At 58.9% G+C, this 922,746-nt stretch carries 729 protein-coding genes, 3 tRNA genes, 1 other RNA gene and 2 pseudogenes (2 of these 735 running past the window's edge); 366 read left to right on the top strand and 369 right to left on the bottom strand.

Annotated features, from left to right (window positions below):
• On the bottom strand, positions 1-72 hold the beginning of the coding sequence (locus tag LOC68_RS17285; protein WP_230221041.1) for a c-type cytochrome. Its footprint begins 1,656 nt before the window's first position; only the first 72 of its 1,728 coding nucleotides appear in the window; it begins with the start codon at positions 70-72; the stop codon falls past the left edge of the window.
• A 153-nt stretch (positions 73-225) separates the two neighbouring features.
• On the opposite strand from LOC68_RS17285, the gene LOC68_RS17290 reads away from it, so the two are divergent.
• Entirely contained in the window at positions 226-1,134 is a 909-nt protein-coding gene (locus tag LOC68_RS17290; protein ID WP_230221043.1) for a hypothetical protein, read from the top strand.
• An 83-nt stretch (positions 1,135-1,217) separates the two neighbouring features.
• Positions 1,218-2,249, top strand: coding sequence for an NAD-dependent epimerase/dehydratase family protein (locus LOC68_RS17295; protein WP_230221045.1), 1,032 nt, complete (start codon positions 1,218-1,220; stop codon positions 2,247-2,249).
• Between the two features lie 3 nt (positions 2,250-2,252).
• On the opposite strand, the gene LOC68_RS17300 is transcribed toward LOC68_RS17295, so the two are convergent.
• Together LOC68_RS17300 and LOC68_RS17305 are read right to left on the bottom strand one after the other, a co-directional pair.
• Entirely contained in the window at positions 2,253-6,209 is a 3,957-nt protein-coding gene (locus LOC68_RS17300; protein ID WP_230221046.1) for a hypothetical protein, read from the bottom strand.
• 66 nt (positions 6,210-6,275) lie between these two features.
• Positions 6,276-6,770, bottom strand: coding sequence for an RNA polymerase sigma factor (locus tag LOC68_RS17305; protein WP_230221048.1), 495 nt, complete (start codon positions 6,768-6,770; stop codon positions 6,276-6,278).
• 249 nt (positions 6,771-7,019) lie between these two features.
• On the opposite strand from LOC68_RS17305, the gene LOC68_RS17310 reads away from it, so the two are divergent.
• The 3 genes from LOC68_RS17310 (at position 7,020) to LOC68_RS17320 (ending at position 9,940) form a co-directional block, all read left to right on the top strand.
• Positions 7,020-7,646 (top strand): sigma-70 family RNA polymerase sigma factor, encoded by a 627-nt coding sequence (locus LOC68_RS17310; protein ID WP_230221050.1) that lies wholly within the window; start codon positions 7,020-7,022, stop codon positions 7,644-7,646.
• 6 nt (positions 7,647-7,652) lie between these two features.
• Complete coding sequence (locus LOC68_RS17315) at positions 7,653-9,320, top strand: serine/threonine-protein kinase (protein WP_230221052.1); 1,668 nt, start codon at positions 7,653-7,655, stop codon at positions 9,318-9,320.
• Positions 9,321-9,622: 302 nt separating this feature from the next.
• The gene (locus LOC68_RS17320) at positions 9,623-9,940 is read left to right on the top strand and encodes a transposase (protein ID WP_230225160.1); all 318 of its coding nucleotides are present in this window, start codon (positions 9,623-9,625) and stop codon (positions 9,938-9,940) included.
• Between the two features lie 66 nt (positions 9,941-10,006).
• Here the strand turns inward: LOC68_RS17320 and LOC68_RS17325 are convergent, their stop codons facing one another.
• Positions 10,007-14,422 carry a PVC-type heme-binding CxxCH protein gene (locus LOC68_RS17325; RefSeq protein ID WP_230221054.1) on the bottom strand — a complete coding sequence of 1,472 codons (4,416 nt, stop codon included), beginning with the start codon at positions 14,420-14,422 and terminating at the stop codon, positions 10,007-10,009.
• An 89-nt stretch (positions 14,423-14,511) separates the two neighbouring features.
• Positions 14,512-15,627, bottom strand: a complete 1,116-nt coding sequence (locus LOC68_RS17330; protein ID WP_230221056.1) for a Gfo/Idh/MocA family protein — start codon at positions 15,625-15,627, stop codon at positions 14,512-14,514.
• Positions 15,628-15,845: 218 nt separating this feature from the next.
• Between LOC68_RS17330 and LOC68_RS17335 the strand changes: the two genes are divergently transcribed.
• From LOC68_RS17335 to arsM, 5 genes are all read left to right on the top strand, one after another.
• Positions 15,846-17,003 (top strand): AraC family transcriptional regulator, encoded by a 1,158-nt coding sequence (locus LOC68_RS17335; RefSeq protein ID WP_230221058.1) that lies wholly within the window; start codon positions 15,846-15,848, stop codon positions 17,001-17,003.
• A gap of 96 nt (positions 17,004-17,099) precedes the next feature.
• Positions 17,100-17,852: a DUF695 domain-containing protein gene (locus tag LOC68_RS17340; protein ID WP_230221059.1), complete on the top strand. Its 753-nt coding sequence runs from the start codon at positions 17,100-17,102 to the stop codon at positions 17,850-17,852.
• Positions 17,853-17,915: 63 nt separating this feature from the next.
• Entirely contained in the window at positions 17,916-18,272 is a 357-nt protein-coding gene (locus LOC68_RS17345; RefSeq protein WP_230221061.1) for an ArsR/SmtB family transcription factor, read from the top strand.
• An 83-nt stretch (positions 18,273-18,355) separates the two neighbouring features.
• Positions 18,356-18,775 (top strand): arsenate reductase ArsC, encoded by a 420-nt coding sequence (locus tag LOC68_RS17350; protein WP_230221063.1) that lies wholly within the window; start codon positions 18,356-18,358, stop codon positions 18,773-18,775.
• 21 nt (positions 18,776-18,796) lie between these two features.
• Positions 18,797-19,672, top strand: a complete 876-nt coding sequence (arsM, locus tag LOC68_RS17355) for an arsenite methyltransferase (protein ID WP_230221065.1) — start codon at positions 18,797-18,799, stop codon at positions 19,670-19,672.
• Between the two features lie 185 nt (positions 19,673-19,857).
• Here the strand turns inward: arsM and LOC68_RS17360 are convergent, their stop codons facing one another.
• A complete protein-coding gene (locus LOC68_RS17360; RefSeq protein WP_230221067.1) occupies positions 19,858-21,360 on the bottom strand; it encodes an ankyrin repeat domain-containing protein in 1,503 nt (500 codons plus the stop codon).
• A gap of 142 nt (positions 21,361-21,502) precedes the next feature.
• Positions 21,503-22,429: an ankyrin repeat domain-containing protein gene (locus tag LOC68_RS17365; RefSeq protein WP_230221069.1), complete on the bottom strand. Its 927-nt coding sequence runs from the start codon at positions 22,427-22,429 to the stop codon at positions 21,503-21,505.
• A 600-nt stretch (positions 22,430-23,029) separates the two neighbouring features.
• On the opposite strand from LOC68_RS17365, the gene sucC reads away from it, so the two are divergent.
• The 4 genes from sucC to LOC68_RS17385 all read left to right on the top strand — a co-directional run bounded on the left by sucC (position 23,030) and on the right by LOC68_RS17385 (position 26,975).
• Positions 23,030-24,214, top strand: coding sequence for an ADP-forming succinate--CoA ligase subunit beta (sucC, locus tag LOC68_RS17370; protein WP_230221070.1), 1,185 nt, complete (start codon positions 23,030-23,032; stop codon positions 24,212-24,214).
• Between the two features lie 168 nt (positions 24,215-24,382).
• On the top strand, positions 24,383-25,261 hold the full coding sequence (gene sucD / locus LOC68_RS17375) for a succinate--CoA ligase subunit alpha (protein WP_230221072.1): 879 nt from the start codon (positions 24,383-24,385) through the stop codon (positions 25,259-25,261).
• A gap of 315 nt (positions 25,262-25,576) precedes the next feature.
• Positions 25,577-26,512, top strand: a complete 936-nt coding sequence (locus LOC68_RS17380) for a DUF1559 domain-containing protein (protein ID WP_230221074.1) — start codon at positions 25,577-25,579, stop codon at positions 26,510-26,512.
• 49 nt (positions 26,513-26,561) lie between these two features.
• Positions 26,562-26,975 (top strand): hypothetical protein, encoded by a 414-nt coding sequence (locus tag LOC68_RS17385; protein ID WP_230221075.1) that lies wholly within the window; start codon positions 26,562-26,564, stop codon positions 26,973-26,975.
• A 611-nt stretch (positions 26,976-27,586) separates the two neighbouring features.
• Here LOC68_RS17385 and LOC68_RS17390 read toward each other — a convergent pair.
• The 3 genes from LOC68_RS17390 to LOC68_RS17400 are packed head-to-tail and all read right to left on the bottom strand — an operon-like array spanning position 27,587 to position 31,492.
• A complete protein-coding gene (locus tag LOC68_RS17390; RefSeq protein ID WP_230221077.1) occupies positions 27,587-28,021 on the bottom strand; it encodes an SMI1/KNR4 family protein in 435 nt (144 codons plus the stop codon).
• Between the two features lie 16 nt (positions 28,022-28,037).
• Complete coding sequence (locus LOC68_RS17395) at positions 28,038-29,354, bottom strand: DUF1501 domain-containing protein (RefSeq protein WP_230221079.1); 1,317 nt, start codon at positions 29,352-29,354, stop codon at positions 28,038-28,040.
• Positions 29,355-29,368: 14 nt separating this feature from the next.
• Entirely contained in the window at positions 29,369-31,492 is a 2,124-nt protein-coding gene (locus LOC68_RS17400; protein ID WP_230221080.1) for a DUF1549 domain-containing protein, read from the bottom strand.
• A gap of 283 nt (positions 31,493-31,775) precedes the next feature.
• Between LOC68_RS17400 and LOC68_RS17405 the strand changes: the two genes are divergently transcribed.
• The 5 genes from LOC68_RS17405 (at position 31,776) to LOC68_RS17425 (ending at position 36,461) form a co-directional block, all read left to right on the top strand.
• On the top strand, positions 31,776-32,783 hold the full coding sequence (locus LOC68_RS17405; protein WP_230221082.1) for an SMP-30/gluconolactonase/LRE family protein: 1,008 nt from the start codon (positions 31,776-31,778) through the stop codon (positions 32,781-32,783).
• Positions 32,784-33,081: 298 nt separating this feature from the next.
• A complete protein-coding gene (locus LOC68_RS17410) occupies positions 33,082-33,447 on the top strand; it encodes a hypothetical protein (protein WP_230221084.1) in 366 nt (121 codons plus the stop codon).
• Between the two features lie 155 nt (positions 33,448-33,602).
• Positions 33,603-34,049, top strand: a complete 447-nt coding sequence (locus LOC68_RS17415; RefSeq protein ID WP_230221086.1) for a tetratricopeptide repeat protein — start codon at positions 33,603-33,605, stop codon at positions 34,047-34,049.
• A gap of 42 nt (positions 34,050-34,091) precedes the next feature.
• Positions 34,092-34,622, top strand: a complete 531-nt coding sequence (locus LOC68_RS17420) for a hypothetical protein (RefSeq protein WP_230221087.1) — start codon at positions 34,092-34,094, stop codon at positions 34,620-34,622.
• A gap of 273 nt (positions 34,623-34,895) precedes the next feature.
• Positions 34,896-36,461: a methyl-accepting chemotaxis protein gene (locus LOC68_RS17425; RefSeq protein ID WP_230221089.1), complete on the top strand. Its 1,566-nt coding sequence runs from the start codon at positions 34,896-34,898 to the stop codon at positions 36,459-36,461.
• Here the strand turns inward: LOC68_RS17425 and LOC68_RS17430 are convergent.
• Together LOC68_RS17430 and LOC68_RS17435 are read right to left on the bottom strand one after the other, a co-directional pair.
• Positions 36,458-38,008, bottom strand: a complete 1,551-nt coding sequence (locus LOC68_RS17430; RefSeq protein WP_230221091.1) for a hypothetical protein — start codon at positions 38,006-38,008, stop codon at positions 36,458-36,460. The genes LOC68_RS17425 and LOC68_RS17430 overlap by 4 nt on opposite strands.
• A 44-nt stretch (positions 38,009-38,052) precedes the next feature.
• Positions 38,053-39,573: a hypothetical protein gene (locus LOC68_RS17435; protein WP_230221093.1), complete on the bottom strand. Its 1,521-nt coding sequence runs from the start codon at positions 39,571-39,573 to the stop codon at positions 38,053-38,055.
• Between the two features lie 178 nt (positions 39,574-39,751).
• On the opposite strand from LOC68_RS17435, the gene LOC68_RS17440 reads away from it, so the two are divergent.
• Positions 39,752-41,164, top strand: a complete 1,413-nt coding sequence (locus LOC68_RS17440) for a sulfatase family protein (protein WP_230221095.1) — start codon at positions 39,752-39,754, stop codon at positions 41,162-41,164.
• Positions 41,165-41,387: 223 nt separating this feature from the next.
• On the opposite strand, the gene LOC68_RS17445 is transcribed toward LOC68_RS17440, so the two are convergent.
• The 5 genes from LOC68_RS17445 to LOC68_RS17465 all read right to left on the bottom strand — a co-directional run bounded on the left by LOC68_RS17445 (position 41,388) and on the right by LOC68_RS17465 (position 45,734).
• On the bottom strand, positions 41,388-41,906 hold the full coding sequence (locus LOC68_RS17445; RefSeq protein ID WP_230221097.1) for a hypothetical protein: 519 nt from the start codon (positions 41,904-41,906) through the stop codon (positions 41,388-41,390).
• A 205-nt stretch (positions 41,907-42,111) separates the two neighbouring features.
• Entirely contained in the window at positions 42,112-42,537 is a 426-nt protein-coding gene (locus LOC68_RS17450) for a hypothetical protein (protein ID WP_230221099.1), read from the bottom strand.
• The gene (locus LOC68_RS17455; protein ID WP_230221100.1) at positions 42,537-43,541 is read right to left on the bottom strand and encodes a DUF1559 domain-containing protein; all 1,005 of its coding nucleotides are present in this window, start codon (positions 43,539-43,541) and stop codon (positions 42,537-42,539) included. The genes LOC68_RS17450 and LOC68_RS17455 overlap by 1 nt, the downstream gene beginning before the upstream one ends.
• Before the next feature lie 265 nt (positions 43,542-43,806).
• Positions 43,807-44,838: an agmatine deiminase family protein gene (locus LOC68_RS17460; RefSeq protein WP_230221102.1), complete on the bottom strand. Its 1,032-nt coding sequence runs from the start codon at positions 44,836-44,838 to the stop codon at positions 43,807-43,809.
• Positions 44,838-45,734, bottom strand: coding sequence for a carbon-nitrogen hydrolase (locus LOC68_RS17465; protein ID WP_230221104.1), 897 nt, complete (start codon positions 45,732-45,734; stop codon positions 44,838-44,840). The genes LOC68_RS17460 and LOC68_RS17465 overlap by 1 nt, the downstream gene beginning before the upstream one ends.
• Before the next feature lie 168 nt (positions 45,735-45,902).
• Here LOC68_RS17465 and LOC68_RS17470 point away from each other — a divergent pair, with 168 nt between their 5' ends.
• The 11 genes from LOC68_RS17470 to LOC68_RS17520 all read left to right on the top strand — a co-directional run bounded on the left by LOC68_RS17470 (position 45,903) and on the right by LOC68_RS17520 (position 55,580).
• The gene (locus tag LOC68_RS17470; protein ID WP_230221106.1) at positions 45,903-46,418 is read left to right on the top strand and encodes a hypothetical protein; all 516 of its coding nucleotides are present in this window, start codon (positions 45,903-45,905) and stop codon (positions 46,416-46,418) included.
• A 539-nt stretch (positions 46,419-46,957) separates the two neighbouring features.
• Positions 46,958-47,917 carry a DUF1559 domain-containing protein gene (locus tag LOC68_RS17475; RefSeq protein WP_230221108.1) on the top strand — a complete coding sequence of 320 codons (960 nt, stop codon included), beginning with the start codon at positions 46,958-46,960 and terminating at the stop codon, positions 47,915-47,917.
• Between the two features lie 359 nt (positions 47,918-48,276).
• Positions 48,277-48,534, top strand: a complete 258-nt coding sequence (locus LOC68_RS17480; protein ID WP_230221110.1) for a hypothetical protein — start codon at positions 48,277-48,279, stop codon at positions 48,532-48,534.
• Between the two features lie 257 nt (positions 48,535-48,791).
• Positions 48,792-49,781 carry a DUF1559 domain-containing protein gene (locus tag LOC68_RS17485; protein ID WP_230221112.1) on the top strand — a complete coding sequence of 330 codons (990 nt, stop codon included), beginning with the start codon at positions 48,792-48,794 and terminating at the stop codon, positions 49,779-49,781.
• A gap of 93 nt (positions 49,782-49,874) precedes the next feature.
• A complete protein-coding gene (locus tag LOC68_RS17490; RefSeq protein ID WP_230221113.1) occupies positions 49,875-50,276 on the top strand; it encodes a carboxypeptidase-like regulatory domain-containing protein in 402 nt (133 codons plus the stop codon).
• Between the two features lie 366 nt (positions 50,277-50,642).
• Positions 50,643-51,620, top strand: a complete 978-nt coding sequence (locus LOC68_RS17495) for a DUF1559 family PulG-like putative transporter (RefSeq protein ID WP_230221115.1) — start codon at positions 50,643-50,645, stop codon at positions 51,618-51,620.
• Between the two features lie 49 nt (positions 51,621-51,669).
• Positions 51,670-51,876, top strand: a complete 207-nt coding sequence (locus LOC68_RS17500; protein ID WP_230221117.1) for a hypothetical protein — start codon at positions 51,670-51,672, stop codon at positions 51,874-51,876.
• 329 nt (positions 51,877-52,205) lie between these two features.
• Positions 52,206-52,643, top strand: a complete 438-nt coding sequence (locus LOC68_RS17505) for a hypothetical protein (protein WP_230221119.1) — start codon at positions 52,206-52,208, stop codon at positions 52,641-52,643.
• A gap of 63 nt (positions 52,644-52,706) precedes the next feature.
• Positions 52,707-53,606 (top strand): DUF1559 domain-containing protein, encoded by a 900-nt coding sequence (locus LOC68_RS17510; RefSeq protein ID WP_230221121.1) that lies wholly within the window; start codon positions 52,707-52,709, stop codon positions 53,604-53,606.
• Positions 53,607-54,050: 444 nt separating this feature from the next.
• Positions 54,051-55,034, top strand: a complete 984-nt coding sequence (locus tag LOC68_RS17515) for a DUF1559 domain-containing protein (RefSeq protein WP_230221123.1) — start codon at positions 54,051-54,053, stop codon at positions 55,032-55,034.
• A 153-nt stretch (positions 55,035-55,187) separates the two neighbouring features.
• Positions 55,188-55,580, top strand: a complete 393-nt coding sequence (locus LOC68_RS17520) for a carboxypeptidase regulatory-like domain-containing protein (RefSeq protein WP_230221125.1) — start codon at positions 55,188-55,190, stop codon at positions 55,578-55,580.
• 53 nt (positions 55,581-55,633) lie between these two features.
• On the opposite strand, the gene LOC68_RS17525 is transcribed toward LOC68_RS17520, so the two are convergent.
• Positions 55,634-56,344, bottom strand: coding sequence for a hypothetical protein (locus LOC68_RS17525; RefSeq protein WP_230221127.1), 711 nt, complete (start codon positions 56,342-56,344; stop codon positions 55,634-55,636).
• Positions 56,345-56,660: 316 nt separating this feature from the next.
• Here LOC68_RS17525 and LOC68_RS17530 point away from each other — a divergent pair, with 316 nt between their 5' ends.
• From LOC68_RS17530 to LOC68_RS17555, 6 genes are all read left to right on the top strand, one after another.
• Positions 56,661-57,308, top strand: a complete 648-nt coding sequence (locus tag LOC68_RS17530) for a 3-keto-disaccharide hydrolase (RefSeq protein WP_230221129.1) — start codon at positions 56,661-56,663, stop codon at positions 57,306-57,308.
• Between the two features lie 162 nt (positions 57,309-57,470).
• Positions 57,471-59,537 carry an FAD-dependent oxidoreductase gene (locus LOC68_RS17535; RefSeq protein ID WP_315858791.1) on the top strand — a complete coding sequence of 689 codons (2,067 nt, stop codon included), beginning with the start codon at positions 57,471-57,473 and terminating at the stop codon, positions 59,535-59,537.
• Between the two features lie 85 nt (positions 59,538-59,622).
• Positions 59,623-60,282: a hypothetical protein gene (locus tag LOC68_RS17540; RefSeq protein WP_230221131.1), complete on the top strand. Its 660-nt coding sequence runs from the start codon at positions 59,623-59,625 to the stop codon at positions 60,280-60,282.
• Between the two features lie 67 nt (positions 60,283-60,349).
• Positions 60,350-61,426: a DUF1559 domain-containing protein gene (locus LOC68_RS17545; protein WP_230221133.1), complete on the top strand. Its 1,077-nt coding sequence runs from the start codon at positions 60,350-60,352 to the stop codon at positions 61,424-61,426.
• A complete protein-coding gene (locus LOC68_RS17550; RefSeq protein ID WP_230221135.1) occupies positions 61,413-62,477 on the top strand; it encodes a DUF1559 domain-containing protein in 1,065 nt (354 codons plus the stop codon). The genes LOC68_RS17545 and LOC68_RS17550 overlap by 14 nt, the downstream gene beginning before the upstream one ends.
• A 39-nt stretch (positions 62,478-62,516) precedes the next feature.
• The gene (locus LOC68_RS17555) at positions 62,517-63,209 is read left to right on the top strand and encodes a hypothetical protein (protein WP_230221136.1); all 693 of its coding nucleotides are present in this window, start codon (positions 62,517-62,519) and stop codon (positions 63,207-63,209) included.
• Here the strand turns inward: LOC68_RS17555 and LOC68_RS17560 are convergent.
• From LOC68_RS17560 to LOC68_RS17595, 8 genes are all read right to left on the bottom strand, one after another.
• Complete coding sequence (locus LOC68_RS17560; RefSeq protein WP_230221138.1) at positions 63,184-63,804, bottom strand: hypothetical protein; 621 nt, start codon at positions 63,802-63,804, stop codon at positions 63,184-63,186. The two genes, LOC68_RS17555 and LOC68_RS17560, sit on opposite strands and share 26 nt — an antisense overlap.
• A 24-nt stretch (positions 63,805-63,828) precedes the next feature.
• Positions 63,829-64,818 (bottom strand): flotillin-like protein FloA, encoded by a 990-nt coding sequence (floA, locus tag LOC68_RS17565; protein WP_230225162.1) that lies wholly within the window; start codon positions 64,816-64,818, stop codon positions 63,829-63,831.
• Between the two features lie 126 nt (positions 64,819-64,944).
• Positions 64,945-65,535 (bottom strand): NfeD family protein, encoded by a 591-nt coding sequence (locus LOC68_RS17570; protein WP_230221140.1) that lies wholly within the window; start codon positions 65,533-65,535, stop codon positions 64,945-64,947.
• Positions 65,536-65,574: 39 nt separating this feature from the next.
• Entirely contained in the window at positions 65,575-67,740 is a 2,166-nt protein-coding gene (locus LOC68_RS17575; protein WP_230221141.1) for an NfeD family protein, read from the bottom strand.
• Between the two features lie 211 nt (positions 67,741-67,951).
• Positions 67,952-68,656 carry a metallophosphoesterase gene (locus tag LOC68_RS17580; protein ID WP_230221143.1) on the bottom strand — a complete coding sequence of 235 codons (705 nt, stop codon included), beginning with the start codon at positions 68,654-68,656 and terminating at the stop codon, positions 67,952-67,954.
• A 141-nt stretch (positions 68,657-68,797) separates the two neighbouring features.
• Positions 68,798-69,661, bottom strand: coding sequence for a zinc-ribbon domain-containing protein (locus LOC68_RS17585; protein ID WP_230221145.1), 864 nt, complete (start codon positions 69,659-69,661; stop codon positions 68,798-68,800).
• A 137-nt stretch (positions 69,662-69,798) separates the two neighbouring features.
• Entirely contained in the window at positions 69,799-71,487 is a 1,689-nt protein-coding gene (locus LOC68_RS17590) for a zinc-ribbon domain-containing protein (RefSeq protein ID WP_230221147.1), read from the bottom strand.
• Positions 71,488-71,593: 106 nt separating this feature from the next.
• On the bottom strand, positions 71,594-72,307 hold the full coding sequence (locus tag LOC68_RS17595) for a carboxypeptidase-like regulatory domain-containing protein (protein WP_230221149.1): 714 nt from the start codon (positions 72,305-72,307) through the stop codon (positions 71,594-71,596).
• A 478-nt stretch (positions 72,308-72,785) separates the two neighbouring features.
• Here LOC68_RS17595 and LOC68_RS17600 point away from each other — a divergent pair, with 478 nt between their 5' ends.
• A complete protein-coding gene (locus tag LOC68_RS17600; protein ID WP_230221151.1) occupies positions 72,786-74,471 on the top strand; it encodes a S41 family peptidase in 1,686 nt (561 codons plus the stop codon).
• Between the two features lie 73 nt (positions 74,472-74,544).
• On the top strand, positions 74,545-77,151 hold the full coding sequence (locus LOC68_RS17605) for an MMPL family transporter (RefSeq protein WP_230221153.1): 2,607 nt from the start codon (positions 74,545-74,547) through the stop codon (positions 77,149-77,151).
• 392 nt (positions 77,152-77,543) lie between these two features.
• On the opposite strand, the gene LOC68_RS17610 is transcribed toward LOC68_RS17605, so the two are convergent.
• The 5 genes from LOC68_RS17610 to LOC68_RS17630 all read right to left on the bottom strand — a co-directional run bounded on the left by LOC68_RS17610 (position 77,544) and on the right by LOC68_RS17630 (position 81,527).
• Positions 77,544-78,008 carry an SseB family protein gene (locus LOC68_RS17610; protein WP_230221155.1) on the bottom strand — a complete coding sequence of 155 codons (465 nt, stop codon included), beginning with the start codon at positions 78,006-78,008 and terminating at the stop codon, positions 77,544-77,546.
• Between the two features lie 7 nt (positions 78,009-78,015).
• Positions 78,016-79,002, bottom strand: a complete 987-nt coding sequence (locus tag LOC68_RS17615; protein WP_230221157.1) for a YHYH protein — start codon at positions 79,000-79,002, stop codon at positions 78,016-78,018.
• 197 nt (positions 79,003-79,199) lie between these two features.
• Positions 79,200-79,649 carry a hypothetical protein gene (locus tag LOC68_RS17620; protein ID WP_230221159.1) on the bottom strand — a complete coding sequence of 150 codons (450 nt, stop codon included), beginning with the start codon at positions 79,647-79,649 and terminating at the stop codon, positions 79,200-79,202.
• 49 nt (positions 79,650-79,698) lie between these two features.
• Positions 79,699-80,673, bottom strand: a complete 975-nt coding sequence (locus tag LOC68_RS17625; RefSeq protein WP_230221160.1) for a DUF1559 domain-containing protein — start codon at positions 80,671-80,673, stop codon at positions 79,699-79,701.
• A gap of 233 nt (positions 80,674-80,906) precedes the next feature.
• Positions 80,907-81,527: a hypothetical protein gene (locus LOC68_RS17630; protein WP_230221162.1), complete on the bottom strand. Its 621-nt coding sequence runs from the start codon at positions 81,525-81,527 to the stop codon at positions 80,907-80,909.
• 222 nt (positions 81,528-81,749) lie between these two features.
• Here LOC68_RS17630 and glnA point away from each other — a divergent pair, with 222 nt between their 5' ends.
• Positions 81,750-83,159: a type I glutamate--ammonia ligase gene (gene glnA, locus LOC68_RS17635; RefSeq protein ID WP_230221164.1), complete on the top strand. Its 1,410-nt coding sequence runs from the start codon at positions 81,750-81,752 to the stop codon at positions 83,157-83,159.
• 371 nt (positions 83,160-83,530) lie between these two features.
• Positions 83,531-85,546 carry a methyl-accepting chemotaxis protein gene (locus LOC68_RS17640; RefSeq protein ID WP_230221166.1) on the top strand — a complete coding sequence of 672 codons (2,016 nt, stop codon included), beginning with the start codon at positions 83,531-83,533 and terminating at the stop codon, positions 85,544-85,546.
• 66 nt (positions 85,547-85,612) lie between these two features.
• On the opposite strand, the gene LOC68_RS17645 is transcribed toward LOC68_RS17640, so the two are convergent.
• Positions 85,613-86,650, bottom strand: a complete 1,038-nt coding sequence (locus LOC68_RS17645) for a glycoside hydrolase family 99-like domain-containing protein (protein WP_230221168.1) — start codon at positions 86,648-86,650, stop codon at positions 85,613-85,615.
• Positions 86,651-86,847: 197 nt separating this feature from the next.
• On the opposite strand from LOC68_RS17645, the gene LOC68_RS17650 reads away from it, so the two are divergent.
• Together LOC68_RS17650 and LOC68_RS17655 are read left to right on the top strand one after the other, a co-directional pair.
• Positions 86,848-88,149, top strand: coding sequence for a DNA ligase (locus tag LOC68_RS17650; RefSeq protein WP_230221170.1), 1,302 nt, complete (start codon positions 86,848-86,850; stop codon positions 88,147-88,149).
• Between the two features lie 50 nt (positions 88,150-88,199).
• Positions 88,200-88,610 carry a DUF2721 domain-containing protein gene (locus tag LOC68_RS17655; protein WP_230221172.1) on the top strand — a complete coding sequence of 137 codons (411 nt, stop codon included), beginning with the start codon at positions 88,200-88,202 and terminating at the stop codon, positions 88,608-88,610.
• 64 nt (positions 88,611-88,674) lie between these two features.
• Here the strand turns inward: LOC68_RS17655 and LOC68_RS17660 are convergent, their stop codons facing one another.
• The gene (locus LOC68_RS17660) at positions 88,675-89,031 is read right to left on the bottom strand and encodes a co-chaperone GroES (RefSeq protein WP_230221174.1); all 357 of its coding nucleotides are present in this window, start codon (positions 89,029-89,031) and stop codon (positions 88,675-88,677) included.
• 342 nt (positions 89,032-89,373) lie between these two features.
• Between LOC68_RS17660 and LOC68_RS17665 the strand changes: the two genes are divergently transcribed.
• Positions 89,374-89,447, top strand: a tRNA-Val gene (locus LOC68_RS17665).
• 77 nt (positions 89,448-89,524) lie between these two features.
• On the opposite strand, the gene LOC68_RS17670 is transcribed toward LOC68_RS17665, so the two are convergent.
• The 15 genes from LOC68_RS17670 to LOC68_RS17740 form a co-directional block, all read right to left on the bottom strand.
• A complete protein-coding gene (locus LOC68_RS17670; protein WP_230221176.1) occupies positions 89,525-92,806 on the bottom strand; it encodes a hypothetical protein in 3,282 nt (1,093 codons plus the stop codon).
• 161 nt (positions 92,807-92,967) lie between these two features.
• Positions 92,968-94,872, bottom strand: a complete 1,905-nt coding sequence (locus LOC68_RS17675) for a serine/threonine-protein kinase (protein ID WP_230221178.1) — start codon at positions 94,870-94,872, stop codon at positions 92,968-92,970.
• Positions 94,873-94,910: 38 nt separating this feature from the next.
• Complete coding sequence (locus LOC68_RS17680) at positions 94,911-95,504, bottom strand: RNA polymerase sigma factor (RefSeq protein ID WP_230221180.1); 594 nt, start codon at positions 95,502-95,504, stop codon at positions 94,911-94,913.
• A 140-nt stretch (positions 95,505-95,644) separates the two neighbouring features.
• Complete coding sequence (locus LOC68_RS17685; RefSeq protein ID WP_230221182.1) at positions 95,645-95,995, bottom strand: glyoxalase superfamily protein; 351 nt, start codon at positions 95,993-95,995, stop codon at positions 95,645-95,647.
• Between the two features lies 1 nt (position 95,996).
• A complete protein-coding gene (locus LOC68_RS17690) occupies positions 95,997-96,506 on the bottom strand; it encodes a hypothetical protein (protein WP_230221184.1) in 510 nt (169 codons plus the stop codon).
• Complete coding sequence (locus tag LOC68_RS17695; RefSeq protein WP_230221186.1) at positions 96,490-98,757, bottom strand: cytochrome c oxidase assembly protein; 2,268 nt, start codon at positions 98,755-98,757, stop codon at positions 96,490-96,492. The genes LOC68_RS17690 and LOC68_RS17695 overlap by 17 nt, the downstream gene beginning before the upstream one ends.
• Positions 98,754-100,235, bottom strand: a complete 1,482-nt coding sequence (locus LOC68_RS17700) for a cytochrome b N-terminal domain-containing protein (RefSeq protein ID WP_230221187.1) — start codon at positions 100,233-100,235, stop codon at positions 98,754-98,756. Before LOC68_RS17700 ends, LOC68_RS17695 begins: the two co-directional genes overlap by 4 nt.
• A 12-nt stretch (positions 100,236-100,247) precedes the next feature.
• On the bottom strand, positions 100,248-100,766 hold the full coding sequence (locus LOC68_RS17705; RefSeq protein ID WP_230221189.1) for a QcrA and Rieske domain-containing protein: 519 nt from the start codon (positions 100,764-100,766) through the stop codon (positions 100,248-100,250).
• 6 nt (positions 100,767-100,772) lie between these two features.
• The gene (locus LOC68_RS17710) at positions 100,773-101,528 is read right to left on the bottom strand and encodes a c-type cytochrome (protein ID WP_230221191.1); all 756 of its coding nucleotides are present in this window, start codon (positions 101,526-101,528) and stop codon (positions 100,773-100,775) included.
• Positions 101,521-102,342, bottom strand: coding sequence for a hypothetical protein (locus LOC68_RS17715; RefSeq protein WP_230221193.1), 822 nt, complete (start codon positions 102,340-102,342; stop codon positions 101,521-101,523). The genes LOC68_RS17710 and LOC68_RS17715 overlap by 8 nt, the downstream gene beginning before the upstream one ends.
• Before the next feature lie 9 nt (positions 102,343-102,351).
• Positions 102,352-102,963: a cytochrome c oxidase subunit 3 gene (locus LOC68_RS17720; protein WP_230221195.1), complete on the bottom strand. Its 612-nt coding sequence runs from the start codon at positions 102,961-102,963 to the stop codon at positions 102,352-102,354.
• Complete coding sequence (ctaD, locus tag LOC68_RS17725; protein WP_230221197.1) at positions 102,956-104,620, bottom strand: cytochrome c oxidase subunit I; 1,665 nt, start codon at positions 104,618-104,620, stop codon at positions 102,956-102,958. Before ctaD ends, LOC68_RS17720 begins: the two co-directional genes overlap by 8 nt.
• A gap of 2 nt (positions 104,621-104,622) precedes the next feature.
• Positions 104,623-105,681, bottom strand: a complete 1,059-nt coding sequence (gene coxB / locus LOC68_RS17730; protein ID WP_230221199.1) for a cytochrome c oxidase subunit II — start codon at positions 105,679-105,681, stop codon at positions 104,623-104,625.
• Positions 105,682-105,843: 162 nt separating this feature from the next.
• A complete protein-coding gene (locus LOC68_RS17735; RefSeq protein ID WP_230221201.1) occupies positions 105,844-106,476 on the bottom strand; it encodes a 2'-5' RNA ligase family protein in 633 nt (210 codons plus the stop codon).
• 210 nt (positions 106,477-106,686) lie between these two features.
• Positions 106,687-108,396, bottom strand: a complete 1,710-nt coding sequence (locus LOC68_RS17740) for a pentapeptide repeat-containing protein (protein ID WP_230221203.1) — start codon at positions 108,394-108,396, stop codon at positions 106,687-106,689.
• A 184-nt stretch (positions 108,397-108,580) separates the two neighbouring features.
• Between LOC68_RS17740 and LOC68_RS17745 the strand changes: the two genes are divergently transcribed.
• The 3 genes from LOC68_RS17745 (at position 108,581) to LOC68_RS28790 (ending at position 110,894) form a co-directional block, all read left to right on the top strand.
• Positions 108,581-110,383 (top strand): ABC-F family ATP-binding cassette domain-containing protein, encoded by a 1,803-nt coding sequence (locus tag LOC68_RS17745; protein ID WP_230221205.1) that lies wholly within the window; start codon positions 108,581-108,583, stop codon positions 110,381-110,383.
• Between the two features lie 62 nt (positions 110,384-110,445).
• Positions 110,446-110,706, top strand: a complete 261-nt coding sequence (locus tag LOC68_RS17750) for a hypothetical protein (RefSeq protein ID WP_230221207.1) — start codon at positions 110,446-110,448, stop codon at positions 110,704-110,706.
• On the top strand, positions 110,703-110,894 hold the full coding sequence (locus tag LOC68_RS28790) for a type II toxin-antitoxin system RelE/ParE family toxin (protein ID WP_390623380.1): 192 nt from the start codon (positions 110,703-110,705) through the stop codon (positions 110,892-110,894). The genes LOC68_RS17750 and LOC68_RS28790 overlap by 4 nt, the downstream gene beginning before the upstream one ends.
• Positions 110,895-111,004: 110 nt before the next feature.
• Here the strand turns inward: LOC68_RS28790 and LOC68_RS17755 are convergent, their stop codons facing one another.
• Positions 111,005-111,814 (bottom strand): hypothetical protein, encoded by an 810-nt coding sequence (locus LOC68_RS17755; protein WP_230221209.1) that lies wholly within the window; start codon positions 111,812-111,814, stop codon positions 111,005-111,007.
• A 17-nt stretch (positions 111,815-111,831) separates the two neighbouring features.
• Positions 111,832-114,072, bottom strand: a complete 2,241-nt coding sequence (locus LOC68_RS17760; RefSeq protein WP_230221210.1) for a sensor domain-containing diguanylate cyclase/phosphohydrolase — start codon at positions 114,070-114,072, stop codon at positions 111,832-111,834.
• Positions 114,073-114,288: 216 nt separating this feature from the next.
• On the opposite strand from LOC68_RS17760, the gene LOC68_RS17765 reads away from it, so the two are divergent.
• Positions 114,289-115,143: a fumarylacetoacetate hydrolase family protein gene (locus tag LOC68_RS17765; protein WP_230221213.1), complete on the top strand. Its 855-nt coding sequence runs from the start codon at positions 114,289-114,291 to the stop codon at positions 115,141-115,143.
• A gap of 157 nt (positions 115,144-115,300) precedes the next feature.
• Complete coding sequence (locus LOC68_RS17770; protein ID WP_230221215.1) at positions 115,301-116,965, top strand: hypothetical protein; 1,665 nt, start codon at positions 115,301-115,303, stop codon at positions 116,963-116,965.
• Between the two features lie 9 nt (positions 116,966-116,974).
• On the opposite strand, the gene LOC68_RS17775 is transcribed toward LOC68_RS17770, so the two are convergent.
• The 4 genes from LOC68_RS17775 to LOC68_RS17790 all read right to left on the bottom strand — a co-directional run bounded on the left by LOC68_RS17775 (position 116,975) and on the right by LOC68_RS17790 (position 123,160).
• A complete protein-coding gene (locus tag LOC68_RS17775) occupies positions 116,975-117,943 on the bottom strand; it encodes a N(4)-(beta-N-acetylglucosaminyl)-L-asparaginase (RefSeq protein WP_230221217.1) in 969 nt (322 codons plus the stop codon).
• 55 nt (positions 117,944-117,998) lie between these two features.
• Positions 117,999-119,990, bottom strand: coding sequence for a DUF2207 domain-containing protein (locus LOC68_RS17780; protein ID WP_230221218.1), 1,992 nt, complete (start codon positions 119,988-119,990; stop codon positions 117,999-118,001).
• Positions 119,991-120,223: 233 nt separating this feature from the next.
• A complete protein-coding gene (locus LOC68_RS28575) occupies positions 120,224-121,498 on the bottom strand; it encodes a glycosyltransferase (RefSeq protein ID WP_230221220.1) in 1,275 nt (424 codons plus the stop codon).
• Positions 121,499-121,534: 36 nt separating this feature from the next.
• The gene (locus tag LOC68_RS17790) at positions 121,535-123,160 is read right to left on the bottom strand and encodes a vWA domain-containing protein (RefSeq protein ID WP_230221222.1); all 1,626 of its coding nucleotides are present in this window, start codon (positions 123,158-123,160) and stop codon (positions 121,535-121,537) included.
• A 183-nt stretch (positions 123,161-123,343) separates the two neighbouring features.
• On the opposite strand from LOC68_RS17790, the gene LOC68_RS17795 reads away from it, so the two are divergent.
• The 7 genes from LOC68_RS17795 (at position 123,344) to LOC68_RS17825 (ending at position 128,233) form a co-directional block, all read left to right on the top strand.
• The gene (locus tag LOC68_RS17795) at positions 123,344-124,342 is read left to right on the top strand and encodes a 3-keto-disaccharide hydrolase (protein ID WP_230221224.1); all 999 of its coding nucleotides are present in this window, start codon (positions 123,344-123,346) and stop codon (positions 124,340-124,342) included.
• A gap of 36 nt (positions 124,343-124,378) precedes the next feature.
• Positions 124,379-124,915: a hypothetical protein gene (locus LOC68_RS17800; RefSeq protein ID WP_230221226.1), complete on the top strand. Its 537-nt coding sequence runs from the start codon at positions 124,379-124,381 to the stop codon at positions 124,913-124,915.
• 293 nt (positions 124,916-125,208) lie between these two features.
• Positions 125,209-125,520 carry a hypothetical protein gene (locus tag LOC68_RS17805; protein WP_230221227.1) on the top strand — a complete coding sequence of 104 codons (312 nt, stop codon included), beginning with the start codon at positions 125,209-125,211 and terminating at the stop codon, positions 125,518-125,520.
• Entirely contained in the window at positions 125,517-126,107 is a 591-nt protein-coding gene (locus LOC68_RS17810) for a hypothetical protein (protein ID WP_230221229.1), read from the top strand. The genes LOC68_RS17805 and LOC68_RS17810 overlap by 4 nt, the downstream gene beginning before the upstream one ends.
• 50 nt (positions 126,108-126,157) lie before the next feature.
• A complete protein-coding gene (locus LOC68_RS17815; RefSeq protein WP_230221231.1) occupies positions 126,158-126,772 on the top strand; it encodes a hypothetical protein in 615 nt (204 codons plus the stop codon).
• Positions 126,773-126,840: 68 nt separating this feature from the next.
• Positions 126,841-127,335, top strand: a complete 495-nt coding sequence (locus LOC68_RS17820) for a hypothetical protein (RefSeq protein WP_230221233.1) — start codon at positions 126,841-126,843, stop codon at positions 127,333-127,335.
• A 94-nt stretch (positions 127,336-127,429) separates the two neighbouring features.
• Positions 127,430-128,233, top strand: a complete 804-nt coding sequence (locus LOC68_RS17825; RefSeq protein WP_230221235.1) for an alpha/beta fold hydrolase — start codon at positions 127,430-127,432, stop codon at positions 128,231-128,233.
• Here the strand turns inward: LOC68_RS17825 and ptsP are convergent.
• Positions 128,230-130,008: a phosphoenolpyruvate--protein phosphotransferase gene (ptsP, locus tag LOC68_RS17830; RefSeq protein WP_230221237.1), complete on the bottom strand. Its 1,779-nt coding sequence runs from the start codon at positions 130,006-130,008 to the stop codon at positions 128,230-128,232. The two genes, LOC68_RS17825 and ptsP, sit on opposite strands and share 4 nt — an antisense overlap.
• A 266-nt stretch (positions 130,009-130,274) precedes the next feature.
• On the opposite strand from ptsP, the gene LOC68_RS17835 reads away from it, so the two are divergent.
• The 4 genes from LOC68_RS17835 to LOC68_RS17850 all read left to right on the top strand — a co-directional run bounded on the left by LOC68_RS17835 (position 130,275) and on the right by LOC68_RS17850 (position 133,266).
• Positions 130,275-130,751 (top strand): 3-hydroxyacyl-ACP dehydratase FabZ family protein, encoded by a 477-nt coding sequence (locus LOC68_RS17835; protein ID WP_230221239.1) that lies wholly within the window; start codon positions 130,275-130,277, stop codon positions 130,749-130,751.
• Between the two features lie 101 nt (positions 130,752-130,852).
• Positions 130,853-131,239 (top strand): acyl carrier protein, encoded by a 387-nt coding sequence (locus LOC68_RS17840; RefSeq protein WP_230221241.1) that lies wholly within the window; start codon positions 130,853-130,855, stop codon positions 131,237-131,239.
• Between the two features lie 72 nt (positions 131,240-131,311).
• Positions 131,312-131,848, top strand: a complete 537-nt coding sequence (locus LOC68_RS17845; protein WP_230221243.1) for a 3-hydroxyacyl-ACP dehydratase FabZ family protein — start codon at positions 131,312-131,314, stop codon at positions 131,846-131,848.
• Positions 131,849-131,979: 131 nt separating this feature from the next.
• A complete protein-coding gene (locus LOC68_RS17850; RefSeq protein ID WP_230221245.1) occupies positions 131,980-133,266 on the top strand; it encodes a beta-ketoacyl-[acyl-carrier-protein] synthase family protein in 1,287 nt (428 codons plus the stop codon).
• Positions 133,267-133,278: 12 nt separating this feature from the next.
• Here the strand turns inward: LOC68_RS17850 and LOC68_RS28580 are convergent, their stop codons facing one another.
• Positions 133,279-135,549, bottom strand: coding sequence for a methyl-accepting chemotaxis protein (locus LOC68_RS28580; protein WP_230221247.1), 2,271 nt, complete (start codon positions 135,547-135,549; stop codon positions 133,279-133,281).
• 314 nt (positions 135,550-135,863) lie between these two features.
• Between LOC68_RS28580 and LOC68_RS17860 the strand changes: the two genes are divergently transcribed.
• The 6 genes from LOC68_RS17860 (at position 135,864) to LOC68_RS17885 (ending at position 146,434) form a co-directional block, all read left to right on the top strand.
• Positions 135,864-140,108, top strand: a complete 4,245-nt coding sequence (locus LOC68_RS17860) for a DUF7133 domain-containing protein (protein ID WP_230221249.1) — start codon at positions 135,864-135,866, stop codon at positions 140,106-140,108.
• A gap of 76 nt (positions 140,109-140,184) precedes the next feature.
• Positions 140,185-140,604: a nucleotide pyrophosphohydrolase gene (locus LOC68_RS17865; protein WP_230221251.1), complete on the top strand. Its 420-nt coding sequence runs from the start codon at positions 140,185-140,187 to the stop codon at positions 140,602-140,604.
• Positions 140,605-140,754: 150 nt separating this feature from the next.
• Positions 140,755-144,093, top strand: coding sequence for a PVC-type heme-binding CxxCH protein (locus LOC68_RS17870; RefSeq protein ID WP_230221253.1), 3,339 nt, complete (start codon positions 140,755-140,757; stop codon positions 144,091-144,093).
• A gap of 185 nt (positions 144,094-144,278) precedes the next feature.
• On the top strand, positions 144,279-145,703 hold the full coding sequence (locus LOC68_RS17875; RefSeq protein ID WP_230221254.1) for a sulfatase family protein: 1,425 nt from the start codon (positions 144,279-144,281) through the stop codon (positions 145,701-145,703).
• Positions 145,704-145,870: 167 nt separating this feature from the next.
• Entirely contained in the window at positions 145,871-146,182 is a 312-nt protein-coding gene (locus tag LOC68_RS17880; protein WP_230221256.1) for a hypothetical protein, read from the top strand.
• A gap of 30 nt (positions 146,183-146,212) precedes the next feature.
• The gene (locus LOC68_RS17885; protein WP_230221258.1) at positions 146,213-146,434 is read left to right on the top strand and encodes a DUF2905 domain-containing protein; all 222 of its coding nucleotides are present in this window, start codon (positions 146,213-146,215) and stop codon (positions 146,432-146,434) included.
• A gap of 7 nt (positions 146,435-146,441) precedes the next feature.
• On the opposite strand, the gene LOC68_RS17890 is transcribed toward LOC68_RS17885, so the two are convergent.
• The gene (locus tag LOC68_RS17890; RefSeq protein ID WP_230221260.1) at positions 146,442-146,786 is read right to left on the bottom strand and encodes a CPCC family cysteine-rich protein; all 345 of its coding nucleotides are present in this window, start codon (positions 146,784-146,786) and stop codon (positions 146,442-146,444) included.
• A gap of 277 nt (positions 146,787-147,063) precedes the next feature.
• On the opposite strand from LOC68_RS17890, the gene LOC68_RS17895 reads away from it, so the two are divergent.
• The 3 genes from LOC68_RS17895 to LOC68_RS17905 all read left to right on the top strand — a co-directional run bounded on the left by LOC68_RS17895 (position 147,064) and on the right by LOC68_RS17905 (position 151,126).
• Positions 147,064-147,837 carry a hypothetical protein gene (locus tag LOC68_RS17895; protein ID WP_230221262.1) on the top strand — a complete coding sequence of 258 codons (774 nt, stop codon included), beginning with the start codon at positions 147,064-147,066 and terminating at the stop codon, positions 147,835-147,837.
• A 195-nt stretch (positions 147,838-148,032) separates the two neighbouring features.
• The gene (locus tag LOC68_RS17900) at positions 148,033-148,785 is read left to right on the top strand and encodes a hypothetical protein (RefSeq protein ID WP_230221263.1); all 753 of its coding nucleotides are present in this window, start codon (positions 148,033-148,035) and stop codon (positions 148,783-148,785) included.
• 145 nt (positions 148,786-148,930) lie between these two features.
• On the top strand, positions 148,931-151,126 hold the full coding sequence (locus LOC68_RS17905; RefSeq protein ID WP_230221265.1) for an efflux RND transporter permease subunit: 2,196 nt from the start codon (positions 148,931-148,933) through the stop codon (positions 151,124-151,126).
• A gap of 21 nt (positions 151,127-151,147) precedes the next feature.
• On the opposite strand, the gene LOC68_RS17910 is transcribed toward LOC68_RS17905, so the two are convergent.
• Positions 151,148-154,477, bottom strand: coding sequence for an aminotransferase class I/II-fold pyridoxal phosphate-dependent enzyme (locus tag LOC68_RS17910; RefSeq protein ID WP_230221267.1), 3,330 nt, complete (start codon positions 154,475-154,477; stop codon positions 151,148-151,150).
• Positions 154,478-155,155: 678 nt separating this feature from the next.
• Between LOC68_RS17910 and LOC68_RS17915 the strand changes: the two genes are divergently transcribed.
• Positions 155,156-155,584 (top strand): response regulator, encoded by a 429-nt coding sequence (locus LOC68_RS17915; protein WP_230221269.1) that lies wholly within the window; start codon positions 155,156-155,158, stop codon positions 155,582-155,584.
• Between the two features lie 22 nt (positions 155,585-155,606).
• On the opposite strand, the gene LOC68_RS17920 is transcribed toward LOC68_RS17915, so the two are convergent.
• Both LOC68_RS17920 and LOC68_RS17925 read right to left on the bottom strand, forming a co-directional pair.
• The gene (locus LOC68_RS17920; RefSeq protein WP_230221271.1) at positions 155,607-157,658 is read right to left on the bottom strand and encodes a WD40 repeat domain-containing protein; all 2,052 of its coding nucleotides are present in this window, start codon (positions 157,656-157,658) and stop codon (positions 155,607-155,609) included.
• A 124-nt stretch (positions 157,659-157,782) separates the two neighbouring features.
• The gene (locus tag LOC68_RS17925; RefSeq protein ID WP_230221273.1) at positions 157,783-158,037 is read right to left on the bottom strand and encodes a hypothetical protein; all 255 of its coding nucleotides are present in this window, start codon (positions 158,035-158,037) and stop codon (positions 157,783-157,785) included.
• 430 nt (positions 158,038-158,467) lie between these two features.
• Between LOC68_RS17925 and LOC68_RS17930 the strand changes: the two genes are divergently transcribed.
• Positions 158,468-160,075, top strand: a complete 1,608-nt coding sequence (locus LOC68_RS17930; protein ID WP_230221275.1) for a hypothetical protein — start codon at positions 158,468-158,470, stop codon at positions 160,073-160,075.
• A 73-nt stretch (positions 160,076-160,148) separates the two neighbouring features.
• Here the strand turns inward: LOC68_RS17930 and LOC68_RS17935 are convergent, their stop codons facing one another.
• Together LOC68_RS17935 and LOC68_RS17940 are read right to left on the bottom strand one after the other, a co-directional pair.
• On the bottom strand, positions 160,149-160,679 hold the full coding sequence (locus LOC68_RS17935; RefSeq protein ID WP_230221277.1) for a hypothetical protein: 531 nt from the start codon (positions 160,677-160,679) through the stop codon (positions 160,149-160,151).
• Positions 160,680-160,685: 6 nt separating this feature from the next.
• Positions 160,686-161,120: a secondary thiamine-phosphate synthase enzyme YjbQ gene (locus LOC68_RS17940; protein ID WP_230221279.1), complete on the bottom strand. Its 435-nt coding sequence runs from the start codon at positions 161,118-161,120 to the stop codon at positions 160,686-160,688.
• A 374-nt stretch (positions 161,121-161,494) separates the two neighbouring features.
• On the opposite strand from LOC68_RS17940, the gene LOC68_RS17945 reads away from it, so the two are divergent.
• The 3 genes from LOC68_RS17945 to LOC68_RS17955 all read left to right on the top strand — a co-directional run bounded on the left by LOC68_RS17945 (position 161,495) and on the right by LOC68_RS17955 (position 164,931).
• Positions 161,495-163,177, top strand: coding sequence for a hypothetical protein (locus tag LOC68_RS17945; protein WP_230221281.1), 1,683 nt, complete (start codon positions 161,495-161,497; stop codon positions 163,175-163,177).
• A gap of 378 nt (positions 163,178-163,555) precedes the next feature.
• Positions 163,556-164,461 (top strand): DUF1559 family PulG-like putative transporter, encoded by a 906-nt coding sequence (locus tag LOC68_RS17950; RefSeq protein ID WP_230221283.1) that lies wholly within the window; start codon positions 163,556-163,558, stop codon positions 164,459-164,461.
• Between the two features lie 59 nt (positions 164,462-164,520).
• Positions 164,521-164,931 (top strand): hypothetical protein, encoded by a 411-nt coding sequence (locus LOC68_RS17955; protein ID WP_230221285.1) that lies wholly within the window; start codon positions 164,521-164,523, stop codon positions 164,929-164,931.
• A 67-nt stretch (positions 164,932-164,998) separates the two neighbouring features.
• Here the strand turns inward: LOC68_RS17955 and LOC68_RS17960 are convergent, their stop codons facing one another.
• Entirely contained in the window at positions 164,999-166,585 is a 1,587-nt protein-coding gene (locus LOC68_RS17960) for an aldehyde dehydrogenase (NADP(+)) (RefSeq protein ID WP_230221286.1), read from the bottom strand.
• Between the two features lie 171 nt (positions 166,586-166,756).
• Complete coding sequence (locus LOC68_RS17965; RefSeq protein WP_230221288.1) at positions 166,757-167,611, bottom strand: fumarylacetoacetate hydrolase family protein; 855 nt, start codon at positions 167,609-167,611, stop codon at positions 166,757-166,759.
• 655 nt (positions 167,612-168,266) lie between these two features.
• On the opposite strand from LOC68_RS17965, the gene LOC68_RS17970 reads away from it, so the two are divergent.
• Positions 168,267-169,325: an HD domain-containing protein gene (locus tag LOC68_RS17970; protein ID WP_315858789.1), complete on the top strand. Its 1,059-nt coding sequence runs from the start codon at positions 168,267-168,269 to the stop codon at positions 169,323-169,325.
• 7 nt (positions 169,326-169,332) lie between these two features.
• On the opposite strand, the gene LOC68_RS17975 is transcribed toward LOC68_RS17970, so the two are convergent.
• Both LOC68_RS17975 and ispE read right to left on the bottom strand, forming a co-directional pair.
• Positions 169,333-169,938, bottom strand: a complete 606-nt coding sequence (locus LOC68_RS17975) for a SpoVG family protein (protein WP_230221292.1) — start codon at positions 169,936-169,938, stop codon at positions 169,333-169,335.
• 300 nt (positions 169,939-170,238) lie between these two features.
• Positions 170,239-171,189 (bottom strand): 4-(cytidine 5'-diphospho)-2-C-methyl-D-erythritol kinase, encoded by a 951-nt coding sequence (gene ispE / locus LOC68_RS17980; RefSeq protein WP_230221294.1) that lies wholly within the window; start codon positions 171,187-171,189, stop codon positions 170,239-170,241.
• 275 nt (positions 171,190-171,464) lie between these two features.
• Between ispE and LOC68_RS17985 the strand changes: the two genes are divergently transcribed.
• Positions 171,465-172,451 carry a DUF368 domain-containing protein gene (locus LOC68_RS17985; RefSeq protein ID WP_230221296.1) on the top strand — a complete coding sequence of 329 codons (987 nt, stop codon included), beginning with the start codon at positions 171,465-171,467 and terminating at the stop codon, positions 172,449-172,451.
• A gap of 288 nt (positions 172,452-172,739) precedes the next feature.
• Positions 172,740-174,290 carry an MFS transporter gene (locus LOC68_RS17990; RefSeq protein WP_230221297.1) on the top strand — a complete coding sequence of 517 codons (1,551 nt, stop codon included), beginning with the start codon at positions 172,740-172,742 and terminating at the stop codon, positions 174,288-174,290.
• Positions 174,291-174,320: 30 nt separating this feature from the next.
• On the opposite strand, the gene can is transcribed toward LOC68_RS17990, so the two are convergent.
• Together can and LOC68_RS18000 are read right to left on the bottom strand one after the other, a co-directional pair.
• Complete coding sequence (can, locus tag LOC68_RS17995) at positions 174,321-174,971, bottom strand: carbonate dehydratase (RefSeq protein ID WP_230221299.1); 651 nt, start codon at positions 174,969-174,971, stop codon at positions 174,321-174,323.
• Between the two features lie 193 nt (positions 174,972-175,164).
• Positions 175,165-176,613 carry a hypothetical protein gene (locus LOC68_RS18000; protein ID WP_230221301.1) on the bottom strand — a complete coding sequence of 483 codons (1,449 nt, stop codon included), beginning with the start codon at positions 176,611-176,613 and terminating at the stop codon, positions 175,165-175,167.
• Between LOC68_RS18000 and LOC68_RS18005 the strand changes: the two genes are divergently transcribed.
• The gene (locus LOC68_RS18005; RefSeq protein WP_230221303.1) at positions 176,605-177,753 is read left to right on the top strand and encodes a hypothetical protein; all 1,149 of its coding nucleotides are present in this window, start codon (positions 176,605-176,607) and stop codon (positions 177,751-177,753) included. The genes LOC68_RS18000 and LOC68_RS18005 overlap by 9 nt on opposite strands.
• A gap of 275 nt (positions 177,754-178,028) precedes the next feature.
• On the opposite strand, the gene LOC68_RS18010 is transcribed toward LOC68_RS18005, so the two are convergent.
• Entirely contained in the window at positions 178,029-178,961 is a 933-nt protein-coding gene (locus LOC68_RS18010) for a hypothetical protein (protein ID WP_230221305.1), read from the bottom strand.
• Between the two features lie 272 nt (positions 178,962-179,233).
• On the opposite strand from LOC68_RS18010, the gene LOC68_RS18015 reads away from it, so the two are divergent.
• Positions 179,234-179,467: a hypothetical protein gene (locus tag LOC68_RS18015; RefSeq protein ID WP_230221307.1), complete on the top strand. Its 234-nt coding sequence runs from the start codon at positions 179,234-179,236 to the stop codon at positions 179,465-179,467.
• Between the two features lie 66 nt (positions 179,468-179,533).
• Positions 179,534-180,961, top strand: a complete 1,428-nt coding sequence (miaB, locus tag LOC68_RS18020) for a tRNA (N6-isopentenyl adenosine(37)-C2)-methylthiotransferase MiaB (protein WP_230221309.1) — start codon at positions 179,534-179,536, stop codon at positions 180,959-180,961.
• A gap of 229 nt (positions 180,962-181,190) precedes the next feature.
• Here miaB and LOC68_RS18025 read toward each other — a convergent pair whose 3' ends face one another.
• Together LOC68_RS18025 and LOC68_RS18030 are read right to left on the bottom strand one after the other, a co-directional pair.
• Positions 181,191-182,732, bottom strand: coding sequence for an RNA polymerase sigma factor RpoD/SigA (locus tag LOC68_RS18025; RefSeq protein WP_230221310.1), 1,542 nt, complete (start codon positions 182,730-182,732; stop codon positions 181,191-181,193).
• 94 nt (positions 182,733-182,826) lie between these two features.
• Positions 182,827-184,251 (bottom strand): hypothetical protein, encoded by a 1,425-nt coding sequence (locus tag LOC68_RS18030; RefSeq protein ID WP_230221312.1) that lies wholly within the window; start codon positions 184,249-184,251, stop codon positions 182,827-182,829.
• A gap of 450 nt (positions 184,252-184,701) precedes the next feature.
• Between LOC68_RS18030 and LOC68_RS18035 the strand changes: the two genes are divergently transcribed.
• The gene (locus LOC68_RS18035; protein ID WP_230221314.1) at positions 184,702-187,566 is read left to right on the top strand and encodes a secretin N-terminal domain-containing protein; all 2,865 of its coding nucleotides are present in this window, start codon (positions 184,702-184,704) and stop codon (positions 187,564-187,566) included.
• Positions 187,567-187,743: 177 nt separating this feature from the next.
• Here the strand turns inward: LOC68_RS18035 and LOC68_RS18040 are convergent, their stop codons facing one another.
• The 4 genes from LOC68_RS18040 to LOC68_RS18055 form a co-directional block, all read right to left on the bottom strand.
• Positions 187,744-189,591, bottom strand: a complete 1,848-nt coding sequence (locus tag LOC68_RS18040) for a serine/threonine-protein kinase (RefSeq protein ID WP_230221316.1) — start codon at positions 189,589-189,591, stop codon at positions 187,744-187,746.
• A gap of 118 nt (positions 189,592-189,709) precedes the next feature.
• The gene (locus tag LOC68_RS18045) at positions 189,710-191,413 is read right to left on the bottom strand and encodes a hypothetical protein (RefSeq protein ID WP_230221318.1); all 1,704 of its coding nucleotides are present in this window, start codon (positions 191,411-191,413) and stop codon (positions 189,710-189,712) included.
• Positions 191,410-193,215: an ABC transporter permease gene (locus tag LOC68_RS18050; protein WP_230221320.1), complete on the bottom strand. Its 1,806-nt coding sequence runs from the start codon at positions 193,213-193,215 to the stop codon at positions 191,410-191,412. The genes LOC68_RS18045 and LOC68_RS18050 overlap by 4 nt, the downstream gene beginning before the upstream one ends.
• A gap of 103 nt (positions 193,216-193,318) precedes the next feature.
• Positions 193,319-194,245 (bottom strand): ABC transporter ATP-binding protein, encoded by a 927-nt coding sequence (locus tag LOC68_RS18055; protein WP_230221322.1) that lies wholly within the window; start codon positions 194,243-194,245, stop codon positions 193,319-193,321.
• A 464-nt stretch (positions 194,246-194,709) separates the two neighbouring features.
• Here LOC68_RS18055 and LOC68_RS18065 point away from each other — a divergent pair, with 464 nt between their 5' ends.
• Both LOC68_RS18065 and LOC68_RS18070 read left to right on the top strand, forming a co-directional pair.
• Positions 194,710-195,735: a DUF1559 domain-containing protein gene (locus LOC68_RS18065; protein ID WP_261360165.1), complete on the top strand. Its 1,026-nt coding sequence runs from the start codon at positions 194,710-194,712 to the stop codon at positions 195,733-195,735.
• A gap of 347 nt (positions 195,736-196,082) precedes the next feature.
• The gene (locus tag LOC68_RS18070; RefSeq protein WP_230221324.1) at positions 196,083-197,477 is read left to right on the top strand and encodes a bifunctional folylpolyglutamate synthase/dihydrofolate synthase; all 1,395 of its coding nucleotides are present in this window, start codon (positions 196,083-196,085) and stop codon (positions 197,475-197,477) included.
• Between the two features lie 166 nt (positions 197,478-197,643).
• Here LOC68_RS18070 and LOC68_RS18075 read toward each other — a convergent pair whose 3' ends face one another.
• The 3 genes from LOC68_RS18075 to LOC68_RS18085 form a co-directional block, all read right to left on the bottom strand.
• Positions 197,644-198,867 (bottom strand): DUF1444 family protein, encoded by a 1,224-nt coding sequence (locus LOC68_RS18075; RefSeq protein WP_230221326.1) that lies wholly within the window; start codon positions 198,865-198,867, stop codon positions 197,644-197,646.
• Between the two features lie 144 nt (positions 198,868-199,011).
• Positions 199,012-200,298 carry a DEAD/DEAH box helicase gene (locus tag LOC68_RS18080; RefSeq protein WP_230225164.1) on the bottom strand — a complete coding sequence of 429 codons (1,287 nt, stop codon included), beginning with the start codon at positions 200,296-200,298 and terminating at the stop codon, positions 199,012-199,014.
• Between the two features lie 267 nt (positions 200,299-200,565).
• Positions 200,566-200,808, bottom strand: a complete 243-nt coding sequence (locus LOC68_RS18085) for a hypothetical protein (RefSeq protein WP_230221328.1) — start codon at positions 200,806-200,808, stop codon at positions 200,566-200,568.
• Between the two features lie 474 nt (positions 200,809-201,282).
• Between LOC68_RS18085 and LOC68_RS18090 the strand changes: the two genes are divergently transcribed.
• A complete protein-coding gene (locus tag LOC68_RS18090; protein WP_230221330.1) occupies positions 201,283-202,836 on the top strand; it encodes a HEAT repeat domain-containing protein in 1,554 nt (517 codons plus the stop codon).
• Between the two features lie 175 nt (positions 202,837-203,011).
• Complete coding sequence (locus tag LOC68_RS18095) at positions 203,012-203,548, top strand: hypothetical protein (protein ID WP_230221332.1); 537 nt, start codon at positions 203,012-203,014, stop codon at positions 203,546-203,548.
• A gap of 101 nt (positions 203,549-203,649) precedes the next feature.
• Here the strand turns inward: LOC68_RS18095 and LOC68_RS18100 are convergent, their stop codons facing one another.
• The 5 genes from LOC68_RS18100 to LOC68_RS18120 all read right to left on the bottom strand — a co-directional run bounded on the left by LOC68_RS18100 (position 203,650) and on the right by LOC68_RS18120 (position 209,223).
• Positions 203,650-204,165, bottom strand: coding sequence for a hypothetical protein (locus tag LOC68_RS18100; protein ID WP_230221335.1), 516 nt, complete (start codon positions 204,163-204,165; stop codon positions 203,650-203,652).
• 55 nt (positions 204,166-204,220) lie between these two features.
• Positions 204,221-205,012, bottom strand: coding sequence for a hypothetical protein (locus LOC68_RS18105; protein WP_230221337.1), 792 nt, complete (start codon positions 205,010-205,012; stop codon positions 204,221-204,223).
• A gap of 152 nt (positions 205,013-205,164) precedes the next feature.
• Positions 205,165-206,094: a phytanoyl-CoA dioxygenase family protein gene (locus LOC68_RS18110; RefSeq protein WP_230221339.1), complete on the bottom strand. Its 930-nt coding sequence runs from the start codon at positions 206,092-206,094 to the stop codon at positions 205,165-205,167.
• A 294-nt stretch (positions 206,095-206,388) separates the two neighbouring features.
• On the bottom strand, positions 206,389-207,426 hold the full coding sequence (locus LOC68_RS18115) for a TIGR03009 domain-containing protein (protein WP_230221341.1): 1,038 nt from the start codon (positions 207,424-207,426) through the stop codon (positions 206,389-206,391).
• A gap of 345 nt (positions 207,427-207,771) precedes the next feature.
• On the bottom strand, positions 207,772-209,223 hold the full coding sequence (locus LOC68_RS18120) for a DUF5082 domain-containing protein (protein WP_230221342.1): 1,452 nt from the start codon (positions 209,221-209,223) through the stop codon (positions 207,772-207,774).
• Between the two features lie 473 nt (positions 209,224-209,696).
• On the opposite strand from LOC68_RS18120, the gene LOC68_RS18125 reads away from it, so the two are divergent.
• The 6 genes from LOC68_RS18125 to LOC68_RS18150 all read left to right on the top strand — a co-directional run bounded on the left by LOC68_RS18125 (position 209,697) and on the right by LOC68_RS18150 (position 218,713).
• Positions 209,697-210,194, top strand: a complete 498-nt coding sequence (locus tag LOC68_RS18125) for a MarR family winged helix-turn-helix transcriptional regulator (protein WP_230221344.1) — start codon at positions 209,697-209,699, stop codon at positions 210,192-210,194.
• Positions 210,195-210,209: 15 nt separating this feature from the next.
• A complete protein-coding gene (locus tag LOC68_RS18130) occupies positions 210,210-212,960 on the top strand; it encodes a hypothetical protein (protein ID WP_230221346.1) in 2,751 nt (916 codons plus the stop codon).
• 357 nt (positions 212,961-213,317) lie between these two features.
• A complete protein-coding gene (locus LOC68_RS18135; RefSeq protein ID WP_230221348.1) occupies positions 213,318-215,066 on the top strand; it encodes an efflux RND transporter periplasmic adaptor subunit in 1,749 nt (582 codons plus the stop codon).
• Positions 215,063-215,782, top strand: a complete 720-nt coding sequence (locus LOC68_RS18140; protein WP_230221350.1) for an ABC transporter ATP-binding protein — start codon at positions 215,063-215,065, stop codon at positions 215,780-215,782. The genes LOC68_RS18135 and LOC68_RS18140 overlap by 4 nt, the downstream gene beginning before the upstream one ends.
• A gap of 17 nt (positions 215,783-215,799) precedes the next feature.
• Entirely contained in the window at positions 215,800-217,140 is a 1,341-nt protein-coding gene (locus LOC68_RS18145; RefSeq protein WP_230221352.1) for an ABC transporter permease, read from the top strand.
• Positions 217,141-217,393: 253 nt separating this feature from the next.
• Complete coding sequence (locus LOC68_RS18150; protein ID WP_230221354.1) at positions 217,394-218,713, top strand: glycosyltransferase family 4 protein; 1,320 nt, start codon at positions 217,394-217,396, stop codon at positions 218,711-218,713.
• Here the strand turns inward: LOC68_RS18150 and LOC68_RS18155 are convergent.
• Entirely contained in the window at positions 218,699-219,085 is a 387-nt protein-coding gene (locus LOC68_RS18155) for a hypothetical protein (protein ID WP_230221355.1), read from the bottom strand. The genes LOC68_RS18150 and LOC68_RS18155 overlap by 15 nt on opposite strands.
• Positions 219,086-219,266: 181 nt before the next feature.
• Between LOC68_RS18155 and LOC68_RS18160 the strand changes: the two genes are divergently transcribed.
• From LOC68_RS18160 to LOC68_RS18180, 5 genes are all read left to right on the top strand, one after another.
• Positions 219,267-220,166: an alpha/beta hydrolase gene (locus tag LOC68_RS18160; protein WP_230221357.1), complete on the top strand. Its 900-nt coding sequence runs from the start codon at positions 219,267-219,269 to the stop codon at positions 220,164-220,166.
• 145 nt (positions 220,167-220,311) lie between these two features.
• Positions 220,312-220,707 carry a (2Fe-2S) ferredoxin domain-containing protein gene (locus LOC68_RS18165; protein ID WP_230221359.1) on the top strand — a complete coding sequence of 132 codons (396 nt, stop codon included), beginning with the start codon at positions 220,312-220,314 and terminating at the stop codon, positions 220,705-220,707.
• Positions 220,708-220,710: 3 nt separating this feature from the next.
• Positions 220,711-222,057, top strand: a complete 1,347-nt coding sequence (gene trkA / locus LOC68_RS18170) for a Trk system potassium transporter TrkA (protein WP_230221360.1) — start codon at positions 220,711-220,713, stop codon at positions 222,055-222,057.
• A 33-nt stretch (positions 222,058-222,090) separates the two neighbouring features.
• Positions 222,091-223,965, top strand: coding sequence for a TrkH family potassium uptake protein (locus LOC68_RS18175; RefSeq protein WP_230221362.1), 1,875 nt, complete (start codon positions 222,091-222,093; stop codon positions 223,963-223,965).
• Positions 223,966-224,937, top strand: coding sequence for a nitrilase family protein (locus LOC68_RS18180; RefSeq protein ID WP_230221364.1), 972 nt, complete (start codon positions 223,966-223,968; stop codon positions 224,935-224,937).
• Between the two features lie 8 nt (positions 224,938-224,945).
• Here the strand turns inward: LOC68_RS18180 and LOC68_RS18185 are convergent, their stop codons facing one another.
• The 3 genes from LOC68_RS18185 to LOC68_RS18195 all read right to left on the bottom strand — a co-directional run bounded on the left by LOC68_RS18185 (position 224,946) and on the right by LOC68_RS18195 (position 229,939).
• A complete protein-coding gene (locus tag LOC68_RS18185; protein ID WP_230221365.1) occupies positions 224,946-225,326 on the bottom strand; it encodes a diacylglycerol kinase in 381 nt (126 codons plus the stop codon).
• Positions 225,327-225,365: 39 nt separating this feature from the next.
• Positions 225,366-228,260, bottom strand: a complete 2,895-nt coding sequence (locus tag LOC68_RS18190) for an organic solvent tolerance protein OstA (RefSeq protein WP_230221367.1) — start codon at positions 228,258-228,260, stop codon at positions 225,366-225,368.
• Positions 228,261-228,622: 362 nt separating this feature from the next.
• Positions 228,623-229,939 carry a hypothetical protein gene (locus tag LOC68_RS18195; protein ID WP_230221369.1) on the bottom strand — a complete coding sequence of 439 codons (1,317 nt, stop codon included), beginning with the start codon at positions 229,937-229,939 and terminating at the stop codon, positions 228,623-228,625.
• A gap of 85 nt (positions 229,940-230,024) precedes the next feature.
• Here LOC68_RS18195 and LOC68_RS18200 point away from each other — a divergent pair, with 85 nt between their 5' ends.
• The 4 genes from LOC68_RS18200 to LOC68_RS18215 all read left to right on the top strand — a co-directional run bounded on the left by LOC68_RS18200 (position 230,025) and on the right by LOC68_RS18215 (position 235,025).
• Entirely contained in the window at positions 230,025-232,304 is a 2,280-nt protein-coding gene (locus LOC68_RS18200) for an efflux RND transporter permease subunit (protein WP_230221371.1), read from the top strand.
• Positions 232,305-232,394: 90 nt separating this feature from the next.
• Positions 232,395-233,567, top strand: coding sequence for a nickel pincer cofactor biosynthesis protein LarC (larC, locus tag LOC68_RS18205; RefSeq protein WP_230221373.1), 1,173 nt, complete (start codon positions 232,395-232,397; stop codon positions 233,565-233,567).
• A 76-nt stretch (positions 233,568-233,643) separates the two neighbouring features.
• The gene (locus LOC68_RS18210; protein WP_230221375.1) at positions 233,644-234,219 is read left to right on the top strand and encodes a hypothetical protein; all 576 of its coding nucleotides are present in this window, start codon (positions 233,644-233,646) and stop codon (positions 234,217-234,219) included.
• Positions 234,220-234,245: 26 nt separating this feature from the next.
• Positions 234,246-235,025, top strand: a complete 780-nt coding sequence (locus LOC68_RS18215; protein ID WP_230221377.1) for an SAM-dependent methyltransferase — start codon at positions 234,246-234,248, stop codon at positions 235,023-235,025.
• Positions 235,026-235,046: 21 nt separating this feature from the next.
• Here LOC68_RS18215 and LOC68_RS18220 read toward each other — a convergent pair whose 3' ends face one another.
• The 3 genes from LOC68_RS18220 to LOC68_RS18230 all read right to left on the bottom strand — a co-directional run bounded on the left by LOC68_RS18220 (position 235,047) and on the right by LOC68_RS18230 (position 239,686).
• Complete coding sequence (locus tag LOC68_RS18220; RefSeq protein WP_230221379.1) at positions 235,047-237,539, bottom strand: ATP-binding protein; 2,493 nt, start codon at positions 237,537-237,539, stop codon at positions 235,047-235,049.
• A 330-nt stretch (positions 237,540-237,869) separates the two neighbouring features.
• A complete protein-coding gene (locus LOC68_RS18225) occupies positions 237,870-238,370 on the bottom strand; it encodes a DinB family protein (protein WP_230221381.1) in 501 nt (166 codons plus the stop codon).
• A 29-nt stretch (positions 238,371-238,399) separates the two neighbouring features.
• Positions 238,400-239,686: an outer membrane protein assembly factor BamB family protein gene (locus LOC68_RS18230; protein ID WP_230221383.1), complete on the bottom strand. Its 1,287-nt coding sequence runs from the start codon at positions 239,684-239,686 to the stop codon at positions 238,400-238,402.
• Between the two features lie 153 nt (positions 239,687-239,839).
• Between LOC68_RS18230 and LOC68_RS18235 the strand changes: the two genes are divergently transcribed.
• From LOC68_RS18235 to LOC68_RS18250, 4 genes are all read left to right on the top strand, one after another.
• Positions 239,840-241,528, top strand: a complete 1,689-nt coding sequence (locus tag LOC68_RS18235; RefSeq protein WP_230221385.1) for a tetratricopeptide repeat protein — start codon at positions 239,840-239,842, stop codon at positions 241,526-241,528.
• Positions 241,529-241,566: 38 nt separating this feature from the next.
• Positions 241,567-241,926, top strand: a complete 360-nt coding sequence (locus tag LOC68_RS18240; RefSeq protein WP_230221387.1) for a 4a-hydroxytetrahydrobiopterin dehydratase — start codon at positions 241,567-241,569, stop codon at positions 241,924-241,926.
• A 299-nt stretch (positions 241,927-242,225) separates the two neighbouring features.
• A complete protein-coding gene (locus LOC68_RS18245) occupies positions 242,226-242,612 on the top strand; it encodes a hypothetical protein (RefSeq protein WP_230221389.1) in 387 nt (128 codons plus the stop codon).
• A gap of 115 nt (positions 242,613-242,727) precedes the next feature.
• Positions 242,728-243,696, top strand: a complete 969-nt coding sequence (locus LOC68_RS18250; RefSeq protein WP_230221391.1) for an aldo/keto reductase — start codon at positions 242,728-242,730, stop codon at positions 243,694-243,696.
• Between the two features lie 99 nt (positions 243,697-243,795).
• On the opposite strand, the gene LOC68_RS18255 is transcribed toward LOC68_RS18250, so the two are convergent.
• Both LOC68_RS18255 and LOC68_RS18260 read right to left on the bottom strand, forming a co-directional pair.
• On the bottom strand, positions 243,796-244,287 hold the full coding sequence (locus LOC68_RS18255) for a carboxypeptidase-like regulatory domain-containing protein (RefSeq protein WP_230221393.1): 492 nt from the start codon (positions 244,285-244,287) through the stop codon (positions 243,796-243,798).
• Positions 244,288-244,352: 65 nt separating this feature from the next.
• Entirely contained in the window at positions 244,353-245,408 is a 1,056-nt protein-coding gene (locus LOC68_RS18260; RefSeq protein ID WP_230221395.1) for a DUF1559 domain-containing protein, read from the bottom strand.
• Between the two features lie 230 nt (positions 245,409-245,638).
• Here LOC68_RS18260 and LOC68_RS18265 point away from each other — a divergent pair, with 230 nt between their 5' ends.
• The 5 genes from LOC68_RS18265 to LOC68_RS18285 all read left to right on the top strand — a co-directional run bounded on the left by LOC68_RS18265 (position 245,639) and on the right by LOC68_RS18285 (position 252,128).
• A complete protein-coding gene (locus LOC68_RS18265; protein WP_315858806.1) occupies positions 245,639-245,938 on the top strand; it encodes an aldo/keto reductase in 300 nt (99 codons plus the stop codon).
• A 51-nt stretch (positions 245,939-245,989) separates the two neighbouring features.
• Complete coding sequence (locus LOC68_RS18270; protein WP_230221399.1) at positions 245,990-248,413, top strand: hypothetical protein; 2,424 nt, start codon at positions 245,990-245,992, stop codon at positions 248,411-248,413.
• Between the two features lie 66 nt (positions 248,414-248,479).
• Positions 248,480-249,238: a C39 family peptidase gene (locus tag LOC68_RS18275; RefSeq protein ID WP_230221401.1), complete on the top strand. Its 759-nt coding sequence runs from the start codon at positions 248,480-248,482 to the stop codon at positions 249,236-249,238.
• Between the two features lie 94 nt (positions 249,239-249,332).
• On the top strand, positions 249,333-250,796 hold the full coding sequence (locus LOC68_RS18280; RefSeq protein ID WP_230221403.1) for a RimK family protein: 1,464 nt from the start codon (positions 249,333-249,335) through the stop codon (positions 250,794-250,796).
• A gap of 114 nt (positions 250,797-250,910) precedes the next feature.
• Entirely contained in the window at positions 250,911-252,128 is a 1,218-nt protein-coding gene (locus tag LOC68_RS18285; RefSeq protein WP_230221405.1) for a carboxylate-amine ligase, read from the top strand.
• An 806-nt stretch (positions 252,129-252,934) separates the two neighbouring features.
• On the opposite strand, the gene LOC68_RS18290 is transcribed toward LOC68_RS18285, so the two are convergent.
• Positions 252,935-254,089, bottom strand: a complete 1,155-nt coding sequence (locus LOC68_RS18290) for an aldose epimerase family protein (RefSeq protein WP_230221407.1) — start codon at positions 254,087-254,089, stop codon at positions 252,935-252,937.
• A 262-nt stretch (positions 254,090-254,351) separates the two neighbouring features.
• Between LOC68_RS18290 and LOC68_RS18295 the strand changes: the two genes are divergently transcribed.
• From LOC68_RS18295 to LOC68_RS18310, 4 genes are all read left to right on the top strand, one after another.
• Positions 254,352-254,897, top strand: coding sequence for an RNA polymerase sigma factor (locus LOC68_RS18295; RefSeq protein WP_230221409.1), 546 nt, complete (start codon positions 254,352-254,354; stop codon positions 254,895-254,897).
• Entirely contained in the window at positions 254,894-255,568 is a 675-nt protein-coding gene (locus LOC68_RS18300; RefSeq protein WP_230221411.1) for a hypothetical protein, read from the top strand. The genes LOC68_RS18295 and LOC68_RS18300 overlap by 4 nt, the downstream gene beginning before the upstream one ends.
• A gap of 63 nt (positions 255,569-255,631) precedes the next feature.
• Positions 255,632-256,600 (top strand): PDZ domain-containing protein, encoded by a 969-nt coding sequence (locus LOC68_RS18305; protein WP_230221413.1) that lies wholly within the window; start codon positions 255,632-255,634, stop codon positions 256,598-256,600.
• Between the two features lie 172 nt (positions 256,601-256,772).
• The gene (locus LOC68_RS18310) at positions 256,773-257,036 is read left to right on the top strand and encodes a lipoyl domain-containing protein (protein ID WP_230221415.1); all 264 of its coding nucleotides are present in this window, start codon (positions 256,773-256,775) and stop codon (positions 257,034-257,036) included.
• Here LOC68_RS18310 and rpiB read toward each other — a convergent pair.
• Positions 257,033-257,470, bottom strand: a complete 438-nt coding sequence (gene rpiB / locus LOC68_RS18315) for a ribose 5-phosphate isomerase B (protein WP_230221417.1) — start codon at positions 257,468-257,470, stop codon at positions 257,033-257,035. The genes LOC68_RS18310 and rpiB overlap by 4 nt on opposite strands.
• A gap of 344 nt (positions 257,471-257,814) precedes the next feature.
• Between rpiB and LOC68_RS18320 the strand changes: the two genes are divergently transcribed.
• The 3 genes from LOC68_RS18320 to LOC68_RS18330 all read left to right on the top strand — a co-directional run bounded on the left by LOC68_RS18320 (position 257,815) and on the right by LOC68_RS18330 (position 261,472).
• Positions 257,815-259,497 (top strand): hypothetical protein, encoded by a 1,683-nt coding sequence (locus LOC68_RS18320; RefSeq protein ID WP_230221419.1) that lies wholly within the window; start codon positions 257,815-257,817, stop codon positions 259,495-259,497.
• A gap of 1 nt (position 259,498) precedes the next feature.
• The gene (locus LOC68_RS18325; RefSeq protein ID WP_230221421.1) at positions 259,499-260,371 is read left to right on the top strand and encodes a glycosyltransferase family 2 protein; all 873 of its coding nucleotides are present in this window, start codon (positions 259,499-259,501) and stop codon (positions 260,369-260,371) included.
• Positions 260,372-260,527: 156 nt separating this feature from the next.
• Complete coding sequence (locus LOC68_RS18330; protein ID WP_230221423.1) at positions 260,528-261,472, top strand: rhomboid family intramembrane serine protease; 945 nt, start codon at positions 260,528-260,530, stop codon at positions 261,470-261,472.
• Here the strand turns inward: LOC68_RS18330 and LOC68_RS18335 are convergent.
• A complete protein-coding gene (locus tag LOC68_RS18335; protein ID WP_230221425.1) occupies positions 261,447-261,935 on the bottom strand; it encodes a hypothetical protein in 489 nt (162 codons plus the stop codon). The genes LOC68_RS18330 and LOC68_RS18335 overlap by 26 nt on opposite strands.
• Positions 261,936-262,052: 117 nt before the next feature.
• Between LOC68_RS18335 and LOC68_RS18340 the strand changes: the two genes are divergently transcribed.
• The 9 genes from LOC68_RS18340 (at position 262,053) to LOC68_RS18380 (ending at position 274,152) form a co-directional block, all read left to right on the top strand.
• Positions 262,053-262,280, top strand: a complete 228-nt coding sequence (locus tag LOC68_RS18340; RefSeq protein ID WP_230221427.1) for a hypothetical protein — start codon at positions 262,053-262,055, stop codon at positions 262,278-262,280.
• A gap of 48 nt (positions 262,281-262,328) precedes the next feature.
• Positions 262,329-263,426, top strand: coding sequence for a 3-dehydroquinate synthase (aroB, locus tag LOC68_RS18345; RefSeq protein WP_230221429.1), 1,098 nt, complete (start codon positions 262,329-262,331; stop codon positions 263,424-263,426).
• 221 nt (positions 263,427-263,647) lie between these two features.
• Positions 263,648-264,316, top strand: a complete 669-nt coding sequence (locus LOC68_RS18350) for a response regulator transcription factor (protein ID WP_230221430.1) — start codon at positions 263,648-263,650, stop codon at positions 264,314-264,316.
• Between the two features lie 111 nt (positions 264,317-264,427).
• On the top strand, positions 264,428-266,056 hold the full coding sequence (locus LOC68_RS18355) for an HDOD domain-containing protein (RefSeq protein WP_230221441.1): 1,629 nt from the start codon (positions 264,428-264,430) through the stop codon (positions 266,054-266,056).
• Between the two features lie 115 nt (positions 266,057-266,171).
• Positions 266,172-267,167, top strand: a complete 996-nt coding sequence (locus tag LOC68_RS18360; RefSeq protein WP_230221443.1) for a ZIP family metal transporter — start codon at positions 266,172-266,174, stop codon at positions 267,165-267,167.
• A gap of 145 nt (positions 267,168-267,312) precedes the next feature.
• On the top strand, positions 267,313-270,228 hold the full coding sequence (locus LOC68_RS28440) for a hypothetical protein (RefSeq protein WP_261360166.1): 2,916 nt from the start codon (positions 267,313-267,315) through the stop codon (positions 270,226-270,228).
• Between the two features lie 76 nt (positions 270,229-270,304).
• Positions 270,305-272,098, top strand: coding sequence for an HlyD family efflux transporter periplasmic adaptor subunit (locus LOC68_RS18370; protein ID WP_230221445.1), 1,794 nt, complete (start codon positions 270,305-270,307; stop codon positions 272,096-272,098).
• Positions 272,095-273,432: an ABC transporter permease gene (locus LOC68_RS18375; protein ID WP_230221446.1), complete on the top strand. Its 1,338-nt coding sequence runs from the start codon at positions 272,095-272,097 to the stop codon at positions 273,430-273,432. The genes LOC68_RS18370 and LOC68_RS18375 overlap by 4 nt, the downstream gene beginning before the upstream one ends.
• Before the next feature lie 21 nt (positions 273,433-273,453).
• Positions 273,454-274,152, top strand: coding sequence for an ABC transporter ATP-binding protein (locus LOC68_RS18380; protein WP_230221448.1), 699 nt, complete (start codon positions 273,454-273,456; stop codon positions 274,150-274,152).
• 15 nt (positions 274,153-274,167) lie between these two features.
• Here LOC68_RS18380 and pilM read toward each other — a convergent pair whose 3' ends face one another.
• From pilM to LOC68_RS18405, 4 genes are all read right to left on the bottom strand, one after another.
• Positions 274,168-276,756, bottom strand: coding sequence for a pilus assembly protein PilM (gene pilM, locus LOC68_RS18385; RefSeq protein ID WP_230221450.1), 2,589 nt, complete (start codon positions 276,754-276,756; stop codon positions 274,168-274,170).
• Between the two features lie 49 nt (positions 276,757-276,805).
• The gene (locus tag LOC68_RS18390) at positions 276,806-278,020 is read right to left on the bottom strand and encodes a DUF1573 domain-containing protein (RefSeq protein WP_230221452.1); all 1,215 of its coding nucleotides are present in this window, start codon (positions 278,018-278,020) and stop codon (positions 276,806-276,808) included.
• A 102-nt stretch (positions 278,021-278,122) separates the two neighbouring features.
• Positions 278,123-279,415, bottom strand: coding sequence for a type II secretion system protein (locus LOC68_RS18395; RefSeq protein ID WP_315858788.1), 1,293 nt, complete (start codon positions 279,413-279,415; stop codon positions 278,123-278,125).
• Positions 279,416-279,682: 267 nt separating this feature from the next.
• Positions 279,683-280,837 carry a DUF1559 family PulG-like putative transporter gene (locus tag LOC68_RS18405; RefSeq protein WP_230221454.1) on the bottom strand — a complete coding sequence of 385 codons (1,155 nt, stop codon included), beginning with the start codon at positions 280,835-280,837 and terminating at the stop codon, positions 279,683-279,685.
• A gap of 399 nt (positions 280,838-281,236) precedes the next feature.
• Between LOC68_RS18405 and LOC68_RS18410 the strand changes: the two genes are divergently transcribed.
• Both LOC68_RS18410 and LOC68_RS18415 read left to right on the top strand, forming a co-directional pair.
• Positions 281,237-282,499, top strand: coding sequence for a DUF6807 domain-containing protein (locus LOC68_RS18410; protein WP_230221455.1), 1,263 nt, complete (start codon positions 281,237-281,239; stop codon positions 282,497-282,499).
• A 21-nt stretch (positions 282,500-282,520) separates the two neighbouring features.
• Complete coding sequence (locus tag LOC68_RS18415; protein ID WP_230221457.1) at positions 282,521-283,210, top strand: MOSC domain-containing protein; 690 nt, start codon at positions 282,521-282,523, stop codon at positions 283,208-283,210.
• A gap of 7 nt (positions 283,211-283,217) precedes the next feature.
• Here the strand turns inward: LOC68_RS18415 and LOC68_RS18420 are convergent, their stop codons facing one another.
• The 4 genes from LOC68_RS18420 to LOC68_RS28585 form a co-directional block, all read right to left on the bottom strand.
• On the bottom strand, positions 283,218-283,565 hold the full coding sequence (locus LOC68_RS18420; RefSeq protein ID WP_230221459.1) for a tRNA-binding protein: 348 nt from the start codon (positions 283,563-283,565) through the stop codon (positions 283,218-283,220).
• Positions 283,566-283,590: 25 nt separating this feature from the next.
• Positions 283,591-284,451, bottom strand: a complete 861-nt coding sequence (locus tag LOC68_RS18425; protein WP_230221461.1) for a glycosyltransferase — start codon at positions 284,449-284,451, stop codon at positions 283,591-283,593.
• Positions 284,452-284,559: 108 nt separating this feature from the next.
• Positions 284,560-285,291: an ion channel gene (locus LOC68_RS18430; RefSeq protein ID WP_230221462.1), complete on the bottom strand. Its 732-nt coding sequence runs from the start codon at positions 285,289-285,291 to the stop codon at positions 284,560-284,562.
• A gap of 22 nt (positions 285,292-285,313) precedes the next feature.
• On the bottom strand, positions 285,314-286,564 hold the full coding sequence (locus LOC68_RS28585) for a L,D-transpeptidase family protein (RefSeq protein ID WP_230221464.1): 1,251 nt from the start codon (positions 286,562-286,564) through the stop codon (positions 285,314-285,316).
• A gap of 96 nt (positions 286,565-286,660) precedes the next feature.
• Here LOC68_RS28585 and LOC68_RS18440 point away from each other — a divergent pair, with 96 nt between their 5' ends.
• Positions 286,661-286,939, top strand: coding sequence for a zinc ribbon domain-containing protein (locus tag LOC68_RS18440; RefSeq protein WP_230221466.1), 279 nt, complete (start codon positions 286,661-286,663; stop codon positions 286,937-286,939).
• A gap of 122 nt (positions 286,940-287,061) precedes the next feature.
• Here LOC68_RS18440 and LOC68_RS18445 read toward each other — a convergent pair whose 3' ends face one another.
• The gene (locus LOC68_RS18445; RefSeq protein WP_230221468.1) at positions 287,062-287,838 is read right to left on the bottom strand and encodes a DUF3050 domain-containing protein; all 777 of its coding nucleotides are present in this window, start codon (positions 287,836-287,838) and stop codon (positions 287,062-287,064) included.
• Positions 287,839-287,946: 108 nt separating this feature from the next.
• On the bottom strand, positions 287,947-288,513 hold the full coding sequence (efp, locus tag LOC68_RS18450; RefSeq protein WP_230221470.1) for an elongation factor P: 567 nt from the start codon (positions 288,511-288,513) through the stop codon (positions 287,947-287,949).
• 200 nt (positions 288,514-288,713) lie between these two features.
• Here efp and epmB point away from each other — a divergent pair, with 200 nt between their 5' ends.
• Positions 288,714-289,754, top strand: a complete 1,041-nt coding sequence (gene epmB, locus LOC68_RS18455) for an EF-P beta-lysylation protein EpmB (RefSeq protein WP_230221472.1) — start codon at positions 288,714-288,716, stop codon at positions 289,752-289,754.
• Here epmB and LOC68_RS28590 read toward each other — a convergent pair.
• The 5 genes from LOC68_RS28590 to LOC68_RS18480 form a co-directional block, all read right to left on the bottom strand.
• Entirely contained in the window at positions 289,744-290,439 is a 696-nt protein-coding gene (locus LOC68_RS28590) for a DUF2293 domain-containing protein (protein WP_230221474.1), read from the bottom strand. The genes epmB and LOC68_RS28590 overlap by 11 nt on opposite strands.
• 78 nt (positions 290,440-290,517) lie before the next feature.
• On the bottom strand, positions 290,518-291,852 hold the full coding sequence (locus LOC68_RS18465) for a right-handed parallel beta-helix repeat-containing protein (protein ID WP_230221476.1): 1,335 nt from the start codon (positions 291,850-291,852) through the stop codon (positions 290,518-290,520).
• Positions 291,836-292,417, bottom strand: a complete 582-nt coding sequence (locus tag LOC68_RS18470; protein WP_230221478.1) for an SGNH/GDSL hydrolase family protein — start codon at positions 292,415-292,417, stop codon at positions 291,836-291,838. The genes LOC68_RS18465 and LOC68_RS18470 overlap by 17 nt, the downstream gene beginning before the upstream one ends.
• A 123-nt stretch (positions 292,418-292,540) precedes the next feature.
• A complete protein-coding gene (locus LOC68_RS18475) occupies positions 292,541-293,404 on the bottom strand; it encodes a ThuA domain-containing protein (protein WP_230221480.1) in 864 nt (287 codons plus the stop codon).
• 39 nt (positions 293,405-293,443) lie between these two features.
• Positions 293,444-294,961, bottom strand: coding sequence for a family 16 glycoside hydrolase (locus LOC68_RS18480; RefSeq protein ID WP_230221482.1), 1,518 nt, complete (start codon positions 294,959-294,961; stop codon positions 293,444-293,446).
• A 201-nt stretch (positions 294,962-295,162) separates the two neighbouring features.
• Between LOC68_RS18480 and LOC68_RS18485 the strand changes: the two genes are divergently transcribed.
• Positions 295,163-295,699, top strand: coding sequence for a phosphatidylglycerophosphatase and protein-tyrosine phosphatase 1 family protein (locus LOC68_RS18485; protein ID WP_230221484.1), 537 nt, complete (start codon positions 295,163-295,165; stop codon positions 295,697-295,699).
• A 108-nt stretch (positions 295,700-295,807) separates the two neighbouring features.
• Positions 295,808-296,797 (top strand): ABC transporter substrate-binding protein, encoded by a 990-nt coding sequence (locus LOC68_RS18490; RefSeq protein WP_230221486.1) that lies wholly within the window; start codon positions 295,808-295,810, stop codon positions 296,795-296,797.
• On the opposite strand, the gene LOC68_RS18495 is transcribed toward LOC68_RS18490, so the two are convergent.
• Positions 296,798-298,723: a thioredoxin domain-containing protein gene (locus tag LOC68_RS18495; RefSeq protein ID WP_230221488.1), complete on the bottom strand. Its 1,926-nt coding sequence runs from the start codon at positions 298,721-298,723 to the stop codon at positions 296,798-296,800.
• 175 nt (positions 298,724-298,898) lie between these two features.
• Here LOC68_RS18495 and LOC68_RS18500 point away from each other — a divergent pair, with 175 nt between their 5' ends.
• Positions 298,899-299,579 (top strand): sulfotransferase family 2 domain-containing protein, encoded by a 681-nt coding sequence (locus LOC68_RS18500; protein ID WP_230221490.1) that lies wholly within the window; start codon positions 298,899-298,901, stop codon positions 299,577-299,579.
• Here the strand turns inward: LOC68_RS18500 and LOC68_RS18505 are convergent.
• From LOC68_RS18505 to LOC68_RS18535, 7 genes are all read right to left on the bottom strand, one after another.
• A complete protein-coding gene (locus tag LOC68_RS18505) occupies positions 299,560-300,402 on the bottom strand; it encodes an FkbM family methyltransferase (protein ID WP_230221492.1) in 843 nt (280 codons plus the stop codon). The two genes, LOC68_RS18500 and LOC68_RS18505, sit on opposite strands and share 20 nt — an antisense overlap.
• Before the next feature lie 54 nt (positions 300,403-300,456).
• Entirely contained in the window at positions 300,457-301,629 is a 1,173-nt protein-coding gene (locus tag LOC68_RS18510) for a phytanoyl-CoA dioxygenase family protein (RefSeq protein ID WP_230221494.1), read from the bottom strand.
• Between the two features lie 226 nt (positions 301,630-301,855).
• Positions 301,856-302,197 carry an FHA domain-containing protein gene (locus LOC68_RS18515; RefSeq protein WP_230221496.1) on the bottom strand — a complete coding sequence of 114 codons (342 nt, stop codon included), beginning with the start codon at positions 302,195-302,197 and terminating at the stop codon, positions 301,856-301,858.
• Positions 302,198-302,525: 328 nt separating this feature from the next.
• Positions 302,526-304,208 (bottom strand): hypothetical protein, encoded by a 1,683-nt coding sequence (locus LOC68_RS18520; protein WP_230221498.1) that lies wholly within the window; start codon positions 304,206-304,208, stop codon positions 302,526-302,528.
• 287 nt (positions 304,209-304,495) lie between these two features.
• On the bottom strand, positions 304,496-304,717 hold the full coding sequence (gene infA / locus LOC68_RS18525; protein ID WP_146429046.1) for a translation initiation factor IF-1: 222 nt from the start codon (positions 304,715-304,717) through the stop codon (positions 304,496-304,498).
• 912 nt (positions 304,718-305,629) lie between these two features.
• Positions 305,630-309,298 (bottom strand): M56 family metallopeptidase, encoded by a 3,669-nt coding sequence (locus LOC68_RS18530; protein ID WP_230221500.1) that lies wholly within the window; start codon positions 309,296-309,298, stop codon positions 305,630-305,632.
• The gene (locus LOC68_RS18535) at positions 309,298-309,690 is read right to left on the bottom strand and encodes a BlaI/MecI/CopY family transcriptional regulator (protein ID WP_230221502.1); all 393 of its coding nucleotides are present in this window, start codon (positions 309,688-309,690) and stop codon (positions 309,298-309,300) included. Before LOC68_RS18535 ends, LOC68_RS18530 begins: the two co-directional genes overlap by 1 nt.
• Before the next feature lie 381 nt (positions 309,691-310,071).
• On the opposite strand from LOC68_RS18535, the gene LOC68_RS18540 reads away from it, so the two are divergent.
• Together LOC68_RS18540 and LOC68_RS18545 are read left to right on the top strand one after the other, a co-directional pair.
• Positions 310,072-310,548 (top strand): hypothetical protein, encoded by a 477-nt coding sequence (locus LOC68_RS18540; RefSeq protein WP_230221504.1) that lies wholly within the window; start codon positions 310,072-310,074, stop codon positions 310,546-310,548.
• A gap of 117 nt (positions 310,549-310,665) precedes the next feature.
• Positions 310,666-311,397 carry a hypothetical protein gene (locus LOC68_RS18545; protein WP_230221506.1) on the top strand — a complete coding sequence of 244 codons (732 nt, stop codon included), beginning with the start codon at positions 310,666-310,668 and terminating at the stop codon, positions 311,395-311,397.
• Positions 311,398-311,460: 63 nt separating this feature from the next.
• Here the strand turns inward: LOC68_RS18545 and LOC68_RS18550 are convergent, their stop codons facing one another.
• The gene (locus tag LOC68_RS18550) at positions 311,461-312,126 is read right to left on the bottom strand and encodes a 3-keto-disaccharide hydrolase (protein ID WP_230221508.1); all 666 of its coding nucleotides are present in this window, start codon (positions 312,124-312,126) and stop codon (positions 311,461-311,463) included.
• A 136-nt stretch (positions 312,127-312,262) separates the two neighbouring features.
• Between LOC68_RS18550 and LOC68_RS18555 the strand changes: the two genes are divergently transcribed.
• From LOC68_RS18555 to LOC68_RS18565, 3 genes are read left to right on the top strand one after another with little or no spacing between them, the layout of a single operon-like run.
• Entirely contained in the window at positions 312,263-312,793 is a 531-nt protein-coding gene (locus LOC68_RS18555) for a DUF2721 domain-containing protein (RefSeq protein WP_230221510.1), read from the top strand.
• Between the two features lie 32 nt (positions 312,794-312,825).
• Positions 312,826-312,969, top strand: coding sequence for a hypothetical protein (locus LOC68_RS18560; protein WP_230221512.1), 144 nt, complete (start codon positions 312,826-312,828; stop codon positions 312,967-312,969).
• Complete coding sequence (locus LOC68_RS18565; protein ID WP_230221513.1) at positions 312,966-313,142, top strand: hypothetical protein; 177 nt, start codon at positions 312,966-312,968, stop codon at positions 313,140-313,142. Before LOC68_RS18560 ends, LOC68_RS18565 begins: the two co-directional genes overlap by 4 nt.
• A gap of 54 nt (positions 313,143-313,196) precedes the next feature.
• On the opposite strand, the gene LOC68_RS18570 is transcribed toward LOC68_RS18565, so the two are convergent.
• The 6 genes from LOC68_RS18570 to LOC68_RS18595 all read right to left on the bottom strand — a co-directional run bounded on the left by LOC68_RS18570 (position 313,197) and on the right by LOC68_RS18595 (position 320,334).
• On the bottom strand, positions 313,197-313,931 hold the full coding sequence (locus tag LOC68_RS18570; RefSeq protein WP_230221515.1) for a hypothetical protein: 735 nt from the start codon (positions 313,929-313,931) through the stop codon (positions 313,197-313,199).
• Between the two features lie 196 nt (positions 313,932-314,127).
• Entirely contained in the window at positions 314,128-317,265 is a 3,138-nt protein-coding gene (locus LOC68_RS18575; protein WP_230221517.1) for a plastocyanin/azurin family copper-binding protein, read from the bottom strand.
• A gap of 148 nt (positions 317,266-317,413) precedes the next feature.
• Positions 317,414-317,773 (bottom strand): VOC family protein, encoded by a 360-nt coding sequence (locus tag LOC68_RS18580; RefSeq protein WP_230221519.1) that lies wholly within the window; start codon positions 317,771-317,773, stop codon positions 317,414-317,416.
• A 70-nt stretch (positions 317,774-317,843) separates the two neighbouring features.
• On the bottom strand, positions 317,844-318,668 hold the full coding sequence (locus tag LOC68_RS18585) for a sugar phosphate isomerase/epimerase family protein (protein ID WP_315858787.1): 825 nt from the start codon (positions 318,666-318,668) through the stop codon (positions 317,844-317,846).
• 43 nt (positions 318,669-318,711) lie between these two features.
• Complete coding sequence (locus LOC68_RS18590) at positions 318,712-318,987, bottom strand: GlsB/YeaQ/YmgE family stress response membrane protein (RefSeq protein WP_230221521.1); 276 nt, start codon at positions 318,985-318,987, stop codon at positions 318,712-318,714.
• Between the two features lie 3 nt (positions 318,988-318,990).
• Positions 318,991-320,334: a replication-associated recombination protein A gene (locus LOC68_RS18595; RefSeq protein WP_230221523.1), complete on the bottom strand. Its 1,344-nt coding sequence runs from the start codon at positions 320,332-320,334 to the stop codon at positions 318,991-318,993.
• A 187-nt stretch (positions 320,335-320,521) separates the two neighbouring features.
• Between LOC68_RS18595 and LOC68_RS18600 the strand changes: the two genes are divergently transcribed.
• Entirely contained in the window at positions 320,522-320,983 is a 462-nt protein-coding gene (locus LOC68_RS18600) for a DUF1499 domain-containing protein (RefSeq protein WP_230221525.1), read from the top strand.
• 362 nt (positions 320,984-321,345) lie between these two features.
• On the opposite strand, the gene LOC68_RS18605 is transcribed toward LOC68_RS18600, so the two are convergent.
• The 3 genes from LOC68_RS18605 to LOC68_RS18615 all read right to left on the bottom strand — a co-directional run bounded on the left by LOC68_RS18605 (position 321,346) and on the right by LOC68_RS18615 (position 325,087).
• A complete protein-coding gene (locus LOC68_RS18605) occupies positions 321,346-322,188 on the bottom strand; it encodes a 3-keto-disaccharide hydrolase (protein ID WP_230221527.1) in 843 nt (280 codons plus the stop codon).
• 257 nt (positions 322,189-322,445) lie between these two features.
• The gene (locus LOC68_RS18610; protein ID WP_230221529.1) at positions 322,446-323,939 is read right to left on the bottom strand and encodes a transglutaminase-like domain-containing protein; all 1,494 of its coding nucleotides are present in this window, start codon (positions 323,937-323,939) and stop codon (positions 322,446-322,448) included.
• 143 nt (positions 323,940-324,082) lie between these two features.
• The gene (locus LOC68_RS18615) at positions 324,083-325,087 is read right to left on the bottom strand and encodes an exonuclease/endonuclease/phosphatase family protein (protein ID WP_230221531.1); all 1,005 of its coding nucleotides are present in this window, start codon (positions 325,085-325,087) and stop codon (positions 324,083-324,085) included.
• 184 nt (positions 325,088-325,271) lie between these two features.
• On the opposite strand from LOC68_RS18615, the gene LOC68_RS18620 reads away from it, so the two are divergent.
• Together LOC68_RS18620 and LOC68_RS18625 are read left to right on the top strand one after the other, a co-directional pair.
• Positions 325,272-326,543: a HEAT repeat domain-containing protein gene (locus LOC68_RS18620; protein WP_230221533.1), complete on the top strand. Its 1,272-nt coding sequence runs from the start codon at positions 325,272-325,274 to the stop codon at positions 326,541-326,543.
• Positions 326,544-326,793: 250 nt separating this feature from the next.
• Positions 326,794-327,180, top strand: coding sequence for a CoA-binding protein (locus LOC68_RS18625; RefSeq protein WP_230221535.1), 387 nt, complete (start codon positions 326,794-326,796; stop codon positions 327,178-327,180).
• Positions 327,181-327,194: 14 nt separating this feature from the next.
• Here the strand turns inward: LOC68_RS18625 and LOC68_RS18630 are convergent, their stop codons facing one another.
• Both LOC68_RS18630 and LOC68_RS18635 read right to left on the bottom strand, forming a co-directional pair.
• Positions 327,195-327,911 (bottom strand): hypothetical protein, encoded by a 717-nt coding sequence (locus tag LOC68_RS18630; protein WP_230221536.1) that lies wholly within the window; start codon positions 327,909-327,911, stop codon positions 327,195-327,197.
• Positions 327,886-328,248 (bottom strand): PadR family transcriptional regulator, encoded by a 363-nt coding sequence (locus tag LOC68_RS18635; protein ID WP_230221538.1) that lies wholly within the window; start codon positions 328,246-328,248, stop codon positions 327,886-327,888. Before LOC68_RS18635 ends, LOC68_RS18630 begins: the two co-directional genes overlap by 26 nt.
• A gap of 126 nt (positions 328,249-328,374) precedes the next feature.
• Between LOC68_RS18635 and LOC68_RS18640 the strand changes: the two genes are divergently transcribed.
• Entirely contained in the window at positions 328,375-329,037 is a 663-nt protein-coding gene (locus LOC68_RS18640; protein ID WP_230221540.1) for an ankyrin repeat domain-containing protein, read from the top strand.
• 51 nt (positions 329,038-329,088) lie between these two features.
• Here the strand turns inward: LOC68_RS18640 and LOC68_RS18645 are convergent, their stop codons facing one another.
• Positions 329,089-329,556 (bottom strand): DUF2262 domain-containing protein, encoded by a 468-nt coding sequence (locus LOC68_RS18645; protein ID WP_230221542.1) that lies wholly within the window; start codon positions 329,554-329,556, stop codon positions 329,089-329,091.
• Positions 329,557-329,788: 232 nt separating this feature from the next.
• On the opposite strand from LOC68_RS18645, the gene LOC68_RS18650 reads away from it, so the two are divergent.
• Entirely contained in the window at positions 329,789-330,814 is a 1,026-nt protein-coding gene (locus tag LOC68_RS18650; RefSeq protein WP_230221544.1) for a nucleoside hydrolase, read from the top strand.
• A 171-nt stretch (positions 330,815-330,985) separates the two neighbouring features.
• Here the strand turns inward: LOC68_RS18650 and LOC68_RS18655 are convergent, their stop codons facing one another.
• Positions 330,986-331,471 carry a VOC family protein gene (locus LOC68_RS18655; protein WP_230221545.1) on the bottom strand — a complete coding sequence of 162 codons (486 nt, stop codon included), beginning with the start codon at positions 331,469-331,471 and terminating at the stop codon, positions 330,986-330,988.
• 166 nt (positions 331,472-331,637) lie between these two features.
• Between LOC68_RS18655 and LOC68_RS18660 the strand changes: the two genes are divergently transcribed.
• Together LOC68_RS18660 and LOC68_RS18665 are read left to right on the top strand one after the other, a co-directional pair.
• Positions 331,638-333,275 carry a phytoene desaturase family protein gene (locus LOC68_RS18660; protein ID WP_230221548.1) on the top strand — a complete coding sequence of 546 codons (1,638 nt, stop codon included), beginning with the start codon at positions 331,638-331,640 and terminating at the stop codon, positions 333,273-333,275.
• Between the two features lie 143 nt (positions 333,276-333,418).
• Positions 333,419-334,579 carry a hypothetical protein gene (locus LOC68_RS18665; protein WP_230221549.1) on the top strand — a complete coding sequence of 387 codons (1,161 nt, stop codon included), beginning with the start codon at positions 333,419-333,421 and terminating at the stop codon, positions 334,577-334,579.
• 79 nt (positions 334,580-334,658) lie between these two features.
• Here the strand turns inward: LOC68_RS18665 and LOC68_RS18670 are convergent, their stop codons facing one another.
• Together LOC68_RS18670 and LOC68_RS18675 are read right to left on the bottom strand one after the other, a co-directional pair.
• Positions 334,659-335,708: a hypothetical protein gene (locus tag LOC68_RS18670; protein ID WP_230221551.1), complete on the bottom strand. Its 1,050-nt coding sequence runs from the start codon at positions 335,706-335,708 to the stop codon at positions 334,659-334,661.
• 191 nt (positions 335,709-335,899) lie between these two features.
• A complete protein-coding gene (locus tag LOC68_RS18675) occupies positions 335,900-337,465 on the bottom strand; it encodes a glycosyltransferase family 87 protein (RefSeq protein ID WP_230221553.1) in 1,566 nt (521 codons plus the stop codon).
• A 408-nt stretch (positions 337,466-337,873) separates the two neighbouring features.
• Here LOC68_RS18675 and LOC68_RS18680 point away from each other — a divergent pair, with 408 nt between their 5' ends.
• Positions 337,874-338,584 carry a hypothetical protein gene (locus LOC68_RS18680; protein WP_230221555.1) on the top strand — a complete coding sequence of 237 codons (711 nt, stop codon included), beginning with the start codon at positions 337,874-337,876 and terminating at the stop codon, positions 338,582-338,584.
• Positions 338,585-338,794: 210 nt separating this feature from the next.
• Here LOC68_RS18680 and LOC68_RS18685 read toward each other — a convergent pair whose 3' ends face one another.
• From LOC68_RS18685 to LOC68_RS18700, 4 genes are all read right to left on the bottom strand, one after another.
• Positions 338,795-340,243 carry a hypothetical protein gene (locus LOC68_RS18685; protein ID WP_230221557.1) on the bottom strand — a complete coding sequence of 483 codons (1,449 nt, stop codon included), beginning with the start codon at positions 340,241-340,243 and terminating at the stop codon, positions 338,795-338,797.
• Between the two features lie 120 nt (positions 340,244-340,363).
• Complete coding sequence (locus tag LOC68_RS18690) at positions 340,364-341,797, bottom strand: hypothetical protein (RefSeq protein ID WP_230221558.1); 1,434 nt, start codon at positions 341,795-341,797, stop codon at positions 340,364-340,366.
• Positions 341,798-341,928: 131 nt separating this feature from the next.
• Positions 341,929-343,092 carry a hypothetical protein gene (locus LOC68_RS18695; RefSeq protein WP_230221560.1) on the bottom strand — a complete coding sequence of 388 codons (1,164 nt, stop codon included), beginning with the start codon at positions 343,090-343,092 and terminating at the stop codon, positions 341,929-341,931.
• 366 nt (positions 343,093-343,458) lie between these two features.
• Positions 343,459-344,607 carry a serine hydrolase domain-containing protein gene (locus LOC68_RS18700; protein ID WP_230221562.1) on the bottom strand — a complete coding sequence of 383 codons (1,149 nt, stop codon included), beginning with the start codon at positions 344,605-344,607 and terminating at the stop codon, positions 343,459-343,461.
• Between the two features lie 218 nt (positions 344,608-344,825).
• On the opposite strand from LOC68_RS18700, the gene LOC68_RS18705 reads away from it, so the two are divergent.
• Positions 344,826-345,230, top strand: coding sequence for a hypothetical protein (locus LOC68_RS18705; RefSeq protein ID WP_230221563.1), 405 nt, complete (start codon positions 344,826-344,828; stop codon positions 345,228-345,230).
• A gap of 138 nt (positions 345,231-345,368) precedes the next feature.
• Positions 345,369-346,301, top strand: a complete 933-nt coding sequence (locus tag LOC68_RS18710; RefSeq protein WP_230221565.1) for a DUF1559 domain-containing protein — start codon at positions 345,369-345,371, stop codon at positions 346,299-346,301.
• A gap of 216 nt (positions 346,302-346,517) precedes the next feature.
• Here LOC68_RS18710 and LOC68_RS18715 read toward each other — a convergent pair whose 3' ends face one another.
• The 9 genes from LOC68_RS18715 to LOC68_RS18755 all read right to left on the bottom strand — a co-directional run bounded on the left by LOC68_RS18715 (position 346,518) and on the right by LOC68_RS18755 (position 353,179).
• Positions 346,518-347,399 (bottom strand): alpha/beta hydrolase, encoded by an 882-nt coding sequence (locus tag LOC68_RS18715; protein ID WP_230221567.1) that lies wholly within the window; start codon positions 347,397-347,399, stop codon positions 346,518-346,520.
• 100 nt (positions 347,400-347,499) lie between these two features.
• On the bottom strand, positions 347,500-348,126 hold the full coding sequence (locus LOC68_RS18720; RefSeq protein ID WP_230221569.1) for a DUF4272 domain-containing protein: 627 nt from the start codon (positions 348,124-348,126) through the stop codon (positions 347,500-347,502).
• Positions 348,127-348,177: 51 nt separating this feature from the next.
• Positions 348,178-348,729 (bottom strand): ankyrin repeat domain-containing protein, encoded by a 552-nt coding sequence (locus LOC68_RS18725; RefSeq protein WP_230221571.1) that lies wholly within the window; start codon positions 348,727-348,729, stop codon positions 348,178-348,180.
• Positions 348,730-348,773: 44 nt separating this feature from the next.
• Positions 348,774-349,928 (bottom strand): site-2 protease family protein, encoded by a 1,155-nt coding sequence (locus LOC68_RS18730; RefSeq protein ID WP_230221573.1) that lies wholly within the window; start codon positions 349,926-349,928, stop codon positions 348,774-348,776.
• A gap of 154 nt (positions 349,929-350,082) precedes the next feature.
• Positions 350,083-351,060, bottom strand: coding sequence for a hypothetical protein (locus LOC68_RS18735; protein ID WP_230221574.1), 978 nt, complete (start codon positions 351,058-351,060; stop codon positions 350,083-350,085).
• 757 nt (positions 351,061-351,817) lie between these two features.
• On the bottom strand, positions 351,818-352,066 hold the full coding sequence (locus LOC68_RS18740) for a hypothetical protein (RefSeq protein WP_230221576.1): 249 nt from the start codon (positions 352,064-352,066) through the stop codon (positions 351,818-351,820).
• Positions 352,067-352,150: 84 nt separating this feature from the next.
• Positions 352,151-352,516 carry a hypothetical protein gene (locus LOC68_RS18745; RefSeq protein WP_230221578.1) on the bottom strand — a complete coding sequence of 122 codons (366 nt, stop codon included), beginning with the start codon at positions 352,514-352,516 and terminating at the stop codon, positions 352,151-352,153.
• 109 nt (positions 352,517-352,625) lie between these two features.
• Complete coding sequence (locus tag LOC68_RS18750) at positions 352,626-352,898, bottom strand: hypothetical protein (RefSeq protein WP_230221580.1); 273 nt, start codon at positions 352,896-352,898, stop codon at positions 352,626-352,628.
• Complete coding sequence (locus LOC68_RS18755) at positions 352,895-353,179, bottom strand: hypothetical protein (protein ID WP_230221582.1); 285 nt, start codon at positions 353,177-353,179, stop codon at positions 352,895-352,897. The genes LOC68_RS18750 and LOC68_RS18755 overlap by 4 nt, the downstream gene beginning before the upstream one ends.
• Before the next feature lie 137 nt (positions 353,180-353,316).
• Between LOC68_RS18755 and LOC68_RS18760 the strand changes: the two genes are divergently transcribed.
• From LOC68_RS18760 to LOC68_RS18775, 4 genes are all read left to right on the top strand, one after another.
• Positions 353,317-356,175, top strand: coding sequence for a response regulator (locus LOC68_RS18760; RefSeq protein WP_230221584.1), 2,859 nt, complete (start codon positions 353,317-353,319; stop codon positions 356,173-356,175).
• Between the two features lie 248 nt (positions 356,176-356,423).
• On the top strand, positions 356,424-356,594 hold the full coding sequence (locus tag LOC68_RS18765) for a DUF1328 family protein (protein WP_230221586.1): 171 nt from the start codon (positions 356,424-356,426) through the stop codon (positions 356,592-356,594).
• Positions 356,595-356,722: 128 nt separating this feature from the next.
• The gene (locus tag LOC68_RS18770) at positions 356,723-357,193 is read left to right on the top strand and encodes a PA2169 family four-helix-bundle protein (protein ID WP_230221588.1); all 471 of its coding nucleotides are present in this window, start codon (positions 356,723-356,725) and stop codon (positions 357,191-357,193) included.
• Between the two features lie 102 nt (positions 357,194-357,295).
• Entirely contained in the window at positions 357,296-357,853 is a 558-nt protein-coding gene (locus LOC68_RS18775; RefSeq protein ID WP_230221590.1) for a hypothetical protein, read from the top strand.
• Between the two features lie 10 nt (positions 357,854-357,863).
• Here the strand turns inward: LOC68_RS18775 and LOC68_RS18780 are convergent, their stop codons facing one another.
• The 3 genes from LOC68_RS18780 to LOC68_RS18790 form a co-directional block, all read right to left on the bottom strand.
• Entirely contained in the window at positions 357,864-359,306 is a 1,443-nt protein-coding gene (locus tag LOC68_RS18780) for a sigma-54-dependent transcriptional regulator (protein ID WP_230221592.1), read from the bottom strand.
• 188 nt (positions 359,307-359,494) lie between these two features.
• Positions 359,495-361,057 (bottom strand): glycosyl hydrolase, encoded by a 1,563-nt coding sequence (locus LOC68_RS18785; protein ID WP_230221594.1) that lies wholly within the window; start codon positions 361,055-361,057, stop codon positions 359,495-359,497.
• Between the two features lie 251 nt (positions 361,058-361,308).
• A complete protein-coding gene (locus LOC68_RS18790; RefSeq protein WP_230221596.1) occupies positions 361,309-363,741 on the bottom strand; it encodes a DUF4159 domain-containing protein in 2,433 nt (810 codons plus the stop codon).
• Positions 363,742-364,031: 290 nt separating this feature from the next.
• Between LOC68_RS18790 and LOC68_RS18795 the strand changes: the two genes are divergently transcribed.
• The 4 genes from LOC68_RS18795 (at position 364,032) to LOC68_RS18810 (ending at position 370,724) form a co-directional block, all read left to right on the top strand.
• On the top strand, positions 364,032-364,988 hold the full coding sequence (locus tag LOC68_RS18795) for an AAA family ATPase (protein ID WP_230225167.1): 957 nt from the start codon (positions 364,032-364,034) through the stop codon (positions 364,986-364,988).
• 220 nt (positions 364,989-365,208) lie between these two features.
• Positions 365,209-366,105 (top strand): DUF58 domain-containing protein, encoded by an 897-nt coding sequence (locus LOC68_RS18800; protein WP_230221598.1) that lies wholly within the window; start codon positions 365,209-365,211, stop codon positions 366,103-366,105.
• A 3-nt stretch (positions 366,106-366,108) separates the two neighbouring features.
• Positions 366,109-368,454 (top strand): BatA domain-containing protein, encoded by a 2,346-nt coding sequence (locus tag LOC68_RS18805; protein WP_230221600.1) that lies wholly within the window; start codon positions 366,109-366,111, stop codon positions 368,452-368,454.
• Positions 368,455-368,456: 2 nt separating this feature from the next.
• Positions 368,457-370,724, top strand: a complete 2,268-nt coding sequence (locus LOC68_RS18810) for a glutamine amidotransferase (RefSeq protein WP_230221602.1) — start codon at positions 368,457-368,459, stop codon at positions 370,722-370,724.
• Positions 370,725-370,802: 78 nt separating this feature from the next.
• On the opposite strand, the gene LOC68_RS18815 is transcribed toward LOC68_RS18810, so the two are convergent.
• From LOC68_RS18815 to LOC68_RS18825, 3 genes are all read right to left on the bottom strand, one after another.
• Positions 370,803-371,036, bottom strand: coding sequence for a hypothetical protein (locus LOC68_RS18815; RefSeq protein ID WP_230221603.1), 234 nt, complete (start codon positions 371,034-371,036; stop codon positions 370,803-370,805).
• A 146-nt stretch (positions 371,037-371,182) separates the two neighbouring features.
• Positions 371,183-371,518 (bottom strand): hypothetical protein, encoded by a 336-nt coding sequence (locus LOC68_RS18820; protein ID WP_230221605.1) that lies wholly within the window; start codon positions 371,516-371,518, stop codon positions 371,183-371,185.
• 71 nt (positions 371,519-371,589) lie between these two features.
• Positions 371,590-372,210 (bottom strand): TetR/AcrR family transcriptional regulator, encoded by a 621-nt coding sequence (locus tag LOC68_RS18825; protein ID WP_230221607.1) that lies wholly within the window; start codon positions 372,208-372,210, stop codon positions 371,590-371,592.
• A gap of 95 nt (positions 372,211-372,305) precedes the next feature.
• Here LOC68_RS18825 and LOC68_RS18830 point away from each other — a divergent pair, with 95 nt between their 5' ends.
• Both LOC68_RS18830 and LOC68_RS18835 read left to right on the top strand, forming a co-directional pair.
• Positions 372,306-374,042 (top strand): HlyD family secretion protein, encoded by a 1,737-nt coding sequence (locus LOC68_RS18830; protein ID WP_230221608.1) that lies wholly within the window; start codon positions 372,306-372,308, stop codon positions 374,040-374,042.
• Complete coding sequence (locus LOC68_RS18835; protein ID WP_230221610.1) at positions 374,039-377,362, top strand: efflux RND transporter permease subunit; 3,324 nt, start codon at positions 374,039-374,041, stop codon at positions 377,360-377,362. The genes LOC68_RS18830 and LOC68_RS18835 overlap by 4 nt, the downstream gene beginning before the upstream one ends.
• Positions 377,363-377,685: 323 nt before the next feature.
• Here LOC68_RS18835 and LOC68_RS18840 read toward each other — a convergent pair whose 3' ends face one another.
• Positions 377,686-378,807, bottom strand: coding sequence for a prenyltransferase/squalene oxidase repeat-containing protein (locus tag LOC68_RS18840; RefSeq protein WP_230221612.1), 1,122 nt, complete (start codon positions 378,805-378,807; stop codon positions 377,686-377,688).
• Between the two features lie 291 nt (positions 378,808-379,098).
• Here LOC68_RS18840 and LOC68_RS18845 point away from each other — a divergent pair, with 291 nt between their 5' ends.
• From LOC68_RS18845 to LOC68_RS18860, 4 genes are all read left to right on the top strand, one after another.
• On the top strand, positions 379,099-379,713 hold the full coding sequence (locus LOC68_RS18845) for a hypothetical protein (RefSeq protein WP_230221614.1): 615 nt from the start codon (positions 379,099-379,101) through the stop codon (positions 379,711-379,713).
• 226 nt (positions 379,714-379,939) lie between these two features.
• The gene (locus LOC68_RS18850) at positions 379,940-381,073 is read left to right on the top strand and encodes a formylglycine-generating enzyme family protein (protein WP_230221616.1); all 1,134 of its coding nucleotides are present in this window, start codon (positions 379,940-379,942) and stop codon (positions 381,071-381,073) included.
• 342 nt (positions 381,074-381,415) lie between these two features.
• Positions 381,416-382,819 carry a carbohydrate porin gene (locus tag LOC68_RS18855; RefSeq protein WP_230221618.1) on the top strand — a complete coding sequence of 468 codons (1,404 nt, stop codon included), beginning with the start codon at positions 381,416-381,418 and terminating at the stop codon, positions 382,817-382,819.
• 204 nt (positions 382,820-383,023) lie between these two features.
• Entirely contained in the window at positions 383,024-384,556 is a 1,533-nt protein-coding gene (locus LOC68_RS18860) for a sulfatase family protein (protein ID WP_230221619.1), read from the top strand.
• On the opposite strand, the gene LOC68_RS18865 is transcribed toward LOC68_RS18860, so the two are convergent.
• Together LOC68_RS18865 and LOC68_RS18870 are read right to left on the bottom strand one after the other, a co-directional pair.
• Positions 384,553-385,425 carry a transporter gene (locus LOC68_RS18865; protein ID WP_230221621.1) on the bottom strand — a complete coding sequence of 291 codons (873 nt, stop codon included), beginning with the start codon at positions 385,423-385,425 and terminating at the stop codon, positions 384,553-384,555. The genes LOC68_RS18860 and LOC68_RS18865 overlap by 4 nt on opposite strands.
• A 12-nt stretch (positions 385,426-385,437) precedes the next feature.
• Positions 385,438-386,406: a hypothetical protein gene (locus tag LOC68_RS18870; protein ID WP_230221623.1), complete on the bottom strand. Its 969-nt coding sequence runs from the start codon at positions 386,404-386,406 to the stop codon at positions 385,438-385,440.
• A gap of 402 nt (positions 386,407-386,808) precedes the next feature.
• Here LOC68_RS18870 and LOC68_RS18875 point away from each other — a divergent pair, with 402 nt between their 5' ends.
• The 4 genes from LOC68_RS18875 (at position 386,809) to LOC68_RS18890 (ending at position 390,319) form a co-directional block, all read left to right on the top strand.
• Positions 386,809-388,440, top strand: a complete 1,632-nt coding sequence (locus LOC68_RS18875; RefSeq protein ID WP_390623384.1) for an arylsulfatase — start codon at positions 386,809-386,811, stop codon at positions 388,438-388,440.
• Between the two features lie 282 nt (positions 388,441-388,722).
• Entirely contained in the window at positions 388,723-389,154 is a 432-nt protein-coding gene (locus LOC68_RS18880) for a hypothetical protein (RefSeq protein ID WP_230221625.1), read from the top strand.
• 64 nt (positions 389,155-389,218) lie between these two features.
• Complete coding sequence (locus LOC68_RS18885; RefSeq protein ID WP_230221627.1) at positions 389,219-389,800, top strand: hypothetical protein; 582 nt, start codon at positions 389,219-389,221, stop codon at positions 389,798-389,800.
• 72 nt (positions 389,801-389,872) lie between these two features.
• Positions 389,873-390,319, top strand: a complete 447-nt coding sequence (locus tag LOC68_RS18890) for an ankyrin repeat domain-containing protein (RefSeq protein WP_230221628.1) — start codon at positions 389,873-389,875, stop codon at positions 390,317-390,319.
• A gap of 37 nt (positions 390,320-390,356) precedes the next feature.
• Here the strand turns inward: LOC68_RS18890 and LOC68_RS18895 are convergent, their stop codons facing one another.
• The 5 genes from LOC68_RS18895 to LOC68_RS18915 form a co-directional block, all read right to left on the bottom strand.
• Positions 390,357-390,659 carry a hypothetical protein gene (locus LOC68_RS18895; RefSeq protein WP_230221630.1) on the bottom strand — a complete coding sequence of 101 codons (303 nt, stop codon included), beginning with the start codon at positions 390,657-390,659 and terminating at the stop codon, positions 390,357-390,359.
• Positions 390,660-390,741: 82 nt separating this feature from the next.
• Positions 390,742-391,692 carry a methyltransferase family protein gene (locus LOC68_RS18900; RefSeq protein WP_230221632.1) on the bottom strand — a complete coding sequence of 317 codons (951 nt, stop codon included), beginning with the start codon at positions 391,690-391,692 and terminating at the stop codon, positions 390,742-390,744.
• Positions 391,693-392,501: 809 nt separating this feature from the next.
• Positions 392,502-392,828: a hypothetical protein gene (locus LOC68_RS18905; RefSeq protein WP_230221634.1), complete on the bottom strand. Its 327-nt coding sequence runs from the start codon at positions 392,826-392,828 to the stop codon at positions 392,502-392,504.
• A gap of 86 nt (positions 392,829-392,914) precedes the next feature.
• Positions 392,915-393,466 carry a hypothetical protein gene (locus LOC68_RS18910; protein WP_230221636.1) on the bottom strand — a complete coding sequence of 184 codons (552 nt, stop codon included), beginning with the start codon at positions 393,464-393,466 and terminating at the stop codon, positions 392,915-392,917.
• A 72-nt stretch (positions 393,467-393,538) separates the two neighbouring features.
• Positions 393,539-394,516 (bottom strand): MBL fold metallo-hydrolase, encoded by a 978-nt coding sequence (locus LOC68_RS18915; RefSeq protein ID WP_230221638.1) that lies wholly within the window; start codon positions 394,514-394,516, stop codon positions 393,539-393,541.
• Positions 394,517-394,722: 206 nt separating this feature from the next.
• Here LOC68_RS18915 and ssrA point away from each other — a divergent pair.
• Together ssrA and LOC68_RS18925 are read left to right on the top strand one after the other, a co-directional pair.
• Positions 394,723-395,084: a transfer-messenger RNA gene (gene ssrA, locus LOC68_RS18920) on the top strand.
• A gap of 174 nt (positions 395,085-395,258) precedes the next feature.
• Positions 395,259-397,202 carry a hypothetical protein gene (locus LOC68_RS18925; protein ID WP_230221640.1) on the top strand — a complete coding sequence of 648 codons (1,944 nt, stop codon included), beginning with the start codon at positions 395,259-395,261 and terminating at the stop codon, positions 397,200-397,202.
• Positions 397,203-397,358: 156 nt separating this feature from the next.
• Here LOC68_RS18925 and LOC68_RS18930 read toward each other — a convergent pair whose 3' ends face one another.
• The 6 genes from LOC68_RS18930 to LOC68_RS18955 form a co-directional block, all read right to left on the bottom strand.
• The gene (locus LOC68_RS18930; protein ID WP_230221642.1) at positions 397,359-398,246 is read right to left on the bottom strand and encodes an HNH endonuclease; all 888 of its coding nucleotides are present in this window, start codon (positions 398,244-398,246) and stop codon (positions 397,359-397,361) included.
• A 203-nt stretch (positions 398,247-398,449) separates the two neighbouring features.
• Positions 398,450-400,348: an AAA family ATPase gene (locus LOC68_RS18935; protein ID WP_230221644.1), complete on the bottom strand. Its 1,899-nt coding sequence runs from the start codon at positions 400,346-400,348 to the stop codon at positions 398,450-398,452.
• A gap of 3 nt (positions 400,349-400,351) precedes the next feature.
• On the bottom strand, positions 400,352-402,268 hold the full coding sequence (locus LOC68_RS18940; protein ID WP_230221645.1) for a restriction endonuclease subunit S: 1,917 nt from the start codon (positions 402,266-402,268) through the stop codon (positions 400,352-400,354).
• The gene (locus tag LOC68_RS18945) at positions 402,268-404,751 is read right to left on the bottom strand and encodes a class I SAM-dependent DNA methyltransferase (RefSeq protein ID WP_230221647.1); all 2,484 of its coding nucleotides are present in this window, start codon (positions 404,749-404,751) and stop codon (positions 402,268-402,270) included. Before LOC68_RS18945 ends, LOC68_RS18940 begins: the two co-directional genes overlap by 1 nt.
• A gap of 8 nt (positions 404,752-404,759) precedes the next feature.
• On the bottom strand, positions 404,760-407,432 hold the full coding sequence (locus LOC68_RS18950) for a type I restriction endonuclease subunit R (RefSeq protein WP_230221649.1): 2,673 nt from the start codon (positions 407,430-407,432) through the stop codon (positions 404,760-404,762).
• Positions 407,433-407,522: 90 nt separating this feature from the next.
• The gene (locus LOC68_RS18955) at positions 407,523-407,726 is read right to left on the bottom strand and encodes a helix-turn-helix domain-containing protein (protein WP_230221651.1); all 204 of its coding nucleotides are present in this window, start codon (positions 407,724-407,726) and stop codon (positions 407,523-407,525) included.
• A 319-nt stretch (positions 407,727-408,045) separates the two neighbouring features.
• Between LOC68_RS18955 and LOC68_RS18960 the strand changes: the two genes are divergently transcribed.
• The 9 genes from LOC68_RS18960 (at position 408,046) to LOC68_RS19000 (ending at position 413,983) form a co-directional block, all read left to right on the top strand.
• On the top strand, positions 408,046-408,414 hold the full coding sequence (locus tag LOC68_RS18960; protein ID WP_230221652.1) for a DUF1257 domain-containing protein: 369 nt from the start codon (positions 408,046-408,048) through the stop codon (positions 408,412-408,414).
• Positions 408,411-408,605 (top strand): DUF2997 domain-containing protein, encoded by a 195-nt coding sequence (locus LOC68_RS18965; protein WP_230221654.1) that lies wholly within the window; start codon positions 408,411-408,413, stop codon positions 408,603-408,605. Before LOC68_RS18960 ends, LOC68_RS18965 begins: the two co-directional genes overlap by 4 nt.
• A 62-nt stretch (positions 408,606-408,667) precedes the next feature.
• Positions 408,668-410,149, top strand: coding sequence for an AAA family ATPase (locus LOC68_RS18970; RefSeq protein WP_230221656.1), 1,482 nt, complete (start codon positions 408,668-408,670; stop codon positions 410,147-410,149).
• Positions 410,150-410,205: 56 nt separating this feature from the next.
• Complete coding sequence (locus LOC68_RS18975; protein WP_230221658.1) at positions 410,206-410,652, top strand: hypothetical protein; 447 nt, start codon at positions 410,206-410,208, stop codon at positions 410,650-410,652.
• A gap of 93 nt (positions 410,653-410,745) precedes the next feature.
• Entirely contained in the window at positions 410,746-411,696 is a 951-nt protein-coding gene (locus tag LOC68_RS18980) for a hypothetical protein (RefSeq protein WP_230221660.1), read from the top strand.
• Positions 411,697-411,707: 11 nt separating this feature from the next.
• A complete protein-coding gene (locus LOC68_RS18985; RefSeq protein ID WP_230221663.1) occupies positions 411,708-411,953 on the top strand; it encodes a hypothetical protein in 246 nt (81 codons plus the stop codon).
• 95 nt (positions 411,954-412,048) lie between these two features.
• Positions 412,049-412,276, top strand: a complete 228-nt coding sequence (locus tag LOC68_RS18990; protein ID WP_230221664.1) for a hypothetical protein — start codon at positions 412,049-412,051, stop codon at positions 412,274-412,276.
• Between the two features lie 286 nt (positions 412,277-412,562).
• A complete protein-coding gene (locus tag LOC68_RS18995; RefSeq protein ID WP_230221666.1) occupies positions 412,563-413,369 on the top strand; it encodes a hypothetical protein in 807 nt (268 codons plus the stop codon).
• Positions 413,369-413,983, top strand: coding sequence for a RecB family exonuclease (locus LOC68_RS19000; protein ID WP_230221668.1), 615 nt, complete (start codon positions 413,369-413,371; stop codon positions 413,981-413,983). Before LOC68_RS18995 ends, LOC68_RS19000 begins: the two co-directional genes overlap by 1 nt.
• A 1,277-nt stretch (positions 413,984-415,260) precedes the next feature.
• On the opposite strand, the gene LOC68_RS19005 is transcribed toward LOC68_RS19000, so the two are convergent.
• From LOC68_RS19005 to LOC68_RS19040, 8 genes are all read right to left on the bottom strand, one after another.
• A complete protein-coding gene (locus LOC68_RS19005; protein WP_230221670.1) occupies positions 415,261-417,045 on the bottom strand; it encodes an AAA family ATPase in 1,785 nt (594 codons plus the stop codon).
• A gap of 258 nt (positions 417,046-417,303) precedes the next feature.
• Positions 417,304-417,600 carry a DUF1580 domain-containing protein gene (locus LOC68_RS19010; RefSeq protein WP_230221672.1) on the bottom strand — a complete coding sequence of 99 codons (297 nt, stop codon included), beginning with the start codon at positions 417,598-417,600 and terminating at the stop codon, positions 417,304-417,306.
• Between the two features lie 689 nt (positions 417,601-418,289).
• Entirely contained in the window at positions 418,290-421,508 is a 3,219-nt protein-coding gene (locus tag LOC68_RS19015) for an efflux RND transporter permease subunit (protein WP_230221674.1), read from the bottom strand.
• Positions 421,505-422,827, bottom strand: coding sequence for an efflux RND transporter periplasmic adaptor subunit (locus tag LOC68_RS28595; RefSeq protein ID WP_230221676.1), 1,323 nt, complete (start codon positions 422,825-422,827; stop codon positions 421,505-421,507). Before LOC68_RS28595 ends, LOC68_RS19015 begins: the two co-directional genes overlap by 4 nt.
• A 319-nt stretch (positions 422,828-423,146) precedes the next feature.
• Entirely contained in the window at positions 423,147-426,110 is a 2,964-nt protein-coding gene (locus tag LOC68_RS19025) for a serine/threonine-protein kinase (RefSeq protein ID WP_230221678.1), read from the bottom strand.
• Between the two features lie 42 nt (positions 426,111-426,152).
• Positions 426,153-426,782, bottom strand: a complete 630-nt coding sequence (locus LOC68_RS19030) for a sigma-70 family RNA polymerase sigma factor (protein WP_230221680.1) — start codon at positions 426,780-426,782, stop codon at positions 426,153-426,155.
• A 418-nt stretch (positions 426,783-427,200) separates the two neighbouring features.
• Positions 427,201-430,803, bottom strand: a complete 3,603-nt coding sequence (locus tag LOC68_RS19035) for a protein kinase domain-containing protein (RefSeq protein WP_230221682.1) — start codon at positions 430,801-430,803, stop codon at positions 427,201-427,203.
• 118 nt (positions 430,804-430,921) lie between these two features.
• Positions 430,922-431,482 (bottom strand): ECF-type sigma factor, encoded by a 561-nt coding sequence (locus LOC68_RS19040; RefSeq protein WP_230221684.1) that lies wholly within the window; start codon positions 431,480-431,482, stop codon positions 430,922-430,924.
• A 249-nt stretch (positions 431,483-431,731) separates the two neighbouring features.
• Between LOC68_RS19040 and LOC68_RS19045 the strand changes: the two genes are divergently transcribed.
• Positions 431,732-434,797: a DUF1553 domain-containing protein gene (locus LOC68_RS19045; RefSeq protein WP_230221686.1), complete on the top strand. Its 3,066-nt coding sequence runs from the start codon at positions 431,732-431,734 to the stop codon at positions 434,795-434,797.
• An 18-nt stretch (positions 434,798-434,815) separates the two neighbouring features.
• On the top strand, positions 434,816-436,219 hold the full coding sequence (locus LOC68_RS19050) for a DUF1501 domain-containing protein (protein WP_230221688.1): 1,404 nt from the start codon (positions 434,816-434,818) through the stop codon (positions 436,217-436,219).
• 89 nt (positions 436,220-436,308) lie between these two features.
• Here LOC68_RS19050 and LOC68_RS19055 read toward each other — a convergent pair whose 3' ends face one another.
• A complete protein-coding gene (locus tag LOC68_RS19055) occupies positions 436,309-437,802 on the bottom strand; it encodes a DUF7133 domain-containing protein (RefSeq protein ID WP_230221690.1) in 1,494 nt (497 codons plus the stop codon).
• Positions 437,795-440,221, bottom strand: coding sequence for a hypothetical protein (locus LOC68_RS19060; RefSeq protein ID WP_230221692.1), 2,427 nt, complete (start codon positions 440,219-440,221; stop codon positions 437,795-437,797). The genes LOC68_RS19055 and LOC68_RS19060 overlap by 8 nt, the downstream gene beginning before the upstream one ends.
• A gap of 369 nt (positions 440,222-440,590) precedes the next feature.
• Here LOC68_RS19060 and LOC68_RS19065 point away from each other — a divergent pair, with 369 nt between their 5' ends.
• From LOC68_RS19065 to LOC68_RS19075, 3 genes are read left to right on the top strand one after another with little or no spacing between them, the layout of a single operon-like run.
• Entirely contained in the window at positions 440,591-442,237 is a 1,647-nt protein-coding gene (locus tag LOC68_RS19065; RefSeq protein ID WP_230221694.1) for a DUF1549 domain-containing protein, read from the top strand.
• A gap of 58 nt (positions 442,238-442,295) precedes the next feature.
• Positions 442,296-443,594, top strand: coding sequence for a DUF1501 domain-containing protein (locus LOC68_RS19070; protein WP_230221696.1), 1,299 nt, complete (start codon positions 442,296-442,298; stop codon positions 443,592-443,594).
• A gap of 47 nt (positions 443,595-443,641) precedes the next feature.
• Complete coding sequence (locus LOC68_RS19075; RefSeq protein WP_230221698.1) at positions 443,642-444,634, top strand: WD40 repeat domain-containing protein; 993 nt, start codon at positions 443,642-443,644, stop codon at positions 444,632-444,634.
• A 118-nt stretch (positions 444,635-444,752) separates the two neighbouring features.
• Here the strand turns inward: LOC68_RS19075 and LOC68_RS19080 are convergent, their stop codons facing one another.
• Positions 444,753-445,505 carry an AraC family transcriptional regulator gene (locus LOC68_RS19080; protein WP_230221700.1) on the bottom strand — a complete coding sequence of 251 codons (753 nt, stop codon included), beginning with the start codon at positions 445,503-445,505 and terminating at the stop codon, positions 444,753-444,755.
• Between the two features lie 25 nt (positions 445,506-445,530).
• On the opposite strand from LOC68_RS19080, the gene LOC68_RS19085 reads away from it, so the two are divergent.
• The 14 genes from LOC68_RS19085 to LOC68_RS19150 all read left to right on the top strand — a co-directional run bounded on the left by LOC68_RS19085 (position 445,531) and on the right by LOC68_RS19150 (position 470,005).
• Positions 445,531-448,758 (top strand): PSD1 and planctomycete cytochrome C domain-containing protein, encoded by a 3,228-nt coding sequence (locus LOC68_RS19085; protein WP_230221701.1) that lies wholly within the window; start codon positions 445,531-445,533, stop codon positions 448,756-448,758.
• A complete protein-coding gene (locus tag LOC68_RS19090; protein ID WP_230221703.1) occupies positions 448,751-450,178 on the top strand; it encodes a DUF1501 domain-containing protein in 1,428 nt (475 codons plus the stop codon). Before LOC68_RS19085 ends, LOC68_RS19090 begins: the two co-directional genes overlap by 8 nt.
• Positions 450,179-451,032: 854 nt before the next feature.
• Positions 451,033-452,019 (top strand): DUF1559 domain-containing protein, encoded by a 987-nt coding sequence (locus LOC68_RS19095; RefSeq protein WP_230221705.1) that lies wholly within the window; start codon positions 451,033-451,035, stop codon positions 452,017-452,019.
• A 156-nt stretch (positions 452,020-452,175) separates the two neighbouring features.
• Complete coding sequence (locus tag LOC68_RS19100; RefSeq protein ID WP_230221707.1) at positions 452,176-452,472, top strand: hypothetical protein; 297 nt, start codon at positions 452,176-452,178, stop codon at positions 452,470-452,472.
• Between the two features lie 101 nt (positions 452,473-452,573).
• Positions 452,574-453,596, top strand: coding sequence for an ABC transporter substrate-binding protein (locus LOC68_RS19105; protein WP_230221709.1), 1,023 nt, complete (start codon positions 452,574-452,576; stop codon positions 453,594-453,596).
• The gene (locus tag LOC68_RS19110; RefSeq protein ID WP_230221711.1) at positions 453,593-454,603 is read left to right on the top strand and encodes a FecCD family ABC transporter permease; all 1,011 of its coding nucleotides are present in this window, start codon (positions 453,593-453,595) and stop codon (positions 454,601-454,603) included. The genes LOC68_RS19105 and LOC68_RS19110 overlap by 4 nt, the downstream gene beginning before the upstream one ends.
• On the top strand, positions 454,600-455,592 hold the full coding sequence (locus LOC68_RS19115; protein WP_230221712.1) for a FecCD family ABC transporter permease: 993 nt from the start codon (positions 454,600-454,602) through the stop codon (positions 455,590-455,592). The genes LOC68_RS19110 and LOC68_RS19115 overlap by 4 nt, the downstream gene beginning before the upstream one ends.
• Before the next feature lie 5 nt (positions 455,593-455,597).
• Positions 455,598-456,407: an ABC transporter ATP-binding protein gene (locus tag LOC68_RS19120; RefSeq protein ID WP_230221714.1), complete on the top strand. Its 810-nt coding sequence runs from the start codon at positions 455,598-455,600 to the stop codon at positions 456,405-456,407.
• A gap of 34 nt (positions 456,408-456,441) precedes the next feature.
• Positions 456,442-457,704: an MFS transporter gene (locus LOC68_RS19125; RefSeq protein ID WP_230221716.1), complete on the top strand. Its 1,263-nt coding sequence runs from the start codon at positions 456,442-456,444 to the stop codon at positions 457,702-457,704.
• Positions 457,705-457,758: 54 nt separating this feature from the next.
• Positions 457,759-459,345 (top strand): aldehyde dehydrogenase family protein, encoded by a 1,587-nt coding sequence (locus LOC68_RS19130; RefSeq protein ID WP_230221718.1) that lies wholly within the window; start codon positions 457,759-457,761, stop codon positions 459,343-459,345.
• Between the two features lie 624 nt (positions 459,346-459,969).
• The gene (locus LOC68_RS19135) at positions 459,970-464,031 is read left to right on the top strand and encodes a DUF1553 domain-containing protein (protein ID WP_230221720.1); all 4,062 of its coding nucleotides are present in this window, start codon (positions 459,970-459,972) and stop codon (positions 464,029-464,031) included.
• 55 nt (positions 464,032-464,086) lie between these two features.
• Entirely contained in the window at positions 464,087-465,520 is a 1,434-nt protein-coding gene (locus LOC68_RS19140; RefSeq protein WP_230221722.1) for a DUF1501 domain-containing protein, read from the top strand.
• A gap of 479 nt (positions 465,521-465,999) precedes the next feature.
• Positions 466,000-468,342, top strand: a complete 2,343-nt coding sequence (locus tag LOC68_RS19145) for an arylsulfatase (RefSeq protein WP_230221724.1) — start codon at positions 466,000-466,002, stop codon at positions 468,340-468,342.
• Between the two features lie 196 nt (positions 468,343-468,538).
• Positions 468,539-470,005, top strand: coding sequence for a sulfatase (locus tag LOC68_RS19150; protein ID WP_230221726.1), 1,467 nt, complete (start codon positions 468,539-468,541; stop codon positions 470,003-470,005).
• A gap of 77 nt (positions 470,006-470,082) precedes the next feature.
• Here LOC68_RS19150 and LOC68_RS19155 read toward each other — a convergent pair whose 3' ends face one another.
• The gene (locus LOC68_RS19155; protein ID WP_230221728.1) at positions 470,083-470,835 is read right to left on the bottom strand and encodes a 3-keto-disaccharide hydrolase; all 753 of its coding nucleotides are present in this window, start codon (positions 470,833-470,835) and stop codon (positions 470,083-470,085) included.
• A 419-nt stretch (positions 470,836-471,254) separates the two neighbouring features.
• Here LOC68_RS19155 and LOC68_RS19160 point away from each other — a divergent pair, with 419 nt between their 5' ends.
• From LOC68_RS19160 to LOC68_RS19170, 3 genes are all read left to right on the top strand, one after another.
• Positions 471,255-471,542 (top strand): DUF1294 domain-containing protein, encoded by a 288-nt coding sequence (locus LOC68_RS19160; RefSeq protein ID WP_230221730.1) that lies wholly within the window; start codon positions 471,255-471,257, stop codon positions 471,540-471,542.
• A 460-nt stretch (positions 471,543-472,002) separates the two neighbouring features.
• Positions 472,003-473,337 (top strand): glutamine synthetase family protein, encoded by a 1,335-nt coding sequence (locus LOC68_RS19165; RefSeq protein ID WP_230221732.1) that lies wholly within the window; start codon positions 472,003-472,005, stop codon positions 473,335-473,337.
• Positions 473,337-474,461 (top strand): amidohydrolase family protein, encoded by a 1,125-nt coding sequence (locus tag LOC68_RS19170; RefSeq protein WP_230221734.1) that lies wholly within the window; start codon positions 473,337-473,339, stop codon positions 474,459-474,461. The genes LOC68_RS19165 and LOC68_RS19170 overlap by 1 nt, the downstream gene beginning before the upstream one ends.
• Positions 474,462-474,483: 22 nt before the next feature.
• Here the strand turns inward: LOC68_RS19170 and LOC68_RS19175 are convergent, their stop codons facing one another.
• The 3 genes from LOC68_RS19175 to LOC68_RS19185 form a co-directional block, all read right to left on the bottom strand.
• On the bottom strand, positions 474,484-475,131 hold the full coding sequence (locus LOC68_RS19175) for a response regulator transcription factor (RefSeq protein ID WP_230221735.1): 648 nt from the start codon (positions 475,129-475,131) through the stop codon (positions 474,484-474,486).
• Positions 475,124-477,472 (bottom strand): ATP-binding protein, encoded by a 2,349-nt coding sequence (locus tag LOC68_RS19180; RefSeq protein WP_230221737.1) that lies wholly within the window; start codon positions 477,470-477,472, stop codon positions 475,124-475,126. Before LOC68_RS19180 ends, LOC68_RS19175 begins: the two co-directional genes overlap by 8 nt.
• A 263-nt stretch (positions 477,473-477,735) precedes the next feature.
• Positions 477,736-479,418, bottom strand: a complete 1,683-nt coding sequence (locus LOC68_RS19185; RefSeq protein ID WP_230221738.1) for a PAS domain-containing sensor histidine kinase — start codon at positions 479,416-479,418, stop codon at positions 477,736-477,738.
• Between the two features lie 225 nt (positions 479,419-479,643).
• Between LOC68_RS19185 and LOC68_RS19190 the strand changes: the two genes are divergently transcribed.
• Complete coding sequence (locus LOC68_RS19190; RefSeq protein ID WP_230221740.1) at positions 479,644-480,750, top strand: HD domain-containing phosphohydrolase; 1,107 nt, start codon at positions 479,644-479,646, stop codon at positions 480,748-480,750.
• A 58-nt stretch (positions 480,751-480,808) separates the two neighbouring features.
• Positions 480,809-481,237: a hypothetical protein gene (locus LOC68_RS19195; RefSeq protein WP_230221742.1), complete on the top strand. Its 429-nt coding sequence runs from the start codon at positions 480,809-480,811 to the stop codon at positions 481,235-481,237.
• A 21-nt stretch (positions 481,238-481,258) separates the two neighbouring features.
• Here LOC68_RS19195 and LOC68_RS19200 read toward each other — a convergent pair whose 3' ends face one another.
• Together LOC68_RS19200 and LOC68_RS19205 are read right to left on the bottom strand one after the other, a co-directional pair.
• Positions 481,259-482,578, bottom strand: a complete 1,320-nt coding sequence (locus LOC68_RS19200) for a Gfo/Idh/MocA family protein (RefSeq protein ID WP_230221744.1) — start codon at positions 482,576-482,578, stop codon at positions 481,259-481,261.
• 83 nt (positions 482,579-482,661) lie between these two features.
• Positions 482,662-483,513, bottom strand: a complete 852-nt coding sequence (locus LOC68_RS19205) for a 3-keto-disaccharide hydrolase (protein WP_230221746.1) — start codon at positions 483,511-483,513, stop codon at positions 482,662-482,664.
• 161 nt (positions 483,514-483,674) lie between these two features.
• On the opposite strand from LOC68_RS19205, the gene LOC68_RS19210 reads away from it, so the two are divergent.
• From LOC68_RS19210 to LOC68_RS19230, 5 genes are all read left to right on the top strand, one after another.
• The gene (locus LOC68_RS19210) at positions 483,675-484,850 is read left to right on the top strand and encodes an ROK family transcriptional regulator (protein WP_230221748.1); all 1,176 of its coding nucleotides are present in this window, start codon (positions 483,675-483,677) and stop codon (positions 484,848-484,850) included.
• Positions 484,851-484,931: 81 nt separating this feature from the next.
• A complete protein-coding gene (locus tag LOC68_RS19215) occupies positions 484,932-485,942 on the top strand; it encodes a TauD/TfdA family dioxygenase (protein WP_255670803.1) in 1,011 nt (336 codons plus the stop codon).
• Positions 485,943-486,011: 69 nt separating this feature from the next.
• The gene (locus LOC68_RS19220) at positions 486,012-487,055 is read left to right on the top strand and encodes a Gfo/Idh/MocA family protein (RefSeq protein WP_230221752.1); all 1,044 of its coding nucleotides are present in this window, start codon (positions 486,012-486,014) and stop codon (positions 487,053-487,055) included.
• 88 nt (positions 487,056-487,143) lie between these two features.
• Positions 487,144-488,430, top strand: a complete 1,287-nt coding sequence (locus LOC68_RS19225) for an MFS transporter (RefSeq protein WP_230221754.1) — start codon at positions 487,144-487,146, stop codon at positions 488,428-488,430.
• A 25-nt stretch (positions 488,431-488,455) separates the two neighbouring features.
• Positions 488,456-489,187 carry a sulfite exporter TauE/SafE family protein gene (locus tag LOC68_RS19230; protein WP_230221755.1) on the top strand — a complete coding sequence of 244 codons (732 nt, stop codon included), beginning with the start codon at positions 488,456-488,458 and terminating at the stop codon, positions 489,185-489,187.
• On the opposite strand, the gene LOC68_RS19235 is transcribed toward LOC68_RS19230, so the two are convergent.
• On the bottom strand, positions 489,184-490,584 hold the full coding sequence (locus LOC68_RS19235; RefSeq protein ID WP_230221756.1) for a neutral/alkaline non-lysosomal ceramidase N-terminal domain-containing protein: 1,401 nt from the start codon (positions 490,582-490,584) through the stop codon (positions 489,184-489,186). The genes LOC68_RS19230 and LOC68_RS19235 overlap by 4 nt on opposite strands.
• A 201-nt stretch (positions 490,585-490,785) precedes the next feature.
• Between LOC68_RS19235 and LOC68_RS19240 the strand changes: the two genes are divergently transcribed.
• The 3 genes from LOC68_RS19240 to LOC68_RS19250 all read left to right on the top strand — a co-directional run bounded on the left by LOC68_RS19240 (position 490,786) and on the right by LOC68_RS19250 (position 499,300).
• Complete coding sequence (locus LOC68_RS19240; protein WP_230221757.1) at positions 490,786-495,465, top strand: PVC-type heme-binding CxxCH protein; 4,680 nt, start codon at positions 490,786-490,788, stop codon at positions 495,463-495,465.
• Positions 495,466-495,642: 177 nt separating this feature from the next.
• Positions 495,643-497,247: an FAD-dependent monooxygenase gene (locus LOC68_RS19245; RefSeq protein WP_230221758.1), complete on the top strand. Its 1,605-nt coding sequence runs from the start codon at positions 495,643-495,645 to the stop codon at positions 497,245-497,247.
• 322 nt (positions 497,248-497,569) lie between these two features.
• Positions 497,570-499,300 carry a sulfatase-like hydrolase/transferase gene (locus LOC68_RS19250; RefSeq protein WP_255670802.1) on the top strand — a complete coding sequence of 577 codons (1,731 nt, stop codon included), beginning with the start codon at positions 497,570-497,572 and terminating at the stop codon, positions 499,298-499,300.
• Between the two features lie 39 nt (positions 499,301-499,339).
• Here the strand turns inward: LOC68_RS19250 and LOC68_RS19255 are convergent, their stop codons facing one another.
• The 6 genes from LOC68_RS19255 to LOC68_RS19280 form a co-directional block, all read right to left on the bottom strand.
• Entirely contained in the window at positions 499,340-500,761 is a 1,422-nt protein-coding gene (locus LOC68_RS19255) for a DUF1501 domain-containing protein (protein WP_230221760.1), read from the bottom strand.
• Positions 500,762-500,836: 75 nt separating this feature from the next.
• Positions 500,837-504,091 carry a PSD1 and planctomycete cytochrome C domain-containing protein gene (locus LOC68_RS19260; protein WP_230221762.1) on the bottom strand — a complete coding sequence of 1,085 codons (3,255 nt, stop codon included), beginning with the start codon at positions 504,089-504,091 and terminating at the stop codon, positions 500,837-500,839.
• 143 nt (positions 504,092-504,234) lie between these two features.
• Positions 504,235-505,515, bottom strand: coding sequence for a DUF1501 domain-containing protein (locus tag LOC68_RS19265; RefSeq protein ID WP_230221764.1), 1,281 nt, complete (start codon positions 505,513-505,515; stop codon positions 504,235-504,237).
• Between the two features lie 83 nt (positions 505,516-505,598).
• Entirely contained in the window at positions 505,599-509,294 is a 3,696-nt protein-coding gene (locus LOC68_RS19270) for a DUF1553 domain-containing protein (protein WP_230221766.1), read from the bottom strand.
• A gap of 75 nt (positions 509,295-509,369) precedes the next feature.
• Positions 509,370-511,049: a FecR domain-containing protein gene (locus LOC68_RS19275; protein ID WP_230221768.1), complete on the bottom strand. Its 1,680-nt coding sequence runs from the start codon at positions 511,047-511,049 to the stop codon at positions 509,370-509,372.
• The gene (locus tag LOC68_RS19280) at positions 511,046-511,642 is read right to left on the bottom strand and encodes a sigma-70 family RNA polymerase sigma factor (protein WP_230225170.1); all 597 of its coding nucleotides are present in this window, start codon (positions 511,640-511,642) and stop codon (positions 511,046-511,048) included. The genes LOC68_RS19275 and LOC68_RS19280 overlap by 4 nt, the downstream gene beginning before the upstream one ends.
• 334 nt (positions 511,643-511,976) lie before the next feature.
• Here LOC68_RS19280 and LOC68_RS19285 point away from each other — a divergent pair, with 334 nt between their 5' ends.
• On the top strand, positions 511,977-512,930 hold the full coding sequence (locus LOC68_RS19285) for a cation transporter (protein WP_230221770.1): 954 nt from the start codon (positions 511,977-511,979) through the stop codon (positions 512,928-512,930).
• Positions 512,931-512,936: 6 nt separating this feature from the next.
• On the opposite strand, the gene LOC68_RS19290 is transcribed toward LOC68_RS19285, so the two are convergent.
• From LOC68_RS19290 to LOC68_RS19305, 4 genes are all read right to left on the bottom strand, one after another.
• Positions 512,937-514,481 carry a cytochrome P450 gene (locus tag LOC68_RS19290; RefSeq protein WP_230221772.1) on the bottom strand — a complete coding sequence of 515 codons (1,545 nt, stop codon included), beginning with the start codon at positions 514,479-514,481 and terminating at the stop codon, positions 512,937-512,939.
• A gap of 498 nt (positions 514,482-514,979) precedes the next feature.
• Positions 514,980-515,543 carry a flavodoxin gene (locus tag LOC68_RS19295; protein WP_230221774.1) on the bottom strand — a complete coding sequence of 188 codons (564 nt, stop codon included), beginning with the start codon at positions 515,541-515,543 and terminating at the stop codon, positions 514,980-514,982.
• Between the two features lie 56 nt (positions 515,544-515,599).
• Positions 515,600-516,163 carry a hypothetical protein gene (locus LOC68_RS19300; RefSeq protein ID WP_230221776.1) on the bottom strand — a complete coding sequence of 188 codons (564 nt, stop codon included), beginning with the start codon at positions 516,161-516,163 and terminating at the stop codon, positions 515,600-515,602.
• Positions 516,164-516,208: 45 nt separating this feature from the next.
• A complete protein-coding gene (locus LOC68_RS19305; RefSeq protein ID WP_230221777.1) occupies positions 516,209-516,721 on the bottom strand; it encodes a hypothetical protein in 513 nt (170 codons plus the stop codon).
• Positions 516,722-517,222: 501 nt separating this feature from the next.
• Here LOC68_RS19305 and LOC68_RS19310 point away from each other — a divergent pair.
• Complete coding sequence (locus LOC68_RS19310; RefSeq protein WP_230221779.1) at positions 517,223-517,669, top strand: hypothetical protein; 447 nt, start codon at positions 517,223-517,225, stop codon at positions 517,667-517,669.
• A 7-nt stretch (positions 517,670-517,676) separates the two neighbouring features.
• Here the strand turns inward: LOC68_RS19310 and LOC68_RS19315 are convergent, their stop codons facing one another.
• The 13 genes from LOC68_RS19315 to LOC68_RS19375 all read right to left on the bottom strand — a co-directional run bounded on the left by LOC68_RS19315 (position 517,677) and on the right by LOC68_RS19375 (position 532,569).
• Positions 517,677-520,385, bottom strand: coding sequence for a BatD family protein (locus LOC68_RS19315; protein WP_230221780.1), 2,709 nt, complete (start codon positions 520,383-520,385; stop codon positions 517,677-517,679).
• Positions 520,386-520,451: 66 nt separating this feature from the next.
• Positions 520,452-522,560, bottom strand: a complete 2,109-nt coding sequence (locus LOC68_RS19320) for a VWA domain-containing protein (RefSeq protein WP_230221782.1) — start codon at positions 522,558-522,560, stop codon at positions 520,452-520,454.
• Between the two features lie 8 nt (positions 522,561-522,568).
• Positions 522,569-523,648 carry a vWA domain-containing protein gene (locus tag LOC68_RS19325; RefSeq protein ID WP_230221784.1) on the bottom strand — a complete coding sequence of 360 codons (1,080 nt, stop codon included), beginning with the start codon at positions 523,646-523,648 and terminating at the stop codon, positions 522,569-522,571.
• Positions 523,648-524,661 carry a BatD family protein gene (locus LOC68_RS19330; RefSeq protein WP_230221786.1) on the bottom strand — a complete coding sequence of 338 codons (1,014 nt, stop codon included), beginning with the start codon at positions 524,659-524,661 and terminating at the stop codon, positions 523,648-523,650. Before LOC68_RS19330 ends, LOC68_RS19325 begins: the two co-directional genes overlap by 1 nt.
• A complete protein-coding gene (locus tag LOC68_RS19335) occupies positions 524,658-525,533 on the bottom strand; it encodes a DUF58 domain-containing protein (protein ID WP_230221788.1) in 876 nt (291 codons plus the stop codon). The genes LOC68_RS19330 and LOC68_RS19335 overlap by 4 nt, the downstream gene beginning before the upstream one ends.
• 112 nt (positions 525,534-525,645) lie before the next feature.
• Positions 525,646-526,662, bottom strand: coding sequence for an AAA family ATPase (locus tag LOC68_RS19340; RefSeq protein WP_230221790.1), 1,017 nt, complete (start codon positions 526,660-526,662; stop codon positions 525,646-525,648).
• Positions 526,663-527,032: 370 nt separating this feature from the next.
• Positions 527,033-528,406 (bottom strand): sigma-54-dependent transcriptional regulator, encoded by a 1,374-nt coding sequence (locus LOC68_RS19345; RefSeq protein WP_230221791.1) that lies wholly within the window; start codon positions 528,404-528,406, stop codon positions 527,033-527,035.
• Entirely contained in the window at positions 528,407-529,951 is a 1,545-nt protein-coding gene (locus tag LOC68_RS19350; RefSeq protein ID WP_230221793.1) for a sensor histidine kinase, read from the bottom strand.
• Between the two features lie 203 nt (positions 529,952-530,154).
• Positions 530,155-530,694: a nuclear transport factor 2 family protein gene (locus tag LOC68_RS19355; RefSeq protein ID WP_230221795.1), complete on the bottom strand. Its 540-nt coding sequence runs from the start codon at positions 530,692-530,694 to the stop codon at positions 530,155-530,157.
• Between the two features lie 108 nt (positions 530,695-530,802).
• Positions 530,803-531,072 (bottom strand): hypothetical protein, encoded by a 270-nt coding sequence (locus LOC68_RS19360; RefSeq protein WP_230221797.1) that lies wholly within the window; start codon positions 531,070-531,072, stop codon positions 530,803-530,805.
• A 2-nt stretch (positions 531,073-531,074) separates the two neighbouring features.
• Positions 531,075-531,851 (bottom strand): tRNA(His) guanylyltransferase Thg1 family protein, encoded by a 777-nt coding sequence (locus LOC68_RS19365; protein ID WP_230221799.1) that lies wholly within the window; start codon positions 531,849-531,851, stop codon positions 531,075-531,077.
• The gene (locus LOC68_RS19370; RefSeq protein ID WP_230221801.1) at positions 531,841-532,281 is read right to left on the bottom strand and encodes an AAA family ATPase; all 441 of its coding nucleotides are present in this window, start codon (positions 532,279-532,281) and stop codon (positions 531,841-531,843) included. The genes LOC68_RS19365 and LOC68_RS19370 overlap by 11 nt, the downstream gene beginning before the upstream one ends.
• Positions 532,282-532,401: 120 nt before the next feature.
• On the bottom strand, positions 532,402-532,569 hold the full coding sequence (locus LOC68_RS19375; RefSeq protein ID WP_230221803.1) for an SEC-C metal-binding domain-containing protein: 168 nt from the start codon (positions 532,567-532,569) through the stop codon (positions 532,402-532,404).
• A 374-nt stretch (positions 532,570-532,943) separates the two neighbouring features.
• On the opposite strand from LOC68_RS19375, the gene LOC68_RS19380 reads away from it, so the two are divergent.
• The 7 genes from LOC68_RS19380 (at position 532,944) to LOC68_RS19410 (ending at position 548,719) form a co-directional block, all read left to right on the top strand.
• A complete protein-coding gene (locus tag LOC68_RS19380) occupies positions 532,944-535,280 on the top strand; it encodes an arylsulfatase (RefSeq protein ID WP_230221805.1) in 2,337 nt (778 codons plus the stop codon).
• 607 nt (positions 535,281-535,887) lie between these two features.
• Positions 535,888-537,081, top strand: a complete 1,194-nt coding sequence (locus tag LOC68_RS19385) for an efflux RND transporter periplasmic adaptor subunit (protein WP_230221807.1) — start codon at positions 535,888-535,890, stop codon at positions 537,079-537,081.
• 12 nt (positions 537,082-537,093) lie between these two features.
• Complete coding sequence (locus LOC68_RS19390) at positions 537,094-540,573, top strand: efflux RND transporter permease subunit (RefSeq protein WP_230221809.1); 3,480 nt, start codon at positions 537,094-537,096, stop codon at positions 540,571-540,573.
• Between the two features lie 609 nt (positions 540,574-541,182).
• Entirely contained in the window at positions 541,183-542,976 is a 1,794-nt protein-coding gene (locus LOC68_RS19395) for a TolC family protein (RefSeq protein WP_230221811.1), read from the top strand.
• Between the two features lie 148 nt (positions 542,977-543,124).
• Positions 543,125-544,189, top strand: a complete 1,065-nt coding sequence (locus tag LOC68_RS19400) for a methyltransferase (protein WP_230221813.1) — start codon at positions 543,125-543,127, stop codon at positions 544,187-544,189.
• A 146-nt stretch (positions 544,190-544,335) separates the two neighbouring features.
• Positions 544,336-545,700 carry an SWIM zinc finger family protein gene (locus LOC68_RS19405; RefSeq protein WP_230221815.1) on the top strand — a complete coding sequence of 455 codons (1,365 nt, stop codon included), beginning with the start codon at positions 544,336-544,338 and terminating at the stop codon, positions 545,698-545,700.
• Positions 545,693-548,719 carry a DUF6493 family protein gene (locus LOC68_RS19410; protein WP_230221817.1) on the top strand — a complete coding sequence of 1,009 codons (3,027 nt, stop codon included), beginning with the start codon at positions 545,693-545,695 and terminating at the stop codon, positions 548,717-548,719. The genes LOC68_RS19405 and LOC68_RS19410 overlap by 8 nt, the downstream gene beginning before the upstream one ends.
• A 7-nt stretch (positions 548,720-548,726) precedes the next feature.
• On the opposite strand, the gene LOC68_RS28795 is transcribed toward LOC68_RS19410, so the two are convergent.
• The 5 genes from LOC68_RS28795 to LOC68_RS19445 form a co-directional block, all read right to left on the bottom strand.
• On the bottom strand, positions 548,727-553,577 hold the full coding sequence (locus LOC68_RS28795) for an alpha-2-macroglobulin family protein (protein WP_390623385.1): 4,851 nt from the start codon (positions 553,575-553,577) through the stop codon (positions 548,727-548,729).
• Positions 553,578-553,649: 72 nt separating this feature from the next.
• Complete coding sequence (locus LOC68_RS19430) at positions 553,650-554,204, bottom strand: RNA polymerase sigma factor (protein WP_230221819.1); 555 nt, start codon at positions 554,202-554,204, stop codon at positions 553,650-553,652.
• Between the two features lie 185 nt (positions 554,205-554,389).
• Positions 554,390-555,832 (bottom strand): outer membrane protein assembly factor BamB family protein, encoded by a 1,443-nt coding sequence (locus LOC68_RS19435; RefSeq protein ID WP_230221821.1) that lies wholly within the window; start codon positions 555,830-555,832, stop codon positions 554,390-554,392.
• Positions 555,833-556,008: 176 nt separating this feature from the next.
• On the bottom strand, positions 556,009-556,497 hold the full coding sequence (locus tag LOC68_RS19440) for a nuclear transport factor 2 family protein (RefSeq protein WP_230221822.1): 489 nt from the start codon (positions 556,495-556,497) through the stop codon (positions 556,009-556,011).
• 81 nt (positions 556,498-556,578) lie between these two features.
• Entirely contained in the window at positions 556,579-557,124 is a 546-nt protein-coding gene (locus LOC68_RS19445; protein ID WP_230221824.1) for a carboxymuconolactone decarboxylase family protein, read from the bottom strand.
• Between the two features lie 221 nt (positions 557,125-557,345).
• Between LOC68_RS19445 and LOC68_RS19450 the strand changes: the two genes are divergently transcribed.
• Positions 557,346-558,953 (top strand): sigma-54-dependent Fis family transcriptional regulator, encoded by a 1,608-nt coding sequence (locus LOC68_RS19450; protein ID WP_230221826.1) that lies wholly within the window; start codon positions 557,346-557,348, stop codon positions 558,951-558,953.
• 15 nt (positions 558,954-558,968) lie between these two features.
• Here LOC68_RS19450 and LOC68_RS19455 read toward each other — a convergent pair whose 3' ends face one another.
• The gene (locus LOC68_RS19455) at positions 558,969-559,907 is read right to left on the bottom strand and encodes an AraC family transcriptional regulator (RefSeq protein ID WP_230221828.1); all 939 of its coding nucleotides are present in this window, start codon (positions 559,905-559,907) and stop codon (positions 558,969-558,971) included.
• 355 nt (positions 559,908-560,262) lie between these two features.
• On the opposite strand from LOC68_RS19455, the gene LOC68_RS19460 reads away from it, so the two are divergent.
• Positions 560,263-561,225 carry a DUF1559 domain-containing protein gene (locus LOC68_RS19460; RefSeq protein ID WP_230221830.1) on the top strand — a complete coding sequence of 321 codons (963 nt, stop codon included), beginning with the start codon at positions 560,263-560,265 and terminating at the stop codon, positions 561,223-561,225.
• Between the two features lie 130 nt (positions 561,226-561,355).
• The gene (locus LOC68_RS19465; protein ID WP_230221832.1) at positions 561,356-561,745 is read left to right on the top strand and encodes a hypothetical protein; all 390 of its coding nucleotides are present in this window, start codon (positions 561,356-561,358) and stop codon (positions 561,743-561,745) included.
• Positions 561,746-562,607: 862 nt separating this feature from the next.
• Here the strand turns inward: LOC68_RS19465 and LOC68_RS19470 are convergent.
• From LOC68_RS19470 to LOC68_RS19505, 7 genes are all read right to left on the bottom strand, one after another.
• Positions 562,608-564,257 carry a LamG-like jellyroll fold domain-containing protein gene (locus LOC68_RS19470; protein WP_230221834.1) on the bottom strand — a complete coding sequence of 550 codons (1,650 nt, stop codon included), beginning with the start codon at positions 564,255-564,257 and terminating at the stop codon, positions 562,608-562,610.
• On the bottom strand, positions 564,254-564,772 hold the full coding sequence (locus LOC68_RS19475) for a sigma-70 family RNA polymerase sigma factor (RefSeq protein ID WP_230221836.1): 519 nt from the start codon (positions 564,770-564,772) through the stop codon (positions 564,254-564,256). Before LOC68_RS19475 ends, LOC68_RS19470 begins: the two co-directional genes overlap by 4 nt.
• A 54-nt stretch (positions 564,773-564,826) precedes the next feature.
• Positions 564,827-565,135 carry a hypothetical protein gene (locus LOC68_RS19480; RefSeq protein WP_230221838.1) on the bottom strand — a complete coding sequence of 103 codons (309 nt, stop codon included), beginning with the start codon at positions 565,133-565,135 and terminating at the stop codon, positions 564,827-564,829.
• A 107-nt stretch (positions 565,136-565,242) separates the two neighbouring features.
• The gene (locus LOC68_RS19485) at positions 565,243-566,286 is read right to left on the bottom strand and encodes a DUF1559 domain-containing protein (protein WP_255670799.1); all 1,044 of its coding nucleotides are present in this window, start codon (positions 566,284-566,286) and stop codon (positions 565,243-565,245) included.
• 324 nt (positions 566,287-566,610) lie between these two features.
• Positions 566,611-567,711, bottom strand: a complete 1,101-nt coding sequence (locus LOC68_RS19495; protein ID WP_230221839.1) for a hypothetical protein — start codon at positions 567,709-567,711, stop codon at positions 566,611-566,613.
• Entirely contained in the window at positions 567,708-569,393 is a 1,686-nt protein-coding gene (locus LOC68_RS19500; protein ID WP_230221841.1) for an FHA domain-containing protein, read from the bottom strand. The genes LOC68_RS19495 and LOC68_RS19500 overlap by 4 nt, the downstream gene beginning before the upstream one ends.
• Positions 569,390-571,123: an FHA domain-containing serine/threonine-protein kinase gene (locus LOC68_RS19505; protein ID WP_230221843.1), complete on the bottom strand. Its 1,734-nt coding sequence runs from the start codon at positions 571,121-571,123 to the stop codon at positions 569,390-569,392. Before LOC68_RS19505 ends, LOC68_RS19500 begins: the two co-directional genes overlap by 4 nt.
• Positions 571,124-571,349: 226 nt before the next feature.
• Here LOC68_RS19505 and LOC68_RS19510 point away from each other — a divergent pair, with 226 nt between their 5' ends.
• The 6 genes from LOC68_RS19510 to LOC68_RS19535 all read left to right on the top strand — a co-directional run bounded on the left by LOC68_RS19510 (position 571,350) and on the right by LOC68_RS19535 (position 584,089).
• Positions 571,350-572,051, top strand: a complete 702-nt coding sequence (locus LOC68_RS19510) for an RNA polymerase sigma factor (RefSeq protein ID WP_230221845.1) — start codon at positions 571,350-571,352, stop codon at positions 572,049-572,051.
• Between the two features lie 159 nt (positions 572,052-572,210).
• A complete protein-coding gene (locus LOC68_RS19515) occupies positions 572,211-572,813 on the top strand; it encodes an RNA polymerase sigma factor (protein ID WP_230221847.1) in 603 nt (200 codons plus the stop codon).
• A gap of 9 nt (positions 572,814-572,822) precedes the next feature.
• Complete coding sequence (locus LOC68_RS19520) at positions 572,823-573,260, top strand: hypothetical protein (protein WP_230221849.1); 438 nt, start codon at positions 572,823-572,825, stop codon at positions 573,258-573,260.
• Positions 573,257-578,401, top strand: coding sequence for a protein kinase domain-containing protein (locus LOC68_RS19525; protein WP_230221850.1), 5,145 nt, complete (start codon positions 573,257-573,259; stop codon positions 578,399-578,401). Before LOC68_RS19520 ends, LOC68_RS19525 begins: the two co-directional genes overlap by 4 nt.
• Before the next feature lie 72 nt (positions 578,402-578,473).
• Positions 578,474-582,052: a protein kinase domain-containing protein gene (locus LOC68_RS19530; protein ID WP_230221852.1), complete on the top strand. Its 3,579-nt coding sequence runs from the start codon at positions 578,474-578,476 to the stop codon at positions 582,050-582,052.
• Between the two features lie 138 nt (positions 582,053-582,190).
• Positions 582,191-584,089 carry a potassium transporter Kup gene (locus LOC68_RS19535; RefSeq protein ID WP_230221854.1) on the top strand — a complete coding sequence of 633 codons (1,899 nt, stop codon included), beginning with the start codon at positions 582,191-582,193 and terminating at the stop codon, positions 584,087-584,089.
• A gap of 91 nt (positions 584,090-584,180) precedes the next feature.
• Here LOC68_RS19535 and LOC68_RS19540 read toward each other — a convergent pair whose 3' ends face one another.
• Positions 584,181-585,617, bottom strand: a complete 1,437-nt coding sequence (locus LOC68_RS19540) for an alkaline ceramidase (protein WP_230221856.1) — start codon at positions 585,615-585,617, stop codon at positions 584,181-584,183.
• A gap of 24 nt (positions 585,618-585,641) precedes the next feature.
• Positions 585,642-586,820 carry a galactonate dehydratase gene (gene dgoD, locus LOC68_RS19545; RefSeq protein WP_230221858.1) on the bottom strand — a complete coding sequence of 393 codons (1,179 nt, stop codon included), beginning with the start codon at positions 586,818-586,820 and terminating at the stop codon, positions 585,642-585,644.
• 239 nt (positions 586,821-587,059) lie between these two features.
• On the opposite strand from dgoD, the gene LOC68_RS19550 reads away from it, so the two are divergent.
• The 3 genes from LOC68_RS19550 (at position 587,060) to LOC68_RS19560 (ending at position 591,280) form a co-directional block, all read left to right on the top strand.
• Positions 587,060-587,926 carry a GntR family transcriptional regulator gene (locus LOC68_RS19550; protein ID WP_230221859.1) on the top strand — a complete coding sequence of 289 codons (867 nt, stop codon included), beginning with the start codon at positions 587,060-587,062 and terminating at the stop codon, positions 587,924-587,926.
• Positions 587,927-588,262: 336 nt separating this feature from the next.
• Positions 588,263-588,976, top strand: a complete 714-nt coding sequence (locus LOC68_RS19555) for a hypothetical protein (RefSeq protein WP_230221861.1) — start codon at positions 588,263-588,265, stop codon at positions 588,974-588,976.
• Positions 588,977-589,063: 87 nt separating this feature from the next.
• Complete coding sequence (locus LOC68_RS19560; RefSeq protein ID WP_230221863.1) at positions 589,064-591,280, top strand: caspase family protein; 2,217 nt, start codon at positions 589,064-589,066, stop codon at positions 591,278-591,280.
• 82 nt (positions 591,281-591,362) lie between these two features.
• Here LOC68_RS19560 and LOC68_RS19565 read toward each other — a convergent pair whose 3' ends face one another.
• The 3 genes from LOC68_RS19565 to LOC68_RS19575 form a co-directional block, all read right to left on the bottom strand.
• Positions 591,363-592,100 (bottom strand): peroxiredoxin-like family protein, encoded by a 738-nt coding sequence (locus LOC68_RS19565; RefSeq protein ID WP_390623386.1) that lies wholly within the window; start codon positions 592,098-592,100, stop codon positions 591,363-591,365.
• 118 nt (positions 592,101-592,218) lie between these two features.
• A complete protein-coding gene (locus LOC68_RS19570) occupies positions 592,219-593,547 on the bottom strand; it encodes a sulfatase-like hydrolase/transferase (RefSeq protein WP_230221865.1) in 1,329 nt (442 codons plus the stop codon).
• A 79-nt stretch (positions 593,548-593,626) separates the two neighbouring features.
• On the bottom strand, positions 593,627-594,373 hold the full coding sequence (locus tag LOC68_RS19575; RefSeq protein ID WP_230221867.1) for a DUF1223 domain-containing protein: 747 nt from the start codon (positions 594,371-594,373) through the stop codon (positions 593,627-593,629).
• 233 nt (positions 594,374-594,606) lie between these two features.
• Between LOC68_RS19575 and LOC68_RS19580 the strand changes: the two genes are divergently transcribed.
• Positions 594,607-595,467 carry a class I SAM-dependent methyltransferase gene (locus tag LOC68_RS19580; protein ID WP_230221868.1) on the top strand — a complete coding sequence of 287 codons (861 nt, stop codon included), beginning with the start codon at positions 594,607-594,609 and terminating at the stop codon, positions 595,465-595,467.
• On the opposite strand, the gene LOC68_RS19585 is transcribed toward LOC68_RS19580, so the two are convergent.
• From LOC68_RS19585 to LOC68_RS19595, 3 genes are all read right to left on the bottom strand, one after another.
• The gene (locus tag LOC68_RS19585; RefSeq protein WP_230221870.1) at positions 595,406-596,398 is read right to left on the bottom strand and encodes an HTTM domain-containing protein; all 993 of its coding nucleotides are present in this window, start codon (positions 596,396-596,398) and stop codon (positions 595,406-595,408) included. The two genes, LOC68_RS19580 and LOC68_RS19585, sit on opposite strands and share 62 nt — an antisense overlap.
• Positions 596,398-597,195 carry a hypothetical protein gene (locus LOC68_RS19590; RefSeq protein WP_230221872.1) on the bottom strand — a complete coding sequence of 266 codons (798 nt, stop codon included), beginning with the start codon at positions 597,193-597,195 and terminating at the stop codon, positions 596,398-596,400. The genes LOC68_RS19585 and LOC68_RS19590 overlap by 1 nt, the downstream gene beginning before the upstream one ends.
• A 74-nt stretch (positions 597,196-597,269) precedes the next feature.
• Entirely contained in the window at positions 597,270-598,046 is a 777-nt protein-coding gene (locus tag LOC68_RS19595) for a hypothetical protein (RefSeq protein ID WP_230221874.1), read from the bottom strand.
• A gap of 329 nt (positions 598,047-598,375) precedes the next feature.
• Here LOC68_RS19595 and LOC68_RS19600 point away from each other — a divergent pair, with 329 nt between their 5' ends.
• The 5 genes from LOC68_RS19600 to LOC68_RS19620 all read left to right on the top strand — a co-directional run bounded on the left by LOC68_RS19600 (position 598,376) and on the right by LOC68_RS19620 (position 604,003).
• A complete protein-coding gene (locus LOC68_RS19600) occupies positions 598,376-598,972 on the top strand; it encodes an RNA polymerase sigma factor (protein WP_230221876.1) in 597 nt (198 codons plus the stop codon).
• A gap of 20 nt (positions 598,973-598,992) precedes the next feature.
• On the top strand, positions 598,993-601,668 hold the full coding sequence (locus LOC68_RS19605; RefSeq protein ID WP_230221878.1) for a serine/threonine-protein kinase: 2,676 nt from the start codon (positions 598,993-598,995) through the stop codon (positions 601,666-601,668).
• Between the two features lie 154 nt (positions 601,669-601,822).
• Complete coding sequence (locus tag LOC68_RS19610; RefSeq protein WP_230221880.1) at positions 601,823-603,103, top strand: hypothetical protein; 1,281 nt, start codon at positions 601,823-601,825, stop codon at positions 603,101-603,103.
• Positions 603,104-603,207: 104 nt separating this feature from the next.
• Positions 603,208-603,693 (top strand): hypothetical protein, encoded by a 486-nt coding sequence (locus LOC68_RS19615; protein ID WP_230221882.1) that lies wholly within the window; start codon positions 603,208-603,210, stop codon positions 603,691-603,693.
• Positions 603,694-603,745: 52 nt separating this feature from the next.
• Positions 603,746-604,003: a hypothetical protein gene (locus LOC68_RS19620; RefSeq protein WP_230221884.1), complete on the top strand. Its 258-nt coding sequence runs from the start codon at positions 603,746-603,748 to the stop codon at positions 604,001-604,003.
• On the opposite strand, the gene LOC68_RS19625 is transcribed toward LOC68_RS19620, so the two are convergent.
• Positions 604,000-605,475: a hypothetical protein gene (locus LOC68_RS19625; RefSeq protein WP_230221886.1), complete on the bottom strand. Its 1,476-nt coding sequence runs from the start codon at positions 605,473-605,475 to the stop codon at positions 604,000-604,002. The genes LOC68_RS19620 and LOC68_RS19625 overlap by 4 nt on opposite strands.
• A gap of 34 nt (positions 605,476-605,509) precedes the next feature.
• Positions 605,510-606,781: an exo-alpha-sialidase gene (locus LOC68_RS19630; RefSeq protein WP_230221888.1), complete on the bottom strand. Its 1,272-nt coding sequence runs from the start codon at positions 606,779-606,781 to the stop codon at positions 605,510-605,512.
• Between the two features lie 176 nt (positions 606,782-606,957).
• Here LOC68_RS19630 and LOC68_RS19635 point away from each other — a divergent pair, with 176 nt between their 5' ends.
• A complete protein-coding gene (locus LOC68_RS19635) occupies positions 606,958-607,464 on the top strand; it encodes a MarR family winged helix-turn-helix transcriptional regulator (protein ID WP_230221890.1) in 507 nt (168 codons plus the stop codon).
• 69 nt (positions 607,465-607,533) lie between these two features.
• Positions 607,534-608,793: an NAD(P)/FAD-dependent oxidoreductase gene (locus LOC68_RS19640; RefSeq protein ID WP_230221892.1), complete on the top strand. Its 1,260-nt coding sequence runs from the start codon at positions 607,534-607,536 to the stop codon at positions 608,791-608,793.
• A 118-nt stretch (positions 608,794-608,911) separates the two neighbouring features.
• Here the strand turns inward: LOC68_RS19640 and LOC68_RS19645 are convergent, their stop codons facing one another.
• Positions 608,912-610,234 carry an APC family permease gene (locus LOC68_RS19645; RefSeq protein WP_230221894.1) on the bottom strand — a complete coding sequence of 441 codons (1,323 nt, stop codon included), beginning with the start codon at positions 610,232-610,234 and terminating at the stop codon, positions 608,912-608,914.
• Positions 610,235-610,493: 259 nt separating this feature from the next.
• Here LOC68_RS19645 and LOC68_RS19650 point away from each other — a divergent pair, with 259 nt between their 5' ends.
• Positions 610,494-611,420, top strand: a complete 927-nt coding sequence (locus LOC68_RS19650) for a malate dehydrogenase (RefSeq protein WP_230221895.1) — start codon at positions 610,494-610,496, stop codon at positions 611,418-611,420.
• Here LOC68_RS19650 and LOC68_RS19655 read toward each other — a convergent pair.
• From LOC68_RS19655 to LOC68_RS19685, 7 genes are all read right to left on the bottom strand, one after another.
• The gene (locus tag LOC68_RS19655; protein WP_230221897.1) at positions 611,417-615,856 is read right to left on the bottom strand and encodes a PAS domain S-box protein; all 4,440 of its coding nucleotides are present in this window, start codon (positions 615,854-615,856) and stop codon (positions 611,417-611,419) included. The genes LOC68_RS19650 and LOC68_RS19655 overlap by 4 nt on opposite strands.
• 213 nt (positions 615,857-616,069) lie before the next feature.
• A complete protein-coding gene (locus LOC68_RS19660; protein ID WP_230221899.1) occupies positions 616,070-617,794 on the bottom strand; it encodes a HEAT repeat domain-containing protein in 1,725 nt (574 codons plus the stop codon).
• Positions 617,795-617,881: 87 nt separating this feature from the next.
• Complete coding sequence (locus LOC68_RS19665; RefSeq protein ID WP_230221901.1) at positions 617,882-618,517, bottom strand: hypothetical protein; 636 nt, start codon at positions 618,515-618,517, stop codon at positions 617,882-617,884.
• A gap of 190 nt (positions 618,518-618,707) precedes the next feature.
• The gene (locus LOC68_RS19670) at positions 618,708-619,181 is read right to left on the bottom strand and encodes a very short patch repair endonuclease (RefSeq protein ID WP_315859000.1); all 474 of its coding nucleotides are present in this window, start codon (positions 619,179-619,181) and stop codon (positions 618,708-618,710) included.
• On the bottom strand, positions 619,142-620,299 hold the full coding sequence (locus LOC68_RS19675) for a DNA cytosine methyltransferase (RefSeq protein ID WP_230221902.1): 1,158 nt from the start codon (positions 620,297-620,299) through the stop codon (positions 619,142-619,144). Before LOC68_RS19675 ends, LOC68_RS19670 begins: the two co-directional genes overlap by 40 nt.
• 93 nt (positions 620,300-620,392) lie before the next feature.
• Positions 620,393-620,881, bottom strand: a complete 489-nt coding sequence (locus tag LOC68_RS19680; protein ID WP_230221904.1) for a hypothetical protein — start codon at positions 620,879-620,881, stop codon at positions 620,393-620,395.
• A gap of 117 nt (positions 620,882-620,998) precedes the next feature.
• On the bottom strand, positions 620,999-623,965 hold the full coding sequence (locus LOC68_RS19685; protein ID WP_230221906.1) for a Tex family protein: 2,967 nt from the start codon (positions 623,963-623,965) through the stop codon (positions 620,999-621,001).
• Between the two features lie 411 nt (positions 623,966-624,376).
• On the opposite strand from LOC68_RS19685, the gene LOC68_RS19690 reads away from it, so the two are divergent.
• A complete protein-coding gene (locus LOC68_RS19690) occupies positions 624,377-624,706 on the top strand; it encodes a hypothetical protein (protein WP_230221908.1) in 330 nt (109 codons plus the stop codon).
• Between the two features lie 185 nt (positions 624,707-624,891).
• Here LOC68_RS19690 and LOC68_RS19695 read toward each other — a convergent pair whose 3' ends face one another.
• A complete protein-coding gene (locus LOC68_RS19695) occupies positions 624,892-625,131 on the bottom strand; it encodes a hypothetical protein (protein ID WP_230221910.1) in 240 nt (79 codons plus the stop codon).
• A gap of 185 nt (positions 625,132-625,316) precedes the next feature.
• A complete protein-coding gene (locus LOC68_RS19700; protein ID WP_230221912.1) occupies positions 625,317-626,204 on the bottom strand; it encodes a hypothetical protein in 888 nt (295 codons plus the stop codon).
• A 254-nt stretch (positions 626,205-626,458) separates the two neighbouring features.
• Between LOC68_RS19700 and LOC68_RS19705 the strand changes: the two genes are divergently transcribed.
• Positions 626,459-627,355 (top strand): metallophosphoesterase, encoded by an 897-nt coding sequence (locus tag LOC68_RS19705; protein ID WP_230221914.1) that lies wholly within the window; start codon positions 626,459-626,461, stop codon positions 627,353-627,355.
• Between the two features lie 10 nt (positions 627,356-627,365).
• Positions 627,366-627,917: a hypothetical protein gene (locus LOC68_RS19710; RefSeq protein WP_230221915.1), complete on the top strand. Its 552-nt coding sequence runs from the start codon at positions 627,366-627,368 to the stop codon at positions 627,915-627,917.
• Between the two features lie 85 nt (positions 627,918-628,002).
• On the opposite strand, the gene LOC68_RS19715 is transcribed toward LOC68_RS19710, so the two are convergent.
• The 3 genes from LOC68_RS19715 to LOC68_RS19725 all read right to left on the bottom strand — a co-directional run bounded on the left by LOC68_RS19715 (position 628,003) and on the right by LOC68_RS19725 (position 630,274).
• Entirely contained in the window at positions 628,003-628,962 is a 960-nt protein-coding gene (locus tag LOC68_RS19715) for a DUF1559 domain-containing protein (protein ID WP_230221917.1), read from the bottom strand.
• A 142-nt stretch (positions 628,963-629,104) separates the two neighbouring features.
• Entirely contained in the window at positions 629,105-629,539 is a 435-nt protein-coding gene (locus tag LOC68_RS19720; RefSeq protein ID WP_230221919.1) for a hypothetical protein, read from the bottom strand.
• 162 nt (positions 629,540-629,701) lie between these two features.
• Positions 629,702-630,274, bottom strand: coding sequence for a DUF2179 domain-containing protein (locus LOC68_RS19725; RefSeq protein WP_230221921.1), 573 nt, complete (start codon positions 630,272-630,274; stop codon positions 629,702-629,704).
• 250 nt (positions 630,275-630,524) lie between these two features.
• Between LOC68_RS19725 and rlmN the strand changes: the two genes are divergently transcribed.
• From rlmN to LOC68_RS19745, 4 genes are all read left to right on the top strand, one after another.
• Positions 630,525-631,592, top strand: a complete 1,068-nt coding sequence (gene rlmN, locus LOC68_RS19730; protein WP_230221923.1) for a 23S rRNA (adenine(2503)-C(2))-methyltransferase RlmN — start codon at positions 630,525-630,527, stop codon at positions 631,590-631,592.
• A gap of 51 nt (positions 631,593-631,643) precedes the next feature.
• Positions 631,644-632,291 (top strand): hypothetical protein, encoded by a 648-nt coding sequence (locus tag LOC68_RS19735; RefSeq protein ID WP_230221925.1) that lies wholly within the window; start codon positions 631,644-631,646, stop codon positions 632,289-632,291.
• A 480-nt stretch (positions 632,292-632,771) separates the two neighbouring features.
• Positions 632,772-633,314 carry a hypothetical protein gene (locus LOC68_RS19740; RefSeq protein WP_230221927.1) on the top strand — a complete coding sequence of 181 codons (543 nt, stop codon included), beginning with the start codon at positions 632,772-632,774 and terminating at the stop codon, positions 633,312-633,314.
• 59 nt (positions 633,315-633,373) lie between these two features.
• Positions 633,374-633,910, top strand: coding sequence for a hypothetical protein (locus LOC68_RS19745; RefSeq protein ID WP_230221929.1), 537 nt, complete (start codon positions 633,374-633,376; stop codon positions 633,908-633,910).
• Here LOC68_RS19745 and LOC68_RS19750 read toward each other — a convergent pair.
• Positions 633,873-634,886, bottom strand: coding sequence for a hypothetical protein (locus LOC68_RS19750; RefSeq protein WP_230221931.1), 1,014 nt, complete (start codon positions 634,884-634,886; stop codon positions 633,873-633,875). The two genes, LOC68_RS19745 and LOC68_RS19750, sit on opposite strands and share 38 nt — an antisense overlap.
• Before the next feature lie 45 nt (positions 634,887-634,931).
• Positions 634,932-636,824, bottom strand: a complete 1,893-nt coding sequence (locus tag LOC68_RS19755) for a heavy metal translocating P-type ATPase (RefSeq protein WP_230221933.1) — start codon at positions 636,822-636,824, stop codon at positions 634,932-634,934.
• A gap of 187 nt (positions 636,825-637,011) precedes the next feature.
• On the opposite strand from LOC68_RS19755, the gene LOC68_RS19760 reads away from it, so the two are divergent.
• The 11 genes from LOC68_RS19760 to LOC68_RS19810 all read left to right on the top strand — a co-directional run bounded on the left by LOC68_RS19760 (position 637,012) and on the right by LOC68_RS19810 (position 652,582).
• The gene (locus LOC68_RS19760) at positions 637,012-638,559 is read left to right on the top strand and encodes a DUF1549 and DUF1553 domain-containing protein (protein WP_230221936.1); all 1,548 of its coding nucleotides are present in this window, start codon (positions 637,012-637,014) and stop codon (positions 638,557-638,559) included.
• A gap of 13 nt (positions 638,560-638,572) precedes the next feature.
• Entirely contained in the window at positions 638,573-639,889 is a 1,317-nt protein-coding gene (locus LOC68_RS19765) for a DUF1501 domain-containing protein (RefSeq protein WP_230221937.1), read from the top strand.
• The gene (locus LOC68_RS19770) at positions 639,873-641,666 is read left to right on the top strand and encodes a hypothetical protein (protein ID WP_230221939.1); all 1,794 of its coding nucleotides are present in this window, start codon (positions 639,873-639,875) and stop codon (positions 641,664-641,666) included. Before LOC68_RS19765 ends, LOC68_RS19770 begins: the two co-directional genes overlap by 17 nt.
• Positions 641,667-641,957: 291 nt before the next feature.
• Entirely contained in the window at positions 641,958-642,926 is a 969-nt protein-coding gene (locus tag LOC68_RS19775) for a PstS family phosphate ABC transporter substrate-binding protein (RefSeq protein WP_230221941.1), read from the top strand.
• 115 nt (positions 642,927-643,041) lie between these two features.
• The gene (locus tag LOC68_RS19780; RefSeq protein ID WP_230221943.1) at positions 643,042-645,732 is read left to right on the top strand and encodes an ABC transporter permease subunit; all 2,691 of its coding nucleotides are present in this window, start codon (positions 643,042-643,044) and stop codon (positions 645,730-645,732) included.
• Positions 645,729-648,269, top strand: coding sequence for a phosphate ABC transporter permease PstA (locus LOC68_RS19785; RefSeq protein WP_230221945.1), 2,541 nt, complete (start codon positions 645,729-645,731; stop codon positions 648,267-648,269). The genes LOC68_RS19780 and LOC68_RS19785 overlap by 4 nt, the downstream gene beginning before the upstream one ends.
• A gap of 75 nt (positions 648,270-648,344) precedes the next feature.
• Positions 648,345-649,211, top strand: a complete 867-nt coding sequence (gene pstB / locus LOC68_RS19790) for a phosphate ABC transporter ATP-binding protein PstB (RefSeq protein ID WP_230221947.1) — start codon at positions 648,345-648,347, stop codon at positions 649,209-649,211.
• A 58-nt stretch (positions 649,212-649,269) separates the two neighbouring features.
• Positions 649,270-650,448, top strand: a complete 1,179-nt coding sequence (locus tag LOC68_RS19795; protein WP_230221949.1) for a hypothetical protein — start codon at positions 649,270-649,272, stop codon at positions 650,446-650,448.
• Between the two features lie 54 nt (positions 650,449-650,502).
• On the top strand, positions 650,503-651,171 hold the full coding sequence (gene phoU / locus LOC68_RS19800) for a phosphate signaling complex protein PhoU (protein WP_230221951.1): 669 nt from the start codon (positions 650,503-650,505) through the stop codon (positions 651,169-651,171).
• Positions 651,172-651,313: 142 nt separating this feature from the next.
• Positions 651,314-651,940 (top strand): winged helix-turn-helix transcriptional regulator, encoded by a 627-nt coding sequence (locus LOC68_RS19805; RefSeq protein WP_230221953.1) that lies wholly within the window; start codon positions 651,314-651,316, stop codon positions 651,938-651,940.
• Between the two features lie 399 nt (positions 651,941-652,339).
• Positions 652,340-652,582: a hypothetical protein gene (locus tag LOC68_RS19810; RefSeq protein ID WP_230221954.1), complete on the top strand. Its 243-nt coding sequence runs from the start codon at positions 652,340-652,342 to the stop codon at positions 652,580-652,582.
• An 843-nt stretch (positions 652,583-653,425) separates the two neighbouring features.
• On the opposite strand, the gene LOC68_RS19815 is transcribed toward LOC68_RS19810, so the two are convergent.
• From LOC68_RS19815 to LOC68_RS19830, 4 genes are all read right to left on the bottom strand, one after another.
• Positions 653,426-655,294 (bottom strand): sodium:solute symporter family protein, encoded by a 1,869-nt coding sequence (locus LOC68_RS19815; RefSeq protein ID WP_230221956.1) that lies wholly within the window; start codon positions 655,292-655,294, stop codon positions 653,426-653,428.
• A gap of 8 nt (positions 655,295-655,302) precedes the next feature.
• A complete protein-coding gene (locus tag LOC68_RS19820; RefSeq protein ID WP_230221958.1) occupies positions 655,303-655,590 on the bottom strand; it encodes a DUF4212 domain-containing protein in 288 nt (95 codons plus the stop codon).
• 704 nt (positions 655,591-656,294) lie between these two features.
• Positions 656,295-657,179 carry a metallophosphoesterase family protein gene (locus LOC68_RS19825; protein WP_230221960.1) on the bottom strand — a complete coding sequence of 295 codons (885 nt, stop codon included), beginning with the start codon at positions 657,177-657,179 and terminating at the stop codon, positions 656,295-656,297.
• Between the two features lie 130 nt (positions 657,180-657,309).
• Entirely contained in the window at positions 657,310-658,497 is a 1,188-nt protein-coding gene (locus LOC68_RS19830; protein WP_230221962.1) for a phosphoglycerate kinase, read from the bottom strand.
• A 237-nt stretch (positions 658,498-658,734) separates the two neighbouring features.
• Here LOC68_RS19830 and LOC68_RS19835 point away from each other — a divergent pair, with 237 nt between their 5' ends.
• The 5 genes from LOC68_RS19835 (at position 658,735) to LOC68_RS19855 (ending at position 662,298) form a co-directional block, all read left to right on the top strand.
• Positions 658,735-659,442, top strand: coding sequence for a hypothetical protein (locus LOC68_RS19835; protein WP_230221964.1), 708 nt, complete (start codon positions 658,735-658,737; stop codon positions 659,440-659,442).
• Positions 659,442-660,167, top strand: a complete 726-nt coding sequence (locus LOC68_RS19840) for a hypothetical protein (RefSeq protein ID WP_230221966.1) — start codon at positions 659,442-659,444, stop codon at positions 660,165-660,167. The genes LOC68_RS19835 and LOC68_RS19840 overlap by 1 nt, the downstream gene beginning before the upstream one ends.
• Before the next feature lie 80 nt (positions 660,168-660,247).
• Positions 660,248-660,865 (top strand): hypothetical protein, encoded by a 618-nt coding sequence (locus tag LOC68_RS19845; protein ID WP_230221968.1) that lies wholly within the window; start codon positions 660,248-660,250, stop codon positions 660,863-660,865.
• Positions 660,859-661,557 (top strand): hypothetical protein, encoded by a 699-nt coding sequence (locus tag LOC68_RS19850; protein WP_230221969.1) that lies wholly within the window; start codon positions 660,859-660,861, stop codon positions 661,555-661,557. The genes LOC68_RS19845 and LOC68_RS19850 overlap by 7 nt, the downstream gene beginning before the upstream one ends.
• A 15-nt stretch (positions 661,558-661,572) precedes the next feature.
• The gene (locus tag LOC68_RS19855) at positions 661,573-662,298 is read left to right on the top strand and encodes a hypothetical protein (protein WP_230221971.1); all 726 of its coding nucleotides are present in this window, start codon (positions 661,573-661,575) and stop codon (positions 662,296-662,298) included.
• A gap of 48 nt (positions 662,299-662,346) precedes the next feature.
• Here LOC68_RS19855 and LOC68_RS19860 read toward each other — a convergent pair whose 3' ends face one another.
• From LOC68_RS19860 to LOC68_RS19870, 3 genes are read right to left on the bottom strand one after another with little or no spacing between them, the layout of a single operon-like run.
• On the bottom strand, positions 662,347-662,781 hold the full coding sequence (locus LOC68_RS19860; protein ID WP_230221973.1) for a Fur family transcriptional regulator: 435 nt from the start codon (positions 662,779-662,781) through the stop codon (positions 662,347-662,349).
• A 44-nt stretch (positions 662,782-662,825) separates the two neighbouring features.
• A complete protein-coding gene (locus LOC68_RS19865) occupies positions 662,826-665,057 on the bottom strand; it encodes a heavy metal translocating P-type ATPase (protein ID WP_230221975.1) in 2,232 nt (743 codons plus the stop codon).
• Positions 665,054-665,392, bottom strand: a complete 339-nt coding sequence (locus LOC68_RS19870; protein WP_230221977.1) for an ArsR/SmtB family transcription factor — start codon at positions 665,390-665,392, stop codon at positions 665,054-665,056. The genes LOC68_RS19865 and LOC68_RS19870 overlap by 4 nt, the downstream gene beginning before the upstream one ends.
• Before the next feature lie 165 nt (positions 665,393-665,557).
• Here LOC68_RS19870 and LOC68_RS19875 point away from each other — a divergent pair, with 165 nt between their 5' ends.
• The 6 genes from LOC68_RS19875 (at position 665,558) to LOC68_RS19905 (ending at position 676,274) form a co-directional block, all read left to right on the top strand.
• On the top strand, positions 665,558-666,850 hold the full coding sequence (locus LOC68_RS19875; RefSeq protein WP_230221978.1) for a peptidylprolyl isomerase: 1,293 nt from the start codon (positions 665,558-665,560) through the stop codon (positions 666,848-666,850).
• Positions 666,851-667,239: 389 nt separating this feature from the next.
• Entirely contained in the window at positions 667,240-668,253 is a 1,014-nt protein-coding gene (locus tag LOC68_RS19880; RefSeq protein ID WP_230221980.1) for a LysR family transcriptional regulator, read from the top strand.
• Between the two features lie 131 nt (positions 668,254-668,384).
• Positions 668,385-672,992 (top strand): glutamate synthase large subunit, encoded by a 4,608-nt coding sequence (gene gltB / locus LOC68_RS19885; protein WP_230221982.1) that lies wholly within the window; start codon positions 668,385-668,387, stop codon positions 672,990-672,992.
• Entirely contained in the window at positions 672,985-674,448 is a 1,464-nt protein-coding gene (locus LOC68_RS19890; RefSeq protein WP_230221984.1) for a glutamate synthase subunit beta, read from the top strand. Before gltB ends, LOC68_RS19890 begins: the two co-directional genes overlap by 8 nt.
• A 373-nt stretch (positions 674,449-674,821) precedes the next feature.
• The gene (locus tag LOC68_RS19900) at positions 674,822-675,772 is read left to right on the top strand and encodes a DUF1559 domain-containing protein (RefSeq protein WP_261360167.1); all 951 of its coding nucleotides are present in this window, start codon (positions 674,822-674,824) and stop codon (positions 675,770-675,772) included.
• A gap of 76 nt (positions 675,773-675,848) precedes the next feature.
• Positions 675,849-676,274 carry a carboxypeptidase regulatory-like domain-containing protein gene (locus LOC68_RS19905; RefSeq protein WP_230221986.1) on the top strand — a complete coding sequence of 142 codons (426 nt, stop codon included), beginning with the start codon at positions 675,849-675,851 and terminating at the stop codon, positions 676,272-676,274.
• A 71-nt stretch (positions 676,275-676,345) separates the two neighbouring features.
• Here LOC68_RS19905 and LOC68_RS19910 read toward each other — a convergent pair whose 3' ends face one another.
• Together LOC68_RS19910 and LOC68_RS19915 are read right to left on the bottom strand one after the other, a co-directional pair.
• Entirely contained in the window at positions 676,346-677,089 is a 744-nt protein-coding gene (locus LOC68_RS19910; protein WP_230221988.1) for an SDR family oxidoreductase, read from the bottom strand.
• Positions 677,090-677,222: 133 nt separating this feature from the next.
• Positions 677,223-677,897 carry a protein-L-isoaspartate(D-aspartate) O-methyltransferase gene (locus LOC68_RS19915; RefSeq protein WP_230221990.1) on the bottom strand — a complete coding sequence of 225 codons (675 nt, stop codon included), beginning with the start codon at positions 677,895-677,897 and terminating at the stop codon, positions 677,223-677,225.
• 367 nt (positions 677,898-678,264) lie between these two features.
• On the opposite strand from LOC68_RS19915, the gene LOC68_RS19920 reads away from it, so the two are divergent.
• Together LOC68_RS19920 and LOC68_RS19925 are read left to right on the top strand one after the other, a co-directional pair.
• Complete coding sequence (locus LOC68_RS19920) at positions 678,265-679,098, top strand: purine-nucleoside phosphorylase (RefSeq protein ID WP_230221991.1); 834 nt, start codon at positions 678,265-678,267, stop codon at positions 679,096-679,098.
• Positions 679,099-679,142: 44 nt separating this feature from the next.
• Positions 679,143-679,967 carry a purine-nucleoside phosphorylase gene (locus tag LOC68_RS19925; protein WP_230221993.1) on the top strand — a complete coding sequence of 275 codons (825 nt, stop codon included), beginning with the start codon at positions 679,143-679,145 and terminating at the stop codon, positions 679,965-679,967.
• A gap of 16 nt (positions 679,968-679,983) precedes the next feature.
• Here the strand turns inward: LOC68_RS19925 and LOC68_RS19930 are convergent, their stop codons facing one another.
• The 3 genes from LOC68_RS19930 to LOC68_RS19940 form a co-directional block, all read right to left on the bottom strand.
• On the bottom strand, positions 679,984-681,576 hold the full coding sequence (locus LOC68_RS19930) for an NAD(P)/FAD-dependent oxidoreductase (protein WP_230221995.1): 1,593 nt from the start codon (positions 681,574-681,576) through the stop codon (positions 679,984-679,986).
• Positions 681,577-681,716: 140 nt separating this feature from the next.
• Positions 681,717-682,100 carry a VOC family protein gene (locus tag LOC68_RS19935; protein ID WP_230221997.1) on the bottom strand — a complete coding sequence of 128 codons (384 nt, stop codon included), beginning with the start codon at positions 682,098-682,100 and terminating at the stop codon, positions 681,717-681,719.
• A complete protein-coding gene (locus LOC68_RS19940) occupies positions 682,097-682,639 on the bottom strand; it encodes a type 1 glutamine amidotransferase domain-containing protein (protein ID WP_230221999.1) in 543 nt (180 codons plus the stop codon). The genes LOC68_RS19935 and LOC68_RS19940 overlap by 4 nt, the downstream gene beginning before the upstream one ends.
• Before the next feature lie 150 nt (positions 682,640-682,789).
• On the opposite strand from LOC68_RS19940, the gene LOC68_RS19945 reads away from it, so the two are divergent.
• Positions 682,790-683,563 carry a YceH family protein gene (locus tag LOC68_RS19945; RefSeq protein ID WP_230222001.1) on the top strand — a complete coding sequence of 258 codons (774 nt, stop codon included), beginning with the start codon at positions 682,790-682,792 and terminating at the stop codon, positions 683,561-683,563.
• Positions 683,564-683,681: 118 nt separating this feature from the next.
• On the opposite strand, the gene metF is transcribed toward LOC68_RS19945, so the two are convergent.
• Both metF and LOC68_RS19955 read right to left on the bottom strand, forming a co-directional pair.
• Positions 683,682-684,563: a methylenetetrahydrofolate reductase [NAD(P)H] gene (gene metF / locus LOC68_RS19950; protein ID WP_230222003.1), complete on the bottom strand. Its 882-nt coding sequence runs from the start codon at positions 684,561-684,563 to the stop codon at positions 683,682-683,684.
• Between the two features lie 14 nt (positions 684,564-684,577).
• The gene (locus tag LOC68_RS19955) at positions 684,578-685,840 is read right to left on the bottom strand and encodes a putative sugar nucleotidyl transferase (RefSeq protein WP_230222005.1); all 1,263 of its coding nucleotides are present in this window, start codon (positions 685,838-685,840) and stop codon (positions 684,578-684,580) included.
• 324 nt (positions 685,841-686,164) lie between these two features.
• Between LOC68_RS19955 and LOC68_RS19960 the strand changes: the two genes are divergently transcribed.
• Positions 686,165-687,175 carry a diguanylate cyclase gene (locus tag LOC68_RS19960; RefSeq protein ID WP_230222007.1) on the top strand — a complete coding sequence of 337 codons (1,011 nt, stop codon included), beginning with the start codon at positions 686,165-686,167 and terminating at the stop codon, positions 687,173-687,175.
• A gap of 17 nt (positions 687,176-687,192) precedes the next feature.
• Here LOC68_RS19960 and LOC68_RS19965 read toward each other — a convergent pair whose 3' ends face one another.
• The 5 genes from LOC68_RS19965 to LOC68_RS19985 all read right to left on the bottom strand — a co-directional run bounded on the left by LOC68_RS19965 (position 687,193) and on the right by LOC68_RS19985 (position 691,524).
• Positions 687,193-687,429: a hypothetical protein gene (locus LOC68_RS19965; protein WP_230222009.1), complete on the bottom strand. Its 237-nt coding sequence runs from the start codon at positions 687,427-687,429 to the stop codon at positions 687,193-687,195.
• Between the two features lie 416 nt (positions 687,430-687,845).
• Complete coding sequence (locus tag LOC68_RS19970; protein ID WP_230222010.1) at positions 687,846-688,802, bottom strand: sugar phosphate isomerase/epimerase family protein; 957 nt, start codon at positions 688,800-688,802, stop codon at positions 687,846-687,848.
• A 234-nt stretch (positions 688,803-689,036) separates the two neighbouring features.
• Positions 689,037-689,567 (bottom strand): hypothetical protein, encoded by a 531-nt coding sequence (locus LOC68_RS19975; RefSeq protein ID WP_230222012.1) that lies wholly within the window; start codon positions 689,565-689,567, stop codon positions 689,037-689,039.
• Between the two features lie 213 nt (positions 689,568-689,780).
• Positions 689,781-690,158 carry a hypothetical protein gene (locus LOC68_RS19980; protein ID WP_230222014.1) on the bottom strand — a complete coding sequence of 126 codons (378 nt, stop codon included), beginning with the start codon at positions 690,156-690,158 and terminating at the stop codon, positions 689,781-689,783.
• A 172-nt stretch (positions 690,159-690,330) separates the two neighbouring features.
• Positions 690,331-691,524, bottom strand: a complete 1,194-nt coding sequence (locus LOC68_RS19985) for an inositol-3-phosphate synthase (protein WP_230222016.1) — start codon at positions 691,522-691,524, stop codon at positions 690,331-690,333.
• Positions 691,525-691,855: 331 nt separating this feature from the next.
• On the opposite strand from LOC68_RS19985, the gene LOC68_RS19990 reads away from it, so the two are divergent.
• Positions 691,856-693,046: an amino acid aminotransferase gene (locus tag LOC68_RS19990; protein WP_230222018.1), complete on the top strand. Its 1,191-nt coding sequence runs from the start codon at positions 691,856-691,858 to the stop codon at positions 693,044-693,046.
• Between the two features lie 66 nt (positions 693,047-693,112).
• On the opposite strand, the gene LOC68_RS19995 is transcribed toward LOC68_RS19990, so the two are convergent.
• Together LOC68_RS19995 and mobA are read right to left on the bottom strand one after the other, a co-directional pair.
• Positions 693,113-693,619 (bottom strand): DinB family protein, encoded by a 507-nt coding sequence (locus tag LOC68_RS19995; protein WP_230222020.1) that lies wholly within the window; start codon positions 693,617-693,619, stop codon positions 693,113-693,115.
• 18 nt (positions 693,620-693,637) lie between these two features.
• A complete protein-coding gene (mobA, locus tag LOC68_RS20000) occupies positions 693,638-694,276 on the bottom strand; it encodes a molybdenum cofactor guanylyltransferase (protein ID WP_230222022.1) in 639 nt (212 codons plus the stop codon).
• A 79-nt stretch (positions 694,277-694,355) separates the two neighbouring features.
• Between mobA and LOC68_RS20005 the strand changes: the two genes are divergently transcribed.
• On the top strand, positions 694,356-695,117 hold the full coding sequence (locus LOC68_RS20005; RefSeq protein WP_230222024.1) for a formylmethanofuran dehydrogenase subunit C: 762 nt from the start codon (positions 694,356-694,358) through the stop codon (positions 695,115-695,117).
• Between the two features lie 153 nt (positions 695,118-695,270).
• On the opposite strand, the gene LOC68_RS20010 is transcribed toward LOC68_RS20005, so the two are convergent.
• From LOC68_RS20010 to LOC68_RS20025, 4 genes are all read right to left on the bottom strand, one after another.
• Positions 695,271-695,465, bottom strand: a complete 195-nt coding sequence (locus LOC68_RS20010; protein WP_230222026.1) for a hypothetical protein — start codon at positions 695,463-695,465, stop codon at positions 695,271-695,273.
• 113 nt (positions 695,466-695,578) lie between these two features.
• Entirely contained in the window at positions 695,579-696,052 is a 474-nt protein-coding gene (locus LOC68_RS20015; RefSeq protein WP_230222028.1) for a PA2169 family four-helix-bundle protein, read from the bottom strand.
• 218 nt (positions 696,053-696,270) lie between these two features.
• On the bottom strand, positions 696,271-696,714 hold the full coding sequence (locus LOC68_RS20020; RefSeq protein WP_230222030.1) for an MgtC/SapB family protein: 444 nt from the start codon (positions 696,712-696,714) through the stop codon (positions 696,271-696,273).
• A gap of 39 nt (positions 696,715-696,753) precedes the next feature.
• Positions 696,754-698,454: an NADPH-dependent assimilatory sulfite reductase hemoprotein subunit gene (locus LOC68_RS20025; RefSeq protein ID WP_230222032.1), complete on the bottom strand. Its 1,701-nt coding sequence runs from the start codon at positions 698,452-698,454 to the stop codon at positions 696,754-696,756.
• Between the two features lie 282 nt (positions 698,455-698,736).
• Here LOC68_RS20025 and folD point away from each other — a divergent pair, with 282 nt between their 5' ends.
• Positions 698,737-699,621 (top strand): bifunctional methylenetetrahydrofolate dehydrogenase/methenyltetrahydrofolate cyclohydrolase FolD, encoded by an 885-nt coding sequence (gene folD / locus LOC68_RS20030; RefSeq protein ID WP_230222034.1) that lies wholly within the window; start codon positions 698,737-698,739, stop codon positions 699,619-699,621.
• A gap of 1,497 nt (positions 699,622-701,118) precedes the next feature.
• On the opposite strand, the gene LOC68_RS20035 is transcribed toward folD, so the two are convergent.
• From LOC68_RS20035 to LOC68_RS20050, 4 genes are all read right to left on the bottom strand, one after another.
• Positions 701,119-701,409 (bottom strand): hypothetical protein, encoded by a 291-nt coding sequence (locus LOC68_RS20035; RefSeq protein WP_230222035.1) that lies wholly within the window; start codon positions 701,407-701,409, stop codon positions 701,119-701,121.
• A 263-nt stretch (positions 701,410-701,672) separates the two neighbouring features.
• Positions 701,673-703,100 (bottom strand): sulfatase, encoded by a 1,428-nt coding sequence (locus tag LOC68_RS20040; RefSeq protein ID WP_230222037.1) that lies wholly within the window; start codon positions 703,098-703,100, stop codon positions 701,673-701,675.
• 248 nt (positions 703,101-703,348) lie between these two features.
• Complete coding sequence (locus tag LOC68_RS20045; protein ID WP_230222039.1) at positions 703,349-704,152, bottom strand: TrmH family RNA methyltransferase; 804 nt, start codon at positions 704,150-704,152, stop codon at positions 703,349-703,351.
• 14 nt (positions 704,153-704,166) lie between these two features.
• Entirely contained in the window at positions 704,167-705,012 is an 846-nt protein-coding gene (locus tag LOC68_RS20050; protein ID WP_230222041.1) for a class I SAM-dependent methyltransferase, read from the bottom strand.
• Between the two features lie 113 nt (positions 705,013-705,125).
• Between LOC68_RS20050 and LOC68_RS20055 the strand changes: the two genes are divergently transcribed.
• Positions 705,126-706,328 (top strand): PDZ domain-containing protein, encoded by a 1,203-nt coding sequence (locus LOC68_RS20055; protein WP_230222042.1) that lies wholly within the window; start codon positions 705,126-705,128, stop codon positions 706,326-706,328.
• A gap of 68 nt (positions 706,329-706,396) precedes the next feature.
• Positions 706,397-707,377 carry an aldo/keto reductase gene (locus tag LOC68_RS20060; RefSeq protein WP_230222044.1) on the top strand — a complete coding sequence of 327 codons (981 nt, stop codon included), beginning with the start codon at positions 706,397-706,399 and terminating at the stop codon, positions 707,375-707,377.
• On the opposite strand, the gene LOC68_RS20065 is transcribed toward LOC68_RS20060, so the two are convergent.
• Positions 707,264-708,478 carry a sodium:calcium antiporter gene (locus tag LOC68_RS20065; RefSeq protein ID WP_230222046.1) on the bottom strand — a complete coding sequence of 405 codons (1,215 nt, stop codon included), beginning with the start codon at positions 708,476-708,478 and terminating at the stop codon, positions 707,264-707,266. The two genes, LOC68_RS20060 and LOC68_RS20065, sit on opposite strands and share 114 nt — an antisense overlap.
• 368 nt (positions 708,479-708,846) lie before the next feature.
• On the opposite strand from LOC68_RS20065, the gene LOC68_RS20070 reads away from it, so the two are divergent.
• The 3 genes from LOC68_RS20070 to LOC68_RS20080 all read left to right on the top strand — a co-directional run bounded on the left by LOC68_RS20070 (position 708,847) and on the right by LOC68_RS20080 (position 710,720).
• A complete protein-coding gene (locus LOC68_RS20070) occupies positions 708,847-709,134 on the top strand; it encodes a hypothetical protein (protein WP_230222048.1) in 288 nt (95 codons plus the stop codon).
• Between the two features lie 65 nt (positions 709,135-709,199).
• Positions 709,200-709,607 carry a hypothetical protein gene (locus LOC68_RS20075; RefSeq protein ID WP_230222050.1) on the top strand — a complete coding sequence of 136 codons (408 nt, stop codon included), beginning with the start codon at positions 709,200-709,202 and terminating at the stop codon, positions 709,605-709,607.
• 117 nt (positions 709,608-709,724) lie between these two features.
• A complete protein-coding gene (locus tag LOC68_RS20080; RefSeq protein WP_230222052.1) occupies positions 709,725-710,720 on the top strand; it encodes a hypothetical protein in 996 nt (331 codons plus the stop codon).
• Between the two features lie 3 nt (positions 710,721-710,723).
• Here LOC68_RS20080 and LOC68_RS20085 read toward each other — a convergent pair whose 3' ends face one another.
• The gene (locus LOC68_RS20085; protein WP_230222053.1) at positions 710,724-711,419 is read right to left on the bottom strand and encodes a metallopeptidase; all 696 of its coding nucleotides are present in this window, start codon (positions 711,417-711,419) and stop codon (positions 710,724-710,726) included.
• A 150-nt stretch (positions 711,420-711,569) separates the two neighbouring features.
• On the opposite strand from LOC68_RS20085, the gene pyrE reads away from it, so the two are divergent.
• Positions 711,570-712,127, top strand: coding sequence for an orotate phosphoribosyltransferase (pyrE, locus tag LOC68_RS20090; RefSeq protein ID WP_230222055.1), 558 nt, complete (start codon positions 711,570-711,572; stop codon positions 712,125-712,127).
• Positions 712,128-712,141: 14 nt separating this feature from the next.
• Positions 712,142-712,426, top strand: coding sequence for a (2Fe-2S)-binding protein (locus LOC68_RS20095; protein ID WP_230222057.1), 285 nt, complete (start codon positions 712,142-712,144; stop codon positions 712,424-712,426).
• A 12-nt stretch (positions 712,427-712,438) separates the two neighbouring features.
• On the opposite strand, the gene LOC68_RS20100 is transcribed toward LOC68_RS20095, so the two are convergent.
• On the bottom strand, positions 712,439-712,795 hold the full coding sequence (locus LOC68_RS20100; protein ID WP_230222059.1) for an STAS domain-containing protein: 357 nt from the start codon (positions 712,793-712,795) through the stop codon (positions 712,439-712,441).
• A gap of 392 nt (positions 712,796-713,187) precedes the next feature.
• Here LOC68_RS20100 and LOC68_RS20105 point away from each other — a divergent pair, with 392 nt between their 5' ends.
• Positions 713,188-714,246 carry an LOG family protein gene (locus LOC68_RS20105; RefSeq protein WP_230222061.1) on the top strand — a complete coding sequence of 353 codons (1,059 nt, stop codon included), beginning with the start codon at positions 713,188-713,190 and terminating at the stop codon, positions 714,244-714,246.
• A gap of 249 nt (positions 714,247-714,495) precedes the next feature.
• On the opposite strand, the gene LOC68_RS20110 is transcribed toward LOC68_RS20105, so the two are convergent.
• Both LOC68_RS20110 and LOC68_RS20115 read right to left on the bottom strand, forming a co-directional pair.
• Positions 714,496-715,125 (bottom strand): DUF2617 family protein, encoded by a 630-nt coding sequence (locus LOC68_RS20110; RefSeq protein ID WP_230222063.1) that lies wholly within the window; start codon positions 715,123-715,125, stop codon positions 714,496-714,498.
• Positions 715,126-715,235: 110 nt separating this feature from the next.
• Positions 715,236-715,970: a CPBP family intramembrane glutamic endopeptidase gene (locus tag LOC68_RS20115; protein WP_230222065.1), complete on the bottom strand. Its 735-nt coding sequence runs from the start codon at positions 715,968-715,970 to the stop codon at positions 715,236-715,238.
• Between the two features lie 101 nt (positions 715,971-716,071).
• On the opposite strand from LOC68_RS20115, the gene LOC68_RS20120 reads away from it, so the two are divergent.
• Positions 716,072-716,737 (top strand): endonuclease III domain-containing protein, encoded by a 666-nt coding sequence (locus LOC68_RS20120; RefSeq protein WP_230222067.1) that lies wholly within the window; start codon positions 716,072-716,074, stop codon positions 716,735-716,737.
• A 179-nt stretch (positions 716,738-716,916) separates the two neighbouring features.
• Here LOC68_RS20120 and lpxB read toward each other — a convergent pair whose 3' ends face one another.
• The 5 genes from lpxB to trpB form a co-directional block, all read right to left on the bottom strand.
• Positions 716,917-718,134 (bottom strand): lipid-A-disaccharide synthase, encoded by a 1,218-nt coding sequence (gene lpxB / locus LOC68_RS20125; protein WP_230222069.1) that lies wholly within the window; start codon positions 718,132-718,134, stop codon positions 716,917-716,919.
• Positions 718,135-718,155: 21 nt separating this feature from the next.
• Positions 718,156-718,920, bottom strand: a complete 765-nt coding sequence (locus LOC68_RS20130; protein ID WP_230222071.1) for a glycosyltransferase family 2 protein — start codon at positions 718,918-718,920, stop codon at positions 718,156-718,158.
• A gap of 163 nt (positions 718,921-719,083) precedes the next feature.
• Entirely contained in the window at positions 719,084-720,739 is a 1,656-nt protein-coding gene (locus LOC68_RS20135; protein WP_230222073.1) for a formylmethanofuran dehydrogenase subunit A, read from the bottom strand.
• 32 nt (positions 720,740-720,771) lie between these two features.
• Positions 720,772-721,575, bottom strand: a complete 804-nt coding sequence (trpA, locus tag LOC68_RS20140; protein ID WP_230222075.1) for a tryptophan synthase subunit alpha — start codon at positions 721,573-721,575, stop codon at positions 720,772-720,774.
• Positions 721,576-721,619: 44 nt separating this feature from the next.
• Positions 721,620-722,846, bottom strand: coding sequence for a tryptophan synthase subunit beta (gene trpB, locus LOC68_RS20145; RefSeq protein WP_230222076.1), 1,227 nt, complete (start codon positions 722,844-722,846; stop codon positions 721,620-721,622).
• A gap of 192 nt (positions 722,847-723,038) precedes the next feature.
• Between trpB and mutM the strand changes: the two genes are divergently transcribed.
• Positions 723,039-723,884 (top strand): bifunctional DNA-formamidopyrimidine glycosylase/DNA-(apurinic or apyrimidinic site) lyase, encoded by an 846-nt coding sequence (mutM, locus tag LOC68_RS20150; protein ID WP_230222078.1) that lies wholly within the window; start codon positions 723,039-723,041, stop codon positions 723,882-723,884.
• A gap of 94 nt (positions 723,885-723,978) precedes the next feature.
• On the opposite strand, the gene LOC68_RS20155 is transcribed toward mutM, so the two are convergent.
• The 5 genes from LOC68_RS20155 to LOC68_RS20175 form a co-directional block, all read right to left on the bottom strand.
• A complete protein-coding gene (locus LOC68_RS20155) occupies positions 723,979-725,607 on the bottom strand; it encodes a DUF1559 family PulG-like putative transporter (RefSeq protein ID WP_230222080.1) in 1,629 nt (542 codons plus the stop codon).
• A 39-nt stretch (positions 725,608-725,646) separates the two neighbouring features.
• The gene (locus LOC68_RS20160) at positions 725,647-727,113 is read right to left on the bottom strand and encodes a hypothetical protein (RefSeq protein ID WP_230222082.1); all 1,467 of its coding nucleotides are present in this window, start codon (positions 727,111-727,113) and stop codon (positions 725,647-725,649) included.
• 81 nt (positions 727,114-727,194) lie between these two features.
• A complete protein-coding gene (locus LOC68_RS20165; RefSeq protein ID WP_230222084.1) occupies positions 727,195-727,773 on the bottom strand; it encodes a hypothetical protein in 579 nt (192 codons plus the stop codon).
• On the bottom strand, positions 727,743-728,279 hold the full coding sequence (locus tag LOC68_RS20170; protein ID WP_230222086.1) for an RNA polymerase sigma factor: 537 nt from the start codon (positions 728,277-728,279) through the stop codon (positions 727,743-727,745). Before LOC68_RS20170 ends, LOC68_RS20165 begins: the two co-directional genes overlap by 31 nt.
• A gap of 184 nt (positions 728,280-728,463) precedes the next feature.
• Complete coding sequence (locus LOC68_RS20175; protein WP_230222087.1) at positions 728,464-730,446, bottom strand: carboxy terminal-processing peptidase; 1,983 nt, start codon at positions 730,444-730,446, stop codon at positions 728,464-728,466.
• Between the two features lie 448 nt (positions 730,447-730,894).
• Between LOC68_RS20175 and LOC68_RS20180 the strand changes: the two genes are divergently transcribed.
• Both LOC68_RS20180 and LOC68_RS20185 read left to right on the top strand, forming a co-directional pair.
• The gene (locus LOC68_RS20180) at positions 730,895-732,733 is read left to right on the top strand and encodes a sigma 54-interacting transcriptional regulator (protein ID WP_230222089.1); all 1,839 of its coding nucleotides are present in this window, start codon (positions 730,895-730,897) and stop codon (positions 732,731-732,733) included.
• Positions 732,730-733,740, top strand: coding sequence for a YheT family hydrolase (locus LOC68_RS20185; RefSeq protein ID WP_230222091.1), 1,011 nt, complete (start codon positions 732,730-732,732; stop codon positions 733,738-733,740). Before LOC68_RS20180 ends, LOC68_RS20185 begins: the two co-directional genes overlap by 4 nt.
• 204 nt (positions 733,741-733,944) lie before the next feature.
• On the opposite strand, the gene LOC68_RS20190 is transcribed toward LOC68_RS20185, so the two are convergent.
• The 6 genes from LOC68_RS20190 to flhA all read right to left on the bottom strand — a co-directional run bounded on the left by LOC68_RS20190 (position 733,945) and on the right by flhA (position 741,336).
• Positions 733,945-735,591: a sensor histidine kinase gene (locus LOC68_RS20190; RefSeq protein ID WP_230222094.1), complete on the bottom strand. Its 1,647-nt coding sequence runs from the start codon at positions 735,589-735,591 to the stop codon at positions 733,945-733,947.
• Between the two features lie 162 nt (positions 735,592-735,753).
• Positions 735,754-736,539 (bottom strand): FliA/WhiG family RNA polymerase sigma factor, encoded by a 786-nt coding sequence (locus tag LOC68_RS20195; RefSeq protein WP_230222096.1) that lies wholly within the window; start codon positions 736,537-736,539, stop codon positions 735,754-735,756.
• Positions 736,540-736,722: 183 nt separating this feature from the next.
• Complete coding sequence (locus LOC68_RS20200) at positions 736,723-736,989, bottom strand: hypothetical protein (RefSeq protein ID WP_230222097.1); 267 nt, start codon at positions 736,987-736,989, stop codon at positions 736,723-736,725.
• 184 nt (positions 736,990-737,173) lie between these two features.
• Positions 737,174-738,031 (bottom strand): MinD/ParA family ATP-binding protein, encoded by an 858-nt coding sequence (locus LOC68_RS20205; protein ID WP_230222099.1) that lies wholly within the window; start codon positions 738,029-738,031, stop codon positions 737,174-737,176.
• Between the two features lie 30 nt (positions 738,032-738,061).
• Positions 738,062-739,240 carry a flagellar biosynthesis protein FlhF gene (gene flhF, locus LOC68_RS20210; protein WP_230222101.1) on the bottom strand — a complete coding sequence of 393 codons (1,179 nt, stop codon included), beginning with the start codon at positions 739,238-739,240 and terminating at the stop codon, positions 738,062-738,064.
• An 8-nt stretch (positions 739,241-739,248) separates the two neighbouring features.
• Positions 739,249-741,336, bottom strand: coding sequence for a flagellar biosynthesis protein FlhA (flhA, locus tag LOC68_RS20215; RefSeq protein ID WP_230222102.1), 2,088 nt, complete (start codon positions 741,334-741,336; stop codon positions 739,249-739,251).
• A gap of 254 nt (positions 741,337-741,590) precedes the next feature.
• Here flhA and LOC68_RS20220 point away from each other — a divergent pair, with 254 nt between their 5' ends.
• Entirely contained in the window at positions 741,591-742,766 is a 1,176-nt protein-coding gene (locus LOC68_RS20220) for a sulfotransferase family protein (protein WP_230222103.1), read from the top strand.
• 227 nt (positions 742,767-742,993) lie between these two features.
• Here the strand turns inward: LOC68_RS20220 and LOC68_RS20225 are convergent, their stop codons facing one another.
• The 5 genes and pseudogenes from LOC68_RS20225 to LOC68_RS20245 all read right to left on the bottom strand — a co-directional run.
• Positions 742,994-743,716 carry a hypothetical protein gene (locus LOC68_RS20225; protein ID WP_230222105.1) on the bottom strand — a complete coding sequence of 241 codons (723 nt, stop codon included), beginning with the start codon at positions 743,714-743,716 and terminating at the stop codon, positions 742,994-742,996.
• Positions 743,717-743,969: 253 nt separating this feature from the next.
• The gene (locus LOC68_RS20230; RefSeq protein ID WP_230222106.1) at positions 743,970-745,538 is read right to left on the bottom strand and encodes a Na+/H+ antiporter NhaC family protein; all 1,569 of its coding nucleotides are present in this window, start codon (positions 745,536-745,538) and stop codon (positions 743,970-743,972) included.
• The gene (locus tag LOC68_RS20235) at positions 745,538-746,377 is read right to left on the bottom strand and encodes a sensor histidine kinase (protein WP_230222108.1); all 840 of its coding nucleotides are present in this window, start codon (positions 746,375-746,377) and stop codon (positions 745,538-745,540) included. Before LOC68_RS20235 ends, LOC68_RS20230 begins: the two co-directional genes overlap by 1 nt.
• Positions 746,378-746,480: 103 nt before the next feature.
• Entirely contained in the window at positions 746,481-746,909 is a 429-nt protein-coding gene (locus LOC68_RS20240; RefSeq protein WP_230225176.1) for a response regulator transcription factor, read from the bottom strand.
• Positions 746,910-747,062: pseudogene (locus LOC68_RS20245) on the bottom strand (helix-turn-helix domain-containing protein); the annotation flags it as partial.
• A 626-nt stretch (positions 747,063-747,688) separates the two neighbouring features.
• On the opposite strand from LOC68_RS20245, the gene LOC68_RS20250 reads away from it, so the two are divergent.
• Positions 747,689-747,952: a ribbon-helix-helix domain-containing protein gene (locus tag LOC68_RS20250; protein WP_230222110.1), complete on the top strand. Its 264-nt coding sequence runs from the start codon at positions 747,689-747,691 to the stop codon at positions 747,950-747,952.
• A 1-nt stretch (position 747,953) separates the two neighbouring features.
• Positions 747,954-748,283, top strand: coding sequence for a type II toxin-antitoxin system RelE/ParE family toxin (locus tag LOC68_RS20255; RefSeq protein ID WP_230222111.1), 330 nt, complete (start codon positions 747,954-747,956; stop codon positions 748,281-748,283).
• A gap of 9 nt (positions 748,284-748,292) precedes the next feature.
• Here LOC68_RS20255 and mnmG read toward each other — a convergent pair whose 3' ends face one another.
• A complete protein-coding gene (gene mnmG, locus LOC68_RS20260; protein ID WP_230222113.1) occupies positions 748,293-750,125 on the bottom strand; it encodes a tRNA uridine-5-carboxymethylaminomethyl(34) synthesis enzyme MnmG in 1,833 nt (610 codons plus the stop codon).
• Positions 750,126-750,184: 59 nt separating this feature from the next.
• On the opposite strand from mnmG, the gene LOC68_RS20265 reads away from it, so the two are divergent.
• Positions 750,185-751,105 carry a phosphorylase family protein gene (locus tag LOC68_RS20265; protein ID WP_230222115.1) on the top strand — a complete coding sequence of 307 codons (921 nt, stop codon included), beginning with the start codon at positions 750,185-750,187 and terminating at the stop codon, positions 751,103-751,105.
• A gap of 84 nt (positions 751,106-751,189) precedes the next feature.
• The gene (locus LOC68_RS20270) at positions 751,190-752,170 is read left to right on the top strand and encodes a tetratricopeptide repeat protein (RefSeq protein WP_230222117.1); all 981 of its coding nucleotides are present in this window, start codon (positions 751,190-751,192) and stop codon (positions 752,168-752,170) included.
• A gap of 120 nt (positions 752,171-752,290) precedes the next feature.
• Here the strand turns inward: LOC68_RS20270 and LOC68_RS28610 are convergent, their stop codons facing one another.
• The 5 genes from LOC68_RS28610 to LOC68_RS20295 all read right to left on the bottom strand — a co-directional run bounded on the left by LOC68_RS28610 (position 752,291) and on the right by LOC68_RS20295 (position 757,129).
• Positions 752,291-752,947, bottom strand: a complete 657-nt coding sequence (locus LOC68_RS28610) for a methyltransferase family protein (RefSeq protein ID WP_230222119.1) — start codon at positions 752,945-752,947, stop codon at positions 752,291-752,293.
• On the bottom strand, positions 752,944-754,011 hold the full coding sequence (locus LOC68_RS20280; RefSeq protein WP_230222120.1) for a hypothetical protein: 1,068 nt from the start codon (positions 754,009-754,011) through the stop codon (positions 752,944-752,946). Before LOC68_RS20280 ends, LOC68_RS28610 begins: the two co-directional genes overlap by 4 nt.
• Before the next feature lie 468 nt (positions 754,012-754,479).
• Positions 754,480-754,818, bottom strand: a complete 339-nt coding sequence (locus LOC68_RS20285) for a P-II family nitrogen regulator (RefSeq protein WP_230222122.1) — start codon at positions 754,816-754,818, stop codon at positions 754,480-754,482.
• Positions 754,819-754,897: 79 nt separating this feature from the next.
• The gene (locus LOC68_RS20290) at positions 754,898-756,343 is read right to left on the bottom strand and encodes an ammonium transporter (RefSeq protein ID WP_315858786.1); all 1,446 of its coding nucleotides are present in this window, start codon (positions 756,341-756,343) and stop codon (positions 754,898-754,900) included.
• 231 nt (positions 756,344-756,574) lie between these two features.
• Positions 756,575-757,129, bottom strand: coding sequence for a cob(I)yrinic acid a,c-diamide adenosyltransferase (locus LOC68_RS20295; RefSeq protein WP_230222124.1), 555 nt, complete (start codon positions 757,127-757,129; stop codon positions 756,575-756,577).
• An 88-nt stretch (positions 757,130-757,217) separates the two neighbouring features.
• Between LOC68_RS20295 and LOC68_RS20300 the strand changes: the two genes are divergently transcribed.
• Together LOC68_RS20300 and LOC68_RS20305 are read left to right on the top strand one after the other, a co-directional pair.
• A complete protein-coding gene (locus LOC68_RS20300) occupies positions 757,218-758,267 on the top strand; it encodes a TolB family protein (protein WP_230222126.1) in 1,050 nt (349 codons plus the stop codon).
• A 4-nt stretch (positions 758,268-758,271) separates the two neighbouring features.
• On the top strand, positions 758,272-758,715 hold the full coding sequence (locus LOC68_RS20305) for a bis(5'-nucleosyl)-tetraphosphatase (RefSeq protein ID WP_230222128.1): 444 nt from the start codon (positions 758,272-758,274) through the stop codon (positions 758,713-758,715).
• A gap of 4 nt (positions 758,716-758,719) precedes the next feature.
• Here LOC68_RS20305 and LOC68_RS20310 read toward each other — a convergent pair whose 3' ends face one another.
• On the bottom strand, positions 758,720-759,535 hold the full coding sequence (locus LOC68_RS20310) for an RING finger protein (RefSeq protein ID WP_230222129.1): 816 nt from the start codon (positions 759,533-759,535) through the stop codon (positions 758,720-758,722).
• 92 nt (positions 759,536-759,627) lie between these two features.
• Positions 759,628-761,238 carry a transglutaminase-like domain-containing protein gene (locus tag LOC68_RS20315; RefSeq protein WP_230222131.1) on the bottom strand — a complete coding sequence of 537 codons (1,611 nt, stop codon included), beginning with the start codon at positions 761,236-761,238 and terminating at the stop codon, positions 759,628-759,630.
• A gap of 451 nt (positions 761,239-761,689) precedes the next feature.
• Here LOC68_RS20315 and LOC68_RS20320 point away from each other — a divergent pair, with 451 nt between their 5' ends.
• Positions 761,690-762,382: a hypothetical protein gene (locus LOC68_RS20320; protein WP_230222133.1), complete on the top strand. Its 693-nt coding sequence runs from the start codon at positions 761,690-761,692 to the stop codon at positions 762,380-762,382.
• 384 nt (positions 762,383-762,766) lie between these two features.
• A complete protein-coding gene (locus LOC68_RS20325; protein ID WP_230222135.1) occupies positions 762,767-763,420 on the top strand; it encodes a hypothetical protein in 654 nt (217 codons plus the stop codon).
• A gap of 183 nt (positions 763,421-763,603) precedes the next feature.
• Here LOC68_RS20325 and LOC68_RS20330 read toward each other — a convergent pair whose 3' ends face one another.
• The 3 genes from LOC68_RS20330 to LOC68_RS20340 form a co-directional block, all read right to left on the bottom strand.
• Positions 763,604-764,113 carry a hypothetical protein gene (locus LOC68_RS20330; RefSeq protein WP_230222137.1) on the bottom strand — a complete coding sequence of 170 codons (510 nt, stop codon included), beginning with the start codon at positions 764,111-764,113 and terminating at the stop codon, positions 763,604-763,606.
• 76 nt (positions 764,114-764,189) lie between these two features.
• The gene (locus LOC68_RS20335) at positions 764,190-765,296 is read right to left on the bottom strand and encodes a pyridoxal phosphate-dependent aminotransferase (RefSeq protein ID WP_230222139.1); all 1,107 of its coding nucleotides are present in this window, start codon (positions 765,294-765,296) and stop codon (positions 764,190-764,192) included.
• Positions 765,297-765,367: 71 nt separating this feature from the next.
• Positions 765,368-766,576 carry a hypothetical protein gene (locus LOC68_RS20340; RefSeq protein WP_230222141.1) on the bottom strand — a complete coding sequence of 403 codons (1,209 nt, stop codon included), beginning with the start codon at positions 766,574-766,576 and terminating at the stop codon, positions 765,368-765,370.
• 209 nt (positions 766,577-766,785) lie between these two features.
• On the opposite strand from LOC68_RS20340, the gene LOC68_RS20345 reads away from it, so the two are divergent.
• The 7 genes from LOC68_RS20345 (at position 766,786) to LOC68_RS20375 (ending at position 775,592) form a co-directional block, all read left to right on the top strand.
• Positions 766,786-767,208 carry a hypothetical protein gene (locus tag LOC68_RS20345; RefSeq protein WP_230222143.1) on the top strand — a complete coding sequence of 141 codons (423 nt, stop codon included), beginning with the start codon at positions 766,786-766,788 and terminating at the stop codon, positions 767,206-767,208.
• Between the two features lie 3 nt (positions 767,209-767,211).
• Positions 767,212-767,610: a TadE/TadG family type IV pilus assembly protein gene (locus LOC68_RS20350; protein WP_230222145.1), complete on the top strand. Its 399-nt coding sequence runs from the start codon at positions 767,212-767,214 to the stop codon at positions 767,608-767,610.
• Positions 767,611-767,620: 10 nt separating this feature from the next.
• Entirely contained in the window at positions 767,621-768,157 is a 537-nt protein-coding gene (locus LOC68_RS20355) for a TadE/TadG family type IV pilus assembly protein (protein ID WP_230222146.1), read from the top strand.
• Between the two features lie 15 nt (positions 768,158-768,172).
• Complete coding sequence (locus LOC68_RS20360; RefSeq protein ID WP_230222148.1) at positions 768,173-769,276, top strand: vWA domain-containing protein; 1,104 nt, start codon at positions 768,173-768,175, stop codon at positions 769,274-769,276.
• A gap of 71 nt (positions 769,277-769,347) precedes the next feature.
• Positions 769,348-771,669 (top strand): methyl-accepting chemotaxis protein, encoded by a 2,322-nt coding sequence (locus LOC68_RS20365; RefSeq protein ID WP_230222150.1) that lies wholly within the window; start codon positions 769,348-769,350, stop codon positions 771,667-771,669.
• Between the two features lie 201 nt (positions 771,670-771,870).
• On the top strand, positions 771,871-774,123 hold the full coding sequence (locus LOC68_RS20370) for a PSD1 and planctomycete cytochrome C domain-containing protein (protein ID WP_230222152.1): 2,253 nt from the start codon (positions 771,871-771,873) through the stop codon (positions 774,121-774,123).
• A gap of 11 nt (positions 774,124-774,134) precedes the next feature.
• On the top strand, positions 774,135-775,592 hold the full coding sequence (locus LOC68_RS20375) for a DUF1501 domain-containing protein (RefSeq protein WP_230222154.1): 1,458 nt from the start codon (positions 774,135-774,137) through the stop codon (positions 775,590-775,592).
• On the opposite strand, the gene LOC68_RS20380 is transcribed toward LOC68_RS20375, so the two are convergent.
• The 3 genes from LOC68_RS20380 to LOC68_RS20390 all read right to left on the bottom strand — a co-directional run bounded on the left by LOC68_RS20380 (position 775,589) and on the right by LOC68_RS20390 (position 779,006).
• Positions 775,589-776,668, bottom strand: a complete 1,080-nt coding sequence (locus tag LOC68_RS20380) for a glycosyltransferase family protein (protein ID WP_230222156.1) — start codon at positions 776,666-776,668, stop codon at positions 775,589-775,591. The genes LOC68_RS20375 and LOC68_RS20380 overlap by 4 nt on opposite strands.
• Positions 776,669-776,787: 119 nt before the next feature.
• A complete protein-coding gene (locus LOC68_RS20385) occupies positions 776,788-777,645 on the bottom strand; it encodes a UDP-2,3-diacylglucosamine diphosphatase (RefSeq protein WP_230222157.1) in 858 nt (285 codons plus the stop codon).
• 389 nt (positions 777,646-778,034) lie between these two features.
• Entirely contained in the window at positions 778,035-779,006 is a 972-nt protein-coding gene (locus tag LOC68_RS20390; RefSeq protein WP_230222159.1) for a 3'-5' exoribonuclease YhaM family protein, read from the bottom strand.
• Between the two features lie 276 nt (positions 779,007-779,282).
• Here LOC68_RS20390 and proS point away from each other — a divergent pair, with 276 nt between their 5' ends.
• Positions 779,283-780,803: a proline--tRNA ligase gene (gene proS / locus LOC68_RS20395; protein WP_230222161.1), complete on the top strand. Its 1,521-nt coding sequence runs from the start codon at positions 779,283-779,285 to the stop codon at positions 780,801-780,803.
• 94 nt (positions 780,804-780,897) lie between these two features.
• Here the strand turns inward: proS and LOC68_RS20400 are convergent, their stop codons facing one another.
• The gene (locus tag LOC68_RS20400) at positions 780,898-781,935 is read right to left on the bottom strand and encodes a DUF1559 domain-containing protein (protein ID WP_230222163.1); all 1,038 of its coding nucleotides are present in this window, start codon (positions 781,933-781,935) and stop codon (positions 780,898-780,900) included.
• Positions 781,936-782,441: 506 nt separating this feature from the next.
• On the opposite strand from LOC68_RS20400, the gene LOC68_RS20405 reads away from it, so the two are divergent.
• From LOC68_RS20405 to LOC68_RS20440, 8 genes are all read left to right on the top strand, one after another.
• Positions 782,442-783,794 (top strand): outer membrane beta-barrel protein, encoded by a 1,353-nt coding sequence (locus tag LOC68_RS20405; protein ID WP_230222165.1) that lies wholly within the window; start codon positions 782,442-782,444, stop codon positions 783,792-783,794.
• A 134-nt stretch (positions 783,795-783,928) separates the two neighbouring features.
• Positions 783,929-784,474 carry a DUF4416 family protein gene (locus LOC68_RS20410; RefSeq protein WP_230222167.1) on the top strand — a complete coding sequence of 182 codons (546 nt, stop codon included), beginning with the start codon at positions 783,929-783,931 and terminating at the stop codon, positions 784,472-784,474.
• 83 nt (positions 784,475-784,557) lie between these two features.
• Positions 784,558-785,721: an MraY family glycosyltransferase gene (locus LOC68_RS20415; RefSeq protein WP_230222169.1), complete on the top strand. Its 1,164-nt coding sequence runs from the start codon at positions 784,558-784,560 to the stop codon at positions 785,719-785,721.
• A complete protein-coding gene (locus tag LOC68_RS20420) occupies positions 785,718-787,967 on the top strand; it encodes an O-antigen ligase family protein (RefSeq protein WP_230222171.1) in 2,250 nt (749 codons plus the stop codon). Before LOC68_RS20415 ends, LOC68_RS20420 begins: the two co-directional genes overlap by 4 nt.
• Positions 787,968-788,053: 86 nt before the next feature.
• Positions 788,054-789,217: a DUF1573 domain-containing protein gene (locus LOC68_RS20425; RefSeq protein ID WP_230222173.1), complete on the top strand. Its 1,164-nt coding sequence runs from the start codon at positions 788,054-788,056 to the stop codon at positions 789,215-789,217.
• A gap of 103 nt (positions 789,218-789,320) precedes the next feature.
• Entirely contained in the window at positions 789,321-791,057 is a 1,737-nt protein-coding gene (locus LOC68_RS20430) for a multiheme c-type cytochrome (RefSeq protein WP_230222175.1), read from the top strand.
• A 24-nt stretch (positions 791,058-791,081) separates the two neighbouring features.
• Entirely contained in the window at positions 791,082-791,705 is a 624-nt protein-coding gene (locus tag LOC68_RS20435; RefSeq protein ID WP_230222177.1) for an AAA family ATPase, read from the top strand.
• Positions 791,706-791,731: 26 nt separating this feature from the next.
• Positions 791,732-791,887 (top strand): hypothetical protein, encoded by a 156-nt coding sequence (locus LOC68_RS20440; protein WP_230222179.1) that lies wholly within the window; start codon positions 791,732-791,734, stop codon positions 791,885-791,887.
• Between the two features lie 73 nt (positions 791,888-791,960).
• On the opposite strand, the gene nirB is transcribed toward LOC68_RS20440, so the two are convergent.
• From nirB to LOC68_RS20460, 4 genes are all read right to left on the bottom strand, one after another.
• The gene (nirB, locus tag LOC68_RS20445; RefSeq protein ID WP_230222181.1) at positions 791,961-794,963 is read right to left on the bottom strand and encodes a nitrite reductase large subunit NirB; all 3,003 of its coding nucleotides are present in this window, start codon (positions 794,961-794,963) and stop codon (positions 791,961-791,963) included.
• Positions 794,964-795,223: 260 nt separating this feature from the next.
• Positions 795,224-796,780, bottom strand: a complete 1,557-nt coding sequence (locus LOC68_RS20450; RefSeq protein WP_230222182.1) for a TrkH family potassium uptake protein — start codon at positions 796,778-796,780, stop codon at positions 795,224-795,226.
• Between the two features lie 38 nt (positions 796,781-796,818).
• Entirely contained in the window at positions 796,819-799,029 is a 2,211-nt protein-coding gene (locus tag LOC68_RS20455; protein WP_230222184.1) for a S9 family peptidase, read from the bottom strand.
• 132 nt (positions 799,030-799,161) lie between these two features.
• The gene (locus LOC68_RS20460; RefSeq protein ID WP_230222186.1) at positions 799,162-800,178 is read right to left on the bottom strand and encodes an aldo/keto reductase; all 1,017 of its coding nucleotides are present in this window, start codon (positions 800,176-800,178) and stop codon (positions 799,162-799,164) included.
• Positions 800,179-800,289: 111 nt separating this feature from the next.
• On the opposite strand from LOC68_RS20460, the gene LOC68_RS20465 reads away from it, so the two are divergent.
• Genes LOC68_RS20465 through LOC68_RS20475 form a run of 3 tightly spaced genes read left to right on the top strand, consistent with a single transcriptional unit; the run spans position 800,290 to position 801,167 of the window.
• Positions 800,290-800,550 (top strand): hypothetical protein, encoded by a 261-nt coding sequence (locus LOC68_RS20465; RefSeq protein WP_230222188.1) that lies wholly within the window; start codon positions 800,290-800,292, stop codon positions 800,548-800,550.
• Positions 800,551-800,841, top strand: a complete 291-nt coding sequence (locus LOC68_RS20470; RefSeq protein ID WP_230222190.1) for a type II toxin-antitoxin system RelE/ParE family toxin — start codon at positions 800,551-800,553, stop codon at positions 800,839-800,841.
• Entirely contained in the window at positions 800,838-801,167 is a 330-nt protein-coding gene (locus LOC68_RS20475) for a PF20097 family protein (RefSeq protein ID WP_230222192.1), read from the top strand. The genes LOC68_RS20470 and LOC68_RS20475 overlap by 4 nt, the downstream gene beginning before the upstream one ends.
• A gap of 6 nt (positions 801,168-801,173) precedes the next feature.
• Here the strand turns inward: LOC68_RS20475 and trmB are convergent, their stop codons facing one another.
• From trmB to LOC68_RS20530, 11 genes are all read right to left on the bottom strand, one after another.
• The gene (gene trmB / locus LOC68_RS20480; RefSeq protein ID WP_230222194.1) at positions 801,174-801,818 is read right to left on the bottom strand and encodes a tRNA (guanosine(46)-N7)-methyltransferase TrmB; all 645 of its coding nucleotides are present in this window, start codon (positions 801,816-801,818) and stop codon (positions 801,174-801,176) included.
• 26 nt (positions 801,819-801,844) lie between these two features.
• Positions 801,845-802,339 carry a 3-hydroxyacyl-ACP dehydratase FabZ family protein gene (locus tag LOC68_RS20485; protein ID WP_230222203.1) on the bottom strand — a complete coding sequence of 165 codons (495 nt, stop codon included), beginning with the start codon at positions 802,337-802,339 and terminating at the stop codon, positions 801,845-801,847.
• 60 nt (positions 802,340-802,399) lie between these two features.
• Positions 802,400-802,498 (bottom strand): 50S ribosomal protein bL37, encoded by a 99-nt coding sequence (locus LOC68_RS28800; protein ID WP_390623388.1) that lies wholly within the window; start codon positions 802,496-802,498, stop codon positions 802,400-802,402.
• Positions 802,499-802,610: 112 nt separating this feature from the next.
• The gene (locus LOC68_RS20490; RefSeq protein WP_230222205.1) at positions 802,611-805,487 is read right to left on the bottom strand and encodes an MMPL family transporter; all 2,877 of its coding nucleotides are present in this window, start codon (positions 805,485-805,487) and stop codon (positions 802,611-802,613) included.
• Positions 805,488-805,614: 127 nt separating this feature from the next.
• Positions 805,615-806,013 (bottom strand): STAS domain-containing protein, encoded by a 399-nt coding sequence (locus LOC68_RS20495; RefSeq protein WP_230222207.1) that lies wholly within the window; start codon positions 806,011-806,013, stop codon positions 805,615-805,617.
• Positions 806,014-806,288: 275 nt separating this feature from the next.
• The gene (locus LOC68_RS20500; protein ID WP_230222209.1) at positions 806,289-807,992 is read right to left on the bottom strand and encodes an ammonia-forming cytochrome c nitrite reductase subunit c552; all 1,704 of its coding nucleotides are present in this window, start codon (positions 807,990-807,992) and stop codon (positions 806,289-806,291) included.
• A gap of 50 nt (positions 807,993-808,042) precedes the next feature.
• On the bottom strand, positions 808,043-808,546 hold the full coding sequence (gene nrfH / locus LOC68_RS20505; RefSeq protein WP_230222211.1) for a cytochrome c nitrite reductase small subunit: 504 nt from the start codon (positions 808,544-808,546) through the stop codon (positions 808,043-808,045).
• Positions 808,547-808,719: 173 nt separating this feature from the next.
• Positions 808,720-810,015: a methyl-accepting chemotaxis protein gene (locus LOC68_RS28615; RefSeq protein WP_315858785.1), complete on the bottom strand. Its 1,296-nt coding sequence runs from the start codon at positions 810,013-810,015 to the stop codon at positions 808,720-808,722.
• Between the two features lie 269 nt (positions 810,016-810,284).
• Entirely contained in the window at positions 810,285-811,433 is a 1,149-nt protein-coding gene (locus LOC68_RS20520; RefSeq protein ID WP_230222213.1) for an iron-containing alcohol dehydrogenase, read from the bottom strand.
• Positions 811,434-811,529: 96 nt separating this feature from the next.
• A complete protein-coding gene (locus tag LOC68_RS20525; RefSeq protein ID WP_230222214.1) occupies positions 811,530-812,969 on the bottom strand; it encodes an aldehyde dehydrogenase family protein in 1,440 nt (479 codons plus the stop codon).
• Between the two features lie 246 nt (positions 812,970-813,215).
• A complete protein-coding gene (locus tag LOC68_RS20530) occupies positions 813,216-814,349 on the bottom strand; it encodes a hypothetical protein (protein ID WP_230222216.1) in 1,134 nt (377 codons plus the stop codon).
• Positions 814,350-814,635: 286 nt separating this feature from the next.
• Between LOC68_RS20530 and LOC68_RS20535 the strand changes: the two genes are divergently transcribed.
• Positions 814,636-815,139 carry a hypothetical protein gene (locus tag LOC68_RS20535; RefSeq protein ID WP_230222218.1) on the top strand — a complete coding sequence of 168 codons (504 nt, stop codon included), beginning with the start codon at positions 814,636-814,638 and terminating at the stop codon, positions 815,137-815,139.
• A 1,460-nt stretch (positions 815,140-816,599) separates the two neighbouring features.
• Positions 816,600-818,339, top strand: coding sequence for an AAA family ATPase (locus LOC68_RS20540; RefSeq protein WP_230222220.1), 1,740 nt, complete (start codon positions 816,600-816,602; stop codon positions 818,337-818,339).
• Positions 818,340-818,599: 260 nt separating this feature from the next.
• Here LOC68_RS20540 and LOC68_RS20545 read toward each other — a convergent pair whose 3' ends face one another.
• Positions 818,600-819,568, bottom strand: a complete 969-nt coding sequence (locus LOC68_RS20545; RefSeq protein WP_230222222.1) for an alpha/beta hydrolase family protein — start codon at positions 819,566-819,568, stop codon at positions 818,600-818,602.
• Positions 819,569-819,722: 154 nt separating this feature from the next.
• A complete protein-coding gene (locus tag LOC68_RS20550) occupies positions 819,723-820,175 on the bottom strand; it encodes a hypothetical protein (RefSeq protein WP_230222224.1) in 453 nt (150 codons plus the stop codon).
• A 252-nt stretch (positions 820,176-820,427) separates the two neighbouring features.
• Between LOC68_RS20550 and LOC68_RS20555 the strand changes: the two genes are divergently transcribed.
• The 3 genes from LOC68_RS20555 (at position 820,428) to LOC68_RS20565 (ending at position 823,516) form a co-directional block, all read left to right on the top strand.
• On the top strand, positions 820,428-820,997 hold the full coding sequence (locus tag LOC68_RS20555) for a hypothetical protein (protein ID WP_230222226.1): 570 nt from the start codon (positions 820,428-820,430) through the stop codon (positions 820,995-820,997).
• A 113-nt stretch (positions 820,998-821,110) separates the two neighbouring features.
• The gene (locus LOC68_RS20560) at positions 821,111-822,829 is read left to right on the top strand and encodes a DEAD/DEAH box helicase (protein WP_449243699.1); all 1,719 of its coding nucleotides are present in this window, start codon (positions 821,111-821,113) and stop codon (positions 822,827-822,829) included.
• A 99-nt stretch (positions 822,830-822,928) separates the two neighbouring features.
• The gene (locus tag LOC68_RS20565) at positions 822,929-823,516 is read left to right on the top strand and encodes a hypothetical protein (RefSeq protein WP_230222229.1); all 588 of its coding nucleotides are present in this window, start codon (positions 822,929-822,931) and stop codon (positions 823,514-823,516) included.
• 6 nt (positions 823,517-823,522) lie between these two features.
• On the opposite strand, the gene LOC68_RS20570 is transcribed toward LOC68_RS20565, so the two are convergent.
• Positions 823,523-823,789, bottom strand: coding sequence for a hypothetical protein (locus tag LOC68_RS20570; RefSeq protein WP_230222231.1), 267 nt, complete (start codon positions 823,787-823,789; stop codon positions 823,523-823,525).
• 290 nt (positions 823,790-824,079) lie between these two features.
• Positions 824,080-824,310: a hypothetical protein gene (locus LOC68_RS20575; RefSeq protein WP_230222233.1), complete on the bottom strand. Its 231-nt coding sequence runs from the start codon at positions 824,308-824,310 to the stop codon at positions 824,080-824,082.
• Between the two features lie 420 nt (positions 824,311-824,730).
• Here LOC68_RS20575 and LOC68_RS20580 point away from each other — a divergent pair, with 420 nt between their 5' ends.
• Positions 824,731-825,321: an RNA polymerase sigma factor gene (locus LOC68_RS20580; RefSeq protein ID WP_230222235.1), complete on the top strand. Its 591-nt coding sequence runs from the start codon at positions 824,731-824,733 to the stop codon at positions 825,319-825,321.
• An 8-nt stretch (positions 825,322-825,329) separates the two neighbouring features.
• Complete coding sequence (locus LOC68_RS20585; RefSeq protein WP_230222237.1) at positions 825,330-827,063, top strand: serine/threonine-protein kinase; 1,734 nt, start codon at positions 825,330-825,332, stop codon at positions 827,061-827,063.
• A gap of 20 nt (positions 827,064-827,083) precedes the next feature.
• Here the strand turns inward: LOC68_RS20585 and LOC68_RS20590 are convergent, their stop codons facing one another.
• Together LOC68_RS20590 and LOC68_RS20595 are read right to left on the bottom strand one after the other, a co-directional pair.
• Positions 827,084-828,529: a sulfatase-like hydrolase/transferase gene (locus tag LOC68_RS20590; protein ID WP_230222238.1), complete on the bottom strand. Its 1,446-nt coding sequence runs from the start codon at positions 828,527-828,529 to the stop codon at positions 827,084-827,086.
• Between the two features lie 162 nt (positions 828,530-828,691).
• Entirely contained in the window at positions 828,692-829,129 is a 438-nt protein-coding gene (locus LOC68_RS20595; protein ID WP_230222240.1) for a hypothetical protein, read from the bottom strand.
• 199 nt (positions 829,130-829,328) lie between these two features.
• Between LOC68_RS20595 and LOC68_RS20600 the strand changes: the two genes are divergently transcribed.
• Both LOC68_RS20600 and LOC68_RS20605 read left to right on the top strand, forming a co-directional pair.
• Positions 829,329-830,225 (top strand): tetratricopeptide repeat protein, encoded by an 897-nt coding sequence (locus tag LOC68_RS20600; protein WP_230222242.1) that lies wholly within the window; start codon positions 829,329-829,331, stop codon positions 830,223-830,225.
• Positions 830,226-830,389: 164 nt separating this feature from the next.
• Complete coding sequence (locus LOC68_RS20605) at positions 830,390-830,614, top strand: hypothetical protein (protein WP_230222244.1); 225 nt, start codon at positions 830,390-830,392, stop codon at positions 830,612-830,614.
• Between the two features lie 9 nt (positions 830,615-830,623).
• On the opposite strand, the gene LOC68_RS20610 is transcribed toward LOC68_RS20605, so the two are convergent.
• The 3 genes from LOC68_RS20610 to LOC68_RS20620 are packed head-to-tail and all read right to left on the bottom strand — an operon-like array spanning position 830,624 to position 834,762.
• Entirely contained in the window at positions 830,624-831,589 is a 966-nt protein-coding gene (locus tag LOC68_RS20610) for a CNNM domain-containing protein (RefSeq protein ID WP_230222245.1), read from the bottom strand.
• Positions 831,586-832,851, bottom strand: a complete 1,266-nt coding sequence (locus tag LOC68_RS20615; protein WP_230222247.1) for a CNNM domain-containing protein — start codon at positions 832,849-832,851, stop codon at positions 831,586-831,588. Before LOC68_RS20615 ends, LOC68_RS20610 begins: the two co-directional genes overlap by 4 nt.
• Positions 832,852-832,881: 30 nt before the next feature.
• The gene (locus LOC68_RS20620) at positions 832,882-834,762 is read right to left on the bottom strand and encodes an ABC transporter permease subunit (protein ID WP_230222249.1); all 1,881 of its coding nucleotides are present in this window, start codon (positions 834,760-834,762) and stop codon (positions 832,882-832,884) included.
• A 252-nt stretch (positions 834,763-835,014) separates the two neighbouring features.
• Here LOC68_RS20620 and LOC68_RS20625 point away from each other — a divergent pair, with 252 nt between their 5' ends.
• The 6 genes from LOC68_RS20625 to LOC68_RS20650 all read left to right on the top strand — a co-directional run bounded on the left by LOC68_RS20625 (position 835,015) and on the right by LOC68_RS20650 (position 841,530).
• Positions 835,015-835,572 carry an RNA polymerase sigma factor gene (locus LOC68_RS20625; RefSeq protein WP_230222250.1) on the top strand — a complete coding sequence of 186 codons (558 nt, stop codon included), beginning with the start codon at positions 835,015-835,017 and terminating at the stop codon, positions 835,570-835,572.
• Between the two features lie 11 nt (positions 835,573-835,583).
• Positions 835,584-836,141, top strand: coding sequence for an anti-sigma factor family protein (locus LOC68_RS20630; protein WP_230222252.1), 558 nt, complete (start codon positions 835,584-835,586; stop codon positions 836,139-836,141).
• Positions 836,138-836,818, top strand: coding sequence for a hypothetical protein (locus tag LOC68_RS20635; RefSeq protein ID WP_230222254.1), 681 nt, complete (start codon positions 836,138-836,140; stop codon positions 836,816-836,818). The genes LOC68_RS20630 and LOC68_RS20635 overlap by 4 nt, the downstream gene beginning before the upstream one ends.
• A 62-nt stretch (positions 836,819-836,880) precedes the next feature.
• Entirely contained in the window at positions 836,881-839,586 is a 2,706-nt protein-coding gene (locus LOC68_RS20640; protein WP_230222256.1) for a DUF1549 domain-containing protein, read from the top strand.
• Between the two features lie 60 nt (positions 839,587-839,646).
• Positions 839,647-840,945 carry a DUF1501 domain-containing protein gene (locus tag LOC68_RS20645; RefSeq protein ID WP_230222258.1) on the top strand — a complete coding sequence of 433 codons (1,299 nt, stop codon included), beginning with the start codon at positions 839,647-839,649 and terminating at the stop codon, positions 840,943-840,945.
• Positions 840,946-841,035: 90 nt separating this feature from the next.
• The gene (locus LOC68_RS20650) at positions 841,036-841,530 is read left to right on the top strand and encodes a hypothetical protein (RefSeq protein WP_230222260.1); all 495 of its coding nucleotides are present in this window, start codon (positions 841,036-841,038) and stop codon (positions 841,528-841,530) included.
• 85 nt (positions 841,531-841,615) lie between these two features.
• Here the strand turns inward: LOC68_RS20650 and LOC68_RS20655 are convergent, their stop codons facing one another.
• A complete protein-coding gene (locus LOC68_RS20655; protein WP_230222262.1) occupies positions 841,616-842,386 on the bottom strand; it encodes a 3-keto-disaccharide hydrolase in 771 nt (256 codons plus the stop codon).
• A 359-nt stretch (positions 842,387-842,745) separates the two neighbouring features.
• Here LOC68_RS20655 and LOC68_RS20660 point away from each other — a divergent pair, with 359 nt between their 5' ends.
• Positions 842,746-843,537 carry an endonuclease/exonuclease/phosphatase family protein gene (locus LOC68_RS20660; protein ID WP_230222264.1) on the top strand — a complete coding sequence of 264 codons (792 nt, stop codon included), beginning with the start codon at positions 842,746-842,748 and terminating at the stop codon, positions 843,535-843,537.
• A gap of 16 nt (positions 843,538-843,553) precedes the next feature.
• Here the strand turns inward: LOC68_RS20660 and LOC68_RS20665 are convergent, their stop codons facing one another.
• Positions 843,554-845,488 (bottom strand): tetratricopeptide repeat protein, encoded by a 1,935-nt coding sequence (locus tag LOC68_RS20665; RefSeq protein WP_230222266.1) that lies wholly within the window; start codon positions 845,486-845,488, stop codon positions 843,554-843,556.
• 100 nt (positions 845,489-845,588) lie between these two features.
• Positions 845,589-847,151: a UxaA family hydrolase gene (locus tag LOC68_RS20670; protein WP_230222268.1), complete on the bottom strand. Its 1,563-nt coding sequence runs from the start codon at positions 847,149-847,151 to the stop codon at positions 845,589-845,591.
• 224 nt (positions 847,152-847,375) lie between these two features.
• Between LOC68_RS20670 and rpmF the strand changes: the two genes are divergently transcribed.
• From rpmF to fabF, 5 genes are all read left to right on the top strand, one after another.
• Positions 847,376-847,567 (top strand): 50S ribosomal protein L32, encoded by a 192-nt coding sequence (gene rpmF / locus LOC68_RS20675; protein ID WP_230222270.1) that lies wholly within the window; start codon positions 847,376-847,378, stop codon positions 847,565-847,567.
• 69 nt (positions 847,568-847,636) lie between these two features.
• Positions 847,637-848,545, top strand: a complete 909-nt coding sequence (fabD, locus tag LOC68_RS20680) for an ACP S-malonyltransferase (RefSeq protein WP_230222272.1) — start codon at positions 847,637-847,639, stop codon at positions 848,543-848,545.
• A gap of 40 nt (positions 848,546-848,585) precedes the next feature.
• Positions 848,586-849,356: a 3-oxoacyl-[acyl-carrier-protein] reductase gene (gene fabG, locus LOC68_RS20685; RefSeq protein ID WP_230222274.1), complete on the top strand. Its 771-nt coding sequence runs from the start codon at positions 848,586-848,588 to the stop codon at positions 849,354-849,356.
• A 223-nt stretch (positions 849,357-849,579) separates the two neighbouring features.
• Positions 849,580-849,816: an acyl carrier protein gene (locus LOC68_RS20690; protein WP_002651224.1), complete on the top strand. Its 237-nt coding sequence runs from the start codon at positions 849,580-849,582 to the stop codon at positions 849,814-849,816.
• Between the two features lie 30 nt (positions 849,817-849,846).
• Positions 849,847-851,088: a beta-ketoacyl-ACP synthase II gene (fabF, locus tag LOC68_RS20695; RefSeq protein ID WP_230222276.1), complete on the top strand. Its 1,242-nt coding sequence runs from the start codon at positions 849,847-849,849 to the stop codon at positions 851,086-851,088.
• Positions 851,089-851,169: 81 nt separating this feature from the next.
• Here the strand turns inward: fabF and LOC68_RS20700 are convergent, their stop codons facing one another.
• The 3 genes from LOC68_RS20700 to LOC68_RS20710 all read right to left on the bottom strand — a co-directional run bounded on the left by LOC68_RS20700 (position 851,170) and on the right by LOC68_RS20710 (position 856,339).
• The gene (locus tag LOC68_RS20700) at positions 851,170-853,617 is read right to left on the bottom strand and encodes a WD40 repeat domain-containing protein (protein ID WP_230222278.1); all 2,448 of its coding nucleotides are present in this window, start codon (positions 853,615-853,617) and stop codon (positions 851,170-851,172) included.
• A gap of 410 nt (positions 853,618-854,027) precedes the next feature.
• Positions 854,028-854,657: a sigma-70 family RNA polymerase sigma factor gene (locus tag LOC68_RS20705; protein WP_230222280.1), complete on the bottom strand. Its 630-nt coding sequence runs from the start codon at positions 854,655-854,657 to the stop codon at positions 854,028-854,030.
• Positions 854,658-854,848: 191 nt separating this feature from the next.
• Entirely contained in the window at positions 854,849-856,339 is a 1,491-nt protein-coding gene (locus LOC68_RS20710) for a serine/threonine-protein kinase (RefSeq protein ID WP_230222282.1), read from the bottom strand.
• 451 nt (positions 856,340-856,790) lie between these two features.
• On the opposite strand from LOC68_RS20710, the gene LOC68_RS20715 reads away from it, so the two are divergent.
• Complete coding sequence (locus LOC68_RS20715; protein WP_230222284.1) at positions 856,791-857,357, top strand: dihydrofolate reductase family protein; 567 nt, start codon at positions 856,791-856,793, stop codon at positions 857,355-857,357.
• A gap of 14 nt (positions 857,358-857,371) precedes the next feature.
• Here the strand turns inward: LOC68_RS20715 and LOC68_RS20720 are convergent, their stop codons facing one another.
• Together LOC68_RS20720 and LOC68_RS20725 are read right to left on the bottom strand one after the other, a co-directional pair.
• Positions 857,372-858,562, bottom strand: a complete 1,191-nt coding sequence (locus LOC68_RS20720; RefSeq protein ID WP_230222286.1) for a mechanosensitive ion channel family protein — start codon at positions 858,560-858,562, stop codon at positions 857,372-857,374.
• A gap of 121 nt (positions 858,563-858,683) precedes the next feature.
• Positions 858,684-859,145, bottom strand: coding sequence for an RrF2 family transcriptional regulator (locus LOC68_RS20725; protein WP_230222287.1), 462 nt, complete (start codon positions 859,143-859,145; stop codon positions 858,684-858,686).
• Positions 859,146-859,294: 149 nt separating this feature from the next.
• Between LOC68_RS20725 and LOC68_RS20730 the strand changes: the two genes are divergently transcribed.
• From LOC68_RS20730 to LOC68_RS20760, 7 genes are all read left to right on the top strand, one after another.
• Positions 859,295-859,870 (top strand): protoglobin family protein, encoded by a 576-nt coding sequence (locus LOC68_RS20730; RefSeq protein ID WP_230222289.1) that lies wholly within the window; start codon positions 859,295-859,297, stop codon positions 859,868-859,870.
• Positions 859,871-860,060: 190 nt separating this feature from the next.
• Positions 860,061-864,035, top strand: coding sequence for a PVC-type heme-binding CxxCH protein (locus LOC68_RS20735; protein ID WP_230222291.1), 3,975 nt, complete (start codon positions 860,061-860,063; stop codon positions 864,033-864,035).
• A gap of 133 nt (positions 864,036-864,168) precedes the next feature.
• A tRNA-Arg gene (locus LOC68_RS20740) sits at positions 864,169-864,242 on the top strand.
• A gap of 295 nt (positions 864,243-864,537) precedes the next feature.
• Complete coding sequence (locus tag LOC68_RS20745) at positions 864,538-866,484, top strand: MBL fold metallo-hydrolase (RefSeq protein ID WP_230222293.1); 1,947 nt, start codon at positions 864,538-864,540, stop codon at positions 866,482-866,484.
• A 167-nt stretch (positions 866,485-866,651) separates the two neighbouring features.
• Positions 866,652-867,656 carry a response regulator gene (locus LOC68_RS20750; RefSeq protein ID WP_230222295.1) on the top strand — a complete coding sequence of 335 codons (1,005 nt, stop codon included), beginning with the start codon at positions 866,652-866,654 and terminating at the stop codon, positions 867,654-867,656.
• A 300-nt stretch (positions 867,657-867,956) separates the two neighbouring features.
• Positions 867,957-868,898, top strand: a complete 942-nt coding sequence (locus tag LOC68_RS20755; protein ID WP_230222297.1) for a DUF1559 domain-containing protein — start codon at positions 867,957-867,959, stop codon at positions 868,896-868,898.
• Between the two features lie 85 nt (positions 868,899-868,983).
• Positions 868,984-869,439, top strand: coding sequence for a hypothetical protein (locus LOC68_RS20760; RefSeq protein WP_230222299.1), 456 nt, complete (start codon positions 868,984-868,986; stop codon positions 869,437-869,439).
• Between the two features lie 81 nt (positions 869,440-869,520).
• Here the strand turns inward: LOC68_RS20760 and LOC68_RS20765 are convergent, their stop codons facing one another.
• The 3 genes from LOC68_RS20765 to LOC68_RS20775 are packed head-to-tail and all read right to left on the bottom strand — an operon-like array spanning position 869,521 to position 872,120.
• Positions 869,521-869,955, bottom strand: coding sequence for a hypothetical protein (locus LOC68_RS20765; RefSeq protein ID WP_230222301.1), 435 nt, complete (start codon positions 869,953-869,955; stop codon positions 869,521-869,523).
• A gap of 45 nt (positions 869,956-870,000) precedes the next feature.
• Positions 870,001-871,023, bottom strand: coding sequence for a M28 family peptidase (locus LOC68_RS20770; RefSeq protein WP_230222303.1), 1,023 nt, complete (start codon positions 871,021-871,023; stop codon positions 870,001-870,003).
• A gap of 59 nt (positions 871,024-871,082) precedes the next feature.
• Entirely contained in the window at positions 871,083-872,120 is a 1,038-nt protein-coding gene (locus tag LOC68_RS20775; protein WP_230222305.1) for a glycosyltransferase family 9 protein, read from the bottom strand.
• Between the two features lie 157 nt (positions 872,121-872,277).
• On the opposite strand from LOC68_RS20775, the gene LOC68_RS20780 reads away from it, so the two are divergent.
• Entirely contained in the window at positions 872,278-873,030 is a 753-nt protein-coding gene (locus tag LOC68_RS20780) for a class I SAM-dependent methyltransferase (RefSeq protein WP_230222307.1), read from the top strand.
• A gap of 893 nt (positions 873,031-873,923) precedes the next feature.
• Here LOC68_RS20780 and LOC68_RS20785 read toward each other — a convergent pair.
• Complete coding sequence (locus LOC68_RS20785) at positions 873,924-874,964, bottom strand: matrixin family metalloprotease (protein ID WP_230222309.1); 1,041 nt, start codon at positions 874,962-874,964, stop codon at positions 873,924-873,926.
• Positions 874,965-875,404: 440 nt separating this feature from the next.
• Between LOC68_RS20785 and LOC68_RS20790 the strand changes: the two genes are divergently transcribed.
• On the top strand, positions 875,405-876,847 hold the full coding sequence (locus tag LOC68_RS20790) for a MauE/DoxX family redox-associated membrane protein (RefSeq protein ID WP_230222311.1): 1,443 nt from the start codon (positions 875,405-875,407) through the stop codon (positions 876,845-876,847).
• Here LOC68_RS20790 and LOC68_RS20795 read toward each other — a convergent pair.
• The 3 genes from LOC68_RS20795 to LOC68_RS20810 form a co-directional block, all read right to left on the bottom strand.
• Positions 876,844-877,275, bottom strand: coding sequence for a hypothetical protein (locus LOC68_RS20795; protein ID WP_230222312.1), 432 nt, complete (start codon positions 877,273-877,275; stop codon positions 876,844-876,846). The two genes, LOC68_RS20790 and LOC68_RS20795, sit on opposite strands and share 4 nt — an antisense overlap.
• 61 nt (positions 877,276-877,336) lie before the next feature.
• A complete protein-coding gene (locus tag LOC68_RS20800; protein ID WP_261360168.1) occupies positions 877,337-878,245 on the bottom strand; it encodes a DUF1559 domain-containing protein in 909 nt (302 codons plus the stop codon).
• 268 nt (positions 878,246-878,513) lie between these two features.
• A complete protein-coding gene (locus LOC68_RS20810; RefSeq protein ID WP_230222314.1) occupies positions 878,514-879,281 on the bottom strand; it encodes an MBL fold metallo-hydrolase in 768 nt (255 codons plus the stop codon).
• Between the two features lie 397 nt (positions 879,282-879,678).
• On the opposite strand from LOC68_RS20810, the gene LOC68_RS28805 reads away from it, so the two are divergent.
• Both LOC68_RS28805 and LOC68_RS20825 read left to right on the top strand, forming a co-directional pair.
• Positions 879,679-883,386 carry a preprotein translocase subunit SecA gene (locus tag LOC68_RS28805; protein ID WP_390623389.1) on the top strand — a complete coding sequence of 1,236 codons (3,708 nt, stop codon included), beginning with the start codon at positions 879,679-879,681 and terminating at the stop codon, positions 883,384-883,386.
• A gap of 134 nt (positions 883,387-883,520) precedes the next feature.
• Positions 883,521-884,831: a 3-deoxy-D-manno-octulosonic acid transferase gene (locus tag LOC68_RS20825; protein WP_230222316.1), complete on the top strand. Its 1,311-nt coding sequence runs from the start codon at positions 883,521-883,523 to the stop codon at positions 884,829-884,831.
• Here the strand turns inward: LOC68_RS20825 and LOC68_RS20830 are convergent.
• Together LOC68_RS20830 and LOC68_RS20835 are read right to left on the bottom strand one after the other, a co-directional pair.
• A complete protein-coding gene (locus LOC68_RS20830) occupies positions 884,806-886,032 on the bottom strand; it encodes an alpha/beta hydrolase family protein (RefSeq protein ID WP_230222318.1) in 1,227 nt (408 codons plus the stop codon). The genes LOC68_RS20825 and LOC68_RS20830 overlap by 26 nt on opposite strands.
• A gap of 123 nt (positions 886,033-886,155) precedes the next feature.
• Entirely contained in the window at positions 886,156-887,421 is a 1,266-nt protein-coding gene (locus LOC68_RS20835; protein ID WP_230222320.1) for an alpha/beta hydrolase family protein, read from the bottom strand.
• 162 nt (positions 887,422-887,583) lie between these two features.
• On the opposite strand from LOC68_RS20835, the gene LOC68_RS20840 reads away from it, so the two are divergent.
• The gene (locus tag LOC68_RS20840; protein WP_230222322.1) at positions 887,584-888,591 is read left to right on the top strand and encodes an acetylserotonin O-methyltransferase; all 1,008 of its coding nucleotides are present in this window, start codon (positions 887,584-887,586) and stop codon (positions 888,589-888,591) included.
• Positions 888,592-888,594: 3 nt separating this feature from the next.
• Here the strand turns inward: LOC68_RS20840 and LOC68_RS20845 are convergent, their stop codons facing one another.
• From LOC68_RS20845 to LOC68_RS20855, 3 genes are all read right to left on the bottom strand, one after another.
• The gene (locus tag LOC68_RS20845) at positions 888,595-889,050 is read right to left on the bottom strand and encodes a carboxypeptidase-like regulatory domain-containing protein (protein WP_230222324.1); all 456 of its coding nucleotides are present in this window, start codon (positions 889,048-889,050) and stop codon (positions 888,595-888,597) included.
• A 45-nt stretch (positions 889,051-889,095) separates the two neighbouring features.
• Positions 889,096-890,085 carry a DUF1559 domain-containing protein gene (locus LOC68_RS20850; protein ID WP_230222326.1) on the bottom strand — a complete coding sequence of 330 codons (990 nt, stop codon included), beginning with the start codon at positions 890,083-890,085 and terminating at the stop codon, positions 889,096-889,098.
• A 181-nt stretch (positions 890,086-890,266) separates the two neighbouring features.
• Positions 890,267-891,268, bottom strand: a complete 1,002-nt coding sequence (locus LOC68_RS20855; protein WP_230222328.1) for a DUF1559 domain-containing protein — start codon at positions 891,266-891,268, stop codon at positions 890,267-890,269.
• Positions 891,269-891,575: 307 nt separating this feature from the next.
• On the opposite strand from LOC68_RS20855, the gene metK reads away from it, so the two are divergent.
• The 6 genes from metK (at position 891,576) to ruvX (ending at position 898,693) form a co-directional block, all read left to right on the top strand.
• Complete coding sequence (gene metK / locus LOC68_RS20860) at positions 891,576-892,754, top strand: methionine adenosyltransferase (RefSeq protein ID WP_315858784.1); 1,179 nt, start codon at positions 891,576-891,578, stop codon at positions 892,752-892,754.
• A 100-nt stretch (positions 892,755-892,854) separates the two neighbouring features.
• The gene (locus LOC68_RS20865; RefSeq protein WP_230222330.1) at positions 892,855-893,757 is read left to right on the top strand and encodes a hypothetical protein; all 903 of its coding nucleotides are present in this window, start codon (positions 892,855-892,857) and stop codon (positions 893,755-893,757) included.
• Positions 893,758-893,854: 97 nt separating this feature from the next.
• Positions 893,855-895,498: a hypothetical protein gene (locus tag LOC68_RS20870; RefSeq protein WP_230222332.1), complete on the top strand. Its 1,644-nt coding sequence runs from the start codon at positions 893,855-893,857 to the stop codon at positions 895,496-895,498.
• 225 nt (positions 895,499-895,723) lie between these two features.
• On the top strand, positions 895,724-897,124 hold the full coding sequence (locus tag LOC68_RS20875) for a UTP--glucose-1-phosphate uridylyltransferase (protein WP_230222334.1): 1,401 nt from the start codon (positions 895,724-895,726) through the stop codon (positions 897,122-897,124).
• Positions 897,125-897,134: 10 nt separating this feature from the next.
• Positions 897,135-898,217 carry a mannose-1-phosphate guanylyltransferase gene (locus LOC68_RS20880; protein ID WP_230222336.1) on the top strand — a complete coding sequence of 361 codons (1,083 nt, stop codon included), beginning with the start codon at positions 897,135-897,137 and terminating at the stop codon, positions 898,215-898,217.
• Positions 898,214-898,693: a Holliday junction resolvase RuvX gene (gene ruvX, locus LOC68_RS20885; RefSeq protein ID WP_230222338.1), complete on the top strand. Its 480-nt coding sequence runs from the start codon at positions 898,214-898,216 to the stop codon at positions 898,691-898,693. Before LOC68_RS20880 ends, ruvX begins: the two co-directional genes overlap by 4 nt.
• A 104-nt stretch (positions 898,694-898,797) precedes the next feature.
• On the opposite strand, the gene LOC68_RS20890 is transcribed toward ruvX, so the two are convergent.
• Positions 898,798-900,084, bottom strand: a complete 1,287-nt coding sequence (locus LOC68_RS20890) for an MFS transporter (protein ID WP_230222340.1) — start codon at positions 900,082-900,084, stop codon at positions 898,798-898,800.
• 146 nt (positions 900,085-900,230) lie between these two features.
• Here LOC68_RS20890 and LOC68_RS20895 point away from each other — a divergent pair, with 146 nt between their 5' ends.
• The 3 genes from LOC68_RS20895 to LOC68_RS20905 are packed head-to-tail and all read left to right on the top strand — an operon-like array spanning position 900,231 to position 903,060.
• Entirely contained in the window at positions 900,231-901,514 is a 1,284-nt protein-coding gene (locus LOC68_RS20895) for a phenylacetate--CoA ligase family protein (RefSeq protein ID WP_230222342.1), read from the top strand.
• Positions 901,504-902,736 carry a cysteine desulfurase-like protein gene (locus tag LOC68_RS20900; RefSeq protein ID WP_230222343.1) on the top strand — a complete coding sequence of 411 codons (1,233 nt, stop codon included), beginning with the start codon at positions 901,504-901,506 and terminating at the stop codon, positions 902,734-902,736. The genes LOC68_RS20895 and LOC68_RS20900 overlap by 11 nt, the downstream gene beginning before the upstream one ends.
• A gap of 3 nt (positions 902,737-902,739) precedes the next feature.
• Positions 902,740-903,060: a DUF971 domain-containing protein gene (locus LOC68_RS20905; protein ID WP_230222345.1), complete on the top strand. Its 321-nt coding sequence runs from the start codon at positions 902,740-902,742 to the stop codon at positions 903,058-903,060.
• Between the two features lie 81 nt (positions 903,061-903,141).
• On the opposite strand, the gene LOC68_RS20910 is transcribed toward LOC68_RS20905, so the two are convergent.
• Entirely contained in the window at positions 903,142-903,792 is a 651-nt protein-coding gene (locus tag LOC68_RS20910; protein ID WP_230222347.1) for a hypothetical protein, read from the bottom strand.
• A gap of 301 nt (positions 903,793-904,093) precedes the next feature.
• Between LOC68_RS20910 and LOC68_RS20915 the strand changes: the two genes are divergently transcribed.
• From LOC68_RS20915 to LOC68_RS20925, 3 genes are all read left to right on the top strand, one after another.
• Positions 904,094-904,177 (top strand) — tRNA-Leu (locus LOC68_RS20915).
• 178 nt (positions 904,178-904,355) lie between these two features.
• Positions 904,356-905,384 (top strand): aldo/keto reductase, encoded by a 1,029-nt coding sequence (locus tag LOC68_RS20920; RefSeq protein ID WP_230222349.1) that lies wholly within the window; start codon positions 904,356-904,358, stop codon positions 905,382-905,384.
• Positions 905,385-905,678: 294 nt separating this feature from the next.
• Positions 905,679-907,268, top strand: a complete 1,590-nt coding sequence (locus LOC68_RS20925) for an alkaline phosphatase D family protein (RefSeq protein WP_230222351.1) — start codon at positions 905,679-905,681, stop codon at positions 907,266-907,268.
• Between the two features lie 123 nt (positions 907,269-907,391).
• Here LOC68_RS20925 and LOC68_RS20930 read toward each other — a convergent pair whose 3' ends face one another.
• A complete protein-coding gene (locus LOC68_RS20930; protein ID WP_230222353.1) occupies positions 907,392-908,456 on the bottom strand; it encodes a twin-arginine translocation signal domain-containing protein in 1,065 nt (354 codons plus the stop codon).
• Positions 908,457-908,614: 158 nt separating this feature from the next.
• A complete protein-coding gene (gene corA / locus LOC68_RS20935) occupies positions 908,615-909,694 on the bottom strand; it encodes a magnesium/cobalt transporter CorA (protein WP_230222354.1) in 1,080 nt (359 codons plus the stop codon).
• Positions 909,695-909,903: 209 nt separating this feature from the next.
• Between corA and rimK the strand changes: the two genes are divergently transcribed.
• Together rimK and LOC68_RS20945 are read left to right on the top strand one after the other, a co-directional pair.
• The gene (gene rimK, locus LOC68_RS20940; RefSeq protein ID WP_230222356.1) at positions 909,904-910,806 is read left to right on the top strand and encodes a 30S ribosomal protein S6--L-glutamate ligase; all 903 of its coding nucleotides are present in this window, start codon (positions 909,904-909,906) and stop codon (positions 910,804-910,806) included.
• A gap of 38 nt (positions 910,807-910,844) precedes the next feature.
• The gene (locus tag LOC68_RS20945) at positions 910,845-911,942 is read left to right on the top strand and encodes a succinylglutamate desuccinylase/aspartoacylase family protein (RefSeq protein WP_230222358.1); all 1,098 of its coding nucleotides are present in this window, start codon (positions 910,845-910,847) and stop codon (positions 911,940-911,942) included.
• 140 nt (positions 911,943-912,082) lie between these two features.
• On the opposite strand, the gene LOC68_RS20950 is transcribed toward LOC68_RS20945, so the two are convergent.
• Positions 912,083-912,280, bottom strand: coding sequence for a cold-shock protein (locus LOC68_RS20950; protein ID WP_230222360.1), 198 nt, complete (start codon positions 912,278-912,280; stop codon positions 912,083-912,085).
• A gap of 406 nt (positions 912,281-912,686) precedes the next feature.
• Here LOC68_RS20950 and LOC68_RS20955 point away from each other — a divergent pair, with 406 nt between their 5' ends.
• From LOC68_RS20955 to LOC68_RS20970, 4 genes and pseudogenes are all read left to right on the top strand, one after another.
• Complete coding sequence (locus tag LOC68_RS20955; protein ID WP_230222362.1) at positions 912,687-913,652, top strand: hemolysin family protein; 966 nt, start codon at positions 912,687-912,689, stop codon at positions 913,650-913,652.
• A 99-nt stretch (positions 913,653-913,751) separates the two neighbouring features.
• A pseudogene (locus LOC68_RS20960) lies at positions 913,752-913,889 on the top strand (type II secretion system protein); the annotation flags it as partial.
• A 1,857-nt stretch (positions 913,890-915,746) separates the two neighbouring features.
• A complete protein-coding gene (locus LOC68_RS20965) occupies positions 915,747-916,889 on the top strand; it encodes a leucine-rich repeat domain-containing protein (RefSeq protein WP_230222364.1) in 1,143 nt (380 codons plus the stop codon).
• 141 nt (positions 916,890-917,030) lie between these two features.
• Positions 917,031-917,336: a GYF domain-containing protein gene (locus LOC68_RS20970; RefSeq protein ID WP_230222366.1), complete on the top strand. Its 306-nt coding sequence runs from the start codon at positions 917,031-917,033 to the stop codon at positions 917,334-917,336.
• A gap of 467 nt (positions 917,337-917,803) precedes the next feature.
• On the opposite strand, the gene LOC68_RS20975 is transcribed toward LOC68_RS20970, so the two are convergent.
• From LOC68_RS20975 to LOC68_RS20990, 4 genes are all read right to left on the bottom strand, one after another.
• Positions 917,804-918,604, bottom strand: coding sequence for a creatininase family protein (locus tag LOC68_RS20975; RefSeq protein ID WP_230222368.1), 801 nt, complete (start codon positions 918,602-918,604; stop codon positions 917,804-917,806).
• Between the two features lie 61 nt (positions 918,605-918,665).
• Positions 918,666-920,477 (bottom strand): hypothetical protein, encoded by a 1,812-nt coding sequence (locus LOC68_RS28635; protein ID WP_230222370.1) that lies wholly within the window; start codon positions 920,475-920,477, stop codon positions 918,666-918,668.
• A 139-nt stretch (positions 920,478-920,616) separates the two neighbouring features.
• Positions 920,617-921,621 carry a sugar phosphate isomerase/epimerase family protein gene (locus tag LOC68_RS20985; protein ID WP_230222372.1) on the bottom strand — a complete coding sequence of 335 codons (1,005 nt, stop codon included), beginning with the start codon at positions 921,619-921,621 and terminating at the stop codon, positions 920,617-920,619.
• 263 nt (positions 921,622-921,884) lie between these two features.
• Positions 921,885-922,746, bottom strand: the 3' portion of a protein-coding gene (locus tag LOC68_RS20990; RefSeq protein ID WP_230222374.1) for an RNA polymerase sigma factor RpoD/SigA. 671 nt of this gene lie beyond the right edge of the window; the window shows 862 of its 1,533 coding nt (coding positions 672-1,533); its start codon lies beyond the right edge, outside the window; its stop codon occupies positions 921,885-921,887.

Here is a 922,746-nt window from a genome sequence, read left to right on the forward strand (position 1 = left end):
CTTTAGATCGAGAGATTCGGCGCCGATAACAGCGGAGGCGAGAAGCAACGTGATCAGGGGGAGGCCGGGCATGCGGCGTACCTGCGGTAGGAGGAAAGGCGGGCCCCTTCAGTTTCTCATAGGCTTCTGCCGGTCACAAGAGAAGTTGTAGAATCAATTGAGAGCCGTCGGCCCCCCGGAAGACGGCCAAATGCGAATATATCCCCATTTTGACGAGATTTTGCGTTGGTCGACATCGCTGCACTCCGAGACGTGATCAGTCTGTTCTGGCGACTACGCATCGCCGTGGCTGGCGATTTGACCCTGCGTCGCACGCTGCAGGTCTCTGATGATGGGCTCGTCGCGAAGGAAGAAGACTCTGTCGGCGGCATCGGGCTGGTCCTTTCGGCGCTGAATGACCTGACGGTTCAACTGCGGGTCGCGGTCACCGTGGTGGGAGATGACGGGGTCTGGTTCGACCTGAAACAGCATTTCGCGGAGCTCACTTTTTCGACCGACTATCTGCAGATTGACCGGCGCTGGACGACGCCAGTCGACTACCAGATTTACGAAGGGGACGTCGTGCGTCAGTGGCGATTGCGACATGACGGTCCACTGGATGAATCCCTGTCGCTGCCGCTGCAAATGCAATTGCGAGTCGCGAGTCGTCAGCATGACGGGCTGATCGTGGTCGATCAGGCGGGGGAGCAGGAAGCGGGGATCGTGGATGACGAACTCCGCCGCGTTGTGCGGAGCATCGCCGAGCAGGAAAAGCGCAAACGGCTGGTCGTCTGGAGCGGCGCTCCGCTCGGGCAATATGCCGGTTGTTGGCGGTACGTAGAGCCGGGCGAACTGGCCAATTCGCTCGTGGAAGGCGGCTTGGAAGGGGTAGCCGCCGCCGCGACCGAGCACCGCGAAACCTACTTCCTGCAGAGCGATGATGGCCTGATCGTCGCATCGCCGGGGGCTCCGGCCGCATTAGTTCGGGTGAAGAGGTCAACCGAGTTTTCGCCGCACTGCGTCCTGGCTGCGATTGCGGCGGCGGCCATCGCGGGGGCGGATCCGTTGGGCGCAGCGCAGATTGGGGCGGCGGCCGCGACGCTATCAGCTCCTGTCACAACCGGCGCAATCGCCAAAGTAATCGAAAAAATCTAGCCTTTTGGGGGAGCGGTAATTATTATCTAGCGACACTGTGAGCTATTTTCCGATGTTCTGCGTGACTTTCGGGAGAAATCGCTTTGACCGTTCTTGTTACCGGCTCGACCGGCCTGGTCGGCAATAATGTAGTCAGGCTACTGCTTGGCGAGGGGCGAAAAGTGCGCGTGGTCGTTCGACCCGAGTACGAAACGCGTCCGCTCGAAGGGCTCGACGTGGAGATCGTCCACGGCGACGTCTGTGATCGTGAAAGTCTCCACGCCGCGATGCAGGGAGTCGATCTCGTCATCCATAGCGCCGGCAACGTTCACATCGGTTGGACGGGGAAAGAACGTTCGGAAAAGGTCAACGTCGGCGGCACGAAGAACATCGCCGAAGCGACTCGCGAGGCAGGCGCCAAGCTGGTGCACGTATCGAGCGTCGACGCTCTCGGCGCCGGGCTCCATAACAAAGCGGCCGACGAAGAGACGATCTACGTCCAGAATCCTCCGATTCCCTACGTCGTGACGAAGGCGGCCGCCGAGGTCGAAGTGCGGCGCCAGATCGAGCGAGGTCTGCACGCGGTGATCATCAATCCTGGCTACATGCTTGGCCCGTGGGATTGGAAACCTTCTAGCGGTCGCATGCTGCTGGAAGTGGTGAAAGGAAAACCGATCATGGCCCCGCGCGGCGGTACGACCGTCTGCGACGTCCGTGACGTAGCGACCGGAATCGTGGCGGCCGCCGAAAAGGGACGCTGCGGCGCCAATTACATCCTAGGCGGCGAGAACATGACTTACCTGGAACTGTGGAAGCAGTTCGCGGAAGTCGCCGGCAACATCAAACCGATTTGCCGGATGGGGCCGCTGATTGCGATCGGCGCCGGCGTGGTTGGCGATATCTGGTCGAAGGTGTCTGGGACCGAGGGAGGAGTCAACTCGGCGGCTCTCCAGATGTCGAGCGTCTACCACTACTATTCCAGCCGTCGCGCGGAAGAAGAGCTTGGCTATCAGGTCCGCCCGGCGAGCCAGTCGATCGTCGACGCGTGGGAGTGGTTCCGATCGCATGGCTACGTCAAGAATCTTTCGCCCGAGAAAGAGCGGAAGAAGTCGCCTCCGGTTATGACCGAAGCGTAGAGGTTACTTGCTCGCCTTCTTCGTCGGCGGGGGCGTTGCGCTGTCGGAAACCGGCTGCGTCGAAAAGCTCTCGCGAACCGAGCCGATGCGACCGTCGCCGACGGCGTCGATCGTAATCCGATACTTGCCCGGCTCTTTTGGCAGTTGGAAGGTGAGGGTCGCGGCTCCGCTTACGTCGGTTTGAACCAACGGCGCCCAGTAGATCGTCTCCGGGGCCGGTTCTGGTCCGCGCAAACCATCGTTATCACGTTTGTCGGCGTCGCCGTACGCGTAAGCGCGGTAGTAGAAGTCTTTGGCTTGTTGTTTCTCGGCGGCGCCTTTGTCATTGAGGTTCGCGGCCGGCTCTTCCGCTTGCGTCGGCGGCTTGGCGCCGCGCGAGAGCATCATTCCCGGCGCTGGCGTCTGCGCGGGCGCGTTAGCAGGTTGGCCCCCCGCTCCGGGAGCGGCGAACTCCATGCCTCCGCGAGTCTGGCCTCCGCCGAATCCACCGCCATAACCGCCGGCGGCGCTTTGCATCTGCTGTTGATCCTGCTGGGCGAAGCCCGACTGCTGCGAGGCCGCCTTGCGGAGACCATATTCGGTGGCGCCGATCGCCTGGTTGCGGTTCAACAGTTCTTGCTCCACCCCCGACGAATTGGCCGCGCCGCGACGTTGTTGCAATTGTCCTAACGCACGATTCGACTTCTGGTCGGACAGCGAATAGCGAGCTTGCGAATTGCCGGCGTAATCGCTGCGGAGCATCGCGTCGTCAGTTGGGCGAGCGGCGCCCATCGAGTCCATCATTGGCGCAGGAGGCGCAATATCTCCGGATAGTCGTGAGGACGATTCTTTCTTCGCTTCCGCCGCGCCGCTGGCGATTTCCCGCTGCCGCATCGTTTCGTCGAGTTTCCGTTCCTCCATCGAATTGAGCGCCGGAGTTGGATTCGCGATCGCCGGGGCCACCGGTTCTGAGGCTGGAGCGGCGGCCATCGGAGGAGCCGGGGCCGTTTCGAGCGGCGCCGCCATAGGCCTGGCTGACATTTCAGGTAGACTACCCGATTCGGCGAGTTGCTCCACCTTGGCTTCGGCAGCCTTGGGCTTCATCGCGGATTCAGAGAGGGGCTCAAACTCCTGCATCTTGAGTTCTTCTACTTCCGCTTCTTCGTGAGCACGATCTTGCGTTTGCGCGGTCGCCATTTTCTTCTCCCCGCCCATCGCGCCGACCGGCATTCCTTCCAATTCCACGTCGGCCATTTCGGACATGACCGATTCCGCGGTCACGTTGGGATAAGCGGACGAAGGAGCGGCCGTCGGAAGCGGCGCCGGAGCTTGCGGCGCACTGCGTATCGCGACCTGATCGCCGGTGATCAGAGAACTGCTTTCCAGCGCCGACAGATTCAAAATGGCGATTGCGACGACCGCGACCGAAGCGAACGCGATCGCAGGTCCCCAGAACCAGGCAGGTCCAGCCGATTTCAGCATCACCAATAGGATCAGACCGAACATCGTGGCGACTGCAGCGGCGAAGACCCATGGCGTCAGATTGACGCTGGGGCGAACCGTAGCCACGGGCGCTTTTGCGCGAGTCGACTTCGCAAACTTCTCCGCGGCCGGAGCGACTTTATTCTTGAGCAGCAAGATCGGCAACTCGGTGATCGCTTCGTCCACACCGGTGGCGAATCCGCTCGACATCGCGGCCAACTCTGCGGCCGGCACGGCTTGTCGATTATCGTCGTAAAAGCCACGATTGTCGGCTTTCACAAATTGCCGCCAACCGTCGGTCGCCAGGATGTAGTCGAGCTCTTTCTCGGCTGCATCGTCGTCACGGAGGAGCGCTTGCGGATCTTGTAGTTCCTCTGGACGCTGGAGCCGCTTGGTCAGTAGTTGTGCGGCGAGGAGCGTTGGCGATTGTTGCGTGGTGTGGACGAAGGCGTTTTCGTTGACGACGGCGACGCCGAGAGCTGCCGAAGTCGGCTGCCCCGCTTCATCTTTGGTGGCGACTTGAATGTTGACGTGATCGCCTGCGGCGTATTCGTCCTGCAGATCAGCGGTTTCAATTTGCAGCTGGCGTTGCGGTCGGCGGAAGACCATTCGTTCGGCGAGCGGCTTCACCTGGCCTGATTGGTCGGCGGCGTACAGCGTCACTTCGCCGGCGCCGGCGATTTCGGCCGGCACGTCCAAACGAACGCGGGTCGACTTCAGCGTTTGCGGAACGGCGAAGAACTGCTGCGTTACCAAGGCGCCGTTGTTGTAGTAGGCCAGTCCATATCGCTGATTGGCGTCGCGGCTGACCACTTCCACTTCCAGCGGCTCGTCGGCATTAATGACTGGATCGGGAACTTTGATCGTCGCCACGTCGGTTGCGCTCGGGGTCGGCAAATCAGCGACCACCATGTTCTCGCCGAGATCAGCGGTCAGGCGATAGTTTTGGTCCGGCTGCGGAGTAAAGTCGAACTGGCCGCGGCCGCGATATTTCGTTTCGGCCTGGGCAATCACTTCTTCTCGGTCGTTGACGATGGCGCCTTTCAGCTCGATTGGCTTGCCGTTGGCGTCGGCGGCATGAAAGTAAACGCGATTGTTGAGCCCGGCGACTAAATTGCCCCCTTCCGGATAGAAGTTGACGTCGACCGTTTGCGGCTCCAGCGGAATCGGCGCCGCGTACGCCCAGCTTTGATCAGCGTTAGCGAAATAGAGGTGATGCGTCACGTTCGCCGCGGCGCTGCCGGCTAGTTGCAGCTTGACGTTCGCTTCGCCATCTTTTGACGTTTCAATCTCTTGCGGCTGGTCGATGATTTGGCCGTCGACGATCTGCAGCATCTGCAGCTTCTGGTTGGCGAGCGGTTGTCCCGTTTGAGTCTGCAATTGCAGCGACGCCGCGATCTCTTCGCCGGGAGCGAACCAGTCGCGAGCGAAATTGAGCCGTGCGTTCCAGACCGGAGGCGCCAGCGGATCGACCTGGAACCGGGTGACGTCGGCGACGCCGTCGGCGTTTTTGGCGATCAGCGAATAATTCCCCGCGACGACGTCCGGCGGCAAAGCCCACATGCTGGCGGCGACGCCTTGACGCGTTTCTCCCTGATCGACGAAGCCGGCGACCCGCTTTTGCTGCGGATCGAGGATGTCAAATTCGACCGGCCCGTCGACCGGTTGTTGCGTCTGGCTGGTCAGCGTGTTGCTGCGCCAACGGATGATATCGCCGGCGCGAACGAGCGGGCGATCGAGCGCCAGCGAGGTGACCGTCGCCGGAGGAGCGGCGGCGAGTTGCGGCGATTTGACCTCGACCAATTCGCGCCCTTGCTTCGCTTTGACTTCAAGCGTGAGGTCGCTGAGCGCCTGATCAGCCGGCAGTTCAAACTTCGCCACGCCGTTGTTAGCGATCTGCTTGCCGGCGGCGACCGTTTCACCTTGCGGCGAGATGAAGTTGTAGGTGATTTCCGCGGGATCCGTCGCGCGAGCTTCGTTGCGAATCGAAACGGCGAATCGATTGGAGACTTCGCTGTTCAAAACGCGCGGACCGGCGACTTCCAGCTCAATCGCCGACGAACGCATCCCCGCCATGGTAACGGCGTCGCTATCGGCGTCGACGGCGGCGTCAACGGCAGGGGCTGATTCCGACGTGCTCATCGCCACGTGGCTGGGTTGGTTCATCACGACCGCGGCGGCGCTGGCCAAGATTAACACGGCGGCGGCGAGCGCGGTGAACGCCTGCATTGTCCGGACGAATCCCCCCATCGATCGCGAGCGTTCGACCCGTTCTTCTTCTTTCGCCAGTTTCTTCCAGGCGGCGAAGTCGGGCATCGGCGCCACTGGCATTCGAACGGCCGACGCTAACAAATCGGTCTGCTCTTTCATTTCGGCGTAGGCCCGGGCAAGCTCCGGATCTCTACCGATACGGCTAGCCAGCTGCGACGCTTCTTCAGCGGAGAGCAAGCCGTAAATCAGCTCGAGCAGTTGTTGTCGGTTTTCGTCGTGATCGGTCATCGAACTATCGTGAGGTAAACGCTGGTAGGCGAACTTCCTTAACGGGAACTCCAGGGGGCGGGGTTCTTAATGCGGCGCGTCGGCCTTGGTGGGAGCCAGGATCGTGCGAAGCTTTTCCAGGGCCATCCGCATTCGGGTTTTGACCGTACCGGAGGGGATGTCCAACGCTACGGCGATCTCGTCATACGTCATGTCACCGTTCTGACGAAGCAGGAACACTTCCCGTTCTTCGTCTCGCAGCTCCATCACGGCAAGCCGCATCCGGTCGATCTGCTCGGCTTGCTCCACCTTCTTCTCTGGCGAAGCGTGCGGACTGACGACCGTTTCTTCTTCCGAGGCTAAATGCTGGCGCTTGCGGCGCCAGGCGCTTTCACGATGATCGCGACCGGTATTGATCGCAATTCGGAAAATCCAGGCGCGTACATTTTCAATTTCGGGCAGTTTGTCTTGGTTCCGCCAGCATTTGATGAAGGAGTCTTGCAGGGCGTCGCGGGCATCCTCCATATTGCCTAGGAGGTGGTACAAGGCTCCCAATAACTCGCCGTGGAGGCGCGCGAACACGTCCTCCAACGATTCCTGCTGTTTCCGGCAGGTCCGAGTTTTGTTCCCTTGACCGAGCTTCGCCACGTTTCGCCCTTCACCTGTTAGACGACTGCTGGATGCGGCCAGATTTCGCCGCGGAGACGATTTTCAGTTATTTTGACCGAAATCGCCAGTCAGTGACGCATTCTGGTCGACAATTACCCCTTGTTTGGCCTGAAAAGGGGTCATTCTTGCGGTTTCCCCCCAATCCTGACGATAATTAAACCCATGTGGCCTGAAGCCGAAAAGACGGAACAACTGATCCAGGACGCCAAAGAGGGCGACTCTGATGCCCGAGATAAGCTCCTCGAGCGGCATCGCGACTCGCTGCGCCGGATGGTTGAGATGCGATTGGATCGCAAAATCCGCCGCCGGGTCGACGCCAGTGATGTCGTTCAAGACGTCCTGGTCGAGGCCAATCGCCGCCTGGCCGACTATATGGCCAACCCGGTGATGCCGTTTCATCTCTGGCTGCGGCATCTAGCCCAGGACCGGATCATCGACGCCCATCGCCGCCATCGCGGCTCGCAAAAGCGGAGCGTCGACCTGGAGCAAAACATTGCGACGCCGGTTAACGTCGATCAGTCTTCGATCAACATCATCGCCCAAATCTGCGATGGCGAAATGACTCCGGCCGCGGCCGCCACGATGAGCGAACTGCAGGCCCGCTTCGAGCAGGCGATCGCGCAGCTCGATGAACAAGACCGCGAAGTGGTGGTGATGCGCCACTTTGAACAGCTCTCGAACCAGGAAGTCGCCGCGGCGCTTGGTTTGTCGGCCGCCGCCGCCAGCATGCGTTACCTACGCGCCTTGCGTCGGTTGCGAGGGTTGTTGGGAGAGCCGACCGGCGAGTAGATATTCATGATCGAAGACGCCGACCAGCGCGACGAGCGACTTGCCGCTTTGATCGATCAACTCACCGCCAAGGTGCAGGCCGGCGAGTCGGTCGATCTCGATCAGGTCACTGCGTCGCATCCCGATCTGGCGAGCGATCTGCGCGAGCTATGGGGCGCGGTCATGTTAGCCGACGCAGTCGCGACGCAGATTCGCAGCGACATCGACATGACGCAAAGCGCCAGCGGTTCGGCTGGTTCGTCGAGCGGTAATCTTTCGCCGCTGGCGCTGCCGGCCGATTTCGGCGACTATTTGTTGCTCGAAGAAATTGGTCGCGGCGGGATGGGGATCGTCTATCGCGCGAAGCAAAAGAGTCTCGATCGGATCGTCGCCGTAAAGATGGTGCTGCGCGATCGTCTTGCTTCGAGCGAAGATCAGGCCCGGTTTCGCAGCGAAGCGGAAGCGGCCGCGCGGATCGAACATCCAACGATCGTGCCGATCTACGAAGTGGGGGAAATCGATCGCCGCTGCTACTTCACCATGAAATACGTGCAGGGGGAAACGCTGTCGGATCGGATTGCCCGCGGACCGATGCCGCCGCGAGAAACGGCGATGCTGCTCAAACAAGTCGCCGACGCGGTGCACTGCGCCCATCAGCAAGGGGTGCTCCACCGCGACCTGAAACCATCAAACATTTTGCTCGACGAATCTGGACGCCCGCTGGTGACCGATTTTGGGTTGGCGAAGCGAACCAGCGACGGCATCGACCTGACGCGAACCGGCGCCATTCTCGGGACGCCGACCTACATGGCGCCGGAACAAGCGGCCGGCAATCGTGGTCGGATCGGACCGGTCAGCGACGTTTATAGCTTGGGGACGATTCTCTACGCGATGCTCACCGGGCGGCCGCCGTTTCAAGGGGATTCACCGGTCGACGTCGTGTTGAAAGTGCTGGAGCAAGACCCTCCGCCGCCGCGCGAGATCAATCCGAAGGTTGATCGCGACTTGGAGATGATCGCACTTCGCTGTTTACAGAAGCCGATTGATTTGCGGTATGGAAGCGCCGACGCTCTTTCCCGCGACTTGAACGCCTATCTGCATGACGAGTCGATTTCGGCCCGCAGCGGTCGGTTCGGGCAGATCGTGTCGCGACTCTTTCGCGAAACGCATCATGCCCAAGTGCTGGAGAACTGGGGCTTGCTTTGGATCTGGCATAGCCTGGTCTTGTTCGCGATGTCGCTGGCGACCTTCGGTCTGCAGTGGATCGGCGACACGACGCGGTGGCATTACGTCTTTATCTGGACGGTGATCGCCGGCGCGTGGGCGTTTATCTTCTGGGGACTGCGGCGAAGAATGGGACCGGTCACTTTCGTCGAACGACAGATCGCCCATGTCTGGGGCGCCGGCATGATCGGCGTCGTTGCGCTCTTTCCCATCGAAGCGGTGATGGGAATGGCCCCGGTCGAACTCTCGCCCATCCTGGCGGTCATCACCGGGATGCTCTTCTTCATCAAGGGAGGGATCCTCACCGGTTGGTTCTACATCCAAGCCGGCATTTTATTCCTGATCGCGATCCCGATGGCGATGTTCCCGCTGTACGCCCATTTGATCTACGGCGTGGTGGCGTCCCTTTGCTTCTTTGTGCCGGGGGTGCAGTACTATCGGCAGCGATTGAGAAGCATGTTGGGGAAGTAAGTTGGCGGCGCTATCGTAGCCCGAGGCGCAAGCCGAGGGAATGCGTATTGTTCCCCGAAATCACGTGCCACACGGTTCCGACGTCGCTAAACTTACGATCGCTCAGTTGTTCGAGCCCATCTGGAGAAACTGCCATGCGTTCGAATGATTCGTCTGGTCCGCCGGCGCCTGATGTGTTGGGCTACTTGCTCACATGGACCGCCTATGGGACGTGGTTGCCTGGCGACAAGCGAGGTTGGACGCAGAGACGACGTGGAGATCAATTACCTGATCAGTCGCGTCATCGAGCTGCCGCCCGAATCATGAAAGAAACCGTCGTGCATTTAGCGCAGCCACAACGAGCTCTTGTTGAACATACGATTCGCGAACATTGCGAGATTCGCGATTGGACCTTGCTTGCGGTCAATTGTCGATCGAATCACGTTCATGTCGTCGTCCATTGCAAGTCCTCGCCACATGAAGTCTTGAGGCAGCTTAAGCAATGGACGACACGTAGATTGAATGAACAATACCAACGCCGCACTTGGTGGTCGGAACGCGGAAGTGGGCGGTATTTGTATGACCAGACTAGCTTAGAATCGGCCGTTGTTTACGTGCGCGATGCGCAGGATCGTAAGTGATGGACGCCGTATTCCCTCGGCTCGCGCCTCGGGCTACGATGGCGCGAACCTTTGAGCATAGGACTTCTACTCCGCCTTAACATCCGGTTGTTCCGCCGTTATCGCCATCACGATTGGGGCGCTCGGGTGCGGGCCTTTCACCAGTTCGATCTCGGCGATTTCTGCGGTTCGCTTCGGCTCGACCTTGATGTACCGAATCTGTTGTCCCCCTTCGAAGGAGAATGCGAACTTCGAGTCAGGGACTTCGACTCTGCGGATGTAATCAGCGAAGTGGAGCCCGTTCTTCAGTTCCACGTCTTCGGTCTTGCCGTCGGCGTAGTGAATGCGGACGATCATCGCCGTCGTCTTCGTGCCGTCGTAGGGCGCTCCCCAGCCGCTAATGCCGCTGAGAAGGTGAATCGCTTTGGCCGGAGCATGCAGCGGCAATGTGACCGAATTCGGCATCGTCGACGGTACCGGTGCGTTCTTGCTCTTCAGCATGACGACGTTCGGCTTGTCGCCGGTCGGATTGACCGGGACGAACGGAACTCCTTCGACCGTCTTCGGCGACCAGTCGCTCAAGCGGAGCGTTTCGGTCGGGTTGTCGGTGCTGTAGAACATTCCCTTGTTGCTGGTGATCGTCGCAACGCGATCCAACGGCAGCGGAACGAACTTGCCTTTGCTGGTCAAAAACTCCAGCAGGTCGGTCAGTTCCTGGCGAGTCATCTGCTTTTCAAAACCGTCCGGCATCAGCGACTTGCGCGACGAGACCAGTTCCTCGATATCTTCGCGAGCCAGCTGGTGCTTCTTCGCTTCGGCGTCGATGATTTCGATCGCGGTTCGCGATTCGCCCGCCAGCATGCCGGTCAACAGCTTGCCGTCGATCGTCATCACGGTGTAAGTGCGGAAGTTCCCTTCGACGCTCCGGCTGGGGTCGATGATGTTGGTCAGCAGTTCCGCCTTCGGGTGAACCGCCATGCCGGTCAGATCCGGACCAACTTCGCTCCCTTCGCCGCTATGCTTGTGGCACTTCGAGCAATGCTTCTTGAACAGCTCCAGGCCATGCTTCGCATCCCCTTTGATTTCGGCGATCGCGAGCAAATCATGCAGCACCGCTTCACGGTCGGCGTTCGGCAGACCGCCGCCCATGGCCAGCAGTTTACGAGCTCGCTCGCGAATCTTGGCGTCGGGGTGATCGGCCAACGCTTGACGCTGGTCGAGTTTCAAGTCATTGAACGCAAGGTCGCCGGCTTCCAGGGCGTTGACCAGGTCGCTGGTCGTCGCAGCCCGCGAGAGCAAGACGCGAATCGCCGCGTCTCGCATCGCCGGAGTCATCGTCGAAGCGGCTTCGGCCAAGGCTTCGCCGGTCGCATCGGCCGTGCTGGCCGACAGAGCCGAAAGGAGCCCTTCGTTCAACTTCGGCGTAGCGTGCGGACCGACCACTTCCAAGATCACGTCGACCGGACGCATGTCGTCAGCCATGAATTCAACCGCCTGGCGAGCGGCGGCGATCCGATCCGCTTCGCTGGCGTCTTCATCTTCGACGACGCTCAGCAGTTGGTCGGCCACTTTGTCGGCGTAAGACTGCAGGTCGACGCCGTTCCAGTTGCCAGCCAGGCGAATCAGAGCCGCCTTGGCGGAAATCGGCGCCTTTTCCACCACGGCGCCGGCGGCGGCAGTGGTGGCCGGGGAGGCGTCAATCTTGTAATCGCGCGGCCAACCTTTGTTCAAACCGCCGATCACGGCGCTCAGGATCGATTCATCCGCATCCTTCAGGCCGGCAAGCAGCGTGTCCAACTGGGCCGCCGTCAATTTGCCGCGCGAGAGATGCTCCGAAACGATCGTGGTAATGCCGATCGCTTTGTCGCCGGGCAACTGATCGTTGGCGGCGATCTGCGGCAGGAAGCCGACCGCATGTCGAGCCGCGGCCGAGGTCAACGCATCCGGAAGCCAACGATCGCTCATCAATTTGGCGTCGGTCGCGAGCTTGGCGAGCGCGGCGCCCGCTTCGCTGTTGGAGGGCATGTCGGATAAGGCCAACAGCGCGGCCAGGCGAACCTGGGCGTCAGCGTCGTTGAGCGTTCCGCTGGCGAGAATCGCCGCAGTCGAAGCGTCGGTCGGCGGCAACACGGCGAGCGCGTTGCGGCGAACGCCCGGCGAACGATGCTTCAGCGCCTTCACCACCGCGTTTTGCGCGGCAGTCTGGCTCGGATCGGCCAACACGCCGAGTCCCTCGAGCGTCCAGAGAGCGTGAATCGCTCCGACGTTCAGGCCGATCGCATCGGTTTCCGGATCGAGCGTCATCTGAATCAACTGCGGCACGACGTCGCGTTGGGCGCGATCGATCAGCAAACGCTGAGCATGCAGGCGCCACTGCATATTCGGGTGCTTGAGCCCAGCGAGCAGGACGCTGGCATCGGCGTCTTTCAGATTGATCGCCGGGTTGGCGTCTTTGTCCGCTTTGTCGTAGGCGACGCGATAGACGCGGCCATGCTTTTTGTCACGCAGGTCCGACTCGTACGCGGCGCCTTTACCGGTCTTGAAGCCGTGCGGCGTCGGGTTGTGCTGCACGATGTAGTTGTACCAGTCAAGGAACCAGACGTTGCCGTCGGGACCAACCTGGGCGACGATCGGCGCAGTCCACTCGTCATCGCTGGCGACCAGGTTCAGCGGGCTAGTCGAATGGAAGTCCGAGCCGTCCGGCGTCATGACGAAGGTCCCGATCAGCTTGCCGGTCGGGCCGCAGACGAAGGCGGTTTTGTTCCACCATTGCTCCGGATAGACGCGAGCGGTGTAAAGATCATGGCCGGCGCCGGCGGTGTAGCCGCCATGCTGGTCGACCTGACGGATCTTGTCGGTAATCGGCTTGAACAGATAGGTGTCGGCGATCGTGCCAAGTCGGCTCGGTCCCCAACCACGCACTTGTTCGTAGTAGCGGTTGGCGATCGGCATGTAGACGCTCGGATTGCGGTTGGCGGTCGAGCCGAAGATGATTCCTTCTTCGCTGATCCCGAGGCCCCAAGTGTTGTTGTCGGTCGAGCGGATGAACTCCAGGTCGGTCACGTTCGGCGGATCTTGATCGTCCAAACGGAAGCGGAAGAAGCCCATGCGGAAGTTCGGCTGCTTTTGGCCGTTGATCACCGGGGCCGAGTCGTTGTACCCCTGCATCCCCCAGATCCAGTTATCCAGACCGTAGTGGAGGTTGCTGACGCCGCCGTGCGTGTCGCCGAGAGTCCAGTTGGTGATGATCGGCTTGCGAACGTCCGCTTTGCCGTCGCCGTTGGTGTCTTTCAGGAAGAGCGTTTCGGTGCCGTTCTGCACGATGGCGCCGCCGCGATACGGCAGGATTGAAGTCGGAATGCTCAGGTTCTCGGCGAAGATCGTATACTTGTCGGCCTTGCCGTCGCCGTCGGTATCTTCGCAGATGCGGATGCGATCGCGACCGCGGTTGTTCGGCTGCAGTTCGTTCGGATAGTCGAGCGTTTCGCAGACCCAGAGACGACCTTGTTCGTCCCAGTTCATCCCGATCGGCTTGCCCCCTAGTTCCGGATCGGCGGCGTAGAGTTCGATCGAGAAGTCGACTGGATTGATCATGTGGGTCATCGAGTCTTTGGCCGGCAGCGGAAGCTGCATCTTGGTCAGCGGATCGGCTTGCACGCCCCAGGTATCGCTGGGAGTGTAGTTCGGGATCTTGGCGCCAACGTCGATGTAGTCGAATTTGGCGGCGTCGGCCGGAACCATCGTCATTTGCGGCGGATCGAACCGCGACGTGTCGTAGAAGTCCGGCACAACGCTCGGATCATGCTTGGTCGCCCAGCGAACGCCTCGTTCGACCAGGTTCAAAAAGCCAGGATTGCCCCAGGTCCGGGCGTCATGTCCCCACGCCGTGTAGAAGACGCGGCCAGCCCCTTGCGTGCGGATCCAGGTCCACGGTTCCTGCGTCTTTCCATCGGCCTGACCCCCTTTCACGCGGTATTCGAGCACGGTTCGGTTTTGCTCATTGTGTCGATGGTGGATGTAGGTTTCGTCCCAGCTTTGGAAGCCGTGGAAGCCTTTCATGATCGGATGGTTCGGCTCGGCGATTACCGTGCTGAAGACTTCGCCCCCATGTTTCTGGAACTGGCCGCCGACCAGATCGACGTAAGCCGGCGAGTTAAGGAAGCAGTAGGTCGCACAGTGGAGCGGGATCAGAGCGCCCCCTTTGGCGACGTAGTCCAGCAGCGCCGCTTCCTGATCGGGCGAGATCTCTTCGATGTTCGCGTAGATCATCAGCCCGTCATAACGGCTGAGCCGTTCTTTGTTGAGGGCGTTGACGTCTTCGGTGTATTCGATGTTAATGCCGCGCTCTTTCATCGCCGGAATCATCTGGGCGGCGCGATCGGCGGGGCGGTGATGTCCCTGGTCGCCGAGGAACAAGATCCGAATCGGCGAATCGTCCGCGGCGCGGGCGAGGGGACTTAACAGCGAGAGGAACAACAAAGAGGCGGCGAGCAATCGAATCACGGCGAAACTCCGGCCTGAACGCCTGCCGCAGAGTCGACAGGCGCTTGGGTGAAGGGAAATTATCAATAGAACCGCAGCACGCTGGCCAACTAGGCGAGCGTGAAGTCAGGCAGGCGAACGATCTCGCCTCCCTGTTTGGTCGACTGATGAGCACACAAACCGACGCAGGTCCAGTTGGCGCTGATCACGGCGTTCGGCCACGGATCGCGATCTTCGGCCAGGGCGCTGGCGAACTCATGGGCCAGGTGCGGGTGCGATCCGCCATGGCCGGCGCCTTGAATGAACGACAAGTGTTCGACGTCTTGAATCGCGGTGGTGAACTTCTGGATCTCGGCCGGCAAACGGCTGGCGAAATCGGGCACCGTGATCCGCTGGGCGATTTCGTGCTCCGGCTTTTTCGCCGTGTGGAGCACATGCTCTTCCCCTTCGATCAGCGCCCACTCAAAGCTCTTCTTGGCGCCGTAGACGTCGAAGCTTTCGCGATACTGGCGAGCCGTGTCGAACAGGAACCGCCAGATGTGGGCGGCGACCGGGCTATCTTTCAGCTTGATGTGGCAGGACTCGACGGCGTACTGATTGCCCGACTTCTCGGCGAGTTCCGGAGAAATCACGCCAGAGCCGAAGCAGCTAACGTACTCAGCGCGGCTGTTCATGAGTCCCAGCACCGGACTGACGACGTGCGTCGCATAGTGCATCGGGATCATCCGTTCCCAGTATTCGGGCCAACCTTCCATGTCCTGCGGATGCGAGGCGGCCATATATTGAATATCGCCCAGTTCACCCTTCTCGTACAGGTCTTTGATGAAGAGAAATTCGCGGCTGTAGACGACCGTTTCGGCCATCATGTATTTCAAACCAGTCTCAGCGACTTTCTCCACAATCTGGCGGCACTCTTCGATGGTCGTCGCCATCGGCACGGTGCACATGACGTGCTTGCCGGCGTCGAGCGCCTTGAGCGACATCCAGCCGTGATCCGGAATCGGCGAATTGATATGGACGAAGTCGACGTTCGGGTCGGCCAGCACCTCGTCGTAGGTGGTGTACCGCTTTTCGATTTCAAAGGCGTCGGCGATTTTGTGCATTTCCGCTTCGTTTCGCCGGCAGACCCCGTACATGTTGACTTGCGGGTGACACTTGTAGATCGGAATGAACTCGGAGCCGAAACCGAGACCCACAATCACCACATTGAACTGTTTCGTACTCATCGAATTATCCTTCGGGCGAGAAGATGCATGGAGGTGCAGCGCACGGTGCAAGCGACTGCCTGCTTCCCGTTCTTATAACCTGACTTCTAGCGCACATGAAAGCCAGGAGAAAACGCGAACGCGATCGGAGGAATTTTACATAAGGCGAGCAGTATCTGCAATTTTCTGTCTACAATGGAGGCAACTCCGCCGCTCCTCTTTTCGGTAAACGTTCGCACATGAAACGCCGCAAGACCGTCGCCCTGTTGATTGAAACGTCCAATGCGTACGCGCGTGGGCTTTTGGAAGGGATTATCTCGTATGTGCACGAGCATCAGCCCTGGTCGATTTATCTGCCGGAGCAAGAGCGCGGCGCGTCGCCGCCGGCGTGGTTAAAAAGTTGGCGCGGAGACGGCGCAATCGTCCGCATCGAGACTCCGCAAATCGCGGCCGTTGTGAAAAAGCTTAAGATGCCGGTCGTTGACGTCAGCGCGGCGCAATTGGTGCCCGGCGTGCCGTGGGTCGAAACCGATGACGGCCAGATTGCACGTGCCGCCGCCGATCATTTGCTAGAGCGCGGCTTTCGCGAATTCGCCTTCTGCGGCGAACCTCACTTCAATTGGTCGAAGTGGCGCGAAGAGAATTTTGTCGAACGTTTGAAAGAGGCGAAGCGCCGCTGTCACATCTTCGAATCGACGTCGCGCGATAGCGAGGCCTATTCGTGGACGCGCGAGAAGCGACGCATGGCGCAGTGGCTGCACAAGCTGCCGAAGCCGGTCGGGCTGATGGCTTGTTACGACATCAAAGCGCAGCAAGTCCTCGACATCTGCCGCGAACTGGAAATCGCCGTGCCGGAACAAGTGGCGGTGATCGGCGTCGATAACGATCGCTTGCTCTGCGATCTTTGTTCGCCGCCGCTCTCGAGCGTGATTCCCGACACGCGCACGACCGGTTACGAAGCGGCGCGGTTGCTCGATCGTCAAATGAACGGCGAGAACGTCGCCGACGAAGGAATCTTCATTCCGCCGCTCGGCATCGCGACGCGCCAATCTTCCGACGTGATGGCGACCGAAGATCCGATCATCGCCCGCGCGATGCAGTTCATTCGCGAACATGCGTGCGACGGCGTCAACGTGCAAGACGTGTTGACGGTCGTTCCGTTGTCGCGGCGCGTTTTGGAATATCGCTTCAAAGAAGCGGCCGGCAAGACGCCGCACGAAGCGCTGGTGCAAGTTCGTCTCGATCGCGTGCGTCAATTGCTCCGCGACACGCAACTCTCGATGGCCGACATCGCCGACCGAACCGGCTTTGAACATGTCGAGTACATGAGCTCGGCATTTCGTAAGAAGACCGGCATGTCCCCATCCGAATATCGCCGCCAGGTACAGCCGAAGTAGGAAATCTTGGCTTAAGATCGTTGAATCGTTCGCTCGTTAGGCGGATAATCTGGCGGAAATCTTCTATTTCCGCATCCGCAACTGACAGGCGAATCTATGAGCGACGATTGGGACTTCTTTCCGCTGTTGGTCGATGATGAGCCTGCTTCGATCCTGGTCGACCTGGGTTTGGTTGAAGAGGCGCCGATCGCCGGGCTGACGCAGATGACCTATCTGCGACTCTACATGCGCAGCCCGCGCGAGGACGGGCTTTCGAGCCAAGAAGAATACGAGCGTCTTTGCGAAGTGGAAGATGCGTTGTCCGCCGCGATCGAAGATTCGGAGGACGTCCTTTACGTCGGCCGCAACACCTCCGGCGGTTGTCGCGATTTCTATTATTACGCCGCCAGCGGAACGGCCGCCGAAAGCCAACTGTCGCAAGCGATGGTTCCTTTCACGGAATACGAATTCGAAACCGGCGTCCAGGATGACGACGATTGGTCGATCTATTTTGAATTCCTCTATCCCGATCCGCGGCAGATGCAGTTCATTCAAAACGGACGCGTGCTGGCGAGTCTCGAAGAAGCGGGGGACAAGAGCGAGATCGAGCGTGAAGTGACCCACTGGATCTATTTCCCGTCGGCCGACAAGCGGGCGGCGTTCGTTACCTTGGCGACGGCCGAAGGATTTGAAGTGGCGGAGCAGCAGGACGACGGGGAAGGGGAATGCCCCTTCGCGCTGATGATGCGTCATGTTACTGCGGTCGACTATTCGTCGATCAACAACGCTGTGCTTGTGCTGTTTGATCTGGCTGGAGAGTGCGAAGGAGAATACGCCGGCTGGGAGACGAGCGTCGAACAAGGGGAATAGCGGCCGATAAGCCGTGGAGGGGGGCTTTTCTATATTCGCCTGCGCGCATATAGTTAGTGAAGCATGAAAACCATTCCCCAAACGCTGAATCCTGAGCTGGCTTTCCGCGCCTTGTCGGATCCGACAAGACTGCGGATTCTGCATTTGCTGCGCAAGGGAGAGCTGTGCGTTTGCGATTTGGTCAACGTGCTCGACGTGCCGCAGCCGACGGCTTCGCGACATTTGGCCTACCTGAAAAAGTCAGGCTTGGTCGCGGCTCGCAAGGAAGGGTTGTGGCAATACTACCGGCTGATTCCGCCGGTCAGCAAGTTTCATAAGTCGCTGCTGAAGTGCGTCGCCGATAGCGTTGAGCTATCGCCGCAACTGCAGGCCGATCAAGACTATTTGTCGTCCTGCGGCCAAGGCGACTGTTGCGGTTAGCGTGATCTCACGCAGGTCGCGACATTTTTTTAACCATTAAATTCGCGTAAGCGAATGTAGTAGTTTTTAAGAAGGCGAAGGAGATGTCCGTGAAACGCGTTCTAGTGCTGTGCACCGGCAACTCTTGCCGCTCGCAAATGGCCGAGGCTCTGTTCGAGTCGCTCAGCGAAGGGGAGTGGCAATCCGAGTCGGCCGGCTCCAAGCCGTCCGGCTACGTTCATCCCCTCGCGGTTCGGGCGATGGCGGAGCTCGACGTCGACATCTCGGCCAACGAGAGCAAGCATGTCGAACTGTTCGCCGATCAACCGTTCGACCTGGTCGTGACCGTTTGCGACAACGCGAAAGAGGCCTGTCCGGTATTCCCCGGCGCGAAGCTGACGCTTCACTGGCCGTTTGACGATCCGGCCGATGCGACCGGCGACGACGAAGAAAAGATGGTCATGTTCCGCCGCGTACGGGACGAGATCAAAACGAAGATCGCATCCTACTTGCCGACCGCCTAGCCTGACTTACGGAGAAGCCCCATGTCCAACGAACAAATCAACGCAATCAAATCAAACTACGGCGCCGTCGCAACCAGCGGCTTGTCGAGCGAGCATGCCGGCGTCAAAGCGGTCGCCGCCGCGTTCGGTTACACCGAGGAAGAGCTCAGCTCGATCCCGGCTGGCGCCAACATGGGTTTGTCGTGCGGCAATCCGACCGCGACCGCCAATCTGCGCGAGGGAGAGACGGTCGTCGATCTTGGTTGCGGCGGCGGTCTCGACGTCTTCTTGGCGGCGGCCAAAGTCGGCCCGACCGGCAAGTCGATCGGCATCGACATGACGCAGCAGATGATCGATCTGGCTCGCAAGAATTTGGCCAACAGCGATCTGCCGGTGGAGAACGTCGAGTTTCACCTGGCGACGATCGACGATATGCCGTTGGCCAATATCAGCGCCGACTGCGTGATCAGCAACTGCGTTATCAATCTGGCTCCGGACAAGTCGGCCGTCTTTCGCGAGATCGCCCGCATCTTGAAGCCAGGCGGCCGCGTCGCCGTCAGCGACATCGCGCTGAAGAAGCCGCTGCCGGAAGAGCTGGCGACTGATATCTCGGCCTTGGTCGGCTGCATCGCCGGCGCGATTCCGATCGAAGAGTATCGCCAAGGGTTGCTCGACGCGGGATTCGCCGCGGTCGAAGTGATTGACGACGGCGCCGATCTGAACGCCTACGCCAAAGTCGAAAACCAGTCAGGTTGCTGCTCACCTACCATGAGCGACGACCCGCTGGCGATCATCGACAGCGGCTGCTGCACGCCTTCCAATGAGCCTGGCATTCATGAACGCCTGGCGGAACTGCTGAAGAAGTACGACGTGAACGACTACGCAGCGAGCGTGAAGGTTTACGCGGTAAAGCCGTAGAAACGTGGTCGCATTGTGGCGGTTTTTCGCAGGATTCCGCCTGTAGCGATTTGACTTGCCGCGTCCGTGTGACAGGCTTCCCAATGGGCAACTGTCACTTTTCAGGACGCGCAAATCTCATGTCTTATCTCATCTTGTTCTGTGCTCTCGTAGGCATCGGCTGTTACTTGGACTGGGACGTCATGCTAACTGCCGGGGTCACTTTCGGCGGGTTGGCCGTTTGGTTCTTGCTCTTGAACCGCCGGATCGCGATTCCGAAGTAACGCGCTGTTGATCATCTCCACGGTATCTTGATCGCCGCGCATCGTCGCTTCTTCGATGGCGGTGCGGCCGGTGATTTCGCTGCGCGGGTTGGGCTCTTTGACGCCTGCGTCGAGGAGCAGCTTCACAATCTCCTTTCGCCCCTGACGTGCGGCGAACCAGATCGCCGTATCGCCGGAGGGATCGACCGCGTCGACGTTGGCGCCTTTGTCGATCAGATACTTGGCGATCTCCGGCGTGTTGGCCATCATCAGCAGGGTATGTCCCTCTTTGTCGACGTAGTTCACGTCGAAGCCGCGATAGACGAGTCCTTCGAGTTCCTCCAGTTTGCCGGTCGAAGCGGCGTTCACCGCGCGGCGTTCGCGGTCCCCTCGTTCCTCGCTGTTGTTTTGATTCGCCCAGATCACGCCGAAGATCACCGCATGCACGATCGCCAGAAAGATGATCGCGCCGACGATGTTGCTGATCACTTTGCCGAACGCGCCGGATGCGATCTCGGCGGCGGTTCCCTTGATCAACCGATTAGGAGTCATCGTCCCCGGCGGAGGCAACAAGCCGCGACTGACCTCGTCGTAGATGCCGATCGCGCAGACTTCAGCGCCGACCGGTACGCGTTTCTCTTTCAATCGCGGAACGACGAGCTCCGGACTGTATCCTTCCGGCAGCACTTCTTCGTCTTCATCCTCTTCGTCGTCGTAGTCTTCCTCTTCTTCTTCCTGGCGAATCTCGGCGTCCCACTGGGCCAGCTTTTGCAGGTTGCCGTCCTTGTCGCGGGGGAAGAGATCGTCGGCGGTTAGCTTGCCGAGACGCATGTTCTTCTCGACGTGTCCATCTTCGTCCGACCAGACTTCGCCGAAGACGCTCAGCAGGCTCACGAGCTTCATGCCAGAGCGATCTTCGAACTCGGTGTTGCGGAGAAAGTTGGCGGCGTTTTGGGCGGCGTCGTAGCCGTGCACAAACTGTTCTTCAAAGCCTTCGAGCGAAGGAAAGCCGAATATCCGCACGTCGCCGCGCGGTCCGCGAATGACGCAAGGGACCATCAGGAAACCGGCGAAGTCGGAGCCTTGCGTTTCCTGTTCGGGCATGTCGGCCGGGCCGCGGCTCATCAGGTCGTATTCGCAGACCACGCATTCTTCGCCGCTGAAGGGGGCGATCAGCGGATCACTCACTGGATGGATCGTCCCGCTGACCGCGACTACCTTGCCGTCTTCCAGTGGATCTTGGCGGTCGATGTCGCCGATGCGAGCCGAGTCGCGCCACGCCGTCCAGGCGTTTTGCAATGCGCCGAGGCAAAAGAAGACGACTAGCCCGGCGATCGCAGCGCCGATGATATTGCCAGGCCATTCAAAGACTTGATTGAGCCAGTAAAAGTAGCCGCAAATCAGGCCTGCCAGCAGCAGCAAGGCCAACACGCATCCGCGCAACATCGGTCGGGTGACTCAAGTAAGAGGGAACGGGCGAAGCGGCGGACGTCGCCGATCAGCCCGATTCGTGACAATGTAGTTGGGCGAAAGTCGATAATCTACCAAGGCGCCTCTTTCGCGCGACGCCGGTGGCGAATTAAGGCAGTTACTTGGCGCCGGCTTCTTTCAGCAGCTTGACCAGCTTCCCTTGGCCGCACAGTTCCGCTTCCTCCAGCGGCGTTCGCCCCGAGTTGGGACTTATCGCCTCGAGGTCAGCGCCGGCGTCAATCAGCTCTTTTACCTGGGCGGCGTTACCCATTTGGATCGCGTGACCTAGCGCTTTGCTGCGCTGCGCCCCATCGCTCGTGTCGATAAACGGGGCGTCGTATTCGTCCCAGGATGGGCTTACGACGCCGTTGCGGTAAAAGAATTCCGGGTGGTGCTTTTTGATCAATGGATGCGGCGTGTGCTCATAAAAAAAGCTGGGGTACATTCCAGGATAGGAGAACGGCTGTAATGCGATCTTTGTCGATGGCGTAAAGCTGAAGCAAAGCCACGAATCGTCTGGTGCGACAGGCGATGGCGCGGGATCGAAGGAGTTGTCCAGTATCGGCATGTCGTTGAGCGCCACCAATTGTTTGTCGTCATAAACAAAGGGATCGAACCTTGGCAGAGGCGAAAGTGCTGCGGCGCTGGTTGGTGCAACTGCCGTGTAAGTCGGCGGTGAAACTGGAATCGGCAACCCCGTGGCGAAGCAGAACTGGGCGACTTCATCATGCGAATGGAGACGTGCCCAGTTCCAGGTGAACAAAGTTGCCGGGATGCCCAGGGCCGCAAAGACGACGGCGATCATGGTCCGCCGCCAAGCAAAATCACCACTGGGCGAATCGGGCTCTTCCTGTGGCGAATCAGGCCGCTCGCTCTTATCCCTCCAGGCGATTTGCAGAACGCCCGACCAAAAGACGATGGTCAACGTCACTAGGGCAATCCCTGTCAGGCTGTCCCACCGAAAGTTGCTGGGACGAAGTCGCCAGAAGTAGAACCCGGCCTGGGCGGCCGCGACGGCGAATAGGCAGAGCAGGGTGCGCATCATGGTCTCCGAAGTAGCGGGCACGCGCGGTTCGGCATGGCGACAAAGCTGGTAACCGTAATTCTCTCCCTCCGCGGGAGTTCGGTCCAGGCTTTTGTCTCCGCGGCCAGGTGTCGCAATTTCGTCTCGAAACGCGAGAGTGGAAGTCAAAGTGACATCTGCTAGCTGAAGCGATAGGCGTTTAATCGGCCTCAGATGGAAGGATGGATAAGATTTAGGGGCTGTTTTCCGGTTTTTCGGCCCCGTTCCAGATTTGGCACACCTCTCGCCATATACGTCTCCCAACTTCCCCCCAAGTTCGGAGACTTTACGATGCTCGCCTTTCAATCCAGCCTGATTTTCGCCGGTTTCATCTTCTCGATGGTCGCTCTGACGTTCGCTTTGCGTCCGGTCAAAAAGACGACTCCGTTCGGCGTCTAAAACTTGCCAATCTTCGGGTGACGCCAAATCGGAGGGCGCCCCGAGATTGCTCGGCCAATTCTTCCGTGAAAATGTCGACAGGTTCATTAACCACAAAAGCGCTATGGTTGACCCTGTTTGGTTATGAATCGATAATCCGGCTTTTACCGCACCATGACGCCTCGACTCAGTCGGATTTAGTCGATGAAAATTCACGAATACCAGGCGAAGCAGCTTCTCCGCGACGCAGGCGTCGCCGTCCCGCGTAACATCGTCGCTAAGACGCCCGAAGAGGCGGCCAAGGCGTACGAAGAGCTCGGCGGCAAAATTGCCGTCGTCAAAGCCCAGATCCATGCCGGCGGACGCGGCAAGGGGACGGTGAAAGACAATCCCGATCAACGGGGCGTCGTGTTGGTCAAATCGGCCGACGAAGCCAAAGCGGTCGCCGCGGCCCTGCTCGGCAAAGAGCTGATCACCATCCAGACCGGTCCCGAAGGGAAGCAGGTCAATCAGGTGCTCGTCGAAGAAGGTTGCGACATCGCCCGTGAGCTGTACATGGGGATCGTGCTCGATCGAGCCGTCGCCAAGCCGGTGCTGATGATGTCGACCGAAGGTGGTACCGAGATCGAAGAGGTCGCCGCCCACAGCCCCGAAAAGATTCTGAAAGAACATTTCGACCCCAGCCGCGGCCCGGATGCGTTCCAGGTTCGCAAGCTTTGCAAGAAGCTGGGTCTGGAAGGCGCCACGATCAAGAGCGCCATGAAGTTCATCAGCGGCCTCTGCAAGGTTTACGTCGAAACCGACTGCAGCCTGCTCGAGATCAACCCGCTGGTCATCACCGGCAGCGGCGACATGATCGCGCTCGACTGCAAGATGAACTTCGACTCGAACGGCCTCTTCCGTCATCCGGAAATCGTCGCGCTCCGCGACCTTTCCGAAGAAGAGCCGGCCGAAGTCAAAGCGGCCGACACCGGTCTGAGCTACGTCAAGCTGGAAGGGAATATCGGCTGCCTGGTTAACGGCGCCGGTCTGGCGATGGCCACCATGGACATCATCAAACTGCACGGCGGTCAGCCGTCGAACTTCCTGGACGTCGGCGGCGGCGCCAACGTCGATCAAGTGACCGAAGCGTTCCGCATTCTGCTGGACGACAAGAACGTGAAAGCGGTCTTGGTCAACATTTTCGGCGGGATCATGCGTTGCACCACGATCGCCAATGCGGTGGTCGAAGCGTACAAGAGCGTCGGCTTCAACGTGCCGCTGGTCGTTCGCTTGGAAGGTACCGAAGTCGAACAGGGACGTAAGATCCTGTCCGAATCGGGGATCCCGATCATCATCGGCGACGGTTTGACCGACGCCGCCAAGAAGGTGGTCGCCGCGGTCGCCTAAGCGTCCGACGGCTCCGACGCTAGCCCGCAGCGCAAGCAAGGGAATGCGGCCGCAAGCGAAAGCTTTCCGCCGCTCCGCTTTCAATGCGAAAACTGCTGGGTCTCGACCCAGCCTACGAAGATACGAAAACACCCTTAGGCGAATACATAACCGGAAGAAGCTGTTCCAATGAGCATCCTGATCAACAAAGATACGAAGGTCATTTGCCAAGGGATCACCGGCCGCGTCGGCGGCTTCCATACCAAGGGATGCCTCGAGTACGGCACCAAGATGGTCGGCGGCGTGACGCCGGGCAAAGGTGGCGCTGAAGTCGAAGGCTTGCCGGTTTGGGACACCGTCGAAGAAGCGGTCGCCGCGACCGGTTGCGACGCCACGATGATTTTCGTTCCGCCGGCTGGTACCGCGGACGCGATCCTCGAAGCGCTCGACGCCGGGATCAAAGTGATCATCGCGATCACCGAAGGGGTTCCGGTTCTCGATATGGTTCCGGTTTACGAAAAGGTGCGAGCCTCGAACTCGGTTCTGATCGGTCCGAACTGCCCCGGCGTGATCACGCCGGAAGAATGCAAGATCGGCATCATGCCGGGTTACATTCATAAGAAGGGCCCGGTCGGCGTGATGAGCCGCAGCGGTACCTTGACCTACGAAGCGGTCTGGCAGCTGACGAGCCTGGGCCTTGGCCAGTCGACCTGCGTTGGTCTCGGCGGCGACCCGATCGTCGGCACGTCGTTCATCGACCTGCTGAAGATGTTCCAGGCCGACGGCGAAACCGAAGCGATCATGATGATGGGCGAAATCGGCGGTACCGCCGAAGAAGAAGCGGCCGAATTCATCAAAGCCAACGTCGACAAGCCGGTCGCCGCGTTCATCGCCGGTCGTACCGCTCCTCCTGGCAAACGGATGGGTCACGCCGGTGCGATCATCTCGGGCGGTAAGGGTACCGCCGATGAGAAGTTCGCCGCGCTGCGTGCCGCCGGCGTCGAAATCGCCGAAAGCCCGGCCGACATGGGTACCGCGCTGAAGCGGGCGATCGACAAACGGAAGTAAGCGGCTGCCGCTGCTCCAATCTGAACCAGCAAACGGGTCTCGCAAGAGACCCGTTTTTTTCTGCGCATGGGGGGAAACCATTTTCGACTTCGGGAATTACCTAAAAAGTATTTCTTTGTCGGAAATTTGCTTGAGTGCAAAAATCCGCCCACAAATTGAGAATAAACGCGTTTGCGGGCCCTAACGCGGCGTCGCCGTTTCGCCGGTAAAAAAGCGTATGTCGATGGCAAATATCTCATTCCGACTGCTCCGGCAGCGACCTACGATCGTGCTTTGTCCACAATATTTCATCTTTATTATTTGGAGTGGCAAGGTATGTCCAAGACGCGGTCCGCTTTTACGTTGGTCGAATTGCTGGTGGTGATCGCCATCATCGGCGTCCTCATCGCGCTCCTCTTGCCGGCAGTGCAGCAAGCTCGCGAAGCGGCCCGACGGATGTCGTGCGGCAACAATCTGAAGCAGCTTGGCATCGCGATGCACAACTACCACGACACCTATAAAAAGTTTCCGCCTGGTTACTTCCAGACGCTCGGTTACGAAGTTCGGCCGTTCAATACCTCGGGCCATCAAATGCGTTACTGCTACGCTCGCAGCATTCTGCCGTTCATGGAACAGCAGGCGCTGTGGGAACTGCTCGACGCTGGCCAAAAGCTGAACACCCCGTCGTGGCAGATTCCCGGCATTACCGAAGTCGTTCCTGGCTACATGTGCCCGTCCGATCCGGCCGGTCCCAAGGTGAGCAAGGAAGGGTTCGGCGGCAACTATCTCGGCTTCCATGGCGACTCCCGTTATTACGATCAGGGGGGCAGCGCCGACGAACGGATGAACGGCATGTTCTGCGCCTTGTCGAAGATCCGCATGGGCGACGTCACCGACGGGACCAGCAACACGATGCTGATGGGCGAAATCAACCTGGTTCCGGAAGGAGGCCTCGACGTTTCGGTGACCGATCGCCGCGGCATGTACAACATGTGCTACACCGGCAACGCGACGATCTCGGCCAACGTTACGCCGAACTCGCTGACCCCGGACGTGCAGGAATCGGGACGCTTTGTGAACACCGACTACGCTCCGGCCGTCAGCGCCGGCTCCGGCGGCGTTTACGCGACTTACGCTCGCAGCCATCATCCCGGCGGCGTGCAAGTGGTGCTGGTCGACGCGTCGGTTCGCTTTGTGCCGGAAACGATCGACTCCGTCATTTGGAAAGGGGCTGCAACCCGCAGCGGCGGCGAAATCACGCCGCAGTGGTAAGCGGAGCGGCTAGACCTTCTTTCTCCTTTCCTTTTGCGTGGTAAAGATCATGAACAGCAAATTTCTCGCGGCGACGCTGGTGGGCGTCGCCATTTTGGCGGCAGTCGGTTGCAGCAAAGCAGGGGACGGACGCGAGCGGTTTCCGATCTCGGGAACAGTCAACTTCCAGGGGTCGCCGCTTCCGGAAGGAAAGCTGGTGCTGCTGCCGGCCGACGGCGAAGTGAACGCCGGACCGACCCAAGTGGTGATGATCGAGCAAGGCGCCTTCGACGGCGAATCGACGCCGGGGCTGAAGCGGGTCGAGTTTTACGCCAGCTGGCCGAACGGCAAAATGATCACGCTCGAAAACGGCTCGCAGGTCGAAGACACCGCCACGTTGCCGCCGTCTTGCAACGTCCACAGCAAGTACGAGCTGGACGTCCAGCGAGCCCCGAACGAAGGCATCGTTTGGGACTTGAAGTAGGCTCCGACTAGCCCGCAGCGCAAGCAAGGGAATGCGGTCGAGCGGAAAAAAATGGGACCGGACCCTCGCGCATTTTTTTTCGGTACCCAATCGGCGGTCCCAATTGCCGTCCAGTTCGCCTCTCGAATCAAATCGTGCCGATGAGTGGACTGGACCGTGGCGCGATTTTTTTGCGGCGCCACCCAATTCACATCCAATCGGACCGATGGGTAAGACCGGACCGCTGCTGCAAATTTTCAAAGATCGGACCATCCGGCAGGGATGCCGGCCGGGGGCGCTTCTTCGCGCGGTTGGCGCCTGAGAGCAGACGCCTAGATTCTTTCCTGCGTGCAATCGACCCGAAGTCCGTGCGCTTTGTCAATGGAAAAAGATGAGACGGTCCATCGTAGCCCGAGGCGCGAGCCGAGGGATTGTGCGTTCCATTTCCATCACCCTCTCCAATCGATCGGTTCGTCCTCTATTTTTTGTTCTTCGAAACCGATCTCGATTCTCCCAACACAATCCCTCGGCTCGCGCCTCGGGCTACTATTGGAGGTGGCGCTGTGGAGGTTGCTGTATGCCTGATGGCGGCGTCCAACTTCGAAATTCGCTTCTTTCGCTGCGCCGCTCCTCTAGTACGTCAGACCATAGCGACCGGCGTATTCCGCCATGAGCGACGACTGGAACCAATCGTCGAAGTTGGCGTATTTGCGCCGAGGCGAATAGCGATGCGCGTGATCGGCTTGATAGATTTCGCCGGAGGGATCCAGGAAGGTAAACCCTGCGAGTCCGGAGTGAATGACGACCAGGTCCGGGGACAAACCGCGGCGCCGCATCTCGGTCGTTTTGGAGTAGGCCGATTCCCCGGTGACGAGGTCGACGGCCGGGGTGAAGAAGTCCTCCGTCTCGAAGAGGGTTCCTGATCCGAATTGGCTCCAGATGGCGCGAATTCGGAGCGGAACTGGAAAGTCGAGCTCGCGCTCAAAGCGGTCGATTTCGGCGGCGGTCGATGGTCTGCCGCAGCTAACGAGATCGGGTCGGGCGGCGACGAATTCTTCGATCGTCATGCTGCCGCCCTTCGGTTTAGAACAGCTCGTGGATCAGCTCGCCACCTTTGACCAAAGCCAGCGGTTGGTCTTGGTCGGTGACGTATTCTTCGTGCGGGTCCATCCCCAGGATTTTGCAGAAGGTGACGAACAGATCCTGCACGCCGACCGGGCGCTCGCTGACGTGAACGCCATCTTTGTCGGTTGCGCCGATGACCTGGCCGGTTTTGACGCCGCCGCCAGAGAGACACGTGATCCAGCCGTCCGAATAGTGCTCACGGCCGCCGTCTGGTTTGAACTTCGGCGTTCGACCGAACTCGCCCATCCAGACGACCAGCGTATCTTCGAGCATGCCGCGCTGCTCAAGATCACGCAGCAAGGTGGCGTAGGCCTGATCGATTTCGCCGGCCAGGTGCGGGTTCTCTTTCCAGCCGTTCTTGTGCGTGTCCCAACCTTGATCGCTGGTCGAGCCGGTGCTGAAGACCTCGATGAAACTGGCGCCACGTTCGACCAGGCGGCGAGCCAGCAAACAGCCTTGGCCGAAGTTGGTCCGCGTGTACTGATCGCGGAGCTGGTCCGGTTCGTCGTCGAGCTTGAAGACGTCGAGCTTCGGGCTGAGGACGAAGCGGCTAGTCCGCTGATAGATCTCTTCTTTTTCGTGGACGCGATTGGCGCCGCCGGTCGACGCGAACTGCTGATCAAACTTGGCCGAAAGAGCCAAGCGGCGCTGCAGTCGCTGCGGATCGACGGTCGGAATCACGTCGGGGGGCAGTTCGCCGGCGACGTCGATTTTGAACGAGTCGTAGCGGGGACCAAGAACGCCGGCGTCGACGTCGCGGGTTTTGATCCGCGGAGCGCCAATGCGGACGAACGCCGGGAGGGCGTAGCTCGAATCCCAGCGATCGCGGGCGACAACCGAGCCCCAAGTGGGATAGGGGATCGACGGGTTGATCGGGTAGCCGGTCCGGACCAGTTTGATCGCGCGGAAGTGATCGCGCTCGGTGCTGTGCATCGACCGAATCAACGCGATCTTGTCCATCACCTGGGCGGTGTGCGGCATGTGTTCCGAGATGCGGACGCCGGGCAAGTTGGTGGCGATGTCGCCGGAGGGGCCTTGGTTCGGCGAGCCGATCTTCGGATTGAACGTTTCAAACTGGCTGGGGCCGCCGTCCATCCAGAGGAGGATCATCGACTTGCCGCGCTTACGCAATTCGTCGGCCTGGGCGATCATCATGTCGCGCCACGAGAGAGCGATCGTGCCGCCGACGGCGCCGGCGCAGAGCTGCTTGAGAAACCCGCGACGATGCGAGACGCCGTCTCGGCCGGCATGCAAATTCCAAAACGGCTGAATCATGAATAAGCTCTCACTTAGCGGCGAGTGGTGAACTCGGCCGAGTTAATCAGGCTCCAGAGCAGATCCTCGAACGCGGCGGCGCGATCGTCGACTTGCTTCAAATAGTCGCGCGAGATCTGCACGTCTTTCTCGGTGGGACGACGGCCGAGGACGTTGACGAAGAGTCGTTCGATCGCTTCGTCGTCGCTGGTATTCTCGGCCAGGATTTGGGCCAACTTCGTACGGGCTCCTTCGTCGGCGGCGATCTGCGCTTGCAACTGACGATTGTTCATCATGAACATCGCTTGCTGCATCGTCTGCGGACGGAACTGATCGCCGAGGGACGGGTCATAGCCGAAGGCGTCGCGAACGAGGTCTTGCGTGCTCTTCGGCGGAGGAGGGAATCGCTCTTCGCCGGTCGGTTTGCGAGCTTCTCCCTTCATGTTCGGCAGATCGATCGCGACGGCGAGCGAAGCGAAGATCTCGTCGCTCCGCATCTTCTCCGGCGCGGAGGCTTCCAACTGACCGGGATCGTCTTCTCCCTTCGGCAGCTGGCGCTGATAGGCTTGGCTGTTCAGGATCAGTCGCAACAGCGACTTGCTGTCGTACTTGTTGGCGACGAAGTGCTCGGCGACGGCGTTGTGGACTTCCGGCAGGGTCGGGAAGCCGGCCAGTTCGGTGATCTCGTCGACCGGTTCGCAGAAGGGGCGATCCATCAGCCGATCCCAGATCCGGTTGACGTACGCTTTCGCAAAGAGGGAGTTCTCAGGAGCGACGACCCACTTGGCCAGTTCGACGCGACGATCGATATCCGGGGTGTCTTTCGCGAGCGGCTCGCCGTCGAACACCGCCGGCAGCATGATCTGCTTTGATTCGGGCATTTTGTGTTCGCCGCTCGGCTTGCTCTTCACGACGATCTGCGTGCTGTCGTTCCAGGGAACGTCGGCCTTCGTGCGAACGAAGAAGGCCGCCATCTGGTGGAACCGCTCCTGCGGAATCGCGACGAACGGATGATCGTGGCACTCGGCGCATTGGATCTGGGCGCCCAGGAAGATGCGGGTCGATTCGCCGGCGAGACGCGAGATGTCGGCCTGATGATAGCCAACATAGAACGCGGCCGGGTTGTCGGCGACTTTGCCGACACCGGTCAGGATGTCATAGCTGACCTCGTCCCAGCCGACGCCGTTGTTCAACTGCTCGGCGATCCATTGCTTCGGCACGTCGTACGACAGGAAGGTCAGCTCCGGCTGCGGCGTGCGATAGCTGAAGACGTCGCTCCAGTAGTTCGCCCAGTTGGCGCCGAACTCTTCGGAGGCGAGGAGGCGATCGATCAGCTTGGCTCGCTTGTCGGGCGAAGCGTCCGTGAGAAACTCGTTCCATTCCGCTTCGGTCGGAACGCGGCCGATGACATCGATCGTTGCGCGGCGGAGGAACGTTTCGTCGTCGACCGGCGGAGTTGGGTTTGCGACATTTGCGGTCGAATCGATCAGGTCGTCGAGTTCACGCGAGGTAAGCGTTCGCAGGCCGGTCGATTCGATCCGCTCAAAGGGAGGCGCCGTCGCCAACTCTTCGGTTTGCTGTTTCGCTTTCTTGTCGCCGGGATCGACCGTCTTGGCGACGAACTTTTCGAGCTTCGGCAGATCCTTCACCGCGACCAGCAGTACGGCGTCGGCGATGATGATGCCATTGGGATCGTCGTTGGTGATTTTGACGACCGCTTTTTCGTCCGAGGGGAAGTGATACTTACCGAGCGATTGAAACGACGCGGGGCCCTTGGGGCCGGGACGTTGATTCAAGCGTTGCCGAGATTCGCCATTCTGATGTTGGATGATGATCGGGGCTTGTTCGGCCCGATTGGGACCGCCGTTGAAGGCGAGGAAGACTTCGTATTCGCCGGCTTCGGGAACGACGGTGGCGAAGGTGAGCGACTTCGATTCTTTGCTGTCGGGCATCGCCGACGTGCCGCTATGAACATAGCCTTGGCCGACGTAGGGAGCGGTATGTTTCGAATCGTGCCAGGCGCCTTCTTTGACTGCGACCGCATCGTCGAGCAGGATGCCAGGGAGCTTGGAGACGTCAAGAACGTCCGCCGCGGAGGCAAGTTGCGGACCGGCCAGGCAAGCCGAAAGCAGCACAAGAGCGAAACGACGCAGCGCCATGTCGGTGCACCTAGGTAGGAGTAAAGGTGGCGATGGGAGGCGAGACCCTTCGGCAGGGAAGAGCGGAGTCGAATTTACCCAATCCAGTGGGCTGGGTCAACAAAAACCTTGTTTTTGCGAGTTATTGCGCTTCGTCAGCTGATTATAGTGGTGGATAGATTCGCATAGGAACCTTTTTCCCGCCAGTTCGCTAGTTTGCGTCGCGCTTTGGCTCCGGCTACGATAAGACCGCAAATCGCCCTCTCACCCTTCCAATTTGTCGCCCCTGTTTGGATTCGCCCCTATGAGCGTCACTCGCCGAACCGTTCTCGCCCTCGGGATGCTAGCCCTCGTTTCCACTCCTCTGTTTGCCGAAACGCCGAAGTCGATCGGTAAGATCGAACGGCTTGATCCGGCGATCAACAAATTGATACCGGCCGACTCGGTGATCGAGGTGTTGGCCGACGGATTCGATTGGAGCGAAGGCCCGGTCTGGGTTCCGCAAGGAGAGTACGCCCTGTTCAGCGACATCCCGCCGAACCGAATCATGAAGTGGAAGGAAGGGGAAGGGATCAGCATTTTCATGGAGCCGAGCGGTTATACCGGCAAGGCGCCGTTCACCGGCAAAGAGCCGGGTACCAACGGCTTGGCGCTGAACGCCAAAGGTGAGCTGACCGCATGCTGCCATGGCGATCGGAACCTGGTGAAGTTCGTCGACGGCAAGCGCGTGGTGCTGGCCGACAAATACGACGGCAAGCGTTTCAACAGCCCGAACGATTTGGTGATTCACAGCAGCGGCGACATCTACTTCACCGATCCGCCGTACGGCCTGCCGAAGAACTTCGATGATCCGGGCCGCGAGCAAGATTGGTGCGGCGTCTATCGCTTGAAGAAAGATGGCACGGTTGATCTGGTGACGAGCAAGCAAACCCGTCCGAACGGCGTCGGGCTGTCGCCTGATGAAAAGACGTTGTACGTCGCCCAAAGCGATCCGCAAGCGGCGACCATTACCCGCTATCCGCTGAACGCTGACGGCAGCGTCGGCGAAGGGACGGTCTTCTACGATGGGACCAGCCAGGTCGGCAAGGTGAAGGGTCTGCCTGACGGCATGGCGGTCGACGCGACCGGCAACATCTGGGCGACCGGCCCGGGCGGCGTGCTGGTCTTCACTCCGGAAGGAAAGCAGATCGGTTTGCTCAACACCGGCGAAGCGACCGCCAACTGCACCTTCGGCGCAGACGGATATTTGTATATTACTGCCGACATGTATTTCTGCCGCGTGAAGACGAACGTGAGCGGAATTAAGAAGTAAGAGGAGTTAATCCTGTCGACGCGCCCGGGCGATCGTAGCCCGAGGCGCGAGCCGAGGGACTGCGGCCGCAAGAACGGTAGGGCAGGCCAAGCCTGCCGAAGGCAAACGGTAAGTTTTACGGCGTCTGCGGCGCTGGTAAAAAAGAACGGCAGGCACGGCCTGCCCTACGAGATTTCCCCCACTAGATTTGTTCGCATTCGCCGCCGGCTGCCGCTAAAATGTACCTGCTGCAGCTATTGTTTTTCCAATGCGGATGTCACGAGTTTGCGTGACCGATTCCTTTCGTATGGCAAGTACGATGAGTGATTCGAAACTCACGGATGATGAAATCCTGAATTTAGTCGGAACTCCCACGACGATCGAGTTTGGTTCGGCGCCTGAGGGGCCGGAAGATCGGCGGCGGGAAAAGTTCTACCAGCAAGTCGCCGAGTGTCTTGGGCACCAGGTCGATATCGCGAACCTGCGCGATGAGTTCGACAAAGAACGCGCTACGCCGGAGTTTCTGGCGGCGGTCGACGCGTTTCTCGACAGCGCGACCGAAGCGCACGAGTGCTGGACCTTCTGCTCGCCCCAAACCGCATGGCGCGATCTGGCCGGTTGCGGCGGTTACGCGCTGGTGATCGTGGGGCACGTGACGAACGTGTTGATTACGATTCAGAATTGAGTGAGTCGCGGCGCATCCTTTGGGACCGGCCGCAGCGTCTTCTCCCTATTGGCGGGGGGAGCATTGGGGCGACATGGGCAAAACGGACGGCGGTGTGATACAATTGCCGGCGCTATCAAACCCCCCAAGACTTGTACCTTCGCCCGGAAGCTGAAATGTCGGATTTGGATGATTTCCTTTACGAGCAAGTCACCGAACTGAGCCAGGAAGGGAACGTGCTGTTTGACGACGGCGACCTTGACGCGGCGATGGCGAAATTCGACGCCGCGTGGGGGTTGTTGCCGGAACCGAAAAACCAGTGGGAAGCGGCTCTCTGGCTGCTAGCAGCGAAGGGGGACGTCTATTTCGCTCGGCAGCAGTACGCTGAGGTGGTCGACGCTATGATGCGGGCCGCGATGTGCCCCGATGGGCTCGGAAACCCCTTCATCCACCTGCGGCTTGGCCAGGCCTACTGGGAACTTGGCGATAAGTCGCGTGCTGGCAACGAGCTTACGATGGCGTACATGGCCGCCGGCGCCGATATATTCGAAGACGAGGACCCAAAGTACCTCGATTACCTAAAAACGATCTTGCAACCGCCGGTCGGACAAGACACGCTGTAATCTTTCCTCCACAAACTAGATAGGACGATTTTTCTACCAGCCATGAACATTCAATCATGGGGCTCCGCCGTAAAGCGATTGCTCGGAGAGCTGCAAGACATTGATTTTGGTACTCCCCTGGGCGAAAACGTCCTTCACGAGCCGCAGCCGGCCGATGACGTGCAGAAGTGCATTGATCAAATCGGCCTGCAAGACGGGAAAAAGCTGGCCGAATTCTATACCTACTGCGACGGCTTGAGCTGGCCTGATGTGCATGTCGGGTATTTCATTTCGCCAATCGCTCGGCTTGCTGAAGTGCAAAACGGCGATCCAACCACGATCGTCGGCGGCTCGAACGCCGGCGACGTGCAACTGATCGGCAGCGACGGCGGCGGACGCTTGTTCGTCATGCGGAAGGAAGAGCAGGACGTGCTGGTCCTCCCTCCCGGTGAGATCGTCGACGGCAAGTACGACGACTCGGCGGAACGTTCGATCTGGGTGGCGATCGACCTGAAGACCTTCCTGGTCATGCTGCATGACGACTTGAAGGCGTTCGTCCTCGATACGCCCGACCACAGCTTCCTGGGAAGCTAATTCGAGCCCCAGATCTCGCTCGGTGGGCGAAAAGAACGCCTGCGGGGGAGCAACGACCGTCATTTCCGCTTCGTTCCGGCGTCTTGTAGCCGGGTTCTAAGCTCACTCTACATGGGGGATTCCGCAATTTTAGCGCAATCCTCCGCTTGTTCATTTGGCGCAAGCTACGTTCCTTCAAGTAGTTTTCCCTTTCCAAGGGCGCCGCGAAAGCGACTTGGGAAAGGGGCGTTCGATGAACTCTATGGGTAATGAGTGCGCGGAATGATTGGGGCGATGCATTTGAACCTGCCGGAACTGGATCAGGACGAACGAAACGAATTTGCGCGACGTCAACGTGAGTTAGACGGGCGCGTGAACAAGTTGTTTGCGGTCTTGTTGCTCGTCCAGTGCGTGATCTCGGTCGCACTCGCCTTCTGGCTGACTCCGCTGACCTGGAGCGGCGCCGAAAGCAACGTCCATGCCCACGTCTGGGGAAGCATTTTGCTGGGCGGTTTGCTTGGCGTCTTTCCGGCTTACCTCGGTTGGTTTCATTCGCAGCATACGGCGACGCGGTATGTGATCTCAGCCGCGCAGGTCGGGTTCTCAGGCTTGCTGATTCATATTGCCGGCGGCCGTTCGGAGATGCACTTTCACGTCTTCGCGTCGCTCGCGTTCCTCACGCTCTATCGCGATCCCTGGACGATCGTGCTGGCGACCGTCGTCGTTGCGGTCGATCACCTGGGACGTGCGATCTTTTGGCCGCAGTCGATCTTCGGCGTTTCCGATCCGGCGGTGATGCGAGCGCTGGAGCATGCGATGTGGGTGATCATTGAGGATGCGGTCCTCTTGGTCGGCATAGCCCAGGCTCGTCGCGAAGCGGCTGAAGCGGTGAAGCAGCATATCTCGGTCGATCGTTCGCACGAAACGCTTCGCAGCGCCATCGACGATCTGCGTCCGGTCCTCGACAAAGCGGCTCACGGCGACTTGAGCGCCAACGTTCCGGCGATCAATGATCCGCTGGTCCGTCGCCTGGGAGACGACTTCCAGCAGACGCTCGACTCGTGGAAGCAAGTGATTGTGAAGGTCTCCGGCACCGTCCGCGACGTCACCAACAGTTCGTCGACGCTGCAGGAAAGCTCGAGCCAATTGGCGGCCGGCATTCGCGATCAGGCGACCGCGTTCGCCGCGATCGAACAATCGCTGACGTCGCTGAGCCAATCGATTCAAGACATTCGCCAACGGAGCGAAGAAGTGGGACGTTCGGCCGGCGAAGCGTCGCAAGTCGCCAAGCAGGGCGAACTGGCGCTGCAAGAATCGGAACGCTCGATGCAGGACATTCAAAACAGCTCCAGCGCCATGGCGGCGGCGATCAGCGTGATTCAGGATCTGGCCGAGCAAACCAATCTGCTCGCGTTGAATGCGACGATCGAAGCGGCCCGCGCCGGCGAGGCCGGTAAGGGTTTCGCCGTGGTCGCCGGCGAAGTGAAGCAGCTGGCCCAGCGCAGCAACGAGAGCGCCGACGAAATCAACAAGCTGATCGTCGAGTCGCAGCGCCGCGTGAAAGACGGCGTGACCGCTGGCGAAAAGACCGGCGCCTACTTCCGCGAAATCTGCGAAGCGGTTCAAGCGTCGCAAGGAGAGATGAGCGAAATCATCTCGGTCACGCAAAGCCAATCGCAAGTCGCGCGACAGCTGGAAGCGGAACTGGAACGCCTGCGTCAGATCAGCAACCAAAACCAGTCGAGCGGCAATCAGCTGTCGAGCGAAGGAGACCAACTGGACTCGCTGGCCCAGATGCTCAACGAGTGCGTCGCGATCTTCAAGACCGGGGAGCAAGGTTCGCTAACGACGGCGCTCTAAGGAGATGACGTTTCGGGAAGGGGCGCTACGGGGTAGAGCCCTTTTTCTTTGAGGTAAGCGGTTACGTCGCCACTGTTCTCTTCCAGCTTCGTCAGTCTCTCCAGGAAGTCTTGGTTGACGCCGGGACCGGTTAGTTTGCATCTGCTGAACGAGAGGGAGGGGATTCGCGCGACGGACGCGAGCGAGCGATTGGTGATGGGACTATTGAAGACCCAAAGATTCGCCAGGCTCGGGTGTTGTTCCAACAAGGCGATTCCTTGGTCGCTGACTTGGGTGTGGTATAACTCCAATCTCGTTAGTTGGTCCATGGCGGCGATTTGCAGCATCATTTGATCATCGATTTCTTTACCGGATAACGTCAGCGACCTCAGCTGCGGAAGTTGAGCGATTTTCGCCATGGCGGCGGCGTCTGGGCCATCGCAGTCGAGACAAAGATAGGTCAGATTCTTGGCGTCTCCTAATGCGGAAAGCGACGCGCCATCGGTTGTGCAAGCGGTGATAGCGAGGGAGGTCAGGTGCGGAATTGCGGCGATTTCCTGCACCGCCAGGGGAGACAAATCGGTATGGCCGATCCGCAGCTTCGACAAACTGGGCCAGCGCTGCGACAAATCGCTTCCAACGCCGCCGAAACTTGCCAGTGGCGGCGATGCGCTAATGTCGAGCATTTCAAGCGTGTGGCGCCTGCCCCAATGCTCCAGCGTCGTCGCGTCAACCGCTGGACTGTCGACAGGTTGACCATTCACAGAACGGAGGCGATGTCCCCAAACGGTCAGTTCGGTGAGATTGGGCGATCGCTCCAGGTAATTTAGTCCGGCGACATCGAAGTCAGAGAAAGTGACCCTCAGCTCGCGAAGCGATTTCAATTTGGAGATGCCCTGCAGTGCATCGGCCGTAACGTCCATGCAGGCAATATCAAGTTTTTCCATCTGCGGCCAACTATCGAGCGCTACTTCGAGTTGGGGAAAAACGGGGGTGACGTTCTTTTTTACCTCGCGATCAAAAAGTAGTTGGTTGAACTGGGCGTCGTGGTGGAACCTAAATCGTTTCAGGTGCGGCCAAGCGTTGATTTGTCGCAAGTCGTTTGAGGTTAGTTGACAACTTTCCAGTTCCAATGATTCCAGCATGTGCAGGTTTTCAAACGTGGAGCCGGTTTGCGGGCCTTGGTAGTCGTAGAGCGTCAGTTCCTCCAGCTTGAGCAGTTCTCCCGCCGCTTGCCAGTCTTCGAGATTGAACTTACTTGGCGTTCCAGGAGATCTGATGAGCAGTCGCGTGGAAGGAAGATAAAGACGTCCGCGTCCGAGTTCGCTGAAATTGGGTGGGAACAAATTCCAGCGACCGTCGTCACGACTCCAAGTTGTCGAGAATCTGGAACGCAAATGCTCGGCCGCCGCTTGGTCTTTGTCATGCCGCATCTTCTCGGCGCCGATCCACGCGAAGAGGACCGCCAAGATCGGCGTCGCGATCAAGAGAGTGCGCAGCGAGAAACGCAGCCGCCGGCGGGGCGGCGGAGTGGTCATTGTCGGGAGTGGCGATTCTTCGCTTTTCATAGTTCCTTTATCGTTAGTTGCGCTGCGAGGTTCGCCTTGGTGGGCTAAGGCTTAGGGGGTGACGCGGGGAAGATCCCTTTCTGTTCCAACAGCGCCGTGACGTCTTTCCCTTCATAAGCCGCTTGCCGGACTTCGTCCAGCAAGTTGGGATCAATTCGTGTCGAGTCAAACGCGCAGAGCGGCAGAATCAGCGTTTTAATTCTTACGAGCGACGCCAAAGCGGAGTTCGTTACCTGTCCGCCGTGAATCTGGATGGTCAGAAGTTGAGGATGGGTTTCTAGAAGGGCGATTCCTTCATCGCTGACCAGCGTGTCATCGAGTGATAAAAACTGAAGATCATTCAGTTTTGCGATTCGCTTCATCGTTTGATCCGTGACCGTTTCGCCTTGAAAGAAAAGCGCTTCGAGCTGCGGAAGCGACGCCAGACCTTCGACAAGCAGCTCGTTGTCCCCGGGATCGCTGAGACGGACTTCGACAAGATTACGCGCCCCCTGAAACGCTTTCATCGCGTCCGGATCGATAGTGCAGGCTTTGACATAGAGACTTTGAAGACGCGGGATCGCCGCGATCTCTTCAACAGCTTGTTTCGACAAATGGACGTGGTCTAGCTGGAGGTCGTAAAGGCTTGGCCAGCGATTTGGCGCGTTGTCGCCCCCAAAATTGCGGAGCTGTGCGTGATGGAAGGCGAGCGTCTCCAGTTTTTCCAGGCGACCAAGATGGTTGAGCGTCACTTCATCCATGACTCCGTGGCTTGCCGGCTCGTTCTTCGGGAGTGAGTCGGGACGCCAAATCAGCGACAAGTGTTGCAGTTCCGTCAGGTCCTTCAATTGACGCAATCCATGAGGCGGAACTACGCAGTTGACTAGCCTGAGATCTTGCAGTTGAGTTGAAGCGGCGATGGCTTCCATCGCCAACACCGGAAGTTGCTGATTCGACAAGTGCAGAAACTCCAGCTCCGGCCACGGCTCCGGGCCGATATCGAGCAGTGGAGGCTGGAAGTTAATCGGCGTCGGAGCGTTTTTGCGATTCTGCGGGCCAGTGAAATCGTCCGACGGTGAGATTCTTAGCCTCCGTAAGTGTCGCAGCTGTTGGATTTGCCGCAGATCGTTGGAAGTCGGCTCGCCGTACCATAAGACAAGACTCTGGATTGAAGTAAGTCGAGAAAACGTTTCTCCTGTCGTCGGGCCACGGTAACTATAGATCGTGACCTGTTTTGGCGCTGCGAATTGACCAATCGCGATCCAGTCATCCTCATCGGCTTGGAGATGTGCGAATTCAATGCTGGTATAGGGATGATAAAGCCGACCTCGCAGCAGTTGGTCCATTTGCAGCGGCGAAAATGTCCAGGTTCCCTCGTCGGGAGTCGCCAAAAAGAACGAGTGTCGCGAACCGATCTTCTCGGCAGCCGCTTGGTCCTGATCATGCCGCAGCTTCTCGCCGCCGATCCACGCGAAGAACAAGGCGAACAACGGCGTGATGATCACCAGCGTGCGCAGCGAGAATCGCAATCGCCAACGGCGCGGCGGAGTTGCGGTTGTCGGGAGTGGCGATTCTTCGCTTTCCATGGCGTGCATCTTCCTCGATAGCGGGGGGGAACGCAAAGGAAATCAGCCTGTAAAAAGTCTGGCAGCTTCCTCCCAAAAAAAGCTTTGCACTGGCGCTCCGCTCGGTGATACCATGAGACATCACCCGCCCCGCCTAGCTTCCTTCCTTTCCTTCCTTCCGCGAATGACGGCACGATCTATGGTTCGACTCTTGTCGCTGGCGTTTGTCGCCGGGCTTTGTTTCTGTTTTTCCAAGACCGCGCAGTGCGAAGAAAAACGGCCGCCCAATATTGTTCTCTTCTTTGTCGATAACCTGGGGACCGGCGACATCGGTTGTTATGGATCCGATCTGCATCGGACGCCGCATATCGATCGGTTAGCGGCGGAAGGGTTGAAGCTGACCAGCTTTTATGTCGCCAGCGGCGTCTGCACGCCGAGTCGCGCGGCGCTGATGACCGGGTGTTATCCGCTGCGGGTCGACATGCATGTGAGCGGGGAAGGGGGCGTTGTGCTGCGGCCGCTTGATACGAAGGGGCTGAACCCGACCGAAACGACGATGGCCGAGACGCTCAAGTCGGCCGGCTATGCGACCGGGATCTTCGGCAAATGGCACCTGGGAGATCAGCCGCAGTTTCTGCCGACGCGGCAAGGGTTCGACACCTTCTTTGGCATTCCCTACAGCGACGACATGGTCAAAGAGTTGAAGCCGGACATCTGGCCCGAGCTGCCGCTGATGCGGGATGAGACGGTGATCGAAGCGCCGGTCGATCGCGACTATCTGGTCCGCCGCTGCACGGAGGAAACGATCGCGTTCATCGAGAAGAACAAGGATCGCCCTTTCTTCGCCTATGTGCCGCACACGATGCCTGGTTCGACGAATCATCCGTTCGCCAGTCCGGCGTTTCAGGGGAAGTCGAAAAACGGCAAGTATGGCGACAGCGTCGAAGAGCTTGACTGGAGCACCGGCCAGGTGATGGATGCGCTGAAGCGACTTGGTATCGACGATAACACGCTGGTGATCTGGACCAGCGACAACGGCGCTCCGCGGCGCAATCCGCGGCAGGGGAGCAACGCGCCGTATCAAGGGGACGGTTACAACACCAGCGAAGGGGCGATGCGGATGCCCTGCGTGATGCGGTGGCCGGCCAAGATCGCCGCCGGACGAACGAGCGACGCGCTGTGCTCGACGATGGACCTGCTGCCGACCTTCGCCAAGCTGACCGGCGCCAAGGCGCCGCAGAATGAAATCGACGGCCATGACATCGCCAGCATCTTGTTCGCCGATAGCGGCGACGCGTCGCCGTGGGATCAAGACGGGTTTGCGTTCTACCAGATGGATCAACTGCAAGCGGTCCGCGCCGGCCAATGGAAGCTCTATCTGCCGCTTGGTCCGCAAGAAGCGAAACGGTTTCCGCCGGCGGCGAACAAGCAGGGCTCGCCGGCGCTGTACGACGTTCGCCATGATCTGCACGAAGATCATGAAGCGTCGGCCGAACATCCCGAGGTAGTCGCGCAGCTGACCAAACTGGCCGAGCAGATCCGCCAAGAGGTGAGCGAAGAACGCCGGCCTGCGGGGAAAGAGGAAAGCCCGCAGGGGCTTTTCATGCAGTAGAAGTAGTTCTCGAAAATAGTAGCCCGAAGCGCAAGCGAGGGAAATGCGTTTGGCTAAATGACGAATGTCGAAACCAGAATGACGAAATAGAGAGAGTTCGTCACTCGAGCTTCGGCATTCGTCGTTCCGCTTGCGTCCGCATTTCCCTCGCTTGCGCTTCGGGCTACTAAAGTAAAGATTTGGTTGCCGGCACAATCTACTCGTCGTTCAGCGGGTAGGGAAACTACGGACGGACTGGTCCGCCGTCGTCAGGTCCACCGCCGAGAGGACCAAGGTTGACCCTGTCGTTCAGAACGGTGTAGGTGCCGCTGCGGATCCAGCGGACGACGGTGTCGCCGTAATGCCGCTCCGCTTCGGGCAATGCGTAGTAACCGCCGTCGTCAACGCGATGCCAATGGGCGCTACGTGAGATGCGCATGCCGTCGAGTCGCGTGATGACGTCCCCCAGCTGAACGTGGGGCAAATCTTGCAGCGGCGAGCCTTCATCCATGCCGACGATGCGTGCGCCCCAAAACGTAACGCGTTGACCATTCTGGCGGATATACATCCACTCGAGATAGAGTTGGGCCCGCAACTTACTCGAGTAGTAGACGCCGGAAGAATCCATCATCCGCGCCATTTTGGGCGCCGCTTCGAGGTTTGCAGGTTCCCCTTTGGGCTCCGGCTCATGTTCTTCCGCCGGAGCGTTTTGCAGCAAGCAAAGGGTCAGCAGCGGAATCAAAAGCAGCATTCGGCTTTTCATGTCGCAGTCCCTATTTGAAAGGAAATCCGTCCCTTCACTTCTTTCTACTCCTCTTGCCGGGGAACGCAATGGTCGGAGGGGAAAGGAAGGGGATTTCTTGCGAGCGAAGAGAACAGGGAGATTTTGACTTGCCTTCGTAGCAATCGCCGACCGCATTTCCCTCGCTTGCGCTGCGGGCTACGAAAGACCTGATCACCGGCTTGCGCTACTTTTCATTCGGCGGGTTCGGGACGTCGAAGTTGTGGGTCGACGCTTTCTCGGGGACTTCGATCTGTTCGCGGTGGACGCGAAAGACCATCGTCCCGTAGCGATAAAAATCGTTCTTGGGAGAAGGTTGGCCGTCGTAGCCTTCGATCCGTACGTTGTGCGGACCGGGGACGACCCCTTTGCCGTTGTTGTTCGTATCGTAGTAGCCGTCGACGATGTCGGCGTAACCTCCAGGGCCGGAGTTCCCTTGCTCGGTATCGGGGGCGAAGGAGATGCGACCGGCCGGCAGCGGCTGGCCGTCGTAGGTGATCTCTCCCTGCATACGATAACGCCGCGGCCCGTTGTCGGCCGGAGCACAGGCGCCGCACGCCGCCGCTAACAGAGCAATAGCGACGGCGCGCTGCGCAGAAGTGTGGAACCGCATTAGTTCCAACCTCCTGTCGGTAGATCGTCGCCGCGTCGGCCGAGCGAACGATAGACGGCGAGGTCAATGTTCTCGCTGACGAAATGGACCGAAGCGTCTCCCAGCGTGAAGAGGCAACCGCCGGGGTGTCGACTGCCGAAGGTATGCGACATCTCGGGCAGCTGGTGCGACGTAGCGATCTGCGGAGCGCTGTTGATCGAATTGCCCGCCGCGCATTGTGTGATCGGCGTGCCGTATGGATTGTTGGCCAGTTCGCCCGAAGCCCAACTGGTCGCTCGATTCTTGATGCTGGGATGCGAGCCGAGCAGGAAGTGATACATTCCTTCGCCGACCATGAAAGTGTTGGTCGTGCCGTCCGTGACGTCGGCGAAGCGGGTCTTCGAGTTGTTGTAGAACATGCCGTTGGTGAAGAAGACGCGCGTCGGGCTGCTGCTGCCGCTGCACGCGGCGTTCAGTACCGGTTCAAAAACGGTCGGATCGCCGCCTCCCTGGCAGGTGAGATAGTTGAGCGTCGGCGTGTCGCCATTGGATAGCGGATCGGATGGGCACTGGTATTTCTTCAGCGGTTGCTGCTGCCATTGTTTGTTGGGCGAAGAGCAGCTGTCAGTGAACGGTGGAAAGATCTTGGTGAAGTCGAACTTGTCATAAAGCGGGCCTTCTTCCATGTAGGGCAAGATCATCACGGTCCAGGGCGCCCAGACCTTGTTGCACTCGGAAGTGGAGCCTCCCATTGGTTGCCCGCTGGCGGTGCACGTGACGTGTCCGCTGTAGGCGCCGGCCGGAAAGCGAAGATGGGTGTCGTGATAGTTGTGCAGCGCCAGACCGATCTGCTTCATGTTGTTGGTGCAAGACATCCGCCGCGCCGCTTCGCGCGCTTGCTGCACCGCCGGTAACAACAGGGCGATCAGGACGCCGATAATCGCGATCACGACCAACAGTTCGACTAGCGTAAAACCGATTCGGCGGAGACGCGCTGGCGGCGGATCCAACAGGGATGAGTGCATGGCATTCGTACTCCGGATGAGAGGAATGCCTGAGGCGTAGGGATAAGAAAAGGTATCGGCGAAGGCGCCTCAGGGCTGAAACGAATGAAGCTCGGAGAAGTATGACTAGAGCTTTCCAAGTTGATCCGATCAGGGGGCGCCGGTCAATCGAAATCACTCGGAAAATGCCGAGTCAAACGCGCAGCAAGCCGATAGAAGTTGTTTGCAGTAGAAACGCAAAGTCAGGCGCCACGGCTCACAGAACTGTGACGCCTGGACGTTTCGTTTAGGGCATGATCTGCTGCGTGATGCAGTGATAGGCGCCAAGTCCCCAGACCAGGTCGAGGGCCGGAAGCGGGACGACTTCCCGTTCGGGGAAGCAGCGGCGCAAGACTTCCACGGCAGCGTCGTCGGCCGGGTCTTCGAACTGCGGGACGATCACCACGCCGTTGCCGATGTAAAAGTTGCAGTAGCAGGCCGGGATCCGTTGGTCTCCGACGAACTTCGGCTGCGGCATCGGCAGCTTGATTACCTCGAACGGCTGACCATGCTGATCGGTCATCGCTTCGAGTCGGGCGAAGTTCTCGGCGAGCGGTTCATGGTTTTCGTCGCCGGGGTTCGCTTCGTAGGCGGCGACGATTCGGTTCGGCGCGACAAATCGAGCCAGCTCATCGATGTGCCCGTCGGTGTCGTCGCCGACGATGCCGCGTCCGAGCCAGAGGACTTTGTCGGCGCAGAGATAGTCGCTCAGATAACGCTCCATGTCGGCTTGCGACAGGTGCGGGTTCCGATTCGGATTGAGCAGACACTCTTCGGTCGTCAGGATCACGCCGGCGCCGTTCCCTTCGACCGCGCCACCTTCCAGGATGATGCCGGGCTCAAAGTAGGGAACGTTCAGGTCGGCGAGCAAACGCTTGGCAGACGCGTCATCCGCATCCCACGGCGGATACTTGCCGCCCCACGCGTTGTACCGCCAATCGAGCGCGGCGCGCGGCTTTCCGCTGGGCGCTTCAAGGAAGATCGGCCCATGATCGCGAGCCCACGCGTCGTTGGTCGGGATGTCGTGCAGGGTGACGTTCGGCAAGTGGCCGACCATCCGCTGCGCTTCGGCGAGCGTTTCGCCGGCGGCTTGAATGTGAACCGGTTCGAACTGCGACAGCGTCTCGACCAGGCGCTGGTAGACGAACGGGATCGGCTCGAACTTGTCGGGCCAACTGTCGCGGTTATGCGCCCAGGAGAGGAGGGTGCCGGCATGCGGTTCCCATTCGGCGGGCCAGCGATAACCGAGCTGACGCGGAGTTCCTGCGAGCTTCGCCATTAGAGCGCGCCCTCGTCGAGGTAACGCTTGGTCAGTCCGCTATAGGCGTCGATCCGGCGATCACGCAGGAAGGGCCAGTGGGTGCGAGCGAAATCGATCTGGGCCAGGTTGCACTCGACCACCAAGATCTCTTCCTGATCGTGCGAGCCGACCTTCAGCAAATTGCCGTTCGGATCGCTGACGAAGGAGTGCCCCCAAAATTCGATCGTTCCTTCCAGGCCGACTCGATTCGGAGCGCAGACGAAGACGCCGTTGGCGATCGCATGGCTGCGCATCATCGTTTCCCACGCCGAGACCTGCGCCGGCCCATACTCGTCCTTCTCGTCGACCAGCCAACCAATGGCGGTCGGGTAGAAGAGGAGTTGAGCGCCGGTCAGCGCGGTCAGGCGAGCCGCTTCGGGGAACCATTGGTCCCAGCAGATGCAGACGCCGACGCGGCCGAACTTCGTCTGGAACGAGCGGAAGCCGAGATCGCCGGGGGTGAAGTAGAACTTTTCGTAGTAATGCGGATCGTCCGGGATGTGCATCTTGCGATAGATGCCCAGCTGCGTTCCGTCGGCGTCGAAGATGGCGGCAGTGTTGTGGTAGAGACCTTCGGCCCGCTTCTCGAACAGCGAGGCGACGACCACGACGCCGCATTTGGCGGCGGCGGCTTGGATCGCTTCGCTGGTCGGGCCGGGGATCGGCTCCGCTTCCTGGAACTTCAGGTGGTCTTCTTCCTGGCAAGGATACTGCCCAGCGAACAGCTCTTGCAGGCAGACGATATTGGCGCCCAGCTTGGCCGCTTCTTCGATCCGCGCGACCGCTTTGTCGACGTTTTCTTGCTTCACGGTCGAGCAGGTCATTTGCACGACGGCGACGTTCACTTTGTCGGGAACTTTAGCATGCATGGTCATCGGTTCGGGGCCTTGCGAAAGGTTGCCAGCGGTTATGATTGGTCCGGAGAGCGACGGGTGCGCTTGCGCGTATCCCGTTTGATGGTACAACAGCCGGGAAAGCGGGAAAACTACGGCTTATCGCGGGATGCGGCGATCAGGCCCAATTGCGAGGAAATAAGCGGAAAAATGGAGCTGGGAGAGGCCCTCACGCGCTGGTCGATCCGCGCCGCATTGGCGCTGTTGGTCGTCTGCTGCGCCGGTCGACAGTTGGCCGGCGAGCGGAGCCGGTGGCAAGCGATTGACCGCGTCCTCTGGCCGCTCGGCTGCGGATTGTTTCTGACGCACATCGCGGCGGCGATCTATTTCTTTCATCACGGCAGCCAGGCCGAAGCGTACGCCGACATCGCCCAGCAGACGAAACAGGTCCTAGGAGCGGCGGTGGGCGAAGGGCTGTACGTGAACTATCTGATGGCGGTCGTCTGGACCGCCGACGCGCTCTGGTTATTGGCCGCGCCAACATCGTACCGAAAGCGGCCTGTTTGGATCGAAGGAGCCGTGCTCGGCTTCTTTCTCTTCATCGCGTTCAACGGAACGGTGATCTTCAAGTCAGGTTGGCTGCGCGCGAGCGGGATCATCGGCACGCTCGTTGTTGCGGCGGCATTCGCTTGGCGCATAACGCGAGATCGGAAGAGCGAAGCGTAGTTGCATGCTGGCGCCGCTTGATTGGCGCAAAGAGAAATCATGAATTTTTCCTCTCGTTGCATTTGGCGCCCATACGTTGACTTAGTTGATTGCTATTAGCCATTGAGTGCAATATACGACTATTGTGGGCGGGAGGACGGCACGCCAGAAATGGTAGAAAGAGGCTTGTTTTTTCTTGCAAAGAGGAGACTAGTCTTTGCAATCACATCGGGAGCATTTACCTCCTTGTGGTCTTAGGATGAACCGCGTTGGGTGAGGGTTTGTACGAAAACAAAAGTTTCGTTTCGTTTTTGGAAACTCATCACGCGACCGCGGAAGCCGATTGGCTTGTCGCTCATCCATATACCTTGTCCTGATCGCATCGACGCTTCGTTGGCTCTATGCGATGCCCGTTCCAATTTCTCCGGCGCCGATTTCGGCGTTCGTGGCGATTTGCGTTTTTCCCTGCGCACTTGGCGACGTTGGTCGCTGCGCGGAGCGAAACGTTCGATTATTCGAGTCATTCTTCTTCGATTCATTCTTTCGTTGGAGCACTTCTCATGGTTTATCGAAGTCGCAGCCGCAAGGCGTTTACCTTGGTCGAGCTGCTGGTCGTGATCGCCATCATCGGCGTGTTGATCGCGCTTCTCTTGCCGGCGGTGCAGCAAGCGCGGGAAGCCGCGCGACGCATGCAGTGCACGAACAATTTGAAGCAAATCGGCCTCGCGTTTCACAACTATCACGACACCTATCTGACCTTTCCGTGCGGCGCCCGCGGGATGGACGACTGGGCGCTGAAAAACGGCAGCAACTGGCGCACGGCGATTTTGCCCGGCCTGGAACAGGGGAATATCTTCGATCAGCTCAACTTCAGCGGCAGCTTCGCCGGCAACAGCTACGCGGGGAACGAGGTGCTGATCAAGCTGAAGGTCGACGCTTATCTCTGTCCTTCCAGCGCGCTGCCGATCTTCGATACGAGCGTCGGTAACAACAGCATGGAAGGGATGTGTCATCACTACGTCGGGTTGCAAGGCGCCGCGCCGACCGTGCCGGGGAACGTCGGCGGTTACCAGGACTGCAACCACGGCTGGTCGTGCAACAACGGCTTGCTCTCGCCGAACGAATACCGCGGTTTCCGCAGCTGCATCGACGGCACGTCGAACACCGTTTTGATCTCGGAGCAGTCAGGTTTGACCGCCAACTTGAATCGCACCGCCAATTACTACGGCGGCTGGCATGGGGCCCGCAACTATGGCTACGTCGGCTCGACGAATCCCGGCTGTTCCGACTTGTGGCAGTCAGGCACGACTTGTCTGCGGTTTGCGATCAACTCCGACATCATTCAGGTCGGCGCCACCGATACGACCTATCGCAACAACACGATCTTGAATTCGTTTCACCCGGGCGGGGTCAACATGCTGTTCACCGACGGCAGCGTTCACTTCATTCCGGAAACGATCGACTTCGACATGCTGAAGCGAATGGTGGTGCGAGCCGACGGCCAAGTCGTCAGCTTATAGTCGAGAGAACATGGGTTTGGGTTGCGGCGCTTTCTCCAGAGCGACTTTGTTCGCTCTGGAGATAGCTGCAACCGAAACGTTAGGCGGCCAGTGAGGTTGAAAGATTGGGCTTCGTTCCGTTGCGAATCGGCGCCCAGTCGCGCCAGCGCGGACCAGAGAAGCATGCGCGGGGTTCATTCAAATACTCATCTTGGAATCATACGACTATGTTGCGTGTCGTGGCAGTTTTGATCGTTAGTTTCGTCGTTGCGACGACGAGTCTTGGTTGTGGAAAATCTCATCCCTATCCTGTGGGAGAAGTAAGCGGAAAGCTGACGCTACGCGGAAAGCCGGCGCCGAGCGATCTGGAGATCTTCTTCATGAGTCAGAAAACAGGCGCCGCCTATAAGGCGCTGGTGAAAACCGACGGCTCGTTCGCCATGGATGAACCGGTGCGCGTCGGCGAGTATGTCGCCTACGTTCAACCGGCGGTCGATTTGAACTTGGATATGTCGGCGCCGCCGAAGCCGGTGAGCGTGAATTCGGCGGTGCCCAAGAAGTACGCCAACGATTCGATGAGCGATCTGCACGCCAGCGTGCAGGAAGGAACGAATGAGTTTCAGTTCGACATGAAGTGAAATGTTGCGCCTTTTCGGCGATGTTCGAATTCGGCGCCGTCAATGTTTGAAACGCCAAGAGGTAGGAAGTTTCCGCAATCAAACGCCGCGGCTCTGGCCATAGGTGGGGAAATCGGAATCGTCCGAGAAAAACACGTGCAATCAAATCATTGATTAGGGGACAACTGCAGGAAGAGTTGAGTCTGAACGCACTTACAATTTTGCTAACACCCTCTCTAAGCTCCCTCTTATCCCTTCATTTATAGAGAGACTTGTCGATGCGAATTCGTAAGCGATTTACCGGCTTTACGCTGGTCGAGTTGTTAGTTGTGATCGCCATCATCGGCGTTTTGATCGCCCTGTTGTTGCCGGCCGTTCAGCAGGCTCGCGAGGCCGCTCGGCGGATCCAGTGCACCAACCATATGAAGCAGCTTGGGTTGGCGCTGCACAACTATCACGACACCTATTTGAAGTTCCCCTACAACGCCGAGCCGCAATCGGCGAACGTCGCCGATCGTCTCCGCGGCTGCTCGTGGATCACCCGCATTCTCCCCTTCGTGGAACAGACCGCGGCCTACAACCAGATGCAGTTCGTCGGCGACTGGTCGATGCAGGACAACTCGTCGAGCAACCCGAACTACAACGTGCTGAACAACTACGTCGTCGACGGTTTCTATTGCCCGTCAAGCCCGCTGCCGCCGACGCAACAGCGCACCACCAAGGCGAACGGAACGATCACTTTGCAGGTGGCCAGCTACGTCGGCGTGATGGGTTCGTACTACAAAGGGGGAACTTCGACGACCGTTTCTCCCTTCTCGCCGCAGTTCAACTCGTACGGCATCGCCGTCGGTAACGGCGTGATCGTGCCGGTCGGTTTGGGCGCCAATGCGATCACGATGGCGTCGGTCGTCGACGGTACGACCAACACCATCTTCGCCGGCGAACAGAGCAACTATCAGTTCGACACCAGCGGAAATCGCAAGGATCTGCGCTCCAGCGGCTACTACGGCGGGCCTTGGTCGTGCGGCGCCGGAACCGGCACTTGGACGCAGAACGTCACCACGTTGCGCTACCCGATCGGTACGTACGGCAACACCGGCAACGTCGATCCGTACAACACGAACATCTCGTTCACTTCCGCTCATCCCGGCGGCATGATGGGAGCGCTGACCGACGGTTCGGTTCGCTTTGTTCCGGAGACGATCGACTTTGCGATCTTCACGGCGCTCTGCGATCGACAAGATGGCGCCGTCGTCGGCGAGTACTAATTCTCATCGCGCGGTAAGGTCGAATACCGGCGCGTGCGAACGTGCGCCCGCCGGTCTTAACTTTCGCGTTCTTATTTCCGCATGGTTTTCGCAATGTTCAAACGTATTTCAGTTTTGGTTTTCGCTGGCCTTGTGGCGGCGGCCGTCGGTTGCGGCGGTAGCGAGAGCAAGATGGGGGGAGTCAGCGGTACGGTGACCCTGGATGGCAAGCCGGCGGCTGATCTCCAAGTTACCTTTACGCCCCAGAAGGGACGCCCGTCGAGCGGCGTCACCGACGCCGAGGGGAAGTACGAGTTGTTCTATATTCGCGATCAGCGCGGCGCCGAACCTGGTTCGCACGTCGTCAGCATTACGACGGTTGCGAAAAGTTCGCCCGATCCTGGGCCGCCGCAGTTCGTCGAAAAGGTTCCCTCCAAGTACAACGTGAAAACGACGTTGTCGGCCGATGTGGCGAAAGGACCGAATACGATCGACTTTAAGCTCGAATCGAAGTAGCGCGGCGGACTCCGCGTCGTCGCGATCAAACGTTCCTGCCGCACGCAGATGGAAGTAACCTGCGTGCGGAATCGACACTCAAGTTCCTGCCCCACCTGATAGCGAACCGCCGATTTGCGACTTTCCCCGCCTGTCGCAATCATGCCCTGCCGTAAGCGGTTTCGGAAAACTCTTCCTGTCATGCGATCCCCTTTGGACGTCGACGATGTCCAGGGCGCTCGTTCTTAAGAAATCTAGTTTGGTGACGAAACGCGAGCGCTAGTGGAGCGATTGATCGCGATGCGGCGGTCGATCCTGCGCGACTTCCGCATTGATATTCCATTTATATGTACTCGATTTCAGAAAGCCGCTTCTATGAGACTAGCAATGATAGGGAGACGAGCCTTTACGCTTGTCGAGCTGCTTGTGGTCATCGCCATCATCGGCGTCTTGATCGCACTTTTGCTGCCTGCCGTTCAGCAGGCCCGCGAGTCGGCCCGCCGGATGCAGTGCACCAATAATCTGAAGCAAATGGGGATCGCGCTGCATAACTTTCACGACACGTTCGGGTTGATTCCGTACGGTTCGACGAAGTACCGGCTTTCGCCCCATGTGCAAATTCTCGACTACATGGAAGCAAACACGTCGAAGGATTTGTACGACGTCAAGCAATCGCTCTACAGCACGCAAAACGTCAACGCCTCAAAGACGCAACTGCCGTTTCTGCTTTGTCCGAGCGATCCCTTTCCCAACGGAGGAGCCGGCGGTCAGGCGACGACCAGTTATCACTACAACGTCGGCCGTTGGGTGACGTTGACCAAGTGGGACGGCGCCTTTGCGGAGAGCATCTACGCGGGAACCGAAGCGGGGACCGGGCTTAGCTACTGGAAGACGACCGATCTGACGTTCGGCAACATCACCGACGGCTTGTCGAACACCGCCGCTTTCGCCGAAGTGCAAACTGGCGACGCTTACGGCGGCAGCGACAACAAGAAGTGGGACGCTTACGATTGCTCGGCGCCGGCGGCGACGACGACCGCCGCTGCGCGGACCGCGTTCCAAGCGTTGGATTGGAAGACGTCGTCGATTCCGTGGAGCGGCGATTGGCGCTATCGCGGTTATCCCTACAGCGAAGGGAGCGTCTGGCGAACCGGCTACAACCACTTGCTGCCGCCAAACAGCCCCGCGTGGGTTCCCGGCGGCGACTTCAACGCGATCGTCTCGCCAGCCGGAAGTTATCACCCGGGCGGAGCGCTCGCCGTCTTGGCCGACGGCAGCGTCCACTTCTACACAGAAACGATGGATGGCGCGGTCTGGGAAGCGTTTGGTTCGCGCGACGGCCGCGACTTGACGATTCAACAGTAGGCCCGGTTTCAGCGTTCGCGTTTTACTAACTCGCTCAAGGAATCAATCGATGAATTCTTCTCAACGTAGTTTTCGCTACGCGGCTTGCTGGATCTTGTGCGCGATCGTCATCGCGCCGATTGCGGCCGGTTGCGGCGGATCGAATCAGAAGCCGGCGATTACCAAGCCGAAGGACATGACGCCCGAAGAACACCGGGCGCACATGGAAGAGATGCGGCAGCGGGAAATGCAATCGATGTCGCAGATGAAGAAGTGACGCTTCGGCGAAAGCTCTCGAAGCAAGGCTCCCGAAGGCTCTTGGCCCGTCGCCCAAGAGCCTTTTTTTGTTCTTGCAGGGCGTTTGGCTCGAGAGCGGAATTTATTCGCCCTGTAACCATTCGTTTAGGGGGCATTGCATGCTACTTTAGGCAATAAAAAAACTTTTAGACTATTGCTTTTGTTTTTTCTCATCGTGTAAAGTGCACATCGCCTCGCTAAGTAATTCTTATGCGAACTTTCGAGGCTTTAGCTCAGAGCAGGGATCGGATCGCGGGCCGCCCCCTCTCTCGTTGATTATCCATTTTCTCTTTCCCCCGAGGTCCCCTCATGCCTTTCCTGTGCCGATCAGGGGCAGGTCCCCTGACCGCCGCGTTGTGTGTCGTTGCGCTAGCGCTGGCTGGCTGCAATTCCAAGAGTGGCGGCATCGTCGTTACCGGCGACGTCCAGTTCGATGGCCAGCCGCTCCAAAACGGTCTCATTCACTTCGAGCCGATGGGTGGCGCTGGGGCCAGCGCCGCGCGGCGGATCGACGGCGGCAAATATGAATTTGACGCCAACTCCAACATGAAGCCCGGCAAGTACAAGGTCGCGATTCGCGCGACGCAGCCCGACTCTGGGCTGGATGCCGACGCTGCGATGAACCGGGGACCGCAGCCTCCGTTCGTCGATCCCATTCCGAAGAAATATAGCGACAAAACCGAACTGACCGTCGAAGTCACCGAGGCCGGTCCCAACAAGTTCGATTTCGATCTAAAGAGCAAATAGTCGGCGTCCCAGGACGGCGACAGAGCCGCTCCTCCATACATCTTTTTTCTTCTGAGGCGTCTTATGTCTTCCAAACGTAGCGGGTTTACTCTCGTCGAATTGCTGGTGGTCATCGCGATCATCGGCGTCTTGATTGCGCTGCTCTTGCCTGCCGTTCAACAGGCTCGCGAAGCGGCTCGTCGTTCTTCGTGTCAGAACCAACTGAAGCAGATTGGTCTGGCGATGCACAACTATCACGACACCTACAATTCCTTGCCGTATGGTCACCTAGCCACACCGACGGCCATCTCGGGCGATCCCGAAGTCTCGGGGCTTGGTTGGTTGAAAGCGATGCTGCCGTTTGTCGAGCAAGGCAACTTGAACGACGGCTGGAACTACTCTTTGACTTACCATTCGGGGACCAATCTGACGTTGATTCGTACGACGATCCCGAATTTTCTATGCCCCAGCGATTCCCCCACCCAAACTTGGAATAGCGTGCCGAACTACAACTACGCTTGCAATCTCGGCACGACCAATTTGAGTCGGACCAATCCGCTGAACGGCGTCCCCTATTGGGCCTCTCCGTTTGAAGCCAAGGGGAAAATCAATCGCTTCGCTTCGATCACGGACGGTCTGACCAACACGATGTTGGTCGCTGAAGTGCGACAAGGGCAAGTCGCCAGCGACTTGCGCGGCTTGATCTGGTACGGTCAACACTGCGGTTTCATGACCCACTACGGGCCGAACAGCCAATCGCCGGATCAATCGCAGTCCTCGTTCTGTCAGAACGCGGCGATGGCGCCGTTGGGCATGCCGTGCATCGGCGGTACGCCCCTCTTCTCGGCTCGCAGCCAACATCCAGGCGGCGTGCAAGCGACGCTTGGCGACGGCTCGGTTCCGTTCATCGCCGAGACGATCGACATCAACACTTGGCGCGCCCTGTCGGGGATGAACGACGGTCAGGTTTTGGGCGAGTACTAATCGCCCAGCGCGTCTTGGCCATCTTGTGCTGTAAGACGCCGCCGTTTGTCCAACATCGTTGAACTCTTCGCTGCGTGGAAACGCGATCGCATTGGCGGTTGCGTCGCCACGCAGCGTCGTTTCTTGGCGACGTCATACGTTTCTAGTGCGTCGCTTGATCCTCAAGCCGGGGGGGCGTGGAAATCGATCGCGCGTCATGACGAGCTGCGAAATGGCTAACCATGGAATCGCACTTGGCGAAAGAGTCGATGCTGACGTCGACGCGTTGCGCAATGAGTTCATCGGCGACGGACAAGTCTTGACTGGCGAAGTGACCAATTGGAAGTATTTGTCGCGGTTATGCGCAAAAGTATGGGAGTCCGCTTTTTCGTTCGCTTGAGACGTAAGTAGAATCGCAAACCCAAATCCATTCTCTTTTCCCTGTAGTCGTCTTTTGAGAGAGCTATGCGAAATAAGAAAGCGTTTACCGGTTTTACGCTCGTTGAATTGTTGGTCGTGATCGCTATCATCGGCGTCTTGATCGCTCTGTTGTTGCCGGCCGTGCAGCAAGCTCGAGAAGCGGCTCGCCGTATGCAGTGCACTAATCATCTGAAGCAGTTGGGACTCGCGCTGCACAACTATCACGATACGTTCAACGTCTTGCCGTACAACCAGTCTCCCCAGTCGGGCAGCGGCGCCACGAAGCAGCGCGGACCGTCGTGGTTCGTTCGCTTGATGCCGTTCATGGAGCAGACGGCGGCGTACAACCAGTTCCAGTTCACCGGCGACTGGACGATGCAAGATGGTACGAGCCCGAACGAGAACATCTTGAACGGATTGGTGGTGGAAGGGCTCTATTGTCCTTCAAGCCCTTTGCCGCAGACCCGCGATTGGACGACCAAGACTGGCCTGACCGTCACCTTGCAGCGTGCGAATTACGTCGGGATCAACGGTTCGTATCACCAGGGCGGAACCGACGTTCAATCCGACTTTACGCACAGCACGATCTATGGCGCTTGCTATTACAACGGAGCGATCGTCGCGATGTGGGATAAGAGCCCTGCGATCGGACTCCAAAACCTGATCGACGGCACGAGCAACACGATGTTCGCCAGCGAACAGTCGAACTTCCAATACAACGGAACGACCGCGGTCGACAACGCCAGCTCGAACTATTGGGGCGCTGCGTGGGCTTCAGGCGCCGCCGGCGACGGTACCGGCAACTGGGTGCAGAACGCGACGACCCTCCGCTATCCGATTGGATCGTACGGCGGTGCGGGCAATACCACCTCGTACCATCAGAACATTCCCTTCACCTCCGCTCACCCGGGCGGCGTGATGGGCGCTTTGGCGGACGGATCGGTTCGATTCGTTGCGGAGACGATCAACTACTCGACGCTTACCGCGCTTTGCGATCGCCAGGATGGCGCGGTCGTCGGCGAGTACTAATCGCCTGGCCGTTTCGTTGCGTCGTCTTGAACGAACGCATCGTCGAACAAGCGGCGACCGCGGCGCTCTGTTGGCCGCGGTTGCGAGAAGTCGCGTTTTAACAGCGCCTCACTGATTTTCCCTCAAAGCCATTGTTGTTTGTGAGAACAAAACGTGTTGCGATATCTTCCTTGTTTGCTCTTGCTGGCGATCGCCGCGTCGGTCGGTTGCTCGAGTAACAATCTTGGCGTCAGCGCCGTTACCGGAACGGTGACGATGGATCAGAAGCCGCTTGCCGGCGGTCGCGTTCAATTCTTCCCGACGGATGGACGCCCCTCGAGCGGCGTTACCGACGCCAGCGGCACGTACGAGCTGAACTACATCCGCGACGTGATGGGCGCCGAACCGGGTCAGCATAAAGTTCGAATCACGACCGACGTGCTGGAGCTTCCCAATGGACGGGAAACTCGTGAGACAATCCCCACGCGGTACAACCGCAACACCGAACTCATGGTGGAAGTGAAAGAGGGATCGAACGTCTTCGACTTTGATCTTAAGTCAAAGTAACGTCGGAATCGCCTGGCAGTGCGCGGTGCGTCTAGACGCACCGCAACTCTTTTCTATCGGCCAGGGTCGCGCAGCGGTCGCGCTTCGCTATCTTTGCGGCGTGGGCGTTTGCCTGGTCCGCTGGGTGCGTTGACGAACATCCAGAGAATGAAGCCGAGCAGCAGTCCGACGCCGGTCATCGTCAGGAAGGGCCACGGGGGGTTCCAGTTTTCCAGGCCGTGATGCAAGTCGGCGCCGAAAATCGTCGCCAGCGTGACGATCGGAAAGAAGAAGGCGGCCAGAACGTTTAGTCGATGCGCCGAGACCGACATCCGATGGGCGGCGTCGGCCTGACGTTCGGTTTGCTGTGCGATGGCGAAGTCGAGTTCGTTCTTCGCTTCGTTGTAAAGGAGCTCCGCTTTCCGTTCTAACTCGTAAGCGCGGTCGCGAGCGTTGATCAACGCTTTATCGTCGCCGCTTACTTCGCGCGCCTTTTGCAGCACCGCGTGCATGTTGCGCGTCGCGCGGAGCAGGGGGCTGAGGTCTGAGATGACTTGGAAGTAGGCGGCGCTTCCTTCGGCCGCTTCCTCTTCTTTCTCCAGCCGATCGATGGCGGATGCGTATTGGCCGAGATGGCGGGTAATGGCGCCGTCTCCTGATCCGAGGTCGCTGGAGTTCCATTCCTTCTTGCCGTCGCGCCAGAAGAAACGGCCGACCCGGTTTTTTTCGCCCGGTTTGGGAGGTTGGTGCAAAACGAGGAGGAGCTGGCCATCGGCCTGCATCACTCGCTGTTTCCCGACCTGATCCCCCAAACGGCGTCGAAAAAGGTCCGGGACCTCCCAAATAGCGGGTAATAGCGACTTCGCGTTCATCGGTGGACTCGCATGATGAGATAAGATTCGCCGCTCTCTTGAGATTCGCGACTGGCGCACCATTATTGCTTAAAAATAAGGTCAAAATCGACTAGAGGCGGCGAATAGACAGTGAACTATGCAGCTGTTATCCTCGAATTGTCAGCTTGTTAACTCTCCTGACGAGCGAATTTGCTGCCTTTACCACTTATTCCCCCCCGGGATCCCACCTGCACATTTGGAGAAGCGAATGAAGCGTTTTACTGCCCAGAGCCTGTTTTCCTTGGGCTTGATGTTCGTGGCCTTGGCGGCCGTTTCGGTCCGCGCCGCGGAAGACGAAAAGGGCTGGATCGCGCTGACCGACGGCAAAAGCTTTGACGGTTGGAAGATCAACGAAAGCGACAAGTCCTGGAGCATCAAGGACGGCGCGTTCGTCGCCAACGGCGGTCGCAGCCACTTATTCTATGTCGGCGACGAAAAGCCGTTCAAGAACTTCACTTTGAATCTCAAAGTGATGACCAAGAACAACAGCAACGGCGGCGTCTACTTCCACACCAAGTTCCAGGAAGAAGGCTGGCCGAAGAATGGCTTTGAATGCCAGGTGAACAACAGCTACAACTCTGACCCGCGCAAGACCGCCAGCGTTTACGCCGTCAAAGACGTGCTGCAAGCTCCGGCCGGCGACGACGAGTACTTCGACTACACCATCGAAGTCAAAGACAAGACCGCCAAGCTGTTCATCAACGGCAAGCTGGTCAATGAGTACACCGAACCGGAAGGTACCGAAGCCGGCAAGGACTTCACCCGCGTCTTTGACGAAGGGACCTTCGCGCTGCAGGCTCACGATCCGGGCAGCACGGTCTACTACAAAGACATCCGCGTGAAGCGCCTGCCGTAAGGTTGAACGCTAACGCGACAATTTGAACCCCAAAAAGCCGTCGGCAGCGATGCCGGCGGCTTTTTTTGACGGTTTTCGGTTGTTTCTTTGCGGCGGCCGGCGATTTACAATAATCGAAATAGATTTTCCTACCTCAAACCCCGCCTTTTTGGAGCTTTTCGCGTGATTCGACATTTCGCCCTGCTGGCCACGATGCTGGCGACCTGTTTTACCGCTCGACTCTCGGCAGCCGAAACGAGCTACGACGTCGTCATCTACGGCGGGACGTCGGCGGCGATCGCGGCGGCGGTGCAAGTCAAACGGATGGGGAAATCGGTCATCGTCGTTTCGCCCGATACGCACTTGGGCGGGCTCACCAGCGGCGGTCTCGGTTGGACCGACAGCGGCAACAAGGCGGCGATCGGCGGGATCTCGCGCGAGTTCTATCAACGCGTTCGTAAGCACTACGACCAGCCGTCGGCCTGGCGTCAGCAGAAGCCGGAACAATACAGCCGCTACAACAAGAATGAAGATGCGATGTGGGTCTTCGAACCGCACGTCGCCGAACAGATCTTTGAAGACCTGGTCGCCGAGTACAAGATTCCGGTCGTCCGCGACGCATGGCTTGATCGTGAGAACGGCGTCGAAGTGAAGGACGGCAAGATCGTCTCGTTCAAGACGCTCGACGGCAAGAAGTACAGCGGCAAGATCTTCATGGATACGACCTACGAAGGGGACCTGATGGCGGCGGCCGGGGTTTCGTACTTCGTCGGACGGGAAGGAAACGACGTCTATGAAGAAACGCTCGACGGTATTCAAACCGCTCATGCTCGTTCGCATCAATTCGATTACCCGGTCGACCCGTACGTGGTGAAGGGAGACCCGAGCAGCGGGCTGCTTGCGAAGATCTCGGATCAGCCGCCGGGAATCGACGGTCAGGGAGACAAGAAGCTGCAGGCCTACTGCTTCCGCACTTGCTTGACGACCGCCCAGGACAACATGGTTCCGTTCCCGAAACCGGAAGGATACGACGCGAAGGATTACGCGTTGCTCGCGCGTTACCTGGCCGGCGGTTGGAAGGGAGTCTTCAACAAGTTCGACCCGGCGCCCAACTTCAAGACCGACGTCAACAATCATGGCGGGTTTTCGTTCGACAACATCGGCATGAACTACGACTATCCGGAAGCGTCGTACGAACGTCGTAAGGAAATCATCAAAGAGCACGAAAACTACCAGATCGGTTTGCTCTACTTCCTGTCGAACGACCCGAGCGTCCCGGCCGACATTCAAGCCAAGATGAAGAAGTGGGGACTGTCGAAGGATGAGTTCGTCGACAACCACAACTGGCCGCATCAGCTCTACATTCGCGAAGCTCGCCGCATGGTCGGTCCGTTCGTGATGTCGGAGCAGTACCTGCGGGCGCTGAAGCCGACGCCGGAATCGGTCGGTCTCGGTTCGTACAACATGGACTCGCACAACGTCCAGCGTTACGTCGATGCGAAAGGTCACGTCCGCAACGAAGGGGACATCCAGGTCAGCCCCGGCGGAGCCTATCCGATCAGCTACCGCTCGATCGTGCCGAAGAAGGAAGAATGCGAAAACCTGCTGGTGCCGGTTTGCGTTTCGTCGTCGCACATTGCGTACGGTTCGATCCGCATGGAGCCGGTCTTTATGATCCTGGGACAATCGGCTGCGACCGCCGCCGTCCAGGCGATCGAAGGAAACAAAGCGGTACAGGACGTCACCTATGACGAACTGAAGCCGCGTCTGTTGGCCGACGGTCAGGTGCTGGAAATGGAACGCAAGCCGAAGGCGCCGGCGATCGTGCTGCGTGCTGAAGATCTGCCGGGGACGGTCATCGATGACGTCGACGCCAAGACGGTCGGCACGTGGGGCGAAAGCAGCGTCGTGCAGCCGTTCGTCGGCAGCGGCTATCGCTTTTACGACGCCGCGACGAAGGCCAAAGCGTCGATCTCGTTTACGACCAAGCTGAAGGCGGGCAAGTACGACGTTCGCGTCGCCTATTCGCCGAACGCCAACCGCGCCACCAACGTCGCCATCGCGGTGACCTCCGGCGGCGCAACGCATGAGGCCGAACTAAACCAACGCCAACAGCCAAAGCACGACAAGGCGTTCGCATCGATCGGTCAGTTCGAGCTGTCGGGCGAAACGACCGTCACCATCACCGGCGACGGCGCCAACGGCTATGTGATCGCCGACGCGGTTTCGTTCGTGCCGGTCAAGAAGTAGTTCCGGCGATCGCCAATTCGATACGCAAACGCCGCCCCGGCCGAGAGTCTGGGCGGCGTTTTTTCTAAGGAGATTCCTGCCACGGATGAGTGACGACGGTCGCAGCACGACGACGGAAGGAAAACAGCCCCTGGCGTTCCTTGGTCAGGGGGCGTTCTACGGATACGTCGCGACGGTGATGACGTTGGCGGCGTTGATCATTCTGATCGTCGGGGTGATGAGTTGGTTCGCCAAGGAACCGGTGCTGCCACGAATGAATAGTCTGCCGGGTGACGAATACCGCTGGGGATTTTTGCTGTTGCTGGCGGGTAGCATGGCCGCTTTTTTCTGGCGGCTAAGCCTGTTGCGAATGCGGCCGCTGCTGCGCGTCGGCTTGGAGGGGATCGAAGTGAATCTGGGCGTCGCATACGTCCCGGATTTTCCAACCCGCTGGCTGACGATCTTCGGCTGGATGCGAACTTCGGTCGGTTGGATTCCTTGGTACGAGGTGAAATGCGTGGAGGCTCGCCCCAGCGTGACCAACTTTGCAACCCGCATGGGAGTCAACGGCGGGTTGGTGATCGAGGGCGCAATCTTGCCGAAGAGCGGAGAAGGGCCGAGCCCGAGCGGCGTGCCGATCGGAACGTCGCTGGCGATCATCACGGCCGAGTTTCGTTCAACGCCGGGTCGCGTCGCCGAAAAAATTTATCCCTACCTGAATGATCCCCAACTGCGCCAAACGCTTCCCAGCTTGTGGGAAACGTAGTAGGCTGCGGAGCAGGGGGATCGCCTACCACGATGGAGGCGGTCGATCGGAACGTAGGGCGGCGAACATGACGAGCGACGAGACGAAAGAGACGCCGGCGGCGAAGTCGATCGGGGTGCTGCGCGGATGCTTGGTAATTATCGCCATTCTCTATTTCATCATGCTGATGCCGTCGACGCATGGAACCCCATGGATTGTGACGGTCCCCTTGATCCTGCTGCTTGGTTGGATTCCGTTTCTGGTACGCAACGTCACGCAGATGGAGCCGAGCGGCGAGACGTTTTTGATTTGGATCGCTTGCGTCTTGTTGGCGATCGGAGTCGTGCAGCTGGTCATGACTCCGCTGTGGCGAAAACTGGGAACGTCTGCCGAGCAAACGGAGCCCGTCTGGCGATTTCGTTGGACGGCGGCGGGCGTGATTCTCTTCCACGCACTATTCGTCGGCGGGCTGGCGACCGTGGGAGCGATTGATCAGACCTATTGGATGATGCAAGGGCCGTTTCCATCGATGATGGATGGGCACGCGATCACAGAGCGTCGGATGGAGTCCGCGAACCGCTTGAAGCGGCTTGGCTTGGCCGCCCACAACTATCACGACGATTGGGGACGATTCCCGCAAAGCGATTTTTCCAAGGAGGGGGAGCCGCGTCATAGCTGGATGGTCAAACTCTTGCCTTTTCTGGAAGAGCGACAGCTGTACGAATCGATCGAGCTCGACAAGTCATGGGACGATCCGTCGCAACGCGCCGCGTACGAAACTCGCGTGAAAGGCTTTGAAAATCCCGGCATTCTCGAGGCGCCGGCGCCAGGAGAATTGGCGCCATCTCACTTTGCAAGCAACGTCCGGATGCTTGGTCCGAGGTTGAAAATGGAGTTTCGCAATGTGACCGATGGAACGAGCAATACGATCTTGATGGGTGAGGTGATGGACGAAGTCCCGGCCTGGGGGGATCCAATCAATTGGCGCGATCCGGCGCTGGGGGTCAATAAGTGGACGAATGGTTTTGGTTCGCCTTCGGTAGGGGGAGCGCAGTTTCTGTTCGTCGACGGTTCGGTCCATTTTCTTCGCGATGATATCGACCCGGAAGTGCTAAAAGCGCTCAGTACGCCGGCCGGAGGTGAGGCGAATCATGAGTTCCGTTGAGACAGGGCAGGGTGGAGCGACAAGCGACGAGTCGCCGACGAGCGAACCAGATCGGCGTTACGTCTGGTGGATCGTCACGGCGGTGGTGGTGGCGATACTCGGCTTTTGTCTGATGCCGATCGCCGGCGGTTTGGCCTGGTTGATTGAAACGCCGTTTACGCTGCTGTTCGGATGGGTTCCCTACAGTTGGCGTACGCTGCACCAGACCTCACCAGAACGAATCACGATTGTCGGGTGGATTATCAGCGTCGCGATTTTTTCGTTCGGGTTTCATTGCGCAGGACGATACTTTGCGGTCAAGTGGCAAGTGCGGAAGACGATCGCCGTCGTGCTATTGATCTTCGCGGCGACCATCGCGGGGATTTGTTTGATCGGCGTCGGCCATCAAGCGGTTTGGATCGCCAACGCGCCGCGCTGGGTAGAACTAGAGAGTCGCTACTACGACCGTCATGACGCAGACCGGGACCTGCAGCAGATCGGCAACAGCATCAAAGACTTTCAATTGCAGAAGAACGCGCTGCCGCGCAGTACGTTTACGCCGGAGGGGCGTCCGCTGCATGGCTGGATGACGATGATCTTGCCGCAAATCGGCCGGATGGATCTGTATGAAAGCGTGACCTTGTTCGCCCCGTGGGATATGAACTATCAATCGTTCGCCTTTGACACGGAAGTGGAAGAATACCTTCGCCGCGGCGATTTGATCACGCGAGACGACCGCGACTTTGCGGTGACGCATTACTCGGCGAACAAACATGTAATCGATTCGGCCAGGGTGAAGAGCCTGGCTGACGTCCAAGACGGAGCGAGCAATACGATCCTGCTTGGAGAGATCAACGACAACTTTCCGGCCTGGGCGCGACCGCGGAATGGGCGTGATCCGGCGATCGGCTTAAATCAACGGGGCGGGTTTGGGGCGCCGTGGGGAAGCGGCGTTTACTTCACCATGGGGGACGGCTCGGTGAGGTTTATTCCCAACGACGTCGATCCAGAAGTGCTACGAGCGCTCAGCACGCCCAATGGCGGCGAGCCTCCCTCGAAAACTGACTTTTGAACTTTTTCCCCGCTAAGAAGCGTCTTTGGAATAAGAACGATGACGACCTTTTGCAATCTGCCGCTTTCGCTTCCTGTCGACTGGCTACTGCTTGGCGGAATGCCGGCGGTGCGCCTGACCAGCGACACTTCGACGCGCATGCAGGGGATCTCATTTTTCCTGATGGGGATCGTCGTCTCGACGCTGGTCGTCTGGTGGGCGTGGAATTGGCTTCGTCGCGACTTTACGGCGCTGCCGAAGCTCTCGTTTATCGGCGCCGCCGGGCTGACGGTGTTGTGGGGGATGTTGTTCGTCATCGTGCTGACGATGATCAGCGGCGCTCGCGAGTTGATGACGCCAAAAGCATGGAGGCCGAACGGTCTTACCTACGCAATTGATGACGAGCCGGGAACGTCGCTGGAGAGTTTGGCCGAGGAGCGGGAAAACGAGATCAAGCTGGTCGCCGCCACGCTGACGTACTACAAACGGACGCGCGGCGGAGAGTTGCCGGAAGATGTCGTCTACCTGGGAGATGCAGCGGAAGAGCTGGGGTTCATTTCGCTGGCTCATAGCCTGGAAATGAATTACTGGTACGACGCATCGCAATCCAAATCATCGCCGATCTTGATTCGGCAGATCGCTCAGAAGGGAGGGCCGGCGTGGGGAATCACAGCGGAGGGAGAAATTGTTCGCTTGGATGAGGCGGAGAAGCCGGAGCGAAGAGCGCCTAAAACCGATTCGGACGGTTCATAATCTCGTTCAACACAATCACCTTGCGGATGTCGCTAGGGTTGCGGAACATGGCGGCGAGTTCGGCGGCGGCGCTGGTCGTTTTTAGCTCGTTGCCTTCGTCGTCCATGCCCCCCAGGTCGTAGTCGTACGCTTCCGGTTCTTTCGGACCTTCTTGCGCAGCTCTCAGATAGGCTTCCACAGAGTCGGTGTAATGTTCGCCATGCGACGGCAACTCTTCCTGTTCCGTCTTGACGTGCTGGCTCGGCAGCTGGTCGTGTGCGGTGATCGGCGGGAGGGGAGCGACCATCTCGGCCCTGACCATCGCCTCTTCCGAAGCGTAGGAGGGGGGCGCCTCTTGGATCGGCGGTTGGCTGCGATTGTCGCCGCGGCCGGCTTGCTGCAGGAATTGGGCGATTTCCGATTCAAGGTCGTTGCCGGCTTGTTGCGGTCGCGGTCGCTGCGGAGCCTGCGGCTTGTTGGGGGGCGGAGTGCGATCCGCTTGCGTCGTCTTACCGCCGAACAACTTGAGAATCGCCGGGCCGATGACGAACAGCAGCACGATCGCGATCCGAATGATCGTGTCAATGTCCGCGGCAATCAAGATCGGCAGTTGCATGATGTTCGTCTCCCGCTGGGCGCGCTACTTAGGTTGGTTGGAACCGGAGAGCGCGATCGACTTTCGCATGTCGGTATCGGCTTGGACGTTGCGAAGCGAGTAGTAGTCCATGATGCCGAGCCGGCCCGACTGGAACGCTTCGGCCATCGCCAGCGGCACTTCCGCTTCCGCTTCGACCAGCGCCGCTTTGGCGTTCTCGATCTCGGCCATGTTTTCGCGTTCGGCGGCGACCGCCATGGCTCGTTTTCCTTCGGCCCGGGCGCGAGCGACGCGAGTGTCGGCTTCGGCCTGGTCGGCGCTCAAGCGGGCGCCGATGTTTTCGCCGACGTCGATGTCGGCGATGTCGATCGAGACGATCTCGAACGCCGTGTTATGGTCGAGCCGGCGAGCGAGCACGGTCTTCGAGATCATGTCGGGGTTTTCGAGCACGATCGAATGGGTCTCGGCCGAACCGATGGCGCTGACGATACCTTCGCCGACGCGGCCGATGATCGTTTCTTCGGTGGCGCCGCCGATTAGCTTCTGCAGGTTCGCACGGACCGTGACGCGGGCTTTCACCTTCAGCTGAATGCCGTCTTTGGCGACCGCGTCGAGCGAAGGACGAGCGGCGCCGCGGGGCGGGCAGTCGATCACCTTCGGATAAACGCTGGTCTGAACCGCTTCCAGCACGTCGCGTCCCGCCAGGTCGATCGCGGTCGCTTCGCGGAAGGTGAGTTGAATCGTTTTCGCTTTGTTAGCGGCGATTAGGGCGCGAATCACCAGCGGGACGTTACCGCCGGCCAGGTAATGCGCTTCGAGCGACTTGCTGGTGATGCCGGTGTTTTCGCCGAGGCCGGCTTGGACCGCCATGATCTTGCTGCGGACGATCGTCTTCGGATTCACTTTGCGGAATGACATGCCGATGAGGTCCATCAGGCCGACGCCGGCGCCGGTCCAGATCGATTGGATCCACAGTCGGAAGTAAAAGGCGAGGATCCCGAAAAAGATCAGGCCGATGACCGCAGCTACCAACATCCCGAAGATGAGGAAGGGACCGAAGTTGTCCAGAAAGTCGGCGATAAGCATAGCGTTTTTCTTCTCACTTCAGGGATGTGGGGAGGAATCTCCGACCCCATGTTTAAACCGGTTTCGTACCCCAAGTCAAGCGAACGGGTCCTCGAGCGGATCGATTCCGAGCGACTCCAGCGACTGCGAATAGGGGTCGCTGCCGTCCTTCTTGGCGGCGGCGGGGGGCGTGGTCGCTTGATCTTCGGCCCGGACGACGACGATTTGCGTCCCGTCGACCTCGACCACTTCGATTTTTTCGCCCGCTTCGATCGCTCCCGATTCGCTGATTACGTTCCAGCTTTCTCCTTCAATTTCGGCGAAACCGCCCGGAAGGAGCGGGCAACTGGCGACCCCCACTTTGCCGACCAGCCGAGCCAGGTGCTCTTTCTCTTCCTCCTCTTCCTTCGTCTTCGCTGGGGTATTCAGCAGCACCATCCGGCCGATCGGCGTATGGGGCCAAAACCTCACCGCGAACGCGAAGAGGACCGGCATCGTGATGACGGCGGCGCCTAAGAACAAGGTGCCGACCGCCGGTCCGCAGTAGACATAGGCCCAGATGATCGAACTGATCATCGCGGCGAACGCCAGGACTCCGAGAATACCGGCCGAGGGGAGAAGGAACTCGAGAAAAATCAGACCGACGGCGATCGCCATCAGGATCAGCGCAAAGTAAATCGGCGACATGCTTTTTTCCTGCAATTTATCTGCGCGCAACGCTCTTCGCTACTTTGGCTTGACGAGGAGATAGTTGCCTCGAGCCTCTACGGCGATCACTTCGGCGCCGCGCGGCGCAAAGCCCGTCTCACACGTCACATTCACCAATTCGCGACCGAACTTCGCTTTTCCGCCGGGGACGAGTTGCGATTGCGCAATGCCGGTTTGTCCCACCAGGTGCGTCAGGTCGACGATCATCTCGCGACGATGCTGCTCTTCAGCCGCTTCTTCGTCGGGAGGCTGGAGCATCGAATCACGCAGGTAAGGAACATGCGGCACTATATGTTTCGCGAACATCAGCGATACGGCGATCGCCGCCATCACGATAAAGATGTTCGCCAGCGAGTAGGGGACCTGCGCCATTTGATAATCGGTCTGCGGCCAGATGAAGGTCTGGCTCGCCAAGACGACCGAGGCCAAGATCATCGCGCCGCCGCCAAGCCCGAAAATGCCGAAGCCGGGCAAGACGAAAATCTCAATCGCGACGCAACCGACGCCGCCGACAAACAGCAGCACTTCCAACCAACCGGCTGTGCCGCTGAGAAACTGGCTCCAAAAGTAAAAGCCGAAACAGACCGCCGACATGAAGCCGAAGATCCCAATGCCGGGCGCCTGCATCTCCATGATCAAGGCCGAGATGCCGATGAACAAAAAGAACCAGGCGAGCGCCGGATGGGCCAGGGCGTCGATCAATTGATGAGCCCATGTCCGCACCGGCTGCGAAATCTCGCCGCTGACGCCGTAGCGTCGCGCAACGTCGGTGGCATCGGCGGCGATCGCGTCGGCCAGACGAAGATCGAACGCCTGGCCGCCGGTCAGTTCGAGCGGTTGTCCTGGAACCGTGATGACGGCGGTTTGCTCCCACAACTCCGGAGCGATTTGATCCTGCAGTTCTTCCTGGCAGAAGAGAGCGGTGAGGCCTGACTGCTTGTGGCGATAGTTGGCGACTTCCAGTTGCGGATCGACCATCGCCGCCCATGCGGACCAGCGCCGCTGCTTTTTCTCGCCGACTTGAATCAGGAAGTTGCGAACGTCGACAGTCCCTTGTTCGGTGTATTGATAGCCGCCGGCGCCGCCGAGGATTGCGTCGGTCGAGACGACGATCTCGTCGCACGCGAAGGGAATGATTGCGGCGTTACTGGCCGCTTTCCCTTTGACGAGCGCCACGGTGCGGACTTCGTCAGGCTGCTTCATCAGGTAGTTCATCAGCGACTCGACCGCGACCGGATCGCCGCCGGGAGAGTCGATCTCGATCAGGACGAGATTCGCCTGATGGGCGACTTCGCTCTGAATCATCCGCATCAGCTGTTGCACGTGATTGTGCGTGATGGCGCCGCTCAGTTTGACCTGCGTCGCTTTCCAATCACGTTCGAGCGAGTAGTCGAGTTGCAGATCGACGTCAGGCACTTCCAGTTGCTGTGCGAGTTGCTGTTGCGACTCGGCGAGATGGCTGATCAGCTGATACTTCAGCCGGAGATCGCGACCGGTGAAGATCGCCAACTCGCCGGCCGAGACGATCTTTTCCGACTTGCCGACTTCGCCTGCCTTTTTCAGCTCTTCGTATTTCTCGCCGCTGACGAACTGGCGGTCGTTGACGCGAAAGACTTGTTCTTGGCGATCGAGCATGGCGACGGCGATCGCTTGCGGCAGCGAGTTACGGAAGCCGGCAATCTCTTCGTACGCTTTGCGCATCGTCTCGGAGATCGACTTCTCTTTGATGCCAGCGTCCCCCAGCTGCGCGTCAGGCGCCATGATGATCTGCTCACAGGCGAGCGGCAGCAGCACGGCATGACCGGTGACTGATTCAGGGAGGTAGGCGACGGTCCGCACGCGACTCATTTCGGTCGAAGTGAGAAAACGAGCCAAGGCCAGGCAGCGTTCAAACTGACTATCGTCCGCCGAGCCGCCGCGGCCAGGGCGAAGTTCAAGGATCAAGACAGGACGCGGTTCTACATCCGGGAGCGCTTGCAGGGCTCGCTCGATGCTTTGCTGAATCGCGACGTCCGACGATCCGGCGATCGGCAAGGAGATCCGCACGCGGGCCGCTTGCCGCGGCTCGTCGTCTTGCGCGTGCAGCAGCGAAACGAAACCGATCGCACCGAACAGCGCGAGCAGAATCGAGAAGAGCCGGGGAGATCCTGGCAGGACTTGTTGTAGCAGCGCGAGTTTTCGCAAAGCGGGTTTACTCCACACCGTTGCCGAGAAGTTGAAAAGGAGAGTTCCGAAAGGAATTCGTCGCTAACCTCTTCAGCTTACCGAGAATCCGACGCCCAAATTATAGAACGTCCCAAACTTCCAGCCAACAAACGAGTTGCAATCGTTATGAGCTGCGAAAATAGGACAACCGGGGCGGCGGCGAAGTTCAAGCAATTCCGCCGCTTGCGGCCTAACCGAGGTTCACTTCCAGGATTTGGAATTTCAGACCCGGCATCGTGGCGCCCCCATTATGAAAGTAGACCCCTTGATAGCAGTATCGCTCCATCGGGACGTGGGTATGGCCGAAATAGACGTCGGTGAGGCCGGTCTCGACGCCGTGCCCTACCGATTCGAGATACGACATAATCCGCCGCGCCACGAGACGCTTGGGATTGATCGCGACGCTGATCGCTTTGTGCAGACGGGCTTTCACCGCCAGATCGTAGAGCTGGTGATGGTAGGCGGGGCGGCGGCGGGGTTCGTGTTTCATCGCGCGGGCGGCGATCAGGCCGGCGGCGTCCATGTGACGATTGGCGACGTCGCCGTGCAACATCAGGATGTCGCCGATCCGCAGATAAAAGGGTTCCCACGCCAGGTTCGAGAGGGAATTGGAAAGCTCATCGAGCCGCTCGACAAACAGCGGCAGACAATCGTGATTGCCGAGCAAGTAGTGAAACTGGCAATCGGGATGCGATGTAATGAAGCGGTGGAGCCAGTCGATTGCGGCGTCGACGGTCGCTTCGGCCGAAGGAAGGGTCGACCAATCGAAATCGAAGATGTCGCCGCCGAGGACGAACGTCGATCCGGTAGAGGCCCGCTCGTTGAAAGCGGCTTCGTACTGCGCGGCGTTGGACCGCGCGGAGAAGATATGCAGGTCGGAGACGAAGTAGTGCACGGCTGGGTCGATCCTGGCAATTGTCGACGGGGAGGGGCCGATTCGGTCCCGCTCCTCTTTATACGTCGCTAGCGATCGAAAGTGCAAAAAATAACGGAAATCCGCCTTTATCGTACCCGGTGACGACGCTAGCGGGAAAGCCTAGCCCGAGAGGAGCGACGAGCCGTTTTTCTGGAAAGTGATGAAGTAGTAGCGGACCACTTCGGAACTGGTCAGCGGATCGTCCCCTTGCCAGAGCACCGTATAGGTGCGGCCGTCGAGCGAAAACTTGTAGACGATCGCCGCTTGCAGTCCCTCCATCGGGACGTCGCCGGTCAAGCGGATCCGATGGATCTGGGCGCCGCCGGCGAAATGCGAACTGCGATCCGACACGCTGAAGAGATTCGCCGACTCGACATTTCGTTTCGCTTCGGCGACGGCGATTTGCCCGGTCAGGTTGTTCCAATCGTCGTTCGCTTCGTTGCGCACTTCGACCAGAAAGCGTCCCATTTCGGGATCCTCTTGCAGCCAGACCGTCGCAGCGTCGTCTTTCGAGCTTTCGGTCGGCACATCCGGAAACTGAATCGACCATCCTTCCGGATTTTCGTACTTGCTCCAGTTCAAACGTTCGGTGAGCGGGGGCGGGGGAAGCGGCGCATCTCGCGAGGTCGTCGTCGGCAGTTTGAGCGTCTGCGCTTTTTCGTACGCGATGGCGATTCCGACGCCGATCATCACCACGAACATCAGCAAGACTCCGAACAGCGTCGCCTGCCGACGGAACTTACGGCGCGCCAGCGAATGGGCCGCTCGGTCGGCCAGCGGATCTTTGATCGGAATCTCCGCGTCGTCCATTAAGTTACGCGACATCGCCGGAGCGCCGCGAAACGTCGTCGCACCTGGAGTCGCCGCCCCCGCGACAAGGCGAGTCACCTCGCCGCACTTGGGACAGCGGACCTTCTTGTCGGCCAACCGCTCGTTGGCTTCAAAGGTGGCGTGGCAATGCGAACAGGTCGCGACGATCGACATCGCAGCGATCCTTTCGGGGAAGTAGGGAGGAGATGGATTATGGACGTCTGACGTCAAAAACGTCCAAAAGGAGCGACTCCCATATTCTTAAGCCCACTTCGTCGGACCGCAATACGAAACAGGCTCTTCGCGCGGCGTTATTGATCGCCGAACTTCTCTCCGTCGATCGTAAACGACGTGAAAAAGTTGTCGACGTCGTCGTGATAATGGTCTCCCGCCCAGAGAACGACGAACATCCGTTGTTGTATGAAGATTAAAAGAACCCGCGTTTCGCCCGGCTGATTGCGCACAATGTCTTTCGCCAACTGATACTCCACCGCGTAGTTGCCCCCAATCATGTGACGGCGAATCGACGTGATGTAGGGGCTTTCATCCGCTAATTCTGGGAGGTTGAAGGGGAGCCAATGTTCGCGAATCGGCTTGGCGCCGGACGGCGGCCTGGCGACCGGAATCGCGTCCGAGTAGTAAATCGCGAACGTTTCCTGCTTGCCGACCAGGTTGGCGCCGCGGACCGTCACCTCTTCGCGCCGCTCCGGCCGCAGTTCGGCGAATGATTGAGGGAATTGGACGCCGATCTTTCCGCTCGGATCAAAAAAGCGGATCGACGAAGTCGTCGGCTGGAACGTATCACTTGGTTCAAATCGGTTTGATCCGCCGCTCAGCGTCACCATGAGCACGATCAAGACCAGGACCGCTGCTAATCCACCCCCGCCGATCAGCACGAGCTTGATCAATTGGCGTTTGTCGTCTTGGGCCGACAACGGTTCGGTCTCGCGACCCGGCATCAGCGAAGATGGTTTCGCCGACGCGGGGCCGGGATTGGCGTTGAGCGATCCGGAAGAGCGGCGCGGCGTCTCTTCGATCACCTCCACTTCGGTGATCACTTCCACAGACGAGTTCGATTGGCTGGGGGGCGGTTCGTCGATGAAGTCGTCATCGGCTAGCTCGACCACTTCCTCGTCATCCATCCTCTCAACCACCAGATCATCGAAGCCGAGCTCAATCACTTCGTCTTCCGGCGGCTTCTCGGGAGGTTTCGGCGGTGCAGGGGGCTGCGGCGCGGGACGTGGAGGAGCCGGCGGGGGCGATGGAACGGGCGCTGCGGGACGCGAGTACGAAGCGGCGGCCGACGTGAACGCCGGTTCCGAGTCGGCCGGGCCGTCGAGGCAGGAGTCGTCCAAGTCGTCGTCGAACATCATCGCATGCGAACTGGGGGGCGCCGCTGGGCGTTCGACTTGCGGCAGCGCGGCGGGGGCGACGGCAACTGGCGAGAACTCGACAGCTTCGTGCCGCGCGGTCGTCAAAATGATCGGCGGCAGCGCTTCCCAAGCCGCGGTGATGGTCGGGTTGAGGACGATCGGTTGATCGGGCGGAGGCGTTGCATGCGGCGGCGCCGGAGGTGGCGTCGAAATGGGGGCGGCCGGCGCAGCAGCGGTAGGCGCCGCAGGAGTTGGTGGAGCCGGTGTTGGAACGGGAGCAGCGGCCGGTATTTCGACGGGCGTTTCGTCCGGCTTTTGTTCCGTGACTCCGGCAATTTCTTTCCACGAGCGCGTTGGAGCCGGTGTCGGCGGGGGAGTTTTCTCCGCCGGTTTTGCGGGAGTTTCGGCGCGTGGTTTGGCGGGCTTGGCGATCGGCAGGTCTTCCTGCGACGAATCGCTGGCGCGTCGCTGCTGTTTGGCCGCTTTCGCTTTCTTTTCCGCCTGGCTGACGACGTCGCCGATGCGGAAAGGCTCTTTACATTTCGGACAGCGCACATTCTTGCCGGCAAGATGATCTTGGGCGGTGAACTTCGCCTGGCAGTGCGGGCAAGCGGCAATAAAACTCACAGGCGGCTCTAACTTGGCGGGAGTCGGATGTGATGAGGGTAAATCGACGTGGACAGATACGTCGATTTTCGTCCGTTGGGGGGTCGCCTGCAAGCGCTAATCGGCTCTAGCGCGGAAGACGGACGCGAGCGATCCGCTCACGCTCCATTTCGTCGAGCGAAAATGGGGTCGTCAGGATCGGGTGGTTCTGGTCTGCGCGAATTTGCAGCGCATAACCGTCACCTTCGGGTGCGTTGACCGGCATCGAAAAACTGCCGTCGGCCCGCGTCCGGAAATAATTCTCGATTGTCCGCGGCCCGATCAGGTCAATCGCCGCGCCGGCGATCGGCAGTCCGTCTCGATTGATGACGATTCCTCGGATCACGAATTGATCAGGGCTCCGTCGATCAGCCTGCTGCATGGCCGAAAGGAGGGCCCGCAGTTCCAACGGATCTTCGCACTGGACGACGACCCGATCGTTATCGAAATCGACCTGCAGGGCGGAGTTGGGACTGACGCTGGATTCGGCCTGCTGATAGAGCCGACGGACGTCGACATAGTTGGCGGTATAGGCGGCGGTCGGCATGTCGGCGTCGGCGGCGATTTCGACTTCCCCCAGCAGTTGCTTGGCCTGGGGCGAGTCGACCTGGAGCCAGCCGACCTGGGCTCGGTCGCTATACCGCCAATGGGTCCAGTAGGCCAGCGGCAGCGCGAGCACCGCGATGGCGATCAGCAGGGTGCGCAGCGAGATCCGGGGGCTCCGTCGCAGCCGTGGAAGGTAGAGCGTCGCGGCGCCGGCCGCGGCTCCAAGCAGCAAGATTAAGAGGACTTGAAAGGCCATATTTGCGGCTGGAGTGCGATTGCGGGGGAACTTGGCTGGCTTTCCTTTTATTAACAGTAGCGCGCCGGCCCTGCGAGGGCAATCTGCCGCTGGCGCCGCTATCGGCCGTTTTTTCGGTAATACCTGAACGATTTCCGCCCTCGTCGCGTATGATGAGAGAGCTGGGAGCAAGCCCTTTCTAGGATCGGTTCAAGACGTACCGCTGCGCCAGGACGCGCAACCGACCATTCGTGACTAACGCCGAGAACGACGGCAGCCGTCACCATCTGAGCGAGAAGTTCAGGTGGCGCGGATTATGCCGAAAAAAACTCGCTCGGTTTCTTGTCGGTTTTTTTGACCAGGGCTAAATCGTGACCTAAGCTTTCGCGGGTCGAGACTCAGGGCCCACATTCTTAGGTCGGTTAACGTCGCCAAGTGCGACTGTTTCCCTTGTTCGCCTCGCCGGGCGACAGGCCCCCCAAAAACGACGGATTCTCGAATGTTGCGATGGACTACGCCAAGAACTGCCCTCCGTATTTCCGGCGCCTTCTTGTTCGCTCTGATTTTCGCTTCGCTGGCCGCTCCGCAGCTGGCGCTTGCTCAAGTCAAAATTCCGGATGAAGCGGTCCTCGACAAGGACGAAATCGCTCAATTGCTCGCCGACGGCGAACTTCTCGAAAAGGAAGGACGCTGGGCCGAGGCGTTAACGCACTTCGAAGACGCCGTGCGAGCCTATCCCGACGTCGCTCCGCTGAAAGAGAAGGTCGACACGGTTCGTCGTCGTTACGACGTTTCGCGTCGTTACGCCGATCGCAGCTTCGTCGGCGGCATGCGCAACTTGCCGTCCGAACAAGCGGTCGCTCTGTACGACGATCTGCTTGCCAAGATTCAAACCAATTACGTCGATTCTCCCCGCTGGGCCGATCTGGCCTATCGCGGAATGTTGCAGTTGGACGCCGCGCTGTTTGATCGGACCTTCCGTCAGGTCAACATGCAAGGGATGAGCGAAGAGCAAATCGCCGAGTTGCGTCGTCAGCTGTGGCAATCGGCTCAGTTTGATCGCGTTCAAAATCGTTACGACGTTCGCGCTCTCGCTTTGCAAGCCGGGCAGATCTCTCAGGCCGCTTCCGGCATGCCGCAAACCGCGGTTGTGCTTGAGTTCATCAGCGGCGCCGCTGGTTCGCTCGACAATTACTCGTGCTTTCTGACGCCCGATCAGCTGAACGAAGTCTATTCGCAGATCGAAGGAAACTTCGTCGGCGTCGGCATTGAGTTGAAGACGCAGGACGACGCGCTGCTGATCGTTCGTTCGATTCCGGGGAGCCCGGCCGATAAGGCGGGGATTCGCGATGGCGAACGGATTATCGCGCTCGAAGGCCGTACGATCCGTCAGTTGGGAAGCGAAAAGGCGGCCGACATGCTGAAAGGCCCGATCGGCAGCTCGATCAACGTGACCATCGCTGACGGCGAAGACAACGCTCGCGACATTATCGTTACTCGCGATCGGATCGAAGTGCCGAGCGTCGACGTCGTCAAAATGCTCGATCCGACCTCCGGCGTCGCCTATCTGCGAATCGCCAGCTTCCAGAAGACGACGACTCGTGATCTGACCGCCGCTCTCTGGGACATGCACCGTCAAGGGATGCAGGCGTTGGTGATCGACCTCCGCGGCAATCCGGGCGGCTTGTTGACCGCTTCGGTGGAAATCGCCGACCTGTTCCTCGATCGCGGCACCATCGTCTCGACTCGCGGTCGCAGCGCCGGGGAAGACTTCGATTACACCGCGCATCAGGCCGGCACCTGGCGGATGCCGCTGGTCGTGCTGATCGACTCAAACTCGGCCAGCGCCAGCGAGATCTTTGCTGGAGCGATTCACGACAATCACCGCGGCACGATCGTCGGTCAACGCAGCTACGGCAAAGGTTCGGTCCAAGGGATCTTCCCGTTGGGCGTCGCCAACGCTGGTTTGCGTCTGACGACCGCCAAGTTCTATTCCCCCAGCGGTCAGGCGATCAGCAATCGCGGCGTTACGCCGGACGTGGTCGTTCGCCAGGTTGCGAAGCCGTTGGAAAATGGCGCCATCCTCGAAGCGAAGACCGATGCGGCTCTCGACGCTGGTCTGCAAGCGGCGTTGGTTCAACTGCAACCGGCCCAGATCTCGAATCGAGCGATCGGCCAGCGATAGCTCATTCGAGGGGATAGGGTTGGCGTTAGTCGACCCAGCTTAGTAAATTGCGAAACAGTCCGCATTTCTCCCGATGCGGACTGTTTTCCTATTTACCCCCAACGTTGCATTGACATTCGAGCGTCTTGGCCAGCTGATCGCCCGTCGTTGGGTGCCGATAATCGCCATTTGGATCATCCTGGCGGTTTGCGCGGTGATCGCACCGCCGCACTGGGATGACGTGACGCTCGACGGCGATTTGGCCTATCTGCCGGCGCATTCTCCGGCGCTGATTGCAGAACGAGAGTACGCCGCAGCGTTTCCCGATCGCAAAGCGAAAAGCCAGATCGTGATCATCGCTTCTCGACGCGATGAACAGCCGCTGACCGAAGCCCAGTGGAAAACGATCGATCGGCTCGCGTCGCCGTTTCAAAACGCCCAAGGGATCGAATGGCTGCATCAGGGGGAAGCGGCGAAAAGGGACGAGCGAGCCGCACTTTTCAAACGTGCCGAAGCGGCGCTGACGGAAGCGGAACTGCTCGACTACGACGCCGCCGCGCCGGTTTGGAATCTGGCGACGCTCGCCAAGTTGCAGGATGGAACCGAGGCCGAAGTGCAGCAACTGCGTGCTCAGGCGATCGCACTTGATCCGCACTTAGAAAAGGAAACTGCTGCGACGTTGCCGATCGACTCGCCCGACTGGAAGTTGTTCGACGTCTGGACGCGGCATACCGATGTGGTCGGCAATATGCTGGTCGATCCGGAGGAGCGAGCCGGGCTGATCGTTTTGCATCTGACCAACGAGCTGGCGGCGACCGACAACATTCGGATCGTCAGCCAGATCGAAGCGCTGGTCGACAAACAGCGGGAAGCGATTCACGCCGCCGGCGATGAGGAGCTGGAGCTCGGGATTACCGGCAGCGCCGCGATCGGCGGCGATATGTTGTTGGCGGCGAAAGAGAGCATCTCCAGCACCGAGTTTTACACCATCGCTCTGGTGATCATCATTTTGTTGGTCGTCTATCGAGCGCCGTTGTTGGCGATGGCGCCGCTGCTGTCGATCGCCGTTTCGTTCTGCGTCGCCACGTGGCTGGTTGCGGCGTTGACGCTGGTCGATCAGATTCCGGGCTTCGGCTGGTGGGACTTTGAGGTCTTCAAGACGTCCAAGATTTTTATCGTGGTGATCCTGTTCGGCGCGGGTACCGACTTTTGCCTGTTTCTGATTTCTCGCTACAAGGAAGAATTGGCCAAATGCGGCGATCCGAGCGAAGCGGTCGTCCATGCTTTGAGCGGAACGGCCAACGCAATCTGCGGCAGCGCGCTGACGACGATCGTCGGCTTGGGGATGATGTTCTTCGCTGAGTTCGGCAAGTTTCGAAATAGCGGGCCGGCGATCGCGCTCTGCCTGATCGTCACGTTGGCCGTCTGTTTGACGTTCGCGCCGGCGCTATTGCGTATGCTGGGACGGAGAACGTTCTGGCCGATGTCGGTCGATTCGCTGCAAGATCGTTCTAGCGACAGCCGCGTCAACTTCTGGGAATTGATCGCCGCCGCCGTCAGTCAGCGGCCGGCGCTGTTGTTAGCGATCACCGTATCGATCTTGTTGATTCCGGCCTGGCGTCCGATTTGGCTTCGTGTGACGACCGGTCACGCGGTGGAAGTTTCGTACGATCTGCTGAACGACTTGCCGGCCGATCGACCCGCCAAACGAGGCGCTAATCAGCTGGCCCGCTTTTTCCCGTTGGGTCAGGCCAACCCGGTGATGGTCATGGCGAAGACCGACTCAGGCGACTTTGAGTCGAAAGAAGGGAGCGCCACGATCGAGCAGCTGATGAAGACGCTGTTCGAGGCCGATCCGCGCGTCGCCCAGGTCTACAGCAGCGAAAATCCGCTCGGTCATCGTCCCGGTCGGATCACATTTTCCGAAAGAGTTTTGAAGAGCCATATCCGCACGCGTGAGCAGTTCCTGCCGCAAACGCCGGAGATGAAGGGGAAAGCGGCCCTCTTTCGGGTCGTCATCGACGAGAACCCATTTTCGCTCGAAGCGATCGACGCCCTCAAAAACATTGAAGGGGCGCTGGCCAAATATCGCGACAACGCCTCGGGCAACTGGACCGACTTGCAGTTTTTTCTATCAGGCACAACCGCCGGCGTGCGCGATCTGCGGAGCGTCACCAAAAGCGATACGCAGCGGATTGAAGTGCTCGTGGTGCTCGGGGTCGCCGCGGTCTTGCTGATGATCTTGCAGCGGCCGGTCGTTTGCGCCTATATGATCGCTTCGGTGCTGCTCAGCTACTATGCGACGCTCGGCATGACCGAATGGTTTTTCGCCGTGATGTTCCCTGACACCTATCAGGGGCTCGACTGGAAGGCGCCGTTGTTTTTGTTCGTGATTCTGATCGCCGTCGGTCAGGACTACAACATTTATCTAGCGACTCGCGTCTTTGAAGAGCAGCGCAAGCATGGCGCCAACGCCGGGCTGCGGATCGCGATTCGCCACACCGGCGGCATCATCTCAAGCTGCGGCGTGATCATGGCCGGCACCTTCGTGGCGATGTGCTTTGGTCAACTGTTGGCGATCGTCGAGATCGGATTCTCGCTAACCGTCGGCATCCTGGTCGATACGTTCATCGTCCGAACGATCATGATGCCTTGCTTCCTGACGCTGTGGACGCGTCGCAAAGATCCAACGCAATCGTAGGCGCCGCTCTGCGGACCAGTTGCGTTTGGCGATTCTGCAAGCTGCAACACTAGCCAGCAGCGCAAGTGAGGGAATGCGGTCAGCTAATCTTGACGATCCTCCCCAGGCGTCGCCTTACGAATGCCGACATTCGCAAGGAATTTCCAACCGCATTCCCTCGCTTGCGCTGTGGGTTAGTCGTTTGATTTCGCCGGCATCGGTTTCGTGCGGCGTTTCTCTCGTTCGCAATAGCAACCCAAGGCGTAAACCGAGGGAATGGATGAAGCCTGATGGAGGAACTCGCCATTGGATTCGGGGCAGAGAACCCAGGTCCGTTCGCGTTCTGGTCTCCTGCTCCATTCCCTCGGCTTGCGCCTTGGGCCAATATGTCACTGAAAACCTGGCGACTCTTCCTACAACGTGACCCGCCGAATGCCGAAATCGCGGCGGAGGTTGAGGACTCCGTAACCGGGAATTGTGAGACTAACCGGCGAGCCAGGATTGAGGACGACCCCGTATCCGGCTGGAATCTGTTCGAAGACCTGCGCCCCTCGGAGCGGCAGCAAGAGGGGAGCCTGATCGCGATACGTATTCGCACGACAAAGCGCGGAAAAGACGGCGATCATTCGGCCGTGCTCGGGATCATGAAACGCCAACGGAAAGATGGGGGAGTCTTTTGCTTGGGGCGTAGCGGCGATCTGGTAGACCTCCGACGCTACGAAAATCTTGAAGAACTCTCGCTGGTCGAGACGGCCGTTTTCGGTTTCGATCAAGGCGCTCTCCAGCGAATTGATCGGTGCAAACGTCAGTTCCATATCGGTAGTGCTGGCCTGATGTAATTGGGGCAGTTCGTGGTTTTCATCAAACCGACTGGTCATCGTTCGCTTACCTTCTCGGAGGAGGAAAACCGCCGGGGCCGCGTCCAGGCGGACCATTCTCACCGCGACCATTTTGATTTCGACCCGGACCTCGGGCGAAATCGGAGGAGGGCGTTCCGCGATAAGCTCGCGGAATGACCGGCCAATGTTGCGTGAGAAAATAGGCGTAGGTTCCCTCAGGGAAATCGGGCGTTACGCAGAAGCGGCCATTGCATTCGTCCAGGTCTCCCTTGTCGGAGACGAACTGGTAGTCGGCGAGGAACGTACCGTCGTACGTTCCTCCAGGACCGCGACTTCCGCCCGGGCGCGTTCCCGTTTTGAGTTGGTAGCTCGAGTCAAGCTCGACGATCTCGCTGCTCGCGTCTTTCGGATCTTTGTAGCCGTACAATGCGTAGATCGGAAAGCCGTCAGCCGCCCAGCCGATGATCGGCGAGTGGCTGCTGCGATTGACGTTCAGGTCCTTTAAGAAACCGCTTGGCAGTCCGTGATAGTGATAGGCGCCGGTCGGTTGTACGTGGGCATGATTCGCGTCGATCCCAAGCGGCACGGCGCCCGATAGCGCTTCGTATTGCCAACCGCCGTTTGGATTGCCCTGATACCATTCGGCCGCGCCGGGATCAAAGGGGACGCCGTTCAAGCAGATGCCGAAGTTTTGCATCCCCAGCGGCGTCGTGCGAACGGCGGCCATCGGCTGCGCCGGAACGCGATAAACGTAGCGCTGCTCGGTAATCGGATTCGGATTGCCTCGGTTGGGAAACTGCCCGACCTTGTGCTCCGGCATACCATTGGCCGTAATCACGCGACTATTGCCGACGAATTCGATCTGCACGCGACTCTGCTGAGGCGGCTGCTGGGTAGCGGGAACCAACTGCAACTGACGCATCTGGTTCGCCATATGCCGGCGCATTTGCGGACCAAACTGGGCCAGCGCCAAACCGGCGACCAGCATCAGCGAAAGGAGCGGCAAGAGCGTCAGGAAATGCTTACGAAACATCGGATTTCTGGGGCAAAACAGAGGGGGCAGACATCTACTGTTTTGGCAGTATATCGTCCAGTTCCCGTCCGGGCGACAGAAAAGCTGCCCAAATAGGGGGAATTTTTTTGAGCCGCTAGCGCAGAAACGGCGACGTAGCCGCAGTAAGCGGTTACGTCGCCGATTATTGGGCGTATTGAGTCGTGAAGCTTATCGCGTCAGTCGATTTTGCCGGTCATCGCGATGTCCAATACGATCGGCGATCCGTCGACTGGAACGTCGAGTTCCAAGCCCGAGGTCGTGATCTTGCCGTACTTACGCGGAATCGCGGTCTTGGCTGGGATCGGCGTACCGTCGTCTTTCATGCCGGCGCTCGACAACTGCGAAATGACCGAGACCTTGTACTTGCCCGGCAATAGGCCAATCGACGAAGGACTGGTTGCCACCGTGTACGAACCGTCCGAGGCGATTTCCCCGCTGCCGGTTTGTCCCCGATCGCCGTCGGGAAAGAACATCACGTTGCCGAAGGTGACCGGCGATCCGTCGTACGTGACGTTTCCGGTCACCTTCACCAAGCCTGGTAAGCCTGGCTGCGAAAAGCAGCCTGATAGCGGCAAGAGGCCGCTGATCAGGCAGAAGTAAGCGAAAAGGCGAAGCGTTGACTTCATGCGTTTAACTCGAATTGAGGTTGGATGATTGGGAAGGAGGTCAGGCGGGCTAGTTGCTCAGCGAAACGACATTGCCGTCCGCTTTGTCTCCCAAGCGGCAGAACGTCTGGTGATCGAGATTCTCATTGATGAAGATCACCGAACCGGAAGCGAGGACCATCTGCACGCCGCCGATGTGATAGCTCGAGAAGCCGCCGTTTTGTTGGTAGGCGTTGATGTTGTCCGGTTGTCGCGTTTTGCTGTTCGGCTTTTGACCGGTGAACGCCACCGGGAAGTTGTCGCTGAAGCAGCCCCCGTATTTCATTTCTTCCGCGTTTCGTTCTCCCGCCATGAAGACGTTGCTCGTGCCGTCGGTGATGTCTGCGATGCGAGTATGGTTGCGACCGCGGGCGAACATCCCGGGGATTAAGCCCGGAACCAGGTCAGGACGGCAGAAGGGATCGGTAACGCATCCGGCGGTCGGAGCGGGAGTCGAACAATAGGTGCCGTCGCCGGGACAATCGAGCGGCGTTGCGTCAGGACGAACCGAGCCGGCGCAGAGCGGATAGTACAACCCTTGCGTCGGGCGACTCGACGTCCAGTTTTGGAAGCCGACGGTTCCGTTTTTCATTTTCAGCGTATTGGAGTACGGATTGGACGGGCACTGAAACGCCGGCAACTCTAGATTGACGAACAGATTGATGTTCACCCCTTGGTTGACGTAGATGTTGAAGTCGATTTGATCGTGCAGTCCGTGTTGTTCGATAAACGGGAGGATGAACTCGACCCAGGTGTGGGCAGTCAGTCTTTGGGCGCCGATTCCGTAGGGAGAACTCGCGTGCGGGAAGACTTGAAACGTGTCGTGGTAATTGTGGAGCGCCAAGCCGAGCTGCTTCAGATTGTTGGAGCAGTGCATGCGGCGAGCCGCTTCGCGGGCTTGTTGAACGGCGGGGAGGAGCAGGGCGATCAGGACGCCGATGATAGCGATCACGACCAGCAATTCGACCAGTGTGAATCCAGCCGACTTTCGGTGAGAAAACGTCATTGTTTACCTCGGATTGAACAGAATGTAGGAATGAGAATGGGCGTCGCACCGTCCGCCGAGATGCAACGCAAAAAGGAAATGCCTTGATAGCGGTATGACGCTTCGGAGAGAAAGCGAAACGACTTTCTCGAAAAGAATTCCTGGATTCAGGAAAAATTGAGCGAGAACGCCTGCGCTGGCCGGGGAATGCTCAAAGAGTGAGAAACTCCAGACATTGAGCGCAAAGTAGCGGTTCAGCGCAGAGTTTGAGACGACCTGGTTCGATCTTGGTCGGTTTGCGGCCGCAATCGCTCGACATATTCGCCGAGCGTCATCTCTTGCGGCGATTGAGGGTACTCGTGCTGCACGACGACGAACGATCGGGCCGCTGCGGGATCGGTTGCCAGCAACTGGCGCGAATGCTGATAGAACTCGTCAGCGGTCAAGAGAGCAGGGTCTTCGATCGGGACGAACAGCGACGCGTGCTCAACGCAGATCAGTTCGTACCGAGGCTCGTCGTCCAGCGGATCGTCGGGGAGGCGAATCGCCAGGATGTCGGACCGCGTTTCCGTGTGGTCGTACGGTTCTGCGAAGAGGTCGATGATCTCTTCTTGCTCGAGGAAGCCGATGCGACTCACAATCCTTTTCCAGGTGTCGTCCGGAGTCGCGTCGGCAAACGGTGAGGCGCCTTCGTCGATTGTCACGCTCACCGCCAGGCTGATCTGATACAGGCGTCCTTTGTCGGCGCTGATGATCGCCGCGCGACGTGTTCTCTGCACGGCCAGAACGAGAATGACCATGCCGGCGACGAGCGCAGCGACAGTCAGAAGCCAAATTCCCCAGCGAACGCGAAACAGGATCGTGGCGTTGTCCAATGGATCACCCCCGGATGCCCGACAAAATTCATGGTTCGTCTACAAACCAGCGTACCAGCAGCCTACTGTTTTCTTCCGCCGGCGGCCAGAATTTGGCGACGTAGCCAGATGACCGCCGCTGCGGCAAGTGGTACAAAGAACAATGCGCCCAGGGGACGGCAGGATGCGACTGGCGGAAGTCGCGCAGAACTTGTTTCTTTTTCAGGCAAAGGGGAAATTGACGTGACGCCCAAAGAAGTATTAGCGCTCTGTCGCGAAAAGGATGTGAAAGCGGTCGACTTCCGCTTTATGGACTTCCCCGGACTTTGGCAGCATACGACCATTCCGGTCGGCAAGTTGGTCGAAGACGTCTTTGAAGATGGTCTCGGCTTCGACGGCTCCAGCATTCGCGGTTGGCAAGCGATCAACGAAAGCGACATGCTGATCGTACCGCAGGCCGACACCGCGTTCATCGACCCGTTCTGTACGTTGCCGACGCTGGTCCTGATCTGCAACATTCAGGATCCGATCACCCGCGAAGATTACTCGCGCGATCCGCGCAACGTCGCTCGCAAAGCGGTCAACTACCTTCGCTCGACCGGCATCGCCGACAAGGCGTTCTTCGGTCCGGAAGCGGAGTTTTTCGTCTTCGACGACGTCCGCTTCGACCAAACGGCGCATCACGGCTTCTACTTCCTCGACAGCGTCGAGGGGGAATGGAACCGCGGTCGGGACGAAGGTCCGAACCTGGGCTACAAGCTGCGGCACAAGGAAGGTTACTTCCCGGTCCCGCCGTCCGATCAGATGATGGACATCCGCAACGAGATGATGCAGACGATGATCGAGTGCGGACTCGACGTCGAGTGCCAGCATCACGAAGTCGCTACCGGCGGCCAGTGCGAAATCGACTTGAAGTTTCAAGAGATGGTCAAGATGGCGGACCAGATGTTGATCTACAAGTACATCGTCAAGAACGTCGCCAAGAAGTACAACAAGACCGCGACCTTCATGCCGAAGCCGATGTTCGGCGACAACGGCAGCGGCATGCATACTCACTTGTCTTTCTGGAAAGACGACACGCTGATGGCCGGCAGCGGTTACGCCGGTCTAAGCGAAACGGCCCTTTACATGATCGGCGGCATCCTGAAGCACGCTCCGGCGCTGTTGGCTTTCACCAACCCGACCACCAACAGCTACAAGCGTCTGGTGCCGGGCTACGAAGCGCCGGTCAATCTGGCTTATTCGCAGCGGAATCGTTCCGCCTCGTGCCGTATTCCGATGTATAGCCCGAGCCCGAAGGCGAAGCGGATCGAATTCCGCTGCCCCGACCCGAGCTGCAATCCGTACCTGGCCTTCGCGGCGCTGACGATGGCCGCGATCGACGGCATCCAGAACAAGATCGACCCCGGCGATCCGCTCGACAAAGATATCTATGATCTGCCGCCGGAAGAAATGGCTGCTGTGCCGAAGACTCCGGGGAGCCTGGACGAAGCGCTCAGTGCCCTGGCCGACGATCATGACTTCCTGCTGAAGGGTGACGTCTTCACGCAAGACGTGGTCGACACCTGGATCGCGTACAAGAAGAAGAACGAATCGGACGCGATCCGCTTGCGACCGCACCCGTATGAGTTCTGCATGTACTACGACATCTAAAGCGAAAGACATCGTAGCCCGAGGCGCAAGCCGCAGGGATGCCGTTCCAACCACGCGAAAACGCCGACCAACTTGGTCGGCGTTTTTCATGCGCTGCGCGTTTCGCGCCAGTTGAAGCGACCGAGCTCCAGAAGCGACCGAATTTTTTTTGCGCGGTTCCGCAGTGATCACCAGACGGAATAGAGGCCGGCGATCCGTGATATTCGTTGCAGTCGTTGCGACGCTTCGCTGGAACTGGGGGGAAGTGATCAATAAGTGGCCATGTTCAGTTAACTCAGAATCACACGGCTTTTTTCTTGGCATGGCAATTCGGAGGTATACCTCCCTGTTCCCCCTCTCCCGCAACCAAGTGCATTCAGGATTTCGCCCCGATGAAGATTCAAACGAAACTAACCGCGATTCTGACGTTGCTGATACTCGGCGTCGTCGCGTTCGCCTGGCAAGCGTATCGCAATTCCGCCGTGGTCGCCGAGGACGCCGCGGACGTACGCCGGATGTCGGAGGTTTCGATCGCCATCGGCAATTTGCTGCACGAGACGCAAAAAGAACGAGGAATGTCGGCCGGGTATCTCGGCAGCGGCGGAGTCAACTTTGCGAAAGAGTTGCCCGAGCAGCGAGACGAAACCGACAAGCGCCTCGCCGATCTGCGCACGACGCTCGATTCGGTCCGGAGTGAGCTCGATCCGCAAGTCATGCAGCGTAGCGAGTCGGCGATGGAGCGTCTCCAAGAGTTGCAGTCGGTCCGCCAGCGAATCACCGCCCGACAGATTCCGCCGCCGCTGGCGATCGCCTACTATACCGATACGAACAAGCTGCTGATCGACGCGATCGCATCCAACGTCTTTGACGTCGCAGACGGCCCGCTGCAGCGCCGCTTGAACTCGTACCTTCACTTGTTGATGGCGAAAGAGCAGGCCGGAATCGAACGAGCGGTCCTCGCCAAAGTCTTCAGCAGCGACGCGATGAGCCGCGACGAGTTTGTGCGTTTGATTCGCCTGATCTCGACGCAGGAAGCCTATTTGAATGACTTCCGGGGGAGCGCTACGCCGCAGTTGACGACGATGCTCGACGAGGCGCAGGAAGCGGCGGCGTCAAAGTTGGTCGCCGACTATCGCGCCGCGGCGATCGAGCGGGCCGAGATGGGCGCCTTTGAAAAAGAGGCGACCAAGTGGTTCGCCGCCAAGACCGCTCAGATCGACTTGTACAAGAAAATGGAAGAGGCGGCGTCGACCGAGATTTTGCAAGCGTCGGAGCAACTTCGATCCCACGCTAGCTTCGTCGCTCGCAGCACTTTCACTGCAGCGCTGATCACGATCGGCGTTTGCGTCTGCGGCGGCGTTTGGATGCTCCGCTCGCTGCGAAGTCGCTTCGCCCATCTGATCGGCAGCATGCGTGACATCGCCGAAGGGGATTCGGACTTGCGAAAGCGGTTGCCGGACTCTACCGATGAATTTGGCGATGTGGCGAAGTGGTTCAACAAATTCGCCGCTCGCTTGCAAGGATTGGTCGGTAACGTTCGGACCAACTCAACTACTCTGAACCACTCGGCCTTTGAATTGGCCTCGACTGCGACGCAGTTGTCGAGCGGCGTTCGCAATGCCCGGACTTCGACGACGACGATGGCTGCGGCGGCCGAAGAGATGACTGCAAGCCTGGCGCAATTGGACGCGACCTGCAAGAACATCAGCGGCAACATCAACGGCGTCGCCAGCAACATTGGGGATATGGCCAATTCGGTCCGCGAGATCGCGTCGAACGCCGAACAGACCGCGGCGACGACCGACGGCGTCAGCCGCACCGTTACCCGCAGCAACGAACAGATCACGCAGTTGAGCCACGAAGCGGATGCGATCGGCAAGGTGGTCGATGTGATTCGCGACATCGCCGAACAGACCAATCTGTTGGCGCTGAACGCGACGATCGAAGCGGCTCGAGCCGGCGAGGCAGGCAAAGGATTCGCCGTCGTGGCGACCGAGGTCAAATTGCTCGCCCAGCAAACGGCCAATGCGACGGAAGAGATCCGCCGTCAGGTGCAAGCGATTCAATCGGCGGCCGGCGAGTCGGTGGCGTCGATCAACGAGATCACCGGCGCCATCGGTTCGGTCAGCTCCGCCGCGCGAACGATTGCGGCGGCGGTTGAACAGCAAAGCACGGCAACGCGACAGATTTCGACTTCGGTTCAAGACACCGTGAGCGCAGTGTCGGCATTGACGATCGGCATTAGCGAATCGGCGGCCGCCAGCGGAGAGATTTCTCGCGGGCTGACCAGCGTCGATTCGGTGATCGCCGAAACGGCCGCTGCGGCGCAGCAGACCGACACGTCCAGCTCTTCGCTGAAGAATTTGGCCAGCGGACTGGAAACGCTCGTCGTCGAGTTCACGACGTAGGCGAATGACCAGTTCGTTCAGGGCGAAAGCGGCGTCGAGTGGGGCTCGACGCCGCTTTTCTTTTGGCTATCGCCCAAAAGCTTCGCGATTGGCTTCGAGGAACGCTTTGCCGTCGGTCGTGTCCGGCTCAATCGTCGTCCCTTCCCACCATTCGTTCCAGCTAGTGATCAGGTAGATCGCGCCGATACCGTGGCCGACGGGCTTCTTGGGCAACGCCTGCATCATGGCGACCATCGATTTGTACTCTGCCGGAGTACCGGTCAACGTACGTTTTCCGCGGAAGTCATGGTACTTCGGCATCAGCGTTGGGCAGAAGACGGTCTCGGCCGACCACGTCTGGAAAACAGGAATCGCTTCTCGTCGCATGTAGTCGACCGCCGGCTCTCCTTCTTTCACCAGGTCGCTTTCAAACATGTTGTAGGCGGTGTAGGCGTCGAACAGCGGCTTGCCGTCGCGCAGACCGTTCTCGGCGGTGGCGGGATCCTTCTGCTCACCCAAAATGAACGACTCGTCGGCGATGAAGTAAAACTTTTGCCCCACCTCCTCTTCGATCTTCTTTAAGATCTCGGCGTTAAAGTTGCGAAACGTGCGCGTTACGTAGAGGACGATCACCGGGCGACCATCAACTTTCAAATAGCGATCGTCGCCGCAAAACTGTTTGTTGAGATAGGCGAGATCCTCTTGAAAGCGACGGACGACGCGGCGGTTGGAGAAATCGATCCGCTCGTTTGTCTTTCCATCGGCGCCATCGAGCCGGCCGAGCGACTCGTAGATGAACGCGTATTTCAGATCGGCGGAGTTTTCCGATTTCAGATAACCGGCGCGAAAATGTTTGTCGGTCATATCTTGTGGCCCGCCCCACGAGACGACGAACCCGTCGAGCCCCGCTTCTTTCCCCCAGCGAATATGTTGCTCGGCGATCTGGGGATCGTCGGTGCCGTAGTTGCCAAGGGTCGGCTCGCCAAAGTAACCATGCCGCGTCCAGTCTCCTTTCAGATACCACGGATAGTAGTAGGCGAGGACCAGATCGCGCGGCGGTTCGGCCGCGGCGACATTGCTTGCAACGACGATCAACAGCAGGAGAGACGCAAGGAGACGTTTCATAACCAAAGACCGAAGGGGGCGAAGGTGGGAAATGAAGTGGTGCGTCCGGCGAATAGCATTTTATCGAAAAAGGTTACGAAAAATAACAGAATCGGCGTCCCCCACGAATTGTGGCGACGCACTGCGGCGTGCGCTACAATGGCCTGCTCCTTGTCTGAGAATCCTTTTCAACTCCTCTCCAGTTGTGGGAAATGCGCATGGCGGATCTACAAGATGGCGAATCGGTCGAGATGAAAGGTTCCGGCGCCAAGCCGTATGTGCTGAGGAACGTCGGGGGCGTTTACTCCTGCACGTGTCCTGCTTGGCGCAACCAATCGATCGCGATTGAAACGCGGACCTGCAAGCATCTGCGAAAGCTCCGCGGCGATGACGCCGAACTGGCCCGGATCGGGGGCGCGCTTCCCGCGAAGCCCGTGAAGCCGGCGAGCGAAAAAGAAGGGCCGCCGATTTTGCTCGCGCAGTCGTGGGACAATGCGGCTGATCTCTCGGACTGGTGGATGAGCGAAAAGTTGGACGGGGTCCGCGCCTATTGGGATGGCGAGAAGTTTCTTTCACGTCAGGGGAATGAGTATCACGCGCCCGACTGGTTCGTCGCCGGATTCCCATCAACCCCGCTCGACGGCGAGTTGTGGATCGACCGCGGGAAGTTTCAGCGGACGGTCAGCGTCGTCCGCCGTCAAGACAAGAGCGACCATTGGCGCGAAGTTCGCTTCCTGGCGTTCGACGCGCCGGCGATGGAAACGCCATTTGAAGAGCGGCTCGAGTACCTGCACGAAACTCTGCGTGGCGAAAAGCTGGAGTTCGCCTCGGTCCACACGCACGAGCGCTGTACCGGCGCTGATCATTTGCAATCGGAACTGGCGCGGGTCAACGCGCTTGGCGGCGAAGGGTTGATGCTGCGCGAACCAGGCTCGAAGTATGAGATCGGCCGCTCGTTCACGCTGCTGAAGGTCAAGACGTTCCACGATGCCGAAGCGATCGTCATTGGTCACCAGCCAGGAAAAGGGAAATACAAGGGACGACTTGGCGCGCTGACGGTGCAGATGCCGGACGGAACCGAGTTCTCGGTCGGTACCGGGTTTTCGGACGCTCAGCGATCCAATCCGCCGGAACTGGGAAGCGTGATTACTTATCGCTTCCAGGAACTCTCCGACGGGGGCGTTCCGCGGTTTCCGTCGTTCGTCCGCTTGAGCGAGGATCAGAAAGCAGCGGTCAAGATTGACCCGCCGGCGAAGAAAGTAGCGAAAGCGAAGCCGGTCGCCGTGGCGCCAGCGGCAAGTTCTTCCGGCGGCGAGAAGCGGTACTTCGAGCTGGTCGACGGCAAGTCGAGTAAGTTCTGGGAAATCGAGGTGATCGGGACGTCGGTCAGCGTCCGGTATGGAAAGATCGGCGCTAATGGGACGACCAACGTGAAAGAGTTCGCCGACGAAGCGGCGGCCGAAAAACAAGCGGCCAAGCTAGTCGCCGAGAAGACCGGGAAAGGGTATGAAGAGAAGTAGACGAACGTTCCCGTTCCGGTTTCCTTTCCCCCCAAGCATGATCGACGTCGATGGATCTCACCGCACCGGCCGTTTTGTTTCCGGCGATTTCGCTGCTGCTGCTCGCTTATACCAATCGCTTTCTGGCGCTGGCGACCCTGATCCGTTCGCTGCATGATCGCCATCTGGCCAACCCGGATGAGATGATCGTCGCACAGATCAGCAACTTGCGGCTGCGGGTAATCCTGATCCGCAACATGCAGGCCTGCGGCGTGCTGAGTCTGCTCCTCTGCACGATCTGTATGTTCGTTCTCTTCTTTGACCAGGTGCTGGTCGCGAAGGTGACGTTCGGGATCAGCTTGTTGCTGATGGCGCTATCACTGGCGATTTCCGTTTACGAGATTCAAATCTCAGTCGATGCGCTGAATTTGCAGCTGCGTAGCCTGGAAGATTGTGATCCGAGCCAACGGAAGGCCGAGTAGTCGCAAGAAACGAAACAAGACGCGCTTCTTGCACGCGTCTTGCTGGTTGATTCATGTTGGCCGACTAGTCTTCGTCGTCGGCCGCTTTGCGCTTCTTGCTGTCGATCGGGTCGCGGCGGAAGACGGCGACGACGTCTTCGATCGGAATCACGAAGAGCTGATTGTCCGACTCGAAATCGACCGGAATCGCGTCTTTCGGGTGGAACAGGATCTTGTCGTACTGACGCAGCGGGAAGTCGGAGTTGTTCTCGATCTGGGCCGAGATGGCGACGACGCGGCCGGTGATGGTCGGGATTTCGGCCTGGTCGGGCAGGGCGATCCCCCCTTTGGTCTCTCGCTTCGGCTCGTCTTTGCGAACCAGAACCCGGGCGCCGATCGGTTCGACGTACTCGATGACTTTACTGCGTGTTTTTCCGGCCATATGCGCAAGTTCGAAGGATCTAAGGTGCCAAACGCTTCACGTTAATTCTTTTCCGAATTCGCAGCAAGGCAACGGGCCACCGTAAGTTGGGGCAAAACCGAACCAATCTCCCCCGAGATGCGTCTGAAAAAGCGGAAAACATCCGCAGGGCAGCTTTTCGGCCGAGAAATGGCCCTGCGGCGTATCTAATTGATACAAAGCGACTTATCGCGTTTTTGCAGAGGAGAAAAAGCTGGAAATCGCCGGCGGCGGCCACTTGACGAGGTCGCACGGCAAATCCTACACTTGGTGACTTCCAAGACGTGGTCCGGTCTCGATAGACAGGACTGTCGGTTTTGAAACGGGCGGTTAGCTCAGTTGGCTAGAGCGTTACGTTGACATCGTAGAGGTCACAGGTTCGAGCCCTGTACCGCCCACTCAACAAAAAGCCTTGCGTCGCAATAACTTGCGACACAAGGCTTTTTTCGTTTCAGCGGCAGATTCACCGCGAGTTCTACGGCCAGTTGGCCAAAACTTCGTCGATATGCTCGACATACTCTTCTTCGCTGATCAGATCGGCGATTACCGAACCGAAGAGGGCGGCCGAGTCGTAGTTTTCGGCCGTGATGATTCGCCCGTCGACGACGACGTCGTCGGTTGCGGTCGTCGGATCGCCGACGCTGGCCGAATTGACCATCGTCGCGCCGTTCGCCTCAATCTGCGACCGCGTGGTGACGGTGACGCCGCCGGCGCTTGGCGCCGTCTCTCCCCAGGCCGAAACAGTATGTCCAGCTATCGGACTGGCGCCGTCAACGCGGGCATAGGCCAACACCGAAACGCCATGGCAGATTGCCGTGACGTATTTGTCCTGAGCGACGAAGTCGTTGATCAGGTTGTTCGTCGCTTCATGCAGCGCGACCGAGCCGTTGTAGGCGCCGTTGTCGTACGTTCCTTCATAGGCGTACTGGTACTGCGACGATCCCCAGCCGCCGACAAAGACGATGGTCGAATAGTCGACTGCCGAAACGTCAAACAGCGTGACGTCCGGCTGCACATGTCCGCCGTCGGGACCTTCGCCGGAACCGGTGTGCGGAGTCGCGGTATCCAAGGTCGCCGCCGCGACGACGACCGAGATGCCGGCCGCTTCGAGCGACGCCCGGGTGTCGGCGTACTCTTGGTAATAGAAGTCCTGGTTGGCGATGACGATCAACACCGGCAGCGGTTCGAGGGTTGCCTGCGGCTCAGCGACTTCGACGCTGACGATTTGCGTCGCCGTATTCGCCCCATCAAAAACGCTTACTTCAATCTCAAGCGTCCCCAAGTATCCGGCGCCTGGTTCGATCGACAGGGTAGAGCCGGTCATCATCACGCTGACCGGCAATGACTGCGGATCGGCCAGGAGGTTCGGATTGTCATAGTACGACGTGTCAAAGCTGGCCAGGAATTCGCTCGCGGCAAAGCTGCCGTTCCAGCGATAGAAGTCGCCGCCTGGCAGGAAGTAGAACCACGAACCGTCGGCGGCCTGCAACCATTTCTCCTGTTGGCCGCCCCAGTTGGTATGGAAGTCGGCGGCGACTTGCAGGTCGTACTGCTGATCCAACTGTTCGGCCGGAGAGCCGACAAGCTGAGCCGAGTAAATCAGCTGTTCCGCCGGCAGCGGGCTGACGGCGGAGATCTCCATTTCGAAGAGGCTGTCGGCGTCGATTTGCAGATCGCCGATCGTCGGGAGTGAAAGCTCGGTGTTCGTCACCTCGACGGCGAACTGCGTAATGACCGGTTCCAGACCGTCGGTCGCAGTGACGATGACTTCAAACGTGCCGAAGTAATCGTCGGCCGGATTGATGACCAATTGATCGCCCACGATGGAGAGTGCGACCGGCAGCGCTTCCGCTTCAGTCAGCAGCGACGGATCGTTGTAGAACGACGGGGCGAACTGGGCGAGCAGCGGGCTCGTGGCGAAAGAACCGTCCCACTGGTGCAGACTTCCATCCGGCAAAAGATAAAGCCAAACGCCACCGGCGCCTTGCAGCCAACGTTCGTTCTGACCGGCCCAGTTGTCGTGATAGTTGGTGGTCAGCGGCAGCTGATATTGCTGGTCGATCTGATAGGCGAGCGACTCAACCACCGTGACGTTCCACACGATCGGATCGCCGTCCGCATCGGTGGCGGAGAGCGGCACGAAGATCTCATCGACCAGGCGCGACATCGATTGATCGGCGATCGGCACGACCACCGGCGCCGAGTTGGCGACCGTCACGACGATTGGTTTGGTCGCAGCGATTGGATCGGCGACGCTGCCAAGATGAATCTCGATATTCAACTCGATATCGCCGAGGAAACCGGCGACCGGAATGAAGGTCAGCTCATTACCGCTGACGCTCACATTCGCCGTAGGGGGGACGTCGAACAGCAAGGTCGGGTCGTCGTAGACCCCCGAGTCAAGCTGCGCTACCTCGACGCTCGATTCAAACGTACCGCTCCAGGCGAACAGCTGCCCGGTCGGCAGCAGGAAGAACCAATCAGTTCCGTTGCCATGGATCCAACGCTCATCGTGTCCGCCCCAGTTTTGATAGTAGCTCGCTTCCGCGTAGAAGTCGTACTGCTGATCAAGCTCATACTCCTGGCTGCCGACGACCGTCGCACTGTAGGCGAGCGGCGTACCATCGGCCAGTGCAGCGGGAAGTGCGACGACGAGCGAGCCTTGGCTGGCGCTCAGCATTTGATCCTGGATTGCGTCGAGCACGGCGGAGAGATCAACCGGATCTTCCGGTGTCGGAACGGTCGTCGCGTAGGCGTTGTCGCCGAGGAAGGCGAGCAGCTGCTCGGTGGTCGCGGTATTGACCAGATCGACCCCTTCCAGTTCGGTTGGCACTTGTGGGCGGGCGTACCGCGCGAATTCAAACCCGGCGGTCAGATCGGGATCGAACGCTTCTCCCGGCGTCGGATCAACGACTTGGCCGGGGACGAGCACGCTGCTGTTGTGGGTAAAGGGATCGAAGTCGGACGCTTTTTCCCAGTTGGTGTAGGTGACCAAGCCGACCTGCAGTGTTTCCGGCATGTCGTCCCGGGTGTAGCGGCGATGGACTTGCCAATCTTCGCCGGGTAAACGAATCAGCGTGATGATCGAGTTGCCGATTCGCGCGATTTGCAGTTGCACCGTGTTCGAGTCGATCGGCGTCAGCTCTAGCTGCGAGTCGCTATTGCGAGTCGTCTTCACCTCGAGCGAGAAGTTGTTCCCGCCGTTGCCGTAGCCCATCGAGAGGAAGACGTAGTTCTCGCCGTTGTTTGTCCCGTCGTCCATCATGGAGCCGAGTTGCCAATCGGTGGTCGGATCAACGATGTCGCGCGGAGTGCGAATCATTACACCGCCGAGCGAAAACTGGCCGTCGCCGGGGACGTCGTCCGCGTCGCTGCCGCCGATATCGTCACGGTCAGTGATATGGACTTCGGTGGTGAAGACGAAGTCGCCGGTCACTTCCTTGTAGGTCATCGGTCCGCGCCAGTTCTGATACCAGACGACGGTATGCGGCTGCATCACCATGCGTCCGGGTTGCGTCTGATCGATGTCCCACAGATTGAGCTGATCGGCGTTCCAGTTTTCGGTCTGGTAAAGCCGGCTCCAGTCGGCGATGGTGCTGCTGTCGTCGAACTCATCGCTGAGCCCGGCTAGATCGTCGAGATCGGCGGCCATCAGCTGCCGCGATTCGAGCGACTCGAGACGTGCCCGCTGGTGCGGCGTCCGTCGTGGTTTGCGCTTGCGAGATTGGAGTGACGAGAAGTGAGAGAAGGTGGACATTTGCCGCTCCTACTTTGTTTCCTGCGAGTTGAGAAGAATCAGCCCGTGGGAAATAAATGGAGCGGCAGACGGCGACCTTTCAGCCGCGGCGGAAAAATTTGCCGATTTCGCCGAAAGCGGCGGCCAGGAATCGCTAAGTGCAATGCAGCCAATCGGTTGCGCTAATTCGAGAGATTGCGGATCCGAACCTGGTGGAAGACCGTTTCGCAGTCGTAGGCGCCGATTCCTAGCGCCGGCCGGGGCAATCGCCACAGCTCGAGCATGCTCAGGTTCGCGCCGTCACCGTGGTAGGTAGTCATGAGGTCACCGTTCAAATAGGCGTCGACTCGGTCGCGCCGAACGCGGAGCAGAGCGGTGTAACGCTCGCCGTTCGCCAGTGAAAAGCGGCTGACGCCGGTCCGGTCCTGGTTCATATTGCGGCCGTCGATATTCTGGATCCCGACCAGGTTTTCTCCCCACCCGTCAATGTCGTAGGCGGCGCTACCGGAACCATCGACGAAGAGGAGGGCGATTGACTGCGTGCCGGATAGCCGCGTGAAGGAGACTTCCAACTCGTACTCGCGCGGCGGCTGGTACGGAAGCATCAGCCGGGCGCCTTCCATCGCCTCCACGCGCAATCCATCAGCGGTTCTTTCCCACGAACCGGCGACCACCTCCGAGTCGAGATTGATCTGCGGTAATAGATTGATCCAGGCTTGGTCGTCACCGCCGGAAATCGGTGGAACGGGGCGAGTGACCACTGCCGGCGTCACTGGATCTGGCTGCGGTTCGGGAGGTACGCCTTGCGAGAGGATCAGGATCAGCCCTAACAGCACCACGATGCCGCCGCCGGCCAATAAAGGCATCCAGTACTTCTTGGCGCCGTTGGGCGCGCGATTCTTGGTACGAGTGGAGATCGCTGGTTTGGCGGAGGGTTGGATCGTCAGGTCGAGCGGAGTCGCCATCGTTTGGCCAGTGAGAGTCTTTCCCTCGTCCTTACTTCGTTCGGCATCGGGGCGTCCGAAAGGTCGGAGCGCTTCGACCACTTCGGCCGGCGTTTGAAATCGCTCGGCAGGGTCTTTGGCCATCATCCGTTCGACGATGTTCGCCACTTCCGGCGGAACATCAGGTCGTAACTGAATCAGCGGCGTCGGTTGACGCTCGCTATGCGAGATCACTTTGTCGAGCGACGTCCCCTTGGGAAAGGGAACCTGGCCGGCGAGCAGAAAGTAGAGCGTACAGCCTAGGCTGTAGATGTCGGAGCGAATGTCGGCGCTTTTGGAGTCGTGCGCTTGCTCGGGAGCGATGTAGTCAGGGGTGCCGAGCGTGGCGAAGTCTTCGGTCAAACGGCCGTCGCCCGTTTCATTTTCGGCGAGTCGCGCGAGGCCAAAGTCCAGAATCTTGATGATCCCGCGCGAGGTGCGCATCATGTTCTGCGGCTTGATGTCGCGGTGAACCATCCCTTGCTCATGCGCGTGCTGCAGGCCTTGCGCCGCTTGCAGGACGAAGTTGCATGCGTGCAACAGCGACAATCGCCCGCGGCGTTCGACGATCTCGGCCAGGCTCACCCCGTCGATGTATTCCATCACCAGGAAGTGAATATCTTCCGCTTGTTCGGCGTCGTAGGCGGTGACGATATTGCGATGCGACAATCGTGCAGCCGCCTTCACTTCCTGGCGAAACCGCTCGATGGCGATTTCGTTACTGACCAGCTTGCCGTGGATCACCTTCAGCGCGACGGGGCGTTCCATCAGGCGATGTTCGGCCTGGTAGACGACCCCCATGCCGCCGGCGCCAAGTCGGCGAATGATTCGATAGCGAGGATGATCGCGCAGCTGGGGCGGAACTTGCGGCGCGGGAGCTTCGACGGCCGGCCTCGCCCCAGGCGTTGGGTCGAGCATCGTCGAATGGGCGGCGTGCATTCGTTCGGCCAGCGCGTCAGGCGGCGTTTGGCGCAGTACGTCGCAGCACTGATCGCACTCGGCGACGTGGTCTTCGATCGCTTGGCGCTGTTCTTCCGGCAGCGTGCCATGGAAGAAGGATTCGAGCTGTTCGCGTGTCGGGTGCAGCGGGTCGACCTCGGACATGGGACGAACGACAAAACCTAGTTTGGTGGAAATTGCGACTAGTCGTCCAGGGAATCGATGAGTCCCGCGCCTTGTTTCCGCAAGCAGGACATGACCCGCGACTTGGCGATGAAAACGGCGTTGACCGAAATGCCGAGTTCCTGGCTCACCTCATCGGCCGACTTTCCTTCCAAGGCGAAACGCTCGAAGGCTCGCCAGGTTTGCGGTGTGAAGTTCGAACGAACTTCTTCCAGCAGATATTGTATCACGTACTGATCATGTTCTCGATTCCAAAGTTGGCTCACGCCACTATGGGGATCTTCCAGCTGATCGATCATCTGCACAAATTCGCTTCCCCCGACCGCAGCCGCGCGACGATTCCGTTTCCGCCAATGATCGCGCAGGCAATTCGCAGTGATCGTGCGCAGCCAACTGCGAAACGCGCCGACACGCGGCTGACGCTCGAACTCGGGAAAGCGGCGAAAGACGACCGTCAGCACTTCCTGCACGACGTCGTCGATGTCATCGGTCGCGGCGCCGAAGCGTCGCAACCAACCGCGGATCAACGGCGAGTAGAGCCCGACCAGGCGATTCCACGCTTCGTCGTCCGAAACCAGTTGGAGCGAGTTGAGGAAACTGGCGGACGTATCCATAAAGGAAGATGGAATGGCGAAGAGGGAGGTGCGGTTTGCGAAAACGGGCCTTACCGATTGTAGCCGCTGAGGTCGCGCATTTTAGTCGTTAGACGCAAAATTGCGCCGTTGCCGCCGGTTAAGCTTTCGCGCCGCCGCAATCAGGCATGCGCCAAAATATTGACCAGCTTGCCAAACGGGTCGCGGACATAGAACCGTCGCACGCCCCATGGTTCATCGACCGGACCATATTCGATCGTAAACCCCGCCGCGACAAACGCTGCATGCGCCTCGTCGACGCTGTCGACTTCAATCGAAAGGTCCGGGACCGGCGTGTCGTTTCCCCCTTGCGAGAGAAAGCTGACCTGGACCGTCATCGCTTGATCGGAACCATAGGTAGCGATCCAGCCAAAGTCCATCAGCACCTCCAGGCCGAGGATGTCATGATAGAACCGCTTGGCCAGGGCAGGATCCGCGGTCTGGATGTTGGGGACGATGCGGTGGACTTTCATCTCATTCCTCGCTTCGCTGACGTTGAACCAATCGTTCGCGCATCACAAACAGCGCTACGATCGCCATTGGCAATAGTAGCATCCACCCCGCCGTTCCCCAATCGCTGCGAGCCTCTGCGGCGATGATTTCAAAGTCAATATCAGCGGTCGCTTTACCGGTGATCGTCGTCTGAACTTGCCAGGCGCCCTTTTCCGGCAGGATGAACTTCGCCGATTGAAGCAGCTTGTTGGTGGAGGTCGCTTGCGAGGCAGGGGGCGTCAGGATCACGCCTGATTCGCTTTTCAGGCGGAAGTCGATCTGGATGTCGTTCACCACATTTCCGGCTGCGTCCTGCACCAAGATGCTCAGATCGACCGGGCCGGCTCGCAGCGGCGTGGGAGAGGTGAAGATCGTCACCTGGTACGGGGCCACTTCGCGGCGGAGTTGGACCTTGCCCCCGTCGGCCAGGACGATGTTCGCTACGGCGAGTAGCAGCGCGATCGCGGCGATCGATTTACAAACCGGCGACATAGGCGCCTCGCATTTCCATCGGTTGCAGCAGTACCCAGACGCAAGCGAGGAAGAAGAGAACCAGGAATGCGCCCCATGGTGCGAAGGTGCGGAGCGCCAACTGCGGCGTTTCTCGCTGAGCGATGCGATATGCGGCCCACAGCGAGAGACAGAGTCCGATATCGAGCAGTAGCAGCTCCAGCGGCAAAAGCCACGCGATGGAACTGGCCGTGCAGCAACTGCACTCGCCCCCGCCGATCAAAAAGTCGGTCGCCAGACGATCGTTCGCCATCCGCTCGGTCGCCCAGACAAGCGAATCGCCGCTGGTGAAGAAGTGAAACGTGTAATGGGCGGTCCACATGCCGAGGCCGAGCGGAACGAGCGCCGGCGCGAATCGCATTACCGTCGTTTGCCAGGAAGCGGTGGGTGACGTCGCTTTGCCAATCGCTTGCATCAGCAGCCAGGGAAGAGCGAGCAGACCCAAGAGCATACCAATTGTCACGACTGGCAATCGTCCCCAGCCAATCAGCTGCGTGAGCGACTCTTCCACGTTGACCATCGGCGCCGTCATCCAGGCCGCGTTCAACAGCGCCGCAAAGAAGAGGACTAAAATCAGCGCCGCCAGGTCGAAACGCTGCGAATACTTGCCGACGCCGGAACGCTGCTGATCGCTCACCAGATCGGCGCCGACGCGTAATTGCACCAGCGTGATGTTTTGATGGGGGCACGCGTCAGCGCAGTCGAGGCAAAACGTGCAATCGAGATTGCCTTGCTTCTTCGGGATGAAAAGGGAGAGTTGGCAGCCGGGGGAAGCGGCATTTCCGGCCAGGCAATCGCGAGTACGACAACCGGCGCAAACGTCGGTCGAACGAGCCGCAACCTGACTGGGAGAAACAAGCGACTGCACGAAATTGAACTGCCCGATCGGGCAGACGTATTTGCAAAACGGCGCGTTGGCGAAGAGGAGGTCGAACGCCAGCGCGACGACAAAAAAGCCAAGGATGATCCCGGCCGTCCAGGCGGGACGATCCCAGAGCGAAAACGCTTCGTACGCCCAGAAGAAGATCGCCAGCAGCACGACGGCGGGCCATTTGTTTTGTAGCGACTTGGGAAACGCGAAGTTGAGTTTCAGCCTTCGAGCGAATCCTCGCAGCGCCGTGAACGGACAGACTGCACAGAAGAAGTTGCCGCCGACGATTAGCGTGATCACCAGGAGCGCTCGCCAATGAATCCACGGAGCGACGCCGGCCAGATTGAGCGGCGAGATCTGCGGACCGCTAAAGCCGTCGACGATAACAATCGCCGCTAGTCCAAACATCACCCACCGTAGCGTCACGCGTACGGCTCTTGGTTGCAATAGCGGCGCCCACAGCGACGTGCGTGGTCCAACTTGTTTTTGCGAGCGGTGGAAGACTGCGATCGGGCGATGACGTTCGCGCCTTCTCGCCGAAACGCGACCGCTCGACATCTGTTCGGCGACGATCCAGAAGAGCGCGGCGATGTAGGCGATGGAAGTTGGGATCCACATCATCGCGCCGGCGAGCGCCTGGTCTTCCAGCGGCGTGATGTTCCACAGGTTCGGTGCGGCGTCGTAATGCGGATAAAGGACCCGCGGCGAGAAGGACAAGATTCCGGAGAGGATCGTTCCCTGGACGCCGGCCAAGAAGAGATACGGAACTAACAGCCATCGCGAGTAGGTAACGCGATGCGGATAAGGTTGCATCACCGGATGCCAGAAGAGGAGCGACGCCGAGAGGAACATCGCATGTTCGACTCGGTGCCAGAATTCGCTCTCGAGCGCCAGTTGATAGCAGCCTGGCGCATGCCAAATCCAAAGAGTCGCCGTATAGGCGATAAACGCGATCTGCGGGCGAAAGAGCCAATCGAGCGCCATCCGTAAACTTCGCACGCGGGCGAAGGGGCGAACCCACTCGTCCCGGAACCACTTCGGCAAGCCGGCCAACATTGGCAGCTCAGGCGAGCCGAGCCAGACCAGCGGCGGCGCGACCAACATCAAAAGCAAGTGCTGCGCCATGTGGAATTGCAGCGAGAAGGGCGCCAGCGCGTCGAGCGGCGATTGTAAGGCGAGAAAGATCGAGAGCAAAGCGCCAAGAAACGCGCTGAGCCGCCAAACCGGGAAGCGGGTGGAGCCTCGTTCCCGCAAGCGTCGCCAGCCGCGAACGTAGATCCAACCGCTCATGACGAGCGCGAAGAGAACGCCGGGCGAGAATTGCCACGAGCTTCCAATCGCACTCAGAAAGTCGGCGTTCAAGGAGTCGCTTTGACGGCGGCGAGCGTCTCGGCCGGAGCGGAAGGAACGGCCGCCGGCGGCATTCCCTCGGGGCGCAACTTCACCAGGAACGAGACCAGAGCTTCCACTTCGGCGCTGTTCATCTGCTGCGCGTAGGCCGGCATGTTGCCGCCCCCCTGGACGACCTGGCGAACCATCGCATCGGGATTCATCCGGGAGCCGACGTCGGTCAGATCAGGACCGCGATGACCGCCAGAGCCTTCGAGGGCGTGACAGTTGCGGCAGCATTTGTTCTGGAAGACGATCGCCCCTTGCAGTTCGAGCGGCGTCAGTTTTTGCACGATGTTTTCGGGAACCGGGGCGTCACTCCAGGCCTGCATGTCAGGCGACCAAGGAGAAGTGGCGCCATACCAGCCCAGGATCATCAGCGTCACGAATGAGACCAGCACCGTCAGGACGGCGACAGGGCGGCGGCGTGCGCTCCGTTCTCCCGTGCCAGCGACAAACGGAACCGCCAACAGCGCGCCTAATCCGATCACCGGCAAGCCGAGCATCAGGAAGGTTTCCATCGACGGCGGCGAGAGCGCGGCGAGCGCAAAGATCGGCAGGAAGTACCAGTCGGGACGGGGCTCGGCGTGAATCAACGTGGGGTCAGGAATTTCGCCGGGACCCTTGGGACCGAAGACCACCGCCAAGCCGACCACGATTAATACCGCCATGGCGCAGGCGACGCCGTCGCGATAGAGAGCATGCGGAAAGAAGGGGATCCCTTTTTCGAGCAGCTGTTCGTATTGCTCGTGGTAGGTCGCTTTGTCGACCGGCTCGCCGGGAGTCGGCGGTTCCGAGATCCCACGCTTCACCACCAGGTACAGGTGAACCGCCAACAGCGAGAACAACAGGCCCGGCAAGATGAAAACGTGGAGCGTGAAAAAGCGGCTGAGCGTTTCGCTGCCGATGTACTCGCCGCCGAGAATGAAATGGACGATCGATGGGCCAAGCCAGGGAACGCGTCCCGCAGCGGCGACCGCCACGCTGACGCCCCAGTACGAGTCGCCGTCGTAACGGAGGACCTGACCAGTGAAGGCCAGACCCAGCGTCATCGCCAACAGGCCAACGCCGACCAACCAGGTCAGTTCGCGCGGGTACTTGAAGGCGCCCATCAGAAAGACTTGCGACATGTGGACGAAGAGCATCACCACCATGCCGGTCGCCGACCAGTAGTGGATTGCCCGCATCAGCCAACCGAACGGCGCTTCGTAGTTCAGGTATTCGAGACTCGCGTAGGCGTCTTCGGCGGTCGGTTGATAGACCATCGCCAAACAGATGCCGGTCACGATTTGCAGCATCAGAAAGGTGAGGGTCATGCTGCCAAAGACGTACCACCAGCCGACCGGCTTGGCGAGCGCCGCCGGAACCGGGTGACGCATCACCGGCCAGAGCGAATCGCGCAGCTCGAGCCGATGTTCGAGCCAGTCCCAGATTTGCTTGATCGTGTTCATGCGACTTACGCGTTAACCAGGTTGCTGAAGGGTCGGCAGGTGTCCCAGCTTCACCAGCAGGTCCCCTTTTTCCAGGCGATGTTCGTACTGATAAAGTCCCCGCGGCGGCGGCCCCGACGCGTGCGAGCCGTCTTCGTAAAAAACGCCGCCGTGACAAGGGCACATGAACAGCCCCGCGTCAGCCAGCCAATTGACGGGGCAGCCGAGATGCGTGCAGTTAACGGCGAAGATCTGGAAGGTCGCTTCATCGGCGCGGCGCACGTAGATCGCGATCTTGCCGGCGTCGCCGTCACCCAGGCCATGCAGCGGGTTTTGCAAGTCGACCAGACGCGTCTGTCCGACCGGGAAGTCTTCGACTTTGCCGGCGGTCGTCCATTGGTCATCCCGTTTGCGCAGCGGACCGAGCAGGAAGCCGACGATCGGAATTCCGGCGGCTGCAGTCGCCAGACTTCCCAGGAGGATGGCGCTCCACTTCAGCAGGCCGCGACGTTCTTCGTCGGGAGGATTCGAGTTGGATGTCGAGTGCGTCATGATCAATCAGTTGGCGGTTTCTTGTTCCACTTCGCGCTCCGTGGCGGCAGCGGTCGGCTTTTGCAGCGAGCGAACGTAGGCGGCGATGTCGGAAATCTGCTCCGAGGTGAACGGCTCGCCGGTATGCGAATGTTTTCCGGTCGTCGTGAAGTCGGGCATTTTCAGATCAGGGCGACCGGTGATGATCAAACGGCGGAGGACGATGTCGCTCATCAAGCGAGCGAGCGCCGGATCGTCGAGCGGCCCGGCCTCCTCTTTCTCGCCAACGCCGGCGTCGCCGTGACACTTGGCGCAGGAGGTTTCGAACAACTCTTCGCCGGTTTTCACGTTCGCCGTTTTCAAGCCGGCCGGATCCTCGACCGAAACTTGATACGGAGGAAGGTTGCTCGAAGAGACTGCGTTCGGTTTCCAGGTCTCGCGAATTCCAGCGACCATGATTTGCACCTGGTCGGCGGTGAGCGCGCCACCTTGGCTCTTTTCAAACGCCGGCATCAGTGTGCCGGGGCGGCCGTTGGCGATCGTCTGGTGCAACTGTTCGTCGCTGACGATCACTTGGAACAGAGGATCGTCGAGCGGCGGCGCGGGGCCGAGTTTGCCTGCGGCGCCGTGACAGCCGGAGCAGTTGGTCTGGAAGAGCTGAACGAAATCGGTGACGTCTTCGGGACGAACGAAACGATCGGCCGGGTCGGGCTTGCCGCAGCCGACCAGCAGCGCGGCGAACAGCAGCGTCGCGAAAGGAGCGTAGGCGTTCGTTCTAGCCATCGTGCGACTCCCGATTGGTCGCGGGGGTCAGACTCTGGGCCGAGATTTTCTCGGATCGTACGACCACCAATCCCATGACGATGCCAAAGGCGAACTGCGATGCGATAAACCAGGGCCAGCTGACGTATTGGCTCATGACTGGGTTCAGGACGCCCATGAAGGCGTAGATGAAAGCGGACCAGAGAAGCGGACCAACGACGCCGCCCCAAAAGACCGGCGAACTCGGAAGCGTCGGTAACAGCACGCCAAAGAAGAGGCCGACCATCAGCGACGTCGCCAAATGGATCACGACGCCGATGATTAGCGCCGCCAGACTGAACTGGGCGAGTTCGGCGATGGTGTTGTCGGCGAAGTCCGGCAAGATCATTGCGGCGAGCAGGTTGATCGGGTACCAAAAGCCTCGTCCGCTGAACAAACCGTACATCGACGCGACGACCGCCATCACGGCGCCGCCGGCGAGTCCGCCTTTGATGCCGGCTGAATAGGGATGGACCTTTTCCGGCAGTTCGAGACGTTGTCCCGGCGTCGCCGCGAGAACTCGCTTGTGCGAAGGTTTTATCGGTTTGGCTCGTAGCTCCGGCGCGACCAAGGGCTCTTCGACTTCCGCTTCCTCGGTAAGAAGTTGGCCGAACCAGCCGTAGAGAGAGGTGATGATGATGCCGAGGCCAACCAGCGAGAAGATCATGTTGGTCGGAATACCGAGTGCGAGCAGTCCAACGCCGGCGGCCAAGACCATCGGCCATGCGGTCGGACGCGGCATCGCGATCGTTTCGGGATGCGGCGAGGTTTCGGAATTGGAAGAGGACTCAGTCATGGCGGCTTGTTACGTTCCCATCCAATAAACGACGCCGAAAATCACGATCCAGACCGCATCGACAAAGTGCCAATACCAAGAGACGAGTTCCGGAGCTTCGCTCTTTGCAGAGAAGCGACCGGCCCGTTCCAGGCAAGTGATGATCGTCAGCAAGACCAGACCGATCGTGACGTGAAACGCGTGGAAGCCGATCAACGTGAAGAACGTCGTTCCGAACAGATTGCGACTGATCGTCAGACCGTCCTTGTAGATCAGCTCTTCCCATTCGTAGGCGGTGCCGACCAAAAACATCACGCCGAGCGCGATCGTCACGAACATCCAAACGCTAAACCCGCCAAGGCTGTTCGCTTTGCGGCTGTTCATCGCCAACATGATTGTGCCGCTACTGCCGAGCAGAAACGCGCTATTGATCACGGCGCGCGTCAAGCTGAGCGATTCGGCCGGGGTCGGACCGCTTTGATCCTGACCAAGGTAGATCAAATAGGAGACGACCAACGTGCTGAAGAACGCCGCTTCGGAGCAGAGGAACGCCGCCATTCCGACCTGCGCAGTCGTCAGCGGAAATTCACTGCTTTCGACCGGCGGTAGTTCAAGGGCTTCGTCGGCGGTTGACTTACTCATATTTCCAGTCCGGGTCTTCCGGATGTTTCAGATCCCAAAGCGGACGCCGGCTGCGGACCGCGAGGATTTGTTCAAAGTTGTACGACGGCGGTGGACTGCTGGTCGCCCATTCCAGCGTCCATGCGTCCCACGGATCGTCTCCTGCTTTTTTGCCTGAGCGAAGCGAGACGGCGATGTTGATAAAGAAGAAGAGAATGCCGAAGCCCATGATGAAGGCGCCGACCGTCGAAACCTGATTCCAGAACTCCCAGCCTTGTCCCGCCTGGTAGGTGTAAACGCGGCGCGGCATGCCGAGGATGCCGGAGATATGCATCGGCCCGAACAGCAGATTGAACCCGATGAAGAGGAGCCAGAAGTGCCAGAGGCCGAGCTTCTCACTGAGCATTTTGCCGGTCGCTTTCGGGAACCAGTAGTAGCAGCCTCCCATCAGCGCGAACAAGCTGCCGCCGAAGAGCACGTAGTGGAAGTGGGCGACCAGGAAGTAACTGTCCGAGACTTGCCAGTCGACGGGAACGGTCGCCAGCATGATGCCGGTCAAACCGCCGATCAAAAACATGCTGAGGAAACCGAGGGCGAACAACATCGGCGTGCGCATCTGCAACCGACCGCCGTAGAGAGTCGCCGTCCAGTTGAAGACTTTGATGCCGGTCGGGATCGCGATCAAAAAGCTCGCGGCTGAAAAATAGGCGTCGAGCCGATCATCCAAGCCAACCGTGAACATGTGATGCGCCCAAACGCCCAGGCTGATCAAACCGATCGCCGCGGTCGCCGCCGCCATCGACGCGTAGCCGAAGATCACCTTGCGAGAGAAGACCGGGATGATCTCGGAGATGATGCCGAACGCCGGCAACACCATGATGTAAACCTCGGGATGCCCGAAGAACCAGAACAAGTGTTGCCAGAGCAGCGCCGAACCGCCGCTTTGCGGATCAAAGAAGTGCGCCCCGGCATACCGATCAAGGATCAGCATGATCTGCGCCGCCGTCAGTGGAGGAAACGCGACCAGAATCAGCCATGCGTCGATCAACATCATCCAAACGAACAAAGGAACCTGATTCAGCTTCATGCCGGGAGCCCGCATCGTCAGGATGGTGGCGACCAGATTGACGGCGAAGGTCAGGGCGCCAACGCCGCTGACCGAAGTTCCCAAGATCCAGTAGTCGACGGCGCCGCCGCGTGCGTACGCCGGCGAAGTGAGAGGAGCGTAAGCGAACCAGCCGACGTCCGGCGCCGAACCGAGTCCGTAGAGCGCGTCGCCGGTAAAGTAGCAGGTGTAAAGGATGCAGCCGCCAAAGAGCGAGAGCCAGAAGCCGAGCGCGTTCAAACGCGGAAAGGCGACGTCGCGGCAACCGATCATCAGCGGCACCAGGTAATTGGCGATGCCGGTCAGCATCGGCATCACGACGAAGAAGATCATCGTCGTGCCGTGCATCGTAAAGAGCTGGTTGAAGGTGTCCGGGCCGATCAGCGTGTTGTCGGGAACCCACAGCTGCATCCGGATCAGCAGCGCTTCAATACCGCCAACCACCATGAAGAAGAAGCTCATCAGGATGTACATAATCCCGATGCGCTTGTGGTCGACCGTGGTGACCCAACCGTGCAGTTGCGTGACCAGCGGCGACGATGCGCTCGATTGTCCTGATTCGGCGATCGCCATGGTTATTCCAACGTCATCAAATAATCGACCAACTGTTTCACTTCCGTCGGGCTGAGCCGCATGTTCGGCATCCGACTGCCGGGCTTCGCGTGATCGGGATCGGCCAACCAATCGGAGAGGTTTTCGCGATTGTTTTCGAGTACGCCGGCGGCGATCGTCTCGCGACTCATTAGATGGGTCAGGTCGGGGCCAAACTTGCCGACGGCCGGCTCGCCGCGAATCGTGTGGCAATTGGCGCAGGCTTGATCCATAAAGATCTGGCGGCCTGCTTCGACTCCCGGAGCGACCACGGCAGGACGCTTTTGGTTTTCGATCCACTTCTCAAACTCCGCCATCTCAACTGCGTTGACGCGGATCAGCATCCGGGCATGTTGGGTGCCGCAGTATTCGGCGCAGCGTCCTTCGTACAAGCCGGGGGTATCGGCCTGAAGTCGCATGCGGTTGGTTTGTCCCGGGACCAGGTCGGTCTTGCCGGCCAATTTCGGGATCCAGAAGCTATGAATGACGTCGGCCGATTCCAGTTGCAGATAGACCGGCTTTTCGGCGTCGACTTCCGAGCTGGGAATGACCAACTCATTGGCGGTCGTGAATCCGTAGTCAGGATATTCAAATTCCCACCACCACTGATGACCGACGGCTCGCACGCGAATCACTCCGGCTTCCGGCGGATCGGATCGCATCGCAATCACCGAGCGAATCACCACCAGGCTGAGAACAAAAACGATCAGCGTGGGAGCCAGCGTCCAGGCAATTTCAATCGGCTGACTGCCGTAAATCTGCGGCGGTTCGGTATCGTCGCGCGGTGCGCCAGGAGGATCGCGAAAGCGGACAATGAAGTAGGCGAGCGCCCCGCCGACCAAGAGAAAAATGATCGCTGAGATCGCCAGAACCAGGTAGAACAGCTCGCGGATTTCAGCGGCGTCTGGGCTCGACGGATTGAACATGTCGGGCGATTGCGCCGTCGCCAACAGCGGACAGCAAGCGACAAGGGCCAAAGCAAGAGGCCAGCGCATCATGCCGTAGCATGTCTGGCGAAATCTTCCCTTGCGCAATTCTCGCATTCGCCTTTTCCAATCGGTTGCAGTCGTCCATGGTGAGCATCGTTCGCACTACATTCGCTTGTTAGGCGGGGTGCTGTCAACTGTTCTCCGCAATTTGTTGCCGGAACATCTCGTTCAAACTCGCCAAAGCTGCCTATTTTGAAACGGCGGCGAGGAGATGGATCAGCGCAGGTCGTAGCGCTGCAGCGGATAGGTTTCGCCATCGATGATGCGATAGTGGGTCACGCTGCTGCAGACCGCTTGTCCGGTCGGAGGCTGATGAAGAAGGGAATCGGCGACCCGCTTCCAGTCGGGTTTGCGAATTGACGCGATCACGAATTGCGGCTCCCAGGCGTCGCCGCAAAAGGGAAAGCCGATCTTCTCAATCGATTCGCGCTGCAAGGGGGAAAAATTCGCCAACACATTGTTGTAATGTTGTTGCGTCGCTTCTCGGTCACGTTGATCGCTGATCGCGGCGATAATCTGCGATTGCAGGTCATGCAGCTGTTGGCAAGATGATTCGCTGACATGGATCGTCAGCGTTCGTTCTCCCGTCCAAGGATCGGCTTCCAAGACGTGCCATCCGTCGAGTTCGATGGCAATCGGAGAGAAGTTGGCGGCGACTTCGGCGATCGTCTCGTCGATTTCGATCCCCTCCGCAAAACGGGCCAGGTAGGCGGAGATGTGGGGAGGATCGTCAAGATAGGCCTGATCTCCCACCAACTGCCGCACGTCGTCTTTGTACGCGCGTAGTTTCACCGCCCATTCAGGGCTGGGATCGATGGAGACGAAGTCAGTGACGAAAGTTCGAGCCATAGCGGGCGAATCATGCAGGCCGGGCAATCAAGCTTGGTAACAGAGTGGAACAAATCCGGCCTTCGCTGACAACAGCGATTAGGGGATTTAGGTAGTGGATGCGGAAGGCCGGCCACCGAACAAATACTGATAAGGCCCCGTTTTCCCCGCAATTGGAGGCCTGAGTTCTATCATAGTTCGCCCCACGGCGGATGGGCCGGGATTTCGAGGCTACATGCCGAGATAGGCCATTGCGGCCCAGCGAAGCCAGATGAATGCGATCAGCGTAAAGGTGGTCCAGATCAGCAAGCGATTGACGCGATGCATCCGATAAACGCCGAAAACTTCGGCCAGCGACGCCGGCGGGGGCGTCTTCACCCAGTCGGGCAGCATCTTGTTCCAAATCTGTTTCCAGCGCGACAGCGTGAGATGGACCCACGAGGGGAGGGCCAATACGCGGAAAGGGCGAAACCGGACGATGTCGCCGCCGGTCATTTTCACCCGCTCGGTCAGGTGTCCTTCGAGCCAGTAATACATCGCCGCGGCGGCTCCTCCCTGATCCTCTTCGGAGGGACCGTGGAACTGGCCGCAATATTCGGCCACTGACGGAGTCCGGCGAAATGTCTTCGCTTTTTGGCGGAGGCCCGAAACATAGTAGTTCAGCACCGCGCGCTGCCAGATGGCGGCGACGATGACGATCGCTCCGGTCCAAAAAATCAGCCCTTCGATTCCTCCCAGCACAAGCCAGAACTGCATCGGCAACCCTTCCGCCGAATGAATTCGGGGGAGCATTGCGTAGTAACGCTCGACCGCGAACCGATCGAACTCGGGAGAGCGGAGCGGCAGCGACTTGGCCGCTTCCTGCAATTGCAAAAAGCTGGGTTCAAGCTTCGGCTCGATCATTTCCTGCGGAGTGGGAATCGACGGATGAACCAGGAACGGGACGAAGAAGAGCGTCATCCAGGCCGCCATGATCAACAGACGCCGCCATGTGTAGGTGTTAAGCAGCGTATTCCAGGGATCGGACGCTTTGGGCGTAAACTCGTCGCCGGCCAGAAAGGTTTCATCGAGCAGCAGCCCATAAACCGGGGTCAATTGACATCGGCCCAAATTGGCCTGCCGCAGGACGGCGCCATAGAAGCTGGCTCGCGTGAAATCGGCTCCCAGGCAGCTGGCTCCCGACAAGTCGGCATTGTCGAGTTTGGCTCCGGTGAAGTTTGCGTGGTGGCCGTTGGCGTAGTGGAGATTCGCTTCTTCCAGGTTGGCGTCGGTGAAGTTAGCGTGCTCCAGGGTCGCCTCTTCCAGGTCGGCATGACGCAGCTCGGCGCCGCTACAGTCGGCGTCGGTCAGAATCGCTTGTTGGGCTCGCATGCGAACAAGTTTCGCCCCCGTCAGACGGCAGTCGCGGCAATCCGCTTCGACCAGGTCGACGCTAGACAAATCGGCCTGACCCAGATTGGCGGCGATCGCCATCACGCCGGTCAGGGCCGCGTCAGTGAGCCGCGCGCCGGTCAAATCAGCGCGGGAAAGGTCGGCTCGGGCGAGGTTCGTCCCTTGGAAGTCGGCCTGTTTACCGCTCACTTCGCGGAGATCCGCGCCGGCGAGCTCCGCCTGGCAAAAGAAGGCTCCGTCGAGGTTGGCGCCCCGAAAATCAGCCCTGCGGAGCGATGCGCCCTCCAGATGGACCGGCTCAAAACGGGGATTGTCGACCGCCGGTTGTTCCAAACGCCAGCGGTTCCAACGCGCAAACCGTTCGGCCGAACCCGGCTGCAGGGCCAGTTCGGCCTCCAGTCGAGCCAAATGAGCCCAGTCGCCGCTAAAGCTGGGGTGTCGCTGGCGCAATTCGACCAATCTCTCGGGCGTCAGCGCCGCCTCGTTGTAGGGCGCTCTGGACGCTCGGCGAGATTCGGTGAAAATAGCGCCTCCGGGCTGAGAATTCATGTTCGCTGTGGTGCGTTCCGCCCGACGAGTGAGCCTACTCCCCTCGCCGTGTTCCGTTCGTGTCCTGCCGTCGCTAGAAATGGGGCAAAGTTAGGATACGGCGGTTCCACCATCTTGGGTAGGTTTGAGTTCGTTAAGAATTGGTTAGCATTCTTTCATTTTTTCCTTTTGAGATCGAAGCTCCGTGACTCCGCTGATCCAGATTCAAAATGCCGTCAAACGATTTGGCCATAAAGTGCTGCTTGATGGAGCGAGCGTCTCGCTGGTCGAAGGGCAAAAAGTTGGCATGATTGGGCGGAATGGCGCCGGCAAGTCGACCTTGTGCCGCGCGATTCTGGGGGATGAGGATCTGGAGAAAGGGGAAGTCATCCTTCACCCGAAGCTCCGGCTCGGCTATCTGCGGCAGCACGATCCGTTTGAAGAAGGGGAGACCGTCGTCGGCTTTTTGATGCGCGACAGCGGTCAGCCAGACTGGAAGTGCGGCGAAATCGCCGGCCAGTTCGAGATCAAAGGGGCGATGCTCGAGACGCCGGTTCGGCAGCTCTCAGGCGGTTGGCAAACCCGCGTCAAGCTGACGGCGCTGCTGCTGCATGATCCGAACTACCTGCTGCTCGACGAACCGACGAACTTCCTCGACTTGCGGACGCAGATGCTGCTGGAGCGGTTCTTGCTCGATTTCCGCGGCGGCGTGATGGTCGTCTCCCACGATCGGGCGTTTTTGAAACAAACCTGCACCCACACGCTGGAACTTTCCCGCGGCAAGTTGCAGATGTTCCCCGGCGACGTCGACGCTTACCTGGTGGTGCAGGAAGAACGGAAAGAGCACGATCAACGCGTCAACCAGGCGACCCGCGCCAAGCAGAAGCAGCTGCAACGATTCATCGAGAAGAACCGCGCTCAGGCGAACACCGCCAGCCAGGCCCGCAGCAAAGCGAAACAATTGGACCGGCTGCAACTGATCGAAATCGAAGAAGATGAAGCGTCGGCCTACGTCCGCGTGCCGCTGGTCGAGAAGCGCAAAGGGACCGTCGTCCGCTGCGACAACATGACGATCGGCTATCCGACCAAGAAGATCGCCGATGAAGTGACGCTCGATATCGAACACGGCGGTCGCATCGGCGTGGTCGGCGACAACGGCCAGGGAAAAACGACGTTGCTGCGAACGCTGGTCGGCTCGATCGATCCGCTGGTCGGGGATGTGAAATGGGGGCACCACGCCGACGTCGGCGTTTACGCTCAGCACGTTTACACGACCTTGCCGGGAAATGAGACGGTCGAAGAGTATCTGCGGACTGCGGCCGATCCGGACGTCAGCACGCAACAAGTGCTGAACGTGGCCGGGAGCTTCCTCTTCCGCGGCGACGACGTTCGCAAAAAGATCAAGGTTTTAAGCGGGGGTGAGCGAGCTCGTCTCTGTCTAGCTGGACTGCTGCTTGGCAAACACAACGTCCTGATTCTCGACGAACCGGGGAACCATTTGGACGTCGAAACGGTTGAGTCGCTCGTTCGTGCGCTGGAGACCTACAACGGCACGGTGATTTTCACCAGCCACGATCGCTACTTCATGAAGAGCGTCGCGACCAATATCGTCGAAGTCCGCGACGGCCGGGTCATTCATTTTCCTGACGACTATGATCACTACGTCTATCGCCTCAATCAGGAAATCGACGAAGAAGGGGGCGCTGCGCCGGGAGGCAAATTGCCGGCCAGCAGCGATCATCATTCCGCAGGCGGCGACAAGGGAGATCGTCGCGATCGCAACAAGCAGTTGCGGACGATGCGAAAAGATCTGAAGAAGATCGAAACCAAGATCGCCGAGATGGACGACGAAAAAAAGAAGCTCAATGACAAGTTGATGAAGCTGACCGATGCGAAGGAAGCGGAGAAAACCCACACGCAGCTAGTCGCGGTGACCCAGGAATTGGAGCAACTGGAAGAGCAGTGGCTGGCGCTGAACGAAGAGTTGATGGAAGCGGACGGCTACTAGAAACGATTTCGTCTTCCTTGCGGCGGCGAGTAGAATAGAACGATCGCGAAACGGAGAATCCCATGGCGACCGACTCGACGCACGAACTGCAGCAATTTCACCAATTCATTGGCGAGCGTCTGGCTAGCGGCGCAGAAATGAGCGTCGCGGAGGCGGTTGCGGAGTTTCAGCATTATCAGGCCGAACTAGAGCGGCTGCGAGTTGAGCTGCAGCCGGGTCTAGAGAGGATGCAGCAGGGGGAGTTTACTGAGCTGGACGCCGAAGCGGTGAAGCGTCGGGCACATGAGCGCTGGCAATCTCGTTCCAGCGGAGAGAATGCGTGAGCGGTCGCGTATTCTGGGATTCTCGAGCGCAGACCGATCTAGATTCGATTATCGACTACATCGCGATTGAGCAGCAGAGCCCGCAAAACGCCGATTCATTTCTAGGCGATGTTTTCGAGAAGGCGAATTTGTACGCCTCCAATCCGCTTTTGGGGGAATTGCGAGAAGATCTCGGGCCGGGGCTTTGAGTCTTTGCCGTTCATTCCTGCATCGTCGTTTACGCGGATGTCGCCGAGGGAATCTACATCCTGCGAGTCATCCATGGTTCGCGCGACTACAAACGTCTCTTCTGAAACGCCTAGTCCAGACTCGCCATCCGTTCAATCAACTGCGTGATCTTCGCACGCTGATCGCTGAGAGCCTCGAGCGACGCGAGAATCTTGTCGGAGAGTTGGCGGTTCTTCTCGTGCAGGAGCGACTCGTCTTCTGCAGGAACGCCGTCGAACGAATCCTCGAGCGTCGTCAAGTCGCTCAGGACCGCGGCGCTTAAGGCGAAGGCGTTGTCGGCGAACGAATCGATGCGGTCTTCGATCATCGTCAGTTCCGCGAAAGCCTCGTCGACAACCAGAATTGCGAACGACCTGTTTTGGTCGAGATTGCCGAATCGTCCGCTTGATCGCAGATCGGCCAACACGCCGGTAGGGCCGCCAAGTTGAGCGGTCGTTAGATTGGGTCGGATCCCTTCTTCGCGAATTGGAAACTGGATCGGGCCGCAAGTTTGGTAGTCAAACGAGCCGTCGAGGATGCGGCGACCGTCAACTTCTACGCGCGCCAGGTTGTCGATCTCAAAAAGTGCGGCGTCGATCGAATGTGAATTCTCTTCCCGCAAAGCTACGCTAATCTTGCCGATTTGCGTACGGATCAGATCGAGCGTCAGTTGCGACTCGGCGGCCAATCGGGATACCGCGTCTACATGTTCGAGATCGGCGGAAAACGAAGCCAATTGCGGGGCCAGCTTTCCCGGCTGGGAAGACGCGTCGCCATGAGCGCGGACGATTCGCTCGGACTCCGCCAGGATCGTGCTTGGCGCCGTTACGGCGTTTGACGCTTGGGCGCTTTCCAGGAGCGTACGCTCCAATCCGCTCAGTTGTACGCCAATTCGGATCATTGCAGGTTCCCTGCCTACTAGCGCCGATCGTCGGCAGGAGGCTTTTTGAATTTTGCGGCCAGGCGATCCCAGAAGGTGGGAGCTTCCTTTTCTTCGCCGACGACCCCTTCGCTGAAGTCGTGCACCATCAGGTACGACTGCAAGCTCGCCATCAATTGTCGAGCACGCTGCAGCGCGTCGCTACGGCGACGATCGCGACTGCGGCGTGGGGCCACCGAAACTTCGATCACAGTGGTCGTCATGCCTCGTTCGTCTTGTTGTTCGCGGGGACGGATCGTCATGACTAGCGCGGTCCCGCGATCAGAATTGCGACGCGTCAGGCCGAACGTGTCGCCGTCGAAAGCCAAGGTTAGTTGCTGTTCGCTGGTGTCGATCACTTCGGCGACATGGTCGGTCAGGAAGCCGCGCATCTTTTCCCAGACCATCTTCAGCGGCGCGCGGGTCGTCATCGTCCGTTCGACCAGGGCGTTCGGCGAGCGGTGGGCGAACCACGACGACCACCAGTGACGGCGTTCTCGTTTTTCCGTTTCGTCGCGACCCGAGCCGAGTTGGATCACCATGTTGCGGCCGAGCTCTTTCGCTTGCAAAAGCGCGCGGTCGGCTCGGTTGAGCATTGATTCCGGGGTGTCGCCCGCTTGCAGTTCGGTAACGCCGAAGCTGGCGGTCAGGTTCTTGCCGCCGAGCGAAGGCTGCGCCGTCGCCGCGACTTCCTGGCGAATCGCTTCGGCTCGCTGGGCGGCCGTTTTCATGTCGCACTGACCGCAGACCAGCACGAACTCTTCGCCGCCGTAGCGAGCCGCCACATCGCCGGGCAGCGCGTGTCGTTTCAAGTGCGATGCGAAGCTGACCAGCGCGTCGTCGCCGGCCGGGTGTCCGTAGTTGTCGTTGATTCGTTTGAAGAAGTCGATGTCGCAGATGATCAGGCTGCAAGGACGATTCGTCTGATTGTGCTTGCGAACCATCTCGTGCAGCGAACGGTCGAGTTCGGCGCGGTTCGCCAGGTTGGTTAGCGGGTCGCGAGTCGCTTTCACATGCAACGAACGAAGCTGCTCTTCCAGGCGTTGGATACCGCTCGCGTCGCACAACTGCAGCGTAGCGCCGCGGCCAACGCCATCTTCGGTAATGACCGGAGAGATATGAGCGGTGATCGCCGAGTATTCGCCTTGAGCGTCGCGGATCGTCAGGCGGAGCACTGATTGCAGACCGCTTTGAATCGCGGCGGCGAGCGGATCTTCGCGTTCCGGCAGGAAGCGTCCCGAGGCGTCTCCCATGCCGACCAGCTTTGGCGACCAATTACGGTTGAGGACCGATTCGGACGAAAGTCCAGTCAGCGTTTCGGCGGCATGGTTCCAGCGCAGGATCTTCAAGTCGGCGCCGACGTAGATTAAGCCGTCGTGGACGTTGCGAAACAAGTTTTCGTGGAACAGGTTCAGCAATTGATTGGGACGTGCGACGCGCTGCGGATTGACGAGGTCCCAATGCGAATTCGCTTGCGTCGGCGACAAGTCGCGCAGCCATTGTTGAGCGACGTCATGTTGCAGTTTGTTCGAGAATCGCATTTGGAACGTGCAGAAGTCGCTGACCAGTTCCGGATCGAACTGCGAGCCGGCGTAGGCGAACAACTCGGCCAAGGCGCGGTCTTTGCTGCGAGCGCGACGATAGACCTGGTCGGTCGTCATCGAGTCGAACGCGTCGACGATCGCCAGCATCCGGGCGCCACGCGGGATGTCGTCGCCGCAGAGTGGGAACGCACGTTTGCTGCCGTCGAACCAGGCGCCAGCGTGTCGAATGACCGACATGATGCCGGCGTCCGAACAGCAATGTTCGATGATCTCGACCCCGGCCGCATGATGTTCGTCCATCAGGGCCAGTTCTTCTTCGTTCAGCTTGCCGGGCTTGGCGAGCAGGTAGTCGGGGACCGCTAACTTGCCGATGTCGTGCAGCAGCGCGGCGACTTCCAGTTCGTCCCGTTCGGCGTGCGAGTTGCCGCGGATCGCCGACCAGGTGGAAATAGTGGTCGCGACGCGCAGCGAGTGGGCGGCGGTCGGAGGGTGTTTCGCTTTGAGGGCGGTGAACAGACTGCTGGCGACGCCGAGTCGTACCTGGACGAGTTGATTTTGTTGCTCGAGAGCGGCGGCTACGAGCGCTTCATCGTCGACATCCTCGGTACGCTGCAACATCTGCTGCAACGCTCCGAAGCGATGATCGGCCGATTCTCCAGGATCGACGCCGAAGTTGGCGGATGAATCTGTGTCCATAGGGCGCGGGCGTCTAGCTGGCGAAACAGGATTCTGAACCCGGCAATGAGGCTCAGAACGGATTTTTAGGACTTTGCTGAAAACCTAGGTCGCAGATTGGCTACAGTCAAACTGCTAAACTAGGAGAGTCCGACTCGTTGCCGACAGCCCAGCGATGAGCTAACGTAATCGGCGCCGAATGTGGCGGTCCTAGCGAATATCCTGGAGGCGAGACAAATGCGACTGGTCACCTATCAAAGCGAAGCGGGTCCCCGTGCTGCCGTTGCTCGGGGGGATGATTTCATTGATCTTCACCATACCGATCACACTCTCCCTACCGATATGAAGTCCCTGCTAGCGATGGGGGACGTCGCTCGCGAAAAAGTGCTCGCCGCCATGGAGCACGGCGATCCGATTCCGCAGGGCTCCCGAATTCTGACGCCGATCATCAATCCGCAAAAAGTGATCTGCGTCGGTCTGAATTACGCCGATCACGCCAAAGAGACCGGCGCCACCGTCGGGGACGAGCCGATTATTTTCAACAAGTTTCCCTCGGCCCTGATCGCCGACCATGACGAGATTCACTTGCCGCCGGAAAGCAGCCAGGTCGATTACGAAGCGGAACTGGTGGTCGTGATCGGAACTGCTGGCAAGCATATCCCGCAAGGGGAAGCGATGAGCCATGTCGGCGGCTATTGCTGCGGCAACGACATCTCAGCTCGCGACTGGCAAAAGGGGAAGCCGGGCAAGCAATGGCTGCTCGGGAAAACGTTCGACACCTTCGCTCCGCTCGGGCCGATCCTTTACACCCCCGACGAAATCGCCGATCCCAGCAACCTGACGATCCGCATGCGTCTCAATGGGGAGACGATGCAGGAGTCGTCGACCAGCCAGCTGATCTTCAAGATCGATTTCCTGATCTCCTACCTCTCGAACGTGGTGATGCTGCAGCCGGGCGACTTGATCTTTACGGGGACGCCGCATGGGGTCGGCGTCGCTCGCGATCCGCAAGTCTTCCTGCAGCCAGGGGATCAGCTGGAAGTCGAAATCGAAGGGCTAGGCGTTCTGACCAATCGCGTCGCGATCCGCTAGCGACGTGGTCCGGTTTGCGCGGATGCGTAAGAAAAAAGTTCAAGCCGAGCCTTCCTTTAGAAGGCCCGGCCTGACTGCCGAAGTCCTATAGAGTCAGGTCTCTCAAAACGGCGGATGGATCCGCCGTTATCCACTTGCTAGCATTGCGTCAGGGAAGATGGAATTCAGGCGGAACGCTGCGCGCGACGATCGTCGTCGACGCGCCATTCTTGATGATCGCAACGCGGCCGGCCGTAACGCCGGGGTCGCGGACGGAGATGATGCGGCCTGCGGCAAACGGGCGCGCCGGTACTCCTCGCAAGCGCTGCTAGAGCGACGTATTCGGGTCGTCGATCTGATTCCGCTCCACTGGTTCTCGGTCGCTTCGTATTACCTGCTCGGCGTCGTCTTGATTAGCTTGCTGGCGGTTTTGCACTTTTTCGCCGCTGAAAAGGTAGCGTTTGCGAATCTCTCCAGCGTCAACAGCTTGGGCGGTTGGTTGGCGATTGTCGTCTTTTGGACCGCCGCGCAAGGGGCGCTGGTGATCTATCGCATTCGTCGCCACCGCTTGGACGACTATCGGGGACGCTATCACGTCTGGCTCTGGGGAGTCGCCGTGTTGGGAATCGCCGGCGTCGATCTGCTGGTCGACTTCCGGACGCCGATCGGCCAGATGATAGAACATGCCAGCGGTCGCCAGTTCGCCGATCTGGAACAAGGTTGGGCCCTGTTGGTCGCGACCTCCTTTTATGGATTGGCGCTACTCCGCATCGTCTGGGAAGTTCGCGCCAGCCGCGGCGCTTTGGCGTCGGCGCTGTTGTCGCTGACGGCGCTGGGAACGTTCGTCGCGTCGCAGGCGAACTTGATTCTGTGGCCAGAGCAAGTCAACGTCCAGCTCACGACCTGCGTTCTCTATCTCGGCGGCGTCTGGTTGTTGTCGATGATGCTGATGCAATACGCGCGCTTCGTCTGGATGGACGCCATTGGTCTGATCGCCCAGCGAGCCGTTGTCGAAGCGGACGAAGAAGAGGAAAAGGCTCCAGCCAAGAAGACGTCGCGTCGTCGTCCGACGATCGTGAAGAAGGAAGAAGAAGCGGAAGCGCAGGAAGCGTCCGAGGACGATGCCGATTCGGGGTGGTTCTCATGGGGCTCAAAGAAGTCGAAGCCGGCTGTTGAGGAAGAAGAGACCGAGAAGACTCCGGCGTCCAAACGAGCCGCTAAGCCAACCGTAAAGGCCGCCGCGAAATCGGACGAAGACGAAACGCCGGCCGAAAAGAAACGGGGCTGGTTCGGCTGGGGCCGTAAGAATCCGGCCGAAGGGGAAGCCGCCGACGCCGATGCGAAAGTCGCCGCCAAGCCTGCCCCCGCGAAACCGGCGGCCGCGAAGAAGGAAGAGAAGAGCGACGAAGCGGCTGCGCCAAAACGTGGCTGGTTCGGTTTCGGCGCCAAGAAGGAAGCGGCGCCCGACGTAGCGGCCGAGAAGAAGCAGCCGGCCCCGAAGGCTGCCGAAAAGAGGCCTGCCAAGGAAGAAGCCGCCACCGAGAAGAAGCGGGGTTGGTTCGGTTTTGGCGGTAAAGCGAAGACCGAAGAGGAGCCTGCGGAAGAGAAGAAGTCAGGCTCGCCGCTGGCAGCCAGCGCTCGCCGTGCGGTCGTCAAACAGCAGCAGGCCAGTACCTCGGCGCCGCCGCAAACGTTGAAGATGGATCCGCTCACACTTGGCGGAAACGACGAGGGGGACAGCGACGACGAAATTGCGGCGCTGGAAGCGAAGCCGGACCATCTGCTGACCAAGGCCGAGCGTCGCCGCTTGAAGAAGCTGAAGCGACGCGGCGTGGCGGCGTAAACGCGACGCCTACAGGTTCACGCAGGGTTCCAGTCGAGTGCCGTCCCCGTCGGTCACGGCGATTTGCTTTTCGCCGCGAATGGCGACCCCTGCGTGGCTGCCATCCTTGTGGAGCAGAAACAACTGCAAGTTGAAGGCGATCTTCCCTTCCTCATCTCGTTCGTAGGCGGCGGCATGTTTGGCGACGATCGCCAGCGTTTCCAAGCCGGCGTCGATCGGGCTAGCGCCGCGTCCCATTTGCTGCACCGCGTGAAAGCTGGAGCAGTTCAACATGTTCGCTTCGCCGTAGCCGATGCTGCCGCAGCTTCCCATTTCGTTGTCAACATAGAGCCCAGCGCCAAAGATCGGCGAGTCGCCGACCCGTCCTGGCATTTTGAAGCAGTGACCGCTGGTCGAGGTCACACAGGCCAAATCGCCCCGCACGCTGCGCGCCGCCAGGTGAACGGTGCTGCCGGAGTGTTTCTCGCCGGTGGTTGGATAGTAGCGATTGAATTCGGCGATCGTTTCGGCGTCGAACTCGCCGGGTAGCGGCGGCAGCCAATCTTTGCCGCGGCACTCCATCCGCTTCCAATAGAGCCAGACCTTGCGAGCTTTGTCGGTGAGCAGATTCTCTTCCGGAAAGCCGTTCGCTTTAGCGAACTGGAGCGCGCCGTCGCCGCAGAGCATCACGCGACGCGTTTGCTCCATCACCAGTCGCGCCACTTGCGTCGCATGCCGCACGTTCTTGAGGCCGACGACCGAGCCGCCGCGATGACGCGGACCATCCATCACCGCCGCGTCAAGCGTCACTTCGCCATTGGCGTCCGGCAGTCCGCCGTAACCGACGGTCAATTCGTTGGGATCGTCTTCGATCAGCGTTACGCCGTTCACGGTGGCGTCGAGCGGAGGTTGTCCGCTGGTCAGTTGATAGAAAGCGAGACGGGTCGCTTCGAGCCCGTTGCCCGATGCGATTACTTTTTGCATGGATGTGGCGGTCACGGATGGGGGCTCCCGATCAAGCGATGAGAAGAGGTCGTCCGTTAGCGTACCAGAATTACCAGCCGCCGCCTCCTCCGCCTCCTCCGCCGCCGCCTGAGGAACCGCCGCCGCTCCCTCCGCTACCGCCGCTTCCCCCTTTGCTGGGGCTGATCGAAGAGGAGTAGACGGCGCTGCCCAGCGCGCCGGCGAGGGCTGCTCCGGTAAACATCCGCCCCGCCGGTCCATAGATAGATCGCGACGGGTAATTGTTGGTGTTGTCTTGGAATTGGCTCGCTTCCAAAACTTTTTCGCCCAGTTGTTTGTACCATCCATCCGACAAGCCGAACGCCATCGCCCAGGGAAGCCGCTCGTCGAGCAACAGCGCTCCTTCTTCTGGGGACGAGGCGTACTGCACCTGGCGAACGAACTCTCCTTCCAGCCATTGGCGGTAGCCGTCGAGATGGTCGAGCAATTGCCGACCCTCATGCGTCGGACGCTTCATCAAGTGAAAAAACTGCCGCCCCATGATCACCAGCAGCAGAATACCGATCAGTATGAAGAAGCTAACTTGGTAGGCGAAGACTCCCAGGACGACCACTTCGGCGATAATGAAGGGAAGTGCGAACGCCGTCATGAACAGGGCGCCAATTAGCGCCAGAACTCGCTCAAGCGAAAAGCCCAAACTGTAAAAAGCCGCCTTCCAAATCCCCAAGGCGTTGGCGCTGAGAAAGTAAACGCCGACGCTCCACATCGAAAGCCAGAAGGTTAAAAACAAGGCGACCGCATAGTTTGGGGTCGAAAGAATCGCCATCAAGATGCCGACGACCGAAATCGAGACGCCCCAGAGGGTCCACCAATAGTTCACCACGAAATGCGTGTTGCGATGTTCGTTGATCAGCGTCGTTTTGAATTCAGAGATCGCGGAGCTGATTCTCATGTGATTCAACTTGCTGAAGGTGATCTGTTTGGAATTAGCGAATAGCCCGCGTAACAGCGCATAGACGTCGGGAGAGAATCGCGAGAAATCGGCGCCCTTGCTTTTGGTGGCGGTATAGTCTCCCAGGGCGTTGCGGCCCAGTTTGATCGCTCCTTGCGATTCGGCGTAAACGAGCGCTGCCGCCAAGCATGTGTTGTCGAAACCCATCCGCGAAACGTAGCGCGCCGCCGCCGGCGAAAGTCCTTCCGGCGGGCTGTCCTGCACCAGAATTGCACCTGGCGCCGGATCGCGGCCGACCAGAAACCAGCCGATCACGTAAACCCCAAAAGCACAGACCAATGTGAGCAATGTCAGGGCGAGGTCGGCGTTGTCGTTGAGCAGCTGCCCGTAGGCTTCGCTTTCGGAGGGAAAGGTTACCGCGCCGGTTGGAAACTTTACCGACACAGTCCAACCTTCTTTCTTAAGCAGCGGTGAAGTCGTCTCCAGCTTAATTTCAGCCTGCGGAGCGTCGAGCTGGCGCCAGTCTTGGTTCATTTCGCCGCTCGCGCCAGTCCAGGCCGCGACCGTCAGTTGATCGTTCTTGAAGTCGTCAGGCAGGTGGATCGTGACGCTCGAATGCTGGATCGGAAAGTTCCAGAAGTTGCCGGTGACGTTCCAGTAGAGTTCGTCAAACGTTTCGTCGTGGTGGAGCCAACCGTCGGTGACGTATTCGATCGTGTAGACGTACGTTCCCTTGTCGAGCACCTTCTGCGCTTCCCCCAGATAGATGCGGGCGTCGTAGGGACGGTTTTCATCCGGCTGTTCCACGCGAAAGTTTTCCGGCTTTCCATCGCGGGTTGCGCTGATGACGTCGAGCGAATGTTTCTTGCGTATGCCGAACGTCGGAGAAGTGATGACGGGGAAATCGCGGTAGATGCCTCGTCGGATCTCTTGTCCCAACGAAGTGACCTCGATCGTTTCGACGACATGCAGCTTCGAATCGGCTTGAACCTTGATGTCGACGTCATAGCGGCGAATCGCTTCCACCGTCGGCAACGGCTTGTCGCCATCTTCCGCAGCGCATAGACAAAGCGGATTCGATACGAAGATGATCGCCAGCAGCATCGCTTGGATCGGTTTCCAGCCTTGCATCCGCTTGCTTCCCCCAGAAGTAAGTAGTGCTGCGCCAAACGGGTATGGTAGTAGCCATCCGCTAGATGGATATCGCGTTGGCGTCGCGTTAAGGTTTGTTGGAAATATTGGCTTCGTCGCTCCGTACGCTTGCAGTCGTAAGGAGCGAGCGACAGAATCATCCTCGCTGTGAAACTCTCTGTCGTCGGGGCTTGCTCGTTGCAACTCCGGCGATTTTTTTTGCGCGAGGATGATTAGGTTTCGGCCAAGGTGTTTTTGGTCAACATACGATCGATTTCATCGACGGCACGCGACACTCCTTGAGGATTCGCCAGTCGCGCCGAAATCTCGCGGCAGGCGTGGGCCGTTTGGTCCGATTGCAACAGATGTTGCAGTTTTTCCGCGATTTTTCCAGCCCGAAATTGACTCGGGTAGAGCGTCGAACCGATTCCTAACCGCTCGATCCGCTCGGCGTTGTCCGGCTGATCATGGCTGAACGGCATAATCAAATGCGGTACGCCGGCGGCGCAAGCTTGCGACAAAGTGCCGATTCCCCCGTGATAGACGAGCGCTGCCGAGTGGGGGAGAAGTTGCGAGAGGGGAACGTATTTAAAGTGACGGACGCCGCTGGGGAGTTGTTCGGGAAGCTGCTGCGGAAAACGAGTCAATAAGATCCCGCGACGTCCAAGTATCCGGCAAGCGGCGATCGCTTCCTGGAAAAAGGCGTGACCGTTGAGCATCGCCGAACCGGGCGTGAAGACGATCGGCGGATCTCCGGCGTCGAGAAACTCGCGAACGTCGTCATCCAGTTCTCCCAATTCCGATTCGTCCCAGAGCGGAAAATCGGCCAGCACCGTGTTGGCGGGCCAATCGTCTTGCGCCGGCGCGTACCACGACGGAAACAAGCCGATCACCTTCTGCGGCGAATGCCAGAGTTGCGTCGAACGGACGATCGACGGCAAGCCTAACTCGCGGCGGAACTTGTTGGTCGGACCTCGCAGTACACGGTCGACCATCAATCGTTCGGCCAGGCGATAGACGCCAGCATTCCACCAGAGCGGCATTCCGGTCCCGGCCGGCATCCGTCGCATCAGTCGCGGCGGCCGGATGTTGCTCCACAAGACTGACGGCTGCAAGTGAATCGTGGCGAGCGGCACATGAAAGACTTCATGAGCCATCTGCAGCCCTTGCGCCAGCGCCGATCCAACCATCAACAGATCATTTCTGCCGCTGGCGACTTCCCGCGCGATGATTTCGTAATGCCGCCGTTGCCAGGGGAGAATAATGCTGCGCGCGATCGTTCCGAAACCGCGGAGCGGATGGAACAGATTCGGATCGCTGATCGTCCGCTTGTATTCTTCTTCGGTATCGACTGGATGGAAGTCGATCTCCGCTCGTTCGACCAGCGGACGAAAGTGTTCGCTGGTGTGAAGTATCACCTGGTGACCGCGGCGTTGCAGCTCGCCGGCGAGTCCAATAAAAGGATGAACGTCGCCGTAGCTGCCGACAGGAAAGAGGAGGACGCGCACGGCTGGCTCATTCGCAATAGAGCAGGAGTGACTCGACTACGCTTCGTTCCATTGCCAGCCGATCGGCGTTTCCAGTTCTCGCTTGGCGAGTTCGGCCCACGGCGAGTCGGGGTTTTCATCGATCACGCGCTGTAGCGACTCGACCGCCTGTTTGCGAACCTTTTCGAGTCGGCTTCCCGCTTCGGCGAGCGAATCGGCTGGCTCCAGCATCCAGGTATCGTGGCTGGGATTCTCGAACTTGCGGCCCCCTTTGAGGAGCGCGAGCATCTGGTTGTAGCCGTCGGTGCGAGCCTTCGCCGCCGCGGCGCGACCCAGCGCCAGATCGAAACTGGCCCGCCAACGCGGATCGGTGATCTTGTCCCGATCTCCCTCGGCGTCGCTGAGACGGTTGTAGATCGCGTCAATCGGCGGAGCGAGACGAGCCGGCAGACGCTGCGCCGAGTCAAGGTTCCGTTTCAGCGCCGCTTCGTCGCCGGCGCGGAAGTTGGTGGCCGGCGCCGAAAGTGCGCCCCCTTGCGGCAAGTAGGAGACGGCGTCGAGCGCCGCGAGCGCTTTGTTACCGGCCAGCAGCTGCTGATACTCTTCGGCCGAGATGTATTGCGGCGGATACTTGCGGCGATACTCGCCGCCGTAAACGTTGGCGTTGCCGGGCCACGAGCCGAGGGCGCTGGAGCGGACGATCAAGTAGGCCCCGCCGGTCGAGCGGCAGAGGTAGTTGAGCGCGAACGGACCGAAGCCGCTATCGATTTCCTGTGAGCCGAAGCCGGCCGAATTGAAGTCGATGTTGATCCGCTGCAAGCGACGCGTTTCGGGACCTTGGACGATCGCCGGTTTGCCGTCGCGGCGGCTTTCGGCGGTTTGCATCAAGCCGGACAAGCGGCCGAACGGCGCCGGAACGCCGATCGCATGAACCTTCACGCCGAGCGGACGCGCCTTGGCGATCACCGCATCGACCATGTCCTGGTCGTCGCCAGCTTCGTCGGTGACGACGACGATCGCTACGGCGCGGTTCTGCGATTGGAACTTGCCATATTTGTCGAGGGCCTTATCGACGGCGGCGAAGATCGGCTCGGCGCCGCTGTCGTCGCTCGGCAGCTTGGCGATCTGATCGCTGACCGCCGCCATGTCGGAGGTCGGATTGTCGATCAGGAACTGCGGCGTGGCGCCGCCGATCGCGACGACGGCCGAGGTCAATTGATCCGGAGCCTTACCGGCCAGGGCCGGTCCTAATTCTTGGTAGAACTTGGCGGCCGCTTCCTGGAAGCCCCGTTTCAACGCCGAGGCGGACTGCGTGGTATCAACCATCCAGACGACCAGGGCCGGCGAGTATTCGATTGTGTTCTTCAGGTCATCGCCGATTCGCGAGACGGCGTCGTGAACGTCGAGCCGTTCTTCCATCGCGCCGCCGCCCGACGTCTTTCCCCCGCGCATCGACGCGGTTCGGATCATGGTGCCGCGAGCTTCCGCTTCACGGGCCTGACGTGCCGCGACGCCGTTCGGTTGCTTGGTACCGGGTGAAGGTGCGGCTGCCGGAGGGGCGACTGTTTGCTTGGCGGCGGGGGCGGGTTTGGCGAACGGATTGCGGATTCCAACGCCATCGCAGCCAACAAACAAGGCCAGACCAAGCGACAAGAGCCACGGGTAGCAGCGGACGAACGGCATGAAAGGCTTCCTAACTGGTTCGGTGAGCAATGGCGCGGAGGCGCCCCTTGGACCTCCCCGTATTCTACCTTTCCTTTCCGTTAGGTCGAGCCAGATGCGACGGAAGCTTGCATCCCCCTCGCTGGTAAAGGAGAATAGTGAGAACTTCTCGCCATAATCGCCCGCGCTCGGAGCCTCCGTTCCATGCCTTGCTCATTCCCGTCTCGCTTCGTATTTTCCCTTCTCCTCCTCGGCTTTGTTTCCCAACTGTTTGCTGGTCCTGCGTTTACTGATCCGAAAGAAGCAGGCCCCGACTATGACGTCCAAGGGGAATACCAGGGGGTTCTCGGCCCTGACATGGTGAAGATCGCCGCCCAGGTGATCGCCAAAGGGAAAGGGAAATTTCACGCCGTCGGCATGCCGGGCGGCTTGCCTGGCGACGGGCTGAAGCCGGATGAAAAGAAGGTGGAGGCGGACGGAGAGCGGGAAGGGGAGATGGTCGTCTTCCGAATCACGACCGAAGAGGGGAAAGAAGTCCGGGCCGAAATCAAGGACGGGATGATGACCGTCTATGACGGCGACAACCAGAAGGTAATGGAACTGTCGAAGGTCTTCCGCGAAAGTCCGACGATGGGCGCCAAGCCGCCGGAAGGCGCCGTGGTGTTGTTCGACGGGACCAACCTCGATGCGTGGATGAACGCCAAGATGACCGAAGATGGTCTGATGCAACAAGGCGCCACCAGCAAGCAATTGTTCGACGACCATTCGATTCACATTGAGTTTCTGCTTCCCTTCATGCCGGAAGATAGCGGCCAGGCTCGCGGCAACAGCGGCTTGTACCTGCAAGGTCGCTACGAAGTGCAGATGCTCGACTCGTTTGGCCTGTCCGGCGAAGACAACGAGTGCGGCGGTCTCTACACCTTGAAGAAGCCGGACGTCAACATGTGCTTCCCGCCGCTCACGTGGCAGACGTATGACATCGACTTCACGGCGGCGAAGTTCGACAAGGAAGGGAAGCTGGAAAGCGCTCCCCGGATCACCGTCAAGCAGAACGGCGTCGTGATTCATGACAACGTCGAACTGCCGGCCAATCAGAACACCCGCGCGGCGCCGGTGCAAGCGGGCAAAGAACCAGGCCCGGTCTATCTGCAGAACCACGGCAACCCGGTCCGCTATCGCAATATCTGGGTGAAGACCAAATAACGGGCCTTGCGCGTCGTTTCAGCTAGAATAGCGAGCATGGAAACCGACGCCCAGCAGAACCCGTTCGCTTCGCCGCACGCGCCGCAGAAGACGCGTCACGATCTGCCAACGCGCATTGAAGGTCCGTCGCCAATCGACGTGCGCGGGTACTGTTATGCGTGCGGCGCCGCGGGAGAAGAGGACTTTCAGCAGCAGTTCTACTGGGGACGGTTGGTCGTCGACTATTCTCTTTGTCGCAATTGTCTCTGGCGACGCCCTTGGCAACGTGCGTCGATTCTGGTGAATGGTTCGCTCTCGATTTTGGGAATCTTCGTCGCGGTCTACGTGGCGTCCCTGTTGTCGATTATCCGCTTGGATGCGGTCCGATCGAGCCAGTTCCTTGTCAACGGGATCATCCTGTTCGGAATCATCGTCTTCGTTCCGACTAGCGTTGTGGTAGTGATGAACATCGTGTTTCGCATGTTCGCGGTTTTTCGGTGGTACCCAACGGATGTCGGCAAAGGGATTTATCGACTGACGAGAATCAGTCGCCAATTCCGAGCGAACTACTTTGCGGTGGAGAAGGAAGAATGAGCGAGCGGAAGGAGAATCCGTTCGTCTCGCCGACGCCTTTGGTGAGAAAAATGGATGCGACGCCAGATCCGCCGGGAGACGGCCCCTTCGATTTTGGAGAGGATTGGATCGGCGGATTGACGCCGTTGTCGCTACCCGGCGAATGTCTCGTTTGCGGCAAGTATGCGGCTGATAACCAGCGACGCGCTCGAAGGTATCGGCACGGCGACCGAAGTCGCTACCCGAAAGGTTGCAAAATTTCGTATTCGGTCTGCAGCGGCTGCGGGTGGTGGATCGACTTCTGGCACAGATGCATGTGGTTCACGTTGGCGATCTTCGGGCTGTCGGTCATCTTTGCGGGGGTTGCGCTTGTGCGTTTGCGTTACGTTGACCCCTTCGATCCTCAGAGGCTGGACTACATCCGTTTTATGCTTGGATCGATGTTGGGGGTCGCCGTCGCTTTTTTCGTCGCGGCAATGTCCTTTTCGTTTCAGCCGCTGCGCATTCAGCGAATTAGAGACCAAGGGAATCGGACGTCTATCTTTCTCGCGAATCAAGAGTTCCGCCGTATTGTCTACGAGCGTTCGGTGGCCCAACGAATGCGTGACGAATCGGGGGGCCAGTGAATCAGCCGAGCGAGAATCCGTTCGCTTCCCCCCGCGTCGATGAATTCGTTGAAGTCCTCCCCGACGCTGAGGAAGGGACGAACGAACAATTTCAGCTGCGGGTTGGGAAGATCGTCGGCGAGTCGCCGTTGTCGCTGCCGAGAGTCTGTTTGTACTGCGCGGCCGATATTGTCGACGACTTTTCGCTACGGCGAGTCGCCAGGTATCACCGGCTGCGATTGTCGCCAGGGCGTCAGCCGATTCTGTTTCAGTTCTACTGCTCGACCTGTTCCGCGTGCGTGGCCGCCGCTCAGGCCTGGCGACGACGACGCAGCCAGGCTCTCTATTTTGCTCTGGCGTGCGTCTTGTTGGCGGTCGGCGCCTCCTTTTTGGGGCTCTACGGCAATGCGGAATTCCCCGAAACGGCGTGGCTTAGCCTTTTTTCGATCCTGGGAATTGCCCTCGTCGCCCCCTTCTTTCGCGTATGGTATTGCGAGTCCCAGTTGCCGAAGTTTCCAGAATTGGAATCGTACGCGGAAAATACCATGACCGTAAAAGGGGCAGGGTGGAAGTTCATCGAGCGCTTTCGCGAAGGCTCCCCTGCCTGACGTTTCTTATTCGAAACGACCGCACCCAGCATCATCGGAAATCAGCGAAGATGGAATCCGGCTCCCACGAAAACCCGTTCGCTCCGCCGAATGTCGACAAGGTTGTCGTCACGCCTTCGGATTCTGGCTCAGGCGATATCGAAGAGTTTTTCATTCATGATGGAAAGATCGTCGGCCAGTCTCCGCTTTCGTTGCCGTCGGTCTGCTTGTACTGCGCGATGGCCGCCGCCGACGAAACCTCCCAGCGAAAGACCTGCCAGTTTTCTGGTAGGACGGAGTCGGGGAATTGGACGACGCTGACAGTTTCTTATTCCGTCTGTGGGGCGTGCGTCGCGAACGCGCAGGCCTGGCGTCTTAAGCTTAGGCAAGCCGCATATTGTCTTGTTCCCACCCTCATATCAATCGGCTTCCTTTGTATTATCGCGATTTTCTGCTACACCGCTGTTGGGCTCGTGGAGGTCGCGGAGAGTTGCTTCCCCTTCTTTATGATCGCCGCAATTGGATTTGCGTTGCGCATCGTGTATTGCGATTTCAAAGTCCCCAAGCCTCCAGAATTGCGCATGTATGAGGCGGGCAAGATGGCGCTTTCTCGCGCCGGGCGAGCGTTCCTCGAGCGTTATGCGGATGGTCAAGACGATCTCACACCTGGTGAGGACGATGAATGAGTGAGCTTGAGGAAAACCCTTACGCTTCGCCTGGCGTCGACGTTCGCAATCGAGAAGAGGTCTCCTTCGTGATCGAAAAGGGGCTGATCCTCGGCGAGTCTCCCTTGTCGTTGCCGTCGGTTTGTTTCAACTGCGCCTGCGATGTTGCCGGAGATGGCGAGACGCGTCATCGCACCAGGTATCGGCCGGAGCAGGCTCCCCCCAATGCTCCGGAGCGCGAATTCACGATTACCTATTCGATCTGCACCAAATGTTGGACGCGATCGGAGAAATGGCGCATGCGACGAAACTTCGCCATCTATTTTTTTCTGGCGTTGTTCGTCTTGGGTGGGTGTGTTGGCGTCCTGGCGATGGCCTATTTGAGTGGAGGCAGCGCCATGGCGGACAAACTCTTGTTTATGCTGACGGCCTTTTTATCCTCCATGATGCTAGTGTTCGCCGCCGCGGCGTCCATTGGGATTTGCCATGGTCGCGTATTGGGCGGGCCTTCGATACGAAAGTTTGACGGAAACAAGATATTCGTTGCGGGCGCTAACCAGAGCTTTTTGCGGCGTTTTCGCTAGACTTTTCACGCCTTACGTGGGCGATTCGAGAAGGACCGGCCGCGCGTTACAATAATCGGCAACGAGTCAGTAACGCGAATTCAAAGGCGAGACCATGCAAGGCGAACGTATTCCGATTGGCGAAGTGACGCTCAACGTCGTCATCCGGGGAGAAGGGGAGCCGATCCTGCTCGCGCATGGTTTTCCGCTTGATCACTCGATGTGGGAAGCGCAAATCAACGTCTTGGCGGCCGAAGGGTATCAGGTGATTGCGCCTGACCTGCGCGGTTTCGGCGGCAGCGATCCGGCCAAAGACAAAACGACCATGGCCCAGTTCGCTGACGATCTGTCGCGACTACTCGCCAAGTTGAACGTTACCAAGCCGGTTACGTTCTGCGGGCTCTCGATGGGCGGCTACATCGCGTGGCAGTTCTTCCTGCGGCATCGGACGCGTTTGGCTCGCTTGATTCTGTGCGACACGCGAGCGAATGACGATGACGAGAAGGTGGCGCGCGGGCGGTTGGTGATGGCGGCCGAAGTCGAACGGTTCGGCCTGGAAAAAGTTCCGGGGACCATGCTGCCGAAGCTGATTGCCCCGATCACGCTCGAAAAGAATGAAGCGGTCGTCGCCGCTTTACAAGCTGCGATCTTGCGGCAAGATCCGGCCGGCGTCGCTGCGGCTCAGCGCGGCATGGCCGAACGTCAAAACGTGGTCGAACTGCTGTCGACGATCGACGTTCCGACCTTGGTGATCTGCGGCGAAGTCGATGCGATTACGCCTCCGGACGTGATGCGAGCGATCGCCGACGCGATTCCTTGCGCCGAGTATGTCGAGATCGCCGGCGCTGGGCATATGGCGCCGATGGAGCGTGCCGTTGAGACGAACACGGCGATTCTCAACTTCTTGAAGTCGAACTAGCCGTCGGTATCGAGCTTTGCGATATCGGGCGAAATGTCTTCCAGTTCCATCCGCAGGAAGCGTTTCACCTGGTTGGTCGTCTTCATTTGCAGGGCGCGAGCCAGCAGCGATTCGGCCCGCTCGATGGTGATCTGCGAAGCGAGCTGCTTGATCGTCGGCACGAACGCGGGGCTCATGCTGAAGCTGCGGAGCCCCATTCCCAGGAGCAGGATGAACGCCCGCGGTTGGCCTGCCATTTCGCCGCACAACGTCACCGGAACGCGGGCCATGTTGCAGGCCCGGATGACGTCGTTCAGCGTATGAACGACCGCCGGGGCGAGCGGTTGGCAAAGGCTGCTCACCTTGGGATTGTCGCGGTCGGCGGCCATCAAGTACTGCACCAGATCGTTCGATCCGATCGAAACGAAGTCGACCAAGTCGAGCATCGAGCGGATGACGATCGCCGCTGCGGGGACTTCCAGCATCATGCCGACTTTCACCTCGACGAACGGTTTTCGTTCTTCGGTCAGGCGGCGCTGGGCGCGGCGGACGAAGCTGCGAACCTTGCGCAGTTCTTCCACGGTGGTGATCATAGGAAACATCATGCGGACTTCGCACCCGTCGATGCCGGCGCCTGCCTGCAGGATGGCGCGGATCTGCGACATGAAGAACTCTGGATGCTCAAACGACAGCCGCACGCTGCGCCAACCCATGAAGGGGTTCGCTTCGTTGTGGGTGTGCCCGAGGTAGGCGACCGTCTTGTCGCCGCCAATGTCGAGCGTACGGATCGTCACCTTCTTGTTTGGGCTCGACTCGATCACGTTGCGGTAGATGCTGATCTGCTCCGCTTCGTCCGGAACGTTTTCGTGCGTCAGGTAGAGATACTCGGTCCGGTAGAGACCGACGCCATCGGCGCCCATCGCAGCGGCCGACTCGGCGTCTTTGACGTTGTTGATGTTCGCCATCAACTCGATCGGCTGTTGGCAAGCGGTGCGCGAAGGGAGATCGCGGTTGGCGGCCAACTGGTCCTTCAGGTCGAAGAATTCGCGTTCCAGCTTGCGATAGGCCGACAGCTCTTCCGCCTCTGGATTGACGACGACGATCCCTTCGCCGCCGTTGACGACGATCGTGTCGCCGGTTTTCACGCGCGACGCGATGCCGGGCACACCGGAGACAGCCGGGATGCCGCGGCTGCGGGCGATGATCGCGGCATGGCTGGTTTGGCTTCCCCTTTCGGTGACGATGCCATGGACGTCGGCGTCGCCCAGAGCGACCGCTTGCGAAGGGAGGAGTTCGTCGGCGACGACGATCAGGGGGCCCTTTAAGCAACCATCCCCGCCATCGGGATCGTTGAGGACGTCAGTCAGGTAGGCGCTAAGCCGGACGATGACGTCGCGGATGTCGTTCAGACGCTCCTGCAAATAGGGGTCGCCCATCCGCGAAAAAAGCTGGGTGTAGTCGTCGAGGAGTCGGTGGAGCGCGCCTTGGGCGGTCATCCGCTCGTCGACGATCCAATGGCGGATCTTGTTGGTGAACGCAGGGTCGCGAAGGATGGTCCGGTGGGCGGCGAAAATGGCCGCTTCGTCCATGCCGACCTGGCTCTCGACCTTGGACTGGAGGGCGCTGAGGTCCGAGGAGGTTTGGTCCCGCGCCGTCTCGTAACGGGCCAGTTCCTGGGTGATTTCGTGGGGCTCCAGCTTCGTCTTTTCCGGATTGACGAAAATCTCGAGAATGCAGTAGGCGGTGCCGACGGCGACTCCGGGGGAAACTGCGATCCCCTTATGTAGGTCTGACACGGTCGAAAAGTCCGCCCTTAAGCTGGGTTTTGGAAGCGTTTAGTCCACGCGAGATTATAGTAGAGATTCTGTCTGGAAATACCCTAAGTCTACATTTTCCCGTCTATGGGGGCGAAGCGAATTGGAGTACAGTTTGCATAGCCGCGACGAGCTAAATGGCGCTCTTTGATTAGCTTGTGACGTTTTTTCGGTGTGGCTATACTAGTGAGCTTTGATATTCGGCTCTGGCCGTTTCTAAGGATTGGGTAGGATTTTGGGACGCGGGCATGCGATTCACCCTGATTGATCGAATAACCGATCTTGTTCCGGGAGAGCGGATTATAGCGACCAAATGCCTATCGCTCGCCGAAGAGTATTTGGAGGATCACTTTCCTCGTTTCCCGGTCATGCCGGGGGTGTTGATGCTGGAAGCGATGACGCAGACCAGCGCTTGGCTGATTCGGGCGACCGAGGACTTCGCGCACAGCGTGGTAATCCTGCAGGAAGCGCGGAACGTCAAGTACGCCGACTTTGTCGAACCTGGGGAAGTTTTGACGGTTACGGCCGAGTGGGTCAAGCAAGAAGGACGTTTGACTTCGCTGAAGGTCAAAGGGACCGTGGCAGGCAACATGGCGGTGAGCGCTCGCCTGGTGCTGGATCGATACAACCTGGGCGGAGACGTCCAAAGTGGCGCCGACCGGTTGGCGATTCGCAATTTAAAAGACGATTTCAACGTGTTGTACCCGGAAGCGAGCCGCGTTTAGCGGAGCCGCTTTTGGATTAGCCGCAGTGCGGCAAGCGCATGATTTCATCCACCTTGGGTGAAAAGCACATTTCCTGATTAAGCTTTGGAGAACGCATTCAGATGCCGACGGAACAAGAAGTCTTCGAGAAGGTTCGCGAGGCCTTGGTCGACGCCCTGGGAGTTGATGAAGAAGAAGTGACTCCGGAAGCGACGATGGTCGGCGACCTCGGCGCGGAATCGATTGACTTCCTCGATATCGTCTTCCGACTGGAGAAAGCGTTCGACATCGAAATCCCTCGTGCCGAACTCTTCCCGGAAGACATCCTGACGAGCGCCGAATACGTCAACGACGGCAAGGTGACCCCGGCCGGGCTCATCGAGCTGAAGAAGCGGATGCCGTTCGCCGACCTCACCAAGTTTGAAGCGAATCCGAACGTCTCGGAATTCGGCAACTTGCTGACGGTCAACGACATGTGCAAGTATGTCGAGAGCAAGCTGGCTGCGTAACGAATCGTCGAACTTTGTGCTGATCGCAGTCGGCGATCAGCGCAAAGATTCGCCAGGAAGGGATTAACTGGAATGCGTTGGTTTTGGGTAGATAAGTTCCTCGAGTTCGAGAGCGGCAAAGCGGCCAAATCGGTCAAGTCGGTCACGCTCGCCGAAGATCATATCCACGACCATTTCCCTGGCATTCCAATCATGCCCCACTCGCTGGTGATCGAAGGGATCGCCCAGACCGGCGGTCTGCTGGTCGGCGAGTACTACGAATTTCGGGAGCGAGTCGTGCTCGCCAAGGTGTCGAAGGCGACGTTTCACTTCGCCGTCGCGCCGGGGGATCAGTTGACTTACTCGGTGGAAGCGCACGATATCCGCGAAGACGGCGCCTACGTCTCGGCGACCAGTCACTGCGGAGATCGATTGCACGCCGAGGTCGAATTGTTCTTCGCTCATCTGGACGAGCAGGACAATGACCGAGAATTATTCGGTACCGTCGAATTGCTGCAGTTGCTGCGCATGATGAAGGTCTACGAAATCGGCAAGAAGTCTGACGGAACGCCGATCGAGCCGCCGCAATACATGCTGGATGCGGAAGCGGCGTCTTTAAGTCGAAATTAACCGCGCTCGGTAGGCGATCGCGCCGATAATACCAAGTACGAAGCGGACCAGCAGCCAACGATGCGCGGCTGGTTGGCGCTAGATAATCGGCAAGGTTTGCTTAGTTTCTCTTGTTTGGAGTTCCAGTCGTCATGAGTCGGCGAGTCGTCATCACCGGTATCGGCATGATTAATCCGATGGGGCACGACGTCGAGACCGTCTGGTCCGGCCTGAAAGAATCGAAGTCCGGCGTTGCGCGGACGACCGTTTTCGACGCCTCCAACTTCCCGACCAAAATCTCGGCCGAAGTCAAAAACTGGAGCATCGCCAAGTGCGGCGAAGACGTCGCGCGCTGGGAGAACATCGGCCGTCACACGCAATTTGCCATCGGCGCCGCCAAGCAAGCGGTCTCCGACTCCGGCGTGATGGAAAGCGTCCTCGATCCGACCCGCATGGGGGTTTATCTCGGTTGCGGCGAAGGGGACCAGGATTTCTTCGCGTTCACCACCATGGTGACCGCTGCGATGTCGGGGAGCGGCGACTTCGATAAAGCTGAGTTCATTCGTAAGGGGCTGGAATCGCTCAATCCGCGCCGCGAACTGGAACAAGAGCCGAGCATGCCGAGCGCTCACCTGGCGTCGCTCTTCAACGCGCAAGGTCCCAACGCCAACTGCTTGACCGCTTGCGCCGCCAGCAGCCAGGCGATCGGCGAAGCGACCGAACTGATCCGCCGCGGCACGGTCGACGTGATGCTCTCCGGCGGCGCTCACAGCATGATTCACCCCTTTGGCGTGACCGGCTTTAACTTGCTGACCGCGCTCTCGACCAGCAATGACGAGCCGACCAAAGCTTCGCGTCCGTTCGATCGTCTCCGCGACGGGTTCGTCCTGGGCGAAGGCTCTTCGATGGTCGTGCTGGAAGAATTGGAACACGCCAAGAAACGGGGCGCTCACATCTACGGCGAAGTGCTCGGCTACGGCACCACCGCCGACGCGTTCCGCATCACCGACACGCATCCGGAAGGACGGGGCGCGATCAGCTGCATGAAGATGGCGATGTCCGACGCTAAGATGAACGTCGAAGACATCGACTACGTCAACGCTCACGGCACCAGCACCGAAGTCAACGACAAGGTCGAGTCGCTCGCTTGCCGTCAGGTCTTCGGCGACATGGCCGACAAGATTCCGGTCTCCAGCACCAAGAGCATGATGGGGCACTTGATCGCCGCTGCCGGCGTGACCGAAGCGATCGTCTGCTTGCTCGCGATTCGCGACAACGTTTTGCCGCCGACCATCAACTACGAAAACCCCGATCCGAACTGCGACCTGGACTACGTCCCGAACTTCGCACGCGACGCGAAAGTCGACGTCGCGCTGAATAACAGCTTCGGCTTCGGCGGGCAGAACATCACGCTCTGCGTCGGTCGGTTCAACGGCTAACGGCCGCCGAAGTTAAACTTCAAATCGGGCCACCGCCGCACGCAATTTGTTGGCGATCTTCGACAGCTCGACGCTGGTCGCATTGGCCGCATCGGCGTGCGAAACGGTCGTTTCGGCCGCAGTGCTGACGGCGACGATTTCGCTGACGATCTGTTCGCCGGCGACGTTCGTTTCCGAGATGCCGGACGCCACCGTTTCCAGCGACGACGTGGCGGATCCGACGCTGGTCACGACGTGACGGGTCGTGACGTTCTGCTGTTCGACCGCCGAAGCGATCGACTGCGACATCGCATCGAGTTCCGAGATCACGCTGGCGACGCGAGCGATCGAGTCGATCGCGGCGCCGCTCGACTTCTGGATGCCGGCGATACGGCGACTGATGTCTTCGGTCGCGGCGGCAGTTTGCTTGGATAGTTCTTTCACTTCGCCGGCGACGACGGCGAAGCCTTTGCCCGATTCGCCGGCGCGGGCCGCTTCGATCGTCGCGTTGAGGGCCAGCAGGTTCGTCTGCTCGGCGATTTCTTGAATCGTATTGATGAACGTGCCGATCTCGCTGGCGGCGTGCCCCAGTTCGTCGATCGTCGTACGGCTGTCGCCGGTCAGTTGGCTCGCGGTGCGGGCCGAGCCGGAGGTCCGTTCCGCATTCTTGGCGATCTCCGTGATGCAGGACGACATTTCCTGCATGTTGGTGGAGATGACCGAGAAGTTGCTGGAGATCTCTTCGGTCAGATGATTCATCGAATCGATCTGGGCCGAGATTTCCTCGGTCGCCGCAGTAGCGCTGGCCGAGCGGGTTCGCGTGTTCTGCGCTTGCTCGGTCAAAAAGCCAGCGGTCGCCGCCATGTCGCTCGAAGCGCCGGTCAACTGTTCCGCCTCTTGGGACAGGCTGGTGATGATCTCACGCAGGCTGGTCGTCAGTTGATTGAAGGCGACGGCCAACTGGCCAATTTCGTCTTCGCGACGGATGTTGAGCGTCTCTTTCAGGTTGCCATTGGCGACTTGAGCGGCCAACGCCGTCATTTGCGACAACGGTTTGGTGATCGAGCGGGTCAGCATCCACGCAATCGCCAAGCCGAGCAGAATCGCGATTCCGCCGGCGAGCGTGGCGCGAAACGTGGCGGTCTCGGCTTGCTCGGCCGTTTGCGACGCGAACTGAGCAGCGGTCGTTTCGGCGTTGTAGGCGATCTGGTCGACCAGCGGTTCGATCTTGTGCACGGCGGCGCGAAGCGTTTGCTCCAACTGGGCCAGATTCTGATCTTCCTGAACAAGGGCATCGAACGAGCGGAGGTATTCGCCAGTCGACTTACGAATCTGATCGACCGATTCGGGGGCGACCTGCGACGCTTCAAAAGCGGCGACGAATTGCTTGGCCGCTTCATGCGTTTGCGCCACATATTTCGCGTCTGCGCGCAGCAGGTAGTCTTTTTCGCGGCGACGAATCATCAGCAACTTCGCGGAGACGCCGGAGACGTACTGCTTGCGCAAGTCTTGCTCCATCTTCGCGGTCGCCTTTTCCAAGGCGCCCGAACCTCCTTTGCCGGCGAGGTCTTGCTCGAGGGCGGCGACCACTTCAGTCAGCAAAGCCATCTGCGATTTTTTCAGATCAGCTGCATAGCGATCGCTTTGCAGCGATTGCTTAACGTCTTCGATCGCTTTGATCAACGATTTGCGGTTCGCGTTGTCGGCCCCTTTGCCGTCGGCGGCGAAGCGATGCAGCGCGGCGACTTGCAGATACAACGCGTCGACTTCGTAGTTTTTCGCGAGTTCTTCCAGGTCGTGCACGACGTCTCGAAATTGCCCCTGTAGTCCGGAGTTGTGGTCCAGGCCGCGTCGCTTCCAGCTTTCGGTCAGCGCAACAAAGGACTGCTGATATTCTGCGGCTGCGGCGGCGATTGCCTGGGCGTCGGCCTCGGCGGACTGATCGTGCAAGGAAAGAGCCAACACTTCGAGCGACTTCGCATCGTCGAGCAGCGTCTGGCAGCTCTTTGCGTGTTTCTCGATGTACTTGTCGTCGCGGCGGAGCAGGAAGTCTTTTTCATTGCGGCGGCATTCGAGCATCGCGACGTTCGTCTTTTCGGCGAGCGTTTGCAGCGAGATTTGCCCTTGCAGCAGCGAGTCGTAGCTGTCGACCGTGCGACGAATCGCCATGTGGTAAATCGCCATGCCGACTCCCATGACGAGCAGCACGATGGCGAAAGCGCCTCCCAATTGGTAGCGAATGCTGACGCGACCAAGCGGATTCAGGCGAATACCAGCAGGTCGATTTTGTTCGAGATTTGTCACCGTAAATGCCCCGCTGCGACTTGTGGTCGGAAAGTGAGTGTGGGGGAGGCCAACAGGCCAGCCCATGGGTGGAGATTATTTTTGGCTCTGAAAAATAGATCGTTTTTGCCCCATGTGGCGAAAAAGCATCGTACGGCTCTCCGTAAATCAACGTGATCAAGGCTTGCCTGGTCGTTAGAAGGGGAATTTTCGGCCTATCCGGCCCTGTCTATTGGGCAAACGAGGAGAGAAATAGGGGGCGGCAAGCTATAATGAACTCGACTTTCTCAACCCCAACCTTCCAGCCTGCCCCCGGTTCATTCTCAAATTCGCCCATGAAACGAATTCTGTTCTCCCTGCTGCTTGTTGGACTTCTCTGTTCCTCGGTTCTGGCGGCTCCCAAGCCGATCAAGGCGCTGCTCGTGACCGGCGGTTGCTGTCACGACTACGACAGCCAGAAGAACCTGATCAAGGCCGGCCTCGAAGAACGAGCGCTGATCGAGGTGACCGTCGTCCACCAAGGGGGCTCGACCACCGACACGAAGATTCCGCTCTACCAGGATCCGAACTGGGCGAAGGGCTACGACATCATCCTGCATGACGAATGCTTTGCCGGAGTGAACGATCCGGCTTGGACCGCCCGCGTCTTGAAGCCGCATCAGGAAGGGGTTCCCGGCGTGGTGATTCACTGCGCGATGCATTGTTATCGCGACAAGACCGACCAGTGGTTCAAATTCTGCGGCGTCACCTCGCATCGACATGGCGCCCAGTATGCGCACGAAGTTCTGAACGTCGACGCCGAGCATCCGATCATGGCCGATTTTGGCGCTGCGTGGGCCAATCCAAAGGGTGAGCTCTACCACATCGAAAAAGTCTGGCCGACCGCTACTCCGCTCGGCGTCGCCAAGAATCAGGAAAGCGGCAAGGCCGAAACCTGCGTCTGGGTGAATCAATACGGCGATACCCGCGTCTTCGGTACGACGCTCGGTCATCACAACGAGACCGTCAGCGCCGACAAATTTCTCGACATGCTGACCCGTGGCACGCTCTGGGCCTGCGACAAGCTGAGCCCCGAATACCTGAAGCCGGAAGGACCGAAACTGGTTCAAGTCAGCATGGCGAAAGGGAAGCCGACCACTGCTTCCAGCGAAGAGTCGGGCAAAGGCAACTTCAAGCAGCTAGCGGTCGACGGCGATCCGGCGACTCGTTGGTGCGCCGGCAATGGAAGCGCTCCGCAATGGCTGACCGTCGACCTCGAAAAGCCGCAATCGATCGAAGGTTGCGAAATCGCTTGGGAATCGGATCAGACCATCTACCGCTATACGGTTGACGTCTCCGCCGATCAGCAAAACTGGAAGACGGTCATCGATCGCTCGAAGAACGAAAAGGATCGCAACCATAAGTTTGATTTCAACGCCGATGACGTCCGCTACGTTCGCGTGCAGTATCTCGGCAGCAACACCGGCGGTTGGGGAAGCATCCGCGAACTGTCGGTCTTTGGCAATCAGTGGATGACGATCGATCCGGCCGCGGCGGCGAAACAGGCCGATTCCGAACTCCTCTCGAAGGTTAAAGTTCCGGAAGAGTTCGACGTCACTCTCTTTGCGGCTCCGCCGGCCGTGACCTATCCGGTGTACGTCGCCGCCGCTCCGGATGGAGTGGTTTACGTTTCAGTCGACAAAAACGGTTCGCTCGACCGCAAGGGAACGCGCGGCGCCATCTATCGCCTGCGAGACATCGACGGCGACGGGCGTGCCGACGAATCGAAGTTGTTCGTTTCGGACGTCGATTCCCCTCGCGGACTCGTCTGGGACCGCGATCGATTGTATGTCATGCACCCGCCGCACTTGAGCGCCTTCATCGATCATGACGGCGACGGCGTCTCGGACGAACAGAAGATCCTGGTCAAGAACATCGCGTTCGATTTCAAAGATCGCCCGGCCGACCATACGTCGAACGGCGTGACGCTCGGCATCGACGGTTGGCTTTACCTGGCGATCGGCGACTTCGGCTTTATGGAAGCGGAAGGGGCGGACGGAACCAAGTTGCAGTTCCGCTACGGCGGCGTCATTCGGATTCGTCCCGACGGCAGCGGCTTGCAGGTCTACTCGCGTGGTACGCGTAACATTTTGGAAGTGGCGCTCGACCCGCGCTTGAGCGGCTTTACCCGCGACAACACGAACGACGGCGGCGGCTGGGACATTCGCCTGCATCACTTCAGCGGGATCGAAAACCACGGCTATCCGCGTCTCTACATGAACTTTGGCGACGAGATCATCCAGCCGCTGGCCGATTACGGCGGCGGTTCGGGCTGCGGCGCCTGCTACGTCAGCGAACCTGGCTTCCCCGGCGCCTATGGCGATGCGATCTACACCGCCGACTGGGGACGAAGCATGATCTATCGTCACCTCCCGACGGCCAATGGCGCCACCTTCGCCGCGGACCAGGAAGAGTTCATCAAGCTGCCGCGCGTGACTGACTTGGACGTCGACGCCCAGGGGAACATCTACGCGACCAGCTGGGAAGGCGCCACGTTCACCTACAACGGCGAACACGTCGGTTCGATGATTCGCGTCACGCCGAAGGGATACCAGGCCAAGCCGGTTCCGGACTTCGCGAAAGCGACTTCGGCCGAGCTGGTCGCCCTGATTGCTAACTCGGCGAGCCATCGGATTCGTTTGGCGGCTCAGCGCGAACTGCTGGCCCGCAATGAAGACGATGCCTCGGTCTCGGTGCTGGCGAAATTGGCCAACAACAAATCGGCGCCGCTCGACAATCGGATTGCGGCGATCTTTACGCTGAAGCAGTGGCTCGGCGCCGAGAGCCATCCGATTCTGGTCGAAGCGGCCGCGGACGAAAGCGTGAAGGCGTTTGCGATTCGCGCCTTGACCGATCGTTGGGATCAGGAAGAGCAGATCCCGGTCGACCTGCTGTTGGGCGGGCTGAAGTCGAGCGACGCTCGTACGCAGCTCGAATCGATCGTGGCGCTGACTCGGTTGGGAGACGCCAAAAATGGCGCCGCCGTCGCCGAGTTGCTCGGCAACAGCGATCCGGTGATGGCCCATACCGCGGTGCAAGCGCTCGTCGCGCTGAAGGCCGCTGATGCGGCGTTGGCCGTGATCGATAATGCTCAGGCTTTGCCGGCCCAACGCTTGGGCGCCATCCAAGTGGTGCAGTCGCTGCACGATGCCGATGTCGTCACCGCGTTGATTGAGCGTTTGAATAAAGAACAAGACGCTGCGCGTCGCCGCGATCTGCTGATCGCCCTCGCTCGGCTTTACAACCACGAAGGCAAATGGACCGGCCAGAGTTGGGGAACGCGGCCCGATACCCGCGGTCCTTACTATCAGCCGGAACCATGGGCCGAATCGCCGCGGATCGCTGCGGCGCTGAAGAGCCAATTGGAGTCCCTGTCGCCGACGGAAGCCGAGTTCCTGCTCACGCAGTTGGCTCGTCATCGCGTGGACCTGGACGGCAGTTTGAAATTGGTGTTGGCTCGCGCCGCCGCCGATGCGAAGTTCGTTCCGGCTGCGGTGACGAAAGTCGCGGCCAGCGACTCGCTGCCGGAAGAAGCGGTCGCTCTGCTGCAGAAAGTGGTCGCTGACGACAAGGCCGATCCGGCGGTGAAGTCGGGCGCCATCATCGCTCTCTTGCGTTCGCAGAATAAAGACGTCTTGGCTTCGGCTCATGCTGGACTCGATTCGCTGAAGAACAATGCCGAGGCGAAGGCGCAATACCTGGCCGCGTTTGACGCGTTCAAAGACGCCGGTCGCTTGAGCGGTCGCGTTCATCAGTTGCAAGAGATGTCGACCAGCGGCGACGGGACGGCGGCGGTTTGGGCGGACGCCGGTTTGGTTCTCCTCTCGGGACAGAAGAAACTTTCCCCAGAGGTTTCGGCGGTCGTGACGAAAGCGATCGAATCGGGCTGGAGCGATCGCCCCCGTCTGCGATTGGAAGCGGTTTACCTTGCTAACGATCGTCAGGCGGAAGAAAAGATCGTCGACCTGATCGCGTCGAATGATCCCAAGGTGAGCGCCGCCGCCCAGCGGATCGCCAATGCCTGGCAGATCAAGACAGGTGCGCCGACCGGTCCGAAGCTGAAGACGATGAAGCCGGAAGAGGCGATCGCCCAGGTGTTGAAGAAGTCGGGGGACTTGAAGCGAGGGGAACAGCTCTTCGCCAAGCTGACCTGCAATCGTTGTCACACGGTCGATCCGAACGAAAAGCCGATTGGTCCCTATCTGCCGCAGGTCGCCAAGACCTACAAGCGGGACCAGCTGGCCGAGTCGATTCTGTTGCCGAGCAAGACGTTCGCTCAAGGTTTCGTCACCAACATCTTTTTGTTGGATGACGGCCGCGTGATGACGGCGTTCGTCACCAGCGAAGCGGCGGACGAGATTGTGATCCGCGACGAGCAGGGGAACGAGCACAAGCTTGATCCCGATGAGATCGAAGCGCGGAAGAAGAGCGAAGTCTCGGTGATGCCGGTTGGTCTGGCCAACGAGATCACGCTCGACGAATTCGCGTCGCTGCTCGACTACTTGCAGTCGCTTTCGGCGAAGGCGCCCGACGCCAAGTAAGGGCTCGGACCTTTTCGTCGGTCGCAATGCCGTTTAAGCTGGCGGTTTTCGCTCACCATGTATGCGGAACCGCCTGATGTCTGACGAAACGCCTGCGCTCGATACGTTGATTGATCGCCTGACGACCGACGAGCAAACCTCGGTCGCGACCATCAAGGAGATGATCTCGAAGTTCGTCGCCGAGCGGGATTGGCGGCAGTTTCACGCGCCAAAGAACATCAGCATGGCCCTGGCGATCGAAGCGGCCGAACTGATGGAGCATTTCCAATGGCTGACGGTTGAAGCTTCTCGCGAGGTGACCGCCGACGCCGATAAAATGACCGCCATTGGGGAAGAATTGGCCGATATTCTTTGTTACGGCCTGGCCCTGGCGAATGAGCTGAATATCGACGTCGCCGCCGCGATGAACGACAAAATGCGGAAAAACATCCGCAAATACCCCAAAGACGAGTATCAAGGGCGGTACGGCAAAGACGATCCAGGCCAAGTGAAATAGTCACAATCGCCTTCACGATTTGCCTGGGAGTTGCCCGATGTTTGGGATCGGATTAGGCTAAAAGATTCGACGCCGCTTGCCTCTCCTGACGGCGTCACCGAGCCCCACATGCACATTCTCTTTCGCTCCTTATTCCTAAGGTCGATCGTCGTGAAGTTATTTCTCCCGACTGTTGCGCTGGCGCTTTCGTCGCTGGCTTTCGTTTCGCTGGCCCGCGCGGAAAATGACGTCCCCGAACCGGAAACGCCGCAAGTGGCGCCGGCTTCGGATGAAGGGAAGAACGCCATGTCGGGCTTCCAGGTTCCGGAAGGTTTCAAGATCGAGCTGTTCGCCGCCGAACCGCGCATCGCCAATCCGGTCGCCTTCTGCTTCGATCCGACCGGTCGAGTCTTTGTCGCCGAAACGTTCCGCCAAGGGAAAGGGGTCGAAGACAATCGGGGGCACAACTATTGGCTCAATGACGACCTGGCCGCCCAATCGGTCGAGGATCGTCGCGCCTACATTCTGAAGCATCATCCTGAAGCGAAAGACGACTACACCAAACATGACGATCGCATTCGCTTGATCGAAGATCGCGACGGCGATCACAAGGCCGACCATGATTCGGTCTTCGCCGATCACTTCAATGACGTCGTCGAAGGAACCGGCGCCGGCGTGATCTGGCTCGACGGCGACCTCTTCTACACCAACATTCCGAATCTGTGGAAGCTGCGCGACACCGACAATGACGGCATCGCCGACGTGCGTAAGGCTCTGCACACCGGTTACGGCGTTCGCTTTGCGTTCCGTGGTCACGACATGCATGGCTTGGCGATCGGCAACGACGGCAAGATCTACTACAGCATCGGCGACCGCGGCTACAACGTCGTTAGCGAAGGGGGCGTGCTGAAAGATCCGTCCAGCGGCGCCGTCTTCCGCTGCAATCCGGACGGCACGGAACTGGAAGTCTTCTACACCGGTCTCCGCAATCCGCAAGAGTTGGCGTTCGACGACTACGGCAACTTGTTCACCGGCGACAACAACTCCGACAGCGGCGACCAGGCCCGTTGGGTTTACCTGGTCGAAGGAGGGAACAGCGGCTGGAACATGGCGTACCAGTACCTTAGCGATCGTGGTCCTTGGAATCGCGAAAAGCTGTGGCATCCGTTTCATGAAGGTCAGGCCGCTTACCTGAACCCGCCGATTCGCAACTTTGCCGACGGTCCGAGCGGTCTCGCCTATTACCCTGGCGTCGGTCTCGGCGAAAAGTATCGCGGCACGTTCTTCCTCTGCGACTTCCGCGGCGGTCCGGCCAACAGCGGCGTCCGCAGCTTCAAAATGAAACCGAATGGCGCCACGTACGAAATGGTCGACGATCAACAGCCGATCTGGCGCATTTTGGCGACCGACGTCGACTTCGGTCCCGACGGCGCGATCTACGTCAGCGACTGGGTCGATGGTTGGAACGGCTTGAACAAGGGTCGGCTCTATCGCTTCTTTGATCCCAAAGAAATCGATCAGCCGATCGTCAAAGAGATGCAAAAGCTGCTTGCCGCCGGCTTTAGCGACAAGCAGAACGAAGAGCTGGCGAACCTGCTGGCTCACCCCGATCGTCGCGTTCGTCAGGGCGCCCAATTTGAATTGGCCAAGCGTGACGCCTTGGACATCTTCAACCAAGTGGCGACCGACAGCGACAATCAACTGGCTCGTCTGCACGCGATCTGGGGGATTGGTCAAATCGTCGACAAGCTGCGCGACATTCGCGAACGAGTCGAGCCGACCAAGGTGCTGAGCCAAACGCTGGTCAAAGATGCCGATCCGGAAGTTCGCGCCCAGGCCGCCAAGATCCTCGGCGATCTGGAAGTGCCGGAGGCGCTGGTCGCGCTGCTCAACGACGACAACGCACGGGTGAAGTACTTCGCACTGATGGGGATCGGCAAGGGAGATCACTTTGGCGATACGCGTCCGATGTTTGACCGCGTCGTCGAGATTCTGGCCGAGAACAACGATCAGGACCCGGTTCTCCGACATGGCGCCGTGATGGCATTGGCTGGTGCTCGCAACATTCAACATCTCGGCGATTTGTCGAAACATGACTCGGTGGCCGTGCGTCGCGCAGCGGTCGTGGCGCTGCGTCGTTTACAGAGCCCGACGATTGTTCGTTTCCTGGGAGACGGCAACGAATCGGTGGTGCTTGAAGCGGCCCGAGCGGTTCACGATCTGCCGATCGAAGCGGCGATGCCGCAATTGGCCGGCTTGATCAGTCGCGGTCTGAAAGATGACGCGCTGCTGCGTCGCGTGCTGAACGCCAACTTCCGGATCGGCGACGCCGAAACGGCCGCCGCCCTGGCTGCCTACGCTGCCGACGCCAACGCGCCGGAAGGGATGCGGTTGGAAGCTTTGGCAATGCTCGAAAACTGGGAAACGCCGTCGCCGCTGGACCGTGTGCTCAACTTCCATCGCCCGCTCGAAAACCGGGATCCGGAAGTCGCCAAAGCGGCGCTCGTCACGCAGTTGCCGGGCCTGTTGGCTGGCGGCGAGAATGTTCGCAACACCGCTGCGAAGCTGGCCGCCAAGTTCGGCATCAAGGAAGTGGCGCCGGTCTTGATTGCATTGATTACCGATCCGCAGCAATCGCCGCAAACGCGAGCCGACGCCTTGGTCGCCGCCGTGGCGCTAGATGCGAACAACAAGCAGGTGGTCCTCGACGCTTTGTCGTCGGACGTTCCCGAGATTCGGGCCGCCGCTCGCTCGCTATTGGTGAAGGTCGCGCCGGAAGAAGCGGTCGCCAAGTTGGCTGCCGGGGCGAAGGCCGATTCAACTATCGAACGTCAACAAGCGCTCGCCGCGCTTGCCGAAACGAAACTGGATGGCTCGTCGGCCGCGATTGCCGATCGACTGACCGCACTGCTGGCCGGCGAGGTTCCGGTCGACTCGCAGCTCGATGTGATTCTGGCTGGAGAAGCGAAGCGTGACGACAAAGCGGTTGGCGACTTGCTCGCGAAGTACGAAGCGTCGCTTGACCCTGCCGATCCGCTGACGATGTATCGATCGGCCCTGGCCGGCGGCGACGCCGAAAAGGGACGGAAGATCTTCTTTGAGAAGACCGAAGTCTCGTGCGTTCGTTGCCATCGCGCTCAAGGAGTCGGCGGCCGCGTCGGACCAGAGCTTGACAAGATCGGCGCCGAGCAGAAGCCGGAGTATCTGCTCGAAGCGATCGTGCTGCCGAACGCCAAGATCGCGAAAGGTTTTGAGTCGGTCATGGTGCTGACTGTCGACGGCCAGACGCTTTCCGGCGTGCTGAAGGAAGAGAACGATGACACGCTGAGCCTGGTCAACGCCGAAGGAAACTTGTTGACGATTCCGCAGGACGACATCGACGTCCGCAAAGCGGCGAACTCGCCGATGCCGGAAGACATCTACAAGCATTTGTCGCGTCAGGAAGTGCGCGATCTGGTCGCCTTCCTGTCGAGCCTGAAAGGGGCGAACGGCGGAGCAGGGCACGAATAGTTTCCGCTTCGGCGAAGCGAAATCGATTAAACTGTAAGGCGGACGTCCCCTGGGGCGTCCGCTTTTCGTTTGGCGGCAAGGAATCACCGATCTCGGCGGAGAGAAGTGTGGAACGGCGTGGTCCGTTCGCGTATCCTGGACGTATCGCTTTTCCCGCCTTTCCCGCCGATAGAAAGCCTGCCGCTATGTCGACTCGCGCATCGCTCGCCGCTCTGGCCGTCGTTTTTCTCTCCGCCGCTTCGCTGAATGCCGCCGATCGTCCGAACGTCATTCTGGTGATGGCTGACGACCAAGGTTGGGGAGACGTCAGCTACAACGGGCACAAAGCGATCAAAACGCCGGAGCTCGACAAAGCGGCGGCCGAAGGGGTCCGCTTCGATCGCTTCTATGCGGCGGCGCCGGTTTGTTCGCCGACGCGCTGCAGCGTGTTGACCGGTCGCAATCCGAATCGCTCCGCCGTTTACGCTTGGGGTTGGCCGATTCGTCCGCAAGAGATCACCTTGGCCGAACGCCTGAACGCGGCCGGCTACACGACCGCTCACTTCGGCAAATGGCATCTTGGTTCGGTCCGCAACGACAGCCCGGTTAATCCCGGCAAGAATGGTTTTGATCGCTGGGTGAGCGCTCCCAACTTCTACGACAACGATCCGATCCTCTGCGACCAGGGGAAAGCGGTGCAGTACAAAGGGGAAAGCTCTGACGTGACGGCCGACCTGGCGACTGACTGGATTCGAGAGCAAGCGAAAGGGGACAAGCCGTTCTTCGCCGTCGTCTGGTTTGGTTCGCCGCACGATCCGCATATCGCTGCCGATGGCGACCGTGAACTTTACAAGAATGAGCCGAAAGGGTTTCAGGACTACTACGGCGAGATCACCGGAATCGATCGTGCTTACGGTAAGATCCGCAGCACGCTGAAAGATCTTGGGATTCGGGACAACACGATCCTCTGGTACTGCAGCGACAATGGCGCCGATAAGCGACGCGGTTCGGCCGGTCCGTTCCGTGAGAAGAAAGGTTCAATCTACGACGGCGGTTTGCTGGTGCCGGCCATTCTCGATTGGCCGGCTCATTTCCCGACGCCGCAGACGACCGAAATGCGGGCGACGACCTGCGACATCTTCCCAACGGTATTGGCCGCCGCTGGATTGCCGCTTGACGAAGGACGTCCGCTCGACGGCGTGAATCTGTTGCCGCTGTTGGCTGAGAAAGTGGAAAAGCGTCCGACGCCGATCGCCTTCTGGCAAACGCCGAACAAAGGAGTGTCGACTCCGTCGGCCACGTTGATGGGAGATCTGCTCGCCAAGCAACAAGCCGGTGGCGATCTGCCGGCCGACGAGGTGAGCGTGCATGCGGCCGATCTGCCGCAGCCGGTGATTTCGACCGAAAGCTTTCCGGGACATGCGGCGCTGACCGATGGCGACTGGAAGTTGCATCGCATCGAAAACGCCAAAGGCGCCGTGCGGTTTGAGCTGTACGATCTGGCCAGCGATCCGTACGAAAAGGAAGACGTCCTTTCGCAGTATCCCGAGGAAACCGCGAAGCTAAAGAAGCTGCTGCAAAAGTGGGAGACTTCGGTCGTCAACAGCTTAAACGGCGCTGACTACAAGTAGTCGGCCAAGCCAACTGTCCAGCCGCATTTAGCCTATTCCCGCGAACTGCGGGACTCTTACGTCCAGATCATCGCTGGCGCGCGTAGAATTAATTTAGTGGGCGAATCGATCGCGACGCGTGTCTTGCTTCGCGGTCTAAGTAATACTACGCGAAGAGGAGAGTAGCCATGATCGACATGCAAATGACGAAGGAATGGCGACACGTTTGCGATCGGATTGAAGCTGCCGCCGATCGGCATGCGGCTCGCTATCCTGATATGGAAAAAGCGATTCGGCGTCAGACCGCAGAGTTTTGCGCCCAAGCCCCTCCGGCCGAAACGGACGAATTGCTCGATCGAATTCTCGCGGCCAATGACATTACTGCGTCTTGGACGCGCGATGAGGAATCGGTCGAGATGCCGAAGGATCGGGTCGACGAAGCGAGCGTCGAATCGTTCCCGGCCAGCGACCCGCCCAACTGGTCGCCGACCATCATTTAACCGAAGTTTACGCCCGACAATTTCGAGACGATGCAACAGTTAGGTTGGACGTTATTGGCGATCGGCGGCCTGATCTGCACGGTGGGACTCGGGCTGCTGCTCGCCGTTCGCATTCCCTGGCTAGGGAGACTTCCCGGCGATATTCGGATCGAAGGGGAGCACGTTCGTTTCTACTTCCCGATCGTGACCTGCATCTTGCTGAGTCTCATCCTGAGCGGCGCCGCTTGGCTGGTTCGCTTCTTGTGGCGATAGCGCCGCGTTATTCTTTTGCCCGCCAGTAGTACGGCGGAGCGTCTTTCGCGGCTGCGTCTAAATACTCGGCGCCGGTCGTCGGTTGATCGTCGATCGACCCGCAATCCGCCGCCGTCAAAGGACGCCAGTCGGCGCAGCGCCGGAACTCTTCAATCTCTTGCTGCTCAAGCGGATAGCGCTTTTGCGCCGCCTCTTGCCATTGCCAGAGCGAGCCTTCGTTCGAGCCGTATTGCAAGTGCGGATATCGCAGTTGAACGGCATCATCTTCCCAGCCGCAGACGGGGCAGTTTTCATAACTGCCGGCCGGCTCGTCAAAAACTTCAAATCCACAAGCAGGACAAGGATAGGGCATAGGAAGTATCGATTGGGCTGTAAACGGAAAAAGAGCAGATGACGTACGCTCATTCGCTCATTTTAACGACCAGCGGCAGATTTTCGTCGGCACAAGCGAGTACTAACGCCTTTATTCCAGCGATTCGCAGCTAGCGGCAAGTGCAGGGGGAAATCTTGGAATTCTTTGTCCTCCTTGTTTCTCCGTTTTCGATTAGCCAGATAGGGCGCCGGCAGAACTACACAAGGCGACCGCAGCGGTAAAAGATTTATAAGGTCAGTACATGGGGGCAGGTCTGATGGAAACTTTGATCAATCGTCGGCAGTCGTTGCAGGCACTCGGTATCGCGGCGCTCGGTATGACGCTGCTTCGCTCCGATCAACTCTTCGCGGGCGAAGTGGAAATGTCGCAGTGGCTAACGCGGCTTTACGACAACGCGGATCGGCTGGGGCAAGACAGGATCAGCGGCCTGCAATGGCAAGAGGTGATGGATCAGATCTACGCCGACGTGCCGATGGATTCGCTCAAGCGACGACTGCAATTCGATTCGCTCTGTACGCGAATCATGGACGAGATCGGCTCGGATCGGGGCGAACTGTTTCACACCATCAATCTGCCGATCAGCGGCGCGCCGACCGATTTGGAAGTAAGGCAAGAGGCGCACCAGACCCTGATCACGAAGGTGGCGCACATCAAAAAGGGACGGAGCATTCCGCCGCATGGCCACTCGAATATGGCCAGCGCCTTCCTTTGCATCTCTGGCGACTTTGAAGTACGCCAGTACGACAAGTTGGAAGATCAGCCCGAACACCTGGTCTTGCGTCAGACCGAATATCAAACGAGCGCTGGTCCGGGGACCTGGTCAAGCATCTCCGACTATCGCAACAACGTCCACTGGCTAACCGCGAAGACCGACGACTGCTTCCTGTTTACCTGCAAGATGATTGGGATTGAACAGGGACGGAAGTTGAACGGCCGGATCAACGTCGACGTGCTGCGAGCTGCTCAATTAGGAACCGGCGTCATGCGGGCTCCGAAAATCACGCATCAAGAAGCGGCCGAGCTCTACTAAGCGACCGATCTCCACAACCCGCCGGCGGCGTTTGTTATGCTACCAACAGACTCGATCTATCGAAGCTCGACTCGTGTTTTACAAACGCCCATGGAGTGGTTGTCGATTGTGCGTGGCTCGCAGCTCCCAAAAGAGGCTGCTAAAGCCCCCTATAAAACCTGCCGGCCTGCGACCAGTGACGCCGCTTCGCAGGTAATGCTTTCGTTATGGCGTGAGTGCCCCGTCGATTTGCTGATCGCAATCGAGATCGGCGTATCGCGAGCGCTGGCCGCACCGGCGATCACGCAGATCTTCGTCGAGCATCAAGGCTACTTCAATCGGGGGTCGGCGCGACAAACGAGCGCGATGCGAGCCGTGGCGCTGTTGATTCAGCATGGCCTTTCGCATCCGATCAGTCGCCAGGCGATGATCCAGGTCGACGAGATTCATCGTCTGCACAACGTCCCGCCGGAACATTTGCTCTACGCGCTCGCGTGCGTCGTATATGGGATGGAATCATGGTTTTCTCGCAACTCACCGCGACCTTTGAGTGATCGCGATCTTCAAGACGTCTGTCGCTTTTGGCATGACGTCGCCATTGGTTGCCGGATCGCTGATCCTCCGCGCGACTTCGACGGTTGGAATCGTTGGCGTTTGCAATTCGAAGCGGAGCAGCATGCTCCGAGTCGAACGAATCAAGTGATGGCGATCGTGATGGCGAGAATCTTCGCCAATCGCTTTCCTCGCGGTTGCCGATTTCTCGCGCGAAAGCTCTTCATCGCGATGTTGCCGTACGACTTGCATCATCATATCGGCTATGGGGTTCCTGCGACGCCGATGCGCTGGATGACGAGCGCCTGCTGCCAATTGCGGAAGCTGTTGGTGAAGATCGTTCCTGCCGCCCGGCGCCTTGGTACGTTTCTCTACAGCGACGCTTTGCAGCTTCCGGCTCCTTCTGACGAAGGCTGATTTGTCGGAGGTCCGGGGAAATGCTACAAACATGATTCCCCCTACGGGGCGATGGCGACACGTCTAGCTTGTCGCTTTCCCCCCGCGTCGTACGATATTGAACCGTTCCCTAGCAGCCATGGACTCGGCTGCAGAAATGGGCAGCATGCGAACCTCCGTCATTGTCGTCTTGGTGTTGACTCAGTTTCTGATCGGTGCGGCGATCTGCATCTTAGGAATCGTGAACATCGATACGAACATCGAGGACGTCATGCAATGGCTCCCCGATCATTCTCGCGAACGAACGTTGTACGAAGGACTGGTGGCGCAGTTTGGGGTCGACGATTTCTTGGTGGCTTCTTGGGACGGCTGTACGACGGACGATCCGCGTCTCAAGCAAGTCGAGGAGCGGCTGATTGAGGAAGACGCCGACGGACTAATCGCGAAAACGACGTCGGGCGCCGATTTGATCGAAAACGGTTCGGAGTATGAAAGCGCCGACGCCATCCGCAACCGGTTTCGCGGCATCTTTTTTGGCGACGACGATCAAACCTGCATCGCGATTATCTTGACCAAAGCCGGCATGACCAATCGTTTGAAAGCGGTGGAGTATGTCGATCGAGTCGTACGCGCCGGCGTTGGGCCAGATCAATCGGGCGTGTTGATCGTCGGATACCCCGCGATCTCGGCGGAAGGGGATCGGCTGATCCGCCAGAATCTGACGAACGCGCTGTTGCCCTGTTGTCTGTTGTCGACGATTGCGGCTTGGTTCTTTCTTCGCGACTTGCGGCTGGTCTTGGCGGTCTTCATCACCAGCGGAATTGCTGCAGGGACCAGCATCGCGTTTGTGACTCTCTCGGGACACAAGTGGGGCGGACTCACTTCGGCGATTCCGGCGTTGACGTTTATTCTGACGGTCTCGGGGACGCTGCACTTGGTGAACTACGCGCGCGGCGCCGATCATGATCAGATCGCGCAGACGGCGCTGCGTCTTGGTTGGAAGCCATGTCTCTTTTCCGCGATCACGACCGCGGTCAGCATGTTGTCCCTGAGCCACAGCGAATATCAGGCGATTCGCGAGTTCGGTCTCTTCTGCGCGATCGGCGTCGTGAATTCGGTCTTCTGGCAGTTGGCGTTCGCACCCTGGGCGCTTCAGCTGATTGCGAGGACGATTTCGATCGCTCGAGCGGGAACGTCCCTGGTCCATATGCACGACTGGACGGCGACGCATCCGGTCTTCGTATTCGGCGTTTTCATGGCGACGTTGGTGGTGACCGCCAGTGGGTTGCCTAAGTTGGAGAGCGGGCTTGAGGTCGAAGAGATGTTCGGCACGCATACGTTGGCGATTCAGGACGTCATGAAGTTTGAGCGGAAGATTGGGCCCATCGATCAGACCGAATTGCTCGTCGAGTTTGCGAAGCCTGACCCTGCTCAATTCGCCGATCGAGCGGCCGCGATTCGCGAGTTGCAGAGGGGGCTGGAAGGGTCCCCCGAGGTCGACGCGACGATGTCGGCCGCCGCCTGGTTACCGCCGGAGCCGGAAACGCGGGGCATCGCCGGCGTGAGCGCTCGCGTGGTCTATCGGCGGAAATTGGCCAGCCTGCGCGACGAATTAGCCGATACGTCCTACTTGTCGCTACAGAAGAATGAGGAGGGGGAAGAGGCCGAAACGTGGCGCATCAGTCTTCGCTTTCCCTTCGCCAGAAACGTCGACTTCGCCGAGCTGCGCGACGCTGTGGCTATCGCCACGGAAGCGGAGTTGGCCAAACATTATTCGCCAAGTGAGTTTGGAGTCGAGCAGACCGGCGTCGGGCTGTTGTACCACGTCGCCCAAAGCAAATTGATGGCCGACCTTTTTTACAACTACTTGCTCGCGTTCGCTGTGATCTGTCCCTTGATGATCTTGGTGTTGCGATCATTGACGCTCGGCGTGTTGTCGATGATTCCGAACTGCTTCCCGGCAATCTGCTTGTACGGCGCGATTGGGCTGTACGGACAAGCGATTGATATCGGCATCGCGATCGCCGGCTGCATTGCGCTCGGAATCGCAGTCGACGACACCACGCACTTCATGCTGCGAGCGGAAGAGATTTCGTCGCGCGACGGGAAGCAGGGGAGGATCAAGTATAGTGCGATCCGGACAGCCTATTCGCAATGTTCCCGAGCGATGTTGGCGACCACGTCAATCGCCGCCATCGGCCTTGCCGCGTTTCTGAATCAAACGCTGCTGGTGATGGCCCGGTTCTCGCTGGTCTTGATCCTGTCGCTCTTGATCGCCCTCATCTGCGATCTGCTGTTGTTGCCGGCGCTGCTTTACACGTTTCCCGTCACCGAACGAGACGAGCCGGAAGACGTGAGCTAAGCCAGTAACGTCCGACGCGAATTAACGCGTCGGACGGATCGGCACTTCCGGAGTTAACGGAGGATCGCAGAACTCCGGCTGCGGGACCACGTCGGTCTCATCCTTCGTCGTTACTTTTTTTTCACCGCTTTGCCCACGTGCGATCGCCAGCGCCTGAAAGACGCTGAGGGCGGCGTCGACGTCATCTTCGGTGAGCGACGCCGTTACCGTCGCGCGAATTCGCGGTTTGTCCATCGGGACGGCCGGGTAGAAGACCGGAACGACGAACAGGCCGTTGTCGCGGCAGTACCCGGTCGCTTCCAGCGTCTCTTGTTCCGTCGGGAAAATGATCGGAACGACCGCCGATTCGGTCGGCGGCACTTCATAGCCCAGCTGACGAAGGCCATTCACAAACTGGTCGCGCAGTTTTCGTAAGTGACCAGCGAGGTGCTTTTCGCGGCGGATGATCTCAAAGCACTTCCGTGCGGCGCCAACTTGGGCGGCGGGCAACGAGGCCGAGAAGATAAAGCCGCGAGCATTGCACTTCAGGTAGTCGATGATCTCCTGTCGTGCGGCGATGAAACCGCCGCAGCTGGCGATTGACTTCGAGAGGGTTCCCATCTTGATGTCGATCGCGTCGTCCGGCAGGTTGAAGTACTCCTGGATGCCGCGACCATATTCGCCGATCACGCCCAGGCTGTGGGCTTCGTCGACCATCAACATCGCGCCGTATTGGCGGCAGAGCTGGACGATCTCGGGAAGAGGAGCGACGTCCCCTTCCATCGAGTAGACTGCGTCGACAATCACGAGGATTCGTTTACCCGAATGTTCCTTCAGCTGCGCTTCGAGCGCCTGCAGATTGTTGTGCGGGAACATCAGGAAGGTAGCCGCCGAAAACTGGCAACCGTCGACGATGCTGGCGTGGTTCAGCTCGTCGCCGATCACCACGTCTCCCTTGCCGACCAACGCGGCGACCGTCGCCATGTTGGTCATGAACCCGCTGCTGTAGACGATCGCGTCATCGGCATGGAAGAAATCGGCGATTTCCTTTTCCAGCTCGCGGTGAGCGTCGAACGTACCGGCCAGCAAGCGAACGCCGTGGGCGCCGGTGCCGTACGATTGAATCGCTTCTTCCGCCGCCTGGTTCACTTCGGGGCGATTGATCAAGCCGAGGTAGCTATAGGACGCCATCATCAGCATCTTGCGATCGCCGACCTGGACGTAGCTCCCTTGTTGATGACCGATTGGCGTGCCGAAATAGTCGTGGCCAGCTTCGCGGAAGTGATGGAATCGCTTCAGCTTGTCTTTGTAGAAGCCGAGATAGTCCTCTTGCGACAGCGGCCCGCGATTGGCGCCGGCGTCCGCAGCTGAGCCCGGAGCGCAGCGACTGAGGAACTGGCTAAGCTCGGCGATCGTATGGTGATCGTACAGCGTATCAGCTTCGATAACGCAGCCCAGCTTCTTCTCGAGTCGAGCGCCGATGTCGGCGGCGGCCAGCGAGTCGATGCCGAGCGAAGTGAAGGTGGTGTGCCCGTCGAGCGGAGGGAGGCGTTGCTCTTCGTCGCGCGACCATTCCTGCAGCGTTTCGCAAATCAGGGCGGTCAGTTCGGCGGCGCCGGAGGGAGACGTTTCGACCGTTTCCGGCGTACGCACTTCCGACTCGAAGAGAACTTCAAACTCGCCGCTTTCAAACTTCCGCTTCGTAAGTTGTCGCTGAACTTTGCCGCTGGAGGTGGTCGGGAAAGTGGTCGGACGGACGAAGACGAGATCGGTTAGCGCGACTTCAAACTCGTTCAGGATGTCGCTGCGGAGCGCGTCGATCTTGTGGTTCAGCTTGACCAGTTCGCCGTTCGGACCGTGGGGCGAGTTCGACCAGCGAACCATTTCGCGCGAACCGGCCGCGACGACCAGCAGTTTTTCTTCGCCGCCGGATTCGATCGAAAACGCGGCGCAGCAGTTCGGCAGGATCGCGTCAAAGTGCTGTTCCACCAGCTCTTCGATGTCTTGCGGATAGATGTTGCGACCCCGAATGATGATCAAGTCTTTCAGGCGGCCGGTTACATAGAGCGTGCCGTCGCGGAGAAAGCCGTAGTCGCCGGTTCGCAGCCAATTGCGCTCGTCGCCGGGCAGCTTCGCTTGGAACGAGCTGAGGGACGCTTCCTCACGCTGCCAATAGCCTTTAGCGACGCTGTCGCCGTGGGCCCAGATTTCGCCGACTTCGTTGTCGCTGCACTCGGCGAGAGTTTCGGGATTGACGATGCGGACTTCCAGATCGGCGCCGATCTGGCCGCAGCTAACCAGCGGGCGACCTTCTTCGGTTTCGACGATGCGATGTTGTTCCAGCTGCGAGAGATCGACCGTAATGACCTTCGTCTCGGCGAGCGGCGGACCGCCCGAAACGAGCAGCGTCGTTTCGGCCATCCCGTAACAGGGGAAGAAGGCGTTCGGGCGGAAGCCGCACTCGGCGAATTCCTGGCTGAACCGCTCGAGCGTTTCGGCGCGCACCGGTTCGGAACCGTTAAACGCGACATGCAGCGTCGAGAGGTCGAGTTTGCTCTTCTGCTCCGGCGTGATCCGTTTGGCGCACAACTCGTAGGCAAAGTTGGGAGCGCCGGTCACCGTCGCTTTGTAATCCGAGACCGTTTGCAGCCATTTGATCGGGTCGCGCAGGAACGTGTTGGGCGCCATCAAGATCGACGGGGCGCCGACGAACAGCGGTCCTAAGATCCCGCCGATCAGTCCCATGTCGTGGAACATCGGCAGCCACGAAACCATCACCGAATGGGCGGCGAACTGGAAGTACTTTTGAATCAGCAGTTCGTTGGCGACGATGTTGCCATGCGTCACCATCACTCCTTTGGGGACCGCCGTCGAACCTGAAGTGTATTGCAAGAACGCCAGCTGATCGGCTTGCAGCTCAGGGAGCGAACCGCCGCTGACGCTTTCCAGTTGGTCGGTCACGATCACCGGCGCGTTGGCGACCGAACCGGCGATTTCCGCTTCGACGTTGCGACGGGTCTCGGCCGAGCAGAGGAGCAATCGCGGCGTGCAATCCTGGGCGATCGTCAGGATCCGCTCGGCGTTACGGTTCTTCTTGGGGGGATAGGCGGGAACAGCGACGATCCCGGCGTACAGGCAGCCCAGAAAGGCCTCGATAAAGTCGATGCCGGCCTGGTACATCATCAACGCCCGATCGCCAGGCTTGGCGACCGTCAGCAGGTGATGCGCAATCTGTTGAGCTCGAGCGTCGAGATCTCGGTAGCTGACCGAAATGCTTTCTTCATCCGATTTCAGAAAGGTGAAAGCGGATTTGTCACCCTGCGTATCGACGTGGTTGCGAAGCGCATCGAGGAGGGTTTCAGGTTTCTTCATCGGGTACCTTCAATGGTAGCGGCGCGAAGAGGCGGGAAATCAATTGAACGGATGCCGATATACCTACGAAGTCAATTTGCCCAATATATCTACAGTCCCCATTACAACCACAATACCCAATTCGGCCTCATAAGCAATCCTCTCCCTACCTGAAATTGGTGGGGGATCGCCTTGGAGGAAGTCGATTGATTGACCGCACGGATCGGAATTCATCGGTGCAAAACAGGGGAGCGAAGAAGGGAATTTGTCTGCGATTTTGAGGGTTAATTTTCTAATCGTTCGCTGATTTCCCGCGGTCGTCCGAGAAAATGCGGGAGAGAAGGAGACGTCTCCTTCCGAGATACACCCTATTCACAACAAGAGGGATCCGAGAGACCAATTCGGCTGCCGCCGATCAATCGCTCGCACTTTGATTCTTCCCGTGCTGGTGATGCCGATTTTACCGCCCTAAATTTTACAGCCAATAGCTGGTAAGGGGGGATTCGAAAAGGTCATAAGCGGAGTCCGCCTTTCGCGATAAGGCGCAGATCTTGTCATCTCCGCGCAAATTGCCATCGATAAGCCACATCCGTTCCGTTCGTAGGCTAATTTTTGATTGCGGGTCCAGTATTGGTAGGCATGTCGGACCGGCGTCGCATGCCGCACCATCAAGAATCGCCAACGAGAGTGTTTCGACCAATGAAGCAGGCAAAACGAACCATCGTGCATGTCGACGATTCCAAAGTGATCTTGGAAATGGTTCACGATCTTCTCACCGAGATCGGATTTGACGCCTGCTCGGTAGACGACCCCTGCCGCGTTCCGGAAGCGCTCGAAGCGACCGGCAGCCGGATCCTGATCTCCGACATCGAAATGCCGCAGATGAACGGACTCGACCTGCTGAAGCGGACCAAAGGGGAAGACGGCGGCATCAGCGTGATCATGTTGACCGGCGCCGTCGGCCCGAGCGCCGTCCTGCAATCGATGCGGTGGGGCGCCGAGGCTTGCCACTTCAAACCGCTCAACAACACCTCGCGACTCATCGAGTCGATCCAAGCGGCCTACGCCAAACAAAACGGCTGGTGGACGTCGCTGAACGAGTCGCACAAGCCGACGCGGTTGGTTTAGAGGCGAGGGTAGGGGGACGCGGCTAGGTTCTCACGCACTCCCAAGGCGGATGTGCGTTCGTTTCACGAGGATAAATGACGATCGACGCTTCCAGATCGCCGTTAGCGATATTCCAGAGTTTCAGCGTGCCGTCGTTTCCGCCGCTCGCCAGGACGTTGTCGTCGGGCGAAACGGCAAGCGTTGTGACGGCGGATTGGTGACCCAGGAAATACCGTTTGAGAATGCCGCTTGAAACGTCGAACAGTTCAATCGATCGATCGTAAGCCGTCGATCGGGCGACGCATTTACCGTCGTGGGTAAAAGCAAAGCAAGTTGGCCAATCGCGCGTCGCCGTGAATTTTCGAATCAAAGTCGAAGTTTCGGTTGCGATCAGCGACATTCCATAGCCTTCGTTGCCTACCAGCAGCGTCTGGTCGAAAGGAGCGTAAGCGATTCTGGCAATGCCGACGTTTGGTTGATTCCAGGTTTCGCGAACGTCGATCGCGGCGGCAATGTCGGCCGTAAAGACCAGGGTTCCGTACGATATCGCGAGCCGGTCGCGTGTAGGCGACGCCGCAGAGGACTTGATACGGAAAATGTCCGGCAAGGTTTGCGCAGCGATTTCCTCACCATCGCTTAGCCGGCTGACGACAACTTTGCCCGGTTTGCCGTGGTCGTTTCGGTTTGTCGGTTCATCGTCATAGCCAACGCTCACAAATCGTTGGCCGTCCGCAGAGATCATGCCTCCCAGGAGGCGACCTTTGTGTGGGCGAAACTCAACCCGCGGCCGCATGGAAGCGATCCCGCACACACGAACGTGTCCGTTAACGTCGGCGACGACAAGCGTCTCGTCGTCATCAGAGAATTCGAGATGAGCGATCGGCGATGAGTGCTGACGATCTAGTCCGATCACGGCCGGTTTATCGGAATTGCATAGCAGCAACGTGCCGTCCGCTGATCCGGCGGCAACCAGCGGTTTTGATTTCGCGAACGCAACCGCTGTAATTGGCACAGGAGGTTCGCCAATTCGCAGAATCTCCTCTCCCGTCTCGACGTTCCAGAGAAAGATGGTCTGGAGATCCCCGGTCCCGGCAAGGGTTTTGCCGTCTGGAGAGAACGCCGTCGTCCGCAGCCATTTTTGGTCGGGAGACGGAATGAACTGGATCGTCTGACCGCTATCGAGTTCCAGGATGGTTACTCCTCCGAGCGAAAACCCGTAGGAAGGTGGACCGTTGAAGCCGGCGTCTCGGCGGATCGCCGCCAGTTTTCCGTCTGGCGAGAAGGCGATTCGCTGATTTTTCATTCCGCCGTCTGAGGAATTGTGGGGACGAAACCCCGGAAGCGTTTTGCGCCAGAACTCGCTGAAGTAAGCCCCATCCTCGTCGGGAGCAATATGCTCGGGCCGATCAGGCGGCACGACCAGGCGAAACCCGTCGTCATGTTCGTGAGCGCCCGCGAACAAATGCGGATCGGTGGCGAGATAGAGCGGGCTCGCGCTAGCGGCGTCAAAAACCATCACGCCATTACTGTCGACGCACGCAACAAGCTTGCCGTCGTCGGAGTAGATGACGTTTCGCAGGGCCGCCTTTTCAATTCCGTCGTAATGTGCGGTAAGTTCGCCGCTGGCAAGATCGTAAATCGAGAGGTTGCTCCAAGAGACGACCGCCAGGCTCTGTCCGTTGGGTGCGAACGCGACTCCGGACCCTTGACCTTGGATCGATCGAATGAGCTCGCCCGACGCCGCATCGAAGAGACGCACTTCTTCCGTTGGCGCTTCGTCGTCCTCCAAACGCGCGTCGAAATACGATGGGTCGCGATTGGCGAAATAGGCCTGGTAGCTCGCAAGCTCACTTTCGTTCCGGGGGAAGTCAGGCGGCCAACAAGCGACTGCCACGATTGATCCGTCAGGCGACCAGGCGACGGAGGTGACCTGGATTCCTCCCCAGAACAGCGTTCTCAACAGTGCGCCGCTATGCGCGTCCCAAAGTTTGGCGGTTCCATCCCAACTGCCGGAAAGAATTCGCCGACCATCGGGAGAGAAAACAAGAGAGTCGACGACGCTCTGATGGCCGACGCCGGAATGCAGAAATGACATTCAAAGGGGGCGAAATAACAGCCCGCGTAGTCATGGGGGAGAGTGATCCTGTTCCTAGGATGATAACAGTTCGGGATCCGAGAACCAAGTGAAGTCGGTCAGGCCTCGGTTGGATCTTCGCGAATTAATCCTCCATCTCGGTTCCCGGCGTCCCCGTAAATAGTCGCGGGCGAATGACGACGTCGACTGTTTCCGACTTCACTTCACCCAGCCAAACCATGGCGTCTCGATCCAAGGCGATCGCTTTCAAGTGGGGGAGTCGGAGGTGCGAGTTGGGACAGAAATAGTTCTCGTCGACCTGCAGTTCAAACCAGGCGGCCTTGTAGTAGCCGACATGCAGGTCGACGCTCCACCGTGAGTAATCGTCGGATTCATGCATCGGCGCCGAGATGATGCCGCACCGGTCTTCCAGTGGGAAGTGCCTGTCTTGCGAGGATCGCCGCGTTGGGGTGATTCGGCTCTGTGTCGTCGATGCTTTGAATTGGACCTAGCCGGCACCGACGTTTCTCGTCAGATCGCCTGCAGGTGATTGCTGGAAGGGCTTTTCTAAGTGCTTTTGAGGAAGCATGTTGCGTCGAATGTGTTGGCTCCTGGCGATCGCCGTAATTCTCTTGATTTTCTTTGGCCTCTCGGCGCTCCGCTTCTCGCTAGGGGGATTAGGACGACGCTTGGCGGTCTACCGAAATCGCAGGAAGCGATAGTCGTCTCGATGCAACCACACACACCACTTCCAATTTAGAGGTTCAGCCAAAATGCGACGACAATTCATCTCACTGGGGACGGTTCTTCTTTCACTCGGATGTTTGACCTTGCCGATGGCTTACGCAGGTCCGCCAGGAGGATTCTTCGGTGGGTTTGCCCCGCCGCAACCGCCGACGCCGGGTTACCGTTCGCACTCAAGCTCAAGCAGCAGCCCAAGCGTCGCTAACGACGTTCTCAGCATCGTCGGCGGCGCGTTTGGTGCTTTCAATCAAGCGAATAATAATCAGAACCACAACCACAATCACGCGTATAGCCACAACAATGGCTACAGCTACAACAACGGATACAACCGCAGTTACCAACCGCGTACCGTCCCAGCCCCGAACGTAATTCCTTCTCCCGCGCCTGCTCCGAAGCCGGTGCAAATCCAGCCGAAGAAGAACAAGGCGCCGGTCGTCACCGTCAAGCCGAAGGCGAACGTGATGTTCACCTCCGCTCGTTTCCTCTCGTTGACTGCCGCCAATCTGCAGCAGATCAACGACGAAGTGATTGAGCAACAGGAAAACGACCTTGATGAAGCGGAAGAGAAGCTGAAGGACCATCTTCCCCCTGACGAAGCGACTCTCCTTGACCAGATGAATAACTCTGGGATTACGGACCGGGCGAAGAAAATGGAGATTCTGGACGCGGTAAAGGATGGCGATGCGGATCGGGCTCGGCGACTGTGGGTAGAAGCTAACGGCAGGTCGACCGACGCCCGCGAATTGGAAAAGAAAGTTGACTTGCAAAACCAACTGAATGAATTGCGAGAACGTAATCGGAACGGCGACCTTTCTCGCCGCGATCTCAAGAACTTTGCCAATAGCGTCCGCGACAAGATGGGCGCAGGGCGAGACCGGGACGAACTGATGGACCATCTGGACAAGATGGCCGACCGCGCCGATCTGCAGGACTTGCTCAATAACGCCACGCCGAATGCCGGGACCATGGGGCTGGGGAGCGGATCACTGTCGGTCATCTACAACCCGAATATGCCGGAGGGGAAGGTGGTTAACCTGGGCAACGGGACGGTGATGGTCGGAACCGATCGCGGTGAACTCGAAATCGGGCAGGCTACCTTAGCCGAAGCGCTTGGTATGAAGGTCGCCCAAGGCGAACCGGAGCCGGAGTCGGACGCCAAGATTCCGACCAGCGGCGTCGTGCTGCGGAATAGCAAATCGTCGCAGGGTTCGGTCTCGTATGTGGTCAACAGCAAGTACAGCTACGAAATGCAGCCCGGACATATCCAGTCGCTCGGCAACGGACCGTGGACGGTCGCGTACGATCGCGGCGGTTCGTTCGGCGAAGCGAAGTACACGCTGGATAAGGGAACGTACGAATTTCGACCGAGCGAAAACGGCTGGAACCTGTATGCCAAGAAGTTTGAGGTGGTGATTGACAACTCGGGCAACCCTGGAGAGTTTCACTATGTCGTCAACAACGTCGCCAAGACGGTGGCGTCCAACTCAACGCAGACCCACACCAGCGAATACCCGATCGAAGTCCGTTTTGATCGCGGCGACGGTAACGGAACGAAACGGAAGGTGTTGAGCGACGGCCGCTACGAAGTTGCCGTCAGCCCGCAGGATAACTTGTGGGATTTGTACTCGGCCGATGCGGAGCGAAGCGTCGCGACGGGAAACGCCGCGACGATCAGCCTCTTCGGAAATGACTAGCAAGGGGATCACAATGACGTCAGGCCGCGAGTCCTGTTCGCGGCCTGACGCTTTTCTTGTTTGAGCGTTTACGCTATTCCTCCCGCTCACTCCCCGGCGTCCCCGTAAATAGTCGCGGGCGAATGACGACGTCGATCGCTTCCGACTTCACTTCGCCCAGCCATACCATGGCGTCTCGATCCAAGGCGATTGCTTTCAATTGTGGGAGTCTGAGGTGCGAGTTGGGACAGAAATAGTTCTCGTCGACGTTCATCTCAAACCACGCCTTGTAGTAGCCGACATGCAGGTCGACGCTCCACCGCGAGTAATCGTCGGTATCACGCCCGAAATTGGGCATCGGCGCCGAACTGGGCCGCACATGATAGAGGAAGCATTTGCTCTCCTGAGGTTCGAGACTAAATCCCGGCCAGTCGCTGGAGACGAGCAAATTCGTTCCCCACTCGCATCGCTCCCGAGTCGATTTGTTTTCAAATTGAATGGAGGTAATCTCTGGGCGAGGAAGGAGCAGTTTCACTTTCGATTCATTGCGAATGACCAATGCGAACGTCAAGCAATCGGGCATCTGCTCGAGCAGCTTCCATTCGAGACCGAGCTGGTAGTTCAAGTTGTCTTACTCCCCAATGACCTTGATCAAAATCCGCTTCCGTCGTCGCCCGTCGAACTCGTAGTAAAAAATATGCTCCCACGGTCCCAAGTGCAGCTTCCCCTTGGTGATCGCTACCATCACTTCGCGGCCCATGATTTGGCGTTTGTGATGGGCGTCGGCGTTGTCTTCGCCGGTGCGGTTGTGGAGGTAGCCTCCTTGTTTCGGATCGGTACCGGGGTTGAACGGGGCGAGTTCCTCGAGCCAACGATCGTAGTCGGCATGCAGGCCGCTCTCGTCGTCGTTGATGAAGACCGACGCGGTGATGTGCATCGCGTTGACCAGGACGAGCCCTTCCTGCACGCCGCTGTCGGCGACTGCTTGTTCTACGTCGCGATGAATCGAAAGGATCTGCCGCCGCTGCGGAACGTCCATCCAGAGTTCTTTGGTGTGCGATTTCAAAAGAGCGTGCTCCTGGTCTCTGGTGAGGGAAAAGCGTGGATCGGGGGAAGGTTCGCGGTGGCAAACCGGGCGATTTCGCTGTGACTAAAGATTTTACAGGTGATCGGAACTGGTCGGGGGCAACCACTCCTATTCCAGGGGAATGGAGTGCGACGGCAAAGCTTGGGGTTGCTCTAACTTATTATCTTCAAGGGAGTTATGGGGATTCGTCTGGCGGTCTTTCGTTTTTTGCTGGAATGCCTGTCCTGATGGCGGCCGGTTTTTCGCTCGTGGGGATAGGACAACGTTGGCGGCGACAAATGGCCGCTGTGGCAGGGCGATTGTCCGAGGCAGAGCACACACCAAACACGGGCTTAGTTGGAAGGTAGACGACGATGCGACGAAACATTCTCTCGATGGGCGTAGGTTTTCTTCTGTGCGGTTGTTTGTCGGCTCCGGTGGCGTTTGCCGGCCCTCCAGGCGGTCTGTTTGGCGGGGGATCGTCTGGCTTTGGCGGGTTCGGAGGTTTCGGCGGACATCATCACGGCGAAGGGGGTTCAGATATCGCCGCCGGGGTGCTGAACATCGTCGGCTCGGCGATCAACGCCGCCTCTCAGTCGGGGCATGGCGGCCATCATCCAGGCCATGGTCATCATCCAGGGCACGGACATAATCCTTGGCCTCAACACAATCATGGTCATCATCACCACACGGTTCCGGTTTACCCATCGACTTCGTCGCCGATTTACGTCGAAAGCCGCCCGCAACCGCAGCCGGCGCCGCTTCCGGATGTGAAGCCGAAGAAGAACGAAGCGCCGATCGTCGCGGTGAAGCCGAAACCGAATACCGTTTTCGCTTCCGCTCGTTTTCTTTCGCTAACCAGCGCCGATCTGAAGCGGGCTGATGAAAAGTTGACCGAGGAACAAGAAGAGAATCTCGACGACGTCGAGGACCTGCTGAAAGACGAACTGCCGCCGGACGAAAACGATCTGTTAGACAAGATGAAAGCGGCCGGCATCAAAGACACGAACAAGCAACTGGAGATTCTGGAACTAACGAAAAATGGGGAAGCGGGCAAAGCTCAAGTGGCCTGGATCCAAGCCGGCGGCAGCCCGGAGGACGCCCGAAAACTTGGCAAACAGATCGAATTGCAGAACAACCTGAACGAGCTTCGCGAACGCAATGTCGACGGGCGCCTGACCAAGCGAGACGTTAAGCGATTCGCCGACGACGTTCGCGACGTGATGGGGCAAGGCAACGATCGGGACGAAGTGCTGGATCGACTCGCCGGCGTTTCGGACACGATTGAAATCCAGGAATTGATCCGCGACGCTCGACCGAACGCCGGCAACAGCGGACTGGGCGGCGGCATGGTGACCGTCGTGCAAAACCCGAACCTGATGCCGGGCCAGGTGGTGAACCTGGGGAATGGAACGCTGATGGTCGGTACCGATCAAGGGGAACTGGAAATTGGTCAAGCGATGCTGGCCGAAGCGCTCGGCATGAAGGTCGCCCAGACCGAACCTACTCCGGAATCGGACGCCAAGATTCCGACCAGCGGCGTCGTGCTGCGGAATGACGAAACCTCGCCGGGCGTCGTGTCGTACGTCATCAACAAGAAGTTCGACTACGAGATGCAGCCGGGGCATCTCCAGGCGTTGGGAAGCGGCACGTGGACCGTCACCTTCGATCGTGGCGGTTCGTTCGGCGAAGGGAAGTACACCTTGAATAAGGGAACCTACGAGTTCCAACCGAGTGAAAACGGCTGGAACCTTTTCGCGAAGAAGTTCGAGGTCGTGATCGACAACGCTGGCAACCCGGGTGAGTTCCACTATGTCGTCAACAACGTCGCGAAAACGGTGGCGCCGAATTCGACGCAAACGCACACCAGCGACTACCCGATCGAAGTTCGCTTTGATCGCGGCGACGGCGCCGGAGCGAAACGCAAGGTGCTGAGCGACGGACGCTACGAAATCGCCGTGAGCCCGAATGACAACCTGTGGGACCTCTATTCGGCCGACGCGGCACAGATCGTCTCGACCAGCGACATGCAAACGATCAGCCTCTTCGGCAACTAATCGCGAGGGCTGGAAAACGCGAAAGCCAGGCGACGAGTTTATCTCGCCGTCTGGCCTTTTTTCGTTCGAACCGCATTGTCTGCGGAGCCTTGATGGCTCGATCGCGTATTGCGCGAAAAGCGCAGGCCGCGAGATACGTGGATGCTAGGTTAAAGATGTCCCCATTGGGCGGATGTTGCGAGAATGCTGCCTCTGGAGAAGGGTTTGAACGCCCTTGAGCAGTCATTGCGGCCGAATCGCAATAACTGGCACAAAAAAAATAAAATCTATTGCGATTAGGTGGTAGATCGATAAAGTAGAGATGCCGCCCCCTATTCCTGTCTTTGCGGGGGTATAGGCGATCTCTTGTCTTCATCTATTTATGGCTGGGTGCTGGGTATGTCTCGTTCGAATCGTCGACTGCGCGTAGGGTTTACGCTGGTCGAACTCTTGGTAGTAATCGCAATCATCGGCGTCTTGATCGCTTTGTTGTTGCCCGCCGTTCAACAGGCCCGCGAAGCGGCCCGTCGGACGCAATGCTTGAACAATCTGAAGCAGGTCGGTCTGTCGCTGCACAACTTCCATGACACCTATCGCGAGTTCCCGCCGAGTCGTATTGAGTATGGTTATCTCGGCTGGGCGGCGTTCCTGCTTCCGTTCATGGAGCAGAACGCGCTTTACGATTCGCTCGATATGAAGGCGACCTACGCCAGTCAAACGGCGGCCGCGCAGCAAGCGGCGATTCCCGGCTACGTTTGCCCGAGTCGACATGGCGTCGGCGATATGGCGACCACATTGGAAGCGATCAACGGCAGCGTCTCGACCGACGCTGGCCCGGTCTGGGACTATGCGTCTTGTGACGGCGATTCGGGGGACGATGCCAAGTTGCGCCGCGTCACTTCGACCGGCATGTTGATCATCGCCGAAGGTAACCACACGAAGTACAAGTCGCTCACCAAGATGGCCTCGGTGACCGACGGTTTGTCGAACACGATTGCGATCGGCGAAAAGCATATTCGCCAGGTGAACTTGCTGAGCGAAACGACCGGCGGCGACGGCCCGGTTCTGAGCGGTTGGGCCTATACTTCGATGCGTGCGGCCGGGCCCGGTTATCCGCTGGCCAAAGGGACGACCGATACGGTCTCCGGCGTCGAGAAGTTGGTCTTCGGCAGCTTCCACCCCGGCGTGGTGAACTTCGTTTTGGGAGACGCCAGCGTGCGGTCGATTGGAACGACGATCGACACGACCAACCTTGGTTATCTCGCCAATCGCCAAGATGGCAATGTGATCAGCGTCGATTACTAATCGATTCAAGGTCAAGGGCGATCGAGCTGGGGAGTGTAGCGCCTATCATGAAACGAGTTATGAGTATGGTCCGTTGCGTGACGCTGTTATCGGCATGCGTCTTTGCGATCGGATGTGCGGCGGAGTCGCGAACGCAACCGGTCAACGGCAAAGTGCAATTGTCAGACGGCACGCCGGTGCAGCGGGGCGTGATCGAGTTTCGCACGGTCGGCGAAGATGGCGCCATGATCAACGCCCATGGCAGGATCGAATCGGACGGCTCGTTTCAGCTGACGACCTTTGAAGAGAACGATGGCGCCGTAGTGGGGGAACATCAAGTAATCGTCTTGAACCCAGCTTCGACCGACGGTGGCCCGGTGATGCATGCTCCCTACGCCGATCAGTATCGCACCTACGAGACGTCTGATCTGAAGTTTACGATTGAGCCGGGACCGAATGATATCGTGGTCGAGCTGAAGCGAAAGAAGTAACGACCAGCGAAACAAAAAAGGGACCGCATCTTGGGCGGTCCCTTTTTTCATTTCTTGCGTGCGGAACTTACGAAGCGACGTCGCCGGTCGTCCAGGTTCCGTCGATCAATCGCCAGGTTTTGCCGGTCGGGTTCTTATCTTGCAGTTCGAGCGGCAAGCGAGCGGCGCGGACGTTGTCGTAGCACTGCAGCATGCCGAAGCGAACGAGCGCCGCCGGAATGCCAACCGCGGTGAACGCCGGATGGCCGGTCGCAGGGAAGGGGCCGCCGTGATTCATCGCCGGGCTGACGGCGACGCCGGTCGGCATCTTGTCGTTGAGGAGCCGTCCCACTTTGACGCGGAGATGCGGTTCAAGTTCAGCGTAGGCGGCGTCGTCTGAACCTTGCGTGTCGCTGTAAACGCAACCGGTCAGGTTTCCTTCCAGCGAGTCGATCACCGCGACCGATTCCCCCAGGTCCTTGGCGACGACGATCAGCGAGCCGTTACCGAACGCTTCGGTTTGGAACAGTTCGGGATCGGTCAGAAACTTCGCGGCGCTCACTTTAAGGAGCGTGTTGGCGTGGCTGTAACCGGTTCCGGCGCCGGCCGCTCCGCCAGCGAGTTCCTCAGCGCCAGCTTCCTTGAGCGTTTGCAGCGCGACGGTCAGCCCGGTTTCGACGTTCTTCGACAACAGCGTGCCGACCGGAGCGGCGGAGAACTTGGCGGCGGTCTCCGTGACGAACTTCTGGCTCTCGGCGTTATCGATCACCACGACCAAACCGGGGTTCGTGCAGAACTGACCGGCGCCCATCAGGCAGCTGCCGCTGAACTCGTCGACCAACTTGTCGCCACGTTCCTGTAGGGCGCCAGGCAGGATCACGACTGGATTGACGCTCGACAGTTCCAGATAGATCGGCTTGCCATGCTTGTCGGCCGCTTCTTTCAGCACGAGACCAGCGCGACGACTGCCGGTGTACGCAGTAGCGCCGATGCGGGGATCAGAGACCAGTTTGACGCCGTCGTCGTAGCTGCAGTGATAGAAGAGCTGTACCGTGGCCGGCGGCAGATCGGTTTCCTGAATCGCTTGGAAGGCGAGCTTCGCCATCAACTGCGTCGTGCCGGGGCAGGAAGGATTCGCTTTGGCGATCACCGGATTGCCGGCAGCAATCGCAGCGGCGAAGTCGCCGCCAGAAGCGCTGCCGAAGGCGAACGGGAAGTTGTTCGGTCCGAAGACGCAGGCCGGTCCGAGCGGCGCGAAGTAAGCGCGGATGTTGGTCTTGGTGTCGATCGTCGCTTGTTTCCACGATCGTTCCGTCGCCGCGGCGGCAGCAGCCCGCAGTTGGTTGTACGTGCGCGGCAGCTCGACATCCTTCAGACGCGGACTGATCGGCAGTCCGCTTTCAGCGTTTGCAATCTCGCAAAGGGCGTCGCCATTGGCTTCAATCAGTTCGGCGAAGCGAACGAGAAACGCGGCGATCTTTTCCGGCGGAAGTTGCGAGAGAGTGGTGAACGCTTCGGCGGCGGCCGAAAGAGCGGCGTCGACGTCGCTCCAGTTGCTGATCGGATAGCGCGCCGGCAGCGGCTGTTTGGTCGCGGGATTGTCGGCTTGGAACGTGTCGGAAGCGTCGGCCGCTTTCCATTGGCCGGCGATCAGGACCGGTTGAATATCAGACATGAGTTAAGGCTCTGCGTGTTAATACGGACAATAGTCCCTGGGGCGCGCCGCTCGCGAAAGCTTTCAGCTTAACGCGCTCGTGCAAACGCGACTGCGGCGCCCAGGCCAATCGTCGATGAATTCGCCGAAAGTAAATATCAACGAAAAATCGACGTTCTGCGGTTTGCGTCGTTATCCCTGGACGATCGGATTACGGAGCGTTCCGATCCCGGCGATCGTTATCTCGACTACGTCGCCGGCGAGCAACGTGAAGTCGCTGTCCGGAATGACGCCGGTGCCGGTCAGCAGGATGGCGCCGTTCGGAAAGCTGTTATCACGACCAAGGTAGCCGATCAAGTCGGCGAAGGTGCGGGCCATCTCGCCGATGTCGGTCGAACCGGTGAACGCCGCTTCGCCGCTGCGACGAACCGTGAGGTCAATCTTGATGTCGGAGAGCTGGGCGAACTCGGCGTCGAAGTCGTCTCGCAGCGCGATGCACGGTCCCAGTCCGCAGCACTGATCGTAGACCTTCGCCTGCGGCAGATAGAGCGGATTCTCTCCTTCGATGTCGCGGCTGCTCATGTCGTTACCAGCGACATAGCCGACCAACTGCAGCTTCGAGTTGAGGACCAGCCCAAGCTCCGGTTCGGGGACGTTCCACTTCGAGTCTGTGCGGATCCGCAGCGGTTGTTCGGGACCGCTAACGCGATGGGGGGTCGCCTTCATGAACAGTTCCGGCCGGGGGGAGACGTAAACCCGGTCGTAACAGTCGGCGGCCGCTTCGGACTCTTCCATCCTGGCCGCTTTGCTGCGGGTATAGGTAACGCCGGCCGCCCAGACTTCGTGCTGTTCGATCGGGGGCAGCAGCGTCGCCTGAGAGAACGGGATCGGCTCGCAATTGGGCGAAACATGATTGCGGGCGGCCTCGGCTGGGTTGGCCAATTCGAGCAAGGGAAAAAGCGACAACGTCAGGGGGCGAATAACGTCGCCATCCCACCAACCGGTCTGGGGCGATTGGGCCGCGTCGAGATATTTGACGATTTTCATAAATGAGTGAAATCACGCTGTGGGGGAGTGAACATGGGGGGAAGTCCACATCTTACCGCAGGACGATCGCTGCAAAAACCTTCTGCACCGCCTTGCGAGCGATTTGTGCAAACACCCCTTTCTCGGCTCCAGCGTCGCCCAAAGAACCCGCATGGCTGCCCCGATACGTTAAGAGCGAGCGTCGTTAACTCCAAAGCGTTGCGCAAGTTAAGCGGTGCGGTCACAAAATGGCCACCTCCTGATTGGCCCTGGGCATACGTTTTGCTGCGAAGCAAGGAGGACCGCCTGCGGTCTCTTCATTGCAATACATGGTGTGGCAACCAATCGTGGCTGACGTGCGCACCGTTGCCGTCCGGTAGTTCGGTTGTCGGGAGAGGGCGCTGGATTGCCGGCACGGCGCGGTGCGACGCCGCCCGTTTTTGATTTTGGTCTCGAATATCCCTCCTATCGCCTGCTGGGACTTGGTCTTCTCCGAACCAGTTCCCCAGCATACGATAGGGCAGAGAAAGCGTGCGGTTTTCTCGGCCGTCGCTTGCCCTCGACTTTCTACTATCGCCTTGTTGCCGACGTTTAGGCGAACATCAAATTCGTCGGCCCCTTGCTCATGGATTCTTCCAAGCTCCGGCGTCAAATCGCCAGTCAAGCTGCGCGCTTGATGTATGAACGTCAAGAATCGGAATATTATCGGGCCAAGATGAAAGCGGCCCGGCGTCTTTGCCGCGGCTGGGTTAAACCGGCCGACTTGCCCAGCAACTCCGAAATCCGGGACGAGGTTCAATCGCTCGCGCGGATGTTCGAAGGGGACGCGCGGCTCGACAACCTCCGCGAAATGCGTTTCGCCGCTCTCCATGCGATGAAGCTGCTCGCCAACTTTCGTCCGCGTCTGATCGGCAGCGTGCTGACCGGGCATGTCCGTCGCGGATCGGATATCGATATCCACGTCTTCTCCGACAGCGTCGAACCGATCGCGGCGACGCTCGAACGCGAGGGGATGTTTTTCGACATCGAGCGCAAGGAAGTTCGCAAAGCGGGCGAAAACCAGGTTTACATTCACGTCCATATCCAGGACGTCTATCCGATCGAACTGACCGTTTATCCCAGCGACAAAGCCCACTTCGTCTTCAAAAGCTCGATCACCGGCAAGGCGATCGAGCGGATGAGCATTCGCGAACTTGAGCAGTTCCTGGAAAAGGAATATCCCAACGTCGACGCCGACGAAGAATTGGCCGCCGCCGAGAATCGCGTTGATCGATTTCTGCAGTACGAGATGCTTCTCTTGCCGCTGGAGTTCGTGAAGCAGAATCCGCATTATCATCCGGAAGGGGATGCGCTTTATCACAGCTTGCAGGTCTTTGAGCTCGCTCGGCGTGAGTCTCCGTATGACGAAGAGTTTCTGCTCGCCGCGCTCTTACATGACGTGGGGAAGGGGATCGATCCGCGTGATCATGTCGCGGCGGGACTGGATGCGCTGGGTGATACCATCACCGAGCGCACGCGTTGGCTGATCGAACATCACATGGCAGCGCATGCGCTGCTCGACGGTTCGCTCGGCGCTCGTGCGAAAAAGCGACTCCAGCAGTCCGAAGACTTCGACGGCTTGATGCTCTTGGGCAAGTGCGACGAAGGGGGGCGCCAAGTCGGCATGCAGGTGATGGAAGTGAGCGAAGCGATCGACTACCTGCGCGATCTGGCTCGCGAATGCGGCGACTGGTAGGTCGTCGCTATTCTTCGAAGATCCCTTGGCCGAACTTCCGCTTGCGCTGCGGCTGCGAAGATGCGGAGCTTTGTTGATGCGGCCCCGAAGGATTCGGTTGCGGCGGGTGAGCCTGATCTTGCGACGGGCTCGCCGGCTTCGACTGCGAGCGATGGCTGTCGTCGAAGGCTTCTTCTTCAAAGTAGTCTTCGCCGGCGTCGCCGTAGTAGTCGTCATAGCGCGAGCGATAGCCTGGCTGTTTGGCGTGCTCGACTTCCTTTTCGTATTCTTCGATGACGCGGCTTTGAATCATCTCGCGACACTCCGAATTGATTGGGTGCGCGATGTCGGCGTACAGTTTGGCTCGTCCGTCGGCCGTTCTTTCGGCCGGCGCGACGCGCAGCCGAAAGCCGCAGTTATTGCAGTAGCCCGCGCGAAGATGATTCTTGCCGCCGCATTGCGGACAGTGAGCGGTCAGTTTGCGGCTCGGCATGGCGACGAAGGGGCCGCTCGAACCTTCAATGATTTTCAAATCACGGACGACGAAAGCGTCGTCAAACGTGATCGAACAAAATCCACGCAGACGGTCGCTTGCGTCTTCCATGAGTTTGATACGAACTTCGGTGATATTCACAGCGTATCTCTCCATGTTGGCAGTCGCGCTGATCGCTGACTCGCGTCCGAAGTAGCTGGGCGATTCTTCGCTACGAATTCCGCGTCGCCTCGATTTGCGTTTAGTTCCGATAGGATCGTCGAGTTACCGCCTTGCTGGGGCCAGATTCGTTCGCCGCTGATGTTCTTCCTGTTGCTCGTCTTACTCCATCCTGGCCGTCGTTCCGCCGCATCCTGCAGAATCGATTCTACGCCTGATTCTATCGCTTGCCTGAGGTTATCGCCCGCTTATTAATTTCCAATTCCCCGCTCCGCGTAATTCCTAATTCCACTGTACGCCGCAGTTGCTGGCGGTAAACACAACCCCCAAACGTTGGCTCTTCAGTTTCGCTGCAACTCTGCGGGCATGTCGCGGATCTTGGCAGAGGGCAAAACAGGCGCTGCCGCTCCCCGACATTTGGCTGGAAATCGCTCCTGCCTGCAACATGCTTTTCGTCAACCGATCAATCTCGGTCGATAGTTCGCGCGAAGGTTCGCTCAAGCGGTTATGCATCCGACGACCGATGTCGGTCATCGTGCCTGACTGCAGCGTGTCGCACAAGTCGCTTGCGGCAAACGGGTTGGCGGGGATCGTACACCGCCGAAATACATCGGCCGTCGACAACCCGCCTGGGGGACGAACGACCACGAAGTGCATCCGCCGCGTGACCGGGAGCGGCGTAATGATCTCACCCCTTCCGCGGCAAAGAGCCATGCCGTTGCCGAACAGCCCGGTATGCAAGAAGAAGGGAACGTCGCTCCCTAGTTGAGCGGCGAGTTCCGAAAGCTTCGTACGCGACCAACCCAACTTCCAGACGATATCTGCCGCGACGAGTGCTGCAGCGGCGTCGCTTGACGCTCCACCAAGTCCCGATGCGGCCGGGATTCGTTTTATCAGCTCAATCTTGGCGCCTTGCTCGATCCCGGCGGTGCGGCGGACCAGATCGACGGCGCGATAAACCAAATTGGTCGGCCCGGTCGGTAAGTCCCCGAGAAGTGCGTCGGCGTCTTCACCCTGAGCGGCGGCTTCGGTCCCTGGCGCAAAGCGACAACTGAGCGTCAACTGCGAGTCGTCAGTCGCCGTAAAGCGAAGCGTATCAAAGACGTCGATCGCAGTCATGATAGTTTCCAATTCATGAAAACCATCGGGGCGTTTCGCCAGCAACTCGAGAAACAGGTTTAACTTTGCAGGCGAATGGACGGTGATCGAGTCTGCCGATCGCTTGAGAAACATCCCTGTTATTCTTACCAGGGCGTTACTGGCAAGGCCTTTAACTAGTGAAATAGAAGGGACAGACGCACAAAAACGAAGCTATATTTACGGCGGCATGCCGCTTGTTTGGGATCGGATTCCAGCAATGTAAGGCCCTAAAATGCGCCGGTCAAGCGAATTCGCCGCCCCTGGGAACATACTCGCCTATGGGTAAAGAGGATAGTTTTCTACAATCCCCGCAGACTTACCTCGTTTTCGCCAAACACGCAGCTTGATAGCGACAAGAAGCTTTTGATATGAACCAAAACGCGCCACAGCCGAACACGCCCCCGCAAGCGTCGCTACGTGATGCGGCTCGTCATGCCGGTTGCGGACTGGTGATGGGCGCAGCCGATGCGATCCCTGGCGTCTCGGGCGGAACGGTCGCGCTGGTCCTTGGCATCTATCGTCGACTGGTCGCGGCGATCAGTCATTTTGATATGACCTCGCTGCGCATGTTGCTGACTCGCCGCTGGCGCGAACTTGCCCAGCGCATCGATTTGTTCTTTCTGCTGGCGCTTGGCTGCGGGATTGCCGTCGGCCTGGGAACGTTCATTCTGTTGATTCATGAATTGATCGAGCCGGAAAGTCCCGCGCGACCTTATACCTACGCCGTCTTCTTCGGCGCGATTACCGCGTCGAGTTGGTTGGTGATGAAACTGATTGATGCGCCGACCAAGGGAAGCCAGGCGATCTGTTGGGCGCTCGGCATCGTTGGCGCTGCGGCCGCGTTCGCAATGACAGGCCCGCAGGTTTTTCCGAACGTCGAACAAACTCCGCCTCTCTGGTTCACCTTCTGCTGCGGCATGATCGCGATTTGCGCCATGATTTTGCCGGGGATCAGCGGTTCTTACTTGCTGTTGATCTTGGGGATGTATCGCTACCTCAGCGGCATTCCGAAAGCGCTTCTCAAAGGAGAAGCGACCGGCGCCGACCTGGTGCAGTTCGTCGTTTTCGCGCTGGGCTGCGCGATCGGGCTGATCACGTTCAGCAAATTCCTCCGTTGGCTGCTTCATCGTTTTGAACCGCAAACGATGGCGCTGATGTGCGGTTTCATGATCGGCGCGCTCCGGGCTCTTTGGCCGTGGCGCGAAGGGGACGCCTTCGTCGCTCCTCCCTCGACCGGCGCTCTGCTCGGCTGCGTCGCGCTCGCCCTGATCGCCGCCGTCGCCGTCTGCGGCGCCGATTACCTGACCGGCGCCAACAACAAGATCGACGAAGCGGTCCACGAACCAGTCGAGTAGACGACGGCAATCGCCGCACACAACACTAACCCGAGGCGCGAGCCGAGGGAATGCGGCGAGAGGCGACGAACAGAAACAAGTCTGCTACGAGCCGCGAATCAGGGACGGCGGATTTCGATCTTTCCAACCCCATTCCCTCGGCTCGCGCCTCGGGTTAGTGTCGCGTAGTAATAGGCAGTGCAGGAATAATGATTTCACGTGCTTTAGTTGCAACTTAGATCGGCGATCCCCATAATGCTTCGGTTTGCTTGGTCGTGAGTTTCGCAATGAAGCGACGAGGTTGGCGCCGTGCATATTGATTCATCGTCGATGCCTGAGCCGGAGGAGATTTCCGGCTATCGAAAGCCGTGGTATCGGGAGATGACCCGGTATCATTGGTTCGTCTTCGTCGTCGCGGCGTTGGGATGGTTGTTCGACTGTCTCGATCAGCAACTCTTCGTCTTGGCCCGTCCGGCCGTGATGCGCGATCTGGTCACCGAAGACTCGCTCACTTCGGCGCAGCTGAAGATGCCGAACGCGCTGCAAGCGGCCCGCAGCCGAAACGCCGACTACGCCACCTCCATCTTTATGCTCGGCTGGGCGACCGGAGGATTGGCGTTCGGGATTCTGGGGGATCGGTGGGGCCGCGCCAAGACGATGGTCATCACCATTTTGATGTACTCCGTCTTTACGGGGCTAAGTTCGATCGCCCAGGGGGTATTCGATTTTGCGCTCTATCGATTTTTGACCGGCTTAGGGGTCGGGGGAGAATTCGCCATCGGCGTGGCGCTAGTCGCCGAGTCGATGCCTTCCCGTGCGCGAGCCTATGCGCTCAGCAGCTTGCAGGCCCTTTCCGCCACCGGCAACATCAGCGCGGCGCTGATCAACTTGAATCTTGGTCTTGCCCAAGAACAAGGATTGGTCGAGAGCCCCTGGCGAATCATGTTTTTGATCGGCGCGGTGCCGGCCTTGTTGGCGTTGCTCATTCGCCGCTATTTGAAAGAGCCGGAGTCGTGGCAAAAAGCGAAGGCGGAGCAGGCGCTTGGCAAGAGCAACCAGCTGGGAAGCTATCGCGAGCTCTTCAGCGACGCCAAGATTCGTAGGCACGCGCTGTTGGGATTGGTGCTCGCATGCGCTGGCGTCGTCGGTTTGTGGTCGATTGGGTTTTATACGCCTGACCTGATCAAGACGGTGCAGCGTCCGGAAGTGACCGCCACGGTTTATCGGCAAGAGCGGGATCGATTGATCGCGGCCGGCGAGGTGGAGAAAGTCGCCGTGCTGGAAGAGTTGATAGGGACGCTGACCACTGGTTCGACTTCGGGAGAACTGAGCGAAGCGGCCAAGTCGATGCAGACGGAGCTGAGCAACCAGGTCGAAGGGCGCCTGGCACGCTGGTCGAGTTACGCATCGATGGCGATTAACGTCGGCGCGTTTCTGGGGATGTTCGGCTTCGGCGCGCTGTCGCAAAAGATTGGCCGGAAGCCGACGTTTGCGCTCGGCTTGCTCGCCGCGTTCGTCAGTACGGCGTGCGTCTTTTTGTTCTTGAAAGAGTTCTGGCAAATCTGGGTAATGGTGCCGGTGATGGGCTTCTGTCAGCTCTCCCTCTTCGCCGGCTACGCGATTTACTTCCCCGAACTCTTCCCGACTCGACTGCGATCGACCGGGGTGAGCTTCTGCTACAACGTCGGACGGTTCGCCGCCGCCGGCGGACCGCTGGTCAAAGCGCAGTTGGACCAGCTGTTCGGCTTCGGCGGCGAAGCGTTTCGCTATACCGGCGCGACGATGGCATGCGTCTTTTTGATCGGGCTAGTGGTGCTGCCGTTCCTGCCGGAGACCCGCGATCAGGAGTTGCCGGAGTAGGAAAACGGCCGCCGCTATCCGCCCAACAGGTTACGCATGATGGTCGTGGTCAACAGCGACGCGATATGCTGTGGCGATTTCGGACGGGCTGTCGATGGTGACGTTCAAATCGTTGATCAAGCCATTGTTGATGGAGTAGATCCAGCCGTGCACCGCTAGTTGCTGCCCATGAGCCCAGGCTTCTTGCACGACGGTTGAATGAGAAACGTTTAGCGCTTGTTCCACGACATTCAATTCGCACAGCCGATCGATTCGTTTCTCGTCAGAGCTAATGCGTTGCAGTAGGTCGTCATGCTTTTGGCGGACGTCGCGGATGTGCCGTAGCCAGCCATCGATGAGGCCGACGTGGTGGTCCTCGGCGGCAGCTTTCACGCCGCCGCAGCTGTAGTGACCGCAGACGATGATGTGCTTCACTCGGAGTACGCTTACCGCGTACTCGATGACGCTTTGGCAATTGAAATCGCTATGAACGACGACGTTGGCGATGTTGCGGTGGACGAAGACGTCCCCCGGCTTCAGGCCGATGATTTGATTGGCCGGCACGCGGCTGTCAGCACAGCCGATCCAAAGGATTTCCGGTTTCTGACCTTTCGCCAGATGCGCAAAGAACTCAGGGTCTTCCTTAAGAACGCTTTCCGCCCAGGCCCGGTTGTTCGCCATCAGTTGAGGGAGTAGTCGCATAAGTTCTTTCGCTATAGGGAGCGTAGTGAATTGGTTGTGCACGTATTCTAGCGTCTTCGCGGCGGGGAAAAAGTCGTACAGGCCGCTTGATTCAGATCGGGGGGGCGGTACCTGGAACTGCTGCGCTGCGTCTTGAATTGCGAGAACGCTGCGGCGGAATTTCCCTCACTTGCGCGTCGACTACGAGTGCGAACTAGAACCGCACTCGGAAGTCGGTGCGGAAGAGATAATCGGCCCAATGTTGGTTGGTGACGCCGGTCGCGATTGACGCGCCCACGTCGTAGTCTTTGCAGATGAACCAACGGATTCCGGCCGAGGTTTGGGCGTACATGGCGCCGCTGGCGCTGGTCGCGACGCCGAGGGAGTTGGTGTAGGCGCCGGCTTGGAACGACCAGGTATCAAGTTCCAGCGTACCAATTAGGGGTGAGCTAGGCGCCGGATAAGCGAGCGTGTGATTGAAGCTGGAAGCGACATGCAGGATGGAGCCGCCGTAGGTCGGGTCGGCCGCAATCGGGATCCATTCGCCGACTTCCATCTGCAGATATGATTCGCTCGCCAGGTGAATGCCGACGACGACTGCCGGTTCAAGCGAAACGTGCCCCGTGCCGAGACCGCGGTATGCCCGACCGGCCGGCATGTGGGTCTTCATCAGGAAGGAGACCTGGAAGAGTCCGTTGTCGAACAACAGCGTCTTCGTGCCGATCGTCATGTCGCCAAAGCCGGCGCCGTGTGGTGCTCCGTCCGGATCGACTTCGATATAGCGGTACTCGAAGGTGGCGGAGAATTTCTTGCCGCCGGTTTCGGTGTATTGATAGAGGGTCATGTAGTCGACGTCGGGAACATAGAGCCCGGTCGGCGTCGGGCCGACGCCCGCTTTGGCCCAGAAGAACTCGGCCCGGTCCGGGGTCGAAAGGCCCCAACCGGCGTCCCAGCGAAATCGCATCGTCCCCTGGGGACGAGCCGAAGCGACGAAGAAGGCGGAATCTTCGAGCGGTCGCCAGGCCGGTTCATAACAAGGATCAGTGCAGCAGACCGCATGTTGAATGAGCCAGAGGAAACGTCCGGCGCGCGTCGTCGCGGTACAAGGTTCGCAGCGACATTCGCCGCACGTACTGCAGCCGTTAAGCGGAATCTGGTAGGTGCCCCAGTCTTCCCACTGCTGCTCTTCTTGCATCGGTGCGATCTGGACCGGAGGTCCAAGCGGCACCACTTCGGGAGACTCCGGCGGAGTTGGCAGCGCCTGTTGCGATTCGAAACTGATCGGCGTCGTGTCGAAGCGAAACGGCGGATCGTTCGGCATGTTGTAGACGGCTTGCTGCTCTTGCGGCTGGCCATCGACCGGCGGCAAGCGATAGATCTCCTGAGCGTGGAGTTTGGCGCAAACGCCGAGCGCGACCACGAATAGGATCGCCAAGCGAGCCAAAATCGAGTTGCCAGGGAGTTTGCCCACGCGGTGCGAGTCGTTGCATTTAGGAGTTCGAATGATGCCGCGGCGGGGGTTGTAGGGGAATTCCAGAGGAGCGGCAAGGCGAATCTCCCAGCTTGTCATGATTTGCGACTTGATATTGACGCGAACGCCCAGCGGCGAGTACATGCTGATCCCCTTGTTGGTTTGATTGAAGGATCGGAAACCATGCGACATTTGCTAGCTGCCGTACTGCCGGCGCTATTGATTGGGGCGAACGTTTGTTGCGGACAGGATATTCCGGGAGTCAGCACTTCCGCTGCTGGCGCCGCGACCTCGTATCCGATTGCGCCGGCGCCTTCGGCGGCGAGCGGGGGCTTCTTCAGCGAAGTCTGCGCATGCCTCGAAGCGAAGCATGCGAGCTGCTGCAACTCAACCTTCGGCCACTTCCTGCACGACTCATTCGCCCCGGTCAGCATGATGACCGGCGGACTGCTGCCGCCGCCGTGCAACAGCGTCTATAACCAGGTGCAACAAGGGATTGCCAACGGAATTGGTCCCAATGGTCAGCCGGTTTCGCCGGCGCAAGCCGCTGCGGCGAAGATCGCCGCCGATCAAGCGCAAGTGCCGGCCCGCGTCGCTGCGGTGAAGGCGTTGGCGTGCGTCGATTGGCATTGGTATCCCGAAGCGGAAGCGGCGTTGATCTCGAGCTTGCGTTGCGATCGCAGCGAGTGCGTTCGCTTCCAAGCGGCGATCGCCTTCGCCCAGGCGCGCACCATGACCAAAGCGGCTTGCGAGGCGCTCCGCATTTGCGCCGAAGGAAGCGACAAAGATGGGAACCCCTCCGAGAATTCTCCCCGCGTCCGGATGATGGCGGTCGAAGCGCTGACCCATTGCTGCGATTGCGGGCAGTTGTTTGAGAGACCCGAACAGAACTACGATCGTCCGGAATTCCCCGAAGGGGCGCTGCCGGTCGGCAAGACGGCGCTGTCGCCGTACTATCAGCGAGCGGCTCAGCGTTCGACCGACGAACTGTTGGCGGCGGCTCGCCAAACGATCGCCTCGTTCCGTACGGCGGCGCCCCAGCAAGGCCCAACCGCGGCGACTACCGGCGCTCCGCGCACCTTGTTCGCCTTGTGGAAGCAATCGGCCGTCGAACCGATCCCGGCCGGCGCTCAACCGCCGGTTCCGACTCCGGCCGAAGCGTTCGCCGAAACGCCATCGTTCGACGCTCCCGTCTACGTCGCGGAACAACCGAGAGAAATGCAACCGGCGCAGAACGAGTGGCTGCTGCAACCAGCCAACGCGAATCCGGTCCGCTACAACGCACCGCCGGAGACGTCGGTCGTGCCCGGACGTTCGGTGCTGCAGCGATAACAGCGCCGCAACATCGTAGCCCGAGGCGCAAGCCGAGGGAATGTGCTCAGACGCCACGATCGGAAGTGGCTGGCGATCCCAACGCTTTCCCTCGGCTCGCGCCTCGGGCTACGATTGCGCGCATTTGGCGCGATGTCGGCGTAGGTTGGGTGCAGCGAAGCGCAACCCAACAATGCGTCGGCTAGTTCCAGGTGGGTTACGCCAGCCAAGAACGTCAAAGGAGCCAGTCGCTTTGTTGCGCTGGCTCCATCTACCCTACGTGATAAATTGGCGGTTTACTTCTTCGCCGCCTTCAAGCCGAGCAAGCGGCAGACGTAGATCGGCGAGAGGCCATCTTCCCGCGCCGGGGACGAGAGGGACTCGTCGGTGACGCGAGCGAAGTGGGGCTTCTCGGCCGGCGGCTGGAGAGTCTTCTCCGCCGGGTTCGCCAGTTCCGTGGTCGCGGCGTAGCGGGGCGCGATCTTGCTGACCGGCGTGACGGCCGGCATCGTGACGGCCGGAGCCGGAGTGGCGGCGTAACGGGAGGTTGCGACCGGCTGCGACGGCGCCGGTTCGGCTTCGACCGGATTCGTTTCGGCGGGAGTCGCTCCATTTTCGGGCGTGGTGTGAGCCGGGATGATTTCCGTAGCCGGGCTATTGGTCGCGACCGCCTGAGCGACTTCGGGTTGGGGAGTTCGCTGCGGTTGCGGAGCGATATTGCTGATCAACTGAACCCGCGATTGGTGCGGTTCGGCTTCAGCCGGAGCCGGGCCCATTACCATGGTCGGACGACGCCAATCGATCGGCGCGGCGGTCCTTTCGCTCGGCGGGTTGGTGATCGCGGCGACGGTCTGCGGAATCGCTTCCTGCTCGACCGGCGGAAGTCGTCGCAGGCCGGGAACCGGCGGCAACTCGGACGCGGCCGAAGCGGCGGCGGTTGTTTCGATCGGCGGAGCGGGCGTCGCCGTGGGCTCCGCCGCAGGGGCAGCGGTTTCCGTTGGCGCCGCAGCAGCTGGTAGTACAGCTGCCGCTGGAGCGGTGGTTTGCGGCAGAGCGGGCTTCGCCTCGGGCGCCGCCGCAACCGGTGGGGCCGACGATGGGGTCGACCAGCGTGACTGGGCGTTGGCGGTGGCCGTCATCAGCGACAGCGGTAAGACGATGGTGCAACCGTAGGCGCAAACCGAAGCGATGAAACGCCGCGCTCGGTCGTTCGTTCGCGTCCTATTCATAACAAATCCCCCCCAAACAGATGTGCGGCCTGACTTTAGGCGCGCGACTACTCGGATTTCTTCTTGATCGGGCGAGGACCGGAGCGAGTTGAATGATTATGCGGTTTTTATGCGACAGGCACACTTTAGGGTGTGTGCGGCTAGCGGAGCCAGCAGAGCGGGCGCCGGCATCGGCGTCGGGTTCCCGCGGCCGGAAGCAGGTTTCCCTCTCGCTACGCCCCCCTATTTTCCGTTACTATAGTTAGGTTTGGGACCAAGGATGGGAGCCCGGTATGTCAAAGTGGGAAATGATCTTGTATGCGGTTGCGGCCTATACGGCCGTAATGACGCTGGTTCGCTTTATGCGGCAGCGACGCAATGCATTGACCGCCCAGTTGCGAAAAGCCTTTGACGAAGAACACGAGCGTGCCGCGGAAGCGATGAAAAAGCAGAAGCGCCGCGAAGAAGAGGCGAAACGTCAGACCGCGTTCGAGCAACTGCTTGAGAAAACGCGCGACGCCGCCTAACCGCCGACTGTTCCAATTTTCGCCGCCTTCGCCCGGCGCTAGACCCGCTTCCTTACGATTTGATCCATGCCCAAACGTCTTTATATCGATACCGTCGGCTGTCAGATGAATATGCTTGATAGCGAGCTGGTAGTCGCCAGTTTGCGTCAGCAAGGGTACGAACTGACGACCAAGCCGGAAGAAGCCGACACGCTGCTCTTCAACACGTGCAGCGTGCGCGAACAGGCCGAGAACAAGACGTACAGCCACTTGGGCGTCCTTCGCGATCTGAAGGCGAGCCATCCCGAGAAGATCATCGGCGTGATGGGCTGCATGGCGCAGAACCACCAAAAGAAGATCTTCCAGCGAGCGCCGTACGTCGACCTGGTCGTTGGACCGGGGCAACTGCATCAGATTCCGAGTTTGATCGAAAAGGTCGCCGCCGGCGAAGGACGTCAGATCGAAGTCAGCTTGGGTCGCAAAGATGGTTCGCGAGCCGAGATCGCTCGCAGCCACGAGAGCTTCGATCCGCTCCGCGATCCCGAGATGCGGCCGACGCCGTTTCAGGCTTACGTTCGCATTCAAATCGGCTGCGACAAGTTTTGCACCTACTGCATTGTGCCGAGCGTCCGTGGTCCGGAGCAAGGTCGTAGCCCTGAAGATATCCTCGCCGAAACGCGTCACTTGGCCGAGCAGGGAACCGTTGAGATCACGCTGGTCGGCCAAACGGTCAACAGCTACCGCGGGCTCGACGCCGCTGGGAAGATGTGGAACCTGGCCGACTTGCTGGCGGCGATTCACGAGATCGACGGCATTCGTCGGATCAAGTTCGTCACCAACTATCCGAAGGATATGACCGACGAACTGCTGACCGCCGTGCGTGAGCTGGAGAAGGTTTCGCCGTACCTGCACGTGCCGGTCCAAAGCGGTTCAAACGAAGTGCTGAAGCGGATGAAGCGCGGCTACACCGTCGAGCAGTACCGCGAGATGATGCAGCGCATTCGTGAGGGAGTTCCGGGCGCCGCGGTCAGCAGCGACTTTATCGTCGGCTTCTGCGGCGAGACCGAAGAAGACTTCCAGATGACGGTCGACCTGGTCGAAGAATGCCGCTTCAAGAACAGCTTCATCTTCAAGTACAGCGAGCGGGAAGGAACTCGCGGCGCCGAGCTCTTCTTGGACGACGTGCCGCAAAAGGTGAAGCAGGAGCGGAACAACACGCTGTTGGAGATCCAAAACCGGATCAGCCTGGAAGACAATCAAAAACAGATCGGCAACACGGTCGAAGTGCTCGTCGAAGGGATCAGCAAGACGGCGGCTCGCAAAGAAGACGCTGAAGATTCGCCGATCGTCCAGCTCACTGGCCGCACTCACTGCGACCGAATCGTCGTCTTCGACGGCAACCGCCGCCAGATCGGCCAGATCTTGCCGGTTGCGATCTATGACTCCGCCGCCCACACGCTATTTGGCGAAGTGATTACGCAAGAGTGCGGGTCGGAAGTCTACATGCTGGGTTAAGCGTTCGGTCCGCTATGCGGACCAAGAAGCGGCCGGCGGTTCGAATGGAGCCGATACTAGCCCGAGGCGCAAGCCGAGGGAATCGACTCCGGCGCACCTAGAAATGCCGCTCGCGGCTATGCGGCCGGGAGCAATTGGTTTTCTTTTCGACGCACCGCAGCACTTTCCCTCGGCTTGCGCCTCGGGCTAGTATTGTGCGGGTCGCGATGTCTGGTCCGCATCACGTGCCCTACGAAATGCCGCCGGTGGCGCGGTGGATGTGCGATTCCATCAGATCATCAAGCTTGCGGATCAGATGCGGCTGTCGCAGTTTACGCAGTGCACCCGCTTCGATCTGGCGGATTCGTTCGCGGGTGACCGAGAAGGCCTGGCTTACTTCTTCTAGCGTCTGCACGCGGCCGTCATACAGTCCAAAACGTCGACGGACGATTTCCTGTTCGCGGCCGGTCAGTTCATCCAGCAATCGGTTGATCGCTTGCGGTAGACGATGTTGTTCGTCTCCCAGCGGTTGCGATTCAGCGGCTTGCAGGATTTCGCCGATCGTATCGTCGTCGTTCGACGCGGCGTCAAGCGACATGACGGTTCGCCCTAGCCGATCGGCGGCGATGACATCCCGTTCCGAGAGATCGGCATGCTTCGCGGTCAGTTCGACCGGAGGTTCGCTGCTGTGCTCTTGTGAGAGCTTCGCTTTGGCGATGTTGATCTTTTGGATGCGATCCTGCATACGCGCCGGTAGGCGAATGGTACGAGCCTGATCGGCGATCCCCTTCATGATCGACTGGCGAACCCACCAGGTCGCGTAGGTGGCGAACTTGTAGCCGAGCGAGGGATCGAACTTTTCGACCGCTCGCATCAAGCCAAGATTCCCCTCTTGGATCAGATCGAGATAGCTGAGGCCTCGTCCGCGGAACGACTTGGCGATTGAGACGACCAGACGCAAGTTGGCCGAGGTAATCGTACGTTGAGCGCGGCCGAGCGACTCTTGGGCCTGCACGATGCGGGGATACTGCCAGACCAGCGTTTCGGGAAACTCTTGATACTTCTCAACCCAGACTTCGGCGCCGACGCCGGCACGGGGAAGTTGGAAGCGGGTCTGGTCGTTCAGTTCCGGACGCTGATTGCATAGCTCACTGTTCAGCTTGCGGATCCGCGTCACGATTTCGGGGATAAACTTGATTCGCAGGCCGAGGCCCTCGATCAAGATCGCGGTTTGGTGACGTCGTCGCAGAAGTCGTTCGACCGCCTGATTGCGGCGTTCTGGAGTTTCCGGCGAGAGCAGGACCGTCAGGTCGTACTCGTTCCGCTGTTTCGCTTCGCGCAGCGCAGCCAGCGCCTGCTGCAGTTTCAACATTTCGCGTTGTTTGAGCGCGGCCGAAGTGACGGTCACCTCGAAGGTGCGATCGAGTCGACGCGAACCGTCGAGCGTTTCGACCAGCAGCTTTTCGACCTGTTTGACCGCGACGCCGCAGCCGAACAAGCGGCGCTGAAATCGTCGCCGCGCGTTGATGACGCGATCGGCGGCCAGGCGTTCCTCTTCGACCGACATCAACGGAGAACGGGACATCTCGTTGAGATAGCGACGTAGTGCGTCGTCGTCCCAGGTATCGTCGGCTCTTGACGAATCTTCCGCGGCAGGCGTCTCGTCATCCTCTTCCGCGCACCAGTCCGTCATCGGCTGGGCGTCGTCCGTCAAGCCGTCAACCGATCGTCCGACGATCCAATCCAGATCGCCGGAGTCGTGAGGCTCAGCGTTTCGGGATGCCTGCAACATTCGCACTCGCTCCTTCTAGCGTCGCAGCGCCGCCCAAGCTGGCTGGCGGACCAGCGCTGCGATTGTTTCGGGGGCGGCAGGATGAAATCGCGGCTTAGAGTCCGAGCGCGATCGATTCCAGGTGCAGGTAAAGCTCATGCAGCGACAAGGTTTTGCGACCTTGTGCGGCGGCGGCAACTTCGGGCGACTCCAGGGCTTTGGTCAGTTCACGACCAGAAAGGACGCCGTCTCCGCTTCGATCCGACGAAGCGAACACGCGTTGGGCCTGGGCCAGAATTTGCGAATCGTAAAGCTTGCCTTCAATCAGTTGGAACTCACGCTGTAGCGCCTGAGCGCTAAACTCCGCCTCCACGAAATTCACCACGCCGTCGTGGTTTTGATCCCATAAGCGAATCTTTCGCGTGAATTCTTGGTCCGAACCGCCGGCCAGGCGAACGTTCTTCGTCACCTCTTCGTCGGTCCATACGCCATCATGATTGTCGTCAATTCGGAAGAAAATGCGAGCCGCTTGTCGTCCCGCTTCGGTCTCGTGGAAACGAGCCTCCGCTAGAGAACTAGCCAGTTCGCCGCTTTCGAGCTGATTGTCGTCATCCAAATCGAGTTTGGAAATGAGGTCACCCAGCTTTTCGCCGCCGGACCGCAAAGCTTCGGGCAACTTTCGTAAACCCGCAATGACTTCCGCGTCCGAAACTTCTTTCTCTGAAGCGAGCAGAGAAAGCAATTGTCTCCGATTTTCCGCCGACAAATCGGCCGGTTTCTCAAAACGAGCGAACGCCGAATCCAACTTCCCCGATAGGTCAGGGATCGAACGGGCGAGGGAGCCGGTTCCGATCGGAGCCGGTTCCATCTTTTCGGTCGCTTCGCCGCCATCGGGGACGTTCGACGTGATCTTTATACGCAGTCCGTTCGGTTTACGGTCAGGCTTTGTACGAGAATTATCCAGATTTTCGGGATTCCCGGTCGGATTGCCGGTTCCCATTAGCTCGGTGAAGCTGGGAGCTCGTTCGGTCGTCGCCGTTTCTGGCGTGTTCTCGCTGGGAACGACTTCGGTCGGCGCCGGCTTCACTTCGGGCGACTTGTCCTGCGGCTCGACGTTGGCGACATCGTTGTTGTTGACGTCTCGTTCGCCGCCCAGGAAAGCGGGAATGGCTAGTAGTGCGGCGACAACCGCAGCAGCGGCGGCGCCAACTCCGATCCATTGCCACGACCGATCGGCGGTGCGGCGATGACGATCCGACATGCGAGTCGCCGGAGCGGGGCGAAGATCAACTTCGGTCTCCGTCGCAGCGCCAGCGGCGCTACGGCGAGTGATTTCGGCAAAGATGTCCGCCGTCAGATCACGGCCAACAGTCGCCTTCGGCAGGTTGCGAACAGCATCGCGAGCCGCCGCCAGGCTTTGCAAACGCTTCCGAAGAGCTGGAGTTTCGGCCAGCGCGGTTTCGACGCGCTCCACCTCGTCACAGCCGAGTTGGCCGTCGAGATAAGCCGATAGCAGTTCTTCAGGGATCCCGGCGTTCATGGTTTCCGCTTGAGTGCAAAGTTTTCGTCGCCAGCAAAGTTACCGCGCACAACTCGCTGGCCCCAGGCGACATTGGTCCCGCGATTCGGTATTTGAGACGGGACCTGTCACGCAAAAGTTCCTTCCGACCGGAACGAAGATTTGCCGGGGGTGAGTTCGTGGAAGTAAGTGTAACTCAAATAAGGGTTTAACGCAGGATGCGGGTTTCATCTTTTTTTCAAAACGAAGTGCTGGCGCCAATCGTCTCCTTTATCGAAATAGTCCCCCTAAATCGCGCAAAGAAGGTGTTTAGGACCCTCCGTCGTGGTAGAGTGGGGGGGAAACGTGAGCTTCGTTGGACCCCTTGCTCATTAAATTCCCATCATGCTTCAGCCTGCGCTCCTCCCAATTATTAGGCATTTAGCGGCCTTCGCGGCTCTTTTTTGCGCCTATTCCGCCTTTGCTCAAGATGTGAAGGTCGAAGCGGTGCAAGCGACGCCCGGCGGTGCGGTCGAGGTACGTTCGTCCCGTTCCGGTCCCGGCGGCAAACCGCCCGAAGACGCCAAGCCGGTCGATGGCGAGAAGCCGGCCGAGACCAAATCGGAAGAAGCGAAGCCCGACGACAAGAAGCCGATGGAGGAAAAGCCGGCCGATACGACGCCGAAGCCGGGCGAACCGATCAAACGCCCCGATGATCCGCCGGAGAAGGCCGATCCCAAGGAACTGGAAGTTCGTCCCGATTTGAAAGGGAAGGTGGAGTTCAGCTTTCGCGGCCAATCGTGGAAAGCGGTCCTCGACTGGTTGGCCGAAATCTCTGGGACCAGTCTCGATTGGCAAGAGCTTCCCGGCGACTATCTGAATCTCACCACGCAGCGACCCTACACCGTCGATGAAGTGCGTGATCTGCTGAACGAGCGTTTGATCATGCGCGGCTATACGATCTTGCGTCAGCAGGATGGCCTGGTCGTGGCGAAGCTGGAGAAGCTCGATCCGGCGATGGTGCCGCGCGTTCATCCCGAAGATCTTCGCTATCGCGATCCGCACGAGTTCGTCAAAGTCTCCTTCCCGCTCAGTTGGCTGATGGCCGATTCGGCGGTCGAAGAGTTGAAGCCGATGCTGAGTCAGCCGTATGGCAAGATGACGGCCCTCTCCACGTCGAACCGCTTGGAGACGCTTGATGTGGTGTCGAATCTGCTCGACATCTACCACGTGCTGCAAGAAGAGCAGTCAGGCGCCGTGCAGTCGACCAACATGCTGCAGTTCCCGCTCCGGTTTACACGTGCCGCTGACGTCAAAGCGCAGGTCGAATTGCTGCTGGGCATGGCGAAAGCGTCGGGACCCTCGATGCCGATGGGACGCGACCAGCAGCAGATGATGCAACAGATGCAGCAGCAAATGCAGCAGCAGATGCAACAAATGCAGCAGCAGCAACAAGGGCAGGGAGGGAAAAAGCCTCGCGGCGGCGGAGACGAAGAACTGCAACTGATCGTCAACCCGCGCAATAACAGCTTGATCGCATATGGGCCGCCGAATCGGATCGTTCTGGTGTCGCAGGCGGTGCGGATGCTCGACGTTCCCAAGGATGGCCAGTTCGCGGCGTCCGAGGGTTTTGACGATATGGAGATCTACCGGCTCGATCAGCTTGATCCGAAGGCGGTGATCAAAGTGCTGGAAGAGACCGGCGGGCTCGACCCGGCGACGGTCCTCTACGCCGACGAAAAGAACAAAGCGGTCGTGGCGATCGCCGGACCGCAGGATCAGCAACAAGTCAAAAAGCTGATCGAGAAGCTTGATGGATCGGGGCGGCAATTCAAGGTCGTTCCGCTTCGCCGTTTGAAGGCTGATTATGTCGCCGGCACGATCCGCTTCATGATGGGCAAAGAAGAGAAGAAGGAAGATAACCGCCGCAGCAGCTATTCCTATTACGGCTACGGATATGGGGGTCGTAATCAGGAAGAAGACAAAGATGACGACATGTTCCGCGTCGACGCTGACGTGATCAGCAATCGCTTGCTGTTGTGGGCGAACGATATTGAACTGCAGGAAGTAAACAAGCTGCTGGTGCAGCTCGGCGAGATTCCGCAGGAAGGGATGCCGGGAGATCTGGTCCGTCGCGTTGATGTCGGCGACGCCGAATCGGCCCGCGAGTTGATGGAGCGGGTCAAGAAACTGTGGCCCGGCGCCGGAACCAATCCGTTGCAGATCGATCTGCCGGCGAAAGAGGAGCCGGCGAAGGAAGCCGAAACCGAACCGACGACCGGCACGGAAGACAAAGCGACGAGTTTATCGCCCGGCAAGTTCCATTTTGCCCAAGAGCGAATGACGGTCGCGGCGACAGAACCGGCCGAAGAGAAAGCGGAAGTCGTCGCGGAGGAGTCGACTCCGGTGGCGGTCGCAAAGCCGCCGATTCAGATCGGGCTCGACTCGCAAGGCAAGTTGATGATCAGCTCGGCCGACGCCGACGCGTTGAATCGAATCGAGGACCTGGTTCGTGAACTCGCGCCGCCGCCGAAGGATTGGCACGTCTTTACGCTTAAGTACGCCTCGGCGTCTTGGGTGACGCTCAACTTGGAGGAGTTCTTCGAGCAGAAGGATGAGGATAATTCCGACGATTCGTTCCGTCGTTGGTGGTGGGGCATTCCTGAAGAATCGAAGCAAGCCGATCCGCTTCGATTGTCGAACCGTCGCCCGCTGAAGTTCATCTACGACATCGACACCAACACGATCGTCGTGCAGGGCGCCGATAATGATCAGCTGAAGACGATCGCTGATCTGATTGAGCTGTACGACAAGCAAGAGCCGGTCACGTCGCAAACGGCCCGGATCAACTCGCTCTACCAGGTTCGCTACTCGAGGGCGTCGGTCATTGCCGATGCGGTGAAGGACGTTTTCCGCGATTTGCTGTCGTCCAATGACAAGGCGCTGCAACAGAATCAACCGGGTGGCGAACAGCGACAAGGCTCGAGCCGCAGCGGCCGCTCATCGTTCTTTGGGGACGATAGCAACCCAGCGGCTCCGACGCGAGTCTCCTTCCAAGGGAAACTTTCGATCGGGATCGATAACGTCTCTAACACGCTCCTCATCTCGACCGAAGGGGAGAGCCTGATGACGCTGGTGACCGACATGATCAAGCGAGTCGACGAGTTGGCCAAGCCGGTCGCGACGACGAAAGTGATCACGCTCAACGGAGCCGGCAACCCGCAGAAGATTCGGGACGCGTTAGAAAAGTTGCTGAAGGAGCAGAAAGATAACCAGCAACCGAATCAACGCAACCCGCAGAATGGCCAGCCGCAGATTCAGCCAGGCCAAGAGGGAGCGGTGCAGGTCGCGGAATAAAATAGTAGCCCGAATTGCAAGCGAGGGAAATGCGCTCGCAAGTAATACAAGAAGGCCCAATGTCTAGTGAAGGACGAATTCTTCGATCCGTCACAAGACATTGGGCCTTCGGCGTTGTTTCCAGCCGCATTTCCCTCGCTTGCGCTTCGGGCTACTAATGAAGAGAGCCGCGGCACGCTACTCTGATTCACTCGCCGGCGGTTCTGGTTTCTCCATTGGAGGTGCGGTTTCTTCCGCCGGTTCTTTTTCGGTCGTTTCTTCCACTGCCTCCGGTGCAGGCGTCTCGGCAGGCTTCGGCTCTGGAAGCTTCTCCAGGGCAGCTTGCGCTTTCTCCATCGCTTCCCAGGCCCATGGCTTGTCGCCATAGAGATTGATCAGGCCTTGGTAGATCTGCCGCGCTTGCTCCGGCTCGTCTTCCGCCAGCTTGTCGGCTGCGGCTAGGCGAGCGCCGATTTCGGCCAGTTGTTTGCGGCTGGTTTCGGCGAGTTGTTTGTCGAGCTGTTCCAAACGACGCTGGGCCAAGGTGAGACAGCGGCCAGCGTCCCCGGTCAGGCGATCGGGCGGACCATAGACGGCGAGCAAGGCCCGCAACTTGGCGGCCGCTTCTTCCGGATTGGCGTCGATCAGCCGCAGCGCGTCGATGTAAGCGATCTCGACCGCGTCGAACGTGTCGGACTTTTGCCCCAACTGCATCGTCAGACGATAACGCCGCTCACGACGGTTTAGACTCAGCTCTTCTTTCCACGCTTCGATTTCAACGGCGCGAGGATCGTCCGGGTAAGTCGCCAAAAACAAATCAAGCTTGTCCCCCGATTCGTCCAGCTGACCGGCGTCGACTGCCGCAGAGATTTGCTCGAACATCGTATCGGCTGAGGGAGAGCGCGGGAGCCAGAAGATCAGCACCACGATCACGATCAGGGCGATGGCGATCAAACCGGTTTGCAGATGGGCGCGCCAATTCGAGGTCGGTTCTTGTTCGCTGGTGAAATAGCGGCCTGACTTGCGATCTTGGGCGACCGTTGTGAAATGCTTGGTTTGACTCGCCGGCGTGGGAGGTTCCGGCGCGGCAGGCTCCGGCGCTACTCGCGTTTCGTCATCGGCGATCAGCTGAGCCGATTCGCTGGCGACTCCCTTCAAGCGATAGTCGTCCATCTCCGGCGTCTGCGTTTCGATTGACGCGGACTCAATGCGAAACGCCTCTTCGTCGGGGATCTCCGACTCGAGCAACGCTTCGATGCGGCGGATCACCGCCGTTGCGGTCGGAAAGCGATCGCGGGGGCGCTTTTCCAGAAGGCGATGAATGATATCGGCCGCTTCGGTCGGAACGCCGTCGCAGAGACGATCGATCGGCGGCGGATCGGAGTGGCGGAGCTTGTCGAGCGCTTCGGTAACGGTTCGAGCCCGGAACGGCGGCTGCTTGGCCAGCATCGCGTAGATCACCGCGCCCAGACTATAGAGATCGCTGCGCGGGCTGACCGGATCGCCGAAGGCTTGCTCCGGCGCCATGAAGTCGGCGGTACCGATGATCCCACCATCGGCGGTGACGCCGCTCGCTCCAAAGAGACGTGCGATGCCGAAGTCGGAGATCTTCACGTTGCCGTCGTTGTCGATCAGGATGTTCGCCGGCTTCACGTCGCGATGGATGACGCCGAAGTCGTGGGCATGTTTCAAACCTTGGGCGACCGCCAGGCCGATCTCGAACGCTTCACGCCAGGTGAAGTCGCGTTTACGCTGGATCAACTCGGCCAGGCTGTTTCCTTCGATCAGTTCCATCGCGTAGAACATGCCGGCCGGCTCTTCGCCATAGCCGAACAGGCGAACGATGTGCGGATCTCGAAGGGTCTTGAGCGTTTCGATCTCGCGTTCAAATCGCTCGCGAGCGCCGCCGCGGGCCGCGCCGCCGTGCAGGACTTTGATCGCCGCACGATCGCCGGTTCGTTCATCAACGCCGACGTAGACGGTTCCCATGCCGCCGCGACCAAGCGTTTCGTGGATTACATACGGGCCGAATTTTTCGTTAGACATGAGCGCTTGCGGAAAGGAGAAAAGCGAGTCGAGGAGAACGCATCGGCGTGCGCAAGAATAAGCGGCGGAGTCGTTGGACTCCGCCGCTCTTAAGAATACGCGTTTTTGCTGCGCGAAGCTATTCCGCGGACGGGGTCGCCGCTTCTTCTTTCGCTTCGGCGGCCGGTTTTTCGGTCGATTCTTCCGCTGGCTTCTCGGCCGCCGGCTTTTCTTCTTCCGGCGTCGCTTCGGTCGACTCGTCCTTCGGCGTCGTGGCCGGAGGAGCGGGGCGTTGGAAACCTTCGATATGCAGCTCCATCAGGTGCACCAGCGGGAAGTCGGCCGGCAACGTTTCGCCAAGCTGTTCAAGCAGTTGGGCGTACGTTTTCAGTTCGTCCGACAAGTCGCCGCTCGCAGCGTCGTCTTCCAGTTCCGGGTGCTCTTTGTAGATCTCCGCCCACAGCGCCCAGGCCTGGTTGTACAGGTCGCGAGCTTCGACCAGGTTCGCTTCCTCGAACGCCTGGTTGGCCTGATAAACCAGGCTTCGCGCCCTGATCGAACGTTCGGTCATTTCGCTTGCGGAACGCGTGTTCCAGTAATCGAAATGGACGACGCTCTTCTGCTTGTCGATGATCCCCAGCAGGAACTCGTAGTCGGTGATGTCGCGATACAAGCGGCGAACTTCGACCGCCTTTTGGGGATCGCTGATCTTCTGGATGATCTCTTCCAGTTGCGGTTGAATCGCTTCTTCCGCTTTGCGAGCGGCCAGCTCTTGTTCGCCGGATCGTTCCATTGCGGGAACTTTCAACGCGGCGATCTGATCTTCCGGCAGCTTGGCTTTCTTCGCTTCGCGGATTTCGTTTTCGATCGGACCGATCAACTCATCAGCGCGGGCCCGCAGCTCTTTCAGCTTTTCGGTGTGACGCGCGTAGTCGTTCAGTTTGACCGGGATGCCCCAGCTGGTCGGCAAGTCGCGATCGCCGTAGTCGCCGGTCCATTCCTTGTTGGCTTTTTCCCAGTTGGTCTGGGCGGTATCGCCGATGTGACCTTCTTTCTCGATGAACTCGGCGAAGCTCATCAAACGCTTCGGAGCGTTGGAGAAGAAGATCGCCGGCGATGCGTTGCCGATCTTACCGGCGCCGGTGTCGACCACACGATCGGCCCATTGATTCCAAAGGCGAGCGACGAGCCAGTTGTCGGGCTTGTTGCCGACGCCGGCGGCGCCTTGTTCGACGTTGGAGCCTGCTTTGCTCAGGTACTCGTCGATCTCGGCATGGAACTCATGATCTTCCGGGAAGATCTCGCGGTACTGCGCCTTTTCGTCGGCGTAGCCGAATTTGATGCCGAAGAAGTGGGCGACCGAGTTCATCAGCTTCGGTTCGTCAAAGTTGTACTTCGTACCGGCCATCTGATACTCGAGTCCCTTTTTGACCCACAGATAGCGGTGGCGATAGTTGTCGAACTCGCGCGAGATGTTGTACGACAAGTTCCAGGCCTGGTATTCCCACACGCTCAGGAAGTGAGGATTCAGGTGAGTAATCTGTTCGCAGATCGCGTTGACGTGATCGTACTGTTCGGTCTTCTGGTATTCGTTCAGCTGATTCCACAGGATCAGCGTCGCGATGCCGTCCATTCCCAGCATGCTCAAACGCATCGCCTCGCTGGTCGGGTCGATTTCGCCCAGTTCCGCTTTGGCGATGCGATATTCAGCGCGCTTCTGCGCGAGCAAGCCGCCGGGGCTGTCGGGCCCGGTCGAAGGCTGACTCAAAAAGGAGTTCAGAATCAGCAAGCCGACAATACAAGCGCCGTAGATGATCTTGCGACGAAATGAATCGCTTTTCATCCTGCGATCTCCCGCGTTTTCAGGAAGAAGTAACCCGTCGTCACCAGGCAGAGGAAAAAGGCGAAGACGATCAACAATTGTTGAATCATCACGACGCCTGGAATGTTATAGCCGTCGACGACGAAGGAATGCGTATCGAGCTGCGTGTAGTCCGGCAACATGTTGACGAAGACGCGCAGCGCGTCGAAGAAACGAGCGTCGATGAACTTGACGACCGACACATAAGCGCCTTCGTCGAGATCGACCATCACGTTTTTCTGATTGAAGAGGCGAATCGAAGATTCAATCGGACCGCCGCCGAACCACTCGCCGTTCGCCAGCTGACGGACGCTCGCGGCGAAGTAGCCGTAGCCGAGTGCGATCAGCGACGCCAATGCGGCGACCGGACCGTTAAGGAACGTGCTGAAGACCAGGCCGAAGGTGATGACCATCACCATCTGGAAGAACATGCTGATGTAGCACTTTACGAAGTTCCAGAAGAACGAGCCGTTGCTCTTCAGGATGAAGACCGAGTTCTGGGCGACGCCGTAGTACTGGCCTCGTTCCGAGCATTGAATCCAGAGTTCCATCTTGCCGTCGGCATTGGTCAGGTCCGTGATCAGGTCGAGATTCGGCGCCGTCGGGTCGATGTCGGAGTTCTCTTGCGACCGCGAAACCAGGATGTCGTCCGCTTCTTCTTTGGCGGTGAACGGAACCGCTCGCGAACGAATGTCGAGGTCCGGGTGCTTGAAGTAGTACGAACCGCGAATGCCGCTGACGATGTCCCCTTTGTAGGTGCGGAAGACGCGCAGATTGAATTCGAGCGGCAGTTGACCTTCTTCGTTCAGCAGGTCTTCCGACATGTCGAAGGTAAAGACGGCGGCCGAAAGGGTACCCCCTTCGATGTGACCGTAGTAGTCCCATTCGTTACCGACGTTGATCCCCTTGGCGGCCGGTTCGCCGCCGCGATCGAGGAAGCGGATCTTGCCGAGATGGCGGACGCGGGCCTGAAGCATTTCTTTCGGCCCCGACACGGTGAAGGTGCCGTCCGCGTTGCGAGTCACTTCATGGATATGCTGACGTTCGCGAGCCGTGACTCCTTCTCCTTCGGCGTCGAGAGTAAAGGGATGACGGTGACCGACGTTGAGGGTCGTTTCCCCTTCCCAGCCGATCAATTCCTTCTGGCCGGTCGCTTCATTGACCGCAGTCAGTTCGGTGACCGATTGCGGGTCGACCTGATGCGTGTGGTCGAGGCCGCGGTAGAGGAAGACGTACGAGAAGAGACCCATCGCGACTAGCATGATCGAGCCGACGCCGATGTAGCCGAACAAGCGGCCCAGGAAGATTTCCCAGTGGAGCACCGGCTTCGTATAGATCGTATAGATCGTCTTGTTTTGGATGTCGGCTGGCAGGCTGAAGACGCTGATCAAGATGCACATCAGCAAGAGCAGCCAGTTTTGGAACGTCAGCACGAAGCTCAGGTAAAGCCGCACCGGCGATTCCGACGTCGGGGTGATGTACCAGCCGGAGAAGAGGAGGACGACCATAAAAAGGGCGAACGCGACCAATGCGCGTTTGCGAATCGCTTCCTGGAACGCCAGCCAGGTCATCGCGCCGACGCGACGGGGTGAGATCGACAACAGTTCCGGCACCGACTCGACTGCGGTTCGGCCGACGGCGTAGAACGCTTCGAACGGGCCGTTGCGAATCGAAGAGACGATGAACCCCATCAGCGCCCCGACCACCGCTAGAATCGCGAGCGCCGAGCAGAAGACGACGAGCCCCCCCAAGTGATCGGCGCCGGGGAGCAGCCAGTCGTTCATCGTGTAAATATCGTTTTCGATTCCCATTGAATCGCTTTACCTAACTAAGCCAAGTAGAGAAAGAAGCGCCGCCGCGTGGGCGACTCCCGACGTAACCTCAGAGTTAGTTGGCCGAATCGTCCCGATCGACGCGAGCGCGACGGCCCGGTCGGGCTTCGCTGTCGCGAACGATGCTGAGGAACAGTTCTTCCAACGTGGTCGTCGGATTCTCGATGTCGATCAGTTCGGCGTTGTGACGCTGAATGACCTGACGAATCTCTTCTTTGGCCTCGTCCGAAAGGCCGCGGGTCCGAATTTGCGTTTCGTCGCGGACCTTCAACAGCGCGTCGACGCGTCCCATTTCTTTCAGTTCGCCCTGATGCAGGATCGCGATACGATCGGCGACGTCCTGCAAGTCGGCCAGCTGGTGGCTGGTGACCAGGACCGTCTTCCCTTCGGCTCGCAGCCGCAGGATCAGGTCTTTCATCTCGCGAATACCGAGCGGGTCGAGCCCGGTGGTCGGTTCGTCGAGGAAAATCAGTTCCGGGTCGTTGATCAGCGCCTGGGCGAGACCAATACGCCGGGTCATACCCTTGGAGTATTCCTTCAGCTGACGACGCTCGGCCCACTTCAGGCCGACCATGTCGATCAGCTTGTCGACCCGTTCCTTGCGAACCGAAGCCGGCATGTCGAACAAGCGGCCGTAGAACTCCAGCGTTTCGCGGGCGCTGAGGAAGCGATAGAGATACGATTCTTCCGGCAGGTAGCCGATTCGCTCTTTAATGCTCACCTTCGAGGGGTCTTCGCCGAACACGAGCGCTTGTCCGCTGGTCGGGAAGAGGAGCCCGAGCAACAGTTTCATCGTGGTCGACTTACCCGAGCCGTTCGGGCCCAGCAGACCGAAGATCTCTCCGCGACGCACTTCCAAGTCAAGCGCCTTCAAAGCGCGGACTTTTTGGCGTCCCCAGAAATCGCGGTAAACCTTGGTGAGATTACGAGTTTCGATAACGATTTCATTGGACGCCGCGGGGGAAGCCGCCGCAGAATCCATGGTCTCGGTCGTCGCCATAGAGGAGCTAAACCTACCAAATTGGAGAAGCGAGAAGGATAAATCGGATGTGAATGACGCCGCGTGCAAGCGACAGAAGAGCTAGCTCTACCCATTCGCTACGCACGACCGCTGGCAATCGTTCGCCGTCTGTCGCCCATTTTTTTGCCCCTGTCCGGGGAAGATTAAGGACGAAGACGTAAAAGGTTGACTATAGATGGCCGCGGGGCTGGTCGCAAGGAAACGAGGTTCCCCGGCCAGAATGTTTCACCCGATCTTCTTTGATTTGTCCGGATTCGCCCGTTCTTACTGGCTATACCGGCTTCTTATCTTGCCTTACGTGGTACTTCTCTCGGGGGAAGGGAATCTACTTGACCAGTCGGTGCTATTGATACATAATCTCATCCACGTAATGAGATAAATTCTCAATTTCAATAGTGTTTTCTGAATTGCGCGGGGACCGGAAAATGAAGAAGTCGGCCAAGAAAGGCTTTACCTTGGTAGAGCTGCTAGTCGTGATCGCCATTATTGGCGTGTTGATCGCTCTGTTGTTGCCGGCGGTGCAGCAGGCTCGTGAAGCGGCTCGGCGGATGTCGTGCACCAACAATATGAAGCAGCTGACGCTCGCTTCCCACAATTACCACGACACCTTCTTGCGGTTCCCCATGACGCGGGAACGCTCTGGCGGTTGGTCCATTCAGGCTCGTCTGTTGCCCTACATCGAGCAGGTCTCGTTGCAAAACGCGATCGAGTTCCATATTCCGTATGACCAATACCTTGTCGGCTCGAAGGATACGGTTCGCTTCGGTACCGACAATCGTCGGCTGCCGGCTTTGCGAGTCGATGCGCTGCTTTGCCCGTCGGAAGTGAACGATCGGACCCGCAACGATTCCAGCGGAAATCCGGAGCACTACCCGCTGAGCTACGTCGTCAATCAAGGACGCTGGGTCGTCTGGGACGGCGCGCGAGGGGGCGAAGGGGGTTTCACGGTCGAAAAGTGCACCAACATGGCCGCGATCACCGACGGAACCAGCAACACGCTGGCCTTCAGCGAAGCCCGCGCCTACTCGCTGTACGATCGCGATACCTCGACCTACAGCGACAAGACGATGCCGTCGCTCAGCACGCAGCTCTCGTACATGAATGGGATTGTCGACAGCGTCACGCGCGATTCGGGGCATACCGAATGGGTCGATGGTCACGCGCATCACAGCGGTTTCACCACCTTCTTCCCGCCGAACACGATGTTCAAAGGAAGCGACGGCAAAGATCGCGCGCTCGACTTCACCAATAATCGCGAGAAGAACGTTACGGCCACCTCCAACCCGCCGACGGTTGCTGCCGTCACGGCTCGCAGCTATCACCCGGGGATTGTGAACGTCTCGTTCATGGACGGGTCGGTTTCCCGCGTGTCAGAGACGATCGATCTCACCGCTTGGCAGTCGCTTTCGACCCGAGCTGGGGGCGAGGTAACTGACCGCACCAGCTTGTAGGGGATGCAACGATTACAAAGCTCGCTGCTGGGAGAATGCAACATTTACAAACAAACGACAGGCTCAGAATTGAGTGATTTGTTGTAACTGTTTTTAAGACAAGGAGATGTGTTGATTTGAAAGGATTTCTGTGCGGGTTCGGCACGGCTTGTGCATTAGAAGCCCATCAGAATCCTGGACGTGAACCCTTCCCGAAGTAGCGTCTCTCCGCACTCTCCGACAGAACTCCGCTGAGATCCTCGCCGGTTTAGGCCTCCCGCAGCCGAACCGGCTTTTTTGTTTCTTGGCCCCTCTTCTGTGGTCTCATCCCAACGACATATTGCGGCCGGGGAAGTAAACTCAAGCGAATGGACGGAAAACCTGCAGCATCGCCCCCGAGCGTCGAATTGGCGACTCCTGAGATTCGCTCGTACGACGAGGCGATCAGCTTTCTGCTGAGTCGTATCAACTACGAGCGATCGGCGGTGATTCCGTATCGCAGCCCGCAGTTTCATCTCGCCCGGATGCGGCGTCTGAACGAGCTGCTCGGGAACCTGGTCGATCAGCTGAAGATCGTTCATATCGCGGGGACCAAGGGAAAAGGTTCGACGGCGACCGCGCTCAGCGCCATTTTGGAAGCGGCCGGCTATCAGGTTGGGCTCTTCAGTTCGCCACATCTCGAGCGTCTGGAAGAGCGATTCGCGATCAATCGAACTCCGTGCCAAGCGGACGACGTAACGCAACTCGTGCGTGAGATCGCGCCGCTGGTGCTGCAAATCGACGCAGAACGTTCTGGCGACGGTCCGACCTATTTCGAGATCACCACGGCGATGGCGTTGCTCCACTTCGTCCGCCGCGGCGTTGATGCGGCGATCTTGGAAGTGGGACTCGGCGGCCGTCTCGATTCAACCAACATTTGCCGTCCGCTCGTTTCGGTCATTACGACGATCAGCCGCGATCACATGGCGCTGCTGGGCGACACACTGGCCGAGATTGCCGGCGAGAAGGCGGGGATCATCAAAAGTGAGACGCCGGTCGTCTCCGGGGTCGATCAACCGGAGCCGGCTGCGGTCATCGAGCAAATCGCCGATCAAAATGCCGCCCAACTAGTCGAGATCGGTCGCGACTTCGCTGTCGAACCGACCAGCGAGCGGACGTTCGACGTGACCTGGCAGTTCGCGGAAAAGAGCGGGGCGCTGACCGGTTTGAGTTGCCGTATGGCGGGCCAACATCAAATGCGAAACTCCGCCGTCGCGATCATGGTCGCCAAAACGCTCGAGTCGCGCGGCTTCTCGGTGAGCGATGAAGCGATTCGTCGCGGCTTGACCGAGGCGGTATTGCCGGGCCGGATTGAGCGTCTGGCCGATTCGCCGGTCATCTACGTCGACGCGGCGCACAATGACGCGTCGATCTCGGCGCTCGTCGACGTGCTGAACGACTTGCCGGTCGATCGTCGTCGACTCGTGCTCGCCCTCTCTAGCGACAAAGAGTACCGCGAGATCCTGCGGCTCCTTTTACCGCACTTTGATGAGATCTGGTTTACCCGCTACGCAACCAATCCCCGCGCGATCGATCCGGCCGAACTAGAAGCGGCCGCGGTGCAATATCCGACCGGACGTCGTAGCGTGATTCGCCATCTCGTCGACGACCCGCAACAAGCGTTCGCCGACGCGATCGCCGCTTCGGACGAAAACGATCTGCTCTGCGTGGCCGGGTCGTTCTTCATCGCCGGAGAGTTCCGGCGGTATTTTCGCGAAATGTAGTATTTGGCGCGTGTGAAATACTAGCCCGAGGCGCGAGCCGAGGGAATGCGGCTACCAAGCGTTAGGGCGATGAACGCCAATTTGCGGCCCGAGCGGAATAGAAGCTTTATCGGTGACGGCGACCACACTCCCTCGGCTCGCGCCTCGGGCTAGTATCAGCGTTTGCCTAAGCGCCTATCCGCTCGTCATGTCCCAGCTTCTCGATCTGCTCTTCGCTGGGGAATTCGCTGACGCGGAACCGCGGCGGATAGGTTTCCAGGTCTTCCAGCAGATCGCCGACGATCGCTTCGACCTTGTCCCACGTCGCCGAGGCGACCGTTCCCAGGCGGCCAGGATCGCCGAAGAGGACGAAGTCGGTCTTCGGCAGCAGTCCGTTCACGTCGCGGGTCCAGACGCAGTAGGTGAAGATCTCGCCGCTCTCGTTCCGCTGGATCGCAGTGTAGGAGGCGACGAAGAGATCGATTCCCTCTTCCTCGAAGACCCCTTCGAGCATCGCTTTCTGCTCTTCGTATTCGCCGAGGAGCGATTGGACCTCGAACTCGCGGAAGCGTCGGTAGAGGGGATGCGATTGGGGCGGGAGCCACGTTTCCCACTCGCCGTCGATCAAACGGACCGGAATGGCGCTGATCGGCCGCGGGTCGGAGATCGACTGCTCAATCAGGTCGAGCATCATCGCCAGGCCGTCTTCGTCGTCGCTGCCGACGACGATCAGCGAATCGCGATTGGGAGCGACGGCGACCGGATCCCCTTCCAGCTTGAACTCCAGGATATGATCGATCAGTAGCATGCGAGCCGCGTCGTAACTGTCGCCGCTCGCCAACGCATACAGCTTTTCGCCCACCACGCCGACGACGAACTCGGCGTCCTCGAGGTTCTGTTTGGCGATCTCCATCACTTCGTAAAGCGAGACCCCCCAGGTATCGAGCAGTTCCTGGTCGATCGCGCGGATCGATTCCGGCAGGTCGTAGACCGGCGCTGCTAGCAGATGCTGGCCGACGTCGACGTAGGGCAGGTTGAGCGGGGGGCCGCCGCGAAAGTGCTGTTCAAGCCGGAGCATCTCGAAATAGGCTTTGCTCCGTACCACCGGGCGGACGTCGTGCCGCGCGTCTTCAAAGTCCTCGGGGACTTCCTTGCGGTAGGAGAGGAGGGCGCGGGTCGCCTGGGAGAGGAACTCATTGCGGTCCGCTTTCGCGATGCTGCAGTACTCGGCGTAGAGGTTATTGAGGTTGGCGACGCCGGCCTCTTCGCCGTTTTCGTAGAAGCGGAGCTGGAACTCTTCTTTGTGAAAGACGATTTCCTTCGTTTCGCCTGCCTGGCGAATGCGATCCATCAAGAGTTGGGCGAAGCGCTCCTGCTTGGAGGGGCCAAACAAAAAGTCAAACATGCCCATGCCGAAAAGCTCCTGCTCCCAAGTCAAACGCCGCAGCGACGTCTGACCATTCGTCCCGTCGTCCTCGTAGTTTGGACTTTGACGCGATCGATTGCAAGAAATCGACGCGCTGCAGCGTGCGAAAGTCGCAGCAGCGCTCGCCGATTAGAGAGCGCGACGATACCGTTTGCCGCGTCCGCTCGGGCCTTTGGGCGGCTCCGACTTCGGAGCGTCGACGACCATGCCGACTTCGCGTTCGCCATCGGGGCCGATCGCCGTCGCCGCCGGACCAGGGCCGGTGTCGACATCGGTTCGTTCGTAAGGCTGGAACCCTTCCATCTCGTCGCGGATCAACAGCTTGTCGATCCGAATCTCGATGCGGGTCAGCTCGTTCCCCTCTTCCGGCGTGACGAAAGTAAACGCAATCCCTTCTTTCCCCATGCGGCCGGTACGGCCGACGCGGTGGACGTAGTCGTCCGAGAATTCCGGGATGTCGTAGTTGATGATGTGCGAGACGTCCGAGATGTCGATGCCGCGGCCGACGACGTCGGTGGCGACCAGGACCCGAAATTTGCCCGCTTTGAAGTCGGTGAGGGCCCGGTTGCGGGCTCCTTGCTGCATATCGCCGTGAATGCAGTGGACCAGCTTGGTCTTCTTGGCCAGACGCTGGGTGATTCGCTCGGTTCCGCGCTTGGTCCGGCAGAAGACGATCGACTTGCGGGGTTGTTCGCGACGGAGGAGCTCGACCAGGAGATCAAACTTCTTGGATTGATCGACGGTGAAATACCGCTGCTCGATCGTCTCGGCCGAGATATTGGTGGGGGAGAAGTCGACCTTTTCCGGGTCGCGCATGTACCGCTGGGCCAGCTTTTCGATCGACGGCGGAACGGTGGCGGAAAGAAGCAGCGTTTGGCGGCTATCAGGGCAGCGGCGGAGGATCTTTTCGATGTCGGGGCGGAAGCCGATGTCGAGCATCCGGTCCGCTTCGTCCAAAACGACGATCCGCAGCATCTCAAGGTTCAGCGCCTTGCGGGTCATCAGGTCGATTACCCGTCCCGGGGTGCCGACCACGATGTGAGGAGCTCGCTTCAGCTTTTCGATTTGCGAGCGAAGCGGTTTGCCGCCGTAGATCGCGACTACGTTGACCCGCTGGCCATGGGCGAGCTTGGCCAGTTCGTCCCGAACTTGCACCGCCAATTCGCGGGTCGGGGTCAGGATCAGGGCCTGGGGGTTGCGCGAGTGGGGGCCATGCTCCAGGCCTTCGATGATCGGAATGCCGAAGGCGGCGGTTTTGCCGGTACCGGTCCGAGCCTGGCCGAGCACATCCTTTCCCTCAAGGGCCAGAGGGATGATGGCGGCCTGGATTGGGGAGGGTTGAACGTATCGCGCCGCGGCGAGGGCGGCCTTCATTTCGGCCGACAGAGCCATGTCGGCGTACTTGATATCAGCCATCTGGGACAAGGGAAGCTCTACTGTCAAGGGCTGCGTGCTTGAAATATAAGCCCTCTAAGATACCCCAGTCGGTCGCTAGCGACAATCGGCAAAATTAGCGGTAGGCGAGCCTAAGTCGTTGAAGCGCAAAAAAATAGGCCGAGCCGTAACCTCGCTGAAAAGCGGGATAGCGGCCCGGCCTGTCTCGTCGTAACGGGCATTCCCGGGTGGGGAACTGCTTGATTAAATGCGGCCTTGCGGCCGCATCTTAGCCTGTCGCGTTAAGCGTTAGGCGGGGGTAGCCGGAGCGACCGGGGCTTTCGCCTTCTTCTTGGCGGCCTTCTTCGGCGACTTCTTGGCTACCTTTTTGGTGGCGGCCTTCTTCGGCGATTTCTTGGCGACCTTTTTGGCGGCCTTCTTCGGCGACTTCTTCACCGCTTTCTTGGCGACCTTTTTGGTGGCCTTCTTCGGCGATTTCTTCGCGACTTTCTTGGCGGCCTTCTTCGGTGCAGCTTTCTTCTTGGTTGCCATCTCCGTGGCTCCTCAAGTGGTAGCGCCCATCTTCTGTAGTGAACTGCTCCTTGGGCGCTAGGTAGGGGGAGCAATTCGAAGTTCAAATAAACGAATCGATGCTGCCGGCAGTTGGCGTTCGGCCGTCCGTCCTACGGCGCCTCGATTCGATCAGTAGTCTTGAGGACGTGCTTCACGACGAAGTTCTGCGTTTGAGTTTTGGCGATCGCTTGTGCAGTTTGCGATTCGCTAAACGCGTCACAACATTCGTGTCCGCGCATTGAATCAATTTCGCAGGTTTTTCGTCAAGGTGAATTATCGTACTTGGATTACGAATTGTTCAGAAATTTCTCGTGAAGCGACCTCGAACGTCCAACTTTGATCCAAGAAGACGCTTTGCGAGTCGCGCTTTTGGTGGTCGTAGCCCAATCAAGATCCAACTACACTACAGAAATCGTCTCGCTTCCTTCGCATCGTTTTTCCCTCGCAGCATTCATGTCGGACCGCCTTAACGATTTCCTTTTGCATCTCTCCGGTACGCTCCCAACCGACGGTCCGAGCAGTGGAGATCCCCATCGATTTCACTGGATCGCGGTCGCCGACGAACTCGAAATCGCCGCCATCTTTCATGCGCTGGAGCACCTCGAAGGGGAGCTGTCGCCGCAGCGCCGCGCAATGCTCGACGCCGCGCTGAACCTGATCGCGATGCGGCTCCGCGACGATCCGGAGCTCCCTGAAGAGCTGATTCCGCGGATTGCCGCTCTTTATCGCCGCTGGGGCGATAGTCACCCGTTGCGGCACTTGTTACTCCCGTGGCTTACCGCCAACGGGACGGTTGAAGCGCTCCAGGAGTTCGCCGACCTGATCGCGGACGATCCGCCGAGCCGCACTGCGGCCGCCGCCGTCGGTTTTGCGCCCCTCCTACGACATGGCGATTTCAACGCCGAGGCCCTCTATCCGCGCCTCCTCGCCGCACTGCAGCACCTCAGCGTCGCGGCTCTCGTTTTGGATCTCTCCAACTTTTTGTTTCGCTCGGGACGCTTGCAGCAGCACCCGGCCGCCGACGTCAGCAACCAGCTGATCGACCTCTTGGGCGGGATCACGACGCGGCTGGGGCAGTTGGAAGAAAATGCGGAGCTGACCCCGGAGAAACTGCAATTGATGCGTACTCAGGTGTCGGAAGGGGTCGCTCTGGCGGTCTCGCTTTGCGACGCGCTGGCGCTGATCGGAGACAAAAACGCCATCGGCAAGCTCAATCAGGTGCTCCAACTCAGCCATCGGCAGCTGCAATGCGAAGCAGCGGCCGCTTTGGCCCGCTTGGGCGTCGAAGAAGGGACCAAGCATCTCGCCGAGATGGCCAAGCACCCGGTCGTTCGCCTCCGCGCGCTGAAGTTCGCCGAAGAGACCGGCGGGCTCGACGCGATCGAAGAGGAGTTCAAGTCGCCGGTCGCTCGCGCCGAGGGGGAACTCGCCCTCTGGCTGTCGCAGGAGACGCAATTCGGCCTACCGCCGCACGAGATCGAGCTGATTGATGAGCGCGAACTGGCCTGGCCTGGCTATGACGATCTGCAGAACTGCTATCTGTTCCGCTACGCCTACCACATGCCGGCCGGCAGTTTTCAATCGTTGGGGATCGTCGGCCCGCTGACGCACAGCTTCGCCGCCGATCTGACTCCCTGGAAGCCGGAAGACGCCTACGCGGCGTTCGCCGGATGGCAGGCCGAGCACCAGGATGTGTTCGAATCGGAGCCGGCCGAATGGCAAGAGGCGCAAAAGCAGCTGGCCGATTCGCTCACCGCGCGGCTTCAAGCGGAAGGGTACCACGTGATCCAGGTGATCAAGCTGGGTTACTTCTTCGGCGACGTTCGCCTGATCGCCGTGGTGCGTCGACAGGACGGTCTCCCCGGCGTCGCTGTGGCTGATCTTCGCACGACCACCTTCTACGGCAGCGAAGGAACTGATCGCCCCATCGGCCCGCACGAGGCCTACATGATGCACAAGGGACGAGAATTCCTGGCCAACTTCAATCCAAACACCTATGGGATGTAGGGTCCGCTGTGCGGACCAAATGCGTTGGAATAACGCCGCTGATTCCCTCGGCTCGCGCCTCGGGCTGGTTACGTCTCCTCCCAACAAAAAACTAGGCAGCGTCCGGCAAAGGAGGTAGGCTGACGGATGTCCGTTCGACCTCTTCTTCTCAACTGCGCGATCGGGGAGACGACTCATGGCGATCTTGGTACGACTTAGCTTGGCGTTCGCCTTTCTAATGTTCCTCGCGGCAATGCTCCTGCCGGGGACCACCGGCGCTTCGCCTGATTTTAATAAACGGTCCGAAACCAGACGGGCCCTGAGTCACATGGAGATCAACGTTCTGATCCATCGGGACGGCAACGATCGCGTGCCGGGGGATACGGTCGAAGAGCTGGTCGCCAATCTCGAAATCTTTGGCGCCGACTTTGAAGGAGACGAGGGGAAGCTGCTCAAGGATGGGGTCGACGGTTGGGGCCGGCCGCTGGTCCTGGTAAAGACCGGTTCGTCAAATTGGGTGATCCGCAGCTTGGGCGCCAACGGCGTTGACGATCATGGCCGGGAGGACGATATCGAGACCGAACTGGAAGTCGCGCCGCGTCCAGTCCGACCAGTTTCGACCAGTCGCAGCACCGGCGTTTGCGGTTGCGGCGCCAAGAAAGAGGTCGAACAGGAAGTGCATTCCTCCGGCGACGACCCGCAACCAACCCTCGCCCCGAAGCTGGAAGCGTAAGTAGCCTCCCATTCTAGCCCGCAGCGCAAGCAAGGGAATGCGGGTGGAAATCTCGGATTGCGCGACTTGTCCCAATCCGGCTTTTCAACGCGCCCGACTGGTTAAATGTTCTCCACATCCCCAGTAAACTCCGCCGGGTTGGCGAAACACTCCGCATAGAGCTGGGCGCAGGACGTAATGGAATCAGCGATCTCGCCGGCGATCTGCAGCGTCTTGGCGTAGTTATCGTCCTCTTCGATGACGAAGTACTCGATAAAGAACTTCAACGTGCGACCCAGCTGAATTTCGTATCCCTTTGGCGGCAGCGCCATCGGCCGCATTTGGATCGGATGATCGCTTCGCGCCCAGTCGCGCACCCACCAGGCCAGAAACTCTAAACTGAGCCACGCGCCGGCCGAGCGATCGAAGATAATCTCGATCTGCAGCAGGACCTCATCCTCGAGACCGCCGCCGGTACGGCGAATCGCCACTTGCGGCAGGTCGCCGTACTCGCCTGGCAGCGAGAGGTCGTCCGGCGCGACGTCCATCAACGGCTTGGGAGAACAAAAACAACCGGCGACGCCGGGCAGGGCCGAGATTGCGTCGATCAGGGCCTGGACTTGGGGTGGTAAATCCATTGCGTGGGGCGTCCTCTGTTAGGAGGTTTTCGTGAAGTGCGCCTGTGCGAACGATTTACTTCAAATCGCCTGCGTCGATGACGATCTGTCCCAGGTCGGTCATCTTGCCGGGCTCAATCGTGATTTCGCAGACCCCTTTGCGGTCGGTCTTCTCGTCGCCGATTTTGAGATTCTTTAAATAGCCGCCAGCCTCATGCCAAAACGAGAATTCCCATTTGCCGGCCGGCAAGTCTGCGATGGTGAAAGCGCCATTGTCATCACTGGCTGCGGCGTAGGGAGAATCGCGAACCAGCAGCTGCGCCTTCATCCAGGGATGAATCGTGCACGCGGCCGGAATGGGAGATTTCTCTTCTTTTTCGAACGTTTGGACGTGGGCGCCATCGGGCGGCACGAGAACGTTGAACGTCGTATTGAACCCCGTGACGCTGAAGTTGTGGGCGATCGGATCTTGATTGCGGAAGTGGACTGGACGCTTGGTCCAGATTACTTCCATGTGCGGCGTATACACGCAGGCCAGGTTGTCGACGTTGATCGGAACATTGGCGAGCTGCAAATAGTTGGGGTGCGGTTCCGGCGCCGACTTGCCGCGAGCGGGGGTGATCCAGACCGCGACGTTTTTGAGTTCGCCGTTGGGTCCGACGAGCAACGTCTCAGCAAAGATCGGCTTCTTGCCGCAGACTTCCACATCTTTGTCGACCTTCAGTCGCAGCGGCGGCGGAGTCATTCCCTTCACGACGAACTTGCCGGTAAGTGAGCCCCATTGAGCGTGAGCCGCGGAAGATGCGAACAGAATGAGCGACAAAGTCAGTAGCAGTGCTGGAGTACGAATGGCTCTCTCCTTTGGCATGACAGGTCCGCGCGAAGAAATCGGTCGGTGCGATGCCAATCTACTGGACTGAAACTGCGGTGGCAAACTTTTTTGGCGGTTCGACTATTCGCCGTTTGTCGACCGCATTCCTTGCATGCGCTGCAGGCTAGTGGAGAAAGCTTGGCGAGCGACTACCAATTGAACGGACCGACTACTTCGCTCGACTTTTCAACTCCTTCGGTGACGTAGTGAATCACCAGCGACTTGCGGGTTGTCGTCGGTTTCAAGACTTCGGCGCCGCCGTGGATTAGCTGGCCGTGCCAGAGAAGGATTTGCCCCTTCTTGGCGCAGAAAGTCCGTCGTTCGTATTTGAGCGCTTCTTCGGCGACGAATCGATGGTAGCCGGCCTGATGTTCCGGCGCCGCGGTCCGGAGATTGGTTTGCGGATAATTGTCGAATCCCTCGTACCAGCCGCTGCGATGAGATCCGGGATAGTATTCCAAGGGACCGCAGTCGGGGCTGATGTCTTCGCACGCAATCCAGACCCCGATCAAGTAGTTGCGAGGAATGATATGGAAGACGCCGATGTCCTGATGCAGCTTCTGGGCGCTGCCGTACATGAAGTTGATGCTGGCGAACTGCTTGGCCGGGCGCCCCATGATAAGGGAACACTGCGCGCGAATTGCCGGGCTGCGGAAAATCCTCCGCGTGTTTGCATCGAATTCGTGAAAGCCGTGGATGCGCCAATTCGAGCGGGCCAACATCTCGACTCGCTGCTCGGGCGTGAATCGTTTCAGCAACTCTTCGTGCGAGATCGCTATTGGAGGCGAGTCCGGTTCCAGTTTGACGCCGAGATACGACAGTCTGGGAATCGGCTTGGAGGCCGTAATGGTTGATTCGAGGAAGGCGTTCATCCCATCGATATCGGCTTCCGGCACTAAGTTGTCGAGAACGACGTAGCCGTCAGTCGCCCATTTGCGGAGCAGTTCGCATTCGGCATCCGAAATCTCACCCCGAGCGCGCTTCTGGTCGATTTGATCGAGGGCGTCCTCTTCTTCAAACCACGGAGGGCTGGTGATAGGAGCAGGGCGTTTGCGGAAGCGCGACAGAAACGAGAGCATGTTGGGCCAATCTCTGCGAGGGGGGAACTCACACCGGCAGAATGACCCTTCAACATCGCTTGCCTCAATGAAATCCTGGAGAATTCAGCATGAATACCAGGTTAGCGCATCTCGGTCGCAGGCGAAGCCCGGCCGGACGAATCGCTGTTTTCATTCCGCTCGCGCGTCACTGGAAGTGTGGTTACGGAAACGAGAAAAGGCCGAATGACGAGCAGTTCGTCATTCGGCCTTCGACGTTTGTTGTATTGGCCTGCCGCAGTCCCTTGCTTGCGCTGCGGGCTAGTGTGGCGCGGCTTAGCGCGGGATGCCGTTTTGTTGATTCGGGCCGCGGGGGGCCAGACCGAGCGGAACGTTCTGCACGCCGCCTGGTTGTTGAGCGCCGAATTGGTTTTGACCCGGCTGGGCGGCAATTTCCGGTTTCTCGACCACCTTCTGCCAGCCCGACGGCAGGCTCGGTTCGTAGAACGCGCGGCGGAAGAGGTTCAGCTGCTGCACGTTCAAGGCGAAGTCGCCTTGCGAGAAGGTTTTGCGATTCTTGAACTCATACGCGGTGCGGGTATGAACCGGCGGCTGGGCGTAGGGGTTCCAGTTGCGATCGAAGACCTGAATCGCAAACGGCAGGAACTCGGCCTGATCGATCACGATTTCGACGTGATGGAAGTTCTGCGAATCTTCCAGGTATTTCGGCCACGCTTCGATCCAGTACTCTTTGTCGTTACCCGGCGGCGTGGTGACGCGGAGCCAGTAGCGAGCTTTGATCTCTTCTTTGTTGGCGCCGAACATGAAGGGAAGGGGACCGTTCTTGATCGCTTGCCCTTGCTGTTCCGGCGGCAGCTGACGTTCGATCAGCTGCTTCTTCGGAGCGTTGAACTCGAAGATCGATTTGCCGTCGCAAACCCAATGTTCCAGGAAGTCGCCGGGGACCGGTTCGTAGGTCGGCGGCTGGTTCGGCTGTTGCGGAGCGCGGTATTCGCGCAGTTCCGACAATTGGAAGCTTCCCTTGTCCGGGTTTTCATATTTCAGTTCGCCGGCGGCGTACGTCTTGTGATCTTGCGGCGGTCCAAAGACCGAGTCGTATTCCCAGCGATGGAACTGGCATTCGTACTGCTGCACTTTGCTGCTGCGGAATTCCCAGTAGCCGAGAATGTCGTCCAGGTACTTCAAGTGCTGCGGAGTCAATTCGGCGACCCATTGCGGCGTCGGCATCTGGGGAGGAGCCGGGGCGCGCTGCGGGGCGACTTGACTAGCGGGGACGACGGGAGCTTGAGCCTGAGCGGCGACCGTGAATTGGACCAAGGCCAGGGCCGCGGCGGCGAAGATTCCGTTCTTCATTCGAGGCGTACCAACGTGCACATGTTGCTTGCGGTCACAACGAACATCCCTGTCGCTGCGACGCGGAAGGCGCATCGGGGGAGAGGCTTCCGCAGCGGGCCAGTTTAACAGGCCGCACAGCGCCGACCTAGAGCAGATTTCGCCCCTAGGGAGGGGCGAGCGGGGTGGGTGATAGCACTCGAGAATAACAAGGGTGCCGTTGCCACGGCTTTGCGTGGCAATGAATGCGTTCAGCAATTTGGCAGAGGTGCGGCCTGACGCTTAGGACGGTGACGCAGAGGGCCTTCAAATAATCATGATCCGCCCACAATCATTGCCACGAAGACGTGGCAACCGGCACCCAGCTTAGAGAGTCGTTTGCTGCTCGTCGGCGGTCAGACGCGAGTCGATTTCCGACTTCAACTTCTCTTGCGTTTCGACCAGCTTTTCTCGCAGGGTCTGGACCGAGCGATAGGTGCGGCTCACTTCGGCCAGGACCGTTTTCAGGTGAGCTTCCATCTTGTCGTTGAAGGCCGTGATCTGTTCCAGCTCGTTGGTGACGTTGTTCAGGTCATTGTCGAGCGACATGCCGAGCGCCTCGCGACGCTGCGTCACTTCCTGGGTCCGGGTGATCTGGGCGTCGGTCAGGGTGATTTCTCCCTGGTAAGCGGCGATCTGATCGCGGACGCTGTTGAGCATCGAGTAGGCGAAGCGGAACTCGCTGCTGAAGTCGTGCAGCGGGCGGAGGTAGACGTCTTCTTCGATCTTCACGGTACCGTCCGCAGACAACTCGGCGGCGGTGGTCGCGTCAAGCAAAGTGGTGTCCCCTTGCTTGAATTCGGTCGCGGCGCCCTGTTTCAGTTCAGGAGCGACCGCCAGGCCGGTGGCCGACTCGAAGTTTTCCCGCGGGCCGGTGACGTCCGAATCGGAGTCGACGTCGACCGAGAGATCTTTCAGGAAGGTCACTCGTTTCCAGACGGTGGCCGGCGGATCGTTCGGATCGGCCGTCTTGCCGGTGCGGGCGAATTGATCCTTCAACATGGCTGCGACAGCCGGATCGCCGCCGCCCCAATTGAACGTATCGTCGATGATTCGATCGACTTCGGGTTGTTCCATTTCGGCGTAGATTTCGCGGTTGTCGGTCGGCATTTGGTCGTATAGCGTCCAGCTTCCCCCTTTGCTGACCAGCGCCGCTTGTTGCGGCGTGAGCGGCAGCGCCGGTTCCAGCGAGACGGTCGGGAAGTTGGTCGTCGTGACGATGAATTCGCCCAGATAAACGCCTGGCAGCACGATGCCGTTCGGACGAGGAACTTCACCAAACGCGTAAACGACCGTATCGACGGCGAGCGAACGATCTTGCGACGGCGCCGGGGCCATCGGATTGGTCGGATCGGGCTGACGCGCCGGCATCACCACGTCGATCGAGTTTTGCGCCAATTGACCTGCCTGGCAACCGCGCCAAACGCGACCGCGATTGTGCAGGACTCGTTTCAGTTCGGCGTTGGCGGTCAGGACCGAAGCGAACGGTTCGTCGTTCGAAACGATGCGGCCGGTCTGTTCGTTGATCGCGACGCCGGTTTCCAGCGCTTTCACTTCCGCTTCGAGACGCGCGTGCGTTTCGGTCTTACTTTGATAGTCGGCTCGCCAGGCGGCTTGCGTCTTCAAAACCAAAGCGCTCAGCACCATGAACGCAAACGCGGCGAAGAACGCGGAGAACGTCGCTAGCACGGTGACGATATGCCAAGTCTGAAAGTTGAGATACGACAAGATCCCAAACAGCAGCACCAGCACCGCGATCACGATGTAGAAAATGGTCATGTCAGGTCTTTGGCTTGAGCGGAGGAGAAAGCCTATTGGGGATCGCAAGCGACGCCGTCAAAAGGTGACGAGTCTTTCTAGTTTAATTCCTATGTCGCCGCCGACGCGCAAATTCTGCGGAAATCGCAGGCGCATAGGATGGGTCGATAATAGACTAGGAAAAATGGGCAGTCAAGTTTGTCTGTGCCTTTCTGGTTTCCTAACCTCTTTCTAACATAGCACTTCCGTCGCGGAGTGCCGGTCTTTTCGGCCAACTTTGGCACCAGGGTCCCCCACATGGAAGGGTTTGGTCTCTGCTGGGGTGTTATCGAAGTCGGTACAGGCCGCAGACGATTTCCCGCTGAATGATTCAAGTGGCGACGCTTTCGGGGACGAATCATCCCCACAGGGAATCGTTTCATCTGGAATGATTCATACGATCCGCAGTCGCAGGCAAGTCGGCCGGCGGCTTTCGAATTGCGAAAGGGAACGGCATGGATGCCGAACAAAACGCCGCAAGTCGCTGGCGAATCTTCGCTCGTTTGGCCGAATCGACAGGCCGGCTCGACCGATTGGTCCGCCGGGCGCTGGCGGAAGCGCTTTCAGACGCCCAACTGAGCGAAAACGAATTCCTGGTCCTGGCCGCCTATGACGACGTGGCGAATCCTCCATCGCAGCGTCAATTGGCCGATCGCTTGGCGGTTTCGCCGGCGCAAATCAGTGCGATCGTCGAACGACTTCGCCAACGCGAGTGGATCGACGCTCAACGTGACCCGCACGATCGTCGGCGTCAGCAGTGGCGATTGACCGACGCCGGGGTCGAAGTCATTCATACCGCCGGAGCGGCCATCGCCGCACGGTGGAGCAAGCTGGAGGAAGCTCACGAGTGTACTCCGCTGGCGTCCGAAGCGCTGCGTCATGCGACGCAACTTCAGGTCTCTCCCTCTTCCCACTCCTCCAAGACTCCCACCTCGGCTGAGCGCGCAGCCTAAGACGGAAATGGTTTCATGAAGCGACATCAAGACCTGATTCGACCTGGATCTCGCGGCGGCGCCGTAGCGCTGGCCGTCTGTCTGGGGTTGATCTTGGTCGCCGGCTGCTTTCGAACTCGCGGCTTTTATCATGATCAGGCAGACGCGGACGCTTATCACCTGATTGCGCAGAAGGCGAGCGATCCTCGGTGGGAGCTGCCGGACTATTCGGTTTACCCGAATCCGGAATCACGGATGTTCGATCCGTACTCGGAAGACTTCCCGCCGCAGCCGCTCGACGATCCCGCGTCGAACGAATTGATGTACTTCGTGGACGGCAAGAAGAACTATCAGAAGTGGACCAAGAACGGGGTTATCGACTCGGTCGAGAATCCGGCGTGGCTCGCCTTTCTGCCGTTGAACCATGACGGCACGTTGACGCTCAACGACGATCGCGTCGTCGAACTGGCGCGGCTCAACTCGCGCGATTACCAGACCGAGCTGGAAGACCTGTATCTCTCCGCACTCAACGTCAGTTTCCAGCGATTCCGCTTTGACGCGCAGTTCTTTGGCGGGTACGAAACGATCTTCACCGCCGATGGTCCGCAGCGCAGCGGCTCTCGTTCGTCGAGCGAACTGCAAGCCAACACGCGCGGCATCCAAATGGAAAAGCTGTTCGCCCCCGGCGGCGAACTGGTGGTTGGTTTCGCAAACCAGCTGGTGTGGGAATTCTCCGGACCAAATACGCATTCGGTCAACTCGCTAATCGACTTCTCGCTGGTGCAGCCGCTATTGCGCGGCGGCGGTCGACGGGTCGTGCTTGAACAGCTGACGCAATCGGAACGAGATCTGCTCGCGAATGTTCGTCAGATGGAACGTTTTCAGCGCGGGTTCTACCTGGAGATCGTCGCTGGGCGTTCGGCCGGGCCGGGACCAGCGGCAGGCGGAATCGGATTTCCGAGCGTCGGCGCCAGCGGTTCGTTCTCGGCCGGCGGTTACATGGGATTGCTGCAGACCGAGCAAAACATTCGTAACCAGGAATCGAACATCGCCGGGCTGCGGAGCAGTTTGACGCAGCTCGAATCGTACTTCGAAGCGGGGCGTATCGACTCGTTCCAAGTGGAACTGACGCGTCAGGCCCTCTTCCGCGAACAAAGCTCGCTCCTTGCCAATCGGGCGTCATTTGCGAACCGGTTGGACCTCTACAAGATCGATCTCGGATTGCCGCCGGAATTGCCGGTCAACTTGGACGTCGATCCCTTCTTCAACCAATTCAATCTGATCGAGCCGGCGTTTACGCGCGTGCAAAATCAGCTGACCGATCTGCAGATCGAACTTGGCGAATCGATCATCGGCATGTTGCCGGACCCAACTGCGGCAGAGCTCGATCCGCTGCAGCAACTAGAGCCGGAGCTGGTTTGGAACGAAGAGTCGCAAATGACCTTCGCCGGGATCGTGGCGAAGTTGCGACAGATCCAAGAATTGCGGGGCCGCGTCGCCTCGGAGTTCGCGCCGCTGGTCGCGAAAGACGTCGATGGTCTGCGCGAGATGTTGCCGCAGCGGGTCACCGAGCTAGAAGAGATTCAGCGGCAATTGGCTGAATACGGAACGCAGAACGGCAAGCCGACCACGCAAGAGTCGGTCACCAACGGCGTGCTTAGCACTGGACGCCTGACCCGTTTGCCCGATCAGCTGGACGCGATCCAAGTCGATTTGCAGGAAGATTTCGCCCTGCATGGCGAAACGCTTGATAAGTTGATCGCCGACATCGAGAAGCTGCAAGTCGACGCGCCGAACTTGACCCCGCAGGAGTTGTTCAAGCGGGCGCAAGCCGAAGTCTTCGGCCAGGCGCCAAGCGAGATTTCGGCCCTTATTTCCGATGTCCTCGGCTTGTCGCTGGTTCAGGCGCGAGCCAGAACCGAATCGATCACGCTGACCGAAGTCGATATTTCGGCCGAAGAGGCGCTCGACATCGCCCGGGCGAATCGCCGCGACTGGATGAACGCCCAAGCGGCGCTGGTCGACTCGTGGCGGCAAATCGGCTTCTTCGCCAACGACCTGGAAGCCGATCTCGACGTCGTCTTCTCGGGCGACATCGGCAACCTGGGGACGAACCCGGTGAAGTTTAATTCCGACAATGGACGACTGCGCGTCGGCTTGCAATGGGATGCGCCGGTGACGCGGCTGGTCGAACGGAACAACTACCGCGAGTCGCAAATCGCCTATGAACGGACGCGGCGTCAGTATTACGAGTTCCGCGATCTCGTCTGCCGCGGCCTTCGCGACACGATTCGTACGATCGACGTCAATAAGATCAACTTCGAACTGCGTCGCGCCGCCGTCCAAGTGGCGATCTCGCAGGTCGAACGAACGCAGTTGCGTCTGCAGGAACCGTCGAAGCCGAACCAGGATCAACAGAAGTTCGACTCGTCGACCGCTCGAGACTTGATTAACGCCCTCGATAGTTTGCTCAGCGCTCAGAATGACTTTTTGGGCGTCGCAGTCAACTACGAGGTGTTGCGCCGCAGCCTGGACCTCGACATGGGGACGATGCAATTGGATAGCCGGGGCATCTGGATTGATCCCGGTCCGCTCGACACCGCTTCGTGGCGAACTCGCTCGAATCTCTTGAGCGGCGACGGCGAGATGATCGAAACGCCGCAGCCAGCAGAAAACCAGGACGGCGCAGGGGTGCTCGAAGACTTGCCAATGGATTTGCGAGCTCCGCTTCCACCGATGGACAATGGCATTTTGGATGACGTGATTCCGCCCCCAAATGCGAAGTAGTACAGGGCATAAGGGGAGATATCGCGTGATTTTCTCGGCGAAATCTCAATTTCACCAAGAATGATTGTCGACTTACGTATGGCTAATTTGCGGTAGTCTGGTAAGTGAAACAGCTCACTAAAAAAGATCTGGCGTGAGCGAAACTCTTGAACTGGTCAGGGGTTAAATCCAATTGCGGCAAGGTTGTCGCTAGCAGAATATCTGCGCAAAGGAGAGGTTTTAGCGACCATTTTTGCGGGTGACTTGCCCCTTTTAGTTGGCTACAATTCAGGACGACTCGCATCATTGCGACTCGCCCCGCCTCCATCCCACCACCTCGCATGCAAGCACGCGTGCGACCCACCCTACGAGCACACGATGACAGGATTTAACACTGTTCATTTGCTGGGGGTCTCGGCCAACGGTCGTCGAGGATCGACGACGCGATTGGTGGTTGCCTCACTGGCTGTCGTTAGCGTCATCGTTGGCGCAGCGTTTTATTGGAATCGTCCGAGCGCCAAAGGCGTGGTTGCGTCGAACGAGTTGTTCCACACCATTGAACGAGGCGCGTTCCTGCATGATGTGGTTGAGCGAGGCCAGGTCGAAAGCGCCTCGAACGTCGAAGTGAAGTCGGAAGTGCGCAGCTATCGCACGACCAACTCATTCGAAATCTTGTGGGCGATCGACGAAGGGGCTCCGGTGAAGAAAGGGGATCTGCTGATCCGTTTGGACTCGTCGGCGCTGGAAGAAGAGCAAACGCTACAGCAGATGGACGTGACGCAATCGATCGCGTCTCTCTCCAAGGCTGAAAATGAGTTAGCCGCCGCTCAGATCGCGATGAACGAGTATGTTCTCGGTACGTTCATGGAAGAGTTGAACGAAATCGAAAGCGAAATCACGCTGGCTGAAGAAAACGTTCGTCGCGCGGAAGAGTATTTGCTCTATAGCGGTCGTCTCGCCGCCAAAGGCTACGTCACCTCGCTGCAATTGCAGGGGGATCAGTTTGCGCTGAAGAAGGCGAAGATCGAACTCGAAAAGTCGCAGACCAAAAAGAAGGTGCTGCAGGAATACACCAAAGAAAAGAAAATCAAAGAGCTCGACAGCAACATCAAGGTGGCGGAAGCCGACCTGGAGGCGGCGAAGGAACGGCTGGAACTCGAAAACAAGATGCTCCAGTTCTTTGAAGATCAGATCGCCGCGTGCGAGATTCGGGCTCCCCAAAACGGCCAGGTCGTCTATGCCAACGTTTCGAGCGGCCGCGATTCGAGCGACTTCGTCTTGGAGCCGGGCGCCAAGGTTCGTGAACGCCAGACACTGGTTCGTCTCCCCGACTACGAAGCGATGCAGATCGTCTGCGACGTCAACGAGTCGCGGATCGCGCTGATCGAAAAGGGAATGCCGGCGACGATCAAGCTGGACGCTTACGACAATTTGGAACTGATGGGGGAAGTGATCCGCGTCAACGAATATCCGACGCCGGGAAACTGGATGAGCTCGTCGGTCAAGAAGTATGCGGTGACCGTCAAAGTGCTGAACCCGACCATGCAGATCAAGCCGGGCATGACGTCGCAGGTTTCGATTCATGTCGAGTCGTCGGCCGACGTCGTGCAGGCTCCGGTTCAAGCGGTCTACGAACATGACGGTTCTCACTTCTGCATCCTGCGCGACGCGTCGGGCATGGTGCAAGCGCGACGAGTGGAGATCGGCTCGAACAACAGCCGCTTCGTCGTGATCAGCAAAGGGCTGCAGCCGGGAGACCAGGTCGCGATGAACCCCCGCGGCTTCCTCGATAGCGTCGATCTGCCGGCCGCCGTTTCGCCGGCCGAAAAAATCGCCCAGCGGTTTGAAGAGGTGAACGCTCGAGAAAAATCGACTGCGACGACCTCGGTCACCAGTTCCGCCGCAGCCGACGTCGAAAAGATCGCCAACAAGTACGATCGCGACGGGGACGGCGCCTTGAACGCCGCCGAAATCGGCGCCGAAGCGACAACCGATAATGCGGCGCCCAAGGAGTCGAAGAAGAAGCCGACTCAGGATCAGGTCGCCGACGCGGAGACCTCCGCCGCTGCGACGCAGGAACACGCGGCGCAGCCTGAACGCCAACGGCCGGCCGGAGGGGGCCAGTGAAATATGCGGTGCAGGTCGAAGACCTTCGGAAGATCTATCATCTGAAGGGAGAAACGGTCCACGCGCTGCGCGGCGTTTCGTTCGACGTGCCGGAAGGGGACTACGTCGCCATCATGGGGACGTCCGGTTCCGGCAAGAGCACGCTGCTTAACATGTTGGGGTGTCTCGATCGACCGTCGCAGGGGCGCATTCTCCTCGGCGGTTATGATACCAGCACTCTCTCGGACGACGATCTCTCGCAGATGCGAGCCTCACGCGTCGGCATCATCTTTCAAGCGTACAACTTGATCCAGCAATTGACCGTGCTGGAGAATATCGAAGTCCCGCTCTACTATCGCGGCAAAGTAACGGCCGAAGATCGCCGCCGCTGCAAAGAGCTGGCCTTGATGGTCGGTCTGAAGGGACGCTTGGACCATCGCCCGATGCAGCTTTCCGGCGGTCAGCAGCAGCGCGTCGCCGTCGCTCGCAGCTTGATCAACAATCCGGAATACATTCTGGCGGACGAACCGACGGGGAACCTTGACTCCCGCACGACCGAAGAGATTCTGGCGCTGTTTGAGCGACTGAACAACGAAGGTCGGACGATCATTATCGTGACGCACGAAGATGACGTTTCGGAGCATGCGCAGCGCGTGATGCGAATGTCGGATGGGCAGATCGCTTCCGACTATAAGATCGAGAATCGTCGTTCGGCCCTCGCGGCCGCAGCCTCTTGATGCGGAGCTAATGGAAAATGCTCGGCATACGAGTCTGGAAACTTGGCGTCAAGAGCTTGCTGCTCCATCCGATGCGGTCGATGCTGACGATTCTCGGCATCTTCATCGGCGTGGCGAGCGTCATCTGGCTAGTCGCGATCGGCGAAGGGATCAGTCTCAAGGCGCAAGAGCAGATCGAAGGGCTTGGCGCCGAGAATGTGTTGGTCCGCAGCGTCAAGCCGCCGGCCGAAGCGAACGAAAGCGCTCGTGGGCTGACTCCCTACGGGCTGACTCGGGACGACTTGCTGCTGTTGCAAGAGACGATCCCGACGATCGACCTGGCGATTCCGATCCGCGAGATTCGCCGCGAGTTCAGCTATGGCCCACGCAGCATGTTTGGACGGCTGGTCGGCTGCACGCCGGAATACGCGGAAGTGACTCGCTTGGACGTACAAAAGGGGCACTTTCTTTCGGACGCCGAGGTGCGCGGTCGCGACAACGTTTGCGTTTTGGCGGCGGAAGTCTCGGAGCGGCTGTTCGGCTTCGCCGATCCAATCGGCAAGCAGATTCATGTGGAGGCCGACTATTACACGGTCGTCGGCGTTCTCAAGCCGAGAGCGGCGACCGCGGCGATCGGCGGCAGCATGTCAGGACAAGAGTTCAACAAAGACGTTTACATTCCGATTTCGACCCTTTGGCAGCGGATTGGCGACCAGGTAATGACCCGTCGCGCCGGCAGCTTTGAAGGGGAAATCGTCGAGCTGAATCAGATCACCCTGCGGATCAAAAAGAACAGCAATCTGCTGGACGTGCCGGCAGTGTTGGCGACGGCCGACGTGATTCGGGCCAGTCTGGCTCATCATGATCGGGCGAAAGACATTTCAGTGGTGGTGCCGCTGGAACTGCTGGAGCAATCGCGTCAGACCCGTTTGATGTTCATGGTCTTCATGGGGCTGATCGCGGCGATCTCGCTGTTGGTCGGCGGCATCGGCATTATGAACATCATGTTGGCGACCGTGACCGAACGCACGCGCGAGATCGGTATTCGCCGCGCGATTGGCGCCAAACGTCGCGACATCGTGCGACAGTTTCTGGTCGAGACGATCGTCCTCTCGGTCGTGGGCGGTTTGACGGGGATTGTCGGCGGCCTCTTCTGCGTGCCGGCGGTCGATCTGATGCGGTGGGGAGTGCAGAACTACGATCCCGAGCTGATCGCAATGTTGCCTGATACGATTCGTGAAGTTCGCCCCAGTATTGTGCCGATCTCGATTCCGATTGCGTTCATCATCTCGGTGGTGGTTGGGGTCGTCTTCGGCATCTATCCGGCCCGCCGTGCGGCTAATCTCGATCCGATCGAAGCGCTCCGCAGCGCAAACTAATCGCCCGCGGTTCGTGAATCGGCCAACTATCGCGATGGCGGCCGCCGTCTACAATAGTGTCTTTAGCGGCCCGAAGCGCAAGCGAGGGAATTGAGGTTGCAAATGAATGACGAATGCCGAAGCTCGAATGACGAACTCTCTTTCCTTCGACATTCTGGTTTCGACATTCGTCATTTTAGCCCAACGCATTTCCCTCGCTTGCGCTTCGGGCTACTAATGAAACGCAATTCCTCTTCCTTAGCTCCCCCTCGCTATGTCTGACGCTCCGCTGACTATCGCTTCGATCACCGCCGGCAGCGCCGGGATGTTTTGCGGCAGTTGCATGCGCGACAATACAATCGCGCGGGCGATGCATCGGGCCGGACATGACGTTCACCTGATTCCGACCTACACGCCGATTCGGACCGACGAAGAGAACGTCAGCGACGAGCATCTCTTTTACGGCGGGATCAACGTCTACTTAGAACAGTCGATCCCCGGCTATCGCTTTCTGCCGAGCTTCATCACGCATTGGCTCGATCGCCCGGCGATTATCAACTGGGCGACTTCGCGGGGAATTGAGACGAGCGCGAAGAATCTCGGTGCGCTTACCCTCTCGATGCTGCGCGGCGAACATGGCAACCAGCGGCAAGAAGCGGTTCGCCTGGCCGATTGGTTGGCTGACTCGGTCAAGCCGCAGGTCATCAACTTGTCGAACATCTTGATCGGCGGCTGTATCGGCGCGATCCGCCGCAAGACCGACGCGCCAATCGTCGTCACGCTGCAGGGAGACGACATCTTCCTAGAGGATCTGCCGGAACCTTACAAATCGAAATCGCTCGCCGAGATTCGCAAGTTGGCTCAGCAGGTCGATGGGTTCATCGTCTTCAGTCGCTATTACGCCGAGTTCATGAGCGAGTGGTTCCAGACGCCGATCGAGAAGTTTCGGATCGTACCGCTGGGGATCGACGTCGCCGACTTTCCGTTGGAGCTTGCCCAGAACCGTCCTTTTCTGGAAGACGCGCCGCCGACGATCGGTTATCTGGCGCGTTTGGCGCCGGAGAAAGGACTGCACTTGCTGGTCGACGCGTTCGTCCAGTTGCGGCAGATGCCGGGAATGGAGCGTGCCGAATTGAAAATCGCAGGCTACCTCGGCGCCCAACATAAGAAGTTCGCCGAAGAGCAGTTCGACAAGCTGAACGCCGCCGGACTGGGGGAAGCGTATCGTTACGTCGGCGAAGTCGATCGCCACGGCAAGGTGGAGTTCCTCCATTCGATTGACGTCTTGTCGACGCCGACGATCTATCGGGAACCGAAAGGATTGTTTGTGCTGGAAGCGCTCGCTTCCGGCGTGCCGGTGATTCAACCGGCACATGGCGCTTTTCCGGAACTGTTAGCGGCGACCGGCGGCGGACATCTTGTTCCGCCTGACGATTCGACCGCTTTGGCTCAGAAGTTGGCTGCGGTTTTGTCCAATCGGGCCGAAAGTCGTCGACTGGGGATGGAAGGTTGCCTGGCGGTGCACCAGCGTTATCACGCTGACGCGGCGGCGGCGGCGACGATTGACGAGTATCGCCTACTACTCCGTCGTTGACGGTACTTCGTGGTCAGCTGGATCAGGGGGGCCCCAACGAAACGGCCGCGACTCTTGCACCGACGACTCGGTCACTTCGCCGCTTTCGATATCGACCGCGTAATACTTGCGGGGTGGACCGACCGGTGAGCCGAACTTCGCGTTGTCGTCGAAGAAGATCCGGATGTAGGTCCGCTTTCCATCGAAGCCGCGGATCTCGCCGCTGTGGATGTCTTTGATCGGGCGACCGGTCGTCTGGTGAGCGAATTCGATCGCCTTGGCGATCAGCTTGCGATCCGGGGGGAAGGCGGCCAGATAGAGCCCGCGCAGCAGCAGCAAACCTGCGCCGACGGCTGGCAGGCCAAAAACGATCCACATTCCCCAGTGAAACACGCGGTCGATTACCCGAAAACGGCGACTTGGTAAGAAACGACCCATTTTACGCGAAAACAGGGCCGGAGAGCAGGTTGGGGCCTGGCGACGCTGCGGGAAGTGGAAATCGACCTCCCCCCTAGGCTAGAATGGCACGCATCATCCCACCTTCCTCCTTTGACGCTTTTTCTAAGAGGATCCCATGCGACGATTGCTTGTGACGCGCTGTCTGCCGGCGCTGCTGATCGGTTGGATGCTATTGCCGCTTGCGACCGCGAAGGCCGAAGAAAAGACCAGCGACGGTGTGAAGCAGCGGACCGAGGTCTACAAGAAAGTGGGCGACGTCGAGCTGACGATGCATATCTACGAGCCGGCCGACCATACGGCGCAGGCGAAGAGCCCGGCGATCGTTTTCTTTTTTGGGGGCGGTTGGACCAGCGGTTCGCCAAAGCAATTCTTCCCGCATTGCGAACTGTTGGCCAAAGAAGGAATGGTCGCGATGGCGGCCGAATATCGGGTCGCCTCGCGTCACAAGGTGAAAGCCGACTCGTGCGTCGCCGACGCGAAGAGCGCCGTCCGTTGGGCCCGCGCCAACGCCGAAAGGTTGGGGATCGATCCGCAGCGTATCGCCGCCGGCGGCGGATCGGCCGGCGGACATCTCGCGGCCTGTACCGCGGCGATCGACGGATTCGAGGAGTCGTCGGAAGACGCGACGATCAGCAGTCGCCCCGATGCACTGGTTCTCTTTAACCCGGCCGTTATCTTGGCGCCTGAGAAGCAGTTGCCGCCGGCAGTGCTAAAGCGGATGAACGGCTTGGCGGCGCGGATGGGGACCGAGCCGGAAAATCTTTCCCCGTATCACCATCTTCACGCCAAGATGCCGCCGACGATTATTTTTCATGGGAAAGCGGACGAAACCGTTCCCTATGTGACCGTCGAACGCTATGCCGAGAAAATGCGTGAACTGGGTTGTCTGTGCAAGTTGGTCGGCTATGACGACGCGGGACACGGCTTTTTCAACCAGGGCCGCGGCGATAATAGCGCCTACCAAGATACGACCAAGCAGATGACGCAGTTCCTGCGGGATCAGGGTTTCCTTTAATCAGGCCCCCCAAAGTGAAGCTGCGCGGGCGATCCGTCCCCCAATATTTGTCGCACGGGGGCGGTTGCCGGCTAGAATCGAACCGCAAACAGCTTACGATTGGAAGTTTACGGCTTGACGATTCACCTTTAGCGCGAGATTCTGCGTGCCGGCATTTACGCACCACATTTTCATTTGCGAAAATCGTCGCGAGAAGGGACATCCCCGCGGCTCGTGCGACGAACTTGGCGGCGGCGAACTTCGCGACGCCATCAAGAAAGAGCTGAAACGGCACGGATTAAAAGGAGAAGTCCGGGCCAACAGTGCGGGATGCCTGGATCAATGCGAATGCGGTCCGGTGATTGTGATTTACCCGCAAGCGATCTGGTACGGTGGGGTAACCCTCCAAGATGTGCCGCGAATCGTCGAAGAGACGGTGGTGCATGGTCGCGTGCTGGAGGATATCCAAATCCCCGAGGCAGCGCTCAATACGAAAGGGAAAGTTCCGTTTCAGCGTGGTCGTTGCGATGGTTGCGACGGCGCTAGCGGAACAAGTGAGTAAACGATGAGAATCGTAGTTTTGGGCGCCGGAACGATCGGTTCTTGGATCGCCGACTTGATGTGCCGCAATCGCCACAGCGTGACGGTGGTCGATCGTGACCCCGAAACGGTCCGCCGATTGAACAATGAGTTGGACGTTCGCGCCCTGTGCGGTTCGGCGTCGGAGTCGGCGGTGCTGTTTCAGGCCGACATTCTCGGTTGCGACCTCTGCCTTTCGGTTACCGGCGACGACGAAGTGAATATCGTCGCGGCGAGCATGGCCAAAGCGATGGGCGCCCGCCGAACGGTCGCTCGCGTGTACGGCCGCGTCTTTCGCGACTTGAGCACGTTCGACTATCAGGAACATTTCAAGATCGATCGTCTGCTCAGCCTGGAGCATCTTTCGGCGATCGAATTCTTGCGCGGCATTCGTACGCCAGGCAGCGCGGTGATGGAAAACTTCGCCCGCGGCGAACTGGAAGTGCAGGAGATCGTCTGCACCGAAGCGACCCGGGCGATGGGACATCCGCTGAAGACGTTGGAGCTACCCCGCGGTTCGCGCATCGGCACGATTCAGCGCGACGGCAAGATGTGGATCGCCGGGGCCAACGATGCGATCGCACCCGGCGACCGGATTACGGTAATCGGAAGTCGCGAGAACATCGACGAGGCGAAAGGCAAGTTCCAGGCGAAGCCTGACGTGCGGCGTTCGGTGGTGATCGCCGGCGGCGGCGAAACCGGCTTGCACCTGGCTCGCATGCTGGAAGGGCATCGCTTCAACGTTTCGCTGATGGAAACGAACAAGGAGCGTTGCGAGTACCTGTCGCGACTCTTGGAGCATACGACGGTGATTCTGGCCGACGCGACTCGCCGCGTGGTGCTGGAAGAGGAACGCGTGAATGCGTGCGACGTCTTTGTGGCTTGCACCGGCGACGACGAAAACAACATCATGGCCTGCGTCGAGGCGGGCGAATTGGGCGCGCCGCAGTTGATGGCGATCGTCCAGCGACCCGACTACGCCAACGTGGTCAACAAACTGGGGATCAACCTGGCGGTCAGCCCGCGTAACGTGATGGCTCGCCAGGTGCTCGGCTTTTTGAACAACGGTCCGATCGTGACCCGCAAGCAGATTCCCGGCGGCAGCATTGCGATCGTCGAAATCGAAGTCTTGGCCGGCGCGAAAGCGACTGAGCACGTGCTGGCGAATTTGAAACTGCCGCCGCAATGCTTGATCGCGGCGGTAATGTCTTCCGACTATGTGCGCGTGCCGACGGCGGATGATCGATTGAGTCCAGGAGATACGGTCGTAGCGCTGGTGGAAGACGGCGCGGTCGATGCGATGCTCGAATTGTTTCACACCAATGGTCGCTAACCTTCAAGCAGCGCCTCAAGACGATAAGCGCCGATGAACTTTCGCCTGGTTTGCAAATTTCTGTCGATCGTCTGCCTGTTGATCGGCATTACGATGACGTTCAGTCTCCCGTGGGCGTTTCCTGCGCTGGGGCATCGCACGTCCGAAGCGGCGATCGGTTTTGAGACGGCCGGCTTTCAGTCGCTGGTGATCTCGATCGGCCTCTGCTTCATCTGCTGGGCGGCGCTCTCTTACTATGGTCGCTCGGCGAAGGGAGAACTGTTTCGCAAAGAAGCGATGGCGGTGGTCGGTTTAAGCTGGGTCTTGGCGACCATTCTCGGCGGCTTGCCGTTCGTGTTGAGCGGCGCTTCGCGTAGTTTATCGGTCCGATTGTTCGACAACCCAGACCATCCGCCGCAGGTCTACAACGAAAACGTCGAACCGATTACGCCGCTGCAATATCGGCTGGTCACGATCTTGATCGACGCCAAAGCGGTCGGAATCTCGCGTCAGGAGTTAGCATCGGCCGACGACGGGGAGAAGTTGATCGCCGCCTTCGACGAACTAAAGGCGAATCCTGAATGGGCCGACGCATTGATCTCGCCCGAAGAAGAGCCGGCGCCCGGCGATCGCTTTAATCACTATCGCATTCGTCCCGTGAAGATGAATCTGGCCGACGCCCTGTTCGAATCGCAGTCGGGCTTCAGTACGACCGGCGCCACCGTGATCGCCAATCTGGAAGATCCGGTGCTGGTGCCGCACTGCATCTTGTTCTGGCGCAGCAGTACGCACTTGCTCGGCGGTTTGGGCATCATCGTGCTCTTCGTGGTGGTGCTCGGACAAGGCTCGGCCGGGAAGGCGCTGATGCACAACGAAATGCCTGGTCCGTCCAAAGAAGGCGCCCACTCGCGCATGCAGCAGACGGCGTGGTACTTCACGGCGATTTACCTGGCGCTAAACGCGGTGTTGACGTTCATTCTGTGGCTGCTGGGCATGACGTTTTTCGACGCCCTTTGCCATGCGTTCGGCACGATGGCGACCGGCGGTTTCAGCACCTTCAACGATAGCCTGGGACATTTCTACAAGGCGGATCCCTACACCGGCTTCTGGATCGAATACGTCGTCATCGTCTTCATGATCCTGGCGGGTATGAACTTCATGCTCTTGTACTATCTGGTCGTGAAGCGTCGCTTTAGCGCGTTGTGGAAAGACGTCGAGTGGCGCACCTACATGATGGTGCTCGGGGGTGCGACGGCGCTGGTGATCGCTTTCGGCATGAGCTACGGCGACTTCCGCAGCCACGCCGAGCAGTCGCTGTTTTCGGAAGCGTCGGATGCGCTTCGATATGGGCTATTCCAGGTCGTCTCGATCATGACGACCACTGGCTACGGCACGCATGACTTCGACGGCTGGAACAGCTTTGGCCGCGGCGTTCTCTTTTTGCTGATGTTCGTTGGCGGTTGCGCCGGCAGCACCGGCGGCGGATTGAAGGTGATCCGTCATATCCTGTTCCACAAGATTCTCTACCTGCAGATCGAAAAGGCGTACCATCCGACCGTGATTCGCCCGCTGCGTCTCGGCGGCAAGCCGGTCGACGATCCCGATTTGCAGCAGAACATCCTGGTCTACTTCGGTTTGATCCTGGTGCTGTTCGTCTTCAGCTGGATGGCGATCATCACGCTGGAGCCTGATGCTACCTGGGGAACGTCGCAGGTGCATATCGAACACAAGCTGATCGACAGCGCGACCAGCGTGGCGGCGACCTTGAACAACATCGGTCCGGGCTTGGGGGTGATCGGCGCGACGCAGAACTACTCGAACTTCACCTGGTGGACGAAGATGCTGTTCGTTTGGCTGATGATGCTCGGACGGCTCGAAATCTTCGCCGTCGCGGTTCTCTTTATTCCCAGCTTCTGGCGTTCTCGATAAATGGCGACGATTCGCTGCGCAACAGTTCAGTTTCAGCATTTGCCCGGCGACAAGCAGGCGAATCTGACGAAGATCGAAAACTGGTGCGTGTGCGCCGCCGAGTCAGGCGTGCAAATCATCGTCTTTCCAGAGATGTGCGTCACAGGCTATTGGCACGTTCACAAGTTGGATCAGGATGGCGTCGCCGCGCTGGCCGAACCGGTTCCGGCAGGAAGTACGACACAAAGGCTGATCGAACTGGCCCAGCGTTTTCAATTGATCGTTGGCGCCGGTTTGATCGAGTTGGCCGACGACGGCCGTTTCTACAATACGTACGTCGTCGCTCTGCCGGATGGAACGGTTCATCGTCATCGCAAGCTCCATTGCTTCATCAGTCCGCACATGAGCAGCGGCGATCAGTATACGACGTTCGATACGCACCTCGGGGTGAAACTGGGCGTTCTCATCTGTTGGGATAACAACCTGGTCGAGAACGCACGTATCACCGCGCTGCAAGGCGCCGAGATCTTGCTTGCTCCCCATCAAACCGGCGGCACCGCGTCGCGCAGTCCGCATGCGATGGGAAGAATCGATCCGCAGCTGTGGCAGGATCGCATGCAAAATCCAGACGCTCTCAAAGCCGAGACCAACGGCGACAAAGGACGCGGCTGGCTGCTCCGCTGGCTGCCGGCTCGAGCGCACGACAACGGGATGTTCATCCTGTTCAGCAACGGCGTCGGTTTGGATGACGACGAAGTCCGCACCGGCAACGCGATGATTCTTGATTGCTACGGACGGATTCTGGCGGAGCAACTGGAGCCGGAAGACGCCATGGTCGTCGCCGACGTCGATCTCGATCTGCTGGAAAACTGCACCGGTCGACGCTGGATCCGAGGACGACGCCCGGAACTCTACTCGCCGCTCACCGTTTCGTCAGGGAGCGAACTCGATCCGCGATCCGCGAGATTCTCGACGAAGTCGACGCGCGATTAATCGCCGCGTTACATCGCCGTCAATCGTTCGATAAAGATCAACCCGCCGACGATCGCCGCGCCGATCGACGTGACCAACACCGCGCCGCTGGCGACGTCGAGCGCGTTTCGCAGGTACTCATTCTCGGCATGGTCAATCGCCTTGGCGAGCCACTCGATCGCCGAGTTAAACAGCTCCGCCGCCAACACGAGCGCGATGCAGAGCAAGAGGAGCGACCAGCGGATGACGTCGACTTGCAGATAGGCGGCCAGCGCGATCACTAGCGCCGCAGTGATCAGATGAACGACGAAACTCGACTGGGCCCGTACGCCGATATAGATGCCGCGGAAGGCGTCGCGGAACTTGGCGACCCAAGTGCGCGGCGCAGGTTGGTACGGTGGGGAAGTCATCGGCGGCGATCTCCAAGCAGGCGGCGTTGTCGAGTACCGCTATTCTAGCCCGAACGCGCCGACCGGCGGGATCGGTTCCCCGGCGATCCTGCTGTATCTTCCGGTCGCGAAGAAACGGGGCTCGAACGTAATGCCGATGCCGGTAACGGCCCGGCTCGGGTCGACGTTCACGTTGAACGTGAAGAGGCTCGATTCGCCGATGCGGGTCAGGTAGATGTTCTGGCCAAGGTTGCCTGCGCTCTCGAAGTCGTACGAAGTGCCGACCCCGGCGATCCACTTTTCGGTCATGCGATACTGGAACGACGCATTCAAAATGTTCGCCAGGACGGGAGAGCGGATCATCGTATAACCGACGTACAACGTTCCGACCTGCGGGCGGCTCATCTGGGCGCCGACGCTGACCATTTGCAGTCCGTTGTCGAAGAAGTCCCAGTCGCCGTCCGAGACGACCGAAAGTCGATCGCCGATTTCCCAGTTGAAGTCGTAATTGACCAGGCCGACCGATTGGCCGAAGTTGTCCCGATCGGCGTCGGGGAAGACCGACGCGCCGACGTCAAACTTGATCCAGTCGATGATTCGTTCATTGCCGGGGCCGCCGCGTTTGGTTTGCCAGACTTGTCGCAGCTCGAGCCGCGCCACTTGCAGGTCTTCGGCGATTTCGGCCGAAGGAGAGGTCACCGAGTTCTGCAGGCCGTAACGAATCGCGTAGTAGCGTTCATCGACCGTCGCCGGCAGCGGGACGTTGTTCGGCAAGCCGAACGTGTTGACCTTAAAACGGCGAGCGAACTGCTCTTGAGCGTCGTCGTCCAGGTTGTCGTACAGCGGGAAGCGTTCGATGTTCTGGCTCGAGTCGGCGTAGAACGCATCGCCATAAAGCGTCACTTTGTGGGCGAGTCCGTTCAGGTTCCAGAGTTGGCTCTGCACCGCACGATTGGCGGACCACATCATCAGCGAGCCGCGAACGCCGACCTGGCCGTAGCCGCGGAGGACGTCGTTGTTGTTGATGTCTTCGTGCCAATAGCCGACCTGGCCGAGGACGTACGGCGTCACCTTGGTCGGGCCGACGTCGAGCGGCATTTCCAGCGATTGCGTCGTGAACGCGCGAATCCCTTCCGAATCGGTTTCGTAGGGGAAGAGCGAGAACTTCGCCAGGTCGACCGGGTTGGTCGGCGCTTCGGCCGGCTGTAGATGCAAGTAGCCAATCGACGAGTGAGCGTTCCAGGTCAGTCGATCGAACAGCAGCGACTGGCCGATGATCGTGTGATCGAGCTGCGGAATCTGCTCGGTCTGCATGAAGAAGTCGTTGACCCGCGAGGCGCCGTTGATCGAAAAGCTTTGGTTGTCCCAGAGCTTTTCCAGTCGGAAGCCGGTCGTTGCGTCCTTTTCCGTGTCCCATTCCTGCTCAAAGTACGACTCGAGGAAGTTGCGATCGCTGATGTATCCCAACTCGCCAAAGAATCGCCAGTCGCCGCGGAAAGTCTGACGATGACGACCGATGACGCGTCCACGGTTATCGGTTTCAAGCGGCACGACGCGACGGTCGGCGCCCAGGTTGTCGGTGCCGCCGTCATGAATGCCCCAGGCGTCTAAATAGCCGCTCGCCGGCGTCTGCATGAAGGGGAAGTAAGTGCCGTTGAAGTCGAATCGCGTACCGACGCCGAAGCCACGTTCGCTCAAGAAGTCGAGCGAGGTATTCCACTTCGTCCCTTCCCACGGATCCTTGATGCCGAAGATCTCGTAGTTGTCCCACTCGGTGAGGACCTGGAAGCCGAAGTTGCTGTCGTTGCGGACCTTCAGGTTGTTCAAGTAGAAGGTCGGGTCCTCGATATTGGCCGACATGGTCGGCCAGTAGAAGACCGGCAGCCCTCCCATGTAGACGAAGTTGTTGCGGGCGGTGGCGCGTTTTTCATGATCGATGATCGGCGCCGCGGTGTACGGATCATACTGCACTTCGCCGGTGACCGGATTAATCACTTCCCGCTGCTCGTCGACGAATTCGATTTCATTCGACTGTAGCCAGTAGTTCGGCACGCCAAGGCGGCTCGTGGTAATTGACGCGCCATACGCCTGATAACGACTCCGATCGACGCGTTGCAGCACGTCCGCTTTGAGGCGAACCAGGCCTTCGTAACCAGGCGCCGGGGTCAGCAATTCGGCGCCCAACACGACGCCGCTTTCGAGCTCGGCGTTGTAGTACATCCGATCGGCGAAGACGACTTGCTCTCCCTGGCGGAAGACGATGCTCCCTTCCAGGTAGAGTTCGATATCGCCGCCATCGTTCGATTGGTTCGACTCGGCGAGTCCCCGAATTCCTTTCTTCGACCACAGGACGACCCGATCGGCCAGGATGTTGACCGAACCGATGGTGTCGATTCCCTCGATCAAGACGTTGACGCCGGAGTCGAACATCATGATCGATTCGCCGCTGACCGGGTCAGTTTCGGTTCCGCGGAACTGGAAGCCGGTCGCATAGCGATTGTTGATCGTGACGCGCTGCGCCTTGGGAGTTGGCGAAACGTTCGCCGGCAGAGCGGCGACGCCGGGCTCTTGATATTGAATCTGCATGATCGGCTGCGGCATGCCGACCTTGGATGCGTCGCCACCTTCGCGCTGAATCGCCAAGCCGCGCTGATAAACGGCCGGCGTCACGGCGTTGTTGGCATTTTGATTCGGATGGGGGAGGTTGATCTCTTTGTTGGTCGACAATTCGCCGAGCCACGACGGTCCGCGGAACGTGCCGTCCATGATGTCGGGGCCATACTGAACGACGACTTCTCCTTCGAGATAGACCTTCACCTTGTGAGGCGCCAGGCGGAACGGCTTTGAGTAGTCGATCCACAACACGGCGTCGCGAGAAACGGTGAAGGAATTCCCTTGCTGGATCCGACAATTGCCTGAGAGGATCCAGACTTCCTGATTCCCTTGTTGCGACACTTGCGCCGAATCGGCGGAGACGGTGATCGGGTAGGCCTGGCTCGGCTCGGGGAAGGCGATTTCGGCTGCGTTGACGCGCGCAACGTCAGCGACGTTGATGCCGCAGCACCAAACGACGATCGCCGCCAGGACGTAACGTACCAGCGATTTAACCAGAAATTGACGCGTCGGGGGGGACAGCGTACTGGCTTCCTTGCCTTACAGGGAGGGCCCTCGCAGCACGTCGCGCGCAGGTAGGGCCGGGTAAATTGCGGGGCGGATTATAGGAACCGATCGCAACTGGAGCAAGGCAGTTTCGCGACGAACGATTTCGGCTAAGCCGCGACGCGATAGAGATTTGCGACGAACGCGCGAAAGTGGAGCTAGCTCGCGTCGGTTTGCGCTTCTTTTTGCCGAGAAACTAGCTGCGCAAAGCCTGCCGTCGCCAGCAAGCAAATCACCGGAACGACCGGCGCCCGCATCCGGATATTGCTCCAAAAGAAGGCGTGCACCAGCGTAAAACTGACTGCTAGCAGCACCCCCCATAGCCAGGGAGGGGACCACAATTTTCGGCCGACGGCGAAGACGCCGACCAGCGCCAGGGCGAATTCAACCAGGTAAAACGCGCCGACTGCGTAGCGTGCCAAACGCCGCGACGTCGATTCATCCGCCGAGAGAGCATGGGGCGCCAGGCGCCAGAAACGGCCGACGCGGACCAGCGTCGACCAGGCGAACATCCCCGGCTGCTGGCGAATCGTCTCTTTCGCTTCGGCATAGGCGGCGCGATCCCGCCGCCACTCGTTGATCGACGTTTGCTGCTTGGGATGCTCACGATTGAAGCGGGCATGCAGCTCGTCGCTGTTCCAGACCGGCTCGTCTCCTTTGCGGAGGAACTCGTAGAACTCCGGATTGTTTCCCCACAGCAGCGTATAGCCGCCATGCGTGGTGCCGAGGACGATGTGGTTGTCGAAGATCAGATAGTTGCGGGCCACCCACGGAGCGAGCAGGAACGCGCTGATCATCGAAATGACCGCGGCGGCGGCTAAACCACGCGATTGGCGATAGTAGAAAAACGGCAGCACGACCGTACACATCGCCAGCCAAACCAGAAAGGTTGGTCGCGAGTAGACGGCCAACATGATCGCTCCGGCGACGTTGATCGCCTGAACGACCATGTTTTTCTGATAGCGCTGGGCGTCGGAGATCAGTGTGGTGCTGAGCGTCGTTAGCGCAAGCAGAGCCGCGGCGGCCAATAAGGTTCCCAGCGTCTCGGTCATCACGACCATCGCCTGATTCAATAGTACCGGATCGATCGCCGTCAACATCGCCGCGAGCCAGGCCCACTTCGGATAGCCCATCGCGACCGCCCATGCATAAACGATCGCGACGGTCAGCACGCCCATGACCAGATGGAGCGCGGCGACTTCGGCCGGCTTGATCTCCCCGGACGGCGAGGTGATCGCCAGCAGCAGCGGATAAAGGGCCGGGCGATAGGCGGTCGGCTCGGCGGGATCTTCCAGCGTGAAAGAACGCTTTTCGATCAGATTGATCGCCAGCAAACGATAACTGTCGGGATCGTGGGCCAAGCGTCCCAGCGAAACGTAGCCGACCGCTCCGCGCACGAGCAAAGCGGCCAATAGCACCAGATAGAATCTGCGGTCGGCAAGCAGGCGATAGGCTGGGGGGAGGTCATTTTTCATGGAGCTATTGTAGCATCGCGTCTCGCAAGCGAAGCGGCCAGAGGTTTACAATGTTGGGACAATCCTCCTACCCCCGGAAATGCCTGTGCTTGACCGATTGATTGAACTGCTGGTCCGGTTTCGCGTCGTGACGCTGATTCTGGGGATCTGTCTGCTCGGCATTTCACTGGTCATCGGGCAGTCGCTCAGTTTTGATCGTTCGATCGACAACATGTTCGCCTCCGGCGATCCGCTGCTGGCCCCCTATCTGCGGCTGAAAGAGGTTTTCGGCGGCAACGAAGTGGTCTTGGCCGTCTATCCCGATCCGGAATTGTTCGATGAGTCGGGCGTGGGGATGGATCGGCTGATCGCGATGCGAAAAGAGATCATGGCGCTGGAGGGGGTTCGCGACGTCCTGTCGATTGATCGGCCGATCGGCAAAGAGATCGTCAATCCGGACAACAACCGGGCGATCAAGCTGCGCGACACCTTCGTTCGGCTGACCCACAACGAAGCGGGCGACATCGCGGCGCTGGTCTGCATCTTGGTTCCAGAATCGGAAACCAAAGTGACGCGGACCGAGATTATCGACCAGATTCGCTCAATCGTCGCCCAGCAGCCGGGCGGCATGATCACCGGCGAGCCGGTGATGGTGGTCGATGGGTTTCGCTACGTTGAAGAAGATGGCGCTCGGCTCGGCTGGGCGACGTCGCTGCTCTTGGGGCTGGTGATCTTAATCGCTTTTCGGAGCGTCCGGTGGGTGATTGCGGCGATCGCCGTCGTCCAGCTGACTCTTTGGCTGACGCAAGCGAGTTTGGCGGTCGCTGGGTTTCAATTGAGCATGGTTAGCTCGATGCTCACAGCGATCGTGACGGTGATCGGCGTCGCGACCGTAACCCATGTGCTGATTCGCTTTCGCGAGTTTCGTGCTCAAGGGCTTGAACCGGAACCCGCATTGATCGAAACCGGCAAGCTGCTCGCCACGCCGATCTTTTGGGCCTGTGCGACCGACGCCGTCGGCTTTAGCGCCTTGATGGTGACGAAGGTCGGCCCGGTCCATGATTTCGGCGTGATGATGGCGGTTGGCGCGATGCTGGTGATCGTCAGCGTTTGTCTGTTACTGCCGGGGATTATTTTGATCGGCGCCTACGGCAGCGATGCTGGACGGATCTGGGGAGAAGGGAGACTCGACGGGGGACTTAGTCTGACCGTGCATTGGGTGGAGCGTCACCCGGTGTTGATCGTCCTCTTTTCGGTCGTCATGTTGTCTGCCGCGATTGTCGGTTCGCTGCGGCTGGAAGTGGAAAGCGACTTCACCAAGAACTTCCGCGAAGGGGCGCCGATCGTCGTTGCGTACGACTATGTCGAAGAGAATCTAGGCGGCGCCGGAGTCTGGGACATCATGTTGCCGGCGCCCGAGACGATCGACTGGACTTATGTCCAAAAGGTGCATCAGCTGGAATTGAAGTTGAAGGAAGAGGCGCCGGAGTTGACGCAGACGCTCAGCCTGGCCGATGCGATCATCGCCGGTTCGCCATTGAACCTGGAAGCGATGCGATTCGACTTTCTCCGGAACCGTGCGATCAACATGGGAATGGGAATGTTTCAAACCGAGATGCCGGGGATTTTGGCGGCGCTGCATGCGGAAGATCCGGAGCATCCCGGTCAGTATTGGTTCCGCGTCATGCTGCTTTCGCACGAACGCCGCGATGCGTCGGAGAAGAAGGCGCTGATCGCCAAGGTGGAGGCAATCGCCAGCGAGTTCCAATATCCGGAGCCCAAGAAAGGGGAATCCGAAGTGGAGGTGCTCGAGCCGGAACAAAAGCCGGAAGTGACCGGCTTCTTTGTGTTGCTCACCTACCTGATCGATAGCCTGATCGCTGACCAGTGGCGGGCCTTCTTGTTGGCGATCGGCGGCATCACGTTGATGATGCTGGTCGCGCTGCGAAACGTTCGTTACGCGCTGATCGCGCTGGCGCCGAACGTCTTGCCGGTGCTGGTCGTGACCGGGTGCATCGGGCTGTTCGGCGTAAAGATCAACATGGGCGCCGCGATGATTGCGGCGGTATCGCTCGGCCTGTCGGTCGACTCTTCCCTCCATTACATCATCGGCTTCCAGCGGGCGCTCGCCAAAGGGCTGACCGTCGCCGAGGCGATCGCCGAAGTGCAGCAAAGCGTCGGACGGGCGCTGATCTTCGCCACGGTCGCGCTGATCCTGGGGTTCAGCGTCCTTTGTTTCAGCAACTTCATCCCGACCGTCTACTTTGGCGTCTTGGTCAGTTTGACGATGTTGGGGGGGCTGTTTGGCAATCTCATCCTGCTGCCGCTGCTCTTGCGTTGGACGACGCGGGACAAGACCCCCGCGCCAGAGCCGTCGCCAGCGTAATCGAAAGGGGAAGGGCCCGTTGCCGCCAGGGGACGCCCTTTCTATTCTGGAGAGATTCCCATTCCTCTCCGCCAGTAGCTGTGCACCCCTATGAAAATCGCCTACCTCGACTGTCCCAGCGGTATTGCTGGGGACATGACCCTGGCCGCTATGATCGACGCCGGCGTTCCGCTGGAGCTGTTGCAGGAGGGGATCGCATCGCTGGGACTTCCCGGCGTGCAGCTGGTCGTCGAAGAAGTGAAACGCCACGGCTTTCGGGCGCTTCATCTGAAGGTCGAGCATGAGCCGGAACATGCCCATCGCCATTTGCATCACATCGATGCGATGATTGACGCGGGCAATCTCACCGCCGCCCAAAAGGAACTCGCGAAGCGGATCTTTTTGAAGGTCGGGGAAGCGGAAGCCAAGGTCCATGGTTCGACCTTGCAGAAGGTCCACTTCCACGAAGTCGGTGCGATCGACTCGATCGCTGATATCGTTGGGGCCGCGATCGGCTGGGATTATCTCGGCGTGGATCGGATCGTCTGTTCGCCGGTCCCGACCGGAACCGGCTATATCGAGATTGCGCATGGTCGCTGCAGCGTTCCAGCGCCGGCGACCGCCGAGATCTTAAAGGGGATTCCGCTGGCCGCGTCGGACGTCCAGTTCGAGTTGACCACGCCGACCGGCGCGGCGATCGTCGCGACCGTGGTCGATCAATTTGGTCCGCTGCCGGCGATGCAGATCGATCGGATCGGCTATGGCGCCGGAACGCGCGATTTGAAATCGCAGGCCAACATCGTGCGTTTGATCCTTGGAGAGACGGCCGATCCGCTCGATAGCGACCAGGTCTGGGTGGTCGAAACGAATCTGGACGACATCTCCGGCGAAGTGATCGGGCATGCGTCGAACTTGCTGCTGGAGAAGGGGGCGCTCGACGTTTACAGCACGTCGATCCAGATGAAGAAGAATCGTCCCGGCGTGCAGCTGACCGTGCTGTGCGACGCCGCCGACCTGGCGAAGATGGAACGGATTCTCTTCCGCGAGACCGGCACTTTGGGGGTGCGACGCTTTCCGGTCAGTCGGCACAAGCTCGTTCGCCGCGAACATTCGGTCGAAACGGCGTTCGGTTTGGTCGCCGGCAAATTGGCGTGGATTGAAGGGGGCCCGGCCAGTTTTTCGCCTGAATATGAGGCTTGCCGCGTGTTGGCGGTGCAGCATGACAAGCCGCTCCGCGAGATTTATGACGCCGCCCAGGCCGCATTCGACCCAAATTCGCTTTGAGCCGCGGAGCGAATCGACGTAAGATACGGCGAGACTTTTCCTGCTCGCCGTTTTTTCTGCGCTAAGGCGGTTTCCAATGGACTGGATTCGCGAAAACTTGCCCTACATCGCCTTCTTCGGCGGTTTGTCGATCTTGACGTGGATGATGCTCCGCCGCGTTTGGGCTAAGCAGCGCAAGTCGAAGAAGGAAACTTCCAACGAACCGCTCGTTCACGTTCCCTATACGGACGATCGCCCCTTCACGATGAGCGGCGGTCCGAACGATTTGCAGCGTTGGCAAGCCGAGATGCTGACGATCACGCGGCAGTTTCAAGCCGAACTGAATACGAAGATTCATTACCTACAGCAAGCGATGACGCTGGCCGAACGAGACGCCGAGCGTTTGCAGTCGCTGATCGAAGCCGCCCAGGCGGAAGGAATCAAGACCGACAACGTCGCCGTCGACCGGTTGCGGCAAGCGATGGAAGAAGCGGCCAAGTTTGACGCCGACGCGGCGCCTGACTTTGGCGTCGTGACCGAGACGCTGTGCGATGTGAAAAAGAAGAACGAACTCTACGCGATGTCGGATGACGGCAAGTCGGTGGAGGAGATCGCCGTCGCGATGGAAATGGACCCAGTCGCCGTTGAGATGGTCCTCAGCATGCGCGGCTAAGCCAAGATTCGCCAGGGAGACGCGTGATGGAATATTCCGAGTACTTCCAAAGATTTCCCGACGCCTATGCGAGAATCGTCGCCGGGCTCGATCGGGTGAACACCCTCTACGCCTATCTGATCGATAGCGGAGTCTTGGATGGGGCCGATTCGATTCTATCGATCGGCGCCGGCAGTGGCGAAGTTGAAGTGCGAATCGCCGAGCGGACCGGTCGGCAAATCGCCGTGATCGAACCGTCGCAGTCCTACTTCGACCAGTTTCTGGAAAACGTGAAAGCGGCCGGCGTACAGGAACTGCTGCTCGAGGCGCATCGAACGTCGTTTGAAGATTTTCAACCGCGGCGGCAATATGACGTCGTCCTCTCGCTCTTCTCCTGGTTCGCGTTTGAGTTGGATCGAGAGCTGCTGCTCAAAGCGCTCGCTTGTCGCGACGCGGAAGGGAAGTTGCTGATCTGTCTGCCGACCGCCGATTGCCCGGCCAGCAAGATTTCGGCGATCAGCCGTTCGTCCGGAATCAATCTGACCAGCGAGCAGTTATCGGCATGGGCCCGCAACGAAGGATTCGACCATGACTATGACGTCTACCATGGCGTCGTGCCCGCCGAGCTTTACCTGTATGGGGATGAGCTGACCGAGCAAGGGAGAGACCTCGCGTCCTTTCTGGCGGCGACTCCCTGGGAAGAGATGTCGGACGAGTTGCGTCAGATGTCGCTCGCAGCGATTCAATCAGGAAAGTCCGGCGATCAGATTGATCATGCCAGCGGTTGTCTGATTTTCGACGCTGGCAAGCATGCGGCGAGCGAGTGACGATCGCCGCGCCGCTGCGGATTAGTAAGCCGCTTGTTGCAAGCGATATTCGTGAACCGCATAGGCGACGGTACGCAACAAATCATCTCGGCCGAGCGGCTTGGAGAGGTATCCGGAGCAGCCCGCTTCGAGGCACTTCTCTCGATCTCCGTGCATCGCATGGGCGGTGACGGCAATGATCGGGCCTTCAAACCCTTGCAGACGAATCAAGCTGGCCGCGGTATAGCCGTCCATGACCGGCATCTGCATATCGAGCAGGATGACTTCCGGCGATTGCGTCGCCGCAAAGCGAACCGCTTCTTTGCCATGTTCCGCCGTCCAGGTCTCGGCGCCGGCGTGATCGAGCACCACCGACATAAAGCGGCGGTTAGCCTCGCCGTCGTCGACGACCAAAGCGCGAACTCCTTGCAAGCTCGGCAGATTCCCTTCCGTCAAACGGCAAAGTGCGGTTTCATCGCCCAGACGCGTCGCTTCGTTCGATTCGTAGACCGAGACTCCGGCGTCGATCAGGATCGTGAACGTGCTTCCTTCTCCTTCGACGCTGGCGACGCTCAGCGAACCGCCGAGCAACTCGGCCAGGTTTTTGCTGATCGCCAGTCCCAAGCCGGTGCCGCCAAAGCGGCGCGTGACCGACGAGTCGGCCTGCGAGAATGGGAGGAAAATCATCTCGAGCTTGTCGGCTGGAATGCCGATGCCGGTGTCGACGACGTCCAGCGCCAGCTGACAGCCGGTCGCGTGCTCTTGCAAGCGAGCGACGATTTCGATTCCCCCTTGGCTGGTGAACTTGACCGCGTTGCCGACGATGTTCAGCAACAACTGCTTCAGCTGCGGGCCGTTGGTCACCACTTGCGAAGGAATCTTCGACACCCAGCGCGACGTCAGCCGAAGTCCTTTCTCCTGCACCTTCGGGCGCATGATCGAGATGACTTCGTTGAGTATTTCTTGCGGCGAGCAGGGGATCCGCTCAACCGACATTTGTCCCGACTCGATCTTCGCCAGGTCGAGGATCTCGTTAATCAGCGTCAACAAGTGCTGGCCGCTGGCGCGAACCGTTTCCAGGTATTCGCGACGCTCTTGCGGGGTCGACTTTTCGTCATGCATCAGCAAGTCGGTGAAGCCGATGATCCCGTTGAGCGGCGTGCGGATTTCATGGCTCATGTTGGCCAGGAACTGGCTCTTGGCGTGGTTCGCCGATTCGGCCGATTCCATCGCGTCGATCAACTCTTCGGTCCGCTTCACTTGTTCGGTAATGTCGACCTGCGTCGCAATGAAATTGATCAGACGGTTTTCACTATCGAAGACCGGTTTGATTTCGAGCGCGATCCAATAGGGGCGGCCATCTTTGGCGTAGTTGAGCAGTTCGACCGAAACCTGGCGGTAATCATGCAAGGCTCGTCGGATCACGCCGACCGCCAATTGGCTGGTGTCAGGACCTTGCAGCAAATCGCCCGGCTTTTGCCCGATCGCTTCCTCTAGGCCGTATCCGGTGAGATCGGTGAACGCGTTGTTGACCCATTCGATGACGCCATAGCGGTCGGTGATGATCACCGAGTGCCGCGTGCTGCTGGCGACCAGCGAAAGTTTTTCGACCGCGTTGTGGTATTCGGTCAGTTCGGTTTGGTCGATGCAGACGCCGATCAACTTCGAGGCGCGTCCTTGTTGGTTGGTCACCAGCTTGCCATGCAGTTGGATGTAGCGGGTCGAACCGTCGGCAAGGGGAACGCGATAGTTGGCCGAGTAGTTCGCGCCATGCAGCACGCAACGTTCGGCGGCGGCGTTCAGTTCTTCCCGGTCCTCTTCGTGCAGCAGGTTGATGAACAAGGCGAGCGTATCGACGCCGACGCCGGTTTGCAGGCCATGCATCTGCCGAGCTCGCTCGTCCGCTTCAAACTGATCCTGTTCGACGTCCCATTGCCAGACGCCGATGTTGCCTGCCTCTAGGGCGCTGTCGAGACGTTGATTGGCGTTTTTCAGCTGTTGGCCGAGCAGCGCCATCGACGGCAGTTTCAGGACCTCCGGCATCAAGCGGATCAGCACCAACACGGTCACCCACGAAATGGTCGCCGTAAACGCTTTGATCAATCCGGAAAAGCGATAGACCGGCCACCAGAAAATGCCGGCTTCAACCAAGTGGCCGAATCCGCACGCCAAGATGAACGCGGCGAACAGCCAAATGATTTTGGGAAACGGCAGGTCCGGTCGTCGCAGCAGGAAGTAGAGGAGCACAATCGGAATGGCGAAGTAGGCGCCAAAAATCCCGATGTCGGAAATCACATGCAGCCAGCCGGTTTCCAGCGTCCATGATCCGCAGTACCAGCGAGCTGGATAGTCGCTGCTGTCGAATAACTTGCTGAAAAAGCCGGAGAAGGTGTCGGCCTGAAATTCGCTCGACTTCGCAGCGCCGGTTCCCGCCGCCAGATCGCAATTCGAACCGGCGCAGCAGTTCGGCAGTTCCGGCTCGGCCGACCATGACGCATCGCATGCGGCGAAGGTCAGGACAAGGCAAATCGCCAACGGTTTGATTCGATGGAGCGAAAACATGGAAGCGCACAAAGATGACGTAGTTCCCCAGGCACCAGAAGTCTGGTTTCCAACCTTACGTCGCGGTTTCGCGTATTTAGAGGGAATCAGGAGGAAGGCGCAGGTCGGATAACTTCAGGAGAAATTGCCCCTTTCCGCCTATTCCGACGGCGCCGTCCATGGGGCCAAATATCCGCTACATCCGTTAATTGCCGCCTATCGGTGTTCGCAATTGGACGATCCGAAACGCTTGCGCATGTATGGGAAGACCGCATGCGGCTTGCCGCCGAAAAGCGGTGTAGATCGCGACCGTCGAAGAAACCGCTACGCGATGATCTCTCGCGACCAGTAAATGAAATCGGTCGCCGCCGGTTGGACGCCGAGCGATTTGACCAGCATCGCGACCTGACCGCGGTGATACCAAGAGTGGCCGAAGAGCTGCGTCACCACATCCCCCAGCATGCTGCGGCAAGGTCCCGCGTCGCTGCTGACGTACTCAAAGTATTCTTCCAGCTGCGCGTCATCTTCTAAGCTGCCGAGATACCCTTCCCACAACTCGTGCGATGCGGCCAGCTCGGCGGCGAGCGTTTCCAGCGTCCAATTCTCGGGGAAGAAGTTGGCGTGCATCTCCAGCGCCCGGCCCATGCGGACCATCCACTTGTGCCGCGCGACCGCCAGGTGAGCCATGATGCGGATCGCTTTTTTGAAGTCGGGATCGGCGTGCTTCTCGGTCGGGACTTCCGCCATCGACGCCAACGTCTTGGCATGGGCGTCTTGTTCGTAGGCGAGCCAGCGAATGGCTTGATCGATCAGGGTGCGCGGCATCGGCGATCAACTCCAGGGGAAAGGAAAGGTTACTTTTCGCCAAGACAATAAAGATGAGTGGTGGTTCGCCAATAAAGACGACCGTCAACAATAACCGGACTCGCGAAACCCCCTCCTTCCAGCTTGCCGGACGAGACCTGCTCAAACTTTTCGCCCGTCTTGAGGACGAACATTTCCCCATCTTCGTTGGGAACGTAGATCAAGTCGCCGATCAGCGTGGGCGAAGCGCTGAAACCGCCGCCGAGCCGCTTCTTCCAATGCGTGTCGCCGGTCGCGGCGTCGTAACAGACGGCGACTCCGTCATCCCCAATGGCGTAGACGAACTCGCCATCGACCAGCAGCGAGGGGACGTAGACCTTTTTCTGTTCTTCCCAGATCACGTGCGACCGATCGAGTTCGCCGCTCGCATCGGCGGCGTCGATCGCCATCACAAAATGGTCGGGATAGCCGCCGCTGACGTAGACCGTATCGCCAGCCGCTTGCGGCGTGTTGGCGGTCGTTTCTGAGAGCCCCACGAAATTCCAAATCGGCTCGCCGGTTTGGGGATCGTAGCTGATCAGTCGATCTTGCCCGCACAGGATCAATTGGTCTTTCCCGCCGATCTTGGCGATCGTCGGCGTTCCATAGCTGTTGCCGTGCGGACGAGAAGTACGCCAGACGACGTCGCCGCTGCCGCGATCAAGCGCCGCGACGAAGCCGCTTCCCTTGCAGTCTCCCTGAATAATCAACAGCGATTCGTAGATCAGCGGCGAACTGCCGTAGCCATGCTGACTGTGGAACGGGCCGGCCTTGGTTTGCCAGACGATTTTTCCTTCCGGCGAAACGGCAGTCGCCCAGATCCCCTCATCGACCATGAACAACGTATAGATATTGGTTCCGTCGGTCGCCGGAGTCGCGGAGGCCTGGGTGTTTTTCGGGTGCATGTGCATGAATTTTCCTTCATGCACCGGGATCGCCCACTGCTTTTCGCCGGTCTTGGCGTCGAAGGCGAGCAGCGACTGGATCTGGGCCGATTCATCGGCCGTCGTTAGATAAAGGGTTTCCCCCAGCAAGATTGGGGTCGAATGGCCGTGTCCTGGGACCTCGGTTTCCCAGATTACCGTCTGCGGGCCGATCTCGGTCGGCGGAGCCGGGCCAACCGCGTGATTATCGTGCGTCGCTGCTCGCCACCAGGGCCAATCGGCGGCCGAAACGGTGATCGGCGACGCGGTGCTTTCGATCGGGCCGGTAGAACGGACTTCCTGAGCCGGCGGCGGTGGGGAACATGCCCAAGTGACCGGCAGCAACAGGGCGAGAAAGAGAAAATAATGTCGCATACGGCGTTTCTCTCGGTCGGGGGAGGTTTGCCATCATGGTAACGGGAAAAGGAATGTGAAGAAATCCGCGTGGCTTTGAACGCCCAACTCGGGCATAATGCGCAGGATAGAGCGTTTGTAAGCCTGCATTCTGTATGGAGAGGAGTTCCGCTGATGTTCACGCTAACTCGCTGGTTCGCGCCGCTGGCCGTGCTGTTGATCGCCGCGCCGCTATGGGCGCAAGCCGAAGGTCAAGCCGATCTCGACAAGGCGGTCGATCTAAAGTTGTCGGCCGAATCAGTGGATGATCTCGAAAAGGTGATCACCCTCAGCGAGTCCGCCTTGGAAAAAGGTTTGCCTCCAGAAGACCAGGCCTTCGCCAAGCAACTGCTGACGTCGGTGCTGTATCAACGAGCGCAGACGATCGCCGCCGGAATCTTTGAACGTCAACCGCCTGCCGCTCAGTGGAAGGAACTGCGTGACAAAGCGCTGGCCGACGCCAATCGCGCTTTGAAAGTTGATCCGACCTTGGGCGAGATGCAGCTGCTCAAATCGCGGCTGTTGATGTTGCCCGATGGCGACAAGGAAGAAGCGAAGAAAGCGCTCGATGCGGCGATCGAAAATCTGAAAGAAGACGATCAGCAGCTTTCTCGCGCGATCATGATGTCGGCCACCTTGGAAACCGATCCCAAGCTGCAGGTTGAAAAGCTGAGCAAGGCGATCAAGACCGACCCAGACAACGTCGACGCCCTGAAACTGCGCGGCGTCCTGTACCTGCAACAGGAAGACTTCGAGAAGGCCTCGGCCGACTTGAAGCAGGTGATGGATAAGAACCCGAACGACGTCGCCGTGCTGCAGGCCTACGCCGACACGCTCGCCGGGATGAAGAAGTTTGACGAAGCGATCGCGCTGCTCGACAAGACGGTTGCCGAACATCCCGGTTCGCCGGTCGGTTATCTGCTGCGAGCTCGCTTGAAGGTGCTGGCCGAAGACTCGGAAGGCGCCATCCAGGATCTCGACCAGGTCTTGGCCTTCATCCCGCGTTCGATTCCGGCCCTGATGATGCGGGCCCGGCTCTACATCGATCTCGATCGCCCAGCCGACGCCGAGAAAGACCTCGACCGAATTCTGGGGATCGAAGCGAACCTGCCGGATGCGATCATCTTGCGGAGCGTCGTCCTGACGCAGCAAGGCAAATTCGATCAGGCGATTAAAGATCTGGAATCGCTGCTGCAGCGCGACCCGAACAACGAGTCGATCCTGATCCAGATCGGCATGATTTACAACTCCGACAATCAGCCGCGCAAAGCGATTCAGATTTTCGACACGGTGTTGAAGAAGTCGCCCGACAGCTGGCAAGCCCTCAGCGGCCGCAGCAACGCGCAGCTTTCGATCGGCGCCCAGAAGGAAGCGATCGAAGGTTATGAGCAAGCGCTGAAGCTGCATGCCGACGATGATCATATTCTGAACAACCTCGCTTGGGTGCTGGCGACTTCGCCGGACGATTCGCTCCGCAATGGAGAGCGTTCGCTGGAGTTGGCCAAGAAGGCTTGCGATCTGACCAACTACGAAGCGCCTCACATTCTCAGCACGCTCGCCGCGGCTTACGCCGAAACGGGCAACTTTGACGAAGCGAAGAAGTGGGCTCAGAAGGCGGTCGACAAGGGAACCGACGAAGACATCATCGGTCACCTGAAAGAAGAGCTGGCCAGCTACGAAGCGAAGAAGCCGTGGCGCGAAAAGCAAGAGACGACCGAGAAGGATCCGAATGGCGCCATGCCGCCGGCTCTCGAGGAAAAGCCGGTCAAGAAGATGAAGGAAGATTCGATCGACCCGGACGCCGACAAGCAAGCGGGCGAATAGTCGCAGAACCTAACTGGACATGCCGGAAGGAGGCAGCGATGGAGATCCTCGAATCGAACCAACTGGTTCAAAAGAAATGCAAACCGTGCGAAGGGGGCGTAGAGCCTTGTTCGCTGAGCGAAGCCAATAGTCAACTCGCCCAACTCAACGGTTGGGAGCTGACCAAAGATGGCCAGCGGATTCGCAAAAACTGGACGGTGAAAAACTTCATGGCCGGTATGAAGTTTTTCAATCTGGTCGCCGAAGTCGCCGAAGCGGACGGACATCATCCGGACCTGCATATCGAAGGATATCGGAACGTCTGGATCGAAATCTGGACGCACGCGATCGGCGGTTTGAGCGAAAATGACTTCATTTTGGCGGCCAAAATCGACGAATTGCCGATCGATTTGAAGTAAAAATTCGCCCGACCAAAGGGCCGAAAATAACGTAAGCTTCCAATGGCGGGCTGGGTAAACACTCAGCCCGCCATTTTTTTGTCCCATTGGTTAGCCCGGATAGCTCCGCTATCTGGGCCGACGAAGTCGGCAAGAAGCATCAAGCCGCGGTTATGGCAAAAAGCGGAGGCGCGCTACGTCAATCGGAATGGCTTACCCCAGTCGCCGCCAACCGAGAATCGATGCTTCCTGCGGCTACGCCGCACCGATAGCCAAGCTATCGCGGCTAACCATGCGTCGCTTTAACTTCTAGGTGCAACATGAACCACGTAACGTATGAAGGGGATCTTGTCCCTGCCGCGCCGATCGCTTGTCCGCCAGCGGCCGCTCCGCGCAGCGGCGAACTCTTGCCGCAAGAGTCGCAACCGCGCACCACGAACGGCGGCGGGATCAAAGAAGCGTTTGAGTTCACTATTCGGACGCCGGCGCTGTTGTTTGTGCTGTGGCTGACGTTCGGGCCGCTCTCCTTGCCGCTGATTATCGTCAGTCCCAAACTGGGCGTCTTCTCGAAGGTGATGATCACCACGGCGACCCTCTTCCTGACGATCGTGTTGCCGATCGCACTGACGATCTATTTCTCCCACTTTGCGGTGCTGCCGGCGCTCGATGCGATCCGCGACGCCAACGCGCGTGGAGGGGCGATTTAGCCTTTTGTGAAACAGCTTACGCGCCGATTATTGCGTGGGGGTTGTTTTCGCGGCGCGGCTTCTTAGAGTTTCGTCTGTGGGGGAGAATTGGACGAGATCTAAGGAGTAACGGACGATGCGACTGCGCCAACTGGGAAAGACCGATCTGCAGATTCCGCCCATCGTGTTCGGCGGCAATGTCTTTGGTTGGACCTTAGACGAAGCTGGCTCTTTTGAAATTCTTGACCAGCTGCAAGAGCGTGGTTTTACGGCCCTCGATACGGCGAACGTCTATTCACGCTGGGCGCCGGGCAATCAAGGAGGAGAGTCGGAAACGATCATCGGCAAGTGGATGAAGTCGCGCGGAACTCGCGATCAGATCACGCTGATCACCAAGGTTGGACATGATCTCGGCCAAGGGCATCACGACCTGACGGCCGCCCATATCGCGGAAGCGGTCGAAGACTCGCTCCGCCGTCTGCAAACCGATCGAATCGATCTCTACTTTTCCCACTACGACGATCTCCGGACGCCGGTCGAAGAACCGATGGAGGCCTTCGACAAACTGGTTCAGGCCGGTAAGGTCCGTTGGCTCGGCGCGTCAAATCTGTCAGCCGAGCGAATTGAAGCGTCGATCCACGCCAGCGCTCAACATGGCTGGGCCGCCTACCATGTCATTCAGCCGGAGTATCAGCTCCTCGCGCGAGAGCAATTTGAAACGGAGTATGTCCCTCTCTGCGAAAAGTGGAAGTTGGCGGCGATCACTTACTTCTCGCTCGCCAGCGGTTTTCTTTCGGGCAAGTATCGGAGCAGCGATGATCTGGGACAAAGCTTGCGCGGTTATCGCGTCGAGAAGTATCTCGACAATCCGCATACGCCGGGCGTGCTGAAAGCGCTGGAAGAGATCGCCAATAAGCATGACGTCACGATGGCGACGATCGCGCTGGCGTGGCTGTTGGCCAAACCGACGGTCGCCGCACCAATCGCCAGTGCGACCAAGATCGGTCAACTGGACGCAATGTCGGCCGCCGTGGCGCTAACGCTGGACGACGCCGATATGCAGGCGCTCGATCAAGCGTCGCAGCCGCATGCTCCGACGCAATAACGAAAAAGGAGCCGGAACATGCTCGGCGAATGAGCATGCCTGGCTCCTGATGAAGCTTATTGCAAGGTGGCGACGTCACCTTGGTTTCGTGACCGAATTCTACGGCTGTTTACCGTCCGAAGTGAGTGCGAAGTCGATGGCATTGGCGCCACTTTCCACTTCGCGGATCAACTCGGACTTGGAATTGTAGGCCGCCGGAAGAGGCTCTTTAACCACGGCATTATCGTAGTCCGACTTTCGTGCGAGAACCATTTCTTCGTACCGTGGGTCGTCGGAACTGATTTCCGAAAAGTCGATGTCGTCCCCTTGGACGACGGTCGTGATCGAGACTTTGTGTTTGCCGGTCAGGGCCCCCAAGCGATCGACGAACGCCAATTGGTATTTCCCGTTTTCGTCGGTCGTGCCGACGGACGGACGTCCTCCGGTTACTGGGACAAAGGAGACGATGACGTTGGGCAATGGTTTGCCATCAAGGGTAACCGTGCCGCTTACGGCGCCGAGGCTGGGCCCCTGTTCGGCGCAACCCACGGACATAATCAAGCAACTCAGCAAGGCCAAACCGGCCATCCTGTATTTCAGGTAATGGGACATTCCAGACATCTCCGCGCATAGGTAGGAACGTTTAACGAGTACGGACAAGCAGGGACTTTCTGCGGCTATGGAATCAAAGCCACTTCGCCGCCGGTCCGGCTTCCCAACGCTCCCCACACGCCATACGCAGACTTTCCAACAGGCGTCGCCACACTGTCGACGGCCTGGTTTCCGGTGTCGATCGTTTCGCTGATGAAATGCACCGAGCCGTCGGCCATCAGTACGTTACCGCCGCCGGGATGCCAACTGGTCAGCGTCCCCATATGCTCGTTGCCATCGACGCCGCCCCAGTGGCATGATGGACCGTTCGGACCAACCATGGTCGCAAATGCAGAGAAGTAAGGGCGTCCATCCCATGCGCGACCGGTGTGGGGGCGGAAGTCGGCGCGAACGTCGCCGGTCAGTTGCTTGGTGACCGCGTCGTAGCGAGCCGAACAGGCCTGAGGGTTCCAGTTCTTCATATTGACCGCAACGCCGCCGCGAATGTCTCGCGGGCCGCCGCTACCGGCCGCTTCGCCCATCATGATGGTGTTAGAAAGTCCATCGGTGATGGCGGAGAAATTGAGCTTACGATCGATCTGGAAGATTCCGCGATTGTCGCGCCCCTGGCTCGGACGGAAGTGGTTTTGATGATAGTCGTCGCCAACGCAGACCTTATAGTTCAAAAGTGACGGGCTTTCGTTGCGATTGGTTGGTGGGGCGTCCGACGGGCATATGAAGCCGCCGATATCGACTTGCCAGTTCTGCCTTTCCCACGTGTTGTTAGCCATGCTCCACGGGTTGGGGAGGCTGGAGGTGTTGGCTCTTTCCCGCATGTTTTCGTACAGACTGTTTTGCTCGATGTAAGGAAGAATGAAGATCGTCCAGGAAAACACTCGGTTCGATCCCCAGTTCCCCTCGAGGTTGTAGTTCCCCATGGGCGGAAGTTCGCCGTAGGTGTCGTGACGATTGTGCATGGCGAGCCCCAACTGTTTTAAATTGTTGGTGCAATGCATGCGTCTGGCCGCTTCCCGGGCCTGTTGAACCGCAGGGAGCAGGAGGGCGATAAGAACGCCAATAATGGCAATCACAACGAGCAATTCAACAAGCGTGAAGCCACGAGATACGAAGCGCCGTACCATGTCATTTCTCCTTGAGAAGAGAAGCGAAGAGAAGATGAGAGAAGAGGAGGATGCGAGGGGCAAGGAAAAGGTGTAGCTAGCAAAAATTCCTAGACCCTCAACATTCAGCGGTATGTTATCAGTGCAGTTTGGGAGCAGCAATCTGAATAGGTTAAAAAAGTAGTTTTTAATATAAATTCAGTGGATTTGAGCCGTGCTGTACGGGCCATTGGAGTGGGGCATCTTGCGACATTAACCTCAAGCAATCATTCGGTAGGTGGATGAGGTCGCGCGGAACTCGAGATCAGATCACGTTGATCAACAAGGTCCGATATGACCTTGGTCAAGGGCATCACGATCTTGCGGCGGCCCGTATCGCGGAGGTGGTCTACGATTCGCTGAGCCCTCTGCAAACCGAGCGAATCAATCTCTACTTTTCGCACTACGCCGATCTTCGAACGCCAGTCGAAGAAGCGATGGAAGCGTTCGACAAGCGTATTCAGTCCGGCAAAGTTCGCTGGCTCGGCGCGTCGAATTTGGTCGCCGCGTGAACTAAGATAGAAGCGTTCCCACCCCCGCATCTTCTATCGGTCCAACGCCCCATGTATCGATTCGCTTTTGCTGCGCTGCTTGCCGTTTCGTTCGCTTCGTCGGCCCTCGCCCAGGCGCCGAAATCTTTCTCCGGCATCTATCCGCACCTCGCCTACTTCAATAACGAAGGGGAATGCGGCACCGGCGCCGTCGTACCTTGGGCCGATCGTTTGTGGGTAATCACCTACGGTCCGCATCTGCCGAACGGTTCGAGCGACAAGCTGTACGAAATCGATAACGACCTGAAGATGGTCATTCGGCCGGAAAGCGTCGGCGGTACGCCAGCCAACCGGATGATTCACCGCGAATCGAATCAGCTCTTCGTCGGCCCCTATGCGATCGACGGCGAACGCGAGGTTCGCGTCATCACGCCGCAGCAGATGTACGGCCGGTTGACTGGCAACGCGCGACATCTATTCGACCCGGCCGGCAAGATCTACTACGCGACGATGGAAGAAGGTTTTTATGAGGTCGACGTCAAAACGCTCGCAGTGACCGAGCTCTATCAAGATGGCAATCGCCAAAAGGAAAAAGGGGGCTCGCTGTTGCCGGGCTATCATGGCAAAGGGCTCTACAGTGGCGAAGGACGATTGATCTACGCCAACAACGGTGAGAACTCGGACCTGGCTCGCAAACGTCCCGACGTCGACTCTGGTTGTCTGGCCGAGTGGGATGGCAAAGACTGGAAAGTCGTCCGCCGCAATCAATTCACCGAAGTGACCGGACCGGGCGGCATCTACGGCAACGCCGATCCGGCCAACGACCCCGTCTGGAGCGTCGGCTGGGACTATCGTTCGCTGATCCTGATGGTGCTGGATGGCGGCAAGTGGCACACCTATCGCTTGCCGAAGGGAAGCCATTGCTACGACGGCGCCCATGGTTGGAACACCGAGTGGCCCCGGATCCGCGACATCGGCGAAGAAGACCTGCTGATGACGATGCACGGTATGTTCTGGAGGTTCCCGAAGAACCTCACGTCGAAGTCGTCAGGCGGCATCGCCGCTCGCAGCAACTACCTGAAGGTGATCGGCGACTTCACGAAGTGGAACGATCAGGTAGTGTTCGGCTGCGACGACACCGCCAAGGCGGAGTTTTTGAACAAGCGAAAAGCGAAAGGGGACCTGATCGGCCCTGGCCAATCGCAATCGAACTTGTGGTTCGTCGACGCCGCCAAGATCGACCAGCTTGGCCCGGCGATCGCCCGCGGTTCGGTCTGGTTGCATGACGCCACCAAGGAAGACGTGCCCTCCGATCCGATGCTCGCCGGCGGTTTCGCACGCCGCGGCGTTCACCTGGCTCACCAGGAAGCGGAAGCGGTCACCTTCACGCTCGAAGCCGACCAGCAAGGAAACGGTCAGTGGAAAACGCTCCACACGGTCGAAGTGCAGCCGAAGGGCTACGCGTGGCTTGATCTGTCGGCCGATCCGCAGGCCGCGTGGATCCGCGTTCGGACCAACCGCGACTGCCAGGACGTGACCGCGTCATTCCATTTCGCCAACGAAGACCAGCGGCCGACCATGACCGGCGATCTGTTCGCCGGAATGGCCAAGCATGACGCGACCGACTACCTGGCCGGTTTGGTTCGGGCCCGAGGAGAAAACCTGCGGACGTTGCAGCTGGTCTCGAGCGTCGTCCAAGGGGAAAAGCTGGTCGAAGAGGCGAACTTTGAAGTCGCCGCCGACATGGCCCTCGAGCCGCTGGCTGACCCGGCGTCGCAGGTCTGGCTGAAGAAGAACGCCACCCCGCCGACCGGCGTGCTGGCGTCCGACGCCGCTTCGGTCGTCTTTGTGGACGACGATGGGAAGACCTGGCGGTTGCCGCGGCATATCGACGTCGCCGAAAGCGCCGCCGGGCCGGTTCGCGTTGACCGGGAAGTTTGCACCGAACGGGACCTGTTCCACGCGTCGAACATCTTCTACGAGCTGCCGGCCATCAACGCCGGCGGGTTCGCCAAGATACGCCCGGTCGCATCGCACGACCTGCGGATTCACGACTACTGCAGTTACCGTGGGATGATGATCCTGACCGGCGTTGCGGCCGACGCGGCGGCCGGCGAGCACATCCTCCGCAGCAGCGACGGCCGCGGCGCCCTCTGGGCCGGAACGGTCGACGACCTGTGGCAGCTCGGAAAAGCGGTTGGCCGCGGCGGACCGTGGCTCGATACCAAGGTCGCCGCCGACGTCCCGTCCGACCCCTACCTGATGAACGGGTTCGAAAAGCGGACGCTCACGCTGTCGCACAAGGGGGACAAACCGGTCAAAATTCGGGTCGAAATCGACGTTACCGGGGATGGCGACTGGATGCCGTACCAGACTTTTTCGGTCGAGCCGAACCAGACCGTAACGCACCAGTTCCCCGCGGCGCTGCATGCTTATTGGGTGCGAACGGTCGCCAATCAGCCGACGACCGCCTCGGCCCAGCTTGCCTACGAATAAAATTTTGCCGCCAACGGCGGGAAGTGGACTTCCCGCCGAAGCGCTTCGCGGTAAAAATTCGCGCTTATGGCAAAATCGCTTCATCTCGACATTCTCCCCCAGCCCGACGAAACGACGTGCGGACCGACCTGTCTGCACGCCGTCTATCGGTTTTTCGATGACGAGCTGCCGCTGGCGCAGGTCATCCGCGAGACGCCCAAGCTGGAGGAGGGGGGAACGCTGGCAGTCTTGCTCGGCTGCCATGCGCTGCGTCGAGGGTACAAAGCGACGATCTACACCTACAACCTGGCGGTCTTCGATCCGTCCTGGTTTTACCCGCCTCCGGAACCGCTGGAGTCGGAAGAGGCGGTCGCCGCATTTCATAAGCGGCGGCTGATCGAGCGGTTGCATGCTCAAATGCAGGTCAAGGAAGAGCCGAAGCTGCACACCGCGAGCCGCGCCTACATCCAGTTTCTGGAACTCGGCGGGGCGATTGAGATGGAAGACCTGAGAGCGTCGCTCGTGCGGCGTTTTCTGAAACTCGACTTGCCGATTTTGACCGGGCTGAGCGCCACGTATCTATATGGCACTCCCCGCGAGTTCGGCCTCGATTGCAAGCCGGACGACGTACGCGGCTACGCCGTTGGGCACTTCGTCGTCCTCCATGGTTACGACAAGGAGGCGGGAACGGTCAGCGTGGCCGATCCCTATCTGCCCAATCCGCTGGGAGAGGAACATCATTACGATGTGAAAATCGATCGATTGTTGTGTGCGATCATGCTCGGCGTCCTGACCTACGACGCCAATCTCTTGGTGATTGAGCCCGCCGAAAAATCCAGCAATTAAAGCCCCGTTTCCCCAACACACCATCTTTTTTGCAGCGCGCAGGCGCGCTGTCGCGCTCCGCGGCGAAATCGCGGCAAGGGAGTGCTATTTCGCGATGTCCGTATTGATTGTCACCAACACGCCGGACGACTGGCCCGCCCAGATCGAAAACGTGCAGGTCGTCGCCGCCAACGATTACCTCACCAATTCCAAGTTCAGCGAACTGCGCGGCGTGAAGGTCTTTAACCTCTGCCGATCGTACAAATACCAAACGATCGGTTACTACGTTTCGCTCTTGGCCGAAGCCCGCGGCCACAAGCCGCTTCCTAGCGTCACCGCAGTTCAGGACCTGAAGACGCACGCGATCGTCCGGCTCGCTTCGTCCGACCTGGAAAAGCTGATCGAAAAGTCGCTGGCGCCGATCAAGTCGGACAAGTTCGAGCTGAGCATCTACTTCGGCCGCAACATGGCCCAGCGTTACGATCGGCTTTGCACGCAGCTCTTTAACCAGTTTCAGACGCCGCTGCTTCGGGCCAGTTTCGTCCGCGACAAAAACGGTTGGCAACTGCGCGCGATCAACGCGATCTCGACCAACGACGTGCCGGACGCCCATTGGGACTTTGTGCTGGAAGCGGCTCAGCAACACTTCGCCGGACGAGGCGGCAGCGTCAAGAAGCGCGCCCGAGCTCGCTTCGACATGGCGATCCTCCACAATCCCGAAGACGCCGACAAACCGTCGAACGACAAGGCGCTCGCCAAGTTCATCAAAGCGGCCGAAGCGCAAGGGATTCACGCCGAGATGGTCACCCGCGACGACTACGGCAGCATCGGCGAATTCGACGCCCTCTTCATTCGCGAGACGACCCAGGTCAATCATCACACCTACCGCTTCTCGCGTCGCGCCGCCGGCGAAGGGTTGGTCGTGATCGACGATCCGCAGTCGATCGTCCGCTGCACCAACAAGGTCTTCCTGGCCGAGATCCTCTCGCGCCACAAGGTCGCTACGCCGAAGACGTTGGTCGTGCAGGAAGAGACGGCCGGCATGATCGCGCCGGAGCTAGGTTTTCCCTGCGTCTTGAAAAAGCCCGACAGCTCGTTTTCGCACGGCGTCGTCAAGGTGAAGAACGAATCGGAACTGGCCGACAAACTGAAGGAGTTCTTTGAACATTCCGACCTGATCATCGCCCAGGAATTTTTGCCGACCACCTTCGACTGGCGGATCGGCATCATTGATCGTCAGCCGATCTATGCTTGCAAGTACTACATGGCGACCGGGCACTGGCAGATCATCCAGCAGAAAGAAGGGAAGACGAAGTACGGCAAGTCGGAGACGATCCCGATCGAACTGGCGCCCCGCAAAGCGGTGCAAGTCGCGCTCAAAGCGGCCAACCTGATCGGCGACGGCTTGTACGGGGTCGACGTGAAGGAATCGAACGGCCACTTCAGCGTGATCGAAGTGAATGACAACCCAAACCTCGACGCCGGCTACGAAGACGCGATCCTGAAGGACGAACTCTACCGAAGGATCATGAGCGTCTTCCTAAGAAGAATCGAACAACGCAAAGCCGGCTTGTCGTAAACCCAGGGTGGCACTGCTGGCTTGTCCAGCAGTGGAGCCCTAGTACCAACTTCCCACTGCTGGGCAAGCCAGCAGTGCCACCCATCAAACGCAATTCCTCCTTTGGTAACCCCCATGAGCGATCCGCTTCACTTGTTTGACGCGTTCGGCGTAGAGCTGGAATACATGATCGTCGACGCGCAGTCGCTCGACGTCCGTCCGATCGCCGACTTGCTGCTGAAGGAAGCGGCCGGCGAGATCCTCTCGGAGATCGAACTGGGAGAGATCGCCTGGTCGAACGAACTTGCATTGCACGTGATCGAACTGAAGACGAACGGTCCGGCTCCGTCGCTCGATCCGCTGACCGACTACTTTCAGCAGCACGTGAAGCAAGCGAACGATTTCCTGGCGACGTTCGGAGCCCGGCTGTTGCCGACCGCGATGCATCCCTGGATGGACCCGCACGCGGTCCAGCTCTGGCCGCACGACTACAACCCGATCTACGAAGCGTACAACCGGATCTTCGATTGCCGCGGCCATGGCTGGGCGAACCTGCAAAGCGTCCATCTCAATCTGCCGTTCGCCGGAGACGAAGAGTTCGGACGATTGCATGCCGCGATCCGTTTGATCATGCCGCTGTTGCCGGCTTTGGCCGCCAGTTCGCCGATCTGCGACGGCAAGCCAAGCGGGTTCCTCGACACGCGGATGGAAGTTTACCGGACCAACTCGCAGCGGATTCCTTCGCTCACCGCGGCGGTAGTGCCTGAGCCGATTTTTACCGAAGGGGATTACCAGCGCGAAATCTTCGCGAAGATGTACGCCGACATTGAGCCGCACGATCCGGAAGGGATGTTGCAGTTTCCCTTTTTGAACGCCCGGGGCGCCATCGCGCGGTTTGATCGAGGCGCGATCGAAATCCGCGTCCTCGACATCCAGGAATGTCCCGCCGCCGACCTGGCGATCTTGCAGGCGATCGTCGCCACGCTCAAGGCTTTGGTAAGCGAAAAGTGGTCTCCTCTGGCCGAACAGCAGCTGGTCGCCACCATGCCGCTGTCGCAGCTCTTTTTGGAAACGATCCGCACCTCGGACGCGACTCCGATCGAAGACGGAGTCCTCCTCCGTCAGTTCGGCTGGAACGATCGCCATCGTCCCACCGCCAAAGAGCTGTGGCGACATATCCTGGCCGAACTGAACATGACTCCGGCCAAAGAAAGCCCGCTCGACGTCATCCTGAGCGAAGGCCCGCTCGCCCGCCGTATTTTGCACCGCGTCGGCCATGACCTGACGCAGCTGAAGTCGATCTACGGCGAGCTGGCCGAATGCCTGTCGAGCGGAACGATGTTCCGCGCGTAGGTCCGGCGCCCGCTACAACGGAAGACTCGCTCCTTAAAAAATGGTTGACAAAGCGCACGGATTCGTGGTCGAGTGCGCCTGCAGGATCGTGCCTCTTCGCAGAGGCGTCTGGCTCTCGGAGGAGCCCCGGTTGGTTCGCTAACCTCGGGAAAGTTCAGGGGAGATTTGCGGCGCCGTCGTGCGCGAGGAATGAAGGTGCGCGCTGTGCGAAACGGAGAATGCTGCGGTCCCGCCGATCCAAAAAAAATGCGCCGCGGTCCAGTCCACTCTGGCGAAAAAAAGAGTGCAGCGGTCCACTCCAGTTTTGGGGTAGGGCTTTGGGAGGTTGGGAATTGCCCAGATTGTCGTTCGGGGTGTGGTCGAAAAAAAATGCGCGCTGCGGTCCAGTCCACTCTGGCGAAAAAAAAAGAGTGCAGCGGTCCAGTCCAGATTTGGGGCAGGGCTTTGGGAGGTTGGGAATTGCCCAGATTGCCGTTTGGGGCGTGATCGCAAAAAAAATGCGCGCTGCGGTCCAGTCCACTCTGCCCCCAAAAAAAGAGTGCAGCGGTCCAGTCCGGTTTCGGGGATGGGCCTTGGAAGGTTAGGAATTGCCCAGATTACCGTGCGGGGCGTGGTCGCGAAAAAAACTGCGCGCTGCGGTCCAGTCCTTGGTGATTCGGGTTGGATTCGTCAATTCAGCTTCGACAACCGTTAGTGAGCCTGCGGCCGCATTCCCTCGGCTTGCGCCTCGGGTTAGTGTTTGGCGCGAAAAAAACGGCGACTGGAGTCCAGTCGCCGTTGGCAGGTCATTTTGTCGTCCGTGAAAACTACTTTGCCACGCGGAACTTGTGGACCGTGGTCGAGCGGAATTCTTCGCCCGGCTTCAGGGTGGTCGTCGGGAAGTTCGGCTGATTCGGCGTGTCGGGGTAGTGTTGCGTTTCCAGGCAGAACGCTTCGTGCTGGTTCAGCCGAGCTTCGGCCGGCAGGCCTTTCAGGAAGTTGCCGGTATAGAGCTGAATGCCAGGCTCCGTGGTGTAGATTTCCATCACCCGGCCCGACTTCGGCTCTTGGACGGTCGCGGCCAGGGCGAGCTTGCCTTCTTGGCCCCGGAGTACGAAGCAATGGTCATAGCCAATCGGATCGCCGCCGGTCGCTTGCAGGTCTTGGCCGATCGATTTCATCGTGGTGAAGTCCATCGGAGTCCCTTTGACGGTCGCTTCTTTACCGGTCGGAATCAGGGCGTCGCTGACCGGCAGGTAGGCGTCCGCTTCCAGCTTCAACTGGTGGTCGTAGACTTTGCCGCTGCCGGCGCCGGCCAGGTTCCAGTAGCAGTGGTTGGTCAGGTTCAGCACGGTCGCCGCGTCGGTGGTCGCCGTGTAGTCCATGATCAACTGGTTGTCGCTGGTCAGCAGGTAGCTGACGCTGACCTGCAGGTTGCCGGGATAGCCTTCTTCGCGATCGGGGCTGGTGCGGCTGAAGGTAACGCCGATGCGATCCGCGTCTTTCACTTCCTTGGCGTCCCAGACGTAACGGCTGAAACCTTTGTCGCCGCCGTGCAGGGTGTTCTCGCCGTTGTTCAGGGCCAGGCTATATTCCTTGCCCCCCAGCGTGAATTTGCCCTTGGCGATCCGATTGGCGTAGCGACCGACGGTGGCGCCGAAGTAGGGATGACCCCCTTCGTACAAAGCGACGTCGTCGAGGCCGGCGTTGACGTTGGCGAGCACGCCGTTTTTGTCCGGGGCCTTCAGCGAAACGATCGTCGCTCCGTAATTGATCAACTCCATTTGCAGGTCCCCGTTCTGTATCGTGAACAGGGTGACCTCTTGTCCGTCGGCGGTTTTGCCGAAGGGTTGCGCGGTGATCGACATGCCGGGTTTACTCTTTGCAGCGGTTTGCGTCGGCTCGGCGGCGAGGACGAACTGCGTCCCCAAGAGGCTCGCGGCCAACGACAAGACGCACCAGCATCGCATAATTTTGGTCATTTCTCGACTCCCCTTAGGGGCCTTTAAGCGTCCCTAAGCTCTGGGTTTGGGCGGTTAGATAGGGTGGAAAGGGCCCGCGCATTATGTCGAGCGGTTTGGCGAAAGTCCAGATTTGCCGAGCCTAAAGGGAAAAACCGTGCCAAGTTTTTCTGCGTAGTAAAGGAAGTTGCGCCAAAGATCTCAATCGGGCCCATTTTTTCTAAAAATTCGCCGCAAGAGAGTGCCGCCTGCGGCATCTATCTGCAAACGGAGAGCCGCGACCTTGCCTAGCAGCGCCGACAATCAACCGAAGCCCGACTGGCCAGCCATTATCGCCGAGCATGAGCGATGGCTGCGCGCCGTGCTCTACGCGCGATTGCGGAACAGCGAGGACGTGGAAGACGCGTTTCAGGAGACGTTCGCCGCGGCGATCGTCGGCAGCGACAAGTTGCGTGACCTGGACCGCGTCGGACCGTGGCTCTACCAGATTGCCGTTCGCCAGGCGTTGCAACTGCGGCGCAAACAAGGGCGCCGGCAAAAGAAGATTGAGCAATTCGCTCAAGAGGCCCCTACGGCCAGCGAGCGGGATCCGCTTGCCTGGATGTTGGCGGACGAACGGCAGCAGCAAGTACGCGACGCGCTGAAGGAACTACCGCAGCGCGACGCCGAAATCCTGCTGCTGAAATACCTTGAGGATTGGAACTACCAGCAGATCGCCGACAGGATCGGCGCGAGCCATAGCGCAGTAGAAGCGCGACTGCATCGGGCTCGCGGGCGACTGCGCGACAAACTACGTGCACGGAGCGTCGCAGGAGCGGCCCGATCATGAACGAAAACGAACGAATCGAACTACAACGCCAAATTGATTTACTGGTCGACGGCGAACTGTCAGCCGAACAAGAACGCGCCTTGCTTGCGAAGCTGGAACAAGAAGAGGCGTGGCGCGATTGTGCCCTGACGTTCGTCGAAAACCAGGTACTGCGGCGAACGTTGCCGCCGATGGTCGATTCCCACCCCGTGGCGATTCCCCGCGCCACAGAGTCTCCCAGCGCGGCGCCGATCCTCCACGGCGCCCGCGGCTGGGATGGTCGCTTCGGCCAAGTGGCGACGCTCGCCGCTTCGGTCTTGATCGCGTTTATCGCCGGGCAGATGATCGCTCCCTGGATGTCGGCGTCGCAGAGCGGCGGCAGATCGATGGGGAAATCTCAGAATTCCGGAAATTCGCCGCAAGAGGCTCCGCTCTTCGTCAACTATCGGACCGGCGACGGCGTTAACCGGATGCCAATTGCGATCGACGAGAGCAAATCATTTGATCCAGCGGCGCCATTTCCGACTTCGTTCGGAATGAGCCAGCAGCAGTTGCAACAGTTGAGCGACGATGGCCGAGCGTATCAACAAAAGCAGCAATGGATTCCGGTGAAGTTAAAAGATGGACGTGAGGCGGTGGTTCCGGTGCAGGAACTGACGATTGAGCCGCCCCCAACGCATTATTTTCCGTAACGGATTGCGATCGCCGCCCATGGCGTGCGACACGAACAAGAACCAGTCAGGGAGTATTGGGACATGAAATTGGATTGGTATTCTAAGGGACTAATGTTGGCCGCGATGGCCGCGACCTTCGGCGGCGGTAACGTGCTGATGGCGCAAGAGAGCGGCGACGCCAAGGTGGTCGAAGCGAAGCCGGCCGAAGAAGCGCCGGCCGCGGACGAAGCGAAGTCGGAAGATCAAGTGACCGAGCGTTACTGGATCGGCGCCAAAATGACCGCGGAAGTGCCGAGTTTGCTGAAACGTCACCTACCGCAGTTGGCCGAAAAAGGAGTCTTCGTCGAAGGCGTGTTTGCCGGCAGTCCGGCTGAGGAAGCGGGGCTGGAAGCGGAAGATGTGGTGCTGGAGCTGAACGGTCAGCCGATGGTCGACGCGCGTAAGCTGGTCGACGCCGTTCGCGAGGGGGAAGGAAAGACGCTGAAGTTTGTCGTCCTGCATAACGGCAAAGAGACCGCGGTCGACGTAACGCCGCGCAAGATGACGCAGGAAGACGTGTTGGCGATCGCTCAATCAAGCTTGATGCAGGGCGCAGAGTCGGACGCCCGCATGCCGATGCGAATGCGATTCTTCGGTCCGGGGCAGATGATGCCGCAACCGGGCGTCATGCCGGAAATGCGTCTCATGGACAAGTCGACCGGCGAGACGATTAAGATTCGCGTCTCGCGTGAGGGAGATGGTCCGGCGAAGGTGCATGTCGAACACAATGGCAATTCGTACGACGTCGACGCCGAACATATCGACGACTTGCCGAAAGAGATTCGCCCCATGGTGACCCGCGCATTGCAAAGCGGAGCGTTTGGGCCTCACGGCGAATTGGATATTGATTCAATGCTGCCCCACGGACCAGAAGGGCCCATGGTAGAAGGAATGCTGCAACAGCAGTTGCAGGATATCCGCCGAATGCTGGAAGAGATGAAAGCGCAGATGCGCGGGCAGATGCAGGACGCGCCGCAGCAGCCGAAGGCGGAAGACGATCAATCGATTTAGAAGAAAACCTGTCTCGCCAGGTAGAAGAGGGATGAGGGGGCGTGCGCGGCAAGGCGCACGTCCCTTTTTATCATGGGGGAACCGGCGATTTGATCTTGTTCCGATCGCTTCTGGCCGTTATTTATTCCGCCGCACGTTCACTTGAAACATTGACAGCGCGGTCTTGCCATCTATGTCAGAAGTTCGCCAAGTTCCCCTGATTTTGCCCGACCTTGGTCTGGAAGACTCAACGCTTCGCGCCAGCATGTGGTTGGTATCGAAGGGGAAACCGGTTTATCGCGGCGATCGCTTGCTGGAAGTCTTTGCCGGCGAAGTGACGTTCGACGTCGTCGCCCCAGCGTCGGGAATCCTGGCCATGAAGATGGTCGATGAAGATGACCGGATTGAAGTCGGTCAGATCCTGGGCGCCATCGATGCTAGCGACGAGCGGAGCTAGTTAATCGGCTCGTCCAGCTTGGCGATCCGACGCTCGTGTCGGCCTCCCTCGAACTCTTCCGCCAGCCAGGCCTCAACAATCTCCAGCGCCAGCGGCAACTCGATCAACCGTTCGCCGATCGCGATCACGTTCGCCTTGTTGTGCTTGCGTCCCAGCTTGGCCGTTTCGATGTTCCAGCAGTAGGCGCAGCGGACGCCCTGGACCCGGTTGGCGGCGATCGCTTCGCCGTTGCCCGATCCACCCAGAACGATCCCGCGGTCGAACTCGCCATCGGCGACCGCTTTGGCGGCTGGAATGATGAAGTCGGGGTAATCGCACGATTCCGGCGAGAACGTGCCGTAGTCGGCCGTCTCATGCCCCAGTTTCTGCAAATGCTCCAAAATCGCTTGCTTATATTGGAAGCCGGCGTGGTCAGAAGCGACAACGATCTTCATTGGGCGAACTGAACGAATCGAAAGGGGAAGGAGGTCCCCCGCACGCGAAATCGGTACGGGCCGGACGTCCCATCATAGTCGGCAAAATCGGAACGTGTTAGGCCCGAAACCGTCCTGCGGGAGGCCGTCTGGCCGGTATTTGGACCTCTTTTTGGCCCAGATTCCTGCAGCCCGATCCCGTTTTTCGGCCGATGCAACTGTATGACCTACGCTTATGCAGTGTTTTTGGAGCGATTTTGTCCCTTTCCCTGTCTCATTCCATGTCAGCCGACTCCCCACCTGCGACTTCTCCCCGAGGTTTCCTCCATTGGGGAATGCTTGGCGCGATTCTTTTGGCGGCCGCGATGGCGGTCACGCCAAACGTCGCCGATCCCGATTTGTGGGGACATGTTCAATACGGTCTCGACTTGCTGCGAGACGGCCTCCCTGCGACTACCACGTATAGCTACACCGCCGAAGGGTATCGCTGGATCAATCATGAAAACCTGAGCGAAATCGTGCTGGCGATCGGCGCTCAGACGATCGGTCCGGTCGGCCTGCTGTGGGCGAAGTGTTTGCTGGGACTCGCAATCGTGGGCGTGATGCTGTGGCGCTGCGAATCGCAGCGGACGCCGCTGCTGGTCTCCGGCGTGATCGTCCTGCTGGTGGCGCTCAACTTTACGAATCACTGGAACGCGCGACCGCAGCTTTCCAGCTTCGCTCTGTTCACGCTTTTGATTCTGCTACTTGATCGTTGTTTCGCCGGGTGGCGCGATGACTGGCGATTGCCGTGGCTCGGAGCGCAATTTCGCCGACGCGATTATCAACCGCTGGCCGCTTCTCATCCGCGGATGAAAGCGCTCTGGCTTTGCGTGCCCCTCTTTTTCGTCTGGGCCAACGCTCATGGCGGATTTGTCGCTGGGTACGCGGTCTTCGTCGCCTATTTGATTTGCCGCTTTGTCGAGTTGTCGCTCGATCGCGGCTGGCAAGGCGCCGGGATGATGCGTCGGCTCGGTCTGATGGCGGTTGTCGGCGGACTGGCGACGCTGATCAATCCGTACGGACCGAATCTGCATCGCTGGTTGCTGGCCGCGCTCGGAACGGCTCGACCCGAGATCACCGAATGGCATCCGCTCTATGAAATGAATCTGGCGTCGATCGCCTTTTTCGCGCTGCTCGCCGCGTTGGCGTTTTCGATCTTGCTGAGCCGCAAGCCGCTCGACTTTACGCAGCTGGCGATCACGGGACTGGTCGCCTGGCAGGCGACTTCGCATCAACGACACACGCCGTTTTTGGCGATCTTGTTCGGTTTGTGGTACGCACCTCACTTCGCTTCGGCCTGGAGTCGCTGTTTTGGCGCTGCCGATCCGGCGAAGGAGCAGACGTCGCCGCGACAAGTCTGGATCATGGGAAGCGGCCTGGCGGTCGTCTACCTGGTGTTGATCGCCGCGCTGGCTCCGCGACTTTCGCAAATGCCGACGCCCCGCGATCAGTATCCGGTCTCGGCGATCCAGTACATGGCTGACCATCATTTGAAGGGTCGCTTGGTCGTGACCTACAACTGGGCCCAGTATGCGATCCATGCGCTGGCCGCTGACGGCGATACGTCGTTGCAATTCGACGGCCGCTTTCGGACCAGCTATCCGCAGGAAGTGCTCGACATGCACTTCGATCTGATCCTGGGGCCTGATCCGAATTTCCGCAATCGTAGTCCAGAGTCAGGTCCGGCGGATGCGAGCCGCGTATTGGCTTACGGTCATCCCTATCTGGTTCTGATCGATCGCGGTCAGCCTTACTCGACCGAAGCGATGCGTCAGCACGCCGATCAGTGGACGCTGCTCTATCAAGATTCGCTTGCCCAACTTTGGGGTCGCCGTGATGAATATGGCGATCCTGGTTCGCCCCAATTTATTTCGCCCCAACAACGCCAAATCAGCGATGCCCCGCAAATTGGCGCCGTGTCGTGGCCCGCACATCCGGTAACTCACCGCGACGTTGCGATCGCCCAACCGTCCATCATGCCAGCAAACAATGCAAAGGGGAATTAAGATGCCAGCCTCAACGATCTCGCGTCCCGCGGCGATGCCGCATGACGCCTTCGATTGGGAAGGGGAAACGATTACCGCGATCGATCGCCGCTTGGACGAAATCGATCGTTTGTCGCATGCGCTGGACGCCGAAGAAGTTCAGCCAGCGATCGAGCAGGGCGCCGAAGCGAAATACGAGTTTCCGCCCGGCTTTCGTTTGAGCGTCGTGATCCCGGTTTACAACGAACGAGATACGATCGAGAAAGTGGTTCGCCGGATTGATCAGCTGCCGGTCGATACCGAGATCATCGTGGTCGACGATTGCAGCACCGACGGCACTCGCGACGTGTTGGCTCGCATCGCTCATTACATCGATCTGAAGATCAAGTATCACGACCAAAACCAAGGCAAAGGCGCCGCGCTGCGAACCGGGTTTGAAGCGGCGACCGGCGAAGTCGTCGTGGTGCAGGACGCCGATCTCGAATACGACCCGCGCGACATCCTGACCGTGATTCGGCCGATTCTGGACGGAGAAGCGGACGTCGCCTACGGCTCACGGTTCAGCGAAGCTCGGCACGCCAATTCGTCTTGGATTCACCGCGCCGGAAACCGCTTTTTGACCTGGCTGTCGAATTTCACGACCGGGCTGCAAATTACCGATATGGAAACCTGCTACAAGGCGATTCGGATCCAGGCGCTTCGTTCGGTGACGATCGAGCAGGATCGGTTTGGTTTCGAGCCGGAGATCACCGCCAAACTCGCCCGGCGGAAATTCCGGTTCGTCGAGCGGCCGATCTCGTACAACGCCCGCAGCTGGAAAAGCGGCAAGAAGATCGGGATCCGCGACGCGCTGCAGGCGATTTGGTGCATTTTCCATTACGGCTGGCGCGATTAGTCGCCAGGGGCGGCGCCCATCGTCGCTTAACTGTTCTACAATAGTCCAACGACTCTTTGACCGAACGGAATAAATCTGACGCGGCGCAGGTGGAGAAGTCCGCGGCGCCGGTCGGCGATGATATAAGGGCGTCCCCGAGAGGGCGAATGGATTGAAATGCGGCAAATTGGCGCCATAGCGACCGATCGTGAAGCTGCACGCTTCATCGACTACCTGCTGACTCAAGGGATTGATGCGAAAGCGGAGCCGCGCGACGGTAAGTTCCTCGTCTGGATTCATGACGAAGGGCAGATCGATCAGGCACGCAGCGAACTCTCGGCCTATCTCTCGAATCCCAACGACCAGCGCTACGCTGACGCCGCCAAGGAAGCGAACTCGATTCGCAAGGTCGAGTATCTGAAGAACGAGCAACGCCGCAAGAACGTGCATGACATGCGCGGCAAGCTCGGCGGGGTCGGCATGATGGCCCGCGCAACGCCGGTCACGATGACAATCATGTGGATCTGCATCGCCGTGACGGCGTTTAGTATGCTCGGCCCCAGCATCGTGAATGGCCTGCCCCGGAACTGGCTGATTGATTGGCTGACGTTCGCTCCCGCTGCGATGATTCCGCAGGCGATTCGCAGTCACGATCCGTTCGTCGCGATTGAAGCGGGTCAGGTCTGGCGATTGATCACGCCGATCTTTCCGCATGGAGGCCTCATGCACATCGTCTTTAACATGTGGATGTGGTATTCGTTCGGCGGCATTCTGGAGCGTCGCCTAGGATCGGGGCGTTACCTGGCGATGGTGCTGGGATTGACGCTGTTCGCCAACATCGCGTCGGCGATGGCCTCCATCTATATTTCCGGCAACGGCGGAGAGCTATACGCCATTGGGATCTCCGGCGTGTTGTTCGGCTTGTTTGGATTCGCTTGGGCGAAGTCGACCTTCGAGCCGCAGTTCGGCATTTACCTGCCGGGCCAGATGGTGATCGTGATGATGTTCTGGTTTGGGCTCTGCTGGATGGGCTATGTCGGCAACATCGCCAACTGGGGACATACGTGCGGGTTGGTCGCCGGCGTGATCGCTGGATTTATTCCGAGCGGTTCGTCTCGGTGATCGGCGTCGTTCGCGAAATCGCAAACGCGACGAATTGCTGCAGTCCTTCTCGAATCGGTTCGGCGTCGAGTTGGCTCTGCGCTCCTGCAGCGCGAATGTAGCCGCAATCGACGTCGATCTCGATCTCGTAACTACGCCCGTGTTCATGGAACTCCAACATTGTCGTCCATGTGGGCGTACAGCGGTTAGGCTTGCCTGGAATCTGGTAACTCGCGTCCTCGACCAAGGCCTTCTTCAGGTCATCAAGATCCGCGACGTGGGAGATGTCGCGGCGCTCGGTTTTCCCATCGACCTTCCGTACTAGAAATACTTGCTGGGCGCTACGAATCAGAGCCGCTTCCTCTGGCCCGAAGTAGCCGATCGCCGCCCGGGCGCGGTTCCAATGGTAAATCGTGGTCAGGACGGCCACCGAGACCGCAAGCAGGAGAATAGCGGCGACCAGCCAGGTTCCGCGAGCGTTCATACGGTGATTTTTGCCGGGATAGAGGGAATTCTGCGTTAGTCCTGGGCATAGTATACTTGGGATTTCCCGATTGATTGACCGCTTGCCAGAAGAGATAAGTCTCCGGAAGGGGGGCCGATGCCTGATCGCTTTGATCCATACCGCGAAGCGTTGATCGTAGAAGAACGCACGATCTGGCCTGCCGACTGTGAGATTCCGCTTGCCGATCGGGGGCGAATCGAACGCTTACTGCAAGGCGACGCGGCGAGTTGCAGTCATTTGGAATACGTCCGGGTTCATACCGGGTTTTGCCGTACGATTACCGTGACGGCGGAAGATCTCGATCGAGTCGGCGCACGGGCCTGATTGGTTGGGATCACTTTCGACACCCTCTAACTTGTGAAGCGAGCAGCGTTGACGGCGGAACATGAAATCGTTCGCGTTCAATTGAGCGAACGAAGCTACGACATCGAAATTGGCGCAGGAATCATTCCGTCGGCGGCTGACTTCTTCGCCGCGCGAACCAAGATTTCGCACGCGATCATCATCACCGACGACCAGGTTCGGCCTCTCTACGCCGATACGATCGCCGCTGCTTGTACGGCGGCCGGCATGCGGACGACGTTGTTGTCGGTCCCGGCAGGGGAAACCAGCAAGTCGATCGCGATGGCCGATCGTCTCTGGAACGAAAGCCTGGCCGCCGGCGCCGATCGCAAGTCGGTCGTGATCGCGGTTGGCGGCGGCGTGATCGGCGACCTGGCCGGTTTCATCGCGGCGACGTTTGCGCGGGGCCTTGCGTTCTTTCAAGTTCCAACGACGCTTCTGGCGCAAGTCGACAGCAGCGTCGGCGGCAAAGTGGGGATCAATCTCCCGGCGGCCAAGAACATGGTTGGCGCCTTTTGGCAGCCGCAGGGAGTGTTGATCGACGTCGACGTTCTCACGTCGCTACCGGAACGGGAGTATCGCGCCGGCTTGGCCGAGGTGGTCAAATATGGCGTGATCCTGGACGCTGATTTCTTCGCTTATCTAGAAGCGAATGTTGATGCGATTCGCGAAAGGGAGCAAAAGGTCCTCACTCAGGTGATAGCACGCTGCTGCCAGCTGAAAGCGGACGTCGTGCAGGCCGATGAGCGCGAAACCACAGGCCTACGCGCCGTGCTGAACTACGGACATACGTTCTGCCATGCGTTTGAAGCGACCTGCGGCTATGGCGAACTGCTGCACGGCGAAGCGGTTTCGATCGGCATGTTGTGCGCCTCGCGCCTGGCCGAATCGATGAATCGAATTTCTGCGGAAATTACGCAGCGTCAGTTTAAGCTGTTGACCGCATTGGGTTTGCCAACGGCCCCGCCGCAGGTGGATATTGACCAGGTCATGGCCGCGATGCAGCGCGACAAGAAGGTCGAGCATGGCAAGCTGCAGTTCGTCTTACCGAGCGCGATGGGTAAAGTTGAGCTTGTGGGTAGCGTATCCACTAGCCTCGCAAAACAGGCAATCAGTGATGGACAATAGAGCATAAGTCTTCTTGCGCCTGACCGCATGTCCGATGTGGAAACGCGCCAAATCGCAATTCGCACATATCGGAATTTTTTCCGAACTCTATAGTGAGGGGCTGTGACGTAGCCTTGTAATCCGCATTAGGCAGATGCGGAATAACCGCAGGCCGCGTCACCTTCTTCGTTCTAGAGTTTGTCCGCACTGACAGCGGACCTGGTTATTGCGATGGGGCAGATATGAACCAACAAAAATTCGTCTATGTGTTGGATGACGATGCGGAAGCGCGTGCTTCGCTAGCCACGGTAGTCCAATCGCTGGGCTATCCGGCGTTGGAATACGAGTCGGCCGAGGCCTTTCTCGAGCAGTTTGAACCAAATCGACGCGGATGCGTCGTTGCGGACGTCCGGATGGGAGGCATCTCCGGCGTCGAATTGGTTCATCGACTGCAAGAGCAGGATCTCAACTTGCCGGTTGTTGTAGTTACTGGATTCGCCGACATTCGATTGGCGGTCAGCGCGATGCAGGCAGGCGCGGTCACCTTCCTCGAAAAGGTCGGGCGTCCGGGCGAGATCGCCGATGCGATTGAAAAGGCGATGGAGCACGAAGAGATTCGTCACGAAGCGGTTTCGGAACGAGACGATTATCGTTCGCGAATCGATTCTCTCTCGGCGGATGAACGAGATGTGCTCTTACGCGTCTTGGACGGCAAGCCGAACAAGGTCATCAAGAAGGAACTGGACATCGGTTTGCGTACTGCAGAGCTCCGTCGAGCGAATGTGATGCGCAAGATGGGGGCTCGCAGTCTGGCCGAACTGGTCCGGATGACGCTGGTCGCCGGCCTTGCGCCTCCCGCTCTGGAGATGAGCGAGCTGCCTCAGCAGCAGGAACAGTCGAAAGCTTCGTAGCGATCGTAGCGGTTATTTGGGCGATCGTAACGCACGGAATGAGCTAGTCTTAAAGGTAACGCCGAAACGATCCGGTTCGCCTTCTAGCTCCCCTCATTCCGCCCGCGACCTATGACCGCCCGACCTGCCGCCGAAGCCGGCTATATCCAACAGTTTGTAGAGCGAGCCAGTTCGCTCTACTCGTTGCCCGCCGTGGCGATGGAAGTGTTGGAATTGACCGGCCGTCCTTCGATCGACGCCGCTCAAGTGAAGAGCTGCATCGAGCGAGACCCTGCGCTGACGATCAAGATCTTGCGCGCGGTGAACAGTCCGTTGTTCGGCCTCTCGCGGCAAGTCTCCGACTTGCACCAGGCGTTGGCTTTGTTGGGGATGAAGCCGCTCAAGCTGTTGGTGCTCGGGTTTAGCTTGCCACGGGAGATGCTGGACGGCGTCGAAGCGGATTCTCTCTCGCGATACTGGAGCGTCGCTCTGACCAAGGCGGTCGCCGCCCGCGAAATCGCCGAGTATCTCGGCTATCGCAACGGAGACGAAGCGTTCATCGCCGGATTGCTGGCCGACATCGGCATGCTGGTGTTGATGCAGGATCTCGGCGCGCCCTACGCACAATTCATCCGCAAGGCGGAAGAGGAAGCAGCGTCGCTGCTGGAGATGGAAGTCGGTACCCTCGGCTTCGATCACATTATTCTCAGCAGTCGGCTGCTGACCCATTGGAAGCTTCCTGATTCCGTCATTGATTCGATCGCGGCGATCAAGCCGCTGCCGCTAACCGCGCCGCTCGAGCTGGCGAACCTTTCCGAGACGGCCCGGACGTTGGTTCTGGCGGATCGTTTGGCCGACATCCTGGTCGGCAAGCGTCTCGCTGCGCTGCCGGCCTGGGTCGAAGCGATCGCGAAATACGTTCCATCCGACAAGACCGACTTTGAAAACCTGGCGGTCCGCATCGAAGAGAAAGTCAAGCAATTGGCCGCCGTCATGCGGGTTCGCATCGACGAAAAGGCTTCGTACGTGGACGCCATGTTAACGGCGTATGCGCGACTGGCGGAAGTCGCCAGCGAAGCGGCGCTCGACGTGGCTCGTCGCGATCCGGAAGAGCTCGAGCTGCAAACCGCGTGGGAAGAAGCGAAAGAGCTGACCAGCGCGATGCAAAGCTTTCGCCAGCGCCCGCTGACTGCGGCGGCGCCGGAAAAGCCGAGCACGCTGAAGTCTTCGCCGGCGGTCGCGACGATCGAAACGGCGAAAGCGTCTCCGAAGGACGTCGCCTTGGACAAAGCGTCCGTTGCGCGACTCGATTTCGACGTGCAGCGTTGCCGGCAAATGCGGGAACCGATCTCGGTGTTGCAGCTGACGATCGATCGCTATGACGACCTGCTGTTGCATGCCGGTCCGGATGAAGCGATTCAGACATGGCGCCTGCTGGAGAAGGCGGTTGGCGCCATTATCGGCGACGCAGGAAGCTGCTTTGCGTCGGCCGACGCCGTCTTGATGGTCGTCCTGCCGATGCAGGATCGCATGCAAGCGGTTGAAACGGCTCGGCGGCTGGTGGCCGGAATTCGCACTTGGTCGCTTGCTCGGGCCGAATCGGGGCGATTTTCGCCGCTGACGATCAGCGTCGGCGCCGCCGCGATCGCGCTGCCCCCCAAGAATTTCCCGTCCGGCGAACTGGCTGACGCCGCGACCCGCTGCATGGAAGTCGCTCGCCGGAGCGGGGGCGATAGCGTCAAAAGCATCGAGATTCTCTAGGTTACGGCCCGAATTGGCTTGCTGCGACCCGTTTCTTTTTGCAATCCACTTGCATTTTCGCGCCAAGCGTCTATCGTGAACAAATTCGTTCCCGTGCGCAGCTCCCCATAGGGTCATGGATCAATTCGTCGTACTTACCGTTTATTGCGGCCTGATCGTCGCTGCATCAATGTTGGGGGGCGCGCTTCCCACGATGATGCGACTGACGCATACGCGCATGCAATTGATGATGAGCGGCGTCGGCGGCTTGATGTTGGGAGTCGGAACGCTCCATTTGCTGCCGCACGGGGTCGCCGAAAGCGGCTTGATTGACTTGGCGGTCGGCGGCATGTTCGCCGGCATCCTGACGATGTTCTTTCTAATGCGCGTTTTTCACTCGCATCATCACGCTCCAGTCGAGAAAGAGTATCCCGAAGTCGTTGCGGAAGAGCAGGCTACGTGCGAACTAGAACACGAGCACGAACACAAGCATGACCATGATCATCATCATGGTGGGCACGGTCATGGGCATTGCGATCACGACCATGACGCCGGCGATCCTCATTCGGTTTGGCGCTGGCTGGGAATCTTCCTGGGGTTGTCGCTGCACACGCTGATTGACGGCATCGCGCTGGCCGCCGCCGTCGAAGCGGCCGCACATGTCGAAACCGGGTTTGGCAGACTCGCGATCGGCGTCTTTTTGGGAATCGTGCTGCACAAGCCGCTCGACGCGTTGTCGATCACCTTCGTCATGCGGGCCGGAGGCTGGTCGGCTACGACGATGAACCTGATCAATTTCGGCTATTCGCTGATGTGCCCGATCGGCGTCGTCCTGTTTTACTTGGCGCTCGGCAGTCTCGATATGAGCTGGCGTCACTACGTGATCGGCGGGGCGCTGGGATTTGCGGCCGGCGTCTTTATCTGCATTTCGCTCGCCGACATCCTGCCCGAAATTCAGTTCCATTCGCACGACAAGTGGAAGCTCTCGAGCGCCTTGCTACTGGGCGCGTTGCTAGCAGTTGCGATCGGCTGGCTCGAACCGCCGCATACGCAACGTCATCAACCGGCGCCGACCGGAGGCCCCGTCACTCCGCTGGCATTGCCGGCGCCGAAGCCTGCTGGCCAGCAATAGTCGCGCGACTTTAACGATTGCGGCGACGCCAAGGGTTCTAGCGGTGATGATGCAGTCGCCGTAGCGGTTGTGACGATTTCTCTGCATGTAGTGGTTAATCACCCCGGCTCCGTCGTGCGCGGCGAGGGAGCCTTCAGGCGAACCTATGAACTTCATGCCCCAAAAACCGCTTTGGAAGCTGGCGACATGCGCTGCGCTGTCGACGCTCCTCTGCTGCGCGCTGGCCGGTTGCAATCGCTACGGGTATGTCGCCAACGCCGACGCCGAAGCGAAGGCGCTGGTCACGCAAAAGTCGAACGATCCGCGCTGGGCGATCGACAACTTCAATATCCAGGTCTCTCCTCGCAGTCGCTACTACGATTCGTATGACCCGGTGAAGCCGCCGATGCCGCCGGACGATCCCTACTCGCACGAGTTCATGCATCGGGTCGACGGGATGCGGGGATGGAGCCATTGGGGACGCAACGGCGTTCGGCCGATTCTGGAAAACCCTCGCTGGCTGGAAGAGCTCTATAACAGCTCCGAGGTGACCGAGCAGGGACAGATCATGCTCGATCTGGATGACTCGGTACGATTAGCGATCTTGCAGTCGCCTGACTACCAGCAGCAGTTGGAAACGATCTATCTGTCGTCGCTCGACGTTAGCACGGAACGTTTTCGCTTCGACGTGCAGTTCTTCGGCACCAGCTTCACCCAGTTTCAACATCTCGGACAAGAGCGGATTGGGGGCGAAAGCAGCCAATTACGACTCGATAACGGGCTCACCGCGAATCGCCAATTCGCGACCGCCGGCGAGTTCTTAGTCGGCCTGGCCAACTCGACCGTCTGGGAGTTCGCCGGCCCGAACCAAGGGGTCACGACGTCGATTTTGAACTTCGGCCTGGTGCAGCCGCTGTTGCGAGCCGGCGGTCGCGTGATCGCGCTGGAACAGCTGACGATCGCCGAACGAACCTTGCTGGCGAACCTGCGAGCCTACGCGCAGTATCGCCAAGGTTTTTACACGCAAGTCGCCTTCGGCGAACTCGGCGTCTCTGGCCCGCAGCGTCGCGGCGGTTTCTTCGGCGGTACCGGTTTGACCGGGTTTACCGGGCAAGGTAGCGGCGGTTTCGGCGGCGTGGGTGACGCGACCGGTTTCGGTCGAGGTTTCAGCGTCAACGGCGCCGGTGGAGCAGGGGCGAGCGGCTCTGGTTTCGCTGGCGGCGGCGCTGGTACCGTTGGCGGGTTTCTCGGTCTCTTGCAGCAGTTGCAGCAGATCCGAAACACGCAAGATAGTCTGTCGGCCCAGGAGCGAACGCTGGATCTGCTGGAGGCGAACCTCGACGCCGGCCTGATCGACATCGCGCAGGTTGATCAGTTCCGTCAGAGCATCGAAACGGAACGAGCGAACCTGCTGCAAGCTTACAACAATCTTGAGACGTCGCTCGACAACTTCAAACGGTCGACGCTCGGCTTGCCCCCGAATCTGCCAATCGCGCTGAACGACCAATTGATCGAAAAGTTCAAGCTGACCGATCCGGCGACGACGCAAACGCAGGTCGCCATCGAAGAATACATCTCCCGCTTCGGCGACTTGCCGGTGATTCCGACGCTGGAAGATTTGAAGATGTCGATGGAGGACGTCGACGTGCTGCAAGAGCAGGTCGACGCGCGAGTTGGCGAAATTCCCCAAGACTTACGCAATCTGGAATCGGTAACCCAGGCCCGCACGTTGGAAATGACCGATGCGGAACGAGGCCTGTTCGAACGCGACAAGGATCGTTTGCTGGAAGAAGTGAACGACTTGCAGGAACGGAACGCCGCGAATCGCGAGAACGTCGGCAAGCTCGCCGATGAAATTGGAGAGGTTCAGCCGAACGTCGTCGCCGACCGGATGGTCGCTCGCCTGGTCGACATGAAGAACCTGGTCAGCGAATTGGGACTGATTGAAGCGCGGGCTCGCGTGGAGCAGATCTCCGTCCCCCGCATCTATCTGACGTCGGAACAGGCGCTCGAGATCGCTCGCGCCAATCGCTTAGACTGGATGAACAATCGGGCGTCGCTCGTCGATACCTGGCGGTTGATCGAATACAACGCCAACGCCCTGAAGTCGGACCTGACGATTCGCTTCAGCGGCGATCTGCAAACGATAGGTGAGAACCCGGTGCAGTTCCGTGATCAAACCGGCTCGTTGCGAGCGTCGGTGCAGTTCGACCCGCCGTTGACGCGATTGGTAGAGCGGAATAGCTTTCGTCAGCAGTTGATCGAGTATCAACAGGATCGTCGCGATCTGATCCAGTTTGAAGACTCGGTCGCGGCCGACTTGCGGGCCTCGCTCCGTACGCTGGAGCAACTTCGTTTGAACCTCGAGATCCAGCGTCGCGCGGTTGTGATCGCAATTCGCCGCGTCGATCAAACGCGTGAAGCCCTCAGCGCTCCGGTCGCGCCGGCCGAGCCAGGCCAACCGGCGCTGTCGCTTGGTCCGACCGCCGCCCAGAACTTGCTGTTCGCGTTGTCCGACTTGCGGAATACGCAAAACAACTTGATGAGCGTTTGGCTCAATTACGAAGCGAATCGGATGCGGCTCTATCGTCAGCTCGGCATCATGCAGATTGACCACGAAGGGATCTGGATCGATACGCCGCTTGATTTGCGTCCCCCCGAAGTGAAGCCGGAAGAAGTGGAATTGCCTCCGGCCGTTCCGGCGGAATGGTTCCAGGAAGGGTACTTCGAGTTTCCGGAAGAGAAGCAACCGGCCGAAGAGGCGGAGTCGACCGAACTGGCGCAACCCGAGTCGCCGGAGCCGCCGATGTGGCGGGTCGATCGTTGGATCACCCGGTTGCTGCCGCAAGGCAAACAGCAGACAGTGGCCCAAAGCGAACCCTCGGCCTACCAAACGCCGGAGCCGTCGCCAGACGACGAGCAGGAAGAGCTCGTGGCGCCGCTGCCGGAGCCGTACGAGTTCCAGGTCAGTCGTGAGCGGCGGTATACCAACGGGGAAATCCAGCAAATGCTGCAGGAGATGCGGGCCCGAAAAGAGGGGCGAGAGACCCCAACGCCCGTCGAGTCGCCTGAAAGCGGATGATTTTCGTTCGGAACCTGCGATAATTGAAGGGGTTAAGTCTAGATGACGACTTTCCCGCCATCCAAGGACCAGCGAAATGTCAGAAGCGTTTGAAAACAGTTCGCCCGAATCGCGCCCCAATCTGCACCTTGACACGCCGCGGCGCAGTTGGTTTTGGCCGATTCTCTTTTTGCTGATCATCGCGGGGATTGGGTTCGGCGCGTACTATCTTCCGTCGTCCGGTCTGCTGAGCGTCGATGACGAAGCGACCGGCGCACTGACGTACGAAGTGCAGCGTGAGCAACTGCTCGTCACCGTTACCGACGACGGCAACGTCGAAAGCGCCAGCAACATCGACGTCAAATGCGACGTCGCCGGCGGCGGCACGATTCTCTGGATTGTCGAAGACGGCAAACGGGTCACCAAAGGGGAAGAGATCATCCGCATCGATACGTCGGCGATCGAAGATCAGCTGAACGCGCAGAAAATCGTTTACGAAAAGGCGCTCGCGACCAAGATCGAAACGCAAGAAGCGTACGAAGCGGCGAAGCTGGCCGTGCAGGAATACGCCGAAGGAACCTTTCTCCAGACGCTGCAACAGCTGGAAGCGTCGATCAAAATCGCGCAGCAAAACCTGACCACTGCCGAGGATATGCTTGGCTATAGCAAGCGAATGTCGCGCAAGGGTTATGTCACGTCGCTTCAGCGCGAAGCGGACGCCTACGCGGTGGAACGGGCCAAGCTGGACTTGGAAGTGGCGGAAACTAGCAAGCGGGTGCTGGTCGATTTCACCAAACAAAAAACGATTCGCGAATTGGAAGCGGCCCGCGATTCGGCGGAAGCGCGCATGCGGTCGGAAGAAGCGGCGTTCCAATTGGAAAAGGCGCGGCTCGATCGGCTCCAAAAACAGCTTGCCAATTGCGTCATCAAAGCGCCGCAAAACGGGATGGTCGTCTACGCCAACGAATCCGATCGTCGCGGCGGCTCGCAGGATACGGGGATTGCCGAAGGAACGATCGTTCGCGAAGGGCAGACGATCGTCCGCATTCCAGACTTGGCGAAGATGCAGGTCAAAGTGACGATTCACGAATCGAAGATCGATCGGATTCGCAGCGGGATGCCGGCGCGGATCGTCATTCAGGATCGGACCTTCGCGGGACATGTCACCAGCATCGCGAATCAGCCCGAACCTACCGGCTGGTTTTCCGCCAACGTCAAAGAGTATGCGACGATCGCTTCGATCGATGGAACGCAAGAGGGATTGCGACCTGGTTTGACGGCGTTTGTGGAAATCCAAGTCGCCGACATTCGGGACGCGCTTACCGTACCGGTCTCGGCGGTGGTCGAACAGCGTGGTAAGTATTTCTGCTGGGTGAAGGCGACCCTTGGACCGGAACGTCGCCCACTGAAGTTGGGACATACCAACGACAAGTTGATTGAAGTGCTGGATGGGGTGAAGGAAGGAGACCTCGTGCTGCGTAATCCGCGGGCCGTGGTCGCCGACGCTCGTATGTACGCGGAAGAAACTCCTGCCGAACCGGGCGAGGAGGAAGCGAGCGAAGAAAAAGAGGCCGAAGGTCAAGCGAGTCCTTCCGATCGCCCGACAAGTGGTGGTCCGACCGCTGGTCCGCCCGGCGGAGGTCCCGGCGGCGGAGCTCCGCGTCTCGATCCGTTCGCCAACGACGCCGACAAAGATGGCAAGTTGAGCAAGGACGAAGCGCCGGAGCAGATGAAGAACTACTTTGATCGGATCGACAAAGATGGCGACGGCTTTATCACGCGCGCCGAAATGGCCGCGTCTCGCGCCGCTCGCGAACGATCGCAGCAGGGAGGAGGTCCTCCGGGAGGAGGCGGACCGAGCGGATCCGGCGGAGGCCCGCCCCGTCCATGATTCAGCGTCTCGTTTCGACAATTCGGCTCGGCTTCAAGAGCCTGATGCTGCACAAGCTCCGGTCCGGCCTGGCGATGCTCGGCATCATGATCGGCGTGACGGCGGTGATTTGGCTGGTTGCGATGGGGGAAGGAGTCAGCTATCAGGCGCAACAGCAGATCAAAGATCTGGGCGCGACGAATGTGATCGTTCGCAGCATGAAGCCGTCCTCCAATTCGGCGACCGGCAGCAGCTTCATTATTGAATACGGGCTGACCCGCGACGACTTTCAGCGGATTATCGAAGGGGTTCCGTCGATTCGCCGGGCGTCGCCGATGCGCGAGATCAAAAGCGACGCACGAGCCGGTTCGCGCGAGAGCGAAATTCAATTGCTCGGCGTGACGCCTGACTACCGCGATATGAACCATCTGTCGCTCGAGCGAGGTCGGTTTATTTCAGACCGGGACGTCGACCGAGGCGAAAACGTCTGCGTGTTGGCGTCCTCGGCGGCCGTCAACTTGTTCGCCCACGAGAACCCGATCAACCGCTTTGTCGAGATTGCGTTCAACGGTAAGACCGACGTCTACAAGGTGATCGGGCAGACTGCCGATCGAACTCCGTCGGCGGCGATCGGCGGCAGTCTCGCGGGACGCGACTTCAATACCGACGTCTACATTCCGCTGACGACCCTCCGTAATCGAATCGGCGACCAGGTGATTACGTCACGTTCCGGCAGCCGGGAAGGGGAAATCGTCCAGTTGTCGCAGATCACGGTGACGGTTGGCGAAGTGGAGGAAGTGGAAGAAGCGGCGGCGATCATTGAGATTTTGCTGGAGAAGTATCATCCGCTGGGAGACTACGCCGTCGTTGTTCCGAGCGAACTGCTACGACAGGCGGAGATGCTGCGGATGATGTTTAACGTGCTGTTGATTTTGATCGCCGGGATTTCACTGTTGGTTGGCGGCATCGGCATTATGAACATCATGTTGGCGACCGTTACCGAGCGTACTCGCGAGATCGGCATCCGCCGCGCGTTAGGCGCCACTCAGGAAGATGTGATCGTGCAGTTCCTGGCCGAAACGGTGGTGTTGTCGGCCGCCGGCGGTTTGATCGGCGTCTTTTTCGGATTCGGCTGCATCCCGGCGACGTACTTGGCTCAGGCCGGCATGGAACGATGGTTGCCGGAAGTTTGGAGCACCTTGCCGGGGACGATTCGCGATCTTCAACCGCGCATCGCCCTCTGGTCAATCCTAGCGTCGTTTTTGATTTCGGTCGGCGTCGGCGTGTTGTTTGGACTTTATCCGGCGCGGCGCGCGGCGAAGATGGATCCGATCGAAGCGCTGCGTCACGAATAGTTGTTGGGAGCGATGCAAGCCATGCGAATGGCGGCCGAATTTGAGAACCTGCAGAAGCACTACCACCTGGGAGACGTGGTGGTGAAGGCGCTGCGCGGCGTGACGGCCGCGTTTCCTGAAGGAGACTTCGTCGCGCTGATGGGCTCTTCCGGTAGCGGCAAGAGTACGCTGCTTAATCTGCTCGGCGCGCTCGATCGTCCGACCAGCGGTCGTTATATCTTGGGTGGCTACGACGTCTCGACTTTGAACGATCGGCAGTTGTCGCAAGTTCGCAACCAACTGATCGGCTTTATTTTTCAGTCGTACAACCTGATCGCGCAGTACACCGTGCTGGAGAACATCCAGGTGCCGCTGCAATATCGGCCGGGTAGACCGCCGATCTCTAAGCGAGATGTGAATCGCTGTCTCGATCTGGCTGCGCAAGTTGGTCTCACGGAACGACTCGACCATCGACCATATCAACTATCCGGCGGTCAACAACAGCGCGTCGCGATAGCGCGGGCTCTGCTGAACGATCCCGCAATCATCTTGGCGGACGAACCGACCGGCAATTTGGACTCCAAGACCGGCAAAGAGATCATGCAGATCCTGGGGCATCTCAACCGTGAAGGGCGGACCATCATCATGGTGACGCATGAGGCGGATATCGCCGAACAGGCGAAACGGCAGATCTACATGCGCGACGGACTGATCGCCGGGGAAGGGATTTTCCCCGGCTAAGGGAAACGGAGGCCGCTAGTCGAACTGGCGTCCGTACTGGAGCAGCCGAACAAGCGAGTGGAGCTGACCGCCGCCGCCAACCAGGACGACTTCGGAAATCGGCCGATCGGAGTTGGCGTTCGTGTAATTGCTGATCGAGATCGACGCTTCTTTCGTCAAGTTCTTGAAGACGGCGTCCATCACTTCGTACATCTTGCTCACTTCCGGCGCGGTGTCGGGCTGGCGTTTCATTTCTTCCGCCTTGGAGAACGTCAGACTCATCTGACGAACCAGAATGCGGGTAAACGAATCGCCGCCGACTTCGAGCGAGCGGAACCAGAGGCTGTTCAGGCCGCTGACGACCAGCGTGCTGGCGTCGGAACCGACGTCCAGAATACCGACCGTCTGATCGGTCTCACGCATGTTCATTTCCTTTTCGGCGTCCGAGAAGTCGTCGAAGTGGAAGTAGTTGTGCAGCGCGATGGGATCGGCCTGAACAATGTGCGGAGTAATGCCGAGCCGCTTCAAAAAGGCGAGCCGTTCCTGAAGCTGGAGCAAGCGAGTCGCGATAAACGCCACTTCACGCCCGGGCTCTTCCATCACGTCTTCGTCCTTAGGAGGTGCGTCCCAGACGTGATAGCCTGTGGAAAGCTCTTCCAAGGGGAAGGGGATCTGGTTGCGAGCTTCGTAGTGAATCGTCTTTTCCAGCTTTTTCATGTCGACCGGCGGCAGCTTCAGGAAGCGGCCGATCAATTCCGACGCCGGTTGTCCAAGCGCGACGATCGCGTCTTTAAAGCCCGCTTCGCCAAGATGGGCGATGAACTTTTCGACCGACTCTTGAACAAGGCCGCGACGATCGGCGTCGTCCGCACGGGAGAGAGGTCGCTTGTGATCGCAATGGAAACAATCTTCGGCGACGACGACAACTTTCGCGTTGTCTTTTTCGCCCATCTTCTTTTTGCTGAGCAAGACGGCCTTCAGGCCGGAGTTGCTCAGGTCGATCCCCCAGGCGCGATCGCCGGCGATCTTTTTGGAGCCAACCGCCAGTTTGCCAAGCATGCCGGCTTTGGCGGGGGCGAGATTGAAATCAATTTGCGTGACGCCGAGTCCCTGCAAGGCGAGGCCAATCGCGACGTAGAACGAGGCGCGGTTTTCCTGGAAGTGGGCGTTGTCGTCCAGCTTTTCGGATTTGATTTGACGGAGCCCGGCATGCAGCGATACCGGCGATCCTAGCGTGGTCCGCTTGGGAGGATCGGCCCAGTTCAAGTCTCGCTCCATTTTGCGAAGCGAGCGATTCTCGAACTTCTGCGACATTTTGTGCAGCATTTCCATCGCGTTACGATCGCGAGGCATCAGCTTCACCAAACGGCTCGCCAGGCCGATGAGCGGGCGATCGATGCGCGTCGACTTCTTGACGTCGTTCGCGATCCAAGCGAGCTCCGCGACTTGATCGAAGTACTTATGGAAGTTTTCGCTGCGAACCCCTTCCGGAATTTCGGTCAGAACTTCGTAGGCGCGTTCGTAGCGATACTCCGAGACGTATTCTTTCGCCTTGCTGAGCAGTTTGTCGCGCTTGGCGACGTCCGCTTGCTGCTGATGCTTTTTCAGACGCTCGGCCAGACGCTGGGCCGATACGTCATGCGGCTTCAGTTCCAGTAGGCGTTCGACTTTGGGGAGCAAACGGGATGTCCGCTTTTCGGCGACCGCCAGTTTGATCTCTTTCGAGAGCCGTTTGATTTCGCGACGGACGTTGTTGGCCTTGTCGTGGATCTTGGTGAGATCGTCGTGCCACAGGATTTGCGGGATTTGCCGAATGAGGGCGACCGCCTTTTCAGCCTGCTTGTTGGCGAACAATTCGTTCGCTTCTTCGGCGACGGTCAGCGCCCGAGCGAGCAGCGCTTCTTTTTCCTGAATGACTTGTTCGATCCGCAGGGCGGCTCGCTGAGCGAACTTCATTTCCCCTTCATGGGTCGGGCGAGTCATCTCGCGCAGCAGTGCGCAGGCGGCGTCGTGCTGGCCTTCGACGACCAGTTGTTCCGCCTCCTCAAACTTGCGTTCGAGGTGGCTTTGTTGTTGCTGGGCCGTCTCGGCCAGGTTCACGCCGCAGCCGCCGCAGAACTTTTCATGGACCGTGTTCATGCAGCCGCATTTCGCGCAGGCGACGTACAACGCATTGCCGCAATCGCCGCAGAACTTGCGGCTGGGGGGATTCAGCGTCGAACAGGTCGGGCAGTGAATTTTGTCGCTGATCGCCTCGGCGGAAGGAGACGCAACCGGCATGTGCGGTTTCGAATGCCCGTTGCTATGCCCGTTCCCATTAACCGAGATTGCGCCGGAAGCGCTCCGTTTCAACTCGTTGTCGTAGGCTTCCTTCTTCTGCGGATTGAGCAAAATTTCGATCGCGTCTTCCACTTCGTTGTAGACCTGACGCCACAGGGGCGGATCGATTTTTCCAAAGAACTGTTGCAGATTCTTACGCGTACGTTCGCCGCAAATCTGGATGTAGGTCGCGTCGTCTTCGTAGAAGTCGAGTCGTAGGATTTGGTAGGCGTTGAGCGGGCGATTCTCATCGTCGATCCGCAGAATGACCTTGTAGGGATCGACTGTCTTTTGAGTCGTATTCATGCACTGGCTGGATAAAAGTCGACATTAACAGCAAACAAGTCGGCAGGACTTATTTGCTCATAACTGAAAAATCCAAACGAAAGTTCATCGTATCGATGCGTGGGTTGTTTGTCTTAATTTTGATCCATCCATAGCTGGGAGCGAGAAAGTCTCCCTCTGGAGAGTTAGGTGGAACCGTAATGGTTAGCGTGTAAATCCCCTTTTCTCGTCCTTGTTGCGAGTGCGGTTCCAGCGTCGCGGTGACGAACGCCGGATGGGCCTCGACTTCTAGAATTTCGACGTCCTTTTGCTTATCGCGAACGTGGAAGGACATCGGCAACGTCTTGCCGTCCTTTTGGAGGAACTTGCCAAGTTCGATCACCCCATGGACGTCGATCGCGTCCGAAATGATCCGGAAGGGACCGACGACTTTGCCCGACACGTTGACGTAATCGCGTTCCTCTTTCCGTTTTGATTCTTCGCTTTCCGGAGCGGTCGCGTAGATTTCAAACGGGAGCGAAAACTCGCCCTTGGGCATCTTGTCGGAGACTTCAAAGGTGACGCGCCGCGCGGCGGTCGCTCGTTCGATGCCCAGCGATTTGACGTCGACCGGCTCGACTCCAACAACCGAGACGAGAGCGTCGGGGTAATCGCTGGAGACTTCCACTTGGTCGAAGTCGCTCCAAATCATCGAGTAGACGATGACGTCATGCCGTTCCGAATTGCCAAGCGGAATTGACGAAATAACGAGCTGTTCGGGATAGGCGGCGACGTACGAAGCGATGACCCCTTCGACGACCAGATCAAGCTGCGGACGATCAGGATCGTTCGTCAAGATCGAGGCCGATTGGCGGAACGGTCCCGACCTGAACTTGATCTCCCAGTCCAACTTGATCTCGGTGGATCCGCCAGGCGGGATGGCTTCATCCGTTTCGCGGTTTGCGATGGTGCAACTGCAACTGGAAGAGCCGATCGTCAGTTGCAGCGGCGCGTCTCCTTCGTTCTTGATGACGAAGACGTGAGACGATTTTTCAAAACGCTCCATTGCGCCAAAATTGAACGTGTTTTGTTCGATCGAAACCTTCGGTTGCGGTTTCGGCGGGGCGGGGGAAGCGGGCGACTCGGTCGCAGGCTTATCTGCTTTCGGCGTAGGGGAATCGGTAGGGGATTGGGGAACGCTGCTGGTCGACGAAACTGGCGTCGTTTGCTGAGACTCACCCATGTAGTACCAGCAGACGAGGCCGAGAATGAGCGCGACGGAGGCGACCAGGGGGAGCTTATTCATACGATTGAATCAAACGCTAAAGAAAGGAAAAAACCTTGGGGGCGAAACGGTCGCCCCCAAGGCCGAAATCGGGAATTGAGCCGGTATCGACAAAGTTCAAGCTTACTCGAACGTGCCCTTACCGATGGCGTTGCCGTCGATCGAGGGGCCGTTGTAGCAGCTGCCCGGATCGAATTCGACCGTGCTGGTCGTGTAGCCGATGTCCGACTTACGTTCGTCGAGCGACTTGGTCGCCGTCATGGTGTCGATCGGGAAGCCCGGGTTCAAGAAGCCGTCGACATCCAGGTCGTTGACTTCGATGACCGAAGCGTCCGCCATCAGGATGTTGGCGCTCGGCTTGCCGCCGCCAGCGTGCCACGCGAACCAGTCGCGGGTATCCTGCAGCCACAGACGACCATCGGCGCCACCCATGGTGGTGTTACTGACGTCTTCCGGCAGCGTGTCGAGGTTCGGAACGAAGTCGTCCGTGAAGATGGGGTCGGTGCCGGTGAAGAGGGGCAGAACAGCCGGGGTCAGCTTTTCGATCAGCCGAACGTTGCTCGTCGACGTATCAAAGTAAGCCGGACCGTCATTGAAGGCTTCCGCCAAGCGGGCGCCGGTGACCAGACCGAGGTCGGTGTCAATGTCGGTACCCAGAATCGCTTCGTTCGAGTCGCCTGGAGCCGAGTCGCCCAACAGCGGGATGGCCGAAGACGGAATCGGCGAGGCTTCGACGACGCGGAGGGTCAGACCCTGGTAGGCGCCGGCTTTTGAACCAGCTTGTTCCTTGGCGCTCTTCGAGGCGTCGAACGCGACGTTGCCGCTAGCGTTCGAGACGCGAAGGCGTTCACGAGCGGCGAACCAGCTCGCCGAATAGTTCGTGTTGACCCCCTTCTTGATGAACTCGTCCAGGACGTATTCCGGAAGGGTACGGCCACGAGTGGTCGGATCAACGTAGGGATGGCCTTGCGGATCATAGCCAGCCGTCGGACCGGTGAAGGCCGAGCAGGCGCCGGCGAAGATCTGGTTACCAGCTTCGATCGAACCTTGCAGGTCGCTCGACTTACCGGTACCGACCAAGTCGTTTAGCTTTTCCAGAGCGCGAAGCGGGCTGGTGGGGCACATCTGGTCAGCCGGCGAACCGCTGCCGGAGTTGACGACGTCGGCAACCCAACCGACGGTGTCGGGGCAGCCGTCACGTCCCCAGTCATAAGGACCGCTAACCAGCTTCTTGGTACGACCACGGTCGGCCTGAGCGCTGAAAGCGATACCGAATTGACGCAGGTTGTTTTTGCACTGGGCGTTACGAGCCGCTTCGCGAGCACGCGACAGGGCCGGCAGCAGCAGCGCGGCGAGGATACCGATGATCGCGACGACCACCAGCAATTCGATCAACGTGAAACCACGTTTCTTCATTGCAAATCTCCAGGGTTCTTGCTAAAAGGCAATGTACTAAAGTGTTGTGAGACGCTTTTAGGGGGTCGACGCGTTTCTCTCCAGGGGACGCGTCGGCCTTTTTTTTGTGTGCTGTGTAACTCTTAGGAAAGTCGCCCGATAACTGACCTTCCTTACTCCGGCTCAAAACCTCCTTTCAAAGTCTCGTTGATTATCCAGACGTGTAATCAATTTTTGATGAACGCCGCACAGGAATCTCGTTAACCTTTCGGGCCGATAATTCATCGATTAGCGGAAGGCGTTCGGATTCAGGTCCCAGCGGTTGTAAATCAGCTTGTCGTCGATCTCGACGTCCGAGCTGTTGAATAGCACGTTGCTGGCTCCCATGTTTCCTGGAAAACCATTGTTCAACATCGAGTCTCCGCTTGAGTCGTAGAAAGAGGTGACGCTGCCATCCGCCATCAGAACGTTGGCGTAGCTGCGGTGCACGGCGCCAAATTGGCGATAGTCCTGCTTCGTGTTGTTGTTGAATGCGCCCCACCAAGCCGGTTTCAGGCTGCCGCTCACCATGTAGGGCGTCTTCAGAATGTCTGGGCTATCCAGCGCGCCGGCGGCGGTTCCAGCCGTCATGAAGATGCGGGGGCCGCCGGTCATTGACTGGACCAGGCTCGGAGGACCTTCGCCCGGCTCCAATTCAAAACTTAGCTGCCCGGCGGGAAGGCCGTCGCCCACAAACGGAACGAAGTTGGCCGCGGCGACGCCAGAGTCGATACGGCTTTGGGTCAGCGCCCCTTTGCCTGCCGTCTTGGAATAGATCCGTTTGACCGGGTCCGATTCGCAGGTTGCCACCAAGTTGCCGGACTGATCTACCGACATCGAAGAACGAACTAAGAACCAGCTTGCGGTAAAATTCGTGTTGTAGAACTTGCCGTAAATCAAGTCGCGGATAGTCGCCTGGCGATCTGTGTAGACGCCCGACAGAATCCCTTTGCACGGATTGACCTGGACCGTGCCGTCCGGGAGGGTCGTGTCAGCCGAACCGCTGAAGTTACTGCAGGTCGCGGCGCCAAATTCGGCAGCCGAGCTGATCGTCGCCAGGTCATCGTAGGTTTCCGACGCTCTCGCCTGATTGCTGGGGCAGAGCATGTCTCCAACCGGGATATTGCGATTCACCAGATCGGCGACCCAGCCGACATCGGTGACGGATCCTTCACGACGCCAGGAGAATGTGCCGGAGCAAAACTCGCCGCTCTTACGCTGCGTGGAATAGGCCTGCAGGCCAACCCCGATTTGGCGCAAGTTGTTTTTGCATTCGGCACTTCGGGCCGCACTTCGGGCTGCGCCCACGGCTGGCAAAATGAGCCCAGCCAGGATGCCGATAATGGCGACCACGACCAACAATTCCACCAGAGTGAAACCGTGGCGAGAGAAATGAAAGCGCATTAAGTTCTCGGGGGTTTGCGCGGTTTAGACGTACTATACGCCCATAGGACATCCGGCTCTCGGGCTCGGGAAAGCCGCATTGTCATCAGAAACGATGAAGAAAAGATTTAGCGCCCGTGTTCTTAGTAAGAAGAACAGTTCGCAGGCGCGCGCAAATTCGCCCCCAGGATGGCGATTATTCGCAGCATCTTCGTTAAGATGGACTGACTGGAACGGGTGGTAGGATGTCGTTCGAAACGCCGATACCGCTCCGAATTGATTGGCTATCGAGAAAACCAAGCAATCCGGAGCGGATCGAGCAAGAACCCAGGCAATTGTCTATCAACACGGTCTAACTATCAGCACACGCAGCCATGTTCTTCCTAACGGCTGTACTCGAATTACGTGGGAAAAATGGCGATGGTTCGCTCGATCGGCAAATTTCTGAAGAATTCTTCGGCCGCATGTGTAGTTTTTGATCTCTGGCACAACACAGCGTCGCTGCTGATCGTTTTTCTCCTGGGATCGGCTGCCGTCGCCGATGAGACGCTGCTGCTGGAAAATCAGGCCTCCGTTCCCATTTCCGGTTTCGCCGACACAGCCGAGGTTGAGCGACTCACGAGCGAAGCTGCGGAGATCCTGGACGGGACGCAGGGAAAGGTCACCGTTCAATTTGTGGCCAATGTCGACACTCCAGGCCGCGGACGTTACTACCTGCAGCTTTCTCAGCCGCTCTCCTCCGGCGGGAAGATGTCGCTGCAGGCGAAGCGACAGGAACCGTTACGAGACGTCGTGACGGTTGAGCGGCGCGAAGATCAGCTTGTCATCCGCGTTGGTGAGCAGGAGCTGCTTCGGTATCACTTGGCGCTGCTTCCCTCTCCGAACCCGGATCAGCCGGAATATGGACGAAGCGGATTTATGCATCCGGTCCGTACGCCGCTGGGGACGATCGTCACCGATGACTTTCCGCCGGACCACATGCACCAGCATGGCGTGATGTTCGCTTGGACCGATACGACCTATTCCGGGCGTCACGTCGACTTTTGGAACAGTTTCAAGCAGGAAGGACGCGTTGAACATCGTCGCCTGTTGCGAACCTTTTCAGGTCCGGTCGTCGGCGGCTTTGATGTGGAGCTGGCGCATGTCGATCTGACGAGCGGCGAACCGATTGACGTTCTCTACGAAACCTGGTCCGTGCGAGCGTACGCTTCGGCCGATCCGTTTCTGCTGGAAATCGAATCGGTGCAGCGAGCAGCCGGCGCCGAGCCGCTGGTGATTCGCAAGTATCACTACGGCGGCATGGCGGTGCGGGGAAGTCGCGAGTGGTACCAGGCGAAAGAGGCTGGCTTTTTGACCAGCGAGGGAAAGGATCGACTGGCCGGAAATCATTCGCGTCCACGGTGGGTCGACATGTTTGGACCTGCGGACAAGGGGAAGCTGGCGGGAATCGCCGTTCTGGACAGCCCTGACAATTTTCGCTTTCCGCAGCCGGTTCGATTGCATCCCGACAAACCCTATTTCTGCTTTAGCCCTCAGGTGGAAGACGCTTTCACGATTGGCCCAGAGTCGACTTATCGATCGCGTTACTGGTTGGTTCCGCATGACGGTCCGATCCAGCAGGAACAAATCGAAGCGATCTGGAACAGCTTCGCTCACCCTCTGACGCTAAAAAAAGAGTCGTAGTCGAGCGAACAGGATTTTGCCATGGATGACGTTGCGAAGATCGTGCAGCTGCAGATCGGTCAGCCGAAATCGTATGGATCGGCCGACGCAGCAGATCCGATGGACCGCGAGTGGACGACCGGCTTTTTCAAACAGCCGACCAGCGAACCGGTCGAGGTCGATTGGGAAGGGATCGTCGGAGACGGCGTCGCCGACCGGGTGAATCATGGCGGTCGCGACAAAGCGATGCTCGTTTACGCCGCAGCGCACTATCCCCTTTGGCGAGCGGAATTGCGTGGCCAGATCGACGAGGCGAAGTTTGGCAACGGCGCGTTTGGCGAAAACTTGACTGTATCGGATCTCGACGAAGAGGCGGTCTGCTTAGGGGACGTATACAGGGTGGGGACAGCCCTGTTGCAAGTTTCGCAGCCGCGTCAGCCTTGTTGGAAACTTGCGCGGCGGTGGCGTTTGAAAGAGCTTACGGCGCTGGCGGTAAAAACCGGACGGATGGGTTGGTACGTTCGCGTCCTGGAAAAGGGAACGCTGCAAGTTGGCGACGTGCTGCAGTTAATTGAGCGACCAGCGCCAGATTGGACGATCGCTCGTTTGAATCAGCTCTTCTATCACGATCGCAAGAATCTAGACGATGCGGCGATCATGGCCGCGAGTCCGCTGCTGGCCGAAGCATGGCGCGGCGAGTTTCGCAAACGGGTCGAAAAGGCCGAGCAATAGCCGATCGCTAATAGAGTCGCACGCCGCACGGCGTTTCTTGATCAGGGATGATCAGCACGACGTTACCCTCGGCGTCATTGACTCCTAAGGTGAGCACTTCGGAGCGATGGCTCCCGATTTGACGCGGCGCCAGATTGACGACCGCCATCACCTGGCGGCCGACGAGCGAATCGAACTCGTAGTTCGGCGCGAGTCTCGCGAGCGATTTCTTTACCCCCAGCTCTTCGCCAAAATCGATCTGCAAGATGTGCGTCGAGCGTTTCCCTTCCGGAAAAGGAAGGGCCGAGATGACGCGGCCGACGCGGATGTCGACTTTCGTCAGTTCGTCGAAGGTGATCGTAGGAGAGTTGCTCATCACAACGTCTTCAAGAAGCGACGCACTAAGCGGCCCGTCTTGCCGTCTGGGGAACGTTGAATCGGCGCACGGTCATCGCATCACGTTGGCCCAATCCATTGACGCAGCGGAAGGGCCGATTGGCCTGCATCAGCTTTTCGTTGTCGGTTCCCTTGGCTTTGCTCACATAGCTGGGATCGCGCGGGTGCCAGAGATGGTAGGTTCTGGCCCAGCGCATGCTGGAGGCGAAACGAACGCCCGACAGATAAAGTCGGCGTTGCAGATCGCTGTCTTCCAATCCCCAGCCGATGAAGTCCTGGTCGTAGCCGTTGATCGCTTCGTAGTCGTCGCGCCAGAGGGCGACGTGACAACCTTTAATGCGCGGTCGATCGGACAACCGCAACTGGCAATAGACGGCGGCACGCAACGCCTTCCAACGCATGCGGCGTTCCTCCAGTTCGGAAGCCCACGCGCGAAAGTTGCCGTTGCGAATGTCTTCGACGCGGATCGTTTCGGTGACGTCCTGACTTAGCCAGAAGGTGTCGCCGACCATGGCGTGACCGCGCTGACGATGTTGCAAGTGCTGCGCGACGAAATTGGGCGAAGCGACCAGGTCGCCGTCCAGAAAAATCAAATAGGGAGCGTGCGAAACCGTGATTCCTTCGTTTCGGCACTTGCCGACTTGAAAACCGTCATGGGGGTGACTGGTTAGCGTCAACGGAAAGTCGACCGTCGCGGCGAACTGTTCCACGATCTCTTCCGTTTCGTCTTGCGAGCCGTCATCCGTCACGACGACTTCGAATGCGCCGTTGACGCCGCGCTGCATTGCGAGCGATTCCAATGAGCGGCGTAGGTTCCAAGGTCGCTGGTACGACGAAACGATGACGGTAACTTCGGGAGATGGCATAGAAAACAGTTCGCGTGTAGTGATTGCCCCAGCGCAAAGTCGAACAGCAATTGATACGAAAGATGAAGGATTTGAGTCAAGATCAACAATGAACTCAAACGAGGTCAGTTAGTCATTCCCCTGCGTTTGGGTGAGATGCGCAAGCCGCAGTCCGACTAGTTTGGCCATCGTCACGGCGATATAAAGTTGCCCCGTAACCGCTTCCGACCAGGTCAGCGTTCTCGCCAGACTGGACGACGGGAGGAGATCTCCCAGGCCAAGCGTCGTTAGCGTCGTGAAGCTAAAGTAGATCAGCGCCGACATGCGGCGCCCCGGCAACACGTCGCTGTCGAGAGGGAATTGAAACGCGTCTGGATCGATCATAAAGACGCTTAGATACGCGAGCGCCCAGATCAGCCCTAGTAAGAGGTAGACGCTGACGCCTCCCAGGATTTGGTCGGTCGTGACGCGCCTTGCCTTAAAGACGTCTTGGCCGATCGAGTAAACGATGTAAGCCAGAAACGTGATCATTAAAGCGTTGCTTAGCAAGTGCCACCCGACGCTTGCGTCTTGCGCTCCAAACGCATCCAGACAACGGATCACCCAGATCATGCCGAACGCAGGAATCGCCGTCAAAACGACGATCAAGAAGCGTCGATGACGAATCAGCACGTCGTAGGCCGACGCCAAGATTACGATCGAAAGGAGCAAGTCCGAGACCCATCCGGCGTCGGTCGATTCGGGACGAACCGTCTCGCCGGCAATCAGCAGAATCAACGCGATCAGCGTTGCGCTGTGGCGATGCTGGATCATCCATTCTCGCCAGTTCTCAGGCTTGTGCCACTGTTCCGCTTTAGCCATGGGGAAGCCAGTGAGTTACTGGTTAGCGGCGAATCGTCACTTTCGAGCCGACCGACAGGATGCCAAACAAGTCTTCCGCATCACGCGGGCTCAGTTGGATCGAACCAGTCGATCCGCTTGATTCGCCATGCAGGGCGACGCCGCCGTCGAGATAGACGGCGTTCTCACCAACGCCGCCGCTCGCTTGGCCATAGGAGCCGGGCTGAGCGCTGTAACGATCGGAGGGATCTTCTTTGCGAATCACCTGATGTTCGCCCGGCTGAACCGAAGCGGCGTCGAGGATCGTCACCGGGAACTTGCCGGCGAAGCAGCCGTCGACCGTCAGGGTTAACTCGCGGCTCGCCAGGCTAATTGTCGCGGTGAACGGTCCCTGCATTACCTTCAATTGATCGTTGGCGGAAAGGAGTTCCGGGTTCGAGATGCCGTTGATTCGTTGCAACAGAATCGGCGGGACCTGATGCTTCTCGGCAATTTCGTTGAGCGTTTCGCCGCGTTGGACGACGTAGGGATCGGCGAGCAGGTGTTCGGTCGAGTAGACGACGCTGCCGGCCAATTGGCTCAAGAGCATGTTCAGCTTTTCGCTCTGTTCGGTGGTCAGCTCGGCGCGGCCTCGCCACGGAGTCAACGTGCGCAGCGCTTCGGCCCATTGGTTTTGTTCGAGCTGCGTCTGGGCGATCTTCCAATCAGCCTCAAAGTTGGGACGCATGTTGGCGGAAGCGGGTTGCGCTTCCATGCCGCCGTAGCCGGCGCTGGCCGCCGCGGCGTTTTGATAGGCCGATTCGTCGCTGACGACGGCGTTATACGATGCCCCGCCGTACTTCGAACCGCCGGCGTCGTAGGACGAAGCGCCGTAGGTGGAGGTCGGCGCCGGTTGCGTGGGAGCGGTCGAACTAGCGAGACTCGATTGTCCGACCGGTTCGGCTTCAATCAGCGGCGTATGCCGTTTGTGATCGTGCGGAGCGTCAAAGCTCGGAGCGGCCGACATCGACTGCGTCGGAGCGGCAGTTCCGGTCGAAGGAGTTCCCAGCGGCGGAGCGACGTCGTTGGACGCCAGCGAACCAGGGGACGGCGAAGCGGAAGGGGGGGAGTAGGACGGAGCGAGAGAACCGCCAGGCGAAGGCGAACCAGCGAACGCAGGAGCGGTATCTCCTCCGGTTAGGCCTTCAATCTCCAGCTTTGGAGCGGTTTCCTCCGGCTGGTTAAGATGATGGTAGACGCCGTAAGCGACCGCCATCAATACGATCACCATGCACGCGGTTTTGATGGTTTCCACGTTTTCGTCCTCCCTGACGAAATCGCACTCTGATATCTGAAAAACGACTCAAGTAGGCGACGCGTCGTCGCCGATCAAAGATAGTGAGGTAATATCGTGAGCCGCTGGGACGAAGATGATCTTGATGACGACGAATCCTTCGTCGATGACGAAGCCTGGACCGACGACGATTTGCCGAGCGACGAACCAGACGACTATCTTGATCACTGTCCTCAGTGCGGCGGCGAGATCTATGACGATGCCGACGTTTGCCCGCACTGCGGCGAGTATTTGATCCACCGCAATTCGCCTTGGAGCGATCGGAGCTTCCTGTGGGTCGCTCTTGGATTGCTCGGCGTCATCGCGGTGATCGCCTCACTCTTCTTTGGGTTCTAGCCGCCGACGAAAACTCATCGAAGTTGGGCTAGGGCCGCTCATCGTAGCCGATACGGCAAAACCCGGCCAGAGCGATTCCCGGCCGGTGCTAGCGGAGTCGCGTAGCGTTCGCCAAAGAAAAATCAGTGGCCGGAGACCATGCCGTTCCACAGCTCGATGCGAGCTTCCAGCGCCATTTCGGCCGCATGTTGGGCCGCATGCCATTTGGCGTCGTCGTCGCCGCACAGTTGGGCCAACAGTCGCCGCGACAGCGGGCCATGTTCATCGCCGTCGATCACGATGTGCCGGTGCAGATAGTAGAGGAAGCGATCCGCTTTGCCATGCGACTTCTCGTTGATCCGCTCTACCAGCTTCTGGAAGACGCTGGGAAGCAGGTCTTCGCGACCGAACGTAAAGCCGGCGGCGATCACGGCCGGATTGCGCGAATCGATCAACTGGAACGTTTGCAGCAAAAACTGATCAACCGACGCGGGAAGCGACGCGTGCAGCCCGGCCGAAACCACATCGATGCCGTCTGCGACCATGTGGATGAAGGTGTTGATCGGTTCGACGTTGGCGCCCACTTCGTTCATCGCGTCGAGATAGAGCTCGAAGTGGCTGCAGTAGCCGCCGCGACCATCTTCGTCGCACTCTTCGCCGAGGACGATTTCGTTGATCAACCGGCAGCTGGAACCGTCGACGCGCGGAGTCCACGGGACGTGAACGCAAGTCGCTTCGCGCTGCAGCGCTTTGAGCAGCGACATGAAGTCCCAGACCGCAAAGACATGCCGCTCCATGAATCGGCGGAGCGCGTCGACGTCTTTCAATTGCTCGTAAACCGGATGCGAAAGCAGCGCTTCACGGCGCGGCTGCAGCGCTTCTTCGATCTTGGCGATTCGTGAATCGGACGATTCGGTCATCAAGAGTTACCCACAAAAAGGGAGGAGAGCCGCGCGCCCCGGCGAGTCCGGCGTCCAGCCGTTAGGTCTGCGGGACGCCGGGTGATTGCGAGCGAGAATTCTCGCCGCTTACTTCTTCACGCGTTCGACGTATTCGCCGGTGCGAGTGTCGATGCGGATGACGTCGTTCATGTTGACGAACGCGGGGACCAGGATTTCGGCGCCCGTTTCGACCGTCGCCGGCTTCGAGACGTTGGTCGCCGTATCGCCGCGAACGCCCGGTTCGCAGTAGGTCACTTCCAATTCGACGTGGATCGGAGCGCTGATCGAGATCGGGAACTCGTTGTACAAGGTCGCCATGCATTGCATGCCGTCCTTCAGGTACTTCCAGGCGTCGTCGATTTGCTCTTTAGTCAGTTCCCACTGTTCGAAGGTCTTGTTGTCCATGAAGACGTAGGTGTCTCCTTGGGCGTACAGGAACTGGCAATCCGTTTCGGCGACGTCGGCCGATTCCAACGTTTCGCCGCCGCGATAGGTGCGATCAAGCGACGTGCCGCGAATCAGGTTACGCAGGCGACATTTGTAAAGCGCGTTTCCCTTGCCCGGCTTCACGAAATTACATTCGGTCATCAGGTAAGGTTCGCCGTCGATCTGGACTTTCAAGCCTTTTTTGAAGTCGCTGGTACCGTACTGCACTTTAAGGTCTCGCTGTAAACTAGGTCGCTCCGGGGGCGATATACCCGGGGGGCGGCCGACATGTGGGAACGATCGTCTCGCCTAATAACCGGCCGCTGCCATGGCCGGGGATCGTGTCTATTTCACAGCCGGCGGTCTTGGCGGGCCGAAGAGGTTCTCCCCCAGGCCCAACTTAGATAACAGGCTGATAGAATACGAAAATGCGTATTGTAACTCCCTCTGGCGATCCTGTCCGCACCGCTTCGGCCGACGAATTTTCGGAGCCTGTCCGTTGGCAATCGGCGATGAAGAGAGCGCTGCGCGATCCGGCCGAACTTTGCCGCCGTTTGCAGCTCCCTGATTCCTGTGTCGACGCCGCAATCGCCGCCGCAGCCGACTTTCCGCTGTTCGTTCCCCGCGAGTTCGCCGCCAAGATGACGCCGGGCGATCCGCACGATCCGCTCCTGTTGCAGGTACTGCCGGTTTTGCGGGAACTTGAATCGCCACAAGGGTTTACGGCGGATCCGGTCGGAGACTCCGACGCGACATTGACCCCCGGGCTGCTGCAAAAGTACGCTGGGCGAGCGCTGCTGGTCACCACCGGGGCATGCGCCGTTCATTGCCGCTACTGCTTCCGCCGCCATTTTCCCTATACCGAAGTCCCGAGCGGAGTCGCCGCCTGGCAGGAGGCGATCGACGCTTTGGCCGGGGACGAGTCGATTCATGAAGTTTTGCTCTCCGGCGGGGATCCGCTGACGCTGGCCGATGCGACTCTTGCTGAGTTGGCCCAGCAACTTGCGGCGATTCCCCACCTGCGGAGGATCCGCGTTCATTCGCGGTTGCCGATCATGATTCCGCAGCGAATCAACGACCAACTGCTCGCCTGGCTGACCGGAACGCGGCTGACGCCGATCGTCGTCATTCATGCGAATCACCCGCGAGAACTCGATCGACCTGTCCTGGAATCGATCGATCGCTTGAACCAGGCCGGCGTCATGGTTTTGAACCAAGCGGTCCTCTTGGCCGGGATCAACGACGATGTTGAAGTGCTGGCGGAACTCTCCGAGCGGCTGGTCGACCAGCGGGTCGCACCCTACTACCTCCATCAGCTCGATCGCGTCAAAGGCGCCGCCCACTTTGAAGTGTCGCGCGAGCGGGGAGCGGAGTTGATTCGCCAGCTCCGGACGCGATTGCCAGGCTATGCGGTGCCGCGCTACGTCGAAGAAATCGCCGGCGAGCCGAACAAGACGATTATTGCTTAGCTTGGGCGGCGCTTGTTAGAGCTCGAGCGAGTGGGCAGCTGGCCAGGTTCACCGCTTCGCCGCGTCGATACTTCGTCAGCAGTCGGCGCGACTCTTCGGCCAGCATCCGCCGCACTTCGCGGCGTTTCCCTTTGACCCGCTCGATCTTCATGTGATCGTAAGCGGTCGTCTGATGCCGCATCCAGGCGATCACCGCCGACTCGGCTCGCTGCTCGATCGGAATGCGTTTGGTGCGCGCGACCGTGCCGCTACCGACCGGAGTCGCATGCGCCGTCACGGCATCGGCGAAACGATTGGCGATCGCGGTATGGCCGCTGTCGAAGCGAAGAAACTGGAGCACGGCGCCGCGGAAGTCCTCGACGTATTCGCCTTGCTCTTTTTCACGTCGCGCCGCACTGGCGGCCTGCTTTTTCGCGTAGGCGTCGGTCGAACGTTCCATTTCGAGCTTCGCTTTCGCGGCGGCGATCGTCGCCGCTGGCGCCCACACGCCGCGCGAGAATAACTTGCGTCCTTTTTTCTCCTGTACCGTCCAGGTCGGACCAGCCGCTTTCACGCGACGAGTCAGTCCCGCGTCGCCAGGGGGCAACAGCGACCAATCGGCCGGCGCCGTCAAAACTTTTCCCTCCGCCGTGCGAACGGCATTCGGAGCGGGACCAGGCGAAACGATGCGAGTTTGCTGCGGCACAGGATTATGAGCGTTACAGAAAGAAGCGAAATCGACGGCTTTCGATGATACGCGCTTTCCGTTCGACGAACAGCCCGCTTAGTTCAGCGAGTCGTCGTCAATCCGCACATCGACCCGATTCCCAGTCTGATGCACCGGAAACTTTTCTCCCTGGCCGTCGAACAAACAGTCCGTGACGCGGATCTTTTCCCCTCCATCGATCCAGAGAGCATATTTTTTGCCGTCGAGAATCGTGCAGTCTCGTACGGTGATCCGCGAGCAGTTTTTCAGCGTGATCGCAGCCATTGGATCGGCGTCGCCGTTCATGTGCAGACCTTGAATCGTGCTATCACGGCAATCGATCAAGCGGACCGAGTTGTTGGTATCGGCTGGGCCGTAGTCTTTGATGCGATCCATCACGTTGGCGCCGATTACCAGGTTCGAGCAGTTCTCGGCCTGGATGCAGGCGTCAATCGCGCGGAAGAGGGTGTTGCCGACGATCGTCACGCTACGGGCATGTTTCATATCGATGTTGTAAGCGACGTCACACATGACGTTGTCGGCGATCGTCACGTGACCCACTTTGTGCGGCAGGTCCGGCTGTCCGACCAAACGGACGTTCGCACAATCGGGTACTGACGAGTGTTGAATCGTGCAGCCGACGATCGCCGCTTCCCGCACCGAACCGGCGGTAACGTCGAACAGCACGTTCGCCGCTTCGGGATGCTCGAGGGACATGTTCGCTTCGATGTCGCACGTGCCGATGTGCAGATTGCGGATCTCGCTGTTGCGAACGACGATACCTCCGGCTTTGTTGTAGCTGATATGGCTGTTGGCGATGTTGATCTGGTGGAGATTCAAGTCGCTAAGATAGAGACCGATGCCGCTGTTCTCGTAGAGGTGACACTCGCCGACCAGGACGTTTCGATTGCGGCCGGTCAGCACCACGCCGTGCAAGCATTTGCGAACCGCCAAACGGGTCAGCGTCGGCTGCATCGCGCCGTTGATTTCGACGCCGATCGCTTCGTTATGGGCGCCGACGATCTCGAGCCCGTCGATCATCGGCGTCCGTTGCTTCTCCCAGACGTTCGGCTTGACCGACTTTGGATCGGCCGTCCCGCCGTGCGTGCCGATCACGCGAATCGCCGGACCGGCCGCTTCCATCTTGATGGTCGCCGTGCCGTCGCCGCTGATCGCAACTGGTCCGGCATGATCCAGATCGATCGAGATCGTGCCGGTGATCCGATAGACGCCGGCTGGAAAACGAATCGACTGGGCGCCGGAGTCGACCATCTTTTGGATCGCGGCGGTGTCGTCGGTGACGCCGTCTCCCTTTGCGCCGAAGTCGCGCACGGTCGACTCGGCGACGGCGAAGGAGGTGAGGAGGAAAAGGAGGAGGGAGGCGGACAGGAGGGATTTAATTGGCTGGAGCATGCGGCTGGTACTTCTCCCAAGATGCGCGGAACAGCCCGGCGATCGCCTCGGCTCCGCGCAAGTTCGGTTCAATTTGCAAACAGAGATATTCTTTTTCGTGACCACGGAACGTTTCGTAGATCGGCGCACATTCGGCGGCGATCGCCAGGCAATTGGCGCGAATGCCGCGATTGACCGCTTCGAGCAGTTCGACTTCGTAGGGGCTCAGTTCGGCGTCGGGATGATAAATGTCGCCGATGATCATCAGCGCATCCGGATTGGCGCCCCGTAGTTTTCGGAGCAGATGTTCGTGTTCGCGCAGAAAGGATTGAATCCCTTCCCGCAGGTAGAGCTCTTGATTCCAAAGGAGATCGTTGCCGCCGATCGTCAGCGTGATGACGTCTCCATGCAGATCAAGCGGGACGTCCTCCATGCGGCCGCCGTCCTCGGTCCGATCGATCAGCGTCCAGCCGTCGCCGAGAAAGCGATGAAACTGCGCGACCGCGCCGCCGCCGTCGACTTGCGTATAGAAGTCGATGCTCATGCTGTCGCCGAGGGCGAGATAGGTTTGCGATGACTTGCTCATGTTCGGCTCCTTCGATTTCAAGACGGATCGATTTCAGGAGTAGGACATTGTCGGCGATGGGCAGGTTCAAGGCAGAAAAAAAGCCGCGGTCCGAAGACGGCGGCTTTTCTGAATTTCATTCGGCTATTTGGCCGGTTTCGGCGACTTGCCGGCGTCCGGGTTCGGCTTCGAGAGGTCGATCTTGGCGATGCCGGTTCCGGCGTAGCCATCTTTCGGCGTGCCGTCGTCGTTGAGCGCGTCGAGCGTCCAAAGAACGCCGCGCGAGACGACGCCGAGCCATTCGTCGGTGTTCATCGTTTCGTTGTGATGACCGAGCGTGGTGCCGAAGACCTTCGCTTTGCCATACTGGTTGGTCCAGATGACGCTATGGTTCTTGTCGGTGTCCTTGCCGTAGGCCAACGCGAGCGGCTTCATCTGCGGCCATTCTTTTTCGATTTTGTAGAGTTCGGCGACCGGACGTTTCCAAAGTTCCGGGAAGCCGGCCATGATCGGATGATCAGGCTGCAGATTGACGACGTCGATCGGGTGATGGCTTTCGTGGCTGCGCGAGGTGACGCCGAGCAGCTTGCGCCATTCGTCGGTATCGGCGTTGCGATAGCTGTGCATCGAGCAGTGAATGACGATCGCCGGAACGCCGGTTTCGGTGTGGGCTTTGACGATCCCTTCGACGAACTCGACGTCTTTCACGTCGCCGTAGCATTCGTTGTGAACGACGATGTCGTACGGTTTGATCCAGTCGTGATTTTCATAAACCGGCACTTTGATGTCTTTGCCGCTACCGGTCAGCGCGACGTCAAATTCGATGTTGACGCGTTGGCTGAGACCTTCGGTGATGATCTTCACCTGGTTCGGGTAGTCATGGCAACAACCGCCGGTGATCAAGAGTCCCTTCAGTTTCTTCGGCGCGTCTTCGGCGACGGCCGAAGCGCAGATCGCCAAAGCGGCGACCAGGGCCCAAGCGGGCGTATACGATTTCAGTCGAGACATTCAGGAGTCTCCTGCGGGGCGATGATGGTGTTGGGGCGATTACGGAGCGCTGGGAGTGGTGTCGGCGTCAAGATCGCCCAAAGCGAACTGAATGCCGTCGAGGTAGAACGCCAGCATCTGCGGGTTCCAATAGATTTCTTCACGATGGCCGAGCGAGCTATAGAAGACGCGGCCCTCTCCCCAGCTGCGGACCCACGAAACGGCGAAGTCGCCGTCGTCGCGACGGATGCTGTCTTTGTTCATGTTGGTCTTCTCGGCGTCAAGCGACAGCAGCACGTGCAGCGCCTTGCGCGAGTAAGGATCGCGGAACTGATAGATCTCGTCGACGATCGAGAAATCCTTGCCGCTGAAGGCGGCCATCAGCGGATGCTGCGGGCTATCGACTTTGATGCCGACCTTTTCGTGCCACGGGTGGGCGTTGAAGTAACCGCCGACCATCTCGCCGAATTCTTTCCATTGGTAGTTGGCGTCGCTCGCGGCATGAAAACCGACCAGGCCCTTACCGCCGGCGACGAAGTCGAGCAGGCTCTTCTTTAGCTTCGCTTCCGCTTCTTCGGAAGTCAGCTTCTCGCCGTACTTGGCGGCGATTTGCTCTAGATCTTCCGGCCGCGGTTTGATCCATTCGCCGGTCGTGTTGACCATGACGACGGCGTCATACTTTTCCAGGTTGCTCGGCCAGAGGTCGGTCAGGTCTTCGGTGATCGTCGACTTGAAGGCGCCGCTCTTCTCACCAATGATCTGAACTGCTCGACCCCCAACGGGGATCGAGCTATGACGGAAGCCGGCGTGACGCAGGAAGACCAGAACGTTCTGGTCTTTCTTCGGCGTCGCGGTCGCTTTGGCAGGCGCCGCTTCTTCAACCTTTTTCAGTTGGTCGGGCGAGACCAATTCGCGAATGAAGATGTTCTTGAATTCGAGACGATTGCCGTGGTGCTGCAATTCGATCTGACCGGTCGGGTAGATCGGCTTGTCCCGTTCCCAGTAGTTTTCCAGGATGACGTTGTCGGTCACCAGCTTGCCGTTCAGCTTCACCGTGACGCGATCGCCGATCATCTTGATGTAGAACGTGTTCCACTCGCCAATCGGGTTGTCGGCGATGATCGTCGGCGCCGATTGGTTGTTCTTGTTGTTGTAGAGACCGCCGGAGCCGACCTTCCAGTGCTCCGGATCCCAGATCTGGATTTGGGGAGCGCCGCGGACGTAGATGCCGCTGTCGCCGTCTTTCAGGATCTTCCAGTCGACGTACATCTCGAAGTCGGCGTAATCTTTGGCCGTGCAGAGGCTTTGACCTTTGCCGTCGTAGATCAGCACGCCATCTTCGATCGACCAGTGCTCACGCATGCTGGCGTCCGCTTTTTCTTGTTCAGCGGCCAATTCTTCCGGGCTCATCGCGGCCCGTTTCGGCGGGCTGGCGACCAGGCCTTTCCAGCCGGTGAGATCTTTTCCGTTGAACAGCGCTTGGAAGCCCTGCGGCGGTTTGACCTCCGTCGAAGGATCGTCGGCCCAGACGGTCGGCGCCGTGATCAGCAAGAGGAGGAGAGCGAAAGAGCGTTTCATTAGCAGATTACCTCATGGAAGGGCGGGACTAGGAAGGTGGGATGGGGATGGGTTGCGACGATGCAACCCAAACTATGATAATCGAACTCTATGACCGGAGAAACTAAGCCAGATCCGCCCCCGTCCCCCCGGATGCGACGACCCCTCAGTCGTTCGTTCGCCGCGGTCGCTTTCTACCCATCTTTGCTCTTTAATTGGTCAATGATTCGCCTATTCCGCCGTTGGCGGTGGTGGGATCGGATCGATGAGCACGTCCTGATCGGGGCGCTGCCGACCGAAAAAATTGCTGGAGAAATCATCGCGGCCGGGGTTACCGCCGTTGTGAACACCTGTCAGGAGTACGCCGGGCCGCTGGCGACCTACGCCAAATCGGGCGTCGAGCAGCTCCATTTGCCGACGATCGACTTCGTCCCGCCGTCGCTGGAAGACGTCCGCCGCGGGGTCGAATTCATCGATCAGCAGATCGCCGCCGGCAAGCAGGTTTACATTCACTGCAAAGCGGGCAGAGCTCGCAGCGCCACGATCGTCATCTGCTGGCTGATCAAAGCGAAAGACATGACGCCGACCGAGGCGCAACTCTTTCTGATGAGCAAACGCCCGCAGACGCTCAAAAGCGTTTATCGCCGTCCGGTGGTCGAGCAGTTCTATCAATGGTGGCTGAGCGAGAAGAAGCGTCTGGCGAAAGAAGCGGCGCCAGATCGGGTGGAGTCGCCCGACCAGCCGCAACCGCCGGAGTAATCGGCAGTAGAGTTATCGCTAAAATCGTTCGACTCGGCTCGCCAAACTGGTCAGAAAAGCTACGATATCGGGACGTCTGAACTCACTTTTGACTGCTGAGGATTCGCCATGCTGCGACTGGTCGCGATCGTTTCGCTGCTAACCTTTATCGGATGCGGAAGCCCTAAGAACGCCGATCCGGCGGCCGGCGACGATGGTCCCGCTCTGCGTAAGGTGCGACTCGCCCTCAATTGGTTTCCCGAAGCGGAACATGGCGGCTTCTACGCCGCACAGCAGCAAGGCTTCTTCGCCGAGGAAGGGCTCGACGTCGAGATCATCCCCGGCGGTCCCGGCGTGCCGGTCATTCAACAAGTGGCGTCAGGGAACGTGGAGTTCGCCGTCGCCAACGCCGATCAGGTGATTCTTGGCCGCGCGCAGATGGCCAACGTCGTGGCGCTGATGTCGCCGATGGAGAAGAGCCCGCGTTGCATTCTGGTGCACGAGCAGTCTCCCATCAAAACGTTCAACGAGCTGGAGAACTGCACGCTGGCGATGAACGTCGGCCGTTCGTTCGCCGTCTTCCTGCAAAAGAAGTTGCCGCTGAAGAATGTGCGGATCGTCCCCTACAACGGCAACCTCGCGCAGTTCATCAGCGATCCGAACATGGCCCAGCAAGCGTACGTCTTCAGCGAACCGTACGTCGCGAAAGAAAAGGGAGTTGCGACCCGCTCGTTGATGATGCACGAACTTGGCTTTAACCCTTACACCAGCATCCTGATCACCAGCGACGATCTGTTGGACGCGGAAAAGGGGTTGGCCGAAAAGATGACGCGGGCCTGCATCAAAGGGTGGAAGCACTATCTGGAACATCCGCAGGAGACGAACAACGTCATCTCTACGCTGAACCCGGAACTGGACGTCGCCGCACTGCAGTTTGGAGCCGAAGCGATCCAGGGGCTTGCGCTGCCGACCTCGGACGATCAGTTCGGACGGATGACGCTGGCCCGCTGGACCGAGCTGTTAACGCAAATGGAAGAGGTCGGTATGACGAAGCCGGGGCAGGTTAATCCGGACGACTGCTTCGCCGTCGACGTCTTCGCGCTGGCGACGCAGCACTAGCTACTCGCCGGTCTTGTTGTTTTCGCGAATGACTTGCTCCGCAGCGACCAGCAGTCGCGGAGCCGCGGCCGGAGCCAATTCCAACAGCGTCTGCCCGCTGCGGATCGCGCCGATCGCTTGTTCACGTAGCGTCGCGTCATCAAGCTTGTCGGCCAGGTAAAGCAAGTTGCCGGCCGAGACCGAGTTGCCGCTCGGGATGGCGTCGTCGGTGGGGATCTTCCCGCGAGCGATCACTTCTTCCGCGTCGTCGGCGGTGAAGTAAAAGCCGCCGAGTCGCGCGTCGCCAAAACGTTCGGTCTGCTCTTTCATCAATCGCGAGGCGGCGTCGAGCCACTTCTGCTCGCCGGTCGCTTCATGCAGCGCGATCAGGCCGTCGATAAGCATCGCGTAGTCGTTGACGTAGGCCCGAATCTTCGCCTGACCATCTTTGTAGCTTCGCAGCAGCTGGCCTTCCGGCGACTTGACGTTGGCCAGCAGGAAGTCGGCGTTACGCGCCGCCGCGTCGACGTAATCCTGTCGCTTTAGAATTCGCCCGGCGTCGGCCAGTCCGGCGATCATCAGCCCGTTCCATTCGGTTAGCGCTTTCGTATCGACGGCGGGGCGAACGCGTTCGGATCGTTTGGCCAACAGCTTTTCGCGCAGCGCTTGCAGGCGAGTATCCAGTTCTGCTGGCTGAAGCTTCAAGTTCTCCGGCAACTTGGCGATTGACGCTTGCAGCTCCGGCACGAAGTAGGCTTCTTCAAAGTTGGGAGTTCCGCCGAGCCCATAGACTTGCTTGGCCAACTTCAATTCTTCCGCGTCGAGCAGATCCTGCAGCTCCTTTTGCGACCAACGATAGTACTTTCCCTCGATCCCTTCCGAGTCAGCGTCGATCGCCGAGTAGAACTGTCCTTCCGGCCCAGTCATCTCGCTCAGGACGAAGTCGCACGTCTCTTCCGCGACGCGGCGGTACTGCGGATTGCCGGTCAGCTGGTACGCTTCGGCATATAGGGAAGCGAGCTGAGCGTTGTCGTAGAGCATCTTCTCGAAGTGCGGAATCCGCCAGAAGCGATCGACGCTATACCGATGGAGCCCGCCGCCGATGTGGTCGCGAATGCCGCCGGCTGCGATGCCGTCGAGCGTTACGGTCAGCATCTTCTTCGCTTCGTCGGAGCCGGACCTTGCCCGAGCGAGCAGATACTGCAGCGTCGCCGGTTCGGGGAATTTCGGTTGGTTGGGATCATCGGCCGAAAAGTTGAAGCCGCCATGTTCAGGGTCGAAGGTTTCGGCGATCGCGGCGTCGGTCGTCGTCAGCAGTTTCTCGTCGATCGCCATCGGCTGCAGCGTAACCCGCGGGCGAAGCGACTGTTTGACCAGGTTCGTCAGGCCGTCGCCGCTGGTGCGGAGATCGGCTTCTCGCTCTTCCCACAACTGCGCGACGCGGCGAATGACGGTCAGGAAGCCAACCGGCACGTTGCGATCGTTGTCACGAGCGGGCCAGTAAGTGCCGCCGTAAAATGGCTTGCCGTCGGGCGTCAGAAAGACCGACAACGGCCAGCCGCCGCCGCGGGTCATGATCTGCACTGCCGTCATGTAGACGTGATCGATGTCAGGACGTTCTTCGCGATCGACTTTGATGCAGACGAAATGGGCGTTCAGGAACTTGGCGATCTCCTCGTCGCTAAAGCTCTCCCGCTCCATCACATGGCACCAGTGACAGCTCGAGTAGCCGATCGACAGGAAGATCGGCTTGTTCTCCTTCTTCGCCAACTCCAGCGCCGCTTCGCCCCACGGATGCCATTCGACCGGATTGTGGGCGTGGGCAAGCAAGTAAGGGCTCGTCTCGCCGGCCAAGTGATTGGCAGGACGTTTCGGCTCTTCAGCTGACAAGGGGCAAGTCGTCAGGACGAGCGACAGCAGCAGCACAGCGCGAAGCGAGGTAGGCATTGGGCGTCTCGGCGAGAGGTGGTGGAGGGCCTTGATCGTACCACGAACTCGGCAGGGAAGCGAGTTTTGGGCGACTGCGTCAAATAGGAGAGGATGCGATTGTTATTGACAGGAATTCTCGATTGTTCAATTATCCCCAAGTATTTTTCCAAAGTTCGCTCTAGGTTTTTAAGACATGGCCGTTTACTCAAAATCTCACAAGTTCATCTTTATCCACGTACCGAAGAATGCCGGAAGTACGTTAATCATGAACTACCGAACCAAGGTTTCGCCTGACATTCTGCTGGGCTTTGAAGAGCTAAACGCGGAGCTGGGCTACGAACGCGATCCCGCGCTTGGCAACCACTTCACCTACCAGATGATCAAGAGCCTGTGCGATCGTCACTCGCTGCCGATCGACTATCAGAACTACTACAAGTTCTGCGTGGTCCGTAACCCGTGGGAACGGATGGTTTCGTTGTTTCAGCATCGGCTGCGGAAGATCGACGCGACGACCAACGGCGTGCCGCGAAACAGCCCCGAGGACAAGGCGTTGCTGAAGCAGGGTTTTGAAGCGTGGTTGTTGACGACGCAGAACGTCTCGGATCGCGTGCTGACGAAGATGTCGCAGTTGGAGTGGATCCGAAACGACGCCGGCGACATCGTCTGCGATCGCGTAATCGACGTCCGCAACTATGATCAAGAGATCATGGAGACGCTGGAAACGCTACAGATGCCGCGGATTCCGATGGAGAAGTTCAATGTGAGCGCCAAGGACTCGTCGCAGTACAAGTCGTACTATACGGCCGCGACTCGGGCTCACATCGAAAAGTACTTCGCCGAAGACATCGACGTTCTTAAATACTCTTTTTCGTAAAGAGGAAATCGCCGTCATGCAGCTGATGGCGTTCCTGCACCGCTCGGACGCCATCCATTTCGTCAACCACGCGAACCAGGCTTCCTGATTCGCTGCTGTTGTCGTAGTGGTAGCAGTTGTAGCCCCGTTCAAAGCCGAAGCGGAACACGTCGGCGACGGGATACTTGCTGAACGGTTCATAGATTTCCAGCAGCAGGTCCGGCGAGTAACGTGCAAGCGTCGCTTCGGCGCCGCGCAAGACGTCCAACTCCGAACCTTCGACGTCGACCTTGATGAAGCCGACGTCTTCAATGCCGAGCGAGTCGATCGACTTGACCGGCGTCTTGGTCGAGCGGAATTGCGTCGACGGCTTGAACGACGTTGAGACGGCGCTCACGTCATGCAGGCCCGAGTTCGACAGCCGCTCGTGATCGACGAAGAAATCAGCTTCGCCGCAAAAGTCGGAAATCGCCAAGTGCTGGACGACGATGTTGTCGGCCAGTTGCGAGACGCTTTTCAGTCGTTCGTAGACGACTTCCACCGCCTCGAAGGTATAAACCTGTTTGCAGTGCTGCGCCAGGAAATAGGCGATGTGCCCGACGTTTCCGCCGACGTCGATGGCGTTCTTCGAGCGATCCAAGAGCGGAGGCAACTGGCTCAGGATCGTCGTCGCCGCGAGCTTTTCGTACACGTCCATTTTGAAATGGCGAATCTTCAGCGCACGTTCCGAGATCGTAACCGCCGCTTCGCTTTCGCTTGGCGCAGGGGCCAGCGCTGGCGTCTGTTTGCCGCTGAACCAACGAATGACGCGTTTGAACGTGGACGGACTAGCGGTATGGGCCATCGGTATGCACTCCAATCGAGCTGGGCGGCTTCGACGCCGCTTACGTGTACGAGCTTATTTCAAGGCGATTTGCAGATTGATTCGCAAGCCGGTTTTGCAGATCCCGCCGCGGTGGAATCCATGGCCAGCGTCAAACAACATGCAGTTGGCGAAGTCGGACGTGTATTCCTTCTCCGCTTGCAGCAGCTTTGCGCTGAGCGGCGAACCGTCAGGCACCATTCGGCCGAGAATCGCGTTCTTCCGCAGGATCTGCGGGAACGAAAGTGCGACGCGGCGATGTTCCGGCGTATTGAGATAGTTGCCGGTGCTGTTCCCTTTCGCGACCACCATTTCCAATTCGCTAAAGCGCCAGCGATGGCTCTTCGGAAAGAAACAGAACGGGCCGGTGTCAGGGGTCACGTCATTCAGGTAAAGAATGACTTTCATGACCGGCTTCGGGTCAAAGTGGAGACCGACCAGCCGGCTCGTCGTCTGGCAATCTTGCAGCGTTTGCGTGTAGTGCGTGTCGGTCGGAGCGCAAATGTGGAGGCACGCGTGCTTGAAGTCGAGGTCCGGCACGCGATGGTACTTGGACGCGGCCGACAGCAGGCTGCCGGGGGCGAACGCTTTGTGCAGTTCTTCGAAGAGCACCGCGTCGTCCGCCGGAAAAATCATTCGCGAACGGTCATAGCCTTGGCTCGGATCGCACAGTTCCGGCGGCTCTTGTGCGACCAACTCGTTGATCGAGCTTTCGAGGTGAGCCCGGATGCGGCTGGTGTCGACCTGGCTGGCGAAGACGCCGTCTTCGACCAGGGATTCGTAGGCGGCCGACTTGGGCAAGTCGTCGCGTTTCGTCGTTTCACGCTGAGCTTTGTGTTGGATGTAGCTGACGCCCATCGAGCGAATGTTCTTCATCTGCGTCTGCAGGATCGTCGTTTCGGCGGCGTTGAACGCGTCGAGTCCGATCAGCTGAGCTTGCAGCGACTTGAGGCTCGCTTCAAATCCGGCGACGTCGCAGCCGTTCAAGGCGGCCGCCATCGGGGCGGTGACCGCATCCGCGTTGCGTAGCGACGGGACCTGCTGAATCTGGCGGCATTCCGGGAAGTCGGCGAGATCCGGCAGGATGACGCCGTGATCGGTCAGATCGAAACGCTCGGCGTAAGTCGACGGCTTGTTCGATTTGCCGGAGAAGAAACCTCTTCCGGAGAAGATACGACCAATCCGTTTGCCAATTGCCGCAGGATTCATCGAAACATCCTTACTTCGATAACTCGGGTCGTCGTCTTCGCCAATGCGAATCTGCAGACTGGGAGATGACGCTAATGGGGGCGCTGAGCCTGAGAGTCTGCGAAATTACGCCAATCGTCGCAAGATCAAAACGGCCGGCGCCAGCAGAGGGCGGCAGTGCGCAAAAAACACGCGGCCCGGGAGGCGCCGCGTGTTGGCGTTGCTGTAAGTTTGAGCGTCCAGGACGCTAGTCGAGGATCGCGCGGAAGGTGACGTCGCCGATGGTCAGCAGCTGCCCGGGCTCCCACTGGGCCAGGTCGATCCGGTCACGATTGACGAACGTGCCGTTCTCCGATCCCAGGTCGCGGACCAGAACCTGATCGCCGCGGACCAAAATATCGCAGTGCTCATCCGCAACCAGCGGATGGCTGAGCTGCAGGCTGGCGCTTGAGCTGCGGCCAATGCGCGCCGGCAGCGGCAGCGTCATTTCCTGCGAGCCAAGCTCGCCGCCGATCACTTCCAGACGAAGGACGCGAGCCTTCGGCTGCGAAGCCGCAGTCGGAGCGAATTGTCTTTTGGACGCGATCATTACTTCTTATTTCCGCACGAAAACATCGAGACTTCTTTGTCTTCGCAATCTTCTAGACGCAGCCTGAGCCGGTTTTGTTCGCTCAGGTCGCAGAAGAAAGTCTGCCCTACCACAGGGAGGATTCGACGAGGTTCGGATGAAATTTGGAAGCAAAATGCGGGCCAGAAGTTACGCTTACCCTTATAAATTGCAGGAACCGATCTTCCGATGGCGTCGCGTCGCCCGGAAGCAGGGGTTGGGTTGATCCGATCGTAGCGAAAAAAGGGGAAGCGAAGATTGCTTCGCTTCCCCTCAAAAACTGCTCTGAACGCTGAAATTCAGCGGTCGATTAGTTGTCGGCGTCCTCGGCTTCAGCCGCCGCTTCGTCTTCGGCCTGTTTGACGGCCGCCGCTACGGCGATCGCCTTGATGACGCCAGAGTCGAGGTTGATGCGAGTCGTGGCGCTGGTGTCGGTGATCGTGCCGTTGATCGTCAGCTGAGCATTCTGGTCGCCGAGCGCGTCGAGAGCGGCCGCGATCGGGGCGCTTTCGTCAATGCTCAGGATGAACTCCAGAATCGGCTTCGCGCTGACCATCAGGGTCGCTGGGCTGGTCGTCGGCTGACCGGCGCCGGCGAGCGAATCGTCGATCACCTTCTTCAGCTTGGCGATCGCATCGTTGCCGATCGACATGTAAGCCGACTTTTCGCCGATCCCGAGCACGATGATCAGCTTCTCGCCGAACAGCTTGCGAGCTTCCTCTTCATCGGCCGGCACCGGACCTTCGATCACGTGGAAGGCGACCCCTTGGTGCGAGTCGGCGTTCCATTTGACGCCGGGGAAGTTCGGCTGGTCTTCGACCATCTTCAAGATTTCCTTGAAGCCGTCTTCCACCCGCTTGCCGTCGGCGACGAACGCTCCCATCAGGAAGGTCATCTTGTTCGGCGCCAGGTCGACGGTAATCCCCATGTCGATCTTGCCCGCTTTGATCGTTTCGATCAGCGCGTCCATCGACAGGTCGATCAAGCGAGTCGCCGCGTCGCGCGACTTGTCGTCCAGGTCGGGGTTGTCTTCGATTTCCATGAACGCCTTTTGACGACCGGCGTTCAGCTGCTTCACGGTCGTTCCGATTTCTTCCGGAGCGATCTTGCTGGAGATGTGAATCGTGCCGGCCGAGCCGTTGCTCAGGAAACCGCTGAAATCGCTGGTTACCCCTTTATTCAGGGCCAGTTGTTCGGCGATCTTCGAACCCGGAGCGACGTTGTAGGCGACGTCGACGTAGGTCTTGCCGGCTTCCTTGTCGACGTTCCAACCGATCGTCAGATCGGTGATCTCGGTCAGCATCCGTTCAAGCTGGGCGACTTGCAGTTCGACCATCTGTTGACGCTGAGCGAAGTCTTCGTCCGATTCCCCTTGTTCCTGCTCCAGCGACAGTTCGATGCCGTTGCGCATCTGGGCGATGAGCATTTCGCGGAACAGTTCGGGAATGTTGTCCAGGTTCACCTTGGCGGCGAGGTCATAGTCCTTCGGCAGGTTCGCCAGCAGATCGGCCGGCTTGGCCGGAACGTCGGCGAGCGATTCCTTGTCTTGAGCGACGAAGACCCAGCCTTCGACTTCCTTGTAGTAGATCGGCAGCGGACCTTCGAGGACGAAGACGCCGTCTCCCATATCTTGCGGTTCGCCGATCTGATCGCGGAGGATCAGCAGCAGCGCCTTCAAGTTGGTGACCGGAATGAAGCCGATATAGTTGAACTGCTGGCCGTCGGTTCGGACGACGACGCCGACCGGGCGGCTCTTATCAATTCCTTGGGTGAACGGCGCCGACATCATCGCGACCGTCAGGCCGATTTCGTCGTGATCGGCGATTTCGGTCAGGTATTGGACGTCGCCCAAAACCTTTTCGAACGGAGCGATCGAGACGACCGCGACCGTTTTCATTTCGACGGCTGCGTCTTGCGCCTGGGCCAGCGTCGGGGCTGCGATCAGCGCCACGGCGGCGAGCCAGAGCCATGTCGATTTCAGAATCTGTTTCACTTTCTTCTCCTTCGAGTGTTTCTTCTCTGCGGCGGCACGCCGCAGTCGCTTGCCGTGTCTTGGGGGGGCATTGCGCTAGATGCCAACAATTTAACGATTTACGATTGTTGGGAAAATACGAAAGCGATGCGCGTCACGGGCAGTGCGCACCTTGAGCGGGATGCAATGCATGCACGAAAGACCTACCTGCGAAAGAGCCCGCAGGTTTTCCATTTCGTCGGAAAAATCGACTTTGGCAGTGCGGTCCGCCAGAAGAGCGGCCGCAGGCCCGTAGGCCGGAGAAGCGATTAACGTTCGCGGAAAACGATGCGACCCTTGGTCAAATCGTAGGGGGAGAGTTCGACGCGAACCCGGTCTCCAGGAACGATACGAATAAAGTGCTTCCGCATTTTGCCGGCAACGTGAGCCATCACCAACGGTCCGTCGTCCAATTGGACGCGAAATCGCGTATTGGCTAGGGCTTGCGTTACGGTGCCGTCGACTTCGAGGGCTTCTTCTTTCTTAGCCATAAACTCCTGCTTCGGTTTTCCTCTAAAGGGTCTCAGGACGGGCAGAAAAACTCCCGACCCACCATAATATACCGGTCAAATCGGCCGAAGCCAAGGGAAAGAGCCATTAACCCCGCCGTGGCACGCCGAAAGCGGGGGAAATGGGAAGAAAAGCGGAAAGCGGAGAGCCGAAAGCGGAACGTCCCCAAAACTAACCCGAGGCGCGAGCCGAGGGAATGCGGCCTCTGGAAAACGACGAACGCCGAGGCTCGAATGACGAATCCAACCTGAACGCCCTATGAGCAAACCGGGGATCCAAAAATGGGACCGGACCCTCGTCCGTTTTTTTTCTTGAACCGCCGGCGGGTCGCGCAGCGACAAGATGCCGTACCATCCGCTCGGATTGCTAATACGTTCGGCGAAGTCACTGGACTGGACCGCAGCGCATTTTTTTTAAGCCGCATCCGAAGGTCCAAAAACCGCATTCCGTTAATCTGGGGCATCTGGGAATTTCCCTGTTTTTCCTAGGCCTCCCAGGATGTGGACCGCAACGCTCATTTTTTTTGCGGTCGACTGGACTGGACCACATCGTTTTTTTGCCGGTTCAAGTAACCCATCAACCAAACTCAATACTATGGACCGCGGCGGCGATTTTTTTTGACGCCCGGACGCCACGAACAGGTTGGCTGGATGGTTCGAATGACCCCGAAACCAGCGCAAACGATCCGCGCGAACAGGTCCCCAATCACAAATTGCCAAAGACCAAAACCACCCCGCACTCGACCACGATTCCGTGCGCTTTGTCAACAGGCAAAGTTAGACCGGCGAGCGCGGAGAAAGAGGATGTCGAAATGACGCCTCGCATCGTTGAGTCGGTTTACCGGCGCCACGACCGGGATGCGTCGCGGTTGGATATCCGGTCGCGGCGATCTCTTACTTGGGTTGGGGCGCCACCAGTTGTCCCCAGCCGAAGCGGCGGCCTTTGGAGAACGCTACCGGTTTCAGTTCGTCATCGCCACTGCTGGGGCGGCCGATGAGTTTTTTCCCATCGTCGTCGTGCACCTCGATGCCGATGTAAAGAATCCCTGGCGTTCCTTCCGCCGTCTCGAACAAGAAGGTGGCGGTCGCTTCGACGTCATACTTGTCCTGCTGGCGATCGTAGTGCAGCAGCAACTCCTTGGCCGGCGCTCCGTCCGCCTGCAGGTCGGCGACCGACTTCTTGTTGATCGGGCTCTTCCAATATTTGGGGTCGAGCTCCCAGGCCTTCAGTCGAATCGGGCGGATGGCGTAGTGGGTTTGTTCGTCGCCGGGGAGGACATACTCGACCCCCATCAAGTCGAAACCTTCGGCGGCCGCCCAGGCGACGATCTCGTTCATGTGCGGCTCGATGTTCTCGAGCTGCGCCCATTTTTCGGGGAGACGCGATCGGCGTCCCGTATCGAGGTCGATGAGCTGGTGGCTCGTCTTGGAGTTTTGATACGGCGTGAGCAAGCCGTTTGAGTACCGCATTCCGAGGTCTCGCGGGAGCGTGCGATCCAGCGTCGGCGGCATATCGAGATCGGTCTTGGGGCTGGATCGTCCGACGTGCCAATACGTTTCGTCATCGACCAGACGCTTCCCGTTCGCTTCCCACCAGGCGACCCACTTCTGGGCGTTGGCTGCAAATAAGCGACGCTGCAGCGCCTGTTGGTGAGGCGTCGGCGCTTGGGCCAACAGAAATAATTCGGTTTCGCCAAATTGTTGGCCAGTTAGTTCTTCGAGCGCGCCGTATATCTCGCGAACGGGGCGGCCAAAACCGTAGCTGGCGCGTTGGTCGTCCTTGTCGAGATCATGTTTCCGCATGAACGCCTGCAAGTCGGCGTCTTTGGCCCGCAAGCCCATGTCCGATGCACTATGTTGCTGCAGCTTGGGGATGGCGCGAATCAGGGCGGGAACGGCTCGTTTGTCGCCGATGCCCCGCATCGTGAAGCCCAAGCAGCGGAGCGTCATGTCGTCTTGGGTGGCGTCCAGTTCGGCGATCAGCTCGGGGGTCGCTTCCGGACCGAGCTCGATGATCGCCTTCAATGTTTCCGCCCAGACGTCTTGAAAACGATCAGGCCCACGGTTTTGCTCTTCCAACTTATCAAGGAGGTTGCCGATCGGGGTGAACGGGCGCAGTCGCAATGGCGCCGGGGGCTGTTCGCCGCGATCGATCGCCTCGGCCGCTTCGCGCAGCTTGCGGGCACGTCGCCGGTCGTCACTCTCGGGATGCTGCGGAGCATGGTCCAAAATACGAATGTCGACGGCGACTTCTTCGCCCTCTTTCACCGTGGCATATTTCGCTTCTCCCTGGCCGCTCATGCAGTAGATGTAGTTGCGGCCGGGCGCGACGCGCAGTCGATACGTGCCGTCGGGATTGACGGGCGTACTGGTCACCGCTGCGCCGGTTTGCGGTCGAGCCGGACCATAGTGGGCGACCAGCAGCGGCGAATCGGCGGTCGGTTGAACCGGCTTGCCGTTGACGCCGTAGACCGTGCCGGTGACGAAGCCGCCGCGGACGAGCTGGATATCGGCGTCGGTGACGGTCTGGCCGGGGATCGCTTCGAGCGTGTTGACGGCGATTGCGATTCGCTCGTCGGCATGGGCAAAGATGTTGTAGTGATCCCGGGTCATCCGCAGACGATAACGTCCGGCTTCATCGGTCGTGGTTTGAAAGGTGCGGTCACGAGCGACCCCTTGCGCCAACACCGGAACGCCGGCGGCCGGCTGCTGCGTGACGGCGTCGATCACCTTTCCTGCAACGATCGCTGGGGGATGAAGCGTGACGTCGGCGTTGGACGGGACCTTGGTGCACTCCGCGGTCGAATCAGGATAGTCAGGGTGCTGCAGGTGAAAACTAAGCGACACTTGCATGTAGCCGACCCCGGTTTTGGCGTCGAACGACTTGGTGCTTTCGGGCGTCCAGGGAGCGAGGTCTTTGATCTCGTAGCGGCCGTTGGCGTCGGTCACGCTTTGCTTGATTCCGGCCAGCGGCTGTTGAATGCCGCAGGCGACAAAGACCGTGACGCCGGGGATTGGCTGGCCGCTGGGATCTTTGACGACGCCGGTCAAGGAACTGACGCTCGTCGAGAGCTTCAACTGTTTCTCGAGCAAGTCGCCGTTGGGCTCGCCCAGGTAGGTGCAACTCGAAGCATAGCCCTCCTTCGCTGCGGCGGCGATCAAGTCGCCTCGCTCGGGAAGTGCGGTTTCGACGCCGGAGAGTTCAAATTCGCCGGCTGCGTTGGTGCGGGTCTCGCCGACCACGACCGCCGATTCATAGTCGGGCGAGCGGCGGACAATCGTGACGAGCGCCTCAGCGACTGGTTGCAGCTGTTCGTCGACGCACGTGCCGCGGACGGTCACTTGCTTCAGCTGGGGGGCAGCGGCTGCAGCCTGGTTGTTATCGGCGGTCGGAGTTGGCTGGGCCTGATTCGGTTCGACCGCGTTTACTCCGCCGATCAGCCAGCAGGCGGCGACCAGCAACAGGGCAATCAAGAGCGACACAGGGCGTTTGGCGGTCGTCATCGTCTTCCTTTCCGGTTTCAACAGTCCATGTATTCTGTCTTCCAGCGTCCAGCGCGTTCCCAGGATGCCGAGCGATGGGGCGATACGTCCCCAATCGGCGCTCCGCTCGGCAAGGTCCAACAGGGTTTGGGCATATTGAACCGCGTCGCCGTGACGCAGTACGTAGTTGTCGCAAATCTCTTCGCGTGAGCGGGCGATCGCTTGATTCAAGCGATGGATGAGCGGATGCCACCACCAGAGCAGCGATGCGGTCCGCTGAGCGAGATGGATCCAGCCGTCGCCGCGGGCGATGTGAGCCGCCTCGTGGATCAGCACGTCGCGCAGTTCCGCTTCCGACCCATCACGAAGCAGCGTTTGCGGCAGCAAGATCGTTGGCCGCCAAACGCCAACCACAAACGGCATGGGCAATTCCGTCAGCGCGAGTGGAGGCAATTGACGAAGGTTGACGGCCTGACGAACGTCAGCGGCGATTGTGGGAAACCTTTGGCATCGCGCTTGCAATTGAGCGTCCGATTCGACAACCGTCAGCGTACGTAGCAGTCGCCGCATCCGCCAGGAGCGAAGGGCCCAAAACGCCGCCGAAAGAATAGAGCCGCCAAGCCAGACGCCGCCGAGGACAACGCCCAGCCAGGCGGTCGTTGGCCAAGCCGGCCGTGGCGGGGCGACGGTCGGAACGAGCGGCTGGGTTGACGATGCGGCGACGGGCGGTCGCTCGTCCGCCTCCGGTGGTTTCGTTGCCAGGGGCTCGGCGACGTTCGTGTTGAGGGGGGGCTGTTCGAGGGAATCGAGGGGAGGCTCGCTCCGTTCGATGGGATCCAGGGAAGGCGCTTCCCGCACGGCGATCGTGGTAGGCGGACTGGGCGCTGGGATACGCCACCAGCGCATTGCAGGAAAAACCGCCGTCAAGAAGGGCGCGGCCAGGATCAGCGTCAGCGCAGTCATGCCAATTGCGTGACGGCGGGCAGGATTGTTGGGGAATAGCGAGACGAGCAGCCAGGCGAAGGCGCCGATTGCGGTGACCTGGACGATCACGGTCAGGGCATAGTTGAGCCAGTCCATTACGACTTCTCCTTGCCATGCGACTTGAGAAGCTTACGGATTCGCTCGGCTTCGGACTTGGAGACGGTTTTGTCTTGCAGCAGCGTCAGTACAAGTCCTTCCGGGGAACCGTCGAAGACGGTCTGAATGAAGCGAGCGACGGTCGCTTGCTGTGATTCCTCACGCGAAACGGTAGGAACATAGACGAAGCTAGACTCTTCTTCACGGTGCGAAAGCCACCCTTTTTCTTCGAGCCGGACGATCAAGGTCTGGACGGTATTGCGCGAGACCCCACGCCGCTGATTCAGGATTTTCCAGATGTCCGAGACCGTGCAGCTTTCACGATCCCAGATCAGATTCATGATCTCCCACTGTGCGTCCGAGAGCGCTGGGAGCTTGCTTGCGCCTGCCATTGCAACGATCCGATCAGCTTTCCCAATAAAAAGCGGACAGGGCGATTTGCGTCGCCTACCTACAGGTGTAGGTTATCGCTGCCGACAGTTGTAGTCAATACGCTTTTTACGTCTTCCGTCGGGCTCAAAGGGCCGACCTAAAGCGGCCTAGGGTGGAATCGCCGCAGGTTCATTTGCACCGAATCGTCGTTGACGTTTGATTGAACGACGCCGATGGATCGCCAAACGTCAGCGTACTGGAGAGTGACGCCAACCCAGGGCTTCGTCGCGAAAGCGACACGCCCTGGGCTAGGTTAGTTTGGCCCGTTGGGCCATAAAGGAAAGGAAGAACCAAGGCTTGGCTTTGGTCATTGGCTTCGGTCTCCAGGGAGACTTTGCGACATGAAGATACTTCGCGGGCCAGGCAACTGGAAAATCGTGAATCTCCCCCAGGATTTTCGTCCCGAGGTGCTCCTGGCGTTTCAAATGGCCTGCGAAGAATGTTTTCGCAGGGATGAGTATCAGCTGACGTCGGGGCATTTGGTGCTCGGGTTGATCAAAGGGACCTATTTACGATCGGCCGAATGCACCGCCGATGAGTGGCTGCGTAAAGGCCGACTGGCGATTGAAACGCTTTCGGCCCGCGATAGCGATCCTGAGGCGCCGGAGCGAAGGGATCTCGATTCGCGAAACGACTATCTGATCTACATCACCACCGCAGCGCAGCAAGGGTTGCGCTGGTTGCAAAACGATTCGCCGGCGACGCCTGATGCGGAAGATTGCTCGCCGAATCTCGAACGATTCCTGACGCAAACCCGCGCGAGTGCCGAATGTGAAGGCGCGCGAGTCTTGGCCAAGTTGTTTCCTGTGTCGGCCTGACGTACGCGAAAGTTCACGAAACGATCCGGCGTCGCTTCCAGGAGGCTTGAAATCGCTCGCTTCGTCCTGTTTTCTAACAGAGCCTCGACGACGTTACCCAACCAAAGGTCAGTTTCGATGGACGCCGATTCCAATCCGTACGCTTCGCCGAATCCTCTTCATCACGATATTGGCGCGTTTGGCGGGCGGTATCGCGTGGATAGTTCTCGGACGACGCTGCGTGAATTTCGAGACTTGAGCGGCATGCCGCTCATGGGGACGTTCTTTTGGTTGGCGATGCGATGCGGGCTATTTCGATTTAACCAAATGGTCATCGACGGGCCGAAGCCGTTCGCCGAAGACCAGTGCGATCTGGAGGAGTTGCGCGACCCGGTTCGGAGTTCTTTGCTCGCGGCGATGGAGTCGGCGGAGAAGCTCGGTTTTCACTCGCCGACCTATTCGGTTTCCAATGCCACGGGAATTGAGACGCATGGGGGTGCGATCCGGATGTTGCATGACTCGGGCCAATGCTACTTGCAGATCATCGGCGCCACCTCCGCTGGATTTTATCGTGGCGTGGAAGCGATCAGTTCGGCGACGTCATCTCCTTTGGAGATTTTGACGACGACCAACGGCCCTCCCTCCTACAACGTGCCGGTCGGCATGACGATGCAGCGATTGGTAGGAACGCCGCTGGCGACGCTCCTCGAGAAGCACCAGCAGTTGTTCGGTGAGCGCGAAAACTTGATGCGATTCGAATCGATGGCTGACGTGGGAGCGGTGATCGACCACAGTTCCATCCTGTTCCACGCCGACAAGGTGGAGCGGGGGATTTTTGTGGAAGTGCGCGACGACGACCCGGCTGTGTAGGTCAGGCCTTGGCCTGACGCGGCAGTTGGATGGCGGTTCGTCAGGCCGAGGCCTGACCTACGCTCACTTCAGTTCCCGCACGCGAATCTGCTTGAAGTAGAAAACGCTGCCGGGATCGTGGGCTTGCAGGGCGAGGGCGCCTCCCTCTGGATCGATCAGGCGTTTCGCGCGGGACGCTTCGCGAACGGGGTTCTCCGGCTCGGTGTAGTCGACCACGGTTTGACCGTCGACGAGCACTTCAATTCGCTTCCCTTTCACTTTGAAGCGAATTTCAAACCACTTCGTCTCATCGACCGGCGATTTGTCGACCTGCACCACAGCGTAGAGACTGCCGGTCTTGTTCTTTTCGGACGGCGAACTGTTGAGCTGGACCTCGTACCCTTTGTTCAGATACTTGCCGCCGCGGAGCTCGCGATCGGTATGAAAAAAGATGCCGGAGTTCGAATTCGGTTCAGAGCGGACGGTCGCGACCAATTCAAAGTCCTTGAACGGCATGTCGCTGCCGGTGTCGCCGACGTAAAAGAGATGAGCCATCCCGTGAATCGCATGCACTTTCAATACGCCGTTGGCGACGGTAAACGACTCGGGATGCGCGTTCGCCTCCCAGCCGGTCAGATCCTTGCCGTTGAACAGTTCTTTCCAAGGAGAAGCGGAATCGTCGGCGAAGGCGGACTGGGTCAACGAGAAGAGGCAAAGCGCAACAATGCCGAGGAGCCAGCGATGATTCATTGCATTTTCCGCACGATGGAAGGTGGGGGTAATGGAGGGGCTTACGAGCGGAGCTGCAAAATCTCCGCGCCCAGCGATTATATTGACTGATAGCGCCATCGCAACGTATTTGCATCTTTCCTGAGAACCGCAACGAATGTCTAGACTCTCCCTCCTAATTCTCCTATTCCTTTCCAGTGCGGCGCTGGGGGGCGAAGCCGGGTCTTCCGAACCTGTTGAAAATGCGCTGGCCGAGAAGACGCCTGCGCGGGCCAGCATGTTCGCCTCGGAGGTCTGGTTAACTCCTTTGGTGTTGTTGCCTGGCGTAGCGCTGTTGATCGTTTCGACGTCGGCGCGGTTTGGACAGATTCATACCGAGATTCACCGAATGCTCGATCGCCCGGACGCCCATGCGAAGATCATGGCCCGGAACCTGCTGAAGCGATCGGCGCTGTTTCGGGATGCGTTGATTGCCCTCTATGCGAGCGTCGGCTTGTTTGCGCTCGGGAGTCTGCTGGGAGGAGTCGTCAATCTTTGGCGCCCGGAATCGCTCTGGGTGGTCGGCGGGGCGACGATGATCGGCATCTGCTGCATCGTCTTTGCGGCGGTGCAACTGATCCGCGAAGCGTGGACTTGCTTGCAAGTTTTGGTCGATCAAACGGAACGCCTGCAAGCGACGGAATCGTAGTCCGTTCGCTTTCGAGACGGAATGAGGTCCCCATGGATGAGCGACGAAAACGAGCCTACCGCTATTTGCTTTATCAGGCGATGCTCGACATTCGGCCGGTCGCCTGGCTGCCGCTGGGGCGCTCAATCCGTTTGCCTGGAAGCGGCAAGCCGCGCAAGTTCGTCGGGCCGGCGTGATCGCCGATTGGTTGCACAATTTGGCGCTTTACTCGGCGCGTGATTTTGAACGCTTTGAGGAAGAGAGCTTCTGGGATTGCCTGCGGTTCTACGAGCAGCGGTACCCGGACTTTGAATTGATCCGCTATATCGACCTGTTTGAACGGGAGCTTTCGCGGGAAGAGGATGGGTGAGGCGAATCGGCCTGACCGCCAACGGCCGCAAGCGTCGGAATCGTCGATAGGGCGCTATTCCGGAGCGTGTGCCAGCGGCTTCAGCGTGAAGTCAATCGTTTGCGGGATTCCTTCGCACCAAGTTTGTCCTGGAGAATAATCAGGGTGTTGTAGTCGTAGTGGAATTGCCGCGACTCCAAGTTTCTGACCAGTTGTCAAATTGGTCACGTACGTGCTGCCACTCTTCCAGCGACTGTGATCCTTGATCTCGTAACGTCCATTGGCGTCGGTGACGCTTTGAAAGATGCCGGCAAGCGCATACGGACCGACGGATGGTAGAAAGACAGTGACGCCGGGGATTGGTCGACCGTCGACATCTTTGACGACGCCTGACAGGACGCCGGGATCGGACTTCAGCGTCAGTTGCTTTTTGTCGAGCAGGCCGTCGGTCGGCTCGCGCAAATAGGTATAAGCCGACGCGAGTCCAGCTTTCGACGCCGCGGCGACCAGATCGCCATCTTCGGGAAGGGCGGTTTCAACCTTGGGCAGTACAAATTCGCCGGCGGCATTGGTGCGAGTTTCGCCGACGATAACCAGAGGTCCGTAATTGGGCAAACGGCGCGCGACGGTGACGAGCACGTCGGCGAGAGGTTTCATTTGATCATCGATGCAACTGCCGCGAACCGTGACGGTATGCAGCTTCGGAGCGGAATCAACCGGCTGCTGTGCGGGCGATTCGCCGGCCAGCCAACTTGCGGTTCCAAGCAAAATCGCCGCCAGGATCGCGGACAAGCGTTTACGCTGCGTCATCGTATCTCATCTTTGTGTCAAACGGTCTGTGTATCCGCCGGGATTTTATGACGCGTGCAGTGCGCGAGGCAAGCGCAAAACAGTGCGGCGCTGTTGATTGTCCCAATTTGGCCAACCGCGGGCACGTTGCACTGCGGTGCGGATTGAGTAGAGCGAAGCTGATTGGCGGTTCGTCAGGCCAAGGCCTGACCTGCATCTATTCCACCACCAACTCTCCGTTCATCACCATCCAGTGTCCCGGGAAGGTGCAGAGATACGGATAGCGGCCTGGTTCTTTTGGCGCGGGGAAATAAATCGTGAACGCTTTGCCCGGCGGGACGATGTCGGTGTAGGCGATCACGTCTTCCGACGCGGGGACGTATTGTTTGAGGACGGCCGCTGGGTTGGCGACGAATTTGTTCGCCAGGTCGCCCACCTTTTCAAGCGTGCCGGGCTGGATGAGGACCCAGTTGTGCGGGACGACGTCGGGGTTGGTGAAGGTGAGCGCGATCGTTTCGCCCGGCTTGGCGGTGAGCGTTCGCATCGAGAAGGTAAGATTCGGCCCGGCGGCGATCGCGAGCGACTGTAGCTGCGCCCCTTCTGGTTTCTCTTGCCACGGGTTCGGCTCTTTGTTCTTGAGCAGTTCCAGGTCAGTTAGCAGCGGATGGGCGGCGATCGTCTTGGGCATGGCGCGATAGCCGGGGAGGTTGGTGTACGGCGCGTCGAGCTCGTGGACGGTGACGAAGATCTCTTGCGGCTCTTTCTCGTCGACTTGCAATAAGAGATGGAGCTGATTGACTGGTTGGAGATCGGGGATCTCGACGAAGATTTTTTTGTGGTCGATCGGGTGGACGCCGGCGATGCGGAGCGACTCGTGGCCGACGACGCCGGGATGACCCGGCGCGAGTTCCGGTGAACCGTAACCAGGGCCGTAGCGATAGTTCCAGGCCTGGGCGAATTGCTGGGCAGTTTGGCAAGCTTGCGGATCGATCGGCTGGGCGAAGTCGATCAGCACGCCGTTTTCTTGGATATGAAACGCGGTGGGGATCTGCATCGGCTTGCCGGTCCAGCGCACGCGATGCAGGCAGCCGTCGTCCGGCGTATAGCTGCCCCACGCGGCCATCCCGCTGACGTAGAGCTGGCCGTCGTGCGGATTGTGTTTTGCACGATGGACGCCGCTGCGGAAGTTGCCCGGCAAGGGAATGACGGCGCCTTGCGGTTGATCCCGCACCTTGTCGCGGAGGACCAAAAAGTGAGAGCCGGCGCCGAGCGACGTGTGGATGATCTGCCCGGCGAGGGGACCGAAACGCTCGTCCGGATCGATCGCTTGACCGCCGCTGCTGTTGTCGAGCCCGCGGGGGAGATAGACGAGGGGCAGCGCTGGCGGCTTTCCCTGTTGCGGACCACGGTAGCCGAAGTGAGGCGGCGCGTCTTGGCCTGGTTCGATCAGGCAGATCATCGACGCGGGAGTCCATTCTCCTTCGCTGCATGGAATCGTCACGGCGCCGTCGGGGCAAAGGCCGATGCCGTCGGGATTGCGGAAGCCGGTCGCGAGGACGTCGACTTGTTTGCCGTCGGCCGAAATGCGGATGGCGCCTTGTTGGCTGGATGCGGTGTAGAAATTGCCGGCTTTGTCGCGGGCCAGATCGCAGATGAAATCGTGCCCGCCGGTCGAGGTGGCGTAGGCGTTGGAAACGCACTCGTAGAAGTCAGCTTCACGGTCGTCGTTCAAGTCGACCAGACGGGTAATCTGATCGCGGCCAAGGACATAGATTTGATCGTCGGCCACGACGACGCCCAGGGGTTGATGGAGGCCTGACGCGAAACGCTTCCAGCGCACTTCTTGCAGCTGGGCGTCGAGACCGGAGACGAGCCAGACGTCGCCGGTCATGGTGCTGACGACGGCGGTTCCGTCCGAGAGAAAGTCATGGCCGCTGATGAACATCAACGCGCCGTACGGATTGTCGTACGGCAGCGGAATGGTGTCGATCGCGTAGGGAGCGTCGTCGTCGCCGAGTTGGCCGCGGAGGACGATTTCTTCGGGCCACTGGGTGGGGGCTTGCTTCAGTTGTGTGGCGAGAGGGTGATCGGCGGCCGAGGCCATTTGCCGCTGAAGTTGGCCGTTTGCGCCAACCCAGGGAGCGTCGAGGATTTCGTCGTCGCCAATACGATAGGCGAACGCGACTCGCGATCCGATGCGGTAGTAACCGTGATAGTGGTGCGGCGCCGCCGGCTTGGCGGTGCGAGAATCGGTAAGGATCGGCCCGGCCGGACGGAGACCATCCATGAAGCCGTGACGGACGCCAGAAAAGGTGACGAAGCGGCGGCGCCAAGTCGCTTCGTAGGCGAGGGTCTGTGGATTGAAGCAAGCGGTCAGCTCACCTTGATCGCCGACTTGCACGCAAACCCCTTTCGGAATCGCGCGACCGGGCAAGCGCGTGACGCCGGCCAGAACCGGCGACTTGTCTTGTTTGCTCCAGCGATCGTCACTCCAGGTCGCTTCGTTTTGATTTCCCCAGTGACCTTGATCGCCGCCGTCGAGACCAGGGAAAGCGGGGAGCAAGTGCGGACGATTGGCTTGCTCGCGGAAGTGGAGCCCTTCTTTGCGATAGAAGTCGTAGATGCGATCGCGATTAACGGGGTGCTGCCAGAGATTCCACGAGTCTTTATTGAGCGGCGCACGATCGTAAGCGAACTGACTTGGCTGATCGAAGTTCTTGTAGCGCTCGGCCAGGCCTTCGGTCTTTCCCAGCTCGGTGAGAAAGCGGACGAGATCGCGGCGCTCGGCGTCGCTCATGCTGTTGGCGACTCCGGCCGGCATCAACGTGCCGAACGGCTTTTCGGCGTCCAGATCGTCGGCGTCGATCGTCGTCAACTTTTGCGTCGCCGGATCGAAGACTTCGATCGCGTCATCGGTTTCGCTCCGCTTGTAACCTTTCAGCACTTGTCCATCGGCGAGCTGAAAGAGCCACGTGTTGAACTCCGCCGGAACGGTTCGGCTGGGCCAATAAATCGCTTCGACAATTTGCTCCGGCTTCAGCCGCTTGCCGACGTCAGTCAGGTTGGGCCCGATCACGCCGCCGTGCCCGTCGATCTGATGACACGACACGCACGCGAACTTGGCCGAGCGAAACGCATGAATGCCGCGATCGACGTCGCCAAGCTGTTGCGCCTGATCGATGACGGCGGAGATGAGTTGGGGATCGAATGTTTCGGGGATCGGAGGGCCGAGTTGCGACTGACCGGGGGCGCAGACTTCGGCGGTTGGGTTTTCTTCGGCAGCACTTGGCCGTGCGATGCAGAGCAGTGAGCAGAAGATGGCGATCGGAAACAGGCAGCGGCGGGACAAAAGCATGCGTGGGGCGTCCTTCGCAAGCGATGAAGGGTAGGGGCGTCCCTCTTCTATAAAACGGAGGGGCGTCAGATTCAACGCTTTCGAGAGACGCCTCGCTGGGTTTATGCGAATTCGTCCGATTTTCGGTCGCTACTCACGCGCAAGAACGTTATCCGGTGATCTCTACGCGATGTCCTTCCGGATCGGCGATGACGGCGCGACGTCCCCAGGGCGAATCTTTCGGAGCGGAGATTGACTGGCCGCCGGCAGCGAGTAACGCGGCGTACGTCGCATCAACATCGGCAACTGCGAAACCGATGCGGGCTGACGTGGTTGGTGGATCGCCGTCGGCGAGCGGATAGATTTCAAAGACTTGGTCGGCCATATCGGCGGCCAGGTGAATGGGGCCTTTGCCATGGGAGTGGCGAACGAACTGGAGGCCGAGGGCATTGTAGAAGATCCCAGCGACGTCGATGTCGCGGGCGCGAATGACGATCAGGTTGCAGCGTGGATTCGTATCCTGCGTCATTCGTCGTTTGCCTTGACGCGAGGGAATGGTTGGCCGCATTCCCTCGCTTGCGCTGCGGGCTAGTGTTGGCCTATTCCCCGAGGCAGCTTTTCATGTAGGCCAGGCTTCCTTCGCACAACTTTTCCAGGCCCGGGGTGTAGTCAAACACTTCGACGCTGACCCAGCCGTCGTAGTTGACTTCTTTAAGGGCGGCGAAGATCGGGTGGAAGTCGATATCGCCCATGCCGGGACCGAGCTTGTTGGCGTCGTTGGCGTGGAAGTGGGCGATATGCGGAACGCTGTCGCGGATGATTTGCGGGATCGGCTTCGACTCGCTCGACATCGCTTTCACGTCCAAGTGGAGTTGGCAGTTGGGAGAGCCGATCATCTCACGCAGTTCGAGCCCTTTCTCGGCGGTCAGCAGAAAGTCCCCTTCGGCCGGGCCGAGCGGTTCGAGGGCGAGCGTCACGCCGCACTCTTCCAAGGTTGGCATCGCGCGGCGCAGGCAGTCGGCCGCCAGACGCATCGCTTCCGCCTCGGTGACGCCGGGGAGCAAATTGCGCTGCTGCGGGCTGCCGAGGACCATGATCGTACCGCCCAGATCGCGGCAGAGTCGCGCCAGTTCGGCGAAGTAATCGCTGGTCCGGTTGCGGACTTCGTCGTCCGGCGTGGTGAGATAGAAACCTTCGGTCTTGGCGAGCAGCCAGTGCAATCCGATCACGGTCAGCCCGCAATCTTCGGCGGCGCGGCGCGTTTCTTCCCGCTGGGCCGGGGTAATGTCATACGCGCTGCTGGCCATGGTGAACGGGGCGATCTCGATGCCGGTGTAGCCAGCGTCCTTGGCGTATTGAAAACCGCGAGCCAAGGGCCAGTCGCCGAACGTCTCGTTGCAGATGCCGAATTTCATTGCACTCATCAAAGGTTGGTGGGAAGAAGCGGTGAAGGGAAGCCCGCAGCGGCTACGATCGCGCGCCGCTGATCATGCGGAGTGCGGCGACGAAGATCGCGCCGCCGATGATCGACCAGACGATCGGCAGTTGCGTGCCGCCGATGGTGATCGGCAGCGGTTCGGGCATGCCGCTGATCTGCGCCAGCTTGCCGCCGAGCATCGACCCGACGAACGCCACGGCGATCGAAACGAAACAGCCGCCGTTGGTGCCGCCGGCCAAGCTGCGAGCGACGCCGCCGCAGATCGCCGCGACGATCAGGAACAACAAGATCTCAAAGAAGGTCATGCTCTACGGCTCCTGATCGGGGGAAGATGGTTTGGCGGATCGCAGTTTGGCGCGAATCGATTGGAGTCGCTCGGCCAGTTCGACTTCAAAGCCGCGCGGGACGGGGCGATAATACTCGCGATCGACGCCAAGATAGTCTTGAGCGGCGACGCCATCCTCGGCGTCGTGGGAATATTGGTAACCGGATCCATGACCCAGCGATTTGGCGCCTTGGTAGTGGGCGTCTTTGAGATGGACCGGAACCGGGATCAAACGTCCTTCGCGCACGTCTTGCCGCGCTTCACCGATCGCCAGCGTGGCGGCGTTCGACTTTGGCGCACAAGCGAGATAGGCGACCGTTTGCGACAGAGTCAGCTGACACTCAGGAAGGCCGATGAACTCGCAGGCCTGCATGGCGGCGACCGCCAGCGGAAGCGCTTGCGGATCGGCGTTGCCGATATCTTCGCTCGCGGAGATGACCAGTCGCCGCGTGAGGAAGCGAACGTCTTCGCCCCCTTCCAGCATGCGGGCCAACCAATACAAGGCGGCGTCCGGATCGCTGCCGCGGATGCTTTTGATCAACGCGCTCGCGGCGTCATAATGCGAGTCGCCATCGCGATCGTACTGCACCGCTTTGCGCTGGACCGATTCGGCGGCTAACTCTTGCGTGAACTCGACGGGGCGCTCTTTGCTCGAAAGGACGCCGATCTCCAGGGCGTTCAGGGCACGTCGGGCGTCGCCGTCGCTTACTTCGGCCAGAAACTCCAGCGCGTCGTCGTGGATGTTGACCGGGATGTTGCCGAGACCGACCGACCTGTCGGCCAGCGCGCGGCGAATCAGTCCTTTCACATCGTCTGGCGACAGCGGCTGAAACTGAAAGATCTGGCTTCGGCTGACCAGCGCGCTGTTGACCGCAAAGAAGGGATTGCTGGTCGTGGCGCCGACCAGGATGACGACGCCGTTTTCGACGTCGGGCAGCAGCGCGTCTTGCTGCGATTTGTTGAAGCGGTGGATCTCGTCGATGAAGAGCAGCGTGCGGCGCCCGCCGGAGGCGATTTCGTCTTTCGCCTTCAGCAGCACTTCGCGCAGTTCCTTCACGCCGCTGGTGACCGCGTTCAGTTGTTCAAAGCGGCTGCGGCATTCGCGGGCCAGCAGTTGCGCCAGCGTCGTTTTGCCGGTTCCCGGAGGACCGTAAAAGAGGACCGAGTTGAGCCGGTCGGACTGGATCAAGCGGCGGAGGAGTTTCCCTTCCCCCAGAAAGTGACGCTGCCCGGCGAACTCTTCGAGGGTGCGGGGGCGCATTCGCGCGGCGAGGGGCCGGACGCGATCCAGGTTTTTCGCTTCCGCTTTTTCGAATAAAGAGGACACAACCGCAGACTCAGGGGGAGAATGTTTCGTTCCTCCTATTGGAATCGTCCGGCGCGATCCGGGCAACCGGGTTTCGTGGTTGCCCTTTCAGGCGAGAAAGGAAGAATGGAACACGGAGGCCGCGGATTAATCACGTCGGAAGACGGCCGGAATTCATCGCAGTTTGAATGAAATGAAGATTCGCCTCATGATTTGGATCGCATTGGGAGTCGTCGGGGGGATTCTGTTGATTTTCGTCGTCGCTACGGTGATGACGGTCGACGACTGGTCGCGTGATTTGTCGACCAACGTGGCCGAGACGAAGCAGAAAGCGACCGACCCGCTGCTGCGGCCGATTGATCGACAGGCGACGCTTGACTGCGCGAAGCAGGTTGTCGAGCGGAAAATCGGCGAGATTCCGCGGTGGACGCTCGGCAGTATCGACGGGGGCGAAGAGGTGGTGATCCACGCCACCCGCAAGACGCCGCTCTGGGGATTTATCGACGACATCCGCGTCACGATCACACCGGCCGAGTGGGGAGTATCGATTGCGGTCTACAGCAAATCGCGGGTCGGCAAAGGAGACCTGGGGCAGAACCCGCGGAATATCAAGGAACTGACCAGTCGACTGCAGGAAATCGACGAGCAGGCGTGGATTTGTGAGGAGTAGCGGTCGATCGTAGCCCGAGGCGCAAGCCGAGGGAATGCGTTACCCATCCTGCACACGACAGTTCGCGTCACGACTCTTCAGGCCCAACGGGCCGAACTAATCTAGCCCAGGGCGCAGCCCTGGGTGTCGTGCGCAAACAAAAACGTTGACGTTTGAGTTGGCGATTTTCGCGCCATGTCAAACGTCAACGTTGCGTTGGTTCATTCAACCCAGGGCTGCGCCCTGGGCTACGTTAGAACGGCCCTTTGGGCCTAAGAGCTTTTCGCGGTGAAGAAGCGAAGGTGGGTTACGCAAGCGAGGCACGTGGAAAACGCCGGACGAGTTGACTCGCGCTTGCTTAACCCACCTTGCATGGCTTGCGCTTACGGAATTTCTTTCGGCAGCGGACGCAGTTCCATCTTGCGGACGAACAGTTCGGCGCCTTCGGTTTGCAGCAGCAGTTTGCCGTGATTCGGGAAGACTTTGTCGGCGCGATTGACGACGACGCCGTTGACGCGATAGACGAGCGAATCTCCTTTGCAGAAGCATTCGACGGTGGTCCATTCCTGGCCGGGGCTTTCGACGTCTTCTTTGCCGCGGAAGTCGACGACGTCTTTCCAATCAGGATCGCGGCCGTACCAGTTGATGCGTCCCTTTTCAAAGAAGGTCGGCGTTCCTTTCGGCGACCAGACCGCTTCGCCGTCGCGATCGCGGACGATCGTGCAGGTCGCTTCCGCCTTCATCAGGTTGCCGTCGGCGTCTTTGCCGGCGAGGACCAGGATGTCGCCGACGCCTCCTTCGATGATTTGGCATTCGAGCGAAGTCATCCAGGGGCCAGGCTTCTCCGGCGTGCCGCCGAAGCCGCCGTCGGGGCCTTGGCAGTGAAGGAGGACGCCGCTGTCGCGAGCGCGATCTTTGCGGCTCAGCAGCGTTTCGGTTCCCCAGCGATATTCGAGCACCAGGTAGTAGTCGGCGTATTCTTTATGGGTGATCAGCCCACCGAAGCCATCGCCGGAGATGTGCAGGATGCCATCTTTCCCCATGGTGAAGACGTGACGCGGATCTTCGTGACCCCCGTCGGTCAGCCAGCTGTAAAAGTGGGTCTTCAGATCGCCGTCGCCGATCAGCGAGATCGTCTTGGTCGGCACGATTGGTTCGGCGGCCGAAAGGAAAGAAGTTGGCAGGGCGAGGAGCAATGCAAACGCGCAGCAGCGGAGAGCGGACATACCGGGCGAGACCTAATATTGGGAGGGAAGTTGCGGTGGGATATTACAAGATATCACGAGATATTATCTGTGATTCCCAGTTTGGCAGGTCGCCGAGGCGGTTTCTTGTCGTGTGTAGACCGGTATTGGGCGTTTATTGATCCTGGTGCCATGCTCTTACCGCGTCTTCGCGGGATAAGCATGTCTTCAATGCGTTTGGGTAGGGCGAAGCCATGCTTATCCCGCGAAGACGCGGCAAAAGCATGGCACCAATAGAGTTAGTCGGCCGCAGCGGTCTTCGTCGGCGTCGTCGGTTCGATTTCCTGGATCGTGAAATCGTAGGTGAACTTGTCGTAGTACAAGTTCACATCCCCCACTTCGTATTCGCCCCGCTGGAAGTCGATCGTATCGGACGGAGGCGCCAGTTTGGCCGGGGTGAGCGCTTGCGAGTGGTCGCAGTTGGCGGCCATGCGGTACGGCTCGAGCCCGCCGAAGTAGAAGTCGGCCACTTCCTGCCGTTCGCTGTCGGTCAGGTGGGTCATCTCTTGGTAGGCCGAAACGGCGCGGCAGACGTCGACCGGAACCCAGCCGTACGGCGCCAGGTAGATCTCGGACCAGTCATGAATGTTCAAGCGATTGGGGAAAAGGTTCCAGCCTGACTGCCAGCGAGCCGGAATGCCGTTGGCGCGGCAGAGGGCGATGAAGAGCATTCCTTCCTGCCCGCAGTCCCCATATTTGTGCTCGCGGCAATAATCGCTGAGATTGCGAATGGTGGAGTACTCAATCGCCAGGCTGTACTGGATGTTGTGCCCGATCCAGTCGTAGATCTTCCGGGCGGCGATCGCCGGGTTCTTTTCGTCGCCGACGATCTGCTGCGAAAGGGCGAGCAGCTCCGGCGTGAAATCGGTGTGGGGACCTTCCTGGGCGAAACGGGCGATCTCTTTGTTAGTGCGATTCAGCGGCGTGACGAGAGCGGGGTCGATCTCAAAGCGAATCGCGTCATGCTCGAAGGTAAAGTGCAGGTCGAACTTGGTCGGCTCGCCCGCTTGGGCGGTTTGCTCGAAGTAGGCGGATCGCATCGGACTGTCGCCGGGGGCAATTTCGAGCGGCGTCGGCGAACTGCCGATCAGGCGGAAGTCGCGCTGAAACGGAAACTCACGCGGAATCGGCAGCCAGGCTTTGATGAGGTCGCCGTCGGCCACGGCGTCGGCATGGACCGTGCCGGTGAAGCGAACGTCGAACTTTTTGGTCAGCACATAAGGACGCTGCTCCGCTTTGGCGGCGGCGCAGATCTGACGGCAGAGTTCGAGTTGAAAACGCTGGACCTCGGCCTCGTCGGCGGGACGAGTTCGGCGGTCATTGAGTTCTGGATGGCGGTAGAAAAGATTGCGGACGCTCCGCGCCATGAAGTAACGCGTGCCGTCGATCTTCCGTGAGTCGAAACGTCCCTGGTCGAGCCACTGGGCGAACTCTTCCGGCGTCGCCTCTTTGACTCCTTCCAGGACCTTCGCTTCCAGTTGGTCGCGAGTGAGGGTGTAGTCGCGGCGAATGCGATCAAGTCGGTCTCGTTCGTAGACGAGCGTGTAGCGCGTTTCGGGAGCGAGATCAGGCTGGGCAAGGGCCGCGTCGAGGATCTGCTCCGCCTTGCGAAACTCGCCGGTCAGCTCCAAGCGTTGCGCTTGTGAGAGGGGCGAGTCGTTAGCGACGCAAACTTGCACGGCGAAAGGAACCAACAAGAGACCAAAGACGATCCGCGGCAAAGCCGACACCATGGGCGTACCTTCGAAGGTGAAAAGGGGCCAAGGGAGAAGCGGCATGAAAGGCTGGCTGGAGGGCGTCTATTATCGTAACAGACGCGCAGCGGCGCAGACTCTCTTTATTGCGCAGAGATCTGTCGAATTCGCGCTCGCTTCGCTTAGCGGACGTCGCTCGGGACGGTCGCGACTTTGCCGGGGACGCCTCCCTCGTAGATGCTGAACTCGCCCCAGACCGGGAGGTGGTCGGAGATTTCGAGCGCCTCGTCGATCGACAAGTTGAACTCGCGGACGAAGTCGTGGACGCCGCCGCGGCCGGTGAACTCGCTGGTCGCCGGCAAGGTAAAGTAGAGATTGTCGTACGCCGCGGTGCCGCGGGTGTTGGTCATCATTCCGGTCACGGCCGGCGTCAAACCGGTGACGCTGCCGAGCTCGCCGAGGTTGCGCTCGTCGGTATTGAAATCGCCCAGCAGGATGACGTCGTCTTCGCCGCGACCGTCGCCGCGAACGGCACGCATCACGTCGTCCATCACGTTGATTTCGGAGGCGACTTCGTCCGGATCGGTATGGACCGCGACCAGGGTGAAGGTGAAGGCCTGATCGGGCTTCGGGCCGCGGACGCGGAACCAGGCGACCAGCGGTTCGCGATGAAGCGCATCGGCCGGGTCGTCGATCGTGTAGAGCTGCGAACGATCGATCTCGATGCTCGCGGTGTCATAGATAAACGCGTATTGCTCTTTGCTGTCGGTTCGGCCGAGACGGGGGCCGATGACGTAGTCATAGTGGCGCCCGGCGGCGTTGATTTGATCGATGAACTGCGGCAGGATCGACTGGTCGAGCGAACGGATTTCTTCGATCGCGACGACATCGTACTGACGGACGATCTGCGCGAGTCGGGCGACGACATGCGGTTTGTCCATCTTGCTGCGGCCGAAGACCTGGATGTTGAACGACGCGATCCGGACCGTTTCGCCGCCGCGAGCGATCGGTACGGTGCGGTTGCTGGCCAAGAGGGCGTTGCCGCCGCCTGACCCATCGGTCGACGCCGCTGCGTTGCGGGGGACCACTTTCAGCCCTTCGAGCCCTTCGACTCGATAGTTCTGAAAGAAGAACCAGCCGCCGCCACAGACGATCGCGACCAAGACTAGTCCGCTCGCTTTATTCACCGCTTGCTCCAGATGTGAAAATAGGCCGGTTCGGTAAAGTTGATCCGGCTACTGCACGGGTCAGGAAAGTCTGGGGAATTTCGCCCGGAAAAACGCAGACCGAGCATCTCCTTTTCGTTGTATCGACCAGCGGCTAGCTCTATCTTGGAGGTGCTATCGGGGCCTATTACGTGCGGGAGAATCGATGCGGTTTACCTGGTTGCTAGCGGCGGTATGCTGGACGCTGGCCATACAACCGGCATGGTCGGATCGGGTCGTCTTGGTGAGCGGCGGCAAAGTGACCGGCGACTTGGAAGAGACGCCGGGGGATAGCGACGCGCCGCGACGGATCGTCTCGCCGCAAGGGGTGCTCGAACTGGCGCCGGAAGTGATCGTCGACATCGAGCGCGAGCCGCCGGAGCTGATCGAGTATCGCGATCGAGCTCGCCGCGCTGCGATGACGCTGGTCGATCAGTGGAGCCTGATCGAGTGGTGCCGGCAGAATAGTCTGTACGACGAAGCGAACGCCCATTGCGAGCTGATCTTGAAGCTCGATCCAGAGCATCTACAGGCGCGGACGCTGCTCGGCTATCAAAAACGCAATGGCGAGTGGAAGCAGCGGGAAGACTACATGCAGTCGCGCGGTTTCATTCGCTACGACGGCCGTTGGCGAATGCACCAGCAAGTGCAGCTGCTGGAAGAGCGGAAGATGATTCGCGAAGCCCAAATCGATTGGTGGCTCAAGTTCAAACGTTGGCGCGAGTCGCTCGGCACGCCGCAAGAACGGGACAATCAGATCGACTTTTCGCAAGTCCGCGATCCGATGGCGATGACCGGTTTGATCCGGCTGCTCGGACGCGAAGATAACATTCGGCTGCAGCGGCTGTATGTCGAAACGTTGGGGAATCTTGATCACGGCGTGGCGCTCGGTTTTCTGATCGACCACTCGGTCTTTCAGAACAATCCCGAGCACCGCGAAATGTGCATGATCGAAGTGCTGAAGCATCGCCACCCGATGATGGTGGAGCTTTACGTCCGGTTCCTGGAAGATTACGACAACGCGATGGTCAATCGCGCCGCCGATTGTCTCGCGGCGCTCGACTATCCATCGGCGATCGTGCCGCTGGCCACCGCATTGCAAACGCGGCATAAAGTGCGAGAATTTCGGCAGTCGGCGGGAGAAAAACGGCCGCATGAGGTGAACCCCATCTTTCATTACTCGCAAATTCCGCCGAACGGTCGTTTCGACGTCGCAGGGCCGTCTCCTTCGTATCGTAAGAAGACGCTCGACGAGATTCTGGAATCGTCGCAAACGACTCACACCACCGGTTGGGCGAAGAACGAAAGCGTCTACTCGGCGCTGCGAACTCTGACCGACGGCTGTGATTTCGGGTACCATGTCGCCAACTGGAAAGCGTGGTACACGCAGCAACAATTGGCGGCGACCCCTGTCATCCAAGGCCGCCGCGGAGACTAACCGCCGGCTCCGCCCCGTTTTGAGAGGAATGGAACACGGAGGCCACGGCGAAGAGCACGGATAAACGCGGTAAGGAATAAGAAGCGGACAAAAGAGCGATCCCCGTTTTTCGTCGAGTTAGATGACGGCGAGAAATGCTCAAACGCTTCGCCCGAATCTCCTTTCTTACTGTGCTGTTCCGTGAATCCTCCGTGCCCTCCGCGTTCTGTTCTTTCTTTGCCCAATCGCACAAATCCCATAGCAGCCCAACATGTCGAAACCAACCGTCGCGATTCTCGGCGCGAGCAAAAACCGCAACAAGTACGGCAACAAATCAGTCCGAGCCCACCTGGCTCAAGGGTACGACGTCTACCCGATCAACCCGGCCGCCGACGAGATCGAAGGGCTGAAGGTGTACAAAAAGCTGGCTGACATCCCGGTCGAAAGGCTTGACCGGATCAGCATCTATCTCTCGCCCGCGGTCGGCCTGCAAATGCTGGAAGAAATCGCCGCCGTCGGAGCGAAAGAAGTTTTCTTTAACCCGGGCGCCGAAAGCGAAGAGCTGCTGGCGAAAGCCCGCGAGCTGGGGATCGATCCGATTCAGGCCTGCAGCATTGTGGACGTGGGGATGTCTCCGCGGGAGCTGGAAGAAGAGTAGAACGCCCAGGCTGCTTACGTTGCGATGCGCAAGTCGACCGACGGCGTTGTAGAAGAAGTTCGCCGGCTAGTCAGCCACGCGGCCGCCGCCAATGGGACGGCGAATTGGATGACGCGCGGGAAGGTGATATCGGACGGCCAGAAGGAGCCGGGGAGGCCGATCGTGACGCGTCCCATTTGCTCCTGCGTCTTACGCGTTCCTTCGGTCCAGAACGATCCGCAGAGGAGCGCGATGATGACGGCCGCCGTCATCGGCCAGCGTCGTTTTAATGCGTATCGCTGAGCCAGCCATGCGAAACAGGCGACCGTCATGACCGACGCCAGCAAAAGGCAGCCGATGAGATAGCCTTGCGCGACTACCGGCGCCCACGCCGACATTTCGTACTGTTCGATCGGCGCGAACGACAATAAGAATTCCAATAGCGTGGAGGAGCCGAGGTAGACGCCAACCACGAACAGCACAAACAAAAACGGCGGCAGCGCCCCGAAGGTCCACAGCGGATGCCGCACCGCAAACCTGCGCGAGCGGAATTCTTGCGCCGCTGATTCGGCGATCGCTGCGGGAGATCCAATCCGATCGGCGCTCCAGGAATGATCCTCGCCTATGCGATTCTCCCTGTCGTCCGTGACGTGATCCGACAACTCCTGCAACAAACGCGTGACGTAGCGTTTCGGTAGTCGTCGTTTTCGAAGTTCCTGCTTCAGCTCAGCGAGCCACTGTTGCTGGTCCATGCTCTCCTCCTTTGAGTGCGTGGTTGATCGCGTCGGTAATCCGCCGCCAGACGGAGATCGAATCTTCCAGTTTGGCGAGCCCCCGCGACGTCGTCTTGTAGACGATCCGCGTTCGGGCGCCGACCGCCTGCGATTTCGCCGAGAGGAGCTTCTCCGCTTCCAGCCGATGGAGAATCGGATAGACCGACCCTTCGCCGAACTCCAGCTCGTTCCCCGTCGCCAGCTTGATCGCACTGACTAGTTCGTATCCGTACATTGGGCGCTGCGACAAGAGCCGCAGGATTAACATTTCTGGAACGCCGTTCAGAAATGGGGGATTGCTCGTTCGTGACGCCATATTCGCTCCCTTACCTTGAAGTTCGAGGTTTATACCTGGAACTTCCAGGTAAAGAAAGAGGAGTTTTGTCCAGATATCATGAAGGGGTGTCGAAACGTGAACGGTTGGCTTTGTGGACGAATCGCCATGACCGATCAACCTCGCAATGATCTGTTGGTTCAAGCGGCCGGCGCCGGCGATCTGGAAACTGTTCGGCGACTCATCGAAGAGGGCGTGGATCCCAACAGCGTCGATGAGCATGGAATGGGGCCCCTCTTGAACTTCCATCCGGAAGTGACGCGTTATCTGCTGGAGCATGGCGCCGACCCTAACTTGCAGCGCAACGAGAATATCGCCCCGGTGATCCTGGGCGTTTGCGGAGATTTCGAGTGTCTGCGGCTCTTGGTCGAAGCAGGCGCCAACGTGAACCGTGCGAGCGAGTACAACGGCGAAACGGCGCTGCACGGCGTCGCTGGCGGCAGCGACGCCCGAGCGGTCCGGTTGTTGCTTGCGCGCGGCGCGAATCCCAATGCTCGCACGAAGCCAGGGATGAAGACGTATGCTCTGTGGCGGGATGCGCGCGTGCGGGGCGAAACGCCGCTTCACCGCGCTGCGGCGTGGGGAAGTCCCGAAGTGATTCAACTGCTCCTCGACGCCGGCGCCGATCCGACGATTCGGGACGCCAACCAAGACACGCCGCTTAGCTGGGCCAGTTGGCATCGGCGCGACAAGTCGGTCATCGACCAACTTGGGTACGAAGGCTCTGGAGTCGGGCCTGACTTTCCGCTGGAAGAGGACTGGAGCGAATGAGCGCGGGCGTGGCCACGGAAAGCGATGCCCCGACCTACTGTCGTCGAGAATCTAGCCGGCCAAATTAGCACTGGCGTCGCTCAGATCAATCCCATTCCGCGAGTTGACCAGGACGAAGTGTCCCAGGAACATGTCGTCTTCGTCGTAGTAAAACTCGACTTCTTGATCTCCGCTCACCGTGACCGAGTAGAGCAATAGTTTCTCTTGAAACTCGCTTTCCGAAAGTTGTGGCTTGGAGACGGTTTTAAACGTGCCGTCCTCTTGCTGCTCGTCATACTCGTTCCAAATATTGTTGTAGCTGTCGCGCAGTTCCCGCGTGGCGATTCGCTTCGCGACTTGGTCCAGCTCTGCGAGTCGACGGACGACGTTGGCGGCGAGCTCTAGCGTCGCCTCTAAGGGGGCGTCTCCTAGCGTCACCATCCCGATTTGGATCTCATAGGAGTCGTAGGGAATGGTCGCGACGGCGGCGTAAGGATCGCAGTCCCCAGTTTTCACTTCGCCAAGTATTTCGTGTTGCACGCGACGATTTCTCCAGTCGTTCTTTCTTCAACCGTACGCGAAAGCGGGAACTCGTCAGTTGATTGGGTAAATCAACAACTCTAGCCGGTTGGAATGGAACATTTCGCATTGTAGCCTGAGCGGCCGAAAACGTTGCGTAGGCTTTCAGGGATTGATTCCACCCCGTCGTCCATTATCGTGGACATAGCGAAATTGCCCCCCGCTCAGCACCTCATGCCCCGGTAGAAACAAGATGCATCGCCCCCGCCTTCTTCTGTTGATGTTGATTTGCGTTCCGTTCGCCTTTGTCGCTAACGCCCACGCCGCAAAACCAATCCCCGTCATCTTTGACACCGACATCTCCGGCGACGTGGATGACGTGTTGGCCCTCGCCATGTTGCATGCGCTGGCCGATCGGCAGGAGTGTGAGATCAAGGCGGTGACGATCTCGAAGGTGAATCCCCTCACGGCGCCGTTTGTCGATGCGGTCAACGCGTTTTATGGGCGTGGCGAGATTCCGATTGGGGTGACGCGGGACGCGCAGAAGCGTGAGAGTAAGTATTTGCAGTTGGTGAAGACCAAGGATGGCGGCGAGTTTCGTTATCCGCATGACCTGCTTTCAAGCGACGACGCGCCCGATGCCGTGACGGTGCTGCGGAAGACGTTAGCGGCGGCGGAGGACAAATCGGTCGTGTTGATTCAAGTTGGGCTGGCGGCGAACTTGGCCGACCTGGTCGAATCGCCGGCCGATGAGGTGAGCCCGCTGAGCGGTGAAGAGTTGATTCGCCGGAAGGTGAAGTTCACGTCGATCATGGCCGGCGCCTTTTCGCCGGTGAAGGGGAACGCGCATTACCTGGAAGCGAACGTCTACAACGGCGTCGGCTCGATGCAGCGGTTTGCGGCGAAGTGGCCGCATGACTCGCCGGTGATCTGGAGCGACTTTTTGATTGGCCTGGCCGCTCCCTATCCGCGGGAAAGCGTCGCCCGGGACTTTGGGTACGTGCCGCATCACATCGTGCGAGAAGCGTATTTATTGCATAGCGGCCCGAACCATGATCGACCGACCTGGGATCTGACCAGCGTCCTCTACGCGGTTCGCCCCGACGATCACTATTTCGGACTCTCGGAGCCGGGGCTCGTTTCAGTCGACGACGACGGCTTCACGCGGTTCCAGCCTCAGGCCGACGGGCGCGATCGCTATTTGACGATGGATGGGAAGCAGACGATTCGCGTTATCGAAACGCAGCGCTCGCTCGTCAGTCAGCCGCCGCTGAAGTAGTCCAGATGCTGGGTGCCATGGCCACGGCTTTGCGTGGCCATGATTGTGCACGAGATTTAATCTAGAGGTTCGTCCAAACGAAGAATTGGAACGTCCCAAGGAAGCGACCGGATTGGAATTGGCGACCGTATTCATGGCCACGCAAGGCCGTGGCCATGGCACCCGATGTCTTTAACCGGCCATTGCCGCTTCGATCGTGGCGATGTCGATCTTCGTCATCGTCATCATCGCTTCGAAGGCCCGTTTGGCGACGGCCGGATCGGGATTGCTGATCGCCGACATCAGCATCGCGGGGGTGATTTGCCAGGAGATGCCCCACTTGTCGACGCACCAGCCGCAGGCGATTTCTTTGCCGCCGTGACTGATGATCGCGTCCCAGTAGCAATCGGTTTCGGCCTGATCTTCGGTCGAAACTTGGAACGAGAAGGCGTCGGTATGGGCATGGCCGGGGCCGCCGTTCAGACCGATGCAGGGAATCCCCAGCACCGTGAACTGGACGACCAGCACGTTTCCCTGCTGCCCGGAGGGATAGTCGCCGGGAGCGCGGGTGACGCCGTCGACCGACGAGTCAGGAAAGGTCTCGGCATAAAAGTTCGCCGCTTCTTCGGCGGCGCCGTCGTACCACAGGCAGATCGTGTTTTTCGCTGGTTTCGACATGTGCGTTTCCCTTTCCGTTTGCGAGTGAAGTCCGGCAGAAAGCAGCATAGCGGCGCGGTGAACGGTAAACGAGATGGCGCCGCTCGCGTTCCGCTATAATTAGAGAAGACGCGGGCGCTGCGGCGCCAACAGAATCGCCTTAGCACGACATAGCGGCGAGAACGGCATGAACTTCGGAACGTCGTATAAGCAGAATCCGATCAACGGCAGCTACGACGTGATCGTCATCGGCTCGGGGATTGGCGGGCTCGGCGCGGCGGCGCTGCTCGCCAAGCATGGCGGCAAGCGGGTGCTGGTTCTCGAACGGCACTATACCGCCGGCGGTTTTACCCATACGTTTCGCCGGCCTGGGTACGAGTGGGACGTTGGCGTTCACTACATCGGCGATATTTTCGACCTCGATGCGCCGCTGCGGACGCTGCTCGACGACGTGACCGACGCCCAGCTCGAGTGGGCCGACATGGGAGAGGTCTACGACCGGATCATCATCGGCGACCAGACATACGACTTCGTCAAAGGTCGCGAAAACTTCCGGCAGCGGCTGCACGATTATTTTCCGAACGAGCGTACCGCAATCGATCGCTACTTGCAGGAAGTCGACGCGACCTCCGATCGGGCCAGAATGTTCTTCGCTGAGAAAGCGCTGCCGGTCTTTCTGTCGCGGCTGGTCGGCGGCTTGATGCGTTGGCCGCTCCTCAGGAAAGCGAAGCGGACGACGCTCGAAACCCTTTCGTCGCTCACCAGCGACAAGCAGCTAATCGGCGTGCTGACGGGGCAGTTTGGCGACTACGGCTTGCCTCCGGGGCAGAGCAGCTTTTTCATTCACGCGATGATCGCGAAGCATTATCTGGAAGGCGCCGCTTATCCCGTGGGAGGCGCGTCTCGTTTCGCCGCAACGATGTTGCCGGTGATCGAACAGCGGGGCGGAGCAGTTTACACCAACGCCGAGGTTGGCCGCATCCTGGTCGAAAACGATCGAGCCGTCGGCGTCGAACTGGCCGACGGAAACCAGTTGCGAGCTCCTTGGGTCGTCAGCGACGCCGGGGCGCTGAATACATTTCAGCGTTTGTTGCCGCCGGAGACGAGCGCCGCGCCGCACTGTCAGCGTCTCTTGCGTCATCAATCGGAATCGCCAGCCCACATCTCCCTCTACATCGGCTTGCGGGAGACGGCCGAGCAGCTTGGTTTGTCGAAGCCGAATCTATGGGTCTATCGCGACTACGATCACGACCGCAACTTCGCGCGGATTCAAGCAGATCCGAACGCGCCGCTGCCGGTCGCCTATATCTCGTTCCCTTCGGCGAAAGATCCTGACTTTGAACAGCGTTATCCTGGCCGGGCTACGATCGAAGTGATCAGCGTCGCCCCTTACGCCTGGTTCGCGCCTTGGGCTTCCGATCCCTGGAAGAAGCGGGGCGACGAATACGAAGCGCTGAAGGAGCAGCTGACTGGGAAATTGCTGGAACAGCTCTACGCTTGCTGTCCGCAGGTGGAAGGGAGGATCGACTACGCCGAGCTGTCGACGCCGTTGTCGACCGAACACTTCATGGGACATCCACATGGAATGATCTATGGGCTGGCCGCGACGCCGGCACGCTTTGCCGAGCGTTGGCTCCGCCCGCAAACGCCGCTCCGCAATTTGTACCTGACCGGGACTGACATCTGCACGCTGGGAATCGCCGGGGCGCTGTTCGGCGGCTTTTTGACGGCGTCGGCGATTCTAGGCAAGAACCTAATGCCGGCCGTGGCCAAGGGGGCGAAGCGGGCGCAGGCTCGGAAAACAAAGGGCGCCGCGACAGGCTGACATCGCGTTGTTCCGGTCATAGCGATCGCAACGTCGCCGTCGATTCGCGTTGTTTTGACGATTATCGTTTGGCGGGGCAACGGTGACCTATATTGAAGGGTTTGATCGAGAGTCTCCCCGTCCATGCCTAGACGCTCGCGACCATGCGAAAGAAGAAGTCGAAAACCATCGATCGCGCCGCCAAGAACGTTGGCGCCGGCAAAAGCGTCGAGCAGGCGAAGCCCGACGTAGGGACGCCTGGCGCTGCGGCTAAGCCGGAAGTTCAATCGAATTCGGTCGAGTACGTCAACATTGGCTTGATGCTGCTCGCGCTCGCGATCGCCGCGGTCGTGCCGTTTGAATTGTTTCTGATTTCGTATGCGGTGCTTGGTCCGCTGCATTATCTGACCGAGATTTCGTGGCTGCACGATCGCAAGTACTTCACGCCGCGGAAGGCCGACTGGGCGCTGCTGGTCGGGTGCGGTTTGCTGGCGACGCTTGGAAATGGAAACGTATTGGGGGAACAAGGGGTCGCATGGCTCGATCAGATTTCGATCGGCAGTTCGACCCTCTATCAAATCCTCAACTCGCACTACGCCGACGTCCTCTTCTTCGCCCTGGGCATGGCGGTCGTCTTCGTCGTGGCGCGGCAAACGTCACTGCGGCTGTTCGGTCTAGCCGTCGTGCTGGTTTGCGCGTTTTTCTTTAACGTCAATACGGCAAGTCCCGCGGCCAGTGCGTATTACAAACTGTTTGGCGTTTACCTGCCGACGCTGATTCACGTGTTTGTCTTCACCGGCGCGTTTATCTTCGCCGGCGCTTTGAAACGAAACAGCAAGGCAGGCTTCCTGTCGTTCGCGGTGTTTTTGGGTTGCGGAGCGGCGGCGATCTGGCTGCCGAATCTGGCCGGGGCTCCGCCGACCGAGGCGCCGGCCGTCTTTTGGCGGGGCTTTCAAGAGCTTTCGCTGAATAGCCTGAACGACCTGCTGCGGCTGCCGACCGAAGCGATCGTCGGTACGAATCTCTTTACTGGCGATGTCGTCCTGCGGCTCGTCCGCTTCCTGGCGTTCGCCTACACCTACCACTACCTGAACTGGTTCTCGAAGACGCAGATCATCGGCTGGCACGAAGTGCCGAAGACCCGCTTGGCGGTGATCGTGATCGCCTGGCTTGCGTCGATGGGACTCTACGCGGTCAACTACGACCTGGGACTGCGATGGCTCTTTCTGCTGAGCCTGACGCATGTGCTGCTGGAGTTCCCGCTCAACTTCCAGTGCTTCAAGGATATCGGGATCTCGTTACGGCGGCGACTGGCGCCGGCTTAAGTGGCGTTGTGCTGGGAAAGTTTCGCCACGTAAAGGCCTCGCCAACATCGACGTAGAAGGCTCCGTCTCGACTTTCTGACTAAGGGCTCCCGTATTTGGAGCGAGTCGAGGCGTTGAATTTTTGCAGGGCTTCGTCGCACGTGTGGTTTTCGAACTCGTAGTTCCACGGTTCGATGTATCGCATGCCGAGTTCTTCCGCCTGCTTGAAAACGGCGGCGTAGTCGCCGTTCGGGAAGCGGTCTTGCTGGTCGGAGCGGCCGATGACCTGGCCGTAGAGATCTCCTTGGTAGCCTTTCAAAACGGCGATCAACGCGCCCTGGTAATTCGTTTTTCCTGAGATCCACCACATGCCGATACCGACCCGGTTTTCGTAAGCGGGCTTTTGGAACTCGCTAATCAAACGGGAGGGGATCGCAGTGCTGCGGAAGAGTTCATGGACTTCAAAAGCGACCGCCTTTTCAGGAAAAGCCTTCAGCACGCTTTGCGTCGTCTCGGCCGACGCTTGAAGCCAAATGTCGCCGAATTTCTGTTCGGCCGCTTTGTCGCGAGGGTTGATGCCGGCCGCCTGGAAGAGCGTTTCGGGGGGGACGCCGTTGAAGTGACCTTCGGTTCCATTGCTGGTCATCTGCGGTACGTAGATGAGCTTCAGTCGCTCATCTTTTCCGTATTTGTCTCCTACGGCTTGGAGCATTTCTTTCAGACGTTTTTGAACGACCGGATCCCAGTACTTGGGCATCTGAACCGGGTTGCCGCGGAAGCTCATCGCGAAGGTTTCGACGTGAAGATCAGAGACGAGCCAACTGGGAGAAAGGGAGAGGGGCCGGCGCGGACCGCGAGCAGTATTGTCCTGCCTTTCCGTGGACGTCCAGCCGCCATGGATGGCGAGGGTCCAGTTCATGCCGGGTTTGAGAAGTCGAACCTGTTGTTCGATTGGGGCGAAGTCGAACCGCCCAGGCTTCGGTTCAATCTCGGACCAAGCGACGCGGACGAGTCCTCCTTGCATCTGTTTGTTTTCGACGGCGCGGGGAGTGATTTTACTCGCGTAGGCGCCGGTCGGCTTTTCGACCTCTTTGCCGAAGGAGGTTACGGCGAACAAGAGGAGCAGTGTGAGCGTGCATGGAGTTTTCATGGTGGTTTAAATCCCGAAATGGGGGAAAAGTTTCGGGACTCTATGGGTTTAACCCAGATTATTCGCGGCCGGTCCTTACCTGACGCTGAGAAAACCTCAGCGCGTGGATCGACCGTCGGACGCCCACGGAGACTGAGAGAGGTGACGCCGGACGCGGATGAATCGGCGGCCGCCGCATTTGCCGATACCGGCTACGCCGCCTTCTTCTCTTCCTTCGCGACCGTCACGCGACGCGGCAGCCAACCTTCTCCGATTACATGCAATGCGACGCGGTCTTCCAGGTTCGGGCGGAAAACGGTCAGCAAGAGGAGCGGCATGTACCAGGCCAGGTACGTCGTGCCGTCGTTGGCGTGCCAGAACTGGGCGGCCAGCATGATGGCGGCGCTGCAGCTGAGCATCGTGCCGAGGTTCTTTTGGGCCGGCCAGAAAGCCAACCCGCAGGCGCAGATCACGAACGCCACCAGGATCGGGATTCGGAAGTCGTTCGAGTAGATGAAGTAATTCCAGAAGCCAGTGAAGCCTTCGCTACGCGGGCTCCAAAGACCGAACATCGCGCTGAACTGGTTGAGGAACGTCGTGACGTTCGGGGCGACGATCGCCAGCGTCAGGACCAGCAGAACCAGCATCGCGGTGACGCCGAGGGCGAAGCGGACGACGCCCCGTTGCCAATAGAAGCTGACCCAAAGCGGCAGTAAAAAGAGCGGGTAGTAAACGGTGCCGATCGCCAGGCCGAGGAAAATGCCGGCCCACGTGGGACGTCGGTAACAGAGGATCGCCCAGACTAGCAGGGCGCCCGGAAGGACGTGATCGACGCGACCGGTGTAGAGGGCGGTGTAGGGGAGCAGCAAGTACAGGAACGCGGCGCCGATCCCCATCGAGAGGTTTTCAAAGTGGCGGTAACCGATCAGCACCACGCCGACCAGCATCGCCAGGTTCGAGAGGATCGCGACCAGCTTGGTCAGGATGACGATGATCCGCTGGCTCCTCGCTTCTTCGTCCGTGGTAGGTTCGGCCTGAGCGAACTGCGACGTCGGAATCCGCGGCAGGAAGCTGAGCAGGCGGTAGCCAGGCCCGAAGTGCCGCAGCGACTTTTCGACTTCGGCCGAATCGCCGCTCGCCATCATGATCTCAGCGGCCCGAATCCCGCGGACGTCCGCTTCGCTGGGACGACCGACGATGATGTTGGAAATCAAAAAGGTGAAGAGGGCGATGCTCATGAACATCATCGCGCCGACGGTCACATTCGGTTCCAAGAGGGGACGGCGAACCATCGTCGGATCGATGAAGAGTCGCACCACGATCAGCCCGCTGAGACAGAAGAGCCAGATGTAGCCGTACTTCTCCAGTTGGCGACCAAGTTCCCGCGCCTTGATGCGGGCCTCTTCCTGTTGATCGAAATCGGAAGGTTGCTCGGGCAGCGGAACGACTTCGGCCAGTTCCGGTTCGGCGTCAGGCTCCAGGTCGAACGAGTCCGATAGTTCGGCCGACGGGGTGACCGGCAGTTTCGCGTTGGGATCGTCTGGCGACGCGTCAGGATTGACGAGCGCGATCACCGCTTGCGACGATTCCAAGATTTGCTGTTGGCCGAAGTGGACCATCAACATTCCGGGCGCGAGCAGAATGATCAAAAAGATGTCGAGGTTGCGAACGCTCCACACCCGATTGAACTTAAAGTACAGACCAATCGCCAGCAGCGACGCGACATAAGCCCACGTCGAGGGATTGATGCTTTCGTACTGAAAGAGGATCTCACGCATTGTTGCTTTCTGCGTGAGTGGAGACGCACTTGCGCATATTGGGACCGCCGCTTCGCGATTGCGGAGGCTTCCATGTTGGGTTGGGGAATCGAGTCAATCTATTCAGCATATTGGTTTTTACGCTGGTTGCAAGAACGAACGGCCCTGCCGGCTGACGGAAACGATGCCGTAAGCTGTTATTAAAATTGGGCTTGCGCAAACAAGGCGAGCTATGCGGCCGTCGCACGTCCCAGACGAGATATCGCGGAGAAGCGACCCAAAAAACTGCACCAATGGGGGCTTTGCACGCCGTCGCATCAGAAAAGCTTCATGATCCGAATGCGCTGGTCTGTGACCATTCTTCATCATTCCCAACTAGCCTGATGCGGTATTGCGCCAAAATTGGGCCCGGTGAAAAAGGCGGCGGGAATGTCGGACGAAGAGCGGATTCGCTTCAAATGCGAAGCCTGCAATCAGACGCTTAAAGCGAAAGCGAAGCACGCTGGTCGTAGCTTCGCTTGTCCGCATTGTAGCGCCAAGATCCGCGTACCGAAGCTCGATGGCGAACAAGCAGCCGCCGACGACAGCGGTTTGCCGGTCGATTCGCAGCCGCCGGCGGGTGAATCGAAATCGGCCGCCAACGTGAAAAGCGCGAAACCGAAGTCGCGCGATCGCTCGACCGTCATCTTGAAGAAGGGACCGCTGGCCAAAGAGAAGCAGAAGCGGGCCGCCCGCAAGTTGGGCGTCGATTTTGACCCGGACGTCAGCGAACGGGAGCTGGAGCAACTGATCCAGTGGGCCAAGCAAAACCGGAAAGAGCGAATCAAGGAAGCGACCGACAAGTTCCAAGCGATCGTCAGCGAGATTACGCCGATCGAATGGATGGAAGAAATGGTGGTCCGCCGCTATTCGGGACTGCTCGTCTTGTTCGACGAAGACGAAATGGAAGGGAATGCCGAGAAGGCGGCCCAGGCCAAGCCGCGACTTTTCACGACCGAGGACTTGTCTCCCGAAACGATCGAGCGACTACTGGAGCAACTGCCGCAACTATTCATCCGCGACGAGAACGGACAGTTTACGGTGCGCGAGAATACGCTGGCGACGTATCACTTCGATGATGATGACGAAGAAGAGGATTAACCCGTTTGGTCCGCTATGCGAACCAAACGTCGCCGCTGCTCTCGACACTAACCCGAGGCGCAAGCCGAGGGAAAGCGGTTGAAAATCAAGAAGTGCCAAGCGTGCGTTTGCGGCTCGAACTGTTTGACTTTCTCTTCTGAAGCGTCCACGCACATTCCCTCGGCTTGCGCCTCGGGTTAGTGTCACATCACTTCGTGCTAGAAAGACGCTTTACGTCCGCGTATCCGCCGGGAGCGGGATCTTGAATTCGCGCAGCAACTCCTCCAGCGCCGTGCGCTGGGCGTCGCCGGCCGATAGCGAATACAACGTTCTAAGCCGCGTGGTGAGATGTCGCCACAACACCTCATGTTCTTGACATGAGTAGCAGCAGCGGGTTAGCAACTCGATCATCGACTCCAACTCGTGCGGAGCAGCGGAGGGGAGCTTTTGTTCGATCAGGTCGATTCCTGCATCGCATATGCTGCGCTTGTCATGCAGTTCTGAGTTCATGAACGTCCCCAGGCCGTCCCAGTAACCGGTCAGCAGATCTTCGTTTTGCTCACGAAGCGGAACATGATCACGATAGAGCTGCAGGATTTCAGCGTTCAGCGCTTTGTCTTCTCCCGAATGCAGCCAAGAGGCGTACCGCAAGGCTGGCGTCCGGCGCTCAACGACGGAGCTATCGGCCAGCTCGACCAGGATCTTGAGGATGTCGCGGCGGCGGGGCGTCGATTCGTCCTCATAGAACGAGGAGAGCATCTCGGTCAGTTCGTCTCCCCGCAGAACCGGGGACGAATCGGGCGGAAGTGGAGAAAACTTGCGGAGCCGCGCGCAGTGGGCTTGATGACACCGCTCCACTTCCGCGTCCGCCAGATCCAAGTCGTCCAGCTCATCGGTGGCGTAAACGTACGCGGCTGGAATCGTCTCGGGAGTTTCCAGCAGTTGCATTAGCGCTTCGCGATAGCGCTCAGGCGTCGACTTCGATCGAAAGCGACCATAGGCCTGTTCATCGGCGTCGCTCCCACGGAAGAGCGAGGGGGAAAGAGCGTTCATGCACCAGACGGCGTAATACGGATCGGGGTCGTCAAAGCCGGCGTAGAACAAGTCGGTCGCTCGCCACGAGTTGGCCAGTTCGTAAAGCCCTTTTACCCGGTCGACCCGTTCGATTTCGTTGGGGAGAGGAATGCCGACGAACAGATGGCGCCAATTTCCTTCGTCGTCTTGCGTTAAATTGGCGAAGACGCGATCGCCGACCTGCGGCGGCTGGCGAAAACGGTTGTCATAGAATTCTTCACCGATGGCGACGTCATCCAGCACCACCGTCTCCGGCGCCTTACCGCGGCCGAAGAGAGGACGATTCAGTTTCAAGTGCAGGCGATAGACGTTGGGATAGATAACGCGCGAGCCGAAGCAAAGGGGGATCTCAGTTCGCACTCTCCCCAGAAACTCGACTTCGATCAGCTCCGCGTCGACCCAGACGTCGTCGCTGGTTAATAGACCGGCGAATTCGTCAGCCGACACGTCGATGATCGTATCATCGTCTTGCAGCAGAGGAGAGAAGCCAAAACCGCACCCGCAACCAAACTGCGCTCTTACCGGCGAAGCGACCAACACGAACGGGATCGCAAGAACCAGAACCGCCAGAGTACACAAGCTACGGCGTCGATCGCTTCGCGGCATGATCGGTCTCCCAGGAAAGTGAACACGCTCGCCGCCAACGGAAGTTGACGGTCCAGGGAACTTTCGTGCAGTTTATCGCTTGGGGGAGATTCTGGCCAATATTTGGAGCGAATTCGAAAACTACGTCGCCCGATCGTTTGCTGGGGAGATTTGCAAACGCAGGAGCATCTTTTCCAGGCTGTCGCGTTGATCGGGGGTAGTGGCCAGCGCGGGGAGTCCTTGAAGCCAGCCTGATAGTTGATTCCATGCCGTCGTGTGGCGCCGACAGTCTTCTGCGTAACGGGCCAGGCAGTCGGTAATCACTCGCATTTCGCCGGCGTTGGCGGCCGGCAATTCTCGCTCGAAGGCTTCGAGCCCAGCGTCGTATATGCGGTTATGACGAACCGCCTGGCTGTGCATGCAGTTTTTCAGCCCGGTCCAGTACTCGTAAACGAGGGAGTAGTTCCGGCGGTCGCACGGCCGATGATCACGATAGATGCCAAGAATCTCGTCATTCAGCGTTTCGTTCTCTTCGGAATAAAGAGAGCTGGCCGATCGGAAAGCGATCGCTTGTTGGACGGCTGATTGGCTGGCGGCGCATTTGGAGAGAATCTGCAAGATGTCGCGGCGGCGCTCGTCGGTTTCGTTGTAATAAGCGTATTCGCATAAAACGGCGAAGAACGCACCACGATTTTCCTCCAGGGAATCTCGAGAGCGGGAAAGATACTTCTGCAGTCGCCAGCAATTCGCCTGGTGAAACTGATCCGCTTCGTCGGTCGACGCGCCGATCCGTTTCAGCGACAAGGTCGCCTGCAAGTAACAGCTATCGGAGGTCTCCGGCATTTCCAGAACCTGGAGCAGCCTGGTGCGAAGCAGCGGAAGCGGAGCGTGCGACCAGATGCGAGAATACGCCTTTTCCAGTTCGTACGACGTTTCCCCTTCGACGCGCGTCAGCGCGTGGATGCACCAGAGGGCGAAATCGACGTCGGAGTCGCCGCAGCCGGCGAGCATCTCGTGGGCGACTTGCGGGTAGTCGGTCGAGTCGATCAGGCATTTCATACGATCGATGCGACGGCGCTCGGTCTCTTGCGGAATCTCCATTTCGTCGCTCGACCATTCGCCTGTTTTGTCACGCAATAGACGAGCGAACACTTGATCGCCTGATTTAGGAGGACGGCAGACCCCTTCGACCCAGCGACCTCCGCCGCCGAGATTGACTTCTTTCAACAGGAGCGACTCTATCGGGACCTCGGCGCCAAAGAGCTTCCGGCGGACTTGCAGCCGAATGCGATAGAGAGAACTGGCTCCAAGGTTGCCGCCAAAGCCCTGACGAGCAGGGATCTTGCGAATCAGTTCCGCCTCGACCACTTCTCCTTCGACCCACGCGGAGTCTTGGTCTGGGATGGTCGCTCCAAAGAATTCATCCGCAACGTCGATTACCGGGCTTGGGGAAGGGACGGGAAAGACGTTGGGAAATTGAGCATGCGCTGCGGAGATCACCAGAAAACTTGCGCCGATACCAATAAGCGACGCCAGACGAAGCGGCATTCGGTTAGTGGCGTGGCCATGTTCCATTGGGAACAATTTTCCTCCGAGCAAAACGAAAACGTTCGCCGCTCGCGGCAAGCGAGTCATTTTCGTAGTTTACCGCTTCTGACCGGTTGGGGCTAACGTTGGGCGGAAGTCGCCGAACTCCACGTTTACCACTACGTTTTCGCCCCGCCTGTCGGCTCGATCTTGAGGCTACGCAGGAATTCTTCAATCATCTTCCGCTGCTCTGGCGTCACCTCAACGGCGGCTAACGTACGCAGCCGTTCAGCCAGATGATCCCAGTCGGCTTGCTCGCGTTGACAACGTTTTGCGTAGCTACTCAAGATCTGGAGAAACCAACGCAGTTTCGGTGGGTCAGCGGTCGGTAGACGTTTTTCGAATAGGTCCAGCGCAACGTCGCAACTTCGCTTGCGGCATTTCAATTCTTCCGTCATGTAACGATCCAGTGAGAACCAGTAGGTCGCTTCTGCGTCCGGATGCGTCGCCGGATGAGGACAATGTTCCGAAAAAAGTCGGAGGATGTCGGCGTTTAGAGCGTCGTCATGCTCCGAATGAAGACCGGACGCCAAATCGAACGCCGCCTGCTGTCGCTCCGGCGACTGGTGATCGGCGAACTCGCGCAATATTAACAGCAATTCGCGTCGGTCGCTTTCCGGCATCTTTCCATAGGTGGCGCGAATGTGCTCCAGTTCGTGAAAGAAGAATTTCCGTTCGAAAGGCGCAAGCTCGCGATCGAAATAGTTGCGCAGGCGTCGGCAATGAGCGTAGTGAAAGATCGCCTGATCCGCCTCGGGCATTTTCTTCGCCGGAAATAGCGCTCTTGAAGCGCTAACGAACCGGATGGCTGGGCTTGCGTCGTCGGTCAGAACTTCGAGGAGGATCGAGCGGTAGGTTACAGGCGAGGCCTGCGCGCGAAGCCGACCATAGAACCATTCTTCGGCAGGGGTTTGGTTAACGTCAATCGGAGAAATCGCGTTCATGCACCAGACCGCGAAAACTGGATCAACGTCGCGGCACCCAACTAGCATCTCCTGGGCTGCGCCGCGGACATCGATGCGGGACAGCAAGTTGCAGACGCGATCGATGCGTTTTCGCTCCATGTCGCTCGGGACGCCTGCGGTTTTGTAGCGCCAGTCGCCACTTTCACTTTTCGTCAGTTTAAGGAAAACGCGATCTCCCGTTTTCGGCTCACGTGTCGAATCGAAAACTCGAAAGGCGCCGCTCGGAATCACCACGTCATTCAGTTTCATCCTTTGCGGCTCTAGATACTCGCCAAAGAGATGGCGATCGATCCGCAGTTGCAGATGATAGACGCTCAATTTTTCCGCGTTTACGGGTCTTACTTCGACGAGTTCTCCCTCGATCCAGCTAACTCTTTGCTGCCCCGGGTAGCCGCCGTTCAACGTCTCGGCGAAAAAATCGCCCGAGATGTAAATAACGGGATAGGGGGTCTGCTCCGCGGGGGCATCCAGGGCTTGCGTGTCGATTGGGAACGACACGCACGAAAAGAGAAAGAGCGGTAGAACGAAAGGGAATGAGCGGCGTGGTCGAAGGTGTGAGCAAATGCCGCCGCGGTGGGAACGACGGTGCATGCCTGACTCCATGGCGGCGGATCTCCTTGGTACGCCGAAAATCCTTTCCGCCGAACGGCAGGTTCGGCGGAAAGGGAAGTTGCGACATATAGTCTACTGCTTCACGGCATCCGTAGCCAACGTTTGAAACGCTTTCCGCACGTCGCTGTCGTCGCCGTTGCCAAAACCGCTGCGCTGGATCATCAGGACGAAGATCATCTTCTTGTCGGGATCAATCCAGCCTTGCGTGCCGAAGGCGCCGCCGTGGCCGAAGGTTCCGGGGCTGAGCATGCCGGTTACCCCTTGCGGCTCGCGGACCAGATAGAAGCCAAGGCCCCAGCCGCAGCCGGCGGTGAAGCCGGTCTTCAGGTCGCCGGTTTGCAGTTTCGTCATTTCGGCGACGGCCGATTCAGAGAGATAGCGTTTGCCGCTGGCCACACCGCCGTCGAGCATCATTTGATAGAACTTCACCAGGTCGGCGGCGGTCGTGACAAGGCCGGCGCTCGGGTTCGGACCTTTCACTTTGCTCGGATCGGAGTAAGCGTTGCCGGACGGCTTCAGCGTGCCGGGCTGATCGCCGGGAGAATAGATCTGGGCGGTGCGCGCCCGTTGCTCTTCATTGGGGTAGAAGGTGGTGTCGTTCATCCCCAGCGGCTGAAAGAGGCGAGTTTCGAGGAACTTTTCAAACGGCATTCCGCTGATCACTTCGACCGCTTCGCCGGCGACGGTCAGGCCAGGGCTATACGACCAGTTACTGCCGGGATCGAACAGCAGCGGCCGGGTAGCGACATCCTTCGCCGCGTCGGCCAGCGAGGTCTCGAACGATTGGCTCCCTTGAAAGCCGGCCGTGTGGCTCATGCAGTCGCGGAAGGTGATCGGCCGCGACGGGGCTTTGCCATCCTTCAATTTGACGTCGGCGAACTCGGGCAGGTACTTCGAGACCGGATCGTCGAGCGACAGCTTCCCTTCGTCGACCAGCATCATCACGGCGGTCGCGGTGATCGGCTTGGTCATCGACGCGATGGCGAACATCGTCTCCTTCTTCATCGGCTGGTCGGTTTCGAGATTCGCTTTGCCGTCGGCCGCGTGGTGAATGATTTTTCCCTCCTTGGCGACCAGGGTGACGGCGCCCGAAATCTTCCCTTCCGCGGCGAACTTTTGCATCGCGGCGGAGATCGGCGAAATCTGGGGAGCTTCGGCGCTCGCCAGCGGCGCCAGCAGCAGGGGGAGGAGGAGGGCGAGCAGAGGCGAAAAACGACGCATCAGGGGGCTCCTGGAGGAGGGGGGATTTTTGACGGGAAGCCCCTAATTTAACTGACTTAGGTGCGGTTTTCCTCCATCTTTGCTCGAAATGGTTGGTTTCGGGGAGAAGTCAGTGAAGAATTGACGTTTGCCGTTGCCTTTACGGCTAATCCGGTTACGATTGAGATCACTGCCTGAGTGCAATTGAATTGCAAGTTTAGTCCCGTTTGCAAATTTCCATGCAAAGCCTAGCGGCCAAATTCGTCTTCCTCGCCTATGTCGCTTCGGTGACGTTGGCTCCGGGATTGCACGAACTCTCGGGCTGCCAGCATGCTCACGGGGCGCACGCACATTCGCACGCTCACGCCCATGCTCACGGCGATCATGATCATCACCATCATGACCATGATCACGCGCACGCGGCGGCTTCTCCCCGGACGGTCGTTTGGGGCGACGTCGAGCTGCATGGCGATTCGCATGAATGTGCGATCTGCCGTTTCCTGGATCAGAACCTGACCTTCGCGTCGGCGCCTCCGGTCGATGTGGCGGAAGAGGTTGCCCGCTCGCGGGAGCCTTTGATTCCGACTTCGCCTAAGCTGGCGATTTTCTCTCCGGCTAGTCCTCGAGCTCCTCCGGTCGTGTAAGCGTTATGCAGCGATCTTGCTGCGCTTATTTCTTACGACCCGATTTTTGATCGCCGCAGGAGTGCAGCGATCCTCCGCTCCGACGCTATCCGTCGGACCGAGACCTCGAGCATACCCATCTTCACCGGAGAGCAGAACGTGCAGAAGCGCGACGCATTTACGTTAGTGGAACTGTTGGTCGTGATTGCGATCATCGGCATCTTGATCGCCTTGTTGTTGCCGGCGGTGCAGCAAGCCCGCGAAGCGGCCCGGCGGATGTCGTGTACGAACAACCTGAAACAGATCGGCTTGGCCAGCCACAATTACCACGACACCTTCAAGTCGTTCCCGTCGGGCTGGATCGCCACCGTCGAGGGAACGAACGTTCCGTTTGCGCACGGCGAACCAGGCTGGGGATGGGCCGCACAGTTGTTGCCGATGCTGGAACAGCAGAACGTCGTCGACAGCCTGATCGACTTCCGCTTGTCGATTCGCCATTCGACTCACACGACGGTTCGCGTTCATCATGTGCCGGGCTACCATTGCCCGTCCGACCGGGCGCCGTTCACGTTTGAGGCGCACGGCGAAGATCATGGCCACGCCGACAGCGGCAGCGGAGGAGACGACGATCTGGAACTGGCTTCGGCCAGTTATATCGGCGTCTTCGGTTCGACCGACAATGGGGGGACGACGATCGAAGATTGCGAGTCGTTTGGCGCCGGGACGAAGTGCGCCGGCAACGGCGTCTTCCATCACAACAGCGCGACGAAGTTCGCATCGATCATCGATGGAACCTCGAACACCTTCTTCTGCGGCGAGCGGAAATTCACCGACGAAGCGCCGTCGACCTGGGTCGGTTCGGTGAGCGAATCGGAATACGCGATCGAGCGAATCCTGGGGATCGTCGACGATCATGCTCCGAACGACGACGACAACCATCCCGAAGATTTCCGCAGCCAACACCCGGCCGGAACCAACTTCGCCTTCTGCGACGGTTCGGTCCACCTGATCACCGAAACGATCGACTTGCAGGTCTACCGCAACCTGGCCAATCGCCAGGATGGTCAAGTGATTCCATCCGATTCGTACTAAGCGAGTCTGGAAGCGAATCGACAAAAAAAACAGGGACCGAAGATTCGGTCCCTGTTTTTGTTTCTTGGGCTGCTGTTTTCTGGCGTAGGTTGGGTGCAGCGAAACGCAACCCAACAATGCGTTCGAGCGTTTGGAAGGTGGGTTACGCAAGCGAGCTATGTTGAACGAGCCAAATCGGCTCTGTTTCGCTTGCTGCACCCACCCTACGATTCGCCACTACTTCTTCGCGCTCAGCACGCCTTGCTTCTCCATGAACTTCGTTACTACGGTCGGCCAGAGGGTCACTTCGTGATCCGTGGGACGAAGGCCGTAGCCATGGCCGCCGGTTGGGTAGATGTGCACTTCGGCCGGAGTCTTCAAACGCTTCAGGCCGAGGAAGAAGGCGATGCTGTTGTTGCACGGAACCGGATCGTCTTCGGCGTGGATCATGATCGCCGGCGGCGTGGTCGGCGTCACTTCGGCCCGATCGTTCAAAACGACGCTGTCCGGTTCGGTCGTCAGGTAAGCCGGGTAGACCAGCACCAGGAAGTCGGGGCGGCAGCTCAGCTTGTCCGCTTCGTCGATCGGATCGTACGTTTTCAGGTCATGGCCGACGCCGGTGATCGCGGTCAGATTGCCGCCGGCCGAGAAGCCGAGGAGCCCGACCCGATTGGGATCGATTCCCCACGCTTCGGCGTTTTCGCGAGTCAGACGCATCGCACGCTGGGCGTCCTGCATCGGACCGGTTTGATAGTCCCCTTTGGCCCGCGGAACGCGATAGTGCAGAACTACCGCGGTGACGCCGATGTCGTTCAGCCACTTGGCGACTTCCGTTCCTTCCAGATCGTAGGCGAGGATGTTGTATCCGCCGCCGGGGCAGACGACGACCGCCGCGCCATTCTTCTTGTCCGCCTCCGGCTGGAAAACGGTGATCATCGGCTTGGTGACTTTCGTCGTTTTGCGGCCGATCCGCTGGTCGATTTCCTCAACGATCTCCTCTTTCACGCTCGGGTCTTGGCCCGGAACCTGACCAGCGGGCCAGAGGACGACTTCAACGTTTTCGGCCCAAGCAGGCGAAGCGACAAGCGCGAGAATCGCAGCGGCGAGCATCTTCTTCATCGGTGGGAAATCCTCAAATAGGGGCAGAGTAGGGATGCAATGGCGAGAATAGTCGACGCCGCGCCGCGATGCAACTTGGGGGGGAGAAGTCGGGCGTGGATTACGCGTCGACTTGCACTTCGTCCCACTCGACCGAGTTATAAAGCCACTCGAAGGCGTAGCAGCGCTGCCACAGCACGACGTATTGCAAGTCTCGCGGAGCTCGTTGGCGTTTCATCGCCTGGCGGATGTAGCAGTGCAAATGGTAGTGGCGATCGCTTTCGGCCAAGATTTCGCCGGGCGAACGCAGCTGCGCCGATTCGACGAACTTGTCGATCGGCGTTCCTAGCCCGGGCATGATTTCGTCGACCAGTTGCGTCGTGTCGCACGTTCGCGTCGGCAGGCCGAGCGTCCTGACTTTGCCGATCGCCCACAGCAACGCCCATTCCGCTTCCACTCGCCAGCGTGCGGCAGCGCTATCTTGTTCGGACGGCTCTTCGGCTTGGAGTAAAGCGAGCTCTTGAGGAGAGATCTCGTCGGTCAAGCCTTGCGAATCGAGCCAGCGGAGAACTTCGCCGCCATCCACGCCAAAACCGACCGCGACGACGCCGTGCAAAATGATCGCGCGACGGGCAATTTCCGACGCCGTACCAGGAAGAGGCTCGTCGAACTCCGCGTCGGCAATCGCCGGTACAACTTCTTCGCCGCAAAGTTTGTGGGCGATCGCGAACTCTTTGGTCGTCGTCATCGTGAGAAGTCTTTGGGAGAATCGTTCTGCAATCTTTACGGGCTCGCAGGTCTAAACTTCTTCCCGCTCCGCTTCCAATTCATACGCGGTTTTCGCCCCATGGCTGCGCAGCAGGTCGATTACCGCCGGATCGTCGGTCCAGTCGATCGCCGCCAGACGGCAGCCGGGGTCGTCGTACAGATTGTAGAGCCGGTTCAGATCGGCGCCTGCTTCGACCAAGAGGGTGACGTAACGCAAGCGGCGTTCCGGCGACAGCTTCCAGTTGAGGGCCGAGACAAGCGATCGATCGAGATTCGGATTGGCGCCGCGGGCGATCAGCAGTTCGACCGTTTCGTCCTTTTCAAACAAGATCGCCGTTTGCAGCGGCGTATCGCCAGTCGGGATCAACTGCACGTTGATGTTGTATCCGGCGTCGAGCATCGCCGCGACGACCGCTGCGTTTCCGTCTTTGACCGCCAGGTTCAGCCACGAGCGTTTCAAGTCTTCGGTCGTGACGAAATCGCGGACGAGCGACGGATTGGCGGCGATGACTTCCTGCACGCGCTGCGGATCTTGGGCGTAAATGGCGCGGGCCAACGCTTGATTGGCGGTCTTATCGATCAACGGACAGAGGCTTTCCTGCGGGAGACGAAATCAAAGCTCTCATTCTAACCTTGACTCTGCCGGAGCGCCGACCGGATGGCGATGAACTCCCCGACGTTTTCCAGGTCGATCACGCCGACGAGCTGCCCATTGGCGACGATTGGCATTGAGTTACAGGCGCCATTTTGCAGCCGTTCGTAGGCGGTTTGCAGCATTTCGCTCGGCGTGGCGACCTGAAAATCGGTCCGCATCACGCCGCTGATCGGCGCCTGGTTGCCACTTTCGGCGAGTGCCCGCAGCAGATCATGTTTGGTCAGCATCCCGACCACTTTGCCTTCGTCGACCACCGGAAAGTCTTGCTGAAAGCCGGCCAAGACGTGCGTTGCCGCGTCGCCCAGCGTTTCGTCCGGGCGAACCGTCTCGAAGTGGGTGATCATCACGCTGCGGATCGGAATCCCGGTAAGGGCGAACTTTCGCTGCACCATCGCCGCTTCGGCGGTCGCCCCCATCCAGACGAACAAGGCGATGAAGACGAGAAACGGATTGTAAAAGAGGCCGAAGAAGCCAAAGAGGAAGGCCATGAACTGGCCGACCCCGGCGGCGACCTGGGTCGCTTGCACGTAGTCCATGTGCATCGCCAGGAACGCCCGCAGCACGCGTCCCCCGTCCATCGGGAAGGCGGGGAGCAAATTGAAGAGGACCATGATCACATTGAAGGCGAACAGGACGAAGCAGATCGACGCCGCTTGTTGCCAAATGGTGAGATCGGTCATCGTCTTCATCGACGCGTTCTCGCCGAAGACCGAACTGAGATAGAGGAGCGCATTGCTGCGATCCGACGCCAAGCTGCCGATGAGCAGGGTCAGCCCCAAGAAGAGGACCGCCAAGACGACGTTGACCATCGGGCCGGCGATCGCAACGACCAACTCTTGCTTTGGATCTTCCGGCATCCGTTCGAGTCGGGCGACGCCGCCGATCGGCAGGAGCGTGATGTCTTTCGTTTCAATGCCATAACGGCGTGCGGCGAGCGCATGTCCCAGTTCGTGCAGGACGACGATAAAAAAGATCGCCCCGACCATCGCCAGGCCGAAGAGGGTATCGCTGAGATCGTCGCCGCGGGTCCAGTGGAGCGCCGCGAACCAGACCAGGATGATCAGGAAGGTGAAGTGGACGTAAACGCCGATGCCGAACAGAGTGCCGATCCGTAGCGACCATTTCATACGACAAACGCCTTTCGAGCCAGGTTGCGAAATCTAGTTGAATTGTAGAGCAGAATTGCGCGAACTGAACCAAACGACATAAAAAAACGCCGCACCCAAGTTGGGTGCGGCGAATTGCTGAGCTTCAGCTATTCTAAATGTTTACGGCGAGCAACTAGTTGCCGCCGATGGCGGCTCCAATGCCGGCGCCGATGTTGGCGCCTTGCTGACCGCCGATCGCTCCGCCGATGCCGGCGCCAATGTTCGCCCCTTGCTGGGCGCCACGATTACCGCCGTAGTAGCCCGGACCGTAACCCGGTCCATATCCCGGACCGTAGTAGTTGCGGCCATAGCCGTTGTTGTAGTAGCCATTGTTGTAGCTACCGCGGTAGTAGGTGCGGTTCGGGCCGGTGTAATAGCCGTTGCCGTAGTAAACCTGACCGGTCACGCCGACGCGCGGAGCGACGTAGCTCGCACGTTCGTAGCGAACCCAGTTACCGCCGCGGTGATACATCCAGTAGCCGCTCGGGGTCCAGTACCACCATTCGCCGTTGTGCTGCTTGTAGCGCCACTTGGCGTTGCGGTCGTGGTTGTCGGCGTGATCGTGGTCACGATCACGGTTGCGATTCATGTTGGCCTGCGCCTGAGCGCTCAGATCCACGCCAGCGTCAACGTCGACGGCCGGAACGTTCGGATCGACGTTCGCGTTGGGGGCGGCGTTCGCACGAGCGTTCACATCAACCCCTTGAGCGTTGGCGTCAACCGTGGCGCGAGGATCGCCGTTCATCTTGGCGTTTACGTCCACGCCGGGAGCGTGGGCGTCGACCATCGCTTTGGGAGCGGCGTTGGCTTTCGCGTCGACGTTCAGTTGCGCGTCGAGTTTCGGAGCGCGGTCCGCTTTCACGCCGGCGTCGACCGCGGCATCAGCTTGTGCGGCCGGAACCGGCAGGGCTTTATCGGTCGGAACATTCGGCGGATCGACGACCGGAGGGGTTTCCGGTTTCGCCGCATTCACATCGACGTTGACGCCAGCCTTCGCTTGGGCAGGACCTTCAATGGCATTGGTCAGGTCTTTCGCGTCTTGAGCTGCAACAGGCAACGCCAAGGCGCAAACGCCCAACAATCCCATCCAGCTCCAAGTAGTCTTCGTCATCGTAGTCTCCTCCTAACAGAGTCTTGCGAGAGTCGCGAATCCACGAAACGCGACGTTGTGTTCTTGCGAAGAGCTAATTGCAAAGGCCATGCCGCTTGAGCAAAAGTCGCAATCCGCGGCGTTTTCGCCGAAAAAAGCGCAACGTGCTGCCGGCTCGGCGACCAACGTGAAGGGATGACCGCCAATGTGCATGCTGGGGAAGTTGCACATAGAGAGATGGAAGTGGAAACAGTGATGGATAGCCGCGATAGCTCTTGCTATCGGGGCGGCGCAGCCGCAGGAAGCATCCGTCGCTGGAATGCAGTAAAGGCGCGGTTGGCAAACTTCAAACGATGTGGCGACTGCCGATTTGATTTCGGGCGCGGATGGATGCTTCCTGCCGACTTCGTCGGCCCGATAGCGAGAGCTATCGCGGCTATCCATACAGACTTTGCAGGAAGTGCGGAAGCGTTGCGAAAGAGTTCGCGAGCAAGAAATAAAAAAAGCCCGGCGCGTGATTGTTAGGAATCATCGCGCGTCGGGTTCACGCTACGGGGTGCTTACCTAACGCTCCGTGTAGCGTCCCTGTCCGACCGCGGTCATCTGGAGCCAGATCACCGTAAGGGCCCATCGGCCGGACATCTGTAATCTAGGTTGCGGTTTCGGGAGACGCAAATAAATTTTTTTGCGGCGTTTACGGCTCATTTAAAGGGGAAAAACGGGGCGGCAAGGGAGGGCCGGCCAAGGCCGATGCGCCAGGGATCGCTCACCTCTCGACCTAGTTCGCAGGATTCTCGGCGCGTCCTTCGATATCGATGTCGACTCCTTTGCCGCCGCCGATGTCGATATCAATCTTTCCTTTTCGCTCCGTCTCCAGCGGAGTCGGATCGACGGTGGAGTCGACCGCCGGCGTCACGTCGTCATGCGCCGTATGCGGCGGCGGAGCGCAGCCCAGGAAGAAAATGGCGGCGCAAATCACGCCGAGTCCCAAGTGGTACAAGTCAAACGATTCCATGCGGCGGACCATGAGCGTAGTTCCTGTTAACGGCTGGGGGAAAAAGAGAACGGCTCGCCGGCTGTGGTCCAGCGAGCCGTTCGGCTAGGGGGAAATCTAGCCAGAAGTGCTGGAAGCTCCTTCTTCGCTCGTCGCAGGCGCGGCCTGGGGAGCAGTAGTCGCGTTGGCTTTCACTTCGGTTTGGGCGTCCGAGTCGCCGCTAACGTTGTCACGAACTTCTTCGGCGCCCTCCTGGATCTGCTTACCGGCGTCGTTCAGCAGTTGCTTCCCTTCTTCGACCGCCTTGCCGGCGTCATCCTTCATCTGCTGCGTGTTGACTTCAATCGTCGTGGTCGCCGAGTTGTTTTCGACGGTCGCGTAACCCATGGCGTAAATCAGACCGCAGGCGATCACGATGATCACCGCAAGCGTCGCCAATACGCCGGCGATCGAATTGCCGTGACGTGGTGCATTGGTGTTCATGCGAATTCTCCCGAAACGGTGAATGGAAATTGCGGCGACGTTCGCCGCGGCAGTCCCTAAGGCACATCGCGGGCCAATCGGTAAAAGTTCTTCGTAAATCAATTGACGTTTACAGGTTGCGTCGCGACTGCCGTCGCTCGCACGAAGCGTAAGACTGGCCGCCGGACGACCAGCCTGATTGCGCCGCGTGCGCCGCGAAACGCTTCTTCGCTGTCGCACGGTTGTTGAAATTTGCGCAAGCGGCGATGAATGCTGCAGAATTGATCGATTTCGCGACGAAGTCGGGAAAAATCGGCGCTTTTGCACGTCGATGGTCGGATATTTGCTTGATACACGCATCGGAAATCAGGTGAGCTGAAATCGCGGGTGGGGTGACGGTCACTCGACGTTGCGGTTTCTTCCGCCTAGCACGGCCAGCGCGGCGGCGAACAGCGCACCGCCGATTACCGACCAGATGATTGGAAACGTCGCGCCTCCAATCTGGACCGCCAGGAAATCGCCGATGCCGACCAATCGCGACAACCAGGCGCCGAGTAGCGCTCCGATGAATCCGAGAGCGATGGAGACGAGACAACCGCCGTGTGAATAGCCTGCGAGCGATTGGGCGATCGAACCGCAGACTCCAGCGATCAACAGTAACAACAAGAATTCGATCAGGGTCATGGCGACCATTACCTCAAAAAGAGTGGGCAAGAGTTTTTCAGCAGGCCAGCGATGCAACCGCCGCGCCAAAACGGGGTCGCACAGTTTTGCGATCCGTACTGCGAAAGGAGCTTGTCGAGCGCTGAGGAGTAAGGGAAGTGGACGCAACTGATCCGCCGAAGAAGTTATTTCTCCGACTGATGGAGGCGTTCGCCGTGGGCGATTCGCTACCAGATTCCGTGCGCCGCATTTTGCCTTGGCTGTTGTACGAGTTCGAATGTCGCTTTGGCTGCGTCACCGTGCCGAGCGACTCCGCCGATTCGCGAACCCTTTCCGCCCAGCTCTGGCACCCTGATGAACTGGTCGACAGCGACGAAGTGCTGAAACGCTTACGTCACCAAGGCGATCAAAATACGCCGGTCGAAGCGAGCGAAGCGGTGCTCCGGGCGTTTCTCGAAAAGGGTGCGGTCGTCGAAACGCTCGATACGACTGCGGATGGAGACGCGGCGCTGGCGGTGGTGGTGATTCCAGTCTTTCTGAATGACGCGCCGCTGTTGGCGGTCGAACTGTTTGGCCCCGCCGAGAAGTTACAGGGGCCCGAGTTCGAGTCAAAGCTGACCGACGCGACGCATGGGCTGTCGGTGTTGGCCGCATGTTGGCGCCGGGACGAATCGTACCAGCGGCTCGCGCAGATCGTCGACTCGTCGTACGACGCGATCATCAGTCGCGATCTGGATGATACGATCACCAGTTGGAACTCCGGCGCCGAAGCGGTCTATGGTTACCCGGCCGAGGAAGCGATCGGCCGCCCGATTTCGATCCTTTTTCCGCCGACGCGCCGGGAGGAAGAAGCGGAGATCCTGGAAGCGCGCCGCACCGGAAAGCGTTTAACGCAGTTTGAAACCGAACGGCGTCGCCGCGACGGACGAATGATCTCGGTTTCGATCACCACGTCGCCGCTGTGCGACGCCAGCGGGCGGATCGTGGGGGTGTCGACGATCGAGCGGGATATCTCCCAACGAATTCAAGCCGAACGTGAACTGCAAAAAGCGAAAGCGGCGGCCGAGCGGGCCAATCGGGCGCGGAGCGAATTTCTGGCGAACGTCAGTCACGAGATCCGCACGCCGATGAATGCGATTATCGGCATGACTAGATTGTCGCTGGCCGAAGAGCTGCCGGAAGCGGTGCGTGAATATGTCGAAACGGCGAACTCGTCGGCCCATACGCTGTTGAGCCTATTGAACGACATCCTCGATTTTTCCAAGATCGAGTCAGGCAAGTTCACGATCGATCGGAGCGAGTTCAACTTGCGCCAGACGATCGACGCAACGATGCGGGCCCTATCGGAACGAGCCTTCTCGAAAGGGTTGGAGCTGGCGATCGATTTCGATTCGCGGATTCCGGATCAACTGGTCGGCGATGAGATTCGCTTGCGGCAGATCATTACCAACCTGGTCTCGAACGCCGTGAAGTTCACCGAGCGGGGAGAGGTGCTGCTGTCGGTCAAGTTGCTCCGGCGGTTCCCGCGAGACGTGCGGATTCGTTTTACGGTCAGCGATACCGGGGTCGGCATCACCGACGCCGACCAGAAGCGGATCTTTGAGCCGTTCACGCAAGTCGACAGCTCTTCGACGCGTAACTTTGGGGGTAGCGGGTTAGGGCTGACGATTTGCCATGAACTGCTGCAACTGATGGGAGGTCAGTTGGAACTAAAAAGCGAACCAGGCGTCGGCAGTCGCTTCTCGTTCTCGCTGTTGTTTCCGAGAGCCAGGACGGCGGAGAACCGACTACGAGCGGCCGTGTTGCCGCCGGAGTTCGCCGGGATGCAAGTGCTGGTGGTCGACGACAACGAGACGAACCGCAAAATCTTGCGCGAACTGCTGCGAGCGTGGGATCTCGACGCGTTTACCACTTCAGACGCCGAGGAGGCGATTCGGCTCTTCCGCGAGAAACAGCAAGTCGGCGATCCGTTCGACCTGGTGCTGATCGACGCTTTGATGCCGGGGATCGACGGGTATGATCTCTGCAAGCGTTTGAATGAAGTCGCCGGCAAGACGCCGCCGATCGTGTTGATGGCGGCGCCGAGCGATCGCTATCACTTTCGCGAACGGGAGGAAGACTTGCCGATCCGGGCAACCTTGGCCAAGCCGATCACCGCTTCGAGTCTGCATGATTCGTTGGTCGAAGCGGTCTCGATTGCGGCGCCGGAGAGTCAGCGGACTCGTTCGGTCGAGGTGCTGACGAGCTTTCACGCGCTCCGCGTGCTGCTGGTCGAGGATACGGCCGCCAATCGTAAGCTGGTGACCAGTCTGCTGAAGAAGCGAGGGCATATCGTCGTCGAGGCGCATAATGGGCGCGAATCGCTCGAAAAATTCCGGGATGACGACTTTGACGTCATTCTGATGGATGTGCAAATGCCGATTATGGACGGGTTGCAGACAACCGCGGCGATACGGCAAATTGAACGCGAAGAAGACTACGAACCGACTCCGATCATCGCGATGACCGCGCATGCGATGCAGGGAGATCGCGAAAAGTGCCTTGGCGCCGGCATGGACGCTTACATTTCCAAGCCGATCGACATCGACGATCTGCTTGCTACCCTGGAAAGTTTGGCCAACGATTTCAACAACCATATGAACGGCGAAAACGAATCAAATCGGATCGAGATCCGTCCCCAGGAAGAGCCGCTGCAATTGGAGGCGACGCTCGATCGGTTGGGAGGAGATCTGGAGTTGTTCCGCGACTTTGTCGAGTTTTATGACGAAGACGCCAAAGCGTTGCTCGAGAATCTTGCCGACGCGGCGCGGACGAAAGACGTTCGTCGCTTGGAACGAGTCGCTCACAGTTTGAAAGGACTGGCCGGCAACGTCGGCGGCGAAGCGGCGGCGACTGCGGCGGCCAAAGTGGAGGAAGCGGCGCGCAGCGGCAACTTGGAAGAGTCGCAGGGGATGATCGCTTCGTTGACGTCGGAGCTCGATCGTCTGGCCAAAGCGCTCGAACCTTTCCGGCGCTAAGCGATATTGCGCCTGGTCGTCGCTCGTCCAGTGCGATAGCGGCGGAATCATTTCCGATCGATCAGACAGTCGATTTCTATTCGACTGCGGTAAATCTAACTCGTTGCATACGCGGCGATTGCGCGATTCTCCCCTCTCCGGCGCAGAGTTTGGCATACCAGCTGCAATAGAGATCTTTCGAAAGCAAATCTCGACGCCAAAGCGGCCGTTGAGTTCATCCAACGTTCGCCTTTCGAAAGGAGACTGTCATGTTGTACTGGGCTCTGATGTTCTTCATCGTCGCGCTACTCGCTGCTGGACTTGGCTTCGGCGGCGTGGCAGGCGCTGCGGCCGGTATCGCGAAGATCTTGTTCTTCGTATTCCTGGTCTTGTTCGTCGTGAGTCTGCTGACCGGTCTGGTTCGCCGGCCTGTCGTCTAAACGCAGACGCATGTCGATGATCGTTGAGAATGCCGGGCGCGAGCCGCGCCCGGCGCAGGTTAATCAGCGACGGCAAGCGAATTCGCAGGATGGAATCATTTGTCTTTCTCTTCCGCTAAGGAGCCGTCATGTCTCACTTAAGTACGATTTTCCAACTAGATAAAGAGACCCTCGCGGCGCTACGAGAGCTGACGCGCGTTTTGCACGACAGCCAGTCGGCGTTAACCGACGCAGCGGCGAAGGTGCAGTGTCCGGAAACGGCGCGACTCTTTTACGACCTGGCGACGCGACGCGCCCAGCTTGGGCATGAGCTTCGTCAATACATTCAGTTAAACGCCCAAGAGCCTCCGTCGACCGGTACGCTGAAGGGGGAAGCGCAGAAACTCTGGATGGAGCTTCGCTCCTCGGTCTCCGGCGGCAAGGCGGAATTAATTCTGGCCGACGTCGAACGGTTAGAGGACTATCTGGTCGTTGAATATAAGAAGTTGATACCAAAGACGGCCGGCAGCCCCTTGAGCGCCGTCTTTCACGAACAGTTCATTGCCGTGAAACAGGGCCGCGAACAGGTCGATGAGTTGCGGCGAAAGAAGCGGCAATAGAACTACCAAGACTTCCGAAAGGCGATCGGAAGAAGTTGGGTGATGGGAGGGAACGCGGCTGCCGCTAGCAGCCGCGTTCTTTTTTCGCAAAGGAGAAGAATCATGAGTCACGACTGTCTCATCGGCGTTTTTGAGTCATTGGAAGATTGGGAAACGGCGCAGCGTGAGATGGAACTGCGCGGATTGACCTCCCAGCACTTTAAACTGTTGCGCGACGAGCATGACGTGCGTGCACTCGCGCCGCGCATCTCACTGCAAACCGATCAGGCGAAGCCGTGGATGCTATGGGGAGCGGCGATTGGCGGCGCGTTTGGCGTGCTCGGAGCCATTTTGGCGGCGTACACGATGGGGAGCGAACTCGCCTTTAGCGGCGCTCCGGTCGTGATCGCGTTCACCTGTGCGATCGTCGGCGCCCTGATCGGCGGTTTCTCCGGCTGGGGAATTCCCCGCGATCAGGAAGCGGACGTCGTCAAGCTGTTGGCGGGTCGCAAGGGAGTAGTCGTCCGCGGCAATCCAGAGCAACTGGCGCAAGCCGAACACGCACTGCGTGCGGCCGACGCCGCGGCGATTCGATATTTCGCCGAGTCGTCGGACCCGACCGATCGAATCGCTCAAGGAATCGACATGGCGAAAGAAAGCCGTCCGCATCACGCGACGTAAGAGGACGAGGTTAGTCGTCCCCTTTCACCACTTGTTCGACGGTGATGCCGAGCGCCCGCATCTTGTGACGAAGGCTGCCGCGAGTAATTCCGAGCAGCGCGGCCGCCTTCGACTGATTGCCGCCGGTCTTGTCGAGAACGAACGAGAGCAATCGCTGCTCCATCCACTCAAGCGATTCGGCGTACATATCTTCTGAGCCGCGCGATTCAAGCTGTGCCAGGAATATGTCGAACGCATCCTCGTTGCTGCCGTGCGACTCGCTGCTGCGCGATGGAGTCGGTCCGCCGAACAATTCGGGCGGCAGCCATTCCGGAGCGAGCACGGTCGACGTCGCCATCAACATTGACTTGCGCAGCACCCCTTGCAGCTCACGAATGTTGCCGGGCCAGTCGTACGCTTTCAAGCGAGCCAACGATTCGGCGGACAGGCCGGTGATCTCTTTCCCCAACTGCCTATTGAACTGCTTCAGGAAGTATTGGACCAGTTGCTCGAGGTCGCCGTCCCGATCGCGAAGCGGCGGAATCGCGATCTCGAACGACTTTAGCCGATGGAACAAGTCCAAGCGGAAGTCGCCGTCGGCGATCATTTCTTCCAGGTCGCGATTGGTCGCCGAGATGATCCGAACGTCGGTCGTGATCGTTTCGGTCCCGCCGAGCCGCTCAAACCGTTGGTCCTGCAACAGCCGGAGGACCTTGGCCTGAATCGTCAGCGACATGTCGCCTACTTCGTCCAGGAAGATCGTGCCGCCGTTGCATTGCTCGAACTTACCGATGCGGCGCGAGTCGGCCCCGGTGAAGGCGCCTTTCTCGTGACCGAACAGTTCGCTTTCCAGCAGCGTTTCGCTCAGCGCGGCGCAGTTGACCGCCAAAAACGGCTGGTTGTTTCGATTGCTGTGCTGGTAAATCGCGCGAGCGATCAGCTCTTTACCGCTCCCGCTTTCGCCGCGGATCAGCACGTTCACATTCTGGGCGGCGACGCGGCCCACTTCTTTGTAGACGGCCAGCATCTGCGGGCTACGGCCGACCAAGAGATCGCCGCTTTCGTGGTCGTCCGCTTGCTGCGGCGTCAGCACGACCGGCTCATGCATCAAGCGGCGGTTTTCGATCGCCCGTTCGACCAGCTCCTGCACCATGCCGACGTCGAGCGGCTTGACCAGGTAATCGTAAGCGCCCAGCTTCATCGCTTCGATCGTCGTCTCGCTGTCGTCGCGACCGGTGACGAAAATGATCGGCAGCTTGGAATCGATCTTGCGAATCTGCCGCGCCAAGTCGAGACCGCTGATCTCGGGAAGCATGATGTCGAGCAACAGCACGTCGATCGTGTGTTTCTCGATCAGGGGAATGACCTCGTCGGCGCGCTGCGAGGTTAAAACTTCAACGTCGCTACCTTCAAAGCAACGCTGGACTAAGCGCGCTACGGCTCGATCGTCGTCAACGACAAGAATCTGCGTCATAGATGTATAGAGACAAGCGGGTCGTCCGCGTCCCTCCTCAAAGGTAAACCCCGGCTAGCGACAGTTTACCTCCTGACGTATCGACCAGTCTAGTTGCGACCGGTCTGGACGAGGGGTTTGAGCGAAACTTTGTGGAACTGCCGCAAATAGCGGGGAGCCGAACGCAAGGAAGAATGGCGAAATTAAGCTCACTGCGCCAGCGTTTCGTCGGCCGTCACTGGTCGTTGCATCTGCTCGAGGTGAATCTGATCGATGTCCAGGCAAGCGCTTTCGACGTAGATGCCGATTTTTCCTTCCGAAAAAGTTTGATCGGCCAGGGAAATCACGATGCGGTGATCGATTGAAAACTCGATATAGCTTCCGTAAGCGACCAGGCGAATTTCGCACGGACGATCCAAACGGCTTCTCCAGTAGCCGGCCTGGAGCGTATCGAAACTCATCATATGCTCGCCGGTGGCGGAATTATCGGTTCGCCACGACCGCAATTGGGCGACGCCTCGATACATATCGAGCGATAGGAAGTAGCCGTCCTGCGACTCGGGATCGATCCGGAAGACGAGCCCGCACTTGCCGTTTCCTTGCATGTCGAGCCGCGCTCGAAAGCGAAAACAGTTGACCGTCGCGCCGAAGAGAAACGCTTGGAACCCGTAGTCGTTGCGAAGGCGAATCGAGCCGGCGTCATGATTCACCTCGGCCGAACCATCCTTGTCGGTCAGCATTTTCGAGATCTGGAAGACCTCGGGGGTCGCGTCCGACTTGATCTGTTGATCAAAGCCCTCGAACGACGCGACCTGCAATTGTCCATCGGACAACTGCCGAATCCGTTTGGGCGGGGGCAACAGGTTTTTCACCGTGCGCCGCGTGATGTCGTGCGAGTAGAAATTCCAGATCATCGGGCCATGATCGTCGAAGCAGATTCGCCCGGCGTAGTTTCCCTTCGGCAGCAGCACGTTGTCGAAAAAGTTCGCCCACGGCTTTTCGAGATCGGCCGCGTGCCAATACCGAATCTTCGCATCTTCCCGAATGCTGCCGATCAGGTAGCGTTCGCCGCGCAGTTTCATCAGGTTGGGAACTTCGATGTCGTCGTAGAGCCCAGGATGAAAGAGACTCGGATGCGATTCGAATTGATTCTCCGCCACTTCTTCCAGCAGCGAAACGCAGCCGCGGCGGCAGACGGGACCATCAGGAACGCGAGCCGCAGCCAACAGCCAGCCCCGTCCCTCGTCGTGATAGTAAAACGGATCGCGCCAGCTGATCCAGCGGCGACCTTCGGAGAGTTTGCTTTCGTAGTAAGGCGCCGGCGACTCAAGCGGGAAGTGGCTCTCTTCGTCATACGGCGCGTTGACCAGACTGGCCGGCGCATTGGTCACGCGGCAGCGCTTGCATTGATTCACCCAGCGGACCGGCGCTTTGACCCATTGATACAAGTCGTCGCTGGTCGCCATGCCGAGTCGCTGTACGAGGCCGTTATCGTGCTGCGAAAGGCCGGTGTAGAACATCCGCCACGAGCCCGGCTTGTACGGATTCGGCGAAACGTGCATCGTCCAGAGCATCGAATCGTCCCACGCGCCGGGATGGCCGATGAAGAGAGCGTTTTCGACCCGATGCCACGCCAGGCCGTCATCGCTGACCGCATGGGCGATAAAGTCGTGATTCGGCAGGACGAGATGAAACAGGTGGTAGACCCCGTCGTGATAGACGACGTCGACGTCTCCCATCGTTTTGCGGCCGCTATCCGACTCATGGTACATGCGCGTGTTCGCTCCAGCTGCTGGATCAAGGCTTTCCCTTTAATCTAGCATGTTTCGGCGAACGTTCCGACCGCATTTCTCTTTACTAGCCCGCAGCGCAAGCAAGGGAATGCGGCCGCAAGTAAATGACGAATGTCGAAGCTCGAATGACGAAACCTCTCTGATTCGACATTCTGGTTTCGACATTCGTCATTCAGCCCGACGCATTCCCTCGGCTCGCGCCTCGGGCTAGTGTCGGATTCGTTCGGGCTCTACTGCTGCATCGCAAACAGCAAGATGTTCGCTGCGATCCGGGCGGCGTCTTCGCGGACGTATCCTTTGCACTGTAGCGACGAACCGTTCTCCATCGCGCAGCTCAGGTCGAGCGGCGAGAAGACGACGACCAGGCGATCTTCGAGCCAGAGTCCTTCCAGCTTCGGCACCTGACGTGATTGCGTCGCTTGCAGGCCTTCCCCTTCCTGACGCTCTTGCGGATCGTTGACCGTGACGGTGGTGATGTCGAAGCCGTTGTACGCATCGGAGTAGATCGGGTGATCGAGCGGAATCTCTTTCAGCTCGGCGTCGGGGAACATCATCTTCATCTCGCGACGAAACGCCGTTGTGAACGGCACGCTGGCGCAGATCGAATCGGCGAACAGGAATCCGCCGCGCGAAAGATGTTCGGCCAGCGCGGTTCGCTCTTTCGCCGAGAACTTGAAGTCGCGGCGACCATGCATGAAGAGGATCGGGAACTCGTACAGCTTTTCGTAGCTCGGCGGAACCAGATGAGGCGATGCGTCGAAGCGGAAGTCGAGCTGACGCCCCGCCACTTTCACCATGTTGCCCAGCGCCGCCGGGGCGTCGTCGGCGCCGCCGGTATGTTGCACCTTGGCGACGATCAACGTGTTACGCGACTGGCCATCTTCGACGCCAAGCGAGTCGTCGATTTCGACTTCCTGCAGCTTATCTTTCAGCTTGCGACCGGTCGCGTAGGCCAACACATTGGCGCCGATCAGGCTGCCGGCTTCAATCTTCGCCCGGACCTTCGCTGGATATTTCGTGACCGCTTCGCTCCGGTTCAATTCCCAAAAGCAGCCGAGATCTTCGGGGCAGTAGACGACGCTGGTGCGGCAGCAAGCGTCGATCCCCAGCAGCGGCTTGGCGTACTGCGCTTCGATCGGCGCTTCGGCGAACCAGATTGGATGATCCGGCGGAAGAAGTCGGAGCGGCGCTTCGGGAAAGAGGCGTTTCATCAGGGCGCGGAAGTCGGCGTCAAACTTGGCGCCGCCGCAAGCCGCTTCGGCGAAGACGAAACCTCCTTGCTCGATATACAACTTCAAGCTCTTTTCCTGTTCCGGCGTCAGCTTCAAACCGTCGCTGCCGCTGATCCACAAGACGGGCGTTTGCAACAGGTCTTCGGTCGTCGCATGGGCGGCATCGACCACTTGCCAGGTCATCCGCTTGTTCCCCCACCGCGGCTCGACGAAGTGGGTCAGGTTGGCGATGTCGCTGCGATGACGATTCCAGTCATGGCTGATCACGTTACGCGGGCCGCTGGCGCCGTGCTTGTATTTGGCGATCAGCACTGGTCGGCGACCCTTCGCCAAAAAGAGGAGGGCCAGCGAAGTGGCGACCGCCGGGTGCGAGACTTCGGCCTGACCGGTGCCGCGCCACGAACCGCTGAGCGAGTCCTGGTTGTTGACCAGCATTTCGGCGCCTTCGCGATACCAATCGTGATCGCCGATAAAGCGGCGACCGCCCAAGCGTCCCACGCGTTCGACCGCGTAGAGATAGTACAGCAGGTTGAGCGAATCGCCCCCGTCGGCTGGGTTCGTGTAGACGGTGAAGTTGCGGCCGAGCCACGAGTAGCCATCTTCGATCGCTTCATTCGGCGTTTGCTGCCCGCAGCAGGCGATCGACTCGCCGTTGACCTCGGCGTCCCCTTCGGCCAGTCGCTTGGTGGTGATGATCAATGACGAGATCCCGGCGGCCGTCATGCTGCCGCGTCCCGGCGAATTGGGGAGATAGCCCCAAGAGCCGTTGGGATTCTGCGCTTTTTCCCAGTAGTCGTGCGACACGCGCCACGTCGGATCGTCGACTTTCGCCCCCACGTGGGCCGCTTCGTCGAGGGCCAAAATGGCGAACTGCGTGTTCGAGTTATCGCCGCCCCCCATGCCGCGCGGATCGCCATAGGTCCACATGCCGCTCCGTTCCCCCCCGCGAATTTGAATTCCGGCGAGCTTTTGGGCGTTCGCGACGATACTCGCTTTACGGCCGATCGGATCGGCCAGGCCATAGGCCATGATCTGCAGGCTGAGGGCGTAAGTGTTTTCCGGCTGGCCGATTTTCGTTTCGAGGTATTGCAGCGCTTTGGCGATCGCGGGATCGTCCGGATCGACGCCGCTTTCGATCATCGCCAACATCACCAAACTGGTGACGCCGCCCGGTTGGCCGGGGTATTCGGCCCAGCCGCCATCCGGTTGTTGCTGCTTGCGGAGGAAGTTGATGCCGCGGGTGATCGACTCGTTGACCAGCTGCGGAGTGACCGGCTGTCCGCCGCGGCGTGGGTTTTGTGCGGCGGCCGATGGCAAGCCGATCGATAAAGTCGCCGCAATCGTCACAATCGCCAAGGGTGCATAGGCAAGCTGCGTAAGCTTTCCAGAGATCGAAAACAGGCTAGCTGCGTCGCGATTGTTGGTCGACATAAATATCTAACTTTTCAATAGTTAACGCAGATATTGAAGCGCCCGTACACGTTGCCGCCGGCGGCTTGGATTCCTAAAATCACGCTGTCTGGACGCTTCCCCATATTTTAGAGCCATTCGGCGCTTGGGGGCGACAAAATTGCAATTTCCATTCGCTCTCCGCCAAATCGGCATCGTCTCGACAACCAACCAAGCCGGCCAGTGATTTCAGCCCAGTAGAGGATCGCTTCGTGGCAAAAACCCGCAACCTTGGCGAAGTACTACAAGAGTTTAAGCAACAACGGCTCGTGATGCAGCAAGAGTTGCAGAAGGTCATCGTCGGTCAGGAAGAAGTCATTGAGCAGTTGTTCGCCGCCATCTTTACTCGCGGACATTGCTTGTTGGAAGGGGTGCCGGGGCTGGCCAAGACCTTGATGGTCAGCACCTTGGCCCGCGTGCTCGACATGCAGTTCAAACGCGTGCAGTTCACGCCGGACTTGATGCCGTCCGACATCACCGGCACCAACGTGCTGGAAGAAGACGAGAACGGTCGCCGCAACTTTCGCTTTGTCGAAGGGCCGGTCTTCACCAACATTCTGTTGGCGGACGAAATCAACCGTACGCCTCCCAAGACGCAAGCCTCGTTGTTGCAGGCGATGCAGGAACGGGAAGTGACCGTCGGCCGAGAAACGTACGACCTGCCGGATCCCTTCTTTACGATCGCCACGCAAAACCCGATCGAACAGGAAGGGACCTATCCGCTGCCGGAAGCGCAGCTCGACCGGTTCATGTTCAACATCATCATCGGCTATCCGACTCTCAACGAAGAAGAGCGGATCTTGTCGACCACCACGCGGCAAGAGAAGGTCGAAGTTCGCAAGATCTTCTCGGCCCGTGCGATTCTCAATATTCAAAAGCTGGTCCAGTCAGTCGCCGTGAGCGAATACGTGGTGAAGTACGTGGCGCGCCTGGTCCGCGCGACGCGGCCGAAAGATCCCGACACGCCGAAGTTCGTCAAAGAGCTGGTCGACTGGGGAGCTGGTCCCCGTGCCGGTCAAAACCTGATCAACGGCGGCAAGGCGATCGCGGCGATGGAAGGACGTTTTTCGGTCGCAATTGAAGACGTCAAGAAGATCGCGATCCCGGTGTTGCGTCACCGCATCAGCACCAACTTCCAAGCCCAAGCCGAAGGGATGACCAACGAAGACGTCATCCGCAAACTGCTGAAAGAAATCCCCGAGCCGGAAGTGGAGAAGTTTGAGAAGTAGGTAGGTCAGGCCTCGGCCTGACGATCCAACATTACACTAGCCCGCAGCGCAAGCGAGGGAATGGGGGTGCAAGCAAAATGACGAATGTCGAAGCTCGAATGACGAAACCTCCTTCATTCGACATTCTGGTTTCGACATTCGTCATTTCGCCTGACGCATTCCCTCGCTTGCGCTGCGGGCTAGTGTGAAGCCCATCCTTCATCGTTCCCCTTAGAATCCCATGTCGACCGTCGAGAGCTACTTAAAGCCGGAAGTCATCCGCCAGATTGCGCGGCTCGACTTGCGCGCTCAGTTCGTCGTGCGGGGATTCTTTCAAGGGTTGCACGCGAGTCCCTATCACGGTTTCTCGGTCGAGTTCAGCGAGCATCGTCGCTACGAACAAGGGGACGACCCGAAAGACATCGATTGGCTCGTCTACGCCAAGACCGATCGCTACTACATCAAGAAGTTTGAAGCCGAAACGAACATCACCGGCTACCTGGCGATGGATCTCTCGAAGTCGATGGGCTACACCTATCGCCAGGAGATGACCAAGTTCGACTACTCGATCTCGCTGGCCGCGGCCCTTTGCTATTTGATGATTCATCAGCAAGACCCGGTCGGCCTGGTCACCTTCGATACGAAGATCCGCCAAAGTCTCCCCCCGAAGTCAAAGCGGAAACATCTGGGAGACGTGTTGTCGCTGCTCGCCAACTTGCAGCCGACCGGCGAAACCGACATCGCCCACAGCTTGTCGCAACTCGCCGCGATGCTCAAGCACCGCAGCGTGGTGATGATCTTCAGCGATTTGCTCTCCGATCCGGATGAGGTTTTCAAGGCGCTCTACCAACTGCGGCATCGGCAGCATGACGTCATTCTGTTTCACGTTCTGGACGAAGCGGAAGTGACGTTTCCGTTTGACGGGATGGTCGAATTGGAAGATCCGGAGTCGAAAGAGACGCTCAAGCTCGACGCCGGCAGCTATCGGGCCGACTATCGCAAAGAGGTCGAAGCGTTTCGCGAGCGATATCGCCGCGACGCCTCAAAGGCCGGGGTCGACTACGTCGAGCTCGATACCAGCATGCCGTTTGATAAGGCGCTGACCGAATACCTGATCAACCGCCGAACGAGGTTCTAAGCCATGCAGTTGGCCAACCTCAGTTTGCTCGCCGGCGGACTGCTGATCGCGGTGCCGATTCTGTTGCATCTGGTGATGCGGCAGCAGCCGAAGAAGATCGAGTTTCCCGCTTTGCGGTTCGTCCGTGCGCGTCAGGTGCAAAACCAACGCCGGCTTGAACTGAAGCATTGGATTCTGCTTTTCCTTCGCTGCGTGGCGATTTTACTGTTGGTGCTGGCCCTTGCTCGGCCGAGCGTCAGTTCCGCTTCGGTCAGCAGTTGGGTCTTGGTTGGTCTCTTGGCGTTTGGCGCGGCGATCGCCGGGATCATTGCGTTGGCGACCTGGACGGTCGGCGCCAGTCGCGGTCTGGCGATGGGGATGACCGGATTGGCGATTGCGCTGCTGATTGGTCTGGGGATCGTCACGCCGATGGCATTATCGGCCGGCGGGGGCGGTTCGCTGGGAGATCAAGAGGCGCCGGTCTCGGCGGTCTTCGTCTTCGACACAGCGCCCCGACTGCTCTATCAACATGAGAACCAGACGCGGCTCGAGAAAGCGCAAGAGATTGCGATCTGGCTGACGGGGCAATTGCCGCCGGAGAGCGAAGTGGCAGTCGCCGATCGTCGCAGCGGAGCTTCGATCTTTGCCGCCGATATCGGCGCCGCGCGGCAAGCGATTCAGCGGCTGGAAGTTTCCGCCGGCGGCGAAAGCATGGACCGCATCGTCTCCCAGGCGATTGATCTGGCCGACTCAAGCGAGAAGAAGCGGAAAGAGATTTACGTCTTTACCGATTTGAGTGAGCCTGCCTGGAAAGACGCGACGCTGAGCGACTTGAAAAAGAAGCTGGCCGAGCATCCTGACTATCCGCTTTACTTGATCGACGTTAGTGCGGCGGAGGTTCGCAACACGGCCGTCGCCGATTTGCAACTGTCGGCCGATAGCGTTTCGAAAAATAGCGACGTGCTGCTGCAAGTGGAAGTGGCGCATGACGGGCCGGAAACATCGCAGACGCTGGAGCTGTATCTGGAGCAACTCGATAACGCGTTGCCGATTGTCGAAGATGGCAAGCTGATTCTGCCAAAGGCGGACCGCCGTGATCGTCGTAATCTGCAACTCTCCGACGGCCAAACGATGTCGGTGCAGTTTCGCCTGGCCGACTTGCCGGTCGGGGTGCATCATGGCTGGGTCAGTCTGGCGGCGGCCGATGGTCTCGACGCCGACGACAAACGTTGGTTTACGCTGGAAGTCCGCGAGCCGTGGCCGCTGCTCATCGTGGAGCCGAAGCCGGGCGCGTCGCGCGATCTGATCAACGCGATCGCTCCGCCGGCGTTTCAGGAGTCGGGTCGCGCTCCGTTCGCCGTCGATGTGGTGACGCCCGACATGCTGGAGCGGCAAGAGCTGGACGCTTACCGTGGCGTGGTGCTGATCGATCCAGGCTCCTATTCAACCAACTCCTGGCGAAACCTTGATCACTACGTCGAGCGGGGCGGGGGACTCGCGATCTTCCTGGGGCCGAATGCGTCGCTCGACAAGATGAACGCCGAAGAGCCGCAGAAGTTGTTGCCAGGGAAACTGGCCCGGCAGTGGCGTGCCGGCGAACGGCTCTGGTATCTGGAGCCGAAAGACTATCAGCACAGCTTGCTCGCGCCGTTCCGTGAGATCGGCGATAGCGTGCCGTGGCGCAACTTCCCGATTGATCGCCATTGGTCGCTGTCGGAACTGGAGCCGGACGCCAACGTCGTCATTCCGTACAGCAACGGGATGCCGACCTTGATCGAACAGCGGGTCGGGGAAGGGCTGGTGCTGACCTTCACCACGTCGATCGCATCGGATGAAGATCCGGCTTGGAACAACTTGTTCACCGGCTTCGACTCGTGGCCCTTCTTCGTGCTGTCGAATCAGATGGCGCGGTACCTGGTCCGGAGCGGCGAAGAGCGACTCAACTATTTTGTCGGCGAACGAGCTTCGCTGCTGACCGGTCCGCAGCAAGCGGAAGAAACCCACTTGCTGTTCACGCCGCGCGGTGGCGATCCGCAAGAGGTGATTCCTGATCGCGGCTTGATCTTGATTCCGTTCACCGATCAGATCGGCACCTATCGACTTCGCCCGCTTGGCGGCGGACCGGCGCTGGGGTTCAGCGTCAACTTGCCGCCGTATGCGACGCAGCTTTCTCCCTTGCCGCCGGAGCAGTTGAACGAGATCTTCGGCGCCGATCGCTATCAGCTCGCCAAAGAGCAGAGCGAGATCGAACGCGAACAGGGCAAGGCTCGCGTCGGGCGTGAGTTCTTCTCGCCGCTGATCTTGCTGGTCGCGCTGATCTTGGCGATGGAGTTCGCCTTGTCGCAACGCTTCTATCGGCAGGAGGCGTAGCGATGTCTGGCTGGTACCTGCAACCGACGTTCGACAGTTTGACGGTCGTGTTTATCACGGCGGTGGTGCTGGTCGCGCTGTTGGCGATTGCTCCGTCGTTTGCCGCAAGCACGGAACGTCGCCGCGGGCTGATCGCGCTGCTCCGCTTCGGCGCCATCCTGCTTCTCGTGCTGACGATGCTCCGTCCCACTTGGTTGACGACGACCACCCGTCCGCAAACGGCGACGCTGGTCGTGCTGTTCGACGTCAGTCAAAGCATGTCGATCCCCGATTCATCCGGCGGGGAGACGCGCTATGAAGCGGTGAAAGATGCGCTGAAGGGCGTGCAGTCCGATCTGGCTTCGCTCGGTCAGAACATCGAAGTCGCCGTCTACTCGTTTGACTCGCATGCGGAACGGGCCGCGTTTGAGCGTGGGAAGATCACCTTCCCGCCGAAAGCGGATGGGCGGTTTACCGATATCGGTTCGTCGCTGGATGACGTGCTGCGGCAGATGGCCGGCAAGAAACTGGCCGGCGTCGTGCTGCTGTCCGACGGCGCCCAGCGTGTGTTTACCCCGCGGGTTGAACTGCAACGTGCGGCTCGCGACCTGGCTCGCTTGGATGTGCCGCTCCATACGCTTACCTTCGGTCAGGCGATCGATCCTTCGCAGGCCCGCGATGTGGCGGTCAAAACGCTGGCCGATCAGTTCACCGTCTTTGTGAAGAACGAACTGGTCGTTCAGGCAGCGGTTCATATTCAAGGGATGGCGAATCGCCCGGTTCCGGTTCAGTTGATTCTGGAAAACGAAAAGGGAGAAGCGACCGTCATCGACACGAAGCGGATCCAGACAAGCAAAGATCAAGAGACGGTCGACGTCGGTTTTCGCTACACGCCGCAAACGCCCGGACAGTACAAGCTGACCGTGGCGGTCGAGCCGCAAGAGGGCGAATTAATCACGAAGAACAATCGGCTCGACGCTTACCTGAACGTACTCTCGGGCGGACTGAAGGTGTTGTACCTCGAAGGTCGCGTCCTTGATCGCTTTGAGCAAAAGTTCCTTCGCCGCGCAGTCGCCACGTCGGCCGACATGCAGATCGACTTCCAGTGGATCGATCGTCGCCGCCGCAAGCAATGGCCGATCGACCTGACCAAGCAAATTGAAGAGGGGAAGTACGACGTCTTTCTGATCGGCGACCTTGATTCCTCGGCCCTCACGGACGAAACCTGGACGCTATTGGCGAAGCAGGTCGAAGAGGGAAAAGGGTTGATGATGCAGGGGGGCTTTCATACGTTTGGCGCCGGGCGTTATCAGCGAACCCCGCTGGCTGACGTGCTGCCGATCACGATAAATCGGTTTGAAGGGCAGGACTTCGACGCGCCGATTCGAGAAGACTTGCACGTCAACGGGAAGCTCCCGCTGCGACCGACCAAGCCGCACTATCTGACGACGATCGCCGCCATCACCGACAATGACGAAGCGTGGCGATCGCTGCCGCCGATGCATGGCGCCAATCACTTTGAAGGAGTGAAGCCGCGGGCCCAGGTTTTGCTCGAAAGCGACCGGAACGTGCCGATCCTGGTCGCCGGCGAATATGGACTTGGTCGCGTGTTGGCCTTCGGCGTTGATGGAACGTGGCAATGGGCGATGTTCGGTAAAGCTGATCTGCACAAGCGATTCTGGCGACAAGCGATTCTGTGGCTCGCGAAGAAGGAAGAACTGGAACGCCGCGACGTTTATGTCGAACTGCCGCAGCGCCGCTTTCCGCCGCAGTCGCAGTTTACGTTCAACGCCGGCGCGCGTGACGCGGCCGGCGACGTGATCGCCGACGCCACCTTTCAGGCGTCGCTGATCGCACCGGACGGCAGCAAAAGCAATCTTCGTCTCTCGCCGGGAGACGAAGGAGTGGTCGGGACGGTCGAAACGGGAGACGCCGCCGGCGACTACTTGATCGAAGTGACGGCGCTGCGCGACGGCAAGACGCTTGGAACCGGAACTGGCCGATTCTTCGTCGCCGATCAAGATCTGGAACTGGCCGACCCCTCGGCCAAGCCGTCGCAAATGGCGAGTCTCGCCGCCATCACTTCCGCGGCCGGCGGTCGGGCTTGGGCGGCGGAGCAATTGCCGGAACTGATCGAAATGGTGAAGAAGTCGCCGCCGGAAACCGAAATCGAAGTCCAAACCAAATGGACCTGGCCCGAGTCGACCCGCGACGCATGGCTCAATCTGATCCTGGTCGTCGCATTGCTGGGGGGCGAATGGTACCTGCGGAAGAAGTGGGGCATGGTCTAACGCCCCGCAGTCGCAAACGTTCAAACACTAGCCCGCAGCGCAAGCAAGGGAATGCGGCCGCAATTAGTTCAGAGTCCGCTAACCCGGCGAACCATCCGGACGCACTCGGCAAATGGCGCAGCGGACGTTGGTGATCGGCCATTTGCGATCACATTTCGGACAGCGCCATTTCTCGAGTTGATCTTGGAAGTCGGTGATTGCGCTGTAGTCGTACTTGTCTCCGCACTCGAGGCAACGGATGCCGGTCTCCGCTTCTCGACTTGCGATCGGGAAGTCAAAGAGGTAGTAGTAGGTTTTACTCCGACACTCCACGTAGGTCGTATTCTTTCGACAGGTTGGACAGTGAAACTTTCCCTGGTGGGATGTCGTTTCTTCTCGGGTTGTCCGGCCGAAGATGTTTGTCGACATGCTGTTCCTTCCCGTAACGATGGAATGCGTCTCGCGCGTAAAGAGCGACTCTATTCGTCGTCCTCGTCATCCTCCTCATCATTCCACGTCACCATGTCCCCAAAGCAAACTTCCCCAGTGCGAATCGCTTTCTGGCGGAGTTTGGCGTGGACCGTTTGATCTTCCGGGGTCCAGTCGAACGAGTCGTACAGTAAGCACCACTCGATGTTGACCAACTCGAGGTTCTGCTCGGCGACGGCGTTCTCGAACATCGTGACCGCTTCGTAGAAGTTGCCGCTGGGGACGAAGCAGTGGGTGAAGATGCCGGAGACTTCTTCCGGATTGAAGGCGCTGTCGGCGGTCGGTTTCAGTTCGACCATCAGAAAGTAGGTAGCAGGTTCAGACAACGGACGGTTCCTAGAGGTGTCGACGGGGAAAGTTCGCCGCCGACATCGTAGCACCCGCCTAGGTCGTCTCGCTACACGGCATAGCGGCTCAGGAACATCTCGACGGTCGAGTCGATCACGCGCTTCCGCACTTCTGGCGAAGGTTGCGGCTCGAGTCCGACCGCTTGCGGCCAGAAGGTGAACGTTTGCAGCAGCCCGCAGAACTGGGCGGCGGCGAATTCGCAGTCGTCGATCTTCAGCTTGCCGTCGGCGACCGCTTCTTCCAGCCAACGGACCAGGCGGACGCGGAACCGCTTTTGATCGCCGATCGTCTGCTGCGCCAGTTCCGGCGCCATCAGGAAGCGGGAGAGCGTGACGCGGACCAAACCCTGGAAGCTGTCGGAAGTGAACAGTTCGGTAACCCGATGCGCCTTTTCGGTCAGCTGGTCGACCAGCGAACGGTCGGCCTGGTAGTCGAAGTCAGGCATCTTTTCGGTCGCGTCGAGCAGTTCCTGGACGATCGCCAGGAAGAGGGCGTCCTTGCTCTCAAAGTGGTTGTAGACCGTCCGTTTGCTCACTTCGGCCGTCTCGGCGATCTTGTTCATGCTGGTGTTATCGAAGCCGCAGGCCTCGAATTCTTTCACCGCCGCGGCCACGATCGCCGCGCGCTTTCGATCAGTCAGACGGGTTTCCGCAGGGAGCTCGAGAGACAAACTTACACCTTGGGGTTTACTTTTTGGGGTGAACGTCTAAACTATACCGATCGGTTTACTTTTCGGCAAGTTTGGATGCAAACTAAGGCGTCGTTATGGCCTTTACCCGCATTTTATCGCATTTACCGGCTTTCGTCGCTGTTGCTGGCCTCTTGGTCGGCGGAGTTTTCGGCTGTTCGCAGCAGCCGGAAGCGGTCGAAGTCCGCAAGCCGCCGCGGCCGGTCTCGACCATGACCCTGACTACAACGCGTCCTGGGGTCGCTTCGGAGGTAACCGGATCGGTCGTTTCTTGGAAAACGGAGCAAATTGGCTTCGAGGTCCCTGGCCGAGTCAGCCAGGTAATCGAGCCGAACGAACAGATCGAAGGGCGGATCGTCGCCCAGAATGGGGAGACCCATTTGTTGTCGGAGGGAACCCCTCTGGCGCGACTGGACGACGAGCGACTGCGGATTGCGGTCGAATCGGCTAAGGCCGCCGTTGAGGTGAGCCGTCGTCAGATTGACGCGGTGCAGGTCGACATCGAGCAGCGGATTCCGGCCAGCATCGCCGCCGTCGAAGCGGAAAAGAAACTGGCCGAGATCGAACTAGCCCGCACGCAGAAGCTGTTCGACAAGTCGGCCAGCACGCAGGCGAATCTCGATCAGGCGACTACCAATATGGCGACCGCCGAAGCGAATCTGGCCCGCTCGAAAGCGGAACTCGCCGCGCGTCATGCCGAACTCCGTTCGCTCGAAGCGCAAACGCTGCAAGCCGAACAACAATTGGCCGACGCCGAGCGAAATCTGAAAGACGCCGTCCTCTACAGCTCATTCCGGGGACAAGTCGCCAAGACTCACGTCTTGCCTGGCAGCTACGTCGCGGCCGGCGATCCGGTCGTCACGGTGCAACTGATGGATCCGGTCTCGGTCGAGTTTGAACTTTCCGCCGCGGCGTCGCGCAAGTTCCAGCATGGGGACTCGCTTCGCGTTTACACCATCAATCCGGCGCAGCAGCGAAAAGATCTCTGCGGCTTCGTCTATCTGACCGACGCTGTCGCCGATCCGCAGACCCGCACCTTCACCGTAAAACTGCTGGCGCGGAACGAAGAAGTGCAGATGGCGCCGCCAACGGAACTGCAAGGACACCCGGTCGCGCGAACGGTTGATCTCTGGCCAATGAACATCGGCCCGATCTTAAGCGGCGACAAGCGGCTCTTCGTCGAAGAGGAGTCGATCCATCATGACGCGCAAGGCGCCTTCGTCTGGAAGGCGACCAATCGGCACATGGGAGAAATCTCCGACAACAAGAATCGAGTGCTGACCGTCGAGAAGATCCGCGTCGCCGCCCAACCGGTCAGCGTTCCGTTTCTGGGGAATTGGCACTTTGTGCCGGTCACGATTCAAAGCGATCAAAACTTTGACCCCGAACGCGACCTGATCGCCGGTAAGTTGATTGTCGAAGGGCAAAAGCCGGACGATTGGAACGGCGACAAGCTCCTTTACGATCGCGGCGGTTGGCTGCTGCGGCCGGGCGATCTGGTTCGGGTCGAACTGTCGGACGAATCGAACGAAGCGGGGCTTTACGTCCCGATGAAGGCGATCCGCCATGCCGGCGATCAGGCGGCGGTCTTCGTCGTCGATCGCAGCAATCCGGATCGTCTGATCGCGCGCAAGGTTCTGGTGACGATCGCTACGGCCGATGAGACGTTGCGTTCGGACGCCGCGCTGCAGCGGATCGAACCGGAAGAGCCGGGCGCGTTGGCGTCTGGCGCCGAGTTGGTCGTCGAAGGGACCCATTATCTGGTCGACGGGGATGAGATCGTCGTCATCAAAAAGCCAGGAGCCGCCGAGTGAACTATCTACCTGAATTCGCCATCAAGCGGCCGACGGTGGTCGTGTCGATCGTGCTGATGACGGTCATCTGGGGGATCGTCAGCTTCATGACGATGCCCCGCCGCGAAGATCCGGAGTTCACGATCAAGGTTTGCGTCGTCGCCACGCAGTGGAGCGGCGCGTCGGCGCAGAAGGTCGAAGAGCTGATTACTGATCCGCTGGAAGAAGCGATCGACGGCCTCGAAGAGGTGAAGCTGATTCGCTCGACTTCGAGCAACGGGCTGTCGACGATCTTCGTCGAGCTGGAAGATTCGCTCCCCAGCAGCAAGGTCGACGACATCTGGGACAAGGTCCGCGCCCGCGTTCGCAACGTCCAGATGCCGGAACCGAACATCGAGCCGTTCGTCAACGACGAGTTCACCGACACCAACATCATTTTGTTCGCGGTCCATCAAAAGCCGCTCGACGGCGCGACCGAAATCGATCCGGCCTACGCCTACACGCCGCGCGACTTGGATATCTATTCCGAGCAGATCCGCGACGAGTTGCGTTTGCTGCCCGGCGTCGCCAAGGTCGATCGCTTTGGCGTTTTGGACGAAGCGATTTATATCGAAACCGATGCGGGCACCTGGTCGAAGTTGGGACTTACTTCGACGCAGCTCATGCAGCTGGTGGCTGCCCGCAATATCGTCGCCCCCGGCGGAACGATTGACGCCGATGACGGCCGTTTCTACGTGAAGCCGGGGGGCGAATTTGACGCGGTGCAAGAGCTTGACTCGATCATCGCCGCTCTTTCGCCGACCGACAGCGCCGCCAACCATGTCTATCTCGATAGCCTGGGGATGAGCGTGCGGCGCGACTATATCGATCCTCCTCCGCGGATCTGCCGTTACGGCGATACCGAGCTGGAGCAGACGGCGGTGGTCGTGGCGGTGACGATGAAGTCAGGCTCGAACATCATCGACATCTGCGACTCGGCCAAAGCGAAGGTCGATCAGATGCAGAATGTCGCCGGCCTGTTGCCGCCCGATCTCGGCGTGACGATTATCTCGGACCAGTCGGACAGCGTCAAAGGACGTATCCGCGACGTGATCGTCAATATTATCGAAGCGATCCTGATCGTGATCGTCGTGGTCTACCTGGTGGTCGGTTTCCGGACCGCCGCGGTGATGGCGGCCAACATTCCGTTCGTCGTGCTGTCGTCGATCGGCGTGATCACGCTGTTTAACGTGCAGCTGGAGCAGATGTCGCTGGCGTCGATGATCATCGCGCTCGGCCTGTTGGTCGACAATGCGGTGCAGATCTGCGATCAGGCCCGCACCAATCAAATGGCCGGGATGTCGCCGGTCGAGGCGGCGGTCTCCGGCGCCCAGATGCTTGGCGCGTCGATGCTGAACGGAACGTTGACGACGATCGCGGCCTTCGTGCCGATGCTGATCGCGCTGGACGGCGCCAACCGCGAGTTCATCTACGGCTTACCGATCACGTTGTCGGTGATGCTGGGGATCAGCTGGATCTTGGCGATGACCTTCTGCGTGATCCTGGCCGCCGCGTTCATCCGGGCGCCGAAAGATCTGAATAACCCGACCGCGCCGATTCCGTGGCTGATGGCCTGGTGTGCGAAGCGGTTCCGCAAGGGAGGGAAGCCCCACTCCGAAGGGCATGGCTTCATTTACGAGACTTACGCTTGGCTCGGCCGATTCGCGCTGCGGTACAAGTTCGCCACGATCGGGCTGTCGGTTTTGGTGCTGATCTTGGCGATGCGTCTGCCGGTCGGGAGCGAGTTCTTCCCGCTGACCGAACGCGATCAGTTTGTCGTCGAAGTCTGGCTGCCGGAGATCGCGACGATCGAACAGACCGACGCCGTCGCCAAGCAGGTCGAAGGGATGATCCGCAAACTTTCGCCGTATGTGGATGACGAAGGGAACGAGCGACAGCGCCTGGCTGCAATGCGAACGCTGGTCGGCGGCGGCGGTTCGCGCTGGTATCTCTCGTGGGAGCCGGAGCCGCGGAAACCGAACTACGCCGAGATCCTGGTCCACACCACCGACGGCAAACGAACGCATGAGTTCGCCGAAAAGTTGCGAGCGGTCGCGCGAGAGGGAGATGAATCGCTGGGACTTCAGCCGATCGCCGGCGCTCGGGTGGTGCCGATCGAAATGTTCCTCGGTCCGCCGGCCGATCCGGTGGTGATGCGCGTCGTCGGCGATGGGTTCGCCGATATGAATCGTTTGCATGCGGCCGCCGATCGCGTGAAAGCGATGGTCGAAGCGCAGCCGGAGACGTGGGACGTGAACGACTCGTGGGGCGTCGAAGGGTACCAGTTGCGGGTCAACGTCGATCCCGACAAGGCGAGCTTGTCGCAGGTCGGCAATTCGCAGATCGCCGAAACGCTGAACGCCTACTACTCGGGACGCTTGCTCACTACCTTCCGCGAAGGGGATCACCAGGTGCCGGTCTATTTCCGGCTGCAACCGGAAGGGCGGCGTTCGATCGCCGATATAGAGTCGGCCTACGTCGAAGGGGATATCGGCAAGGTTCCGCTCTCAGCGGTGGCGAGCGTCGCCGCGACCTGGGAGCCGGCGATCATCGATCGTCGCGACATGAACCGAACGATCGAAGTCCGCTCGCGGGTCGAACCGGGCGCCTCCGGAAACGACATCACGATGCGAGTGATGAACTCGCCGGAGATGCAAGAGTTGCAGGCCCATTTGCCGCCGGGCTTTCGGGTGGAGATCGGCGGCGCCATGGAAGAGTCGCTGAAGGCCCAAGGGAAGATGCTCAAATCGTTCGGGCTGTCGTTCGTGGTGATCATCCTGCTGCTGATCGTTCAGTTCAACAGTCTCTCGAAGATGTTGGTGATCGTTGCGACCTTGCCGCTGGCGATGATCGGCTCGATCTTCGGGTTGTGGGTGACGTCGAATCCGCTCGGCTTTATGCCGCAGCTCGGGGTGTTGTCGCTGTTCGGCATCGTGCTGAACGCCGGCATCATCTACATGGAGTTCGCTGACATCGTTCTGCGGGAACGCGCAGAAAAAGGAAACGGCGACGGGCCGATCCTCGGTTTAACGAAGCCGGAGTTCCGGGCGGCGCTGGTCGAAGCGGGGCGTCAACGTTTGATGCCGATCTTCTTGACCACGGCGACGACGGTCGGCGGTTTGTTCCCGCTGGCGCTGGCCGGCGGACCGCTCTGGGAAGGGATGGCCTGGCTGATGATTTACGGCTTGATGGTGGCGACGCTGCTGACGCTGTTCGTAATACCCGCACTTTACGCCGTAGTAATCGAAACCTTCGGAGTCAGACCATTTTCTATCAAAGGAACTCCAAGTCCCTCCGAATAGCTCAACAGAATGAAGAAGGCGGAAGTTCGCCTCGGCGAACCATGCGAGAGAAGGCCCAAGTCACTGCCTCGACGAGGGCCTTCTTCTTTTTCGAATGGGCCGATAGTAGCCCGAAGCGCAAGCGAGGGAAATGCGAACGCAAGCAAACGCCAAGTAGAGAAGCGTTTGGAAGCGACGGTCTCGTATCGACTTTGCCGAACGCATTTCCCTCGCTTGCGCTTCGGGCTACTAATGGGAGGGAGAGACGGAACGCACTGCGCACAAAAAAGCACGGCGAGCGGAACTCGTCGTGCTCTTCTGCAACGTCAGCTTGGGGCAGCGCGTTATTTGGCCTGGCAATCGGCCAGGGCCAGCAGGGCGAACGAAGTCGCCAGGTTGGCGTCTCCTTCCATCCACTGGGTGTTGCTATTGGCCCACGAGCCGTCGGCCTGCTGGCGTTTGGCCAGTTCGGCGATCAGCTCTTTTCGCCAGTCATGAGCGACGCCGGCGGCGTCGGTGATGGTCGGTTCGCCAAACGCGTCGAGCGCCTTGGCGAAGGTTTGGTAGTAGTAGAAGACGCCGGCTTGTCCCATGCCGGGATTGGCCGAGACGTCGAAGTTCTTCTTCACGTATTCCAGCACCGCTTGGACCCGCGGATCGTTCTTGTCGACGCCGGCGTAGACCATGCTCTTCAGCCCGGCGTAACCCATCGACCCGTAGCTGCGCAGTCCGCCGTCCGGCGTGCCGCGATCCCCTTGATCGCCGCTGACGGCCGGGGTGTAGTAGAAGCCGCCGTCGTTCACCTTGCCGGCGAACTTGGTGGTGTTGTACTTGCTTTCAAGGTTCTGGCAGCGGCTGACGAAGATCAGCGCCTTTTGAATCGCTTCGTCATCTTCCTTGGCGCCGCTCGAAACGAGCGCGTCGACCAGGAACGCGGTGTTCGACAGGTCAGGGCGAGTCTTGCCGCTGTAGCCGGAGCCGCCGTAGTTCATGTCTTCTTCGCCGATGCCGTCGGTGTCGGTGATCTGCACTCCGCGGACGAACTTCTCGGCGTTCTTCACGATCTCGTCGTACTTGCCATCTTTGTTCGCCTTGTTGAAGCACATCAGGGCGATGCAGGTTTCGTAGTTCTTCAGCCGACCGTTCGCGGCGTAAACGCCTCCGTCGTCGCGAACCGCTTTTTCGAGATAAGCGAGACTCTTGGCGACGGCTGGATCGCTGACGCCGCGGCCATGTTCCAGCAGCGCGAGCGTCGCCAGAGCGGTTGGGCCGATCCCGATTTGCGAACTATAGGAACCATCGGCCGCTTGTTTGCTGGCGAGGTATTTCACCCCGTTGGCGACGACGGCGTCGTAGTCGGCGTCCGCGGCCGTTACTGCGCTCGGTGGACCAAACGTCAGCGTGACGATTAGCAGCGGTAAGGCCGCGGCCAGAAACTTGCGACCAGCCAGGGGGTTTAGCGACATGAGGTTCTCCATTGTGTAGCGCCGGGGATGCAAGCCAACCAGTCTGTAACTGCAATTGCCGCGCCAGGCCGGATATTCGTTACAAAGGGGGCGAAGCTCGAGTTAGCCTCTATATATTCATACCGCGCTCGTGGCTGTCGGTATTGGTTGTCGAAAGAAACGACAGTCCTGTCGGGGAGTTCGACAGCGGCGGAATTTGATTTTTCGTTTCGCCGGCAGGGCGTAACCTATGTTAGAGGACCCCCTAGGGGAAACTGCGCATTCATGTCGTCGCCCACCGAAAGTAGAACCATGTCTCGCTTTGCATTGCTCGCCGTCTTCGTCGCCGTTGGTTTGGGCGTCGCTCCGCTGTCGGCCGCCCAGCCTGATCCCGAGGTCGAATTGGTCGATGTCGATGAGCTCTATCAGTTTGGACAGTTGGCCGCGACGCTGGCCACCTATAAGCCGAATCCGTATCTCTACCATGACGAAGCGATCAAGCTGCAACAGATCGCCAACTCGTTGGTGGGACGCGAAGTGGAGTTCACCGCTGGGGTGCGCAACTTCAAATGTGACGAAGTGCTGATCAACGTTTCCTGGACCGGGCGAACGCAGATTGCGATGGAGCACAAATACGCTCCGATGTTCGGCAACAACGAAACGCTCGTTTACGAACCGATGCCGCGGCGCAACTTGTTTGTGCAGCCGGTCGGGTTGCGGATTGGGGACGAGATTCCGCTTTCGCTGGTCCGCAAATTGAACGTCGGCGATGGGTTGGTCTTCCGCGGGACGATCGTTGCGGCGCCGACCTGGCTGACCTGCGACATGTTCGCTCCGCAGGTCGGCGTCGTGGTCGCCGACTGGCGAGTCGTGGCGGCGAACCACAACGTGATCGAGATTGATCTCGAAACCAGCAATCCCAACTAGCCTTTTCCGGCGGAAGCCGACTTGGGGGACTGCTCCCCAAACCGCGCAATTATTTGCCGAGAGGGCGCGAAATAGCCGCTATCGAGGCGCAATTTTGCAAATCTTGCGGCAAGGCGTCGGTCGTTCGTCGAACCGTCGTAGTGTAAAATGAAGGGCTTGGGCGACCCTTGTGGGGCCCGTCTACGTACCAAGGCGAATTGTTCACTCTCAACCGGAACTGAGATTCATGCGTATTGCGTCTGCCTGTTTAATCGCGCTGCTGATGGCCGTTTCGACCGCAGCGGCTGCCGAAACGCTCGGCATCTCGAAGACCAAGCCGGCCGAAGGACCGTATGTCGAAATCGACGGCGGCTTCATGGTCCCCTACGAAATCACCATCCCCGGCACTGAAGTCCAGTTGTCGATGGTCCCGGTCCCCGGCGGCAAGCGGGTGATGGGAGAAGGCGCCTCGGCCTATACCGTGAAGGTCGAACCGTTCTGGATGCAGAAGACCGAAACGAACTGGGCGCAGTACAAAGAGTTCATGCGACTCTATGACTTGTTCAAGCAGCTCGAAGGGAACGGCGTTCGCCTGGTCACTGACGATAACAAGATCGACGCGATCACCATTCCGACCCCGCTGTATGAACCGACCTTCACCTACGAAAACGGCGAAGATCCGGAGCAAGCGGCCGTCACCATGACGCAGTACTCGGCGATGCAGTACAGCAAGTGGATCAGCGGCGTCAGCGGCAAGCAGTATCGTCTGCCGAGCGAAGCCGAATGGGAACATGCGGCCTCGGGCGGCGTGGCTGGTCCCTATTCGTTTGGCGACGCCGACAAGATCGGCGACTACGCGTGGTACGCCGAAAACTCGGATGGCGCTCAGCACAAAGTGGGCGAACAGAAGCCGAACCAGTATGGCCTGTACGATATGAACGGCAACGTTTGGGAATGGGTGCTCGACGCCTATTCCGAAGAAGCGCCCGCAGCGCTGGCCGGCAAGACGGTTACTGTCGCCGAAGCGATCCAGTGGCCGACCAAGCCGTTCCCGCTTTGCTCGAAGGGTGGTTCGTGGGATGACGACGCTGAAAATTGCGAAGTCACTTCCAAGCTCGGCTCGCATGACGATGATTGGAAAGGCTCGGATCCGAACATCCCGCTCAGCCCGTGGTGGTTCACCGAGTATCCTTCGACCTGCGTCGGCTTCCGCTTGATTCGTCCGCTGACCGAACTGCCGAAGGCCGAAATGATCAAGTACTGGGACTCGCTCCCGGAAAACCTGCAGTTCGACGTCGCCGACCGTCTGAACGGCGGCCGCGGCGTCCTCGGCTTGGTCGACGAAAAGCTGCCGGAAGCGATCAAGCAGCTGGACGAGTAATCGTCCGCCGCGACACGATGAAGAAACGAAAAACGCCGAGGGGTTTTCCCTCGGCGTTTTTTTATGCGCCTCGCGAAAGGGAAGTGCTAGCACTCTCGCCGCTCGATCCTACAACGCGCATAGCTCGAATATTGCGCGCCTGGCCACTGCTATTTTGGTCGGCCTGGCGATGCGGCGGTATCGACTTCCCTCGGCAGCGGTCGATACGACGAAGGACGTTCTGCGCCAGGATGGCGAACCGGAGCGTCTTACATGGACGACCTGCGCAAAAGTGCGAACGCGGCCTCGATGGCGGAATCGAAGTCGCCAGGTACGGATACCTATTTCTGTAGAACCAGAGTCATGAAGTCGATCGCGTCACTCTGTTTGTGCTTGACGGCGGCGTTCTGCGCGGCGCCGACGAATTACGCCCAGGCCGCTGCGCCCAACGCGATGGCCATTGATGGTTCTTGGCCAGCGGCGGACGTCACGTACGCTTCAACGCAGCAAGATTCGCTGGTGACGCCGGTTGGCTATTACGCGGCTGCCGGTTGCAGTTGCGGTCACGGCGGCCAGTGCGATTGCCTTTGTTGCCGCGAGTCGCTCACCAATGGGCTGTGGGGCTACGGTTATTGCCTGGAAGATTGCGGGATCGGCATCAAGAGCTCGCTGACGCAGTTCTACCAAGGCCCGTCGAGCGGCGGTCGTCAGCAATCGTTCAGCTACGGCGCGAAGTTCGATCTCTACGCTGATTTCAACACCGAGAAGATGGGGCTGTGGGAAGGGGGCGATATCCTGGTTCACGCCTCGGAATGGCAGTTCGGCGAGAACGCCAACGCCGACGCCGTCTTCGCTTCGCCGGTCAATGCGAACCTGCTCTACCCGACCAACGGACCTTCGTACGCGCTGTCGCATTTGCTGCTGACGCAACAACTTGGCGACGGACATCTGGCGATGGTCGGCCGCTATAGCATGCTCGACTTGTGGGAAGGATTTTATCCGGACTACGGTCACGGCTTGGACGGCTTTATGAACGTTTCGATGATCATTCCGTTGAATATTATCGTGCCGACCGTCGCGCCGATCTCGAACATGGCCGGCCTCGTCAAAGCGGGCGAACGTGGTCTGGAGCGGGGCGTCATCGTTACCGAAACGACCAACCACGCGACCGACGCCGGGCTCGACTTCAACAACGGCGTGACGATCCTCGGTTTCGATCGTCTCTATACCGACTTCGGCGGCCTGGCCGGTTCGCACACCGTTGCGGCGACCTACGCCACCGGAACGTTCCGTGACTTCAACCCGAACGGCTGGATCACCGGTCCGGCCGGACTGGTGCAGATTCCGATTCTGGGAGAGCAGAAAGGTTCGTGGTCGGCCGGCTACATCGCCGAACAACGCCTCTGGCAAGATCCCTGCAACGCCCAGCGCTACAGCAAGATGATGCTCACGCTCGGCGTCGCCGATCATGACACCAGCCCTTATGGCTTCGGCGCCAACGTTTCTTCCGAAGCGTTCGGGCTGTTTGCGTGTCGCCCCAGCGATCGGATGGGGATCGGGTACTTCTACTACGATTTGACCAACGGTTTCCAAACGGCGATTCAAGCTCTCGGACCGGCGCAAAACGTTCAGGGGGGAGAGATCTACTACAACGCGGCGATCACCAAATGGTTCCATCTGACCGCCGACGCTCAAGCGATTCAGCCGATCTACAAAGCGAATGACACGGCGATCGTCCTCGGCCTGCGTGGTCGAATCGATTTCTAATTTCTTTTTTTCTGATGACAATCGAAGCGTGCAGCGGGATCAAGGCCATCGGCCTTGATCCCGTCCTTCGTTTCCGCTCGACGAAGTTGACGTCTTGCGGTTCTCGGCCGATACTGGAACGACGCGCGGTATCTCCAGTGGCGTTCTCGCCGCTCGCGTGATCTCCCCCTATTGCAGCTCTTCGGCCCAACGAGAAAGCTTGTCATGTCCGCAGCCGTCGCTTTGCGTAAATCCATCGCCTCGCTTGTCTCATTGCTGTTGTTGACGACGCTGATTGCTGCGGCCAACGCCGCGGATCGCGCGAAGAGGCCGAACGTCATCGTCATCCTGGCCGACGATCTGGGGCTGGGAGACGTCACGGCCTGCAATCCCGAGAGCAAGATCAAGACGCCGCGGCTGGATGGACTTGCCGCCGAAGGGATCACGTTCCTCGATGCGCATACGCCCAGCTCGGTTTGCACGCCGACTCGCTATGGATTGTTGACCGGGCGTTACAACTGGCGCTCGCGGTTGGCCAACGGCGTGCTCAGCGGAACGAGCCAGCATTTGATTCCGTCCGATCGTCCGACGCTCGGGCACTTGATGAAAGGCGCCGGCTATCACACCGCGATGATCGGCAAGTGGCATCTCGGTTGGGATTGGACGAAAGAAGGGGGGAAGATCGACTTCAGCCAGCCGGTCGCCAACGGTCCCGATATCAACGGCTTCGATCAATACTACGGTCACTGCGGTTCGCTCGACATGCCGCCGTACGTCTGGGTTGATACCGGTCGTCCGACTGCAATTCCAACTCGCGAAGAAGGAGTGACACCCCAGCAAGATCCGTATGGTTGGTATCGCAAAGGTCCGATTGGCCCTGACTTTGAAATCGAACAGGTCCTGCCGCACTTGTTCGACAAGGCGATCACCTACGTGAAAGAGCGGACCGCGCCGGCGAATGCCGACCAGCCCTTCTTCCTCTACTTGCCCCTGCCGGCGCCGCACACGCCGATCGTGCCGCTTCCGCCGTTCAAAGACGCCAGTGGGCTGAACCCCTACGCCGACTTCGTGATGCAGGTCGATCATCATGTCGGCCAATTGCTTGATACGCTGAAGGAAGCGGGAGTCGACGACGACACGATCGTCTTCTTCACCAGCGACAACGGCTGCTCTCCGCAGGCCAACTTTCCGGTGCTCTTGGAAAAAGGACACGACCCGAGCGCCGGCTTCCGTGGGCACAAGGCCGACATCTACGAAGGGGGACATCGCGTTCCGCTCGTGGTGCGCTGGCCCGGCAAGATCGACGGCGGACAAACGACGAAGGCGCTCGCCTGTCTGACCGACATCTACCCGACGCTCGCAGCGATCACCCAGCAGCCGCGCAAAGCGGCCGGCGGCGAAGATGGCTATAGCCTACTGCCGGTCTTCGCGGGTAAAGAAACCTCTGGCCGCGATACGCTGATCAGCCATTCCATCTCCGGCCACTTCGCGATTCGCCAAGGGGATTGGAAGTTGTGCCTGGCCCATGGCAGCGGCGGCTGGAGCGATCCGAAAGAAAACGTCGCGATCAAACAAGGCCTGCCTGCGATGCAGCTTTTCAACCTGGCCAGCGATCCGGCCGAACAGGAGAACCTGGTCGACGCGAATCCGGAGAAGGTGAAAGTATTGCTCGCGTTGCTCCAAACGCAGGTCGAACAAGGGCGCTGCACGCCGGGCGAAAAGCTGCCGAACGATCGCAAGATCAACGTCATGCACTAAAAGCGATATGCAAATCGCAAGTCGTTCACGAAGTCTGGCGCCGATTCGCTCACGCCGAACGCCGTTCGCCAACTCAGCACCCAGCGTTCGTTGAGCAGGTATGAGAATCCGCCGCCGAGCATGTGTTGATCGGTGTCGTACGCCGAGCCATGGTTCGACAGCATGTCCCACGAGACGAACGTCCCAATCCGATCGGTCAGGATGTAGTCGTAGCTCAGGCTTTGTTGCAACTGCGTGTAGTGATCGCCGCCGGCGTTGAACAGCGCAAAGCCGGTGCTGCCGCTGACCGTGCTGCGCGGGCCGACCTGCCATGAGTAGAGGACTTCGGTCACCGGCTGAAAGCTGTTGATCGCGAACGGGTTTCCCTGCATCGTCAGCGGCGCCGCGACGTGAATCGCCATCTGCGGCCTGTAGCCGTCCTGTCCCCACATGTCGTAGACGACGCCGAAGCTCGGATCGAGCACATGGCTCTCGCCGTCAGTGAAGACGATCCCCGGCCAGCCGAGCCGGATTTCCAGGCGATCGGTCCAGCCGTAGCGCAGCAGCATGTCGGGCAGCGCATGCTGCGATCCTCCTCTCCCTTTGAGATAGGAGTAGCCTCCTTCCAGCTGCGTGCGTCCCGCCGTCATCCGTGCGAGCCGCTGCGACCAACTCAGGTCAACCGGCGGCGGCTGCGAAGCGTTGAACCAGGCCTCCTCATTCAAGAAGGTCTCGTCAACAACTTCCGGCGCAACTTGCGGCGGAGTCAGGGTCAGAGGGGAAGGAGATTCGAAATATTCTTGGGCGACGCACTCAGAGGAGCGCGCGGCGACCAGACAGGCCGCCGCGATCGCTACCGCAATCAGCGTCCGCGCATGGCGAACTAGCAACAGCAGATTCCCTTAGCGAATGCGTCCGTTACCCGGATTCGATCGAGAAGCGGTCGCCGCCGAGTTGGCGTGCGCCGGCAACGTCCGCGTCGTCGTGTCGCGAGGAACGCTACCGGCGAAGGAAGGCCGATGCGTGTTCTGGCTCCCGCGCAGCGACGGAGAAACGTCAGGCGTCTGCGCGTTGGCGCTCGAGACGGTCTGGCCATGGTTCGAGACTTCGGTCGAGTGACCGGTACCGATCGTGAAGCCGCGACGCGGCGCCGGCGAGTCGGTCGAAGTCGAACGAGCTTGCATGTTCGCGGCATGCGAGGTCGACGTCGTCGTGCTGGCGCTGTCGCCGCCGCTCTTGCGGAACGGATTGAGCCGCTGGTACCACGCGACCTTTTCTTCTTTCTTCACAGCGGTCGGCGCGATGCTCGTCGCTTGAACCACCGGCGCACCGCTCGGCTGCGTCGTTTCGACGCCGTCCGGAGTCCAGCTGCGCGAGGTCTCGCGCGTCTGTCCGTTGGGGAGCGTCATCGTGCGTTCCATCGTCCCGGTCGTTCCGTCCCACGTACGGACCGTCGACTGCTGAACGACGCGGCCGTCCGGCAGCGTGACCAGATGATCGCGGGTCGTGTTGTACGGGTCGGTCGTCGTCCGCGTCATTTCATGCTGACGCAAGATCGTGCCGTCCGGTGCGGTCCAGGTTTGGTTCCGCGTGATCGACGAACCATCCTCGGTTTGCAGGCGCTGGTAGGTCTGCGTCATTTCGCCGCGCGGATTGACGACCATATGCTCGCGGACGTAGCGACCATCTTCCGGGGCGTTCAGATAGCTTTGCGTATTGGTAACCGTACCAGCTGCGTTTTGGGTTTGGCGCTGGTACGTCCATTGCGGTTGCGGCGGCAATGGCATCTCGACGGGCGTCACTTCTTGAGCCCAAAGGTTACCGGTGGCGGCCAGCATCACAATGGATGCCGAAATGGCGATCCGTGGCATCGATTCGCTTCCTTGCTTGGGGAGATTGGTCGAACGGATAAGTCGCCGCTGGCATGACGAGTCGATCCATCCGGGTTGGTCGTTCTTCGATTATCGACCGCTTGCCGCCGTCATCCGCAGAACGTCGCGGGATCCTACGAAAAATAGGGAAGGAAAGTCCACACGAACTTGAAAAATCGGCAGCACGGCGCCAGCATCGCTCACCCGGCAGGAGGAGAGCAGGGGCGCTACAGGACTTTTTCGCCATTCCCCAATCCAGGGAAGCGTGCGTCAGCCCCCAAAAGTTGACGCGGCATCACGGACCGTTGATACTAGAGCGACATATCGAGTCCCCACCTCGCGGCGTTTCCGCCCCCAGAAAATCACCCATTCCGCCCCTCGGGCCCAACGAGAAGGCTCCTCATGCACGCTTTCCTGACGCTTCGCAAATCACTCACTGTCGTCGCTTGCTTACTGATGATCGGTTCGGTAGCCATCGCCGCGGATGGCGCCAAACAGCCGAACGTCATCTTTATCCTCGCCGACGACATGGGTTATTCCGATCTCGGCTGCTACGGCGGCGATATCGAGACGCCGAATCTCGACAAGCTGGCCGCCGGCGGTTTGAAGTTCACCAACTTCTACAACACCGCCCGCTGCTGGCCGACTCGCGGAGCGCTTCTCAGCGGTTACTACGCCCAGCAAATTCATCGCGACGCGCTCCCTGGTCTTGGCGGGGGAGGGCAGGCCTCGCGCCAGAACTGGGCTCGGTTGCTCCCCGATTATTTGAAGCCGCACGGCTATCGCAGCTATCACAGCGGCAAATGGCACATCGACGGCAAGGTGCTGGACGCTGGGTTCGATCGTTCGCTCGACATGCGAAACCAAGGGAACTTCTTCACGGCGAAGGGGAATTTTGAAGATGATAAGCCGGTCACTCCCGCTGCGGACGAATCGGGCTACTACTCGACGATCGCGGTCGTCGATCATGCGATCGATTGCTTGAAAGAACATTCGGACAAGTACGCCGATCAACCGTTCTTCCACTACGTCGCCTTCATCGCGCCTCACTTCCCGCTCCATGCGTTGCCGGAAGATATCGCCAAGTATCGCGACAACTATCTGAAGGGCTGGGACAAGGTGCGGGAAGAACGTTTCGCGCGACAGCGCGAACTTGGTTTGCTCCACACTTCGCTTTCAGCGCTGGAGCCGGAAGTCGGCCCTCCTTACGATTTCCCCGAAGCGATCAAAAAGCTCGGCCCCGGCGAGATCAATCGCCCCCTTCCTTGGACCGAACTGACCGACGAACAACGTCGTTTCCAAGCGACCAAGATGGCGATCCACGCCGCGATGGTTGATCGGATGGATCACGAAATCGGCCGTTTGGTCGAACAGCTGAAGGCGATGGGGGAATACGAAAACACGCTGATCTTCTTCGCCTCGGACAACGGCGCAAGCGCCGAAATCATGGTTCGCCACGGCGGCCACGATCCGAGCGCCCCGATGGGAAGCGCCGCTTCTTACTTGTGCTTGGGCCCTGGCTTCTCGAGCGCCGCCAACACGCCGTTCCGCCGCCATAAGACCTGGGTGCACGAAGGTGGGATCAGCACGCCGCTGATCGTCCATTGGCCGGCCGGGATCAAGGCGAAGGGAGAGCTGCGCAACACGCCGGGCCATGTCGTCGACATCGCGCCGACGATTCTCGACGCGGTGGGAGTCGAAAAGCCGACCGAGTGGGACGGAGAAGCGATCCCGGCCGCTCCGGGCAAGAGTCTCGTTCCGGCGTTCGGCGAAGACGTCGCCATCGATCGCGACTTCCTCTGGTGGCTCCACGAAGGAAATCGCGCCATCCGCGCCGGCGACTGGAAACTGGTCGCCGCCAAAGATGACCCGTGGGAACTGTACGACCTGAGCGTCGACCGCGCCGAGTCGAACAACCTGGCCAAGCAGAACCCGGAAAAGGTCAAAGAACTGGAAGCCCTCTGGAACCAACAACTAGAGGCGTCCATCGAACTGGCCAAAAAGACGGTGAAGAAGCCGGCCAAGAAAAAATAGGTAGCCCAACTTCTTCACTAGCCCGCAGCGCAAGCAAGGGAATGCGTCCGCAAGAATAGAACACGGACGCCACGGCAAGGAAATCGTAGGTTGGGTGAAGCGCAGCGCAACCCAACAATGCGGTCGCCAAACCCAAGGCGGGTTGCGCAGGCGAGTCACGTCCCCCAAGCCAAACGTCTTTCTTCGCGCTCGCTCCACCCACCCTACATCTTGCGCCTCAAAACTAGCCCGAGGCGCGAGCCGAGGGAATGCGGCCGCAAGCAACATCTAACGGAGTCTCTCGTGGCGAAGCGCAACACCAAAAAGAAGCCAACCGTCACGCACGAAGAAATCGTCACCCACTCGATTCGCCTTGTCGATCGCGAAGGAAACGATCGCATCATGCTCCACGCCAGCGCCGAGGAGCCAGGCCTGGCCGGAATTCAAATCGTCGGCAGCTCTGGATTTCCTCGCCTGGAACTCCAAGTCGCCAATGATGGTGAAGTGGGCATCCGGATCACGAACCAAGAGAATCAAAACGTTATTCAGATCGGCGTCAACCAAACTGGCAACGGTTTCTCAATCAGCACCAAGGATGGCTCGCCGGTCATCATGATGGGCGTCAATTCCGAACAATTCGGCCCGTTCGGTCCCACGCAAGGAAACATGGTGATTCGCGACGCCGCTACGAACGAACAGACGATTATTCCCAATCCGAACAAGAAGCAATTGTAGTCGCAACCTCTTCACTAGCCCGCAACGCAAGCAAGGGAGTGAGGTTGGAATTGAGGACCGCGAATTGAACGAACATCCCCGCAAGCCGTTAAAGTCCGGCGACGTCTATTCCGCAGAGATTCTCCGCGACGAGTACGGCATGAACGCGGCGAATCGACCTTACTTTACGATCGATCCCGCCGAGGTGCCGGAGCATCTCCGCGATTTGATTCCCTATGCCGAGCGATGGGCGATCTCTTGCGACGTGACGCGCGGCGACTATCGGGACCAGCAGCCCGAAGAGGACATCGCCGCCTTTTACTACGACGTGCTCCCCTACATCGAGCAAATCAACGAGTGGCTTGATAGCAATCCGAGGGCAGGGGACTTTACCATCCCGCTGCCCGATGCGGAGTATCATTTCCTCATCCTTTTGAAGGCGCACGCGGAAGCGTATCAGCCGACGGAAGAGGATATCCGCCGCCGAGAGGAGCAATGGGCGATCTGGCGGCGCCAGCGAGAACGCGAAAAGGCGCTCGCCGCCGTCGACGACGCGTTCCGCGCCAAGGACTACCAGCAGGTCGTCCGCTTGCTGACCCCGTATGAAGAAGACCTCGACAAAGTTCTCACCGCCAAATTGAACCTGGCGCGGAAAAGGGCGCAATAGCCGAGGTGCCAACGCTAGCCCGCAGCGCAAGTCGAGGGAATGGACTCGCAAGCAACAGAATAGGAACGCGTGATGGAAGAGACGCCTGAATCGCTGGAAGACTCGCTTGTCCATGAAGTCTGGCGGCAAGATCTCGCTGCCGTTCAGCGATTGCTAGACGCTGGCGCCAATCCCAATATCCCAGGGCGCAACTGTTCGTCGGCAATCATGTGCGCCGGCGAGAATGACGAAACCGGCGAAATTGTCCGCGCCCTGGTGGCCGCAGGCGCCGACGTGAATCTTCAGGACGATAGCGGTTGGACGCCGTTGCATCAGGCCGTTGATATGGCGATCGACGGAGCGAATCAGATGGATCGCACAGAAATTGACTGGACGACTGTGGGCGTTTTCCTTGAACTGGGGGCCAACCCCAATCTCGCCGACAAGTATGGCAGGACCGTCGCCGATATCGCGTCGGCTTACGGCGACAATGCCAAGCAGTCGTTTGACGATTTTTTGCGGACCAGGGGCGCAGGCTGAATCTACAACGCGCCCGCTTGCCGCCCTTCGCATTCTTTTACTCCTCGCGCCGCCGGAACTCTTCCATCGCGTCGTCCATATCAATGCTGAGCATCCCCTTGAACGGAATGTCGTATTCGGGCTCGGCCCGCTGATAACCGCGGAGGTCCATCGAAAAGAACTGGTATTCATCGAGCCACGCGGCGTCGCAGTTGCGGTGCTCATGCATAAACTGCAACATCACCGCCGCCAGTCGATCCGACTTTACATTGTGGCGCAGCACGCTCGTCTCGACCGTGTCGCCGCCGTTGCCGACCAACAGCGCTTTGCGGTGGTCGCGACAAACGAAATAGAGGTTCATCGGCTCGATTTCGGTGGAAGTTTGGAATCAGGGTTGGGTACGGTATCAGAGAGGCCAAGTCCGAATTTGGTTCGGCTGGCGACTACTGTCCCGTTCCGATCGTCCGCACGTCGGACCCCAACAGCCTGAGCGAGAGCCGCGGCGCCCAGATGCCAACCTTTTTTCGATATTGCACAAAATTGGCGCCAAAACGCTGTTGCAGATCGGCTTCTTCGGCCGGGCGAACGGCGACATGCCAGATGACTGCCCCAAGCAGCGCGTAGCCGATTACCGGCAAACTTTCCAGAAAAACGCCGACCGCGATCGCTTGCCCGATGCCGGCGATCGCCATCGGATTTCGCACGTAACGATACGGCCCAACGACCACCAACTTCGGCGCGGCGGCCGTTGGGAGCGGCGTTCCGTTGCCGATTTTCGCCATCACGTAGGCGCTGCTGGCGCCCAGCGACGCCGCCGCCGCGAACAGGAGTGCGGCGATCACGCTTTGCCCGTCAATGCGAAACGGAGCGATACCGAGATACCGCTGAAGCTCGACGATCGCCAGCGGCAGAATCCCCAGGAAGACGCTCCAGAAAATGGCCATCTGGGCGCTCGTCCAGATGCATGCGGTTTGGGGAGCCAGCGGCGTCGCGCGAAACAGGGCCGGCGATTGCTCCTGCGTGCCGTAGATCGTCGCCATCGCCAGCGTCATTCCGGCCAGACAAACCATCAGGCCTGCCGCGATCCAGGCCTCGCCGCTCAAAAGGCTCACCCCGACGCAGGTCAGCGTCGGATACCAGGCCGCCGCGGCGAGCGCCCAGACCGCCAGCCGAGCATGGCGATCGTCCCGCATTACAAAGAGCGCCGCGATCAGCGAACCGCCGACTAGCAACAGCAGGTCGCCGAGCCAAAACCCGAGCAACGCTTCCCGCGGCCAATTGGCCGGCTGAAACCAAGCGGCCGACGCTGGAACCAGCCACAACAGCAGCCACCACGCGGCGGTCGCCGCAGCTTGCAGCAATAGGTAGCTGGCGACGACAGTTCGCGGATGCATGGTCGACCTCAAAGCGTGCGGTGGAATCACTTCAAAATCCCAACCGCAGGCGGCCAGCATCGTTCACCGAAAAACGTAGACCAGGCCGTGCCCAATATCGTTCGGCACGACAATTGTGCGGCGCCGTCAACAACCATCTGCGTTCATCTGCGTAGATCTGCGGTTCACAAAACTACCGCCGGAGTCGTTGGAACCGCAGATGTCCGCAGATTGACGCAGAGAAGCGTCAACGGGCGACGAAACGGGACCAGACCCAATGACGCTCGGCGCCCAAAAGAGCAGAGAAGCAACGTTAATCAGTGGCGCAAATCTCGTGCAAAACATGATTGGGCCGTGCCTGCCGAATGCGTGCGCGAGAAGAACGGGCACGGCCTCCGCTACATTTGTCGATTGACAAAGCGCACGGATTTAGGGTCGACTCCGAGTCGCAGGGGAGGATCAACGACGCTTTTGCCCAACGCGTCACCCCAAGTATTTGTTCTTTGAAAATTGAGTCGTATTCCGACCGTGAAGGGGCCCGTCGCTTCGGCGCTAAACCGACGGTGGAAAAAAAAGGTTCGCGGTCCGGTCCCATTTTTGGAATTGGCGTATTATTAGACGAGGATTTGACTTAGGTCGTATGAGCGGTCCCTGCGGGCCAGAAATGGGACCCGCGCCGTGGGGGCCCAAAAAGAAGGCAGTCCGGTCCAGCGGGCTTCGTTGAATGGTTGACGACCCGGATGGTGCGGCATTTTATCGCCACACATGCGGCTCGGCCTGCGGCAGAATGAATGGAGCACTTGGGGAAAATAATCGACAGCGGTCCGGCGCTACTTGTCGGCCTTCTCGTCTGGGTCATGCAACTGTTGCTGCACACGAACGAAATTGTAGTCCGCTCCCTTGGTCCACTTGGAATCAAAATCGTAAAACAGGATTGCTACATACGATGGATCGCCAGTCGGATGGTTCAGCCAAACGACCGACAGTTCCATCATAAGATCACGGAATTGCGACAGATCAATTCCTGATCTCTGGGCGAGGTCCAACACTCGCTGCCAGTGTCCGGCATCGGTCCGGAGCAGTTGGATCAGAAAAGGTTCGTAGCGACGTTCGGAAACCAAATCGCAGCAGAGGTTTTCGAGTTCGAAGTCCGGCATTTCCAATTCACGGCGCCGCCTTATGCGGAATATTCATGGTGCAAATTTGGTGATGGCACAGGCGCGATACGACGTCAACGAAAAACCTACTGAATCGGCTTCACCGCCGTGGCCCAGCGGGTCATCAGTTCCAAGCCTTCTTCTTTGCTGGCGACGATCATCAAGACCGTCGTGTAGCTGGTGAAGAAGATCCGCTCGCGGACGAACTTGGTGACCCCTTGGTCATTTTTGTATTCCATGTCGAGAAAGAGCGGTTTCGAGAAATCGTAGGTGGCCAGATCGGGAATGTTCTTTTTAACCACTTGGAACTTGAGCTGCGTCATCGTTTGTTCCGCCTGGGCGATGTACTTCTCGACGTCGGCGATTTTTTCGGCGTCGGTTTTGGGAGCTTCCAGCGTGATCGTGATCAAGATTTCGCCACCGACGCCGGGGCGAGAAACTTCGACCTGGAAGCCGGTGAACTGGTCGCCGTTGATAATCGGCGACTTGGTCGTGGTAAATCCCAGGGGCGGTTCCGGCATCGTCAGATAGTTGCGCTGCACGATTTGACGATTGGCCTCGGTATCGGGCGGCTGAGCGGCGGCGAGCGCGGTGAGGCAGAAGAGAGTGCACAGCGACAAGAGAGCGACGTTACGCATGGCGGTTACTCAGCGGAAGGATGTTGGATCAAGTTGTGCGTCAGTTGAAATCAGGTTGTCGGTCGCCGCGATCTAACCAAGCCAGTAGGCGTTGTGCCCGCGGCTACGGAGATCGTCGACAAATCGCTTGGGCCCGTGCGTGCAGTAGATCCGCTGCGGGGCCACTTGCTCGATCGTTTCGAGCAGTTCGTTGTAGTCGGCGTGATCGGAAAGGGGGATCACATGTTCGCAGCGGTAACGAGCGGCGAGCGCCGGGTTCCAACCCCAGCCGGTCATCGCAAAATGTTCGGCATGCACGACCCCGTGCACGTCGCAGCCCCGCTGCGAACGAGGAGCGGTGACGATTGCGTGGCGCGTTTTGGGGCGACCGTCGTACAGTTCGTACTGTCCCAGATCGCAGCCGCACTCGGTGTAGATTTGGCTGATCGCGTAAACGTCTTGCTGTTGTTGGACGCGGATCCCGTGGTCGGTCAGGATCTTGGTCACCTCTTGCGCTTTCCCCAGGACGTAGGCGTGGATGATCGGCGTCGCGCCGCGGCGAAAGGCCTGGTCGACCAGGTCGAGAAACTTGGCGATCGTTTCCGAGCGCGGGGGCAAGCGGTAAAAGGGATCGCCGAAGGTGCACTCCATCACCAGGACGTCGGCGGTGGGAAGTTGGGCCTCGCCGGCGGTGTACGATTCGCCCAGACGATAGTCGCCGGTGTAGAGGACCGACCCTTCGTCGGTTTCGGCCAGCAGCATGGCCGAGCCAAGGACATGCCCGGCCGCGAGCGGAGTGAGCCGCGATCCGCGGAACTCGAGCGTTTCGCCCAGCGGCATCACACGGTAGGTCGTTTCGCCGATCCGGTGGCGAACCAGGGCGGCCGTTTCCGGCGTGCAGAGGACCGTTTCGTGCCGGGCCGCGTGGTCCATGTGGGCGTGCGAAATGAAGCCAAACTGCTGGCGGCGCCGGACGTCGAGGCCCAAATGCCCCGGCAACAGAAAGAGCCCCCGGTCGAAATAAAAGCTTTCGCGAGGTTTGGCGTCGATTTCAAACAGCGTTTTTTGCATGCGAAAAGCGAACTGTCGCGCAGCTCGGCCGCTATCTTTGGAGTCGAAACCAAGCTATGATAACACTTTACGCCGCCGGGGAGAGAACTTTTTCTCATTTGGCGACGTAGAATGAGTAGATTCGGGCGGGGGACAATATCAAGTTCGCCGCAGCGAATGACGAAAAAAGGAAGCTGCCGGCAGCAATGACGGTACTCTTACCTTCAGGGGGCGAATTGGAATCGACCGGATAGCCTGAAGTGTAAGTGGCGTGTCGAGGTTAGTCAGTGGGCCTCGTTAAAAGCTGACTACAACAATAATTGCCGAGAATAATCTCGCTCTCGCTGCCTAGTATATAGGTAGTGCCGACTGAGGGTTTTTGTCGGAGAGACCCAAAAGTCGGTTGCCAATTCCGACTCGTCTTCAGTCACGCAAAGCACGCTGAAGACTAAATAAAGTTCTTTGATAGTGAGGGGCGTATCCCGTCGATTGGAGCCTCCCCTCGCGAAACTCAAATAGTCGACTACACACGTAGAAGCTTGCATGGAAATGTCGCGGGACGCGGGTTCAAATCCCGCCGCCTCCACTTGATAGCCACTTGTTTTTCTGAGCAAAGTGGCTATTTTTATTGGAAATCAAGTGTTTTTCGGCCTGTGCTGGGACGGATGGGCCACTGGAAACCTCCTGGATTTCCGATAAATGTTCTTATAGCGGCCCGATTTGGACACTGATGTTCCGATAAGAGCCCGGAACGAGTGTGCAAATGGCAACGCGGTCCCGGCAGAAATGGAAGCCAGATTCGCGAGGATACTACACCCGGCAACTCGGGTGGGAACTCAGCAAATCTGGCAAGCTCCAACAGCACAAGTTCATCCTAGGGACGGATCGCAAGGAAGCCGATAGGCGGGAGAGAAAACTCCGGGAACTGTGGGACAGTTTCTGCAAATCGTGCGACGACGAGCGTCCCCTCTGGCCCGAGGATCTTCTGATCATCGGGAAACGGATTGCGAAAGGGACGCCGGAGATCCCTATCCCGCGCGGTCCGAGCGAGAAGCAGCATCAGTATGCGGCTCGAATCCAGCGGATGCAGGCGAAGTACCCTGTCATTCTTTTCCTTCCCGAAGATCAACACGCATACGAAGTTGGCCAGGCCGCCCTGGAGCTTTTCGAGGCGATCCCCCATGAGCCAGCGCCCATCCAGACCCCAGATGTTGAGGTGATCGAGGCGCTCGAAGAAGCCAAGAAGCGACTTGCCGATGCCGGCATCAACTTCTCACCGGAGTTGGCGATCCTGTCTGCGACGATTGAAGCGAAACATGAGCCGCTCGAAGGGGTGCTCAAACCCAGCGATCCTGGCGCACGACGCGTAGAGAAGCCTCAATCGAATGGGAGCGTCCAAAAAGCTAACCCGCGGGCAGTATCAAACGGGCAAACGCACTTGCCAAAATCGCGGACTCCATCCGCAACCCTGCACCAAGCGTTCAATGCGTACCAAAAGCACCTGGAGAAGGACTACTTTGACCCCGAGCTTGATCATGTTTCCCCGTGGGGGAAAACGCAGATGAGGCAGGTGAAGAACCTGAAGAAGCACCATGATAACGTGTTGCTTGCCCGGCTCGATGCGGACGCAGTCAACGAACTTGTCGGATACTGGCGACGACGACCGTACAAGATTGGGACAAGGGAGCCGATGACGGCAAAGTCGGCGTCGAACTTCTTGGGAACGCTCATACGCTTCTTTAAGTGGCTCGATGAATCCAGCCAGTTTGACTGGCAAAAGCCATTTGCTTTTAACGACATCAAAACCAGAGTTCGTCGTCTCGCCAGCGACCACGCCAAGAGGAGCCTTGAACAAGTTGATACGTTCTCGCTGGATGAGCTTCGGCTTCTGATGCGTTATGGGCAGCCATTTGAGCGGCTTCTGCTTCTATTGGGGTTGAACTGTGGTTTTGGCCGAGCAGAAATCGCGTCACTTCTCATTGGCGAGGTGTATTTTTACCAGGCACATTCTAAACGAGAGCAGGAAGTACTCGATTATAAAAGCACACCCGATGATTCGTTTATCAAACGGATTCGTCGCAAAAGTGGCGTGTATGGCGAACACATCCTGTTTCCACTGACGGTGGAAGGTGTTCAATGGGCACTCGAACATCGAAAAGGGTTTCCCAACTTCGCGCCGGACGCCCGGCTAGTCGTCACAAAAAATGGGACGGCGCTCGATCGGCCGACGGAGGGCAACAACGCAAATCAAGCGATCCCCAATCACTTCGATCGGCTCATCGCGAGAATCAAGAACGACGGAAATCAAATCCGCAAACTTTCATTTGGGAAGCTACGCAAGACGGCCACGGATTTGATCAAACGATTCTCGGACGGAGAGATTGCCGGAGTCTTTGACTGCCACGGTTCGCCCGTGAAAACTGATTCACTTTCCGACCAATACTCCAACCGTCCATTCGGCCGGGTGTTCAAGGCAATCCGTGATGTTCAGCAATACTTGGCCCCTGTCTTCGACGAGGCAGGACCAACGCCGTTTGCACCACAAGCCCAGGCATACACCAAACGGTCGACGATTGATCGCATCATCGAAATGTACGAGGCAGGGTACCCCACAGGGCAAATCGCAGCCGGGGTTGGCCTCTCTGGTTCAGCCGTCAGCCGACACGTTCAGACACACAACATGCAGAAGCAGGGTTCGAGCGAATAGCTTAGTTCATCTGCCGAATCGCAAGGTTCAGCATACTCCCAGAACAGACCCACTCTAGGTATGGTACCATCAACCAGACGGCGATCTTTCGATCGCAATTGGATCCCAACGAAGTCCTGTTGTTTGATCGCCGGTTCCGATGCATTCTCCCACCAGTCACTCATTTACTTGCGCCAGTATCTCCTGAATGGATGCATGATCGTTGGCCATGTAGTTGTAGATGCCGTAATTTCGATAAGCGTATTCTTCGGAGCCAATCTTTCGCTCGTAGTAATCTCGTTTCTCGATCAGCGTTTCCTGAACCACGGTTCGATCGACTGCAATGCCTCGTATCCGCAATCTTCGCAGTTCCGATTCGACTTCGTCTTGTTCCTGCCTGAGGGCTGCGCGTAGACGATCCGACCAGGTCGTGTGGACGTTGGTCAGCTGCACAAAGTTATCGACGTGGGGAGCAAATAAGGCATTGGTAGGTTCTACGGTTAGTTCAAGTCGATTACCGTTTCGGGCTACTCGAACGACCAATTGTCGTTGTGCCGTACGCCAACGGGGATGAAACCAATCTGTCACATCAACTTCGCCGCCAATAGTTGGTGTGTATGGAGGTTTCGCAAGCTTGGCCCGGGGACCATTGCAGGTATCGCAAATCGGAATGAGATTGTCTGGGAAGCATGTGAGAGCGGGGAAACCTTCTTGCGGAAAAAAATGATCAATAACGCGGTTACGTGGATCGAGTTTTCCATCGCAAAGAGGACAAACTCCTGAGTCGGCGAGTCCCGTCTCAAGGATTGAGATGTAACTGACTTCACCCGCGCGGAGCACGAACCCTTTTTTTAGTCCTCGGTCATAGAAGGTTCGCATCAGCGTGGCAAACGCCTCGCGAGCCAATTCATCATGAGTCGCATTCTTCTTGGGTGCTGCCCATGTCAACACCTTAACGCGTGTCCTATTTCCCTGCTTATAGAGTCGTCGGACGCGGGTTTGCTGAACTGTGGATCGCCAAAGAGATCGTTTCACTGAACTTGATGCCGCAGCGACGGCGCTCATTGCCGTGTTCCGAGGCCCGTTTGTGTTACCCCAGAAACTCTTGACCCAATCCCGGTCAACATCCGCCCAAACGCCATAAAGCCAATTCACGTCCACCCTTGAACCAGCAGGCATGGCACATAGTGCTCGAATGAGTCGGCGTTGCAACCAGCACGCAAAATGTAGGTATTTTCGCTGTCGTGTTTCTGGCAGTGGATGCAGCATCAGAGTTCCTCCAAGATTTCTCGAAGGCGTGCTCTGGGCCATCCGCCGCCGACCTCGGCGACAACGTGCTCCAGCAACGAGCGTCTGCCCTGCCAGTTCGTTTCTTCCAGCAGAATTCGCAGCACTTCCTCAGCTCGACTTCCAATCGCCTCCGGCATGTTGAAGACGTTGAGCATGACCCGACCGGGTTCTGCTCCAAACGAAGCGAACGACACAGGCTTGAACTCAGCTCTGCCGTTACTTCGGATCAGTCGAATGATTTCGCTCGCGAAGGCGTCTGTCAGAGCAATGCTTGTGTGCGTGGAAACGATGACGTGAGCGGCGGTTGTGCGCAGGATGTTATCGTCGACGATGTCGATGATCTCGCGTTTCCATGAGTCGTTGAAATGGGTTTCCGGCTCGTCGAGCAGAAGAAGACTACCGTGACGACCGCTGAGCAATAACAACAGCGACATTCGTCCGAGCAGCATTTGCTCGCCATCGCTCAGGTCTTCCCATGTCACAACGACATCATCTAGTTCGCCGTCGATGGCTTCCATTTTGGTGATGCGGCGAATTGTAACCGTCACATCATCTAGCAAGCGCGCATTGTGCCAAGAGTGCAGCGTTTGAAAGATTTCCCAGCGGGCACGCTCGGGATCGAGATTGCCGTGCTTATTGGGGGTAAGGCGGCAAAGCGTTCGAACTACCGCTTGAGCGCCCGATGTTGAACCTTCCACCCGATTGACAACTTCCTGAACTTGAATCGGGATGTCTCGATCACCGTAGACTGCCGCGATCTTGTCGGAGAGTGTGATAGTTCGTGGTCCGAGATAGATCACCATCTGCATTCGCCCCAGCGGCTGCCGAATCACTTCTTCGGCAAGTGCACACAGCACAAGTTGTTGTGCGTGAGTTTCCGCATTCAGCTTGTCTGGGCTCGGGCGGTACTCCATGCTCAAGTGTGTCGGATACCACCAGTCTGCGTAATTCAGTAGTGATCTGGCTGTCTTCTCGCTGACCACGTCACTTGGTGGCTGTGTCGCGATTTGTTCTGCCAGTTCATGTCGCCACACTTCTTCCAACTCGTTGCTGGCGAGTCGAGGCATTTCGCTTGAAGCCTGAGTGAGGCTTACGGCAAGGGCCGCCAGCTTGAGGGCGATTGGCTTCAGCAGTTGGCAGTGAGATTCACCGGTCTGAGTACTAGGGTCGGTAAACTTGCGCAGTTCGCCGCGTTCGCTTTGCCCCACATGATCCTCCGGCAACGCAAGTTCCCGATGAACGTCCCAGCCACGGGGGCGTTCGTCATCGCTGACAACAGAAATAATTTCATTCAGGTCCTGATCCGGAAGGTCGGGCTCACGAACACGGTCCCAGACTGCCAGGGAGCCGGATGTGTAGACCAGCAACGGATCGGGTAGGCTGGCTCGCACCTGTCCATTGCCCTGCAATTTGTCGGAGGGAACGAGCCCACTCATCTGCTCGGGAGTGTTCGGATTGGCATACGGTTTCAACCACTCGATCCAGCCATTCCAGTCCCCATGATCTGCTTCGTTCAATGGTGACATCGCAGCAAAAAAGAAACCGTCAGAAACCGACTGTCCTTCATGATGAAAGATGCAGGTCCGATCGCCATCTTTTCGATTAGGTAACGGTAAGTCATAGACCAGCGTAACGGGAAAAGGAAACGGCGTGCGAGAGTTGATCAGGTCTCTGTTGACTCCTTCCAGCCAGCGGAAGGTTTCATACAACGCTCTCAGCAGGCTACTCTTTCCGGTGCCATTCAAACCGACGACGAAGTGCAGGTCACCAACACGCATCAGCTTTTCATGCTCACGAAAGATGCGTTCGCGGTCGAAGTGGACTCGCAGGTCGGTCAGGACACCGTAGTTCGAAATGTGGAGATACCGGAGCCGCATGGTTCACTCGTCTCCCTTCTTTACGTACACTCCACCCTCAAGCGACGGTGGTGGAAGGCTTTTGCCTTTCTCGATCGAAACTGTTTTACCAAGCTCACCATCCGGACCGATCTCTTGGTACAGGCCGGAAACGGGAGCCAGGTTTCCAGCGCTAAGCCGTTCCGACGTCGCGGCGATCTTTTCGGAAAGTGTCAGTTGATCAGTTAGCGTTTCATGAAACACTCGGCCCTGTCGGGACATACGGTCGAGTTCTGTCATTCGCACTTCATCAGCTTCGGAATCGGTTTTCACAGCTTGTTTGTTGTTCTTCGGCAGGCGATAGGCGTTGCCGAAGGCGACATCAATGCTGCCGCCAGCACCAGCCCGCCGGCTAATGGATTTGACCAGGCCGCGAGCGGTCAACACGTCGAGGTGGCGTCGGACGGTTGCGACCGAGAGCTTGTCGAGCGGCTCGACCAACGAATCCGTCAACGTCGACAAGGTGAACGTGCCGGCGCTGGCATCGAGTTCAAGCGATTGAATTTGGCGGAGTAGTTCATGCTGTTCCCGATTGAGGTCTTCGTGCCGATCGTCCTGATCTTTCGCTTTGACTTCGATTTTGGTGTCAGCGACGGTCAGTTTGACGCCTGCTTCATGTAGCCATTTGTCACGTTTCGCCGCCTCCTGTTCGAGCAATTCACGATTGGCTTCCCGCCATTCAGCTGTCAGTTCGCCGCTGAAAGCGTGCGCGAGAAGTGATCTGTTCAATTTCAAGTCAATACATTGTGATTCGTACATCAGCGACCGCTTCAAGTCATCTATTTCTCTAACGACCTCAATGAATCGCAATTGTCGATCTCGTGGAACCGCCGGAATTGCTAAACCCTTAAGACCTTGAGTGTTGATGTTGAATTGCCCAGCTGACGTCTTCGACTGTCGCATGACGTCTCGTCGGCCAATCGGTGTGCGGAGATACGAAGCAACAAACTCGGGTTCAAACGAATCCTCCTTCAAACGAAGTCTTATGAGATACGAAGCGAAAATGACTTCTTGCTCGTTCAATCCAGCTTCATTAGCGAGCTGACGATTGAAGACAGCACTTCGACCCACATACTCAGGATTTCCATTGGTCCGTACGAAAAGCATGTCGTGATCGCTAAGAAAGTATTTCTTAGCCTCTGCTTCTGAGAGTGGAACTGTTACTAGTTCATCGTAGGAAACAGTGTCGCCAACTACGTTTGGAATCCTGAGTGTTGTGTACCCCGTTTCGGCGGATGCAGTAGACGTTCCATACTGAATTTCGCTCGTAATGGCTCCAAGTCGCACGTACTGCACTTCCGAAAGCTCTTCGCCGAACATGTCATGGAAGATGGCGGGGATAAGATCGGCAGTGAGGCCGTAGGCCTGCTGGCGGAGTTGTCGGATGTCACGCGCCTCGTCCAGAGTCTCCACAATTCGCCGCTGCTCACTCAGCGTAGGAAGTGGAATGGGGAACGTCGACAGCGCGCGTGCGTCAACCGCAGCTTGATTTACCCATTGTTTGCCCCGTCGCCCCGAGAATCCCATGCCCCAGTAGAAGTGAAGCACTCGCGCGAGGAACTTGGGATCGACCACCTCAGGATTGACGCGCAACCGCGTCATGTGATTGGACAAGACCCAATCGCCATCAAGATCAAAGAATGCGGTTTTGCCAACAAGCTCTGGGCTGTTGGTGTTATTGAAAATCACGTCACCAGGCGTCACGGAATACTTCGTAAGCTCAGCCTCCGACGCGTCGACGCGTTTCACTGTCTCAAGTGAAAGCTCGCCATTCCTATCCACGTTGTTTGTTCTTAGCTGAGCAATGCCAACGTCACCATCTCCAGGATCACGTGCGAAACCAGGTTGGACATCAGTAAGCAACTGCGACAGACGGGCTACCGGCCATTCGGTGCGAAACATCAGGCCCCACCTCCGACCATCTTGAGTAAATCGCTGAGCTTATCACCTATTCTCTTGTGGACGTTGTCAAGCTCTTCAATGAGTTCTGAGGGGGGGCGGAAATCTTCTGGGTCGTAAACGAATGGTTTATGTCTACCCGCCGACAGGTTGAGATCGGCCGCCTCGATACAATCGGGATCGAGCAGTTCCACGAAGTCATCTTTGACTGTTCCGTCGTCGTTGAACGCCTCTAGCTTCTCAATAAGAAACTTCAGGTACTCTGGATCGACTAGACCGTCGTCATCGTGCGTTGGCTTCTTGATCTCCTTTTCCGTTTCAGGATCGGCTCCCCATGTGTCGAGCTTTGCCCATGCACGGACGGGCGTGATCCAAGCGAGCACATCCGATGGGGCTTCTTCGTGTTCGGTCGACTTCTGCGGCTTCTCATCGTGTGTTGTGACATCGACACTGCGGAGCCAGATGTCATAACCATCCAACCTCGCAAAACACTTCAAGATTCCGTTGAGTGATTCCTCGGCAACGTCATAATCCTGCGGCTCTTCTGGCTTCGACTTGTCTTTGGATGCTGTCTCCAAGTTTGCCCGAGCGTCCTCGGATGCTGCATCCAGAGTCTGCTTCAATGCCTTGTAACCGAACTCGTCGTATTCGCGGTCCAGAACCTTCTTCTCGCGTATCTGCTTATTCAGATCGCTGGTCAACTTTCGTAATCGCTTGTTCAGCTCTTTTGCGGCATTCTCCCGCTTTTTGGCTTTTGCTTTGGCCTTCGCACCAGTCGCCCACGCATGTTTCACAAACTGAGACGTCAGGGCGTCGATTAGCGCTCGACCCTCAGTACAGACGACTTCGGTCATTTCCTCGGGATCGCGCGGCAGATCAGCAAAGATTTCATGCAACCCGAGCGCGTGACCCTTTTGCGATTCTTCTTCGGGGAAGATAAGCAGGAAATCATCGTCGATGACACGCCAGCGTTCTCTCCAGTATTCAGGCTGGTGGTAGGTTGTGGCCTCGGCCGCTTCACGCAGGCCAGCGATGTCTGAGCCCTGAAGCACCTCAAACCACTTTTGAAACTTTTCACTCGCGTCGTATAGGTCGTTATTCTGTCCCTGACGTTTGTTGCGTTTCTGATCGAGCGTGAACGCTTCTTCGGCGATCTCGTAAAACCAGACCTCTTTCGTCCGAGGCTCGCGGCCCGCCAGCGCCTCGTCGCCGACCTTCTGGAAGATCAGGATCGACGTTTTCACGCCTGAGTACGGATTGAAGACCCCACCGGGGAGTGAAACGACGCCTTCCAGTGTATGCTCAAACAATAACTTGCGGCGAAGTTCCTTGTGAGCGTTTGTTGAACCAAACAGTACGCCATCTGGGACGACCACTGCACAACGGCCACCGACTCGCAACAGGTCCAGCATCATCCAGACATAGAGCAGCTCGCTCTTGGTTGTCAGCGGCTTCTTGCCTTTGAACTCCACTCGGTTTCGATTCGTTGAAAGATCACCCTGATCGACGGTCCCCGTGTAGGGAGGATTCGCAAGAACAAAGTCGAATGTGTCGCTCAGATCATCCGGCATCCGTTTGGAGAGGCTATCCAGCTGGTCGATCTTGGGGAAATCCAGATCGTGGAGGATCATGTTCATCCACGCGATGCGGACCATCGTGCGATCGTTGTCGTAGCCGAAGAAGCATTCGTTCGGATCGAGTTCTTCAGGTAGCGTTGCAAACAAACGATGCGGCGTGCCGTCCCATTCCAGACGCAATAGTTCCTTGTCCGTCTTGTTCTTCTTCCAGTGGATCAGTGTGTTGACGAGAAACCCGCCTGTGCCACACGCAGGATCGAGGATTCGAGTCGGCCGTCCATTGGTGATGGGCGGTGGATCAAGCACCTCGATCATGAATCGAATGATGTGCCGTGGCGTGCGAAACTGCCCGTTTTTTCCGGCCGTTTGAATCTCGCCGAGCAGGTACTCGAAGATGTCACCCATGATGTCGGCGTTGGCTCCGCCGATCTGGTTGAACAATTCGTGTATCGCCTGAACCGCTCGTGTGAGGGTGTCGGTCTTGTTTGGATCGAGCACGAAGTAAGCGTCATCTAATCGACCGGTAATCTTTTCCAGTGGATCATGGTTCGATGGATTATTCTCCTTCAGCCACTTCTCAAGCTGTCGCAGCCACGGGAAGACCGTATCGTTGAAAAGCTCGAACGTGGGATTCTGGCGAATGTACTCCCAGCGGCATACGTCGTAGTCGATCGTGACTGGCGTGTCGTCGTCATTCTTCAACACGTGTCCTTGCGAGTCTTTGACTTCACGAAGTCCATAGATGGTTGGCTTACCATCTTCGACACGTTTCTGATCGAAGTGTTCGAGTTGTCTCAGGAACAGCAGATACGTGATCTGTTCGATGGCAACCAACGGGTTGGTCATCCCGGCTGCCCAGAACATGGTCCACAGACTGTGGACTTTGCTGCGGAGTTGTGGTGAAAGCATGAGTGTCCTTACGCGGCTAAATCGGCAACGAGTGCCAGTATTTCATTGAGTTGTTGGGGGCTGAATAGCTTCCGTGGGTCGCCAATCCTATTCAGCGGCGGTTGATTGAAATCTTCAATTGAAGTGATTGCTGGACGGCTCAGCACGAATTGCCGTAGCGTCCTGATAAACATCAGTTGTGTCGCGTTGAGCCGCTGATTGGATGCAATCCATTTGTCGAATGCCTCTGAAACCTGCTTTTCCCTTGAAGGCAACGCCGCGACTCCGAGGATGTGACTCAGAAACCCCTTCAAGTCGGCATCAGGAAACTCATAGGCTTCGCGGAGACGATCCTCGGTAATAAACAGGTCTGGCCGCTCCAGCAGGCTCGCGATGGAATTCAGCTCTTCTTCGGTGAGTTCCTCACCATCGCGCAGTTTTTGTAATGCGGGACTTTGTTCTGTCAGATCGAGAATGTAGGCTTCTACCTGCTGACGGTACGTTTCGACAAAAGCGCCTTCGCCAGAAGGGCCAAAAACGATCCAGTGCCGATCTCGTATGTAATCGCGAACCGATAGCTTGATCATTTGGCCCCCGCCACGACGTCGTGACCGGAATCGCATCAGTGGTGTAAACACCTCTTGAATGCGTCGAAGTCGTTCCCAATTCAGTCCCTCCCAGTATTTGTCGGCAGTGACTTCGTCTAGCACATCCAGTACAGCGCGAACTTCAGGAATGTCTCTTGGGAGTAGCGACAGGTCCTCACGCACACGATTGCTGAGCCTTGCGACTTCGCCTTCGTCTGAGCTCAGCTGAGCAATGATCAATTTCTCGGTAGTCCGCTCGAATTGTAGCATGACGTAACTGAAGGCGGTCGAGAAACGCAACAGCGGAGCGATAGTCAGCGAAAGACGTTGGTGCTTCGCTTCGTCCATTGGCAGCCATCCATCGGCGGACATGATCAGCTGTTCGATCTCGTCGGTATGCGGAGCGACGTTGATGTTGTCCAGCGGTAGCGCGCGGAGTATTGCCTGAAGGGAGGCAAGCTCTTGGTTTGCCGATTCCATCTGATCTCGGCCGGCAAGTATTTCAAGAGCTTCCAGCCGGAGCCGAAAGATGCCGGTCGGCAACGGTTCGACCGGCTCGCTATCCTCGCCCCCTTCCGTGTTGACCTGCCAATAGGCGAAGTTGTCCCAATGGTCGATGATCAGAAAATCCTTCTTCTCCTCGCCCGAGACAGGGTCGGTCCACGTTCGCGTCCCTCGGCCGATCATCTGCCAGAATTTGACTTGACTAAACACTGGCTTGGCAAAAACGAGATTACGAATTGCGGGGACGTCAATCCCGGTATCCAGCATGTCGACAGAAATCGCGACTCGCGGGAAACCACGGTTCTTGAAGTCATCAAGTGTCTTTTCAGCACGCTCCATGTGGCTATCAATGACCTTCGCCAGCCCTCGACGTTGTAAGTCGGGATAGAGCCTGTTGAAACTCTGATAGATTTCCAGCGCGTGGTTGTGGCTCACAGCAAAGATAATTGTTTTTGCGGGCAATGTCCCTGAGGCATCCTTGATCGACACGTCCATGAACTCTCTCACGATGGCGTCATTCGTGCCGGTGTTCGTGACGCGCCGCTCGAAGTCAGTGCCGTCGAAATCCAATTCAGATGGATCAATGCCCTGCTCCCTTAGTTGAGCTTCGACCTCCGGAGGCAACAATCCTGGCTTCAAACCTTCGACTTGGAATTGAGTCTTGGCGACGTGTATAGGACGATACGGGACGAGGTATTTGTCCTTTATCGCCTCCTCGAGGCCGTAGTAGAAGGATGGTAAACCGTCCTCGCATTCAAACAGCTCAAACGTGTTATGGTCGATGAAGTCAGTCGGGGTTGCAGTAAGGCCGACGTGGATAGCGTCGAAATGATCGGGGATCGCACGGTATCGGTTGTAAATCGAGCGGTGACTTTCATCAAAGATGATCAGGTCGAAGAATCCGGGAGAGAGACGCTGGTAAGCGGTCATCATTCCGGGATAAGTCGATGCAAGAATCCGAGCAGCGGGATCGACGTTGCCTGCCTCAATCCAGTCGCGGGGCACGTTCGGAAGATGCTCTTTGAACGCATCGAGTGCTTGCTTCACCAATTCGCGGCGGTCAGCGAGAAACAAGACTTTTTGAATCCACTGGCAGCGAGAAAGTAAGTCGACAAGGCCAATGATGGTTCGGGTCTTGCCAGTTCCAGTGGCCATGACCAGGAGGAAGCGGCGACGAGCGGCTTCGATTCGCTCGGCTACGGTTCGAATCGCTTGGATTTGATAGCCTCGGCCGGCGATCCCTTCAGAGATGTCAGAATCTTCGGTCGGCGTCCGAAACTTCCTTAGGTGGTGAAGGCGTTCCAAGTCGTCCTGCGTGAAGAAACCGCTGACCTTTCTCACGGGGTAAAGAGAGCGATCGTGAAACCAAATTTCATTTCCGTTGGCAAGAAAGATGTATGGCTCGATGCCTTCCTTCTGCAAGACCCGATCGGCATAGTCCGAAGCCTGCCGCTCTCCTTCAAGAGCGTTGCGACTGCTCCGCTTGGCTTCAACTATCGCGAGAGGTTGTTTGCGGCTGTTTGTCAGCGCGTAGTCTGCAAACTCATTGCCGCTTTCGTGGACATCCCCAGCGAGCAAGTACTCCTCGACCGTGCGCTGATTTGCGGCCATCCAGCCCGCCTTACGCAGCTGTACGTCAATCTTCCTCGCCCGTGTTGTTGCCTCATTGTCCACGGTTCCTGAACTCCGCTGAATTGCCGATTACTTGGAGACTCGTTTCACTGGCTGACGCATTTTCTTGAGTAATTTCTCGATCTCTATTCTCTTGAACATCCGGTAATCGTTCACTGGATGACGGTATTCGGTGAGCTTGCCGTTGGCTCCCCATGCTCGAATGGTGTTGGGGCATACCCCCAACAATTCAGCTGCTTCTCTGACGAGAACGAATTCGTCCTTCACCGTCATACCTTGGACCCGTTAGAGGCTCTATTGGCCGGCAATCTCACCTGCTCAAACCTTACCAGAGTGTTCAGCCCAAAACAATCGGCTCAGCCCCAAGGGTAGAGAGAGAACGTCAAGCATCTCCGGTTAGGCAAGACCTGTCGTCGCTAAATTGAAGCAAGAAACGCGTCAAGTATGTTGAGGCCCTTAGCTTATCTCGCGTGAGCCACCGATCGGCCCTTATAGCCCCGTCATCTCCGACGTTGTCCGGAGATCGCGGGGCTTTTTTGTTTCCTGGCGGGCCGGTGCTCGGCTCGCCGCAGGTTGCTTTGTGGAGGAGTTCATGTCGCACATCGTCTTTATTCAGACTGAAGTTCGTGATCCCGTCGCCATCCGGTCGGCTTGTGATCGTCTGCGTTTGCCGGAGCCTGTGTTTGGGCGGACGAAGTTGTTTAGCAGTTCCGAGTCAGGCTGGGCCGTGAAGTTGCCGGATTGGCGCTATCCGATCGTCTGCGACGTGAACACGGCGACGATCGCCTTCGATAATTATGGCGGGCGCTGGGGTGACCAGAAGCAGCTCGACCGCTTTCTTCAGGGATACGCCGTTGAGAAAGCCAAGATCGAAGCCCGACAGAAGGGCCATTCGGTGACCGAGCAGTCGATGGAAGACGGCTCAGTGAAACTGACCATCAACGTCGGAGGGGCGGTATGAACAGGACTATCGAGATCATCATCGCACCCAACGGTCAGACCAAAGTCGAAACGAAGGACTTCGTCGGCGCGAAATGTCGAGACGCGAGTCGGTTCATTGAGCTGGCTCTCGGCCAGCAAACCGACGAACTGCTCAAGGCCGAGTTTCACCAGACCGCCTCGAACCAGCAGCACGTTCGCCAAGGCGAATAGCGGCATTCCTCGACGCTGCTGCGACTCTTCTTTCGCATCCACCTCAAACGAAGGAGTCTTCCATGACATTTACCGAACGACTAGCGGAGTATGTGCGCGCATGCTTCACCGGCCTTTGGATTGAATCCCACGAACATCAGGATGCACTGGTTGCAATGGCCCAACTCTGTCGACAGGAAGATTGGCGAATGGCAACCTGGGACATTGACCAAGGCTTGAAACTCCCTAGAGCCGAGACCGAAGCCGGGGCCAGTGATCCGTTGGCGGCGATCCGGGCGATCAACTCGCTGGCGACGCCAGAGGGGACGGCGATCTTGGTGCTTCAGAACTTTCATCGGTTCATGCAGTCGGCCGAGATTGTCCAGGCCCTCTCACAACAGGTCGTCACTGGCAAGCAGAACCGCACCATCATCGTGGTGCTCTCGCCGGTGGTTTCTTTGCCGGTCGAACTGGAAAAACTGTTCGTCGTGTTGGAGCACGAACTTCCCAATCGTGAGCAGCTGACGGAAATCGCGGAAGGTGTCGCCACCGAAGACGGCGAGTTTCCCGAGGGGCAGGAACGTGAAACGATCCTGGATGCCGCCGTCGGGCTGACTCGCTTCGAGGCCGAAAACGCTTTCAGTTTGTCGCTCATTCAAGAGGGGCGACTGAACGCTTCGACGCTCTGGGAACAAAAGGCCCAGATGCTCAAGAAAAGTGGAACGCTTCAGCTCTATCGCGGCGGCGATGACTTCAGCCGGCTCGGCGGATTGTCAGCACTCAAGGCGTTCACGAAACGGTCGCTGCTGCAACCCAACCGCAACAATCCGCTCAAGCGGCCGCGCGGCGTGATGCTGTTGTCGCCACCTGGCTGCGGAAAGTCACAGTTTTGCAAAGCCCTTGGCAGTGAAGTCGGGCGACCCGTGTTGATCCTGGATGTGGGCAGCCTGATGGGTTCGCTCGTCGGACAGAGCGAGGAGCGAACTCGGCACACCTTGCGAACCATCGACGCGATGGCTCCTTGTGTGGTGATGATCGACGAAGTGGAGAAGGCGTTCGCCGGCGTGAACGGCCAGAGTGATTCCGGCGTGGCGGCTCGCATGTTCGGTACGTTCCTTGGCTGGCTCAACGACCATCAGTCCGATGTGTTCGTAGTCTGCACAGCCAACGATGTCAGCAAGCTCCCGCCAGAGTTCAGCCGCAGCGAGAGGTTTGACGGCGTATTCTTTGTCGACTTGCCGACTCGCGAGGAGAAAGACGCGATCTGGGACATCTATCTCAATCTGTTCGAGATCGAACCAAATCAGCGACGGCCCAAGGATGACCAGTTCACCGGCGCTGAGATCCGTGCTTGCTGCCGACTGGCGGCGCTCCTGGATGTGACGCTTGTGCAAGCGGCTCAGAACGTCGTCCCGGTGGCCGTGACCGCTGTCGAATCAGTCGAGCGATTGCGGACCTGGGCCAGTGGCCGCTGCCTCGATGCCAGCCGTCCTGGCATCTATCAGCACGACGGTGGAAGCGGAAAATCTCGGCGACGCGTCAGTCGCGATCCCTCCAACAACTGAAGCCGCTCTTTCCCAGTGGATGTCGCGGCTTGATTTTTCCAGTGAAAGGTAAGCCTATGAGCGAAGAACCCAAAACCCGATTCGCCAAATACGAAGGCGGTTGCCTGATCGCGGTACTTGTCGTGATCGGGCTGGTCTTCCTTGCGGGACTGTTGAATCCCAAGAAGAAGCTTGTCGACGTCCGGGTCACCGGACAGATCCAAGGGCATTTCATTGATGACCCGACATTCACGCTTTTGGTGTGGCATCAGTATGAGGGCAATCTGAAGAACGGGCGACTCACCGTCCGTCTTCATGGAAAGAGTGTCCGGCCGGAAGACGCAGTCCATGTGCATAGCTTTGAGACTTGGAGTCCCAACCAGCACAACGTGGTGACCAAAAGCATTTCGCTGCCGAACTACGATCCAGCCGAACCGTTGGTCGTGGAAGTCTATGTGAAAGCGGCAAACGCCCGTGACACCTTGATCCGGCTTGTCTGGCAAAACGGCGATTGGAAGGACTGATCGCTAAATCGTAAAACGACTTTCTGCGCCGAGCCTGGTTCCTAAGGGAACTGGGCTCGGCGTTTTTCTTGGTCTCTATTTTGGAGATTACGCATGAGCACATTGTTAGATGAACCCACATCCCAGTCGGTCGAAACAACCTCTGCCTCCAATCGACTTCGCACGACGATGGCGGCGGCACGACTCAGTTTCAACTGGCTTGGTGTGCGGAAATCGCTCAACTCCCAACAGAAGAATCAAGCGGCGGACTCGTTCGGCGCGGAAGGCAAGTTTCTCAGCGCCGGCAAGAAGTTGCTGGATACGTCACATCCGAGCTACAAAGCGGTGACCGCGATTCGCGGCCGTGCCGTTTCCTATTGGAAGGGCGTTTCGTTGCCGTATCCCGAACCGGGTGTCCGCTTGATTCGGCAGGATGCGATCACTGAGTTTGACGGCAAGATCGCCGAGTTCCGCACGGAGTTGGATGATGCGGTCGCCGAGCTGGACCGACACTTTGACGAGCTTCGTGAGGCGGCTCGCCAGCGGCTGGGAGATTTGTTCGACGCCAGCGATTATCCCGCATCGTTGATCGGAATGTTCGCCATTGAGCACGACTATCCCAGCGTCGAGCCGCCGGACTACCTGCGACAGCTCAGCCCCGAGTTGTACCAGCAGGAGTGCCAGCGCGTTCAGGCCCGTTTCGACGAAGCGGTTCAATTGGCCGAGCAGGCGTTTCTGGAAGAACTCGCCAAGCTGGTCGATCACTTGGCCGAACGTCTCAACGGTCAAGACGATGGCAAACCCAAAGTGTTTCGGGATTCGGCCGTCACCAACCTGACCGAGTTCTTCGAGCGGTTCCGGTCACTCAATGTCCGGTCAAATGACCAACTCGATGCGTTGGTGGAACGGGCTCAGGGCGTGGTCAACGGAGTGGCCGCGCAAGACCTCCGCGACAGCGGGGTACTGCGGCAACAGATCGCCTCCCAACTGACCAGCGTGCAGTCCTCGCTCGACGGATTGCTAGTCGATCGCCCACGTCGCAACATCCTCCGCCGACCTCGGTAAAGGAGACCAGTATGGAACTGCTCATTGAAACAACCGGTCAGGTGCGTTGCGTCTACGCCGAATCCGTCGATCTCCATGAACTGGGTGCCGTGTCGATTCGGCGCGGTTCTCATGTGGAACCCACTGATGACGGTCATTGGACGGCGGACATGGCCCCGGTGGACGGGCCGCTGCTTGGTCCGTTTGCAACACGATCCGCGGCGCTGGATGCCGAAGTCGCCTGGCTTCGTTGCCATTGGCTTACGCCAGCCAAGTAACCAACAACTGATTCTCTGCCTCGCAGATCGCGGGGCGGCTGTTTTCATACGGCCGCCCTGCGTTGGGTGGTCGTTATCTCTTTCCTTTGGAGCGAATGATGACCCAAACTGACATTGATCATGCCGTCGCCTATGCGACCGGCGAAGAACTCTCTGAAATCAAGCGGCGGGGGTTCTCCATCGCCGATCCAACCGAGGTGGACTTCGATCCCGAACCTGACAATCTCTCCGGCCAGGTGGTCGACTGGGACGATGACCGATTCTCCTGCCCGTATCCGACCGTGATTCGTCTCGATGCGTTTCTGCAACGGCGGTCTGCTTGATGCGGAACTCCCGCAAATCCAATGACACCCGGCCGGGATACCACGGCGACCCGATCTACCGGAACGCCATCCACCGGTATCTCGGCTGGCTCGGAGTGGCTTGCATCATTGCCTGCCTTCACGCTGGTCCGGTCGTGCTACTCGTCTGGCTCGCGGCAGCGTACGTGCTGACGCGAGACGGCAGCGGGGGCGGCCGGAATCAGGCAAAACGAAACTGTCAAAGTAAGCGAAGGAGACGCTGTTGATCACATTTTCCAGAAGACACGTCCGGTCAGTCCGAACGATGATGAGCCAAGCCCTGGACATCACATCTCGGAAAAGCCCGGCACCCATCGGTTTTCAGGCCACCAACGATGGCATCACACTCACGGCAAGGAACGAGACCATCGCCATTCGGCACATCATCCCCGGCACAGGGGCGTCCGGGGCATTTGTAATCCCCTTAGCAGCCCTGGCCGATTGCGAAGGGCGCGGGGATGAAGTCGTTACGTTTCGGCGCGAAGACGACGTAGTCATTGCGGAGTGGCGAGACGGGGGCATCCCGCAAACTGCTCGGCACGACGTACTTGAAGTGCCTGAAATGCCCGCCGTGGTCGAATCTACCGTCGTGTGTGACCCGGCGCTCATGCGGGCGTTGGCCGACGCGGTGGACACCGCTGATCGCGAACCGACGCGGTATGCGATCAACTGCATCCAGCTTCGTGCGAACGGTCAAATCCTCGCGACGGATGGCCGGCAAGCCTACGTCCACGATGGTTTCGACTTTCCCTGGAATGAGGACCTGCTTGTTCCCGCCTCGCGGGTGTTGACACGAAAGGAACTTGCCGTCGTACCCGAACTTGCCATCGGTGCGTCTGACGATTGGGTTCAGGTGCGAGCGGGCGAGTGGGAACTCTGGTTGAAGATCAACAAAGACGCCCGGTTTCCACGCGTTGACGAGCATGTTCCCGATCCCAATGCCGCGACAACAACACTGCAACTCGCCGATGAGGATGCCCAGTTTCTGATCAAAGCGATGTCGCGGTTGCCGGGTGGAGCTTGGTCCTTGGCGGTGCGATCCACAGTGCCGCCGAGTTTCATTTCAACCAGCTGATGGCCGGCAACCCGATTCCCGACCACGACACCCTGCTGGCCGTGTTTTGGGACGAGTGGCGGGATCGTAACGAGGAAGCTGAGATTCGTTTCGGCAAGAGCGAAGACGTGAACTCGGTGGCCAAGCTAGCGGATCGTATCCTGACCGAGTTTCGCCAAAGCGACCTCGCGGTCCCGCACGGGAAAATCCTCGGGGTGGAAGAACAACTCCGTGGGGAACTGATTCCGGGAGTGCCTGACCTTTTAGCGCGAATCGACTTGATCGTCGAGGCTGAAGATCACGTGACGATCACCGATCTCAAGACTTCTCGCTCGCGCTGGAGCAACGATCAGGCGGAAGACAGCGGCGAGCAGTTGTTGCTTTACTCTGAACTTGTTCGCTGGCTGGTGCCGGGCAAGGAAGTGCGGTTGGAGTTCGCCGTCATCACGAAAGCTGAGAAACCCGTCGCGGAACGACATCCAGTGACCTACGATCCCGAAAGAATCGACCGAACCAAGCGAATCGTCGAGCGTGTGTGGCGTTCGATTCAGGCCGACCATTTCTATCCCTCGCCATCGCCGATCGCCTGTGGTGGCTGTCCCTTTCGTCAGCCTTGCCGAGAGTGGAAGGGCTAAACAACGAAACGCAAAAACTGAAAGGAGGCTGTATGGAGTTGCTCTTTGGAATCGGAATGCTTGTCGCTGCCGGCTACGTCGGCTTTCAAACGGGCGTCTGTTACACGATCGACCAACATAATCGACATCGCCGAAACCGTCGCCGACACTAATCATCTGTGAGTGTCCCGTCTGCCCGGCCCATCGCGGCCGGGCGGGCGGGGCTTTTTCTTTAGCATTTGACGTTCTGCGACTTTCGTCTCCAGGGACCACATCCTTGGGTTTCTAAGTACCGACTGGGCTCGGATTGACCGAGTTGGACGACTAGAAGTTGCATGATGAGAAATGAAGTGCGACAGTGTCAACATAGTTGCCGAGGAATACAGGCTCGGGGCGAGAGTGTTTCAGGTCAGGGTTTTGGACGTTGGAATCTGAGGCGTTGCGGCCAGGTCCAAGCGACTTGACCCTGCATTGTCACCCTCAGCTCAAGGGTGCCGATAACCCTAGAAGGTTTCACAAACGCTTGGCAGGGTAATAGAACGGGATCTGATGTCAGGGTTCGAGAGACCTTACGACGAGAGCAATTGCCAGCAACTCTCGCGTCGGGACGCTTATTTGGTTACCAGTGACGTGGCGCGCCCCAGTTATTAGCGCCGAGAGCCAAAATGCGTGGAAGGTCTGAAATTACCGCATTTTCCTAAGCCTCGTACTGACAGGTGGTTGCGATACCTGTCGTTGTTCTCGGCTCAAGCGTGATTCTGATTGCGTGTACATCCGTGTGTTCTGAGGACGGAAATTACGATTAGATTTTGGCTGATAATCGGCTTTTCGGTATCTGCCTCACGCATCACAACATTGTTTTCGCTTCCGTTGGCCATGGTCAGTTTGATGTTAGAACGCGCCCAGTTAGGGTATCCCTAAGTGGGTGGTGGCCCCGGTCTGTGAAATCGGCTTGATTATTCGGATGTAACTTCCCGTCCGCGTCGCAAAGTCAACGACGGCTGGATTCCGAGGTTCAACTTCAACTTTACGTATACACGATACGCAACATGGTTACCGACAGAAGTAAGATGATGGGCATCTCGAAGCGTGAACACCTGGATTTTTGCTGTGGTACATTTTTCGATCTCGTCGGTGGATGACTTTTTCCGATCTTCGCCAGAACATCAGCCAGGGAGCAGCAGCACAACAACGGGCCCCTAAAGGGGCCCGTATGTTGTCGTGCTGCGCTCCCCACTCCCCGCGCAAGCAAACACACGAAGTAGAGCGTATGTCTGCTCGTCCTTCTGGAATCCAATTCACGGTGTGGCGACTCCGTTCTCCGAGGTGAATTCGCCTGATTGACTTTGCCGGCCACCCAACGTCACCTGCCATGCATCGTACTTCCTTCCGTTGCGAGTCACTGTGGTTCGTTCCACCAAGCGGCGGGTTTCCAGTTCCCGAAGACTTCGTCGGCAAGCATCGCTACGAGCCCCGACAGCTTGATGAAGCGCCGTGAGTGTTGTCCCTTCGCCCTCAGACAGCCCTACGAGATGGGTGAGGATCGCCTGCTCACGGTTCCGCTCCTGTTGGGCGCGGGGGCCCTGCAGCGAGCCTCTGGTCTCTGTCTCGTGGATCTCCTCGCGAGTTAGCACCTGCACATTCCACTCGCGGCCACGGAAGTTTTGGTCGAGTTGGCCTTCGTGGATGTCGAGTCCGTACAGACCACTTTGCCCGGCGCGGCCACCAAAGGCCATCCACAAGCGACAATGACCGGCCGAGGAGTCAAAAGGGACACGGTGATTGATCAGCAGCCACTGGGCCGCCCGCTCGGCCGATCCGGCGAACGACATGTCCTTAAGGGCTGGCACGGCCCCAGTTTTGACGGTCTTCGTGAAGTGATGCACGAACACCGGCGTAGCTCCTTCAGATTTGCACAGGTCTTCCAGTTCACTGATCCGTTCACCCATCTGAAACACATTGCCGGCCTCGGTATTCGTCCCGGATAGGGCAATCAGGTAAAAGGGGTCAAAGATCACCACTTGCGAACTGAAATCGCGAATCAGTTTTTTAACGCGTTGCTGGTCTTGTTTTGACGCTAGTTTTGGGGCCTCAAAAATCGTATGGAGATTGAGTTGATGGGCGGCTCTCCAACCCTCTGGCCGACGAGTACGTAGGCCACACGCCAACGTAGCTGGCCGACTGTCAGCGATTTCGTGGATTCGATTTCTGGTCACCCACATTCCTGACTCCGCGCTGAACAACAGGACGTGATCCACCGGTTCACATGGAAACGTGTTTAGAAATCTTGGCTCGATGGTGCCGTTCCTGGGCGTCGCCAAACCCACCGCTAGATCAACCGCAATGCCCGACTTGAGCGCTTTCATCGGTCCCGAGAGAAACAAGGTTTCGCCTGCGACCATCACACCGCGAACAAGCCACTGTGGCGGCTCGGCCACTTGGTCAAGTTCCTCCATCGAGAACGCCCTGAGACGACAACGATCGCCGCCCCGCATCCGCAGATCATCTGCAAGTACCTTTATCGCGTGGATCTTTTCGGTGGCCCTCACAGCCCTTAGCAGGTCGCACATCATGCCGGAAGCCGAAGCTATTTCTGTGGCGACACCGTACGTTGTGAGGTACTGGCCGACAACCTCGCTGGCAGCTGCCGGGTCGTCAGTGACGATCATCCCATCGGCAAACATCGGTGATACGAACTCGCGAACTCGACTCTCCAACCCCGGCATTTCTGTGAACTGTTCGCTCTCCACCACTCTGGTGACGATGGTGGCTAGCCCATCGGGCGTCTCGGGGATTCTTCGACCTGCCCTGTGCAACTTGTTGAGGGCGTCGATTAGTTGCTGGCCTGCATGCCCAAAGCAACGGTGCCACGTATCGAAATCCTCGCCGAACAGCCGGTCTTGTAAAGCAGGGCACCGTAGGATGTGGGCGAGGGCCACGATTTCGGCTTCTTGCCGGGCAGCGGATTCCCAGGGGTTTGAGTTCGACTGTTCCGGCAACCGGGCAACAGAGCTGGCATCAGAATTGTGATGGCCGTTGTTTTGAGGCGGCGTATTGGCCGTAATAGGTTGAGTGCGTATCATGTAATCAAAGTCCTCTTTTGCTGATAGGGGAATAAAGCTTTAGCCCCGTCCGGTAGTGCTGGTCACCGGCGGGGCTCTTTTGTGCTGGTCACTTCTTGCCCTGGTAGTTTCTCTCCTCAGACGCCCCATCAACCTCTGCAGACAACTGGAGGATAATGGCGGTAGTTAGCTTCTGTCGGGTGATGAACACCGCAAGAAAATGACGGGGATGATCGGGCGCGGTTGACGACGGGGTGCCGTATGGTAGTGGCTACGCGATCACAGTAACCCAGCCACTCGGAGTGTCTCGTCATCGACTTCGGGGGTGGGCGTAGCTGACTGCCGCAGCGAATCGGCGCGGCGCGCGAGAAAATCTCGAAAGGCAGCCTCAGTCGTGTTCCATCTGCCATTGCAGGGAACAGCAAGTAGCTTGATGCCGCGATCAACCCCCTTTTTGATCCATCGCCAGGTGGTTGGACCAGAAGGGCGTTTGCCTGTGATTTGTTGGGCGATAGCGGCGACGGGGCGGAGGTCGCCGTGTGCCAGCAGATCGTCGTTCAGGTTGGGATCGGTCATTTTGGACTCCTGTGTTGGGGAGTCCGCGCAGCAAAAAACCGTAGGCGCGGACTCCAATCGCAAGATCGGATGTCGCACACTACGGAAGTGCGCCGGCCGCCTTACGCGTGCCGGGGACCGTGTATCTGTGTGGCAGGTAGTCGAAACGGAAAACCTACGCTTCGTATCCTTGCAAAAAGTTACGGCCCGTCAAGTGTCCCTATCCGACTATTCGTTCGTCAATCTCGACTAGTATTCTCAACCCACTCGATGATGCGCTAGTTGGTTTACTGACTAATCGCCCCTTACTGGTTGGAGCAAATCGCCGATTGTCTTACGGTACACATAGATGTTCTGATTGTGTGAGAGCTCTCACGGCGCTATCGTCGTAACCTATTTTACAAAAGTGGCTTGCGATTGTCATAATCGCAAGGTGCAGTGTTTTTTCGGGATTCCCGCCGCCTCCACTTTGGCCGCATCTTACCGATTTCGGTAAGGTGCGGCTTTCTTTGTGTTTGGGAAGGCGAGCTATGCTGGAGATTGGCTTTAGAAGCTTGTATGTCTGATTTCGTGTCTGAATTCAATGTCGTAAGCGGAACGTCAAAACCGGTTTTGTAATTCGTGCTAAGGCAATGCGGTAGCTACTTTCGCCATCGAGGCTTGTCGCTCCCAATGGAATCTACGATTGCGCGACGTGACCATCGTCAGACTTAGACATTCGTGGGATGCTGCGTCAGTTCGTCAGGCTCCGACGCATGCGAACCAATGACTCGTTCGCACAAATCATGGTAAATCGAGTAGAACACCGGCACCATGTACAGCACCAGCAAGGTGCTGACCATCAGCCCGCAGGCGATGCTGGTGGCCATGGGAATTAGCATTTGAGCTTGTCGTGAAGTCTCGAACATCAGCGGCATCAGGCCGCCGATCGTGGTGACCGAGGTTAGCAGAACCGGGCGCAGGCGTCGTGCGCCGGCCTCTTGCAACGCTTGGTCGAGGGAGATTCCTTCTTTGACGCGGTGGTTGATGAAGTCGACTAGCACGATCGAGTCGTTCACGACGATGCCGCACAGTCCAACCAGGCCAAGCAAGCTAAAAAGCTCAAGCGGGCGTCCCAAGACCCAGTGGCCCAGGACAGCGCCGACCATCGCAAAGGGGATGATCGCCATGATCAGGAGGGGTTGGAAGTACGATTTGAATTCGATCGCCAGCAAAACCAGAATGGCCAAGAGGGCGACTCCAAACCCCATCATCAGGCTGCTGACCGACTCCTGGGTCTGCTCCTGCTGACCTTCCCAGCGGACGGAGACGTTCGGGTACTTCTCCTTCAGTTCTGGGACAAAATCGGCCTGAAGCGATTTCACGACGTCAAAGGCGTTCCCTTGGCTTTCATTGACGTCAGCGGAGATGGTGACGGTTCGCTTTTGATCGAGACGATTGATCTCGGAATAGCCGCGGACAATCTCGACATCGGCAAGTTCCGACAACGGGCGTTCGACGCCATCTTCGGTCCGAACCCAGATATCCTTGAAGTTCGAGAGGTTTTCGCGATCGCTACGGGGATAGCGAACCATGATCTTCACTTCATGCCGTCCCCGTTGAATGCGCATCACTTCGGCGCCGTAGTAGGCGTTTCGCAACGTGTTGGCCAGATCGGACGACGTAACGCCAAGCGGCATCGCATCTTCTTTGACGCGGACGCGATACTCCCATTTGCCAGGGATCGCATCGTCGGCGACGTCAAAGACGCCGGGGAACTTGGCGAGCTTTTCCTTGCAGGCTTCCACTGCTCCGCTCAGTTGTTCGGCATGAGCGCTGCTCGCCATCAATTTGAATTCGATGGGAGTGCCGCCAGGACCGCTGAACATCGTCTCAAACGTAAGGCTGTCGACGCCGGGGATGTCCCCCACCGCAGTTCTCCAGAGCGAGAGGATTTCGGCGCTGGACAAATCACGGTCCTTACTGCTTACAAGTTCGACTTCGACGCTCCCCTTGTTGCTAGCGCCGCTGGTCGCCGCGCTCGTTCCCGGCGGTCCGGTCGAAACCTGCGATCCCACGACGCGGCAATAAGTTTGCGCCAGCGGCTTCCCCTGGGCGGCATATTCGGCGTCGATCTTTTCAAAGGCTTCGGTAATTCGCTTCGTCCAGCGATCGGTCTCGCCAACCGGCGTACCATCAGGAAAGGTAACGGAGCAGACCAGGTTCTTGCTGTCGATCTTCCCGAGAAAGACAAACGGCACGATGCCGGAACGGATCAATCCGCCCGAGGCGATGAGAAGGCCGATGATGGTCGCTACCGAAATCAACTTGTTCGCGAGCACCAATCGTAACGTCGGCAAGTAGAAACGTTCGATAAACGCATCCAATGCTTTCGACGTCAACCCATTCAGCCAGCCAATCACATGGACGAGCCAGAGAAAGGGATAGAAAACGACCCGGATGATGCGGAAGACAAGGCTGTCATGATGGCTCATGTGAGACGGCAGAATCAAAAACGATTCCAGCATCGAGACGAATAACATCGACAACAGCGCAACCGGCATGACGCTGAGCATTTTCCCCATTTGACCAGTTACGAACATCAGCGGAACGAACGCTGCTACGGTCGTCAGCACCGCCGTGATCACCGAGGGAACGACTTCAATCGTGCCGTCGTAGGCGGCCTGCACGGGGGATTTTCCCATTTGTTGATGAGCGTGGATATTTTCGCAGACGACGATCGCATCATCGACGACAATGCCCAGCGCCATGATGAACGCAAACATCGAAAGCATGTTGAGCGAGCTGCCGGAGAAGTAGAGATACGATCCGGTCACAAAGACGCAAAATGGGATCCCGACCGCGACCCAGAATGCGGCTCGCAGGTCCAGGAACAGCGCCAAGAGAAACCCGACCAACGCCAAGCCTTGAAGGCCGTTAACGATCAGCAACTGCACGCGTTCGCGAACGTCAACCGACTGGTCGCTCCAAGTGACTAGGTGATAGCCCGCCGGCAATTCCGCGGTTTTGACGTAGTCGTAGACGGCGTCGACGACCGCCAACAGGTCATCCGTCTTGTTACGTACGACGGAGATCGCCAAGCCTGGTTCGCCATTGATCTCGCAGATTGCGGCGGTGTCGGTAAACTCATCGCGGACGACGCCAATCTCTCCGATCGTCAGGACAGTGCCGCTATTGCCAGAAAGGAGGGGCAAGTCGGCGATTTCGGAGCCGTACAATCGCCGACTATGCCCACGTAGCAAAATCTCTTGCGAGTCGTCCCGAATCGTTCCGCCGGGTAGCTCGTAGTTTTCCTTGGCGACGATGGAAGCGACCTTCGAGAGCGAGAGACCATAGGCCCGCAGGCGTTCTTCCGGAATTTCGATGTCGATCTGATAGTCTTTGGCCCCGGAGATTTCGATGTCGGCAACCCCAGGCAGCCCAAGCAGGTCTTCCCGCACCAGTTCCGCGACTTCTCGCAGCTTAAGAGCGGCGTCGACGCTGGTTGGCGGCGGTCCGATCAGGCCGACGCGGATTGCGGTCTCCTGGCGCGTCTGGCGACGAACTTCCGGGTCTTCCGCCATGTCCGGAAAGCTGGTGATGCGGTCCACTTCCGAGCGGATTTCGTTGAGCACGCGGTCCGGATCGGCGACGTTGGAGCGAAGTTCGATCGAAACCGACGCGGAACCTTCGGTCGCCGTCGACGTCACCTTGCGGATGCCATTGACCGAGCGAACCGCTTCTTCAATCTTCTGGCAAATCCCTTGCTCGACTTCGTCGGGCGTAGCGCCGGGATACGAAACCGAGACTTGGATCGTTTCCATCTCAAATTCAGGAAACAGCTCTCGATTGAGCTTGCTCGTAAAGTAAAGGCCGCCGACGATCGCCGCGATCATCAAAATGTTCATCGCCGGCTGATTCTGCATGGCCCAGCGGACTAACGACTTCATAGAGCTTGCTCCGCAATGGCGACTTCGCTGTTTTCCGCCGGGGCGATCAACGGAGAGGTAACGACGAGGTCCTCGGCGACGATCCCCTCTTTGTCTTGATAGGCGATCACTTCCGATTCGCTGGCATTGGCGACATTGATCGGCAACTCGTGCAGTTTCTGATCGCGAATGACCCAGACGTAGCCATTCGGTTTGACGGCCGATTTCGGCAGCCGCAACAGCGGGATTTTCGGATCGGCATGGATGACCACTTTGACGAACATGCCGCTCATCAGCGTCGGCGGAATCGTTAACGGCCGTTTGGCGATCACGTTCGGCTTCGCATCGGCGTCAACCGTGACGCGACACGGAACGAGCCGCGTGACTTCGCTCAGTTTGCCGCCGTCAAAGAAGCGGAGCGCGGCCGGCCATTCGTAGCGAGCCGATTCGGTCTCATAGACAACCGTCGCAGGGGTCTCTGGAAACTGATACGAAGCGGTTAACTGCGTTGAATTCGGGTCGCTCAAGGTCGACTGCCAGAGCCACTCCATCTCATTCATGCGGATGCTGCAGCGTACTTCCATTTGGCTGGAGTCTTGAATGACGACGACGACCTCCCCGCGATTCACAAAGCTATCTTGGACGACCGGATCTTGGGTGATTACGCCGTCGATCGGAGCTCGAATTTCGGTGCGCGACAAGTCGAGACGCGCTTGTTCGCATTCCAGCGACGCCAGCTTGCAGGCGTTTTCCAACCGAACCTTCTGGGAAAGCAACAATTCCAAGGAATCGCGTCTCGATTGCAACTCGGTCATCGCGTTGTGCTCATTGAGTTTCGCCGAGTCAATCTCCGCCTTAGAGATCGCCCCATTCGTCTTGATCGCTTCAAACCGACGAATCTCACGACTCTTGATCTCGACATTGACCTCGGCCAGCGCGATTTGCCCCTTGGCTGCGTCGATTTGGACGGTCAACTCCTGTAGATTCGCTTCGGCCTGATGAAGCTGATGGTCGAGTTGCTGGACCTTCAGTTGGTAGTCGGTATCGGCAATCTTCAGCAACAGATTTCCTTGCTTGACGACCTGCCCAATCCGGCATTCCGGCGCACGATAGGCGATCCGGCCGTCGACTTCCGCAGAAAGGGAGACCTCCTGGAACGGCACAACAACGCCGTCCGCCTCGAAGTCGATTCCCGAGTGATGCACGGCGACGGTCGCCGCTTCGACAAGCGGAACCGCTGCCGACGTTTCCCCCTTTTCCGCAGGTTTTTCGGATTGCCCCAACCCGACGAAAACCACCACGCTGCCGCCGAGAATCGCGAGCGAAATGACAACTTGCACAACATGTCCCAGCAGGTTACGCCAGACCGATCTCTGGGAATCGGACGGTCTAGGAATGTCGCGGTGCGACGCGGGTTCGTCGGTTTTCGCGACTTCTTTTGGGACCGTTTCGCGATAGTTTTTCGTCAGGTCGCTTGGCACAAGATTCTCGCAGGAGAAGTGGTAAACCCGCTGACAATAAGCGGTTGCAATGAGCCATGGACGCACGAAAAACATCCGCCCACGTACCTTAATTGGAGAAACGCCCAGTCGCGTCCACAGGTATTTTTCCCGCGAGGAGAGAATTACTCGGCGAGTGAGTAGCCCTGATTTCAGGAGACTAGGGCTTCGACGACGACGTCTCGCCCAGCGCAGAGCGATCGATCCGCCATGGATCGTTCGTTAGCGGAGTCGGCGGCAAGGGCAACTCCACTTGCTCCAATTGCCGCTGGAGCTGCGCCTCTTCAGAAGCCGCATGCTCGGCTCGCTGGTTGTTTCCAAGCGCCGTATGAATAGATTTCAGTCCGCGCTGCGCTTTCGCGGCCATGTGTATGAGAAACGCGGGAATGGTTCCGCCGCTGTTCAAACCGCAATTTGCAATACATTCTTCCAGGTCGCCGCTGGCCTGGTTCAGGTCACCTCGCTCGTAAGCCACGATCGCCTGAAGGTAAAAATTGCGCGCCAAGCCAAACTGATATCGTTTCGTATAAGGAAAGTCTTCGGCCAGTTTGATGATCGTTTGCTGACTTTCTTCCAGCAACTCGTCAAGGCCATCCAATTCGCGAAGGTCCAGCTTGCGTTCCGCCAAATGCTGCGAGATCCGCGCTGCGATCTCGCGAGTCTCCGGTTGTTCCGCATATTCCGGCGGCATATCGACCAGCAGTTCTCGAGCGGTTTGCAACAATTCGAGCGGATCTCGCTCCAGCTCTTCGCTTGAAAACTCGGCGGCGTGAGCGTAGGTCCAAGCCAAGGCGCGACGATATTCGGCCTCTTGCGGAAACTCGGCGACCAGTTCTTCCAGCAGTTGAATCGCCTGTTTGACGCCGTCGGACGAGGGCCTGCCGTTTGCGGCGAAACTCATCATTCCGCCATAGTCTTCCCAGCTTCTGGCAAGCTCCAAGCGGTAGTCACCCGTATTGGGATAATCGCGAACCAGACGCTCCAGGATTTCGATCGATTTCGATAGCAGCTGCCGAGCGTGATCCGCATCGACTTTCGCTCCGGTGGTGGAGAGAGGAATCACCTGGCCGAAGATGTTCGCCTTGCCCATTGCGCTATAGGCCTGGGCAAGCTGAAGCTGCGCCTCAGGCGTTTCACTCCAGACGGCGTCGCCGTTTTCAATGATTTCGCTCGCCTCCTGAAAACGCTGGTAAGCGACGTCAAATTGATCGGCGGCCATCGCCAAATCGCCAAGTTGCTGATAGATCGACGCCATCTCCAGCTGGGGAGGCGTTTGCGAGGAAACCTCAATCGCTGGGACTTGCTTGAGAAGTTCGATCGATCGTTCAAAGGCGGCTTGCGCTCGATGCGCTCGACCGAGTCGCTGTTGGATTTCTCCCACCTTGCGATAGGCGAGCGCACTCTCGTACTGCCAACGCTTACTGTCGCCGTTAGCTTCCGCAAAACGATCGTAAAACGACAGCAGCCCCTCCAGGATTTGTACGTCATTATTGGAGAGACGCGGCGTCGGCGTCTCCCCCAACTCGGAAGCGTTCGTCGAATCGGCCAGCGAACGGGTCGGCGACTGAACGCTGATGCGACGAAAGATCGTGTCGAACGCTTCCGCCGCGAGCCCCAGGTTCGCTTCCGCTCGACTCTTTTCCGTCTCTGCGGAGGATCGCAAATGCGACTCTCGCAGATAACCGAAGACCGCCGCGAAACAACTGATAACGAGCAACAGCAGCGTCGACGTCGTCAGCGCCGCCATCGCCGGATTTCGCCGGCACCAACGGCGCAAATGTTCCCAACTGCTGGTGCGGCGCGCTTTGATCGGGACGTCATCGAGATATCTCTGCAGATCTTCCTCGAATTCGTGCGCCGTGGCGTAGCGGTGATCTGGATCGGGCGAAATCGCCTTTAACACGATCGTTTGCAGATCGGCGGGGATCTGCGGATTGATCGAACGAGGCTCAGGCGGCGTGGTGCTCGTCTTCAGCTTTAGCAGCGCAGCGTAGTGCTCGGCTCGGTCGAACGCAGGACGGAGGGTCAACAGTTCGTAGAGGGTTAGCCCAAGACTATAGATGTCAGTTTGCGTCGTCGCGCGTCCTTCCAATTGCTCCGGCGCCATATATCGCAAAGTTCCGACGACATCGCCCGGCGTCGTCAAATCGGCCTCATCCAGCAGCTTCGCCAAGCCAAAATCCATCAGCCAGGCTCGCCCACTGTTGTCAAGCATCAAGTTGCCAGGCTTGATGTCGCGATGCAGCACGCCTTGTTGATGCGCGTAATGCATCGCGTTAGCAGCCTGCACGCCGATGCCCGCGACGCTGCGCCAATAGTCGCGACTAAGGCGAACCGAGGCGACTTCACGCGTTTCCCCCAAGGCGGAGGAGGTGACCTCCGCTGCTGGACTGCTTGGCGCCCCGACCGTCGGAGAGGTTGGCGACAGTTTGGAAACGGAAGGGGGAGCGGTCACCTTCTTCGCCGCCAAGGAGGGTTCAAAGCGGCCCTGTTTTAACGCGACCGCGATCTCCGCCGCCAGTTCGTCATCGACGTTGGTTGCGGAACCCAAATCATCAGCGTCTTGCCCCTTGGAATCCGTTCCGCGAAGCGCGTTCAACTCGGCCAAGATGCGGTCCAAGCTGCGGCCTGCGATGTATTGCATCGCGTAGTAATGCTTCCGCTCCCATTGGCCGACGCCGAACACGGCGACGATATTGGGATGTTGCAGTCGAGCGGCGGCCTGGGCTTCGCGGCGAAAGCGTCGGACCGCTTGCGGGGAATCGGAAAAGTGGTCGATCAGCACCTTGATCGCGACCGTACGCCCAAGCGATTCCTGCTCCGCTTCGTAGACGACCCCCATTCCGCCGCGACCGATCATCTCCAGCACGCGAAAGTCGCCGATCGTTTCCGGGATCTCCTCGGACGTTTCGCCTGACGGCGTTTGCCAGCGATCTTCGTCGTGGTGAGATTTCAGGTCTTCCAGCGCCATCAGCGTGCCGAACAGCGAGCGAATCTCCTCGGCATGGTCAGGATTGGCGGCGACATATTCGTTGATCGAAGGCTTCTCGCCGCTGCGCAGCCGCTGGACGAATTCTTCCCCGAGCATTTCGACCGGATCGCGGAGTTCGTCGGAATCGTCCATGGCGTCGTCAGGGGATGAGTGATCGTCTGTTGTGCAAATGGCTTACGGATCAGGAAGCCAAGATACGCTCGAAAGTAACTTGTTCAACCGCTGCAAAGCGCGAATGTATCGATTGCTGGCAGCCGTTTTACTGATCCCGAGCTCGACGGCGACCTCGGCGTTGGAGAGTTCGTCGAAGTGCCGCAGAGCGATAATCTCGCGGTCCATAGGGTCCATTTTCTCCAACGTTGCTCGCAAACGCTGACGAAATTCTCGTTTTGCGGCATCCCGACTAGGGCTGATCATCCCATCGGCCAGAAATTGCGAAAGGGATTCTGCGTTCGCGTAGGAGGGAGCATTACCTCCCAGCGAAACTTCCAGCTTCGCATCCCGCTTTTGGACGCCCAAATGGTGGCGATGAGCGGCGATGATCTGCTGCCGCGTAATCAGCCGCAACCACAATTTGGGGGTCAGGTTCCGCGCTTCCAAAAACGCCGGCAACTGCCGAACCGCTTCCAAGTACGACTCTTGCAGAATATCGGAAGGATCAACCCTACCGGCCACTCGGGCATCAAGCCGAATGTCGATCATCCGGCGCAAACGCCCCCGATGGCTGGCGAAAAGATGCGCTAGTCCATCTTCCCCCGTTTGCAGGGAGGCGAAATCGGGTTCATCAGAAGGTTCGTCTCGCATGCTGCAATTATAGGTCGACCATCACCAATGTCGCCAATGTGAGCGAGCTAGGGGAGGCATTTGCAGCATGCGCGATTCGGAATCGCGAACCAAGCCTCGCTTGAAACCGCCGCTCGACAAATGGCAACGACTTGCAGTCCAAACATGTTTCATAAGTCGCGATCTCACAGAGAATTTTGCGTGCGTGTCTGATGTGTCTGAAATCGTGTCTGATTTCGGCCATGTTCAGCTCCAGCGGCCAAAATTGCTGTTTTCGCAAGTGTCTTGCTCAGGACACCTTCCGGCGACAAGTTTCAAAAGAGTTTTCGCCCCCGCCGCCTCCACTTAACCCACCTTGGCCGATTCGGCCGGGTGGGTTTTTCTTTGGGCTTGTGAAAGCGAGTTCCAGTTCGAGCCCAAAATGCACGTCAGCGCCCGGTTAGCGTGGGTTCGCGACAGGCCGCGTCGTTGTGGCGGCGCCGCCGTCGAGCATGCGGACGCGGATGCGGTGGAAGACGATTCGCGACCCGCCCAACGTAATCACGCCCAGGCGGCGACTCTGGTCGTAGTTCCTCTCGTCGTCGATGGCGATCGCCGGGAGGTCGCCGGTCCACTCGCCCACCTGCTCGGCGTCGTCGCCGCTGCCGAGCCACAGGCTGACATGATCCTCGTCCCCCTGCCGGACCACGATGCGAATGGTCTTGGGCTGGCCGGTCTCGACGATGTCAGCCTCGGAGAGCGTCGTCGTCTCTTTCTTCTGGTGCACTGCCCCGATAATGACGCCCGGCTGATTCGGCCACGTGAAACCAATCGGGCAGCGTCTTGGGTGGCAGGGGAGGCTCACGTTGAAGCCCGAACCCTGGGATACCTCGGTCAGCTTCATCTCCACCTCGTACGCGGACCAGTTGGAGTCGATCGGGAACAGCAAATTGTGCGGCTTGTCATCTTTGTCGCCGACGACTAACGTGCCGTTCTCGACGTACCAGTCGTTCGCTCCCGTGAAGTTCGCTTCGTCCTGCTTGTCGAGTTTCGGGTCTACAAGCGGAAGGACCTCGATCCACTCGCCGCTCTTGAATCGACCAAGTTGGTCGACTTCCTTCCAGAAGTCCTCGATTGTCTGGACTGCACGCCAATCGTCGCTGACGTTGATCCTCTGCAGGGACGAAATCGAGCGGAGCAATTCAGTGTCCCGGTCGGGCTGGAAATCCATTGCGATAGTCTCCAGGTCAGGCAGGTTCTTCAGCGGTGAGAAATCTGTGACTTCGGGCCCGTACGCCCGCAGATCCCTCAGTTTCGGGCAGTCCTCGACGAGTTTCTTCAGCCCGGCATTGGTCATGCGGGAACTGCGAAGGTGGAGAATCTCCAGATTCGGGCAACCGCTGAGATTGGCCACGCCGGCGTCTCCGATTTTCGTCCAGGATAGGTGGAGTTCTCGCAGATTCCTGCACGTGGCGAGATGGGCTATTCCGGCGTCGGTAATCGCCGAATTCGTCGACAGATTGACGTAGGCTAGTTCCGTACAGTCCCGCAGATTGGCCAACCCGGCATCGCCAACACGCATACCGTTGAGGCTGATCCACTCCAGTTGCCGGCAGTTGCGAAGATGAACCATTCCCGCATCGGTCACGCCGGTCCCCGGAAGCTGGACCTTTTTGAGATTGCTGCAGCCTGCAAAGTGGGCCAGACCTGCGTCGCCGATTTGCGGATTCCCATCGAGATTCAGTTCCTCTAGTTCCTCGCAGCCTGCAAAGTGTGCAAGGCCGGCGTCGGTGATTTGCGTCCCTCCCAGATTGAGTGACCGCAGACTTCCGCAGTCCGGAAAGTAAAGCTTCAGTCCCTCGTCGGTGATTTGCGTCCCGTGCAGGTCGAGCTTCGTCCATGTTCGTCCGCGGAAGACTGCGAGTCCCAGTTCGGTGACCTTCGTGTGGCCGAGCGAGAGGGAAGTCAGCTTTTTGGAGTTCGCGAAGACCTTCACCCCATCGTTCGTGATACTCGTGTAGCTGAGGCCGAGCTTATCGAGATCTGGGAGACTGTCGAACAGTGCGAGCCCTCGGTTGGTGACCTTGGTTCCGTCCAGATAGAGCTCGACGAGCCCCTTACACTCGCTGAACGCGCCGATCCCGACGTCGGTGATCTCATGGTTGGTGAAGAGCACCAGCTTCGTGATGTTTGTGCAGCCCTTGAAATGCTGGAGGGACTCGTCGGTGATATTCGTGCGCATTAGGAAAAGGGTCTTCAACGGCGCGGGATCAAGGGGCGAGAGATCCTCGACGGGTGTGAGGCCAACCCCGACGTGTTCGAGCGGCATTCCCTTCAGCGGTGAAAGATCGGACACCTGGGTCGCGCTGCACATGAGGCTGTTGAGTGGAAGGCCCCGCAGGGGACTCAAATCGGCGACCTGGCTCAACCCGCTCGAATTCCACCCGCCCGACCCATCGTATGATCCATTGCAGCTGAGCGACTTCAATCCCTTCAGCGCGCCAACTGGGGTGATGTCGCTGACGTAGTCGGACAGGAACTTCAGTTCAACGACCACGCCGTCCTCGATCGTCGCCTCAAGCGTGGTCTCGTCGAACTTGGGATTCAATCGCTTGAGCTCCCGGCGGACCGTCTCGACCTGCTCCTCCGCTGCGCGTTTGGGGATGCTGTCGTCGGGCACGATTGCGCTGAGGTAGGGGGGCGGATTAGGCGTGGGCTCCGATGCGCTTGGTAACCAAAATCCGCGCCCGGCAATCCCCGTGACGGCGACGAGCAACAATACCGCCGCTGCAATCTTCACGTGCGGTCGGCGCAGCAGCGGTGTCGTTTCAACGCGAGGCGTCACGGCCGTGCCCCGTTCGCCGCCCAATTCGGCAGGCGAGGGAATCGTCGGCGTGCGCCCTGCCTGAATGTCGACCAGGCATTGTCCGAGCAGGTTGGCGACGTCCTTCGCAGAGCCGTATCGCTTGGCGGGGTCCTTGGCGTGCAGATGACCGATCAGGTCGCACAACCAGTCAGGAGCTTCAGGGATGATTTCCTGGATGGGACGCGGCGCGTCTTCGGTAACCCTTTTGAGGACGGCCATCGTCGACGTGGAGCGAAACGGAGGGCGACCACTGATCATTTGGTAGAGTACGCTACCGAAGCTGAACAGGTCGGCTCGTTGATCAAGTTTTCGGCCATAGGCTTGTTCGGGCGCCATATACATCGGCGTGCCGGCGATCATTCCTGACTGCGTCATGCTGGAGTCGTCCACGGTACGGGCCAGACCAAAGTCGGTGATCTTGATCCGCTCCTCCATGTCTCCTTCCAGCAGAATGTTTCCGGGTTTGATGTCGCGATGGATCAGATCCTGCGCGTGCGCGGCCGCCAGACCGTCAGCGATCTGCTTGCCTAACCGCAACACGCTGGGCAGGTCCAGTGGGCCATGATCCTTCAGTTGCTGTTGCAGCGTCCGTCCCGGGACATATTCCATCACCAGGTACGGAATCGGCTCTTCTTCGACAGAATAGATGCTCACCACGTTGTCATGACGGATTTGTGCGGACGTACGGGCCTCGCGGAGAAACCGCTTGCGCGCCGGCGACATGGAGGCCATCTCCAGCGCAAGGACTTTGATCGCGACGATTCGTTCCAGCTTGGTGTCGAACGCCCTCAGCACCGTGCCGAACGCCCCCTTACCGACAACCTCCAGAACCTCGTAGTGTCCCAGACGCCCCAGGGCGTCGTCGCGGGTCGCCGGTTCGAGGTAGCTGAGGAGGATTTTGTCTTCGGGATCTTGCTGATTCTTCGTCATGTTGATCCCTTCCGAGGAAATCGCGTCCCCTTCGTCGTCACAGGTGGAGCCGCTCCCGAGCACCATCGTTGGGCTGATCCCGTTGAGTACGCCCGAGTCGGAATCGAGCGGCGGGTGCTCGAGGAAACTTCCCAGTTGGGCTTGTTCCTTGAGCAATCGTTCGATCCGCGGTCGCATCTCGTCATCACAGACTTCATTCAGGAATGCCTGTCGCTCGGCCTCAGTCGGCTGCTCCAGCGCCGCCGCGAAGATTTCACGTTCGTTCATTGATTCTCCCTTTTCGAAACGCCGAATCTCGGTCTCGGAAGACAATGCGACGGAAGGCGCCCGTTACTGCAAAAGAATGTCGAGATTTTTTTTGAGCCGATCTGCCCCAATCAAAAGACTATTCATCAGGCTGTAACTGGCAGCGCAGCCATGATCTGGCGTAATCCCAAGTGTAGTAACCAGTTCGGGCCGACATTCCGAGTGAATTGGCGGCTTGTTCTACGCTCATGCCGGCAAAATATCGCAGTTTGACCAGATCGGCCGCGACCGCGTCTGTTTTCTCGAGTTCGTCCAGCGCGTCGCTGACGGCGATCAAATCGAGACCGTCCGTGGTCGCCGGTTCCTCAATGTCGTCGACCGCTTGTCGCTGATAGCCGCCACCATGCCTGAGTCGGGCCTTGCGGCGTGCAGATTCGACCAGAATCCGCCGCATTGCCTCGGCGGCAGCGGCGAAGAAGTGCCCCCGGGAGTCCCACTGCTGAGCCTGCTCGACATCGACCAAGCGTATGTAGGCGTCATGCACCAGCGCCGTGGCCTGGAGCGTTTGGCCTGGCTTCTCATTGGCCAGTTTGGCAGCCGCGAGTTTGCGCAGCTCGTCGTAGACCAGCGGCAACAGTTGCTGGGCCGCCGCTGGATCGCCATGCTCAATGCGAGATAAGATTTGAGTCACATTCGCCATAAAAAATGAGTATACCTCGGCGAATACCGCGTCTCCATCATCCGCGTAAACGGCCGAGCGTTAACCGGCGTCCGCCATCAGCTACTTTTCCGATCGGAATACCGGCCCGATCAAAGTGGATTTTCACCACCTGGACCTGCTAAAATTGGAGTCCAACCCACCTCCACCTCCCACCACCTTCCCCGACTTTCCATTTCTTACTGGCGGGATGTCGATCGGATCTACGATGAAACGATTTCGAACAACGACATGATGAATCGACCTTTTCAATCGATAGGCGGCTACCGAGCGACCGGAGTTTTTTGTGCGGTGCTGCTTGGGATCGCGTGCCCGGCACTCATCGCCGAGGAACTCAAAAGCCCAGCGGAAGCCAAGCCAGCTTTGCCGTCGGTTGATTTCGCAGGCGACATCTTCCCGATCCTGCAGCGATCGTGCATCGAATGCCATGGACCGAACAAGGAAGAAGGGGGGCTGCGGCTCGATCAGCGTGACTACGCGCTCGACTCCGGCGCCATCGAACCAGGCTCGCCGGAAGAGAGCGAACTGCTGCGCCGGATCGTGCTACCGCGGGGGCACGACGACATCATGCCGGCGATTGGCGAACCTCTGAATAAGAACCAAGTCGCCGCCATTCGTGGCTGGATCAAGCAGGGCGCCATCTGGCCCAAGGACTTCCAGGAAGCGACGCACTGGTCTTACGTCGCTCCTAAGCGGCCGGCGCTGCCCGACGTATCGAATCCCAATTGGGTTCAATCGCCGATCGATCGTTTCGTGCTGCATCGCCTCGACGAAGCGGGGCTGACGCCTTCTGCGCCGGCAACTCCAGAGAAACGGATTCGCCGCGTCTACCTCGACTTGATCGGTTTGCCGCCGACGCCTGCCGAGGTCCAGGCCTTCGTCGCCAATCCAACCGCGAAGCATTACGAAACGATCGTCGATGATCTGCTCAATCGGCCGCAGTTCGGCGAACGATGGGCACGACCTTGGCTCGACCTGGCCCGCTATGCCGACTCGCACGGATTCCAACGGGATGACCTGAGAGATGTCTGGGCGTATCGTGATTGGGTGATTCGCGCCATGAACGACGACATGCCGTTCGATCAGTTCACCATCGAGCAAGTCGCCGGCGATCTGCTTCCCAACGCGACGGAGTCGCAGCGAATCGCGACCGGTTTCCATCGCTGCACGCCCACCAATGTGGAAGCAGGTTCCTTGCCGGAAGAAACGCGAATCGAACAGGTCCTCGATCGCGTCAATACAACCGGGGCCGTGTGGCTTGGCACGACGCTGGAATGTTGCCAGTGCCATGACCACAAGTACGACCCGTTCACCCAACGCGACTATTACCAACTTCTGGGCTTCTTCAACAGCACCGAGTTAGAAGCGGATCGCGCCAGCGATTCACCCAGCTCGATCCGTTTCAACGGACCGTCAATGCCGTTGTCGGACGCTCAGCAAGATACTCAGCGGAAGGAACTGCAAGGGCAACTGGCAGGCCTAAAGAAGAAACGAACCGAGCGTCGCCGCGAATTGACCACCGACTTGGAATCGTGGGTCGCCCAATATGCGGAACAGTTGTCGCAAGCGGCAAAGACGCATGTGCTAGATGTCGTCAGCTTCGAGTCGCAAGGGAATACCGACACGTTCAAGACGCTGGACAATGGATCGGTGCTGCTGGTCGGCGGCGATCCTCCGGAAACCGACGTTTACGCCGTCCGCACGAAAGGGGCGATTGCCGGAGTGACGGCCATTCGGCTGGAAGCGTTGAGGCACGAAGACCTGCCAGGCGGCGGCCCAGGCCGCGGCGATCCTCAGAAGCGTAACTTTGTGCTGAACGACTTTTCGGCCGAGATCCAATCGGAAGGGGAGCCGACGACGAAGCTTCATTTCACCGGCGGCACGGCGGCTTACTCGCAGCCAAGTTGGGATATTAACGGCGCGGTGGATGAAGACCCCAAAACCGGCTGGGCCATTGCGCCGAAGTTCGATGAGTCGCACACGGCGACGTTCCGCCTGGCCGAGACGATCGATCTGACCGACGACCAGCAACTTGTCTTCACCTTGAGTCAACAGTGGGGCAAGGCCCGCACGATCGGCTGCTTCCGCTTGTCGGCCATCACCGGAAATGTCGACGCCGAAACCGTTCCGGATGTCGTCGCCAAGGCGAGCAAGACGCCCGCCATGAAATGGTCCGAAAAGCAGCGGCAAGAGTTGGTCGACTACCGCGTCGAGCGCGACTCCAAGTCCGGCGACCTGGACAAGCAGGTCAAAGCGATGGAAAAGAAGATCGAGCAACTGAAGCCCGATACGACCCTGGTCATGATCGAACTGGCCAAGCCGCGCGAGACTTCGATCTTCGAGCGCGGCGACTACCGCACCCCGGGTGAGAAAGTCGAGCCTGGGACGCCCGATATTTTACATTCGATGCCGGAGGGCCCGCCCAATCGCCTGACGCTGGCCAAGTGGCTGGCTTCGCGCGAGAACCCATTGGCGGCCCGGGTAACGGTGAATCGCTGGTGGGCGGAATTGTTCGGCCAAGGAATCGTAACGACCGTCGAAGATTTCGGCATCAAAGGAGAACCCCCCTCCCATCCCGATCTGCTTGACTGGCTGGCGGCCGAGTTCATGGACAACGGTTGGTCGATGAAAAAGCTGCTCAAGACGATCGTCATGTCGTCGACCTACCAGCAGTCATCGAAGGTGACGCCCGAACTCTTGGAGATGGATGACCAGAACCGATTGCTGGCCCGCGGTCCGCGTTTCCGAATGAGTGCTGAGATGGTTCGCGACAACGCGTTGGCGGCCTCAGGCCTGTTGAGCCTCGACCAGTTTGGCCCGCCGATTCGACCCTACCAGCCGAAAGGGATCTGGACCAAGGTCGGGGGCACGAACTATCAGTACGAAGTCAGCCCAGGGGAGCAGCAGTACCGCCGCGGCATTTACGTGGTCATCAAACGGGGATCGCCTTATCCCAGTTTCATGAACTTCGACGCGTCGGCTCGCTTGGCCTGTACGGTGAAGCGTTCGCGAACCAACACGCCGCTTCAGGCCCTGACGCTGCTGAACGATCCGGTCTATGTCGACGCCGCCAAGGCGTTGGCGAAACGTATCCAGGACGAGACCAAAGACCAACCGCTCGATCAGCAGCTCGCCTATGCCTTTCAGCTTTGTACCGCCAGACGCCCAACCGAAAGGGAACAGGCCATCCTGCAAAAGCTGTACGCACAACAAGCGAAAGAGCACGATCAAGACGAGGCCTGGTTCAGCGTGTCCCTGGCGCTATTGAACCTGCACGAGACCATTACCAAGGATTGAGGCCGCAAGGATTCTGTCATGAAACACGAGAGCCCGCTCAATCAATCGCGCCGCGCCTTCCTCAGTTCGTGTGGAATTGGCTTTGGCGGTATGGCCTTGGCCTCGATGTTGTACGACGAGGCGTCGGGCGCAACTCGCAAGCCGCATTTCGCTCCGAAGGCGAAGCATGTGATCTATCTGCACATGATCGGGGCGCCGTCGCAACTGGATCTGTATGACGAAAAGCCAGAGCTCAAGAAGCGACACAACCAGCCATGCCCGCCGGAAGTGACCAAGGGGCGCGACTTCGCGTTCATCGGCAAGACGTCGACTTTGGCGGGATCGCCCTTTAAATTCAGCCGCCATGGCGAAAGCGGCCAAAGTTTTTCCGAGCTGCTGCCTAACATTGCCGGCGTAGCGGACGAATTGGCCGTGATTCACTCGATGCATACCGAAGAAATCAATCACGCCCCTGCGCAGATGTTTCTGCATTCCGGCTTCGGCCGCGGCGGGCGACCCAGCTTCGGTTCGTGGGTCAGCTATGGACTCGGTTCCGAAAACGAAGACTTGCCGGGCTACGTGGTGCTGCTCAGCGGACCGGCAGGCGGCGCCGGTACCAGCTTGTGGTCGAGCGGCTTCTTGCCCAGCATCTACCAAGGAATCCAGTTTCGCTCGGAGGGAGATCCGGTTTTGTTTCTTTCGAGTCCGGACGGTCGCACGCGTGACGATCGCCGGCAGGTGCTGGACGCCTTGGGTCAGTTGAACGGAGAGCAGCTCCAGGCGACCGGCGACCCAGAAATCGAAACGCGGATTCAACAGTACGAAATGGCGTTTCGCATGCAGGCCTCGGTGCCGGACCTGATGAATATCGACGACGAAACGAAAGCCACCCTCGATATGTACGGCGCCGTGCCAGGGAAGGCGTCGTTCGCCAACAATTGCCTGTTGGCCCGTCGCCTGGTCGAGCGGGGCGTGCGGCTGATCGAACTGTACGACGCCGACTGGGACCACCACGGCAACCTGCAGAATCGACTGTCCGCCAAGTGCAAAGAGACCGACGCCCCGATCGCGGCGTTGATTACCGACTTGAAGCAGCGCGGACTGTTGGACGAGACGCTGATCGTCTGGGGATCGGAATTCGGCCGCACGCCGCTCAACCAAGGGGGCAAGCCCAAGGGAAATGGAATCACTGGCCGTGATCACCACAAAGACGCGTACACGATGTGGCTGGCCGGCGGCGGCGTCAAGGGTGGCGTCAGCTACGGCCGATCCGATGACTTCGGCATGGACATCGCAGAAAATGGGGTCCATGTCCACGACTTGAACGCCACGATTCTGCATCTGTTAGGTCTCGATCACGAGCGACTCACCTATCGTTACCAAGGACGAGAGTTTCGACTGACCGACGTGCATGGCGACGTCGTTAAAGATTTGCTGGCCTGATTGCCTATCGAATCTCCGCCAGCTTGCCGCGTTTCTTTATCAGCGGATCAATCTTGCAGATGGGAATGCCCTGGTTATCAAGGTATGCGCTACGGGCCAGGAACTTCATTCACCGTGTAGTACGCATTGTGGTGAAGAAGTTCTTCCTTGTCGTGAGAGCGCAAACCAGCCAAGTTGAACTCGTAAACGAAGCCCTTTCTTAGCTCACTGGTTTGAATGACCGCGGTTAGGCCGTCTTCGGACAGAGATACCGATTCCACCGCACAGCGATGCTGCTCAATTTCTGGTCCGCCGTAACCGGCGTGGTAGGGATGAGTAAAAGCGGAGATCGAGTAAACGTCCTTCTTCTGACCGCTTACTTGGTCGACGGGCTTCGTAAACGTCAACTTAAATCCATTTGGCTCGATTGTAATACGATTGATCTCGAATGGCATCTTTCCGCTCCACTCGATTCTCTCTAGCGCAAACGGCTTAACTCCCCGTACCGGCCATCCTCGATTCGTGCCGCCGCAAAGGAGGTTTCCCTCTGGCGTAAATTCGACATCAAGAATTCCGGTCGAAAGTCCTTCTCGAAACGGATAGCACGCCCCCTGCCAGACTCCATTCACCTGTTCCGTGGTCGCTCTCATGACGACGGACAGCGTGTAGTCGCCGAGGAACATTTGTCCCTCGAACGGACCGAACTTCCCTTGAGTGTGATTGACGGCGAAATCGGTGACGGAGCGTCCCATACGGATGTACGGAAACACGACGGCGTAGGGAACCAACTGCTCGACTCGCTGGCTTTCCGTTGCGATTCTCGTTCCTGATTTTGGTTCCTTGGGCACGGGCCCTAGCTCCGGCGCAAACTTATACCACTCGAAACTAGCCGGATGACCATGAAAACTCTGTTCCGTAACAGCCTTCAGGCTGCATGAGCAGTTCCAAGGGCCCTGGCTTTCGACGTAGAACAACGCCCCATGTTCATCCAATCCAATGCCGCCAGGACTTCGTAGTCCGCTGGCGAAGGCCGTCGTCTTGCCTTCAGGCGACACCTTCATGATCATTCCGCGGTGCAAGGCACGCGAATAGTACGATGCCGACAGACCAAGGGCGATGAATTGATTGCCTTGCGGATCGAGTTCCGATCCAAAGGCGTATTCGTGGTAATTGGCGTAGCCCCATCCGTCTGACAGAGTCTCGAACCGGTCGGCCTTTCCGTCTTTATTGGTATCGCTGACGCGCGTTAATTCGCAGCTTTGCGTCACGCGAAAACCATCGCCGTCCCACAAGAGACCAAAAATTTCATCCAGGCCTGTTGCGAACAACTCAAATGAAGGATTGGGTTTTGCGGCGTCAATTCCACGGATGAGATAGATGTCGCCACGTCGCGTGCCAACGGCGATCCGGCCATCGGGCAGAACGGTGAATGCCCCCGCTTCGATGACTGAACCTGCCGGCAAGGGAATATTGACGATGGGATAATATTCACGTTCCCGTTGCTGCGTCCCCCATCGATCGCCAACATCTTCGGCGCAAATCGTTCCGACATTGGTAACGACAGCGAGAAGTAAGCTCAGGAGCAGACGAGCGTTCTTATTCATGAAGCAACCCATAGTTCAATTCAATCGTCGATTTACCTTGGGGCAACGAAAGACGGAGCAGCAGTTCCTGTTTTTCCTTGTCGCCGGTCTGCGGTCGCAATACCACATCCGTTCGCGGGAAAGAAAGTCTTAGTTTGCCGCTTCGGTAAGTCCCTTCCGACTCCTTTTCAATCTCGCCCGTTAGCGCTCGGAACAGGATGATTTGGGGCTTGGGCGAATCGAAGGTTATTTTGCGTGTAAGCCGCTTGACGTCCTGTTCGGCAATCGCGACGGAGGAATCCTCGATCTTGATATCTCCGAGCCGATACATGAACGTGGGGATCGAGTCGTCGTCCAGGAAGTAGCCCTGAAACTGGTAGCCAAGATTCTTTGGATAGAGAGGGTCAGGGTTTACCGGAGCCTCCTTGGTCATCACCGGCAGAAGAGGCCAAGGGGCGTCTTCCTTGTCAAGCTGGACGAATGAGACGTCTTGGGCCATCGTGATTGGACTTACGGCTGGATTAAAATCGCCGGCTCCCTGTCCGCTCCAATTAACACGAACAAAATCGCCAGGCCAAATTGCCGAAAGCGTTCCCGTTTCGGCGTTGAACGCATAGTTCAGTCTTTCGGGAAATCCCACAGCGATTCCCCGAAAGCCCGCTACACGGCTCCGTCCGCGGTAGACTCTTGCCTGATCGCCTACCGCCAGGGCTGTATTCACTTCCTGAATGCCGGGCGGAATTGGGGCGGATGTCCCCAACGAAAGGTAATCCCAGATCGCGTTAATCTGGTCATCCGTATTGCCATCCAGTATGTCCTTATACGCGGCGACTCCATTGGGCCAAGCGGTTGGCATGATGGTCCGAGTCCGGTAGGCGCCTGGATTTCGTAAGAAGCGATGAAACCATTCTTTATTCAGACGCTCTGGCATCGCGAGCAGATCAATCCCCTTGTTGAGTTGCGCCGGCAAGCCGTTGAAATTGTGACAGGCGACGCAATTCAGTCCCTTGTCGCCAAGGAGCGTGCGAGCGGCCGCTTGCCTCGCCTTCTGCTCGTCGCGACTCAATTCCGGCTCATCTTCCGATGGCGATAGTGCGACCTCTGGCTCGTCGTCCGCGTGTAGTCTCTGGAGCAAATCAGGCAAGTGGCGAAGATTGTTGGATCCATACTGAGGCATTCGCGTCAACATATAAGGACGCACGCTTTCGCCATCGAAAAGAACTTTCTTTAAGGCCAACGCTTGAAGCTTCGCCTCCACGCCGGTTAGAGGAGGTGGAATTCGGCCATCGTCCCCCAGGTTCTTTTCCGTAGTCTCAAAGAACGAGTTGTAGTCGTCGTGGACTCCGCCATATTCATCCCGGCGATGACAGGCAACGCAATTGAACGCCGTGAGCGTCTTGCCTAAGACAACCTTGTCGGACTCCTGCTTCGAGGCTTCCTGAAGCGAAGCGATAATTGCCGTCGCTTTCGCCGCGTCAAGTTCATAACGCGGACTGGGGCCAGGCGAATTCGACAGGCATCCGCGAGTCCAATCCGCGTCTTGCAGCGACAAGACTTTCGGAGCAGGCGTTATTCCGGGAGTCGTGTGGCAAGCGGCGCAGTTCAGTTCTGCAAAGTATTCCTTTCCCTTGGCGACCAGCGAGGGCTGAGGATTCACCGAGTGCTGCGGAGGAGGGTTCTGGCCGGTCAGGTAGTGGGCGATCGAGCCTGCCTCTTCGCGGGTAAGCTTCATGTCTGGCATACGACCAGAAGGCCTGACGATCAACGGCTGGAACAGAAACTCGCCGAGAGAATTCGCGTCGTACTTTGCAGGGACATGATCCAGCGAGACCGCGATGGGGGCGAACTTTGGACGATCAACGAGCTCCTCGTCCTCAAGGTCTTCATTTTCGTCAACTTCACGGATTGGAATTTCACGTGGGCCATGACATGCGACGCAGCCCACAGTGTGATAAAGCCTTTTGCCTTGGTCGAACGAGCCGGCCCGCGTGAGGCCTGGCCTTGTTTCGGAATGTTTTTGAGCGACAAGGAAATGCGTAATCGCCTCGGCGATCTCTTTCTTTTGCTCGGCAGACTTCGAAGCCAGCATATTCGGCATTGTCGTGCCGTGATGTACCGCGGAGGGAGACTCGATAAAACGCCGAATGTAGTCGTGCGATAGTCTTGACCCAACTTCAGATAAATCGGGGGCAAGCTTTTCAAAGACTGGGTCTTGCTGAATCCCAGCATGGCAGGCCGAGCAGCGGAGTTCCGATACCAACAAATCTCCCGCCTGCTTTTCGTTGAGCGGGTGATTGCCAGGCAGCGGGCTATCCGCCGACTGGGATATTCTTGCCATGTTCAGCGAGAGGATCACCAGCACGACTCTCAGAACAAATCGAAACACAGAGGCCTCCGATTTCGGTGATACTCGTTCATCAAAGTTGGGAAGTGGCGACATCGGCTACCGGGAGTGCAGGCGAGGATACCTGCGCTCTAGACGCAGGAACTCGCTCTTCAGGTGGGCGTTGATTCGCTAACTACTCTTTTGCCGCACGGACGTCGTTGACAGGGCAGTTCCGGAGGATTCGACGATCAACAGCGAAGACGATACGGCTTCTTTAATTTCTTTATCTTACCGGGCAAATGGGTCAAATAGCCGAGTATAAGCGACACGCTTTTCCGTAATAATTTTATGGCAACTTTTTGGGGGATTTGCTACATTGCCTCAAAGCGTTCCTCCTTCCTGCGACCATTCCGCTCACATTCCTTCCGCAACTCAGTCGGTCCATCGCCGATTACCTCTTTCCCTGAGTTCCGAATTATGGCAATGGCTCGTCCACGCGCGTTGCTAATGCGCTTCGTCTATTTCACGCTCGCAATCGCCTCCATGGTGTTGAACGTCCCGTCGGCCATTCATGGATCCGAATTGCTGCCGGAAGATCAGTCGATTGCCGAGGTGGTCGACCATTACATCTCGGCACGGCTCAAGCAGGAAAGGATTGACGCGGCTCCGCCTGCCAATGATGCCAATGTGCTTCGACGTACGACGCTCGATCTGGTGGGACGCATTCCGACGAGTAGCGAGACCGCCAGCTATGTCAACGACAAGGATGAATACAAACGGCGGAATCTGATTGATCGGCTCATCGGGTCGCCTGCCTTCGTTCGCCATCAGGTAAACGAGTTCGACGCCTTGCTGATGCCCGACGAAAAGAACCGGTTGCGCGAGTACCTGTTAGCGGCGTTTACTGAGAATCGTCCGTGGGACCAGATGTTTCGGGAGATGATGCTGGGGCAAGCGGATGACCCAGAGCAAAAAGGGGCTCTGCAATTTGTCAAAGCGCGGGTCGGGGATACGGATCGTTTGACGAATGACGTCAGCGTCACTTTCTTTGGCGTTAACGTTAGCTGCGCTCAGTGTCATGATCACCCAGATGTCTATGAGTGGAGCCAGGATCGCTTCTACGGAATGAAGTCGTTTTTCAACCGTACTTTTGATAACGGCGGTTTGCTGGGGGAGCATGAATATGGATTGGTGTCGTATCAGACGACGGAAGGCGAAGCTCGCAAGGCCCAATTGATGTTCTTGACCGGTGCAATACTGGAAGAACCAGAGGTTGCTGAACCAGACGACAAGACCAAGAAAGAAGAGAAGGAAAAGCTGGAAGAGTTGAAAAAGCAGAAGCAAGCTCCTCCTGCACCCAGTTTCAGTCGTCGCGAACAATTGGTGGAGATCGCTTTAAAGTCGGGCGAGAACGACTACTTTGCCAAGGCGATCGTCAACAAATTGTGGAATCGTTTCTTTGGTTATGGGTTGGTCATGCCTCTGGACCAGATGCATCCGGAGAATCCAGCGAGTCACCCGGAGTTGCTGGAGTGGCTGTCCCGCGATCTCGTTGCGCACAATTATGATTTGAGCCGGCTTGTCCGAGGCATTGTTTCCAGTGAGGCCTACTGTCGCTCCAGCGTTTGGAAGGGGAGCTCGCGACCGCACCCAGACACGTTTGCCGTTGGCAGCGTGCGACCCTTGACCCCGTACCAATATGCAACGCTCTTGCGCGTGGCGACGGCGAATCCCGACTCGCAAAGCGCCGATCAGAAGCCGGAAGACGTGGAAGCGCGTTTGGCCAGCCTAGAGAACGCTGCCCGCGGGATTGCCGGCGAAATCGAGTATCCCGGCCCCGAGTTTCAGGTTGGCGTTGCTGAGGCCCTCTTTTTCTCGAATAGCGAACGGGTCCGCAACGACCTTCTCCGGGATTCGAATGACATGCTGATCGGAAAACTGAAAAAGACGGATGACGTCAACGAGTTGATAAGCGTCGCGACCATGTCGATCTGGAATCGTTTGCCCGATCCCGAAGAAGAAGCGGCGCTGGTCGCGTACCTTCAAAGTCGGTCGGACCGTCGCGACGAGGCCATTGGTCAGATGGTCTGGGCGATGCTCACCTCCAGCGAGTGTCGATTTAATTACTAACCGCCCAAAGCAGGCAACCAGGTTCGGTTGCCATGGCGTTTGAGTCAGGGGTATCAATATGTCGAAACGACGCAATTGGTTTTGCGGTTCCGAGGAACACCGAATTAGCCGGCGTGGTTTTCTTGGCACGGCCGCCGCAACCGCCGGGTCAATGTCTGCGTTGAACCTGCTACGCGAGCCGTGTCTGGCCGCGGAGCTGAAGAAACAGGATAAACGCGTCATCTTGCTATGGCTGGCCGGCGGCGCGAGTCAACTGGAAACATGGGATCCTAAACCGGGACGTTCGACCGGAGGCCCGTTCGCCGCGATTCCCACATCCGTACCCGGAATTCACATTTCGGAATTGATGCCCAAGATGGCTCGCCGCATGGAGGACACGGCGATCATTCGCTCTTTGAACACGAAAGACGGGTCGCATGGAGGCGGGGCCCGCATGATGCACCTGGGGAGACGAGACGAAGCGGCGGTAAAGTATCCGGATCTGGGCGCCGTCTTGGCCCGAGAATTGGGCAGCGCTGATAGTCGAGTGCCCGACAACGTTTCCTTCTATACCGCGACGGAAGGGCGAGGAAGCGCCGTTGGGCAAGCAGGCTTCCTGGGGGCGCGCTATCTACCGATGTCGCTGACGACGAACTCGAAGCCTGACAACCTGGCGCGCCTCGATTCGATCTCGGATCTGGATCACCAGCAAAGACACGAGTTGCGAGAGCTACTGAGCAACAGGTTCATCGAGTATCGAGATTCCAGCAGCTTGCGCAGCCACAACGAGGCGTACTCTCGCGTTCGCGGCTTGATGTCCAGCGATAAGCTGTTTGACGTCTCTGAAGAGCCGCAATCGATTCGCGATCTCTACGGACCCTCGCTGTTCGCCGAACAATGCTTGATCGCGCGGCGGTTGGTTGAAGCGGGGACGCCGTTCGTAAAAGTATCTCGCGCATGGTGGGATAGCCACGGACAGAACTTTGAAACCCACCTGGAGCTCGTTTCGGAGCTCGACCACGTCATGTCTACGTTATTGGACGACCTCAAGCAGCGCGGCCTGCTGGAGAATACGATGGTCATCACGTTGTCTGAATTCGGCAGAACGCCCAAGATTAACGCGAGTCTGGGGCGTGATCACTTTGCCAGCGCTTGGAGTTGTTCGCTCTCGGGCTGCGGGATCAACGGCGGAACAGTCTACGGTGCTACCGACGAGGATGGTCAGACCGTGAAGGATGGCGAGGTCGACGCCGGCGATTTGTTCGCCACGATCTATCAAGCGCTCGGCATCGACCCGCATACGGAGTACCACGTCGGTTCTCGTCCGATTCCACTGGTTCATGAAAAAGCGTCGGTCGTGACGGACGTGCTCGCATGACGCTGGGACAAGACGATTTTCCAAGAGATCTCTTCTAGGCAAGACGCATGACAGCCCATCCTGAAAATCTGAAATTGATCAAGGAGATTTCGCGCCCCGATATTTTGTTCAGCGTTGCTGCGCTGAACGAAACGAAAGTCTTCGTGGGAAGCTCGGATAGCAAAATCCATCGACTCAATACCCAAGAGGACAAAGCCGAGCCGAGCGAACTTTCCGGGCATACGAGTTACGTCACGGGATTGGAGCTTGTCGGCGATCAACTTGTCTCCGCAGCCTACGACGGAAAACTGAAATGGTGGGACCTGGAAAACAAGGCTGAGATCCGCAGCGTTGATGCGCATGCAAAATGGATTCGCCGCACCGCGTTATCCCACGATGGTAAGCAGTTGGCCACGGTGTCCGACGATATGGTCTGCCGCGTTTGGGATGCCGTCAATGGAAACTGTCTGCATGAATTGAAAGGGCACCAAGCAGTCACGCCCAATCATTTTCCATCCATGCTGTATTGCTGCGCCTTCAGTCAGGACGATCGCTTGTTAGCGACAGCGGACAAGATTGGTCACGTGGTTGTTTGGGATCTTCAGTCTGGCAAAGAAGTCAAAACCATCGAAACGCCCGACATGTATACCTGGGACCCCAAGGCTCGTATTCATTCGATTGGCGGGGTACGAAGCGTGGCGTTTTCTCCCGATGGAAAGCAATTGGTCATCGGCGGCATGGGGCATGTCGGGAATATCGATCACCTCGGTGGGAAGTCTCTCATCGAAGTCTTTGACTGGGAAAAAGGGGAGCGACTGCATCAATTGGCGGACGATTCCTACAAAGGGCTTACCGAGCGACTAGTGTTCCATCCCAACGGAGAGTGGTTTATCGCCGCAGGTGGAGACCATGCCGGGTTCGTTAAATGCATCGACGCGAACACGGGCAAGACGATTGTCGATAGTAAAGCGTCGACGCATGTGCATGATATTCGACTGGATGACCAGCAAGGGATGCTGGTTGCCGTCGGCCACGGCAAGCTCTCGCTCTGGCAACTCTAGGTCGTCGCTGCTCAAGCTATTCCCTTGGATCCGTTGATCAAGCGGATTTGGCCCTTCGACTCTCACCATTTCGTGTGCGAAAATATTGATTCTTGTCACTCTACTCTGGGGTAGAGGTTCACTGAACGAATCGCTTGCGCCATGCAGCGGGAGTTAGACCGGTCACCTCGCGAAATCGTTTGGTGAAATGGCTCTGGTCGGTGAAGCCGACATCTACGGCGATCTCGGCCAGTTTGCGTGACGTCGTGGAAAGCAGACGCTGAGCGGCCTGAATCCGGACCGTTTGCAAGTACCCGGTCGGAGTGACTCGCAGCAACTGCTGAAAGCGACGATTGAAGTGGGTGGAGGATAGCCCGGCGATGGCGGCCATATCGGTCACAGAGATCGGTTCGGCGTAATGTTGTTCGACGTATCTCGCTACCGGAAGCAGTTCCTGCAAATATCGCGACAGTTCCTCCTGCTGCTCAATCCGGTACATTGCCCCCGCAATGCCGATCACTTCGCCGCTCGCATCAAACAGCGGCGCTTTGGTGCAAACGTACCAGCGCGGCATGGTGCGGCGATATAGAACTTGCCAGACCTGTCCTGGCAACGGTTGGCGACTGGCCATCACTCGACGGTCCTCGCTGATGTAGGCTTCCGCCAAAAGCGGCGGATGGAAATCGTAGTCGGACTTCCCAAGTGCCTGCGTTTCGTCGTCCAATCCGTGATTTTCCAGGAATTGCCGGTTCACTGTCACAAACCGACTCTCCGTGTCTTTCGCGTAGAAATACGTTTGCGGCAGGTATTTGAACAGCGATATCACCGATTCCGCCATCGGATTGCGGGCAAAAAATGCGGCCTTAAAGGCGGTGGGGGAAGAATTGCTCATGGTCTAATTGTACCAAGGGGGCAACTTGACGTCCAAGACAGTGTGCAAGCCTTGGCGTAAAGTTGGTGTAAGTCGCCGTACTCTGGCGCCCGCCGTGAGTATTCGCTCCGAAAGGAAACTCGTTGTGTCGTATCGGTTGAGCTTGACGGTCTTGCTAGTCGTCGCCATGTGCGCCATGGCGAGTGCGTCAGCACATGCCGATGACGTCTCCTTTTCTCGCGAGGTGTTGCCAGTCCTTTCTGATCGCTGTTTCCACTGCCATGGGCCGGATGAGACGCATCGAGAGGCGGACCTGCGTCTCGATCTTGAATTGGAAGCAAAGCAAGATCGCGGCGGATATGCAGCCGTATCCCCCAACAGTCTGGAGGAGAGCGAACTTTGGCGCCGAATTATATCCAACGACGAAGCTGAGTTGATGCCGCCTCCGGACTCGCATCGCAAACCGCTTAGTGAGAAGGAACGCGAAGCGATTCGTCGCTGGATTCTCAATGGCGCGAAGTGGGGCAAGCACTGGTCGTTTGAAAAACTGCAGCGTCCCGAGGTTCCTAAGCAAGATACGCATCCCATCGACGCGTTTGTTCTCCAGCGCTTACAGGAAGAAGGCTTAGAATTTTCTCCACCAGCCGAAGCCCAGACATTGCTGCGCCGCCTATCGTTTGATCTCACCGGACTCGCGCCGACACCTGAGCAGTTGGCTTCACTCAATAGTTATCCGAATGGCGAAGTGAATTGGTCGTCGGTAACCGAAAACATGCTCGCCTCGCCGCATCACGCCGAACGCATGGCGATGTGGTGGCTCGACGCGGCCAGGTACTCGGACTCCGACGGATTTCAACAAGACTCCGATCGGCAGAATTGGCCCTGGCGCGATTGGGTGATCCAGCAATTCGCGCAGAACCGACCATACGACGAGTTCACCCGTGAGCAGTTCGCCGGCGACCTGTTGCCCGACGCGACGGACGAGACGCGACTTGCCACCACCTTCCACCGCAACCATATGAGCAACGGAGAAGGGGGGCGGGATCCGGAAGAGTCTCGCATCGACTACGTCATCGATCGCGTGAACACCACCGGCACGGTCTGGCTTGGACTGACGCTTGGTTGCGTCCAATGCCATTCGCACAAATTCGATCCGATCACGCAGCACGAGTACTATTCGCTCTTCGCGTTCTTTGACAGCATCGATGAGACCGGCGGTGCGGGTGGAAAGGCAAACCCGTTCGTCCAGTACGCCTCGCCGCTGGTTGCCGACCGCGTGACCGAGCAGCAGGCCTATTCCGATCGGTGCGAGCAACAGGTACGGGAAGAGCGAAAACGGGCCGACCAGCGCTTCAATCGCTGGTTGGAGGCGTTTGTTGCAGCGCCGCCAAGCGACTACAAGGTTTGGTACAACCCTGCGCCAGAGGTTTCCAGCGCGGAGGGGACCGAGTTTTCTATTGATGCGGATCAGATCGTTCAGACGATCGGCCCGATCCCTTTCCAGGACGATTACCGCATCGTTTTTCGGGCGCCGGAAAACATGTCGCGCATCACCGGATTCAAAATCGAAGTCTTCCCGCACGAGTCGCACGAAAATGGGAAATACGCTCGCAATGGCAACGGAGAGTTTACGTTGACCAACGTGCTGGCGATGGGACGCGCCGAAGGAAGTCCGTCGGAGCGGCAAATTGAGTTAAGCCAGGCCGTCGCCAGTCACAATGCGGACGCCAAACGCAAGTCCGCTTGGGACGCAGGGAGGTACGATAGCATTGTCAAGACGCTGAACGACGATGCCCGTGACGGCTGGACAACGGAGGGTATCGAAGCGATCGAGCCACGCGTGGGCCTGTTTCAACTTGCTGAGCCGTGGGAAGCCAAGCCCGGCGATCAGTTCATCATTGTCCTGCGTCATCGTTCCACGCACGGCAACGCCAGTATCGGTCGATTTCGACTCTCCCTCACCAGCGAACTGGGGCAAGTCGTGACCCAATTGGACGCGGCCTCGCCGATCATGGAATTGATGGAGAGTCTCGCCGCAGATCCAGGCAAGCCGATCGACGGCGGACTCCGCAAGCGGCTGTTAGACCAGTATTTGCTGGCAGATGACGTCTATCAAAAGGTCCGCGATCGTGCGGCGGCTGCGGTCGACGAATTAAATCGATTGAAGAACGAGACCAAGCCACGCAGAGTGATGGTCCTCGCCGAACGCGATACGCCGCGAAACACCTATATCCTTGAACGCGGCGTGTGGGACGCCAAGGGCGAGCAGGTTGAACGCGGATTTATCTCGCATATCTTTGAAGTGCCTAAGCCAGAAGAAGGCAAGACGCTCTCACGTCTGGATCTGGCCGACTGGATCCTCGACAAAGAGAACCCGCTGACCGCACGCGTCACGGTCAACCACCTGTGGCAGCTGATGTTTGGACAGGGCCTGGTTCGCACGCCCGAAGACTTTGGGCTCCAGGGTGAGTTGCCGACGCACCCCGAGCTGCTCGACTGGCTGGCGATCGAACTGATCGAAAGCGGCTGGGACCTGCGGCATATCCTTCGGTTGATCGTTACCAGCAAGACGTACCGTCAGAGTAGTGGCGTCACCAAGCCGTTGCTTGAGAAGGATCCGGAAAACCGGCTACTGGCCCGGGCGCCACGTTTCCGTCTTCCCGCCTGGATGATTCGCGACAATGCGTTGCATGTTTCGGGGTTACTAAATAATGCCGTTGGTGGTCCGCCTGCCAAGCCGTATCAGCCCGAAGGCGTTTGGGCGGAGATCACGATGGGCCGATTCCGTTATAGCCCCAGCGTCGGGCCCGAACAGTACCGGCGGACCGTCTATGCGTTCTGGCGCCGAACGCTCGCGCCGACCTTCCTGTTCGACAGTGCGCAGCGTCGCCTCTGCGAGGTCGGCGTGCGTCGAACCAATACGCCGATGCACGCCCTGACGCTGATGAACGATACCACGATGCTTGAGGCGTCTCGTGCGCTGGCGGATATCGCCGTTGAGCGCCGATCCAATAAAGATTCCATCGAACAAACGCTGAATGACCTCTCGATGCGAGTGCTTTCGCGCAAATTGAATCGAACCGAGCAGGCTGCGCTCGAATCGGTTCTGGTGAACGCTAAGCAGCATTATGAATCTCACGCCCAGGACGCGGCGCGATTCATCGACGTCGGGTTGCGAGAGACGGCAAAGCAACAGGACGCCGTGTCGACCGCGGCTTGGATGATCGTATCGAGCACGCTCTTAAACCTCGACGAGGCGATAACCCGTGAGTGACCCAATTTTTAAACTTGGACGGCGTGACTTCCTGAAGCAAGTCGGGTTGAACCTTGGGGCCCTGTCTTTAGCCGCGCTGCTCCGTGACGAAGCGACTGCATCTGAGCAGGCGGCCGGGCTTCCGCATTTTACTCCCAAAGCGAAACGGGTGATCTTCTTGACCCAGTCCGGCGGGCCGTCGCAGATCGAGTTGTTCGACCACAAGCCCGAACTGCCGAAGCTAGCGGGGACCGAGCTTCCGCCCAGCGTCCGGATGGGCCAGCGTCTGACGGGGATGACGAAAGATCAGAAACAACTGATTCTGCCCCCGATTACCAAGTTCCAGCGGCACGGAAATAGCGGGACCATGCTGGGCGAATGGCTACCGCATCTCGGTTCGATCGCCGACGACATCTGCATCGTCCGGTCGATGGTGACTGACCAGATTAACCATGCCCCGGCAATGACCAAGTTTCTAACGGGTCACCAATTGCCGGGACGGCCGAGTTTTGGCTGTTGGGCGAGCTACGGCTTAGGGAGCATGAACAGTAACCTTCCCGACTACGTCGTGCTATTGTCCAAGATGAAGCGCGGCAGCGACCAGCCGCTTTACGACCATTATTGGGGAAGCGGCTTTTTGCCCTCCAAGCATCAAGGGGTAAAGCTTCGTAGCTCCAAAGATCCGGTGCTCTACCTCAACGATCCCGCTGGATTTCCTCGCACGCTTCGCCGTGACATGATCGACGGCCTATCTACTATTAATCGCGAGCGATACCAGCAGACGCTCGATCCCGAGATCGAGACTCGGATCGAACAATACGAGATGGCGTTCCGGATGCAGGCGAGCATCCCAGAGCTAAACGACCTCAGCGACGAGCCGGATGAGACTTTCGAGTTGTACGGTCCTGACTCTCGCCGGCCTGGTAGTTATGCCGCCAACTGCATCCTTGCGCGGCGTATGGCCGAACGCGGCGTCCGCTTCATCCAGCTCTTCCACCCAGACTGGGATCATCACTCGAGGCTAAAGTCGTGGTGCGTCTCCCGTTGTTTGGATACGGACCAGCCCAGCGCAGCTTTAATCAAAGACCTTCAGCGACGTGGCCTGTTAGAAGACACGCTGGTGATCTGGGGTGGAGAGTTCGGTCGCGGCGTCGCTGGCCAAGGGGACTGGAAGTCCCCGCTTGCCGGCCGCGACCACCACCCGCGATGCTTCTCGATTTGGATGGCCGGCGCGGGGATCAAACCCGGCTTCACCTATGGCGCGACCGACGACTTCAGCTACAACGTCGCGGAAAACCCTGTTCACGTCCGCGACCTGCATGCGACGGCGCTGCATCTGTTGGGAATTGATCACGAACGCTTTACCCACCGCTATCAAGGCCTGGACTTTAAGCTCACTGGCGTCGAGCCCGCCAAGGTCGTAGAAGACATCATCTCTTGAAGCCATCGCACGCAAGTCGACGTCGAGCGTTGAGCTTGGATAGGTTGATACAACTGCGCTCTTCGAGAAGCAAGATATCTTTATCGCAGTGGTACTAGTCCTCATGTCGTCCCCGCGCGTGGGCAACTGTACGCTCGCCGGCGTTTGACGAAGATTTTCTGGTCAACAGTGACAGGTCGTTCTCTAGCCGAAGTGTTTTCCACTACCGTCATGCGATCTCTCGGCGCTCAATGAATGCTTTCCGATGAAACTTATAAATGTTCCGACAAGAAAAAACTTTCGTGAACAGGTGCTGTCGTAAATCGCTTTACCTTAGTCGGCTGCGAAAATCGTGTGCGTCGTAATCGACCGCTTCCCGCCGCCTCCACTTAGCCCACCTTGGCCGTTACGCCAAGGTGGGTTTTTCTTTTGGATTGCGTCTCAATGGTAGGCAGAGCAATCGCGTTAGAATCACCATGTGTCTGATATTGCGTCTGGGTTCGCGGCCGCAGAGATCGTCTCAAATAATTAGACAAACGGCTGACGCTTAATTCCCCGATGGTGTCGCGCAGGCTAACAGTCGTGTCGTTCTCAGCGACATCGTGACGATACCGAATCGCTGATCTGCTGTAGTTCCCGGTTTCTTCAACTGCGAAGTCGGCGAAATTCCTTTCTTTGCGCGATATCGGTCTCGTAAATACTCGTGGCTTCGAGGGTCGGCCATCTTTTCGCGTCAAATTCACCGCGCATGGCTAGTTAATCAGAGAAGTGGCATGTGAATTGCGATTTAAGCACTATTCGCACTTCAATTCGCAACCTGAACGTAATCAACGTCCCCCCCCAATCCGTAGCAAGAGCAGAAAGAGATTCACCTGATGAAGGGGAATTCATCCACTCCACGAACGAATCGTTACGCTGGCTTTACTCTCGTAGAACTTCTGGTTGTGATCGCCATTATTGGCGTGTTGATTGCATTGCTCTTGCCGGCAGTGCAACAAGCGCGTGAAGCGGCGCGACGTATGCAGTGCACGAACAATCTGAAGCAAATCGGATTGGCGCTGCACAATTATCACGACACGTTTGGAAAGTTTCCCTGCTACGAGTATCTCGATCTCAACAACTGGGCCGGGTACGAGTACAAATCGGGGTGGGTGAGCAACATCCTGCCTTATCTTGAAGAAGGAAACCTCCAAGGGCAGTACGACTTCGACTATACCTGGATGCACGCGAACAACGCGAATGTCGTCACCCGGCGATTGCCGGCGTTTGAGTGTCCCTCAACTCCTGGTGGTACAGGACTGATCGACACCGATAACTTTGCGGCGGAATACACCAGCATCAACTCAACGGTCAAAGGTTGGTCGGCCGACTACGCAGGGAACAGCGGACAGCGAGCCACGCTATTGCTTCCTAATTTGCAAACGGCCGATGGTCGAAAAGGCTTTTTCGTCCGGGCCTACCCGGTTCGTCCGCAGGGCTTCCGTGATATTACCGATGGGACGACGCACACGATCGCCGTGTGGGAATCGGCCGGTCGCGACAAGGTCTATTTGTTCGGCAGCTTGTGGACAGAGACAGACGGCACTCCCATCAAGGTATCGCCTGACAACTGCGCCTGGGCCTCCGGCAACTCGTACTTTATGCAGTCATGGAGCCGTGACGGAACCGCTAACGCCGGATCCTATGTCGTCAACGCAACCAACAAGAATTCTCAGCCGTATTCCTTTCATCCCGGCGGCGTCAATGTCCTGGCGGTGGACGGCTCGGTTCACTTTGTGGCCGAGACGATTAAGAGCCTGACCTACCTCGCGTTGGTCACGCCGGCGCAGGGGGAAGTGATTGAATCGGAAGGGGCCTTCTAGGTGCGAAGCGTTATGCAAAACCTCGGCAGTGTCGTCGTTCTGTTTCTGTTGAGCGCAATGGTTGTCGGTTGCAGTGAGGGTTCGGGCGTTGCCGTTCATCCAACGTCTGGAACTCTCGCAATCAATGGGGAACCGGCACGTGGCGCGATTGTCGCTTTGCATCCGCTGCAAGGCGACATCGACCAACGGGGGACGATTCCGGCCGGGAAAGTTAAAGAGGATGGCACGTTCGTCGTTTCGACGTTTGGAATCGAAGACGGCGCTCCGGAGGGAGAATTTGGCGTAACTGTTTTTTGGCCGCAGTTTCCGGGAAAGGATGATCCCGGCGAAGATCGTCTGCGGGGTAAATTCGCGCTGCCGACGACTCCTGCGACGATGGTGACGATCACAAAAGGGGAAAACAAGCTGGCTCCTTTGGATCTAAAGGCGTCAAACATGCTGCGAGGGGAGTGACGCTTCGAGTAATGAGGCGGCTTTATCTTTCAGAGACTCGATCCTATGGCGCAAGGCTAGCCTGTTACCTCGCGCTTTCGTTGGCGGCCGTCGTATGCGTAATGGAATGCGGATGCGACGCGTCGACGCACTCTCCGTCGCCACTCACCACCGGCAAGGGCTCGCAAAACCAGCAGATGGAAGCTCCGCGTCCTGGCGCTGCGAGCAAACCGATCGTCGTTACGCGTGCGGATGAGCGTCACGTTCGCGTCGAGCACTTGCTTGGCGCGACGGTCGTTCCAATGACGCCGCGGCGGGTCTGCGCTCTGGCGTTTACTGACGAGCTATTGGCGATCGGCGTTCAGCCGTTGGCGGCATCATGTTCGGCGACCGGGTTTTCCGATTATCTTCGTCCGCAACTCGACGGGGTTGTTCCGATCTACCAAATGATGGGAGCGATGTTTCCTGATTTGGAGGCCATTGTACGGCTACAACCCGACCTGATTTTGACGGCGAACCCTGATCCTCAAACTTACTCGCAATTGTCGAAAATCGCGCCGGTCGTCGTGCTACATCGAAGCGATTGGGACGATCGGGTTCGGATTCTCGATGTGGGACGACTCCTGGGGAAAGAGGCGGAAGCGGCAGCGGTCTTGGCCGGGTATGACGCGAAGGTGGCGGCGGCCAAAACAGCGCTGCAGCAAAAGGTCGGCGATCAGCCGGTTTCCTTCTTTCGCGTGTTCGGACGGCAAATGTACATCCACGGACATACCCGCGGCGGACTGTTGTTGTACGACGAACTTGGCCTTCAGCCTCCTAAGATCATTGAAGAGTCGCCTCGCGGTTATATGCTTTCGCCCGAATCGCTGCTGCAACTCGACTCGCAGCACTTGTTCGTCGCCGCCGAAGATAACCTTGGCGCCCAACGCTCGTGGGATCGGTTGCTCGAACATCCCGCTTGGAAGCGAGTGCCGGCGGTTCAGCAGGGGAATGTTTACCCGATTCACGAGCAGCACCAATGGTTGACGCCTGGCATCCAGGGGAGGTCGCGTATGATCGACGAAATCGTCGGTGCGCTTGCTCCTGAGTCGCTCGAAAGCGTTCAGCAGGCCGAAAGATCGGCCTACGAGGCGTCGCGGTCATGATACGACATTTGGCTCCCTCCCATTATCTGCTGCTGATGTCCGGCACGCTCATTTTGCTAATGGGCGTTTCGGTTTTGGTTGGTCCTACGCCGGCGACTGCGAGCGACGCCTGGGATGCGTTATTCGCCTATAGCGAGGCGAGCGATCCGCAGTTCGTCTTGCGTCAGATTCGCTTGCCTCGGGTCCTGCTGGCGGCGATCATCGGCGCTTCGCTGGCGACGTCGGGCGCGATCATGCAAGGAGTCACGCGCAACGATCTAGCCGGGCCAACCATTATGGGGCTTAGCAGCGGCGGAACGTTTTGCCTGTTGGCTGGGCTGTTGGTCTTGCCAGATTTTGGCTTCACTCAGGCGATCTGGTTATCTTTTCTGGGCGCCGGACTCGGCTACATGACGGTTTGCGGAGTCGCGTTTCTATCTCGCGGCGGAATGACGCCAATACGCCTGGCGTTGGCCGGCGCCGTCGTCTCGGTTTTGTTAGGGGCGATTACCCACGGCCTGACGATCTACTTCATGCTGCACGACGAGATGCTGTATTGGACGATCGGCGGCATCGCCAACGTTTCGTGGCCGCAGGTTTATATGGCGTTGATTCCAGCGGCGCCAGGGATGGTCGCAGCGTTACTTTTGTCTCCTTCGATTACCCTGCTAAGCCTTGGGGAGGAAGTCGCCGGCGGCCTGGGGCAGCGAACCAAGCTGATCCGGGGCGGAGCGACCTTTAGCGTGCTCCTCTTAACGGCTGGTGCGGTCGCAGTCGCTGGCCCGGTTGGTTTCGTAGGCGTGATGACGCCGCACGTGGCTCGCTATTTGGTTGGCTTTGACTATCGGCGGATTATTCCCTTGGCCGCTTTGTTGGGGTCGATCCTGACTGTCGTCGCCGATATCGCGTCTCGATCGTTGATTCCGGGACAGGAAATACCGCTGGGGCTCTTTACGTCGATGATCGGGGCGACCTTCTTCGTCGCTTTAGCGCGGAAGCAAGGATCTCATCGCGGAGGCGAACGATGAGTCCGGTCGACAAACGTACCGTTTCGCTGCTGTTCGTTCTCGCGGTTTTGGCGTGCCTTGTCAGTCTTTGTCTTGGCAGCCAATGGATATCGCCAGTTACCCTCGTTAGCAGCCTAACGGGGCAGGGGGACGAAACTTACCAGATGGTCTTCTGGTCGTTTCGTCTTCCCCGCGTGTTGATGGTGATGCTCGTTGGCTGGGGAATCGCGATCTCCGGCGTCTTGATGCAAGGCGTCTTACGCAACGACTTGGCCGATCCGGGGATCATGGGCGTAGCGGCTGGCGGGAACTTTGGCGTGACGTTGGCCTTGCTGATCTTCGGCACACAGATCGCATCCCCTTGGACAATACCTTTGGTCAGCATCGCCGGCGCGATAGGGACGGTGACGCTCGTTTGCGGGTTGGCTTTCGATCGACGTGGCCTCTACCCAGCACGACTTCTTTTGACCGCCGTGGCGGTTACGGCAGCCTTGGGATCGTTCACGCTCGTACTATCTTTGAACGTCGATCGCGAAGTTTACGCGCAAGCGTTGGCCTGGACGACCGGCAGCTTTAGCAAGGCGGACTGGAACTACGTCGTCGCGCTAACGGTATGGCTGGGCCTGCTGTCGATGATCGTGCTTGCGATTTGCCCGGTGATGAACGTCTTGCGGCTCAAGGATGAAAGCGTCGTTGGTCTCGGATTGGATGTTTTCCGATGGCGCGTCGCGTTGCTCGTGCTGGCCGTCACGTTGGGAGCGTCGTCGATGGCGATGTCAGGAGGGCTTGTCTTTTTGGGACTGATTGCGCCGCACATCGCCCGTCGACTTGTCGGCCCACAGCATTTCGCTTTGGTTCCAGCCGCCGGAATGGTTGGAATGCTGTTGCTGATGTCAGCGGATGCAGGAGGGCGATCGTTATTTGCTCCTGTGGAGATCCCGGCGGGCATCATGACCGGAGCGATCGGCGGAATGTATTTCGTGTACCAATTGATGACGACGAAAGGGTGAGCGCCATGGCGAACAGCGACCGGCTTCGTTGCGATCAACTGACCCTTGCGTATGACCAGACCGAGGTCATCCGTCAGTTGTCGCTCGAAATACCGACAGGGCAGATCACGACGCTCATAGGGCCCAATGGTTGCGGCAAGTCGACTTTGCTCAAGGGACTAGCGCGGTTGATGCCGCCCAAGAGCGGCGCCGCTTATCTGGACGGCAAAGCGATTCATCAGCAGTCGACGCGGCAGGTTGCTCGGCAGTTGGCGGTCTTGCTGCAAAACCCGGAAGCGCCGGAAGGGTTATCGGTTCGCGAACTTCTCGCGCTTGGCCGCTACCCGCATCAAGGCTTTTTCGGAACGATTACGCACGAGGATGAAGCGAAGATTGACGACGCGCTGGAGATGGCCGGAATTCAACATCTGGCCGAGCGGCCATTGGGCGAGCTTTCGGGCGGGCAGCGACAGTTGGCCTGGATCGCAATGGCGCTGGCGCAAGATGCCGAGATTCTGCTATTGGACGAGCCGACGACGTTCCTTGACATGGTTCATCAACTGGAAGTGTTGAACCTGCTAGAGCGGCTGCACCAGGGTCGGCGTCGGACGATCGTGCTCGTCTTGCACGACATCAACCATGCGGCTCGCTTTTCGCAGCATCTGATCGCATTGCGTGAAGGTCGAATCGTGCGGAGCGGCTCGCCGCGCGAAATCGTTACCCGTGACTTGTTAGCGGATGTCTTTCAGGTCGAGGCTGCGATTTTGACTGATCCTCATTCCGACGCCCCTTACTGCATTCCGCTGCGGCCAATGACCGAAACGCTAGCGACATAACGCCTCTCACCTTTTTTCAATATCGAGAACGACCTTGATTTTTCGCTTTTGTCTCTATGGACTGCTGAAGAACCAGCGCTACTTTGCGCCGTTCTGGATTTTGGCGTTCCTGGACAAAGGTCTGTCGTTCGCGATGATCGGTTTGTTGATCGGGTTTCGCGAAATCTGCGTCGCTTTGCTAGAGATTCCGACCGGGGCGATCGCCGATGCCGTCGGCAGACGTTGGGCGATGATCCTGTCGCATGTCGCCTACGTCGCGGCGTTTCTCACGTTTGGGTTCACGACGTCGCTCGTCGCCCTGTTTGTGGCGATGTTCGCCTTCTCGATCGGCGAGGCGTTCCGCACCGGAACGCACAAAGCGATCATCTTCGCCTGGCTGAAAAGCCAAGGACGTGAAAAAGAGAAAACGCACATTTATGGCGTGACTCGCAGTTGGTCGCAGATGGGCTCGGCGATCTCGGTGGTCCTGGCGGCGGCGCTCGTCTTTTGGCTGGAGGATTATTCGGTCATTTTCTGGATCAGTGCGATCCCGGCCTCCTTGAACATCGTCAATTTTCTCGGCTATCCGAAGTCGCTTGATTTTTCCATCGAGCAAAAAACGGATGGCGGAGGAACGCTGGTCTTGCTTTGGCGAGCAACTTGGCAATGTTTCGCCGCGAAGAATCTACGTCGCCCGATCACCGAGTCGATGGCCTACGAAGGAATGTACGGCGCCAGCAAAGACTATTTACAACCATTGATTCAAAACGTCGCTCTGGCGCTTCCCTTGTTCGCTGCCTGGGAAACGACGCAGCGAACGGCTGTTCTGATCGCCATCGTCTACGCGGTGTTGTACGTCCTGGGGAGTTTCGCTTCGCGCTATTCCGGTCCGATTGCAGCAGCGCTGGGAAGCGAGCGAAGAGCGGCTCGCTACTTATGGATCGCCTATGGGGCTGCGTTTCTGCTGCTTTTGCTGGGAATCGTTACCGCGTGGACCATGCTCGCTATTCTCAGCTTTGTGCTGTTGGCCGTCATGCAGAACATCTGGCGACCGATCCTAATCAGCCGCGTAGCGGATGAAGCCGACGACAGCGTCATGGCGACCGTATTGAGCGTCGAGTCGCAGGCCAAATCGCTGGGGATCTCGATCATCGCTCCGCTACTTGGCTGGGCGGTCGACGTGACGCCACAGCCTTACCAATTTACCCCGATTGCGATGCTGGGGATCGCAATCGCGCTGATTGCGCTCGTCGCGCCGCCAGAGGTGATCGCCGCTCCCGAAGTCGAAGGCAATCAGCAAACGTCAACTCCTGGCTAGTCATTATTTCAAACCCTATTCAAACAACGCTCCTCCAATTATAGGAACGCAACCATGTCAGAAATCGCCCCCGTATTGATCGCCGGCCAATGGCGAGCGGCCAACTGCGCCGAAACGTTTCGCGCGGAAAACCCGATCACCCAAGAGCCGCTGTCAGGCGAATATCCGGTTAGTGCCTGGGAAGATTGCGACGCGGCGCTAACCGCGGCGGCCGAAGCGGCCGACCAACTGCTGGAAATCTCGCCGAAGCGAATCCAGAAATTCCTGCTCCGACTGGCCGACTTGATGGAGGCGAATCGCGAGTCGATTGGTCAATTGGCCAGTCAGGAAAGCGGCTTGCCCGAGAAGCGTCTTGCCGGCCGCGAAATGGACCGCACGACCGATCAAATTCGCCAAGCGGCTGACGCCGCAGCAGATCGTTCGTGGAAGCAGATTTCGATCGAGACGAAACGCGACATGCGTTCGATGTTGGCGGCGATCGGACCTGTCGCCATCTTCAGCCCGAACAACTTTCCGTTGTCGTGGAACACGATCTCTGGCGGTGATTTTGCGTCGGCGGTTGCGGCTGGAAACCCGGTGATCGCGATCGCGAACTCGTCAGCCCCTGGCACGACGAAGATTTTGGCCGAACTTGCTTTTCAGGCTTCGCAAGAAGCGGATCTGCCGGCGGGCATGGTTCAGTTTTTGTATCGCCTGAGCCACGCGGATGGGAAACGCCTGGTTGCTGATTCACGTATTGGAGCGACGGCGTTCACTGGCGGTACTGCGGCCGGCCTGGCGCTCAAAGCGGCTGCCGATGCGGTGGGCAAGCCGATTTACGTTGCGATGTCGAGCGTCAACCCGATCGTCTTTCTCTCCAACGCGATTCGCGAACAGGGGGAAGAACTGGTAAACCGCTTTGGCAACGTCTGCCTGAAGGGAACCGGACAGTTCTGCACGCAGCCTGGCTTGGCGATTGTGATTGACGGCGCCGAGAGCCAGGGCTTCATCGCCGCCATCAAGTCGAAATTTGACGAATCGACGCCGGGCACGCTCGGTTCTAAGAAGACGTTGGAGAACCTCGTCGCGAAGATCGAGGTTTTGAAGAAAGCCGGCGCGACGGTCATCAGCGATGAAGGTAAATCCAAGGGCGAAGGGTACAGCCATCCGAATACGTTGTTCCAGGTCAGCGGCGCCGATTTTCTGAAGTCGCCGGCGGCATTGCAAACCGAGGCGTTCGGAAACGCGGCGATGTTCGTCGTCTGCCAAGATATCGCCGAAGCCAAAGCGGTGATTGACTCGCTTCATGGCCAATTGGCCGGCTGTATCTACAGCAGCACCGACGGAGCGGATGCAGCGGCGTACGCGACGCTCGCCCCGCGACTGCGCCGCAAGGTTGGCCGCTTCATGGACGACAAGATGCCCAACGGCATGCCGGTCAGCATCGGCATGGGACATGGCGGACCGTTCCCCGCATCCGGCCATCCCGGCTTCACATCGGTCGGCATCCCGAACGCGATGCGACGATTCGCCGTACTCCAGTCGTACGATCAGGCACGCCACAATCACTTGCCTGAAGAGTTGCAAAACAAGAATCCGAGCGGACAACTGTGGCGGAACATCGACGGTCAGTGGACGACGGGAGACGTCGCTGACGCGTAATTGTCGATGGATGGAGCAAATCAAGCGACTTCCCGCTAGAGTGCCTGAGTTTTCTAGCGGGAAGTTTCGTTGTTGGGACGTTGGCTTCGGCCTTGTCTGATGCTTCTGAACTCGTGTCTGATTTTGGCCGATTTAGGCTCCAGCGGCAAAAATCGCTGCTTTTGTAAGTGTCCTATTCACAGCATGTTGCGGTGGCGAATTCCTGAGGGTTTTCGCTCCCGCTGCCTCCACTACAGGGGCATCGGAATCATCCGATGCCCCTGTTTGTTTCTTGGCGTGAGACGTTGACGCATGATCGTGATTTACGTCAGGGCATTTCCGTTGTTATTTCCACGGACGGGACGAGCGATTTCCCACTAGAATTGAAGCGGCGGACCGACAGATTCGCAAAAAAAGCCTTAGTGCAGTCGCGCATCGCCCGCGTCGCGTGAAATTTGCCAAGAAACCACCGCCACAGCATTTCATACTTGAAGCTCCTTTCAGCTGCGAAATACACTAAGGGCTTCACCCGCCTATAGATAGGTCGCATAAAACGCCACCTCCCTTGGAGCGCTTGTCGCTTAGCTCAGCTCCGGTTTGGCTCGATGCGATCGCCGATTCGAGCGTGGAAGGAACTCCCTACCTATGAACACGCGAACACTATCGTCCTCCGCCTATATTCCCGTTGGTTCTTACCGGGCGTACCTGGTCGTGCTTTGGGGATTGTTGGGGGTCGGTTTGATCGCCTCTTCCGCCATCGCCGAAGAGGAACGGCAGGCCTTCTTTGAAGCGAAAATTCGTCCCGTCCTGATCGAGCATTGCTACAGTTGCCACAACAGCGCCAAAACGGCCGAAGGGGGCCTGGCGGTCGACTTTCGTCAGGGGCTGCTCGACGGGGGAGATTCTGGTCCGGCGATCGTTGCCGGCAAACCGAAAGAGAGTTTGTTGCTGCGAGCGATGCGTCACGAAGAGATCGGCTACGAGATGCCGAAGTCGGCGCCAAAGCTAAGCGATGCGGTCCTCGCCGATTTTGCGAAGTGGATTCAGCTGGGGGCGTTTGATCCGCGCGACAAGGCGGTTTCGACAGAAGAGTTGGCCAGCGGCTTACCTTGGCCCCAGTTGCTGGAAACAAGAAAACTCCACTGGAGCTTTCAGCCAATTCGCTCCGCCGCGCCGCCGACTGTCGAAAACGACGCGTGGTGCTATAGCGACGTTGATCGCTTTATTCTGGATCGTTTGAACTCGGAAGGGCTTACGCCGTCCGGCGACGCCGAGGCGGAGATCCTTATCAGCCGTCTCTACTTCAGCTTGATCGGTCTTCCGCCGACGCCGAGCGAGTTGCAGCGGTGGAAACCGGGGCTCGAAACGCCCGACGCCGCACAGCGAAATGCAGCATACGCGCTGCTCGTCGACGAATTGCTCGCCCGGCCGCAATTCGCCGAGCATTGGGCGCGGCATTGGATGGACTGGTTTCGTTACGCCGATACGCATGGCTCGGAAGGGGATCCCGATATCGGCGAAGCTTGGCGGTACCGCGACTATCTGATTCGGGCGCTCGACGCCGACGTTCCTTATGATCAGCTGATCCGCGAGCATCTCGCGGGCGATCTGCTGGAGACTCCCCGCGTTAACCAAGACTTGCAGATCAACGAATCGGCGATTGGACCGGCCCAGTGGCGGATGGTCTTTCATGGCTACTTGCCGACCGACGCGCTGGCCGAAAAGGTCCGCTTTGTCGACGATATGATTGACGTCTTCTCCAAAGGGACGATGGGGCTGACCGTCTCGTGCGCCCGTTGTCATAATCACAAGTTCGATGCGATCAGCCAGGCGGACTACTACGCCCTGTTTGGTATTCTCGGCTCATGTCGACCGGGACGAAGCGTGATCGATCTGCCGGAAGTCGAGCGGACGAATGTTGAACAGTTGACGCAACTGAAGCAGGAAATTCGTAGTCGCCAGGCGCAAGTCTGGAGCGACAAGCTGCAACAGGCCAACGGAGCTAGTTTGCGTTCCTTGCGAGATGCCCTGCAGCAAAAGCTAAAGGAGGGCGCCGCGCTGACCGATGCTTGGCAAGAATTACAGCGTGAGTGGGAATCAGAGCAAGCGGCGCTTCAAGCGTTTGTCGAACATCCGGATGCCCGCGATTGGAAGTTTGAGTCGGCGGCCGAAAAGTCAAAATGGTTCCGTACGGGCCTGGGCCTCGATCTGAACGATCCGGCCAAGACTGCATGGACGGTCGCCCTCGCCGGCGATCAGGTCATCCATGATTTCTATCCGCAGGGAGTTTATTCCCATACCCTCTCGACCAAGCATGCGGCGCGATTTAGTTCAGATGATATCCGCGTCGCAAAAGACCAGGCTGTCTGGGTGTTGGCTTGCGGCGACGGCAAATCGATCGGCCGCACGGTTGTTCAACACTACCCCCGCTATGGCAATATCTTCCCCTCGTTCCGTCCCGGGAAAGATTGGAAGTGGCAGAAGATGGAAGTGGGCTACTGGAGCGGCGACGATGCGTTTGTCGAAATCTCGACCGCGCTCGACGCACCGGCTCCGCGTGATCGGGACGAACGCTCGTGGTTTGGCGTTCGCGAGGTGGTGATCGCCCCGAGCGGCATGGCGCCTCCTACCAGAAAGCACCGCGACGCTTACGGACTTCTTTTGGCAGGGAATGCGACGCCGCCGCAATCGCTCGAAGAACTTAATGAGCGTTCGATCGTCGCGATTCGACAAGCGATCGAACATTGGGAGGCCGACAAGCTAACCAGCGCTGAGGCCGATCTCTTGTCCGCTTGCCTGGAAGAAAAGGTTCTGGCGAATAAGCTCGACGGCGACTTGCAGCTCAAAGATCTGGTTAGCCGCTATCGGAATTTGGAAAATCAGATCCCCGTGCCGCAACGCGCGCCTGGTCTGGCCGAAGCGACGCCGCACGATCAACCGCTTTATGTTCGCGGCGATCATAAGTCGCCCGACGAAGTGATTCCACGCCGCTTTTTGGAAGCGATTGACGCCAGGCCGTACGCTACGAACGCGAGCGGACGCCTGGAATTGGCCGACAGCGTCTTGGCGCCTGACAACCCGCTGACGCGGCGAGTGATCGTCAATCGAATTTGGCATCACATGTACGGCGCCGGTTTGGTCCGGACTCCTGACAACTTCGGACGAATGGGAGAAGAGCCGACCCATCCTGAATTGCTGGACTGGCTGGCTGTGAAGTTTGCGAATGAGGGGTGGTCGATCAAGACGCTCGTCCGCGAGATAGCCCTGTCGCACACGTGGCGAATTTCTTCCAGGCCGTCCGATCAAGCCCGACTGCACGACGCCGAAAACCGCCTCTTGTCCCACTTTCCGGTTCGTCGCTTGGAAGCGGAGGCGATTCGTGATTCGCTTTTGCAAATCAGCGGCGAAATGGATGGGACGCTTTATGGTCCGCCCGTTTCCGGCAACTCGAATCGCCGAAGCGTCTACGTCCTGGTCAAGCGAAACGATCTTGACCCGTTCCTGCGGGCATTTGACTTTCCCGAGCCGTTTACCGCGAAAGGGCGTCGCGACGCGACCAACGTTCCGGCCCAAGCCTTGATGCTGATGAACGACGAGCAGGTCTTTCGCATGGCCACGGCGCTGGCGAAGCGGACGCTCGCCAATTCGGAAGCGAGCGACGACGCCGAGCGGTTGCGACTGTTGTTTCAGGCGGCACTCGGCCGCGAGCCGAGCAAGGAAGAGTCGCAGTGGGCCGCCCGCTATCTCGAAACGGTCGCTCTGGGCGAGACGCAGCGTCTGCAAGAACGAAAGCGGCTTGAAGGGGAATTGGCCGAAGTCGGTCGGGGTGAGGAGCGGATTCTCGCCGCAGCGAAAGACTCTGGGAGGACGACGGTCGCGGTCGAAAAGACTCCCGCTCCATTCGCTGCCTGGGATTTTAGCCAGGGGCTGCAAGACTCGATCGGCGGGTTGAAGCTGACCAACGTCAACAACGTCCTCTTGCGGGATGGGGTCGCGATCGTCGACGGAAGCAACTATCTAAAGTCGGAACCGCTGAAGGTCGATTTGCAGGAAAAATCGCTCGAAGTCTGGGTCGAGCTTGAGACGCTAGACCAGGGTGGAGGGGGCGTCCTCTCGATTCAAACGAAGCAGGGAACGGTGTTCGACGCGATCGTGTTCGGCGAAAAGGCTCCGCGGGAGTGGATCGCCGGCAGCGATCACTTCAACCGCTCAAAAATGTTAGCCGGCGCCGCCGAAACGAAAATGCTCGGTCAGCCGATCCACATGGTCGTGACGTATGGTAGCGACGGAACGGTGACCGCCTATCGCGATGGGATTCGCTATGGCGAAAGTTATCAGGTCGAACAGCTGGTCAAGTTTCCGAAAGGGGAAACGGAATTGACGTTGGGGTTGCGTCACTTGCCGGCGAGCGACGGGCGATTCCTGAAAGGCAGGATCCACGAAGCTCGTGTTTACGATCGAGCCCTCTCGGCCAAGGAAGTCGCGGCCTCCTTCGTCGCCAGTCCCCTGGCAGGCGAAGCGGAGTCGCAAATCGCTTGGATCTATCTCCACAACCGCAAGCAATTTGAAGAGTTGCAGGCGCAACGAGATGCGATCGAGCGACAGATCAAAAGCCTGCCTGGTTCGGAGCAGGAAGTGCGGCAAGCGGCCTGGACCGATCTCGTGCGAGGCGTCCTGCTGATGAAAGAGATGATTTACCTGCAATAGCGGATAGCGCTCGCGCCCAGCGATTGCGAATGTCCTTCACGAAAAGAGTCGTTCGATGTCTACCAAGTTCATCACTCGCCGTAGTCTGCTGCAAAGCTGCTCGCTCGGTTTTGGTTCGGTGGCGCTCTCCGGGATGTTTCCGGGGCTTACGCTCGGCAGCGAGTCGCCGCCGCCGAGTGGCGCGATGTCCGAATTTCATCATCCGCCGAAGGCGAAACGGGTCATCTTCTGCTTCATGTCAGGGGGCGTATCGCACGTCGATTCGTTCGATCCGAAGCCGATGCTCGAAAAGCTGCATGGCAAGCCGATGCCGGTGACGGTCGAAAGAACGCAGTTCAACAACAATGGCGCCATCATGGCGAGCCCGTTCAAGTTCACGCCGTCAGGCCAGTCGGGAATCCCGGTTAGCGGGATGTTTCCGGAAATCGCCAAGGTCGCCGACGAATTGGCGGTGGTCCGGTCGATGACGACCAGCGTCAACGAGCATGCTCAAGGCAATTTCATGATGCACACTGGATTTCCCTTTATGGGACATCCGAGCGCCGGGGCCTGGGCCGCTTATGGACTCGGTTCCGAAAATGAAAACCTGCCGGCGTTCGTCGTGTTACGAAGCGGCGCAGCCGTGGCGCCGCACGGGGGAGTCGCACTCTTCAGCAACGGTTTTCTGCCGGGGCAGCACCAGGGATCGACCCTCTACGCCGATCGAGCGGAGGCGATTCAAAACATCGCCCCGCATGGCGATTCGCTCGCGCAGCGCAGTCGGCTCGATTTTGTGAAGCGATTTGACGGTCGGTTCTTGCAGTCGACTTCGCAAGATCCGCAGGTCGAAGCGGCGATCAAGAATGCCGAGGTCGCGTTCCGCATGCAGTCGGCGGTGCCGGAGCTCTGCGATATCTCGGGAGAAACCGCGGCGACTCTCAAACGGTATGGCGTCGAATCGAAAGATCCGCTCACCGCGGCTTATGGGAGGCAATGTCTGCTCGCTCGGCGTCTGGTGGAACGGGGCGTGCGGTTTATCGAACTGAGTTGCCTTACCGCTGGAATCGGCGCCGGCGGTGCGCCGAATCCGTGGGACCAGCATGGCAAACTGGAACTGGGGCACAAGAAGATGGCGGAGCAGGTCGACCAGCCGATCTCGGGGATGATCCAAGATCTGAAAGAGCGCGGCTTGCTCGACGATACGCTCGTCGTTTGGGCCTGCGAATTTGGACGCACGCCGTTCTCGCAAGGTTCAGATGGCCGCGATCACAATCCATTCGGGTTCAGCATTTGGATGGCCGGCGGCGGGATCAAAGGGGGAACGATTCATGGCGCGACCGACGAGTTCGGCTATCGCGCTGTCGAAAACCCTTGCACGATCTATGACCTGTGGGCGACGGTCTTGCATCAATTGGGAGTTGACCACAGGAAGCTGACTTATCGACATGGTGGAAGAGACTTCCGACTGACCGACGTGCACGGAAACGTGATTCACAAGATTTTGACCTGAGCGACTGCTCACATCACGATCGCTTCTGCGCCTCACTGGCTGACCTCCTTGCGTTACCGAGAAGTTCGGTGGCGCATCATATGATTCAGCATGTCTGATCTGTTTGAAGTCGTGTCTGATTTGGATTGATTTCAGCTCCAGCGGCTTGCTTTCTAGTTGCGGACACTGGAGAAAAGTTGATTTGGCGAGCACTGCTCGTATGTCCGATCTTGTGTCGGAAAAGTTGGAGCCGTTTGCAGGATCTATAAGCCGTTATTGATAGGAATTTGTTTTCGCTCATAAGGCTGGCTCGGCCGGAGTCTCGCAAATGAACATCAAAGGCCGAAGTTTAAGCTCTACATGGCGGATCGGAATTCGGGTCGAAGTCTCTTTGGGCGGTTAAAGCTGATCCCAGTTGATGGACTCGCGGCGTAATCCGGTCGATAATGTCGTGCACGTCTCTTATCCAGGAACGATCCGAGCAAGTGGGAGGTTACGCCATGCGAGCGTTGCTGCAGAGTATTGTCGTCGTTCTATTTCTCTTGATCCCAGCATCTTGCTTCGCCCAGCAGATCGACCGTTCGCAGCTTCCGCTGTCGGAACCGTCATTCAAAGGCAAGATCGAAAAAACATTCAAGGGTTCCGAGCAGGACTATCCGCAGCCGGTCGCGCCTCCGCAGGGTGCGCCGAACGTCTTGCTGATACTGATCGACGACTTAGGATTCGGGCATCCCTCGACATTTGGCGGACCGATTTCCACGCCTTCTCTCGATCGGCTCGCTGAGTTGGGCGTCAAATACAACCGTTTTCACACTACGGCGATCTGCTCGCCGACGCGGGCTGCATTGCTTACCGGCCGCAATCATCACCAGTGCGCTTTTGGCACAATTACTGAGTTGTCGACCGGGTATCCAGGTTATCACTCGGTCTGGCCACGCAGTTGCGCATCGATTGCGGAAGTGTTAAAGGACAATGGCTACAGCACAGCCGCTTGGGGCAAGTGGCACAACACGCCGGATTGGGAAACCAGCCCAATTGGCCCGTTCGATCGCTGGCCTACAGGATTGGGCTTTGAGTACTTCTACGGTTTCCAGGGGGGCGAAACAAGTCAGTGGTATCCGCAACTGTTCCGCAACACAACGCCGATCGAACAACCTGCAACGCCAGAAGAAGGCTATCACCTGACCGAGGACATTACGGATGACGCTATCGCGTGGATCAACCGGCAGCAGTCGATCAATCCTGACAAGCCATTCTTCGTCTACTTTGCGACAGGCGCCACCCACGCGCCGTTACACGCGCCGGAAGAATGGATTGAAAAGTTCAAGGGACAGTTCGATCAGGGCTGGGATAAGATTCGCGAAGAAACGCTTGCCCGACAGAAAAAGATCGGCGTCGTGCCGGAGAATACGAAACTGACGCCTCGCCCCCAGGAAATCCCCGCTTGGGACAGTCTATCGGACGACGCCAAGCGACTCTACGCTCGTCACCAAGAAGCGTTCGCCGGTTTTCTCGCTCACACGGACTATCATGTTGGACGACTGGTCGACGCCGTGCGTCAACTGCCTGATGGCGATAACACGTTGATCATCTATGTTGCCGGCGACAACGGCCCCAGTGCCGAAGGGAGCTTGACCGGAACCACAAACAACATGATGACGCAGAACGGCATTCCCGATACGGTCGAATTGCAACTGAAAGAACTGCAGGAAATCGGCGGGCCGAAGCACGAGAATCACTATCCGGTCGGTTGGGCGTGGGCGGGGTCGTCGCCGTTCCAGTGGATGAAACGCGTTCCGTCACACTTCGGCGGTACCCGCAATGGTCTGGTGATTTCCTGGCCCGCAAAAGTGAAAGACGCCGGAACGATGCGCAGTCAGTTTCATCATGCCATCGACATCGCTCCGACGATCTACGAGGCGGCCGGAATTCCTGAACCAAAGACCGTCGGCGGCGTCGAGCAAACGCCTATCGCTGGGATTAGTATGGCTTACACCATTTCCGATCCCAACGCTGAAGGGCGACGCGAGACGCAGTACTTCGAAACCGGGGGACACCGCGCGATTTACCACAAGGGTTGGGTCGCAGCCGCATTCCAAGGAGTTCCTTGGGAACTGACCGGATCAAAAGGCTTCGACAACGCCAAGTGGGAACTCTATAACATCGAAGAGGACTTCTCTGAGGCGGTCGACCTGGCGGAGAAGTACCCGGAAAAATTGAAAGAGCTGCAAGCGGCATTCGACCAGGAAGCGGAAAAGTATGACGTCTATCCACTCGACGACCGCTTCGCCGAGCGGGCCGTCAATCGAGAGCGTCCCTCGGTCACCCGCGGGCGAACCTCGTTCAGCTACGCGTCAGGCGCCGATCGCATTCCCGAAGGAAGCGCGCCTCCGCTCTATCAGCGGACTCACACCATCGCCGCATCGCTCGACCTTGCTGAAGAAAGCGTCAACGGGGTGATCGTGGCCGAAGGTGGCAGCTCTGGCGGTTATACGCTGTACGTCGAAGACGGAAAACTTGTCTACGAGTACAACTTCTTCGGCAAAGAACGGAAGAAGATCGTCGCTGACTCCAAGTTGCCCTCGGGCAAGGTCGAAGTCGAAATGGATTACCAGCAGTACCCGGTAACGAAGAACGATCCAGCAGTCGGAGGGACGGTAACGCTCTCCGTGAATGGCAAACAGGTAGCCAAAGGTGAAGTTCCGCACGTTGTGCCTGCTCGGTTTTCGGCCACCGAAACGCTCGACGTCGGTAGTGATCTCGGTTCAACGGTATCCGAAGACTACACGGCGCCGCACTCCTTCAGCGGCGAAATTAAGGAGGTCAGGATCGAGTTGAAGTGACGCACGTGTAGTTCGCTCGTCGTACATACTCGTCTGGTCCGTTCGAAGTTGTATCTGATTTGGAGCGGTAAGACTTGCGCCGAGGGGCTCTTGGTAGGTCGGAACCTTCTGAAATGCCTGCGAGTTTGGTGTACCATGGAAGTCACGCTCCTCTAGCGTATTCATGTTTCGCGGCAAAGCCTTTTCGTAAGCCATCATGAAGCCTGTCCATTCCGCCTCGCTGGCTCACTGTGCGCTGGTCGCTGTGCTGATCCAAGGCTCGCTTGTTCAGGCGGCTAAGCCGAATGTGTTGTTCATTGCGGTGGACGACTTGGCTTGCACGCTGGGATGTTATGGCGACGTCGTCGCGAAAACGCCGAACATCGATCGATTGGCGGCTTCGGGAACTTGCTTTCAGCGGGCCTATAACCAGTTGCCGCTGTGCAATCCAACGCGAGCGTCGGTAATGACGGGCCTGCGGCCCGATCAGATCAATGTTTACGATCTTGATCGCCACTTTCGCGACGAAACGCCCGATGTGGTGACGTTGTCGCAGGCCTTTCAAAGGGCGGGCTATTTCACGGCGCGCGTCGGGAAGATCTATCATTACAACGTACCGGCTGCGATTGGAACGGATGGCTTCGACGATCCTCCTTCGTGGGACCGGACCGTCAATCCGAAGGGACGCGACAAGGCCGAAGAATCGCTGATCTTTAACGCCGAACCGCATCGCAAGATCAGCGCTTCCCTCAGTTGGTTAGCCGCCGAGGGGGCTGCGGAAGAACAGACTGACGGCATGATCGCCTCCGAAGCGATCAAGATCATGCGCGAAAAGAAGGACGAACCGTTCTTTTTGGGCGTCGGCTTCTTTCGACCTCATACGCCGTACGTGGCGCCGAAAGAGTTCTTCGAGATGTACCCGCTTCAGTCGTTGCGATTGCCTTACGCCCCGGATGATGACCGCGACGATATTCCCACGGCCGCATTCGCACATAATTGCCCGGTGCCGAACTATGGGCTAGACGAGCCGACATTGTTGAAAGCGACCCAGGCCTACTACGCTTGCGTCTCGATGGTGGACGCCCAGGTCGGTCGTCTGCTGTCGGCGTTGGACGAGTTGGGGATCGCGGAAAACACGATCATCGTGTTCTGGAGCGATCATGGTTACCACCTGGGCGAGCACAATGGCGTCTGGCAGAAGCGTACGCTGTTCGAGCAAGCGGCTCGCGCTCCGTTGATCGTTTATGCCCCTGGTCAGCAAGGGAAGGGAGCCTGCGATCGGATCGTGGAGTTTGTCGATATCTATCCGACGATAACCGATCTGGCGGGAGTCGATATGCCGGAACATCTGGCCGGCCGAAGTCTGCGTCGATTGATCGATGATCCGCACGCCCAGTGGAATGGCCAAGCCGTCACGCAAGTCCTGCGACCGGCCGATGACCGCCTGCCGGAGATGGTCATGGGGTGCAGTATCCGCACTGATCGGTACCGCTACACCGAATGGGGCGACGGCAAGTATGGCGTCGAGCTATATGACCATCACGCCGATCCGAGCGAGTTTAATAACCTGGCCCAGGATCCAGACGAGCGAGCCCAAGCTGTGATCGCGCAGCTTCGCAGTGAACTGAGGAAGAAGGCCTCGGGGAAGACGCCCACCACGCCGGTCAATCCCGATCGGTTGTAAGGGGCGAACGCGAAACGGCGGCGAGAAATCGCTAGCGGTCTTTCTTCTTCTTAAACAAGATGCGCCCGAATCGCGAGCTACGGCTTTGCGCGATTCAGCATGGCTTGTACGCGGGCTTCTTCTTTTTCGAGTGCGGCTGCGGGGATCGGTATCGGCTGGAAGTTAGGATCTGGGGTGAGTTGTTCGTTGGCTGGAATCGTGCGCATTCGCAGGTTGCGATACCAGACGTCTTGGCCATGGTCTTGTAGATAGATCTTACCGCCGCGGCCGGTCAGATCGCCGCCGCGGATGCCCAGCAGTTCGACCTGCTTCGCCCACTTGGGGTCGGCGTAGTCGAAGGAGAGAACTCGCTCTTCGTTAAGCCAGTGTTCGATCACCGTTCCTTTGCAAATGATTCGAGCCGTGTTCCACTCGCCGAATGGATGTGCGACCCGCTTACTGGGCGCCATGCAGAAGAAGAGCGAAGCGGCCGATTGCCGCGGGTTTTCGCCATAAGGGCTATGCTCGTCGTCGAGGACCTGATATTCGACCTGACCTGGACGGTAATAGACTCCGCTGTTACATCCCTTCGAGACCTTCCAGTCGAACCGCAATTCAAAGTCGTCTGGCGCCGGGCCTGTAGCGTAGGTCAGGTCGCCTCCTTTACGCACGCGAGCAAACGCGCCGTCTTGTATTTCCCAGTTGCCGTTGTGTCGCCAGCCTGCAAAGCTTTTGCCGTCGAACAGCTTGACAAACCCGAGATCTTTCTCTTCCGGCTCTAGCGCCCCTGCGGCACTTGGGAATGTTATTAGCAACACCGCAACGATGGCGAGCGATGATAAGACCTGCATATCAGTTTCCAGGAAATTGGTAAGTGATTTCGTCGCGTTCAAAAACGAGTGACGATCGATCGAGCGGTACATGGGCATGCTTGGCGGAGAAGGGGGGCGATTAGAAGGAGAAGTTCTTATTGAAAGGCGTAGAGTTCGCAGCAAGCGGATTCAAGGTAAAAATCGCGAAATACGGAGCTCGTTGGCAACGTGCCGTCGCCATTCCTAGATTCACCGGCGAAGCTTCATTTTATCGCGCTGGCGGCCCAAGTTCACCAGCGCCGCCAAAAAGCGTCGTCGCGCGGAGCAAGTTGTTTGTCGCTGCTCGCCTCAGCAGTCTCCTCAAAATAGGGTCCGTCACTCTACTTGACGAAGTAAGGTGGTGTTTCTCTTCGGCTTATGATAAAACGCCGACTTTCAAAGGATTGAAGCGAGATCCGATGTTAACGGCAATTGCCTGCTATCTGCTCCTCGTCGCCGTCACGAGCGGAGCGGCCTTTGTGGCGTACTGGCTCGATAAGCGACTGGCCCAGAGCGGCGGCCGTCGTATCTCGGAGAAGAACCTGCTGTTGTTCGCCGTCGTCGGCGGCTGGCCGGGGGCTTTGGCCGCCCAGCAAGTTTTCCGTCACAAGACGCAGAAGACCAGCTTTCAAATCAAGTTTTGGTTCGTCGTCGCGCTCCACTTTGGGTTAGTGGGGTTTGTCGCTTATACGATCTTGACGCAGTGATTCTTCGGAGGCAGTCCGCCTGATAACGGTGCAACTTCCCGCATAGTCGACGCGGTAAAAATTGTGCCGTAACATTTCTCGCGCGGTTTCGCTTTGACGGGTAACGAGGTCTTCTTCGAATTACCCGATAGGAGCGTTTCCATGCTTAAGTTGTCAAAACGTTGGATGTTTGTCGTCGCCATTGGACAGGGCGTACTCTTCTCCATGGCCCTGACCGGTTTGGTGAGATTCGGCTACTGGTTGAGCGACACGCCCATGTCGCAGGTCGCGGCCGACCGGTTGTTCGTGACAAGTAGCTTGCTAACGGGCGCGTTGGCCGCCACGTTGTACGGGATCATGCTTAGACGCGCAGACGCCAAGTCGTCGGGCTGAGGCGTGCAGGGCACATCTCTCCTAGGCGCTCGCGAAAGGGTATGATGGAGGCCGCTGGTTGCGACTCCCGAACCCGATCGAGGTGCACATGGACGGTGATTTCCTCCCTAGCCTGACCGACGAAATTCGCTTCGTCCGCGTCCTTTGGACCGATAACGCCAACGTTATCCGCGCCAAGGCGATCCACCGGCGCGCCTTGGCCAACTACACCAAACATGGCGTGGGGATCACTGCCGCGTCGCAGGCCATGCCGGCAATGTACGACGCCGTCATTCCCGAAAGCGGTCTGGGGCCAATTGGCGAGATCCGGCTTGTCCCTGACTTCGCCACGTTAACGCCGTTGCCGTACGCTCCCGGCCATGCCCGGGTGATGGGGGACCTTGTGCTTGACGGGGAGCCATGGACGCTTTGCCCGCGCGGCTTCCTGAGGAGGATTGCCGCCGACGCTGCGCTTGACGGTTTTGAGGTGATGGCCGGCTTTGAGAACGAGTTCTTCCTCCTGCGGCCGACGCCTGATGGCGGCGTCGCTCCGGCCGATGACACGGTGTTCGCCGCCACGCTGTCGATGGACTTGGCTCGGCCGGTGATTGATGACATTGTCGAGGCGCTGCTGGCCCAGAACGTCCCGGTGGAGTTGTATTACCCCGAGTCAGGGCCGGGTCAGCACGAGCTTTCGGCGACCTACACGACGCTGACTCAGGCGGCCGATTGGCAAGTCGTCTTCCGCGAGACGGTACACGCGTGCGCCGCGCGGCATGGCCTCAAGGCAAGCTTTCTGCCGAAAGTCTACGCCGACAAGGCAGGCTGCGGCTGCCACCTTCACCTCAGCCTGTGGAAGGATGGCAAGAACATCTTCCCCGACCCGGCCGGACCTGGCGGGTTGTCGGAAACGGCTCGCTCTTTTTTGGCCGGCGTGCTGGAGCACCTGCCGGCGCTTGCGGCGGTGGTCGCGCCGAGCCCGAATTCGTACCGTCGGCTCCAGCCGCATTTCTGGAGCGGGGCGTATCGCTGCTGGGGTTTAGACAACCGCGAGGCCGCCGCTCGCGTGCCGAGTTGTCCCACCGGCAACGGCTCGACTCACTTTGAATTGAAAACCGTGGATGCGACTTCCAACCCGTATCTGGCGGCCGGTTGCGTCGTCGCCGCGGGGCTCGACGGAATTCGGCGGAAGTTGACGCTGTCGCCGCCGGTGCAAGTCGATCCCGGCTCACTGACCGATGCGGAACTGGCCGAACGCAACATCGACGCGTTGCCGGCGAACCTCGGCGAAGCGATCAAAAGGCTGGCTGTCGACAAGGTGGTGACCGACGCGCTCGGGCCGGGCCTCGCGAAGTCGTTCCTGGCGGTGCGGCAGGCGGAGTGGGATGCGATGAAAGACTACCAACTTGATGACGAAGTCCGCCTGCTATTGGAGCGGTACTGATGGACCTGATGGCGATCCCGGTTCTTGACCAGCACGCCCATAACCTCATCATGCCGGAGGCGGCGAGCCGAACGCCGTTCCGCGCCGCCTTTACTGAAGGCTACGACCCCGACATCATCGCCCACCACGCGCAGCACTCGCTCTTCTACCGCCGCAGCCTTCGCGAGATCGCCCAGCTGCTCGGCTGCGAACCGAACGAACAAGCAGTTCTAGCGCGACGGGACGAACTGGGGCTGGAGCAGTTGACCGCTCTCTGCTTCAACGCTGCGAACATGGAAGGGGTCCTAATCGACGACGGGCTCATGCCCGATCAGATCCTGCCGCTCGATTGGCACCGACCGTTCGTCCCGGTTCATCGTCTGCTTCGGTTGGAAACGATGGCCGAAGAGATTGTTGGGGAGGCGGAGTCGTTCGATGACTTTCTTGCCAGGTTCCGGGCAGGCATCGATCCACCGCCGGCGGAGATGGTGGGCCTGAAGAGCATCATCGCCTACCGTAGCGGCCTCGACGTTCGCCCGACTTCGCTGGAGGATGCAAGGGCGAAGTTTGACGTCTGGAAGAGTAGCGGCCAAGGTCGGCGGCCGCGGCTGGTGGATAAGACGCTGCTCGACTTTTTGCTGATGCAAGCGCTGGAACTCGCCGCGCGTCATGAGCTGCCGGTGCAGTTTCACACAGGCTTTGGCGATCCGGATCTCGACCTGCGCCTAGCTAACCCGCTGCATCTGCGTCCGATACTGGAGGACCGCCGATATCGAGGTGCGCCGATCGTGCTCCTACATGCGTCCTACCCCTACATGCGCGATGCGGGCTTCCTCGCTTCGGTCTATCCGCAGGTCTATCTTGACGTCGGCCTGGCGGTCCCGATGTTGAGCGTGTCGGGGATGGGCCGCGCTATGCGAGAACTGCTGGAGTTGGCCCCGATCAGCAAGTTGATGTACTCCTCCGACGCCCACCTGATTCCGGAACTATACTATCTCGCCGCGAAGTGGGGGCGGGTCGTGCTCGGGACAGTCCTCGAAGAGGCGGTAAGGGATTCCGATCTGACGGCGGCGGAAGCGGATGAAGTAGCGGAGGCGGTCCTGCGGGGCAACGCACGGGCGTTGTACCGCCTGAGCGTTTCGTGATGTCGCGTCCTGAGCAATACGCTCACTCTTCCGCAATCTTGCGATCTCTTTGTCGTTTGTGGACCGAGATCACATGGGCCATTTGCGTTGGAGAATCGAGTTCCAGCTTTTGAGCGATCTTCGAACGGTGGACGTCGACGGTTCTCGGGCTGATCGCGAGAGCGGCGGCGATTTGCTTGGTCACAAGGCCGTCGGCGATACAGCCAAAGACTTCCAGTTCTCGCGGCGAAAGTGTGGCGAGCCCCTCTGAAATTCGCGCTTCCTCCAGCGTCTCGCGATGATGGCGTTTCGCGCGTCGGGAGGCGTCATGAACGGAAGTCAACAGTTGCTCCCGGCCAAAGGGCTTCTCCAGAAAATCGACCACGCCCTGTTTCATCGCTTCAACGGCGGATTTGACGTCGCCATGACCGCTGATCATAACGACGGCGCTGCTGGAGACTCGTTGATTGAGTTCCTGGCAGAGGGAGAGGCCAGTCATGCCCGGCAACAACAGGTCGACTACCACGCAGCAAGGAGATTTGGAATCGACGCGATCGAGAAACGTTTTGGCGTCGGCGAAGACCTGAACGGAATAGCCGACCGACGTAAGCGTCCATTCAATGGACTTACGCGTGTCGTCATTGTCTTCGACGACGTAGACAGCTCCTAGCGATAAGTCCTCGTCAATCATTTTGAACGTTCTCTGCCAAGGGTAAGCGGACTAGGAAGGTCGTTCCGTGCTCAGCGTCGGAAGTGCAATCGATTTTGCCGCCATGGTCTCGCAAAATCGATTGGCTAATCTTAAGCCCCATGCCAAGATTCGAAGGTTTCGTCGTGAAGAAGGGATCGAACAATCGGGACCTCGTTTCCGGAGTCATGCCGGGCCCGTTATCCTTGACCGATATTTCCACCTGTCGTTCTTCAATCGACCTTGCGCAAATCTCAATGCGAGCCAGGCGATTCTGGCCTGCTTGAGCTTCAATCGCGTTTCGGATCAGGTTCACGACGACTTGCTGCAGTTGAATCGGGTTCGCCATCACCAATTGCGCCTCATCGCCGAGGTTCAGGCTATAGCTAACGCCAGTACATCGACATTCATGCCCCATGAACTGGAGAACTTCATGAATTACGTCGCGTACGTCGATGGTGATGCGAGTTTGCTCTTCCCGCATCGCAAACTCGCGCAGGCCGCGAATAACTTGCCCGCAGCGGGTCGCCAGGCCTGCGATATTTGCGAGCATGTCCGCTATTGCAGAATCATTCAGCGTCCCTTTCGAGATGCCGTCAGCGCCCCCTTCCGCGTAGAGTCGGATAGCGGAAAGGGGTTGATTTAATTCGTGAGCGATGCCTGCGGCCATTTCGCCCATCGTCGCAATCCGCGACGCATGGACGAGTTGACTGCGGAGCTCCTCCATCTGCGATTCCGCCATTTTCACGCTCGTGATGTCCGCATGGACGATAACGACCCGCTCCTGTCCCGGATATTGCGTACCTCGACTGAGAAACCATTGCTGGCCGCTAGCCGACTGACAGCAGTGCTCCACCGTAAATTCTGAGCGGCGGCCGCGAAGGATGTCATCGATTCCTTGAGCCAACTGGGATGCGGATTTGATGCCGATGGCGCCTGCACGACGGCAAAGTTCGAGATAGTTCGTACCTTTGGGCGCCGTATGCCAGTAAGTGCAACAGGAGGCGGCGAACTCCGTCCACGCTCGATTGACGTGCGAAATGATTCCCATTTCGTCGAGCACGGCGATTTCGGCGGAGAGGGCGTCCAAAGTCGAACGCGTGAAGTTCTCGCTTTCTCGGAGCAGCACTTCCGCTTGTTTTCGCTGGGAGATGTCGACCGCATAGGCGACGACGTTTACGATTTTCCCTTCGCTATCCAGGAGCGGCTCAAAGGAAATGTCATGGGTTCGCAGCTCATTCAAACAACAGCGGATGTCGATCTCGAAGCGAAGCGATTGCCCGTCTTGGGCCTGCAATACCGCCGATCTTATCTGTTGGCTTGTGGTTCGACAGTGGGAGAACCATTCCGTATCCCAAAGCGCCTTACCCAGGACGTCATGCCGATTCACAACGTCCGACTTGAACGGCGTAGCGTTGATCTCAATCAACCCGCCGTTGAGATCCAAGAGGCCGACGAACCCGTAGTGAGAATCGATGATCGACCGCATTCGGGCGTTGGCGACTTGGAGCGCTCTTTGCGTTTCAACCTGGGCGGTGACGTCCTGAACGGTCCCCATACAGCGAATGGGTTCCCCGTTGCAATCGATAAACGTCTTGCAGCGTTCGTTTACCCATTTGACTTTGCCCGCTGACGTACGGATGCGGTGGGTGACCTCGTAAGACCTGGACTTGCCCAACGAGTCGAGGAAACTGTCGTTCACCAGGGCGCGATCATCCGGCACGACGAGGCTCAGAAAATACTCGTAATCGCCGCCAAATTCTTCGCGAGCCACTTCAAAAATATCGAAGACTTGATCCGACCATGTCAAAACGTTCCCCAGCAGATCAAGTTCCCAATTGCCAATCTTGGCGATCTCGTGCGATTCCTCCAGGCGCCGTTTGCTTTCGCACAGTTCCTGTTGAAGTTGAAAAACGTCGGACGTGGTTGGGGTCATATACAATGCGACGCTTGCGGATTCGTTCCGCCGAGCCTGAAGCCTGCGAGCGATGGCCTCAACAAAGAACGTCGTGCCCTGACTGTGCCGCGCTTCGAGCGTCTCCGCCGAGTTTCCGGTCGTCATCGCTTCCTGAAGCAAGCCGTTGATCGCTTCGCCTTCCCGCCAAAGCTCACGGACTTCGCGTCCGATTAACCCGTTGGCGTCCTCGAAGCCCCACACGCTTGCCAACGCATGATTGAGGTATTTGATGGCGCCAAGTTCATTACAAATCAGGGTCGGATAAGGAGAACAATCAAGGGCGAGCGAATCGCTTTCCTGCTGCAGCTGCTTGGAAGTCCTGATTCCACCAGGAAGCGTTTCCCGTGACATACGCAATTGGGTGTTGTTCGAGAAAGTCCGTTCCAACGAACCTCCCCGGGAAGTGCGAGAAGAAGAGTAAGCGGCGGGGACCGTGTTTTTGTTGCGAAGTGTGATTATAGACAGCCTTTAAGTCGGCGATACTCCGTAGTTTCTTTATGCGGATATTTCGTCAGACGTGTTGCCATTTTTGTGCACGTACGCGACCGATATTTGCGCAAACGGAGATCGCGTCTCATTTCGGTTCTCCAAAATCGCTTAGCAACAAAAGTAATTTCGGGTGTCGGTTCGGCGGCCAGTCCAGTCAGCTATCACGCCGGCGGAAATGTCAACAAGAATGTCGCCCCCTCTCCTGGTTCACTCTCGACTTCGATCGTGCCGTTCAAATCCCGCACGATTCCATGGACGACCGCTAGTCCTAGTCCCGTTCCTTCGCCGACTTCCTTCGTCGTAAAGAATGGGTCGAAAATCTTACTTTTCAATTCCTTCGTGATGCCGCACCCAGAGTCTTTGACGGCGATCGATACCGACAAGAAAGAGGGGGCGTCGCCGCTTGGGGCGTCATGTGGCGATGTCGCCAGTCGCGCGCTAGTCATGATTTCGATTCGCCCAGCGTCTTGAATGGCGTCCTGGGCGTTCAAACAGAGGTTGAAGAGAACTTGCCGCAGTTGGCCGACGTCGGCCAGGATGGGCGGAATGGAGGAGTCGCAGTTCACGATGATTTCGATGTTGGCATCGACCAGGGGACGCAGCATCGCGACGACGTCGCGGGCGACTTGGTTTAAGTCGACGAGCGACTTTTCCAATTTCTGTCGACGACCAAAGGTCAGCAATTGCCCGGTCAAGCGAACGGCGTCTTCGGTTGCGGTGACGACTTTCGCCATGTCGTCCAAGCGAGGGTCATCTGGAGTAAAGCTCGCCATCACGCAGTCCGAATAGCCCAGAATCACTTGAAGTAGATTATTGAACTCGTGGGCGATGCCGCCGGTGAGCGTACCAATCGCTTCTAGCTTTTGCGACTGGCGCAATTGCTCTTCCTTTTCCGTGAATTCAGCGGCGCGCAGATCACGTTCCAGGACGATGCCTGCGAGATGCGCCGCGGCGGACACCACTTCCTCTTCGAACTCTCCCGGCGCCCTTTTTTTGTGACGGCAAACCAAAATGGCGCCCAGAGGCGATCCGTGCGGATTCCGAATCGGCTCTAGCCAACCATCCAGGAATGGTTTCGTGCTATCCGCAAAGGCGAAACGCTCAATGACCTCGATCGCTTCCTCCCCGAGTCGTGTGCGCTGGTTCGCCTTGATCGCGGACGCAAGGGGCCGCGAATGGTCGACGTCCCACCAGCCGAGAGTTTTGGATTCTCCACCGGGCGTCTCTGGGGACGACAGCAGGTTATGAATGCCGCCACCGGATTCGCTCCAGCCGACGATTGCGCAGCATGAATCAGGCGAGGAAGCCTTGATGCACTGTTCCAGTTCAGAGAGCACGATTTCGACCGACTCGCCGGACGCGATCAACTCAAGCATGCGATTGCTATCGGCCTGAATTCGATGCAGCATTCGAATCTCGCTGACGTCGCGCACCGCGGAGGTGACGAACATGCCGTTGGATCCCTCGAACATGCGCAAGCGAATCTCAACGGGAATCTCTTTCCCATCGCTTCGCAGACCCAGCACTTCCCGAAACTGCCCCATCGGTCGTAGCAGCGGGTTTTGCATATAGGCTTGCCGAAGGGCAACGTGCCCTTCGCGATACCGAGCAGGCAAAAGCATTTCGACGCTTTGCCCGATCAATTGGTCCTGAGCGTATTGAAAGATCTCGCACAGTTGGTCGTTGACCAAGGAGATGCGACCAGCGGAATCGGAAATGACGATCGCGTCGGGGACGGAAAGCAACAGCTCGGAAAACTGGCTATCGGACGCGGAAATGACCGGCGGTTGCGCGAAACCGGCTGCCGGCGTGAATTGCGTCTGGGGATCCGCCGTCGTCATCATTTGCTCCGTTGATTAGCTTTGACGCGAAACGCTGAAAAAGTCCTTTACCACCATCGGCGGCAAGTCCTCTAAACATTGCAACTTCTCGGCGGGCAACCGCAGAATAAAGGAACTACCTACTTCCTCCAGGTGTAATATCAATTGACCGAGTGCGAATTGCGAAGCATCTATTCCTAGTTTCGTATTCCAGCCGATCGTCCCCCAAGGCGGGAGTGAATAGAAAGCATGTCGATCTGCCCCCCCATTCATGAAGCGCGTCGTGCGAAAATCTTGGTGGTCGATGACCACGAACCTGTTCGCGGTTTGATCGTTCGCTGGCTTCATCAAGATGGGCATGAGGTCTTGCAAGCGGGAAGCGTGGAGGAGGCGGAGCGAATCCTCCATACCCAAGCGGTCGACGTCGTCACCTCGGACATAAAGATGCCAGGCTGTTCGGGAGGGGACTGGGCGCCAAAGGTATCACAGAGGTTCCCAGAAATGGGCATCTTGATGATTTCCGCTTGCGAAGATACCCGTCTTGCGATTCGTACTCTCACGCAAGGGGCATGGGGGTATCTGATCAAGCCGATTGCGAAGGAGGAATTGACCTTCCAAATTGGGCGCATGATCGAGCGTCGAAACTTCTTGATCGCGGCGAAGGAAATGACGCAGCGGCTCAAGGAGACGGTACGCTGGCAAACGCAAATGCTGCGCGAGTCGCATCAAGAGACCATTGAGCGACTCATTTCCGCCTCGATGGTGCGAGACGATGAAACCGGCGAACACATTCGGCGGATTGGAATACTGAGTGCGATTGTCGCCGAGACCATGGGGTGGTCCGCGAGCGAGGTCGATTCGCTACGTCTTGCGGCGCCGATGCATGACATCGGCAAGGTGGGAATTCCCGATTCCATCTTGCGCAAGCCTGGCCCGCTTTCCCACGAGGAATACGAGGTCATGAAAACGCATACCACAATCGGAGCGAAGATTCTCGCACATTCAAATCTTCCCATGATCCAAATGGCGGAGACGATCGCACTTTGCCACCATGAGCGCTGGGACGGATCCGGCTATCCAAACGGGCTTAGCGATGTAGAGATCCCATTGGCGGCCCGAATCGTCGCGGTTGTCGACGTATATGACGCCTTGACGCATGATCGCGTCTATCGATCAGCGCTTCCTGTCGACGTCGCCATCCTTGAAATTCAGCGCGGAGCGGCCTCTCACTTTGATCCAACCATCGTAGAAGCGTTTCGAGAATGTTGGCCGCGCTTTGAAAGCGAGGTAGAAAAGTTCGTTACCCCCGAGGTAGGCGAGCCGGCGCTGTCGTCGCCCGTTCCAATGTCCCCATGAGCCAAGCGGTTTCGCCACTGGCGCTGAATTCTCACAAAGAAATGAAGTTAACTGCGGATTGGAACGCATGCTAAGGCATACAGTCACCAGCATTTCGGGAACGGGAGTCGTACTTGGGGATCTGAAATGCATCTTCCGAGCCAATCAACTCAAAGTTCAAGCGATACGTTCTTGCGATATCGGCAATGAGCGATGGTGGGGTTCGTGGCAAAGAATTGTCGTGCTTGACTCTCGAGAGTCTTCCAGTCGCGCGCTCGACGTGTTGCCAGCTCTTAAGGCGATCAATGGCAGCCTACCAATTATCGTCGTCGCAAGTGAGGCGGAACGGGCCTTTACGTTGCTTTCGATCGCACGCCTGGATGGAGCGGAAGGGATCTGGTTTTCGGAATCTGGAACGGCGGCGCACTTATTGCAACTCTTGGAAGAGGCGGATCGAAAACTCACGCGTTGGGAAACGCATCTGGAACAAGCGCAACGCAAAAACTAAGCGTGCGATCTAGTAATCCGCTTAGCCCCAAGGCTGGCGGTAGTCTTGTTGTTGCAGCAGTTCGTTGGCCGCTCGATCGTTAACGACCGTCTCGGTTTTTGCATCCCATTGCAGCGCCCGTCCGAGGGCCTGCGAAACGTAGGCCAGATGTCCTGGCGTGATGGAGCGGTGTCCTGTTTCGGCCGGGCAAATGCACGCTCGGCGAGTACGAACTCCGTTCAGGAAGTTCTGCATGTGGTTGTCCGAGGCGTAAACCTTTTCTGAGCCTGGGTCGAACTTGGCGTCGGTCCACGCCGGCTGGGAAGCCTCAATTTTTCCACGGGTAACGAATACCCAGCCTTTGTCGCCGACTAGACGCGTTCCGACTTTGTTTCGGCTCGAGATGGAACTCTTCGCTCCGCCTTCGTATTCGCACTTAAGCTCGTATTGGAACGGCGTGTTGTAGATATCGGTTTCTGGGAACGTCCAGCCGACCGCTTCGACTTTCACGGGGCCTGATTGATCTAAATCGAGCGCCCAGTGCGTGATGTCGTTGTGATGGCCGATCCAGTCCATCAGCACGCCGCCGCCGAAAGCGCGATGACCTCGCCACCAGCGATGGTGCCGGGCCTGCATGTAGGGCAGCATCGGTGCAGGACCGCACCAGAAATCGTAGTCGAGATGTTCCGGCGGTTTGACGACCGTCGGATCGCCTTGCGGCTTGTCATACCCCGGCGGCAAGCCAACTTCGATCGAGCGGATCTCCCCCAAGTGCCCGTTGTGAACCAATTCCACTGCGCGACGAAATCGCCAATCGCTCCGCTGTTGGCTGCCGGTCTGGAAGATCGCCTTTTGTTTGGCGACTTCGCGGTAAACGGTTTGCCCTTCGCGAAAAGTGTGCGTGACTGGCTTCTCGCAGTAGACGTCCTTGCCGCCCCGCAGCGCCTCCAGGGTACATAACGCATGCCAATGATCGGGCGTCGCGACGACGACCGCATCGATATCATCCCGTGCGCAGATGTCGCGGTAATCGCGCGTCATCGAAACGCCGGTCTTGGAACCATACTTCTGATCGATATATTCTCGACCGGCTTGTAGCCCGAACTGCCTTCCGTTTCCCCAAGGCTGATCACGGTAGTGCAACGTGTCGACGTCGCAAACGGCGACAATCTGAGCGTCGGGGGAGTGCAGTAGATCATCAACCAGATTGAATCCCCGCGATCCCAGCCCCACCACGCCAACCGTGATCCGTTCGCTGGGAGCGGCCTTCGCGGAAGAAGTAAGGATCGATGGCGCTGCCGCCGCGGCGGCTCCTACGGCGAGAAACTTGCGACGGGTTAGTCCGGTGAACGACTGGGGCATGAGGCGTTCCTTGAGTTGGCGACGGAGATAGGAATTGGAAAAGCGGGAGAGGGAAGGGGCGACTTGCAGCGCAAGCGGGACGTCTAGACTTCCTGAATGCGGATGTTCTTCCAGCGGCAGACGAGTCCTTTGGGCCATTGCTTGCCGCCATGAACTTGCAGTCCGATCGAGCCGCTTCGCCCCAGGATGCTGAAGACTTTCTGTTTGTCGTAGCCTGGCAACGTCGACGTCTCGCCGTTGAAGTGACAAATCTTGACGCCGTTGATCCAGGTCGTAATCTGCGGAAACTTGCCGACGCAACGAATGCGGGCCGTATTCCATTGATTCACGCGCCACGTCTTCAGCCACGTTTCGGGTGAGCAGCTGTATTCGTAAACCCCTTCAGGCCACTTCAAGGCGCGGGGATCAGTGTGCGTGGAGTAACTTACGAGCGATCGATCCTTCGCGAGGTTGCCGGTGAACTGAAACGGCATGATCGCGAAGGAGCCTGGCATTTCGCCTCGCAAGTGCCCGACATTCCCATTGTCGTGGTGGTCGACGTACATCTGAAATCCGGAGGCCTGCTCGTTGCACCGAAAGAAGACGCCGCTGTCGATTCCCCAATCAGGACGCATATCAATCGACAATTCGAAGTCGGCGAACTTTTGATCGGATAACAGCAAGCCTCCCTTACCGGAGCCAGGCGGATCTTGCTGACCAATCAGCACGCCGTTTTCGACGCTCCACCCTCCGCCAGGGCCATGTAGCGATTTCTCGGAATTCACATGCCATCCGGCAAGACTTTGTCCGTCGAATAGTTCGATCGTTTTCGCGGCGTTGGTGGGGGACGCCTCATCCGCCTTTCCGAGCGCAGTATAGGCGGCGCTGGCGGCCAGTCCGGCAAGACGACTGCGGCGAGACAGAGAACGCGTACCAAGTTCAGCGGAAGAAGACATCAATGCACCTACGCTTGGGACAACGGAAGGAGGTCAGTCGAAGGGAGGGGGCGGAGCGGTTGCCGGGACGATTGGCACGATCTGGCCAGCAAATGGTTGACTTTTTTTGAAATCGAAATAATATCTTAGGCAGTTCAATCGTCGCCCGCAAGGAAATTTAGATGCAGGCCGTTAAAACGAAACAGCGCGCGATCGCGGAAGCGGAATCCGAGTTGATTCGATTGGTGCGCCAGACCGAATCGGTCTCACGCGTCGAGCTTGCGCGGCAATTGAGCCTGGCTCCATCGACGGTTGGTTTGTACGTCGATCGCCTGGTTGGTGAAGGTTTTCTCCAAGAGGGACGCAAGGCGACCAGCAGTTCCGGGCGTCCGCCGACCATCCTGGAACTCAATCCCGAGGCTGGTCACTTCATTGGGGTCGACTTCGAGGCTTCGCAAATCGCCATCACCTCGGTCGATTTCTCTCAACAAGTCCTCCAACAAGAGGTCGTCCGAATTCTCGCCTCCGATTCGGCCGCCCGCGTGGTGGAGAAGATCGAAGCTGGGATCCGCTCGATTAACCACGGCAGTCGGCTGCTGGGTATTGGCGTCGGCGTCCCTGGCGTCGTCGACCACCAGCTTGGCGAGGCCGTTCACTATCAACATATTGCGGGCTGGCAGCATATCCCGCTGGTCGAGCATTTCACGCAACTATTCGACGTTCCCGTCTATATCGAAAACAACATCCGCGCGATGGCTCTGGCGGAGCAGTGGTTTGGTTCCGCTCGCGGCGTGAGCGATTTCGTTTGTCTCGGAATTCGCAGCGGTATCGGCGCAGGCGTCGTGATCGACGGTCGGCTGCATACCGGGCGGAATGGACTGGCCGGCGAAATCGGCAACTGGCCCTGCGAACGTCCCGAAAAAGGTGCGCGAGAACTGGTTCCGCTGGAGCGGATCGCGTCAGTGCGGGCGATTCTCGATCAACTGGCGAAACGCATCACGGGTGGCGCGAAGACCACTTTGACGCTCAAACGGAACCGAGTCGACCTGGAAGACATGGTCGCCGCGGCTGAGAACCACGAGCCGCTAACGCTGGAAGTTTTGGAATCGGCGGCCGGCGTCGTTGGACGCGTAATCGCGCAAATCAGCTTGCTATTGAATCCCGAAAAGGTGATCGTCGCGGGGCCGTTGGCGAAATTGACCGACGCGTTCCTCGAACCAATCCGCCAGGTCGTTTACCCCTTATCCAATACGAAGCATGCCAGGGCGCCGCAAATCGTCGCTTCCGAGTTTGGCATGCATGGCGGTGCGTTGGGCGCCGCTGCGCTGGCCGTACATCAGTGGAAACCATCGCGCTGACGACAACTGCTGTTCCTTCCCGACACGCTCATTGATCGAATCTCACAAGACAAACGGAACCTATTTTCAGGAACTCCTCTCATGACCGACAAAGGGTTGAACGTCTCGCCCATCAGTGTGCCTAAACAACAGTCGTACGGTGGAGAGGTTTTTCCGCTCGTTCTGCGTTGCGAGTCCGAATCGATGACGGTAGAGGACGCCGTCAACTGGGCCAAGGAGAATCATGTCGATCTGTTGCGACAGTGTCAGACGCATGGAGCGATCCTGTTTCGTGGGTTTCCGTTAAGCGAACCGGCGGAGTTTGATCGCTTTATCGCCGCGTTCGAGATCGAAAATTTTCCCTATGAGGTCTCCCTTTCCAACGCGGTTCGAACCAACTTTACCCCGCGTGTTTTCTCGGCCAACGAGGCTCCTTCGACGGTGACCATCTATTTGCACCACGAAATGGCCCAGACGCCGATCTTCCCCAGCAAGCTGTTCTTCTGCTGTTGGCAAGCGGCCGAAGCAGGAGGCGCCACGCCTCTTTGCCGTTCCGACGTGTTGTTTGACCAGATGCAAGAGCGGTTTCCTCAATTCGCCTATGACTGCGAAACGAAAGGATTGAAATACTCGAACGTCATGCCGGCCGCCAACGACGCTTCCTCCGGCATGGGACGTAGTTGGCAGAGCACATTCCGGGTCGAGACGCGGGAAGAAGCCCAAGCGCGGATGTCTGAGTACGGATACGCCTGGGAGTGGCTGGAAGACGGCAGCCTTCGCGCCACAACGCCGATCTTGCCGGCCGTCCGCGAAGTTTCGCCTGGACGCAAAGTTTTCTTTAACCAATTGATCGCCGCTTTCTGCGGTTGGAAGGACAGCCGCAATGATCCTTCCAAGTCGATCACTTTCGGCGACGGGAGCCCGCTTGATCGGGGCGTCGTCATGGAAGTGGCCAATATGGCGGAACAATTGACGTTCGACCTGCCATGGCAAAACGGCGACGTCGCGCTCGTGGATAACTTCCTGGTCATGCACGGCCGGCGAACGTTCCAAGGCCCGCGAAAAATCCTGGCTTCGCTGTTGGAGATGGGACAACACGCTCACGCGACGTAAATCGTAACCCTTCTAGTTTGACGACTCGCATTACGGCCACGCTGGTCGACACGAAAGACAGGATAACTCATGGCATCATCACCCGTACGTTTTGGCGTGATTGGATTCGGCGCTTGGGGCAAGTGCCACGCCGCGGCGATCAACAACACCGCAGGCGCCGAAGTCGTCGCCGTCGCAGCGAAGTCGGAAAAGACTTGCGCCGAAGGTCGCGAACTTTATCCGAAAGCTTCGGTCTACGGCGACTATCGCCAACTGCTGGACCAGGACGATATCGACGTGGTCACCGTGGTGATCCCGAGCTATCTCCACTTCGAGGTCGCCAAGGCGGTATTGGAATCGGGGAAGCATCTGCTGTTGGAAAAGCCGATGTGCCTGACGATCGCCGATTGCCAGGCTCTCAATCAACTGGCGCAGGAGAAGAATCTTCTGCTGGCGGTCGGGCACGAGTTGCGGCTTTCTTCCCTCTGGTCAAGAGTGAAGCAAGAGATCGACGCCGGCGCCATCGGTCAGCCGCAATATGCGTTGGTAGAGCTCTCTCGCAAACCGTATCGCCTGGGCGCTGACGGTTGGCGTTACGATATCGACCGCGTCGGAAACTGGATTCTGGAAGAGCCGATTCATTTCTTCGACTTGGCCCGTTGGTATTTGAGCTCGGCCGGCATGCCGACTTCGTTGTTCGCTACCGCCAACTCGCGTCAGGCGGGGCATCCCGAGCTGCAGGACAACTTCAGCGCGATCGTAAACTTTAAGGGGGGCGAATTTGCAGTCGTATCGCAGTCCCTTTCGATGTTTGAACATCACCAGACCGCGAAAGTCGCTGGGACGGAAGGATCGCTCTGGGCGAGTTGGAGCGGCGCCATGGATCGGACGCGACATCCCAGCTTCTTCCTTAAGGCCTCCAGCGGCGAAACCGTTCGAGAAATCCCGATCGAAAAGATCACCGGCGAGATCTTTGAACTCGAGGATCAGGTTGCGATGTTGCGGGACGCCATCCGCGATGGCAAGCCGCTGTCGACGACGGCGGAAGACGGGATGTGGTCGGTGGCGATGTGTCTGGCCGCGCAGAAATCGGTCGAATCAGGACAACCGATCGCCATGAGCGACATCCTCTAGTTCACCTTCTCCTTCCTTGTCTTCCTTCCTGCTAACTCGCTCGTCATTCCCCTTTTCTCCTCTCCCCCTTCGTAAGCGAAATGAAGCCATGGACTCTCCTTCTCCCGCGTCGCGACCATGGTATCACGAGGTAACGCGTTACCAATGGTTGGTCCTGATCATCGCTTCGGCTGGTTGGGTGTTTGATGTTTATGAAGGGCAGATCTTCAACATCACTCGCAATCAGATGCTCAGCGATATCGTCCCCAACGCAGAGGCGAACGTGAAATGGTATGGGGACTTCTTCCTGGCGATCTTCCTGTTCGGTGGAACCGTTGGAGGACTGCTGGCCGGCACGCTGGCTGATCGCTTCGGCCGGCGTCCGATCATGATCGCGACGATCCTGGCCTACTCCGTGTTTTCCGGTTTGACCTTTTTCGCTACGGAACTTTGGCACGTCGCCATTCTGCGATTCCTGGTCGCCGTCGGTGTTGGCGGAGAATGGGCGGTCGCCGCGAGTCTGGTGGCTGAGGTCTTTCCGCCAAAGGCGCGGGCCCAGGCCTCCGGCATCTTCCATTCGACCAGCATCCTGGGAACGTGGCTGGCGGCTCTCGCCGGCTTGGCGGTTGGAGTGAATTGGCAATACGCATACCTGGTCGGCATCTTGCCTGCCTTGTTGATCGTCTGGGTTCGTTCGGCGGTCCAAGAACCGGAACGTTGGCAAGAAAAGAAGGATGCGGCGAAGTCGTCCACGGGACCGGAAAAACTGGGAAGCTTTCGGCAATTGCTGTTGGCCAGTCCTTGGAGTTTTCGCGCATTCATGGGAATGGGCCTGGCTGCGGTTGGACTCGGAACGTTTTGGGCGGTGACCGTCTCTGGGCAAGATCTGATGCGCGAGTTGTTGCTACGGAATGACGTCTCTCCAGAGGGAGCGTCGCAACAAGCGAAGTTCGCGTACGGCATCGTTCAAGCGGCGGGGGGCGGCATTGGGCTGCTTTCGTTCGGTCCGCTCGCTGCGAGATTCGGGCGCAAGCCGGCCTTCATTTTCTTTCAGCTCGCGGCGCTAGCGATCGTGCCGATCGTCTGCTATCTGCCGCAGACCTATTGGCAGCTTTTGTTCCTCTTGCCGTTCTTTGGTTTCTTCACGCTGGGGATTCATGCCGGCTACGCAATTTATTTTCCGGAACTGTTTCCGACGCACCTGCGCGCTACCGGGACCAGCTTTTGCTTTAACGGGGGAAGAGTCGTCGCCGTCCCGGTTCTGCTCACCGCCGGTACGCTGAAATCGGAGATCGATTTGCGACTCGCGGTCAGTTTACTGGCGCTCCTTTTCCTGGTGGGAGTGGTCATCATGTTGTTTTTGCCGGAAACTAAAGGGCAAGAATTGCCTGAGTAGATTCGCGTCCTGGAAAGAATTGAATTTGATACTGTTGTTGATCCCCCTGGTTATCTTCCTCGCCGCGATCGTCCAGGGAACGATCGGCTTTGGCTATGCGATCGTTAGTCTTGCTCTCTTCTCTTACTTTCTTGACTTTCGCGAAGCCAACGTGATCATCGCCGTGAGCGTGTTGGCGCCTTTGGTTTCGGCCGTTTGGACCTACCGCGGCGAGCTCAAGATTCGGACGCTCGTCATCTGTCTGGTAGGGGCGATAGTCGGTCTGCCGGTCGGGCTCTATTTCTTCAGCGTCGTGAACGAGACGCTATTGATTCAAGCCACCGGCGCATTGATCTTTTTGCTCTCGGCCGAGGGGCTCTGGTCGATGCGTAAGGAAATCAAGATCGAAACGGAACGAGAAACTTTCTGGCTCTGGAGCTCGGTCGCCGGAGTCGCCAGCGGATTTCTGACCGGCGCCATCGGCATGGGAGGACCGCCGGTCGCCGCATTTGCAACGCGGCAACCCTGGTCGCCAAGGCAGATCAAAGTCTTTCTGTTGGCGTTCAGTTTTCTTACCGCCGTCCTGCGAGTCGGCGGTCTGGCGACAGCCGGTTGGCTCGACCTCTCCGTGCTGGGCTATTGCCTACTAGCTATTCCCTTTGCACTTATTGGGATCTACGTCGGGCTCAAGGTTTCGCACAACATTGATGCCCGTGCGTTTCGCGCCCTGACGATGGGGACGCTTCTGCTGTTGTCGTTGGGGATGATCTTCCGCTAGGCGAGGCTGGCCAGCATCGCTTTGGCCGCTTTCGTCAAATCGCGGCCGGTGTTGGGAGCGAAGTAGGGGCGATTGAGGATCTTCGGGCCGACGATCGCCGCGTAGTCGAGTTGCTTGTACGCGTTGGGATCGGTCACGTAGCCAACTTCATCGTCGGAGTACCCCACGACGAGCGTATGCTCAAACGGCGACTGCTTGCGAATTTCGATTCCGTAGTAGCTATAGAGTTCAGTCGGTTGGAACAGCATGCCGATCGGTCCGAGCGCAATCGCCGACATCGGCGCGGTAAGTCCCTTGGGTTCGGCCGGCCAGTCTTTGGCCGCGGCGTACCAATCGGCGGCGAACGGCGGGTCGACCCAAATCCCACTGCGGCAGGCGTCGGGATCGGTGCGATACGTTTCGACGTCTCGGGCGACCCGTTCATGATCAAACGGCATGATCACCTCGCCCCCGATCGCGTGAATTTCTCGCACCGGGACCGAGACCGCCGAGCTGAGCGCTGCTTTGATCGCGGCGTAAACGGCGTTGGCGGACTGATCGGGTGCGCCGATCCATCGTTTGCCGTCCCCGGGATTTACGTCGCCGGCATGTCCTTGCCAAAAGCCAGGCTCAACCCCTTCTGATTCCTTCACCATGTTCACGACCATGCCGACCCAGTCGGGACCGGACAAAGTGTCGGTGTAACAAACCGGGTGTGAGGAGAAGTGGTACCAGAGAATGTCGGGCTTTCCTCCGGTTCGCTGAAAACGCAGCGTTTGCAAGAGCGTATCGACCCAGCGCTCTTCGTCGGTCGCGTTCTGATCGAACTCGAGATCAGTTCGATGGTTGGGCGTCGTTCGATTGAAGTTCGCCCCTTTGGCTTGCGACTTACCTAGATAGAGCTCCGCCGGCGTCAGATCAGCGTGGGCCAATTTAATCGATTGCACGACGGCGTCGATGGTCTTGGCCAGGTAGTCTTCCGGGATTTTTCCCCATTGGCGAAGGTGGATGAATGACGGAGTCGAATGGGTGTGCGTCGCCGTGATGTGGACGTTCTGCGGCGGAATACCGAGCTCGCTGTGCACCCGCGCTTGCACCTTTTGCGTGAAGTCGGCGGAGACCGCCAAGACATCGAGCGAGACGAGCGCAACTTCCACGTCGCCGCAGCGCAGCGCGATCGCGCGGGAAGCAGTCGCCTGACGAACGTCGGTTGCGACCCGCGGATTGCCAGGCGGTCGGTGGAAGCCCCCCAGTTCGACGCCATTAGGAACGGTGGTGTCGACAACCCCTTGTCCTGCCTGGAGATTTGGCGAAGTGGGGGAGGCGAACAAGGGAACGGCGTTGGCCGCGAGTCCCAGCGCTGCGCTGCTGCGAAGCGAGGTTTTTAAGAACGAGCGGCGATCGATGGGAAGGTTCATGGGCGTGCCTGGTTGGGAAGGGGTGCCGGAAGGGAAGGCGGAATTTGTTTGCAACGCGCCGTCGCCATTTCTATATTTGCAGGCGAAGTTTTATCTTATCGCAATTCCGGCCAAAGTTCACCAACGCCGCCTCCAGCGTCTTCGCGACCTACGAAGAAGACGCTTCCCGCCTCAAAATTACTCCGCGAAAGAGAGTCCGCCATGTTGCGAATTCCAATGCTCGCTTCGTTGCTCTTATTCTTGACTTGTTGCCAGGCCAGCGCTGGCGACGCGAATCGACTGACTTACCTCGACGAGTTTTGCGATCCCTACTACGTCGGTCGCGATTTTCCGAAACTGACGACGCCGCAATGGATCGGCGATGAGAAGGTCGAAGGGGTCGTCGTCTTGGCGATTGACGACTTGCGCGATACGGCGAAGTACGAAGCGTATTTGCGACCGATCATCGAGCGTCTGAAAGAAGTCGAGGGTACCGCCGGCGTCAGCATCATGACGAACTCGGTCGATCCAAGCGATCCGCTCCTACAGAAATGGCTAGAGGAAGGAGTCTCGCTCGACGCCCATACGGCGACGCATCCTTGCCCCTGTCTTCAGGGAGGGGACTTTGAAGCGGGCAAGCGCTCGTACGAAGCCTGCGTCGACATGCTGTTTTCCATCCCGAACAACCGACCGGTCGCGTTTCGTTTTCCTTGCATGGACTCGAAAAACACTCCCAGTCCGCGGATGATCGCCGAGGTGTTGGCGAGCGCCACCGCGGCAGGCAATTTCCTGCAAATCGACTCTTCGGTCGTCATCGCGCATACGGCGGACGATCCGGCGCTCCCGCGTGAGTTGGTCACCGATGCCGACGGTCAGGGACGTTTTACCAAGTACATTCCCTTTCCCTCGTTTGTGAACAAGGTTGAAAACTACCCTTACCCGTACGTGATCGGCCGCAAGATCTGGGAGTTTCCGTGCACCATTCCGGACGATTGGCAAGGGTTCCATCTGCAGCAGCCTGGCAATCCAAAGACGGTGGAAGATTGGAAGGCGTCGATGGACGCCGCCGTTTTGAAGCAAGGTACGGCTTCGTTCGTCTTTCATCCGCATGGCTGGATTCGAGCCGAGCAAATGGTCGAGATCGTCAATCATGCCGTGGAGCGATATGGAGATCGGGTCGCCTTCCTGCAGTTCTCGCAGTGTCTGGATCGGATGAATCAGCATCTATTGGCGGGGCAGCCGATCCGAGATGTGAAAGGAGGGGACAATGGCGTGCGGTTGCTCGATTTGAACGATGACGGATATATGGACGTCGTGATCGGCAACGATCAGTTGCAGTTGACTCGGATTTGGCGACCGGCTGAACGAACCTGGTTGGAAGTCGGCTTTCCCGTAAAGCTCGTAACGACCGCCGAAGATGGCACGCCGCGCAAAGAGCGGGTTCGATTCGGCATTCAGAACGGCGAGGTCATCGCATTGGCGGCCGATGAGTCAATCCGCTCGGCATGGCGTTTCCACAAAGACGCATGGACCGAAGAACCGGAACTGCTGCGCGGCTTGGAATTAGACGGGAAGCCGGTGCAGATCGCTACGAGCGGGATTGATCAAGGCGTCCGATTTCGCGATCTCAACGAAGATGGGGATTGCGAGTTGATCGTTGGCTCGGAAAAGAAGCAGGCGATCTTTCAGTGGGATCGTCAACAGCGGACGTGGAAGCTGCTGCCGTTTGTGTTGCCCGATGATACGGAAATAACGTTTAGCGATGGATTGGACGCTGGACTCCGCTTTGTCGATGTGGATGAAGATGGATTCGATGACGTCGTTTTCTCGGACGAGATTCGTTTTTCGCTGAGCCTGTTCCAGTCGATGGAAAAGGGATGGTCGCGTCAGGTCTCGTCAGGAATGCGGAATGACGCCGGAGCGATTCCGATGATCTCGCGTCTGGGGAAAAACAACGGCGCCTGGTTTGCGGACAATTCGATTTGGATTCAGAACGAGGATACGGCGCGACTTCCCGACGGCGTTGACCGCATGTCGTTTGTCGAGATGCTTCGTCCCATCGACACGCAGCCGAAGTCGGCCGAGGCCTCGCGGAAGACGATCCGCGTGCAGCCGGGCTTTCGCGTCGATCAGGTCGCGGCCGAACCGCTGGTGATGGATCCGGTTTCGTTCGACTGGGGACCGGACGGAAAGTTCTGGGTGGTAGAAATGGCCGACTATCCGCTGGGCGTGGACGGCAAGCCGGGCGGTCGCGTCCGGTATTTACGCGACATCGACGGAGATGGAACCTACGACGAGTCGGTCCTCTTCTTGGAAGGGGTGAATTTTCCGAACGGAGTGATGGCCTGGGGGAAGGGAGTCATTGTCTCGGCGGCTCCAGAAATCTTCTACGCGGAAGATACCGACGGAGATGGCGCAGCGGACAAGCGCGAGACGCTGTACGTCGGGTTCAGGGAAGGAAATCAACAGCATCGCGTCAATGGCTTTTGGCGTGGTCTCGACAATTGGATCTACGTCGCCAATGGCGATAGCGGCGGAACGATCCGATCGGAGAAAACAGGAAAGACGGTCGATATTCGGGGACGTGATCTGCGGATTCGACCCGATACCGGCGAGATGGAGGCGGTTACCGGTCAAAGCCAATATGGCCGTTCACGGGACGACTGGGGAAATTGGTTCGGGTGCAACAACTCGCAGGCGGTTTTCCACTTTGTGACCAACGAACATTATTACCTGCGGAATCCGAGCGTCGCCGTCCAAAGGCCGATTCAGCATATCGCTTCGGTCAGCAATACGCCGATCTATCCTCGCAGTCGAATTCTGAGTCATTGGTCGGGTTATGTGCCGCCGGCTCCGGGAGAGCCAAGTCGCTTTACTTCCGCCAATGGGATCTGCATTTACCGAGACGAGTTGTTTGGCCCCACGTTCCACAACACCGCTCTGGTCAGCGAGCCGATTCATAACCTGATTCATCGGCATCAATTGATTCCGCAGGGAGTAACTTTCACCGGCAGCCGTGCGGCGGGAGAGGAACGGAGCGAATTCGTCGCCTCGTCCGACTCGTGGTTCCGGCCTGCCGCAATTCGTACCGGTCCAAACGGCGGAATCTGGTTTGCCGATATGTATCGTTTGATTCTGGAGCATCCAGAGTGGATCGACGATGAAGAGGAAAAGCGAATGGATCTGCGCACCGGTCATGACAAGGGACGCATCTATCGCATCTTGCCGATTGCCGAGGCGCCTTCCGCGGTTCCACGATTGGATCAGTTGACCAATCAGGAATTGGCCGAACAATTGGCAAGCGTTAGCGGATGGCGTCGAGATATGGCGCAGCGGCTGCTGATCGAACGGAGCGCCAGCGATGAAGTTCCAGCGCTGGCGAAGATGGCGCAAACGTCCGGCAGTCCGCAGGGACGGCTGCATGCGCTGTGCACCTTGGATGGTTTGAGCGCACTCGAAAGCGACGTCATCGCTACGGCCCTCTCCGATCCACATCCTGGGGTGCGACGCCACGCAATTCGTTTGGCCGAGTCGAAGCTTGACGCCGACCCATCGCTCCACGCGTCGTTTGCGGCGCTGATCAACGAACCTGATCCGCTGGCCGCGCTCCAATTGGCCTATTCGCTGGGCGAGTGGCGCGGTTCGGCCTCCGGGCGTTTGCTGGGGCAATTGGCGATGGCGCATCGCGATGAGCCGCAAATTGTCTCCGCAGCGCTGACTTCGCTGAATGCGGAAAACGTCTTGGCGGCCTACTCCGTGATTCTTGCGGCCAATGAAACCGCTGGTCCGTCGCTGGAGATCTTGTCGGAAGTGATGCGAGTTGGCGCGGGGCTGAAGCGGCCCGAAATTGCGGAAGCGATGGAGGTGGCTTTGTTGCAGGAAGGGGATTCGGCGGCGCCTGCGTGGAAGAGGACAGCTCTCGCACAGCTCCTTGGAGCGCTAAGAAAGAATGGAACAGCCTGGCAAGACTCGCTCAGCGCGGATAGTCGCGCCAAATTGTCGGCGTTGCTGGATGCGGCCCGCGATCGGTTAGAAGATTTGAAAGCGACCGACGAAGAAACGCAAGTCGATATCAACCTGGTCCTGCAAGCGGCCGGGAATTCCGCAGATGACATTCACTTGGTTGCCACGCTGCTGGAGCCGCAAAATCGATCGAGCTTGCAGATTGCGGCGATCCAGGAGTTGGCGAAGGTCGAGTCGAACCTGGCTGCAGAAGAGTTGATCGCCGGCTGGTCAGGTTACACGCCGGCGGTTCGCCAGGAAGCGTTGGAGGCGATCTTGTCTCGCACCGCTTGGTGCACGAAGTTACTGGCCGAAATTCAGGCAGGGCGAATTCAGGCCTTCGATCTCGGCTCGGCTGCGCGGCAGCGTTTGACGGAACATCCTAACAAGGATGTCGCCGCTCTCGCCAAGGCTCAGCTGACGCAAGGTGCAACCTCGTCACGAGCCGAGGTGATGCAGCGATACGAATCAGCCTGGTTGGAGAAGACCGGAGACCTCCAGAAGGGACGCGAACTATTTGCTAAACATTGCAGTGCATGTCATCGCTTGGAAGGGAAAGGTTTTAGCGTGGGGCCCGATCTGACCGGCCTGACGAACAAGTCCGCCGAATCGCTCGGCGCCGCGATTCTCGATCCAAATCGCGCCGTCGAGGACAAGTTCATCGAGTACGCGGCGCTGACCGACGATGGACGCACCTTCAGCGGAATGCTCGCCGCGGAAAGCGGCACGAGCGTCACGCTACGCGGCCAGGAAGGGAAGGAACAAACCGTTTTGCGTGCGGAGATTGAGCAACTCCGCAGTACCAGTCGTTCCCTGATGCCAGAAGGTTTCGAGCAGGTCATGGACCCGCAAGCGCTGGCCGATTTGATTCGTTACGTCGCAGAGACGCCGGCGAAGTAGTCAAACGGAAGTCTCTGAATTCGCCGAAAAGGAGTCGTTAGCTTGTCGACGGAAGCGGCGATCTGCTATTCTCCAGGTCTGGATGCGTGCGGGGGACGCTCGTCGCTTTGTCGATGAGTCGGGCTGTCAGCAACCCCGCGCAATCTCATCTTGGCAGGGCGAAAGGAACGCGAACGTATGGCGACCAATGGCGAGCCTGTGCTGGTTGTGGGTGGGCGTACCACGGGCTTGATGATGGCGGCGGAATTGGCGCGACATGGGGTCCCTGTCCGGATCATCGACAAGTCGCCCGGTATTGACCCCCATTCTCGCGCGACCTATTTGCATGCGCGAACGTTGGAGATTCTGCACATCCTGGGCGTGGCCGAGGAGATCGTTTCCCTGGGGCAACCGCTGAAGGCGATTTCCTTGTACGCCAATGGGGAACATATCGCAACGACGCCTGACCTGCCGGTCGATTCTCCCTTTCCTTGGGGCGCTGCGTTCGCCCAGTGCAAAACGGAAGCGATTCTCCAGCGGCATCTCAATCGCCTTGGCGTCGAAGTGGAGCGGAGTACCGAACTGCTGAATCTCCAGCAGACGGACGAAGGGGTGCTGGCCACCATCCGCAAGTTTGACGGTTCCGAGGAGACGTTCGTCACGCCGTGGCTGATCGGCTGCGATGGCGCTCATAGTACCGTCCGGCGGCAAATCGACGAAGAGTTTCCCGGCGAGATCGATCCTTTTCCGTACCTGGCGGCCGATGTCTTGATCGACGGGCCGATCGAGCCCGACATCGCCTATCTTTGCTTACACGACAAAGGGGACTTGTTCATCTTCCTGCTGGATGAGGGGCGACGACAGATCATCACGACGCTGCCGAAGAACAGCACTAGAACGGAGCCGCCGACGCTGGAAGAGATGCAGCAACTGATCGACGAGCGCGGCTTTGGCAAGTTTCGTCTTTCCGATCCCCGTTGGCTGACGACTTACCGCACGCACTATCGATTGGCGCCGAAGTATCGGCAGGGACGCGTGCTGCTCGCCGGCGATTCGGCCCACGTTCATAGCGTGATCGGCGGCCAAGGAATGAATACCGGCATTCAGGACGCTCACAACCTGGCCTGGAAGCTAAGTCTAGTGATGCGGGGCGTCGCGCCCGATTGGTGGCTTGACACGTATGAGAGCGAACGTCGCAAGATCGCGGCGGACGTGATCGTGTGGACGAAACAGGCGAACAGCGAGCTAACGCGTTTTGCTGAACTGAGTCCTGAAGAGCAACAACGTTTGTGCGAGCATATGGTCGTGCCGGAATGCGATCGGATGGCGCTGCGGATGCACGAGGAGGAGATCGATCTCGATTACCGATCGAGCCGTTTGAGTCTCGAGTTTGATCCCTGCGAAGCGGGCCCGTCGCCCGGCGAGAGAGCGCCTGACGTCGCGGAGATCTTCGCCTCCGGAATCGCTTCCAGCCTCTTCGAAACGCTACGTGCGCCATACTATCATCTGCTGCTCTTCAATCCGCCGGATGTGGATTCCATCGCTCCCGACGTCGTCGCGGCGGCCGGGAAGGCGCTGGACGTTCACGGTCATTGGCTGAGAACGCTGATTGTTGGACCTGACGTCAGCGGTATCGATTGGCCGGCCGGGGTGACGCCGGTTATGGATCTGGACGGGGAGTTGCGGCGACGCTATGGAGGGGACGTCGCGCGGCTCTATCTCATCCGACCCGATGGCTATGTCGCCTACCGTAGCCAAGGGGTCGACGGCCTCGACGCTTACCTTCAGTCCGTACTGAAGTGACGAATAGCGTTGCGGGCGACTGGCGATTTCCTAAGTCGCTTTGATTAGGCGACTTAGGCTTCTGGTGGGGCTCCGCATGCTTCGACTGCCGAGAGAATTCTGGTCAATTCTGACGTGATTTTCTGGTTTTCGCCGCACCATGATGGCCTTTGCGCTATCTCCTGAGGTCTGCGGAACGTTCGTTCCCCGAAACAGATGAGGGGAAGTGGTTGTTCGATTCGTTTTGCAGGCGGGGCGTCGAAGCGGCAATTTAGGGAACGCACGTCGTTTACTCTATGATTAATAAGTTCGATTAGTTTTCGATTGTCAGGAAATCGCCAACATGCGTCTTCGTCCCAGGGGCTTGGTTCTGTCGATCGTCGTTTGCCTGGGGATGTCGGCTGTTCCGCTTCACGCGGACGACGGGCAGCAGCCGAACATCCTCTTTATTGCGATGGACGATCTAAACGACTGGATCGGCTGCATGGGTGGGCACCCGCAAACGATCACGCCGAATCTCGATCGTTTGGCGCAGTCGAGCGTTCTGTTTACGAACGCTCACTGCGCGGCGCCTGCGTGCAATCCTTCACGAACGGCGATCTTTACCGGGATGTCGCCGTACCGATCGGGTTTGTACGCCAACAATCAGAAGATGCGGGAGGTTTTGCCAGAAGCGGAGTTGATCCCCAAGTGGTTCTCGCGGCATGGATATCAGTCGTCCGGTTCCGGCAAGCTGCTGCACTACTTTATTGACGCACAGTCGTGGGACGACTACTTCCCGAACAAGGAGAGCGAGAACCCGTTTCCCCGCACGCTCTACCCGGAGAAGCGGCCGATGAATCTGCCGGTCGCCGGACCTTGGCAATACATCGAGACCGATTGGGGCGCACTCGATGCGACCGATGACGAGTTCGGCGGCGATTACCTCGTCGCCAAGTGGGCCGAAGAGCAATTGCAGAAGCCGCACGACAAGCCGTTCTTCATGGCGTGCGGAATCTACCGTCCCCATGAACCGTGGTTCGTCCCGAAGAAATACTTCGAACCATTTCCGCTAGAATCGATCGAACTGCCGGCGGGCTACAAAGCGGATGACCTCGCCGATTTGCCACCGGAAGGAAAGAGAAGGGGACCGAATCGCTACTTTGCTCACATCCAAGCCCACGGCAAATGGCGGCAAGCGATCCAAAGCTACCTCGCGTCGATCCACTTCGCCGACGCGATGGTGGGGAAGATTCTCGACGCGCTCGACAACAGTCCCTACGCCGACAATACCATCGTCGTCCTGTGGTCCGACCATGGCTGGCATCTGGGGGAAAAAGAACATTGGCAGAAGTACACCGGCTGGCGAGTTTGCACACGGGTGCCGCTGATGATCCGCGTTCCGCAAGGAGCGGCGGGGCTTCCCGGCGGCGCGCAACCGGCGAAATGCGATAAGCCAGTCAATTTGGTCAGCCTTTTCCCGACGCTGGCCGAGTTGTGCGGTATGGAGCGTCCGAAGCAAGCCGACGCGCCGTCATTGGTTCCGCTGCTGAAAGACGCCAACGCCGAGTGGCCCCACGTCTCGATTACCTGCTTGGAAGATCCTGGCAGTTTTAGCGTAAGCGGCGAGTCTTGGCGTCTGATCCATTACGCCAACGGCGACGAAGAACTGTATGACGCTCGGAAAGATCCCTACGAATGGAGCAATCTCGCCGGCGATTCGCGCTATGCTGCGATCCGGCAAAAGCTCTTCTCCCAGGCGCCGCAAAGCTTTGCCAAGAAGCCGGCACCCAGCGTCGCGTCGCTCGAGAGCTTGCCTTGGGTCGCGGCTAGTGAGAAAGCGATACCTCCCTCACAACCGGATGGAGTGACGTTTGACGTCCATTTCCTCAACCGCTCGAAGCACCCGGTTAAGCTGTGGTGGGTAGATCGTCAGGGAACAATGAAAAGCTATGGCCAGATCCCAGCCGGCAAAGAGCGGAGTCAATCGACGCGGCCCGGCGCCGTTTGGGCGATTACCACGATCGGCGACAAGCCGCTTGGCCACTTCAGGGTGGGCGATCGTTCTTCGAAGGCGGTTGTGCCTGCGGAGTAGACGTCGTCGAAAAACGAGTTCTCCACTGCGATCTTGACGTTAGCTCAGGATATCGTCGTGGTAGTGCCCTTCGTTCAGGTCAACTCGTTCCGGGCGTCCTTTGTGCATGTAGATCGTCTTGGTGTGATCCATGCCGAGCAGGCCCATCACGGTGGCGTGAATGTCGTGGACATGCAGTTTGTCTTCCACGGCGTAGAGGCCGAGATCGTCGGTGGCGCCGATCGTCTGGCCCGCTTTGACGCCGCCGCCGGCCATCCACATGGTGAAGCCGGTCGGGTTGTGGTCGCGGCCGGTTCCCTTTTCGCTCATCGGAGTTCGGCCGAATTCGCCGCCCCAGATGACCAGGGTATCTTCCAGCATGCCGCGCTGACGCAGGTCGGCGATCAGACCCGCGATCGGCTTGTCGACGCCGCGGCAGAGACGCGAGTGGTTCGACTCGATGTTGCTGTGGCTGTCCCACTTGCTGCCGGCGCCGGAGTAAAGCTGCACGAAGCGAACGCCCCGTTCGACCAATCGGCGAGCGAGCAAGCATTGGCGACCGTAGATTTCGGTCTCTTTTTCATCCATGCCGTACATCTTCTTGATCGCTTCCGATTCGTTGTCGACGTCGACGGCGTCCGGAGCGTCGGCTTGCATACGGGCGGCCAGCTCGTAGCTTTGGATGCGAGCTTCAAGTTCAGAGTTCGATTCGCGGCCGACGTAGTGCTGGCGGTTCAGGCTATTGATGAACGCGAGCTTTCCTTGTTGTTCGGTCAACGTGACGCCGGCGGGGTTGTTCAAATTGCGAACCGGTTCGGCGCCGGTCTCGAACAGCACCCCTTGATGTCCGGACGGCATAAAGCCGGAGCCCCAGGCGCGAGCGCCGTTGACGACCATCGCCGAGCTATCCTTCATCACGACGAATGTCGGCAGGCTTTCGGTCGGCGTGCCAAGTCCGTACGAAACCCAAGCGCCCAGCGACGGCCGGCCGCCGAAAACGGCGCCGGTGTTCATCTGGCAGACGCCGCCGGCATGGTTGATGCCGTCAGAGACGCACGAGTGGATGACGCACAGCTCGTCCGCGATGGCGTGGTGATGCGGTAGCCAGTCGGAAACCCAGAGCCCGCTCTCGCCGCACTGCTTCCACTGGCGTTTGCATTCCAGGATCGGCGAGTTGACTTCCCCCATCGCGGTCACCGGACGGGGGAAGCTTTCGGGCAAGGTCTGCCCAGCCAGTTTGTTCAATAGCGGCTTGTGATCGAACAAGTCGAGATGGCTCGGTCCACCTTCCATGAAGAGCCAAATGACGTTCTTCGCGCGACCGAAGCGATTTGGGATCTTCTTCGCGACCGGGTTGTCGGTCGTCGCGGCGGCCAACGGCTGACCGCTGAGCGCGGCGTAGGCCAACGCGCCGAATCCGCCGCCGGCTTGCAGCAGGAAGTCGCGTCGCGAGTGTTGGTAGTCGATGTTATTGCAGCTCATGGGTATTCTTCCTTCGGTTGGACTCGGGGATCCGACCAGTCTTCATCGGACGGATGGGGGATCCGTCCTACATATTTAGTGCAGATAGAGGAATTCGTTGGAGTTAAAGAGCGCCTGACAGAAATCGGTCACGGCGCCGAGCATTTTGTTGGAAGCGTCGGCAGGATTTTCTTTCGGCGTTTCTCGCAGCCAGGCGGTATCCGGAGCAGGATGTTCGCCATCGGTTCCGTTGAACGTCCAGTCCAAGATCCGCTTGCTCTTGGCGAAGTCGGGGCCGACCAGCAGTTGCTCTTGCGGCAGGGCGCCTTGGCTGATGGTCAACTTGGCGAGCTGACCATCCCACAGATGCCCCGCTGCCTCGCGGCCGCCGGCGATGATCTTCAACGCAGGGTTTTGAATCTGGCTGACGACCGAAGTCTCGACCGTCGAAGTTTCCAGCTTCGCGTTCGGATCGGAAAGGTCTTTCATGTAGAAGGTCACGTAGCCGCTGGTCGGGTTCTCTTTCGAGGGAGTCGCCGAAATCACCGCCGCCAGATAAACCGGCTTGCCGAGCGGATAGGTCAGCCCCGAAGCGACAACTTCATAAGCTGGTTCATCCTGGAAGGTGCGGCCGACCAACTGCACGATGAAGTTCTGCGGATGGTAGGCCGACTTCTTGCTGGTGACGCCGATGTTCCAGCCATTGGACTTCGTGCCGCCGTTCCAGCGAGAAAGAACCGTGTTGACGCTGGCATCGTCATAAATCCGGTCGAGAATCACGACCGCTTCGACGGTGAACTGATCGCCAGGGTTCTCGGCCTTTTGAATGTGCAACCGTTCAAAACGGCTGTCAGGCTGAAGCCAGAGGGACTTGTCTCCCAATTGGAAATCGGTCGTCGAGCCAAAGTATTGCCCAATCGGACGCAAGCCGGTTTCGTTCGGGAACTTGTCCTCCGGCTGCGACTTCGCGATCGGCGAGTCGCCCATGCGGTTGAGCTGCTGGCTGACGAAGGCCAATGCGCCGTTGACTTCGTCGTCGGTCGCCGCACGGCCGTAGGCGAGTTGGTAGGCGAGACGGACGTCGTCCGCCGTCAGTTCTTTCTTGCCTGCGAGCAAACGTTTGGCGAAGGCGCGAGAACGTTCCAAGCTCCACTTGCCGTTGACCAGCAGCAGCGATTGCAGCGGAGTCGTCGTGGCGATGCGTTCCGACGCCGATTCGAAGCCGAGGGGAGCGTCGAAGCCGCGGAGCATTTCGTCCGGTCGATTGCGCATCTTCTTGACGAAGACGCTGCGATAGGGGGACGAACCGTCAACCGAGGCGCCGCCGTCGCGCTGCTTGAGTTCGCCGGAGATGGCGAGCTGCGCGTCGCGCACTTCTTCGGCATCGAGCCGTTGCGGCGGATATCGCCAGAGCAGCCGGTTGGTCGGATCGACGTTGTTTTCCCGCTGCGACGGTTCGCGACGAGCAGTCTGACGGTAAGTGGCGCTGTTCATGATCAACTCATGCAGCGGTTTGATTTTCCAGCCTTCTTCGAGGAAGCGGGTCGTCAACCAATCGAGCAGTTCGGGATGGCTCGGCGGTTCTCCGAGCGTGCCGAAGTCGTTCGGGGTCGGCACAATCCCTTTGCCAAGATGCCGCTGCCAGACGCGGTTGACGATGACGCGGGTCGAAAGGGGATTCTTTTCGCGAACCATCCAATCGGCCAACGCGGTGCGGCGGCCGGTAGTGGTCGTGGTGGGAGTGATCTGCGGCGCTTCGTCGCCGAGCAGAGCGAGGAAGGACGGCTGCACTTCTTCGGTCGTCGTTCGGGTCAGCAAATAGGTGGGCGCCGGTTCGGTACCGAAATCGGTGGCGACGAAGGCATTCGGCAACGGTTTCGGTTTTAGCGAGTCGAACTTCTTCAGCTCTTCTTTGAGCGCGACGTACCGTTCGAGCTTTTCAGGTTTGCTCTTCAGCGACTTTTCGTAGTCCAAGCTGAGCGCCGCGCGATGCGCCTGGCGAAACACCAGGTACGACAACTGTTTGTCATAGGTCGTCTTTTCTTCTTCAGGCTTGTTGTAGATCGCCTGAACGTCTTCGGGAAACTGTTTGACGATTCCCTTTTCGTTGTTGGCGAGGATGTCTTTCGTCATTTCGTCCATTTCAGCGCGGATCGCCTGGGTCGCTTCTTCCCATTTCTGCTCTTGTTGGCGATAGGCGTCGACTTCTTCTTTGGCGCCAAGCGGCTGGTCCATCGGCCAGGAGACGCTCGATAAGAAGGCTTGCAGCCCGAAGTAGTCCTTCTGTAGAATCGGATCGAACTTGTGGTCGTGGCACTGAGCGCAGCCGATCCCGATGCCGAGAAACGCCTCGCCGGTGACGCGGGTCATGTCGTTGATGATGATGTCCCAGTGCATGCGGGCATTGCGCTGGTTCCATTCGTAAATGCCGAGCCGCAGATAGGAGGTTCCGATGAAGACGTTCGGGTCGTCGGGATTGATTTCATCGCCGGCAAGTTGTTCTCGCACGAATTGGTTGTACGGCTTGTCTTCGTTCATCGAACGAATGACGTAGTCACGATAGGCGCCGGCGCTGGGGCGGAACGCGTCTTCGTTGTAGCCGTCGCTTTCGGCAAAGCGGACGACGTCGAGCCAATGTTGCGCCCAGCGTTCGCCATAGCGGGGGCTGTCGAGCAGCTCACGAATCAAACGCTGCCAGGCGTCAGGGCGATCGTCGTTGACGAATGCGGCGACCTGTTCCGGAGTCGGCGGCAGTCCGTGCAAATCGAAGTAAGCGCGGCGGACCAGTTCGTAGCGGTCCGCTTCCGGAGCCGGCTTCAGTCCGGACTGTTCCAGCTTGCGAGCGACAAAATGATCAATTTCGTTTCGCGCCCAGTCATGACCCGCATCCGGCACGGCCGGATCTTCGACCGGTTGGATCGCCCACCAACTGCGGTCTTCATCGGTGAACGACTTGTCGGAGGTGCGGATCAGATTGGAATCGGCTTCGGGCCAAGGGGCGCCCATCTTCACCCAGCGGGTCAGAATCTCGATCGAGTCGGCGCTCATTTGGCCGGTCGGCGGCATCTCGTACGACGTATAGTTGATCGCATCAATCAACAGGCTCTCGTCCGGTTTTCCCGGGACGAGCGCGGCGCCGCTTTCGCCACCTTGCAGCATCCCGTCGAGCGAATCGAGTCGCAGTTCCCCCTTTTGTTTCTCGGCGTTGTGACACGAAACGCATTTCGAGGCCAACAGAGGCCGGACTTTCGACTCGAAGAACTTCAGATGTTCGACGTCGATCGACTCTTCTGCAAATGCGGCTGCGGAACAAGCGAAGAGACTGAGGATCGCAAGGGTTCGGATGAACATGGAATTCCTTTTGGGCCCAATCAGGGAGCTATCTCGAATTGTGCGGATCAGTCGCCTGTGGGAGGCGCGTGTCGGCGTGTTATTTATTCCGGCGGGAAAACGTCGTCGATACTTTTAATTTTGGACGATATTCGTCGCGAAGGCTAGGAAAATAGGGCCGTGACAGGCTTCCCCCCGTCGGTAATCGGAACGGGACGGGAACCGTCAAATAGCTCCTGGGACGGGTTGATGCCGAGAGCCGCGTGGATCGTCGCGTGGAAGTCGGGAATCGACACCGGGTTTTCCACGATGTTCTTGCTCAATTCGTCGGTGACGCCGTAAGCGCCGCAGTGATTGAGTCCGCCGCCGGCTAACAGCAAGCTGAAGCATGTCCCTTGGTGTCCCCGTCCGCCGCGACTGTCGTACGAGGCGGGACGACCGAATTCGGTCCCCAGTGCGATCAAGGTCTTGTCGAGGATTCCTTGCTTCTCCAGATCGGTGATCAACGCCGAAAGGGCAATATCGAGTTCCTGAATCAGCAGGTGCTGGTTCTGTTGCCCTTCGTTGTGCGTGTCCCAACCGGTTCCATTGATGAAGTTCAAATTGTGCGACACTTCGATGAAGCGGACGCCCGCCTGAACGAGTCGTCGCGCAAGCAGGCAGCGTTGACCAAACTCGCCACCATAGGCGCTGCGCAACTCGGCCGGTTCGTCTTGCAGACGGAAGTGACGCATGAAATCGGGACCTGCCAGTCGCATCGCTTCCGCTTGAGCGGCGCTGTACTGCTCGATGATGGAACCCTTCGGAATCGCAGCCGTCTGCGGCTGAAGCAATTGGAGGCGACGTTCGGCTCGATCGGACGAGACGTCTTCGGGTCGGGAGAAGCCGGCCGGTCCGCTTTCAGTATCAACCAGATAGACGAAGCCTCCTTTGGCGCCAAGGAAGCCTGGGCCGCGGCTGACGTTGGGATAGCCGATCACCATGTAGGCAGGGACTTCCGGATTGGCGGCGCCGCGGACGTGACCCACGATCGAACCAATTGACGGATAGGTGATGCTGCCGCTGATCAAACGCCCGGTATGGACAAAGTTCGTGCCGAAGGCGTGTTCGTCAATCAGGTGGTGATTGATCGTTCGCATGGCGGTCAAACGATCGGCCAGCTTGGCGGTCCGGTGCAGATGTTCGCAGAACTGGACGCCGGGGACGACGGTGTCGACCGTATCGTATTCGGAACCTGCTTGCTTGGGAGCGGCCTTCGAGTTGCCGCGTCGCTTTGGATCGAAGGTGTCGATCTGCGCCATGCCGCCGCCGAGCCAGAGGAAAATCACATGCTCGGCTTTCCCTTTCGGGAAGTGCAGGGGCGTCGGCGACGCGAGTACGGAACCGCCCGTCAAAGCCGCGCCGGCAAGTGCGCCTGATTGCATGAGGAAGTTGCGTCGATTCATAGCTACTCCGATTTTTGACCGATGGAGGCGGGAGTCAAAAGGATCTGTCTGCACCAATTGAGTTCGTAGGCGAACGGCAACGGTTACGGGGTGTAAATAAACTCTGGCGTATTCAGGACTGCCCAGAGGAAGTCCTCCATACGCAATCGCCAATCTTCATTGAGCGCGTTGCTCGGCGGATCGCCGCGACGCGCTGCGGCTTCTTTTTGCATCGCCAGCGAGTTGGCCGGGCCATCGACATGGTTCGACCAGCTGACGTAGCGTTCCGGTTCATGTTTCTTCGGTTCCGGGGCGATCCGCTGCGACTCGGGTATCACACGCGTTTCGTACCCTTTCGAGAGAAGCGTCACATAACGCTTCTTCTCTTCATCGGTTGGCTTGCGAGTCAGCAATCGCAAAAAGACGCGATCCACCAACTGATCCAGCGGCTGATCTTCCAGGGCGAGTTCAGTCAGCTCATGCCGATCGCTCAATCGCGTTAGCCACGAGCTCATCACGCCGTTGGCGTAAATCGCCGGTTGCAGAACGTTCGGTTCCGTTTCACGCAGGCTCCGCGGATCTTGGCGAGCTCCACGCCAATCAAACGCGGTCAGCACGCTGGTGACGGCCGTAATCTTCGGCAGCGAAAGGCTAGGACGATCACGCTCGTTCGACGTCGAAGTCAACATCCAACTGCGGCGCGGTTTGCCCAGCGTGATGGAGTTGCTCATGGCGCGGACCCCGTCAATGTCGAGGCTCACTTCTTCCAGGTCAAACGGAGTGCCTGTGGCATGGAAGAGGGAGTCGACGATTTGCTCAGCGGTCAGGCGACGCGGCGCCGGAGCGATGTACAGCGGGCTGGTCGCGGTCAGGGTTGGATCGGTCGCACGTTGGTAGGCGTGCGAGTTCAGGATCAAGCGGCTGATCGCCTTGGGGTCGTAGTCCGACGCGACGAGCTGTTGTCCCAGCCATCGCAGCAGTTCGGGATGGGACGGTTCTCCCTTTTCCCAGTCGGCGACGTTGGCGACCAGGCCGCGTCCCATCAGCCGTTCCCAGATGCGGTTGACCATTACCTGGGCGAAGCGTTCGTTTTGCGGCGCCGTGATGAGGGCGGCTAGACGATCGCGCGAGTTCTTAGGATCTTCGGCGAGGGCGTCGGCGACCGCTTCGTCGCAGTACCGCTCGAACGGCCAGACCGGCTGCACGACGGCGCCTGGCGCGAGCGTCACTTCGATCAACGCCTTGCGGCCGGTTTGATGCAAACGATCGGCCGGAACGCTGCTCGACTCCGGCAGTTTCACCGGCTCCTGTTTCAGCAACGCGGCGACTTGCAGCAGGTCCTCTTGTTTGGAAACATGCGAAGGAGCGTCATGGCAGCGGGCACATTTCATCTCGACGCCGAGGAACGCCGAGCTGACGATGATTCCCTTGGCCGCCATCGGCAAGTCGTTCTGCGACGCGGTGGCGAAACCGGCCGGCCCGCCGAATCGTTCGCTCCCTTCCATCCGGATCAACTCAGTCACGAAGAGATCGGCCGGCTTGTTGTCGAGGAGCGACTCATACAACCACCAGCGGAAAGGTCCGGTGTTGTTGAGCGTCGGATTGATCATGTTGGGGTTTTCGGCCAACACGTCGAGCCAATAGCCCATCCAGTGATCGGCCGAACGCTGATCGGCCAGCAGGCGATCGACCACGTTGGCGCGGCGCTTGGCCGGATCGTCTTGAAGGAACGAGGCGATTTCGGCTTCGGTCGGCGTGACCCCGACGGTGTCGAGCGTGACGCGGCGGAGGAAGTCCATGTCGTCGGCCAGCGGCGTCAGCTTGAAATTACTGGCCTCAAACTGCGGCCAGATGGCGCCACCTTTGATCCAGCGTTTCAGCAGATCGACTTCGGCGGCCGACAGACGGTCTCCCTTCGGCGGCATCACTTCGTTTTCGTCCTCGGAAGTGATGCGAGCGATCAGAGCGCCCTCGTCGGAGTGACCCGGAACAATCGCCGGCTCAACAGAATCGCCCCCTTCCAGCATCGAAGCGAGATTGTCGATGCGGAGTCCCCCTTGGGATTTGCTCCCTTGGTGACAGCTGTAGCAGCGAGCTTCCAGCAGCGGACGAATCTCTTTGAAGTAATCGACGCCTCCTTGTTTCCCTTGATCGGCCGCTTTGGCGACGGAGTCGATCCGCGCGGCGATGAAGTTGTCGATGTCGTTGTTGGCGGGGTAACCGGCCGGAAGCTGCGGAACTTCGACGCGGTCAATTTCGGTCAGCCACTTGGCGGCGGCCGCACGGCGTTTGTTCCAATAGGCTTCGTTCGCGGCGCGGCGTTCCGCTCTCGCTTGTGCATTGATCTTGTCGAGATGCTCACGGCGTTCCGCTTCATAGGCGGCCCAGCCGGCGTCGGTATAGTCGACATGACGATCGCCAGGAGAGAGAAGCGACCACGACGCGATTCCTTCCGGCGAGATGGCGACGACCGTTTCCCCTAGCTCAGGACGGAACTTGCTGCCGCCGGTGATCCCGCCGAGCATCGTTTCCAAAATGACGAAGTGTTCGCCGCCGGCGGTTTCAAATTCGCACCATGCGTCTCGATTGCCGGGAGGAGCGAAGCGGAAGTCGGGGCCGAGGTCGAGATATTCGTCTTGGGCCGAGAGCAAGCCGTGTCCGCCGGGATCGTGGGGGCGGGGCGCCGTTTCCAATAGTTGCTTGCCGTCAATCGACAGCCGGCTGATGCCGCGTCCGCGCAGGAGCAATCGATGCTTTCCCGGAGGAAGGTTCACCACTGCCGACGCCCGGACATGCGAAGGATTAGCGCGATCTCCGCGAACGCCGGTCGAAACGTACTTTTGCGGCAGCTCGAACAGGCCGAACGCATCCTCAAAGTACGTCTCGGTCACTTCCGGCTCTTCGGGCCAGCCGTTTGTTTCGGGAACCCCTTTCTCGCTGATCTGGACGAGAACTTGTCCCGAAGGAATCATCTCGCGCGTGACCGGCGGCGGGGGCGGAACGTAAACGTATCGCTGCGAGATCGCTTCGGGAGCGAGCGGCTGGCGATAGAGGGCGATGTTGTCCATCCAGCCTTGGAAAGACTGGCTGGCGTCGCGATGGTAGCCGGCGCCGATCACCAGATCGTCGGTATCCTGCACCGGCGGCAAGTCGGTGACGCCACCCAGGTCCCAGGTTCCATCGGTCGGCTCGCCGTCGATGTAGGCCTGAAGGCTGGCGCCTTTACCGAAGGTGTAGACCACCGCCACATGATGCCAGCCGGTCAGCGGTACTTCGGCCTTGCTCCACCAGCGATGCCAATCGGTCTTCTTCGTTTCAGGATCTTGGCTAGTAAACAAAAAGCCCAGCTGAGCGCCGCCGTCGGTTCCTTGCAGGCGAACGGCGTAGTTCTGATTGTTTTCGCCCAGGTTCTCGCCGAGCTTGCCATGTCGCCCTTTACCGATCAGGTAGACGTTATGTCCCTTGCCGATCGACTTCACCTTGAGCCACGCCTCGAAGGCGAGCGTATCGCCGGCGCCGAAGCGAACGTTGGTGAAACCGCCTCGCTCGTGGTCTTTGACGACGATGCACCCTTCGTGTCCGGCGAAGGAGGTGGCGCGGTTATCGGCGCTGAAGTTGGGATAGCGCGGCGACTGCGGGCCCGCGGCCGGCGAGCCGAACTTTCCTAGCCAAGCGCCGGGCTGCGACTGGCCGTCGAAACGCCACTCGAGAATTGGTTCCGCTTGCGCGGCGCCAGCGGTTGCGAGCAACATCAGGGCGGCCAGAAGCAGTAGGCTCTGGAAGCGGTGGGAGTTGTTCATACGTGCTGTGGGGGTTGAGGACATGTGGATGTGCGGGGTGGGGCAAAGTGAGGCTTTGACCGCGGGGAGGGAACGTTACCGAATGGCCGGGAGGCCGCCGACATAAACCGGATCGACGTAGTGTCCATCGTCCATGGCGTCTTGGAAAAACAAGCCTTCGACCTTTTCGCCGGGAGCGTAGCCGAGATCGGACAGATCGATGCCGACCGCCAATCCGCGAAAACGAATTCCTTGTTTGATCGGCGTCGCTTCCAACGACTCGAGTTCGGCGAGCGACGCTGCCGGTTGGCCATACATATGGACGTAAAAGTCGGTCAAGTTGCAGACGCTGGCCGACTCCATCGTCAGGTCGTAGACCCGGATGGTGTGCGACTTCAGGCCATCATGAAACTTCAGCGGGCTGATGTGAAACGCGTCCCCGTCGGGAGGATTCGAGAACGTTTGCAGATCAAAGAAGACGACGTCGGGGCCGGGGCCATTCACGATCGGTTGATCGAATTGGATCGCCAAGCCGGGCGTGGCCGACTCGCCCGATAGTACAGGATCGGAAGTAAGAGGCTCGACGCTGCCGCCAGGATTGATCACGCCGGTGACGAGACTGCAGTCCGAAGAGGTTTCGATACGCGGGCTGGGCAGCGTCTCTTTACCGCAGAGATAAGCGCCGGTCGAAACGGCTTTGAACGCCGTCACGTGCGACGGAATAAGATCTTCGACCAGGATTTCGCGGATCCGGCCGTCACGCTGCACGGTCACGCTGATCAAATCCTCGGCTCCGCCGTCGGCCGCTTTCGTCGCTTTGTACGAAACGATGCGATCAGGGAGTCCGCGGCGATAGGTGCTCGCGTCGAACGGAATGTCGTTGGCGGCGAAGACGCGCCCCTTGGCGAGCTTCAGCGCCTTGCCATCGGTCAGGCGGATTTCGTCGCGGGCCGGCTTGGCGGTCGGGTTCGCTTCGTAAACGTCGGCGGCGCCTTCGATCACTTGAACTTCCGTTTCGCTCATTTCGGAGACGTTGACGGTAAAGCGCGTGCCGCGATCGACGACATGCGTCACCGGCGTTTCGACCCGAAAGCCTTCGGCGCCATCGGGAGCGTGAACGCTACAGCGGCCAATATCGAGGGCCAGACATTCGTCGGATAGAACGCGGAAGACGGCCGGTCCTTCGACGATCGCCGTCGCTCCGGCCGGGAACTTGATCTTCACCAGGCCGCTCATCAGCACATATTCGCGGAGCGGCGTCAGGACCGAGCGAGCCGGCGGCGCCAGTTCGCCAAAGAATTTGGCGCGAGCCATGCTGGTAAAGCGAACTTTGCCGTCTAGCGATTCTTCCGTCGTCGACTGGGCGACGTCAGACCGCATGGTCGTCCAGACGCCGTAGGAAACGACCGCGAGGAGCGAGAGCGCAACGACAAAGTACATCGCCGAGCGCCGTTGGGAACGGGCGGGAGGAGCGGCCTCTTTCTTTTGAACCGAAGCGGTGGCGAGACGTCCAACGTCGGCCATTACGCCGCTGACGAACGATTGCGAATCTTCTGGCAGCCGGGACATGACCTCTTCAACGAACTGGTCTTGTCGCGAAGGGACTTCGGCGACCGCCAAACCGAGCAAGCGGTGCGTCTGATACATGTCGGCGGCCAACTGCAGCAAGCTCTCGTCGGCGGCGAGCATGTCACGCAGCTCCGCCATTCCGGCTTCGTCCAATTCCCCTTCGAGGTAATCGGTCCACAGTTCAGAAAATCGTTCGGGAACGTTCATGTTGCGCCCCCTTCGGCGTTCATCATACGAGCTTCAATACATTGCTGAAGTTTTTGTCGAATCTGCCACAGCTGCTTTTTGACGGCCGCGACCGAGCGACCGCTGCGAGCGGCCATTTCTTCGAGCGGGATTTCTTCGTCGTAACGCCATGAGACGAAGCGACGTAAATGTTCGGCCAGCGAGTCGACGCAGGCCTGTAGATGATCAAGCCGCGTCGCAAACAGTTCCGGCGGCTCTTCGCCGCGCTTTTGCAATTCGCGCTGCAATAGGTCAGGGGCGTAACGTGCGTGATAGTCGGCCAGGCGACGCAAGCGGGTAAACTCGGTCTTCAACTGATACCGGGCGATCGCGAACAGCCACGCGTCGAATCGTGTGCCAGGTTCGTAATCGTCCAAGCGAGTAAAAGCGGCGACGAACGTCCGCTGCGCGATTTCGTCGACGTCGATTCCTGGAGGCGCATGGCTGGCGAGCCACGCACGGAGCGGGGCTTCGAATTGGCGAACGACCAGCACGAAGGAATCGGTGTTTCCTTCCCGGGTACGCTGAATCGCCGCTTCCAGGGTCGAATTGTCGAAGTTGGCAGGAGTCGTCATCACAACCCAATGGCACTTGTAGGACCCAGGTTACCCTGGTGTGTTAGAAAGTTTGCCGTTAAGGCGCAAATAATTGATTTGTATTGCACTTTGCAGCCTCTCGGGCTCTTTTTAGCGGATCGAAAGGGGGCGTTCTTGCCCTCCTTCTTTCATTATCCTCTAGCCAAGCCCTTTGCGTCGAATACGTCGCTGCTTCGCAAAACGCGCAAGGTTCGTAGGCGAAGCAATTGCCGCCGGTTACTTGGGGCGCCTGATTCGCGCTGCCTGAGTGGGAGCGAAACCTAGACTGTAGGAACTGACCCAACGGCTACTCCTTGCGAGCGACGAGCATCTTGTGACGACTGACGCAAACGGGGCATCGACGATCGAACGACAATCGCTGGAAACCGGCAAGTGGGCGAATCTGTTCATGGCCGTTGCCGGGGTCGTGGCCGCTTATGCGTCGCATTCCGACGCCTTGCTGGTGGATGGTTTGTATTCCGGCGTGAACTTCTTCTCGGCGATCATCGCTGCGCGGATTAGCCAGTCGCTACTGGCTCCGCCTGACGCGCGCTATCCGTTTGGCTATGACGCGTACGAAGCGATCTACGTGAAGTATCGCTCGCTAGTGCTGCTCGGAATCATCTCCTTCGCCATCTTTGGCGCGATTGCAAAGATCATCCGCTACGCCGGCGGGGGCGAAGTTGCGGCCTTGAACTTCGGACCGATCGTCATCTACATGGTGGCGATGGTGGCGATCTGCTTCGGTCTGGCGGCCTGGCACTATAAAAATTGGAAACTTACCGGCAGTCGCAGCGAGTTGCTCCAGACCGAAATGAAAGCGGCGGTCGTTGACGGAATCATCAGCGCCGGAGCAGGGGGAGGTCTGGTCGGCGCCGCGCTGTTGCGAGGAACTCCGCTGGAATTCATCGTGCCGGTTTCCGATTCGATCGTCGTGCTCATCATGTGCGGATTCATCGTTGGCCAACCGCTGCGAATCTTTTTGAGTTCGCTGCACGAGGTGGCTGGCGGCATGGCGCCGGAAGACGTTTGTGCGAAAGCGCGATCGATCGCGGAAGAGACCGCAAAAGGGCAAGAGGTCGATGTTCTGACGGTCTCGACGACGAAGCTGGGACGCAGCTATTTCGTGATCGCCTATCTCAAGCCAAAGACGTCGGTTACCGCCGAAGAAGTTGACGCATTTCGCGAAAAACTGATGTCCGAATGTCAGGAAGCGATTGGCATCGTCAAAACGGAAGTGATCATCACGGCGAATCCGCCTTACGAAGCGCCGCAGCCGCAGGGCTGATTTGCGCTACTTCCGCGAGACTTCGTCTTTCGCCAACGTTTCGTCGCTTGCCGACGACTCGGAACTTTCGGGCGTCATCCCGGCGGAGGGCTCGCGCGGCTCAAGCGTTACGAGCGTTCCGTCGGCCGGTTTGGTCGAGACGCCCGCCTTGGCAGGGTTGTTCGCATTCACGGCATGGAAGCGGAATAGCTTCACGAAGACGCCAACGACAAGCGCGACTTCCAACTGCCCCAAATGTTTGCCGGGACAGACGCGCGAGCCGTGGCCGAAACCGAAGTGAAGATATTCCTTGGAGCGCGACTTGTCTGCGGCCAAGGTTTCCCAACGCTGCGGAGCGAAGACGTCGGCAGGGTACCCGGTTGCCGCTTCTCCCCAATGATCGGCGTGTCGATTGGCGTGCCAAACGTCGAGCAGAATGTGCGTCCCTTTCGGAATCTCCATCACGCGGCCGTCCGCCGTTTCAATCCGCGTCGTCGCCGTCGCTTTGCGGGGGAGAAAATAAAGCGAGGGAGTCAGCCGCAGCGTTTCTTCGAGCGCTGCGTTCAACTTGCTCGCCGCCGCCAGGTTATCAGGGGTGAAATGCGCGATCGGCCCGACTTCGCGGAAGACTTCCTCTTGCCACGCTTCGTCTCTGGCCAGGTGAGAGATCGCCCAGGTCGCGTAGGAGGTGGTCGCTTCTAGCGCGCCAGCAAGAAAGACCTTGATGTTGCTGCGGAGCGCTTCGTCCGGAGCGTCGGTTTTCAGCTTGTCCCACAATCCACCGCCAGTGGCGCGAGCGGCCAGAACGCGATCGGTCAGACTTTCAAACGCGGCGAAGTCGCGATTGGCCTGATCGTAGCGGCGACTGACTTTGGCGAGCATCTCGCGCGATATGCCGAACCGGTTGGTGACCGTATCTTGCACAATGTGATCGATTACCCGTTCCAGCGCCGGGACGTAATAGTCGCGCAGCTCCTGATAATCAATCGACGCGCCGAAGAAGCAAGTGACCAGCATCTCGAGCATCAGCGTTTTGATTTCGGGCTCAAGCGCGATCTGCAACTGATGCGAATTCGTTTCGGCCAGATGTTTTCTCAGCAGCACGAGTCGCTCGCGTATGGTCTTGCGGAGCGTGTCGCAGAAACCTTGGAAGATGTCGATCTGGAAGAGGGCGGTCTTGCCGAACGGGGCGGCCGAGACTTTGCGTTGACGCCGCCACATCACGCCGTTGCCGAACAGCAGCGTATCCTCGCCGGTCGCGCGGGCGATGCCGGTTGAGGGCAACGTGTCGCGGTCAAATTGTCCTTCGCGATCGCCGGTGGCGGTCAGGATTGCGCGGATGACGCCAGGGTCGCGGGTGACCAGCACCGGATCGAAGCCGGGAACTTTGAGGTAGCGATTGTGTCGGCCAGGACCCTCCTCTTCGTCGGCTCGCCAGAAATAGGTTTCCAGAATTTCGATCGGCCGCTGGAAATTCCAAGGATGCGGGAAGGGGAGGGTTCGTCGCCCCGGCGCCCAGCAAATGGGAACTCGCGTTGGTTGGCAGTCGCCGCCGAAAGGATTGTTGGCCATCGAGGATGTTCGAGTTTGCTTTGCTTTAGGAAAAAACGAAGCGAGTTCCGGCCTGCACCGGAGAATCTATTGTCACTTGGCGAAAGAGGCTATTCAATGATCGCGGAAACGAGAGGGAGATGGGGTAGATTCCGTAGAAAAAAATTCTGCGTCTTCTCCAAACTAGCAAAGTGCCAGCGATCTCCATGTCTTTTCTCGATGACGCGATTCGCTTTCCAGAGTAGGAAAAAATCGCCCAGTGGCGGTCGAGATGGTGCCAGTTGGCGCTCAGGACGCGAGCGAGATCGTGCAGCCGTAGGAGCTTGCTGCGGGAGAAGACGACGAACTGCTGACGACCAGCATGGGGCTGATCCGCTATCGCGTCTATGGTGGGGGGCGTTGCACCGGATTTACGGAGCGTTCGCCGGTCGAGGAAACGCTATGGGCCGAGCACGACCTTTAGGATCCGCCGACGCATACCCGGGCCGAGCAGAAGTTATTGTTGCCGAGCTTCGTGGTCTAGCCAACCTGGCTCGACGCGGTGAGCGCCGCTTCCAGTTGCGGTTTCACTGCCGCGGTCCATTCGCTCAAACGCGCGTCGGTCAGCATTCCCTGAGAATTGTTGTCGATCGCTAGGCCGACGAACTTGCCGTCGAGCACCGCGTCGGAGCCAGTGAACGTATATCCTTCGGCGCTCCACTCGCCGACGATGGTCGCTCCCAAGTCTTTGAAGATGCGATAGAGCTTGGCCATGCCGTTGACGAAGCGATCGCCATATTTCTCTTGATCGCCAAGTCCGTAGAGGGCGACCGTTTTGCCGGTGAAGTCGGCGCCGGCCAGTTGCGGTAGGAACTCGATCCAGCTGCCATCTTTGGCGTTGTTGGCGACGCCGGGGAGCTCACCGGCGCCGTAAGTGGCGGTGCCGAGAATCAACACGTCGTACTGCAGCAGATCGTCGATCGTCGCCCGGTTGATGTTGAGCGGTTTGTCGACGAGATCGGCGCCCAGCAGCTTGGCGATCTTCTTGCCGATCAGCCGGGTCGTGCCGGAGTCGGTGCCGAAGAAGAGTCCTACCTTGTTCATCGTTCCTGCCCTCGCAAATAGAGGAATAAGCGGTTGCGATCGAGTGTGATCGACAACTAGATCGCCCCGACGCGATCAATCGCTTCCGGCTCGATCCGTGACTCCAGGACCTGCTCCCAGGTTAGTTCGGTCGACTTGAAGTTGTGCTTCTTCGCCGTTTCCCAGACCAGGATCACCTTGTCTTCGCGCGAGAGCCCCTTCAGGTCTTCCTTTTCGAGGTAGAGCAAATCGAGCAGTTCGTTCCAGACCATCGTGTCGGCGTACGGCAGCAGCTGGAACGTGGCGCCGCCGATGATGACTGTTTGCGGCGTGCCGATGTCGCGAGCGAAAATCACGCCCAACGTATTTTCGTTGATCAACTCGGCGTCGATCTCGGTCAGCTCTTTCAGCAGCTCAATTTCGGTGAAGGCGCCCGACAGGAAGAAGAGCTTCTCGCCGTCGCTGACGGCGACCGCTTGCGTCAGCGTTTCGCTGGGGGGGCGACGATCGCGGAGCGGTTTATCGAAGTCCCCGCGAATCGCCCAGTCGCCACGATAGACGAACTGGCCTTCCTTCGAAGCAGGAGCGGCGAAGTTGAGGTTGGAGAGCCGACCCGACTTGGCATAGTCGTCGAACAGCATGAGCGAGTCTCCTGCGTAATGCGGAATGGTTGGTGTCTTGTAAAATCAGTGGATGTCGTGAGCCGCTTCGAGATCGGCGACGCTATTGGCGATTTCGCGAACGACGCTGCCGCCGACTTCATCGGTCGGATCGAGTTGTTCCAGTTTGGCGAGAACCTCCAGCGCGCTCTCGATTTCCCCTTGGCGAAGAAACACGAAGCCGGCCGCTTTCAGACTGTAGAGATACAATCTGGCCGGGCCGGAAACTTGGGCGAAGCAAGCGGCGTCTGGCGCGATGTTTCGCCAGTCGGCGTCGCAACCGATTCGCTCGGCCGCTTTGCGCAGCACGACGCCGATCTGGTCGGCCGCTTCGGTAAAACGATCGGCGTAGGCGTACATCTTGTACAGCGCCACGCCGATCTCCAGCTGGTCGGGCATCGCCTGTTGTGCGTCGCGCAGCAGTTGTTCCGCTCTTCCCCAATTGGTGAAAACGTCGAGCTCTTGATCCAATAGCTGCCGAAACTCCGGCGCAGCATCGTCCGGCACGGCGACTTCGCTCAGTAGATCGGCGACTTTCACGGTTGGTTGGTCCTCTTTCAGGCAGGCTTGGCGACGCGGTCGAATTCACGTGCCAATCGCCTGGCGGGTTCCAACTAAGCAACCGCTGTGCCACGACCAGCTTTTCATAGCGTCGCGGCGAGAGTTCCTGCTTGTGCCGCAGATTTACACGTCGGCGGCGCTTGAGGCGTGTGTCATGTTTTCTCGAATCAAACAACCGTCGTGCGACAAGCGACATGCTCGATCTTTACAACTTCGGCGTCAGAAAAGAAGTTGCGTCGCGGGGGAGTTCGCCAGGCCGTTGTCGCAACATCGGCCGCAATCTGAAGTTCGATCATGTCCCGAGGAGACGTCAAGAAATGGGGGAGAGAAACCGTCGCTCCGGCATGTCCTTTGCTTTTGGAGGAGACACGGAGACGAACTATGGCAATCAGCTATCCCACAGAATCCGATCTGCGTAACCTTCCCAAATGGGCCCGCGTGGCGTTCGCCGCCCGTTGCGCTCGGCGCTTGGAGCGAGCGATGCACGCCCATCCCGGCGCCTCCAGCGAATTGCGCGCGATCGTCGCTTGGGCCATTTCTGAGGCCGAGATGAGCTGCGAATACGGGGTTCCCAGTGATGATCTGAGCGACGCGTCCAAACTGGCCGACGCCGCTCATGAGATCTTACAGGACTTAGACGACGCTTTGCCGGCGATGACGGCCGCCGTCGCCTGTTGGGTGGCGAAGGCGGCGCAGTATCCGGACAAGGTTTCCGCCAGCTCCAGCTATGGCGCCAGCGCGGCGGTCCAGCGTTACTTGGGGGAAACGCGTGAGGTGCAGGCCGACTTTCGTCGGCTGACTGAATTCAGTCAGGCCCAAGACTGGACTGACCGTTCGCCGGTTTCCTCCACGACGTTTCCTCCGTTGCCCCCCTTCGATCTCGAAGAGAAGCTCGCGAGACAGAAACGATCGTCGACGACCGAGTGAGCGTCGTTTACAGAACCTCCACTTCGGGATGGGCGATCCAGCCGGTCGTTCCGCTCGGCGTCCGGATTTGCAACCAGTCGCCGTCCGCCTTCAAGACTTCCAGCGTTTCCCCTTCGCTCAGCGGGGCCGACGAAACCTGCGGGAATTGATCGCCGGGCGCCTGACGAAGGGTCGCGGCCGGAGCGGCGACGATCGCGTGCGGAGACTCGACGGCCAGTCCATGAATGTTGGAAGCGGCGAAGCCGACCAGCAGCAGGAAAATCGTCGGAACCGCCGCCGCCGTCCAGATCAGGTTCGGGCGAACCATGGCGCCGAGAACGATCAGCCAGAGCGCGATCCAGGCCGTCACGCACAAGGTGGTCGCGGTGGTCGGATTGAGGATGGCTTGAACGCGTTCGACGGCGCCGGAGAGCATCGCGCTGAGCGAGGTCGACGCATCTTCGGCACTGGGGGATGGAGCGATCGCCGCTTTGGCGGCCGCCAAGTTTTGGCGAGCCTGGTGGTTCGACCCATCGATCGCCAGGGCCCGATCGTAGTTGGCGATCGCTTTGCCGGTCGATCCCAATTGCAGCTGGGCGTTCGCCAGGTTGACGTACAGCTCGGGGCTGTGAACGCCGTCGTCGACCAGCTGCCCATATTTGGTCGCCGCCTTCGCGAGGTTTTCCTTCGCCGCGGCGGCGTCTTCCGAAGAGGTCTTCATGGCGTTCTGGTACGCGCGATTCGCTTCGGACAGGATCGTTTCCCGCTGCTGCGGAGTGAGCATGGGGGCATGCTCAACCTTGAGCGCGTCGAGGCTGCCGCCAGCCACGTGCGTTTCGCTCTTCAGGAAGTGGAGCGACGCCGGCAGAGCAACGGCCGCAGCCGCCAACGCCAAGCAGGCGATGGCGAGCTTGCGACGTCCACCGAGGATCGTAGTTGTCGGCATTTGCGGCGATTGGGCCGAAATGGCCGACCATTTGTCGAGCAGGCCAAGCGCCTGACGTTTCAGTTCCGGCAATTGTTCCAATTGGGCGCCGCTATAAGCAGCGTGGTCGCAGCGAGCCAGCAAAGCGTCAAACTGTTCCGAGTGCGACCCGGCGTTGAGGTGATGCAGCGCCGCGGCGATGCCGGCGGCCGAATCGGCATGTTCGATCGCATGACGGGCCGCCCGGATCGTTTCGGTACTGGCGTCGTTGCCCGATTGTCGTCGTTTCAGCCCCCAGAAGGCGGCGAAGGCGAGCGGCGGGAGGATCGCCACGACCAGCCACGTCCAGGGGGAAGTATCGCGAGCAGAAACCAGGGCGTCGACGCCGCGGTAGTTCGAAAGATCGAACGTCGACGCCGAAGCGCCCTCGTCCTGCTGTGATGGGTTGCCATTGGCGTTGCCGATAATCGCGTCCAGCGCCAGGCGTTCCGCCGGATCAACATGGATCGAGATCGGCGCGCTTTCGACGGTCACGAACTTTTCGGTCGTCGGATTGAAGTAGGAAAGGGGAATCGCGGGGATCTCGGTGATCCCTTCGCGGCGCGGACGAATCGTCGTGGTGAACAACTTCACGTCATCTTCGACGATGCCGGCCAGCGGTTCGTTGGCCACCTTGAAGTTGGCGGTCAGTTGCGGCAGCGCGGCGAGCGGCGGCGCTTGGACCAGTTCCATTGGGCCATCGCCACGGATGCCGATGTGCAGGGTGATCGGATCGCCCGCTTTGACGCTGGTCGGAGTCGCCTGAGTGACGAGCTCGTACTGGCCAACCGTGCCGCGGTAATCGGCAGGGCGACCGGCGGTAGGAATCGGTTTCACATTGATTGAATCGACCTTGGCGTCAGCGACGACCGGACGACTCGCGGCGACCGACAACGTATTGCGGTTGAACGGCGACATGCCGAAATTGCCGAACGGGGACCGACCGCCGAAGAAGTCGTCGTCGAACATCGACCCAAACGGATCGCGCGACTTGGCGAGCCGAGTCGGATAGTCCAGCACGATTTGCAGGTCGTCCGCTTCGATCTGGCCTGGACGTTTCGGGTAGACGGTCGCGTCGATCTGGTAGTGATAGTACGAACGCTCGGCGCCGGTCGAGTCTTCTCGCAGCACTTCCGTACCGCCGGGACGTTGGCGATTTTCGGCCAGTTCGTGCATCCGTTCGCTGAACGCGCCCCAATTGGTTCCTGCCGAGATCAACTGCCACATGTTCTCTTCCGACAGCGTCAGGTCGAAGTCGGCGTCATGGTATGGCTTGATCCACAAGTTCAGCGTCAACGTCAGCGGCTGACCGACGTAGATCTCTTTCTGTTGGCCGGTAATCTCAGCGAACATCAGGTCGCCGGTTTCGCTTTTGGTCGCGACGAAGCGGATCGGGCGGGTCGATCGGGTCTGACCGTCGATCTTCAGCTCGATCGGAGGAATCTCGAACGTGCCGGCTTTCCGCGGCGTGATCTGCCAGGCGTAGACGACCGATGTCCGATCCGAGCGGCGACCGTTGATGATCGTCGTTTGCGTGCTGCGGCTCGGCGTGCCGGCCATCTGGATGTCGAGCCCCGGCACATCCGCAATCTGGGGCTCGTCATGCGATGCGGCGTCGGCCACTTCCAATTGCAGCGTGACCGGGGCGCCGACGTACGCTTCGCGAGACGACAGCGTCGCCCGCATATCGGCGGCGTTGGCCTGCGTCGCTGCGGCGCCAAGCGTCATCGCGAGGCAAGCGAGCAGAGCGATCGGGAAAGTTCGAGGTTTCATCGTATTCGTCGTGTGAAAGAGGTTCATGGCGTTTCCTGGTTGGGGGAAGCGAGCTACCGATTCGCGTTACCAATCTCGGTCGACGGGCACATAGCGGCGTTGCGCTTCGTGCTGGTTTTGCAGACGTCGCATCAGTTCGCGGTCACGGACCGACTGCAACAGCTTTTGAGCTTCTTCCTTGGTCATCGGACGTGACTCCTGCATCTCGCCGGCGTCGTCATGGCCAAATTGAGGAACTCCGCTCGCCTGACCTTGCTGCTGGTCCTGCTGCTGGTCCTGCTGCTGGTCCTGCTGCTGTTGATCCTGCTGCTGTTGATCCTGCTGTTGTTGATCCTGCTGTTGTTGATCCTGCTGTTGTTGATCCTGCTGTTGTTGGTCCTGTTGTTGTTGATCCTGTTGTTGTTGGTCCTGTTGTTGTTGGTCCTGTTGTTGTTGGTCCTGTTGTTGTTGGTCCTGTTGTTGTTGATCCTGTTGTTGTTGATCCTGTTGTTGTTGATCCTGTTGTTGTTGATCCTGTTGTTGTTGGTCCTGTTGTTGTTGGTCCTGCTGTTGTTGGTCCTGCTGTTGTTGGTCCTGCTGCTGCTGATCCTGTTGTTGTTGATCCTGTTGTTGTTGATCCTGTTGCTGCTGCTGATCTTGTTTTTGTTGGTCTTGCTGTTCTTCCTGTTGCAGTTGGTCGATCAGCATCTGGGCAAGTTGGGCGTTGGCCCGGGCGTCGGTGTCGCCGGCGTTCGCCGCCAAGGCGCCACGATAGTGACCCAGGGCGGAGTTCAATCGCTCGATCGCGGCCGGTTTATCCTTTTGGGCGAGTTGGACCGCTTCGGAGTAGTCGCAATTGCCGAGGTTGTAGCGAGCCTTCGCCCGGAGCGCGTCATCTCCTTCGGCGACGCTACGGGAAAGCAGTTCGCGAGCCTGGGCGATTTGTCCGCTGCGGTATTGGGCGATCGCCTGGTTGTAGAGGAGTTCCGGCGAGTCGGGCATTTCCGCCGCCGCTTCTTGATAGGCGGTCAGCGCCTTGCCGGCGTCGCCAGCTTCGAGAGCGTCATTGCCTTCCTGCACTAAAGTTTCTGCAGGAGTCGCCGCCGCCACGTTGGTGACGAGCAACAACAAGACCAGCCCGGCCGCCGCTCCCTTCGAGCCGATTGCGCGAAAGGCGGAACGGAGCGGCAGCACGGCGCCGGTCGACGCGGGGAGAAAAGCGTCGATCAAAAGGAGCATCAGCCCAAAGCCGATGAACCATTGGTAACGGGGAATGTAGCTGTGGATGCGTGCGGTCTCGAAGTCATGCGCTTCGACCTGTTGCACGTAGTTGTGATAGACCTGATCCATGGCGACTTGCTTGGTGCCGGCAGGAATGTAGGCGCCGCCGCCGCTGAGCGCGACCTGCTTGAGGGTCGCGCCGTTGAGCTTCGACCAGACCTGTTCCCCCTGGTACTCGACGAATGAGCGAGCGGTATGTTCATCCGGGATCCGGGCGCCTTGCTGCATATCGCCGAGGCCGACGGTGAAGATGCGGATCTCCTTTTCGTCATGCAGCCGCTGAGCGACTTTGGTCGGTTCGCTTTCCTGGTCTTCACCGTCGGTAAAGACGACGATCGCCTGATGGTTGCCGGTTTGATCGAGGAAACCGTTGGCGGCGACTTTCAGCGCGTCGCCAAGTCGAGATCCGCCGACGGCGACGTTTTGCGGGCCAACTTCGGCCAGCGTCTTTTTGAAGTCGTGGTGATGACCGGTCAGGGGAACCATCTGCCGGGCGTCGCCGGCGAAGACGACCAGCCCGACTCGGTCTCCCGCCATCGCGTCGGTCATGTCTTCGATCTGCTGCTTGGCGCGAGCCAAACGGCTAGGGGTGGCGTCTTCGGCCAGCATCGAACGCGAGACGTCGAGGACGAACATCACTTCGATCCCGCGCTGCGGCACTTCTCGCCAGACCTTTCCCCAACGAACGTCGACCAGGGCGAGCACCATCGCGATCATGGCGCCGACGACCAGCAAGCTTTTCAGCAAGCGGCGCTGCGAGCCGTTGCGTGCGGCGAAGCGGTGGATCAGATTCGCCGTTGCGAAGCGAGCCAGGGCTCGCCGCCGGGCGATCGTCGCGATGACGAGGACGACGACCGCCGCAGCGACCAGCCACAACCAGGAAAGGCTTAACAGATTTCCGACTTGAATGTCCATTCGTTTCTCTACTCCGTAATCTTGCGATAGACGGTATTGCTCAGCACGACTTCTACGACCAGGAACCAAAAGGCCAGCAGGGCCAGCGGGGGTAACGCCCACATGCCGAGATGGATCGGTTCGATCGCCAATTCGCGGAAATCGACAAAGTGTTTCGCTTCGACATGGCTCTTTTCGAGTTGGTCGATCTCGTCATAGATCTTTTCGAGCGAAGCGGTGTCGGTCGCTCGGAAGTATTGGCCGCCGGTCGCATCGGCGATCGACTTCAGCGTCGCTTCGTCGATATTGACCTGAGCCATTTGGAAGGTGGTGCGACCGGTGAAGGGATCCATGACCGGCACGGGAGCTTGTCCCTTCGTGCCGACGCCGATCGTGTAAACCTTGACGTCCAGCGACGCGGCCAACTCGGCGGCGACGACCGGATCAAGATCGCCGGCGTTGTTTTCGCCGTCGGTCAGCAGGATCACGACTTTACTTTTCAGCTTCTGTTGGTCTCCCTCGCCCAAGGCCGACAACTTTTCGACCGCCAGGCCGAGGGCGTCGCCGATGGCGGTTCCATCTTCGTTGCGCTCGGTTGCGATCTTGGTTTGATCGAGCTGCTTGATCATGTAGGGATGATCAAGCGTCGGCGGCGAAATGCCGTCGGCGTTACGGGCGAAAGTGACCAGGCCGACCAGGTCGCAGGTGCGGCCCGAAAGTTTGTCGTCGCCGGAGATGAACTTGCCGACCACGTCTTTGACCGCGGTCAAGCGATCGACCGGCTGTCCGTCGACTTCAAAGTCCATCGCTTGCATGCTGCCGGAGCGATCGACCACCATCTCAATGGCGATCCCTTCGCTGTCGACGACCGTATGTTTGCGTCCTTCCTGCGGACGAGCCAGGCAGACGATCAGCAGGATGATCGCCGCGAATCGCAGCGCCGTGGGAACCCACTGCAATCGTTGTTTCCAACTAGGAGCGAGGCCTGCCATCCAGTGCGTCGAACTAAAGGGGAGGGCCGACTTCCGTTTGCCGCTCAGCATCCGCCACGCAATCAGCGGAACCAGCAAAAGCAGCAGCAGAAACCAGGCCGAAGGTCCGTAAAACATTAGGCGTTCTCCTGGGGCACGGCGGGCGAAGTCTCGCTGGGCTTTTCGGCGGCGGACTGTTGAATGAATTGACCGGCTCGGTCGATCGCCTGATCGGCGTCGGCGTGGCCCGGTTCAAACTGGGCGAACTTCACCAGGTCGGCCAGCGACAGGAACACGCGAAGCATCGCTCGTTGTTTACCCTGCAGTCGGCTGCTCGTGGCGGCTTGTTCCAGGAATTCGTCGGTCGTCAGTTTCGGAGCGGCGATCGCAAATTGGCTTTCGACAAAGTGCCGCACGATGTTGGTCAGACGGACATAGAACAGGTCGGTTTGACCCGTTCGCAGCAGGTCGGAGCGGCGGAGTTCGGCGAGTTCGGCGAGCGCCTGATCCTTGGCGGACAGATGCGACGAACGACTCGGCCAGACGAGCAGCGCCACGCCGGCCAGCGCCAATAATGCGCCGCCGCCGAGCGATCCATACAGCCAGAAGTGGCTGGACGATTCGACGGCCGGCAGATCGACGACTCCCTTGATATCGCGGAACTGCAGCGGATCCGGCGTACCTTCCAGACTGCTGGTGATCGTCACGCTCAGCGGCGACGATTGCACGATGTCGCTCGTGGGCGAAGCCGCACGTTGATCGGAGTAGGCGATCGTAATCGGCGGAATCGTCTGCTCGCCCGGCGTCAGGCTTTCGAGCTGATAACGGCGGATCCACTCCCGTCCGTTGGCGGTCGGCAGATCGGTGGTATCGGTTGCGCTAAGGACGTTAAACGTTCCGAGCTTGGCTTGCTCTTGCGGCAGCGTGACCAGGACGTTTTCGGGAACGTCGACTTTCAAGGTGAGCGTTACCGGCTCGGCGATCTGGGCGGTCTCATTTTCGAGAGTCGCCGTCACCAAGACGGGGCCGTCGGTCGACGTTCGCGTGATCGCGGCCGCATCGGCATGCGTGCTGAAGAGCGCGAGCAGCAATCCGGCGCAGACGATCCGACGAATCGCCGACAGCATCGAAGGCGAAGTTGGGAAAATCATCGACGGCGCTCCCGTTGGTGAAAGAACTTTTGCAGGGGATCGGCAAAATCGTCCCCGGTATAAACGTGGATCGGATCCATTCCTAAACGTTTGAAAACTTGGTCGCGACGCTCGGCCATCGCTTGGGCGCGATCGGCGTACTGCTGGCGAAGGCGACGGTTCGAGGTGTCGATCAAGACCGTTTCGCCCGTTTCCGAATCGACCAGGTCGAGCAGGCCGACGTTCGGCAATTCAAACTCGCGACGGTCCGACACGACGATCGGAATCACGTCATGCTTGCGCCGCGCGATCTTCAGCGGTCGTTCGTAGTCGGCGTCTTGGAAGTCGCTGACGAGGAACGCGATCGAGCGGCGTTTGGCGGTGTGGTTGAGGTGCTCCAGGGCCCGCGACAAGTTGGTCCCTTGTCCCATCGGCTGACAATAGAGGAGTTCACGGATGACCCGCAGGACATGCCGCGAACCGCTCCGGGGAGGAATCGCTTTTTCGATGTCGTCGGTGAACAAGGTCAACGCGACCTTGTCGTTGTTGCGGATGGCGGAGAAGGCGAGCGTGGCGCCCAGTTCGGCGACCAGTTCGCGTTTCGATTGCCAGTGGGTGCCGAGTCCTTGCGAGGCGCTCAAGTCGACCAGCAAGGTGACGGTCAGTTGGCGTTCTTCGCGAAACAACTTCACGAACGGTTCGCCGGTGCGAGCGGTGACGTTCCAGTCGATCGCGCGAACGTCGTCGCCGATCCGGTAAGGACGGACTTCTTCAAACTCGACCCCACGCCCTTTGAAGGCGGAGTGGTACTGACCGGCAAGCAAGTTCTCGGCCAGATGCGACGTGCGGATCTGGATTCGCCTGATTTTCTGTAATACTTCGCGAGGGATCATGAGCGGTGACTTACAGGTCTGGTGAAGGTGACGCGGAAAACGACTCGAACAGTCGCCGGGGCTTGGCTGCAGCGAACGCCGCGGCAGCCAAGCCGCCAGCTTCCTCTTCGCTCTACGGGACCGCGACGTGATCGAGAATCGATCGAACCACGTCGTCAGATGTTTTTTCTTCCGCTTCGGCTTCGTATGTGACGATCAAACGATGTCGTAACACGTCGGGAGCGATTTCCTTCACGTCGCCAGGGACGACGTAACCGCGGCCGCACAAAAACGCGTTCGCTTTCGCCGCGAGCGTCAAGCTGATCGTCGCTCGGGGAGAAACGCCGAACTGAATCAAATCGGCCAGCGGCAACCGGAAGGCGCCTGGATCGCGGGTCGCCATCACCAGGTCGACGATGTAGTCGCGAACCTTTTCGTCGACGTAGATATCGTCGATCAGGTCGCGAGCACGCAGGATTTCGGCTGGCGATAGGGTCGGGTTCACCTCCATCGAGGTCTTGGTCTTCGACATCCGCTCGAGGATCTGGATCTCTTCTTCGCGAGTCGGGTGACCGACCAGAACCTTGAGCATGAACCGGTCCATTTGGGCTTCCGGCAGCGGATAGGTTCCCTCCTGCTCGATCGGGTTTTGGGTCGCCATCACCAGGAACGGTTCGTCGAGCTTGTAGGTGTGGTGACCGATCGTGACCTGACGTTCCTGCATCGCTTCGAGTAGAGCGCTTTGCACTTTGGCCGGAGCCCGGTTGATTTCGTCCGCCAAGATCAGGTTCGAGAAGATCGGACCTTTCTGGATGGCGAAGTCTTGCTGCTGCGGGCGATAGATCTGCGTACCGATCAAGTCGGCCGGCAACAGGTCCGGGGTGAATTGGATTCGCTGGAAGCCGGTGCTGATCCCTTTCGCCAAACAGGCGACGGCGGTCGTCTTCGCCAAGCCCGGCACCCCTTCGATCAGCAAGTGACCGTTGGTAAGCAGACCGACCTGCATGCGATGGATCAGTTGTCGCTGACCGACGATGACCCGTCCGATCTCGTCGAGCAAGCGGCGAAACGGAGTGCTGCGAATCTTAATTTCTTCCGTCAGTTCGTTGATACGATCATGAGCGGATTGGGAGGAATTTACAGTCGCCATAGGATGCCTCGAAGAAAGTGGTGAGCAGGTCAAAAACGCCGCAGCGTGAGTTGTCCAATCAGATCGCGGAACAGGGGACGCGAGCGTTCCGCGTCAGGTCTCCCTTTAAAGTGCAACCAGCGTGCCAATGGCGTTTTGCCCGAGAAAACAGGGGTTTTCGCGGTTTTCAGGCGAAAGAGACGGGGCATTTTGCCCCACGCCGTCAAAATGCCCCACGGAGAACAGAAAATGGGACGATGAAGAAAGAATCCTGGTGCCATGCTCTTGCGGCGTCTTCGCCGGATGAGCATGTCTTAGAATCTGGAAAACGCATTGAAGACATGCTCTTCCCACGAAGACGTGGTAAGAACATGGCGCCGTTAGAACGGCGTTAGTCGTCGACGCCGTACTGCTTCAGCTTGCGATAGAGGGTCTTGCGATCGAGTCCCAAGACCTGGGCGGCGAGCGACTTGTTGTTGTCGACCGCATTGAGCACGTGCAGGATATACCGCCGCTCCACTTCCTGCATCGAGACGAGTTCGCTCGGGTCGTCGCCGCCGATGAAGACTTGCGAGCTGCGATAGTCCCGAATCTTTTCGGGTAAGTCGTCGACCGCGATCTTTTCAAACGCCGTTAGCGCGACCGCTCGCTCCATCACATTCCGCAGCTCGCGGACATTTCCCGGCCACGAGTAGTTGAGGAGACGTTCGGCGGCTGGTTCCGAGATTCCTAGAACATCGCGCTGCGACCGTTTGCCGGCTTGTTCGACAAATCGCTGGGCGAGCAACAAGGTATCGGTACCGCGAGCTCGGAGCGGCGGCAAGTCGAGCTGAATGACGTTGATGCGATAAAAGAGATCTTCGCGAAAACGTCCTTCTTCGACTTCGGCCAGCAGATCGCGGTTGGTGGCGGTAATCAGGCGAACGTCGAACGGCACTTCCTGATCGCCGCCGACCGGACGAACGCGGCTTTCTTCCAGCGCTCGCAACAGCTTCGGCTGCATCGCCAGCGGCAGTTCGCCAATTTCGTCGAGGAAGAGCGTCCCTCCTTCGGCTTGCAGAAAGAGACCGCGACGCTCCGCCTTGGCGTCGGTAAAGGCGCCTTTGGCGTGGCCAAACAGTTCGCTTTCGAGCAGCGTTTCTGGCAGGGCGGCGCAGTTGACCGGGACGAAGGGACCGCTGCGACGATTGCTCCGGCGATGAATCGACCGCGCGACCAGTTCCTTGCCGGTGCCGCTTTCGCCGCAGACCAGCACCGACGCTTCGGTCGACGCGATCCGGGCGATCTGATCGTAGAGCTTCGACATGACCGGACTGCTGCCGACCATCTCTTCAAAGTGCCCCCCTTGGGCCACTTCTTCGCTGAGCAGTTTGACCTTTTCTTGCAGCTCGCGATGTTTGACTGCCCGGGATAACGTCAGCGCGAGCAGTTCCATTTCGATCGGCTTGGTGACGAAGTCATACGCTCCGGCGCGAATCGCCGCGACGGCCGTTTCCAGACTGCCAAACGCCGTCATGACGATGACCGGGATGTCGGGACGGTTCGCCGTTACCCGTTCGCACAGTTCCGTACCGCTCATTCCTTTCATGCGGAGATCGGTCAGGACGACGTCAAAGTCTTGCGATTTGACCAGGTGGATCGCTTCGTTAGGGGCAGTGCGCCAAGTTGGCTGGAAACCGCGGAGACGGAGATCGGTCTCCAGCAGTTGGCACATGTTCGCTTCGTCGTCGACGATCAAGACTCGGCCGCAATTGTTCGCTTCCATCTATGCAACCTGCTGAGGCAAAAAGATCGTGAATCGGCTTCCTTCGCCCAATTGGCTCTGCACGTCGATCCAGCCGTTGTGATCTTCGACAATGCCGTACGAAACCGACAGTCCGAGTCCGGTCCCTTCGCCGACATCCTTGGTCGTAAAGAAAGGCTCGAACAGGTGGGGCATCGCTTCTGCGCAAATGCCGGTTCCCTTGTCTTCCACGCTTATACAGTAGTATTCCCGTTTTGGCGAGTTGGAGTCGCCGGGGGGAGAAGCTTCTTGGCGACTTAGGGAGACCTGAACGACATCGCCGGTGGAACTCGCGTGAATCGCATTGACGATCAGATTGGTGACGACCTGTTGGATCTGCGCCGAATCGACCGCCGTCGAGAGCGATTCGCTGTCGGCCGTGACCAACTCCACATCACGCTGATTGGCCATCGGTTGCAGCAAGTTGATCGCGCTGACGATCAACTCGCGCAGGTCGACCATCGTCCGATGCGGCGGTCGCCGACGTGCGAAGCCGAGCAACTGGCGAATAATCTCCGCCATTCGATCCGCTTCCGACTTGATCACCAGGGCGCTCTCGGTCACTTCGTCAGCGCTCAGCCGATGCGACGCGATCAGGCCGGCGCGTCCCGAGACGACGTTCAGCGGCGTTCCCAGTTCGTGTGCGATGCCGGAAGCGAGTCGTCCCACCGTCTTCAAGCGATCGATATGCCGCAGTTGTTCCATGGCCGATAATCTGGCGGACGAAGCTTCTTCAAGTTCCTGTTGTTGCGATTGCAGCGTCTCGCTCATCTGATTCAACGCGGCGCCAAGCTGGGCGATTTCGTCGGTCCCTCGCACTTCGACCGGCTCGGAGAAATCGCCGGCGCCGATTCGCTTCGTCTTGGCGACCAATTTGTCGAGCCGCTGCCCGACCATCCGCACGCCGAGAAACACGATGACCAGCCCGAAGATCGCCATCGCCCCGATGACCAGCGCCGTGCGATAGGTGGTCAGACGCGTGTACTCGGCCGCTTCGTCAAGCGGGACGTTGAATTCGACATAGCCTGCTCGCGAGTTCTCGACGTCGACCGGATAGTAGATGATGTATTGATCGTGCCCCGCCGAATCATGCGTGATGATCGTGGTCATCGACTCCGTCGTCGCGACGGCAAGCTCTTTTTGGGGAGGAAGCGCCGACTCGCTGGTTGCGCCATTTTCTGTCGGGATCCAGCGAATGATCATCTGCTGGTGACGATTAGCGAAGTCGCGGACCAGCTTGATCGCGCCTTGGTGCCCCCCGTCTTTCCAAGCGACGACCAGCGTCTCGCGCACTTCGTTGCCCAGCGACGCGGCGTTCTCTTCCTGAGCCCGTTTGTATTGCTCAAATTCGCTCTGCGCGGTCATGTAGCCGAACATCGCCGTCAACAAGACGATGCCGAGCAAAAAAATGCCGACGATTTTCGCGGTGAGTTTCATGCATTTGTGGAGAGTAAATCGCTCGACGGCCATCAACGTCCAAGTCGGTCGCCGCAGTTCGTTGTAGCTTGCCGGAACGGCGTTTCGCAACGGCCGATTACGCGGAAGGCGCGCGTTACGCTTTCTAATCGTACGTTCCAGCCAAGAAGTGGCTTTCGACTTTGAGGTATTTCGCGACTTTTTTAGGTCGGACGACCTGTTTTGCCCGCGAAATCGTACGCCTGGATGGGGTTTCCCTCCATCCGAAGCGACGAGAACGGATTCGGTTGCGAACGCCTACGGTCGACGCGTGATCAAGAGGCGGATCGATCGATCAACTGGTTGAAGACGGAGTACTTCTCCATAAGGGGATCGCACTGCGAATCGCCAAGGGCCGGCAGCGTCGATTCTAGCAAACCGAGCTGCATGAGCACTGTCGCTTGATCCCAATAGATATGCTCAGAGCACATCAAGGTTCCCTTGAAGCCGACGATACCGACATGCGGAACCGCCAATCGCCGGCCGGTCGGTTCAATTTCTGGGGCGAACCAATCCATCCGGACGGTGTGCGTAAAGCTCACGATGAATTCGTCGATAACGCGATCGTTCGTAACGCTGCGCGAGAGCAATTGCAGCGAGAAGTCAGGCGGAGATTGGGGAATGAATATGTCGCGATAGAAACTTCGTAGCGCCTCTTTGCCGGCCGCGCCGGTCCCGACCGGAACGTGGATCAGTATGACGTCGTCGGTCTTCGTCGAGACCGCTTCGTCGGCGTCTTTGCGCAGAAACTCGGCGGCGGTGTGCTTCTCCCAAACGTCGATTAGCCGTTGCTGTTCGTCAGTGAATTGATACATGGTTGGGGGCTCCATTGCCAGTGGCGATCTTACCACAATTGATTTCCCTTCATTGAATCGCATTGCTGGTCGCAGTGGAACCATTTTTGGACTTTTTTTGCGTGAACCTTACGCGCCGCCGCCCTCATCGCTCGTTTCCAATCGATGGCACTCGAGCCAGGTTGGCGGTTCGCAGCGTTCGGCCAGTTTGCGAATGATCGCTTCTGGAACACGGCTAGCCCGGCTTTTGATCTGCTGCAAGATCTGTTTGAGCGACTCGTCGGCGATGATCGCCTTCGATTCCGCTTCGCCCAGATGCTTGTCGTCGTCAGTCCCCTTCGACCCAAACAGATGGGGCGTGCGGGGGTACTTGGTGAAGTCGCCATGCGACGTACCCATGGCTAGGCTCCTTGCGTTTGGGGTTGAATGATAAAAGACCTTACGAACTCCGCGTATTCTTCTCTCATCGGCAAATCGAACTCGGTGCGGATTCGCCGGCGGCGGGCCGCGACCGATTGATTGCTGATCGGGTCAATGGAGGTTTTCTCGTACTCTTCCCAGTACAATCCGACGCCCCGTTTCTGCCAACGGGGAAGATCGTTGTAGTTGATCCCACGTCGGAATAGCAACTCGTTTTTGTCGGCGACCGAAAGTCCGAGCAGACTTCGGGTAGCCTGACGAACGCCGCAGCCTTCTTTGCGAAGCGTCCAATAGCACCACGCGTTCAGCGCGTTTCGCGCCGCATCTTCGTTGCGCCAGCGGAAGTAGTCGACGACGAGGTCGACGTTGGGTAACTGGGAGATCCGGCAGTCGAAGCTCGCGGCCTGACCAAGCCCTAGCGAGAACTGGGCGCTCGCTTCGCCGGCAAGCGTTGAAACGTACTTGCGGAGTTTCCTGCCGAAAATCCGTTCGTCGCGATCAAGCAACAGCGAGATCTCGTCACTTTCGGTATAAGCGTACAGGACGCGAAAGCCGCAGCTCATGAGCGACGCCGCCGTCGAAGTCATCAAATCGCGGAAACGGACGTCAAACGGCGCTTCGAATTGACAGGCTTCTTTCGTTAATCGGGTGAAGCTGCGGCCATCGAGCCGCGCGACCATATACATGCCAGGAAGCACGCACAAATCGGAGGCCGTCTCGAAGACGCGCATCTTCTTATCAAGCTGGTCAAACTTCATCGTTCCATTCCTCTACGACAAATCCTGTTTCGATCAGGCGGACGTACCGCAACGCATCAAATCCTTCTTCCAAGGTCGGCAACTCCAGCCGTTTGGCGGTGGAGAAGAGGCCGACGTCTGGAACTGAACGTTCTCGCTGCTGATTCCGGACAAGGCATTGGGAAAGCTGCGATTGAAAGTAGTAGCCGACGACGGAAAAGCGGGCCTGCTTCAAAGCGTCGATATAGACGGTTCGCGCGTCCCGAGTCGGGTTCGTATTGTCGACGACGAGCGGTTGCCCCGTTTCGAGGCAAGCGGCCAGCAGGCGACGCTCCCGATTGCGGGTGCGGAACAGGTCGAGACTGATCCGGACGTGCGTCGCAAAGAATCGCTCTTGGAAGAACGACGACTTTCCCGACGCTTGAAGACCGATAAAGATGATTCCTTCCATAACTGCGCTCGCTATCGCGCCGAAACGCGAAAAGCCCGCCTGATTGCGAAGAACCAGGCGGGCTCGTTGTGGCTTCTAAAGAGGCTTAGTCTCTAAAAGTAGTGGTCCCGGTTAACGCCGTCAAAAGGAGCCTTTCGCGAGACAGCACTTCTTGAAACGGAGGCCGGAACCGCAAGGGCAAGGATCATTCCGCCCTAGCTTTTCTTCCAGCAGTTTGTCGCCGTGGACGATCCGCACTCCGCGCTTGACTTGCGTTTCGGAGGGATATCCATGACGCCGCTTGTTCATGTTCTGGAAAAAAATGGCTGTTCGTTGATGTGTCGATGATTGGCGTGTCGCATGGCGCACCTCCGTTTCTAGAAATGTTCTTCCACCTAGAGGGCTGCAGGGGCGAAAGGTTCGCCACGAAAATTACCTGCTTTAGCAGGTTATTAGGATCAAAACACATGTTGGATCGTAGATCTATCGGATCGTCCGTTAAATATGGATGTTTCTCCCCACCCATTTAGTTGTGGGCCGCTGCGGGGCGATCTAAAATTCGGGTACTTTTCCCTTCCCGTCGCATTCGCCGGATTCTATTTGGGTGCGACGAGAGTTCCTCATGGATTGGAGGAAGCGGTTTCTTAAGGCAGGACGCTTTCTTTAGCTACAGAGGATCTGACATGAGGTATCGAACGCTACTGCCGCTTCTTATATTGCTTCTGATTGGTTCGATCGGCTTCGGCCAGGAGATGCTTCCGCAGCCGGAAGCGCCGTTTAAGGGAAAGATTGGCCTGACCTACAAAGACTCGGTGGCGGTCAAGCCGGAGTTGAAGATCCCAAACAACCTGGGACTCAAGAATCCGCCGAACATTCTGCTGGTGCTGATCGACGACTGCGGCTACGGGCAGATGGGAACGTTTGGCGGCGGGATTCCGACGCCGAACATGGATCGGGTCGCCAACAATGGTTTGCGTTATACCCGCTTCCATACGACGGCGCTTTGTTCGCCAACGCGGGCTGCGCTGCTGACGGGGCGCAATCATCACTCGGTCGCGTCGGGAACGATCGGCGAATCGGGAACCGGTTTTCCAGGCTACACCGGCGTGATTCCCTCTTCGGCCGGAACGGTCGCCGAGATCCTCCGCGAATATGGCTACTGCAACGCATGGTTTGGTAAGAACCACAATGTGCCTGACTGGGAAACGAGCCTGGTTGGTCCGTTTGATCGTTGGGCCGACGGCTTAGGCTTCGACTACTTCTATGGCTTTGTCGGCGGCGACACCGATCAATTCAGTCCGGCGCTGGTCGAGAACAAGAAACGGATGGAGGCGCCCGAAACGAATGAAGACGGCAGTCCCTATCACTTTACGACCGACATCACCGATCATGCGATTCGAACGATTCGCGCCGCCAAGGCGGTTGCGCCGCAGCGGCCGTTCTTCGTCTACTTCGCCACCGGAGCGACGCACGCTCCGCATCAAGTTCCGCAAGAGTGGGTCGAGAAGTTTAAAGGAAAGTTCGACGGCGGTTGGGACAAGTATCGCGAAGAGACCTTCGCTCGCCAGAAGGAAATGGGAATCATTCCGCAGAACGCCAAGTTGACCGCCCGGCCTGACTCGTTGCCGGCGTGGGATTCCGTGCCGGAAGATCAGCGGAAGGTTTACGCTCGCATGATGGAAGTCTTCGCGGCGTTCACCGCGCATACCGACCATGAAGTCGGTCGCTTGATCGACGCCGTCGACGAAATCGGGGAACTCGACAACACCATCATTATCTACATGGCCGGCGACAACGGCTCGAGCGCGGAAGGGGGCTTGGAAGGTCTGGTCAACGAGATGACCTTCTTCAATGCGATTCCCGAACCGCTTGAGATGAAGCTCGAAGCGATGGACACGCTGGGCGGCCCGCTGCACTACAACCACTTTCCGGCCGCCTGGGCGCATGCGATGGATACGCCCTATCAATGGACCAAGCAGATCGCCAGCCACTTTGGCGGAACGCGAAACGGCTTGGCGATCTCATGGCCGAATGGAATCAAAGCCCGCGGTGAGATCCGTGATCAGTTCCATCACGTGATCGACATCACGCCGACGTTGCTGGAGATCACTGGGATTACGGCGCCGGTCGAGATCGACGGGATCGCGCAGAAGCCGATCGAAGGGGTCAGCATGGCGTATACCTTTGACGACGCCGATGCCGAGGATCGTCGCACCACCCAATACTTCGAGATGCTCGGCAACCAGGGGATCTATCACGAAGGTTGGATGGCGAGCGCGATTCGCGGCGTGCCATGGCTCAGCGAAAACGCTCCGGGCGATTTGTTGGACATGCCGTGGGAGTTGTACAACGTCGAAGAGGACTTCACTCAGGCGAACGACCTGGCGAAGCAAAAGCCGGAAAAGGTCCGCGAGCTGGTCAAGCTCTTCTTCGCCGAGGCGGCCAAGTACAACGTGCTGCCGCTCGACGATCGGAAGACGGAGCGTTTGAACGTCGAGAACCGTCCCAGCTTGACCGAGGGCCGGACCAAGTTCGTTTACCCGAACTTGCTTCGCTTGCCGGAAGGGGCGTCTCCTGACCTCAAGCATAAGAGTCACACCGTGACCGCTGACGTCGAGATTCCGGATCAAGGGGCGGAAGGGATGATCTTCACCCAGGGGGGGCGTTTCGGCGGCTACGGCCTGTTCGTGAAAGACGGCAAGCTCGTCTATCACTACAACCTGGTTGGGGTCGACCGTTACACGGTGGAATCAACCACCCGAATTCCCCCCGGCAAAACGACGCTGAAGATGGTCTACAAGACCGACGCCGACGAGCCGTTCGCCGGCGCCGACGTTACGCTTTACGCCGGGGATCAGTTGATCGGTAAGGGGCGCGTCGAAAAGAGCATCCCGAACCGCGTCACCCTGGACGAGACGTTCGACTTTGGTTTCGATACCGGAACGCCGGTGATGGAAGGGTATGACATGCCGTTCGATTTCACTGGAAAACTGAACGCCGTGACGATCGAGTTGAAATAATCGCTATCACCACGGACGACTCCTAAATAAACGCCGTCGCTTCTCAGAGCAACTTGAGAAGCGACGGCTTCTTTTTTGCCGGTCATGGCCAGAAACAGGTTTCTTTTCCTCCAGTGCTTGGGAGCGCCCGGCCATTCTGGGCCTGTATTCTCGGGGTTCGTCGTCGCGCCGAAACCCGCCAAGCGGCGCGCAGCGAAGAATCGCGCCGAACGTTTCCGTCCGCCTTTTCGTCACGTTGGCCTTACTGCTGCGGCTTTCCGTGCCGACCCATTGCAGGTCGACCGCGATAGTGAGGAAAGAAGAGGCCTAACCTCGGCAAGCGACCTGGCGGATGTCTGTCGACGAAGCCTGGCATTCGCATTGGCCGCCTGGCTAGAAGTCGCTTCGTCGGTAACCCGCGATTCCAGGCAAAAGCTATAAAACTCGGATTTAGGGATGTGACGGCGCCTTAAGAATTAAAACTCCTTAAGGAAAGGCTGGAGTGGCTTTGCTCCACGGTATGGTTAGTCGAAGAATGGATAAACCCCACCTGGTCCTTCTGCGGCCTTACCCCGATAAGCCGATCCATCCGCGTCCAATTCTTTACCGCGAGGTACGTACGAACGCTATGAGAATCCTAGAGACTGCTGCCATTGTCCTGGCGCTGGTTTCCCTTGCCTTTGCCGGCTGCGTCTCGCAGGCCGAATCGCACGAAGAACTACACGGCGAATCCCACGGCGAAACCGAAGCTCATGCCGACGCGCATGGCGGAGCCCACGAAGAAGCTCACGGCGAGTCGGGACATCACGCACACAAGATTATCGTTACCAGCCCGGTGATTCAGGATGTGATCAGCACGCAGCAATACGTCTGCCAGATCCACTCCTGCAAGCACATCGAGGTCAAGGCTCTCGAAGGGGGGTACCTGGAAGATATCCGGGTCAACGAGGGGCAAGAGGTGACGAAGGGGGATCTGATGTTCAAGATTCTCCCGACCATCTATCAAGCCAAGCTTGATTCGGAATCGGCGGAGATGCAGCGGATCGAGATTGAACTGTTCAACGCGGAAGCCCTGAATAAGAAAGGGATCGTTTCCCCGCAGGAAATCATGCTGAAGAAGGCGGAACTCGCCAAGGCGAAAGCCAACATGGAACTGGCCAAGGCTGAGTTGAATTTTACCGACGTCAAAGCGCCGTTCGACGGCATCGTCGATCGTCAGCTTTGCCAGCTAGGAAGCTTGATTGAAGAAGGGGACATTCTCACGACCTTGTCCGACAACAGTCTGATGTGGGTCTACTTCAACGTGCCGGAAGCTCGTTACCTGGAATACAAGGAAGAGTTGGACAAGAACGAAGGCAGCCAGGAAGAGCACCTGACGATCGAGCTGAAGTTGGCCAATGGCAAAATCTTCCCGCAACATGGCAAGATCGGCGCCATCGAAGCCGACTTCAACAACACGACCGGCAACATCGAGTTTCGCGCCGACTTTCCCAATCCGAACAGCCTGCTGCGTAATGGTCAGACCGGTACGATCCTGATTCATCGCCTGATGAAAGACGTGTTCGTCATCCCGCAGCGAGCGACGTACGAGATTCTCGACAAGCGCTACGCGTACGTCGTCGACAAGGACAATGTCGTCCACCAGCGCGACATCGTGGTCGACAGCGAGCAGGAGGACATCTTCGTGCTGAAGAGCGGACTGGCCGAAGGAGAGAAAATCATCTTCGAGGGCATTCGCCAGGTTCGCGACGGCGACAAGATTGAGTACGAATACCGCGCTCCCGAAGAAATCTTGAACCATCAGAAATTTCCAGCCGAGTAAGGGGCGCGAATCATGTTTTCGAAATTCCTTCATCGGCCCGCTTTGGCCATCGTGATTTCGCTGCTCATCCTGTTCATGGGTGGGCTGTCGATCGTCTCGTTGCCGATCTCGCAGTTTCCCGACGTGGCGCCGCCGAGCGTCGTCGTTTCGCTGTCGTTTCCCGGCTCCAGCGCCAAGATTCTGGTCGACTCGACCCTCGTGATTCTGGAACGGGCCATCAACGGCGTGCCGGACATGCGTTACATGACTTCGGCGGCCACCAGCGCCGGCGAAGCGACGATCATGATCACCTTCGAGCCGGGCACTGACCCGAACGTGGCGGTCTTGAACGTCAATAACCGCATTCAGATGGTGAAGAACCAGCTTCCTCCCATCGTCGAGCGCGAAGGCATCATCGTTATGCAAAACATGACGAGTATGCTCATGTACGTGAACGTCTTTAGCACTGACCCCAACGTCGATCAGAACTTTCTCTACAACTACGTCAGTGCGAACCTCCTTCCCGAATTGCAGCGTACCCGCGGCGTCGGCCGCGCTCAGATTCTCGGCAACCGAGCGTATGCGATGCGCGTCGAGCTCGATCTCGATCGGATGCGGGCCTACAACATCTCTTCCGCCGACGTGATGGAGGCGATCAAGGAGCAGAGTTTGATCGGTTCTCCGGGGCGACTCGGTCAGGCGACCGGTACGACGTCGCAGACGATCGAGTACGTGCTGACGTGGATCGGACGATACGACAAGCCCGAACAGTACGGAAACATCATCTTGAGGGCGAATGAGAAGGGAGAAATCCTCCGGCTCAAAGACGTCGCCCAGGTTTCGCTCGGATCGTCGTTCTACGACCTCTATTCCGACATCGACGGCTACCCGTCCGCGTCGATCGTGCTCAAGCAGATTCCGGGCTCCAACGCCGCGGACGTGATCGACGAAGTGAAGGAGAAGCTGAAAGAGTTCAAGACAGACATGTTCCCGCCGGGGATGGACTACGCGATCAGCTACGACGTCTCCAGCTTCCTGGACGCGTCGATCGAAAAGGTGTTGCACACTTTGTTTGAAGCGTTCGTGCTGGTGTCGCTGGTGGTGTTCCTGTTTCTGGGGGACTTCCGCAGTACGTTGATTCCGACGCTGGCGGTGCCGGTGTCGTTGATCGGTACGTTCTTCTTCATGAGCGCGTTCGGGATGTCGATCAACTTGATCACGCTCTTCGCTCTCGTGTTGGCGATCGGCGTGGTGGTTGACGACGCGATCGTGGTGGTGGAAGCGGTGCACGCCAAGATGCATGAAAAGCATCTTTCTCCGTACGCGGCGACCAAGGAAGTTATCGCAGAAATCAGCGGGGCGATTATCGCGATCACCCTCGTGATGACCTCGGTGTTTATCCCGGTCTGCTTCATGCCGGGCGCGGTGGGCGTGTTCTATCGACAGTTCGCACTTACGATGGCGATGTCGATCGTTCTCTCCGGCGTGGTGGCGTTGACTTTGACGCCGGTTCTGTGCGCGATGATTTTGAAGCCCCACGGTCAACAAAAGCAGACCGGCGTCGTCGGTTTCGTCAACGGCGCGATCAAACGTTTCGCCGGCGGCGGAGCCAATGCGGTACGCTTCGTGTTGTCGATGATCCTCGGCGCCGCCGTCGGTTATGGGATCTACGAAGTCCTGCATGTCGAGATCGTTCACGAGGTCATTTCCGAACAGTTGGAGTTGACCCCGACCCGCATGACGATCATCGGCGTCATTGCGGCGGTGCTCTTCTTCTTCACCTTCCGTTCGGTCTTCTCTGGAAGCGAGCCGGGCGAAAAGAAGCTGCGCGGACCGATCGGCATGTTCCTGAAGGTCTTCGACGTCGGCGTCAACTGGATCACGAACGGGTACGTCGGCGTCGTCGGCCTGATCGTGACGCGGCGGATTATGACGATGATCGTGATCGGACTCTTCGGCTGGGGGATTCTGGTCGTCAACAAGGTGCTGCCGTCCGGCTTTATTCCGCTCGAAGACCAAGGGGTCATTTATGGAATTATTCAGACGCCGCCTGGTTCGACGCTAGAGTACACCAACGCCAAGTCGCACGAACTGCAAAAGATCTGTAAAGAGTTTGACGAGGTCACCTCGGTGACCTCGCTCGCCGGTTACGAAATCTTGACCGAAGGTCGCGGTTCGAACGCCGGCACTTGCTTGATCAACTTGAAGCCGTGGGCCGAACGAAAGCTTACGTCGAAAGAATTGATCGCCGAATTGGAGGAACGTGGTCGCGATATCGCGAACGTGAAGCTTGAGTTCTTCGAACCGCCGGCCGTTCCGGGGTTTGGCGCCGCGGGCGGCTTCTCGCTCTGTCTGCTCGATAAGACGAACAGCGGCGACTACGAAGCGTTCGGTAAGGTGACCGAAGATTTCCTCGCCGCGCTCGAAAAACGTAAAGAATTGAAAGGGTTGTTTACCTTCTTCGCCAGCGACTATCCGCAGTACGAAATCATCATCGACAACGACGTCGCCATGCAAAAAGGGGTGTCGATCGAGGATGCGATGGAGAACCTCTCGATCGTCGTCGGCAGCACTTGGGAGCAGGGCTTCATCCGTTTCGGGCAGTTCTACAAGGTTTACGTTCAATCGGCGCCGGAGTTCCGGCGTTATCCTGAGGACCTCGAGAACATGTTCGTCAAGAACGACGAAGGGGAAATGGTTCCCTATTCGGCTTTCATGAAGATCGAGAAGCGGCAAGGGATGAACGAAATCAATCGTTACAACCTGTACACGACGGCGATTATTCAGGGCGCCCCGGCGACCGGTTACAGTAGCGGTCAGGCGCTCGCAGCGATTCAGGACGTCGCCGACGAGATGCTGCCTCGCGGTTACGGCGTCGGTTGGCAAGGCCTGTCCTACGACGAAGCCAACAAGGGAAATACGGCGATCTTCATTTTTGCGATCGTGGTTATCTTCGTCTATCTGGTGCTGGTCGGTCAGTATGAGAGCTTCCTGCTGCCGTTGGCGGTACTGGTTTCTCTGCCGGTCGGTTTGTTCGGTTCGTTCGTGATGTTAAAAGCGATGGGGCTGGCGAACGACGTTTACTGCCAGATCGGTCTCGTGATGTTGGTCGGTTTGTTAGGAAAGAACGCGATTCTGATCATTGAATTCGCCGTGCAAAGACGTCACGAGGGGCTGAGTCTCCGCGATGCGGCGATCGAAGGGGGCGCTCTCCGTTTCCGCCCGATCGTGATGACGTCGTTCGCGTTCATCGCCGGTCTGATTCCGCTCGTCCGAGCCACCGGTCCGGGCGCCATTGGCAACCGGACGATCGGCACCACGGCGGTCGGCGGGATGCTCATGGGTACTCTGATCGGCGTTCTGGTGATTCCAGGTCTGTACTACATCTTTGCAAAGATGTCGGATGGTAAGCAGCTGATTCGGCAGGAGCATGACGACCCGCTCAGCGAACTCTTTGAACGCGACAAATCGCACCCACCGCATGAAGCAGGGGGGCCAGACGTTCCGCACTAGTCGACCGAGCCGTTAGTCTCGAGCGATCAGGGCGAACACAACCGGATCGTTAAACTTTTACTCTTCGTCAAAAGCGGAATTCGCTTGCGGCGAAGCGCGACCAAAACGCCGCAGTCATTTGGCTGCGGCGTTTCGTTTTGCGCGCTTGATAAAGTCTAACGATCGTATCGATCGTTCGTTCTCGTAGCGCAGTTGGCGGCGGCGCCTTTAGATGCGGTACCCTTCCTCTAGACCCGATCTCGCCCCGGTCGACGGCGCCTTAACGTCTTTTAATCAATTGCGAAAAACGAGCGGAAACATGCTGTTTTGTCGAGCTTTTCGTGTGCGCCGAGCGGGCAAATCAAGGAGCGCAACGTAGGGGAGCTGCTGAATGTTTGTTTTGCCCCTAATTTTCTGCCGATAAGTTTTGAACGGAAAATGTCTAACCCCATAGTCATGCGGTCTGGATCGTGTGACGGGGTCCTAACGGTAATTATGCCAGAGACGCCTGAGTCGGCGGAGGGAAACTGGCGCCCTCCTGATCGAACGCTGGGGACAGCGAAATCTCGGTCACCGACCCACCGGGCGAAAGTCGCAAGGGGCTCAACGATGAGACGGAGCGGTCTTACGGTGAATTTCAAACAGCGTGCGTCGCTGCAATGCATCGTCGCAGGCGCGGTCGCTTGCGTCCTGTTGTCGGCCTTCTCTGGGTGTTCGATCCCGAAGCTCTGTTGCGCCCAAAAGGGAGCCCCGCTTCCGTACGAATTCAACGGCGAGACGACCTCTGAAAGTTCGGCTCAGATCGGCATCGAAGAGTTCTTCGATGACCGGGTGCTGACCCAGTTGATGGCTCAGGGGCTCGTCGCCAACCAGGAGTTGAAGATCCGGAATCAAGAGATCCGGATGGCCAGCAATGAAATCATGGCCCGGCGCGGCGCCATCCTGCCGTTCGTGACGGTGGGAGCTCGCGGCGGTATGGAACGGACCAGCAAGTTCACCCCGCTCGGCGCCGCGGAAGAGCAGCTGACCTACCCGGTCGGCGGCAAGTTCCCCGATCCGCTGCCCAACGTCGGCCTGACCGCCAACCTGTTCTGGCGAATCGACATCTGGCGTGAACTCCGCAACGCTCGCGACGCCGCGATGCAGCGCTACGTCGAAGCGGTCGAAGTCCGAAATTACTTCGTGACCCAACTGGTCGCCGAAATCGCCACGAGCTACTACGAGCTGGCGGCGCTCGACAAGCGGTTGCAGTACCTGAATCAAACGATCGCAATTCAGAAGCAAAGCCTCGACGTGGCGCAGGCCCAGAAGGACGCCGGACGCGGCACCGAACTTGGCGTGCAACGGTTTCTGGCCGAAGTTCGCAAAAACGAAAGCCAATTGTTGATCGTCAAACAGGAGATCATCGAAACGGAAAACAAGATCAACTTCCTCCTCGGTCGTTATCCGCAACCGGTGCCGCGCACCGAGTGGGACTTCATTGTGCTTGACTCGCAGGTCCTTGAGGTCGGCGTGCCGGCTCAATTGCTCGCCAATCGCCGCGACATTCGCGCCGCCGAACGTGAAGTGGGCGCGTCGGGACTCGACGTCCTGGTCGCTCGGGCTCGCTTCTTCCCGCGCTTCGACATCACCGCCGGCGTCGGTTACGAGGCCTTCAATCCTCGCTACCTGTTCGATCCAGGCGCCTTTATCGCCAACGCCGCCGGCGAGCTAGTCGCGCCGCTGATCAACAAGTCGGCGATCAAGGCGGACTACCTGAACGCCAACGCTCGTCAGCTGCAAGCGATCTACGACTACCAACGTACCGTGCTGAACGCATACACCGAAGTGATCAACGCGATTACCAAGGTCGAGAACTACCGCCGCAGCGTTCAAATCAAGCAAGGTCAGGTCGCGGCCCTCGAACAATCGGTCAACGTGGCGACCGACCTGTTCCAGAACGCTCGCGCCGAATACGTCGATGTTCTGTTCTCGCAACGCGACTTGCTGGAAGCGAGAACCGATTTGATCGAAACGAAGCAGCAGCAGTTGGCGGCGATCGTCAAAGCGTATCAGGCCCTCGGCGGCGGCTACTTGTGGTCGAGCACCGGCATGACCTGGTTGGACGTCTATTGCGAACCGCTCCTCATCCAACCGGATGAAGTGATCATGCCGCCGATGCCGGAAGACGCGCTCGAACTGCCGTCGCCGGACGACGCTCCGCCGATGCCGCCGGCCCCGGCCGGACAACCGATGGCGCCGCCGGCGGTCGATCCGATGGAATTGTCGCAGCCGGGAGACGTCAGCTTGCAGCCGGCTTACGCCGACCCGATCTGGGCGAACAACCCAGGTCCGATTGTTCCCAATCCCCATCAGCCGGTTTCCTACTTTCAACCGGCCGCTTACCCGGCCCCGGTTGTGATTGAAAACCCGCTTCGTCCGTAGCGCCCCATCATGGCGCTCTCCAATGGCGGCGATCTACTCCTGCTGGATCGCCGCCGGGGGACGTGCGATACTCGCTTCACCGCAGCAACTTCGTAAGGAGGCGCTGCGATGGAAATCGAGCACCTCTCTCGCACAGAATTGACGCCCCATGCAATCTGCCCCCAACCGCCGCTCGGCTCTTGATCGCCCCGCGACCGATCCGTCTCCCATCTTCGAAAACTTTCGGGGGATGCACGCGTCCGAACTGTTGACCGCGGCAGTCGCGCACTTCGATCTCTTCGGTCGACTGCAACAAGGATCGCTCGACTTTCAATCGCTTCGTCTGGCGCTTCAGCTGGAAGAACGTCCGGCCGTCGTGCTGCTGACCGCGCTCAAAGCGATGGGGCTCCTGCAGGAGCTCGACGGTCAGGTGTCGCTGACCGATCTGGCGGCAGAGCATCTCGTGCCGGGAGGTCCGTTCGACTGCGGCGACTATGTCGGCCTGGCGGCGCAGACGCCTGGCGTACTGACGATGGTTCGCCTCTTGAAGACGAATCGTCCGCTCGGTAGCGATGAGGGCGAAGAAGGAGGCGCCGCGTTCATCTATCGCGACGGAATGAAGTCGGCGATGGAAGCGGAGGACTCGGCGCGGCACTTTACGCTCGCGCTCGCTGGTCGCGCCAAGAACGTCGCGCCCTATCTGGCCGACGCGGTTTCAATGCAAGACGCGAAGCTGCTGCTCGACGTTGGGGGTGGGACTGGCATCTACTCGCACGCTCTGCTCCAGAAGAACCCCAATCTTCAGGCGATCGTCTTCGATCGCCCGCAGGTCTTGAAGATCGCCGATCAAATGACCCAGGAGTACGGCGTCGCCGATCGTTGCCAACTGGTCAGCGGCGACATGTTCGCCGATCCGTTGCCGGAAGGGGCGGACGTGATCCTGCTGTCGAACATCCTCCACGATTGGGACAAGCCGGAGTGTCAGCTATTGGTTAACCGCTGCGCCGCAGCCCTTCCGCCCGGCGGACGACTGTTGATTCATGACGTCTTCTTGAACGACGCCCTCGACGGCCCGCTACCGATCGCACTCTATTCGGCCTCGCTCTTTTCCTTCACCGAAGGAAGAGCCTATAGCGGCGCTGAATATCGCGAGATGCTTGAGACAGCCGGATTAACGCCGCAGCCGATACAGCCGACGCTCGTTCACTGCGGCGTATTGGCCGGGGTGAAATAGAGGCGTGACAAAACGCATCCAGCGATTGGATTTGCGAGTTGGTTGTGGAGTAGAATGAGTGAGCCGAGTTGAGCCGCTGCTCTTCTTGTCGCCGTAGGGAGTGTGTCATTCTCATCTTCAAAATTGTGAAATAAATCGCGACGTCCATGTCCGCGCTCGTACTCGACTACTCCTATACCTATTTGCAGCCGTCGCAGCTCGATCCTGCGGCGCATCAGCTGCAGCTTGCGACCTCGTCCGAAGGCGTCGATCCGCATCCCTATTTCTTTTGCGGAAAGCTAGTTCGGCCGAAACGCGTCGCCGAGATGCTGCGGAAGCTGATGGAGGTCGTCAGGTCGCGCTTTCATATGCCGGCGGCGATGTTGACTCGCATTCTCGCGATGTCCGATCCAATCGTCACCAGCAGCGACGATCGACTCCGCTTTGAAGGTTTTTCGAGTTGCTGCGGCGTCTATGTTCGCGTCGATCTCCATCCGCGTGCGGTCGACGGGGAAGTCTTCGGACGAGGGACGACGAACGTCGATTTCAACGAGCCGATGCTCGCCGCGCTCGCCCTGGTGCGCGAGAACGATGAGGTCTCGTTGAGCGTCGGCGCCGATCATGTAGCCCTGGCGAAGAACGACCAGACGGTGATTGAGAAGCGAGTCAAGCTCCCCTATCGCTGGCTCCGAGGACTCGTCGAAGTTCAGGCCTGTCAAAGCCGGATGCGCCAGGTTCATCAGATAAGCGGCGTCGAGGCGCGACGGTTCCTCCGCTCGTTGCCGCGTAGCGGAACCAGTCGCCGCGAAATGTTCGTTACGGCCGCCGGCAGCGGCTTACGTCTTGCGCAGCGCGAGACGGCCCAATCGGTTCGGGTGGGCGGACTGCAGCGACTCCGAGTGTTGGAAGATCTGTCGACGCAAGCTCGCCAGTTGCGAATCTATACCGATCAAGCGACCGGGGCCTCTGGCTGGGAACTGCTGTTCGACGATTCGCGATTTCAGCTCGTAATCAGTCCCGAGGTTTGGCGCGGCTTCTCCGGAGAAGGACAAGCGCTGACCGCGTTGGCGACGCAGGACGACGCCGAGACGCTCGCCAAGGTCGAATCGCAACTCCGCTGGGAAGCGGTAATCGACGAAGCGAGCCTGGCGACGCAGCTTGGTGTTTCGCCCGACGTCGTCCGCCAAGCGCTCGTCGTCTTGGGAACGCGGGGACGAGTGGGATTTGATCTGGGGGAAGGATCCTACTTCCATCGCGAACTTCCCTATCGTCTCGAAGATGCGGAAAAGCTGCAGCCGCGGTTGAAAAATGCGCGAAAGCTGATTGAGGAAGGCAAGGTGCGCCGCGGCGCTACGTCGAAAGAGGAAGTGGAAATCTTCGTAAAGAGCGGTCCGACTGAACATCGCGTTCGCTTATCGGACGACAACGCCAAGTGCAGTTGCCCATGGTACGCGAAACACGGGTCGAGTCGCGGTCCTTGTAAACATATTTTGGCGGCTAGTATTTATTGGGAAGAAGGCGGCGATGAGTAAGTCGAAACTGGAAGGCGTTTTGCAGTCGGGCGATTTGGAGAAGTGCCGCGACTTTTTTATGGGGATGCCGGAGCAAGAGCGTCGCAAACTGGCGCCCGACTTGATCCGCCTCTACCGCCAAGCGGACAAGGGACCGACCTATAACGCTGCGGAAAAGAGCTACAGCTTCGATAACGTCGCCGTCGACGTCTTGGGCGTTGCAATCTTCTCAACGGGTACGGCGGCGGAAATCAAAAAACTGGGTTGGCGCGGCGAACCCGAAAACGAAATGATGCTCGCGATTATGCTCGATCGCCGCCCTGAATGGATTCAACAGTGGGTTGACGCGTTGCTCGAATCTCCGCGATTCCCCTGGTATTGGACGACGATCCGCAAGCTTTACTTAGAAGGGTTGATCGAAAAGCCGGATCATCCCAACTACACGCTGGGGATGGTCGTGGGGCTCCAGCCGCCCGGGGGCGCCTTTCGAACGGATGAGCCGTCGATCGAAGAGGCGATCGAAGCGGATCGATCGCTGCTGGAGGATGAAGTCTGGCGGTTGTTCGAGCATGAAGGGGGAACGGATGTCAGCCTGGCGCTTGCGGATGGCGGGGCCAAAGAATGGCAAAAGACGCTAATTCTCTTTCAAAAGAAAGGGGGCCTCTCGCGCGAGCGTTTGCTGAATTGTTCGCTTGACGCACTGCTGCGCGATTTCAATCATTTTCGCGCGAAATGGTTCTCCAGCTTTTACGATGCGCTAGAGCCCACTCCAGAAGAGAATAAATCGCAGGCCGGCAAGTTCCTGCAGATTCTCGGCGTATCGGCGCCGCCAGTCGTTTCGTGGGCGTTCGCCAACGTCGAGACGCTGGCCAAAGCCAGCGCGATTCCGGCGGACGATCTGGCCGCCGGGCTGCTGCCGGTGTTTCAATCGCGGCAAAAGGGGATCGTCAAAAAGGCGCTGAAACTGTTGGGGACGCTTGCCGGTAAGCGGAAAGGGGAAGCGTCGCAGATCGTTGCGTTCGCGTTGCCCGCCTTAGGACACGAATCGGCGGAAGTGCAAGCGGACGTCCTAGCGATGATCGAAAAGTATGGCGACGTCAGCGACGCGAAGTTCGTCCGCAGCGTCGCGGAATACGTGCCGGTCATCGCTCCTTCGGAACGGAAGCGATTGGACGCGTGGCTTGCCGCCGCCGGCGCGAAAACCGAGTCGCCTGCAGCGGCGCCGGCTTCGTCCGCTTCTTTCGATCAGGCCGACCTGGAGGCGATTGATTCGCAATTGCGACAACTCTATGCAATCGATGATTTGCTCGCCAATCGGCAAGCTGGCCTGCTGGAGATCCCGGCGGCTCGGTTTGACGGCACGGAGATCAATCGCTTGGCCGGTAAAGAGAAGATTCAGCCAATCGAAGACCTGGACGAGCTTATCGAGGTCTGTTCGCGGCTGATTGAGGACCCCACGGCCACCAACGATGTGGAGCGGGCGATCGACGGCATTTCTCGCCTATGCGACCAAAAGCCGGACGACTTTCAGCGGCGCGTCGACCCGTTGCTGCGGCGAACTTTGAAATTGCTCAAGGACTACCATTTGCCCTTTCAGGGAGGCGGGCCGCAGGAAGATCTGCTCGGATTGATTTACGCCTGGTGTACGGGAATTGTGCTGGAAGGAAAGCGAATAAAGGCCAAGAAGGGAGAAGCGATTCTGGTTTATAAGATCGATGGCGAAGAGTGCAAGACCCATGACGCGGAGTTGGATATTCCCCTTGGGTTTTTGAGCCGTCGCACTTTAGCGATCGCGCAGCGCGTCGCTCAGGGAAAGCCCGCGCAGTTGTGGAGCGCGCCGACTCATGAGGGAAGCTGGATTGATTCGCAGACGCTCGTTCAGCGCGTTCTCGACAGCAGCGGCAAGCCGTCAGACGATTCCGACGCGATCCTCGCCATACTAAGAATGACGCCCGATGGACGTGAGGCCGCACTAGCGGAATTGAAAACCGCTTCGACCGAAGCGGCGAAGGCCGTGCGATATGCGCTGGGAGCTGCGCGGATGAAAGTCGGCAACTCCGCGCCGCTGTGGATTGCGGCCGCACGTAGTCGCGCCCCTTGGAGCGATGACCTGGGCGTCGAGAAGGCGTTTCCCGGACTTGGCGCCGACGCCGGTCTGGCGGCCCGATATGAAACCAAAATCTGGATCGACGAGTACAAGCACTCCAGCGAGCAATTCAAGTTCGCCCGCTTCTCGCTCAATTCGATTCCTACCGTGCCGGAGACGCTCGACCCGTTATGCCTTACGCCGCGGTTCCATCGCGAAAACCGCTTTCCAATTGAACAGTACTGGAAACGGGGAGAAGCGGCCGGGAGGACTGTCGAAGGGATCGCCTGGACCGCTTCGATTTGGCCCCAAGCGAGAGAGTCGCTCTTCGCGATCGGCGCCTGCACGATGGGAAACAATCTCGATTGGGACGGCGCCGAATGGCATAACAAAACGTTCCTCGAACCGCTGCTCGATCCAACTACGCCGTTGCGAGAAATCGGGCTGTTGCTGCTCGCGATGTGCCTCGGCGCGAAAGAGCCAGGCGAACATGGCCTCGCGACCGACATCGCCATCGCTGCGATCGAAGATGGGCGTTTGGGAAGCGACAATCTTGGCGCCATCCTGAGCCAACTCGTGCCATCCGGGCTGATCAAGCCGCCGCGGTGGGCGAAAACGTTGGCCGATGTGGCCCGCATCTCGGCCTTGCACGGCGCGGTCGTGCATCTGGCGCTGCAGCAGACGCTGGTTGGCGACGCAAGTTCGCTTCCCCGCGACTACGCCAAGCTGATGGAACTGCTGTTGCAGCTTTCGATTGAACGGGAGCTGTCGGTCACGCACCCCGATTGTCGCGCAATGCTGGAGAGCCTGAAGGGTTCGGGGAAGGGGCCGAAACTTGCCAAGGACCTGCTGAAACTAACCGCGGCGCCCGAAAGCGGGCCGCGGATCCTGGAACTCGCCTTGCAGCAGCGGATCAGCGCCGTGCAGTTGCAGGTTGACCAGGTAACCGCCTGACGACGACTTACGGCGTCCCCTGTACCAGCAACCGAATCGGCTGGCTGGTTCCTCGTTTGTCTTCGTCATAGTACTCGTAGGCGACGGCCGGTAGCGCGAGGATATCGACCGGCATCGTCGCCGTCAGTTCGTACGACAAGGTCAGCGGCTCTTCCGGTTCCAAGCGAAGCAGGTAGACGATCACGCTCCGGCTGGTGACTTGATACTTTTCAATCCGCTTCTGCCGCTTCATCTGGTCAAAATCGTCGACGTTCACGGCGAATCCGGCCGGGATCGGCAGGTCGAGCATCACCATCGGCGCCGCTTCCTCCATGCGATTGGTCACTGTTGCGCGGGCGCGAACCGAATCGTTGACGGCCAGCTCGGTACGATCGTAGTCGAGCTGAACCGTCAGCGGTTCGTTCTGTTCCGGCGCCGTCGCCGTTGGGGTGTAGTAGCGGAAGACGATTTGATATCCGGTCGCGGCGTCGGTGACGTCCTTCAGAGTCAGCTTCCAATCGCCAGAGGTGATTCGGTCCGAGAGGTTGATTTGTCGCATCACGTCCGACTGATCGACCGGAATCGTGATTCGCTCGGCCGGCTGATCGGCCAGCTGCAGTTCAATTCGTCGTTCTTTCTGGTCGGCGAGCGAGCGGCCGGAGCCTGCGATCAAAGCCTTCAGCGCTAAGACCGTCGCCTGCGTCGAATGCCAGGTTCCGATGCCGTCCTTCTGATCGATCAACCACGACAAGCTGCCGCGAATCGTCGCCGATTCGCCGCTTCCCCGGATCAGAGCGAGCGTCGCCAGGGCGGTCGTTTCGATCTCTTGGCTCCGACCTGCTCCATAGAACATCGTGCGCCGCGAGCCGGTGCTATTCCACCAGCAGCGCTTGCCGTCGCCTGAGAGCTGGCGCAGCGACTGGAGCTTGTCGAGGTAAGGTCGCACCACTCGGCTGGTCGGATCGATCGCCAACAGGGCGTTGCAAACCAGGGCCAGCGTGTACGGATTGTCGATCTGGTTCGGGCGATGCGAAACGAGGTAAGACAATGTCGGCTGCGCCTCGGTCGGGTTCGGATCCCCCTCGAACACGCTCCACGCGACATAGGCGGTGGTATTCAACTCCGCCACGTCGTAGGCGGCGTTGGCGGGATCGCCGTGAAAACGATGTCCTTCCGGTTCCCACGAGCCGTCCGATTTTCTCTGGGCGAGCAACCACCGGCGCGTCCGCTGGATCAACGACGGATCAATGTCGTGGACGCGGGCCATGTCTTTGAACTCCATCAAGCCGTACGCCGTCAGCGATCGATTGGCGGGGGGATTTCCAAACCAATCAAAGCCTCCGCCGGCGACCTCGAACGTCAGGAGACGCTGATAGCCAAGGTGGATGTATTCCCGGGCCTGGGCCTCCACTGCCGGAACCGACGTCCCTGTTCGCTTGAGGTATTGGAGCGCCAAGACGTTCGGGTAGGTGGTCGACGACGTTTGTTCAAAACAACCGTAGGGTCGTCGGAAGATCCCATCAAGTCCTTCGACGACGTGGCTGAAGGTCGACGGGTAGAGTCGCACGATCGTACTGACGCTGCCGTCGATCGCGTCTTTCGGAACGGAGAGATTCAGTTCGGTCGATGCGTCTAGCACGCCGTTATAGACCATTTCGACCGGTCGGCCGTCGGGGACGACTTTGATCTCACGCTCCAGAGCGTCGGCAATCTCGCCGCTCTGGGCGGTCACCATCAGTTTGTGGTCGCCGACTCGTTTGGCTCGAATGCGGTAGTGGAGCGAGCGAACTTCGCCAGGAGCAAGCGTGATCTTTTGCTCAACATCGTCCAGACTCTCGAACCAGTCGGCCTGAGCGAGCGTCAACTGGACCTCCTGCGGCTGGTCGAGATAGTTGTAGACGACGACCGGAAGCGAAACTTCATCCTCCCGCGTCAACGCAACCGGTAGATTCAAGTCGACGAAGAAGGGTTGAAAGACGCGCAACGACGACTGCGAGGCGCCCAGTTGTCCGCTGGCCGAAACGGCGCTGGCGGTCAAACGCCACGTGGTGATCGAGTCGGCCAGGTCAACGTCAAGGGTGACCCGTCCCTGGTCGTCGGTGATCAACTCGGGACGCCAGAGCAAGGTTTCCGGAAACCATTGGCGAACGCGGACACCTTGTTTTTTCCCCTCGGGTGCGAGATCGAAATCCAAGCGAAGCTCATCGATCCTTTCCACGTCAAGCATGTCGTATGCGGCGAGGCCAATCTGCTTGAGATTGTTCATCGCCGACATCCGGCGAGCCGCTTCACGCGATTGCTGGACGGCCGGCAGCAACAACCCCGCCAGGACGCCGAGAATGAGGACGCCTACGATGAGTTCCGCCACGCGAGTACTGCCGAATACATACGAAAGAAAGATAAGGAAGCCAGGAATCCCAAAAAAGGTGGCGAAGATGCACCACAGCATCCCCACCAGGTTCATGCCGTCTTGTTGGAGGGCCGCCGTAGCCCGGACGTTGTCGGGACGACTCGAAGCGGTCAACGAGTGATAGCTCGTTTGATCGCGAAGGATGTTGAGCACGTTGGGCGGAAAGGCGCTGGGGTCACGGATCAGTTCTTCCCAGTCGTCACGCTCGAAAACTTCAAACGTTTCCGTATTGTTTCCCAGATAGGGGAGCAGCTGTTTCAGCAGCGCGGCCCGTTTCGATTCTTCTTCTCGCACCGTCGCGGCGAACAGCGCTTGTTCTAGCAGTTGCCGATCCCGCGGTCGGCCATCTTCGATGAGGGACGGATCCCAGGGATAGATCGCGTAAATCGGCTGCAGCAGACTTTGCTCTACCGTGAAGAAGCTTTGCTGCATGTTGGCGCCGGAGCCAAGTACGGAATAGACCGCCTCGTCGACGGCCGCCAGGCTGATGGCGCCAGGCGCCGGTTTGCCGTCGCGACCGGTAAGCGACAGCGAAATCTTCGCTTTCTCGCCGGGGCGGTATTCGTCCCGATCAAGATTCGCCGCGATCTGCAGCTCATTCGCCTGGCGGATGTAGAGGACGCGTAGCTTGCGGACCGGGCGCCCCTTCTCATTGAAGCGATAGGCGCACAGCTCCAGCGTGCCGAACATCTCCGGCGGAATATCGAGCAGATACTCTCCATGCCCATTGGCCATCGCAATCGAATCGGTCAGGATCGTCTGGCCATCTTTCACGAAGTCGACGAAGACCGGCTCTGTGCCGCCGCCGAGCGCCGAGAGCCGCATCACTTCGCCGCCGTCATAAACCGACTTGTCGGTGCGAACCAGGAAATCGTGGGGAGCTTCGCCGCAGGTGAGCTTCAGTTCATGTCGCCCCGTCAGGCCTGCATCGTCGGTGGCGCGAACGATCAGATTGATCTCCTTGGTCAGCGGCGTTAATTCGCAGACCGCGGCGCCCAGCGGCGAAGTGGTGAATTCTTCGGCGACGCCGCTCATCGCGATGCGTGCCTGAGCAGGACGACCGTCGGCGTAAGTGGCCAGGACGTAGACCCGATTGGGAAGCATTTCGACCAGCTTCGCCGCTTCCGGAATGATCTGTACATGAATCGGATTGGTCGTCACGGCGCGAGATAGCGTTTTCGACTGCTGCTGTCCGGCGGTATCGACCAGTTCGACTTCGAGCCAAACGCGGGCGTCGCCGTTGTCGAGCGATTGACCGACCAGCCGATCGGGGAGACGGAGCGAGAACGTCGCGGCGCCGCTCTTGTTCGTACGGGCATGCACCGTGTCGATCGCGTCGCGGACAATTTCGCTGCTTCGCAGTCGCACGGTGACCGCGCCGCCGGTGACCGGCTTGCCAAAGAAGTAGTTGGCCTGGATGATCCCTTCGATCATGTCGCCGGGCTGGTAGTACGACTTGTCGAGATCGACGTCGAGTTTGAACTTCGGCAGAACGTATTTCTTCACCTCCACGGCGACCGCACTTTCGGTTTCTCCCACTTTGCACTCGATGCGGTATTGCCCTTCGAGAACTTCCTGGGCGAGCGGACAATCGAGCGACGCGATCCCAAAGCGGCTGGTGACGTCGTTCTTGCGGTAGATTACGTTTCCTTTGGGATCGGTAATCGAGAAATTGACCGCTTGGCCGGCGGTCGGCTTCAAGTCGGGACGCCGCAGCGAAAGGCTCCGCATGTGGATCGTCTGACCCGGCTGATAAACCGGTTTGTCGGTCGTCACCATCACTTGCCAATTGCGCCGCAGATGAATGGGATGCGTCAGCGTCTGATCGCCGCCCTGGGGATGAGCGATGATTCGCAGTTCGTAGTCGCCGTCGTTCCAATCGGGAAGTTGAATCCGAGGGCGTCCGCTCCCTTGGGCGTTGGTGCGGAAACTGGCCAGATGAACGAATTGCTGGGAGTTGGGCTTGGCGATCTCGATATCGATCGGAATATCTTCCGGCGTCGAATCGTCACGCGTATCGAAGACGACGACCCGCAGCGACGATTCGGTCCCGGAAAGCAGCTCCGATTGCCCCAGCACTTTCACGTCGTAAGGGGAAGGCTCAAGATTCGCGTAATAGACATGCAGACTGACGATCACCGCCAAAAAACAGGCGGCGAGCGTGCCGGCCACCGAGAAAAACTTTTTCTTGAGCGACATCCCGCTCCACCTGTCGGCCAGGTATTGCAGATGGGTGCGATTTTCCAGGGCGATGATCTTCCCCTCGGTCAATTCCAGCAAACGCTGCGACGCTTCCGCTGGGGGAAGCTGCTGATACAGTTCGGCTCGCGTCCGCGCTTCTTCCAACGCCGCCTGACAGATCGAGCACTTCTCGCAATGGACGCGAACGCGATCGGCGAAGGTCTGCGACAATGCGCCGTGAACGTAAGCGTCGACGTCATCGAGGACATGTGGAGATTGCGTTGACATCGTGAAGATCCTGAAAGCGGGAGGCGAAGCGATTGGGGAAACGCGCGGCCGACCGGCGGCGGAGCGTTCTGGTTACATGCGCGGCTCGAGGTAGTCGCGCATCGCGTTCAAGCCGTGATACATGTTCGAGCGGGCGGTCGACTCTCCGCAGCCGATGATCTCCGCGATCTCGGCGTACGACAGGCTGTTCCACAGTCGCAGGGAGACGACCATGCGCTGCTGCAGCGGCAAGCGGAGCAGGGCGGTTTCGACCAGCGCCGCGTTTTCGGTCGCGATGGCGCCTTCGTCCGGGGGCGGCCCGGTTTCCAGGGCGCCATCGGCGTGATAGGAATCTGCGACGACCAGCGGATCCCCGCGCTTGCGAAACTCCTGGCGACATTTGTTCATCGCGATCCCAAAGACCCACGGCCGGACGGTTCGCGGGTAAATGTATTTCGTGCGACTGGTCCAGATCGCCAGAAAGACCTCCTGAAACAGCTCTTCCGCGCGATGGTGATCCTGCGTCATGCGACGAAGAAACGTCAGAATCGGGTTGGCATAGCGGCGCATCAGCAGCGAAAAGGCGTCGTGGACTCCACGGGCCGCTTCCTGCATCAACCGCTCATCCGACTCGTAGGGATGTTTCATGTGGAGGCTCCAGGGGCGTCTTACCCATCTATTTGCGCGCCAGCAGCATTTCGTGGAATCAGAAATCGAAGAATTTAGGGAGAATTTAGACGTAGATAAATAAAAAAAGCCGCTCTGGAACCATCAAAAAGTTCCAGAGCGGCCATTTAAGGGGATTTTAGATCAGTCCGCGATATTGCAGCTCGCTACTTCGCCTTCACGTCATACACATACATCGTGTCATGATCGCGAATGTAGAGCTTCCCGTTCGCCACCACCGGATGCGCCCAGGCCGGCTTATCCGTTCGGTCGGGTTGGTGGAAGCGGCCATGTTCGATGTACTTTTCCTTGTTCGGTTCGATCAGGATGACGTCGCCGTCTTCGGTCCGTAGATAGAGCCGATCGCCGGCCATGGTGAGCGAGCCTTTTTGAGCGTCACGTTCGCGCCACAAGACGTCGCCGGTCTGGAAGTCCAAGCACGCGAGGAAGCCGCCGCCGTTACCGCCGTTGCCGCCGTACAGCGCTCCATCATGCACAATCATGCCGCCATGATGGTTTTGCATGCTGCTGGTGAAGTAAACTTCTTCCGGTTCGTACGTGCCGTCTTCCTTCTTTTCCAGCTTCACCGCGCCGCCGCCGGTGCCGTAAGCGGAGGCTGCAAAGACGAGTCCATCTTTGTAGATCGGCGTCGAGCAGTTGATCCCCATCCCGTTGGCCGGGTGATCATAGCGCCACAGCGGCTTGCCGTCGCTCGAAACGGCGAATAGCGTCTTGGCGGCGAACTGTACATATTGGCGCTCTCCATCCACATCGATCGCAATCGCCGAAGCGTAAGCGGCGCCGGCGCCCGGCCCGCGGCCAAAGCCGCCAAATCCACCTCGTCCGCCACGGCCGCCGCGACCTGGACCGCCAGGTCCTCCGGGGCCACCGAATCCGCCCGGTCCGCCGGGGCGGCCTTCTTCCCCACGCGGGCGTTCCGGTCGCGGCGCTCCTTCGGCCGGCGGTTGTGCCGGCGCTTCGGTCGACGCCGGCAGCTTGCTTTCCCAGATTGTTTCGCCGGACTTCTTGTTCAGCGCGACGATCATCGCTTCGTCGCCGCCGGGGGTGAAGATCACCTTCTCGCCGTCGATCAGCGGCGACTCGCGAAAGCTCCAGGTCGGAATCGCTCCCTTGTAGTCAGCCTGCAGATCGCGTTGCCAGACGATCGAACCATCTTCGACCTTCAAGCAGGCTACGTTCCCTTTCATTCCCATCACGTACAGCAGATCGCCGTCAACGGTCGGCGTGCAGCCGGGACCTTCGTTCGACTGCGACATCCGTTGTTCGTAAGCAGGGCCCAGTTTCGTGACCCACAACTCTTTGCCATCCTCTTCCGACAACGCCCAGACGACTTCATCTTTGCCGCGATTGCTCATGGCGAAGATGCGACCGGCGGCGATTGAAGGCGTGCTGTCGCCTCCACCGAGTCCACTCGCTTTCCAGGCCAGGGCCGGTCCATCTTTCGGCCATTCCTGTAGCAGTCCGCTTTCCTGAGAGATCGCGTCCCGATTGGGACCTTGCCACTGCGGCCAGTCAAACGGCTTGGCCGATTCGGCGAAGAGCTGGACGCCGGGCAGCGCCAGCGCAAGCAGAAGAGCGAATAATCTCATCGAAAAATTCCCCGTCGCAGTGTGTAATCTAGGAAACGCCCCGCCGGTTACGGGGCAGTTAACCTAGAACTAACCCCGCGTAACGCACAAAGTTACTGGGATTTTAAGGTCGCGACGGAAATACGGAATTAGCCGTTTCTGGACGATGCTTGCCTAATTCTCTAGCGGATCGCGCTTTACTCGACAGCGGGAATGCCGGGATGATCCGCGGGACGTGGTCCCGGGGCTGGCCAGTGGAACTTGCGGTCAGCCGGGTCGATCGGAACGTCATTGATGCTGGCCTCGCGGCGTCGCATCAGGCCTGCATGATCGAATTCCCACAGTTCGTTGCCATAGCTGCGAAACCAATTGTCGTCGGCGTCGCGCCATTCGTATTGGAAACGGACGGCGATGCGATTGTCGTCAAAGGCCCAGAGCGACTTCGTCAAACGATAGTCGAGCTCTTTGTTCCACTTGCCGGCAAGGAAGCGGACGATCTCTTCGCGGCCGGTGACGAACTCGCTTCGATTTCGCCAGGCCGAGTCGACGGAATAGGCGAGCGAGACTCGGTGCGGATCACGGGAGTTCCACGCATCCTCGGCCAGACGAACCTTTTTCGTCGCCGTCTCTAGCGTGAACGGCGGGGCGATTACGGCGGGACCTTGGGTTACGGCGCTGACGGTCATTTTGATGCTCCTGGGTAGTTGGTCACGGAAGAAAAAGAGGGGAGCCGGCGCGGGTTTGCGCGTCGGCTCCCGTATCACGAATCAGGCGACTTGCAGTGCCGCGGCGGCGGGGAAGTCGACCTCGGTTTCCGCGACGTTGTTGAAATAGTTGGTGAAGATGTTCAGCGCGACACCGGCGACGATCTCGGCGATGGCGCCGTCGTCGTAACCGGCGTCCCGAATCGCCTTCACTTCGGCGTCGCTCACCTTGCCGCGGGTCTCCATGATGCGGCGAGCGAACCGGAGCAGGCTCCCCGTCTTCGCGTCGTCCGATTCGCCGCGACGGCTGTCGGCGATCTGATCGCCGGTCAGACCCGACATCTTGCCGAGCGCCGAATGGGCCGCCAGGCAATAGTCGCAACCGTTCGATTCTGCGACGAACAGCGAAATCCGCTCGCGAATCTTGGCCGGCAACTTGCCGTGCCCCAGAGCGCCGCTCAGCGCCAGGTAACCTTCCAGCACGGCCGGCGAGTTGGCCATCGTCCGCATCAAGTTGGGAGTCATCCCCAGCTTCTTTTCGACGGCGTCCAACATTTCCTTCGTCTTACCTTCGACCGATTCCGGGGCGATTGTTTGCAAGCGAGACATAACGTTTCTCCTCTCATTCTTCGTGTTTGACGTTTCGCGTCGCACGTTTGCGACATCGAAGGAGTCGTAATTCACTTCTCGTGCCATTGCCGATAAACTTTTCTAAGTTGTTTTCCTGAAATGGTTTGCAGAGATTGGTTTGTCTCGAGCTATGTTGCGAGATATCGTAAATTCACGAAGTCTCGTAATCGAATCACGAAAAATCGTAAGGCTGTCGACGTATGGACTCGTTTTTCCCAATGCTGGATGACCCGAAGCGACTGCTGCTCGATCTGGCGCTGCAGCATTCGGTCGAAGAGGTCCTGCGGTTGATTGTGGAGCGACTAAGCGGCGCTGAGCCGGTCGCGCTGGCGCGGATCTGGCTGGCCGAACCGACGACGGACTGCTCGGATTGTCCAGCGCTGGAACATTGTCAGTCGCAGACCGAGTGTCTCCATTTGGTCGCCAGCGGCGGTCGGTCGATTGTTTCGCCGGAAGCGGATTGGACAAAGATTGATGGCGACTTTCGTCGCATGCCGGTCGGTCTGCGCAAGGTTGGTACGATCGCGGCGACCGGCATCGCGATCGAAGAACCGGAGTTTTCCGTTCCGCTTCCCGATTGGATCGCGCGGCCCGATTGGGTCCAGTCTGAAGGGATTCAGGGGTTCGCTGGTCAGCCGCTGATTCATCGCGGTAAGGTCCTCGGCGTGCTCGCCGTTTTCGTGCGCCAACCGATCGCCACCGAGTGCATGGGGTGGCTGCGCATGATCGCTGATCATGCCGCCGCCGCGATCGCGACCGCGCGTGCGTTCGCCGAGATCGGATCGTTGCGCGAGCAACTGGAGCAGGAAAACGAATACCTGCGTGAAGAGTTGAAGGGCGCCGGCGCGTTTGGGGAAATGATCGGGCAGAGTCCAGCGCTAGAAGCGGTCTCGCGGCAGATTGACCTTGTGGCGCCGACCGACGCGGCGGTCTTGATCTTGGGCGAAAGCGGAACCGGCAAAGAATTGGTCGCGCGAGAGATTCATCGGCGAAGTCAGCGAGCCGATCGTCCCTTGATCAAGGTCAACTGCGCTGCGATCCCGCGCGAGTTGTACGAGAGCGAGTTCTTCGGTCACGCCAAAGGATCGTTTACCGGCGCACTGCGCGACCGCGTGGGGCGATTTGAATTGGCGGAAGGAGGAACGCTGTTTCTGGATGAAGTGGGAGAGATTCCGCTGGAACTGCAAGCGAAGCTCCTCCGTGTGTTGCAGGAAGGAGAGCTCGAGCGCGTTGGCGAAGAGCGAACCCGACATGTGAACGTCCGGATCATCGCCGCGACGAACCGCGACTTGCGGGCCGAATCGGAAGCGGCCCGCTTTCGGCAGGATCTTTACTATCGCTTAAGCGTCTTTCCGGTCGAAGTTCCGGCGCTGCGGCGGCGGAAAGAGGATATTCCGCTGTTGGCTGATCACTTCTTAGAGATCTCGGCGCGGCGAATCGGCAGGCCGAAGTCAGCGCTAACTTTGGCGGCGGTGCAGCGTTTGCAGCAGTATGATTGGCCCGGCAATGTGCGTGAGCTTCAGCATGTGATGGAGCGTGCTGTGATCACGTCGACCGGGTCTCGGCTGAATATCGAACTGCCTGACAAGCTGCGAACTGTGCGGGCTGTAGCGACAACCGAGGACGGGTTCGTGCGAACTGACGCCCAGATTCGCCAACTCGAGAAGGACAACATCACGGCGGCGCTGCGAGCTGCCGGCGGGAAGGTTTCTGGAACTGGCGGCGCCGCCGAATTGTTGGGTTTGAAGCCAACGACGCTGACGTCGAGAATCAAAAAGCTGGAAATCGACGCATCCTTGATCAAATAGCATCAACCGAAACGATTAGCTTTTTCCCGTCGTCCCGGCACGATAGCGATCGCGATATTCTCCCGGCGGGCAACCTTCTTCCGCAATCATCAGTCGGCGAAAGCGTTCCTGTCCGCCGAAGCCAGCTAAGTAGGCGACCGATTTGATCGAGAGGTTGGTCTCGGTCAGCATCCGCTTCGCACGGAGCAAGCGGCATTGGTTGATTTCGTCGAGCACGGTATGCCCCAGCGTCGACATGAACTTCCGTTCGATGGTTCGCCGCGTCGTGGGGAGTGACGCGACCAATTGATTGACTGAAAGGGGGCGATCGCTGCGCGTCCAGATGATGTCGAGCGCCCGGTTCACGATCGGGTCGGTGACCGCAGCCGCTCTGCCGCTGCGGGCATCGTTGATCTTCTCACCTTTCTTCGGCAACATCTCCAGCGCGACCGACAGCAGTTCCAACGAGTTCGCGCAGACGGCCGACGTATGACGCGTCGGGTCTTGGTGGATTCGGCCGAGTAACCGATCAAACGTCTGCAGCAGCGCCTCGCGCTGATCGCTCTTCAATTGGATCAGTGCGTTGGAGGGGGAGATCGATCCGCTTTCGACCAGGCGATGCATGAACTCGCCGTGGATCGAGATCCAACGCTCGGTCCAGCCGACGTTGCGGACGGGACGGTAGCGATGCCAGACGCCGGGGAAGAGTAAGAAGAGCGTATTCGGTTCGATGCTGACGCGACCGGTTGGCGTCGACTCAAATTCGCCACGTCCTTCGGCGATGAACTGAATCTGAAACTCGGGAAGTTCGCGACCTGCCCCCCACGAAAATTGATAGACGCCGGGGTGTTGCTGCGGGGGATATTCGGAACCTGGCGCAACGACGCCCCATCCGCCTCCGGTGACGTAAAAACCAAGGCGCATGTCGCTATCAGTGATCGGAAGGTAGTGAAAAAAGCTCTCCGTAAGACTCATGGCAAAGGTGTTTCCGGGAGTTGGGTTAACGCGATTTTCAAGGGCAAACTGCGGATACCCGATGTCGCAAAATGAGGATTGAAAGGCAAATATGCGAATTAATTGCAATTCCCGTTGGCTGCCTTCGCACCAGGTTCATGGCGGAATTTTGCCAAAAGAACCCCATTTGAGCAGGCATGATAGCTATAGGCGACCATCTGCTCGAATCTCGCCGCCATTACAAATTGTCGCAAACTGAGGTGCGAAACGCCATTGGATTTTTTTGAAGAATGGTAGAATAAAACTCGCAACAAATGAGTTGTAGCGTCCTTCTTCTTTTCTCGATCCGTTCGGATCTATTTGGAGTTATCTCATTATGTACGGCGTCTTCTCTCGACGACGATCGTCCGCAGAGCGGCATGGTTTTACCTTGGTCGAACTCTTGGTGGTGATCGCCATTATCGGCGTTTTGATCGCACTGCTCTTGCCGGCAGTTCAGCAAGCTCGTGAAGCGGCTCGTCGCATGCAATGCGCGAACAACCTGAAGCAGATCGGTCTTGGTCTGCACAACTTCCACGACACTTACAATCACATGCCTCCGGGCGGCAGCCGCTCGGCGCATGGTGGATACACTTGGGGCGCGTTCATCCTGCCGTTCGTTGAACAGTCGAACGTCTGGGACGCCATCTTGGATGAATCGGGCAACTATCCGCCGGATCCGACCGGCAAGAAGGGCTCGATCTACTGCGGTTGCCATGAGTACGGCGTTTGGACGACGCCCGGTCCGGAAGCGACTGTGCTGGAAATGTACATCTGCCCGACCGACACGCTCGCGAATCTGCGCGACTCGACCGACCAGGGTTTCCGCTGCGGCAAGTCGAACTACGCCGGCAGCATGGGCTGGGGTCACAGCTATGGCAATGGTTTCTTCAATCGCTTTATCTCGTCGATCACCCGTTTTGCCGACGTGACCGACGGTCTCTCGAACACGATCGCGATCGGCGAAGTTGGCGCCGGGCCGGGCGGTTCCGCTCCTTCGCCGGAAAACCCGACCTATCCCGGTTGGGCCGGCAGCCCGAAAGGCGGTTCCGGTACTTCGCTGACTCACTGGGGGCCGCTGCGTGAAGCCTGGCACGGCACGCCGATCAACTTGTACAACGGCGGCGGTCCGACCCAGGATCCCAACGCGTGGGACAAGGGTTTCGGCAGCTTGCATCCGGGGGGCGCCCAGTTCCTGTTCGCCGACGGTTCGGTTCACTTCCTGGCGGAAACGATCGCTCTGTCGACCTACGACAACCTGGGTCAGCGGAACGACGGCAACGTTATCGGCGACTTCTAGTCGCTACTGGATCAACGGGTGATCGCGGGGAATTCAAGTTGATGTTTCCCTGCGGTCCGTTTTCGGAGGAGTCCCTGTGGCGAGCGCCGCAGGACGAAAACTGAAATCAACTTAACGTAGATGAATTGCCATGAGAGTTTTAAGTGCTGGATTGCTGGGGACTGCGGTTCTGGTCGCGTTTGTTGGGTGCGGAGCGAATGGAACCGTCACCGGCATGGTTACGGCCAACGGCGAACCGGTCGACGGCGGTAGTCTCGTGTTTCAACCGGTCGGAACCGGCGTGAAGCCGGCGCTGGGCCGAATCGGCAGCGACGGAGCGTATGACATGCGCACCGCCGGCGACGAAGGTCTGACCCCAGGCGAATATCGCGTGCTCTACATGCCGCCGGATCAGCGAGAAGACGAGAACGGTCGTCCGCTCGGGAAGCCGTCGAAATGGCGCACGTATCAGGGGCCGACAGAGACAGTGAGCGTCGATTCGTATGAAAACTCGATCCCGGTCGAGCTCGAAAAACGCTAAACGTTTTTTCGTCGTCTGGACCGCATGCGAAGGAGTAGTGCGCGGTTACTTCGCGTAGGGTAGGAAATGGCCAGACGCACAGTCCAGGCTTGCGGTTCAGGCGACGATTTCAATGAAGAAGCGGCGGTAAGATGCTTACCGCCGCTTTTTTCGTGGACTACGTCGATCGGCCGCTCCGTAATGTTCTTCTCAGGCTGGGAGCGTCGGGGTCTATCTTTGTCGCTTGACAAAGCGCACGCATTCGTGGTCGAGTTGCGTTCGGCGCGCAGGTCGCACGGAAGATCTTTGGGAACGTGTCGGTCAGAAGAAAAAAATAGGACCGCAGTCCAGTCCACTCTGGGTAGGGTGCGTCTGGACGCACCATGAACCTGTCAACATGGTGAATGGCGACTCGCGTGGTAACGCAAAAGTTGGCGCCGTTGCGTTTCCACGCCAAGTAAATCCGGCATGCTCAAGCAGGTTCCCGGTGCGTCCAGGCGCACCCTACTGAAGAAAAAAAAACGTGTTCCGGTCCACATGATGCATGGACTGGGAAAGATGCGTCGTAATTCGATGCCCCAAAACACCATTTCGGCGTCTCGAGCCGCGCCGGAAAAAAATGCGCTGCAGTCCAGTCCACTGCGGGCGCAAAAAAATGTGGGGTGCGGTCCATGATATCAGCATTGGCTGATCCGATGGCGTCGCGTATCGCCAGAAAAAAACGGAGCGGTCCAGTCCACTCCGCAGCAAGAAAAAACGGGTGTCGGTCCGGTCCTATTTTTGGGCCTGAGGTTTCGTCATTCGAGCTTCGACATTCGTTATTTGCTTTTAGCAGTCGAGTCCGCCGAATGCGATTGTTCTTTGATAATTGGGTTTTGATGCGTTACCGAGGCGCCATTTCGCTAAGTTCCGTCAGTTCCGCTGGCGTCAGCGCTCGATCAAAGATCGCCAGCTCGTCGATGCGGCCGTGCCAGTAGCCGGGGTTGCGTAGATCGGGCTGCGTACAGTCGGGCGAGAGCTTCGCGCCAATTCCCATCGCTTCGGGACCGTCGGTCGCCAGACCGTCGCATTTGGCGGACGCCACCTCGGCGCCGTTGCGGTAAAGCCGCACTTGTTGGCCGTCGACGACGAACGCCACGTGTTGCCACTGGCCGAGCGGCAACGGTTCCGCTTCTCGCAGCTTTACGACGTTCTTGTTCTGATCGCGAACTTGCACTTCGAGACCGCCGCCATATTCATGCAGGCCAAAGTGGAACTGCCCGCCAAGACCGGATGGCTGGTCCTGCTCGTCGAATTCGATCGCCCAATGTTTGGCGATCGCCGCCCAGTGAGGACGGCTCTCCGCTTTCACCCAGGCGCAAACCGAGATCGTGCCGGTCTCGCTTGGCTGGTAGTGAGGAACCTTGGCGTAGGCCAGCGTTCCAGGGCCGCCCAGATAGAGCGAACTGCCGACGCGGCCAGGTTTGAAGGGAGGCTGATCCATCCCTTCCTTCAGCAAGATTCCGTCCGACTTGCGGCTGCCGTGATCGGCGAGCGTGACGCCGTCGGCTGTGGGCGCCATCTGAAAGAACTGCGCCGGCTTCAGAGCGAGCATCCTCTGTTCATAGCCAATGTCCTGCTGCGTCGTTTCGTTGAGTCGCCGCAGGAAGCGATCGCGATCGATGTCGATTCCTTCGGGGATCCCGCTCATCTGCCGGACGCGGGTCGCCTGATTGGTGACCAGTTGCAGACGCTCCATCCCTTCGTACGCGAGCTTCGGCGTCACTTTCACTTCGCCGCTAAAGACGTGGACTTCGCTGGTTCGATCGGGAGAAACTTCGACGGCGAACTCGGTACCAAAGTCGGTCAATTCGATCGACGGCGTTTCGACCTTGAAGCCTTCTCCTTCCGGCGAGACGATCGTCGAGATCCGTCCCCGATGCATGACGAGCTTCATGTCGCTGACGATGTCGAACTCGGCGGGGGACTCGACCAGGACTTCGACGTTGTTGTTAAAGACAATCTCGGCGAAGCCTTCCGACAACTGGTAGCGGCCGCTGCGGAGCAAGTCCCCTTGGCGGAGTTCCAGCAGCAGTTCCGGCACCGAGAGTTGGGCGCCGCGGCTTTTGGAAAACGCGCCGAACGTTTTCCGCTCGGTCCAGGGAATGCTGGGCGCCATCGGTTGGCTGGTCGCTATTTGCGGCGGCTCGGCAGGCGTCTTGGGAGTCGTCGCCAGGTAAATGTTCCACGCGAAGGTGGCGAGGAACAGGATTGTTGCGGCCAAAGCGCAGAGTTTCCAGAGATAGAGCGACTTGCCGCTAGTCGCCTCTTGCTTGGGAGGGGGCGTCGCTTGCGAGTCGAACAACGTCGCCGAAAGAACCCCATGCTCCCAGGCGAGGATCGAATGGAGCTGGCATTGCTCGATGTAGTACTGCTGCGCTTCGCGATCGTCGCGCAGCAGTTGTTCGAGGCGAAGCCGGCCTTCGTCCGACAGGCCTTCGTCGAGCAGCGCGTTGATAAGTTCTCCCAGCTCTTGTTGCTCTTGCGGCGTCATGACTGCGCGTTCTCCGATAAGCCTTTGTGGACGCAGCGAATTAGATTTTCACGGGCACGGAACAAGGTTTGTTTCACGGCGTTGACCGTGCGGGCCGTCTCCTGGGCGATCGCTTCGAGCGTCGCCCCGCGGCGATAGCGACGTTCGACGGCGGTCCGTTGCCGCTCGTTCAGCTTTTCGATGCAGTGGCGAACGAGCTGCTGACGGGCCACAAAGGTCTGGTCGCTGTCGGCCGCCGCTTCGGCCAGATCGCTGAGCATCTCGTCGTCGAAGATCAGCTTTTCGCGATGCTTTTGCTTGCGATGCGCGAGCACCTGGTAGTAGGCGATCCGAAAGGACCAGGCGACGAAATTGGTGCCGAGCTGAAAGTCGTCGGCGCTCCGCCACAGAATGACGTTGGTCTGCTGCAATACGTCATCCGCCTCGTTGCGATCGAACACGAGGGAGAGGATGTAGGCGTACAAGCGACTTTGATGGGACGTCAGAAGTTGAATGAAGTCCCCGGAGTCATTCATGACGAATTCCTGCGGCGAAATCTCGTTGAACTAAGCGGTGGGCGTCGTTCCGCACTATAGCATTTCGAGCATCTTCTTGGCTTGGACGGCGGCCTGACCGCCGGTCGATTTATCGAGTTTCTCATACTCGGCCAGTAGCTTTTCCGCCTTGGCCGGGTCGGTCTCTTTTAGTTTCTCGATGCTCGACTGGATCGTCATGATTTCGCTGCCGACCGTCTTGTGCTCGACGATGTACTGCAGGTCGCGACGGAGCGCCTCGGTCGGAGGAACCGGAGGCTGTTGCACCGATTCGTCATGTTCGCCGCAGCCGCTCATGAGGAGCGTCATCGCAATCAGTAAGGTAACACGGGCCAAGTAATGCATGGGGGCGTCCGTAGGGTCTGGTTGGGAGGGACGTTGAATGAAAAAGGGGGCCGGCCGAAATCGCTCGGCCCCCGTGTTCCTGCTGCTGAGGGAAGGCTGTCGTCGCGTTACTGCAGCTGGACGACGTTGCCGTCATTGCGAGCGCCGAAGTTTTGCCAGGTCGTCAGATCGATCGTTTCGGAAATGAATCGGGACGAACCGTCGCCGGCCGCGACCAAAACGCCGCCAGGGTGGCGACTGCGGGGAGTGTAAATGCCGTCGCGATCGGCCGCGAAGCCGCTGCCGCTGAACTGGCAGTTGTTGTACTTCCAGTTCGGTGGGGCGAGCGTGTTGATCGCGGTTTGCGCCGGCAGACCGCACATCCACTCGCGTCCGTTGCTGCTGTTCTGGTAGCTGTCGCCAAGACGAGCGGCGCCGGTTGGAAGCGACGCGCCGACGGCGTCGATATCGGCCTGCGTGGGGAACGTCGACCAGGAGACTGCCGATGTTGCGAAGAGCAGCTCCGACGTGTCGCCGGTAATGATGGCGTTGTCGTTGTCGTCGCCGACCAGTTGTTCCGAAACCAACAGTGTGTTACTGAGCCCGTCGGTGACGTCCTTCATGCCGAGTTCGTCATCCGACTTTCCCCCTTCGCCGCGGAACATGCCGTTCTGCTGGCTGAGGTTCGAGTAGCGCGTCGTCGACCCAAGGCTGACGGCGTAGTTCATGCCGGCGTAGTTGCCGGGGAATTCGGAGTCGGAGGGACATTTGAAAGCTGATACTTTCGTCTTGCCGGCGGTGACGCCGTAGGCGGCGGCGTTGAAGTTGCCTGACTGGGTTGCGACCAGGTCGAACAGCGTCGACTGCTCGACGAACGACAAGATTTGCACGAACGCGCTATAGCTGCGGTAAGGAGAGGTCGGATCGCTGCCGCAGGGATAGCTGTAAGCGGGGAACTTTTTGTAGGTGTCGTGGTAGTTGTGGAAGGCCAGGCCGAGCTGCTTCATGTTGTTGGTGCAGCTCATGCGGCGAGCCGCTTCACGAGCCTGTTGAACGGCAGGGAGAAGCAGCGCGATCAAAACGCCGATGATCGCGATCACGACCAGCAATTCGACCAGCGTAAAACCGGTGCGGGAGCGAATCGATCGTGAGTTGCGACTAGTCAGTTGCATAACCGGGGCTTTCGAAAAGTGAGAGGATGAAGCGGCCTAATCCGCATCGATAACGAGAATGAGGTACGTGCATATAGCCGGCTTACTTTCCCGGTTACGGGGTCGACCGGAAAATGCAGAAAATAAAAAGAGATGCCGGCTGAGATCGGCTTTACGGAATTGAACGTCCCCGATGCGGGCCTTAATCGCTTGATTGGAGCGAATAATGGGGCCCGCTATCGACCCGAAAAGATAGAGCTATCCGGGAAAACGCGAACCGTCCGCTGGTTTGCGGACGGTTCGGCAAATCGAGATCAAGGGGGCTCGCCCCGAAGAGATTACGGCTTAAAGCGTATCTTCGTCGTCGCGGCTGGAGACCACATACAAGCTTTTCGCCATCTCAAACAGTTTGTGGTAGGCGGCTTCGTCGCCCGGTTTCGGCGGGGCGAATTCGACGCCGTTCCGGGTCATGTAGGCGAGTAGCGAAGCGAGGTTCTTGCCGTCGACATTGGGATCGTAGGCGCCGATGTTGAGTGCGCCGTCCGCCTGGCCGACGTTCTTCAAACGCTGAACCGCCAGCATCATGCTTTGCAGGTGGGTTTCCGCGGCGCGATACATACGAAATTTATCGATTCCCTCTTTCGCCATGTCGGTGCGGTTGTAGGTTTCGAGAAACTGGTTGGCCAGATTCAGGCAGGCGTTTTCCAATTCCTCGATTGTTTTGTTGTCAATTTCGGTCCGCAGTTGGGAGGCTCGCTGGACTTCGGAAAGCTGGCGTTGGATCTCTTCGCGAGCTGGTTGAAATTTTTCGTCACGCAGAATGAAGGGCCACCAATCGAACGTGTTCGCACGTCCCGAGTCGGCGGAGAAGATCGGGGTTTCGCCCCGTACGTTGGTGAGCCGCAGACGAATCTTCGACTTGATGTCGAGCGATAGGTCGAACTGGGCGATCAACCGTTCCACTTCCGGATCGTCTCCTTCGAGGTATTGGAAGGAGAGGACTGACTCGCGGAGGGCTTCCTTCAGCGTGTTCAAGGCCCGGCCGTTCGACATTCCTTCGCCGGTCAGTTCGGGATTATTCTCGATCCGCCGCAGCGCCTTGTCGCGGCGCTTGTCGGCTTCGTCGAGGTGGTTTTTCAGGACATGGGCGTCTCGCTCGGCGCGACGCTTGAAGTAGATCTCGACCGTCTTCAACGCGTTGTCAAGTTCCTTGTCGTACGCGTCTGCGGCGATTTCACGAGCGATTTGATAGTCGACCGCCGCCGCGGCTTGAGCCCGAATCATCTGGGCCTGGGCTTCGATCAGTCCGACCGATTCGTACGGCGAGCGTTCATAGAAGTTGTACATCGGGGCGTTCTGGGCCCAGGCCAGAACCGGCATGGCGCCAGCGAACGTGATTGCGAGAGCGATCCACCGTAGCGGTTGATTTGAAGGCATTCCAATCATGGGGCGCTCCCAGGTTTCGTTTCGGTCGTGGTTGGTAAGTAAGGTTGCAAGAAATCGCTGACGTCGGAGAGGACGGTCGCGTCGAACTGTTCGCCGGTCGTCGGCGAGTTGAGCTCGCGCGCGGGCGTAATTCGAGAGTATAGGGCGACCAGACGCTTCTCGGAATCGAGAATCGCGGCGCCGGTAAAGTTGAGTCCAAGATGATCGGCCGGATCGACCTGAGGAAGCTGGCCGACCAGTAGCCGCGGGTTGCTCGGATCTCCCGCCGCACCAATCGTCTGGCGAACGCGTCCTTTGTCGGTTCGCGGCTGCGGAGTCGATTGAATTTCGGTGAACGGCGCCACGCGATCAAAGGCGAAGCTCAGAATCGAGAGTCCCGTCTGCGGCGCCAAGATCGTCGCCGGAGCGACCGGCAGCCAAGTCGGCAAGTCGGAATCGACTTCGATTACCGCCACGTCAAAATGATGCGGCTGATCGGCGATGGTCATGTAATGATGGTACGCTTCGCGGAGCTGAGACTGCATGTCCTGTTCGGGCGAAAGCTTTTCGACTTTCGCAATCAGCTCTTTGAATTTGCGCTCTGCGTCGTCTCCTTCGCTGAACTTCTGCAAGTAGGTTGGATGAGCGACGAACTTGATGATCCGGGGCTGCGTCGGTCCCTGCAGAACGACATTCGGAAAACGCTGATGAGCGAGATTCGCGATCGCTTTGCAGGTCGCCGAAGTGACGAGCTGTCGCGGACCAACGGCGACCGCCGTGCCGATGCGATAATGCTCTTTGCCCTCCGGATCGGCGATCATCAGTTGATACGCCGCTTCGGTTGGCTCGACCTTCTTGGGCGGAACCGAAACCGGCGTCGCGTTCTCGTCGGTCGTTGTCGTCTCAACGGGATTCGCGGTCGCGTTGGCGTTGTCGCCGTTGTCGGCGACGTCCTTGTCCTTCGCAGGTCCGTTCCAGAACAGGATGAGGATCAGACCAAGCAAGACGACAAGTCCGCCGGCGGACAGAATAAGGATTACGTTCTTACGCTGCGAATCCGCCGACTCCGAAGGGGATCCTTCCAGCGGCGGCAAATTGAGCGAGACCCCAGCGATCGTTTTGTCCGACGAAAGGAGCAAGTCGGTGATCGTCGTCTGGTGCTCGCCGAAGTAGACGATATCGCTCGGCTGCACGACCGCTTCATGGACTCGCTCGCAATCGGCGCCAAGATACGTGCCGTTGCTCGAATGCAGGTCCTGAAGGGTGATCGTTCCATCTTCGATGTAGAGGATCGCGTGCTTCGACGAGACGCTTGGATGATTGATGACGACGTCGTTGCCAGGGGTACGGCCGATCGTAATCTTGGTTCCATAGGGACGGGGCGGAGTCGCCGGAGCCGGTTGTTCGCTCGCCTGCGCCGCCGGAGGAGCGACGGGGGGCGCAGCCGGTTCATCGCCGACCTCGGGCCAGGGAAGCGTCACGTTCTTCCCCAGCGTGACAAGATCGTTTCGCGTGATCGGTCGTCGCTCGGAGATTCTTTCGCCGTTGACGTAGACGCCGTTCGTCGAGCTGAGATCTTCCACGAACCATTGGCCGCCGACTCGCTCTAGTGCGCAATGCCGACCGGAGACCGTTTGTTGGTCGACGACAAGATCGCAGTCCGAACTTGCTCCAATGATCCACTTGCGATCGTGATCGCTCATGCCCAGCCTTCTTTCACCATCAGCGTCTTGAGGGCGGCCTGCATCTCGCGGCCGTTCGCATAGCGTTCATTACAGTCGTCCGCCAACGAGTGGTCAAGGAAACTCGCTAGTCCCGCATGATAGTCGGGAATTCGTTTTCGCAAAGGAATGACCTTGCCGTTCAGGATAGTGCTAAGCGGATCGAGACCGTTCTTGGCGTCGCGGGGGTATTCGTTCGTAATCAGTCGATAAAAGCTCGCGGCCAGGCTAAAGACGTCGCTGGACGGATTCACGTATTTGTAGTTGGTCAATTGCTCACGCGGCATGAAGGGGAAGCTGCCGCCGTAGACGCCGGTCGCGGTCATCCCGGAGAAGCCGGCTCGCTCGAAGTTCTTCGCCAAGCCGAAGTCGGCCAGCTTCGGCCACCATTTGGTTCCCTTCTTCGACATCAGAATGTTGGCCGGCTTCAGGTCGCGGTGAACGAGCCCCTTTTCGTGGGCGAACGCCAATCCTTCGAGCAGTTGGTAAAGGAGGCGAGCGATGTACTTCGGCTTCGGCAACTCTTTCCGTTCGCGAAAGACCTGGCTGATCGGGCCGCCGGAGCAATATTCCATCACGAAGTAGAAGTCGTTGTTGATGCAGCCGGCGTCGATGCAGCGGATGATGTTGGCGTGTTTGACTCGGCTAGTGACGGCGACTTCACGCAGGAAGGCGGTACGCGCTTGCACCGACACCTTCATCTGCGACTTTAGTAGTTTGATCGCGACCGGAACTTCCTGGTCGGACGGTTTGGCGAGATAAACCGTTCCCATTCCGCCTGAACCTAAGACGCGCAGCAACTGATAGCCGTTGATCACCGGAAAATCATGCGACTCGTTTTGCACCGCTCGATCCAAGAGGCCCCGGACCGGATTGGTGGCGACGTCGCTCTCGTGCGCCGTTCTCCGCTTTTCTCCCTCAGCGTAAGCCTCTTCGGGAAGTTCCGGGAGGTCGAACAGATAGTCGCCCCCTTCCGGCGGAAGATCATCCGCGAAGGGAGAGGCCATCTCGGGCATTGTTTGGCGTCGATCAACCTGAGCGCCATTCTGGCCGGCAATGTCATTCGCCTGAAGCGCTTGTTCAAAGAAGGGAGAGGGGGCTTCGGCCATCGTTTGTCGTCGATCGGACGGAGCGGCCGGCGGACTGTCGATGCTATTCGCCGGCGGCGCCTGTTCCGCGAAAGGAGAGGCCATTTCCTCGATCGTTTGCCGCGAGACCGGTTCGGCAGCAGCGCTGGCCGGCGGCGCTTGATCTTCGGCAGAGAAGGGAGAGGCCATTTCTTCCATCGTCTGACGCGGCGCCGGAGCAGATGGCCGCGGCGGTTCGGGCAAGGGGGCGATCTCTACTTTGTCGAGCGGCGTCGAATCGAATAACTTGGTCGAGCCGAGTTCTTCGTGTTCGACGGTCAACAAAAACGTCGTCTTACCGGCTTTGATCGTATCGCCGCTCGAGAGGTCGACACTGGGACCGGTCGCTTTTCCCAGTTCGCTGGTATCGAGGACATCCTTGCGTCCCCCGTACTTCGTTTCGTTGACGAACGTGCCGTTGCGGCTGCCTAAATCTTGCAAGCGGGAAAACGGCGGGTTGATTTCCAGAATAAAATGGTGACGTGAGATGTACGGATCGTCTTCGATAAACGCGTGACAGTTGTTCGGGTTTCTGCCAAAGAGGAAGATATCGTGGCCGTCAAACGTGTAGGTTCGCCCCTTCATGGGGCCTCGAGTAACCTTAATGTGAACGATCGGCTTCATTATTTTGATTTGCAGAACCTGGTGCGGCCGTGGGGCGGACGTGCATCGTGCGAAACGTCGCCATACCTATCTACGGGCGTTTGCTGGGAAACCGGGGCGCCTGGCGGACTTTTTTGAGAAGATTTTTGTCGTCGACCTCGGCGCTCGGCAGGGCGACGAACCGTTACCGGCGCCCTCGGAGTTGATAATGGCCCATTTTCCCACCACTGCTTGGAATATAATCGATTCCTTAAAGGGGGGCCAACGCGCGAGTCTCGACTCCCGAAATTGCTTCGTTCAGTCGTATTGGCCCGCCGTTTTCGGCTATCTGCGGCGACGGGGCTTTCAGGAGTCGACCGCCGAAGACCTGACTCAGGACTTCTTTTGTCATTTGTTCGAGAAAGAGCTAGTCGGCAGCTACCAGTCCGATCGGGGGCGATTTCGGACCTACATCCTGACGATCCTTTCCCGGTTCGTTTCAGACCAGACCACCTCGCGCGCTCCCCGGCAGCGCCAATTTGAAAACGATCTGGTCCCGATCAGTTGCCTGGCGGCGACGCACGACGTCCAGTTGCTCGGTGGCGATTCGTCTCCAGAGGACGAATTCATGCGGCAATGGGCCCGCTCGGTCATTCAGGCGACCCGCAACGAACTGCGGCTCTGGTGCCAGAGCCAAGGTCGTCCCGACTGGTATTTGGTTTTCAATGCGCTCAACCCAGCCGATTTCTCTCCGGCCGCCAGCAAGGAAAAAGTGGCCCAGTCGCTGCGGCTGACGATCGACCAGGTTCGCTATGCCCAGTCCAAGTCGGAGCAGAAATTCATCGAGCTTTTGCGTCTGGTCGTCCTTGAGCAAGTGGAAAGCGAAAAAGAAGTCGACGACGAGATTAGGGCGCTCCGTAGACTGCTGTAACCGCTGTTGCGGGGCGAATTTGCGTAATTTTCATAAACGCTTGTCCGGTTCGCTGGTTGGAATACGCATTCTTTGTTGCGGACGAGTGACTACCCCGCATAGGCAGTATAAAATCGCCTAAATGCGACATCACGCCGTCCAGCGACAAGGAATGAGGTTTTGGATTCGAATTCCGGCACCACCCAGCAAATTGACGTGATTCTGGCCGCCGAACGGCAACGTCCTGCGGCGGCGTACGATTTGATCATCGAGAGTGCGTTGGAGCGGCTTCAGCGGCAAACCAAGGCGATGATGCGTTCCTATCCGCGCTTGGCTCGGTGGGAGCAGACCGACGACGTTTTCCAGGAAGCGGTCATTCGTCTTTACAAGAGTTTGAAGAAGGTGAAGCCCGAGTCCGCGCGGCACTTTTTTAATCTGGCGACGATGCAGATTCGCCGGACGCTGATCGACTTGGCGCGTCATCATCTGGGGCCGATGGCGGAAGCTGCGAATCACGAATCTCATTTCGCGCTCGCCGAACTTCCGCGACAGGATGCGGATGAGGGCCCGCTGTCGCTGGCGCAATGGGCTGAGTTTCACGAAGCGATCGACAAATTGCCGGAAGAGCCGCGGGAAACGTTTTCGCTGGTTTGGTACGGCGGTATGACGCATGCCGACGCCGCACAACTGCTGGGCGTATCGACAAAGACGATTCAGCGCCGATTTTTGCACGCGCGATTGCTCTTGGCGGAAATGATGCCGGATATCGCGCCGCCGACGTAGGACTTGAGAATGACGATCGATGAGCAAGTGTTGGATTTGCTGCTTCAGTGGGAGGAAATGTCGGCGAAAGGAAAGAAGTCCGACATTCGCCAATTGGCCGCCGGGGACGCCAATCTAGAACAACGGCTCAAACGCCATCTGGTCGCGCTCGATCGAGTCGCCTGGCTCAAGCAAGAGAGCAAGGCCAACATCCAACAGCCGTTGCCTTTCCCCAATGCAACCCAGCTAAGTCAGCGGCTGCTCGATATTGACTTGCCGATCCGGTTTCAAATGCGGCTGGCCGCGCATCGGCGAACGCACGGATCAAAACAGGGGCGTTACGTCATCCTCGACAATCTGGGCGAAGGGAGGATGGGGCAAGTCGCTAAGTCGCGGTCCAGTAAGATGGCTCGCAGTCGTTGCGTTGAAGGAAAGTTCCGTCGCCCGTCGTTTGATGCGAATCCATGAAAATCGACCAGAACATCCTGGATCTTCTCCTGCAATGGGAAGAAGCGACCGCTGAAGGACGGCCGCTCGATGTGACTGCGCTCACTGCTGAACGACCTGATTTGGCGGAAGCGCTTGACCGCCATATTGCCGCGCTGAAACGGCTGGCATGGTTGAATCAGAATGACGATGGCCAGCCAAGTCCCAATCTGCCGTCGATGCAATCGCTGGGCGATTCGTTATTGCTGCCTGACGGGGTCGATCTGATCCAGCTGCAAGCGAATCTCTCCAAGGCGGAGATCGTCGACCCCGAGAAACTGAACGAGTTGTTGCGGGTTCGCGCTCCGAAGAACGCCTGGCAACTCAGCAGCCAACTGCTGGAAGCGTCGCTATTAACGCGGTTTCAATTGCGCGCGATCGCGCATGGCAAGACGCGCGGTTTGAAGTTGGGCCGCTACGTGATTCTCGACAAGATCGGCGAAGGGGGAATGGGTCAGGTCTATCGAGCCTGGCACAGCCGTATGGATCGCGAGGTGGCGCTGAAGGTGCTTCCGCGCGAGTCGATGTCGAAAGCGGACGGCGTGGCCCGCTTCAATCAAGAAGTGCAAGTCGCGTCGCAGCTGAGCCATCCGAATATCGTCACCGCATTTGACGCGGACGAAGCGGAAGGGCTTCATTTCCTGGTGATGGAATTCGTCAACGGGAAAGACCTGAGCTCGATCGTTCGCCGTGACGGCCCCCTCTCGGTCAGCCAGGCGATTGATTGCGTCACCCAGGCTGCACGCGGTTTGGAGTACGCCCACAGCGTCGGACTAGTTCACCGCGACATCAAGCCGGCTAACTTGCTGTTGGACGATAGCGGCGTGGTCAAAATCCTCGATATGGGGATCGCCCGCATGGAAGGGAGCGATGATACGAACCTGACGCAAAATGGCGTCGTGATGGGGACGATCGACTACATGGCGCCCGAGCAAGCGATCGACGCCAAGTCGGTCGACGGCCGCGCCGACATTTATAGCTTGGGATGCTCGCTCTACTTTCTGCTGACGCGTCGTCCGCCGTTTACCGGCGAGACGCTGATGGCGAAGTTGCTGGCGCATCGCGACGTGTTGCCGCCAAAGCTGCAAGGGTTGCGCAAAGACATTCCCGCCGGCTTGGAGTTGATCTACCAAAAGTGCATGGCGAAGCGCCCCGATCATCGCTACGCAAACGCTACCGAGTTGATTGCCGATCTCGAAAAACTAGGGCCGCAAGCGTCTGGCGCCATGGCGCCGATCGGTTTGCAACGACCGGAAGCGGAGCTGGAAACGTCTCCCACCGGCGTGCTGGAAACGCAAGCCTACGTCGGAACAAATTTGGCCGTCTCTCCGGCGCGTTCGTTGGTCACCGAGTTGAGAACGAAACTCCGGCTTCCCGATCGATTCGGCGTTATCTTTTTGGGAATTGTCGGTCTTGTTCTGCTGCTGATCGGCGGATACTTCGGAATGGGCTTTTTGTTCCAAGGGCCAGGCGCCGGCAATCTGTCGATCTCGATTTCTGATGATGATCTCGTCGCCCATTTGCGTGATCAGGTTGTGACGATCGTCAACGAAAAGACCAACAAGTCGACCGACATCATGTTGAATTCGACGGAACTGGATCAATCTCTAACGCCGGGCGACTACCGGTTTGTCTTGGAGTCGACTTCTGGCATCAAGACCGACTCTAGCCGGTTGACGATCAGCAACGGCGAAGATTCGCAAGTTCGCATCTATTGGGAGCCGCCGACGCCCGATCCAACTGCGATCGTGAAGAACGGCGAAACCGAAGAGATGCCCGCTGCGCCTGCGGACGGGAAGAGCGGGGAGGAGAAATCAGCGTCGACTGCGCCGCCGATCGCCGCATCGTCGCTGCCGGAGATCGAGGTTCCCAATGGGACTTGGGTTGATCTGTTATCGCAGATCCAACTGCCGGATCACGTCATTTTCGGCGATTGGTCCCGAAGCGGAACTTCCTTGGTCGGTAACAGCGGCATCCATCGACGTGTGATGGCGCCCTACGCGATCAAAGGGGACTACCTGTTGGAAATGGAGTTCACCCGGTCGAGCGGAGATGAAGCGGTCGGCTTGCATTTGCCGGTTGCCGACACGTCGTGCGACTTCCTCCTTTCCGGTTGGCAGGGAAGACTCAACGGGCTGCGGAAAATCAACGACAACAACCTGGATCGACAGCCGCAATTCGCCGATTCGGTCAAGGCCGGGCCTGCAATTGCCAATGGCAAGCGGCACAAAGTGCTCGTGCAAGTGAAAGCGGTCTCCCCCTTCGAAACCAATATCCGCGTTGCGCTGGACGACGTTCCTTATCTCGACTGGACCGGCGACAATCAGTCGCTGATCAACGATGCGGAAACGATATTTCCGCTGGTCCAGGCGCCCGGCATCTTTTTGTTTTCCTCCCCCACCGAAATTCATTCATTCCGTCTGCAGCATTTGCAGAATGGAGAGGGACGGCAACTCGGAGACGACTGGGGCTATCCCTTCTTTCCGGTTGCGAACGAAGCACCGTCGTATCTTGATCCGTGGTGCTTGAAGTGGAATGGGAAGTCGTATTACATCTCGGCCGAAAAAGTGAACTTGCCTGACGCGCAGCGAATCGCAAAACGTTACCACGGGCGTTTGTTGACGATTTCTTCGGAAGCGGAGCAAGCGTTCATTTTTGAGCATACCAAGGGGCAAAACTTCTGGATGTCAGGATGGCGCAATATGCGCACGGCCGGTTGGCGCGATGATCGTGGTCGCAAAATGACGTTCCAAGGACGGTGGGCGCCAGGGCAGCCGGACAATACGACCTCCAATTCCGAATTCTTCCTCGGCGGGTACTATCCGTCGGCGGATCAATTTGGCTGGAACGACTACCCCGCTCATGCGGCTTGCTTCGCGATCATCGAGTGGGGCGAAGAAGACCCGAGCGGCGGTTCGCCTCCGTCCGCTGACACGGTCGCCAGCGGAAATGGTTGGCAGTCGATATTTAACGGCCGCGATCTTACCGGTTGGCAAGTTCAGGGCCCGCCCGGTTGGCGCGTCGAGGACCAGCAGATTGTCGCGGATGGAGAATCGTACCAAGACGCCGGCTGGCTGATGTTGGAGCAGCCGTATGACGCTTACGAATTGGAATTCGAGTATTCGTTGGGGGCCGGCGGCAATAGCGGTATCTTTCTGGACGGCGATCCGACCAAGTCCCCGCTCGGGGCTGAGTTCCTGGAAATCCAATTGCTGGACGACGACGCTCCGCAATTCCGCGGTCTTTCCCCCCTGCGCCGTACCGGCAGCTTGTATGGTCTTGCTCCCGCTACCATTTTGATGGCTGCGCAGAAGACCCCGTGGCGCAAAGTGCGTGTGTCGTTCGACGGGAAGACGGCGACCGTCTACATCAACGACGCGATGGTGATGACGCATCAGTTGAGCCGCCAACATGCGACCGGCCATATCGGCTTGCAGCGACACACCGGTCGTGTGGCGTTTCGCAACTTGCGAGTCCGCGATTTGAACGAAGCCGCCAGCAGCACGACCGACTTCGCGTTGCCGGCCAGTTCGCCGTGGGTCGATCTATTGTCGTTGGTAGAACTGCCGGATCATGAGTTGAACGGCACGTGGCGTCAGCGCGACGGCAGCGTGATCGGCATCGGCGGAGGCCGAGGACAGTTGATCCTTCCGTACGAGGTGACCGGAAGTTACGAATTGGAAACGGAGGTCACTCGCCTGGATGGGGACAAGGGAATTGCGCTTCACTTGCCGATCGGTTCGGCTACGTGCAACTTCGTATTGTCGTCGAGCAGCGGACCATTGCGCGGCTTTCAGGCAGTCGACGGAATACATCTGAATCGTTTGAATCCGTCGACGGGGCTGTCTCAGTGGAATGTCGACATGGTGAACGGCAAAAAGTACAAACTGGAGATATCGGTTCAATTGAAACCTGAAGATCGAGTTCAACTTTCCGTTGCTTTGGACGGCAAGCGAATTGCGCACTGGACCGGCGTTACTCAACAGCTTTCGCAAACTCCGGGGATCGTTTTTCCGCATCCCGATGTGCTGGGACTTTACGTGAACCAAACGTCGGCCGAGTTTCATTCGCTCAAGCTGCGCCATCTGGGCGATGGCGAGGGAAAGCCGCTTCAGGGAGACTGGAAATCGTCCTATTCGAAAGTGGCGGATCGGCCGCCGGCTGCGGTGATCGGCGATTGCGAACTTTGGAATGGTCGCTATTACTATCATTCGCCGGAACGAATGAAACTCGATCGTGCCCAACGATTGGCCGTTGCAATGAATGGCCGGTTACTGCTGGTTTCGTCGCCGGAAGAGGGAGACGCGATAAGGCGAATTCTGCCTAACGACACGATCTGGACCGCCGCATGGCGGCGAAACGTAGCAAATGAATGGTATGACGAGCGAAACCGCCGACTTTCCTACTTCGGAACGTGGGATGCCGGCGGCGGGTACGACAGTCGGCCGCTTGAGCAGTTCATGGCGTTCTGCAGCGTGCCGCCGTCGCCATGGGAAGCGGGACGAACGAAATACATGGATATTGACGCCAATCGTTCCTTGACAGTGTTGATCGAATGGGGAGAAGAGTACCCCGCCGCGCAGACGCCGCGAACATATGTGAGCGAGCCGCGACTGGCGGACCTCGATCCGCAGCAAGGGAACATGATAGTGCAACTGGACGAATGGGACGTCACCCCCAGCACTAGCGTCTTTCGCGATCTTGACGGCTATTTGCAGATGAACGAACCGGACACGACCGTCCTGACCAAGAAGACCGATTGGGGCGCCGTCGACGTTCGGTTCGTCGTTTCGGCGTCGAAAGGGACCGAAGCGTACTTCGTCTTTGAAAAGCAGGATAACTTCGCGATCACTTCGTCGATTCGGGACGACCAGAATGCGATCTCGGTTGGCTATCAAGGACTCAACTTCGCCGCCCGTGAGTCGGGGAAGACGAAGGTGAGTATTCCGTACGAACAAGATTTTGAGTTGCGATTTCGCACGCGACCCGGCGGTCGCTGGATCGACGTCAACGGGGCGATGGCTTCCGGCATCGCTTGGAGCCAAACGCCGTCCGGGGCGATCGGGATTCAGTTGAAGAAAGGGAGTCTGACGATCAAACGGGTGGAAATCATGAAGAGGTAGTCGCCGTTGACGTTCGGAGCGGCGAGCGTAGTTTTCCCTTTTACGTGTTCCTATCGAGAGTCGCTTTGTTCGATGACGATTGACGCACGCATCTTGGACCTATTGATTCAATGGGAAGAGGAAGCGTCGGCGGGCCGCGCCGTCGATCTTCAGCAACTTGCTGGCGGAGATCCTCAACTCGCACGGCGGTTGCAGCGGCATATCGATCGCTTGGGCAAGGTCGCCTGGCTGGGGCGAGAGGTTGACGGCGAATCGCAAATTGAGTTGCCGCAACGCGAGACGCTGCAAACCGGCATGCTGTTGCCAGACGGCGTGCAATTGGCTTCGCTTCGCGAGAATCTGGAGAAATCCGAGCTCCTTTCGCCCGAAGTCCTGGCGGCGGCGTTTGAAACTCCGCACGCCGCCAACGTCTACCGATTGTCCGCCTACCTGCTGGATTCGGAGTTGCTGACGAGATTTCAGCTCCGCGCGATCGCGCATGGAACGACGCGCGGCTTGATCCTGGGACGCTACATGATCCTCGACAAGCTGGGCGAAGGGGGAATGGGGCAGGTCTACAGGGCGCGACACCGGCGTATGGATCGTATCGTAGCGCTCAAAGTCCTGCCGCGAGACTTGATGTCGCAGCCCCACGCGATCGATCGTTTCAATCAAGAGATGCAAGTCGCCGCGCAGCTGCATCATCGGAACATCGTTCGCGCCTATGACGCCGACGAGGCGGAAGGGCTCCACTTTTTCGTGATGGAATACGTCGCCGGCAGCGATCTGCAGAGCGTCGTTCGGAGCGAAGGTCCTCTCGCTCCGTCCCAAGCGATCGATTGCGTCCTCCAAGCGGCGAGCGGTTTGGAATACGCCCACGGCGTCGGCCTGGTGCATCGCGACATCAAGCCGGCGAACTTGCTGCTGGATGGTGATGGGACGGTCAAGATTCTGGACATGGGAATCGCCCGACTGCGACAGCCGAACGCCGAGAAAGCGAGCTTGACGCAGGATGGAATGGTGATGGGGACCGCCGACTTCATGGCGCCGGAACAAGCGATTAGCTCGAAGTCGGTCACGCCGCAAGCCGATATCTATAGCCTCGGCTGTACCCTTTACTATATTCTCACGGGGCAGCCTCCCTTTGAAGGAGATACGCTGATCACCAAATTGCTGGCGCATCGAGAGCAAGAGCCGCCGCGATTGTCGGCATTCCGAAGCGATATTCCGCTGTCGCTGGAACGAATCTATCAGCGATGCATGGCGAAGCGACCGATGGAGCGATATCTCTCAGCCGCCGAATTGATCGACGACCTGCAGCGACTACAACCGCAAGTCAAATCGTTGCCGGCCGTTCGTAATGCGCCGTCGGTTCTCGTTCCGGCCGCCAAAGCCGATACGGCGCCGACGGGCCTGATCGAGATGCTGCCGAGAATCGGCACAAGTCTGCTGGCCGAAACGTTGGAGATTGTGCCGCCGCGTCGGCGACCGATGTTGTACGGCGCCCTGGCTTGCGTAGCGCTGGTTTTGCTCGCCGCGATCGGCTGGAATTTACTCCCCATGACCGCGTCTTCCGGCAGCCTGGCGATCTCGATAGCGGATGACGACTTCGTCGCCCATCTGCGCGACCACGAATTGGAACTGATTAACGCCAAGACGAACAAGCCGACCAAAATCAAGCTGATCAGTTCGCAGCAGATCGCCGCCTTGCCGGCGGGACGCTATCGCGTTGTGGAAACCGACGGCGAGGGGATGACGGCCGACGTCGCCGAATTCACGATCGCCAGCGGCGAGCGGACGCCGCTGCATCTTGAATGGGCGACTGTCGAAGAAAAGCGGAAGATGGGCGAGCAACTCGCGGTCGATGCAACAACCGCAGACGCTACGCCAGTTGTCGCCGAAATGCCGGCAGCTTCGACGCCAGCGGAAAGTGCGCCGGCAATAACGGAAAGCGCCGCGGAGGCGCCTGGCCAGTGGAAGTCAATCTTCAATGGAAAGGACCTCACTGGTTGGACGCAATCCGCGGGGACTAAAAAGTGGTTTGTCGCAAACGGCGAGTTGAATGGGACCGACGCTACTACCGCACTTGTTTCGGATCGACATGACTATCAGGATTTTCGTTTGCGGATGGAGGCGTATCTTGCAGAAGGGGTCAATTCCGGAATCTCGGTGCGGACGGCGACCGATTCGTATGATCCAAAGACGTTTGCCTACGACGGTTGGGTACTGAGAGACTCACGCTACGAATTCGAACTCCACATTCCCACCAATCAGCAACATGACACCATCGGAACTGTGTTTCGCGTCGCTGGGTACAAATTGACTTCGTACGCGGCCAAAAACAGCCAACGCGTCGTCCAGCCGAATCGTTGGTTCCAGTTTGAATTAGAAGCGATCGGCGGCAAAATGGCGGTCTACGTTGATGGCCGCAAGGTGAGCGAGGGAATCGATCCGAAGCCGTTGGGGGCGGGAGCGATTGCGTTTGTCAACTTCTTTCCGGTAAAGGACGCCGCGATTCGATTTCGCAATATTGAAATCCAGGAGTTGGACGCTGGCGTCACGACGTCGGAGTCCGTACCGCCTCCCGGCGCCGCCGGCGCGGCGCTGGACCGTCCATGGATCGATGCGCTGTCGCTGGTTAAGTTCCCTGATCATGCGATCACGGGGAGTTGGGGGCGGAACGGCGATAGCGTTATCGGACTGCGAACGATGAACTCGCGGCTTATGGTCCCTTACGCGCTGAACGGAAGTTACGAGTTGGAAATGGAGTTTACCCGGCTCGAAGGAGACGATGCTCTCGGCGTTCATTTGCCGATCAACGAGTCTTCCTGCGCCCTGGTCATGTCCGGGTTTCACGGGGGGCCGCTCGGCAGCGGACTTCGGATGGTTGACGGCCTGGAGTTGCGAGATTACCCCGCTTCATCAAGCGCATTCGCTCAGGGGGTTATGATTGTCAATGGGCGTCGTTATCAATTGGCGTTGCGGGTGAACGTGGGCGCGTCATCCGATGTTGCGATCTCAGCTCGTTTGAATGATCAAGAGATCCTGGATTGGCATGGGACATCAGATCAGTTGTCCAATTCGCCGCAGTGGGCTTTGCCGATGGAATGTGCGCTCGCACTACTCATGTACGATTCCAGCTACGAGATACACTCGTTGCGGGTCAGGCCTTTGGAAGGGGGGCAGGGAGTCTCGTTGGCGCACGATTGGGGAACCCCGTTCTATCCTGTCGCCGATCGGCCGCCTGACGAGATTGCAAATCAATGCTCGACGTGGAACGGACGCACGTATTTCCTTTCCCCTAATCGGATGAATCTGATTGAATCTCAAAAACTGGCGCGCCGGCTGCAAGGGAGACTATTGACGATTTCGTCTCCGGAAGAATCGGCGGCCATTGCCGAGATTGCCGCGCGAAAACCGATCTGGACGGCCGGCTGGCGTCCCAGCGGTAATGATCCTTGGAGGGATGAACGAAACCGCCCATTGAGATTCTTGCCGGAGTGGCAGGCGAAGCAGCCCGATAATTGGTATGGCCGGGAAGCCTTCTTGGTCGTGGAAATGCCCGGCACGAATAGTAACAAGGGAGTGACGCCGTTAGCGAACGATGTGATGCCTCACTTGAAATGGCTGTACCCCGTGATCGAATGGGGAGAGGAATATCCCGATCCGTAAATCGCGCCACTTTCGAGTGTTTGGCAGTTTCTCGGAGTCGCGCCCCCCAGAACTCGTGCTGCCCGAACTTCTTCTGCGTGCTACAGTTAAGAATTCTTTTGGGGAGGAGCGTTACGGGGACCTGCCGGAAGCATGCCGATGACGGACGAACAAGCGTCGACTGACAAAGACGAACACAAGGGCTCATGGGCCAAGTTGTCGCTGGTTGCGCTGGGGGTCGTTTACGGCGACATCGGTACGAGTCCTCTCTACGCGATGCGGGAATGCTTTCAGGCGGAACACGCGGTCGCTGCGTCGCATGATCATGTCCTCGGCGTCCTTTCGCTGATCTTCTGGGCGCTGGCGATCGTCATTTCGACCAAATACCTCATCTTCATCCTGCAAGCCGACAACGAAGGAGAAGGGGGGATTCTGGCGCTGGCGGCGCTTGTTTCTTCCAATGACACGCAAAACGAATATCGACGCTGGGTCATCTTCACCCTGGGTCTGCTCGGCGGTTCGTTGCTTTACGCCGACGGAATGATCACTCCGGCGATTTCGGTCTTGAGCGCCGTCGAAGGGATCGAGGTCGCGACGCCGGCGCTCGATCACTTCGTCGAGCCAATTACCATCGCCATTCTGATCGGGTTGTTCCTGTTTCAAAAACGGGGCACCGCCAGCGTGGGAACGGTGTTTGGGCCGGTCATGATGATTTGGTTCGCCGTCTTGGCTGGCATGGGCATCTTCCAGCTGATTCAGGCTCCGCAAGTGCTGACCGCGATCAATCCGGTCTATGCGATTCGGATGCTTTCGGAGAACGGACTTGCCGGCTATTTAGTTTTGGGGTCGGTCTTTTTGGTCGTGACCGGTGGGGAAGCGCTCTACGCCGACATGGGGCACTTCGGCAAACAGCCGATTCGCATCAGTTGGTATTACGTCGTGCTGCCGTCGTTACTGCTGAACTACTTTGGCCAAGGGGCGTTTCTGCTTCGCAATCCGGAAGGCGCCGTCAATCCGTTCTATCTGATGGCGCCTGGCTGGGCGCTCTATCCACTGGTCTTGTTGTCGACCATCGCTACGGTGATTGCGTCGCAAGCGGTGATCACCGGCGCCTATTCGCTGACGCTGCAAGCGATTCAGCTTGGCTATAGCCCCCGCACGACGATTCGCCATACGTCGGCAGAGCAAATTGGTCAAATCTACATCCCCCTGATCAACTGGACGCTGATGTTCGCGTGCATCGGGTTAGTGCTCGGCTTTCGTTCCTCGAACAACCTGGCCGCGGCGTACGGCGTCGCCGTAACGATCACAATGGTGATCACCACGGTCCTCTTTTTCCTGCTGACGCGCATGCGGTGGAATTGGCCGCTGCCGCTGGCGCTGACGGTTTCGGGGATCTTCCTGGTCGTCGATCTTTCGTTCCTGGGAGCGAACCTCTTCAAGATTTCTAACGGCGGGTGGTTTCCGCTGTTGGTAGCTGGCGCCGCCTACACGCTGATGTCGACTTGGATGTCGGGACAACGACTCCTCGCGCGGCGGATTCGCGAACGGGCCCTCTCGGTCGAGCTTTTCATCGCCGACCTGATGAACGATCCTCCCCGCCGCGTTCCGGGGATTGCGGTGTTCATGACCGGCAATCCTGTCGGCACGCCGCCAGCGCTGCGGCGGAACGTCCGTCACAACAAGGTGCTGCACGAGCAAGTCGTCTTCTTGACCGTCACCACCGCCAGCGTTCCGCATGTGCGATTGGCGAAGCGGGTTGAGTTTGAGGAAATCGGCGAAGGGTTTTTCCGCATCCAGATCAGCTACGGCTTTATGGATTCGCCCCATATTCCTCTCACCCTGGCGACAATTCCGACCGACCAGCTGAATCTTCAAGGGGAAGACGTCACGTACTTCCTGGGAACCGAACGTCTGCTGGCGACGGAGCGACCGGGAATGGCGATGTGGCGCGAACGGCTGTTCGCCTGGATGGCGCGCAACGCTCAGCCGGCGACCGCCTACTTCTATCTGCCGCCGGACCAGGTGATCGAAATCGGTTCGCAAGTCGAGCTGTAATCGCCGTGCCCGCTACTGGCCTGCTGCGTAAGCGAGGGAATGCGGAACGCCTCTGCGAGACGAGCTTCCTGTCGGCTCACGTGCCAATGCGCTACCAGGACAACACCTTTTGGAGCAGGCGATTCGCGTTTGTCGGCGAAGTCAGCTGTCGCACCACTTGCGACATCGCTTCGATCGTCTCTTCCAGGGCGCCCAGATCGAACGGCGTTTGCGTTACGGGATAGATGTCGATGTGGTAGAGAGGCGCCGGAGGCAGATAACCGACCGAGCCGTTTAGCAGGTTCACGCAGATGATCGTTTGCTTGGGAAAGCGGCGGCGAAGCTCAAGCTGCAAGATCGAATACGATTCGGCCATGCTGCCGATGAGAATCGCGTCTCCGATTCGCCAGGCCCAGATCGGTAGCGAGTAGGTGTCTTCATCCCCCAGCGAACGGCGAATGTCCCGTTTGCGGCGCAATCGTTCGGCGATCGCGCGATTGGTGCAAGCGGCTCGTTGTCGTTCAAACTCGGCGGCGGAAGGCCAATCTTTCAGGGGAACTTCGACGCTCGACTCGATCGCCGTCAGTTGCGAACTGGGAGTCGCGGGCTCATGGCGCCAAACGGCGAGCGAAGCGCCGGACTCGACCACCTCTCGATAGACGAGATTCGTTCCCGGCGGCTCCATGTTTTCGAGCGTCGCCAGTGCGGCGTAGGCGAGTTGTCGGCCATGCCGATCGACCGTTTCCGTGTCGGCCACATATTGATAACGGGGCGCCAGGTCGCCGGAGGCGCCTTGCAGGAACAAAGCCGTCGCGCCGGTTTGCTGTGCGATCAGCTCGCGCATCGCGCCGAGATAGTCGGGTGAGATCGCATGGTTCTCCCAGGCAAGCGTCGTCGGATGGCAGGCGTAATTGACCAGAACGCCGCGCAATGCCCCGACGTTATCAGTCAACCGGCCGACCAGCAGCGTGTCGTCCGCTTGGGCCGTTGGATTGAAACCGCACAAGACGCGATCGGTGCTGACGTTCGGATCAATCAAGTCTCGATTGGTCGCCAGGCTGCAGCGCCCGGTCTGCCAATCAAGCGTCGCGGCGAACGTGTTATCGAGGGCGGCGCGGATCGTACGAATTAACGTCGCCTGCAAATCTTCGAGCCACTGTTGCTGCAGCGTCTGACCAGGCAGACCAGGATCAAGCTCGGCCAGCGGCGGTGATGCGTGATTGTGCGCGAGGCCGAAGAGAAACTGTTCCGGCGCGAGCGAGAACTCTTGCAGCACCGTCGTTTGAAGCTGCTGAAACGTTTCCAGCGTTTGCCACCAACCGAGATCGGCGTCGACCAGCACCAGCGGCGGTGAGTTCTCATCTGCGCGCAGCGCTAGCGCCGTCAAGATCAGCGGGCGATGAATCGCAGTGGCGACGTCATGTTCGGCGGCGCCCCAACAGCGAGAGTAAACGCCGAGCGGCGGCGTAATGTCGGCGGTCGCCAAGCCGGCGCATCCTGACCAGCCAGCATGGGCATATTGGAAGGGAGGAGTGGGAGAGGAGGTCATCGGTTTGCTTTCCGTGCGTGCGAATTACCAATCGCCGACGCTGCCGTCTTCGTAGAATACCCGTTGCAGCAACTCTTGCTCAAACGGGTGTCGCTTGATTTCTTCTTCGTTTATGTTGATCCCCAGCCCGGGACGCTCGTTCGGCGTGACGGTTTGCGTCTTCGGATCAATCTGAAAACCTTCGTCGACCACGTCGTACCGCCAAGGTACGTCGTTCTGCACCGATTCGCAAATGACGTAGCTTGGCTGCGAAAAACCGAACTCCAGCGAAGCGGCGGTGCTAACGGGACCTTGCGGATTGTGGGGCGCCAGGGCGATGCGATACGCTTCGGCCACGGCCGCAATCCGCCGCGCTTCGCTCAAACCGCCGCAGTGGGTGATGTCGAGCTGGCAGATCTCGCAGCCGCCGGCGGCGAACAGATCGCGAAACGCCGCCAAATGATTGAGTCGTTCGCCGGTCGCGATCGGAGTCGCAACGGCGGCGTTGATCTTGGCTAATCCCTCAAGCGACTCGGGCCAGCAGGGCTCTTCCAGGAAGTAGAGGTCGTATGGCTCCAGCGCTTTGGCGAACTGCATCCCCATTGCCGGTGATGGTCTGGCGTGGCAATCTACCATGATGTCGACGTCGGGGCCGACCGCTTCCCGCATCGCTTCGACGCACGCGGCTGCGGCTCGTACCGGCTTGTTTCCTTCGATCGGCATCGTCGGGGGAACCGCCATCGACTTGAAAGCGGAATAACCATGTTCGACCGCATCGATCGCGAGTTCGGCGAACCGCTTCGCGTTGTCGACCGGCGTCTCGTAAAAGTCTTCCATCTTGCCGCCGCCGAGATGGGAGTAGAGCCGGATCTTGTCGCGAACGGGACCTCCCCAGAGTTGATGGCAAGGGACTCCGTGCACTTTGCCGAGGATGTCCCAGAGGGCGAGATCGACGCCGGCAATCGCCGTAGCGCGAACGATCCCGGTCCCGTGCCAAAAGTGCTGCCGCCACATCATCTGCCAGAGATATTCGATGCGGGTCGGGTCTTGCCCGACGAGAAGCTGCGCCAGGTCTTCGACGGCGCCGACGACGCTGCGGGTATGCCACTCAAGAGTCGCTTCTCCCCAACCAACGAGACCAGGCTGATCGGTCGTGACTTTTACGAAGACCCAATTGCGCATCCGCGCGTGGCAAATCAAGGTTTCGACGCGTTTGATTTTCATACGCTTTTGAGAATATCGCTCCTTAGAACGTCGCGACAACGACAAAGCTGTAAGACTCCCTTGACGAAAAGTTAGTTGCGAATGGCGCCAATGTCAATAATATTGGGCCTGGGCGCCTTTCCGGCAAGCTTGATTCATTCCACTTCGGGGCGGTGGCCGATATTCGTCAGGGTGCTTACCATGTGGCTGGATAGATGTGAGAGATTGAAGGTCTAGCGAAACGCGAATTCCCCCCACGTATGATGTCGATCACGACTTACATTTACGAAGATCTCAAAGCGCGGCTTTCCTCCGACGAGGAACTGCCGGTTCAGTTGACGCTGGAGTCGCTCGCCGATTTCTACGAAGTAAGTTTCTCGCCGGTCCGCTCGGCGGTCGATCAGTTGATCAAGCAGGGCTATCTCGAAAAGGGGGAAGATCGTCGGCTGACTCCCAAAGCGACGCGAAAACGATCGTCAAAGATTAGCGACGCGGCGTTGCCGGCGCCGCCGCAAGATATGTACGAAGTGATCGCCAACAATTTGGTTCGGCTCAGCTTGGACGGTGAAGCGATCGACTTGCGAGAAGAAGCGACCGCCAAGCAGTACGGCATCAGCCGCTCGGCCTTGCGGATCATCTTCAATCGATTGGCCGGCGCCGGGTTGATCGAGCATATTCCGCGGCGCGGCTGGCGATTGCGACCCTTTCGGCAGAAAGACCTTCAAGCGTTTTTGGAAGTTCGGGAACTGCTTGAACTAAAGGCGCTCGAGCTGGCTCAGCCGCATCTAATCGAGGACGACCTGCGGAAGATCTTGGCCGGCAATATTCTGCCGGCTTCTGAGAACGACTTGCCGAAAATCGACAACACGCTACACGCCTACATCATCGAAAAGGGGGATAACGTCTACATTCAAGACTTCTTTCAACGACAAGGTCGTTACTACGATATCCTGTTCAACTGGGAAGAACTCGATCGTGACGCGGCGATCGAAACGGTTGAACAGCACCAAGCGATTCTGAATGCGCTGCTTGCGAAAGACTGGCCCGCTGCGCGAAACGCTCTCTCTTATCACATTCAGAACAACCACCCGGTGTTGAGTAAGATTCGGCCGAAGACCGAATCGTAAGGTAACTCGGAACGCTGTCTTCTACCTTCGTGCGCTTTCTCTCTCTTCAAAGCGTGCCCATCGACTTTTCGATTTCAGTGCGAGTCGTTCGCTAGGTAACAACGTGCAAAAAATTTTTTCCGCTTCGTTGTCCGGTTCTGCGCGCCGTTGCCGCTTGTTGGGTTAGAGCCGCCTAAAAAAATTGACATTGCTTGATGGGTTCTCTATCGTGAACCGCACGAGATGGACTAGTCAAAGTTAGGGGGTTAATTGTTTCCATAGGGATGGAAAACTGGGCGAGTTCGTCCGACGCCCATTTCACAAATAACGGACGACAAACTCGGGGGAGACTTTGCTATGTCGATGATTCGTTTGTTTAGCGTCGCTTTGTTGGTCGTCACTTTGGCGTCGGCGGTACGGGCCGATGACAAGGTAATCACTAGTGAAAAAGCTCAGGCGCATCAGTGCGTCTGCCGTGCGTGTTACGTCAATTTCACGAAGGAATTCGGCGTTCCGCTCGAGTTTTTGGGATCCCTGGGACATTCGATCCATGATGCTCGTTTGGCTCCCGATCCGGCAGGCTTGGCGATTTGTTCCCGTAGCCTAGCTGTTGCCGAGCAGGTGTCAGGCAAAAAGGCGTCGGTCACTTCGGATGAAGTGATGTCCGACGCGATTCGTCTGGCGAAGCTCCGCGGCGTTTCGACTGAACTGGAAGCGGTCAAATTGATGGTGTCGGATGACGCCGTCAAGAAGGAACTGACGGAAGCGATCGAAGACGCCAAGGTCCGCGAAGAAGAAGCGAAACAAGACGCTGAAGCGATCGCCAAAGGTGAACAGACCAAACAACTGTTCGGTCGCCTGACCGTTTACAACCAGTGCGGCGAATGCGTCCGCGTCTATGCCGGCGGTCGCTACCTCGGCGTTGTTCACGAAGGACAAGCCGCTTGTTTCCACGTGCATAATCACGACTACCACACCGAGCTCGAAGCTTACTGCGTCGAAGAAGGTCACTTGGTCAGCGCCGACTGCTCGGAAGGGCATCGTCACAGCTACACGTGGTACATCCGCTAGTCGCTTTCTCAGCGATCAATACGAACTGATCTGGCGGCGACGAACTTGTTCGTCGCCGCTATTTTTTCCGTAATAGGGACAAGATCGATGTTCAATCCCATTCCTTGGCGACCGATGATCTGCTCCTGCTTGTTTCTGACGGTCGCTTGTTGCGGCGTTTTCGCGTACGGACAAGATACGACCGACGTTTCCTCAGATCGTCGATACGCCTTGCTCGTCGGTTGCACCGAATACCCGGATTCGCAAGCGTTCCCCACATTGCGTGGCCCATCGAACGACGTGCGGATCTGGCGCGAACTGCTGACCGGCAAGGAAGGGGAGGGCTTTGGCTTTCCGGAAGCGAACGTCACCGTTTTGACGGGAAAAGCGGACGATACGGAGAAGTCGCCGACGCGGCGAAATATCCTTCGTAAATTCGATCATCTCGCCGAGGTCGCCGATTCCAATTCGCACATTTTTATTCTGCTCAGCGGGCATGGAACGCAGCAGCCGATTGCGGACGATCAAGATCCGTACGATCCCGAAAATCCCGAAGAAGACGGCTACGACGAAGTTTTCCTACCGGCCGACGCGCGTCCCGGTTCCGGCGAGATCGAAAACGCGCTGGTCGACAACGTCATTGGCCAAAAACTTGATCAGATTCGGGCCAAGGGGGCGTCGGTGTTCGTGGTATTCGACTGCTGCTTCTCCGGCACGATGACCCGCGCGATCGACGGAGTCGAAAAGAGCCGCTTCGTTCCGCATGACCGTACCGGCATTCCGGCGGAGAAGTTCGCTGCCGCCGCCGCCAAAGTTAAAGCGGAAGTCGCCCAGAAAGAACAATTGTCAGCCGATGAGGAATTCGTCGAAGCTTCGGCGTCCGGCGTCGGCGACCTGGTCGCGTTCTTTGCGGCTCAGCCGTTCGAGTGCGCGGTCGAATTGCCGTTGCCTGCCGGCGCCGAAAACCTGCCCGAGAACTGCTACAGCCTCCTCAGCTATTCGCTGGTTCAGACCTTGCGTCAGCGCCGCGCGCCGATGTCGTATCGGAGTTTGGCCCATGCGTTGTCGGGGCAGTATCGTGCGGCCCGCGGCTCGCGTTTTCCGACGCCGTTCGCACAGGGAAGTCTGGATCGCGAAGTCTTAGGATTGATGCAATGGCCGATTCACGGCGACTTGCTGCTGCATGCGGAGGACGGGGAGTATTCGATCGCGGCAGGCTCCTTACATGGCGTGACGGTTGGTTCGATTCTGACCGTGGAAGATCCCATTGCCGGGGTCGTGGGGCATGTGAAAATTGCCGCGCTGCAACCGGCCAAATCGCAGGTCGTACCGTGCGGCTGGGAAGGGGCTCCTGCACCGACCGACCCGCTTCCCGATGGGGCGCGGTGCAAACTCGTCTATCGCGAATATGGAGATTTTCGTCTGAAACTGTTCGCCGACGATCCCATGGTCGTCGGGCTGTTTCCGAAATTGAGCGAAGAAGTTCGCGCTGAGATTTCGCTCAGCAATAACCGGGAAGATGCGCCGTGGAGCCTCCGTCGCGTTACGCCGAGCGAAGCGGTCCGTTGGGGTTTGACGAAGCCGACGGGAGATCGAATTCTGTTGGTGCATGGAGACGCAGCACTGCCAGAAGATCGTTCGAGGGACGACGAGACTTCCGCGATCCTGCATCGCGTCTACGGAAACTATGCGACCGATCCGGAGAAGTTGACCGGAGAATTAAACCGTGACTTGCCGAGGTTGTTCGCGTGGGAAAACCTGTGGAAGGTCGCCGGCGGTTCTGGGACCGGCGGCGACGCCAAGCAATTGGTGGAGGTCACGACGACGTTGTTGGCGTCTCCAACCGATACGACCGGCGTTGTGATGAACAAAAGCGTGATCAACGATGGAGAAGTTCTCTCGTTCGTGCTCAAGAACGACAGTCCGCGAAACATTTGGATTAGTGCGTATTATCTTGACGCCAACATGGGAATTCGCCAGGTAATCGCACCGCGCCAAGTTCGGCCGCGAATGTCGCTACGGCCCCTTGTCTTGCAGTTGACGACCGAGGGGGGAGGTTCAATCGGACAAGAAGGACTGATCGTCTTTGGTGATCCTGTGGGGGACTCGAAGTCGGCGCCTAACTATGACGTCCTACAGCAGCTACCGCTGTCGGCAGACGGAGCAATCATGCGTGATGTGCCGAGTGAACCGAAATCGCCGATGGAAGCGCTGCTCGCGACGATTGCGACCGGTAGTCGCTTTCGCGGAGTCGGCGTGCAAGATGGTTCAGCGCCGACGATCGTCACGCAAAGCTGGATCTTGGTCGACAAGAAGAAGCCGTAAAACGACAGTATAAAAAGGGGAAGCCGCGCCTGACGCAGCTTCCCTTTTTTCTTTGAGAGGTTATCAGGAGGTCTCGCGGCGACTACTTCTTCTCGCCGGCTACCTGCTTGACTGCGGCGACCACATCGGCCGGTTCGGCTCGTTGGGTGTAGTCGGCGTCCAGAAACGCATAGCGGATCTTCCCCTTGGTGTCGATTACATAGGTGGCTGACAGCGGCAGTTCCATCGCGTCGCTGCCGTTCACTTCGGCCAGCTTCAATCGATCGCGATAGAGCGGGAGAATCGGATCGGGTAGCGCGAAGACGAGTCCGTACTTGCGAGCGAGGCCGTTCTCTTTGTCATAGAGCGCCACAAAGTCGACGTCGTTCGCTTCGGCCGTCTCTTTCGCCTTTTCGGGAAGTTCCGGCGTCAGCACAATCAGCTTTGCTCCGGCGCCTTCGATCGCTTTCAGCTCTTTCTGCATGGCGCGAAGCTGCAAATTGCAGTAAGGGCACCATCCGCCGCGATACCACATCAGGACGACCGGGCCTTCGCTCCACGCGTCGCTCAGCTTGACGGTCTTGCCGTTCCAGCCGGTCAACTCAGCGTCGATTGCAGCGTCGCTAACTTGCTTGGCCGATTTTTCGATGCCGGTATCGCGAACCGTTTGCACGGCGTCGCGCATCGTCTTCAGCATCTCCGGCGGAAAACGTTTGCCCGCTTCCTCCGATTTTTGCTTCAGCTGTTGTTGGAGCGTCTGCGGCTGGCTCTCTTGGCCCATCGCCGCATGAACAAACGTGGCTGCCAACATCAAGCAACCAGCGTACGCAAGTTTGCGCATGACAGGGGTTCCTTCGACGGAATGGTTGAGGGGGAAGTTCAACTAGAAGGAACTTTACGCAGCGGCGGAATTGGGCTCGGTACGCTGCGCTACATCCGCCGAAAAGTTCTTCTCGATTTCATTTTTTCGCCGACACGGCGGGCCCTGTTGGGTATTTCAGCAGCGTGGCGCCTTCTTTCGGCATCGACTTGAGTGCGGCGGCTAACTTGACGTGCGCTTCTTTGGCGCCCGGCGTCGCATCAAGATCGGCGATTGGATGCTTTTCGAGCACGTCGTTGGCGACGTCGATCAATCGGCCATCGTCATACAGCTTCCATCGCTGGTCTCGAACGAAGCGAACCGGTTTCGTCTTTTCGGGACGCGGATTGTAGTAGCAGTAGAACCACTCGCGCGGCGTGCCGGGCTTGCCTAACAGTTGCGGCTGAAAGGTTTGCCCGTCGACTTTTCCGGGGAGCGCGACGCCAGCGAAGTCGGCGAAGGTCGGAAAGAAGTCGGAGAAGTCGACCAGGTCGTCGCACGTTTTGTCGGCCGGAATGTGGCCGGGCCAATAGCCGACCAACGGGACTCGCATGCCGGCGTCGGTCGTTTTTCCTTTCCCTCCTTTGATCTTCTCGCCGTTCAGCTCCGAGACGATCGGAGCGTTTGTCCCGTTGTCGCCGACGAACAGGATCAACGTGTTGTCGGCCAGACCGCTTTGTTCGACATGGTCGACAATCTTGCCGACCAGCTTGTCCATGTAGGCGACCATATCTTCAAAGTTTCGCTGTTTGGCCTTGCGATCGCGCTTCTTGCTGTCGGGCGTCGGCACGAACGGATCGTGGACAAGAATCATCGGGTAGTAAACGAAGAAAGGCTGATCTGATTTTTGATCGATGAACTCTAGAATGTGGTCGACGCAGATGTCGGGCCCGTATTTCGAGTTTTCAAACTGTTTGTTCTCACCGTTGATGTTCAGCAGCGGTCCGTCGTAGCGCTCGCCTAGCTTATCGACTTGCCATAAGCACCATTGGTCGAAGCCGGCCTCGCCGGGGAGCGTTCCTTTGGCCCGGAACTGCTGTGCGTAGTTGTCGGACCCATACAATTGCCACTTGCCGGCGATCATGTTGCGATATCCGGCCTCTTTCAGCAGATGCCCGAAGGTGTACTGATCGCGATTGAGAACCGAAAAGGCGGAGTAGTTCCGCGCGTTGACCAGTCCAGTCATCAGCTTGACGCGGCTCGGCGTGCATAGAGGTTGCGAATAGCAATGCGTAAACCGCATCCCCCCGGCCGCCATCCGATCAATGTTCGGCGTTTGGTACTGCTTGGAACCATAGCAGCCAAAACACTCGTAGCCGATGTCGTCGGCCATGATCAGGATGATGTTGGGTCGCTTCGTTTCGGCGGCCAGCAGCGACAACGGCGCCAGAAGAAGCGTCAGACAAGCGAGCGACAGGCTGTTACGCATGGCAGGACTCAAGCGAAGGGAAGGGGGAGAAAGGCTCTATTCTAGTTGAGGGAAACGAGGCCTGCCTCCTCCGACTTCGCTAAGTTGCAAATTCGGCCTGGGTCGCGGCGCCGATTTTTAGATCTGCCCCCGATTGGACGAACGCGATGAGGTGATAGTCGGCCAGCTTCGCTTGCAGCGGAAGGGGGAGTTGCGCCTGACCTTTGGCGGCCGGAGTAGCGACGGTTTGCAGCTTCCGGACGACGTTGACGTGCGAAAGGGTGCGGCCGTTGTTTTCGCCGGCGGTGACGTCGCGGGAGGCCTGCTTTTGGACGAGGGCCAGTTGGAGAACGTCTTGTTCCGCCAGGTTGGCGGCGTTCCACGAGACGACGCAGACGCCTTGCTGGGCGGCGAGCTTGATGGCCAGCGTCGTCGTCGGTCGGCTATCGAGACCGGCGCGGATCGCTCGATCGGCGTTGGCGGTATTCGAGCCGACGAATTCGACTCGCCCGTTGACGATCATCTGCGGCGTGTAAACGCGATCGGAGTTGAACGCTTGGGCGTACCGTCGTTGTCGCTGCGAATAGGCGGCGTCGCTGAAGGGATCTTCCCAGCCAAGGTAGTTCCAGTAGTCGACATGGAATGAGAGCGTGTAGATCGGCAATTTCCGCTCGCGAGCGATTCGATCGATGCGAACCAGATTTTGATCGGCGCTCGGACAACTGTTGCACCCTTGCGAGGTGTACAGTTCGATCAAGGCGAAGCCCCCTTGGTCCGCTGACTCTTCTTCGCCAAGCAGCGATTCATTCATCGGGGCGCTGCAACCGGCTGTCAGTACGGCAGCCATACGAAGCGCCATACGGCGCGAGATACGAAGAGTCGACATCCGAGGGGCCTTTTGCGAAGAGCGAAAAGTGGAGCGATTGGGCGTTAAGGCTATCGCAATCTTACTATTCTGGCGATGTAAATCGAGAAAATCGGTGAGCCAGCGGACGAAATCGCCGCGAGATCGCAAGGTTTTGCCGCAATTCGGCCACAGCGCCCTCTTGGAGCAACGCCCCCTTTTCCCAAGAATGGAACATGGAGAGGCAAATCGGCGACGAACATGAAGGCGCCAGAGTGACCGCAAAGGAATCGATTCAGCTGACGCAGGAGCGGGAAACGCTGCTGATCACGTTGTACGGCAAGGCCGAAGAGAGCCGCCTGAGCGATTCGCTGCTCCAAGATCATCATGCGGTCGGCGTGATCGAGCGACTCGACTACGACTTTCCCAAACTGCGCGTCACTCGCGATGGGATGATCAGCGTCGCGATTCGTTCCAAGACGTTGGACGATTGGACGCGCGACTTTCTCGTGCGGCATCCGGACGCGACCATTCTTCATCTCGGTTGCGGCTTGGATAGTCGCATTTTACGCGTCGACCCGTCCGAGGAGGTCGCGTGGTTTGAAGTTGATTTTCCTGAAGTGATTGCGCTTCGCCAGCGGATCTTCGCCGAGCGAGAAGGTTGTCGCGTGATCGGGGCTTCGATTCTCGATTCCGATTGGTTAGACGCGGCGCCGCGCGACCGGCCGACCCTTGTGGTCGCCGAAGGGGTGCTTCCCTACTTGCCGGCGGCGGCGGTGCCGGAGTTGTTTCGCCAAATCACAGAGTATTTTGAGCAAGGGGAGATCGCGTTTGACGCCTACAGTCGGCTAGGGGTGAAGACGCTTAACTTTCTGCCGTCGATCCAAGCGACCGGCGCTCGACTTCGGTGGGGATTGGGAGATTCACGGTCGCTCGAGTCGCAAGTCCCACGTCTGTCGCTTGTTGCCGAAGAGAGCGGCCTCGATCCGCGTCAGATGACGCGGATCTCGTGGCCGATGAGGACGCTCGCCAATCTTACGCAGTTGGCGCCGCCGCTAAGGCGGTTTGGTCGACTGCTTCGCTATCGGTTTGGCTAGTTCGCTCGGCGCTGGCCTGGTACTCGTACATGATCAACGGGACGTACGCGGCCAACAGGTAAAGTGGGAAGCAGCCAAGCTCCATCGTGACGAATATCCCCAGGTGCATCGAGACGCCAAACCACAGGGCCCAGACGCGCGTCCGGCGGAACAGGATCAGTAGCGGAAATCCGGCTTCCCAAACGAGCACGCTCCAGGTCGCCAACTGCGTCATCCAATAGGGAAGCGGCAACAGATCGGCCGAGAAGCGGGTCAGGCTCAGGTCTCGCATCACATAGTACAGGCTATTCCCGGCCGGCCAGTTGTAGCCAGAGGCTTTGCAAAGCCCGCTCGCGCCATACATGAACGCGAACTGAATCAGCAGCAGTCGCAGCGCCCAAGGAGAAGCGAGCAGGCTGACTTGCTTGTCGGTCGACGTCGTCGAGCGTAATGCGTCAATCGACCAGACCGCGCCGCACGGAGTCAGCATCACGTAGAGCAGCAACATGCCATGGATATGATCGCCGGCGTTGATCGCGTACATGTTCAAGTTGGTGAACGAAATCGACAAGGCCCAAACGGCGATTGCACAGATTCGCGTGTTCCAGCCAATCAGCAGGCCGATGGTCGCCGCGATCCAAAAGTAAAAGATCAACGTGACCGCTTGGGGATCGCTGACATTTTGCAGCAGCGACCAGTGCAGTTGCGGACGATCGAAGAACCAGCTGTAGATTTGCGGATCGCCGGTACTGCCGCGCCCGTACAAGACCGAAAGTTGCGGCAGCATCGTGACCAGTTGATCGACCAGCAGCACGGCGGCGACGCCGATTCGGAGCATGGCGTAATACTGGGCCGAGATCGGAGCGGTCCACCACTTCGAGTTAGACAGCGGACGAGGGAGCCAAGGGGTAACGCCCACGACGCGGGACGAGGATTCGGTGGCAGGGTTCATTATTCAGACTCCGACGGCCAGGTTTGATAGACGAATTGTTCGGTAACAGGGTCGTACGCTTCGAGCGGCAGGCACTCGCGGGGATAATCAACGGCAGGCTGCCAGCGAGCGATCGCCATGCAGTAAGGGAGGGAAGTCTGGTCGGCCTCACGGCCCGGGGCGCCAATTTCAAAGCCACGAACATGCAGGATCACTTCGTCCGGCGTGGCGACGTAGGGATAATCGGCTTGAAACTCTTCGACGCGAAGCGACGCCCAGACCATCAGGATGTCGAAATCGGTCGCGAGTTTGTCATGGATCTGTTCAGCCCAACGCTGGCGAGCGTCGGCTTCCGATTCGCCTGGCTCGAATGCAAAGGTGAGAGTCAGGTTTTGTTCGATGCTGCGAATCCGATTGCCGGCGTAGCGAAGATAGCTCGACGCGTCGCTCGGTTCGTTGTCCGACAGCAGCCAGGTCGATTGATCGCTATCGTTCCAGCGGAACTCGCAAGCGAGGAAAGTGGTTTGATCATTGATGTTGGGTGCGAACAGCGACCAGCGCTGCGGTTGTTCGGTAACCTGGCCATACTTGTCGACGGCATAGACGAGGGACGAAAGTCCGCCGAGCGCCGAACGGTGGCCGGCGCGACTCTCGTCCAGCGCCTTGGTGATGGCCGATGAAGTCTCGGGATAGCGAAGCGTGACGACTTCGAGCGTTTCGAGACTGTTGGCGACGGTGAGGTAAAACAATTGCCAAACGATAAACGAGCCGAGTGCGACGCTGCATCCGCATCGCCAAAGATTTTGCGTGTACGACATCGCGGTGGACTCCTTGCGAAAAAAAGTGGGACGCCCCGCGGAGACGCAATCGCGGGGCGTCGCAAAAGGAAAAATTAGTACTGCGGACCTTTCGGCGCCTTGATGTCACGCGGGGGATGCGTGTAAGGAGGACGTTTCACATCTTTCGGGTAGCCAGGTCCGCCCGGCATGTGGGAAGGAAGCGGAGTGGAACGCGGGATCGGGAAGCCGACCTTCTGCTTGCCGCCGACGACCGGAGGGAGGTTCGACGAAGGAACTTGTCCTTTCGGCCGCGGCTTGGGCGCCTTGATGTCTTCAAAGACGTACTTGCGCCAGTCGGACGGCGGGTCGGTCGGCTTCGGAGCGTCCTTGGCGGACGAACCTTGTTGGCCGGTCAGGCCGACCGGCAAGGTCGACGTCTGACCCTTCGGTCGCGGCTTGGGCGCCTTGTAATCTTCAAAGATGTACTTGCGCCATTTGCTCGGCGGGTCGGTCGGCTTGGGGGCGTCTTTGGCGGCCGGGTTGTTCGGCACGCTATAGCCGATTTGCGAGGTCGACAGCGACGGTTTCGGCCGCGGTTTCGGCTTGTAATCCCCAAAGCAGTCTTTACGCCAGTCGGACGGCGGATCGCCCGGCTTAGGAGCGTCTTTCGCCGCCGAACTGTTCGCCGAGGTCAGGCCGAACGGTCGCGGCATGGTCGACGACTTGGGCGGAATCGGGGGCTTCTTCAGGTCGCGGAAGATAAAGTCCCGCTGTTCCTTGGGAGGCTTGGTGGGGTGTGGGGCATGGTCCGCATAGACCAGCGAAGTGGTGACGAATGACGCGCCGAGCAAGGTGACGGCGCCGAACCATTTCTGCAAATTCAAAAGCATCGTTATTCTCCGATTGGAATCTTCTAGGCGACGTTTCACAGCGTGCGTCGCTTCACTAGGAGGATTGACCTGGCCGGCCCCAACCGGACAAAAAACAAGAAACATTTTTCCCCGATCTGCGCTTGGGGGGCGTTTTCAGCGGTTTTGGCTCTTCCACCCCCCGGCCCTGGGACGATTATTCTGGCTACCGGGCGATTCCTGTGAAAAAATAAGATTTCTTGGCCGCTTCTGATCTTTCACGGCAATCTTTGAAAGAAATTGCAGCTGCGATCCATTCATTTAGGACGCCCCCGATTTCTTTGTTCCTGTTATGCAAGGAGACCAGCCGCATGGATGAGCAAGACGTTTGGCCCGACCAGCAATGGTTTGCGGCGCTCGCTTCCGGCGATCCGGCGATCGAGGAAGAGTTTTGGCGGACTTACGCCGGACCGCTTCATCGGGTCGCCGATCGCCAGTTGTCGCAACAGCTGAAGCGCCGCGTCGATCCGGAAGATGTGGTGCAGTCGGCCTGTCGCACGTTCTTCCGCCGAGTTCGGCAGGGAGAGTTTGCGTTGCAAGACCGCAATGACCTATGGCGACTCTTGCTGACGATCACCTTGAACAAAGCCCGGATGCAGGCCCGCTTTCATGGTCGCGCTTGCCGCGGAATGGATCGCGAGCAATCGCTGGCCGAAGAACCGGCTGGCGGCAAAGGAAACAAACTAGAGGACGCGCTGGCCGAGATCGATTTCAACGACTTCCTGGAATCGATCCTGAAGCACCTCAGCGCCGAACAACAAGCGATCTTGCAGCGGACCCTCGACGGTCAGACGCAAGATGAAATCGCCGCCGCCGTCGGTTGCAGTCAACGGACTGTGAGGCGGATGCAAACCAAAATCCGCGAATCGTTGCAGTCGATTCTGCAAGCGGATTTGAGTCTGTCGTAGTCGAAACTATCAGGTCTGGCATGAACGCAGTTGACGAAGAGATCCGCCGCAACTTTGAATCCGATTGGCTCCGAGGCCAATGCGGCGATATCGTCGACTATCTGCCGACGCCGGACGCTCCGTCGTATTTGCCGACGCTCGAAGAGTTGATTTGCATCGATCTAGAGTTTCGCTGGCAACGACTTTCCACACACTCCGTCGGAATCGATTCGGCTACCGAAACGTTGACGCTCGATCAGCAGCCGCTGGTGGAAAAGTATCTCGATCGGTTTCCGCAACTGCACGAGCCGTCGATTCTGCAACGGCTAGTCGATCAAGAGATCTACGCGCGGAAAGACTCTCCCTTTCCGCCGCAGCAGGCCGAATACCAGCAGCGGTTTCCGCAGTTGCAGTTGCTTCCCTCTTCGTTTCCAAATGCGAATGGCCCGCCTGCCGACGAAACGCGTCAATATTCGACGCTTCGCCCTTCGTCCGCAGGCGAGACGTTTCCCAGTGCATTTGGTCCGTATGAACTGGTCGAACTACTGGGCCGCGGCGGGATGGGAAAGGTCTATCGGGCTCACCAGGCGAAGGCGGACCGGATGGTGGCGATCAAGATCGCCGGCTTCAGCGGCGCCCCGCCGGAGATCCGGGATGAAATCGCGATCCGGTTCGAGTCGGAAGTTCGGGCCGCCGCCAACTTGTCGCACGACAATGTCATGCCGATCTACGACGTCGGCGAAGCGGACGGCAGTCTCTACTACACGATGCCGATCGTCGCCGGCGACTTGGCCTCGGAGGTGCGGAAGAATCCGCTGAGCAACAAGGTTGCCGCTCGCTACATCGCCCAAGCGTCGCGCGGCGTCGCTGCGGCTCACGCTCAAGGCCTGCTCCATCGCGACTTGAAGCCGCACAACCTGATGCTCGATCCGCAGAACGATCGCGTGCTGGTCGCCGACTTCGGCCTGGCCCGTTTGATGTCGGCCGAGCAACAGTTAACTCTGACCGGCGAGGTGCTTGGTACGCCGACGTATATGGCGCCGGAGCAGATTCGGAGCTCGCACGCGATCGACGTGCGGGCCGACGTCTACGCCCTCGGTGCGACCCTTTATCACCTCTTGGTCGGCAAACCGCCGATCCAAGCGGCGACTCCGGCCGAAACTTTACGGCAAGTGCTGGAAGAAGAGGCGGTCTCACCGCGTGATTTGAATCCGCAGGTCGATCGCGACTTGGAAACGATCTGTCTCCGTTGTTTGCAAAAGGATCCGAGGTCTCGCTTTCCGTCGGCCGACGAACTGGCCGACGATCTCGAACGCTATCTGCGCGGCGAGCCGATCAAGTCGCGGCCAATCGGCATGTGGGGACGACTCGATCGTTGGCGTCGCCGCAACCCGAAGGTCGCTGCGCTCTCGGCTGGATTGGCTGCGTCGCTGCTGCTGGTCGCGATTATCGCCGGGCTTGGATGGTATAGCACCCAGCTGCAACTCTCTCGGGTGATGCAGAACAACCGCCAAGGGCAATTGGCGGTGAATGAACTGTTTACGTTCATCCGAGATGAGCCGCTGCTTGAGCAGCCGGGGCAGGAGGCGGTTCGGGCCGAATTGCTGAAACGCGGGCTCGAGCACTACCAGATGTTGATCGCCCTCGCCCATGAAAACGAAGTGTTGCCGGCCGATTTGCAGGAAGCGCGCACGCAGCTTGGCTTGCTCCATTTGGAGACGCATGAACCCGCAGAAGCGGCGGCACTGTTTAGAAAGGCGATCGCCGAGGGGGAAAAGCTGCCGAAAGAAGTCGCCGAGACGCGACAGGTTCGCACGAGCTTGAGCGATAGCTGGAACGGTCTTGGCCAGACGCTTCATCGGGAAGGAAAAGATGCGGAAGCGATGGCTGCGTTTGAAAAGGCGATTGCCCTGCGTGAAGCGGTCGTCAAGGAAGCTCCGCAGGAAATGGAACCGCGTCGTAAGCTGGCTAACGCGCGGATGAATCGTGCTTTAATCCTCGCCGCGCAAGGAAAGAAAGAGGAATCGCAAACAGCCCAAGTCGTCGCCCAGCGCGCTCGCCATCAATTGTTGCGTGACAATGACAATGATCCAAAATTGCTCCGCGACTTCGCCCAGGGGCAATTCAACTTGGCTCGATTGGAGTTGTCGCAAGGGGCTTCCCCGAAAGCGTTCGAGCTGCTGCAAGACGCAACTCATCGGTTTCAAGATCTGTCCCATCGATATTCGACCGACGCTCGGCTATGGCAACGCTACGTCGAATGTTTGTTGACGATGTCGCTGCTGGAGGATCACCCATCTCCTTCGCTGCAGAAAGCGGCTGATTTGCTTCCCTCGGCAATGATGCTAGCACCTGACAATCGGACGTATCGGATTCGCCTGATCGAAATCTCGCAGCAAGCGATCGGGATGTTGCTGGAGAACAGAAACTATCTCGCCGCCGACACGAACTGGCGGAAAGTGCATGAGGACCTGATTCGACCTCTTGGGGATGAAGACCAGTCGGTCGAGGCGATGCGCATCCGACTTGTTTCGCTTCGCCAGCACGGACTGATCACGCTGGGACTGGGCGATAAGGGCTTGGCCAAACGACAGTTGCGAGCTGCGATCCAGGTCAACAACAACACGAAAGAGAATCCCGCCTACGCGGCGATTTGGACGCAACAGTGGCGGGACGAATGGGACGCCATCGAGCAACTGGCCGATTCGCTCGATTAAACTGCGTCGACTGGGGGAAAAATTCATGCAACTTTCCGCAAGGGGCGCGCGGTCAAGCGACGATAGAGGGGATGTGCCGCTCCCTTGGCATGAAAGGGGAGCGCTGCGCAAGTAACGAATCGATCGTCGCAAGCCGCTGACAAGGAAGTCCCCCATGAACAAGCAGAAAGCCGTTGCGCTTGTGCTAGCGATTGGGTTGGTCTGCGCCCTCACGACCTTCGCGGCGGCCCAGCCTTCGCAGATACCTGAGGGGCCGATCGTCGCTCAGGCCTTTCCTGGGATGCCGTATCAGTTGGTCGACCGGGCCAATTACATTAGCCCGTTCGCATCGCTTTTTAGCACGACGAGCGGCCCTTCCACCTCGGACGAACTGGACGCCTACTATCGTTCCAGCAGTCGTTCGCGTCTGCTCGACGTACCGGAGATGTTCGGCGATCGTCGCGTGAGCGGGCCGACGCTGGTGCTGACCCCCACCGCCAGCGGAAGTCCTGCGCTGGGAACTGAAATCCCGGTTGCCGCCGCGATCTCTGGATTGAGCGTCGCTGAAAACAATCAGGCGCCACCCTCGGACCGCGTCTGGGTCGCCTACAACTACTTTCACAATGCGCTCGACGTACAGACCGATGGTCGCTTTGGTCTGACGCCGCAGGATAGTTCGCAGTCGCTCCATCGCACCGTCTTTGCGTTTGAAAAGCTACTCGACGCGGGACGGACCTCGATCGAACTGCGGATGCCGTTTGGCGGAGCCTTTGGCGCCGACGGCATCGCCGGATCGCCGGCGACGGCGTCTCTCTATGGCGTCCAAGGGCATAACGTCGGCAACATGAATCTGATCCTGAAGCGTTTGCTGTACGCCGAAGAAGGGTTCGCGCTGTCGGCTGGCCTTGGGTTGGAAGTGCCGACCGGTTCGGCTGGTCTCGTCACTTACGGCCCGATTCAAGCGTCGCTCGATAGCCAAACGGTTCACTTCGTTCCCTATCTTGCGATGACTCAGCGAAGCGGCTGCTGGTTTGGGCATATGTTTACGCAGATCGATTTTGCGTCGCAGGGAGATCCGCTACGCGTCACGCTGAACGATACCGGCGCCAGCAGTCTAATCGGCCGCGTGAATCAACCGGCGCTGCTCGGCTTCGATATCGGCGGCGGCTATTGGCTGGTTCCCCCGTGCGGTTGCAACAAGGGTTTGGCCCTGGTCGGCGAACTGCACTATACGACGCCGCTGGCGGAGGACGATCAGTTTTCCGCCGTCGGCACGTTGACGACCGCTTCGGTCAACACGGCGGTCAGCCCCGCCTACGAAGTTCTGAATTTCACCGCCGGTTTACAGGTTGGGCTTGGATGCGGCTGGCAACTTCGTAGCGGCGCCGTCTTCCCGGGACGAGCCGAGAAGGTCTTCGACGCCGAGTACCTGGTGCAGCTCAATCGCGGGTTCTAAGATTCCCGCTTGGCGGCGACAAGATCGGCACGCGACAATCGAATAGACTTCTAGAGACGTTCTTTTGCGCCGCCGCTGAATCGGCTTCGTTCCAGGATCTCGCCATGTTCGGCCACTCGACCTATCGCCATACCCAGGAGGGGCCCTTTTGCTGGCTCATTGCCGGAATATCGATTCCGTGCTTCATCTCATCCGCGATGTTGTGGAACGAGCCGGTCGCCTCGGCGGTGGTCGCCTTTGCCGGTTTTTCCACGCTTTACCTGGCAGGCGCGTTTCGGCATTTGACGGTTTCTGATGACGACGATGAGCTACTGATTTCGTTCGGACCATTGCCGCTGTTGTGGCGGCGAATCCGCTACGCGAAGATGCGTACCGCTCAGGTAAGCCGCACGACTTTCCTGGACGGCTGGGGCGTCCACTACAGCTTGCGCGGAGGCTGGGTCTGGAACATCTGGGGCTACGACTGCGTCGAGATTCAGCTCGACAAAGGAAAGGTCTTCGTCGGGACGGATGACGCCGAGAACTTCGCCGAGTTTCTCCAGACGCGAATCGAAAAACGCAACGCGCCTGATCGTGGCGAGTTTCCCTGATAATCGTTAGACTTCCGGAAGAGCCTTGGGGGGTTCCATACGGAGTCTGACGATGGGCGATTTGCAGAACGCAACGGCGATTTGGGCGAAGGGAATCTTGTTCATCCTGCTGGGACTGTTCGCGGCGACGTTGCTTTTGTTGTTCGCTCCTGACTGGCGCGTCGCGGGCCTACTCTGTCTTTCGATCTGGGCCTTTTGCCGCGCGTATTACTTCGCCTTTTACGTGATCGAGCACTACGTCGACCCTGGCTACAAATTCGCCGGGCTGATCGACTTTGCGAAGTACGCCGCCGGGATTCGCCGCGATTAGACGAGCCTCGTCGCGATCAGATCAGCTAGTTTGTCCTCGGCGCCCAATTCTTTCGCCAACGCCTGCAGGTCCAACCGTTTCAGCAAGTCGACCGTGATCGGGCGTTTGGCGTCCCAGAAGATTTGCGATGCGTAGAATTGTTGGGCCGGTTCCGAATGGAGCAACTTTGCGAGCAGTTGGGCTTCTCGTTCACTTTGACACGGCAGGAAGTAAACGGTGTCATCGACGACGATCGGCTTGTCGCCGGCGCTGCCGATCACGGCAAACTGGAGTCGCTTGTAGAAGCCGGAGATGGCGACTTTCCAGGGGGCGAAGGTATAGTCGCCGATTCCAAAGACCGAAAAGCGAGGGCGGCGACGATAGATCGAACTGCGGCGGCGATCGAGCAATTCGCCATGACGTTGCAAGTAGCTCCAAGTATTCGGGGCAAGCTGTTCGATCTTGTCCGTAGGATCGGCCGTCTTCCGCTGGGGAACCAGCATCCAACGACTGGGCTCCGCGGCGCCGGCGGCAACTTCGGAGCTTTTCAGCATCGGAAAAAGATAATCGGTTTCCAGTTCGACGGTTTCTCCCAGTCCGTTGCGAAAGCGTTTTCCCTCCGCACGTAGCTCCATCACTTTCGAACAGTCGTGTTTGATGCCGGATCTCCATTGATAGGGAGATTCGCCGGCAAGATGTTTCCACCGCTGGAAGTTGTGCAGGTCGCGGACTAGCGACTGGTCAACCAATCCCAATTCGCTTTCAGCAGCGTTCGCGTCAAGTGTGGGGAAGGTGGGGCAAACAGTGGTTGCGTTCGTTCCGCCAAGCGTGCAGGTAAATAGGCAAGCGTCGACCGCTACGCCGAAATGTTCGGCCGCGTCGATCTTGCGGATCTCGGCCTGGGCGATTGGCAGCGATTCTTTCCAGGCGGCGTGCAACGCCTTGCGAGCGACCATCGTTTTGCAAAGCATCGCAATCTGAGCGTCGTTGTCCGCTAACAGCGATATCAGGCGGCGGATCATCCACTCCGAGATATCGAAGTTGCTTTTGCCGGTGATCGCGTCGATGCCGGATTGCTTTTGGAAGTTCGACTTTTCCGGCAAGTTGTCGCTTTGGAACAGGCTCTGCTGGGCGTTAGTAACCCAGGGAGGATTTCCCACGATCAAGATCGGCTGCGGAAATTGAAGGAGCTTTGCTTGCCAATCGACGCCGAAGAAGTCGCCTAACTCGATGGTCGCCCGAGTTTCCCCTTGGAGCGATTTGCTCAGCTCTTCGACGTAGGCAGGATTGATCTCGACGCCGATAACCTGAGCGTCGGGAAAGTGGGCCAGCGCTGCGTGGACGAAGGCGCCTTGCCCGCAGGTTGGTTCGACGATCGTCGCCGGACAAAATGACTGCGCGGCGAGCAACCGACAGACCTCGTCGGCGAGCGCCGCCGGAGTTTGAAAGTCGCCGAACTGGTTTTGACCCTTCTTGGTCTTGGTCGATTCCATGTCGGACGATTATAGCCGCTGACGCAAATTCAGGTTACGCCAGGCGATTTGGCCGGTCCCAATGGATGCGGGCGACGAAGACGCTCCCGTCGCTTCCCCATTTGTTGTTGATCGGCATGATGTGCGTTTTGCTGCCGTCCTGCATCCATTCGGAGACGGTCACCCAGGTTTCGTGCTCGTTAACGGTGGCGACGCCAAAGTTGCCAAGTCGGGCGCCTCGCTGCGGCACCAGGATTCGTTCGGTCTCGCGGATCACGCACAACCGTTCTGGATCGACCTGGGCCATGAACAGCGGCGCTCGATGGCGAACGATATGATCGTTGTTGGCGCCGCGACGCGTGTAGACGAGAAAGAGCCCGTCGCTGTGGGTGACCCAATGCTGCTGCGTGTTGTAGTTGCCCAGCTCGCTGCCGTCGTCGAATTTCCACTCGCGAATCGGCTCATAGTTCAGTCCGTCATCGCTGCGGGTAACGAAGCCGCGCAGGTCGTTGCGAATCGTGAGGAAGAAGCGATCGCCAAATTTGGCCAATGACGGTTCATGCAGACCGCGGGTTTTGTCGTCGACGGCCAGTTCGGTTCCATGTCCGACGTAACGGAGCGTCTGGCCGTCGAACGTGCAGCGAGCGACGGTAACGTGGGCGCTTTGTTCTGGCGGACTGAAGTAGATTGGCAGCAGGATCGAACCGTCGGCCAGATCGACCCGCTGCGTACAGCCGGCGCCACTGTTGGCGAACTTGTCGCCGGCCGGCATCTCCATCTTCTTCCAGGCAGTCCACTGGTCGTGCTGCGGATCGTAGGTCGAATATGTCGTGTGCCGGGGGCGGGGATGTTTCACCTTCCAGTCAGGCGTATAAACGACCGAGTGGCCCGTCCCCAGTAAAGTCTTCGACGCGGCATGCCACTTCGGCCAGAAGTCGCTAACGGCGACCGGTCGCTCGACCCCATCGATCGTTTCGGTTCGCACCGCCAGGTTTTCCTGTTCGGCCGGCGCCGTCCAAGTCGCTCCTAGATCATCGGTCTTGAAACTGAACATTCCCTTGAAGACGTCGCTGCCGTTGACGTGCAAGGTGTTCATGGTCATGACGACTCGCGGCGCTCCTTCCTTGCCGATGCCGGGGACGATTCCGGCCCGCGGATGGCACCAACATTTTTCGCCGTCGTACAGCTTGGTCGGAACGTCGAGCGTCAGGTCGTAGTTCGGCCTGGTCGACCCATCCGCCAACAAGCTGGAAACGGAAGAAGCGAAACCGAGCAGCGATGCGCCGCTGCAGAGGGACGAGTGGAGGAAGGTGCGTCGCGAAATCATGGCGTGACTTTCGGCAGGAGGAGCGGAGGAGGGGCTCGGCTTGGTGAGCGATTTAACGCTACCGCAGAAGCGTCCTCGGAACAACCTTTTTCTGCCGTGGCGATCACCCGTTTGGGGCGTCTGAAACGCAACAGTTGTCTTGACGTGTATTGTTTTGACGGATATTGTGAAAAAGAATGAGCGCCTCGAGTCCCAAGTCTGGTTCGGCCCGGCGAAGTCGCAAGTTCGACTCGCTTCAGCAGGAAGTTTTCTTGAACCTGTGGCGGACCTACGACCGGCTTAAGGCGCTGGAAGATGAGACTTTCAGCGAGTCGGGAATCTCGGCCCAGCAGTACAACACGCTGCGGCTGCTGCGGTCGGTTTATCCGGAAGGAATGCCGACGTTGGTGTTGGGAGGTCGGCTGATCAGCCGGGCGCCTGACATGACCCGCTTGCTCGACAAGTTGGAGCAGCGCGGCTTGCTCGCGCGACATCGCCCCCCGGAAAATCGCCGTGTTGTGGAAGTCCGTCTGACGCCGGAAGGACTGAAGCTGGTCAATCAGCTCGACAGTGCGGTGCGGAAGTGCCACGAACGGCAGCTGGGGCATCTGGACGAAAAATCGCTGCAGCAGCTGGTCACGTTGCTCAAAGCGGCCCGCGAGCCGCACGAAGACGCCGAAAATCTTTCGTTAGTCGATCAATAGGTTTTCGGTTCCTACCCAATACACGCTTTCTCGCCTATCGACATACCTGTGGTGGAAGAACAAAGCACTATGATCGCCAACGAAAAACCTCACGTCGTCGTCATCGGCGGCGGCCCGGCCGGCTCGACCGTTTCGACCTTGATCGCGCAAAAGGGTTACCGCGTTGAGTTGTTCGAACGCGAGGTTTTCCCGCGATACCACATCGGCGAATCGTTGATTCCCGAAACCTACTGGGTCCTCAAGCGGCTTAACATGCTCGACAAGATGAAGGACAGCCACTTCATCAAAAAATACAGCGTGCAGTTCGTCGGTCAGTCAGGCCGACTGTCGGCGCCCTTCTATTTTCATGACAACAAACCGCACGAGTGCTCGCAGACCTGGCAAGTTCGCCGCAGCGAGTTCGACCTGATGATGATCAACAACGCCGCCGAACATGGCGTGACGGTTCATCAAGGAGCCCGCGTGCTCGACGTCCTGTTTGACGGCGATCGCGCGATCGGTGTGAAGGTGGTCGACGCGAGCGGCGAAACCCGCGAAGTTTTCGCCGACGTGGTGGTCGACGCGAGCGGTCAAAGCTCGATGCTGATCAACAAGTTCAAGCTGCGCGTGCCCGATCCGGAACTGAACAAAGGCGCCATCTGGACCTACTTCAAAGGCGCCTACCGCGACGTCGGAAAAGACGAAGGGGCGACCGTCGTCCTTAGCGTCCAAGGGAAGAACGGTTGGTTCTGGTATATCCCGTTGCATGACGACATCGTCAGCGTCGGCGTGGTGGGGGACTTTGACTACTTGTTCAAAGGCCGGGAGAGCCACGAGCAAACCTATGCCGAAGAGCTCGATCGCTGCCCGGCGGTCAAAGAGCGCATCGCCAATGCCGAGCAGGTCGAAAAGATCTTCGCCACCAAGGACTACACCTACAAAGCGAGCGAAGGCGCCGGCGACGGTTGGGTGTTGGTCGGCGACGCGTTCGGCTTCCTTGACCCCCTGTACTCGTCCGGCGTGTTGCTTGCCCTGAAGTCGGGCCAACTCGCCGCCGATGCGATTTGCGACGCCCTCGAAAAGGGAGACACGTCGAAAGAGCAGCTTGGCAATTGGCTCCCTGACTACCTGGTCGGGATGGGACGGATGCGCCGTCTCGTTTCGGAGTACTACGAAGGGTTCAACTTCGGTCGCTTCATTCGCCGTTTCCCGCACTTTGTTGGTCGCGTTACCGACCTGTTGATCGGCGACTTGTTCAAAGACGACTTGGACGAAGTGATCGCCGCGATGGATCTGGTGAAGGCCGAGGATGAAGAAGCCAAGCTGATGGCGGCGAAAGAGCAGGACTAGTTCTTTCCGGCGTTGCGTCATCCACTTCTTTGCCTAAAGCGTGAGCGAGGGCGATGAGGTCAGCCATTCATGGATGTAGGGAAATGGTTGACCGCATTTCCCTCGCTTGCGCTTCGGGCTACGAATTGCGCAAACGCATCGCAATGAAGTGCCAAACTAAGCCGGCAGCGATCAGCGCCAAGCCCGATTGCCAGACCGCGCGGTCGACCCAAAACGGCAACAGCAAGCAAATCGCCAGTCCGATCCACGCGAACGCCGCTGGATAGAGACGTTCCTCTGGCGCCAGGCGAATCGCCGCCAGGTTCGTCAGTGCGTAGTAGATCAGCACGGTGAACGCGCTGAACGACCAGGTCGTCTTCACGTCGCCGATCAGCGTCAGGCCCATCACGATCGCCGCGACCAGCAGCACTGCGAAAGTGGGAGTCGTGTGGGAGGCGTTTAGTTCTCCAAAGATCGCCGGCAGATCGCGGCGGCGTCCCATCGCCAACACGACCCGCGACAGTCCCAGAACCAGGTTCAAAAGGACGCCGGCCATGGCGGTTGTGGCGCCGATGGCGATTACCGTCGCGAGTAGCGGCGAACCAATTTGCATCGCGACGATTTCGAGGGGCGCTCCTTGATGGAGCGTGGCGGAGGCAAGTTCCTCGGCGCCGAGTACGCCGATTGCGACCAGGCCGATCAGCCAGTAAAACGCCATCGCGATGAAGAGGGTGGCGATGATCGCGACCGGAATTGTCCGCCGCGGGTTTTCGACCTCTTCGCCGAGCGTCGCGATGCGCCCGTAGCCGGTATAGGCGACGAACATCAGGGCGACCGCCTGAGCAAAACCGAGCGTCGGCGTCATGGCGGCTGTGACGGGAGCGAAGAAGGGGGTGAGCTGTTCGCTTGAAACGCTTGGTAGCCCAAACGCGATCAAAAGAGCGAGCGCCAGTAGCGACGTCGATACTAGAACCGCATTGGCGAAATTGCTTCTCCGAATCCCGGTCAAAATCGCTCCGGTCACGAGCAGTACAATCAGCAGGCTGACCGGCAATCGCCAGGCGGCAGCGTCGATCTTCAGCAGATTGAGGAGATAGCCGGAGAACCCCAGTGCCGCGGTCGCCGCCGAGGCCGACTTGGCCGCGACGAACATCCAACCGGCCAGAAAGCCAAGGCTCGGATGCAGCCAGCGGTAACCATACTCATAGGTTCCGCCGCTGACTGGATGAGCGGCGGCTAGTTGGGCGCTGCTCAATCCATTGCAGATCGCCAAGAAAGCGGCGAGTGGAATCGCCAGTAACAGTGCGGGACCAGTCGCTCCGGCCGCAATGCCGATGCTGACGAAGATCCCGGTGCCGATGATCGAGCCGAGACCCAGTAAGATCGCGCCGGCCAAGCCGACTTCGCGCTTTAGTCGCGGCGGTTGCTTGGCGTCGGAAGAATCGGGCGGGACATCGTTCACGAAAGTTTGCGGTATGAGAGGGGTGCGGATGTCGCTTTAGCGTACTCGTTGCCGCGCTGTGAATGAATCCCGGCAAACGCTTGGCGACAAACTGCCTGTGGCAAAAAAGGAAAGAATAAACGGAGCTTTCGCGCTGCCATAGCCGGCATGAAAATCGGGAAAAAAGGCGCCAAATGCGGGATTTTCGCCATGACGCGGTCGCGGTACCTCGCGTTAGAATGCGAGTGTGAGGCGTTGATCGTTGCGAGGAATTGGCTGAATGAAGGTTTCGTTGATCGGGCTGGGCAAAGTAGGATCGGCCGTCGCCCATGCGATTGTATTGAAGGGGCTCGCGGACGAACTGGTGCTGGTCTCGCGCCGCACGGAAATCGCCAAGTCGGAAGCGGACGATCTGAATCATGCCGCCGGGCTCGAGGAGCACTCGGTTGATGTCCGTGCGGGAAGCGATATGGACGCCGCCGGATCGGACGTGATCCTCTACTGCGACGCTTCTCCCAGCACCGGCGCCGACGTTGATCGCTATAGCGCCGCGCGAGGCAACTTGCAGCGGCTCAGCCAACGGATGCCGCTTCTAGCGGCGGCGAGTCCCAGCGCCATTTGCGTGATGGTGACCAATCCGGTCGACGTGATGTCGTGGTTTGCGCTGCAAGTCTCAGGCTTCCCGCAGGAGCGGGTCTTTGGCGTCGGCACGCTGCTCGATACCGCTCGGCTGCGCCGGCTGCTATCGGAGCGACTCAGCGTTCATACCAGCGATGTGAGGGCCTACGTGATCGGCGAGCATGGCGAGGACCAGGTCGCCTCGTTCAGCACCGCTTCTCTGGGGGGAGAATCGATGAAGCCGGATGACGATCTAATGTCGCTCGCACGTCAGGCGGCGGAATCGGCCGGCAAGATCTATCGAACTCGCGGCTATACCAACTATGGGATCGCCGGCGCGACGATGATGATTCTCGACGCGATCCGCAACAATCGACGTCGCACGGCGCCGGTCAGTCTGCGAATCAACGACTACTACGGCGTGAAAGACGTCTGCCTCTCTTTGCCGGCGGTGATCGGACGTCGCGGCATCGAGCGGGTGCTCCGTCCTGAACTCAACGAAGCGGAGCAAGCGACGTTCCATCGCGGAGCGCAACGAATTCGCGAAGCGATCGATATCTTGGCGCCTTCTTTGGCGGCCGTTTCTTAGTCGCCCTCTTGTTCGATTGGCGAAGGATCAGCGCCGGTTAACTTCGGATGCGAAAAGAGGCTGCGTAGCACGTCGAGCGCCGGCGGCTTCACCAGGTGCTCGTCGAAGCCTGCTTCGGCCGACTTGCGACGATCTTCGTCTTTGCCGTAACCGGTCAACGCGATCAGTAGCGTTTGGGCCAACTCCGACTCTTCCCGCAGTCGCCGACCTACCTGGTAGCCGTCCATGTTGGGCAAGCCGATGTCGAGGAAGATCATTTCGGGCGCCATCTCGCACGCTTTCGCGATCGCGGTTGGACCGTCATGCGCCATTTCGATTTTGTGATCGCCAAGTTTGCCCAGCAGCAGCGACAACATCCGGGCGACGCCGACGTTGTCGTCAACGACCAGGATCCGCCGCGCGACGTTCGACGCATCGTCGGGCATTACGGTTTCGGCGGGGATGGGGGCGTCGGAGATCGGCAGTTCGACGATGAACTGGCTGCCGTTACCGGCGCCGTTGCTCTTCACGTTGACTGTCCCATGATGCATCTCGACCAGGTTGCGGACCAGCGTCAAACCAATGCCAAGTCCTCCTTGTGCGCGATCCAGCGCGCGAGACGACTGGGTGAAAAGGTCGAAGACATGGGCGGTCAATTCAGGCTCGATGCCGATGCCGTCGTCGGTGATGCGGATTTGAGCGTTGTCGCCGACGCGCTCGACCTCAAGTTGAATATGACCGCCGGGATCAGTGTACTTAGCGGCGTTGTTCAGCAAGTTACTCAGGACCTGAACCATGCGAACCGGATCGGCGTGAACCGGTAGCGACTGGTCAGGCAGCTTGACCTCAAGCTGGTGATCCTTTTCGTCGAAGAGCCATTTCACCGATTGAACGGCCCGCAGGACGATCGCCGACAACGACGCGGTTTCAAGTCGTAGGTCAACTTTGCCGCGCATGATGCGGGAAACGTCGAGCAAGTCGTCGACCAAGCGAACCAAGTGCTCCACTTGATCTTTCATCGCGTCAAGCACTTCGGCGCCGCGAGGAGAGTCGATTTCCAGAATGTCGATGCCGCTACGGATCGGCGCGAGCGGATTGCGGAGTTCGTGCGCCAACATCGCTAAGAACTCGTCTTTGCGGCGATCGGCCTCGCGCAGCTGTTGATAAAGTACGCTGTTCTCGAAAGCGACGGCGACGCGGCGAGCGACGTCTTCCGCGGCTCGCAGCGCTTCGCTATCGAATAGGCGTCCCGATTCGGCCATGCTGAACGTGAGGACGCCGATCGCTTTGCCGCGCGAAATGAGCGGGACGCCGATGTACGACTTGAGCTGGAGCGACTTCAGGATCGCGAGCAGCTCTTGGCTGCTGGCGTTGGCTTGCAGCTTCTCTTCGGTGACGTTTTCCCACAGGACCGGCTCTCCGGTCCGCATGATGTTCCAAATGCCGAACTGATCGTCTTTCTGCGGCGGATAATCGGCGTTCATTCGGTTGACCAGCTCGATCTTCGCCGGATCCTGATGCATTAGCGCTACGCGGCGCGGCTGGTTCTCTTCGTCGAGCAGGTCGACGGCGCACCAGTCGGAGAAGTTCGGCACGGCGACCCGCGCCAAATCTTTGAAAGTGGTCTCGTAGTCGAGATCGGAAGTCAAGCAAGCGCTGGCGTCCGCCACGAAGCGATTGATCTGTTCGGTTCGCTTTTGACGCTGGATGTCGGTGCAGGAAACGAACCAGCGGACGACATCTCCGGCGGCGTCGCGCACCGGAACCGCACGCGTCAAAAACCAGCGATAAGCGTTGTCGGCCTGGTCGAAAAATCGATGCTCAATTTCGAAGGGGACGCCGCTGCGCACCGCCTCGTCCCAGGCTTCGCGAAATGCATTCAACTCGTCGGGCGGGAGCAAATGTTCCCAGTTGCGGTCGTCGTCGGCGCCGCGCTCGAAGCCGGTGAACTGATGCCAACGATTGTTGAAATAGTCGACTTCGCCGTCGGGGCCCGCCGACCAGACGATGTGCGGCATCGCGTCGGCCAACTGGCGGAAGCGCGCTTCGTTTTCGCGAATCGCCTCTTCGGTCTTTTTCAGCTCGGTAATGTCGCGGGTCGTCCCGGCGACCGCCTCCACTTCGCCGTCGGCGCCGAAGACCGGCAGAAAGATGTAGTCGTAAATGCGGCGTCCGCTGGTGCCGATGAAGGGGACCTCGCCGCGGATCGCCGATCGCGTCGCGACCACCTGATCGATTTCGCGATCGTGCATCTCCGCATGCCAAGGTTCATAGCCCAGTTCCAGGCAATTCTTGCCAATCGCCTCGTCCCACGGTTTGCCCAACATCTTCAGCAGCGCTTCGTTGGCGTAAGTGAAGCGATGTTGCAAGTCGAATACGTAGACCAGGTCGGGAATGGTCGAAAGAATCGTGCGATAGAGTCGGCGCTGTCGCTCCGCTTCGGCCGTTAAGCGATCGAGGATTAGTTCGCCCCGCTTACGGACGACGTATTGAGCGATCGAGTCGGCAAGCGGCGCCAAGTCGCTGAGGATCGCATCCGATAGTTCATGCCGTGCGAACGTCGCCAAGACGCCGAGCACCCGACCTTCGACGGTCAGGGGATAGCCGGCGAACGCGACCATCCCTTCGCGCATCGCCCATTGCGGGTCGCTGATATTGGGGTCGAGCGGCGCCTGATTGGTGACCAGCGGCTGGCATTGCCGTGCGATGCGGCCGATCTTGCCTTCGCCGATCATGACCCGCTCATGCAGGTCAAGCAAATGTCCTTGTTCGCCGGCGTTGGCGTTCAAGTCGAGGACTTCGTTCGACTCGTCGACGATCCAGATTCTCGCCAGCGCCGTATCGAGATGTCGGACGAGCGCTTCGGCGCAGCGCTGGAGAACGTCGGACATCGGTTCGCCGGTCGTCAAACAGCCGCTGACGTCGGCCCGCATCGCCGACAGGCGGGAGCGTTCGGCCAGAATCTGCTCATTACGTTTTCGTTCGGTCAGGTCGAGCATCGATCCGACCATGCGAACCGGTTTGTCGTCGCTGCGCACGATGCGCCCGCGATCGACGACGTAGGCGTAGTCCCCGTCCGCTTTTTGGAACCGATACTCGTCGGTCCAGCGTTCTTGGTCAGAGTCGATCGCGAGTTGGATTCCTTCGATGACGCGTTGGCGATCGTCAGGGTGGATGCCGGCCTTCCACCAACCGGCGTCGGCGCCGACCTGCGACTTGGTATAGCCGAAGTTACGGCGAATCCCTTCGTTCCAACGAACCTTGTTGGTTTCCAGATCCCAGTCCCAGATCGCGTCGTTGGCCGCTTCGCTCACCAGGCGATACCGGAGTTCGCTCTCGCGCATCTTCTCGGCAGCGGCCCGTTCGTCGGTGATGTCGACGTTCATGCCGACCCATTCGCGGACGCTACCGTCGGCGTTCAGGACCGGCACGCCGCTGACCTTGGTCCAGCGGTATTCGCCGTCCGCGCGGCGCAAGCGATATTCGCACTCATAGGCGGTGCGGTCGGCGGTCGCGTTACGCCAGTATTCGGCGGTTTGTTCGCGATCATCGGGGTGGACGACGTTGAGCCAGCCGGATCCTTGCCATTCGGCAAGCGTTTGGCCGGTAAACGCTCGCCAGGTCGGCGAGTCTTCAATCGTTTGGCCGTTGGGCGCGGTAGTCCAGACGACGGTCGCCGTCGCTTTGACCAAAGCGCGAAACCGCTCTTCGCTGATTTGCAGACGCTGTTCCGTCGTGCGCCGCTCCGTCACGTCGCGAAAGACGAGCACGGCGCCGATGATCTCTCCGCCGCTATCGCGAATCGGCGAGGTGCTGTCTTCGACGGGCAATTCACGACCATCTTTGGCGATCAAAATCGAATCGGCCGCCGCGCCGACGGTCACTTCTTCGGCGGCCGCACGCAGCGCCACGTTGTCGATCGTCTTCCGCGAATGTTGATGGACCAGGCGAAAGACTTGCGTCAGCGGGCGACCAACCGCGTCGGTCGTCATCCAACCGGTCAACTGTTCGGCCACGGGGTTCAGTCCGGTGATCTTGCCGTTGACGTCGGTCGTGATCACGGCGTCGCCGATGCTCGACATAATCAACCGCAGCTCTTCGCGACGTTTGACTTCTCGCACGACGGCGCGGCGTTTCGCCTCGTTGACGATTGCAATCGTCACGCCGATCACAAAGAAGAGAGCGACGCGGAGCAGATCGCCGGCGCTATCGACGCGCGGCGAAAAGAGAGGAGACAAAAAGTAGTAGCAGCCGACGACGACGCAAAGTGCAGTCGCCATCAGGCCTGGATAGAGTCCTCCCCACCAAGAAGCGATCAGGACGGCGGTGACCAGCAGCATCATGCCGGCCGATTCGCCTAACTGAGCGGTCAGAAGCAGTCCCAGCCCCAAACACGCGGCCGAAACGACGATCGCCACCACGTATCCAAAGAAGTTGGATTGCAGGATTTTCGACACTAGCAGTCTCAGGGTAGGTATCGCCGGCACATTGGGATGAATGGATCGGAGAGCTGCCGCAACTTTATGCTATCGTATGCCGCGCAAAGCTGACAGCCAATCGAACGTTCGCACGACGCGGAAAGTTCCGCAGTTTTGCACACCAACAAAAAAAGCCGCTCCTCAGGGTGGAGGAGCGGCTCAAGTTTTCTCTCGATCGTGCGCGTCGCCGTACTACTGCACTTTGGTTAACGCTTCAGCGGCTGCGGCGCGAACCGCTTCCGAGGCGTCGTCGCTCGCCGCTTTCGTCAGCGCCGCTTTGGCAGAAGCGGCCTGCTTGCCGAACATGCCTAACGAAGTCGCCGCTTCCAGGCGGACCAGATCGGAACCTTCGGTCAAGGCCGCGGCCAGGACGATCGTCGCTTTGGCGGCGGCGTCGCTAGTCGGATCGATATGAGCGATCGCCCAACCAGCGGCGACCTTTGTGAATTCGACGTCACTGTCCAGAAGCGGAGTGATCTGCGGGATCGCCGCTTTGGCGGACGGGCCGATGGTGCCCAAAGCGTACAGGGCGCTTTGCTGCAAACCAGCTTCCGGGCTGGCCAGGAACTTGGCGATCGATTCGGTCGCCGGAGCGGCAGATTGACCCAAGCCGCCCAGAACCATCATCGTTTCGCTTTGCACTTCCGCATCGTCAACCTTCAAGGTTTCGATCAACGCCGGAACAGCCGCTTTGGCGTCCGGGCCGAGTTCGCGAAGGATCGACAGAGCGTGCATCCGCAGACCTTCGATCTCCAAAGCCTTCGCCAGTCGCGGCGTCGCCTTCGGTCCGAGCGAGACGATCGCTTCGCGGAAGTGGACGACGACTGTCGGGTCGGTTTCGGTGAGCGCCTTCAGCAAGACCGGAGCGACCATCTCGCGAGGAGCGTCCAATTCGGCCAGGCAGCGTGCGGCGGCGGCGCGAACGTTCGCGTTGTCGCTCTTCATCCCTTCGACCAAGTCTTCCACGGCATGTTCAACCGCTTCCTTGTCTTCCGGGTGGAGACGAGCGATGCCCCATTCGCCCAGCATGTGCATGAACTCATCTTTCGACGCGGAAGCCGACTCCAGGGCCGTTTCCGAGGCGGAGTCTTTGATCATGCCCAGGGCGTACGCCGAAGCGTACCGGACCGCCATCGAGTCGTCCGCTTCCAGGCTCGCGGCCAATTGGCCGACAGCCGCTTTGGCGCCGGGGCCGATCTGGCCCAAGGCGACGGCGGCTTGCATGCGGGTATCGGGGTCTTTGTGCGACTTCAAAACTTCGGCCAGGTTGGGAGCGGCGCTTTCTGCTTCGGGTCCCATTTCGCCAGCGATCAAGCAGGCCCAGTAGGCACCACGTTCGGTGGTCAAAGCCTTCTTCAGCACCGGCAACGACTTTTTGCCCGCTTCGGCCAAGGTGTGCAGCGCGGGAACGACGACGCCCGGATCCGATTCATCCAGGATCTTGGCGATCAGCGGCAACGTTTCGTTCGGATCGGTCGGCAGCTTGCGAACGGCGCCCATCGCGGCGCGACGGACGATCGCTTCTTTGTCAGTGATCTTTTTGATCAGCGCGGGAACTGCAGGCAGGGCCTTCTCGCCAATCTCGCCGATCGCATACGCGCTGTAAGCGCGAACTTCCATGTCGGGATCGTCCAGGCCTTTGGTCAAAGCGGCGAGGGCCGGCGCGGCTTCGGTTTCGTATTCGGCCAATGCTCGAGCGGCATGCCAACGCAACTCACTGTCGTCGCTTCCCATCGCGGCGATTAACGCCGGGACCGCCTTATCGGCGTCTTCCGGATTACGCGCCAGGGCGTCAGCGGCGGCGACCGCATCAGCTCCTTTGCCAGACAACGCTTTGACCGAATCGGCCGCGTCGGCCCAGACGATCGAAGCGGCTGCCAACGGCAAAGCCACGGAAAACATCAGTCGTTTGATCATTGCAGACTCCGCAGAAAAGTACGTCGCCAGCGACGTGTGGTTGCTAGATAGGTGTGGGAAGATGAGTTGTGAGTAATCGAGTGGTCGTTAGCCCGACGGGAACTGGGCGTCGAAGACCAGGGACCGCATGAAGCTGCTCGCTTCGATGTACTTATCCGCCGGGTAATCGCGAATCCGGTTCTTCAGTTCGTCAAACATCGCTTCCGCAGTGCCGGTGACGTTGCGGAATTCGTCGACGTTGGCGTACGAGCCTTCGCGAGCACGCATGGCGAACGCCATGTTCAACTTTTCGCGATATTCGTCGTACGGCTTGTCGGTCAGAATGAACGGCCAGTTGATTTCGCCGGTCAGCGGATCGAGCTGCGACGCAGCCAAACGCTGCGGAGCACGTTCCTGGTTGAAGCGGAACAGCTGTTCGCTGGTCGGCTTCGGTCCGGCCTGCTCGGCGCGGAACTCGGTGTTGCGGCGACGCATTTCAAAATAGACTTGCTGGGCGCGGTTCCGATTTTCGATGTATTGGCTGCGAGCCTCTTCGACGTCGATCGCCGCACGAGCGGTGTTCAGGTTGTATTCGCCCTGAGCGCGAACGATGTCAGCAAGACCGCGGGCTTGGCTTTCGGCAACAGTCGCGGCTTTGGCGCCGGTTTGGTAGTACCACTGGGCCGACGCAGTTTGAGCAACTACCGATGCGATACCGATAGCCAGAAGTAGTCGAAGCGACATGACGCATCCCTCGATTAAGTCGTTACGATTCAGTGACACTGGATCGCGAGATAAGGCCTGGGGAAATAGGAAGTCTTCGCGGTTTACGAAAACATCCATTCCAGAATAGCCGAACCGACGTCGAAAGCAACAAACCCGAACCAAATCCAGGTTTTTACGTCCCCCCCAACAGAATCCAGCCAACTCTCCTTCAATCGGCCAAAAACTTACGCAGTTTTTGGGCCAATCGAGGCCAGTTCCCCCTTTTTGTCTCGCATTCCCACACGATAAGCGTGCGCCACCCCAGTTTTCGCAGGGATTTTAGGGCTTGGCGATCACGCTGTTGATTCCTGCTTAACTTCTTACGCCAATAATCCGCGTTCTGTTTCGGCAACGGACGTTGCCCTTTCGCACAGCTGTGCTGATGCCAGAAGCAGCCGTGTACGAAAATTACTTTCCGGCGGCCAGGGAAAGTCAAATCAGGGCTCCCCGGCAAGTCTCTTCTTCCCAGCCGAAAGCGGTATCCTAACCGATGCGCCAGACTCCGAACTATCCGCTCTGGCTGAGTGTCGCTCGACCGGACCCGCCGCATGATCTCGCTGCGACTTTCGGGATCAAAATTATCGGTCGAGCGGGACATTCGCGCTACCGGCAAAAAAGTTCCAGCTGCCGCGGCGAGCAGCATTCGCTCGTCAGGCGGTTGAGGTAGTTGTCGCCGATCCAGGTCAGCACGCTGGCGCAGACGGCGTCCCCAAATCCAAATAACGCGTCGTTGTTCGATCCTTGAATCGTAAACTCGCCGGCGCCCATCAGCCGGGCGCACTCGCGCGGCGTCAGCAGTCGCACGGCGTAGCGGCCGTAACCCGCTTTGAACAGGATTTGCCGCCCGCTGCCCCCTTTGGGCGTGCGAAGGCAGCCGGCCAGCCCATCGGTCCGCATTTCGGCCATCGAACGCTTCTCGCCGTCCGGCGCACGTCGTACGCGGCGGAAGACGGCGCCATAGGTCCAGCGGCGGCGAGCGATCATCGCATCGGCGTCGGCGCGATGACGCGGGCTCATTTGATTGAGCAGGTATTCGGCGCGCTCGTCCGACCACCAAGCGGGATCATCGTCCGAGAGCTTCTCAAGGATATCGGCCAGTTTGTCGCTGCTGGCGGCCGGCGGATCGGGCAACTCGGCGCAGCTCCAGATGATTTCGGGATGGCGCTGGACGAAGTCGACCAGCGCCGCAGGACGAAGCTGTGACGGGGTCAGTTCTTCCGGAGCGATCGCATCATCGTCATCGACCGCTTTGGCGATCACGAACAAGCGAAGCCGGCTTTGCGGCGTGAACCACTTGGCGTCGAGCATGATCGGATCGACGCGATAGCCAAGGTCGTTCAGCGCGGTGAGGACGGCGGCGAAATCGGCGCCTCCGTGCGAGTTGAGCAGCCCAGGGACGTTCTCCAGTAAAACCAGCGGCGGACGACGCCCGCCGAGACGTTTCAGTACGTCGTGAAAACCCCAGAACGCCGACGATTGGGCGCCGCCGAGACCTTTCCGTCCCCCGGCCAGCGACAGATCGGTGCAAGGGAACGACGCGGTGGCGAGCGTCACGTCAGGCATCGCCGAAGCGTCCAGCTGATGGACGTCCCCCAGGACGAACGACTCATCCGGCCCAAAGTGCCCTTCGTATTGGCGATGCTTGGCGGCGTCGATGTCGTTGGCGAAGCGGACTTCCCAGCCTGCTCGTTCCAGACCAAGGCGGACAAGTCCGATGCCGGCGAAGAATTCGGCGAAGGTGCGCGGCGCTGGAGCGGACATATTCGACTTCCGATGTCAGAGCGATTCGAGAGTCCGCATTATCGCCGAGATGGGCGAAATTCTCAATCGTCCGCCCCCCGGAAGTTCGGCGAATTAGGTCTTCGTGCCGGAGTAAATCTCGGCGTATTCAATGACCCAGACGTCGATGTAGTTGGTGAACGTGTCGACGTCGACTTCACCCAGCTTCTCGAAATAGCTGCGGTTGAAGGTCTCTTTGTTTCGAATCGCCCCCTTGGCGACCAATTCGAGAACATGCACTGAAGAGTAGGGGCGAATCGTCATTTCGAGTCGGCTATACAAACTGCGACGCTTGCCGCCGGTCAGATCGAGGTCGTCGCGATAACAAGCGGCGCCCCAACCTTTTTCGCCGTAGATCGTTTCGGTCTGAAAGCCGGGGAAGTAGTTCGGCAAAGCGCTGACGCACTTTTCGATGTAGTCGGAAAGTTGCAGGCGAAGCTTGCTATGCAGCTCTTTGCATTCTTCTTCGCTGAGAGCCTGAGCGCGGATCGCTTCGGACTTCGCGGCGTTTCGCTTTTCGCCGCGTTGGATCGCTTTTTTCAGACGGTCTTCAAAATCGTTCATGAATCTTTCGGTCGCTGCTGGGCGAGCGGGAGGAAGCGAAAGGGGCGGTGCAAGTCGCTCCGCTTTGAATCGAGGAAGGGTGGGGCGAGAGACTCCTTCCTGCGAAGCCGAGCGGAACTATTTCCCTTTCGACTTCTTGTCTTTCTCTTCTTTTTGATTCAGGAACTGAGCAAGGTCGCCGAACGAACGGAGCGGCTCTTTTCCTTCTTTCATCGCTTCGGAGATCGGCTTCACCGGAGTCGGCTTCGACTTGGCGACGAACGACTTCGATTTCGGCTTGCCGTGCGGTCCCTGTTGCGGCTTGTTCCCCTGGCGGTTTTTCTCGCGCGGAGGACGCTTGGCTCGTTCGGGGCGATCGACTCGCTTCTTTTCTTCCGGGGCCGGCAGCGGCTTTTCGGTACCCGGCTCAATTGCGGTAAGCGAAACGCGGCGGCGATCCTTGTCAATCTCGACCACCCAGACGGTGATCACGTCTCCGACGCTGACCACTTCGTGCGGGTCGCTGACGTAGCGGTTCGCCAGGCGGCTGATGTGGACCATGCCGCTGTCGTGCAGGCCGATGTCGACGAACGCGCCGAAGTCGACCACGTTCAGCACGGTGCCCGAGAGTTCCATGCCGGGACGCAGATCTTCCAGCTTCATGATGCCGCGACGGAACAGCGGCGGCGGGAAGTCGGCACGCGGGTCGCGACCGGGACGCGACAGCGAATTCAAAATGTCGCGAGTCAGGTGTTCGCCCACTTCAAGCTCAGCGGCGAGCGTTTCGGCCGAGACTCCCGCGATCTTCTTCACCAACTCGGCATGCGCGGCGGAAGGAGCTTCCGCTTTGACCGGAGCGGCAGGAGCTGGCGTTTCGGCCGGCGCCGGCGCTTCTACGGCCGCAGCTTCCGGAGCTGCAACTTCGGCGGCAGGCGTTTCGACCGGAGCGGCCTCGGCGGCAACAGCTTCGGTCGCTTCGGCGACAGCGGTTTCGGCCGGAGGCAAATCAACGCCGGGTTCCGCCGGATCGGTCGGTTCGACGTGGATCGGCTTCGCCGCTTCGGCTGGCTTGCCGGTGCGGACCTGGTCGATCGTCGCATCGAGTTTCGCCAAGACCTTTTCGGCGACTTCGTAGCTCTCGGGGTGGATCCAGGTGGCGTCCAACGGGTTTTCGCCATCCCGAATCTTCAAGAAGCCCGCCGCTTGGACGAACGCGGAATCGCCGAAGCCGGCCACCTTTTTGAAATCTTCGCGCGACTTGAACGGACCATTCTGACGGCGGTATTCGTAGAGACGACGCGCGGTCAGTTGATTGAGCCCCGAGACGTAGCTGAGTAGCGCCGGACTGGCCTGATTCACGTCGACGCCGACGTAGTTCACGCACGATTCGACGACGTTGTCGAGCGTCTCTTTCAAGTGCTTCGACTTGACGTCATGCTGATACAGCCCAACGCCAATATTCGACGGGTTGATCTTCACCAGTTCCGACAGCGGATCAAGCAAGCGTCTGCCGATGCTGATCGTGCCGCGGACGGTCGCGTCGAAGTCGGGGAACTCTTCGCGTCCCAATTCGCTGGTCGAATAGACCGACGCGCCCGCTTCATTGACGATAACGTAGACCACTTCACGGTCGGTGATGTCTTTGGAGATGATCGACGCGACCAGGTTTTCGGTCTCCCGGCACGCGGTGCCGTTGCCGATCGCCACGATGTCGACCGCATTCTGGCGGATCATTTCGACCAGGCGCTGACGACCGCGAGCGACGCGATCTTCCGGGCCGATCAGGTGAATGACCCCTTGTTCCAAAATCGTGCCGAACTGGTCGAGGGCGACCAGTTTGCAGCCGCTGCGGAAACCGGGATCGACCGCCAACACGCGACGACTATGCACCGGCGGTTGGAGGAGCAGTTTGCGGAGGTTGCACGCGAAGACGTCGACCGCATGCTCTTCGGCATGTTCGGTCAGTTCGCGGCGAATTTCTCGTTCCAGGCTCGGCAGCATCAAACGCTGCAGGCCGTCGCGCAAACAAGGCTTCAAGAATTCGACCTGCGGGTGACCGGCCGGAATGGCGGTTTCTTCCGCCAGCGCGTACAGCCGATCCCAGTCGCATTCGATTTTGACGCGGATAAAGCGGGTGCGATCGCCACGGTTGATCGCCAGCACGCGATGGTGCGGGATCTTGGAGATCGGTTCGCGATAGTCGTAGTAGTCCTTGAACGCTTTTTCTTTCTTGCTGCGTTCGCGGTCTTTTTGCTTGCGGCGTTTGTCGCGGCGTTGCTCTTGCAGGGCGCGGCGTTTGGGATCAACCGTCGCGGCGGGTTGAACGACCGCTTCCCCTTCACTGGCCGACGCTTCGACCGCCGAGGATTCATCGTCGCTCAACGCTTCTTCCGACGGCTCATCTTCGTCAGTCGGCGCCGAATCGGTTACCACTTCGTCGACCAAGTCGTCCGAATCTTCGTCTTCGTCGTGATGGTCCTTGCCGCCAGCGTTTTCGGCCGATTGTTCGATACGGGTGGTGACCAGCGAGCCGGTCTTCCACATGAACTTACGAAGCCGTCCGCGGAGAATCGCGTTTTCGGCGAACTCTTCCGCCAGGATGTAGCGTACGCCCTGCAGGACGGCGGCGACGTCGGGGAGATCGTTCTCGGGGTTTACGAAAGCAGCCGCTCGCGATTCGAGATCGGCGGCGGCTACTTTACCTTCCATCACTTCGTCGGCCAGCGGTTCCAGTCCGCGTTGTCGCGCTTGGGTGGCCAGCGACTGTTTTTTCGGCTTGAAGGGAAGATAGAGGTCTTCCAGCAGTTTGGTGGTCGGCGCCTTCTGAATCTTGTCGGCGAGCTTCTCGGTCAGCTTTCCTTGCGACTCGATCGATTTAAGAATCGTCTGCTTCCGCTCTTCCAATTGACGGAGCGCGGCGGAACGGGCCTGGATCTTGCGGATCTGCTCTTCGTCCAAGCCGCCGGTTTCGTCTTTTCGGTATCGCGTAATGAAGGGAACGGTATTCCCATCATCCAACAATTCGACGGTACGCTGAACTTGGTCGACCGGCAGCCCCAGTTCGCGAGCCACGATGTTGAGGTCAGACGAGACTGTGATTTCCATATTCGCCAACGGGTATCAGGTGGGAGACGCGCGATTGCAAAATCAGGGCGACGGCGCGAATCAAAGGCTTGTCAGAGCGGCGTCTGCGCATGGGACGCCAGACCGGCAATCTAGGGGCTACCGATTTTGTTGTCAAGGATTCGCGAAGCGGCAAGGTCCAAGAATTAACACAGATTTCCCCTATCCGGCGTCTTTTCACTCCTTGCGCAATCGCAATCGTCCCGACTTTGGCGAACTTTGCGGATTGCGCGGGTGCGGTGAGCCGATCGTCGCTATTGCGAAGCAGTTGCAGCGATTCTTTGCGATATGTCGGCGGCATTTTGCCGAAATCGAAGGGTAGGCGGAGAGGTCGGCGCAGTGCGAATCGCGTCGACGATCCATCCCGAACCGTTGTCGCTAGGACATTTCGCAATGGCCCCGCACTTACGCGTTTATTTTGGTCCCGAAGACGTATCGACCCCGGACGTTTCCAGCGAAACGCCAGAGATCGTCGTCGGCGACGCAAAGCGAACTCCCGGGACGAAAGCCCTTCCGGAGAGCGGCGCCGCGCAGCCTGCTGCGGCGGATATCGCGATCGGCCTGGAAGAATTACTCCAGCTAATCGAAGACGCGCGGCGTTGCGGAGTAGCGCTGCAGGACGAAGTCCAGGACGAAACTGTCCTGGTCTCCCGCGATCTCTTTCGCGCTCTGCTAGCGTATCAGACGCTTTTGCAGCCGCAAGCGTCGTCCCACAACGCGTAGCGGACCAACTTCTCAGCGATGTGAATTCCCTCGGCTTGCGCCTCTCATTTCGGTCCGCTGTGCGGACCCTACGACGCATTTGCTGCGGCCAAGAAACGCGACAAGCGTCGCTTGCTGCTTGCGACGCCTGTCGAGAGATCATCCGCTGCGGCGTGAGATGAACGCCGCACGCGAACAATTTTGATTTAGTAGCCCGGGCTATACGGGCACGGATTCAGGAAGTCGCGCGGACCTCGGGTCGTGTAGTACGGATAGGTGACTTCCGGAGAATAGCCGCCGGCGCCCATCGCGCCGGCGCCATCGGCCACGGCCGGAGGAGCGCTAACGCTGGTCGGGTTTCTGCACGGGTTGGCGCCGATGTGATGGCAACCGACGCTTCCGACCGTCATGGCGGTCACTGCGGCGAGCAGCGCGATTCGTTTCATCTCTCTACCTTCTGGATTCGTATGGCCTGGTCCGGGTCGTATTGTCAGCGCTGGCCGGCTCTGCGGGAGTCGACGCGCAATTGGCTCTCCATCTGCTAAATCGGCGGTAGAAACCCGAATATTGAATAATTCGTCATCTTCGGAACGAATGGCTGCTGCTAGCAGCGCCGCGCAAGCGGCTTAGATTAGAGGCCGATCTGCGCCCACGACTGGGCTTGAGCCGACGTCAGTTGCGACAGAATGCGGATTTCGACCTCATCCAGATAGGCCGCGATCCGGTTTTCGAGTTCAGATTTGAACTCGCGATAGACGGTCCAGATACGCTCAAAATGGGCGTTCGCTTCCAGCAAAATCTTATGAATGTCGGTCTGCTGCTGTTCGCTCAGATTCATCGACTGCCAGACTTCGGGACTTCCCATCGCGGTGATGCGTTGCACGCGCCGCGGCATTGGATCAGTCCGCAACTTCTGGGCGAAGAGATGGAGTTGTTGTCCCTGACTGGCGAGCACATTCAGACCGTCATGCCGCGGAGCGCTCACCCCGGAGGCGTACTGGTTCCATTCTTGCGACATGGACGCCAGTAGCCCGCTCAGTGAGCCGTCCTCGGAACCGCCGGCGGTCAGCAGTTGGTCTTTGAACATGCCGAGCGAAACGCCGAACGTGATCGACGCGGCGACGAAGATAATCGCCGCAGCGCGACGCCAAGCGGCTCGATGAAATTCAACCGCGGAGATTTCGCGAATAATGCGAACCCCAACGCGTAGGAGAGCTTTGGTTGGATGGAGTTTTCTGTCCGGCGGCGGGTTCTTGAAGCCGACGCTGGTGACCTGAACCTCGAAGGCGCTGCTGTTCAGGATGAGTTGGGCGATCTCGCCAAAAAGAAAGAACTCTTCTTCGTGCTCTGGATTTACGGTTTGCAGGCGAGTCTTGGCTACTTCGAGTTCGATCGCAAATCCAGCCATCGACTCATCCAGCAGTCGGACGCGGAACTCCTCTTTCCCGAGCACCAGACGCCCGTTTACGTTTTCCGGCATTACCGGAAAGCGAATCGACGTTCGACGCTCTGCTGACATGACGCACTAGTCCGAATAGATGAGGATGAGGCACAGGCGGTTTTCGCCTATCTGAAAGTTAAGATAAAATCGGGCGGGCGGAGAAAAATTCAGGGAATTCCTGGTGTATCCCCTAATGCTTGGCTCCGGAAAAGCCGTTACAACCGTCATAGACCGCATCGCGTTTGCCTAGAACGGATCAACTGGCAACAATTAGTGGTTGCTCCGGCCATGTGCTCGTTTCCTTTTCTCGCGCGATTCCGCCAGTCGAAGACATGTCTGTAGAAACTTCTCTTGCTGACCAGGTCATCACGCGCTATCTGAAAGCGGCGGATATCAACCTCAGCAATCCCAACCGGCACGGCAACCTGGTGACGCTTTCGACCGGGGGGGGAGCTACGGACGTGATGGTGACGGCCGACCTGCATGGCAATCGGCGCAACTTCCAGCGGATCCTCGAGCTCGCGGCTCTCGACGCTAACCCGGAACGACACTTGGTTTTGCAAGAAGTCTGTCACGGCGGCCCCACTTATCCGCAAGGGGGGGGCTGCATGTCGCATTTGATGCTGGAGGACGTCGCCCAGCTGGTCTGTGAATATCCCTACCGCGTTCATTTCTTGTTGAGCAATCATGAACTGGCCGAGATGGTCGACTTCCCTATTCTGAAAGGGGGGAAGATGCTCAACCTGATGTTCCGCGCCGGACTGCAAGAGATGTACGGCAACCGGACCGCCGACGTCCGCGACTCCTATCTCCACTTTCTCCGTAGCCTGCCGATCGGCGTGAAAGCGGGTGAGCGCCTGCTGATCTGCCACAGCCTGCCGGAGAAGTGCGACCAAAAGCCGTTTGATCCAGCCGTCTTTGATCGGCCGCTCGCCGAAGAAGATCTCTCCTGCCAGGGAGATGTCGGCCGTATGGTGTGGGGACGCGATTTCCGCCAGGAGAACGCTGATGCGTTCGCCGAGCAGACCGGGGCTCAATACTTCCTTACCGGACACGAACCGTCGACCGAAGGTTTCCAAACCCCAAACTCACGCCAGGTGATTCTCGATTGCTGTTGTCAGAACGGTTGCTATGCGATCGTGCCGGTCGACGATGAGCTCAGCTACGGCCGACTTCTGGCCGAAGTTCAGCGCTTGCACAAGCCGACGCCTTATCCGTTCGGCATGTAAGGAGCGAGCCATGGCCGACCAGCGAACGAGGGAACCCGTTTCGCCGCGACGGATTCCCGGTCGGTTCAGCGAGTTGAATCTCAGCGGCCGCTACATCGCCGGAGCGATTACCGTGCTGATCGCTTTCGCCGCGTTTGTGACCGTGGGGCTGATCATCGCCCTCACCAGCTTGTATCAAAGCAGCGTGAATCCTTGGGCGGCGGCGGTGATAATTGGTACGTTCGCCGCAGTCGTCAGCGTGCCGTTTGGGATGTTCTTCGGCGCTCTGATCGCTCAGATCCTGGGGTACTCGACCTTCAAGCAGGTTTGGGTTCCCAAGATTACCATTACCGGGCTTTTGGTAACGACCTTCTTTTGCTGTGCGGCCGCTTCGCTCGGCTACTATGCGTTCAACTATGCCAGCGATACGTTGCCGCGTCGTTATCTGTTTATCGTCGTCGCGTTGGCGATGCCGCCGCTATTGATGATCGTCATTAGTCTCGGACGAGTGACGATGCGTTGGCTCCATCGTCGCTACCATCCCTACAACGCGGAAGTGATCGACGAAGATATCGAGATGTAATTCTCGCGATCGGCGCATAAAAAAACGTTCCGACGGACGGCGCCGCCGGAACGTACGTGGATTGAACCTTCGCGTTACGCTCGCGTCAGTTCAAGTCGATGACTTGGCCGTCGTGGACGTTTCCCAGATTAGTGAACGTCGTCAGATCGATTTGATAGGCGATGTTGCGGACGCTTCCGTCAGCCAGCGCAGCGTTGAAGCCGCCGATGTGGGACGAGCCGAAACGTTGTTCGCCGTCGTTGATCTTCGGATCGGGAAGCGGAATGCGATTCGTATAGCGAACCGTATCGTGGTCCCAGCCGGAGGTATAACCTTCGTTGTCGTCCCCCTGATAGGTGAAGAGTTTGGTGATGTTCAACCGTTTGTCGCCGCACATGATTGTGTTGGAGGTGCCGTCAGTGATGCTGTGCATGCCGATATCCTGACGAAAGCCGTTCTTCGGGCCGGTCGGGGTCGAACTGCTGCAACCGGTCGAATCGCTTGGCCGAGCCAGGATGCCGGTTCCCTCGGCGTTGGCGGCGGCGTAGTCGGTGCCGGCGTGAGAGAAGTTTCTCGTTGCGGACAAGCAAAGTTTGTCGGGACCAAAGGCGTACCAGTCATTCGTCGGACCAAATGCGATCGCCCCGCGACGCGACGGACAGAAGAAGGTCGGAATCGGCGAGCCCATCGCTACGATCGAGCGTCCCAGGTCGTCGGTTGCTCCGCCCCCTTCCCAGACCGCAGTCTGTTCCAGGAATGGCAAGATCTGAAAGCCCCACCCGGCGCCTTGTTGTTTGCCGGTCGCCGGCGAGCCGTTGACATAAGTAACGTGGTACGACCAATGGTAACCGCCGGTTGGAAACGTCTTGTACGTGTCGTGGTGGTTGTGCCAGGCCAGGCCGATTTGTTTCAGCTGGTTGGTGCATTGCATTCGCCGGGCCGCTTCGCGGGCTTGCTGTACCGCCGGCAGCAGCAATGCGATGAGAACGCCGATGATCGCAATCACGACTAGTAACTCGACCAAGGTGAACCCGGAGCCGCGCCGTCGTCTTCCAGTGGAACGCATGAGGGAACTCCTGATAGGGAAGAGGGATGAAAAGATATTGGCGAGGCGCTGAAGGAATCAGGTCAGGATCACGCTCCGCCGTTTGAGTTGAAAAGGCGTAGGCGTCCCAGGTCGCGGATGACGAGGGACGGAGGAAAATCGTTTAGTATTTCGAGAGGTCGATGTCGAGCGTTTTGGTTCCGTCGACCACCAGTTCGATCGGCGTATGGGCCGCGTCGAACTTTCCTTTCAGGACGTCCACCTCGGGATAGGGATCCCACTGGCGAACTGCGACTTTATAAGTACCGTTCGGCAAGCCGGCGCCGGTCGGACCTCCGGGACGAAACTCGCCGGTCGCCGGATCGACGATGGCGCTCATCGGATTCGATTCGTCCGGCTTGCCTGCTTCGTTGACGCGATAGAAGGTCACTTCGACTTTGCCGACGCCGATCTCAGCGTTAGCGACTTTCAGCAACTCGCCGCCGTTGTGCACTTTGCCGGTGACGGAATGAGCGTCTGACGGCGCTCCTCCACATCCAACGCTAAGAAGGAGACAAGCTCCGCAAATCAGGGTGAGAAAGAAGCCGGGAGTTCTCACGGGTGCGACTCTCAGAAGGGATGCGCATATCGAAAAGGGTAATTTATTAAAATTTAGTTTATAGGGGGATACCGGAAAAACAATGCCCTTTACGCGCAAAATAGCGTCGGTTTGTTGTGTTTAATTGCAGTCTGATTCGCGCAGGTTGATAGCACGGACCAACTATTTCATCTTCAAAAACGCTCGCCAGCCGGTCCGGTGCGGGAGCGGAATGTTCAGTCCTTCGTTGTGCGATTGGACCGGTTCGACCGTGTAAAAGAGAGTCGGATCGTTTTCGATCGCGATCTTGAGCAGCCGTTTCAGCTTCCGGCGGTGGCAGTTCATATAGATCAGCAGGACCGGCCCTTCGCGTCCTTCGCCGGTGAAGGTCGTAACTCGCTGCTTCTCTTCCCGGAGCGCTTTGGCGACTTTCAGTCCGTCATGGGGCGAAATCATCCGGACCACGACGTGGCCGAGAGCGAGAAACCGTTCCAGGCGAATCCCGACTGCGTTTCCCGCGGCGAATCCCCCCGCGTAGGCGAACAGATAGACTGGGTTTTCGCCGATCCCGGAAATGACCTGCGAGATCGCGATCGTCCAGATCAGCACCTCAAAAAAACCAAGGCAAACCGACAATCCGAGTCGACCCTGCACCACCGAAATGGTGCGCAGCGTGCCGATCGACACGTCGAGAATTCGCGTGCAGAAGATGAAAGCGGCGACGACCCAAAACGGTTGGTCGGCGAGAAAGTGCATGACAGGCTCAGGCAGGAAGCGTTGCTGGGGAAAAGCGAGATTGTCGCGGACATTCGCAACCGCGCTAACCCCATTGCCTGAATTCGCGGGAATAACGCAGCTTTTCACCCAGACGCGTGCTCCGCGCTTCCTTGGTTCCCACGCCGATTCGACCTACAATACAGGGTCGTTTGAGCCAAACTGGGAACCGTCATGAATCTGTCGATCGATCTATCGAAAAGCGCAAAGCCGTCCTGCCGAAAGTGGGGCCATGCTGCATAGCATTCATGACGACGTCGCGGTGGAGTCGCTCCGTAAACGCTTGGCCCTCGATCCGCATCGCTTGCGGAGGTTGCGGACGCGACTGCTGAAGCTGCAGGGCTCGGACGCAGAGGCGCTCGCCGAACTGCCGGCCGATGCGCAACAGGCGTTCGCCAACGAGATCCGCTTTCATGAGCTGACGCTCGATCAGCGGTTCGATTCGCAGTTGGACGGCGCATCGAAATTGCTCTTCCGCACCAGCGACGGGCTGTTGCTCGAGTCAGTAATCTTGCGGGTCGCGTCAGGGCGGACCGCGCTGTGCGTTTCGTCGCAGGTCGGCTGCGCGGCGAATTGCGACTTTTGTGCGACCGGCAAAATGGGGATCGCCCGCAGTCTGTCGGCGCCGCAGATCCTTGACCAGGTCGTGCAAGCGAATCAAATGCTGAAGCCGGAAGGTCGCAAGATTCGCAACATCGTCTTCATGGGGATGGGGGAGCCATTTCACAACGTCGCCGCCGTTCACGAGACGCTCGAGAAGCTGGTCTCTCCGCTTGGATTTGATCAATCGCCGCGGCGGACGCTCGTTTCGACCGTTGGGTTGCCCAGCGCGATGGTCGAGTTCGCCCGCAAGTTTCCCGGTGTGAATCTCGCTCTCAGCTTGCACAGCGCGATTCAGTCGCGACGCGAGGAGATCATTCCGCTGGCGGCTAAGTACGACTTGAAAGAGTTGCGTGCGGCGCTGGAGCAGGTCGCCGCCATCGGCGAGCAGTCGATCATGATTGAGTACCTGATGTTGCGCGGGATTAACGATGGACCGGAAGATCGGGCGGCGCTGGCCGAGTATCTCCGCGGCTTACCGGTCCATATCAACTTGATTCCCTATAATCGGGTCGATGCGGCGCCGCACCTGGAAGGAACGTCGAAGGAAGAGCGGGAAGCGTTTGGCGCCGCGCTGCGGGCTGAAGGGTATACCGTCACGATTCGCTATTCGCTGGGCGCTGACGTCGACGCCGCCTGTGGACAGCTGGTGCGTCGCGAGAATCGCCGAATCGCCGCCGCGGCGACCGCCGCCCAATAACAAGCCGCATCGCCGCCGGCGTGCGCCCGAGAAATGAAGGAAACCGAACTCATGTCCTACACGTGGAAGTACCCGCTTTATTTAGTCGCTCATGCCGGCGGCTACGCTTCGATCGTCGATCCGCAGGATGAGTCGCGGCAATTGTTGGTCGCACTCACCTCCGAAGAGAAGGCGCTCGACTTCATGCAGCAGTTCGGGATCCTTGGCGCCCCACGGCAATTGAACAACGACCGTGAGTTCGCCTGGCTGCTGGAGAGTTTGCGGGCTCCCGTGACGATGGTCTGTTTCGATCCCGATCCGCTCGAAAACGATGTGAACGCCGCCTGGACGGCGACGGTCGAGACGTTGCTCAACGATCGACTCGAAGTCGATTACTCGCCCTGGAATTACCCAGTGTTCTTGCTGCGGCAGGAGACCGGTTTCAGTTCGATCGTCGGTCTGGACGTGGAAGGAAATGAGGTGGTGGTCCTCTGCCTCTTTTCCAATAGCCAGTTGGCGGATGAGTATTTAATCAAGACCGGCGACGCCGGCGTGATTGAGACGCTCGAAACGATGGCCCAGACGCGCGAAATCATGGAGATGCTCCGCGAAGATATCGCTGCGGTGGCGGTCGATCCAGAGGTTCGTGAGTCGGAGCGAGTCGCGAGTCACTGCATTAGCGTGGAAACGCTATTGAATAAGTACCTGATTCGAGCCTGACGAGGGGCTGCTAAATGCTTGGGCATGCGCCTTTGCGCAAAGTGAAAACCTAAAATAAATTGTAAAAGATGTTTCTTAGGGGCTTTGGTTGGTTAAAATTCCCTTCAGGCGGTTAATTTTCGGTTTTGTGGGAAAATATCGGGCATCCGCAGGTCAATAAACGCCCAATTTCTATGGCGGCAGATTCCTTCTTAATGCCAGGCAGCGGCAAGCCATTTTCCACAGCCAGATATTTGGGCAGTAATTCGCGCAAAATTCCCCGATTCTTTTGCGGTTAGTCGTTTTCTGCGGTCGCTAGCACGCAAACAAACGGCAATCATCGTTCCGCCCCATTTGTCATGATGACGCTCGTTCGCTGGGCGCCCCAAAAACCAGCGAATGCCTGCCGAGTAAGTCATCGGGTTTCCACACGATTCCCCATCGTCGCTGGAACCCACGCGAAACCCAATCGCGACCTAACAGCACCAAGGGGCTGGAACAATGTTGAAGAGAATGAAGAAGGTCACGCTGCAAACCTGGATTGCGGCCGCGTTGCTACTGTTGTTGGCGGCGCCGATGTACGGAGACCATGTTCTTCGCGCGGCTCGTCGCATCTCGCTCGTGCATGAGTACCAACAATCGTTGCCGGGCAAGTCGGGGCGATTCCAACTCGACATCGACGAAGAGTATCACTGGTGCGACGGCAGCCAGGGACGCGTCCTGGTCTTCAGCCATGTCGATCCTAGCGGCAGCGGCAATCAACATCGTCAGGTTGTGTTGACCGACCTGGATTACGTCTCTCAAGGCGCCTACCAACTCGACGTCGCGGGCAAGCTCGCCGGCGTTTCTTTAATTCCACGCATCCACCCGGTCGTGGAGATTGTGGTTGAAGATGGCCCGAACCACATCCATTCGGTTCATTTTCGCCTGACTCCGCACGGAGTCGAGCAAGCGTATCGAGACGACTTCCCCGCTCCCTCGCAGTTTGATCCCACCTATGGCGACGTCGTCACGGCGTCGGCCTCCCCCGATTTTTCCTCCTAGACCGATCCCACCTTACTAAGACCTCCCGGAACAGAGATCCCAGAAAGTTGGCAAGTACTATGAACGAACAGAAGAAGACTCCGAATTGGATTGCGACGATGTTGGCCGCGGTGATGTTGGCTGTCCTCGCGTATCCGCTGTACGGCGATAACGCCTTGTGGATTGTCCGCCGCACCTGCATGGTTGAAGGCTATCAACGTCCTGAAGGGCTGTGGCAACGCGATTACTCGCTCGTCGCCGAACGCGACGTCGTCATGAAAGGGGGCGGAGAGCGCAAAATGCTGCTGTTCGCTTCGGAAGCGGATCAAACCAAGCCGGTTGAAGCGACCAAGCGTCACGTCGTCGTGCTGACCGATCCCGCCTTTCACGAAGCGGCGAGCTACGAAGTGGAATTCAGCGGTCCGATCTTCCGCGCCACGGTCCTGCCGCACCGCGAACCGATCTTCGAAGTGGTTTGCCACGGCGAAGGGGGCGTTGGTCTGGTTTGCCAGCGATTCCTGCTCGGCCGCCAAGGTGTGAAGAAGATCTTCCCGGAAGTCCGCGCTTCTAACGAGGCGATTACTGCGACTCTCCCGGCGATGGGATCTGGCGCGTAAGGGTCGCGCCGAGGTAGCTTGAACCGGTGCGCTCGACAGGGGGTTCGCCGGTCAGGACCAACGTATTGCGATTGATCGCCGTCCAAACGAAGCCGGTTAAACGCTTGTCGTCCGGCTTTGTGATCATCAGCTTTCCGCCGCTCGCTTTGTAGATGCCGGCCATGTTTAGCTTCGGACGGACAAGCTTGAATTGGTCGTCGCCGGTCTCTTTGATGACGATCTGGTGCTCGGCGCCCAGGGGCAGCGTCATCAGCCACTGGCCTGCAAAGTCGAGCGGCTCTTTCGGCTTCCAGTCAAGCGAGAGCGATTCTTCCTGCTTCTTCGCTTTTACAACCTTCGGTTGTTTCGCTTCGGCGATCACCAGCGGTTTGGCCGGCGTCTTTTCGGCCCGATCGATTGCGGCGCTATTCTTATCGACGCGAATGTCGAGTCTTTCCAGGCGCTCAAGCAATTCCGGAACAAACTTCGGCGGCAGTTCGCTGGCGTTCGCGCGCTCGATCGCCGCGCTGTTCCGTTCGACTCGTTCGTTGATCTTCGTCAGACGCTCAAGCAACTCCGGAAGAAACTTTGGCGGCAGTTCGCTTGCCGCGGCACGGTCGATTGCGGCGCTGTTCTTTTCGACTCGTCCATGGATTCGCTGCAGGCCTTCCCGCAGATCCTCCATCACCTTGGGCGGAACCGTTTGAGACTGCGTGCGTTCAATTGCGGCGCTGTTCTGGTCAATGCGCATGTTGAGCTTCGCCATTCCTTCGAGCAGTTCCGCCATGACTTTCGGCGGAATCGCTTGCGACTGGGCGCGTTCGATTTCGGCGTTGTTTTTGTCGGTCTGAGCCTCGACTCGTTCCAGCCTCGCTTCCAAGCGGCGGATCTGCGCGATCAGTCCGTCGATCAAGCCTTCGCCGGGCTCTTCGCCGCGTACCGGGGCCGTTAACGTAAGGGTCGATGCGCAGACAAGCGCGATCCAGAAGCGTGACATGGGCGTAATCCTTCGTGGTGCAAGCGAAGCGGGGCCAGACGACAGCTACTTATCGTAGTCGGTTAGCTCACGCGGGGGAAACGCCGCTCGCAGGGCATTCAGTACGACCACCACGTCGATCACCTCTTGCGAAATTGCCCCCGCCACAGGTGGCAGCCAGCCGGCGGCGGCGATCAACATTCCGATCATGCTCAGGGCGATCCCGCCGACCGCGCTTTCCAAAGCGATTCGCCGCATTCGGCGACCGATATGGAGCAGCTTGTCGACTGTTTCGAGCGAACTGTCGAGAACTACGACCGCCGCCGCTTCAGTGGTCACGTCGCTGTTTTGTCCGAACGCCACGCCGACGGTAGCGGTCGCCAAAGCGGGGGCGTCGTTGATGCCGTCGCCGACAAACAGCGTATCGGCGGTGGCCGTTTCGCGGCGAACCAACTCCAGCTTTTCTTCCGGCGTCTGGTTGAAGTGGACCTCAGTGATGCCAACCTGCTCGGCGAGGAACTTCGCTTCCGACTCGCGGTCGCCGGTGACCAGCATCAATTTTTCGATGTTGTGGCGCGGGCCGAGATGGTCGATGAACCGCTTCCCTTCGCGGCGCGGAGCGTCGCGGAAGAAATAAACCGCGGCCAATTTCTCATCGACCAGGATCACGCATTCCAGCCCGCCATGTTGCTCGGGAAGCGCTGCGTCGGGCTGTTGTTTCAGCAGCAGTTTGCGGCTGGTGATCCAGACGTTGCGACCATGAACGATCCCGCGCATCCCTTCGCCGGGACGTTCGCTCACTTCGGTTACGTCGTACACGGCGACCGCCGCCGCTCCCGCTTCTCTCTGAATCGCTTCGGCGAGCGGATGTTTCGAGTAGCGTTCCAAGCTGGCGACCAGCGCCAACGTCTCCAGGGGATCGGCCTCTTCCGGCGTCCATTGTTCATAAATGCGAGGTTCGCCGTAGGTCAGCGTTCCGGTCTTGTCGAATATCACCGTGCGGCAGCGATCGATTCCTTCCAGCGCCGCCGGGATGCGGATGATAATCCCCATCTGCGCCGCCAGCGAAATCGATCCGATAATCGCCACCGGAATCGCGATCAGCAAAGGGCAGGGGGTTGCAACGACGATCACCGCCAAAAAGCGGGTCGCTTCGCCACTCAGGTACCACGCGATTCCCGCAACGATCAGCGCCAGCGGCGTGTAGAAAGCGCCCAGCTGATCGGCCAGACGACGCATGCGCGGCCGCTGCTGCTCCGCCTTTAGCATCACTTCCATGATCTTGGCGTAGCGGGAGTCGACCGCTTGGCGTTCCGCTTGGATCGTCAGGGCGCCATCGCCGTTGACGGCGCCTGACATGACGCTCACGCCGGGCGTTTTTGACATCATGTAGGGTTCGCCGGTGAGGTACGATTCGTCCATGACGCTGTGCCCTTCGATGACGACGCCGTCGACCGGACAGACTTCGTGCGGAAGGATGACGAGGATATCTCCCACCTCAATCGCGTTGACCGCAACATCTTCTAGTTCAGAGTCGTTGCGACGATGAGCGACCGAAGGGAGGCGTTTGGCCAGCGCCTTCAATACGGCTGACGCTCGACCAACGGCGAACGATTCGAGCGCCTCGCCGCCGGAGAGCATCAGCACGACGATTGATCCGGCCAAGTACTCTTCCAGTAGCGCTGACGAAACGATCGAGATGCCGGCCAGCAGGTCGGCGCCGAATTCGAGATGGACGACCTTATCAAGCAGTTCCAAGATCAGCGGGATTCCGCCGACCGCGAGCGTGATCCAGAGCGGAAGGTTGAAAGTCGTCGGCGAGACGCTCATCCCGAACCGCAGCACCAAGTGAATAGCGATGCCAATAATCGCTAGCACTGCGATTGCTAATTGTCGGCGAAGCCAAAGTCGACGCCAGATCGAGACTTCGGGCGATGGCGTCGTTGCAGGTGCGGTCATTGGTGTACGTCAAGGAATGCGCTGTCAGAAAATGTTTGCTCTAGTCTAGCGAATCCCTGGAGGTCACGGCTTTACCAGTTGCGTGGTACTGGGTGGAGAAATTCCCCCCAATTCGTTCGCATACGCAAGATGATCCGCTAGAATGCGGGAGTGTCGCACCCATCTCCTCTTTCCCCGTTGTTGCGCCATGTTGTGTCGTTCGCTCATCTGCCTGGCGATGTTGTCGTCGTTGTTTCTTGCAGCGGGGGCGGTTGCCGAAGATGCGCAAGACCGCTCCGCCCAGATGACGGCCCGGATTGATCAGCTGCTGCTTGAGCGACTGAAAGAGGAAGGGGTAGAGCCGGCGCCTCCGGCCGACGATGGTGAGTTCCTCCGCCGTGCTTATCTCGATCTAAACGGCGCGATCCCGCCGGTGGCGATCACGCGCGATTACCTGGCCGACAGCTCGCCCGAAAAGCGTCGTCAGTTGATCGATCGGTTGTTGGCTTCGCCGGCGTTCGCATCGCATCTGGCCAGTACATGGCGCGAAGTGATCTTGAAGCCGACGGAAGACTTTCAGCAGTTGCAAAACCAATTCGCGCTCCAGTCTTGGCTGCGGGAACAGTTCTCGGAGAATGCTCGCTACGATCGCATCGTCGAGCAGTTCATCACCGCCAGCAGCGAGCGAGACGGTCCGGTCTACTTCTACGACGCTCTCGACCTGAAGCCGGAGCAGTTGGCGGCCGAGACGTCGCGGATTTTTCTCGGACTTCATATTCAGTGTGCCGAGTGTCACGATCATCCGTTCGACTCGTGGAAGCAGCGTGACTTTTGGGGCTACGCCGCCTTCTTCGCGCAAGTGGAACGCCAAAACGAAAACATGGGGCGGATCTCGATTCGTGATCGCGAGTCGGGCGAAGTGAAGATTCCGGAGTCGGAAGATACGGTCTCTCCTCTGTATCCCGGCGGTGGCGTTCCGAGCGATCGCTTTGGCGGTTCGCGCCGGCAGAAGCTCGCCGTTTGGATGGTCGCTCGCGATAACCCTTACACCGCGCGGCGTGCGGTGAATTGGGCTTGGGCTCATCTCTTTGGGCGGGGACTGGTCGAACCGGTCGATGATCTCTCGCCGATCAATCCGCCGAGTCACCCGGAGCTGATGGACGAGCTGACGGAATACTTTGTCGAGTCGGGCTTTGATTTACGGCAGCTTCTGCGAACGATCGCGCTGACCGATGCGTACGCTCGCAGCAGCCAAAACGTCGAGGGTCAGCGGCCGGAACTGTTCGCCAACGTGGCGATCAAGTCCCTCTCGCCGGAGCAGTTGTATGACAGCGTGCTTCGCCTTGGTTTGATCAAAGAGCCGACGAATGATCAGAATGGCCAGCCGGCTCAGTTCTTCGATCAATCGCAACAGCGGCTGCAATTTGTCGCCCGGATGCGAACCGTGTCGCTGGATCGGACCGACTTCGAGACCGGCGCCCCGCAGGCGTTGGCTTTGATGAACGGCCCGCCGGTTTCGTTGGCGACAGCGCCGGAGACAAGCGGGTTCTTAAAGTCGCTCGAAGCGCCGTTCTTCAGCGATGAGCAGCGAGTCGAGTTGATCGCGCTCGCCGCTTACTCTCGACGACCAACCGACGAAGAGCAAAAGCGCTTTGGCGACTATTTGGCGGCCGCTTCCCCCGGCGGAAAGAAACAGGCGCTCGGCGATTTGCTCTGGGCAGTCGCCGCCAGCGCGGAATTCATGCTCAATCATTAACAAGAGAACTGCGATGGCTGGAATCGATCGACGACGATTTCTGCAGCGAGCGCTGGTGGGCGCCGCGAGTTGTTCGTGGTTGCCGGCGCTCGTGCAGGCCGCGTCTCAGCAACAGAGCAAGCGCCGCTGCATCGTCCTCTGGATGTCAGGCGGACCGAGCCAGATGGATACGTTCGACCTGAAGCCGGGGCATGCCAACGGCGGCGAGTACAAAGAGATTGAAACGAGCGTTCCTGGTCTCAAGATCAGCGAGCATCTGCCGATGTTGGCCAAGCAGGCCGATCGCTTGGCGATCTTGCGCGGCATGAGCACCAAAGAGGGAGATCATCAGCGCGGCGCCTATCTGATGCACACCGGGCAACGCCCCGGCGGACCGCTCCGCTATCCGGCGATTGGTGCGACGCTCTCGAAAGCGCTCGGCGATCCGCAGGCCGATCTGCCGAACTTCGTTTCGGTCAATCCGAACTCTGCCCTTAGCCAAGCGGCGATCAGCGGCGGGTTTCTCGGGCCGAAATATGCCGCCACGACCGTCGGCCAGCGTGCGATGTATGGACCGCCGCAGCAGGATGGAGAAACGCCTGGGCCGGTTGATCTGGGAGTCGACTTTCTGCAACTGCCGGGAGAAGTATCTCCGGAACGTGCCGAAGCGCGAATGAAACTGTGGCGCGGTCAGCAAGAAGAGTTTCTTACGCAGCGCGACGCCGCGGCGCCCAAGTCGCACGATACGGTTTTTCGCCGCGCGGTCCGGATGATGAACCCGGAAGCGGCGGCCGCCTTCGATTTGCATCAAGAGGAAGACGCCGTCCGTGAGTCGTATGGTAACGGCCGTTTTGGCCAAGGTTGTTTGATCGCCCGCCGCTTGATTGAGCGGGGAGTGCCGTTTGTCGAAGTGACGCACGGCGGCGACGGACTTGGCTGGGACACGCATCAAGCGAACTTCGCCGGCGTCAAACGATTGTCGGAAGAGCTCGATCGCGGGTGGTCGACGCTGATGCGCGAGTTGGACGAACGAGGTTTGCTCGAATCGACCACGATCTTGTGGATGGGGGAATTTGGACGGACGCCGGTCATTAACGGCAACGCCGGACGCGATCACTTTCCCGACGCCTGGTCGTGCGTCTTGGCCGGCGGCGGCATCGCCGGCGGTCAGGCTTATGGTTCAACCAGCGAAGGTGGCGAGGAGGTGGTCGACGGCAAGGCCGACGTGCCCGAATTGATCGCGACGCTTTGCACAGCGGTCGGCGTCGATCCGGCGACCGAGAATATCTCTCCCTTGGCACGGCCGATCAAAATCAGCGAGGGGGCGCCGATTCGTGCTTTGCTCTCCTAAGAAACTTGGTTGGATCGGCGTGCTGCTGATTGGGTTAGGAGGCTGTCGTCCCGGCGAACCGCAGGTTACGCCCCCTCCGGCCAATACGACGATCTCGCAAGTCGAGATCGAGACCGAAAACGTCGCGGTCGAACCGATGCCGGTGGAAGAGCCGGTCGTCGCCGAAGCACCTGTCGAGCCTCCAATAGAAGTGCCTGAGGTCAAACGCCCAACCCCACAGAAGTTGCTGGTGATGGCCGATCGGCAGCCGCTGCTGTTGGACGTGTATCTTTGGATCGACGGACGGCCATTTGAGGAGGCGCTGCAAGTTCTTTCCGACAAGGTGCTCGCGATGGCCGACACCGACGGCGATGGGATCGCGACCTGGAACGAACTGGCCGACAACCCAAACTTCAATCGGGGGCAGTTCGGCAATCTCTCCTTTACGAAGCCGCAAGAGCGCGACCGACTGATCAAGTTGTACGACGTGAATCGCAACGGACGCGTCGACGCCGAAGAAACTCCTCGTCTGTTAACCCGCAATCGGGGAAAGGCTCGTGAGTTTTCGGTCGATCCTCGCGCCCATGCGTCGTTCCGGCATAGTCGGGAAGCGTCGAACATGTTGCGGGTGCTCGACCGCAATGGCGATCAGCGACTCTCGGCCGACGAGATCGCCGACGCGACCAACGTCTTGAAGGCTCGTGACGCCGATGCCGACGGCATCATCTCCGCTGCCGAACTGGCGCCGCCGCGCAGCCCGATGATGGCGATGGGATCGGGGGACGATTGGCGCGGAGAGCAAGGAGCGTACGTGCTGGATGAGAATACGTCGTGGCCGAACGTCCTGCGTTCGATCGAGTCGATTTACAACTTTGGCTCGTCGGTGGAAGTGGCGGCCCTGTTCGGCGAAAACTCGCCGTTGGTGATGGTCGACGAGGATGAAGATGGCTATCTCGAGTATCGCGAGATTCCACGAATTGCCGAGTTACCTCCCAGCGCCACTTTAGAGATTCGCTATGGCGCCCGGAAGGAAGGGGAAGAGTTCTACGCATTGACGCTGGCCGACGATGCGAAGTGCACGCTCCAGGAGGCCGGGTACGTCGAGAGCAAGGCGCTGGTCGACGGCAATGGCCGGCTGTTGATTCATGCGGTCGACGATATTGAAGTCGCCGGATGGATGGGCGATGGTTATGTGGAGTCGTCCCTCAGCGGCTTGCGAGCCAAGAACGCACTCGCGCTTAACGACAGAGATAAGAACAACTATCTCGACAAGGATGAATTTCCGCCGAACCTGGCGGAGCGGCTCACTTTTGAGATGGTCGACTCGGATGAAGATGACCAGGTCACCCTCGAGGAGCTACAGGCCGCGCTGACTAACATCGACCTGGTGAAGGCCTGCCAGATCCGGGTGCAACGGACGGCGGTGATCGATCCGCTGTTTGCGGCGCTGGACGAAAACGGAGATGGTCGATTGGCGATTCGGGAATTGCGGATCGCGAGCGAGAAACTGCGGCAGCTCGACGCCAATGGAGACCAGGAGGTCGATCTGGAGGAATTCCCCGCGTTTGGTGGTCTGGTCGTCTATCGGGGGGGAGATCGGGACGGTTCGACGATGCCGGCTCGCGTCGTTCCGACGCCGATCGAGGGGCGGCCCGATTGGCATCAGGGGATGGACTTCAACGGGGATGGGGACGTCAGTTGGACCGAGTTTTTAGGGAGCCGGAGCCAATTTGACGAGCTCGATCGGGACGGCGACGGGCTGTTGTCGGTGGTTGAAGTGGCGACCAAGTCGATCTAAACTTTCCTTCCTTCGGAAGACGCCCCCCGTGGGCCGTTTGCACACGGATTCTTCATAAAATATTCTTCGAGGATTTACGAGTTCTTTTCGTATTCTCCAAGCATTAGTGATTGCCGCATATTGGGTTTCGCCAAAGTTGCGGAAGAACGTTTTTAACGCTTGTTCACAGCTTCTTAATTTAATCTTAATAATCGTGCGTCATGATAGCGGGACGCTTTTTCGCGTCCGCCGCAGCCGGTAGGGGCCGGGGGGAATTAAAACTGTGACATTTTTCAGAGGGATGCACCCACTATGAACCGCTGCCGGAACATCTTTATGGTCGCCGCCTTGGCGGTAGCCGCTCCGCTTGCCGCCTCGGCGCAAGTCCAAGTTGACTCCGCTTTGCCGTCCTACAAACCAGTTCAAGGCGTCAACGGAAACATCAGCAGCATGGGTTCCGACACCATGAACAACCTGATGACCTTGTGGGCCGAAGGTTTCCAGAAGTTCTATCCGGGCGTCACCATCGAAATCGAAGGCAAGGGTTCGTCGACCGCTCCGGCCGCGCTGACCAAGGGGACCGCCACCTTCGGTCCGATGAGCCGCCCGATGAAGGAATCGGAAATCGACGCTTTTGAAAAGGCCTACGGTTACAAGCCGACCCAGCTCGGCACCTCGATCGATATGCTGGCCGTCTTCGTTCACAAAGACAACCCGGTGAAGGGGCTGTCGTTGGAACAACTCGACTCGATCTTCAGCAGCACCCGCAAAGGGGGCGCGAAAGATGACGTCACCACTTGGGGTCAGCTCGGTCTGGAAGGGGCTTGGGCCAGCCGCGCGATCAGCCTGTACGGTCGTAACTCGGCTTCGGGCACCTACGGTTACTTCAAGGAAAAGGCGCTGTTCGATGGCGACTACAAGTCGTCGGTGAAGGAACAGCCGGGCAGCTCGGCCGTGATCCAAGGGGTCGCCAACGACGTCGCCGCCATCGGCTACAGCGGCATCGGCTACAAGACCGCCGCCGTTCGCGTCGTCCCGCTCTCCAAGACCGGCGACAAATTCGTCGAACCGTCGCTGGAAACGGTTAGCAGCTACCCGCTGTCGCGTTTCCTCTACCTGAGCGTCAATCGCAAGCCGAACGAACAGCTTGATCCGCTTCGCTTGGAGTTCATCAAGTACGTCTTCAGCAAGGAAGGCCAGGAAGCGGTCGTGAAAGACGGCTACTTGCCGCTGACCGCCAAGCAGGCCCAGCGTCAGCTCGACATGATTCTGAAGAACTAGTCGCGGACGCTTATTGATATTCGCCGCGTCGCCTCTTCGGTTCGAAGGGGCGGCGCGTTTTTCTGTTTCCAGCGTCTCGGTTTGAACGAGACTCCCGCCGGACTAGCCCAGCCCCATGTCGCAAGACGAAAAGAGTTTCTCCGGCCGCCGACGTCGCATGAAGACGCGCTGGACGGTCGCCGCCGCCGACGTTCTGTCGGAGTTTGTGATTACGGTTGGCGGTATCGGCACGATCGTCGCCGTCATGGCGGTCTTCGTCGTTCTGGTCGCTCGCGTCGCGCCGCTCGGATTGCCGGCTTCGATCACTGGCGAAGTTTCGCGCGAGACCCACTGGGGTTCAGCCAAGCCGGTTCATCTGGCGGTTGATGAATACCGCACGATCGGCTGGGTCTTGTTTGACGACGGTCGGCTCGAATCGTTTCGGGTCGACAACGGCGAAAAGCTGGGCGAAACCCGGCTTTTCCAAGACAAAAAACTCTCCGCCATTTCGACCTCGGTCGGTCGCGGCGGTCTGCTGCTTGGCTTTCTGGACGGCACGATTCAGTTCGCCGACGTCCACTTCAAGACGTCGTTTATCGACGCGGTCAACGCGCCCGAAGAATTTCATGGCATGAAGCCGGGCGAACTGGCGACCTACAAGCCGAGCGACGACGAAACCGGCGTCATCGAACTGACTTCGCAAGGTCAGTACCGCTTGCAGGTACTTGAGTCGAGCGCGATGGAGCCGCTGAAGGTTTCCGACAAGGCGATCCTGATGCTTGACCATGTGCCGGAAGCGGCCAGCGGCGGCAACTCGGTCAGCGTCTCAAAGGACGATCGCAAGTACGTCAGCTATTCCGCCGACGGGAAGCTGCGTTACGGCCTGGTGCTGGAAGAGGAGGACTTCCTCTCTGGCGACATCACGCTGAAGAACGACATGATCGAGCTGGACATCGCCGAGATTCAAGGGGAGCGTCCGCAGTTCCTGTTGCAAACAGCGCGCGGCAACGACATTCTGCTCGCGTGGAAATCGGGGCAAATGGTTCGCTTCGTTCGTGAAAACGGAGAGAACGGCTTTCGTCTAGCGCCGGCCGAAAAGATCGACCTCCTCCCCGATACCGACGCCGAGTTGACCGTGTGCGACTTCATTCTCGGTCGCGAGACGGTCTTTGTTGGCGATAGCGACGGTGGAGCGAGCGGTTGGTTCCTGGTTCGCGCCGCCGAAACCGACGATCCCGAAATTCAAGCCCGTAAGACGAGCGACGGATTCACGTTGGCTCGCGTGCACGTGTTGCAATCGGCGCCGGGCGAGAAGGTCGTTTCGATGCGAGCCTCGGAGCGGAGCCGCATGTTGGCGGTCGGTTACGAATCGGGCCGTTTTCGCGTTTACCAGATGACGACCGAGCTGCTGGTGCTCGATCGCCATTTGCCTGGCGACGTTCCGGTCGTCAGCGCCATGATCACGCCGAAGGATGACGGTCTGTTGGTCGAGTCGACCAAGGGGCTTTATCTCTGGAACTTCGATCCTCGACATCCCGAGATCAGCGTCGCCGCGGCGATCTTGCCGGTCTGGTACGAAGGGTACCCGAAACCGCGGCAGATCTGGCAAAGCTCGTCGGCCGGCGTCGAACCGGAAATGAAGCTCGGCCTGTATCCGCTGATCTCCGGTACGCTCAAGGCGACCTTCTACTCGATGTTGTTCGGTGCGCCGATCGCTTTGTTGGCGGCGATCTATACCAGCGAATTCACTACGTACAAAGTTCGGACGGTCGTCAAACCGACGGTCGAAATGATGGCGAGCCTGCCGAGCGTCGTGCTCGGATTTTTGGCGGCGATCGTTTTCGCTCCGGTGGTCGAATCGTTCTTGCCCTTTTTCCTGACGACGATCGTCGCCGTCCCGCTCACGTTTATCACGGCGGCGATGCTGTGGCAGTTGATGCCGCGGCGAATCGGCTTGATCCTGGAAGAATGGCGACTGTGGTTTATGGTGCCGGCGCTCTTTTTGGGGCTGTTCATTTCTTACCAGTTGGCTCCGTGGGTCGAACATCTCGCGTTCGACGGCAATGTGAAGTCATGGCTCGACGGAAAGGGGAACGGCGTCGTCGGCTGGGTGATGCTGATGATTCCGCTTGCAGGGATGCTCGCCTTCTTCGTGAACGGCGCCTTCATCAATCCCTATCTCCGTATGCACGCCATCAAGTGGACCCGTTCGCAGTTCGCGCTGATGAGCCTCATTAAGTTCGCCGCGCTGGTCCTGCTGGCGTTCCTGTTGGCGTGGGGCGTTTCCTCGCTTCTGTACTGGTTGCCGACCTGGTTCGGCGGTTCGCCGTTTGATCCCCGGGGAACCTTCGTCGACAGCTACGCCCAGCGTAACTCGTTCGTCGTCGGTTTCGTGATGGGATTCGCGGTGATTCCGATCATTTACACGATCGCCGACGATGCATTGGCGACAGTGCCGAAGCATCTTCGTTCCGCTTCGCTCGGCTGCGGCGCCACACCGTGGCAGACGACGGTTCGCGTGGTGATTCCGACCGCCATGAGCGGGCTCTTCTCGGCATTGATGATTGGTCTGGGTCGCGTGGTCGGCGAGACGATGATCGTGCTGATGGCCGGCGGTAATACGCCGGTGACGGATTGGAATATTTTCAGCGGGTTCCGCACGCTCAGTGCGACCATTGCGATCGAACTGCCCGAAGCGGTAGAGAACAGCACCCACTTTCGCATGTTGTTCGCTGCAGCCCTGGTGCTGTTCGTCATCACGTTTTTGATCAATACCGCGGCCGAAATTGTGCGGCTGCGTTTCCGTAAACGAGCTTACCAACTATGACCTCGCCTGCTCAGAACGACGCCGCCGCCGCTCCGCGCGAGAAACGAGGCCACGTTTCCAAACCGGGACTCTCGCTCCTTGCGCAGGGTGAGCCGATGGTCTGGCTGACCGGCGGATCGCTCGCCCTTTGTTTGCTGATGATCTTCGGCCTGTTGTCGCTCGTCATTTACAACGGCATGCGCACCTTCTGGCCAGGGCGGCTCTACCAGGTCGAGACGGTCGACGGAGCGATTTATCTCGGTGAAGCGGCCGGCGTTGAACGCTTCGAGTTGACCGAGCAATTGATCAACTCGTTTCCGTCGGAGCTGAAAAAGGCTCGCGAGAAAGCGCTGGAGAAGTTCGAAGCGGCCGGCAGCGTGCCGGTCGAAGTCGAACGGCGTCAGTATCGTACCGGCAACTTCGACATCATCTCGAACTTCGACCGGGAAGGTACTCACTACCATACCGTGAACGAGTTCGAGCTGGTTCAGCCCGAAGCCGAATTGCCCGAATGGGCGATGGTGATCGAGCGGCTCTCGTGGGGACGTTTCTACGGGATGCCGGTCGAATTCAAACTCGACCATCTGCGACCGATCTCCGCCGACGAAGAGCAGCTGAACGACATCGTCCTGCTGATTCAAAGCAACATGTATCGCATCAGCGACGCCGATCAATCGGCTCAGCTGAAAGAAGCCCTCGCGCCGGTCGAAGCGGAACTGGCCAAAACGCGGGCCGCTAACATCGATGCGTTCATCGCCGAAAACAAATCGCTCGAAGGCGAATTGCGGGCGAAGCTGAAGTCGGGCGAGGAGAAGCCGTTGGCCGACGTCAAATCGGCCGAAGAGAACGTCGTCAGCGTCGTTCAAGCGTCGGTCGGTCCGGAACAAGCGTGGGACAAATACAACGAGTTCCATGACGAAGTGATCAGCCGTTCGCATCGTCGCAAAGAGATCGAAGAGTTCGAAGTCGGCGAGGTTAACAGCGAAGAAGAAAACGCCCGGTTGTCGCTGCGGGACGAAGAAATCAACCACCCCGGCGTCTTCGTCGTCGAATTGGCGAACGAACTGGCGCGTCTGCAAGGTCAGGTCGCGACGCTCGACGAGATCGGTGAAAAGAACCAGGCTACCCTCAAGCAGATCGAAAAGCGAAGCGGCGCTGATTCGCCGCTCGCCAAGTTCTCCCAGGAGATCGTCAAGGGGCTCGCGACCGATCTGGCCGATCAGCAGTCGCAGCCCAAGAAGCGCATCGCGGAAATCAAGGAATTGATCGCGGGCATGCCGCCGTCGACGCAAGGGGCGGTCGACAACTTCCTGAAGATTCGAGAAGAGTCGACGCAGCGGACCGTCGCGCTGCAGCAGAAGATCAATCAACTGAATGAAGAGAACGCTCGCTACGTCCTGCACATGCAGACGGCGCAGAAGATCGACAAGGATATCCCGCTGTCGGAAATCGTCCTCGCCTTTCCCGCCAACCGGTTGAGTCTGGCGGGTCAGCTCGGCGTTTACATGTCGCGCTGGGGCGAGTTTCTGATGGACGATCCCCGCGAAGCGAACTCCGAAGGGGGCGTCTTCCCGGCGATTTGGGGAACGGTTGCGATGACGATGATCATGTCGGTCATTGTGGTGCCGTTCGGCGTGCTGGCCGCTCTCTATCTCCGCGAATTCGCCAAGCCCGGCCCGATCGTCAGCGCCATTCGCATCAGCATCAACAACCTGGCCGGCGTGCCGAGCATCGTCTTCGGCGTGTTTGGCTTCGCCTTTTTGATCGGCAACGTCGGACGCTTTATTGACGGCGGTCCGCGGAACGCCGACTTGCCGGTGATGTCGTCCAACCGTTGGTATTTGTTGCTGATGGTCTTGGCGGCGACGGCGTGCGGCGCGTTCATGATGTCGATGTACGCGGTCAGCAATCGTCGGCAATTGACCGGCGGTCGAAACCTCTGGCTCGGCAAGTTCGCGCTGCTCCTCTGGATCGTGGCGACCGGCGCGTTCGTAACCGCGCTGGCGACGACTCCGGAGTTCAACGGCTTCTTCACGTCGCATCTTCCGAACCCGGTGTTCGGTAAAGGGTGTTTGGCGTGGGCCAGCATTACGCTCGCTTTGTTGACGCTGCCGGTCGTGATCGTTGCGACGGAAGAGGCTCTTGCTGCGGTTCCCAACTCGTTGCGTGAAGGGTCGTACGGCTGCGGCGCCAGCAAGTGGCAAACCATTTGGCGCATCGTCCTGCCGCACGCTCTGCCGGGGATCATGACCGGCATGATTCTGGCGATGGCGCGCGGCGCCGGCGAAGTCGCTCCGTTGATGCTGGTCGGCGTGTTGAAACTGGCGCCGGAACTGCCGATCGACTTTTCGCCGCCGTTTTTGCACTTCGATCGCAGCTTTATGCATCTGGGTTTTCATATTTACGACCTTGGTTTTCAAAGTCAGAACAGCGAAGCGGCCAAGCCGATGGTTTACACCACCACTTTGCTGCTGATCGCCGTCATCGCAATGTTGAACTTGTCGGCGATCTGGCTTCGCGCTCGTCTACGACGACGATTCCAACCGGGACAGTTTTAGTGATCCGAGCGGAGATCTAGCGGTACAATGACGACGCAACGCGAAATTGAGAAGATTCCTCAAACGAGAAACAGCGTGAACGAGATTACCTCTCCACAGCAGCCCGCCGAAGGGAAACAGAACCGGTTGGAATTGATCGCCCAGGGGCATCATTTCGACTCGGTCATCCACGACGCGGTCAAACGCGAAGAGTGCGTGCTTGAGATCAAAGACTTCAATCTGTGGTACGGCGAGAAGCAAGCGCTGTTTAACGTCAACATGCCGGTTCCCAAGGGACAGGTCACCGCGCTCGTCGGTCCGTCCGGTTGCGGCAAGTCGACGCTGCTCCGCTGCGTGAACCGGATGAACGACCTGATCGACACGGTTCGCATCCAGGGAGACATCGTGCTGAACGGCGATTCGATCTGCGACGCCGGCGTCGACGTGATCGAACTTCGCAAGCGGATGGGGATGGTGTTTCAAAAGCCGAATCCTTTTCCGATGAGCATCTTTGAAAACGTCGTCTATCCGCTCCGGATTGACGGCGAACGGAATCGCGGCGTTTTGGAAGGGGTTTGCGAACATAGCCTCAAAGGCGCCGCCATCTGGGATGAAGTGAAAGATCGTCTGCATGAGAGCGGGCTCAGCCTCTCCGGCGGTCAGCAGCAACGTTTGTGCATCGCGCGGGCGATCGCCAGCGAACCGGAAGTGCTGCTGCTCGACGAACCGTGCTCGGCTCTCGACCCGATCGCAACCAGCAAGATCGAAGACCTGATCCGCGAACTTCGGGGCGAGTACTCGATCTTGATCGTCACCCACAACATGCAACAAGCGTCGCGCATCAGCGACTACACCGCGTTCATGTACTTGGGGCGTCTGGTCGAATTTGGACCGACCGTCGACATCTTCACCAATCCGAAATTGACCGAAACGAACGCTTACGTGACCGGACGGTTCGGCTAGTCGAACCTCCGGCGGTACTCTTATTCGTCTGCTAACGCGCCATCATCAGGGGAAAGTGATGTCTCGAATCGTTGGAACTTTGGTTTGTTTCACGCTGATCGCCGTCGCCGGCTATCCGGCTATCGCCGACGAGCGCCGTTCGGAGCAGCACGCTAAATTCGCCGCCGACTTCTGGAACTACCTGGATGGGAAGTTCGACAAGTGGGAAGCGATTGGGGAACTCCCGAGTTCGGTTCCCGCTCCGCACGTTTCCGGCGAGTCGAAAACGTACGCCAATCCGGCCGCTTTGAAGAACCTCAAAGACCCGGGCTATGGTTCGATCTTCGTCGTCGAGCACCTGCAGGATGGCAAGTCGATCGGTTTGACCGCCTGCTTCCGCGCCAAAGCGGGTATCGACGTGAAGCAGAACGACTGGTACTGGCTCTACTATCTGCCGGCCGGCGAAGCGGTGAAGACTTCGGCCGACAAAGCCGCGTTCGACAAGCCGGGCTTCGTCACCTTTGAAGACGACGGCCGCTTGTGGGTCTTTAACCTGAACAATCCGAACCTGGCTGACTTCCTGAGCGTTGGCGAGTTGACCAAGCAGGTGATTCGTCCCGGCGTTGGTCCGTCGGCGATGACGCTGAAGTCGGATGAAATGGAAACGATTCTCGGTTACCTCGCCGCCAAGCCGGGCTTTGTGACGGCGATCGAAGATGGCCGCGTGTGGGTCTTGAAGGAAGGTAGCGACGCGGCGAAGGAGTTCCTCGCCTCGGGCGAACCGGCCAAGCAAGTGATCCGCCCCGGCGTTGGTCCGCTCGGCACGACGCTGAAGTCGGACGACGCCGCTACGATCGCCGCCTACCGTTACGCGAAGCCGGGCTTCCAAGCGGCGGTTGACGGCGACGGTCGCGTCTGGGTCTTTCCGGCCGACAGCGACGCGTGGAAGGAATATGTCGCCAGCGGCGAACCGGCCGCGCACGTCACCAAGATCGGCGTCGGCCCGAATCGCGAAACGCTTAAGACGCGCGACGCCGGCGTGATCGAAGCTTACCTCGTCGCGCAGCCGGGCTACGTGACCAAAATCATTGATGGCCGTCTGTGGGTGGTGCGGGTCGACTCGGCCGACCTGAAGGAATTCGCCGCCAGCCACGATTTGGCCAAGCATGTCACCAAGATCGGCGCCGGCCCGCTGGGGATGACGATCAAAAGTCCCGATAGCGAGACGATCGACTCGTACATGCGAAACTTCCGCTAATTTGCGGAAGTCCAGGGCGGATGCGTTTTCAACGCAAACAAGGATTGAAATGGTATGACGGTTCATTTTGAAAAACAACTCGATCAGCTTCGGCGGCAACTGGTGACGCTCGGCGCGATGGTCGAAGAGCACGTCAGGTTGGCGATTCGCGCCGCGGAAGAGCAGGATCGCGCGCTCGCCCAAGAGGCGATCGATCGTGACGATGAGGTCGACGCCTTGCAAATGGAGATCTCGGAAGAGTCGCTCCACCTAGTGGCGTTGTTTCAGCCGGTCGCTTCCGACCTGCGGTTTGTGATCTCGGTTCAAACGGTTATCAACGAGTTGGAGCGGATCGGCGACCACGCTCACGACATCGGCCAAGGGGTGTTGCGTCTGATCGACTCTGGCGCTCACTTCGACTTGCCGCCGCTGTTGCAAACCTCGAAGGAAGCGTCGATCGAGATGCTGCGGCAAAGTCTCGATGCGCTGTTGGATCGCGATGCGGCGAAGGCCCGCGACGTGATCCTCGCCGACGACACGGTCGATCAGTCGCATCGCGGCATGTATGACTGGTTCAAGAACGGCGTTCGCCAGCGTCCGGACGATCTCGACTGGATGATGGAGATGCTGACGATTTCGCGGCATGTCGAACGGATCGCCGATCATGCGACCAACATCGCAGAAACGGTGGTCTACCTGGTCGAAGGCGAACTCGTTCGCCGCGGCGGCGACCGGGCGCCGTAGTCGTCCCACAGCGTTTTGGCGTTTTCGTTTCTGGTCCCCATCGTAGCGTCCCGCGATGAACAACCGGCTTGTGCTCATTATCGGCCGTCAGGGCAGGCTCAGCTCCGCCTTGGCTGATAACCTGCGACAATCAGGTTGTGAGGTGCGCACTGCAATTGATTCGGACGATGGCCTGGAGCAGGCGATCGCCCATTCGCCCGACATCGTCCTGGTTGGGCATCACTCGCCCGAGTCGTTCGATATGTGTCGCCGCATCAGCAGTCGGATGCGGCCCGAGCAGCTCCCTGCGTTTCTGGTGACGCCGGGCGTTGGGACCAGCGAAGCCGAAGAGGGAGAGCCGGAGTCGATCGATTCGTTGTTGGCCGAGACCCTGGCGCTCGACTTGCTCGCTCAAGGCGTGAAGACGCTGCTGAGTCGCGCTCGTCAGGCAGGACAAGACGACGTCGTCCTCGAACATCATGGGCTCCGTCTTGATCGCACGCGCTACGTGGCTGAACTCAAAGGGGAGTCGATCGGCGCGACGCCGACCGAGTTTCGGTTGCTCTGGACGTTGATGGCGAAGCCGGGACATGTCTTTTCGCGGCACGACTTGTTTGAGGCGTGTCACGCCGAGCATGAAGGTGAGCCTTCGGCCCAGTCGCGAGCGATCGACGTTCATGTAAAGACGATCCGCCGGAAGTTGGCGGAACAAGCAAACCTTATAGAGACCATTCGAGGGGTAGGCTACCGATTTCGGGAGCCGGTTTGGGGCGTTTCTCCATTCGAGTAGGGTTTTTGTCGTCGTAAGTGACGATATATCTAGTGTTTGCGTTTTGTCATGAGTTAATGAAGAGTTCGTCCTTAGCTCTTTAAATTACCCAACCCGGAACTTCAACTGGGTGGCTGGCCCTTTCTCCAAATGGGTAGGTTGCGTCCGGTCTTAACTTAGCGACAATAAGTTCCTGCGATCTTTCCCAGCTTCGCGGACGAGGGATCAAAGGACTCCGAGTCTTAGAAGGAACGACGCCGCTAGCTCTGCTATCATACCGGTAGCGACTGACGGTGATACTGGCGTCAACGAAGACGCCAGCGTGTGTGAAACGGATTTCCACTGCCGCGGATTTTACGCTTCGCCACGACGGTATCAGGAGGGACGAAGTTTGACATGGTAGTTTGGAAATTGGCTGGTATGACTTTAGCCCAAAAACGAGATGAGCTTCGCCAGGAACAAGGGACTCGATTTGTCGAGCCCGAAGAATTCTGCGAACTCGCGGTGTCGAGCCGCAAACTAGTACGCAGCGACGTGAGCGCCGCTTCGGTCAAAGGGCTCTATAGCCCGGACGACGACTTGTACTACTTCGTCGAGGAAGAACGCCTCGACAACTTCCGAACCGCACGGGTGCTTGATAGCCAACCGCTGCAGATCGCCTAACGGCAATCTGCTATCGGCCAACGCTAATTCGCCCGTCGCACCGCTTTCGTCAAAGAAAGCGAACACCCCTACGTTCTCATCCTAAAAAACTGCAAAGCCGCATCGGACCCCAATTTCCGAGGCGGCTTTTCCTTTGCGCTCTCGGCGCTGTTTCGGAAGAATAGAACGCGGAAGCCACGGTGAAGAGCACGGAAGCCACGGTAGGAGTTTTTCCTTCCATAAGCCGCTGTAGATGTAAATTGCCAAAGAACTGCCGGACTGGACCGCAGCGCACATTTTTTTCGTAGGGTGCGTCTGGACGCGCCACGGACCTGCCGCGGCGGTTGGGCCCTGTTCTAGGGTGTCGCCGCACACAACTCATCCGTTCGCCGACTGGACTGGACCGCGAACGACATTTTTTTGCGTCACCTTACCCATCCGCCCCGTCAGGCAAAATGGAGAACCCGCCGGCTCCATTTCGCTCACTGGACTGGACCGCAGCGCGTTTTTTTGCTCCTGGGAGTGGACTGGACCGCGATGTTTTTTTCTTGGGCCTACGAGTTCCTCCAGCGTTCGTTTGGGGCCTTTGACCGATCAGCGCGCAGGTGGAGCGCCAACGCGAGCTCCCTCGCGAATTCTCCCAGGCCCAAGCGGTCGGTGAGAGAGGCTGACCGCCGCGATTTATCTTGCCGCACGACAATCGACCCGAAGTCCGTGCGCTTTGTCAACTGACAATTATGAGACGATACTGGCCCGATGGCGCGGCATCTTGTCGCTGCGCGACCCAGCCAGTCTTAACAGACTGGTCGGGCCACCCAATTCAGATCATTGGGTCTTTATTCGACATTCGTCATTTCCAGCCGCTTACGGGTTGTCCGCTTCGGCGTCGCTTTCGTCGAAGTGGGCTTCCGGGGCGTGCGAGCCGCGGGGAATGCGGACCTCGTCGACCAACTGCTGGATTTCTTCCGGCGGGGCCGGGGTCAGGCGGCTGACGACCAGCGTCACGATAAAGTTGAGTGCACAGCCGACCGCTCCGATCGACTCGGGAGAAATGCCCCCCTCAGTCCAACCGGCGAACATCGGCGTAATCAGCGGCTCGCTGAAGAGGAACGGCAGGATGACGTTCGCTTTGCAGGCCAGGATGTAGCCGCCGGTGAACAAGATCCCGACCACCATGCCGCAGATCGCTCCTTCGCGATTGGTGCGACGATCGAAGATCCCCAGGAAGACGATCGGGAAGAAGCTGGCCGCCGCCAGACCGAAGGCGAACGCCACCACTTCGCCGATAAAGCCTGGCTTGATGATCCCGAAATAACCGGCGACCACGATCGCCAACAAGATCATGATGCGAGCGACCGTCAGGCGCTTCGCTTCCGAGGCGTGCGGATCGACGAAGTGGATGTAAAGGTCATGCGCGATCGAGCTTGAGATGACCAGCAGCAAACCGGCGGCAGTGCTGAGAGCCGCGGCTAGGCCGCCGGTGGCGACGATCGCCACGATCCAGGCGGGCAAGCCGGCCACTTCCGGGGTGGCCAGAACCAGGATGTCTTTGTCGATAGTCGCTTCGGCGTATTTATCTCCATCCTTTTTGAGCGAGATGACGCCGTCTCCATCCTTGTCGTCAAACTCGATCAGGTGGGTCACTTGCCAGGTGTTGATCCAGTGGATCGGCTTTTCGGTTCCATCCTCGCCGACCGAGGCCAGGTGATAAATCTTCTGGCCGGTTTTTTCGCCGTCGTCGTTTTCCGCTTCGTCGATGTTGACCACCTTGGCGCCGTTCAGCGTGCTCAGCAGGTTGTACCGAGCGAACAGGGCCATCGTCGGCGCCGCCGTGTAGAGCAACGCAATAAACAACAACGCCCAGCCCGCGCTATAGCGAGCGGCCCGGACGTTGGCGACGGTGTAAAAGCGGACGATCACGTGCGGCAGGCCGGCGGTGCCGGCCATCAGGGCGAACATCGTCAAAAAGACGTTCAGCTGCGAGCGGTTGGTAAACGGCTCGGTATAGGCCTTAAAACCAAGCTCCGCATGCAGAGCGTCAACTCGGTCGTGAATGTCGCCGGTGACGAAGCCGAGCTGCGGAATGTAGCTGTCGGTCAGCATCTTCGAGAGAGCGATCGACGGAATCAAAAAGGCGAGGATCAGCACGAAGAACTGCACGACCTGCGTCCAGGTAATCCCTTTCATCCCACCGAGCACGGCGAAGAAAGCGACGATCACCATCCCGATCACCACCCCGTATTCGACCGGCACTTTCAGGAAGTGGGAGAAGACGAGCCCGACGCCGCGCATCTGCCCGGCGACGTAAGTGATCGAAACGAAGACGGCGCAGAGCGCGGCGACGATGCGAGCGGTTTCGCTGTAGTAACGTTTGCCGACGAAGTCGGGAACGGTGAACTGCCCGAACTTCCGCAGATAAGGAGCCAACAGCAGCGCCAGGAGCACGTAACCGCCGGTCCAGCCGAGCAGATAAACGGTGCCGTCGTAACCGCTGGCGGCGATCAAACCGGTCATCGAGAGGAACGACGCAGCGCTCATCCAGTCGGCCGCCGTGGCCGCACCGTTGGCGACCGCAGGAACGCCGCCGCCGGCGACGTAAAACTCGCTCGTTTCCTTCACCCGGCTTTGCCAGCCGATGTAGATATAGATGAAGAAGGTGATCGTGACGAAGATGTACGTCCAGACGGTGCTCGACATCTCGAAGAAGCCGAGCAGGGGGGTAATTTCAAACATGGTCGGCACTATTCCTTCACCCCGTACTTCTTATCGAGTTGGTCCATGATCAACGCGTAAGCGAAGACCAGCACGACGAAGACGTACATCGCCCCTTGGTGGCCGAACCAGAATCCGAGGGGGAGACTGCCGATATGCCAGGCGTTTAGGGGCTCGACGAAGAAGACCGAACAGCCGAACGAGACGACTGCCCAGATGAGCATCATGATTACGATGACGAGGAGATTGGCTCGCCAATAAGCGACGTTCGGGCGCGCAGAAGCGGCCGAAGGTTGTTCATCTTGGGGGGAAGACATGCGTAGACCTAAGCAGCAGGAAATTCAGAAACTTTTTGAATTTGCGCCGTCTTAGGGGAATCGAAGAGCCGCCCCGTGTCAAGTAGCGGGGCAATTTTCGGGGTGAAATGGGTGAAGGGCTGCTGCGAGGAAGAATCGAGAGAAAGAATGTTTTAGCGAGCTTTCCTGATTGGTCTCTGGCAGCAACTCAGCTCCGTTCTAGCGTCACTTGTCCAATGATCGCCCAGATCGCGACGAACGCGATACCAAGCCATGCATGGAGAATATCGATAGGCATAGCGTTTTCCAGCTTGTGGTCAGCATTAGCCCATCCGTGTCCGAACTTCACCCGTCCGTGGCAGAAGAAGGTATCGTCGCGCGGCCAGCGCGATTTGTTGAAAAAGATCAACCGACGCTACAGCCGCGATAGCATGACCGCCAAGCAAAGGCGGACGCGACAATCCAATCGCTACAGCTTCCGGTCGGGGGGCGAGAGGACGTGGGGTTGTAACGGATGTAGCGACCGCGGGGCGCTATCATGGGTGCCGTTGCCACGTCTTCGTGGCAATGAAAGTGTATGAGGCGATCGTTTGAGTTGGACGTTCTCCGAGTCCATGAGATCGGACCGTCGACAAGCAGTTGCCAAACCTAGTCCTATTGAAAACGCATACATTGCCACGAAGACGTGGCAACGGCACCCTAATACGGAAGCTGGCGACAACGCCTTACGCGTTCCAGCTGTAGTCGTCCTGGTTCCGGAAGCCTTCCAGCCGCAGCGAGCCGTCCGACAACAGTTCCAGCAGCGAGTAGCCGTTGTGTTCGGCGCCGCTTCCTTCGACCATTGCGACCAGCGTGCAGTAGTGGATCCCGTCGAGCTGCTGGTAGTCGTTTTTGTGGCTGTGTCCTTGGAAGACCGCCTTGACGTTCTTCGACAATTCGAGAATCGTCCGGACGTCGGCGGCGTTGCGGACCATGTGACTGCCGGCGTTATCCAACCGCTGATGGGCGAAGACGACCGTCGGCTTGTCGTTGGCGGCCAGGTCGTCGGCGAGCCACTTCAGCTCTTTCTGCGGCACGTTGGCGTCGGTCCAGACGAAGTTCTTCCGCTGGTAATGCTTCCCTTCGCTGGTGAAGCAAGAGTCCAACACCACGAAGTGCCAATTGCCCCGATCGAAGGAGTAGTACGACTCCTCTTTGCCGACGGCGCCCAGGAATTCGGCCTTGGTCAGCGTGTCGACGCAATGGTTGCCGAGCACATAGTGACGATCGCCGCAGATCTTCTGGAACTCGTCGTTGACCGTCTTCAGATAGCCGAGCTCAGTTTCGACATCGCTGGCCGCGTCGATCAAGTCTCCCAGCTCCACCATCATGTCGAGCTTCGCCGCCGAGAGCTTGTCGCTCGCTTCCATCAACTTGCCGAGGGTCTCGCGATAGTAACGCGTTCCTGCCGGCGGTTTGTCGGCGTGGTGCAGGTCGGTGATCAAGCCGACGCGCAGGTCGATCGAACTTTCGGCGGCCAAGGCGAGCGAACTGCCGGCGGCAGTCAGCAGCAGCGTAGAACCTTGCAAAAACGCACGGCGGTCCAGGCGGACCGGTTGGGAGGCTGGCATGGCGTTGTCGGTGGGTAGGGGAAGGGGGGGGCTTTCAACTACTTTATACGCGAAGGATCTGGCGGACAACAAAAAAAGGACGCCCCCAGCGGAGGCGTCCTCAAATCTTCATCGACTTGTGTGCCGTGGCTTACTTTTCGTCGAGCAGATCAACCGCCGCGAACTTTTGGCCTTCCAGCATCGAGAGGCTCGCGCCGCCGCCGGTCGAGACGTGCGAGACCTGGTCGGCGAAGCCGAGCTGGGCGATCGCCGCGGCGCTGTCGCCGCCGCCGATGATGCTGATTGCGTCGCCGTCGGCGATCGCCTGAGCGACGGCCTTGGTCCCTTCGTCGAACGGCGGCATTTCAAACACGCCCATCGGACCGTTCCAGACGACCGTCTTGGCGCTCTTCACCAGGTCGGCGTACATCTTGGAAGTTTCCGGGCCGATGTCGAGACCTTCAAAGCCGTCCGGGATTTCGCCAGCGGCGCAGATGACCTTGTTGCAGTCCCCCTTAAAGGCGTCGCCGCAATGGGTGTCGACCGGCAGGACCAGCTTGTCGCCGCCGGCGGCGATCAGTTCTTTCGCCAGATCGACTTTGTCTTTTTCGACCAGGCTGCCGCCGACCTTACCGCCGGTCGCCAGCGAGAAGGTGTAAGCCATGGCGCCGCCGATCAGCACCTTGTCGCAGATGCCGAGCAGGTTCTTGATGACCATGATCTTGTCCGAGACCTTGGCGCCGCCGAGGATCGCGACGAACGGACGCTGGGGGCTCTTGATCGCGTCGGTCAGATACTTGATTTCTTTTTCGACCAGGAAGCCGGAGACCTTCGGCTTGTCCCCCATCGCTTCCGGCACGGCGACCATCGAAGCGTCGGTGCGGTGGCAAGTGCCGAAGGCGTCGTTGCAGTAGATGTCGGCCAGCGCGGCGAGCTTGCCGGCGAACTCGGCGTCACCTTTCTTCTCCCCTTTTTCAAAGCGGAGGTTTTCCAGCACCAGGACGTCGCCGTCCTTCAGCGCGGCCGCTTTGGCGACGGCGTCGCTGCCGACCGTATCGGTGGCGAAGGCGACCGCTTTGCCGATCAGCCCGGCCAGCGCTTCGGCGGCCGGCTTCAGGCTGTACTTCGAGTTGTCGGCGCCCGGTTCGGGACGACCCAAGTGGCTCATCAAAATCAAGCGGCCGCCGCGGTCGAGGACCGACTTGATCGACGGCAACGCCATTTCGACGCGGCGGGCGTCGGTCACATTCCCGGCGTCATCCAGCGGAACGTTGAAATCGACGCGCATCAGGACGGTTTTGCCAGCGACGTCGACGTCGGCGATCGATTTTTTGGCCATGAGCTTCTCTCGTTCTATCGGGGGTGAAAATCCTGCTGGGCGACTTGGGGCCCAGGTCATGCTCGTAAACTGCTGCGAAACCGCCACTTTACCCGCGCTGGCCGATCGAGAAAAGCGGCCGCAATTTGCGCACCGATCGCATCGCAAAAACCTGACCTAATGCGGGACAAATTACCCGCCCGCCGCTATAGTGGCGGCGGCACGTCCCCCGCTTGTTTTTCCCCTGAAAGAGCCGCGATGACCACGGTTGAGCCGCCGCCGCAATTGGGTGACGAGGAGGAGGGACTTCCGGCGCAACGAGCGATCGAGCCAGAGGCGCCGGCGTCCCAGTTTCGCTTCTCGATGACGCGGCTGATTATTGCGACGGCGATGGCGCCGTTGCCGCTGCTGTTGATTCATCCGGCGCCGAGACACGAGAAGTACGCCTGGTGCTTCGTACTAAGTTGTTTCACGCTCTTTGCGACGGTTCTTTGGATCAAAGCGCGCGATTTGCCCCGCTTGAATTTGGCGGTGTTCTTCATGGCGCTGCCCGGCATCATGATGATTGCGCCTGTCGCGATTCCAGTTTTTGCGATCTTATTTGCAGTGCCGGCGATGTTTCTCGCCGGAAAGATTTTTCCCCGCTCGGGCAATGAGGAGCGATGCGTACTGAAGTGCAACCAGGTGCTGAAGAGCGCCGCGTATCTCTTGGTGACGATTTATTTTTTCGCCTGGGTTGCGATTACGATCTGCTTCACTCAAAGACCAGCGCATTTCTCGATCGGGCTGGTAGGGATGTTCGTATTGGGGGCATTGGTACCGGTCAATTTCTATTGGATCGCAACTTGTCCTGATCAAGATCTCGACCAGCGACCGGAGTTAGCCTTTTGGTTTGAAACAACGATGGTATTAATCCCTGCCGCCGTACTGTTTGCGACGCTGCGCGTGATAAGGATCTATATCTAGTGCATGACGCATTGGAGCAACCCGAAGAGACGAGAGTCAAGCGACGGGAACTGCCGCCGCAGGAAGAGCCTTCGCGCTGGCGTTTTTCGGTCACGCGGTTGATCGTCGCGACGGCGATGGCGCCGTTGCCATACTGGATGATTCCAACCAACGATGAGGCGGCGAGGATAGCGCTCGCGGTCAGTTCGCTAGCGGTAGCTGGCTTCGTGCTGTTGGTGCGAGCTCGCCATTTGCCGCGAATTAATCTCACGTTGCAACTGGGAATGCTGGGGATGTTGTTTAGCTCGTGTTGCTTTCCGTGGCACTTGCTCCCATTTGCTCCGGCGCTGGGACTGGCCTGTTCCTTCGCCGTCGCGTTTTTCTTAACTGAGGCGATTTTTCCTTCGCGCGTGGTAAATGGACGACAGCCAATTACTCCCAAGGTGAAAAGCGTCTTGAAAACGGGGATGTTTCCCTTTGGTTTTTTGTTTTTGATCGTCATTCTCATGACGGTCATGATGCCTGCGGGGCGAAGCGATAGCGGCGTCGTTTTTCTCAAGATGCTGGCGATTGATCTGCTGATGCTGGTCTTGTTGGGGCTGAACGTCGACGCTTGGATTCATGGCGTCGATAAAACGCTCGACGAGCGCCCCGATCTTGGCTATCGGTACGAAGCGACGACGCTGTTGCTTCCGGTCGCGGCGATCGTAATCTTCCTGCGAACCTTTCCGAGTGAAGTTCCGTGACGGTAGAGCGTAGGAAAGTCGACGATTCCGCCGAATCACAGCCTTTACGGTCAGCCGGTTCGCGTCCGTCGATCGCACGTTTGGTCATCGCGATCGCCGCCGCGTCTTTGCCGCTGCTGATGATTCGCGAGGATCAGCCGGACGGCGCCGTTTACTTCGGCATGAGCAGCGTGACCCTCTTTCTGGCGGCGCTCTGGATGAAGGCGCGTCAGCTGCCGTTTTTGAATCTCGCGTTGGTTCCGCTGGTCGCGATCGCCTATCTCGTTGCATTCGGCGCCTCGTTTCGACCGCTTTACGGCATCGAGATTGACTCGATTTACGTCGTGGTGCTACTAGGACTCGTTTATTATGCGGCGCTGTTCCTGATCAGTCGCCTGTCGGCGGTTCGTCAGGCGGTGAATCGGACGGCGTGGGTGTTGTATTCTGGTGTGCCAGCGTACGCCTTTTTTATTGCCGCCACGAGTCGCCTGGTCGAGGTCGATCCTGCTATGCCGTCGCCACATGCTTTGATCGCGTGTAACTTGTTGCGAGTCTGGTTCGGTTTGTTGACCGTGGCGAATCTTTACTGGGCCGGGACCGACCGGGGAGAAATGTTGGACGAGCGGCCTGATCTGGGCGTACAGTACGAAGCGACGATGGTCGGGCTCCCGTACGTCGCCCTCTTTTTGTTCCTGCGGATGATGCGCAACGCATGGTAGCGAGCGAAGAGGAGAACGACTTTCCGGAAGAAGCGGCGCCGACCGAAGAGCGGCAGCCGCGGGACTTGTTCGTGCCGTTTCGCTTTTCACTCACGCGTCTGGCGGTGGCGATAGTCGCGGCGACGCTACCGCTGTTGTTTATCTCGGACTGGAACCGGGAGTATGGTTGGATCTTTTGCATCAGCAGCGTCGCGATCGCCGGAGTGGTCATTCGAGTCCACGCGGCCGACCTGCCTCGACTGAACGTTGCGTTTCAGTTGATCGTTCCCTGCATCGCGTTGTTCGCTTGCGGGATGTGCTGCGTTCCTTTCATCTTTCCCGCGATTGCAGGAATCGGCGCCTCGTTTTACTTCGCGTATCTGATGTTTCCCCGAGAAGCCGGCGACGAACATGAGCCTACGTCGACCATCTTCCTCTGGCTGTCCGGGATCTTCCCCTTTTTCCTGCTCTGCATGGCGGCGCTATTCATGTCGTTTGGGCGACGCATGTCGACGCCGATTCCCAGCGACAGCTATCTTCCCATTGTCTTGATGCCGACCATTTTCGCGCTGCTGACGGCGATCAATTTGTACTGGTTTGCGACCGATCCTGACGAACCGCTGGACGATAATCCGACGAGAGCGTATCTGTATGAATTGACGCTCGTGTTGGCGCCCTGTGCGACGCTCTTTTGGTATTGGGGGAAGGTTTGAAGGAAAGGAGGCGGCATGTCGCAATTGGATGAACCGCCGCTTTCGCCGGAGGAGGAGGACGCCAATTGGGCGCCGGCCAAGGATGTTTCCTCAGCCGCGCCGGCCGAGAAGATTTCATTTCGCTTTTCGCTAGCGCGGCTGTTGTTGGCGATGGCTGCCGCCCCGTTGCCGATGGTATTGTTCGCCAACAACAATCCTTTCGTTGCGTGGGTATTCGCTTTTTGCGGGCTAACGTTGGCAGGCGCCGTCTTCTTGGTGCGAGCGGAGGATTTACCGCGGATCAACACCGGCGTCACGGTGATGTTGATCATCGCAATCGCCGCAGCATGTGCGACGGGGACATTTGACTTTTGGGGCGTCGCCTTTTGGTCGATGTTGGGAGCGATTCCAGGGTTCTTTTACGCGCATGGTCAGTACCCCTATTATGTCCGCGGCGCCGGAAAAGATCACAAAGAGGCGCCTCGTTGCGAAAGCGTATTGGCGACGGGCGCGTGGATTTACGTGGGGCTGAATTGGATTGCCTGGAAGAACGTCGCCGCGTCGATCGGCGAGTCTGGATTGAGTGGGCCAGGGCTGGTCTTGATGACCGTTTTCGTGCTGCTTATCCCGATCAACATCATCTGGGTTGCGGGAGAGAAAGGAGCGCGCCTCGACCAACGTCCCGAACTTGGCTTCTATTATGAACTGACGTTGATCGGCATTCCGTTGGCGTCTCTGTGCATTCTTCTTAAGGGGTTATGAGCATTGCCGACCGGATTCCCTTGCTTGCACTGCGGGCTAGTTGGGGCGTTACCCGCATTCGCGGCAGTGCCCTTTCAGCAGCACTTCGGTGATGTCGCTGTACGACTTTTTGTTCGACGCTTTTAGTTTGATGTCGACGTCGTCCAGGCAGGTGACCTTGCCGCAGGTGATGCACATGAAGTGCGGGTGTTCGGTTCCTTCTTCGTGCGATTCGCCGCGGCGGAATTCGAACCGCCAGGTATGGTCGCCGACGTCGAAGCGGGAGAGGAGGCCCGCTTCGGCCAGTTCGACCAGGCTGCGGTAGATGGTCGACTTGTCGTAGCCGTGCGAGTCGAGCTCTTCAGCGACTTCCGCATGCGACAGCGGCGTGGTGGCGGCCGAAAGATATTGCAGCACGCTCAAGCGACAGGAGGTGCCGCGCAAACCTGCGCCGCGGACCAGTTCGCGAGCTTCGCTCATGGTGATTTCGGTAATTTTCGCCACGGTAATCGTCCTTCCGAAACGTTTCGCGTAATAGCGTTATGCGTTTAGTGTTGATTTGAGTTGAGCAAGCGCAAGCTGTTGGCGATCACCAGCAGCGAGACGCCGGTGTCGGCGATGATCGCGAGCCACAAGTTGGTCATCCCCAGCACCGCCAGGATGACGAAGATCGCCTTTACGCCGAGCGCAAACGCGATGTTGAATTGGATCATTCGCAAGGTGCGACGGGCGAGCCCGACCAGCCACGGAAGCTTGGTGATCTCGTCCGACATCAGCGCCACGTCGGCCGTTTCGATCGCCGCATCGGCGCCGATCGCTCCCATCGCCACGCCGACGTCGGCGGCGGCGAGCGCCGGACCGTCATTGACGCCGTCGCCGATCATCGCAATCACGTTGTCGCCGCGCAGCTCTTTGACGGCGGCGATTTTGTCTTGGGGAAGCTGTTCGCCGCGCCAATTGTCAATGCCGACTTCGGCCGCGACTTGCTGAACCGCGGTGTTGTTGTCGCCGGAGAGGACTGCGACGTTGCTGACGCCAAGATGATGCAGCTGCCGAACGACGTCAGCGGCGCCTGCGCGAATTTGATCTCCCAGCACAATCAGGCCGAGTAGCTGTTCGCCACGTCCGACGACGACCAGCGAGCCGATGCCAACCTGCTGGGCCGCGGTTTGCAATTGCTGCGGATCGCTTAAGCGCTCTTTCGCCATCGACAAGCTGCCGACCCAGGCCGGCGAACCGTCGATCTCGCCGCTCGCGCCGCGGCCGGGGATCTCTTGGAAGTCGCCTGGCTGCGCGAGCGTCAGGCCTCGTTCGGCGGCCGCTTTGACGATTGCGGTCGCGAGCGGATGATTGCTTTGTTGTTCGAGCGAAGCGGCGATGCGGAGGACTTCTTCTTCCGAGTAGCCGTTCTGCGGCGAAACTTGCGTGACGGCCGGAACGCCGGTGGTGATTGTGCCGGTCTTGTCCATCGCCAGCACGTTGACGCGGCCGAAGGTTTCCAGCGCCAGTCCCCCTTTGACCAGCACGCCGTTACGCGCCGCCGCCGTCAGCCCGCAAACGATGCTGACCGGCGTCGCGATCACGAGTGCACAAGGGCAGGCGATCACCAGCAGGATCAAGCCGTTGTAGAACCACAAGGAAACGTCATGCTGGATTCCCTCGTCGGAAATCTGCCCAGTCATATAAAGAAACAACGGCGGAACCACCATGATGACTGCCGACAAGATCATCATCGCCGGCGTGTAGTAAGCCGAAAACTTCTCGACCCATTGTTGGCTGGGAGCGCGTTGTTTGTGGGCGTCGTCGATCATCTTGGCGATGCGATCGAGCATCGTATCGCCAGCCGCGTGCGTCACTTCAAATTGAAACGACGAGCCGCCGTTGATTGTGCCGGCGTAGATCTCGTCGCCGACGTTCTTTTCGACCGGGACCGATTCGCCGGTGACCGGCGCTTGATTGATCGCGGGAGCCCCTTGTGTGATGACGCCGTCCAGCGGCGCTCGTTCGCCCGGCTTCACCAGGCAGATTTGCCCCACTTGGATTTCGGCTAGCGGTTTGTCTTTCCAGTCGTCGCTGCAACAGCGGACGTGCGCGATGGGTGGCGTCTGCGTCATCAGGTCGGCGATCGAACGGCGAGCGCGAGCGACGCTCCATTGTTCGAGCAGCAGCGACAGCGAAAAGAGAAACGCGACCATCGCCGCTTCAAAAAAGTCGCCGAGCAAACATGCGCCCAGGATGGCGACGCACATCAAGACGTTCATGTCAGCGCGAAAGTGACGCGCCGAGGTGAGCGCCTTGGGGGCGACGTACCACGCGCCGCTGATCATACCGAACAGGTAGAACGCAGCGACCAGGTAGTTCATCATCGGGACCACGCCCGACTTGGGAAAGAGTTCTGCCGAAAGGGCAGCATGCAGGCTGCCGGCCGACACGACATGGGTTAGGAAGCCGGCGGCGATCAGCGCCGCTGAGACGCCGGTGGCGATCTCTTTGCCGCGGGTCAGGTTGGCTTGCTGAGCGCCTGACTGGCCGCCGTCGCGAAATGGTTTGGCCGTCATGCCAAGATTGACCACCGCGTCGACCAACTGGTCATAGCTCAAGCGGCTATCGTCATACGCGACGTCCATGCGGCCGTTGATGACGTCGAAATCGAGTTGCTCGATCCCGGCGACCGGTTCCAGGCCGACGCGCAGTTGCCGCACTTCCTCCGCGCAGTCCATTTCAGGGACGTGCAGACTGACCCGTTTGAGCGCGATGTCGGTTAACGGCTGAGTGCTCATCGCGATTCCTCAGCGTGGGCCAAAGCGTTGATGACAAGTGCGGCGATGTGATCGTCGTCAAGCTGATAGTAGACATGTTTGCCGTCGCGACGAGCCTTGACGATCCGCTCTTGCTTCAGCAGCTTCAGACGCTGCGAAATGGCGGGCAAGCTGTCGTCGAGCAGTTCCGCCAATTGCGAAACGCACAATTCACGATGAATTAACAATGCCGCCAGATGGAGACGAGCCGGGTCTCCGAGGGCATGAAACAGGGCCGCCGCGCTGACTCGCGCCTCTTCGTCATGGGCCAAAGAGCCGGTCTCTTCCGCGAGATTCTGACTGGGGAGGGTTGCCATCGGACGCCTTAATTCAACAATTCATGAACTGTTTAAGTGAATTATGTGGCGAAAAACTCGCCGGTCAAACCCCTGGCGGCGAACGATTCGCACGGTCGCTCCGTTTTGATAGAGTGGGGGTTTGCTTGCACCGAAAGCGTTTACGTTGAAACGAGAGGATATTTGATGTTGCGGAAGTTGAAGCGGAGTCTGAACTTGTGGAGCGTCGCCGCGGCCCTGACGGCGATTTCCTGGCCGCTGTCGGTCTCTGCCGATGATGCCCCGGCTCCGGTCGCCCCTCCGACGGCGGAAGAAAAAGCGGAAGCGGAAAAGCCAGCCGCGGCTGAGCCAGCCAAGCCGGAGATGGAAAAGCCCGCCGCGGAAAAGCCTGCTGCCGAGATGCCGGCCGCAGAGAAGCCGAAGGCGGAGCCCGGCGAAAAAACGGCCCTCTTCGTCAAGAAGTTTGGCGAATGGAAGACGCTGTTGGCCAAGCTGCGCGGCTTGCAGGAAGACTATCGCCTGGCCGACGAAGACAAGTTGGTCGCGATTCGCAAAGAATACGACGAGACGCTCGATCAGGGCGAAGCGTTAATGGTGGAAATCAAGCAGGCGGCGATCGACGCGTTTGAAGAGGCGCCGGGTGCGAACAACGACGCGATCAACTTCATGATCCTCAGCGGCCACGACGCCCAGAAGAAAGACAAGAACGAGGAAGCGTACAAAATCGGCCGCTCGCTGATCGACCACGGCATTGAAAACGCGCCGATTTACTCGATGACGATTCGAGCCGCATTCGGCGCCGATCGTTTCGACGATGCGGTCGCCGTGACCGAAAAAGCGATCCAGTTCAAGAAAACGTCGGGTGACGAGGACTTCGCTCCGAGCGATGAAGCGCTGAACGAAGCGAACATCTCGGCGGCTTTCCGCGAGTTTTGGGCGAAAGAACAGGAGATTCGGGCCAAGGAAGCGGAAGCGGACGACTTGCCGCGCGTCCGGCTGACCACCGAACATGGCGACATCATCATCGAACTGTTCGAGAACGAAGCGCCGCAAACGGTCGCCAACTTCATCTCGCTGGTGAACAAGGGCTTCTATAACGGGCTCTCGTTCCACCGTGTGTTGGAGAACTTCATGGCGCAAGGGGGCGATCCGAAGGGAGATGGAACCGGCGGTCCGGGCTACCAGATCTACTGCGAATGCTACAAGCCGAACTACCGCCGTCACTTTAGCGGGACGCTCAGCATGGCGCATGCGGGACGCGACACCGGCGGATCGCAGTTTTTCATCACCTTCCGGCCCACTCCGGGTTTGGATGGCAAGCACACCGCGTTTGGGCGGGTGATCGAAGGAATGGATGTCGTCACCGACATCCAGCGGCGTGACCCGGAAGACCTCAACGCGCCGACTCCGGAAAAGATCATCAAGGCGGAAGTGATCCGTGATCGCGGGCATGAGTATAAGCCGACGATGGTGAAGTGAGCTCCCTTAGCATCGCTAGCATGACGATTTGTGGCCGTAGCAGACCCCTGTTGCGGCCTTTTTTTTGCAATTATCGGGCATCTTTTGCATTTCGGTGTATGTCCGCTATGAGCGAAATCCCTCCTGTGGAGGAGTTGCTTGTATCTTTTCCGCGTTGATCCGGCTTAAATTGGGCATTTTTTAACACGGCCTAACCCGTTTCTAGATAACAGGTTGTGGTCTGCTGATGCGCGATATGGGCATATTGTTGCCGAAAATGTCAATTAGCACGCTTGACGGTCTGATGGGGGACGAATAGGTTCGTATGTCTGTTTTTAATTCTGCATCCGCCACAGTATTCATTTTAAAAATACTGGTTGTCGCCCCGGTCCTAAACGAACAACTGCCCTATGCACGTCAAATCGCTCAAAGTGTTTTGCGACGTAGTAGGGCAACGTAGTTTCTCGAGGGCGGCGGACGAAAACGGGATTTCGCAGTCAGGCGCGAGCCAGGTCGTTCATCAGCTAGAAGAACGCCTGGGGGTGAAGCTCATCGACCGGTCGAAGCGTCCATTGGTGCCGACGCCGGAAGGAGAGATGTATTACCACGGCTGCCGCCAGATTGTGCGGCGGTATTACGCGCTCGAAGAAGACATCCGCACTTTCCATGAGGAAGTGGGGGGACGCGTCGCGGTGGCTTCGATCTATTCGGTCGGGCTGAGCCACATGAACGACTGCGTGCAGGAGTTTCTCTCGAAGCACCCCAAAGCGAACGTGCGGCTGCAATATCAGCATCCGCAGACGGTCGTGCGGATGGTCGCTTCGGATCAGGTCGACTTTGGCCTGGTCAGTTTTCCCCGGAACACGAAAACGATCAAAGCGGTCGCATGGCGCGAAGAGCCGATGGCGCTAGTTTGCTCTCCCCAGCACGAACTTGCGTCTCGGTCGTCGGTCTGGCTCGATGAGTTGGATGGGCGGGACTTCGTCGGTTTCGACTCGGAGTTGCCAATCCGCCGAGAAATCGATCGCGTCTTATCGGCCCACGGCGCCGAAACGCACATCGTGATGGAATTCGACAACATCGAAACCATCAAGCGCGCCATTGAGATCAACGCCGGCATCAGCTTGCTGCCGACGTCGACGGTCGTCCGCGAAGTTCAGTCAGGCACGCTGGTCTGCGTCGAACTCGAAGGTCGTCCGCTCGTTCGTCCGCTCGGCATTATCACGCGACAAGGAAAAGAGTTGGGCAAAACGGCTCGACGCTTCATCCAGTTGTTGCATGACAAAGCCGAAGTGAGCGAATTGGCCAAGGATCAAGTCGCTTCCGAATCGGCTCCCCTCTTCGCCGAATCGGAAGAGTTTTCCGCCGCGGAAACGCCCGCTGCGGAAAGCGACGTCGAACACGGAGTTTCGAGTCGCGCGTAGGCTGCCGAGCGGGATGGTCTCGGCCTGCGAATCTTTCGCGGTCGGGGTCTCTACCGACACGGCGCCCATCGCCACGGTTGGCGCATCCACGAACACGAAGTTGATTGAGTTTTCAAACGAAGGTTGTAGGCATGGCTTCTGCGAGTGATTCGCCGCGTCACCCTGGTCGCACTGAGCGACCCGGCAAACAAGGCTTGTATGACCCCGCTTTCGAGCATGAGAACTGCGGTGTGGGCTTCGTCGCCCACGTCAAAGGCCAGCGCTCGCATCAAATGGTCCTCGACGCCGAGACGATCCTGATCAACATGGATCACCGCGGCGCTTGCGGGTGCGAACCAAATACCGGCGACGGCGCCGGCATGATGACGGCGTTGCCGTACGACTTTCTGACCAAAGTCGCCAAACGCGATCTCGGCGCCGACTTGCCGCCGGCAGGTCAGTACGCTGCGGGGATCGTCTTCTTGCCGCAGGACGACGCGTCGCGCGCTCACTGCAAAGCGACCGTCGAAAAGTACATCGCCGACGCCGGGCAGAAGCTCGTCGGCTGGCGTCCGGTTCCGACCGACGCGAAGAAGGCCGACGTCGGCCCGACCGCGCTGGCGTGCGAACCGGTCATGGAGATGTTGATCATCGCCGCCGGCGACGCCAAGCTCGGTCAAGAAGAATTCGAACGTCGCGTTTACACCATTCGTAAGCGGGCCAGCCAGCTGCGGGCCAACGACAATCTGCCGCAAGCCAAGATGTTCTACGTCTGCAGCTTGTCGACCAAGGTCATCATTTACAAAGGGATGCTCACCCCGGCTCAATTGGTGCCGTACTATCCCGACCTGTCGGACGAAGATTTCACCACGCACCTGGCGATGGTTCACTCGCGGTTCAGCACCAACACGTTCCCGTCGTGGGACCGCGCTCAGCCGTGCCGCTTCATGTCGCACAACGGCGAAATCAATACGCTCCGCGGCAACAAGAACTGGATGGCGGCTCGCCAAGGGGTCGTCGCCAGCGAAATCTTCGGCGACGACGTCAGCAAATTGTTCCCGGTGGTTGAGCCTGATTGCTCCGACTCCGGTTCGTTCGACAACGTGCTCGAGTTCCTGCTGATGTCGGGACGCTCGCTGCAGGAATCGGTCATGATGATGGTGCCCGAAGCCTGGCAGAAGCACGAAACGATGTCGGAAGAGAAACGCGCCTTCTACGAATACCACAGCTGCTTGATGGAGCCGTGGGACGGACCGGCGTCGATCGTCTTCACCGACGGTCACTACATCGGCGCCGTGCTCGATCGCAACGGTCTGCGTCCCAGCCGCTACTATCTGACCCACGACGATCGCGTCATCATGGGTAGCGAAGTCGGCGTGCTGCCGGTCGATCCGGCGATCGTCAAAGAAAAGGGACGTTTGCAGCCGGGCCGCATGTTCCTGATCGACTTCGAAGAAGGTCGTTTGATTCCGGACGACGAGCTGAAGAACTCGTTCGCCAAGGAACGTCCTTACGCCCAATGGCTGCGGGAACAGCGAATTGAACTGTCGGAGCTGAGCCCGAACGACGAGCCGCATGGGTTTGAGCCCGAAACGCTGCTCGAACGGATGCAGGCCTTCGGCTACACCACCGAAACGATGCAGTTCATGCTGCTGCCGATGATCCATCAAAAGCGCGACCCGGTCGGCTCGATGGGGAACGACTCGGCGCTCGCTTGCTTGAGCGACAAGCCGCGCATGCTGTACGACTACTTCAAGCAGTTGTTCGCCCAGGTTACCAACCCGGCGGTCGACTCGATTCGCGAAGAAGTGGTCATGTCGCTGGAATGCTACATCGGCCCGGAAGCGAATCTGCTGGAAACGACGCCGGAACACGCGCATCGTCTCCTCATTCCGCACCCGATTTTGACCAACGAAGAGTTGGCCGCGCTGAAGCATATCGACAAGCGTGGGTGGAAGTCGAAGACGATCGACATCACCTTCCCGCTGGTTGAAGGTAAAGCCGGTCTGACCTCCGCGCTTGATCGCATCTGCGAAGAAGCGGAATCGGCGATTGACGACGGCTTCTCGCTGATCGTGTTGTCGGACCGCGGCATTTCGGCCGATCGCGTTCCGGTCAGCACGCTGTTGGCGTGCGGCGCCGTCCACCATCACCTGGTCGATACCGCCAAGCGAACCCGAATCGGCATCGTGCTGGAAACCGGCGAAGCCCGCGAAGTGCACCACTTCTGCTTGCTGGTCGGTTACGGCGCCGATGCGATCAACCCGTACCTCGGATTTGAAGCGCTTTGGCAAGCTCGCGTCGACGGCTTGTGCGAAGAAGAGTACGACACTGACGAAAAGATCGTCTCCTCCTATCGCAAAGCGGTGGCCAAGGGGATCTTGAAGGTCATGGGCAAGATGGGCATTTCGACCCTGCAGTCCTACAAGGGCGCCCAGATCTTTGAAGCGCTCGGTCTGCAGACCGAAGTGATCGAACGCTGCTTCGCCGGCACCGCGAGCCGCGTGCAAGGGGTCGACTTCGCCGTCTTGGCCGAAGAGCACATCCGCCGTCATCGTTTGGGCTTCCCCGAACGTGGCGACGTCAAGCTGCCGGTTCTGCCGAATCAGGGCGAATTCCATTGGCGAGCCGAAGGGGAACGCCATGCGTGGAGCCCCCAGGCGATCGCCAGCATTCAAGTTGCGGCTCGCACCAACAGCCGCGAAGCGTACAAAGAGTTCGCTCGCACGATCAACGAAGACGCTCGCAATCGGTGCGCCTTCCGCGGTCTGCTGAAGTTCAAAGAAGGTTCAACGGCGATTCCGCTGGAAGAAGTGGAATCGGCGGCCGAGATCGTTAAGCGGTTCTGCACCGGCGCCATGAGCTTCGGCTCGATTTCGGCCGACGCGCACGAATCGCTCGCGATCGCGATGAACCGCTTGGGCGGTAAGAGCAACACCGGCGAAGGTGGCGAAGATCCGGCCCGGTTCACGCCGATGCCCAACGGCGACTCGAAGCGTTCGGCGATCAAGCAGATCGCGTCGGGGCGTTTCGGCGTCACGATCAACTACCTGACCAACGCCGACGAACTGCAGATCAAGATCTCGCAAGGCGCCAAGCCGGGCGAAGGTGGCGAACTGCCGGGTAAGAAGGTGGACGAAAACATCGCCCGCATTCGACACTCGACGCCGGGGGTCGGTCTGATCAGTCCTCCGCCGCACCACGACATTTATTCGATTGAAGACTTGTCGCAGCTGATTCACGACCTGAAGAACGCCAATCCTTCGGCTCGCATCAGCGTCAAGCTGGTCTCCGAAGTGGGCGTCGGTACGGTTGCGGCCGGCGTGTCGAAAGCGAAGGCCGATCACATCCTGATCTCGGGCGACACCGGCGGAACCGGCGCCTCGCCGCTGACCAGCATCAAGCATGCCGGTCTGCCGTGGGAGTTGGGTATCGCCGAAGCGCACCAGACGCTGGTGATGAACGACCTCCGTAGCCGCGTCATCCTGCAAACCGACGGCGGTTTGAAGACTGGCCGCGACGTGGTGATCGCTGCGATCCTGGGCGCCGAAGAATTCGGTTTCGCCACGGCGCCGCTGATCACGCTCGGCTGCATCATGATGCGGAAGTGCCATCTGAACACCTGCCCGGTCGGGATTGCGACGCAAGATCCGGAGCTGCGGAAGAAGTTCAGCGGCAAGCCGGAGCACGTGGTCAACTACTTGTTCATGGTGGCCGAAGACGCTCGCGAACTGATGGCGAACCTCGGCGTGAAGACGCTGAACGAGCTGATCGGTCGCGTCGACCTGCTCGAAACCGACGCTGCGATCCAGCACTGGAAGAGCGACGGCATCGACCTGACGCCGCTCCTTTCGCCGCCGAAGAAGGCCCATGAAAACGTCGGCATCTTCAACACGATGAAGCAGGATCACGGGCTGCAATTCGCGCTCGACAACGAACTGATCGCCAAGGCGTTGCCGTCGATCGAGTCGCGTGAGCCGATCCGCTTCGACACCAAGATCATCAACATCAACCGTACGGTCGGCGCCACGCTGAGCCACGAAATCGCCAAGCGTTACGGCGAAGTCGGCTTGCCGGACGGTTCGATTCATATCGACTTCACCGGTTCGGCGGGGCAAAGCTTCGGGGCGTTTTTGTCCCGCGGCGTGACGCTGCAACTGGAAGGGGACGCCAACGACTACGTCGGCAAGGGGCTCTCCGGCGGTCGCATTATCATCTATCCGCCGAAGGTCAGCTCCTTCAAAGCGGAAGACAATATGATCGTCGGCAACGTCTGCTTGTATGGCGCCACCTCGGGTCAGGCCTTCTTCCGCGGACGCGCCGCTGAGCGGTTCTGCGTTCGTAACAGCGGCGCCCAAGCCGTGGTGGAAGGGGTCGGCGATCATGGTTGCGAATACATGACCGGCGGTCGCATGATCTGCTTGGGCAATACCGGCCGCAACTTTGCGGCGGGCATGTCCGGCGGCGTCGCCTATATCTGGGACGTCGAGGAGAAGTTGCTGAAGAACTGCAACCTCGGCATGGTTGAGCTGGAACGTCTCGAGAACGTCAATGACGTCACCGAGGTCCGCACGCTTATCCAACTGCACCAGCGTTACACCGGTTCGCTCATTGCTGAGCAGATCCTGAACGACTGGGACAACATGATCGATCGCTTCGTCAAAGTGATGCCGATTGACTACAAACGGGTGCTCATGGAACGCATGCAGCATGAGGAAGAAGAAGACGTACAACTGAGCGGAGCGGAAAGCCATGGGTAAGCCCACCGGATTTATGGAATACAAGCGTGAAACGATCCCGTATCGGGATCCGCTTCTACGCATTCACGATTACGATGAATTTCAAGTTCATGTCGACGAGCAGTTCCTGAAGACTCAGGGCGCCCGTTGCATGGACTGCGGCGTGCCGTTCTGCCAAAGTGCGACCGGCTGCCCTGTCGATAACCTGATTCCGGAATGGAACGACCTGGTCTACAAGGGACGTTGGCGCGAAGCGCTCGATCGTCTCCACAAGACCAATAACTTCCCGGAATTCACCGGTCGCGTTTGCCCGGCGCCGTGCGAAAACGCGTGCGTCCTCGGCATCACCAACCCGCCGGTCACGATCAAGAACATCGAAGTTTCGATCATTGATCGGGGCTGGGAAGAAGGTTGGATCGCTCCGAACCCGCCCAAGAAGCGGACCGGAAAGAAGGTCGCGATCGTCGGTTCGGGCCCGGCCGGTTTGGCCGCCGCGGATCAGCTGAACAAGGCTGGCCACCAGGTCACCGTTTACGAACGGGACGATCGTATCGGCGGTCTGCTGATGTACGGCATCCCGAACATGAAGCTGGAAAAGGAACGCGTGGTGGAACGCCGCGTCGACCTGATGAAGGCGGAAGGGATCGAGTTCGTCACCAACGCCCATATCGGCGTGAACGTTTCGATGGAGGATCTCCGCAAGAATAACGACGCGGTGATCCTGGCGGTCGGCGCCACCAAGCCGCGTGATTTGCCGATTCCGGGACGCGATCTCGACGGCGTCTACTTCGCCATGCAGTTTTTGAAGGCGAACACCAAGAGCCTGCTCGACTCCGAACTGAAAGACGGCAATTACATCTCGGCCGAAGGCAAGGACGTAATCGTCATCGGCGGCGGCGATACCGGCACCGACTGCTTGGGTACGTCGATTCGTCACGGCTGCAAAAGCGTCGTCAACTTCGAGTTGCTGCCGCAGCCGCCGAAAGAACGCGCTCCTGACAATCCTTGGCCGCAATGGGCCCGGATCTTCCGCGTCGACTACGGTCACCAGGAAGCGGAAGCGAAGTTCGGACAAGATCCGCGCACGTACTGCGTGCTGAGCAAAGAATTCCTCGGCGACGAAAACGGCAAGCTGACCGGCATCCGTACCGTCAACGTCGAATGGAAAAATGACAACGGCCGTTGGAACATGCAGGAAGTTCCCGGCAGCGAGAAGGTCTGGAAGGCCGATCTGATTTTGTTGGCGATGGGCTTCCTTGGTCCGGAAGAAACCTTGGTGGAAAAGCTGGGGGTGGAAACGGATCAGCGGTCGAACTTCAAGGCCGAGTATGGCCGCTTCGCCACCAACGTCGATGGGGTCTTTGCCGCCGGCGACTGCCGTCGCGGTCAAAGCCTGATCGTCTGGGCGATCAACGAAGGTCGCGGCGCCGCCCGCGAATGCGATCGCTACCTGATGGGGAAGACGGAACTTCCGTAACAAAGCATGGCGACCGGCTCGCGCACGGGCCGGAAGTCGGCATTAGCCCAACGGCTACGGTGCGCTACGCTTGCCATTTTTGGCAATGTGAAAAAGGGAAGCTCTTTCAGGGCTTCCCTTTTTGCTGCGCAGTAGGGAACCGGGCCGATCTCTGGTGCGACTTGCCCCTGGCTAATTACAAGTTTGGTCAGCGGCGTTATAGCGTATCTGCTTGGCACAAAAGCGTTTGTGTTGTCGTTTTGTTTTTATACAATTTTGGAGATTAATGATTTGATGTCTCTAAAAAATATAGCTTCGTCGCGACTCGGTTTCGCCAGGCTTTGTGCTCTTATCGCTTCCAATCTTTTCTCTTCACTACGAAGGGGGCCTCCCCATGAAAGTCCGAACAGGATTCACGCTGGTCGAATTGCTGGTGGTGATTGCGATCATCGGCGTCTTGATCGCTTTGCTGCTGCCGGCGGTGCAACAAGCCCGCGAAGCGGCGCGGCGCATGCAATGCACCAACAACCTGAAGCAGCTTGGTTTGGCGCTGCACAATTACCATGACATCAACAAGCGATTGCCGATCGGGCATGGCAACTCCTACGCCGTTTGGCAGGGGACCGGCAATCATGGGAGCTGGCTGTCTCGTCTGTTGCCGTTCATTGAACAGAACAACGTCTACGATCGACTCGACAAGACCGATGTCGATCTGAGTACGACTGCCGGCGGCGCTCCTCTCTACCAGCTGGTGATCACGGAATTCATTTGCCCCAGTGATGATCACGATGGAACCTGGACCGGCGGTCAAAGTTATCCCTCGACGCAAAAGCGGGCCGTCTCTAACTACTCGGCCAGTATGGGGAGCCAGAACAATTCTCCCTGCGGGACCCACAACAACTTCTTCGGCAATGGGCCCGAAGTGCGAAACGACGATCCGACCCTCAGCCTGGCGCGACTCTCCGGCGTGATCGGGCACAACGCGCTCGCGGCGGCGTTCAAAGACGTTACCGACGGGCTGTCGAACACGATCGCTTTAGGCGAAGTTCGGCCGCGCTGTTCCAATCATGTGCGCCGCGGTTGGTTGGCGGCCAACAGTCTTTACACCGGGACCGGGGTCGCGATCAATTTCAACACGTGCGAAGGGACGCCGGGCGCGGGAACTGGTTGCAATCAACATGCCGGGCAATGGGGCGCTTCACAAGGTTTCAAATCGATTCATCCTGGCGGTTGCAACTTCGTCTTTTGCGACGGCTCGGTTCACTTCGTCGCCGAGACGATCGACATGGTGAACTATCAACGCTTGGGAGATCGTCGCGATGGTCAGCCGCTGACTGAGTTCTAAGCGGCGACCGACATTCGCAATGTTGAGGTAATCTTCATTTCTTCTATCTCCGTGACAGCGGAAGAGGGCACTGGGTATGTCTCGTTCCATGAACTACGGCGGCCGATGGATAGCGACGTCGGTCCTGCTGGTCGCATTACTGGGCTGCGGTCGAGGAAATCCGCTTGGCCTGGCGCCAGTTAGCGGTCGCGTGACGCTTGACGGTCAACCGCTGGCCGATGCGACGATCTCGTTCATTCCAGAGCAGGGGAGGCCATCGACCGCAACGACCGATGCCGAGGGACGATTTGAATTGACGACCCTGAATCCCGGCGACGGCGCGCTCCCTGGCGATCACAAGGTGACCGTAATGAAGTACGCCGCCTACGACGCCGAAAAGCCGTACGCCAAACTGGTCAGCCTGGTTCCGGCTCACTATGTCGAATTGAAGACGACTCCGCTGACGGTGACCGTTCCCAAGTCGGGCGACCCAAACGTTGAGATTGCGCTGGCCAAGAAGTAGTGCGCACAAAAAAAGGACGCCCGAGGGAAGAGGGCGTCCTTTCGCGGAGGATTGAGCCTAAGGGCCTTGGCTTACGCTTCGGCCATGTTCGCTTCGATGTAGTTCTTGGCGTAGTTTTCGTACCCGGCGTAAAACTGCTTCGCCATGCTGTCGGGGAAGACGTGGAACTCTTCGTTCTTCAGGGCGTCGACGATCGCTTCACTGACCAGCGAGGCCGGCTCGGCGATTTCGCCGAAGCCTGCGGCGTCGGCCATGTCGGTGGCGATCGGGCCGGGATGGACGCTGACGACGACAGTTCCCTGGGCTCCCAGTTCTTCTCGCAAGGCCTGAGTGATCGAGTAAGAAGCGGCTTTCGACGCCGAGTAGGTCGCCGCGCTGCCGAATGTTTTGATCGAGACTACCGAGTTGAGTTGGACGAAGGCGCCGCCGCCGTTCTTCTTAAGAACCGGAGCGAACGCCTGAGCGACCCGAATGAGTCCGTAGACGTTCACGTCGAACTCAAACTGCAAGGCGTCAAACGCCTTCGGGGAAAGAGGCGATTCTGACTTATAGACGCCGGCGTTGTTGACGACCAATTCGACGTCGCTGGCGGTCTGGGCGGCTGCGTGGACGGTCGCTTCGTTTTGCAGGTCGACTTCGATCGGAACCACCCGATCGCCGTACTGGGCGACCAGCGGCTGGGCCGACTGTGGATCGCGAACGGCGGCGTAGACCTTTTTGGCGCCATGGGCGAGGAGCGACTCGACGATCGCTTTGCCAATTCCGCGATTGGCGCCGGTCACTAAGGCGACTTTGCCGTTGATTTCGAAACTCATGGGACGGTTCCTGGATTGGAGGTAGATGCGTTTAGCGTCGGTTGTCCGCAGCGGTTGGTTGTGCCTGGCTGCTAACTACGATGCTGCTCACGCGTCCAGGTTTCGCTTCGGCAGAAAAAACTTTTCATATCAACTATCGCTCGCGTTCCCGGATGCGGCCGACCATCGGGACAAACTGCACCGCGGTGACGTTTCGAGACTCGAATTCCCCTTCTTTCACCTTGCGGATGCACTGCAAAACCTGGGCGCCTTCCCCGAGCGGCACGATCAAACGACCTCCGACGGCTAACTGTTCAAGCAGTAGCGGAGGAATTTTGGGAGCGGCGGCTGCTATCAAGATGGCGTCAAATGGCGCCTCGCTCGGCCAGCCGGCGTAGCCGTCTCCCTGAATCAGGTGAACTTTTTCGTAGCCGAGTGCGCGAAGCCGCTCGGCGGCCGACTTGGCCAACGCAGGCAAGATTTCGATCGCGTAGACTTCCGCCCCCATTTCCGCCAAGACGGCGGACTGGTAACCCGATCCGGCGCCAACATCCAGCACTCGAGAGTGAGGCCCAGCAGCGGCTAGTTGCGACATCAGCGCGACGATATAGGGCTGCGAAATCGTTTGTCCTGCACTCAGGGGAACGGCACAGTCTTCGTAAGCGAGATGCTGCCATTGGGGTGGAACAAACTGATGACGCGGCACAGTCCCCATCGCCGCTAAGACTGCCGAATCGTGAATACCTCGCCGGCGCAGTTGCTGCTCGACCATTTCGTTTTTCAGAATGGCGGATTCCGCTATACCGCGTCTTGAGAACGGTGAGTACATTGCGACTCTCCCTTCGTAATCCAGTTTACAATTGGGTTGGAAGAAAGGAAAATTGACGAGAGCATTCAAATAGAATCTGATAGAGATATCACGATTTATTTGAGCGTGATGCGAAACGATTGCGCATGTTTTCGCGTCTCACTGCCGTTCCCTTGCGGAACGTATCTTTTGCCTGCTGCTGAGGGGGGCGAAATCACGTCGGCGTTGCTGCCCCTATGTCGACTTGTGCGTCCCCCTCAGATTTTTCTCGCCCGGTTTTTCCGCCTCTGCGGCCTCTCTCGGCCGCTACTTGTGGCGCGGTCGTCAATCCGCATAATCGGTGTCTGACTATCGCACAACTTCCCGCACGTCTGTTGAGGAACCGTCCATGCTCGACCTGTTCGACAAAATCGAAGAAGCGGTCGCCGCAATCCGCAAAAAATGGGACAAGGTCCCGGCTGCCGGCATCATTTTGGGAACCGGTTTGGGCGGCCTGGTCGAAGAGATCGAGATCGAAGCGTCGCTGGAATACGAAGAGATTCCGCACTTCCCGACTTCGACCGCCATCAGCCATCGCGGCCGTTTGGTCTGCGGTCTGCTGAATGGACTGCCGGTCGTCGCGATGGAAGGCCGCTTCCATATGTACGAAGGGTACTCGCTGAAGCAGATCACGCTGCCGGTCCGCGTGATGAAGGCGCTCGGCGCCGAGCTGCTCGTCTGCTCCAACGCCTCCGGTGGGATGAATCCTTACTTCCACTGCGGCGACATCATGGTGATCGAAGATCAAATCAATCTGCTGGGAGATAACCCGCTGATTGGGATCAACGACGATCGCCTGGGCCCGCGTTTCCCCGACATGTGCGAGCCGTACGACCTGAAGCTGGTCGACATGGCGCTCGAAATCGCTCGTCAGGAAAACATCGTCGCCCACAAAGGGGTTTTCGTCGCGGTGGCCGGTCCGAACCTGGAAACCCGCGCCGAGTATCGCTTCCTCCGTCAGATCGGCGCCGATGCGGTCGGCATGTCGACGGTACCGGAAGTGATCGTCGCGGTTCACTGCGGCATGAAAGTGATCGCGTTGTCGATCATCACCGACATGTGCTTGCCGGACGCGCTGAAGCCGGCCAACGTCGCGGAAATCATCGCCACCGCCAACGAAGCTCAGCCGCGGCTCTGCACGTTGGTCAAAGGGGTGTTGGCTCGAGTCCAAGCAGGCGCGTAACGTCGCGTCTGTCGCTGATAGGTCGGCTGAGGGAGAGGCCAAGTTTGTTTCGACTGTCCGTTGAAGTGGAAGAAACCGCCGCCGCGGTACGTCGCCGTTGGAACCGTCGCCCCAAGGCCGGCGTCATCCTCGGCACCGGACTCGGCAGTCTGACCGAAGGGATCGACGTCGAAGCGTCGATCAACTACGACGATCTTCCTTACTTCCCGCAGACGACGGCGCTGAGCCATGCCGGCCGTTTGATCTGCGGCAAGCTCGGCGGGGTCGACGTCGTGGTGATGGAAGGGCGTTTCCATCTCTATGAAGGGTACTCGCTCGACCAGATTACGCTGCCGGTTCGCGTGATGCGGGAACTGGGCGCCGAGATGCTGGTCGTCAGCAACGCCTCCGGCGGAATGAATCCCTACTACCATTCCGGCGACATCATGCTGATGGAAGACCATATCAACATGATGTGGGAAAGCCCACTGCTTGGGCATACGGACGAAGGAACGCCAGCCGAGCGTTTCCCCGACATGTCGTCTCCCTACGATCGCCGCTTGTTGCAGTTGGCTGCCGACGTCGCCCGGCGCGAAGCGATTCGGGTGCATCAAGGGGTTTACGTCGCGATGAGCGGCCCCAACTACGAGACCCGCGCCGAGTATCGCTTTCTGCGGAAGATCGGCGGCGACGTCGTCGGCATGTCGACCGTGCCGGAAGTGATCGTCGCGCGGCAGTGCGGGCTAAAGGTGTTGGCCCTGTCGACCGTCACCAACATTTGCCTTCCCGACGATCTCGGTCGGGTCGGCAAGTATGACGTAGTCAATGCGGCGAAGGCGGCCGAGCCGAAACTGCGCCGCATTGTGCGGGAAGTGATTCGAGAAGCGTAGTCGCCAACGTGCGCGACTACTTCTTCGCTTCTTCGTGATATTCCTGCTCGGTGTTGACGTCCCAGATGTTCGACTTTTCGGTCGAGCCGGCGCAGATGTTGTCGACCGCGGTCATCGCCGCGAGCATCGAGTGATCTTGGTTGTTGTACCGATGCATGCCGTTGCGGCCGATCAGGTACAAGTTCTCGATCTTGTCGACGTACTCCCGAATTTCGCTGAAGCGATCGTACGTGCCGAAGTAGGCGGGGTAGGTCTTGGGAACCCGGATCACCGTCGCATCAAGCACGTCGTTAGCGTCGATGATGTCGATCTTGGCCAGCTCTTGTTTGCCAAGCTCCGCCATATCTTCGTCCGACTTGTTCCACAGTTCGTCGTTCTCGTAGCAGAAGTATTCGAGGCCGAGCCAAACGGTCTTCTGATCGGCGACCAGGTATTTGCTCCAGTTGTTGAAGATCTGCAAGCGGCCGATTAACACGTCGCGCTCTTGGATGTAGATCCAGTTGTCGCGGACCAGCTGTTCGCCCTGCGGACCGCTTTCTTTGATCTTTAGCTTGTTGACCAGCATGCCGACCGTGATGAAGTCGCGGAACTGCAGCCCTGCGGCCACTTCCTTGACGTTGGGGGGAACTTCGGCGTCCATCGCGCGAATCAATTCGTTGACCGGCATGGTCGAGAAGACGTAGTCGCCGTCGATGCGACGCTTTTCGCCATTTTCGTTCACCACGGTGACGCCGACGATCTTGTCTCCCTCGACATGCAACTGGTCCACTTTCGTCTTGTGGTGGAGTTCGCCGCCGAGTTCGACGATCTTCTTTGCACACGTTTCCCACATCTGGCCGGGGCCATGCTTGGGATAGAGGAACTGTTCGATCAGCGAGGTTTCGACTCCCTTCTGGCTGACGTCGTTCGATTTGCGTTGGAACGGCTTCTTGATCGCGTGCATGATCGCCTTGGTGATCGACAGGCCTTTGATCCGTTGAGCTCCCCATGCGGCGCTGATCGCGTCGCACGGTACGCCCCAGACCTTCTCGGTGTACGACTTGAAGAAGGTGAGGTAGAGCTCGCGCCCGAAGCGGTTGATGAAGAACTGCTCGAGGTTCTGCTCGTTCTTGATCGGGAAGATGCGGGCCTGCATGTAGCTGGTGCCGATCATCGCCATGCGAACCGGACCCAGGTTGCCGACCGTTTGGGCGCTGAGCGAGATCGGATAGTCGAAGAAGCGACGGAGGAAGTAGATGCGGCTCTTGCGCGGACGGACCAGCATCACGTCGTCGACCTTTTCCGGGTCAAGGCAGCGAGCCTCGCCGTCGCCGTTGTTCGAGACTTCGCGGGTTTGATTTTGATACTTGATCGTGAAGCTCGCCTTGGCGCCTTCTTCGATCGGCAACATGTTGACCCACCAGTCCATCACGCGGTCCGACTTCGAGAAGAAGCGGTGCCCGCCGATGTCGATGCGGTTCCCTTTGTAATTGATCGTGCGCGAGATGCCGCCGACCATGTCGGACATTTCCAACACGATCGGTTTGATGTTGGTGCGCGTCAGCAGTTCGTAGGCGGCGGTTAAGCCGGCAGGTCCGGCGCCAATGATGACGGCTTGTTGGCGATCCATGGGAGTTGCCTGGGGTCACGTAAGAAGGAGGGGACGTTTTTGCACTCTCAAGTCTTCGCCGCAACAAAGCGGACTAGGTAAAGAGTTAGGCAAATTCTTGCTGAACGTCCCTCAAATCTTCGTTACAACCGGCGCAGGCGTTACTCCCGGACAAAGTGATCGCGATCGATCACCTCCCACATGTAGCCGGTCGGATCCTGGAAAAAGAATCGCTCGAACGGCGTCGGGCGAATTGCCGGGATCACGTCGACGCCGGCGGCCGCTAATCGCTCGCGGATTTTCGGCAACTCGGCGGCCGGAAAGAAAAAGGCGAAGTGCCGACCGAATTCTTTCTCAAACGGCGAGACCTCGAACCCTTCGATCTGCAGCACATGCATCTGCTGACCTGCGCCGATGTCGAGCCAAATCGCCAACACATCCGTGTTGCTGGGAACGTGGATCCGCTTCCAGAGAAAGATCTGCTCGAAGAACGCGGCGGTCGTTTCCCCGTCCTGCGTCGCGACGGTGAAGTGGGCTAAGCTCATGACGATTGGCCTGTCAAAACTTGCAGAATGCCAATGCAGAAGTCGGGCAAGTCGTCCGGCTTGCGGCTGCTGACGTGATGGCGGTCGATCACCACCGAGGCGTCTTCCCAGATCGCGCCGGCGTTGATCAGGTCGTCTTTGATCCCCGGCGAACCGGTCGTGCGGACTCCTTTGTAGACTCCGGCCGAGATCGGCATCCAGCCGCCATGGCAAACCGCGGCGATCAGCTGCTGTTTCTGATCGAAGTGGCGAATGATCTCTTTCACCTTTTCGTCGCGGCGAAGCTTGTCTGGCATAAAGCCGCCGGGGCAGATGACGCCGTCGAAGTCGCTGGGATTCACGTCGGCGATCGCGACGTCGCTTTTCGCGGGGTAGCCATTCTTGCCGGCGTAGACGACTCCGGCTTCGGGACCGGCGAGGACCGACTGGGCGCCGGCTTCGATCATCCGCAGGTGGGGATACCACAGCTCCAGGTCTTCGTAGATATCGCCGACGAAAATGACGATTCGTTTGCCGCTGAGAGGCTTGCTTGCGTTCATCGCATCCTCGGGGAAGTTATGCGGGGGAAAAGGTCCTTTGTACCGCGCGGCTGGGGCTCTGGCCATGCGTCGACTTGCACCAACTTTCGCGGCGCTCTATTCTGCGGCGTGACGAGAATCTGCATCTCGATAAGAAGGAGCTATGGCGGAATGGACAATGCAAACTCCGGCGGCGAAAAACAATGGCGCCCCGTAAACGCAACGCAGCGACGCATCTTGGGTGTTTTGATCGAGAAGGCGAAGACGACGCCGGACGCTTACCCGATGACCCTGAACGGTCTGACGACCGGTTGCAATCAAAAGAGCAATCGCGATCCGCAAATGAATCTCGATGCGGATGACGTCGAAGAAGCGCTCGACCAGCTGCGCGAAATCGGCGCGGTGGCCGAAGTGCATGGCGACGGACGCGTCGTCAAGTTTCGTCACTACATGAAAGACTGGCTCGACTGCGAAGGTAACGAACTGGCGATCATGGCCGAACTGTTGCTTCGCGGTTCGCAAACGGTCGGCGATCTCCGGGGCCGCGCCGCGCGAATGGGGAAGATTCCGGACATCGGCACGCTGATGCCGCTGTTGCGCACGCTGCAAGACAAAGGACTCGTTGTGCCTCTGACGCCGGAAGGCCGCGGGCAGATCGTCACGCATGGTCTCTATTCCGAAAAGGAAATGGAAGAACAGCGCCGCATCCATGGCGGTGGAATGACGGTCGCCGCTCCGGCGCCGTCTCGTCCGGTCGTCGAAGCGCAGCCGGTCGCCCAAACGACGGCTGCCCCTGTTCCCACCGCCAAACCGCCGATCGAGGCGATCGACGCCGAGAGCGAAAGCCCGCTGGTGCGCGAACTTCGCAAAGAGATCGAAGATCTGAAGAATGAGATGGGGCGGATGAAGAAGGATATTGAGGATCTGTGGTCGAACTTGGGGTAAGTACAGCTACGATCTTGTCGGCATACGAAAAGAGCCCCGCGTGAAGTCACGCGGGGCTCTTTGTATGTTGACGTAAGCTACAGGACGCACAGCTCGCAGAGCCGTGGCGCCCGATACTTTACGTGCGGCTCTTGGCGTAGCGGATGTTCGCCAAAATGGCGGCGGTCGCTTCCGATCGGTTCAGCACGTAGAAGTGGAGGCCCGGGATGCCGGCTTCGGTTAGTTCTTCGATTTGGCGAGTCGCGTATTCGACGCCGATCTGCATGTGGTACTCGGTGTCGTCCGGCTTCTTCTGCAGCGCTTCGACCAGCACCCGCGGAATCTTGGCGCCGCACATCGTGCCGATCCGCTGGATCTGGGCGCCGTTGACGATCGGGAAGATGCCCGGGACGATCGGGACGTTGATTCCAGCGGCGACGCACTTCTCGCGGAACTCGTAGAAGTCCTGGTTGCGATAGAAAAGCTGCGTGATGACGATGTCGGCGCCGCAATCGACCTTGTGCTTCAAGCGTTCGATGTCGACGTCGAGCGATTCCGCTTCCAGGTGCTTTTCGGGATAACCGGCGACGGCGACGCCGAACTCCTGGAATTCGTCTTTGACCAGCTCGACCAATTCGCTGGCGTAGCTCAGCCCCTTGGCGACCGGCTTGAACTTCTTCTCACCTTGCGGCGGGTCTCCACGCAGCGCGACGATGTAGTCGACGCCGCGACGTTCCGCTTCGGCCAGGTAGAGACGCAGATCGGCGACCGTCGACTCGACCAGGGTCAAATGCGATGCGACCGGGACGCCGAAGACTTGCTTTACCTTTTCGACAATGTCGAGCGTCTTGCCGCGCGTCGAACCGCCGGCGCCGTAGGTGCACGTGATGTAGTCCGGTTTGAATTTGACCAGCTTCTCGACGTGCAGCATCAGCGACGCGTCCCCCTTGTCGGTCTTGGGGGGGAAGAGTTCAAACGACAGCCCGAGTCGACCGGGCGAGTAATAGTCTGCGAGATTCATAATTGGGGCTTTGGTTAAAGAGCCAGCGGTTCGCCAGCTAGTTGCCTCTCGTCTTGAGTCAGTAAATACATGTCGTGGATTAGTTGGATGTCGCACGGGCGCTGTTCCACTTTACGCCGCAGGAACATTCGTTCTTGGGTCGCGACCATCACGTCGGCGGGGAGCTCGGTCACCTGCCCAAACAGGCGGGCGTAGTTGACGAAGCTGGCGACGTTGGTCGTCACGAAGCCGTACAGCATGCTGCAGACTCCGACCGTCTTGCCGGTGAAGATGCCGGTGTTGATCGCCGTTTTGGCGTAGTCGCCGACGATCGCGCCGAGGAACTGCATCCCAGTGGCGACCTTCTCTCCACGGTACTCCATCTTCACCGTACCGTAAGTGTTTTTCAGGTCGCTATTGGAAGTTCCCGCTCCCAGGTTCACCCAGCTGCCCAGGTAGCTATGACCTAGAAAACCATGATGCTGTTTGTTGGAATAAGGTTCGATCACGGTCCCTTCGACCTCGCCTCCGATCTTGGTCGTATGGGCGAGGGAGACGGAATCCTTGATCGCCGCATGTTCCAGGATGCGTGCGCCACGTCCAATATAGACCGGTCCCCGCACATAGCAGTAGGGGCCAATGGTCGCGTTCGGCTCGACGATGATCGGGCCGGAGGTCGAATCCCAGACGACATGGTCGCCGATATTGGCCGATCCAGCGAGGTAAACGCCGATTTGCTGCTCTTGGTAGTTCCCTTCCCGGAGGCGAAGCTCGAGGTTGTCGGTGAACGTGTCGAGATTCGCCTGAACGACGTCGTGCGGGTAGTCGAACCAGGTCAGCTTGTGCTCCGCTTCCGGCAACTTGGCGATCGCAGGGCCGCTGAGATAGTCGCGCAGCTCAAAGGCGTTGGCTTCTCGGGCCGGCAGCGGCGACTTGGGGGGCAGCAGGACGACGAGCAAGCGATCGCCGGCGTAGATGACGCCTGGCTGCTTGCTGGCGACCCAGTCGACCAGCGTCTGTCGATTGGCGGCCGTGGGGGCGACGACGGCGTTAAGCAGCAGCGTCGGCTGGGCGTCGTCGAGCTTGGTCTGGTGCAGCGCCGGGCGATCGCACTTTTGCAGTTCGATCAGATGGGGACGAACCACCCCCCGGATCGTTTCGCTACAGGGGGTCAGCAGGTCGACCAGCGTATAGCTGGCGCAGCTGACGGCGTACGCCGGTCGGCCGACGGTGATCGGATAGAGTTTGGCGACGGCGGCGTCTTCAAACAGGACGATGTTCATTCGCAAGGGATTCATTCCCTATTCTAAGCCGCGAATCAGTGCGGGACGGCGGCTACCTTACCGGCAAGTTACGGCTCAGCACGATACGATAGGCGCCCTGTGGGGGAGGGTCAACGGCGGCTTCCCCCTTTCCAGGCCGCAAGAGTGCCGAATTCGTCGAAATTTAGCCTAGACGGCGTGATCGAACTGTTCCGAGCGACCGGAATATCCGGAGCGGCTTGGCTGCGTTCTCCCGAAGGATCGAGGAAAAAACCTGCGGTTTCGCCCGTGTTTTTCCGGCGATGTTCTAGTTTTGGATTGATCATCCAACTTTGATCCCGCAAACCGCGACGACTTACTATGGAATCGGTTACCACGATTCAATTTTCGACATTCTTGATCGGCATGACCTGCGGCGTCTTCCCGTTGCTGGCGGGGCTGTGGATCGGCATCAAGCTAATGCGCGACTCGCAGCCTGCGGCGGAAGCGGCGCCTGGCGAAGCCGAAAAAGCGGCTCAGATCCTGCAGCGGATGTCGCAATTCATGCGCGGCCTGGCGGGCGACGTCCATGAGCAGCGCGACGTGATGGCTTCGATCGAAGAGCGAATCGACCATGCCCGCCGCAACTCGTCGGGATCGAAGTCGCTTGAGCAGGCGATCGATCTGCTCAAGGTGATGAACGACGCCAACGACGGTTTGCAAGAGCGACTGAAGCGGGCTGAGACGCTGATCAACGAACAAACCGAACAGCTCGCGGCGACCCTCTCGGAAGCGCGAACCGATAGTCTGACCAAGCTTTTCAATCGCCGCGCGTTCGACGAAGAGTTGCACAAGCGGTGGGCGCTCTGGAATCGCAAACGCCGACCCTTCTGCGTGTTGCTGGTCGACATCGACTATTTCAAGAAGATTAACGACAGGTATGGACACCAGATCGGCGACGCGGTGTTGCAAGCGGTCGCCAAGACGCTGGTGCAAACGACGCGCGACGCGGACTACGTCACACGCTACGGCGGCGAAGAGTTTGCGATTCTGTTGCCGGAGACCGAACTCGAGAAAGGGAACGAAGCGGCGCAGCGCATCCTGGCGGCGGTTCGCGAGGACGTTTTCCGCGAAGAAGCGATCGAAATCCCGCTGACGGTCAGCATCGGCGTCGCGCAAGTTGACGACCTGGCCGGGCCGGAAGAACTGGTCGCCAAAGCGGATGAGGCCCTGTACGCGGCCAAAAAAGGAGGTCGCGATCGAGGCTACTACTTTGACGGACAGCGCGTTCTGTCGATACTTCCAGGCGCGGATGGCAAGGTGGAGCCGGCCCGCGAATTCCATGAAGTCTGCGCTGATCTTCGCACGCGTCTGATGGAAGCGACGCACTAAGCGCCGCGCGATCTTGTTTAGCCGGCCAGTGAGATGTCGGCGACGCCCCAATGGCGGCAAACGCGGAAGATCTCCGTCACGTGATCAAAGCGGCACTCTTCGCCGGCGAAGATGCGAACGCTGCGGGCGCAACGTTCCTGCGAGCAGAGTCTGCGCAAGTGGGCGTCAAGCAGCGCTTCGACGCCGTTGATGAAGGTTTTGCCCGACGCCGACAAGACGACGTCGAGAGGTTGGTTAGCGGTTTCCGAATTCATGGCATGGCAAGGAGTTTTTAGACGTTCACCCATCCGAAAAGACCCCGGTTGGACGTGACGGGTTCGCGTCTCAAGAAAAGGGAACCCCCACGGATCGATCCGAGAAGCGCGAAGGAGCATTGCTATTCCGCCTTCTCGCTCGGAACGATGGTAGGGAATGCAGCAGGAGATCGCATTGTCTCAGAGGCTGGCGTCATCCTGTCGCTTTCTGGCGTCCTGAAGTTGTTTCCAGGGACTCCGCGCGAAAAGATGGCGACTCCGACCATACTGAAATAGCCAAGGATCGCCGTAAGGACGATCAACAGGGCGACTGAGGAGCGACTCATAACGGCCTCCTGCGGTAAAAGGAGGAAATCAGCATAAAAACGGATTATCGCCCCTTCTCCCGTCATTATAGGAGCAGCATCGTCCGTTGTTTAGGCGAAAGCGGTGCGTAGGAGCGATAAACTTTGGGAAATTCCGACGAGCGGATCTTCGCGTCCCTCAAACTCAAGAGCCACATAGCCGCGGTAACCCTGTTCGTGCAAAAGGTTTGCGATACGCGGGTAGTCCAAGTCCAATGTGTACCAAAGACCACCCCCGAAGTAGGTTTTAGCCTGAACGTAGATCGCCTTCGGCGCCATCATCGCCAGGCGGTCATACGGATCTTCCAGGAAGTTGCCGGTGTCGAGCGTGACTTGTAGCCATGGGCTGTCGATCGCATCGACGATTCGTAGAACTCCTTCGGGGGTTCGACCGAGTCCCCAGTGGTTTTCGAGCCCGAGCAGCACGCCGCACTTTTCCGCTTCCGGCAAGCACTTCTCCAGGCTGTCGATCACCCACTTGTAGCCATCTTCATCGGTGTAGCCCTCGATCGGCTTTTCGATTCCGCGATTGGCCATCAGGTCGTCGAAGTCTTTGCTCGTTCCCCAGGTGCCGGTGTTGACCCGCATCGTGGGAATCCCCATTTCGTACGCCAGGCGGATGTAGTGGATCGTCGCGTCGATATTCTTCTGACGCTTCTCTTTGTCGGGAGAGAGAAAGCCTTGGTGGGTCGAGAAGCCGCAGAGATCGACGCCGTTGACCAGCGCCGTTCGTTTCAGCTTTTGCAAGTAGGCGGGAGACTCGTCGGTCATCTGACGATGGAGAATCTCGACCGCGTCGAAGCCCATCTCGGCCGACAGCGTGATGCATTTCTCGACGTCGCGCAAGTGCTCGTGACGGAACTGCCAGAACGAGTAAGTCGAGATGGCGATCCGATTGGAGATCTTCTGCTTGGCGAGCGCCGCTTCTTCGGTCGCGACAGGCTCCTCGGCGGCGACAGATCGGTTCAACGGAGCGAGGGCGGCGGCGGCAGCGGCGGCAGTCAAGAATTCGCGTCGTGATCGGTACATACGGCGTCTCTCCAGAAAAGATGATAAGCGAGCTTTCATCGTAATGGACGATTCCTGGGACGACTACGCATTGCGAGGAAGCGCAGCTCGGTTTTCGGCGGCCGCTTGTATCTAATTCTCAAGATCGGCGTAAGAAACTTCAGAGAGCCGTAAGGGAAACGAAAATCCCCGGAGGAAAAGGGAAAAAGGAGGGGACGGCTGGGGTCCGTCCCCTCCCGGGGCTGCGCTGTCGAATCAGACCAGTTCGCCTGGTTTGAACGGCAGCGAAACGGAGTGGAAGGTGGCGACGCCAAGCTGATCTTCGATCTTTTCCCACAGCGTCAATTCTTGTCGCCAGGCGGCGATCACGTCGCGCAGTTTTTCGATCATCGGATAATCTTGGTCGTCGATTTCATCAAGGATTTGTTCGCCTCCGGTGACGTCTCCCTTCAGCAACAACGCCGTCGCCAAGTTGGTCTTATAGGCGTTGGGCAAGTTGTGGCGAACGGCCAGCGACAAGCCGACCGGTTCGAGCGCCAACGTGCGATACGTGTTGACCGAAGCGTCGATCAGGCCGAGCCGCATCTGGCAAACGCCGCGGGCGTTGATCAGACGGAAGTCATGATGACGTTTGCTGGGACGAAGCAGATGGAGCGCTTTGTCGGCGCGGCCCATCTTCAACAGGTCGGCGACCTGGAAGATGACGTCGTCAACCGGATCAGGGCGACGGTGATGCGACTGACCGAAGTGGCGATTGATCAAAACGTTCAGGTTTCGGTGATTCATAACGGCGTCTCTCTCTGGAATTTGTTGTGAGTGCGAGCCGTCTCGCGGACGCGATCGCGCACAAGCGTGCGGAACCGCAATGGCGAGACGCAACAAGGATTGGCGCCTTTCGCAGTCACTTCCCAGCGGCGATTTGCGTAGGCGAAATCGGAGCTTGGGGCATGCGTAAGCGGCGCATGTCGAGAGCGAAAGGGAGTCGACCGCAGAGGAGAATTACAACCGCAAATGACGCGTCACGGTGGACGCCATATGGTCGCCGCGGCTTACCGAGAGGAGAAGTTGACGCACCGCATCGGACTGGACGCCTGGGAGTGCATCAACGCAAGGAGAAAGATGCTTCGCATGTTGCGACGCGTCGCGCGCTTCTTCTTCCGTCTTGTCGTGATAGTAGAAGAGCTGATCGATGCGATGGATGGCGGCTTCGGCGTGCGAATCGGTTTCGTACGACGACGCAGCGACCGGTTCGTCGGGCGCTGAGGAAAGAGCGAGTTCGGGCGAGTGCGACAGCCCGGTCAGAGCGGCGATCGGCGTCGCAGCCGATAGGCTCACGACGATCAACCAGACCAGCGTTTGCGTGACGAAGCGTCGCATCGAAGGCTCTATTCGTTGGAACTCGAAAAAGCCGTCAGCGACCTGACGGCTCTCGTGATTTTTCAACTATAGGGATTGTTCGACAGCGAGGCGAATCAAATTTTGCAGAATTCGTATGCCAAAGCAGATGAAACGTTCTTAAGGTTTCCTAACTGCTTGTGCGGCAACGTCGCTACGATTTCGCCCAGGCCTCGAGCATCGAAAATTGCTTGGAAAAATCGTTCTCGCCGGTGCCATGCGGCGACTTAAAGAAGCAAGCTAGCGACGTCAAAAGTCCCGTCTCGCCGCGGCGATGGGCGAGTTCGGCGAACCGCGCCAGGTCGATCACCAGCGGTGCGGCGAGCAGCGAGTCGGCGCCTTGCCAGATGAACTGCATCACCATCGGCGTGCCAAGGAAGCCGCGGAAGTGGATATGATCCCACGCCGTCTTCCAGTCCCCCATGCTGTCGATCCGTTCGATCGTCACCAGAGTTTGCGGATGGTAGCCGAAGATCTGACCAAGCAGGCGATCCTTGCTGGTCGCTTTCGTCTTTTTGTTTTCGGGATCGTCGAGGACGACGGCGTCCATGTTGCCGAAGATGTTGTGTCCGACCCAGCTCATCACTTCCAAGTTGCGATGGGCGAACATCGGCGCGAGGGTGCTCTTGAGGAGCGTCTCGCCGGTCTTGCCGTCATGCCCCATGTGGCAGGTCTTCTTCTGCTCGGCCAAATCGCACAGGGCCGGAATCGACGCGCCGACCGACGGCGTGAAGTTGACGTAGGGGAAACCAAGTTCCAGCGCCGCAGCGCCATACAAGCTGCTGGCCGGCAGATGGCAATCGCCCGACTCGAGCAGCGGCGCCAGTTCGTTCCAACTGGTCGGCAACTTGCTGTCGTCGAACGGCGGCTCGGTTGACGAAACGTTGATCACGATCACGTCCGACAGTTCGTGCTGTTTGGCGAAGGCCGAGATGTCGGCCTGGATGCGGCTGATCGCCTGGCGAGGCGTTTCGGTCTTCTCGCGCAGTTCGTTCTTGGCCAGCCCGGCGATCTTGGCGCCGACGTTCAGCAGCGTGCCGTCTTTGATATTGGCGTCGATCGCATCGAGGTCTTCTTTGGCCGCCGCGACCAGGCGCGGATCGAGGGCTCGGCTGACGTCGACCAGTTGCTGAGCGGCGTCGTAGAGGGTGACGTTGCGGATTTCGTGACCGCCGATGACGATGTTATCCCACGTCGTCAGGCCAAGGTCGGCGAATTGCGGCAATTCGCTCACCAGGCCGACCGTGTCGACCAAGCCGCGACGGAGAGCGACCAAACCAACAATCGTCGTCGCAGCGACGCCGCCGCGAGCCCCAATTAGCCAAATACCGACTCGAGAACGTGCCATCTCGTCAATCGTCTTTCTAGGAGGTAGGAAGGAGGGTTTGCCGAGCGACCCAAAGGGGCGATCGATCGGAAACGAGCGGGCAAGTTCCGCGGGCCGCCCAACGTGTTAGAGGGTAGCGGCCGGTCCGGTGGGGTCTGTCTGGAAGAGACGCTCGCAAGTACCATTTAATTGTTGGCACGACTAATTCGGTTCGTCAAGGACTGCGAAGCGCCTGACTCGACAGAAGTCGGCCATCCGGTTGAATTTGCGCCGCATGGCGAACCTTTGGGGCGCCGCAGCGTCCTACGCTGCCGACGACTCCGTTACTTCCCCCAAACCGCGAATCACAGGTATGTTTCAGAACGTTCAAACCGCGCCGCCCGACTCGATTCTTGGCCTCAACGAGGCGTTTCGCAATGATCCCAACCCCGAAAAGATCAATCTGAGCGTCGGGGTCTTTAAAGACGCCAATGGGGTGACGCCGGTTCTGGATTGCGTGAAAGAGGCCGAACGTCGCCTGGTGAGCGACGAAAAGACGAAATCGTACCTGCCGATTGACGGCCGGCCCGAGTATTGCCGCTTGGTCCGCGAGCTGATGCTTGGCGCCGATCACGAGATCAATGCCGCATCGCGGGGCGTTACGGTCCAAACCCCCGGAGGTACGGGGGCACTGCGCGTGGCCGCCGATTTTCTGGCGAAAAATCTGCCGGGTCGCCGCGTCTGGATCAGCCAGCCGACCTGGCCGAATCACCCCAGCATCTTCGCGGCCGCTGGAATAGAAACGGTCGGCTATCCCTATTTCGACAAAGCGAGCAACGGGCTGGCCTTTGGCGAAATGATGGAAGCGTTGGAAAAGGTTCCGTCGGGCGACGTCGTCCTGCTGCATGGCTGCTGCCACAATCCGAGCGGCATCGATCCGACTCCGGAGCAATGGAAAGAGATCGCCGAGCTGATTCATCGCCGCGATCTGCTGCCGCTGGTCGACTTCGCCTACCAAGGCTTCGGCGACGGCCTATGTGAAGATGCCGCTGGTCTGGCCGCGCTGGCCCAACCGGGGCAAGAGTTGCTCGTCTGCAGCTCGTTCAGCAAGAACTTTGGTTTGTATAACGAGCGAGTTGGCGCGCTGACCGCGGTTGCCGGCGACTCCGCCGCTGCGACGGCCGTGCTGAGCCAACTGAAGAATGCGATTCGGGCGAACTACTCGAACCCGCCGACCCATGGCGGCGCCGTGGTCGAAACAATCCTGTCCGACGCGACGCTCAAGTCGCAGTGGGAAGGGGAATTGACCGCGATGCGTGATCGGATCAACGGGATGCGGACGCTGCTGGTCGAGACGATGAAGAAGGTCGGCGTCGATCGCGACTTCTCGTTCATCGCGAACCAGAAGGGGATGTTCTCGTTCTCCGGTTTGAATCCGGTGCAGGTCGACGAACTGCGTAGCAAGTTCGCGATCTATATCGTCGGCTCGGGCCGCATCAACGTGGCCGGCATTTCTGAGACCAACGTCGAGAAGCTCTGCAACGCGATTAAAGCGGTGCTGTAATCGATCAAGACGAACTCCACGGCTCGCTGAGCCGTGGAGTTTTTTCTTTTCTTGTACCTGTTCCGCTTAGCGGATCGGCGCGGCGCCAAAGAGGCGACGCAGCAGCGAAACCTGACCGTAGTGCATGAAGTTATGCGCCGGCAGGAACGACATCGCCGCGAACCGCGTCTTGAAGAGCGGGTGCCCAGGATCGAGGGCGTCGTCGAGTTCACTCAGCTTGTATTCGGCCATTTCTTTTTCAACCTGGGCGAATACCTTCTTCAGATTCGCATGGAGCGTTTCAGCCGAAGGATACTTGCTGGCGTCGGCCGACGGGGTCGATCCTTGTCCAAACAGCTCTTTGTAGTTGGCCAGGCCTAGTTCGGCGTCGGCAGGGCTTGCGCCGCGTTGCATGCGCAGGCCGATGCCATAGGCGGCGATCGTGATGTGGCCAACTTGCCAAGCGACGTGCGTGACGTCGCCCGGCATGCGAAACCAATCGGCTTTGTCGACGTCGTCCAAATGGCTATCGAACATCTGGAAGCTCATCGAAACGTTCTTTTTGACAGCTTCCCAAACGGCGGCGTCTGGCATGAGCGTGTCCTTCTCTAATTAAGGTGCAGAGGGCGGTGGAAACTCCGCAGGAGGCAAGCCGGCTGCCAACAGTGCGGAGGCGTACTCTTCCGGCGTATTCACGTTGTGCAACAACTGATCGCCGCCGAGCTCTGCAGGAGAGACCGCCGTGATAGAGAGATGTCTCACAAAACCATGCAGCGAACGCTCGCCGGCCAGTAGCTGTCTGGCGGCGACGCCTGCGGCATGAACGCGATAAACGCCGAACGTTGGATGCATTCGTTCGATGTCGGCCGTTACCGCGGCGTCACAGAGATCATCCAATTTTTCGAATAAAATCCGCACCGCTTCTGTGGTGATTAACGGAGTATCGCATCCGCATACAAGTGCGCGATCGACGCCGGGGCCGACCGAATCGAGACCGCAGCGGACTCCTTCCAAGGGCCCCAGGCCAGGCGTTTCGTCATAGACGACGCGTACGTCGACCGAAAACTTCGGTAGCGTTTGCTGCGGCGCGGCGACGATGATCGTCTCGGTCACGACCGGCGACACGATACGCGCAATACGTGATAGCAACGTTTCTGCGCCAAACGCCAACGACGCTTTCTCGGCCCCCATTCGACGACTCTGTCCTCCGCACAAGATGATGGCGGCGCTCTGCGGTATTGGCGATTGCATCCTGGTTCACCCGCGAGCTTTTCGCGGCTATCTTGGAATGACTTGGTGATTCGATGGTCAACATTGAAAGCGATCGGCCATGCCGCTGACCCTAACGCTTGTCCAGGATATCTCCCCCGTCATCGGTTTGCGAGAGATCACGCCCGATCGGTTGGCCTCTCTTTCGGCGGACCAGATCGCTCGGCTCTCGCTTGCGTGTGGGGCCGAACAGGTGGAATTGGGGGAGCTCTTTCAACGGAAAGGAGTCGCGACCGATCAGCAACTCCGTTTGGTCGGCGACTTCTCCCGTTGCGATTTTCTTGGCGCCGAAATGAACTCCGGCAGTCTGACGATTGAGGGTAACGTTGGCGATCATGTTGGCGCCGCAATGAAGGGGGGAAGTCTGACGGTCGTCGGCGACGCCGGCGATTTTGTCGGTAGTCCTAACCCCGGCGAGAAGCGAGGTCTGCAAGGAGGAACGATCGTCATTCATGGCTCTGCTGGTCGTGAATTGGGAGTTCGGATGCGGCGCGGCATGATTGCGGTCGCCGGCGATGTCGGCGAGCTGTGCGGTTATCGCATGTTGGCCGGCACGATTGTCGTCGGCGGCAAACTCGGCCGTAGCGCCGGTTTGCGCATGAAGCGCGGGACAATCGTCGCACTCTCTGCCGGAAGCGAATTGCCGGCGACCTTCGCGCGCGATTGTCAGTTTCGACCGCCGATGATGACGATGCTCGAGCGTGAGCTGCAGCAGCTTGGCTTTCCGCTTCCGCATGCGAAGTGGGAAGGGGAGTTTCAGCTCTACTCGGGGGACGCCGTCGAAATGTCGCGAGGCGAGATTCTTGTGCCGGTCGTCGGTTAAAGAAAAACTGGCGACCGAACGTTGTCGGCCGTCAGGGCGATTCCAATTCGCGTAGGAAAGCCTTCCCTGGGATACGCAGGGGAAGCGAACGGGACGAACCCTGCGTGCAGGATTCGCCCCATCTATAGAGAACGAGCCTCGACGGCAATCGCGCTATTGTCGATCTCGGTTGACTTCGACGTTGATGTCGCCGGTATCTTTATCTTGCTCAACTTTGACTTCGCCACGAGGCGTTTCGATATCGATCAGTTTCTCTTTGTGGTCGCAACCGGTTTGAGTCACGGTTACGCCGAGCATTAGCGCGCAGCCCACCAGAGTCGGAGTCAGCAGCTTCGTCATTGCGTTCATCGTCTTGTTTCTCCAAATGGCGCCAACGCGGCGCGGATAGATGTGCCCCAGCGTCAGCAGAATCGCCGCGTCGTCGACGGTCTACGGCGACGCAGGCGAAACCTGAGGTCGGGTTACGAATTTGATTTGAAGGCGTCGCGCAGATCGCGGACGCGATCGTGCCCCTGCTTGACCTGGGCATATTGATGTTGTAGCACGTCGTTCATGGCGCTGCCGACGGTCGCCTTCAGGGCGTCTTCGTAGGCATGCTTGATGTGGTCTTCGCCACGTTCCACTTCGCACAGGATCGCGTAGGCGTCGCCGCCGCTCAGCAGAGCCCGGATGTCGATCCAGGTGCGATGGAGCGCCGCCGCGTAGGAGCCGTCGTCTTCCGCTTTCTTGTTGTTCCAGGTGACGTAATCTTGCAACTCGGCCGCTAGCGTCGAACGTTCAGCCGCCATTTCGCGGAAGAGCTCCGCAACCAGCGGGTCATCGATCTGATGCGCCGCTTCGCGGAAACCGTCGTACGAATCGATGTTGGCGCGAATCAACGTCTGGAGCTTCTCAATCGTCGATTCGTTGAGCGTTAGTTTGGTTTCCAGTGACATGGTTCTCTCCTCTCGTGACAGATGCGGTGTTAGCCCCACGCGTGGAACTAAAAGGCAAACGTCATGCCAGAGAGGAAAAACCTGCTAACGGCCAAAATGCCGCCTATTTTTGACTGGCCATCGTCTTATTGGGCCGAATCTAGAGCGGTCGGTAGGCCAAGCTGGTCGCCGCGCGATCGCTGAGAGGATTTCGAGAATCGCAATAGATGAGCCGGACGTTATTCGTCGTCGCTCCCAAAGTACCACTTTTCAAAACGGCCGACGCCGACGATGACGATCCAGGCCAAAATTGCCGACATTGCCGCGAGATGAAAATAGCCGCAGCCGCACGCGACTCCCCCTGCGGCGGCAATCCAAATGCCGGCCGCCGTCGTCACGCCGTGCACGCTGTGACGAGCCTGAATGATCGAGCCGGCGCCAAGAAACCCAACGCCGCCAATGATGGCCGCCAAGATCCGCTGTACGTCGAGTCGCACGGCGACCAGGTCGGTCCCGCCGTATTCCTGCTGCAACTGCAGCCCGGCGATCATCAGCGAAGCGGCGCCGAGCGAGACCAGCATATAGGTGCGCAGGCCCGCCGACTTTTGACGTCTTTCGCGATCCCAGCCAAGGACGGCACCGACCAGCAGGGCGGCTACAAGTTTGATGGTGATTTCAGACACGCAGCCAGTTTAGCCTTGCCGCAAACGGCTGGCCAGCGATTACTCGCTGACCGCCGCTTCGATCGATTCCTTACCTTGGCGATGGCAGAAGTCGCCAAACGATTCACCCTCTTCGCGCGCCGCTTTGTAGAACGCGAAGACCTTGGTCAGTTCGGCCACCACTTCGTCGGCCGGGACCATGTCTTTGTAGATGAAGCTCAAGCGGTTGCCGAGCAAGCGGCCGCCGAGGAACATGGTGTACTTTTCCTTCGCGCGACCGACCAGGCCGACGTCGCTGTTGTACGGGCGAGCACATCCGTTGGGGCAGCCGGTCATGCGAACGGTGAACTTCTCCGAATCGAGGCCCAGCTTCGCCAGTTCGACTTCCAGGCCGTCGATGATCCCCGGCAGCGCACGTTCGCTTTCGGTGATCGACAGACCGCAGGTCGGCCACGCGACGCAGGCGATCGACCAGCGACGGACGTTCGAGATCTCTTCGGTCAGCGGAACCTTGTGCTCTTTCAGGATGTCGATGATCGCCTGCTTATCGGCTTCGGCGATGTCGCAGAACATGATGTCCTGGTGGCTGGTCAGACGGATGCCGGGATTGAACTGATTGCAGATCTTGCGAATCGCCGTCTTCAGCTGGATCGTTTCGTCATCCTTGATGCGTCCGTTCTCGACGTTCAAGCCATAGAACCACTTGCCGTCTCCTTGCTCGTGCCAACCTTTGTGGTCGTCAAAGCCATGGATATCGGCCGGGTGCGGTTCCGGTAGCGAAGCGCCGTAGTACTCTTCGACTTTGGCTTTGAACTTTTCCAGGCCCCAGTTGTGGATCAGGTACTTCATACGCGCGACCTTGCGATCTTCGCGGTTGCCGAAGTCGCGCTGCACCTTGATGACCGCTTCGATGACCGGGATCAATTGATCGGGCGTCACGAAGGTCATCCGTTGACCCAAGGCCGGGAAGGTTTTCTCGGCGCTCGGCGTGCGACCTTGACCGCCGCCGACCAGGATGTTGTAGCCCAGGATCTTGCCGTTCTCATGAACGCAAATCATCCCCAGGTCCTGCGTGTAAACGTCCACGCAGTTATCTTCGGGCAGGGCCATCCCCATTTTGAATTTGCGCGGCAGGTATTGCTTGCCGTAGAGCGGTTCGATCACTTCGCCGCTGGCGATCTTTTCCTTCTCGCCGGTTTCCGGATCTTGCAAAAAGATCTCGCGATAGGCGCCGCTCTTCGGCTCCAGGTGTTCAGCCAAACGAGACGCCGTCTGTTGCATCTCGGTCCGCACGCTGTCGCCGTACAGCGGCGCCGGGCAGCACATCACGTTACGGTTGACGTCGCCGCAAGCGCCCAAGGTCGACAGGCCGACCTGACGCAGCTGTTGGGCCAGCGTCTGCAGGCTTTCTTTCATCACGCCGTGGTGCTGCAAAGCCTGACGGCTGGTGATCCGCAGCGTTTCGTTCCCCACCTTGTCGCACAGATCGAGTTCGACCAGCATCTGCTCGGACGTCAGCACGCCGCCCGGGATGCGGGTCCGAATCATGAACATGTACGATTTCCCCCCACCGGCGGCTCGGTTCGACGAGCGGGCGTCGCGGTCATCTTGCTGATAGATGCCGAAATGCTTCATCAGCTGGATGCTCGACTTGCCGAAGTGATCGGTCCCGTCGACAAACTCCTGGGCGATTTCCCCACGCAGGTAGTTGCTGTCGCGTTTGAATTCGTCCACCGGGCTGAGGGCTTGATCCGTCGACATCGTGATCCGTTGAAGTTGGAGTGAAATGTGGGTCTGTGGAACTAGGTAGATTGCGGCGTTCCCGCCAGCAATGGGGTAGTATATCGGTTATCCGATTTGAACGTAACGGCGATCAGGCGTTCGATTGCAGGGCGCTTGGAAATTGATTTCTCTTTTTTTCAAATTCGGCTCGAAATGCGGGGGATACCCCCAATGCGAGGCGCGGATACAATAGCGACCTCTCTCCCCATGCGGTTTTTACCGCGGTTTGGGGCTTTCAGGCGAAGCAGTTAGGAGCTCGGCATGGCGGCGGCAATCTTGGACGGGAAGGCGATCGCCCAGCAGATCGAACTCGAAATTAAGGAACGGGTCGCCGCATTTCAGGCCAAAACCGGACGTCAGCCCGGTTTGGCGGCCGTTCTGGTCGGCGAAGATCCGGCCAGCCAGGTCTACGTCCGGAACAAGGAGCGGGCCTGCGGTCGCATGGGGATCGCCAGCTTCATGCACCGTCTGCCGGCCGATACGACCGCCGAAGGACTGTTGGCGCTAGTCGCCCAGCTCAACGCCGATCCGGCGGTGAGCGGCATCCTCGTCCAGTTGCCGCTTCCCAACGGAATCGATCAGACGCTGATCCTCGACGCGATCGATCCCTCCAAAGACGTCGATTGTTTTCATCCGCATAACGTCGGTCTCGTCTCGCAAGGGCGTCCCCGGTTTCTGCCGTGCACGCCGCACGGCGTGATGCAGATCTTGCATCGGAGCGGCATTTCGGCCGCCGGCAAACATGCGGTCGTCATCGGCCGGAGCGAAATCGTCGGCAAGCCGATGGCGATGATGTTGATGCAAAAGGACTCGACCTGCGGCTCGTCGGCCGCCAACGCGACGGTCACCGTCTGCCATAGCCGGACCGCCGATATGGCGACGATCTGCCGCACCGCCGACATCTTGATCGCCGCGATCGGCAAACCGAAGTTCGTCACCGCCGACATGGTCAAACCGGGCGCCGCGGTCATCGACGTCGGCATCAACCGGACCGACGACGGCCTCTGCGGCGACGTCGATTTCGACAGCGTGAAGGAAGTCGCCTCGGCGATCACCCCCGTCCCCGGCGGCGTCGGCCCGCTGACGATCGTCATGCTGATGGAAAACACGCTCCGCGCCGCCGAGTGGCAAGCGGAGAACGCGTAAAGCCCGGTGCCATGCTCTTATCGCGTCTTCGCGAGAAGAGCATGTCTTCCAAACCCGGACTCATTCATCGATTTGCGGCCTGACCAAAAATGGGACCCCGGACCGGTATTTTTTTTCTCATTCCAACTTCATTCGTCATTCGGTCTTCGACATTCGTCATTCACCCAATTCTGGGACTGGACCGCGGCGCACGTTTTTTTCGTTCGGAGTGGACTGGACTACGAACGATTTCTTTTTGCTACTCCAGGAATCAAAGCCGTCTTTCCTAAACTTCCCATCATGTGGACCGCAGCGCGCGATTTTTTTTCACGCCGACTGGGCTGGACTCCAACGCGCGTTTTTTTGCAGACGCGTCTGGACCACGGTCGAACCGATTTTTCGTGAACGCATCAACATCGACTGAGCAGTGGACTGGACCGCCCGTTTTTTTTCGCCCGGACTGGACTGGATTACGAATCATTCCTTTTCGCGTCTCTGGAGACCCAAATGCGTCTTTCCTAAACCGCCCATCATGTGGACCGCAGGGCGCGATTTTTTTCACGCCGACTGGACTGGACTTCAACGCCCGTTTTTTTGCAGACGCGACTGGACCACACGCGAACCAATTTGTCGTTAACGCATCAACATTGACCGAGCAGTGGACTGGACCGCCCGTTTTTTTCGCGCCAGGTCGCCAACCAGGTTGCGATTCGCTTCGCATCCAAATTGCCAATGAGCAGTCCATCTCAGCAATCGCCCGCTCGCGCAACATTGCCCGCGGCCAAGAGCGCTGCCAGACAGACCCGTTCGCACCCCGGAATCGACCACGAATCCGTGCGCTTTGTCAAGCAAGAATTTTAGTGCGGCGTCTGGAATCAAAAGCGGTTAAAAAGATTGGAAGCGCCCCCTCGGCAACTTGGAACTTTGGCCAACGTGACGATCGAAATAGTACTTACGGAAATCCGTCATTCCGAGAGCGGCGAAAGCCTATTCGTTCAGGGGAGGGGACGTCGTCGGATCTGTTTTGGACTTCGTTTGCATCGGTATTCGTTACTAGTCGACAAGCACGGCTTCAGAATTATGCACAGCCGTGGGAAGGGGGCATTGGGAAAGGAACGGATCAAGAAAGTCACGGTAGAAGAGGAAGCGGAGAGGATGGCGCTGCGATGCTCGGTGACAATTGAGTACGAAAAAGCGTCTGGGAAGATCCAATCCGCCAAGCTAATTGCCGATGAAGTGACGGAGGGAGATTGGAACGCTTTTCTCGACGCGCTGCAGAGATTTGGGTATCCGCTTCAAAGAATCGAAACGTAGCTCTGACCAATGCGACGAGTTGGAGGCGATCTAAGTGGGCGGAAATGGCGGACGCTGCAGTCCCATGTCACTGTCGCAGGCGACAGTGCGCCCAGCGTTTGACCCAATCCGGCCGTAAGCGGCACGGGTTCCGTTCACTCTTCCCGAAAACATAGAACGTTTACGAAGAGCGTTCCCTTCCGGGAGGGCTTGGCCCCATCACGGTCATTCAATTACATACGTGGTCTTCGTACGAGAGCCGTCTTTGGGGTCAACCCAATGATCTGTTTTGCGTATGTGTCCCTCGACTTCCAACTTGTCGAGATCGTCGCTGGAGAACTCAAACGGGACGTTGGGAGTTCCAATATCTTTTCCATTTACGGAAATCCAATGATACATGCCGAACGGCAAGTAACCGAGGTATTCCGTGGAATAGTCAAAGGTCTTGGTCCTGTCGAGGGCAACGGCGTTCTGAATGCCTTCCAAGAGTTGTTTCTGTGTTTGCGTCAGGCTCATTTTCCCACAGCACTCAAAGTGCAGACGAATTCAAAGGGGATGGGGGGCCTTTTCAAGGCCGCAACGAAATTGACCCCCGTCCCCTTTGATTCGTCCGAAAGGCCTCTCGTGCGCTGATTATTTTCGGCCACATTCCCTCGGCTTGCGCCTCGGGTTAGTGTTGGTTTTCTTCTTGCCGCTTTCGGCTCTCCGCTGTCCGCTTTTCTTCCGGCCGCATTTCCCTTGCTTGCGCTGCGGGCTAGTGTTGAGTCGGTTGGCGTTTTCTACTTCAGTGGCTTCGCCAAGTCGGCTTGCTTTTTGAGTTGCTCCCGCAGCTTGATCAAATCATCTTGCGACGCCAAATCTTTCGCCAGGTTTGTGTACTGCTGCGGATCGGTTTCCATGTCGTACAGTTCTTCGCTCCCGTCGCTGTAGGCGATGTAGGCGTAGCGATCGGTTCGTAGGAGTTTTCCTTTGTTGGTTTGGCAAAGGATCTCGTCGCGGGCCGACGTCTCGGGAGAGTTGATCGCGGCGACCTGGCTGACTCCTTGCAGGTAGTCGGGGATCTTCAGGCCGCAGAGTTCGGCCAGCGTGGGGTAGATGTCGATCTGTCCGGCCAGGCCGTTGACCACTTTTGGCGCTTGGCCGGGGATGGCGATGATCAGCGGGATGTGGGTCGACTCTTCGTGCAGACTCATCTTTTGCCAGAAGTCATGTTCGCCGAGGTGATAACCATGGTCGGCGGTGAAGACGACGATCGTGTTTTTGTCGAGGCCGAGCTTCTTCAATTCGTCCAGGACGCGGCCGACCTGATAATCCATGTAGGCGACCGACGCGTAGTAGGCCGATAGCGTTTCGTGCTGACCGTCGAGCGTCATGCCGGTCGCTTTGCTGTTGCGGGAGATGCCGGCCTTGGGGATGTCGTCCCAGTCGCCGGCGATCTTCGGCGGGAGCGTCATCTTGTCGGCCGGATACGGACCAAAGAACTTGGCCGGCGCGACTAGCGGCACGTGCGGGCGAACCATGCCGACCGCCAGGAAGAAGCGTTCGTCTTTGTGTTCGCGCAGCAATTCGATCGCTTTGTCGGCCGCTTGGTGATCGGCTTGTTCGGTTCCGTCGGTCGACGTTTTGACGGCGTAGAAGGCGGTGCCGAAGCCGAGCCCGTAATGCTTGTCGGGATCTTTGTTCAGCTTCTCGTTGGAATAGACCGCCGCTTCCCCTTCGCTCATCCACTCGGGCGCTTTGCAGTTAAAGGCCTCGTCCCACGACGCCGCATGATCGGCGCCGGGTGCGCCGGCGGTGATGTCGCCGGGGATGCTCATGTGATAGATCTTGCTGACGCGGGCGGCGTAGTAACCATTGTCGCGAAAGTGCTGCGACATGCTGTGACGCTGGCCGAGATTCTTCGTGAAGTTGGTCGACTGGCCGTTGTTCATCACGCCGATCGTCGACGTGTGCATGCTCGACATTAGCGCCGCCCGCGATGGCCCGCAGACCGGGTATTGGCAATAGGTATGGGTGAACTTCACGCCCCGCGCGGCGAGTCGATCGATGTTGGGGGATTTGCACTCGCGATGACCGTAGCACGAAAGGGCTTCGGCCGAGAGGTCGTCGGAGATGATGAAGAGAACGTTGTACTTGCCGTCGGCGGCCGAAAGGGAAGAGGCGGCGAGCGACAGGACGATTGCGACGAGCCAAGGACGAGCAGGCATGAGGAACGGCTCCTGGCGGTGGAGGATAGCGGGGGATGGGATAGGTGTGATTGTAGTTCAAGTCGAACGACAATTCACCATCGGCCGCAAGGGTGAATCCCAACACTAGCCCGCAGCGCAAGCGAGGGAATGGACTCGCAAGCAAATGACGAATGTCGAAGCTCGAATGACGAACCCTCTTCCATTCGTCATTCTGATTTCGACATTCGTCATTTAGCCCGACGCATTTCCCTCGCTTGCGCTGCGGGCTAGTGTTGCCGTTGGCGGTCCGCTTCGTAGAGGAGCACGGCGGCGGTGGTGGAGACGTTCAGGCTGTCGGCGATGCCGCGCATCGGGAGGCGGATGTTGGTGACGTCGTCGGCGAGCCAGCGACCCGAGAGTCCTTCCGCTTCGCTGCCGAGGATCAACGCCGTTGGTCCGGCGAAGCTGACCTGTTCATACGAGACGGCGCCTTCGACGCGGGCGGCGAACATCTGGACGCCGGCCGCGCGGAGGAAGGCGAACGTTTCGGCCGTGGTCGCTTCAAACGTCGGGACGGCGAAGATGGTGCCGAGGCTGGCGCGGATCGCATTCGGATTGAAAAGATCGGTTCTCGCATCGGCCGCGATCATGCAATCGGCGCCAACCGCATCGGCAGTGCGGAGAATCGCGCCGAGGTTGCCCGGCTTTTCGACCCCTTCCAGCACGACGATCAGCGGCGATGCGGAGAGAACGCTCGCGTCGAGCGCCGTGTCGGGATAGTTGGCGACCGCAACGGCGCCTTCGGCACGTTCGCCAAAGGAGAGCTTCTCGCAGACGTCGCGGGTGATTTCGTAGACGTTCAAGTCGCGCTGGCTATCGACTCGATTGCGCAGCGCGTCCGCTTCGGCGCCGACCAGCATTTCGTCGCAGAGAAAAAGTTCGAGGAGCGGGAAGCCTTTCGCCAACGCGCGGTCGATCTCGCGGACGCCGTCGATGATGGTCCGCCCTTGCTGCTCGCGAGCGCGGCGCTGACGCAACTTGGCGGCCGCTTTGATCCGCGGGTTTTGGACGCTGGTAATCCGCTCTGGCATGGGGTGATTCCGTGTTATTGCGACCAGCGAGCCAAGATGCCGCTGGGGAGTCGCCGATCGTCGGCGGAAGGAATGAACAAAGGACGCGCTTCGAGCCCGGCGACGCGTCGCTCGAAATAATAACGCTCGAGCATCTGTCGCAGTTCGACCGGACCAAGTCCCGGCGAGTGACAGGTCAGCAGGATCGCGGCGTCGTCGGTCGAGATGGTGCGGAGTTCGGCGAGCAGCTCAGGCAAGTGTTGATCGACGCGCCAAACTTCTCCTTTGACGCCGTGCCCGTAGCTGGGGGGATCAAGGATGATTAGGTCATATTGCGAGCCCCGTTTCACTTCGCGGCGGACGAACTTGCGGGCGTCGTCGGCGATCCAGCGAATCGGGGCGTCGGTAAGGCCTGAGATTTCGGCATTGCGCCGCGCCCACTGCACGACGTTCTTCGCGGCGTCGACGTGCGCCACTTCCGCGCCGGCCGCGGCGGCGGCGAGCGTGCTGCCGCCGGTGTAGGCGAACAAATTCAAAACTTTGGCTGACGGCCGCGTCGCAACGGTCTTGGCGATCCAGTCCCAGTTCTCGGCCTGCTCCGGAAAAATGCCCAAGTGTCCGAAATCGGTCGGTTTCAGCTCGAACGAGAAGGGCCCGTGCGAAATCGTCCAGGTCGACGGCAACGCATCGGCGGGGCGCCAGACTCCGCGATCGCCGTCGGTTCGCTCGTAGCGACACGCGGCCTCCCGCCACAACGGACGTTGGGCAGGCCGGGAGGTTTCGGCGGAGGGAGACAAGCGATCGAGCAGAAAAGGCCCGAAACGCTCTAATTTGCGTCCATCGCCAAAGTCGAGCAGTTGATATTGGTCAGGCGTAAACAAGTCAGCAGGGGTGGATTGGGGGAGTCAGATTGTTTTCCTCTGGCATTATTGTGAAGATCGGGGGAGAATACGAAAGACCGCCTACCAAAATGCCGCTAATCAAGGAACGGCCGTTGAGACCGTCTCTCTTCTATATATCGCTTGTTCTGATCGCGTGTTGCGCCTCCCAGATCTTTGCGCAAGCTCCTGTCGAAACGACGACGGAAGAAGGAACCCCGGAAAATCAGGCGCCTGCGATGTCGGCGGACGAGGTTCGCCGTTTGATCGCGAAGCTCGATTCGGAGCGGTTTTTGATCCGCGAGGATGCGACCGAAAAGTTGTCGCACGCCGGACCGGAGGCGATTGATGAGCTGACGGCGGCGGTTTCGAGCGGCAGTCTCGAAAAATCGATCCGCTGCATCCATATTTTGAAGCGATTTACGCTGGGGGACGACATCAACGCCGAGATCGCCGCCACCGAACGGCTGGAGTTGATCGCGGCGGCCGGTAACGACGGGGTCTCGCAATACGCCCAGGATACGCTCAACCGAGTTGCGACGCTGCAAGAGGAACGCTCGCGGCGGGTGCTGCGCAGTTTGGGACTGAAGTTCAGCGAATATATGCCGGCGCCCGGCTTTGTCGATCCGTCGCGCGGACCGAGCGTCACGATTGACGACAGCTACAAGGGCGGACCGAAAGAGCTGTACTATTTGCGTCAGCTCCGCTTTATCGAAGACGTGCAGATGTCGGGGGAGAAGATCACCGCCGAATATCTGAAACAGGTCGCGACGATGCAAAACGTGCGACTGCTGACGATCAAAGAAACGCCGAACATCGACGACGAGGCGCTTGGCGAGTTGAACCCGCTGTTGCCGCGACTGGAAAACGTGCGGTTCTACTATCTGCCGATCGACGACGAAGTGATTCCGATGTTCGGCAAGATGGGGCGATTGATCAAAGCGGAACTGTACGGCACCGAGCTCTCCGAAAAAGGGAAAGCGGAACTGTTCGCCCAGTTCGGCGGCGATCCGCGGCGGATGGATATTCGCAACGGCGCCTTTTTGGGAGTCCAGGGACAAACGATCGCCGAGTCTCCCTGCACGGTGGAAGACGTGCCGCGAGAAGGAAGCGCTTTCGCCGCGGGAGTACGTAAGGCGGATGTGATCGAGCAGGTCGACGGCAAAGACGTTCCGCACTTCACGGCGCTGACCGAATTCTTGCGAGACAAGAAAGTGGGGGACAAAATCAAGATGAAGATCCTCCGTGACGGTGAACCGATCGAGCTGACGGTGACGCTGGGCAAATGGCCAATGCGTCAGGATTACGTCGGCCGCTAGACGGTTTCTTTTGTATCGCCCTGTTTTTCTGAACAGGGCGCCGCTCTCTCCAAAGATACGAGTTCGACATGAACGATACGCTAACGGTCGCCGGCGGCGGCAAACTGCCGCTGGTTGGTTTGGGAACGTGGAAGATTGACGCAGCGATCTTGCCTGATCTGATCGTCGCCGCGATCGAGGCCGGCTATCGCCACATTGACTGCGCTTGCGATTACGGCAACGAAGAGGCGGTTGGCGCCGGGTTGCAAAAGGCGCTGCAGCAGGGACTTTGCCGTCGCGAAGATCTCTGGATCACGTCGAAGCTCTGGAACACCTATCATCGGCCGGAGCATGTGCGAGCCGCGGCTGAACGTTCGCTCCGCGACTTGCAGATCGACTACTTCGATCTCTATCACATTCACTTTCCGATCGCGCTGGAGTACGTGTCACCGGAAACGCGGTATCCGCCGGCGTGGTTCTTCGATCCCAGTGCGGCCGAGCCCGCGATGCGACCGATCGCCGTGCCGCAAGCCGAGACCTGGCAAGCGATGCAGGAGCTGAAAACGGCAGGCCTGGCGCGGCATTTGGGCGTGTGCAACTTCAATATTTCACTACTGCGAGAGATCACCGCCGCCACCTTGGCGACGCCGGCGGTGTTGCAGGTCGAACTGCATCCGTATCTAGCGCAAACGCGGCTGATCCGCTATTGCCAGCAGCAAGGAATCGCGGTGACCGGCTACTCGCCGCTGGGCGCTCCGTCGTACGTTCCGCTGGGGATGGCGACCAGCGAAGAAGACTTGCTGAGCGACGAAACGATCTTGGCGATCGCCGAAGCGCATAGCAAAACGCCGGGGCAGATCGCTCTGAAGTGGAACGTGCAACGCGGCGTGGCGGTGATTCCGAAGACGAGCCGCGTCCAGCGGCTGGCCGAGAACCTGGCGCTGTTCGACTTTGAACTAAGCGAGCCGCAGATGAAAGCGATCAATCAGCTTGATCGGCATCGCCGGTTCAATGATCCAGGGCATTTCTGCGAAGCGGCGTTCGGCGCCTTTTTCCCGATCTATGACTGAGGGCGGACCGCGGCGGCGCGACGTTTCTTCTATTGCCGGAGAGGCAGTTGGCTCTTCGGCTTGAACCGCAGGGTTGGTCAGTCGATAGATCACGTAGAGGGATGCGATCACCAGCAGCACGACAAGCAGCGCGTCGGGCTCGACCAGCAGATAACGCTTTTCGGCCCGATAGAGAATCCCCATCGTCGCCACGCACGTGACGAAGATCACCAGGCCGGCGGTCACCGCGTGCACGCCGCTGGCGTCTTGCAAAATGGCGCCGCGACTATAGAACGCATCGACCGGCAGGATGATCGCGATGTTGAACGCGTTGCTGCCGAGGATATTGCCGATCGCCATGTCGGAGGCGCCCATCCGGACGGCGACGATCGTGGTGACCATTTCCGGCAGGCTGGTCGTTAGCGCGAGAAACGTACTGCCGACGAAGCTGCCGCCGAGTCCCGTCACTTCCGCCACCCGATCGGCGACGATCGACAAGTAGCGAGCCGCAATGAAGATGACGACGGTCGCGATCAGGTAGGTCGCAATCGCGCGGGTCAGCGACATCTTCTTTTCTTCCGCTTCCTCCAGCAGCGGCGCCTCTAACGTCGCCGCGACTTGTTGGTCGAGATAGATCAGCCGGAGCGAGAAGAGGTAAAACAAACCGACGCCGAGCGAGCCGAGTCCGACATGTCCCCACGCGAGCGGCAGATCGGTCTGTTGATGATGCAGCAGCAAGAAGAGGAGCAGGATCGAAGTGAGCGCGACGCTGGCCAACGCCGAGAGGGCATGCGCCGCCGAGAGGGGGCTGAACATCCGCGTCTTCGAACGAATCGCCAAATCGATGACGCCGAGGATCAACAGATTGAAGAGGGAGCTTCCCAAGATATTTCCCATCGCCAGGTCGACGCCGGTGGCGTAGTCGGGAAGCTGGACCGCATTGATGTTGATCGCAAATTCGGGAAGGCTGGTCGCCGCGGCCAACAGGACGAGGCCGGCCAGCGAACTGCCGAGCCCTGACTTCTCGCCGATCACGTCGGCGGCTTTGGTCATGAAGCTGCCGGCGATGACGATGACGACCGCCAGGCCGACGAACTGAGCGAAGAGGGTGGGCAATTCCAAAGCGATTGGTTCCCTAATACGAGCGACGATGGCGGAATGACGCCGCTACTGTACAGAATCTGGCAGTCGCTGGCCATGAATCGGGGGGCAAAAACCAAGTTTCCGTCCGCTGCGCAAGCGAAAGTCGCCGAGATTTTGCAGATCTTAACCAAAACCTGCGGCAAACTAAACGGAATTCGGCGGTTTGCCCCTTATTCTGAGAAGCTTTCCAACACTCGCGAATCGATCGAAGAGAAATATCTCGACGACTGTTCGCAATCGGCTGGGAAGTAAGTCGGTTATTCCGCGAGAACTGTTCAACAATTACGAATCGCCTATTTCGATCCGCAGCAAAGTTTCGTGGGGAATAGGGGAGGAGATTGAAAGTCATGGCGAAAAAGAACGGCAAGCCGAAGATGACGCAGGAAGAAGATGGAGCGGATCGCGTCCGACGGAAGGAGCCTTACTCGAGCGAACGGATTGCCCGCGTGGTCGATCGACTCCGCGAACAAGCGGGGCGGCTGTCGAGCCTGGTCCGCTCGATGGAAGAGGCCGAACTGGACGATGTGGTGGTCGATGGGCACGCAATGTTGCTGCGAGGGTTGAATCAGGTCGACAATTTCGCCGACAATACAGCTAGAGCGGTCCGCGAGGCGCGGACCGCCAAGTTCGAATAATCTCGGCTCCCCTTCGCAGCATGTCGGCGAAGCGAGCCGTATGATACGGCTCAATCGCTTTCAGTATGTCGAATGTCGCTCCGCCGGATCGCGCAAGCGGATCCCGATTTCAGAAATGGCTGGCCCGGCTGTTGTTGCTGTTGCTGGGGCTGTTGATCATCGTTCCGCTAGCTATGTTGGCGATTGCGCGGGCCAGCGAAGCGGCGCAGCCGGCGTTCGGATTCTTGGCGGGGGGGGCGATCGGTTTTCTGGTCTGTTATGCGATCTGGTCGTGGGGGTTCGACTCTTCGATGCAGGTCCTCTCGCTGATTTTCGGGGTGGTCGTCGCCGCGATGTGGTTCTCGGACTCCTTCTTTGTCTACGTCCTGGGTCTGATTTTCGGGGTGGCCGCCTATTACCGTAGTGAGTGGTTCTGGACCGGGGCCAACGTGACCGCAAAATTCGTCTCGGAACGAATATTCCGACGCCAGTAGCCCCTATTTGGCGATTTACGTGAAAAATCTCTAGAACAGTTGTAGCCGGGACGATCAAAAAGAATACGCTTCACTTTAAGCGCATTATCTCGTTCAACGCTTAACGAGTTACGTCTCGTGGATTCCGATACAACCACTCGCGATCGGCTCTGTGATGGGCTTTGCCTGCCGATCGCGCCGATCGCGGCGACGGAGGGTCAATTCGACCCGCTCCGGCAGCGATTGCTGTGGCGCTACTACGCGACGGCTGGAACCGGAGGAGCGGTCGCGGATCTCACGAGCGGATCGCCGCAGCTGCGGCGCGAATTGCTCGCTTCGCTCCTCGCGATGCCAAACAAAAACAATCACGAGCCGTGGCTGCGGATCGCGCTGGTTGGCGAAAGCGAAGCGCTCTCGATGGCCAGTGAGTTACGCGCGGCGGGAGCCGATGCGATCGCCGTCGCCCTCGACGAAGCGACCGGCGGTTCGACCGAAGATTTGATTGGATTGTTGCAGGCGGTTGGTCGCTCGGCGCCGCTGATCGTCTACCCGCAAGCGATTCCTTCGCGACGTTTGTCGACCGTCCAAGCGTGGCGACGCGTGCTGGAGATTCCGCAGCTCAGCGCCGTCTCTCTGCCGTCGCAAAGACAAGCGGCGGTGATGATCGTCCGCGCGATGATGGAAACGCGTCGGAAAGACATCTGCATCTACACCGCCAACGAGATCAATCCGGTCATCGATTTGGTGACTCCGTTTCGCTATGCAAACGGCAACAAAACGATCGAACGTCGCGTGGTCGGCGGGATGTTGCGGCTGTGGGGCGTTTTTACTGCGCGAGCGGTTGAACTGCTGGAACGTTGTCACGTGGTCGCCCAGCGGGGCGCGATTCCGGATGAACTGCTGCAGGTTTCGGTGGAGGTCTCGGAACTGTCGATGGCGCTGGCGACCGAAAACAACGCCGGCTTCCGCGAAGTGCTGAGCCGCAACAAGATTTTCGCCGACAATCGGGACGCTGAGGGAAAACCGCCGAGCCCGGCGACGCTTGACCGAGTCGCTACGGCGCTTGATTACCATCAGCATCTAACCGACTTCGCCTATGTCGCCGCTCGACTCGAAAAGTGGATGGCTGACTAGTAGCTAGTCGCGCCAGATCTCTCCCAGCAGTTTGTGCAACTGCGGATCATGCTTTTTCAGCTCGACGTTGACGAACGGATAGAAGTCGTTCGTGCCGAAGTAGGCTTCCGTTCCTTCGGCGAAGTATTCCATCGGGTTCTGCATCGCGTAGTGGCGTTCCTCTTTGCCATTGTGCCGGAGCACCTTCTCGTATTCGCCGCTCTCTTTGGCTCGCTCGTACGCCGCTTTGATCGCCGCGTCGTCGTAACCAAAAACCCGGTCGTGGTAGCTGTGGGCCAACTCGTGCAAAATCATGAACGGTTGTTGACGCGACCAGTCCAGGAACGTCCTTGCGTTGGAGATCTCGACGCACTTTTCCTTTTTGTCGAGAAAACCGTTTTGGCGGAGCCAGGCGACGTCGGGATGATAACAGGCGCAAGGATCGAATTTGTCGTCGTCCAATTCGAGCCAGATCGGCGTCTTTTGCAACTCGGCCAGCGGGCGTTTCGGAACAAGGCGACAGATCTCCCGCAGCTTGTCTTTGAGCAACTGCGTCGCTTCGTCTCCCAGCTCTTTCTCTTCGCGGAGCAGGCGTTTGTTGACGTAGACGTCCCACCCCTCGAGATTGATCACGTGATAGGCGGTAATTGGTTCGGGCGCCGAAGGCTTTTCGGCGGTCTCTGCGGAGAGGAGGACGCAAGCGACAAGCGTGACGATCATGGGAAAGAGTTGCCCCAGGGGTGCGGATTACGGCCGGAATAGGAAGTGCGGCGAATTCGGTCGGCGGGCGCGTCAATGCGTACTACGGCGACCGGGCGTCGCTTGCTACCATAGAGGCTTGAATCTCTAGCGGCGACGGATACCAAAATCATGAAATACGACAAAGCGCGACTGATCGAAATTGTACGGGAAAAGGGGCTCCAGTTCGGCGATTTTACGCTGGCTTCGGGCAAAAAAGCCTCCTACTACATGGATTGCCGCAAAGTGACCCTCGATAGTGAGGGGGCGCTGCAAGTGGCGCTGGGGATCCTCGAAATGCTGGAAGGGGATCTGCCGGACGCCGTCGGCGGCATGGCGATCGGCGCCGACCCGATTACCGCGGCGGTCATCACCATGGCCGCGGTTCAAGAGAAATCGCTGGCCGGGTTCATCGTCCGCAAAGAGGCGAAAGCCCACGGCACCGGACGCGATGTCGAAGGTCCGGTCACCTCCGGACAGTCGTGCGTGATCGTCGAAGACGTCGTCACGACCGGCGGCAGCTCGCTGCAAGCGATCGAAAAGGTCAAAGCGGCCGGATTGGAAGTGCGGGAAGTGATCGCGATTGTCGATCGGTTGGAAGGGGGCGCCGCCGCGTTCGCCGCCGCCGGTTACAAGTTGCGTACGCTGCTGACGATCGAGGACTTCGGCATTCAGCCGCCGCAAAAGTAACGCGGAGCGAAGCGATGCAGCCTGACGACGAACTTTGCCTCTGTTTTCACGTCACGAAACGCAAAGTTGTGAATTTCCTGCGGATTGAAAAACCGCGGCGCGTCGGACAATTGAGCGAATGTTTTGGCGCAGGGACCGGCTGCGGATGGTGCCGTCCCTTTTTGCAGCGACTGTTTGATCAAGCGGTCGCTGCCGGCGAAACGTCGGACGAATTGCCGACGCCGGAAGAATATGCGGCGATGCGCGCCAACTACATCAGCCAGGGAAAAGGAAAACCTCCTGGCGGTTCGCAGGCGTAAGACGCGCAGACGTTAGGACGATTCGCCTACCAGATCGGTGACGGCGGCGTCGACCGAGGGGAACCGCTCCCAGAGCGAATCGATCTTGGAGCGACGCAAGACGCCCAAGCAGGGATCGTCCAGGCCGGCCAAAACCAGACGGCCGTTTCTCTTCTTGACCAGCTTCCAGGTGCGAATCAGGAACTGGATGAAGTACGAACCGAAGAACCGCGTGCAGGAGAGGTCAAAGACGACCAGCGGCGGATCGGCGTGCTTGGCGACCTCGATCAGTTGCTGCGCGGTTTTCCCGAGGTTCGACTCGTCGAGACTGTCGTACTCACGACCAAATTCAATGACCGTTACGTCGCGCTTCCTTTGGATGTTAACCATGCTGACTTCGTTGCGCTGCTCTCGCACAAAGCGCGATAAGACCTGGTTGATAGCTAAAACGAGGGAGCGAACACGGAGGGATAAAGGGTGTCGAGATGTTTTCCGGAAGAATTCAAAAAACACTCTGAAATTCAGTCTACATCCGCCTGCCCAAATTTACAACCCATTAAAAATAAAGCAGTTGCGCTTATTGTTAAACCAATAAAGGGTTGTGTATATACCGCAATTCGAGGCGGCATCTGTAGCGGTGTATGCGTCTCCTGCCGGATGGAGTACCTCATTTGTGGGTGGCGATTTGGCCAATGGGCAGAGTTTTATTCGCGTCCCAATTATCCTGCAAATCAATAAGGGAAGCTTGCCCTCTCGGCTATGATTGTGTGGGAGATAATTACATGACCGATATCAAAGAGGATTCGGCGAACCCGTCGAAAGGAAAGGGCGAAGCTGCCGCCCGTCGCGCTGCGATCACCGCCGAGGAGCTAATTCAGCAAATTCGGGATACCGCCGACAAGTTGGCGGCGGACGATTCTTCTCGCGGCGACCTAAAAATTTTGAGTCGTTCGCTGCGAGAGCTCCGTTACGCGTTCAAAGTTTTCGCTCCGTATCGCCATCGGCGCAAGGTGACGGTGTTCGGTTCCGCACGAACTCCAGAAGGGGCGCCCAGCTTTCAACAGGCGCTGGAGTTTGGCCAGAAGATCGCCGAGAAGAACTGGCTGGTCATTACCGGCGCAGCAAGCGGGATCATGGAAGCGGGGCACTTGGGCGCCGGCCGTGAGAACTCGATGGGGCTCAACATCATGCTTCCCTTCGAGCAAGACGCCAACGAAGTGATCCTGGGGGACGAAAAGCTCGTCCACATGAAGTACTTCTTTACCCGCAAGCTGATGTTCGTCAAAGAGTGCGACGCCGTCGTCTGTTTCGCCGGCGGTTTCGGTACGCTCGACGAAGCGTTTGAAGTGTTGACGCTGCTGCAGACCGGCAAACGAGACATGTGTCCGGTGATCCTGGTCGACGAACCAGGGGGCTACTATTGGAAGAAGTTCCACGAGTTCATCCTCGATCCGCTGCTAAAGCAACGTTTGATTTCGCCAGAGGACCTGGCGATCTACAAAGTAACCGACAGCTGCGACGCGGCGGTCGAAGAAACGCTCCGCTTCTATCGCAACTACCACAGCATGCGGTATGTCCGCGACAAGTTGGTATTGCGAATTCAAGAGGCGCCGTCGCCCGAATTATTTGAACAGATTCAAACCGAGTTCCAGGACATTCTGGTGCGCGGCCGGTTCAAACTGAGCGATCCGCTGCCGCATGAAAGCGATCAGCCTGATTTGGCGCCGCTGCCGCGATTGGTGTTTGAATTCAATCGCCGCAGTCTAGGACGCTTCCGGATGTTGATCGACTGTTTGAATGATCTGTCGATCGAACCGGCGCTGCGGGAGTTTCCGGAGTAACGATTTTTGTAGGGTGGCTAAGGCCGTGTGCCGCTGCTGGCTTGTCCAGCAGTGTTCGCTTGCCAGGTCGCATGGGAAGGAACGCCCATTCATATGCGAGGGGCTCCATGTCTCTTGATAGACTCCAAGTTATTTGGCAATTCCACACTGCTGGGCAAGCCAGCAGTGCCACCCGCACGCATCGTTGGGTGCACCCAACCTACGAAAGAAAGACTGCGAGGAGCGGCCTGAGAGGCCTTCTCGCTTGCGCTACGGCAGTTGGAAGTACGATTCCGTTTTGACGATCACGTTGTCGTCTGGGAACGTGTGGAAGGCCTGGATGAAGGCGCTGCGGCTGCGGGTTTCGGCGTTGATGTAGCTGAGGGCGCCGAAGTTCATCCGGCCGCTCGAGTCAAACTGGTGGACGAGTCCTTGCTTCGGGTCGTACGACAGTTCGCGTTGGCACATCCGGAAGAGCTTGGTGGTGACCGGTTCGAGCTCAAACTCCGCCTTATAGCCGACGCCGCCGTGGCAATCGAGTTTGTCGACGCGACGTCCTTTGAGCTGATAAGCGATCACGCGACGACGTTGCGGGAGCGGCTGATGGGCGCTCGCACAAACTTCGGTCAGCGTCATCCCTTCGTAGCGCCATGTGATGATGTGGCCGACGCTTGTGATATCGAGTTTCAAAGTGTAGCCGCCGCGCTGGATCGTTCGAGACTTGTAGATCTCGAACAACTCCGGGTGGAGCGAACGACTGTAGAGTTGGAAAACCAACTCAGCGACTTTGGGACGAATCGATAGCACGCGGGAAGCTTCCTGTGGGTGAAAGTGCCGGCTCTCGAACCAATCGGTGATCGGCTCGACGCTCCAATTATACGTTGCGTATCGACCGGTCACAAAGAGAGCTTTTCGCGTCTCTTGTTGATTCGATTATGTCCCGTAACTCTTTGTTCACAAGGACTTGACATTCGCCTTTCGTGTGCGCTGAGAATCGCTAGCAGTCGCGATTAAGCAAGCGCCACAAAGACGTCGTAGAGCGCGTGCGTACCGGCCGCGATGCCGAACCCGCGGAAGCTAAACAGAACGCCGAAGATCAAGCCGGCCGAACAACGGAATAGAAAACTATACCACTGAAACGCCTCACCAGCGGACGTAAAAAAGTCATAGTGAGCGGCCGAAAAAATCAAGCTGGAACCGACGATCGCAATTGCGGTCGCGGCCATCTTGGGCGTTCCGAGCCAAATGGCGACTTGCCACAACGCCGGAATCAACATCAAGCGGAACAGAAGTTCTTCATAGATCCCGGCGCCGAAATACGCAATCATTTGGCGGATCGTTTCGCTGGGCAGAACGGAACTTCCCTCGGCCGCGATCTCCGCTTTCAACAGCGCGGCTTGCCAATGCGCCAGTCCCAACAAGATCAGGCCGAGCGCCGCCGATTCAAGCAGCATCAGCGGCAACACCCCCGGCGAAATCTTCCAGGGCTGTTCTTTCAGGTGATGCCAGGCCAGCAGGCAACCGCAGGTCAACAGCGGCAGCAAAAAGTATTGACCAAAGCCGAGCACGATCAGCAGTTCGCGGAGCCAGACGTCGACGCCGTTACGAATCGCTTGCGGACCGAGTGCGAACACGCCGACCTCGTAGACCACCAGCATCGGCACGACGAACGCCAGGCTCACAAGCGGCCGGGCGGACTCGGCGAAGTAGCCGGAGGAGGGCGGTGCAGGTTCGGCGTCGGGCATCGAATTTACGGGATGGGTTGTCAGCGGAAAGGGGAATATCGATATTGTCGGAGAAATGGAGATCGGCTCCAGCCCAGGTATCTACACCCGCATACCCGCTCATGTCGATATCATTGTTGGACGTCTACGAACGGCTGCTCGCCCATTACGGCCATCAATCTTGGTGGCCGGGGGACTCGCCGCTGGAAATCATGGTTGGCGCCATTTTGACGCAAAATACGTCGTGGAAAAACGTCGAAAAAGCGATCGTCAATCTGAAAGAGGAGGGATTGTTCGATCCCTTCAAGCTGCAGGAGACGCCGCTCGAGGAATTGGCCGAAATCATTCGCCCGGCCGGCTATTATCGCCTGAAAGCGAAGCGACTGCAGAACCTGATGCGGTATGTCGTAGAGGTGCATCACGGCGATCTCGATGCGATGTTCGCCTGCAGCGTCCATTCGCTGCGAGAAGACCTGCTGGCGCTCAACGGCATCGGTCCCGAGACGGCCGACGCGATCTTGCTGTACGCCGGGAACTTGCCGTCGTTCGTCGTCGACACCTATACGGCGCGGGTCCTCAAGCGGCATGGCTGGATCGACCAGGAAGCGGACTATCACCAGATCCAGGACCTGTTCGTGAGTCAGCTGCCGGAAGATGTGGCGCTGTTCAATGAGTACCACGCGCTGCTTGTGCGCGTCGGCAATGCGCACTGTCGCAAGACGCCGAAGTGCGAGTCGTGCCCGCTGTGCGATCTGTTGCCGCCGGGTGGGATTGAGGAAGGGTTTTAGTGAGAGGTGCGCTCGCACAACACTAACCCGAGGCGCGAGCCGAGGGAATGCGATCGCAAGCGAATGACGAATGTCGAAGCTCGAATGACGAAACCTCTTTCATTCGACATTCTGGTTTCGACATTCGTCATTTAGCCCACCGCATTCCCTCGGCTCGCGCCTCGGGTTAGTGTTGCGGTTTACGCGGCGCGTTTGGTCGCTACGACGCTTTCGCCGGCCAGTTTGCTGAGGATGTACTCAGCGCCGCGAACCGAAGCTCCGCCGCCGGCGACTTTTTCTCGCAGCTTGTGCAGCTCTTGCACGCGGGCGGCGTAGGCCGGATCGTCTTGCAGCCAGTTGGCGATGCGCGTCGCCATGTCGCCGGTCCGATCTTCGCACGTCAGGTACTCGGGGAAGAGGACCTGTTCGGCGTTGAGGGCGTCGGGATCGTAGGTGTAGTACTCTTCGTCGTAGAACGGCTGGTCGGTCGACAAGATGTTTACCAAGGTGATGTAGCGCACCTTGCGGAAGAAGCTTTGCACCCAGAGCGCGAACGGGCTGATCTTGTAGTGAATGACGGTCGGCTTTTCGTGGTACAAAAGTTCCAGCGAAACGCTGCCGCTGCAAGCCAGGCAGCAGTGAGCCGAATGAATCAGCTCCGGCGTGCGATCGACTTGGACTTCGATATCGAGTCCCGAGGCGATGATCCGTTCGAAGGCGTAGGCGGCCTGGTTTTCGTTGTAGGCGGCGACGGCGAAGCGGACGTCGGGAACCTGGTCGGCGATCTTCTTGGCCGTTTCGAGGAACGGCGGCAGATTGGCGGCGACTTCCTGCGAACGTGAACCGGGGAGGATGACGACCAGCTTGCCCGCTTTTTCGCGCTGATCGGCGAGGAAGCCGTCATGCAACCGATGCTGACGAAGTTGATCGAAGTAGGGATGCCCGACGAAGGTGGCGTTGCAATCGCGCTGGCGATACCACTCTTCTTCAAACGGCAGCTTGCAAAGGACGTGATCGACGAACTTGCGCATCTTTTGCACGCGCCACCCGCCCCAAGCCCAGAGCTGCGGCGTGCCGTAGTAGAAGACGGGAATGCCGTGCGCTTTGGCGCGACCGGCGATCCACCAATTGAAACCGGGATAGTCGATCAAGACGACGGCGTCAGGGCGCGACTCGCGGAAGTAGCGATTCGCTTGCAGCATCAAACCGATAAAGCGATGCAGGTTCAGGAAGACCCGCAGAAACCACATGATCGCCAGCTTGGTCAGGTCAGCGTGCAGTTGGCAGCCGGCTTCGGCCATCTTGGGACCGCCGTAACCGACCAGCTCCAAGTCGCTTCGCCGCGCTTTCAAGGCGCGAATCAAGTTCGCTCCATGCAAGTCGCCGCTAGGCTCGCCGACGCTGAAAAAGATCTTCATTGTTCTTCCCTATGATCCGCTTCAGCCTGCGCGTTTCGGTTCGCGCATGTCGTCAAAAAAAGCGACCCGTAGTTCTGGTAAAAGGTTCTCGGTGCGACGTAGTTCCGCATAGCTCGGCTCTTGCCAGCGCCGGCACAACCACCAGGCGCACGCCAAGTTAAGGGGCGAGGGCCAACCGTCGTTAAGCGGTTCGTCCGGCGCCGCTAGCGCATCGTACTGGATGGGGATTTCAGTCACGCGATAACCGCGCATCGCCACAAACGCGGCCAGGTAACGGTACGATCCGCGGGGGAGCGGCGTATGGATCAGCGCCTCGCGGCGAGCTGCCCAAAACTGCGAACCAGGATCGCGAACGTCCATCCCCAGCAGCATGCGACGGGGAGATCGCACGATGCGATTGAGCCAGCGAGAGGAAGAGTTGGCCGGACGGCGTCCGATCACCAGGTCTCCTCGCGACTGGGCTTCCAACAATTCTTTGATTTGGTTGGGGGGATACTCAAGGCCTGCCGAAGTGAAGACCAGCTTTTCTCCTTCCGACACGCGAATGCCGGCCACGATGGCGCCTGAGAGGCCCACTTTGCGTTCCAGACGAATCGCTCGTAGCGGCGGCAGCTGACGGCAGAGGTTTTCGATGGTCTCGACGGTCGAAGGGCGCGAAGCGTCATCCACCACGATGATCTCGAACGTTTTTTCGAGCGCATCGAGCTGGTCGAGCAGAGCCGGCATTTGTTCCACCAACGCACCGCCGGAGTTACGTTGGGAAATGATGACCGAAATTTCGGGCATGCGCAGCGATATCCCTTCCTGGCTAACCGAGCATCGGCGCGGAGTATGTCAGAAATGCCTCGGAAGGTGTAGAGCAATTTTGGACGCACCGGGTGCGCACCGATCGCCCGTCGCCGTAGTGCTAGCATGTCCCATCAGCGGGCGCTGATCGAGGTGCGGTCGTCTAGCCGCAAGCAATGGCCGAGGCGGAGGCAAGCGACTCGGCGGCGATGGTGTAGTTACGGAAACGAATCGTGTAATGTTCGTTGAACCAGCGCTCAATATGGGGGAGAAATTCGGAATCGAATTCTGGCTCTGCGTAAACTGTCCGTCCTGTGAAGTCGGCCAAGATTTGCCCCTCTTCGCAGATTACTCGCCCCGCCTGAATCACATAGCGGGGACGCTCGAACATCGTGCGGATGTCGGCCTGCGGCGAGTAGATCGTCACGTCGGCGTCCGCCCCAACGCCCAGATGCCCCTTTTGCGATAGCCCCAGCGTCCGAGCCGGCGCCGCGCGAGTGATGATGGCGATCTCTTGCAGCGTGTACTCGCGGTCGAGATCGGCCAGCGTCGAGCGACCGCCGAGCTGGTCGTGCATCTGGGCGATCGCCTCGCGACGGAAATCGGCGTCCATCAGTAGGTGGATGATTTCCGGATAGCGGTAGATTGCGCCGCCGTTGGGGTGGTCGCTGCTCATGCAGACGCGCCACGGGTCTTCGATCCGCAGATACCATTCGAGCCCGATCGCCCACTGGACCGCGTGGACCAGCGCCTTTTGCGGCTGGAACTCCATCGGAATCACGCCGCAGCTGCTCTCTTGCTCGCAGTCGGCCGCAAACCAGCGGTTGCCGGTCATCTCGGCCAGGTGCTGGGCGAACGGAGCGTCGCCGGTCATGCCAAGCGTCCGGCCAGGATTCACGTGGCCGACGTCGACGGTGATGTTCTCATGCGCGTTGACGTAATCGATCAGGGCCGGCGCGCTGCTGGCGAAGCTGGTTGGATCGTTTTCGTCGCCGCCGTAGCTGTGGAACTGCACATGGGCGAAGTGCCCCCGGGCGCCTTCGAGCGACTGCATCGTGTGGAGGGCCGTTCGATAGTTGCCCGGCATCCCCAGGTTATTGCAGTGAATGTGGACTGCGTGCGGAAGTCGGAGGCGGTCGGCCGCAGCAGCCAGTTCGCGGACCACTTGTCGCGGCGTCACGCCAAAGTGCGGGACCGGCTCATCCAGTTGCTGGAGCGACTTGCGGCTGATTTGTTTCCAGTTTTCGACGCCGCCGGGATTCACGATCTTCATCCCGTACGCTTTGGCGGCGTGCAGCGCCCAGCCAAGATAGGCGTCGAGCTCGGCCCGGCGTCCTGCCCGTACATGATCGAGCACAAAGTGATTGTTGCCGAACAGCAGGTAGAAGCCTTTGTCGATCAGCGGCGTATCGGCGAGCTCTTCGTGAGCGTGACGCGCATGGAGCCCAGGAATTGCGGCGTCCATCGCGGTGGTGTAGCCGAGCCCGGCGAACATATAGCCAGTGCCGAAGGTGCTGGGAACCAGACCGCCGGTCGCCGAGCGCGTATGTTCGGTCCGCGGGATGCGATGATCGCGACGATAGTCGGGCGTCATCTTTCGCCCGGCGTTCACTTTGGGGCCGGCGATGTGGCAGTGAAGATCGACGCCGCCGGGCATGACGACATAGCCGCGTGCGTCGATGCGGCGGCTGATTTCCGGGTTCGGCTCGGTCGGCGCGGCGACTACTTTGCCGTCGCGCAGCCAGAGGGTCGTCACTTCGCCGTCAACGTCGTTAGTCGGGTCGTGCAGCGTTCCGTTTTCAATGACGACGTACGACACGGTGATGGCGACCTTGCGTTGAGAGGGGCGGGTTACTCGTTGAGGGCTTCGATCAGCGTCTCGGCGTAGTCGCCCACTTCGGCGATGACTTGCTCTTCGGTCTTCTCGCCGATTTCGCTCATGCGGCGGACGATCGCCGAACCGACGATCACGCCGTCGGCCACTTTCTTCAGCGTGCGGACATGTTCCGGCTGGCTGATGCCGAATCCGATGCAGATCGGCACCTTGGTTTGGCTGCGGAGCCATGAGACGTTCTCGAGCAAGTCGGCCGGTAGCTGCGTCCGTTCGCCGGTGATGCCGGCGACCGAGACGTAGTAGATGAAGCCGGTCGAAGTTTCGGCGATGCGGAGAGCTCGCTCGCGGGACGTGGTTGGGGTGACCAGTTGAATCAGGCTGAAGTCGTTCGCCTTGCAGATCTTGGCGAAGTCGCCTGATTCTTCGACCAGCAGGTCCGGCACGATAGCGCCGGCGACTCCGGCCGCTTTCGCGTCGCGGACGTATTGTTCCGGGCCATGACGCAGGATGATCGCGTAGCTGACCATCGTCACCAGCGGCGCGGTCATCTCGGGCGTCGTCTTGCCGGCCATCTCCAGGATCTGGCTCAGCTTGATTTTGCGGTCCAAAGCTCGCGTATACGAGGCTTGAATCACCGGGCCGTCAGCGATCGGATCGCTGTAGGGAATGCCGAGTTCGCAGACGCTGCTGCCGCGCTTCGAGAGTTCTTTCAGCACGGCCGAAGTGACGTCGAGCGACGGATCGCCGGCGGTGACGAAGGGGATGAACGCCTTGCGGTTGGCGGCGCGAAGGTCAGCGAATACCTGGTCGATCGAAGACATGCGTTGGGGTAACTTTCCGTACCAGCAGGCGAAGGAGGAAACGCTTATTGGCGTTCGGCTTTGAGGCGAGCGATTTCGGCGGCGTCTTTGTCGCCACGTCCCGAAAGGCAAATCACCACGATTTGATCTGAAGGTTTCGACGCGGCGACTTTCATCCCCGCCGCGATCGCGTGCGAAGATTCGAGCGCCGGCAAGATCCCTTCGCAGCTCGCGAGGGCGTCAAACGCGTCGAGAGCGTCATTGTCTTTGCAGTCGGTGTAGCGAACGCGACCGGTATCTTTCCAGTAGCTATGCTCCGGACCGACGCCGGGATAGTCGAGACCAGCCGAGATCGAATGGACGTCGCAGGTCTGACCATCTTCGTCTTGCATGACGTAGCTGTAGCTGCCATGCAGTACGCCGGGGCTGCCGAAGGTCAGCGGCGAGGCGTGATCGCCGGCCAGGTCGCTGCGGCCGCCCGCTTCGACGCCGACCAGTTCGACTTCTTTATCTTCGATGAACGGATAGAACATCCCGGCCGCATTGCTGCCGCCGCCGACGCAAGCGACGACCGAATCGGGCAGACGTCCGAAGCGGGCCAGCGATTGCACGCGAGCTTCGCTGCCGATCACCGACTGGAAGTCGCGAACGATTTGCGGGAAGGGATGCGGGCCGACGACGCTGCCGAGAATGTAGTGCGTCGTTTCGACCGACGACATCCAGTCGCGCATCGCTTCGTTGATCGCGTCACGTAGCGTACGCGAGCCGGTCGTGACGGGGCGAACTTCGGCGCCGAGCAGTTTCATGCTGAAGACGTTCGGCGCTTGGCGACGAATGTCCTCTTCCCCCATGTAGACGACGCAGGGGATGCCGAAGTGGGCACAAGCGGTCGCGGTCGCGACGCCATGTTGACCGGCGCCGGTTTCGGCGATGACTCGCTTCTTTCCCATTCGCAAGGTGAGGAGCGCCTGGCCGAGCGTGTTGTTGATCTTGTGGGCGCCGGTGTGATTCACATCTTCCCGCTTCAGCCAGATCTGGGCGCCGCCGCATTTTTCGCTCAGACGCTTGGCGTGATAGAAGGGGGAAGGGCGGCCGACGAAGTCTTGCAGCAGCTGATCGAGTTCGGCCTGGAAAGCGGGGTCCGCTTTCGCTTTGGCGTATTCGACCGTCAACTCGTCCAAGGCTCGCGTCAACGTCTCCGGCACATAGCGTCCGCCAAAAGCTCCATATCGTCCGGAAGCGTCCGGAACATTCGCCGAGGCGGGGCCGAGAGATTCGCTAGCAGGGTTCATTCGCACTTTGCGGGGATAGAGGTGTAGCGGGGCGTTTGCAGGGGAGGACGCAGTCGCCCGTCCAAGGTTCGAGTATCAATGGAAGCTTTTGGGGGGTCAAGTAGAGGGGACCGCCGGCGACTAACGCCCCAGGGCGTTTCGCGCTACAATTGAAGTCGGTTTTCGCCCTACTTTTCCGACCCCAATCAAGTCATGCCGGAACTCCCTGAAGTCGAAACGATGCGCCGCGGGATTCTCTCGATCGTCGGGGCGAAAGTGGCTGACGTCGCCAAACCGCCGTGCGCTCGACGCCCTATTTTACTGGCCCCGGGGATCGCCGCATTTCGGCGGAGAACGGTCGGCCGGTCGATTACGGCAATTGATCGGGTCGGCAAGAGGGTCATCATCGTTCTGGAGGGGGGAGATCGGATTGTGCTCGAACCGCGGATGACCGGCCTGGTGCTGGTCGCTGATCCCCCCACGCGCGAGCATCTGCGGTGGGTAATGACGCTCGAGAACTCTCCGGTGGAAAAGGTCTGGTACTGGGACCGCCGCGGACTTGGCTCGGTCCGCTTGTTTTCTGAGCAAGAGTTTGTCGCCGAGTTCACCGAAAGCGGCAAGATTGGCCCGGACGCGCTCTCCATCTCGTGGGAAGAACTGCGCGATCGACTGACGAAGAGCCGCCGCGCAGTGAAAGTGGCGCTGCTCGATCAGAAAGCGGTCTGCGGCGTCGGCAATCTGTACGCGGCGGAACTATTGCATGTGGCGAAGGTGCATCCGGAGACGCCGTGCGATGAGATCTCGACCGCCGCTTGGAAGAAGATCCACGCCGCGATGGTCGACGTACTTCAGGAGGCGATCAAGTACGAGGGATCGACCCTCGGCGACGGCACTTATCGCAACGCGCTGAACCAAGACGGCGGGTATCAGAATTGTCACCGCGTCTATGGTCGCGAAGGAGAGCTTTGCCGCACTTGTGGGAAGAAGGAAGTGATTCGCATCGTGCAGGCGCAACGAGCGACGTTTTTTTGCGAGCGGTGTCAGAAGGCGAAACTTTAACGCTCCGAGGCTGTGAGTCAAACTCACAGCCTCTGCTGGCCAATGTTATTGCCGAGAGCTAGTTTTTTTCCGCCAACTAGTTCGTCGGGCCTCGCTAGTCGCGATAGTCGGCGACTTCGCCGCCGGCATAGGTTAGCAAGGCCTTAAGAAGCTCGTCGGTCAGGTTCTTTTTGACGAAGTACTGCACGCTTCCGTCGTAGCGGGCGGCGGTCATTCCTTTTGCGTCGCCGGGCAACAGTGACTTTATCGGGAAGGCGAGATCGACTTCAAAGTCGTCCGGTCGCGTCCAGATTACCGCATCGGCCGAAGGGACTTCGATAATGGCTAGCGTGTTGGACGTGCCGTCGGTCATGTCGGCAAACGTGAGATCCCCTTTCTTGCTGGCCGGCAAGCCTTCTCCCAGCGGACGCTCGTAGCGGGTCCTCCCTTCCGCCGCCAAGGCGTCTTCGCCTGGCGAGAGGTAGGTAACGGGGATCGTGTTGATCAGCTTTCGGTTGTGCTCGCTATCCCACGGTTCATCGAGGTGGAATTGTTGGTACAGGGCGGCCTGTTCGATGTACGGGAGGATATGAACTCGCCATGAAAGGAGCGGCTTGCCGTTGGCGTCATAAGAATCGCTCGGCATTTTTTGATGGGTGTCGTAATAGTTATGAAGCGCCAGCATCATCTGCTTCAGGTTGTTGGTGGAACGAGAGCGATAAGCGGTCGCTTTCGCGGATGCGATCATCGGCACCAAAACGGCCGTTCCGCTCGCCAGCAGCATTTGCGGCGAGGTCTCCGGCTTGCCGACCGTGGTCATGACGACTTGATTCTCTGAACGCGTCGGTTGGATGGCGTGGAGCAGCGTGCGAATGACGCGATCGGTATATTGCTGAATCGCCTGGCCCTCGGGGCTGTCGGGGTCGTTGGGGCGAGTCAAATCGCCGAACGCTTTTGTGCCGGTATCAAACAGCCCCTGAACGGTCATTTCCAACTGCTTCGCTTTGTCTTCGTTGCGGGCGGTCAGCTTCAACGTGACGCCCCCTTTTTCTCGATCGAGACTGCCGATCAATTGTGCGTGTGAAAGCTGCTGAGGCAGGTTTTTCAGATCGGGGAAGTTCTGAAATTGGGGATCGCTCAGAAGAAACTGCGCCATCTCGCGAATCGACCGCACGTCGAGAAACGCTTGAAATTCGACCTCTTGCATATCGCTCTTCAATAACTGGGCCATTGGCGATTCGGCTGGCTGCCGCTGTTGAGCGAGCATGGCCTGGATGGCGTTTGGCGTTCCCAGCAAATAGGTCTGCTGGTCAACAGGGTAGACGTTGAACAACAAGTTTCTTGATCCATCCAAGTACCGATCGGAATTGGCCATGGTATTCGGGACGAGTTCGCCTGCTTCGCGCAGCGGCGGAAAGAGAGAGTCGAGGGGGACCGGCTTCGCGAGTTTAACCACAGCCCCAACTTGCGGCTTTCCGTCGGGGCCCGGCGGGGTCGCGAACAGCAGCGCCGACTGGATGTCCTGAATCGCCAATCCAGCGAATTCATTCGATTTGACGGTGAGAACTTCCCAGGGGACCATCTGCAATAGCGGGCTGCTATGAATGGCCTGCGGTTTAACGACCGCGGCCAAGGCGGCTTGCGGGGGGAGGTATTCAACGCCAATCGTATCTTGGGCGTGAAGCGATGCTGTGCCGACGGCAAGCAGCAGGAAAAGGGCAAGCGATCCAGTTGAAAGTTGCATGAGCTGGGTTCCCGAAGAGGAGAAATCTGGTGCGTACGACTAGGGCTGTCGAAGAGTAATTTGAAAGCGGAGCGGCAGGCGAGCGGATACGCCCTCAAGCGTCGCATTCGTCTGTGCGTCGGCCTGTCGCTGATACGTAAACGGTTGGTCGTCGAATGGGTTTTTGGGAATCGGCAGACGGACTGCGTCCAGCGATTCCGGTAATTCGCCATGGATGGCGGCGTAGTCGCGAATCGCTTCGACCGCCAGCAGCATGGCATACCAACGATCCTGACGGGCCGCGGAGTTTTGGAACGTCGCGAGGCTGGGAAGCAACGTCTCCGCAAGCTTGAGCGGATCGCCGACGGTGAGCTCACGAGAGATCTGATTGTCGGCCGGATAAAACTGTTGAGCTTGATGATAGGGGAGGCCGATGGGAGCGATGTACTGATCTCGGAGACGCTGGAAGTGCCGATACGAATACAAGAGAATCGCACGGCTGCCGGGCATCGTTTCGACGGCTCGCTTGTCATATCCGAACTTGTCGACCAATTCCTGTTTGACGCGTTCGACCTGACTGAAGATGGCGGCGCGATAGGCCAGATTCATCAAGTCGAGTTCGTTCTGGCGCGGATTCGACTGATAAAGTTGATTGCGGGCGATCACGTCCTGCAACTTCTGATCCCAATACGCTTGATCGCCGATATTGTTCTCCGCTTCTTTTAGCTCCGGAAAAACCGTCACGATATTGTCTCGTTCGACGTCGATCGCATTGCGAATGTCGACCAGAGGCGTCGGTTGGTTGACGATTGACCAATAGAGATTCGGCGTCGAATCGACCGATAGCGCCGTCAACAGTTGCTCGTCCATGATCGAGCCGATCGCAATGCCGACCAGCGCATTGACGATGAAGTCCCGATTGCCAACATGTCGGGCCATCGCGTAACCCGTTTGGAGATCGGCAATCGCGTCGTCGAGTCTCCCTTGGGCGAGTCGCAAGCGAATGCGGAGCGCTAGTATTCGGGCGACGGTACGCATCTCTTGAATTTCGGGCAACAGGACGCTGAAAACGTCGACTCCGTGCTCCTTGATGGGCAGATTCCAGTCGCAATGCTCGCGTCGAGCGGCGAACGACGCCTCTTGCAAGGAGCTGGAGTAGGAATTGACGACGGTTTCGACTTCGTCAATCGGCAATTCTTCGAGCGGCGTCAGACGCCACTCGTCTATCTCTTGCCAATACTTCAGCGGCGACTTGAGATGGGCCGAATGCTGGCTGATCAAGAGAATTGCGCGGTGATAGAGCGGGGCGGCGTTGCCGGGAACTTGCTCGGAGTAAGAGGGATAGAGCCGATACTTCATGATCGGCGGCTGTGGCGACTTGGGCGTGAGCGAGAACGTATAGGTCAGCGTTGCATTTTCCCCGGTGCTTTGCTCAAAGAATTGGGCATGGGCCGACGAGCTGCAAATGCTCAGAACGAGTATTGAAAAGAAGATCGCCGCTGGCCGAATCAGGAGGTGCGAACGCATGAGAATGAATCCTCTAAGGCGATGAGGGGAACGCAAACCGGCTGGCGGTCAGGGACGAGTCAAGGTTGCATGGCGAAATTACTAGTCTGGAGACCAATCGCGACTACGGGATGAGAGGGGCGATTGCTCGTGGAACGGAATGCCGACCGGTTTCGGAACGACAAAAACTTCCTGCATCGTTCGTTTCACCGACGAGCCGACCGATAAACTGCCCGCCGCAGCGGTCGGACGACGATCGACCGCCGACGGGGAAAGAAACGCCGCCCAAAACGAGGTTGATTGCGACGTCGAGACAACAGGATCCGTGACCGGGGCTTCCGTGCGTACGATTCGCTCGGTGGGCGTCTGGTCTTCCGCCGACGCAATCTCTGGCGTCGGCGGGGTCTGCTCGACAGCTTGAGGCGGAGGTGGCGGAAGCGTCGCGGTTTTTGCAGCGTCGCCGCTTCCCAGCAGCCAGATCGATTGACCGCAGGTTGCAACCGCCAGCGCGGCGCACGCGACATACCATTTACGCAAGACGCCCCGTTGTTCGGCGAAGGCCGCTTGCCGACCGGCTTCAAACAGCACTTCGTCACGATCGACCTGAGCCGATCGCGGCGTCAACTGCGCCAATCGAGCCTCAAACGGGCTCAAGGATTCGGGGTGGAACGATTCGGACATGGTTCATCTAATTCCGTTTGCAGGTACGCAATCGCTTGTTGATATTCTCGATAAATCGATGATGGAGAGAGGGTGAGCAGCTGAGCGATTTCGCGAAAGGTCAGTCCGCCCCAAATCCGGGCGGTGACGATTTCGCGCTGCAGCTGCGTGAGCCGCTCGAGCGCTTCGGAAGCCGCAACAGCGTCAAAGCTGTTGGCGCCGCTGGCTTCGAACCAACCGTCGCGCAAGGAGGCGAAAGTTTGCTCGCGATCGCGGCGGCGACGTTCCCCTCGGCTTTGCGTCAGGGCTTCGTTTCGCACGACCCGATATAACCAGGCGACGCAATCGGTAGGGAGCGAGCTTTGGCGGGTCAATTTCACGAAGGCGCATTGCACGGCGTCTTCGGGATCCGAGCAAAGTTGTCGGGCGTAAAGCGTCAATGCATCCGCATACCGATCCAGCAACTGCCCGATCTCTCGGGAGATTCCCGAGCGACGAGTTGGCTGCTGATTCGGCGATTCCGACAAGATGCTGCTCCCTCATGGTTTATAGACATGACGCCGCTGAGCCTTCCATTTTCCCAAAAATTGCGGAAATGTCGAAAACTGTTCGCTGGAGAGTCCGCCAGCGATGGAGATGGCGGAAATGCGCACAAAAAAAGCCCGCGTGTTGGGCACGCGGGCTTTGGGAGTTGCTAGGAAACGCGATCCACTACTTGTTCGCAGCGACGCGGCCTTGTTCCAACAGTTGGACGTAGTCGGAGGTGACGTCGATCACTTCTTCGAAGTAGAAGTCCTTTTTGACCACTTCTTCGGGGTTTTCGTTGTCTTCCTCAAACTGTTCCTGTTCGGTCTTTTCCTTGTCGAGCTCTTTCCGCTCGTCCAGGTATTCCTTTTCGTTCAGGTTGACCGCTTTGCGATTCTTCTGGACGACGTAACGTTCAATGTTCTTCTCGACTTTCTGGAAGTCTTCCGACTTCTTGATTCGCGAGTCAGCGTCGGCCTGCAACTGGGTGAGCAGATCGCTGCTGACCATGTTGTAGAGCGTGTATTGGGCTTGGGGAATCTTGTCCCAAGCGATCGCATAATCAAGGTCGCCTTCGCCGATGTCCATGTGAGTGGTGATCCACGGGAGGACGACGTCGGCTTCGACGCCGCGACGCTGCGTGCTTTCGCCGTTGGGGCGATAGAACTGCTGCATCGTGATCTTCAAGGCGCCATAGTTCGGCGGGTTCGGAACCGGGAAGAGTTGGCTTCCCAGGTCGAGCAGGCTTTGGACGGTACCTTTACCGTGGGTCGCCTCGTCGCCGACGATGATGCCGCGCTTGTAGTCCTGGATGGCGCCGGCCAGAATTTCGCTGGCCGAAGCGCTCAGCTTGCTGGTCAGCACGACCAGCGGGCCTTTCCAGACCATGCCGCGATCGGTGTCGTCGTAGGCTTGGATGTTGCCGCTAGAGTCTTTCACCTGGACGACCGGACCTTGGTCGATAAACAACCCGGTCAGGTTGATCGCTTCGGTCAAGCTGCCGCCGCCGTTGCGACGGAGGTCGAGGACGACCGCTTGGACTTCTTTGTCGTTGAAGTCGTCGAGCAGTTTGCGAACGTCGCGCGTGGTGCTCTTGAAGTCGCCCAGGCCGCGGCGAGCCGCGTCCATGTCCATGTAGAAGCTCGGCAGATCGATCCAGCCGACTCGCAGCGTGCGGCCGTCTTCGGTCTTGTGATCGATGATTTCGCCGCGGGCTTCGCTATCTTTCAGCTCGATCTTGGCGCGGGTCACGTTGTGGACGATGGTGTCGCCGGTTCCCTTGGCCTTAACGCCCAAGCGAACGATCGTGCCGGCCTTGCCGCGGATCATGTCGACGACGTCATTCAACTTCATGTCGACCACGTCCATCATCTCGCCGGTTTCGCCTTGGCCGACGCTGACGATGGTGTCTTCCGGCTGGATCTTGCCGTACTTGTCGGCGGCTCCGCCGGGGATGACCTTGGTCACTTTCACCACACCGTCTTCCGACAACAGGGCGGCGCCGATGCCGTCCAGCTGCAGACGCATGCTGATGTTGAAGTTCTCCAGCGTCGACGGCGACATGTAGGTGGTGTGCGGGTCGAACGACGAGGTCATCGAGGTCAGGAACATTTCGAGCAGCTCGTCCGGGCTAGTCTGCGACATGCGGCGAGCGAAGCTTTCGTAACGGCGATGGATCTTTTCCTGCGATTCTTCCAGGGTCTTGCCATCGGCCTTTTCCGACAGGATGTCGAACTTCACCCGTTGACGCCAACGGTCGTACGCTTCCTGTTCGTTCGCCGGGTAGTGGACCTTGTCGGCGTCGGTGACGAACATCTCCTTCTTTTCGAAGTCGAGGTCCGAGGCCAAAACGCGATCGACCATCGCGACCCGTTCGTTGACCCGCTTCAGGAAGCGATCAAAGACGGTCCGCGAGAAGCTGACGTCGCCAGCGTTGATCATGTCGTCCAGCTTGTTCCGGTTGACGGTGAATTCGTCGATGTCGCTCTGATAGAAGTAGAGCTTCAGCGGATCGAGGGTCTTCAGGAACTGATCGAAGGCCCGCTGCGACATTTCGTCGTCGATCGGGTGGTTCGACAGGTGGTCCTTCTTCATTAACTGCGTCACGGCGAAGGCGACGCGGCGTTCGCTCACCTTGGGAGCGACCTGGGCCGAAGATTCGCTCGGCAAGAAAACAAAAATCGAGGAGAAAAGAAACGACGCGAACGTCAAGACGCGAAGAGCGCCAGGGCGACGCCAACTGTTCCCAATAACGGTCGTTGGGTGCATGCCAATCCCTTAAGTTGAAATTGTATGAGTGGTTTGGAGTGGCGAAGAGGGCCAATTTGCGGGGCTGGGACGGGGTTATAACCGATCCTATCCACAGGGTCTACGTCACTCAAGCTGACGCGGTTTGCCTGATTTAACCCCGAGCTGGTGTGATGTTTTCAATTTTTACGTGCGATAGTTGCGCGCGGCAAGTTTTTCTTGCACCCCTTTTCCAGAACCTGCGAAAACCCGCTGCGCTCCCCCTATTGCGGCTGGCCTCTATGGGTAGGTTTGACGTAAGATAAGGGAAGCTATCGATTTAAATCTAAAAAGTCCTCTCCCGGCCTCCGGCGCCTTCGAGCGGAACATAATGGCGAATTACAGTTATCTTAAGCTACTCTCTGGAACCGGCCCCGGCACCAATTTTGCGCTCGACGCCGACGCCGAGAACCTGATTGGCCGCGGTTTGGAGTGTCATATCACCCTGACCGATCCCCTCTGTTCGCGGGTCCATGCATCGATATTTCAGAAAGATGGGATCTGGTGGGTCAAAGATTGCGATAGCCGAAATGGCTGTTATCTGGACGATCAGCGGATTTCCGAAGGGAAGCTGTTTGACGGTGGACGCTTGCGAATTGGGGCGACCGAGTTCAACTTCAACAGCAGCAGTCAGCCGCCGACTTCGTACGATCCCGACTCGACCAACGTGACGCAAACAATCGTCCGGGACCTGCCGGTCGATCCACAGGACACTAACCTGGTCGCACTGCGCGAGCTGAAAGACTACAAGCAGGCACAACGGCTGATCCTGCTCTATCAGTTCGCCATCAAATTATTGGGATGCGATGATCCGGACGACATTATTCGGATTGCTCTCGACCTGCTGAAGGATCACTCAAAGGCGGCGGTCGTCGGTTTTCATTGGCTGACAGAAGATGGGAAGCTGAGACTGAAGCGTCAGTTGCCGGAAGACGTGGAAGATGCGTTCAAGCTAAGCGAGTCGCTGACGGCGATGGTTTGCCAGCAAGGACATGCAGTTTGGATCGCCAACGAAACGAACCAGGACGAGACGAAGCGGCTGAAGCACTTCGCCGACGCGATCTGCGTGCCGCTGATTCATAAGAAACAGACCCTGGGGACGCTGCATCTTTATCGAGAGCAGGAACGGTTCCAGCAGAACGATCTCGACTTCACCATCTCGCTGGCCAACATCCTGGTGATCGCCCTGTCGCGAGCGTGGGAACTGAATAAGCTTCAAGCCGGTTATGATCGCCTGGTGCAACAATCGGCCGCGTTTGACGAGCTAATCGGCGAAAGCCGGCCGATGGTCGAACTGAAACAGCGAATTACCCGCATCGCGAAAGCCGGCGGAGCGGTTCTGGTACGCGGCGAAAGCGGCGCCGGCAAAGAACTGGTCGCGAGGGCGCTGCACAAAGCTTCGAGCCGCAGCGATCGCCCAATGTTGAGCGTCAACTGTGCGGCGCTGCCGGAATCGCTGATGGAAAGCCAGTTGTTCGGCCATAAGAAAGGCGCCTTTACCGGGGCCGACGCCGATCACGTCGGTTTTTTTCAGCAAGCGGATGGTGGGACTCTGTTTCTGGACGAAGTGGGCGAATTGACGCTCGATGGTCAGGCGAAGCTCCTCCGGATTCTGGAAGGGCATCCCTTTTTGCCGCTGGGCGCCACCAAAGAAGTGAGCGTCGACGTCCGGTTGATCGCGGCGACCAACCGGGACCTGGCCGAGTTTGTTCGCGAGAAGCGGTTCCGCGAGGACTTGTATTACCGGCTCTGCGTCTTCGAGCTTTACATTCCGCCGCTCCGAGAACGGGGAGACGACATCGAAACGCTGGCCAACCATTTCCTGAATCACTTCAAGCGTCAACATGGGCGCCCTGAGTTGGTTTTGTCGGATGCGGCCAAGAAAAAATTGTGCAGCTATCAGTGGCCTGGTAACGTTCGACAATTGCGCAACGTTATGGACAGTGCGGTCGTTTTAGCGGACTCCGCGATGATTGAGCCGCGTGATCTGGGGCTGCGCGACGCCGGGCTGGGAGAACCTGAGTCCTTGCGTTTTGATTTCTGGGAAAAGAAACTAATCGAAGAGGCGATGGAACGCACCGGCGGCAACGTTTCGGAAACGATCAAGTTGCTAGGCGTGAGTCGCGCTACCTTGTATCGAAAACTGGATGAGTACGGCATAAAACGATGAGTCGTGGGATCGACGATCGGGACCTGTCTGCCAGCGGTTACCGCCCGCATCCTATTTTGCGCGGCCCGCATCTACAAACGATTATCGGCGCCTACTGGAAGGGCCCGACTCTTCCGTACGCCGCCGTGCAGCATCAAGTTGAGCTAGGGGATGGGGACAAGATCATCATCCACGACGACGCGCCCGAAAGCTGGCGCCAAGGGGATCGGACGGCGCTCTTGATTCATGGGCTCGGCGGTTGCCATACGAGTCCCTATCTCGTCCGGATCGCGGCCAAGTTGAATGGGCTAGGCGTTCGGACGTTTCGGATGGATCTCCGGGGCTGCGGCGCTGGAATGAAGCTGGCGAAGAAGCCGTTCCATGCCGGTTGCAGCGACGATGCCGCGGCCGCCATCCGCAAGATTCACGAACTTTGCCCTGGCTCTCCTTGTACGGCGATTGGCTTTTCGCTGGGTGGCAACGTCGTGCTCAAGCTCGGCGGCGAAGTGGGAACCGGCGTCTGCGGCGGTTTGGACTCGATCTTTTCGGTGGCCCCGCCGATCGATTTGTCGTACTGCTGCGAGAATATGACTCGCGGTCTGAACCGACTGTACGATCGCGATTTCGTCCGGCGTTTGATTCGCCGGGTCGAACTGCAGAAAGAATATGACGAAGAAGCGGCCAACTTCCGCTTCTCGCAGCGGCCGCGAAGAATCGTCGAGTTTGACGCCGAATACACCGCGCCGAAGGCCGGCTTCGGCAGCGTCAACGAGTATTACGAGAAAGCGAGTTCCGGTCCGCTGTTGGCCGACATCGCGATGCCGACCCACATCTTGACCGCGGGCGACGATCCGATCGTCCCGCGGGAGATCTTCGACAAGTATCCCCGTTCGCCGCTGGTGACGTTAGAAGTGACCAGCCATGGCGGGCATCTCGGATTTCTCGCGCCCCGCAACATTGCCGCCGATCGCCGGTGGATGGATTGGCGCGTCGCCAGTTGGGTCGCTGACCTGATGCAGCAATCGTAGCGCGTCTGGTTTCTTACTAGCCCGCAGCGCAAGCAAGGGAATGCGGCCGCAAGTAAATGACGAATGTCTAATCACTAATGTCTAATGAAAGATTGTGTCTTCCGAATTAGACATTAGTGATTAGTCATTAGACATTTCCGAATCCATTCCCTCGCTTGCGCTGCGGGCTAGTGAAGAAGTTGGCGACGGTCCGCAGAGCGGACTTTACGTTGGTTGGCGGAGCGGCAATTCAATCACAAACCGAGCGCCGGTTCTCGACGGTTCCATAAAGATCCGGCCGTGATGATGTTCGATGATGCGGCGGACGATCGCCAGGCCGATGCCGGTCCCTTCGGAGTTCGGATTGAGTTTCTCGAACAGGCCGAACACCTTTTCGTGAAACGCCGGTGGAACGCCGGGGCCGTTATCTGCGAAGGTCATTCGCAACTGCGAAGAAGCGGCGATCCAACTGACGGTAATCTCCGGCTTGTCGGGATTGGCGAACTTGGCGGCGTTGTCGAGCAGGTTCTGAAACGCTTCGATCAGGCGAACGCGATCCCCTTCCAGCTCTACCGGTTCGCCGTTGATCTGCAGATTGATTCCCCGATCGGGCGAGGCCAGGTCAAGGCGGCGAATTGCGTCGTCGAGCAGGCGCCGAACCTGGCAGATCTCGGTTGGATTGACGACGCGGCCGATGCGGGAAAGTTCGAGTAGATCGTCGAGCAGGCTGCTCATCGACGAGCAGCCGCTGGCGATGAACTCCATGTCCTCATGGATCGCCTTCTGATCGCCGCGATTTAAATCTTCGCGCAATGCGCCGACAAATCCACGGATCGTAATCAGCGGGCTCTTCAGATCGTGCGAAACGGTATAGGTGAAGCGCTCCAGTTCGGCGTTACGGCTTTCGACTTGTCTCAGCAGCGACTCGACTTTGCGGCGACTATCGATGATGTAGGAAATGGTTCCTCCGCAGATCAGTCCGAGGGCGATCAGCGAGGTGAAAACGATGGCAGGAGTCGAATAGAGTCCTGCCGACGCGAACTTGCGCGTCGTCGCCAGTTCCACCTGCATCGGCAGTCCGTCGAAGTCGATCATCTGCAGCGAGGTGCGGCTAAAGTTGTCGCTGACGTCGCCGTCGGACGATTTCAGGCCGATGATTTCGAGCTTGGGAGAGCGGGGGCTGGCCGCATAGACGCGGACCACGAAATGGTTGGGCATCTTGGCGGCGATCGACTTCTCGAGCGACGCTTCGGACGAATAGGCGACGACGCAGCCGACGTGATGCATCACGCCGTCGGTCGCTGTGGTGGCGACCGGAAAGCAGGCGATCAATCCGGGGCCGGGGAGCGGCGTCTGCACATTGGCTGGGATGACGTCGACCGTCAGATCGCTGGTTTGAATCGCGGCGTCCAGCGTTTCGGAAAGGAGGCTTTTTTCTTCGATCGCCGTGCCTTCATGCACGGCGAGTTGCCCGTTCGGTTCGGTCAGGATGATTCGCCACGGGCCTTGCTCATTGCTCGCGTCCCGGTCGGCGAAGAACAACTGGTCGACGACGGCGTATTTTTCTCCCTGACGCATCCGAGAGACGAAGATCTCCCATTCCCCCTTTTCAACGACTTGGCTGGAAACGAAGAGGGTTTGCGCCCGGTCGGCGGCGCTGCGGATGTCGTCGAACTGCCGCTGGACGACTTGTTCGAGCGAACGGGAATATTCAAGGAAGAGGATGGTGCGGCGGCTCTCTTGGTACCGCCAGGTGAACCAGGCCGAGATCGTCGCCAGGAGAAAGAAAACGGCGAAGGCCCCCCAGCCGTACTTATCAAGGTGCAGCCGTGGGATCGCATTTTCTTCGGGTTTCTCGACTTGCGAGTCCATCGCGAGACGCTCAGACCGATGAGGAGTTCGATGAGCGCCGCCCTAGGAGGCTCCGCCCCATGCATGGATCATTGTATGGCCAATTGAGGGAGTGCGATAGCGCAGAAAAAAACGCTTCCGTCGCCGGAAGCGTTGTAGGTTTTTTACGTAGGACGGGGGAGTCTAAACGACGCCGAATTCCGGGCGACGGCGACCGAGCTGCGATTGCAGACGTTGCACGATGCTGCTGTGCATCTGGCTCACGCGGCTTTCGCTCAGGTCGAGCGTGGCGCCGATTTCCTTCATCGTCAGTTCTTCGTAGTAGTAAAGAATGATGATGAGGCGTTCGTTGCGATTCAGGCCTTTGGTGACCAAACGCATCAGATCGTTCTTTTGGATCCGGCGCGTGGGGTCTTCCCCTTTGACGTCTTCGAGAATATCGATCTCGCGAACGTCCTTGTAGCTGTCGGTCTCGTACCACTTTTTGTTGAGGCTGATGAGTCCGACCGCATTGGCGTCGGAGATCATCTTTTCCAGCTCTTTCACGCTCATGCCCATGTGGGATGAGAGTTCCTGTTCGGTCGGTTGACGACCGAGCTTCGCTTCGAGCTGTTTGGTCGCTTCGTTCAGCTTGCTCGCTTTGGAGCGCACCAGACGCGGCACCCAGTCCATCGTACGAAGTTCGTCCAGCATCGCGCCGCGAATACGCGGTACGCAATAGGTTTCGAACTTGACGCCGCGCGTCATGTCGAACGCGTCGATCGCGTCCATCAGACCAAAGACTCCCGCCGAGATCAGGTCGTCTAGTTCGACCCCTTCCGGCAAGCGAGCCCAAATTCTTTCGCCGTTGTATTTGACCAGCGGCAGATATCGCTCAACAAGACGGTTGCGTAGTTCTTTACGCGTCTGGTCGGCCTTATAGGCTTTCCAGACTTCCGCAATGTCGTCGACTGCTGTGGTTGTCGCCATGCAATCCTCCGTGAAACGCCGTCAATGGCTACGTTTCGTGAGATCCTTCTCGTTTCGCCTGAATCCTTCAGGACCCGCATTTTGCAGCGGTAAAGCCGCAAAACCTTCGCCGGTATGATTGCTCAAAACCGTCGGTTGGCGCTCGTTCGCCGCGTCCTCTCCGCAGGGGACGTGGTGGCGAATTTACGCCGACGCATTTCCAGAGCCGCTGCTTTCTCCTTGCAACTCGCGTTGCAATTTGTCGAGCTCTTGGTTGACTCGTTCGCGAACCGATTCGTCAACGATGCGCTCCGCAGCGCCGCCGATGAACCAGCCTGTGGCCGCAAATAATGCCATCGCAACGCAGGCGACTTGAAGGGTTGACTCGATCCCGCCCATGTCCAGGAAACTCCGCACCAGGACAGTGACGAAAGCGATAAGGCCCAGGACGCCCGCGTAATTGCGCGCCATCTTGCGTTCGGTCTATTAAGTTGACGTGATTCGCGACTCATGTCCGCCGCATGCGTACGCGGCGTTACATCTAGGTATCGGGCGTCTCGACTTTGATATTCAGCCGAATTTTCCGATTGTCGCGAAGTCGTCAAAAAAACTCGCGTAGCGGCAAGGCGTGCTGTCATGTCAGGGCTAGCCTTTCTTACGCCGCGCGGCGGGTCGTTTGTTCGGTAGCGGCGTCCAGCACCAGCGAAGTAAATCGCTTGGCCGTGTGCGCCAAGTCGACGGAAACCGCCGACTGCGGGTAACGGACGCAAAACGCGTCGCACGACGCTTGAGCCGCGCCCACTTCCAGGGCGTAGCGAATGGCGCCGATTCCGATCGCGGCGGCGCCAGCATGTCGCTGACAAACGCGATCGAAACCCTCGATGATCGGTTCTTCCGGCTGCGCCGCCGACACGCGGTTCAGCAGCAGTCCGAATGCGGCTCGCGGCGCACTTGCCAGCATGTGGCGAATCGCGGCGTAACCGGCGGTCAGTGAGCTGCGGGCCGAAGATGCGGTCAGAATAAAGTGATCCGCACGACGCCAGAGCAGCTCGGCCAGCGGGGTCGGGCGACTGCCGGCGTCGATCAAAACGACGTCGGCATGGCGGCCCAGCCGCTGCAATTGATTGGTTAGTCGCTCGAGCGCCCCCGGATTGATCGCATGGAGCGAGCCGGTTTCGGCGGCCGTCGGCAACAGCAGGGCGCCATGGATGCCCGGCAGGAACGACTCGTGCAAGTCGGCCCGCGAGTTGGCCAGGTCGCCGATTGTGGCGACGGCGCCGCGGCCGCACAGTTGCGCGAGTCCATCGCTTTCAAAATCAAGATCGACCACCACGACCCGACGTCCCGACTCCGCGATCGCGGCGCCGAGGTTCAGCGCGAGCGTGGTCACGCCGACGTTACGCTCGGCGCCGTAAAGTACGGCGAGCGGCACGTTCGGCGAACCGGCGAAGTTGGAGTTTTGACGTGCAAGCATTCTTAGCAGCGACGCCTGATCAGGAAAGTGACGGTCCATAAATGGTCGTAGTTCGCAGCAGCCCGGTGGTTAAATCAATTGCTTGGCGAGTTCTTCCGCCGACGCGACGGCGATCGAATGCGGTACGTCTTGCCCATTGGTGACGTAGCTGATCGGCAGCGTCGTACGATTCATCAAGTTGAACATCGCTCCGAGCGACTCGACTTCATCTAGCTTGGTCGGAATGATCGCGGTCGGGTTGATCGACGCGAAGCGGCGTTCGGCGTCCTGCAGCGAACGATTGCCGGTGGTGGCCGACAGCAGCAGGTAGCGAACGTCGGTTTCGGCCGCTCGCAACACCGATTGCAGCTGTTGCAGCTGCACCGAGTCGCGCGGACTGCGTCCCGCCGTATCAATAAAAATGCGATCGCAACCAGCCAGGTGATCGACGGCGTCGCGCATCTCGCTCGGCGACGAGACGACCTGCATCGGCAAGTCCATGATCTCGGCGTAAGCGCGAAGTTGGTCGACTGCGGCGATGCGGTAGGTGTCGATCGTGATCAGGCCGACTCGCAGCTTTTGCGTGAACCGGGCCCGAGCCGCTAGTTTGGCGATGGTGGTCGTTTTGCCGACGCCGGTCGGTCCGACCAGCGCGATTCGCAGCGGTCCGCGGCGCGAGTCTTCCAGGTCGTGACCGACGCGGAAGGTCGCGGCGATCAACTGGTGCATCCGCTGACGCAGATCTCGCTCGTGCGAGACGGCGGCGATTTGTTCCAGGTGAGCGGCCAATTGCGACGCGATCTGCGGCGCCACTTCGGCGGCGATCAGTTCGTCATACAACTGCGCGACGATCGGCGAGTAATTGCGTAGCGACTGTCCGGCGTAGCTGGACAACGCGTCGAGGATCGATTCCCCTTGGTCGTCGACAAGGCCGTCGACCAGACGCTGCGAATGATCTTCGGCGTCGGCCGGGCGATGGATCGGCGCTGCAGGAGCAGCTTCCGGCAGTTCAACTTCAAAGCGGCGCGCGACGAACTCTTCGTGGGGCGTCGGCGTATTGTTCGTAGCGGCCGTTTCGATTTGAAAACGGCTCTTCACCGGCACGCTGGCCGACGCGGCTAGTTCAAACTCGCGGCAACCTAAGAGGCCTGCCAGTCCGCGGCGCGGCGTCATCCGCGTATGCAAAACGGCGGCGTCGGGCCCCAGCTCTTTGCGAATGAGCTCGAGCGCTTCCGGCATCGATTTGGCGCGAAACGTCTTGATGTCCATGGCGTCGTCTATTTACCCGGTACGATGTCGCTGATGATGCCGACCGACTCGATCAGCGTATCGCGGGTGATTTCGTTGTGGCTCAGTACGATCAAATCAGGGATGTGATTCAGGGTGAGTTGTTTCAGGGCAGGGCGAATCTGCGGGTTGACCAGCACGATCGGCGGCTTCCCGACCGACAGCAACTTTTCGATTCCTTGGGCGACCGCACGGCAGGTCAGTTCGATCGCTTGCGGCGACATGCGAGCGTAAGGTCCACGTTCGGTGTCGATGCCTGCGGCGATCCGATCCTGCATCGCCGGGTCGAGCGGTATGACGTACATCTTGTTTTCGCGATCGCGATACTTGGTGCAGATCGTGCGAGCCAAACGGTGGCGGACGAATTCGGTCAGCCAGATCGGATCCTTGGTGCGCGTCGCCTGATCGCCTAGCGTTTCCAGGATGACCGCCAATTGGCGAATCGGCACTTCTTCTCGCAGCAGGTTTTGCAGTACCGCTTGAACGTCCCCCAGCTTCATCAGATGCGGGATCAGTTCGTCGACGACGGCCGGCGATTCGGCTTTCAGTTCGTCGAGCAGATGTTTGGTGGCGTCGCGAGTCAGCAACTCGTCGGCATGCTTCTTGGCGACGCGCTGCAGATGGGTCGCGAGAACCGACGACGGTTCGACGATCGTGTAGCCAAGCATTTCGGCTTGCGGACGCAAACCGGCTTCGATCCAGACGGCCGGCTGGTTGTAGGCCGGATCGCGGGTCGCTTCGCCCGGCAGATTGCCTTGCGAGTTGGGACCGCTGATCGCCAGCAGACGATCGGGATAGATCGTATTCTCGGCGACGGTGTTGTTCGTGATTTTGATGCGGTACTGGTTTTCGCTCAAGCGCATGTTGTCGCGGATGCGAACCTTCGGCAGGATGATGCCGACTTCGGTGGCGACGTTCTGGCGAACGCCGGTGACGCGATGCAGCAGATCGCCGCCCCGATCAGGCGCCGCCAGGCGAACGAGTCCGACCCCCAGTTCCATTTCCATCGGATCGATCGAGAGATAGTCCTCGATGCGGTCCTCTTTCTTGGCCGCTTTCTCTTGTTCTTGTTTCTTCGCTTCGGCCTCTTGCTTGACGACTTCGTCCTTCTTGTCTTTCTTCTGCAGGAAGAGGGCGAAGCCGATGCAGCTGCAACCGAGCGTCAGCAGCGGCAGTTTCGGCAAACCGGTGAAGACGAGCAGACCAAGGAACGCCCCAGAGACCATCAGCGCCGCCGGACGAGACAACAACTGTTGCACGAATTCCAGCGGCAGGTTCGTCTTCTGGCTGCTACGCGTAACCAGCAAACCGGCCGCGAGCGAAATCAAGAAGGCGGGAACCTGGCTGACCAGACCGTCGCCGATCGTCAGCTTGGTATAAACTTCGGCCGCTTGAGCCAACGTCATGCCGGCCTGCATGCCGATGATGAAGCCGCCGACGATATTGATCAACGTAATGATGATGCCGGCGATTGCGTCGCCGCGCACGAACTTGCTGGCGCCGTCCATGGCCCCGAAGAAGTCGGCTTGTTGCGTGATCTCGGCACGGCGGCGTTGCGCTTCGTGTTCGTCGATTATGCCGGCGTTCAGGTCGGCGTCGATCGCCATCTGGCGACCGGGCATGCCGTCCAACGCGAAACGGGCGGCGACTTCCGAGATACGCGTGGCGCCCTTCGTGATCACCATGAACTGAATCACGATGATGATCACGAAGATAATAATGCCGACCGCTATTTTATCTCCGGCGACGAACTCGCCGAAGGTTTCGATCACCCCACCAGCGGCGTCCATCCCGTCTTCAGCCGCCTTGGTCAAAATCAGTCGCGTGGTGGCGACGTTTAACACCAATCGGGCGAGGGTGGTGGCCAACAAGAGGGAAGGGAAGACGTTGAACTCAAGCGGCGTCTGTACGTAGATCGTCGTCAGCAGAATGATTACGCCCGCGGTGATGTTCGCCGTCAAAAGCAAGTTCATGAGCCAGTTCGGCAACGGCACCAGGATCACCAGAACGCTGGCGATGATGCCTACCGGCAGGATCAGATCTCGAATTCGTTCAACGGCAGGAAGCACGGAAATCAATCGGCAAAGGGACGAAAGCAGCGCCGCGGAGATACGTCGCCGCGTGAAGCGGGGCGAAAATTACTGAAAACGGGAAACCGAGTCCAGGCCGATCAAGGGAGCAAAGTCGTTGATGCGGCTATGTTTATCGTGTCAATGGCGACTTGCTCGGAAAAATGGAGGGGTCGCTTAGAAAATCCCCGCCGCGAAAGCCGTTTTTTTAGCTACCATAGAGTGTTTCCGCCCCGTTTTCGTTTGTCGTCCAGGAAGCTCCGTTGACCGACCCCGCTGCGAAACCCCCTCGTAAACAGAAGGCGAACGCCTATCCCTGGTACAGTCCGCGCATCTGGCACGGGATGCGTTTTCGCCCCTGGATGCGTCTGCTAGCAAGACATCGTTTCGCCTTCCATCCGTTGCGGGTGACGATGGCGTTGATCGTCACGATCTTCACCCTGTTCAACAGCGTCTTCTACCGACTGCAGCTAGCAATCTGGGGGAAGAAGCTCAAGGAAACGGTTCCACATACGCCGATGGTCTTCATCCTGGGGCATTGGCGCAGCGGAACGACGTTTCTGCATGAGTTGATGTCTTTGGACGAAGCTTACACGTCGCCGACCACGATGCAGTGCTTTGGGCCGTGCGAGTTTTTGCTGATGGAAGACTTCGTGACTCGTTGGTTCAGCTGGCTGATGCCGAGCACGCGGCCGATGGACAATATGACGGTTGGCTGGGCCAAACCGCAGGAAGATGAGTTCGCCCTGGTCGCGCTCGGCGTTCCTTCTCCTTATTACCGGATGGCGTTTCCTGACCATGAGCCGGATGGGACCGAGTATCTCGACATGGACGGGATTGACCCGGCTGAGCAGGCCAAGTGGCGGGAATGTCTCGACTTCTTTATCCGAATGGTCACCCTGAAGCGGGACAAGCCGATCATCCTGAAGTCGCCGACCCACACCGGGCGCATTGGCTTCCTCGCCGAGATGTACCCCGACGCCAAGTTCATCCACATTTCCCGTAACCCAATGGAAGTCTTTGCGTCGACCGAGCGGTTGTGGCAAACCATGGACGAGGTGCAGTCGTTCCAGCATCCCAAGAACCCGAAGTATCGCCAGTACATTTTTGAATGCTTCGATCGGATGTACGGCGGCTATTTCCGCGACGCCGACAAGTTGAGCTCCGATCGTCTGATCGAAACGCGGTACGAAGACGTCGTCGCCGATCCGGTCGGCGAATTGGCGAAGATCTACGCGCAGCTGGGGCTGGGAGACTTCGAGCAGGTCCGTCCCCAAATGGAAGAAGCGACCGCCGAAAGCCGCAAGTTCGTCCGCAACCAGCACCAGATGGAAGAAGAACTAGCGAGCGAAATCTATCGCCGCTGGAAGCCCTACTTTGATCGGTATGGCTATGCCGCCGACGGAACCCTGGCGGAAGAAGCGCCGAAAGCGGAGTAGGCGAAAGGGCAAGTAATAGCCCGAAGCGCAAGCGAGGGAAATGCGTTAGGAATAATGACGAAAGTCGACATTCGTCGATTGCTTGCGAGCGAGTTTCCCTCGCTTGCGCTTCGGGCTACTAATGAGTTTCTCGCGACGAATTGGGCGACCCAAGAAATAGTCGAAGCCGATGGACCGGAGAAATCCATCGGCTTCGCCCTCCTGGGATTGTCCGGGGGAGACGCGCCTTACGGCAGGATGTAGCGGAAGAAGTTGCGGACCGGCTGGTTGTCGACATAGACCCGTGGCTGGCCGTAGATCCCTTGGCCGACGCTGAAATCGGCCGGGATGCCAGCGACCGGCAGGATCGGGCGGTACGTCGTGTTAAACCGAACCGGCGGAGGCGAAACGACCGTCGGGCCAGTGATGATCGGCGATTGCGTCACGATCGTCGTCGGCGCCGGAGCGGCGTAAGTGGCCGGAGCGACCGTCGGAATTGGATTGGGGGACGAATAGCAGACGGCCGGGCTGACGCTGGTTGTGGTCGGAGCCGGAGCGGCGTAGGTCGTCGTCGACGGAGTCGCGGCGGACCAATTGGTCGATGGCGCCGGGGCGACCACCTTCGGCGGCAAGTAGGTCGGCGGCGCCTGCGTGCTGGGGGCCAACGACGGGGCGTAGTCGGCGGCGTTGGCGTCGCTCGGCGACGATTGAACTTCGCTGGCGTAGAACATCGTGCGCTGGACTTCGGCCGGCGGAGTCGACGAAGTCTGCAGCGGTCCTTGTTCGTACCAAGGGGAAGCGGTCGAACCGACCGACGTGCCGACCGGCTTGGCGGTCACGATATTCCGCGAGACCATTTGCACGTTTTGCGGAGCGACTTGGTGAAAGCGATCCGCCCGTGGCGCTTGGGCGCTGGCGATCGCAGGGATCGTGATAGCGGCGGTGAGTGCAAGCAGGGTGGTGGATCGCATTTTGAATCTCCGTGGCAAAGGCCTTTTTCGTATTTACACGTCGACAGAAACATAGTGCAACGATCGTGCCGACGATCAAGCGACTCCGGTCGCTAGGAGAAACGCGTCAATCGGCGGCGGATAGGGCAATCGCCGATAAACGCAATGGAGATGCGATGTTGACCGTGCTATCGCCGCGAGCTAGCAAGCGGCGAAAAAAATTTGCAACGCGTAAGAGCGGTCACTTGTAACGATCGTGAGGCGCGTAATTCTTTCAAGCTTGTCTCTTTCCGAGACAAACCAGGATCGCTGCCAGTGCTGTCGCACCGAGCAGATGAGAAAGCCAAATCGGCCAGCCCAGCGCGACCGGAATCGTGCCGAACACAATCGTCATCACGCCGACGGTGATCGCATACGGCATCTGCGTATTCACGTGAGCGATGTGATTGCACCCGCATGATTGCGACGAGAGGATCGTCGTGTCCGAGAGGGGCGAGCAGTGATCGCCGAAAATCGCGCCGGCGAGAACCGTCCCGACAACCGCCGCCAACAGCGGTGAAGTCTCCGGCGAGACGTCCGCGCCAACCATCAGGTTATAGGTGAGCGGAATCGCCAGCGGCATGACGATCCCCATCGTCCCCCAACTGGTGCCGGTCGAAAAAGCCATCGCGCCCGAGACCAAAAACGTAACGGTCGGCAACAGCCAGAGCGGAATCGCTCCGCTGGTCAGCTCCGCCAAATAGAGGCCGGTTCCCAGGCCCCATTCTTTGTCGCTGGTGGTCGCTGCGAGCGCGCCGGAAAGCCAGAGGATCGCCAGCGCCGGCGTCATCGCGATGGCGCCTTTGATCATTCCCCAAAAGACCTTCACCGGCGGCACGATGCTTTGCGGCAGGATCATCAGCAGGGCGACCGCATTGCCGGCGACTGCCCCGTAGATGAGTGCGTCGTACGAACTGGCGTTGCCGAAGATATTAGCCCAGGTCGGCTCGATTTTTGCCTCGGCGACTGCGATTGATCCAGAGTGGTACAGCCACCACGTCACCATGCTGACGGTGGTCAAAATCGGCAGCGCCGCGTTCAGCCAATGGCTGGTAATGCCGGCGATTTCCTGAGGAGCGTCGAACAGCTGATCGTCGCTCGGTTCTTCTTCCAGACGCTTTCGTTCGGCGGTTAGCATCGGACCGAAGTCGCGATCAAGCCCGGCGACCAGAAAGACGAACAGCAGCGCCCAGAGTGGATAGAAGCGGTAAGGGATGCTCGTCAGGAAGAGCTGAATCGGCTCGATGCCGAGCGTGCTCGGCAAGTCGGTAAGCCCTTCGCCGATGTAGTCGATTTCGACGGCGACCCAGGTCGAAACGAGCGCCAGCCCGGCGACCGGCGCGGCGGTCGAGTCGATCAGAAACGCGAGCTTTTCGCGAGAGATCTTCAAGCGATCGGCGAGCGGCCGGGTCGTTCCGCCCAACAATAGCATGTTCGCGTAGTCGTCAAAAAAGATCGCCAGCCCCAGCAGCGAGATCAAGATTTGACCGCCGCGACGCGTTTGCGCCCAAGGGAGGACTCGTTCGACCAGACCTCGCATCCCGCCGGTGACGGTGATCAGCCCGACCATCGCTCCCATCGAAAGGGTGAAAGCGAACGCTTTCAGCTTGTCGACGTTCATCAGGTTGGCGCCAAGGTACTCGACGATCAACGTGTAGCCCGCCGTGATCGGGTTCCCGTCGCGAACGAGCAATGCGCCGAGGACGACGCCGATAAAGAGCGATAACAGGATGCGACGCGTCGTCAGCGCCAACACAATCGCCGTCAAAGGGGGAATTAAGCTAATCCAGCCGTGGTGGTCCATCAATCCGCTTTCTCATGGCCGATGGTCGACAAGTTCCAAGGGATTTGCAGGCAGAGCTGCGCTCCTTGTTTGTCGACATTTTGAAAAGTAACCGTGCCATGATGGGATTGGGCGATCGTCCAGCATTTGGTCAGGCCGAAGCCAAGACCGCGACCTGCTTCGCGACCAGAATAGAAGGGGTCAAACGCTTGGTTGCGAACTTCGGCCGGGGCGCCTGGTCCGCTGTCGGCGATCATGATAACGCAGCCTTCGTTTTGGGGAACGATGCTGACGATGATTTCGCCATCGGTGCTGATCGCGTCGAGGCTGTTTTGAATCGCGGCGGCGACGGCGGAGGCGATTTGGACGCGATCAGCGACGAGGGTAACGGTTGCGGGAGCGTGGAAGCATATCGAAGTCGATTGCGCTTCGGCGGCGACCGCCAGCGAATCGATTACTTCGGCGACTGCCGTAACTACGTCGAATGGCGCGAACTGCGGGGCGGCAGGTTGCGCAAATAACATCAGGTCGGCGATCATCGCGTGTCCGCGCATCGCTTGGGCGTAGATCGTCGCCAATTGCCGACGTCGTTCGGGGTCGGCTTCTTCCAACAACAGCGACTGAGCCCGGCTGGCGATGTTGGCCAGTGGGTTGTTGATTTCGTGACTGGCGCCATAGGCCAACTGCTTGAGGGCCGCCAGCTTGGCGTCGCGGACGAGAGTCGCCCAGGCCTGAGGAAGCCTGCCGCTGGCTTGCAGCTGCGACGCGACTTGGTCGCGCAGTTCCGGCGACAGTTCCGCGAAAAGAGCATCGAGCAAACGCCCGACCAGCGGATCATCGTCGGAAGCGGATTGCAGCATCGTGCGGCCAAAAGGGGGCGATCTAAAGAAAACGCGTATGCCGAGGAGTTCTCGGCATACGCGCCATTCGTTTCGTCATCGGCTGTGACGCAGCACAGCAGCGTTACATCGACGTAACCGATTCCAGGTCCAGCATGCCGCAGGCCCGGTCAAGCAACGCTTCGACCGAGAAGGGCTTTTGGATGAAATCGTTGGCTCCGGCGTCTTTGAGGTCCGAGACCTTGTCTTGTTCGATCATACCGCTGATGCAGAGGATTTTGACGTCCTCCATGGTGCGGTCTCCCCGAACTCGCTGGCAAACTTCTTTGCCGTTGATATCGGGAAGCATAATGTCGAGCACGACGATGTCGGGGTGGAACTCTTTGACGAGCATACCGGCGTCAAAACCGTTGTTGGCGGTTTTGATTTCGAATCGGCCGTCTCGTTCAAAGGCGTCGACCATCAGTTCGACCAGATCCTGGTCGTCATCGACGATCAACACCTTACGCTTACCGCTTTCCAACGCATCGGTCGGAATGCCGTTTTCTCTCATGAAATTGAAAAGTTGATCACGCGGGATACGGCGAAAACGACTGCCGGGAACGCGAAATCCTTTCAATTGGCCCGAATCAAAGCATCGAATGATGGTTTGCTGGCTGACTTTGCAAATTTTGGCTGCTTCGCCAGTCGTAAAAACAGTCTTCATCAGGTAACACCCTCTCCCTAGCCACACCCAGTACGGGTTGAAAGAGATCTCCCGCCCAGTGTGTATGAGCTTGTGATGCAGCTCCTTCGTCCGTGTAAATCGAGCCGGAAAGCTCGCTGATCGCTTTGTTTTTTGAAAGGTGTGTAGTCGCCACACCCTTCAGTTTTCGTTTATTTACGCTGACCATCCGGATATACCGAGATTGCCGAATTTGCCAACTGACGGAATTATATCGTTCAGAAAGGTCGCGTCAAGATTGATCTTTAGAACGCAAGGTATTGTCTTTTAAGGACTTGCGAAACGAATTTGTAAGACGTCCCGAAGAAATTGGACCGCGCTGCTCGTTTGACGACCAGCATTGATAGCGCTAGCACGCATCCGCCGATAGCAGCATTTTCGGGCCTTAAACCCTGACGTCCGCGTAGGTTTCGTCAATCAGGCGAACCGGGCGAGAGATACCCGACGGGGTGGGAGGCAGAGTTGCGGAAAGAGGTTCAAGCTTTCCTATGCGGTGCGGCGCAGACGGAACCAAGAAAGTCGAAAATCGCTGAGCAAGAACGACAGATTCCTTTGACCTGGCTATGGCATATATTGACAATAGATGTCATCAAACCAAGGGAGCAGGCATGGCCAGTACGTTGAATCTGTCGTTAACCGATGAGCTCCGAGCCTTCATCGACGAAAACTGCGGCGACGGAACTCTGTATGCGACTCCCAGCGAATTCGTCCGCGACTTGTTGCGACAGAGGAAGGCCCAGATCGATGCCGCCCGTGTGCAGGAGGCGATCGCCGAAGGGCTCGACGATGTAAAAGCAGGACGCGTGAAGCCAGCTCGAAAAGCGTTGAAAACGCTGGCGAAAAAATACGGCGTCGACAAGTCGGACCCGTAGAGTGGCGGCCTATCGCGTTCTTCTAACCGCCAAGGCCGAGACCGATATCGAGGCGGTTCTGCAATGGTTCGAATCGCAACAGGCCTCCGCTGCCGGAACTTACTGGCTCGCGGAACTTGCGACGAAGTTAGATACGTTGGAAAGTCATCCCGATCGTTGCGTCATCGCTGTGGAAACGATTGGTTGGGATGTAGAAGTTCGCGAGATTCTGTTCGGCAGTCGGCGGAACAAATATCGAATCTTCTTTCAGATTGCTGGGCAGGAAGTCACGATCTTGCGGATCTGGCACAGTGCGCGCGACGTACCCACCAGCGACGACCTGAGCGAGTAGTTGCGTACCCTACGCCGCCGGGATCCGCCCTTCCAGATACACCAGTAGCAGCGCGATATCGGCCGGGGTGATACCGCTGATCCGTTCCGCTTGGGCGAGCGTGCCGGGGCGATGCTTGGCTAGCTTTTCGCGCGCTTCGGCCCGCATCTGCGACAGGCCGGCGTAGTTGAACGTATCGGGGATTTGTTTGTCGGCCAGCCGCTTTTGCCGGGCGACTTCGGTCTGTTGGCGAACGACGTAGCCGGCGTACTTGATGTCGTAGGAGACCTGCTCGGCGACTTCGCGGCTGAACTGGGCGAGTTCAGGCTCGGCGGCGACCATCATTTCCCACGTCGCTTCGGGACGCTTCAGGTATTTGTCGAGCGGACCGCCGTCGATACGCCCTTTTTCGAGCAGCTTGCGGGCCGCTTCGATGTCGCTTTCTTTCTGCTGTAGCCGCTCCCGGCGAGCGGCGCTGATCAGGCCGCACTCGTTCGCTTGCAGCGTCAGCCGACGGTCGGCGTTGTCTTGCCGCAGCATCAAGCGGAACTCGGCTCGGCTGGTAAACATGCGATATGGCTCGTCAACGCCGCAAGTCACCAGGTCGTCAATGAGCACGCCGATATAGGCCTGGTCGCGCGACAGGATCAGCGGCGGCTTGCCGGCTGCAGCTAGTCCCGCGTTGGCGCCGGCGATCAAGCCTTGAGCGGCCGCTTCTTCGTAACCGGTCGTGCCGTTGATCTGCCCGGCGAAGTAGAGCCCGTCGACATCCTTCGTTTCGAGGGTCGGCCGCAATTGATCCGGCGAGCAGTAGTCGTATTCGACCGCGTAGCCGTAACGCATGATCTCCGCCTTCTCCAGGCCAGGGATCATCTTCAGCATCGCGTCTTGCACGTCGCGCGGTAGACTGGTCGAGATGCCGTTGACGTAGACTTCGCGGGTGCGGCGGCCTTCCGGCTCGAGAAAGAGCTGGTGCTGCGTCTTGTCGCGGAAGCGGACCACCTTGTCTTCGATTGACGGGCAATAGCGGGGGCCGCTTCCCTGAATCTGGCCGCTGTACATCGGCGCGCGATGGAGATTGGCCCGGATCAGCTCATGGACCGCTTCGTTGGTATAGGTGATGTGACACGGCATTTGCTGCAGCGTCAGATTGCCGGTCATGTACGAGAAGGGCTGCGGATCGTCGTCGCCCGGTTGTTCGGCGGTCGCCCCGTAGTCGATGGTGTTGGCGTTCAAGCGAGCCGGCGTGCCGGTCTTGAAGCGTTCGACCCGAAAGTTCAGACGACGCAGCGCCTGGCTGATTCCGCTCGACGTTCCTTCGCCGCCGCGACCGCCAGGGGTTTTCGCTTCGCCGGTATGCATGATCGCGGAGAGGAAGGTGCCGGTCGTCAGGACGACGCGCGACGCTCGATAGATCACGCCGCCGTGCACTTGGACGCCGGTGATCCGGTGGCGACCGTCCACTTCTTCGGTCAGCAGGTCGGCGACGATCTCTTGCCGCAGCGACAGATTCGGCTGGTCCTCGACCATCACCTTGACCAGGTTCTGGTACGCTTTCTTATCGGCTTGAGCGCGGGGGCCATGCATCGCCGGACCTTTGCGGCGATTCAGCAAGCGAAACTGGATGCCGGTTTCGTCGATCGCTTGTCCCATGGCGCCGCCGAGGGCGTCGACTTCGCGGACGATTTGTCCCTTCGCCACGCCGCCGATCGCCGGATTGCAGCTCATTTGAGCGACCGTATCGAGGTTGGTCGTCAACAGCGCCGTCTTGGCGCCCAGCCGCGCAGCCGCGAGCGCCGCCTCGGTTCCGGCATGGCCGGCGCCGATGATCAGGACGTCGTAGTGGTAGATGATTTCGGACATCGTCACCCAGTTTACGATAGGTCGCAGCTGCGAAACGGGTTATTTTAGCTGGAGAGGGCGTGACGCAACAGGTTCGGCTTGTCGCGGATTCGACCCTTTCGTCCTTCTCCCAGGTTCAAGCGAACGAGAATTTCATGCTGTTGCGGTGGTTGGTCGGCAATTGGATTCAAACCCAGGGACGCGGCCTGATTCAAGAACAACTGCAGGCCCGCGTCGCCGGAGAAGGGGAGCCGTGCCAGGTTCCTGACTCGATCGACGTCGCTTGCTTTTTCGCCCTGGGAATCGAGTCCGGCGGATTTTACGACCTGCTGGAGTCGCCGGAAACGATCCGGCACGAGGGGTTTGTCGAGCATCTGGGACTGCTCGACGGGCGGTTGATTTCGCTGGTCGAAACCGGCGTCGGCGGCAAAAAAGCGCGGAAGACGACTGAGCGGTATATCGAGCTCCGCAAGCCGCAATGGATCGTCTCGAGCGGGTTCGCCGGCGGATTGGCCGAGCCGGTGAAGAAAGGGCATGTGGTGATGTCCAATTCGGTCGTCCGGGCCGAGCGGGACGAACTGGTGATCCCTCTCTCGATGTCGGAAGAGCAAGCGGCGGCTCAGCCGGGGCTGCACGTCGGGCGGCTGCTGACGGTCGACAAGATCATTCGCACTCCTCGCGAAAAGCGTGAGCTGGGGGAAGCCAATGGGGCGATTGCCGTTGATATGGAGACCTATGCGACCGCCGACGCTTGTGCCGAAGGGAAGACGCGGTTTCTTTCGGTCCGGGTCATTACCGACGCCGTTGACGACGAATTGCCGAAAAACCTGGAGCGTTTGGTCGAGCAGACCAGCACCGCCAAGATGATCGGCGCCGCGGCGGCCGCGATCATCAATCGCCCTTCTAGCGTCCAAGACATGTGGCGACTGCGCGAGACCGCAATGAAAGCGAGCGACCGACTGGCCCGGTTCCTCCAGGGGGTTGTCCCTCAGCTAAAATAGGAGTCTGTCAGTAATATTTGCTCTTGTATCGATAGATTGCTACATTCGAGTCATCCTCAATAATCATGCGCGCGGAAAAATTTGATGGATGCTCAGCAAGCGGTAAACGCAGGCCTTGCGCTCTTGGAGCACGGCAAACGCGATGAGGCGCTCGAACAATTTGAACATGCGCTAGGGCTTGAACCGAAACATGGTCAGGCCTGGTTCGTCAAAGGTTGCGTAATGAGCGAACTTGGTCGCACGCGAGATGCGGCCGAGTGCTACTTGCAGTCGCTGCAATACGCTCCGGCCTACGCGGCGTTGATCTTGTTCAATCTAGGGAACTGCCTTCGCGATCTCGGCGAAGGAGAGCGAGCCCTGGAGTGCTTCCAGTCGGTGACCGAAATGGAGCCGGAGAACTCGGACGCCTGGATCAACCAGGGAGTCGTGCTCGACAACCTGGGACAGCCGGAGGAAGCGATCGCTTGTTACGACACGGCGATTCGTCTGGCGCCGGATGACGTCGACGCGTGGGCCAACCGAGGAAACAGTCTCCGCGCACTGCGTGAGTACGACGAAGCGATCGAGTGTTATGAGAAGGCGCTCCAGCTGAACCCGCACAGTCGGGCAGCGCTCGCCGGTCGCGGGATTTGCGTCGCCGAACTGGGCGATCCGGAAAAGGGCTTGCGTTTGATTGATCAGTGCAACAGCGAACCTCCGTTCCCGCCGCTGTTGATCGAACGAGCGACGATCCTGTCGCAACTAAACCGCTTTGACGAAGCGATCGCCGATATCGATCGCGCGGTCCGACTTGGCGCCAACTTCCCTGAAGCTTGGAGCAATCGAGGGGAATGTCTGGTTCGGCTTGGTCAGTTTCCGGAAGCGGTGAATTCGTTTGAAACGGCGCTGGCTCGCAATGCGCGGTTTGTGCCAGCGCTCTACGGAAAGGCTCGAGCCCTTTGCCTTTGTCAGCAGATGGACGCCGCTCGCGAAGCGCTGGAGATGTACTTCGCCCTGGCCGACGAAGACGATCGCCGCTGGGAAGCGGCCCAGCAACTACGCGAGTTCTGTTGGGAAGAGAACTAGGCGACGCTCTTCGTACGCGTCGCCTAATTCGTCATTGACTTGCGGCCACATTCCCTCGGCTTGCGCCTCGGGTTAGTGTGGGGCAGCTTGGCCGCTTTCGGCTCTCCGCTTTCCGCTTTTCTAGACCAACCCCGGAATCAACTTCCAGCGAACGCGTTGCGTGTATTCGCGGTAGTTGTCGTCCTGCGTCAGCAAGCGTTCTTCGGCCATGATCCGCAGCAGCCACAGCAGGATGCACGCGGCGTAGACCCCCGCGTTCCAGTAGCTGGTTTGGTTGATCAGGTAACCGCCGAAAGCGACGACGTAGCTGAGATAGAGCGGATGACGGACCCAGCGGTACATGCCGCCCGTTTTGATGCCGCGGTTGGCGGCGACGACGCCGATGCTGCGGTTCAACGAGGCCATCGCGAAGATCTGCAGACCCAAACCGGTGCACTGCACGATTTGTCCGAAGAGGGAGTCGTGCGTATGTCCGGCCGGCATGAACAGGATCACCGCGTAGGTTCCCATCAGGCCGACGGTCCAGTCGTACAGCGAAAACGAAACTTGTTGCGGCGGCTTCCGAATCAGGTAGAAGAAGACGTCGGTCGAAACCTTCACCAGAATCAGGAACGTGCTCAACCGATACCAGGTGAAGAACGCTTCTCCCTGGATCCAGGCGAAGCGGAAGAAAAATGCGGCCAACACAATGTTGGTGCACATTTCCCATACTTGGCGTTTGAACTTCGGCAGGTCGATCTCGGTCGGCGAGAACGAAGGGGTGGCGTTAGCGCTCACTGGGCGATCTCCATCGTTTCTTGAATCTTCTTTTTCCGAGCTTTCCAGATCAGCCCGTCGACGACGTAGTGGTGGAAGTTAATCGTCTGGTAAATCACCATCGCCACGAGCGGAATCGCAGCGATGACGCTCGTGTTGGTCACCATGTAGATGGCGCCGTAGGCGATCGAGGTCACGCCGAGGCAAACGGCGAAGTAGCAGAAAATATTGAACGGGTGGGTCTGGCTGATCGCCGACAGCAGCATGTGCTTCGGATCGGTCCCTTGCTTGAACCGATTGGCGTTGAACATCCAGACGATCAGGATGTACTGGGCGTTGTGCCAGACGTTCAGGACGAGCCAGCCGTGATCGATATTCTCGACCAGCACGTAGCCGACCGTGAAGATCGTCAGGTGGGTGAACATGTACATTAGCAGCGCCAGCGAAGTGCGGCCTTCGCGCCACGCAATCGCCTGACGAACGAGCCAAGCGGCGGTCACGCAGCCGGCGACGACGCCGGACGCGACGACGAGCCAATAGGGAGTCGGCAAGTACATCACCTCGGAGCCGAGGAATCGCGGCGAGGCTTGATACGAGCGATACAAGATGCCCCAGAGCGGAACCAGATAGAGCGACCAAGTGGTCAGCTTCTGATCGATCGCCGCCTGGGTTCCGCATTTGCGTTCGTAGAACCGCGTGATGCCGTAGCTTTGACGCGTGTAGTGGAACCATTGCCAGTAGAGATAGATCGTGGCAATCGCCCACAGTCCGAGGGTCAGACCGATGACCGCCGTGGCGGCCAAGACGATCCAGGGCAAAACGGTGAGCAGTTTGCGATGCTCTTGGGCGCTGTCGGAGTCGAAAGCGAGTCGCGTGAAAGTCGCGACGACGTGGTGATATCCCAGAAACCAGAGATCGAGCACCAGGATGATCGCAAACCATTCGGGACGAACGGAGACGATCGCGCCAGACGCCAAGGCGAGAATCGCGACGCCGAAGATCAGCGTCATGTCGAACTGGGCGTTGCGCAGCCAACCATAGCGTACGTCGGCTACGGCGCTGTCGGATACGGCGGCGGTACTCATTTTTACTCGTTCTCAATAGGGCCTAGGGCCTGCAGTACGAGGAAAGGTAGGTTGCCGTTCCCAGAGGGGAAAATAAAAAGGAGTTGATCTAAGCGGAATACGGAAGACGTTAAAAGCGACGTAACCGAATAAAATTCGGTGGTAGCGATCGTATGATTTGTAGGGTCCTCGGGTGGCCCGACCAGTCTGCTTCAGACTGGTTGGGTCGCGTCAGCGACAAGATGCAGCGACATGCGGATGGCGATGGACTTACGGTTCAATGTCGCCGGTCGTCTCTGAACGCCTCTTGGAGTCGTTTCCTTTCCGCGTGCTTTGTGGCCGGATGGCGCGGCATCTTGTTGCTGCGCAACCCAGCCAGTTCTAGGGAACTGGCCGGGCCACCCGGAACTGGTTAGCAAGAAATAAAAAACGCTCGGCCAGGCCGAGCGTTGGGAATTGTGCGTGCGTCTATGACCCTGCCTCAGGCAGTCAAACGGCGTCTTCTCCCATTTCGCCGGTGCGAATGCGGATCGCTTGTTTGACGTCGTAGATGAAGAGCTTGCCGTCGCCGATTTGGCCGGTTTGGGCCGACTTCAGGATCGTGTCGATCACCAGTTGCAAGTTGCCGTCGCTACAGATGATCTCGATCTTGTGCTTGGGGACGAAGTCCACCGAGTACTCGGCGCCGCGGTAGTTTTCGGTGTGCCCTTTTTGGCGGCCGTAACCTTGCACTTCGCTGACCGTCATGCCGTGCACGCCCATCTCGTTCAGAGCGTCTTTGACGTCTTCCAGCTTGTGGTGCCGAATAATCGCTTCCACTTTTTTCATATCGAACCCATCTCCCTGCAACCTGGCGCCCGGCACAAACATCCGCCGGGCGCGTCACTTTCTAGTCTAAAAAGAGGAGTTAATTGAAGATATAGCCTTCTTCTCCATGTTCGGCTAAGTCGAGGCCGCGAATTTCGCTTTCTTGGGAAACCCGCAGACCAATCGTGAAGTCGATCAGCTTCAGCAGGATGAAGGTAATCACTACCGAATAGAGGATCGTGATCCCTACGGCGGCGATTTGGCCAATCAGAAGCGAAATTCCGCCCCCTTCGTACAAACCAATCGGCTTGCCGGCCGCTTCGCCGAAGACATGCCGGGTCGCGAAGACGCCGGTCAAAATCGCTCCCAGCGTACCGCCGATTCCGTGAACGCCAAACGCGTCCAGCGAGTCGTCGTAGCGCAGTTTATGCTTCAACCGGATCACCGCCCAATAGCAAACGGCGCCAGCGATGGCGCCCATCGCCAAGGCCGGCATCGGCAGCACAAACCCAGCGGCCGGCGTGATGCAGACCAGACCGGCCACTGCGCCTGACGCGCACCCGAGGACGCTCGGCTTGCCATGGCTGATCCATTCCATCGCCGCCCAGGCGACCGCTCCGGCCGCCGCCGAGAAGTGGGTGACCGCGAAGGCGTTGGCCGCCAGGCCGTTGGCCGAGAGGGCGCTGCCGGCGTTAAACCCGAACCAGCCGAACCAAAGGAGGCCGGCGCCAAGCGTCGTGTAGGTCAGGTTATGGGGACGCATGTCGTCGTTGCCATAGCCGAGACGATTGCCGATCAAGAGCGCACACATCAGGGCCGAGATCCCGGAGCTGATATGGACGACCGTCCCGCCGGCGAAGTCGAGTGCGCCGCCGGCGATCGCAGATTCGCCGCCGTAGAACAAAATGCCGCCGTCCCAAACCCAATGGCAGAGCGGGCAATAGACGACCGTTCCCCATAGGACCGAGAAGAGGGCCATGCTGGAGAACTTCATCCGTTCGGCGAAGGCGCCGCAAATCAGCGCCGGCGTGATGATGAAGAACATCCCTTGAAACAGCATGTGCGTGTATCGTGGAATCGTCCCTTCCAGCGGCGTAATGATTTCGCCCGCCTGGGCGTCGTAATACGACTGCACGTTGTTCATGAACAGATAGTCGGCGTTCCCGATGTAGGGATCCGATCCGCCGAACGACAGAGAATAGCCCCATAGCGCCCAAACGACCGTCATCAGCCCCATCAGGAACATGCACTGCATCATGACGCTCAGGACGTTCTTCCGGCGGACCAGGCCGCTATAGAACATCGCCAGGCCCGGCGCGGTCATGAGCAGCACCAGCGCGCTGCTCATCAGCATCCAGGCGTTGTCGCCGGTATCGATACCCTCGCCCGCCGCAGCGTCCTGTTCGATCATTTCCGCCACGTCGGGCGATCCGACCGGCAGATCATCCGGTACCTTGGAACCGTCCTGGGCGAGCGCTAACGTAGCGGTCGTAAGAATCAATAGAAGCGCGCATAGGCTGAGCGCGCTGCGAACATGGGTGCGCATCGAAATACCTCGTAGGATGTGCCTGGGCCAATCGAGGAAAGTCACGCGCCGCCTAACGTCCGCCAGGATCGTCTCCCGCGCAGCTTTCCCTTCACTGGATGGAATTGCCGCCGGTCGCGTCCTATAAACGCAGCCGTGCCTATGCGGCGTTTCCCACATGAAGTTACCCAAGCTATTTCTCCCTTGACGCCGTGTAAAGGGCGGAATTCGTACAAGGAAGAAATTTTATCCTCACTTTGTCGTGGGACGCCACTCCGTTTCGGCGTGTCCGGCCAGTTGATTCGACCAGCGGGCCAGCACGAACAGGAGATCTCCCAGTCGATTGAGGTAGCGCAGCGCCACGTGCGCCGGCTCGTCGAGTTTCCCGTCGAAAAACGCGACCAGATGACGTTCGGCCCGGCGACAGACGGCGCGAGCTTGATGCAGATGGGCCCCCAGCGTCGATCCGCCGGGCAAGATAAATGCAGAAAGCGGGGTGAGTTGCGACTCGGCCAGATCGATCGTCTGCTCAAGCCGCTCGATCGCCTCGTTCCCCAACAGCGTCGTTCCGGCGGCGGTCGGATCGGGGGAAGCGATCTGGGCCCCGAGCCCGAACAGCTCGCTCTGGATCAGCAGGATCGGCCCGGCGATCTCGGGCGAAGCGGCCAGCGAGTGGACGATCCCGAGCAGGGCGTTCAGCTCGTCGACGTCGCCGATCGCAACGATGCGGCGATCATCCTTGCGGACCCGACCGCCGCGGTAGAGCCCGGTTTCTCCGGCATCGCCGCTTTTCGTATAAATCTTCATGGCATCGAATCCCGGCGAGTCTGGCTACTATAATAGGCGTACGAAATTTCGACCCATGGCACGCGACTTGACCCTGCGAGGCTGCACAATGCGTTGGATCTGCGGATGTTTGGTTTCGGTCCTGTTGGCGGCGACCTTCGTGAAAGCCGATGAACCGGCTGCGATTGAAGGAAAGTATCTTTCCAACGTCCAACAAGTGACCAGCGGTATGGTCAAGGCAGGCGAAGGTTACTTCTCGCCCGACGGCAAGACGATCGTCTACCAGGCCGTGCCGCCGCAGTACCCATTCTATCAGATTTACACGCAGCCTCTGGAAGGAGGCGAGCCGACTTTGATCAGCACCGGGCGAGGCCGCACCACCTGCGCTTACTTTACGCCCGACGCCAAGAAGATCTTGTTCGCCAGCAGCCATCTCGATCCGAACATGACCGAGACCGAGAAGGCCGAGATCGCGCAGCAGGAAGCGGATCGCAAGTCGGGAACGCGGCGTCGTTACTCGTGGGACTTCGATCCGTTCACCGACATCTTCGTCAAAGATTTGAAGTCGGGCGAACTGACGCCGCTGACGACCGAAAAAGGTTACGACGCCGAAGGCGCCTACAACAAAGAAGGAACGAAGATCGCCTTCTGCAGCGATCGAGACGGCGATCCCGACTTGTACATCATGGACGCCGACGGCTCGAACCTGAAGCAACTGACCGACGCCAAAGGATACGATGGCGGCCCATTCATTTCGCCGAACGGCAAGTGGGTCGTCTTCCGCAGCGATCGAGACAAAGAAGGTTACCTGCAGATCTACGTGATCGGCGTCGATGGCAAGCACGAGACCGCGCTGACCGCCAACGACGGCGTGAACTGGGCGCCCTATTGGCATCCGACCAAACCGTACATCATCTGGGCCGGCGCCGATCACTCGCAGCCGGGGCGTCCCAACTACGATCTCTGGCTGATGAAGTACGAAGAGACCGACGACGCGATCAAGCCGGGGAAAATCTGGCGAATCACCGATTCGGACGCGGCCGACGTGCTGCCGGTCTTTTCGCCGGATGGCAAAAAGTTGATGTGGACCAGCACGCGAACCGACGATCATAGCAGCCAGTTGTTCATCGCCGATTTTCAATTTCCGGAAGACGAGTAGAGTAATGCAGGACGCCCATGCCGACATGCCGGAGACCAAGGCCTGCGGCTTCTTAATCGTCAAAGGAAATCCGATCGAGTCTTTCCTGCTGATGCGTCACAAAGATCGCTGGGACTTGCCTAAAGGGCATGTCGATCCCGGCGAAGATGAAACGACCTGCGCCCTGCGCGAGTTGGAGGAAGAGACTGGAATCAAAGCGAGCGACATCGAAGTTGACCCCGACTTTCGTTACTCGCTGCAATACGTCGTCCACTACAAGAAGCGGATGGGAGGCGTCACCGCACTGAAGACGGCGGTCTATTTTCTGGCGACGCTCAAGCGTGACGTCCCCTTGAATCTGACCGAGCATCAAGGGGCGGAGTGGTTCGCGTGGAATCCGCCCCATGCGATTCAAGAGCTGACGATCGATCCGCTGCTCGCGGCAGTCGCCGAGCACGTTAGCTCGTAATGTGTTAGTTCGTAACCGCCGCTTCGCTGGCGGTTTTCCCTTCGCACGAGTAGAGAACGCAGCCGACTTTCTTGTCCCAGCAGCGGCGGTGATAGATTGCGCCGCAATCGTCGCACGCAACTCCATCTTCTTTCACCACATCGCCGCAGGCATTGCAGATCGAACGCGTGATTGGCGAAACGGGATCGAGCGTCCGATTGGCGACCGAGGCTGGCTCTGCGGCCGCTTCACGGGCCGAGGGGACGCGGATCTCGCTGCAGTAGGCGACCACTTGTTCCAACTGCGAAACGTAGCCGAACGTTTTCTCGAGCGTGACGAAGAGAAACCCATCGTGGATCTCGACGTACGCTGCGCCGGGACGCGCCATCTGGTTCAAGTCGTCGAGCGCCGAGAAGACGCCGGAAATAATCAACTTGCGGGCCGCCTCCGAGTTTTCGGCGTAGAGCCGATATTGCTCGTCGAAGTGAGCGTCTCCTGACTCGATCGTCGGCGATTCGTCGTAAAAGTAATCGGGCCGCAACTTGCTACGCGGATGGATCTGAAGACGGAGTCGCGCCTCGGGCCAGGTAGTGCGAAACTCGGTGAGCGAGCGTCCGTCGTAACCGACCGGCGGTTTAATCCGCAACATCGCTGGCTGGCCATTCAGGTCAAAGGATACCGTGGTCTGAATCGGCGTCTTGGTCTGGGTGAACTTACCGTCATACAGTTGGGCGAAGGCCCGCATCGCTTGAAACTGATTCGGGCGCAGCGTCCGTCCTGCGGCGAGGGCAATGCCAACCGCCACTACGATGGTGACCACAATGAGAAGAAAGATCGTCATGAACCTTGCTCCTTCGAGGCGTCGGTTAAAAACAATCGTCGCCGCGGAAGGTAATTCGTTCGGCCGAACCGCCGATTGGCGAAAATCGGGCTTTATTCCAGTTTGATCGGCTTAATTTCAATGTTGCCAATGACTTGCGTCACAGGCAAAAATGCGGCAAGTGCGCCCCCACCCGAAAGATCGGAATCGGCAATCTTCACGTGCCCGACGCCAATTCCCCCTTGTCCCAGAGTGGCGTCGAGCGGAATCCAGCGATTGTTGATCCAGGCCTCGGTCCACATGTGGTAGGCGAAGCCGCGCCCCGACTTGCCGTCGTAGTAAACCAAACCGACCGCCGCGCGAGCCGGAATCTTGTGAGCCCGGAGGATCGCGATCAGCAGGACCGAATGTTCGGTGCAATCGCCGGCTTTCATTTTGGCGACTTCGGCGGCCGAGGCGAACGCCTGGGAGAAGTCTTTCTGCTCGATCGAATTGCGGACAAGCTTCTCGAGTTCGACCGCCAGCTTCCAGGTTTGGTCATTGGGGGTCTTCGCCTGGGCGGCGATTTTTTGCACCTCGGGATCCTCGACTTGCACCAGGCTGCTGGCCGCCAGGTCGGCTTCGGTCGGAGGCGTTTGCTGGGCCAGCGGCGGCGGCAATGGCGTATCGGGACGCAGGGCGATCTCGTGTAGATGGAGCGACTCTTCCTGCAGGTCGCTGCTCCATTGACCGCCGCTGGTCGGGAAAAGGGAAGGGGAGACCTTCTTCTTCAGGGTGACCAGATACTCGGCCGACTTCAGCTTGGTATGAACGTCGGGAAGCGGTTCCGGGGTCGGTACGATCGTCTCGGCGGCCAGGTCAAACTCGATCGCTTCGATCGGCGACTCGGCGAACTCCTTGGTGCAGCGATAGATCACCATCTCTGGACCAGGGGGCTCCATCTTGACCGAGTTCCCTTCGCGGTCGACCCACATCGGGACTTCCATCAGCGTTTTCCCCCCCAAGGCGATCTTGTTCGTCACCTTGAGGAGCTCCACTTCGCTGCCGTCGAGAAGTTTGACCGGTTCCAGCTGGCCAGCGACGTATTTGATCTGACAGGCCTGGTTAATCGTAGGGACCAGCGCAGTCGTTTCGCGGGTCTGCCCCGGCTCGATCGGTGGGTTTTCGAGCAATTGGGATGCGGCGTAAACGCCTCCCCACTCTGGTTTCCAGGCGATCGGCGCCGAAAAGCTTTTGCCGGCGCCGGTGGTGGTAATCATGAGCTGTTTGCCGTCGGCTGAAACCTGCCCGGCGACCGATGAATGGTTGCCCCCTTGTTCGATCGACGTTTCGTACGAGACGAGCTTGCCGTCCGGGGTCTCGAGGAAGCGATTGACGACCTGCATTTCAATCGTGATTTGCTGACGCCGGATCGCGATATTCTCGGTCGAAACCGATTCGATCAACTCGCGGTCAGCCTGCTGAACGCGGCGGACCACCTCGTGCGAGTTGCCGATCTTTTTCCCTTGCTGGACGACCGCCGACCAAAGTTCGTGCAGCGTTTCTTTCGGCTGCAGGTCGTTGCGCGGTTTCTGCGGCGCCGGAGCCGGCTTTTGCTCCGCTTGTTGGGGCTCAATTACCTGCGTTTGCTCGCTCTGTGCGACCTGGGTCGTACAGCCGATCGATAAAGACGTCGCCAGTAGAACAATCGTTACCAGCGGCAGACTGCGGAGGATCGTATTCAACGGCTCGGCTCCTTCGTTACAGACGGGACATTAGGCAGTATATCAGACAACTCGTTGCCGCTCTTCATCACGTCTGTTGCAGGAAAACTTCACCGCATCCTTGGAGTCAACCAAACGGCCGCGATCTTTTTCAAATTGTTGGAGAGAAGGGACAAATTGGTTCAATTCACGGTGCTATGATCTCTACAGAAACGGCATCGGAAACGTTCCAAATCGAAGTCGGCGACTGGTCGTTGTGCGGCTTTTCGCCGGTTTGGCCAGCACGTTGTCGAATGGAGCGATCGCTCGGATTGTCGCGTGCGGTTAACGCCAAGCCGACGCCGAGTTCAAGGTTTTCGCGGGCAAGCGAGCGAAGGTCGCTCTAGGGTTTTACTATCAACCAGATTTCGTAGCGTTGAAACCAACGGGGTTTCAGTTCTCGAGATCACCGGAAGAGGCGGTAGAGGTCAACATGGGCTTCTTAAAACGATTTTTCAAAAACGTCTTCCACGACGGCGCAACGGCCCCGACCGGCAATAGCTTCGAGCATTTGTCGGAAGAGCAGATTGAAGCCCACTTGGGCGTCAATCGCTATAACGGCTTTGAGCTGACCGACGCGGTTCGACCTTCCTATGATCTGAAGGTGGTGCCGAGCCAAGGTTATCGTCGCGACGTTTATCATGACGAAGAGACCCGATCCAGCGTCCCGGTGTTGATGGCCGCCGCCACCAAGTCGGTGCTGTTCGACGTCTTCATGGACCTGCTCGAACCGCTCGGCGGCGAAGTCGACGTCGTGTTGGAAACGAGTCATACTCGCGAAGGCGCCGGTCACGTCGACCTGTATCGCGAACATATTGATATGCCGGTGCTGAAAAGCATCCTGTGGGAATACGAAGACTTGCTGCTGAATGACGGCTGCACCGGCATCGCCGTGCTGAACCCGAACATTCCGCTGGAAGTTCAGTTTGACGAACACAAGCTGCTGATCGTCTACGGCAACGAACTGAAGTCGTTCGCCGAGATCCTGGACGACCGTTGCATCCGCAGCAGCGAAGAGATTCGCTTTATCACCGAAGCGGAGCACGTTCACTCCTCCAGCGAAAAGTACCAGCAGCAGTTTGAAGAACTGAAGATGCGTCTGGGGATGGACGGGCACTACTGCTAGTTCCGCAACCTGCAGACCCACCGTCGAGCCAATATCAGCTTTCGGCCCCACCGCCGAAAGTTTTTTTTGTGCTAGCACGACAGACTAGCCCGAGGCGCGAGCCGAGGGAGTGCGGTCAAATTCAGAATGACTAATGCCGAATGACCAATGTCTTGCTTCGGAATTCTTTCCTTCCTTAGTCATTAGACATTCGTCATTAGGCATTTCCGGGCCGCACTCCCTCGGCTCGCGCTTCGGGTTAGTGTCGACGCCGCTAGCTCCGTCCGCTTTCCCCCAAAGCTGACCTTGCCGCCGTCGTCTCTTTTTGCGACGCTTCTCCGCCCCCTGGTCGGGGACATTGGCCGCCGATTGACAAGCAACGCAATAAAAGGCGCTTCAAGCGTGGTGCGACTGGCGATACTCATTTCGATTCTGACCCTCTCCGCGGGCTGCCATGCGCTACGGCTGCCGTCGTGGGTCGGAGCCGGTCAGCCGCCCGCCTACGCAACCGAGAATCCTGCGTTCGTCCAATTTGGAGACTATGAGGTTCTCTGGGAGCAAATCGTCGATGCGGTCGACGACAACTTTCGCATTCGAGATGAACAGCGCGTCCGGCTGGTCGCCGGGCAGTTGACCGAAGGGCGGCTCGAAACCTTTCCGACAATCGGCTCGACGATCTTTGAGCCATGGCGGACCGATTCGACCCGCGGCTATGAAAAGCTGGAAAGCACCTTGCAGACGATTCGCCGCACGGTGATCGTCCGAGTCATGCCGGAGCAGGGGGGCTATTTGATCGACGTCGAAGTTCGCAAGGAACTGGAAGACTTGCATGGACGCCGAACCGATATCGCCGATCTCGACCTTTTGCGACATGACGGTACGCTCCGGATGGAGCAGGAAGCCGCGGTTCGCGAAACGACGACTCTCGGCTGGATTCCGATCGGTCGCGACTGCGAACTGGAACAGCGATTGATCCAGGACATTCGTGCTCGCCTGGCCGCTTGCGGCGCTCCGCCGCAAGAACGGATGCCGCTTCGTTTGCCGCCGCCGACCGAGTAAGTCAATCACTAACCCGAGGCGCGAGCCGAGGGAGTGCGGCCGCAAGTAAATGACGAATGTCGAAGCTCGAATGACGAAACCTCTTTCATTCGACATTTTGATTTTGACATTCGTCATTGCCCCCACCACATTCCCTCGGCTTGCGCCTCGGGCTAGTGTTGTGACGCAGAATGCTCGACGAATCTAAATCTCGACCGACTTGGTCGCCAGACGCTGGTCGTCGCGGATGCCGTGTTCGAGAATTGCTTTCAGTTCATCACGACTATGGCAGACGGCTCGCGGCTTGACCGTTTCGGGAGCGTCGTCGAAGTTCGCTTCTTTCAAGCTGATCGACGAACCGTCGCGCTGCGACGTCAGGATCAAGTTGCCCGCGTCGAGAATGCTGATCAGAAAATCAAGCAAGTCAGGCGTCAGTCCATGTTCGACGCGAAGCGTGAACTCTTCGACGTACTGCGGTTGGTAGTTTTCGCAGGTAACCTGGAAATCGCCCCCATCTTTCAGATGGACGAAACCGCGGGCCTCCTCAATCGATTGACCGGCCGCTTCGTCCAAGAGGGCTTTGACCGCCGATTGTTCGGACGGCGTCATCGGCAGATGAGGACGCTCCATCACCATCTTACCGGTCGCGGCGTCGACGGTTTCGATCGGATCGCAACTCCAATGACGTGACGATAGGCGGAGTTCGAGGCTCATGTCGAATCGCTCCGGGGAGGAATAAGTTCACTTCCACCATTAGTGTAGCGATTTTAAGCCTCGCTGGCGAATCGAATTAACCTTTCGCGATCTTTCGCAGCATGTCGATGCCGCGTTTTAACGTTTCATCTTGCGCTGCATACGAAATGCGGAAGTGCGTGTCTTGCTTGCTGAAGATCTTGCCGGGGATGATCAACAGACTGTTTTCGATCGCCTTGGCGACGAATTCGCTGCCGGTTCCCCATGGCGCTTTAGGGAAGATGTAGAAGGCGCCTTCCGGACGGGAGACTTCGTAAAGATCGCTGATGCCGTCGAGCATCATGTCCCGCTTGTGAGCGTAAGTTGCGACATGTTCGCTCATATCGACGTCGAGCGCCGCGGCGCTGGCCCATTGCGCCGGCTGCGGAGCGCACACAAAGGTGTACTGCTGCAGCTTGATCATCGTGTCGATGATCGCTGACGGACCATGCACGTAACCGACGCGCCAGCCGGTCATGCCGTAGCTCTTGGAAAAACCGTCGATCACGATCGTTTGATCGTTGAACTTAGCGGGAGAGACGAATTCGCCGTAGGTGAAGGTGCGGTAGATCTCGTCGGAGATCAACGCGATGTTCTTCTCGGCCGTCAACTTGGCCAGGCCTTCCACTTCGGCGGCAGTCGCTACAACGCCGGTCGGATTGGCCGGGCTGTTGAGCAGGATCAGCTTCGTCTTCGGCGTGATGGTCGCGCGAACTTTTTCGAGATCGATGCGGAAGTCGGGATAGGTGTTGATCACCACCGGCACGCCGCCGACCAGTTTGACCAGCGATTCGTACATGACGAAGTAGGGATCAAAGATGATCACTTCATCGCCGGGATTGACCAACGCCAGCATCGACAAGACCAAGCCGCCGCTGGTGCCTGAGCAGACGAAGTTCGTGCGATCGCTATGGCCGAACTCGGCGTCGATCATCGCTTGCAGCTTGTTGCGGAGGACCGGCATTCCCTGCGTTAGGGCATAGCCGTTCTTCCCTTCGCGAATCGCCGTGATCGCCGCTTCTTTCACCGGTTCCGGGACGTCAAAGTCGGGCTGCCCGATCGAAAGATTGATCGGGTCGGTCATTTTCGCCGCCAGGTCAAAGACTTTACGAATGCCGCTAGAGTCAAACGCGGCGGTACGATCGGCGATCCAAGGGTGATTCATGGGTCATCAGCAAAAAAAGAGGCCGCCCTATAGTGGCGGCGAACCAGCGATAATTCGACCCGCAGTATGACCTAGATCAACTGGCTCGACAAGCTACGGTCGTCGCGGCTAAGCCGGGTCAAGAGGAGCGTTACGACCCCCAAAGCGTCGGACGTCGGAAGTTGGTTTCGCCACCAGTAGCGGCCGCTGGGCTCGATCCCCAGCTGGCAATCGTACTGGCGAATTGCAGCGAACATCGCTCCTCGTCCGGCGGCGGTTGGAAAATGGACCGCATCGTGGGGAACTTCCAGCGGCGGCGGCGACGCCACGCGGAGCGGCGCATTCTCCCACGCGACCGCTTCCTCGATCAGTAGCTTCGACAATCGCGGCTGCAGGACGCGATACCCACGCTCTTCAAAAACTTCGATCGATTCGCCGCTCCCATCGATCCAGACGCCGAAATGGCCCCGATGCTGCCGGATCGCCGCGGCCAGACGAACGCTCCAGTCGCCCCCGCTCGGCAGAACGAACAGTTCGCAGTTCGAGCGGGCAATCAACTGCTGAAGTTGGCGAAGCGATCCCCGAGACGGCGACTGGACGACCAGTCGCAACGGACGGCGCGCTCGATGATACGGGGCGAAGCGTTCGAGATGGGGGGAGGACATGTCGATTTCCGCCAGCGTCCCTTGACGGTGCGCCGGCGAGAGCGGCTTAGGCGTTTGGAGTTGACGTTCGAGCCGGGCAAGTTCTTCGCTGGCAAACGGGGTTCCGCCGGGACCGAACATCGTCAGTTCGATCTGCCGCAAATCGCCGCTCGGCGTGCTGAGCAAAATGCCGCCGTCTAGTTTTCGTTGGTCGATCGTCCAGGCGACTTCGGCGCAAGTCGGATCGGTTGCGAGCTCGACGTCGAAGCCGGCTCGTCGCCAGACGTTGACCATCGCTTCGGCCTGGTCAATCGCCGCCGAGTGGGCGACAGCCAGGAGGAGGGGAGCGGCGATCGGATTGGAGAAGCTGCGAGTAAACGCGGCGGCGATTTGGGCCGCCTCGACCGGGGAGAACTGATGAAACAGGTCGGCGGCGAGCCCTTCATAGTGCAACAACTGGGGAAGTGGCGTCTTCGGCGGGACCTGCCGCCAAGCCGCGGCGATTCTGGGAGAGATGCCGGCCTGATCGTCACGCCGCGGACAGTCGCGGCACTCCGGATAAAACTGGGCCAACCGCGCCAAATGAGTCGCCCGGTCGACCGGGACTGACTGGCCGGGGCAGCAGAAGGTCGCGTTTTCCAGTTCTTCGTTCGTCATGCCGGGAACTCTACCCGGTCGGCCGCTTTCAGGTCAACGGAAAGACAGGCGGAATTGCCGGTTCTATGGCTCGCGCCGATCGTATCGACGTGTTATTTGCGGGTTTCCTGGCGTGAAAAGTGGCCTTTTAACAAATCGTCGTGAGCTGCGACCTACGTTTTCGGGTCAGACGCAGATTTTGTGCGCTCGATTTTTAGGTGAGAAGTTCGATGAATCAACGTCGCGGAGCTCGGTATGTCGATCCCTCGGTCCAAGGGGGAATCGTACTGCGGATGCTGTTCTACTGGACCACGTTTTTCGTCGTTGGACTGGTGATCTCGTTCGCCGTTCAGGTCCTTTGCAACCCGCTGGAGCCGATGAATCAACATCTGGCCAGCGTTTGGCAAAACCAGGGGCCGTTCATTCTGGCGGCGTTCTGCTTGTTGCCGATCTACACGTACGACCTGATTCGCTTCAGCCATCGCTTCGTCGGTCCGATCATCCGTTTCCGCCGCGTCGTCAACGAGGCGGCCGATGGGGAAGTGCCGCCGCCGTTCAATCTGCGGGACAAGGACTACTGGAAGGAATTCGCTTCCGATTTGAATCGCTTGTTTGATCGCATGCGTGGCGGCCGATCGCCTCAGGAGAGCTAAGCGATGCGACGCAAGAGCAGCAAACGATCACGACACGGGATGGCCGTGGCCGAACTGGGCATCTGCCTGCCGGTCGTCGTGTTGATTTTGATGGCGGCGATTCAAGGCGCCGAAATGATGTTCCTGAAACAGACCGTCGCGATCGCCGCCTACGAAGGTTGTCGCGCCGCGTTGCGACCGAATGCAACCAATGAAATCGCCGTCGCCGCCGCCGCGTCAGTGCTGAACGATCGCCATATCGAAGGGGCGACGATCGAAGCGTCGAAATTCACGACAGCGAAAACGGGCAAAGACGTGACGATCTCGATCACCGCTCCGGTCGCTCAGAACTCGACGCTACAAGGATGGATGTTTTCGCCCCCTACGATCACGTCATCGGTCACGATGATGAAGGAATACTAAGAGGCGTCCCATGTCGCACAACAGCCGTCAATTCGCCATTTGCCGCTTGGCCGAACGTTGCCGCGAAGGTTTGCGTCGTTGCCTGGGAGGCGAGTCGAACTGCCGTCAGACGCAGCCGACGCCGCAGCGAATTCGCCCGACCAAACGTAGTCGCATCGCGCAGCGCACCGGCGCCGCGATGATCGAGTTCGCATTCGCCGGACCGATTCTGTTCATGTTTATTCTCGCCTGCGTCGAGTTTGGGCGATTGACGATGATTCGTCACACGGCCGACAACGCGGCGTACGAAGCGGCCCGCTATGCGATGGTTCCTGGCGCGACCGCGCAGGAAGCGATCGAGAGAGCGACGAATCTGTTGGCGACTGTCGGCGCTCGCAACGTTGAAGTCGGGGTCGATCCGGAAATCCTTTTGCCGGAAACGGAAGTGATCACCGTGACCGTTCGCGTGCCGATCGCTGGCAACAGCTGGATTGCGCCGAAATACTTTGAAGACTATGCGATCGAAGCCAGTTCGCACTTGGCGACCGAACGCTATAACCCCGAATAGTAGGCGATGTCCAAGATGCTTACTCGCAAAAAACGAAACGCGAATCGTCGCCGCGGCGCCATCCTGATTCTGGTGGCGGTCTTGCTGCCGGTCATCCTCTGGATGGCGGCCTTTTGCGTCGACGTCGCTTACATGCAACTGACTCGCACCGAACTGCGAATCGCAACCGACGCCGCGGCCCGAGCCGGCGCACGAACGTTGAGCTTGGAACAAGACGCGAGCTTGGCGCATGCCGCTGCAATCGAATACGCCGCCAAGAACAACGTCGCCGGCAATACGCTGACGCTGGCCGACAGCGATGTGGAAATCGGGTTGTCGGTTCGGGTCGACGACGAAGGACGCTTCGAGTTTTCCGACGGCGGTACGCTGTTGAATTCGGTTCACGTGACCGGTCGGCGAACTCTCGATTCGCCAGACGGCGCCGTGCGACTCTATTTGACGCCGATTTTCGGTCATGAGTTCTTCCAGCCGGCCACCGACGCGACTGCGTCGCAGATTGACCGCGACATCGCCCTAGTGGTCGACCGCAGCGGCTCGATGACGTTCAAGCTCAGTGAATCGAAGTACCAGCCAGGCTGGAAGAACAATGATCCGGTGCCGGCCGGCGCTCGCTGGTGGGCGTTGGTCGATTCGGTCGACGGCTTTTTGAACGAATTGGGATCGACGCCGCAGCTCGAGCTCGTTTCGCTGTCGTCCTACAACAGCAGCGCGACGATCGATCAAAACCTGACCGACAATTATAGCAAGATCACGCAAGCGATCGAGAAATACTCGAAGAAGTATCCGGACGGTTCGACGAATATCACCGCCGGTATGGATAAGGGAATTCAGACGCTGCAGAACAAAACGTACGCGCGTCCTTACGCCTCGAAAACGATGGTGGTGATGACCGACGGAAATCACAACTTCGGCAGCAGCCCGACGACCGCCGCGTACGATGCGGCTGACGCTGATATCGTCGTGCACACCATCACCTACGGCGGCGACGCGAATGAGTACTTGATGCGGGAAGTCGCCAGAATCGGCGGCGGCCAACATTGGCATGCGCCTACCGAAGCCGATTTGGAAGAGGTCTTTCGCGAGATTGCCCGCAACGCACCTACATTGTTGACGTACTAACCAAGGTCGCCCGCAATGCGATCACTACAGTTTTCCGCAGTTTAACTACCCATCGCGGCAGGAGCGATTCAATGGCCAGCGCAGTTCTCGAAAAGCCGAAAACCGAAAAGAAGACCAGCAGCGCCGCTGCGCTCCGCCAAGAGCTGGAGTCGCTCAAGGCGCAGGTAGCGGCGATCGGCAAATCGCAAGCGGTGATTGAGTTCGAGTTGGACGGCACGATCGTCTCGGCCAACGACAACTTTCTCAGCGCCGTCGGCTATTCGCTCGACGAAATTCGAGGCCATCACCACCGGATGTTCGTTCCGGCCGACGTCGCTCGCAGCGTCGAGTACCAGCAGTTCTGGGATCGGCTGAAGAAAGGGCAATACGACGCCGGCGAATACAAACGGATCGGCAAAGGGGGCAAGGAACTCTGGATTCAGGCTTCCTACAACCCGATTCTGGATAATGCTGGTCGTCCGGTGAAAGTGATCAAGTACGCGTCGGACATTACCGCCGAGAAGATGCGCAACGCCGACTATTCGGGCCAGATCGCCGCGATCAGCAAGTCGCAAGCGGTGATCGAGTTCAATATGGACGGCACGATCATCGGCGCCAACGAAAACTTCCTGACCGCCGTCGGCTATTCCCTCAGCGAAATCGCAGGGAAGCACCATCGGATGTTCGTCGGAGAGCAACACGCAAGCAGCCGCGAATATAAGGAATTCTGGGACCGTCTGAACCGTGGCGAATATGATTCGGGCGAATACAAACGCTTCGGCAAGGGCGCCAAGGAAATCTGGATTCAGGCTTCCTACAACCCGATCTGCGATCTGAGCGGCAAGCCGTACAAGGTGGTTAAGTACGCTTCGGACATCACCGCCCAGAAGTTGGAAAGCGCCAACTACTCGGGGCAGATCGAAGCGATCGGCAAGTCGCAAGCGGTGATCGAGTTCAATATGGACGGCACGATCATCGGCGCCAATGAGAACTTTTTGAAGACTCTCGGTTACACCCAGCAGGAAATCGTCGGCCAGCATCACCGGATGTTCGTCGAAGGAAGCTACGCTCGCAGCAGCGAATACCAGGACTTCTGGAATCGGCTGAACCGCGGCCAGTACGACTCGGGCGAATACAAACGAATCGGCAAAGGAGGCAAGGAAATCTGGATTCAGGCTTCCTATAACCCGATCCGCGATTTGAACGGCAATCCGTACAAGGTGGTCAAGTACGCGATCGACGTCACCGCTCAGAAGTTGGAAAGCGCCAACTTTTCCGGGCAGATTGAAGCGATCAGCAAGTCGCAAGCGGTGATCGAGTTCAACATGGACGGCACGATCATCGGCGCCAACGACAACTTCCTGGCCGCCGTCGGCTACTTGCGTCAGGAAATCGTCGGCCAGCATCATCGGATGTTCGTCGAAGACGACTACGCCCGCAGCCGTGACTACCAGGACTTCTGGAATCGGCTGAACCGCGGCGAATACGATTCGGGCGAATACAAGCGAATCGGCAAGGGGGGCAAGGAGATCTGGATTCAGGCCTCCTACAATCCGATTCTTGATTTGAACGGCAAGCCGTACAAAGTGGTCAAGTACGCCAGCGACATTACGCAGCAGGTCAACTTGCGTCACAACATGGCTCAGCTGATTGACGACGTTATCGAGAACGCGAACCAGTTCTCGGAAAGCGCCGGCGCCGTCAGCGAAACGTCGCAAACGCTCGCTCAGGGCGCCCAGACGCAAAGCGCCGCCGTCGAAGAGATCAGCGCTTCGACGCAGGAATTGATCACGTCGATCAGCGGCATCCGCGATCGCTCGTCGGAAACGAATCGCCTGGCGACGGAAACCAATCAAATCGCCGTCGAAGGGGGCCACGCGGTCACCAAGTCGGGCGAAGCGATGGACCTGATCAAGGCTTCGTCAGAACAGATCAGCGAAATTATTCAGGTGATTTCCGAGATCGCCAGCCAGACCAACTTGCTCGCCCTCAATGCGGCGATCGAAGCGGCTCGCGCCGGCGAACATGGCCTCGGCTTCGCGGTCGTCGCCGACGAAGTTCGCAAGCTGGCCGAACGTTCGAGCGCTGCGGCGAAGGAAATCTCGTCGCTGATCAAAGAGTCGACCGCCCGTGTGAACAACGGCGTCGAACTGAGCTCGCAAGCCGGCAATGCGCTGAAGAAGATCGTCGCCGCGGTCGAATCGACCTCGGGTAAGATCACCGAGATCGCGACGGCCGCCGATGAGCAGATGAACATGGCGAACGAAGTTTACGGCGCCATTCAACAAGTGGCCGAAGTGACCGAAGAAGCGACGGCCGCCAGCGAAGAGTTGGCCGCAAGCTCCGAAGAGTTGGGCGCCCAAGCGACGGCCCTGCGCGATTTGGTCGAAAACTTCGACGCGTCCGGCAAATAAGTACGAATCGCTCGGAAATTGACGAGTTCGACGGCGTCTGCACCAGGTGTAGACGCCGTTTTTTGTTCAGTGGGGCATTTTGCACTATACGCGAAGCTTAAGGGGGAAAAGGGTAGACGGATGCCTGGATTTCGCTGAAACTAAAGGGAGTCGCTCGACGATCCCTCCTATCGCGATTCCCACCTATACGCAGGATTCTTCATGCTTCTGCCTGCCTCGACTTCTCGCTGTGCGCTCTGGATCTTGTTGGCGTCGCTTTGTTCGGTCAGCGGCGGGCTGCTGATTGCCGAAGAGACGGCTCCGCCTGCAGCGGTCTCCCCCAACCACGCCGAAGAGATGAAAGCCGGTCTCGCGCTGTTTAAAGCGAGCGTCGGGCAAACGTTGACTGCGAGTTGCTTGAACTGCCATGGGGGCGAAAGCGTAAAAGCCGACTTTGATCTTTCGACTCGCGAGAAGTTGCTCGCCTCGGGATACGTCGAACCGGGCGACTCCGCCGAAAGCTACTTGATGGGGCTATTGCGTCACGATGTAGAACCGCACATGCCGCTTCGCGCCGACAAGCTTTCGGACGAAGCGATCGCCGCAGTCGCGAAGTGGATTGACTTGGGGGCGCCTTACGACAAACCGCTCGCCGGCGGCGAAACGCCAGCTGAAGACAAAGGAGGAAAGGCGAGCGACTTTTGGTCGCTACAGCCGCTCGCTACGATCGCTCCTCCGGCGGCGAGTTCCGCTTGGGTGAAGTCGCCGATCGATCAATTCGTTTTCGAGAAGTTGAACGCGCAAGGGATCACGCCGAATGCGAAGGCCGATCGCCGCACGCTTATTCGCCGCGCCTATTTTGATCTGATTGGTCTACCGCCGACGCCGGAAGAAGTCGCCGCGTTTGTAGCGGACGAAGACCCGCTGGCGTATGACAAGTTGGTCGATCGCTTGCTCGCGTCGCCCCAATACGGCGAACGTTGGGCGCGGCATTGGATGGACGTGGCTCGCTTCGCCGAATCGTTTGGCTATGAGCAAGACACCGATCGTCCCCATGCTTATCACTATCGCGATTTTCTGATTCAAGCGTTCAATGACGATTTGCCCTACGACAAGTTCGTGGCGTGGCAGTTGGCGGGCGATGAAATCGATCCGAAGAATCCGCTGGCGCAGATGGCGACCGGGTTTCTCGGTGCCGGCGCTTTTCCAACGCAGTTGACCGAAGCGGAATTCGAGCCGGCCCGTTATGACGAGTTGGACGATATCGTCGCGACGACCGGAACCGCGTTTCTCGGTTTGACGATCGGCTGCGCTCGTTGCCACGATCACAAATTCGATCCAATTTCTTCCAGCGACTATTACCGGATGGCGTCGACCTTTACGACGACGATTCGCAGCCTGGCCGAGATCGACGTGCCGACCGACGCGGAAGAGAAGCCGGTCACCGTGCAGGTGAACACCGAAGGAGGCAAGAAGATTCCGCACCTGGCGGATGGTCGCGGTTTCCCTCACTTTTACACATCGACCCATTACTTGACTCGCGGCGACGTCGCGCAAAAGGGAGAAGTGGCCGAGTTCGGCTTTCCGACGGTGCTGACGCATGGTCGCCAACACGACTATTGGGAAGCGGACGAGATCCCCAGCGAGTCGGCTCTTAGCTACCGACGTACCGCGCTGGCGAACTGGATTACCGATACCGATGCCGGCGCCGGCGGCTTGCTCGCACGCGTGATCGTCAATCGACTTTGGCATCATCATTTCGGTCGCGGCATCGTCTCGACGCCAAGCGACTTTGGCGTCCAAGGAGACGCGCCGAGCCATCCGGAACTGCTTGAATGGTTGGCGGTCGACCTGGTTCACAACGGCTGGCAACTCAAGCGGATGCACAAGCAGATCATGACCAGCCAGACCTACATGCAATCGACGGCGGCGACGCCGGAGCAACTGGCGGCCGATCCGAAGAACACGCTTCTCTGGCGGCACTCGCCGCGGAGGCTTGAAGCGGAAGCGGTTCGCGACGCGATGTTGTCGGTCTCGGGGCAATTGGATCCGAAGATGTTCGGGCCTGGAACGCTCAACGAGGGAATGAAACGCCGCAGCATCTATTTCTTCATCAAACGCAGCAAGCTAATTCCGACCATGATGCTGTTCGACTGGCCGGAGCACTTGGTCAGCATCGGCAGTCGTAGCGAAACGACGACGGCGCCTCAGGCTCTGTCGATCATGAATAGCCCGCACACACGTAGTTACGCCGAAAGCTTCGCCGCATCGCTACCGAGCGGTTCCGTCGAAGAGCGGATCGCCGCCGCCTATCAGAAAGCGGTGCAGCGCAATCCAACGGAACAAGAGCTGAAAACGGCCGTCGCGTTCGTCGCCGCTCAAACTGAGCGGGATGGCGCCGGTGGAGAGAAAGGGGCGCTGGTCGACTTGTGTCAGGCGCTATTCGGACTCAACGAATTCATTTACATCGACTAAGGGCGGATCCGATGCACGAATTTCAATCGCTGCAAACGCGTCGCCAATGGTTGGCCCGCTGCGGCGGTGGCGCCGGGCTTTTGGGGTTGGCGACCCTTCTGCAGGACGAAGGCTTGTTGGCGGCCGACGCGGGAGCGTCGCTCAATCCGCTTGCGCCGAAACAGTCTCATTTTCCGGCTAAAGCGAAGCGAGTAATTTGGATCTTCGTCAACGGCGGACCGAGTCAGGTCGATACGTGGGACTACAAGCCAGGGCTCGACAAATGGGAAGGGAAGTCGCTGAAGGAATTCGACGGTACGTTTGAAAACACGACCGGCTTCTTTCAGCACCAGGTCGGCAAGCTGATGCCGTCGCCGTTCAAGTTCACGCCGCGCGGCGAGTGCGGCAAGATGGTTTCGGAAATCTTCCCGAAGCTTGGCGAACATGTCGACAAGATGGCGTTCATTCACTCGGGCTTTACTGAATCGAATAACCATAGCCCGGCCCTCTTTATGATGAACACCGGGATGCCGCGCATGGGTTTCCCCGGCGTCGGTTCGTGGGTCACTTATGGACTGGGAAGCGAGAATCTCGACTTGCCAGGTTTCGTCGTGATGAGCGATCCGCTTAACCGCGGTTTGCCCAAAGGAAGCGCCGCCAACTGGGGAGCGGCGTTCCTGCCCGGCGTCTATCAGGGAACGCATCTCCGACCTAGCGGCCCGCCGATCGATAATCTGTCGCGTCCCGCGGCGTTGACCGACGTTGGTCAGCGAGCCCAACTCGACTTGCTGAAGCAGCTGAATCAACAGCATTACGCCGGACACCAGGCCGAAAGCGAATTAGCGGCGCGGATCGAGAGTTTTGAACTCGCCTATCGGATGCAATCGGCGGCGCCAGAAGCGATCGACATTTCGCAAGAGCCGGAGAGCATCACAAAGTTGTACGGAGTTGATGAAAAGAACTGCGGTCACTTCGCCAAACAGTGCCTGGTCGCGCGGCGGATGATCGAACGAGGCGTTCGCTTCGTGCAGATCTATTCTGGCGGGATGGAAAACCAACGGAGCTGGGACGGCCATATCGACATCAAAGGGAACCATAGTCAGTTCGCCGGCGAAACCGATCAGCCGGTAGCCGCGCTACTGACCGATCTAGCGCAGCGCGGGCTATTGGACGAGACGCTGGTGATCTGGTGCGGCGAGTTCGGGCGACTGCCGATCGCGCAAACCGGCGAAAAGCCGGGACGCGATCATAATCCGCACTGCTTCAGCGCCTGGATGGCCGGCGGCGGCGTCAAAGGAGGCGTTACTTACGGCGAATCGGACGAAGTCGGCTACAAGGCGCTGGTCGACAAGGTCCACGTCAACGATCTCCACGCGACGATCCTGCATCTCTTGGGGATCGATCACGAGAAGCTGACCTACAAATACAACGGGCGCCGCTTCCGTCTGACCGACGTAGCCGGGGAAGTGCTGCACCCGATAGTCGCCTAAGCCGGCAGGTGGCGTTGGATCGCCGCCAGGGCGGTCGGGTTGCCGTTGATCTGACCGCGGAACGTGGCCAGGTTCGCACGGAACTGCGACAGACGTTCCATGAAGCTGGCGAGATGCTTTTTCGAGAAGCTCTCAATCGTCGACCAATCGCCGACTCCCATCTGACGCAGGAAGTGGGAGTTGATCATCTGTTCGTGGTGCGATTCTTCTGGCAATGCCAGGACCGGTTTGCCGAGATAGATCGCTTCGCCGAGCGATTGATTTCCGGCGGCGCCGATCATCGCATCGCAGCCGGCCAGGTCACGCACGAAGCCATCTTCGCTGATGTCGAAGAACCGTAGATTGCCCTGATCCGGCTGTTTGCCTAAGCCGTAAACTCGCACTTCGCGGTCGCACGTCTTCAACAGTTCGATCGCTTGCGGCGGCATCGAGCGACGGACGTACGACAGGATGTAGCCTCCTTCGGAAGTCTTCGCCTCTTCCAGTTCCTTGCGGAGCAGGGGACCAACCTGGGTGACGTTTTCCCAGCCGGGACGCAGCGGCGAGGTGAAGAACGACGAGACGATCGTTTCGGCGTGGTCGACATGGTGCGCCTTGACGACGAAGCTCATCATCCAGGCGTACCACTGCAACGTCTTGGGCAACGTCGAGAGGTCGTAGGCGAGCAAAAAGTCTTGGTGATTCAGGCTAACCACCGGCACGCCGGTCTTGCTGGCCGCTTTCGGCAGAATCGGCTCGAAGTCGGTGATGACCAGATTCGGCTCTTCGCGACGAATCGTTTCGGCCATTTCACGAGCGAAGCCGTTCAGCTTGGCCAAAAAGCCGAAACCGCAACAGATCGACTTCGACAGGTCCAAGCGACCCCGCGTGTAGTAGAAACGCAGACCCGGAATGCGACGCACTTCGACGTTGGGCGTCTCGGCGTTGTTGTTATAGATCGGCGCGAGGAAGTCGTAGGCCTGATCCGGAGCGAGCAGCACCATTTCGTGTTCCGGTCGAAGCCGTTCGACCATGGTGCGAACTCGAGCCGCGTGCCCGCGTCCTTCGCCCGACATACTGTAGAAGATTTTCGCCACGGGTCGTTTCATCCTCTGAAAGAATCAACGTGCTCGGTAATTCTATCGATTTCTTCTTCTGATCGTCGAGTCGAACTTGGAGGCAAAGGGTGTAGTTTTCGTCTCGCTGGGAGAGGGCGTTAAATGCTGGCGGTCGCCGGCCCGCTGGAGCCGATCAACATGTTGCGAAGGATCTCCCCTTGTTTCAATACGAACTCCGAGGAGTCTTCGATCGAAACGGCGGTCTCTTCGTGCTGCATATCGACAATTTCGAGCCGCCCGTCTTCATACTCAAGCAGGGCGGTGGCGTTTTCGATCCAGTCGCCGGTGTTGCAGTAGATCACGTCGCCGCGCTGATCCATCGCCGGCGTATGAATATGGCCGCATACGACCCCCTGGCAGTTGAGATCGCGGGCATGGTTAACCAGGTTGGTTTCAAAATCGCTGACGAAGGTGACGGCCGCTTTGACCCGCTTTTTGACCATCGCGGCCAGCGGCAGTCCCCGCATTTTGAAGTGTCGTCGCCAGGTGTTGACCAGTTGGTTGAACCAGCAGAGCGAATCGTAAGCGAACGAACCAAGTACCGAGAGCCACTTCGCTTTCGTTTCAACCTGGTCAAATTTGTCGCCGTGGGTCACCAGAAAGCGGCGGCCGTCGGGACAGTTGTGGATGAATTCGTCAGCGATTTCGATGAATCCGAAATTGAAACGGATGTCACGTAAGAAGTCGTCATGATTGCCGGGGGCGTAGCGGATCTTGGAGCCTGCCTCCGACATCTCGAACAAGCGACTCAAGATCGCGTTGTAGATCGGCTCCCAATGCCAACGTTTTCTCAGTCGCCAGCCGTCGATAAAGTCGCCGACGATGTAAACGTATTCAGGATCGTGCCGGTTCAGCAAATCGAGCAGCGGCTCGACGCGAGCGTAACGGCAACCCAGGTGAACGTCGCTGATGAATAGCGTGCGAACGCGGTTTTTCTTCATAGCTTGGCGAATCACGGCGGGTTCCCTCCCGACCTTTGTTGCTTTCAGGGCTGGTTCGTTATAGCAGCGCACCTTTGATGGCGTCTTTCCCAACCTCGATAAAATTCTCTCTACGAATCGCGTGTTCCACGTGAATGTGGGGTAAATCTCTGGTAAAGGGTTCTTGTAGAACTCTTCAAGAAGTCGTTCGTTACGAGCGGATAAGCCTGGGGTGGAATCTCGTAACCCTAGTTTTTAAAGCGAGTTACGATCGTTCGCATGCAATGTGGGCGGTGGAAAACTTCGCGCATAAAAGAAGAGGCGAGCCGGGGGGCTCGCCTCGAAAATGTTTTTCTCCCCTTTTTTCGTTCGCCCGGCTGTTCGTTTCCTGTCGATCGAACTGCGCCAACGGGGAAATGTCCGCGTTAGCTCCGCGGCTCTCCTTTGTACAGCTTGCGGCCGATCGACGGATGGAAGATCGTCCAGGCGCTGTCGGTGTTGACGTCTTCCTGGATCAACTGGCCGTAGCTGATGACGTGGGCGTCAAGCGTGTCGAGGTAGTTCAGCGCCAAAGCTTCCAGCGTCATCGGCACTTTCGGACTGCCGAACTCCAGCTTGCCATGATGGCTGACCACCATGTGCTTCACCCGCAGGACCAACTCTTGCGGAATCGCTTCGCCTCCAAGCTTTTCGGCTTCGGCCGCTTTCTGGTCGATCAGGCCGACCCCCATCACCAAGTGACCAATCAGCTGGCCTTCGTCGGTATAGGCGAAGCCCTTGTCGTAGGAGAGTTCGTCGATCTTGCCGAGATCGTGCGTAAAGGCGCCGATCAACAGCAGGTCGGCGTCGATCTGCGGATAAAACGGCACGATGGCCTGGGTCACCTTCATCAGGTTGACCACATGTTCCAGCAGGCCGCCGTGATAGGCGTGATGGTTTTTGACGCCGGCCGGAGCGCGGCAAAACCGCTGCATGAACTCTTCGTCGATCAGGAAGCATTCGGCCAGGTTGCGCAGGTGCGGATTCTTCATTCCCCGCAACATTGCCGCCAGTTCGCCGCGGAGTCGATCGATTTCGGCGCCGCCGAGCTGTACGAAGTGAGATTCGTCGACTTCCTTGGGATCGACCCGATCCAAGCCGGTGACGATGATCTGCATCGCGCCGTTATAGAACTGCGACGTACCTTGCACGCGGACGTAATCGCCGTCCTCAAACTTGCGGTAGACGTGGTCATTGGCGTTCCACATCATGCCGTTGACCTGGCCCGACTTGTCGCTGATCTGCATTTGCAGATAGAGATTACCTTGGCGATTGGGGCGAAGCTGTTTATTGGAAACGAGATAGATCTCGTCGATCGTTTCATTTTCGCCGAGATTGGCAATTTCGCGTCGCGCCATCAATTCTCTTCTCTCTATAGCTTTGACCGCAGGCGGTCTTTCTCTTCAATCATTGCGTCGTCATGCTGGCGTACAACGCGGGAAAAGCGCAGGATTCTAGGGGGGGTGTCGTATTCCTTCAAGGACGTAACCCTGCCCGAGAGTGGCATTTGTGAATAAATGCGCGGAATCGCAGAGCGATACGCGCCGGAAGCCGCGTTGTCATCGTGAACTTAAATCCCCTAGAATGCGACCTTTACCCGATTAGATAAAATTGCAAGGTTAAGAAGCAGATCTATGGCGAAGGCTCCCCAAAACGCGATTTCTCCGACGCGAGCCGAAGACTATCCCGAGTGGTATCAGCAGGTGATCAAAGCGGCTGATCTGGCCGAAGTTTCGCCGGTCCGCGGCTGCATGGTGATCAAGCCGTGGGGATGGTCGATCTGGGAGAACATGCAATCGGTCTTGGACGGCATGTTTAAAGAGACCGGGCACGAAAACGCCTACTTCCCACTTTTTATTCCGATGAGCTACCTGGAAAAAGAAGCGGAGCACGTCGAAGGTTTCGCCAAGGAATGCGCCGTCGTGACGCATCATCGCTTGGAACCGGGCCCCAATGGCGGCCTGGTGCCGGCCGGCAAATTGGACGAACCGCTAATCGTTCGCCCGACCAGCGAAACGATCATTGGCGCGATGTACGCCAAATGGGTGCAGTCGTATCGCGACTTGCCGATCCTGATCAATCAATGGGCCAACGTGGTCCGCTGGGAGCTGCGGACGCGCATGTTCTTGCGAACCGCCGAGTTCCTGTGGCAAGAAGGCCACACCGCTCACGCGACCGCCGAAGAAGCGATCGCCGAAACGCGTCAGATGTTGGAGGTCTACGCCGACTTCGCCGAGAACTATATGGCGATGCCGGTGATCAAGGGAGAAAAGACGTCGTGGGAACGCTTCCCCGGCGCCTCAATGACTCTCAGCATCGAAGCGATGATGCAAGATCGCAAAGCGCTGCAGGCCGGAACGTCGCACTTCCTGGGGCAGAACTTCTCGAAGGCGCAGGAAATCAAGTTCCAGTCGCAGGAAGGGACCGAAGAGTTCGCTTGGACGACGTCGTGGGGCGTTTCGACTCGCCTGGTCGGCGGTTTGATCATGACCCACAGCGACGACGACGGCCTTATCTGCCCGCCGCGCCTCGCGCCGAAGCATATCGTCTTGCTGCCGATCTATCGCAATGACGAAGAGCGAGCGACGGTGCTGGCCTATGTCGATCAGCTGAACGCCGAACTGAAGGGAGTGCTGTATCACGGCGCTCCGGTCCGCGTGCTGGTCGACGACCGCGACATCCGCGGCGGCGAAAAGACCTGGCAGCATATCAAGAAGGGGGTGCCGCTGCGTGCCGAGATCGGCCCGCGCGACGTCGCCGGCGAAAGCGTCTTTTTGGCTCGCCGCGATCAGTCTCCCAAAGACAAAAAGGGAACGCCGAAAGCCGAACTGGTCGCCACGATCACGACGCTGCTCGACGAAATCCAGGCCAATCTCTACAACCGAGCCAAGCAACTGCGGGACGAGAACAGCCGCACGATCGACAAGCTGGAGGATCTGATCGCCTACTTCACGCCGCAGAACGAAGAACGCCCGGAGATTCACGGCGGCTTCGCTTATTGCCACTGTGCGGACGATAAGGCGGTCGAAGAAGAGCTGAAAAAGCTGAAGCTGACGGTTCGCTGCATTCCGGTCGAAGGAGAAGACGAACCGGGCAAGTGCATCTTCACCGGCCAGCCGACCCAGCGTCGCGCGGTAATCGCCAAGGCGTACTAGTCGCCGCAGGCGTCAGAACAGGGTCTACTTACGAAAAGAGGCCGCAACCTAAGGTTGCGGCCTCTTTCGTTTCTTGAAGGTGAGCGTAGTCCGTTTACGGCATTTCAAAGACGGTCGCGTCAGCCATGCCGTTTAATTGAACCCAGACGACCCGATTGACGGTCAGCGGAATCGCCTTGACCGAACCGTCGCCCATGCCAGCGAGGATCACGCTATGCGGAGTCGACGCGCCGAACTCGGTGGCGTTGAGAGCAAACCGGGACTGGAAAGTCGGCGTAATCAACTGCGGGCCGGTTCCACTGCCGGAGGCGCCGTTGTAACCCGCCGTGTCGCCATCATAGTCAGCCCAGCTGAGGGCCTGACTGCCGCTGGCATTGTGATAGGCGCCGATCAACGCGGTACGGGCGAACGCGTTCGAGAGGAAGCGTTCGTCGCCGCTCGTCGAATCAAAACCGGCGACGGTCGTTTCGGCGATGTAAATCGTGTTCGAGGCGCCGTCCTTGACTTGCGCGTTCTTCGTCGCTCGGCCCGGACGGAAGACGCCGTTCAGGTCAACCCGGGCGCCATTGTCGATGACCGTACCGGCCAAGGCTGTAATAGTGGGAGACGTATTGGCCGGGCGAGAGGTGGTTGCGGTGTATTGGTTGCCGGTCGTCAGGTACGAAACGTAACCTTCGGAACCTGCATAATTGGTCGGCGTGAAGACGCCCAATTCGGTACCTGGTTCGCCATTGGGGTCTGACGGACAAACCAGCAGCTCCATCTTTGTGCTCATCAGAGGCAAGTTGCCCGCGGAAGCGGCAGGAGCGTTGAAGTTCAAGCGGTCGTAGAGGGCCGTTTGTTCGATCTGCGGCAGGATTTGAGCAATCCAGCTGAAGTGGTGCGCCCCAGCTGGCGGTTCCGAAACGGTCGAAGCCATCGGCAAGGAGCCGTGGGTCGATTCGTAGTTCGCAAGCGCCAACATCAAGTTCTTTTCATTGTTGGTGCAGCTGGCACGGCGGGCCGCTTCGCGAGCTTGTTGCACCGCCGGAAGGGTCAAACCGACCAGGATGCCGATGATCGCGATCACGACCAAAAGTTCAACAAGGGTAAACCCGCGACGCAGGCGGCTACCCGAGGCGTGGCGCAACATAAATAAGAGCCTTCCGGTATATCGAGTGACAGTCGGATGAGGAGTGGAGGAGGAGCTGGTCCCTGAACTTTTCATTGTGCCCCAATTATTCGCACACCACAAGAGAATTGCCAGCACGGGCTTTCCACAGGGCGATAAGTCCCCCCGTAAGTCTAGAAATAGGCCCTTTTGGAGCTCTTGTCCCCCTGTAGTGGTGGATTTAGTTCCGTTTATGACAATTTTGGGCAGTTTGTGATCGCGCAGGGAAGATGCGGCGAGTCTGTGGGTTGGGCAGAGATGTTCTAGCGCTAGTGAGATATTTAGATTCTGCGGGCTTTGATCTCGATAAACCCATTAAACCTGCATCAGGTGCGAATGGCTGCGCTCGAGGTGGAATGCCGACGGCGGCGCCCCCGAAGCGGAGAATCGGGTGGCGTGGCGTTCAAGCTGAAGCAGCCTCAAAAGGTATCGCGGAGGCGATTCCCTAGCGTCGAATAAGTAAATCCTGGGATTTGGAGGGAGTTCAGATGAAAACGGATTGGAAGCGAGCGTTGCTCGCTGTCGGCATGCTGGTCGGTTCGACCGGTTTCGCCGTCGCTCAACAACCCGGCTACTACAATGCCGGCAAAGTGAGCTACGTTGGCGAAGCGGTTACCGTCAGCGATTGCGGATGTGCCACGGACACGGCTTGTGGCTCTTCCTGCGACACTTCGTGTGGCGGCTGCAGCTCGTGCTGCGAAAGCAGCTGCTGTGGAATCGATTGGTTCCCGTGCTGCGAACATGGCGAACAGTGGACGCTGTTCGGCACGAATGATTGCGGTCTGACGATTGGCGGTTGGATCTCCGGCGGCTTCTACGCCAACGGCGGCGGCGTGCGGTCGAACACGGGCAACGCCCCGGTCGCCTTCCGCGGCATTTCAAACACGCCGACGGTCGACCAGGTTTGGATCTACGCCGAAAAGGCCGCGGACGCCGAAACCTACTGCTTCGACCTTGGTTATCGTGCTGACTTCGTCTGGGGCGCCGACGGTCCTGACACCCAAGCTTTCGGTTACGGCGATCGCAACCGCTGGGACAACCAGTGGGACACCGCTCGCGACAGCGGCGACGGCACCGACCTGTACGGTTCGGCCATTCCGCAGTTGTACATGACGGCCGCTTGGAGCGATTGGGAATTGAAGGTCGGTCACTTCTACACCACGATTGGTTACGAAGTCGTTACCGCTCCTGACAACTTCTTCTACTCGCACGCCTACACGATGAACTACGGCGAGCCGTTTACCCACACCGGCGCCATGCTGACCTACAGCGGCTTTGAACACGTCTCGCTGAACGGCGGTTGGGTTCAAGGTTGGGACACCGGTTTTGACAACTGGGAAGCTCAGCAGATGTTCCTGGGCGGCGCCAGCCTGACCCTGTCGGACAAAGCGACCCTGACCTGGCAGTGCGTCGGCGGCTCGTTCGGTAAGAACGGCGGCGACTCGTACATGAACAGCTGGGTGTTCGCTTACGACATCGGTTGCGGTTGGAGCTATGTGTTCCAGCACGACCTGGGTACCCAGTACAACCTGGAAGCCGATCCGGACGCGGTTTACTGGTACGGCATCAACCAGTACTTGTTCAAAGAAATCAACGAGTGCTGGAAGGTCGGTACCCGTATCGAATGGTTTGACGACGAAGACGGCGCCCGCGTCGGTAACGGTGCTGGCGACTACTACGCCTTCAGCATCGGCGCCAACTGGACCCCGAACGCCAACCTGATCGTTCGTCCGGAACTGCGTTGGGACAAGTTTGACAACAACGACGGCGCCACCCCGTTCTACGACGGCACCAAAGACAACGGTTTCTTCGGCGGCATGGACGTGATCCTGCTGTACTAAGCGACTGTTGCAAGTTGTCTAACGACAAAACGAAAAAGCCGCCAGGGCCGTCCCCCTGGCGGCTTTTTTCGTTCTTGGCGTAAACTGGTACGGTCTTGGCCGTTTCCGTTTGCTTTCTCTGTTTGCGAGACCTGATGGGCGATCTCAAACCTCCCCGCTTCGTTCTGCGGATCGTCGCCGCATTCAGCCGCCATGACGAAGCCCTGGAGTGGGGAAAGTCGGCCCTCATTTCCCAGTGGGGACCAATCGCGCTGGAGAGTCCCCACTTCGACCTGGTCGAAACGAACTACTACGACAACGAGATGGGCCCTGGTCTGAAGAAGTGCTTTTGGGCGTTTGCGGAGTTGGCCGATAGCTCGCTGCTGGCCGATTGGAAGTTGCAGTCGAACGATCTGGAAGTCGAGTGCCAACAGCTAGGACGCTGGCCGGAGAGCCGGCCGCTCAATCTCGATCCCGGCTACATTACCGAGGCGAAGCTGGTCCTGGCCACCACCAAGGATCGCAGCCATCGGATTTATCTCCGTGATGGGATCTTCGCCGAGGTCACCCTCCAGTACCATCAGAAGCGATGGACCGGAGCCCAGTGGACCTATCCCGACTACCAGCGCGCCGATTTCCAGGCCTTTTTTGACGAATGTCGCGGTTATTTGCGGCAGCAGCTGCGTCAAAACCCTGCGTGAGCCGGGGGAGGTATAAGCCTGCGGCGACGCCAACTAGAATGCAACCGAACTCGTCTCAACTCCTTTACTGATCGGTTTCACGCGTGACCTGGAACCCGCTCGTCGCCTTTTCGCTGATCGCCGCCGCGGTCATTCCCAGTTTTCTCATTTCGCTCGTGGCGACCGCCATCGTTCGAGCGAATGCGCGCAAGTGGGGTCTGGTCGACGAGCCGAACGACCGCAAGGTGCACGTCACGCCGACTCCGCTGGGGGGCGGAATCGGGATCTGGGTCGGCTTGGTCGGTACGCTCGCCTTGGCGCAACTGGCCGTCGGGCTGATCGGCAATATGAAGTTCGACGAAGGGACGCTGCCGCCGATGGTCGCGTCGCTGGTCGAAATGGCCCAGACCCACTTCGACGGCTTCGTCTATCAATCGCTGAAGCTGTGGGCGCTCGTCGCTGGGGCGTCGATCTTGATGATCATCGGGCTGATCGACGACCGCATCGGTTTGTCTTGGAAGATTCGCCTGGCGGTGCAAACGGCGGTCGCCGCTGTGTTTGTGATTGGCTTCGACTGGAAGCTCAGCTTCTACGTCGATATCGTCTGGTTGCAGTACGTCGTCTCGATTCTCTGGATCGTGGCGATGATCAACTCGTTCAATATGCTCGACAATATGGATGGCCTTTCGGCCGGAGTCGCCACGATCGCCGCGTCGATCATGGCCGCGGTTCTGTTGATCGCGCCCGATCCCAGCACCGCCGGACCGCAATTGTTCACGGCCGGTTTCTTGTTGGTCCTGACCGGCGCGATGCTCGGCTTCCTCTGGCACAATCGCCCTCCGGCCAAGATTTTCATGGGGGACGCCGGCAGTTATCTGATTGGGTTTTGCATCGCTATCATGACGATCATCGCCACCTTCGCCGGCTATGACGAAGGGGCGCGACACGCCGTTCTAGCTCCTCTCTGCATTCTGGCGGTGCCGCTGTTTGACCTGGTGACCGTGATTGCGATTCGGCTCCGCGAAGGACGGAGTCCCTTTCAGCCCGACAAGTGCCACGTTTCGCATCGCCTGGTCGAACTTGGTTTCACCAAAACGCAGGCGGTGCTGACGATCTATCTGATGACGGCGACCTGCGGCTTGGGAGCGGTGTTGCTGCATCGCGTCGATTGGATTGGCGCCGTGGTCGTCCTGTTGATGGTATTCTGCGTGTTGGCGCTGATCGGCGTCATTGAATCGACCGCCCGACGCTCTCGAAAAGATCCATGAAACGCCGCAAGACGACGCCAGCTCGAACGAGCGATTCGGCCCCACTCGCCGCGACGAACCCCTCGACGACTTCTTCCAAGTACCCGTGGATGTCGCTTCTCCTCTGCGGCTACGTCGCCTTTCTAACGGCGCTGACGCCGCTGATCGGCAGCGAAGGTCCGGTTGGCCGGGGCGTCGAGCTTCCTTGGGTGGCGATGTGGATCTGGGGTTTGGCCCTGTGGGCGACCGCGGGGATGCTCGAAGGCTCATTGACCATCTATTGGTCGAAGTGGGAGTCGTTGCTGCTGGCCTTGGTCGCGTGGCTGGCGATCGGCGTGCCGATGGTCGCCGGCAGCGGAGAAGTTCGTCCCGCGATCAATCAGTTCTGGACCTACACGGCGCTGGTCATCGCCTACTTCCTCTATCGACAACTCTTTCGCACCGAAGTGCGGAAACGCGCGATCACCGCGGTCTTGACGGCGACGGTCACCCTATGTGCGACCTATGCGGTCTATCAGTACCGCATCGAAATCCCGCAGATGCAGGCCGACTACCAGGCCGATCCGGAAAAGGCTCGCCGCGAAGCCGGCATCACCGGCGATGACGACGATCCGCAAGTGAAGAACTTCGAGTCGCGGCTGATGAGTACCGAGCCGTCGTCGACCTTCACGCTGACCAACTCGCTGGCCGGTTTTCTGGCGGTCGGACTGATCGTGACTGCCGGCATCGCAATCAGTCAGGTTCGCGATCGAGCCTATCTGCATGCGGCGATTCTAGCGGTAGTCGTCTGTCTGCTGTGCGGCACGTTGATTCTGACGAAGAGTCGCACCGCGGTCCTCGCAGCGATGGTCGGCATCGGGCTGTGGGGCGTCTTGGCGAGCAGTCTGCGGCGGCATCTTCCCTGGAAGTATTTGGTGGCCGGCGTTTTGCTGCTGGTGATTGCTGTGGGAGGCGGTTTCGCCAGCGGCTTGCTTGACCGCGAGGTCTTCACCGAGGCGCCCAAGTCGATCCTTTATCGATTGCAATACTGGCAAGGCGCCCTCGACGTAACGTCCGAACGCCCGTTGTTTGGCTGCGGGCTCGGCAATTTCCAATCGTTCTATCCACGCTATATGGCCGCTTCGGCCAGTGAAACGGTCGCCGATCCGCACAACTTTTTGCTCGAAATCGTCGCATCGGCCGGCGTGCCGGCGCTGTTGTTCTTCCTGGGCTTCATTGCGGTCTGGCTCTTCCGTTTTCCGACCGGCGGTCCGGCGGAAGAGATCGCCGAGAGCGAAGCGGAGTCGGTGGAAGAAACGGACGGCATGAGCGTGGTCGCGATCTACGCCGGCATGCTCTTCGCATTTCTCGTCGCGCCGCTGGTGCGTGCGTTGATGCAGGAAGAATCGCCGACCTGGGCGATTTGGCTGGGAGTTCCGTTGGCCGCGATTGTCGCCCTGGCGACCTATCAATGGTCGCAGCGCGGCAAGTTCGATTGGCTGACGCTGCGCATCGCGGCGATCGTGTTGATGATCAATCTCCTGGCGGCCGGCGGCGTCAGTTTTCCTGCGGTCGCGATTTGGCTGTGGCTGATCTGGGGGCTGACCTTCGGCGATGCGGACGATCAAGGTTGGCGGATAGAGCGATTCCTCCCGCGGGCATGCGTCGCCGCAGGCACGGTCGCTTTGCTCTTTATCATGGCGAGATCGTCGCTCTTCCCGGTGATGACGTCGTACACGTATTTCTATGGCGCGATGGTCTCCAATTTTCCGGATCAGATTCGTTTGGCCAAAGACGCTTCGGCAGCCGACCCGTACAGCTCGGAAGGACCGCAGCTATTGGCCAACTCTTTCCTGCAGGCCTGGAAGCTGCGTCCTGATCCGCCGATTGTCGCGGGAGCGAAACAGGCGACGGAGGAAACGCTCAAGCGAAGTCCCCGTAGTGCGACGCTGCAAAACTGGTTCGCCAAGCACTACTGGGAGCTCTATCGGAAATACGAAGATCCGGCGATCTTGCAGTTGGCGATCGAGCGGCAGGAGGCGGCGTGCCGCAACTTCCCCACTCGGGGGTATTACCATGCGGAGCTCGCCCAAATGTACTCTGCGGCCGGTCGAAAAGAGGATGCGGCGAAAGAGGCTCGCGAAGCCCTGCGTCTCAACGAATCGCACGACCATAGCGAATTAAAGTTCGAAAAACGGACTTTCGACGATGGACAATCGGTCTTGAAGGCGGTGCAAGAACTAGCCCAGCCGCAGGCCGAAGAGAAAAATCAAGCTTCCGAGTCCTAAACATCCGGCCCTCGGTTATCCTAGAAGAATCCCTTTTCGTTCCCCCACTTCGTCCGGAATCCCGCCCGCCGCAGGAGAAGAATCCGATGCGACCGTTTCTCGTTCTGATCGCCAGCGTGTTACTGGGCGTCGCCATTGGCGCCGCTTCCACAGTTCCTCAATGGACTGCGACCAACGATTTCGGAGCGCTCACCCATCCTGAGGTCCAGCGGGTCAATGCGACCAACCAGCCGATGGCCAAGGCGGTCGTCGTCGGCGACGAGGTGTACGAGTTCGGCAAGATGAACGTCGACGCGACGCAGAGCCACGTTTTCAAGATCCGAAACGACGGCGACGCGCCGCTGCAGCTGGAGGAAGCGGGCACGACCTGCAAATGCACGCTAAGCAAGCTGGCCCAGAAGTTGATCCCGCCGGGCGAAACGGTTGAAGTCGAACTGGAGTGGCACCCAATCGCCTACGCCGAGTCGTTCATGCAAACGGCGACGCTCCGTACGAACGATCCTCGTCGACCGGAATTGGAACTACGGATTCATGGAGCGGTGGTCCGAGCGATTTACATGGACCCCAGCGAAGTCAACTTCGGCCACGTGACCGCCGGCGATGAGCTGTCGGCTTCGGTCAACGTCGTCTCGGTCGTCAGCGACGATTTCAAGGTGACCGGCGTCAAGCTGCTCGGCGACGAGTCGGGAGAAGCGACGGCGAAGGTTGTGCCGATGAGTCCCGAAGAGTTGAAGTCGACCGACGGCGGCCGAAGCGGCGACAAGGTCGAGATCTATCTCCCCAAAGGCTTGCCGATTGGCGCCACCAAGATGCGGGCCGAGATTTCGACCAACGATCCCGAAACCAAGATGCTGACCTTGATGATCTCGGTGCAGATCGGCGGCGACATCAACTTCATCTCGGCGGTCAAGATCGACCAAGACAAGAACGTGATGATGCTCGGCACCGTCTCGGGCGAAAAAGGAAAAGAGGTAAAGGTCAACGTGCTGGTTAAGGGACCGCATCGCGAAGAAACGGTTTTGAACGTAGACAAGGTTTTCCCCGAATTCCTGAAGGTTAGCCTGGGCGAAGCGAAGAAGCTCAACGAAACCGCCGTGGTCTATCCAATGACGATCACGATCCCCCCCGGTTCGGCGCCAGCATCGTTTCTGGCGGGCGACACCGGCAAACTTGGTGAGATTCGCCTGGGCGTAAAGGGAAATCCACAAACCGAAGAAGTGAGCCTGCGGGTTTATTTCGCGGTGGAGTAAATCGGGCAAATGCGGTAGAAGAGTGGGATTGTTGACCCATTTTCGCCGGGGCGAGAGGAGGGTCCGCACCAAACTCGCACAATTCGGCACGCAAGGCGCATCCATGTTGATGATCCCAGTCCGCACTCTCCCAGCGATTCTGGCGTTTGTTTCGCTCTCCCTCACGTTGATGGTCGGCTGCCAACCGCCGCAAGCCGGTGGTCCGCAACCGTCGGACAAAGGGGACAAACCGCAGACGGAAGTCGCCGTGGCCGAGCCGCCAGTCGATTCGCCGAAAGTTGAATCTCCTGAAGTGGAGAGCCCGCCTGCGGAAACCCCGCCGATGTTGACCGCTCCGGTCGTGACGCCGCCGGCGATGGAGAAAGAAGCTCCCATGGCGACCGAGAAGCCGGCGGAAACGGAGACTCCGGCCAAGACCGAGTCGACCGAAGCCGCCGATCCGCCGCCGCTGCCGGCTCGTGAATTGTTCGTCGGCTGGGAAAAGCCGCGTCTGGCTCTCTTTTTGACCGGCGAACAGCATGGCTACATCGAACCGTGCGGCTGCACCGGTCTGACGAATCAAAAGGGGGGCCTGAACCGCCGTTTCACGTTTCTGAATCAACTGCGCAACGACAAAGGTTGGGACGTCGTCGCGCTCGACGCCGGCAACCAGGTCCGTCGTTTCGGTCGCCAGGCGGAGATCAAGTTCCAAACGACCGCCAATGCGATCAAGCAGATGGACTACGAAGCGATCACCTTCGGTCCCGATGATCTGCGGCTGTCGGTCGACGAAGTTTTTGTCGCCGTGGCGGACGAAGACCCGGAGAAGACCCGCTTTTTGGCCGCCAATGCGAGCCTGTTGGGAGTGACGCCGAAGTACCGCATTATCGAACGGGACGGTTTGAAGATCGGCGTGACCGGCGTCTTTGGTGATGGCCGTCGCGGCGAAGTGGCCAATAACGAAGTCGAATTCCAACCGGCGGTCGAAGGGCTGGAAGCGGTTTGGCCCGAACTGGAAGCCGCCAAGTGCGATCTGTACGTCCTGTTGGCCAGCGCGTCGCTCGAAGAGAGCCGCGAGTACGCGCGAAAGTTTCCCGGCTTCCGCCTGATCGTGACGGCCGGCGGGGCAGGCGAACCGACCTTGCAAATGGAAAAGATCGAAGGGACCGACGCCCAGATGGTGCAGGTCGGCGTCAAAGGGATGTTCGCCGGCGTCGTCGGCATCTACGGCGATCATGCCGAAGAGCTCAAATACGAACGCGTGCCGCTCGATGCACGGTTCCCTGATTCGGACGAGATGATGAAGCTGCTGGCCAACTATCAGCAACAGCTCGAAGCGCTCGGCTGGGACGGGCTCGGCATCAAGCCGATCGAACATCCGACCGGTCGCGAGTTCGTCGGCAGCAGCAAGTGCGGCGAGTGCCATACAACCGCGTTTGAGATCTGGGAAAAGACGCCCCACTCGCATGCGACCCATACCTTGGTCCATCCGCCAGAGCGATTTGAAGTCGCGCGACACTTTGATCCGGAATGCATCGCGTGTCACGTCGTCGGCTGGAACCAGTCGCAGTACGTGCCGTACAAGTCAGGCTATCTCTCGCTGGAAGAAACGCCGCTCATGGCCGGCGTCGGCTGCGAGAACTGTCATGGACCGGGCGCCGATCACGTCGCAGCCGAAGAAGGCGCGATGATGCTCTCGGAAGCGCAGATCGCTCAGCTCCGTAAGGATATGGTTTTGCCGCTCGAATCGGCTCGCCAGACCTGCATCAAGTGCCACGACATCGACAACAGCCCCGACTTCCACAACACCGGGGCGTTTGAAGAGTACTGGAAGAAGGTCGAGCACTACGGGAAAGACTAACTCGTTGTAGTCGTAGTGCAGGCCGTGCCTGCCGCGGCAACTTATCCAGGGTTTGCAATGAGCGACGTCCAATCACCCAGCGTCATTGTGATCGCCGGTCCCAATGGCGCCGGAAAATCGACCCTGGCTCCTTATCTTTTGCGCGACTATTTGGGCGTCTTAGAATTCGTCAACGCGGACGTTATCGCTGCAGGAATATCGGCATATGCGCCGGAGGAAGCGGCGTTTGAAGCCGGACGAATCATGCTGGCTCGATTGCGTGAACTGGCCGGCCTGCGGAAGTCGTTCGCGTTTGAGACGACGCTCGCTACGCGTAGCTACGCAAGACGGTTAAGCGAGTGGCGGGACGCTGGCTTCGAGACGCGTTTGGTTTTCATTTGGTTGCCAAATGAGGAGACCGCGGTTCAGCGAGTTGCGGCGAGAGTTTCTCGCGGTGGACACAATATCCCTGAAACGACGATTCGGCGTCGCTATCAAGCCGGACTAAGAAATCTGCTCGATTTGTACATGCCGATCGTTGATACTTGGGACATAATTGATGGTGTAAACGCAGCTGACGATGCTATCGCGAGTAAGAACAAATACGGCGAAATCTCGGTGCGAGTTGACGAAGTATGGCAGACGATCCAAAAACAAGCGACCCGCTAAACGGACAAAGCGAAATCGACCAGAAAATGGCGGATCATAAAACATGGGTCCGTTTGGTCCGCAAAGCCCAGATCGAAGCGATGAAGGCGCACATTCGCGACGGCGTTCCCTACGTCACTTGGCGCGATGGAAAGGTCGTGCATGAGATGACGTTGCCGCCAGATGCGGTTGAATTTGAGTAGCGAGTTCTTCGCTGACCGCATTCCCTCGGCTCGCGCCTCGGGCTACGATGGCGCGAGCTTCTGCGTTGGCCGCTTACGCTTCCGCTAATTGCATCGCATTCATCGCGTCGCAGCCGCGGATACAGTGTTTGTCGGTCGCTAGTTCGGCGTCCAGCACCGCTTCCGGCGGCAGTTCCAGGTAGACCTGGTCGTTTTCGATTTTGACCGGGAAGGTTTTCACGGCGTATTCTTCGCCGCTGAGGCATTCGCCCGTTTCGAGCGAGAAGGTCTTCTTGTGCAGCGGACAGGCGACCTTCGGCGTTTCTCCGGCGGTGCCGATCATGCCGCGCGACATGACGAACGCGTTCTTGTGCGGGCACATGTTCTGGCAGGCGTACCATTGCCCCTGGCTGACGAAATTGAAGACGGCGATCTGCGTCTGGCCGTACTTGATGGCGGAGCCGCCGTCGAGCGGGAAGTCGGCGACTGCCCCGACGTGGACCCAACCGCGCTGATTCGCTTGGCCATTGAGATCAATCGTCTCACCGTTGAGTCCCTTGAGCTCGACCAGCGCGACGTTTTCTTTCGGCCAATCGGCGGGCCGCATCTGGTCACGCTGAGAAATCAGCTCAATATCGAGCTGGTGGTCCTCCGTGTTGGCGAACTGACGGAACCACTTCCGTTTCTCCGGATCGTTCACCACCTCTTTCCATTCGCACTTGTAGGTGTCGACCAGATACTGCATTTGCTTTTCGAGCTCGTCGGCGAGCCCGAGCTTGTCGTCGATCACGACCGCTTTGAGGTGATCGAGACCACCTTCCAGTTTTTCGAGCCAGGTCGCGGTGCGGGTCAACTTGTCGGCGGTCTTGATGTAGTAGATCAGGAAGCGATCGATGTATTTGATCGCGGTCGCTTCGTCGATGTCGGCCGCCAATAGGTCGGCATGACGCGGTTTGGCGCCGCCGTTGCCGCAGACGTACAGGTTGTAGCCGTTCTCGGTCGCGATCAGCCCGACGTCTTTGCACTGCGCTTCGGCACATTCGCGGACGCAGCCGGAGACGGCGAACTTCAACTTGTGCGGCGAGCGAATGCCGCGATACCGCTCTTCGATCTCAATGGCGAAGCCGACCGAATCGCCGACGCCGTAACGGCACCAGGTCGAACCGACGCAGCTTTTCACGGTACGTACCGACTTGCCGTAGGCGTGACCGCTTTCAAACCCGGCGTTGACCAGCTCTTCCCAGATATCGGGAAGCTCGTACGCTTGGGCGCCAAACAGGTCGACGCGCTGGCCGCCGGTGATCTTGGTGTAAAGGTTGTACTTCTTGGCGACTTCGCCCAGGACGATCAGCTTCTCCGGCGTGATTTCGCCGCCGGGAACGCGCGGAACGACCGAGTACGACCCGCCGCGCTGGATGTTGGCCAGGAAGCGATCGTTCGAGTCTTGCAGCGTTTGCAACTGCGGCTCCATGATCTGCTCGTTCCAGAGCGAAGCGAGAATCGACGCGACCGCCGGCTTGCAGATTTCGCAGCCATGACCGCGGCCATGCTGGGCGATCAGTTCGTTGAACGTTTTGATCTCTTTGAGTTGGACGATTTCGTACAACTCTTGGCGCGTGTGCGAGAAGTGTTCGCAGAGGTCGGTGTTGGCGGTCTTGCCGAGCGCTTTCAGTTCGGCGACCAGCAAGTCGTTGACCAGCGGCAAGCAGCCGCCGCAACCGGTGCCGGCCTTGGTGCACATCTTCAGGCCGCCGACGGTGTCGACTCCTTCTTCCCGAATCGCTTCGCAAATGCGAGCCTTGGTGACGTTGTTGCACGAGCAGATCTGGGCGCTGTCAGGCATGCTGTCGACGCCGCCGATCGCCCCTTTGTCGCCGTCACCGCCGGCGCCGATGAGGGTTGCCGGATCGCAGGGGAGGGGAGCGTCGCTCTTGCTCAGGATCAGCAGCGTGCCGTAGTCCGACGCGTCGCCGACCAGCATCCCGCCCATCAGACGCGTGCCGTCGGGAGAGAAGAGGAGCTTCTTGTAGATTCCCTTGAAGGGATCGTTCCAGACGAGCGGTTTGGCGACGTCGGCCGGCAATTCGTACTGCCCGAAGCTGGCGACGTCGCAGCCCATCAGTTTCAACTTGGTCGACATGTCGGCGCCGGTGAACTGACGCTCTTGACCGCAGAAGTTCGCCGCGGCGATCTCCGCCATTTCGTAGCCAGGCGCGACCAAGCCATAGACCATGCCGGCATGCGACGCGACTTCGCCAATTGCGTAGATGTTCGGATCGGAAGATTGCAGCTGATCGTTGACGTTGATGCCGCCGCGGGCCCCCAGTTCGACGCCGCACTCTTTCGCCAGTTCGTCACGAGGACGAACGCCGGCCGAGACGATGATCATATCGACGTCGAGGATCGAATCGTCGTTGAAGACCATTTTCTCGACTTTGCCGTCCCCCAATACTTCCTTCGTCCCCTTGTTCAGCAGGACCGTCAAGCCGAGGGCTTCGATCTTCTCAATCAAGACGTTGGAGCCTGCGTCGTCCAATTGACGCGGCATCAGACGGCTGCTGAATTCGACGACGTAGGTCTCCAAGTTCAGATCGTACGCCGCTTTGGCCGCTTCCAGGCCCAGCAGACCGCCGCCGATGACGGCGCACCGTTTCGCCTTCTGGCCGTACTCGATGATTTGTTCCAGGTCCTCGATCGTGCGATAGACGAAGACCCCCCGATGCTTGATGCCGGGGACGTTGGGGACGAACGGATAAGAGCCGGTCGCCATCACGATATGGTCGTACTTGATCGCGGCGCCTCGGTCGGAGTAGACCGTTTTCGCCTTGCGGTCGATGCGATTGGCCCGATCGCCGATGTGCAGTTCGACCCCGTGCTCCTGGTACCAGTCCATCCGCGCGATCATCAGCTTCTCGGCGTCGCGATGGGCGAAAAACGAGGTCAGGCCGACGCGGTCGTACGCGGCACGCGGCTCTTCGCAAAAAGTGACGATGCGATATTGGCGAGCGACGTCCATTTCGATCATCTTTTCGACGAATCGATGACCGACCATGCCGTTGCCGATGACGACGATGGTTTGCGGATCGTGAGAAATCATGACTCTGCTCATATCGAAAGAGGGGACGGTGCGAGTACCGATCGCATGCCGCGAATCGGGCCGATCCCCAGAAATGCAAGTCACGTGCCGCAATTATCCGGTCGAAGTCGCGCTGATTTGGGCCACGCTAACTGTCATTGAGTAAACAACTTGCGCAGAGGCGTACAAAGATTGATCACGCGTGAATCAGGAATGTTCAGAAGAAGTCGGCGAACCGTTTTCGCCAGTGCCGCGCTGTTGTGCAGCGTGGGTGCGACCTGTCAGGTCGTCGGGCGGCGCCATAAGCCGGGCGTAAAAATGACGAGCAACGGGAAGATCTCGATCCGTCCCAATAACATTAACGCGGTGAAAACCAGCTTGCTGCCGATCGAGAAGCTGGCGAAGTTCTTCGACGGACCAAGCGCGCCAAGACCAGGGCCGACGCCGTTAATGCAAGCCGCGACCCCGGTTGCGCAGTCGAGCATTTTGACCGGCGGCGTGTGGCCAGCTTCCAGCCAGGCGGCGTCCGGTTCGAGCGCCAGCAGCGACAGCCAGGCGATGATGAAGACGCAGCCGATCATCCCAAAGTAGATGAAAACTTCGTTCGTCAGTTCGTCGGCGTCGTCGACCGCTTTGCCGTTAAGCCGCATCGTGGTGATCAGCCGGGGACGAAACGTCTTCAGGATGTAGGTGTAGAGGGACTTCCAGAGCACGACGTGGCGGATCACCTTCAGGCTGCAACTGGTGCTGCCGGCGCATCCCCCGACGAACATCAGCACAAACAGCATGCCGCGGCTGAACTCGTTCCACTTGTCGAAGTCGGCGGTGCCGAAGCCGGTATTGGTCTGCACCGAAATGACGTTGAAGTAGCTGAAGCGGAATGCGGTCATGAAGTCAGGAAAGTCATGGTGCCAGAGACCGGCCAGCATGACGGCGAAGATGACGCCGAACAGGATCGCCAGGTAGCACCAGAGTTCGGTGTTGACCCACAGTCGCGTCCATTGGCCGAGGATCGCCGCATACAACAGCGAAAAATTGACGCAGGCGATCATCATGAAGGTGCCGATCGTCATTTCGATCGTGATGTTTTGAAAGTGGGCGACGCTGGAGTTGTACGTCGAGAGTCCCCCGGTAGCGATGGTGCCGAAGGAATGGCAGAGGGCGTCGAAAAGGTTCATCCCTTCGATCATCAACAGCCCGGTCAGGATGACGTTCAAGCCGACGTAGATCCCCGCGAAGATCCAGGCGCTATGTTGCGAGCGAGATGTGCCGACTTCTCCCTGAGGGCCGACTGACTCGGTCATCAGCAGCGCCTTGCCGGCTGAACCTTGCCCGAGCAGCGCGACGAAAAGGACCATGATCCCCAGGCCGCCGACAAAGTGAGTTTCGCTCCGCCAGAAGAGGAGGCACTTTGGCAGCATCGTTTCGTCTTCGATGTCGTTCAGGATCGTCGCGCCGGCGCCGGTAAACCCGGATGCCGATTCAAACAGATCGTCGACCACCAGCCGAATGATCTGTTCACGACTCTCGGTCCCTTTGACATGCCCCAGGATAAAGGGAAGGGCGCCGACGATGGTAAAGATCAGCCAACTGATCCCGACGATGGCGATCGCCTCGCGACGATAAAGTTGACCATGGGCATGGCGACCGGCGTACAGCATCCCACCGCCAAGGATTGCGGCGATAACGGAAGAGGACAAGAGGGCGAAAAGGCCGCGCGTATCGAACTGCTGGCCATGACCCAGCCAGGGGAACGCCCACGGCAGCGCAAACAACATCGCCGCCGCCAGAAGGAGCGTTACGACGCCGAGGTATTTGCTAAGCAGCGGTAGATTCATCGCCGAATCGTAGCGAGAGGGGAAACCCTTTCGCAAGCTTATTTTTTGAGCGCTGCTTCCACACCAGGAATGTCGGAAGCGCCAGCGGGGATTTCCAGCTTGGCTCCCACAAACGCGTCGCCAATCGGTTCATAACGTCCACCGAGGTTTTCGGCCAGAAATGCCTCGGTAACGGCGTTAAAGGCGAAACGATTTTCCGGCTTCGCGAAACCATGCCCTTCTTCTGGGAACAGCACGTACGTGACCGGAATCTTCTTCTCTTCCATCGCTTTGACGATTTGATCCGCTTCGGCCTGTTTGACGCGGGGGTCATTGGCGCCTTGGCCGATCAAGAGCGGCTTGGTGATCTTGTCGACGAAGTTCAGCGGCGAACGCTCGTTGAGGAATTTGATTCCTTCCTCGGTTTCATGGTCCCCCACTTTGTCCTTCATCACCGGCATGAACGGCATCCAGTAAGGCGGGACGTTGTTGAGCAGCGTCACCAGGCTCGACGGGCCGACGATATCGACGCCGCAGCAGAACTTCTCCGGCGTAAAGGTCAGACCGACCAGCGTCGCATAGCCGCCGTAGCTGCCCCCCATGATCGCGACCTTGTCCGGATCGGCGATCCCTTGGGCGATCGCCCAATCGACGGTGTCGAGCAAGTCGTCATGCATCTTGCCGGCCCACTCTTTGTTGGCGGCGTTCAGGAAGTCTTTGCCGAAGCCGGTCGAACCGCGGTAGTTGACGCTGAGGACGGCGTAACCACGATTGGCCAGCAGTTGGTGCATCGGGTTGAAGCCCCAGTCGTCGCGAGCCCACGGACCGCCGTGGACGTCCAGGACCAGCGGCAACGGCTGCGTCGGCTTCAGGCCGCCATCCGGATTCGAGCCTTTCGGCAGCGACAGATAGCTGACCAGCTTCAGGCCGTCACGAGCGTCGATCACCACCGGGTGCATCTTCACCAGCGGCAGTTCGGCCAACTCGGGCTGGCTCGAGAAGAGGAACTCGGCCTTCTTCTCGTCGCCGCGGTGGTAGAGGTAGAAGTCGATCGGGCCATCGTCACGAAGGTAAGCGACGGTCCAGAGATCGTCCTTCAACGTTCGGCTGGTGATTTGGATTTCGCCATCTTCCTGTTCTTTCAGGAAGGCGAAGTCGGCTTCGAGCGACTTGTCGAGGATGTCCCACTCTTGGCGTTCGTAGTTGAACGCGACCGCTTGGATCGTCTTTTCGGTCGGATGGGTCAAAACGCCGGAGATGTCGGCCTTGTCGTTTTCGGCGATCAGCTTTTCTTCGCCGCTCTTCAGGTCCAGCGACTTGAGCGCGGCGGTGTTCCGATCGCGGCTGTCGAACATGTAGGCGATGTCGCCGCTCTTGTCGAATCCGGCGATCCCGGTCGTCATCGCGTCGGCGGCGCCGATCTTCAAAAACTCTTTCCAGTCTTGCTTGCCGTCGACTTCGGTCGGGGTCAGGTACAACTGACCCGCGTCCGGCGTATAGGTCATCGCGAAGCGAACTTTGTAGTTGTCGTCGGTCAAAAAGCCGGCGAAGCCTGGGTTCTCTTGCAGCAGTTCCTTTTCGCCTGTTTCGACGTTCAAGCGATAGAGGTCGTGCAATTGCGGGTTGCGATCGTTCAGGCCGATCAAGATCTCGTTGGGGAAGAGTTCGCTGACGTTGTCGATTTCGGCGCGGATGTTTTCCAGCGGCGTCAGGTCTTTGATTTCGTCGGTCGTCAAGTTAACGGCGTAGACGTGAAAGTTTTCGTCGCCGTCCTTGTCTTGCGTGTAGAGAACGTGGTTGTTGGTGTACGACCAGTTGAAACTGCGGATGCCGCGATGCGCATCCTTCGTAATCGGGCGGGCGTCTCGACCGAGCGACGCCGTCGAACCAACCCAGACGTTGAGCACGCCGTCGACCGGCGCCAGGTAGGCGATCTGCTTGCCATCGGGGCTTAGGCGAGCACGCGCCATTTCCGGATTGCCAAACAGCTTGCGGCGAGGAATCAGCGGCACGTCGCTCATATCAAAGGCTTTCTTTTCAGTCGCGGGAGTTTCCTCGGCGGGCGTCGTCGTTTCCGGTTTCATTTCCGGCTTCGTCTCTGCGGGCTTCGCTTCCATCGGCTTCGTTTCGTCGCCGAGTGAGACTTCCGGCGTGCTGACGTTGGGGGACGGCGGAGCGACTTTGTCGGACGATGGAGTGCATCCGCCCAGCCAGGCGAGCGTCGCCAGGCTAAAAGTAATCCAGCAGAGGAGCCGTTGTAGAGCAGTCATGATGTGGTCCCTTCCGTGACGTCAGGCCGCGTGAACTTGCGGCGCGTTCAACTTTACCCAACCAGCAGCGCCTATCAGGATAAAGGATCGCAAGCGGCACGCCAACGGAGGGAACGACTTTCTGCGGCTCGGCTAGTTTTTGCCAACTTGGACCGCGGCGCCCATATTGGCGAGTCCAGGTCCGAAATAAGGTTTCCCCAATGGCAAGATCATCGGCTCTTCATACGGCCGATGCGGCAGCATCGATGCGATTTCGGCCAGTTGAGCGAGCGTTTCTGGGGGCAATGGACCTTGTTTGGCGCCGCTGACGCTGGTTTCTAGTTGCTGACGCGTTTTGGCGCCGATCAACACTGTCGAAATATCAGGGTTGCTCAGGACGAAGCGAAGGCACAGCTCCGGCAGGTCGAAACCGGTCTCGTCCAAAAACGTATAAAGCCGGAGCAATTGTTCGCGCCGGCGACGGCTCATCCAGCAGGGGCGATCCAAAACTTCTTGGTCGAATCGACGTCCCAGAAATCCTTGTCCCAGCGCCGAACCGACGATAACCCCCATTCCTTGTTCTTTGGCGGCCGGCAGTAGTTCTTCTTCCGCTTCGCGAAACAGCAGGTTGTAGTTGAACGCCGTCAGCAGGACGTCAAACAAGCCGGTGCGGACGAGCGACGTCATCTCGGTGACGGTCGTGCCGGCCAGGCCGATCGCTTTGACCTCTCCCGACGCTTTGAGCTCTTGCAACAGATCGAGCGCCGGCCCGGCGAGCGGCTGGTAGCTGCTCCACCAAGGATATTGCTGCGGACGATCAGGCTCGTGAATCAGCAGGATATCGATCTGCTCGCGCCCCAACAGGCGGCGGCTTTCGGCCAGCGATTGTTTCAACTGGTCGACGTTCCGCGGATCGAACGGCTGCGGACGTCCACCGAACTTGGTCGAGACGATCAACGGCTTGCCGGAGGCTTGCAGCGCTTTGCCCAGGACCAGTTCGCTGTCGGCGTAGGCAGGCGCCGTATCGCAGTAGTTGATTCCCAACTCGGACGCCGCCGCCAGCAGCTGAGCGGTTTCGGCGTCGCCGCCGGCGAGCGAGGAGGTGTAGAGTCCGCCGAGCGAAAGCTCGCTGACGTCAATTCCAGTACGACCGAGGGGGCGATATTGCATGGTGGGGCTATCTTGCAAAGAAGATTCGGCGAAACAAGTCGTTTAGCATAGAATAGTGAGAGCCGAATTACCAATTTACTGGTTTGGATGAGTGCCGCCATGGATCTCCCTTTGAGCGCAAAAGCCGAGTCGCTGATTCAAAAACAGCTGGCCAGCGGAAAGTTTGCGACGCCAGAGCAAGTTGTGGAGGAGGCGTTGGCGCTGTTGGATCAGCAGGCGGCCGATTGGGCCAAGGTGAAAGCGAAGATTGAGCAAGGGATCGACGACATCGCGGCTGGTCGCTACGACGAGATCGCTACGGAAGCGGATGAAGAGCGACTGACGCAAGAGATTTTGAACGGCCTTCGCCAGCGAAACCTGCTGGAGAACTAAATGGCCTATCGCCTTGCCGCCACTGCGAAATCCGATCTGCGTGAGATCCTGGAATATGTTGGCGCGCAGACCGAGGTTGGAGTGCGTCAATTATTGACTCGCTTCTACCAACGGTTTCGGCTCTTGGCGTCTCAGCCGTTGCTTGGCCAGCATGTTGAAGGTACCGCGGATTGGAGATTTAGCGTCCTAGGCGTCTATGTCATTTTTTATCGCCCAGCTGGCGCCAATATCGAAATCCTGCGTATTCTCCACGGCAACCGCGATATCGATAGTTTGCTGCGACAACCATGACCGAACCCACCGAAAACTCCAGCGCTGAGAACCCATTCGCTTCGCCCAAATGCGATACGCCGGATCGGCCGGTGCGCGATTGCCCTGATTGCCAGGCGCCGATGGAGTACGGCATGGTCACTTCTTACGCGCCGATCAAATGGCGAATTCTCGATCGTTCAATGCTCGAACGAATCTTGGCCGGCGGAGATGAGCCGGTCGTCGGTTCCGACTTTGCACTCCGGCTCGGACCGTTTCGAAGCGATAGTTTTCGTTGCCGGCTCTGCGGGATGATCATCATCGCGCCGCGCAGTCAACAGCCGGACAAATCGCCGAAGAAGAAGTAGCCGCGCTTACAGCGGCTTGCGGAACTGGCTGCGGAAGACGTCGAGTTCGTTCTTCCGCATGCGGCGTTCGAAGTGCGTGCGATAGTCGAGGTCATGCTCGGCCGGGCTTTCTTCGACCGGGATCGGACCTTCCAGCTTCGTGTTGGCGTGCAGCAGTTCGACCGTCATGTCGAAGTATTCTTCGACGTCGGTCCAGAAGTGGAGCGTGCCGCCGGGGCCCAGAACGCGCTCGATCTCTTGCGAGAAGGTCTCGTTCATCACGCGGCGGCGATGGTGACGCTTCTTCCACCACGGGTCGGGGAAGTAGACGTGAACCGCAACGGCCGATCCGTCGGGAAAGACTTCCGGAAAGATCTTCTGGCCGTCGCCGTGCACCATGACGGCGTTGGTACGGCCTTCTTTGGCCAACCGGTAGCCGGCATACTCGGCGTACTTGAAGGCGATCTCGATGCCGAGAAAGTCGTGCGCCGGATTGGCGCCCGAAGCGTTCCGCATGAACAGCCCTTTGCCGCTACCGACCTCGATTTCGAGCGGCGCGACGCGACCAAACAGCGCTTCAGGATCCCAGGGACGCGGTAGTTTTTCCGCGAGGAGGAAGTTGCGACTGAAGTCGACGCTGGGATTGAGTTTCGGAAGCGCTTTGCGGCCCATGAAGTGCTACGACGGTAGAAGGCCGATTACAGATTAGCCGGGAGAGGAATGCCGCGAATTTCGCCTTCGCAGACCAGACGTTCGTCGATGAAGGCTTGGAAGCGGCAGACGATGATTCGCCCGGCTCGTCCCTTGGTCTTCTGCAGCACGATCAGCAGACGGTTGCCCGGCTGCACGATGCCGCGGAACTTGACCTGGTCGAGACCGCCGAAGCCGAGCTTGTAGTCTCCCATCAGGTTATGGCGCGTGACGTACCACGAACTGACCTGAGCGGCCGCTTCGCACATCAACACCCCCGGCATGAGCGGCATGCCGGGCATATGACCACGGACCCAGAACTCGTCATCGGCCAGGTCTTTGTACCCGACGCAAATGTCGTTCTCGGTGTCTTCGTAGACGATCGCCGTCAACTGCTCCATTTCGTAGCGTTGCGGGTTCAGCTCGCGGATCGCTTCGATATCAGCGATCACGTTGTTGCAGTCGATCGTCGCGGGATCGAGGATGTAATCTTCGCGCGGCACGGCGCCACACTCCTCCGCAGGCGGTCAGCGAAACGAAAAATACCCGAAGTCGGGCTGAGACTAGGTCTTGATCGAACGACGCTTGGCTTTGCGAGCCTTGGCGTTCGCGGGGCGCCGGCCGTGGTTGGCTTTCTTCAGCGTGCGGTGCGGTTTGGCCATTTCTAAATTCCTATAGCAGCGTATGTTTGCGGCTGGGTTGTTACGAATCCCAGATTTTAGCGTGCCGACCGCCGAGGGGAAAGGACCGTTTTTAAGACCCCAGACTGAGGGGCTAGGGGGACCTGCGGACCGGAATAATCAGCGACTTGTCCGAATCTTGGCCGCCGCTGGCCGTGTTTTTCGGCGGAACGTCGCTTTCGCCCTCGGAAATGGACTCTGCGGCCCGCGAATCGGACGCGACCGCTTCTTTGCCGATCGGGTCAAAAATGCCGGGGCGAATTCGTTTACGCGTCGCTTCCGGTTTCGGTTTACGGCTTGGCTCTTCTTTTTTCAGGCGGCCGGTAATCGTCGACAAGAATGCCGGCAGCACGATCAGCGACGTGAATAAACAGCAGGTTACGCCGATCGTCAGCACGCGGCCCAGGCTCTGCAGCCCTTGGTGATCGGCCAGCATCAGCGAGCCGAAGCCGATCATCGTCGTCAGCGAGGTAATGAGCACGGCGGTCGCGGTCGACGCCGAAATGCGGTAACGCTTGCCAGCCTGGCAGCGGAAGTCGTGGAGCACGTGGACCCCGTCGTCGATGCCGATCCCCAGGATCAGCGGCAGGACGATCATGTTGGCCGGGTTGAGTGGGATGTCCATAAAGCCCTGAATGCCGAACAGCATGGCGCTTCCCAGTCCGACCGGCGCCAGGGCCAGCAGCGAATGTCGCAAGCTGCGGAAGTCGAGGATCAGGACGATCAGCACGGCGATCAAAGAATAAATCGCCGCGTGGATATAGCTCTTCTGCATCTGACGCGACGCGTAGAACGTTTGCAGCGGCTGACCGGTCACCTGGGCGTCGACCGATTGCACTTGCTTGACGAAATTGGCGAGCGATTCCATGTCCCAGATGTCGCCATTGGGATAGATCCGCAGCAGGTATTGATTGTTCTTGCCGACGAACCGGGTGACGAGCGCTTCGGGGAAGTCGTCGACGTCGGGCGTTTTCGGGTCAGAGACGGCGTACAGCGAATGCATCTGCGTCAGCATTTCGCCAGCCGAACGCTGTTGCAGCGAACGCATGATCGCTTCGTAGTGCGCTTGCGGCATCGTACGGAGCAATTCCCGCGCTTGGCCGATGCGGCGGCGAGCCTGCATCGCGGTCGGATCGTCGCCGGGGAGCAATTGCTGCGACTGCGCCAAGACTTGCGCCAGTTGCGGCGCCGGAGTGATCGGCAATGCCGGCGGATACTCCGGCAGGTTGGTCAGTCGCGAGCGAATCCGCTGAATCTGCGTGGTCCGCTGCTCATCTTCCGGCGGCAGGAGCGACGCGATTTCTTCGACGTGATCGACGTTCGACAGTCTTTCAAACGCCTCTTTTCGCGCGATCAACTCTTGCCGACTGCTGGCGATCGACAACGCAAACCAGACGCTACGGTCGGTCTCTTCCAGCAGTTTCTTTTCCCACTCGACGCTTTCCAGCCCTTGGGCCTGCAGGTTGAGCAGGTTGTGGTCGTAGTAAAGTTTCGAGGCGCCGGTCGCCAGGAAGGCGCAAAAGACGATCGACGCCAAGAGCGTAACGCGTGGGGCCTGCATCATCGGGGCGATCCAGCCGTCGATTCGCAGCGGATGCGGCATCAGGTAACGATTGCGATTGCGGTCTCCCAAGACAATCATCGCCGGCAACAGCGTGAACGCGCCGACCAGGCAGACCAGGATGCCGCCGCCGGCGATGACGCCCAGTTCGGCGACGCCGGTGAATTCGGTCAACGCGGCGGTGAAAAACGCGATCGCCGTGGTTGCGGCGCCGGTCACGATGCCGGGCCCCACGCTGCGCGACGTTTCGATCAGCGCTGCGGCGCTATCGCCAATTTTCTCACGTAGCTGCAAGTATTTCGCGACGTAGTGAATGCCGAAGTCGATCCCCAAGCCGATCAAGATCACGCCGAACGAAACGCTCAAGATGTTCAGGTGGCCGATCGAGAGCGTGACGAAGCCGAAGCTCCAGGCCAGGCCGACGATCAGCGTACCAACGGCGAGGAGCGGATGACGCAAGCCGCCGAAGCCGGCGATAAACAACACGGCGACGCCGATCAGGCTGAGGACGCTCGAAAGGATCATGTCCTTCTGGCTTCCTTCCATCTCGTCGTTTTCCATCACCGGCAGACCAGTCAGGCCGATCTTCACTTCGGGATGACCTTCCTGCACGTTGCGGATGATCCCGCGCAGGCGTCGGATCGCTTCGCCCCCTTGGGAAAAGCTCGATTCATTTTTGACCAGCCGCAACAAGACGAAACCCATGCGGCCTTCGTTGGCGGTGAAGTATTCGGAGTCGAGTTGGCTCATGACCGAGAGGGACTCGTGCGGCTCATCCCAGATCGAGGGATTGGCGCCATCCTCGCGCAGCGCGTGAAGCAAACCGTCGGCCAGACGATTCATCTCGGCGGCGGCCGCTTGCTTCTGTTGCGGCGATTCGATCAACAGACGCTGATTGGCGCCCCAGAGCAGACGATCAAAAGAGATCGCTTCCCATTGTCCGCTGAGGACCGGCTCCAGCGCGACCAGCTTCCCTTCCATCTCCGCCAGTTCGTCGGGCGGCACGTAGTGCAGCGCTTTGGCGCGAACGTTGGCCAGGCCCCGTTCATGCAGAACGGCGTAAAACGATTCGCGATTGGCCGATAGGCGACTGTAGATCGCCTCCAGCACCGGCGAAACGTCTTCTTTCGCGTTCCCTTCGACGACGACCACGACGTCGTCATCGGCGCCGAACTGCTCGAGATACTCGAGCCAGAGTTGGTTGTAGTTGCTGTTGGGATTGATCAGATCGAGCCGGCTGGTTTTGAAGCCCAGCGACTTGGCGGTGACCAGCACCGAACCGGCTGCGAGCAATAGTCCTAAGACGATCACCGTCACCGGATTACGAACGACGAGACGCGTCAGCTCGGCTAGCGGAATCGCCAGCATCGAGCGATCGGCAGCAGTCTCGTCTGGCGGTCCGGACGACATTCAGGAACTCTCGGGGCTCTATGGTCGGCACACAAGGAAGCGGCGCGACGAAAGAGCGCCAGCGGGGGATTCTAGTGAGACCGCGCTTGAGGGGAAAGAGCGAACCGCCGCTGGTGCTAGCAGCTGGCTACGATTTCAGCCCGAACCAGTTGCTCAGCGACGGGCTGTTGAAGGCCTCGATCGCCCCTTTTTCGTCCTTCTGAATGTCGAGCACTTTGTTCAACTTCATCAACTGGAAGATCTCGTTGATCTTGGGCCCGACGCCGCACAATTTCAATTTGACCTTGGCCTCTTTGCACTTCTTCGACAAACCGAGCAGTTTGCCAATCATCGCCGACGACATGTACTCGACGCCGCGGAAGTTGAGTAGAAGCTTTTTGGCGGTAACCGCTTCCAGGACCAGGCGATCGAATTCGACGCCGATCCGATCGATCGCCGCTTCGTCCAGAATGGACGACTGTTGAAAGTCGGCGACGACCACTTCGCTGTTGTCACGGACGCGCAAAAAGCTGTACTTGAAACTCATTTTGAGGTCCTCCGTGCTGTAAACGCATCGGTGAATTCTGATTTTATTAGTATCTTCGCCGAGAAGCCCCATGAATAGGGGAAATCTTAGGCGTACCTAAACATGGGCTCTATTGGGGGATATTGCCAGCGAAATCTACTTTGCCGGCGGCAGAAAGCGGAGAAGCCGGCGTCCTGGGGGGGCAGGCAAAGTTCCTATTCGCGGCAAAAAAAGATCACGAATCTGGACATTACCAGCCCTAGTCAGCACCGCGCGTTTAGGAAGCGAAGTCGGGGCTATTTGTCTCCCTCCTCTTTCGGTTCTTCCCCCTGGGGCTCTTCGGCCGTCGCGGCTTCTGGCTTTTCCTCGGTCGGAGGGGTGCGGTCGTTGGGAGTGATTCCTTGAACCGGAACGATCGGCGCGGTCGACTCCGGCGCTTCGCCGGCGCGGATTTGCAGCGCCAGCGCTTGGGCCTGGCGACTGTAGTCGATTGATTCGCCGAGCAACTTGGTCGCTTCCTGATCGGCGTGGAACCCTTTGGAGTTCTCGCTGCTGATGAAATCGAGTCGCCACATCGCTTTCTTTTGCAGGTCGAGAATCGGCGCCAACTGCTCCGGCGTCGCATTGGATGCCTGGGCCGCCCGGATCGCGTCGAGCATGTCGGTCATGGCGACCGCCGCCCGTTCGATCATGTCGGTGGTCCGATCTTGAATGATTTCGACCCGCGCTTTGAGCTCTTCTTCCGGAACGTGGTGGCAGTTCTGGCAAGAGCGATTGATGCTGAGCATGGGACTGCGAACCCAGTGGCTGCTCACCTTCATGGCGCCTTGTCGTTCGTACGGCATATGACAGTCCGCGCAGCTCACGCCGCTGCGGGCATGTATCCCTTGGCTCCAGAGCTCAAACTCGGGATGCTGCGCCTTGTAGACGTGGGCCTTGGTCTCGCCATGTTCGTAATCGTAGAACGGCGTGCCGTCCGGGAATTTGTGGTTGTCGTACGCCTTTTCGATGTCGCCTGCTTTCAAGCCTTCGCCCCACGGGAAGAAAAGGGTCTCTTTGCTGGCGCAGTAATATTCGACGTGGCACTGAGCGCAAACGAAGGTCCGCATCTCCTGGCGACTGGCGTCCGTGTTCGGGTCGTACGGCTTTTCGCGTTTGCCGGATCGCCAGTGGGCGATGCTCGGCAAGTGAGGAACGGGATCGTCGCTTTCCGCCAAAGCGGCGATGCCGGTTACGAAGCCGGGACGCGTGACGCGAATCGCCATGCTTTCGGGATCGTGACAATCGACGCAACTGACCGGATGGGCGGTCCCTTCATGCGTCGCCGGCGGTTCGTTCTTTTCAAGATCGGCCGCTGTTTCGTCAGGGAGATGGTCCGGCGTTTTCTTCACTTCCGCATTGGCTGACGAGTAGTCCATCGTGCAGGTTTGCTCAAAACCGGCCATGACGGCGGGCCAGTTAAAGTCGGCGGCCAGCGCCGCGGCGTCGGCCGGTTTGCCTTCCGCTTCGAGTCCCAAACGGCGGTAGGTCGGAATGATCGACGCGTGGCAGTGCAAACAGGCGCCCCCTTGTTTCCGTTCGGTAACGCGCTTCGTCACTTCCTGGTCGTGCAGCATATAGGCGTGTCCACGGGCGTCGCGATAGTCGATGCTGAACGCATAGCCGGCGTAGAGTCGTTTGAGCCATGGATGGGCGTCGAGCTTGCTTTGCGTCATCGCGCTCGAGCCGCCGTATTCGCTCTCCTCCATGTCGACTGTTTTGAGGTACGTGTCGTACTGGAAGGGCCAGTTGACGCCCCAGATCTCGGGGTCGGTCGTCACTTCATTCACTTCGACCAGTCGCACGAACGGGACGCGGGCTTCCTGCTTTCGTTCAAAGATGTTGATCAAGGTAGCGGTCACGGCGAAGGTAACGCCGGCGACGACCAAAGCGAGAAAGCAGAGAAAGATAAAACGTCCGCCTGTCGAAGGGGAAGACTCGTTCGCTGGTTTGCTGCTCATGGTTGACTCAACAAGGTATCGCGTGACGAAAAGCGTTTACTGGCGATCAACTATCGCAAGGCATGTCCGACGCTGGGATGACAATGAACGCACGACATGGTCTCAAATCGGGAGTCGGTCGGTCCCATTTGGTGGACGAACTCGCCGTGACAGTGCAGACAGGCATGCTGCGTAACTTGCGCGTTGCGCGGCTTGATCTGAATCGGTTCGTGAAAATCTTGAAGCGTGAACGCCAGCGAATGAAAGAAGCCGTTGTCGGCTTTGGTGACCCACTTGCCGACGAAGTCGTGCGGTAGGTGACAGTCGTTGCAGACGGCGACGTTTTTGTGACTCGACTTTTCCCACGAGTCCATGTGCCCCTGCATGACGTGGCAGTTGGCGCAGGTCTGCGGGTTGTTGCTCAGATAGCTCCACCCTTTGCCATAGCCGAAGGTGAATGCGCCCAGTCCGCTGACGACGCCAAGAAGAATGGCGAGCACCGCCGAAACGATCCCAAAATAGGTTCGCGCTTTGCGACGTTTGCTGCGTGGCGTTGATTTCGTCGGAGTCGACATGGCGCGGCTCAAGTTCCCCCCATCCGTCAGTGAGCTTACCTGTCGGATGATTCTAGGGGACGCCGCTTACTTTCGCGAATAAAAATTTGGCGAATGCAAAAAAAGAGCGGCGCCGACTTTGCCTCGGACGCCGCCCAGAGCCTCTCACAGCTGTTCGGTTGGTTTCCTGGCGACTACAGTTGTTGCAACTGGCCGCTGAGGTTCACCAGATCTTCGGCCGTCGTTTTCATGCCGGTGATGATGGTCGATTGCTCTTCGATCGCCGCAGCGACCGCGTTGCTGTTTTGGCTCACTTCGGCGACGCTGCCCGAGATTTCATGCGTCGCCTTGACGACCGATTCAATATTGGCGCGAATGCCGCTGACCCGTTCGGCGATCGTGTGGGTCGCTTTCGCCGTTTCGCTCGCCAGTGATTTCACCTCGCCGGCGACCACCGCGAAGCTTCGTCCGGCGTCCCCCGCTCGAGCCGCTTCGATCGTCGCGTTGAGGGCGAGCAGGTTCGTCTGGTCGGCCAGTTCGCGAATCAAGTCGATCACTTCTTCAATCTGGCCGCTGCTGTCGGTCAGCTGCTGAATCGAATCGCCGGTGGCGGCCACTTGCTTTTCCGCGCTGGCGGCCAGGCTGGCGGTACGGCTGACGTTGACGCTGGCTTCCCGCATTGCCGCCGCCATGTCGTTCACGTTGCTGGCGACCGTCTGGCCGACTTGTCCCAGTTTACCGGCTTGCGTACGAAGGGCGGTTTGCGCCGTGACGATATTCCAGCTCGCCATCGCGCCGACGTAATTCTGCGCCGCGTCGAAGACCGGGTGGACCATCAGGTCGATCATCTCTGGGCCGAGCGGGAAGTGGGCCTTGATCGGCAGGTTTTTCGGATCGGCCAGCAGGCGGCGTTGGCTCGCGGGATCTTTATGGAATTGGTCGATATTGGCGCCAACGATCTTGCTGACCGGAATCGGCAAAAGGTGCTGCACTTTTTCGAGCGTTTCCCGCGAAGAGCGGTTGATGTAGCGAATCACCAGGTCGCGATCGGCGAACATGACGTTGAGCGGCAAGTTCTCCAGCATGTTCAGCGTTTGCGCCGACGACTGCTGGGCCTGCACGAGCGACGTCACGTCGGTAACGACGGCGACGATTTTCGTCGGGCGGCCGTCAGCGCCGAGCACGGCGTTGTACGAACCTTGCAGGTAGACCTCGCGACCGCACTTGGCGATGCAGCGGAATTGATCGGTGATGGACTGGCCGCTACGGAGCTTGTCCCAGAACTGCGAATGCTCTGCGGAATTACTCTGTTTCGGATCGACCAGACGGCGGTGATGTTGACCACGAATTTCGTCGAGCTTGTATCCCAGCAACTGCTGGAACTTTTCGTTGGCGGAAAGGATCACGCCGTCGAGCGAACATTCGAGCATCGCGGTCGAACGACTTAGCGCGTCAACCAGGTGTTGATGTTCCGAGCTGGACGGCGTCATTTCGGTTTCGATTCGCGATGACGAAAACCAACGTGATGCGATCATTCCCAGCATTTTCGTACCTTTTTTGAATCACTGCAGCGGAGCAAGGGGGAGGAGTTCTGCAGTCCGTTTCACGTGACGGAACGCACAGTGATATATGGAATACGAATACGATTGCGGCGGCCGATGCGATGCAATTTGCAAGAAATTGCAGACCCCCGCATATCATTTGCATAGAAACGACTGGCGACGCGCAAGTGGGCGCTGCGTTGTAGCGACTGTGCCGGTTAGAGGGCCGCATCGTAGAGGGCCTTCAGCGAAGCGGAGTCCACTTCGCGGGGATTAAAGGCGCCGGTCCATTGTTTGGCGGCGTCGACGCCCAATTGCGTCGTGCTGACCGGATCGACGCCGAGCGTCTTCAAGTCGGTCGCCAGATCGGCTTCGGCGACCAACTGCTTGACGAAATCGGCCAGCGCCTCTGGATGATCGCCGCTGGGAAAACCTTCGATCGGCACGTCGACTTGCAAGAGTTCGCGATACCAATCGCCGACGAGTTCCGCGTTATAGCGAATCACATGCGGCAGCATCACGGCGACCGCCTGGCCGTGGACGATGCCGTAGGTCGAAGTCAAAGGATTGGCTAGCGCATGAGCGGCGCCCAGCATCGAGTTCTCAATCGCCAGCCCCGCGAAGCATGCGCCCAGTTGCATCCCGCCGCGAGCTTCCAGGTTGGTCGGGTCTTTCAGCACGGTGGCGAAGTTGCTGGCCAGCATTCGCCAGGCGCCGCGACTGAACGCCAGGGAGCAGCTGTTGCGTTTGCGCGTGACGTACGTTTCGAGCGCGTGGGCGATGGCGTCGATGCCGGTCAGCGCGGTGACGCGCTGCGGCTGCGTGACGGTTAGCTCCGGATCGAGCAGCGCCACTTTGCAGCTCGCCTTGGGATCGCCGCACGCCATCTTCACATGCGTTTCGGCGTCGGAGATTAGGGCGAACGATTGCGTTTCGCTGCCGGTGCCGGCGGTCGTCGGCACGGCGATCATCGGCAGCATCTCGCTGTGCGCTTTGCCGACGCCCCAGTAGTCTTGCATCCGACCGCCGTTAGAGACCAGGAAGTTAATCCCTTTGGCGCAGTCCATCGCGCTGCCCCCGCCGAGACCGACGATCAGCTGGATGTCGTTCGCTTTGGCGACGGCGACTCCGGCGTCGACATTGGCGGTGGTGGGGTTCTCTTGCACGCCGTCGAACAGAATCGATTCGACGCCGGAGGCGGTGAGCGAGTCAATTCCCTTCTGACTGTGTCCGGCTTTGATGACGCCGGAATCGCTGACGACCAGCACGCGCTTGGCGCCAAGTTCGACCGCTAGCTCTCCCAGTCGGCTGACGACGCCGGGGCCGAAGACGATGCGGGTTCGCGGTTGAAAATCAAACGGGATCATGTGGGCCTAGTCCGTTCCAGCGTTGCTCGAATCCCCCGCGTCTTTCTCCAAAATCGCCCGCGGGAAGTCGACCGCGGGCGAATCCGATTTTTTCCGTTAAACCGCGGCCGTTTCCAGCGGCGCCATTTGGTAGGCGCGATTGCGGAACAGGAACTCAATCAGGTTCCCTTCATGCGGTTGCAGCCAATCGAGCTTGATCGTCGGAATCGGGCCGATGTTCAAGCGATCGATGTTGGTCGCGTCGGTCAGCTGGCGAATCCACCCTTCGTCGCCGGTGATCGCGGTGCCGACCAGCGTGTAGCCGATGTTCTTCAGCATCTGATCTTGCGGGCACTCGACGACGCTGACGAACGGGAACATGTATTCCTTCTTCGCCACCGCTCGTTCCGGGCTATCGGCGTGAATGACCATCGGCTTCAGGTAGTCGCACAGCTCCCGTTCTTCCAAGCGGGGACCGAATTTCTCGGTCATGTTGGTGACGCCCGACTCGGCCAGGTCTTGCTCGATCATGCTCCAAACGGCCGGCGCCATTCCCTTTTGGGTGAACGCGGCGAGCGAAGCGCTCGGATCCGTCGGGTCAGTCGGTTCGACGCCGCCGATCCGCTCGGCGATCGCAGCGGCGATTTCCTTGGTGTGGCGCGAAGCCCAGATGCCCGACGCGTTGATGCAGCTGCGACCGCTATTGGCGAAGACGCTTTGCACCATCAGGTCGAGATAGCGTTCCCAATCGTCAACCACGTCGTCGCCAAGCAGGATCTTGCTGAAGCCAGGACCGTGCGCTTGAACGCGCGGGTTGCCGTGGTACTGATCAATCGTCTGCTGACCGCCGAAGACCATCGAGCGATCGCACGCGGCCAACAGCGCCGCGCCAACGTCGCCGCCGGCGCCGGGATAAAGCGCGAACGCTTCGGCCGGAACGCCCGCTTCGACCATCGCGTAGTAAATGCGGTACGGAGTCCACGGCTCTTTGGCGCCCGGCTTGAGGACCAAGCCGATCTGCAGCGGAATCACCGGCAGCCAGAGGGTGTGAACGCCTGGCGAGTTCGACGGCAGCACGGCGCCCAGCACCGGGCTTTGCGCCTGGTAGCTGACGGTCACGCCGCGATCTTCTTTGCCGAAGCCGCGCGAGAGGATCTCCAGATCGAGCCCGCGCGTGAGCGAGTCGAGAATCCGATCCATGTTCGACAGCGCGTAGGAGTTCTTCTCCATGTTGAAGCGGCACATGTTTTCCGGCAGACCGGTGCTGGCGCTTTGAGCATGGACGAACTCTTCCGGCGTTTGCGTGCCGTCACCCATCGGCAGCGTCGCGTTCATGAAGAGGTCGGCCGCCTTCTTCAACAGTTCGAGCAACTCGGACGGCGGGATTTCACGCAGCGCGTCGCGAGCCTTCTGGGCGAAACGCATGTCGCGCTTCAGCAGACCGCCGCCGACCTGGCTCAACTGAGCGATCGGCTCGCCGGTGGCGAAGTGGACGACGTTTTCGAACTCCAGCGATTCGTACGGCTTGCCCCAACGGATGGCGGGAATTTTGAGCATGACGATTCTCGCAGACGGATACGGAGGTTGAGTTGAAATAGATTGGCCGAATGCACTTCCACTAGCCCGCAGCGCAAGCGAGGGAATGCGTCGGAAAATGTCTAATGACTAATCACTAATGTCTAAGGCCAGAGGGCTCTTCCTCAATTAGACATTTCGTCATTAGACATTAGTCATTTTTCTTCCGCGTTCACTTTCACGCCCGTGTGAAAACCAGCACGGGCGTTTTCTATTCTACCGGCGCGTTTAGTAAACGCCGACGGTGGTGCTCGACGCGATGCCGTGGAAGGGGCGGACGCCGCTGACGCCGTCCCACGGGTATTTCTCGAACGGCATTTCGCGTTCACCCTCGTCACGTTCCAGGAAGCCGGGGACGAAGAATTCTTTGGTCAAGGTCGTCAGTTTGACGCGACCGGTCTCGCCGTACGGCACGACCTGCATCGGATCGTCAAAGCTGACCACTTCGGTCACCGCACGCGGCTGCGGGGCGTAGTAGCTGATCTTGTAACCTTCGGCCGCCGTGACCGGCTTGCTGCAAGCGAGACCCATCAGCGTGTTGCCATAGGTCGGCGTCATGTAGATGCCGCTTTCTTCCGGCGGACCGCCGAACAGCTCTTCGACGCAGTAGCGCGTCCACTGCGGGGTGAACTCCGTACCGCCGCTGAAGATGCCGGTGATGCCGACTTCGGCCAGCGACGTTCCCTTTTCTTCCAAGCCCAGGCAAAGCGCTTCGATCAGTTTCGGCGTGCCGAACATGCACTTCACGTCGTGACCGGCGGTCAAAATGGTGATCGCCTGATCGATGCAGTGCTTCTTGTACTCTTCCAGGTGCTCCATCCATCCCTTCTTGATCAGCTTGATCACCCAGCGGGGATCCAAGTCGATGCAGAACGAGATGCCGCCGCGATGCTGGGCCAGGTGCTCGACCGCCAGACGCAAACGACGCGGGCCAGACGGGCCAAGCATCAGCCAGTTCGAGCCTTTCGGGAAGTACTGATCCGGCAGCGTGTCGCTGAAGTTCGAGTAGTCGGTCCGGAAGTCGTCGATCGCGATCCGGCTCTTCGGAATGCCGGTCGTGCCGCCGGTTTCAAAGACGTAGATCGGCGAGTTTTCAAACGCCTTGGGAACCCAACGACGCACCGGGCCGCCGCGGAGCCATTCGTCTTCGAACAGCGGGAACTTTTGGATGTCGTCGTAGTTCTTCACTTCGGTCAACGGATCGAAGTTCAGCTCTTTCTTCTTCGCGAGCCAGAAGGGGCAACCGGTCGACTCGTGAAAGTGCCACTGAACCGTCTCGTACGCATGTTGGTCGAGCTTGTCCTTGGCCGCTTTGACCTTCGCCTGAATGTCGGCCGACAAGACGCTTTCGCCAGAATTCATCTTCACCACCTGCGCGGGAACATGGGGTAGGAAAATCGCCGCACGACGCACGCCGGGAGGGGAGAGAAAATCGGCGTCGCGGGCCTGTTCCAATCAACATAGAAAGAAAAACTTGTTTCGACAACCATTGTCGGACGGAATAAATTGGGAATTGCCCACTTGGGGGGGGCGGTCCGCTGGGGCATTCCTGCCGATTTGTAGCTGGCGAAAAGAAAATGACCAAGAATCCTCGCCCCCCGGCGAATCGCTCTTTTAGGCGATCCCCCGAACCAATCAATCAAAGCGAATGAACCCAACCGAACCAACAAAGACGACGCCTGCGAAAGTGGCGAAAACGGTGAACTCGCCGCGCCGCCGCGGGCTGGGATGGAAGACGAGCCTGGCGATCATGGCCCTTTCGGCCTCCGCCTTCCTGGCGATGGGGATCGCCGGCGGCAGCGCCGCCCGCGGTTTGCTGGCCGCTCCGTTCGGCGCGATCTTCGGCTGGTACCTGGCCGCCGAGATCTACCAGTTCGCTCAGCTGGTGAGAGGAACCTCACGAACCCTGTTCGCCCCCAAGTCGAAATGGATTTGGCTCGTCTCGCTACTGGCTGCGATTAGCGTGGCGACGCCGCTGGTCTATCTGTTTGACCTCAGCATGCTGGCGATCGGCGCGGTGCTGGTCGTCTCCTTCGTCGCGACGGCGATTGCGTGCGACGTTGGGTTGCAGATCGCTCATGACCTGTCCATGCTGGCAACTTGGTTCTCCCGATTCGGGCGGATGACGAAGAAGCGAAGCGGCGCCAAATAGTCCGGGGTAGGGTGCGTCGAGACGCACCGAGAACCTGCCCCATCGCCGGTTTCGCTCCTCGCGTGGCAACGCAACTCGGCGGCGCTTTGGCGCTACCACGCGATAACAAATCAACCTCTTTCGGCAGTTGCCCGGTGCGTCCAGACGCACCCTTCCCAGACTGAAGTCGCGCGCCAATTCTGCGACTACGACCTTTCTATTTAGTAAACTAGCGACGAGCAGCGACCGTTTGTCTCCCTGAGCCTTCCCATGGCCGTCGTCTATCACATTTATTGCGAGTCGTGTGATCCGAAGCCGGAGAAGGAATCTTGGTTCGACGAAGAGACCGGCTATGAGACTGCGTATCCCTGGGGATGGAAGGGTTCTGACTTGTACTTGGGGTATCTGAATGACGACGGAGAACTCGAGGTTCTCTATCGATACCCGTCCAGAACGCTTGAAGATGGACGTGAAACGGCGGGACGCATATTTCTCATTGGAGTTTTGCTCTGTCGTCAATGCGGCGCAGAGAATGAGTTTCCCAAACTAGCGCCGGGGCAGCTCGCGTTCGTTCCGACATTGGTCGTGACGACGGTTACCGGCATTGTTGTCGGCTTGATGAGTCGTTCGTGGGTTGGCGGATTCGCGGCCGCAATCGTGATGCTAACTTTATCGATATTTATCGAAAGACGACTAGCGAACTGGCGATACGCAAAGAATGTCGCGAAAGTGACGCGCCGCTGCTGTGTGAATTGTGGTGGAAAAAAGTTTATCTCGTTTCAATTGGCGACTTGGTACAAGCAAATCTGTCCCCAATGTCGGCGACGGCTTCTGCGGGTAAGGGTCAGCGGCATAAGTTGACGAGCGTAAGGTTTGACTGAGCTTTGCCAAGCCACAGGGTGCCCCAGCCAGTTCCCGCAAAGAACTGGCTGGGTTGCGCAGCAACAAGATGCAGCGCCATCCGGTCGCGAAGCAACCACACGCTCAACCACCTCCCACCGCATGGCGCGGCATCTTGTCGCTAAAGCGACCTAACCAGTCGTCACCGACTGGTCGGGCCACCCGGCGGGCAGCAGTCTGCGTAGGTTGGGTGCAGCGAAGCGAAACCCAACAATGCGCTTGCCAGTCCAAGGTGGGTTGCACAAGCGAACCGCGTTTAACAAGCCAAATCGCCCTCTCCGCGCTTGCTCCACCCACCCTACGCGGACCAAGAATTCTGCTTGCAAAACGTACTGGCGTTTTGTATACTAAACCCCTCAAGGTGCGGGCGTCTGATCAACCGCGCAGCGTCCATTTTTCTACCCGCCTCAAACTCGGACTGAGGCGTTTCTCACAGCACGAAAGCACTACGACAGCAGCTCCGTGCGCGTCGCGACGAAAAAGGGGTCTGGTCTCTTTTTCGCGACAAGGTTTTCTAGGCAACAAATGTCCAACCGCGAAAAAGAGACCTGACCCCTTTTTCGTAATCAAGAGGAACGCTCATGCGAAAGGCCCGAATCCGGCGCCTCGCCGCCCTGCTGCGCGCGAAGCAAAAGAAGAAACGCAAACAAGCTGACAACACCGCGGCGCATGAAGAGCTGATCGAAGCGCAGTGGCTCGCCTGCATGATGATGTACCCCGAGCGGTTGAGCGAAGATGCCCTCCCGCTGCAAGTGTTTCGCGTGCCGTGTCATCGCGACATCTACTCGGCCCTCCTCGGGCTGCACCTCACTGGCGACGAAGATCGCGACGACCAGCAACTGCTCGCCGACCTCCTCACCTACGGCTACGACAAACTGACCGCGTCGGCGCTGATTCAAGCGGTGATCCACTCCGGCAGCGACCTGGACAAATTTGCCGACTACGCAGCGGCCTTAAGAAAACGACTGACGCCGGAGCCGGAGCAAGTTGAATTGCCGCCCGATGGAGAAATCGTGCGACTCGAACTCGGCAGCGGCAGTTCGTTTCGAACGCTGACGACGGAAGAGCTCTTCGCCGAACAACAGCCGCGCGAGTGGCTGCTATCGAACTTCCTCACCCGCAACGAACCGGCAGTCATTGTCGGCCCCAGCAAAACGCTGAAGAGTTCCCTCGCCGTCGACTTGTGCGCAGCGCTCGCGAGCGGAGGAAAGTTTTTGAATCATTTCGCGGCCGAAAAACCGCTGCGCGTCGGCTTCGCGTGTAGCAGCCAGCAACAGCAAACATTGACCGATCTGACGCAGCGGTGGGGTGAAGCTCGTCAGGCGAAGCCCAATTCGAACAACTTCATGTGGCTCCTGACCACCGACGATCCGGCCGATCCCGAGAGCCTCGGCAAACTTCGCGACTGGATCACGAAGCATGAGCTGGAAGTCGTGGTGATCGATGCGATTCGCTTGAGTTCGACCGGCAAACGCAAACAGGCCGAAGCGCTGCAGGCTCTCGCACAGTGTTGTCTCGATTACGGCGCGACGCCGATTCTCTGCATCCAAACGCGGAAGGAAATGAAGCCTGGCAAGTTGGAAGCATCGATCCTCGCCGGCAGTCTCGACTTCGCCCAGCAATGGCTGTTGGTGAATCGCCGCCAAACTTATTCGCCAGGCAGCGGAGAACATCGACTCTGGCTAACGCTCGGCGGTTACGCCGGGCAAGGTGGCGAGTGGGGCGTCGATGTCGAAGAAGGAAGACTAACCGACGTAGGGCAGGCCGTGCCTGCCGAATTGTTGGCGCTCGCAAGCAGAGCGGCAGGCACGGCCTGCCCTACGACTACGACCGGGCGACGCTGGCAAACGAACGTGCATGAGGCCGAAACGCTGCAAGACGAAGCCGAACGCTGGAAAGACGCCGCGCTCGACCAACGAATGCGGTCCCGAATTCGCCTGGCGATCACCGACCTCGGCGAGGCGCATGCGACGAAGCTCCGCGTCCGCGAAAACTGCGGCATGAACGGCACGAAGTTCGCTCGCGGTTGGGATCGGATGGTGGCGGCGGGGGAGATTGAAAAGATCGTTGACGAGAAACGGTTTTACGATCCGAGGTATCGATTGATCATGCCGGCCCCAGAAAAAAATGACGCGGCCGAGTCCACTCCGTTCGTAGGGTCCGCTGTGCGGACCATGGGAAGCGATAGCAGATTGGCCACGTCGATTGACGCCTCTGCGGTCCGCACAGCGGACCCTGCCGTAGATGCGCTACGCGACGAAAAAAAATTGGGAGCTGCGGTCCAGTCGGTTGATTCTCGTTGCGCGTCCATCGCGAGTTGACGCGCGCGGGCGATCTTTGGCAATTCGATCTTGGCGTATCGCTTGCGGCCGCATTCCCTTGCTTGCGCTGCGGGCTAGTGTTTGCTTCTTGCCGCTTTCGGCTCTCCGCTTTCCGCTTTTCTTCCCGACCGCATTCCCTCGGCTTGCGCCTCGGGCTACGATTGGGCGCGCATGCTGCTTGGGGGCTTTCTCTTGCCGTGTTCTTACCGTGACTCGTCCGTGGCTTCCGTGTTCTATTCTTCTTCCCCCTCGCTTCGCCGCTACTTCCACTGCCAGACGTCGGTGTCTTTCAGCGTCGTATCTTTGCGGACCTGATCCGACTGCAGCCACTTCTTGGCGGCGGGGTCGTTCTTTAGATAGGCGTCCCAGAACTTCAGGCTGATCTCTTGGATCGCGGGGTGATGGGCTGGATCGCGCCGTCCGATGCGGATTCCTTGGGCGTCCGAAAAGGTGGCGTGCGTGCCGCCGTCGAAGACCAGTTCGTATTTATCGCCGGGGGGAAGCGCTTTGTAGACTTCGCGGCGCGACGCCGGAGTGGTGTTGGGGCTGATCATGCTGCTGTCTTCGGTGCCGGTCATGCAGAGCATCGGGGCTTTGATTTCGCCGAACGACTTTTCGGCCGACATCCCTTCGCTCGTCTGCGGGCTCATCGGCAGGAAGGCGTCGAGTCGCGGTTCGCTGGCGCTCATGCCGAGCGGAAACTTGCGACCGGCGACCGCCGTGGTGGTGACCGCGCCGAAGCTATGCCCTGTCATGCCGACATGCTCCAGGTCGAGCTTGCCAGAGAGCGGGCTGTCGGCTTGCTTGCTCCAGACTTCCAACTGATCGAGGATGAACGAGACGTCCTTATTGCGGTCGAGCATGTTCTTGCCGTTGGCCGCTTGCTTCATCGCCGGCAAGATCTCGCGGCGCGTGACCGACTTCCAGACCTCTTCGTCGCTGCCGGCATGTTGCAGGAAGACGCAGACGTAACCATGCTCGGCCCAGAAGTTCCCCAGGTAAGGACTGTTCTTCCGCGAACCCCCTAAGCCGTGCGAAAAGAGAATGACCGGCAGCGGCTGCTCAGTCTCGGGAAGATAAATGCGGATCGGGACGACGCGATCACGAGCGGCGTCTTTCGGTTCGAGATCGATCTGGCGAACCTTCGCTTCTTCCGCCGCGGGCGCCGTGGTCAAAAACAGAGTCGTCAGCAGCAGCGTGCCGAGGAGCGATCGATGGAGCTTCGTCATGGCATGGTTCCCGTCAAAGTCAGCGGAAGAGCGTCTAGGAATGCTACTTCACTGCTGGCAGTCAGGTTTCGGGGGGATGCCGACGGCGGGTCGAATAGGCAGAAAAAAAGCCCCGACTGGAGCGGGGCTTGGTTGTTCGCTGGATGATAGCAGTTTACTTGCCTGGCGGATGCGGACTGCCGAGCTGAGCCAGCATTTGCAGCACGCCGTTCAAATGGGCGATGCGTGGTCCGAAGCGATCGACGAATTCGGTCAGCATGAATTCGCTGTCGACCATATCTTCGCCGCTGTCGTCGATTTCGTCGGCGATCGAATCAAGAAATTCGGTGTGGACCTTGCTGAGCGCTTCGGCGGCTCGACGGCACTTATCGGCCAGTTCAGGGTTGGCTTTCCGCCATGCCGAGAGTTCGGCTTGTCGTTGCTTTTGCTGCGAGATTTGGTTCTGCAGCATTTCCTCCATCAGTTCCGCTTGGCGTTCCTGAAGCGTCACCATTCTTTGCAATAAATTGGCGATATTTCCGGCGCCGGCATCGTCGTTACCTGTGGGGGAACCGGCAGTTACGTCGACGTGGGTGAACAGGGAGGGAAAGTTGTTCGGGCTGGACATAGATTATGACTCCGTTTGGATGAACCAAGTATAGTCACGCTCGCCAGAGATTGTCGAGCATTTGCGGGTTTTGTCACTCCAGCTAGCAAATCCCGCTTTTGGTACCTTCGCTGCGACAGTTAAAGTCGACCGCCGCGCAGCACCGATTGTGAAGGATGCGTCGTCGCATGAGGGAACATGGACGATGTGATAGCACCCCGGAAAATGCACCCTGAGAGAAAGCCGCCTGTGACTGCGAGGGACAAGAGTTCCGTGCCGACTGTAGGATACTTAACGGTGGTCGAAGACGAGCAGCATGGGCTGTTCGGCGGGTACCTATTGCTTAACTCCAACGGTCGTCCGCTTGAGTTTCACTGTACGACGCCGGTTCGGGCGAATCGCGCCCAAGAGATCTTGTACGGCCCGACGCTTCGCGAATACCTCTGCGGAGAGCAGATCGCGGCCGCTTTGGTTCGCAAGACGAACCTCGCTCCGCGGTTGATCTGCACCGATATGACCGAAGTGCTCGCCGTTCGCCAACATGTCGACGTCCCGGTGATCGCCGTCGCCCAAGTCGCAGCCGAACAGCCGGCCGCGGCAACGACCGAAACCACGGACGGCCAAAGCTGGCGAGTCGACGCCGCGCATGCGGTCGTCGCGCCGAAGTCGCCGGCCTGGTTTGCGCTGGCCGGCGCCGAGGTGCTCGTCTCCGACACGTTTCCGCAAGATCGGAGCGACGTGCTGGAGATCTGGGAGACGTTCGCGGCGCGGATCGATTTGACCGAACCTTTCGGACGCATCCAGGAAGCGATCAGCGAAGCGCAGCAGTCGCAACGCGGCTAAGCGGCGGATCGGTCGACCTGGCGTCGACCCGACGATACATAAAACCCAAGGATGGGAAGATGAATCTGCCGGAAGCGGATACGGCGGCGCCGTCGATCGTTTCGTTCGCCAACATGGAAGTGAGCGTCGAAACGCGGAGCGAAGTTTTCAGCGAGCAGCTTGAGCTGTCGATCGAATCGACGTCGACCAACATCGACGCGCCGAAGGTGGTGTCGATTCCGTGTCGAGCGCCGCGCGTTGCGGTGAAGACGTATGTCTTTCCCGAAGCGCCCGATTGGGCGGTCTCGCCGCCGCCGGCGAAGAAGCCGCCGGCCGAGAATCAGACCGCGACGGAGCCAAGCGAGGAAGAAGCCAAGCCGAGCCAGGGCAAGAAGCCGGCGACCCGAATCAAGCCTCCGGCCGACGTGATCAAGCTGCAGGATCGGCTTTACTATTTGTTGCAGCCGTCGCTTGAGTCGCTGGTCAGCACCGGTTCGCTGGAGTTTCCCTTCGAGCCGTTCCCGTACCAGTTTGAAGGGATCGCGTTTCTCTTCCCGCGGCAAGCGGCGGTCCTGGCCGACGAGATGGGGCTTGGCAAAACGATGCAGGCGATCTCGACGATGCGGATGTTGATCCGGTCAGGCGAGGCTCGCAACATTTTGTTGATCTGTCCGAAGCCGCTGGTGACCAACTGGAAGCGAGAGTTCGCCACGTGGGCGCCGGAGATTCCGGTTTCGATCATCGAAGGGGATCAAACGCGACGGACCTGGCAATGGCAATCGGCCGAAGCGCCGGTCAAGATCGCCAACTACGAACTTTTGATGCGCGACCAGGCGATCGTCAACGATGAGTCGCTGAAGTTCGACCTGGTGGTGCTCGACGAAGCGCAGCGGATCAAGAACTCCGGCAGCACCACCGCCCAGATCGTGCGAGCGATTCCGCGCGACCGGAGCTGGGCGCTGACCGGCACGCCGATCGAGAACTGTACCGACGACCTGGTGGGGATCTTCGAGTTCCTGGTGCCGGGCTATCTGTACAAGGGGATGCCGCTGAAGCAACTCTGTGCGGCGACCAGCGAGTACATCATTCGCCGTACCAAGGATATGGTGATGGAAGATATGCCTCCGCGACTTTATCGCGACGCTGATCTTTCCCTATCGCCGGCTCAGCAGGAAACGTACGAGTTGGCGGAGAACGAAGGGATCGTCCGGCTCGAAAAGATGGGGGAAGAGCTGACGGTACAGCACGTGTTTGAACTGGTGCTGCGGCTGAAACAGATCTGCAACTTCGATCCGCGGACCGGCGACAGCAGCAAGATGGAGCAGCTGCGGGCCGACATGGAAGAAGTCGCCGCGAGCGGCAAGAAGGCGATCGTCTTCAGCCAATGGACGCAAACGATCGAGCAGATTCGGAAACAGCTGGAGCCGTTCGGACCGCTCGAGTATCACGGCAAGATCCCGAGCAAACAGCGAGACGGCGTGATCGATCAGTTCAAGCATGATCCGTCGAAGCATGTCATTTTGATGAGCTACGGCGCCGGCAGCGTCGGCTTGAACTTGCAGTTCTGCGAGTACGTCTTTTTGTTTGACCGCTGGTGGAATCCGGCGATCGAAGATCAGGCGATCAACCGGGCGCATCGGATTGGCGCCAAGGGAGCGGTCACCGTTTCACGCTACCTGGCGATGAATACGATCGAAACGCGAATCGATCAGGTGCTCAACGAGAAGCGTGAATTGTTCAACACGCTGTTCGCCGAAGCGGGAACGCCGCAGCCGGGCGGTTTGTCGAAAGATGAGATCTTCGGTCTCTTTAATCTGCGAAGTCCCAAGGGTCCGATTCGACTGGCCGCGTGATCGTAGAATTCGGCAGGAAAAAGTTGTAAACCGCGCTGTAGTTACTAGGATGGGACCCGATTAACGCTCCCATCCTCAATTACTCTTCGAGGCGGTTTGATGACTTGGCTTTTGGTTGGCGGCGGCGTCTGTGCTGGGGTCGTCTTGTTGTTGGTTTTGACGATCGTCGCCCTTTCGATTTACGGTTCGATTTCGGACGCGGCCGCCGAAAAGCGGATCCGCGAGAATGGGAAGCCGGTGTTGGCGGTGTTGGTAATGGCCAACTCCGAATTCTTACGCAAACAAAGCATTGCGTCGGCGCCGGCGCTCGTCATCTTTACGCTTGAACCTCCCTCGACTTCGTTGGCCGACGTGATGCGTGAATTGGCGTCGGAACTGTTTGAGCTCTACACGGCTGAGCCAGGGGACGTCGCCGGAATGTCGAAGCCGCAGCGCAACGCGGCGGAGCGGCTCAAAGACGATTCCTATCGAGAAGCCCGTCGGACGCGCGTGCCGCTCGAATTATCCAGCGGACGCGTCATCTATATGGCCGACATCTGGATTGACCGAGACCGTCTGCCCGATCATGTGGCGTTTACGCGCGTGTTGGCCTGTATGGCCACCGGCCAGGACGAAGGGGAAATTATGGCGTTGCCGCTGGATGAAGATGGGGCGAAGCGGATCTACGCGGCGGTAGGGGCGTCGTAACGTGACTTAGGCGATCGTGCAGAAGTCGTGCTCGCGAGTTTCGACCAACTCGTGCGATGGATCGAGCCGCGTGACGTGATCATCGCTCTGCGTGAGCAGGATCGGCAGTGCGACTTCCGAAGTTGGTTGTTTCTTCGGCGGAGGAGAACTCCAAGAGCCGCGGCAGCTGAAGCGAGAGATGCAGCCGGTACAAGGAGAGAACGCGACGCCATCCTGGTTCACTTGCTGTCCGCAGAAGGGAAGCAGCGTTACGGATTCGGTGAAATGGCTCATGATCTCCCTTTCCGAAAAAGGTGGGACCAGCGGCGATGGAATAGCCATCTGGCTACTCATCTATAGCTTGCCATTTCGCATCTGCGCAAAGCGTCTTGTGAATTTCTGAAGAGAGGCTGCAAGAAGAAAATTGCCAGAACGGCGATTCTTTTGCTCGACGAACGACGCTCAAATCAGCGGATGCGAATGCGTCGTCGATGCGGGAAGGGGAGAGAAGGTCGCGCGGTTCAGGTTTTGCCCTGAGATCTCTGTTCGCGACTTGGCGCCCCTTCCCGGTAGAAGAAGTGAGGCTAGGCGAGCGAGCAATACTCACTGGAGCGATCAGCTCGCGACTCGCAGGGCGTCGGAGCGTACGACGACAACGTCGCGGCGCTGGTCGACTTTGCGGCGGTCGCATGACCGCATCCACGACAGCTGAAACGCGACATGCAACCGTCGCAAGGACAGTAGGCGGCGGCCAGCGGCGTCGTCTGATTGGTGCAGAAAAACGGCAGCGAATTACAGGCAGTTGGATGGCTCATGATCTCCCTTTCGTGAGTGCGAGGGGCGCGGCGATGAATTTGCCATCTGATGACTCATCGATAGCTCCTTGATAAGGGGCTATGCAGGCGTCCGCTCAATTTCAAAAAGTGGTCTCAATGTCCGACGTCCAAATTGCCAGTACGACAATTCCGCCTCTTGGCGAACTAGCGTTTTCTATTGGATCTAAATGTCCAGTTTACCAAATGTCCGCGTTTGGAAAAGGGAGAAAATCAAGAACATCCATGAAGAATGCTTACGGCGAATTCCTGGGAATAGATTGGCGATTTCGGCACGAGAAAGGTAATAGCAGCTCCATTCTTTCGGGCGGTATGCGTGCTACAATAAAGCGGCGGTTCCGATGGTCTGGACGCCGCACTTCAAGACTTTCTCCCCATTGATAGCGACAGGCCGGGCAGGGCATGGCGGACGAATCAATCGATATCGCGGAGCTCATCCGCCAAATCCGCCGTGGGCAACCGGCCGCGGCTGAGCAGTTGTTTCGTTATTACGAGCCAGAGATTCGGGCCGAAATTCGGTATCGCTTGCGGAGTACTGCGGTGCGCCGCGTGGTCGACTCGCAGGACATCTGCCAGTCGGTGATGATCTCGTTCTTTTTGCGCGTCGGCGCCGGGCAGTACGAAATTGCCGAGCCCCAAGAGCTGCTGCAACTGCTGCTGAAAATTGCTCGCAATAAGACGAACGACGCCTATCGCGCCCAACTGGCCGACAAGCGAGACGTCCGCCGGGTACGTTCGCTGGACGCAGCGAAAGAGTTGGAGGAGAAAGTGGGCCGGGAGAAAGTGGCGACCAATGCCGCGGAAATGGCCGACCTGTTGCAAGAGTTGGAGCGTCAACTGTCGACGCAAGAGTTTGAGATTGCGTCCCTGCGTCGACAAGGTTTTCAGTGGGATGAAATCGGACAGAAGATGGGGGAATCGCCGGAGGCGCTTCGCAAACGATTTCATCGCGCCGTCGAGCGAATTGGGCGCACGTTGACTCCTTGGTTTTAGGAACGCCGATGGATATGCATGAGCACGACGATTCGCGTTCCCCTTACCGACTCATCGATCGGCTTTGCCATGACCAGACGCGCCGGTGGCGCGAAGGGGAACAGCCGACCGTCGAGCAATATCTTTCGCAGCACCCGGAACTCGCGGACAACGAGGAGGATTTATTCGATCTGGTCTACAACGAACTGCAGTTGCGCCGGACGCTGTTGGGAAGTGAGTTTGAGCTTTCCGAACTAACCGCCCGCTTTCCGCAGTTCTCGCGTCGACTGGAGCGGCAGTTGCAGCTGCATGAGGCGATCCAGTCCCTCAAAGACTCGAGTAAATCGACGCGCGAAACCTTGACGGGCGGTTCCCCAACCCCGGCGACCTTAGGATTGTCGCCTGGTCAGCAATTGGGGCGTTATCGGGTGCAGCGATTAATCGGGGCTGGCGGTTTCGGCGTCGTCTACTTGGCGACCGATACGCAACTGAATCGAGACGTCGCTCTGAAGATCCCCCGCGTTGATGATCTCCCTGACTTGCAGCGGAAGCGTTTTCTGCAAGAAGCGGAGTTGGCGGCGTCGCTGGAGCACCCGCATCTCGTCGCGGTCTACGACGCTGGACAAATTGATGAGGTTTCGTACATCGCTTCGGCATTCTGTCCAGGCCGGAACTTGGCGCAATATCTGCGCGAACATGGGCAGCCCCGCAACGTCCGGACGGCTGTCGAGATCGCGGCGCGTTTGGCTGATGCGATGGATCACGCGCACCAACGAGGGGTCGTGCATCGCGACTTGAAGCCAAGCAACGTGATGCTGACGAACAAACCGTGCGGCGATTTGCCGTTTACGCCGCAGATCACCGATTTCGGCCTCGCGAAGTTGGGGGAGCAGCGGATGCGCGAGACCACCACCAGCTTGGTGATGGGAACGCCCCTTTACATGGCGCCGGAGCAATATCGGGGACGCGGTCCGACCGGCGAGCATACCGACATTTATGCGCTCGGCGTCATCCTCTACGAAATGCTGACCGGCAAGCCGCCGTACGAAGGAGAGAATTACTTCGAAGTGGCGAACGCCGTGATTCGCGGGCAAATCGTTTCGCCGCAGCGACTGAATCCCGCCGTTTCCCGTGATCTGGCGGCGATCGTCTTGCAATGCATCGAACGCGATCCTGCACATCGCTACAAGAATTGCTCCGAATTGGCTCGCGATCTCCGTCTCGCCTTAGCGGGCCGACGGGTCAGTATTCGTCGCCCGAACGCTTGGGAACGCTTTGTTCAATGGGCCAACGAACAGCAGCGCGTCTATGACGCTGGCGCCGTCGCATGTTGGTTGGCGGTCTGCATGGTGATTTGGATGACGACCACGAACATTGGCGCCGAGTTGCTGTTCGCCGGTAACAAAGATGTGGAGAACGCCGATCTCGCCAGCGAACATGTCACCGCCGCCGTGATGGTCTTGACCCTCGTCTTGCCGTTGTTTTTGGCTGGGGTCGCAGTTCTGCGCGACAAGGCATGGGGGATTTATCTCGGCATCCTCCTTACCGCGATCCCGGTCATAATGACGCTCCTTTCGATTAGCGACGATCCCGTCGTGCACAAAACGGTCTACGGCGACAATCTGCTGGCCCGCTTCTTGGTTTTCACGCTCGTCTTTCTTACCCATTTCGTCCTCTTGGTGATGATGACGAACGCCCTGCGCGTCGTCTGGCGCGAGCGATGGCTAACGCGTCGTTATTCTCAGACCGAGTCGAAAGAGTAAACCGCAAAGAGAGAGCGTCGTTAGAACAAAGGCTCCGCCATCTCCTGATTGAGACTTCGCCAGACGCGGAGGAGGTCCTCTTTCCGCTTCCCCAGCTCCGGCGACGCCGACAGATCGGTTTCTTCGCTGGCGTCGCTCCCCAGGTCATACAGTTCCCAGTCGGTCTCAGAACCGTAGCCCCGATCGGTCACGATCTTCCAGTTTCCTTGTCGTAATGCAGCTCGCTTTCCTTGACGCCAATAGAGCGTCCGCTCTGGTGGAGCGGCCGACAAACTTTGCGTCCACGACACGCCGTCGAGCGGATACGGCGTCGGGCGACCGACTAGCTCCGCCATGGTCGCGTAGAGATCGAGCGAGCTGACGACGTTGTCGGTCGTCGAGCCTGCCTTCGTATGTCCAGGCCAATGCAGGATCATCGGAATCCGAATTCCCCCTTCGTACATCGAACCTTTCCCCGCTCGCAGCGGCAAATTGCTGGCGGTCGTCTCGCGCGTCGGTCCGCCGTTGTCGCTGAAAAAGAGGATCAACGTGTTGTCCATCTGGTTAGTGTCTTTCACGGTCTGCAGAATCGCGCCGATGCTTTTGTCCAGATCGGCCAGCATCGACAGAAAGATCCGGCGGTGGATGTCTTCCACGTCAGCGAACTGCTCCAGCGTCTCATTCTTCGCTTGGAGCGGACTGTGAACCGCGTTGTAGGAGACGTACAGGAACCACGGATTCCGTTGATAACGCTCTATAAACGACACCGATTCTCGCGTGATCGCGTCGGTCAAATAGTCGAGTTCCTGAACCGGCTGACCGCCGCGCAAAATGGGATTGTTGGCGTCATAGGCCGGTTCGTCATGCCCCATGTGCGACGAATAGATGAGCTGGCCATTGATTGCGTAACGTTCGCCGGCGCCGCTGGGGAGTCCACGTCGACGGAGCCAAGTGGTCGTCCCTTGCCAGGGAGAGGGAACGAAGTAATGTCCCTCATGCAGAAAGCCATAGAACTCGTCGAAGCCATGACGCTGCGGATGAAAGTCGGCGGCGCCTCCTAAGTGCCACTTGCCGACCAGACCGGTCGTGTAGCCTTCGTCATGCAGATACTCGGCCAACGTCTTTTGTTGCAAGGGAATCCCGGTGCCGAGATCATCATTGCGAGCGCCGATCGGATTGAACTCGTAACCGAATCGCGTCGGAAATCGTCCCGATAGAAAGCCGGCGCGACTGGGACTGCAATTGGGCGCCGCGACGTACGCTTGCCGACACAAAAGCGACTTGGCGGCAAACTGATCGATGTGCGGCGTGCGCACCTGCGTATTGCCAACGCAACCGAGTTCCGCGTAGCCGAGATCATCAGCGACCAGCAGCAAGACGTTAGGCGGCCGAATAGCTTTCGCTTCGTCCGCGCGTGTCGCCGGCAGAAAGAATCCCATCGTCATGAGAACGCAAAGCGGCAAGCGGATATCAAGCGAGCGAGTCATCGTACCTTCGCAGCCAAATGGAGGAGGGGGGCGAAGCTGGAACGGAACTCGTCGAGTGCGATCAGGAGGGGAGGAGTTCGGCGCTTCGCAGGAGGACTCGTTCCATAATAGGGGAACGAGATTCCGATTCCATCGGTTTTTGCCGAATTCCGTTTTCGCCTCTTACGCGGCTGACTGGCGGTTAACCAGGTCGTGCGTGATCGCCGAAAAGACTTGACGCAGTCGGTCGAACTCGCGATCTTCTCCCTGAAACATCACCAGCACTTTGGCGTCAGGGAACTCAAAAGCGCGGACCTGTGCCTGGACGAGCATGTCGAGGCAATAAAAGTGCATGTTAGCGCCGTACGTTTCGTAATCCGCGAACGTTTCGGTCGTCATCTCGTATTCGAAGTCGTCGTACGTCTCGTCCATCGCGACCACCACGGCGTCGATCGCTTCCCGCAGATCAGTGTCGCTGGGATGGACCGTGATGTTCCAGAAGGCGTCGCTGGGACTGTAGACCGAGGTCGAGCGGGGCCACTCTTGGGCTTGTTCTTCCACCAGCTTCCAGTTCTCGGGATAGGAGAAGCTGATCCCAAAATTTTCGTAAACGGCCGCCATCGGTCGGGCTCCCAGGGACGATTAGTTCTCTAAACACCCGATTTTACCGATCTGGGCAAGAAACGTAACCGGCGCCGCTCTGGCTGGATTTGGCCGGTTTTGATATCGTCCGGCGCCAATACCTTCCTCCCCCTCAAATTTACCGCTTATGCTGCGGCTTTTCGGCGATTGCAGAGATCGAATTTCGTGCCAGACCGGCATGCAGGTCGTGCTGCGCCTGGTTCTGGCGGGAACTCTGCTAGCACTGACCGGCTGTGCCGCCTTTTCGCGGCATAGCGCCGAGCATCAAAAGGTGGTCAACGGGCGATTGCTGACGCAGCAAGGAGTTGACGCCCTGCAGCGCGGCGACGTCGAACGGGCCGAATCGCTGTTGTCCAAAGCGAAGAAGTCGTGCCCGGTCGACGTGCATACTCGATCGCAATACGCCGAAGCGCTCCATCGCAAGGGAGACATCGACGGCGCGATTGTCGAAATGAAAGAGGCGATTCGCATCTCGGGGGACGACGCCAACCTGATGGTTCGTCTGGGACGCATCTACTATCTTGCCGGTCGTTTGCCGGAAGCCAGCGAGCAGGCGGACCAGTCGATCGCCAAGTATCCGCGCAATGCCGACGCCTGGCTGTTGGCCGGCGATCTGGCTGAGCGGCGCGGCGATTGGAAAGGCGCCGAAGCGTGTTACCTGCGTTGCGCTTCGTTTGCCGAAGACTTGCCGCCGGTTCACATTCGGCTGGCTCGGACGCAGCGTCATCTCTCTCAGCCGGACCGTTCGCTAGCGAGTCTGACTCGCGCCGAACGCGCCTATCCGCAGGGAGAAGCGCCGCTCGAGCTATTGGTCGAACAAGGGTATACCTGCCAAGCGGCGGGACGCTACGAATCGGCTTGCGACTACTTCGTCGCCGCGATGGAAAAGGGGGCGCCGACGCCGGAGCTGATGTCTCGTTTGGCGCAATGCGAGCTGGCGGCGGGACGGATCGCGCGGGCCGAATGGGCTTTGCGGCAAACTTTATCGATGGATCCGCAAAACGCGCGAGGACGAGAGATCGCCGCAGAAATCCCCCTTGCTCGGCAGCGAATGGAGGAGACGCTGCGGCGATAGCCGCACAATCGCTACGACCGGCGTAACCCTACGCTGGATAGCTCATGCGGCGTAGCGCTTAGCGGGTGGCGTCCGTTTGACAAGCGTCGGTTCGGTTCTACGTTATCCCTAGAAGCGCCAAAGTCGGCGAATTATTCACTGACACGGGGAACCGAGGTTCAATCATGTCACACTTGCTTGACGCGAATTTTGTGGATCGGCGCGATCCGAATCGACAATCTTCGCAACAGCACGAACGACGCCAATTTTCCAACAGTCATAGCGACCTGTCGGATGCGGCTCGTGAGATTGCGGACGCGATTGACGGCTATAAGATCAAGCATCGCCGTCGTTTCGTGACCTACGAAGAGATCTTCCAGGTAATCTCGGAACTTGGCTATCACAAATAGTCGGCGCCGTTAGCTTTCGCTGTACAAGATCGGCCGCATTAGCTGGTCCAGAGTGACGATTCCCAACGTCTTCCCGTCGCGGGCTTTGACGATGGCCATGCTTTCCCCACTGCTTTGCATTCTTAGCAGCGCTGCGATCTGCGTATCGCTACCGGCGACCACCGGCAGCACGCGATACGACTGAATCGTCTTTTCCGGCGCCAGAATCAGATCGCACGTCCGCAGATAGCCGACGATGTCGCTCTTCTCTCCCTTGTTCGCCACCGGCAGCGAGCTGACCTTGTTCTTCTTGGCGTAGGCCAGGGCCGCCGACTTGTCCGCGCCCAGAGTCGCCACATGGGTTCGCGACAGCGGCGTCGCCAAAGCGCCGACCGATTGATTCGCCACCGCGAACAGACCTTGCGCCAATCGCCGTTGCCCGGCGTTCAACAGTCCCGCTTCGCCCCCTTCTTCCAGCACATCTTCCAGCTCTTTGCGGGCCAGTTGCAAGCGAACTTGCGTCGGCGATTCGCCGAGCAACCACTGCAGCGCTTGTCCCAGCACCCACAGCACGGCCGAGAACGGCGCGAAGAGAATGGTCACCAAGAAGAACAACGGACTGCCGCGCAGCAGCAGTTTGTTGGGGGCATGAAAGAAGAGGTTCTTCGGCAGCGATTCGCCGTAGACGAAGAGGGCCGGAGCGAGCAGGGTCGGCAGTAACAACTCGGCGGTCGAATTGCCTGGGAAGAGCGCGCCCGCCGCGAGCACGATCGACAACGAGACGAGGTAGTTCGCCAGGTTGTTGCCGATCAGCGTCGTCGCAACGAACAGCGCTGGATGGTTGGTCAGGAACAGCAGGAACTTCGCCAGGAAGCGGCCGTCGAGCGCATCCAGGACCAGGCGGATCCGTGTGACCCGATAAAAGCCGGTTTCGGTGCCGCTGAAAAACGCTGACAGAAACACGGAGAAGAAGAATAGTCCCACGATCCAGATCATGTCGACTCCTCCTCTTTCTCAACAAGAGAAAGCCGAACGATCGGCTGACCGCGTTGCGGCACCGAGACGACATGAAAATGAAACGGTCCCCAGGTAACTTCGTCCCCCGGCTCCGGCAATTGCTCCAGCTCTTCGTGCAGCAAGCCGTTGACCGTCGTCGGACGAACCGGCGGGACCTCAACGCCAAAGCGTTTCGCCAAACGTCGCAAGCTGGTCATCCCCGGGATCAGCCAAACGCCCGGCTCGACTTGCTCGAACGTTTGACGCTGCAGCAAGCGTTCGCTGCGGCCGGAGTGGTAACTGAAGATCGCTTCGGCCGCATCGCTCAGCGTCAGCACGCCGATCACTTCGCCCAACTCATTCACGATTGCGGCGACTTCGCGCTGCCGGGTGATCATCTGTTGGAGGACGACCGACGCCTTGGTGCACCACGGCGCGTATAGGACCGGAACCGCGAGCCGCTCCAGGTTTTCTTCCGGCAGTTCTGTCGCCGTCATCAGGTTGAACGCCCCGGCGACATCTTCCGAGTCAGGTTCGGTCACCAGCAGGTAGCCGCTGGGAGGAACTTCGCCGGCCAGGTCCGCTTTCGCCACCGGCGGACGGAACGAACGGTATTGGCGCCGCGGCCGCATCAGTTCGTTCACCGTCAGGTCGGAAAGGGAAACGATGTTTTGCAGCGCGACTTGCTCTTGCTCCAACAGGGCGGCGTTCTCGGTTGAGAACTGGATCGCTCGCTCCAGGTCGGAGACCTGCAGATACGGTTCTGGCTTAAAGCCGGGCCAGATCAGTCGCCGCGACAAGGTGATTACGGTTCGCAGCAGCGGCAGGATTGGATCGGCCAGTTTGCACGCCACGACGACCGGCAGCGCCAAAAAGGTGGCGATCTCGGGGGCGCGAAGCACCGCCAGACTCTTCGGCAGCATTTCGCTGGTAAAGATAATCACCATCAACGAGCCGGCCGCGAAACCGGCTGCGGCGGCGCCCCCAAAATCCTTTTCGATCCGAATGCCGACGACCGACGCCAGGCTGAAGTAGAGGACGTTGACGACCAGGTTCCAGAACAACACGGCCGACAGCAGACGATCGGGGTCGTTCAGCAACTGCGCAGCGATTTGCTGCGTGCTGGTTCCCGAGGCGAGCTTACGGCGGTCTTCGATCTTCAGATAGAAGAAGGCCGCTTCCGCTGCTGAAAAGATCCCTGATAAAGCGAGTAGCGCCGCCATGAAGATCAACCACGGCGTGATCGCCGTAATCAACTCCATGACCATGCTCCGGCGTGAGGGCGATTCTCCTTACGAGTCATCTTGCCCAGACGTTCTCCCCATTTCGACATCAAATTCAAAGATTGCTGGAATCAGCATAGCGCATGTCGTGAAGCCGTAGGAGAGGGCAGTCACGAGAAAGACTTCCAGATTTTTGTTCAGCAGCAGCGTGGTGATCGCGTAGAACGTCGCCAGCGGCACCACAAACGCGGCCGTGGCGATCGCCGGCGAAGGATTGCGATGCCCGATCGCTACGTACAGCCCCAGGCCGCCGCCGGCGATAAAGCCGAGGAACGGGAAGAGCTGGAAGTGGAACGAATCGCTGAACGAAATCATCAGCAAGATGCAGGTAATCACCCCCAGGAACAGGAAGAAGACTGTCCCCAGGCTCACGCCGATCGCCACGCGACTGCTGGCGTAGATCATCCCGCAGTGGATGCCGAGCGTCGTCACAAACATGTACATCACCGCCAGGCCGAGCGTCAGGAAGACGAGGTTCTCGGTGTACATTCCCCCTTGCCACCAGAGGTAGAAGGTGAGTGCGAGCGGCGCGAGGACCATTTCCTTCGTCACCCAGAGCACGCCGGCCAGTTTGCCGAAAATGAACTCGCGTGGCGTCAGATCGGTCACCAGCAGGATATCGAGCGATCGTCCGTCCCGTTCGTTGGTGATCGACGTAACGGCCAGGGCGTTCACAATCACCATGCTGACCAAGTAAAGCGGCGTCAACGCTTGAGCGGCGTCCGGAATGATCGCGCCAGCCTGATCGATGACCGACTTGGCGGCGTTGGTCGCAATCAACTGATGCAGCGCCACCGCCGCAGCCGCGACCAGCAGCATGTAGACGATGCGAATGATGATCACTTTGCGACCGTACGCCCAGGTCTGCGTCTCACGCCACAAGACCGGGTTGTCCCACACTTCGCGATGCTTGGTCGCCATCTTGCGGGTGCGGGCGTCCACGTGCTCGGCACGTCGCGATTCGTCCGCTTCGGCGCCTGCCGGTTTTCCTTTTTGAGCCAGGTCGTGTTCGGCGCCCCAGATCGACTCTTGCGTTTCCGCTTTTGGACCCGCGTCGCGGCGAGCTTCTCGCGACGGATTCCAAACTCGAACCAGGGCGATCGCCAGGCCGTTCAAAACGAGCGTCGTCACGGCGGCGATCGCCAGGTAAAGCCAGATCGGATTGCCGAAGACGCCGAGTTCGGTCGAAAGGGTCGGAAACGGCCGCGCCGCTTCCAGGACCGCTCGAATCGGACTTAGCGCGGTCGCCAAGGTCGCCGGCGACATCCCGAGCGGCATATCGCCGATCAGTGGCGTCAACGCTCCAGCGGCGATCGCTTCGCAGAAGCCGAGCCAGAAGACGATCGTCAATGCGGTCAGGGCCAACGTCTGGAAGGTCTTTTCACGCCACAGCGCCAAGGTCGAACCCAAGCTGCCGGCTGTGATCGCGGTGAAGAAGGTGACCAGAAAGACGTAGGTGATTTGCGAAGGAGAAACGCCGCCGAACAGCACGATCGCCGTAAAGAGCGGCAGCGCGGCCAAAATCAGGACCAGCACGTTCAGGAGGCTCGCCAGCATTTTGCCGAGAACCAGCTCGGAGTTGTTCAGCCGGGTCATCAGCAGCAGGATCAGGGTCTTTTTGTCCTTTTCCTGGGCGACGGCGGAAGCGGACGAGAAGGCGGCGAAGAAGATCACCAGGCTCAGCTGAATCGGCGCCAGAATCTGAAACAGGACCGCCCCGAACCGGGCCATATCACCGACGTTGCGAATGATTTGCGTCCCGGCCATTACCAGCCAGGCGGTGCACATTAGCAGGAACAGAGCGGCGACGTAGACGGTGCGGTAGGTGTAAAACTTGCTACGCCGCGGCGTAACGGCAGCTTCTCGCGTAAAGACGGGCCCGATGAACAACTTGCGGTCCTTGGTCGATCGAAAGCGATGAGGAGCGGAAAAGCTTCGATTATAGCTGGAGCCGTACGGATTTAGGACGCCGACCGCCCCAGCGGCGTGTTAAAACCTGAGGTGTTTTCCCGCCTGACGCCCACCAAAATCCCCCCAGATGGGTTTTTCGGCGCGATTTCTCGATTTTTCGCCAATAACGATTCCCATCGGCGGCTCTTAGCTGTGGTTCATCGCGACGACCCAACACGACAGAACGAGCCTTTGAGCAAGGAAGACGCCGCATTCCAAGAGGCGGCGCTTGATGCTGCCGCCGTTGAGACGTACTACCGCCAGCATGCTGATCGATTGCAACGATTTGTCTGGGGCGTGGTGCGTGACGCGCCGACGGCGGCCGATGTGGTTCAAGCGACGTTCGTCAAATTCGCCGCGTTAGGCGGTTCGGTAGAGCCAGCTGCCCGCAAAAGCTGGCTCTACCAAGTCGCCTATCGAGAAGCCTTAGCGATTCGCCGCCGTCAGGCCACCGGCCGTAAAGTGGACGAGCGATTGCAATGGCTGCACGAAGGTTGGGACTCGGCGGCGCCAGATACCGAGCTGGTCCGCGGAGAACTGGTCGACCAGGTCCGTGAGGCGATTGACCGTCTGCCGGACGAACTGAAACAAGTCGTTCACCTCCGGACCTACGAGGAACGAACCTTCGCCGAAATCGCCGAACAGTTGCAGATCCCGTTGGGAACGGCGCTCGGACGGATGCGAAACGCCCTCGCCAAATTAAAAACGACCCTCGCGAAACTGAATCAGCAAACGAAACGCGAAAACTAATCGCCCAGCTCATGAATTCAATTCCGGAACCTGACGACTTTGACCTCACCGCGCTGCGGTATCTGACCGGCGAGCTTTCGCCGGAGGAGACCGAAGCGTTTGAGCAGCTGTTAGCGGATGACGTCACCGCGTGCGAACGCCTGGCTGACGTCGTCGAGCTGTCCGCAGCGATGCTGACCGCCCCGAGTGCGCCGGATGCGCGGACGACGCGGGGCGGTCTCGCTGCGGCGCCCAAGCGTTCGTTCTCGATCTGGTCGGCCGTGCTGGCCGCGTCAGTTCTGTTGGCGTTGGTCGGCGGTCTGGTCACGCTCATGTCTTCTGGCGACGACGCCCAAACCCAACTCGCCCAATCGTGGATCGACTCGTCAGACGCCGTCGATCAAATGCTCGAAGTCGACAATCTGCTGGTTGCCGAGCAGCCCCTGGCGCCGCAATTAGACGTTCTTCCCTTGGATGACGCCGACGACGCCAGTTGGAATACTCCTCCTGCCTGGATGTTGGCCGCCGTTGAGCTGGACCAAGAGGATGATCTCGATCGTGAAGTTGGCGAAGACGAGGTGAATCAATGATCCGCATCGCCGCCGGCAAAGCGCTGCTTTGCCTTCTGCTGTTGGTCTCTACCGCCGCTGCCCAAAAGCAAGGCGAAACCAAAGCTCGCGTCGTCGCCCAAAACGCCGTTTCGATCGAAGCGAAGTCGCCCGAGAAGAAACCGGCCAAGGACGATAAGGAAGACGCGGTCAGCGAAAGCGAGAAAGCGCGACGCGAAGAGCTCGCCTTCGCGCTGGTTCGCAAGCATCATCCCGAACTCGCTTCGCTGCTTCGTCCCCTCAAGCGTCTCCGTCCCCGTCAATACGACCAGGCGGTTCGCGAGTTGTCGCGCGTCAGCGAACGGTTGAGCCAGATCGAGCAGCGTTCTCCCGAACGGTACGAGGTGGAGCTTGCGCTTTGGAAGTCGAAGTCGCGGATTCAGCTGTTGACCGCTCAATTGCAGATGACGCCGGAAAACGAAGAGCTGCGTCAGCGGTTGCGTGATGCGATCGCCGAGCAGATCGTTTCGCAGCGAGAGCTGTACGAGATGGAAAAAGCCCGCGTTACGCAGCGGCTTGAGTTTTTGAACGCCCAGCTCGATCGGCTGGAAGGAGACATGGAGACCTTGGTCGACGAACGTCTCCGCTCGGCCGACGCCGCCGCTAAAAAGAAGTTTCGCGAGTCGACCCCAGCGTCGAGCGAAACGCCCAAGAAATAGCGATTCAATACGCCCCGCCTAGTTGAACGTCGGTTCGACCTGAATCGAACAAGGAGTTTTCGATGACGCACCGCCTGCTTGCCCCACTTGGTCTGTTGGCCGCCTGGCTTTGCTACTTCGCCGCCAGCGATGTTATCGCCGCCGAATTGCCGACGCTGGATCAGCGCTTCGCTGACGAGAACGTCGACGAAGTCCCGAACTTCCAACGTCACGTCATTCCGTTGATGAGCCGCTTGGGCTGTAACGGCCGCTCTTGCCATGGTTCGTTCCAGGGACGGGGCGGTTTCCAGCTTTCGCTCTTCGGCTACGACTTCCAGGCCGACCATGACGCGATGATGAAGGGGGAGAACCCGCGGATCAATCTGGCCGACATCGACGACAGCCTGGTCATCTCGAAGCCGACTGACGAATTTACCCACGAAGGGGGCGAACGCTACAAGCTCGGTAGCTGGGAACATCGCGTCTTCAAGAATTGGATCGCCGCCGGCGCCAAGTTCGACAAAGACGAAGTCGCCAAGTTGGAACGTCTCGAAGTCACTCCGGCCGAAGTGTTGTTTGGCGCCGAGCCGCAAAAGGTTCAGCTGAAAGCGGTCGCCGTCTGGGCCGATGGGACTCGTGAAGACGTCACGCCTCTTTGCCGTTACACCACCAACGACGGCGAAATCGCCCCGGTCGATGGCGACGGCGTGATTAGCTCTGGCGACAAGGGTGACACGCACGTTATCGTCGCTTATGACAAAGCGGTGATCTCGGTTCCGGTCTTGCGACCGATGACCAACTTGACTGGCGACAACTATCCCCAGGTCGCCGCTGCGACCAAGATCGACGAACTGGTCGTCAGCAAACTTCGCAAGCTCGGCGTCACCCCGTCGCCGGTCGCGAGCGACGAAGAGTTCCTCCGTCGCGTCAATCTCGACATCGCCGGCACGCTGCCGACTCCGGACGAAGTTCGCGCGTTCGTCGCCGACAAAGATCCGCAGAAGCGTCAAGCCAAAATCAACGAACTGCTGGAAACGCCGGCCTACGTCGCCAAGTGGACGACGCTGCTGTGCGACATCACCGGCAACAATGACGAACAGCTGAACAACGTCTCGCCGGTTCGTTTGGGACCGAGCCAGGAATGGTACGACTGGATCTATCGACGCGTCGAGCAGAACATGCCGTACGACGAACTGGCGACCGGGATCATCATGGCCCGCAGTCGTGAACCGGGCGATTCGTACCGCGAATATTGCGAAGAGATGAGCGATCTCTATCGCAAGAATGAATCGTACGCGACACGTGATACGCTCACCCACTACTGGGCGCGTCTCAACTTCCGCACGCCGGAAGATCGCGCGATCGGTTTCGCCTACGCCTTCATGGGCATTCGCATCCAGTGCGCCCAATGCCACAAACACCCGTTCGACGTCTGGTCGAAGCAAGACTTCGACGACTTCAAGACCTTCTTCACCCAAGCTCGTTTCACGCGTCAACCGCGTCGAACCGACGCTTCCTACGAAGAGTACCAGGCCCTGGTGAAGGAGTTGGACGTTCAAGGGAAGAACGGCGGCGAAATGCGTCGCGACATCGCTAAGAAGCTGACCCAAGGGAAGACTGTTCCCTTCCCGGAAGTCGAACTGCTGCCGACCGCGGCGGTCTTTCGTCAGCCGCAGCAGCGGGGGAAGAGGAATCGCGACATGCCGAAGCCCGAAATGATGGCGAACATCCTCGGGGAAGAGGAAGTCGATCTGTCGAAGGTCGAAGATATTCGGGAGCCGCTGATGAAGTGGCTCGGTAGCGAATCGAATCCCTACTTCGCCAAAGCGATCGTCAATCGCGTCTGGTCCGTCTACTTCAACGTCGGGATCGTTGATCCGGTTGACGATTTGAGCCTTGGCAATCCGCCGTCGAACGGCCCGCTGCTCGACTACCTGGCGGCTGGTTTCGTGAAGAGCGGCTACGACATGAAGTGGCTCCATCGCGAAATCGCCGGTAGCGACACCTATCAGCGAACCTGGAAGCCGAACGACACCAATCGGATGGACTACCGCAACTTCAGCCGGGCGATTCCGCGTCGCTTACCGGCCGAAGTCGCGTACGACATCGTCAATCAGGCGACCGCCAACGATAAGACGCTCGAAAACTACGCGGCGACCTTGGAAGACCGCGCGATGTCGATTCCCGGCACCTCGCCGCAAGGCAAGGCTCGTAACGCCCAGTACGCTCTGCAAGTGTTTGGACGTTCGACCCGCGACAGCAACTGCGAATGCGATCGTTCGATGGAAGCGAGTCTGTTGCAGACCGTTTACCTGCAAAACGACGCCGACGTGCTGAAACGTTTGACCGACAACGGCGGCTGGGTTGCGGAACTGAATAACCAGATCAACGGCAATCAAGACGTCGACAAACAGTTGGAACGCCGCGTCGAGCAAGGACGCGAGCTGATCAAAGAAGGTCAAGCGAAGATCGCGCGTATGCAGAAGAACGGCACGAAGCAGGAGGCGATTGAGCAAGCCAAGAAGAAGTTGGCCGCCGCTCGCTCGCGTCTGGAAGTGCTCGAACGCCAACTGCATCGTCAGAAACTGCCGGCCGCCGAGAAATCGACGCCGACCGATATCGCATCGCTCGTGGACGAGGCCTACCTCCGTACGCTTAGCCGTTTGCCCGATGCGGAAGAAAAGTCGATCGCCGAGCGTCACTTCCAGAAAGCGGCCAATCCGGTCGACGGCATTCGCGATCTGATGTGGGCCTTGGTCAACACCAAAGAGTTCATCGTTAATCACTAAGACAATACAGGCATCCCTTAGCGCATCGGCGCTACGATCATTTTTACGGAGACTCGGGATATGGCGATTCATCGAACTTGCGACGGGGTACGCCGCCGCGACGTGTTGAAAATCGGCCTGATGGGCGGAGTAGGACTCAGCTTGTCCGGCTACCTTCAGCTTTCGCACGCCGGCCAGGTAGCCGACAAGAATGCGAAGGCGGGCATCTTCGTCGACCTCACCGGCGGACCGACCCATCTCGATACGTTCGACTTGAAGCCTGACGCGCCGAAGGAATTCCGCGGCGAGTTCAACCCGATCGAAACGAACGTCCCCGGCATGATGATCAGCGAGCACTTGCCGAAGCTGGCCAAGCAAGCCGACAAGTTCTGCATCTTGCGGGGCGTGTCGCACACGTTGGCGGCCCATCGTCTCGGTTCGGAATACGTCAACACCGGCACGCGTCCGATCGCGTCGCTCTCCTATCCTTCGTACGGTTCGGTCGTCGCCAAAGAACTGCCGGCCCCATCCGACCTGCCGCCGAACGTCGCGATTCCTCGCGCGTCCCACACGTCAGGTTTTCTGGGAGTGAAGTACGCTCCGCTCAATACGAACTCGGCGCCAAGGGCAGGCGCACCTTACTCGGTGCGCGGCGTCAGTCTAAGCGGCGGTTTGACGCTCGAAGAAGTGAATCGACGTCAGGATTTGCTCACCTCGCTCGACCGCAAGTTCCGCGGCTACGAGTCGGACGACCAATTGCTGGAAGGGCTCGATCAGTTCAGCCAGCAAGCGCATGCGATCATCACCTCGAAGAAGGCCCGCGAAGCGTTTGACGTCAGCAAAGAGTCGCCGGCGTTCGCCAAGTCGTTTGAAGCCGACAGCTTCAGCATGAGCTGCCTCTTGGCGATTCGCCTGGTCGAAGCGGGCGTCCGCTTCGTCACGATCACCAACGGCGGTTGGGACACGCACCAGGACGCCTTCGCGCGGCTGAAAGATCGCCAACTGCCGCCGCTCGATAACGGTCTGGCCGCTCTGTACAACGGTCTGGCCGAGAAAGGCCTGCTCGATCAGACGGCGGTCTTCGTCACCGGCGAATTCGGCCGTACGCCGAAGATCAACGCCAACGGCGGTCGCGATCACTATCCGCGCTGCATGACCATGCTGATGGCCGGCGGCGGCGTTCGCGGCGGTCAGGTGATCGGCGAAAGCGATGAAAAAGGATCGGCCCCGGCCGACGGTCACGGCATCACGCCGGATGACGTCGCCGCTTCGTTCTATCATGCCCTCGGCATTGACCATACCAAGGAATATCACACCAACACCGGCCGCCCGATCACGATCGTGCGCGACGGTCACGTGATTGAAAAGCTGTTTGCGTAAATCGATTGAGAGCCCAAACCTGGCGCCATTTGCATTTGACGATGCGTCAAACGCGGCGCCAGGTCTCTTTTCTTAGGTGGAGACCCCCCAATGAAGAATGTTGTTCGTACCTCTTTGATTTTGACTTTCGCCGTCTTGGTCGCTCTTCCCGTTTTGGCCGCCGACAAGCCCGAAAAGAAAGAGAAGAAAGCGAAGCCGGGCGCCAACGCCGGCGTCTTCGCTCTCGTCAGCAAGATCGAACTGACCGACAAGCAGAAAGAGCAAGTCGCCGCGTTGAAGAAGGAATTCGGCAGCAAGCTGGCCGAAGCCAACAAAGCGGTCGCCCTGACCGACGAGCAGAAAGAAGCTCGCAAAACCGCGACGCAGGAAGTCAAAGACAAAGGTCTGAAGGGTAAAGAAGCCCGCGAATACATCGCCGGCAAAGTGAATCTTTCCAGCGAACAGCAAGAAGCCCAAAAGGAAGTCGCCGCGCTGACCGGCGTCGTTCGCACCAAGCTGATCGCGATCCTGACTCCGGAACAAAAAGAAGCCGCCGGAATCAAAGACATGCCGGCCAAGAAGAAGAAGGAAAAGGCCGAGAAGTAAGCTTCGCCTCTTTCTTTCTCCAAGAAACGAAAACGCCGACGGTTATCCGTCGGCGTTTTTTGTTGCTTGCGATTTTGGACTGCGACTATTCTTCCAGTTCCATGATCTCGACCTTGCGGAATTCGCACGGGTGGCTTTCCGATTGCAGCGAGATCGTGCCACCGCTCAGCATCAGGTCGCCATCTTTGGCCAGGCTCTTGGCATGAGCGTCGCGGGCGTCGAGCTGCGATTTTTCGTATTCCAGCACCAGCTTGCCGTTGACGAAGTGTTTGATCACGCCGTTGCCGTGCACTTCGACTTCGCAGGTGACCCACTGGTCGCCGTCGAACGTGTCGCTGCTGCTGTTGGTGCAGTGGGGCATGAAGAGGTCACCCTTCATCACGACGTTCGTTCCCGGCGTGCAGAGGTTGGCGGTCGAACGTTTTCCTTTGCCGCTGCCGCCCAAGAGTTGCACTTCGATCGAAGCGGGGAAGTCCTGGTCTTTGGTCATTTGCTGCGGCGTTTCGCCATGGATCATGATGCCGCTATTGCGGAACGCCCAGCCGGGGCCGCCCTTGCACTGATCGCCGACAAAGCGGTATTCGACGCGCAGGCGGTAGTTCGAGAACGGCTCGTTGAAGAAGAGGTGGCCGAACGTTTCGTTGAAGGTCGGGTATTTTTCGGGATCGTAACCGACTTTCAGCACGCCGTCTTCGACGCGGAACGTGTTGCCGTAGTTTTCGCCCGCTTCGTGGTAACGAATTTTCGGCGTCCAACCTTCCAGGTCTTTGCCGTTGAACAACGGACGCCATTTGCCTTCTTCGGCTAGCGCGGCGCCAGCCATCAACAACGTCAAACCAAGGGCGAGAGCTCTCATTTCGGTCGCTTTCATCTCGAGATGGGGGGAATGTGCGGGCGCCCGGAACCAGGCGATGGGGAATCGGAGTCGATTCAGTTCAACTATAGTCGATCAAATCGGAGTCGTCTCGCTACGACGGGGGATTCGCCCCAATCGGGACTATTTTCGCCGATGGCCGAAGGTTTTTTACCAATTCGAACCGCCAGAGCGGCTATGCCGCCATCATTATAGGGGCGGTGATTTTCGCCGCGGCTGGCCGCTTGGCCCGCGTGGGCGGCAAAAACGAATGTCCCTGCTTTCGCGGCGGCTCTTCTCTGCAAATACTAGGATTGCCTGCCCCACCTCCTACCTGATCCCACGTCGAAAGTTCTAATCTCGTGACCCGCAACCTACTGGCGATTGCGATGGTGCTGCTTGGCGCCGCGATCGCTTCGGCCGAAACGCAGCAACCGCTCCGCGTTCTCTCTTACAACATTCACCATGGCGAGGGGATGGATCGGAAGATCGACTTGCCGCGGATCGCCAGCGTGATCAAGTCGGTTTCGCCTGACTTTGTGATGCTGCAAGAGGTTGATCGGAACGTCGCGCGCTCTGGCGACGTTGACCAGGCGACGGAACTCGGCAAGCTGACCGAGATGCATGTGGTTTTCGGTGGGAACCTGAAGCTCGGCGAAGGAGACTACGGCAACGCGATTCTCTCTCGCTATCCGTTAAGCGAAGTGGAGAATCGTCAGCTTCCCAACAGCGACGGCGGCGAGCCGCGCGGCGTACTGAGCGCCAGCGTGACATTGCCGGAGACGCATGGCGGGAAGACGATTCGCATCTTGGGAACGCATCTCGATCATCGTCCTGCCGAGACCGATCGACTCGGCTCGATTGATGTGATCACCGACTTTGTCGCCCAGGACGAGCGGATGGTGATTATTGGCGGCGACTTCAACGCAATCCCGGCAAGCGCCGTGATGAAGAAGTTTCGCGAGCAGTGGAAGCTGGCCGGCAGCGGCGAGTTTCCGACGGTTCCTGTTGCGGAGCCGACGCGTCAAATCGACTACGTTGGGTATCGCTCTCCGGCGCCGATTGCAATCGGCGAGGTGCGCGTCTTGGACGAAGCGGTCGCTTCCGATCATCGCGCGATTCTGGCGGCGCTCATCCTCTCGCCGCAAGAATAGGGCTCGGCGAGAACCGTTATTCCGAAGCGGCGATCGCTTGCTCAACCGCGGCGAGATTACGACGCACCGTTGAATTTTGCGGATCGACGGCGAGCGCGGCTTTCAAGTGCGCCTGCGCCAGATCGTAACGTCCCAAGCGGACGAACAGGTCGGCGACGTTGTTGTGGGCTTCGACGCTTTGGGGATCGAGTTGGATTGCCGTGAGAAAATGAAGCGCCGCTTGCTCGTCATCTTCTTTGGTCAGGCAAACCCCGAGCATGTTGTGAGCGATCGGATCTCGAGGATTGACGTTCAACTGTCTTAGGAGGTATTTCTTCGCGTCCTCCTTGTCGCCCAGGTGAATGTCGATGGCGGCCAGCGTCACCCGAATCCGTGGGAACTGGTCGTTGATCTTGTAGGCTTGTTCCAACTGCACTTTCGCTTCTGCGTATCGCCCAAGTTTGTTGAGAAACGCTCCGTAGTTGTAGCGGACCAGGCCTGCCTCTGGGTTGTCGATGAGCGCCCGTTGATAGCAGGTTTCGGCAAGCGGATAATCTTGTTTAAGCGTTTCGAGAATCGATGCATAGTTGCTAAGCACCCGATGGTCGGACGGATGGAGTTCGTAAGCCTTGGTGAAGTAGGAGAGCGCTTTGGCGAATTCTTTCCTCTGGGCGTAGTAGTTGCCAATGTTCAGGTAGCTGCGCCAGTGATGAGGCGCCTTGTGCATTACGTCAGTCCAGAGGGAGAGGGGCGTGTCGTAAACCTCGTTTCGCAACATCGTCGTTGCGCCGAGGGAGAGGATGACGACCGCGGAGAGGACGCCGGCGACCGTGACGCGTTGCAGCGGTTTCGCCAAGCGAACGATCAATTCGTAACCGCCGACGACCGTCAGCGCCGCCAGCGTCAGTAGCGGAAGATACATCCGATGTTCAAACGCCAGGTCGATGATCGGCGCGAAGCTGGAGGATGGCGCCAGGATCACAAAGAACCAGCCCCCGAGAAAACCGAGAACCGGCGCTTTCCAGATCGCCCAGATCGTAAGCGCGAGCAGGATCAGAATCACGAGGTCAGCGGCGTAAAGGGCCGCGTAGTCTTCCGACGGACGCCACCCGTAGTCAAGGTTCTGCCCCTGCGGCCAGAAGGCCAAGCGAATGTAGTGCAGGATCACGGGCCCTTGATTCATCGCATAGGCGAGCGGCGAGAGATGCTCGTTAAAGAGGGTGCCTCGCTTCGCGATCCAGTGCCACTGCGACGCAATAAAGAAAATCAAAGCGGCGAAAGCGAGCAAATAGACAGCGTAGTAGGCCCAGCGTTTACGCCGCAACTCGCGCCAGCTTTCGGAAAGAAAGACGCGATCGTACCACAAGGCCATGATCGGAGCGGCGGCCATCACTTCTTTGGTTCCCATGCCGAGCATGCAACAGCCAAGCGACGCGACGTACCAGATCGACTTGCCGCTGTCGGCCCCGCGTACCAGGCAGGCGATCGTCAACAGAAAGAAGAGTCCCATCAGCGACTCGTAACGTTGCACGATGTAGGTGACGCTCTGCGTTTGCAGCGGATGTAGCGCCCAGACGAGCGCAATGACGCCGGCCAGTGGGATTGCGGCGGCCGCGTAACGCTCAGCGAGACGGGGCGATTGGAATGTGCGCCAAGTCAGCCAATACAAAACAATCGCGGCGCTGATATGAATTACGAGGTTCAGCAAGTGATAGCCGAACGTGTTCAGTCCCCCAAGCTTATAGTTCAAGCCGAAGGTAGCGGCGCCGACGACGCGGGGACTGGGGCGGAACCATTCTTGCAACGGCGCTTTCGCCAGGCCCTTCGAGTGCGTGATCATCATCTCGTCGTCGAAGACGAATTCGCCCCGAAAGCTGTTCGCGTAGAAGATCACGCCCAACAGTACGATCAACGCGATCCAAAATCCATGCACGCGATAAAGCGGGGGCGAGTTGACGTGACTGGGAGGCATGTGGCGATCTGGTCGGCTGCGACGGAGAATCTTAGAGCCTTTCCAGTCTCTCCGCGCAGCGTTTAGATCTTGTGAAGAGTTTGTAAAAACGTGCCACGTTTTAGAGGGTTGGCCCTACCAGCCAGGGGACGAATTCTTCTTCTCCGATCCCTAACGCCTCGCTCTTGGTCGGTTTGCCGCTGGCGACCGCCAGGATCTCTTCAAAGATTTTTTCTCCCATCGCGTCAACCGAGACGCCGCTGAGAATCTCGCCGGCGTTGATGTCCATGTCGTCGACCATCCGCTGATACATCGGCGTGTTGGTGGCGATCTTGATCGATGGCGCCGGCTTACAGCCGAAGCAGCTGCCGCGACCAGTCGTAAAGACGACCACGTTCGCGCCGCCGGCGACCATGCCGGTGACGCTCGCCGGATCATAGCCGGGGGTGTCCATCACCATCATGCCGCGCTTCGTCGGCGCTTCGGCGTACTGCAGAACGTCGACGAGCGCCGTACTGCCTGCTTTGGCGACGGCGCCGAGCGATTTCTCGGCGATCGTGGTGAGGCCGCCTTCCTTATTGCCGGGGGAGGGATTGTTGTCGAGCTCAACGCCGAACATCGCGACGTACCGTTTCCACCACTCGATTCGCTCGATCAGTTTGTCGGCGACTTCGACGCTCGTCGCACGACGCGTCAGCAAATGTTCGGCGCCGTAGATCTCCGACGTTTCGGAGAGGATCGAAATGCCGCCGGCCGCGACAATCCGATCGGCCGCGGCGCCGACGGCTGGATTGGCGGTGACGCCAGAGTAAGCGTCGCTGCCGCCGCATTCGGTCGCCAGGACGATTTCGCTGGCCGGAATTGGTTGGCGGCGAACGTCATTCACCCGCGGCAACATTTCGACGAGCCGAGCGACGCCTGCTTCGATCGTCTTGGCGGTTCCTCCTTGATCCTGCATCGAGAGAATCAGCGGAGCCCCTTCCGGTTGCGAATCGCCGCCATCCAACTGGATCAGCCGCTCTCGTTGCACCAGGTAGCCCATCGCGCCGGTCTCGCACCCCAGCCCGATCAGCAGATAGCCGCCGATGTTGGGATGCCGCGCGATGCCGGCCATCACGCGATTGAGCGTGTTGTGAGCGTCGCCGCCGAACTGCATGCCGCAGCCGCTTTGATGGGTGAACGGGACGATCCCGTCGATGTTCGGGAAATTGGCCAGGCGGCTTTGGTCAAACGCATGGGCGACATATTTCGCGACGCTGGCCGAGCAATTGACCGTCGAGATAACCGCAATGTAATTCCGCGTCCCGGCGCGACCATCGGCCCGTCGGTAGCCGTCGAAGGTGCGCCCGGTGATGGGAGTCGGCGGCGGCGGAGTCTGACTCGCCCGGGCGTAGTCGAGATGCAACTCGCCCAGGTGGAGATTATGACTGTGGACAGGCTGACCCGGTTCGATCGGCTTCGAGGCGTACCCGATCACCTGGCCATACTTAAAGACTGGCTCGCCGGCCGAAATCGCCGTCAGGGCGACTTTGTGACCAAATCGGACCTCGCCGGCGGCCGTGAGGGAGCCGCCGGGAAAGGCGAATTTCTCGCCGCGAGCGAGGGTTTTGGCCGCCACGGCGACGTTATCGGCGGGGTTAAGTTGGATGACGCTCGGCGGGGCGGGGGAGTGGTGAGCAGGCATGGTAGGGGCTCGGATGTGCGTAAATCGAGTGCTGTTAGCAGCTTACAGCCTGCCGCGGTTGTCGGCAATCATTCCGCCGGAAGCGGTAACCGCCCTTTGACACGCTGGGCGAAGATTCCTAAAATGATCCGTTTACTCTGAGGCGATCGGGGCCGATTGTAGTCGAAGCTCCCGAGCAGCAGGGATCGAACCGGCCGCCCTTCTCAACGTAAAGCGAAGTCGCCATGGCAGTACCGAAGCGCAAACAATCCAACTCTCGTACCGGAATGCGTCGCTCGCACGACGCTCTGAAAGCCCGTGAACTGCAATCCTGCTCGAACTGCGGGATCGCGGTGCCGACTCATGTCGTTTGCCCGAACTGCGGCACGTACATGAAGCGGGTCATCATCAAAGACGAACAAGCCGCCGCTGAGTAAGTTCGCTCACGCGTCGCGCTTGTGCAGCAGCACGCTTAGACGCAGCGCGACCATGAGAAGGGGAATCGCGTGAGCAAAATCGCGTTTTTGTTCCCTGGTCAGGGAGCTCAATACGTCGGCATGGGCAAACAACTCGCCGCTTCGAGTCCGAAGGCGGCCGAGTTGTTCGAGCGCGCAGCCGAAATTCTCGGATATGACTTGGCGGAGCTTTGCTTTAACGGTCCGGCCGCTCGGCTTGATTCGACCGTCTTCAGCCAGCCGGCTCTATTCGTTACCAGCATCGCCGCGCTCGAATCGATGCGCGAAGAGAACCCTGACGCGCTGCTGTCGTGCGAAGGGACCGCTGGGCTCAGCTTGGGCGAGTACACCGCAATGGTGTTCGCCGGCGTGATGCAGTTTGAAGACGCGCTGAAGGTCGTGCAGATCCGTGGCGCCGCGATGCAAGAAGCGGCCGACGCCGTGCCGAGCGGCATGGTCAGCGTGCTGGGGCTCGAGCGAGACCAGGTCGCCGCCATCTGTGCGGAGGCGCGCGAAAACGATATTCTCGAAATCGCCAATCTGCTTTGCCCGGGCAATATCGTCGTTTCCGGCTCGAATGACGCCTGTGAACGAGTCCCGGCGATCGCCGAAAAAGCAGGCGCGATGAAAGTCATGCCGCTGGCCGTCGCCGGCGCGTTTCATACGCAAATCATGCAACCGGCGGTCGAGAAGTTGGCTGCCGCGTTGGCGGACGTGCCGATGTCGGCGCCGCGGATTCCGGTGGTGTCGAACGTCGATGCGGTTCCGCACAACGACCCGGAAGAAATTCGTCAGCTGCTGATTCAGCAGGTTTGCTCCCCGGTTCGCTGGGAAGATTCGATGCGATTCCTGCTCGAAGCGGGATTCGACGAGTTTTTTGAGATCGGCGCTGGTCGCGTGTTGCGCGGCCTGATGAAGCGAATCGATCGTAAAGCGGAATTCAATAACATTTCGGCCTAAGGCCGCAACGCCCCTGAGCCAACAACGTAAGGTGATTTTGATGAGCGACAACGCCCACGCCGCACTGCCGGTCGACTTGAACGGACTAACCGCCATCGTCACTGGCGCTTCGCAGGGGATCGGCCGATCAATCGCGATCGCCGTCGCGTCGCGCGGCGCCAAAGTCGCCGTCGTCGCTCGCAACGCCGATAAGCTGGCCGACACCGTCAAGACGATCGAAGAAGCGGGCGGCGTCGCCGAAGCTTATAGCTGCGACGTGACCGAGCGTGAAAGCGTCGAAGCGGTCGTTGACGCGGTTGTTGAGAAGTGGGGCAAACTGGATATTCTGGTGAATAATGCCGGCGTAACCCGCGACAACCTGTTGCCGGTAATGACCGACGACGAATGGGACAACGTCATCGATACGAATCTCCGCGGCATGTTTCTGTTTACGCGTGCCGCGTCGAAGCAGATGATGCGTGCTCGCTTTGGCCGAATTATCAACATCAGCTCGGTTTCGGGTTTGATCGGTAACCCGGGCCAGACCAACTACTCGGCCTCGAAGGCGGGGATGATTGGTTTTACCCGCAGTTTGGCCCGCGAACTCGGGAAGCGCAAGGTGACCGTGAACGCCGTTTGCCCCGGCTTTATTGAAAGCGACATGACCAAGGCCCTGGGCCCTGTGGTGATGGACGAGGTCAAAAAGCGGATTCCGGCGCAGCGAATGGGAAAACCGGAAGAGATCGCCGATGGCGTACTTTTCCTGGCAAGTCCCCAGGCTGCCTACATTACTGGGCAAATTCTGACAATTGACGGTGGAATGATCGGTTAATCGGCGTTCCCCTAATCGACGAAACTTGCTGACCTGAATACATTTAAGACTAGAGTTTCGCAAGTCTACCGGATCGGAACGAATTGCCGCGACACAGGTCTCTTCCACCTTGACCTGTCTTGCAGAATTCCTCTATCTTGTTGGACTTGAATTTTTAACGTTTGCACAGTTTACAACAGTAAATAAGCCAGATTCTTTGGTTTCTTGCGGAGGGCTTCACGCCGTGTCGGTACAAGAACGCGTATTTGAGATCGTCGCCAGCCAATTGGGCGTCGACCAAGACAAAATCACCATGGAGAGCTCGTTCGTGAACGATCTCGGCGCCGATTCGCTCGATACGGTCGAGTTGGTGATGGAACTGGAAGAAGAGTTCGACATCGATATTCCGGAAGACGCCGCTGACAAGATCGAAACGGTCGGTCAGGCGATCAAGTTTATCGAAGAAGCTAAGAATTCGTAATTTCGTCGGCCTTCGAAAGAGTTCAAGGGAATGAAACGACGCGTCGTCGTCACCGGTTTGGGAATCGTCACCTCCCTCAGCCATCGCCTGGATGAATTCTGGACGAAGCTGACGGCGGGTGAGAGCGGCATTCACGATCTGAAGCTGCTGGATACCTCCCGGTTCAAAGTGAAGTTCGGTGGGGACGTCTACGACTGGAACCCCGTCGATTACTTTGATTCGAAAGAGATCAACCGCGTCGACCGCTTCACGCAATTTGCGATGGTCGGCGCCGTTGATGCGATCAGCGACTCCAAAATCGATTTCTCGAACTACGACTCTTTCCGCTGCGGCGTGATTCTCGGTTCCGGAATCGGCGGTCTGCAGACGATCGAAGATCAAGTCGAACGTCTGCTTATGAAGGGCCCCGATCGGGTCTCGCCGATGACGATTCCGAAGCTCATGCTCAATGCAGCTGGCGGAAATATCTCGATTCGCTATGGGCTGCGTGGTCCCAACTTCACCGTTGCGACCGCGTGCGCCAGCGCCACCAACGCCATCGGCGACGCGATGAAGGCCATCCAATACGATGAAGCCGACGTCATGATCACCGGCGGTACCGAAGCCGCGATCACGCCGATGGGCATGAGCGCCTTCGCCAACATGCGAGCTCTCTCGACTCGCAATGAAGAGCCGACCCGAGCCAGCCGCCCGTTCGACCTCGGTCGCGACGGTTTCGTCATGAGCGAAGGCGCCGGCATCGTCGTGTTGGAAGAGTTGGAATCGGCCAAGGCTCGCGGCGCCACCATCTACGCCGAACTCGTCGGCTACGGATGCAGCGGCGACGCCGGGCATATCACCTCGCCGGATGAAGAAGGTCGCGGCGCCGCTCGTGCGATGCAAAACGCACTGAACGACGGCAATCTGAAGCCGAACCAAATCGACTACATTAACGCCCACGGCACGAGCACCCCTCCGGGCGACGTCGCCGAAACGACGGCGATTAAGAAGGTCTACGGCGAACACGCCTATCGCTTGAGCGTTTCCAGCACCAAGAGCGCCTTGGGGCACTCGCTTGGCGCCTCGGGCGGTATCGAACTGGTCATCTCGATCCTGGCTCTGAAGACCGGCACCATTCCGCCGACGATCAACCTGGAAGATCCCGATCCGAAGTGCGACCTCGACTACACCCCGAACGTCGCCAAGCAGCGGGAACTGAAATACGCGATGAGCAACAGCTTCGGCTTTGGCGGTCACAACGCTTCGGTCATCGTCGGCAAGTACGAAGGCTAACTGGGCGATCGCTACCGCGGCAAAACGAACAAAGGCGTTCCTATTGGGACGCCTTTTTTTTGCGCGCTTCCTAACCCGCAGCTAGTCCCGTTTGAGGAAAGGGGAAAGGTCCCAGATCCTCGCTTCCTGATCCGATCGGCTGACCAGGGAATCGCCGGTCGGCGAAAATTGAATGTGTTGCACGTTTGGATGAGGCATGGTGACGATCGGTTGCCCCTTGAGCGTGTTCCAGAGCGTGACGCCGGCGCCGGGATAGGGGCTGATCGTCGCGGCCAGATCTCCGCCGGCGCCGAATCGAACGAACCCATCGTGATAGTCGAGCATGGTGATTTCCCGACCGGTGTTCGAATCGAGAATGTACGTCCTGTAGTCCAAGTCGGCGACGCCGGCGTCGAGGAGTTGACCGCCGTCAGGGGTGAACTGAACCGACCGTGCGGAGCCGGGAGACGTTAGGGGGAGAATCCAATTCTTTTCGGCGCCCACGATAACCAACTTGATCACGCTCGAAGAGGCGTCAGTCATTCGGATCGCCGAAAATGCGAACAAGGCCTGATCATCGCGACGGCCCACGGTCGCATCCGCACAATGGATCCCCAAGACCGCAATGGGGCGTTTCAGGGGACGGCTATCGATCGGCCAGTCTTCTTTCAAGTTCTCCACTTTGAGCAGCGAGAGGTTGTTGTCGACCATATAGAAATAGGTTCCGGTCAAATCGAACCAGAGCGCGCAAATCGAATACGACATGTCCTTCACGAATTCGAGTTGGCCCGTTTCCAAATTCCAGAGGGTGAGTTGGCCCCAGACGCCGCCTGGTTCGCCTCCTCCCATCAGCAAACGCTTTCCATCCGGAGAGAAAGTGATCGCGTTTACTCGATCCAGGCCGCGAGAACGGTCTTTTCCCTTTTCGATTATGAACGTCTGCTCACAGGCGAAAGTTTCCAAATTCCAAACGCGCACGTCCACGTAGAGGTCGGATACGTGGTTCTCGGGAGTAGCGTCATTGCGACTCGCGACGGCCAGGAACTTGCCGTCGGGACTGAACGTCATGTAGTGCGGATCATCGTCGCACTTCTGGATCGTTTGCAGAAGTTCTCCGGTCTCCAGATTCCACAGCTTCACTTCGCTCGCGTGCGGCAAATTGTAGGAATGCGCTTGGTCGGTTGGGAGGCGAGATCCGGTCGCCAATCGTTTTCCATCCGTCGAGATCGCGATCGAAACGACCGGCGAATTGGGGGCCTCGATTTTGAATCGCTCGGTCCGCGCTGGCCAATCCCAGACCGAAACGTACGCAAACTTCCTGGTCGAAAATGGCGGCACTGAACCGTCCATCAAGATAACGAGCGATTTCCCATTCCTTGAGAGCAAGATTCGCTTGACCGGATTCTCGACCTCGATCGTTTCCTGCAATTGATAATTCGTCAGATCCCAAATGTTCAGTCGGCCGCGACGTCGCATGTTCAACGTCAGGGGCAAGATCCCATTGGAATAGACTTGCGGACCGAATTGACCGGAATATCCGATCTCGAAACCCTCCGGATCGCCGAACTGCGTTTCGAGGTCGACTTCGCTCAGTTGCCGCTGCGTCGACCTGTCTCGAATGATCAGTTTGTGATCCTCCTTGGTCGCCACTTTGTCCGGGGCAAGATCGTTCCAAGGTCGGCGTTTGGCGACGTCCATGTGGCGCTCCAATTCGAACCAAGAGTCAAACGGCTGAGATTCCGCTTTCTCGATGTTCCAAATCTCCATCTTCCCCTGGCGCGTCGGATAGCTGCAGATGCCGGAACTGTCTGGGGTGAATTCTTGGGCGTGAAAAATCAATTGATTGGCGAGCGTCTTGTATTTGGGGGCTTGCATCGGCTCGCCGGTTGCAATGTCCCAGATCCCAAATTCAATCCCTGCCCCAGCGCGGTTTTCGCGGGCTTGTTCTTTGTACCCAGCCAGATACTTTCCGTTGAGCGAAACGATCGGCTTGTAGAGCGGCGTCAGCGTCTCGACCTTGGATTCGATCGGCGTCAAGTCAGCGCGTTTCCAGAACTGCACCTTCAGCATTTTCTCGCTCGTCATGTTATCGACGGAAGCGAAGGTCACGACCGTTTCGCCGTCATCTTGAAATTGAACTCGGCTGACGTTTTTCAATTCGCGTGTGGCGCCTATTTTGCCGGTCGCGCAGTCCGCGATCGTGACCGCTGAATTGTCGAACCAGACGAGTTGTCGACTATCGGGGGAGAACGAAAAGCCGTTCCAACCGGCAGGCACGTTCAGGGTTTCTTCCCCGGTTTTCACGCGGCGAAGTGAAAAGAATTTTCCTGGATGTTTGATCGACCCACCGAAGAAGCCGCCCGATGTTGGTTTGTGGAACACGGCGACGAACTGGCCATCGGGGCTGTAAGCGACATCCGTTAGCGTTGGGTAGTGTCGGATGGTAGCGAGCGGAACAACGTCATCTGTCGACTGGGACTCCTGCTCTTGGGCGAGACTTGCCGCTGGTGAAATTGCCAGAAGCGAAAGGAGAAGTATGGCGCGGAGCATGGCGTCGATCCTTACCAGATTCAGTCTGAAGTCGTTCTCAGAAGCTCAGCGATGCTTCTATTAAAAGAAACTTGGACTAACGGCGCCAAAGAAAATTATGGCCGCGAGACTCGCCAATACGCTTTAGAAATCCATCATTTGCGTGCAAATGGAAAATCGACGTCGAAAACCGCCTACTGCGGCTCAGGCTCTTTCATGAGTTGCGAAGGATCCCAGAACCAGGCTTCTCCCTTTGAGCGACGTGCCGTTTCGTGTCCACCGTTCCTTGCGATTGGTAGGGACCGACTCGATATGGGGCGACATTATTGCTTGGCGCAAAAGTCTCGTCGCTTCAAAGACCATCCACCCGCTGGATGTCCTGTACGGTATAGGGATCGAGCGAAGATTCGTCGGAACCTGGCTTATCTGGTTCAGCCGGAGAATTCGTCGCTACGATCAAGTTCCTTTTGAAGTTGAGCGATGGCCGCCGCCCAGCGATTGCGCACCGTTTTTTCAGAGACTCCTAGCTCCTGGCCGATTTCCTTGTAGGTCAAGCCGCGACGGTGACGCATTTCGACCAAACGGCGTTGTTCGAGCGGCAGTTGGGCCAACGCTCGGAGAAGTTCCAGATCCGTTTCTTCGCGACGAATAATACTGCTGGCGGTCGATTGTCGCCGATCGACAAGATCAATCGGCGTCTTGCCATTGAGGCTTTGTTCCAAGCTAACGTCGCGGCTTTTCGCGTGACGAAAGCGACGTCCGACGTCGATCAGATTGTGCTTTAGCAGTTGGCGAAGCCAGGACTTCAGCTCGGACTCCGAGTCGCCAGTAAAGCGAGAAAAATCACGTTGGGCCTCAAGTAGAGAATTCTGAACGATGTCAGATGCGTCGACTTTGGCCGTTAATCCGTCCCCCAGGCCGCTTTCGGCGATCAATAACAAGTAGGTGCGCATACACCGCCAGAGGTGATCAATCGCCGCTTCATCGCCGCTGCGAGCGTCCGACAGCAATTGCGGCCAATCACGAATTTCTTCGGAAGAAATCGAATCTTTATCCGGCATTTTGACGCCTGTTGAGGGGGAGTGGCCCGGAAACGCCAATCTAGTCGCCGACCGCTTGGGCGGCAACGAAAGTTGGCGATTTTTTCTATGCCTCGCTCCGCTCGCAAGTGCATCTGTCGGTATTGCAGACTAATAGGCGCCGTTCAGGCGGTTGCATCTTTCGATCCTTGGCGAAGTCGATCGTTCTGGCGCTAGCGACGCCTTTGTTGCAGATCCGCATATGCCGACACGCCCAGCAGAAATGCCTGGCCAAGTCCAAAGAACAGGATTTGCGTATGGTTGATCGTGTCGAAGAAAGGGTAGTCGCGATAAAGATCGGAAAAGGTTCGAATGGTACCGGTCAGGACGAGGAGCGGAACGAGGACCGTCACCCCCAACGTGAAAATCAACGCAAGCGGCGTGCACCATTTGTGGCCAGAGAGACGTAGCCAGCAAAGGCCGACGACCGTCAAGTTGTAGCCCAGGGCAATCATGCCGACCTGGATGAAGACGGTCCAGCGATCATCGCCAGGAAAATGTTCACCCCAAATGATCAACATCGAGGAAACCATCCAAATCGTCGTTAATAAATTGACGGGAATCATGAAGAAGCTGATTTGCGACGGTCTTTGCGGCTGGCTGGCCCACCGCGCAAACGAGTCGAGCCAGCTAAACTGCCGGGCCGAGATCCGCTCGCCAGCCAAATAGGCCGCCAGATCATCCGCTAATGCTGCGGCCGATTCATAACGTTCGATTGGATCTTTGGCGAGACTACGGGCTACGATAACCCGCAGATCGCTTGGGACGTCGGTCCGTTTCAAATCGGAATCGATCGGCTGTTCGCTTAAGAGGCCGGAAATGATGTCCGAATAGGTTTCGCCCTGTCGCGGCGGCGCTCCGGACAATAGTTCCCACAGCAGCGATCCAAGAGCAAATACGTCCGCCTTTTCTCCTACGGCTCCCCATTGCGGCAGCAGTTGCTCAGGCGCCATGTAGGTTGGCGTTCCCAGGATCCAGCTGGAACGTGAATTCGTCAGCGGCACATCGGTCAATTTCGCCAGGCCAAAGTCCGTTAACCGTGGCGAGAAATCGTCCAGGCTGTCGCCGCGTGAAGTTTCGTCTTTATTCGTCAGCAGGATGTTGCTTGGTTTGATGTCGCGATGCACGACTCCTTGGCGGTGGGCATAAGCGACGGCTCGGACTACATCCAACATTAGTCGGGCGACGCTTTGGCAATCGCGCGAATCGGACGGATGACTTTCGAGCCAGTCGGCCAGATCGGGACCCGCACAAAAGGCCGAAGCGATGTACGGCGTAGGTCCAGCGAGGTCGGCTTCGTAGATCGGTACGATGCCAGGGTGATCGAGTTTCGCTGCGACTTGCGCTTCATCTTCAAAACGCTGCAATTTGTCGAAACAGACCAGCACTTCGGGACGCGGCACTTTAAGGGCCACGTCGCGGCGCAACCGCGTATCGGTCGCATGAAAGACGACGCCGAAAGCGCCATGCCCCACCGTGCGATTCACCACGTAGGGGCCGATCTGCATGTCGCCGCTTACGGGCGGTGCGGCGGATGCTCGTTCCGACTGCCAGAGGCGATCAAGGCGATCAATCAACCGTTGATCGTGCGGAGAGAGATCGGCGGATGAATCGAAAGATGCGTCATCGGACGAATCTGGCTGTTCAGAGGGAAGGTTCGCCACCGTTCTCCTTCGTCATGTGCGATCGCGCGAGCCCCGCGATTATGGACAGCACTCGCTGATCCCCTTCAAACTGGGAAATGGCCTGAATCGATTCCAGATCCGTCTTTTCCCCGCGAATGATACTGTTGGCGGTCGACTGCCGCCGATTAATAATTTCGCTACTGCGGCCATTGGGGGCTGTTTCAGGGAGACTTTCCCAATCGAGTTTTTCGAGATGAGTCGGATTTCCCCAGTTGCGTTGGCAACGTCCTCCTTCAGAGAGGCGTGCGTCTGTGTTGCAATGCCAATGTAATTGCCGCCTCTGGAACGAACAACAGTCCCGGACGAGCTTTTCGAGGGGAACAAAAATCGGGACGCACATTCAGGCGCATCACGAGTGATGACGATTGGAAAGGCTCCTCGAAAAAACTAGGATAGATGCGTCATCCTCACTCACCACAGCCCCTGACTCATGAAGACTCAATTTTTTACCGCTACCAGTCTGGATGGCTTTATCGCCGACGCCGACCATTCGCTCGAGTGGCTGTTCCAATTCGGAGCAGGGCCCGGCGAAGAGTATGAAGCGTTTATCCGCGACGTCGGCGTGATCGCGATGGGCTCGCACACCTACGAGTGGCTGTTGCGGCACATGGCGGTTTCGGGCGACGCGTGGTACTACGAGATTCCAACCTGGGTCTTCACATCGCGTACGCTGCCGATCATCGACGGCGCCGATATCCGCTTCGTCAGCGGCGACGTTCGCCCCGTGCATGAGCAAATGGAAGCGATCGCCGGCGAGAAGAATCTCTGGATCACCGGCGGCGGAGAACTTGTCGGCCAGTTCTATGACGCCGGGCTGCTCGACGATTTGTTCGTGCAGATCGCGCCCGTGACGCTGGGGAGCGGGATGCCGTTGTTGCCGCGCAAAATCGCTTCGCCGCCGCTACGACTCGTTTCCTGCAAAACGCATAGTGCGGGATTTCTGCTGACGCACTATCAGGTCGTGTATGACGACAAGACGCGTGAGGCCAAGGACTGACCTACGTAGCTGGGCTACGACTCGAAGCGAGTATTGCGAGACGCGGTGACGCCGGTGTTGCCAAGGGTCGCTCCGCCTGAGGCGCCGGGATTCGGATCGGGCGTCGGCGGAAGCGCCATGCTGGGCAAGGCCGGGGCCGGCGGCAGTTCCGTCGCATCGCTCAGTTCGGGCGTCACGGTCGACATGGCGACTGAGCTGCTGTCGGGGAGCGCCGGCAGTTCCGGTTCGCTGGCCGGCGGCAATGCGGCGGCAGCCGCTTCGGCGGCGGCAAGTGCAGCCGCGGCGACTTTCGCTTCTTCGGCGGCCAGCTTCTCCGCTTCGGCCGCTTTGGCTCGTTCCCATTGGCGATCGAGCATCCGGCGGAGGATCGCCTGTTCGACGCGACCTTTGCGACGCGCCGGCGCGACGACGCGGACGACCAGTTCCAGGTCGCCTGCTTTCGGAATGCGGAAGGTGATGCGCGGATCGACCGATAACACGGTCAGCCCTTGCTGCTTGGCGAGCAGGTCAAAGTGTTGCCGCGCTTTCGAGAGATACGGTTCGCACTCGATCTTGGCCGCTTCCAACAGATCCTGTTCGGTCTGCCGCCAGTCGTCTTTCAGGCTGCAGGGGATCTTGAAGCAGTGGAGCACATATTCCTGCGTGAAGGTCTCGTTGATCACGACCTTGTTGAGGAACATGTTGTTCGGCACCACGATCGCGCGGCCAGTCAATTGCTGCGTCATCTGATCGGGACCGATCTCCATGATCGTCGTCGTCAGAATGTTGTGGTCGATGACGTCGCCGCGGATGTTATGGAATTCGATCCGGTCCCCCAGCTTGAACGGTCGACCGACCGCCTTCATCACCGAGCCGGAGATGCATTGAATCAGTTCCTTAAGCGCAATGACCACGGCGACTGCGAACGCCAAGATCGAAATCGTGACGTGCTGAATCTGCGACGACCAGACGATCGTCATGCCGAGCAGGAACAGGAAGAGGAGACCGTTGCGAATCTGGACCAACCAACGACGACGGACGTCGCTCGGCAGCTTGTCGCTACGCCGGACGGCGCGCACCAGGATGCTGCGGAGGATCAGCAGCAGAAAGATGATCACCAGCGTCGCGATGCCGTTTTTCAGTAGCTCGCCGCTGGAGAAGAACTCGCTGAACTGTTCCGCCTGTTGGGCCCAGTCGATTTTTTTCGCCGAAGGGAAAAGATCCATTTACCGTCTCATCGCCAAATTGGGCGCGCATGCCCTAATCGGGATATTGTAGCTTTTTCGCCCAGCAGGACAGGGGCAATTTCCCAGGACTTGGGTAACCCGTAGCTCCATTAAAGCTGGTTTAATCGGCAGATGGCTCTTTTTTGATTGCAGATTTGCCCGGAAATTCACATAAGGGGACGCTTTCGCTTGGCTCGGCGATCACCTCGGCTAGCGTCGTCCCCCCGAACGCCTCCTCGACTCCTTTGAGCGCATTGTCGAGCCGGCGGTGGAGCGGGCAGAGCCGAACCCCGTGCGTCGAAATCCCTAGAGGGCACGTATGAATTCGCTGGATGGGATCGACGGCGTTCACCACCTCGAGGATCGTCAGCTCTTCCGGGGACTTGATCAGCGACATTCCGCCCCCGATTCCCCGCTGCGAACGGACGACGCCGGCCCTTGCTAGCCCTTGCAGCACCTTCGAGAGGTAGGCAAGCGGAACCCTGGTGCTGGTCGCGATCTCCTCGGTCGTGCAGGAATTGGGAGCGACGATCGCCAAGTGACAGACGGCTCGCAGGGCGTATTCAACGGTTTGAGAGAACATAGCTGGTCGGGTCCAAGTCGCTTAATCGGACATTGACATCCAATTAAGGATGGCCTATATTTTGGGAAATCGGACACAATCGTCCAGGTAAACGATTGCTCCTAATTCTAGCCAAAACAACCCATCCGGACAGATCGAAGGTGATCGCCATGCAACACATTGATGAACCGCGTCTTGAGGAAGATGTCGCTTATCGCTTTCAGTACTTGCAAGAGTTCACCGGTTTTGGGGCGGACGACATCGCCGTGATCCATGGCGCCGCGCCCCTGTTGGCTCCGATCGTGCCGGCGCTGGTCGACGCCGTCTACGACAAGCTGCACCAATACGACGCCACCTGGCGGCACTTCATGCCGCGTCAGCATGGGTATGACGGGCCCATGCCGGAGAAGATGGAAGACCTGGGCATGGACCATGACCAGATCAAGTTCCGCAAGCTCCACCTGAGCCGCTACTTGGAGTCGCTGGTCACGCGGACCTACGACGAAAAGATGCTCAGCTACTTGGATATGGTCGGTAAGATCCACACTCCGGACGCCGGCAACAAGGAGATCGTCGTTCCGCTGGTCCAAATGGACGCGTTGATGGCGTTCGTTTCCGATGCGATCATCGCCACTATTTACAGCTTGAATCTGCCTCGCGAGACCGAGCTCGCCACGCTGCGGGCCTTTAACAAGCTTCTGTGGATTCAGATGGACCTGATTTCCCGCCACTACGTTCCGGCGTAGTCCAAAATTCAACATGGATGCAAAGGGGATCAGCGGCCGCATGTCGCTGATCCCCTTTTTTTATGTCGCGGCATCGCTTGGGCGGTTTGCCGGAAGGGGGAAATCGGACTATTCTGAACATGGTCCTCCGCGCCGCTGAGCCTGGTTTCGCTCACTGGCGTTTTCCCATCCGCTAACCATCTGCCGCCCCATGCTTCGATACGCCTTTCTCGGCTTTTTGTGCTTTTTTGGCTCGACAACGTTCCTCCTCGCAGAAGAACCGGCCGAGTTGCCGCTGGTCATCTCCGAAGACTTTGAACGCGGCACGAACGCCTGGAGTCCGACCGATCCTGCGACCTGGTCAATCGTGGAAGTGGAGGGGGGCAATCATGCCTACAAGCTGAGCGGCGTCGGCAAGTACAAGCCGCCGTTTCGCAGTCCCTTTTCGCTGGCGATCTTGAAAGGAAAGCTGTTTGGCGATTTCGTCCTGACGGCGAAAGCGAAGACGCTGCAAACGTCGCGCGGACATCGCGACATGGTGGTCGCGTGGGGCATGCAGGATCCGGCGAACTTCTACTACGTTCACCTCGGTGAGAAGACCGACGATCACTCGAATCAGATCTTCGTGGTCGACGACGCTCCCCGGATCAAGATCAGCGAAAAGACGAGCGACGGCACGCCGTGGAAGGACGACACTTGGCACAACGTGAAAGTGGTCCGCAAGGTCGATAGCGGTTTGATCGAAGTTTATTTCGACGACATGGAAACGCCGCAGATGGTCGCCCACGACAAACGCTTCAAGTGGGGACAGATTGCGATCGGTTCGTTCGACGACCTGGGCCTATGGGATGACGTCAAAATCAACGGCGAGTTGGTCGCGCGTGGCGCCGCTGCTGAAAAGCCGGAAGAGAAGAAAGAAGAAAGCAAAGAGCCGGCGAAGGAGAAAGAGGCTGACGCCAAGAAGGTGTCGAAAGCCGATCCTGCGACGCTGGAGTTCATTCGCTGGAGCGGCGATGTCAACGTTCCGGATCCGGTGGCGATCAGTCTCGACTATCAAGGTCGCGCGTACGTGACGCAGACGATGCGGCGAAAGTCGCAAGACCTTGATATTCGGGCAAACACCGACTGGATACCCGACGATGTCGGGTTCGAGTGGCCTGCCGACAAGCAGGCCTTTTTTCATGCGCAAATGCCCAGCGGCGGCCCCGAGCCGAAGAAGAAGCGGGTCGACGACATGAACAACGATGGCGTCAAAGATTGGCATGACCTGACCGTCTTGTCTGAGAAGATTCACCGCCTGGAAGATGTCGACGGCGATGGAACCGCCGACAAGATCGAAACCTACGCCGACGGTTTTCAAACCGAAATCACCGGCATCGCCGCCGGCGTCCTGTGGCATGACGGCGACGTCTTCGCGACGATCGCGCCTGACGTCTGGCGGATGCGCGATACCGACGGCGACGGCAAAGCGGACCAGCGCGAGATCATGGCGACCGGCTTCGGTTTTCATATCGCTTACGCCGGCCATGACATGCATGGTCTGACCGTTGGGCCCGACGGCAAGATCTACTGGTCGGTCGGCGACAAGGGGATCCACGTCATCGCAAAGGAAGGACGCGAGTTCCGCTTTCCGAACCAGGGGGGCGTCATGCGTTGCAATCCGGATGGGACTGACTTTGAAGTCTTCGCTCATGGCCTGCGGAACGTGCAAGAGCTGGCGTTCGACACATACGGCAACTTGTTCGGCGTCGATAATGACTCGGACCAAAAGGGAGAGAAGGAACGCTTCGTCTACATCGCGAAGGGAATCGACGCCGGCTGGCGCTGCAACTATCAGTACCGAGGCGATCGCTACAACCCCTGGATGGAAGAGAAGCTGTGGCAGACGCGGCAGACGACGCAGCCCGCTTATCTGACGCCGCCGCTCGCCTATTCGCTCGATGGCCCGGCCGGCTTCACGTTCAATCCGGGTACCGCCCTCAGCCCTGAGTACAAAGACTATTTCTTTCTGACCGGCGCTCCCGGCGGCGTGCAGATGGCGTTTCAGGCCGAGCCGGTTGGCGCTTCGTTCAAGTTGATCAACGACCACCGCATCGGTAACGGCATTCCGCTGGTCGGTATCAACTTTGGACCCGACGGCGGGCTCTATGGCGTCGACTGGGGTGGCGGTTATCCACTGAACGAAAAGGGCGCCGTCTGGAAGATCGACGTCCCGACCGCAGCGACTTCGCCAGCTCGCCAGGAAGTGCGTGAGCTGTTGGCCGCCGGTTTCGCGGATCGTTCGAATGCCGAGCTGATCAAGCTGCTCGCTCATGCGGATCAACGGATTCGGCTGGAGTCGCAGTTCCAATTGGTCAAACGAAAGGAGTTTGCCTCGCTCGAATCGGTCGCCACGTCGAACCCCGAGCTTTTGGCCCGCATTCATGCGATCTGGGGCCTGGGGCAGCTTGCTCGCCAAGGAAACTCCGGCGCCGTGACGACGATCGGCAAGTTGACCGGCGACGCGGATGTTGAGATCCGGGCGCAAGCGTTACGGATGATTTCGGACAATCCCAGCTATGACGGACCTCAACTGACGTCGCTGTTGAACGACAAAAGCCCACGCGTTCGTTTCTTCGCCGCTCAGGCTTTAGCGGCTCATCCGGAAGCGGACGGGCTCACCGCCATCGCCGCTCTGCTGGCCGAAAACGACGGCAAAGATCTCTACCTGCGACATGCCGGCGCAATGGCCATGGCGGCGCAGAAGGACGTCGCTTCACTCGCCAAGCATCCCTCGGCCGAAGTTCGCCTAGCCGCGGTCGTCGCGCTGCGACAACAAGCGAATCCTGCGATTGCAGCGTTCCTGCAAGACGCCGATCCTCGCGTTGCCCGCGAAGCGGTCTTGGCGATTCATGACGACTTTTCGATTCCGGCCGCGATCCCGGCGGTGGCGGAACTGCTCGCCGGAACGAAGTTGGATAACGAAGGGGCGATCCTCCGGATGATCAACGCCAACTATCGTTTGGGAGACTCCGCGAGCGCCCAGCGCGTGATCAACTTCACCAGCGACGCCGAACAATCGCTGGCGATGCGTTTGGAAGCGATCGACACGCTGACCAATTGGCGCAAAGAGCCGCGACTCGATCGCGTTGACGGACGTAACCGCGAAAAGTATCGCCTGGCGAAAGAACGAACTTTGCCGACCGAACGGCTGGCGCCGCTGGTTGCGACGTTGCTCGCCGATCCGAGTCAGAAGGTGAAGGCCGCGGCGTTGGCGCTCGCGTCCGAACTTGATGTGACGCTTCCGCCGACCACGCTTCAGCAGATCGCTTTGGACGACAAGCTGGAAGACGAGTTCCGTATCGAAGCGGTCAAATCGCTCGCCGCCGCGAAGTCCGATCTGTTCGACAAGTCGCTGCCAAAGATTTGGAATGCGAAGTCGACCGCGCTACGATTATCGACGCTCCGATTGCTCTCGAGTCCCAAACGGAGCGAAGCGGCGCTCAATCGCATTGGCCAAGTGCTGCCGAACGACAAGACGCCGCTGGCCGAACGGCAGTTAGCGATTTCCCTTCTCGGTGAGATCCAAGGAGCGGAAGCGGACGTGCTGCTTGCCGCACAGCTTGAAAAGCATCTTGCCAGCAGCATGCCGGAAGTGGCTCTGGAATTGGAAGAAGCGGCGGCCGCGAAGTCGTCGACCTCGCCGCAAATCGCCAAGCTGGCCGAGCGTCTGGCGCCGAGCGCTGACGACATGACGCCGATCGCTCCGTTTCGAGCCGCTCTCTCTGGCGGCGACGCCAAACTGGGCGAGAAGATTTTCATGACTCATTTGGACGCGGCCTGCATTCGTTGTCACCGCATCGGCAAGCAAGGCAGCGACGTCGGCCCGGCGCTCGACGAGGTCGCGAAGCGTCGCGACGCCGAGTACCTGCTGCGAGCGATGGTGGCGCCGAGCGCCGACATCGACGCGAAGTATCGCTCGACGATGGTCCTGCTGGTCAGCGGCAAAACGGTGCAGGGGATCGTCACCGCCGAGGATGACGACAAGCTAGTCCTCCGCGACGCCCAAGGGAAAGAAGTGGTTATCCCGCAGGATGACATCGACGACCTGGCCGAGCAAAAGCTGTCGCTGATGCCGGAGATGACGAAGGTCCTGACCAAACGCCAGTTGCGCGATGTCGCAGCTTATCTGCAGTCGCTGAAATAACGGAACTAGCGGCGACTTTTCCGGAAAAACTAGCCACCGAGTGCGATCCTCGGCGGCGTTGGTTGCGTCTAATGGGCGCCGCCTATGGCGACGGTCCGATTTTGCTAGAATTAGGCGGCAGCTTGCTGCACGTGTCCCCGTAGCTCAACTGGATAGAGCACCCGCCTTCTAAGCGGGATGTTGCAGGTTCGATCCCTGCCGGGGATGCCTTTTTCTGTCTTACTTACCCGCGGGGCCTATTTGTCGACTGGCGCCGACTCGGGTTGTGCTGTTGCACGTTCGCCCGGTTCCGTCTTGAAGAAACTCGCGTAGAGGAAGCCGGCGGCTGATTCTTGTGGAGTGATCACGCGCTTCTTCCCCTCTCCCAGATCGCCAAATTGTCGCTGCGCGGCGTGAGGAAAACCGCTCTGCCGGAGGCGAGAAACTTTGCAGGCGTCGTCGCTGGAGGTTAGATTGGGCCTGAGCAAGTCCCCGCCTCCAATCTCCTTCCAGGATCGTTTCGATGCTACCGATTCGCTATGCCTGCTGCTTGCTGTTGTGGTTAGCATTCTTGTCGGCCCATGCGTCGGCGGCCGAGTTTCATCAGCCGGCGAAAGAGGCGTTGCCGGATCTCTATCAATACGACAGTACGTGTAACGTCTATGTGTTGAAGGATGGCGATGCGGCGATCCTGTTCAACTTGGGAGACGGATCGGTTCTCGATCAGCTCGACAAGATCGGCGTGAAGCAGGTCGATTGGCTGCTGATCAACAATCATCATCGCGAGAACCTGCAAGGGATCGCGCGTTTGAGCAAACGCGAAACGAAGATCGCCGCGCCGGCTGTCGAAGCGGAGATCCTGGCCGCTCCGACCGAGTATCGCAAATGGTTCCCGAAGTTGGGGGATAAGTACACGGTCTATGGCGCGAGCTACGCTCGCCCGCCACGCGAACCGATCGTCGTTGATCGTGCGCTGGAACCGGGTGATCTGTTTGAATGGCACGGGTATCAGCTGACATGTTTGGCGACGCCCGGCGATGCGCCGGGGAGTATGACCTATCTGCTGCAGAAGGATGGCAAGACCTATGCGTTCTCCGGCGGCGTGATGCATGACGGAGCTCAGGTCGTTCACTGGTACGATTCCGAGTGGGATTATGGTTTCGCGATCGGCATTGATGCGCTGCTCGCTTCGGTCGATCAGTTGATCGGCGAAAAGATCGACGTGGCGTTTCCGGTGCAAGGTCCGGTGATCGCAGGCGCCGATCAGCAGCTGCGCGACTATCGCGAAAAGCTGACCCGGTTTCGCGCCAGCTACGTGCGAGGGTATCCGGTCTTCAACAAAGATCCGCTGGAGCATGACGCGATTTCGGAGCCGACCGCTGTGCCGCAGATCCGTCGTGTGACGCCGCATCTCTACAAGTTGAGCCACGACTTCATGGGGCGCAACTTCTACATCATTATCTCCGACAACGGGCATGGGTTGATTCTCGACTGCGGACTTTTTCCGAAGCCGGTGCTGGAAGAGATGATCCTCGGCATGCGGCAACATCTGGGGCTGAAGCAGATTGACGCCTTCTGGATCTCGCACATGCACGGCGATCATTTCCTGCTGGGGCCGCTGCTCAAAGAAAAGTATGGGGCGAAGGCCTGGACGCTCGACAAGATTGTCGACCGCTGCGAGCATCCACGGCGGTATGATTACGCCGCGCTCGTCTCGACCTATGGCGATGGTTTCGACGGGATGAAGATCGACAAGGGCTTCAAAGATGGCGAAACGGTTGAGTGGGAAGGGTACACGATCCATGTCGACTGGATGCCTGGACAAACCGAGTTCGGCAACTGTCTCTGGCTGGAGATCGACGGCAAGCGGATCGCGTTTACCGGCGACAACTTGTTCGGGAACCCCCGCGACGAAACGCAGACGGCGCATGACTGTTTCGTCTGTCGCAACAGCGCGATCCTGGAAGAAGGGCACATCCTGGGAAGTAAGTATCTGCTGGATCTGAAACCCGATATTGTGATGGCGGCTCATTCGTACGTGATGCCCGAGCCGCAAGCGATGCTCGAGCGGTATCACAACTGGTCGAAGGAGATGGCCGGTCTGTTTCGTGAGATCCTGCCGGAGAAGGACTACGAGTATCTGTTCGATCCCTATTGGGTTTCGGCCTATCCTTATCGCGTTGATCTGAGCCAAGAGACCGAACAGGAAGTGACGATCACGGTTCGCAACTTCCGCAGCATGCCGCAACAGCATCATATTGAGCTGCGACTGCCGGAAGGGGTGACCGCCGATCCGCCGATTTTGACCGGAACGGTCGCTGCCGAGAGCCGAGAGAAGTACCCGGTCAAACTTACGATCGACCGGAACAAGTCGGCGCACGGCTTGCAGATGGTTACCTTCGACATCGAACTGGATGACAAGCAATATGGCGAGCTGTTCGACTTCGTTCCCCTGCTTCCTGAAAAGTAGTCCATTGCATTTGCCCATCTTTCGTTGCCAGTGGTCATACGCCCTTTTCTTCGCAAGAACTTAACTCGAAGCAAACGAGAGTCACCGCGTTTCCGCATACGCTGAACGATTGTCGCTTCCAGCACGAAAGCGGAAGCAATCGGGAATCGTCGGGAATCTCCGGTCCAATGTCGTCGCCAGAGCAGGATGTTCGTGCCGAATCGCCGCAGCCGGGCGGGTTGTACGTCACCGGTTACGACGAAATTCGAATCCTGGTTGTAGACGATAACCCGGTCGATCGAACGCTGATCGAAGGGCTGTTGGCGAACAACAATCGGGGCAATCTCCAGGTCGCCCTCGCCGCGTCCGGCGAAGAGGGGCTTCGCGCCATCCCCGATTTTCGCCCCGACGTCGTGTTGACCGACATGCAGATGCCGGGGATGGACGGGCTCGAGCTGGTCGAGCGAATCCGCGAGCAATTTCCCCTGATTCCGGCGGTGCTGATGACGGCGTTCGGCAGCGAAGAGCTGGCGATTACGGCGCTGCAGCGCGGCGCGGCCAGTTACGTCCCGAAACGGAATCTCGCCGCTTCGCTGATGGAAACGCTGGGCAAGGTTCTGGCGTCGGCCCATCACGATCGGCAGCAAGCGCGGCTGGGGCAATGTTGGAGTCAGACCGAGTTTCATTTCGTCCTCGAAAACGACGTGCAATTGATCGGCGCAGTTACGGCGCATGTCCAACACTACCTGAAGCAGTTCCGTCATCTCGACGACAGTCAGCTACTGCGAGTCGGCATCGCACTCGACGAGGCGATCCGCAACGCGATGCATCATGGCAACCTTGAGCTCAGTTCGTCGCTGAAGGAGTCGGGCGGCGATCGCTACTTTGAAGAAGCGGCGCGGCGGCGCAGTATCGCTCCCTATCACGAACGCCGCGTCTTTTTCACCGCTCGCGAACTGGGCAACGAATCGCACTACATCGTGCGGGACGAAGGGCCCGGCTTCGACGTTTCTAAGGTCCACTACGACCCGGAAGACATCGAACAACTGACGCGTCCCAGCGGTCGGGGGTTGTTCCTGATTCGGACCTTCATGGACGACGTCCGTTTCAATGAGCATGGCAACGAAATCACGATGATCTTTCGTCGCACCGACTCTCCGGCAAAAACCGAAGCGGCGCCGGCAGCTCAGTAGCGACTCAGCTTCGGGTTTCCGCAGGCCCTCTCTGCAAAGGCGCAACTGGGCCCCGTCTCTAAGCTTCGTCTCCCTCCGTGTAAGGGAAAAAAGCCCTTACTTGCCACCTATGGTAGGATTGCGCCAGATTAAACCAGGCAAAAATCCTCATACGAAAGTTCAGTGGGGTTATTTCTTTCCTAAATACGATGTAAAGGAACTCAAAAGCCGGTTGTTCAAAACTCATTGATGAGCTTTGGGATCAACTTAGAATTCAGGTGTTCCTGAACTTTTTTTGTTTCTCGTCGAAGGCCATCTATCATGTCCATTTCTAAATCGCGATCAGGCTTCACGCTTGTTGAGCTTTTGGTCGTAATCGCCATCATCGGCGTCTTAATCGCGTTGCTCTTGCCGGCGGTTCAACAAGCTCGCGAAGCGGCTCGTCGCACCCAGTGCGTAAGCAATATCAAGAACGTCGCGCTGGCGATTCACAACTACCACGACACCTATCGCAACTTGCCGTATCTCGGCTTCAGCGGTTGGGCCGGGGATACCATTTCGTGGGAAGGACGCATTTTGCCGTTCCTCGAACAGAACGCGATTTACGATACGTTGGATTGGACTGATCGCGTCAACGGCGGTCGTAATCCGATTTATCGCGGCACCTCGTTGTCGGTGATGTCTTGCCCGTCGGACAACATGACGATCGGCGAGTTGAACTCGGACGGCACCCTCGGCAGTTGGTCGCATCAGCGGGCCAGCTACGCCGTTTGCGTCGGCAACACCAACTACGCCCAGCATGACGCCAATAACTGGGACGGCCTCTGGACCTACAAAAACGGCGGTTCCGCGTTCCGCATGGACAAGATCTTCAACTTGGCGGTCGTGACCGACGGTACCAGCAACACGGTGATGCTGGGTGAAGTTCCGGTCAATCAAACCACTTCGGGTTGGCAAGGGGGTTACGCCGTGACGATCTTCAGCAACGGCGCCGGCTTCACCGGCTACCTGACGCCGAACACCAAGTCGTCGGTAGACGGCGGTCGTCGCTGCTGGAACCCGAACGACTACCCGACGCACAAAATTCCTTGCCATTCGTCGGGTAATTGGGAAAGCGCGACCTACGCCGCGTTCAGCATGCATCCCGGCGGCGTCAATGTCGGCAACTTCGACGGTTCGGTCTCGTTCGTGCCGGAAACGATTGACATCTGGACCTGGCGTGCGATGACGTCGACCGGCGGTGGGGAAGTCATCAGCAAGTAACGCAGCCCAAAGGGGGCGAAGCGGCGAGTTGCACCTTCGCTCGCCGCTCGCGTCGCATCACACATTTCTGGCGGAGCATATTCCGATGACGAATTTTAATCTTCATAACGTTTGGGGAGCGGTCGGCTTCGCCGTCCTGATGGCCGCTCTGGTCGGTTGCGGGAAAAGCGACGGCATGATCAAGGTGACCGGCAACGTCATGTTCAACGGCGAGCCTGTCGAAAACGGTTCCATTTCGTTCACCCCGGTCGACGGCCGCGGCTCGTCCGGCGGGGGCCTGATCGAAAACGGGCAGATCGTGCGGGGGAAGTCTTCTCCTGGCAATATCGCCGTACAGATTTACGCCAACAAAACGGTCGAAAAGAAGAATCCCACGCGAGAAGAGATCGAACGAGGGATTACTTCCGATCAAGTGCAGATTCTGCCGGCTACCTACAATCGACAATCAAAATTGCGAATTACGATTTCTGATTCCGAGCGGCACTTTGATTTCGATCTGAACGACAAGGGAGAAATCCCTGCCGGGATGACCGGAACCTAGTCGCTAACGTACCAATCAGGAACGGCGCAATATCAAAGGTCGCTTCCTTCGGGAACGGCCTTTGGCGCTTTCTTGGGGACCCTAGTCTTGCTTCTCTTCTTTGGCCGCTTCTTCGGGCGGCGTCTCTTTTTTCTCGCGCCGCATGCCGTATTGCTGTTCCAAGGCGCGACGCCGGGCGATGTGCCGATCGCGCTCGATCAGCAGCAAGTTGCGAGTCGCCATGATGTCGACCATCGCCAACACCATCATCCACAGGACCAACAGCGACACGCAGCCCCAAAAGATCAGGTAATAGATCGAGTGGGGAATGAAGTGGCCGATCATGATCGCCGCCGCGATTCCGGCCAGGATGTAGCAGACCGCCGTCCGCCGCTGAAATCGCTGAGCGTGGAAACTGCGCTGGTAGTCCTGTTGTTCCGGATCGTTGGAGGAGCGACGCCACGAGGCCTGATTCATCCCGTGCATCAAAATGGCCAGGCACAGCAGCAGCGAAGCGACGATTGCCGAAATGAGCATGAAATACCAGCGTTAGGCAGTGGGAAGAGATCCGCGGGCAATTCCTTACCGCGACGGCTCCAGGTCGTTAAGCCACGTCAGAATCACTTTGCCGACCTTGGCAAGCGATAACGCCGAGCAGTTTGCAGGGATATCTTTCTCGGTGTGCCAGTACTTCGGGCCGTAGCCGGGATTCGGATAGTCGAAGTCGATGATGTCGCACGTGGGGATCTTCGCGATGTCGTTCAGCACCAAGTGGTCGTCGCGCACGTCATGGCGCGGCCGTGCGATGAACTCGCGAATCCCCAGCTTCCGCGCCGTTCCCCAGATCTCTTGCACCAGCGGCCGAACGTCGGGATAGCGGAGGCTGTTCTTCTCTTCAAAGATCTGCAGGTCTTTGTCGCCCACCATGTCGAGCAACACGCCGTAACGATAGCGATGTGCCGGCGGGTTTTGTGCGTAGTCGCGCGCGAAATACTCGGAGCCCAAAAAGTAAGGGTCGCGGCGGTTGTCGTAAATCAGCTCTTCGCCGTCGAACAACACGATGTCGACGCCGACGTTCGATTTCAGATTGGGGAGATGCCGCGCCAATTCGCACAGCACCGCGACGCCGCTCGCTCCGTCATTGGCGCCGACGAACGTTCCTTGCGGGTTGATCGGATCTTGGTCGGGAAAGGGACGCGTGTCGTAGTGAGCGCAGAGTAAGATCCGATCGGCTCGATCGGGATGAAAGCGAGCGATCAGGTTGGCCATCGGCACCCGCGAGCCATCTTCGGGATGGCGAACGTCAAACTCTTGCCGGGTCACTTGGCCGCCGGCCGCTTCCAGAATCTTGGTCAGATACACTTGCTGGCGAGCCATGCCGGGCGAACCGCTGACTCGCGGCCCGATCGCACACATCCCTTCCAGGTACTCCATCGCCTTGGCGCCGTCGAACGGAGCGTAGTCTTCCAGCTTTTCGGTCGGAACCGCCAGCGCCGCCGGTTGCGTCGAGTTCTGGTACTGAGAGTAGCCCATGTAGCCCAGCACGGCGATCGCGACGGCGATCATCGCCGCGAGAAAGAGAGTCGACCCGTCGAGTTTGCGCATTAGCTTTTCCATCGCATTCCGCTGAGCGAGAAGTTCGCTCGATTATACGGCGCCGATCGTTAGGCCGCTTCCCGGCTTTGCGGCTCGAAGAGCGATTCGATCGCTTCGATCACCATCGACGTCGAAATGGCCCGCATCGCCTCGTTGCCGGCTCGGGCCCTTTGCCGCGACGTGAGGGGCTGATAGTAGGCCTGGACAACTTTTTGATGCGGTCCGAGCGGCCGGCAAAGTTCGATCGGCGTGACGCCGAACAGGGCGATGCAGGGGGTCTCGACCGCCGCGGCCAGGTGCAACGGGCCGGTATCGCAGCCGACGAACAGGTTCGCTCCGCGGTAGAGTTCCTTCAGTTGCGAAAGCGACAACTTGGGCGCAACCGCCGCGGCGCCGTGCGACATTTGGGCGATCTCTTCGGCCCAATCCGCTTCTTTCTCGTTCCCCCAAGTCACCAGCGACGGGAGTTGGTACTTGTCGCTCAGGTGCTTGGCGACGTCGGCGAACCGCTGCGGCATCCAGGTCTTGCTGAACCAGCCGGCGCCCGGATTGAGGACGGCGAAGTTGCGAGCGCGGTCCATCTCGCGGCGAATCGCGCTCACCTCGCTACGGGCCTGTTCGTCGATCGGCAGGCGAAACTCAATCGACGGCGAGTAAATGTCGACCGCCTGACCAAGTTCCAAATAGCGACGGACGACATGCGTTTGCCGCGGCGTCACCAGTTCGGTCGCCAGATTGGGAGCCAGTTCGCGGGCCTGGCCGCGGGCGAACGTAATCCGCCGCGGCGCACCGCTGAGCCACCCGGCGGCGGCGCTTTTGGTCAGGCCCTGGACGTCGAAGACGATGTCGAACTTGGCGTCCTGCAGCTTGCGGCGGATCGCGAGGATCTCGCCGGGGCGTTTCAGCCAACCTTTGCGAACCGTCAACAGTTGGTCCAGGCAGGGGTGGCCAGCTAAAATTTGAGCAGCGACCGGTTCGGCCAGCCACGTGATGTGAGCGCCCGGATATTTCTCGCGGAGCGCACAGAGGAGCGGAAGCGTAAGGATCGCATCGCCCAGTGCGCTCAGCCGAATGATCAGTATTCGCGGCGAATCGGTCTCAGCCATGGCCGCTCTCCTTCCCTGAATGTCGAACGAGCCGTTTCGGATTGCTTCCGGTGCAGCGACGAGCCCGTTCGAAATGCGTGCCCGCATATTAAATGCTGGCGCCCCACCGAGGCAAGGCGAACCGCCGTTTCGTTTCATCCCATCCACAGGTATTTGCATGTCTTCCCTCGGCGATTTCTCGCATCAAGCCTCCGCCTACGGCCCCTCCCGCCCCGGATATCCGGCTGAATTTATTTCGCTGCTAGCGGAAAACGCAGGCGTCGACGCCGGCGATCCGGTCGTCGATCTTGGCGCCGGAACCGGAATCTCGACCCGTTTGCTGGTCGAAGCCGGCTTTCGCGTCACGGCCGTCGAACCGAACGAGGCGATGCGCGAACATGCCGACGTGCCTGGCGCCGTTTGGGTCGACGGCTCGTTCGAGGCGACCGGTTTACCCGATCAGTCGCAAGCTTGGGCATTCGCCGCGCAGGCGTTCCATTGGGCCTATCCGCCTAAGGCGCTGCCCGAAATTCGTCGCATTCTTCGTCCGCAAGGGAAGTTCACCGTTCTCTGGAACAACCGCGTCGCGGCGAGCGGCACGACGGTCGGCTGGACCGAGCAAGCGATCCGCCGCCATGTTCCTGACTTCAACGAGGCGTACCGCAATCGCGACTGGGATCAACTGCTCGAATCGACCGGCGACTTTCGCTTCGTCGCGCGGAACGAAACGAAGCATGCCGTCCTGATGTCGCCGGATCGCTACCTCCAACTTTGGCGCAGCCACAATCGCCTGGCCAATGTCGCCGGACCAGAACGCTTGGAGGCGTTCCTAACGGACCTGTCGGACTACCTGCAGCGCGAGGAAATCCCCCAGATCGAAGTGGTCTACAAATGCGAAGCCTGGACCGCCGAGCGAGTCGATAAAAACTAACCCGAGGTGCGAGCCGAGGGAATGCGGCCGCAAGTCAATGACGAATGTCGAAGCCCGCATGACGAATCAGCCGACTGGACCGGACATCACATTTTTTTTCTAAGCGTGCCACGGCTCTGTGAGCCGTGTCTTCCTTCGACCTACCGAGCGACTTGGTCAGCCACTGGACTGGACCGCACTCGAATTTTTTTACGTCAACTTACCCATCCGCCCCGCAGGGCAATCTGGGGGATTTGCTGATGCGAATAGGGGAGGCCGACTGGACCGCACGCCCTCTTTTTTTCGTTCTCCGAGAGTGGACTGGACTGCTCCGTTTTTTTTCTCTGGCGACATGCGGCGCCGTCCCATCAGTCAGTGCCGATCATATGGACCGCACCTCCTGTTTTTTTGAACTCGGAGTGGACTGGACCGCACGCAATTTTTTTTGTCGGCGGGCCATGCGACCTCTTTTCCTTCACCAGCGCGCACCTTGAGCGCCGGCGCATCGCCATCGCGTTTGCGCAAAATGAACCGCACGACTGATTGGACGTCGAACTACGCTGCCAGGGGAAGAATTCCCGCCGTGGTTAAACCCGGTCCCAAACCGAGGTGAGAAGCACAACCGGACGTCACGCGGTGATCAGGCGCTGGCGTCCAGCAGCTTGAATTTTCCCAGAAGTCGAGCAATCGTGCAAGCGACAAAGGTGGCGTCAGTCGTTGGCGTGATGCGGCGTCGGATCGCGATCGTAGCCCGAGGCGCGAGCCGAGGGAATGCGGCCGCAAGAATAGAAGAATGCCGCGCGGCGGAGGAAGCGTTCCTTCGGCCGAGCGGCATTTTAAGTTTGGTGTTGGTTGGACCGGGCGCGGCATTCCCTCGGCTCGCGCCTCGGGCTACTATTTGGCGCCGTTACCGATTAGCGACGTCGATTAAGTACGAAGACGAAGAGTTCGCTGATCGGGCTCGTCTCAGTGACGCTGTTCTGCGGGGTATTTCCGGCAAACCGTTGGAACGGACCGCGGCCTGAACGGGGTGAGAAGCCTGAGAACGGGCTGCGTCCCCAGCGACGGCCAAACGGCGGGAAGGTCGGTTCCTCTTCGGTCGGCGGCTGGTCGGTATCGTCTTCGTCGTCATCCGGATCGGTCGGATCTTCGGTCGGATCATCTTCCGACGGCGGAGTTTCTTCCGGATCGTCTTCCGGGTCTTCGTCGGTCGGCGGGTCGTCCTCGCCGTCATCCGGGTTGTCGGTCGGATCTTCCGTGGGGTCTTCGGTCGGATCGGTCGGCGGCGTTTCGGTGGGGGGCTCGTCGGTCGGAGTCTCCTCCGTCGGGGTTTCTTCGGTCGGCGTGTCGTCCGGAGCGGCGGTCGTCAGTTCGGCCGGAGCGTAGAGAGCAAGGGCGGCGTCGACATCTTCGGACGAAAGCTCGGTGAACGATTTCGAGGGGGAGACGCTGGGGTACATCACCGAGCCGGGCGTATCGGAATGTTCCAGGCCGAGCGAGTGTCCCAGTTCATGGACTAGTACGTAGGTCAGGTCAAACGCGGCCGAGCCAAGGTTGTTGCCAATCTCCCAGGTCTCGGCGATGTCGACCAGCACGTCGCCGGCGATGATGGCCGGGTTCACGTCATCGGGAAAGTAGGCTTGGGCGAGCGTGCCGCCGGATCCGTCGATCGAACCGAATTCGATGTCTATCGAATCGCGTAAGTTGGCGATCGTCGTTTCGACAAAGGTAACGTCGATCACGTCGCTCCACGCTTTTAAAGCGGCGGAGACGGCCGATTCGACCTCGGCTTGGGTGAGACTAAAGCTTTCCGGGACCTGACCGACGTAATAGGTCAGCGTCGCGGAGCCTTGGCCGGCGCCGTCCCAGCCGACGCTCGACAAACAGAGTCGCAACTCTAGCGTCTCGGCGGCGGGATTGTGGGCAGTAATCTCGAGTCGGCGATTCTTTCGCATTTGATTTCTTGGGCTCAATTTCAAGACGAGGGGAGAGGAGGCGATGTGCCTCGGGGGCTGGCCGAAATCGTGCCGGCGCAACGTAGGGTTGCCGCCGAAGCCGCCATTATGGCCAAGGCCGTTTTTGAGTCGAGCCGAATGCGTCTCATTTAAGCGTTCTTTCATCTCACCGTTGGCGCCAGCGTCTCATTTGCTATCGCAATCGTCTCGCTCTCGGCCTGCGAGAAGAAGCGAGAAGCAATCTTCGCGAGGGGACCATTCGCATGGACATGGGCAGCGGTTTGTGTCACAACGGAAATTGTCGCTTTGGGTTGCGCGCCTTGTTGGGGTAGGCGCGAAACCAGGCGGCATCCGTTTAAGCGGGCTGAATATCGGTGACTACCAGTTCGATAACTACCGAGTCGGAACTTACTCGTTTGGAGGGTCCATCCGCAGGCGAAATGCCATCGCCCGGCTTGTCGAAGCGGCAGTACGGCATGTTGATCGCCTGCGTTCTGACGCAAGCGATTACGATCTTGTACACATGGCCGTTGTGGCAAGTTCGTGAGGCGCCGGTTCATTTGCCGGCGATCGATCTCCCGCAAGTTCCATTCGGCATTTTGTTGCTGACGACGCTCGCGCTGACTCTGGTTCGTCCGCGCTTAGGCTGGGTCGTGCATGTCGCAACGTTGCTCCTCTCGTTCGTCTTCGATCAATTCCGGACGCAGCCGCAGTTCATTGCGGCCGCGGTCTTGATGGCGGCCACGCTGGATGAACGGGGCTTGCGCGTGGTCCGTTGGTTTCTCGCGTCGCTCTGGTGCTGGGCTGGACTACACAAGTTGCTTTCGCCTGACTGGTTCACCTTCAACGCGTGGAGCATCACGACGTCCTTGGGGCTCGATCCGAGCGAGTTTGGCGAGATCGTCGGTTGGGGAGTCGGATTAGGCGAATTGAGCGTCGGCTTGCTCGCGATCTTTTGGCCGCGAGGGGCTGCGATTCCTTGCGCGCTGATGCATGGCGGCATCGCTCTCTTTCTGACGCCGCTGGCGCACAACTGGAACTACAGCGTCATCCCCTGGAATCTATGTATGGCGGTGGTCGGCAGCTGGGTAATGTGGAACGTCACGCCGCAACTGCCGAAGTATCGCTGGGAATGGTTGGTAGCGCCCTTGATGCTCCTCTATCCAGCCGGGTTTTACGTCGGTTGGGTCGATCATGGAATCGCCAGCGTTCTTTATTCTGGCAACGTTCCTGATGGGTTGATTACGACGGAGTCAGGGCTGGAACTGATCGAAGGGTGGGGGGATCTGCGAGTGCCGTTCCCTAACGAGCGGCGTTTGCTACGGCAATACTTCGCGCGATCGGCGCCGCCGGGATCGAAGTTGCACATTGCCGAAACGCGAGCTGGGCTGGATGATCTCTACTACGTCAAACGGGCCGACGGGCAGTTTGAAAAGATCTCGATGGAAGAGTTTTACGCGTCGTCTCCGGGCGTCGTCGCGGGAGTCGGCCTGGATGATCAATACACGCTGTTCCGGCTTGGCGACGATGGCGTGACGATGCTCAAGCGAGCCGAGAAGGCGCCGATCTACGCGCTGGAAATCGATCCCGACGTCTATCGACCGGAAATGCTTAACTGGCTCCGCCGCGTCCCCAATTTGGAGCAACTGGATCTGTCGGGCTGCCCAATCGCCGATGAAGATCTCGCCCGATTGCCGATCATGCTGAAACTGAAAGGGATCGGCCTCGCCGATACGCAGGTGACCGACGCCGGATTGAAGTCGCTGTTGCGTCAACCAAAGCTGGTCTACATCGAATGGGAAGGAACGTCGATCACGCTGGAAGGATTGGAGGAGTTCTTGGATGCGCGGGAGTCTTCAGGCAATCCCGAAACCAACCCCTAGTCCTTCAGCTCAATCACCAGGTGATTCTTCTCTCCCTTTTTCACCTCAAACGTGATTCCGCTGGTCGAGAACGCGGTGTACTTCTGCGGGATCAGCGACTTGGCGACTGGCGCTTCCATGCCGGGGTCGACCGGTTTGCTGGTACCTGCGTGGGCTTCGGTGACGTTGACCAGCACTTCGTTCAGGCCGACGATCGCGCCGTCGCCGTCGCGATAGGTGGACATGGTGAAGGAGCCGTCCGGTTGGATATCACCGGTTGCGGGAGTGCCGGCCTTAGGGCGGAAGCTGACGCTGCCATAAGGAAGCGGTTTGCCGTTGTAGATGACTTCGCCGGTGGTCGGCGCCGTATCGAGGCCGGCGCCTCGCCCGCAGCCGAAAAGCAGTATGCAGAAACAAACGGCGACGGCCCATCGATCAAAATGCAGCATCGAAAATCTCCAAGAACAAACGTCCCACGCGTCAGCGAAACCAGCGAACCGCGGCGATGCGCTACGGAAGCTGAGCCGTTTCGCCGCCGTTGATGGTCGCCAACCCTCGGTAGACGTCGAAGTCGATCGTCTCCGGCAGGAAGTGAACGCTGGCGTCGGCCATCAAAAAGTTAGCGCCGCCGGGATGCAAACTGATGAACGGCAGGTGGCTAAAGGCGACGCCGTCATTGCGGTCGCGGCGAGAATTGATCGTGTCTTGATAGATCACCTTCGCGCCGTAATACGCCTGATTGCTGAGAGCGCCGATGACCCAGACGCGAACGTTGCCGGGATAGCCGCTGTTGGTTCCGGTTCGATCGCGATGGGTGTACTCGCCGATCATCAAGGTATTGCTCATGCCGTCGGTAATGTCGGCGGCGCGACGAGAGCCGTCGAAGCGGAAGACGCCGTTGTTCGGAATCCTGCCATGGGCGGCCGAGATTAGCGTGCTGTCCTTCGTTGGGTCGTTGTAATAAACGCCGCCGACCCCTTGGTAGGTGAAGAGTGCGCCATCCGAGTACGCGGTCGCTGAGGTGCTGATCTCTTGACCGTTGTAGCTGGGACAGAAAAACGCGTTGACCGGCGATTTGCGGACGTTGGCGTTCTGCGTCGAGTCGGGCGAGTACGAAAAGTTGTATTGGTCGTAGAGCGAGTTCTGTTCAAGGAACGGCAGGATCGCCACCGCCAGGCCGTGCGAGTTCCAGGTATTGGTCGCTGCGACGTAAAAGGCGCCCGGCGGAAGATTGGTCGGATAAGTGTCCATGTAGTTGTGGCAGGCCAATCCCATTTGCTTCAGATTGTTGCTGCACTGCATCCGTCGGGCCGCTTCCCGCGCTTGCTGCACGGCCGGAAGCAGGAGGGCGATCAAAACGCCGATGATCGCAATGACGACCAATAACTCGACCAGCGTAAAACCTCGCGAATTGCGCATGGAAGTGCTCCCGCAGGTAATTATGAGAAAAAAGAATAGCGCCAAATGAATGGATGAGAGATCGTCCAAATGGGGGAGAGATCCGCCCGCGCAAACCTTAGCCGCACTTGGCAAAGGTAGATTGACCCGTACTAGACGATCTTTATGGAAATTGTAGCCGTCGAAACTTGCGCGCTAAATAGTTCGTGGCAATAAAAATGAAAAATAATTAAGCGAAATTGAGCTCGGCAATACCTTGCTGGATGTTTGCGAAGACTGGAGTGGCTGGCTAAGAGAGTGGAATCTCTTGCCGATCGTAGGCCAACTGCATGTTGCGCGGCAGCTTGGCGTTCGTCTCCTGATGATCCATGCGGCAGGAGATGTGGGTGAAGTAGGTCTGCTTGGCGCCGATCCGCTCGGCCACGGCGACCGCTTCGTCCAAAGAATAGTGCGTCGGATGAGGATCGAAGCGCAGGGCGTCGAGGATCAAGACGTCGAGCCCTTGGAGCAGTGGGAAGCTTTCTTCCGGGATTTCGTTGGTATCGGTGCAGTAGGCGATATTGCCGATCCGGAAGCCGAGAACGTCGAACCGCGGGCCATGTTTCAGGCGAATCGGGGTCACCAGAGCGCCCTGGGTGATAAACGGGGTCAACCCAATCTCGCGAAATTCTAGCGCTGGCGCGGCGCCGATGTGGGTCGGCGTGAGGTTGGAGAAGGCGTAGTCGTAGGCGGTGCGGATCCGCTTTTCGACCTGCGGCTCGCAGTACAGCGGCACTGAATGCCCCAGGTAGAACTGAAATAGCCGCAAATCGTCGAGCCCGTACAAATGGTCGGCATGCTCGTGGGTGTAGGCGACCGCATGGACGATGCCGATGTCTTCCCGCAGCAGCTGCGACCGCATGTCCGGCGGGGTGTCGATCAGCAGATTTCCTTCCGGCAGACCCCAAATGACCGAGCACCGCATCCGCTTGTTATGCGGATCGCTACTGGTGCAAACCGGGCAGCCGCAGCCGATCGCGGGTACGCCGACCGAGGTCCCTGTCCCGAGGAGGATCAATTTTCCGCGAATATCGCGGGTTTTTACAGGTTTGACGGCGGAGTTCAAAAGTCAGGCGACCTAAAGTGTTGAGGAAACTGGCGTTTGGTCGAGTCGCAGCTTGCAGATAGGGCTGACTGGATGATTGTTTCGGGGAGCCGCGAGCTTTTCAACCGCAGGAAGCGCGAAGTCGCGATCTTCCTGCGCTTCTACAACTTGGGGCAAAGATTGTCCCGATTTGAGCGAAGAGCCCAGTTGGCCCGGGATCGAAGCGCGGTTGACCGGGTGATATAATCCTTATAAGCTACCCAGCGGAAAGGGTTTGCGCACATTTTGCCTGCGCAATTCATGTCTTCTTCGGGACATTTTCACCTCTAACCTTTCCCTATTTTTAGACCCGACATAAGCAAAGCGACCGATGGAGCTTTTGGAACGGATTTGGGAGCAGATTTGCGCGTTTTTCGGCGGGCTGCTCGGCGGTTTTGAACGACTGATCACGTCGATCTTCGGATCGTCGAACGCTCGGTACGTGAAACGACTGCAATCCAAAGTCGACGCAATTAGTGCGCTCGAATCGAAATACGAAGCGATGACCGACGACGAGCTGCGCGATCAAACGCGGCTCTTCAAGCAACGTCTTGCCGCCGGCGAAACGCTCGACGATCTGATGATCGAGGCGTTTGCGGTTTGCCGGGAAGGTGGGAAGCGTTTCCTCAACATGCGCCACTACGACGTGCAGATGCTCGGCGGGATGGTGCTGACTTCGGGGGCGATCGCCGAAATGGTGACCGGGGAAGGTAAAACCCTGGTCGCGACGCTACCGGCCTATCTGAACGCGCTGGCAGGGAAAGGGGTGCACGTCGTTACGGTGAACGACTACCTCGCCCGCCGCGACATGGAATGGATGGCGCCTCTTTATCGCGGTCTCGGCCTGACGGTCGGCACGATTCAAAGCAACATGCCGGTTCGTCAGCGGCAAGAGTCGTACTCGTGCGACATCACCTACGGTACGAACAACGAGTTCGGCTTCGACTACCTGCGCGACAATATGCGCCCAGCGGCGCGCGGCGACGATCGCTTCCCGAAAGATTGGCAGCAATCGCAAGGTCGCTTGCACTTCGCGATCATCGACGAAGTCGACAACATCTTGATCGACGAAGCGCGGACGCCGCTCATCATCTCAGGTCCGGCCAATCAAGACAAACAGAAATACGAAACCGCCAACGACATCGCGCGTACGCTGAAGAAGGACGTTCACTTTGAAGTGAACGAAAAGGATCGCAGCACCAACCTGACCGACGAAGGGGTGCGCGAAGCGGAACGTCTGGCGAAGGTCGAAAGCTTCTACACCGCGGGCAACATGGAGTGGCCCCACCTGATCGACAACGCCCTGAAGGCGCACTTCCTCTACATTCGCGACGTCAACTACGTCGTCGAAGATCGCAAGGTGATCATCGTCGACGAACATACCGGCCGTAAGATGGATGGTCGGCAATGGAGCGACGGGCTGCACCAAGCGGTCGAAGCGAAGGAAGGGGTGCCGATCAAGGAAGAGACGCAGACGCTCGCCACGATCACGCTGCAGAACTTCTTCAAGCTGTACGACAAGATCGGCGGTATGACCGGTACCGCGATGACCGAAGCGAGCGAATTGTGGAAGATCTACCAGTTGGAAGTGATCGCGATCCCGACCAACCGGACGATGCAGCGGATCACCCATCCCGACGTGATCTACATGTCGGAGAAAGAAAAATACGAAGCGGTCGCCGACGAAATCGAGCGGTTCCACAAGTGGGACGTCCTCGAGATGAGAGACGGCAGCGAACGCTGGGGCCATATCCTTCGTGAAGACGATAGCGTCGTCGTCTTTGAAGAGAAGGGGAGCAAAGGGAAGCAGGAATTCCCCCGCTCGCAGATTCGCCACATTCAGAAAAAGGGACGTCCGGTTCTGGTCGGTACCGTCTCGATTGAAAAGAGCGAACGGTTGTCGCACCTACTCGAACGCCGCGGCGTTCGTCACCAGGTCCTCAACGCCAAGCAGCACCGCCGCGAAGCCGACATCGTCGCGCAAGCGGGCCGCATCGGATCGGTGACGATCGCCACCAACATGGCTGGTCGCGGTACCGACATCATCCTCGGCGGTAACCCCGAAACGCTCGCTTGGGCGCAACTGCAAGACAAATACCCGACTCGTCTGGAAGTGCCGGACGAAGAGTGGGACGCGCTGATCGCCGAGATCGAAGGGCGCGAAAAGATGAAGGAAGAAGGGAAGGTCGTCCGCGAGTTGGGCGGTCTGCATGTGATCGGCACCGAGCGGCACGAGTCGCGACGTATCGACTTGCAGCTACGCGGTCGTTGCGGTCGCCAAGGCGACCCCGGCAGCAGCCGCTTCTTCCTGTCGCTGGAAGACGACCTGATGCGGATCTTCTTTGGCGAATGGATTCGCGGCTTCCTGATGAACATGCCCGGCGGGATGAAGCCTGGCGAAGCGATCGAAAGCCGAATGGTGACGCGCCGCGTCGAAGGCGCCCAGAAGAAGATCGAAGAACGCAACTTCGACATTCGTAAGAATCTGCTCGAAAGTGACGAAGTGATGGACGAGCAGCGCAAGCGCGTCTACGGCTTCCGTCAGCGGATTCTGGACGGCGACGACTGCAAAGAGCTGATCCTCGACATGGTCGAGCGGCAGATTGACCGTTTCGTCGACATGCTGCTGGCCAAGGATTACGGCGTCGAAACCTTCGCCCGTTGGGGCGGCGTCGAACTGTCGTGCGAACTCGATCCTCGCGACTATCGCGGTCTCGACATCAATGCCGCGTCGGAGCACGCTAAGGACGAAGCGGAACGTCAGGCCGAATCGAACGTCATGGCGGCGATTGACGAAAACCTGCCGGGCGAAGAAGAAGAGTCGGAATGGAACTGGCAGGCGATGGCCCGCTTCTCCAATTCGATGTGGAAGACCAACTTCAGCGATCGCGACCTGAAGAAAGTGGGCCGCGATCATGTCGATACGCTGCTGGTCGAAAAGGCCCGCGAACAGATCCAGAAGATCGACCTGTCGGAAGGGGCGAAGTTCCTCGATCCCGACTTCGGCTACAAGAGCCTGGCCGGTTGGGTCCGCTACAAGTTCGATTTGCAAGTTGCGGTCGAAGACCTCCGCGATAAGAGCAAAAAAGATATCGCGGACATGATTCTGGAGAAGGCGAAAGACGCCTACGAACAGAAGGAATCGCAATACCCGGTTCTGGCGGGGATCTACAAGTTCAGCGACAAGAAAGATGGCCGCTCGCGTTTGGATCGCGAAGCGCTCGTCGATTGGGCCGCGCGACGCTTTGAGATCAACATCGACCTGGAAGACATCAAGAGTAAGCAGCGCGAAGAAATTCAAAGCCTGCTCGAAGAGAAGAGCCGCGGGCACATCCAGCAAGCGGCCGAAAAGCTGCAGAAGGTCCGCGACAAGGTCGCTTCGATCTACGAATCGGGCTCCGATAGCCAAACGGTCTCGATGGTGAGCGGCGGCAACGGCAAGCTGAACTCGCTGTCCGATTGGATTCGCTCGACGATCCAGAAAGACGTCGATCCGGATGAACTCGCGTCGCTTGATCGGGCCGAACTCGAAAAGCGTTTGATCCGCGAAGTCAACGAACGCTATCGTCCGGAAATGACCCGAATGGAACGGAGCGTCTTGCTGGAACTGATTGATTCGATCTGGAAGGATCACCTGCTAGCGATGGACCACTTGAAGAGCGCCGTCGCGTTCTCCGGTTACGCTCAGGTCGACTCGAAGGTCGAATTCAAACGCGAAGGTATGCGTTTATTCGAGACGATGTGGCAGTCGATCGGCGAGCGGGTCACCGACCTGGTCTACAAGATCGAAAGCTTGAACGAAGACTTCGTCAGCTCGACCTGGACCGAAACCGAAGCTCGTCACGACGAAGCCGGCTCGGCCGCGGCCGAAATGGCTCGTCAGCACGAATCAAGCGAAGGCTCGACCGGAACCGAACCGGAAGTGGTCGAACCGATTCGTAACGCCGGCAAGCGGGTTGGACGTAATTCTCCTTGTCCCTGTGGGAGCGGGAAGAAATACAAAGATTGTCATATGGGCAAAGACCGCGGAGTTACGTAGCATACCTGCCGATAAACAGAGTGCGGAGCCGGCCGGCGCTCCGCGCTCAGTTCCCTCCTGAGAAACGCCCTTCGATCGGCTCACCTCGAAGCGGCGTCGCTGAAAAGCAATAAGAGCCCGGGAAAGGATTCCCCATGGGTTGGTTACTCAACATCATCTATCTTGGCGCTCTCACTGCGGCCATGCCGTTTTTCGCCTGGTCGACGCTGGTGCGCGGACGTCGCCGCGGCGGTCTGTTGCAAAAGTTCTTTGGCCTGGTCGCCGTTCGTAAAGGGGATCGTCCCTGCGTCTGGCTGCATGCGGTCAGCGTCGGCGAAGTCAATCTGCTAGCAACCATCATTCAGGCGGTCCGCAACCAATCGCCCAGCGTTGATATCTACGTCACCACGACGACCAAAAGCGGATACGAATTGGCGCGGGCTCGCTATGACGATTGCGTCGTCAGCTACGCGCCGCTCGATTTCACCTGGGCGGTGAAGACGGCGCTTCGCCGCATTCGCCCGCAGACGTTGATCCTGGCCGAACTCGAAATCTGGCCGAACCTGATTTCGATCTCGAAGGCCCGCGGCGTCAACGTCGCGGTGGTCAACGGACGACTGAGCGAAAAGAGCTATCAAGGCTATCGCCGCGTCTCGTCGCTGCTCCGACCGGTGCTGCGGAAGCTCGATTGCATCGCGGTGCAGGACTGGACCTATGCCGAACGTTTTGTCGCCTTGGGCGCTCCGGCCAAGCGGGTGATCTCTACCGGTTCGCTCAAGTTCGACGGCGCCGAAACGAATCGTCGCAATCTGAAAACGATGCGCCTGCGACGCTTGGCCGAGATTCCGGCCGACGCGATCGTCTTTCTCGCCGGCAGTACGCAAGCGGGCGAAGAAGAAGCGGCGCTCAATGCATTTCTGGCGGCCAAGCCGCGTCATCCCAATTTGCGACTGATCTTGGTGCCGCGGCATCCCGAGCGGTTTGACGAAGTCGCCGCGATGCTCGACGAACGGGGCGTCAATTGGTCGCGACGATCGTCGCTGGAACATAGCGTGGTCGATCCGACTGCCTGTGTGCTGTTGGTCGATACGGTCGGCGAATTGGCGGCGTGGTGGGGCGTGGCCGACGTGGCGTTTGTCGGCGGCAGCTTTGGTCGCCGCGGCGGTCAGAACATGATCGAACCGGCCGCTTATGGCGCCGCGGTCAGCTTTGGACCGAACACGAAAAACTTCCGCGACATCGTGCAGATGCTGCTCGAAGAAGATGCGGCTGTGATGGTCGCCGACGAAGCGGCGCTGATTGAGTTCGTCGGTCGCTGCTTAGACGAGCCGGAGTATTGCGAACTGTTGGGCGATAACGCCCAGCAAGTGGTCGCGTCGCAGATTGGCGCCGTCGAACGAACGATGGAAGCCCTGCGCCCTTTCTTGCCGGCGCCGGAGTTTATTCGTCACCGGATGGCGGCGTAGTTTCCGGTTCCGCCTGCGCAGATCCTGCTCGCTCGCCGAGCCATTGAATAGACTGTGCAACTCCCCCTTCGAGCGTCACGTCTTCCGCATTATCGGCGACGAACTTGACGTCAACGTCGTGCTCGGTCAATGTCTGCGCGAAGTCCTGCACGTCATCAAAGTCGAGCGATTCCTCTTCCTGCGGGTAGTAGAGAAAGACGGGGCACTTGATCCCTTCGGGGTGGCTGCTGGGCGTTTGCTCGCTCTCGTGGAAGATGAACATGTCGGTCGTCTCGTCGGTTCGCCGTTTGGTATCGATACAAGGAGCCAGAGCGACGCAGCCTGCCAATCGCGGTTCGTTTTCGGCTAACAGTAGCGAGATCGTGCCCGCGAAATCTGATCCGGCGGCGTAAATTCGCTGCGGATCGACTTGCGGCAAGTTGCGGATCGCATATTCGACGGCGTTGCGTCCATTGGCGACGCCGAAACAGGCGTCCTTCATCCGCCGGCGAGCGCGATCCAGGTTGTGTTTGAAATCTCTGTCCGACATCTCGAACGCTTTTTCCGGAATCTGCCCGTCGATCGAATAGACGATCACCGCGTAGCCTGCTTCGACGTAAGGAAGCGCTTCGGGATACGTTTCGCTCGGCGTGACCGAAACTCCGGCGAGGACATTCGCGGCCAGCGGCGGCATGACGATGCAGGGGAGCGACTTCTCCGCATGTTCGCCGGGAGGCAAATAAATGCGTAGTTGCATTCGCGAGCCGGGGCCTTCGCCAGTTTTCGATTGAACCCAACTGGTCGGAATTTCGAGCGGCGGCTTCGCGGCGAATTCGCCAGGGGCGGGAAGATCAGGATAAGCGATTTGGGGAAGGCGAGCGGCGATTGCGTTTCGCTTGTCGTATTCGGCCTGGCGCTCGGCAGCTTCGGCGGCCCGTTTCGCTTGTTCCTGTTGCTGGGCGACCGGATCGTCCCAGTAGAGGTTCCAGACCTGACCAATCGTTCCGGCGGAAAGGGCGAGCGTCACCGCGATCGTCGCGAAAGTCAGCACCTTGCGAAGTTGTCGAGGATTGACTTCGCCTTGCGGCGTGGGGCGAGGCAGTGAATTGAGCGGGACCGTGACTTGTGCCGAGCAGACGTCGCAGGTGAACGTTTGACCGACTTTGTCTTCGCTCAGATCGAAAGGGCGGCCGCAATTGGAGCAGGTGAAGTAGATCGACATTCGTTCTTTCGTTTCAACCGAAGCGGCGAATTGGAATAAGTCTACAAGGATATTCCAATTGGTTCCTCCTTGCTTGGGAAGTTAATGTCGAAATCGTCCGATTTTTCGCCAACTAGCGTAAGGTCATCGCTGGCTCGCCTTTTGACGAATCCACTGGACGCCCTTCGGAACGCCTTCATCGATCATCGATTCGTAGTGTTCCCCAGTTTCGACCGTTTCGAATGTCACATCGACGCCGGCCTGCGCAAGTTGCTTGGAGAAGGCTTGCGACTCGCTGATTTCTACATTGGAGTCGTCGCGGGCATGAAACAGAAAGACAGGACACTGAATCGTGGATACGTTGTTGTTGGGAGAGCTATCGTGCAGGAATTGCTTTAGTCCGGGATAGATGCGATTGACGCCGGGAACCCAGGTCAGCGCTGCGAGTCTTCCTTCGACATCGGAGCAAGGAGCGTAGGCGATTGCTCCGGCCAAACGTGGTTCGTGCGCGGCGAGCAGTAGCGACAACGTACCGGCCGAACTATGTCCGGCCGTGTAGATCTTGTTGGGATTCACCTGCGGGACGTTTTGCAGGACGTAGTCGATGGCGTTCTTCCCATTCATGACGCCGGCGCATGAGCCGCGGAACGCCTCGTAGCTGATGATCGCGTCGCTGCCGTTTCGCTGCATGTCGGCTGGATCTTCTTCATCTTCAGGGCCGTCGATCGAATAGAAAACGACGACCATGCCTGCTTCGGCGTACGGGAGCGTTTCGTCATGGTAGTCGTCGTCATCCATTTCGCAGCCATACAGCAGCGGCGTACCGGCCGGAGCGACGAGCACGCACGGCAGCGAGCCCGGCTGATGATCGCCAGGCGGCATGTAGATCCGCAGCTGCATCTTGCCGGCGGGACCAGAGCCATGACTTTGGACGAACGCAACGCGAACGTCGCTGCCGGGAATTCCGTGGGAAGAGGTAACCGCAGGAATCGGCTTGTAAGCGTAGGCGTTCAGTCGCTCGGCAAAGCCGGGACCCGACGGACCTGCGCCGGCCGATGGCAAGTAAGCGAGGATGCCGCAGCAAGCGATCACGATCATCGCGAAGATGCCGGCGATGCCGCCGACGACATACAGTAGCGTTTTCAAACCGCTGTTCATGCCTGACTTTTTCTTCGGCGGCGCAGCGGCGGCGGTGCGCGGTTTCGGCGGCAACGGGGCAAGGGACGATGCGGCCGCGAAGGGATCTTCTTTGATTCCGTATTCCAGCGGATCGTCTTCAAGCGGCGCTACGGCCGGCAGCGGTATCGACATCGTCGCGCCGCACGCTTTGCACTTCGCTTGTTTGCCGGCAAGTTGCTCGCCGACCGAATAATTCTTGCCGCAACTGGGGCAGTTGAATTGAATCGACATGAAAGACATTCGCGAGTGTGGATGGATGAGGATGCGCGTATGATAACCGATCGGGGGGGCGTCGTCACTTCCTTTCTCCCTGCTCGTCAGCGCCGCGTATTGCTCGCTAGAATGGTCGATCTTTCGTTTCGCGTTTGCATCCTAGTAGGGAGTTTGGATTCGATGTCGAGCGTATCTCCGTTAGATCAATTAATGCAGATGATTAGCGGCTACCAGGTTTCTCAGATCGTGATGACGGTCAGCGAAATGGGGATAGCCGACCTGTTGAAGAAGGGACCTGCTTCGGTGGAAGTATTGGCGCAGCAATGCGGCGCCAAGCCGGAGCGTCTCTATCGTCTGCTGCGAGCCGCCGCCTCGGTCGGCGTCTTTGCCGAAACCGATCCCGGCATCTTCACGATGACGCCGCTGGCTGAACCGCTGCAAAGCGACCACCCGCTGACGCTGCGTCCCTTTGCGATCATGATGCTGGACGAGCATTACGTGACTTGGGGGCGACTCGGCGCCTCGGTGAAGTCGGACGAGAATGCGTTTGAGGCCGCCTATGGTGAGCCGTTCTTCGACTTCCTCGGCAAGAATCCGAAGTCGGCCGCGATTTTCGATGCGGCGATGACCAGCATCCATGGTCGCGAAACCGAGGCGATTCTGGACGCCTACGATTTCTCGCAGTTCGGTACGATCGCCGACGTCGGCGGGGGCAACGGCTCGAAACTGATCGCGGTTCTGCAAAAGCATCCGCAACTGTGCGGCATGTTGTTTGATTTGCCGCATGTGGTCGAACGGGCCGCACCGAACTTTACCGAGGCCAAGGTCGACGACCGGATGACCCTGGTCGGCGGCGACTTCTTCGCGGAAGTTCCTTCCGGCGCCGACGCCTACATGATGCGGCACATCATCCACGACTGGGACGACGAAAAGAGCGCGCTGATTCTGAAGAACTGCCGCGCGGCGATGAAGCCGGGGCAAAAGCTGCTGCTGGTCGAATACGTCATCCCGGCCGGCAACGATCCGTTCTTTGGAAAGTTGCTCGACCTGACGATGATGCTGATCCCCGGCGGCAAAGAACGAACCGAATCCGAGTACCGCGACCTGTTGGCGAGTTGCGGGTTCCGGCTGGACGGCGTGATCAACACGTCGCAGGCGATCTCGGTATTGGAATCGTTCGCCGTTTAGCGGTTACTTCGACGTGATGTCGAGCTTCACCGGTTCCATCCCCGGCGCCACATCGACAATCAGGTCGGTGGTGAGCGGCGAAGAGTACTTGATCGGCGTGATGAAGGTCACGCCTTGTTCGATGTTCCCCATCGCGGCGTTTTCAGGCGTTTCGTTCTCGTCTTCCGAGGGCGCCGCTTCGGCTTGCTTCTTGGTGCTGATCTTGACGATCGTCACCTTGTAGCTGCCGGGAGGAAGGCCGTCATTGGCCGTGTAGGAGGCGATCGTAAACTGACCGCCGGCGTCGGATTTACCCGACGCCGGTCGGCCTCCTTCGACGGGGCTAAAACTGATTGCGGCGTCGGCCAGCGGCTCGCCGTCCAGCGTCACGCTTCCTTGCAGCGGTTGCAATTTGCTGTCGCCGCAGCCGCTGACCAAAGCCGTGATGAGGAGCAGACCGAAAATGCGTAAGGCGTGCATGAGGGTATTTCCAATCTAAGTGCGGTAGGACAAGGATCTCGCGATTTAGAGATCAATGACCAGGCCATCGTCTCGCTGGCCAAGACGCTGGTAGGCGGTGTGATTGATCGTTTCGGCGAGGAACGAGACCGAGCCATCTCCCTTCAGAAACTGGGCGCCGCCGGGGTGAAGCGAGCGGAAGCCGAATTCCAAGTTCCAATTGCACATCGCATAGCAGGTATCGCCGCCGGGAGCTTCGGCCTGCGTATGACAAGTGTCGGTGTTGATCGGGATCAACGTCGTGACCAGGCCGTTGCCGTTGTTGGAGTGGGCCCAGCCGTTGCTGTTGTGGACCGAACATTGCGGGCGAACTTCGCCGAAGAAGATCGTGTTCGAGAGCCCGTCGGTGGTATGCGAGAACTTGCCGACGTACTTGTTGCCGCGGCGGGTGAACGGACCGGCCGGATTGACTTCATTGTGCGAGGTATCGTTGCGGAAGCCGTTCATCGCGGCGCCCTGCGAACATGGGCAATTCGGGTTGCCGGTCGAACCGACGCCGCTGGGGCCAAAGTTCGCCGAGTAGTTGTGCGAGGCGATGATCGATCCCGGGACAAGTCCGCCGCTGGTATCGCTGGGGCAGACGTAGGCGTCGACGATGACGTGCCGGACCTTCTTGGAATTGGTCGGAGCGTCAATGAACTGTTCGTGGACGGCGGTGTTGGAGGAGAAGTCGATTTTGTCGTACAGCGCCGACTGTTCGATGAACGGCAGCATCGCGACGTGAATCGGACCACGTTCCGGATCGGGGGAAGGGGGCGTCGGAGTCGACCACGGAGTGTCGTGCTTCCAGAATCCGCCCGGCGGCAGCGACTGGAACGTGTCATGGTAGTTATGCAGCGCCAGCCCAATCTGTTTCAGGTTGTTGCTGCAATGCATTCGTCGCGCGGCTTCGCGAGCTTGTTGCACGGCCGGCAACAGCAGGGCGATTAAAACGCCGATGATCGCGATCACGACGAGCAATTCAACGAGCGTAAAGCCGAGATTTCTAGACTTCATGATGGGGCGGGCCTGACCGAGCACAGGAGTGTTGCGCCAATTCTGGCGGTGTTAATAGAGGAATAAAGAGGGGATTTATTCTATATTACTGGGAGGGTCGTGCAAGGAATGTTTTTATTTTTAATGTCGTTTTCTGTGCCAAATCCGCAGGAGGTGGGGTTCGCGGCGGTTTTAGGCGGGTTTAAAGATCGACGACCAGGCCATCATCCCGCTGGCCGAGGCGTTGATAGGTGGTGTGATTGATCGTTTCGGCGATGAACGAGACTGAGCCGTCCCCTTTCAGGAATTGAGCGCCGCCGGGATGGAGCGACTTGAAGCCGAGCTCCAGGTTCCAGTTGCACATCGCAAAGCAAGTGTCGCCGCCGGGGGCTTCGGCCTGAGTGTGGCAGGTGTCGGTATTGATCGGGACGAGCGTTCCGGCCAGACCGTTGCCATTGTTGGCGCCTGCCCAGCCGGCGTTGGCGTGGTTGGAGCAGTCGGTCCGGACTTCGCCAAAGTAGATCGTGTTCGAGAGGCCGTCGGTCGTTTGGGCGAAGTTGCCGACGTACTTATTGCCGCGCCGCGAGAAGGGACCGGCTGGATTGCGATCGTTATGCTTGGTGTCGTTCCGGAAACCGTTGAGCGCGGCGCCCTGAGCGCAGGGGCAATTTGGATTGCCGGTCGCATTGACGTAGGTCGGGCCGTAATTGGCGGAGTAGTTGTGGGCGCCGTTGTTGTTGGAGGTTAGTCCGCCGGCCGTGTCGCTGGGACAGACGTAGGGCTGCACAATGACTTGGCGAACGCGTTTGGTATTAGCGGGTTTATCGGCCCATTGGTCCTGGACGTTCCCGGTTCCACGGAAGTTGATTTTGTCGTAGAGAGCCCCTTGTTCAATGAACGGCAGGAGATGCACCAGGATGGAGCCCCGCTGCGGGTTCGGACTGGGCGCCGGATTAGTGACCGGATCGTAGACCCAGCCGACGTCGAGGGCCCAGAGACCGCCCGGCGGCAGCGAATTGAAGGTGTCGTGATAGTTGTGGATCGCCAGACCGATCTGCTTCATGTTGTTGCTGCAGTGCATCCGTCGAGCCGCTTCGCGGGCTTGTTGGACTGCCGGCAGCAGCAGGGCGATCAGAACGCCGATAATGGCGATAACGACGAGAAGCTCCACGAGCGTAAACGCCGTGCGATTGCGAGTATTCATCGGTTGTGGTCTTGATGGGAGCGAGGAGAAGAGGTCGGGAGGAGATGGAATGGAGCCGCGCGTTCCTTCCGACCGGGAAAGCGTATTAGTAAACGATATTGTGAGAAAATTCAATTGTTTTTTGTTGACATGTACGGGCGGTGATCGGAAAGACGCCGCAAATGGTCGAGAATCTCCCCGAGTACCCCGCTTCGGCCGTTGTTCAAAGTGCCCAATCGTCCCTATAATGCGAGCTTTGCTAAATCGTTCCCACTCTACTCGGGGGTCGGGAGCGCCTTCGCTTTTTATCGGTGTAGGAGTGGGATCTGTGGCTTCTGGAAAGTATTTGTTCACGAGCGAATCGGTCAGCATGGGGCATCCCGACAAGATGTCTGACCAGATTTCTGACGGTATCCTTGACGCTCTTCTGGCCCAGGATCCGATGAGCCGCGTCGCTTGCGAGACGCTGGTCAACACGGGTCTGGTCGTGATGGCGGGCGAGATCACCACCAAGGCGGTCATCGATTATCAAGCCATCGCTCGTGAAGTTGTTCGCGACATCGGTTACACCGACGACAAGATGGGCTTCAACGCCGACACTTGCGCCGTGATGGTGACCCTCGATAAGCAGAGCCCCGACATCGCCCAAGGCGTGAACGAAAACGCCGAAGCAGGCAAGCAGATCGGCGCCGGCGACCAAGGTTTGATGTTCGGTTACGCTTGTAACCACACGCCGGAACTGATGCCGCTGCCGATCGCGTTGTCGCACAAGATCCTGAACCGCTTGACCGATTCTCGCAAGCAAGGCGAAGTCAACTGGCTCCGACCTGACAGCAAGAGCCAGGTCACGGTGCAGTTTGACGGCGACAAGCCGGTTCGCATCGACACCGTCGTCGTCTCGACGCAGCATAGCGAATCGGTCACCAACGCCGAAATTCGCAGCTACATCATCAACGAGATCATCAAGCCGCTGCTGCCGGAAGAGCTGATCGACGGCGAAATCACCTATCACATCAACCCGACCGGCAAGTTCGTCGTCGGCGGTCCGATGGGGGACTGCGGTTTGACCGGCCGTAAGATCATCGTCGACACCTATGGCGGCTGGGGCCGTCATGGCGGCGGCGCCTTCAGCGGCAAGGATCCGACGAAGGTCGATCGCAGCGCCGCTTACATGGGCCGTCACGTCGCCAAGAACATCGTCGCCGCCGGCCTGGCCGATCAGTGCGAAGTTCAATTGGCCTACGCGATTGGCGTTACCGAACCGGTCAGCGTCCACGTCGAAACGTTCGGCACCAACAAGATCGATGACCATCGCATCGTCGAATTGATTCGCGAGCACTTCCCGCTCAGCCCGGGCGGCATCATCGACTACTTGGATCTGCGTCGCCCGATCTATCGCGCCACCGCCGCCGGCGGACACTTCGGCCGCGAAGAATTCCCGTGGGAAAACACCAAGATGGCCGCCACGCTCGCCGCCGAAGCTGGCGTCGCCGCGACCACTGGCTAGTTTGCCGCGGCAAACCGACTTGCAACCGTAAAACCTTCCTGCCAAACTACCGCGGCAGGAAGGTTTTTTTATGCGCCCCCCAGCGAACGGATTCGTAGTTATGACTAACCAGCCACCAGAGAACGACGCTCGGCTCTTGTTGCTGCCGACCGCCTGGATCGGCGCGATCGCCCTCTCTCTGGTCACTTTGCAAACCGTCTGGCTACGGCTCTCGGGTTGGACGCTGGTCGAAGTCTCGGGATTCGCGATCTTCTTCGCCGCGGTTACCCTCGCAGGCGCCTCGGCCGCGATTCGTGCGCTCTGGCTCTTCGGCGGCCGTTGTCGTTCGCTGCCGGTTGCCGAGTATGCGATTGCGATCGTGCCGCTGGTGTGCAGCGTCGTGCTGGCCGCGTCCTTGACCACGGCGCAGATGTCGGGCTTCGTCGTTTTTCTGTTGTGGTTTATCGTCGCGGCGGAAGAGGCGATCACGCTCCTCTTCTTTGTTCCGCAGATTCTGCCGGAAGGGACGCGACGACAATTGATCAGCGCTCGCGACGAACTGCGTCAGGCTCACGCCGCCGCTCCCACGACCGAGCGCCGTTTCGATGAACCAGGCTCCGCGCGTTCGCCGCTAAGCAGCACTCCGCCTCCGGCGATGGACGCCGAAGACAAGCTGTGGCGGTTTGACGACTCCGAAGTTCCGGCGCCTCACTTCGTCGCGGGGAACGTTTCGCAGCAGTTAACCCGCGCGCGCGAAGCGACCACCGAAGTCGTCTACGGTTATCTCCGCGCCGATTTCGCCGTCGGCGAGCGTCATCAAACGTTGCACGTCGCTTTCTGTCCGCCGCTAGCATCGGCGCCGGAAATGGAGATCTGCCAGGTCGAAGGTCCTGAGGTCTCGGTGAAGACGACGCTGGTCGAAGCGCATGGCGCCCGAGTCGAACTGCGTCGCAGCGGCGGTCTGGACGAAGCGGTCTCGGTGGTGCTGGAACTGCACGCCGCTGCGGAGAGTGGGGAGTTTTAAGCCTCGCTGCTGAGGATGTTTCGAGCGGTTCGTCGTGGTAGAATGTGGCCTCTTCTCCTCATTCAAATTTCACCTCTGCGAACCTCGGAAACTCGCCATGCGACGTCGTTGCGTCTCTTTGGTTGCTATCTTTTGCTTGTGTGCAGCGCAAGGTCTCTCGCTTTCGCCGGTTGGCGGTCAAGAGCCGCAAGAGAAGCAGTTGTCCAAAGAAGAGCTCAAGAAGAAACTCCGCAAAATCCAAGTTGGTAAAGATACGACCTTCATCGAGGGTCCGCTCGACGCCGAAGGGAACGTCGACTTTCTCGCCGCGATGAACGCGCGGCTCAGCGAAGGGGTGACGCCGGAGAATAACGCGGTGGTCGAGCTCTGGATGGCTGCGGGGCCTGACTTCTATTCGCTGGAAACCGTCGGCAGTCGGGAGTTCTTTGGCGAAATCGGGATTCGGCGGTTCCCCAGCTACGATCCGTTTTTGGTCGATTGGCAAGACTTCGCGTTGCCGCCGCCGGCGAAAGAGTTGACCGACGAAGAGTCGGACGCCGAAATGGCCTACGCCGAGGAGAACTCGCAATACTACGAACTGGAGAGGCGTCTGCTCGAAGCGTCCGCACGTCCCTGGACCGACGAAGAATTTCCGCAACTCGCGAAATGGCTCGAACGCAACGAGAAGCCGCTGAAGCATATTGAGAAAGCGGTCGAACGCGAGCGGTTTTACGAACCGATGAGTTGGAGTCTGACTTCGCTCGAGTATGAGTTGTACGAAGTCGCCGAGCCGACGGTCGAAGCGGCGCTGACCGCATCCAACCTATTGGCGGTACGCGCCATGCATCGACTGGGTTCCGGCGATCTGCAAGGCGCCGCGGAGGATGCGTATCGATTGCATCGCCTGGCGGCGCTCGTTTGCTTGTCGCCGACCTCCTACGCGTGGCAATGCGGCAGCGACATTCGCGCTACGGCCTGCGGCGCCAGCCGCGCGTTGGCCGACTGTCCCGAAGCTGCTTCCGCGCTGCTGCTCGCCCATCTGGCGAAGCTCGGCGACATGCCGAAAGACAAGTACCTGGTTGAACGCTATGACTTTTTCGAGCGTCTGATCTGCCTGGCGATCATGGAGCATACGATTCGCTCGGCGCTGAAGGATGCGGATAATGAAGTTCGTTCGAGCAATCGAGATCTCGCCAAGGCGCTCGACGCGGCGTTTGGCAATCACTTCATGGATTGGAGCGAGCCGCTCCGCATCGGTAATCGTTTCTTTGACCAGACGGCCGCCGCGCTGCGCAAGCCGACCGTCAAAGAGACGCACGAAGCGCTCGGCAAGGTTACCGACGACTACTACGAATTCGTCGGTGAGGACGAAGAGGAGCAGCCCAACTTGCTGCTCCGCATCTTCCAGCAAAAGTCGATCGGCAAGGCGCTCGGTCGCGATGTGGCGAAGACGCTGCTCGACGGCTACTTCTATCCGGCGGACGAATACTACGACTTTTATCAGCAGGATCGTAAGCTGCTGGATATGACCAAGATCGCCTTGGCGATCGCCGCGTACCAACGTGATAACGGAACCTATCCGCTATCGATCGCGACTCTCACGCCGCGTTATCTTCCGCTGATTCCGATCGACGCCGACAACGGGCGCCCCTATCAGATTCGCCTCAGCGTCGTTTCGTTGGGGATCGACGGTCAGGATGACGATGTGAGCCAAGGTTATGACGACATGGACGTCCGGCTCCGCGAATTGCCGGCGAAGTAAGCGAAGTTTTCCTCGCCGCTTCATCGTTAGTTCTTCAACGCGCGGTTGTTTGATTCCGCAATCCGCGAATAATGGTTGTTTTGTGGGGGATGTTTTGGCAGATCGCCACGAACGGCTAGATCGACGCCTCGTTTCCTCTCTTGGATCGGGCCGCATACGCGCTGGTGCAAGGATCGCTTGGCAATCAGGGTTCGCTGACGAATTACAGGAATAAGGGCTGACGAAATGTCGATTGATCCGCAACTTTCTGCCAGACTGACCGACGCCGGCGAAACGGAATTACTCGCTTATCTGCAAGCGGCCGAGCCTGGGGTCGCCGCCCATTTGGCGAAGCAACTGGAGGCGGTCAACCTGGCGGAGATCGCCGCGACGCTCAGTAAAAAAGGAGCCGCCGCGGATGGCCCGCTGCAGATGACCTCTCCGCCGGCGATTCGCTTGGATGATGCGGCGCCGCGGATCGGCGAAGCGGAAGCGATTGCCGCCGGCGAAGCGTTGCTCTCGGGCGGCAAAGTCGCTGCGCTGCTGGTCGCCGGAGGGCAGGGGACCCGGCTCGGTTTCGATCATCCTAAAGGGATGTTCCCGATTGGCCCGGTCACCGATCGGACGCTGTTTCAGATCTTCGTCGAAAAGCTGATCGCCCGCGGTTCGCGGTACGGGGCGCCAATTCCGCTCTTTCTGATGACCAGCCCCGCGACGCATGACGAGACGGTCGACTTTTTCGCCGCCAACGACAACTTCGGTCTTCCCCAAGAGCAACTGCACATCTTCTGCCAGGGGACGATGCCGGCGGTCGACGCCGCGACCGGCAAGTTGCTGTTGGCCGATCCGGGCCATTTGGCCCTCAGCCCGGATGGTCACGGTGGGACGCTGGCGGCGCTGGTTCGCAACGGCTGTCTGGCCGAGATGAACAAACGCGGCTTGGAGGTGATCTACTACTTCCAGGTCGATAACCCGCTGGCTGACGTCTGCGAACCGCTCTTTTTGGGCTACCACCGTTTGAGCGGCAGCGAAATGTCGACCCAGGTCGTCGCCAAGCAGCGTCCCGAAGAAAAAGTGGGCGTGCTGGTCGAGGTCGACGGCAAGCTCCGCCTGGTTGAGTACAGCGAGCTGTCCGAGGAGCTTGCGGCCGAGCGCGACGCAAGCGGTTCGCTGAAGTATTGGGCCGGTAACATCGCCATTCACGGGATCAATGTCGAATTTCTGAACCGCATGGCGGACGACGCCGAGAGCTTGCCGTGGCACCTGGCGAGCAAGAAAGTCCCTTACTGCACTTTTGCCGGAGAGCAGGTCGAGCCGGAGTCTCCCAACGGCATCAAGTTCGAGCGGTTCATCTTCGACTTGCTGCCGCACGCCAAAAATGCGATCGTCGTCGAAATCTCGCCGGCGACGACCTTCGCCCCGGTCAAGAACGCGGATGGCGCCCCCAGCGACACGCCGAGCGCCGCTCGCGCCGCATTGACCGCCATTTATGCGAATTGGTTGACCGCCGCAGGGGTCACAGTCGAGCCCGGCGTGCCGATCGAGATCAGTCCGCTATATGCGCTCGATGCGGAAGAGCTAAAATCAAAGGCCGAAGGGTTGGCCCCGATCGTCGAGCCGACGGTCTTGGGGGACTTGTCAGAATAGGATTGCATCGATGTTACACGCGGTGATCATGGCCGGCGGAGCCGGAACTCGTTTTTGGCCTGCCAGTCGCGCCGACCGACCGAAACAGCTGTTGGATTTGACCGGCGACGGCACCATGATCCAGGCGACCGCCGCGCGGCTGGGAGATCTGGTCGACAACGACCGCATTCTGGTGGTGACAAACGAGCGCCTGGTCGAGCCGATCCAAGTGCAGTTTCCGGCATTGCCGGCCGCCGCAATCGTGGGTGAGCCGTGCAAACGCGACACCGCGCCATGCATCGGTTTGGCGGCGATGCTCGTTTCGCGCGACGATCCTGAAGCGATCATGGTGGTGATGCCGTCCGACCATGTGATCTCGCCTGAGTCGGCGTTTCAGTCGGCGGTTCGGTATGGCGCAGGTTTGGTCGCCGCCGCGGAAGATCGAATCGTCACCTTCGGCATTCAGCCGAAGTATGCGGCCGAGACCTTCGGCTATATCGAACGAGGCGAATCGATCAGCGACCACGCAGCGGCGCCGCCGACCTACCAGGTTGCGCGGTTCCGCGAAAAGCCGAAAGGGGACGTCGCCCGAGAGTACTTCGAGTCGGGACGTTTCTATTGGAACAGCGGCATCTTCATTTGGAAGGCGAAGACGATCCTTGATGCGCTTCGCCGCTATGAGCCGGCGATGTACGCTCACCTGGAAGCGATCAACGCCGCGTGGGGAACTCCGACGCAAGCCAAAACGTTGGCGACCGAATTCGCTGCGATTCAGGGGAAGTCGATCGACTACGCGGTGATGGAGCATCATAAAGACGTCGTCGTGATCGAAGCGCCGTTCTTGTGGGATGACGTCGGCAACTGGCAAAGCCTGGAGCGATTGAACGAATCGGACGCCAACGGCAACACGGTGCTGGCCAACCATTTGGGAATCGACACCCAAGATTGCATCATCAAAGCGGACGACGATCACTTAATTGTGACGCTCGGCATGAGCGGCGTGATCGTCGTGCATACGCGCGATGCGACGCTGGTCGCGGATAAACAGCGAGAAGAAGACATTCGCGAAGTGGTCAAGAAGCTGCAAGCGAACGGCTGGGACGCTCATCTATGAGCGCAGGCGGTCCCCCTGAACTTCCGGAAGTCGGCCGTATCGCCGGGATCGATTTCGGCACGGTGCGCATCGGCATCGCGATTACCGATCCCCAGCGGATCTTGGCGAGCCCGCTGGAAAACTACAATCGCCGTTCGCCGAAGCTCGATCGGCAATACTTTGAACAACTGGCCCGCGAAGAGCGGATCGTGCTATTCGTCGTCGGCGTGCCGGTCCACATGAGCGGCGCCGAAAGCGGCAAGTCAGGCGAAGCTCGCAAGTTCGGCAAGTGGCTCGGCGAGCTAACCGGTATCCCGGTCATCTACTACGACGAACGCTTCACGACCAGCATCGCGAAAGACATGCTGGCCGGCCTCGGAATCACCAAGCAAAAGAAGAAGGCGATGATCGACAAACTGGCGGCGCAGATCTTGCTGACCGCCTATCTGGAAAACCCCGCTCGCGCCGACGCAGGACTGGAAGCGCTCGACGACTAGGTTGCGTAAAAGGGGTCAGGTCTCTTTTTCGCAAGTCAGCTCTGGCGATCTGATCCAAGTCTAATGGCGAAAAAGAGACCTGACCCCTTTTACGCCGTCCAGCGTTACGCCACTTCGGTTTCCGCTTCCGCGACGTAGTCCTTGCCGCTGCGGGCGGCGAGGATCACCAACAGCACGCCGACGCCCATCAGTCCGGCGGCGACATAAGCGGGCAGCGTCAGCGAGATCTTTAAAAGCGGAATCCCCAAGCCCGATCCGACGATGCGGGCCATCGAGTTGACGCTTTGCGCCATGCCCAGGATGCCCCCTTGTTTCTCTGGATCGGTTCGCCGCGACAGCAGCGAGTTGAGCGACGGCGTGACGAAGGCGAAGCCGCTCACGACGATCGCCAGCGCTCCAAAGAGCAAGCCGGTCGAGCCAGAGTGGGCGGCGCCCGCGATCATCAGAAATCCGACGATCTGGGCGATGCCGCCGCCGGCCGCCAGTGAGCCTTCCGAAATACGTCCTGCCAATCGGCGTACGATACCTCCTTGCACGATGGCGAGCGTGAAACCAATAAACGCGAACGTCAAACAGACCTGTCCAAACGAAAAATGGAACTTGCTGTTTTCTAAGTGGCTTCCCGAAATCATCAGCCCGAGCGTCGTTTCAAAATTGGCGAACGAAAAGACGCAGACGAAGAAGGCGATCAAGAGCCCGCCGATCGATTTGGTCTTCAGCGCCGAACCAAGCGAAGCGAGGGAAAACCCGCGATGCGTATGTTCTCGATTGGCGGCCGACTCTTTCGGCAGCGACTCCGGCAGTTTGAACCAGGCGAGCGCCAAAGCTCCGGCCGACAAAATCGCAGCGACGTAACCAGGCCAACCACCGGGATCGCCTTCGCCGGTCGGAACGGCCAAAAAGCCGACGAGCGGACCAAAGGTAAAGCCAAGACCAAACGCCATCCCGATCAGCGCCATCCCTTTCGGGCGATTCTCGAGACTGGTCGTATCGGCGATGTAGGCCTGAGCGGTCGAAATCGTCGCCCCGGCGATGCCGGCGCCGATGCGGGCGACGAACAACAGCCAGACGCATTCGATTTCTGTGGCAATGCCGAAGATCGCGTAAAAGATCACGCTTCCCAATAGCCCGATCATGATCACCGGGCGACGTCCAATTCGATCGGACAAGCGACCCCAGAAAGGCGCAAAGAGAAATTGCATCGCCGAGAAGCTGGCCATCAACAGGCCGAGCGTGATTCCATGTTCGTCGACGCCGAACTGGTCCGCATAAATTGGCAACAGCGGCAGGACGATCCCGAACCCCAGCAAGTCGATGAAGACCGTCAGAAAGACGACCGCCAACGAGCCGCGGCTGGCGTTTTCGATTTTCTCGGCAGGTGCAGAACTCATGCGTCGCGTTGGTTTCGAGGGTGATGGCGGGCGCCGGGAGGAAAAGGGCTTATTGTAGCCTAGTTCCCCTTTTCTGGTCAGCGGCAGTCGGCGAGGAGGAAAAGGGTCGACTTTCCGCGAGTCGCCGCACTTCCTATGATGCAGGCATGACTACCTATACCTCTGCCCAGCGAGACGAACTTCGCCGTCTCAATGCGTCGCAACTCGCCGCTCACCAGTTAGCGAAATTTAACGCGCTGGTCGAAGAAATCCTGCCTCACAACGCGTTTTACGCCGAGAAGCTGGGATCGCTTCACCGTCCGCTGACGTCGCTCGACGAGATCGCCGGCTTGCCGTTCACGTTCAAAGACGAGCTGGTGGGCAAGGTCGAAAGCGGCGATCTGGCCGCCAACCGGACCTATCCGCTGGAGCATTACGTCCGCTTTCACCGTACCAGCGGCACGCGAGGGCGTCCGATGGTGGTGCTCGACACGGCGACCGACTGGAAGTGGTGGCTCGACGGCTGGCAATTCGTGCTCGACGCGGCCGAACTTGGTCCCGAGGATCGCTGCTTCTTGGCCTTCAGCTTCGGGCCGTTCGTGGGGTTCTGGAGCGCCTTTGACGCGGTAGCGGCTCGCGGCTGTTTGGCGATTCCGAGCGGCGGCCTCAGTACGTCGGCTCGCTTGGAACTGATTCGGCAGAACCGCGCGACGGCGCTCTTTTGTACGCCAACGTACGCTCTGCATCTGGCCGAAGTCGCTCATCAGCAAAAGCTGGATATCGCCGACACAAATGTCCATCGAATTATTTTGGCCGGCGAGCCTGGCGGTTCGATCCCCAGCGTCCGGCAAAAGATTGAGTCGGCCTGGAACGCCAAGGTGATTGATCATACCGGCGCCACGGAGATCGGCCCGTGGGGCTTTTCGGACGACAAGCAGCGCGGCGTCTACGTCAACGAAGCCTTCTTCCTGCCGGAGTTCATCTCGGTCGAAACGGGACGTGCGGCTGGGGAACAAGAACTGTCGGAGCTGGTCATCACTACGCTTGGTCGTTTCGGCGCCCCGGTGATTCGTTACCGGACCGGCGATCTGGTTCGGCCCAGTTGGAATCATAACGGGCCGTGCAACTTCGTGTTGCTTGAAGGAGGCGTGCTGGGACGCGCGGACGACATGCTGATCATCCGCGGCGTGAACGTCTTCCCGTCGTCGGTCGAACAGATCGTGCGCGGCTTCCCCGAAGTGGTCGAGTTCCGGATGACCGCCTTCAAGCAAGGACAGATGGATCAACTGTCGGTCGAGATCGAAGATCGTCTCAATCGGCCCGAACGCGTTGCGAAAGAGTTGCAAATCCGTCTCGGTCTGCGGATCGAGGTTACTTCAGTCGAGATCGGCTCGCTTCCTCGGTTCGAGGGGAAGGGGCGCCGCTTTGTGGATCAACGAAATGCCTCCTGAATTCGTCGCGCGCTGCCGCGAGCAATTTCCGGCTCTCCGTCGCCTGATGCATGGCCGCGAAATTGTCTACTTTGATGGTCCCGCCGGGACCCAGGTTCCGCAAAGCGTCGCCGATGCGGTCAGCGATTACTTACTGCGACACAACGCGAACACGCATGGCGCCTTCGCGACCAGTCGCGAGACCGACGCGCTGATGGATGATGCGCATGCCGCCGTCGCCGATCTGCTGGGCGCCAACTATTCGGACTTGATCGCCTTTGGCGCCAACATGACCAGTTTGACGTTCGCCCTGTCGCGGGCTTTGGCTCGTACGTGGGAGCCCGGCGATGAAGTGATCGTCTCTCACTTGGATCATGACGCCAACTTCAGTCCGTGGGTCCTTGCGGCGCAAGACGCTGGGGCGATCGTCAAAGAGATCGGCGTCAACGTCGAGGACTGCACGCTCGACATGGACGACTTCCGGAGCAAGCTGTCGAGCAAGACGAAGCTGGTCGCCGTCGGCTGTGCGTCGAACGCCGTCGGCTCGATCAATCCGGTGGCCGAGATCACGCGACTGGCGCATGAGGTCGGGGCGCTCGTCTTTTTGGACGCGGTGCACTACTCGCCCCACGCGCCGATCGACGTCTCCGATTGGGGCTGCGATTTCCTCGCTTGTTCGGCCTACAAGTTCTTTGGTCCGCACGTCGGCATTTTGTACGGCAAGCGGATGCTGATGGAGACGCTGCGGCCGTACAAGTTACGCCCGGCGCCGGAGAATCTGCCTGGTCGCTGGATGACCGGCACGCAAAACTTTGAAGGGATCGCCGGCGTCGTCGCTGCGATTGAGTACATCTCGCAAATCGCCGGCGGCAGCGGAACCCGCCGCGATCAACTGCAAGCGAGCTACGCCAAGATCGTCGCGTACGAGCAAACGCTGAGCGCGCAGATGCTCAACGGTTTGGCGGCGATTCCCGAAGTGAAGGTATACGGCATCACCGATACGAAGCGGCTCGGCGAGCGTCTGCCGACATTTTCGATTCGGCATCAGGCGCTGCCGCCGAAGCGACTGGCGCAATATCTCGGCGAGCAGGGAGTCTTCGCGTGGCATGGCAACTACTACGCGTTGCCGCTGACCGAAGTGCTTGGGCTGGAGCCGGAAGGCGCCGTGCGACTCGGCATGGTTCATTACAACACGCCGGACGAAGTCACGCGGGTGTTGGATCTGTTGCGGGAGCTGAAGTAGACGATGTCCGCATTTCCGCAGCAGTTAAAGCTTTTAGACGACGGGCGACTGTGGATCGAGTGGTCCGATGGCGCCCAGCTGGTCTATCCGGTGCGGATGCTTCGCGATCAGAGTCCTGATGCGCTGACGATGGAGAAGGCCCGTTTGGAAGCGGAGAAACCAGCGAATGTGCTGCCGATCCTGCGTCCCGAAGAACTGGCGCCGCTGCGCATCACCGGCATGAACCCAATCGGGCGTTACGCCTATCAGATCAAGTTCAGCGACGGACATGATTCAGGGATCTACACGTACGAGTATCTGTACGCGCTCGGCACGCCGGCTTGATTAGAACATCATCAGGCCTGGTGCCATGCTCTTGCGGCGTCTTCGCCGGATGAGCATGTCTTTGTCCTGTTCGAGCAACCGCTAAAACATCATCAGCTCGCGCCATTCCAGCGCCGCCAGATCGGGCCGTCGCAGCAGCTGCAAGAATACCACCACGGTGATCGACACGGCGATCGTCAACAGAATGCCGCCGTACGGGTTGGGGGTCGTCGTCTCGCGACGTAGTGCGCCTCCTAGAGCCAACTCCAGTCGTCGCCATGACAGAAAGTCTTGGCGGCTGCCGACCGAGTTGATCTGCACGTTTCGCATCGCCGTCGATTCTTCCAGCACCAGGTGAATGCCGAGCGTCGGGAAGAGAATCGCATCGCCGGACCAGCGAGCTTCTGGATCGAGTTCGTTCGCCACGCGACGGAGGACCGGTTTCAGCTGATCGATCGTCGAGTTGAAGACGACCAACCGCGGCTTTTCCATCAGCACCCAAAAGGTGACCGCCAGGAAGTAGAGCGATAGCATCAGTAGCCAGATATAAGGCCCGAACAGGGCCGCGGCGTTATCGGGCAGGAAGAGCTTCATCGGCCCGGCGATCATCAGGCCGACCACCGCCACGCCGAGCGCATACGAATCGCGACCGCCGGTCGTGAGAAACGGACGCCGCGACAAGTTGATCGCCCCCAGCAAAAACATGTAGGCGGCCAGCGGGCACAACGCGATGCATAGGTGAAGTGGATTCATTCCGCACTTTTCAGCCGAGACGTCAGCGGCAACCAAACCTGGCGACCGCCGAGGGGGAAAACTTCGATTCTAAGGTCGATCGGCTCCTTTGGCCACGACTTGGCCCGCGTGACCTGGCCGATTATGCCGAAGGTATCGCCCCTTTTTTCCGGCCGAAACCTCTTTTTGGGTCGGTAGTTGCGTCCCAAGCCCTTCCCACTTAAAATGCGAAATTCCCAGGTAGGACGGAGCTTGCTCCTATAACCTACCAAAGAGCAGACCGCGAACCGCCCCCGGGCGAACGTGGTCCTGAATTTGCCTTGCCGGAGTGGCGGAATTGGCAGACGCGCTGGATTCAAAATCCAGTTCTCGCAAGGGAGTGTGGGTTCGATTCCCACCTCCGGCACTAAAAACGCTGTTAGCGTAACGATTTACGAAAAACGCCCGATGCTCGCCGCATCGGGCGTTTTTTTGTTGATCTGGCTGCAAGTCAGCCTTGTATGTGGGGTTTCCTCTCGGCTCTGGATGTCTAGTCTTTTAGGCAGCCCACATTCCATGTCTTCCAACCACACGGAGCAACCCGCATGAAAACCCGCCCTCTCGGACAATCTGGAATTGAAGCCTCCGTCGTCGCTTTTGGAGCGTGGGCCATCGGCGGTTGGACTTGGGGGGGCGCGGATGAGAAGGAGTCGATCGCTGCGATTCATGCGTTTCTCGACGCCGGGGGTAATTTGATTGATACGGCGCCGGTCTATGGGTTTGGCGCCAGTGAAGAAGTGGTTGGCAAAGCGATCGCCGATCGACGTGACAAAGTGGTGCTGGCGACCAAGTGCTCGATGCGGTGGGATCTGAGCGACGAGCAAGTGAAGCGAGCGAAGAAGCGGTTTTCGACCACGCGGCAAAACGTCGACTGGAGCGGCGAGAAGACGGAGGAGAGTTTCGACGTCTACATCTACAGCGGCCGCGACGGGATTCGCCAGGAAGTGGAGCGGAGCCTGAAGCGTTTGCAAACCGACGTGATCGATCTCTATCAAACGCATTGGCAGTTGGATGCGACGCCGATAGAAGAGCGGATGGGTGCGCTCGAAGAACTGAAGAAAGAAGGAAAGATCCGTGCGATCGGCGTATCGAATGCGACGCCGGAGCAGATGGACGAGTATCGCAAATACGGCCAGCTCGACTCGGACCAGGAAAAATACTCGATGCTCGATCGCGGCATGGAGTCGACGAACCTGGCCAAGTGCGCGAGCGACAACATTGCGTTTCTCGCCTACAGCCCGCTTGCGCAAGGTCTGCTCACCGGCAAGATTACGCCGGAGCGCGAGTACGCTGAAGGAGATCAGCGGCTATTCAAAGAGCGATTCAAGCCGGACAACGTTCGCCAGGTGCTCGCCATGCTCGAGCCGATGCAGGCGATCGCTGCGCGTCACCAGATCAGCTTGTCGCAGTTGACGATGGCCTGGACGCTGGCGCAGCGCGGTTGTTCGCACGTCCTCTGCGGCGCTCGAACTCCGCAGCAAGCGATCGATAACGCCGGAGCGGGGAGCGTCGAACTGAGCGGCGAAGAACTGGCCGCAATCACCGCGGCCGTGACCAGCTATCGCGGCGTGTAGCGAGAAGTTTTTAGAACTTCTTGCGCCGTTCTGAAGAATTACTTTGCGAGTAGCGGGGGAAGACGTATCTTACTTCTTGCGCAGGAACTGCTCGAAATTGCGCAATTTCGGCCGTTTTGGGCGATCGATTTCCCGTATTTCGGCTCCTGCCCCCCACCTTCATCTTTCGTTAACTTGATCCGCCGCAGTCGGGTCAAGTAGACTCGCGATAGTGTCGAACAGTCAACAAAGTTGATTGAACCGCCACTTGCTTCCCGCACTCCCATCCCGCCACTGCTTTTGGAGTTCCGTCCAATGTGCGCCCAACGTATTCATATCCCCGGCCGTACCTGGAATCGTCGTCAGGTTTTGGCCCTTGGCGGCTCGATGTTGGCCGCGTGGCCGACGTTGGGTGGAGTCGCTTCGGCGGCGTTTCGCCGGAACGTTGGGCTAGGCGACTATCCGTTTTCGCTGGGGGTCGCTTCGGGCGATCCGAGCCCGGACGGTTTTGTCGTGTGGACTCGTCTGGCGCCGAAGCCGCTGGAGCATGACGGCGGGATGCCGACCGAAAACGTGGAAGTCCGCTGGACCGTCTGTCACGACGAAGCGATGACCAAGGTCGCCGCTCAGGGGACTGCGATCGCGACGCCCGACATGGGACACGCGGTCCATGTCGAAGTGCCGGGGCTCGATCCGAATCGCTGGTACTTCTACCAATTCGCCGCCGCCGGCGAAGTCAGCCCGAAGGGACGTGCTCGCACGGCGCCGAACCCGAACGACATGTTGTCGCAACTGAAGTTCGCGTTCGCCTCGTGTCAGCATTATGAGTCCGGCTACTACACCGCCTACGACCATATGGTGCAGGAAGGGTTCGACGTCGTCGCGCACCTGGGGGACTACATCTACGAACGAGAGGGGAAAGAAGGGAAGCTCCGCGTGCATGCCGGACCGTACATCGATAGCCTCGGCGACTATCGCGTGCGTCACGCGCAGTACAAGACCGATCCGCATCTCCAGGCCGCACATGCGATGTGCCCGTGGTTGGTGACCTGGGACGATCATGAATTTGATAACAACTGCGCCGGCGACGTTCCCGAGCATCCCGAAGCGAAACGGAACCAAGGCGACAAGTTCATGCAGCGTCGCGCTCGCGCCTACAAAGCGTATTACGAAAACATGCCCCTTCGCTCGGCCCAACTGCCGACCGGACCTGACATGCAACTGTATCGCAGCGTGAAGTTCGGCCGTCTGGTCGACTTCGACGTGCTGGATACGCGACAGTATCGGACCGATCAGCCGTGCGGCGACGGAAACAAGCCGCCGTGCGACGAAGTTTTCAATCCGGAAGCGACGATTCTCGGCGCGAAGCAGGAAGATTGGCTGACCCATCAGTTCGAGAATTCCGACAGCGTCTGGAATGTGCTCGCTCAGCAAGTGATGATGGGACGCGTCGATCGCGATTCGAGCGAAAAGGTCTCCTACTCGATGGATCAGTGGCCGGGTTACGAAGTTAATCGACTGCGGATGCTGAACTTCTTCAAGCAACATCCGGACAAGAACCCGGTCGTCCTCACTGGCGACATTCACTGCAACTGGGCGAACGACCTGCAGGTTAACTGCGAGGACGTCGATTCGCCGGCTGTCGCCGTCGAGTTCGTCGGTACGTCGATCACCTCAGGCGGCGATGGCTCCGAGCAGCGAGACGACACGCCGCTGGTGCTCGCCCAGAACCCGTTCGTGAAGTTCAACAACTACGAACGGGGCTACGTCGCTTGTGAGATTTCGCCGAAGACCTGGACGACTCACTACCGCACGGTGCCGTTCGTCACCAAGCCGGGCGCTCCGCTCAACACGCGAGCCAGCTTCGTCGTCGAAGCCGGCAAGCCGGGCTTGAATCAAGCGTAAGCCCGACGCGCCAAAGAACCACGGTGGACCCGCGCCTCGGTCGATTGACCGGGGCGTTTTTTTTTGAGTGGACAACACATTCCCTCGGCTCGCGCCTCGGGCTACGATGCGCGGCGAACGGACCTACGCCAACTTCTTCAAGAAGGTGACGCGTCCTCCTTCGACCCATTCGGTCACATAGATGTTGCCATCTTTGTCGAAGCAAGCGTCGTGGGGGTGGATGAACTTGCCGTCGAGCCAGCGATCGCGCTCTCGGCGCATCTTCATGCCGTCGCCGAGTACTGCGGCTCGCCACTCGGCGTCGTCGCCGAGATGCGTGATCACGTTGTTATCTTTGTCGAGCAGCGTGATCCGCGCGTGCAGATCAGGCACGAGCATCACTTCCCCTTGGATGTCGATATCGGCTGGGAAGAGGAGGTCGTTCACAAAGCCGAGATGTTCGCCGGTCGGCGTGAAATATTGCAGCCGCGCGTTGGCCCGATCGGCCACCGCCAACGACGGCGTGCGGCCGGGACGATCGTCGAACCACATCCCGTGCGGCGTCTTCATCTTGCCAGGTTCGCTGCCGGCGCCGCCCCAAGTCCGAACCCACTTGGCGTCTTTGTCATATTGATGGATGTAGTGCGAGCCGTAGCCGTCGCCGATGTAAAGGCCGCCGTCCGGCGCGAACGCGACGTTGGTCGGGCGATAGCCGGCGCCATCTTTGTAGACGCCGGGCTCTTGGGGGAAGTCCTTCTTCCAGACGACATCTCCCTTCAGGTCGGTCTTGATTACCTGGCAATGTTTCACATCCGACAGATAGAGAAACTCCTCGCCTCCTTCTTCGCGAATGTCGATGCCGTGACCGCCGCCGTGATACTCTTTGCCGAACGAGCGGACCGCTTTGCCAGTGGGATCAAAGACGACGATCGCATCCATCGGCTGGCTGCCGCCGTTCTGATGTTTGATGTAGATCAAGCCTTCGCGGTCGATGGTGACGCCGTGGGTCGCGCCCCACTGGACGGTTTTGGGGAGTTCGCCCCAGTAATGTTGGCACTCATAGGTGTGCTCGCCGGCGCCAACGCGTTTCGCTTTGCTGCCAGACTTGTCGTCGGCACTTAGGATCAGTGGAGTCGCGGCGACTGCCGCAGCGGCGACCGAAGTCTTCAGAAAACGACGACGGGACGAATGCGCGGGACGACCAGGCATGATGGGGCTCCTGACGTGAAAAACAGAAGTGGGCGGAAGAGTAGGGGAGCCCGCCATTCTATCGGCGCAATCAGGAAGTTGCCATTTTTAAACGAGTTTTAATGCGCGATTATAGGCCATTGAGGCCATTGGGATTGCGCGGGTTGCCCGTCGGGGGCTTATTCCGGTTCGTCTTGCTTGTGGTCCTGCGGATGGAGCCATCCCTTGTGGCCGAAAAAGAAGAGCATGCCGATCGCCAGGAAGGTCACGATCATCCAAAACATGGGGTATCCCCACGGCCATTTAAGTTCCGGCATGTCCTTAAAGTTCATGCCGTAAACGCCGGCCAGAAACGACATCGGGATGAAGATGGTTGAAACGATCGTCAGCACGCGCATGATCTCGTTGGTGCGGTTGGCCATCGACGAGAGATAGGTATTGAGCATGCCGCTGATCATGTCGCGGTACATTTCGATCACTTCGGTCGTTTGCACGCAGTGGTCGTAGGTATCACGGAGGTGTAATCGCACCTCTTCGCCGACCAGCGTGTTCGGCTCCCAGACCATCGAATGAAGCGCCTCGCGCTGCGGCCAAAGGGCGCGACGCAGGTTCAGCAAGCGATTCTTCATATGATGAATCTTTTGCAAAACGGTGGTCGTGGGAGTGGCGACCGCTTCCTCTTCCAGGTCTTCCAGTCGTTCGCCGAGCACTTCGAGGGCCGGGTAATAATGGTCGATGATTGAGTCGGCGATCGCGTAGGCCAGGTAGTCGGCCTGCTTCTCTTTGAAGCGGCGATGTCCCGCGGTAATCCGCTTGCGGATCGGATCAAAGACGTCGCCGTATTTCTCCTGGAAGGTCAGGACGTAGTCCTCTCCCAGCACGATCCCCACCTGCTCGATCGTAATTTCCGCATCGTCGCCAACTTTGACCATTCGCAGCACGATTAGGAGATTATCATCGTGCAGTTCCACCTTGGACCGCTGCGGAACATTGACCACGTCTTCCAGCAGCAGAGGGTGGAGCCCATAGATTTCGGCCAGTTCGACCAGCAGCCGTTCGTCGCCAAAACCTTGGACGTCGACCCACGAGACCCCCGATCCGGGAGCTTCCTCCAGATCGTCGAGATCGTCGATCCTTCGGTCGACGTGCATCCCGTCGACGGAATAGAGGATCTGGCGGATTCGCGGGGGCGGCGCGTCCTCGGGAATGACCAATGTTCCGGGGGCGGCGCCGACCTGAGGATGACGTTTTCGGAACATACGGCTGATTTTTGGGTTCCCTGCCGCCGGCGGTGACGCCGCATTGGCAAGATATAGGCAATTGATAAGATGAACGGCCGATCGTTACACGGGGCGGGATAAATTTCTAGTCGAATATTGAGTCCGACGGGCCAAATAGCCGATTTCCCGACCTACACTGGCGGCATCATGCAAATAGACCCTTACCCCGCGTTAAGCAGATTTTGTCGATGAATATCGTAATCCTCTCCCGGAAGTCCTCCCTGTATTCGACCCGACGCTTGCGCGAAGCGGCGATTGAGCGAGGCCACACTGTGCGGGTCGTCGACTACCTGCGCTGCTACATGGACATCACGTCCCATCGCCCCCGCGTGCTGTACCAGGGGGAAGAACTGGCTCCGGACGCGATTATTCCTCGTATCGGCGCCAGCTATACGTTCTACGGCACCGCTGTCGTCCGCCAGTTTGAGATGATGGGGGTCTTCACCGTCAACGAATCGCAGGCGATCAATCGCTCGCGTGACAAGCTCCGTTCGACCCAACTGCTAGCACGTGACGGGGTCGGTTTGCCGGTCACCGGTTTCGCTCACTCGACCAAAGACATCGATGGCCTGATCGCGATCGCCGGCGGCGCGCCGGTTGTCGTCAAGTTGGTCGAAGGAACCCAAGGGGTCGGCGTGATCCTGGCCGAAACGAAGAAGGCGGCCCAAGCCGTAATCGAAGCGTTCCGCGGTCTCGACGCGAACATCCTGGTTCAAGAGTTCATCAAGGAAGCCGGCGGCAGCGACATCCGCTGCATCGTCGTCGGCAACCGGGTCATCGCCACGATGAAGCGCCAAGCCGCGCCGGGCGAATTCCGCTCGAATCTCCATCGCGGCGGATATGCCGAAAAGATTAAGATCACCCCGGAAGAGCGGACCACCGCCAAGCGAGCCGCCAAGACGATGGGGCTGAACGTGGCAGGCGTCGACATTCTCCGCTCAAACCATGGACCGGTCGTGATGGAAGTGAACTCTTCCCCCGGTCTGGAAGGGATCGAAGGAGCGACCGAAGTCGACGTGGCGGGCAAGATCATCGAGTTCATCGAACAGCACGCCAAGCCTGGCCGACAGCGAGACAAAGGGAAAGGATAAGACGTCGCCCATCCGAGCCGACGTCAGTACAGGAGCCAATGACGGCCAACGAAGACGAAACTCCCGAACCGCGGACCAAGCGTCCGATTGACGATTGGAACGGCGTTATTATTGAGCCCGGCCAGGTTCGGGACGTCCAGGTCTCGATCGGCGAAAGCTATAGCGGCTTCGACGTGCTGATTCCGGTGCAAGTTCGTCGCGCCGTCGAAGATGGGCCAGTCGTCTTCATCACCGCCGCCCTGCACGGCGACGAGATCAACGGCACCGGCGCGATTCGCTCGTTGATCATGGACGACAGCTTACGGCTGAAGAAAGGGGCGCTGGTCCTGGCCCCGGTCCTGAACATCTTGGGTTTCGATAATCACACCCGCTATCTCCCCGATCGCCGCGACTTGAATCGCAGCTTTCCCGGTTCGCCAAGCGGAAGTCTGGCCAGTCGGATGGCGCGGCGGATCTTCGACGAGATCGTCACCCGTTGCGATTACGGAATTGACCTGCATACCGCTGCAATTCGCCGGACCAACTTTCCGAACGTGCGGGTCGACTGGAGCAATCCCGACGCCCGGATGCTGGCCGAAGCGTTCGGCAGCGAATTGATCGTCACCGGCAAAGGTCCGGAAGGCGCATTTCGGCGGACTGCCTGCGGCGCCGGCTGTGCGACGATCATCCTGGAAGCGGGCGAAGTGTCGAAAGTTGAGCCGTCGATCGTCAGTTGGGAATTGCGCGGAATTCGCAACGTGCTGGTGAAGCTGGGGATGCTCTCCGGCACGCATGTCCCTGCTTCGCGCAAGTTCATCATCGAAAAGACGAAGTGGGTGCGAGCTGACCGGGGCGGTTTCCTGCAATTCCATGCGGCGCCCGGCGAGATCGTTCGCGAGGGGCAACTGCTAGCGACGAATACCGGCCTGCTCGGCAAGCAATTGAACCAGATCTTCGCCCCATTCGACGCCGTTGTAATTGGGACGACGACGCTGCCGGCGGTCAGTCCCGGCGAACCGATCTGTCACTTGGGATTCCTGGTCGACGACGCCCAGACGGTTCAGGATCATTTGGATAAGGACGAGATGTACGGTACGGTGACCGATCACCTGGCGACAAATCTATTGATTGACCGTCCGAACGATACCGGCGGCTAACTCGACCGGAGATTCTATCCGGGAGAAAATCTGCCCTTTTCCGCAGGAAAAGGAGTCGCGAGCGGTGCGACAGAAGAAAAAAAGCCCAAATGGCGAGCTCGCCCCGCGACCAATGTTCGCAGGGCGGCTCTGCATTTGGCTTAGATCAGTTGGACCTGCTCAGCGCGCGGACCCTTCGGGCCTTGGCCTTCAACATACGAGACCAATTGGCCTTCGCGCAGATCGTCGTAGCGGACGCCTTCCAGACTCGACATGTGGAAGAACAGGTCCTTGTTTGACCCGGTGTCGATGAAACCGAAACCCTTGTCGGTCAAACGCTTGATTTTACCTTCTGGCATCAAAATCACTCACAAAACATAAAGCTGCGACTGCCGGTTAAAAAAACACTCTCACAACCGGTACAGCCACCATCAAATCTGGTGTGCATCCTATGCGTGCAATTCGCCGTCGTCAACGTTCGTGCGGTAAATGGGGGAGAAATCGACAAGAAAACCGCAGTTAAGACCTGAGAAATGAAGAAAGAGGCGCACTGCGGCTCCCAGGCGACCCGGTTTATGAGGATTTGCGCGTTTTGGGGAGGCGCCGTCTGCACACGAAAAAAGCGGAAGTCCTCCCTATTTTTGCGGTAAGTGAGAACCTCGCTCGGCGGAAAGAAGCGGCAGGTTTGGTCGGAACGTCGCCGCTGGTTCGCTACGATTGGAACGTGAGACGCCTACTCGCGACGAATTCTCCAGTGGGGCCGCTATGCTGACTTTGTTCCTCTACATCCTCGGATTCATCTTTCTCTCCGGCGTCGCCGCTCTGGTCGACGCCGCCGTTTTGAGCGTCTCGCGCAGCGAAGTCGAGGAGATGGTGATGAAGAAACTCCCCGGCGCCGTTGCGCTGCAGGGAGTGAAAAACCGGATCACCCGAGCCGTCGTGGTGGTGGTGATCGTCACCAACACGATCAATATCCTCGGACCGATCCTGGCCGGCAACAAGGCGATTGAGTTGTACGGCGAGACGGTGATCGGCGTCGTCACGGCGATCCTGACGTTCGGCACCATCATCTTTTCCGAGATCATCCCGAAGTCGCTCGGCACGCACTACGCGCCGCTGATCAGTCGGATCTCGGCGCCGCCGATCCTGGCGCTGATCTACGTCATGTATCCGATTGTGCTGCCGCTCGATTGGTTGTCGCGGCAGTTGCAGCAAGGAGAGCGACCCGTCGGAACCGAGGCGCAGATTCGCTCGCTGGCGGCCCTGGGCCGAACGGCGGGGCATATTGATAGCGATGAAGTCCGCCTGGTCCATCGCGCCTTTCTGCTAAATGACAAATCGGCCGCCGACATCATGACGCCGCTCAAAGACGTCGCTGCGGTCCGGCAAGAGGCGACGGTTCGCGAAGCGGCCAAGCAAGTTCTCGAGCATACTCACTCGCGCTATCCGGTCTTCGGCAATTCGGTCAACGACGTCATTGGAATGGTCATCAGTCATGACATCTTAGGCGAACTGACGGAAGGGCAGGATCAAGCGCCGATCGAACGTTTGGTCCGTCCCGCGTTGGTCATCAACGCCGAGATGCATTGCGACGATTTGCTGAAGGAGTTTCGCGCCCAGCGAATTCATCTGGCGATCGTTCAACAAGCGAAGAAGACCGTCGGGCTGGTGACGCTGGAAGATGTGCTGGAGGAGTTGGTCGGCGAGATCGGCGACGAAAAAGAAGCGTAGCGGGGGACGCAATTTATTGGCGAGATTCGGCGAGAAGATTTAACCTGTGCAGTATCACCTCGTCTTGCACTCTTTTCTCGAAAAATCGGATCTCGTCCTATGTCGTCGCGCCCCGCTGCGCCGATCCGGCGGATCGGCTTTACGCTTGTTGAGCTGTTGGTTGTTGTAGCGATCATCGGCCTCTTGACCGGCTTGCTGTTGCCGGCGATTCAAATGGCCAGAGACTCGGCCCAGAAGGCGAAGCAAAGATCTTCTCCAATGGCGACGCCGCTGGCCGAAGCTCCGATCGCACGGCCCTCGGAGGAAAGTCAAACGCCGCTGCCGACGATCGAACGGCTCGACCAGCGGATGAAGTTAGCCTCCAGCTACCATCGGATCGGCTGGGAGATCTATACGCGGTTCGTCGTCGATAGCGAAGGAACGCTCGAAGTCGCCGCGCCGATCGGAGAGGAGCGACAGATCGCCCTCTTTCTTCCGTTTCCGGCCGGCGCGGTGGAAGCGAGTCATGTGCAGTTGGATCTGAAAGACGCCGATGGTCAGACGTTAGAGCCGGAGCAAGTGATTTACGGCCGCGACGGAATCGCGTGTCGCCATACGTTTGCTGATGATCGGCCGGTCGTCGTCGATTGGACCTTTCAAGTTTCAGGACGCGATGACTTCGTCTATCGCTTGCCGCCGGCGGTGAAGATCGGCGCTGGAGAGTTGACGCTACAGATGGAGGTCGCAACCTGGTCGATTCCGGACGAAGCGCTGCAGCCGACCGAGTCGTCCGAGAAAGAGCTGCGATGGGAAATCGCGAACCTGGTGACGATGCCGGCGATTCGGGTCGACATTCCTTCGGCCCAAACTCCGACCGCACGGGTGCTGCTCTTGCTTCGTCTGACCGGCTTGGCCGTGCTCTTCTTCGGGGCAGGCTTCTGGTTTCTCAGCGAACTCGATCAGCCGGGGCGGCTCGATGATTTTCGGTGGGGGCACTTCACGCTGTTGGCCGGCAACTTCTGCTTCTTCTTTTTGATCTTCACGACGCTCGAGTTTCATGGGCAACTGCAGACGTGGCAATCGATCATCATCGCCGCCGTCTTGTCGCTGCCGCTGTTGATGTTGCATGTGACGCGGATTCTCGATCTCCGTTTCGCTTTGACGCGCGTGATCCCGCTGACGTTATTGTCGCTGGGGATCGTGATCAGCGGCGTCTATGGAGGGCCGTATCGGGACTACTTGTTCATCGCGGCCGGGTTTTTGATCGTCGCGTTCGTGACGGTCACGTATGGCGCGTGGCGGCTCAAACAGGAAATGCATCGCCGCCAAAAGATTGCCGATCGCAAAGAGCAGGCGGCGCAGCTCTTGCGGCGGTTCTCTGGCGAACTGACGAAAGATCTCTCCGTCGTTCATCAATTGCATGTCGACGCGGTGCGTCGCTCGTCGCATCTCGCCGGCGCGGCGAACGTGGAATTCGAGGCCGAATTGCAACTCGCCAAAGAACGGGTCGCCGAGATGGAGAAGACCTATCAACGGTTACGAGATCAAGTGGAACGGGAGACGGCCGAGGGAACGCTCGAAACGTTGCCGTACTATCAAGCGGAGACCGAGGAACTCTCGCAGCGAGCGATCCGCTGTAAAGAGCGACTTACGGCTTTGCTGGAAAGGTTCGATTCGGCGACGCCGGCCTCCGTTTCTTCGTCGGAGGCGCTGGAGGAAGGGGCCCATTGCTTGAATTGCGGCGAAGCGGTCCTGCCGGGAAACTATTGTCCCTCTTGCGGCACGCAACTGGCGCGACGAGTTCGTTGCGACCAATGTGGTGAGTCGATCACGATTCCCGTTCATTTGCTCCGCAAAAAGGCGCTTGGAGGTTCGACCCACTGTTATCACTGCGGAGCGAGCCAAAAACTGTAAGTCGCCCAGCCCAGGCGATTTTCGCCCGAAAAGCGGTGATTTCGGCGGAGGCGCGTTTTGCGAGGTAAACTTGCAAAACCGCCTGTTTGGGGCTGGCGCCGGCGATCTGTTCCCTTGGTTGAAAGTGGCAAGCGGCGCAGCCAAAATAGAGGGATCCCGCCGAAATCACTTCTTTCCCTTCTCGCCTTTTGGGAGCTTCCTATGTTGCGTTCGCAGACCACGCTTAAAGCTCTAGCCGCTACCTTCAGCTTTTGTGTCGTGCTTTCGTTCTCGGCCCGTCAGGCCGCGGCGATTCCGTTCTTCTGGGAAGTTTTCGAAAAGCAATACGTTCACAAGGACGCCGCCGACGACAAGGCGAAGATGTTCGCCGCCACAGCGACAGCCGCCAAGTGCAACGTTTGCCACGTCGACGGACAGGCGAAGAAAGAACGCAATCCGTACGGCGTCGCGCTGGCCGAAACGCTCAAGAAAGATCAGTTCAACAAAGAACGGATTGAAAAGGAACGAGACAAGGCCGAAGCGGAAGTGCTTGCCGCGTTTGAGGCGGTCTCTGGCAAAAAGGCCAATGACAAGGCGAAGACCTTTGGCGAACTGATCGCCGCCGGCGAATTGCCGAGCGCCGCTCCGGATGCGAAGCCGGCGACGCCGATGCCGGAGCCGGAGAAAAAGCCGGAAGAAGCGCCGAAAACCGAAGAAGTCGCCACGCTATCGCCGGAAGAAATCGCCAAGATCAAACGCGAACTGCGGGCCGAGATGGAAGCGGAGCTTGCGGCGGCGAAAGCGGCGCTGGCCGCGGCGATTCCGAAGATGCTCGATGCGACGCGGACCGCCAACGAAATCGCCGCCAAGTATCCCCAGGCGCCGATCGACGAACAGGCCGAAGCGGAAGCGATCAAGCAGATCACCGCGTTTGGCGGCACGGTCAATCGGATCGCTCAGAGCAGCGACGCCAAGGTGGTGACCTATCATCTTTCGGACAAGACGATTCATGACGAAGCGCTGGCCCCGATTCGCAAAATCGGCAATGTGGTCGAAGTGAACCTGATGGGAACCGAAGTGACCGACGCCGGCTTGGAACAACTGGCCGGCCTGAAGCAACTCGAACGGCTTAACCTGGCGAAGACCAAGGTGACCGATGCGGGACTGCGTTACCTGGCTGCCTGCGAGAAGCTGAACTATCTGAATCTGTACGGGACCGAGGTGACCGACGCCGGCGTGAATCACCTCTATGGCTTGCCAAGCTTGCGTCACTTGTATCTGTGGCAGACGAAAGCGACGCCGGAAGGGGCGAAGCAATTGTCGGGGGCGATTCCCGGTTTGAAGGTGAACCTCGGTTCGATGTAAACGACGTTTACATGATCCTTACATGAGGTTCATATACGAAGAAAATTGGCATTCTTCGCCGGTTTGAAAGAACCGAACAAGATCGCTTCCGTAGTCAGGGGTGGAGTACTGTATCCATCCTTGGAACGGAAGAGAAACAAGATGTTCGCCGAAGCTCTTCGCGGTCTGCTAAATCGCGTTACGAAGGGTACGGCCGCAAGCACGCCGACCCAGGAACCGACGCCGCACAAGCCGCCTGAAAAGGGAACGTATTACATTAAGTTTGACGCTCACTCGCCAGAGACCGGTCCGTTTACGAAATCGGAACTACGGGCCCTGGCGGAGGATCGTCTCATTCATAAGCGTTCCCTCATTCGGTCAGGAAAGACTGACTGGTATCAGATTTCGAATGTCAAAGGCCTAGGACTGCCGCTCATCGAGCCGCCGTCAGGCGATAAGATCCACTAATCGACGTACGTTGCCCTACGTACGTCAATGATTAGCGGCGTCTTACCTTCTGGTTTACAGCAGCGTTGAAAAGATCATCGCTGCTGACATCGCGGTTACCCCAATCAGCACAAGACTCTGTACGAATAGCGAGGCAATTTTTGCCTTTTGCATCTCCAGGTCTCCCTGCTTGGCTGCGATTGCGATTGCTCTGGCTCGTGGGGCACTCTTTTGCGGCGACATATTTCTTCCTCCTGAAAAAAAGGTGCTGACGAACGTAAAGCATCCGGCGTGCCGAAACTCGCGCAACCGGGACCGAATCGCGTAAGTCCCAATAAGGTCAAGAGTTCACCGTTTCGCTTTTGCGCAAACCATGGCGCAGCGTACCGACGAGACCGACTCGTGTCTCACGCTTGCGTCTCAATTTGAGAAGCTCAGCCGTTCGAGAACGCCAGCGAATTCGATAGCTAGCACGGACGCGAGCGTCGTTAATCCTTCACAAACGGAAAGGTCGCGTCGATCTCGGCGGCCGATAGTTCGGCGAGAAACTTCCCCAGCCGCTCGGTCAGCTTGTCGAGCAGTTGCTCTCCCTTTTCGGGCGTCGACGCATGCGGATAGCCAGAGCCGCTATTGGTCGTCAGCAAGTGCCAGGGACGCGTAATTCCTACCCAGCCTTTCTCGAGCGCCTCGAACTGCATCGGGCGCTGACTGCCGGCGTCGGCATTGAGGGTGCCATCTTCCTTCTTGTCGACCAAGTGCCCTTGGCAGGCCATGATCAGCGACGTTTCCATTTCGCCGGCATGATCGTCCATGTGCTCGAAGATCTCAAAGTAATCTTCGGACGAGAGGACGCGGAACCAATTGCAGAGGAAGAGATGCGCTTCGGTCTTGCCGTACAATTCGCGCAAGAGCGGTTTGAAGTCGTTGCCGCCGTGACTGTTGAGCAACACCACTTTGCGAATGCCGCTTTCGACCAACGACTTCACCAGGTCAGCCACGACCAGAAAGAGCGTCGAAGGATTGACGTTCATCGCCAGCGGAAACTGGTTCATGTTCGTCTCGGTGCCGTATGGCATGGTCGGCAGCAAGATGACCTTGGCGCCTTGCTTGTGAGCCGCTTCGCAAATGCGCTCGCCGATGACCGTTCCTTCGTACATGTCGGTGCCGTAAGGAAGATGCAAGTTATGCGGCTCGGTGGCGCCAAGCGGCAACACGGCGACTTCGTATTGATGCTCTTTGACGTAGCCGTAATTTACTTCCGACAAGATCCAGGGGCGCATTCCGCTCATAGCGACATACCTTCGGCAAAGACCAGGGTGCTAGAAAACAAGAACGCCGCCATTCTAACGACTACTGGTCGCCGGTCGTAACCTGCAAGTCGGGGTGAGCCTGCTTGATTTTCGCAACTCCACCCGGGGTCGTCTGCGTGCGGCGCAAATCAAGCGCGCTTAACTGCGCACAGCGGGCAAGTTCCGCCAAGCCTGCGTCGGTGACCCGAGTAACTGCAAGTCGCAAGATCTGTAATCGATCGAGACTCGCGAGCGACTTGAGTCCAGCGTCGGTGATCGCCGTACCGCTCAGATCAAGTTCCGCGAGATTGGAGAGCTTCGCGATCGTCGGCATTGCGGCGTCGGTCGTCGCCGTGCCGCCGAGTCCTAAATCGCGCAGCTTCGGAGTTTGCAAATGCATCACGCCGCTGCTGGTCACGCGTGTGCCGGTCAGATCGAGCCAATCCAAGTTGGGCAACTTGCCGATCGCTTCTAGCCCACTGTCTGTAACGGCAGTTCGGCCAAGCGCCAGATCAGCCGTCGGTCCCAGCGGATCAAGCTCGCCGAGCATCGCGTCGTCGACCTCAAGGAACTTCGCGTAATTGTCGTCGATTTGATTGGGGGCCAGCCCGGTCGTTTCTTCGAGCGACCGCGCGTGATCGCGGCCGAGATAAATCGTCCGCAGGTATTCGATAAACTTGCTGCGATGTGCGGCCGCGTCTCCATCCATCAGGTAATGGGCCAAGCCGGCCGCTTCGCTGTACAAAGCGCGAATGTCGGTATGCTTTTGCAATTGCTCACGCGACATGCCGGTCAACTCTTGCACCGGCAAGTGAAACTCGCCGACCAGGCGGCGATTGCGGGCGAACTGCAGCCGCGACGCATCAAAGCCGCCGATCGTGCAGTAGCCGTCGAACATCCGGACCGACTCCATGTAGAGCGCGGCGCCTTCAATCGCCCAGAAGTTCGCCTCCGTTCCAATATCTTCCGGCGCCGAGCGGTACTCATGAAAAAGCTGATGCGTCGCTTCATGGAGCCAGGTCGATTGCGCCGCCGCATCGTCGGAGGCGAAGAAGTAGGCTTCTTCCTTGTTGAAGAGATAGATGCCGAGAGTCATCGCCGCTTGCGGTTCGAGCGGCGTCAGGTAGTCGACGTACTCTTGCTGCGAGCGGAAGTAAGCGATGCGGAACTTCTTGCGACTCGGGGTTGGCGACGCGCCGTCGAAGTAGCTTTGCAACTGACGCTGGTTGCTCCAGTAGTCGAAGAAGGTCTGCTCCCACGCCGAGTAAAGCTGCTCCAGCTTTTCGGCCAGTTCCAGTCCCGCCTTCTCGCTATGGTTGGTGCTGATCTCAAAGTGAGGCGATTCGATCAACCAGTAGGTCTTCGCTGGCCAGGGGAATTTCGGATGGTCGAGTCGAAGTTGTTTCACCCGGGTTGTGACGCCAGGACGGCGCCAGACGCCGCTTACCTGGCGATAGCCCAGGATGCGCCGCGCTTCGGCGTGATCCGGATTCTCGCGGAGCACGTCATGAATCAGACGATAAGCGACGTCGGCACGATCAGCGGCCAACTCTTGCTTGGCCAGCGCAAAGAGTTGCTCGGCGTAATCGCGACGGAGGGACGTCAGTTTCTCATACCAAAAGGAGACCAACTGCGTCGGCTGACCGGTTGGCTTGAGCGGATCGCTCTCAGGAACCATTACCGCGTAGTTGTAGATCGGTCGACGCGTCAGAAACCAGTCGCGGGTCGCTGCCGCCTCGCGGGTCATCTTCAGCTCGTCGCACTTGTCGGCCAGCTGCGTCAGTTCGGTTTGAAAGCGTGCGTCGAGCGACGCGCGGTCCAGCGTTGGATCGGCGGCCAGCAGCGACAAACTGATGAGGAGCGGAGCGAGCACGTTTCTCGGACGTTCGACGGGGGCGATGCGGCGAAGGGGTATCTTTTAGTCTACTTTCCCGGTTGGTTTTCGGCACGAAAAAGGCCGCTGGAACAGATCCAGCGGCCTCGGATTGTAGCGATATTAGCGACGAATTCGCTTATTGCTTCTCTTTGTCGAACGCGGCGTCGAAGGCGACGTTGCTCGGCGTGAAGTCCATGTCGCGGACGAACTGGCACGATTCTTCGGCGCCGTGCATCCGGTCCATGCCCGAGTCTTCCCATTCGACCGACAGCGGTCCTTGGTAGCCGATGTCGTTCAGAGCGCGGATGATCTCTTCAAAGTTGACGCCGCCGTGGCCCGGGCTGCGGAAGTTCCAACCGCGGCGATAGTCGCCGAAGTCGATGTGGCTTCCCAGGATGCCGCTCTTGCCGTTCAGCGTGACGATCGCGTCTTTGACGTGGACGTTGTAGATGCGATCGGGGAAGGCGCGGATGAATTCGACCGGATCAATCCCTTGCCACAGCAAGTGGCTCGGATCGAAGTTGAAGCCGAACTCTTCGCGACCGCCGACCGCGTCCAGGGCTCGCTGAGCCGAGTAGATGTCGAAGGCGATTTCGGTCGGGTGAACTTCCAGGGCGAACTTCACGCCGCATTCGCCGAAGACGTCGAGGATCGGATTCCAGCGATCGGCGAACAGCTGGAAGCCGTCGTCGATCATCTTGGGAGGAACCGGCGGGAAGCTGTAGAGCAAGTGCCAGATGCTGCTGCCGGTAAAGCCGTTCACCACGTCGACGCCGAACTTTTGAGCGGCGCGAGCGGTCGCTTTCATTTCTTCCGCGGCGCGAGCGTTGACGCCGGCCGGATCGCCGTCGCCCCAAACGTAGGCGGGCAGGATCGACTTGTGACGTTCGTCAATGATGTCGCAGACCGCCTGGCCGACCAAGTGCGCACTGATCGCAAGGCACTGCAGGTCATACTTCTCCAGCTGTTCCCGCTTCTTTTCGCAGTAGTCGGCTTCGGCGTTGGCGCGATCGACTTCGAAGTGGTCCCCCCAGCAGGCGAGTTCCAGGCCGTCGAAACCGAAGTCGCGCATCGCCTTGGCCATGTCGTCCAGTTTCAAGTCGGCCCATTGTCCGGTGAACATCATAACGGGTCGTGCCATGTGGAGCTCCTCTTAGGCGTCGTAGATAGATAGGAAGGGGTGTGGCGATCGCGTGCGACCTGATCTCGCCGCCAGGCGGGTCGCACGAAACAGGTATTTTGCCCCTTCCCAAGCCGGCGTGCAACCTGTCGCCTGAGAAGCGCACAGCGGCGCCAAGAATGGCGAGCAAGAAAAGGGGAGAGGACGAGTCCAGTGGTTGTCGCCTGGTGGACTCGCCCTCTCACGCACCCAAAGATTGAGAGCCTTATCGCGAAGGTCGGGCCTTACGCGGTTTCGGCATGATCGACGACCATTTCGTCGACCCCTTCCAGAAAGCTGGCCAAACCGCGGCTGCGGTACGGCTGCTGAAGTTTGCGAACCGCTTTCGATTCGATCTGGCGAACGCGTTCCCGCGTGACCGAAAAGATCTTGCCGACTTCTTCCAAGGTGTAGGAGTAGCCGTCGGTCAGACCGTAACGGAGGCGGATGATTTCGCGTTCGCGATGGTTGAGCGCTTCCAGCACTTCGCACAGGCGATCTTTCAAGGCCTGCTGGTGGGTTTCGTACAGCGGGTCTTCGTCGCGATGATCTTCCAGGAACTCGCCGAAGAAGCTGTCGTCGTGATCGCCGACCGGTTGATCGAGCGAGAGGGGATTGCGATTCATCTTCAGGATGACGCGAGCGTCGTCGATCGACAGACCGGCACGTTCGGCGACTTCTTCCGCCGACGGGTCGCGACCGAGCTCTTGCAGCAGATCGCGAGTCACCGAGCGAACCTTCCCCATCGTATCGATCATGTGGACCGGCACGCGAATCGTGCGGCTTTGATCGGCGATGGCGCGGGTGATCGCCTGGCGAATCCACCATGTGGCGTAGGTCGAGAATTTATAGCCGCGTTGGTACTCGAACTTGTCGACCGCACGCATCAGGCCGGTGTTTCCTTCCTGAATCAGGTCGAGGAAGCTGAGGCCGCGATTGCGATACTTCTTGGCGATCGAGACGACCAGACGCAAGTTGCCGGCCGACAGCAAACGCTTGGCGGCGTCATATTCTTCCTGGAATTCGTCGATGCGGAGCAAGCGACGACGGAGCATGGTCGGGCTTTCGAGCGTCACCTTCATCAGGTAGCGAAGTTCGGCTCGTAGT

Source organism: Blastopirellula sediminis (assembly GCF_020966755.1).
GTDB classification, from domain to species: Bacteria; Planctomycetota; Planctomycetia; order Pirellulales; family Pirellulaceae; genus Blastopirellula; species Blastopirellula sediminis.

Excerpts from the sequence above, each read along its gene's own strand:
- LOC68_RS17300 (WP_230221046.1), bottom strand. The coding sequence starts at position 6,209 with ATGACCGATCACGACGAAAACCGACAACAACTGCTCGAGCTGATTTAC.
- LOC68_RS17310 (WP_230221050.1), top strand. The coding sequence starts at position 7,020 with ATGTGGCCTGAAGCCGAAAAGACGGAACAACTGATCCAGGACGCCAAA.
- LOC68_RS17315 (WP_230221052.1), top strand. The coding sequence starts at position 7,653 with ATGATCGAAGACGCCGACCAGCGCGACGAGCGACTTGCCGCTTTGATC.
- LOC68_RS17320 (WP_230225160.1), top strand. The coding sequence starts at position 9,623 with ATGAAAGAAACCGTCGTGCATTTAGCGCAGCCACAACGAGCTCTTGTT.
- LOC68_RS17330 (WP_230221056.1), bottom strand. The coding sequence starts at position 15,627 with ATGAGTACGAAACAGTTCAATGTGGTGATTGTGGGTCTCGGTTTCGGC.
- LOC68_RS17335 (WP_230221058.1), top strand. The coding sequence starts at position 15,846 with ATGAAACGCCGCAAGACCGTCGCCCTGTTGATTGAAACGTCCAATGCG.
- LOC68_RS17340 (WP_230221059.1), top strand. The coding sequence starts at position 17,100 with ATGAGCGACGATTGGGACTTCTTTCCGCTGTTGGTCGATGATGAGCCT.
- LOC68_RS17345 (WP_230221061.1), top strand. The coding sequence starts at position 17,916 with ATGAAAACCATTCCCCAAACGCTGAATCCTGAGCTGGCTTTCCGCGCC.
- LOC68_RS17350 (WP_230221063.1), top strand. The coding sequence starts at position 18,356 with ATGTCCGTGAAACGCGTTCTAGTGCTGTGCACCGGCAACTCTTGCCGC.
- arsM (WP_230221065.1), top strand. The coding sequence starts at position 18,797 with ATGTCCAACGAACAAATCAACGCAATCAAATCAAACTACGGCGCCGTC.
- LOC68_RS17360 (WP_230221067.1), bottom strand. The coding sequence starts at position 21,360 with ATGTTGCGCGGATGCGTGTTGGCCTTGCTGCTGCTGGCAGGCCTGATT.
- LOC68_RS17365 (WP_230221069.1), bottom strand. The coding sequence starts at position 22,429 with ATGATGCGCACCCTGCTCTGCCTATTCGCCGTCGCGGCCGCCCAGGCC.
- sucC (WP_230221070.1), top strand. The coding sequence starts at position 23,030 with ATGAAAATTCACGAATACCAGGCGAAGCAGCTTCTCCGCGACGCAGGC.
- sucD (WP_230221072.1), top strand. The coding sequence starts at position 24,383 with ATGAGCATCCTGATCAACAAAGATACGAAGGTCATTTGCCAAGGGATC.
- LOC68_RS17380 (WP_230221074.1), top strand. The coding sequence starts at position 25,577 with ATGTCCAAGACGCGGTCCGCTTTTACGTTGGTCGAATTGCTGGTGGTG.
- LOC68_RS17385 (WP_230221075.1), top strand. The coding sequence starts at position 26,562 with ATGAACAGCAAATTTCTCGCGGCGACGCTGGTGGGCGTCGCCATTTTG.
- LOC68_RS17390 (WP_230221077.1), bottom strand. The coding sequence starts at position 28,021 with ATGACGATCGAAGAATTCGTCGCCGCCCGACCCGATCTCGTTAGCTGC.
- LOC68_RS17395 (WP_230221079.1), bottom strand. The coding sequence starts at position 29,354 with ATGATTCAGCCGTTTTGGAATTTGCATGCCGGCCGAGACGGCGTCTCG.
- LOC68_RS17400 (WP_230221080.1), bottom strand. The coding sequence starts at position 31,492 with ATGGCGCTGCGTCGTTTCGCTCTTGTGCTGCTTTCGGCTTGCCTGGCC.
- LOC68_RS17405 (WP_230221082.1), top strand. The coding sequence starts at position 31,776 with ATGAGCGTCACTCGCCGAACCGTTCTCGCCCTCGGGATGCTAGCCCTC.
- LOC68_RS17410 (WP_230221084.1), top strand. The coding sequence starts at position 33,082 with ATGAGTGATTCGAAACTCACGGATGATGAAATCCTGAATTTAGTCGGA.
- LOC68_RS17415 (WP_230221086.1), top strand. The coding sequence starts at position 33,603 with ATGTCGGATTTGGATGATTTCCTTTACGAGCAAGTCACCGAACTGAGC.
- LOC68_RS17420 (WP_230221087.1), top strand. The coding sequence starts at position 34,092 with ATGAACATTCAATCATGGGGCTCCGCCGTAAAGCGATTGCTCGGAGAG.
- LOC68_RS17425 (WP_230221089.1), top strand. The coding sequence starts at position 34,896 with ATGCATTTGAACCTGCCGGAACTGGATCAGGACGAACGAAACGAATTT.
- LOC68_RS17430 (WP_230221091.1), bottom strand. The coding sequence starts at position 38,008 with ATGAAAAGCGAAGAATCGCCACTCCCGACAATGACCACTCCGCCGCCC.
- LOC68_RS17435 (WP_230221093.1), bottom strand. The coding sequence starts at position 39,573 with ATGGAAAGCGAAGAATCGCCACTCCCGACAACCGCAACTCCGCCGCGC.
- LOC68_RS17440 (WP_230221095.1), top strand. The coding sequence starts at position 39,752 with ATGGTTCGACTCTTGTCGCTGGCGTTTGTCGCCGGGCTTTGTTTCTGT.
- LOC68_RS17445 (WP_230221097.1), bottom strand. The coding sequence starts at position 41,906 with ATGAAAAGCCGAATGCTGCTTTTGATTCCGCTGCTGACCCTTTGCTTG.
- LOC68_RS17450 (WP_230221099.1), bottom strand. The coding sequence starts at position 42,537 with ATGCGGTTCCACACTTCTGCGCAGCGCGCCGTCGCTATTGCTCTGTTA.
- LOC68_RS17455 (WP_230221100.1), bottom strand. The coding sequence starts at position 43,541 with ATGCACTCATCCCTGTTGGATCCGCCGCCAGCGCGTCTCCGCCGAATC.
- LOC68_RS17460 (WP_230221102.1), bottom strand. The coding sequence starts at position 44,838 with ATGGCGAAGCTCGCAGGAACTCCGCGTCAGCTCGGTTATCGCTGGCCC.
- LOC68_RS17465 (WP_230221104.1), bottom strand. The coding sequence starts at position 45,734 with ATGACCATGCATGCTAAAGTTCCCGACAAAGTGAACGTCGCCGTCGTG.
- LOC68_RS17470 (WP_230221106.1), top strand. The coding sequence starts at position 45,903 with ATGGAGCTGGGAGAGGCCCTCACGCGCTGGTCGATCCGCGCCGCATTG.
- LOC68_RS17475 (WP_230221108.1), top strand. The coding sequence starts at position 46,958 with ATGGTTTATCGAAGTCGCAGCCGCAAGGCGTTTACCTTGGTCGAGCTG.
- LOC68_RS17480 (WP_230221110.1), top strand. The coding sequence starts at position 48,277 with ATGAGTCAGAAAACAGGCGCCGCCTATAAGGCGCTGGTGAAAACCGAC.
- LOC68_RS17485 (WP_230221112.1), top strand. The coding sequence starts at position 48,792 with ATGCGAATTCGTAAGCGATTTACCGGCTTTACGCTGGTCGAGTTGTTA.
- LOC68_RS17490 (WP_230221113.1), top strand. The coding sequence starts at position 49,875 with ATGTTCAAACGTATTTCAGTTTTGGTTTTCGCTGGCCTTGTGGCGGCG.
- LOC68_RS17495 (WP_230221115.1), top strand. The coding sequence starts at position 50,643 with ATGATAGGGAGACGAGCCTTTACGCTTGTCGAGCTGCTTGTGGTCATC.
- LOC68_RS17500 (WP_230221117.1), top strand. The coding sequence starts at position 51,670 with ATGAATTCTTCTCAACGTAGTTTTCGCTACGCGGCTTGCTGGATCTTG.
- LOC68_RS17505 (WP_230221119.1), top strand. The coding sequence starts at position 52,206 with ATGCCTTTCCTGTGCCGATCAGGGGCAGGTCCCCTGACCGCCGCGTTG.
- LOC68_RS17510 (WP_230221121.1), top strand. The coding sequence starts at position 52,707 with ATGTCTTCCAAACGTAGCGGGTTTACTCTCGTCGAATTGCTGGTGGTC.
- LOC68_RS17515 (WP_230221123.1), top strand. The coding sequence starts at position 54,051 with ATGCGAAATAAGAAAGCGTTTACCGGTTTTACGCTCGTTGAATTGTTG.
- LOC68_RS17530 (WP_230221129.1), top strand. The coding sequence starts at position 56,661 with ATGAAGCGTTTTACTGCCCAGAGCCTGTTTTCCTTGGGCTTGATGTTC.
- LOC68_RS17540 (WP_230221131.1), top strand. The coding sequence starts at position 59,623 with ATGAGTGACGACGGTCGCAGCACGACGACGGAAGGAAAACAGCCCCTG.
- LOC68_RS17545 (WP_230221133.1), top strand. The coding sequence starts at position 60,350 with ATGACGAGCGACGAGACGAAAGAGACGCCGGCGGCGAAGTCGATCGGG.
- LOC68_RS17550 (WP_230221135.1), top strand. The coding sequence starts at position 61,413 with ATGAGTTCCGTTGAGACAGGGCAGGGTGGAGCGACAAGCGACGAGTCG.
- LOC68_RS17555 (WP_230221136.1), top strand. The coding sequence starts at position 62,517 with ATGACGACCTTTTGCAATCTGCCGCTTTCGCTTCCTGTCGACTGGCTA.
- LOC68_RS17560 (WP_230221138.1), bottom strand. The coding sequence starts at position 63,804 with ATGCAACTGCCGATCTTGATTGCCGCGGACATTGACACGATCATTCGG.
- floA (WP_230225162.1), bottom strand. The coding sequence starts at position 64,818 with ATGTTGGTAGCTGCGGTCATCGGCCTGATCTTTTTCGGGATCCTCGCC.
- LOC68_RS17570 (WP_230221140.1), bottom strand. The coding sequence starts at position 65,535 with ATGTCGCCGATTTACTTTGCGCTGATCCTGATGGCGATCGCCGTCGGT.
- LOC68_RS17585 (WP_230221145.1), bottom strand. The coding sequence starts at position 69,661 with ATGTCGATCGTCGCGACCTGTTCGCATTGCCACGCCACCTTTGAAGCC.
- LOC68_RS17595 (WP_230221149.1), bottom strand. The coding sequence starts at position 72,307 with ATGGCCTTTCAAGTCCTCTTAATCTTGCTGCTTGGAGCCGCGGCCGGC.
- LOC68_RS17600 (WP_230221151.1), top strand. The coding sequence starts at position 72,786 with ATGTTGCGATGGACTACGCCAAGAACTGCCCTCCGTATTTCCGGCGCC.
- LOC68_RS17605 (WP_230221153.1), top strand. The coding sequence starts at position 74,545 with ATGCGGACTGTTTTCCTATTTACCCCCAACGTTGCATTGACATTCGAG.
- LOC68_RS17610 (WP_230221155.1), bottom strand. The coding sequence starts at position 78,008 with ATGACCAGTCGGTTTGATGAAAACCACGAACTGCCCCAATTACATCAG.
- LOC68_RS17615 (WP_230221157.1), bottom strand. The coding sequence starts at position 79,002 with ATGTTTCGTAAGCATTTCCTGACGCTCTTGCCGCTCCTTTCGCTGATG.
- LOC68_RS17620 (WP_230221159.1), bottom strand. The coding sequence starts at position 79,649 with ATGAAGTCAACGCTTCGCCTTTTCGCTTACTTCTGCCTGATCAGCGGC.
- LOC68_RS17625 (WP_230221160.1), bottom strand. The coding sequence starts at position 80,673 with ATGACGTTTTCTCACCGAAAGTCGGCTGGATTCACACTGGTCGAATTG.
- LOC68_RS17640 (WP_230221166.1), top strand. The coding sequence starts at position 83,531 with ATGAAGATTCAAACGAAACTAACCGCGATTCTGACGTTGCTGATACTC.
- LOC68_RS17645 (WP_230221168.1), bottom strand. The coding sequence starts at position 86,650 with ATGAAACGTCTCCTTGCGTCTCTCCTGCTGTTGATCGTCGTTGCAAGC.
- LOC68_RS17650 (WP_230221170.1), top strand. The coding sequence starts at position 86,848 with ATGGCGGATCTACAAGATGGCGAATCGGTCGAGATGAAAGGTTCCGGC.
- LOC68_RS17655 (WP_230221172.1), top strand. The coding sequence starts at position 88,200 with ATGGATCTCACCGCACCGGCCGTTTTGTTTCCGGCGATTTCGCTGCTG.
- LOC68_RS17660 (WP_230221174.1), bottom strand. The coding sequence starts at position 89,031 with ATGGCCGGAAAAACACGCAGTAAAGTCATCGAGTACGTCGAACCGATC.
- LOC68_RS17670 (WP_230221176.1), bottom strand. The coding sequence starts at position 92,806 with ATGTCCACCTTCTCTCACTTCTCGTCACTCCAATCTCGCAAGCGCAAA.
- LOC68_RS17675 (WP_230221178.1), bottom strand. The coding sequence starts at position 94,872 with ATGTCCGAGGTCGACCCGCTGCACCCGACACGCGAACAGCTCGAATCC.
- LOC68_RS17680 (WP_230221180.1), bottom strand. The coding sequence starts at position 95,504 with ATGGATACGTCCGCCAGTTTCCTCAACTCGCTCCAACTGGTTTCGGAC.
- LOC68_RS17685 (WP_230221182.1), bottom strand. The coding sequence starts at position 95,995 with ATGAAAGTCCACCGCATCGTCCCCAACATCCAGACCGCGGATCCTGCC.
- LOC68_RS17690 (WP_230221184.1), bottom strand. The coding sequence starts at position 96,506 with ATGTCGCCGGTTTGTAAATCGATCGCCGCGATCGCGCTGCTACTCGCC.
- LOC68_RS17700 (WP_230221187.1), bottom strand. The coding sequence starts at position 100,235 with ATGAACACGATCAAGCAAATCTGGGACTGGCTCGAACATCGGCTCGAG.
- LOC68_RS17705 (WP_230221189.1), bottom strand. The coding sequence starts at position 100,766 with ATGACGCACTCGACATCCAACTCGAATCCTCCCGACGAAGAACGTCGC.
- LOC68_RS17710 (WP_230221191.1), bottom strand. The coding sequence starts at position 101,528 with ATGGCTAGAACGAACGCCTACGCTCCTTTCGCGACGCTGCTGTTCGCC.
- LOC68_RS17715 (WP_230221193.1), bottom strand. The coding sequence starts at position 102,342 with ATGACTGAGTCCTCTTCCAATTCCGAAACCTCGCCGCATCCCGAAACG.
- LOC68_RS17720 (WP_230221195.1), bottom strand. The coding sequence starts at position 102,963 with ATGAGTAAGTCAACCGCCGACGAAGCCCTTGAACTACCGCCGGTCGAA.
- ctaD (WP_230221197.1), bottom strand. The coding sequence starts at position 104,620 with ATGGCGATCGCCGAATCAGGACAATCGAGCGCATCGTCGCCGCTGGTC.
- coxB (WP_230221199.1), bottom strand. The coding sequence starts at position 105,681 with ATGCGAGAATTGCGCAAGGGAAGATTTCGCCAGACATGCTACGGCATG.
- LOC68_RS17735 (WP_230221201.1), bottom strand. The coding sequence starts at position 106,476 with ATGGCTCGAACTTTCGTCACTGACTTCGTCTCCATCGATCCCAGCCCT.
- LOC68_RS17740 (WP_230221203.1), bottom strand. The coding sequence starts at position 108,396 with ATGAATTCTCAGCCCGGAGGCGCTATTTTCACCGAATCTCGCCGAGCG.
- LOC68_RS17750 (WP_230221207.1), top strand. The coding sequence starts at position 110,446 with ATGGCGACCGACTCGACGCACGAACTGCAGCAATTTCACCAATTCATT.
- LOC68_RS17755 (WP_230221209.1), bottom strand. The coding sequence starts at position 111,814 with ATGATCCGAATTGGCGTACAACTGAGCGGATTGGAGCGTACGCTCCTG.
- LOC68_RS17760 (WP_230221210.1), bottom strand. The coding sequence starts at position 114,072 with ATGGACACAGATTCATCCGCCAACTTCGGCGTCGATCCTGGAGAATCG.
- LOC68_RS17765 (WP_230221213.1), top strand. The coding sequence starts at position 114,289 with ATGCGACTGGTCACCTATCAAAGCGAAGCGGGTCCCCGTGCTGCCGTT.
- LOC68_RS17770 (WP_230221215.1), top strand. The coding sequence starts at position 115,301 with ATGGAATTCAGGCGGAACGCTGCGCGCGACGATCGTCGTCGACGCGCC.
- LOC68_RS17780 (WP_230221218.1), bottom strand. The coding sequence starts at position 119,990 with ATGCAAGGCTGGAAACCGATCCAAGCGATGCTGCTGGCGATCATCTTC.
- LOC68_RS17790 (WP_230221222.1), bottom strand. The coding sequence starts at position 123,160 with ATGCCGTTCGTCCGCTGCTACCCGTGGCTCTTGTCGCTTGGTCTGGCC.
- LOC68_RS17795 (WP_230221224.1), top strand. The coding sequence starts at position 123,344 with ATGCCTTGCTCATTCCCGTCTCGCTTCGTATTTTCCCTTCTCCTCCTC.
- LOC68_RS17800 (WP_230221226.1), top strand. The coding sequence starts at position 124,379 with ATGGAAACCGACGCCCAGCAGAACCCGTTCGCTTCGCCGCACGCGCCG.
- LOC68_RS17805 (WP_230221227.1), top strand. The coding sequence starts at position 125,209 with ATGTGGTTCACGTTGGCGATCTTCGGGCTGTCGGTCATCTTTGCGGGG.
- LOC68_RS17815 (WP_230221231.1), top strand. The coding sequence starts at position 126,158 with ATGGAATCCGGCTCCCACGAAAACCCGTTCGCTCCGCCGAATGTCGAC.
- LOC68_RS17825 (WP_230221235.1), top strand. The coding sequence starts at position 127,430 with ATGCAAGGCGAACGTATTCCGATTGGCGAAGTGACGCTCAACGTCGTC.
- LOC68_RS17835 (WP_230221239.1), top strand. The coding sequence starts at position 130,275 with ATGCGATTCACCCTGATTGATCGAATAACCGATCTTGTTCCGGGAGAG.
- LOC68_RS17840 (WP_230221241.1), top strand. The coding sequence starts at position 130,853 with ATGCCGACGGAACAAGAAGTCTTCGAGAAGGTTCGCGAGGCCTTGGTC.
- LOC68_RS17845 (WP_230221243.1), top strand. The coding sequence starts at position 131,312 with ATGCGTTGGTTTTGGGTAGATAAGTTCCTCGAGTTCGAGAGCGGCAAA.
- LOC68_RS17850 (WP_230221245.1), top strand. The coding sequence starts at position 131,980 with ATGAGTCGGCGAGTCGTCATCACCGGTATCGGCATGATTAATCCGATG.
- LOC68_RS17860 (WP_230221249.1), top strand. The coding sequence starts at position 135,864 with ATGAAACGAATTCTGTTCTCCCTGCTGCTTGTTGGACTTCTCTGTTCC.
- LOC68_RS17865 (WP_230221251.1), top strand. The coding sequence starts at position 140,185 with ATGTCTGACGAAACGCCTGCGCTCGATACGTTGATTGATCGCCTGACG.
- LOC68_RS17875 (WP_230221254.1), top strand. The coding sequence starts at position 144,279 with ATGTCGACTCGCGCATCGCTCGCCGCTCTGGCCGTCGTTTTTCTCTCC.
- LOC68_RS17880 (WP_230221256.1), top strand. The coding sequence starts at position 145,871 with ATGATCGACATGCAAATGACGAAGGAATGGCGACACGTTTGCGATCGG.
- LOC68_RS17885 (WP_230221258.1), top strand. The coding sequence starts at position 146,213 with ATGCAACAGTTAGGTTGGACGTTATTGGCGATCGGCGGCCTGATCTGC.
- LOC68_RS17890 (WP_230221260.1), bottom strand. The coding sequence starts at position 146,786 with ATGCCCTATCCTTGTCCTGCTTGTGGATTTGAAGTTTTTGACGAGCCG.
- LOC68_RS17895 (WP_230221262.1), top strand. The coding sequence starts at position 147,064 with ATGGAAACTTTGATCAATCGTCGGCAGTCGTTGCAGGCACTCGGTATC.
- LOC68_RS17900 (WP_230221263.1), top strand. The coding sequence starts at position 148,033 with ATGCTTTCGTTATGGCGTGAGTGCCCCGTCGATTTGCTGATCGCAATC.
- LOC68_RS17905 (WP_230221265.1), top strand. The coding sequence starts at position 148,931 with ATGCGAACCTCCGTCATTGTCGTCTTGGTGTTGACTCAGTTTCTGATC.
- LOC68_RS17910 (WP_230221267.1), bottom strand. The coding sequence starts at position 154,477 with ATGAAGAAACCTGAAACCCTCCTCGATGCGCTTCGCAACCACGTCGAT.
- LOC68_RS17915 (WP_230221269.1), top strand. The coding sequence starts at position 155,156 with ATGAAGCAGGCAAAACGAACCATCGTGCATGTCGACGATTCCAAAGTG.
- LOC68_RS17920 (WP_230221271.1), bottom strand. The coding sequence starts at position 157,658 with ATGTCATTTCTGCATTCCGGCGTCGGCCATCAGAGCGTCGTCGACTCT.
- LOC68_RS17925 (WP_230221273.1), bottom strand. The coding sequence starts at position 158,037 with ATGCATGAATCCGACGATTACTCACGGTGGAGCGTCGACCTGCATGTC.
- LOC68_RS17945 (WP_230221281.1), top strand. The coding sequence starts at position 161,495 with ATGCGACGAAACATTCTCTCGATGGGCGTAGGTTTTCTTCTGTGCGGT.
- LOC68_RS17950 (WP_230221283.1), top strand. The coding sequence starts at position 163,556 with ATGTCTCGTTCGAATCGTCGACTGCGCGTAGGGTTTACGCTGGTCGAA.
- LOC68_RS17955 (WP_230221285.1), top strand. The coding sequence starts at position 164,521 with ATGAGTATGGTCCGTTGCGTGACGCTGTTATCGGCATGCGTCTTTGCG.
- LOC68_RS17960 (WP_230221286.1), bottom strand. The coding sequence starts at position 166,585 with ATGTCTGATATTCAACCGGTCCTGATCGCCGGCCAATGGAAAGCGGCC.
- LOC68_RS17965 (WP_230221288.1), bottom strand. The coding sequence starts at position 167,611 with ATGAAAATCGTCAAATATCTCGACGCGGCCCAATCGCCCCAGACCGGT.
- LOC68_RS17970 (WP_315858789.1), top strand. The coding sequence starts at position 168,267 with ATGTATGAACGTCAAGAATCGGAATATTATCGGGCCAAGATGAAAGCG.
- ispE (WP_230221294.1), bottom strand. The coding sequence starts at position 171,189 with ATGTTTCTCAAGCGATCGGCAGACTCGATCACCGTCCATTCGCCTGCA.
- LOC68_RS17985 (WP_230221296.1), top strand. The coding sequence starts at position 171,465 with ATGAACCAAAACGCGCCACAGCCGAACACGCCCCCGCAAGCGTCGCTA.
- can (WP_230221299.1), bottom strand. The coding sequence starts at position 174,971 with ATGCGACTACTCCCTCAACTGATGGCGAACAACCGGGCCTGGGCGGAA.
- LOC68_RS18005 (WP_230221303.1), top strand. The coding sequence starts at position 176,605 with ATGCGACATTTGCTAGCTGCCGTACTGCCGGCGCTATTGATTGGGGCG.
- LOC68_RS18000 (WP_230221301.1), bottom strand. The coding sequence starts at position 176,613 with ATGTCGCATGGTTTCCGATCCTTCAATCAAACCAACAAGGGGATCAGC.
- LOC68_RS18010 (WP_230221305.1), bottom strand. The coding sequence starts at position 178,961 with ATGAATAGGACGCGAACGAACGACCGAGCGCGGCGTTTCATCGCTTCG.
- LOC68_RS18015 (WP_230221307.1), top strand. The coding sequence starts at position 179,234 with ATGTCAAAGTGGGAAATGATCTTGTATGCGGTTGCGGCCTATACGGCC.
- miaB (WP_230221309.1), top strand. The coding sequence starts at position 179,534 with ATGCCCAAACGTCTTTATATCGATACCGTCGGCTGTCAGATGAATATG.
- LOC68_RS18025 (WP_230221310.1), bottom strand. The coding sequence starts at position 182,732 with ATGTTGCAGGCATCCCGAAACGCTGAGCCTCACGACTCCGGCGATCTG.
- LOC68_RS18030 (WP_230221312.1), bottom strand. The coding sequence starts at position 184,251 with ATGAACGCCGGGATCCCTGAAGAACTGCTATCGGCTTATCTCGACGGC.
- LOC68_RS18040 (WP_230221316.1), bottom strand. The coding sequence starts at position 189,591 with ATGTCTAACGAAAAATTCGGCCCGTATGTAATCCACGAAACGCTTGGT.
- LOC68_RS18045 (WP_230221318.1), bottom strand. The coding sequence starts at position 191,413 with ATGAAAAGCGATTCATTTCGTCGCAAGATCATCTACGGCGCTTGTATT.
- LOC68_RS18050 (WP_230221320.1), bottom strand. The coding sequence starts at position 193,215 with ATGAACGACTGGCTGCTCCCCGGCGCCGATCACTTGGGGGGGCTCGTC.
- LOC68_RS18055 (WP_230221322.1), bottom strand. The coding sequence starts at position 194,245 with ATGGATTCTGCGGCGGCTTCCCCCGCGGCGTCCAATGAAATCGTTATC.
- LOC68_RS18065 (WP_261360165.1), top strand. The coding sequence starts at position 194,710 with ATGAAGAAGTCGGCCAAGAAAGGCTTTACCTTGGTAGAGCTGCTAGTC.
- LOC68_RS18070 (WP_230221324.1), top strand. The coding sequence starts at position 196,083 with ATGGACGGAAAACCTGCAGCATCGCCCCCGAGCGTCGAATTGGCGACT.
- LOC68_RS18075 (WP_230221326.1), bottom strand. The coding sequence starts at position 198,867 with ATGGGCATGTTTGACTTTTTGTTTGGCCCCTCCAAGCAGGAGCGCTTC.
- LOC68_RS18080 (WP_230225164.1), bottom strand. The coding sequence starts at position 200,298 with ATGGCTGATATCAAGTACGCCGACATGGCTCTGTCGGCCGAAATGAAG.
- LOC68_RS18085 (WP_230221328.1), bottom strand. The coding sequence starts at position 200,808 with ATGGCAACCAAGAAGAAAGCTGCACCGAAGAAGGCCGCCAAGAAAGTC.
- LOC68_RS18090 (WP_230221330.1), top strand. The coding sequence starts at position 201,283 with ATGTCGGACCGCCTTAACGATTTCCTTTTGCATCTCTCCGGTACGCTC.
- LOC68_RS18095 (WP_230221332.1), top strand. The coding sequence starts at position 203,012 with ATGGCGATCTTGGTACGACTTAGCTTGGCGTTCGCCTTTCTAATGTTC.
- LOC68_RS18100 (WP_230221335.1), bottom strand. The coding sequence starts at position 204,165 with ATGGATTTACCACCCCAAGTCCAGGCCCTGATCGACGCAATCTCGGCC.
- LOC68_RS18105 (WP_230221337.1), bottom strand. The coding sequence starts at position 205,012 with ATGCCAAAGGAGAGAGCCATTCGTACTCCAGCACTGCTACTGACTTTG.
- LOC68_RS18110 (WP_230221339.1), bottom strand. The coding sequence starts at position 206,094 with ATGCTCTCGTTTCTGTCGCGCTTCCGCAAACGCCCTGCTCCTATCACC.
- LOC68_RS18115 (WP_230221341.1), bottom strand. The coding sequence starts at position 207,426 with ATGAAGAACGGAATCTTCGCCGCCGCGGCCCTGGCCTTGGTCCAATTC.
- LOC68_RS18120 (WP_230221342.1), bottom strand. The coding sequence starts at position 209,223 with ATGACCATTTTCTACATCGTGATCGCGGTGCTGGTGCTGCTGTTTGGG.
- LOC68_RS18125 (WP_230221344.1), top strand. The coding sequence starts at position 209,697 with ATGGATGCCGAACAAAACGCCGCAAGTCGCTGGCGAATCTTCGCTCGT.
- LOC68_RS18130 (WP_230221346.1), top strand. The coding sequence starts at position 210,210 with ATGAAGCGACATCAAGACCTGATTCGACCTGGATCTCGCGGCGGCGCC.
- LOC68_RS18135 (WP_230221348.1), top strand. The coding sequence starts at position 213,318 with ATGACAGGATTTAACACTGTTCATTTGCTGGGGGTCTCGGCCAACGGT.
- LOC68_RS18145 (WP_230221352.1), top strand. The coding sequence starts at position 215,800 with ATGCTCGGCATACGAGTCTGGAAACTTGGCGTCAAGAGCTTGCTGCTC.
- LOC68_RS18150 (WP_230221354.1), top strand. The coding sequence starts at position 217,394 with ATGTCTGACGCTCCGCTGACTATCGCTTCGATCACCGCCGGCAGCGCC.
- LOC68_RS18160 (WP_230221357.1), top strand. The coding sequence starts at position 219,267 with ATGCGACGATTGCTTGTGACGCGCTGTCTGCCGGCGCTGCTGATCGGT.
- trkA (WP_230221360.1), top strand. The coding sequence starts at position 220,711 with ATGAGAATCGTAGTTTTGGGCGCCGGAACGATCGGTTCTTGGATCGCC.
- LOC68_RS18175 (WP_230221362.1), top strand. The coding sequence starts at position 222,091 with ATGAACTTTCGCCTGGTTTGCAAATTTCTGTCGATCGTCTGCCTGTTG.
- LOC68_RS18180 (WP_230221364.1), top strand. The coding sequence starts at position 223,966 with ATGGCGACGATTCGCTGCGCAACAGTTCAGTTTCAGCATTTGCCCGGC.
- LOC68_RS18185 (WP_230221365.1), bottom strand. The coding sequence starts at position 225,326 with ATGACTTCCCCACCGTACCAACCTGCGCCGCGCACTTGGGTCGCCAAG.
- LOC68_RS18195 (WP_230221369.1), bottom strand. The coding sequence starts at position 229,939 with ATGAAAAATGACCTCCCCCCAGCCTATCGCCTGCTTGCCGACCGCAGA.
- larC (WP_230221373.1), top strand. The coding sequence starts at position 232,395 with ATGAAAATCGCCTACCTCGACTGTCCCAGCGGTATTGCTGGGGACATG.
- LOC68_RS18210 (WP_230221375.1), top strand. The coding sequence starts at position 233,644 with ATGGACTGGATTCGCGAAAACTTGCCCTACATCGCCTTCTTCGGCGGT.
- LOC68_RS18215 (WP_230221377.1), top strand. The coding sequence starts at position 234,246 with ATGGAATATTCCGAGTACTTCCAAAGATTTCCCGACGCCTATGCGAGA.
- LOC68_RS18225 (WP_230221381.1), bottom strand. The coding sequence starts at position 238,370 with ATGCCGCGCACCCTGATCGATCAAGCCATTCGCTGGCTCGCCTACGAA.
- LOC68_RS18230 (WP_230221383.1), bottom strand. The coding sequence starts at position 239,686 with ATGCGACATTATTTTCTCTTTCTCGCCCTGTTGCTGCCGGTCACTTGG.
- LOC68_RS18235 (WP_230221385.1), top strand. The coding sequence starts at position 239,840 with ATGTTCACGCTAACTCGCTGGTTCGCGCCGCTGGCCGTGCTGTTGATC.
- LOC68_RS18240 (WP_230221387.1), top strand. The coding sequence starts at position 241,567 with ATGGAGATCCTCGAATCGAACCAACTGGTTCAAAAGAAATGCAAACCG.
- LOC68_RS18245 (WP_230221389.1), top strand. The coding sequence starts at position 242,226 with ATGAACCACGTAACGTATGAAGGGGATCTTGTCCCTGCCGCGCCGATC.
- LOC68_RS18250 (WP_230221391.1), top strand. The coding sequence starts at position 242,728 with ATGCGACTGCGCCAACTGGGAAAGACCGATCTGCAGATTCCGCCCATC.
- LOC68_RS18255 (WP_230221393.1), bottom strand. The coding sequence starts at position 244,287 with ATGTCCCATTACCTGAAATACAGGATGGCCGGTTTGGCCTTGCTGAGT.
- LOC68_RS18260 (WP_230221395.1), bottom strand. The coding sequence starts at position 245,408 with ATGGTACGGCGCTTCGTATCTCGTGGCTTCACGCTTGTTGAATTGCTC.
- LOC68_RS18270 (WP_230221399.1), top strand. The coding sequence starts at position 245,990 with ATGTATCGATTCGCTTTTGCTGCGCTGCTTGCCGTTTCGTTCGCTTCG.
- LOC68_RS18275 (WP_230221401.1), top strand. The coding sequence starts at position 248,480 with ATGGCAAAATCGCTTCATCTCGACATTCTCCCCCAGCCCGACGAAACG.
- LOC68_RS18280 (WP_230221403.1), top strand. The coding sequence starts at position 249,333 with ATGTCCGTATTGATTGTCACCAACACGCCGGACGACTGGCCCGCCCAG.
- LOC68_RS18285 (WP_230221405.1), top strand. The coding sequence starts at position 250,911 with ATGAGCGATCCGCTTCACTTGTTTGACGCGTTCGGCGTAGAGCTGGAA.
- LOC68_RS18290 (WP_230221407.1), bottom strand. The coding sequence starts at position 254,089 with ATGACCAAAATTATGCGATGCTGGTGCGTCTTGTCGTTGGCCGCGAGC.
- LOC68_RS18300 (WP_230221411.1), top strand. The coding sequence starts at position 254,894 with ATGAACGAAAACGAACGAATCGAACTACAACGCCAAATTGATTTACTG.
- LOC68_RS18305 (WP_230221413.1), top strand. The coding sequence starts at position 255,632 with ATGAAATTGGATTGGTATTCTAAGGGACTAATGTTGGCCGCGATGGCC.
- LOC68_RS18310 (WP_230221415.1), top strand. The coding sequence starts at position 256,773 with ATGTCAGAAGTTCGCCAAGTTCCCCTGATTTTGCCCGACCTTGGTCTG.
- rpiB (WP_230221417.1), bottom strand. The coding sequence starts at position 257,470 with ATGAAGATCGTTGTCGCTTCTGACCACGCCGGCTTCCAATATAAGCAA.
- LOC68_RS18320 (WP_230221419.1), top strand. The coding sequence starts at position 257,815 with ATGGCGGTCACGCCAAACGTCGCCGATCCCGATTTGTGGGGACATGTT.
- LOC68_RS18325 (WP_230221421.1), top strand. The coding sequence starts at position 259,499 with ATGCCAGCCTCAACGATCTCGCGTCCCGCGGCGATGCCGCATGACGCC.
- LOC68_RS18330 (WP_230221423.1), top strand. The coding sequence starts at position 260,528 with ATGCGGCAAATTGGCGCCATAGCGACCGATCGTGAAGCTGCACGCTTC.
- LOC68_RS18335 (WP_230221425.1), bottom strand. The coding sequence starts at position 261,935 with ATGAACGCTCGCGGAACCTGGCTGGTCGCCGCTATTCTCCTGCTTGCG.
- LOC68_RS18340 (WP_230221427.1), top strand. The coding sequence starts at position 262,053 with ATGCCTGATCGCTTTGATCCATACCGCGAAGCGTTGATCGTAGAAGAA.
- LOC68_RS18350 (WP_230221430.1), top strand. The coding sequence starts at position 263,648 with ATGAACCAACAAAAATTCGTCTATGTGTTGGATGACGATGCGGAAGCG.
- LOC68_RS18355 (WP_230221441.1), top strand. The coding sequence starts at position 264,428 with ATGACCGCCCGACCTGCCGCCGAAGCCGGCTATATCCAACAGTTTGTA.
- LOC68_RS18360 (WP_230221443.1), top strand. The coding sequence starts at position 266,172 with ATGGATCAATTCGTCGTACTTACCGTTTATTGCGGCCTGATCGTCGCT.
- LOC68_RS28440 (WP_261360166.1), top strand. The coding sequence starts at position 267,313 with ATGAACTTCATGCCCCAAAAACCGCTTTGGAAGCTGGCGACATGCGCT.
- LOC68_RS18370 (WP_230221445.1), top strand. The coding sequence starts at position 270,305 with ATGTCAGAAGCGTTTGAAAACAGTTCGCCCGAATCGCGCCCCAATCTG.
- LOC68_RS18375 (WP_230221446.1), top strand. The coding sequence starts at position 272,095 with ATGATTCAGCGTCTCGTTTCGACAATTCGGCTCGGCTTCAAGAGCCTG.
- LOC68_RS18380 (WP_230221448.1), top strand. The coding sequence starts at position 273,454 with ATGCGAATGGCGGCCGAATTTGAGAACCTGCAGAAGCACTACCACCTG.
- pilM (WP_230221450.1), bottom strand. The coding sequence starts at position 276,756 with ATGAATACGACTCAAAAGACAGTCGATCCCTACAAGGTCATTCTGCGG.
- LOC68_RS18390 (WP_230221452.1), bottom strand. The coding sequence starts at position 278,020 with ATGAATAAGCTCCCCCTGGTCGCCTCCGTCGCGCTCATTCTCGGCCTC.
- LOC68_RS18395 (WP_315858788.1), bottom strand. The coding sequence starts at position 279,415 with ATGAAGAAACGTGGTTTCACGTTGATCGAATTGCTGGTGGTCGTCGCG.
- LOC68_RS18405 (WP_230221454.1), bottom strand. The coding sequence starts at position 280,837 with ATGCGCTTTCATTTCTCTCGCCACGGTTTCACTCTGGTGGAATTGTTG.
- LOC68_RS18410 (WP_230221455.1), top strand. The coding sequence starts at position 281,237 with ATGGTTCGCTCGATCGGCAAATTTCTGAAGAATTCTTCGGCCGCATGT.
- LOC68_RS18415 (WP_230221457.1), top strand. The coding sequence starts at position 282,521 with ATGGATGACGTTGCGAAGATCGTGCAGCTGCAGATCGGTCAGCCGAAA.
- LOC68_RS18420 (WP_230221459.1), bottom strand. The coding sequence starts at position 283,565 with ATGAGCAACTCTCCTACGATCACCTTCGACGAACTGACGAAAGTCGAC.
- LOC68_RS18425 (WP_230221461.1), bottom strand. The coding sequence starts at position 284,451 with ATGCCATCTCCCGAAGTTACCGTCATCGTTTCGTCGTACCAGCGACCT.
- LOC68_RS18430 (WP_230221462.1), bottom strand. The coding sequence starts at position 285,291 with ATGGCTAAAGCGGAACAGTGGCACAAGCCTGAGAACTGGCGAGAATGG.
- LOC68_RS18445 (WP_230221468.1), bottom strand. The coding sequence starts at position 287,838 with ATGACCGAATCGTCCGATTCACGAATCGCCAAGATCGAAGAAGCGCTG.
- epmB (WP_230221472.1), top strand. The coding sequence starts at position 288,714 with ATGCGTATTGTAACTCCCTCTGGCGATCCTGTCCGCACCGCTTCGGCC.
- LOC68_RS18465 (WP_230221476.1), bottom strand. The coding sequence starts at position 291,852 with ATGCTCCAGCCAATTAAATCCCTCCTGTCCGCCTCCCTCCTCCTTTTC.
- LOC68_RS18470 (WP_230221478.1), bottom strand. The coding sequence starts at position 292,417 with ATGAGCAAGTCATCGCAAACCTATCTCGCCCTCGGCGACAGCATGAGC.
- LOC68_RS18475 (WP_230221480.1), bottom strand. The coding sequence starts at position 293,404 with ATGTCTCGACTGAAATCGTATACGCCCGCTTGGGCCCTGGTCGCCGCT.
- LOC68_RS18480 (WP_230221482.1), bottom strand. The coding sequence starts at position 294,961 with ATGAAACGCTCTTTCGCTCTCCTCCTCTTGCTGATCACGGCGCCGACC.
- LOC68_RS18485 (WP_230221484.1), top strand. The coding sequence starts at position 295,163 with ATGATTCGCCTATTCCGCCGTTGGCGGTGGTGGGATCGGATCGATGAG.
- LOC68_RS18490 (WP_230221486.1), top strand. The coding sequence starts at position 295,808 with ATGCTGCGACTGGTCGCGATCGTTTCGCTGCTAACCTTTATCGGATGC.
- LOC68_RS18495 (WP_230221488.1), bottom strand. The coding sequence starts at position 298,723 with ATGCCTACCTCGCTTCGCGCTGTGCTGCTGCTGTCGCTCGTCCTGACG.
- LOC68_RS18500 (WP_230221490.1), top strand. The coding sequence starts at position 298,899 with ATGGCCGTTTACTCAAAATCTCACAAGTTCATCTTTATCCACGTACCG.
- LOC68_RS18505 (WP_230221492.1), bottom strand. The coding sequence starts at position 300,402 with ATGGCCCATACCGCTAGTCCGTCCACGTTCAAACGCGTCATTCGTTGG.
- LOC68_RS18510 (WP_230221494.1), bottom strand. The coding sequence starts at position 301,629 with ATGAATCCTGCGGCAATTGGCAAACGGATTGGTCGTATCTTCTCCGGA.
- LOC68_RS18515 (WP_230221496.1), bottom strand. The coding sequence starts at position 302,197 with ATGATCGCGTCCAAAAGACAATTCGCTCCGACTGCGGCTTCGCAGCCG.
- infA (WP_146429046.1), bottom strand. The coding sequence starts at position 304,717 with ATGGCTAAGAAAGAAGAAGCCCTCGAAGTCGACGGCACCGTAACGCAA.
- LOC68_RS18530 (WP_230221500.1), bottom strand. The coding sequence starts at position 309,298 with ATGGACTGGCTCAACTATGCCCTGACCGTGATCGTCCAGGTCACCGCA.
- LOC68_RS18535 (WP_230221502.1), bottom strand. The coding sequence starts at position 309,690 with ATGGCAGGCGCAAGCAAGCTCCCAGCGCTCTCGGACGCACAGTGGGAG.
- LOC68_RS18540 (WP_230221504.1), top strand. The coding sequence starts at position 310,072 with ATGAAGATACTTCGCGGGCCAGGCAACTGGAAAATCGTGAATCTCCCC.
- LOC68_RS18545 (WP_230221506.1), top strand. The coding sequence starts at position 310,666 with ATGGACGCCGATTCCAATCCGTACGCTTCGCCGAATCCTCTTCATCAC.
- LOC68_RS18550 (WP_230221508.1), bottom strand. The coding sequence starts at position 312,126 with ATGAATCATCGCTGGCTCCTCGGCATTGTTGCGCTTTGCCTCTTCTCG.
- LOC68_RS18555 (WP_230221510.1), top strand. The coding sequence starts at position 312,263 with ATGTCTAGACTCTCCCTCCTAATTCTCCTATTCCTTTCCAGTGCGGCG.
- LOC68_RS18560 (WP_230221512.1), top strand. The coding sequence starts at position 312,826 with ATGGATGAGCGACGAAAACGAGCCTACCGCTATTTGCTTTATCAGGCG.
- LOC68_RS18570 (WP_230221515.1), bottom strand. The coding sequence starts at position 313,931 with ATGACGCAGCGTAAACGCTTGTCCGCGATCCTGGCGGCGATTTTGCTT.
- LOC68_RS18575 (WP_230221517.1), bottom strand. The coding sequence starts at position 317,265 with ATGCTTTTGTCCCGCCGCTGCCTGTTTCCGATCGCCATCTTCTGCTCA.
- LOC68_RS18580 (WP_230221519.1), bottom strand. The coding sequence starts at position 317,773 with ATGACGCAGGATACGAATCCACGCTGCAACCTGATCGTCATTCGCGCC.
- LOC68_RS18585 (WP_315858787.1), bottom strand. The coding sequence starts at position 318,668 with ATGAGTGCAATGAAATTCGGCATCTGCAACGAGACGTTCGGCGACTGG.
- LOC68_RS18590 (WP_230221521.1), bottom strand. The coding sequence starts at position 318,987 with ATGACCTTCTTTGAGATCTTGTTGTTCCTGATCGTCGCGGCGATCTGC.
- LOC68_RS18600 (WP_230221525.1), top strand. The coding sequence starts at position 320,522 with ATGATTTGGATCGCATTGGGAGTCGTCGGGGGGATTCTGTTGATTTTC.
- LOC68_RS18605 (WP_230221527.1), bottom strand. The coding sequence starts at position 322,188 with ATGTCCGCTCTCCGCTGCTGCGCGTTTGCATTGCTCCTCGCCCTGCCA.
- LOC68_RS18610 (WP_230221529.1), bottom strand. The coding sequence starts at position 323,939 with ATGGTGTCGGCTTTGCCGCGGATCGTCTTTGGTCTCTTGTTGGTTCCT.
- LOC68_RS18620 (WP_230221533.1), top strand. The coding sequence starts at position 325,272 with ATGCGGTTTACCTGGTTGCTAGCGGCGGTATGCTGGACGCTGGCCATA.
- LOC68_RS18625 (WP_230221535.1), top strand. The coding sequence starts at position 326,794 with ATGTCGAAACCAACCGTCGCGATTCTCGGCGCGAGCAAAAACCGCAAC.
- LOC68_RS18630 (WP_230221536.1), bottom strand. The coding sequence starts at position 327,911 with ATGGACCAGCAACAGTGGCTCGCTGAGCTGAAGCAGGAACTTCGAAAA.
- LOC68_RS18635 (WP_230221538.1), bottom strand. The coding sequence starts at position 328,248 with ATGGCGTCACGAACGAGCAATCCCCCATTTCTGAACGGCGTTCCAGAA.
- LOC68_RS18640 (WP_230221540.1), top strand. The coding sequence starts at position 328,375 with ATGACCGATCAACCTCGCAATGATCTGTTGGTTCAAGCGGCCGGCGCC.
- LOC68_RS18650 (WP_230221544.1), top strand. The coding sequence starts at position 329,789 with ATGCATCGCCCCCGCCTTCTTCTGTTGATGTTGATTTGCGTTCCGTTC.
- LOC68_RS18655 (WP_230221545.1), bottom strand. The coding sequence starts at position 331,471 with ATGTCGAAACCAGCGAAAAACACGATCTGCCTGTGGTACGACGGCGCC.
- LOC68_RS18660 (WP_230221548.1), top strand. The coding sequence starts at position 331,638 with ATGAACTTCGGAACGTCGTATAAGCAGAATCCGATCAACGGCAGCTAC.
- LOC68_RS18665 (WP_230221549.1), top strand. The coding sequence starts at position 333,419 with ATGCGAAAGAAGAAGTCGAAAACCATCGATCGCGCCGCCAAGAACGTT.
- LOC68_RS18670 (WP_230221551.1), bottom strand. The coding sequence starts at position 335,708 with ATGAAAACTCCATGCACGCTCACACTGCTCCTCTTGTTCGCCGTAACC.
- LOC68_RS18675 (WP_230221553.1), bottom strand. The coding sequence starts at position 337,465 with ATGCGTGAGATCCTCTTTCAGTACGAAAGCATCAATCCCTCGACGTGG.
- LOC68_RS18680 (WP_230221555.1), top strand. The coding sequence starts at position 337,874 with ATGTCGGACGAAGAGCGGATTCGCTTCAAATGCGAAGCCTGCAATCAG.
- LOC68_RS18685 (WP_230221557.1), bottom strand. The coding sequence starts at position 340,243 with ATGCCGCGAAGCGATCGACGCCGTAGCTTGTGTACTCTGGCGGTTCTG.
- LOC68_RS18690 (WP_230221558.1), bottom strand. The coding sequence starts at position 341,797 with ATGGAACATGGCCACGCCACTAACCGAATGCCGCTTCGTCTGGCGTCG.
- LOC68_RS18700 (WP_230221562.1), bottom strand. The coding sequence starts at position 344,607 with ATGCGTCGTTTTTCGCCTCTGCTCGCCCTCCTCCTCCCCCTGCTGCTG.
- LOC68_RS18705 (WP_230221563.1), top strand. The coding sequence starts at position 344,826 with ATGCAAAGCCTAGCGGCCAAATTCGTCTTCCTCGCCTATGTCGCTTCG.
- LOC68_RS18715 (WP_230221567.1), bottom strand. The coding sequence starts at position 347,399 with ATGAAGAAGATGCTCGCCGCTGCGATTCTCGCGCTTGTCGCTTCGCCT.
- LOC68_RS18720 (WP_230221569.1), bottom strand. The coding sequence starts at position 348,126 with ATGACGACGACCAAAGAGTTCGCGATCGCCCACAAACTTTGCGGCGAA.
- LOC68_RS18730 (WP_230221573.1), bottom strand. The coding sequence starts at position 349,928 with ATGAAATGGTCGCTACGGATCGGCACTCTGTTCGGCATCGGCGTTTAC.
- LOC68_RS18735 (WP_230221574.1), bottom strand. The coding sequence starts at position 351,060 with ATGACGAAGACTACTTGGAGCTGGATGGGATTGTTGGGCGTTTGCGCC.
- LOC68_RS18740 (WP_230221576.1), bottom strand. The coding sequence starts at position 352,066 with ATGGTCCGCCGCATGGAATCGTTTGACTTGTACCACTTGGGACTCGGC.
- LOC68_RS18745 (WP_230221578.1), bottom strand. The coding sequence starts at position 352,516 with ATGAACACCAATGCACCACGTCACGGCAATTCGATCGCCGGCGTATTG.
- LOC68_RS18755 (WP_230221582.1), bottom strand. The coding sequence starts at position 353,179 with ATGACCCTGATCGAATTCTTGTTGTTACTGTTGATCGCTGGAGTCTGC.
- LOC68_RS18765 (WP_230221586.1), top strand. The coding sequence starts at position 356,424 with ATGTTGTACTGGGCTCTGATGTTCTTCATCGTCGCGCTACTCGCTGCT.
- LOC68_RS18770 (WP_230221588.1), top strand. The coding sequence starts at position 356,723 with ATGTCTCACTTAAGTACGATTTTCCAACTAGATAAAGAGACCCTCGCG.
- LOC68_RS18775 (WP_230221590.1), top strand. The coding sequence starts at position 357,296 with ATGAGTCACGACTGTCTCATCGGCGTTTTTGAGTCATTGGAAGATTGG.
- LOC68_RS18780 (WP_230221592.1), bottom strand. The coding sequence starts at position 359,306 with ATGACGCAGATTCTTGTCGTTGACGACGATCGAGCCGTAGCGCGCTTA.
- LOC68_RS18785 (WP_230221594.1), bottom strand. The coding sequence starts at position 361,057 with ATGTACCATGAGTCGGATAGCGGCCGCAAAACGATGGGAGACGTCGAC.
- LOC68_RS18790 (WP_230221596.1), bottom strand. The coding sequence starts at position 363,741 with ATGTCGACCAACAATCGCGACGCAGCTAGCCTGTTTTCGATCTCTGGA.
- LOC68_RS18795 (WP_230225167.1), top strand. The coding sequence starts at position 364,032 with ATGCAGCAAGAGTTGCAGAAGGTCATCGTCGGTCAGGAAGAAGTCATT.
- LOC68_RS18800 (WP_230221598.1), top strand. The coding sequence starts at position 365,209 with ATGTCGACCGTCGAGAGCTACTTAAAGCCGGAAGTCATCCGCCAGATT.
- LOC68_RS18805 (WP_230221600.1), top strand. The coding sequence starts at position 366,109 with ATGCAGTTGGCCAACCTCAGTTTGCTCGCCGGCGGACTGCTGATCGCG.
- LOC68_RS18810 (WP_230221602.1), top strand. The coding sequence starts at position 368,457 with ATGTCTGGCTGGTACCTGCAACCGACGTTCGACAGTTTGACGGTCGTG.
- LOC68_RS18830 (WP_230221608.1), top strand. The coding sequence starts at position 372,306 with ATGGCCTTTACCCGCATTTTATCGCATTTACCGGCTTTCGTCGCTGTT.
- LOC68_RS18840 (WP_230221612.1), bottom strand. The coding sequence starts at position 378,807 with ATGTCGCTAAACCCCCTGGCTGGTCGCAAGTTTCTGGCCGCGGCCTTA.
- LOC68_RS18845 (WP_230221614.1), top strand. The coding sequence starts at position 379,099 with ATGTCTCGCTTTGCATTGCTCGCCGTCTTCGTCGCCGTTGGTTTGGGC.
- LOC68_RS18850 (WP_230221616.1), top strand. The coding sequence starts at position 379,940 with ATGCGTATTGCGTCTGCCTGTTTAATCGCGCTGCTGATGGCCGTTTCG.
- LOC68_RS18855 (WP_230221618.1), top strand. The coding sequence starts at position 381,416 with ATGAAGTCGATCGCGTCACTCTGTTTGTGCTTGACGGCGGCGTTCTGC.
- LOC68_RS18860 (WP_230221619.1), top strand. The coding sequence starts at position 383,024 with ATGTCCGCAGCCGTCGCTTTGCGTAAATCCATCGCCTCGCTTGTCTCA.
- LOC68_RS18870 (WP_230221623.1), bottom strand. The coding sequence starts at position 386,406 with ATGCCACGGATCGCCATTTCGGCATCCATTGTGATGCTGGCCGCCACC.
- LOC68_RS18875 (WP_390623384.1), top strand. The coding sequence starts at position 386,809 with ATGCACGCTTTCCTGACGCTTCGCAAATCACTCACTGTCGTCGCTTGC.
- LOC68_RS18890 (WP_230221628.1), top strand. The coding sequence starts at position 389,873 with ATGGAAGAGACGCCTGAATCGCTGGAAGACTCGCTTGTCCATGAAGTC.
- LOC68_RS18895 (WP_230221630.1), bottom strand. The coding sequence starts at position 390,659 with ATGAACCTCTATTTCGTTTGTCGCGACCACCGCAAAGCGCTGTTGGTC.
- LOC68_RS18900 (WP_230221632.1), bottom strand. The coding sequence starts at position 391,692 with ATGCATCCGCGAACTGTCGTCGCCAGCTACCTATTGCTGCAAGCTGCG.
- LOC68_RS18905 (WP_230221634.1), bottom strand. The coding sequence starts at position 392,828 with ATGCCGGACTTCGAACTCGAAAACCTCTGCTGCGATTTGGTTTCCGAA.
- LOC68_RS18910 (WP_230221636.1), bottom strand. The coding sequence starts at position 393,466 with ATGCGTAACGTCGCTCTCTTGTCGCTGTGCACTCTCTTCTGCCTCACC.
- LOC68_RS18915 (WP_230221638.1), bottom strand. The coding sequence starts at position 394,516 with ATGCAAAAAACGCTGTTTGAAATCGACGCCAAACCTCGCGAAAGCTTT.
- LOC68_RS18925 (WP_230221640.1), top strand. The coding sequence starts at position 395,259 with ATGGCAACGCGGTCCCGGCAGAAATGGAAGCCAGATTCGCGAGGATAC.
- LOC68_RS18930 (WP_230221642.1), bottom strand. The coding sequence starts at position 398,246 with ATGAGCGCCGTCGCTGCGGCATCAAGTTCAGTGAAACGATCTCTTTGG.
- LOC68_RS18935 (WP_230221644.1), bottom strand. The coding sequence starts at position 400,348 with ATGCGGCTCCGGTATCTCCACATTTCGAACTACGGTGTCCTGACCGAC.
- LOC68_RS18940 (WP_230221645.1), bottom strand. The coding sequence starts at position 402,268 with ATGTTTCGCACCGAATGGCCGGTAGCCCGTCTGTCGCAGTTGCTTACT.
- LOC68_RS18945 (WP_230221647.1), bottom strand. The coding sequence starts at position 404,751 with ATGCTTTCACCACAACTCCGCAGCAAAGTCCACAGTCTGTGGACCATG.
- LOC68_RS18950 (WP_230221649.1), bottom strand. The coding sequence starts at position 407,432 with ATGGCCGCAAATCAGCGCACGGTCGAGGAGTACTTGCTCGCTGGGGAT.
- LOC68_RS18955 (WP_230221651.1), bottom strand. The coding sequence starts at position 407,726 with ATGACGGTGAAGGACGAATTCGTTCTCGTCAGAGAAGCAGCTGAATTG.
- LOC68_RS18960 (WP_230221652.1), top strand. The coding sequence starts at position 408,046 with ATGTCGCACATCGTCTTTATTCAGACTGAAGTTCGTGATCCCGTCGCC.
- LOC68_RS18965 (WP_230221654.1), top strand. The coding sequence starts at position 408,411 with ATGAACAGGACTATCGAGATCATCATCGCACCCAACGGTCAGACCAAA.
- LOC68_RS18970 (WP_230221656.1), top strand. The coding sequence starts at position 408,668 with ATGACATTTACCGAACGACTAGCGGAGTATGTGCGCGCATGCTTCACC.
- LOC68_RS18975 (WP_230221658.1), top strand. The coding sequence starts at position 410,206 with ATGAGCGAAGAACCCAAAACCCGATTCGCCAAATACGAAGGCGGTTGC.
- LOC68_RS18980 (WP_230221660.1), top strand. The coding sequence starts at position 410,746 with ATGAGCACATTGTTAGATGAACCCACATCCCAGTCGGTCGAAACAACC.
- LOC68_RS18985 (WP_230221663.1), top strand. The coding sequence starts at position 411,708 with ATGGAACTGCTCATTGAAACAACCGGTCAGGTGCGTTGCGTCTACGCC.
- LOC68_RS18990 (WP_230221664.1), top strand. The coding sequence starts at position 412,049 with ATGATGACCCAAACTGACATTGATCATGCCGTCGCCTATGCGACCGGC.
- LOC68_RS18995 (WP_230221666.1), top strand. The coding sequence starts at position 412,563 with ATGAGCCAAGCCCTGGACATCACATCTCGGAAAAGCCCGGCACCCATC.
- LOC68_RS19000 (WP_230221668.1), top strand. The coding sequence starts at position 413,369 with ATGGCCGGCAACCCGATTCCCGACCACGACACCCTGCTGGCCGTGTTT.
- LOC68_RS19005 (WP_230221670.1), bottom strand. The coding sequence starts at position 417,045 with ATGATACGCACTCAACCTATTACGGCCAATACGCCGCCTCAAAACAAC.
- LOC68_RS19010 (WP_230221672.1), bottom strand. The coding sequence starts at position 417,600 with ATGACCGATCCCAACCTGAACGACGATCTGCTGGCACACGGCGACCTC.
- LOC68_RS19015 (WP_230221674.1), bottom strand. The coding sequence starts at position 421,508 with ATGAAGTCGTTAGTCCGCTGGGCCATGCAGAATCAGCCGGCGATGAAC.
- LOC68_RS19025 (WP_230221678.1), bottom strand. The coding sequence starts at position 426,110 with ATGGACGATTCCGACGAACTCCGCGATCCGGTCGAAATGCTCGGGGAA.
- LOC68_RS19030 (WP_230221680.1), bottom strand. The coding sequence starts at position 426,782 with ATGCGAGACGAACCTTCTGATGAACCCGATTTCGCCTCCCTGCAAACG.
- LOC68_RS19035 (WP_230221682.1), bottom strand. The coding sequence starts at position 430,803 with ATGAACGAACGTGAAATCTTCGCGGCGGCGCTGGAGCAGCCGACTGAG.
- LOC68_RS19040 (WP_230221684.1), bottom strand. The coding sequence starts at position 431,482 with ATGGCGAATGTGACTCAAATCTTATCTCGCATTGAGCATGGCGATCCA.
- LOC68_RS19045 (WP_230221686.1), top strand. The coding sequence starts at position 431,732 with ATGATGAATCGACCTTTTCAATCGATAGGCGGCTACCGAGCGACCGGA.
- LOC68_RS19050 (WP_230221688.1), top strand. The coding sequence starts at position 434,816 with ATGAAACACGAGAGCCCGCTCAATCAATCGCGCCGCGCCTTCCTCAGT.
- LOC68_RS19055 (WP_230221690.1), bottom strand. The coding sequence starts at position 437,802 with ATGAATAAGAACGCTCGTCTGCTCCTGAGCTTACTTCTCGCTGTCGTT.
- LOC68_RS19060 (WP_230221692.1), bottom strand. The coding sequence starts at position 440,221 with ATGTCGCCACTTCCCAACTTTGATGAACGAGTATCACCGAAATCGGAG.
- LOC68_RS19065 (WP_230221694.1), top strand. The coding sequence starts at position 440,591 with ATGGCTCGTCCACGCGCGTTGCTAATGCGCTTCGTCTATTTCACGCTC.
- LOC68_RS19070 (WP_230221696.1), top strand. The coding sequence starts at position 442,296 with ATGTCGAAACGACGCAATTGGTTTTGCGGTTCCGAGGAACACCGAATT.
- LOC68_RS19075 (WP_230221698.1), top strand. The coding sequence starts at position 443,642 with ATGACAGCCCATCCTGAAAATCTGAAATTGATCAAGGAGATTTCGCGC.
- LOC68_RS19080 (WP_230221700.1), bottom strand. The coding sequence starts at position 445,505 with ATGAGCAATTCTTCCCCCACCGCCTTTAAGGCCGCATTTTTTGCCCGC.
- LOC68_RS19095 (WP_230221705.1), top strand. The coding sequence starts at position 451,033 with ATGAAGGGGAATTCATCCACTCCACGAACGAATCGTTACGCTGGCTTT.
- LOC68_RS19105 (WP_230221709.1), top strand. The coding sequence starts at position 452,574 with ATGGAATGCGGATGCGACGCGTCGACGCACTCTCCGTCGCCACTCACC.
- LOC68_RS19110 (WP_230221711.1), top strand. The coding sequence starts at position 453,593 with ATGATACGACATTTGGCTCCCTCCCATTATCTGCTGCTGATGTCCGGC.
- LOC68_RS19115 (WP_230221712.1), top strand. The coding sequence starts at position 454,600 with ATGAGTCCGGTCGACAAACGTACCGTTTCGCTGCTGTTCGTTCTCGCG.
- LOC68_RS19120 (WP_230221714.1), top strand. The coding sequence starts at position 455,598 with ATGGCGAACAGCGACCGGCTTCGTTGCGATCAACTGACCCTTGCGTAT.
- LOC68_RS19130 (WP_230221718.1), top strand. The coding sequence starts at position 457,759 with ATGTCAGAAATCGCCCCCGTATTGATCGCCGGCCAATGGCGAGCGGCC.
- LOC68_RS19135 (WP_230221720.1), top strand. The coding sequence starts at position 459,970 with ATGAACACGCGAACACTATCGTCCTCCGCCTATATTCCCGTTGGTTCT.
- LOC68_RS19140 (WP_230221722.1), top strand. The coding sequence starts at position 464,087 with ATGTCTACCAAGTTCATCACTCGCCGTAGTCTGCTGCAAAGCTGCTCG.
- LOC68_RS19145 (WP_230221724.1), top strand. The coding sequence starts at position 466,000 with ATGCGAGCGTTGCTGCAGAGTATTGTCGTCGTTCTATTTCTCTTGATC.
- LOC68_RS19150 (WP_230221726.1), top strand. The coding sequence starts at position 468,539 with ATGAAGCCTGTCCATTCCGCCTCGCTGGCTCACTGTGCGCTGGTCGCT.
- LOC68_RS19155 (WP_230221728.1), bottom strand. The coding sequence starts at position 470,835 with ATGCAGGTCTTATCATCGCTCGCCATCGTTGCGGTGTTGCTAATAACA.
- LOC68_RS19160 (WP_230221730.1), top strand. The coding sequence starts at position 471,255 with ATGTTAACGGCAATTGCCTGCTATCTGCTCCTCGTCGCCGTCACGAGC.
- LOC68_RS19165 (WP_230221732.1), top strand. The coding sequence starts at position 472,003 with ATGGACGGTGATTTCCTCCCTAGCCTGACCGACGAAATTCGCTTCGTC.
- LOC68_RS19170 (WP_230221734.1), top strand. The coding sequence starts at position 473,337 with ATGGACCTGATGGCGATCCCGGTTCTTGACCAGCACGCCCATAACCTC.
- LOC68_RS19175 (WP_230221735.1), bottom strand. The coding sequence starts at position 475,131 with ATGATTGACGAGGACTTATCGCTAGGAGCTGTCTACGTCGTCGAAGAC.
- LOC68_RS19185 (WP_230221738.1), bottom strand. The coding sequence starts at position 479,418 with ATGATGACGACGGCGGATCCCCAGACGCAATTCACGCCGGCAGCCGGT.
- LOC68_RS19190 (WP_230221740.1), top strand. The coding sequence starts at position 479,644 with ATGTCGATCTGCCCCCCCATTCATGAAGCGCGTCGTGCGAAAATCTTG.
- LOC68_RS19200 (WP_230221744.1), bottom strand. The coding sequence starts at position 482,578 with ATGCCCCAGTCGTTCACCGGACTAACCCGTCGCAAGTTTCTCGCCGTA.
- LOC68_RS19205 (WP_230221746.1), bottom strand. The coding sequence starts at position 483,513 with ATGTCTTCTTCCGCTGAACTTGGTACGCGTTCTCTGTCTCGCCGCAGT.
- LOC68_RS19210 (WP_230221748.1), top strand. The coding sequence starts at position 483,675 with ATGCAGGCCGTTAAAACGAAACAGCGCGCGATCGCGGAAGCGGAATCC.
- LOC68_RS19215 (WP_255670803.1), top strand. The coding sequence starts at position 484,932 with ATGACCGACAAAGGGTTGAACGTCTCGCCCATCAGTGTGCCTAAACAA.
- LOC68_RS19220 (WP_230221752.1), top strand. The coding sequence starts at position 486,012 with ATGGCATCATCACCCGTACGTTTTGGCGTGATTGGATTCGGCGCTTGG.
- LOC68_RS19225 (WP_230221754.1), top strand. The coding sequence starts at position 487,144 with ATGGACTCTCCTTCTCCCGCGTCGCGACCATGGTATCACGAGGTAACG.
- LOC68_RS19235 (WP_230221756.1), bottom strand. The coding sequence starts at position 490,584 with ATGAACCTTCCCATCGATCGCCGCTCGTTCTTAAAAACCTCGCTTCGC.
- LOC68_RS19240 (WP_230221757.1), top strand. The coding sequence starts at position 490,786 with ATGTTGCGAATTCCAATGCTCGCTTCGTTGCTCTTATTCTTGACTTGT.
- LOC68_RS19245 (WP_230221758.1), top strand. The coding sequence starts at position 495,643 with ATGGCGACCAATGGCGAGCCTGTGCTGGTTGTGGGTGGGCGTACCACG.
- LOC68_RS19250 (WP_255670802.1), top strand. The coding sequence starts at position 497,570 with ATGCGTCTTCGTCCCAGGGGCTTGGTTCTGTCGATCGTCGTTTGCCTG.
- LOC68_RS19255 (WP_230221760.1), bottom strand. The coding sequence starts at position 500,761 with ATGAGCTGCAATAACATCGACTACCAACACTCGCGACGCGACTTCCTG.
- LOC68_RS19260 (WP_230221762.1), bottom strand. The coding sequence starts at position 504,091 with ATGTTCATCCGAACCCTTGCGATCCTCAGTCTCTTCGCTTGTTCCGCA.
- LOC68_RS19265 (WP_230221764.1), bottom strand. The coding sequence starts at position 505,515 with ATGAATCGACGCAACTTCCTCATGCAATCAGGCGCACTTGCCGGCGCG.
- LOC68_RS19270 (WP_230221766.1), bottom strand. The coding sequence starts at position 509,294 with ATGAACAACTCCCACCGCTTCCAGAGCCTACTGCTTCTGGCCGCCCTG.
- LOC68_RS19275 (WP_230221768.1), bottom strand. The coding sequence starts at position 511,049 with ATGAACGTTCCCGAACGATTTTCTGAACTGTGGACCGATTACCTCGAA.
- LOC68_RS19280 (WP_230225170.1), bottom strand. The coding sequence starts at position 511,642 with ATGACGACTCCTGCCAACTTCGACAATTCGACCCTGGAAGCGGCGATT.
- LOC68_RS19290 (WP_230221772.1), bottom strand. The coding sequence starts at position 514,481 with ATGGCCAACAATCCTTTCGGCGGCGACTGCCAACCAACGCGAGTTCCC.
- LOC68_RS19295 (WP_230221774.1), bottom strand. The coding sequence starts at position 515,543 with ATGAACAAGGTAGGACTCTTCTTCGGCACCGACTCCGGCACGACCCGG.
- LOC68_RS19300 (WP_230221776.1), bottom strand. The coding sequence starts at position 516,163 with ATGCTGTTCGACGACTATGCCAAGTCGGGTCGGCTCTCCAACCTCAAC.
- LOC68_RS19310 (WP_230221779.1), top strand. The coding sequence starts at position 517,223 with ATGCACGCCCATCCCGGCGCCTCCAGCGAATTGCGCGCGATCGTCGCT.
- LOC68_RS19315 (WP_230221780.1), bottom strand. The coding sequence starts at position 520,385 with ATGAAACCTCGAACTTTCCCGATCGCTCTGCTCGCTTGCCTCGCGATG.
- LOC68_RS19320 (WP_230221782.1), bottom strand. The coding sequence starts at position 522,560 with ATGGACATTCAAGTCGGAAATCTGTTAAGCCTTTCCTGGTTGTGGCTG.
- LOC68_RS19325 (WP_230221784.1), bottom strand. The coding sequence starts at position 523,648 with ATGTTTTACGGACCTTCGGCCTGGTTTCTGCTGCTGCTTTTGCTGGTT.
- LOC68_RS19330 (WP_230221786.1), bottom strand. The coding sequence starts at position 524,661 with ATGATTTTCCCAACTTCGCCTTCGATGCTGTCGGCGATTCGTCGGATC.
- LOC68_RS19335 (WP_230221788.1), bottom strand. The coding sequence starts at position 525,533 with ATGATCCCTCGCGAAGTATTACAGAAAATCAGGCGAATCCAGATCCGC.
- LOC68_RS19340 (WP_230221790.1), bottom strand. The coding sequence starts at position 526,662 with ATGGCGACTGTAAATTCCTCCCAATCCGCTCATGATCGTATCAACGAA.
- LOC68_RS19345 (WP_230221791.1), bottom strand. The coding sequence starts at position 528,406 with ATGGAAGCGAACAATTGCGGCCGAGTCTTGATCGTCGACGACGAAGCG.
- LOC68_RS19355 (WP_230221795.1), bottom strand. The coding sequence starts at position 530,694 with ATGTATCAATTCACTGACGAACAGCAACGGCTAATCGACGTTTGGGAG.
- LOC68_RS19360 (WP_230221797.1), bottom strand. The coding sequence starts at position 531,072 with ATGGGTACGTCGCATGGCGACTTCACCAAGTACCCCCGCACGCCCCAT.
- LOC68_RS19365 (WP_230221799.1), bottom strand. The coding sequence starts at position 531,851 with ATGAAGTTTGACCAGCTTGATAAGAAGATGCGCGTCTTCGAGACGGCC.
- LOC68_RS19370 (WP_230221801.1), bottom strand. The coding sequence starts at position 532,281 with ATGGAAGGAATCATCTTTATCGGTCTTCAAGCGTCGGGAAAGTCGTCG.
- LOC68_RS19375 (WP_230221803.1), bottom strand. The coding sequence starts at position 532,569 with ATGAACAAGCGGCGTCATGGATATCCCTCCGAAACGCAAGTCAAGCGC.
- LOC68_RS19380 (WP_230221805.1), top strand. The coding sequence starts at position 532,944 with ATGAGGTATCGAACGCTACTGCCGCTTCTTATATTGCTTCTGATTGGT.
- LOC68_RS19385 (WP_230221807.1), top strand. The coding sequence starts at position 535,888 with ATGAGAATCCTAGAGACTGCTGCCATTGTCCTGGCGCTGGTTTCCCTT.
- LOC68_RS19390 (WP_230221809.1), top strand. The coding sequence starts at position 537,094 with ATGTTTTCGAAATTCCTTCATCGGCCCGCTTTGGCCATCGTGATTTCG.
- LOC68_RS19400 (WP_230221813.1), top strand. The coding sequence starts at position 543,125 with ATGCAATCTGCCCCCAACCGCCGCTCGGCTCTTGATCGCCCCGCGACC.
- LOC68_RS19405 (WP_230221815.1), top strand. The coding sequence starts at position 544,336 with ATGTCCGCGCTCGTACTCGACTACTCCTATACCTATTTGCAGCCGTCG.
- LOC68_RS19410 (WP_230221817.1), top strand. The coding sequence starts at position 545,693 with ATGAGTAAGTCGAAACTGGAAGGCGTTTTGCAGTCGGGCGATTTGGAG.
- LOC68_RS28795 (WP_390623385.1), bottom strand. The coding sequence starts at position 553,577 with ATGTCAACGCAATCTCCACATGTCCTCGATGACGTCGACGCTTACGTT.
- LOC68_RS19430 (WP_230221819.1), bottom strand. The coding sequence starts at position 554,204 with ATGAAACATCCCTACGAGTCGGATGAGCGGTTGATGCAGGAAGCGGCC.
- LOC68_RS19435 (WP_230221821.1), bottom strand. The coding sequence starts at position 555,832 with ATGAGATTATTCGCTCTTCTGCTTGCGCTGGCGCTGCCCGGCGTCCAG.
- LOC68_RS19440 (WP_230221822.1), bottom strand. The coding sequence starts at position 556,497 with ATGACCGTCAGCGCCGTAACCCAAGGTCCCGCCGTAATCGCCCCGCCG.
- LOC68_RS19445 (WP_230221824.1), bottom strand. The coding sequence starts at position 557,124 with ATGTCTCGCTTGCAAACAATCGCCCCGGAATCGGTCGAAGGTAAGACG.
- LOC68_RS19450 (WP_230221826.1), top strand. The coding sequence starts at position 557,346 with ATGGACTCGTTTTTCCCAATGCTGGATGACCCGAAGCGACTGCTGCTC.
- LOC68_RS19455 (WP_230221828.1), bottom strand. The coding sequence starts at position 559,907 with ATGAGTCTTACGGAGAGCTTTTTTCACTACCTTCCGATCACTGATAGC.
- LOC68_RS19460 (WP_230221830.1), top strand. The coding sequence starts at position 560,263 with ATGTACGGCGTCTTCTCTCGACGACGATCGTCCGCAGAGCGGCATGGT.
- LOC68_RS19465 (WP_230221832.1), top strand. The coding sequence starts at position 561,356 with ATGAGAGTTTTAAGTGCTGGATTGCTGGGGACTGCGGTTCTGGTCGCG.
- LOC68_RS19470 (WP_230221834.1), bottom strand. The coding sequence starts at position 564,257 with ATGACGCCGCAAGAGCAACAAGAGCTGGGAGAACTTATCAACGCGCTG.
- LOC68_RS19475 (WP_230221836.1), bottom strand. The coding sequence starts at position 564,772 with ATGAATGACTCCGGGGACTTCATTCAACTTCTGACGTCCCATCAAAGT.
- LOC68_RS19480 (WP_230221838.1), bottom strand. The coding sequence starts at position 565,135 with ATGCATTACTTGGCCCGTGTTACCTTACTGATTGCGATGACGCTCCTC.
- LOC68_RS19485 (WP_255670799.1), bottom strand. The coding sequence starts at position 566,286 with ATGCAACTGACTAGTCGCAACTCACGATCGATTCGCTCCCGCACCGGT.
- LOC68_RS19495 (WP_230221839.1), bottom strand. The coding sequence starts at position 567,711 with ATGATTGGAATGCCTTCAAATCAACCGCTACGGTGGATCGCTCTCGCA.
- LOC68_RS19500 (WP_230221841.1), bottom strand. The coding sequence starts at position 569,393 with ATGAGCGATCACGATCGCAAGTGGATCATTGGAGCAAGTTCGGACTGC.
- LOC68_RS19505 (WP_230221843.1), bottom strand. The coding sequence starts at position 571,123 with ATGAAGGGGCGAACCTACACGTTTGACGGCCACGATATCTTCCTCTTT.
- LOC68_RS19510 (WP_230221845.1), top strand. The coding sequence starts at position 571,350 with ATGGCCCATTTTCCCACCACTGCTTGGAATATAATCGATTCCTTAAAG.
- LOC68_RS19520 (WP_230221849.1), top strand. The coding sequence starts at position 572,823 with ATGACGATCGATGAGCAAGTGTTGGATTTGCTGCTTCAGTGGGAGGAA.
- LOC68_RS19525 (WP_230221850.1), top strand. The coding sequence starts at position 573,257 with ATGAAAATCGACCAGAACATCCTGGATCTTCTCCTGCAATGGGAAGAA.
- LOC68_RS19530 (WP_230221852.1), top strand. The coding sequence starts at position 578,474 with ATGACGATTGACGCACGCATCTTGGACCTATTGATTCAATGGGAAGAG.
- LOC68_RS19535 (WP_230221854.1), top strand. The coding sequence starts at position 582,191 with ATGACGGACGAACAAGCGTCGACTGACAAAGACGAACACAAGGGCTCA.
- LOC68_RS19540 (WP_230221856.1), bottom strand. The coding sequence starts at position 585,617 with ATGACCTCCTCTCCCACTCCTCCCTTCCAATATGCCCATGCTGGCTGG.
- dgoD (WP_230221858.1), bottom strand. The coding sequence starts at position 586,820 with ATGAAAATCAAACGCGTCGAAACCTTGATTTGCCACGCGCGGATGCGC.
- LOC68_RS19550 (WP_230221859.1), top strand. The coding sequence starts at position 587,060 with ATGATGTCGATCACGACTTACATTTACGAAGATCTCAAAGCGCGGCTT.
- LOC68_RS19555 (WP_230221861.1), top strand. The coding sequence starts at position 588,263 with ATGTCGATGATTCGTTTGTTTAGCGTCGCTTTGTTGGTCGTCACTTTG.
- LOC68_RS19560 (WP_230221863.1), top strand. The coding sequence starts at position 589,064 with ATGTTCAATCCCATTCCTTGGCGACCGATGATCTGCTCCTGCTTGTTT.
- LOC68_RS19565 (WP_390623386.1), bottom strand. The coding sequence starts at position 592,100 with ATGCGCAAACTTGCGTACGCTGGTTGCTTGATGTTGGCAGCCACGTTT.
- LOC68_RS19570 (WP_230221865.1), bottom strand. The coding sequence starts at position 593,547 with ATGCGTAACAGCCTGTCGCTCGCTTGTCTGACGCTTCTTCTGGCGCCG.
- LOC68_RS19575 (WP_230221867.1), bottom strand. The coding sequence starts at position 594,373 with ATGGCTGCCGTACTGACAGCCGGTTGCAGCGCCCCGATGAATGAATCG.
- LOC68_RS19580 (WP_230221868.1), top strand. The coding sequence starts at position 594,607 with ATGGAGAGGCAAATCGGCGACGAACATGAAGGCGCCAGAGTGACCGCA.
- LOC68_RS19585 (WP_230221870.1), bottom strand. The coding sequence starts at position 596,398 with ATGAACCCTGCCACCGAATCCTCGTCCCGCGTCGTGGGCGTTACCCCT.
- LOC68_RS19590 (WP_230221872.1), bottom strand. The coding sequence starts at position 597,195 with ATGTCGTACACGCAAAATCTTTGGCGATGCGGATGCAGCGTCGCACTC.
- LOC68_RS19595 (WP_230221874.1), bottom strand. The coding sequence starts at position 598,046 with ATGCTTTTGAATTTGCAGAAATGGTTCGGCGCCGTCACCTTGCTCGGC.
- LOC68_RS19600 (WP_230221876.1), top strand. The coding sequence starts at position 598,376 with ATGGATGAGCAAGACGTTTGGCCCGACCAGCAATGGTTTGCGGCGCTC.
- LOC68_RS19605 (WP_230221878.1), top strand. The coding sequence starts at position 598,993 with ATGAACGCAGTTGACGAAGAGATCCGCCGCAACTTTGAATCCGATTGG.
- LOC68_RS19610 (WP_230221880.1), top strand. The coding sequence starts at position 601,823 with ATGAACAAGCAGAAAGCCGTTGCGCTTGTGCTAGCGATTGGGTTGGTC.
- LOC68_RS19615 (WP_230221882.1), top strand. The coding sequence starts at position 603,208 with ATGTTCGGCCACTCGACCTATCGCCATACCCAGGAGGGGCCCTTTTGC.
- LOC68_RS19620 (WP_230221884.1), top strand. The coding sequence starts at position 603,746 with ATGGGCGATTTGCAGAACGCAACGGCGATTTGGGCGAAGGGAATCTTG.
- LOC68_RS19625 (WP_230221886.1), bottom strand. The coding sequence starts at position 605,475 with ATGGAATCGACCAAGACCAAGAAGGGTCAAAACCAGTTCGGCGACTTT.
- LOC68_RS19630 (WP_230221888.1), bottom strand. The coding sequence starts at position 606,781 with ATGATTTCGCGACGCACCTTCCTCCACTCGTCCCTCTGCAGCGGCGCA.
- LOC68_RS19635 (WP_230221890.1), top strand. The coding sequence starts at position 606,958 with ATGAGCGCCTCGAGTCCCAAGTCTGGTTCGGCCCGGCGAAGTCGCAAG.
- LOC68_RS19640 (WP_230221892.1), top strand. The coding sequence starts at position 607,534 with ATGATCGCCAACGAAAAACCTCACGTCGTCGTCATCGGCGGCGGCCCG.
- LOC68_RS19650 (WP_230221895.1), top strand. The coding sequence starts at position 610,494 with ATGAAGGTTTCGTTGATCGGGCTGGGCAAAGTAGGATCGGCCGTCGCC.
- LOC68_RS19660 (WP_230221899.1), bottom strand. The coding sequence starts at position 617,794 with ATGATCAAACGACTGATGTTTTCCGTGGCTTTGCCGTTGGCAGCCGCT.
- LOC68_RS19665 (WP_230221901.1), bottom strand. The coding sequence starts at position 618,517 with ATGTCGCTTCGACTACTTCTGGCTATCGGTATCGCATCGGTAGTTGCT.
- LOC68_RS19670 (WP_315859000.1), bottom strand. The coding sequence starts at position 619,181 with ATGCTGCTCGCCGCGGCAGCTGGAACTTTTTTGCCGGTAGCGCGAATG.
- LOC68_RS19675 (WP_230221902.1), bottom strand. The coding sequence starts at position 620,299 with ATGTCCGCTCCAGCGCCGCGCACCTTCGCCGAATTCTTCGCCGGCATC.
- LOC68_RS19680 (WP_230221904.1), bottom strand. The coding sequence starts at position 620,881 with ATGAACGATTTTGAAGACCGTCTGAAAAAAGCGATCCAACGCGGCGAA.
- LOC68_RS19685 (WP_230221906.1), bottom strand. The coding sequence starts at position 623,965 with ATGGAAATCACAGTCTCGTCTGACCTCAACATCGTGGCTCGCGAACTG.
- LOC68_RS19690 (WP_230221908.1), top strand. The coding sequence starts at position 624,377 with ATGGCCCCGCACTTACGCGTTTATTTTGGTCCCGAAGACGTATCGACC.
- LOC68_RS19695 (WP_230221910.1), bottom strand. The coding sequence starts at position 625,131 with ATGAAACGAATCGCGCTGCTCGCCGCAGTGACCGCCATGACGGTCGGA.
- LOC68_RS19700 (WP_230221912.1), bottom strand. The coding sequence starts at position 626,204 with ATGTCAGCAGAGCGTCGAACGTCGATTCGCTTTCCGGTAATGCCGGAA.
- LOC68_RS19705 (WP_230221914.1), top strand. The coding sequence starts at position 626,459 with ATGTCTGTAGAAACTTCTCTTGCTGACCAGGTCATCACGCGCTATCTG.
- LOC68_RS19710 (WP_230221915.1), top strand. The coding sequence starts at position 627,366 with ATGGCCGACCAGCGAACGAGGGAACCCGTTTCGCCGCGACGGATTCCC.
- LOC68_RS19715 (WP_230221917.1), bottom strand. The coding sequence starts at position 628,962 with ATGCGTTCCACTGGAAGACGACGGCGCGGCTCCGGGTTCACCTTGGTC.
- LOC68_RS19725 (WP_230221921.1), bottom strand. The coding sequence starts at position 630,274 with ATGCACTTTCTCGCCGACCAACCGTTTTGGGTCGTCGCCGCTTTCATC.
- rlmN (WP_230221923.1), top strand. The coding sequence starts at position 630,525 with ATGCTGCATAGCATTCATGACGACGTCGCGGTGGAGTCGCTCCGTAAA.
- LOC68_RS19735 (WP_230221925.1), top strand. The coding sequence starts at position 631,644 with ATGTCCTACACGTGGAAGTACCCGCTTTATTTAGTCGCTCATGCCGGC.
- LOC68_RS19740 (WP_230221927.1), top strand. The coding sequence starts at position 632,772 with ATGTTGAAGAGAATGAAGAAGGTCACGCTGCAAACCTGGATTGCGGCC.
- LOC68_RS19745 (WP_230221929.1), top strand. The coding sequence starts at position 633,374 with ATGAACGAACAGAAGAAGACTCCGAATTGGATTGCGACGATGTTGGCC.
- LOC68_RS19750 (WP_230221931.1), bottom strand. The coding sequence starts at position 634,886 with ATGTCACGCTTCTGGATCGCGCTTGTCTGCGCATCGACCCTTACGTTA.
- LOC68_RS19755 (WP_230221933.1), bottom strand. The coding sequence starts at position 636,824 with ATGACCGCACCTGCAACGACGCCATCGCCCGAAGTCTCGATCTGGCGT.
- LOC68_RS19760 (WP_230221936.1), top strand. The coding sequence starts at position 637,012 with ATGTTGTGTCGTTCGCTCATCTGCCTGGCGATGTTGTCGTCGTTGTTT.
- LOC68_RS19765 (WP_230221937.1), top strand. The coding sequence starts at position 638,573 with ATGGCTGGAATCGATCGACGACGATTTCTGCAGCGAGCGCTGGTGGGC.
- LOC68_RS19775 (WP_230221941.1), top strand. The coding sequence starts at position 641,958 with ATGAACCGCTGCCGGAACATCTTTATGGTCGCCGCCTTGGCGGTAGCC.
- LOC68_RS19780 (WP_230221943.1), top strand. The coding sequence starts at position 643,042 with ATGTCGCAAGACGAAAAGAGTTTCTCCGGCCGCCGACGTCGCATGAAG.
- LOC68_RS19785 (WP_230221945.1), top strand. The coding sequence starts at position 645,729 with ATGACCTCGCCTGCTCAGAACGACGCCGCCGCCGCTCCGCGCGAGAAA.
- LOC68_RS19795 (WP_230221949.1), top strand. The coding sequence starts at position 649,270 with ATGTCTCGAATCGTTGGAACTTTGGTTTGTTTCACGCTGATCGCCGTC.
- phoU (WP_230221951.1), top strand. The coding sequence starts at position 650,503 with ATGACGGTTCATTTTGAAAAACAACTCGATCAGCTTCGGCGGCAACTG.
- LOC68_RS19810 (WP_230221954.1), top strand. The coding sequence starts at position 652,340 with ATGACTTTAGCCCAAAAACGAGATGAGCTTCGCCAGGAACAAGGGACT.
- LOC68_RS19815 (WP_230221956.1), bottom strand. The coding sequence starts at position 655,294 with ATGTTTGAAATTACCCCCCTGCTCGGCTTCTTCGAGATGTCGAGCACC.
- LOC68_RS19820 (WP_230221958.1), bottom strand. The coding sequence starts at position 655,590 with ATGTCTTCCCCCCAAGATGAACAACCTTCGGCCGCTTCTGCGCGCCCG.
- LOC68_RS19825 (WP_230221960.1), bottom strand. The coding sequence starts at position 657,179 with ATGCCAGCCTCCCAACCGGTCCGCCTGGACCGCCGTGCGTTTTTGCAA.
- LOC68_RS19830 (WP_230221962.1), bottom strand. The coding sequence starts at position 658,497 with ATGGCCAAAAAATCGATCGCCGACGTCGACGTCGCTGGCAAAACCGTC.
- LOC68_RS19835 (WP_230221964.1), top strand. The coding sequence starts at position 658,735 with ATGACCACGGTTGAGCCGCCGCCGCAATTGGGTGACGAGGAGGAGGGA.
- LOC68_RS19850 (WP_230221969.1), top strand. The coding sequence starts at position 660,859 with ATGGTAGCGAGCGAAGAGGAGAACGACTTTCCGGAAGAAGCGGCGCCG.
- LOC68_RS19855 (WP_230221971.1), top strand. The coding sequence starts at position 661,573 with ATGTCGCAATTGGATGAACCGCCGCTTTCGCCGGAGGAGGAGGACGCC.
- LOC68_RS19865 (WP_230221975.1), bottom strand. The coding sequence starts at position 665,057 with ATGAGCACTCAGCCGTTAACCGACATCGCGCTCAAACGGGTCAGTCTG.
- LOC68_RS19870 (WP_230221977.1), bottom strand. The coding sequence starts at position 665,392 with ATGGCAACCCTCCCCAGTCAGAATCTCGCGGAAGAGACCGGCTCTTTG.
- LOC68_RS19875 (WP_230221978.1), top strand. The coding sequence starts at position 665,558 with ATGTTGCGGAAGTTGAAGCGGAGTCTGAACTTGTGGAGCGTCGCCGCG.
- LOC68_RS19880 (WP_230221980.1), top strand. The coding sequence starts at position 667,240 with ATGCACGTCAAATCGCTCAAAGTGTTTTGCGACGTAGTAGGGCAACGT.
- gltB (WP_230221982.1), top strand. The coding sequence starts at position 668,385 with ATGGCTTCTGCGAGTGATTCGCCGCGTCACCCTGGTCGCACTGAGCGA.
- LOC68_RS19890 (WP_230221984.1), top strand. The coding sequence starts at position 672,985 with ATGGGTAAGCCCACCGGATTTATGGAATACAAGCGTGAAACGATCCCG.
- LOC68_RS19900 (WP_261360167.1), top strand. The coding sequence starts at position 674,822 with ATGAAAGTCCGAACAGGATTCACGCTGGTCGAATTGCTGGTGGTGATT.
- LOC68_RS19905 (WP_230221986.1), top strand. The coding sequence starts at position 675,849 with ATGTCTCGTTCCATGAACTACGGCGGCCGATGGATAGCGACGTCGGTC.
- LOC68_RS19910 (WP_230221988.1), bottom strand. The coding sequence starts at position 677,089 with ATGAGTTTCGAAATCAACGGCAAAGTCGCCTTAGTGACCGGCGCCAAT.
- LOC68_RS19915 (WP_230221990.1), bottom strand. The coding sequence starts at position 677,897 with ATGTACTCACCGTTCTCAAGACGCGGTATAGCGGAATCCGCCATTCTG.
- LOC68_RS19920 (WP_230221991.1), top strand. The coding sequence starts at position 678,265 with ATGCTCGACCTGTTCGACAAAATCGAAGAAGCGGTCGCCGCAATCCGC.
- LOC68_RS19930 (WP_230221995.1), bottom strand. The coding sequence starts at position 681,576 with ATGGATCGCCAACAAGCCGTCATCATTGGCGCCGGACCTGCCGGCTTA.
- LOC68_RS19935 (WP_230221997.1), bottom strand. The coding sequence starts at position 682,100 with ATGAGCTTAGCCCACTTCACCGTCGCGACGCAGGACGGGGAAACGACC.
- LOC68_RS19940 (WP_230221999.1), bottom strand. The coding sequence starts at position 682,639 with ATGAACGCAAGCAAGCCTCTCAGCGGCAAACGAATCGTCATTTTCGTC.
- LOC68_RS19945 (WP_230222001.1), top strand. The coding sequence starts at position 682,790 with ATGGACAATGCAAACTCCGGCGGCGAAAAACAATGGCGCCCCGTAAAC.
- metF (WP_230222003.1), bottom strand. The coding sequence starts at position 684,563 with ATGAATCTCGCAGACTATTACTCGCCCGGTCGACTCGGGCTGTCGTTT.
- LOC68_RS19955 (WP_230222005.1), bottom strand. The coding sequence starts at position 685,840 with ATGAATCCCTTGCGAATGAACATCGTCCTGTTTGAAGACGCCGCCGTC.
- LOC68_RS19960 (WP_230222007.1), top strand. The coding sequence starts at position 686,165 with ATGGAATCGGTTACCACGATTCAATTTTCGACATTCTTGATCGGCATG.
- LOC68_RS19965 (WP_230222009.1), bottom strand. The coding sequence starts at position 687,429 with ATGAATTCGGAAACCGCTAACCAACCTCTCGACGTCGTCTTGTCGGCG.
- LOC68_RS19970 (WP_230222010.1), bottom strand. The coding sequence starts at position 688,802 with ATGTACCGATCACGACGCGAATTCTTGACTGCCGCCGCTGCCGCCGCC.
- LOC68_RS19975 (WP_230222012.1), bottom strand. The coding sequence starts at position 689,567 with ATGAATCACCGAAACCTGAACGTTTTGATCAATCGCCACTTCGGTCAG.
- LOC68_RS19980 (WP_230222014.1), bottom strand. The coding sequence starts at position 690,158 with ATGCGACGCTTCGTCACGCAAACGCTGGTCTGGTTGATCGTCGTGAGC.
- LOC68_RS19985 (WP_230222016.1), bottom strand. The coding sequence starts at position 691,524 with ATGGCACGTTCTCGAGTCGGTATTTGGCTAATTGGGGCTCGCGGCGGC.
- LOC68_RS19990 (WP_230222018.1), top strand. The coding sequence starts at position 691,856 with ATGTTTCAGAACGTTCAAACCGCGCCGCCCGACTCGATTCTTGGCCTC.
- LOC68_RS19995 (WP_230222020.1), bottom strand. The coding sequence starts at position 693,619 with ATGCCAGACGCCGCCGTTTGGGAAGCTGTCAAAAAGAACGTTTCGATG.
- mobA (WP_230222022.1), bottom strand. The coding sequence starts at position 694,276 with ATGCAATCGCCAATACCGCAGAGCGCCGCCATCATCTTGTGCGGAGGA.
- LOC68_RS20005 (WP_230222024.1), top strand. The coding sequence starts at position 694,356 with ATGCCGCTGACCCTAACGCTTGTCCAGGATATCTCCCCCGTCATCGGT.
- LOC68_RS20010 (WP_230222026.1), bottom strand. The coding sequence starts at position 695,465 with ATGAACGCAATGACGAAGCTGCTGACTCCGACTCTGGTGGGCTGCGCG.
- LOC68_RS20015 (WP_230222028.1), bottom strand. The coding sequence starts at position 696,052 with ATGTCACTGGAAACCAAACTAACGCTCAACGAATCGACGATTGAGAAG.
- LOC68_RS20025 (WP_230222032.1), bottom strand. The coding sequence starts at position 698,454 with ATGTCGACGGATCAAGCCCTCAGCCCGGTGGACGAATTCAAACGCGAC.
- folD (WP_230222034.1), top strand. The coding sequence starts at position 698,737 with ATGGCGGCGGCAATCTTGGACGGGAAGGCGATCGCCCAGCAGATCGAA.
- LOC68_RS20035 (WP_230222035.1), bottom strand. The coding sequence starts at position 701,409 with ATGAGCCTGACGCAAACACAGAAACAACTCTTGGAAGGCATTCAGAAC.
- LOC68_RS20040 (WP_230222037.1), bottom strand. The coding sequence starts at position 703,100 with ATGCCTGCTCGTCCTTGGCTCGTCGCAATCGTCCTGTCGCTCGCCGCC.
- LOC68_RS20045 (WP_230222039.1), bottom strand. The coding sequence starts at position 704,152 with ATGCCAGAGCGGATTACCAGCGTCCAAAACCCGCGGATCAAAGCGGCC.
- LOC68_RS20060 (WP_230222044.1), top strand. The coding sequence starts at position 706,397 with ATGAACGATACGCTAACGGTCGCCGGCGGCGGCAAACTGCCGCTGGTT.
- LOC68_RS20070 (WP_230222048.1), top strand. The coding sequence starts at position 708,847 with ATGGCGAAAAAGAACGGCAAGCCGAAGATGACGCAGGAAGAAGATGGA.
- LOC68_RS20075 (WP_230222050.1), top strand. The coding sequence starts at position 709,200 with ATGTCGAATGTCGCTCCGCCGGATCGCGCAAGCGGATCCCGATTTCAG.
- LOC68_RS20085 (WP_230222053.1), bottom strand. The coding sequence starts at position 711,419 with ATGATCGTCACGCTTGTCGCTTGCGTCCTCCTCTCCGCAGAGACCGCC.
- pyrE (WP_230222055.1), top strand. The coding sequence starts at position 711,570 with ATGAAATACGACAAAGCGCGACTGATCGAAATTGTACGGGAAAAGGGG.
- LOC68_RS20095 (WP_230222057.1), top strand. The coding sequence starts at position 712,142 with ATGCAGCCTGACGACGAACTTTGCCTCTGTTTTCACGTCACGAAACGC.
- LOC68_RS20100 (WP_230222059.1), bottom strand. The coding sequence starts at position 712,795 with ATGGTTAACATCCAAAGGAAGCGCGACGTAACGGTCATTGAATTTGGT.
- LOC68_RS20105 (WP_230222061.1), top strand. The coding sequence starts at position 713,188 with ATGACCGATATCAAAGAGGATTCGGCGAACCCGTCGAAAGGAAAGGGC.
- LOC68_RS20115 (WP_230222065.1), bottom strand. The coding sequence starts at position 715,970 with ATGCCCGACGCCGAACCTGCACCGCCCTCCTCCGGCTACTTCGCCGAG.
- LOC68_RS20120 (WP_230222067.1), top strand. The coding sequence starts at position 716,072 with ATGTCGATATCATTGTTGGACGTCTACGAACGGCTGCTCGCCCATTAC.
- lpxB (WP_230222069.1), bottom strand. The coding sequence starts at position 718,134 with ATGAAGATCTTTTTCAGCGTCGGCGAGCCTAGCGGCGACTTGCATGGA.
- LOC68_RS20130 (WP_230222071.1), bottom strand. The coding sequence starts at position 718,920 with ATGCCCGAAATTTCGGTCATCATTTCCCAACGTAACTCCGGCGGTGCG.
- trpA (WP_230222075.1), bottom strand. The coding sequence starts at position 721,575 with ATGTCTTCGATCGACCAGGTATTCGCTGACCTTCGCGCCGCCAACCGC.
- trpB (WP_230222076.1), bottom strand. The coding sequence starts at position 722,846 with ATGAACCCTGCTAGCGAATCTCTCGGCCCCGCCTCGGCGAATGTTCCG.
- mutM (WP_230222078.1), top strand. The coding sequence starts at position 723,039 with ATGCCGGAACTCCCTGAAGTCGAAACGATGCGCCGCGGGATTCTCTCG.
- LOC68_RS20155 (WP_230222080.1), bottom strand. The coding sequence starts at position 725,607 with ATGCAACTTTCAACTGGATCGCTTGCCCTTTTCCTGCTGCTTGCCGTC.
- LOC68_RS20160 (WP_230222082.1), bottom strand. The coding sequence starts at position 727,113 with ATGCGTTCGCACCTCCTGATTCGGCCAGCGGCGATCTTCTTTTCAATA.
- LOC68_RS20165 (WP_230222084.1), bottom strand. The coding sequence starts at position 727,773 with ATGTCCGAATCGTTCCACCCCGAATCCTTGAGCCCGTTTGAGGCTCGA.
- LOC68_RS20180 (WP_230222089.1), top strand. The coding sequence starts at position 730,895 with ATGGCGAATTACAGTTATCTTAAGCTACTCTCTGGAACCGGCCCCGGC.
- LOC68_RS20185 (WP_230222091.1), top strand. The coding sequence starts at position 732,730 with ATGAGTCGTGGGATCGACGATCGGGACCTGTCTGCCAGCGGTTACCGC.
- LOC68_RS20190 (WP_230222094.1), bottom strand. The coding sequence starts at position 735,591 with ATGGACTCGCAAGTCGAGAAACCCGAAGAAAATGCGATCCCACGGCTG.
- LOC68_RS20195 (WP_230222096.1), bottom strand. The coding sequence starts at position 736,539 with ATGGCGACAACCACAGCAGTCGACGACATTGCGGAAGTCTGGAAAGCC.
- LOC68_RS20200 (WP_230222097.1), bottom strand. The coding sequence starts at position 736,989 with ATGGCGCGCAATTACGCGGGCGTCCTGGGCCTTATCGCTTTCGTCACT.
- LOC68_RS20205 (WP_230222099.1), bottom strand. The coding sequence starts at position 738,031 with ATGGACCGTCACTTTCCTGATCAGGCGTCGCTGCTAAGAATGCTTGCA.
- flhF (WP_230222101.1), bottom strand. The coding sequence starts at position 739,240 with ATGGACATCAAGACGTTTCGCGCCAAATCGATGCCGGAAGCGCTCGAG.
- LOC68_RS20225 (WP_230222105.1), bottom strand. The coding sequence starts at position 743,716 with ATGCGATCCACCACCCTGCTTGCACTCACCGCCGCTATCACGATCCCT.
- LOC68_RS20230 (WP_230222106.1), bottom strand. The coding sequence starts at position 745,538 with ATGGACCACCACGGCTGGATTAGCTTAATTCCCCCTTTGACGGCGATT.
- LOC68_RS20235 (WP_230222108.1), bottom strand. The coding sequence starts at position 746,377 with ATGCTGCAATCCGCTTCCGACGATGATCCGCTGGTCGGGCGTTTGCTC.
- LOC68_RS20240 (WP_230225176.1), bottom strand. The coding sequence starts at position 746,909 with ATGAGAGAAAACGGCATTCCGACCGATGCGTTGGAAAGCGGTAAGCGT.
- LOC68_RS20250 (WP_230222110.1), top strand. The coding sequence starts at position 747,689 with ATGGCCAGTACGTTGAATCTGTCGTTAACCGATGAGCTCCGAGCCTTC.
- mnmG (WP_230222113.1), bottom strand. The coding sequence starts at position 750,125 with ATGTCCGAAATCATCTACCACTACGACGTCCTGATCATCGGCGCCGGC.
- LOC68_RS20270 (WP_230222117.1), top strand. The coding sequence starts at position 751,190 with ATGGATGCTCAGCAAGCGGTAAACGCAGGCCTTGCGCTCTTGGAGCAC.
- LOC68_RS20280 (WP_230222120.1), bottom strand. The coding sequence starts at position 754,011 with ATGAGTACCGCCGCCGTATCCGACAGCGCCGTAGCCGACGTACGCTAT.
- LOC68_RS20285 (WP_230222122.1), bottom strand. The coding sequence starts at position 754,818 with ATGAAAAAAGTGGAAGCGATTATTCGGCACCACAAGCTGGAAGACGTC.
- LOC68_RS20290 (WP_315858786.1), bottom strand. The coding sequence starts at position 756,343 with ATGCGCACCCATGTTCGCAGCGCGCTCAGCCTATGCGCGCTTCTATTG.
- LOC68_RS20295 (WP_230222124.1), bottom strand. The coding sequence starts at position 757,129 with ATGAAGATTTATACGAAAAGCGGCGATGCCGGAGAAACCGGGCTCTAC.
- LOC68_RS20300 (WP_230222126.1), top strand. The coding sequence starts at position 757,218 with ATGCGTTGGATCTGCGGATGTTTGGTTTCGGTCCTGTTGGCGGCGACC.
- LOC68_RS20305 (WP_230222128.1), top strand. The coding sequence starts at position 758,272 with ATGCAGGACGCCCATGCCGACATGCCGGAGACCAAGGCCTGCGGCTTC.
- LOC68_RS20310 (WP_230222129.1), bottom strand. The coding sequence starts at position 759,535 with ATGACGATCTTTCTTCTCATTGTGGTCACCATCGTAGTGGCGGTTGGC.
- LOC68_RS20320 (WP_230222133.1), top strand. The coding sequence starts at position 761,690 with ATGGGCTTCTTAAAACGATTTTTCAAAAACGTCTTCCACGACGGCGCA.
- LOC68_RS20330 (WP_230222137.1), bottom strand. The coding sequence starts at position 764,113 with ATGAGCCTCGAACTCCGCCTATCGTCACGTCATTGGAGTTGCGATCCG.
- LOC68_RS20335 (WP_230222139.1), bottom strand. The coding sequence starts at position 765,296 with ATGAATCACCCTTGGATCGCCGATCGTACCGCCGCGTTTGACTCTAGC.
- LOC68_RS20340 (WP_230222141.1), bottom strand. The coding sequence starts at position 766,576 with ATGACGAACGAAGAACTGGAAAACGCGACCTTCTGCTGCCCCGGCCAG.
- LOC68_RS20345 (WP_230222143.1), top strand. The coding sequence starts at position 766,786 with ATGAATCAACGTCGCGGAGCTCGGTATGTCGATCCCTCGGTCCAAGGG.
- LOC68_RS20350 (WP_230222145.1), top strand. The coding sequence starts at position 767,212 with ATGCGACGCAAGAGCAGCAAACGATCACGACACGGGATGGCCGTGGCC.
- LOC68_RS20355 (WP_230222146.1), top strand. The coding sequence starts at position 767,621 with ATGTCGCACAACAGCCGTCAATTCGCCATTTGCCGCTTGGCCGAACGT.
- LOC68_RS20360 (WP_230222148.1), top strand. The coding sequence starts at position 768,173 with ATGCTTACTCGCAAAAAACGAAACGCGAATCGTCGCCGCGGCGCCATC.
- LOC68_RS20365 (WP_230222150.1), top strand. The coding sequence starts at position 769,348 with ATGGCCAGCGCAGTTCTCGAAAAGCCGAAAACCGAAAAGAAGACCAGC.
- LOC68_RS20370 (WP_230222152.1), top strand. The coding sequence starts at position 771,871 with ATGCTTCTGCCTGCCTCGACTTCTCGCTGTGCGCTCTGGATCTTGTTG.
- LOC68_RS20375 (WP_230222154.1), top strand. The coding sequence starts at position 774,135 with ATGCACGAATTTCAATCGCTGCAAACGCGTCGCCAATGGTTGGCCCGC.
- LOC68_RS20390 (WP_230222159.1), bottom strand. The coding sequence starts at position 779,006 with ATGGCGCGACGCGAAATTGCCAATCTCGGCGAAAATGAAACGATCGAC.
- proS (WP_230222161.1), top strand. The coding sequence starts at position 779,283 with ATGGCGAAGGCTCCCCAAAACGCGATTTCTCCGACGCGAGCCGAAGAC.
- LOC68_RS20400 (WP_230222163.1), bottom strand. The coding sequence starts at position 781,935 with ATGTTGCGCCACGCCTCGGGTAGCCGCCTGCGTCGCGGGTTTACCCTT.
- LOC68_RS20405 (WP_230222165.1), top strand. The coding sequence starts at position 782,442 with ATGAAAACGGATTGGAAGCGAGCGTTGCTCGCTGTCGGCATGCTGGTC.
- LOC68_RS20410 (WP_230222167.1), top strand. The coding sequence starts at position 783,929 with ATGGGCGATCTCAAACCTCCCCGCTTCGTTCTGCGGATCGTCGCCGCA.
- LOC68_RS20420 (WP_230222171.1), top strand. The coding sequence starts at position 785,718 with ATGAAACGCCGCAAGACGACGCCAGCTCGAACGAGCGATTCGGCCCCA.
- LOC68_RS20425 (WP_230222173.1), top strand. The coding sequence starts at position 788,054 with ATGCGACCGTTTCTCGTTCTGATCGCCAGCGTGTTACTGGGCGTCGCC.
- LOC68_RS20430 (WP_230222175.1), top strand. The coding sequence starts at position 789,321 with ATGTTGATGATCCCAGTCCGCACTCTCCCAGCGATTCTGGCGTTTGTT.
- LOC68_RS20440 (WP_230222179.1), top strand. The coding sequence starts at position 791,732 with ATGGCGGATCATAAAACATGGGTCCGTTTGGTCCGCAAAGCCCAGATC.
- nirB (WP_230222181.1), bottom strand. The coding sequence starts at position 794,963 with ATGATTTCTCACGATCCGCAAACCATCGTCGTCATCGGCAACGGCATG.
- LOC68_RS20450 (WP_230222182.1), bottom strand. The coding sequence starts at position 796,780 with ATGAATCTACCGCTGCTTAGCAAATACCTCGGCGTCGTAACGCTCCTT.
- LOC68_RS20455 (WP_230222184.1), bottom strand. The coding sequence starts at position 799,029 with ATGACTGCTCTACAACGGCTCCTCTGCTGGATTACTTTTAGCCTGGCG.
- LOC68_RS20460 (WP_230222186.1), bottom strand. The coding sequence starts at position 800,178 with ATGCAATATCGCCCCCTCGGTCGTACTGGAATTGACGTCAGCGAGCTT.
- LOC68_RS20470 (WP_230222190.1), top strand. The coding sequence starts at position 800,551 with ATGGCCTATCGCCTTGCCGCCACTGCGAAATCCGATCTGCGTGAGATC.
- LOC68_RS20475 (WP_230222192.1), top strand. The coding sequence starts at position 800,838 with ATGACCGAACCCACCGAAAACTCCAGCGCTGAGAACCCATTCGCTTCG.
- trmB (WP_230222194.1), bottom strand. The coding sequence starts at position 801,818 with ATGGGCCGCAAAGCGCTTCCGAAACTCAATCCCAGCGTCGACTTCAGT.
- LOC68_RS28800 (WP_390623388.1), bottom strand. The coding sequence starts at position 802,498 with ATGGCCAAACCGCACCGCACGCTGAAGAAAGCCAACCACGGCCGGCGC.
- LOC68_RS20490 (WP_230222205.1), bottom strand. The coding sequence starts at position 805,487 with ATGTCGTCCGGACCGCCAGACGAGACTGCTGCCGATCGCTCGATGCTG.
- LOC68_RS20495 (WP_230222207.1), bottom strand. The coding sequence starts at position 806,013 with ATGAGTTTCAAGTACAGCTTTTTGCGCGTCCGTGACAACAGCGAAGTG.
- LOC68_RS20500 (WP_230222209.1), bottom strand. The coding sequence starts at position 807,992 with ATGAGCAGCAAACCAGCGAACGAGTCTTCCCCTTCGACAGGCGGACGT.
- nrfH (WP_230222211.1), bottom strand. The coding sequence starts at position 808,546 with ATGTCGACTCCGACGAAATCAACGCCACGCAGCAAACGTCGCAAAGCG.
- LOC68_RS28615 (WP_315858785.1), bottom strand. The coding sequence starts at position 810,015 with ATGACGCCGTCCAGCTCGGAACATCAACACCTGGTTGACGCGCTAAGT.
- LOC68_RS20520 (WP_230222213.1), bottom strand. The coding sequence starts at position 811,433 with ATGATCCCGTTTGATTTTCAACCGCGAACCCGCATCGTCTTCGGCCCC.
- LOC68_RS20525 (WP_230222214.1), bottom strand. The coding sequence starts at position 812,969 with ATGCTCAAAATTCCCGCCATCCGTTGGGGCAAGCCGTACGAATCGCTG.
- LOC68_RS20530 (WP_230222216.1), bottom strand. The coding sequence starts at position 814,349 with ATGAATTCTGGCGAAAGCGTCTTGTCGGCCGACATTCAGGCGAAGGTC.
- LOC68_RS20535 (WP_230222218.1), top strand. The coding sequence starts at position 814,636 with ATGAACCCAACCGAACCAACAAAGACGACGCCTGCGAAAGTGGCGAAA.
- LOC68_RS20540 (WP_230222220.1), top strand. The coding sequence starts at position 816,600 with ATGCGAAAGGCCCGAATCCGGCGCCTCGCCGCCCTGCTGCGCGCGAAG.
- LOC68_RS20545 (WP_230222222.1), bottom strand. The coding sequence starts at position 819,568 with ATGACGAAGCTCCATCGATCGCTCCTCGGCACGCTGCTGCTGACGACT.
- LOC68_RS20550 (WP_230222224.1), bottom strand. The coding sequence starts at position 820,175 with ATGTCCAGCCCGAACAACTTTCCCTCCCTGTTCACCCACGTCGACGTA.
- LOC68_RS20560 (WP_449243699.1), top strand. The coding sequence starts at position 821,111 with ATGGAAGTGAGCGTCGAAACGCGGAGCGAAGTTTTCAGCGAGCAGCTT.
- LOC68_RS20565 (WP_230222229.1), top strand. The coding sequence starts at position 822,929 with ATGACTTGGCTTTTGGTTGGCGGCGGCGTCTGTGCTGGGGTCGTCTTG.
- LOC68_RS20570 (WP_230222231.1), bottom strand. The coding sequence starts at position 823,789 with ATGAGCCATTTCACCGAATCCGTAACGCTGCTTCCCTTCTGCGGACAG.
- LOC68_RS20575 (WP_230222233.1), bottom strand. The coding sequence starts at position 824,310 with ATGAGCCATCCAACTGCCTGTAATTCGCTGCCGTTTTTCTGCACCAAT.
- LOC68_RS20580 (WP_230222235.1), top strand. The coding sequence starts at position 824,731 with ATGGCGGACGAATCAATCGATATCGCGGAGCTCATCCGCCAAATCCGC.
- LOC68_RS20585 (WP_230222237.1), top strand. The coding sequence starts at position 825,330 with ATGGATATGCATGAGCACGACGATTCGCGTTCCCCTTACCGACTCATC.
- LOC68_RS20590 (WP_230222238.1), bottom strand. The coding sequence starts at position 828,529 with ATGACTCGCTCGCTTGATATCCGCTTGCCGCTTTGCGTTCTCATGACG.
- LOC68_RS20595 (WP_230222240.1), bottom strand. The coding sequence starts at position 829,129 with ATGGCGGCCGTTTACGAAAATTTTGGGATCAGCTTCTCCTATCCCGAG.
- LOC68_RS20600 (WP_230222242.1), top strand. The coding sequence starts at position 829,329 with ATGCAGGTCGTGCTGCGCCTGGTTCTGGCGGGAACTCTGCTAGCACTG.
- LOC68_RS20605 (WP_230222244.1), top strand. The coding sequence starts at position 830,390 with ATGTCACACTTGCTTGACGCGAATTTTGTGGATCGGCGCGATCCGAAT.
- LOC68_RS20610 (WP_230222245.1), bottom strand. The coding sequence starts at position 831,589 with ATGATCTGGATCGTGGGACTATTCTTCTTCTCCGTGTTTCTGTCAGCG.
- LOC68_RS20615 (WP_230222247.1), bottom strand. The coding sequence starts at position 832,851 with ATGGAGTTGATTACGGCGATCACGCCGTGGTTGATCTTCATGGCGGCG.
- LOC68_RS20630 (WP_230222252.1), top strand. The coding sequence starts at position 835,584 with ATGAATTCAATTCCGGAACCTGACGACTTTGACCTCACCGCGCTGCGG.
- LOC68_RS20635 (WP_230222254.1), top strand. The coding sequence starts at position 836,138 with ATGATCCGCATCGCCGCCGGCAAAGCGCTGCTTTGCCTTCTGCTGTTG.
- LOC68_RS20640 (WP_230222256.1), top strand. The coding sequence starts at position 836,881 with ATGACGCACCGCCTGCTTGCCCCACTTGGTCTGTTGGCCGCCTGGCTT.
- LOC68_RS20645 (WP_230222258.1), top strand. The coding sequence starts at position 839,647 with ATGGCGATTCATCGAACTTGCGACGGGGTACGCCGCCGCGACGTGTTG.
- LOC68_RS20650 (WP_230222260.1), top strand. The coding sequence starts at position 841,036 with ATGAAGAATGTTGTTCGTACCTCTTTGATTTTGACTTTCGCCGTCTTG.
- LOC68_RS20655 (WP_230222262.1), bottom strand. The coding sequence starts at position 842,386 with ATGAGAGCTCTCGCCCTTGGTTTGACGTTGTTGATGGCTGGCGCCGCG.
- LOC68_RS20665 (WP_230222266.1), bottom strand. The coding sequence starts at position 845,488 with ATGCCTCCCAGTCACGTCAACTCGCCCCCGCTTTATCGCGTGCATGGA.
- LOC68_RS20670 (WP_230222268.1), bottom strand. The coding sequence starts at position 847,151 with ATGCCTGCTCACCACTCCCCCGCCCCGCCGAGCGTCATCCAACTTAAC.
- rpmF (WP_230222270.1), top strand. The coding sequence starts at position 847,376 with ATGGCAGTACCGAAGCGCAAACAATCCAACTCTCGTACCGGAATGCGT.
- fabG (WP_230222274.1), top strand. The coding sequence starts at position 848,586 with ATGAGCGACAACGCCCACGCCGCACTGCCGGTCGACTTGAACGGACTA.
- fabF (WP_230222276.1), top strand. The coding sequence starts at position 849,847 with ATGAAACGACGCGTCGTCGTCACCGGTTTGGGAATCGTCACCTCCCTC.
- LOC68_RS20700 (WP_230222278.1), bottom strand. The coding sequence starts at position 853,617 with ATGCTCCGCGCCATACTTCTCCTTTCGCTTCTGGCAATTTCACCAGCG.
- LOC68_RS20705 (WP_230222280.1), bottom strand. The coding sequence starts at position 854,657 with ATGCCGGATAAAGATTCGATTTCTTCCGAAGAAATTCGTGATTGGCCG.
- LOC68_RS20715 (WP_230222284.1), top strand. The coding sequence starts at position 856,791 with ATGAAGACTCAATTTTTTACCGCTACCAGTCTGGATGGCTTTATCGCC.
- LOC68_RS20720 (WP_230222286.1), bottom strand. The coding sequence starts at position 858,562 with ATGGATCTTTTCCCTTCGGCGAAAAAAATCGACTGGGCCCAACAGGCG.
- LOC68_RS20725 (WP_230222287.1), bottom strand. The coding sequence starts at position 859,145 with ATGTTCTCTCAAACCGTTGAATACGCCCTGCGAGCCGTCTGTCACTTG.
- LOC68_RS20730 (WP_230222289.1), top strand. The coding sequence starts at position 859,295 with ATGCAACACATTGATGAACCGCGTCTTGAGGAAGATGTCGCTTATCGC.
- LOC68_RS20735 (WP_230222291.1), top strand. The coding sequence starts at position 860,061 with ATGCTTCGATACGCCTTTCTCGGCTTTTTGTGCTTTTTTGGCTCGACA.
- LOC68_RS20745 (WP_230222293.1), top strand. The coding sequence starts at position 864,538 with ATGCTACCGATTCGCTATGCCTGCTGCTTGCTGTTGTGGTTAGCATTC.
- LOC68_RS20750 (WP_230222295.1), top strand. The coding sequence starts at position 866,652 with ATGTCGTCGCCAGAGCAGGATGTTCGTGCCGAATCGCCGCAGCCGGGC.
- LOC68_RS20755 (WP_230222297.1), top strand. The coding sequence starts at position 867,957 with ATGTCCATTTCTAAATCGCGATCAGGCTTCACGCTTGTTGAGCTTTTG.
- LOC68_RS20760 (WP_230222299.1), top strand. The coding sequence starts at position 868,984 with ATGACGAATTTTAATCTTCATAACGTTTGGGGAGCGGTCGGCTTCGCC.
- LOC68_RS20765 (WP_230222301.1), bottom strand. The coding sequence starts at position 869,955 with ATGCTCATTTCGGCAATCGTCGCTTCGCTGCTGCTGTGCCTGGCCATT.
- LOC68_RS20770 (WP_230222303.1), bottom strand. The coding sequence starts at position 871,023 with ATGCGCAAACTCGACGGGTCGACTCTCTTTCTCGCGGCGATGATCGCC.
- LOC68_RS20775 (WP_230222305.1), bottom strand. The coding sequence starts at position 872,120 with ATGGCTGAGACCGATTCGCCGCGAATACTGATCATTCGGCTGAGCGCA.
- LOC68_RS20780 (WP_230222307.1), top strand. The coding sequence starts at position 872,278 with ATGTCTTCCCTCGGCGATTTCTCGCATCAAGCCTCCGCCTACGGCCCC.
- LOC68_RS20785 (WP_230222309.1), bottom strand. The coding sequence starts at position 874,964 with ATGCGAAAGAATCGCCGACTCGAGATTACTGCCCACAATCCCGCCGCC.
- LOC68_RS20790 (WP_230222311.1), top strand. The coding sequence starts at position 875,405 with ATGCCATCGCCCGGCTTGTCGAAGCGGCAGTACGGCATGTTGATCGCC.
- LOC68_RS20795 (WP_230222312.1), bottom strand. The coding sequence starts at position 877,275 with ATGCTGCATTTTGATCGATGGGCCGTCGCCGTTTGTTTCTGCATACTG.
- LOC68_RS20800 (WP_261360168.1), bottom strand. The coding sequence starts at position 878,245 with ATGCGCAATTCGCGAGGTTTTACGCTGGTCGAGTTATTGGTCGTCATT.
- LOC68_RS28805 (WP_390623389.1), top strand. The coding sequence starts at position 879,679 with ATGGAGCTTTTGGAACGGATTTGGGAGCAGATTTGCGCGTTTTTCGGC.
- LOC68_RS20825 (WP_230222316.1), top strand. The coding sequence starts at position 883,521 with ATGGGTTGGTTACTCAACATCATCTATCTTGGCGCTCTCACTGCGGCC.
- LOC68_RS20830 (WP_230222318.1), bottom strand. The coding sequence starts at position 886,032 with ATGTCGATCTACTTCACCTGCTCCAATTGCGGCCGCCCTTTCGATCTG.
- LOC68_RS20835 (WP_230222320.1), bottom strand. The coding sequence starts at position 887,421 with ATGTCGATTCAATTCAACTGCCCCAGTTGCGGCAAGAATTATTCGGTC.
- LOC68_RS20840 (WP_230222322.1), top strand. The coding sequence starts at position 887,584 with ATGTCGAGCGTATCTCCGTTAGATCAATTAATGCAGATGATTAGCGGC.
- LOC68_RS20845 (WP_230222324.1), bottom strand. The coding sequence starts at position 889,050 with ATGCACGCCTTACGCATTTTCGGTCTGCTCCTCATCACGGCTTTGGTC.
- LOC68_RS20850 (WP_230222326.1), bottom strand. The coding sequence starts at position 890,085 with ATGAAGTCTAGAAATCTCGGCTTTACGCTCGTTGAATTGCTCGTCGTG.
- LOC68_RS20855 (WP_230222328.1), bottom strand. The coding sequence starts at position 891,268 with ATGAATACTCGCAATCGCACGGCGTTTACGCTCGTGGAGCTTCTCGTC.
- LOC68_RS20865 (WP_230222330.1), top strand. The coding sequence starts at position 892,855 with ATGACTAACCAGCCACCAGAGAACGACGCTCGGCTCTTGTTGCTGCCG.
- LOC68_RS20870 (WP_230222332.1), top strand. The coding sequence starts at position 893,855 with ATGCGACGTCGTTGCGTCTCTTTGGTTGCTATCTTTTGCTTGTGTGCA.
- LOC68_RS20875 (WP_230222334.1), top strand. The coding sequence starts at position 895,724 with ATGTCGATTGATCCGCAACTTTCTGCCAGACTGACCGACGCCGGCGAA.
- LOC68_RS20880 (WP_230222336.1), top strand. The coding sequence starts at position 897,135 with ATGTTACACGCGGTGATCATGGCCGGCGGAGCCGGAACTCGTTTTTGG.
- ruvX (WP_230222338.1), top strand. The coding sequence starts at position 898,214 with ATGAGCGCAGGCGGTCCCCCTGAACTTCCGGAAGTCGGCCGTATCGCC.
- LOC68_RS20890 (WP_230222340.1), bottom strand. The coding sequence starts at position 900,084 with ATGAGTTCTGCACCTGCCGAGAAAATCGAAAACGCCAGCCGCGGCTCG.
- LOC68_RS20895 (WP_230222342.1), top strand. The coding sequence starts at position 900,231 with ATGACTACCTATACCTCTGCCCAGCGAGACGAACTTCGCCGTCTCAAT.
- LOC68_RS20900 (WP_230222343.1), top strand. The coding sequence starts at position 901,504 with ATGCCTCCTGAATTCGTCGCGCGCTGCCGCGAGCAATTTCCGGCTCTC.
- LOC68_RS20905 (WP_230222345.1), top strand. The coding sequence starts at position 902,740 with ATGTCCGCATTTCCGCAGCAGTTAAAGCTTTTAGACGACGGGCGACTG.
- LOC68_RS20910 (WP_230222347.1), bottom strand. The coding sequence starts at position 903,792 with ATGAATCCACTTCACCTATGCATCGCGTTGTGCCCGCTGGCCGCCTAC.
- LOC68_RS20920 (WP_230222349.1), top strand. The coding sequence starts at position 904,356 with ATGAAAACCCGCCCTCTCGGACAATCTGGAATTGAAGCCTCCGTCGTC.
- LOC68_RS20925 (WP_230222351.1), top strand. The coding sequence starts at position 905,679 with ATGTGCGCCCAACGTATTCATATCCCCGGCCGTACCTGGAATCGTCGT.
- LOC68_RS20930 (WP_230222353.1), bottom strand. The coding sequence starts at position 908,456 with ATGCCTGGTCGTCCCGCGCATTCGTCCCGTCGTCGTTTTCTGAAGACT.
- corA (WP_230222354.1), bottom strand. The coding sequence starts at position 909,694 with ATGTTCCGAAAACGTCATCCTCAGGTCGGCGCCGCCCCCGGAACATTG.
- rimK (WP_230222356.1), top strand. The coding sequence starts at position 909,904 with ATGAATATCGTAATCCTCTCCCGGAAGTCCTCCCTGTATTCGACCCGA.
- LOC68_RS20945 (WP_230222358.1), top strand. The coding sequence starts at position 910,845 with ATGACGGCCAACGAAGACGAAACTCCCGAACCGCGGACCAAGCGTCCG.
- LOC68_RS20950 (WP_230222360.1), bottom strand. The coding sequence starts at position 912,280 with ATGCCAGAAGGTAAAATCAAGCGTTTGACCGACAAGGGTTTCGGTTTC.
- LOC68_RS20955 (WP_230222362.1), top strand. The coding sequence starts at position 912,687 with ATGCTGACTTTGTTCCTCTACATCCTCGGATTCATCTTTCTCTCCGGC.
- LOC68_RS20965 (WP_230222364.1), top strand. The coding sequence starts at position 915,747 with ATGTTGCGTTCGCAGACCACGCTTAAAGCTCTAGCCGCTACCTTCAGC.
- LOC68_RS20970 (WP_230222366.1), top strand. The coding sequence starts at position 917,031 with ATGTTCGCCGAAGCTCTTCGCGGTCTGCTAAATCGCGTTACGAAGGGT.
- LOC68_RS20975 (WP_230222368.1), bottom strand. The coding sequence starts at position 918,604 with ATGAGCGGAATGCGCCCCTGGATCTTGTCGGAAGTAAATTACGGCTAC.
- LOC68_RS20985 (WP_230222372.1), bottom strand. The coding sequence starts at position 921,621 with ATGGCACGACCCGTTATGATGTTCACCGGACAATGGGCCGACTTGAAA.